The organism is Bradyrhizobium sp. AZCC 2289, assembly GCF_036924615.1.
Classification (GTDB): domain Bacteria; phylum Pseudomonadota; class Alphaproteobacteria; order Rhizobiales; family Xanthobacteraceae; genus Bradyrhizobium.
In genome coordinates this window covers 7,238,279-8,161,024 of sequence record NZ_JAZHRY010000001.1, presented here as the reverse complement: position 1 = coordinate 8,161,024, position 922,746 = coordinate 7,238,279, and the positions used below count along the sequence as shown (strand labels likewise).

The window sequence follows — 922,746 nt, the reverse complement described above, 5'->3', positions numbered from 1 at the left end:
GGCGACTGCCAAAACGCTCGACGGCGACGGCTGGCTGCGCACGGGAGACGCCGGTTACATGGACAGCGACGGCTACCTCTATATCCACGACCGCATCAAGGACATGATCATCTCGGGCGGCGAAAACATCTATCCCGCCGAAGTCGAAAGCGCGATCTGCGATCATCCTGATGTCGCCGAAGTCGCCGTGGTCGGCGTGCCCGACGACAAATGGGGCGAGGCGGTCAAGGCGATCGTGGTGATGAAGCAGGGCAGGCAGGCGACATCGTCCGACATCATCAATTTTACGCGCGAACGCATCGCCGGCTTCAAGACGCCGAAGACGGTCGACTTCATCGAGGCGTTGCCGCGCAATGCGTCCGGCAAGATTTTGCGGCGGCATCTGCGCGATCCCTATTGGGCGGGGAAAGACCGTCAGGTGAATTAGGCGCCCACAAGCAACGGAACAACCTACGCTCTATTGATCTGGGTCAGGCGGGAGCAATGTGAACCGTCTTTTCGACTTGTTCCACTTGTACTTGCTCACATGGTCGCATTCTAGACAGTGTTGCAGCGTGATCGTGGCTTCCTCGGAAGCCGACACGACTGCAAACGCGTGCTCGCCCGAAAGCTCGACAAGGTGCCGGATCACAGGCGGCTTATCTATTGGCCAGCTCACGATCAGGAGAAACGCACCCCGCGCGCCCTTGCAGGTTTGGTAGACGCCAACGAGGGCTGTCTGCTTGGTCTTCGACCCGTCGAAAAAGCCGTCCACCGCGAACGGTGATTTGTCCTCGCCGAAATAGAGGGCAAGGTCGTCGGGAAACATATCCCGGCGCAATTCATTCACTTTGCACCAGCCGGCGCGTATCTTCGCCGCTGGGATGCCGCGAATATCCGCTGCGAACGGATGATACTCCGTTCGTAGCCACCAGGCGTCATATTCGGGCGTGGGTGATGTCGTGAGAAAGGGCTTGTCCTGGGCGTGCCCGATTACCGAACCTGCAACCAGAAAAAAGCCCGAGAGGATCGCTCGCGAAAGCTTTCTCACGTGCAGTCTCCGTTCAATGCTTCCCCGCCCCCATATAGCCGAACAAAAATCCCGCCACCTTCCGCTTCTGGATTTCCTCGCTGCCTTCGGTGATGCGGTAGCGGCGGTGGTGACGGTAGATGTGTTCGAACGGCTTGTGGCGCGAATAGCCCATGCCGCCGTGCACCTGCATGGCGCGGTCGGCGGCCTCGCAGCAGAGACGGTTGGCCCAGAAATTACACATCGAGACCTTGTCGGACAGCGTGTACTCGACCTGGGCCTGGGTGAGTTGGTCCATCTCCCAGGCGGTCTTGCGGATCAATAGCCTGAGCATCTCGGCTTGCGTGGCGAGTTCCACCAGCGGCCACTGGATCGCCTGGTTCTCGGAAAGCGCCTTGCCGAACGGTTTGCGTTCGCGCGCGTATTTGACGCTCTCGTTGATGCAATAGACCGCAGCGCCCAGCGAACTCGCGGCCTGCCGGATCCGGTTCTCATGCACGAAACATTGCGCCAATGAGAGACCGCGACCGACTTCGCCGAACAGCGCATCGTCAGGCACGAACACATCCGTAAAGCTGACGCGCGGGTGATCGGTCGGCATATTGAAGGTCCACATATATTCCTCGACCTTCACGCCCTCGGCTTTGGCCGGCACCAGCAGGCAGGTGATACCGCGCGCATCGCCGTCATTGCCGCTGGTGCGCGCGAACAGCGCGCAATGGGTGGCGACATGCATGCCCGTGGTCCACATCTTCTGGCCGTTGATGATCCAGCCCTTGACGTTGTCGCGGGTCGCCGGCATCGCCCGGGTTTCCATATGCGTCGCGTCCGAGCCGTGTTCGGGCTCGGTCAGACCGAACGTGATGCGGTATTTTCCGGTGATCGAGCCGTCGATCATCGCTTTCTGGTCGTCGCGGCCGTAGCGGTCCAGCATGGTCACGATCGGGAGGTTGCCGACGATCGAATGCTCGTTCTGCAGATCGTTGTGCAGCCCGAGGCCCTTGGCCGCAAAATGTTCGCGGATCACGGCCATCCAGAGATTGGAACCATCCTTGCCGCCATAGCGTTTCGGGACCGCAAAGCGCAGGTGGCCGGCGGCGTCGGCGAGGTTCTTGGCCTTGCGCAGCAGCGCTTCCCATTCGTGCCGCGGCAGGCCGCCCTTGTCGAAATCGGTGCGCGCCCATTCGCGGCGATGGTCGAAGAAGCGGATGTTGTCGTCGGCCTCTTCCAGCGGCTTGATCTCGCGCGCGATGAAACGATCGAGTTCGTCGAGATAGGCGACGAGGTCAGCCGGCAGGTTGAAATCCAAGGCAGTCTCTCCCGAAAAGGTCGTGTATTGTCGTTTTGCGTTAAGGCGCTACGGGCCTTTGCTCGATCGATTAAGGTGAGAAGATGCTTCCCAAGTCAAGCAACCGGATAAGGCTTGGCACGCGCGGGCGCCTTGCGTAATTGGATGGTATCGGGCGGCGGCCGCGCCGCTAATATCCGGCCAATATTCTTCGCCACAGAAAATCGAAACGGGAGCGAACATGGATCTGAAATTCTCAAAGGTGACGCGCAAGGGCCCGATCACGATCGTGACGCTGTCGCGGCCGGAAGTATACAACGCGCTGCATATCGACGCGCATTTCGAGCTCAACAAGGTGTTCGACGATTTTTCCGCCGACCCCGAGCAATGGGTCGCGATCGTCACCGGCGCCGGCGACAAGGCGTTCTGCGCCGGCAACGATCTGAAATGGCAGGCGGCCGGCGGCAAACGCGGCTGGGACAAGGGCGGCTTCGCCGGTCTCACCACGCGCTTCGACTGCGACAAGCCGATCATCGCCGCCGTCAACGGGGTTGCGATGGGCGGCGGGTTCGAGATCGCGCTGGCCTGCGACCTCATCATCGCCTCGGAGAATGCCACCTTCGCACTGCCGGAACCGCGCGTCGGCCTTGCAGCACTGGCCGGCGGCGTGCACCGGCTGCCGCGGCAGATTGGCCTCAAGCGCGCCATGGGCATGATCCTGACTGCGCGCCACGTCGCGGCCAGAGAAGGACAGGAGCTGGGCTTCGTCAACGAGGTGGTGCCGCAAGGTGAAGCGCTCGCTGCCGCCGAGCGCTGGGCGGACACGATCTGCAAGAACTCGCCGATGTCGATCCGCGCTTCCAAGCAGGCGATCCAGAAGGGCCTCGAAGTTTCGCTGGAACAGGCGATATCAGAGCAGCGGGAATACCCGGCGGTGAAGGCGATGGCGGCGTCGCAGGATTATATCGAGGGACCAAAGGCGTTTTCCGAAAAGCGTCCGCCGAAGTGGGTGGGGAAGTAAAGCTTCGCCGTCATTGCGAGCGAAGCGAAGCAATCCATAGCGCGGCATAACGGATAGATGGATTGCTTCGTCGCTTCGCTCCTCGCAATGACGAGGATGGATGGGCCGGCGCTAATCACTTCGTCCCCAACTCCCTTTTGTACGACGCATAGTTCGGCTGATCGACGGCGAGCTTGTCCATCGTGGTCTGCCATAGGTGCTCGGCCAGCCTCGGCGTCTGCAGGTCGACCTCGCCTTTTGCAATTCTCTCCGACAGCGCGCGGTTAAGCTCCTTCAGCGAGCCATCCGCGCCAAGCAACTGCTTCAGCCGCGCGGCCTCGGCGGCATCGCCGCCCTGCTCCAGCGCCAATTGCCGCGTCACCAGGTCGAGCGCGTTGATGCCGACGCGGAGCTTGAAGGCGTTGTGGCCCTTGATGACGGGCGTGATTTCGTTGCGCAGAAAATCCGCGACCGCCTTGATCAATTCGGTGGGTGTCGGTTCGTCCTGCATGTTATTTTCTCATCTTTTTGGGCATGATCTTTTCCGAAAACCGGCCTCCACTTTTCGGGATCATGCCCGCGGCGCTAGCAGCCTGAGCAAATCAATCTCCGTCTCCGACGAACGCCGCCCGATCATCGCACGTTCCATCGAATGATCGGGACCGCTGCGAAACCGCTGCATCATGCCGCAGCACATCACGCCCCAGCGTAGCGTCCCCATCACTTCCCAAAACATCACGCGATCCGGATCGGCGCGGCGGCCGGCTTGCTCGTATCCAGCAAACAGATCCTCGCGCGTGCCAAAGCCGCCGACCGGCTTGTCGATCTCGCCAAAGCGCCAGGAATTGACGCAGATCCAGCCGAGATCCTCCATCGGATCGCCGAAATGCGCGAGTTCCCAATCCAGCACCGCGCGGACGCCGTCGGGGCCGATGATGAGATTGCCGTGACGGAAATCGCCGTGCACCAAAGTCACTTCGCTGGAAGGCCCGGGATCGTGGTCACGCAGCCAGCGCAGCGCCAGCTCGAACACCGGCCGCGGCCAGTCAAAGCTGCGGTATTCGCGCTCGAGATCGGCAATCTCTTTTGTCGACGTCATCTGCCGCAGTTTTGGCAGCTTCGAGCCGTCGAGCCCGTGGATGCCGGCGATGACTTGGCCGAGCTGGCGCGCCAGCATCGGCCGCGCCTTTGCAAATTGTTCATCGCGAAGGATCTTGCGCGCGATGGTTTCGCCCTCGATCCGCTGCATGATGAAGCCGGTGCCGAGGTGGTCCTCCGGCTGCAGCACATGCATCACGCGCGGCGACGGCAGGCCGGCGTCAAACGCGAGCTGCATCAGCGTCGCCTCGGTATCGAGGCCGGCGGCCCGCCCCGGCGAGGCGCCATAGCCCGGCGGCGCGCGGCGCAGGATCGCGCCGATGACACCGTCGGGATGGATGATGTCGAACGACCAGGTCTCCTGGCTGGCGCCGCCGGAGAGTTTTGCCGCGCCGGCAACGCCGGTCGCGCCCGGATAGAAGGCGGCGACGCAGCGTCCGAGTTCCTGCTCGATCATTTGCCTTTGAACTTCGCCGGGCGCTTTTCGAGGAAGGCGGTGACGCCCTCCTTGAAATCTTCCGCCGCACCCGCCGTGCGCTGCGACTCGAATTCGAGGTTGAGCTGTTCCTCGAACGAGTTCTCCGGGCTGTCCCAATACAGTTTGCGGATCAGCGACAGCGCAATCGTCGGACCGTTGGCGAGCTCATGCGCGAGCTTCATGGCCTCCTCCATCAAAGCCGCATCGTCATGGACGCGGTTGACCAGCCCCCATTCCAGCGCCTTTTCCGCCGGCAGCCGCTCGCCCATCAGCGACAGTTCGACCGAGCGCGCCTTGCCGATCAGCCGCGGCAGCAGCCAGGTCGATCCGCAATCCGGCACGAGGCCAATGCGGCGGAACGCCTGCAGGAAATAGGACGAGCGCGCGCACAGGATCATGTCGCCCATTAATGCAAAGCTCATCCCGGCGCCGGCAGCCGGGCCGTTGACCGCGGTGACGAGCGGGCAATGCAGATTGCGCAAGCGGCGCAGGAACGGGTGAAAGCCGATTTCCAGCGTGGCGCCGGCGTTGCTTCTGCCCGGCTTCTGGTTGTTGCGGCCCTGCAGATTGGCGCCGGTGCAGAACGCGCGCCCCGCGCCGGTCAGCACCACGCAGCGAATTTCGGATTTCTTCTCGTCGATGGTGTCGAGCGCCTCGGCGAGGCCGCCCAGCATGTCCATCGAGACCGCGTTCATGACCTCCTGATGGTCGAGCCTGAGAACGGCGACCGGTCCATCGATATCGAGCGTGACGTGCTTGAACTGCATTGTTTCCTCATGACTTGTGTTTACGCGCTATTCCGTTGCGCGGCAGATTGAATCTGCCATCTCGGCTCATATTTGATTTTTCTGATAGCCTTGTCCATGGTTGGCTCTGAACATCTGCCCATCATTGAACGCACGACCTAACGTGCGCCATACCAAATGGAAACACCCATGAGCATCTTCGACCTCTCCGGCCGCGTCGCCATCATCACCGGCGGTAATGGCGGCATCGGGCTTGGCATCGCGCAGGCGCTGAACGCCGCCGGCTGCAACGTCTCGATCTGGGGCCGCAACGCCGACAAGAACAAAAATGCCGCGGCCACCATGGCGGCCGGACCCGGCAAGGTCGACACCCGCATCTGCGACGTCGCCGATCCCGCCTCCGTCAAGGGTGCGATGAAAGCGACGCTCGATGCGTTCGGCCGCGTCGACGGCTGCTTTGCCAATGCCGGCATCGGCGGCGGCGGACGGCGCGCCTTCATCGACCGCACCGAGGAAGAATGGCGTCGCATGTTCGCGACCAATCTGGACGGCGTCTTCCACGTGTTCCAGGCCGCCGCGCGCCACATGACCGAGCGCGCCGACGCCGGCGACAAATTCGGCCGGCTGGTGGCAACCTCGAGCCTCGCCTCGCTGTTCGGCACCGCACGCAACGAGCATTATGCCGGCACCAAGGCGGCGCTGAACGCGCTGTGCCGCGCGCGCTCGCGGTGGAACTCGCCCGATACGGCGTCACCGCGAACGCGATCCTGCCCGGCTGGATCAAGAGCGACATGACCGCGAACATCATGGCGAACGACAAATTCGTCGCCAATGTGATGCCGCGGATTCCGGTGCGGCGCTTCGGCGAGCCCGCGGACTTCGGCGGCATCGCGGTATATCTGATGAGCAAGGCGTCGTCGTATCACACCGCGGATTGTTTTGTGATCGACGGCGGGTATACGGCGTTTTGAGATGAAGGTCGTCATACGCAGTTCGTCGTCCCGGCCCATATGCGCAATTGCGCACCAGGAGCCGGGACGACGTGGATGGAGTTTCGCTGATTTTTTGTCCGCTGGGCAGGCACGTACCTTCCACGGGGCGGAAAAACCCCTCCTCCAGTTTGCCTGTGCAAAGGCGGAGCAGGCGTTTACAGTGACGACCAGAAACAAGCGTTTCAGACAGATCGCCCGAGCGAACGGGAACGAACGATCTGCCCCAATGGGAGGACTGCATGAAACACGCCTACATACCCCGCACCACGACCTATACGCTCAATCCGGAAGACGAGCTCAATGATCTGCGCATGTCGGAGAAGGTCCGGCCGCTGTACGACCACGTCAAGAAATTCATCCGCGAAACGGTCGAGCCGATGTCGGTCGAGTTTTACCGGCATGGCGAGAAAAAGACCGACCGCTGGAGCTTTACGCCGGAGCAGCTCGAGGTGCTGGGCAAGGCCAAGGCGAAGGCCAAGGAAGTTGGCCTGTGGAACTTCTTCCTGCCCGATGCCGAGACCGGCGAAGGCCTGAAGAATCTGGACTACGCCTATATCGCCGCCGAACTCGGCAAGAGCCCGCTGGCCTCGGAAACCATGAACTGCTCGGCGCCGGATACCGGCAACATGGAAGTGATCGAGCGCGTCGGCACCAAGGAGCAGAAGGAGAAGTGGCTGAAGCCGCTCCTGGCCGGCGAAATCCGTTCCGCCTATGCCATGACCGAACCGAATGTCGCCTCCTCCGACGCCAAGAATATCTCGACCACCGCAAAACTGGTCGGCGACGAATGGGTGATCAACGGCGAGAAATACTACATCTCCGGCCTCGGCGATCCCCGCTGCAAGATCATGATCGTGATGGTGAAGACCAGTCCTGACGCCGCACCAAGCAAGCAGCAGTCGCAGATCCTGGTGCCCAAGGACACGCCCGGCGTCGAGATCATCGGACCGATGCACGTGTTCGGCCACGACCACGCACCGCGCGGGCATATGCATCTGCGCTTCAACAATGTCCGGGTGCCGAAGGAGAACATCCTGCTCGGCGAAGGCCGCGGTTTCGAGATCTCGCAGGTCCGTCTCGGGCCGGGCCGCATCCATCACTGCATGCGCACCATCGGCAAGGCGGAAAAGGCGCTCGACCTGATGGTCTCGCGCGGCCTGACCCGCGAAGCCTTCGGCAAGAAGATCGCGCATCTCGGCGGTAATTTGCAGATCATCGCGCAGGCGCGCTGCGAGATCGAGGCGATGCGGCTGATGGTGTTGAAGGCCGCCAAGGCGATGGACGTGCTCGGCAACAAGGAAGCCCGCACCTGGGTCAGCATGGTCAAGGCGATGGTGCCCGAGCGCGCCTGCAAGATCATCGACCAGGCGATCCAGATGCACGGCGCCACCGGCATCTCGCAATGGTCGCCGCTCGGCGAAATGTACCAGGACGTGCGCCATCTGCGCTTCGCCGACGGTCCGGACGAAGTGCACTGGATGGTGGTCGGCCGCCACGAACTGAGCATGCCGTAGTTCGCCGTCTCCTTCTCCCCGCGTGCGGGGAGAGGGTCGGGATGAGGGGAACTCTCCACGAGTTCGCTCGCGGACAGTCCCCCTCACCCGGATTGCTTCGCAATCCGACCTCTCCCCGCAAGCGGCCGCAAGCGGGGCCAGGTAACCGGAACGGAACGCATCATGCAATACGCCCCCGGCGATCTCACCCAGCGCGAGCGCTACAAGGTGCTGACCGGATTCGTGCTGCCGCGGCCGATCGCCTGGGTGACGACGATCGGCCCGACCGGCGTGGTCAACGCCGCACCCTTCAGCTTCTTCAACGTGTTCTGCGAGGATCCGCCGCTCTGCATGTTCGCCGCCGGGCCCGACGGCTTGCCCAAGGACACCACGGTCAACATCGAACGCACCGGCGAGTTCGTGGTCAACCTCGCCGACGAGCCGCTGGCGCGCGCGATGCACGATTCCAGCGGCGACTTTCCACCCGACATCGGCGAGCCCGGCTATCTCGGCCTCAAGCTCGCGCCCTCGACCAAGATCGCGGTGCCACGGCTGGCCGACGCGCCCTGGGCGATGGAATGCAAGACCTGGAAGACCATCGACGTCAACGGCGACCGCCAGCTCATCATGGGGCAAGGCATCAACTTCCACATCCGCGACGAATTGTGGGACAGCAAAACGATGCGCGTGCACATGGACCGCTATCACCCGGTCGGCCGCCTGTTCGCCGACCGCTATTGCCGCACCGACGACCGAATGGTGTTTCCGCCGGCGCAGGGAGCACCGGCAACTTAATTTGTAGGGTGGGCAAAGGCGCGTTTGCGCCGTGTCCACCGATCCAAAACAGGAGTGCCCATGATCGACAATTTCAGCGACAACGAAGCGCGCGATCGGTTCGAACTCGACGTCGACGGCACGATCGCCTTTGTCACCTACCGCAAATCGCCCGGTGCGATCACGCTCGTGCATACCGAGGTGCCACCTGAACTGGGCGGCCGCGGCGTCGGCTCAAAACTCGGACGCGCGACGCTCGATGCGGTGCGGGCGCAGGGGCGCAAGCTCTCAGTCGAGTGCGATTTCATCCGCAACTACATGACCAAGCATGCCGAATACAGCGATCTGCTGGCCGACGGCGAGGCGACGAAAATGGACGCCGCCACCTACAAGGCCGGCTGCTTTTGCGGTGCCGTCGAGGTGGAGGTGACGGGCACGCCGGTGTTCGCGGGCTACTGCCATTGCGGGGATTGCCAGGCATGGTCGGCGGCGCCGATCAACGCCTTCAGTCTGTGGAAATCGGATCATGTGCGCATCACCAAGGGCGAAGGCGAGATCGGCACCTTTCACAAGACCGAAAACTCCTATCGGAAATTCTGCAAGGTCTGCGGCGGCCACATCATGACCGACCATCCGCGGATGCGGCTGATCGACGTCTACGCCAACCTGCTCAAGGGATACACGCATCAGCCGACGCTGCATGCGAATTACGGGAGCAAGACGGTTTCCGTGAAAGACGGCTTGCCGAAATACCGGGATCTGCCCGCCGAACTCGGTGGCTCCGGAGAGACCCTGCCGGATTAACCTGTCGGGTGGGCAAAGGCGCGCGTGCGCCGTGCCCACCATCTATCCGCATCGATGTCGTGAGAATGGTGGGCACGCTATCGCTTTGCCCACCCTACACGGCTGCCGCCCTAAGCAGCAGCCGGCCGGTGCGCACGCAGGAAGGAACGGATCTGGCGCACCGCCAGCGGAATCCGCTCCTTGGGCTCCTTCCACGGGAACAGGCTGACTTCGGCGTTCGGCGCCAGCATCGCCGCCTCCATCGCGACCGCATAGGGATGGGCCGGGATATCGTCGGGCAGGATCAGCACCGGCGTCTGGCACTGGCGGACGAAATCGCGCGTCACGGTGAAGACGAAATCAGGATTGGTGCGATACATCCGGGTCAGGAATTTTTCCGCCGTCTCCATCGCGATCTCGGGCCGGCGCTTGACCAGCTCGGGAGCCCAGCCCTTCATGTTATTGTCGTAGAACAGGTCGCGCATCTCCGGACGCGAGCCGCTCGGCTGCGCCAACACCGCGGCGATGATACGGTCGGGCGCGCGCCGCAACAGGTTCCAGATCAGGGGGCCGCCGATGCAAAAGCCCAGCACCATGAACTTGTCGATGCCGAGATGATCCATCAGCGCGAGGTGGTCGTCGGTGTGGGAATCCCAAGGGCGCTCGATCTCGAGCGGGCCGGTGGACTGACCCGCATTGGCGTTGCGCAGGTCCGCCGCGATGCAGCGGTACTCGCCCTTGAATTCCACGAAGGAGTCGAAGGGCGGATAACTGCCGCTGAGGCCCGATATCGTCGAGTTCAATCCGCCGCCGGCGATCAGCAGCAGCGGGTAGCCGGAACCGGCCTCCTCGTAGTGGATACGTACGGCGCCTTTTTCGTAAAAACTCATAGCGGCTCCTCCCTGCCCGGCTCCCTTATCCCCGCCAGTTTGCAGGGCGGGTTGGCGAAGCGTAACCCGCCGCTACGTTGCTTGTGAATGGTAGATTACGCCGGAGCCTGTCATCAGGCCGGGCCTTGCGCGGACGCGTTGGGCTAATCCACCCCGCGCATTATGACGCCGCCGGCTCCGCGATCTTGTCCTGCGTCTTCGTTTCGAAATCGCTGGCGTCGTGACGCTCGTGCAGCTGGCTGGCGGGATCGCCCCAGGTACGGTTGACCATGCGGCCGCGCTGCACGCCTGGGCGTTTGGCAATCGCATCGGTCCAGCGCTGCACGTTCTTGTAGTCCTGCACGGATAAAAATTCGCCCGCGCCATAGAGCACGCCCTTCACCAGCGAGCCATACCAGGGCCATACCGCGATGTCGGCGATCGTATACTCGCTGCCTGCGAGATATTCGTTGTCCGCCAGCCGCCGGTCGAGCACGTCGAGCTGGCGCTTGACCTCCATCGCGTAGCGGTCGATGGCGTATTCGATCTTTTCCGGAGCGTAGGCATAGAAATGGCCAAAGCCGCCGCCGAGAAACGGCGCGCTGCCCATCTGCCAGAACAGCCACGACAGGCATTCCGCGCGCGCCTGACCGCCCGATGGCAGCAAGGCCCCGAATTTTTCCGCAAGGTGCACCAGGATCGCGCCGGATTCGAACACCCGGATCGGCGCCGGTCCGCTGCGGTCCATCAGCGCCGGGATTTTCGAGTTCGGATTGACCGCGACGAAGCCAGAGCCGAACTGGTTGCCGTCGATCTTGATCAGCCACGCGTCGTATTCGGCGCCGCTGTGGCCGAGCGCGAGCAGCTCTTCCAGCATCACCGTGGCCTTGACGCCGTTCGGCGTCGCCAGCGAATACAACTGCATCGGATGACGGCCGACCGGCAGCTCCTTGTCATGCGTTGCGCCCGCGATCGGGCGGTTGATGCTGGCGAAGCGGCCGCCGCTCCCCTTGTTCCAGGTCCAGATTTTTGGCGGCTCGTAGGCGGGGGTTTCGGTCACGGGTGTGTCGGTCACTCGGTTGGCTCCAGGGTTCGTTTCCGACATGGCCGGGCTTGCCCCGGCTATCCACGTCGTTCTTGACACAGCTAAGAACGTGAATACCCGGGACAAGCCCGGGCATGACGGTGAGAGAGTGATTTATGACGCTGCCATTCGTTGCTTCCGCTCCGCGTCCGCCATCACAAACCCCTCATAGCCCTTCGCCGCGATGTCGTTGCAAATCTGCCGGTACGGCCCGACGCCGCCGATATAGGGCATGAAGATGCGCGGCTTGCCCGGCACGTTGGCGCCCATGTACCAGGAATTGGCCTGCGGATAGAGCGTGGTGTAGGCGACCTCGTTGACATGGGCCACCCATTTGTCCTCGGCGTCCTTGTCCGCCTCCATCGTCTGGAGGCTGTGGTTGCGCATATAGGCGACGCAGTCGGCGATCCAGTCGACATGCTGCTCGATCGAGACGATCATGTTGGACAGTACCGACGGACTGCCGGGACCCGTGATGATGAACAGGTTTGGAAAACCCGCGCTCATCAGGCCGAGATAGGTCTTCGGTCCTTCCGCCCATTTCTGGTTCAGCATCTGTCCGTTACGGCCGTGGATGTCGATCTTGGCGACCGAACCGGTCATCGCATCGAATCCGGTCGCCAGCACCAGCGCATCGACCTCAAAGTCCTTGCCGCCGGCGCGCACTGCATTCGCGGTGATCTCCTCGATCGGGCTGGACTTGATGTCGACCAACGCCACGTTCGGGCGATTGAAAGTCGCGAAATAATCGGTGTCGATGCAGATGCGTTTTGAGCCGATCGGGTGATTGTTCGGCTGCAGCAGTTTTGCGGTCTCAGGATCCTTGACGATCTCGGCGATCTTCTCGCGGACGAAATTGGCGGCGGTGTCGTTGGCCGTCTTGTCGAGCGCGAGGTTGTTGTAGACCGACATGAAGGTCAGCCCGCCCTTGCTCCAGCGCGATTCATATTTGGCGCGGCGCTCGTTGTCGCCGTCGTCGAGCGCGCCGCGATCGGGCATCTCGGTATAGATGCCGTTGCGCGCCTCCTCGCGGGCAAAGCGCCTTATCTCCGGATATTTTTCGCGGAACCACTGCCGCTCGTCGTCGGTCAGAACAGCGTTGCGGGCGGGAATCGAGAAATTCGCGGTGCGTTGGAACACCGTGAGATGGCTGGCCTGCTCGGCGATGATGGGCACCGACTGGATGCCCGACGATCCCGTGCCGATCACGGCCACGCGCTGGCCGGTGAAATCGACCGCTTCATGCGGCCAATGGCCGGTGTGATAAACCTTGCCCTTGAAGCCGTCGAGACCCCTGATGTCGGGCATCTTCGCGTTCGAGAGGCAGCCGGTCGCGAGCACGACGTACTTTGCGGTTACGGTCTTGCAGTCCGACGTGGTCACCGACCAGACGCCGGCGCTCTCGTCGAACTCGGCCTGTTCGACGCGGGTGTTGAATTGGATATCGGGGCGGAGATTAAAACGGTCGGCGACGTGGTTGGCGTATTTCAGGATATCGGGCTGCGGCGCGTAGCGCTCACTCCAGTCCCATTCCTGCTGCAGCTCGTCGGAGAATGAGTAGGAATATTGCATGCTCTCGACATCGCAGCGCGCGCCGGGATAGCGGTTCCAGTACCAGGTGCCGCCGACGCCATCGCCCTGCTCATAGACCCGCGCCGTCATTCCCTGCTTGCGCAGCCGGTGCAGCATGTACATGCCGGCAAAGCCAGCGCCGACCACGACGACGTCGTAGGTCTCGGAAGCTTTACCGGATACAGATGGCAAGGCGGCGGACATGAAAGCGGGCTCCCCAAGGATTTCTTGTCGATTTGCAGAGCAGCATTCCCTTCAGCTAGCCAAAGCGCAAGAGACAAAACCGTCGTTCCGGGCTGCATATTCTGCAGCGTGGAATGCTCATTCCTCATGGTGAGGAGGCGCACTTGCGCCGTCTCGAACCATGAGGCCCATGGCCCATCCTTCGAGACGCGGCGAAGACGCCGCTCCTCAGGATGAGGTCGGAGACTTGGCATGCACACCCTCGATGCGCTAGCGTCCGGCAACAACGCGTGAATTCGAAACGAAATGAGCAGCACCAAAACGCTGCCGCAGGGAGTGAACAAGACCATGAAATCACCGATCTGCGACATGCTGGGCATCGAATTTCCCCTGCTGGCCTTCAGCCATTGCCGCGACGTGGTGGCAGCCGTCAGCCGCGCCGGCGGGTTCGGCGTACTGGGCGCGACCGCGCACTCGCCCGAAACGCTGGAGCGGGAGCTGAAATGGATCGACGATCACGCCGACGGCAAACCCTACGGCGTCGACGTGCTGATTCCCGAGAACATTTCGACGGCGGGCGAAAGGGACGTCACCTGGAAGAGCCTGGAGGCGCGGATATCGCCCGCGCATCGCGACTTCACCCGCAACCTCCTGAAGAAGTACGGCATCGAACTGACGACGACCAATGTCGCCGACAATCAACCGCAGCCGTTCGACGCGCAGCGCGCGCTGGAACTGCTCGACGTCTCCTTTGATCATCCCATCCGGCTGATTGCCAACGCGCTCGGCGTGCCGCCGAAGGCGATGATCGATCGCGGCAAGAAGCACAATGTGCCTGTCGCAGCACTGGTCGGCGCCAAGGAACATGCGCTGCGCCAGGTCGCGGCCGGCGTCGATATTCTGGTCGTGCAGGGCACCGAGGCCGGCGGCCATTGCGGCGAAGTCTCGACCATGGTGCTGGTGCCCGAGGTGATCAAGGCGATCAAGCCGATCCGCGACGTGCCGGTGCTGGCCGCGGGCGGCATCATGACCGGACGGCAGATGGCGGCGTGCATGGCGATGGGCGCCGCCGGCGCCTGGACCGGCTCGGTGTGGCTTGCCACTGTCGAGTCCGAGACCACCGAAATCTTCCGGGAAAAGATGATCGCGGCGTCCTCGCGCGACGCGATCCGCTCCAAGGGCCGCACCGGAAAGCCGGCGCGGCAACTCCGTTCGGTGTGGACCGACGCCTGGGACCGCGGGCCCGACAGTCCCGGCGCGCTGCCGATGCCGCTGCAGAGCATCATCAGCCGCGACGCCTTCAACTCGATCGACCGCGCGGCCGCCGCCGGCAACGCGCAGGCGCGCGATCTCGTCAGCTATTTCGTCGGCCAGGGCGTCGGCCTGATCGACAGCGTGAAGTCGGCGGGCGCCGTGGTGCAGGAGTTCAAGGAAGATTTTGTAGAGGCGGTGGAGCACATGAATGCGCTGGTGGCGGAGTGATGTCCTCATGGTGAGGAGGCGCGCAGCGCCGTCTCGAACCATGAAGCCCGTGGCCTATCCTTCGAGACGCCGCTTCGCGGCTCCTCAGGATGAGGTTCTGCCTAGTCTTGGAAAGTGAAAATCAAAAACAATGGCTAATGTCTACCTCCCCGAAGACCGCATTCCCGTCATCGTCGGCGTCGGCGAAATCGTCGATCGCCCGAAGGAGCTCACGGCCGGCCTCGAGCCGCTCACCTTGCTGGAGCAAGCGCTGAAACGCGCCGAAACGGACTCGGGGGCCAAGCTGCTTGGCGAGATCGGCTCGCTCGACGTCGTCAATTTCCTGAGCTGGCGCTATCGCGATCCCGAGAAACAGCTTGCGGCGCGTCTTGGCGTCCAGCCTGCGCATCTCTATTACGGCCCGGTCGGCGGCGAGAGCCCGATCCGGTATCTGCACGAGGCCGCGCAACGCATCGCGCGCGGCGAGTGCAGCGTGGCCGCGGTCTGCGGCGCCGAAGCGCAATCGACCGCGACCAAGGCGCAGCGCGCGGGTATCGACCTGCCGTGGACACCGTTCGCGCATGACGTCGAGGAGCCGAAGCGCGGCGCGGTGTTCCAGAAGCCGCTCGCGGTCAAGCTCGGCGTGTTCCGGCCGATCACGGTCTATCCGCTGTACGAATCGGCGACGTCGGCGCGCTGGGGCCAGACGCCGCGCGAGGCGCTGGCGGAATCGGGTAGCCTGTGGTCGACCTATTCGGATGTCGCTTCGCAAAATCCCAATTCATGGCTGAAGAAACATTTCACGTCGGATGAAATCACCACGCCCTCGTCCGACAACCGGCTGATCGCCTGGCCCTACACCAAGCTAATGGTGGCCAATCCGACCGTGAACATGGGCGGCGCGCTGCTGATGACCAGCCTCGCCAAGGCCCGCGCGGCGGGCGTCCCCGAAGATCGCATCGTCTACGCCTGGGGCGGCGCGTCGGCGGAAGAGCCGCGCGACTATCTGGTCCGCGACCAGTTTTACGAGAGCCATCCGCAGAACGCCGTGCTGAAAGCGGTGATGGATCTGGTCGAAGGCGACGGCAAAAAATTCGACGCGATCGAATTGTACAGCTGCTTTCCCTGCGTGCCCAAGATGGCGCGGCGGACGCTGGGCCTGGGCTCCGACGTGCAGCCGACCGTGACCGGCGGCCTAACCTTCTTCGGCGCGCCGCTCAACACCTACATGACGCACGCGGCCTGCGCGATGGTGCGCAAGCTGCGGAATGGGGCAACGCTCGGCCTGCTCTATGGCCAAGGTGGCTTCGTCACCAAGCATCACGGCCTGGTGCTGTCGCGCGCGGCGCCAAGGCAAGCGCTCGCGCAGGACACCAGCGTGCAGGCCGCAGCCGACCGCCGCAAGGGCGCCGTGCCCGAATTCGTCACCCAAGCCGGCGGCAAGGGCAAGGTCGAAAGCTTTACCGTGATCTATGGCGGCAAGGGCGAGGTCGAGCACGGCGTAGTGATGCTGCGCACCGCCAACGACGCGCGGACATTGGGCCGCGTTCCCGCCAGCGACGCGAAGACGCTGGCGCATCTGCGCAACATGGACCACACGCCGGTGGGTTCGGTCGGGGATATCGTCACGGCGGAGGATGGCGTGCTGGAGTGGCGGGTGGGGTGAACATCCTCTCCGTCATGGCCGGGCATAGCCGTCCGAAGGACGGCGTCGCTTCCGCTCGCCTATGCCCGGCCATCCACGTTCTTTGTTGAACCGAAAGAAAGTAAGTCGTGGATGCCCGGGTCAAGCCCGGTCAAGCCCGGGCATGACGGATGGTAGAGGTCGGCCCGCCCCTACCCCTTCACGTCCTGCTTTTCCGACGCCGTCGTGGGTTTTGCGCCCTTGGCGCCGGCGCCGACCACGCGGACCGGATCGCCGTCGGCGATGCCGTCGGGCGGCGCAGTGATGACGCGGTCGTCGGGGGCGATGCCGGAGGCAAGCTCAATCTCCTTGCCGAGATCGCGGGCGATCGTCACCGTCTTGAACAGCACCTTGTCGTCCGGACCGACGGTCGCAACGCGCAAGCCGTTCTGGTTGAAGATCAGCGCGCTGGCCGGGATGTGCAGCGGGATCGTGTCGCGCTGCAGGTTGAGGCGCACATTGGCGTAGCCGCCCGGCATCAGCTCGCCGGCGGAATTATCCAGCGCCAGCTGCATCCGCGTCGTGCCGGAACTAACATCGACCGATTGCGAGGAGGCTTCCACGGTTGCGGCAAAGCTGCGGTTCGGATATTCCGGCATCGTGATCGCGGCCTTGGCGCCGATCTTGATCGACGGCACGTAATTCTGGGGAACGTTGACATAGACGCGCAGCTTGGTGATGTCGGAGACCACGAACATCGCCGGCCCCGAGCCGCCGCCGGCATTGATCAGCGCGCCGACGTCGGTATCGCGCGCGGTGACGACGCCGTCGAAGGGGACGGTGATCTTCTTGTAGCCCGCCAGCGCTTCCAGGCGCTCGACATTGGCCTGCCCGGAATTGACCGCGGCCTTCTTGTTGGAGAGGTCGGCGGTGCGCTCGTCGATTTCCTGCGCCGAGACGAAGTTGGAGGCCACCAGCGTCTTGCGGCGCGTCAGCGTCGCTTCGGACAACCTCGCGCTGGCTTCCTGGCTGGCGAGATCGGCGCGGGCCTGGAGCAATTGCTGGTCCAGATCGGGCGCCTCGATCTCGGCAATCACCTGGCCCGCCCTGACCTTGGCGCCGATATCGGCGCTCCAGCTTTTCAGATAGCCCGAGACGCGCGCGAAGATCGGCGCGCGATAATAGGCTTCCAGCCGGCCCGGCAGCTCGAGGGTTGGATTGAGGGCGCGAGCGTTGGGGAGTGCGACGGCGACGGTCGGAACCGCCTGATTGTCGGTCCATTCGCGCAGCCTGGAGTCTTGATCCTCACGCGCCCGGATGCCGGTTGCGACGATCAGGCCGGCGCCGATCAGCGCCACCACGGCGAAGATGCCCAGCTTCCGGCGCGAGACCGTCGGGGGCTGTTCAGTGGGCATTCGGCATCTCCGGTGAGGCGGCGGCAGTGACGCCCTGTTTCTTGTGTACCATACTGAATACCACGGGAACAAACATCAGGGTGGCGATCGTCGCGAAGATCAAGCCGCCGATCACGGCGCGCCCGAGCGGCGCGTTCTGCTCGCCGCCCTCGCCGAGACCCAGCGCCATCGGCGTCATGCCGATAATCATCGCCAGCGCGGTCATCAGCACCGGGCGGAACCGGACGAAACCAGCCTCCAGCGCCGCTGCAATGGGGTCGCCGAGCTCTTCATAACGCTCGCGCGCAAAGCTGATCACCAGCACGCTGTTGGCGGTGGCGACGCCCATGCACATGATGGCGCCGGTCAGCGCCGGCACCGACAGCGTGGTTTGGGTGGTGAACAGCATCCAGACGATGCCGGCAAGGGCTGCCGGCAGCGCGGTGATGATCACGAACGGATCGGACCAGGACTGAAAATTCACCACGATCAGGAAATAGATCAGCACGACCGCGGCAAGCAGCCCGAACAGCAAGCCGGAAAAGGCGCTGTTCATGGTCTGCACCTGGCCGAGCAGGACCACCGACGAGCCCTTCGGCACTTCCCTGGCGGTATCGGCGATCACCTGCCGCACGTCGGCGGCAACTGCGCCGAGGTCGCGTCCCTGCGGGGTGGCGTAGATCTGCACCATCGACTGGATGTCATATTGCGACACCACGGCGCTGGAGATCGTGCGCTTGATGTCGGCAATGCCGCCCAAGATCGGCGACTGCGGATTGCCGGTCGCGGTGATCGGCAGCGTCTGCAACGCGCTCAGCGAGTCGATCTGGTATTGCGGCGTCTGCATCACGATCGAATAGGACACGCCGTTATCGGGGTTGAGATAGTAGGTCGGCGCGACCTGCGAACTGCCGGCGAGGTTGACCACGAGGCTGTTGGTGACGTCGCGCTCGGTCAAACCGACATATTGCGCGCGGGTGCGGTCGACATCGATGTTGAAGGTCGGATTGTTGGGCGATTGCTGGATCCGCGCATCGGCAATGCCGGGAATCCGGCGGATCTTGCTCAACAGCTTGTTGGCGTAGACGAAATTGGCTTCCAGATTGGCGCCGCGGACCTGCAGATCGATCGGCGCCGGCGCGCCGAAATTCAGGATCTGACTGACGATGTCAGCGGGAAGGAACGCAAAACTCAAGCCAGGAAACTGCCGCGGCAATTGTTCACGCAGCAGCTGGACATAGTCAGCGGTCGGGCGGTGGCCTTCTTTGAGCTTGATCTGGACGTCGCCATCCTGCGGGCCGATCACGCCGGTGTTGTTGTAGGTCATGTTGATGCCGGAAATCGGCATGCCGATGTTGTCAGCCAGCGTATCGATCTGGTCAGGCGGGATGATCTTGCGGATCGCCTTCTGCACATCGGCGAGCTGGTTGGCGGTTTCCTCGACCCTCGTGCCCACTTGTGTCCGCACATGCATCAGGATGTTGCCGGCATCGACGGAGGGAAAGAAGTTGCGGCCGAGATACGGCACCAGCAGGAACGAAACCGCGACGATGCCGAGGAAACCGGTCACGAACAGCGGCCGCCGCCCGAGCGCCATCGACAGCAGATCGCGATAGGTGCTGCGGATGCGCTCGAACCGCGCCTCAAACCCGCGCTGGAAGCGCACCAGGGGATTGCGCGACCGCGGCGGCTCGCCGTCATGATGGACATGCGCCTTCAAGAGATAGTTTGCCATCGTCGGCACCAGCGTGCGCGACAGGATGAACGACCAGATCATCGCGAACATCACGGCTTCGGCCATCGGCACGAACAGGAAACGCGCGACGCCGGTCAGGAAGAACATCGGCACGAACACGATGCAGATGCAGAGCAGCGAGACGAAGGCCGGCGTCACGATCTGGTTGGCGCCGTCCAGGATCGATTGCTCGACCGGCTTGCCCTGCTCGAGATGGTAATTGATGTTCTCGATGGTGACGGTGGCGTCGTCGACGAGAATGCCGACCGCCAGCGCCAGCCCGCCCAGCGTCATGATGTTGAGCGTCTCGCCGATCGCCGACAGCATGATGATGGCGCCCAAGACCGACAGCGGGATCGAGACGGCGATGATGACGGTCGAACGCCAGCTGCCGAGAAACAGCAGGATCATCACGCTGGTCAAAAGGGCTGCGATCACGCCTTCATTGGCGACGCCGGTGATGGCGCCGCGGACGAACAGCGACTGGTCGCCGATGAAGCCGATCTTCAGCGCATCCGGCAGCTGATCCTTGACGTCGATCACCTTCTGCTTGATGCCGGCGATGATATCCAGCGTCGAGATCGCGCCGGCCTTCAGCACCATCATCAAGACCGAGCGGTTGCCGTCGACGTGAACGATATTGGTCTGCGGCGGGTTGCCGTCGCGTACGGTGGCGACATCGCGGATATAGACCATGGCGCCGTTGACCGTCTTGATCGGCAGGCCGCCGAGGTCTTCCATCTTCAGCGGCGAGTTGTTGAGCTGGATATTGTATTCGAAGCCGCCAATCTTCTGGGTACCGACGGGCGTGATCAAATTCTGTGCAGCCAGCGCATTGGCGACGTCCTGTCCGGACAGGCCGCGCGCCTGCAGGGCTGTCGAATTGAGATCGATCTGGACCTGGCGCTGCTTGCCGCCGAACGGATAGGGGATCGCCGCGCCGGGCACCGTGACCAGCGGGGTGCGCAACTGGTTGATGCCGATATCGGCGAGGTTCTGCTCGGTGAGGCCGTCGCCGGACAATGCGACCTGGATGATCGGAACGGTGGACGCGCTGTAGTTGAGGATCAATGGCGGCGTCGCGCCCGGCGGCATCTGCTTCAGCAGCGTCTGCGAAATCGCCGTGACCTGGGCGTTGGCGGTACGGATATCGACGGTCGGCTGGAAGAAAATCTTGATGATGCCGAAGCCGTTGTACGAATTCGCCGTGATGTGTTCGATATCGTTGACCGTCGTCGTCAGCGCCCGCTGAAACGGCGAGGTGATGCGCCCGGCCATCTGGTCCGGCGGCAGGCCGGTATATTGCCAGACCACCCCGATCACGGGGATGCGAATATCCGGAAAGATGTCGGTCGGCGTGCGCAGCGCCGCCAGCGGTCCGATGATCAGAAGCAGCAGCGCGAGCACGACAAACGTATACGGCCTGCTCAGCGCGATACGGACCAATGCGATCATAAACGAGGCAACCCCTGGAAAGGCGGTAATTGGCTCCCCGAAAGGCCAATCCGCTCGGGCCGATTTACCCGAATCGAACCGGAATGCCAACGCAGCGGCGCGCAGGCGGCCTTCACTTCCCCGGCATAGCTCGTGCCTGCACGGCCAAGGCCGGAACCGGAGCCGCCAGCCGGCGGCGTTACGCCGCCCGCACCGAGTTCAGGAACTTGCCGACCTCGAGCTTGAGGCGGTTGCTGTCGCCGGACAGCGACTGGGCCGCGGAAAGCACCTGCGACGAGGCCGAGCCGGTCTCGCTGGCGCCGCGCTGCACGTCGGTGATATTGGCGGAGACCTGCTGGGTGCCCTGGGCGGCCTGCTGCACGTTGCGGGAGATTTCCTGCGTCGCGGCACCCTGCTCTTCCACCGCGGCTGCAATGGTCGAGGAGATCTCCGCGAGCCTTTCGATGGTGCCGCTGATTTCCTTGATTGCATTCACCGAGTCCTGGGTCGCGGCCTGGATGCCGGTGATCTGCTGGCCGATCTCGCCGGTCGCCTTGGAGGTTTGCTCGGCCAGCGCCTTCACTTCGGACGCCACCACCGCAAAGCCACGGCCGGCTTCACCGGCCCGCGCGGCCTCGATGGTGGCGTTGAGCGCCAGCAGATTGGTTTGTTCGGCGATGGTGTTGATCAGCTCGACGACATCGCCGATGCGGGATGCCGCCCTGGACAATTCGCTGACCCGGTCGTTGGTGGTACGGGCCTGGCCGACGGCCTCGGAGGCCATTCGCGCCGATTCCTGGACCTGGCGGCTGATTTCGTTGACGGAGGTCGACAGTTCCTCGGTCGCGGACGCCACCGACTGCACGTTGGTCGAGGCTTCTTCGGAAGCGGCGGCGACCATGGTGGTGAGCTTTTGTGAGCGCTCCGCCGTCGACGTCAGCGTGCCGGCCGACGCCTCGAGCTCGGTCGAAGCCGACGACACGGTCTCGACGATCTCGCCGACGGCGCCCTCGAAATCATTGGCCAGGCGGATCATGTCCTCCTTGCGTTGTTCGGCCGCGATCTGTTCCTGCCTGGTCTTGGCCGCAGCCTCGTCGCGCGCCTTTTGCTCGGCGTTCTCGCGGATCACGGTGACGGTCTTGGCGAGGTCGCCGATCTCGTCGCCGCGGGCAGCACCGGGAATTTCGATATCGAGCTTGCCGCCGGCCATCTCGCCCAGCGCGCGGTTCAGGCGCGTCATCGGACGCGCGATCCCGAGGAAGGAGAATACGCCTGAGGCGACCAGGGTCAGGATGACGATCCCGGCCATGATCAGGTTGATGCGATTGGCCTGCGCGGTCTCGGCCGCAACCTCGTCCCTGGAAACCGCCGAATTCTTTTGTGCGGTACTGACCGTCATTTCCATCAATTCGGCGGCCTCATCGGCAAACTTGACCGAACGATTGGCAATAATGTCGTCCTTCAGCGCCTCGGTCCTGACGACGTCGTCATTGGCAGCGAGGAAACGTTTGACGACCGAATCCAGCGAGCTGATCACGGAGATCAATTCGCGGTCATCGGCCTCGCCCCGCAACAGGTTGAAAATGGTCTTGAGCGCGGTCTGGGTCTTCGCAATCTGGTCGATCAGGCTGGCATCGCCGGTGGCGCCTAACCGCCAGACCATGGCCTTTAGTGCGTTCACCTTGGCGTCGGCCTGATGCAGCAGCTTTTCGACCTCGGCGCGATTGTCCAGCTTGGTCATTGCCGGCGAAGCCAGTTCGGCCTCGATAGCCTTGGTCCATTCACCAGAGATCGCCGAGCGCTTGTCGATCTGCGCGAGAAGTGCTGCCTGCGCTTTCGCGATCTCCTCCACGCCGGCACTGAAACGGTCCATCAGGGATTTGATTTTCTGCAGCCGCTCCCGGGTCTCCGGCTTCTGGGCGCTCGCCAGTGCGGCTTCCAACTGGCTGGTTTCGGACGCTTTCAGGCGCTCCAGTTGGGCGAAGTGCTTTTCGACTTCGGCGGGAGTCCTCGACAATCTGATGTTGCGCCCCGCGAGCTCCATCTGCTGCATCGCCAGGTTGGCGGCCAGCGCGGCGTCGGACACCCGTTGCGAGCGGCCGGCACGGTCGTTAACGGCCGACACCGACGCGTCGGTCATCATCTGGTTGGCGGCCATGCCCATCGCCAGCAAGACGCCGACGGCGCCCGCCAGACCCAGTTTGTACCCGATGCGATTGAGCTTGATCATTTCGCCGAACCTTTGACTTCCCGGAATTGGGTGAGCTGCGACGGCAAGCGAAGACAAGTGACCAGCGCGACTGCTGGAAGATACCGGCTGTAGAACTATGGATGGTTAATGGGGTTCAGTGGAACTACGTAGCCCGTGACCGAACTTCGCAACGGCATAGCCCAATGCAAAAAGCCCGGCCCCTTTTGGGGGCCGGGCTGATCGATTGTCGCCAGTGGCGTTGTTGTCAGGCCGCCCGGACCGAATCCAGGAACTTGCCGACCTCGAGCTTGAGGCGGTTGCTGTCGCCCGACAGCGACTGCGCCGCGGACAGCACCTGCGAGGAGGCCGATCCGGTCTCGCTGGCGCCGCGCTGTACGTCGGTGATGTTGGCGGAGACCTGCTGGGTGCCTTGGGACGCCTGCTGCACGTTGCGGGAGATTTCCTGCGTCGCGGCGCCCTGCTCTTCCACCGCGGCCGCAATGGTCGAGGATATCTCCGACAGTCTTTCAATGGTGCCGCTGATTTCCTTGATCGCGTTCACCGAGTCCTGGGTCGCGGCCTGGATGCCGGTGATCTGCTGGCCGATCTCGCCGGTCGCCTTGGAGGTCTGCTCGGCCAGCGCCTTCACTTCCGAGGCCACGACCGCAAAGCCGCGGCCGGTCTCCCCGGCACGCGCCGCCTCGATGGTGGCGTTGAGTGCCAAGAGGTTGGTCTGGCCGGCGATGGTATTGATCAGTTCGACGACGTCGCCGATGCGGGATGCCGCCTTGGACAACTCGCTGACCCGGTCGTTGGTGGTGCGGGCCTGACCAACGGCATCAGTGGCCATCCGCGCCGATTCCTGGACCTGGCGGCTGATCTCGTTGACGGAGGACGACAGTTCCTCGGTCGCCGACGCCACCGACTGCACGTTGGTGGAGGCTTCCTCGGAGGCCGCCGCCACCGCGGTGGTCAATTGCTGCGAACGTTCCGCCGTCTTCGACAGCGTACCGGCCGAAGCTTCGAGCTGTGTCGACGCCGACGATACCGTCTGAACGATCTCGCCGATCATCGATTCGAAATTGCGGGTGATGCTGTCGACCCGGCGGCCGCGCTCGATCTTGGCTTCCGCGTCAAGCGCGGCAGCCTCATCGGCGGCCTTCTTGGCAATCAGCGCTTGCTTGAACACCTGCAGCACGTCGGCCATGGCGCCGATCTCGGTGTTCTCGCCCTGATGCGGCACGTTTGCGCTCAGATCGCCCTTGCCCAGCGCCTGCATCGGGGTGACGATCGAAGAGATGCCGGTCGAGATGTCGCGAACCAGGTAGAAGCTGACGCCAATACCGATGATGACGGCGGCGCCGAGGATGACCGCGAGCATCATCAACGCCGAACTGTAGCTGTCGGCGGCATCCTGCGCCGCCTTGTCGGCGCCGGTGTTGTTGAGGTCGATGTCCTTTTTCAGGATGGCGTCCGCCTCGAGCCCGATCTTGTTCACGGTCTTGGTATTCAACTCATGCGCCTCGGTCGGAATTTTGCCAACGGCCTTGCGCGACAGCGCCATGACTTCCTCGGTGCCCTTCTTGTAGGCATCCCAGTTCCTGGACCATTCGGTGTAAAGCGCGCGCTCCTCCGGAGAAGTGATTACCGTCTCGTAGCGCTGGCGAATCTTGTTGTTGGCCTCGACGACCGTCGCCAAGGTCTTTTCCGCGGCTTCCTTTTCCTCGAGCGTTTGGGCCAGCATGTGCTCGCGGATCACGGTGCGATAGGTGATGACGCCGGCGCGCAGATCGCCCAGCAAGCGCACGCTCGGCAACCAGTTGGCGGCAATGTCCACCGTGTTGGCGTTGATCGACCGCATGTTCTTGACCGCGAGCAGGCCCATGCCCGTCATCGCGACGAGCAGAAAGGCGACCGCGGCGATGATTTTGGCGCGGATCGAGTATTTGGCGAGCATGGCTGGGGAATCTCTTGGGGTTTTTGGGCGCGTGAGGCACGCCTGATGTGACAAGCTTCAAAGGTTGGTAGAGCGCGGGACCACCTGTCTGCATCAAGCCCTAACGCCGGCTCAGGTTGTGTTAATTTAGCAGTCCGTGAAACTACGGTAGACGACAGCCGTCACCAACAAATGAACGGGGAGACGTGATCAGCGCATCATCGCGAGGGCGTCGGAGAAAAATTCCGGACCGCCGAAATTGCCTGATTTCAGTGCAAGCAACATTTCACCATTGTCGGCACCGACCGCGCGTAAAACCGGCACGCCTGCAGCGATTTCTGCGCCAACCAGAAAGCCGGGAATCCGCAGCCGATCCACCACGGCGCCTGAAGTTTCACCACCGGCGACCACCAATCTGCGCACGCCGGATTGAACCAGGCCTTCGGCGATATCGGCCATCGCCTGCTCGATGGCATGTCCGGCTGCATCACGGCCATGACGTGACTGCAGAGCTGCGACTTCTTCCGGCGTCGAACTGCTCGCGATCAGGATCGGGCCTTGATTGATTCGCGTCTTGGCCCAGGCCAGCGCGCGCCCGGCTTCATCCTTGCCGGCCACGACGCGCTCGGGATCGAGATGCAGCACCGGCATCGTCTTTTCGGCGTTGGCGATCTGCTGCAGCGTCGCCTGCGAGCAACTGCCGGCGAGACACGCCGCCGGCCCGCCGACCGGCGTATCGGGAATGGCGTTTTGCGCATTCGATTTGACCTTGCCCGAGGCGACCAGCGCCCGGGCAATGCCGAGCCCGATACCGGAGGCGCCGACGGACAGCCGATGATCCAGCGCGACGCTGCCGATGGTTTCGAGATCGCGATCGAACACCGCATCGACGACGGCCGCGCCAAACCCCTTGGCCGCGAGATCGGCCAGTTGCGCGCGAACCGCATCCGGACCGCGCGTCAGCGTTGCAAGGGCAATCAGCCCGACCCTGGTCTTGCTCTGGCGCGCCAGCACCCGCACCAGATTGGAATCATGCATAGGATTGAGCGGATGATCCTTTAGCGGGCTTTCGTTCAGCGGCACCAGGCCTACGAACAGATTGCCCTGATAGACGGTGCGGCCGGTTTCCGGAAAGGCCGGCGTCACCAGCACTATTGTGTCGGCAGACTCCGCGCGCAGCGCGTCCATCACCGGGCCGATATTGCCGGCATCGGTGGAATCGAAGGTCGAGCAGATCTTGAACAGCACGTGATCCGCACCGCGGCTGCGCAGCCATTTTTCCGCCGCGCGCGAGCGTGTCACCGCCAAACCCGCTTCGATCGAGCGGCTCTTCAGCGAGACGACGACTGCATCGACCTCGGGCAGCGCCAGATTGTCGGAGGGCACGCCGATGGTTTGCACCGTGCGCAGTCCCGCGCGCGTCAGCGTATTGGCGAGATCGGAGGCGCCGGTGTAGTCGTCGGCAATGCAGCCGAGAAATAATTTTCCGGCCAGCGTCACGGTTTTACTCCGGCATAGGGTTTGAACCAGGCAAGGCCGTCGGTGGTCTTGGCCCGCGGATTGTATTCGCAGCCGACAAAGCCGCCATAGCCGAGCTTGTCGAGTTCGGTGAACAGGAACGGATAGTTCAGCTCCTCGCCGTCAGGTTCGTTGCGCGAGGGGATGCTGGCGATCTGGATGTGACCGATGACCGGCATCATCTCGCGCAGCCGCATGGTGACGTCGCCATGGATGATCTGGCAGTGATAGATGTCGAACTGCAGTTTCAGATTGGGAATCTTCAATTCGTTGATCAAATCGTGCGCGAAGTTGAAGTCGTTGAGGAAATAGCCGGGCACGTTGCGCGGATTGATCGGCTCGATCACGACATCGAGGCCGTGCGGCGCGAAGAATTCGGCGGCCCATGCCACCGATTTATAAAACGCCTCGACCGCCTTGCGCTCGCTGCGGCTGGCGATGCCGGCCATCAGATGCAGCCGCTTGACGCCGGTCGCCTGCGCATAAGGCAGCGCGGTGTTCAGGCTTTGCTTGAGATCGTCGAAGCGGTCCGGCAGCGCGGCAAAGCCTTTTTCGCCCGCCTCCCAATTGCCCGGCGGCAAATTGAACAGCGCCTGCGTCAGGCCGGCGGCTTTCAGCCGCTTACCGACCTCTTCGGCCGGGTGATCGTAGGGGAACAGGAATTCGACGGCGGCAAATCCCGCTTTCGCCGCCGCATCAAAGCGGTCGAGGAACGGCACCTCGTTGAACATCATGGAGAGATTGGCGGCAAAACGGGGCATCGCTGTCCTCTTGTTGTTGGTTTACTTGTTATTTTGCTTACTTGGGCTCGCCCGGCAGGTGCGTGCCGGTAACGCGGGCATACATCCGCGCCACCGAGGCGTCGTCGTCGCGGCCCATGCCGGAGGCCGCCGTCATCAAGAACATCTGCAGCGCTGCGGCGGCGACCGGCACCGGGAATTTCGCCGTGCGCGCCATGTCCTGGATGATGCCGAGGTCCTTGACGAAAATCTCCACCGCGCTGCGTGGCGCATAATCGCCGTCCAGCACATGCGGCATGCGGTTTTCGAACATCCAGGAATTACCGGCGGACGCCGTGATCACCTCATAGACTTTCCGGATATCGAGGCCCTGCTTGGCGGCAAAAGTAATCGCTTCCGAGGCCGCCGCGATATGAACGCCGGCGAGCAGCTGGTTGATCATCTTGAACGCGGCGCCCTGGCCCGCGGCATCGCCGAGCTCATAGAGCTTTGCCGCCATCGCATCGAGCGCGGGACGCGCTTTCGCGAAAGCCGCCGGGCTGCCGGAAGCCAGAATGGTGAGTTCGCCCTGCGCTGCGCGCTGGGCGCCGCCGGAGATCGGCGCGTCCAGATAGAGCCGGCCGGATTCTTCCAGCTGCTTTGCCAGCCGCCGCGCGACATCGGGATCCATGGTGGCGGAGGAGATGAACACCGCGCCCTTGGCGAGGGTTTCAGCAACACCATTGGCGCCGAACAAAATGGTCTCGGTCTGCACGGCGTTGACGACGACGCTGACCACAATGTCGGCGCCTTTGGCCGCTTCCGCCGGAGTCTTGGCGCCGTTGCCGCCGTCGGCCACGAACCGCTTGACCGATTCCGCCGAGACGTCGCAGCCGGTGACGGCAAAGCCCGCACGCCGCAGCGAAGTCGCCATGCCGAACCCCATCGAGCCCAGCCCGATCACGGCGACGCTTGGTTTTACGGATTCAGGCATACGGCGTTCCCTCAGAAGTTTCCTTGAGCATGATCTTTCGGAAAACCGGCACCCACTTTTCCGGATCATGCGGCTTGCGGCTTTGCCTCTGGGTATCACGGCTTGGCCGCGCTGCCAAAGCATGAGACAAGGCGGCAAGGGGATGCTGCCATGAGCGAAACCGGGATCCGCGAAGAAATCTGCCGCCTCGGCCGCTCGCTGTTCGAGCGCGGGCTGACGCCGGGCTCGTCGGGCAATATCAGCGTGAAACTCTACGACGGCGGCTGGCTGGTAACGCCGACCAACGCCTCGCTGGGTTCGCTCGACCCGGCGCGGCTATCGCGGCTTGATGCGTCCGGCAGGCTGCTGTCCGGCGACGCCCCGACCAAGGAGGTGCCGCTGCATACCGCGCTTTATCAAACCCGCGACGCCGCCCGCGCGGTGGTGCATCTGCACTCGACCCATTCGGTGGCACTGTCGATGCTGCCGGAAATCGATCCGCGCGCGGCCCTGCCGCCGATGACGGCCTATTATGTGATGAAATGCGGGGCGACCGCGCTGGTGCCGTATTATCGGCCCGGCGATCCCGCGGTCGCCGACGCGATCAAGGGACTGGCCGGAAAATACTCATCCGTGCTGCTCGCCAATCACGGTCCGGTGGTATCGGGCGACACGCTGGAAGCCGCGGTGTTCGCGATCGAGGAGTTGGAAGAGACCGCGAAATTGTATCTGCTGCTGCGCGGGCTGAACCCGCGGTATTTGTCGTCGGAGCAGGTCAAGGATTTGACGAAGGTGTTTGGGCTGGTGCTGCCGGAACATGGGCACGACTAGCCCCTCCTCGTCATGGCCGGGCATAGCCGTCCGAAGGACGGCGTCGCTTCCGCTCGCCTATGCCGGCCATCCACGTCTTTCGCGCAAGAGAAAGCAAGACGTGGATGCCCGGGACAAGCCCGGGCTTGACGGAGAAAATCCAGAGCGCGCCCTCTCCACGTCATTGCGAGCGAAGCGAAGCAATCCATCCCGCCACGCAAAGAAAGAATGGATTGCTTCGTCGCTGCGCTCCTCGCAATGACGAATCACAATCCCAGATATGCCTTGCGCACATCGGGATTGGTGCTGATCTCAGCCGCACTGCCCTGCATCAGCACGCGGCCGGTTTGCAAAATGTAGGCGCGATCGGCGATTTCGAGGCATTCGGCCATGCGCTGCTCGACGATCAGCACGGTCAGGCCGGTGTCGCGGATACGCATCACGGCCTGGAAGATTTCGTCGACCAGTTTTGGCATGATGCCCTGCGACGGCTCGTCCAGCATCAACAGCCGCGGGCGCGTCATCAGGGCGCGGCCGATCGCCAGCATCTGCTGCTCGCCGCCGGAAAGCGTTTCGGCGCGCTGGTCCAGGCGCTCGGACAGCCGCGGGAACAGCTGAAACACAAGGTCCAGCGGTTCGTCGCGGTTGGCCTCGCCGCGATAGAGGTAGCTGCCGAGCCGCAGATTGTCGCGCACCGACAGCCGCGGGAACAGCCGGCGGTTTTCCGGCACATAGGCGATGCCGTCCTTGGTGATCAAATGCTGCGCCTTGCCGTCGATGCGGACGCCGTCGAAGGTCACGGTGCCGGAGCGCGGGCGCTCGGCGCCGGCGATCGATTTCAGCAAGGTCGACTTGCCGGCCCCGTTGGCGCCGGCGACGCAGACGATTTCGCCCTTGGCGACTTCGATTGACACCGCCGAGATCGCGACCAGCCCCTGATAGGCGGTCGTGACTTCATGCACCGACAGCATGACGGTCTCCCAGATAGGCGCTGATGACTTTGGGATCGCGGACCACCTCGGTCGGCTTGCCCTCAACCAAAACCTTGCCGAGGTCGAGCACGATGGCGCGATCGACCAGCGGCATCACGATTTCCATGACGTGCTCGACCATCAGCACGGTGACGCCGGTATCGCGCACCTTGCGCACCAGTTCGACGCCGGTTTTCGCCTCGACCGGCGTCAGACCCGTGAGCACTTCGTCGAGCAGCAGCAGCTTTGGCTCGGTCGCCAGCGCCCGCGCGACTTCGAGCCGGCGCTTTTCCGACGGAACCAGGTCGCTGGCCAGCACGTTGGCTCGGGCGGCAAGGCCGCAGAATTCCAGCACCTCGTAGGCCTTGCGGCGCGCCACGCGCATCACGGTGTTGCGGACCAGCGCGCCGACGATGACATTGTCGATCACGCTCATGGTCTCAAAACTCTTCACGACCTGAAAGGTGCGGCCGATGCCACGCTGGCAGCGCTCGGCCGCCGGCAGCCTGGTGACGTCCTCGCCGTCGAACCAGATCGAGCCCTGGGTCGGCGGCAGCACGCCCGCGATCAGATTGAACAGCGTCGACTTGCCGGCGCCGTTGGGCCCGATCAGTCCGACGATTTCGCCGCGCCCGACCGAAATCGAGACATCGCTGTTGGCGATCAGGCCGCCGAAGCGTTGCCAGACGCCGCGGGTTTCCAGGAGAAGCGTCATCGCACCGCCTCCTTGCGCTTCGGAGAGAACAACCCGATCAGGCCCTGCGGCCGCGCCAGCGAGATCAGCACGATCAGCGAGCCGTAGACGATCAGGTCGACGCCGCGGCCGGAGCCGCCGATGAAGGAGCGCGTCAGTTCGGTGAGCGGGATCAGGATCACCGCGCCCAGCATCGGCCCCCACAAGGTGCCGATACCGCCGACCACCGCGGGCAGCGCCATCAGCAGCGAGAACTGAAAACCCATCACGCTTTCGGGATCGATGTAGGAGACGAACTGCGCATAAAAGCCGCCGCCGACCGCGGTGAGGAAGGCCGACACCGCTGCCGCCCCCATCTTGGAATTGAACACGACGACGCCGAGGCTTTCGGCGGCGTCCGGATTGTCCTTCACCGCGCGCCACCAAAAGCCCCATTTGGAATCTTCCAGCCACCAGGTGACGAACCAGGCGACGCAGGCCAGCCCCAGCGCGAAATAGAAATAGGGCAGCTTGCTGCGCGTGAACTGGAATTTGAGCCAGCTGTCGCCGCGCACGGGAATATCGATGCCGAGCGCTGCACCCGCCCAATCCCAGTTCTGGATCAGCAGCAACGCGATTTCGGCGATGACGATGGTGGCGATGACAAAGTAATGCCCACGCAGCCGAAAACATGGATAACCCAGCGCCATCGCGATGAGCGCCGAGATCAACCCGCCGCCGAGCATGCCGAACCACGGCAGCACGCCGAACTTCGTGAACAGGATCGCGGTGGTGTAGGCGCCGAGTCCGAAATAAAGCGCATGGCCGAGCGAAATCTGTCCACAATAGCCAGACAAGATATTCCAGCTTTGCGACAACGCGGCGTACATCAAGGTCAGAACCATGATGTTCTGGACGTAGACGTCCTTGACGAACAGCGGGACGAGAGCAGCGATCACGGCGAGGCAAGCGGCGACGATCAGGTCGCGGCGGCGGCGCTGGGCGAAATCGCTATCCATCAGATCGACCCGAACAGGCCGCGCGGCCGGACGAACACCACCAGCAAATAGACCGCGTAGATGCCGACCGATTTCAGCGACGGCGGCAGGATCATGGCGGTGGTGGCTTCGACGAGGCCAACGATGATGCCACCGGCAAAGGCGCCGAACACGCTGCCGAAACCGCCGAGCGCCACAGTAACGTAGGCGATCAGCGCAAACGACGCGCCGACATCGGGATAGATGTAGAAGAATATCGACATGATGGCGCCGGCCAGGCCCACCAGCGCAGCACCAAGGCCCCAGCCCAGCGCGAACACGCGATTCTTGTCGATGCCGACAAGTGCCACCGCGCCGGCGTCCTCGCGGGTGGCTTCGAGCGCGCGGCCGAAATCGGTGCGGTTGATGAAGAAATACAGCCCGCCGAACGCCGCGATCGAGACTGCTGCGCCGACCAGTTGCGGCTCGGGCAGGAAGATGCCGCCAAGCGAGATGGTTTTACCGCCAAGCCAGGAATGGGTGACGCTGCGATAATCCGGCGTGAAGAAGAATTGCGCCAGGCCGCGCATGACGATCGCAAGCCCAAAGGTGGAGAAAATCTGCACCATGCCGGCGTTGGCCTTGGCGCGCACCGCAAAACGCACGATCAAAAGGTAGACCACCGCCCCGAACACGAACAGCGCCGCCGCCACCAGCGGCGCGGCCAGCAAGGGATCGATCGCGAAGAATGCGAACAGAAAGAAGGTCGCATACATTGCGATCATCAGGAATTCGCCATGGGCGAAATTCACGACGTCCATCAGGCCAAAGATCAGCGCCAGCCCGACGGCGATCAGCCCATAGAGCAGCCCCATCAACAGGCCGCTCGCCAGACTCTGGATGATGGTCTCGGCTGTCACCGGGGTTGCTCCAAGCCCGAGGCGTTACCGTAAGGGTTCGTCATTGCGAGGAGCGAAGCGACGACGCAATCCATTCTTTCTTCTCGCTGCACCATGGATTGCTTTGCTTCGCTCGCAATGACGAAGCGTGAGAGACTCCAGATGATGGTCTCGGCTGTCACCGCGTTTTGCCCCCCGCCCCCGCGCGCGGCCATTACTTCATCGGCCAGACGGCTTCGGCGATCGCCGCTTGCGGCGGCGAGACGGTGACGAACTTGCCACCGGTATATTGCAGCAGCACCGGGTCGGCGTCGTTGTTCTGGCCCATCTCGTCGAACTTGATGCGCTTCCACGGCATGATGGTCTGCTCGCCCGCGATGTCGGTCGCCACCAGCGCCTCGCGGATCTTGTCGCCGTCGGTGGATTTGGCGCGGTTGATGGCTTCCGCCATCACGATCAGGCCCATGAACTGCCGCGACGTGAGGTCGTTGAAATCCTTGCCGGACTTTTCCTTGAACATGGCGTTGATCTTGCCGACCATCGGCCGCTTGGCGGCGAGATCGAGCGAGAAGGTGCCGCGCGAGATCACGCCTTCGAGCTTGTCGCCGACCGCGTCATACAGCGCCTTCTCGGAGAAGCCGGCGTCCTGGGCCACGATTGCATTCGGCTTGTAGCCGAGTTCGCCCATGGTCTTGACCAGGAGGATGCCGTCGGTGGTGTAGCTCGAGGGCATCAGCACGTCGGCATTGGCCGCCTTGAGCTGCTGCACCTCGGCCGACAATGACGGCGAGTTGGCGCGGTATTTGATATCGGCGACCACCTTGTAGCCGCGCTCACTGGCCAGCTTGAGCTGGGCGTTGGCGGAATCGGTGCCGAAGATGGTGTCCTCGTGGAACAGCGCCAGCGTTTCGATCTTGGTGCCCTTCTTCTTCATGGCATCGAAGAAATCGAACATCGCGGCCGAGTACATCTCGTCATGCGGTGCGGCGCGGAAGTAAAATTTCAGACCGCGGCGATGCAGGCTCGGCGAGGAATTGTCCGCCGAGATGAACGGGATCTGGTAGCGCTCGCAGATCTGGCTGACGGTGACCGCGACCGCGCTCTGATAGGTGCCGATGACGGCGCAAACCTTTTCCTGGGTGATCAGGCGTTCGGTCTCGGCGCGGCCCTTCTGCGGATCGGACTGGTGGTCGGCGAATACGAGGCGGATTTTTGCGCCGCCGAGACCGGGCAAACCTTCGCCCTTGGCCAGCGGCAGAACGAAATCGTAGTCCTTGTTGATGATTTCCAGCGCGGTCTCATAGGCCTTCTGGGCATCGACGCCCAGCTGGGCGTTGGCGCCGGAGAATGGATAGATGACGCCGATCACCACTTCCGTGGTTTGCGCGCGGCTCGCGATCGGTGCGAGAGCTGCGACAGCGGTGGCTCCGAGCAATACATTGCGGCGAGTGATCGTCATTGTAAAATCCCCTGTTAATCCCAAGACTATCTGATTCAAGACCATCGATGAAACGCGCGAGGCTTGCGGTAAAGCCTCAAAGAACGGCAGACGCTGCCCATTAAAGCACGGCCAATTGCTTGTTCTTCAGATCGGTCACTAGCATCAATCCCGGCGCATGCGTGATCGCGAACGGCAGCTTGGCGGCTGATATCACCGCCTGCGGCGTCACGCCGCAAGCCCAGAAAACCGGAATCTCGTCGGCTGCGACCGGTACCGGATCGCCATAGTCGGGCTTGGTGATATCGGCGATGCCGATCGAACCCGGCAGGCCGAGATGAACCGGCGCGCCGTGCACGGACGGAAAGCGCGAAGTGATCTGCACCGCGCGGATCGCATCCGCCGGCTTGAACGGCCGCATCGACACCACCATCGGACCGGCAAACGGTCCCGACGGGCTGCAGGCGATGTTGGTGCGGAACATCGGCACGCGCACCTTGTGTTCGATGTGGCGGATCGGCAGCCCCTCGTCCAACAGCGCCTCTTCGAACGAGAACGAGCAGCCGAGCACGAAGGCGACGAGATCGTCGCGCCAGTACGACATGATGTCGGTCGGCTCGTCCACGACCTCGCCATCGCGCCAGACCCGATAGCGCGGCACGTCGGTGCGGATGTCGAGGTCGAGGCCGAGCGAGGGAATGCGGGGATTGCCGACATCGGACATGCCGATGATCGGGCACGGCTTTGGATTGAGCTGGCAGAAGCGATGAAACGCGCCGGCGAGCTTTTCCGGCAGGATCGCGAGATTGCCCTGGACGCAGCCGTTGGCGACACCGGCGGTGCTTGCCGCCATTCCGGCGCGGTAGGCATGCCGGGCCGCGACGCCGGGCGAAAGATCCGCCGCCGCCTGATCGATAAGCCGCTCTGTTTTTGCGAGGCTGGTCATCGTTGATCCCGCGCTAATTTGCTCGACAGACAATGGCGCATACGGCTACCATAATGTCTAATCGTAGTTTTTAATCAAGATCGATAAATCAAATTTATCGAACTGCGAGATTGAAGTGCATGGTCGATTTCAAGGCAATTGAGACCCTCATGTGGGTGGTGACGCTGGGCAGCTTCCGCGGCGCGGCCCAGAAGCTCAACACCACCCAGCCCGCGATCTCGCAGCGGATCGCCCAGCTCGAGCAGGAGGTGGGCGTGAAGCTGCTGCAGCGCGACCGCCGCATGGTGCTGCCGACGCCGCACGGACGGCAGATGATGGTGTATGCGGAAAAGCTGATCGGCCTGCGCTCGGAAATGCTGGCGGTGGTCGGCGACCACTCGGCGATGCGCGGCGTGCTGCGGCTCGGCGTCGCCGAGACCATCGTCCACACTTTTCTGACGCAGCTGATCAAGAGCGTCAATCACGCCTATCCCAACCTCTCTGTCGAGATCGAAGTCGACATCACCTCGAATTTGCGCACCCGGCTGCTGGCGCAGGAAATCGAGCTCGCGTTCCTGCTCGGACCGCTGACCGGGCCGACCATCAGCAACCGGGTGCTGTGCGACTATTCCGTGGGATTTCTGGCCAGCCCTTCGCTCGGCCTGGGCAAGGAGCGACTGACGGTGCACGATCTGGCGAAATTTCCGATCATCACCTTTCCGCGCAAGACCCCGCCTTACGAGATCGTGCGCGCGCTGTTCAACCGGCCCGATTTGCCGCCGATCCGCCTGCACGCCAGCGCCTCACTGGGCACGGTGATCCATATGGCGATCGAGGGCCTCGGCATCGCGGTGATTCCGACCGCGATCGTCGAAAACGAACTGGCCGATGGACGGCTGCAATTGCTGTCGACCAACCTGCAGATACCGCTGTTGACGTTTTCGGCGAGCTGGCTGGCCTCCCCCGACACCGTCGCCATCGAGCGGGTGGCCGAACTCGCCGCTTCCCTGGCGCAAGGCGGCGTCGTTGTTGACGCGCCGCTGTCGCCGCGTCATTGAAACGGATCGCCTGATCTTCGGAATAGCTTCATGACAAAAATCGCATCCAATTTGCAAATCGATTCCGCCCGCCTGTGGGACACGATTCACGAAACCGCGAAATTCGGCGCCACGCCCAAAGGCGGCGTGCGGCGGCTGACGCTGGGCCCCGAGGACAAGCAGGTGCGCGACTGGTTCCGCAAAGCCTGCGAGGCCGCAGGCCTCGAGGTGCATGTCGATACGCTCGGCTCGATGTTCGGCCTGCGCAGGGGACGCGACATGTCGAAACCGCCGATCGGCATAGGCTCGCATCTCGACACCCAGCCCACCGGCGGCAAGTATGACGGCGTGCTCGGCACGCTGGCCGCGCTCGAAGTGGTTCGCACCCTCAACGATGCCGGGATCGAAACCGAGATACCGATCTGCATCTGCAACTGGACCAACGAGGAAGGCTCGCGGTTTGCGCCGGCGATGATGGCCTCGGCCGCCTATGTCGGCGACTTCACCACCGACGATATTTTGTCGCGCAAGGATTCCGAAGGCGTCACTGTCGGGCAGGCGCTCGACAGCATCGGCTATCGCGGCAATAGCCCGGTCGGCCACCAAAAATTCTCAGGGTTCGTCGAACTGCACATCGAACAGGGCCCGATTCTCGAAGCCGAGAACAAGACCATCGGGGTGGTCGATTCCGGCCAGGGCGTGCTGTGGTACGACGGCAAGATCACCGGCTTTGAAAGCCATGCCGGCTCGACGCCGATGCCGCTGCGCCGCGACGCGCTGGCGACACTGTCGGAAATCGTGCTGGCGATGGAGACCATCGCCAGGAAACACGGCCCGAAGGCGGTCGGCACCATCGGCGAAGCCGTGATCGCCAACCCCTCGCGCAACGTCATCCCCGGCGAAATCGCCTTCACCGTGGACTGCCGCAGCGCCGATGCCGCGATCATGGACGCGCTCGACAAGGATCTACGCGCATCGATTGCCGGAATCGCGGCCCGGCGCAAGGTCGAGGTCAATCTCGATCTGGTCTGGCGCAAGCCGCCGACGCATTTCAATCCCAAGCTGGTCGATGCCGTCGAGAACGCCGCCACGATGCTCGGCTATTCCCACCGCCGCATCACCTCAGGCGCGGGTCACGATGCCTGCAACCTCAACACCATCGTGCCGGCGGCGATGGTGTTCGTACCCTGCAAGGACGGCATCAGCCACAACGAGCTGGAGGATGCGACCCAAGCCGATTGCACGGCGGGCGCCAACGTGTTGATGCATACCGTGCTGGCGCTCGCCGGCGTCGCTTCTTAATCATCTCAACTGCGGAGAACCCCCGTGCACGGTGTTTTTGTCGATGCCAATGAATCGCTGGCGGTGATTTTCGAGCGGCTGGAAAAGTCAGGCGATCCAAAGGTTCGCGTTAATCGCAACCCGGACATCACACCAGATCAATACCCGAAACTGCTGGATGGCGCCGCCATCGCCATCGTCGATCACACCGCGCTGCCGACCGAGGTGGCGAAGAAGTGCACCGGGCTGAAGCACGTGGTGTTCCTCGGCACCGGCGCGCGCAGCTACATGAACCCGGAAGAGCTCGGCGCGCTCGGCATCGACGTGCACCTGATCAAGGGCTATGGCGATACCGCGGTGGCCGAATGCGCCATCGCGCTGATGTGGGAAGCCGCGCGCGGCGTCGCGCGGATGGACCGCGAGATGCGCGCCGGCAACTGGCTGCGCGAGGACGCCATGCAACTCACCGGCAAGACGCTGGGCCTGATCGGCTTCGGCGGCATCGCCGCCGAAGTTGCGCGCATCGCATCCGGCAGCGGCATGCGCGTGATCGCCTGGAACCGGTCGCCGAAGAAACATCCAAAAGTCGAGTTTGTCGATCTCGACGAACTCCTGACCGAGAGCGATGTGGTGTCGATCCATCTGCTGCTCAACGACGAGACCCGCGGGCTGGTCTCGCGCGCCTGCATCGAGGCGATGAAGCCCGGCATGATCCTGGTCAACACCGCGCGCGGCGCCATCGTCGATGAAGCTGCGATGATCGATGCCTTGAAGTCAGGCCATATCCGCCACGCCGGCCTCGACGTCTTCAACGTAGAGCCGCTGCCGGCCGATCATCCGCTGACCAAGCTGCCGAACGTGACGCTGTCGGCTCATTCGGCGTTCCGAACGCCCGAGGCGAGCGAGAATTTGATTGGTGCGGCGTGGGCGCATTGCCGAAGGATTGCGAAGGGTTCGAAGTAGGCACGGACGCCCTTACTTCCCCTCTCCCCTTGTGTTCTCGGGAGAGGGGCGGATGTTGATGGAAGTTGTTTCCTAAAGGTGGATACAGCGTTGATATTGCTTGCGTCAACTGAGACGGACTTTCCCAAAATCGGTCGGCGCCGGAAATCTCACGGATGCTTCGCCGAGAGGTCGGGTCGGCATGGGGAAGTCGCAGCATTCCGGTCGTCGGCAGGCTTCAGCGCCGCCGTCCGAAGCACAGCCACAGATCGGTCGTGGCCGGCTTTCAGAAGCGGAACCGCAATCCGACCGTGGGAGCGATGTTGTTGCGCTGGAGAAAGCCGAAGGCCAATCCGCCATTCACCTGCGTGAACATGATCCCGGAATAGACATCCCACTTTGGTGCAAACCGCCAATCGATAGCGGCAGAGATCCCGTCGAACGTCCCGGCGCATTGCGGGTGCGAGCTGTCGGAGCAGAAGGCGGGCCCAGCAGCGGGGGTGCCGAAATAGGAATTCTGGATGTAGTGGTAATAGGCGCCGATCACATCCAGATTTTCGGTAACAGCGTACTTGGCGCCGGCCCACATGACCTGGAAAGTCTTGTTACCAAGACCGTTCACGCCGAAGGCGGTATTGTTGATATTCGTGTTGTTGACCGCATCACAACCCATACAAAGAAAGCTTCCCGAGATATCGGTAAAAGCGGTCTGCGGATTGCTGGGCGCCATATATCGAATATGTTCGTAACCGGCGTACACCTTCAGCGGTCCGTTGGTGTATTTGGCCACAAGCATCACGGCTTCATTGTCGGAGATCGTCGCTGTGAGCGTCTGTGGCAGGAACGGGGGTATCGGCACGCCATTGGCGTTATTGCTTCCCGGCGCAAGTGCGAGTGACACGGAATCTCTGACATGGCTGTAAATTGCGTCGAGCGAGAGCACACCTATGCCCCACGTTGAGATATCGCCGCCGGCCTGGAACTGGTATGCTCCATCGGAGGCATTGTTCTGGGCGTAGCCGCCGAACTGCCACAGTGCCGCCGCCCGGAACTGGCCGACGTTGATCCGATATTTCAGTGACGTCGAGTTTCTACAGTTTTCGGTATTGCCGCCGCCGCAGGTTATTCCCTGAAAGCCGATGGGTGAGAAGCCGTAAGAGGCGCCGAACGGATCGTAGTCGAAGACAGCATCCAGGGTCAGCGAGTTCTGTCGGAAAACGGTCAGGGTGCCATAGGTCGGAGAACTGACGCCGACATAACCCTGGCCGTTGAACCACTGGCCCGCTCGGCTTGAATCGGAGTAGGCGGTGGCAAAGTTTTGGGGGATGCCGGCGTTCGCAGCAATCGCTCCCGGTCCACTGGAGAATCGCAAGGAATACGGGTCGAAGCCGGCGTCCAGAGCAAAGACAACAGAGACGTTCCCGCCGATCGGCTCAGTTCCCTTGATTCCAATGAATGAATTGGACAACGCGTTGGGTGCAGGGCCCCACAGCGCCGAGTTGTTCTGTTTCTGGATTAAGTATGAGGCTCCGACAGCGGATCGTGGGTCCCACTGCGCGCCGTGGCTCTGCCAGCCGAACCCCGCGTCAATCGTGCCGTAGACCGTGATGCCCCGCCAGGTCAGCTGGCAGTCCGTGGCAATAAAGCTCCAACCGTCGGTGCACGGCTTGGGCGCGGAAGCCGCCGTTGCGGCGGAAGCCCCCGTCGGGACGACGTCGGCGGCCCGCGCCTCCACCCCGCAGAAGGCGCCAGCGGCCGCGAGGATCACTGCAGCAAAAATGCCGAGCTTTGCCATGCGAGCCTCCCTGGCTCAACAATGCATAATTGTAGGATGGTAAAGTTGGTTGGCAAGACAAAGTCGGCGCCATATGCAGCGACGACAAAAAATTCCGATGCGAGTGGCAACCGAGCCACAGTCATCTCAAAGGGCCAAAGGGGTTCGGCGGCGACAGTTGCTGTAGGGCGACCGCCGATGAGGGTCAGCTAATGAAATGGTCCGGCCGTGCTCCGGCCCTGCCAGCACGAGAAACTGGCAAAGGGCACTCAAGACAAGGAGCACGCCATGTCTCAGAAACTCAACGCAGTGATCGCCGTGATCGGCGTCGATATCGGCAAGAACTCGTTCCACATCGTGGGTCATGATCACCGCGGTGCCATCGTGCTGCGGCAGAAGTGGTCACGCGGCCAGGTGGAAACGCGGCTCGCCAACCTGCCGCCGTGCTTGATCGGTATGGAGGCCTGCGTCGGCGCGCATCATCTCAGTCGCAAGCTCCAAATGCTCGGCCACGACGCCCGACTGATGCCCGCGAAATACGTGCGCCCCTATTCGAAGGGACAGAAGAATGACTTCCGTGATGCGGAAGCCATCGCCGAGGCTGTCCAACGCCCGACCATGAAGTTCGTCGCGACCAAGACCGCCGACCAGCTCGACCTGCAGGCGCTGCACCGCGTGCGCGAGCGATTGGTCGGTCAGCGTACCGGCGTCATCAATCAGATCCGTGCGTTCCTGCTGGAGCGGGGCATCGCCGTGCGGCAAGGCCTGCGTTCGCTGCGGTCGGAGTTGCCGGGTATCCTCGCGAAGCGCACCGATGTGCTCTCGCCTCGCATGTTGCGCATTATCGAGGGTCTGGCGGGAGACTGGCGCCGGCTGGATGAGCGTATCGAGGGCCTATCTCGCGAGATCGAAACGCTGGCTCGTCAAGATAAGGCCTGCGAGCGACTGATGACGGTGCCCGGCATTGGCCCGATCATCTCGAGCGCAATGGTGGCCGCGATCAGAACTGGAGACGTGTTCTCGAAGGCCCGCGACTTCGGCGCCTGGTTTGGACTGGTGCCGAAGCAGATATCGACCGGTGACCGCACGATCCTCGGCAATAGATAAGGCGCGGCAATCGCTACCTGCGCGTTCTGTTCGTGCAAGCCGCGTGGGTTGTGCTGGTCAGGGTAAAGTGTTGGGAGCGCTATGGCCTCAAATCTTGGATCGAAGCCGCCAAGAAACGATCGCACCCAACGTGCTGGCGATTGCGCTCGCCAACAAGCTGGCCCCGGGCCGTTCTCAACAAGGGACGCGCCTTCGAGTGCGTCAAGACGGAGGAGACGACGTCCAAGCGCCGAAGAGTGTGGTCGCGTCGCCGCAGTTCCTTTTTTCCTTCGCCGGAAGGCATTTTGTGATTCGCGCCTGCTGCTGGCGCTATGAAGTCTATGAGCACCGCGGCGGGTCCATTCATAGCCAATTGATTTTGAGCCCGGTGGCCGCTGGATGCAAGGTCCAACGGCCTTTTCGCGCTATGCCTGCGAAGTATCGAACAGCGCTCAGCGAGCCCCAATGTCCGCTTTGAAGCGCATTACGGACTCAAGTCGGACATCGCGCCACGTCCGACAAGTACCACTTTCGGAAGTCGCCGCGCCCATTCGATTATTTCGTCCGAGCGGACGAACGAGATGGGGCGGCTCCCGATTGGTTACAGGTCGCGCAGCCTTCTGGTGTGCGACACCGCATAGGATGGTGAACGAAACAGAAGAATTGGATCGTTGGTCGCCTCAATCCCATCGGCCATCATTAGCGGATCAAAATTTATCTTGTAACTTCCAGCCTTGGGGTCTGGCATTGCTGACGAAAGCGTCAATGTTCCAGCCCTTACTTCCTTTCGATTGTTGGGCCACAGTATTGTCGGGTCGTCCTCGGGATCGCCTGGCTGGCCGATTGTCACCAGCATGTCCCATCGCACCGGACCCCGATGCGTGCGGTGGATGAATGCCTTTTCGAGAAAATCTCGCGGCATGGACTTCTGCTCGGCATCGGAGAGCTGTTTTTCACCATCATGCGGCACGAAGCGCCACCGGACCATGGTGACCTTGTTATCCCTGTTGACGAACTTGAAGGTGTGAATGCCGTAAAAGGAGCAGTTGGCATAGCTTGGCGGTGGGTTGGTGGTCTGGAGGAAATGAAACTGCGACGTATTGTCGGGGTGGCTGTTGAGGAACGCCTTAAATTTTTCGGGATCAGGCTTCCCGGTTGCGGGGTCCGGTCTCAGCGCGAGGAATTTATCGAGAAATGTCTTCGGCATCGTTGCGAAGAACATCGGCGTGTGAATCATCGTGATGTGATGCAGACTGCCGCCCGGCAGCCGGAATTGAAGGCCAAGCCCCCGCGGACTTTTTTCCGTATCAGAGGCTTCAGGATCACCACCAGCCAGGGAAAACCGCGCGACAACCTCGATCTCCTGTCCGGAAAATAGCAGCGAGCGCGAATATTCCGCTGCCTCCGGTGCGCCGACAAATATGCCCAGCGCTCCGAACCCCTTAGTATGATTTCGCCGCTTGCCTCGATTGACGCCGTAAGCTGCTTCGAGCGTATTCACGACGTTGTCAGCGGTCGCTTCGAAGGTCTTTTCCGCGATCTCGCTGTTCGGCTGGGCGGCCGCCGCTGGCGATACGAGCGATGACGAGGCGATGGCTTGTCCCATCGCTCCCGCAATTGATAAACTTCCGACTGTCGTAAGGACCTGCCTGCGGCTGTGGCCTTCATTTCCATTGGACATTGAACACTCCTGTTTTGCGATGACTTCATCGGTTGCACTGTGTGTGACTCACGGGAGATAGCGGCCCGCGCGGACCTGCCAATTAAATACGAATTCATTCTTGAGCCTGATTTGACGGCCGTTGTCTTTGGATGAAAGCGATTTGAGACGTCGAACTCGGACATTGCTCGACGCAGTCGGCATGTCTCAAAGGTGCCGATCCATTGCGCGATTGAGCGCCTCGGCGCCGTCGTCTCACGACCTGTCCTTGGCGGCCTTCACCATAAGTATTGCAGAATCTGAACTAATTTTCGGCACACACTGGGACTGACTTACCGGTTGCCAAAGCTTGCTACGGATCAGCAGAGAGCCTGGTGAGGCAGCCAAGACGTTGCGGTTTTGACAGAAACTGGCGCGCCGTTCAGAATAAAACGACGAACTCCTGTAAGAAGCGAACGCGCAGGCCTCACCAGATTCGAGTTCAAAAAAGCATCGATCAGCGCATCAGGGTTGGGCCTGCGATAAACCCGGATCTGTCGAGATCGGACGCAGTCCGTTGGATTCCCGTGCCGCGGCGGCGATCGCGGGCTCTGGGAGCCGGATGGGCGGAATTGCCTGGTAGTTTTCCCATCCGCCACCGAGTGCCTTGTAGAGCGCGACCAACTGTACGCCTGCCACCCGCCGGGAGATCTCGTATTGGGCTTCGATTTCAAACCGCTGTCGCTCGGCGTCGAGGACGTTGAGGAAGTCTGTCAGACCTCTCTCGTAGCGCTCGGTCGAAAGCCTGACTGCGTCAAGCGCGGCACCGCGGGCGCGGGAAAGGCTGTTCAGCCGACTCTGTTCGGCGTTGTAACCCGCAATCGCCTGGTCTACCTCCTGCACGGCACCTAGCACATTCGCCTTGTATCGAAGCAGCACTTCGCGGGCCCGATAGTCAGCCACCTCGATACGCGCATCCAGGGTCCCGAAGTCCAGGACCGGCCAGTAGAGCGCCGGACCAATCCCGCCGATGAACGTAATGGGTGTTCCGGTAGCTGCACGCGGACCGCCCTGCCCGCCCACGGCACCTGTCACAGCCACGCGCGGGAAAAGATCGGCGATTGCAGATCCCATGCGGGCTGTCGCGGCCCCTATCTCAAATTCCGCTTGCTGGATGTCCGCACGCCGCTGCAACAGACTGACCGGCAGCCCGGTCGGAACCTTGGCCGGAAAACGTGGAGCGGGTCCATCCGCCCTGAGTTCTTTCGCCAACGTCTCCGGATACTGTCCGAGCAAGGCGGCGATGACGTAGCGGCTTGACTGGACCTGGCCCGTGAGCGGTCCGAGGCCGGCCTCGAAGGCGGCCAGCTGGCGTTGCGCCAGCGTCACATCGAGCTCGTTGGTGAGTCCCTGGTTGAAGCGGTCCTGCACGAACTGGAGACGCCGCCGGGCAGATTCGATGTTGCTGCGGGTTACAGCGGCCTGCGCCTGAAAACCCCGCAGCTCGATGTACGCGCGAGCAACGTTGGCGATGACCGATACGAGAACCGCGTCGCGGGCCTTCGCGGCCGCCAGTGCATCCAAATGGGAGGCCTCGATCTCGCGACGCAGCTTGCCAAAGATATCGAGCTCCCACGCGGCATCGAAGCCGCCGGCTTCGTTTATGTGATTATAGCCGGTCGTATTGGCCGCACTATGCAGCGTGTCCGCGATGCGTGCGCGAGTATTGTCGGTGCCGGTTCCAACAGCAGCGCCCGACGACAACGAGCCCTTCGGAAGAGCCGCGCCAATCGCGACGAATTGCTGAGCACGGGCCTGCTGCAATCGCGCAAGCGCGATCGCGATATCGGGATTGGCCGCGATTGACCGCTCGACAAGCGAAACAAGTTGAGGGTCCCGGAAGGAGCGCCACCATTGCGTGAGATTGACGCTTGCCACGAGCTCGGAGGCCGGGGCGGTCTTACTGGTGTTCACACTAGCGAGGTAGCGTTCCGGAAGCCCCGTTTCGGGAAGCTGGAAATCAGGGCCTACGGAACAAGCCGACAGACCTGCGGCTCCGCAGCACGCAATCCAACCTCTAAATACCCGCCTGGAAAGGAGTGAACTCATATTGTCCCCCCGCCATTATCAAAGGCTTCGACAAATCTGGATTCATTTCATTCCGACGCTTTCACGTCGCGACGTTCTCCGACTCACTCCCCCGAAGGCCGACCACTGGGCTCATGCCCATCAACCTTCATTCCAAAGACGATTTAGCTGCTAAGGTTCACGCAACCTTATCACCTGCCTTGGGCAAGATTCGGCCTGCGCGACATCTCCATCGTCTATCCGGTCTTGCCCCCTTCGAAACTCTACCACAATTCTTTCCGTCAATGATCGCAATCTGACGGGAGGGTGCGTGGCCGACGCAAGCCCAGCTCTAGTTCGCTTCAGCTTCCTTTTCTGACCCATCCGGCGCGTTGCCTGGGGCGGGATGGCCGGCAATGCGCACGACGTCGCCGGATCCAAGCGAATCGGGCGGGCTATCGACGACCCTGTCGGTCGGCATGAGACCGCCCGTCACTTCGACCTGGACGCCAAGGTTCCGACCCAAACTGATCTTCTTCAGCGTGACCTTTTCGTCGTCGCCGATCACGGCGACTTCCAGACCATCTTGCCGGAACAATATCGCGCTGGCCGGCATCAGCATGGTGCTGGGATCGCTCGGAAGGTTCAACTGAGCTTCGACATAGGTGCCTGGCTGAAGCAGCCCATCCGGATTGTCTGCCTGAAGCTCGACCAGCAGGGTTCGCGACGACATGTTGACCGAGCGTGAAGTCGTCGTGGCCTTGGCCGTAAAGACCTTGCCCGGATATTGCGGCAGGCGCAGCTCGACCGTCAGGCCCCGGTGAATGTTTGCGGCCTGCCGCTGGGGCACCTTGACGTAGATGCGCACCTTGTGAATGTCCGCAACGCTGAACAGTTCCCGCGCCGTGCCATTGCTACCGGCATTGATGAGCGCGCCGATGTCGGTTTCGCGCGCGGTCACAACGCCATCGAAGGGGGCGATCACCTGCTTGAAGGCTTGCAGCGATTCCAGGCGATCAACATCGGCCTGGGCCATAACCATATCGGCTTTGGCCGCGTTGAGGCGCGCCATGCCGCTCTGATAGTCCGCCTGTTTCGCGTCCTGTTCCTGGACCGATACCACGCCGCGCGGCGAGTCCCGCCAGCGCTCGTAGGTCGTCTTGGCGAACTGGGCTTCGGCGTCCCGAACCTTGACCGCGGCGCTTGCCGCATTGAGCTTGGCCTTGGCGGCCGTCAGTTGGGCGTCAATTTCCGGCGTCTCGATATCCGCGAGCACCTGACCTTTCTTCACCTGAGCGCCGAAGTCGAAGTACCAGTTCTTCAGATAGCCGTTGACCCTCGCGTAAATCGGCGCTTCGTACCAGGCATGGATATCGCCCGGCAGGACGACTTGCTGCTCCGGCGCGCCTTTGGTGGGATGAACAATGTTGACAGTCGGTATCGCGGCAGCATCGGTCCATGCAGCGACCGCCTTCTCTTGCGACTGACGAAGTAAGATTCCATCAAGTGCGACCGCCATCACAAGGACGACGGCGCTTACGCTGAGCAGTCGCGGCATCTTGCGTGGCCGCGGCTTCGCCGGGATGGATTCTTGAGCCTTGTCGCCGTGTTCCGACACATCGTTTCTCCCATTCAGGTGGCAGGTTCCGCGGTCTGCTCGGAAGGCGGTCCGCCCTCGGGCGCGTGAGTGTGGCGGCCATGCAGAAGGCTGAACACCGTTGGAACGAAGAACAGCGTGGCCAACGTTGCAACGAGTAGCCCGCCGATGACGGCTCGCCCAAGCGGAGCGTTCTGCTCGCCGCCTTCACCCATCGCGAATGCCATGGGCAGCATGCCGATGACCATCGCAAGGGCGGTCATCAGCACCGGTCGAAAACGGGTGAACCCGGCTTCGAGCGCAGCGGCTGTCGCGTCCAAACCTTCCTCGAGCTTTTCGCGCGCGAAACTGACCAGCAAAATGCTGTTTGCTGTCGCGATGCCCATGCACATCAGGGCCCCCGTCAGAGCAGGAACCGACAACGTCGTCTCGGTAATGAACAGCATCCAGACAATGCCGGCGAGTGCCCCAGGCAACGCCGAAATGATAATGAGCGGATCGAGCCAGGATTGGAAATTGACCGCGATCACCAGATAGATCAGCACGATCGCGCCGAGCAGGCCGAGATAGAGCTGGTCATAGGCGCTCGTCATCGTCTGGACCTGCCCGCGCAGCGCCACATAGGAGCCGGGCGGGACGTCCTTTTTGGTCTCGCTGATAATGCGGCGGATGTCGGAGGCGATCGCGCCAAGATCCCGTGCTTGGGTGGCGCCGTAGATATCGATCACCGGCTGAGCGTCGTAATGCGATACGACTCCCGCGCTCGGACCGAAGGAAAAGTCGGCCAGCCCGCCGAGATATTGCGGCGTTCCGGATTTATCGGACGTGATCGGAACATTGGCGAGATCGGACATGGTGTCGATGCGGTACTGCGGCACCTGCGCCACGATCGGGTAGGAAACGCCGTTCTTGGTATTGAGCCAGAAATTCGGCTTCACCTGACCGCTGCCGGACAGCGTGACCAGAAGGCTGTTGGCGACGTCGCGCTGGCTCAGCCCGACCTCGTCCGCAAGCGTCCGATCGACCGCAACATTGATTTGCGGATAGCTGTAGGTTTGCTGGATGCGCAGGTCGGCGATCCCGGGCACCTTGCGGATGCGCTTGAGGAGGTCAGTCGCATACGCGTAATTGGCTTCCTGCTTCGTTCCGATCACTTGCAGATCAATCGGCGCCGGCAGGCCGAAATTAAGGATCTGCGTAACGATGTCGGCCGGAAGGAATGCGAACGTTGTGCCGGGGAATGCCTGTGGCAGCAGGGTCCGCAACCGCTTGACGTAGGAGGCCGTCGGCGAGTGGTTCTCGTGTAGCGAAATGAGGATATCGGCATCCGAGGGACCGATCGTGCCGGTGTTGCTATAGGCGACGTTGATGCCGCTGATCGGCAGTCCGATGTTGGTCACGGTGCTCGCGAGCTGATCCGGCGGGATCATCTGACGAATTTTCTGCTCGACCTCGTGGCACAGGCTCGCGGTTTCCTCGATTCTCGTTCCTGCCTGCGAGCGCACATGGATCAGGATTTGCCCTGCATCGACCGACGGAAAGAAATTCTGCCCGAGAAACGGCACCAGGACGAACGACGACACGGTACAAGCCAGGAATCCGGCGACAAACAACTTGGGACGCCCGAGAGCGCCGGAGAGAAATCTGTGGTAGGCGTCGCGGATTTGCTCAAACCGATACTCGAATCCGAGTTGGAAACGCTTCAGCGGATTTCGCGATGGAGCGGCCGGGCATGCGGAACCATCGGCGCCGTGGGCAAGGTGCGACACACGCAGCAAATAATTCGCCAGCGTCGGGACTAAGGTGCGGGACAGCAGGAACGAGCCGAGGAGGGCGAAAACGACGGCTTCCGCCAACGGCCTAAACAGATAGCCGACGACGCCGGCAAGCTGGAACATCGGTGCGAACACGATGCAGATGCAGACCAGTGTGACGAAGGCAGGAACGACGATCTGCCGGGCTCCGTCCATGATTGCCGATTCCAGCGACTTGCCCTGTTCGAGATGCCAGTTGATATTCTCAAGGGTGACGGTGCCGTCATCGACCAGGATTCCAACCGCAAGCGCGAGCCCCCCGAGCGTCATCACATTGATCGTTTCGCCCAACAACGACAGCGTGGCGAGCGAAAATAGAATAGCGAGCGGGATCTCGATCATGATGATGATGGTCGAGCGCCAACTTCCGAGGAACAGCAGGATCATCAATCCGGTCAACGCCGCCGCAATGGCGCCTTCGCGAACCACGCCGGTGACGGCGGCCCTAATAAAGGGCGACTGGTCACCAACGGTGTGGAGGTCGAGCCCAGACGGCAATCCCGCCTCGATCCTGGGCAGCCGCGCCTTGACGCCGGCGATAATGTCCAGAGTCGAGGCCGACCCGGCATTCAGGATCGACATCAGCACGGCCTTGGCGCCATTAACCCGAACGATATTGGTCTGCGGCGGCGAGCCGTCATGCGCATAGGCGACGTCGCGGACATGAATGACTGTGCCGTCGACCTTCTTCACCGGGAGGTCATTGATCCGGTCCAGCACAGTTGGGCTGGCATTGAGGCCAACGTTCCACTCGAATTTGCCGATCTTTTGTGTACCGGCTGGAAGGACCAAATTTTGCGCGGAGATCGCGTTGACGACATCGTCGGCCGACACATTGTGCGATTGCATCGCCCGCTGATCGAGGTCGACCTGAGCCTGAAGAATTTTGCCGCCATAAGGGGAAGGCAGGGCGGCGCCATTTACGGTTGCGAGCTGCGGGCGAATGGAATTTTGGCCAAGATCGAATAGCTGATCTTGGGGAAGCTTCTTGCTCGAGAGCGCCAGATTGAGGATCGGCACGCTCGAGGCATTGTAGCTGAGGACATAGGGTGGAGTGATGCCAGCCGGCAGGAGCTTTAGGACGGTCTGCGATACGGCGGTCACCTGAGCGAGCGCAGCCCCGATGTCGACACCCTTCTGGAAGAAGATCTTGACGACGCCGTAGCCGCTCAGCGACTGCGACTCGACATGCTCGATGCCGTTGACCTGCGAGGTCAGCTGGCGTTCGTAATAGTAGATGACCCGGTCGGACATGTCCTTCGGCAGCAGCCCGGAATAGGTCCAGACGACACTGACGACAGGAATATTGATTTTGGGAAATATGTCGGTCGGTGTCCGTAGCGCCGACAACGAACCGAAGATCGCAATGAGAAATGCCAACACGATGAACGTGTAGGGCCGCTTGAGGGCTACCTGAACAATCCACATTTGTATAGCCCCTCCGGCCCGTCCGACGATTGCTCTTTCCGCGTTGACATATTCTTTGGGCGCAAGATTTCCCCACAAACGAGCGCATCATGATGGACGGTCCACATCCAGCCGACGCCGTGGACCGCATAATGTCGCCTCGGGGGACAAGCGTTGCGTGGTTGCCCGGAACGTTATCTAGGTCGCGGGTCTATTTGCGCGATTAAATATTGGTTTAGGGTTGCTCATATTGTTCTGAGTGGTCGCAGGATCAGATCCTATTTTCCGATCGACTGCGATTAGGTATTCCGCGGCACGCCAAGTCGTATCGTTCGGCGAAGGCCTGACAGGACCGGCTCTTTGAGTACGGAGGGCTGATAGCCGAAGGAGAAGCGGTCCGCCGCTTTCTGCCATGCCGCAGGGTCTGCGCCATCCTGCGTCTCGACGGTACTGATCCCACTGCGCAGGAGAAACGCGCACTGGTCCGGTAGGATGTTGCCCGTCGCTCTGATCTCGGCAGAAAACGCCAGGCGCTCGCGCAGGCTACGGGCCTGAGTAAAACCGCGCTCGTCACGAAACGTCGGGGAAATTGACAGCAACGAGAGACAGTCGGTCGAGATAGGGCGCCAGAACCTCTGCCGGTTGGTCAACCGGCAGGGCGACGCCGAGACGCAGATGCGGTGCAGTTCGAACGGCCTCGTCTTGCTTCAAGCGAGACAGGTTCAAAATCAAAATACAGGGGCCCGAAGGCAATGCCGCGTCGTCCGCCGTGCTCGACAACTGCGCCGACGACATCGCGTTCCGTAAACATACCAACCGCGGTGTTGCCCTGAGTCCGGCAACATCCTTAACCACAAGGGCGCTCATATTGTCGGCGCGTATCAACTTGGGCGGCAACGACGACGGTTTCGTTCATTAGACCCGTCGCAACGCGAGCGATTTTCTTGCGCAAGATGTCTCCGAACTTGCATCTCAATACTCCCTCAGATGGCCTGCTCCCAGCTCCCGTCAATGTCAGAACGCATTCTTGAATCGCGCGACATAGTCGGGGCTTCCGTAGACCCACATAGGCTCGTCGCATTGGCTCGGGCCGTGGTCGGTCATACAGGCAGCGCTCCAAGGCGGAGCCGCGACCTCGCGGCCCTCGATGCCGAATGTCTGCGACGGAATCCTGCTTTCGTGCGTTCGCGCCTGAACCGTAGCCGGCGTAGCGAGTGACGGTACTAGCAGCAGCGCCGCCAAAAGATATTTCGTCTTCATCGTTTGGCTCCTCGTTTGCGGGAGCCTCATATTGACTGCTCTCCGTCGCCAAAACTGGATGCCCGCAGCACTCGAAATCGGATCATCGAGCTGCGCGCGAGCGCTAACGAGAAAGATAAGAACGATGCACGGGACGACCATTAAATTGATTTTTAAGGCATTAAATTCGAATTGAAATCGGCAAGAACCGCAAAAGAAGGAATGTTAGATGATCGCCTGTCAGCATTGCTTCAGTAAAACCGCTGCTGATGTCGCTTGCGTTATGCGCGAAGGATCATTCGCCGCCAACTCGCATCCAAGTCCGCGCGCGCCCGAAGCCGACCTGCTTTCAAGGCCGTAACCGGCCACACATTGCCCTAGTCCTCTGCAACCAAGGATTCGCGGCATTCCGGGAAGCGGGCGATGACGCGGGCATCGAGCCGGTCGGTCTTCTCGAGAACTCCCATCGACTCGGCGTAGCGGCGGACGCTGCGCGGATTGGTCAGGGCGCAAGACAGACCCGCCTCCCACAACGACAAAAACGCCAGGCGTTCATAACCCCCGGTCGCTTCCATCACCACCAGTCCCGCCTGATGCTGACGGCAGAATGCCGCCAACTCGGCGATCCCGGCGGCACTATTGTCGAAACTCGCGAAGACCGCCCCGGGCTCAATGCACGCATCGAGCCTGGCCTTCGAAACATCCACTCCACAAATGATCCTCATCACGGTAACCTGCCTTGTTCGTGCGATCGTGATCCAGCGACTGTTCGGTCGTGCGTGACAACGGCGAAGATCCCAGGCTCACCCACGGTTGTTGCCGGAGGGGTATCGGGCGACATCGCCGCGCGCTTTGGCCGGTGGCCACCGGCCAAAGCGCTCAGTCGCTTCCATCGCACATTTTGCTCAATGGGCAGATACAAGGGTTCTTTCCGCGGATAGAGACCCCTCATCCGGCGCGGCCTTCGTCCGCGCCACCTTCTCCCACAGGGGGAGAAGGAAAGAAGTCCCTACTCCACCATGTCCGCCACCGCCTTGCCGCACGCGGTCGTATCCGCATTGCCGCCGAGATCGCGGGTACGCAGCGTGCGTTCGCCGAGGGTGCGCTCGATGGCGCCGACGATCGAGGCCGCCGCAGTTTTCTCGCCGAGATGCTCCAGCATCATCGCGCCCGACCAGATCATGCCGATCGGATTGGCGATGCCCTGGCCTGCGATATCGGGCGCGGAGCCGTGCACGGGCTCGAACACCGACGGGAAGTTACCTTCCGGATTGATATTGCCCGATGGCGCAATCCCGATGGTGCCGGTGCAGGCGGGGCCGAGATCGGACAGGATATCGCCGAACAGATTGGAGCCGACCACGACGTCGAACCAGTCCGGGTGCAGCACGAAATTCGCGGTCAGGATATCGATGTGATATTTGTCCCACCTCACCTTCGGATAGCTTTTGGCCATCGCCTCCACGCGCTCATCCCAATACGGCATGGTGATCGAAATGCCGTTGGATTTCGTGGCCGAGGTCAGGTGCTTCTTCGCGCGTGACTGCGCCAGATCGAACGCGAATTTGAGGATGCGGTCGACACCGATGCGGGTCATCACGGTCTGTTGCGTGACGAATTCGCGGTCGGTGTCCGGGAACATCCGCCCGCCGACCGAGGAATATTCGCCTTCGGTATTCTCGCGCACCACCCAGAAATCGATATCGCCGGGCTTGCGGCCCGCAAGCGGCGACGGCACGCCGGGCATCAGCCGCACCGGACGCAAATTGACGTACTGGTCGAATTCCCGGCGGAATTTGATCAGCGAGCCCCACAAGGAAATGTGATCGGGGATTTTTGCGGGCCAGCCGACCGCGCCGAAATAGATCGCGTCATGCTTGCCGATTTGTGCCTTCCAGTCCTCCGGCATCATCTCGCCGTGCTTTTCGTAATAGTCGTAGGACGCGAAGTCGAAATGGTCGAAATGCACGGCCACGCCGTGCTTTTTCGCGGCCGCTTCCAGCACGCGCAGGCCTTCCGGGACCACTTCCTTGCCGATGCCGTCGCCGGGAATGACCGCGATCCGATACTGCTTTTTGCTCATTGGGATTTCCTTAAGATAACTCGCCGCGCCGCTAATGCCGCTTATTTGATGGCCTTGCAATGGACCAATCCTTGCCGTGGCGCAACGCTGCACTGCAATGTTGACCATCACACCACCGGCCGCTTACCAATTCAGCCGACCTGCCGACATCCCCCAGCAAGCGAGCATTCCCATGGATCTGCATTTGCGCGGCAAGCGCGTCCTGATCACCGGCGCCTCGAAGGGCATTGGCGCTGCCGCGGCCGAAGCCTTCGCCGAGGAAGGCTGCGACCTTCATCTCGCTGCCCGCAGCGGCGATGCGCTCAAGGCGCTCACCGAGCGCCTGCGTTCCACCCATCAGATCAGCGCCACGGCCCATGTCGTCGACCTCCGAAATGCCGCCGATCTTGCAAAACTAGCGAAGGACGCCGCCGACATCGACATCCTCGTCAACAATGCCGGCGATATCCCGGGCGGCTCGATCGACAAGATCGATGAGGTGACCTGGCGGCACGCCTGGGAACTCAAAGTGTTCGGCTATATCAACCTGACCCGCGCGATCTATGCGCAGATGAAGGCGCGCGGCCACGGCGTGATCGTCAACGACATCGGTGCGGCCGGTGAAAAATTCGACGCCAATTACATCTGCGGCAGCGCCGGCAACGCCGCCCTGATGGCCTTCACCCGCGCGCTCGGGGGAAAGAGCCTGGCCGACAATATCCGCGTGGTCGGCATCAATCCCGGCCCGGTCGGTACCGACCGCCACGTCACGCTCTTGAAGACCCGCGCCAAACATCAGTTCGGCGACGAGAACCGCTACAAGGAATTCCAGAAAGGCATGCCGCTCGGCCGGGCCGCCCACGCGCGCGAGATCGGCGACCTGATGGCGTTCCTGGCTTCCGATCGCTCGGGGTATACTTCGGGGGTGATTTACACGGTGGACGGCGGCATCAGCGCGGGGTGGGGGTAGTTTCAATGTCCGCCGACAGGAGATTGTGGATTGCCCGTTGTGGTCCGAATGACTCGCTCGACACCAGACGCCGTCATTTCCTGAGACAGCTGGCGGCGGCCGGCCTGGCGGCCGGTGCGCCGGCATTTCCGGCGACGGCGCAAACCGGGCCGGATTCCCCGACGGCCGGAAGAAATCCGGCTTCGCTGGCGGAGACGCTGGCCCACTATGCGACCGAACTGCGGTACGAGGATCTTCCCGAAGATGTCGTACGCATCGCCAAGCGCAGCATTCTCGATACAATTGGCTGCGCATTCGGCGGCTACGCGGCGGGACCGAGCAAGATTGCCATCAAGCTTGCGAGCGACGTCAGTTCAAAGCAGGCCGCGACTGTCTTAATCGGCGGCACCAAAACGAGTCCCGAGCTGGCGGTTTTCGCCAACGGCGTCATGATCCGATACCTGGATTTCAACGACGCCTTCGTCAGTCTTACCCACGGCGCCGGGCATCCGAGCGACACCATCGCGGCGCTGCTGACCTCGGCCGAACTCGCCGCGCGCAGCGGCCGCGATCTCGTCACAGCCACCGTGCTCGCCTACGAAGTGTTCTGCAAGATCGCCGATGTCTTCGACTATCTCGGCAACGGCATCGACCATTCGACCATCACCGGCATCGCGGCCGTGGTTGGCGCCGGGCGCCTGATGGGGCTGACGGCGCCGCAAATGGTCCACGCGATCGGGATCACCGTCGGTGGCAACACCGCGACCCGACAGGGCCGCGCCGACGAGCTGTCGAACTGGAAGGCCTTCGCGGCGGCCGACGCCTCCCGCAAGGCGATCTTTGCCGTGCAACTCGCACAAAACGGAATGACGGGCCCGGGCCAGATATTCGAGGGACGCTATGGCTTCTTCAAGGTGATGGGCCGCCAGCCGGTCGAACCGCCGCAGCTTGGCGAGCCGTTCGGCATCCGGCGCGCCTTCACCAAACGCTTTCCGCTTGGCCAGTTCTCACAAACCGTCGCCCAGGCGGCCGTGGAAGCGCGGCCGTTTTTCAAAGACCCGGACGACATCCAGGAGGTCAACGTCCACGTCTCGCACTCCGCGATCAAGATCATGGCTGACGGACCGGACAAGTGGCGGCCGCAGACGCACGAAACCGCCGATCACAGCATCCCCTATGCGGCGGGCATCGTGCTGATGTACGGCAAGATCGAGCCCGAATACTACGAGGACCCCTATCTGCACGACCCCCACCTGCTCGACCTCGTCAGCCGTATCAAAATCCTGCCGTCGGATGAAGCCGACAGGACGGAGCGGGAATTCAATCTGTGCGAGCTGGAAGTCGTCCTCAAATCGGGCACGCGAAAGACGGTCCGCGTCGAATACCATCGCGGGCACTTCAAGAATCCGATGACCGACGCCGAAATGGAAGAGAAGTTTCGGCTGATGGCGCAGAAGCACCTTGGCGCCGATCGCGTCGACAATCTGCTGCGCCTTTTGTGGGGAATCGAGAGTGTACCGCAGGCGAATGCCCTCATCGCCGCGACCCTGGTTTGATCGCCAGCGCCGGAATACGACGATCAGGCCGCCGTCCGCTCGAACAACTGCCGGATCAGCGTCGTGATCCGTCCCTCCGGCGCCATCATCTCCTGCATGATGGTGAAATGGTTGGCGCCGGGAATTTCCTCATAGGTCACCGGCAATCCATACCGGGCGCGGTGACCGGCAAAATCCGCGGTCTGCTTGCGCAGCAACGGCAATTCCGCGCTGCCGACCACCAGCGACAACGGTTTTGGCGGGCCGCCCGCCTGCGTCATCGGCGAGTTGCGGTGCGACATCGGCCCATCGAGCCTGAGCTTGACGTTGAGATAGCTGTGCCGGATCGGATCGAGATCGTAGATGCCCGATATCGCCATCCCCGCTTTCACGTGCGGATGCGACAGCGCCATCGAGGTGAGATGGCCGCCGGCGGACCAGCCGGATACCACGATGCCGTCTTTGGCCGCGCCAAGCGCAGGCAATTGTTTTGCCAGAAAGTCGATGCCGGCATGGATCTCGGCCACGATCTCGTCCAGCGTCGCGTCCGGCGCCAGCGTGTAGCCGATCAGCGCGACATTGATGCCGTGCGCCATCGGGCCCTCGGCCACGATCGTAAAGACCTCCTTGGCCCGCGTCTGCCAATAGCCGCCATGGATGAACAGCAGCGTCGGCGCTTTGTCGCCCGCCTTTAAAAAGTCGATCCGGTTTCGCTCGCGCGGGCCATACCGGAGGTCGATGTGATCGGGGTAGCGCTTGCGCATCTCGGCGGAACGCCGTTCCCAGCCGGCGACCATGGCGACGCTTTCGGGCACCGCAACGCCGTTATTGAAGCCGCGGTCGCGCTCCTCCTGACTCATGGTGCGCCAATCCAGCGCAGCGAACGTCGTCGTCATGCTTGGGTCTCCGATTCGAACCACAACTTGAGCACGTTTCCTCTTTTCCTGAAAATGTTCTACAGCACCATCGGTGACCTCAAGGCGGGACGCATGGGAGAGACGCGAGTGGCTGATCAAGACTTGGTGAAGGAAACGGCGTGTACCATCGTTGGCAAACTGAACGCGGGCGAAATCACCCCGCTCGATCTGCTCGACGTGCTGGAAAAACGGATTACCGAAGTCGATGGCAAGGTCAATGCCCTGCCGACGCTGTGCTTCGATCGCGCCCGCAGCCACGCCAAAGCCCTGATGAAGAAGCCGGCCGGCGAACGCGGCCTGCTCGCGGGCCTGCCGGTGCCGATCAAGGATCTGACCGCGGTCGCCGGCGTGCTCACCACGCAGGGTTCGCCGATCTATAAGGACAATATCCCCGCGCGCTCCGATGTTCTGGTCGAGCATCTCGAGAATAATGGCGGCGTGATCTACGCCAAGTCGAACACCCCGGAATTCGGCGCCGGCGCCAACACTTTCAACGAAGTGTTCGGCGCGACCCGCAATCCCTGGGACACTTCGCGCTCCGCCGCGGGCTCCTCGGGCGGTGCTGCGGTGGCGCTCGCGACCGGCATGGCCTGGCTCGCCCACGGCTCCGACATGGGCGGTTCGCTGCGTAATCCCGCGAGTTTCTGCGGCATCGTCGGTCTGCGCCCGAGTATCGGCCGTGTCGCGCACACGCCAAAATTCGGGATCAACCGCACCCTCGGCGTCCAGGGACCGATGGCGCGCAATGTCGAGGATCTCGCACTGCTGCTTGACGCGATGAGCGGCGAGCACGCGGCCGATCCGCTGTCCCTGCCAGCGCTGCCGAATTCGTTTCTTTCCGCCGCGCGATCCGGCGGCAGGCCGAAGCGGATCGCCTTTTCGCCGGATCTCGGCATCACGCCGGTCGATCCCGAAGTCAAAGCGGTCACCCGCAAGGCCGCCGAACGCTTTGCCGAAGCCGGCGCGATCGTCGAGGAGGCGCATCCAGACCTCAGCGAAGCGCATGAATGCTTCCACGTGCTGCGCGCGTTCGACTTTGCGATCAGCAAGGCCGAGCTCCTGCGCACCAAGCGCGACCAGCTCAAGCCGGAAGTAATCTGGAATATCGAGGAAGGCCTCAAGCTGACGGTCGAGCAGCTCGAGCGCGCCGAAGCGCAGCGCGTCGCCATGACCGCACGCACGCTCGAATTCTTCCATACCTACGATCTGCTGCTGACGCCCGCGACCATCGTGGCGCCGTTCCCGGTTGAAAACCGCTACGTCGCCGAATGCGCCGGCAAGAAATTCGACAATTATGTCGAGTGGCTCGGTATCGTCTATGCGATCACGCTGGCGTGCTGCCCGGCGCTTTCGCTGCCCTGCGGCTTTACTGCGAGCGGCCTGCCGGTCGGGTTGCAGATGGTGGCGCCGCCGCGCGGCGAGGCGCAACTTCTCGCAGGCGCCAGGGCGCTGGAGGACATTCTCGGCGTGCGTGGCACGACGCCGATCGATCCGAGGGCGCCGAAATAGACCGCGGGACCGCGCCTTGAACGCTGGCGAATGGCGCTTGCGCGGCTATAATCCCGTCACGAAAATTCAAGGCGCGCGCAACGCGTGCCGCTGAGGGAACGCCGGCCATGTCGGGAAAACTGAAAATCCGCGTCGATCAGGACAAGTGTCAGGGACATGCGCGCTGCAAGGCGCTGGCGCCCGAATTGTTCGATCTCGACGAATTCGGCAACGCCCACGAGGTCGGCGACGGTTCCGTTCCCGCAGGGCTGGAAGACAAGGCGTGGCTGGCCCAGACCAATTGCCCGGAGATCGCCATCGCGGTCACCGAGGAATAGCCCGATCCCGAAGGCCATCCCATGACAGAACAAGCGGTCAAGCCCGCGGCCGATCATCTCGACATCGCCGACGTCGAGCGCCGGATCAAGGCGATCTTCATCGGCTCAGTCGGCAATCTCGTCGAATGGTATGACTTCTACGCCTATACGGCGTTCGCGTTGTATTTCGCGCCGGCGTTCTTTCCGAACAGCGATCCGGTGGTGCAGCAGCTCAACGCCGCCGTGCTGTTCGCCGCCACCTTCCTGATGCGGCCGCTCGGCGGCTGGCTGTTCGGCTTCATCGCCGACCGTTATGGCAGGCGGCTGTCGCTGACGCTGTCGGTGGTCTGCATGTGCTTCGGTTCGCTGATCATCGCGGTGACACCGACCTATGCCTCGATCGGCATCCTCGCGCCGGCCATTCTGGCGCTGGCCCGCGTCATCGAGGGCCTGAGCCTGGGTGGCGAATACGGCGCCAGCGCCACCTATCTCAGCGAGGTCGCCGATGCCAACCATCGCGGTTTCTATTCCAGCTTCCAGTACGTCACCCTGATCGGCGGCCAGCTCACCGCGATCATCGTGCTATTGTTGCTGCAGAAGGTGTTCCTGACGCCAGACGAACTGAGGGCCTGGGGCTGGCGGATTCCCTTCGTGATCGGCGCTTTCCTTGCGATCTTTGCCGCCGTGATGCGGCGCAACCTGCACGAGACCGAGGCGTTCGAGGAAGCGAAGAAGGTCAGCAAACCGACCGGTTCGATCGCCGGCCTTTTGAACTATCCGCGGGAACTTCTGCTGGTGGTCGGCCTCACCGCCGGCGGCACCGCGGCGTTCTATACCTTCACCACCTATATGCAGACGTTTGTAAAGTTGTCGGTCGGGTTGACCGAAGACCAGACCACTTTTGTCATCTTCGGCTCGCTGATCTTCGCGACCATCCTGCAGCCGCTCTATGGCGCGTTGTCCGACCGCATCGGCCGCAAGCCGCTGCTGATCTTCTTCGGCGTCGCCGGCACACTGTCGACGATCCCGATCCTGACCACGCTGAAGGAGACCAAGTCGCCCTTCATCGCATTCCTGCTGATTTGCACCGCCTGGATCTTCGTCGCCGGCTACACCTCGATCAACGCCATCGTGAAGGCCGAATTGTTTCCGACCAATGTCCGTGCGCTCGGCGTCGGCCTGCCCTATGCGATCACGGTGTCCCTGTTCGGCGGCACCGCGCCCGCGGTCGCGCTGTACTTCAAGAGTCTCGGCCATGAGGACTGGTTCTATTACTACCTCTCGGGCATGATCTTTCTGTCGCTGCTGATCTATGCAACGATGCGCGATACCAAACATGAATCGGCGATGCATCGCCACGAATGACTGGTCCCGGCATGACCGACGACAACGAGCCGCCGCCCGAGAGCAAGCTGACGCGCAGCAAGGAACGCTGGGCGCGCGAGGGACGCTTCCTCACCGGAAAGATCTCGCGTCCCGAAGACCAGCGCCTGCCGCCCGGACAGCATCTGACGAAGGATTGGCCGACGCTCGATCTCGGCTTGACGCCGAACATCTCGCGCGAGCGCTGGCGGCTCGACGTTTACGGCGCGGTCGAACAGCCGATCTTCTGGGATTTTAATCAGTTCACGGCGCAGCCCCAGACGAAATTCCTCTCCGACATCCACTGCGTCACGACCTGGTCGCGCTACGACAATCAATGGGAAGGCCTCGCCACGCGCGATCTGCTGATGGCCTGCGAGCCCCGCGACGAGGCACGCTTCGTGGTGCTGCATTCCCATGACGGCTACATCACCAATCTTTCGCTGGAAGACTTTGCCGCCGAGGACGCCCTGCTCGCGCATAGCTGGTCCGGCCAGCCGCTGGAGCAGGAGCACGGCGGCCCGGTGCGCCTCGTCGTGCCGCATCTCTATTTCTGGAAGAGCGCCAAATGGCTGGAGAGCATCGAATTCCGTGGCGAGGACGCGCCGGGCTATTGGGAAGTGCGCGGCTATCACAACCGCGGCGATCCCTGGAAGGAAGAGCGATATTCCGGGGATTGATTTCTTCACCTCTCCCATCGGGAGAGGTCGACGCAAAGCGTCAGGCGAGGGGTTATCCACTATCGGTAGACCTTAACCCCTCACCCGGATTTCTCGCTTCGCTCAAAATCCGACCTCTCCCATCGGGAGAGGTAAAAAGACCACCATCATGGAGGCCACCGTGCCAACTGAACGTTTCCAATTCACCGGCGAAGGCGGCCACCAACTCGCCGCCGCACTCGATCTGCCCGAGCGCAAGCCTACCGCCTACGCGCTGTTCGCGCATTGCTTCACCTGCGGCAAGGACGTGCTGGCGGCGAAGCGGATCGCGACCGCGCTGGCGGCCAGGGGAATAGCGGTGCTGCGGTTCGATTTCACCGGCCTCGGCTCCAGCGAAGGCGATTTCGCCAATTCGACCTTCTCCTCCAACGTCGCCGACCTCGTCCGCGCCGCCGATCATTTGCGCGAGACCCGGCAGGCGCCGACGATCCTGATCGGGCACAGCCTCGGCGGCGCCGCGATCCTGGCCGCGGCTGGACAAGTTCCGGAAGCCAGGGCGGTGGTCACGATCGCAGCCCCCTCCGATCCCGCGCATGTCACCAATTTTTTCAAAGATCGCATCGAGGACATCCGCAAGCACGGCGAGGTCGAAGTCGCACTCGCCGGCCGGCCGTTCCGCATCAAGCGCGAATTCCTAGACGACATCGCCGAGCACGGCCTGATGGCGCATGTCGCGAAACTGCACAAGGCGCTGCTGATCATGCATTCGCCGACCGACGATACCGTCGGGATCGACAATGCCACGCAGATCTTCGTCGCGGCAAAACATCCCAAGAGTTTTGTCTCACTGGCGGGCGCGGATCATCTGCTAAGCGGCAAGCGCGATGCCGCCTATGTCGCCGGTGTCATCACCGCCTGGTCCGAACGCTACATCGGTGCTGCGGCGAGCGAGCCCGCGGCCGATCGCAGCGAAGCGCCGCGCCATGTCGTGGTGCGCGAAACCCGCGCCAGCAAGTTCCAGCAAACCGTCACCATGGGCCCGCACCGGATGCTGGCCGACGAACCCACAGCCGCCGGTGGTCAGGATAGCGGCCCCGGGCCATATGATTTCGTGCTCGCGGGCCTCGGCGCCTGCACCTCGATGACCATGCGGATGTATGCCGACCGCAAATCGCTGCCGCTCGAGCGCGTCACGGTGACGCTCCAGCACAGCAAGATCCATGCGGAAGATTGCGCCGAATGCGAAACCAAGGTGGGGATGCTCGACCAGATCGACCGCGTGATCGCAATCGAAGGCGCGCTCGACGCCGATCAGCGCCAACGGCTGATGGAGATCGCCGACAAGTGCCCGGTGCATCGCACCCTGACGTCGGAGGTACGTATTGTGACCAAGGCTGCGGATTGACGAACAATTGGGCGGGCTTGTTTCTTCACCTCTCCCCGCGAAGAGCGGGGCGAGGGAGAAGAAATCTAGCTAGGCCGCGGCCAGCGGCCGGACGCGGAGCGCGCCGCGCAGGCCAATGGCGGTGCCCGCCAAAATTCCGGCGACCGCAACGAATGACGCCAGCGACAGCGTCGAGAGCCCCGTCAGCCCCTGCCCGACCGAGCAGCCGAGCGCCATGACGCCGCCGGCGCCCATCAGCGCCGCGCCGCCGGCGGAGCGCAGCATATGACGCGGCGATTGATAACCTTCGAGATGAAAGCGGCCGGTGGCCAGTGCCGTCGCCAGACTGCCGGCAAACACGCCGAACACCGTGACGATGCCGAAATTCAGCGTCGATCCCGTCGACAGCATGACATATTGCAGCGCGTCCGCGATCGGCGCGATGAAGGTGAGCGATGTCACCGGCGTCGGATTGAAATCGTCGGCGCCGAGATAGCCGGTCGCGTACCAGCCGGCGGCGACGAGAACGCCGACGATAAGGCCGGCGGCGATCTGGCCCCATGATTTCCGGAACGGCTCATGCGCGAAAGCAAAGATGATCAGCGCCGCGCTCAGGACCGAAGCGGCGATCATGCGCGAGGGTATCTCGCCGAGCCCGACGGCCGACAGCAGCGCCGGCACCGAGGTCAGCTTCGCCGTCGCCTGCGACGCCTGCACCATCGCGATGCGCGCCGGCGCGATCAGGCCCTTCAGCGTCATCTCCGCGAAAATGCCGAGCACGATCACCACGACAGAGGAACGCAGATTGCCGCGGCCGAGCAGCACCAGCGCCCGCGAGCCGCAGCCGTTCGACATCACCATGCCGTAGCCGAACAATAGCCCGCCGAGGAACATCACCGGCGCCGAGAATGACGGCTGCAGATAGATCGACTTGCCGAGATCGACCAGACCGCGTGCCGCGAAAAGCTGCGAGGCCGCAATCGCAACCCCGATCGCCAGCGCATAGGTGCGGACCAGCCGGCCGTCGCCCTCCGCCCACAGGCCGCGCAGGCTGCTCATCATGCAAAAGCCCGAAAGCAGCCCGACCGCGCCATAGATCAGGCCGATCACGAGGCCGGCGAGGACGACGATGTTGGCGGCGAAGTCCATAACTTGCTTTCTCCGAAAGAACGGGAAACCCGGTCGATAGCACGCCTCTCACCATCCGTCATTGCGAGGAGCCACCGGGTCCCGCCTCTGGCGGGCCCGATGATAAACTCCGCGACGAAGCAATCCATACTTTGTTTGCGGCCTTGTGGATTGCTTCGCGGAGTTTATCATCGGGCGCGCATTCGCGCGACCCAGTGGCTCGCAATGACGGTTAATCTACTACGGCCGCAGGATGACGCGGTCGCGCGACGAGCCCGCGACTGCGATGAACGCTGCCTTGGCCTGCTCCAGCGGATAGATCGCGGCAGGCTTGATCGGAAACGGTTTCAGATGCCCGCCGGCGAAGCCGGGGCCGAGCTCGCGCAGCACCGCGCCGGTCGCGATCGACGACAGGCCGAGCGTGTCGATGCCGACATAGGTGTGCTGGCCGCGATAGAATTCCAGAATGTTGAACTGCACGATGCGGTCGACCGCGGCGATCAGGATCTGGCGTCCGCGCAAGGCGAGCGATTGATGCGCGGCCTGGAAATAGGGATCGCCGACAGTATTGAACACGATATCGGCGCCCTTGCCGCCGGTGAGCTCACGGACCCGCGTCGCGACATCAGTCGCCGAGGCGTCGATGACGTCGACCTTGGAATTCGTGTGGCCTTCATAGGGCTCGTTTTTGCGCACCACGCCGATCACGCGCGCGCCGTGCCAGCTCGCGATCTGCACCGTCGCCTGACCGACCTTGCCGTTGACGCCCATCACCAGCACGGTCTCGCCCGGCTTCGGAACGCCGGCGCGGCGGAGGCCCTCCATGGCGGTGACGAAGGGAACGCCGATGCCTGCGGCCTGCTCCCACGATAGACCCGCAGGCTTTTCGACCACCGCATCGGCCTCGACCACGAGATGCGTCGCATGGGTTCCGTCACGGCGGATGCCGAGATCGCCGGAGGAGCCGAACATTTCGCGCCCGATCCAGCCCGCCGGGCCGTCGACCACGACCCCCGCATAATCGCGGCCGGGCGTGCGGGGAAATATCGCATAGGCCATCAGCCCGGTGGCGGCCTTGACGTCCGACGGATTGACCGCCGCCGCCTTGACCTCGATCAGCAGCTCATTGACGCCGCGCGACAAGGCGCGGCTCTCGACCGCCGGCGCCAGCGAAACGGCATTGTCCGCCTTCGCCAACAGCCGGACGCAACGCGCCTCGATCGAGTGGCCAACTGGTTTGGGAGCCGGATTCATCGACATTTCATCATCTGATAGGCCTGCGCGCGAGTTGACGCCCAGAGATTCTTACGATCATGGCGCCTTTGCTCCATGACTAACGGACTGATCGCTTAGTTCAAGAGGCTTGTTTCAACAAGCCCAGTCGGCATCGGGGAACGGCATCGGCTAGAGCCTTGACAAAACGATTATCAATCCGTCCGCAGCCGGTCGCTTCTAAGGATGCGGTGATCTGCGCGCGGAAAGTTGCCGCAGCGCTGCGAAATCACCTCGCACAAAGGCTTCTTTCTTTGCCCGACTCCACTTCTTGAGCTTGCGCTCATTCTCGATCGCATCAGTGATCCGGTCAAACCATTGCGAGAATACCAACGTTACCGGCCGACGAGTTACGGTATAGCCGCCGAACGTCCCGGCGTTGTGCTGTGCAATCCTCATCTCGAGTGCCGTCCGCGTTATTCCGATGTAAAAGCTTCCGTCAGCACATCGAAGAATGTAGAGAAACGCGCCTTCACCCACTTCCGACCTCCTCCGATCTCCGAACCTCATCCTGAGGAGCGCAAAGCGCGTCTCGAAGGATGAAGCCACGGTCGCGGCCTCATGGTTCGAGACGCCGCTACGCGGCTCCTCACCATGAGGGTTCGAGAGCTACCGCCTTCGCCCAACTTCGATCCTCTCCGACCCCCGAACCTCATCCTGAGGAGCGCGAAGCGCGTCTCGAAGGATGAAGCCACGGTCGCGGCCTCATGGTTCGAGACGCCGCTACGCGGCTCCTCACCATGAGGGTTCGAGATTGCGCTATCCGCTGTCTCGTCTGACTTGAGAGGCAGGAGTTACCCTTTCGGCCGCTTGTCGTAAACCCGTTTCGCCTTGCCGAGCGAACGTTCCAGCGTGTCGGGCGCCACCGCCTTGATGCGCGCGGTGACGCCGATCGTGTTCTTGATGAAAGTCGCGACCTTTTCGGCCTGCCCGGCCAGACCGCTGCCGTCCCAGCTCTCGGAACGCGCTTCCGCCAGCACCGTCATTTCGTCCATTCGCCCTTCGCGCGTCAGCTCGATGACGAAATGGCCGCCGCACCAGTCGGTGGCCAGCAGCGCCTCCTCGATCTGGGTCGGGAACACGTTGACGCCGCGCAGGATGATCATGTCGTCCGACCGTCCCGTGACCTTCTCCATCCGCCGCATACCCGGCCGCGCCGTGCCCGGCAGCAGCCGCGTCAGGTCGCGGGTGCGGTAGCGGATGATCGGAAAACCTTCCTTGGTCAGCGAGGTGAACACCAGCTCGCCCTTCTCGCCGTCGGGCAGCACCACGCCGGTCTCGGGATCGATCACCTCGGGATAGAAATGATCCTCCCAGATGTGCAGGCCGTCCTTGGTCTCCACGCATTCCTGCGCGACGCCGGGGCCGATTACCTCGGAGAGGCCGTAGATGTCGGTTGCGTCCATGTCGAAGGCATGCTCGATCTCGGCGCGCATCGCGTTGGTCCAGGGTTCGGCGCCGAAGATGCCATATTTGAGCGAGGATTTGCGCGGGTCGAGGCCTTGCTTCTTGAACTCGTCGAGAATCGCCAGCATGTAGCTCGGTGTCACCGTGATGATGTCGGGCTTGAAGTCGTTGATCAGCTGCACCTGCCGCTCAGTCATGCCGCCGGAGACCGGCACCACGGTGCAGCCGAGTTTTTCGGCGCCGTAATGCGCACCCAGGCCGCCGGTGAACAGGCCATAGCCATAGGCGTTGTGCATGATCATGCCGGTGCGGCCGCCGGCGGCGCGGATCGAGCGTGCCATCACATCCGACCAGGTGTCGATATCGCCCCTGGTGTAGCCGACCACGATCGGCTTGCCGGTGGTGCCCGAAGACGCGTGGACGCGCACGAGTTTTTCGCGCGGCACCGCGAACATGTTGAACGGGTAATTGTCGCGCAAATCGGTTTTGACCGTGAATGGAAATTTGGCCAAATCCGAAAGCTGCTTGAAATCGGACGGATGCACGCCGGCCTTGTCAAAGGCCTTTTTGTAATGCGCGACGTTATCGTAGGCATGCGCCAGCGACCAGGCGAGGCGTTTGGTCTGCAACGCCATGATCTCGTCGCGCGAGGCGCGCTCGGCGTCGTCCATCTCGGCGTGGTAACCGCTTCCGCTGGATTTGAGCTTCGTCATGGCCATGGCGCGTTTCCCTAAAATCTATTTTTGTTTGGTCTCGGTATCCGCGGCCGGCAACCAGGTGCCGCCGATGCTGCGCGAATGGCCGCGAAACTCGGCAATCACAATGTCGTTCGCGGTAACGCGCACGTCGTAGATTCCGGATCGCCCGCTGCGCGAGATTTCGCGCGCGGTCGCGACCAGCAGGTCGCCGAGCTTGCCCGGCCGGATGAAGGTGATGTTACCCTCCGCGGCGACGACGCGGTCGTTATGGGTGTTACAGGCAAAGGCGAAGGCGGAATCCGCCAGCGTGAAGATGAAGCCGCCATGGGCGATGCGCTGACCGTTGACCATGTTCGGCTTGACCGTCATCGTCAGCACGGCCCGGCCGGGCGCGATCTCGATGATCTCCATGCCAAGCCCTGAGCTGGCGTCGTCCTCCTTCCACATCGCGTCCGCGCAAGCGCGCGCGAGATCGTCGGGTGAAAGCGTGGCCTTGACGTTCACTTCATACTCCCTGATCCGGGCCTGTTAACTCGGGCCTCGTGAGCTCTGCAGTCAATCTTGAGCGCCGCACCTGGGGTGTCAACGCTGGCAAAAGTCCTAGACGTGGTCGTAATCGACCACGACCTTTTTCGAGCAGGGCCGCGCCTGGCAGGTCAGGATGAAACCGGCCTTCAGCTCCCACGGTTCCAGCGAATAGTTCACTTCCATCTCGGCTTCGCCCTCGACCAGCTTGGCGCGGCAGGTCGAACACATGCCGCCCTTGCAGGCGAACGGCAGATCCATGCCGGCGCGCAACGCCGCATCGAGGATCGATTCATCCTCGGCGACCGGGACCTCGCGGCGCTTGCCGTCGATGATCAGCGAAGCCGTTGCCTTCGGCGGTGCGCCAGGCGAAACAACTTTCTTCGCACGCGGCTTGCCGCCGAACTCGGAGACGAAGCGCTCGACGTGAATTTTGTCATCGGCAATGCCGATCGCGCGGCAGGTCGTCTCGATGTCCTCGCTCATGCCGGCCGGGCCGCAGATGAAGACATGGTCGACGCTGGCCGCCGGCACCAGCGAACGCAGCAGCACCCTCACCTTGTCGCCATCGAGCCGGCCATGCAGGATCGGAATGTCCTGCTCTTCGCCCGAGATGACATGGAACAGCGAGAAGCGCTGCATGAAACGGTCTTTCAGCTCTTCCAGTTCTTCGAGGAACAGCATGCCTGAGGTCGAGCGGTTGCCGTAGAACAGGAAGAAGCGGCTGTTCGGCTCGCGCGCCAGTACGCCCTTCACGATCGAAAGGATCGGCGTGATGCCCGAGCCCGCGGCAAATCCGACATAGACCCGCGCTTGATCGGGCGCATGCGCGATGCCGAAGCGGCCGGTCGGCGTCATCACGTCGAGTTCGTCGCCGGCCTTCAATTCATCCGCGGCCCAGCTCGAGAACGCCCCGCCGTCGACCTTCTTCACGGCGATGCGCAATTCACCATCATCGGGGCCGGAGCAGATCGAATAGGACCGGCGCACTTCCTCGCCGTCCATCGTCATGCGCAGGGTCAGATATTGGCCCGGCGCGAAGCTGTAATCGTCGGCCAGCTCTCTGGGAATCGCAAATGTCAGCGACACCGCATCCGGCGCTTCGCGGCGCAGGTCGTTGACGGAAAGGCGGTGAAAACGCGGGGCTAGCGACATCAGCTTTTTCCTTCCGTCATTGCGAGGAGCAAAGCGACGAAGCAATCCATTCTTTCTTTGCGCGGAGAGATGGATTGCTTCGCTTCGCTCGCAATGACGGTCATGGACAACATGATCAGTGACACTTGAAATAGTCGAAGGGTTCGCGGCAGTTCTTGCAGCGCCACAGCGCCTTGCACGAGGTCGAGCCGAACTCGGACAGCACTTGGGTATCGACAGATCCGCATTGCGGGCACGCCACCTGCTGTTCGCCGAACAGCGCGCGGCGGCCGCTGCCGGCCTGCGGCGGCGCGATACCATATTCCCTGAGCTTGCGGCGGCCATCGTCGCTCATCCAGTCGGTGGTCCATGCCGGTGACAGCACGGTGCGGATGCTCGGCTTGCGAAAGCCTTCGCGTTCCAGCGCCAGTTCGATCTCGAGCGCGATCATGTTCATCGCCGGGCAGCCGGAATAGGTCGGTGTGATCGCGACCTCGACATGGCCGTCGCTGACTGCGACGTCCCTGAGCACGCCGAGATCGGCAATCGTCAGCACCGGGATTTCCGGATCGACCACTTGCGCAGCCGCGTTCCAGGCGCGCTGGCGCAAATCGGCGTCGCTGAGTACGGCGGCTACCATGTAGCCCCCGGAAAAGTCCGCGGCATCGATTGCAACTCGCTCAGGAGATGGCCGAGATGCTCACTGTGCCGGCCGCTGCGGCCGCCCTGCTGCATCCAGTTATTCTTGGGCAGCGCGAGCGTCGCCTCATCTACGACATCGGACACTATCTTGAGCCACTGCGCATGCAGCGTCGCGGGATCGATCGCGATGCCGGCATCGATCAGCGCGCGCTCGCTATCGTCGACCGCGAACATCTCGCCGGTAAAAGCCCAGAGATCGTCGATCGCGGTCTGCGCGCGGGTGTGGCTTTCCTCGGTACCGTCGCCGAGCCGGACCATCCATTCCGACGAATGCCGCAAGTGATACGCGCTCTCCTTCTCCGACTTTGCCGCGATCGCGGCCAGCGTCGGATCGCTCGACTTCATCATCGCGCGCCAATAGAGATCGGCGAAGGCGGCATAGAAGAATTGCCGTGCAATCGTGCGCGCAAAGTCGCCATTCGGCTGTTCCAGCAGCAACAGATTGCGGTACTGCCTGACGTCACGCAGATAGGCGAACTTGTCTTCGTCGTTGCCCTTGCCCTCGACCTTGGCGGCGTAGCTATAGAGCTCACGCGCCTGGCCGAGCAGATCGAGGCCCATATTGGCGAGCGCCATGTCCTCTTCCAGCATCGGGGCATGGCCGCACCATTCCGACAGCCGATGGCCCAGGATCAGCGCGTCGTCGGCGCGGCGCAGGGTGTAGAGCACCAGCGGGGTTTCAGAGACCTGGATCGAGGCAGTTGCCATATTAGTCACTCACTGCTTGCTCGGACCTCACCCTGAGGAGCACGCCCTTGCGCGCGTCTCGAAGGATGGCTGCGAGTCCGTGTCTTGTCTCCAGCCTTCGAGACGCTTGCTTCGCAAGCTCCTTCAGGATGAGGTCTGTAAAAATCACATATGCCCGACTTCGTCCGGCACATCGTAAAACGTCGGGTGCCGGTAGATTTTCGACTCAGCCGGCTCGAACATCATGCCTTTCTCGGCGGGATCGGAGGCCGTGATCGCGTTCGAGGGCACCACCCAGATCGACAGGCCCTCGCCGCGGCGGGTGTAGATGTCGCGCGCGGCCTGCAGCGCCAGCGTGGCGTCGGTCGCATGCAGCGAGCCGACATGCTTGTGCGCAAGGCCATTGCGGCTGCGGATAAAAACTTCCCAGAGCGGAATGTTCGGCGTCGCCATCACGGTCTCCCTCTATTCGGCGGCTTGCGCGAGCTGCCGATGCCTGCGCTTCTCGGCGTAAGCCATTGCGGCCTCGCGCACCCAGGCACCGTCGTCATGCGCCTTGCGCCTTGCTGCGAGCCGATCGCGGTTGCAAGGCCCATTGCCGGCCAGCACGGCATTGAATTCCGTCCAGTCGATCGCGCTGTATTCCCAGTTACCGCTGGCATTCTGCTTCATGCCGGGATCGGGAATCGTGAGCCCCAAAAACTGCGCCTGCGGCACGGTGGCATCGACGAATTTCTGGCGCAGCTCGTCATTGGAAAAACGCTTGATCTTCCATTTGGTCGAGGTGTCCGAGTGCTGGCTGACCTTGTCGGGCGGGCCGAACATCATCAGCACCGGCCACCACCAGCGATCCAGCGCGCTTTGCGCCATCGCTTTCTGCTCTTCGGTGCCGCGCGACAGCGTCATCATGATTTCAAAACCCTGACGCTGATGGAACGACTCTTCCTTGCAGACCCGGATCATCGCGCGCGCATAGGGACCGTAGGAGCAGCGGCACAGCGGAATCTGGTTCATGATGGCGGCGCCATCGACCAGCCAGCCGATCGCGCCGATATCGGCCCAGGTCAGCGTCGGGTAATTGAAGATCGAGGAATATTTTGCCTTGCCCGCCAGCATCAGGTCGACCAGCTCTTCGCGGGAGGTGCCGAGCGTCTCGGCCGCGGCGTAGAGATAAAGCCCGTGGCCGCATTCGTCCTGCACCTTGGCCAGCAGCGCGGCCTTGCGGCGCAGCGACGGCGCGCGGGTGATCCAGTTGCCCTCCGGCAGCATGCCGACGATTTCGGAATGGGCATGCTGGGAAATCTGCCGCGTCAGCGTCTTGCGATAGGCCGCCGGCATCCAGTCGTTCGGCTCGATGCGCTCGTCGGCATCGATGCGCGCCTGGAACTGCGCGGATCGTTCGGCGTCCTCGATCTGGCGGTCTTCGCCGTCGGACGTGTTGAGCGCCTGCGTGTACATGGCCGGGCCTCCCGAATGTTGTTGGCTTTGATATATATCAAAACTTTAAACATGCAAGATATTTTTGTAACATATTCACATCCCGTCAAACCGCCGCGCCAGTTCCGCGGCGGGCTTCGGCAACGGGCCGTTTTCGTTCGTCGCGTGGCGGTCAAGCCATTGTTCGGACTGACGAAGCAGCCCGCGATAGATCTCGCCGCAGAGCTCCCTCGCCGCCCCACCCGGCCAATCCCGGGGCAACAGCGACGTCGGCAACAGCGGATCGCGCAGCACCACGCGGCGGTAATGATGGATCAGCAGGATGCGCGCGGTGAAGGCGTCGGCCTCGGTGAGCGGCTCGCCGCGGCCGATCCAGCCGCGCAACGGCTCGAAGGTTTTCATGAACTTTTGATAGGCATCCGCAGTGCGTTGCAGCGGCCAGCTTTCACTGAGCAGACGCCTGCCGCTGTCGTCCTCGGCGGAGACTTCGAGGCGGATAGCGCCTGCTGCTTCCTCGGGAACAGCCACGCCCGACGGCGCCACCCAGACGCCCGGCAGCGGGCTGCCGAAGCCCGCGTTCTTCAAGGCCTCGCGCGACGCGTCACGGTCCTCGCCATTGCCGATCAGCAGCAGCTCGAAGCGTCCGGTCCAGTCGGACGGCGGCGGATCGTAGATATGCCTGGTGGCGGCGGCAAAGGTCTGCCGGCCCTTTTTGGCCAGCCGGTAAAAACTGTTGCGGCCGACCTTGTTGCGCTCGAGCCAGCCGTCGGTGGCGAGCCGCGACATCGCCGTGCGCACCACGCCGCTGTCGATGGCGAGCGCTTCGAAAAATTCCAGCAGCGTACCGAGCCAGACCGAGCCGCCGCGCGGCACGATGGCATCGCCGAACACGGTGATGACGATGGAGCCGGTGCGCGACGGTTCGCGCTTCAACTGGTCGACGATGCGGGCGAGCGGCGGCTGCGGCATGCGTCAACGCATACCGCGTTTTGTGGAGTAGCGACAACGCTGGATCAGAGAGGGGCCTCATGGTTCGAGACGCGCAGCATTGCCGCGCACCTCACCATGAGGGTTTGAGACCTCATCCTGAGGAGCCACGCGTAAGCGTGGCGTCTCGAAGGATGAAACGCGCGGGATTACCGGTTCGGATCGGGATAGGCGAGGCTGCGCCAGCCGCTGCGGTCGAACGGCGCCCATTTGCCCTCGGGCTGCGCCAGGCGATCGGCGACCGCAAAGACCGCGGCGGGATGATGGCCCATGCCGCAATGGCTGCTTTCGACTTCGATGCTTTCGGACATTGACGAGGTCTGTTCGCGGCAGCCTTCCCAGGCGCAGATGCCGTCGGTGCGGCTGAAGATCGCGGTGGTCGGCACCGGGGGGGTGCCGGCCAGCGATCCACCGAACCGCGCATCCTCTTCGTCGGCGCGACGGCCGCTGGCCATCTCGTAGACGCGCCAGGCGTTGGTCGCCTTCGGACCGCTTGCAAACGGACTGCCGAGCGTGATGACCGAGCGCACACGCTCCGGCATCATCTTGGCGAGCTGGCGCGCGTAGAGACCACCGAGGCTCCAGCCGACCAGCGAGACCTTGCGGCCATGGGTGTCGTTCAATTCCTGCACCAGGTCGACCATCGCGTGCTGCACGCCATGGCGCAGCCCGAGATTACGACCCTGCCGCCAGCCGCTGACGGCGTAGCCTTTGCTCTTCAGGAAACTGCGCAGCGGACGCGTCGAGGTGTCGGAGGCGACGAGGCCGGGCAATACCAGCACCGGGTGTCCGTCCCCTCTGGGCGCCAGGCTGAGAAGCGGCAAGGCCCCGAGAAACGCGCCCAACTCGGAAATGGCCCGCCCTTCCAGAAACATCAGGGTTCTGGATGGCGGGCGAAGCGTCTGCGCAGCAACGGACATCGTATCTCCTGTTCAGGCCTGGCCCCTTACGTCTCGGCAGCCGGCCAAATGTGGCAAATTAGAAGACGTCTCTTCGGTAGAATCGTTCCGCAACGCAACAACCTCACTTGAAAAGCTAGGGAACTGATTCTGCCCTTTCAAGCGGAACGCACTGCAACAATGGCCAGTAAAAACGCAGTCGTGATTAATTAGTCACAGCCACCGCAGCAGGTACTCGAGCGTGTACAACGCCAGGCCGGCAAGCCCGCCGATCAGCGAGCCGTTGAAGCGGATGTATTGCAGGTCCCGACCGATGTTGATTTCGATCAGCGAGATCAATTGCCCCATGTCCCAGGCCTTGACCTGATCGGAGATGAAGGTCGAGACGCCGCTCTTCTGCTCGGCGATCACGGTTTTGAGCACGGCCACGAGACCCTGGTTGATCTCGGCGCGCAGCTCGGCATCGCCGGCCAGCGCCTCGCCCGCCTCCGCGAACATGCGCGCCAGAATCTGCTGCAGCACCTGCGTCTCGCCCGAGGCGCTGCGTTCGATGAACGAGCGCGCGTTCGACCAGACATTGCGCGCGAGGTCGCCGAGCTCCGGCCGCGCCAGCAGATCGCGCTTCAGGCCGTCGATGCGATCGGCAAAGGCCTTATCCGTGCCAAGCCGATCGACGAACGACAGCAGCATGCGATCGAATTCACCGCGGAACGGGAGTTTTGGATCGTTGCGCACTTCCTCGAAGAAGGTGGTCGCGGAGGCCACGATCCGGTTCACCAGAAACCGGTCGGCGCGGTAGAGCTTTAAAAGCGTCGGCAATTCAGCGCGGATCTTTTCGCGGATGACGGCCATGGTTTCCGCCTGCGTCAGCGTTTGATGCATCACGCGCAGGATATCGTCGAGCAATCCCTGATGGCGGCCTTCCTGCACGAAGCCGCGCAGCGTGCCGGCGGCAAGCGGCGCGAGATCGATCGACATCAATTTCGCGGTGATGCGGCGGCTGACGAAAGTCATCAAGCCCGAACTTTCCGTCGCCGAGACCGCTTCCGGCAACAGCCGCAGCGCAAAGCGGGCGAGGTCCTCGCTGCGCTTGCGGTCGCGCAGCCAGTCGGCGATGAACGAGCCGAAGTCGATCTGGCGCAATTTGGCTTCGACGGGAGCGGCTTCGAGGAAATGCACCTCGATGAACTCGCCGAGCTTGTCGGCGATGCGGTGCTGATTGCTCTGGATGATCGCGGTGTGCGGGATCGGCAGTCCCAGGGGCCGGCGGAACAAGGCTACCACGGCGTACCAGTCGGCGAGGCCGCCGATGGTGGCGGCTTCCGCGAACGCGGCGATGAAGCCGAAGGCCGGATGCAGCGGCAGCAGCACCTTCGCGGCGACGAACAGCAACAGCGTTGCCGCCAGCACCGATGTCGCCAGCCACTTCACGCGCCGCAGTTCGGCGGCGCGTTGCGCGTCGCCGGGAGCGTCGGTGACGAAGGTGGCGGGAAGACTCATGACGGCTTTCGGATGAACGACGGCGACTTCAAGTATAGCGCGATGCACCCATCGCCGTCATTCCGGGGCGTGCGAAGCACGAACCCGGAATCTCGAGATTCCGGATCGCCGCTTCGCGTCGTGCGGAATGACGCGGATGTAATCGTCAAAAAGAAGGCCCGCCTAAGCGGGCCTTCGAAACGGCAGTTGGCAGGGGATCGCGATCAGGCGGTCTTGGTGTAGACCTTGGAGAAGTTGTCCTGCGCGGTCTTGGCACTGTCGGCGACGAGCTTGCCGAGATATTCGGTGGTGGCCTTCGCCCGCGTGACGAGAACTTCGCCGCGCGCACGGACCATGTCCGACTGGATCTGGGCGGCTTCGCTCAGCGACTTGGCCGAAGCGAGCTTGTCGATGCCGGCGAAGAACGCTTCCGCGTCCTGATAGAGCGCCTGCTGGATGTTACGGCTGATCTTGGCGGCCTCGGTGACCGAACCGGCAACAGCGGTCTCGATCGCGGCGGTCACCTTCTCGGAACCGGCATGGAGGTCGGCGGCGCGAACCTTGGCGGTCTCGGCCTGCTTTTTCACGAACTCACGGGCAGCTTCCGGAACTTCCAGGTTCTGGAGCTTGGTGAACGCCTCGGTGACGGGCGCGAAGGCTTCTTTGACGGTATTCAGCACGGAATTGGTTTCGGTGGTCATGGGGGTCTCTCCATCCTCAGGTTTGAGCTATGGGCTCACCCCGTCCGGTTTGGCCCGGGGCGAGAGGGTTGTGCCATAGTTGATGGTGCGGCGCAACATCAATGTTGCAGCGCGATATCACGAATTCGTGAACAGCCTTAACGCTGAGCGATTTGCCTAGCGAACCGGCGAAAGTTCCACTTTAGGCTAATGCTGGAGCGCCCCGGGAAGCCCATAGGCCTCCATCTGTGCCCGAACCTGCGCCACGTTGTGCCCGAGCACGACGATGTCGTGCTTCTTGCCGTCGACGTCGCGGACGTGGTCGCGCAGCAGCGCCTCGGCCTTGAAGCCGAGGCTCTCGAACAGCGCGATCGCCGCCTGCTGATCGACCGTCATCTGCACCGACAGCTTTTCCAGCCCGGCGCCGAGCGCCAGCGCAAAGGTCTCCTGCGACAGCGCCCGGCCGACGCCCTGGCCGCGGACGTCCTGCGACACCACCATCCGGATCTCGCCGACATGGGGCGACCAGGAGTGCGGATCGCGCACCAGCGTGCCGCAGCCGACCACCGCCCCCGCCTTCACCGCCAGCAGGCTTACGATCGCGCCACGCTCGATCTCGTTGACCCAGGCCGACAGTACCTTGGGCTGGCTGATATTGCGCGGCAGGAACAGCAGATCATGGCTCGGCAGTTTCTGCGCGAAGGCGAGCACGGCGGGCTCGTCGGCCCGCGCCATCAGGCGGAATTCAATCTCACCGGCATCGGTCTTGACGTGCCGCGGGTAGGAACGTGTTTCACTCATATCGATCTTCCACCTAACCAGTTGTCCAGTTTCGGCCACAGCCGCTTGATGGCGTTGGCCCCTGCAACGAGGCTGACGTGACCGCCTTTGAGCATCACCTCTTCCTTGTCGGATGAGCCGACTTTCGCGATCAGATGCTTGGCGGCGTCATAGGGCACGATGTGGTCGTGCTCGGCCACCGCGTGCAGGATCGGCACCTTGATCTTGGAAATATCCGCCGCGCGGCCGCCGACCGACATGGTGTCGTTGAACAATTTGTTGTCCCACATCAGGTCCTTGGTGATAGCGCGGAAATATTCGCCGGCCAGCGGCAGCGTATCGGTCGCCCAGCGGTCGAACATCCGGTACGATTTGACGAACTCGTCGTTCCAGATGTTCTCCCACAATTGCACCTGGCTGACCGCGCGCGAGGCCGGCCGCAGCATCTCGAACGAGGACAGGATCATTTCCGGCGGCACGTTGCCGACGCTGTCGACCAGGCGGTCGACATCGAAATAACGCCGGTCCGAGAAATTCGAGAACAGCTTCATCTCGCGGAAATCGATCGGCGTGGTGAAACAGATCAAATTCTTCATCGGTCCGTCGCTGAAGATCGAACCGTACAGCAGCGACAGCACGCCGCCGAAGCAATAGCCGATCACGGTGACATCCTGCTCGCCGGAATCCTGCTGCACGCGGCGGACGCAATCCGGAATGAAATCGAGGACGTAGTCCTCCATCCCCAGCGACTTCTCCTCCGGCTTCGGCGCGGTCCAGTCCAGCATATAGACATCGTAGCCGCGCTTGAGCAGGAACTCGATAAAGCTCTGGCCGGGCACCATGTCGAGGATGTAGCCGCGGTTGGTGGTCGCCATCACGATCAGGATCGGCACGCGATAGATTTCGTCCGCCATCGGGCGATAGTGATAGAGGTTCATGGTGCCGCGGACGGCCAGGATGTCCTTCGGCGTCGATCCCAGCGACGGCCCGGAGGAAGCGATATATTCGACGCCCTTGATGCTGCACTGGATCGCACGCTGCACCTCGGACTGGATCCGGTCCGGGATGTCAGCCAGATCGAGGCCCGCGGATCTTAGGCCAGCGCTGGCGCTCATTTCTGTTCTCCTTCCGATGGAGGACGTTTGGTGCGCGGCGGCCGCGGCGCGCCATAGCCGCCATCCGGCGCGCCGGAGTTGTTGTGCACCTGATGCAGCAGCGCCTTGATCTCGTTCAACTGGCCTTCGATCGCCTGAATCCGCTCGGCCATGCCGACGAGCTGCGCCCGGCTCGGCAGGTTCATGCTGACGAGATATTTCTCCATGAGTTCGCCAAGCTGCTTTTGCGCACCCGCCGTGACGCCGCCGACCTGATTCATCACCTTGGAGAATTCAGGCGACGCCATCGCCTTATTGGCGAAGGAGTTAAAACCCTTCTCCATCTCGCCGATCATCGTCTGCCAGATCACGGCAGGATCGTTGCCCTTGTCGACCATTGGCGCTCTCCCGGACGGTTACGAGCGCTTTGCACGCTTCGCTTGTTTCCAAGCATACCATACCGTTGCGGCGGGCTGGTCAACACCAAGTCACGGAAAGCCTTCTGCGCTGCGACAAACCGTGGCATAGAGTTTCCTCATCGCGATACCACCCAGGGGATAGCCCACCGTGAACCCGCAAGCTCATCAGCCGCCGCAGATCATCAGCGCCAACGGCATCGACATTTGCTACGAGGATTTTGGCGACCCGAGCGCAGAACCGATGCTGCTGATCATGGGGTTAGGGGCCCAGATGATCCACTGGGACGACGAGTTCTGCCGCCAGCTCGCCGCGCGCGGCTTTCGCGTCATCCGCTTCGACAATCGCGACATCGGCAAATCAGGCAAATTGAGCGGCGGCAAGCGGCTCACGCCCGTCGAACTGCTCAAGCTGCGGTTCCTGAAGATCCCGATCGCCGCGCCCTACAAGCTCATCGACATGGCCAGGGACACGACCGGGCTGATGGACGTGCTCGGCATCAAGTCGGCGCATCTGGTCGGGGCGTCAATGGGCGGCATGATCGCCCAGGAAATCGCGATCTCGTTCCCGCAGCGGGTGCGCTCACTGACCTCGATCATGTCGACCACGGGCAATCCCAAAGTGCCGCCGCCGACCCGCGAGGCCTCCGCGATGCTGATGGCGCCGCCGCCGGCCACCAGGGAAGAATATTTCGAGCGGTTTGCACAGACCTGGAAAATCCTGCGCGTCGGTTCCTTCCCGGAAGACGAGGCGCTCGATCGCTCGCGCGCCGAACGCACGTTCGAGCGCGGCCTCAATCCGGCCGGCGTCGGCCGGCAGCTCCGCGCCATCCTGGCTTCGGGCAGCCGCAAGGAACGGCTGCACGCCGTGAAGGCGCCGACACTGGTCATCCACGGCACCGTCGATCCGCTGGTCCGCCCCGAGGGCGGCAAGGACACCGCGGCCTCGATTCCCGGCGCGAAACTATTAATGGTCGAAGGCATGGGCCACGCGCTGCCGATCCCGCTGTGGCCGCAAATCATCGACGCCATCGACAAGCACGCGCATGGCGCGGCGGCGAAGGCGGCGTAGCCCAGCGGTTAATCGTTACATGCAGCACCGGCCGTGCGCGTCCAACGGAGCAGTACGATGGTGGCATCCGATAAACTATTTGCCGGTTCTATCCCGGAAATCTACGACCGGTTTCTGGTCCCGCTCATCTTCGAGCCTTACGCGCGCGATCTCGCCCGGCGGCTGGCACACTCAGCGCCGCGGAACGTGCTGGAAACGGCCGCAGGAACCGGCGTTCTGACCCGCGCGATGGCGTCGATCCTTCCTGCGGAGGCGCGCATTGTCGCAACTGACCTGAACCAACCGATGCTCGATCGGGCAGCGCTATCGTACGGGGATGGACGGATCGAGTGGCGGCAGGCCGACGCGCTTGCCCTGCCATTTACAGATCAAAGCTTTGACGCGGTGGCCTGCCAGTTCGGCGCGATGTTCTTTCCGGACAAGGTTTTGGCCTACAAAGAGGCGCGCCGGATCTTGCGGCCGGGCGGACGTTTCCTTTTCAATGTGTGGGGCCCGATCTCGGATAACGAATTCGCGGACACGGTCACGGATGCGCTCGCCGTACTGTTTCCGCAAGATCCCCCGCGCTTCATGGCCCGCACCCCGCATGGCTACCATGATGTCCAACTTATCCGACAGGAACTGGATGCTGCCGGGTTCACGGCCGTCTCGATCGACACCGTGGACCACCGCAGCAAGGCGCCCTCGCCGCGCGAGCCCGCGATTGCCTATTGCCAGGGAACGCCGCTGCGAAACGAGATCGAGGCTCGCGACGCCTCAGGCGTCGAAGCGGCGACCCGGCAGGCGACCGAAGCGTTGGCGCGCCGATTTGGCACCGGGGCCATCGAAGGCCGCATCCAGGCGTTGGTGATTACCGCCAGCCGCGGCTGATACGCGCTATTCCCTGGTCGCGATCCAGATCACATGGCGTGCGCCGCCGCCCCTGCCGGTGGCGCGGATGGCAACCTCGTTGACGTCGAAGCCGGCGCTGCGCAGACGTTTTGCAAAGGGCGGATTGGGTCCGGACGACCAGACCGCCAGCACGCCGCCGGGGTGCAACGCCGCGTGCGCCGCTTTCAGTCCGGCTGAATCATAGAGCGCATCATTGGCCTTGCGGGTCAGGCCCTCCGGACCATTGTCGACATCCAGCAATATCGCATCGAAGGTTCGTGCACGCGACCGGATCACCTCGGTGACATCAGTCTCCAAAACGCTGACGCGGGGATCGATCAGGCTGTCGCCGAAAATCTCGGCCATCGGGCCGCGTGCCCAGGCCACCACCGCCGGCACCAGCTCAGCCACCACGACCTGCGCCTTGATTCCGAGCACGCCGAGTGCCGCCCGCACCGTAAAACCCATGCCGAGGCCGCCAATGAGCACATGCGGCTTTGCGACCTTTTCGATCTTCTTGGCTGCAAGCGTCGCGAGCGCGGCCTCGGAACCGCTGAGGCGGCTGTTCATCAGCTCGTTGGTGCCGAGCATGATGGAGAACTCGGCGCCGCGCCGCATCAGCCGCAAGTCGCCGTCGGTGCCGGGAACACGCGCGGTGTCGATTTTGACCCATGGAATCATCGGAGGGGTTCTAGCACAGGAACTGCCGTCGTCCCGGCGCAGGCCGGGACCCATAACTACCGGCCCACATGGATACGACAGATCGGTCGAACAGCATTTTGCAAACGCGACGGCACGGTGTATGGGTCCCGGCCTGCGCCGGGACGACACCGATTATTACCCGCCCGCCCACACATCCAGCACATAGCGATTCTTCGTACCCATCTCGTCGATCCAGCGCTGCCCGGCTTCCGCGCCGGCGCCGGAGCGTTCGCGATAGATCGCGACCAATGCGGCCTTGACGTCCGGTTCCATCTTGCCGCCATCGCCGCAGATATAGATGATCGCGCCCTGCTCGATCAGGCTCCATACCCGGTCCTTCTGCGCCGCGACCAGGTGCTGCACATAGGTCTTCGGCCCGTCGGCGCGCGAGAACGCGGTGTGCAGTTCGGTGATGCCATTGGCTACGAACGCTTTCAGCTCGTCGGCGTAGAGATAATCCTGTTCGGGATGACGGCAGCCGAAGAACAGCATCGCCGGCCCGAGGCTGGCTCCCTTCGCCTTGCGGTCGGCGCGCTCCTGCAGAAAACCGCGGAACGGCGCCAGGCCGGTGCCGGGCCCGATCATGATGATCGGCTGGGCGGCGTCGTCGGGCAGCCGGAAGCCCGCCTTGGTTTCGCGAACCGTGGCGTGGACGGTTCTCCCCCGCGCGGCGGCCGGCGAGATAATTCGAGCAGACGCCCCTGTAGATACCGCGGCCCGAACTTGCGGGCGCCTCTACCACGGCGACGGTGACGCTGCAGCGCGCGGGATCGCCAGCGGGCGACGACGAGATCGAATAATAGCGCGGCGCCAGCAGCGACAGCATTTCCAGATAGGCATGGAACGGCAGTTCGCAGGCCGGATGTTCCTCCAGCAGGTCGAACACCGATTTGCGCTTTCCCAGCACCTCGGTCCGGTACCGCTCCGTCGAATCGGCGTCGTCGCCGACAAGGCTAAGCAATTTCGGCTTGGTGACCGGACACCGGGTGTTTTCCGACATGATCTGGATCTGCTTGCGGGTCGCGACCTGCTGCAACTCGACGAACTCGGTCAGGAGACGCCCGACCGACACCGCGTCGCCGACCGGCAATTGCGCGCGGCGGCCTTCGGCGACCTGCAGCCGGATTTGATCGGCCGGCAAAAAGCCGAAGCGGCGCGCGACGGAATCGACCAGCGCCGGATCGTTGCGCGGCACTACGCTGAGGTGGTCACCGACGCGATAGGTGATGTTGGACGGCAGCTGCACCTCGATATGCCGGGTCGAGCGGTCGGATGGCTGGGCGCCCGCCTTGTTCTGCAACTCGGAATTGACCAGCATCTTCATCGGCGCAGCGCCGCCCAGGGCGACGATCGCATTCACCGCTGAGGGCGCCACCGGCTCGATCTTGTAGAGCGGCTCGTCGTCGGCGCTGCGCGTGATGTTCGAGGCGAGGCCGAACTCCTGCGCCGCCGCCGGTCCCAGTGCGGCGAACCATTTTTCGAACTGGCCATCGAGGTCGCTGCGGGCATCTCCCTCACCGCGCGCATAGACGCTGCGCCCGCCATGCGCGGCCAGTTGCTCGTCGATCCCGCGCGGAACCGATTGATAGGTCGCGGCCCAGTCGCTGTTGCCGCAGCCGAACACGGCATAGCGCAGCTTTGCAAAGGCATCCTTCGGCAAATCGCCGCCGAGCCATTTGACGAATTGCGTGGCATTGTCGGGCGCAGCGCCATTATAGGACGCACAGAAGATCAGGACGCCGCCCTGCTCCGGCAGCTTGCCGACGTAATCGTCGAGCGGCGCGAGTTTGGTCGCAAAGCCGTTGACCTCGGCGAGATCGGCGACCCGCGTCGCCAGCTCTTCCGCGGTGCCGAGGTTGGATCCATACAGAACAAGCAGCGGCGTGTTGTGTCCCGGACGCGTCCGGGCGCGAAGCGCCGCCGCGGTCGACACTGCGGCCGCCGCCGTACCGCCGGTGAACGCACCGCGCTCCCGGTCGGCGCGCGGACGAACCTTGATCTTGAAGCCGTCGGGCTTGATCGTCAGCGTTTCCTTCAGATGCATCTGGTAGCGATGGTTGTCGACCAGCTTGAAGCGCTGCAGGATCATGCCAATCGCCAGCGCCGCCTCATGCATGGCAAATCCGCGCCCGATACAGGCGCGCTGGCCGTTGCCGAACGGCTTCCACGCGTTGATCGGGCGCGCCGCCTCGGCCTCGCGGCTAAAGTTTTCCGGATCGAACTTGTCCGGGTTCGGTCCCCACACGCTCGGATCGCGGTGCAGCGCCATCACCAGCACGGTAATAAAAGTGTTCTTCCTCAGCTTGTATTTGCCGCCGATGGTTTCGTCATTGAGCGGCGCGATGCCGTAGGCCGGCGCCGGCGGCCACAGCCGCAGCGCCTCTTTCAGGATCTGCGTGATGTAGGTGAGCTGGGTGACCTGCTGATAGGTCGGCCGGGCGTTGGTATCGGGCCCGAGCACCCGGTCGACTTCCCCATAGGCCTTCTTGAGGATGTCGGGATGCTTGAGCAGCGCGTAGACCGTGCAGGACAACAGGCCGCTCGTGGTCTCGTGGCCCGCGATCAGAAACGTGTTGATCTGGTAGCGGATGTTGACGTCGTCGAGCTGCTCGCCGGTGGTGCGGTCGACGCCGGTCATCATGGCGCCGAGCATGTCCTTCTTGCCCTCGGCGGCTTCGGCGTTGCCGCGCCGCTCGGCGATGATCTCGTCGACCATCTTGTTCATGAAGGCGACGTCCTGCGCCAAATCCTTGCGGCGCTTCTGCAGCCACAGGCCCTCGAGCGGCAGGCCGCGGGTCATCATGATGGTCTCGAGCGAGCGCACCAGCGATTCGACGAACGGGTGGTAATCGCGGCGATAGAAGGAGTTGAAGCGGTAGTCGAACCCGCAGAGGCCGATGGTGTCGAGCGTCAGCGCCGTCATGTCGTGAACGACGTCGATCTCCTCGTCGGCGTTCAGCCGCTCCCATTTCTTGACCAGCTGCTCGGCGATATCGACCATGCTCGGGTGATAGGACTGCATCGCGCGGTTGCCGAACGGCTGCAGCAGGATGTTGTGCGCCTTGCTCCAGTTCGGCTCCGAGGTATCGGCGGTGAACAGCCCGTCGCCGCCGACCGCGCGAACCCGGCGCAGCGAGCCGCGCACCGCCTTGTCGAAGCGCGTTTCGTCGCTGAGTTCATCCACGAGATCGTGGCCCGACACGATCACCAGCGGCGCCCCCATCATGTCCAGCCAATAGATCGGCCCGAGCTCCCTGGTCAGCCTTACCAGATGCTGCACCGGCGCGTTCGGATCCAGCGACAGCATGTTGCCGACCACGGGCTTTTTCGGCGGATGCGGGATCGGACTGAGCTTATTGGGTGACGCCATTGCGAGTTTGTCTCCTGCCTGCCTCAACCGTCATTGCGAGCCCCCGGGTCGCGCGAATGCGCGCCCGATGATAAACTCAGCGAAGCAATCCATCGCGCGGCAAAAAGAAAGAATGGATTGCTTCGTCGCTGCGCTCCTCGCAATGACGAAATAGTTGTCCCCTGCGTCGCCTCACCCAAACCTCTTCCTACGCCATTCGATCAGCTTGGCGCTGACCTCTTCCGGCTTTTCCTGCTGCGTCCAATGGCCGCTGCCCCGGACCAGATATTTTTCCAGATCGGGAACGAGCTTCTCCATGCCGTCGGCGGCGGAGGGCGGCAGCACCGCGTCGTTCTCGGCCATGATCATCAGCGACGGCACCCGTACGGTGAAATCGAGGCCGGCCGAGCCCTGCCAGTTGCGGGTGAAGTTGCGATACCAGTTGATGCCGCCGGTGAAGCCCGTCTTCGTAAAGGTGTCGACGAAGACCTGCTTTTCCTCCGACGACAGGATCGGCGTGCGCGGATCGTGCTTGGCGTCGTAATTCGCGATCATCTGCGGAAACGCCAGATTGAGTCGCGCTGACGCGCCGACGCCCGCAATAGGCTGTTCTTCCGGCGTGCCTTCGGGGCGCGTCACCGGCTTGCGCATGAAGGCGTCGAAAGTCTGCTCGACACGGCTGCCGAAGATCTTGTCGGGTTCGCGGCCGGGGGCCTGAAACTGCACGATATACATGCTGTCGCCGAAGCGCTGGCGGAACAGCTCGATCGGATCCGCCGGCGCGCGACCCAGGTGAGGCGTGTTGACCCCGACGACCCCGGCGACGCGTGAAGGATGCCGCAGCGGCATCTGCCAGACGACAAAGCCGCCCCAGTCGTGGCCGACGAAAATCGCCTTGTCGATCTTCAGATGGTCGAGCAGGCCGACGAGATCGCCGGTCAGGTGCTCCATGTCATAGGCTTCGACCGGCTCCGGCCGGTCGGTCGCGCCATAGCCACGCTGGTCCGGCGCGATCACGCGGATGCCGGCCTCGCCCAGCGCCTTGATCTGGTAACGCCAGGAAAATGCGATCTCCGGCCAGCCATGGCAGAGAATGACCGGTGGCTTGTCGGTTGTCGGGCCCGCCTCGTAATAACCCATGCGGATCCCGTTGGTCTGGGCGAACTGCAGCGGCGGCATCTCTATCATCGAACGATCTCTGTTTTCTCTTGGGCATGATCTGTCGAAAAACCGGTTTCCCACCCCGCATCAACTGCGGGGCAGGCTTTTTTCGGATCATGCCCTATTCAGCTGCGCCCTTGATATCGGCGGGCGGTGGCGCGAACGCCTTTTCCAGCGCCTCGAATTCGAGCGGAAGCATGTCGCACAAAACCTGGACATGGGGAATGATGTTGGCGCCAGCGATGAAGCCGAAATCGAGCTGGTCGCGATAGCTCTGCACGGTGATGTTGAGCGCAAGCCCGTGGGTCGAGATTGACACAGGAAAGATGTGCAGCAATTCGGCGCCGGCCGCATAGAGCGTCTGCCGCGGCCCCGGCACGTTGGAGACCGTGATGTTCGCCGCCGGCGGCAGCACGTTGGAGAGATCGGAGCGGCTGTAGAGCAGCGCCATGATCTGAACCAGGATCGGCGTGCCCAGCATCGAGATATTAGAGACCTGCGGCATGAAGGCGCGCAGCGGATGCGACATCTCCTTCGACTTGGTGGATTGCGCGATGATGGTTTCCAGCCGCGTCTTGGGATCCTCGACGTTGGTGGCAATCGAGCAGATCATGCCGAACACCTGGTTGTTGGCGTCGGTGTTGCCCTCTTCGCGCAGCGAGATCGGCACCGCGGCGGTCATCGCCTTGGCCGGCAGGGCGCCGCGCTCCAAAAGATAGCGCCGCACCACGCCGGAGGCGAGCGCCAGCACGACGTCGTTGAGCTTGCCGCCGGATTGTTTGGCCAGCGCCTTGGCTTTCGACAGCGAGATCGAGGTGCCGGCAAAGCTGCGCTCCGACGAGATCGCCTTGTTCAGGATCGTCGAGGGCGAAACCATGCTGGCGATGCTGTCGCGCGATTTGGGATCGGTGACCTTGCCGATCACCTCGGAGACGCTCTTCAGCATCGTCGGCACGCTGCTGGCGAATTTCACCGCACTCTCGATCTGGAACATGGCGTTGTCGAACAGGATCGACCCGAGATCGCTCTTTCCGGAGCGCGGCAGGTCGATGGTCTTCGGGCTCGACGAGGCATCGAATGGCTGCCGCCAAAGCGCCTGATAGGAATCGATGAGGTTGGCGGCGATGTCGCGCGGCTCCGGCCCGCCCTTGGCCTGCGGAATCGGCGGCTCGACCACCCGCGGCACCGGCGTCACGTCGTAGATCATGTTGGTCAGCGCCGCGCCTGCGCCGCCGTCGATGCAGGCGTGATGCATCTTGGAGTAAAGCCCGATCTCGTTGTCCTTCATGCCCTCGAAGACATAAAATTCCCAGAGCGGACGGGCGCGGTTGAGCAGTTTGGCATGCATCCAGCCGACGATGCGCTCCAGCGTCGCACGGTCGTAGGGGGCCGGAAGGCTGCCGCGGAAAATATGACGGTCGATATCGAACTGGTCATCCTCGACCCAGGACGGATGATCGATGTCGAGCGGCGCCTTTTCCAGCCGCGCTTTCAGGATCGGCGCGATGTGCAGCCGGGAGGCGATCATCGCCTTGAACTCTTCGAAGAAATTGCCGTTGTAATTCTCGGGCAGGCGAAGGATCGCCATGCTTCCGACATGCATCGGCATTTCCGGCGTTTCCAGATACAGGAACGAGGCGTCCATCGAGGACAGCTTTTTGGCGTCGCTCATATTTTCCTCCCGAGAAACAAATCACGCGGCGCCTTGGCGGCGCTTCTGGCGTTCACACGACCCTGAAGATATCAGGACATCGATCAGGATTGTGCATTTTCCGGGGGCGCATATGCAATGGCAAACGGCCCCGATCGGTCAAATTGCTTGAATTCACCCTCCGGCTGCGCCAGCCGATCGGCCACCGCCCATAGCGCGGCGGGATTGACGCCCAGACCGACGTGGCTGGCGAGATAGACCTCGATATTTTCGGCCGTTTCGGACGGGCGCAGCAGGCAGGTGTGGTAGTTCACGATGCCATCGGTACGGGAATAGATCGAGGTAGCGGGAACCGGCAGGTCGCCGGCAATGGCCTCCCGGATCTCCGGATTGTCGTTCACGCCCTCGCCCGACAACGCTTCGTAGAGCCGCGTGGCGTTGGTCGCCCTGACATCATTGGCGAACGGACTGCCGAGCGTGATCACCGATCGCACCATGTCCGGCAGTTGCAGTGCGAGATCGCGCGCGTAGACGCCGCCGAGACTCCAGCCGACAATAGAGACCTTGCGCCCGGTGGTTTCGTGAATCCGTTTCAGGAGGTCGCGCAGCGCGCCGCGCAGACCGGAGATGCCGCCGAGATTGCGGCCCATGTTCCAGGCATAGGCGTCGTAGCCGAGTTCCTTGAGATATCTCCGCATCGGCGCCATCGAAAGGTCGCTGGCGAGAAATCCCGGCAGCGTCAGCACCGGATGACCGTCGCCCTTCGGCGCGCGCAGCAATAGCGGCGACAGCAGCAGGCTCGAATTGAGTTCGAACAGGCTCCTCGCCTCGGCCAGCATCAGGAACAGGCTCGGTGCACGAAGCTTTTTTTGTTCCGCCGGCGCGCTCCCGTCCGTCGCGGCCACTATTTCTTACTCTTGCTGGCGCCACCGAGGCCGGCCATGGTCACGAACATGTCCTGAAAGCGCTCGGCGATCTTGGGATCGAAGGTGAACCAGCTCTGCATGAGGGCTTCGGGCGAGACCTTTTCGATATTGCTCAGCATCTGCTGTTGCAGCTTGTCCATCACGGCCGTCTGCATCGGCTGCACATCCGGCAACCCAATGAACTGCCGGGCTTCGAGGGGCGTGCAATCTATTTCGACGTTTACCTTCATGACCGCTCCTTCTCTTGATCGCCTGCCGCAGTATCGCCGCGTCAGGCTGAGTCACGCAAGGACAAGACACTGCCCTTGCCCCTCATTCGTCCCACATGGTCAACCAAAACGCTCCACCGCAAAAGGCCTGATATCGGCGAACGGGACCTCGCCGGTCATCATCTCCGCCAGCAGGCGGCCGGTTGCAGGCCCGAGCGTCAGCCCATGGTGCTGGTGGCCGAAATCGAACCACAGCCCGGCATGGCGGGGCGCCTTGCCGATCACCGGCAGCATATCCGGCAAGCAGGGCCGCGCCCCCATCCAGGGTTTGGCCTCGATCGGGTCTCCCAGCGGAAACAGCGCATGCGCCCGCGGCAGCGCACGCAGCACCTGGAGCGGCGTCGGCGGCGCATCGCGGCGGGCGAACTCCACACCCGTGGTCATGCGAATGCCGCGGTTCATCGGCGCCAGCAGGTAGCCGAGATCGGAGTCCAGAACGGGATGATTGAGCACGGCATTGCCGCGCGGCTGAAGATGCAGATGATAGCCGCGCTTGACGTTGAGCGGGATCGAATAGCCGAGCGGACCGAATATCTGATCGGACCACGGCCCCATCGCGACGACGACCTCGCGCGCGGTCACCGCCCCCTCCAGCGTCGCCACCCGCCACCGCCCGCCGGACGCTTCGAGCGTTCGCGCGTCGCCGACGAGAAACCGCCCGCCCTTGCGGCCGAACAGCGCCGCATAGGCCTTGGCGAGGCCCCCGGGATCGGGAACGAAGCCGGGTGTTGGAAAATAAGTTGCGCCGGCGAAGTCACCGGTCAGATTGGGCTCGCGCGCCGCGATCGCCTTGGGATCGAGAATCTCGCTCGCAACGCCATATTGTTTGGCGCGTTCGAGGTCGCGGCCGGCATTGGCAAGCGTCGCTTCGGAGCGAAACAGCTTGATCCAGCCGGTGCGCCGCAACAACTCCGGCACCCTGGCTTCCGAGATCAGCGCCTCGTGCTCGATCAGGCTGCGCTGGATCAGCGGCAATTCGGCCATCGCGCTGTGCAGTGCCCGCGCCGGCGAAGACGCCAGATAATAGCGCACCAGCCACGGCAGGAATGCCGGAAGATCGGACAGGCTGTAGCGCACCTGCGGCGAGCGATTCATCGCGTATCGCAGGATCTGGCTGAAATCCCGCGGAAACATGTAGGGAAACACCGAGGCGCATTCGATCAGCCCGCCGTTTCCAAAGCTGGTCTCTTCGCCGGCGAGCGCGTGCTTGTCGATCAGGACCACATCGCGGCCCCGCTTCTGCAGATGCAACGCAGCGCCGACGCCGACCATGCCCGCACCCAGGACGAGTACATCGGCCTTCAATTCCGCCATCGGCACTCCGAAAGTTGAATGTCACGCAGTTGCGCGCGCGGCTTAAGGTGAAGCTAGTCATTGCGGCATTGCGACGCAAACCGGTTCGCCAATACGGGAAATCGCGCTTGCGCGGCGGCCAAACTCTGGCAACAATACAAAAAGGTAATATCTGCCGGTAGCGCGCGAACCGGCTGATCATAACGGGAACAAGGTCATATGTCGGTACGTCAGAGTTTGCTTGCAAGGGCCACAGCCTTAACTGTCGCGATTGCGACGCTGCCGGCATCGGCCCAAACCTTGCGCTACGCCAACCAGGGCGACCTGAAATCGCTGGATCCCTATACGCTCAAGGAAACCACGACCATCGCCCATCATGCGCATGTCTATGAGGGCCTGGTCACCCGCGACAAGGATCTGAAGATCGTTCCGGTATTGGCGGAAAGCTGGGAAATCCTGAAACCAACCCAGTGGCGCTTCCATCTGCGCAAGGGCGTCAAGTTCCACAATGGCGACCCCTTCACCGCCGAGGACGTGATCTTCTCCGCGGATCGCGTGCGTGCCACAGGCTCCAATTTTCTGACCAACGTTGCGACCGACGCGAAGTTCGTCAAGGTTGACGATTACACGGTCGACGTGATGCTCGACTCGCCCAATCCGATTCTCGTTTCGCAATGGGACGGCTGGTTCATCATGGACAAGAAGTGGTGCCAGGAAAACAACTCGGTGGCGCCGACGCCCGCCTCGGCGACCTCGCCGAGCTACGCATCGCTGCACGAAAACGGCACCGGCCCATTCTACATCGAGAGCCATCAGCCGGGCGTGAAGACCGTGTTCAAGGTTAACCCGAACTGGTGGGGCAAGCCCGAACATAATCTGAAGGAAATCGACTTCACGCCGATCGCTTCCGCCGCGACGCGCGTTGCCGCCCTGCTCTCGGGCGAAGTCGACGTCATCGAGCCGGTTCCGATTCAGGACATTGAACGCGTCAATGCGAGCGGGATCGCCAAGGTTCTGACCGGGCCGGAACTGCGCACCATCTTCCTCGGCATGGACCAGACCCGCGACGAATTGCTGTACTCGAACGTCAAGGGCAAGAACCCGTTCAAGGACATCCGCGTCCGCGAAGCCTTCTACAAGGCGGTCGACGTCGACCTGATCCAGAAACGCGTGATGCGCGGCCTCTCGACCCCGTCGGCGCTGATGGTCGCCCCGCCGCTGTTTGCGCTTTCCAGGGAGTTCACGCGGCCGAAATTTGACCCCGACGGGGCCAAGAAACTGCTGACCGAGGCCGGTTACCCCAGCGGCTTCGAAGTCACGATGGATTGCCCCAACGACCGTTACGTCAATGATTCCGCGATCTGCCAGGCCGTGGTCGGCATGCTGGCGCGCATCGGCGTCAAGGTTGACCTCCTGGCGCAGCCGAAGCAGCAGTACTTCGCCAAGGTCTTGAAGCCCGGCGGGTTCAAGACCTCGTTCTATATGTTGGGCTGGACGCCGGCCTCATCGGATTCGCACAACGTGCTGCACGACATCATGGGCTGCCGGGACGACGAAAAGGACCCCAACCGCGGCGAAGCCAATCTCGGCGGGTACTGCAACAGGGAACTGGACGTCCTCACCGACAAGATCCTGGTCGAGACCGATGCGGCCAAGCGCGACCAGTTGATCAAGCAGGCCTTCGAAATCGGAAACAAGGACTACAGCTACGTCCCGCTGCACCAGCAGGCCCTGGCCTGGGGCGTCTCGAACAAGGTGAAATTGACCCAGCGCGCCGACAACGAAGTGCTGTTGTACTGGGCGACAAAGCAGGAGTAGCAGCTTGAATGCACAGGTCCTGGGAGCCTCGCGCTTCCGGGACTTTTCGTTACGGTTCGCAATGACGCGCACCACACCTACAGAGAAGTGAAAGGATCACATGCTCGCTTTCACTCTTCGCCGGGCGCTCCAGGCCGTGGGCGTCATGATCGCCGTCGGCATCATCGCGTTCTCGATGTTCCGGTTCGCCGGCGACCCCGTCAACCAGATGGTTGCGATCGACACCTCGGCCGCCGAGCGCGCCGCGATCCGCCAGTCCCTCGGCCTGAACGATCCCGTGCCGGTCCAGTTCGTGCGCTATTTCGCCAACGCCACGCAATTCAAATTTGGCGTCTCCTACCAGTTTCGCCAGCCGGTCTCGGACCTCCTGAAGGAGCGAATGCCGGCGACGCTGGAACTTGCGATCTGCGCCACGATTTTCGCGATGGTGTTCGGCATCCTGATGGGCGTCTATTCGGCGCTGCGGCGTGACACCGTGCTTGCCAAAATATTCCAGGCGGTATCGCTGATCGGAATCTCGCTGCCGACTTTTCTGATCGGCATTCTCCTGATCTATTTGTTCGCGGTGACGCTGGGCTGGCTGCCCTCGTTCGGCCGCGGCGAGGTGGTGCGGCTCGGCTGGTGGACCACCGGCCTGCTCACGGTTTCCGGCCTCAAGGCGCTGATCATGCCGTCGATCACGCTTGGCTTGTTCCAGATGACCCTGATCATGCGGCTGGTGCGCGCCGAAATGCTCGAAGTGCTCCGCACCGACTATATCCGCTTCGCCCGCGCCCGCGGGCTGACGACGCGCGCCATCCATTTCGGCCACGCGCTGAAGAACACGCTGGTTCCCGTGATCACGGTGGCCGGGCTGCAGTTTGGCTCGGTTATTGCATTTGCAATCATCACCGAAACCGTATTCCAGTGGCCCGGCATGGGCTTGCTGTTCGTACAGGCAGTGCAAAACGTGGATATCCCGATCATGGCGGCGTACCTGCTGATGGTGTCGCTGATCTTCGTCACCATCAATCTCGTGGTCGATATCCTCTATACCGTGGTCGATCCGCGCTTGCGCTCGACCATCAGCCGTCCGGGCTAGAGCGAGATTTTCATGTCCGACGCCGTTGTCCCGCATCAAGCCGAACCGAGCGCACCGCGCGGCCGCGCCGGCCGCGGCTGGTTGCGGCGCGCGCTCGAAAGCGACGTGTTCTATTCATTCCGCCGTTCCAGACTGACGATGGTGGCGGCGGCCATCACGATCCTGTTTTTCCTGCTGGCGATCTTCGCTTCCGTCCTGGCCGTTCAGAACCCGTTCGATCCGGCACAGTTGCAGCTGATGAATTCGCGCATCGCGCCGCTGTGGACAGCCGACGGCCAAAGCCCGTTCCTGCTCGGCACCGATGAGCAGGGCCGCGACGTGCTTTCGGCGATCCTGTACGGCCTGCGGATTTCGCTCGTGGTCGGCGTGCTCGGCGTCGTGTTCTCCGGCGCGCTCGGCATCATGCTCGGCCTGATCGCGGGCTATGTCGGCGGCGCCGTCGACAGCCTGATCATGCGGATCGCCGACGTGCAGCTCACCTTCCCTGCCATTTTGATCGCTCTGCTCGTCAACGGCGTGGTCAAGTCGGTGTTCGGCAACCGGCTGGACGCGATGAACATGCTGGCCGTGCTAGTGGTTGCGATCGGCCTTAGCTTCTGGGTGCAATATGCCCGCACCGTGCGCGGCTCGGTCCTGGTGGAGAAGAGCAAGGATTACGTCGCCGCAGCGCAGCTGATCGGCCTGCCTGCCCCCGTCATCATGCTGCGTCACGTGCTGCCCAACACGATGGGGCCGATCCTCGTCATCGCCACCATCAACCTCGCGCTTGCCATCATCACCGAGGCGACGCTGTCGTTTCTCGGTTCAGGGATGCCCGATACCATGCCCTCGCTCGGCACCCTGATCGGCATCGGCAACAATTATCTGTTTTCCGGCGAATGGTGGATCGTCGCCTTCCCCGGCATGGCGCTCGCGGCGTTGATCCTTTCCATCAACCTGCTCGGCGACTGGCTGCGCGACGCGCTCAATCCGAAACTCAGATGAGACGCGGCTTTCTCAGAGATTTGGCTGTATGACCGCTCCTGTTCTCTCGGTGCGTAATCTCGAGGTGGAGTTCGTCACCCGCCACCATACGCTGCGCGCCATCGACGGCGTTTCATTCGACATCGCCAAGGGCGAAGTGCTGGGCGTGGTCGGGGAATCCGGCGCCGGCAAATCGGTCACGGGACTTGCCGTGATCGGGCTGATCGACCCGCCCGGCCGGATCGCCGGCGGCGAGATCCATCTGTCGGGGATGCGGATCGATCATCTGCCGCCGGAAGAGATCCGCCGCATCCGCGGAAAACGCATCGGCATGATCTTTCAGGATCCGCTGACCAGCCTCAATCCGCTGTACCGGATCGGCGACCAGATCATCGAGACCATCCGCACCCACAGCCATCTGTCGGAGTCCGCAGCGCGCAAGCGCGCCATCGATCTGTTGGCCGAGGTCGGCATTCCCGCACCGGAAAAGCGCATCGACGCCTATCCGCACGAATTCTCCGGCGGCATGCGCCAGCGCGTCGTGATTGCGCTGGCGATCTGCGCCGGGCCGGAGCTGATCATCGCGGACGAACCGACCACCGCGCTCGACGTCTCCGTCCAGGCCCAGATCATCTCCTTGATCAAGCGCCTCGGCCGCGATCACGGCACAGCCGTCATGCTGGTGACCCACGACATGGGCGTGATCGCCGAAACCTCCGACCGGGTTGCTGTGATGTATTCCGGCCGGATTGCAGAGATCGGGCCGGTACAGGACGTCGTGCAGAACCCGCTGCATCCCTATGCCAAGGGCCTGATGGGCGCGATCCCGACACTAGCGGGCGAAGACAAGCGGCTGGTGCAGATTCCAGGTTCGATGCCGCGGCTGTCGGCGATCCCGCCGGGCTGCTCGTTCAACCCGCGCTGCGCGTTCGCGTTCGATCGCTGCCGCGTCGAACGGCCGGAGCCAATTCCGCACGCCACGCAGGCGGTGGCCTGCCATCTCTACGACCCCGCCGCCAAGGAAAACGTCAAGGAGACCGCGGCATGAGCCCGGCACCCTTCATCGACGTCAGGAATTTGCGCCGCGTGTTCGACGTTTCAAAACCGTGGCTGAACCGGGTGCTCGAAGGCGGCCATCTGGAATTTCTCAAAGCGGTCGACGGCGTCACCTTCGATATCAGGCGGGGCGAGACGTTTGCGCTGGTCGGCGAATCCGGTTCGGGAAAGACTACCGTCGCGCGCATGGTGGTCGGACTGTTGCCGCCGAGTTCCGGCGAGGTGATCATCGACGGCATTTCGATGACTGACCGCAAGCAATCGCAGGCACGCCAGCGTCTGCGCCGCCGCATCCAGATGATTTTTCAGGACCCCTATGCGAGCCTCAATCCGCGCTTCCGGGTCGATGCCATTGTCGCAGAACCGATTCGCGCCTTCGATCTGATCCGGGGCGAGCGCGACATCAGGGCGCGCGTCGGGGAGTTGTTGAACCTGGTCGGCCTGCATGCCGATGACGGCCTGAAATTTCCGCATGAGTTCTCCGGCGGCCAGCGGCAGCGCATCGCGATTGCGCGGGCGCTGGCCTCGGAAGCCGAATTCATCGTCTGTGACGAGCCGACCTCGGCGCTGGACGTCTCCGTGCAGGCGCAGATCCTCAATCTGATGCGCGACCTGCAGGACAAATTCGGTCTGACCTATCTCTTCATCAGCCATAACCTCGCGGTGGTCCGCCACATGGCGAGCCGCATCGGCGTGATGTATCTCGGCCGCATCGTCGAGATCGCTGAGGGGCGCGAACTCTTCAACAATCCGCGGATGCCCTATACCAAGATGCTGCTCGGCGCGGTTCCCGATCTCGCCATGTCCGGCCGGCAGCGGATTCCGGTCAAAGGCGAAATCCCCAATCCGATCGATCCGCCGCCCGGCTGCGCCTTCAATCCGCGCTGCCCGCTGGCGTTCGATCTCTGCCGCAAGGTGGCGCCTTCGCTGATCGACGGCGTCGCCTGTCACGCCGTCAACAATCCGGTCCCGGCTAAAGCTTCCGCGACGCGGATGGGAGCCAACCCTGTCAACCAAACGGTTGGCAGCGGGCCTCGCCTGTGATCAAGTGCGCCCGCACCAAGATACCAGCGCAAACGAAACGATAGGTTCCCATGGGCAATATCAATCCCGATCCGTTCACGACCCGGCCTGAAATCGAAGGCACGTTCGGGGTCGTCACCTCGACCCACTGGATCGCGACCGCCGTCGGGATGGGTATTTTGGAGAAAGGCGGCAACGCCTTCGACGCCGGCGTCGCCACCGCCTTTACGCTGCAGGTGGTCGAGCCGCATCTGAACGGCCCGGGCGGCGACGTCCCGATCATCGTGCATGACACCAGGCGCGCGCGCACCGAGGTGATCTGCGGCCAGGGCCCTGCGCCTTCGAAAGCGACCATTGCCCATTATCGCAGCGAGGGGCTGGAGATGGTGCCCGGCACCGGACTTCTCGCCGCCTGCGTGCCCGGCACATTCGAATCCTGGATGCTGCTGTTGCGCGACTACGGCACGATGCGGCTGCGCGACGTGCTGGAACCCGCGATCGCCTATGCCCGCGACGGTTACCCGCTGGTCGAGCGCGCCGCCGCCACCATCCAGATCGTCGAAAAACTATTCCGCACGCATTGGAAGACGTCGGCGGCGGTCTATTTGCCGAACAATGAGGTGCCCAAACCCGGCACGCTCTTCAGCAACAAGACGCTTTCGGAAACCTATACGCGCATTCTCAAGGAGGCCGAAAGCGCGGGAAGCGACCGCACAGCCCAAATCGAAGCCGCGCGAAAGGCCTGGTCGCACGGTTTTGTGGCCGAGGCGATCGACAAATTCTGCCGCACCCAGGACGTGATGGACGTCAGCGGCTCGCCGCATCGCGGCGTGCTCTCGGCCGACGACATGGCACGCTGGCAGCCGACCATCGAGGCGCCGCTGACCTATGATTACGGCCGCTACACCGTGTGCAAGGCGGGGGTCTGGAGCCAGGGCCCCGTGATGCTGCAGCAGCTCGCGCTGTTGAAGGGATTTGAGCTCGACGGGCTCGATCCCGCCGGCCCCGAATTCATCCATCTTCAGATCGAGGCAGCCAAGCTTGCCTTCGCCGACCGCGAGAAATTCTATGGCGATCCCAAGTTCACGGAGATCCCGATCGCGACCTTGCTGTCGGACGCCTATAACGACGAACGCCGCAAGCTGATCTCACTGGATAAAGCCTCGCTCGACTTCGTCCCCGGCTCGGTCGAAGGGTTTGGCTCAGTGGTCAAGCTGCGCCGCGCCGAAGGCCATCGCGAGGCCGTCGGCGCGATGGGCGCGGGCGAGCCGACCGTTGGCCGGTTCGGCGAGGTGCGCGGCGACACCGTGCATTTCGACATCATCGATCAGGCCGGCAACATGATCTCGGCGACGCCGTCCGGCGGCTGGCTGCAATCCTCGCCGGTTATTCCGGAACTCGGCTTCTGCCTCGGCAGCCGCGCCCAGATGTTCTGGCTCGAGGAAGATCATCCGGCAGCACTGGCACCGGGCAAACGGCCGCGCACCACGCTCTCGCCCACCATGTGCTATCGCGACGGCGAGCCGTACATGGCCTGGGGTTCGCCCGGCGGCGACCAGCAGGATCAGTGGACCACGCAGTTCTTCCTGCGGCATGTCCACGCCAAACTGAACCTGCAGGAAGCGATCGACGCGCCGGCCTGGCATTCCGAACATTTCCCGATTTCGTTCTGGCCGCGCACCGCGCGTCCCGGCGTGCTCGTGGTCGAAAACCGCGTGCCGAAGGCGACCGTGGATACGCTCAAGAGCCGCGGCCACGTCGTCGAGATCGGGCCCGACTGGTCGGAGGGACGCCTGACCGCGGCTTCCAAGGTAGGCCGCCGCCGCCGCGCCGCCGCCAATCCGCGGGGCATGCAGGGCTATGCGGCCGGACGGTAAAGAACAGCAAGGCCCGAGATGACCTGGTCGATCATCGCCTGCGATAGCGCTACCGGCCGTTTCGGCATCGCGGTCGCGACGCGTTTTTTCGCGGTCGGCGCCCGCGTGCCGCATGTCGCTGCCGGACACGGCGCCGTCGCGACCCAGGCGCTGGTCAATCCCTATTACGGCATCGACGGCGTGAAATTGCTGCGCGAGGGGCGCGAATCCTGCGACATCGTCAAGACCCTGATCGCGGCCGACGGCGGCCGCGAGAGCCGGCAATTGCACGTCATGGATGCGAAGGGCCGCATCGCTGCGTTCACCGGCAAGGAGTGCATCGACTGGTGCGGGCATATTCAGGGCGACGGCTTTTCGATTGCGGGAAATATGCTGGCGGGTGCAGCCGTGCTGGATGACACTGCGAAAGCCTATGCCGCGAATGCCAGCCTGCCCTTCGCCCGGCGGCTGATCGCAGCGATGCGGGCCGGCGAAGCCGCCGGCGGCGACAAGCGCGGCAAGCAATCGGCGGCGCTGCTGATCCACGGCGAGGAAGAATGGTCCGATCTCGACCTGCGCGTCGACGACCATGCCGATCCGCTTGCCGAGCTGGAGCGGCTTGAACAAGTCAGCCGCGAGCGCTGGGTGCATTTCCGCCAATTTCTCCCGACCCGCAAAAATCCGGCCGGTGTGACCGACCGCGAGACCATCGACGCCGGGATCAACGCCGCGATTGCGAGTCAGGGATGACGGCGAGCCCGCTGATCGAAATCGAGGGATTGCGCGTCATCTTCCATGGCGATGACGGCCGTTCGACGCACGCGGTCGATTGCGTCGATCTCAGCGTCGCCAACGGCGCGACACTGGGGCTGGTCGGCGAATCCGGCTGCGGCAAGAGCGTGACCTCGCTCGCGATCATGGGGCTGCTGTCAAAATACTCCGCCGAAGTCTCCGGCTCGATCCGGTTCGACGGCTTCGATCTGCTCGACGTCCCCGACCAGACGCTGCGCGACCTCCGCGGCAATCGGCTGGCGATGATCTTTCAGGAACCGATGACCTCGCTCAACCCGAGCTTTACCGTCGGCGACCAGATCATCGAGACCATTCTGCGCCATCGCGGCGGAACGCGGCGCCAGGCCCGCGAGCGCGCGATCGAGCTGTTGCGCCGCGTCCATATCCCCTCGCCGGAAAAGCGCATCGATGAATATCCGCACAAGCTTTCCGGCGGCATGCGCCAGCGCGTGATGATCGCGATGGCGCTGGCCTGCGATCCCAGGCTTCTGATCGCAGACGAGCCGACCACCGCACTCGACGTCACGCTGCAGGCGCAGATTCTCGATCTGATGCGCGAATTGAAAGCCGCAAGCGGGGCCGCGATCATCCTGATCACCCACGATCTCGGCGTCGTCGCCGAAGTCTGCGACGAGGTCGCCGTGATGTATGCCGGCGAAATCGTGGAACGCGCGCCGGTGGACGAATTGTTCGCCAACCCGCAGCATCCCTACACCGTCGGCCTGCTCGGCTCGATCCCGCGGCTCGACCGCCGCGCCTCGCATCTGGCGACCATCGAGGGTATGGTGCCGAACATGGCCAATCCGCCATCCGGCTGCCGCTTTGCCGCGCGCTGTCCGTTCGTCAGCGACATCTGCCTCGCCGCGCCGCCACCGCTGGCGTTGCTGAGCCCAAGTCACGCGTCGCGCTGCGTCCGGGCCCCACTGGAGAGGCTGGTGTCGTGACCGCACTCCTCTCCCATCTCGTGCCCCGGGCGCGGTGCAGCACAGGCGTAGCGCAGTGGTGCACCGCTGAACCGGGGCCTAACTTTGATGCCGAGAAGAATGGGCCCGGGTTCTGCGGAGCAGCGTTTCACGCTGCACCGCGCCCGGGACACGAGAACTTCGGAGCGCGAAAATGACCGCTCTGCTCGAAGTCGAAGGCCTGGTTAAACATTTCGTCGCCGATCGTTCGGTGTTCGGCCGGCCGACCGCTCACATCAAGGCCGTCGATGGCGTCAGCTTTTCGGTCGATGCCGGCAAGACGCTGGCGCTGGTCGGCGAGTCCGGCTGCGGCAAGTCCACGGTGAGCCGGCTGGTACTGCGGCTGATCGAGCCCGATGCCGGCACGGTTCGCTTCGAGGGGCGCGATCTGCTCGCATTGGACGCCAACCAATTGCGTATCTTCCGCCGGGATGCGCAGATCATCTTTCAGGACCCCTATGCCTCGCTCAATCCGCGCATGACGGTCAGCCAGATCCTGACCGAGCCCCTGGCGCTGCATGACCTGGTGCCGACGCCGCGCCGCCGCGAGCGGGTCGAGGAATTGCTGCGGCTGGTCGGGCTCGAGCCGCGCTTTGCGCGCCGCTATCCGCATGAATTCTCCGGCGGCCAGCGCCAGCGCATCGCGATCGCCCGGGCGCTGGCGGTCGAGCCGAAACTGATCATCTGCGACGAGCCGGTATCGGCGCTCGACGTCTCGATCCGCTCGCAAATCCTGAACCTGCTGCGCGACCTGCAGGACCGGCTCGGCCTCGCCTACATCTTCGTCTCGCACGATCTGGCTGTCGTGAAACACATCGCCGACCGGGTCGCGGTGATGAATCTCGGCACCATCGTCGAGATCGCCGAGGCGCAAGCGCTGTTCGCCGCTCCAATGCACCCCTATAGCCGCGCGCTATTGTCGGCGATCCCGGTACCCAAGCCACGGGCCAAACGCAGCCGCATCGTGCTGCAGGGCGAGATGCCGAGCGCGCTCCGTCCGCCGCCGGGCTGCCGCTTCCACACCCGCTGCCCGTATGCGATTGAGCGCTGCCGCGTCGAGGTGCCGCAACTGCTCGCCGACAGCACGGGACACGCAACGGCCTGTCACCGCACGGCGGAACTGCCGCCACCCGAGAGCATCGTTCCAGCCGATGGCGGCTTTTCGCCGACGCTGGAAAAATTGGTTGCCGCGTTCAGCGGTGGTGCGGAAGGGCCGGCTCGGGCCGGGGTTGATATAGTCGGGACGTAATCCAAGAGGACATGGGGACAGAGCGATGAAAATCCTGCGTTTGGCAGTGACGGCGGCGGCCTTGCTGCTGTCGTTCGAGGCAAATGTTCAAGCCCAGACCACGCTGCGCATCGGGCTTGCCGAAGACCCTGATATCCTCGACCCGACGCTGGCGCGCACCTATGTCGGCCGCATCGTATTTGCTGCGTTTTGCGACAAGCTGTTCGACATCGACGAAAAGCTCAACATCGTGCCGCAGCTCGCGCTGTCGCATGAGACCTCGGCCGACGGCAAGGAGGTCACGATCAAGCTGCGGCCGGGCGTGAAATTCCAGGACGGCGAGCCGCTGGACGCCGCGGCTGCGAAATTCTCGCTCGATCGCCACCTGACGATGCCGACGTCGTTTCGCAAGCCGGAGCTTGCCGCCGTCGACCACATCGACGTCGTCGATCCCCTGACCATCAAGATCGTATTGAAGACGCCGTATTCGCCGCTGGTCGCGCAACTCACCGATCGCGCGGGGATGATGGTCTCGCCGAAAGCGGCGAAGGAGGAAGGCGACAAGTTCGGGCTGCATCCGGTTTGCGCCGGCCCCTACAAATTCGTCGAGCGCGTGCAGCAGGACCGCATCGTGTTCGAAAAATTCGCCGACTACTGGAACAAGGACAACATCCACATCGACCGCATCGTCTATCTGCCGCTGGTGGATGCGACGGTCCGCCTCGCCAATCTGAAATCCGGCGGCCTCGATCTGATCGAACGCCTGCTGGCGACCGACATCAAGGCGGTGCAGGCGGATCCGAAACTCAAATTATCCAGCGCGATCGAACTCGGCTATCAAGGCGTGACCTTGAACGTCGGCAAGGACAAGGCCAAGGGACCGCTCAGCCAGTCCGCCAAGGTGCGCCAGGCGCTCGATCTCTCGATCGATCGCGAGGCCATCAACCAGGTCGTATTCAACGGCGAGTTCAAACCCGGCAATCAATGGGTCAATCCCGATCATCCTTACTACCAGAAATCCTTCCCGGTGCGCGGGCGCGACGTCGCCAAGGCCAAGGCGCTATTGAAGGAAGCAGGCGTGACCGCGCCGGTCAGCGTCGACTTCATGGTGCCGAAGGGCGCCGAAACCGAAGCCGTCGCGCAGGTGATCCAGTCGATGGCGGCGGAGACCGGTTTCGACATGAAGATCAGGGTCACCGAGTTCGCGACGTCGCTGAAGCAGGCCGAGGCCGGCGAATACCAGGCCTATATGCTGGCGTGGAGCGGGCGCATCGATCCGGACGGCAATTCCTACATCTTCCTCAAAACCGAAGCGCCGCAGAACTACAGCGCCTGGTCGAATCCCGATGCCGACAAGGCGCTCGACGACGGCCGCCTGGTCACCGATCAGGCGCAGCGCAAGGCGATCTATGAAAAGCTGACGAAGGCCGCGCTCGACGAGGAGCCGATCCTCTACATCTTTCACCGCAAGATACTGATCGCGCATACCACGAGGCTGGAGGGCTACAAGCAGATGCCCGACGGCCTGGTGCGCGTGGTCGGGCTGAAGCTGAAGTGAGCATGGCTGCGCCCGGGACACGAGCCGTACCATGCTGAACTTCCTCGCACGGCGTATTGTCCAGTTGATCCCGACACTGTTCTTCGTGTCGATCCTGATCTTTTCGCTGCAGCATCTATTGCCCGGCGATCCCGCGCTGATCATGGCCGGCGAGGAGCGCGATCCCGCGGTCATCGAGCAAATCCGGCAGCAGTACCGGCTCGATCGGCCGGTGCCGGTCCAGTATGTCTACTGGGTCAAGGGCGTATTGTCCGGCGACTTCGGCGAGTCCTTGCGCATCAAGGTGCCGGTGCGCGAATTGATCGCGCAAAAACTGCCTGTGACCATGCAACTGGCGGCGATGGCGATCGTGATCGCGTTCCTGATCGGCATCCCTGCCGGCATCGTGTCGGCGGTAAAGAAGGGTACGGCCTGGGACTACGGCGCCAATCTGTTCGCGCTGTGGGGACTCTCGACGCCGAATTTCTGGCTCGGCATCATGCTGATCTTCCTGTTCTCGATCGAACTCGGCTGGTTGCCGGCCTCGGGCTATGTGCCGCTCAGCGAAAACTGGCGCGCCAGCCTCGCCTCCACCATCATGCCCGCTTTCGTGCTGGGCAATGCGATCGCCGCGATCCTGATGCGGCATACTCGCAGCGCCATGCTGCAGGTGCTGGAAAGCGATTACGTCCGCACCGCCCGCGCCAAGGGTCTTTCCGAGCGCTCGGTGATCCTCAAGCACGCCATGCGCAACGCGCTGACGCCGGTGATCACGCTCGGCGCGCTCGAACTCGGCACGCTGTTGTCCGGCGCGGTGCTGACCGAGCAGATCTTTTCGATTCCAGGTTTTGGCAAGCTGATCGTCGACGCCGTGTTCAACCGCGATTATGCGGTCGTGCAGGGCGTGGTACTGGTGACGGCGACGATCTACATCACGCTGAATTTGATCGCCGATATCGCCTATATCCTGGTCAATCCGCGGCTGAGGGCTTGAACGGCATGACCGACGCCGCGCTCAACATTCCCATTGCGGTCTCCGAGGAACTGGAGAGCCCGACACGGCGCGCGCTGCGCCGGCTGTTCCAGCGCAAGGGCGCGGTGGTCGGCCTGATCGTGATCGCGACGTTCATCCTGCTGGCGTTGTTTGCGCCCTTGATCGTGCCCTATGACCCGATCGCGACCAGCTGGTCGCTGGTGCGCAAGCCGCCGTCGGCTTTGCATTGGTTCGGCACCGACGATCTCGGCCGCGACATTCTGGGCCGCGTCATCTACGGCGCGCGGGCGTCACTGGTGGCGGGCGCGATCTCGGTCGGGATTGCGCTTTCCATCGGTGTTCCCCTCGGATTGCTGTCGGGCTATCGCGGCGGCTTCATCGACGCCCTGATCAGCCGCATCACCGATGCGATGCTGGCGGTCCCGTTCCTGATCCTCGCCATCGCGCTGGCGGCGTTTTTAGGTCCCAGCCTCGGCAACGCCATGATCGCGATCGGCGTTTCCGCCACGCCGATCTTCATCCGGCTGACCCGCGGCCAGGCGATGAGCGTCAAGGTCGAGGACTATGTCGAGGCCGCACGCGCGATGGGCAACCCACGCTGGCGCATCGCGCTGTTCCACATCCTGCCCAACATCATGCCGGCGCTGCTGGTGCAGGCGACGCTGTCGATCGCGGCCGCCATCATCGCCGAAGCCGCGCTGTCGTTCCTTGGCCTAGGCCAGCAGCCGCCGCAGCCGTCCTGGGGCAGCATGCTCAATGCCGCGCAGCGCTTCCTGACCAACGCACCCTGGATGGCGCTGTGGCCGGGGCTTGCGATCTTCCTGGTGGTGCTGTCGTTCAATTTGGTCGGCGACGGCCTGCGCGACGCGCTCGACCCAAGGGAGCGGTAGACGTCGGCCCCAGCCGTCATTGCGAGCCAACGGGTCGCGCGAATGCGCGCCCGATGACAGGCTCCGCGAAGCAATCCATAGTGCAACAAAAGCATGGATTGCTTCGTCGCTTCGCTCCTCGCAATGACGAAGAAGAAGGCTAATTCACTAAATCACCATCTCCCGCGCCACCCTGCGGCAATCCATCTCGTATTCGAGATCGATCACCGGCGGGCGGGCGAAGTGCCAGGTCAATCCGGAGCGCGTCGCGCCGCGGCGCACCAGTTCGTCAACCATGACGGGATGGAAGTCGTGCACGGTGTAGGCCTGCGCCGCCGTGGTGTCGTTCCAGCCGAAGCCGAACTCGGCGAGGCGGCCCTCCATCTCTGCGGTCGTGAACCTCACCTTTTCCTTCAAGCCGTCCGGACTGAGATCGCGGTAGCGCACGATGCGCTCGGGATAGCTCCCGGCGCCGCCGCGCGCTTCGGCGCTGCCGGCGATGACGAAGGACGGCGACGTGCCCGAACCCGGGCGCGTGAACGAGAACGCGTAAAACGACGGCTCGGCGGGCGGATCGATCTCGGGACAGACATTGCTGCGCGCCACCGGGTTGGTGGTCCCATCGAACAGGCCCCATTCCGCCAGCGTCTTGACGTAATGCTGGTTGAAGGCGCGAAAGCCGTCCTCGGTAAACGCCGCGGGCGAGCGCAGTTCGCAGGCGCAGAACGACGTCAGCGGCCGCCCCGCCGCCTGAATATATGTCGCGATCTGCGCAAAGCCCTCGGCCAGGGCTACCGGTTTGTCGAAGCGCACGCGCTCGATTTCAAAGCCGGGTTCGGCGACGGCGCCGCTCGAATACTGAAACACGGCCGGAATGAACCGGTAATTCCCGGCCGGAAAATCGCGCGTCATGTCCGTTCCCCAGATCTTGTTCTTCGTATCTCGTTATTCCAGCTGCATGCGGACGCCCTTGGCGCCGTTCAATAGCCGCTTCAGATGAAAGCCGGCGAGCGCATCGTCGGCATGCAGCCCGACCAGCGCCGCAAAGGCCGGCATCGCCGTGGCATCGCCGGCCTCGAGCTTGGCGAAGGCATCGGAATATTGCGATGTCGCGGGCTCCGCGAACACCGCCTCCGGCAACGGTTCGTAGGCGCGCAGCGGCTCGCTGCGGCCGCGCAGCATGAGATCGCCGACCGGCCGTCCGCGAAAATCCCCGGCGGCGTCGGCCACCACGGCGCTGACGCAGATCCGGGTACCCAGGAACTTGTTGGCGGCCTCGAGCCGTGCCGCGGTGTTGATGGTGTCGCCATAGGCGGTGTAGTCGAAGAACCGGCTGCCGCCGAAATTCCCGACCAGTGCGGGTCCGGCGTGAACGCCGATCCGGGTGGCGCCGAAATTCACGCCCTTCGCCTTCCAGCGTTCGCGGAACGCCTGGGCCCAGATGTCGAGATCATGCGCGCAGGCGATCGCGCGCCTGGCATAATCCGGCTGGTCTCCCGGCGCGTTGAACAGAATCTGGATCGCATCGCCGATGATTTTGGCGACTGTCCCCTCATGGGCGAACACGACATCGGTCATCCCGCCGACATATTCGTTGAGCAGCGCGCCCAGCACTTCAGCTGCTGCAGTCTCCACCAGCGAGGTAAAACCGGTGATGTCGGTGAAGATGACCGCGACGTCGCGCCAATGCACCTCCATGCCGTCGGCTTCGCCCTCGCACGCGAGGCGGCTTGCGATCTGCGGCGAGAAATACCGCGACAGCGAGGCATGGGCGCGCTCGGCCTCGGCCTGGCGGCGGCGCGCCTCGCGCATCATCTCGACATGGCGAATGGTCTTGTCGATCGTCGTTTCAAGATCGCCGAAATCGATCGGCTTGGTCAGGAAGTCGAACGCGCCGCGGTTCATTGCGGTGCGGATGTTGCTCATGTCGCCATAGGCGGAAACGATGACGGTCGATTTCTTGTCCTCGGCCTCCTGCAGTCTCGCGAGCAGCGACAGCCCGTCCATCCGCGGCATGTTGATATCGGACACCACCATGTCGACATGCGGATGCTGCTCGATCGATGCCAGCGCCTCGATCCCGTCATGGGCGAACATAAAGGCCACCGTACCGTCGCGGATCTGCCGACGGAACTTTTGCAGTACCAGAGCCTCGAGATCGGGCTCGTCATCGACGAAGAGGATGGTTGCGGTCATGCGGCTTGCCCGAGCCTGGTATCGATCTCGTGGCGCAGCAACGCGAAATCGATCGGCTTGGTCAACAGACCCACCGCGCCGCGCTCGATCGCCTTGCGCCGCGTCTCGGCGTCGCCATAGGCGGTGATCATGATCACGGGCACGTCGGGCCGTTCGGCGCGCACCTTCGGCAGCATTTCAAGGCCGCTCATGCCGGGCATATTGATGTCAGACAGGATCAGGATCAGCGACGGGTCACGAATTTCCGCGGCACGCAGCAAGGCCGCGGGCGCCGACGGAGCAAACTCCATCGTGAAGCGCCCGGACTTGAGATCGCGCCGGAATTGCTGGCGAAACAAGGCTTCGACATCGGGCTCGTCATCGACGACGAGTATGTAAACGCTCAATTCTTGCCTCCAATATATTTGAGCACGATCTTTCCCGAAAACCGGTTTCCACTTTTCGCTAACGCGGCCCTTCGGGTCATGCCTTGGCTTGTGCCGCCCCGGTTCGGGGCAGCGTAATGATGAATTCGGTAAATACGCCAGGTTCGGTATCGACGTCGATTGTGCCGCCGTGCTGTTTCACCACGATGTCGTGGCTCATCGACAGGCCAAGCCCGGTTCCCTCGCCCGCGGGCTTGGTGGTGAAGAAGGGATTGAACATTTTCTCCTTCACCTCCAAGGGGATACCGGTGCCATTGTCGCGAATCCGGATTTCGACCTTGGCGCCCAGGCTTTTGGTCGACGCCTTCAATGTCGGCTCGAAGGTTTCGTCGCCGGCTCCCTTGCGCTTGGTCGCGGCGTAGAAACCGTTCGAAATCAGGTTGAGGAAGACGCGCGTGATTTCCTGCGGGTAGAGATCGACCATCCCGGCTGCGGGATCGAGGTCGCGCTCAAGCTTGATGTTGAATCCGGATTTTTCCGCGCGCGCGCCGTGGTAGGCGAGATTGAGGCTCTCCTCGACGATCGCGTTGATGTCGGCCGGGCGGTGCTCACCCGATCCCTCGCGCGAATGCAGCAGCATGTTCTTGACGATCGAATCGGCGCGCTTGCCGTGCTGAACCACCTTTTCCAGATTGCCCTTCAGCATATGCGTCAGTTCGTCGATCTCCTCGCGCGTCTTGTCGTCGAGCGAAGCGTCCTTGAGCAGATCGTTCAGTTCGTCGATCAATTCACCCGACAGCGCCGAGAAATTGTTGACGAAATTGAGCGGATTCTTGATTTCATGCGCGATGCCGGCGGTGAGCTGGCCGAGCGAGGCGAGTTTTTCGGTCTGCACCAGGCGGTCCTGCGCGGTGCGCAGGTCTTCCAGCGAGAGCGACAGCTCCTTGGTGCGCTCCTGCACCTGTTCGAACAGGCGCACATTCTCGATGGCGATGACGGCCTGGTCGGCAAAGGTCTGGACGAGATCGATCTGGCGCTGGCTGAAGTGTCCGGGCGTGGGCCGTCCCAGCAGCAGCACGCCTTCGACCGCGCCGTCGCGCATCAAAGGCACCGCGAGCACCGCCCGGTAGAGCCCGAGCGCAGGCGCCTGAGCAAAATTATACTCAGCGTCGGCCTGTACGTCCGGCACGTGGGCGGGCTTGCCCTCCATGAAGACCCGGCCGGTGATCGTTTCACGGCCGGGCTTGATCGGGTTGGCGTGCATGAAATCAATGAAGGCCTGCGAGCAGCCCGATTCGGCCTGCAGCCGCATCACCTCGCCGTCGCGCAGGCAGATGATGCCAAGCGAAGCGCCGCATAGCGCCTTGGCTGATTCCGTCAGCGTGGTGAGCACAGACTTGAGGTCGAACGCCGAGCGGCTGATGACTTTGAGCACGTCGGCGGTTGCGGTCTGCTGTTGCAGCGATTCGGTGAGATCGTCGGTACGTTCGCGCAATTCCCGAAGCAGCCTCGTGTTCTCGATGGCGATCACCCCCTGACTGGCGAAGCTCGTGACCAGATCGATCTGCTTATCGGAAAATGGATGAACGATCTGCCGGAACATCGCGATCGCACCGCTAAGATTGGCGTCCTTGATCATCGGCACAAGCAAGATGGTCCGCGCGCCGCCGAGTTCGGCTAATTCCACGATCGGTGGAAAACCACTCAGGTAGGCTGGCTCCTTGGTGACATCCGCGACGTGAACAAGTTGTCGGGTCGCAACGAGCCGCCCCAATGGATCGATGGGCGGTGGGCATACGACCGAATTACGTGAAAAGGTTTCCGCAAAAGCCGGCGGCAGGTCGGTAGTCGATACGCAACGGAAACCGCCATTTTCATACAGGAACAAGTTGCCGAATTTGGCGTCGCAAATGCGGGTCGCTCGGTCCAGGATGGTCTGGAACACCGGATTCAAGTCGCCCGGCGAACGACTGATGACTTGCAGGACCTCGGAGGTTGCGGTCTGGTGCTGTAGGGATTCGCTCAACTCCGCGGTGCGCTGATCCACCTTGTTCTCGAGGTCTGTATAGGATTCCTGCAAGCGTGAGCCCATGTCGTTGAACTGGTTGGCGAGGCCTTCCAGTTCGTCGCCGGTTTTGATCGAGATGCGCTGGGCGAAATCGCCGCCGCCGATCCGCTCCGCGCCGGCCCGCAACGCCTGGATCGGGCCGACCATGCGCCGGGCCAGGAATATCCCGGCGAGCACGGCGAAGATCGATGCCATCAGCAGCACCACCGCAAGGCGCTGCAGCGCCTGGTACAGCGACGCATAGGCTTCCTTGACCGGCAGTTCGACGAACATGGTCCATTTAAGCGGCAAGATCGGCGCGGAGGCCGTCAGCACCTCTTGCCCTTGAATGTTCAGCGCGCCCTGCAACGGGTCCACGCCATCCGGATTTCCCGACATTGCAGCCTGCACCTGCGCGAGCTTAGACATGTCGGTGTTGCGCAGCACCAGGCTGATGTCGGGATGCGCGATCAGGCGGCCCTGCGAGCCCACCACATAGGCGTGGCCCTTCTCGCCGACCTTGATCTGCGAGACCACATCCCAGATCAGCTTCAGATTGACCTCGGCGATGCTGACGCCGGCGTCCTTGCGGGTGCCGGCCAGCGACAGCGTCATGTAAGGCTCGGATTCGCGGCGGAAATAGACCGGCCCGTAATAGACCTTGTTGGCGACGGCCTCGGTAAATTTCGGGTCCTTGGAGAGGTCGACGCCGGAGTCGACGACGTCCATGGCCAGGCGCGAAACCCGCAAGCGCTCCTTGCCGCTCGAATCGATCTGCGACAGTTCGGTAATGGCCGGCACCTGCCGCAACAGCCGCAGCGCATCGAACCGACGGTCCTGCAGCGACCCGGCCGACCAGGGCAATTGGGTGGTCCAGCCGAGCTGGCTTTCGATTTCCTTGATGAACTGGCTGATCTTGGCCGCCGCGGCCTCGGCCTGCTCGTGCTGAATCCGGATCAGGGCCAGCTTGTGCTCGCGGTAGTAGAAGAAAACCTCGAAAATCCCGTTGGAAAGCAATGCAACGCCCACCACCGCGACGAACAGCGCGACGTATTTGGTGAACAGCCGGCTGCGGATCTTGGTGCCCGTCGGTCCCGATGCAGGCGGCACGGCCGCCGCCGGCGATGCCGCCAGCGTCCGGCCTTCCGGCGTATCGGGATGCAGTGAAATGCTCATCCCGCCCTGTCTAGCAAGAACGCAGGAATTTGTCTCTTGCCGCAGTGCGGTAGGGTTTATACAGCCGCGGCGGCCGAAGCCGCCGCTGGATCCTCAACGCTATTGGGCTTGCGGCCTCAGGTCGGCTTCAGCGCCGTCCGGCCGAGATCGAATTCCTCGATCTCCTTGGTGCGGTCGGACTCGGCATGGGCCCGGTGATCGGTCGCGATCGTCACATAGACCGCGGGCAGCACGAACAGCGTAAACAGCGTGCCGATCGACATGCCCGAGACGACCACGAGCCCGATCGAGAACCGGCTTGCGGCGCCGGCGCCCGACGCGGTCAGGAGCGGAATCAATCCGGTGACCATCGCCGCCGTCGTCATCAGGATCGGACGAAGCCGGATGCGGGCCGACATCTCGATCGCCGAACGCCGGTCGAGGCCTTCGTTGAGCTGCAACTCATTGGCGAATTCCACCATCAGGATGCCGTGCTTGGTGATGAGACCCACCAGCGTCAGCAATCCCACCTGGGTGTAGATGTTCATCGTCGCCACGCCGAAGAACAGCGGGATCAGCGCGCCGACGATCGCCATGGGAACGCTGATCATGATCACCAGCGGATCGCGCAGACTCTCGAACTGCGCTGCCAGCACCAGGAAGATGATGATCAACGCAAAGCCGAAGGTGATCGCGAGCTGGTTGCCTTCCTGCACATACTGGCGGGAGTCGGCGAGATAGTCGTGGCTGAAGCCCGACGGCATCTTCTTGGCCTCGCCTTCGAGGAAGTCGACGGCCTGGCCCACGGTGACGCCCGGCATCGGGACCGCCTGGAAGGTCGCGGAGTTGAGCTGGTTATAATGCGTCAGCGCATTCGGATCAGTTCCGGTCTCGATCGACACGATGGTCGAGATCGGCACCAGTTGCCCGGTGTTGGTCGGCACGTAATAGCCGCCGAGCGATTCCGGCGACAGCCGCAGGCTACGTGGCACCTGCGGGATCACCTGGTACGACCGACCCTCGAGGTTGAAGCGGTTGACGTAATTGCCGCCTAGCAGCGTCGCCAGCGTATTGCCGACCTGCTGCATGTTGATGCCGAGGTTGCTCGCCTTGGAGCGGTCGACCTTGATCCGCACCACCGGCTGATTAAAGTCGAGGTCGCTGTCGGAGACTATGAACAACCCGCTCTTGCGCGCGGCCGCCTTCAGCTTGTCCATCTGTTCATAGACGGCCTGGAAGCCCGCGGTGGTATTGATGACCATCTGCACCGGCAAGCCGCCCGGCCCGCCCGGCAGCGGCGGCAGGTTGAAGGCGAACGCGTTGACGCCTTCGATCTTGGAGAGTTCCGCCTGCACCAGCGGCTTCAGCTTGATCGACGAGCGGGTGCGCTCATCCCACGACGTGAGCAGCATGCCGGCGATCCCGCCCTGCGGACCGTTGATGCCGTTCAGAACGAAGCGAAGGTCGGTTTCCGGAAACTTCTGGAACTGCTTGTCGAGCTTTTCGCCGTAGTAATCGATATAGTCGATGTTGGCGTATTTCGGCGCCTTGGTCACAGCAAACACGATGCCTTGGTCCTCTTCCGGCGCGAGCTCCTTGGACGTGTGCATGTAAAGGAAGCCGACGAGGCCAAGGATCGTCAGCGCGAACAACCCGGTGATCGGACGATAATCGAGCGAGCGGTCGAGCTTGCGGCCGTACCAGCGCGTCATGGCGCCGAACACCTTGTTGACGATCCTGGCGAACCGGCCCTCTTCGGTATTCTTGAGCAGGACCGAGCACATCATCGGCGACAGCGTCAGCGCGATCACGCCCGACACGATCACGGAGCCCGCGAGCGTGAAGGCGAATTCGCGGAACAACGAACCGGTGAGACCGCCGAGGAAGCCGATCGGCGCGTACACCGCGGCCAGCGTGATCGTCATCGAGATCACGGGACCGACGATTTCGCGCGCGCCCTGCAGCGACGCCTGTACCGGTGATTTGCCCTCCTCCAGATGGCGGTGGATATTCTCCACCACCACGATGGCGTCGTCGACCACGAGTCCGATCGCCAGCACCATCGCCAGCAAGGTCAGCAGATTGATGCTGAAGCCCATGATCAGCATCAGGCTGCAGACGCCGACCAGCGACAGCGGAATCGTGACCACGGGAATGACGACCGAGCGGAACGAGGCCAGGAACAGGAAGATCACGACGACGACAATGAGCACGGCTTCGCCGAGCGTCTTCTCCACTTCGTTGATCGATGACTGGATGAATTTGGTGGAATCGTAGGCCACCTTCATCTTCATCGACGGCGGCAGGTTGCGTTCCATCTCAGGAAACAGCGCGCGAACGCCCTTCACCAGTGTCAGCGGGTTGCCCTGCGGCGTCGCCTTGATACCGATGAAGATCGCGTGCTCGCCGTTGAACGCAACGCTCGCATCCGTGCTCTGCGCAGCAAGTTCGACAGAGGCGATATCCTCGATCCGCACGAAGCCGCCGTCCTGCGACTTGACGATCATGCGCTTGAACTCGTCGAGGTTGCGCAGGTCGGTGTTGGTCGAGACGTTGGAGACGATGAAGTAACCCTTGGCCTGACCGGCGGCAGCCTGGAAGTTGTTGGCAGCGATCGCAGCCGCAACGTCATTCGGCGACACCCCCCGTCCCGCCATCCTGACCGGGTCGAGCCACAGCCGCATCGCGAAGGTCTGGCCGCCGAGAATGTCGGCCGACGCCACGCCGTCGACCGTCGATAACACGGGCTGTACCACGCGCGTCAGATAGTCCGAGATCGCCGAACCCGAGAGCTCCTCGCTCGAGAAGCCGAGATACATCACGGCAATGGTATCGCCGGTGGTCTTGCTGACGATCGGATCGTTGGATTCCTTGGGGATCAGGTATCTAACCGAGTTCACCTTGGCGAGAACCTCGGTCAGCGCCTGGTTCGGATCGAAGTTCAGCTTGACGAAAACCTGGATCGTAGAGGTGCCGAGCACCGAGGAAGAGGTGATGTAGTCGATGCCTTCGGCGGAGGCGACCGCCTGTTCGATCGGCGTCGTGATGAAGCCCTGAATCATATCCGCCGCCGCGCCGGGATAGACTGTCGTGACGGTCACGACCGTATTCGACAGTTTCGGATATTGCCGGATCGGCAGCGTGGTCGCTGCCCGCAGACCGATCAACAGGATCAGCAGGCTGACGACGACCGAGAGAACCGGACGCTTGATGAAGAGATCGGTAAAAGCCATCGCGACAGTCTCTCGTTATCAATAGCGCGGCGGCTGCGCGGGGATGGGCGGGGGCGGATCGGCGGAGATCGTCACGGCCGCGCCCGACTGCAGCTTGAGTTGGCCGACAGCAACAACCCGGTCTCCGGTCTTCAGGCCCTTGAGAATTTCAGCCCGTCCGTCGAGGCGATTACCGGTCTGGACGAAGGTGCGCACAGCCGTCAAGCTGGTCTTGCCATCGTCTTCCTTCTTCTCGGTGATCAGATAGACCGAGTCACCATAGAGCGTGTAGTCCACCGCCGTTTCGGGAACGGTGACGACCGCCGGCTTGTCCGGCAGCACCACGGTGGTGGTGGTGAACATGCCGGGCTTGAGAATATGATCGGGATTGGTAATCGTCGCCTGGACGCGAATGTTGCGCGTGTCGGTCGCGACCTGCGGCTCGATGGTGCTGATCTTGCCCTCGAACTTGCGGCCCGGATAGGCGTCGACAGCGATCCGAACGATCTGTCCGACCTTGAGTGCGGCGCTGCCCTTTTCCGTCACGGTGAAGTTCGCATAGAGCTCGGATAGATCGGTCAAGGAGACGATCTGGGTGCCCGCGGTCAGATACTGACCGACCTCGACCTTGCGAACGCCGAGCTCGCCGTCGAACGGCGCGCGCACCAGCTTCTGCGAGATCAGAGCCTCGGTCTTGGCAATGCCGGCCTGGGCCTGGTCGAACGCCGCCTGCGCAGAATCGACGGTCGCCTGCGGACCGAACTGGCGCGAGGCCAGCTGCTTGGCGCGGTCGAGCGAAAGCTGCGCCACCGTCGCCTGCGCCTTGAAGTTGGCGAGGTCGCCCTGATCCGGCGCGTCGAACAACTGAATCAACGGCGTGCCCGATTTCACGCTGGCACCCGGAGTGAACATGATGTCGGTGATGCGCCCGCTGACATCGGAGGTGACGTTGACCTGGTGCACGGCGGCGAGATCGCCGACCGCGATCAAGAGGTTGGGAATCACTTCGGTTTTGGCCTCGGCAATGCTGACGGAGGCCGGCGGCGGCTTCATGTTGGCGAAGTATTTCGCCATCCCGTAGCTGCGTAACGCATTGAAACCGACCAGACCGCCCACCAGCAGCGCCAGCAACAGTCCGACGATGATAAACCAGCGCACCATCCGGATCGGACGCTTGCGCGATTTTTCGCCAATCGGCTCGCCCGAGATATGGCTTTCGGTCACGATGTTCATGTCATGCACTTTCTGCGGTTACCGATTGTCCCGAATTCGGCGCCAGCTCGCGATCCAGGTGAAAAGCAATTGCGGCCTCGTTAAGCCCGATTCCGCGGAGGATGAATTGGCAAAGCTGCCGTTCGAGGCCAGCGGCATTGCCGTAGGAAAGACAGGGCACGGCGGGAAGCCGCGCCAGCGCCGCCATCAGCACGGTGTGATGGGCGAACCAGAACAGGTTGAGCGGCGCGTTGCCGATCGGTGAGGCATCGCCTGTCGCGATCGCGCTTTCGAGCGATGCGGTGAACACCGACCCAATCAGATCCTCGATCTTGCCGTAGAGCAACCGCGCGAACTCGCCGTCGTCGAGATGACTGGTCGCCATCAGGCGAATGCGTTGCGCTTCCTGTTCGTCCGGACCATCGGCGATCTGCATGAAATGGCCGACCATGCCCTCGACCAGCTCGACCAGCGTCGCGGTCGACGGCTCCTGGCCGAGCAGATGCACCAGATCCGGGTCGGCCTCGCACTCTTCCGCGAGGATTTCGGCGTAAAGCGCCGCCTTGGAGGGAAAATGCTTGAACAGCAGCCCTTCCGATATGGCCGCCGCCGCCGCGACGCTCTTGGTCGTGGTTCCGGCAAAGCCATTTCGGGCGAAGCATCGCTTGGCGGCGCCCAGGATCAATTGCCGCCGTAAATCACTGGTCATGCGCAGGGTAGACATGGAACGTGAGTAATCACTCACCAAGGTGAATGTCAAGAAATATGGCAACGCAGCGGGCGAATTCCGGTACACAGCGGCGTAAAAATCACACCCTCATCTCTTTGTTTAAACGTCAGTTTTCCGAAAATCTAACCCTCACCATTTTCACTCGGATCGGCTTGCGAGCCCCGCGCGCCGCTTGTGGTCTCGGCCGGGCGTCGTGGTCATATCGCCCGGCATCATCGCTTCAATCCGAGTTGACGCCGGCTCGGGAACAGCATTTAAGATAGTTGCAGGTGCGACTAATTTTGGTGGTCGTTCATTTGTCCGTCTTCACGAAGAGTGACAGGCATGAATTCAGACGCGCGCGAGCTGGCGGCCGGTTTCGACCTTGAGAAACTGACACCGGAGTTCTACGCCAACCCCTACCCGACCTATCGGGCCCTGCGCGAGCACGAGCCGGTCAAGCGCCTGCCGAACGGTTCCTGGTTTCTGACCCGCTATGACGATCTGGTCTCGGCCTACAAGAGCACCAAGGTGTTCTCATCCGACAAGAAGAAGGAGTTTGCGCCGAAATACGGCGCCTCCCTGCTCTACGAGCACCACACCACCAGCCTCGTCTTCAACGATCCGCCCGCCCACACCCGCGTGCGGCGGCTGATCATGGGCGCGCTGTCGCCGCGCGCGATCGCGGCGATGGAGCCCGACCTGATCGCCTTGGTGGACCGCCTGCTCGATGGCCTCGCCGCCAAAGGCCAAGTCGAGGGCAGTGTCGACCTGATCGACGATTTTGCTTCCGCGATCCCCATTGAAGTGATCGGCAATTTGCTCGATGTCCCCCACGACGAACGCGAGCCCTTGCGCGACTGGTCGCTGGCGATTTTGGGCGCGCTCGAACCCGTCGTCAGCCCGGACGCCTTTGCCCGCGGCAATTTGGCGGTGAAGGACTTTCTCGCCTATCTCGAAGGCCTGGTCGAAAAGCGGCGCGCCAAGCCGGGAAATCCCCTCAACGACGTGCTGACGCGGCTGATCCAGGGTGAAGACAATGGCGAGCGGCTGACCGAGAAGGAATTGCTGCACAATTGCATCTTCCTGCTCAACGCCGGCCACGAGACCACGACCAATCTGATCGGCAACGGGCTGGTGGCGCTATTGGATCATCCCGCCGAGAAGCAACGGCTGATCGAACACCCCGAACTGATCAAGACCGCGGTGGAGGAAATGCTGCGGTTCGAAAGCTCGAACCAGCTCGGCAACCGCATGACCGTGGAGCCGGTCGAACTCGGCGGCGTCACGCTGCCCGCGGGCACGCCGGTGACGCTGTGCATCGGCGCCGCCAACCGCGATCCCCTGCAATTCCCCGATCCGGAGCGTCTCGACATCGGCCGCACCCCGAACCGCCACCTCGCCTTCGGCACCGGCGCGCATCAATGCGCCGGGATGGCGCTGGCACGGCTCGAAGGCGCGATCGCGATCTCGCATTTTTTGGCGCGGTTTCCGGAGTATAAGCTGAACGGCGAACCCGTGCGCGGCGGCCGGGTGCGATTTCGCGGGTTTTTGAAAGTGCCATGTGTGGCCAGCTAATGCTGCATCAATCTCGTCATCACCGATGAATGAAGTCTGATCCCATGGACACCGATCAATTGCGCGATCGCTTGGCCGATCCCCTGCTGACGGCCCTCACCATTCTGCTCGTCGCCATGCTGTTTGTCGTGGCCCCGCTGCAGGCGCAGGGCATTTTCGCGTTTCAGGTGTTCGAACTGGTGCTGGCCCTGTTTCTTGTCGGCGGCGTGTTCTTCATGTCGGGCAGCCGATGGGCGGTGATCGCGATGCTGGTCGCGCTCGGCATGATCGTCACCGGTGCCGTCCTGCGCATCCGATCACCCTCGATCCTCGACCTCAATTTGTTCGCGGCGTCCTGGCTGATCATGGGAGTGACGATGGGGTGGGTCGTCGCGCGTGCGACCTTTGCCCCGGGACGAATCACCTATCACCGCGTCATCGGCGCCGTGCTCTTGTACCTGACGGTCGCCGTCGTCTTCGCAAGCCTGTACACCTTTGTCGGAACGCTGGAGCCGCAGGCATTTTCCGGCATGATCGTCGAAGACAGCCCGGCGCTGGCGAGCCGGCTGATTTATTTCAGTTTCGCGACGATGACCACTACCGGCTATGGCGACGTTGCTCCCGTCGACCCGATCGCGCGCAGCCTCTGTAATCTGGAGGCGATCTTTGGCCAGCTTTATCCCGCGACGCTATTGGCACGGCTGGTGACGCTCGAACTGGCGCACCGGGAGAAGGATTGACGCCCAACCATGGTCGGGACTAGCGAGCCGGGCCATGCGACTTGCCCGTTCGGCGCGGCGCCCTGCGACCAGGGAATATTTGCAATTTGGTCGACATCAATCCTTCCCAGCGGCCGGGCCGATGCCCAAGTGATTCATAGCGTGATTGATGGCGTCGTGGCTGGCGCTGTTCCGAGCGCTTTGGTCGCGCCGGCGCGGCCTGCCAGGGGAGTGACGAAAGATGAATCGATCGGTCACTGACCTCCTCGCCACCGAAGCCTGCCTGGGCACCTACAATTACGAGCCGATCGGGGTCGTGGTGTCGCGCGGCGAAGGCGTCTTTGTGTGGGATACGGAAGGCAACCGCTATCTCGATTGCCTCTCCGCCTATTCGGCGGTCAACCAGGGCCATTGCCATCCCAAGATCCTGGCGGCGATGGTGCAACAGGCCGGCCGGCTGACGCTGACCTCGCGCGCCTTCCACAACGACCAGCTGGCGCCGTTCTACGAAGAACTCGCGCAGTTGACCGGCTCGCACAAGGTGCTGCCGATGAACAGCGGCGCCGAAGCGGTCGAGAGCGCGATCAAGTCGGTGCGCAAATGGGGCTACGTGATCAAGGGCGTGCCTGACGGGCAAGCCGAGATCATCGTCTGCGCCAACAATTTCCACGGCCGCACGCTCGGCATCGTCGGCTTCTCTACCGATCCTGAGACGCGCAAGCATTTTGGACCGTTCGCGCCCGGCTTCAAGATCATCGCATTCGGCGACGCTGACGCGCTGGAAGCGGCGATCACGCCAAACACCGTCGCCTTCCTGGTCGAGCCAATTCAGGGCGAGGCCGGCGTCATCATTCCACCGACGGGCTATTTTGCGCGGGTACGCGAGCTCTGCACCGCGCATGACGTGATGCTGATCCTCGACGAGATCCAGACCGGGCTCGGCCGCACCGGCAAGCTGCTCGCCGAGCAGCATGAAGGCATCGAGGCGGATGTGACGCTGCTCGGCAAGGCGCTGTCCGGCGGCTTCTATCCGGTCTCGGCGGTGCTTTCCAACAACGACGTGTTGGGTACGCTGAGGCCCGGCCAGCACGGTTCGACCTTCGGCGGCAACCCGCTCGCCTGCGCGGTGGCGCGGGCCGCGCTGCGCGTACTGGTCGAGGAAGGCATGATCGAGAATGCAGCCGCGCAAGGCGTGCGTTTCCTCGACGGCCTCAAGACAATCCGCGCCAACACCGTCCGCGAGGTGCGCGGGCGCGGATTGATGCTGGCGATCGAGCTTCACCCCGAAGCCGGCCGCGCCCGCCGCTATTGCGAGGCGCTGCAGGCGCGGGGCCTGCTCGCCAAGGACACCCATGAACACACCATCCGCATCGCCCCGCCGCTGGTGATCACAAGCGATCAGGTCGACTGGGCGCTGGAGAGGATCGATGCGACGCTGAAGCAGGATTTGTCATGACGATGGTGCACGACCGCCGTCGCAGCCGCCGATTCTCTTGAGCGAATTGGGTTCAGCCGTTCCCCTGCGGCGTAAAATCGCAACGCCGCAATCGCCGGCGGGCGAACGATTCTTGCGCTCTCGCGTTAAGTTCGGTGGGCGACCGGACCTACCGGGGAGCAACGATCGTGCTTCCACGTGGCGCTTGCTTTGCAGCGTTCCTTGTTGGTGTCTCCGTGATCGCGGCGAGCGTCGGCGCGCACGCCCAGCAGAAAGGTCATGGACCGCCTGCGGCGGCCGCCCGGCCCGCCGGACCGCCAGCCGCAGCATTTCATCCAGCCGCGCCGCCGGCAATGGCACGGCCGGCCGCACCGGCATTCCATTCCGCTCCCCTACAGCGTCCAGCCATGGCGGCGCCGCGCCCGATGCCTCACTTCGCTGCACCGCCACACGTGGCTGCACCGCGCGTTGCAGCTCCGCGGCCTGAGTTCCATCGTGGTCCGGCGGCGCTGCCGCAGCGTCCGGCCATGACGCGGCGGCCGGAGCCCCACATCGCCGCACCATCGCGCCCCAACACAGCGCCCGCTGTGAGCGCGCGGCAGTCGCGACAGGAACAGCGCGCGCAACAGCGTGAGCAGAACATCCAGCAGCGACAGCAAATCGTGCAGCAACGTCAGCGCGAGACGCTTTCGCGCCAAACTGTGGAGCGTCAGACCCGTATCGATCGCCTGCAGCAGCGCGTGCAGCAATTGCAGTCGCAGAAGCCGCAAGGCGCGCGGGCGCAACGCCAGCAAGAGCGATTGCTGCAGGCGCAGAACCGCCTGCTCGAGCGTGAGCAGCATGCGCAGCAGAGTGATCTGGCGCGCCAGAAGCAGTTGGGACTGCAGTCTCCCGCGGCTGGGCGAACCGCCGCGGCAGCTGCCGCCGTACAGGCCGCCGAACGCGGGCGGTTTGCCGCGCGCTTCCGCGGCAATGCCAACCCGCAGGCCCAGGCGGCGCTCACCGTCCGACAGCACGGCTGGGCTCCCCGCTTCGCCTGGCGGCGCGGCCTCCACGCGGCGTTCGTGCCATGGCTTGGCCCGGTGTTCTGGCCCTATGCCTATTCCGACATCTTCGATTACACGTTCTGGCCTTACGCCTACGACCCCGGCTATTGGGCGTACGCCTATGATGACTTTTTCGACACGGTATTCTGGGGCGACGAAGGTCCGTATGCCGCCTACGCCATGCTTGGCCCGGAGCCCGGCGGCGAAGGATACGCTTCGCGCGCACGCCAACGGCCAAGCGCGAGCGCGCAGACCCTGCGGCAATTGTGCGGCGATCCCGACAAGGGCGTCACCGCCTGGCCGCTTGCGTCGATCACGCGGGCGGTGCGGCCGACGCCCGAGCAGCGCGCCTTGCTGGATGAATTGAGGGCGGCCGCGGCAAAGGCGGCCGATGTGTTCAAGCAATCCTGCGCCGATACCTATGCGATGACGCCACCCGGCCGCCTGCGGGCGATGACGAACCGCATCAGCGCGACGCTCGAGGCGGTGCGGATCGTGCGGCCGGCACTGGAGAAGTTCTATAATTCGCTAAGCGACGAGCAACAGGCCCGCTTCAACGCGCTTGGTCCTCATGTCGGTGAGCGTCCGCCGCAGCAACCGTCGCAGGATGCGAATGCGCAGTCCGAAAGCTGCGGCCAGCCTAAGTCCAGCCTGACCCAGCTGCCGATCGAGCGGATCGACGCCGTGGTGCGCCCGGCCGGCAAGCAAAAGGAAGCGCTCGACCGCCTGAGCTCGGCGACCAGGAAGGCCGTTCAGGGATTGCAGGCGGCCTGCCCGGACGAGGTGCCGCTGACGCCGGTCGGGCGGCTGCAGGCGATGCAGAAGCGGCTCGAGGCCATGGTGGAGGCGGCGAACAGGGTGCAGCCCGCGCTCGACGAGTTCTATGCCGAACTGAGCAGCGAGCAGAAGGCCCGCTTCAACACGCTGCAGCAGGTCGCAAGCCCCTGACCTAATCCGAAGAACGCATGTCGCAGTTTACGAACTCAGGAGATTCGACATGACCACCAGATTCGACATGACCATCGAGGACATCGCGGTACCGGCCGGCTTGGCTGTCCTGTTCTGCTGGACCTATATCTTGCTGCCGCTGGCGTTTTACCACGGCTGACGCGTGCCTTTGCCGACCGGGCGTTGGAGAAGATCGGAGCCGCCTTGAAACAGGATTTTTCGTGGGCCGCGACCTGCGGCCGCTACCGCGCAAGTTCAGTTCGGCTTCTTTTCCATTCGATAGACCCGGTTGTTCAATCCAAACAGCGCCGTGCCGGCGTTGACGAAATGAAAATCGATGGCGCCGTCGCATCCGGTCTCAATTGTCGGGATCTTCTTGTCGGTAAAACCCAGCGCCGTGGCCTGCTTGCCTGGATCGGTCAATCCGCCCTGAAACAGCATGTCGGGCGCATATTGCTTGATCGCGTAATGCGGGTTTTTGCACCCCAGCGGAGGCGGCGCGTCGATCCGGTCGGCGCGGAACGTGACGGCGTGGCCGATCAACGCCTTCAGGTCCGTGGCCACAGGTTTTTCCCTGGGCTCGGCCCAAGGCGCCGGCTCCGACGTCATGATGGTCCAGATCCCCTGATAATCCAGCGTGGCCGCGTGGGCCGCGCCGGCCGACCACGCCATGAGCACGATACCGATGAAGCGTGAAAGCCATCCCGTGAAAGCGGCCATTTCAATCTCCGTTGAGATCCAGACTAGTCGCGTCCGGGAGTGATGAGGTTCATTCAGCCACCGGCCGCGGGACATTTCGCGCCGCTCAAACCACCGTCCGGTGCCGTTCGATGCAGGTCTGCAAAACCTCACCCATTGGCCTGCCCCACCAATCGCTGGAAAAAATCTCGATCTCGGAATAGCCGGCGAAGCCCTGCGCTTCGACCGCCGCGCGCACCGATTTGATGTCGATGACGCCGTCCCCCATCATGCCGCGGTCGTTGAGGATGTCCTTGGTCGGCACCAGCCAGTCGCAGACATGGAACGCGAGCAGGCGATCCTTGCCGGTGCGGGCGATCTGCGGCAGCATCTCGGGATCCCACCAGATGTGATAGACGTCAAGCGCGACGCCGAGCGCGCCTGATCGTTGCGGGTCCAGCGCGTCGCAAAGATCGAGCGCCTGCTTGGTCGTGTTCACACAGGCGCGGTCGGCGGCATAGGCCGGATGCAGCGGCTCGATCGCCAGCGGCATTTTTGCCTGTCTGGCGTAGTCCAGCATTTCGGCCAGGCCGTCATGCACCTGCGCCCGCGCCGCCAAAATATCCTTTGAGGCGCTGCTGCCGGGCCGCGAATATTGCGGCAGGCCGCCGGCGACCAGCACGATGCAGGGTGCGCCCAGTGCCTTGGCCTCATCGATCGTGCGGCGATTGTCGTCGCGCACCGCGATCCGGTGCGCGGCGTCGGCCGTGAACATGCCGCCGCGGCAATAGCCTGATAGTTCAAGCCCGGCGTCGCGCACGGCGCGCACCGTGCGGTCGAGCCCGATCGCTGCGATCTGGTCGCGCCAGGGATCGATGGCGCGGATGCCATGGCGGGCGCAGGCATCGATGATTTGCGTGAGATCGCCCTGCTGGCGGATAGTCGCCGTGTTCAGCGACAGCCAGCGATGATCGCTCGAAAAATCCCGCATCAGGATTCAACGCCGCGGGTGGAAAGCCAATTCTTCATCCGCCGTGTCGCCAGCTCCGGGTTGGCGAGCAGGCCAGCCTTGTCGGCGAGACGAAACAGTTCGGCCAGATGCAGGGTCGAGCGCGTGCTCTCCTGCCCGCCGACCATGGTGAAGTGATCCTGATGGCCGTTGAGCCAGGCCATGAACACGATGCCGGTCTTGTAGAACCGGGTCGGCGCCTCGAAGATGTGGCGCGACAGCGGCACCGTCGGCCCCAACACGTCGTGGAAACCGGCCGCGTCACCGGCCGCCAACCGCGACAGCGCATAGGACGCCGCCGGCGCGATGGCATCGAAGATGCCGAGCAGCGCGTGCGAAAAGCCCTTGTCGTCGCCGGCGATCAGTTCGGCATAATTGAAGTCGTCGCCGGTATACATTTTGACAGATTTGTTGAGCCGGCGGCGCATGTCGATCTCGCGCTGCTTGTCGAGCAGCGAGACTTTTACGCCGTCGATCTTGGCGGCGTTGGCATTGATGATGCCGACCGCGATGTCCATCGCGGTATCGAGGCTGGGCGTGCCCCAGTAATTCCTGAGCGCCGGATCGAACATGTCGCCGAGCCAGTGGATGATCACGGGCTCGCGGACCTGCGACAGCACGCGGTTATAGACCTTTGCGTAATCGTCGGCGTTGCGGCCGAGCTTTGCGAGCGCGCGCGAGGCCATCAGGATGATCCGGCCGCCGGCTTTTTCGACCGCCGCGATCTGCTCCTCATAGGCTGATATCACGTCGTCGATACTTTTGGCGTCTTCGACCGCGAGATGGTCGGTGCCGGCGCCGGAGAACACCAGCGCGTTGCCTCTGGTCTTGGCGGCCTGCACCGAGCGCTGGATCAGTTCCAGCGAGGTCGGCCAGTCGAGCCCCATGCCGCGCTGCGCGGTGTCCATCGCTTCGGCAACCCCGAGGCCGAGGTCCCAGACATGTTCGCGGAACGCAATCGTCCGGTCCCAGTCGACCGCCGCCGTCAGCCACGGGTCGCACTCGGCCAAGGGATCGGCCACCACATGCGCGGCGGAGAACGCGACGCGGTTGAGCGTGCCTTCAAGTTTGGCCGGAAAGGTCCGCGAGGCCGCCAATCGATAGGTCTCGATCGAACGATCCGCATTCGGCAGTTTTAGCGACAGCGACGAGACGGGCAAAACGGGCTTGTTCATGGCCCTCTCCTCACACCTTGATCGGAGCGACGTCGATCCAGCGCCGCTCCTTCCAGCTCTGCAGCGCGCACTCGGCGAGCTGCACGCCCTTGGCGCCTTCCAGCAGCGTGTATTTGTAGGGCGCGTCCTCGCAGACATGGCGAATGAACATTTCCCACTGCTCCTTGAATCCGTTGTCGTAGACGACGTTTTCGGGAAGCTTTTGCCAGTCGCCGTAGAAATCGTGTGTGCGCTTTTCGTCCGGATTCCATACCGGCCGCGGCGTCACCTGTCGCGCCTGAATGACGCAATCGGTGAGGCCCGCCACCGCCGAGCCGTGGGTGCCGTCGACCTGGAAGGTGACGAGATCGTCGCGATAGACCCGCGTCACCCAGCTCATGTTGATATGCGCGATCACGCCGCCCTTGAGGCGGAAGGTGGCGTAGGCGGAATCGTCGGCGGTCGCGGTGTACTTCCTGTTCTTCTCGTCGAAGCGTTCGGGAATATCTGTGCTGCCGAGGCAGCTCACGCTCTCGACCTCGCCGAAGAGATTGTCGAGCACGTAGCGCCAGTGGCAGACCATGTCCAGGATGATGCCGCCGCCGTCCTCGCTGCGATAATTCCACGACGGCCGCTGCGCTTCCTGCCAGCCGCCCTCGAACACCCAATAGCCGAACTCGCCGCGCACCGAGAGCATGCGGCCGAAGAAGCCGGAGTCGCGCAGGAAGGCGAGCTTCTTCAGGCCCGGCAGAAACAGCTTGTCCTGCACCGTGCCATGCTTGACGCCTTTGGCGTTGGCAAGCCGCAGCACGGCCACGGCTTCGTCTAGATTGGTCGCAATCGGCTTCTCGCAATAAACGTGTTTGCCGGCGTTGATCGCCTTGGTCAGCAGCGACGGGCGCGCCTGCGTGGTCGCGGCATCGAAGAAGATCGTGTCATTCCTGTCGGCCAGTGCCTTGTCGAGATCGGTGGTGCAGCGCTGCACGTCGAATCGCTTGGCCAAGGCTTCCACCTTTTCCGCGTCGCGGCCGACCAGAATCGGATCCGGCATCATGCGATCGCCGTTCGACAGCAGCACGCCGCCCTGGTCGCGGATGGCGACGATGGAGCGGATCAGATGCTGGTTGAGCCCCATCCGGCCGGTGACGCCGTTCATGATCAGGCCGAGGCGTTTGGTCGTCATACAATCTGCTCCTGCAAAACTCGTGTTGTTGGCCGCGCCAGCGGCGATAGGGTGGACCAGTCCGGATGGACGGATGTGGCAAAACCGGGTGCCGTCAGCGATCCCGTCCGGAGATCGCCGTCGTGGATCGCGAGGCGGATTTTGTTGCCGTCGCGGGTGTAGAGATCGGGATGCGCCGACAAGAACGCCTCGGCTTCGCCGGCCGGCGTTTCGGCAAAACCATCGACATAGTGATGACCGTTACGCTCGGCATGGGTGACGCCGATCAGGGCGCCCAACGCAAGATCCTGCTGCACGCCGAGGCCGGCCTGACAGGTTAAGTCTTCGCCGGTGATGAAGTACTTCTCTCCCGTCGCACTCCATTTCGCGGCGCGGGTCGCATTGACGATCGACTTGTAGATGCCCTTGCACGATTTCGAGGAAATGCCGCGATAGCCGAGCGCGCGCGCCACCGGGAAGGCGCCATAGCCATCGTCGGCTTCGTCGATGATGAAATTACGGCCGGCGAGCGCGCCCAGCGGCGATTGCCGGGTAACGTCGCGCGGCATCGGCTGTTCGAGATATAACAGTTTTGCCGCAATCGGCTTCAGCGCATGATCGCGGTCGAGCCGCTCGACCAGCGCCCCCAGAGCCGTCAGGTCGGCATATTGCTCGTTGGCGTCCAGAGAAACCCTGTAGTCACGCGGCAGCGTGGCGAGTTCCTCGCCGATGCGGATCAGGCGATCCGCGTCATGCGCGGGATCGCCATTGAGCTTCAACTTGAAATACCGCGCGCCGGCGGTTTCCTTAGCGTCGGCGACGCCGCCCTCGCCTTCGATCCTGTCGTCGAGCCCGACGGTGTGCCTGATCGCGACGCGCTCCAGCCGCTGACGTCCAGCCAGGAAACCCGCGATCTCGTCGTCGTTCAAATCGCGCGACAGACGCGCGTCGATACCGGCGATATTTCCGGCCATGCCGTCGAAGAAGTTCACGCCGACACAGCGCAGCAGCGCATCGAGGATTGCCTTGTCGATCTCGGCCGGGCCGTAAGCCGCGGCAAGCGGCGGGATATCCTCGCGTGCGCAGGCCTCAACCTGCGCACCGATGCACGCCGCATGCAGGCCGAACGCGGTGTCAAAACCCTTGCGCCCGAGATAAAGCTCGCGCGCGATCAACAGCGAGCGCCGCAACGCTTCCACCGTTTCGTCCGGCGCGAGATGCGGCCGCTTGTCGAACCATTTTGGCACCAGCAACTCGGCGCCGGCGCCGGTGGCCGTGCCCTTGCCTTCGACCTCGATCTCGACCCGCACGAAGGCTTGCGGCGTGGCGTTGATGACGACCGCACCGAACCGGAACGGCCGGGCAAAGCGCACCGGGCGTTCGAAGAAGGCGATATCTCGTATGGACAGGCGATAGGGCATCAGTCCAGCGTTCCCTGGGTGAAGAAATGCTTGCGGATCCGCTGCACCAGTTCGGTGAAGGCGGGATCGGCCATGACATCGAGCGAGCGCGGCCGCGGCAACGGCACATCGTAGATCGCCGCGATCGCGCCGGGCCGCTCGGTCATGACAAGGACGCGATCGGCCAGGAACACAGCCTCGGGTATCGAATGCGTGATCAGAAGCACGGTCTTGCCGGTCTCGCGCTGGATCCGCATCAACTCGACATTCATCTTCTCGCGCGTCATCGCGTCGAGTGCGCCGAACGGCTCGTCCATCAGCATGATTTTCGGGTCATGCACCAGCGCCCGGCAGATCGAGGCGCGCTGCTGCATGCCGCCCGACAATTGCCAGGGCAGCTTTTTCTCAAAACCCTCGAGCCCGACCAGTTTCAACAGCGCCTTGGCGCGTGCCAGATATTTTTCGCGCGGCAGTTTTTTCATGTCGATCGGCAACATCACGTTGGACAGGATGTTGCGCCACGGCAGCAACAGCGCGTTCTGGAACACAATGCCGACATTGCCGTGCGGTTTTGTCACCTGCTCGCCTTCGACGAGGATTTCGCCGGTGGAAGGCTGCAACAGGCCCGAGATCATCTTGAGCAATGTGGACTTGCCGCAGCCGGAGGGGCCGACCACGACAAAGAACTCGCCCTCGTTGATATGGAAGTCGAGCGGCCGCAGCGACGGCACATCGCCGTCGCGCGACCGGTAGGTTTTCGACACGCCGGAGAGCGTGATCCCCGCTGTGCCGGCGGCGCGGTCGGACACCAGGCGCAAATGCGCGGCCGGCCGACTGATATCGGATGGTTTGGTCGCCGGGTTCATTGGAGAGGTCCTCTCCACCCGTCGTCCCTGCGAACGCAGGGACCCATACGCCGTGCCCTTTCGTTCGGGCACGGGAGTAGAGACCTTCTGCAACAACTCGGGCCGGCGGTTATGGGTCCCTGCGTTCGCAGGGACGACGATGGGTGGATCATCACTGGTTCACGAGCCGCCCTTCGGCAGATAGTCGTTGGTATAAAACGCCTTCGGATTGTCCTTGGCCTTGGCATCAAGGCCGCCATATTCAACCATCAGATTGACCGTGTCGGTCATGTTCTGGTCGGTGACCTGGAACGGCCGCTTGGCCTTGGTCTCCGGCGTGCGATAAAGCGGGATCGTGAGCTCAAAGCCTTGCGTCAGCGTATCGATCTTGCCACCCTTGGGATTGGCGTCGAGGATCGACTGCGCCGCGCCTTTCGGGTCCTTCTCGGCGGCTTCGACCGCCTTCGTGGTCGCCGACATGAAGCGCTTGACCAGATCGGCGTTGGCCTTGACGTAATCGGTGTTGGCGATGATGCCCGACGAGACCATGTTGATGCCGTAGTCGGCGAACTTGATCGGATAGACGTCCTTGCCGGTGGCGTCCTTGATCTTCATCGACTGGTCCATGACATAGCCGAGCAAGAGATCGGCCTGGCCGTTGATCACGGCGTTCAGCTTGGTCTGGCCGTCGCCGGCGACCGTGGTGAAATCGCTTTCCTTCAGCCCGGTCTTTTTCAGGAACAGCGGCCAGATCTGGGTCATCGAATCCGCCGGCGTGATCGCGACCGTCTTGCCCTTGATGTCCTCGGGCTTTTTGATGTTCTTGTCGACAAATCCCATCGCCGACATTGGGCTGGTCTGCAACAGCACGCCGGTGGCGATCACCGGCGCGCCCTTGATCGCTGCGCGCATCATAGTGGGCACGTCGACATAGCCGAAGTCGGCGGTCTTGGCCGCAACCGCCTGCGTGGTCGCCGCCGAGCCGCGGCCTTCCTGGATTTCGAGGTCAATGCCTTCGGCCGCATAAATGCCCTTGGCCTTGCCGTAATAGAACGGCGCATGCTCGCCATAGACGTACCAGTTCAGCATCAGCACGACCTTGTCCGCCGCCGATGCCGGCACCACGGCCAGCGCCGTCCAGATCAGCGCGGCGGAAACCGCCATTATTATTCGCATCATTGTTTTTCCTTCCCTGCTTTTGTTTTCGTCATTGCGAGGAGCGTTAGCGACGAAGCAATCCATTCTTTCTTTGTGACGCTATGGATTGCTTCGCGGAGCCTGTCATCGGGCGGCGCTTCGCGCCGACCGTTGGCTCGCAACGACGGCTAATTTCTCTTCTCGTTCACGAAGCAAGAATGATGTCCTCGCGCTGGCTGACGTGCCAGGGAATGACGAAACTTTCGATCATGTCGACGATCCAGAACAGGACGACGCCGAGCAATGCCAGGATCACCAGTGCCGCGAACATCGTCGGCAGGTCGAAGGTGCCGATCGAGCGCTGCAACACATAGCCGATGCCGGAATTGGAGCCGACGAACTCGCCGACGACAGCCCCAACCACCGCCAGCGTCACCGACACCTTCAAACCGGAAAAGATCGCCGGCATCGCATGCGGCAGATTGACCGCGCAAAACACCTGAAAGCGGCTGCCCTGCATGGCGCGCGCGAGATCGACCATGTCGGGGTCGACCGATTTGAAGCCCTGCACCGCCGACACCACCACCGGGAAAAATCCGAGCAGGAACGCCGAGATCACCTTCGGGATGATGCCGAAGCCGAACCAGACCACGAACAAGGGTGCGATCGCGATCTTCGGCACCGATTGCGAGAACACCAGCAGCGGATAGACGTAACTCTCCACCGTCTTCGAGCTCGCGATCAGCATCGCCACGGGAATGCCGAACAACGCCGACAGCAGGAAGCCGCAGATCGTCGCATACGTCGTGGGCCACGCCTGCCGCAGCAGCTCCGGCCAGTCGCTCCACAGCACTGCCACGACATCGCCGGGCGCCGGGATCTGATAGGCGGGAATGTGGAATAGCCGGATGGTCAGGTCCCAGGCCACCACGATGAAAATCAGGAACAGAAACGGCCGCACCCACGCCGCGTTCAGCGCTTTCGCTACGCCTCCAGGGCCCTTTTGTTCGGCCACGTTGGTCTCCCCGGTCTTTCGTTTCCGGAAAGAAATTAACCCGTTGGATAAATACTGTCTAGTGCTTTTCCCGTGACAAAATCCCTCGTCGCCCCTTCGAAAGCAGGGGCCCATAATCACAGGAGCACATGGTGCGGACGGTATTAACTCCGACCGCCCAAAATCGAGGGGGCCGCGGTGTATGGGTCCCTGCTTTCGCAGGGACGACGGAACGTTCAAACCGGTTGGCGCGCCGCGTTGCAGCGTCCCGGAATGACGAGTTGCGACGCGCAAAATTCAGCCCGACGGGCAAATCACCCAAAACCTGTCAAGCCCGCTCTAAGAAAATATTCCGCTTGTCGCGTCAGGCAAATCAGCGCTACCAGCTCGCCCCGTCCTTTCCCGGCAAGAGGGGCGTATCGCGATCGTCACGAAACGCGGGGCGGGATGCGGTGGACGCGGAAGTGCCATTGACGAACGGCACAGAAGCGTACGGCGAAGTCGTGTGGTCCTGACGCCCCGACGCTGGCGTCAAGCTTTGCGGAAGTATCCGCGAGGTGACGGTGACAAGAAAGCCCGGTCACCGGGGAGAGCGCGTTATAAGCCGTAAAACCATTGCGCAGGGAAGGCCGGAGTGCCTCCGACTGAACCTGTATGCTCGTGTGCGTTTTTGCTGTGTGCATTTGCACGCGAGACCGCGGGTGCAGCGCGCACCCGGCTTTCCTGCGCCCTCTGATTTCAGAGGGTGGGAAGTTAATAGCAAAACTCGCGCGGATCATGCGGCGAGATCGCGAAGCTATGTCGTGCGTACCACACACTCCCTGTCGTCGCCCGGCTTGACCGGGCGACCCAGTATTCCAGAGACGCCAGTGATTGAACCGAGAAGCCGCAGCGTACTGGATACCCCGCTTTCGCGGGGTACGACGGCTTTCTTTCGGAGCGGCGGAGCCCCACAGGTGCAACACTCAAACCGTCTGCTGTGCCGCCGACCGCAATTTCAGCCCTGTGTCCTTGCCAAACGCCGCCGTGGATTTTCCCGTCAGCGCCGCCAGCACCAGGGCCACCATGTGCGCGAGGCGCTCGTCCCGCGCCTCCTTCTTCAGGAGATCGCGGCCGAAGATCACGCTGAGCGTTGCGCTGTTCGACAGATAGAAAAAGCACAGACCTGCGATCGAAATGTAGAGCTGCACCGGATCGACCGCGACGCGGAAATCGCCGCTCTCGACGCCGCGCGTCACCACCGTGCGGATCATCTCGACGAACGGCGAATGCATCGATTTGACCTTGGTCGAGCGCTTGAGATGGCGCGCCTTGGCCAGGTTTTCGGTGTTGAGCAGCGCCAGGAATTCCGGATTGCGGAGGAAGTAATTCCAGGTGAAGTCGATCAGGCGCTCGATCGCCTCGGGCGGATCGAGATGTTCGAGATCGAGCCCGCGCTCCTCGGCGCGGATTTTTTCGTAGGCGCCTTCAAGCACCTCGAGATAGAGGTCCTCCTTGTTGCCGACGTGATAATACAGCATGCGCTTGTTGGCGCCGGCGCTGGCCGCGATCCGGTCGACGCGCGCGCCGGCAATGCCATGCGCGGCGAATTCCTGCTTCGCGGCCTCGAGAATGCGGATCCGCATGCCCTCGGGGTCACGTTGCCATTTCAGAACTCGCTTTGCCTTGGCCAAATCGTCTCGCCCGGATGATGTCGGATCGGATGTAGCACGCATGACGGCGTTTGAGAAAGGACGTGCTTCTGCTCTCTTCCCTTCTCCCCTTGTGGGAGAAGGTGGCGCGAAGTGCCGGATGAGGGGTATCTCACCGTGCGTTCGGTGTTCGCGGAGACAGACCCCTCACCCGTCGCCTCACTTCGTGAGGCGCCACCCTCTCCCACAAGGGAGTGGGGAAGATCACTCCCTCCCCTCCGACGGCTGCACCAGCAGCGTCGGGACGCCGCAGGTGCCGCTGCGCACGGTCATGACCCGAGTGCCGGGCTTGCGGCCGGTGCGGACCTCCGAGACGTCGACACCGTCGGCGGCAAGCCGCGCCCGGGTCGCGTCGATATCGGCGACGCGCCAGCAAATGCCGCGAAGCCGGTCCTGTGCCGTGTCCGTTGGCTTGTCGCCAGGCTTGCGCGGCCGGTGCGTCACCTCGACGACGAGATCGCCGCAGCGGAAAAACATCAGCCGGCCCCAGTCCGGATGCGACCGGTCGAGCGCCATGTCGAGCCCGAGCCGCGCGCCATACAGCGCGGCGGCGCGTTCCGGATCACCCGTCGAGACCACGACGTGATCCATCGCGGTGATCGATGCGGGCGCGGTCCGCACCGAAAGCGGGCGCTCCTTCGAAAGCTCGAGAAAGAACAGCCGGACGCCGCGCGTCGCATCGGTCGCGGCGCGGGTGCGCTTCCACAACAAGGTCGCGCCCGAAATCAAGTCGTGGCTCTCGACCTCGGAGACCGGTTCCGGCTTCAGCGTCAGCCGGTCGAGCCGGCGGTGTATTTTCGCGATGTCGCCGGTGCGGAAGCAGAGGCTCGCCAGCCCCTCGCCTTGCGCCGTGAGCACCGTGCGGATCCGGTCCGCAGGCGCCCCCTCGCCGCTCGGCGCCATCAGCTCCAGCGTCATGTTGTCCAGCGTGAACAGCACGCGCTCGGCGCCGTCGCCGCTGTTGCGCCAGGAAGGCTGCCGCGCAAACAGCGTCCGATACGCCGCCTCGCCCGCCGCGATGTCGCTGACCAGAACAACGACATGATCAAGCCCGGTAATCACGGAAACACACCCCTCTCTCTTTGTCTCGCTGCCCGGAACTCAAGGCCGCGGCCGACCGTTATCGGCGGCATGCTGCTGATGCCCCCTGAACTCGGGTTTACCCGAGTTCAGTTATATCAATGTCCAAGTCGGCAACAGCCGACTTGGATCGACGGTCCTAGTCTCCTCATATCCCCATCTCAAGCTGCAAAGACGGCAGGCATGCGAATAATTTCAGCGAATGCATCCGATAACCGGTGCTAATGTATGGACGCCGGCCGGGTACCACCCCTCAGCCACGACGGAAAACGAATGCAGGCTCTCTTCATCGGACAGACCTATATCGACGTTACCTTCATCACCGACCACATGCCGACCGGCGACGAGAAACATGTGGCGTCCGCCTACGCGGTTTCATTTGGCGGCAACGCGGTCACGGCAGCGTTCTGCTGCGCCAAGCTCGGCATCGTGCCGGACCTGGTCGCCACCGTCGCCAATGACTGGCTGGGGCGGATGTTCTGGGATATGAGCGCGAAATACGGCATCTCGATCCACCCGCGCAAGGTCAACTCCTCGTCGCTGTCCTTCATCATGCCGAAGGATGGCAAGCGCGCCATCGTGCGTTGCCGCGACGACGATCACATCCATCCCTTTCCGATGCTGAATCTGAAGGGCTGCCGCGCCCTGCATGTCGACGGCCACCAGCCCGACGCTGCGATCCACTATGCCAGGCTGTGCCGAGAGGACGGCATTTTGACATCGCTCGACGGCGGCGGCCTGCGGACCAACACCCATGAACTGCTGGAGTTCATCGACGTCGCCATCGTGGCCGAGCGGCTGTGCGAGCAGATGGATCTGACGCCGGAAAAGATGCTGGATTATCTCAAGGGCCGCGGCTGCCGCGTCGGCGGCGTGACCATGGGGGAAAAAGGCCTGCTCTGGTATGACGAGGCGGGGGCGGTTCGCACCTTGCCCGCGCTTCCGATCGCGCCCGAGCGCGTGCTCGACACCAACGGCGCGGGCGACGTATTCCATGGCGCCTACATCTATTCCTATCTCGCCAGTCCCGGCAAAGGCTGGAAGGACCATTTCGAGTTTGCGCGCGCGGCCTCGACTTACAAGATTCAAAAGCTCGGCAACGAGGCCGGATTGCCGGCACTGTCCGATATCGAGGCCGTCAAGCAGGAGTTTCAAATCGGACGCAAGAAGGAGTTCTGGGATTAGGCGGGCAGTCATGGCGCGGGTTTTCGTCGCCGGCAGCATCAATATGGATGTGGTGGCGACGGCCGACCGGCATCCCCGGATCGGCGAGACCGTCGCCGGCAAGGCCGTGCTGTATTTTCCCGGCGGCAAGGGCGCCAACCAGGCGGTATCCGCGGCCAAACTGGGCGCGCCGACCACGCTGATCGGCCGGGTCGGCACCGATGCGTTCGGACGGGAGTTGAGAGCGTTCCTCGCCGCGCAGGGTGTCGACCTCACCTTCGTCAAGGACACCGCCGAGACGCACAGCGGAACGGCTGTCATTACCATCGCGAAAGCCGACAACACCATCGTCGTCGTGCCCGGCGCCAATGGGTTGGTGAGTGCTGAGGATATCGCCGCACCCGTGCTCGCGAAGGGCGATATCGCGGTGAGCCAGTTTGAAATCCCGCTATCGACCGTTAGCGCGTTCTTCAAGCGCGCGCGGGTCGCGGGCGCGACCACGATTCTCAATCCGGCGCCGGCGGTCGAATTCGGCACTGAGTTACTCGATCTCGTCGATATTCTCATTCTCAATGAAACCGAGCTTGGCCTTCTCGCCAAAACCGAGCTGCGCGACAGCGACGAGCCCGCGCGCTTCGTCGAAGCCGCGCGCCGGCTGCCGGCAAACCTTGGCAGAACGATCTGCGTGACCCTCGGCAAACGCGGCGTGCTGGCGCTGATCGAGGGCCAATCGCTGCTCGTTCCCGGCCATCAAGTCAAAGCCGTCGACTCCACCGGCGCCGGCGATTGCTTCGTCGGCGCGCTGGCGGCGCAGCTTGCAAGCGGGAGGACGATCGACGAAGCGCTGGATTACGCCAACGTCGCGGCCTCGATCTGCGTGCAGCGGATGGGCGCCGCGCCGTCAATGCCGACGGCGGCGGAAGTTGCGGCAATAATCTCCGCACGTCGTCCCGAAGCGCCGCTGTAGCCATACAGTGGTTTCCCACACCGCTCCGAAAAAAGGAAAACCATGACCAAGATCGAACGTGTCGAAATCCTGCAGGTCGATCTTGTTCCGAAGGCGGTACGCACCGACTCCTGGGTGGAGTGGATTCCGCAGCTCGATGACATCACCACGAGCCGCCTTGCGATTGAGGACGGCAGGGCAAGGCCGCCGTCGGTGCCCGGACTGGGCATCGCATGGGACTGGCCAGCCATCACCAGGCTGCAAATATTCACGCCCGTTGTCCTGAGCGCATGAGGAACGCGAACGATCGGCGCCATGACCGCCTCACCGGCCGGCCCGTCACTTCAGCGCTTGCAATTCGTCGTATTGCGCCCGGCTCCAGCCGGCGCCGGCGGATGGATCGTTGTGCAGCGGGATCGCCGCCTTGCGGAATGCTTCGCGGTCGGGCACGACCACGGTCATGCCGAGCGCCTTGAACTCGTCGGCAAGCACCCGCTCGGAGGCCTCGATTGCATCGGTCGCTCGCGATGCGGCTTCCTTCAGCACCTCCGCAAAAATCTTTCGCTCATCCGGCGTCAGCTTGCTCCAGACATGGTTGCCGACCACCGTCAACATCGATTCCATGATGTGGCCGGTCAGAATGAGATGGCTTTGCACTTCATAGAATTTCTTGGCCATGATCGTCGGCATCGGATTTTCCTCGCCTTCGACCGTGCCCTGCTGCAGGGCGCGGTAGACTTCCGCGAATGCGATCGGCGTCGCACTGGCGCCGACAGATTTGCTGAACATCAGAAACAGCGGCGCCGGCGGCACCCGCAGCTTCATGCCCTGCATTTCCTCAGGCTTCATGACCGGCCTGTTGGCGGTGAGTTGACGCAGGCCGTAGTAGGTGAACGCGACGATCTTGTGCCTGGTCTTGTCCTCGTAACCGCTGGCCAGATCCTGGAACAGCTTGCTATCGCGATAGGCCTTCCAGTGCTCGAAATTGCGCAGCATGAACGGCGCGCCGCTGATACCGAGCGGCTTGTAGGTCGCAGCCGCAAAAGTCACGCCGGTGTAGATCAGATCGATGGTGCCGAGGCCGAGCCCTTCGTTGATCTGGTTCTCGTTGCCGAGCTGCGAGAGCGGAAACACCTCGATGTCGTATTTGCCCTTGGTGCGCTTCTTGATTTCGCCGGCCGCCCACAACGCTTCAGTGTGGAAGGGCTCGGTAATCTCGTAGACATGCGCCCATTTCAGCTTGATCTGGGCCGAAGCCGGGCCTGCGACTACGGCTGCAACGATCAATGCCGCCGATAGCGTGAGACAGCGTGTCCAGACCGGCATGATACCCTCCCAGATGGCCGCCTGAGACATCTTTGACGGGTCTTGAGTCGATAGCGTTGCCGAAATGACCAACGGATGCAAGTGGAAGCGGGCGCAACTTAAGTCAGCGCACGCTTCAGATCGAAGCCGGTATCGGCGGCCTGCTCCGGCGTGATCGAGCCGTTGGCGGCAAGCAGGCGCCGGCCGAACATGTGATCGCCGGCGCGGTTGACCGACTCGATGCCGACCAGTTGCCCGGATTTGTAGCAGAAGGCCGAGAACGCTCCCTGCGCGCGATCGCCCCGCACCACCACGCGGTCGTAGCCGGTGGTCAGACCGGCGATCTGCAGCTTGTCGGGGCCCTGATCGCTCCAGAACCACGGCAGGCCGTCATAGGCCTTGGCATCACCGGTCAGCCGGGCCGCGACGCAGCGCGCGTGATCGGTGGCGTTCTGCACGGACTCAAGCCGCAGCGACGCGCCGAACCGTGGGCTCGCATACAGCGCGCAATCGCCAATGGCCGAGATGTTCGGATCCGTGGTCAGCAGGTGCTCGTCGACGATAATCCCTGACGCGACAGGCAATCCAGCCTCCGCAGCAAGCTCGACATTGGGCAAAACGCCGACGCCGACCACGATAAGGTCGGCCGGGATGTGTCGGCCGTCGCTGAGGCTGACGCCGGTGACCTTACCGCCGTCGGCCTCGATGCTGGTGACCTGCACGCCGAGGTGGATGCGAATGCCCGCCGCCGTATGCCTTTGTTGGAAGAACTCCGAAATCTCCGCGGTCACCGCGCGCGCCATCACGCGGGTGCCGAGTTCGATGACATCGACTTCAAGGCCTTTTGCGCGCGCGGTCGCGGCGAATTCCAGCCCGATGAAGCCGGCGCCGATCACAATGACGCGCTGGCCCGAACTGATCCGCTGCCGCAGCGCCTCGCTTTCGTCCAATATCCGTAGATAGCGCACGGCTTCCAGATTGGCATTGGGGATATCGAGCAGGCGATTGCGCGCCCCAGTGGCCAGCACTAGATGCCAGTAATCGAGCGACGCGCCGGAGGCGAGCAACAGCTTCCGCCTGGTACGGTCGATCGACACCACGCGATCGGAGATCAGATCGATGTTCTGGTCGTGATAAAATTTGTCCGGCCGGAACATCAGGCTGTCGGGACGGCCTTCGCCCTTGAGATAGGCCTTCGACAAAGGCGGCCGCTGATACGGCAGATGGCCCTCGTCGTTGATGAGCGCGATGCGCTCGCCAAAACCATGTTGGCGCAACGAGGCCGCGAGCTGAAAGCCGGCGTGGCCGGCGCCGACGATAAGGACGGGTCCTTGCGTCATCGCGACAACCCAATTGCAAGCGCACAGGAATGACCCATGTCGTCTCCTCTCTCTGCCGATTTTGGCTTGCTCGCCTCATCGTTCTAAGGAGCGGCGCTCGTGTCCGCGTCCCGAACGATGGCGGGCTTTATTTGGCCTCATGGTCCAGGGATGCGCAAGAGCGTCCTTGCCCAGGAGGAAGGTCAGGCCGCATTTTGCAGACTTGGCCGGGGATTGTCACCCCTTCCCTTCTGCTATTTAAATGCCCCGCTATCCAGAGGACCCGCGACCGCTCCGACCGGAGGCCTGCCAATGCCCGCACCCGCTCCTACCACCGCCCCTGCCGACGATCCGGCGCTGCTCAGGGTCGAAGGCCCGATTGCGACCATCACGCTCAACCGACCCGCCGCCTTCAATTCGATCGATCTATCGATCGCGAAAAAGCTCGAACAACTGGGCCTCGAGGTCGAGGCCAATGGCAGTGTCCGCGTGCTGGTCATCGAGGGCACAGGCCGGGCGTTCTCGGCCGGCGGCGATCTGCAAACCATCGGCGCCGCCGCGGCCGCGGACACCATCGCTCCGGTGGTCGGGGAATTGCTCAAGCACTATCACGCGTTCATCGAGACCCTGCGCCGAATGCCGAAGATCGTGCTGTCCAGCGTTCAGGGTTCCGCAGCCGGCGCGGGCATGGGGCTGGCCTTCGTCACCGACCTCTGCATCGCCGCCGACGACGCCCGCTTTACGCCGGCCTACGCCAAGATCGGCGTCTCCCCGGACGGCGGCAGCACGGTCGGCATGGTCGGTACCGTCGGCGTCCGCCGCGCCTTGCAGATATTTCTGGCGGAAGACAGTTTTTTCGCGCAGCAGGCGCATGATTGGGGTCTTGTCGCCAAAATCGTTCCGGCGGTGGAACTGAAAGCGGCGACCCGGCAATTCGCCGAACGGCTCGCCCAGAATCCGCCGGCCGCCATCAGCGGCACCAAATCACTGGTGTACCAGGCCGGCGTTACCCCGACCAAACAGCAACTCGACGCCGAAGAAGCGAAGATCATCGACGCCATGAACACCGACGAGTTTCGTGCGGCGGTGAAGAAATTCACCAGCAAATCGAAGTGAAGCCGTTGGCGGCGCCGTCGCGTTCCTTTCTCTGCCTGCGTCACGGCGCCACCGACTGGAACCGGCAAGGGCTGTTTCAGGGACGCACCGACAATCCCCTGAATGACGACGGCATCGCGCAGGCGCAGGCCGCCGCCCGGCGCTTGCAGCCCGTCCGGCTCGACCACATCGTCACCAGCCCGCTGGTCCGCGCGGCGAAGACCGCCGAAATTATTGCCGCGGCTTGTTCGAAGCCGGTCAGCACAGACGACGGCATCACCGAATGCGATTTCGGCAGCCTGGAAGGAATATCGATTCGCGGCGCCATGGCCGAGCACGGCATCGGCGCGATGGAGGAGCTGGTCTCGATCCTGCCGCCCGATGGCGAGGCATGGAGTTCGGTCTCAACCCGGGCGCTGTATTGCGTGCGCAAATGGCTCGACCATCTTCCCCAAGCCAACATCCTGTTCGTCTGTCATGACGCGGTGATGCAATCGCTGGCGTCGGCGCTGTGCGGTCGCTGGTTCGACAACCGCCACGGCACGCCGTTCCGCTTTGCGCGCACGGGCGATGGGTGGAATGTTGAGGAAGTAGCTTAGCCCCATCGTCGTCCCTGCGAAAGCAGGGACCCATAACCACAGGTCTTGGTTGTTACGGAAGGCGTCGACCGCCTTGCCTCATCGAGAGCACAACGCGGTATGGGTCCCGGGTCGCGCTTCGCTTGCCCGGGACGACGATTACGGCGGACAGATATACCCCGTCCCCGCCGGCGACTTGAAGCAGCCGACCGATTCCGGGATCACCTGCTTCGGCAGCCACAGCACCACTTTTGGGAAATAGATCGTGAAACAGATCGTCACCAGAAACACCACATAGATCGGCAGCGCCGCGCGCAACGCTTTGGCGAAACTGACGCCGACGAACTTCGAGGCCATCAGCAGCACTAGCCCGTAAGGCGGCGTGATCAAACCGAAGGCCAGCGTCGCAATCAGCACCACGCCCATATGGACGCCGTTGATGTCCCCGGCCTGGGTCAGCGCATTCACCAGCGGCATGAAGATGATGATGGTCGGCACCGGCTCGATGAAATCGCCGACCACCGTGAACAGCAGCACCATCAGCAGCATGATCAAATGCGGATCATGGCCGGCGATCCCGGTGATCGTGTCGGCGATGTAGATGGCGCCGCGCAGGTAAGCCAGCATCCAACCAAAGGCGTTGGCGGCGCCGATGGTGATCAACGGCAGCGAGAAGATCAGCCCGGCCAGGCAAAAGTCGTAAGGGATCTTCTTGATGTGCCCGCGGTTGAGCGCGGGAATCACGACCGCGATGATCCAGACCACCGCAACGACGCCGGCTTCCGTCGGCGTAAACCAGCCGGTGAGGATGCCGCCGAGCAGGATCACCGGGATCATCAGCGGCAGCGCGGCGTCGCCGGCGGCGAAGACGACCTGACGCAGCGGCGCGCGCGGCTTGCGCATGCCGGAGGGGCCGAAGAAATAGCAATAGATCATCAGCCCGAAGCCGATCATCAAGCCCGGAACGACGCCGGCCATGAAAAGACCTGCGATCGAGACATTGCCAACCGCGCCGTAAACCACCGCGGTGATGCTCGGCGGCACCAGCGCCGCGATGGTGGAAGCGGACGCGATGATCGCCGCGATGAAGGCCGGCGTATAGCCTTCCCGCTTCATCGGCCCGCCCAGCGCCCGGCTCATCACCGCGACGTCGGCGGTGGTCGAGCCCGACATTTCCGAGAAGAACATCGAGAACACCACGACGACCTGCGACAGCCCGCCCCTGATGTGCCCGACCAGCGACACCGACAGATTGGCTATTCGCACCACCACATTCGCCGAACTCATGAGTTCGCCGACCAGGAGGAAGAACGGGATTGCGAGCAGCGCCTCGGAGTCCACGCCGTCAAAGATCTTCTGGATGATCGCCGCCAGCGAGACATCGGACAATATCGCGCCGACGAACACGCCGGCCAGCAGCGAAAACGGCACGGGCACGCCGAGATAGCCGAAGAACAGGAAGCAGAACGACATCAATGCGAGGACGACGGGCGCGCTCACGGCTGCGTTCCCATCCGGGCGCTGGTGTCGATTGACGGAATCGCGAGGTCCTCGTCCGGCGGTTCGGGATGGTCGAATCCGTTGCGAATGCCGTTGACCAGTTGCTCGATCGTGAACAATGCGATCAGGATGCCGGACAGCGGAATGATGGCGTAGAGCGAGGCGATCGGCGTGCCCGATGGCAGCCGGAAGCTGCCAAATCCCCTGATATAGTTGAGATAGCCGTACCAGATCAGAACGAACGCGACGCCAAGCACCACCATGCGGATGATGATCTCGACGATCATGCGCGGCGTGCCGTGCATCGCCTCGGAGATCGCGGTCAGGTACAAATGATCGTTGCGGCGGGTGGCGACCGCCGCACCGATGAAGATCGCATAGATGAACAGCGTGGAAGTGACTTCCTGCAGCCACAGCCAGGGATGGCCGATGGTGCGCGTGACAATGTCGCACGTCACCGACAGCGAAAAGCCGAAACACAGCACGCCGCAGATGATCATCAGCACCAGTTCGAGCCGGTCGAACGACTGCCATTTCAGATGGCGATGCCGCTGCAGCACCAGTTTATCGGCGATGGCCATCAAAATTCCTGAGCGGTTGGTATTCCCTCGTCATGGCCGGGCTTGTCCCGGCCATCCACGTCTTGCCTCGGCATCAAGAAAGACGTGGATGCCCGGGACAAGCCCGGGCATGACGACTTAATTGAAATTCATTCCGCGACCTCAGTTGATCGCCCGGATCAGGTTCTTGATCTTCTCGGCGTGCGGCCCGAGCTCCTTGGCAAGCTTGTCGAGATAGGGATCGGAAACCGCGGCAAAGCTTTTCTTGTCCTCATCCTCGACGATCTTGACGCCCAAACCCTTCAGCCTGGTGGCCGCGGCCTTCTCGAGCTCGAACGCCTTGGCCGGCTCCTTGGCGCTGACTTCCGCCGCTGCCGTCTTCACCCACGCCTTCTGTTCGGCGGAAAGACTCTGCCACAGTCTGTCGCTGACGAACAACAGCGCGTTGTTGGCCTCATGCTCGGTCATCGACAGCACGGGTGCGACTTCATAATGCTTGTTGACGAGATAGACGTTGATGCTGTTCTCGGCGGCATCGACCACGCCGGTTTGCAGCGAGGTGTAGACGCTGCCGAACGGCATGTGCACGGTCTGCGCGCCATAGGCCGGGAAGATCGCGTCCTCCGTCGCCGTGGCCTGAACGCGGATCTTGATTCCCTTCATGTCGCCCGCGTTGTGGATTTCCTTCTTGCTGTAGATGCTGCGCACGCCCTGCGAGCCGGTGGCAATGACGTGCAGGCCTTGCGTGGTTTCGTCGATCATCGCCGTGATCGCATCGATCACCTGCTGGTCGGCCAGCGCCTTGACCAGGTGATCGGCGTTGCGGAAGAGGAAGTGCAACGACATCACGCCGGCCTGTGGCGAGATGGTCGCGGTATTCGCTGACGAGACGATGGCGAATTCGATGTCCCCGGATTTCACCAGTTGCAGCAGCTGCGGCTCCTGCCCGAGTTGCGCGCCGGGATACTGGTCGACCAGCATGGTGCCCTTGCTCAATTCCTTGAGTTTTGCGGAAAACATGTCGTAGGCGACGCTGTAGCCGGTGTTGAGCTGCTGATCGTGGGCGAAACGATAATGCTTCACCTCCTGCGCGCCGGCAGCGCCCGCGAACAGGAAAGCCGCCGCAGCGACCGCCGCGGCCATGAACTTCCTTCGATTATCCATCGCGCCGTTTCCCCCCTGTTTTGGTTTTCTCGATCATCCCATCAAGGTCGCCGGATTGTCAATAAAGCATCGGACAAGCGAGGTGTTGGTGCCCGATCGCAGCTGATCGGCCAAGGATTGTCGATAATTTAGCCATCGCACACCCTCCGTGTCATGGCCGGGCAACGCAGACAAGTCTACGCGGTCTGCGTAAGCTTGACCGCTATGCCCGGGCATGACGATTTCGTTTTCCTCGCTGCCCGCCTACTTGATCGCGCGGATCAGGTCTTTGACCTTCTCGGCGTGCGGCCCAAGCTCCTTGGCGAGCTTGTCGAGATAGGGATCGGCAATCGCGATGAAGCCCGACTTGTCGACGTCGGTGACGATCTTGACGCCGATCTTCCTCAGCTGGTCCTGCGACTGATGTTCGAGCTCGATCGTTTTCGCGGGCTCGGTCTTGTTGACCTCGTCGGCCGCGGCTTGCACCCAGCCCTGCTGCTCCGGCGTCAGGCTGTTCCAGAGCTTGTCGCTGATCCACACCAGGCTGTTGTTGGCCTCGTGCTCGGTCATCGAAAGCACGGGGGCGACCTCGTAATGCTTGTTGGCGAGATAGACATTGACGCCGTTTTCCGCGACATCGACCACACCGGTCTGCAACGAGGTGTAGACGCTGCCGAACGGCATGTGCACGATCTGGGCGCCATAGGCCGGGAACATGGTGTCCTCGGTCGGCGTCGCCTGCACGCGCACCTTGAGGCCCTTCATATCCCCGATGTTCTTGATCTCGCGCTTGGCGTACATGCTGCGCAAGCCGAGCGTCGACAATGCAATGACGCGCGCGCCCTGCACGGTATCGGCGATCATCGCCTTGACCGCCTTGGACACTTCGGGGTCCGCGATCGCCTTGATCAGATGCGCCTCTGAGCGGAACAGGAAGTGCATCGACATCACGCCGGCCTGCGGCGACAGCGTCGCGGCATTGGCGGAGGATGAAATGCAGAACTCGACGTCGCCTGCCTTCACGAGCTGCAGGACTTGCGGCTCTTGCCCGAGCTGCGCGCCGGGATATTGGTCGATCAGCATCGTGCCCTTGCTCAGCGCCTTCAGTCTGTCGCTGAAGATATCGCCGACGATGCCGTAGCCGGTTGTCTTGGGCTGATCATAGGCGAAGCGATAATGTTTCACCTGCTGCGCACCGGCGCTTGCCGCCGTCATCATCGCGGACACGGCCGCGATCGCACCGAGTATTGCTCTCCGCCTGGTCATCGTCTCCCCCTGATGTTTTATGATGTTTCTTTTCATCATCCCATCGGGGTTGTTTGATTGTCAATCAAACATCAGGCGTAAAGGAATGAACGCATTTGCGAGATGACAATTGTATTACAGCGGCCGCCGCGGCCCTCCGCCGTCATTGCGAGGAGCGAAGCGACGAAGCAATCCATTCTGTCTTTGCGTAGCGCGATGGATTGCTTCGCGGAGCCTGTCATCGGGCGCGCGTTCGCGCGACCCGTTGGCTCGCAATGACGGAAGGTAAACCGCCTACCCCTTCCCCTCACCGCGCATGAAGTCGAAATCGCAGCCTTCGTCGGCCTGCAGAATGGTTTCGTTGAACAGGTGCGCGTAGCCGCGCCTGGCCCAGTCCGGTGTGACGGCTGGCGCCAGCGCCGCACGACGCTTTTGCAGTTCGGCCTCGTCGACCAGCAGATCGATGCTGCGCCTGGCGACATCTAGCCGGATCATGTCGCCGTTCCGGACCAGCGCCAGCGGCCCGCCGACGGCGGATTCCGGAGTGATGTGCAGCACGATGGTGCCGAACGCCGTGCCGCTCATGCGCGCGTCCGAGATCCGCACCATGTCTTTGACGCCGGCGCGTCCGAGCTTCTTCGGGATCGGCAAATAGCCGGCTTCCGGCATACCCGGCGCGCCCTTCGGCCCGGCGTTGCGCAGCACCAGCACGTCGTCGGCGGTCACATCCAGCGCGGGATCGTCGACCCGCTCAGTCATGTCCTCGACGGATTCGAACACCACGGCGCGGCCGGTGTGCTGCAGCAGCTTTGGGCTCGCGGCGGAATGCTTGATGACCGCGCCGCGCGGCGCGAGATTGCCGTGCAGCACCGCCATTGCGCCTTCCGGCTTGATCGGATTTTTGCGCGGGCGGATCGCGTCCTGGCCGGGCACTTCCTCTGCATTGGCGACCACATCGCGCAACGTCGCGCCGGTAATGGTTTTGGCATCGAGGTCGATGAGATCGCCGAGCTGCGCCATCAGCTTCGGCACGCCGCCGGCATGATGAAAGTGCTCCATGTAATGCTCGCCCGACGGTTTCAGGTCGATCAGCACCGGCACCTCGCGGCCGAGCTTGTCGAAACCTTCGAGATCGATGCGATGCTTGGTGCGGTTGGCGATCGCGGTGAGATGAATGAGACCATTGGTCGAGCCGCCGATCGCCTGCAGCACCACCTGCGCATTGCGGAACGATGAAGCGGTCAGAAGCTCGCTCGGCCGCGGGCTTTTCGCCTTGGCCATCGCCGCCGCCACCTTGCCGCTTGCTTCGGCCAAGCGAAACCGCTCGGCATGGGGCGCCGGAATCGTCGCGCTCATCGGCAGCGACAGACCCAGCGCCTCTGTGATGCAGGCCATGGTGCTCGCGGTGCCCATCACCATGCAGGTGCCGACCGACGGCGCCAGCCGCCCGTTGACGGCCTCAATCTCGACGTCGTCGATTTCGCCCGCGCGGTATTTGCCCCACAGCCGCCGGCAATCGGTGCAGGCGCCCAGCACTTCGCCCTTGTGATGCCCGACCACCATCGGCCCGACGGGAATGACGACGGTCGGCAGATCGGCCGAGACCGCGGCCATGATCTGCGCCGGCAGGGTCTTGTCGCAGCCGCCGATCACGACAATGGCGTCCATCGGCTGGGCGCGGATCATCTCCTCGGTATCCATCGCCATCAGATTGCGCAGATACATCGAGGTCGGATGCGAAAAGCTCTCGGCGATCGAAATGGTTGGGAACACCATCGGCATCGCGCCTGATAGCATCACGCCGCGCTTCACCGCCTCGATGATCTGGGGCACGTTGGCGTGGCAAGGATTGTAATCGCTGTAGGTGTTGGTGATGCCGACGATCGGGCGGTTCAGCGCGTCGTCGGAATAACCCATCGCCTTGATGAAGGCCTTGCGCAGGAACAGCGAAAACCCGGCATCGCCATAACTTGCCAGCCCCTTGCGAAGTCCTTCAGCCATTTTCTCATTTCCTGTCGTGGTGGTGGGGCACTAAACGAGCCCGTCGAATTATTGTCAATGTTTGATTATTCGGCCTCTGGAAGGCGACAATGGACACCAAAATGGCCATCATTATTGACAATGGATGCCGTACCGTGCTGATTTCTGGCGATGATCCGGCGCGAATGGCCATGAAGCCGCTTGCCACCCCACCCGAACCTTCCGCGCTGTCCCGCGAGGAGGAGCAGGCGGAAGTCATTCGCCGGCTGGAGGAAGACATCATCTTCGGCCGCTTCGCGCCGGGGTCGCGGCTGGTCGAAGACACCTTGATGTCGCGCTACGGCGCCAGCCGCCATTTCGTGCGCCAGGGGCTGTTTCAGCTCGAGCGCCAGGGCATCGTGCTGCGCGAGAAGAATATCGGCGCCACCGTGCGGTTCTATTCCGCCGAGGAAGTTCGGCAGATCTATGAGGTGCGGGAAATGCTGACGCGGCAGGCGGCGCTGATGATCGCGCTGCCGGCGCCTGCCGGCCTGATCGAACAATTGAGCGAGTTGCAGCGGCAATATTGCGCCAGGGCCGACGCGCAGGATCTGCGCGGCATCCACGAGGCCAACGACGCCTTCCACGTCGCGCTGTTCTCGGCCTGCGGCAATCCCTATCTGGTGCGCTCGCTGCAGGACTATATGAACCTGACGCTGCCGATGCGCGCCAAGAACCTCGCCGACAAGGAGGGCCTGGCGCTATCGCGCCGCCAGCATGAGTTGATGATCGAACTTTTGAAAGGCCGCGACAGCTGGGCGCTGGCCCAGCTCTGCGTCGATCACATGCAATACAGCAAGTCGGATTATCTCGGCCGCATCGCGGCGGATGATAAGCCGCAATAACCCGATACCAATAACCCGATACGCTGCGGGCGATCGTGAGGGAATCGTCCATGAACCGCGCGCTTGTGCTGCTTGCGTTGATTTCAGCGTACCCGGTGTTTGGCGGCAGCGCCGCCAAAGCCGACGATTCTCGCGCCATGCAGCTCACCTATGGGCCGTGGACAAAACTTTGCTTCAAGCGGGCCGACGGCAATTCGGACTGTTTCATTTCGGCGGCGGCGCGCGGCGCGTGTCATCCTTCCGGCGGTGGCGTTTCGATCTCCATTCGGGATGAAAAAACCCTGAGCCTGCTCGCGAATTTCGGCACAAAGCGAGCGCTCGAAGGCGAGATCGGCGTCCAGATCGATCAGGATGCTCCGATCCTGATACCGCATCCCGAATGTTTCGGCTTGGGTTGCCGGGGCAAACTCGACATCGACAGCGAATTCATCGAACGCCTGAAGCGTTCGCGGACGATCGCCATCGAGGCGACCGATACGGCCTATCAAGAACTCAGCCTTTCCTTTTCCCTTGCCGATTTCGCTGCGGCCTATGATGGGCCTGCCGGCGATCCACCGAAGGTGCGTGGGGAGATCTTCACGAGCGACAAGATGAAGCAGCTGACGAAACAGTCGGAGCAGCAGAAGCAGGCGTTTGAATGTAGGGAGTAGAGGTCGTCATTCCGGGATGGTCCGTAGGACCAGACCCGGAATCTCGAGATTGCGGGTTCGTGCTTCGCACGCCCCGGAATGACGCCGGTTACACAATCCGGCTTGTGTCGCCGTCGAACTCGATGCTGCAGAACCCGCCACCCTGGTAGAAATCGCCGATCGGATCCGGCTTGAGCTTGGCCTGCTCGGCCATCGCGTGCTCGCGGAAATCCTCGGCGCGGCCGGTCGGTCGATAGCCGAGATCGTGGGCGCGATGATTGTCCCACCAGCCGCGCTCATTGTCGGAGGCGCCGTAGAAAATCTCGAAGTGGATGTCGGGATGGTCGAGCCCGATCCGGCAGAGCTGCGCCAGATCTTCGGGCTTCAGCCAGATCGACAGCCGCCGGTGATCCAGCGGCTTTTCGCCGAAATTGCCGATGCGAAGGCAGGTGACCTTGAGCCCGTGCTTGTCGGCATAGAGCGCGCCGAGCGCTTCGCCGAACACCTTGCTGACGCCGTAGCGGCTGTCCGGCCGCGCGGTGACATCGGTGCCGATCCGGTGATGCCTCGGATAGAAGCCGATCGCATGGTTGGAGGAGGCGAACACCACGCGCTTGACGCCTTGCCGGCGCGCAGCCTCGAACAGATTGTAGCCGCCGATGATGTTGGCCCGCAGGATGCCGTCCCAGGGCCCTTCGACCGAATAGCCGCCGAAATGCAGGATACCGTCGACACCCTCACAGATCGCCTCGACCTGGGCGAGGTCGGCGAGATCGGCCGCCTTGAATTTTTCGTGTCTGCCGAGATCGGCCGGCGCCTTCAGATCGCTCAGCAGCAGATCCGGATAGACCGCCGGCAACAGCTTGCGCAGGCTTGTGCCGATGGCCCCGGCGGCGCCGGTTATCAATATGCGTGGCATTTCTTCCCTCGTTTCTTGCGACCGAATTGCGGTCATAGGCCGACAATGATAGCAAATCAAACCGCGAGGAAACGCAACAACAACGAGAACAGCAAATGTCCGAGGCAACATCCCGCGCTGGCTGGCAGCTGGCGACCTATTATCCCGATCCGGCCATCCACGCACTCGATCCGCGCTTTGAAAAATACTGGCTGAAACTCTCGGCCGTGGAGCGGCTGACCACGGGCCTGCGCTGGGCCGAGGGCCCGGTGTGGTTCGGCGACGGGCGATATTTATTGTGCAGCGATATTCCGAACCAGCGCATCCTCAAATGGGAGGAGGAGACCGGCGCGGTCAGCATTTTCCGCAAACCCTCGAACTTCGCCAACGGCAACACCCGCGACCGCCAGGGCCGGCTGGTCACCTGCGAACATGGCGGCCGCCGCGTCACCCGTACTGAATATGACGGTTCGATCACTGTGCTGATGGATTCGTTCGAAGGCAAGCGGCTGAACTCACCCAACGACGTTGTCGTGAAATCCGACGGCTCGATCTGGTTCACCGATCCCGTGTTCGGCCTGCTCGGCAATTACGAGGGCTATAAGGCCGAATCCGAAATCGACATGAATGTCTACCGGATCGACGGCGGAAGCGGGAAAGCCACCATCGTCGCCGAGGGCATCCTCGGGCCCAACGGGCTGTGCTTCTCGCCGGACGAGAAGATTCTCTACATCATCGAATCTCGCGGCGTGCCGGCCCGCAAAATCCTCGCTTACGACGTTGCCCCGAGCGGGACCACGATTTCCAACAAGCGCGTGTTCGTCGACGCCGGCCCCGGCACCCCCGACGGCATGCGCGCCGACATCGACGGCAATCTGTGGTGCGGCTGGGGCATGGGCGATCCCGAACTCGACGGCGTGGTGGTCTATGCGCCCGACGGCGTCATGATCGGCCGCATCGCGCTGCCCGAACGCTGCGCCAATCTCTGCTTCGGCGGCCTGAAGCGCAACCGCCTGTTCATGGCCGCGAGCCAGTCGATCTACGCGCTGTACGTCAACACCCAGGGCGCGCTGGGGGGATAATTCTCCGTCGTCCCTGCGAACGCAGGGACCCATACGCCGCGGCCTCTCGTTAGGGTGCGGTCACAGATATTTTCTGTACAACAGACGACCGGAGTTATGGGTCCCTGCGTTCGCAGGGACGACACTGAGGTTGTTCAACGCTCTTCCAGAAACGCAAAAACGCCGGAGCGGATTTCCCGCCCCGGCGTTTGCATTGATCGCTCGAAAACTTACGCCGCGTTGTAACCCGCGACCGCCTTCACCTCGAGATATTCTTCCAGGCCGTATTTGCCCCATTCGCGGCCGTTGCCAGACTGCTTGTAGCCGCCGAACGGCGCGGAGCGGTCGTTGGGCACGCCCTGCAGGTTGACGTTACCGGCACGGATCTGGCGGCCGACCCGGCGCGCGCTTTCAACCGTATCGCCCGAGACGTAACCGGCGAGACCATAGGGCGTGTCGTTGGCGATCTTCACGGCTTCCGCTTCATCCTTGGCGCCAAGGATCGTGAGCACGGGCCCGAAGATTTCCTCGCGCGCGATGGTCATGTCGTTGGTGACGTCGGCGAAGATGGTCGGACGCACGTAGAAGCCCTTGTTGACGCCTTCCGGCAGGCCCGGGCCGCCGGCAACCAGCGTCGCACCTTCCTCGATGCCCTTGTGGATCAGGGCCTGGATCTTGTCCCACTGGATGCGCGACACCACCGGACCGATGGTGGTGCCTTCCGCGCGGGGATCGCCGGCCTTGGTCTTGTCGGCGACGCCCTTGGCGATGGCGGCGACTTCCTTCATCTTCGACAGCGGCACGATCATCCGCGACGGTGCGTTGCAGGACTGTCCCGAATTATTGAACATGTGCATCACGCCACCGGTGACGGCCTTGGTGAGGTCGGCGCCTTCGAGGATCACGTTCGGCGACTTGCCGCCGAGTTCCTGGCTGACGCGCTTCACGGTCGGGGCCGCGCGCTTGGCGACATCGACGCCGGCGCGGGTCGAGCCGGTGAACGAGATCATGTCGATATCCGGGTGCTCGCTCATGGCGGCGCCGACTTCGGGGCCGAGGCCGTTGATCAGGTTGAACACGCCTTTCGGCACGCCGGCTTCATGCAGGATTTCCGCGAAGATCAACGCCGACGACGGCGTGAATTCCGACGGCTTCAGGATCATGGTGCAGCCGGCGGCCAGTGCCGGCGCGACCTTGCAGGCGATCTGGTTCAGCGGCCAGTTCCAGGGCGTGATCATGCCGATGACGCCGACCGGCTCGCGCACCACAACCGCAGTGCCGACGTTCTCCTCGAAATGATAATTCTTCAGCACTTCCAGGGTGGAGGCGATATGGCCGAGGCCGGCGCCGGCCTGCAGGCGCTCGGCCATCGGCAGCGGCGCGCCCATCTCGTCGGAAACGGCGGCGCCGATATCCTTCATGCGGGTCTTGTAGACCTCGATGATCTTTTCGAGCAGCGCCACCCGCTCCTCGCGGCTGGTCTGCGAAAACGTCACGAAGGCGCGCTTGGCAGCAGTGACCGCCTTGTCGACATCGGCCTTGGAGCCGAGCGCAACCTCATACATCGCCTCTTCGGTCGCCGGATTGACGACGGGCGTGGACTTCTTGACGACGGGATCGACCCAGGCGCCATCGATGTAGAATTGCATGCGATTGACCATCGTAAACCTCTTTATTTCGGGGCGAATGTATGGGGAACGGAAGCGTTCGGCAGGCATCCTTGCACGAAAGCCGGGCAAATTGAACCCGCCATATGCGGGACGCCGCGTAGCGGCAGACACCGGATATAAGGTCAGGGGGGTGACGGAAGCAAGGTGCGGCAATTCTAGTCGTCGTCCCGGCCTTGAGCCGGGACCCAGCCACCGGCCGTGGTTATTAAGCCAGCCGTCGGCCACCTTCCCAAACAACAACCGCTGCGGCGTATGGGTCCCCGCTTTCGCGGGGACGACGAGGTAAGCGGCGATCGCCGGGACGACGAAAATGACTAAACCGCCATCTTGCGGTGCCGCACCGGAGCGCCGGCGGTAAGGGCTTCCGCTGCGTCGATGATGGCGTTGGCGTCGATGCCGTGGTGGCGATAGAGGTCGGAGATGGTGCCAGTCTGGCCAAAATGCTCGACGCCGAGCGCCTCGACGCGATGGCCGCGGACACTGCCGAGCCAGCCGAGCGTCGCCGGATGGCCGTCGATCACGGTGACGATGCCGCAGTCGCGCGGCAATGGCGCCAGCAGTTTTTCGATATGGCTGAGGTGCTGCACGCCGCGGCGGTCGCGCCGCAAATTCCGTGCGGCGGTCCATCCACCATGCAGGCGGTCCGCTGAAGTTACCGCCAGCAGGCCGACATCCCTGCGGCTTTCGCCGATGAAGCCTGTGGCTTCGATCGCCTCGGGCGCCAGCGCGCCGGTATAGGCGACCACGATTTCACAGTTCGGGCCCGGCCTGCGCAGCCAATAGGCACCGTCGGTAATATCCCGCTGCAGGTCAGGCGTCATGATCCGCTGCGGCTGCTCGAGCGTGCGCGTCGACAGCCGCAAATAGACCGAGCCGCCCTCGCCGACTTCGCGCTGCATGTGCCGGAAGCCGAAAGCCATGATCACGGACAATTCATCGACGAAAGCCGGCTCGAACGAGGCCAGGCCATCCTGCGCCATGCCGATCAGGGGCGTTGCGATCGACTGGTGCGCGCCGCCCTCCGGCGCCAGCGTGATGCCGGACGGTGTCGCCACCACCATGAAGCGGGCATCCTGGTAGCAGGCGTAGTTCAGCGCATCGAGGCCGCGCTCGATGAAGGGGTCATACAGCGTCCCGATCGGCAGCAGCCGTTCGCCGTTGATCTGATGCGACAACCCCAGCGCCGACAGCATGATGAACAGGTTCATCTCGGCGATGCCGAGTTCGAGGTGCTGTCCTTTCGGCGAAAAGTCCCAGTTGAAGGTCGACGGGATCTTTTCCTGCCGGAACAGGTCGTGGTTTTCCGCCTTCGCAAACAGCCCGCGGCGGTTGACCCAGGCGCCGAGATTGGTCGACACGGTGACATCGGGCGATGCTGTAACGATGCGCGACGCGAGTTCGGTGGCGCCACGCGCGATTTCGTTGAGCACGAGCCCAAAGCCCTGCTGCGTCGACATCTGCGCTGCCGGCTTGAACACCAGCTGCTGCGGCACCTCGATGACGGGCGCATCCAGACGGCGACGACCTTCGCGGTTGAACGGCGCCTCCGCCAAAAATGCCTCCAGCGTCGCGGGCTCCTGCGACAGTCCCTCGAACTTCTCCCATTCATGGCCGGGACGGATGTTCTGCGTCGCGCGCCACTTCTCCATCTGCGTCGGCGTCATCAACCCCGCATGGTTGTCCTTGTGGCCCTGGAACGGCAGGCCGACGCCCTTGATAGTGTAGGCGATGAAGCAGACCGGGCGGTCGTGATCGATCGACTCGAACGCATCGATCATGCTCGTCATGTCGTGTCCGCCGAGATTGGACATCAGCGCCAGCAACTCCTCGTCACTGCGGCGGTCGATCAATTGCGTGACCGGGCCCTGATCGCCGATGTCGTCCTGCAGATGCTTGCGGAACGCCGCGCCACCCTGGAAACACAGCGCGGCATACATCTGGTTCGGACAATTATCGATCCAGCGCCTCAGCGCCTCGCCGCCTGCTTCCGCAAACGCCGCCTGCATCAGCGTGCCGTATTTCACGATCACCACGTCCCAGCCGAAATTGCGGAACATGGATTCGAATTTCGCCCACAACCCTTCGCGGACCACCGCATCGAGGCTCTGGCGGTTGTAGTCGACCACCCACCAGGTGTTGCGCAGCCCGTGCTTCCAGCCCTCCAACAAGGCCTCGAAAATATTGCCCTCGTCCATCTCGGCGTCGCCGACCAGCGCGATCATGCGGCCCTCGGGCCGGTCCTTCATCCAGCCATGCGACTTGACGTAGTCCTGCACCAGCGAGGCGAACAGCGTTTGCGCCACGCCAAGGCCGACCGAGCCGGTGGAGAAGTCGACGTCGTCAGCATCCTTGGTACGCGACGGATAGGATTGCGCGCCCTTGTAGCCGCGAAAATTTTCCAGCTTCTCGCGGGTCTGGTGTCCGAACAGATACTGGATAGCGTGAAACACCGGGCTTGCATGCGGCTTCACCGCGACGCGGTCCTGCGGCCGCAGCACCGAGAAATACAAAGCCGACATGATGTTGGCGAGTGAGGCCGAGGAGGCCTGATGGCCGCCGACCTTCAGGCCGTCGGTATTGGGCCTTATGTGGTTGGCATGATGGATCGTCCACGACGACAGCCAGAGAACTTTGCGTGCCAGCGCGGACAGCAATTCGAGGCGTGCGGGTTCGATTCCCATGGCAAGGCTCCGGAGACATCCAGTATGCGCCGATTTTAGCGGTTCTGCCGCCGCCGAAATTCTCAAATCCTCGCGACATACCCCCAAATATTGGGATAAATTACCACTCCCAGTCCCAAAAGCCCGAGTTTGTCCCAATGCCTGCCCTTGATGCCATCGACCGAAAAATCCTCAGCCTGCTGCAATCCGACAGCCGCATGACCATGCAGGAACTGGCCGACAAGGTCGGCCTGTCGGTATCGCCGTGCCATCGCCGGGTCAAACTGCTGGAGCAGCGCGGCGTGATCACGCGCTATATCGCCACCGTCGACCAGAAATCGCTCGGCCTGCATGTCAGCGTCTTCATCTCGATCAAGCTGGCGCGGCAGAAAGAGGAGGACCTGAATCGTTTTGCCAAGGCGATCTCGAAATGGGACGAGGTGCTGGAATGCTATCTGATGACCGGCAACCGCGACTATCTGCTGCGCGTCGTCGCCGCCGACCTGTCGTCCTATGAGGCGTTCCTGAAGAACAAGCTGACCCGGCTCGACGGCATCGCCTCGATCGAGTCGAGCTTTGCGCTGAGCCAAGTGAAATATTCGATCGCGCTGCCGGTGTGATATCGGTACAGCGGATGATCTTGGAGCCGTCATTGCGAGCGAAGCGAAGCAATCCATATCTCCACTTGCTGAGGCATGGATTGCTTCGTCGCTATCGCTCCTCGCAATGACGCGTTGAGACATCGGATTCAACATTCGAACACCTGAAGAATATGACTCCACGATCTCGCGGCACAATGCCCGAGGTTTGTCGGAATGTGTCCCTCCAAAAAACAGAGGGCGCAGGGAAAGCCGGGTGCGCGCTGCACCCGCGGTCTCGTGTGCAAGCTGCACATAAGAAAACGCACACGAGCATACAGGTTCAGCGGAGGCATCCGGCCTTCCCTGCGCAATGGTTTACGGCTTATTTCGCGCTCTCCTCGGTGAACGGGCTTTCTTGCCACCGTCGCCTCACGGATATTTCCGCGAAACTTGACGCCAGCATCGGGGCGCCAGGACCACACGACTTCGCCGTCCGCATCCGCCGCGCTCGTCAGTCGCAGCTTCCGCGTCCACCGCATCCCACCGCGCGTTTCGTGACGATCGCGAGCCGCCCCTCTTCTTGGGTGAGACGCGCGGAGTTAAACCACTGATTTGCCCGACGGGTTAAGCGAAATATTTTTGTCAAAGGGGCTGGACTCGCAGTGCGCGAAAGCACGCAAGTGATTTGCCCGTCGGGCAAAAACGGCCAACCGCGGCACGATCAGATGTGTAATCGGCCCAAGCACGGCACGGAATTCATGGCTTAATTAAAGGTTACTCGGCAGGTCGGATTTTCTTCGATCGGCGAAATAAGGCTTAAACAGCTAAGTGGGAAAATGTGGCAATGGAACTGGACAAACGCAGGGGGAGTCATGAACTCCACGGGCAACTGTCGTTTCAGGAACATTTCGCGCACTATGGCGCATGCTCCTATGATTTCCGAGCCGAACGGCAAAGGCTTACTGCGACGATTTGCTGCCGATAAGTCTGGCAGCAACGTGATTATCTTCGCGCTCATCATGCCTGTTCTGGTTGGGGCCGCCGGCCTCGGTACTGAGGCCGGGTGGTGGTCCTACAAGCACAAGAACATGCAGAGCGCGGCAGACTCCGGAGCTGCGAGTGCGGCGACCGCAGGCACTAACCTGAACGCCGAAGCCAACGCAGTAACAGCGACCTATGGTTACGCGAATGGGGTGAACAACGTTACGGTCACCGTCAACCAGCCGCCGTCCACCGGCAATTATACCTCGAACCCGCAGGCCGTCGAAGTTATCATCGGCCAGCCGCAATCGCGGCTGCTCTCGGCGCTGTTCGGCTCCGCCCCGGTTCTCATCACGGCGCGCGCCGTGGCGGTCCCAAACGCCGGAACGGGTTGCGTGCTCGCACTCGACTCGACTGCCAACCCCGCTGTGACCGTGAGCGGCAGTAACCAGCTCAATCTGGTTAACTGCAATCTCTACAGCGACTCCAGCGCCAGCCCGTCGCTGAAAGTGGGCGGCAGCGCAACGGTTTCCGCCAATCAGGTCGGGGTGGTCGGCGATGTCTCCGGCGCAGGCAATATTACCGCGACGAATGGCATTCGGACCGGCATGCGGCCGGTTGCCGACCCTTATGCCAACGTTTCTCCGCCCCCGGAGCCGAGCTGCAGCAGCGCCAAGATCACGGTGAACAGCAACGGGAAAACCACCTCGCTCGACCCGGGCTGCTATACAGGTAGCATCACCGTCAATGCCGGAGCGACGCTGAACCTGAACCCCGGTATCTATTACCTGGACGGCGCGAACTTGAGCGTGGCAGGCAATGCCACGATCACCGGGACCGGCGTGACGCTCGTGTTTACCGGCTCGGGCGGCAGTTGGGGCACGGCCTCGATCGGCAGCAATGCGACTATCAATTTGACGGCGCCAACCTCCGGCTCGACGCAGGGCATCGTGATCTATGGTGACCGCAAGATGCCGGTTGGTACGGCTTTTAGCCTGACCGGCGGCGGCACGCAGAATTTCGGCGGTGCGATCTATCTCCCAAAGGCGAACTTGAGCTTCAGCGGCGGCAATGGCACGACCACCTCGTGCACCAAAGTCGTCGCGGACACGCTCACCTTCACCGGGAGCTCGAATCTCCAGGTTAATTGCGCCGCGCTTGGCGTCGCCGCGATCGGCATCAGCACCGCGCAGCTCGTCGAATAGATGAGGTGATTCGAAATGACGCACATCTCCCCCGCCTATCGCGTTCGCCGAGGAGCCAGCACGCTCCGCCGCTTTTTTGCCCGCGTGGCGGGCGATCAAAGCGGTGCGGCAGCCATCGAGTTGGGCCTGCTTGCCCCGGTGTTGACGCTCATGATGGTCTCCGTGATCGATATCGGCCGGGGCGTCTACCGTAAGATGCAGGTCGAGGACGCTGCACAGGTTGGTGCCCAATACGCCATGAGGAATGGCTTTGACGCCAGCGCGATCTCCAACGCCGTGGTCAGCGCGACGAACTTTTCGTCGATCGCTGCATCGCCTGCGCCGGTCCAGTTTTGCGGCTGCGCAACGGGTTCCGGCATCAATACTGTGAGCTGCGGTACGACATGTCCGGGAGGAGCGGTGGCCGGAACGTACACCACGGTTTCGGCGCAGGCGACGTACAGCTCGCTTCTGAACTATCAGATCGTTCCCCAAAACTATAATTTCAGCGCGCAATCGACGGCGAGGTTGCAGTGAAGTTCGCGAAAATGTTGAGAGATCAGAGCGGTACGTCGGCGCTTGAATTCGGGTTGACGGCCCCGGTGTTCTTTTTGTTTATCTTCGGCGTGATCGAAGTCGGATTGCTGTTCTGGACCCAGATCGGTCTGCAGCATGGCGCCGAAATGGCCGCGCGATGCGCCAGCATCAACGCTGCACTTTGTCCCACCAGTAATCCGAATGCCATTACCGGCTATGCCACCCAACAGGCGTTCGGTTTAGGTCTGCCTGCCTCGACCTTCACCTACAGCACGCCGGCTTGCGGAAACCAGGTGAACGCGAGCTATTCGTTCCAATTTCCCAGCATCATCCCCCTCGACCCACTACGGCTGACGGCGCAAGCGTGCTTTCCGATATAATGCTCGCGTGAGCCGTACGAACTGGCCACCAAACCAGCCGATCTGCCGGTGGAACAGGCGTCCAAATAGGAGCTGGTAATCAACCTCAAGACCGCTAGGGCGCTCGGTCTCACGATTTCGCCGCCCCTGGCAAGCCGCCCCGACGAGGTGATCGAGTAGGTAGGCCGACGAGTTCCGGTTGGCTACGTGATTATGAACCCGCGCCCTACAGAACCTTCCGCTGCGCCAGGCTCTTCATCAGCGCGCCGACGCCAAACGTCCAGGGCTCGCACTCATCGCTGTTGCGCATGCGGTTGACGAGCTTGCCGAGCTGGGGCGCTGCGATGGTGACGATATCGTCGCGCTTGTGGGTGAAGCCCTGGCCCGGCGCGTCGCGATCCCTAACGGGCGCGAACATGGTACCGAGGAACAGCGCAAAGCCGTCGGGATATTGATGCACCGGCCCGATGGTCTGGGCCACGAGATCGGTCGGATCGCGGCTGATCTTGCTGATCGAGGAATGGCCCTCGAGGACGAAGCCGTCCGCGCCCTGCACGGTCAGTCCAACGTCCATCCTTCTGATGTCATCGAGCGAAAACGTCTGGTCGAACAGCCTGAGCAACGGGCCGATCGCGCAGGAGGCGTTGTTGTCCTTGGCCTTCGACAGCAGTAGCGCCGAGCGTCCCTCGAAGTCGCGCAAATTGACGTCGTTGCCGAGCGCTGCGCCAACAATGTTGCCGCGGCTCGATACCGCCAGCACGACCTCCGGCTCCGGATTATTCCAGGTCGATTTCGGATGCAGGCCGGCGTCCATGCCTGACCCGACCGAGGACAGTACCGGCGCTTTTGTAAATACCTCGGCGTCGGGACCGATGCCGACTTCCAGATACTGGCTCCAGGCGTTTTGCTCGATCAGCACCTGCTTCAGCCGGATCGCCTCGGCCGAGCCGGGCTTGAGCTTGGAGAAATCGTCGCCGACCAGCCGCACCACTTCCTTGCGAATGGCGTCCGCGGAAGCAGGATTGCCGCGCGCCCGTTCTTCGATCACCCGCTCCAGCATCGAGACGGCAAACGTCACGCCCGCAGCCTTCAGCGCCTGCAAATCGAGCGGCGCGAGCAGCCAGGGTTTTTCGCGATCGCGCTGGTCGGGCGGCGTGTTGGCGGCAAGGTTTTCGAGATCGCCGATGCGCTCGCCTTTGAACGCGCGCAACGCAGCGGCCGGGTCGTCCTCCTCGCACAGCGCGCTCACGGTTTGGAAGCGCGCGGTCACGTCGAACACCCCGTCGCCGCGGACCGCAATCACCGCAGGACCGTTCAGCCGCGGCAACCAAGCCCGGCCGACCAAGGTGCCGCTTGTGCCGTCCTTGGGGAGGAGATCTTTTGTTGTCAGTGTAATCATCGCTGCTCCGATTTCCTTCGACCGTCCTCCCGTCGTCGTCCCGGCGAACGCCGGGACCCATAACCACAGGCCTTAACTGCTAAACAAAGCCGTCGATCACCTCGCCAAGACAACTACCGCCGCAGCGTATGGGTCCCGGATCGGCGCTCGCTTTGCTCGCTTTTCCGGGACGACGAAGTTTATCGCCACGGCTCGACGATGATCTTGGTGTGCGCTTCCGGATTGGCGAGATCGGCGAACGCTTTTGCCACGCCGTCGATGCCTACGCTTGCGGTCACCATCGAGGCTGCGTCCACCTGCCCTTCCGCGATCAGGCGCAGCGAATGGGCGAATTCCTCGGGCGTATAGCCCAGCACGTACTGAACGTTGAGCTCCTTCATGATGCCGAGCATCGGCTCGGAGCGATCGTTCTCCATGCAGACGCCGACCACGACGATGCGGGCATCGCGCGGCGCGCCCTCGAACACCTGCTGGATCAATCCGGGGATGCCGACGCATTCGAAAATCAGCGCCGGCTTGAGCGCCGGCAGCATCGCCTGCAGCGGCGGCCGCGCGGCTTTTTCCTCCGGTGACATCTGGGCATGCTCGGCCCAGGTGGCATAGGGCTGCGAGCGCGCAGGATCCACCACGATATCGGCGCCGAGTTTCCCGGCGAGCGCGCGGCGCGCCGGCGAGTAATCTGCCGCTACGATCGGGTGCAATCCCCTGATCTTGAGTGCGGCGATGACCGCGAGCCCGACCGGCCCGCAGCCGATCACCAGCGGCACCTCGCCGCCTTGAATATTGGCTTTGGCGACCGCATGCACGCCCACCGCAAGCGGCTCGGTCAGCGCCGCATGTTCGGCCGAAAGCCCGTTCGGCACCTCCAGCAGCAGCGCCTCGCTGAGCAGCATGCGCTCGGCATAGGCGCCGACATTGTCATTGGAATAGCCGATGCCCTGCATGCCTTCCGGCGTCAGCAGCGCCGGCAGCGAGCATACTTTGGTGCCGGTCTTGAGCTTGCGCGTGGTGCCCGGACCATAATCCAGAATCTCGCAGCAGAATTCGTGGCCGAACACGACGTCGCGCGCCAAATCCATCGGCTTGCGGCCGGGAAAATGCCGGGATAGTTCGACCATGCGGTGGGCGTGCTTGCGCGCGTGCAGGTCGGATCCGCAGATGCCGCAGGCCAGCGATTTGACCAGCACCTGGCCGATTCCCGGCTTCGGCTCGGGCATGTGATCGACGACGATCTCGCCGTTCCTGAAGATGGCTGCGCGCATGGTTCCTCCCGCGTGGGTTTTCCCACTCATAGCATGGAGGATCACCACGGAATCCTTTGATTTGAAACGAAAAACGGTCGTTTTCCGACCCACCTGTTGCCCGCACGCAACGCCTGTGCTGCAACAATTCTCACCCTGCGCACGATTTCGTCCGGAAGGCTCAGGCGTTCGGCGACGGCTCCGCCGGCACCGCCAGAAGCTGCGAGTGCCGCACCCGCTCGCGATGCGCGGTGTAGAGGCCGCTGGCGACGATGAACGACGCGCCGGTCACGGTCCAGACGTCGGGCAATTCGCCGAAGATCAGGAAGCCGAAGATGCTGACCCACAACAGCTGGGTGTAGGAAAACGGCGCCAGCACCGAGGCATCGGCGTAGCGGAACGCGAGCACCACGATCCATTGCCCCACCGTCGATGCGACGCCGATGAAAATGCCGAACATGATGTCATGCCAGGTCGGCGCCACCCAGACGAACGGCACCAGCCCGGAAAGGATGCAGACGCCGGCGATCGACGAATAGCTCATGATGGTGACGGCGGGCTCGCTGCCGCTCATCATCCGCGTCATGATCAGGGTGCAGGCCCATGCCAGCGCCGAGACGATCGGGAAGAACGCGGCGGGATGAAACGCGCCGGAGCCCGGCCGCAGGATGATGATGACGCCGACGAGACCGACCGCGGTCGCGATCCAGCGGCGCAGGCCGACCTTCTCGCCGAGGAAAAAGATCGACAGCGCGGTGACGAACAGCGGCGAAACGAAGCCGGTGGCGGACGCTTCGGCGATCGGGAGAAACCGCAGGCCGGAAATGAAGAACAGCGATGAACCGAGCAGCGCCGCGCCGCGCAGCAATTGCAGGCCGGGCCGCCGGGTCTGCAGCGCGAACAGCGGCGAGCCCGGCAGCATCGCCGGCGACATGATCAGCGCGAAGGTCAGAAACCTGATCCAGGTGATCTCGATCGACGGCAACGTCGCCGACAGATATTTCGCCGTGACGTCGGAGGTACCCAAAAATATCGTCGACGCAAGGATCAGCGCAATGCCCTTGAACGGACGATCGGCGCGCGCAGGCGCTTTGCGGGCGGCAGACTTCTTCTCGGGCAACGGCAATGGAGCGCGGTCCAGCCTGGCGGCTGCGGCGGGGGGCGGTGTCACGGCAATCTCGAAAGGCAGCAATCGTTGAGTCGGGCGAGGCTCCAAAAAACGCCATTTGCGGGGGAACAACAAGGTCCGAAAACGGGACTCCGATATGCGCGAGCGGGCGCGGCGGCCCGCCGCGACAGTTTGCCGTAGCCCGCGTGGCTGTTGCCGTAGCCCGCGCGGCCGTTGCCGTCGCCGGCGCGGCGCTTGCCGTCGCCATTGCAACACTTTGTTAACAAGTGTGCTCGCTAGAGCATCGGCAAGCCGCGCGGCTTGGGGCCACGCGGAAAAGCGCTGTCGAGTGCGGCAAGCTCGCTGTCGCTCAACTTCAGTGTGCCCGCAGCAGCATTTTCGGCGGCGTGATCCGCGCTCGAGGCTTTTGGAATCGCAAACAACGAAGGCCGGCGCGTCAGAAAGCCGAGCGCGACCTGACGCGCCGTCGCCTTGTGCGCGTCGGCGATGCTCTGCAACATCTGGCCTTGCTTGCTGCGTGCCGACGGAAAATCATCGTGGCCGAACGGCGAATAGGCGACGACGGCAACGCCATGTTTCTCGCACCACGGAATCACCGCATGCTCGATCGCGCGTTCCTGCAGATGATAGAGCACCTGGTTGCAGGCGATCTTGCCCTTGCCGGCGACCGCCAGCAGTTCGTTGAGATCGTCGGTATCGAAATTGCTGACGCCCCATGAGCGGATTTTTCCCGCTGCGATCAATTCATCGAATGCCGCAACGGTGTCGTCCAGGGAAAACGACCCGCGCCAATGCAGCAGATAGCAGTCGAGATGATCGGTCTTCAGCCGCTTGAGGGATCGCTCGCACGCCGTGATCGTGCCGCGCCGCGAGGCATTGCTCGGCAACACCTTTGAAACCAGGAAAAGCTCGTCGCGCAGACCTGCGATGGCGTCGGCGATCACGAGCTCGGCATCGCCATACATCTCGGCAGTATCGATATGGGTCATGCCTGTTTCGATGCCGCGCCGGAGTGCCGCGACCGCCGACTTGCGATCGCCGCGGTCGAGATACCAGGTGCCCTGCCCGATCACGGACACGTCGGGACCGCTGTTGCCGAATTTCTGTTTTCGCAAAGTTGCCTCGTTCGTCCATGAACCACGCGGCAGAACATAGACGAAACGAGTAGCGATGTCGTCTCACAACGTCGTCCCGGGCAAGCGAAGCCCGACCCGGGATCCATACGCCGCGGCGGTAGTAATTTTGCGAAGTCTCTAATTCACTGCCGAAACGAGAGGCCGCGGCGTATGGGTCCCGGCGTTCGCCGGGACGACGGCTGATTCAATGACGCGCACCCCTAGTAATTGGTCGCGGACTTCTCATTCGGGATGCCGTCGATCGGGCATTCGTCCGTCCCTGCGGTCGGGCGGGTCATCGCCTCGACCATTCCGCGCGTGCCTTCCGGATCGGATATCCACTTGGTGTAGAAATCGTACGGACAGGCCGCGAGGCCGCGCGCGCTTTCGCCGGAATTGATCATGCCGGTATAGCCGCGATGGACCAGCTTGTAGAGGTGGTTCTGCGACTGGCCGTTGCGGCGGAAATCGCGGATCAGGTTCTTCGACAGCGCTGCATACTGGATGCCGTATTCCTCCTCGCCGGTCTCGCCCAGGGTGCGGCCGTCGAAGCCGATGATCGCCGAGTGACCGAAGTAGGAGTAGACGCCGTCGAAGCCGGCGGCATTGGCGACCGCGACATAGACATTGTTGGCCCAGGCCATCGCCTTGGAAATCAGGATCTGCTGTTCCTTGGCCGGATACATGTAGCCCTGGCAGCGCACGATCAGTTCGGCGCCCTTCATGGCACAGTCGCGCCAGATTTCCGGAAAGTTGCCGTCGTCGCAGATGATCAGGCTGACCTTGAGGCCTTTCGGACCGTCGGAAACATAAGTGCAATTGCCGGGATACCAGCCTTCGATCGGCACCCACGGCATGATCTTGCGGTATTTCTGCACGATCTCGCCCTTGTCGTTCATCAGGATCAAGGTGTTGTACGGCGCCTTGTGCGGGTGTTCCTCGTGGCGCTCGCCGGTGAGCGAGAACACGCCCCAGACCTTGGCCTTGCGGCAGGCTTCGGCGAAGATGTCGGTCTCGGGACCCGGGATCGACGAAGCCGTCTCGTACATCTCTTTCGAGTCGTACATGATGCCGTGGGTGGAGTATTCCGGAAAGATCACCAGATCCATGCCCGGCAAGCCGGTCTTCATGCCCACCACCATGTCGGCGATCTTGCGGGCGTTGTCGAGCACCTCGGCCCTGCTGTGCAGCCGCGGCATTTTGTAGTTGACGACGGCTACGCCGACGGTGTCGTTGCTTGAGGAAATGTCGCCATGAAGCATGGGGATCGCCTTCTGTTTTTGGTTTGAGTTTGCTGTCGATCAGACGCCGTGAGGCATTAGTGGCTGATCATCCACGGCCGCGCGGTCGGAAAGCCCTTGGCGCCTCCCTTCGTTTTTGTCACCAGCCGCGCCGGCTTCTTGCCGGAACAACAACCGCAGCCGGGTGCGTGCGACGCCTTGTATTCGCCGACGGTTTTGGGCGCGTTGGCGCTGCGCTCGTTGGTGGCATGGGCCTTGCGCTTGTCGGAGGGCATGCAGAAGAAAGCCGGCGCGGTCAGGATGACGCGCGGCGCTTCAATGTCGCATTGCGGGCAGTCCTGCGGCAGATCGCATTCGGCCATCGGCCGCATATCCGTGAACGGGCCGCACGCGTTGCAGAGATATTCATAGATGGGCATTTCGTTTCCCTTGCGCGATTGAATTGTTAGGCGGCGGCGGATGCGGGGCGGCAGATACTCAGCCGTCCCGCACCCCGTCGCGCAGGGATCATTTGTCCTGGGAGAGCGGCATCTGGATGTCGCCCTTGATGTGTTTGATCGGACCGACCGACGACGGCATGATGTCGAAGTCGAAGATCTCCGTCGGCAGCCACAGCGTGGCGCAGGCGTTCGGCACGTCGACCACGCCGGAGATGTGGCCCTGGCACGGCGCGGTGCCGAGGATCGAATAGGCCTGCGCGCCGGAGTAACCGAACTTCTTCAGATACTCGATCGCGTTCAGGCAGGCCTGGCGGTAGGCGATGTGGACGTCGAGATAGTGCTGCTTGCCTTGCTCGTCGACCGAGATGCCCTCGAAGATCAGATAGTCCTTGTAGTTCGGCGTGATCGGCGACGGCTTGAACACGGGATTCTTGATGCCGTATTTGGCGACGCCGTCCTTGATCACGTCGACTTTCAGATGCAGCCAGCCGGCCATCTCGATCGCGCCGCAGAAGGTGATCTCGCCGTCGCCCTGGCTGAAGTGCAGATCGCCCATCGAGAGCCCGCCGCCGGGCACGTAGACCGGGAAGTAGATTTTCGAGCCGCGCGACAGATCCTTGATGTCGCAATTGCCGCCATGCTCGCGCGGCGGCACCGTGCGGGCGCCTTCGGCGCCGATCTTGGCCTTGACGTCGCCTTTCGCCTGGCCGGCGTGCGCGGTCGGCGCGAACGGCGGATTGGCGAGGCCGGGGATGCGCGTCGGGTTGGTCGCGATCAGCGCCGCCTCGCGCTCATTCCAGGTCGCGAGCATTTTCGGGTCGGGCAGACAGCCGATCAGGCCGGGATGGATCAGCCCCGCGAAGTTCACGCCGGGAATATGGCGCGAGGACGTATAGAGGCCCTTGATGTCCCAGATCGATTTCTGCGCCAGCGGGAAATGATCCGTCAGGAAGCCGCCGCCATTCTGCTTGGAGAAGAAGCCGTTGAAACCCCACAGGCTCTCCTTGAGCGGTCCGACGTCGAGCAGATCGACCACCAGAAGATCGCCGGGCTCGGCGCCTTTGACCCCGATCGGGCCGGACAGGAAGTGCACGATCGACAGATCGATGTCGCGCACATCGTCGGCGGAATCGTTGTTCTTGATGAATCCGCCGGTCCAGTCGACGGTCTCGATGATGAAGTCGTCGCCCGGCTTGACCCACGCCACGATCTGGATGTCGGGGTGCCAGCGGTTGTGAATCATGTCGTTGTCGTAGGCCGACTTCGAAAGATCGACCTTGATCAGTGTCTCTGGCATCGGATGCTCCCCTTTTTACCAAGGCTGGTTACGGTTAGTTGTTTTGAGCATGATCATTTCGGAAAACCGCTGCACACTTTGCGCTAACGCGGCCCTCCGGGTCCGGATCATGCTCTAGACGGACAAATATTTCGAGATCTGCGCGGCATCGACGTTGTCGCGCGGATCGTCGCGCACGATCTCGCCGTTCTCGATCACGAGCACGCGGTCGGCGATATCCAGCGCAAAGCTCAGCACCTGCTCGGAGACCACGATCGACAGCCCGCGCTCGTCGCGAATGCGCTTCAGCGTGCGCGCCATCTCCTTGATGATCGACGGCTGGATGCCTTCGGTCGGCTCGTCCAGCAGCAGCACCTTTGGCTTGGTGGCGAGCGCACGCGCGATCGCGAGCTGCTGCTGCTGGCCGCCGGACAGATTACCGCCGCGGCGATCCTTCATCTCGAGCAGCACCGGGAAGAGCTCATAGAGGTCGCCAGGGACTTCCTTTTCGCCTGATGCGACAAGACCGGTCTCGATATTCTCCTTGACGGTCATCGCCGAGAAGATCATGCGGCCCTGCGGCACGTAGGCGAGCCCCTTGACGACGCGCTCGTAGCTCTTGAGGGCCGACAGTTCGGTACCCTCCATGTTCACCGAACCGCTCCTGGTCGGCACGATGCCCATCAGCGACTTCATCAGCGTGGTCTTGCCCATGCCGTTGCGCCCCATGATCGCCACGATCTCGTTGGGCGCGACGGATATGTTCAGGCCATGCAGCACCTCGCTCTGGCCGTAAGCGACGTGAAGATCGGAGATTGCCAGCATCGATGAGTTCCTTAATGCCCGAGGTAAACTTCGATGACTTTCGGATCGTTCTTGACGTGATCCATCGTGCCTTCCGACAGGATCTGGCCCTGATGCAGGACCGTGACCTTGTGCGCGATGTCCTCGACGAATTTCATGTCGTGCTCGATCACCAGCACCGAACGATCCCTGATGATGCGGTTGAGCAACTCCGCGGTCTTGACGCGCTCGCTGACGCTCATGCCGGCGACCGGTTCGTCCAGCATCAGCAATTCCGGGTCCTGGATCAGCAGCATGCCGATCTCGAGCCATTGCTTCTGGCCGTGGCTGAGCAGTTCGGCGCTCATATTGAGCCGGTCCTTCAGGAAGATCATCTCGGCGACCTCATGAACGCGGTCGCGCACGATGGCGTCGCGCGTGAAGGTCAGCGCGCCGAACACCGTACGTCCGCGCGGAAACGAGATCTCGAGATTCTCGAACACGGTGAGGTCGTCGTAGATCGAGGGGGTCTGGAATTTTCGCCCCACCCCGGCCTGCACGATCTGGTTCTCCTTCAACTTCGTGAGTTCCTGCCCACGGAATTGAATCGAGCCGGAGGTCGCCTTGGTTTTTCCGCAGATCAGGTCGAGCACGGTGGTCTTGCCGGCGCCATTGGGGCCGATGATGACGCGGATTTCGTTCTCCTCGACGTAGAAGGAGAGATCGTTGACCGCCTTGAAGCCATCGAAGGAAACCGTGAGCGCCTCGACCGCGAGCAGAAACTCCTTGGACTGGTGGCCTATGAGCATGGTCTATCTCCTCATTCCGCCGGGGCGCCGTCGGCAACCGAACTGTCGGTCCAGCCGTCGCCGGATTTCGGCTTGCGCGAATTGACCAGCCGGTCGATGCGGGGCTGCACGTAGTCGCCCCAGATCCCGGCCAGACCGTTGGGGAAGGCGAGGACCACCGCGATGAACAACCCGCCGAGACCGAACAGCCACAATTCGGGAAAGGATTCCGACAGGCTGGTCTTCGCAAAGTTCACCAGCAGCGTGCCGTACACCGCGCCCAGGATCGAGAGCCGGCCGCCCACCGCCGTATAGATCACCATCTCGATCGACGGCACGATGCCGACAAAGGAAGGCGACATGAAACCGACATTGAGCGCGAACATGGCGCCGCCGATCGCGGCGAATATGGCGGCGACGCAGAACGCGAAGATCTTGAAATTGGCGACGCTGTAGCCGGAGAAGCGAACCCGATCCTCCTTGTCGCGCATCGCGACCAGGATGCGGCCGAGCTTCGAGTGACGGATGAACTGGGCGATGAAGATGCAGACGAACAGGCAGCCGACCTCGAAGAAGTAGAGCATGATCTTGGCGTGGTCCGGCCGGATGTCCCATCCCTTCAGGGTGCGCAGGTCGGTCATGCCGTTGATGCCGCCGGTATAGCCCTGCTGTCCCACGATCAGGATGGTCAGGATCGCGGCGACCGCCTGGGTGATAATGGCGAAATAGGTGCCGCCGACCCGGCGCTTGAACATCGCGGCACCGATGATCAGGGCAAAGATGCCCGGCACCAGGATGACGGCGGCGATGGTGAAGGTGAGACTATGAAAGGGCTTCCAGAACAGCGGCAGCGAGGTGATCTGGTTCCAGTCCATGAAATCGGGAATGCCGGGCGTCGACTGGATCTTGGTGTTCTCGACGCTTGACGCTTCAAGCTTGAGAAACATCGCCATGCAGTAGCCGCCGAGACCGAAGAACACGCCCTGCCCGAGGCTTAAGATGCCGCCATATCCCCAGCAGATCACCAGCCCCAGCGCCACGAAGGCGTAGGTCAGGTATTTCGCGACAAGATTGAGCCTGAAGACATCGAGGCAGAGCGGCAGGATCACCACCAGGAACACGGCGAGCAGCAGAATTCCGATCAGCTCCGATCGATTGACAAAGCGATTGTCGGTCATGGCTTCAGCCCTCTGTTATTTTCGGACCTTGAGGGCGAACAGACCCTGCGGCCGCAGCATCAAGATTCCGACGACCGCGAGTAGCGTGAGGACCTTTGCCATCGACCCCGACATGAAGAACTCGAGCGTCGATTGCGTCTGCGAGATGCTGAATGCCGATGCGATGGTGCCGATCAGGCTGGCTGCGCCGCCGAACACGACCACCAGGAAGGTATCGACGATATAGAGCTGGCCGGAGGTCGGCCCGGTGGAGCCGATCATGGTGAATGCGCTTCCGGCGACGCCGGCGATGCCGCAGCCGAGGCCGAAGGTGTAGCGATCGACTTTCTCGGTGTTGATGCCGACGGCGCCGGCCATGATCCGGTTCTGCACGACGGCGCGGACCTGGCGGCCCCAGCGCGATTTGTACATGATGTAGGCCACTGCCATCGTGATCAGCAGCGTCAGGGCCATCACGAAGACGCCGTTGATCGGAACCTCGATGCTTTCGGTGACGTGCAGCGAGCCCAGCATCCACTGCGGCAGCTCGACGCCGACCTCACGGGCGCCGAAGATCGAGCGGTAGGCCTGCTGCAGGATAAGGCTCAAACCCCAGGTGGCGAGCAGCGTATCCAGCGGACGTTTGTAGAGATGCCGGATCAGTGCCCATTCGACCAGCATGCCGAGCGCCCCGGACGCGAAGAACGCCAATATCATCGCGAGGAAGAAGTAGCCGCCGAACAAACCCGGCAAATAGGTCTGGAACAGGTTCGACGTCATCCAGGTCACGTAGGCGCCGAGGATCATGAACTCGCCATGGGCCATGTTGATGACGCCCATCTGCCCGAAGATGATCGCAAGTCCGAGCGCCATCAGCACGTAGACGGAAAACAGGATCAGGCCCGCAAAACCCTGCATGACGAAGATGGAGCCCAGATCGCCAATCGAATAATCGCCGAACATCGATGTTCTCCGTCGGGGGAAGTCCCGCGTCGCGAGCTAAGTTCGCGACGCGGGGGCGTTAAGCGTGGACTTGCGATCCACGCCAGGGAGCGGCTTGATTGCGGGGAAGACGACGGTGGGCCTTACTGGTAGCCCTTCGGGAACGGATCCGGCTCGACCAGATCGGCGGTCTCGTAGATCAGTTCGAACTGGCCATCGAGCTTGGCGCGCCCGACCCGGGTCTTCGACCAGAGATGATGGTTTTCATGAATGCGCACGTAGCCTTCCGGCGCCCCCTTGAATTCCACGCCGGGCGAAGCTGCCGCGATCTTGTCGACGTCGAAGCTTCCGGCCTTCTCGACCGTTAACTTCCACAGCCACGGGCCGAGATAGGCGGCCTGCGTGACGTCGCCGATCACGGTCTTGGCGCCCCACATCTTCTGGAATGCCGGCACGAAGGCCTTGTTGTTCGGATTATCGAGCGACTCGAAGTATTTCATGCAGGCATAGGCGCCCGCGATGTTCTCGCCGCCGATGCCGTCGATTTCGTCTTCGGTCACCGAGATCGTGAGCAGCGCCTGTTTCGACAAATCGATACCGGCCGCCTTGAGCTGCTTGTAGAACGCGACGTTCGATCCGCCGACAACGTCGGTGAAGATCACGTCGGGCTTGGTCAGCTTGATCTTGTTGATCACCGAGTTGAACTGGGTATTACCGAGCGGGTAATATTCCTCGCCCACGACCTTGCCCTTCAGCACGTTCTCGACGTGCTTGCGCGCGATCTTGTTCGACGTGCGCGGCCAGATGTAGTCGGAGCCGACGAAGAAGAAGGATTTCGCGCCCTTCTCCTTGGCGATCCAGTTCAGGCCGGCGAGGATCTGCTGGGTGGCTTCCTGTCCGGTATAGATGACGTTCTTGGATTGCTCGAGACCTTCGTAGAAGGTCGGATAATAGAGCATGCCGTTATATTGCTCGACCACCGGCAACACCGCCTTGCGGGATGCCGAGGTCCAGCAGCCCATGATCGCCGCGACCTTGTCGTTGACCAGCAGCTTCTTGGCCTTCTCGGCGAAGGTCGGCCAGTCGCTGGCGCCGTCTTCCTGGATGAACTTGATCTTGCGGCCGAGCACGCCGCCGGCGGCGTTGATCTGGTCGATGGCGAGCTTCTCGGCTTCGATCGAACCGGTTTCCGAAATCGCCATCGTGCCGGTGGCCGAATGCAGGATGCCGACCGTCACTTCAGTATCGGTAACCGCGAGCCCCGTGGTGTTGATCGCGGAGGTTGCCGGCGCTTGCGCAAAAGATGGGCGAGGAAGCATGGTTAGAGCGGGAATTGCGGCCATTCCCATCAGCAGCTTGCGGCGAAATGCCGACTGCAGGCCCTTATTGGTTTCGTCCGACATGAGCACCCCGTTTGGTTCGAGAACACGCTTATTGGTCAGGCAAGGATTGCTCACATTTGTGCACTGCACAGATACGTGAGATCGCGTATATTGCACCGCAAAATAGCGACGTAGGTTTTTGGTACGGGAATTGCGAGCGGAATCACGAACGCAGTCGCGAACGCAGTCGCGAACGCAATCGCGGTCGGTTTCGCGTGCAGTCGGGCTTGAGGAGTTAATCGAAGTGGCAGGGCGGCAGCGGATAGACCGCGTCAGGCGCCAGTACAATCAATGGGTTGCGAACCAGACCCTGGAAGACTACGCGCTCCGGTTCACCGCCAAGAGCGCGCGGCGATGGTCGGCCGCCCGCGTCGCCAACACCGCGCTCGGCGCGATCTCGTTCCTGGCGATGGAGGCGATCGGCGGCACGATCACGCTCAATTACGGTGCAATGAACGCGACCGCCGCCATTCTTGTGGTCAGCGTCATCATTTTCCTGTGCGGTTTGCCGATCGCCTATCACGCCGCCAAATGCGGCATCGACATCGATCTTCTGACCCGCGGCGCCGGTTTCGGTTACATCGGCTCGACCATCACCTCGCTGATCTACGCGTCGTTCACCTTCATCTTCTTTGCGATCGAGGCCGTCATTCTCGCGACGGCGCTCGAAATGTGCTTCGGAATCCCGCGGCCGATCGGCTATCTCATCAGCGCCGTGATCATCATTCCCTTGGTGACCTACGGCATCACGCTGATCAGCCGCTTCCAGTTGTGGACGCAGCCGCTGTGGATCGTGCTGAACATCCTGCCGTTTGCGGCGATCGCTTACGCCAATCCGCACTCCTTTGCCGAGTGGCGAAAGTTTGCCGGCGAGCATGGCGACGCCGCCGGCCATCTCGATTTGCTGCTGTTCGGCACCGCCGCCTCGGTGGTGTTTTCGCTGGTGGCGCAGATCGGCGAACAGGTCGACTTCCTGCGCTTTCTGCCGCGCGACCGGCGAACCTCGCGGCGATCATGGTGGATCGCGCTGCTGAGCGCCGGTCCCGGCTGGATCGTTCTCGGCTCGTTCAAACTGCTGGCGGGATCGTTCCTCGCCTTCTTCGCGCTCAGCCACGGCGTCTCCAACGAGCACGCCGCCGAGCCCGCGCACATGTATCTCGAAGCGTTTCGTTATGTGCTGTCGCAGCCCGATCTGGCGCTGGCATTAACCGGCACCTTCGTGATCCTGTCGCAGGTCAAGATCAACGTCACCAACGCCTATGCCGGTTCGATCGCCTGGTCGAACTTCTTCTCCCGCCTCACCCACAGCCATCCCGGCCGCGTGGTCTGGCTCGTGTTCAACGTCATGGTCGCGCTCCTGTTGATGGAGATCGGCGTCTACAAGGCGCTGGAGCAGACGCTGGCGTTGTATTCCAACGTTGCAATCGCCTGGGTCGGCGCGCTGGTTGCCGATCTCGTGATCAACAAGCCACTCGGCCTGCGCCCGCAGCACATCGAGTTCAAGCGCGCGCATCTCTACGACATCAATCCGGTCGGGGTCGGCGCGATGCTGATCGCCACCATCGTCTCGATCAGCGCCTTCTACGGCCTGTTCGGACCGACGGCGAAGGCGCTGTCGGCTTTCGTCGCACTGGCTGTTGCCTTCATCGCAGCACCGCTGATCGCGTGGGCGACCGACGGCAAATATTACATCGCGCGCAAGCCGAAGCGGAGTTGGCAGAACCTCGAATCGATCCAGTGCTGTATCTGCGAACACGCGTTCGAGCCGGAGGATATGGCCTCCTGCCCCGCCTATGCCGGCCCGATCTGCTCGCTATGCTGTTCGCTCGACGCGCGCTGCCACGATCTCTGCAAGCCGCATGCACGGATTCAGGCGCAGGTCTCGGAAACGCTCGGAAAAATGCTGCCGGAGCCGATCTATACCCGGATCAACTCCCAGCTCGGGCATTATCTCGGCGTGTTCGCGATATCCGCCGGCCTTGTCGGGCTGACGCTGGCGCTGATCTACCTGCAGACGTCAGCGACGGTGCATGCCGCCGGACTGTTGTCGGACGTGCTCTGGAAAGTATTCTTTGCGCTGACCATCATCATCGGCGTGGTGGCGTGGCTGTTCGTGCTGGCGCAACAGAGCCGACGCGCGGCGGAAGCGGAAACGCGGCGGCAGACCACGCTCCTGATCCAGGAAATCGACGCGCACAAGCGCACCGACGCCGAACTGCAGCGCGCGAAGGAAGTCGCCGAGTCCGCCAATCTCGCCAAGAGCCGCTATGTCGTGGGCCTCAGCCACGAATTGCGCTCGCCGTTGAATGCGATCAGCGGCTACGCCCAATTGCTGGAACAGGATTCCAGCCTGCAGACAAAACCGCGCGACCAGGTCCGCGTGGTGCGCCGCAGCGCCGACCATCTGTCCGGGCTGATCGACGGCATTCTGGATATCTCGAAGATCGAGGCCGGCCGGCTCTATCTGTCGCGCGACGAGGTGCGCCTCAGCGATTTCCTCGATCAGCTCGTCGGCATGTTCCGCCTGCAGGCCGCCGCCAAGGGTGTCGACTTCGTCTTCAAGCGGCCGACGGTGTTGCCGGTCGTGGTGTATGCCGACGAAAAGCGGTTGCGCCAGATCCTGATCAATTTGCTGTCGAATGCCATCAAATTCACGCAAGCCGGCAGCGTGCAGTTCGTCGTGCATTACCGCAGCCCGGTCGCGGAATTCGAGGTGATCGACACCGGTCCGGGCATCCAGGCCGGCGATCTCGAACGCATCTTCGCCCCCTTCGAGCGCGGCGCGCTCGGCGTGTCGCAGCCGCAAACCGGCACCGGCCTTGGCCTGACGATCAGTCGGCTCCTGGCCGGCGTCATGGGGGGCGACATCCGGGTCACCAGCACGGTCGGAACCGGCAGCAATTTTCGCGTCAAGATCCTGCTGTCGGAAGTCACCAACCCGACGCGAATCGCCCCGGTCGAGGCCCCGATCTATGGCTATCACGGGCCGCGCAAGACCATCCTGGTCACCGACGACGATCCGACCCACCGCGATCTGCTGCGCGAGGTGCTGGCGCCGCTCGGCTTTATCCTCCTGAGCGCGCCGGACGGACCCGCCTGCCTTGCGCTCGCCCAGCATTGCCGGCCCGATCTTTTCCTGCTTGATATCTCGATGGCCGGAATGGACGGATGGACGGTGGCGGAAACATTGCGTTCGAACGGCCATCATCAGGCCCGCATCCTGATGGTGTCGGCCAGCGCCCTGGAGGCGCACGGCACGCCGCTGGCGCAGCCGTTCCATGACGGCTATCTGATGAAGCCGATCGACATTCCCCGCCTGCTGGAATCGATCCGGCAGTTGCTCAAGCTCGAATGGAAGTATGAGGCCGATGAAGAAATCCCCGTGCCGCACTGGAAGCCCGATACCGGCTCGCGGCCGCCGGTGAGATATGTCGAGGAACTGATTGGTCTCGGACAATTGGGTTACATCCGCGCCATCCAGGTCAAGCTCGACGAGATCGACAACGATTATCCGGAGCATGCCGATTTCGTCACGCAAATGCGCGCACTGGTCGACCGTTTCGACCTCGACCAGTACATGGCGACGCTCAAGACCTTGCACAGCTATGATCACTGAATCCAAAAAGCGCGATGTCGCGCTCGTCGTCGATGATTCCCCGGAGACGCTGCGGCTGCTCACCGACGCGCTCGACGGTGCCGGCATGACCGTCATGGTCGCGCTCGACGGCGCTTCGGCGATGCGGATCGTCGACCAGATCACACCCGACATCGTGCTGCTCGACGCCGTCATGCCCGGCATGGACGGTTTTGAGACCTGCAAACGGCTGAAGCGCGACGCCGGTCTGGGCAACGTCCCGATCATCTTCATGACGGGGCTCGCCGAAACCGAACATATCGTTCGCGGGCTGGAGGCCGGCGGCGTCGACTACGTCACCAAGCCGATCGTGGTCGAGGAGATGATCGCGCGCATTCGGGTCCACCTCGCCAACGCTCGGCTGACGCAGAGCGCCCGCGCCGCGCTCGACGTCTCCGGCCGCTATCTTCTCGCGGTCAACGGCCAGGGCAAGATCATGTGGGCGACGCCGCAGGCGCAAAAACTGTTGTCGGCCACGCTCGCCGCCGATACCGAGGATGAATTCGTGCTGCCGGATCCAATCCCGCACTGGCTCGATCAGGCCCAGCAGGGCAAGGCCGGATCGAAAGCCGCGGCGATGGCGTCGTTTCCAGGTCACGAGCAGTTGCGCTTGCAATATATGGGCAAGCTCGGCGCCAACGAATTCCTGCTTCGGCTGGCCAAGGACACCGGCGCCGACACGCCGGCGGAATTCTCCAGCGAACTTGGCCTGACGACGCGCGAAGGCGAGGTGCTGTCGTGGCTGTCCAAGGGCAAGACCAACCGCGACATCGCGCAAATCCTGGGCTTGAGCCCGCGCACCGTCGACAAGCACCTCGAGCAGATCTATTCCAAACTCGGCGTCGAGAACCGCACCGCCGCAGCCGCGATCGCGGTCAATGCGAAGCATCGGAAGTCGTGAGGCGGTTGGGGCTGGCGGGCTTCCCGTTCGGTGGCTTCATCCTTCGAGACGCGCTGCTCACGCAGCGCTCCTCAGGATGAGGTCTTAGACCCTCATGGTGAGGAGCGCGGCAACGCCGCGCGTCTCGAACCATGAGGCCCGGAATGCGCTTCAACCATCCAGCGCACCGATATCCGCCACCAGCACCGAGCCCGTAACCGACTCCGTAATAAAGAGCCGGTCGCGCTGTTCGCCGCCAATCGCGACATTGGTGCAGCTTTGCCCGGCGCAGGACTTGATGCGGGCGATCAATTCGCCGTTCGGAGCGAACACGAAGACATGCCCGAGCGAGGCATGCGCCACGAACAGCCGGCCGGCCTGGTCCATGGTCATGCCGTCAGGGCCGCTCGGTCCGAAGGTCGAACAGAAGCGGCCTACTTTTGAAACGCTGCCGTCCTTCATGAACGGCATGCGCCAGACCGCATTGTCGCGGGTCATCGCAACAAACAGCACCGCCTCGCGGGGATCGAGCACCAGCCCATTGGGGCTGATGCCGGTGTCGATCAGGCAGTCGAGCCGGCCATCGGTTTTCAGCCGGTACACCCGGCCGGTCGGGTCGTGCAGGCCGGTCTGGCCCTGATCGGTGAAGTAGATGTCGCCATTTGAGGCGAGATGCAGGTCGTTGCAGCCGCGGAACGATTCCGAATTGCGCGATGTAAAAACCTTCCGCATCCGCCCTGCCCGCGCATCGAGTTCCATGATGCCGTGCATGTAGTCGGCGACCAGGATGCGGCCGTCGCGGGCGATCTTCAGGCCGTTGGGCCAGCCCTCGTACTCGACCACCAGCAACCACTTTTTGTCCGGCGTGATCTTGAAGATGCGCCCGAACGGAATGTCGACGACGTAGAGATTGCCGTCAGCGTCGAACGACGGGCCCTCGATGAAGCAATCGGTCGCCTCGCCAGGCCGGTTGGCGTCGGCCCAGTCGGTGCGCACCTTGCGGCGGAACTCGTCCGGCATCGCCGTGAAGATTTGGGTTTCGATCAGTCGCGGCGGCGTTTCCAGATACATCATTTTCTTGGATCTCACCCGTATTGCAAAAGCGGGCGCACCATAGAGGACGTCTTCCGCACCGTCGATTGGCCGCAAGGCGGGTATTCTGTATTGACAACTACATACCGATATGACAATATGTTGTCATGTCAAAGCGAGACGAAACCGTTGCCGACCTCATCGTGTCGGTGTTCCGGCTGAACGGGGCGCTGATCGACACCGGCAATCGCCTGGTCGCCGATATCGGCCTGACCTCCGCGTGGTGGCAGGTGCTCGGCGCACTTGATCTGTCGCCGGTGCCGCTGCCGGTCGCGCATATCGCCCGCAACATGGGCTTGTCGCGGCAGGCGGTGCAGCGGGTCGCCGATCTGCTCGCGGAGAAGGATCTGGTGCGGTTCGCAGCCAATCCGCATCATCAACGCGCAAAACTGGTGGTGTTGACGGCGCAGGGGCGCGCCGCGGTGAAGGACGCCGAAAAACGTCAACGACCCTGGGCGCGCGACCTGATGGCGGGATTGTCGCTGGAGCGCATCGCCACCGCGCTCGACGTGCTCACGCACATGAACAGCCATTTGGCGCAGGCCGCCGGCGAGGCGGATGAATATCTCGCAGCAGAGGAGAAGTAACCATGCTTCAGCTAAGGGAACTGGATGAACGCGTCTCGATTCGCGACCAGATACAGGACCAGAGCAAGGAGCCGGTCGTGCTGGTCAATGTCTTCCATATCGCGCCCGAACAGGCCGATGCCTTGATCGCCGCATGGACCGACGATGCGAACTATTTCAGATCGCAACCGGGCTTTATCTCGACCCAGCTGCATCGCGGCATCGCCGGAAGCGCGACCTATCTGAACTACGCGGTCTGGGAGAGCGTCGGCGCGTTCAGGGCCGCGTTCACCAATCCCGTCTTTCAATCGAAGCTGCAGCACTACCCGGACGGTTCGACCGGCTCGCCGCATCTGTTTCGCAAGATGGCCGTCGACGGTCTTTGCGTCGCCTGAGATTTCCAGCGCGCTAATGAGCCGCGGCCGCCAATTGCTGCGGCGGGGAATTTACACCGGTCTGCGCGATCAGCCGCTTCAGTTCGGGAATGCACGAGCCGCAATTGGTGCCCGCCTTCAGCTTCGCCCCGATTTCGGCGGCGGAGCGCGCACCGGCTCCAATCGCGTCGCAGATCGTGCTGCGGCCGACCCCGAAGCAGGCGCAGACGATCGGGCCGGCGCTGGCGAGGCCATCCGCCGACTTGCCCGAGAGCAGCATGCGGCGCTGGACGTTGCTGAGCGTGTCGGCCGCAAACAGCCCCTTGACCACGTTCCAGTCGCCGGCATCGCGCGCGGGCCCGATGAACAGGCAGGTTTCGATGCGGTCGCCGGCAAAGGACGCCGCGCGATAGACGCCGCCGCCAAAATCCTTGTATTCGGCAAAGTCATGCCCGGCGCGGGACTTGAGCCAGGATTGCCAGCCGGTGAGATCGGCATTGTCGGCGAACAGATAGCCGTAGCCGCCATTGACCGCGACGCGCGCAACCCACGCATGCCCGGGCAATGCGAGCGGCTTGCGTGACAGCGCAAAGCCTCCGAACACGTATTCATACGGCGCGATCGAGGCCGGCGTCGCCTTGTTCTCGGGCTGGCCCGAGTATGGATCGGTGTGCGGCGCCACCAGCGCGCCGACGCGCGCACCGGTGGCATTGGCCTCGCTCCAGTGGATCGGCGCGAACAGCATGCCGCGCTGCTGCCGCTCGCTGACCACGACCCGGAGCGTGCATTGCCCGTAATCGGTCGTGACCCGCGCAAAGTCGCCGTCGGCGACGCCGTGCCGTGCGGCATCGTCGGGATGAATTTCGACGAACGGCTCCGGCAGATGCTGGCCCAGCCGCGGGCTGGCCCCGGTGCGGGTCATGGTGTGCCACTGATCCCGGATCCGGCCGGTATTCAGCCGCAACGGCCGCGCGGCCGTGGTCTCGGTCCGCAACGCCGGAATTTCCGGTGCGATGAAGCGCGCTCTGTTGTCGTTGGAGAAAAATCCGCCCTCGCCAAAGAAGCGCGCCTGCGGCTGTTCATTAAGGCGGATCGGCCATTGTACCGGCGCCATGGCGTCGAAGCCTTCGTCCGATACCGCTTTCAATGCGCCGATATCGAAATCGCGGGCGCCGTCATTCTCGAATGCCGAAAGTGCTGCGTGCTCGCGGAATACGTCCGCCGCGGAGTTGAAATCGAATGCCGCGCCAAAGCCGAGCCGCTTGGCGATTTCGCCGACAATCCACCAATCGGGCTTGGCCTCGCCCGGGGCGTCGAGAAACGCGCGCTGGCGCGAGATGCGCCGTTCCGAATTGGTCACCGTGCCCGATTTTTCGCCCCAGGCCTCTGCCGGCAGCAGCACATGCGCGCCGGCGTCGACGGTGTCGTTGGAACGCACATTCTCGGAGACCACAAACAGTTCGAGCTTCTTCAGCGCGGCGCGGGCGGCGTCGGCGTCCGGCAGCGACACCGCCGGATTGGTGCCCATCACCCACAACGCCTTGATCTCGCCGCGGGCTACGCCCTCGAACATCTGCACCGCCTTCAGCCCCTCATGGGTGGCGATGCGCGGCGCCTTCCAGAACCGGCGCACGCGGTCGATGTCCGACGGCGTGAACGCCATATGCGCGGCGAGCTGGTTGGCGAGCCCGCCGACCTCGCGCCCGCCCATCGCATTGGGCTGTCCGGTCAGCGAGAACGGCGACGCGCCTATCTTGCCGATCCGACCCGTCGCGAGGTGGCAATTGACGATGGCATTGACCTTGTCGGTGCCCTGCGCCGACTGGTTGACGCCTTGCGAATACAGCGTGACCACGCGCGGCGTATTGGCAAACATCTGGAAGAACGCCGCGACGTCGCTTTCCGACAGGCCCGTCGCCAGCGCGGTCGCGCGCACGCTGCCGGCCATGCTTCGGGCGCGCGCAATCGCTTCGTCGAAACCGGCCGTGTAGCGGTCGATATAGTCGCGGTCGAGCGCGCCATGGTCGGCAAGGTGCGCCAGCAAGCCGGAGAACAGCGCGGTGTCGGTGCCAGGCTTCAATCCCAGGAACAGGTCGGCATCCCCTGCGGTATCGGTGCGACGCGGATCGATCACCACGATGCGGGCGCCGCGCGCCTGCTTGTTGGCCAGCATGCGCTGGAACAGCACCGGATGGCACCATGCCGCGTTCGAGCCGACCAACACCAAAAGATCCGCCTCGTCGAGATCCTCATAGCAGCCGGGCACGGTGTCCGCGCCGAACGCGCGGCGATGGCCCGCGACCGACGACGCCATGCAGAGCCGCGAATTGGTGTCGACATTGGCGCTGCCGATAAAACCCTTCATCAACTTGTTGGCGACGTAATAATCTTCGGTCAGCAATTGGCCGGACAAATAGAACGCAACCGCGCCGGGACCGTCACGCGCGATGATGTGCTGAAAGCGGTGCGCGACGTGATCGAGCGCGTCGCTCCAGGCCACCCGCTCCAGCGTCCCCTTGTCGCAGCGGATCATCGGATAAAGCAGCCGGTCCTCAAGCCCAAGCGTTTCGCCGAGCGCCGAGCCTTTCGAGCACAGCCGGCCGAAATTGGCGGGATGCTCGGGATCGCCCGATATCGCCGCGCCTCCCCTGCCGTCGGGCGTCGCCAGCACGCCGCAGCCGACGCCGCAATAGGCGCAGGTGGTGCGGGTGGCCCGCAGTTGCGGATCGACCGCGGTCATGTGAACGCTTCGGTCATGCCGCCTCAGAACGGATGGCGAGCGAGCGGCCGAACATCATGTCGGCGCGGATTCGCGCGGTCGGTTGCCGGTTGCGGATCAATTCGAGATACCAGAGCGCGTCGCCGACATCGCCGATCAGCACCGCGCCGGTCAGTCTTCCCTCTGAAATCACCAGCTTCTTGTAGGTGCCGTGATTGATGTCGGTGAGTACGATGGTCTCAGAGCCCTCGGCGCCGATGAAATCGCCGGCCGAAAATACGCTGACGCCGGAAACCTTCAGATTGGTCGCGACCACGCTGCCGCCATAGGACGCGGTAGCCCCTGCGAGGTGTTGCGCCAGCACCCGCGCCTGCTCATAGGCCGGCTCGACCAGGCCATAGCAGGTGCCGCGATGTTCGGCGCATTCGCCGATCGCAAACACGCCCGCAGCGCTGGTCTGCAGATGGTCGTCGACGACGATGCCGCGATTGACTGTGATGCCGGCCTCCTTGGCCAGCGCGATATTCGGCCGGATGCCGGCCGCGAAGATCACCGCATCGGCATCGATCCGGCGCCCGTCCACGAGTTCGACGCCTTCGACGCGGGTCTCGCCATGGATGCTCGCGGTGTTGGCATTGAGCAGGATCTCGATGCCCTTGCGTTCGACCAGGGATTTCAAAAGTTCGGCCGCGGGCGCGTCGAGCTGGCGCTCCATCAGCCGGTCCATCAGATGCACCAGCGTCACAACAGCGCCGGCCTTGGCGAGCCCGTAGGCCGCCTCCAGCCCCAGCAGGCCGCCACCGACCACGACCACGCGCTTTTTCTGCGCGGCAAGCGTCAGCAGGAGATCGACGTCCCTGGTGTCGCGAAAAGTGTGCACGCCGGCAAGATCGGCGCCGGGCACGCTGAGCCGCAATGCTGACGAGCCGGTGGTCAGGACCAGCCTGGAGAAAGCGATGCTCTCCTCACCCGCGATCTTGAGCTCGCGGCGGCCGACATCGATCTCGGTGGCGCGGCAGCCATATTTCAAGGTCACGCCGCGGTCGCGCCACCAGGTCGCGGGCCTGAGTTCGATGTCGTGCGATGCGGTCTCGCCGGCCAGAACCGACGACAGCAGCACCCGGTTATAGGCCAGCCGCGGCTCGTCGCCGATCACGGCGATGGCGTAGCGCCCGAGCGCCGCTTTCGCCAACTCGTCGACCAGACGGGCGGCCGCCATTCCGTTGCCGACAATGACCAGCGGTTCGCTCACGGCATTTCCTTACTCGGCGGCTTGAGCGCGGCCGTAGGCTTCCGAGATCATGTAACCCGACAACGTGCCATAGGCCGCGGTCCAGGCCGCCGCGACGTCAGGCGTCCAGGCTTCGCCGAGGCCCTTTTCGAGGGTCCACAGCAACGCACCGCCGACGACGGGATAGTGCTCGGGCTTGGCGCCATAGTTGACGTGACGTTTTGCCAGCGCGCTTGCGGCCGGTAGCACGGCTTCGAGATTGCTGAGCCCATTCACGACGACGGCGAGCGTCGTCATCAATTTCTTGCGCTGCTCGGTCATATCGCTGGGGAACATCGCCCGCACGGTCGGCGCGACCTCGAACAGGCGATCGTAGAAGATCACCGCGGCCTGCTCGGAGATCGGCGCGACTTTCGAAAAACTCTCTTGAACGAGTTTGATTTGCTCGGGTGTCACTGGCTCCTCCTCCGCTCGTCATGCGCGGGCTTGACCCGCGCATCCATCCCAAAAACTGTTCTCGCGCTTTCGATGGATTGCCGGGTCAAGCCCGGCAATGACGAGAGCGCAAATTACGCCGCCTCGACGTAGCGATGCCGCTCGTAGAGAAATTCGAGCACGCGCTGCCGGCACTTGAGATAACCGGCGTTGGTCGCAAGCTCGAGCCGCTTGCGCGGCCGCGCCAACGGCACTTCCAGCACTTCGCCGATCCGCGCGCTCGGTCCGTTGGTCATCATCACGATGCGATCCGACAGCAGCACGGCCTCGTCGACGTCGTGGGTGATCATCAAAATGGTGTTGCCGAGTTTCTGATGCAGCGCCATCACCGAATCCTGCAGATGCGCGCGGGTCAGCGCGTCGAGCGCACCGAAGGGCTCGTCGAGCAGCAGCACTTTCGGCTCCATCGCCAGTGCGCGGGCGATGCCGACGCGCTGCTTCATGCCGCCGGAGATTTCGCTGGGCCGCTTGTCCTTGGCGTGCGCCATCTGCACGAGGTTGAGATTGTGCATCACCCAGGTGTGGCGCTCGATGCGCGTCTTGCTCGATGCAAAAACCTTGTCGACGCCGAGCTTGACGTTTTCATAGACCGTCAGCCACGGCAGCAGACTGTGGTTCTGGAACACCACCGCGCGGTCCGGTCCCGGCGAATTGACTTCTCGATTTTCCAGCAACACGCAGCCGTTGGTGGTGCCGGTGAGACCGGCGACGATGTTGAGCATCGTCGACTTGCCGCAGCCGGAATGGCCGATGATCGAGACGTATTCGCCCTTCCCGATCGTCAGGTTGATGTCCTTCAGGACTTCGGTCGTGGCATTGCCGCGGGTAAAAGTCTTGTCGATGTGATCGAGCTTCAGATAGGCCTGCATGATGGTTTTCCTTCAGCTCACGGAAGTGCCGCGGGTCACGATCTTGCCCACTCCCGCGATCACGCGGTCGAGCACGAAGCCGATGATGCCGACATAGAACAACGCCAGGATGATTTCGCTGATGTGCGAGGAATTCCAGGCATCCCAGATGAAGAAGCCGATGCCGACGCCGCCGATCAGCATTTCGGCTGCAACGATGGCAAGCCACGACAGGCCGATGCCGATGCGCAAGCCGGTGAAGATGTAGGGCGCCGCGGCCGGGATCATGATCTTGGTGAAGAACTCCAGCGGATTGAGCTGCACCACGGCGGCGACGTTGCGATAATCCTGCGGGATGTTGCGGATGCCGACCGCGGTGTTGATGATGATCGGCCAGACCGAGGTGATGAAGATCACGAAGATCGCAGACGGCTGACCGTCACGGAAAGCCGCGAGCGACAGCGGCAGCCAAGCGAGCGGCGGAATCGTGCGCAGCACCTGGAACAGCGGATCGAGCCCGCGCATCGCCCAGACCGACTGCCCGACCAGCGTGCCGAGCGCCACGCCGACTACCGCGGCCAGCGAATAGCCGAGGGCGACGCGTTGAAGGCTGGCGGACAAATGCCAGAACAGGCCTTTATCGATGCCACCGTGATCGAAGAACGGATCGAGAATCAGCTCCCTGGTGTCCTTGAAAACCTTCGACGGCGGCGGCAGCGCCGAGCCGGTGCGGCGGCAGACCAGTTCCCAGAACAGCATCAACAATGCGATCACGATCAGCGGCGGCACGACGCGCACCGCGGTCTCCTTCGCCATCTTGACGTATCTGTCGGCGCGCGGCGCCCGCTTCGGCGTCATCGTAACAACCGGCGCCGCCGCGGTCTGAACGACCGTGGGGGCGGGTTCGGTCTTCATGGCAACCATAGACATCGAAACTGCATCTCCGTGTTCACGGACCGCGCGTCAGCACGTGTCCAGCTGGATCAGACCTCAACACGCTTGATGGACAGCGACTTCAGATAGGCTGACGGATTTTCCGGATCGAACACCTTACCGTCGAAGAAGGTCTCCTTGCCGCGCGAGGTCGAGGCGGGGATATCGGAAACGGCAACGCCGAGCTCCTTGGCGGCGTCCTTCCAGAGATCCTCGCGGTTGACCTTGGCGATCAACGCCTTGGTGTCGTAGCCCGCCTCGTATTTGCCCCAGCGGATGTCCTCGGTGAGGAACCAGAGATCGTGGCTCTTAAACGGATAGGACGCGTTGTCCTTCCAGAAGCGCATCTGCTGCGGCGAGTTCTCGACCATGCGGCCGGTGCCGTAATCGAACTTGCCCTTCATACGGTCGGTGACGTCTTCGACCGGGCAATTGATCCACTGCCGCTTGGCGCAGATCGCCGCGGTCTCCTCGCGGTTCTCGGCCTTTTCGCACCACTGCTGCGCTTCCATCACGGCCATCAGCAGCGCCTTCGCCGCCTTGGGGTATTTGTCGACATAGGCGGCGCGCATGCCGAAGGATTTTTCCGGATGCTTGTCCCAGAGTTCGCCGGTGGTGATCGCGGTGTAACCGATCTGCTGATGGATCAACTGCAGGTTCCACGGCTCGCAGACGCAGAAGCAATCCATGGTGCCAACCTTCATGTTGGCGACCATCTGCGGCGGCGGCACCACGATGGTCTCGATGTCCTTGTCGGGATCGATGCCGCCGGCGGCCAGCCAGTAGCGGATCCACAAATCGTGGGTGCCGCCGGGGAATGTCATCGCCGCCTTGATCGACTTGCCGGAGGCTTTCTTGGCTTCCAGCGCGGTTTTGAACGGCGCGGTGTCGATGCCGACCTTGAGGTCGGAATATTCCTTGGAAACCGAAATGCACTGGCCGTTCAGATTGAGCCGCGCCAGGATGTACATCGGCGTCGGCTGGTTGTTCTGCGTCACCTTGCCGGACGAGATCAGGTACGGCATCGGGGTCAGGATATGCGCGCCGTCGATGCCGTTGCCTTCCGAGCCCAGCACGAGATTATCGCGCGTGGTGCCCCACGAGGCCTGCTTCTGCACGTCGACATCGGGCATGCCGTATTTGGCGAAGATGCCCTTCTCCTTGGCGACGAACAGCGGCGAGGCGTCGGTCAGCGCGATGAAGCCGAGTTTGGCGGCCGTTACTTCTGGACCCGCGCCCTGCGCGAAGGCGCCGGCCGGAAAATTCAGCTTTGCCGCGGCCAGCAGCGCGGCCGTTCCACTCGCTGCCTTCAGGATCTGACGGCGGCTGAGGCCACGGCGTGGGGTCGGATTGGCAGTCTTCGTCATGGGCGCGGGTGTCCTTTGGGTCTGAAGGGCCGTCCGGTGTCACCGCGGGGCGCATGGGCGCGCGTTCCGGGGATGCCCCGGTCCGGCGGTTTCACAATTCGGATGAGTGGTCTCAAGGGACGGCTTCAATGGCGTCAGCACAAGCTATTCAAGCTTCGTGCCAAGCCCGAAAACCGCAAAAAGCATATTATTTACTTATATTTATAAGGAGCACCCAGGCGCGCGGCCGATCAATCTCCGCATTCTAAATTTGCGATTCGCACAATTCTTGTGCGACGCACAATAGTTGTGCAGTCGACTTGAGGAGGGGTTTCAGACGTCCGCGGTCGCCTTCAAAAGGCCGTGCATCCCGATCCCTACAAGCGCTACGAGAGCCTGTCGGAGTACGTCTTCGATCTTCGCCACCCCAATGCGAATTTCACCGCGACTTCAGCGGCACCGCTGATCGAACGTAATCCATTGCTGTTCTGGAAGTGCACGACGGTCGCGCTCGCATGCGCCGTCGTGGTCTTGCTCGCCATGTATCACGGGACGCGGTGCCGCGTCCGCTTTCAGGCGTCTTCGGTCGTCTTCGCCGCCATCGCTTTCGGCGCAGCACCCCCGCCCGGCTTCATCCTGAACTCATAGGTCATCAGATGCCACGGCCCGCCCGCGGGCTTGCCGTCCGGCATCGTCGGATCGGTGCGCTTCTCGATCTTCGCAATCAGTTCGTCCTTGACCCCGAACACGACATCGGAATCGATATATTTGTCGCCCTCGATGAACACGTGCGTGATCAAGGGCTCGTAACCGGGCGCATTGACCAGAAAATGCACGTGCGCCGGCCGCATCGCATGACGGCGCACCCCGATAATCATTTCGCCGACCGGACCGTCGGTTGGAATCGGGTAGCTGCACGGCAGGATGGTGCGAAAGAAGAACCGGCCGTCGTTGTCGGTGACGAACCGCGCCCGCGACGACGGTCCTTCCGTCGCGTAGGTCGGCCGTTGTGAATCGTAATAGCCTTCGTCATCGGCGTGCCAGATGTCCACCGGAACCCCGGCCAGCGGCTTGCCCTTGAGGTCGGTGACGCGGCTCTGCACGAACATCCGTTCCCCCGGCAGATTGGCCGAGACGTCGGTGCCGTGGGGCATCTGTTTGTGCTCGCCGACATAGAACGGGCCGAGCACGGTGGTCTCGGTAGCGCCCTCGCGCTCCCGGTGGTTCACGGCATCGACCAGCATGGAGACGCCGAGCACGTCGGAGAGCAGGATGAATTCCTGCCGGATCGGCGTGCATTTCTGGCCGGTGCGGGTCAGGAAATCGATCGCATATTCCCATTCCTCGAAGCTGAGATCGGTTCTGCGGACGTAGTCGTGCAGCGACTTCACCAGTTCCTGCAGCAGGAATTTTGCTCGCGGATTCGGCGTATCCTCAAAACTGCGGACGACGGCGGCGGTCAGTTCGGTTTCATTGAATTGGGGCATTTTTTGCTGTCCTGCGAGATAAGCGTTTACGCGGCCGAGCCTACACCACCGTTCCGGCCGGGGTAAGCGGCAGGATAATGCTCAGCTTCGTTGATTTTGCTTCATTTTCGTTTGGATTCAATCGCGTTCGTCTCGTTCTGCTGCAGTCGTTTCTGGTGCGAAACTGGTGCGGTTGCCCGACCCGCTCCGATCGAGGGGCGGAATGGGAGGTTGGTTCGTTTCTCGGACTTCGCCAACGTCAGGCGTCGACGATTATCTCTTGAAGAAGCACCAGGCTAACTGACACGCCAACGGCCAGCATCTCGCCGCCAAAGCGCATAGCGCGAAATGAGAGCGTGCCGCCGTCCCTTTCTGCCGACACTCGCGGGGACATGGCGCTTTTGCGCTCCACCGGCACCGCGCGTCGGTCGATTGCGAAGCTCTGCAATGAATCAGCTAAGCTCGATGCGAATTCTAATTGCGGGGCATGAACATTATATAGTACATGTACATTATATAGGGCCGGATGCCAGGTAGTGGCCTCCGCAAGATACCTGTCGTGTTTTACCGCACGCAGGGTGGGGCTGAGGTCGTGCGGGATTGGCTGCGGGGTCTGGACGACGCCGACCGCCAAGCCGTGGGCCTCGACCTCATGCGCGTTCAATACCGCTGGCCAGTGGGTATGCCGCTTTGCCGCGCGCTAGGCGACGGCTTGTGGGAGGTGCGCACGTCGCTGCCGAGCAACCGGATCGCTCGCGTCTTGTTCAGTGTGCAGCAGGGCCGCATTCTGGTCCTTCACGGGTTCATCAAGAAGACCCAGAAGACCCCGCCGGACGACCTGGCCCTTGCACGCCGCAGGAACCGTGAATTTGAAAAATGAGGAGATCAATATGGCCAGGAAGAAGAAAGTAATCCGTTCCGCCGCCAAACTCACCACGCTCGATGATTTCCTCGGGGAGGAGGGCAACCGCGACGAGTTCGAGGCCATCGCCGTCAAGGAAGTCCTCGCCTGGCAGATCGGGCAGGCGATGAAGGAGAACAACATATCCCGCAACAGTCTGGCCCAGCGCATGAAGACCTCGCGCAGCCAGATTGGGCGCCTGCTCGACCCAAAGGACGGCAATGTCACGCTAGCCACACTCCAGCGCGCCGCGCGCATGGTCGGGCGGTCGCTCCGGCTAGAACTAGTTTGAGAGGAAGACGGCGCGCATTGCTATCGAACACGTAACTTGCGACAGGGTGGAATTCGATCGAAGGGATCGCGAAAAAATCGAGGTCCATGATGTCCGACCTGCCGCTTCAGCTCGTCGGCGTGTCCGCGCCAAATCCTGAATCCCGACGGGTCTTGCGGAACCCATCCCACCAGCTTGACTGTTTTCCGGCCGCATGATGTTGTTCAACCTGGGGGTGACATTGATGTCATCCATCCAACAGGAGTAGAACCGCCATCATGCCCATTACGCTACAAAATCACACACGGATCGCGAATTCGCAGCTGGACGACAAATTCCCGCCTGTACCGCCAATTCCCACGCTCGATTCCCGCCCACCGGCTGAATCGGACAAAATAGCAATGGGGACGAGCACTGCTCGAATTAGGCTTTTTGCGGATTCAGATAACTCGGGCAAGCAGGCTTGGGTGGATGACATTCCAAACTCCGGCAACCCTGTGGGCGCGGTTCTTCTAAACTATTGGGATGGTAATCCTCCTGCCGACTATACGCTGACGCACAGGCAATTTTGGCGACTGGTTGACGGTTCGTACACGCGATTGCCCGAAGGGAACTCGAAGACAATCTCATACACGAAGACCGTTGGCATATCGGAAACCGACACCGAGACGATCAGTGCGGAGATGGGCGTAGATGCAGGCGGTTTGAAGTCCAAGCTCAGCGCCACGTTTTCGCATTCGGTGACGACGTCGACGCAGCAGTCACAGACGATGACAGAAAGCGTTGCGGCGCCTGACAAGGGAAAGATCCGCGTTTGGATGGCCTGGCAACTCTGTGACGAAATCGTCGCGCTGGACCGGAATGGAAACCTCATCCCGAGCGGAGACAAGGGAGGAGACAACAACCGCAAGGCCGAGATCAGATGGTTCATTCTTTCCGGCGACAGCGGGGCCTGGGTTTGGTACAAGAGCGCCAGGACAGTCTTTCCCAGCGACACCATCATCTACGCTCAGGCAGATTTTCCTGCTGTCTGAGGCGTGCCACGGCGTGGCAGCGCCACGCGTAGCTGGATTCGGCGCGATCCAGTCCGTCTGCGCTCTCGCGGCGCTCAAGCTACGCCGGACACGCTTCGCCCTTGCGGTCTCCCCGTGGCTGTGCCACGCGTAGCCCGTCAGGGCGAAGCGTGGTGGGCCCGGCAGGACTCGAACCTGCAACCAGACCGTTATGAGCGCAGCACCCTGGCGGGAAATTCGAACAAAATCAGCGTTTCTCGATCAAGATCGTGCGGATTCATGCACGTTTGTTCACGAGGTTTCTGACGGATAACTGGTGGCGTAGAAGACCGCCGCGAACCTCCAACAGGCCTCAACCGGACGGGTTCGCATTTCGTCCATCATGCCGCTATCGGGCTAAAAGCGGACTTGGCAAGGATAAGCCATTTCGGTAGCGATTGACCCAAAGCGCAAATGGGTTCCGATCGCTGTCCGATCTGGTTGTGTACCATTTCTGAACCGCGGCGGGCCACAAAGTGCTAGGCTTTGATATTGGCAACGCGGTGCGTGGGTGCTGCCGGGGGCAAATGCGACGACGACAGTTCATCGGACTTGCCGGCATCGCGGCGGTGTGGCCGCTCGCGGCGCGCGCGCAGAAAGGAACAGCGCTGATTGGCTGGCTCGGAAGCGGTTCGGCTCAATCCAGCGGAATCTTCGTCGAGAGTTTCAAGCGGGGGCTGTTGGACGCTGATTTGCGCGAAGGCCGGGACTATCAGCTCGACCTGCGCTGGGCGGCCGGAGCCTATGAACGCTTTCCCGCTCTTGCCAAGGAACTGGTGGACAACAAGGCGGATGTAATCCTGGCAACGACCATCAGCGCCGTCCGCGCCGCGCAGCGCGCAACGTCGGCCACTCCAATTGTGATGACCTCGATTACTGATGCCGTCGGAGCGGGTTTGGTTACGAGCCTTGCGCACCCCGGTGGAAACACGACGGGGTTGTCTAACCTGAATGAGGATCTCACACCCAAACTCCTGGATTTTTTTCGCGAGCTGCTGCCGCGAGCTCGAACCATCGCAGTGGTGGGAAATCCCGGCAATCCCTCCACCAACGGGCTGATGGAGATCATCCAAGCCTATGCCAGCTCGTTTGGTGCCGCGGTCAACCGTTTCGAACTCAAGGACGTTGCCCAAATCGAGCCGACGTTCGACCTGATCGCAAAGGGAAGCCCGGATGCGATTCTCGTCGTACCGGATGCCGCGCTGCTCGATCTGCGCGAGCAAATCGCATCGAACGCCCTGAAGCATCGCATTCCGTTGATCTCTACGATTCCCGAACTGACTGATGCAGGTGCTCTAATCGGATACGGCGCGCCGCGGCGCGGCCTGTATCGCCGCGCTGGTTATTTCGTGAAGAGAATCCTCGATGGAGCGAAGCCAGCCGACCTACCGGTCGAGCAACCCGAACTGATTGAATTTTCGATCAATTCAAAGACCGCAGTCCGGTTAGGCATAAGAATTCCGGACGCTCTTCTTGCCCGCGCCGACAGGGTGATTGAATAAGAGCCAAACTTGTCCGTTTCTAGAACATTTCGGAACTGCGGTCATCGCCAACGAATGTCCGATCATCGAACAGAAGCAGACATCGTGCGTGCTGACTTTTCATTGTCGGCAAGACTTGCAAGCAGGTCGTCGCGCACGGCCGGCTTGTCGTAGGTGCCATTGAGATGACTTGGTCATTTGCGCCGAGATCGTTCCTGATCCTGTCGGAATTCCTGGCGGCGTAGAAAATATCAAAATCGACAAGTCACTGATTTCATTGGTGGGCCCGGCAGGACTCGAACCTGCAACCAGACCGTTATGAGCGTACAAGGTTAGCTCTAAGTATTTGAATTATCATAGTTGTTTGTTCCGTTGGTGCACGTAAATCTCTGTTTCTTCCTGTTCATTCTGTGCACGAGCTGTGCACCGACCAAATTGCAGGAAAGTGCTTGCAGCTTAGGGTTTCTACGCTGCTCGCAATATCCACATTTGATGCAGCGGCAGGCGCCTCGAACGAGAAGCCGGGCCAAATGTCAATGTCTTGGATGATCCGCAAGGCCGGTCGTGTCTACCAGAAATGCGTTTTCGTCTTTGAAGGCCGTGAACGAAGCTACATTCGTAAATGGAGTGGTATGACGATGTCATGGTGGGACTGATTGATCGCGAGTTCAAAGGGTGACCCCCAGCCTTCAAAGATCATCTCTGCGGGATTCTCTCCGGAACTATCGTCTGGACAATAGAAGCATCCAGCGCCTGCATACCCGTGCAGGCCGATAGCTGCGTAAAGCTCGGCGCGGGTCTGCATGCGATCGGCCGACGTCGCCGCGCTCCCCATGGCAAAACGGCTATGCAGAACGGCTGATCGGTTCGATCCGCAGGGAATGCGTCGATCATGTCATCATAGTCGGCGAACGCCATCTGCGACACGTACTGCTGTCGTACATGAAATGCTACAATAAGGCACGCACACATTTATCGTTGAACAAGGACGCGCCGGCACCGCGCGCCGTTAAGAGTGCCGGACGCATTCTTGGCCGTCCGATCCCGGGCGGACTGCATCGTCAATATGGCAGGATTTGATTTACGGCAGGCCCAGCTTGGGCAAAAACTCGCTGACATGAGATCCAGTGGAGAACGTTTATGTTTCTGATGGCATACCCCCCCGATGGCTGGAGCAGTCAGGACGGCCGCGTCCTTTTCGATGCCGAGCGCCAAGCCGAACGCTTCGCCTCCAATGCGCGACTGGCTTTTTCGCTGACGATCGCAACTTTGATTCTGCTTCTTTCCATTTTGGTCGGACGATGGAATGATTGGGTTGCGGTAATCGCGGTGGCCAACATCGCCATTTCCGCGCTCGGTGCGTTTCTCGTGCGCCTCGCCGTCCTTCCCAGGATCATGCCTTGGCTCGGGATTTGCGCCGACGCTTTGCTGCTGTTCGGAATCGGCTGGTTTGGACCCTGGCTGGAAGACCTTCCCACCGGAACGCGGTCCGTCTTGGTATCGCCGTGGGGAGCATTTCTGCTGCTCGCCATTACGTCGCTTGGGGTGAACGCCTGGCGATTGCTGGTCCAGACGCTGCTACTTTGCCTTGCAATTGGTATACTCATCTGGTGGCCATCATCGGCGACCGAAACTGGCCTCGCTATCGATCCGAGATTGCAGCCGCTCTTCTCGGATGTCTCCAACATAACGAGGCTGGCGATTGTGCTTCTTACAGGTCTTGCCATGGCGCTGGCCGCCTCGCGCGCGCGGCGAACGCTAATGGTAGCGATCAGGACTACCAGGGAAAGGGTACTCCTCCAGAGGTTTAATTCCGCGGAGGTCACTCGCTATGTCTTGTCCAGCAGTGTCGAAATACTACGCAGCGGCGTACGCCAGAAGGTCTGCGTCCTCTTTGCCGACATCCGCGGATTTACCGCCGTTTCGGAGGCAATGGACCCATCACAGGTCGCGTCGCTTCTTAATTCGTTCCGCTCGCTGGCCGAGCAGGCGATCACAGCCAATGGCGGTGTGATCGATAAATTCATCGGCGACGGCCTGCTTGCTATCTTCGGCTTGCCATCGCCCAAGTCGACTGACGCGACAAACGCGATCACCGCCGCGACGACGCTCGCGGCGACCATCGAGAAGTGGAGCCTCAAGCGCCAACGCGATGGCGGGCAGTCTATCGAAATCGGCATCGGCGTACATGTCGGAGAGGTATTCGTCGGGCTTCTCGGTGACCAGCGGTATGAATTCACGGTGGTTGGAGACGCAGTCAATGTAGGCCAGCGGCTACAAGCCGAATCCCGCCGCCTCGATGCATCCGTCGTTGTTTCGGCCCAGGCCTTCGGCGAGGGCTCCATCAATGAGGCTGATTCCAACAGATGGTTGCGGCACAACAATGTGCATCTGCGCGGGCGCAGCGAGACGATCGACGTCTACGCATACAGATAGACGGTCGCAATCCCGACGGTTCCACACGGAACAGCAGTACTTGCGGCTCTACTCCTGTGAGGGTCAGCGCGGGAGAGCGTCTGTGCCCGTTTCGTCCATCGTATCACACCACCACATTCGAGTGAACACCATGACAACAACGCGCTCGCGCGGCGAATGATCGGCAAACCAATCTGTGCACGAAACTGTGCACCGAGAAATCTGCGATTTTGTAAGTGCCTCCTGTTTTTACTGGTCGGCCCGGCAGGACTCGAACCTGCAACCAGACCGTTATGAGCGGCCGGCGATTGGAACAGGCCACACTTTTCGGCTATCAAGGCCTCCCTCGCCAGCCGGAGACCGCCCCGATGTTAGCCCCGACCCCCGCCTCGCCCGAATCCGCCGGAATGTCCAAGCAGGCCCTGGATCGCCTCGAGGATCATCTGAAGCGGAACTACGTCGATGCCGGCCGCTTTCCCGGCACCCAGCTTCTGGTCTACCGCCGCGGCAAGATTGTGCACTCGACCGTGCAGGGTTTTGCCGATCTCGAGCGCAAGGCGCCGGTCAGGGACGACACCATTTTCCGCATCTATTCGATGACCAAGCCGATCACGTCCGTCGCCTTCATGATGCTGGTCGAGGAAGGCCGCGTCGCGATCGACGAGCCCGTTCATAAATACATTCCGGAGTGGAAGAACCTCGGCGTATTCCAGGCCGGGACGCACCCCGCCTTCCTGACCAAGCCACCGTCGCGGCCGATGCTGATCGTGGACCTGCTGCGGCACACCTCCGGCCTCACCTATGGCTTCCAGCAGCGCTCCAACGTCGATGCCGCCTATCGCGAAAACAAGATCGGCGAGGTCATCAAGGCCGGCACGCTGCAGGGCATGATCGAGGACCTCGCAAAAATTCCGCTGGAATTTTCGCCGGGCGAAGCCTGGAACTATTCGGTGTCCACCGACGTGATCGGCTATCTCGTAGGCCTGATCAGCGGCATGCCGTTCGAGCAATTCCTGAAGGAACGGATCTTCAATCCGCTTGGCATGAGCGACACTGACTTTTTCGTACCCGCCGACAAGGCCCATCGTTTCGCCGCGTGCTATTCGGCCGACGCGAAGGGCGGCATGACGTTCCACGCCACCGACCGCAAGGGCACCCTGACATTGCAGGATGATCCCGCCACGAGCTCGTTCCTGTCGCCGCCATCGTTGATTTCGGGCGGCGGCGGGTTGTGTTCGACCGCGGCCGACTATCTCACCTTCTGTCGGGCGCTGCTCAACGGCGGCGAACTCGGCGGCGTCAGGCTGCTGGGCCCGAAGACGCTGGCCTTGATGACGGCCAATCACCTGCCCGGCGGAATGGATCTGCCGGGGCTGTCGCGCTCGCTGTTCTCCGAGGCGACCTATAACGGCATCGGCTTCGGTCTCGGCTTCTCGGTGACGATGAACCCGGCGCAGACCCTGATTGCCGGCAGCGCCGGGGAATACGCCTGGGGCGGTGCAGCGACGACGTCGTTCTTCATCGACCCCGCCGAGGAGTTGATCACCATTTTCATGACCCAGGTGCTGCCGTCGAGCGCCTATCCGCTGCGGCGCGAGCTGCGCAGCATGGTGTACGCCGCGATCACCGACAGCAATCTGTAAAGGCAAGGGTTTGGATTCCGCGGCGCACTCGCGCGCCGTGGAACCCGCAAGGGTAAAATCCTTGGCGGATTTCCGCCCATTCTCCTATGCTCCCGGCAGTTGGGCGCCGATCCCGGGACCATTGTGCCAAAACTTTCACTGCCAGTGCGTCTCGCCCTTCTGGTCGCGGGAACCATGCTGCCGCTGATCGTTTTCGCGGCCGGTATTGTTTTCAGCAACTACGAGCAGGACCGCAGGGACGCGACGCAGCGCGTGCTCGAGACCGTGCGCAGCATCCGCCTGGTGCTGGACGCCGAAATGCAACGCATGGCCGGCGGGCTGCAGGTCCTGGCGCTAACCGATTCGCTGCGCAGCGGCGACTTCAACAGTTTTCGGCGCATTGCCGCGGGATTTCTCGATCAATACGGCAAGGAAGGCGTCGTGCTGGTCGCGGACCGCGAGGGCCGCCTGCTGTTTTCCTCGATCACGCCGGATGTCGCGAGCCTTCCGCCGCGCAACAACCGCGATATCGTCGAAAAGGTGTTCGCGACCAAGCGCCCGTATTACTCGAACCTGTTCACCGGCGCGATCAAGAAACGGCCCATCGTGACCGTCGAAGTGCCGGTCATTCGCGACGACGAAGTCCTCTTCGACATCTCCTTCAGCCCGCCGCTCGAAATCTTCCAGGCCATCATCGAACAGCAGCGTCCGGGCGCGGACTGGACGATCTCGATCTTCGACGGCGACGGCGTCAATTTCGCGCACGTCCCCAACCCGCAACGGACCATCGGCAAGCGTGCTTCGCCCTCGCTGTATGCCGAAATGTCTCACCAGCCCGAGGCGACCCTGCCGGCGGTCTCGCTCGAAGGCACGCCGCAGATCACGAGCTTTGCGCGCTCCTCGCTGACCGGCTGGACCGTGGCCGCCGGCATTGCGGAAAGCTCGCTGGTCGCGCCGTTGTGGCGCAGCCTTGCGATCACCAGCGTGATCGGAGGCTTTCTGCTGCTGGTCGGCCTCGGCTTCGCGGTGCGGATGGCGGCGGTCATCGCTCGCGGCGAGATGCTGCATAATTTGCTGATCGAAGAGCTCAACCACCGCGTCAAGAATACGCTCGCGATCCTGCAGTCGTTCGCCACCCAGACCTTTCGCAGCGCCAGCCGCACCGAGCGCGAGAAATTCGAAGGCCGGCTCGGCGCATTGGCGGAAGCGCATAATCTGCTCAGCGAGGAAAAATGGCAGGGCTCCGACCTGCAGGACCTGATCGCGCGGGTGCTGCAGCCCTATCTGCTCAACAATCCGGAACGGGTTCGGATGTTCGGACCGAAGGTGCCGCTGTCGCCGCGGCTTGCCGTGGTGCTGTCGATGATCGTGCACGAGATCGCGACCAATGCCACCAAGTACGGCGCGCTGTCGAACGACACCGGCACCGTCGCGCTGGATTGGGAAATCATCGAGGACAACACCGGGCGCCAATTGAGGCTGATCTGGACCGAGGCCGGTGGCCCGCCGGTCACGGCCCCGGTGCAGCGCGGATTTGGGTCGCGGCTGATCGAACGCAGCGCCCGCGACCAGCTCGGCGGCGAGGCGACCATCGATTTTCTGCCTCGCGGTGTCGTCTACACGCTGTCCTGCGCGCTCGATGGCGAAGGCTGACCACCGAAATAATGCAATGCTGCGAACACCTTGCGACGTTGCGGCGATGCTCGATCCGGGTTCGGGCCGGATATTTGCCAACGCAAATCGCGTGCTTTTTTGGCATGCAAGTTGCTAGGTGCGATCGAACCGAGCCTGGACCAATGGGGAGCACGTTATGTCGACCATCACCGCAGCAGCGGCCGCGCCGGACACGCGCAAGCCGCTTTACACCTCGCTTTTCGTCCAGGTGCTGGCGGCGCTGTTGCTCGGCATTGTACTCGGGATGGCGGCACCCGAGTTCGCCGTCGGGCTCAAGATCTTCAGCGACGCGTTCCTGAAACTGATCTCGATGATCGTGGCGCCGGTCGTGTTCTGCGTCGTCGTGCACGGCATTGCCGGTGCCGGCGATCTCAAGAAGGTCGGCCGCGTCGGCGTCAAGGCGCTGGTCTATTTCGAAGTGATGACCACGATCGCGCTGGTCGTGGGTCTATTGCTCGCCTATCTGTTCGGCCCCGGCCACGGCATGAACATCGACCCGTCGACGCTGGACGCCAAGGCGCTCAACACCTATGCCGACAACGCCCACAAGCTGAAGGGCGGCGGCATCGGCTCGTTCCTCGTCAACATCATCCCGACCACCTCGTTCGACGCGCTGTCGCGCAACGACGTGCTGCAGGTCCTGTTCTTCGCGATCGTCTTCGGCGTCAGCCCGGCCCTGGTCGGCGGCGAAAAGGGCGAAAAGATCACCTCGTTCATCGACGCGGTTTCGACCGTGCTGTTCCGCGCGATGGGACTGATCGTGCGCGTGGCGCCGCTCGGCGTGCTCGGCGCGGTGGCCTATACGGTCGGTCAGTACGGGGTCGGATCGCTCAAGCAATTGCTGTCACTGGTCGCCTTGTTCTATGTCTCGCTGGCGATCTTCGTTCTCGGCGTGCTCGGCGGCGTGATGGCGCTCGCCGGGCTGAATGTCCTCAAATTCCTCGCCTATCTGCGCGAGGAACTGACCATCGTTCTGGCCACCGCCTCTTCCGACGCCGTGCTGCCGCAGATCATGCGCAAGCTGGAAGCGCTCGGCGTCAAGAAGTCGGTCGTGGGCCTCGTGATTCCCACCGGCTATTCCTTCAACCTCGACGCCTTCTCGATCTATCTGACGCTGGCGGTGGTGTTCATCGCGCAGGCGACCAACACGCCGCTGTCGTTCGGCGACCTCCTGCTGGTGCTCGGCGTCTCGCTGATCACCTCGAAGGGTGCGCATGGCGTGCCGGGCTCGGCGATCGTCATCCTGGCGGCGACGCTGAACGCGGTGCCGAGCATCCCGGCGATCGGCCTCGTGCTGGTGCTGTCGGTCGACTGGTTCATCGGCATGGCGCGCGCGCTCGGCAATCTGATCGGCAACTGCATCGCGACCGTGGTGGTCGCGGCCTGGGAAGGCGATCTCGACCGCGACAAGGCGCGGCGCGTGCTCGATGGCGCCGAACTGGTCGACGTCACCGCGGGGTAGCAGCGCGTTTTCGAGGTCAGGGGCTTCATCCTTCGAGACGCGCTGCTCACGCGGCGCTCCTCAGGATGAGGTCTTCGAGACGCGCTGCTCACGCAGCGCTCCTCAGGATGAGGTCTTCGAGACGTCGCGCGGCACCCGGCTCCTCGGGGAGGAGGTCTCAGACCCTCACGGTGAGGAGCGCGGCAAAGCCGCGGGTCTCGAACCATCACGCCACCGGCAAGTTTGCTGATTTACTTGATGAGCTTCAGATAGGGCGGCAGCCGCAGGCCCGGTCCCTCTTTGCGGTCCGGCGGCGGCGGTTCGTCTTCCGGCACCATCAGGTCGCAGAGCGCCTTCAGTTCGGAGTCCGTCACCTTATGGAGTTCCATGCGAAGCTCGAGAATCGCCAATGACAGCAATCTCGCCGGTTCCAGGCTGGCCTTGTCCATCAGGATCGCCCGGCACTCCTCGAGCGTTTCGAGAAGCGACCGCAGACGTTGTTCTGAATTGGCCACCGGCATTTTTACAGGTCCCGAGCTTGCGAGATAAATTCGAGGCGATCCGGTTCGTCGTTTCATCAAATCTCTCCACGGAAGGGCGCGCTGGATTTTGATCCACCGGCACGTGGTCGAGTGCTTAAGCCTGACTGGATGATCCAGAAATTTTTTGAAATTGTCCAGCGCGCGATTGATCCGAAAATCGGATCACGCCCGGGGCTGCGGGGATATGTCGCTGTCCAGAAATATGACAGTTGGCGCGCTCGCCCGGCCGGCGCCCTGCCGAAAACCCTCCCGGGTTGCCTGGCCGGATGGTTTCAACCGGCGTCAAACCGGCCCAAGGCTCCGTAGAAGTACCCGGATATGCGGGCCGGGCGGTAAGTATGCGATCAAAATCTGTGTCCATTCGTCCCGCAGTGGTTGTGGTTTGTCGAATATTTTGCCAAATGTAGAGTGCGGGGTTTTGATAAAAGACGCCCCGGGCGCCTACGACTTTAAGTAGCCGACAGCGCCGGTATCAGGGTGCTTCCAAATCGCAAATGCGTTTGGCTACCATCCCGCAATCTCTCAGGCTTCCTGTGGTTCTAAGACCACGATCGAGAACGAACTTAACGCGGAAAATACGGATGAAGCCCTGACCAATCCATCGAGGGCTTCCCGATCGAAGGACGGTAAAATCAGAATGATCAGATCAGCAGCAAAGAAGATGAAGCAGCGCAGTGCCGGCAAACCCGACATCGAATTGGGCAAGCGGATTCGCCTGCGGCGCGTAGAGCAGAAGATCTCGCAAGCGGAGCTCGGCGACAAGCTCGGCGTCAGCTTCCAGCAGGTCCAGAAGTACGAGAAGGGTGTCAACCGCGTCGGCGCAGCCCGTCTGCAAGCGATCGCCACCGCGCTCGACGTGCCCGTCACGTTCTTCTATGACGGCGACGGCAAGGCACGCGAAGTCGAGAGCCTCTTGTTCCTCGACAGCGCATTCAGCCTCCGGTTGCTGCGGGCCTACAGCAAGATCAAGGACCAGACCGTCCAGCGTCAGCTGGTGTCCTTGATGGAATCGATCGCCGCGAACGAAGCCTGAGCAGTTCCTGCTGCTCCAGGTCGCGAGCCCGGCGGAAGCGGTCACTCAATCGAACCGGATCGGCGGACCGCCGATTGCCGCGTCAGGCTACAGTCTGGTCGGCTGAGACAAGATGAGAGCGTTGCCATCGGAAAATGGCAGCGCTCTTTTTTATATCGAATAGGCAGGATGGGTAGAGCTGTTCGCGAACCTACGTGCTCATATTCAGAATTAGGAAGCCGTCATTGCGAGGAGCGTAAGCGACGAAGCAATCCATACTTTGCTTGCGCGGCGAGATGGATTGCTTCGCGGAGCCTGTCATCGGGCGCGCATTCGCGCGACCCGTTGGCTCGCAATGACGGGCTCACAGCGCGCCCGCAGCCCCACGAACACGGTCGATCAACTGGGCCGGATCGGCCGGCAACCGGTTGCCGCGCCAGGCGACGTGCTGGTCGGGCCGCGACAACACCAGCGCGTTGCCATCGAAGATGGCCGCGCGGCTTTTTTCGATATCGAGAATCTTGAGCGGAACGGCTCGCGCGCGCGCTGCCGCTTCCAGCGCTGCAACATCGACTGCCGGATCGAACCGCAGCAGCGTGAAACCAGCGCCCATCGCGTCGTACAGCGAGGAGCCGTCTTCGCGCCAAAGATGCGGCGTGCGGCAGCCCGGGACCGTCGACGGCGTGTAATGGTCCATCGTATAGGCCGGGTGTTCGGCGCCATCATAGGCGATGATCGGCGAACGATCGTAATAGGTGCCGAAGTTGAGGCCCGCGCATGCATATTGCTGGACGTTGATCTCATAGGTGAGACGGCCGACTTCGTCTCGCGCCTGCTCGCCTCGCGGTCCCGGATCCTCGATTTCGTCCGGCACGGCGCCGCGGCGGCGAATTTCGGCTTCGGCGTGCGACATCGCAAATTTCGAAACCTGGCTGGTGATCGGCCAGCGCTCCGCCTCATAGGCGTCGAGGATGGCGGCCGGCGCCCAGCCGTTGAGATGGGCCGCCAGCAGCCAAGACAGGTTCATCGCGTCGGCGATGCCGGCATTCATGCCATAACCGGCATAGGGCACCCAGATATGCGCGGCATCGCCGGCGATGAAGGCGCTGCGGTCGCGAAACTTGTTGGCGATCAGGCGGCGGCCGTACCAATCCTCCTTCGAGATGATCTCGTAGTCGAAGCCGGCGTCGACGCCGAGAATGGTGCGCAGGCAGAAATCGCGATCGACGGAATCGAAATCGCCCTCGCCGGGCTTCATGTAATTATGCACCAGCCAGCGCTCGCTGCCGTCGATCGCATACACCATGCCCGCGCGCCGCGGATTGATCGCCCCGGTCCCCCAGGCGCGCGCGCTCTGCTGGAGATCGATCAGCCCGGGAGCGCGGATATAGGTCGACTGCACACGCTGGACGATGGCGTCGCCCGAAAGCTCGGCGCCGATCGCCTTGCGCACGACCGAGCGCGCGCCGTCACAGCCGATCAGGTAGCGGCAGTTTTGGCGCCTGACCGCGCCGGAGTCGAGATCACGGAGATTCACGCGGGCGGAACTATCCTTCACCACGACGTCTTCGACCGCGGTCCGGCTGACGATGCGGATGCGCGGCTGGGCTGCGGCATGCTCGAACAGGAACGGCTCGAGAAAGATCTGGTTGATGCGGTGCGGCGGTTCCGGCGTCGGCCAGTTGCAATCAGGACCCTCGGTGGCCGTAAAGCGGTCACGCCGGCAGGGAATTTTGATCCGCGTCAGCTCCTGCCCGGTGAAGGAGGTGCGATAGCTGATGTCGTGCGGATAATCCGCCGGCAATCCGGCATTGCGGATTTTTTCGGCGATACCGAGCCGCCGGAAAATTTCCATGGTGCGGGCGGCGACATGGTTGCATTTCGGCTCCGGCGGGGCGGCCGGCGCGCGCGTCTCCACGACAGTCACACCGATGCCGCGCCACGCCAGATCAATCGCGAGCGTGAGCCCGACCGGTCCGGCGCCGACGATCAGGACATCGGACTCAGACATTGCGGACACGGAAGATGCGTTGCGAAGGGAATATGACCGATGACATGTTGTTGTTCTTGTTATTCGGGCTCGGCGCCGGAATTCCTGACGATCAATGCCCAGCGATCGACCTCGGCCTTGATGTAAGCCGCAAAACTGTCCGGTGTCGATGGCGGTAACGGCTCCAGCGAGATCGCGTTGAGTTTCTCGCGCGTCGCGGGATCGGCCAGCAGCTTGCTCAGTTGTGCGGCCAGTTGATCGATGATCGGCCGCGGCGTGCCGGCCGGCGCCACCACGCCCTGCCAGGCGACCAGTTCGAACCCGGGCAACCCGGCTTCGGCGAGGGTCGGAATCTCCGGCGCGGCTGCGACCCGCTTCGGCGTGGTCACGCCGAGCACCCTGACCTTGCCTTCGCGAATCTGTTGCAGGGCCGGCTGCAGGTCCACCACCATGAAGGGGATATGACCCGCGATCACATCGAGCATCGCCGGCACACTGCCGCGATAGGGCACGTGGCGGATGTCGATGCCCGCGGCGGTCTTCAGCATTTCGGCGCCGAGATGCTGCGGGCTGCCATTGCCGGCCGAGCCATAGGCCAGTCCCGGTTTCGATTTGGCATAGGCAATGAACTGGGGCAGCGTTTTTGCCGGGATCGTCGGATTGATGATCAGCGCAAAGGGCACGCCGGCAACGAGGCCGATCGGCGCAAAGTCCTTCACGGGGTCATAGGGCAGCTTCTTGTAGAGCGTCTTGTTGATGGCAAGCGTGGTCGAGGTCGCCATCAATAGCGTGTAGCCGTCGGGCTCGGATTTTGCGACCTGGTCCGCGCCCAACGTCGTGCCGGCGCCGGGCTTGTTCTCGACGATGACGGTGGCGGAAAGACCGTTCTTGAACTGGTCGGCGATCAGTCGGCCAAGCAGATCGGTGGTTCCTCCGGCGGGGTAGGGCACGATCATCTTGATGGTCCGGCTGGGATAGGCCGTCTCGGCCCGCGCCGGAACGCCCGCGAGCCAGACCAGCCCACCGCCTCCCGCAATCACTTCCCGGCGCGTCAACGGCATGCCGTTCTCCCAAGGGTTGTTTTCTTGATCCGTTGCGAACCACCATAGCGTGCGCGGCGACATAGCAAAGGGGGCGAAAGTCCAATCGCAGCAATGGGTCGGCCAGGGGATTTGCGGCAGTGCAACAGCCTCAACAACAACTTAATCAGAACGCAACGGTCGCGGGGTAATCTGGCCGAACACTGTTGTGGAGCAGCTTTGCCCGGCCCGTTCGGCCCGAATCGCCCGGCATCATTTTGATATCCGCGCCTCGCGCGCATCCCAAGAGAGTCTGACAGGAAAGTCTGACATGCAAAGAATGACAATCGTTGCCATAGCCGCGATGCTCGCGGCCGCGCCGGCGTTTGCTGAAGGAACGGGTTCGGGCGCATCCGACGCCGGCACGACGCTCGCCCAGGGCAAACCAGCAACGGTCGCGCCGGCGGGTGCTCCTCCTTCCGCGCACGCCGCGCCGGCAAAGCCGGCGGCGGCCGCCTCCACGCCGGAACAGCGCTCGGCGGCAGCGCTGGCACTCTCGCACGAACCGACTTTTGACGAAGGCAGCGCGCAACGCATCCGCGAGGCCGCGCTCAGTTACTCTGATCTGGCGGTGCGCGGTGGATGGCCCATGATTCCGGCGGACGCCAAATTCGCGAATGGCACGCCCGGCCCCAACGACGATCTGCTGCGCAAGCGCCTGATCATCACCGGCGACCTCGCCGCCGACAAGGCGACCGGCGCTTACGACGATGCGCTCGCAGAAGCCGTCAAGCGCTTCCAGGCCCGCCATGGCCTCGCGCTGACGGGGACGGTGACGCCGCGCACGCTGGCCGCGCTCAACGTGCCGGTGCAGAAGCGGATCAGGCAGCTCGAGGCCTCGCTGGAACGCCTCGGCAACATGAATTTCTCGTTCGGCCAGCGCTACGTGGTCGTGAACATTCCCGCGACATTCGCGGAAGCCGTCGAGGACGACAAGGTGGTGCGGCGCTATCGCGTCATCGTCGGCAAGACCGAAAAGCCGTCGCCGACGCTGACCGCAGAGATCACCAGCGTCAATCTCAACCCGACCTGGACCGTGCCGTCCTCGATCGCCAAGACTGAAATCTCCGCGCATATGCGCAAGGACCCGAGCTACCTCTCCCGCATGCACATGGACGTGCTCGGCGCCAACGACGCGCCGATCGACCCGCATTCGGTGGACTGGTCCGGCACGCATGCGCCGAATTTTACGGTGCGCCAGCAGTCCGGCAATTGGAATGCGCTCGGTGCGGTCAAGATCGACATGCCGAATTCCTATTCGGTCTATATGCACGACACCAACCAGCGCAACCTGTTCAACGACGACTACCGCTTCGACTCCCACGGCTGCTCGCGCGTCGACAATGTGCGCGATCTCGCCGCCTGGCTGTTGAAGGACCAGTCGCAATGGAACAGAGCCGCAATCGATGCCGCGATCGCGACCGGCCAGCGCCACGACATCGCGGTAACGAAGAAGGTGCCGGTGGCGTGGATCTATCTGACGGCCTGGATGACCAGGGACCAGACCGTCCAGTTCCGCAACGACATCTACGACCAGGACGAGCAGCTTTTGGAAGCGACCGCCGAGGAAGCCGCGTTCTTCAACAAGGCCGCCGACCACCCGCTGACCGCCCATCTGGCGCAGTGAATTTGGTATCGTGGGCGGCCGCGCGTTCGGCCACCTCTCCCATCGGGAGAGGTGACACCTGGCGCCTCAACTCAATGACCATGCACCAACGCATGGATCGGTCCCGGCGCCGGACCTTGCCCGCGATCACCGAAACGTGGCACCACATTCCCAATAAAAAGGCCGGTTGATCGGCTTCGGGAGGCGACCATGATGATCCTGCACCACGGCTGGCGTTCCAGCGCGTCTCGCCGGGTGCGGCTGTGCCTCGAGGAAAAGGGCCTCGCCTACGAGGGCCACGTCGTCGACATGGCGGCGATGGAGCATCATTCGCCGGAGTACCTGAAGATCAATCCGCTGGGGGTGATCCCGACCCTGATCCACGACGGCCAGCCGCTGCACGAGAGCGGCACGATCTGCGAATATCTCGACGAGACGTTCCCCGATCCGCCGCTGCGCCCGGACGCGCCATATCAGCGCGCCCTGATGCGGAACTGGATCCGGCATATCGACGCCCTGATCGGCAATCTCATCATCTTCAACTGGCGGCACCATCTGGCGAAAACCGCGTCGCAATGGACCGACGAGGAGCTCGCCGAAAAACTCAAGAACATCCCGAGCAAGGAGCGCCAGGAAGCCTGGATCCGGGCCGCGCGAAAACCCTACACCGAGGAAGAGCGCGACGCCGCGCGCGGAAAACTGGTGGTGCTGCTCGACAAGATGGAAGAGGCGTTGAAACCGTCCGGCTGGCTGGTCGGCAAAACCTATTCAATCGCGGATATAGCCGCAGCGCCCTTTGTGAAGCGGATCGACGAGGAAATTGCGCCGGATGAAATGACGGCGAAGAAACATCCCCGCGTCCACGACTGGTGGACTAAACTGCAGGCACGGCCGGCCTATGAGCGCGCGAATTTCGGCCCCTTCCTTACCTCCTGAACCCGAACCGGATCCTGACCCATGCTCGACACTCCCAAAAACGCCGAAAAGTCCTACGCCGACGGCAAGATCCTGCAGAGCGTCGCTGACGGCGTCGGGATCATCACCTTCAACAATCCCGACAAGCGCAACGCGATGTCGCTGGAGATGTGGGAGGGGTTCGGCAGCGCGCTGATTGAATTGCGCGACAATCCCGACGTGCGCGTCGTGATCCTGACCGGCGCCGGCGACAAGGCGTTCGTGTCGGGCGCCGATATCAGCCAGTTCGAAAAGACCCGTCATAACGCGGCAGCCTCGGAAGAATATTCCAGGCGCAGCGAGGCGCAGCGCGCTTTGCTCGCGAGCTACCCGAAGCCGACGATCGCCTGCATCCGCGGCTTCTGCCTCGGCGGCGGCATGCAGGTGGCGATGATGTCCGACATCCGCTTCGCCGCCGAGAACAGCCAGTTCGGCATTCCCGCCGCCAAGCTCGGCATCGCCTATGGCTATGACGGCCTGAAACATCTGGTCTCGCTGGTCGGGCCGTCCTGGGCGCGGCTCATCATGTACACCGGCATGAAGATCGATTCCGCGGAAGCGTTGCGTATCGGACTGGTCGACCGCGTCTTGCCCGGCCCCGAGCTGTGGGACGCCACCATGGAGATCGCGCGCACCATCTCCGGCAATGCGCCGCTGGCGATCAAGGCCGCCAAAATCACCATCGCCCAGGTGCTGAAGGACGAAAGCCGTCGCGACATGGACGCGATCAAGCAGATCGGCTCCGCCTGCATGGACTCGGAGGATTTTCGCGAGGGCCGCACCGCGTTCATGGAAAAGCGCAAGCCACGATTCAACGGCAAATAGCCGACGCTCAAAACCACCCGTCGCACATCATCCCGGGGATCAGCATGCATAAGCCCGTCGAAGGGTTCGGCTCAACCAATGCGCAAACCGAAAAGCCGCGGCTGCCGCTGTCGCGTTTCAAGGTCATCGACCTGACGCTGGCGCGCGCCGGCCCCTCCTGCGTGCGCACGCTGGCGGACTGGGGCGCCGACGTGATCCGGGTCGAGCCACCGCCGGAAGACGGCGACGCCGGCGAACTGGTCGGACGGCGCGACGGCTCGGACTTCCAGAACCTGCATCGCAACAAGCGCGCGATCACGCTGAACCTGAAGACCAACGAGGGCCGCGAGATCCTGATGCGGCTCGCCGAACAGGCCGACGTCATCGTCGAGAACATGCGGCCCGGCGTCACCAAGCGGCTCGGCGTCGATTTCGAATCGGTGAAGATGCGCAATCCGCGCATCGTCTACGGCAGCATTTCCGGCTTCGGCCAGTACGGCCCCTACACCGCGCGGCCCTCGATCGACCAGATCGCGCAGGGCATGAGCGGCATCATGTCGGTGACCGGCCTTCCCGGCCAGGGCCCGGTCCGCGCCGGCGTCGCCGTCACCGATATCATGGCCGGCGCATTCCTGGCCCAGGGCATCCTGATTGCGCTGCTCGACCGCGAAGTTTCAGGCGTTGGCCGCTGGGTACAGACCTCGCTGATCGAAGCCGGCATCACCCTGCTCGACTTCCAGGCCACGCGCTGGACCATGGACAAAAAGGTGCCGCCGCAGGAAGGCAACTACCATCCGACCAACGTGCCGATGGGGCTTTATCCCACGGCGGATTCCTTTCTCAATCTGGCCGCCACCAGCAACAAGAACTTTCAGCTGTTCTGCAAGCTGATCGGCCGCGAAAAAATGGCGACCGATCCGCGCTTCGCCTCCTCGGTGCTGCGCCGCCGCAACAAGGAAGCGCTCAACGAACTGATCGCCACAGCCTTGCGCGCAAAGACCAGCCGCGAATGGTTCGAGATGATGGTCGAGGCCGGCATTCCCTGCGGCCCGGTCTACAGCATCCGGGACGTCTTTTCCGACCCGCAGGTCGAGGCGCTGCGCATCAAGCGCCCGGTCACGCATCCCCGGCTCGGCGAACTCGACCTGATCGCACAGCCCTGCGAGATCACGGGATTCGATCGCGAGATCAGAACGGCGACGCCGGATCTCGGCGAGCATAATGACGAAATCTTGCAGTCGCTGGGCTATGATGCCGAGGCGATCGCAAAGCTGAAGGCGGCGCGGACGATTTGAGAGGCGTTCGGAAAACTCTCCACGTCGTCCCGGCCTTGCGCCGGGACCCATACGCCGCGGCCCTTCGATTGAGTGCTGCTGTGAGACATCTACTGCAACAACAGACTACCGGGGTTATGGGTCCCGGCCTTCGCCGGGACGACGCGCGGGGTTATCGCGCCCGTCTCACCTACAATGCCGCCAGCACCGCCTTCGCGATCTCCGCCGTGCCGTTGCTGCCGCCGAACTCCATCGGTTTGATGCCGTCGGCGTAGACCTTGTCGACCGCGCGCTCGATTCGTTCGCCGGCTTCGGCGGCGGCCTCGAGGCCGTGCTTGTCGGCGAGCCAGTCCAGCATCATTGCGGCGGAGAGGATCATGCCGGTCGGATTGGCCCTGCCCTGCCCCATGATATCGGGGGCGGTGCCGTGGCAGGGCTGGAACACGGCGTGACGGTCGCCGATATCGGCCGAGGGCGCCATGCCCATGCCGCCGATCAGGCCGGCGGTCATGTCGGAGAGGATGTCGCCGAACATGTTCTCCATCACCATCACGTCGAAATCCCAGGGACGCTTGACCAGCAGCGCCGCGCAGGCGTCGACATAGAGCCGGTCGGCCTTGACGTCGGGGTGGCGTTTGGCGGCGTCATCGAACATCTCGCGGAAGAACGCAAACGCCTTGAACACATTGGCCTTGTCGACGCAGGTCAGCCCGCCACCGACGCGCCCGCGCGCCTTGCGGCGTTCGGCGAGACGGAACGAAAACTCGAACAGCCGCTCGGAAGTCTTGCGGGTGATCACCAGCGTCTCGCGCGCTTCGGTATCGGTCACGACGCCCTTGCCCATCGAGGCGAACAGGCCTTCGGTGGATTCCCGGATCACGACCAGATCGATGCCGCGCTGGTCGGCGCCGACGATCGGGCTCGGCACGCCCGGAATCAGCCGCGCCGGGCGCACGCCGGCATACAAGTCGAAATGAAAGCGCAGTTCGACCTGCGGCATGATCTCGGTGTTATCGGGGTAGCGCACCGACGGAAGGCCGCAGGCGCCGAGCAGGATCGCATCCGCCTCATCGCACAGCCGCACCGTGCTCTCCGGCATCGACTTCCCGGTCTCGCGATAATTATCGGCGCCGGCGGCCGCGTCGGTGAAGCGGAATTTCAAATCGGTGGTCGCCTCGATCTTGCGCAACACGTCGAGCGCCGGCGCCATCACTTCGGGGCCGATGCCATCGCCGCCGAGCACGGCGATGTGGAGGGCGCTATTCGCGGACATCGGGAGTTCCCTAAATTGCGAGTGTCTGTGGCCTCATGGTTCGAGACGCGCGGCGATGCCGCGCTCCTCACCATGAGGGTGATAGACCTCATCCTGAGGAGCGCACCCTTGTGCGCGTCTCGAAGGATGAAGCCACCCTACCTGAAAAAGCACCTACGGCGTCAGCACCGCGCGGCCGACGAGTTTGCCCTGCTGCAGATCGACCAGCGCCTCATTGGCTTTCGACAGCGGCATCGTCGTCACCGGGATCGGCGCGATCTTCCTGGTGCGGACCAGATCGAGCAATTCCTGGGTCTCGCGGAGATTGCCGACATAGCTGCCCTGGATCGTGATCGCCTTGATCGGGATCAGCGGCAGCGCCCACGGCGCGCCGCCGCCGAACAGCCCGACGATCACGAGCTTGCCGCCCTTGGTCAGGCAGTCGAAACCGAGTTGCGCGGTCTGTGCGTTGCCGACGAGATCGATCACCGCGCGGATCGGGCCACCGGCCTTTTTCGCGAGTTGCTCCAGCGCGTCGGGCGCCTTGCCGTCGACGGTCGCGAGCGCGCCGGCGGCTTCTGCCGCCTCGCGCTTGCGCGCATCGATATCGACGACGATGGCGCCCTTGCCGCCCATCGCCTTCAGCAGCGACAGCGCCATCAGGCCGAGGCCGCCGGCGCCGAAGATCACGATCGGCGTATGGAAGACGGATTCGACCTTCTTCAGCGCGCTGTAGGTGGTGACGCCGGAACAGGCATAGGGCGCGGCGGTGACGGGATCGAGCCCCTTCAGATTGAGGAGATATTTTGGATGCGGCACCGTCATGTGATCGGCATAGCCGCCGTCGCAATAGACGCCGATCGAATTCGGTTTGACCACGCACATGTTCTCGTCGCCGCCAAGGCAGATCTCGCATTTGCCGCAACCGAGCCAGGGATAGACCAGCGCCACGTCGCCGACCTTGAGATCGCCCTTGTCTCGGGCCGCAACGTCAGGCCCGAACGCCAAAATCTCGCCGACGGACTCGTGCCCCATCGTGCGCGGCAGCGACACGCCGCGATCTTTCAGCGAGAGTGGCTTGCGGCCATGGCCGAGATCGTAGCCACCTTCCCAGATGTGCAGATCGCTGTGACAGACGCCGGCCGCCTTGACCTTGATCAGCACCTGCGTTCCCGATGGCTGCGGCGTCAGCTGATCCACTTCCTTCAAGGGGGCGTTGAAATCGGCAACCTGGAAACTCTTCATCGCTGCTCTCCCGGTATTATTGTTCTTGACGACGGACACTGCCACGTCCGTCCAACAGGCGCATCTGGTTATTCAGATCAGCGGATGATGGCAAGCCGCGAACTGGCCGGGCGCGACAGCGCGAAGTTCCGGCATCTCGCTGCTGCATCGCGCATCCGCGCGCGGGCAGCGGGTGCGAAAACGGCAACCGGAGGGCGGCGCAATCGGCGACGGCGGCTCGCCGACAGGCACGCTTTCGGCCGGGCGGACGTCCGGATCGGGCACCGGGATCGCCTCGATCAGCAGCGCGGTATAGGGATGCGCCGGATGGGCGAACAATTGCTCGGACGGCCCCACTTCGCAGAGGCGGCCGAGATACATCACCGCCACGCGGTCGCTGACCGCTTTCACCACGGCCAGATCGTGGGCGATGAACAGCAGCGTCAGCCCGTAGCGGGCCTTCATCTCTTCCAGCAGATTGAGGATCTGCGCACGGATCGAAACGTCCAGCGCCGAGACCGGCTCGTCGCAGATCACGAAGTCCGGATTGAGCACCAGCGCGCGCGCGATGCAGATGCGCTGGCACTGCCCGCCGGAAAATTCGTGCGGCAGGCGCCCGATCACAAGCTGGGGATCGAGGCCGACGGCGCTGAGCGCGTCGCAGACCCGCTGCCTGCGTTCGGCCGGATCCTTGACGCCGGCGATCACCAACGGTTCGGCGATGATGTCGCCGATCCGGCGCCGCGGATTGAGCGAGGCGATCGGGTCCTGAAAAATCAGCTGCACGCGCTGGCGCATCTTGCGCAAGGTGTCGCCGTGCATCGCCGTCAGATCCTGGCCGTCGAACAGCACCTTCCCCGACACCGCCTGGCGCAATTGCAGCACCGCGCGGCCGAGTGTGGATTTGCCGCAGCCGGATTCGCCGACCAGACCAAGCGTCTCGCCGCGCGCGACCTGCAGGCTGACACCGGACACCGCGTGGACGATCTTGCCGCCGACGCCATATTCGACGACGAGATTTTTCACGTCGAGAAGCGGATCGCTCGGGGCTGGCGGGGTGCCGTGCATCATGCGGAGGCCTCGGCCGCGGTCTCAACCGGATGGAAACAAGCGTACAGATGATCGCGCGATTCAGCTTCGCTGAGCGAAGGCTTCTCGGTCTGGCACCGCGCGTCCGCGTAACGGCAACGCGGCGCGAACGAGCAGCCGGGCAACGGCCGGGTCGGATCGGGCGGCCGTCCGGATATCGCCGGCAGCGGCGTATGCGGGGCGGCATCGATCTTCGGGATCGCCGCCAGCAGCGCCTCGGTGTAGGGCATCCGCATTTTCTTGAACAAGGCCGGCGTCGGCGCGCGCTCCACCACGCGGCCGGCATACATCACCGCTACCTCGTCGGTGCGGCCGGCAACGACGCCGAGGTCATGGGTGATCAGGATCATCGCCATGTGGCGGCGGCGTTGCTCCCGCGCCAGCAGATCGAGAATTTGCGCCTGGATGGTCACGTCGAGCGCGGTGGTCGGCTCGTCGGCGATCAAGAGCTTCGGTTCGCACGACAGCGCGATCGCGATCGCTACCCGCTGCCGCATGCCGCCCGAGAGCTGATGCGGGTATTGCATCAAGCGCTGTTCCGGCGCGGGAATGCCGACCGCCGCCAGCAGCTCGACGCTGCGTTGTCGCGCCGAGGCCATATCGAGCTCCAGATGCTCCTGCAGCGTCTCCATCAACTGGGTGCCGATGGTCAGCACCGGATTGAGCGACGTCATCGGATCCTGGAACACGACCGCCAGCGACCGGCCGCGCAGCTTTCGAAGTCTTTCGGGCGCAAGCCGCACCAGATCCTGGCCGTCGAACATCACGCGGCCGGAGAGTTTTGCTTTTTTCGGCAACAGCTGCAGCACCGCCCGCGACAGCATGGTCTTGCCGCAGCCGGATTCGCCGACGACCCCGAGCGTCCGCCCGGCCCCGACCGTGAGGTCGACACGGTCGACCGCGCGCAGATTACCGCGCGGTGTCGGCAAATCGACCGACACGTCCTCGATCGAAAGCAGCGCGCCCTCGCTCACAGCGCGCCCTGCCGGGGATCGGTAAGCGCCCGCAAGGTGTCGCCGACCAGATTGAAGGACAGCACGGTCAGGAACATCGCAATCGCCGGCAGGAAGGCGAGCCGCGGCGCCACATCGAGACTCTCGCGCCCCTCCCCGATCATGCTGCCCCAGCTTGAGATCGGCGGCGGCACGCCGAGGCCGAGGAAAGACAGCGAGCCTTCGACCACGATGAAGACGGCAACGCCAAGCAGGAAGAAAGCCAGCAGCGGCAGCAGGACATTGGGCAGCAACTCACGCAGCAGGATGCGCGCATGGGTGGCGCCGAGCGCCTGCGCCGCAATCACGAATTCGCGCCGCGCCAGCGTGAGCGTCGAGGCGCGCGCGACACGCATGAAGGCGGGAACGCCGAGCACACCGAGAATCAAGGTCAGGTTGAGGATCGATTGCCCGAGAAAGGCGGTGACGGCGAGCGCCAGGATCAGCGGCGGGAACGCCAGCAGCACATCCATGCTGCCGACGACATAGGTTTCGAAGCGGCCACGGAAATAGCCCGCGAGTATGCCGAGCGCACCACCGATCGTGAGCCCGATGATCGGCGCGCAGAGGCCGACCACCAGCGATATCCGCGCGCCATGAATCAGCCGGGACAGTTCGTCGCGCCCGAGCCCGTCGGTACCCAGCCAGTGCGCAAACGAGAACGGCGCCCGCCGCTCCAGCATGTCCATGTCGGTCGGGCTCGGCAGCGGCAGCACGTCGGCCAATATCGCCACTGCAAACACGAAGGTCATCCAGCCGATCGCCATCCAGAACAGCGGACCTAGCCGGCGCGCGCGCGGCGCTGCTGCGGCGGTGACATCTTCCTCGAGCGAGAGTTCAAGCGTGGCCATGACGAATCCTGGGATCGAGGACGGCGTAGAGCAGGTCGACGATGAAGTTCATCAGCACGAAGCCCGCGGCGACCAGCAGCACCACGCCCTGCAGGATGATGAGGTCGCGGGTATTGATCGCGCCGACCAGAAGCCGGCCGATCCCCGGCAGTGCAAAGATGGTTTCGACGATGACTGCGCCGCCGATCAATCGCCCGATATTGATTCCGGTGATCGTAATGAGCGTCAGCGACGAGGGTTTCAGCGCGTGCACGAACAGGATACGCGACGCGGTCAATCCCTTGGCCTTGGCCAGCGCGATGTAGTCCTCCTGCAGTGTCGCGATCATGTCGGAACGCAGCACGCGCATGATCCCCGGCCATTCGGCCAGCGCCAGCGTCAGCGCCGGCAACACGAAGAAGCGCAAATTGCCGGTCGGATCTTCCGTGAAGGGCACGTAGCCGGTCGCCGGCAGCCAGCGCAGTTCGACCGCGAACAAATAGATCAGCAGGATCGCCGACAGGAAGGTCGGCACCGACAGCATGCCGAACGCGCTGCCGGTCATGAAGCGGTCGAAAGCGCCGCCGCTGCGCGCCGCGCAGACGATGGCCAAGGGAACGCCGATGGCAAGCCCCATGATCTCGGCCAGCAGCATCAGTTCGAGCGAAACCGGCAGCCGCTCGGTCACCGCCTGCAGCACGGTCTGTCCGGTCCGGAAGGATCGTCCGAAGTCGCCCTGCAGGATATGGCCGAGCCAGCTGACGTAGCGCCACAACACCGGTTGATCGAGCCCCATGTCATGGCGCAGCGCCTCAACCTTTTCCGGCGTCGCCTGATCGCCCAGGATCACGTAAGCGAGGTCGCCCGGCAAGAGCGACGCGATCAGAAATGTCAGCAGCGATACGGCGACCAGGACCGGGACCAGATACAGCAGCCTTCGGGCGACAAAGAACAGCATCGACGGTTATTCCAGCCAGGTGTCGGATACGTCGATCACCCCGTGATAGATCTTGGGCAGGCCCTTCAGCTTGGACGTCGAGATCGCGTAATAGGTGTTCTGGAACGACCAGAACCAGATCGCCTGCTTGTTGACGAGCCGGCTGATCGCGCAATAGTCCTCAGTGCGCTTGTCGATCTCCGCCGTGGTCCGGGCATGCTCCAGCAACTGGTCGAGTTCGGGATTGGAATAATTGGCCAGCGCGACCGGGCTGCCGGTGTGGAAGTTCGCATACATCTGCGGATCGGGATCGGCGAGGTCGACGATCCGCCACGGCGTCAGCTGGAACTGGCGCATGAAGGCGCGCGGCACGACGGTGGCCTGGTCGATCTGTTCGATTTCCATACTGGCGCCGGCCTGCTTCCAGAACTGCTGCAGGACCTGGCCGATGGTGCGCCCGCGAGGGGTCGCGGTCACGATCATCTTGAACTCGACCGGCTTGCCGTAATCCTTGATCAGCGCCTTGGCCTTTTCGACATCGTAGGGCAGCGCGCCGTCATCCTTGCACTTCACCCACGAACCGTCGCCGTAGGGATTGCTGGCGGGTCTCGCGAGCCCGTTGGTGATCGCCTGCGACATCTTCTTGCGATCGATTGCCATCACCAGCGCCTGGCGCACGCCGACATCGTCGAACGGCGGGGTCTTGGTGTTGAAGGCATAAACCTGGGCGCCGGAGCCGGCATAGGTATGCACCGTCATCTTCGAGTCTTTTTGCGCCTTCTGGATGTTGTCGGCGTCGTATTCATCGTCCCAGACGATATCCGCCTCGCCCGATTGCAGGCTCGCGAAGCGCGACTGCGCGTCCGGCAGCGGCTTCAGCACGATCCGGTCGAGATAGGGATGGCCCTTGTTCCAGTAGTCCGGATTCTTTTCCAGAACCATGCGGTCGCCGGCGGTCCAGGATTTCAGAATGTAGGGACCGGTACCCACGGGGTTGCGATTGTAGTCGTCGCCCTTGGTCTTCCATGCCGTCGGCGAATGGATGACGTTGTTGGAGCTTTGGATGGTCAGGATCGCCGGAAAGTTCACCGCTGGATCGGTCAGATTGTAGACCAGCGTGGATTCGTCGGGTGCCTGCACGTCGTGAATGCCGGCGATGTAGAAGGCGCAGCGGCACTTGTTGGCGGGATCCTTCTGGCGGTCGAAATTGGCTTTCGCCGCTTCGGCGTTGAACGGCGTGCCGTCATGAAACTTGACGCCCTGACGGAGTTTGAAAGTCCAGGTCTTGTAATCGTCCGAATGGGTCCAGGAGAGCGCGAGCTTCGGCACCGGCTGGCCCTTGTCGTCGAGCCCGACCAGCGTATCGAAAATGGCGGCGGCCGCGGTTTCCGCCGAGGTATCGTAGACGCCGACCTTCAACGGATCGAAGCCGGGGATGTCGAGTTCGAGGCCGACCGTGATGCTGCCGCCCTGCTTCTGGGCACTGGCCGGCCCTGCGCACAGCGCGACGCCAAATCCCGCCACAAGAAATAATCCCGCAAGCGCGTTCGAACCGATCGCCGCCTTCATTCGTGCTCCCTCCAGAATGCATCCGTCCGGTATTCCGGATCGTTGGATGACGGCGGCAGATTGGCTGGAATCGCAGTCTGCGGCAAGGCCGTTGGCGGGTCGCGTACGAAAGGCCGCAGGGGCGAGCCTTCGTTCCGATTGAATCGCAACGAAAGTTCTACCTGTTGTGTTGTCGCGTTTCCTGGCTTAGCCGCGTGCCGCCATCGACGGCTTGCCCGCGAAGCCCGCGATTTCGTCCTCGGACAGGCCGGTCTCCTTGAGGAAGGCCACCGTATGTTCGCCGAGCGTCGACATCCGCCTGGCCGCCGATACCGTGGCGCCCGACATGCGGAACGGCAAATTGAGGACCTTGAAAGTCCCTCCGCCGTCCTCGACCTCGGCCAACGCACCGCGATGGGCGATCTGCGGATCGCGCAAGGCCTCGCTTACCGTGCGATAGGCCGAGGAGGGAACGCCGTGATCGTTGAGCGCGACGAGGCATTTTTCGGTCGTCACCGCGCGCGACCATACCTCCACGCCGTCCATCAGGCTTCCCCAGTGTTCGCGGCGATCGGCATATTTCGCAAAGCGCGGATCGGACACCCATTCCGGATGACCGATCACCTGCATCAGGCTCTGGAAGGTTTTTTCGCTGGCGATGGCGACCATCACATATCCGTCCGACGTTTCGATCGGGCCGAACATCGGCCGCTGCGTCGCCTTCACTTCGAATTGCGACCATTGCAGTTCGTTCAAGGTCAGGCTGAGCATCGATTCCAGCATCGACACGTCGATGTGCTGGCCCTTCCCGCTCCCGGCGCGCTGGTACAACGCCGCCGAAATGGCGCCGAAGGCATAGACGCCGGTGAGGACGTCGGCGTGATAGATGCCGCAATAGTCCGGCCGGCTGCGTCCGGGCTGGTAGGCCAGATGGGCCATTTCATAGCCCGAGGCGGCGTGAATCACGGGCGCATAGGCCGGCAGTTCCGCCGACGGCCCGGTCTGGCCGTATCCGGAGATCGAGCAGTAGATCAGTTTCGGATTGAACTCCCCGAGCGATGCATAATCGAGCTTCAATCGCCGCATCACGCCCGGCCGAAAATTCTCGACCAGCACGTCCGCGCCCGCAACCAGCCGGCGCACGACCTCAATCCCCCTGGGCGATTTCAGATCGAGCACCACGCTCTTCTTGCCGACATTGAGCTGGCCGAACGTGGTGCTGCAGCTGTCGCGCAGCGGCGGGCGGGTTCGCATCGTCTCGCCTTCGGCGGTTTCGATCTTGATGACCTCCGCGCCCATGTCGGCGAGCATCCGCGTGCAATGAGGTCCGGCAATCGTGGTCGAAAAGTCGAGGACGCGCAGGCCTGCGAAGCTCTTTGTCAAATTACACTCATCGTTCCCGGCTATCGTCATTCCAAGGCTCCCTCGACCGCGCGTCTTTTTTCTTTCGTTTTCCGGTGCGGCGTGACCCTAGGTTGCGCCGACCCGACAGGGAAGCGTTCCCCTCTTGAAAGGCCTGCCCGACGCTCAGATGTGAGTCAAAAGAAAATTGGACCCATTCTTGCATAACCCTTGTCAGGGTTGGAACGAGGGCGTTTTTTGAAGGTCCTGTTTGTCACCACGGAGATGGACGATTTCGTCCGCGTAGGCGGTCTTGCCGCCGTTTCCGCGGCCCTGCCCCGGGCACTGCGGCCCTGGGGCGATATCAGGATCATGCTGCCCGGCTATCGGGACGTCGTCGAACAGTTCACCCATATTGAAATCGTTGGGCAATGCGCGCCTTTGGCGGAAATGCCGGCCTGCTCGCTCGGGCGGGCATCGACCCGGGATGGGCTGCCGGTTTACGTCCTGCTGTGCCCCCAATTGTACGACCGTCCGGGCAACCCCTACGGCGATGAAACGGGCCGCGACTGGCCCGATAACGATATCCGCTTCGGAAGACTAGCGTCCGCCGCAGCCGAACTCGCCGCGGGCACTTTGGACAAGAATTGGGCAGCGGACCTGGTCCACGCCAATGACTGGCAGGCCGCACTCACGCCGGCCTACCTCACATGGAAGGGCGCGCGGATCCCGTCCATTCTGACCATCCACAATCTGGCCTATCAGGGGATATTCCCCAAGGAGTCGCTGCGGCGGATCGGTGCGCCAGAGAGTTCCTTCCATATCAATGGCGTCGAGTTTTACGACAAATTGTCGTTTCTCAAAGGTGGCCTCGTCTATGCCTCGCACTTGACTACCGTCAGTGCGACCTATGCCAGGGAGATCACGACGCAGGAACTCGGCTGCGGGCTCGAAGGCCTCCTCCGCGTCCGCTCCGATGCCGACCAGCTGACGGGGATATTGAACGGCATCGACGAAAGCTGGGATCCCAGGTTCTGCGCGCAACTGGCGCAGCCGTTTGGCGCCGGCGACTGGAACGGCAAACAGGCCAACGCGGATTACGTCCGCAAGCAGTTTGGACTGGCGGTATCCCGCGGTCCGATCTTCGGCCTCGTCGCGCGTCTGGTTCATCAGAAGGGCGTCGATCTCGTATTGCAGTCCGCCGACGAGATCATCGAGGCCGGCGGACAGATTATCGTCACCGGAAGCGGCGAGCCCGAGATCGAGCAGGCGCTGGTCGATGCGCATCGCCGCAGGCCGGATGCGATCGGGGTCACGATCGGTTTCAACGACGGCCAGGCGCGGCGGATTTTCGCGGGCAGCGATTTCACGCTGATGCCGTCGCGGTTCGAGCCGTGCGGGTTGAGCCAGATGTATGCGCAGCGGTTCGGATCGCTGCCGATCGGTCACCAGACCGGCGGGTTGGCCGAGACCATCAAGGACGGCGAAACCGCGATTTTTGTTCGCGCAACCGTCGGCCGAATCCTTCCTCGGCGGCATCCGCCGTGCGTTCGAGACGTTCATGGCAAAGGATCGCCTCGACTCCATGCGCCGCAGCGCGATGGCGCGGTCGTTCAGCTGGGATCTTTCGGCCGCCTATTACAGCGCGCTGTATCGCAAGACGTTGGGCACCGCTTGAGCCCCGCTCACTCCGCCGCCTCCGGCATGGTCTCCATCTGCTCGTGAAGAATGACGCCCGCGAGCGGATCGAATTCGCCGACCCACGGCCTGCGCTCGAGCACGGCTCTGGTATGGCGATAGCCGGCGTCCCAGCGCTGCGTGATGCCGGACGGGCTGAAGTCGACGTCCTTGGTGTGGTTCTCGCGATCGAGCTGCGGGGCCAGTAGCCGCACCACGTGCATCCGCGTCGGGCAGCCGTAGCTCGCCAGTTCCCGCACCGCTTCGCTTTGGCGTTCGGCCTCCGGTAGCCGTCCGGAGAGCTGGTTGATGACGTGGCGCAGGCGATGCGCCTGCTCCTGACGCGCGATTTGGCTGGCGATCCGGCTCGAATACTGCACGTCCTTGTGCCGGTTCAGCACTTCCGCCATCGTGGTCGGCTCCGCGCCGGACGGATTCCACAAATGCACGGCGAAGATCAGCGAATTCTTGCGCGGGTTGTCGTCGAACACGGCTTCGGTCGGCGTGTTCGACAGGATGCCGCCGTCCCAATACAACTCTCCATCGATGCGCACGGCGGGAAATGCCGGCGGCAGCGCGCCCGACGCCATGATGTGCTTGACACCCAGTTCGCCGTCGCGGCTGTCGAAATACCGCATCTGGCTGGTGCGGACGTGGGCGGCGCCGACAGTCAGGCGCGGCGTGCAGCGGTTGACCAGATCGAAATCGACCAGCTCGGCCAGCGTCCGCTCCAGCGGCGAGGTCGAATAATAGCCGGCCTGGTCGGCGCCGAGCGGATAGCTGTCGCCGGCATGCGCCAGCGGGTTCGGCCTGAAGAAGCCGGGAATGCCGTTGGTCACCGTCGACCAGTAGGACAGCTTTTCGTTGAAACCGGGAAATATGTCGCGAAAATTCCAGATCGGATTCTGCTCCATCTTCTTCCAGAATTCCCGCAACCGCGGCAGCCGGTTTTGCGGCGAATTGCCTGCGATCAGGCTGGCATTGATGGCGCCGATCGAGGTGCCGATGATCCAGTCCGGCTCGATGCCGGCCTCATGCAGCGCCTGATAGACGCCGGCCTGGTAGGAGCCGAGCGCGCCGCCGCCCTGCAGCACCAGCACGACCTGACCCGGTTCGGACCTGCCCAGCGGGCTCACATTCGGCGAAGTGCAGTTGTCCTGAACGTCATTCATGTCACGCTCCCCTTGGATATCTCGCACGCTCCCAGAGGTTCGCGCGCGATCCCGTCTTGTTACCTCAGCCGTTCACATTTCAGTGTGCGGTCCAGCCGCCATCGACCGGCAGCGCGATGCCGGTGATCGACGCCGCCGCGTCGCTGGCAAGAAACACCGTGAGCGCGCCCGTCGCGGTTCGAGCCGTGCGGGTTGAGCCAGATGTATGCGCAGCGGTTCGGATCGCTGCCGATCGGTCACCAGACCGACGGGTTGGCCGAGACCATCAAGGACAGCGAAACCGGATTTCTGTTCGCGCAACCGTCGGCCGAATCCTTCCTCGGCGGCATCCGCCGCGCCTTCGAGACGTTCATGGCAAAGGACCGCCTCGACTCCATGCGCCGCAGCGCGATGGCGCGGTTGGGACCTTTCGGCGGCCTATCACAGCGCGCTGTATCGGAAGACCGTCGGCGCCTAGCTAGGCGGGCTTGAACACCTCTTCTTTCGTCGGCCGCGTTTCCGGCATGATGAGCCAGATCATCGCAAGACCCAGTGCGGCGACGGCCGCAAGGCCGATGAAAGCCGTGTTGCTGCCGAGCTTGTCGCTAACGTAGCCGGCGAGCACGGTGCTGAACGATGCCCCGATGCCGATCGCGGTGCCGACGATGCCCTGCGCAAGGTTGAAGTGACCGCTGCCGAAGGCAATGTCGGCCACGATCAGCGGCACCATGACGCTGAACACCGCGGCGGTGATGCCGTCGAACACCTGCACGGCGACCAGCAAATAAGGGTCCTTCACGATCGCAAACAGCAAACCGCGGATCGCCAGCGCCGCGAACGCCAGCAGCAGCAGCGGCCGCCTGCCCCACGCCTGCGCCTTGCGTCCGACCGATGGCGAGGTCAGCGCCACGATCGCCTGCGGCACGATGATGCAGGCCGCGATCAAAACCGGCGCCCACTGGCTCGATCTCGACGTGACCACGCCCGCCATCAGCGGCAGCATCGCGGCGTTGGCGAGCTGGAAAAGCAGCATGCTGGCGGCAAAGATCAATAGCGGGCGCTGACGCACGAGATGGAACACGCTGGTCGCCTCGGCGTCAGGCTTGTCGCGCACGACCTCGCCATGGCATTGCGCGACGTCGATCTCCCGCTCGCGGATCCGCCCCAGCGCCAGCAGCGTCGGTATCGCAAGGATGAAGGTGACGAGGAATACCGATCGGCTCGACAGCAGATAGCCGCACGCCCCCATCAGCGCCGCCGCCGAGCCGTTGCCCAGCGACGCAAAGCGGGCATTTCGCCCGAGCCGTTCGCCGATCGCGAGCGGTCCGACCAGGCCAAGGCTGATCGCGGCTATCGCGGGACCGAGCACGCAGCTCGCGAGTGCATGCAGCGTCGCGGCCGCCGCCACCACGGGAAAGATCGGCCACACCGCGTAGGCCAGCGCGCTGGTGCCGATGGTGGCGACCGCAAGGCCTGCCATCAGCCGTTCGGAACGCGCGGCATCGACGATCGCTCCGCCCGGCATCTGCCCGATCAGGCCGATGATGCCGCCGATCGACAGCACAAAGCCGATCTCGACCTGGGTCCATTTCTGCGTGGTCAGATAGACCGCAACGAAGGGGCCGAAACCGGTCTGCACGTCCGCCAGAAAGAAGATGAACCAGTCAAGCCCGTGCTGGCTTTCGCGCGATGGCTGCGGCCGGGGGGCGAGCGGCGGCTCCGGAGGAAGCGGCACAAACTTATCGCGGCCGGCCGATCGCTTGCGACGATCGTCGTCTATCCGATCCAGCGAGGGGGACGGATGCGCGACCAGATCATTCTCCATCAGTGATCAAATTCCCAGGGGTGCAGACTACCCGCCGCGCCAAGCACAATAAGTGGCGTGTCTTCCTTATATTCCGGAGCCGCCGTTACCTGCTCCTTGGTCAACTCGAGTGTGATGCTGTCGCTCTTGTTGGCAACGCTACCGAAGTGAAGCGCGTTCCAGTCGACGACGATTTTTCGGCTGCCGACGCCGAGGAAGCCGCCGAAATCGATCACGGCGGCGCGTACCGTGCCTTCGCGATCCACGATTACGTCGACGATGCGCCCCATGTCCTCGTTGGCGGCGCTGCGGACCTCGCGGCCGAGGATGCCGTGTGCATCGCGGGCGCCGATCACCGTGACCGATGGCGGCGGCGCAGGTTCTTTCGCAGCCCCCTGTGGCGCGGCTTTGCTCGCCGGTGGTGAGCCGGAATCATCCGCCGCCCGGGCGGCGGCGAATACCGCAAGAGCCCCCGCGACCAACACCATCAATATCCTTGCCCGCATGTGGCTCTCCCTTGACGCCGGAAGCACTATCGCGCGCACAAACACCTATTGCGTCAGCACGATCGACACCTGAATCTGGCCGCGCGTGCGCAACACCTCGAGCGAGACGTCCTCGCCGTGGCGGCGGACCCGCAAATCGACGCTCGACGGCCCAAGCTGCAGGTCGCGCAACACTACCTCATTGAGGAATTCGGGCAGACGCGGATTGCGCAGGCGGATCTCGCCGCGCGCGGCGTCGAATTCGAGACCGAGGGCGGCCTCCAGCAGGCTGAAGGGCGTGGCGCTGGCCCAGGCCTGCGGCGCGCAGGCGACCGGATAGAGCACCGGCCCGCGCCGCCGCTCGCGCCGGAACCCGCAGAACAGTTCGGGCAGCCGCCGAAGGTCCATGTAGCTCGCGGCGTCGAACAGGCCTTTGAACAGCTGCGCCACCGAATGCTTCAGGCCGTAGCGCGCGAAGCCGAGCGCGATCAGCGCATTGTCGTGCGGCCAGATCGATCCGTCGTGATAGGACATCGGATTGTAGCGCGCTTCGCCAAGCGCAACCGTGCGGATGCCCCATCCCGAAAAGAATTTCTGGCTCATCAGATCGGCGGCGACCAGGCGGGCGCGGTCTTTCCGCACCACGCCGGTGAACAGGAGCTGCCCGGCGTTGGAGGTCCGCACCCTGCACGACTGCTTCGTGCCATCGAGCGCCAGCGCGTAGGTGCCGAGCCCCTCGCACCAGAACGCCTCCTCGAAACGCTCGGCGAGAAGCAAGGCTTCCGATTCCAGCCTGGCAGAAATGTCGGTCATGCCGAGGCGGCGAGCGCATCGCGCCGCCAGCCGCTTGCCGGCGAACACATAGCCCTGCACTTCCGCCAGCGCGATGTAGCCTTCCGCCAGTTGCCCATTGGCGTGAAATATCGCGTCGAAGGAATCCTTCCAGCCCTGATTGGCCAGCCCCTGCTCGGTGGCGCGTTGATATTCAACAAAACCGTCCTGGTCGGGATCGCCGGGACCGTCGATCCACCGCAACGCTGCCTCGATCGCAGGCCACAATTCGGCCAGCGTTTCCTCGTCGCCGGTGCGTTCGACATAGAGCCCGGCCAGCAGCACGAATAGCGGCGTCGAATCGACGCTGCCGTAATATTGCGCGAACGGCACCTCGCGCAGCGCCGCCATCTCGCCGCCGCGCATCTCGTGCAGAATCTTTCCGGGCTCGGCGTCGTTAAGCGGATCCGTGGCCTTGGCCTGGAAGAAGGCTAGCCGCTTGAGCACGCCCTTGGCGATACGCGGATCGACCCACAGCATCTGCAGCGCCGTGATCAGGCCGTCGCGGCCGAACGTCGTGGAGTACCAGGGAATGCCGGCATAGGGATAGCGGCCCTGCGGGGTTTCCGTCATCAGCATGTTGAGGTCGGCCATCGCCTGGCACAGCACCTCGTTGAAGATGCTGTTCGAGGTCTCGATGCTGGCCGCACCTGCAGTCAAGCATCGCATCTCGCGGCGGTGCGCCAGCAGGCCGCGGAAGAACGGCACCGGCTTTTGCATGATCGACCTGTTGCAGGACACGGCGATGAAAAGCGACGTGGCCTGTTGCGGCGCCAGATCGAAATGATAGGTCGCGGCATTGACCGAAAGCCGCGTCGGCCGCGGCTCAAAATGCAGCGCGGTGATCCGCGACTGGGCGTCCAGCCCGCTATATTCCAGCACGACATCGGTCGGACCCAGCAGCTTGCTCGAGCCGATGCCGCGGCGCGGGCGGCGTTCGCCGCGGACCTCGAACAAGTCGGCAAAGTCATTGTCGAACAACAATGTCAGGTCGAAACTCGCCGGCCGGTCGCCGTGATTTTGCAGACCGATCCGCTGATAGGCGGTGCCGCGCCACAGGAAGATCGTGCGCACGATGTGCAGCGTATCCTTCTGCAACACCAGCCGGCCGTTGCGGTACACGTCGGAATTGGTGAGGTCGATACTCAGCGCCGAATTGTCGTCGCGCAGGTTGGAGCCGAGCAGCAACGGCTGGACTTCATCCAGCACCATTTCAAGCCGGGCGAGGTAACGGGTGTCGGCATTGAACAGCCCGTCGGGCCCGCCGGCGGAAGCACCGATATCGCCGTGGCTGTCGAGCACGATAAAGGTGTCGTCATGCTTGAGCGAGCACCGCGGCCTCGCCGCGGGCCCCGTCATCGGGATGTAGAACGGGGATTCGGATACCTGCTCGACGGAACGGGTGGTCATGAATTGCGTGATGACTTCGGCTGCCATTTGGACCTCGAGCAGTTTTCTCGCCTTGCAATGGAAGCACCGGGACGCAAAACACTACTGCCGCGGCATCAGGCCGCATGGGTTGCGAGGCGGCCCATTTCGCGCGCGACCAATTCGCGGTAGGGGCCCTTTCCCTGCAACAGAATATCCGGCGGCCCGTCCTCGATGATGCGGCCGCCCTGCAGCATCACCACGCGATCGAAATTGCGCAGCGTCGCCAGACGATGGGCGATCGCGACGACGGTTCGTCCGCGCATCAGGCGGGACAGCGACTCGCGGATCGCCTCTTCCGATTCGCTGTCGAGCGCTGCGGTAGCCTCATCGAGCAGCAGAATCGGCGCGTCCTTCAGGAAGGCGCGGGCAATGGCGATACGCTGGCGCTGCCCGCCCGACACCTTGATACCACGATCGCCGACGATGGTCGCCATGCCCTCGGGCAAGGTTTCGATGAAATCGCAGCGCGCCGCGATCGCCGCGCGCAGCACCTCGTTGTCAGTCGCGTTCGGCCGGCCGTAGCGGATATTTTCCATGATCGAGCGGTGGAACAGCGAGATATCCTGCGGCACCACCGAGATCGCTTCGCGCAGGCTTTGCTGCGTGACCTTTGCGATGTCCTGGCCGTCGATCGTGATGCTGCCGTGGTGGACGTCGTAGAAGCGCTGCAGCAGCGTGAACAGGCTGGATTTGCCGCCGCCGGACTGGCCCACCAATCCGACCCTTTGCCCGGGCTGGATGCGCAGGCTGAATTTTTCGAACACCTGAACCCCGCCGGGATAGCGGAACGTGACGTTATTGAAGGCAATGGCGGCACCGCTCTTGACCAGCGGCTCGGCTTCCGGATGGTCGCGCAGTTCGTGCGGCAGCAACAAGGTGGCGATCGCCTCGGTCAGGCGAGCGACGTGCTGGGTGACGTCGACAAGGGCTACCGCAAGGTCGCGGGTCGCGCTCAGGATCGAAAGTCCGAGCGTGCAGACCAGCACCACATCGCCGGTCGTGGCCGCGCCGCGCTCCCACAGCGTGACGGCCCAGGCCAGCAGCGCAATGGTCAGGACGACGGTGACGGCGGCATGGGTCAGCCGCAGCTTTTCGAGATAGCGCAGGCTGCGCCCGCGGGCGTCGAGTTCCCGGTTCACGGTCGCGTCGAACCGGTCGTGCTCGTAGCTGAGCCCGCAGAACGCCCGCACCAGCGGCATATTGTTGATGACATCGACCATTTCGCCGTCGACCGCGGCCGCCTTGTCGGCAAAATCATCGTGCAGCGGCTTGCCGGCGGCCGCCATACGGAACATTGCCAGCACCATGGTTCCCGCGACGACGATCAGCCCCGCCGACATCGGCAGGCTTACGGTTCCAATCAGGGCAATCGCCGAGACCGTGGCGATGCATGGCGGCAACACGTTCCACACGAACATGTTTTCGACCGTGAAGATCGCGTTCGAGGTCGCGGTAATACGGCTGGTCAGCATTCCCGGCAGCCGGTCGGAGAAGTAGCTCGGCGCGTGACCGGTCAGATGACGGAACATTTCGCGCCGCAAATCTCCGGTGACGCCGACGAACGTGAAGCTCGCCGTCCAGCTCGCGATCCGCCACAAAAAATTATCGGCCGCGATCAGCGACATGAGGAAAACGAATGCCAGCCATACGCCCCCTGCGTGCGACGGTCCCGCAGTCAGGCTGTCGACCAGATTCTTGACGCCGTATTGCGTGCCTACCGAGCAAGCAACCGCCGCAACGACGGCGGACAAGATGACCGCATGCGATGCGAGACGGCGGCGCAGATAGCGCAACACAAATCGAAAGGGACGGTGCGCATATCCGGAAAGATTGTCCATAAGTTCTGCAAACCTGTTGAGGGTGAACGGGAATTCTTACGACAGGGTCCCGCGCACGATTACGTGAAGAACGGCGATTTTAGTGTCGCGGCACACGGCCATCACTGCGCAACAATTTTGCAGCATCAGCAGCAACCAGAATTTGTTCGCACGAGATGGCATCAGCAAGACGACAGTGTGGACGAAGGAAGAAGCGTCAAACGCACAAAGGGAACTTCGCAAACGCGAGAACGTTCCCGTATTGGCATGCCGGTGCCAACCGGAGGGTGGGGCTTTTGTTCATCTATCATCACAGGAGACGAAAAGATGCGCATCGCGCAGGTTGCCCCGCTGACGGAGGCTGTTCCCCCCAAACTGTACGGCGGCACCGAACGGGTCGTGCACTGGCTGACCGAAGAACTGGTGGCGTTGGGACACGACGTCACCCTGTTCGCCAGCGGCGATTCGCGGACGTCAGCGAAACTTGACGCGACATGGCCGAAGGCGCTCCGCCTCGACGGCGCGGTGCGCGATCCCAACGCGCTGCACATGGTGATGCTGGAACGCGTTCGCCAAAAATGTGACGACGAGGAATTCGATTTCCTGCACTTTCATCTCGACTATTATCCGTTCTCCCTGTTCTTCCGGCAGCCGACGCCGTTCCTGACCACACTGCATGGCAGGCTCGACCTGCCGGAGCACCAGCCGGTGTTCACGACCTTCGCAAAAGTTCCCGTGATTTCGATTTCCAACGCGCAGCGGCGGCCGGTGCCGCAGGCCAATTGGGTGCAGACCATCCATCATGGCCTGCCGGAGAAGTTGCTGACGCCGCAGCCGGTGAAGCCGTCCTATCTCGCGGTGCTCGGCCGCATCGCGCCGGAAAAGGGCGTGGACCGCGCCATCAAGATCGCGACCCGCTGCGGCCTGCCGCTGAAGATCGCCGCCAAGGTCGACCGCGCCGATCAGGAATATTACGACGAGCTGATTTGCCCGCTGATCACGGGCAATCCACTGGTCGAATATATCGGCGAGATCAGCGATCGCGAAAAACCCGACTTCCTGAGCGGCGCGATCGCGCTGTTGGTGCCGATCGACTGGCCGGAACCGTTCGGCCTGGTCATGATCGAAGCGATGGCCTGCGGTACGCCCGTCATTGCCTATAATCGCGGATCGGTGCCGGAAATCATCGACGACGGATTGACCGGTTTTGTGGTCGAGGACGAAACCAGCGCGGTCGCTTCGGTCGGCCGGCTCTCCGGCCTCGACCGGATGGCCATTCGCCGGCAATTCGAGAAGCGTTTCACCGCACGGCGCATGGCGCTGGATTATCTCGCCGCCTATCGCGGCCTGATGGAAGCCGCCAAGCCGCGGATCAAGCTGGTGAGCAGCGCTGAGTAGTTCGGCTCAGTTCAAGGCGCGGGCGCCAGATCGGCTTTGCCGAAGCGGCGCTCGTAAGCCTTGATATAGGCTTCCGGCGAGGGTTTCAGGTGACGCCTCGTCAGCGCCACCAGATCGTTGCGCCGCGACGCGCGAAGCGCCTTGATCATATCGAGGTGGTCGCGGCGGGCGCCATCGAGCGATTCCGGAAATGCATTCGCATAAGAGCGGATACCGTAGACCTTCCGGGCCAGCAGATCGATGGTTTCGATCAGGCAGGCATTGCCGCAGAGACCGAACAGAGCCTGGTGAAAACTGAGATTGCTGTAAAACACGCTCAGCAGGTCACCCGCGGCGATGGCGGCGGCATGCTGGCGCTGCAGTTGCTCCAGCCGCTCGATATCCTTGTTGCCGACGGGAAACGGAATGATGCGGACCGCCATCACTTCCAGCTCTTCGCGTACCGCGTAAATTTCCTTCACCTCCAGCGGGGTCAGGCCACGAACCAGCGCGCCGCGATTTGGGATGCGCTCCACCAGACCTTTCTTTTCGAGCTCGAACAGCGCCAGCCGCACGTCACCGCGATGGGTCTGGAACAGGTCGGAAAGATCCTGCTCGATCAGCCGCTCTTTCGGCTGGCGCCGCCCCAGCACGATGTCCTCCTCGAGGCGTTTGGCAATCATGATGGCGGCGGGCCCGCGCGCCGGCGATGCCGCAACCGGCCGGGATTTGGCCGGGCTCGAGATAGCGCGTTTGGATGGTTTTCCGACCATAATTTCCCCGGTGTGGCGGGCAGGCCCCGCCCGGCGCGACCAACGGCATCACACGCACCGCGCCTTCAATCATATAATAATATTGAAAACTATATTGTAAACAATTTTGAATGGGGCTACGATCCCCAAAATGCCGGCGGACAGCATGCTGTACCGTCGCCAGCACAGGGGGAACGGCATGAAAAAAGATCGCAAGGCTGTCGGCAATAACGGCGAGTTGAAACAGACAGTGTCGAAGCGGCAAAACCGCCGCCAGTTTCTGGTCAAGACCGGCGGCATTCTCGCTGCCGGCGCCTTCGGCGCAGTGCCGCTGCGCGGCTGGGCGGCCGATCCCATCAATATCGGTGCGCTCTATCCGACCACCGGCAGCATGGCACAGATCGGGGTGGGATGTGTTGCCGCCGCCAAACTCGCGATCGAAATGATCAACGAGGCCGGCGGCATCAAGTCGCTCGGCGGCGCCAAGCTCAACCTGATCCTTTCCGACGTGCAGAGCGATACGACGGTAACGCGCACCGAAACCGACCGGTTGATCACCGGCAACAAGCTGTCGGCAGTCCACGGCTGCTTCGCCAGCGCGCTGACCCTGATCGCAAGCGAAGTATGCGAGCGCGCAAAGGTTCCGATCATCACCGGCTCCAGCTCCGACCAGCTCAACAAGGGCCGCAACTATACGTTCACGCCGTTCGCCCGCGCCTCGCAATTTGCCAGGGCGCAATTGCAAATGGCGAAACTGGTCGGCGACAAGCCGAAAGTGGCCGTGATCTTCGAGAACACCGCGTTCGGCACCTCGACGTCGAACGGCCTGAAGGAACTGGCGCCGGGCGAAGGCGTCGAAATCGTCATGTTCGAACCTTACTCGGCCGGCTTCACCGACGCCTCACCGCTGATCAACAAGGTCAAGGCTTCCGGGGCGAACGCGCTGTTCTCGGTCTCCTATCTGAACGACCTCATCCTGATCGTGCGTACCGTCAAGCAGGTCGGCCTCAACGTCGCCATCAACGGCGGCTCGGGCGGGTTCGTGATTCCGGATTTCTACAAGAACGTCGGCAAGCTCGCCGAGGGTCTGCAGGGCGTGGCGCACTGGAACCATGACATGAGCGACGACGCGCAGAAGGTGAACGCCGAATACAAGAAGCGCACCGGCGAATTCCTGTTCGAATATGCCGGCGGCCTGGTCGCGCAGACCTTCATGCTGGCCGACGCACTGGAGCGCGCCGCCTCCGCCGATCCGCAGAAGGTTCGCGAAGCCCTGTCCACGCTCGATGTGTCAAAGGGCTACGCCGCGATGGCGCCCGGCGGCAAGGTGAAGTTCGGCCCCGACGGCAAGAACGTCTACGGCCATCCGGTGGGGGTGCAGTGGCAGAACGCCGATCTCGCCAGCGTCTTCCCGGACGAAGACAAGCGCGCGCAGCTGATGAAAACCTGAAGCACCGGCCAATTCGATGTGGGAGACACTGGCCCAGGCCGTGATCAACGGCCTGCTCATCGGCGGCATTTACGCGCTCGTCAGCATCGGCGTCACGCTGATCTTCGGCGTGGTCAAGATCGTCAACTTCGCCCAGGGCGAATTCGTGATGATCGGGATGTATATCTCGTTCTTTCTCGCCAACCAGTTCGGCATCGACCCGATCGTGTCGCTGGTGGTATCGATGCCGGTGCTGTTCGTCATCGGCGTCCTGATCCAGCATTTCCTGATCCGCCGGGTGCTGGGGCCTAACGACATGCCCCAGATCTTCCTGACCTTTGCGCTGTCGCTGTTGCTGCTCAATCTGGCGCTGATGCTGTTCACGGCGAATTACCGCACCGTTCACACCTCCTATTCGGATGAAGCGTTCCACATCGGCGGACTCTATATCCCCGTCGCCAAACTGATCGCCTTCGTGGTCGCGATGGGGCTGAGCGGCGCGCTCTGGGTGTTCCTGCACACTACCGATCTCGGCAAGGCGATGCGTGCCGCCTCGCAGAACCGCGATGTCGCGATGCTGATGGGGATCAATCCCAACCGGGTGTTCTGCGTCGCGCTCGGGGTCGCGCTGGCGCTGGCCGGCGCCGCCGGCTCGCTGCTGATGCCGTTCTACTCGGCCTATCCGTTCGTCGGCCAAACCTTTGTGCTGATGGCCTTTGTCGCCGTGGTGCTGGGCACGCTCGGCAATGTGATCGGCGCACTGGTCGCCAGTTTGATGATGGGGGTCGCGGAATCGCTCGGCATCCAGTTCGTCGGCGCCGACTCCGGACTGATCGGGGTGTTTGCGATGCTGCTGCTGACGTTGGCCTTCAGGCCGACCGGCCTTGGCGGCGGGAGGGCACGATGACGATTTTGGGACTGCGAACGCAGACTTTGGTTTGGCTAGCGTTGGGCGCAATCGTTCTGATTGCCCTGCCGCTGGTCGTCAAAACCTCGTTTGCGATCGACATCTTCATCCGCATCCTGCTGTTTTCCTTTATCGGCGTCGCCTGGAACCTGATGGGCGGCTACGCCAAGCAGCTATCGCTGGGGCACGCCGCCTATTTCGGCCTCGGCGCCTACACCTCGACCATCCTGCAGATCGATTTCGGCATCTCGCCCTGGATCGGGATGGTCGCCGGCGGTGTGGTCGCGATGCTGGCGAGCCTGCCGATCGGCTGGCTGTGTTTTCGCCTGCGCGGCCCCTACTTCACCATCGCCACCATCGCGACCGCGCAAGCCCTGATGCTGATCTTCCTGAAGTTCCGCGATTTTGCCTGGGGCGCCGAGGGCACCACCATCCCGAATCTCGGCAATGCGCCGTTGATGATGCAGTTCGAGGCCAAGGCGGCTTATTACTATGTCGCACTCGGCCTGCTCGCCCTCGGGCTTTTTATAACCTATCTGATCGAGCGGTCCTGGATGGGCTATTACCTCGTCGCCATCGGCGAGGATGAAGACGCGGCCGAAGCAATCGGCGTCAACGCGCCAAAGATCAAGCGCGACATCTACATGATCAGCTCGTTCCTGACCGCGATGGCCGGCACGTTCTACACGCAATACATCTACTTCATCGACCCCGCGACGGCGTTCAGCTTCAGCATCTCGATCGAGGCGGCGCTGGTATCGATCGTCGGCGGGATCGGGACGCTGTGGGGACCGGTGGTCGGGACGGTGCTGCTGGAGACCACGTCGACCCTGCTGCAGAGCTGGCTCGGCGGTTCGGTCGGCGGCATTCAGCTTACCGTCTACAGCCTGATCCTGATGGCCGTGATCCTGTGGCGGCCGACCGGGCTGATGGGCGTGGCGACGGAAGCGTATCACCGCTATGTCCGTCGCCATCCGGCGCGCGCGTAAGGACCGGCCGATGGCAGAAGCACTGGTTATCAAGGGTCTCAGCAAGCGGTTCGGCGGCTTGCGCGCCGTGCAGGACGTCAGCTTTGCGGTGCAGGAGAACGAGACCGTGGCGCTGATCGGGCCGAATGGCGCCGGCAAGACCACGAGCTTCCATCTCATCACCGGCTTTCACCGGCCCGACGCCGGTTCGGTGCTGGCGTTCGGCCGGGATATCGTCGGCCTCAAGCCACATGATATCTGCGCGCTCGGGATGGCGCGCACCTTCCAGGTCGCAAAACCCTTTGGCCGGATGACGGTGCTGGCGAATGTCATGACCGGCGCCTTCCTGCGCGACCGCCATGTTGCCGCCGCCCGCACCCGGGCGCTGGAGGCGATCGAGTTCGTCGGCCTCGCGGCCAAGGAACAGACCGCGGCCAAGGATCTCACTACGATCGACCAGCGCCGGCTGGAGATGGCGCGCGCGCTGGCGACCGAGCCGCGGATCTTGCTGCTCGATGAGGTGATGGCCGGGCTCAACCCGGCCGAGATCGATCAGGCGGTCGCGTTGGTCGGAAAGCTCTCCAGCCGGGGGCTGACGATCGTGATCGTCGAGCACGTGATGCGCGCGATCATGGCGGTGGCCCGCCATATCGTCGTGCTCGACCACGGGCAAAAGATCGCCGAGGGCACGCCCAAGGAGATCGTGGAAGATCCGGAAGTGATCCGCGCCTATCTCGGCTCCTACGTGCATCCGCCGGCCTCGGGAGACGCGCATGCTTGAACTGTCAGGTGTGTGCGCCAGCTACGGCTCGGTGCCCGCGATCACGAATGTCAGCATCACGATCGGCGAAGGCGAAGCGGTCGGCCTGCTGGGCGCCAACGGTGCCGGCAAGAGCACGACGCTGCGCGCGGTCTCCGGGCTGGTCAAACTGTCGGCCGGCAATATCACCTTCGCCGGCACCAACCTCGCGTCGCTGCCGCCGCACCGGATTCCGGAACTGGGCATTGCCCATGTCCCGGAAGGGCGTCAGGTGTTTCCGGATATGACGGTGCACGAAAATCTCGAGATCGGCGCCTATGTGCCGAAAGCGAAGGCGGAACGCAGCCGCACGCTCGAGCTGGTCTACAGCATCTTTCCGCGGCTGGCCGAACGAAGGCAGCAACTGGCCGGCACCATGAGCGGCGGCGAGCAGCAGATGCTCGCGGTCGGCCGCGGGCTGATGCTGAAGCCGAAGTTGCTGATGCTCGACGAACCCTCATTGGGCCTCGCGCCTGTGATGACCGACGTGACCTTCGAGAAGATCGGCGAGATCCACAAGATGGGCACCGCGATCTTGCTGGTGGAGCAGAACGTCAGCCGCGCGCTGTCGCTGGTCCAGCGCGCCTATGTGCTGGAAAGCGGCAACGTGATCATGCACGGGACGAGCACGGAGCTTGCGAACAACAAGCAGGTGCAGGCGGCGTATCTGGGGATTTAGTGGCCGCTGTCGTCATTGCGAGGAGCAAAGCGACGAAGCGATTAGACCTCGTCATTCCGGGATGGTCCGAAGGACCAGACCCGGAATCTCGAGATTCCGGGTTCGATGCTCCGCATCGCCCCGGAATGACGACGCCTAACTCACCGCCGTCCGCTTCGGCTCGACGATCTCGAACATGCGCGGAAACTCGTCCATCAGCATCATCAACTCACCGAGACGCAACGGCTCGCCGGAGACCTTGATCTTGCCAGCGCCGACCGCTTCCGGAAACGTCGTCAGTTTTGCAATCACTTCATCCAGTGTGCTGCGCGCCAGCGTGAAGCTCGCATGGGCGTCGGCGGCCTGGCTGCCGGCGACATAAGTCAGCGCTGAATTCTCCAGATTGAGAATGAACGTCTCCTTGGTGTCGGTAAAATTCCAGTTCAGCACGATGCGCTTGCCTTCGGCCTTGGGGCCGTTGAGGCGGACGCCGAGCACGTCCCATAGCTGTTCGGTGCGCAATGCCGCCAGCGTCTCGCGCGGCATCGGCGAACGCGGTGGCACTTTGGGCATGCCGTGCCGCAGCTCCTGCGCGCCGAACAGATAGGCGTTGCGCCAGGTCGAGCTTTCCGAGGCGTAGCCGAGCTGCTCGAATGTATCGGCCAGCATCGCGCGCGCCGCCTGGTTGTCGGGCTCGGCGAACACCAGATGGCTAACCGCCTGCGCCACGAAGCGGAATTCGCCCTTGGCAAAGTCCTTAGCCGCCCGCGTCAGGATCGCCTCCGCGCCGCCCATATACTCGACATATTTCTTGCCGGACTCGACCGGCGGCAGCGGATCGAGATTGACCGGATTGGCGTCGTACCATCCCAGATACTTTTGGTAGATCGCCTTCACATTGTGCCGGATGTGGCCGTAATAGCCGCGTCCATGCCAGGCGCCGTCGAGGCTTGCAGGCAAGCGGATGGCCTCGGCGATTTCGGTCGCCGTCAGGCCGTGGTTCATCAGGCGGATGGTCTGGTCATGCGCGAATTTATAGAGATCGCGCTGCTGGCGGATCATGGTGTCGATCCGCTCATGGCCCCATACCGGCCAGTGATGCTGGCCGCACATCGCGTCCGCCTTGCCGCCCCACATCTGCAGGGCTTCGCCGAGATATTTCGACCAGGCCAGCGCGTCGCGCACGTCGGCGCCGCGGAACGGCAGCAAATTGTGGAAATTATGCGTGCAGTTTTCCGCAAGATTGAGCAGCTTGTAGCGCGGGATAAAGAAATGCATCTCCGCCGGCGCCTCGGAGTTCGGCGCCATCTGGAACTCGAATTCGAGCCCGTCGATGATGCGCTTATCGCCGGTTGCGATGATCAGATCGGTCGGCCGCAGCAGCGCGACCGAGCCCGCCGCCATCGACTTGCCGAGCCCGCAATCGACCTGCCCGCGCACGCCCTTCGCCAATAGCGGCCCGAACTGATATTGCGCGCGCCGCAGCATCGCCGGCCCCGCGATGATGTTCTCGGAGACCGCGTGCTCCATGAAGAGATTCGGCGCGATGATCGGCACCTTCCCGCTGGCGAGCGTCTCATCATCGAGCACGCCCCGCGCGCCGCCCCAATGGTCGGTATGGGTATGGGTGAAGATCACGGCGGTGACCGGTTTCTTGCCGCGGTGCTGGAAGTAAAGTTCCATCGCGGCGCGCGCGCCTTCGATCGAGGTCAGGGTGTCGACCACGATCACGCCCTTGTCGCCTTCGATCAGCGTCATGTTGGCGATGTCGAGCCCGCGCACCTGATAGACACCGGGCACCACCTCGAACAGGCCGTGGTTCATATTGAGGCGCGATTGCCGCCACAGGCTCGGATCGACGGTCGGCGGCGCTTTTTCCTCGCCAAGGAAAGCGTAGGGCTCCAGACTCCAGACCGTCCGGCCCTGCGGCGAGGCTATTTTTGCGTGTTCCACGCTGCCGAGAAAGCCGCGCGCGGCGTCGTCAAAATCGCGCGTGTCGGAAAACGGCAGCGCCTTCAGCGTCGCCGCGTGCTGCGCGATCACCGGGGCGGAAGCGTCCTTGGGGGTTTCAGTGCTGACGTTCTGGGTCATCTTGTTGTCCTCCCTGGTCCGTTTCGTTTGTAGGTCGGTGGCTTCATCCTTCGAGACGCGCGCGAGTGCGCGCTCCTCAGGATGAGGTCTTGGACCCTCATGGTGAGGAGCGCGGCAACGCCGCGCGTCTCGAACCAGGAGGCCACGAAACCGAGGTCATGACGGACGCACCGCGAGATAAGGCGAATTGGCGATCGACCATGTGGGCATCGGCTCCATCCGAAATATCTGCCGCAGATGGACTTCGTCGGGGCCGTCGCCGATCCGCAGCAGGCGGCCCCAGGCCAAGGCCTGATGGATCGGCGTATCGTCGGAGCCGCCCATGGCGCCGAACACCTGCAGCGCGCGGTCGGCGATCCGCTGCAGCATCGCGGGCACCGCGACCTTGATCAGGGAGACGTCGCGCCAATTCTTTATTGAAGAACTTGCACCGTGATGGCCGGTCTGGTCGAGCCGCCAGGCGCAGCGATAGGCGAGCAGGCGCGCCTGCTCCAGTTCGACGCGGGATTCGGCGATCCAGCGCTGCACCGTATCGTATTGAATGACGGTCCGCCCGAACGCGGAACGCTCGGACGCGCGCACCATCATCAATTCGATCAGCAGCTCGCACAGCCCGATCGAGCGCATGCAATGATGAATCCGCGCAGGGCCTAAGCGCACCTGCGCCACCTTAAAGCCCTCGCCTTCCTCGCCAAGCAGGTTCGACGCGGGCACGCGCACATTGTCGAACGCAAGTTCGCCGATCGGGGCGGTGTGATCCTCGCAGCCCATCCAGCGCAGCCGCCGCACCAGACGAACGCCCGGCGTCTGCATCGGCACGATGATGCAGGAGTGCCGGCGCGTGCGGTCGGCGTCCGCATCGGTCACGCCCATCACGATCAGGAACGTACAGTTTGGATGGGCGGCGCCGGTGATGAACCATTTGCGCCCGTTGAGAACGTAGTCGTCGCCATCGCGAACCATTTTGGTCGCGATGTTGGTGGCATCCGAGGAGGCCACATCCGGCTCGGTCATCCCGAACGCCGAACGGGTTTTTGCTTCCAGCAGCGGCCGCAGCCAGCGCGCCTTCTGTTCCGGTGTCGCGCAGTTCTGCAGCGCGATCATGTTGGGCACGTCGGGCGCCTGGCAGTTGAAGACTTCCGGCGCCCAGAACAGCCGGCCCATGATCTCGGCCAAAGGCGCGTAGTCGAGATTGGAAAGCCGCGTGCCCGGCTCGTCGCCGGCGAGTTCGGGCAGGCCGAGATTCCATAAGCCAGCGGCCCGCGCCTTCTGCTGCAGGTCGCCCATGAAGGGCGGCGCTTCGCTTCTATCGGCGACGTGTTCGACCCAGGCGCGGTGGCGCGGCAGCACCTCAGCGTCGAAGAACGTCTGCAGCTTGTTCCGCCACTGCTCAGCCCCCGGGGAAAGATCGAAATCCATGCCACCTCCCTCATTTTTGGGTGGCACCTAAGCGTATATCGACACAGATTGCAAATTCATTCCGATATATTGACAAAATATGGCCGGTTAGCCATTATTCCGGAATGGCAGCGATCTCGTCCCTCGATCCCTCTCCAGCTTCCCGGGCCAAACCCTCGATGGATCAGGCCGATCCGTCGTTCGCGACGACATTGGCGCACGGGCTCGATGTGCTGGCGGCGTTCCGGAACGCCAGTGGTTCGCTGTCGAACGCGGACCTTGCGCAGCACACCGGGCTATCGCGACCGACGGTGTCGCGGCTGACCTACACGCTGGCGCACCTCGGCTATCTCAAGCGCGACGCCAAGGGTCGGTTCGAACTCGGGCTCGGCATTCTCGCTGCCGCCTATCCGGTGCTGTCGGCGCTGAAGGTCCGGCAATTGGCGCGCCCTCTGATGCGCGACTTTGCCGCTTACGCCGGCGGCACGGTTTCCATCGCGATGCCGCTCGGCCTCGACTTCATCTATGTCGAGACGCTGCGCACCACCGACGCCGTCCCGCACGTTCCCGACGTCGGCTTTACCGGAACGCTGGCGACCACCGCGGTCGGCCGCGCGCTGTTATCGCTCTACACAAAAGATGAGCTCGACGCGCATGTGGCGCGGGTGAAGGCGGAGCGCCCGGAAGAAGCCGACTATGTGCAGACGCGGACCTTGCCCGACATAGAGCTGTGCAGGGAGCGCGGATTTGCGGTTTCGCTCGGCGAATGGCGGCGGGAGATCTTTGGCGTCGCCGCCCCGCTCTATCGGACGCCGACGGGCGATTGTCTTTCGGTCAATTGCGGCATTCCTTCGTTTCGTTTCAGCGCCGAGCAGATCGAGCGCGAATGCGGGCCGCGTATCCTCGGCCTCGCGCGCAGTATCCGGTCGCTGGTGGCTAACGGCTAAACGCCTCGCTCACGGGGCCAACACGTCCCTCGAACGACGCGGCACAAATGGGAGGGGAGAATGCGCGGGATCAACGCCGCCTTGGGTTTTTCCTTGGGTGTTTCCTTGAGTTTTGTTGCGGCCTTCGCCACGCCGTTCGGCGGCGCCGCGCACGCGGAAGGCAATTATCCCAGCCGCCCGATCCACATCGTCGTGCCCTATCCCGCTGGCGGCATCGTCGACATTGTCGCCCGCGCCGTGACCGAGCAGGTCGGCCGCGACTGGAAGCAAACGGTGGTGGTCGAGGCGCGCCCCGGCGCCAACAGCAATATCGGCACCGCCGCCGTCGCGCGAAGCGAACCGGACGGCTACACCTGGCTGGTGACGGGGCCGGCGGTGCTGGTCAATCCCGACCTGTACAAGGACGCCGGCTGGGAGGTGAAGAATTTCAGATGCGTCGGCCTCGCGGTCTGGAACCAAAGCGTGGCGTTGGTGCATCCCTCGATGCCGGTCAAGACCATCGGCGAATTCGTCGAACTCGCACGCAAAAAACCTGGCGAGCTGAATTTCGGCAATCCCGGCACCGGCACATCGATCGATTTGACCGCGCAAAAACTGTTCGAGGTCGCCCACATCAAGCTGACCAATATCGGCTACAAGGGCCAGCCGCCGGCGCTGATCGATCTGATCACCAATTTGATGCACTTCGAGATCGTTTCGCTCGAGCTCGTGCTGCCGCACATCAAGGCCGGCACCGTAAAGCCGCTCGCGGTATTCACCGACAAACGCGTCGCGGAACTTCCCGACGTGCCGACGATCGCCGAGGCCGGCTTTGCCGAAGCTGCCTACGTGCCCTGGTACGGCATCTACGTGCCGTCAGCGACGCCGGACGCCATCGTCGAGAAGATCAATGATGCCATCAACAACGCCCTGCAAAACCCCGACGTCCAGCGCCAGCTGTCGCTCGCCAACATCCCGGGCAAGCCGATGCCGCTCGGCGAACTCGCAGCCCTGATGAAGGCGGATCACGAGAAGCTGACGACGGTGGTGAAGACGACGGGCATGGCGCTGCAGTAACTCTCTCTCCGTCATGGCCGGGCTTGACGAAAAGAGCGTCTTGTCTCACCGCGTCATTGCGAGGAGCGAAGCGACGAAGCAATCCATTCTTCCTTTTCCGCGGTGAGATGGATTGCTTCGCTTCGCTCGCAATGACGGCGGAGGTAGGTTCGCCGCTCGCGCCCCCTACTTCTTCACCTTGCTCGCATCCATCTTGATGCCCGTATCCAGCATCTTGGTCGAAAACGCCGTCCCGACCTCGAACGGTTTTTCCATGCCGAGATAGGTTTGCACCAGCTCGTAATCCTTTTTCATCCGCTCGCCATCGATCCAGCCCAGCGCCTTGGTCGTGGTGAACTCGTCGGTCATCAGGAATTTGATGCGTTCCCACTGCCGTTGCTGGTTTTCCTTGTCGAGACCGGAGACCTGATCCAGCAACGCCTTCAGGCAGGGCGTGACATCGGCGACGCAAGCGGCAAAGGCCTTCTGGCTGATCTTGACGAAATCCTCGACCAGCTTCGGATTCTTCTCCATGTAGGCGCCGTTGACGATCAGCGAATTGCCGTAAGGATTGAGTCCGATATCCTTCCAGTTGACGTAGCCGAGATCACTGCCGAACTCGATCGCCTTCAGATCGTGCTCGTTATAGAAATCGCTGATGATATCGACGGTGTGGCTCTTCAACGCCGCGATCTTGGCGGTCGGGCCGACATTGACGAAGCTGACCGCGTCCGACGCGATACCGGCGGCCTTGGCAAAGGCCGGCCACATCACCCGCGAAGCGTCGCCCGGCGGGTTGCCGATCTTGTGGCCGGGAAAGTCCTTCGGGCCATTCACGCCGTAGCTTTTCAGCCAATAGAAGGTCTGCCCGGTGTTGGCGTAGATGCTCATGACGGCCACGTCGTCGGCGCCCTTGCTCTTCGCCACCAGCATGGTCGCGAGGTCGGCGATGCCGAACGGCGAACCGCCGGAGCCGACCTTCAGCGAGGAGACGCCGGAGCCCTTGCCGACCTCGATGGTCAGATCGATGCCGGCCTTCTCGTACCAGCCCTGCGCCTTGGCGTAATAGAACGGCGAATGGTCGGCGGTCGGCGTCCAGTTCAGGATCAGGTTGACCGGCTCGCCGGCGTGAGAGGGCACGGCGGGCAGGACGAGCGCGAGCACCAGTCCCGCAATTCGTAAGCCCTTCATGGCAACCTCCTCGTTTACGACCGGCCTTGTCGTTGCACGCCCGTGACGCTACCAATGCAACAAGGGACCACGCGACTTGTCAACTGTTCGGTTGGAAATGCCCAAAAGACGATCTGACGACATCAAGCCGCAGCGGCGCGATCCGGCCGCGACCCGGAAAAAGCTGCTGACGGCGGCGCGGCGCGAATTCGCAGACAGCGGGCTCGCCGGGGCCAGGGTCGACGAGATCGCGGCACGCGCAGGCGGTCAACAAGCAGCTGGTCTATCATTATTTCGGCGACAAGGACGCGCTCTATCTCGCCGTGCTCGAATGGGTCTATGAGGAAATCCGCGCCCAGGAGCGCAAGCTCAACCTCGAGGGATTGCCGCCCGAACAGGCTATCAGGAAGCTGATCGAAGCCTCTTTCGACCACCTCGACGCCCACCCCGACTTCATCGTGCTATTGAACGACGAGAACCGCGGCGGCGCCCGGCATGTCCGAGGCTCCCGGAAACTGGAGGCGATGCATTCGCCGCTGGTCAGCATGGTTTCCACCATCCTCAGCCAGGGCGTGCGGGCGGGGGTCTTCCGCAGGGGCGTCAACCCCGTGCATCTCTATATCTCGATCGCGGGCCTGAGCTATTTCTTCTTCTCCAACACGCCGACGCTGTCGGCGATCTTCGGCAAGGATTTTTCGGGCACGGCTGCCAAACGGGCGCGCCGCAGGCACGTCGTCGATCTGGTGATGCAGTCGCTAAGGCCGTAGGCAGCACCCGTCATTGCGAGGAGCGGAGCGACGAAGCAATCCATGGACGATACGGGCTGTGTTATGGATTGCTTCGCGGAGCCTGTCATCGGGCGCGCGTTCGCGCGACCCGTTGGCTCGCAATGACGGTGGAACTACCAGGGCCTAATCAACCAGATGGTTGAAACCCGACGCTGGCCGCGATAGTCTGACCCGCGCGCCAGGAAAGCCCGGCGCGCCAACAGGAGCATACCTTGTTCACCGACGGAGCACGATCGGCGCGGACGCTCGCGATCATCCTGATCGTGCATTTGGCCGTGATCGTGCTCTGGCAGCTGCTGGTCGACGCTTTTCAGGTGCCGAAATTCATCCTGCCCTCGCCGCTCGCGACGCTCGCCACGCTCGGCTCGGCCAAATACGCATGGCTTTCCAACCTCGCGGTGACCGCGATCGAAATCCTCGGCGGCTTCTGCCTCGGCGCGCTGGTCGGCGTCATGCTGGCCGTTATATTTACGTGGTCGCCGCTGGTCAGCCTGTTGCTGCTGCCGCTGTTCGTGACGCTGAACATGGTCCCGAAGGTGGCGCTGGGCCCGCTGTTCATCGTCTGGTTCTCCTACGGCATCTTTCCGAACATCCTGATCGCGTTCTCCATCTGCTTCTTCCCGATCCTGCTCACCACTGCGCGAGGCCTGAGCGAGGTCGAGCCTGACTTGCTTGATCTGGTCAAATCGCTGCGCGGCTCGCGCTGGACCCTGTTCCGAAAGATCCAGTTGCCGGGTTCGCTGCCTTACGTGTTTTCCGGCATGAAAGTCGGCGCCATCCTGGCGGTGGCGGGTGCGATCGTCGGCGAATTCGTCGCCTCCGAACGCGGGCTCGGCTATCTCATGATCCAGGTGCAGTCCTCGCTCGATACACCGGCGATGGTGATGGCCGTTGTGCTGCTGACCCTGTTGGGCGTTACGCTTTATGGCCTCGTGCTTGGCCTCGAACGGCTGTTCGTCGTCAAGGACGTACGGCTAAATTAGGAAAATCAGGGACGAGACATGCTGCTGACGCGCGAAACCCTGCCGGAGACGATTCCAGACGTCGCGACCCTCGACGAACTGCTGTGCCGCCCGAGCCAGGCGCTGATCGACGATCTCAGAAGCGTCGACGGCGACATCATGATCCTCGGCGTCGCCGGCAAGATGGGGCCGACCTTGGCCGGTCTCGCCAAGGCAGCCCTGCCCGACCGCAAAATCATCGGCGTCGCGCGCTTCAGCGAAGCCGGCGTCAAGGACTGGCTGCAGGCGCGCGGCATCGCGACCATCCCTTGCGACCTGCTCGACGAAGCCGCGATCAAAGCGCTGCCAAAAGTCGAAAACATCGTGTTCATGGCGGGGCGAAAATTCGGCGCCGAGGGCGATCTGTCGCTGACCTGGGCGATGAATGCCCACGCCCCGGCGCTGGTGGCGCAGGCCTTTGCGGGGTCGCGGATCGTCGCGTTCTCGACCGGCTGCGTCTATCCCTTCGTTCCCGTGACCGGCAAGGGCTCCGGCGAAGACATGGCGCCCAATCCGCCCGGCGAATACGCGCAATCCTGCGTCGGGCGCGAGCGCATGTTCGAATATTTTTCGCGAAAATTCTCGACGCCGGGCCGCCTGTTCCGGCTCAACTACGCAATCGACATGCGCTACGGCGTGCTGCACGACATCGCGAGCAAGGTTTTGGCCGGCAAGCCGATCGACGTCAGCCTCGGCCACGTCAATTTCATCTGGCAGGGCGACGCCTCCGCGCAGGCGCTGCGCTGCCTCGCGCATTGCGACACCCCGACCTCGCCGATCAATGTCTCTGGTCACGAAATTTTGGCCGTGCGCGATCTTGCCGCAAAATTCGGCCAACGGTTCGGCCGCGCGCCCGTGATAACAGGCAAGGAGGAGCCGACGGCGTGGCTCACCGACACCTCGCAGGCCGTCAATTTGTTCGGCCTGCCGGTCGTCGATACCGATCAGTTGATCCGCTGGACCGCGGACTGGGTCTCGCGGTCGATGCCGAGCCTCGGCAAGCCCACCAAATACGAGGTGCGCGATGGCCGATACTGAGCACATCTCGATCGTCGAACTCGGCGTCGGCGACGCGCAGGCCGGGCTGGCACTGTCGACCGAAGCGCACTGGAACCAGAACGAGGACGACTGGCGGTTTTTCCTGACCAAAGGAATCGTGTTCGGGATCCGTGACAGGGGACAGTTGGTCGCGACCGCGGCGCTGCTGCCCTACTCCGCCGGCAATGCCTGGATCAGCATGGTGCTAGTGACCGCGAACTGGCGCCGCCGCGGCGTCGCGACGCGGCTGGTCGACGCTTGCCTCAACGCGGCGAGGAAGCTCGAGTTGACCACCTGGCTCGACGCGACGCCGGCCGGGGCCGCCGTCTACGGCCCGCTCGGATTCACGCCGACGCTGCAGTTGCGGCGGCTGCGGCTGGAGAAGGCGACACCGGCCGAGGCGCTACCGTCGCTATCGCCGTGCAGCCTCGACGAATTTATCGCGCGTGATAGCCGCGCGATCGGGTTCGACCGCAGTGCCCTTCTCGGGGAATTCGCCGCGCGTTCCGGCTCACGCGTTCTGTCCGATGGCCATGCGATGGCCATCGTCCGAGACGGCCGCACGGCGCGACAGATCGGCCCCTTGTTGGCGGACAGCCCGGAAAGCGCACTGGCATTGGTCGATGCGATCGCCGGGTTCGAGACCCGGCCGATCCTCCTCGATGCCGTCGGTTCGCAAGTGGGATTTCTTGCGGGTCTCACCCGCGCCGGCTGGAGCATCGAGCGGCCGTTTCAGCGCATGCGGTTCGGCCGCGCCACAGCGCAAAGTTCAGAATTGCCGTTCGCGGTCGCCGGCCCGGAATTTGGATAGGAATGGCCATGCATCACAGCGAGATCAAATCCGATGTCCGGAAGCTGATAGCAGACGGCACGGTTCTTCCCGCGCATCCGCTCGCGCTCGACGCCGGGCGCGCCCTCGACGTCAGGTATCAGCGCGCATTGACGCGCTATTACATCGACGCCGGCGCCGGCGGTCTTGCGGTCGGCGTTCACACCACGCAATTCGCGATCCGCGATGTCGGCTTCTACCGGCCGGTGCTGGAACTGGCGGCGGAAACCGCGGCGGCCTGGACCAGGCGGCCGCTGGCGATGGTCGCAGGCCTCGCCGGCCCGACGCAGCAGGCTATCGCGGAAGCCAGCACCGCACGCGGCATCGGCTATCACGCGGGGCTGCTCAGCCTCGCCGCGATGAAATCGGCGTCCGAAGACGAGATCATCGCGCATTGCGAGGCGGTGGCGCGCGAAATTCCGCTGGTCGGCTTCTATCTGCAGCCGGCGGTCGGCGGCGTCATCCTCAGCGCCGATTTCTGGCGACGCTTTGCTGAAATCGACAACGTTATCGCCATCAAGATCGCGCCGTTCAACCGTTATCGCACGCTCGACGTGCTGCGCGGCGTCGCCGCCGCCGGCGCGCTCGATCGCGTCGCGCTCTATACCGGCAATGACGACCACATCCTGCTCGATCTGATGCTGCCGTTCGATCTGCGTGACAAAGGCGTCACGACGCGGACCTATTTCAAGGGCGGCCTGCTCGGGCATTGGTCGGTGTGGACCGCGGCCGCCATCAAGCAGTTCGAGATGTGCAAGGTCGCGCGCGGCAAGGCCTCTGTGCCCGCGGACCTGCTGGCGCTCGATGCCCGCGTCACCGATTGCAACAGCGCGTTCTTCGACGTCGCCAACAATTTTCACGGTTGCATCGCCGGCTGCCATGAGGTGCTGCGGCGACAGGGCCTGATGCGGGGGCTGTGGTGCCTCGATCCGGCCGAAGGCTTGAGCCCCGGCCAGATGCGGCAGATCGACCGGGTGTGCAACGAACACGCCGATCTCTCCGACGACGATTTCGTCGCGGCGAACCTGCAGAAATGGCTGGCATGACGGAAAAGCCCTTCATCAGCCTGCGCAACGTCCGCAAGGTCTATCGGTCGAAGGGTGCGGAATTCCTCGCCGTCTCCGATGTCACCATGGACGTGCAGGAGGGCGAACTGGTCTCGCTGGTCGGCCCCTCCGGCTGCGGCAAGACCACGGTGCTGAAGATTCTCGCCGGACTCCACCGGGTCGACGGCGGCACCATCAAAATCGGCAATGAAAAAACGCCGTTCGATCCGGCGCGCGATATCGGCATGGTGTTCCAGCAAGCCTTGCTGTTGAAATGGCGGACCGTTCTCGACAACGTGCTGCTGCCCGCCGAAATCGTCGGGCTGCCGATGAAGGCGGCACGGACCCGCGCCCGCAAGTTGCTCGATCTCGTGGGCCTCGCCGGCTATGAGGACAAATATCCGCAGCAATTGTCCGGCGGCATGCAGCAGCGCACCGCGATCGCGCGCGCGTTCATCCACGATCCAAAACTGATCCTGATGGACGAGCCGTTCGGTGCGCTCGATGCGTTGACCCGCGAGCAGATGAACCTGGAAATGCTGCGGATATGGCGCGAAAGCGGCAAGACCATCATTTTCGTCACGCACAGCATCCAGGAGGCGGTATTCCTCGCCTCGCACTGCGCGGTGCTCACGGCCGGTCCGGCGCGGATGGCGGAATATCTTTCGATCGATCTGCCGTTTCCGCGCGCGCTGCCGATCAAGACCACGGATGAGTTCGGCGCCTATGCGCGGCGGATCTATGCCAGCCTCGGGCTTGGAACCGGAGCATAGCCATGCAATCTGTCTTCCTCCCGGTCATCAGTGCATCCCAAGCAGCGTCGGAAGAAACAGCGTCAGGGCGGGCCAATAGGTCACGATGACAAGGAAGACCAGCATTGTGAGCAGCCACGGCATGACGGCCATCGCCAGATCGGTAATGCGCATGCCCGCGATCATCGATGCCACGTAAAGGTTGAGGCCGACCGGCGGGTGGCAAAGGCCGACCTCCATATTGACGTCGATCACGATGCCGAAATGGACCAGATCGATGCCCAGCCGCTTTGCGGCCGGCGCCAGGATCGGCGCCATGATCAGGATGATCGACGTCGGCTCCATGAAATTGCCAGCCAACAGCAACAATATGTTGACGAGCAGGAGGAAGCCAACCCAGCCGAGATCCTGCGCCGTGATCCAGTCGGCAAGCGCCGACGGAATGTTCTCGTTGCTGAGAACGAACGAAAACAGCACCGCGTTGGTCACGATATAGAGCAGCATCGCGCTGGTGTTCGCTGCCCGCAGCAATACGCGCGGCACATCCTTGAACTTGAGCGCCTTGTACACGAATACCGAAATGAAGAACGAATAGACGGCGGCCATGGCCGCGGCCTCGGTCGCGGTGAACAGGCCGCTATAGATGCCGCCGATGATGATGACGACCAGCATCAGGCCCCAGATGCTCTCGCGGAACGCGTGCAGGGTCTCGCCCCAGCTCGCTCTGGTCATGCGCGGATAGTTGCGCTTCCTGGCCAGGAACCAGGTTACGACACAGAGCATCGAGGTCAGCAGCATGCCGGGCAGCAAGCCCGCGACGAACAGGGCGCCGATCGATGTGCCGGTGGAGACCGCGTAGATGATTTTCGGAATCGACGGCAGCATCAGGATGCCGAGCGACCCGGCAACCGTGATGATGCCCGCTCCGAATCGCATTGGGTAACCGTGCCTCACCATCTCGGGCAGCACGATGGCGCCGACCGCGGCGACGGTGGCGACGCTCGATCCGCAAACCAGCGCGAACATCGAGCAGGCCACGATGCCGGCGAGCCCCAATCCGCCGTGCCAGTGCCCGATCAGGGAGGTCGCAAAATCGATCATCCGCCGTGCGACGCCGCCATGGGTGAGGAAGTTGCCCGCCAGGATGAAGAACGGGATCGCCATGATCTCGAAGCTTTCGATGCCGGTGAACAGCTTCATCGACACCGCTTCGATCGGCACCGTCGTCAGCGTGAACAGGAACGTCATCACGGTGAGGCCGAGCGCGATCGAAACCGGGATACCGGTCAGCATCAGCGCGATCAGCAGCACGAAGATCAAACCCGCGCGGAGCGCTTGCGGCATCTCGATGATGCCGGCCTTCTCGCCGAGGCAGATCATCAGAATCAATATCGGCGCCAGGATCAGGATCAGCCCCAGCGGGCTCGCCTTGCGGCTGGCGTCTTCCGCGGGGTCGACCTCTGCCGGATGCAACGCAGGCGCGGTGATTTCGACGCCTTCGACATGCGCCTCATTGTGCTGCGGCAGGTGGCCGGTCCAGTAGTAGAACCAGCAGACCTGCAGGAAGCGGAAGCACATCAGGCCGGAGCCGACCGGGATCGCAAGATATACGATCCACATCGGCGCTTCGAGATCGTTCGATTGCTGGCCGGTCTTGAACATCTCGGCCACGAACGAGCCGCCGAAGGTGGCGATCATGCCGGTGAAAAACGCGCCGCACAGCAGGGCGAACAGGATCACCTGCTTGCGCGCGTGTCCCGGCACCATGTTGACGAGCAAATCGACGCCGACATGGATGCCGGTGCGCACGCCATAGGCGGCGCCGAACTTCGCCATCCAGATGAACATGTAGATACAGAGTTCCTGCGCCCACGAGACGTCGAGTGCCGCGAGCCACAGGTAGATGCTCTTGAAAATCCCCGGCAGAACAGGAACGCCGCGCGCGGCCAGCCATTTTGACAGGTCGATCGAAACGCCGGTCCCGTACCGGTGCACCACCGCGGCAAAGATCAACGCCGTCGCTGCCGCGATGAGGCTGGCGATCAACCATTCTTCCAGATGGTCGAACGCCCGATTGAGCACCTTAAACACCGTGTCCCCCCGTCTCAGGCCAAAACGGCCGGGAGTGCCATCACTCCCGACCGTTTTCATGTTGTTGTGCAAAAGGATCGGCCGTCAGTTCATCTTGACGTCGAGTTCTTTGGCCACGAGATCTAGCACTTCTTGCCCGACGCGGCCCTTGGCCCATGCGTAGGTAGGCTGCATAGCCTTCTGCCAGGCCTTGCGCTGATCGTCGTTCAGATAGTGCAGCGTGGTCTTGCCCGACTTCTTGATCTCGGCCAGCGCATCCTCGTTTTCCTTGACCGCGATCGAGTTGGTATAATCGGTCGCCTCGTCCATCGCCTTGTCGAGCGCCTTGCGGATATCCGGCGGCAACCCGTTCCAGAACTTCGAGTTCACGATCACGGCGTATTGCAAGTGGGCGTGATAGGAGACCGTGATGTCCTTCTGCACTTCGTAAAACTTCTGCGTCAGATAGTTGGAAGCCGTATTCTCGCAGGCGTCGACCACGCCGGTCTGCAGCGCCTGATAGACTTCCGAAAACGCCATGATCTGCGGAATCGAGCCCATGTCACGGAAGTATCGGTCGGCGATCTTGGACCCGGAGATGCGGACCTTGAGGCCCTGGAAATCGGCCGGCATCAGCAATGGACGGTTGGCCGATGTCATGTGGAATCCGTTGTCCCAATAAGCGAGACCGCTAATGCCCTTGGCCTCGAGCTTCTGAAACAGCCACTTTCCGACCGGACCCTTCATGGCCCTGGTGTAGGTTTCTTCATCCTTGAACAGCCACGGCAAATCGAGCGCCTCGAACTCCTTGATGCCGAGCGGAGCAAATTTGGCGGTCGATGGCGCAAGCATCTGCACCGAGCCGAGTTGCAGTGCCTCGATTTCTTCCTTGTCCTTGTAGAGCGAAGAGTTCGGGTAGACTTCAACCTTGACCTTGCCGTCGGTATACTTCTCGGCAAGCTCCTTGAACCTGAGCGCGCCCTTGCCCTTCGGCGTATCGTTGGCGACGACATGGCTGAATTTGACGACGATCGGCCCTTCGGCCGACGCCAGGCCCGGGGCCAGAAAAATGGCGACCGCAATGCCCGCAAAAAGCAATTTGCGCATGAACTCTCCTCCCTATAGGCGTCGAAACCGGCTCTTTTTGTTTTTCCGGTGGCGAGTAGTGGCAGCAAACCGACTGTCAAACAACTAGACCTAAGCCGAATTGGCTGGGCATGAGATCACGCAAAATGCCGCATGCACGAGCCGATTCGGGCCGCTCTCCTGCCTACTCCTGATGATCGCGCTAATCCGTAGTGCAGCGCAGCGGCATCAGCCCTTGCGCTGCACTACCATGAACAATCGCCGGAACGGGAAAAGCGTCTGCCCCGCCGAATTCCGTGGATAGGCCTTCGCAACGCGCTCACCATATGCGGCTTCGAAGGCTGCTTTTTCCTGGCCTTGCAGGATGTCGAGATAGCGCGTCAACCACGTGCCCTTGGTCCATTCCTTGACCGGGTTCTCACCCTCCAGCACCTGCAGATACTCCGTCTCCCAGATGTCGACTTGCTCCGACAGCGGCGCCAGCAGGTCATGATAGAAGCCGGGTTCGCCGACCGGCGGTGGCGTTACCAGATGCTCGACCTGGCTGCGCCACGGCCCGTTCAGGGCGGTTTCCGCGATCAGCAAGTGCGACGGCGCTGCGAAATTACGCGGCATTTGCACGGCAAGGATGCCGCCGGGCTCGACCTTTTCCATCAAGGAAGGAAACAGCCTGGCATGATCCGGCAGCCAGTGCAGCGCAGCATTGGAATAGACGACGTCGTATCTGTGGGGCGGCTGCCACGATCCCAAATCCTGATGCAGCCATTCAACCTCGGGGGCGGCCTTTTTCCCCGCCGCGACCATTTCCGCCGACCCTTCGACGCCGATGACGTTGGCGTCGGGCCATCGCTCCTTGATCAATTTGGTGACGTTGCCGGCGCCGGCGCCAAGATCGGCGACGCTCCGCACCGGAAACTCCGGGATACGCATCAGAAGATCGACCGCGGGCCTCAATCGATGTCCGGAAAATTTCAGATATTGCTGCGGATTCCATACCATCGTTTTTCTTCTTCCTTTGCCCGACCGCAGGGGTATTATACTTTGTGGCGCTGATCGTTGTGGCGCAGCTCGGCCAAATCCATCCTAACATGCCCGCGTGAGCCTTGCCGCTGCGCGCATGTTGTTAACAGAAAGAAAGCCTTCGAACATGGATCTCGATCTCAAGTCCAGGACCGCCGTTGTGACCGGAGCAAGTATCGGGATCGGCCGAGCCATCGCCAAGGGGCTGGCGATGGAGGGCGTACGCGTGGTCGCGGTGGCGCGGCGGAAAGACCTGCTCGACACGCTTGTGCAGGAGGTCCAGGCCGCCGGCGGCGCTCCCGTAATTCCGGTGGCGCAAGACATCATGCAGCCGGATGCGGCCAAGAATCTCGTGGCCACCGCGGTCATCGCGCTGGGTCACGTCGACATCCTGGTCAACAACGCAGGCGGCAGCCGGCCGTTGCCGGTGGATGCGCCCGACAGCGATTGGGACGAAGCCATCGCGTTGAATTTCACCTCCTACCGCAAAATTGCCCACGCGCTGTTGCCGCAGATGATCGAACGCCGCTGGGGACGCATCATCAACATAACCGGCAAATCCGAACCCGAAGGCCTCAACGCCGCGTTTGCGGCAAAAGCGGCGGTTCATGCCTGGGCAAAGGGACTGTCCCGCGAGATCGGACAGCATGGCATCACGGTCAATTGCATTCCGCCCGGACGCATCATGAGCGAACAGATCCGGCGCAATTATCCGGAGGATTATCGAAAGCATTTTGCCGAGGAGGAGATTCCGGTGCGCTATTGGGGCGAGCCGGAAGATCTCGCGGCACTGGTGGTGTTCCTCGCCTCCCCCGTGGCGCGCTACATTACCGGGACGGTCATTCCCGTTGACGGCGGGCTTCGCCGGTATCAATTCTAGGGCGGACGAACAAGCGTCCGGCGCGAACGGCAAATGCCGTTTCCGCGTGGGCTGCCGATCAAGGCCACCGATGAATTCGGCGCCTAAGCACGCCGAATTTACGCGGCGGAGGGTTGGTTCCACCCGTTAACCTCGGCGGCCGTTGCGCGCTTCTGTCCCCGCCAAACGGGCCACTATTCATAAGACGACGGCCCGGTGTCGCGATAGGCCCAACAACATTCCCGCGGCAGCGAGACCGGCGTTTCGACTCCGACCTGATGCCTCACGGCGGTGCCGAGTTCGATCACCTCGAGCCGGCGGCCCAACAGTTCGATGCCGTAGGCGGTCTGCGTACCCTGATAGCGGCGATCGAGAATTTTGGCGGGGAAAATATTGCCGCCGTCGCATTTGCCGATCGCGATGTTTTCCGGCCGCAACGCGATCCGCACCTTGTCGTCCGGGCCGAGACCGTGCAGCAAGGCGACCTCGCCACGCCGCCCGTCACCGAAATCGACCACGCCGAATTCGCCGTTGCGCGCGACCAGCGTTCCCATCAGTTCGTTGGTGGCGCCGGTGAAGTTGGCGACGAAGAGGTCCGCCGGGCGGTTGTAGATCGCGTCCGGCGTGTCCATCTGCAACAATTTGCCGTCGCGCATCACGCCGATGCGGTCGCCGAGCACGACCGCTTCGGCCTGGTCGTGGGTGACGTAGAGCGCGGTCATGCCGGTCTGCTTGAGGATGACGCGCAGATCGTCGCGCAGCCGCAAGCGCAATTTGGCGTCGAGGTTCGACAACGGCTCATCGAGCAGCAGCAATTGCGGCCGGTAGACCATGCTGCGCGCCAGCGCGACGCGCTGCATCTGGCCACCGGACAGCGCGACCACCGGCCGGTCGGCATATTCCGACAGCCCGACCAGCGCGAGTGCGTCATCGACCATGCGCACTGCATCGCCGCGCGAGATCTTGCGATGCTTGAGCGGATAGACCACGTTCTGCCGCACCGTCATGTGCGGCCAGACCGCATAGGACTGGAACACCATGCCGAGTTCGCGCAAGCGCGGCGGCACCAGGATTCCGCGTTCCGGCGACGACACCGCCCGGCCTGCGATGCTGATTTCGCCGGACGTCGGATGCTCCAGTCCTGCGACGCAGCGCAACGTCGTGGTCTTGCCGCAGCCGGAAGGCCCGAGCAGCACGACGATCTCGCCGGCGGGTACGGCGAAACTGACGCCGTCGATCGCCGGGCGGCCGATCGCGAACTGCTTGCGCAGGTCGGTGACCTCGAGCGTTGCCGTCATGAATGGACCCGCCTCATGCGCCACTCACTGCCGATAGCCAAAAATCTTGTCCCAATCGGCGACCCAGGGACCGTGCAGCTTCACATACTCGTCGAACCTGGGGTACCAGACCTTGACCACCTTGGGATCGAAACCTTCAGGATACACCGGCGGATCTTTCAGCGATGTGAGATTGCCGAGTTCCTTGATCATGAAGGTCTGCCCTTCCTTCGAGAGGCACCAGTTCAGGAACAGCTTTGCAGCGTTAGGATGGGCGGCGGTCTTCGGAATTCCCGACGCATAGGGGTTGACCGGCGCGCCCTCGGGCGGGAAGAAGATCTTGATCGGGGCGCCGTCCTTCTGCTTCGGGTAGATCGCGTTGTAGAGCAACGGCCCCATCGCGACTTCGCCGCGCACCAGCGAATCCGCCATCGGCGCGCCGGAGGGATAGAGGACCGGATGGGTTGACGCCTGCTTGGCCCAATAGTCTTCGCCGAGCACCTGACGCTCGAACATGATGCGGGTCCAGGTGGTGCCGCCGGATTGCGCGAACACCTGTCCCGTCAGCTTGTCATATTCGGGCTTGGTCAAATCCATCCAGGTCTTCGGCGGATTCTTCACCAGTTCGGTGTTGTAGGCGATCGACCAGACCAGCGTCGCGCGCGGCCACAGCTTGGGCGAAATCTGCGCGTCGGGATTGTAATCGGCGGCATTCGGCGGCGCGTAATCCTGGAACATGTCGATCAGGTCGGACATCAGCGCGCGGTCGGAATGATCGACCACATCCGCAATCAGTTTTCCCGCCGCGGCCTCGGTCTTGACTCGGGTGATGAGCTGGCCGCCCGGCGCGCGCACCATCTCGACTTTGATCTCGGGGAAACGCTTGTTGAAGGCCTTGATGACCTGCTGTTCGACCTCGGCAAAGTTCGCCGTGTAGAACACCAGCTTGCCCTCCGCCTTGGCACCGGCGATCAGTTCGGGCGAGCCGAATTCCTGCGCCTGCGCCGATGCGCTTGATGCCATGCAAAGCCCGGCGAGGCCGGCCAAGACGATTGCAGTGGTAAAAGCCCTTCTATTCATAGCCAATCCTCCCATTATTCTTATCCCGTGCGGGCGACGCTGCTCTGTGCCGCACCGCGCGACAGCCAGTTGGCGCCGCCGATGAGCACGCCGAGCAAGATCGTTTGCACGATGCTGAAGGCGGCGGTCTTTCCGAGATTGCCGCCTTCGTAATAGTCGAGCAGCAGCACCGACATCACCATGGTGTTGCTGGTATAGAGAAACAGCGACGAGCCGAGTTCGCGGATCGCCAGCACGAACAGCAGCGTCATCGACGCGATCACGCCGGGCCGCGCCAGCGGCAGCACGATCGTCCGGATGGTGCCGAACATGCCCCTGCCGCAGACCCAGGCGGCCTCTTCCAGTTCGCGATGGATTTGCAGGAACGAGGTCGACAGCGCCTTCACCGTGTCCGGCATGAAGCGCGCGATGAAGGCCAGCGCCAGAATCCAGATCGTGCCGTAGAGCCCGCCGGGGATTCCGATCCATGCCCAGAGATAGGCGACGCCGACCACGAGGCCGGGAATCGCGACCGGCACGGTCGAAATCAAATCGATCCAGCGCCGCCCGGTGACCTGGGTGCGGTGAATGGTGTAGCCGATCGAAAAGGCCAGCGCGCCGCCGACCACCGCAGTGATGATGCCGACCTCGACCGCGTTGTAGATCGAGTTCAGCGTCAGCGGATTGTCGAAGATGGCGTTGAAATGCATCAGCGAATATTGCCGCATGTCGAACAGGCTGGCGGCGTCGCGGATGAACATGAATTTGCGGAACGCGGCCACGATCAGCGCCAGCGACGGCAGGATCACCACCACGAAGAGATAGACGACGCCGATGGCGAAGGTGAGCCAGCGCCAGCGCCCGAGATCGAGGGTGCGCGGGCGGAAGGCCTTTCCGGCGACGGTGGTGTAGCTGCGGCCGCTCAGCACCTTCTGCTGCAGAAACACCAGCGCGCCGGTGACGACCATCAGGATGATCGCGACGGCCGCGGCGGTATTGTAGAGCGGCGGCGACCAGTTGGTGAGCTTGAAGATATAAGTGGTGAGCACGGCGAGATTGGTCGGCGCGCCCAGCACCGCCGGAATGCCGTAAATGCCGAGCATCACGATGAACGATAGCAGCATGCCCGAGACGATCGCGGGCATGATCAAAGGGAACGTCACCGAGAACAAGGTCGCGAACGCGCTGGCGCCGGAAATTTCGGCGGCCTCCTCCAGGCTCGGGTCCATGTTGCGCAGCGCCGATGACGTGAACATGTAGACATAGGGCGCGTAATAGATGCCGAACACGAACACCAGGCCCCACAGCGAATAGAAATCGACGTGCCAGTCGAGCCCGATCCATTTGAACATGGTGTTGATCAGACCGGTTTTGGGCGAGCCGAGAATGGTCCACGCGACGCCAGCGACCAGCGGCGGCGCGAACAGCGGCAGAATGCTGGCGGCGGCGATAAAGCCCTTGAACGGCGTATTGGTGCGAACCACGATCCAGGAAAACAACAGCCCGATCGCAACCGCGATCGCCGTGCCGCCGCCGCAGGCGATCAGCGTATTGAACAGCGCCTCGGCGACATTCGGATTGACCAGCACGGTGAGGAAGTTCTTGACCGAGAGATGGCGCAGGCTGAACCCGTCGACCACCGGATTCGTGTCAGTGAGCGCGCCGAGCAACAGCATCAGCACGGGATAGACCACCAGAAAACCGAGGATCGCGAGCAGCGAGCCGACCCACAGACCGGTCCACACGCGCCGGCGCACGCCCTCGCTGGCGCTCCGCGTGACTTCGCCGCGCCGGTCCGTCTGTCCGTGCAAAGCGCTTTCCCCTCAGCCTGCGAGCGGCTTTCTTTATTCTTGTTGCGGTCAAGCTTAGTCGATGGTGCGGCCGGCGGGAAGTAGCAGAAAGTCGACGTATCGAGCCATCGACCGCCAAAATTGACTCAAGGAGGCATCCTCCTTATCGCTGGACCAACTCCCGTTGCGACACGGTGCCACATCCCAGAGAAACAGCAGGTCGGAGGTCACGTGACAGATCGAACAGTGGGCATCATTGGACTGGGCATCATGGGCGGTGCCATCTCCCGCAATCTCATCGAGCGAGGCTGGGCAGTCGTCGGATTCGACACCGAGCCGTTGCGCAGGCGCGAGCTTGAGCGTTCCGGCGTGACGATCGCCGATGGTGCAGGCTCGGTCGCGGCCCGCGCGGCGATCATCATGACGAGCCTGCCCAACGCCGATGCCGCCAATGCCGTTGCCGCAGAAATTGCCGGTTGTGGCCAACCCGCGCGCATCGTCGTCGAACTCAGTACGCTCACCATCGCGGACAAGCTGCATTTCAAGGCCATCCTCGAACCCGCCGGTCATATTGCGCTCGATTGCCCGCTCAGCGGAACCGGCGCTCAGGCCGCGGTTCGAGACCTTGTCGTCTATGCGAGCGGCGACAGCGCCGCGATCGCGAAGTGCCGTGACCTGTTTGCCGACTTTGCCAAGCAGAGTGCCGATCTCGGCGCTTACGGCAATGGCAGCCGGATGAAATTCGTAGCCAACCATCTTGTCGCCATTCACAACGTCGCCTCGGCGGAAGCGATGCTGCTGGCGGAACGGGCCGGGCTCGATCTCGATCAGGTGATCGAGATGGTCGCGCCCGGCGCGGGCGGTTCGCGGATGTTTCAGATGCGGGCGCCGATGATGGCAAAACGCAGTTATGAGCCCGCAACGATGCGGATCTCGACCTGGAAGAAGGACATGGCCATCATCGCCGAATTCGCCAGCGACCTCGGTTGTGAAACGCCGCTGTTCACGACGACGCAGCCGGTCTACGCCCAGGCGATGGCGATGGGATTGGGTGATCAGGATACGGCCGCCGTGTTCGAAGTGTTGAAGGCGAGCGGCACCTGACCGTTGCTGATTTTGCGCTGCATCAAAGCACGGCAACGTCCGCGATCAGCAATGCCCAATCGTTGCGCCAAGTAGTTATCGCTTGATCATTAATTATTTCCGGATGATAAATCAGGCGACGCCACATTTTTCCGGCGACGATCCCATGCGGCCCAATCCGTCAGAAGGCGGATGTGCCTGTGCAAGAAGCAATAATTCAAGAAACAAGAACAAAGCGTCAGGGAAACATCACCGGAGGACGACAAGTGCCGATATCACGACGACAATTCGTCAGCACCGCGGCCGGCGCCGGCATTGCGAGTGTGGTTGCACCTCGACTGACATTTGCACAAAACAGCGGACCGATCCGCATCGGCCTGCTGGCGGCCAAGACCGGCCCGCTCGCGTCCGGCGGGATCGACATGGAACTCGCACTGACCATGTTCCTGAAGGAGCGCGACAACACACTTGCGGGCCGCAAGGTCGAATTGATTGTCGCAGACACCGCCGGCGTTCCCGCGACCGCGCGAACCAAGGCGCAGGAACTGATCGAAAAAAACAATATCCACTGCGTCATTGGACCGCTTGCGGCCTTTGAGGCGCTCGCGATCGCCGACTATTTGACGGAAAAGGAAGTCCCGACGCTGGGGGTCGCCGCCGCCGAAGACATGACGCAACGGCATCCAAGCCCGTGGTTCGTTCGCCTGACCTCGACCTCGGCGCAATGCGCCTACCCGCTGGCCGAATACTCCGCCAAGGAACTGAAATACAAAAAGATCGTCACCATTGCCGATGACTTCGCCTACGGCCATGAAATGTGCGCCGGCTTCCAGCGCGCGTTCGAGGACAATGGCGGCAAGATCATCCAGAAGATCTTCACGCCGCTGGCGACGCCCGATTACGGCAGCTACGTCGCGCAAGTGAAAGGCGCGGACGCGATTTTCCTCGGCACCGCCGGCTCCAACGGCTTTCGTTTCCTGCGCCAGTTCATCGAATACGGCATGAAAGACAAAATGGCCGTGATCGGAGGAATGACCGCGCTCGACGAATCCGTGCTGCGCAACATGGGCGACGAGGCGCTGGGGATCCTGACCACCAGCTGGTATTCGGCGGAACTGGACAATGCGGCCAACAAGGTGTTTGCGCCGGCGTTCCGCAAGCAGTTCAAATACGATCCCGGCTATTACGCCGGCAGCACCTACGTCTCGGGTCAGGTTCTGGAAGCCGCACTAACGACCATCAAGGGCAACGTCGAGGACAAGAAGGCGCTGATGACGGCGATCCGCGGCAGCAACGCCGACACGGTGCGGGGTCTCGTCAAGTTTGACGATCTCGGCAACGCGATCGGCAACGTCTATATGCGCAAGGTGACGCGCAGCGACGGCCGGCTGGTCAATTCCGTGATCAAGACCTATCCCGACGTCACCCAATTCTGGACCTATGACAAGACCGCGTTCCTGAAGAACCCGGTCTATTCGCGCGACTACCCGCCGGCAAAAAATCTCGAGCCTTAGCCATTCCGCCATAGCAGCGACCAGCCGCAGGTTTCCGAACGAGATCGGCAGACGATGCAATTTTGGATCATCCAGGGTCTCAACAGCCTCTCGCTGGGTGGTCTGCTGTTCCTGCTGTCGTCGGGGTTCTCGCTCATCTTCGGTCTGATGCGGCTCGCCAACCTGACGCATGGCGCGTTCTTCATGCTCGGCACCTATTTCGGCGCTACCGCGATGCGGGCCTACAGCGACCTCAGCATCTGGGCCGTGGCGGTTTGGGCCGGCGTTGCCGTTGCCGCGATCGGCGGGCTGTTCGAGCGGCTGGTGCTGACCAGACTGAAGGCCAATCCGCTGGGCCAGGTGCTGGTGACGCTCGGCATGTCCTTCATCATTTCCGACGCCTGCCTGGCGCTATGGGGCGGCGATTCGATACCGGTACCGACGCCGCGGAATCTGCAGGCGCCGACGCGGCTTTTTGGCTTCGTGTTTCCGACCTATCGCCTGGTGCTGGTCGGGTGCGCCATCACTGCTGCGATCACGCTGTATCTCCTGCTGGAGCGCACGCGGCTTGGCGCCATGATCCGCGCCGGCGTCGATGACGCGCAGATGGCACGCGCGGTCGGGATTCCCGTCTCGAACCTGTTCACGATCGTATTTTGTCTCGGCGCGGGTATCGCCGGCGCCGGTGGCGTGCTGGGCGGCCCGATCCTGTCGGCCTATCCCGGGCTCGATGCCGACATGCTGCCCCTGGCGCTGATTGTCGTCATCCTCGGCGGAATCGGAAGCCTGCTCGGCGCGTTCATCGGCAGCTTCATTGTCGGCTTCATCTACACGTTCGGGACCGCGCTGTTTCCGGAATTGGCCTATATCATCCTGTTCCTGCCGATGATCCTTGTGCTCGCACTCCGGCCCCAGGGCCTGCTGGGGCGTCTGGGCGCATGAAGTGGATCGCAGCCGTCCTGTTCGCAGCCATGCTTGTCCTGCTGCCGTCCGTCGCGGGCGACTTCTACGTCAACCTCGCCAGTCAGATCCTGATCGCGGCCATTTTCGCGCTCAGCCTCAATTTGCTGGTCGGGTTTGGCGGGATGACGTCGCTCGGACACGCCTCCTTTCTCGGGGTAGCCGCCTATATCTCCGCCCTGCTCACCAGCCGTTATGGCTTCGCGCACGGACCCGCTGCGATCGTCTCGATCGCCGGCACGACCGCGATGGCCGCCGTTTTCGGCGTCATCGCGCTCCGCGCGTCGGGCCTCGGCTTCCTCATGATCACGCTCGCGCTGTCGCAGGTGCTGTGGGGACTTGCCTATCGCATGTCCAACGTCACGAACGGCGACAACGGGATTGCCGGCCTGACCCGGCCAATGCCGTTCGGCCTGTCGCTCGACAGTGCCGCATCGTTTTACTGGTTCGCGCTGGCGGTGGCGTCCGTTTCCTTCCTGATGATGACGACGTTCGTGTCTTCCGCCTTCGGATCGTCGTTGAAGGGCGTTCGCGACCAGCCGCGACGGATGGCCGCGCTCGGCTTCAATCCCTGGATGATCCGCTGGATCACCTTCATCTATGCCGGCTTCTGGGGCGGCGTATCCGGATTGCTCTATGTCTATTACAACAAGTACATCCATCCGACATCGCTATCCACCACGAGTTCGGCCGAGGCGCTGCTCGGCGTGATCGCCGGGGGCTCGGGGACGCTGAGCGGCCCGGCGGTCGGCGCAGCGCTCGTACTGCTCTTGAAGAATTACGCGTCGGCCTATGTCGAGCGCTGGAATATGCTGCTCGGACTCGTATTTCTATTCATCGTTCTGGTGATGCCGACGGGGATCGTCCCCGGCTTGAGCAAGCTGCTGAACCTGCGCAGGGGCTCGCGATGAACTCCGCGGAACTGACCTATGCGCTCGAGATCAGCCATCTCAGAAAATCATTCGGCGGACTGGTTGCCACGCATGACGTCTCGCTCACGATCCGGCCGGGTGAACGCCGCCTGATCATCGGCCCGAACGGCGCCGGCAAGACAACCCTGTTCAACCAGATCACCGGTGACCTGCAGTCGACTGCGGGACAGATAAGACTGTTCGGTGTCGACGTTACGCAACTGACACCCTACCGGCGCGCGCATCTCGGATTGGCGCGCACCTACCAGATCATCACGCTGTTCGATCGCGACACGCTGGAGCACAATGTCACGCTCGGCCTGCTCGGCCTGCGGCCGTCGCGCTGGCAGATGTGGCGTCCAGTATCGTATTACGGCGATCTTTCGACCGAAGCCCGACGCATTCTGGATGCGGTCGGGCTGCTGCATCTGGCAGACAGCCTGGTTTCCGACCTTGCTTACGGCGAAAAACGCCGCGTCGAACTGGCGATGGCGCTTGCGCAAAAGCCCCGCGTGCTGCTGCTGGACGAGCCGCTGGCAGGATTGTCCAATGCCGAGCGAGCTACCGTGAAAGCCCTGATCGCGGCGATCCCGCGCGAAACTGCGGTCGTCATGATCGAACACGACATGGATACCGCGCTCGACCTTGCGGAGACCGTGACGCTGTTGAATTACGGCCGGGTCATCGTTGATGGCGAGCGTGACGCCGTGGTCGCGGACCCCAAAACGCGTGAGGTGTATCTTGGCGTCTGATGCGCTTCGCCTGACGGATGTGCAGGCTTTCTATGGCGACGGCCACATCCTGCATGGGGTCAGTTTTGCCCTGCAACCCGGCAAGGTGCTGGCATTGCTGGGCCGCAATGGCTCGGGAAAGACAACCTGCATTTCGACCATCATCGGGTTTCTCAAGCCCAGAGGGGGCGAGATCAGGCTGTTCGGGGAAACCATCGAAGGCCTGAGCCCCGAACGCATCTCGCATATGGGCATCGGTCTCGTGCCGCAGGGCCGGCGCATCTTCCCTTCCTTGACGGTGTGGGAAAATCTCGTCGTGGCGCGGCAACGCCGCAGCAAGGTTGCGACGCCATGGGACGTCGACCGGATTTACGACATGTTTCCGCGGCTGGGCGAGCGCCACGCGCAAATCGCCGGCACGCTGTCCGGCGGCGAACTGCAGATGCTGGCGATCGCCCGGGCGCTGATGGGCAATCCCCGCGTTCTGCTGCTGGATGAACCCTCGGAGGGCCTCGCGCCGCTGATCGTGGCCGAGGTCGGGCGCACGATCCGGCGGCTCAAGGAAGAAGGGCAATCCATCGTCCTGGTCGAGCAAAATCTCAAGCTCGCGCTCGATGTCGCCGACCAGGCGGTGATCCTCAACACCGGACGCTGTGTATTCGATGGCTCGCCCCGGGAGCTGACGGACAATGATGCGATCGTTGCGCAAAACCTTGGTGTCTTTCGTGCACCGTGAGGCAAAAAATGTCCTTTAAAAATTAAAAAGGAGACTGGATCATGAAAGTCGGCGTGTGCGGAACGGGACGAATGGGATCATCGATTGCACAGCGATTGATGGCGGTCGGGCACGAGGTAGCGGTCTGGAACCGGGATCCGGCGAAAACCAGATCGCTGACCGATACCGGCGCAAAATTGTTCGCGTCGCCCGCCGAGCTGGTGGAGGGTTGCGAAGCCATCATCGTGATGTTGCTGAATGACGCCGCCACCGAAGCGGTCTATCGCGGACCAAAGGGTATTCTGACGGGTAAACTCGCCGGCAGGCTTATCATTGATATGAGCACGCTGCGGCCGGACACCATGCAGTCGATCGGAACCGCCGTCACGCAGCAAGGTGGCGGCTTCGTGGAATGTCCCGTCGGCGGAAGCACCGTCCCCGCCAAAGAGGGAAAACTGTTCGGCCTGGTCGGCGGGGCGCGCGGCGACGTCGGCCGCGCGATGCCGATCCTCGAGCAATTGTGCCGGCGCATCGAACATGTCGGCGAACTCGGCGCCGGCGCCACCATGAAGCTAGCGATCAACCTGCCGCTATTGGTGTACTGGCAGGCACTGGGCGAGGCACTCACCATCTGCGAACCGCTCAAGCTGGCTCCCGATCGGCTGATCGATATCCTGTCCGACACGGCCGGCACGCCGACCGCGATGAAGGGGCGTGGCGCCGTCATCGCCAAGGGATTGAGCGGGCAGCCGCGCGGCGAGACCGCGTTTGGCATCAGCGCCGCGAAAAAGGACCTGGCGACGGCCGTGCAATTCGCCGCCTCGATCCATGCAGCGCTTCCGGTCGCGTCGAGTGCGCTGGCCTGCTTCGAGGAGGCCGAAGCGGCCGGCCTCGGCGAAGCCGATGCCACGACGGTTTCGGTCCGGTGGCTGCAGCGAAACGCCTCCAAATCGAACTAGCGAACAACAGAAGAAAAAGGAAATGCATCCCATGATCGAGAAGAAAAATCGCTATGGCCGTACCGCGGCACGGATCCACGACGCCGACGGCCTCGCCCGGCGACCGTCGTCCGTCACCATCGATATCCACGCGCACATCGTGGTTCCCCAGGCCGCCAAGCTCGCCCAGCCGCATATCGATCTCAGCCGCATTCCGCTCGCGCATTTCGCCGATGCCGCCACAAAAGAAATCAACGCGCAGCAGGAAAAGGACGTCGGCGAGGTCATGACCACGATCGATCGCAGGTTGTTCGACCTGGACCGGATGGGTATCGATATCCAGGTCGTGGCCCCTGCGCCAGGCCAGTGCTACTATTCGATCGATCCGAAAATTGCCGAGAAAGCCCACCGCATCGCCAATGAAGGCGTCGTCGAATATTGCGCGCGCAAGCCGGACCGCTTCGTCGGCCTCGGCGTAGTCACGCTGCAGGAGCCGGAACTCGCCGTGCGCGAGCTCGACTATGTCATGGGTGAACTGAAGCTAAAGGGCGTCGAGATCCTGACCAATGTCGACGGCCAGGAATTATCGGATCCGAAATTCCGGCCGTTCTTCGCGAAGGCCGAACAGCTCGGGGCATTCATCATGATGCACCCGAACGGCTTCACCCATGGCGAGCGGCTGACCCATTTCTATCTCAGCAACGTGCTCGGCAATCCGCTCGATACGACGCTGGCGCTCCACAACCTGATCTTCTCGGGCACGCTGGCGCGTTTTCCGGAACTGAAGCTGATGGCCGTACACGGCGGCGGCTATCTTCCCGGCTATTCCGGCCGGATCGATCACGCCTGGGGCGCCCGCCAGGATTGCCACGCCAACCTGCCGCTGCCGCCGACCACCTACCTGCGGCAGGTTTATCTCGACACCGTCGTGTTCAGCTATCACCAGCTGGCTTATATGCTCGACCTGTTCGGACCCGACCGCATCCTGATGGGCACCGATTACCCCTTCGACATGGCCGAATACAATCCGATCGGCCATATCGCGGGCATTCAAGGCATCGATGAAGGCACCATCGCGCAGCTCGCCGGGGGAAACGCGATGCGCGTGCTTGGTTTGGATTGATAGCTAGTGCTTCGCACGCCCCGGAATAGGGACTGAGTTTCCGACGTCCCTCCCCGTCATTGCGAGGAGCAAAGCGACGAAGCAATCCACACTTCCTTTGCCGCCCAATGGATTGCTTCGCGGAGCCTGTCATCGGGCGCGCGTGCGCGCGACCCGTTGGCTCGCAATGACGATGTGCACCGCGCCGAAGGCCGCCGGTCACGTTGGGAACGCTCGTCGCAACGGTACTGGCGGAATCAGCCCACTCGCAGAATCAAACCAGGCCACCGTTTGCCGAGATTAATCTTCGTTCCGCCACGCACCCAACAGGAAGGCTTTGTGCTTTCTGCGGTTTGGACCTGCCTGGGACTGAATGTCGGTCAGGTTCGTATCGCGACCGAGGCGGTCGACCGCCAGCTTGGCGATCAGGCCAATGACGAGAAATGATCCGAAGTAGAGTGCCGCAATCAGAAATGCTCTCATGGCCGACCTCGCAAAAAAGCTTGGCCTGAGCAGCGAGCATCGCGCCGATCTTCGGCCGAGGCAAGCCAGGAAAAGGGGCGAAGGCGATAAATCCAGACTCCGTCGTTCCGGGACGCGCCGCTTGGCGCGGACCCGGAATCCATAACCACGATCGTGAATATGGATTCCGGGCTCGTGCTTCGCACGCCCCGGAATGACGGCTGAGGGTGATGCAAAATCCAGCCCGACGGGCAAATCACCTAAAACCTGTCAAGCCCGTCGCAAGAAAATATTCCGCTTTCGCCGTCGGGCAAATCAGTGGCGTTTCTCCGCCCGTCTCACCCGACAAGAGGGGCGGCTCGCGATCGTCACGAACGTGCGGTGGGATGCGGTGGACGCGGATGTGCCATTGACGAACGGCACTGACGCGGACGGCGAAGTCGTGTGGTCCTGACGCCGCGACGCTGGCGTCAAGCTTCGCGGAAGTGTCCGCGAAGTGACGGTGGCAAGAAAGCCCGTTCACCGGGGAGCAACTGTGATGAATTGGACCAGTGATCGGCCGGGTTCAAGGCTGGCAAGCGCCACCGCCTCCGGCGGCTTCGGCCTTGAGCCCGTCCGCTCACCGGTCCTTTGGCTTGGCAGGCGCTCGGTCGCAGACCGAGCGCAGAGGAGGCGCTCGATCAGCTCAATGCGTACCGATTGGCATCCCACTTTTGGCGCCGCTCGATCATGATGTTGAGAATGCTGATCAGCTTGCGCATGCAGGCGGTCAGCGCCACCTTCTTTTCTTTTCCCTTGGCAACCAGGCGATCGTAAAAGGCCTTGAGGACCGGATTGTGCTGTGTCGCCGCCCCAAGGCAGGCCATATAGAACACGTTGCGGATCCGACGGCGCCCGCCCTTGATGTGCCGCTCGCCTCGACGTCGGCCACTGTCGTCATCGTAAGGGGCGACACCCAACAAGGCCGCAACGATCCTGTTGTTGGCTTGCCCCAGTTCCGGCATGGCGGCGATGAGCGCAGCAGAGGTGGTGCGGGCGAGGCCCGGAACGCTTTCGATGATCTCGGCGAGTTCGGTAAAATGCGGCGTCGCCTGGATCTTGGCCGAGATCGCGGCCTCGATCTTGACCAGCTCGACACCGATCGTCTTCAGGATCCGGGCGTGAATCCGCTGCACCGCGGCCGGCAGCGCATGCTCGCCCTGGCTTTCCAGCTTGGTCTGCATCTCCTTCAGTGCCTGGCGCGCATTCACCATCTGATGAAGCTCTTCGCGCTTCGCGTCATAGGCTTGGCCCGGAGCTTCGTCGAAGGTCTCGGCGAACCAGGCAATCATCTCGGCATCGATCGTGTCATTCTTGGCGAGCCGTCCGGCCGATTGAGCGAAGCTGCGAACGCGCTTCGGATCGACGATCCGAACCTCGATCCTGGCATCACGCAGCGCCTTGGCCCACTCGCGCTCGTAGCCGCCGCTCGCCTCCATCACCGCCTTGCTGACCTTCCGCCGGCGGAGCCACGATGCCAGTTCGCGGCGACCTTCGGCTGTGGCTGCAAACGTGCGCCTCAAAGCCAGCGAACGAATGCAAACATCCACCTTGTCCTTGGCGACATCGATTCCCGCGACAACGAGATCATTTTGTGCCATCATCCAGCTCCCTTCCTTGCTCGGTTCGGGCTCCAAGCCCATGCAACTGTTCGGGTTGAGGAAGACACCGGACCTGTCCCACGCTCCCCGGCAGGCTCTATGGCCTTCGAGCACGAACGGGCTCAGATCCAGCGAACGGGCGGTTGGTCAAAACCGCCCGTTTGCACATTCTGACAGATTTTGCGGACACAAGAGCACGTTATAAGCCGTAAAACCATTGCGCAGGGAATGCCGGAGTGCCTCCGCTGAACCTGTATGCTCGTGTGCGTTTCTTTTGTGCATGTTTGCACACGAGACCGCGGGTGCAGCGTGCATCCGGCGTTCCCTGCACCCTCTGATGTCGTGAGGGTGGGAAGTTCAAAGCAAAACTCGCGTGAAATACGCGGCGAGACCGCGAAGCCGTGTTTGTCGAAAGACACTGTGTGAAAATCCGATCCAATGGATGTGCTCTGCGCTCACAACAATTTCCGCGTCGTCCCGGCCTTGAGCCGGGACCGATACGCCGCGGCCTTTCGGTGAAGCGCTGCTGTTCGACACCTTCTGCAACAACAGACTACCGGGATTATGGGTCCCGGCCCCCGTGCGCAATTGCGCACTAGGCCGGGACGACGCCGATGGTCAGCGCACCTCCCTTGCCTGCAACGACGCCCCGCCCTTCGCATACGCATCATGCAGGGACGCGCCTGTGGCGCGCCGAGTGTCCGTAGTACATGCCGCCATGGGCGCTATCGCCCCGCCTAGAGAACCCCAACAGAATGTCAGCAGATAATACCGCAAAGCCGCCTGCCACAACTCCGATCGACGGCCTGCCGCCAAAACTCCGGCGATGGGCGGTGGCGGCGATCTTCACCGCGCTGGCGATGGCCTCGCTGGATACCGCGATTGCCAACATCGCCCTGCCCGCGATTGCCGCCAACCTCCACGTCAGCCCGGCCGAAGTGGTGTGGGTGGTCAACGTCTATCAGATCGCGCTGGTGGCCACATTGCTGCCGCTCGGCGCGCTTGGCGAAATCGTCGGCCACCAGCGCATCTATCTCGGCGGGCTATTGCTGTTCACGCTGGCCTCGCTCGGCTGTGCGCTGGCGTGGTCGCTGGAGAGCCTGCTGGTCGCGCGCACGCTGCAGGGGCTCGGCGCCAGCGGCCTGATGAGCGTGAACACGGCGCTGGTCCGCTTCGTCTACCCGACCCGCATGCTCGGCCGCGGTTTTGGACACAACGCGCTGGTGGTCGCGACCGCGTTCACGCTCGGGCCGACGATCGCCTCCGGCATCCTGGCGTTCGGGCCCTGGCCGTGGCTGTTCGCGGTCAATCTTCCGTTCGGCGTGATCGCACTCCTGATCGGCCTGAAGACGCTGCCGTCGACGCCGCGCGCCGGGCACGCCTTCGATTTCGCAGGCGCCGCGCTGGCGGCCGGCTGCCTCGGGCTCTTCATTACCGGCATCGGCAGCGCCGCGCACAAGGCGTCGACCGGCGTGGTGTCAGGCGAACTCGCCGCCGCGGTGCTGCTGGGCTGGATCCTGACCCGGCGGCACGCCGATCACCCGGCGCCGATGCTGCCGATCGACCTGTTCCGGCGCCCGATCTTCGCGCTGTCGGCGGCCACCGCGGTGTGCTCGTTCGCGGTGCAGGGCCTGGCGTTCGTGTCGTTGCCGTTCTACTTCGAGGACGTGCTGCTGCGGTCGCAGGTCGAGACCGGCTTCTTCATGACGCCGTGGCCGTTGGTGGTCGCCATCATGGCACCGATCGGCGGCCGGCTGTCCGACCGCTATCCCGTCGGCATTTTAGGCGGCATTGGCCTCGCACTGCTCGGTGTGGGAATGGTGCTGCTGGCAACGCTCCCGGCTTCGCCCGGCGTCGCCAACATCGTCTGGCGCATGGTGATCTGCGGAATCGGATTTGGCTTCTTTCAGACACCCAACATGAAAGCCCTGATGTCGAGCGCGCCAGCGCATCGCAGCGGCAGCGCCAGCGGCATCGTCGCGACCGCGCGCCTGACCGGGCAAACGGCCGGTGCGGCGCTCGCGGCGCTGTGCTTCGCCCTCGCCGGTCACGATGGCGCGACGCTTGCATTGGCACTCGGCGCCGGCTTTGCCGCACTCGGAAGCGTGATGAGTTTTTTGCGTCTGGTGGTCGACGCACCGCGCAAGACATGATTGCAATGCCGGCCAGTTGATGGAGCCGGTGTAATGTGGATCGGAGGACGAGTTGCGACTTCTCAGTTTGCTGGCCGGTGCGCTGCTGTTGCTGTATCCGGCCACCCCGCGTGCCCAGACCGTTTGGGATATGCCGACCGAATATCCGGAAAATGCGATGCCGGGACTCGGCTTGACGACATTTGCAAAACATGTCGCCGAAACGAGCGCCGGAAAACTCCAGATCAGGCCGAGCTTCGATGCCACGGCCGGCATCAAATCGGCCGGCATGCTCACAGCGATTGCGGACGGCCGGGTGCAGGCCGGCGATGCCTTCGCAGGCTCGCTGGAATCCGAAGGCGCTATCTTCGCGCTACCCTCGCTGCCGTTTCTGGTGACATCGACCGCCGATGCCAAGCGGCTTGCCGACATCGCGCGGCCCTATCTGGCGGCGGCGCTGCAGAAGAAGGGCCTGCGGCTGCTTTACCTGACGCCGTGGCCGCCGTCCGGCATCTGGTCGAAGACGCCGCTGAAGACCGCGTCCGATCTGTCCGGCCTTTCGATCCGCACCTATGACAAGACCTCGACCGAGGTATTCGCCGGCGCTGGCGCCAAGGCCGCGTCGATCAGTTTCGCCGACACGATGCCGAAACTGGTCGACGGCAGCATCAACGCGGTGCTGTCGTCCGGCGACGGTGGCGCCGGCCGCAAGCTTTGGGAGTATCTGCCTTACTTCAGCGAGATCACCTATTCGCTGCCGCTGTCGGTCGCGAGCGTCAATCAGGCGGTCTATGACGGCTTGAGCGGCGACCTGCGGGAAGCCGTCGACGCGGCCAGCCGCCAGACCGAGCGTGAATTGTGGCTCGCGCTGTCGACCCGGCTGCAAGAGAACTATCAGCGCATGCGCCAGAACGGCGTCACCATCGATTCAAGTCCCGCTCCCTCCATCGCCGAAGCGCTGCAATCGGGCGCCGCAGCGGTGCAGCGCGCCTGGTGCGTCAGGTCGGGCCCCGCCTGCGTCCCAATTCTCGACGCCTTCAGGGCGCGCAAGCCGTAACGTCCGCCATGACTGCACTCGTATTTGCAAGTCAGGAATGCAGCGCAGGCACGACACCGGTCGATCAACTTTCTTCCGCATTGCAAACGCGTTTTCTTGATTTGAATCGTTCCAGCTTCCAGTCCAACATCGCCCCAAGGTTCGATTGGAGAATTGAATCAACACAGGGGAACGCGATGGCAAACCTCACTATCAACGGCAAAGCAATCAACGTCGACGTCGAAGATGATACGCCGCTGCTTTGGGCGATCAGGGAAAACGTCGGATTGACCGGAACCAAATACGGATGCGGCATTGCACAATGCGGCGCCTGCACCGTGCATATTGACGGGGTCGCGATGCGCTCGTGCGGCGTTTCGATCAGCGAAGCCGCCGGCAAGCAGATCACCACCATCGAAGGCCTTGGCCCCGATGGCGCGCTGCACAAGGTGCAGCAGGCCTGGATCGACAATGATGTTCCGCAATGCGGCTATTGCCAGAGCGGCATGATCATGGCGGTGGCAGCCCTTCTGAAGGAGAAGCCGAAGCCGACCGACCAGGACATCGACGAGGCCATCACCAATATCTGCCGATGCGGAACCTTCAAGCAGGTTCGCGAGGCCATCCACGACGTCGCGAACGCGTGAGGGGGCAACCATGAACCAGCACATCATGCCCAAACTCAATCGCCGCGCCTTCGTGATCGGAACCGCCACCGCGGGCGCCGGTCTTGCACTCGGCCTCGATCTTCCGTTCGGCGGTCCGACCGTCGTGCGCGCCGCCGACGGCGCGCCTGAGGTCAACGCCTGGGTGGTGATCCGCCCCGACGATACCGTCGTGATCCGTATCGCCCGTTCCGAGATGGGACAGGGTACCCTCACCGGCCTCGCGCAACTCGTTGCCGAAGAGCTCGAATGCGACTGGTCGAAAGTCACGACCGAATTTCCGACGCCCGGCCAGAGCGTCGCCCGCAAGCGCGCCTGGGGCGATTTTTCGACCGGCGGCAGCCGCGGCATCCGCGCCAGCCAGGAATATGTCCGCAAGGGCGGCGCCACCGCGCGCGTGATGCTGATCCAGGCCGCCGCCAATGAATGGAAGGTGCCGGCCTCGGAATGCACCGCGGCCAACAGCGTCATCACCCACACGCCGTCGGGCAAAAGCACGACCTACGGCAAGGTGGTGGAAGCCGCCGCCAAACTCGACCCGCCGGCCGACGTCAAGCTGAAGGATCCCAAGGACTGGAAGATCGTTGGCAAAGGCTTGAAGCGGCTCGACACCGCAGACAAGACGACCGGCAAGACGGTCTATGGCATCGACCTCAAGCTGCCCGGCATGCTCAACGCCGCGATCAAGGATTGCCCGGTGTTCGGCGGCAAGCTGAAGAGCTTTGACGAAGCCAAAGTCATGGGCATGAAGGGCGTCAAGAAGGTGGTGCGGGTCAACGACAGCGCGGTCGCCGTCGTCGCCGACACCTGGTGGCACGCCAAGACCGCGCTCGACGCGCTGCCGGTCGTCTGGGACGAAGGCGACAACGCCAAAGTCTCGAGTGCCACGATCGCCAAATGGCTGGGTGAAGGGCTCGACGATTCGCAGCAGGCCTTCGTCGGCAACCAGAACGGCGACGTCAAAGCGGCCATCGCCGGCGCCGCCAAGAAGGTCGAGGCGGTCTACAATTATCCCTACCAGAACCACGCCACCATGGAGCCGATGAACGCCACCGCGCTCTACACGTCAGATAAATGCGAGGTCTGGTGCGGCACCCAGAACGGCGAAGCGGCGTTTGCCGCAACGCTGGAAGCCTCCGGCCTGCCAGCCGACAAATGCGACGTGCACAAGCTGATGCTCGGCGGCGGTTTTGGCCGCCGGGGCCAGACCGACTATGTCCGCCAGGCGGTCTTGATCGCCAAGCAGATGCCGGGCACGCCGATCAAGCTGTTATGGTCGCGCGAGGAGGACATGCAGCACGGCCTGTATCACCCGATCACGCAATGCAAGATGACCGGCGCCTTCGACGCCGACAACAATCTGATCGCCCTGCGTATGCGCATATCCGGGCAGTCGATCCTGTTCAGTCTGCGTCCGGAGGCGTTGGTCAACGGCAAGGACCCGGTCGCGTTCCAGGGCCTCAATGCCAGCGGCGAGGCGGCGATCGGCTATTCGATTCCCAACCTTTTGGTCGATCACTCGATGCGCAATCCGCACGTCCCGCCCGGCTTCTGGCGCGGCGTCAACGTCAATCACAATGCGATCTATCTCGAATGCTTCATGGATGAGTTGGCGCACTCGGTCGGACAGGATCCGCTCGAGTTCCGCCGCAAGCTGATGACCAAGCATCCGAAGCATCTCGCGGTGCTCAACGCCGTGGCCGAGAAAATCGGCTGGGATACGCCGGCCCCGCAAGGCGTCTATCGCGGCATCGCCCAGCACATGGGCTATGGCAGCTACGTCGCGGGGGCTGCGGAGATATCCGTCACCGATGGCACCAAGATAAAAGTGCATCGCATCGTCGCCGCCACCGACCCCGGCTACGCCGTCAATCCGGCGCAGATCGAACGGCAAATTGCGGGCTCCTTCGTCTACGGGCTGACCGGCCTGTTCTACGGTGGCTGCACCGTGAAGGACGGACGGATCGAACAGTCCAACTTCGACAATTACAACTCGATGCGCATCAACGAGATGCCGAAGGTGGAATCAATCATCATGCCGAGCGGCGGCTTCTGGGGCGGCGTCGGCGAGCCGACCATCTGCGTCGCCGGACCGGCGGTGCTCAACGCCTATTTCGCGGCAACGGGCAAACGCATCCGTTCGGTGCCGCTGAGGGACCAGAACATCACCTTCGCCTGACGCAGCGAGCGGCGGCCTCACGGCCGCCGCTCCGGTTTTCGGATTGTGCTTATGGACGTCACGGGCCGGCCGACGCGCAGAGCTGTCGCTCGCGGCATCGCCGCCTCTGCCGCGGCTGCGGCGTTGCCGTGTCCGTCGTTCGCCCAATCCGCCGCGCGTATTGTCGTGATCGGCGGCGGCTTTGGCGGCGCGAGCTGCGCGCGGGCGTTGCGGAAGCTCGATGCAAGGCTGCAGGTGACATTGATCGAGCCGAACCGCATCTTTACCGCCTGCCCGTTCAGCAATGAGGTGATCGCAGGCTTGCGGGAAATCGAAGCGCAGCAATTCGGCTATGACAAAATCGCCGCCGAAGGCGTGACCGTGATCCCGCAGGCCGCCGCAAAGGTCGATCCGCACGCGCGCACGGTCGGCCTGGCCGACGGGAGTTCCGTCAACTACGACCGCCTGGTGCTGGCGCCCGGCATCGACCTGCGCTTCGACGCCTTGCCCGGCTATGACGAAGCGGCATCCCTCAAGATGCCGCACGCCTGGAAGGCCGGCGAGCAGACGACGCTGCTGCGAAAGCAGATCGAAGCCATGGAGGACGGCGGCGTTGTCGTGATCGCGGTGCCTGCCGCACCTTTGCGCTGTCCACCCGCGCCATACGAGCGCGCCAGCCTGATCGCGCATTATCTGAAGACCAAAAAGCCGCGCTCGAAAATCCTGATCCTCGACGCCAAGGATGGCTTTTCGCAGCAGCGGTTGTTCGAAGCCGCCTGGAAGGAACTGTATCCCGGCATGATTGAACGGATCGCGCTGTCGCAGGGCGGACGGGTCACCTCGGTCGATCCGGCGACCGGCACCATCGTCACGGACTTCGGCAATTACACGGCGCAAGTCGCCAGCGTGATCCCGCCGCAGAAGGCCGGCCGCATCGCCGAGATCGCGGGCGCCGTCGACAACACCGGCTGGTGCCCGATCGATCCCGTCAGCTTTGGCTCAAAGCTCCTGCCCAATGCTCACGTCATCGGCGACGCCTGCATCGCCGGACAGATTCCGAAATCGGCATCGGCCGCCAATGCGCAAGGCAACGCCTGCGCGGCCGTTATCGCGAACTTGATTTCCGGCAAATCGCCCGACATGCCCCGGCTGAACGGCGCCTGCTACAATACGGTCGCGCCCGGCTACGCGTTCTCGCTGTCGGGGATCTATCAGCCCAAAGAGGACCAGTTCGCCGAGGTCGAAGTCAACACAAGCCCGGTCGATGCCCCGCGCGAGGTGCGCCAGCAGGAAGCCGAGAAAGCGCAAAACTGGTTCAAGACGATCACGGTGGACGCCTTTGGCTAGGTCGGCAATCCTGATGATTGGGATGTGGTTCGCGGCGGCGCTGCTTGCGCTGCCCTGCCCGGCCGGCGCGCAGGCCTTGCGTCCCTATGCCATCGTCGGCGACGCCATTCCGGAATCGCTTACGACGACGCGAGGCGACGTTGCACGCGGACGCGCGCTCGTCATCGATCGGTCAAACACTTGCATCCTCTGCCACAACGGCCCATTTCCCGAAGTGAAGTTCCAGGGCGATCTGGCGCCGAGCCTTGCGGGTTCCGGCAGCCGGTGGTCGGAGGGCCAGCTTCGGCTGCGACTGGTCGACGCCTCCCGCCTCAATGCCGCGACGATCATGCCGTCCTATTATCGGGTCGAGGGCCTCAATCGTGTCGGCCCGGCCTGGCGCGACAAGCCGATCCTGTCGGCCGAACAGATCGAGGATATCGTGGCGTATCTGGCAACGCTGCGCTAATAGGAAGCAAATATGCACCAGCCCCACGATTCGACACGCCGCCAATTTCTCAGCCTCGCCGGCGGCGCGGCCGTGCTGGGCGCTGTCCCCATCGTGACGCTGCGGCCCGCCGAAGCCACGCCGGCGATGCTCGCCACCGCGATCCGGAACGTGGTAGGCGAAGCCGCGGTGCGGACCGGAAAGGTCAAGCTCGACATTCCGCCGCTGGTCGAGAACGGCAACACGGTGCCGATGACGGTCAGTGTCGCCAATCCGATGACGGCGGACAACTACGTCAAGAGCATTCACGTCTTCAACGAAAAGAACCCGCAGCCCAATATCGGCAATTTCTATCTCGGCCCCCACGCCGGCCGCGCGCAGGTCTCGACCCGCATCCGGCTCGCCGACAGCCAGAAGGTCGTCGCCATCGCGCGGCTGTCGGACGATACGTTTTGGTCCGTCAGCGTCGACGTCGTGGTGACGCTGGCCGCCTGTACCGAGGAGGTGATCTGATGCCTTCAGCCCTCATCAACGTACCCCGCACGGCAAAACGCGGCGATATCATCGAGATCAAGACCTTGATGTCGCACATCATGGAGACCGGCTATCGCCACCTCGCGTCAGGCGAAGTCGTGCCGCGCGATATCATCACGAGCTTTAGCTGCCGCTACAACGGCACCGAGATCTTCCGCGCCGACCTTTTTCAGGCCATTGCCGCCAACCCGTTCATCACCTTCTTCACCACCGCGACCGAGAGCGGAAAATTCGAATTCGAGTGGATCGGCGACAAGGGCTTTTCCGAAACCGCCTCCGCCTCGATTACCGTCGAATGAGATTTGCCGGGATCATAGCCCTTGCTGCCCTGCTGACGGCCGGCGCCGTTCGCGCCGCGGATATCCCGCAGGACCAGCGCCGCTCCGGCTACAGCTTCATGACGCCGGACACAAGGGCGATGCAGGACGACGACACCGCCAATCCCGGCATGCTCTGGGTGCTCGACGGCGAAGCGCTGTGGAAGCGCAAGGTAGGCACCGCCGACAAGGCTTGTGCCGATTGCCACGGCGAGGCCCGCGCGACCATGAAGGGCGTCGCTGCCCGCTATCCCGCGTTCGACAAGGCGCTCGGCCGCCCCGTCGATCTGGAACAGCGCATCAATCTCTGCCGCACCAACCATCAGCAGGCGTCGCCGCTTCCTTACGAGAGCCGCGGTCTGCTGGCGCTTACCGCCCTGGTCGCGCAGCAGTCGCGCGGCATTGCGATCGAGACCGGCGCCGCCCCCCAGCTCGAACCGTTCCTCGCCAAGGGACGCGAGTTGTTCATGCAGCGGCAGGGACAGCTCAATCTCGGCTGCACCAATTGCCACGACGATAATTGGGACAAGCGGCTGGCGGGATCGGCGATCACGCAGGCCCATCCGACCGGCTATCCGCTCTACCGGCTGGAGTGGCAGTCGCTGGGATCGCTGCAACGGCGCCTGCGCGCCTGCATCACGGGCATCCGCGCCCAGGCCTACGACTACGGCGCGCCGGAACTGGTCGAGCTCGAGCTCTATCTGATGTCGCGCGCGCGCGGCATGCTGGTCGAGGCGCCGGCGGTGCGGCCGTAAGCACGCCATTTTACGGATGGCATCAATGATATCGCAACCAGCGCAGCCAATCGGGGCACATATCGCTTGCGCAAAATATCAATCACCGAATACTGCACTCAAGGTACGAATCAATAACAATCACAGCTTAACCTTGCAACGAGTGTGGCCATGATGCGCTGCCCGTCCCTGGCGATTGCGATTTTGCTGTTCGGTTGCAGTGCGGTCGCCAACGCCCAGACCCTTCCATCCTACATGGCGCCGATCGCAGGCAAGACCGCGTCGACGTCAGCCGATATCGCGACCAAGGACATGCTGGCGCTCAACACCGGCATGTTCGACCTGTACGGCGACGCTGCAAAAATCTTCCAGCAGAATGTTCTCAGCAAGCATCCGGTGATCCTGGCGCTGTTTTCCGGCGCCGGCGGCAGGATGATCCTTTACCGCCCGGGAATGGCGCCGACGGAAGCGCCGCAGGTGCCGATCGTCTATCAATTGCTCAAATCGGTCGGTCACAGCACGATGGCGCTGGCCGAGGTTGTCGGCCCCTACGTCGACAACGCGGACGACAAATCCTGGCGCGGCGCGATGCTGGCTTACCGCAGCCGGATGCAGTCGGCGCTCGACGGGCTGGACCTCACGCCGATGGAGCCCGGCTGGCGCGACAACAACCGCACCATCCTGCAGAACAACATCGCCTTCATGGATGAGTGCGTTGCCAAGGGCGTGATCCCCTTTGCGACGCTCGAGGCCTTCGGCAAGAAGCAGGCACCGTTCCTGGCCAAGAACGTTTCCTGGGCGGCGCAGACCCAGGTCGAACACTGGATGAATGTGCTGACCGACTGGAAGGCCCAACTCGGCGCCGACTGGGACAAGGCCTATGGCGCCAGCAATACGATCTATGTGGCACGGCAGAACAACGTGCTGTTCAGCGTGCTCGCGCAGTTCTTCGGTCCGGAGGCGATCAATGACCGCCTGCTGCTGATCGAAACCGTCTCCTTTACGACAACGCCGGCGGACATGCTGGAATCGCTGACGCGGATCATCGCGGATCGCTCGGTCGGCTCGCTGTTCTTTGGCAATTATCATCTGATGGATTATGAGCTGATGGGCGGCGATGCGCGGGTCGCGATCGCAGCCGAGACCGGAAAGCGCGGCATGACCACGTTCCTGCCGCCGGTGGTGCCGTTCGGCTCGAAGCAGTGGCCGACATTGATCACGCCGGGCCCCGGCCCCGCATCGATCGCCGACTTGCGATAGTCTCGCTGGATGCACGAGTGATTCGTGCATCGACGGCTTTCATGTCCAGCGCCCGTCTCGGCGTGGACCGAGAGGTAGCGCTATGCGGCCTTCGCGACGTGAGTTCGTGAAGTGGGTGACGGCGAGCGGCATTGCGCTCAGCCTGTCGCGGTTGGAGGCGATGGAGCCGACCGGGTTTCCGGCGCGCGCGACGCTGCCGGGACGTGGGAGCTGGAATCCTGCGGCCAATGGCGCCGGACGGATCGACGGCGTCGCGAAGGTCACCGGCGCAAAACTCTACGCCTCCGATTTTCGCGCCGCCGATCTGCCGGGATGGCCGGCTGCCACATCGCACGCGATCCTGGTCCGCGCGCCCGGTGCCACGCATGTCTACCTCGGCATGGATCTCGCGCGCCTGAACGGCGCATCAAAGCCATCGGTGGTGGTGACGGCGGAAGACCTTGCGAAAATCGGCACTCGCGTTCCCGAATTCTATGCCAGTGATCTATTTTGTCCGATCGGCAAGACGCCGCTGTATATGGGCCAGCCGGTGGCGTTGCTGATCTTCGAGCAGTTCGATGCGTTCGACCGGGCGCGGCTGGCGCTGCGCGATGGCACGTTTGTGAAATTCGGCGAAGAAACCGGCCCCGTCGACCTTCCCAGTTATGGCGCCTTCCGTTTCACGCGTGTGGCCGGGCCGACGCCCGAGTCTCCCGACGTCTACTCCCCGATCCAGGCCGGCTGGGTGACACCGGGGCGCATCCAGAACACCGCACTTCCGGTCTGGTCATCCTACGCGAAGGAGACTGCAGCGCCCTATGGCAAAGCCGCGGTCCACGGCGAGCAGATCCGCGCCGAACTCGATGCGAAAAATCCAGCTTTGCTGGTGCTCGACCGCACCTTTGAGACCCAGTCCGTCGACCCGATGTTCCTGGAGCCGGAAGCCGGGCTCGGCTGGTACGACAGGAAAGACGAAAGACTCGAGCTCGTGCTCGGCGTTCAGGGACCTTACGAGGCCACCGAGTCGATTGCGTTCCTGCTCGGCAAGGCCCGCGCGCCGTTCAAGCCCGCGCGCATCAATACGCAGTTCACCTATCTCGGCGGCGGTTTCGGCGGGCGCGATCACACGTCCTTCGTGCTCTACGTCGCGCTCGCGGCGATGTTCTTTCCGGGCAAGCCGGTCCGGCTCGCGCATGACCGCTATCAGCAGTTTCAGGGCGGCATCAAACGTCATCCGTTCAAGATGCGCTCGCAGATCGGGATCGACCGCGCGACCGGCAAGATCAGGGCGTTCGCCGCCGACCATGTGCTGGATGGCGGCGGCATGGCGAATTTTTCGGCCAACGTCGCGGTGGTCGGCGCTACTGCAGCGATCGGCATCTATGACATCCCCAAGGTCGACGTCACCACGGTGGCGGTTCATACCCGCGGCGTCACCGCGGGATCGATGCGCGGCTACGGAACGCTGCAGACCTTGACGGCGCTCGAAGTATTGATCGATGAGGCGGCATCCGCCTTGCCGTTCAATCCGATCGAGTTCCGGCGGCGCAATGCGCTCAAGTCGAACGGCCGAACCATGATGGGAAATCTGTACACCGTCTCGGTTCGCACGCCCGAGATTCTGGACAAGCTCGAAATGCATCCGATCTGGCGGCAGCGAGCGGAGGAAAAGGCGCGCCTGCAGTCCGGCGGAATCCTCGTCGGCACCGGTGTCGCCTGCGTCACCAAGGATTACGGCACCGGCGGCGACGCTTCGCTCGGGCGTGTGGAGATCGGCGCGGACGGCGAAATCTCGATTTATGGCGATCATGTCGAGATGGGTAACGGCATCGGAACCGCATTGGCCAACCGTGTCGCCATCCACCTCGGCGGCGTCGCCGACGAAGTATCGGTGGCGCGGGTCGATACCTACGATGCGCTGGGGTTAATCAGCTCGGGCGATCCCTACACCATGGACCAGAAGACGCAGGACGCGGCGGAGAAGAATCCGCGCTGGGTGCCCGCGATCAGCTCGGCCACCAGCGCCTCGATCGGCGCGCATGTCGGCACGCATGCGGCCGCCGAAGCCGCGCGGGTCATTTTCCGTTACGGCCTGTGGCCGGCGGCGCTCGAACTCTGGCACATTCCGTCCACCGATCCCCGGGCGAAGGAATTCGCGAAAGCGCGCTGGAACGACGGGCAGCTCAGCCTGCCCGGCCTGACACCGCTGGAATTGCCGGCGGTGGCTGCGGCCGCGCATGCCCGCAATTTGGTGACGGGCGCCATCGCCCACAGCTTTTCCCGCTGGGGCTGGTCGCGCGCCCGCTTCCAGTTCGGTAGCGAGCAATACCGGGCGGAGATCGATGCGCTTGCCGTGCGCAAGGGCGGCGGAAATTTCGCGGCTCTCGACCGCGTCAGTGTCTTGTTTCCGCCGACCCATAACAACCAGAGCGGCAACGTTTATACCTCGATGTGCGGCACGCTGGTCCGCGTCGAGATCGAGCGCACAACCGGCGCGCTGCGCATCGCCAAGGCTTACAGCGTGCTCGAATGCGGGCAGCCGCTGGTGCCGGAAATCGTGCGCGGTCAGTCGCAAGGCGGTTTCGCGATGGGCGTCGGCTATGCGTTGCTGGAAAATTTGCCGCCCTACGAGGGCGGCCCCGGCAATGGCCAATGGAACCTCGGACAATATCTGGTGGCGCGGGGATCGGATCTGCCGCTACACGACCTCGAGATCGAGATGCTGCCGCCGCTGACGCCGGACGAGCCGCCAAAGGGCATGGCGGAAGTCGTGATGGTCCCGGTGGTGCCGGCGATCCTGAACGCCATCTTCGATGCCACCGGCCACCGCTTCCAGTCGCTGCCGGTCACCCAAGCCATGCTCAAGGGAGCGATCGCGTGACGAGGCTTGCCATCACCATCAACGGCCGCGCGCTCGCCCGACCGAGGTGCGCGACGATCTGACCATGAACGATTTTCTGCGCGAGCATCTCGGAATGACCGGCACCAAGTTCGGCTGCGGCGCAGCGCAATGCCTGAGCTGCGCCGTCATCATCGATAATCCGGACGGCACCAGCTACACCAGCCCGACCTGTGTCGTGTCGGCGATAAGTTTTGACGGCAAGGCGATCCGGACGGTCGAGGGCCACGCCAAAAACGGCGAACTGACCGCGCTCCAGAAGGCCTTCATCGAACACTTCGCGTTCCAGTGCGGCTACTGTACCGCCGGGTTCCTCAACGAAGCCCAGGTCTTGCTGGAGCGGCTGGCGCGAAAGCCGGTGGCGCGTGACGAACTCGAAATGACCATCGCCGAGGCGCTCGACGGGCATATCTGCCGCTGCACTGGTTACATCAAATACCACGAGGCGGTGCGTGACGTCGTTCTCGCCGATCCCAAACGTTATCTGGCCTGACCATGAAATCAGAAACCCGGTTTCAGATTTTGGTTTCGGTCGCGGCGATCGGTTTGAGCATGTTGACCGGCTACGCGGCTTCGCAACCCGTTTCGCACACGCTCGCTTCGCCCGAAAGTTTTGCCGGGATCGCCGACACCGCCGCGCGGTCGGCGGCGATGTTCACCGAACTCGGCAAGGTGCTGACGCATCCGCGCTGCACGAATTGCCATCCCGCCGGCGATCATCCGCACCAGACCGATGCGAGCCGGCTGCACCAGCCGCCGGTCGCGCGCGGTCCCGACGGGCATGGCACCGAGACGATGCGGTGTTCGATCTGTCACGGCAATGCCAATTTCGATCCCGGCCGGATGCCGGGCCATCCGGAATGGCATCTGGCGCCCCGCGAGATGGCGTGGGAAGGCAAAACGATCGCCGAGATTTGCGCCCAGATCACGGATCCCGCCCGCAACGGCGGCCGCAAGGTCGAAGACCTCATTCATCACATCGGTGCCGACACGCTGGTCGGCTGGGCCTGGCATCCCGGCTTCGGCCGCTCGCCGGCGCCCGGCACGCAGAAGGAAGCCGGCGCACTGGTGGAAGCCTGGGTGAAAACCGGCGCCGCGTGTCCGGCGAAATAATTGCGCGTGGCTTCATCCTTCGAGACGCGCTGCTGACGCAACGCTCCTCAGGATGAGGTCTTAGACCTCATCCTGAGGAGCGCGTCTTCGTGCGTCTCCGGACGATGCTTCGCATCGCCGGGAGAACCATGAGGCCCGTGGCCCATCCCTCGTGACGCCGCTTGCGCGGCTCCTCGGGATGAGGTCGGTCAACGCTCCGCGAACGCCTTTTCGACCACGAACTGCGCGGCTTCGCCGTGGTTGCCTTCGACAAAGCCCTTACCGGTCAGCAGCGCGCGGGTGTCGTGAACCAACGCCGGGCTGCCGCAGATCATGACGCGGTCATGTTCGGGTTCGAGCGACGCCAGCCCGATATCGCCGAACAGCTTGCCGGAGTTGATCAGGTCGGTGATGCGGCCACGGTTGCGGAACGGGTCGCGCGTCACGGTCGGATAATAGATCAGCTGATTGCGCACGAGGTCGCCGATCAGTTCGTCGTTCGGCAGCTTTTCGGTGATCATCTCGCCATAGGCGAGCTCTTTGACGCGGCGGCAGCCGTGCAGCAGCACCACCTTCTCGAAACGCTCATAGGTCTCGGGATCCTTGATCACGCTGAGAAACGGGGCCAAGCCCGTGCCGGTGCCGATCAGATAGAGATTGCGGCCGTCCTCGAGATTGTCGATCACCAGCGTGCCGGTGGCCTTGCGACTGACGATGATCTCGTCGCCTTGCTTTAAATGCTGGAGGCGTGAGGTCAGCGGCCCGTCCGGCACCTTGATCGAGAAGAATTCGAGGGTGTCCTCGTAATTGGCGCTGGCGACGCTGTAGGCGCGCAGCAGCGGCTTCTCGCCGACCTTCAGCCCGATCATGGTGAATTCGCCGTTCCGGAACCGGAACGAGGGATCGCGGGTGGTGGTGAAACTGAACAGCGTGTCGGTCCAGTGATGGACGCTCAAAACGCTTTCCTGGTTGAAATTGCTCATGCTGCCGATCCCACGCTGCGAAGGCCGATTGCGACGCTCAATTCATTCGTATACATTCGTTTGTATACGAATGAATAATCCGGCTTGATCCCAGTGTCAAGCCGCGCGCAAGATGGTTGCCAGCGCCCTGCGAAGGCACTGAACAAGAAGGATAAAGTGATGGCCCATGACGCCCCCCAGACCGCTGGCCCGAGCAAGCTGGTGATCCGCAATATCGGGCTGTTGCTTTCCGGCGCCATGGAAAAGCCAATCCTCGACGCCGACACGATCGTCGCCGAGAATGGAAAAATCACTGCGATCGGACGCTTCAAGGACGTCAACACCGATGACGCCACCACCACCGTCAATGCCAACGGCACCACCGTCGCGCCCGGCCTGATCGACAGCCACGTCCATCCCGTCGCCGGCGACTGGACGCCGCGGCAGAACCAGATCGGCTGGATCGACAGCTACCTGCATGGCGGCGTCACCACGATGATTTCCGCCGGCGAGGTTCATATGCCCGGCCGGCCGCGCGACGTCGTCGGCGTCAAGGCGATGGCTATCTTTGCGCAGCGCTCGTTCTGGACGCTGCGCCCTGGCGGCGTGAAAATCCATGCCGGCGCGCCCGTGATCGAAAACGAAATGGTCGAGGACGACTTCAAGGAATTGGCCGCAGCCGGTGTCAAACTGCTCGGCGAGGTCGGGCTCGGCGGCGTGAAGGATGGACCGACCGCGCGGAAAATGGTGGGCTGGGCGCGCAAATACGGCATCCAGAGCACGATCCATACCGGCGGACCTTCAATTCCCGGCTCCGGCCTGATCGACAAGGACGTGGTGCTGGAGGCCGATACCGACGTGATCGGCCACATTAATGGCGGCCATACCGCCCTGCCCGATGACCAGATCCGCTGTATCTGCGAAGGCTGCAAGCGCGGCCTCGAACTGGTTCACAACGGCAATGAGCGCTCGGCGCTGTTTACGCTGCGAACCGCGCGCGAGATGGGCGATCTCAGCCGCGTCATTCTCGGCACCGACGCACCGGCCGGCTCCGGCGTGCAGCCGCTCGGAATCCTGCGCATGGTCTCGCTGCTGTCATCGCTCGGCGATCTGCCTGCCGAAATCGCCTTCTGCCTCGCCACCGGCAACACCGCGCGGATGCGGGCGCTGGACTGCGGCATCATCGAGATTGGCCGCTCAGCCGATTTCGTGATCATGGACATGGCGCAGCATTCGCCCGGCAAGAACATTTTGCACAGCGTCCAGCTCGGTGACCTCCCCGGCATCGGCATGACCATCATCGACGGCATCGTCCGCACCCAGCGCAGCCGCAACACGCCGCCGGCGACAAGGGTGCCGGAGATTGTCGGGCACTGATCCATCCGCCGGTTTGATGTCAGGAAACGGCAGGGTCGTCATTGCGAGCCACCGGGTCGCGCCAATGCGCGCCCGATGACTGGCTCCGCGAAGCAATCCACCTCCGGCGGTTTTGCTTTTATCTTGGCGCCGCGTAACCCCTTGGGACGGGACCGCAATAGGGACTCGTAACGGAAGAAGCCGCCGCTGAGCCAACCCCAGCGGCGGCTTTTTTGTGCCTTTAAGCCGCGGTTGCCGCTTGCGCGTGCCGAGCTCGCTCGGTGTGACGCTGTTCAAGGGCGGCAATGGTCATCTTGAGATTGTCGCGCCGCTCGATCAGCGTCCTCGCCAGTATCGGATACTTAGCGTCGGATCGGTCGGAAACCCCGGCGCGCTCTTCTTCGGCTGCGATGTCGGATTCGATCAGTTGAACGGTGCGAACAAGATCAGCCAGTATCTTACTAATCACTGCGACCTCTCGTACTGCACTTTCGCGCGCTGTCTCGAAACGAGATTGTATGTTCATTTGCGTGCTCCCAATGGCTTAGTTCGGCACATCTAGAGCCTCGATGCCGAACAGCTGACACACCCATCGCAAGCTGTTTGCCAATTACGACCCGTAAGAACACGGTCATCGGAACCCATCGGCCCCGGGGCCTTCGGCCTCGCGCCGCCTACATCGGAAACGACACCCCACACTCACTGATTTTTTCTCCGGTGCCCCCGAAAAGAGGTGGGTTTTTCACAGGGCGCCACCCATCCAGAAATAAGTTCTTGTGATGGGAGTAGGTCTTCCAACTCTGAAGACTTAGAACCAGCTGTTGGCGGAATGTTTTTCCAGCCTTGGAGAACCCCATGGGTGAAGTCATCCGTTTTGTCCCGAAATCCGAGCTCGAGCGAACCCGTTTGATCCGCGAGGCCCGCGCGATATACGAAAGCATATTCCCATCGGATGATGCCGTCGGCAGCGCGCAGCATGACCGCAGGGAATGAGCGCGCCCGCAAGCAGCGCTACGCGTGAGCGCGGCGCGATAGCATCAGACACCGGACGGCTAATCGCGTTCACAAGACAGACCCGCGTCACTCACGTTCGATCGCTGGTAAAACCGGTGGCGCGCCGGCCCGGACGGCTGGGATCCAACTCGGCGACCTCCCTGGCATCGGCATGACATCATCGACGGCATCGTGTGGACGCAACGCAGCCGCAACACGCCAGCGGTGACGCGGGTGCCGGAGATCGTGGTGCGCTGATTGTCGCAGGCCTGGCCCCTGCATCGTTCCTTTCACCTGATGCCATTGAGGAGTATGGTGACCACAAGCGAACCCCAGCCGGCGGCACTCGCAAGAGGAATCAACGAGCCGGGTTAGTTTTTGCTGCTGCATGCCGCTGAGCCGTGTTGGTATACACCAAGGCAAACAGGGAGGCAGTCCGATGACGATCAGGCCAGATCCCACATTTCATGCATCGCCGAAGCTTGCAATGGAAGCCCCGCCAGAGAGCTTTGCCTACACCTTGCTGCTCAGCCCGGACTTTTCAGAACCCGACGCGCTCGCGGTGATTGATGCAAAGCCTGACTCTCCGACCTTCAGCCAGGTCGTCCACACACTTACAATGCCCAACAAGGGTGACGAGTTTCACCATTTCGGATGGAACGCCTGTTCGTCGGCCCTGTCGCCGCTCGCCGCGCACGCATTCCTCGAGCGCCGCTATCTCATCATTCCCGGTATGCGGTCGTCCCGGATTTACATCGTTGACACGAAACCGGATCCCACCAAGGCCAGCATTCACAGGATCATCGAGCCTGAAGAAATCTTCAAGAAGACCGGCTACTCGCGGCCCCACACGGTCCATTGCGGGCCTGAAGGCATTTACATCAGCACGCTCGGTGGCGGCGGCAAGGATGGGACCGATGGACCGCCCGGCGTCTTCATCATGGACTGCGAGACATTCGATGTCCTCGGACGCTGGGAGATCGATCGTGGCACCCAGAAACTGCACTATGACTTTTGGTGGAATCTGCCGCGCGACTACATGGTGACGAGCGAGTGGGCGTTGCCACCGCAGTTCGAGAACGGGATCGTGCCGGAGGATCTGCTCTCGAACAAATATGGCCATCGGATCCACTTCTGGGATCTGCGGGCGCGGCGGAATGTCCAGACCATCGATCTCGGCGCCAACCATCAAATGGCGCTGGAAGTGCGCCCCGCTCACGATCCCGTTCGCGAGTACGGCTTCCTGGGCGTCGTGGTCGACACCACAAACCTCGAAGGCTCGATCTGGACCTGGTGGCGCGAGGGCGGCACGTTTCACATCGAGAAGACGGCGACGATCCCGCCGGAGGCCGCGCCGAAGGACCAGCTGCCGCCGCTTCTGCAGGGCTTCGGCGCCGTGCCGCCGCTGGTATCCGATATCGACCTGTCCATGGATGACAAGTTTCTCTACGTCGCGTGCTGGGGCACCGGCGAGATGCGTCAATACGATGTCAGCGATCCCCGAAAGCCGAAGCTCGCCGGATCGGTCCACATCGGCGGCATTGTACGCCGTACGCCTCATCCGAACGGCAAGGCCTTTGCCGGCGGCCCGCAGATGGTCGAGATCAGCCGCGATGGCAAACGCGTATACTGGACCAACTCGCTCTACTCGACGTGGGACGACCAGTTCTATCCGAGTGGAATACCGGGCGCTGAGGTCATGGCCAATGCAGGCCCGGGCGGCGGGCTCGAGCTGGCCAGGGATTACTGGGTCAGCTTCCCCGACGGGTACCGGGCGCATCAGATCCGCCTCGACGGCGGTGACTGTTCGACGGATTCGTTCTGCTATCCGTCGGTTTGAATGTGAGCGCGGCCGATTGGACACCGGCCTGGCTCTGGCTGGTTGTCATCGCGAGCGGCCTCTATCACGGAGTAAATCCGGGAATGGGGTGGCCGCTCGCCGTATCGGCTGGATTGATGGAACGGAGTTCGCGCGCGCTGGTGGCCGCGCTTGGGCCGCTGGCGGCCGGCCATCTGCTGGCGATGCTGCTGGTGATCCTTCCCTTCGCGCTGCTGGTCGCCCTCGTCGAATGGCAGCGCCAGATACAGATCGGCGCCAGCCTGCTTGTCATCGGGTTCGGCATCTTCCGGCTTGTCGCGAGGGGCCATCCGCGGGCACTGGCGCGAATACGACCGACGCAACTGGGACTTTGGTCCTTCGCGGTGGCGATCGCCCATGGTGCGGGACTGATGCTGGTGCCAATCTATCTCGGGCTATGCCGGGAAGCCGACCTGGACAAGGGCCACGAGGCCGTCGGGACCCTCATCAATGCCAATCTCGGTATGGCCGCGCTCGTCTCCATCGTTCACACCAGCACGATGATCGCCGCCGGCGGATTCCTGGCGTGGCTGGTCTACCGCTATCTCGGTCTCAAATTCGTATCGCGGAGCTGGTTCAACCTGGATACATCGTGGGCCGTTAGCCTCATTCTGGTGGGGGTCATTGCGCTCGGGTTCGGCCTCGCGGAATAGCGCGAACTCCGCGCGGCATTGCAACGTGACGGCAATTCAAACTGAATGAAGCACGCGCCCTGTCACCGCAGCTTGTTCAGCAATCCCATCAGCGTCTCGCGCTCCCTGGCATCGAGCGGCGCCAGCGTCTCCTTGGTGATCGCCAGCGCGTTCGGCGCGGCTTTTTCGGCCAACTGCTGACCGGCGCGCGTCAGACTCACCAGCAAGCGCCGGCCGTCCTCGGGATCGGGGCTGGTCTCGGTCAGGCCGCGGGCGGTGAGGCGGTCGATCACGCCCTTGATGGTGGCGACGTCCATTGCCGTCAGCCGCCCGAGCAGGTTTTGCGAGCACGGCCCGGTCTCGGTCAGTTTTGCCAGCGCCGCCCATTGCGTCGGCGTCAGGTTGATGCCGATATCGCGGGCGAAGATCGTGGCATGGCGTTGCCATACCTGGCGCAGGATGAAGCCGATCTGCTCGTCCAGGATGTAGGACGGTTTTGACAGCTTGACGCTTCGCTTGGGCGAACCATTTCTGGCCATGGCGTTTCCCATCCCTATTCTTGTCCTGCGCCGGTCACAGCGACAGATGCGCGTCGCGGATATCCGGGCGCGCGTCGAGTTCGCTCATCGTGCCGCCGAAACAGATCTTGCCGCGCTCGATGATATAGGCGCGATCGGAAATCAGTCGCGCGAAGTGCAAATTCTGCTCGGATACCACAATGCTTACGCCCTCTTTCTTCATCGTCAGGATGGCGTCGACCATCTGCTCGACGATTTTTGGCGACAGTCCCTCCGACGGCTCGTCGAGCAGCACCAGCGACGGATTTCCCATCAGGGTGCGCGCGATCGTCAGCATCTGCTGCTCGCCACCACTCATCCGCCCGCCTGCGCGGCCGCGCATTTCGCCGAGGTTCGGAAACAGCGTGAACAGCTTTTCCCGAGTCCAATACGGCGCATTCGGCCGCTTCGGTTGCCGGCCGACTTCGAGATTTTCCTCGACCGTCAGATCGGTGAAGATACGGCGCTCTTCCGGCACATAGCCGAGCCCGCCGCGCACGATCGCGTGCGTCGGCTCGTCCGATACGTCCTTGCCTTCGAACAGGATACGGCCGGTGCGGATCGCGACCAGGCCGACGATGGAGCGGAAGGTCGTCGACTTGCCGGCGCCATTGCGCCCGAGCAACGCGACTACCTCGCCATCGCCGACTTCAAGTCCGATATCGAACAGGATATGCGCCGGGCCATAAAAGCTGTTGAGGTCCTTGACTGAAAGCTTCATGCACCCGCTCCTTCGCGGTGGCGCGCGTCATAGACCAGACCCTCGCCGAGATAGATGGCGCGGACTTGCGGATTGCCGCGGACTTCTTCCGGCGATCCCTCGGCGATCAATGTGCCGCGATTGAGCACCAGGATGCGGTCGGCGTGCTCGAACACCACGTCCATGTCGTGTTCGGTGAAGAGAACGCCAATCGACTGTTCGCGGGCGATGCGCGCGGTGAGCCGCATCAATTCGATGCGCTCGCGCGGCGCCATGCCGGCGGTCGGCTCGTCCATCAGCAGGAGTTTCGGCTGATTGGCCAGCGCCACAGCGAGTTCGAGCCGCTTGAGATCGCCATAGGCGAGTTCGCCGCAGGGGCGCTCGGCGTAGGCACCCATGCCGACGAGATCCAATAGCCGTCCGGCCTCGTCCCGCGCGTAATGCGCCGTCGAGGTCCAGAGATTGAACAATTGCCGGCCAAACGACACCAGCGCGACCTGAACATTCTCGCGTACCGTCATGGTCGGGAATGTCGCCGTGATCTGAAAAGTGCGGCCGACGCCGAGCCGCCAGATCGCGCGTGGCTTCCTTCCCGCGGTATCCTCGCCCAGCAGATTGATCCGGCCGCTATCGGGAATGTTCTGGCCGTTGAGCATGTCGAAGCAGGTGCTCTTGCCGGCGCCGTTGGGGCCGATCAGCGCCAGAATTTCGCCGGCGCGCAGTTCGAACGAGACGCCGCGCACGGCATGCACGCCGCCATAGGACTTCGTCAGCCCATCGACCGACAGCAATGTAGGGACCATGCTCATTCGGCGGTCTCGATGCGCGAGGTGACCAGTGCAGTCTTTGGTGAAGAAGGATGACGGCGATTCCTGATCGTCTCCAGCATTCCGACGATGCCCTTGGGGAATGCCACCACGATCAGGACGATGAAGCCGCCAAGCACCAGCTTGGAGAGATCGGTCTGACTCACCAGCCAGATATTCAGCGCCTTGTAGACGATGGCGCCGACGACCGCGCCGGAGACGGTTTCGACGCCGCCGAGCAGCACCATGACCAGTGCATCGACCGAAAGCGATATGCCGAGGCTGTCGGGGAACACGCTGCCCTTGAGGTACGCAAACAGCGCGCCGGCGACGCCGGCGACGGTGCCGGCGATCACAAAGGCGGTCCACTGGATGCGCTTGCCGTTGATGCCGACGGCTTCACTGCGCAGCGGCGAATCCCGCGTCGCGCGTAGCGCAAAGCCGAATGGCGAGAACACGATGATCCGCAGCACCGCCACCGCCAATGCCGCGATCCCAAGCGAGAGCCAGTAAAAATGCGACGGGCTCGCCGCCCATTTCTCCGGCCAGACGCCCAAAATGCCGTTGTCGCCGCCCGTGACCGCGACCCACTGGAACGCGATCGACCAGACGATCTGCGCAAACGCCAGCGTCAGCATCGCGAAATAGACGCCGGACAATTGCACGGCGAAGAAGCCGAACACCGCAGCCCCAAGACATCCGAGCAGCGGGCCAAGCAGAAGCGAGACGATCATCGGCAGTCCCGCCATCTTGGCGAGGAACGCGACGCCATAGGCGCCGAGCCCGAAATAGGCGGCATGGCCGAACGAGGCGAGCCCGCCGACCGACATCAGGAAATGCAGGCTGGCCGCAAAGATCACGAAGATCGCGATCTCGGAACCCACGGTCAGCGCGTAGTTGCCGCTGACGAACGGCAGAACTGCCGCTGCGATCAGCGCAGCCACCGCGGCCCATCGTTCGCCCGGGCCGAGCGGACGCCAGGGATTGACGGTGAGACCCGGCGTGCGGCGCGCCGGCGCCTCGGCTTTGCCGAATAGCCCCCACGGCCGCACGATCAGCACCACCGCCATCACCAGAAACACCAGGATGATCGATATTTTCGGGAAGATCAGGATGCCGAAGGCGTTGAGCTCCGACACCAGCACGGCGGCCACGAAAGCGCCGATGATGCTGCCGAGGCCGCCGATCACCACCACGACGAAGACATCGACGATGATGCGCAGGTCCAGCGCGTGATGCACGGCATCGCGTGGAATCTGCAGCGCGCCGCCGAGGGCGGCGAGAAAAACGCCGAGCGCGAACACGCTGGTGAACAGCCATTTTTGATTGACGCCGAGCGCCGCCACCATGTCGCGGTCCTGCGTCGCGGCGCGAACCAGCACGCCCCAGCGCGTGCGCTGGAACATCAGCCACAGCAATCCCAGCACGACCGGGCTGAGCGCGATCAGAAACAGATCGTAACTCGGAATGTTCTGGCCGAAGAAATCGACCGCGCCCTTGAAGCCCGGCGCGCGGCGGCCGAGCAGATCCTCCGGTCCCCAGATCAACACCACGAGATCCTCGACCATCAAGGTCAGGCCGAAGGTCGCGAGCAACTGAAACAGCTCCGGCGCGTGATAGATTCGCCGGAGCAACACCATCTCCACCAGCACGCCGACCGCGGCCACCACCAGCGCAGCGACGACCATGGCGCCCCAAAATCCAACCGCGCCGGAAAATCGTTCGGTCAGCGTGAACGCGACATAGGCGCCGAGCATGTAGAACGCGCCATGGGCGAAATTGACGATCCGCGTCACGCCGAAAATGATCGACAGGCCTGAGGCCACCAGAAACAGCGACGCCGCGCTGGCCAGACCAGTCAGGAACTGAACGAAGTAAAAGGCCATGGGCGGTCCGGGTTAGATTTCAACTCACCTCTCCCCGCCTGCGGGGAGAGGTCGGCGCGCAGCGCCGGGTGAGGGGGAATCTCCACATGCTCACTCGCAGAGAAAGCCCCTCACCCCAACCCTCTCCCCGTAAGAACGGGGAGAGGGAGAAGAGCGTCACTCCTTCGGTCGAAGCTTTTCGACTTCGGCATCACCGGGCAGATAGTCGGAACCCTTGCGGTAGACCGAATCCACCATCACGCCCTTGCCGTCCTTGACCGCGGTCTTGCCGACGTAAGCGCCGAGCGTGGACTGATGGTCGATCTTGCGGAAGGTGATCTCGCCGAGCGGTGACGGCACCGACAATCCCTCCGTCGCTGCGATCAGCTTCTCCGGATCGGTCGAATTCGCTTTCGCAAGGATCGCCGCCGCCGATTTGATGGTCTGGTAGCCGACGATCGAGCCGAGCCGCGGATAGTCGTTGTACTTGGCCTGATAGGCCTTCAGGAACGCGTCATGCTCCGGCGTCTTGATCGAGTACCAGGGATAGCCGGTCACAATCCAGCCGTCCGGCGTCTCCTCCTTCAGCGGATCGAGATATTCCGGCTCGCCGGTGAGGAAACTCACCACCGCGCGGTCCTTGAACAGGCCGCGGGTGTTGCCTTCACGCACGAATTTGACGAGATCGGCGCCGAAGGTGACGTTGAGGATCGCCTCGGGATTGGCGGCGGCCAGCGCCTGCACCACCGGACCCGCATCGATCTTGCCCTGCGGCGGCCACTGCTCGTCAACCCACTGGATGTCGGGCCGCTTTTCCGACATGAGCTTCTTGAATACCGCGACCGCCGACTGGCCGTATTCATAATTCGGCGCAATCGTTGCCCAGCGTTTGGCGGGCAGTTTTGCCGCTTCTTCCACCAGCATCGCGGCTTGCATGTAGTTGGAGGGACGGAGGCGGAAGGTGTAGCGGTTGCCCTTGGCCCAGGTGATGGCGTCGGTCAGCGGTTCTGCCGCGAGGAAAAATACCTTCTTCTGATTGGCAAAATCGCTGACGGCGAGACCGATATTGGACAGGAACGTGCCCGTCAGCATCGCCACGTTTTCGCTCGATACTAACTCGTTGGCGGCGGTCTGCGCGTCGGCCGGCTTGCCGCCGTCATCCTTGGAGACGACGACGAGTTTTTTGCCGTTGATACCGCCCGCGGCATTGATCTCTTCGACCGCGAGCTGCCAGCCCTTGCGATAGGGCTCGGTGAACGCGGGCAACAGCGAATAGCTGTTGATCTCGCCAATCTTGATTTCGCTTTGGGCCATGGCGGTATTGGCCACGCCGGCGACCATGATCGCCAATCCCGCTCCCAGCAAATAACTCCGTCGCATACCCAACCTCCAATGTTGCAGAGAATTATCTCAAACCGTCTTCGCCCTTGACTTCAGAAATCGTGAGCCCGCCGACCCGCGGCAGCGGCCGGCCGCTGTCGGTCACCGCGACCGCAACCATGATCTCGTTGGCGCGCGGCGCATCGTTGATCTGCACCTCCATGCCGTCGAAATGGCTGCGCACGAACGCCGCATCCTTGTGCCCGAGCGGAATATCCAGCGTGGTACCGGGGCCGCTGCGCTTCTTCGACGACGGAATCAGCGCAGCACCCTTGCTCAGCACTTTCCGCACCGGCGCGCCCATCTTGGGATGCAAGATCGCGGCCGCATGCTCGAGTTCGCCGTTTTCGCCGACCGCGGCGGCCTTGCCGTAGCTTTGCGCCTTGGCGCCGTCGATCCCGAGCGCCGCCACTGCCCTTTTCGACAGCAATTCGCCGAGTTCCTCGCCGATCGCAATCAGCGGCGAGAGGTCCTCGACATATTTTCCGGCAAACGGGTTTTCGATCACGGCAATCGCCGCTGCGCGCCGGGTCGGCGGCGAAATCTTCTGCCCCATCTCCAGATGGGTTTCCTCGACCACCGTGACGATTTTGCGAATGATCGCGCTCATCCCTGTCAGTCCTGTTCCCGATCAAGCATGCATCATGCTTTCTATCGTCTGGTTGTGAAGCGCTTGCGATCCCTGCGTCGGGGTCCCCGTCACCCCCACCACGACGATTTCGCCGAGTAGCCGCAAGGCCGCACCCTCGATCAATCCTGCCACGAGCAGTTGGCGGGCGCGCCGTGCACCCGCCGCGAGCGCGTCCTCGATCTCATCGTTCGACAGCTTTCCGACGTCCCGGGTGACAAGGCGCGGACCGAGATCGCTATCGGCCTGCAACTCGTTGGCCGGGCGGCGGACAATCGCGGGATGCCCGGGCAGATCGACGGCATTGGCGATGATGGTCGCGGCCGAATCCGCTTGCGACGCCGTTCGCGCCAGCACGGTGACGGCGTCAGCAATGCCGAGCGAGAAGCTCCGGCCGTGGCGTCCGCTGGTCGCGACGCCCCGGATGCAATCGTCAGCCTCGATGACCATCGTCCGCAGCAATCCATGCCGGTCCGGACGGTCCATTAGGCCCACCGTGAACTGTTCGCCTTCGGCCAGATGCAGCGCGATATCGCCACCATTATTGACGTAAGCGCGATCGAGCCGTGCTGCGCCCTGCATCGCGCCGAGAATCTCTTCCGCCACGCTGCCAGCCACCGCCGCCATCGGCGTGATGAAGCAATCGGCCGCAAATGGCGCGACCGCCGCATGCATGCGGCGCGCAACGACGCCTTTCAGGGAGCATCGCGCCGGATCGGCCGCGCTGCGCAATTCCGAAAGCTCGGCGCAGAGTTCATCCAGCAAGCCGGTGAAGCGCCGCGCCGCGGCCTCGTAAGCCGCACCAACATCCGCGTCGTTGCCTTTCGCCTCGACGATCAGATCAATCGGACCGTCCTGCAAATGCAGCCGCTTGCCGTCGGGTAGAAGCGCGATTTGCGGCAGCCGTTTCATGCGCGACGCCCGGGAATGTAAGGCATCGGACGGGTTTCAGTGTTGTCCTTCAACGACGCCAGCGGACGCACATAATCCATATGACCGCCCAGTGCGGCATAATCCGACAGTTTGAGCGTAAATTCGATCGGCGCCACCAGCGCCGGCGTCGGAACGTAACCGAACGCGCCTGCCGGCATCTGCGTGACGTCGACCATGAAGGTGATGCCGCCGCCCGGCCAGACATAAACAGGCGCGCCACCGCTGGTGACGCGCGTCAGCGCGTCCTTCACCGAGCGCGTCAGCCGCACCGGATTGTCGGTGACGCCGGCGCGCAGCGATCCGCCGGCCCCGCCCATGAACAACACCGTGCATAGCGCCGGTTCGCAATTTTCCTGAATGCGCTCGACCGACATTTTCAGGTCAAGCGGCATCTCGCGCTCGACCGGCTTCAGCGCCTCGTCGAGTTCGTAATACGCCGCATGTTCGCCGGTGGTGGAGACCATCAGCATGGTGAGGCCCGGCCGCGCCTCCTTCGGATCGAATGGGCCGAGCACCGACAACGGATCGGAAATCTTGGTGCCGCCCCAGCCGGTGCCGGGCTCGGCGACCTGGAAATAGCGGCCCGGCGTCGAGCGCCGGCCCTTCATCTTGATCCCGGTATCGGGAATATCCAGCAGCTTGCCGGCCTGATGTTCGCTGAGGACGCCGGTAATGTGGTCATCCACCACGACTACCTCATCGACCTTGCCCTGCCACTGCTTGGCGAACATGCCGATAGTGGCCGAGCCGCAGCCGACCCGCATGCGTTCTTCCGCGACGCCATTGACGATCGGCGGATAGCCGGCTTGCACCACCACGGTGGCGCCGCCGTCGATCGTGAGTTCGACCGGCTTGCAATTGGAGAGGTCCATCAGCGCGTCGCAGGTGACGCGGCCTTCCTTCTTGGAACCGCCGGTGAGATGATGCACGCCGCCGAGCGACAGCATCTGCGAGCCGTATTCGGACGTCGTGACATGACCGATCGCTTCGCCCTGCGCGCGCACGGTCGCGGTTTCCGGACCGAGATAGCGGTCGGTGTCGATCTTCACCTTGACGCCGCAATAGCTGAAGATGCCTTCGGTCACGACCGTGACCATGTCGACGCCGTCGATCTCCGAGGAAACGATAAAGGGCGCCGGCTTGTAGTCAGGGTAAGTCGTGCCTGCCCCGATCGCCGTGACAAAGACCTCCGGCTGATGGACGATCTTGCCGTCCCAGTCGCCGGTGGCCTGAAACGGCACCAGCCGGCCACCGTGCTCAACCGTTCGCTCCAGCACGATATGCGGATCGACCCGCACCAGTTCGCCGTTGTGATTGGCGTAGCGGTCGCAGGCGCCTGCCGCGCCCGGCTTGATGTAGCACATCACCGGGCAGGCATCGCAGCGGATCTTGTCGCCACCGGCGGCGGTCGTCATGTCAGTCATGAACAAGCCTACTCTCGGGCGGCCTCAATCATACCCCGTTTTCAGCCGCCGGGCATATTGTTCGTATACGAACGATTCTGCGCGCAGGCTGGAAACCTGTCAAGCGGTCGGGGAAGCGAAAAACCGCCATTGCCGAATAAAAAATCAATTGCCTCGCACCGTTGTTTATAAAGCGGGCAACGCACTGCACCGCGGAACGGGCGGCTTGCACGTTTGTATACAAACGTTATCCTCCGATCAGATTTAGATCCGACTTTACAGTGCAATCGTCGGGGTTTTAGGGAGCACGATCACGATGCGCCTGACCGTTAACGGCAGGGTCCATGATGTCGACGCCGCTCCCGACACCGCTTTGCTTTACGTGCTGCGCAACGATCTCGCATTGAACGGACCGAAATATGGCTGCGGGCTCGGCGAATGCGGCGCCTGCGCCGTGCTGATCGACGGCGTCGCCGCGCGCTCCTGCGCGATTCCGATGGAGGGCTGCGCCGGACGCGACATCGTAACGCTCGAAGGCCTCGGCTCGCGCGAGCATCCTGATCCCGTGCAGGCCGCTTTCATCGAGGAACAGGCCGCGCAATGCGGCTATTGCCTCAACGGCATGATCATATCCACCAAGGCGCTGCTGTTGCGCAACCCGCATCCTTCCGAAGCCGAGGTGCTGGAATCGCTGCGCTACAATCTGTGCCGGTGCGGCGCGCATATCGAGATCGTGCGCGCAGCAATGCGGGCGGCCGGGCTTGTCGCAGAGGCCCAGGATTGATGGCGGTGCCGAACTCCTCAGGGAATCGTGAACGGCAGCAGGGATCGCTGTCCGTGGTTCGTCTCGGTTGGTGGGGCGAGAGCAATGCATTCGAGACGTTCATCAAGATCACCGCAGATGGCTCGGTCACCGCCTATAACGGCCATGTCGATCTCGGAACCGGCATTCGCACCGCGCTCGGACAGATCGTCGCCGAGGAACTCGACGTGTCCTTTGCCCGAGTCGTCGTGGTGCTCGGCGATACCTCGCGCGTGCCCAATCAGGGCGCGACGATTGCGAGCGAAACCATCCAGATCACAGCCGTGCCGTTGCGCAAGGCCGCGGCGCAGGCACGCCAATTCCTGATCGCGCGCGCGGCCGAACGGCTGGAATTGCCGGCCGAGGATCTCGCGATCGAAGACGGGCTGATCCGCGGCAAGGACAATCGCAGCGTCAGTTATGGCGAATTGATCGCCGACGACATCATTCGCCTTGAACTTGGCGACGACGTTCCGGTGAAGGACGTCAGCGCCTATACCATCGTCGGGCAATCGGTGCCCCGCGTCGATCTCCAGGCGAAAGCGACCGGCGAACTCGTCTATGTCCATGACGTTCGCTTGCCGGGCATGCTGCACGGCCGGGTCGTGCGCCCACCCTATGCCGGCGTCGATGCCGGCGCGTTTGTCGGCACCAGCCTGATCGCGGTCGACGAAGCTTCGGTGCGCGACATTCCGGGGCTGGTGGGGGTGGTCCAGATCGGCGATTTCGTCGGTGTCGTCGCGGAGCGCGAGGAAAATGCGATCAAGGCGGCGGCGCGGTTGAAGGTCAGCTGGAAGCCGGTGCCGACACTGCCCGACCTCGGAAATATCGAGACAGCGCTTCGTGCCAATCCCTCCACGCCAAGGACGCTGATCGACAAGGGCGATGTCGATGCCGCCATCGCGGCCGCCGCAAAACCGATGCCGCGGACCTATGTCTGGCCCTACCAGATGCACGGCTCGATCGGTCCATCGTGTTCTGTCGCGGATTATCAGGACGGTGCGATCCGGGTGTGGTCCGGCACGCAAAATCCGCACATCCTGCGCATCGATCTGGCGCTCTTGATCGAACGGCCGGAAGCCGAGATTGACGTGATCCGGATGGAAGCCGCCGGCTGCTATGGCCGCAATTGCGCTGATGATGTGTCCGCCGACGCGCTCTTGCTGTCGCGCGCGGTCGGCCGCCCCGTCCGCGTACAATTGACGCGGGAACAAGAGCACGCCTGGGAGCCGAAGGGCGCCGGGCAGCTGATGGACGTCAAGGGTGGGCTCAATGCCGATGGCAGCGTTGCGGCGTACGATTTTGCCACGCGCTATCCATCCAACGGCGCGCCGACCCTGGCGCTGTTGCTCACGGGAAGGATTGCGCCGGAGCCTGCGGTATTCGAGATGGGCGATCGCACCGCGATCCCACCTTACGATTACGATCATCTGCGCGTGGTGGCGCATGACCTGCCGCCGATCGTGCGCGCCTCCTGGTTTCGCGGGGTCTCTGCGCTGCCGAATACGTTTGCGCATGAATGCTATATCGATGAGCTGGCGGCCGAAGCCGGCGTCGATCCGATCGAATATCGTCTGCGCTACCTGAAAGACGCGCGCGCGGTCGATCTCGTCAACGCGGTTGCCGAACGCGCCGGCTGGAAGCCACGTCCCGTACGACAAGAACCGGAGGCCGAAGGCGATATCGTGCGCGGCCGCGGGTTTGCCTACGCGCTCTATGTACACAGCAAGTTTCCCGGCTATGGGGCGGCGTGGTCGGCCTGGATCGCCGATGTCGCGGTCAACAAGGCGACCGGCGACGTCAGCGTCACCCGCGTGGTTGCCGGGCAGGATTCCGGCCTGATGATCAATCCGGACGGCGTTCGCCACCAGATCCACGGCAACGTGATCCAGTCGACCAGCCGCGCGCTGATGGAAGAGGTCTCGTTCGACCGCCATTCGGTGACGAGCCGCGAATGGGGCGCCTACCCCATCATCAAATTCCCGGATGTGCCCAAGATCGACGTGTTGATGCTGCCGCGGCAGGACCAGCCGCCGCTCGGTGTCGGCGAGTCTGCTTCCGTCCCCAGCGCGGCCGCGATCGCCAACGCCATTTTCGACGCGACCGGCGTGCGGTTTCGCGAGCTGCCGTTCACGCCGGAGCGCATCTTGAAGGGATTGCGCGGCGAGGAACAAGCTGCGCCAGCCGCGCTGCCCTCGCCGGCGCCCGCTGTCGCATCCGACAAATGGCGAAACCCGTTTGCCGGACGTCGCGGCGTGCTTGCAACAGCCGCAGCCCTTTGCGCAGCGGTGGTTGGCGTCGGCGCCGCCGTGCTGCCGTGGCGATCCATCGCGCCAATCGCGCGGCCGGATGCATCGGTGTTTTCCGCCGCGACCATCGCCCGCGGGCAACAACTCGCCGCGCTCGGCGACTGCGCGGTCTGCCACACCTCGGTAAACGGTGCCCTCAACGCCGGCGGCCGCGCCATCGAAACGCCGTTCGGCACGATCACCTCGACCAACATCACGCCCGATGTCGACACCGGCATCGGCGCATGGTCCTACCCCGCGTTCGAGCGCGCGATGCGCGAGGGCATTCATCGCGACGGCCGGCATCTTTACCCGGTGTTTCCCTACACGCATTTCGCCAAAGCGACCGACGCCGACCTGCAGGCGCTCTATGCCTATTTGATGGCGCAGACACCGGTCCGCGCCGAGACGCCGAGAAACGCGCTGGCATTTCCGTTCAACCTCCGCCCGCTGCTGGCGGGGTGGAATGCGCTGTTCCATCAGGCCGGCGTCTTCCAAGCTGACGCGACAAAGCCAGAGATCTGGAATCGCGGCGCCTATCTTGTCGAGGGTCTCGGCCATTGCAGCGCCTGCCACTCGCCGCGCAACGCGCTCGGCGCGGAACGGCAGACCGCCTACCTCGCCGGCGGCTTTGCGGAAGGCTGGGAGGCGCCGGCGCTGACCTCGCTCTCGCAAGCGCCGATCCCCTGGAGCGAGGATGAGCTTTACGCTTACTTGCGGACCGGCGAGTCGCGCTTTCACGGCGTCGCCGCCGGGCCGATGGCGCCCGTGGTGAAGGAGCTTGCCGCGCTGCCCGATCAGGACATCCGCGCCATGGCGGTCTATCTCGGTTCGTTCAACGAGACCGCCGTCGATAAAACAGCGCAGGACGCCCTCGCCACCAAACTCGAAACCTCGACCGGCACCAGCACCGTCGCGGCCTCCTCCTTCGGCGCCCGCCTCTACCAGGGCGCCTGCGCAGTTTGCCATGAGGTCGGCGGCGCGCCGCTGTTCGGCAGCCGGCCCTCGCTGGCCCTGAACAGCAATCTGCACAGCGCGGTCCCGGACAATCTGATCCAGGTAATCCTGCGCGGCATCGCTTCCCCCGCTTCCAGCGATCTCGGCTACATGCCGGCCTTCAAGGACAGCCTCACCGACGCCCAGGTTGCGGAACTGGCGGCCTACCTGCGGCGGCAATTTGCCCCGGATAAGCCGGCGTGGAGCGAAATTCATGCGGCGATCGGCCGTATCCGGCGGGAAATAGCGCGCTGAGCTGCCATGCCGCCGCCAAAACCCACTGGTTGAGCGGCTTCCGGCACGGTACAGTTCCGCCATGGCAGTGACCGATATCGCATCCCGCACTTACAACCATGGCTGGCGGCTCGACCCGATCGTGCGCAGCCTGCTCGATACCGATTTTTACAAGCTATTGATGCAGCAGATGATCCGGGAGTTTTACCCGGATCAGCGCGTGACCTTTTCGGTGATCAACCGCAGCAAGCAGGTGCGGCTTGCCGAAATCATCGACGAGGACGAGCTTCGCGCCCAGCTCGACCACGCCCGCTCCATCCGTTTCACCAAGAAGGAGTTGATCTGGCTCGCCGGTAACACGTTCTACGGCAAGACCCAGATGTTCTCGCCCGACTTCATCAACTGGCTCGCCGCGTTCCGCCTGCCCGAATACGAACTGAACAAGGTCGACGGCCAATACGAACTGCATTTCCACGGGCCGTGGACCCACACCACGATGTGGGAAATCCCGGCGCTCGCGATCATGAACGAGTTGCGTTCGCGTCAGGCATTGAAGGGACAGGGGCGGTTTGCCCTCGACGTGCTCTATGCGCGCGCCAAGGCAAAGCTCTGGTCCAAGGTCGAGCGACTGCGCAAGCTGGACGGCTTGCGGCTTTCCGACTTCGGCACCCGCCGCCGTCATGGATTTCTGTGGCAACGCTGGTGCGTCGAGGCGGTCAAGGAAGGCCTGGGGTCGTCCTTCACCGGCACCTCCAACGTGTTGCTGGCGATGGACAACGATCTCGAAGCGATCGGAACCAACGCGCATGAACTGCCGATGGTTGCGGCCGCCCTGGCGGACGACGATACCGAACTGCGCTGGGCGCCCTATCGCATCCTCGACCAATGGCGCCATACCTATGGCGGCAATTTGCTGATCGCGCTGCCCGACGCCTTCGGCACCAAATCGTTTTTGCGCGACGCGCCCGATTGGGTCGCGGACTGGACCGGCTTTCGTCCCGACAGCGCGCCGCCGATCACGGCCGGCGAAGACATCATCAAATGGTGGAAGCAGAAGGGCCGCGATCCCAAGGAGAAGCTTCTGGTTTTCTCCGACGGCATGGATGTCGGTTCGATCGAGGAAACCCACCGCCATTTCGCCGGGCGCGTCCGCGTCAGTTTCGGTTGGGGCACCAACCTCACCAATGATTTCGTCGGCTGCGCGCCGGACGGATCGGCCCTGCTCGATCCGATTTCGATCGTCTGCAAGGTGACGTCGGTCGACGGGCGGCCCGCCGTCAAATTGTCCGACAATCCCGAAAAGGCCACCGGCACCGCATCCGAGGTCGATCGCTATTTGCGCGTATTCGGCAATGTCGGCCGCGTCCGCACTGCCGTGCACGTCTGAACCAACGCACCTTCCTCCCAGGCCACCCATCGATAAGACGAGTTCCGCATGCCCGCGCCCAAGCCGCCTGCCTTCGAAACCCTGAGCCTGCATGCGGGCCAGCGTCCTGATCCCGTCACCGGTGCGCGCGCGGTGCCGATCTATCAGACCACGTCCTACGTTTTTCAGGATTCCGATCACGCGGCCGCGTTGTTCAACCTGGAACGGGCCGGCCATATCTACACCCGGATTTCCAATCCCACGACCGCGGTGCTCGAAGAGCGGCTGGCCGCGCTGGAGGCCGGTGTCGGCGCGATCTGCACCGCGAGCGGCATGGCCGCGATGCATCTCGCGATCGCGACCCTGCTCAGTAACGGCGACCATATCGTCGCTTCCTCCTCGCTCTACGGCGGCACCATCAACTTGCTCGCGCACACGCTGCCGCGCTTCGGCATCACGACCACGTTTGTGAAGCCCCGCGCGCTGGATGAATTCCGCGCGGCGATCAAGCCGAATACGCGGCTCGTGATCGGCGAGACCATCGGCAATCCCGGCCTCGAGGTGCTGGACATTCCGGCGGTCGCAGAGATCGCGCATGACGCAAAGATTCCGCTGCTGATCGACAACACCTTTGCGACGCCGTTTCTCAGCCGCCCGATCGAGCTCGGCGCCGATATCGTCATGAACTCCGCGACCAAATGGATCGGCGGCCACGGCATCGCGATCGGCGGCGTCATTGTCGATGGCGGCCGCTTTGACTGGCACGCTTCCGGCAAATTCCCTGTGCTCACCGAGCCCTATGCCGGCTATCACGGCATCGTCTTCGATGAGCAATTCGGCCAGGCCGCTTTCATCATGCGCGCCCGCACCGAGGGCCTGCGCGACTTCGGCGCGTGCCTGTCGCCGACCAATGCGTTCCAGCTGCTGCAAGGCGTGGAAACGCTGGGCGTGCGCATGGAGCGGCACATGACCAATACGCTGGCGGTGCTCGAATTCCTTGGGAGCAACAAGGCCGTCGACTGGGTGCTGCATCCCGCACTGGAAGATCATCCGGACTTCGAACTCGCCAAGAAACTGTTGCCGCGCGGCGCCGGATCGATCGTCAGCTTCGGCATCAAGGGCGGCCGGCCTGCGGGCAAAAAGTTCATCGAGACGCTCCGCATGGTCAGCCATCTCGCCAATGTCGGCGACGCCAAGACGCTGGTGATTCATCCCGCCAGCACCACGCATCAGCAGATGGACGCCACCCAGCTTCAGGCCGCGGGCATCGGCGAGGAACTGGTGAGGTTGTCGGTCGGCATCGAGGCTGCAGCCGATATCATCGACGATCTCGGCCAGGCGCTTCGCGCGTCGCAGAGGGTTTGAGCCATGCAATTGTCCGTCAATGGATTCGATACGTTCGTCGCCACCGGCGGCCGGCCGTTCGATCCCTCGTTGCCTGCCGTCGTGATGCTGCATGGCGCGGGTTTTGATCATTCGACCTGGGCGCTGCACAGCCGCTGGTTCGCCCATCACGGCTATTCGGTATTGGCGCCGGATTTGCCCGGCCACGGCCGTTCGTCCGGCAATGCGCTGCCGACCATCGCCGACATGGCCGACTGGACCGCGGCGCTGCTCGATGCCGCCGGCGCGCCCAAGGCAAAGCTGGTCGGGCATTCCATGGGCGCGCTGATCGCGCTGGAAACTTCGGCGCGGCATCCGGACAAGGTCGCGGGCCTGAGCCTGATCGGTACCGCCGCGACGATGACGGTGGGTCCGGATCTGCTGAAGGCCGCCGAGGCCAACGACCCTGACGCAATCGACATGGTCTCGATCTGGGGCCTCGGCTTCAAGGCCGAACTTGGCGGCAGCCTCGCGCCGGGACTCTGGATGCACCAGGGCGCGCAGCGCGTGCTGCAGCAGACCCGCCCGGGCGTGTTGTATAGTGATCTCAACGCCTGCAACGCCTATCAGGGCGCACTCGCTGCGGCCGCGCAGGTCAAGGTGCCCGCCACCTTCATCCTCGGCGAGCGCGACATGATGACCCCGGCCAAAGCCGGCAAGACGCTGGCCGCCGCGACGCCGAACGCCCGCACCGTAGTGCTGCCGGGTGCGGGCCACATGATGATGGTGGAAACGCCCGACGAATTGCTGGCGGCGTTGCAACAGTAATCCCTGCTTACGACCTTGCCACAGGCTTGCGCTCGATCGGGTGGATATCGAGCGCCCGCAGGCGACCCATCCGCAGCACGTCCATCGAAAGCTGCCGGTCGATCCGGTCGCGGTCCAGCGCGCGGATCAGATCGTCGACGCCGTTGACCTCGACGCCGTCGAGCTTGATCACGACATCGCCCGGCAACAATCCCGCCTTCGCGGCCGGACTGTCCGGCTCGATCTGCGCCAACAGCGCGCCCATCTTGTTGTCGACGCCAGCGACCACCGCATGCCGCCGCGGGATCGGCGCCGTCTGGCCGGCCACGCCGATATAGGCGCGGCGGACATAGCCGTGGCGGATGATCTCCGACAGCACGAATTGCGCGGTGTTGCTGGCGACCGCAAAACAGATGCCCTGCGCACCGCTGATGATGGCGGTGTTGATGCCGATCACCTCGGCCGAGGAGGACACCAGGGGCCCGCCGGAATTGCCGGGATTGAGCGCGGCATCGGTCTGGATCACGTCCTCGATGGTCCGGCCGCTGACTGAGCGGATCGAGCGGCCGAGCGCCGACACCACGCCCGCGGTCACGGTCGATTCGAAGCCAAGCGGGTTGCCGATCGCGACCACCAATTGGCCGCGGCGCAGGCTTTTTGAGTTACCGAGCGAGGCATAGGCCAAATCGCGCGCACCGTCGGCCCGCAGCAGCGCGAGGTCGGTGTCGGGATCGACACCCAGCACATGGGCGTCAGTCACAAAGCCTTCGGTATCCCGAAGCCTGATCTCCTTCGACGATCCGACCACGTGACTGTTGGTCAGCACGAGGCCATCCGGCGAGATCACGATGCCGGAACCAAGCCCGCCGCGCTCGCGCGCGTTGCGGACTTTCGGGCCGGTTTCGACTCGGACCACCGCGGGCCCGACGCGTTCGGTCACGCCGATCACGGCATTGGAATAGGCGTCGAGCAGCGCTTGATCGTTGGCTTGAGTGGGTTCGGCCGCTTCCGGCGACGGGCCGTCGCCGGGAATATCAGAGGTAAAGTCCAGCATGGCGAAATTCCTTCGGCCTCATCAAATGGTGGCCGGATTTCGCTCTCGCAAGAGCCAGCGCACGGGCGCAGCCCTGCCTTGCCCTCTATTGCGCCCGCCGTAACGCCGGAGGCCTTGCCTTCACAGGATCGAGCAGCGACCAGTCGCCTTGCTCCAGCGTGTATCCTAACGGAAAGGGCGCGCGAAGTTCCAGCCCGAGCGAGCGCAGCACGCGGTCGTCGCGGTAGTAGCATTGCAGCACGACGCGGACGAGGGTCGCCGCAGCGGGGCCGCTCGTGCTCCGGAATTCCCTGGCCACCGCATCGCGCCGTGCCGGATCGAGGTCGGCGAGCGGCTTGCCGGCGAGGTGCGCGAGATGATCGAGTGCCTGACGTACCATATCGGTATCGCGGCCGAGCGTTGCAAGGATGTCGGCCTGAACGGCCGCATCGTCGGCGCCGGGTACGTTGTACGCATCGCTCGCCGGGATAATCATCGCGGCGATGGTGCGCAGATCGTCGCGCTGCGCTGAAGTCAGGATATTTTCGGCGGACATCGCTTCCTCAATCGAACAAATTGGCGAGGCGCTGCTTCATCTGATCGGCGATGTAGAGCGCGATAGCCTGGATGGTGGAGGTCGGGTTGACGCCGCCCGACGTCACGAACACGCTGCCGTCGACGATGAAGAGATTCTTCACGTCGTGCGACCGGCCCCATTCGTTGACGACCGAGCGTGCCGGGTCGGTGCCCATCCGCGCGGTGCCGAGCAGATGCCAGCCGCCATAGGGGATCGGACTGTTGATGCAGAGATCGGTGGCGCCGGCGGCCTCGAGGATTTCACGGCCCCGCGCCAGCCCGTGCTCAAGCATCTTCGCGCTGTTGGCGCCGATGGTATAGTCGACGCGCGGCGCTGGAATGCCGTGGCTGTCTTTCAGCACGGGATCCAGCGTGACGCGGTTGTGCTCCTCCGGCAGATCCTCGCAGATCGCGGAGATGGCGAGCCTGTGGCCGTTGAGCTTGCGGAACACGCGGTGATGATCGGCGCCCCAGGGCAGAATACCCTTGCCTTCGCTCATCACGGCTTCGAACACCGGCCCGACGCCACGGCCGAACTGGATCGCGTAGCCGCGCACAAAGCCGCGCGCCAGATCGGTGTCGTAAAATTCCTTGCTCCACAGGCAGGTTGGCGGCGCCCGGTTGCTGTCGGTTGGCTCTTCGACATAGCCGTAAACCTGCCCGTAGGGGTGGAACATCAGGTTCTTGCCGACCAACCCGCTGGAGTTGGCGAGTCCATTCGGGAAACGGCCGGAGGCCGAATTCAACAGCAGGCGCGATGTGCCGACGCCGTTGCAGGCGATGATGACGACTTCGGCCGCCTGAAACTGTTCGACGCCGTCCTTGTCGTAATAAATGACACCCGACGCCATGCCATGCTCGTTGGTGGTGATCTCGCGCACCCGGCAATGCGTGCGCAGTTTGACGCCGGCGCGCAGCGCATGCGGCCAATAGGTGATATCGGTTGAAGCCTTGGCGCCCTGCGCGCAGGCCGGCGTGCAATGGCCGAGATTGATGCAGCGCGCGCGCCCCTCATAGTCCGTGGTCGCGACCGTCGTATCCGACGGCCACCAGTGCCACCCAAGCTTGTTCATGGCCTTGCCGAATATCGCGCCGGAGCGGCCGAGCGGCTGCGGCGGCATCGGCGGCTCGGTCAGCGGCGAAAGTGGATCGCCTGACAGTCCCGACGTGCCCATCATGCGGTCGTTTTCGGCGAAAAACGGCGAAAGCGCGTCGTAATCGATCGGCCAGTCGTCGGCGACGCCGTCGAGCGTCTTCACTTTGAAGTCGGACGGATGCAGGCGCGGCCAGTGCGCGGTGTACATCACCGTCGAGCCGCCGACGCCATTGAAATTCACCACCTTGATCGGCGAGTTGTCGTCGTTGATCGGGTAGTCTTCCGGCCGCGCGCGGACATTGGGACTCGTCGAATAGTCGCCATAGAAGCGCGCTTCCCAGTCGCGGCCCGTGCTCGGATATTGTGCGGGATTCATCCATCCGCCCTGGTCGAGGCAGAGGATGTGCATCCTGGTGTCGGCAAGGCTCCAGGCCACCGCCGCGCCGGACGCGCCGGCGCCGATGATCAGGACGTCAACGGGATCGTTCATTGTGGTTCCTTAAGAGAGTCGCGTAGCCTCAGCCGTCATTGCGAGGAGCGAAGCGACGAAGCAATCCATTCTTTCTTTTCTGCGGCGAAATGGATTGCTTCGCTTCGCTCGCAATGACGGTCCCCACAGACTTCAATTCACAATCCTTACCGGCAGCGAACGAATGCCGCGAATGAAATTCGAATAGAGCCGCTGCGGCGGGCCGGTGATTTCGAAGCGCAGATCCCGTTGCAATATTTCCTCCCAGAGTATCCGCAATTGCTGTTCGGCGAGGCGGTCGCCGACGCAGCGGTGAATGCCGGCGCCGAATGAAAGATGCTGCCGCGGCTTGACGCGATCGACAATGAATTCGTCAGCGCGCTCGATCTTGTCCTCGTCGAGCCCGCCGGTCATGGAATTGCGCGTGGTGTCGTTGCCGCCGACGATGAGCAGCGCGATCGTCCCGATAAATTTCGCGCGCCTGCAGATTTCGCGTCGCCTCGGAATGCGCCAGCATCGAGATCAGGTCGAAGGCCGGTGGGGCATCCGCGCGCGCATCCCACAATTTTCGGAAATATTCACCCATTTTGGTCAGTTCGGCGATGCGCTCGTCCGCCGAATGAACCACGGCATCGGGCGAATCGACATTGGCGATGGCGACATCGGACCACCAGGTCAGCATCGAACGGTCTGCCCAAGGAAAATCGAACAGCGTCGCCAGCATCATGGTGGTCAGCTCGGTCGAAACCCGCGCAACCCAGTCGAAGGTTTCGTGGCATGGCAGCGCGTCGAGCACATCCGACGTGCGCTGGCGGATCAAGGGTTCGAGATTGACGAGGTTCGACGGCGCCACGATCGGAGCGACGGTGCGGCGGTGCGCGGTGTGGCCGGGCGGGTCCATCCGGATGAAATTCGCAAACTCCTGTCCCTTGGGCTGATCGGCCACCTGGATACCGCCGAGATCCGAACTCGACGAATAGTTTTCGTGATCGAGCGCGACCGTAAAAATGTCGTCGTAGCGGGTCACCGACCAGTACGGCCCGAACGGCGAGGCCTCGCAATAATGCACGGGATCGTCGCGGCGCAATTGCGCAAACAGCGGCCGCCAAACGTCGTCCTGATAAAGATGGGGATCGCTGACGTCGATCGAGGTCAGCTTGCGCTGCAGCGCCTGGGCCATCGCTTCGCTCCCTCATTTGCCGTCGCCGCTTGACGGGCGATCGACGTCTTGAGCCCGGACGCGGCGACACAGCCGGGTCCGGACGGCTGACGATAGAGTCAAACCGGATGCATAGTAAAGCCGACCAGGCGTGGATCTGACGATCGCTCAGGGCTGCTTGACCGCGATGAATGAGGCCACCACGCCCGCAGGGTTGCCGTTGTGAGGTTTTGCACGGATCACGTTACCGACGATCGCCGGCACCTGGTTGACGCCATTCGGCCACTGATAGGCAAGCTGGCCGTGATAATCATACTCCCAGTTCGCGGTGCCGGTGTTGGGGCGCCCGGTACCGACGATCTCCACGATCGGTCCACCGTCGTTCTCCCGAATCTTTCCGGTGAGATCGAGGCCGCCGCCGGTCCAGTCGATCGCGCCCGTCAGCGTCGTATCGTTCGGAATCTCGAACGTGAACACGGCTTCGGCGAACAGCAACGCATACAGGTTCGCCGGCGCCGTATTCGGATCGTCGCCGATCAGCGTCGGGTCGTTGAGAAAGCTTCGATAGGTCCATTTGCCCGCGAGCGCCGCGGCCGGTTGCGCATATGCCATGGTTCGACCTCTTAAATATCAAAGGTTGATCGATATACAACACTATACCTGTGCGAGCGATGCGGCAAGCCGACGGAAGAGCGCGGGCGCGCCTGGAGCGCCCGCCAATTCGCGATACCAGCTACGCGCTCCGAGGTTTGTTGATGGGCGCGAGACCGGATAGCGTTTGGGTCAACCAAGAATCCCGGGAGTAATGCCAAGTGGCCAATGCGAGCCAGACCGAACGACCTCAAACTACAGCCGTGCCGGAATACGACGCCGTCATCATCGGCGCCGGCATGTCGGGCCTGTACCAGCTCTATCGCTTGCGCGAACAGGGGTTTCGGGTACGCGTGCTCGAGGCCGGCACCGAGGTCGGCGGCACCTGGTACTGGAACCGCTATCCCGGCGCCCGCTTCGATTCCGAGAGCTATTCCTACGGCTACTCTTTTTCCAAGGAGTTGCTGGAGGAATGGGACTGGTCCGAGCATTTCGCCGGCCAGCCGGAAACGCTGCGCTATCTCCAGCACGTCGCCGACAAATTCGATCTGCGCCGCGATATCCAGTTTCGCAGCTGGGTCACCGCCGCGATCTATCAGGAGGACACGCAAAGCTGGACCATCACGTTGGAGGACGGCATAAGCTTCCGCGCCCGCTTCCTGATCACCGCGATCGGCCCGCTGTCGACGCCGACGCTGCCGCGCATCGAGGGCCGCGACAGTTTTAAAGGACAGTCCTTCCATACCGCGCGATGGCCGCATGAGCCGGTCGATTTCGCGGGCAAACGCGTCACCGTGATCGGCACCGGCGCGACCGGCGTGCAGACCATCCAGACCATTGCCGGAAGCGTCGGGCATCTCACCGTGTTCCAGCGCACGCCGAATTGGTGCGCACCATTGCACAACGGCAAGATCGACGCCGAGACGCAGCAGAAGATCAAAGCCGGCTATCCCGAAATGTTCGCCCGCTGCCAGGAGACGTTTGCCTGCTTCCTGCACACGCCCGATCCGCGCAGCGCGTTCGAGGTGTCCGACGAGGAACGCGAGGCGTTCTACGAAAAGCTCTACGGCGAGCGCGGCTTCGGCATCTGGCAGGGCAATTTCCGCGACATCCTGATCGACCGCAAGGCCAATGCGACGATCAGCGATTTCGTGGCGCGCAAGATCCGCACGCGGGTCAAGGACCAGAAAGTGGCGGAAAAGCTGATTCCGAAGAATCACGGCTTTGGCACCCGCCGCCTGCCGCTCGAGACCTTTTATTACGAGGTCTACAACCGGGATAATGTCGAGCTCGTCGACATCACCTCGACGCCGATCGAACGGATCACGCCCGAAGGTATCAAAACCAGCGCCAAGGAATATGAATTCGACATCATCATCTTTGCCACCGGCTTCGACGCCATCACCGGCAGTTTTGACAAGATCGATTTCCGCGGCGCCGATGGCGCGCGACTGAAGGACAAGTGGACGCACGGGCCGCAGACCTATCTCGGCATCATGGTCGACGGTTTTCCCAACATGATGATGCTGATGGGCCCGCACACCGCGCTCGGCAATATTCCGCGCAGCATCGAATACAGCGTCGACTGGGTCACCGGCCTGATCCGCTTTGCGCAGGAAAACAACCTGACGCGGCTGGAGGCGACCTCTGCCGGCGTGGCGTCGTGGACCGATCACGTCAAGGCGCTCGGCGTCGGCCTCTTGTCCAACGAGGTCAATTCCTGGATGACCGGGATCAACTCCAACGTCGAAGGCAAGCAAACCCGCATCGTCGCCCGCTACAGCGGCAGCGCGCCGGCCTATCGCGCGCGATGCGACGAGGTCGCGGCGAAGGGATATGATGAGTTGAGGTTGGGGTAGGTTCTTGCGGTCGTCCCGAGTTGCGCTGCGATCGACAACGAGGGACGGTCCCGCCCCACCCACTGCTGTCATGCCCCGCGAAGGCGGGGCATCCAGTACGCCGCTGCTTCTCGATTCTATCACTGACTTCTCTGGAATACTGGATCGCCCGCCTTCGCGGGCGATGACAAGTGGGAGCATTCTCACGACGCAATGCGTCTGAGGTTTACCTGAATCTCCGCCCCCAAAAAACAGAGGGCGCAGGGAAGACCGGGTGCGCGCTGCACCCGCGGTCTCGTGTGCAATATGTGCATAAGAACACGCACACGAGCATACAGGTTCAGCGGAGGCATCCGGCCTTCCCTGCGCGATGGTTTTACGGCTTATAGCGCGCTCTCCCCGGTGACCGGGCTTTCTTGCCACCGTCGCCTCGCGGAAAAATCCACAAGACTTGACGCCAGCATCGGGGCGTCAGAACCACACGACTTCGCCGTCCGTATCAGCGCCGTTCGTCAAAGGCGCATCCGCGTCCACCGCATCCCACCGCACGTTTCGTGACGATCGCGAGCCGCCCCTCTTGTCGGGTGAGACGCGCGGAGAAATGCCACTGATTTGCCCCATGAGGGCAAGCAGGATTTTTTCTTACGAAGGACTTGACAGAAAATACTGATTTGCCCGTCGGGCATTTTTGCCTATTGCGTCCAAGCCCAAACCCGTCATTGCGAGCGAAGCGAAGCAATCCATGTCTTCACTTGCGGCGCAATGGATTGCTTCGCTTCGCTCGCAATGACGGTTGATGGAATCCCTTTCCATCACCACGCATCGATGCACGGCCGCTTGCGGCCGCTGCGCGGCTCCGGCTTCGGCACCGAGCGCAGGCCCGACATGATCCAGTGCCGCGTGTCGGCGGGATCGATCACCTCGTCGATTTCGAGCACGGAGGCAATCGAGACCGCCTTGCCGTTGGCATAGAGCTCGGCGACCTTGGCCTTGTAGTAGTTCTCGCGTTCGACCGGGTCTTCGATCGCTTGCATCTCCTTGCGGAAGCCGAGCCGGACATAGCCTTCGAGACCCATGCCGCCGAACTCGCCGGTCGGCCACGCCACCGTGAAGAACGAGGCGTGGAAACCGCCGCCGATCATCGACTGCGCGCCGAGGCCGTAGCCCTTGCGCAGCACGATGCCGAACAGCGGCACGGTGAGGCTGGCGCCGGTCACGAACATCCGCGCCACATGGCGCACGATCGCGGTCTTCTCGGCTTCGGGGCCGACCATGAAGCCTGGCGTATCGCACAACGACACGATCGGGATGTCGAAGGCATCGCACAGCTGCAGGAAGCGCGCGGCCTTGTCGCCGGCCGGCGCGTCGATCGCGCCGCCGAGATGTTTTGGATTGTTGGCGATCAATCCGAACGGTTTACCCTCGATGCGGATGAACGCCGTGATCATGCCGACGCCGAAGTCGCGGCGGATTTCGAGCACGGAGCCTTCGTCGGCGAGGAGATCGATCACGGTGCGGATATCATAGACCCGCAGCCGGTTTTCCGGGATCGCCCGCCGCAGCAGGCGCTGGTCCGGCGCTTTCCAGTCCGAAATCGCGCCTTGAAAATACGACAGGTATTTTTGCGCGGCGGTTGTCGCTTCCTCCTCGTCCTCGACCAGGATGTCGATGACGCCGTTCGGCGACTGGAACGAGACCGGCCCGACTTCGGCGGGGTGATAGACGCCGAGGCCGCCGCCCTCGATCATCGCGGGGCCACCCATCCCGATCGAGGCGTTCCTCGTCGCAATGATGACGTCGCAGCAGCCGAGCATCGCGGCGTTGCCCGCAAAACAATAGCCGGAGACGACGCCGATGACCGGCACCAGGCCGGAGAGCTTTGCGAATTGCACAAACGACGGCCCGTCCAGACCGGTCATGCCGAGCCGGTCGGTATCGCCGGGACGGCCGCCACCGCCCTCGGCATAAAACACCAGCGGAAGACGCCACTGCTCGGTGAGGCCGAGCATGCGGTCGATCTTCTTGTGGTTCATATGGCCCTGGGTGCCGGCCAGCACGGTATAGTCGTAGGAGATCACCATGCAGCGGGCGGCGTCCGCACCGAATTTTTCGGCGTTGACGGTGGCAACACCCGAGATAAGCCCGTCGGCGGGCGTGTTCCGGATCAGGTCGTCGACCTTGCGCCGCCGGCGCTGGGCGGCGATCGCCAGCGAGCCGTATTCGACGAACGTTCCTTCGTCGACGAGCTGCGCGATGTTTTCGCGCGCGGTGCGCTGATTGGTCTTGCGCCGGCGCTCGACCGAGGCCGGCCGGTTTTCGTCCAGCGTGATGGCATGGCGCGCGATCAGCTCGGCCAGATCGGGGCGGATGTGATCGAGGTCGATGTCTTCCTCTTCCGCCTCATGATGGCCGTCGATCTCGGCCGGCTCCAGGAACAGGATCGCCTCGTCCTGCATCAGCGTGACGCCGACACCGGCCGCGATCCTGGTCACCCTGCCGCCATGCGGCGCGGTCACGAGGTGTTCCATCTTCATGGATTCGAGCACGGCGATCTGCTGGCCTGGGCGGACAAGATCGCCCTCGCCGACTTCGATCGCAACGATCGTGCCCTGCAGCGGCGCCGGCACCGGCACCGAACCTGCCGGCGCAGTTTCGCTGGCTAAGGATTTGGCTCCATCGCCGGCAGCGCCCGTCGCTTCGAAAAACAGCGGCTCGGAAAGCTCATTTGCCGCGCCGACCAATGTTGCAACATGGGTATCGATGAAGCCGGTGGAGATGTGGTTGGCGGCGAACTCGGGATGCGCCAGCACGGCGCCGAGGAACGGGATATTGGTGGCGACGCCGCCGATGCGGAATTCGCGCAAGGTGCGCGCGGCTTTCTGAACCACGTCGCCCCAGTTCGCGCCCGGCGAATGGACAATGACTTTTGCGAGCAAGGAGTCGAAAGCCGCGCTGGTCTTGTAACCGGTGTAACCAAACGTATCGACGCGGACGCCGGGACCCGACGGCAGGTCGAACACCGCAAGCGTGCCGCCGGTCGGCCTGGTCACACCGTTGGCGTCCATCACCTCCATGTTGACGCGAAGCTGCATCGCATAGCCGCGCGGCGTGGGGACCGAAGCCTGCGCAAGGCCGAGCGAGGCCAGCGTCGCACCGGCCGCGACCGCGAGCTGCGATTTCACCAGATCGACGCCGAGCACCTCCTCGGTGACGGTATGCTCGACCTGAAGCCGCGGATTGGCCTCGATGAAGGCGAACGCGGTGTCGCCGCCTTTGGCGTCGATATCGACCAGGAATTCGAAGGTGCCGAGATTGTCGTAGCGCGCCGCCGCGGCAAGCGCTTTTGCCGCCTCGATGATGCGCTTGCGCAGGGCGTCATCCAGCGAGGGGCTGGGCGCCACCTCGATCAGCTTCTGGTTACGCCGCTGGATGGTGCATTCACGCTCCCACAGATGGCTGATCGCGCCATGGCGGTCGCCGATGATCTGCACTTCGATGTGACGGGCGTTGCGGATCAGGCGTTCGACATAGACGCCATCGCTGCCGAAGGCCGCCCTGGCCTCGGACTGGCAGCGCGCATAGGCCTCCTCCAACTTTGCGGCATCATCGACGATGCGCATGCCGCGCCCGCCGCCGCCGGCGATGGCCTTGATCATGACGGCAGCGCTGGTGCCCAATGATGCAAAAAACGCCCTGGCCTCGTCGAGGCTGGTCGCACCGCTCGTGCCATCGATAATGGGAACGCCGCACTTCCTGGCCAGCGCCTTGGCTTGCGCCTTGTCGCCGAACAGGTCCAGCGCTTCCGGCGACGGGCCGACGAAGGTGATCCCCTGCTCCGCGCAACGCCGCGCCAGCGCGGCATTCTCGCTGAGAAATCCGTAGCCGGGATGCAGCGCATCGCACCCGGTCGCCCTGGCGGCGGCGACGACCGCCTCGATGTCGAGATACGCCCGCGCGCCACGCCCCGGGATTTCGTGGGCATCGTCCGCGCTGCGGACGTGCAGCGACAGCGCGTCGTCGGCGGGATAGATCGCGACCGTGGCAAGACCAGCCTCGCCGGCGGCCCGTGCGATGCGAATGGCGATCTCGCCGCGGTTGGCGATCAGTAGCTTTTTGAAAGGCATATAGGGTCCCGTTAGAAGTCAGCGATCCTTCATGGTCGGATCGAGTACGATGCGCAAGGATTCTCCGAGCGCGTTGAACGCCAGCGAGACCACCAGAATGGCGAGCCCGGGCGCATACATCTGCTCCGGCGCGATTTCCATATATTGGTAGGCGCGGGCCAGCATTGCGCCCCAGCTTGGATTGGGCGGCTGGATGCCGAGGCCGAGGAAGCTGAGGCTGGCTTCAGCCAACAGTGCGGCCGCCAACAGCAACGTCACCTGCACGATCACCGGCTGCAGCGCGTTCGGCAGCACATGCTTCCACAGGATGTACCAGCTAGGCGCGCCGAAACCGCGCGCCGCATCGACAAAGAGTTCCTGACGAACGATCAGCGTGCGCGCGCGGACGATGCGCGCCAGCGCCGGAAACATCACGATACCCACCGCAATCATGCCGTTGGTCAGCCCGATGCCGAGCGCGCCGGTGACCGCGATCGCCAGCACGATCGCTGGAAACGACAGAAAAGTGTCGATCACCCGGCTGATGATATCGTCGGTCCAGCCGCCAAAGAATCCGGCGATCAGGCCGACCGGCAAGCCGATGGCGACGGCCACCGTGACGGCCAGCAGGCTCGCATACACCGTCGCCGGCGCGCCGTAGATCAGCCGGCTGAAGATGTCGCGGCCGAGATCGTCGGTGCCGAGCAGATGGGCCGCCCCCGGCGGCGCCAGCATGTCGTTGACGTCCTGCGCGGTCGGCGCATAGGGCGCGATCCAGGGCGCGCCGATCGCAACGATCACGAGCACCAGCAGCACCAGGATCGCCAGCGCCGCGCGAAGATCGCCGGCGAGCCAGCGGAAGAAGCGGCGCAGCCGGGTCGGCCTGGCCGATGATTCTCGGTTTGTGAGCGCCAGATCCGTCATGACTCGATCCTGGGATCGACGGCCGCGCACAGCAGATCGGCGATCAGATTGACCGCGATGACGACGATCACCATCGCGAACACCACGCCCTGCACGATCGGGAAATCTCGCTGGATGGCGCCGCGCACGATCAGGCTGCCGAGGCCGGGAATGGCGAACACGGCCTCGATCACGACGGTCGCCGCCAGCATGCGGTTGACCAAGAGGCTGATGATGGTGAAGAGATTGACGCTGACATTCTTCAGGCCGTGCTGCCAGAGAATGCGCGACATCGACAGGCCCTTGGCGTGCAGGGTGCGCACATATTGCGACGACAGCACTTCCAAGAGCGAGCCGCGCAACTGCCGCGCCACCTCGGCCATGCCATAGGCCGCGATCGCAATGCCGGGCAGCAGCGCGTGCCTGACAGCCTCGACCGGCGATACGCTGAAGGATTTGGCGCCGGTGGCCGGCAGCCAGTTCAGTTTCAGCGAAATCTCCGCGACCAGAATCATCGCCAGCCAGAAGCCGGGAATCGCGACGCCGAGGGAAGCGATCATGCTGACCGATTTGTCGACCCATCCATTGGGCTTGATCGCCGCGATCACGCCCATCGGGATTCCCGTCACCAGCGCCAGCACCAGCGCGATCGCGACGATCAGCAGCGTATTGGGGAACGCGCGGCCGATCGAGGTTGCGACCTTCTCGCCGGTCAGCAACGATTGCGAGAGGTCGCCCTGCGCGACCTTCCCAAGCCAGGCGCCATATTGCACCAGGAACGGCCGGTCGAGGCCGTAGATCTTCTTGATCTCGGCGATGCGGGTATCGGACGCGTTGTCGCCGGCCAGCGTCACCGCGATATCGCCGGGCACCAGTTTCAATAGCGCGAACACCATGAAGGTCGCGAGCAGGATCACGGGCAGCGCCTGCAACAGGCGGCCGCCGATCACCCTTGCCGGACTTCGTCGCGCCATGGTTCAGCTTTCCAGCCAGACGTCGTCGTATTTCGGCTTGCCGAGCAGGTTCGGCCGATAGCCCTGCACCTTCCTGTTCATCGCGACCAGTTCGAACTGGAAGGCCAGCGGCGCCACGAAGGCATTTTCCATGACAATCCTTTGCACGGTCGCGAACGCCTTGCGGCGGAATTCGATATCTTCCGACGCGCGGGACTCCCTGATCGCGGCTTCGAGCTCCGGCGGCACCGGGGCGCGGCCGCCATTGTAGTAAGCATCCTTGGTGAACATCAGCGAATAGGTCAGGCTCGGGTCCGGCCGTCCGGTCCAGGCCGCGAGCAGGCCGGAGCCGCGCTTCTCCGGCCCGAAGAACGCGGCGGACGCTTCCGCGATCGGCGCATTGACAAACTTCACATTCATGCCGGCTTTGCGGAACTGCTCGATCAAAATTTCCTGGCGCTGCACCGAATCCTGATCGGTATAGCCGCCGATCTCGATCACCGTTCCCTCCTTGAGGCCGGCTTCCGCCAGCAGCTTGCGCGCCTTGCCGGGATCATAGGGATAGAGCTCGGCCACCGATCTGTCGTAGGCCCAATGCGCTTTCGGCAGATTCATGTAAGCGGGTTCGGCCAGACCCGCGAGCGCGGCCTTGACGAACGCCTCGCGATCGATTGCGAAATTGAAGGCCTGGCGAACCTTCAAATTGTCGAACGGCGGCTTGGCCCAGTTCAAAAAGATCTGGAACACGTACAATGTCGGCCCGTTGAACACCTTGATGCTGCTGGCGCGCTCGATGATCGCCTTCTGGCGCGGCGGCAGCTGATAGATCAGGTCGTTCTGCCCCGCCGTGACCGAGCGCGCGCCGGTGGTCAGTTCCGGAATGATCGAAAACTCGATGCCGTCGGGATAGGGACGGTTGGCTTTCCAGTATTTCTCGTTGCGCTTGACGACGATCTTTTCGCCATCCGCCCAGCTGACAAAGGCATAGGCGCCTGCGCCGACCGGCTTGCGCGCGACATTGCGGGCTTCGCTGCCCTTCAGCGCCGCCGGCGACACCATCATGCCGGCGCGATCGGAGAGAATGCCGGGCAGCGCGGCGTCGGGTGTATTGAGCTTCAGCGTCACCTGCATCGGACCGGTGACCGCAGCCGAGGCCATCGAGGCGAGATCGGCCTTGATGTTGGATTTCTGGTCGCTCTTGTTGCGCTCCAGATTGAATTTGACCGCTTCGGCGTCGAGCGGCGTGCCGTCGTGGAAGGTGATGCCGGACCGAATATTGAGCACGAAGGTGGTGGGATCGGTAAAACTCCAGCTTTCGGCGAGGCCCGGCTTCGGCTTCAGCGTTTCGAAATCCCACTCAGTCAGCGTGTCGTACATCGTGAACAGGAACGCGTGATCGGAGCCGGCGCCGCCGGTTGCCGGGTCGAGGCTCGACGGATTGGCCGGAGCCGAGATCCGCAAGATGCCGCCGCGCTTCGGCGTGCCCTGCGCGAAGGCGCGCCCGCGGAAGGCAGCACCTGCCAGCGCGGCCGTCATCAGCGCCATTGCCTCGCGTCGTGTCTGTGTCATGGCCTATCCTCCGGCAGTTTGTTCTAGTTCGGCGAAAAGTTCGGGCGATCGGCGAAATGGCAGGCGACCCAGTGATCGGGCATCAGCTCGCGCCAGTCCGGCGTCCGGGCGGCGCAGACCGCCTGGGCATATTGGCAGCGGGTGCGGAAGCGGCATCCCGACGGCGGATCGATCGGGCTCGGGATTTCGCCCTGCAGCACGATGCGATGATCGTCGCGCATCGACGACGGCAGCGGCCGCGGCTCGGCCGACATCAGCGCCTGCGTATAGGGATGCAGCGGCCGTTCGGAGACTTTGTCGGTCGGGCCAAGCTCGACGAAGCGGCCGAGATACATCACCGCCACCCGCTCGCTGATGTGGGACACCACGGCGAGATCGTGGGTGATGAACACGTAGGTCAGGCCGAGGTCGCGCTGCAATTCGGCGAACAGATTGAGCACGTCGCCGCGGATCGACATATCCAGCGCCGCCACCACCTCGTCGCAGACGATCAGCTTGGGCCGCAGCGTCAGCGCGCGGGCGATCACCACGCGCTGCTTCTGGCCGCCAGACAATTGATGCGGATAGCGCTCGCCGGTTTCCTGCGGCAGGCCGACGCGATCCATCGCCTCCCGCGCCCGCGCCAGGCGCTCCGCCCTGGTGCCGGCGCGCGCCAGTTCGAGCGGCTCCAGCACTGAAGCCAATATCGTCATGCGCGGGTTCAGCGCGGCGTTCGGGTCCTGGAAGATGATCTGGTAATCGCGGCGGTGGCTCTGGAATTGCTGCCGCGGCAACGCAAGCGGATCGACGCCGTCATGCAGGATGGCGCCGGCGCTCGGTTTGAGCAAAAACACCAGCGCGCGGCCGATCGTCGTCTTGCCCGACCCGGATTCGCCGATGATGCCAAAGGTCTCGCCGCGGCGGACATCGAAGCTGACGCCATCGACCGCTTTGACGGTGGCGCGGCGATCGGTGGTCTGGAATTGCACCTCGAGATCGCGCACCGAGACGATCGCGGCGTCCCGGGCCTCCTGGGCAATGTCGGCGGCCTGCGGTGTCATGGCTGGCTGACCATTGCCGCGATCGGCGCCGAGCCCAAGTGCTGCAACGCGCCCGGCAGTTCGAGCTCGCGAAAACGCCAGCAGCGCACCTTGCGGCCGCCGCCGGCATCGCACAGTTCCTGCTCGGCCTCGCAACCTTCCACCGCATGCGGGCACCGCGCCTTGAAGCGACAGCCATTGGGCATATCCAGAATGGACGGCACCCGGCCCGGGATCGACGGCAGCTTGCCGCCGCGCGGGCTCAAATGCGGCAGCGAGCGCAACAGGCCCGACGTATAGGGATGCAACGGCCGCACCAGCGCATCATCGACCGCGGCGTCCTCGATCACCTCGCCGGCATACATCGTGATCATGCGGGTGCAGGTCTCGGCGACGACGCCGAGGTCATGCGTGATCAGCATCAGCGCGGTGTTCGAGGTCGCGCTGAGGTCGCGCAGCAATTGAAGGATTTGCGCCTGCACGGTGACATCGAGCGCGGTGGTCGGCTCGTCAGCGATCAGCAGTTGCGGCCCGCAAATAAGGGCGGCGGCGATCATCACGCGCTGGCGCATGCCGCCCGAGAGCTGGTGCGGGTAATCGTCGATACGCCGCTCCGGCGAGGCAATGCCGACCCGGCGCAGCATATCCAGGGTTTTCGCCCGCGCCTCTTCCTTAGCTATGCCGGTGTGGACGCGCAGCGTCTCGGCGATCTGGTGGCCGACCGTAAACACCGGATCGAGCGCGCTCATCGGCTCCTGAAAGATCATCGCGATCCGCCGCCCGCGGATCGCGCGCATCTCCCGCGCGCTGCAGGAGGCCAGATCAATCCCGTCGAACAGGATCGAGCCATCGAGGCCGGCAAGATTGTTCGGCAGCAGTCTTGCGATCGACAGGCCGGTGATGGTCTTGCCGCAGCCGCTTTCACCGACAATGCCGACGCGCTCGCCCGGCGCAATATCGAAGTCGATCTTGCGCGTCGCCTGCCAGATGCCGTGCGAGGTCTTGAAGCGGATGCCCAGCCCGCGCACCGACATCAGCACAGGCGAGCCGCCGGCGGCGGCCGCGTCCGATCTGCGCTGTGCCGGCTCCGCCGTTTGCATCAGCCCGCCGCCCGCTTCTTCTCTTTCACCAGCTGTTCTTCCATCAGCATCTCGGTGCCGATGATGCCGTCGCGGGTCAATTGCTCGATCTCGGCGTCGGTCAGCCCGAGCAGGCCTGCGAGAATTTCGCGGTTGTGCTGGCCGAGCGTCGGCGGCGGTTTGCGGATCGGAAACGGGTTGGCGCCTTCGCGGAACGGCATCGACGGCTGCGGATGCTTGCCGATAAAGGCGCGATCGATTTCCTGGATGAAGCCGCGCGCATGCAATTGCGGATCCTGCAACAGCTCGATCGGCAGCCGCGCGACACCGGAGGCGATGCCCGCCGCCTGCAACGCTGTCATCGCCGCCTCCGGCTCGCGCGCCGAGGTCCAGGCGCCGATGGCGGCCTCGATCTCACTCTCGATGTCGCGCCGGCCGGCGGCCGTCTTCAGCGTTTCGTCGCTGGCCCAGTCGGCACGACCGAGCAGCCGCGCGAGCTTTGGCCACATCGCATCGCCGGAAACCGCGACCACGATCCAGTTGTCTTGACCTTTGTCCTGCCCCGCGCAGGGGAAGCAGCCATGCGGCACGAAATCCGGATGACGGTTGCCGTATTTTGTCGGCGCCTCGCCGCCGATCGAATGCGCCACGATCCAGGGCGCCGCGAACGGCATCATGCATTCGATCTGCGCGAGATCGATGAACTGGCCCTCGCCGGTCAGTTTGGCGTGGATCAGCGCGGTGAGCACCGCGGCGCAGCCGTTCAGGCCGCCGACCGCATCGCCGAACGCGGTGTGGCTCATGACCGGCGGACCATCGGGGTCGCCGACCACGCTCGGCAGGCCCGAGCCCTGCTCCAGCGTCGATCCATAGGCGCGGCAATCACGGTGGGCACTGCCGGCGCCAAAGGCCGACATCGACATCATCACGAGCTTTGGATTGAGCTGGCTCAGCACCTCATAACCCAGCCCGAGCTTTGGCAGCACCTCGACCGAGTAATTATCGACGACGAGATCGGCATCGGCGAGCAACTGTTTTGCCAGGTCGAGGCCCTGCGGCCGGGTCAAATCGAGCGTGATGCCGCGCTTGTTGCGGTTCATGATGCAGTAGCGCACCGACTTCTCGTACATCTGGTCGAGAATATAGGCCGGGCGGCGGTCGACGCCACGCCACCAGTCCGGGTATTGAATAGCCTCGATCTTGATCACATCGGCGCCGAGATCGGCGAGCGTGCGGGTGCAGATCGGGCCGGCCCAGCCCATCGAGAAATCGATCACGCGGACGCCGTCGAGCGGCAGGCGATGGGCGTCGCCCGCCTTGGGCGAAGGTATCTCGGTCTTGCGCGCATGGCCGCGGCCAAGCATCTGCTCGCCGATATCGGGAACCGCGCCGCCACGGCGCGGCGGCGTGCCGGTCAAACGCTGCATGGAGCCGGCAGTGAAGCCGGCCTCGTCGCCGATCACGATCGGAACGATGGCGCCACGCGCCCGCTTCTCTTGGTCCGCAATCAGGTCGCCGATCGCGGGCACCGGCACGATCGGGATTTTTCGCCGCAGGCCTTCGGCGAACCATTGCTGCGCGGTGCGTTGTTTCAATTTCGGAATGATCTTGCCTTCAATCGCCGCGATGTGCTGGAGCCGGTCGACGCCCAGAAACAGCGCCGGATCGTCGCGCAGCTCGGGCAGACCCAGCATCTCGCAGAACGCGCGCCATTGCACCGGGGTCACGGTGGTGACGCCAAGCCAGCCCTGTCTGGTTTCGTAGATGCCGACCGGAAAAGTCGGCCAGAACCGGTTGACGCCGATCCGGCGCATGATATCGCCGCGCGAGAACGACTCGAACATGATGTATTCGGTGACGGCGATGCTGGACTCGAAAATGCTCAGCCGGCTGCTGCGCCCGCGCCCGTCCTGCATCCGGCCCAGCACCGACGATGCCGCCGATATGAATCCCCACAGGCCGGCAAGGATGCCGGTTTGGAAATCCGGCGCATGCATCGGCGGTCCCTCCACCGGCCCGACCAGCTTTATCAAGCCCGTCAGCGCGCGGATGGTCGAGTCGGTCGCCTCAAATTGCGCATAAGGGCCCTCGCCGCAGAACCAACTCGCTTCGAGATGAATGAGGCCGGGATGGCATTGCTTGATCGCGGCCAGATCGAACGACGGACAATTCGCCGCATCGACGTCGCGGCCGTCGATCAGGATGTCGCAGTGCTCGATCAAGTCCGACAGAAGCGACGCGGCATTCGCATCATCGGGATCGAGCACGATGCTGGATTTGTTGAAATTGAGAAATGCAAACCAGCCGCTGTGCCCCTTCGGCGTCAACGGCGCGGCGCGGCGAAGCGGATCGCCCGCTGATGGTTCGACCTTTTGGACGGTCGCGCCGAAATCGGCGAACAGCCGTGCGCAGTAGCTCGTCGCGGCGGCGCTCCCGATCTCGACAATCCGCAGATGCGACAACGCGCCCATCACGCTTCCTCATCACAAAATGACCGGCGCAAGAGGGCCGCCGGTTCGGTTTCTTGTTGAAGAGCATGAAACCTTGCTGAGGTGTCGATGCAAGCGGAATTTTGTTCCGCGTTACGGAATTCGCGAGGAAACGCTTGCGCTTATCGGCAATCCAGCTGCGCCTCGAACCAGTTTTGCAATGCGGCCGAAAGCGGCGGCCAGGCGCGTTGAAAATTGGAGAGCTGCCTTGCATTCGCGCGATAGATTCCGCGCAGTTCGTCCTCGATTGCCGGGAGATCAACACCAAGGCACCGGCCTTCGCTGACGACCAGCCGCCCATCCACAACCACATCGCGCAACAGCGACGCATTGCCTCGCGCAAACAGGAGATCCAGCGGATCGACCGGCAGGATCTGATCGCGATCGAGGCGATCGAGATCGACCGTCACGAAATCGGCCGGCGCGCCAGGAACGAGTTCTCCGGTTCCCGGCGCGCCGGTGGCGCGACGGCCGTTGCGAACCGCGAGACCGAAGAACTCCGGACATGTCCAATTCCGCTTGAAGCCGAGGCCGCCGTGCATCATCTGCACCAGCCTCATTTCCCTGAGCACGTCGTCGTCCTCGTCGAGTGCCAGACCATCGACGCCGACCGCGATGGCGCAACCGCATTGATGCGCGGCGGCGATTGGCGCGAGCCCGGAGCGCAGATGCATGTTGGAACTGAAATTGGTGACGATGCGCGCGCCGGATGTCGCGATGAGATCGATCTCGTCCGGCCGGGCATGGATGCAATGCGCCAGCGTCAGCCGCTCGGAGAGGAATCCGATATCGCTGAGATAGCGAACGATCCCTTGCGGGAAATGCTCGTCGGCCCAGGCGCGCTGATAGACCGTCTCCAACAGATGCATGTGGATGCGGCGTCCGGTCTGCGCCGAATTCTCGGCCACGGCTTCAAGTAGCGGTTTTGAGCACCATTGCACGCCGGCGGGGCCAAGCTGCACATCGATCTTCGGGCCGGCAATCGCGGAGGCGATCGCTTCCGTCAATTCGATATAGGCCCTGGGTGACATCGGCGATCGGACGAACAGTTCCTCGACCGTTTTGCGATCATCGCTGGATAGGCTCGACAGCACCGGTTCGCTATCGCCATACACCACCGGGTTCTGGTCGCGCACCGCGATCGCGAAGGCGATGCGGATACCGACGTCGGAGGCCGCCCGCGCGATCGCGCTGGCCTCGTCCACCAGCGGCATGGTTCCGCTCGGCCGCGTGTAGTGGATCATCATCGACGCGCAGCCGGCGCGCGCCGATCGTGCCAGCGCGGATGCTGCCGTGAGGTAAGGGTCGACCGGCGTGCCCAGCGCGGACCGCAAGATCCAGCTTTCCAGGGGCATGCCGAGCGCCCCGAACGACGAGGTGGGCGCCCGCGCATGGTCGTGGGCGTTGACGAAGGCCGGAACGACGAAGGAGCGAGGCCCGGCCGCGGGTCCCGCGGCTTCCGAGATGGAGGTGATGATGCCGTTGTCGTGCCGCAGTACGACGTTCTCGAGCAGCCCCCGGTCAGGGCCACAGAACAGGCTGGTTGCCGTAATTTCCGTCGTCATCACCGCGCCTTTTCCGTCATTGCGAGGAGCACTTGCGACGAAGCAATCCACTCTTTCTTAGCGCCGCTAGATGGATTGCTTCGCTTCGCTCGCAATGACGATCTGAAAACCTCCGTCAGTTCGTGATGTAAGTCAGTTCGCGCTCGCCGCGCGGCGGCAGGAATTCGCGCGTGAAGATCTCGGAAGGCGTCGGCGTACGCGCCAGCTGATAGCCTTGGACGATGATGCCGATGTTGCTGGTCATGCGGTCATCCCTGATATCGCCGACACCGATATCCTTCATCTCGGCCGAGACGATCAGCTTGTCGAAGGAATATTGCAGGCGGCGCTTCTCGACGTCGACATTGATCAGATTGTCGTAGTTCAATGTCGCCTTCATGCCGGCGTTCTGGTCCCTGGCGACCGCGATCAGACCCTTGTTGATGGCGCGGACGAGACCCGCCACGGCCTTCGGATTGGACGCCAGCAGCTTGCGCGAGACCATTACGCCGTTGGAATAGAGGTCCATGCCGTAGTCGCCGAACGAGAACCATTTGTAGTCCTTGTCCGGATCCTGGCGGTTCAGCACCAGATTGAAATAGCTGGTGATATTGAACACCAGGGCGGCGTCGATATCGCCCTTGATCAGCATCGGCTCCTGAAGGTTCGGCGCCATGTTCGAAATCTTGATCTTCTCGCCCTCCAGCTTGTTCTTCTGGACGAACACCGGCAGCAGCCGCGTGGTCGGCGTGCCCTGCGCACCGCCCAGCGTATGGCCCTCGAAATCCTTGATGCTGTTGATGCCGCTGCCGTTCTTGGTCACGATCGCGAACGGCGGCTGATTCCAGATCATGTAGACCATGACGGGCGCATCCTGTGGCCGCGTCGCAGCGTTCTGGATGATGGCGTTGACGTCGCCGAAGCCGGCGTCGTAGGCCCCGGACATGATGCGCGTCACCGTCGCACCCGAGCCTTCACCCTGGTCGATCACGACGTTGAGGCCCTCGTCCTTGAAGTAGCCGTTGTCCTTGGCATAGAAGAACGCGGCGTCGGACCCTTGCGTCTTCCAGCCGAGCGTAAACTTGATGGTGGTTTCCTCGGCGCTGGCTACGCCCGCGAACAAAGCGACTCCTAATAGCGCAGCACCTACTCTAGCTAACATGGTGACCTCCTCAACTGGGTTGGACGGCGGTTGGCGAAATGAAGTTCATGTGGCGATCACGTCGTTCTTGCGGGTGGCCCACCCGGTGACGCGGGCCTCGATCAGCGAAAAGATCACGTAAAGCGCGACGCCGAGGCCTGCGAGCACGAACAGGCCGGCGAACACCAGCGGCACGTTGAAATTGGAGGACGCGGTCATCATCACATTGCCGATGCCGCGGTTTGAGGCCACGGTCTCCGACAGCACCGCGCCGACAAAGGCGTAGGAGATCGCGACCTTCAGGGAAGCAAAGAAGAACGGCATCGTTCTGGGCAAGCCGACATTCCAGAGGATGTCGAACTTGCTGGCGCCGAGCGCCTTGAGCACGTCTTCGAGTTCGGGCTCGGTGGTGGCCAACCCCGTCGCGATGTTCACGACGATCGGAAAGAAGCAGATCGACAGCGCGGTCAGCACCGCCGGCACCGTGCCGGAGCCGAACCACAGCACGAAGATCGGCACGACTGCGACTTTCGGGATCGACGAAAAGCCGACCAGCAGCGGATAGGCGGTATCATAGGCGGTTTTGGATACGCCGATGACGGCGCCGAGCACGACACCGAGTGCGACGCCAAGCACGAAGCCGGCCATGGTCGTGGCCAGCGTCTGGATGATGTGCGGCCACAGGATCGGGAATTTCTGGTACAGCGTGACGAAAACCTGCGACGGGCGCGGCAGCACGAGGTCGGACATGCCGGTCATCAGGCAGAACAGCTCCCAGCCGACGAAGAACAGCACGATCAGCCCCGCCGACCAGGCCTTTTGACGGTAATCGAGTTGGGGCATGGCTTAAGCCGCTCCCTCTGCTGATGCGGTTCGGGCATCGACGATGAAGGCTCTCAGTTTTTGGTTGAGCGCCACGAAGTCGGGCTCGAATGTGTTGGCGACGGTACGCGGGCGGCTGAAGGTGACCTGGCTGTCGTCGAGAATGCGGCCGGGCCGCGCGCTCATCACGCAGATGCGGCTGGCGAGGAACGCGGCCTCGCGCAGATCGTGGGTCACCAGCAGCACGGTGGCGCTGTGGGCCATCCAGAGATCCTGCAGGATCGACCACAGCTCTTCGCGGGTGAACTGGTCGAGCGCGCCAAAGGGCTCGTCGAGCAACAGCATGCGCGGCTCATGTATCAGCGCGCGGCACAGATTGGCGCGCTGAAGCATGCCGCCGGAGAGTTGCCAGGGAAACCGGCTGCCAAACCCCTTCAGCCCGACCTGCTCCAGCAATGCGTTGGCCTTGTCGCGGAATTCAGTCTTGCGCAGTTTTCGAAACTGCGAACGGAACGGCTCGACGATCTTGAGCGGCAGCATGATGTTCCGCTCGATCGTCATCCACGGCAGCATGGTCGGATTCTGGAACGCCATCCCGACCCGCAAGGCGCGCGCCGCGACTTCCCGGCCGCCGACGATGACGACGCCGGTGGTCGGCTGAACCAGGCCGCTCACCAGCCGCAAGATGGTCGACTTTCCGCAGCCGGACGGCCCGACCAGGGCGACGAACTCGCCATCGGCAATACGGAGCGTGGTTTTGGACAACGCCGGCACCGCCCGCGCACCGCGTCCGAAGGTGACCGACGCGTCCGACAGTTCGATGGCGACAGGCGCGGCGGCGGCCGGAACCGGCATTGCCTCGAACTCCGAAACTGGTTGCATGCGCATCATGGCAGTAAGTGCATGCAAGCCGGATGCCAGCGAAACTCGCGTTTTAAATCAACAGCATCGCCAAAAGCCGCCGAATTTCGCCGGATTCAATTTGGGCAATCGGGCCACCAAACTGCATGCAATTCAGGCGCTCAATTGTTGAACAGCTGTGATATGCAGGTTCCCATTCGAAGCACTTCGATCAAGGATTCGCCGATGGCGCCTCGCGCTGCCAGCAAAACTGCTGAATCTTCCGACAAGGTCAGCGTGATCTGCCGCGCGCTGCGCCGCGCCATCATCGAGCAGGCGCTGGAGCCCGGCGCGAAATTGCCGGAGGATTCGCTCGGCGAACGCTTCGGTGTCAGCCGCACCATTGCGCGGCATGCGCTTGGACAATTGGCCGCCGAAGGCCTGGTCGAACTTCGCCGCAACCGGATTGCGGTGGTGGCGACGCCGAGCTGGCAGGAAGCCCGCGATGCCTTCGACATCCGGATCGAGCTCGAGCGGCTGGTGGTGCGCCAGCTCGCCGGCAAGCTGACCAAAGCCCAGATCGCCACGCTCAATGCCCATGTCGATGCGGAAGATGGTGCCCGGGACGGCACCGACGCGGTATCGATCCGTCTGGCGACCGAGTTTCACATCCTGCTCGCCCACATGACGAACAGCCCGATCCTAGTGCGTTATGTCAGCGAGGTCGCCTATCGCTGCTGTCTGACACTATCGTTGTACAGCCGCCCGCACTCGTCGGAATGCGCGATCAACGAGCATCGCGCGATCATCGCGGCGCTCGTCAAGGGCGACGAAGGCAAGGTGATGAGCCTGATGCACAGTCATCTGGATTCGGTCGCCAACCGCGCGCTGGTGGCGCCCGCCCCGCAACGCGGCCGCGATCTGCTGGATATTCTAGCGCCTTATGCCGAGGAGGGCGACAGCGATCGCGTGGTGAAGCTGCCGAAGGTGGTGAGGGTTAGGTAGCCGCAGCCGTCATTGCGAGCGCAGCGAAGCAATCCATCGCGCCGCGCAAAAGGAAGAATGGATTGCTTCGTCGCTTCGCTCCTCGCAATGACGACGAAGTATCAGCCGATGCGCCGTCACGCCTCGATCCCGCGATGAACCAAAATCCGCTCCGCGCTGTCGTTCCAGACATCCATCTTCACGATCCGGCCGTCCTTGACCACGAAGCGGTCGACATAGCGGTTGCCCTCGAACGGCGTGCCGTCGATCCATTCGCCGTAGAGCGTGCCGACGCTGTAGACGACGGTCTCGCCATTGCCGGGGCACACATCGAAGCGGTCCATCTGCTTTTTTACCCAGCGATAGCGCCGCGCATTGAAGCCGGTCGGCCCGCGCGGATGATCGAATTCGCGTCCGCCGGTGAAGGTGATCACCGTGCCCGGCTTCATAAAGGCTGCGGCGGCGTCCGGATCGGGGATCATCGACGCGGTCAGATAGGCTTCGACCACTTCGGCATCCGACAAGGATCGGGCTTCGGCTTGCGCAGCAGCGGACATGGCGGATTCTCCGTGGACGTCGAAATACTACAATCCGGCTGTCAGATTGCATGCACATTTTTTGAACACTTTGGCCTATGAACTGCACACAATCTGGTGCTGCCTGATGATGGCGCTTCCGCTAGGGTTCGGTTCCTCCGTCTGTCTCCTCCAGCTTGCTTTGCCCATGAACGCGCGAACCGCCTTCGACCTGATCTTCCGCAATGCCAGGACGCGGTCCGCGGCAACACCGGTCGATATCGGGGTATCCGGCGGCCGGATCGCCGCCATCGAACCGCGTCTCGCCTGCGAAGCCGCCGAGATCGACGCCGGCGGCAGGCTAACGCTGCCCGGCTTCGTGGACACCCACATCCATCTCGACAAGGCCTGCCTGCTCGGCCGCTGCGGGCACGATCACAGTACCGTCAGCGAAGCCATATCAGCGGTGGCGGCGATGAAGCGCGACTTCACGGTCGACGATATCTATGCGCGCGGCGCCCGCGTGATCGAACGCGCCGTCGTGCACGGCACCACGCACATGCGTACCCATGTCGAAATCGACCCGCGCATCGGTTTGCGCGGGTTCGAGGCGATCAAGGCGCTGAAGCGCGATTATGGCTGGGCGATCGACCTGTCGATCTGCGTGTTTCCGCAGGAAGGCCTGACCAACGATCCCGGCACCGAGGAGCTTCTGGTCGAAGCCCTGCACGACGGCGGCGAGGCCATCGGCGGCTGTCCCTATATGGACACCGACCCGAATGCGCATATCGAAAAGCTGTTCGATCTGGCGCAACAGTTCGACGTCGATGTCGATCTCCACCTCGACTTCGATCTCGATCCATCCTGGTGCCATATGGAGGAGGTCTGCCGGCAGACCGACCGGCGCAATTATCACGGCCGCGTCGCCATCGGCCACGCCTCAAAGCTTTCGGCGATGCCGCCGGAACAACTCAAGGCAGCCACCGGGCGGCTGGCCAAGGCCGGCGTCGCCGTTACCGTGCTGCCGGCGACCGATCTTTATCTGATGGGGCGGGACGCCACGCACAACTCGCCGCGCGGGCTCACCGTCGCGCACAGGCTGGTCGAAAGCGGCGTGCTGTGCTCGGTCGCGACCAACAACGTGCTCAATCCATTTACCCCGTTCGGCGATGCGTCGCTGCTGCGGATGGCCAACTTCTACGCCAATGTCGCCCATGCCGGCGTCAGCGAATTCGACGCCTGTCTCGACCTGGTGACCGACCTCCCCGCACGCCTGATGAACCTGCGGGATTACGGCATCGCCGTCGGCAATCCCGCCGATCTGGTCGTCCTTGATACCGATTCCGGCCCCAACGCGATCGCGGAATTGCCTGACGTGCTGATGGGGTTCAAGCACGGGCGCCAGGTGTTCGAGCGGCGCCGGCCGACGCTGTTTCCGCCGCAAGGCTAGGACATCTTCCAGTTCGGTGGCTTCATCCTTCGAGACGCGGCCAAGTGGCCGCTCCTCAGGATGAGGTCTCAGATCCTCATGGTGAGGAGCGCGGCAACGCCGCGCGTCTCGAACCATGAGGCCACGGGATGCCCCTCATGCAATTGACGGGCCGATCAATCCATTGTTGTTATCGGCCAACTCAAAAACACGGCCGGGCAGGAAAATCATGACCAAGACATCCAGCATCAGAAGCGTCGAAACCCTGTCCTGCGACGCCGGCTGGCGCAACTACCACTTCGTCAAGGTCATGACCGAAGACGGCATCGTCGGTTGGAGCGAATTCGACGAAGGGTTCGGCGCGCCCGGCGTCGGCACCGCAATCCAGCGGCTGTCGACGCGGATCATCGGCCAGAACGCCTTCCAGCATGAACGGATCTACGCCGAGCTGTTTTCTGCGACGCGTCCCGCCGCCGGCGGCGTGGTGGCGCTGGCGCTCGGCGCGATCGAGAACGCACTGCTGGACGTGAAGGCAAAAGCGCTCGGCGTGCCCTGCTATGAACTGCTCGGCGGCAAAATCCGCGACCGGGTCCGGGTCTACTGGTCGCATTGCGCCACCTGGCGCATCAATCATCCCGACTGGTACAAGCCGGCCATTACCGACCTCGACGGCGTCAAGGCGATCGGCTACGAGGTGCGCGAAAAGCGCTTTACCGCGATGAAGACCAATATCTTCGTCTACACCGACGGCAAGCCGCAGGGCTGGCGGCCGGGCTTCGGCTCGCCGTTCGAGCCCGAGATCAATGTCGACCGCAAGGTGCTGCGCAATCTCTGCATGCATCTGGAGGCGATCCGCGATGGCGCCGGACCCGACGTCGATCTGCTGCTCGACCTCAACTTCAACGCCAAGACTGAAGGCTATCTGAAGATCTTGCGCGCGATCCGGGATATGGACATGTTCTGGGTCGAGATCGACAGTTTCAATCCCCAGGCGCTCGGCTATATCCGCCGCCAGAGCCCGTATCCTATCTCGTCCTGCGAGACGTTATTGGGCCTGCGCGAATTCCTGCCCTATTTCACCGAGCAGGCGATGGATGTCGCGATCGTCGACACGCCCTGGAACGGCGTGTGGCAGTCGATGAAGATCGCCGCCGCCGCCGAACACTTCGAGGTCAACGTCGCCCCGCATAATTTCTACGGACATCTCTGCACCATGATGAACGCGCATTTCTGCGCGGCGGTGCCGAATTTGCGGATCATGGAAACCGATATCGATCGCCTCGCGTGGGATCATGAGCTGTTCACACATGTCCCCGACTATGTCGACGGCCACCTCGTCATTCCGGATCGGCCAGGCTGGGGTACCGAGCCGAACGAGGAAGGCCTGCGCGCGCATCCGGCGAAGAGCAAGGCCGGGTTGCTGAATTACGGGCAGGCGGGAAAGCGATGATGTTGAAATCAGACTAAGACGCTCTCCACACGTCGTCCCGGCCTAGTGCGCAATTGCGCACGGGGGGCCGGGACCCATACCGCGGAATCTCTCGATAGGACGCGGTGGTAGACATCTTCCGCAAAACTACTTCCTGGAGTTATGGGTCCCGGCTCCTGATGCGCAATTGCGCATACGGGCCGGGACGACGATCGAATTTCCCGGATCAATTATCCCCCGGCAAACTCGTAAACGCGCTCTCGATCACGTCGCCGATCGGCTGCCAGGCGTTGCCGTCGAACTGCACCAGCCGCATCTGCTCGATCGGGCGGAAGTCGGTCGGCCCGGTGTTGATCGCGATGCCCGGCAGCGCGATGGGGTTCTGATAGTTTTTCAGGGACGCCGCCTGCCGCATGATGTTTTCGCGCGAGAGGTCGTTGCCGCACTGGGTCAACACCTGCAACAGCGTTTCGGCTGCCGCGTAGCCAAACAGGGCGTAGGCGTCCTCCCTGTCGCCGTCGGGATAATATTTGTCCATGAACGCCAGCCACGCCTTGATGGCAGGGTCTTCTTTCCAGGTGGTATCGCCCGCATCCTTGAGGAACGAGGTTGAAATCACGCCGACGGCATTCTGAAGCCCCGCCGGTCTCAACGCGTTTGCTATGGATGCCGCCGCATTGACCAGCACCAACACCGGATGCCAGTCCAATTCGGCCGCTCTACGGATGGCACGGGCCGAGATCGGCGGCGCGCAATTGAGGACGAGCACTTCAGCGCCGGAGTTCTTGAGGATGTCGACCTGGGCATCGATCGACATATCCGCTTCAATGGCGATGTCCGCCACAATCCTGTCGGCGGTCACTCCCAAGCCTTCCTGCAATCCGCGGAAGAGATCGCGACCGAACTGATCGTTCTGCCAGAGCACGGCGATCTTGCGGTCCGAATAGGAAGCCTGGATGTAGTTGGCGTAAATCCTTCCCTCTGCCCGAAACGTCGGCTGCCAGCCCATCGTCCACGGAAATTTTTTGGGGTGCGCCCACTCCTCGTCGGCGGAGGCGACGAAGAGCTGGGGTATCTTTTTGTCGTTGAGATATTTCCGGGTGGCCAGATTGCCCGGCGTTCCGAACGACCCGAACATCAGCAGCACGTTCTCCTTCTCGACGAGATCGCTGGTCTGCTCGACCGCTTCCTTCACATTCGAACTGTCGTCGCGGGAGATGAACTTTATCTTGTGTCCGTTGATGCCGCCGCGCTCGTTGACCATGTTGAAATAGGCAGCCTCCGCCTTTCCGATGGTCGCAAACCCAGCCAGCGGCCCGGTGTAGGGCATGATATTGCCGATGCGGATGTCGCTGTCGGCCGCGCCGGCGTCGGCGGCCTGCTGCGCGCTCAGCGGCGTAGAGGTGAGGAGCGCGGCGAGGAGGAAAGATATCGAAAGTCCGGTTTGTTTTATTGTTTGCATCAACATCGCCTCAAACGCATTGACCGCCCCCGGAAGCCGCCCACTGCGTTCCATCCAGCGATCACAACAATACCGCGCAAGTGTGACTGTTGAAATCAATTGTTGCGCTTGACCGGTGGCCGGACGATCCGTCAGCGCAGCCTGATATCCAGCCAGCCCAGCGCGTTAACGGTCACCCGGTCGCCGCTATCGACCAGCACCGTCGTGGTCTCGGCCTCGATAATCGCAGGCCCCGCCAGGGAATGACCGGGCTCGAGTGCGTCGAGCGAATAGACGGGAACCTCGCGCCACGCGCCGAAGAACGCCTGCCGCGTCGTGCGTGGCGAGCAGGCGCCGGACGACGTTGCGGATCCCGTATCCCGATCGATTGGCGCGACTGCGCCGACCGCCGCGACCCGCGCGTTGACGAACACCACCTCCTGGCCGCGCGAGGCGTAGGTGTACAACTCCTCATGCCGGCGGTGAAAGCGGTCCTCGATCTGCTCGACGATGTCAGGCGCAGCCAGATCAAGATCGGTCAGGGATACGTCGATTTCAAAGACCTGCTCGCCGTAGCGCATCTCTGCCGAGCGTTCGATCGAAACCGGTCCGTTGAACCAGGAGCGGAGCCGGCCGGCCGCCTGTTGTTCCAGTTCGGCAAACAGCTCACGCACTTCGCCGGCCGAAATGCGCGGACCGGCGCCATAATGGGTCCGGCTCAGTTCGTAACGCAGGTCGCTGGTCAGCATGCCCCAGGCCGACAGCACCGAGGCCACTGTCGGCACGATGATGCGCTTGATTTCCAGTTCGCGCGCGACTTCGGCGGCGTGCAATCCGGCTGCGCCGCCAAAGCTCAGCAGCGCGAATTTTCTGGGATCGACGCCGCGGCGCAACGTCATCAGGCGAATGCCATCCGCCATCGTCAGGTTGATCATTTTGTGGATGCCGGCGGCGGCCTCGAGCCGCGACAGTTCCAGCGATGCCGCGATCCGGTCGACCGCGGCCTCGGCGGCCGCGCGGTCGAGCGGCCGCGCGCCGCCCATGAACGCGGCGGCATCGAGATAGCCGAGCACGACGTTGGCGTCGGTGACGGTGGCGGCCGTGCCGCCATTGCCGTAACAGGCCGGCCCCGGCACCGAGCCGGCGCTCTCCGGCCCGACCCGCAATGTACCGCTGCTGTCGACGCTGGCGATTGAACCGCCGCCAGCCGCGATGCTGGCGATATCGAGACTGCGCAGCGCGATGCGCTGGCCGGCGAGCATCCCGTCGGCGGACAGCGACACCTGCCCGTCCGAGATCAGCGAGATATCGGTGCTGGTTCCACCCATGTCGAACGGCACCAGATCGGGAATACCCAGCAGAACGGCGCAGCGCCGGCTGCCCGAAATGCCGCCGGCGGGTCCGGACAGCACCGTGCCGGCAGCGAGCCGCGAGGCCTCCTCCACCGGCGCCATGCCGCCATGCGACAGCACGATAAAAAGGCTGCCTTTGAATCCGGCCTCGGTCAGCCGCGCTTCGAGGTTGGTCAGATAGCGCCGCACGACCGGTTCGACATAGGCGTTCACGATCGTGGTCGAGACGCGCTCATATTCCTTGATCTGCGGCAGCACATCGCTCGACCGCGACACGCTGATGCCAGGCAATTCCTTTGTCAGACGCTCGACCGCGGCGCGTTCGTGGACGGGATTGAGGTAGGAATGCAGAAAGCAAACCGCGACCGAGGTCGCGCCGGATTTCCTGACCGCGGCAATGGCTTCGCCGAGCGATCCGGCGTCCAGCGGCGTGAGAACTTCACCACTGGCCTTGAGCCGCTCGCGCACGCCAAAGCGGCGTTCGCGCGGCACCAGCGGTTCCGGCGGCGGCGAGCGCAAATCGTAACGGTCGGGTTTCAGGCCTTCGCGCATTTCGATGATATCGCGATGGCCCTCGGTGGTGAGCAGCGCGACCTTTGCTCCTTTGCGCTCCAGCAGCGCGTTGGTCGCGACCGTCGTGCCATGAACGAGGCGCTCGGTCGTAGCCAGCATCTCCGCGCGCGTCACGCCCAGACGGCGCGCCAGTTCTTCCAGGCCCGCCATGACGCCGAGCGACTGGTCGGCCGGCGTCGACGGGGATTTCGCAAAGATCGTCCGCCCGGTTTCATCCGTGGCGACCAGGTCGGTGTAGGTCCCGCCGACATCAACTCCTATTCTGAACATTGTTAGCTACGCTGCTCCGCCGGAGTGCCGGTCAGTCCCTGCTCCGCGTCGCGCTGCCGCGCGTTCGCCGATCTCAGGGAAGGCGGCCCCCAGCCGCCGCCGCCGGAGGAGCGGACTTCGAGGCAATCGCCGGGGTGGAGTTCGATGCCGACTTCCTTGGTGCGCAACAGGCGCGGCTCGCGGCCTTCCGACAGCAGACGATAGCGATGCGGTTGGCCGTCCTCGCCACCGAGCATGCCGCAGGGTCCATAGCGCACGCCATCGCCGGCGGTGTTGCCCTTCGCCGGCTTCTCGGTCTCCAGCACCAGATCGAGCGAGACGCCGAGCCCGCCGCGAAACTGTCCGTCGCCGCCGGAGCCGGCGCGGAATTCATGCTGCCGGAAATGCAGCGGGAAGCGCACTTCGGCGACTTCGAGGCTGCCGAATTTGAGGCCGCCGACCGAATGCCACTCGCCGATCGACGACCAGCCGTCGCCACCGGACGAGGCGCCGCCGCCGGGGCGGGCGTGAAACATGTGCCAGATGAAATCGCGCCCGGTGCGCGGGTCTTCGCCCTGGATCGCGATCCGGAACCGGCGGCCCCAGCCCGCCATCGCGCGCTCCGGACAGGACGCCGACATCGCTTTGACGATCGCCTCGACGATTTCATTGGAGGGATGGCTGGTGCACAGCGTCACCGGTCGGCCCGGATCGGCCCAGACAATCGTGCCTTGTTTTGCGATCACCTTGAGCGGCCGCAGTGCGCCGGTGTTTTTCGGGATTTCGGCGTCGATCAGATAGGCAAAGGCCATTGCGACCGCAGCCTGCATGTTGGCATGCGAGGAATTCACAAAACTGGTCGACTGCGGATCGGATTCGGAGAGATCGACCTCGATATCGCTGCCCTTTTTGGTGACCTTCGCCGCGATGCGGATGTCGCTGCGGCCATGGCCGTCATCGTCGAGAAATGCCTCGCCATGGAACACGCCGTCCTTCCAGGTCGAAACCACCGCGCGGGTCTGCTGCTCGGTCGCGTCGAGGATCGCTTCAATGGCGGCTTCGACGACGGGCGCGCCGAACTCCGAGAACAGTTTCGAGACGCGCCGCTCGCCGAGATGCGCAGCCCCCAGCATCGCAGCGAGGTCGCCGCGAAACTCGCGCGGGTTTCGGACGTTCAGCGCCAGCAGATCGAGCAGATCCTCGCGCGGCCGTCCGGCCTCGTAGAGCTTGATGGGCGGAATGCGCAGCCCCTCCTGGAAGATCTCGGTGGCGGCTGGATTGTAGGCGCCATGGGTGGCGCCGCCGATATCGCTTTGATGGGCACGAACGATGGTCCAGAGCAGACGCCTGTCGCCGGCGAAAACCGGCACGAACACGGTCAGATCCGGCAGATGGCTGCCGCCATGATAGGGATCGTTGAGCAGGATGACGTCGCCTGGTGCGACGTCCTTGAACCGCTCCTCGACCGCGATCGTCGCCCACGGCAGCGCGCCGACGTGCACCGGAAGGTGGTCGGCCTGCGCGATCAGGCGCGCACTGGCGTCGCAAATTGCCAGCGAGAAATCGCGGCTGGAATTGAGGATCTGGGAATAGGAGGTGCGAAGCATGGCTTCGCCCATTTCCTTCACGATCGAACTCAGACGATGCTGGACGACGGATCGGGTGATGGGATCGATCTTGGTGGACATTATTGCCTTGTTATTAACGCATCGCCAGTTCGGGGGAGACTTCCGCCAACTGCCGGGCGCTGCGTATGGGTGTCTATCTTACCGCTGTCGCCGGCGACGTATAGATCAAAAACAGGGAGGTGCCGACCGCCAGCACCGCAGCCATGAATAGCAGCACTGCAGGCAAGCCATGGAGTGCCGCAACCAACCCGGTTGTCGACTGCATCAGCGCCGCACCGAGGAAGAAGGCAAGGTTGATCGCCGAGAGCGCCTTGCCGGTATTCTGGGCGTCGACGAGCTGCCTCGTCATTCCGTAAAGCAGCGGCTGCGACGATAGAACGAAGCCGATCAGGACGAACAGGATGGCATCATATTGCGCGGGCATGACCGTAACGCCGAACAGGTCTGAAACCGGATAATGCGGCGCGCCTGCTGCCATCAGACAAAGCAAGACCGCCGCCAGAAAATGGCTGGCAGCGAGGATGCCCCGACGATGGCCAAACTTGCGGTCGAAGATCCCGATGCACAACGGCCCGACAATCAGAGCGACCGTGAACACGCCGAGTTCATTGCCGGCCTCGACGCGGCTAAGCCCCTTGACCTGCATCAGCCACGGACCAGCCCACAATCCCCGCAAGACCAGTGTGGCCGCCAACGAGACCAGCGCCAATGCGATCAGGCCGCGAAGCGGACGCGACAGGCCGAGGCGCAGCACCTCGGCCATCTGCGACAGCGGCGAGGATCTGTCCGCATGCGCGGCCGGTTGTTTCGGGACCAACACGAACACGGCGAGCGCCACCGCAAAACCGAGCCCTGCGGAGATCCAGAACCCGGCCCGCCAGCCCAGATGCTCGACGACCCAGGCGAGAGGGCTCGACGACAGCAGCATGCCGATATTGCCGATCGACAGGATCACGCCGGACCACAGACCGAACCGCGCCGCCGACATCTGCTTTGCGGCCAGCGTCATCGGACACATCAGCATCCCCGATGTCGCGACCCCGAGTAGAAACTGTCCGAACAGAAAACTCTCCGGCCCGGTGGCGAAGCCGGATGCCATCGCGCCAACGATGGTTCCGAGCAAAAGGCTCAGCGAAACCGGCCGGACGCCAAAGCGGTCCATGGCCGCGCCGACGGGAATCTGCGAGGCGGCAAAGGCAAAATGATAGATCGAGGTCAGGCTCGCCAGCGCCTGCGGCGGCGTGCCGAAATCGGCGGCCATCAGGTCGAGGCTGATGGCCGGGATCGTCCGCAGCAAGGTCGACAGCATATGGCCGCAGGCGAGCGCCAGAAGCGCAAAAATCAACGCACGGAAGCTGGTCCCCGCACCGTCAACCTTCCCCGCGTCCATGAATCGTCTCGTCCCAAAAAAATCTTGAGACGCGGCGTATCACCAATAAGCGGCAGACGCCAATCGCCTGCCGCCACGCGATCACTGCTTGTGGAAGACCAGCGTCCGCAGCTCGATGCTCTCGCGCGGCGGCGCGTCCGCCGGCGTGGTCGGATCGACGAAGGCGGTATGCGGCGCGAACCGGGTACGGCCATCGGTTGCTGAATCGTAACACTTCAGCAGCAGCGCCTCGTCGGCGGTCATCTGCGGAACGTAGAACCAGCGATGGTCGGGATTGTATTTGACCGAATAGGTTTCGCCGCTGCGGTTTGGATAGATCAGGTCGGAGGCGACGAGATCGCCGGGCTCAACCGTCTGCCCGTCGCACATCGCCAGCGGCGCGTCGCGCAACGGCCCCCGGATCGGCCGCCACAGATTGATGACCTGCACCCGCCCCTTCAGAAGCTCATCGGCCTCATCGGGCAAATGCTCGCGCACGCGGTTGGCCCCCGATACATCGGTCTGGTCGACATGGACGCGGGTCGCCGGCTGCCGCGGACCGGCGCCGCGAATATCGGCGGCACCTTCCACCCGCTTGCGCACGGTGTGGTCAAAGATGACGACGCGATCGGCCTTCAGGGTGGCCCGGAGGAAGGCCTCGGCGGCGGGATAGTAGACGCTCCTCACCTCCTTATCGTCGTAGAAATTCCGCACGATGGTCGGGTGTTTGACCAGCGCAAAACCCTCGCGGTCGAGCGAAAGGGTGTCGACGATCAGCCGCGCATCGAAGACCGGGACGTTGTGAGGTTCGGGCAGCGCGGTGGTTTTGGGCTCGCCCGGCGGCGGATCGAACGCGTAGGTTCGTGGCTTTCCCGGCGTCGGCGCCAGGTAGTTCAACTCGGCGGTGACGAACGGAAGCGACTCGATGCTGGTTTGTTGAAGGCCCATGGTGGTCTCCCGGACTCCATTGTTTGTTGTTTTGATCTTGGCGGTGCCGCCGCTCCCCGCAAGGCCGCCCCGCAAATAGCAACGTTGCGATTTCGGAGGGTGCAAACCGGAGAAAATTCGTATCGTCTGCGTCGCCCGGGCCGCGTGGTTGTTCTGGCAAGGCAAATCCGCCGACATTGACGCTTGCGCGATGCGCGGCAACAATAAATCCGCCAGGGAGAGAAACCATGAACATCACCATGAAAGACCGCGTTGCCGTCGTCACCGGCGGCAGCAAGGGGATCGGCATCGCGGTCGCGCGACGATTTGCCGAATCCGGCGCCAGGGTCGCGATCCTGGCGCGCGGCGCAGCGGATCTGAAGGCCGCGCGGGAGCGGCTCGCCAAGGACGGCCTCGAGGTCCGCGACTACGCCTGCGACGTTTCCAAGGCGGCGGACATTTCGAAGACCTGTGAGAAGATCACAGCCGATCTCGGCAAGATCGATGTCCTCGTCAACAATGCGGGGACGTCGCGCGCAATGGCGTTCGAGACCGTCACCGACGAAATGTGGCAGGAAGACCTCGACCTGAAACTGTTCGCCGCGATCCGCTTCAGCCGGCTGGTCTGGCCGGGCATGAAGGCGCGCAAATGGGGCCGCATCATCAATGTGCTGAACATCGGCGCCAAGGCGCCTGCCGCCGCATCGACGCCGACCTCGGTTTCGCGCGCGGCCGGCATGGCGCTGACCAAGGCGATGGCCAACGAAGGCGGCGCGCACAACATCCTGGTCAATGCGATGCTGGTCGGCCTGATCGTCAGCGATCAATGGGTCAAGCGGCACGCCCAAAGGGCACCGGACACGGATTTCGACGCCTTTACCCACGATCTGGCCAAGGGCGTTCCGCTCGGCCGGATGGGGACCGCAGAGGAGTTCGCCAACCTCGCCTGCTTCCTCGCCTCGGAGCAGGGCTCGTATATCACAGGCACCGCCATCAATGTCGACGGCGGCCGTTCACCGGTGGTGTAGCCCGCTTTCAAGTTCGGCGGCTTCATCCTTCGAGACGCGCTGCTGACGCAGCACTCCTCAGGATGAGGTCCTCGTCCCCCTCATGGAGAGGAGCGCGGCGAAGCCGCGCGTCTCGAACCATGAGGCAACGCAGACCGAAGGCCGAGATCGACAGTCCAAAAGCAAAAGGCCTCCGTCACCGGAGGCCTTTTCTTTTTTAAACCGCGTCCTTGGCAGCCTTGACCGGCCGTGCCCTGACGATCTTCCGGGCCGGCTTGGCCTTGAACATCATCTCTTCGCCCGTGAAGGGGTTGGTTCCCTTGCGGGCCTTGGTCGCGGGTTTCTTGACCACAACGAACTTCGCGAAGCCGGGAACGAGGAACACCCCGTTCTTCTTCAGCTCCTTGTGACCGACGTCGACGAGCGCTTCCATCACGCCCTTGACCTCTTTCTTGGAAACTTCGGTGGTGGTCGCGATCTTTTCGATCAACTGCGACTTCGACATTTGGGTAGCCATGTTTGCTCCATTGATTCTGGAATGAGCACGTTATGGCGGAAACTGGCTAAAAAAACAGGCTTTTCGACATTCTGCACAGCTATATCGCCGCGAAAGGCGCTATTTCCTGCAGTTCTAGGCGTTTTCTGGCCTGCCGGACGTGGCGGAGGCTCTATTTCAAGAGGTTTCGGGCGGCAAGAATCGTCTGCGGCGCGTTTCAGGAATGATCTTTCCGAATCAGAACATCATTAGAAAATGACTCTGGCTCACCTTCCATCGTAACATCGGACCCAGCTGCCGCCGCAGAGGTGGCTCACCACCCGATGCGCCCCCGGAGACCGCCGAATGGACTTGACCCGCCTCGAAATCAACCGCCGAACCGCGCTGCTGACATCGGCCGCGATCGCGGCGAATGTCATCAATCCGATGCGGGCTTTTGCACAGGAAACACCGCGCAAGGGCGGCGTGTTCAACGTCCATTACGGCGCCGAGCAGCGCCAGCTCAATCCCAGCATTCAGGCTTCCACCGGCGTCTACATCATCGGCGGCAAGATCCAGGAAAATCTGGTCGACCTCGACGCCAACGGCCAGCCGGTCGGCGTGCTCGCCGAGAGCTGGGAAGCCGCGCCCGACGGCAAGACCGTCACCTTCAAGCTGCGCAAGGGCGTCACCTGGCACGACGGCAAGCCGTTCACCTCGGCCGACGTCGAATTCACCGCCATGAATATGTGGAAGAAGATTCTGAATTACGGCTCGACGCTGCAGCTTTTCCTAACCGCAGTCGACACGCCGGATCCGCAGACCGCGGTCTTCCACTACGAGCGTCCGATGCCGCTCAACCTCTTGCTGCGCGCGCTGCCCGACCTCGGCTACATCTCGGCAAAGCACCTCTACGAGAGCGGCGATATCCACCAGAACCCGACCAATCTGGCGCCGGTCGGCACCGGCCCGTTCAAATTCGTCAAATACGAGCGCGGGCAATACATCATCGCCGATCGCAATCCGGACTACTGGCGCCCCAATGCGCCCTATCTCGACCGCATCGTCTGGCGCGTGATCACCGACCGCGCCGCGGCCGCGGCGCAAATGGAAGCCGGCGAATTGCATTACAGCCCGTTCTCGGGCCTGACGATCTCGGATATGGCGCGGCTGTCCAAAGACAAGCGCTTCATCGTCTCGACCAAGGGCAATGAAGGCAACGCACGCACCAACACCATCGAGTTCAATTTTCGCCGCAAGGAGCTGTCGGATATTCGCGTCCGCCGCGCCATCGCGCATGCAATCAATGTGCCGTTCTTCATCGACAATTTCCTCGGCGACTTTGCCAAGCTCGGCACCGGGCCGATCCCCTCGACCTCGACCGATTTCTATCCCGGCGCCAACACGCCGCAATATCCCTACGACAAGGCCAAGGCGGCCGCGCTACTCGACGAGGCCGGCTTCAAGGCGGGCGCAGGCGGTACCCGCTTTTCGCTAAAACTGCTGCCGGCGCCGTGGGGCGAAGATATCTCGCTGTGGTCGACCTTCATTCAGCAATCCCTTGGCGAAGTCGGCATCACCATCGATATCGTGCGCAATGACGGCGGCGGCTTCCTCAAACAGGTCTATGACGAGCACGCCTTCGACCTCGCCACCGGATGGCATCAATACCGCAACGACCCTGCCGTCTCGACCACGGTGTGGTACCGCTCGGGCCAGCCCAAGGGCGCGCCCTGGACCAACCAATGGGACTGGCAGGATGCCACCGTCGACACGACCATTGACGACGCCGCCACCGAGATCGACCCGGCCAAGCGCAAGGCGCTCTATGCCGAGTTCGTCAAGGAGGTGAATACGGAACTGCCGGTCTGGATGCCGATCGAGCAGATTTTCGTCACGGTGATATCGGCCAAGGCGCGCAACCACTCCAACACCCCGCGCTGGGGCTCGGCAAGCTGGCACGATCTTTGGCTTTCCGCCTGACGCGAAGTCCGTCAGTATCTCCCCATGCGCATCCTTGGCCTTGCGGGGCGGCGTCTTGCCGCCTCGATTCCAACACTCATTCTGATCCTGATCGGCGTGTTTTTGCTGTTGCAGCTGGCGCCGGGCGACACCGTCGACGCGCTGATGGCGCAGATGGGCGGCGGCGATGCTGCGACCGCACGCGAGCTGCGCAAGTTCTACGGCCTCGATTTCTCAGTCCCCGTGCAGCTCGGCAATTATCTGTGGCGGCTGATCCGCCTCGATCTCGGTTTCTCCTCGATCTACGGCAAGCCGGTCGCGACCGTGATCCTGGAACGGCTGCCGCCGACCATTCTATTGATGACCGCCTCGCTGTCCTTTGCGTTCTTCTTCGGCCTGTTGTTCGGCGTGATCGCCGCCCGTGGCGTCAACCGCTGGCCGGACACGCTGATCTCGACGCTCGGCCTGATCTTCTACGCCACCCCGTCGTTCTGGTTCGGATTGATGGCGATCGTGGTGTTCTCGATCTATCTGCAGTGGCTGCCGGCGGGCGGGTTTCAGGATATCGGAACCGCGCAAGCGGGCATTTGGGGCGTCATCGACATCGCAAAACACCTGGTGCTGCCGACGCTGACGCTTGGGCTGATCTTTCTTGCCATCTATCTGCGCATCATGCGCGCCTCGATGCTGGAAGTCCTCAACCTCGATTATGTCAGGACCGCGCGCGCCAAGGGCCTCGACGAGACCCGCGTGGTAACGCGCCACGTCCTGCGCAACGCGCTGTTGCCGATGGTGACGCTGATCGGCCTGCAGGCCGGCACCATGCTGGGCGGCTCCGTCGTGGTCGAAAGCGTGTTCTCGCTGCCCGGCCTTGGGCGGCTGGCCTACGAATCCGTGGTGCAGCGCGACCTCAATACGCTGCTCGGGATCGTGTTCGTCTCCGCCCTGCTCGTCATCGTGGTCAACTTCGTCGTCGACCTCCTTTATGCGCGGCTCGATCCGCGCATCGCGGCCGAGGGCTGAAGGCATGGACGCGCTGAAACGCTATTTTCGCAGTCCCGCTGCGGTCGCAGGCCTGATCCTGCTGCTGGTGGTGATCGCGATGGCCGCCAGCGCCAGCTTCCTCTATCCGCGCGATCCGCTGGCGCTGGCCGGACGTCCCCTGATCTGGCCGTTCTCAAATCCGCGCTTCCTGCTCGGCACTGACAATTCCGGCCGCGATATCGCAGCGCAGATTTTCTACGGCGCGCGGATTTCGCTGCTGATCGGCGGCGTCGCCACCGCGATCGCGATCCTGATCGGCATCCTCGTCGGCGCCTTTGCCGGTTACTATGGCGGCTGGGTTGACAATGTCTTGATGCGGATCACCGAGGCATTCCAGACCTTGCCTAATTTCGTGCTGCTGCTGGTGCTGGTCGCCGTGTTCGGCTCGACGCTGACCACCGTCACGATCGCGGTCGGCGTGGTGTCATGGCCGGCGCCGGCGCGGCTGACCCGCGCCGAATTTTTGTCGCTGCGCAACCGCGAATTCGTCCAGGCCGGACGGACGCTCGGCATGAAGGACCTTCAGCTGATCCTCGGCGAGATCCTGCCCAATGCGATGCCGCCGGTCATCGTCTACGCCAGCGTGGTGATGGCGGTCGCGATCCTGCTCGAAAGTGCGCTGGCGTTCCTTCGGCTGTCCGACCCCAACGTCGCCTCCTGGGGCAATCTGATCGGGCTCGGCCGCGACGTGCTGCGGGTGCAGTGGTACGTCTCGGCGATCCCCGGTATCGCAATCCTTGTCACCGTGCTGGCGGTGTCGCTGGTCGGCCAGGGCCTCAACGATGCGCTCAATCCGAGGCTGAAGAGCCGATGAGCGAGATCGCCGCCGCCGTCCTCTCGATCGAACATCTCGGCGTGAGCCTGCCGAAAGGCGCAGACCGGCCGCATGCGCTGTCGGATGTATCGCTGTCGATCGCCTCGAACGAGATCCTGTGCGTGGTCGGCGAATCCGGTTCCGGCAAGTCGATGATGGCCAACGCCATCATGCGGCTGCTGCCGAACGAGGTTCGAATCGATAGCGGCCGCATGGTGTTCGGAGGGCGCGACCTCTGCGCCGCTTCCGTCGCCGAGATGCGCCAGGTGCGCGGCGCCGGCATCGCCATGATCTTTCAGGAGCCGATGACCGCGCTCAATCCGCTGCGCACCATCGGCGATCAGATCGCCGAGATGTTTTCGATCCATACAAAGCTGTCGAAGGCCGAGATATCCGCCAAAGTGCTGGCGCTGCTCGCCGACGTTCGCATCCCCGACCCCAAAGTCGCGGCAAAGGCCTACCCGCATGAGCTGTCCGGCGGCCAGCGCCAGCGCGCCATGATCGCGATGGCCCTGGCGCTCGATCCGAAACTCCTGATTGCCGACGAGCCGACGACGGCGCTCGATGTCACCACGCAGGCGCAAATCCTGAAGCTGATCCGCGACCTGCAGCAGCGCAAGAAAACCGCCGTGCTGTTCATCACCCATGATTTCGGCGTCGTCGCCGAGATCGCCGACCGCGTGGTTGTGATGCAGCACGGGGTAGTCGTTGAACAAGGTGCAGCGGCACAGGTTCTCAACGATCCGCGGCACCCCTACACCAAACAGCTCATTGCCGCCGTGCCGCCGCTGAAGGCGCCGCCGGCGCGCATTATCTCGGGCAAGAACATCCTGACCATATCGGGCGTCTCAAAAACCTATCGCACCGGCGGCTTTTTGGGACGCGGCGCGCGCGTGACGCCGGCGGTCCAGGACGTGTCGCTCAACCTGCCGAGGGGCGCGACTCTCGGCATTGTCGGCGAATCCGGCTCCGGCAAATCGACGCTGGCGCGCTGCATCGTGCGGCTGATCGATCCGGAGACCGGATCGATCGTGCTCGGCGGCAAGGACTGGGCGAAACTAACCCGCGAGGAGGTCCGCCGCGAAACCCGTCATATCCAGATGGTGTTTCAGGACCCGTTCGCCTCGCTCAATCCGCGCCGCAAGGCGGCCGAATTGGTCGCGCAGGGACCGATCGTGCACGGCACGCCGCGGGCGGAAGCCATCGCCGAGGCCAAGGAGCTGTTCGCGCTGGTCGGCCTCGATCCCTCCTCGGCTGACCGCTTTCCGCACGAATTCTCCGGCGGCCAGCGCCAGCGCATCGGACTGGCGCGGGCGCTGGCGCTCAAGCCGGACGTGCTGGTCGCCGACGAGCCGGTCTCCGCGCTCGACGTTTCCGTGCAGGCGCAGGTGCTGAAACTGCTGGCGGGGTTGCGCCAGCGGCTCGGCCTGTCCATCATCTTCATCACCCATGATCTCCGGGTCGCCGCGCAGATCTGCGACCTCGTGGCTGTCATGAAGGATGGCGCCGTGGTGGAGCAAGGGCTCGCCGCCGACGTGTTCGGCAACCCGCAGCATCCCTATACGCAGGCGCTGCTGGCCTCGATTCCCGGCGGCGATTTCACCCGCAAGCGCGACGCGGCGATCGTGTAGCCAGGCACGCGCGGTACGCAGCGTTTCTCTACTCGGCCGCTTCCGGCTTGCGCTCCTCGCGCAGCCGAAAACGCTTGAGAAGCGCGGACACGGTGTCGCGGAAGCCGCCATACTCCAGCTCGGAATAGGGCAGCATCGCGGCGCCAGACCAGCCCTGGCTGCGCATCTCGATCGCCTTGCGCTGGGCGCGCTGACGGACCTCATCCCACGCAAGGTTGTCGAAGAAATCGGTATACGACTCCGAGAATTTTCCGTCCTTGTCGATCGAAAAGCCGGCGCAGGAAACGATCGGCAGGCAGTACATACCCGTCACCGGCGTGTTAAGTGGCACCGGCATCAACGGCATCACGTGCGAGCCGCGCGCATCGCCGCCCACGAAGTGCGCCTTGGCGAACGGCGAGATGATTTCTTCGGGCGCCGGGAAAATCCCCTGGTTTCTGACGATCGCAACCGGATCATCCTTGCCAGTGTACTTGCCTGCGATCGAGTGAAGGCGCTGCGCCGAAACAGCAACGGCGACCTCGCCATGTGTTTGAGAAACGATACGGTCAATGCCAAAGCGCTCGTTGTCGCGAAGCAGCGCCGCAATATGGTAGCCGTCCGCGGGCGCGTCGAGTTCGATCACGCTGTCGCCACCCGTGTTATCCATGTCGATGACATGGAAACGGAAACCCTTGATCATCGGGGGCAGCATCAGCCCGGCGCAATACATCGGATCGGCAAAGGCTAGATAGAGCGGCAGGTTGTAGGCGCCGGGGCCGCATTTGTCGGCGGCGAACACCATGAAGGACTCCGCGGGTCTCGCACCCGAGAGGCTGTGCTCGAAGCTGAGCTCGGCGACGGCCGGGCCGGCACCGCGAACGTTTCCGGAAGGTGCGTCGACGAGAAGATCCTGGCCGGCGCCATAGAGCCCGGAAGCCTTCGCGACCGATGTGGCTGCGAGAAACGTTTTCCATGCGAATTGATGTACCTCGGAGCTGCCTTCGCCCCGTGTGTGCGTCATGATGATCGCAATGTCGTCGCCGGTGTGGCGGACGAAACCGTCGATCAAGAGGTCATTGTCGATCGCTTTAGCGACCTCGCCCTCGACAGTCGCCATCATGCGTGCAGACGGTTTCGTGTGCCCGCCGACGGAACCAATGTCAGCCTTGATGACCGAAAGAGTGAGTCTCATGAGCATTCCTCCGACCGCAGCTCAGCGCCTCCGCCTCGGCGCTCGCTGCGCCGGGGCGACGGCGCTGCTCATCAATGAAAGGAACCTCTGAAAGGTTCCTCGCTGCATTATGGCCCTCCAGCAACCGCGTGTCGATACGCGCTTACGACGCACCGCAGCAGCCGATCATGCCACGGTCCGGATTGACGCTCCCCGTACTATGACGCACGGTTGAGAAAGATCGGCAACCCCCGTTTGTTGGCGTAGATGGGACGGTAGCGCTTCGTGTTGTACGTGCTGGCGACGTCCAATTTGCGTGGCCCAAGTCTGGCGTCAGGGATAGGCACGAGGTCGTAGCGGCCATCGACCAGCGCCGACATGAGGCCGGTCCCGCCTTCCAAAATGGCATCGTAGGCCATGTTGCCGAAGGTCAGGGCGACAAGCTTGTCGATGAAGTCGGGATCGCCCGATCGCAGATCGTAGGTGAGGTCGGAGACGATGGTCTCCTCGCCCGTGCGCCGCTTGATCTCGTCGGCAAGCGCTTCGGCCACGCTGGCCTTCTTGCGGTGACCATAGGCGTCGGGCTCGCCGTATTCCTGCATTTTGTAGCTCTCCCACTCGGCGCCCTCGCTGAGCACGATCAGCGCATAATTGCTCGGGTTGGCGTGCTTGTCCTCGAGCAGCAACTGGATCAGTTCGTCGAGATTGACCTTGTATTCCGGTATGACGCATCGAATCGAGGTCGCGTACGCGGTGTAGAGCGCGGTAAATCCGGCATCACGGCCGAAGATCCGGAAAATGCCAATTCGTTCGTGCGAGCCGACGGTGGTGCGCTGCCGCTGGATGGCATCGCTGGCGCGGGTGATCGCGGTCGAGAATCCGATGCAGTACTCGGTGTTCCGGACGTCGTTATCCATCGTCTTCGGAATGGCGATGATCTTGACGCCGAGTTCGTTGAGCTTGTCCGCATAGCTGAGCGTATCGTCGCCGCCGATCGCGATCAGGTGTTCGATGCCGAGCCCCGAGAGGTTCGCCAGCACCTGCCTCGTGAGGTCCCACGTTTTGGTTGCGATGCCGCCCTTGGTACTCTCTGAGAATGGAAAATCCCTGCCGACGAGATGATCAGGCAGCTTTTTCGTTTTGGACGGATTGGTGCGGCTCGAGTGCAACACGGTGCCGCCGCGCCGGTCGATGGTGCGGGTGTTTTCACGGTTCAGTGGAATGAGGTAGTGAGATTTGCTGGCGGGGTCGTCCAGGTTCAGATGGGTAAGGGCCTCCCAACCGCGGCGGAGCCCGACGACCTCGATGTCGTCCTCACTGCCGCGATAAGTCACGCTCTTGATGACCGCGTTGAGGCCGGGGACGTCGCCGCCGCCCGTGAGAATGCCGATGCGCTTCCTCGCCATGCCCACCTCCCAGGATTGCCATAGCGTAATAACGCCTGCATCACGTTGTGGTTTCCGTAAGGCGGGTCCGTGGCTATCCGCCAGCGGAGGCATACTCGCCTAAATCTCCACTTTGAGTTGCGCGACCCTCCTTGCTCTACATCTCCCGCGCGTCGCGCCGCCGGTAGACAAGCAGCATCAGCGGCGCCAGTTTGCGCAGCAGCCCATGGGCCACGATCGGCACCGGCTCGGTGAACGGCAGCGCTAATTCCTTCTCCGGCACACCGCGAACCGCCTTCGCCAACTCACCGCCGAGTGGAATCGTGAGCGCCACCGCGCGGCCGTTGCAGCCGGTCCAGCCAAAGGCATTCGGTCCGAGCCGGTGAATGCGCGGCAAAAAGTCCGTGGTCATCCCGACATAGCCGTTCCAGACGTAATCGAAGGAGATCTCGCCGATCTGCGGCCAGAGCTGCTGCAGCCGCTCCGTCACCCGCGCCTTCAACCGCTCGGCCTTGTTGCCCGGACCGATCACGGCGCCGCCGGTGACCAGGCGATTGCGCGCATCGTAACGCGCAAAGTAAAGCTCGCCGTGGGTATCGGACATCGCCTGCCGGCCGGGGATGATGGTCTTGCGGACATTGTCGGACAAAGGCTGCGTCGCCATCTGCCACGACAGCACCGGCATCACTTCGGTCGCGATATCAGGCACCAGCGATTTCGAGAATTCGCCGCTATAGGCATTGGTCGCGACCACCAGCGACCGGCCCGAAATCTCGCCCTTCGCCGTCTTCACCACCCATTTGCCGTTGCGGCGCTCAAAACTCTCCGCAGGCGAGCGCGCATAAATCCGCGCGCCGAGACCGAGCACGGCGCGCGCGAGGCCGCGCGCCAGCGCCAGCGGATTGATGTGGCCGCCGGTCCTGTTCCAGAAGCCGCCGTACCACGCGTCCGAGCCGAGCATGTCGCGCGCCTGCTCGCGCGACAGCAAGTCGACCGGCGCGCCGTAGTTCGACCATTGCCGCACCCGCCGCTCGGCGATCTTGATGCGGCCGGGCGAATGCACCGGCTGAACCCAGCCGGCCTGCTCCTGCTCGGCCTCGATCTTGTAGCGTTGCGCCACCTCGAACAGCGTCGAGGCGCTGTCGCGGAGCATCCCGACAAAGCGTTCGCCGACCGCGCCATGCCTGGCGATGATGTCGTCCGGATCGGGCCGCGACAATGTCGGGATCACCTGGCCATTATTGCGCCCGGACGCACCCCAGCCCGGCTCCGCGGCTTCGACGATGGCAACGTCGACGCCGGCTTCGCGCAAATGCAAGGCAGTCGAGAGCCCCGTGAAGCCCGCGCCGATCACGATGACATCGGCCGCTTGCGTGCCGATCAATTCCGGAAGATCCGGCCCCGGCGGCGTCGCCGCAGCCCACAGCGAGTCGGGCCAGCGGACGTCTGTCGTATTCATCGGGATCCTTTCTTGCGGGCGCCTGATCGATCTGGTTAGCTTAAACCTTCAATCCATGCCGGGGAAATAAAAGAGTGGCACTCAAAAACGTCATCGGACTAGATCACGCCGTCGTCATGGTGAAGGATCTCGACAAGGCCGCGGAAAACTGGAAGCGGCTGGGGTTCACCATTTCGCCGCGCGGCACTCACAGCGCGCATATGGGATCTGGCAATTACACCATCATGCTCGACCCTGATTATATGGAATTGCTCGGCGTACTGACGCCGACGGAACATAATGCTCCGGCGCGGGCGTTTCTGGAGAAACGCGGCGAAGGCATCGAGCGCATCGCCTTCACCGCGGTGGATTCGGCCGCCGGCGCCGAAGAAATTCGCGCGCGCGGCTATGTGCCGATCGGTCCGACCGATTTCGAGCGCCCGGTGATGATGCCCGACGGCACGCTGTCGGCGGCCAAATTCCGGACCTTTCAATGGCCGACCGCGGAAGCGCCAGGCGGCGTGCGCATCTTCGCCTGCCAGCACAAGACGCGCGAAACTGTCTGGATCCCCGAACTGATGAAGCACGCCAATGGCGCCAAGCGCCTGAAGCAGGCGCTGATCGTCACGCCGGATCCGGCCAAGGACGCCGCGCATCTATCGCGCTTGATCGATCGCGACGTGCGGGCCGAACCGGACGGCGCCATCGCGGTGCCATCGGGCGGTGACCGCGCCGACTTCGTGTTCCTGACCAGGGATCAGCTCGGCAAGCGCTATCCCGAAGTTTCGCTCGCGGGCCTGCCCGAGCGCGGCGGCGCCGGTCTTGTGATATCAACCGATGTCGCGGCTGCCGAGAAAGCGCTCGGTTCAACCGGTGTCCACAGCAGCGGCGCCATCTGTGTGCCGCCTGCTGCGGGCAATGGCACGCTGCTCGCCTTCGTGAAGGCGTAGCCGGAAAATCCTGTGCGCGCGGCCATCGCACTGCGATACCGCGCACATTAGGGCTATGCACACCGCTCGCGCGCGCTAGTATTCTCCCAAAATACAAGCCGACCCCAGGGAGAGAAACCATGAACGATCATCTGATCTCGCGCCGTGCATTGCTGGCAGGCACGGCCGCGGCCGGCGCACTCAGCCTCACCGGATTGCCCGCGCGCGCCGAACCGCAATGGAAGAAATACGCCGGCACCAAGCTGGAAGTGGTCCTCGCCAAGGGGCCGCGCGGCGACAATCTGCAAAAGCACATCAAGGAATTCACCGATCTCACCGGCATTCAGGTCGAGTCGGAGCAGATTCCGGAGCAGCAGCAACGCCAGAAGGCCGTCATCGAGCTCGCCTCGGGCAAGCCGAGCTTTGACGTCGTCCATGTCAGCTATCACGTGCAGAAGCGGCAGTTCGAGAAAGCCGGCTGGCTCGCCGACATGACCGGCTACATGAAGGACCCGAATCTCACCGCGCCCGACCTCGTCGAGAGCGATTTTTCCGCCGCCGGGCTGGAATACGCCAAGAACGACAAGGGGCAGATGCTGTCGCTGCCGTGGTCGGTCGACTATTTCATCCTCTATTACAACAAGGAGCTGTTTGCGAAGAAGGGCGTCGCGGTGCCAAAGACTTTTGACGAAATGGTCGCCGCGGCCGAAAAGCTCACCGACGCCAAGGAGGGCATTTACGGTTTCGTCGGACGCGGACTGCGCAACGCCAACATGACGCTGTGGACCAACTTCTTCCTCAACTATGGCGGCGAATTCCTGGACTCCAAGGGCAACATCCTGACCGACGGTCCGGAGGCGATCCAGGCGACAAAACTCTATCAGACGCTGCTGACCAAAGTTGCGCCTCCGGGCGTGGCCGGCTTCAACTGGATGGAATCGATGGCGTCGTTCACGCAAGGCCGCTCGGCGATGTGGATCGACGGCGTCGGCTGGGCGCCGCCGCTGGAAGACCCGGCCGCCTCGCGCGTCGTCGGCAAGGTCGGCTACACCGTCGTGCCGGCCGGACCGAAGGGACAATATTCGGCGACCTATGGCGACGGCCTCGGCATTGCGGCCGCGAGCAAGAACAAGGAAGCCGCCTATCTCCTGTGCCAATGGGCGGTGTCGAAGACGCAGGGCGCGCGGCTGTTGCAGGCCGGCGGCGGCGTGCCGTTCCGTAACTCCATCCTCAACGATCCCGAGATCCAGAAGGGCGTGAAGATGCCGAAGGAATGGCTGCAATCGGTGATCGATTCCGCCAAGATCAGCAAACTCGGCCTGCCGGTGGTGATTCCGGTCGCCGAATTCCGCGACCTCGTCGGCGCGGCGATTACCGCGACGCTGGCCGGCGCCGATCCCGCAACGGAATTGAAAAAGGCCCACGAGCAGTACCGGCCGATCCTGGAGCGCAGCGAGAAAGCGTGAGTGCGTTGACACGGACTACTCCGGCCGCGGCGGACAACGATGCCGCGCCGGAGCGCGAATGGCGGCCGCCGTCCTACTGGCCGTTCGTAATCCCGGCGCTGGTCGTCGTGCTCGCGATCATCATATTTCCATGGCTGTTCACGATCTGGATGAGCCTGAACGAGTGGAAGGTCGGTTCGCCGACCACTTTTGTCGGGTTCGCCAATTATTGGCGGCTGCCGAACGATCCCCGCTTCGTCGAGGCGGTCGGCCACACCATTCTCTACACGGTCCTGTCCGTACTGCTGCCGCTGGTCTTCGGCACGCTGGCAGCGGTGGTGTTCCACGCCAAATTTCCCGGGCGCGGCTTTCTGCGCGGGGTGTTCATCATGCCGATGATGGCGACGCCGGTCGCGATCGCGCTGGTCTGGACCATGATGTTTCACCCGCAACTCGGCGTGCTCAACTATCTGCTGTCGTTGGCCGGCCTGCCGCCGCAGCTCTGGGTGTTTCACCCGGCAACCGTGATCCCGTCGCTGGTGCTGGTCGAGACCTGGCAATGGACCCCGCTGGTGATGCTGATCGTGCTCGGCGGCCTCGCCGCGATCCCGGTCGAACCTTACGAGAGCGCGCAGATCGATGGCGCCGGCGTCTGGCAGATGTTCCGCTACATCACGCTGCCGCTGATCACGCCGTTCCTGTTCATCGCGGGCATGATCCGCATGATCGACGCCGTCAAAAGCTTCGACATCATTTTTGCGATCACGCAAGGTGGGCCGGGCTCGGCGTCCGAGACCATCAACCTCTATCTCTACAGCGTCGCCTTCATCTATTACGACCTCGGCTATGGTTCGGCGATCGCAGTCGTGTTCTTCCTGCTCATCATTGCGATGGCCGCCATGATGCTGCATCTGCGGCAGCGCACGCTGTGGACCGAGATCGGCGGTGGCGCATGAGCTTGCGTCAGATCCTCGGCAAGATCGGGCTTTGGCTCGCGGTGTTCGTCATCGTGTCGCCGGCTATCCTGTTCTTCCTTTGGATGGCCTCGCTGTCGCTCAAATTCGAGGTCGATAACGCCGCCTACCCGCCGGTCTTCATCCCCGAGCACTTTGCCTGGAAGAATTACGCCGACGTGCTGGCGTCGAACCGGTTCCTGACCTATTTCGTCAACAGCCTGATCGTGACCGGCAGCGCGACGTTGCTGGCGATGCTGGTCGGCGTGCCCGCCGGTTACGGGATCGCGCGCATGGCCGCGCACAAATCCGCGATCGTGATCCTGATCGCCCGCATCACGCCGGGACTGTCCTATCTGATACCGCTGTTTTTGCTGTTCCAGTGGCTCGGACTGCTTGGCACGCTGCTGCCGCAGATCATCATCCATCTCGTGGTGACGGTGCCGATCGTGATCTGGATCATGATCGGCTATTTCGAGACCACGCCGCTGGAACTCGAGGAAGCCGCCCTGATCGACGGCGCCACGCGCTGGCAGGTGTTCCGCCACGTGGCGCTGCCGATCGCCCGCCCGGGACTGGCCGTCGCCTTCATCCTCGCGGTGATCTTTTCCTGGAACAATTTCGTGTTCGGTATCGTGCTGGCGGGGCGCGAGACGCGCACGCTCCCGGTGGCCGTCTACAACATGATCTCGTTCGATCAGTTGAGCTGGGGACCGCTGGCGGCCGCAGCACTGATCGTGACGCTCCCGGTGCTGCTGCTGACGGTGTTCGCCCAGCGACAGATCGTCGCCGGGCTAACCGCAGGTGCCGTCAAGGGCGGGTAAGCTGGCTTACTTACCTCGCCCCGCTTGCGGGGAGAGGTCGGATCGCATCGAAGATGCGATCCGGGTGAGGGGGACTCTCCGCGAGCACATCTCTCACCGTCTTCACGGAGACAGCCCCTCACCCCAACCCTCTCCCCGCGAAGAGCGGGGCGAGGGAGAAGCAGACCGCCTACTCAGCCGGCGCCGCCGACATTTCCGGATGCGAACTATAGCTCTCGCTGGTGCTGGTCCTGCCCAGCGCGTACAGGCCAGCCGCCATCACGGCATAGGCCAGCGCCACGCCCGGCGTCACGCCGAGCCCACTGCCGATGCCGACCGCTTCGCCGTGCATGAAGCCGAAATAGGTCATCACGGCGCCGGCGAGCGCGAAGGCCGAAGCCTTCATGAAATCACGCTCGATGATGAAGACACCGATCGCACCCAGGATGAGCCCGGCAAGGATAGAACCGCCGCCCATGACTTCCAGCCCGTGGTAGATCACGCCTTGCTGTGGAAGCGAGGCAATGGCCGCGGTCTTGACCGCGCCGACCTTGTCGGGAGCCAGCGCACCGACCGTCTGGGCCGCATTCAAGGTAGCTCCGAGCATGGTGTCGATCTGCAGCTTGGCCCAGGCCGCAAGATGCGGCGTCAGCGCCAGCACGATCGCGGGCGCGTGCTTGACCGGCGTGGTCTGGAACGCCTGCGCGCCGATCAGCATGCCGATGTAGAGCAGGATCGGTGAGATCGCGACCACCGGCACCAGCGCCAGCAGCACCGAGATGATGCCGAACCAGGAGAGCAACACCACCATGATGCCGGTCGCGGCCGAATAGCCGATCCGGCCGCCCATCGCCTTCCAGCCGGGATGGCCGATATAGACCGCGTTGATGAAGGGATTGCCCATCAGGCAGCCGATCAGGCTGACGACGCCGTCGGTGGTCAAAACGCGGGTGGTCGGATATTCGTCGCCGGCCGCTTCCGCGCTCTCGACGTTGTCCATGGCCTCCACGAGATCGTAGATGCCGAACGGGATCGCCGTGACCAGGATGACGCTGAGGAACTCGAAGCCGGAAAATACCTGGCCAATGGCCGGGATCGGCACCGAGAAGCCGAAGCTTGCAAAGGCATCGCCGACGCCCTTGACGCTGAGGCCACCGAGCCCGAGACCGAACAGGTTGGAGCCCCACGCGATGATCATTCCGACCGCGATGGCGACCAGACCCGCCGGGATGTTCTTGGGATATTTCACGCCACCGAACCAGCTCACCAGAATGATGCCGAAGCAGACCAGGCCGATCTGCGGCGTCATGTACATTTCCAGCGCCGGCCGCATCGAGATGAAGGTGACGGAGACGCCGGCGAGCGTACCGAGCAGCGCCGCGCGCGGCGTGATCTTCCGGATATACGGGGCGATGAAGCCGCCGATCATGAGAATGAAACTCTGGAAGAACACCCAGACCAGGCCCGCGGACCAGCCCTTCAAGGGATCGCCGGTCTTGATCGTGATCGGCAGCATGATCACGAAGGTGACGATGAACATGTGCGGCACACTGACGCCCGAGGGCAGCGCACAGACGTCCGTGCGGCCGGTTTTCGCCGCGAGGCGATAGGCGAGGAACGCATAATAGAAGGTGGACAGGCACATCATCAGGCCGAGCGCCGGCAGGATGCGGCCGAACACCAGGGAGTCCGGCATCTTCAGTACGAAGCGCAACAGGCCGGTCAAGACCAGCATGTTGACGAGGATGTTGGTGCCGAAACCGAAGAAGGCGTTCCAGTCGCCCGGTGTCCACAGAACCGGCCTGAAATCGGACTTGCCGGCCGTCCCCGTCATGCTTGTGCTCATCGTGATCCCCCTGCTGCTACTGTCTTTGAAGTCTCCGGTGAAAGTGCCTCCAGTACCGCGGCTGAATCGGTGACCCAGCCGAAGATTCCGCCCTGGGCCTTGATCATCTTCAGGCCCATCTCGTGGAATTCAGGGAAATAGGACGCGCAGCCGTCGGACAGCACGACGCAGCGATAGCCGCGATCGTTGGCCTCGCGCACGGTGGTGTTGACGCACACTTCGGTGGTGACGCCGCACACCAGCAAATTCTCGATGCCGTATTTCTGCAGGACGTCGGAAAGCTCGGTGGCGTAGAACGCGCCTTTGCCGGGCTTGTCGATCACGACCTCGCTGTCGAGCGGATAGAGTTCGGGAATGATGTCATGGCCGGCTTCGCCGCGGATCAGGATCCGCCCCATCGGACCGGGATCGCCGATGCGGAGCGACGGCGCGCCGCGTTCGACTTTCGCCGGCGGCGCGTCGGACAGATCGGGCAAATGTCCCTCACGGGTGTGCACGACCAGCATGCCGGTATCGCGCGCCGCCGCCAGCACCGCCGCGATCGGCTTCACCGCGCGCGCGAGTTGCGAGACATCATTGCCCAGCGTTTCACCGAAGCCGCCGGGCTCCATGAAATCGCGCTGCATGTCGATGATGAGGAGTGCGGTCTTGGTCCAGTCGAGCTCAATCGGCTCTGGTTCCGCCGCCACTTTGCCGAAGGTACAGCTTGAGTTCGTCATGACGTACGTGCCCCGAACGAGAGAACTCCTTAAGCCAGGCCAAGCAAGGCGCGTGCCATTGTGTACAATCCCGTTTGGCGTTTCCAAAAAACGGAATCCATCCTATTTTCAATTTGTTGGGCGTCGATGGAGCAGTTGCTTATTCTCTGTGCGTCGCTTTGATGACGTGCATTTGCTTATTGGATGTGCGGAATTTTTGTTGCACTTGATTTGCGCAGGGAGGGTCAGGGCTGGCATAGTTGTTGCTGATTACGATTGGATCGGACGGAAACAACGCTGGCAGCATTTCGCGCATCGAAGCGCGCGCCGGCTGACGGGAGGACAACATGAACGGACTTGGCGGCCTCAACAAATCGCCCGAAGGCGTCGTGATCGGGCTCGTTCAATTGCAATTGCCCGTCGTCGTGACCCGCGCCGACCTCGCGCGGCAGACCGAGCGCATCGTCACCATGGTCGGCAAGGCGCGGCGCAATCTCGGGACCATGGACCTGGTCGTGTTTCCCGAATATTCGCTGCACGGCCTGTCGATGGACACCAATCCCGAAATCATGTGCCGGCTCGACGGCCCGGAAGTCGCATCCTTCAAGCGCGCCTGCATCGACAACAAGATCTGGGGCTGTTTTTCCATCATGGAATTCAACCCCGGCGGCAACCCCTACAATTCCGGCCTGATCATCGACGACCACGGCGAGATCAAACTGTATTACCGGAAATTCCATCCCTGGATTCCGGTTGAGCCGTGGGAGCCCGGCGATATCGGCATTCCCGTGATCGAGGGACCGAGGGGCGCCAAAATCGCGCTGATCATTTGCCACGACGGCATGTTCCCGGAAATGGCCCGCGAATGCGCTTATAAAGGCGCGGAGATCATGATCCGTACCGCCGGCTACACCGCGCCGATCCGCGAAAGCTGGCGCTTCACCAACCAGGCCAATGCGTTCCAGAATTTGATGGTCACCGCCAATGTCTGCATGTGCGGCTCCGACGGCTCGTTCGATTCCATGGGCGAAGGCATGATCGTGAATTTTGACGGCACGATCGTCGCCCACGGCACCACCGGACGCGCCGACGAGATCATCACCGCCGAGGTGCGCCCCGACCTGGTGCGCGAGGCGCGGATCAACTGGGGCGTCGAGAACAACATCTATCAGTTCTGGCACCGCGGCTATGTCGCGGTGAAGGGCGGCGCGATGGACTGCCCCTACACCTTCATGCAGGACATGGTCGCGGGCACGTTCCGCCTGCCCTGGGAAGACCAGGTCAAGGTCACCGACGGCACCTCGTGCGGTTTTCCGGCGCCGACGCGGATGTTCGGCAAGACCGCGAAGGCGGCGGAGTAGTTCGTGGTGGTAAACCGTCATTGCGAGCCAGCGGGTCGCGCGAATGCGCGCCCGATGACAGGCTCCGCGAAGCAATCCATCGCGCCGCGCAAAGAAAGAATGGACTGCTTCGTCGCAATCGCTCCTCGCAATGACGATACTCCAATTGCAAGCATGACTTCGCGATCTCGCGGCATGATGCGCCCGAGGTTTGCAAATCGTTTCGCCCTCGACGTTTGAGAGGGCGCAGGGAAGACCGGGTGGCGCTGCACCCGCGGTCTCGTGTGCAAGATGCACAGAGAATGCGCACACGAGCATACAGGTTCAGCGGAGACATCCCGGCCTTCCCTGCGCAATGGTTTTACGGCTTATATCGCGCTCCCCGATGAACGGGCTTTCTTGCCACCGTCGCCATGCGGATCGCTCCGCACGACTTGACGCCAGCGTCGGGGCGTCAGGACCACACGACTTCGCCGTCCGCGTCAGCACCGTTCGTCAAAGGCGCATCCGCGTCCACCGCATCCCACCGCACGTTTCGTGACGATCGCGAGCCGCCCCTCTTGTCGGGTGAGACGGGCGGATTCAAATCACTGATTTGCCCGACGGCGAAAGCGGAATATTTTCCGCAACGGGGCTTGACTCGCGGTATGCGAAAACGCGCAAGTGATTTGCCCGTCGGGCAATCAGGTCAAGGATATTCGTCATTGCGAGCCAGCGGGTCGCGCGAATGCGCGCCCGATGACGGGCTCCGCGAAGCAATCCATCTCGCCACAGAAAGACAGAATGGATTGCTTCCGCCTTCGCTCATTGAGCTATGGCGGACACATCGCTCCTCGCAATGACGGCGTTCCAGGGCGTGAACCCATACATTCGGAGCGGTCGGCGGACGTCCGCTTTGGTGCGCATTCCGGACTCAAGTCGGACATCGCGCGAGGGCCGAAAAGTGCCAAAAACAGAAATGCGCTGTCGTAAGCTCTCAGTAAGCCACATCGATCTAGCCGGTTAAGCCTCTCGAGCAGAATTAACTGCGGGGAGTAACAGACCGACCAAGATGCCGATGATCGGGATCACAACGAGGCCGCCGCTCATTCCATCCAATTCGGTATCGGTGAGTTCTCGGTGATCGAGCTTTGAGTTGTCGTTGGTGTCGCTCATCATCTTTCTCCATGCAAGCCAGCGCGGATCATCCGTCGCTGTGCGGGCACACTGGCCAACGCTTCCGCCGCTACTGTGACCCTAGTCACATGTCGCTGTTGTCGTCGTCGGTCGTGATGACGCGATGGGCGCGAAGGGCTCGCGGATGTCTGCATCACGCTCAGAAGCGGACATTTGGGCTGGCCTTCAGCACGTCTGCTTTGTGCCAACAGCGGAAGTGAACGCATTCATTCGATCACCCGCGGGGCGGGTTTAGCAAAATCTCTAGCTCGACGCGGAATAATTCTGCGGCGCCGGCGTTTGTCTTAGCGACGCACCCGCGTCCTCAAAAAGAAGCAACAGGAGTAGAGCTGCAATGTCCAAGACATTTGCCGTAGTAGCGGCCTTGGCTTTTATTCTCGCCTCATCGGCCGCATCGGCACAGATGCTGAAGACGGCTGATACACCGAAGGGCAAAACGTTTGTCGATACTAAGGGTATGACGCTTTATACGTTCGACAAGGATGCCGGCGGCAAGTCGATGTGTAACGGCCCTTGTGCGGAGAACTGGCCGCCGCTGATGGCAGCTGACGATGCCAAGCCGACCGCCGACATGACAATCGTCGTACGTGACGACGGCAAGAAGATGTGGGCCTATAAGGGTAAGCCACTCTACACTTTCAAAAAGGACACTTCACCAGGCGAGACCAACGGCGACGGTTTCCTCAATGGCGCATGGCATATGGTAAAGCCATGAGCCGCTGAGCAGAGGCCTGAGAGGGTTTTCTCTCACCGCTCAGGCCGCGTCGGGCGGCGCTGAAGTGCCGATCTTGCCGGACGCCATGGTACTTGCCGCCGGAGCACATGATCAGGCTGACGGAGATACGGGAGCCCTTACGTTTGGGTGCATCCGGACGATGATCGATCAGCCGGAGGCGGCTTTGGCGGCGGTGGCTTCCATGGAGGCTTCGCTGGCTGTGGATTCCACGGTGGAAGATTTCACAGGCGGGCGTTTGTAGGGTTTGGCTTTGGGCCCTACACGACGGATACTATCCCCACGCCCACGACGATTCCTACTATGGCGATGGCGGCTGCCACGTGGTGCAGCGGCGCGTGCATACCTGGTATGGCTGGCGTATCCGACCTGGCCAGGTGCGCGGGTGATCCCGGTCTTCGGATGGAAGAGATCTGGTCTGGCGAATTGAAGTTGAGGACCGGGTCGCCCCGGAAAATTCACGCGGTCTCGGTGTATTCTGCACCGAGGCCGCTTTTTTTGACGCCCGCTGGTACGCAGCCGCGCGGCAAGTGAGATTGCACCCGACCCGCGCCTCACACGCAGATTTGGCCCGATGTCGCAGATGGGTCAATCGCGTCGTCTTGACCTTAGGCCGGTCATTTCCGGTCTACCCCTAGAAGCAGACTCTTTCAGAGTCCATCAGCATGTCTCAAACGTGCCAATACCGGACATACAGGTCCATGCTGCTGTATGTACGCAGCTGGCGGGATTCTGCTCAACCAAAAAGCGGTTACGTGTCGATCTCGTTCATGAAGATGAATGGAACTCGATGAGATGTTTCGCATTTATGGCATAGGTAACCCTTGCGCGCCGGTTTCGCCGAGCGCACGCTTGCCAAGCGTTTTCACAAGAACTTACGGAGGATGCGACCATGCTACAGGTCAAGCAAGCTTCGAAGAAGAAACGCACAACCAAAGCCGCCGCCGTGAAGGTGCTGGGTGCCGCCGGACTGGGTCTTTCGCTGGTGGGTAGTGCATCCGCATCCACGATGCCCACTGCCGGTATCCCGCAATCTGACAATACCTCGCCCAATCAGCGCTTCGTTCTTGGCGAAGAGGAAATGGCCGACGTCAGTCTCGCCACGTTCCATGTCTTCGATAGGGAGAACGTTGGCAGCGGCGTGCAGCTAGCCCGCGGATGCGGTGGTTGCGGCGGCTGCCGAGGTGGCGGCGGGTGCGGCGGCTGCCGAGGTTGCGGCGGTGGCGGCGGCTGCCGAGGTTGCGGCGGTGGCGGCTGCGGGTTTGGTGGCGGCTGCGGGTTCGGTGGCTGCGTGGGTTGCGTGGGTTGCGCAGGTTGCGCGGGCTGCTGCCTATCCTGGGGAGCGTGCCGCTTGTGCTAAGTCCCACGACCTAACGGCAGGCCACACCAAGGACTCTGCTAAGTTGGGCCTCTAATCGATCAGCCTCTCGCTGGTTGCGAGAAAGGGCCGTTGATGCGTAGTCGAGTACGCGCTTGGCCGAGATTTCGGCCAGCGCCACCACTCCATGCTTTTGTGCCGGGCCTTAAGCCTGAACCCTTACTAACATAAACCCGACGCTGAGAAAATTGCATCCAAATTGCATCCAATGAGTTCAATCGCCGATTTTCCCAAGGTCGCCTTCGGGTCAAAAACGGTCCTGACGCCCTTGAAATGGGATGTCTGTTTTACCCCCGAAAGCAGACCTTGGCCGAATTGCACGGCGCATTTCAACGCCGAGGCGGCCTTTTACTCGGGAGCCTTAAGGCCGCCTGCCGTCCAACTCGTGTTGGCTGCCTTCATCGGGTCCCCGACAACCATCTTTTGGACATGCTCGCACTTCGGACATTCGAGCGTCAGAAAGTCGGAATGGGCGGGACCAGGTTCGATCCGGGCAGCATCATCCGGCCCTGACACTTAGGGCAGCGGGGCCGTTGGATGGGAAGCAGAGGACGGTGATGGAACCAGCATGCTCTTCTGGTTCGCGGAGTCGGTGGTCAATATTGCTCACATCGGAAAAGTTAAATGAAGGCGAATCGCACACTCACCTCACAACGCATTCAGGTCGTCGGGCACATCGCCGAACTTCCTGATTAGCCTATGCGATGAATTTAATCTGCGTTTGGAACGTTAAACTACACAGTATGTTGTCGCTGCACACGAATGACCGTTGTGGTCGCCCAATCATCCCCTGGAGTGCCACATGACCAAACGTAAACCGGCAACGGCGTCAAAGCAGGCCCACAGCACGAAAATAGCCGCCCAACGGGCCAAGCAGGCTATTATTACAAGCCCGAAAGACAACCCCCCGCGCTCGGTTGCGGCAGGCTCGACTGAACCGCCCCCTGAGCGTCATAACGACTCAAAACAAGAGGCTCCCCTCGTTGAGAAACCGGCGACAGCCTTACAAGATGACTGCAAACAGACGATGACGGATAACGATTCGAAGAAGGGGTTTGTTTTTTCTTCAGCCACGGCAAACGTGCGGGCTTATCAAGCAAAGCTGCTGGAAATGGCACAAGCCAACATGCAATTGGCTTTTGAATTCGCCCAGAGGCTTGCGACGATTAGGTCACCCGTTGAAATTCTCAGCGTCATTGCAGAATTCACAAGCAAGCGGATCGCCATGTTCCAGAAGTATTCGATAGAAATGGCTGAATTAGGTACCAAGCGGTGAAAAAGCCCAAGACCAAGGCCGCCTGGCGAGGTCTTTTTCAAACAGTATCGGTCAATCGCTGATCCGCCGCCGTCAATACTCATAGAGTTGATGATCGATACGCGCGGGCAAGTATCCAAGGCATCCTGGACCTTGAGGAACTGTTTTTCTGAACATGTTTCTGAACATGGTGGACACCCTCGTTAGGGGGCGGGAGTCTACCGAACTCTCAGTCTCGGGCGCGTGCCGCAATCCTACAAGCTGGCCGAACCTCGTGAGTTTGATCCACCAAGTATAACGCAGCCGGCCCATACCGGAGTATTTCGTTGAGTTCTCGGCGAATTCACCGTCGAACCGCGCGCCGACCGAAAACCCGTTCCTGAACCCGATCCCGTCAACTGAGCCGACGTATTAAAACCGTAGACGCCCGCTATCAGCGTTTGGCCTCCCAGGTCGTGACCATCGGCCCTATTGAATTCGGTCGCTGGGCAATATTGCTCAGCGACCCCGGAACTCGAAAGCGCAAGCTGGTTCCATCATCGCCCGTAACAGGCATCCATCGGTGACAGAGAGTGCTGCACGCTCCCGCCTGTTAATCAGGAGAGCTAGCCATATTGCGCATTTGAGTGCCTTGTTTTGAAAACGCTAGTGGGTGCGGGGCCCCCGGTGGAACCCCTAGCGTTCGTTCCCGTTGCACCTCTAAATCAAGCCCAAGGAGGACTCCCACATGATGAAGATCACTCTTGCCGTGGCGGCAGCAGCAGCGGTGCTGACAACTGCCCCACTCGGCACGCCTGCCAAGGCGCAAGGCGTCAAGATAGCCCAAGGCGTCGATGTTCAGATCGGGCGGGACCGCGACGACCGCTACGATAGAGACCGTCGCGGGCGGTACGACTCCGACACCACAGTTGGCGTCGGCCCGGGCGGTGTCACCGTCGGCCCACGACAGCGCTGCCGCATGGTGACTACCACGGTTGAAGGGGATGACGGCCGCAGGATCACGCGCAGGGAGCGCCGCTGCGACTAGACGGCGAGCAACAAGGAAATAATTGTTTAAGGCCGTCAATGATTTGGAACCGCCGCCGATCCGGTGCCGCGCGGGCAATCAGCCCGGCGACTCGTTTTTAATCCCGCGACCGGATTCGGCTCCTGTAGTTATGCCCTGAACTCGCCCAGGTGCAGTTATTCGGCAGAATCGCCCGGACATAGGAGCCACCATTTCAAACTGACCCACTATCGCCGACTGAGACTCTTGACCCATCCGTTTGCCACCGGGTCACTTTTCAAGTCCACCTCGATGCAACGTCCCAAAGATTATGGCTTTGCGATCAGGTAGCGAACGAGAAATGGCACAAAAACTGACCTCAGACATTGATCAAGTTCGATGTCTCAGTTGGGTCATTCGCGTCGATTTTGGCATGTCCGCAGCATGTCCGGTTAGGGGGCAATCTCGGAAATGCAGGTTGTCGGGTTTTGCCGGTTGAAGGCATCAGTTTGGACGTGATTCAAGCGTCTAGCGGATATGTCCGCTGGCGTAATGCTTGACTTCCGCCGCAGTCATCGGCGGCCTGACCGCCATCGCCGAAACGACTGCGACGGCGGTTTGGCCGGGTCGGTTTTGCCGCAGCACCAGCACGTCGATGCCTTGCGGGGTGATCTTCATCGCAAAATCGTAACCTTCGAGGACGCGTGCAGCGACGCGCTGCAACGGCCCGTCGAAGACGCCGGTCTTGAGCGTCTCCAGCGTATCGTCCGAGCGGTACTGCAGACCGAACCTGTCGCGCAGCGCGGACAGCACCTCCTGCAGCGGCACGTCGCGGGCTTCGACATGGACCGCGTGCGAACGTTAAGGGGCGTAGTTGTCAGATGTGCTGCGAGCACGTGTCAGTTCCGTTAAAGGATGATGACAGCGAGCAGAGGTCGCCCGCCAAAGCGCCGCTCGACCGCTCGGGGTTTATGGTTTTCGTTCAACGCTTTGCGGGTAGAACCCGAGATTTCGGACTCAGCGCTTCAGAATTCGTCGCTTCGCCTTCTCGCCGAGCTACGGCGGACGTGCCCCTACTCGCCATGACGTGGCCCGTGCAAACGCAGATTCGCAATCCCGCGCTTTCAAAACGATGAGCAATGGCACCTGCAATGCAGGAATCGATTTGATAAATCCCTAGTTCCATTTGAGCAGCGGGGTTCCGAATGCCCTTCGCCAGACCGAAAGGAAGCGAGGAAACCAGGAGTGCGCAACCGCTCCCCGATAGGCCCATGTCCGGTATTTGAGACCTGTTTCGGACAAGAGTTCCTGATATCCGCCATGCGTCTCGGTGGCGGTTCGAATGTCGTTCAATATCTCCCGGGCATGAGACCGGTACGTATCGACTCCCGCGAAATCATCGTAGTCCAGCATGCGATCCGCGAATTCGACATTGAACGTCGGCCAGGAGGAACGTCCCTGGTAGGCTGGAGCTGCAATCTTGTGGATCATCTTGTTCTGCGGGTTATCCACGGATACCAGGAAGTGAGACGTACTTGGTATACGAAACCGGGGTTCAGCGAGCACCAGATCGGTCGTGGCTGCGAATAAAGCGCGCTCGCTCGCGTCGCTCAAATCCCAAAATCCGCGGTGCACATTGACGAAATCCAAGGCGATGGCAGACGCTGGCGGTACGCTCGGGGACTGCAGCGCATGCCTGATATAGCCATGCTTGCCGAACAGAAGGAGAAGCTCCTTCTTATGTTGTGATAACTCGCGCCCGAACTGCTGCTCCAGCTCGGCCTGGTCAATCACCCCGAGTTGAATGCCGCGCAGGAAAGTCGTGTAGACACAGGCGTTGGTGACGAACCGCCTGCGTTCGGCGCGGGTGTCGGTTGCCGCGGAACGAGGCGCGGTCACGTCACAAAGCAAGTACCTGACGCCGCCATCATCGAACGGCTCCAGCGATTTCGCGAGTTGCAGTATCGCCCTTTTCAAATCCTCACGATACTCAGCAAGCAGCAAGCGGCCGGCATGCGCGCCCTGTGACATCACCAGATAGGAAGACGGCCTCTGGTCCGCGCAGACAATCTGTTCCAGGCCTGCCAGGATGCCCAACAGCGTATCCGAAGGCCGCGAGAAATAATTGACGCCAAGATACCGATCGCGTCCCGCCGGGATGAGAGTCGTGGTGACGACATCGGCGCGAACGGCCTCCAGCATCAGCCGGACACTTTTTTCGAGCAAGCGAACCCGCCGGACGGCGTCCTCGGAATCCATAATGGTCTCGGGATCGAGAACATCGGGATAGAACCAGGCGAAGTCCCGGGGATAATAGGCGGTTGCGTGCGGCGCCCCGGTGACGAGAAACGACTCGGTTGCGGAAAACGCAGAGTTCATCGCGTGCCGGTACAGGTCATCGATGGCCGACGACAGGCCATGGGTCTTTCTCAGGAATCGATCACCGAGAAAATTCACCGCCTGGATGGCGTTGGCGACCCAGGTGGCAGCGAGCCCCTGGTAAAACCGGCATTCGCGATGCGATGGAAACGAAATATCGCTGTTCATATGCCCTGATGAATGATGTTCGTGTGGCGGAGGCTCTCAGTTAGTACCCAAACTGCCTTGATTCGTCTCTCTGCTTGCTCGCGGTGTCGTGCTTTGGACCAAATCGATCATCGGCCTTTCGCCGCCCCACCCGACGGCGAAAGCGGAATATTTTTTGAAGAAGGGCTGGACAAGTTTTTGCTGATTTGCCCGTCGGGTCAACTTGTCGCGCCGCTCTCACCACATCGTCATTGCGAGCGAAGCGAAGCAATCCATAACGCCGCTCGGTGGGTAGAGCAAAGCGAAACTCATCGTGTTTGAAGGCGATGGGGTTTCGCTTCGCTCAACCCACGGGCTCTAGACGGTCCGGCCCGGCGCGCCTGGATCAAGCCGAAGCCTTGCGCTTTACCGCCTTGCGCAAGGTCTCATCGATCCGCGATTGCCAGCCCGACCCGGTCGATTTGAAATGCTCGATCACCTCGGGGCTGAGGCGTAACGAGACAAGCTTTTTTGTCGGCAACTTGTTCGGGCCTCGTCCCTTTCGAATAGATGCGCTCAGATCAGGAAAGACTTCAGCAAATGGCCGGGCCTTGGCGAAATCCGCCTTTGTCAGCTCCGGATTGTCGCCAACTTCGCGCAGGTCCTTCTTGCTGTAGGCCGCCTTTTTTCTAGCGTTCGGCATAGAGTTTCCTTTCATTTCGACTTGCCGGCCGTATGCTGATGATGCTTACGCCCTCACGCCCCAGCCGGGCGAATACAACGACGACAACACCCCGAATGTTCACGCCGACCGCGATCCAGCGCCTGCTCTTGTTGTGCGAAGGGATGACTACCGCGTTATCGAAAAACGTCTCGTTTAGATCAGCGAAATCCAGTCCGTGCTTTTCGAGGTTGGCGAGCCGCTTCGGTTCGTCCCAAACGATTTTCATCGTTGTTTTGTAGCTACAATTTATCCTCCCGTCAAGATATTTTGTAGCTACAACATAAAAATCCCCATGTTTCGCAATTCAAAACCAAGGCTCGCTTTTGACGCTTGTCTAGATGACCTGTACAACTTGCTGTTCACCACTGCTTTAGGAATTTATAATCGTGCACAACAGCCGGCAGAGGAGTTATTATGGAGGCTCGGCCTTGTCCAATTATCGAATTTTTCAACGGTTCAAAACAACTACTCGTGCCGCTTTTCCAGCCCCCTATGAGTGGGGACCGCGCGAATGGGAAGTATTGTGGACCGACTTGTTAGAGCAATATGAGCGCAGAAATGAGGATATTGTTGCCTCTCATTTTACTGGCGCAATTGTCACAGCCCAGCGCGTTCCGTTCCAGTTGGCGTCTCGAAATATCTTGTCATCGATGGCCAGCAGCGTTTGACGACTATTTCAATTCTGATTTGCGCTCTTCGATCGCTCACTGATCCGACTAGTCAGAAATATCGAAAGCTAACAAGTTTTCTGGTGAACGAGTATGACGAGGGTCTTGATTATTTCAAACTGCTCCCGACACAGTTGGACAAGTCCGCTTTTCAAGACCTGATTGAACAAAGGCTGACCTTGAAAACGAGGTTCTCGGAGGCCTTCGATTTCTTTCGAAAACAACTCGCTGGGGAGGACTCGGATGGCATCGTTATCGATTTTGATGGTTTGTTTGAAGTCGTTCAATCTCGTCTAACCGTCGTCGCCATTCATCTTGGCGACACAGACGATCCCTACCTGATTTTTGAAAGCCTCAACGCCAAAGGCGCGCCGCTCACACAAGCAGATTTGATCCGAAATTATCTCCTGCTTCGGATTCCGAGCAACAATCAGTTGCAAGTATATGAAGAGGCTTGGCTCCCTATGCAGAGCCTGCTTGGTGATCATCTCACCGAGTTTATGAGACAATATTTGATGCAGTCCGGCGAAGAGGTATCAAAATCAGCCATATACTCAGTCTTGAAAAAAAGACTGCAAGATAGCGACGAAGATGATGTGGCCGAGGAACTAAGGACCATGCAGCGAATGTCGCTGCTGTATGCCCAAATTGTTGGCTTAACATCCGCGCCGAATGACTTAGTAGCGTCAATGCTGTCAAGACTGAGAAGATGGGAAGTTTCAACAGCTAATACGTTTATCTTAAGCTTGCTCGCACTAAATGCGGGACATAACATCAGCTCTGTTGATGTTCTGTCTTGCCTGAAATGTCTCGAGTCGTTTGTTGTTAGGCGAGCAGTTTGTGGCGTGCCCACTAATCAGCTTAAGCGGATCTTCATCTCGATTATCAAAGAAATTCCGACAACGGACGTCCCCACTTGGTTAGTGACGACGCTCTCAGCAGGCAGTAGTGGCAGGCGATGGCCTAAAGACGAAGAATTTAGCGAATCACTCCAACGGTATCGTGCATACGCTAACCCGCTCGACCGTTGCAAATTCGTTTTGGAGACAATCGAACTCGGCTATGGACACAAAGAGCGCACGACGTTCGAGTCAGCTACAATAGAGCACGTCATGCCTCAAACATTAAGCGAAAAGTGGAAACTGGACGTCGGCCCCGATGTCGAGCTCGTTCATGAGAAATGGATAGACAGGCTCGGGGTGCCGTCGCGGGGTTGGTAGGAATTGAGTGTGGCGTAGTCTCCGGGGTGATCAACCTCGAATCATCCGGCGTTGAAGCGTCGGACTGGAGACCACGCCATGACGAGCACTACCACGAAGCCTGATTCTTTGCAGCCTGCGGCCGATATGGCCGGCGATCTTTTCGACAATTGGTTTGATCCGCTTGAGGCCGAAGTGCGGGCTCGATCGCGTGAGTTCATCGAAGAACTGCTCCGCGGCGAGCTCGAGGCGGCACTTTCGCGGCCACGTTACGGGCGCATCCCGATGTCCGGCAACGAAGGAAGAGCGAGCGTTGCGGGCCACCGCCACGGCAGCCGGACGCGATCGCTGACCGGCACGTTCGGACCGATCGAGATCGCGGTGCCGCGCGCCCGTCTGACCACTGCCGATGGCAAGACGACCGAATGGAAGAGCCAGACGCTGCGGGCCTATCAGCGGCGCACACTGGCCGCCGACGCGCTGATCGCGAGCACGTATCTCGCTGGCACCAACACGCGGCGGGTGCGTCGCGCGCTCGCGGCCTTGTTCGGCGGGACGGTCGGCAAGGACACGGTGAGCCGGACCTGGCGCAAGGTGAAGAGCGACTGGGACGCCTGGCACACCCGCTCGCTGACTGGAGAGCCGATCGTGCGCCTGATCCTCGACGGCACCGTGGTGCGCGTGCGGCTCGACCGCAAGGCGACCTCCATCTCGCTGCTGGTCGTTCTCGGCGTGCGCGAGGACGGCCAGAAGGTGCTGCTCGCGATCAAGAGCATGGGCGGCGAGAGCGCCGAGGCCTGGCGCACTGTCCTTGCTGACCTCATCAATCGCGGGCTGCGGCGTCCGGAATTCCTCATCGTCGATGGCGCGCCGGGGCTCGACAAGGCCATCGCCTCCGTCTGGGACGGCGTGCCGGTCCAGCGCTGCACGGTCCACAAGCACAGGAACCTGTTCGCACATGCCCCAGAGCGGCTGCATGACGAGATCACCGCTGATTACAACGACATGATCTACGCGACGACGCCTGAGGAGATCGAAGCGCGCCGCAAAGCCTTCATCCGCAAATGGAGGCTCAAGCATCGCGCCGTCGCCGACAGCCTGGAGGAGGCAGGAGAACGCTTGTTCACCTTCACGCGCCTGCCGCCGAGCCAATGGCGCAGCGTGCGCACCACCAATGCAATCGAGCGGCTGCACGAAGAGTTCAAGCGAAGAATCAAGACGCAAACCGTGCTGCCGTCAGCAGACACCGCAGCCATGTTGTTCTGGGCGCTGCTCGCCTCTGGACAGATCAACATGCGCAAGGTCGATGGATGGCAGACGCTCGCCGTAAAGCCTGGCAATCAGCCGATTGACCTCGCAGCCTGAAACGATACCCTCATGTTCCCGGAGAATGCGCCACGCCCAATTCCAACCACTGCTCCGACGGCACCAGGCTCGGCAACTTGACCCTCTCCGGGTACAATAGTGAACTCTCAAATTCCCCATTCGAGAAGAAGCGCACGCTTCTCGCCAACAGCAATTATGAGCTAAACAAATGGATCGCAGAACGGAGTCAATGGACAGAGACTGAGCTAACCTCTCGCTCCGAGGAATTGTCCAATAGAGCTATTGTTGCATGGCCGAGAATCATTCCAAGTGTGACATGATACGGACTGATTTGCGGCTAATGCCTTGGCTTACGACTTCGTAGTTCGTGTCCCGGACGCGGTGCAGCTTGCAAGCGGCTCGACCCACCAGCGTCCGATGGACCCCGGGTCAGCAGCGCACCACTTCGTGCTGCGCAGCGGGGAACGCCTGTCGGTCACTCCCGCGGCCGAAAATTGTCGATCAATCGCAACAACACCCGCGCGCCGGCGTCGGCGTCGGCCAGTTCGACATGCTCGTCGGGATGGTGGCTGATGCCGCCGCGGCAGCGCACGAAGATCATGGCGACGTCGGCGATATCGATCATCGCCATGCCGTCATGCCCGGCTCCGCTCGGCAATTCAAATACCGGATAGCCTTCGGCTGCAACGGCTTCCGCGACTTGCCCCTTCAGCCACGGCGCGCACGGCACGGTGCGGTTCTCGTGGGTGACGTCGACCTGCAGCGCCAGATTGCGGCGCTTTGCAATCGCTTCGATCCGCCGCACGATATCGGCGACGGCGAGTTTGCGGTGCGCATCGGTCGGGGCGCGGATGTCGATGGTAAAATTGACCCGGCCCGGAATCACATTGGTCGCACCGGGCATCGCATCGATATAGCCGACGGTGCCGACGAGCCCATCCTCGCCGGTCTTGCAAAACTCCTCGATCGCGACGATGCACTCGGATGCTCCCGCCAGCGCGTCGCGCCGCAGCGCCATCGGCACGGTGCCGGCGTGGCCGGCCATCCCGGTCAGGTGCGCGGCCAGCCGCGTCGCGCCAGCAATCGCGGTGACCACGCCGACCGGCAGATTGTTCTGTTCCAGCACCGGTCCCTGTTCGATGTGCAGTTCGACATAGGCATGCAGTTCGCGGCGCGCGCGGGCGGCGGCGCCGATATGGTCGGGGTCGAGGCCGAACTGCACCATCGCCTCGCGCATCGAGATGCCGGCATGGTCGCGGCTATTGAGCACGCTTTCGACGAACGTTCCGGCGACCGCCCGGCTGCCGAGCAGCGTCGAGGCGAACCGCACCCCCTCCTCGTCGGCAAAGCCCACGACCTCGATCGCGAACGGCAGCCGCCGCTCTCTCTTGTACAGATCGGCGACGCATGAGATCGCCGTGATCAATCCGAGCGGCCCGTCCCATTTGCCGGCATCGCGCACGGTGTCGTAGTGCGAGCCCAGCATCAGGCACGGCAGGCCCGGCCGCTCGCCTTCATAGCGGCCGCAGACATTCCCGATCGCGTCGAGATGCGCGCTCATGCCCGCGCCGCGCATCCAGGACAGGATGAGATCGGCAGCCGTGCGATGCTCGGGCGTCAGGAATATCCGCGCCCGATGTTCCGGCGTCTCGGAAATGGCCCCGAGCTGATTGATCCGCTCGACGATTTCGTCGCCAAGCGATGATCGTCCCGTCCCGGCAGCTGCCGCCTCTGTCTTGCTCATGCTTTTCCAGTGCAGCGCCGCGCCGATCCGCGCTTTCTTGATCGATACAAGTTCAATGCCAGCGGAGGAGATGCAACCATCGTCCGGACATTTTTACTGGTAGCAGCCCCGATCCGCTTGGGCAGCCGACAAATAACCAATCCCCGCCTTGTGCAGGCATCCGGAGCCCCGGCCGGAGCCAAGAACTGCTTAACTGCCTTGCATACAATGATAAAATGATGCCCATAAATTAGGCCAGCAGGCTTCTGCACAAACTTTGAACGGTGGCGCCTACCTATATATAATGTTGTTATTTCAAATAGTTACTTAAATATGCTCATCAAAGGTGCTCTGGCACGAAGCTTGCGACGTCCCCTTAAGCTCCGCCGTGTCGGCGCGGCTGCGAAATTGGTGGCGGGTCATCCGCCGAGAGGGAGCAGGCACATGGATTTCAGCAGGATTTCACGACGGCATTTGTTGCAGGGAAGTGCGGCGCTGACGCTGGGCACGGCTTTCGGCGCACGCCCGGCTGCGGCGGCCGATAGCACGATCGGCTTCATCTATGTCGGGTCGCGCGACGACTACGGCTACAACCAGGCCCACGCGCAGGGTGCGGCGGCGCTGAAAAAAATGCCCGGCCTCAAGGTGATCGAGGAAGAAAAGGTCCCCGAGACCGACGCGGTCGAGAAGACCATCGAGTCGATGATCAACCTCGACGGCGCCTCGCTGATCTTCCCGACATCGTTCGGCTACTACAATCCGCACATGATCAAGATGGCCAACAAGTTTCCAAAACTCCACTTCGAACATTGCGGCGGGTTGTGGAGCGACAAGGATCCCAAGAATGCCGGCAGCTATTTCGGTTATATCGACGAGGCCCAGTATATTTCCGGGATCGTTGCCGGCTACTCCACCAAGAGCGGCAAGCTCGGCTTTGTCGCGGCGAAACCGATCCCGCAGGTGCTGCGCAACATCAACGCCTTCACGCTCGGCGCGAAACTTGCAAACCCCAAGGCCACCACGCAGGTGATCTTCACGGGGGACTGGTCGATGCCGGTCAAGGAAGCCGAAGCCACCAACAGCCTGATCGACCAGGGCGTCGATGTCCTGACCTGTCACGTCGACGGTCCCAAGACCATGGTCGAGAACGCCGCGCGCCGCGGCGCCATGGTCTGCGGCTATCACGTCAACCAGTCGCCGCTGGCGCCAAAAGCCTATCTCACCGGTGCGGAGTGGAACTGGGAAGCGCTGTATCCGAAATTCGTCAAGATGATCGCCGCCGGCGAGGCCATCCCGAACTTCTATCGCGGCGGCCTGAAGGAAGAGATCGTCAAATGCTCGCCCTACGGCGAGGCGGTCTCGGCGGAAGCCCGCACGCACGCCGACGACATCAAGGCCCAGCTCATGGCCGGCACGTACACCATCTTCAAGGGCCCGATCATGGACAACAAGGGCAAGGCCGTGATCACCGCGGGCACCGATCGCGGCCAGAAGGATCCTGAACTCGAGAAGATGGACTATCTGGTCGAAGGCGTGATCGGGGCGACTTCGTGACAACAGACACGGCGGATCCAGCGGAGGCGACCGGAATAGCTCCGGCCGCCGATTCCGGCTTCCTCCAGCGCTACGGCGTGACCATCGAATACATCCTGATTCCGGGCGCGGCGCTGCTTGGCGCGCTCGGCGTATTCGGAATCTTCGTGGCCCTGTTCGGCAAGAGCCCGCTCGACCTCTATTTCTACATGTACCAGGGCGCGTTCGGCACCTGGTTCTCCTGGCAGAACACCTTGACCCGCGCCGCACCTCTGATCCTGACCGCGCTGTGCACAGCGCTGCCGGCGCAACTGGGTATGGTGATTATCGGCGGCGAAGGCGCGCTCCTGATCGGCGCGCTCGCCGCTACCAGCGCCGCGCTGGCGATGCCATGGGCGCCGCCGCTGGTGGTGCAAATTGCGATGGTTTGCGCCGGAATGATCGGCGGCGGCCTCTGGATCATGCTGTCAGGGGGCCTGCGGCAATACCGCGGCGTCAATGAAACGATTTCCAGCCTGCTGCTGGTCTATATCGCGCTCGCGATCCTCAACCATCTGGTCGAGGGCATGATGCGCGACCCCGCCAGCCTCAACAAACCGTCGACGCGCGAGATCGGCGCCGCCAACATGATCGGCAGCATTCCCGGCACCGACGTGCATTGGGGCCTGGTGTTCGGCGTGATCGCCGCCGTCGCATCCTACATCCTGATCGATCACACCGTGTTCGGCTTTGCCGCGCGCGTCGCCGGCGGCAACATCCGCGCCGCCAAGATCGTGGGGTTGGGCGTCAGCAAACTGATCCTGACGATTTGCTTTCTGGCGGGCGCATGCGCCGGCCTGGCGGGCATGGTCGAAGTCGCAGCCGTCCAGGGCCGCACCAACGCCAACCTCGCCGCCGGCTACGGCTTTACCGGCATCCTCGTCGCCTTCCTGGCGCGGCAAAATCCGCTGGCCGTCATTCCCGTCGCCATCCTGCTTGGCGGCATCAGCGCCAGCGGCGGCCTGTTGCAGCGCCGGCTCGGCCTGCCGGATGCTTCCGTGCTGGTGCTGCAGGGGATCATCTTCGTCTTCGTGCTCGCCAGCGACGCGGTGTATGGACGCATCGGCTTCCTGAAAGGAAAGTCCTGACATGGCGGATGGAACGATCGGACTTTGGACGGTGCCGCTCGCCGTATTCGGCGGCGCGATCCGCGTCTCCACGCCATTCCTGTTCGTCAGCCTCGGCGAGTGCATCACCGAGCGCTCGGGCCGGATCAATCTCGGCCTCGAAGGCACGCTGGTGATGGGCGCGATGAGCGCCTATGGCATCTCCTATCTCACCGGATCGCCCTGGCTCGGCGTGCTCGCCGCCGGCGTGACAGGCTCGCTGCTCGGCGCCCTCCATGCCGGAATTTGCTCACTGCCGCGGGTCAACGACATCGCCGTCGGCATCGCGCTGATGCTGTTCGGCACCGGGCTCGCATTCTATCTCGGCAAGCCGCTGATCGAACCGACCGCGGCGCGGCTGCCCGCGATCGATTTCGGCTGGTGGAGCGATATCGCGCAGGTTCGCGCGGCGCTGCGGATCAACGTATTGTTCCTGATCGGCATTGCGCTGGCGCCGATTTTATATTGGGCATTCCGCACCACGCGCTGGGGCCTGCTGATCCGCACCGCCGGCGAGAGTTCGGATGCCGCGCGCGCCATGGGATATTCCGTCCTTGCAATCCGGCTGCGCGCGACCATGGTCGGCGGTTTTCTGGCCGGGATCGGCGGTTCGTTCCTGTCGCTGTTCTATCCCGGCAGCTGGAACGAAGGCCTCTCCTCCGGACAGGGCGTCACCGCGGTGGCGCTGGTGATCTTCGCGCGCTGGGACCCGATGCTGTGCATGTGGGCGTCGCTGGCCTTCGGCGGCGCCGCAGCCCTGGGACCGGCGCTGCAATCGGTCGGCGTCACCTCCGGCTACCATCTGTTCAATGCCGCGCCCTACATCCTGACCCTGGCGATCATGATCATCACTTGCTCGCCGAAGCGCACGCTGACCGGCGCGCCGGCCGAACTGTCGATCACCCGCTGATACCGATGAGCGAGAACCAGCCATGCCCGAGCGCTATCTGAAGTCCGAGCCCTATGCCTGGCCCTATAACGGCGACCTGCGTCCGGAAAACACCGCGCTGATCATCATCGACATGCAGACCGACTTCTGCGGTGTCGGCGGCTATGTCGACAAGATGGGCTACGATCTCTCGCTGACCCGCGCGCCGATCGAGCCGATCAAGAAACTGCTCGCGGTGATGCGCGCGCAGGGTTTTCACATCATTCATACCCGCGAAGGCCACCGCCCCGACCTCACCGACCTGCCCGCCAACAAGCAGTGGCGCTCGCGGCAGATCGGCGCCGGGATCGGCGATCCCGGCCCCTGCGGCCGGGTGCTGGTGCGCGGCGAGGCCGGCTGGGAGATCATTCCCGACCTGGCGCCGCTGCCGGGCGAGCCGATCATCGACAAGCCCGGCAAGGGCTCGTTCTGCGCCACCGACCTTGAATTGATGCTGCGGCTGCGCGGCATCGAGAACATCGTGCTGACCGGCATCACCACCGACGTCTGCGTCCACACCACGATGCGCGAGGCCAACGACCGCGGCTTTGAATGCGTGCTGATCGAGGATTGCTGTGCGGCCACCGACAAGAGCAATCACGAGCATGCGCTGAAGATGATCAAAATGCAGGGCGGCGTGTTCGGCGCGGTCGCGACATCCACCGCGCTGATCGGAGCCCTGTCATGATCATCGGCGAAACGCCGCTGCCCAGTGGTGCGCTTGGCGTCGATGCCGTCGCCATGACCATGCGGTTCGGCGATTTCATCGCGCTCGACAATGTTCAGCTCAAGGTGCGGCCCGGCTCGTTCCACGCGCTGCTCGGCGAGAACGGCGCGGGAAAAAGCACGCTGGTGAAATGCATCATGGGCTATTACCACCCGACCGAAGGCGACGTCCTGGTCGGCGGCCGCGAACAGGCGATCGCCAACCCCAAGGACGCCCACGCGCTGGGGCTTGGCATGGTCTACCAGCATTTCACGCTGGTGCCGGCGATGACGGTGGCCGAGAACCTGGTGCTGGCGCGCGACGACGTGCCTGCGGTCGTCAACTGGTCGAAGGAAAAGAAGGAACTCGAGGCGTTTCTCGCCCGCATGCCATTCAAGGTGCCGCTGAACGCCAGGGTGTCGGATATTTCCGCCGGCGAGCGCCAGAAATGCGAAATCCTCAAGCAGCTTTACCTCAAGCGGCGCTTTCTCATTCTGGACGAGCCGACCTCGGTGCTGACGCCCGGCGAAGCCGACGAAGTGCTGGGCATGTTGCGCGACATGGTCGTCCATGGCGGCCTGACCATCCTGATGATCACGCACAAATTCCGCGAGGTGATGGCGTTCGCCGACGAGGTCACGATCCTTCGCCGCGGCAAGCTGGCGGGCAATGGCAAGGTCAGCGATCTCACGCCCGACAGCATGGCCCGCATGATGATCGGCGCCGAAGAGCTGACGGTTCAGCCGGCCCGCGTCGGACAAGTCGGTGCGGCGCGGCTCGAGCTTGACAGGCTGAACGCGCTGGACGACGCCGGCGCGGTTGCGGTTCACAATGTTTCGCTTGCCGTTCGCGGCGGCGAAATCGTCGGCATCGCCGGCGTGTCCGGCAACGGTCAGCGGCAGCTCGTCGAGGTGCTCGCCGGTCAGCGCGAAGCCGAGAGCGGTGAGATCCGCGTGATCGGCGACGTCTATCACGCCAGCCGCGAGGAGATGCGCCGTCACAAGATGTCGCTGCTGCCCGAGGAACCCCTGAAGAACGCCTGCGTCGGCGGCATGAGCGTCGCCGACAACATCGCGTTCCGTGAATTCGACCGCGCGCCGTTTGCCAGCGGCGGCTGGTGGCTCAACCGCGCGGCCTTTCGCGAGGACGCCGAACGCAAGATCGGGCTCTACAAGATCAAGACCCGCACGCCGGATACGCCGATCTCGGCGCTGTCGGGCGGCAACGTGCAACGCGCGGTGCTGGCGCGCGAACTCGGCGGCGAGGTCGAGGTGCTGATCGCCGCCAATCCCTGCTTTGGGCTCGATTTCGCCGCGGTGGCGCAGATCCATGCCGAGATCATGGCCGCGCGCAACCGGGGGGCGGCGGTGCTTTTGGTCAGCGAAGACCTCGATGAATTGCTCGAACTCTCGGACCGGCTTGTGGTGATGTTCCACGGCGAATTCGTCCATGAAGCGCGCACCAGCGAAGCCGATCTCACCGAGGTCGGTCGGCACATGGCGGGACATTGATCCGCCCGTTTGAATCCGCTTGCTTGCCTGCCGCAGCTGCCGCCTGCATGATGGCGCGAGCGCAGGAGCGGCAATGAAAAACATTTCGGATCTGAGCCCGTCACAACTCGACGAACTCTTCCTGCGGCGATCATTCGACGTCGCCCGCCGCGCCATCAGCCACGGCAACCATCCCTTCGGCGCCATTCTCGTCGATCAGAACCGCAACGTGCTGATCGAGACCGAGAACGGCTATATGCCCGCCCATGACGGTACCGCGCACGCTGAGCGCCTGCTGGCGACGCAGGCCTGCACGACGCTCAGTCCGGACGTGCTCAAGGGAGCGACGCTGTACTCGTCCGCCGAGCCCTGCGCGATGTGTGCGGGCGCGATCTACTGGGCCGGCATCGGCCGGCTGGTGTACGGTTTGAGCGAACACCGGCTGCGGGACCTGACCGGCAATCACCCGGAAAATCCGACCCTCGATCTGCCGTGCCGGGACGTCTTCAAGAGCGGGCAGCGACCGACCGAAGTGGTCGGGCCCCTGCTCGAGGACGAAGCGGCGGCACCGCACCGCGGCGTCTGGAACAAATAGCGCTCAAATACGCATTTCCCGGTTCGCTGGCTTCATCCTTCGAGACGCATCGCTGTGCGATGCTCCTCAGGATGAGGTCTTAGACCCTCATGATGAGGGGCGCGGCAATGCCGCGCGTCTCCGGACGATGCTTCGCATCGCCGGGAGAACCATGAGGCCGCGGAATACGCCTCAAATCACCCAAGAAAAATGGCGCCGCGGGGAACATCGCGGCGCCATCGCTTTTCACCTGGAGAACGATCAGGCGGTTAGAACTTCACCGTCACGCCGCCATAGACGGTCGATTCGGTGCAGGAGTTGGTGCTTTGACCGGTTGCCGCAACCGTGCAGACGCCGGGCATCGCATTGTGGTCGAGGCCGAACTTGTTCTGCCAGTAGCGATAGGCAACCCAGAGGTCGACGAAGTGAGAGTATTTCGGGCCGATGAAGGCCTTGCTGGCGTCAAACGTCAGACGGATCGGTTCGCTGTTGAATTCGGTCTTCGAGGCGGTGCTGAACCGGCCGGGACCTGAAAGGAAGGGAAGGTTGTTGGAATCCCCTTTCGGCCCATACCAGGCCGCGCGGCCGCTGATCGACCAGAACTGCATGTTCTCGGGCAGGAAGCCCAGATCCATGTAGTAATTGGTCTCGACCGCCCATGTCGCATTGTACTGGACGTTGCCGTCCGAGTTGCAGGTCAGTCCGGCAATGCCGGGACCGAACAGGCCGCATTGGGTGAATGCGTTGTGGTTGAGGAATTCCCAGTACACCAACGGAGCGACGTTGAAGTAGCCCTTGTAGGGCAGATCGAAGGCGAACTGCAGACCGGCGACGACGTCGCGCTTGGCCGGAGCCAGGAAGTTGTTTTCGGTGTTGGCATCCATACCGACTTCGAACGAGACGTTATGCAGCGGTCCCATGGTGAAGGCATGGGTGTTGAAGATTTCGTTGAAGCCGAAGGTCGAGCGGAACAGGCCGTAGATTTCCGTTGCGCCAGCGCAGTCCGATGGGGTGCCGAAGATGTTCACGCCCGGTGCGGTGCAGGGATTGGCGGGATCGTTGTGGCCCGACTTGAACATCGAGATGGTGAAGAAGTTGGTGCCGTAGGCCCAAAGGTCGAAATGGGTGAACGAATAGACCGACTTGGCGGTCGTACCGTCGATCGAGCCGTTCGGACGCACCGACCACAAGCCGGGATCGGTACCCTTGGGCATCCACGAGTACGACACCCGGTCGTCGATCACCAGGAAAAACGGGAGGTCGGCGACCGGCTTCGCCTTGGCCTTGACCGGCAAGTCGGCGGCGCTGGCAAAGCCCGCCGGAATGAGTGTGGAAAGCGACAGCGCCGCAGCTGCCAATGTTCTACGTAGACGAGACATCCTAAATACCCCCAAGTTGACGATCGATGATCGAGGCCCTTGGCGGCGACCCTTGCGCCGTTCGCATGAAGTGAGAAGCCTCAACTTTCTCCATGGCATGGCGTAAGTTTCATCAAGAACGCGCTGCGCTGCAGCGGTTTTCGCGAACATTGGCGGAATCGGATGTGCGGTGAAGCAACCCTAAGTGGAGATCGAAAGTTCCACTTATGCCTATTTTTGTTGGATTTCGGCGACCATTGGGCTCAGTGCAAGCAGCGCGCCCGGCGCAAAAAACGCGATCGTACACAGGACGAACAATCCTGCTCAACTTCGCGTCAGCCGCGCCTTCGCGATTCCGATTTGTCCCCACCGTCACAATCTTGCAACAGGCGGCCCGGCGTTTGCTGCAGCGCGCTACTAAGGAAAGGCAGCTAACGGTCAGCTAGCCTGCCCAGAATCACATTGTCCTCGCCTGCCAAAGAGTTGGGCAAGGGCTGGCGCTTTTTCCCTACTTACGCAGGCGTCCAAACTAGCACAGTATTGAGGCATTCACTCCTGATACGCGTGACACCGGATGTTAGATTCGACGCCTGCCGCGCTGCACACTGGTGCCACGCCGCTGCTCCAGACGATCGGCCTGACCAAGCGTTATGGCGATTTCCTCGCCAATGAAAACATCGACATCGACATCTGGCCGCAGCAGATCCACGCCTTGCTCGGCGAGAACGGCGCCGGAAAATCGACGCTGGTCAAAACCGTCTATGGACTGATCCAGCCGAGCGACGGCGAGATGCGCTGGCAGGGCGAGAAGATGGTTCTGTCCGGACCGTCGGAAGCCCGCGCACGCGGCATCGGCATGGTGTTCCAGCATTTTTCGCTGTTCGACAATCTCACCGTCGCCGAAAACGTGGCGCTTGGGCTCGACGGCAAGGAATCCTTCAAGGACATGTCGGCCCGCCTCGAGCAAGTATCCAATGTTTACGGGCTTCCGCTCGATCCCAGGCGCGAGGTCTGGCAGCTCTCGGTCGGCGAGCGGCAGCGCATCGAAATCGTGCGCGCGCTGATGCAGAATCCGAAGTTCCTGATCCTCGATGAGCCGACCGCGGTGCTGACCCCGCAGGAGGCCGATCAACTCTTCGTCGTGCTCGACCGTCTCAAGGCCGAGGGACGCGCGATCCTCTACATCAGCCACAAACTCGAGGAAGTGAAGCGGCTGTGCGACACCGCCACCATCCTGCGCGGCGGCAAGAAGGTCTCGACCTGCAATCCCAGGGCGGAGACCGCGGCCTCACTGGCGCGCATGATGGTCGGAGCCGACATCAAGCAAGTGAAGGCGCCGGCGAGCCGGAAAACCACCGTGCCGCGCCTTGTCGTCAACGACCTCAGCCTGGAGCCCGACGATCCGCATGGTGTGAGGCTCGAACACATCACGTTCGAGCTCAAGGGTGGCGAAATCCTGGGCATCGCCGGTGTCGCCGGCAACGGCCAGGACGAGCTTTTCGCCGCCCTTTCCGGCGAGCGGCTGGCGAAGGACCCGGGCACGGTGGTGATCGAGGGTATCGCCGCGGGGCATCTCTCGATCACCAAGCGCCGCAAGCTCGGCGCCGCCTTCGTGCCGGAAGAGCGGCTCGGCCACGGCACCGCGCCGCGGATGAAGCTCTCGGAAAATGCGCTGCTGACCGGCCACGCCGCCAGCGGCATGGTACAGCACGGCTTCGTCAACACCGCCGCGACCCTGAAGACGGTCGATCGCGCGACCGAGGCTTTTGATGTCCGCAAGGCCAAGCGCGACCCGGAAGCCGCGAGCCTGTCCGGCGGCAATTTGCAGAAATTCATCGTCGGCCGCGAAATCCTCCGCAATCCGGCCGTGCTCGTCGTCAGTCAGCCAACCTGGGGCGTCGACGCCGGCGCCGCCGCCGTGATCCGGCAGGCGCTGCTCGATCTCGCCGCCGCCGGCGCCGCCGTCCTGGTGACGAGCCAGGATCTCGACGAGCTTGCCGAGATCACCGACCGGATCGCCGTCATGTTCCACGGCCATCTGTCGGAGCCGCTCAAGACGGCCGACGCCAGCCGCGAGAAACTCGGTCTCCTGATGGGTGGAAGCAGCCTCGAGCCGAAGGAGGCCGCGCATGCAGTTGGTGCTTGAGAAACGCGCCGAGCGCTCCAACACGATCGCGCTGGTCTCGCCGCTGATCGCCATCGGCCTGACGCTCGCGACCATGAGCATCCTGTTTGCGATCCTCGGCAAGAATCCGATTTCGGCGCTTGGCGTCTACTTCATCGATCCCCTGACCGACAGCTATTCGCTGCAGGAGATCGCGGTGAAGGCGACGCCGCTGGTGATGATCGCCATTGGTCTATCGCTCTGCTACCTCGCCAATGCCTGGAACATCGGCGCCGAAGGCCAGTTCCTGATTGGTGCTGTGGCCGCAAGCTGGCTCGCGGTGAAGACGCAAGGCACCGGCGCCGGCCCTTGGGTGCTGCCGGCGATGCTGCTGCTGGGGGCTGCGGCCGGCGCGCTCTATGCCCTGATCCCGGCGCTGTGCAAGATCAAATTCGGCGCCAGCGAAATCCTCACCAGCCTGATGCTGGTCTATGTCGCCGATCTGTTTCTGGATTATCTGGTCCGTGGTCCGTGGCGCGATCCGGCCGGCTTCAACTTCCCGACCACGGCCGAATTCGATCCGGTCGCGACCGTTCCCGTGCTGATCGAGGGCGGCCGGCTGCATCTCGGCGCCATCATCGCGCTCGTCGTGGTCGCCGCCGGAGCGGTGCTGCTCGGCAAGACCATCAAAGGCTTCGAAATCCGTGTCGTCGGCGCCGCACCGCGCGCGGCGCGCTTCGGCGGTTTCGACTCCAACCAGTTGATCCTCCTGACCTTCGCAATCTCGGGCGCGCTGGCCGGGATGGCCGGGATCATCGAGGTCGCCGGTCCCGTCGGACATCTGCAGCCGGGCATCTCGCCAGGTTACGGCTTCACTGCGATCATCGTCGCCTTCCTCGGGCGGCTGAACCCGATTGGAATATTAATTGCAGGACTCTTCCTCGCACTTACCTTCATCGGCGGCGAGCAGGCCCAGATCGCAATGAAAATCCCGTTGGACGTCACCAAGGTCTTTCAGGGCATCCTGCTGTTCTACGTGCTCGCCTGCGATTCCCTCATTCTCTACCGATTCCGGCTCATTTTCGCGTCGCGACAGGTGGCCTGATGGAGATCATTGAAGCCATCATTCTGGCGGTGCTGGCGGCTTCCACGCCGCTATTGCTGGCGGCGACCGGCGAACTCGTGACCGAGCGCGCCGGCGTCCTCAACCTCGGCGTCGAGGGCATGATGATCGTCGGTGCGGCCTGCGGCTTCGGCGGCGCCTGGCTCACCGGTTCAATCATCGTCGGCGCGCTCTGCGGCATTGTCGCGGGCACCTTGCTGTCGCTGGTCTTTGCCATGATGACGCTGGGCCTTGCCGTCAATCAGGTCGCGACCGGTCTTGCGCTCACCATCCTCGGCATCGGGCTGTCTGGCCTGATCGGCGCCGGCTTCGTCGGCGAGCGGATTACCCCCGCGCCGCATCTTCACATTCCCGTCCTGACCGATATCCCGCTGGTCGGCCGCATCCTGTTCGGCGAGGACGCCTTCGTCTATCTCTCGCTGGCGCTGGTCGTCTCCGTCTGGCTGTTTCTGTATCGGACCCGCGCCGGACTGGTGTTGCGGGCGGTCGGCGACAATCATGTTTCGGCGCATGCGCTGGGATATCCGGTACTCAAAATAAGGATGTTCGCGGTGATGTTCGGCGGCGCCTGCGCAGGCCTCGCCGGCGCCTATCTGCCGCTGGCCTATACGCCGTTCTTCATTCCGGGCATGACCGCCGGGCGCGGCTGGATCGCGCTGGCGCTCGTGGTGTTTGCGTCATGGCGGCCGGGCCGCCTCGTGGTCGGCGCTTATCTGTTCGGCGCCGTCACCATCCTGCAGCTGCATGCCCAGGGCTGGGGCGTCGGCATACCCTCGCAATTCATGTCGGCGTTGCCGTATCTTGCGACCGTGATCGTTCTCGTCCTGATTTCGCGCGCGCGGACCGGCGGCTCGACCGCGCCTGCTGCGCTGGGGACGGTGTTCGTGCCCGATCGATAAAACATACCGAAGCGCGCGCGATGGGGCGCGGGCGCATCGGGAGTGACAGTCAACCCCTTAAGTAAACCGGAGATATCCATGAGAAAAATTCTCATTGCGGCGACCGCAGTGATGCTCACCGCCGGAGCAAGCATGTTCGGCGCTTCCGCCGCCGAAAAGCTCAAAGTCGGCTTCATCTATCTTGGTCCGGTCGGCGATTTCGGCTGGACCTACCAGCATGACCTTGCGCGCCAGGCACTGGTCAAGGAATTCGGCGACAAGATCGAGACCACCTATCTCGAAAACGTCAGCGAGGGTCCCGATGCCGAGCGCTCCATCGAACAGCTGGTGCGCGCCGGCAACAAACTGATCTTCACCACCTCGTTCGGCTACATGGATCCGACGCTGAAGGTGGCCAAGAAATATCCCAACGTGCATTTCGAGCACGCCACCGGCTTCAAGCGCGACAAGAACATGTCGATCTATAACGGCCGGTTCTACGAGGGCCGCTACATTCAGGGCGTTATCGCCGGCAAGATGTCGAAATCCGGCGTGCTGGGCTACATCGGTTCGTTCCCGATCCCGGAAGTCGTGATGGGCATCAACGCCACCATCCTTGGCGCCCAGACCGTCAATCCCAACATCAAGGTCAAGATCATCTGGGCGAACACCTGGTTCGATCCCGGCAAGGAAGCCGACGCCGCCAAGGCGCTGCTCGACCAGGGCGCCGACGTGATCATGCAGCACACCGACAGTCCGGCGGCAATGCAGATCGCCTCCGAGCGCGGCAAGCTGGCGTTCGGCCAGGATTCCGAAATGATCAAGTTCGGACCGAAGACGCAGCTGACCTCGATCATGGACAACTGGGCGCCCTACTACATCGACCGGGTCAAGGCCGAACTCGACGGCAAGTGGACCTCGGAAGACACCTGGGGCGGGTTGAAATCGAAAATGGTCGTCATGGCGCCCTACACCAACATGCCCGACGACGTGAAGAAACTGGCGATGGATACCGAAACCGCGATCATCGACGGCAAGCTGTTCCCGTTCAAATGTCCGGTGGTGGGCCAGGACGGCAAGGAAGTCGAGTGCAAGGGCGGCACCCATCTCGACGATGGTCAGGTGCTCGGCATGAACTTCTACGTCAAGGGCATCGACGACAAGATTCCCGGCAAGTAAGGCCGGCGCGATCGAGCGAATCGGGTCCGGGCGGCAACGCCCGGACTTTTTTGCTATCCCTAACCTCATCCTGAGGAGCCGCGAAGCGGCGTCTCGAAGGATGGGCCACGGGCCTCATGGTTCGAGACGGCGCAAGCGCGCCTCCTCACCATGAGGGACAGACATTTGACCTTAGCCCACCTGCATCGCATGCGCCGCGGCGCTGTGGCGGCGGATCAGGTCGGGCACATCAAGCCCGGGGATCGCGCCGTCCATCACCACCCAGTTGCCGCCAACCATCACCCGGTCGGCGCGATGCGCGCCGCACAGCACCAGCGCGGCGAGGGGGTCACCGTGGCCGGAGAAACGCAATTCGTCGAGCTTGAACAGCGCCAGATCGGCGGCCTTCCCGACCGCGATCTCGCCCAGTTCGGGACGGCCGACGCAAGCGGCCGAGCCCTTGGTGGCCCAGCGCAGCGCGTCCTTGTGGCTGATGCGGCCGACGCCGTAGCGCGCCCGCTGCAGCAGGAACGCGGCGCGCACCTCCTGCATCAGATTGGATCCATCGTTCGAAGCCGAGCCGTCGACGCCGAGCCCGATCGAAACGCCGGCCTCTTCCATCTCGCAGACCGGACAGCAGCCGGAGGCCAGCAGCTGGTTGCTGCAGGCGCAGTGGCTGATGGCGGTCCTGGCCTTGCCCAGCCGTTTCATCTCGTAGGCGTTGAAGTGGATGCCATGCGCCAGCCAGGTCCGCGCGTTGAGCCAGCCGCATTGCTCGAGGTAATCCAGCGGCCGGCAGCCGTGCATCTGCTCGCAGAATTTGTTCTCGTCCTCGGTTTCCGCCAGATGGGTATGCAGGCGGACATCGAGCTTGTCGGCAAGGTCTGCGGTCGCGCGCATCAGCGAGGTCGTCACCGAGAACGGCGAACATGGCGCCAGCGCGATCTGCACCATGGCGTCCGCGCCACGCTGATGATGCCTGGCGACCACGCGCGCGCTGTCGGCCAGGATCGTGTCTTGGTCCTGTACCACGCTGTCGGGCGGCAGGCCGCCGTCGCGCTGCGAGCGGTTCATCGAGCCCCGCGTCAGCAGCACGCGAATGCCGAGCCGTTTTGCGGCGGCGACTTCGATATCGACGGCGTCCTCGAGCCCGGCCGGAAAAACGTAATGATGATCGGTGGTGGTGGTGCAGCCCGACAGCAGCAATTCCGACATCGCGACGGTGACGCCGAGATCGAGGGCATCAGGCGTCAGCCGCGCCCAGACCGGATAGAGCGCCTGTAACCATGGAAACAGCTCACGATCCAGCGCCGCCGGCAGCGCCCGCGTCAGCGTCTGGTAGAAATGATGGTGGGTGTTGATCAGCCCCGGCAGCACCACATGATCGCCGGCCTCGAAGAACACCGCCGGTGTGCTGGGCTGGTCGCCTTTCGGCACCAGTTCGACGATCCTGCCGTTCTGGACGACAATGCCGCGTTCCGCTCCATCGGCGAGGATGCTCAGGGGATCCTTGATCCAGATTGCCCGCGTGGGGTCCATGCTCCAAACTTTCCTCAAATTTTCCTTGGGATACCGAATGGCGGAACGATCAGCTTAACCGTCCCTGCAATTCAAAGACCATCCGAAGCCCCGTGACAATTGGCGCTGGTCTTGCAAGACTCTTAAGCTGAGATGCATCGGGTTGAAAGCGTTGGCGTATCCATGGATTTGAATACCATCAATGAAGTCGCGCATCCGACCACACGGGCGCAATTGCCCGTTTGGACGGGAGGCGATGCTTGGCTCGCGGGCGGGACCTGGCTGTTCTCGGAGCCCCAGGTCCATCTGACCCGGCTGATCGACCTCACCGATTTCAAATGGCCGGCGCTGACCATCGGCGAGACCGGGCTCACAGTCGCGGCGACCTGCACCGTGGCGCAGCTCGATGCGCTGGCCTGCCCGCCGGAATGGATCGCCTCGCCCTTGATCAATCAATGCTGCCGGGCGTTTCTGGCCTCATTCAAGATCTGGAAAACGGCAACCGTCGGCGGCAACATCTGCATGTCGTTGCCGGCAGGGCCGATGATCTCGCTGACGTCGGCACTCGATGGCGTCTGCACGATCTGGCAGGCCGACGGCGGCGAGCGGAAGATTCCTGTTGCCGACTTCGTCACCGGCGATCAGCGTAATGTGCTGGCGCCGGGCGATCTGCTGCGGCAAATCGATATTCCGCTGGCGGGGCTGAAACGGCGCTCGGCGTTTCGCCAGATATCGCTGACACCAGTCGGCCGGTCGGCGGCGCTGCTGATCGGTAGCGTCACGAGCGAAGGTGATTTTGTGCTTGTTATCACCGCGGCCACCGCGCGGCCCGTCAAATTGTCCTTTGCCGGGATTCCACACGCTGACGAGCTGCGCGAAACGATCCTGCAGCGAATTCCCGACGGCCTCTACCACACCGACATCCACGGCAAGCCGATGTGGCGCAAGGCCATGACGCTGCGGCTGGCGCAGGAAATCCGCAGCGAATTGCAGGCGCTGCCATGACCTTCGAGATCAATGGTAAGGAATTTTCCGAAAGCCCGCGGGCCGGCCAATGCCTGCGGACATTTCTGCGCCAGCTCGGCCATTTCGGCGTCAAGAAAGGCTGCGACGCCGGCGACTGCGGCGCCTGCACGGTGCTGATCGACGGCGAGCCCGTGCATAGCTGCCTGATCCCGGCGTTCCGCGCCGACGGCCACGCCGTCACCACGATCGAAGGGCTGGCGCCCGACGGCGGTACCCATCCGATGCAGCAGGCCTTCGTCGATGCGCAGGGATTTCAGTGCGGCTTCTGCACCGCCGGCATGATCCTGACCTGCGCCTCGCTGAACCAGGCGCAGCGGCAGGATCTCGGCGCCGCGCTGAAAGGCAATATCTGCCGCTGCACCGGCTATCGTTCGATCGAGGACGCGCTCGATGGCAAGACCAATATCGAGGACGCCACCGCAGGCGGCGCGTTCGGCCGCAGCCTGCCGGCGCCCGCGGGACCGCAGGTGGTGCGCGGCGCTGCGCGCTACACGTTCGATACGGATATCGAAGGCCTGCTGCACATCAAGATGCTGCGCTCGCCGCATCCGCACGCCAAAATCATCTCGATCGACAAGAATGCGGCGCTGAGCGTCCCCGGCGTGCATGCGGTACTGACGCATGAGGATTCGCCGGATCGCCTGTTCTCGACCGCGCGGCACGAGAGGGTCTGGATGGATCCCGACGACACCCGCGTGCTCGACGATGTCGTCCGCTTCATCGGGCAGAAGGTTGCCGCGGTCGTTGCGGAGACCGAGGCCGCCGCCGAGGAAGGCTGCCGCCGCCTCAAGGTCGCCTACGAAATTCTCCCCGCCGTGGTCGATCCCGCAGAGGCGATTGCGCCGGGCGCGCCCGTCATCCATCCCGACAAGACGCCGGAGCATCGCGTCACCAATGCCAAACGCAATATCGTCGCGGAAAGGCACGGCGAATATGGCGACGTCGCCACCGCGCTGGCACAGGCGGCGGCAACCTATGAGGGCACCTTCACCACCCAGCGGGTCCAGCATGCCGCGCTGGAGACCCATGGCGGCGTTGCCTGGGTCGACGCCAAGGGCGTCCTGAACGTTCGCTCCAGCACGCAGGTGCCATTCCTGACGCGGCGCGCGCTGGCGGAGATTTTCGATCTCGCGCCCGACAAGGTGCGGGTGTTTTGCGAACGGGTCGGCGGCGGCTTTGGCGGCAAGCAGGAGATGTTCGTCGAGGATATCCTGGCGCTCGCCGCGATCAAGACCGGACGCCCTGTAAAATTCGAACTCTCCCGCGAAGAGCAGTTCATCGCGACCTCGACGCGGCATCCGATGCGCGTCACCGTGAAGGCCGGCGCCGACAAGAACGGAAAACTGACGGCGCTGCAGCTCGACGTGCTCTCCAACACCGGCGCCTATGGCAATCATGCCGGACCGGTGCTGTTCCACGCCGTGGGCGAATGCATCGGCGTCTATAATTGCCCGAACAAGAAGGTCGATGCCGTCGCCGCCTATACCAACACCGTGCCGTCAGGCGCCTTCCGCGGCTATGGCCTGCCGCAAACGCTGATCGCGGTGGAAGCGGCGATCGACGAACTTGCAAGACAGCTCGGCATCAGCCCGTTCGAAATCCGCCGCCGCAACATCGTCAAACCCGGCGATCCCATGCGCTCGCCGCCGGGCCCCGAACATACCGACGTGTTTTACGGCTCCTACGGGCTGGACCAGTGCCTCGATCTGGTCGAGCGCGCGATGGCCGCCGAGACGGCTGACAACACCCTCTCCGCGGAGTGGCTGATCGGCGACGGCATCGCGCTGACCATGATCGATGCCGTACCGCCCGAAGGACATTTGGCCGACTGCAAGATCGCGCTCCGAGATGATGGCGGATTCGAACTGACGGTCGGCACCGCCGAGTTCGGCAACGGCACTTCGACGGTGCACCGCCAGATCGCCGCCAGCGCGCTGGCGACGACGGTCGATCGCATCCTGCTGAAGCAATCCGACACCGCCCATGGCGGCCACGACACCGGCGCCTATGGCAGCGCCGGCATCTTTGTCGCCGGCCTCGCGACGCAGGCGGCTTCCGAAAATCTCGCGCGCGACCTCAAGGCGCTGGCGTCGCACATCGCGGGAGCCGATCCCGCCGCCTGCAGGCTTGAGAATGAGGCCGCGGTCTGCGGCCGGCAAAGCCTGTCCTTTGCCGAACTGGCGAAATCGGCGCGCGGCAACGGCCGAACGCTGGTCGCAAGCGGCACCTCGGAGGGCACGCCACGCTCGGTCGCCTTCAATGTGCAGGGCTTCCGTGTCGCCGTGAACGAGGCTACCGGCGAGATCAAGATATTGAAGAGCGTGCAGGCCGCCGACGCCGGCCGGATCGCCAATCCCATGCAATGCCGCGGCCAGGTCGAAGGCGGCGTCGCCCAATCGCTCGGCGCGACGCTGTACGAGGAGATGCTGATCGACGAGGGCGGCCGCGTGGTCAATCCCAAATTCCGCGATTATCATCTGCCGTCTTTCGCCGACGTTCCGCGCACCGAAGTATTGTTCGCCAACACCTCGGACACGCTGGGACCGATGGGCGCCAAATCGATGAGCGAAAGCCCGTACAATCCTGTCGCCGCCGCGCTCGGCAACGCCATCGCCGACGCCACCGGCATCCGATTTACGGCAACGCCGTTCAAGCCGGACCGGCTGTGGCCGGCGTTGCATGAGAAGTTTGGTGGCAAGGATTCGTAGGCCTCACCACCGCCGTCATTGCGAGGAGCGAAGCGACGAAGCAATCCACACTTGTTTTGCGGCCCTATGGATTGCTTCGCTCGCAATGACGTCGAGAGAGCGAACCTACCCCCTTCCCACCGTGCACTCGATCTGGCCGTGCGGCTCATCGGTCGGCAGGAACACATCGTTGTGGTTATCGAGCCCGAACGCCGACAGGTTCATCGGGATGAAGTGCATATTCGGGCAGGCCATGCTGATCTCGGAAATCTCCGGCACCGCGGCCAGTGCCGCCTCGCCCATCCGGTACAGGCTGTCCTGCACGCTCATGCTGTAGGTGGTCGAGAAAACTTCCAGCACCGTGTCGAGAATTTTGGCGTTGGTGGCGGGATAATTTTGCGGCGTGCCCGCCCATTTCCAGGACGCCACCATGGAGGTTGCGCACATCCGGTCGCCGGTCGGCGGAATCGTGGTGTAGGAATCCTTCACGTAATTCTCCCAACCCGACTGGGTCGACTTCATGAAGGTAAAGCCGTCGATGCCCGACATCAGCGTGGGCGCGCCGTCGCGGACAAGCGTCGCCTCGACGAACGGCTTGCCGTTGGCATCGAGCACAAAACTGTGCGGATGCGGCTTGCCGCCAAAGCTCAGCCGGCTCCATTTCGTCTCATGCGCGGTGATCGCGACCGATGAAATCTGCGGGTAGGTGTCGAGATATTTCTTCGCCAGCACCTGGCAGAATTCTTCCGTGCAGAGCCCGGTGTTTTCGCGGGCGACGATATTGACCACGTTCTTGATGGTGTCGGTCGAGACCGAGGTGGAATTGTCGCCGTGGGTATAGGCGCGGGCAAAATCGCCTTCGATCATCGCCCTGACGTTGAGCTGGCTGACCTCGTGCTTGTCGCCGTCGCGATGAATCCGCATCACGCGGACGCGGCCCTTCCCGTATCTGTTCTTGATCAGCGGCACGCGAGAGCCTCCAGTTCAGCGGTCAATTTGCGGGATTTCGTCGCCCGCTACGAGCGAATAATGAGCAACGTTCGTGCCATCGGATGAGGCATAGAGACTGTCAGCTCCCCCGATACGTCGCGTAACTCCACGGCGTGACCAAAAGCGGCACGTGGAGATGGCCTTCGGGATCGCTCACCGAAAAGCGCAACGGAATCTGGTCGAGGAACGGCGGGTCCGACATCGGCACCTGCCGCGCGGAAAAATATTTCCCGACGCTGAACGTCAGCTCGTATCGCCCGATCGGCACCGGGCGGCCACCGATCAAAGGCTGATCGGTGCGGCCGTCTGAATTGGTGACGGTCCGCGTGATCACGCGACTCGCGCCGAGGTCGGACAGTTCAACGAGCTCGACGGCGATCCCCGCCGCCGGCTTGCCGGCATGGGTATCCAGCACATGGGTCGACAGCCGCCCGTGCACCGCAAGCCGGTCGTCCGACGCGACCTGCTGATCGAGACGCAGCGCCGCGATCCGGCAGATTTCCGCGATCGAGGCCTGGGTTTCGGTCTTGGCATCGTTCGGCAGCCGGCGCTCGAAATCGCGCAGGATGGAATCCCTGGTGTGGCGGCGAACGCAGACGATGTAGGGAAAGCCGAATTTCGAGCGATAGGCGTTGTTGAGGCGCTCGAACGCGTCATATTCCGCGTCCGACAGCCGGTCGAGGCCGACGCTGTTCTGTTCGTCGCTGGATTCCGCGGTCAGCCCCGCGGCGCGCTGGGTCTTGTTGGCGAGATCAGGATGCCCCTTGATCAGCGCCAACCGCAATTCGGAGGGCGCGCGATCGACCACCGCCTTCATGGCCGCGAATAACGCATTGACGCCCGCGAACGGCCGCGCTGACGCCGCCTGTTCGGCGATCCATGGCGAATACTCGAAGATGTTCGCGAGGCCTGCGACGAAATCGTCCTTGCTGCAGGCGTTCAGATCAGCGAGCGTTTTCTGAATCATTTCGCGCTTTCACTGTCCGATGTCGAAGGCGTTGGCGGCGAGATGCCCGAGATTGGCGTGCCAGTGCTGCGCGATCTGCAGCCGCGTCGGCACCCAGACCCGATCATGCTTCATAATGTAATCGAGAAACCGCATCAGCGACGCCGCGCGGCCGGGACGGCCGACGACGCGGCAATGCAGCCCGATCGACATCATCTTCGGCGAGGTCTCGCCCTCGGCATAGAGGACATCAAAGCTGTCCTTGAGATAGGTGAAGAACTGATCGCCGCCGCCAAAACCCTGCGCGTTGACAAAACGCATGTCGTTGGCATCGAGCGTGTAGGGAATGACCAGATGCGGGCCAGCGGATGGCGCCTTGATCCAGTACGGCAGATCGTCGGAATAGGAGTCGCAGAGATAAAGCAAGCCGCCGGCTTCCATCAAGAATCTCAGCGTATTGATCGACGAGCGCCCGGTGTACCATCCGAGCGGACGTGCGCCTGTCGCCTCGGTATGCACGCGGATCGCCTCGGCGATCTCCCGGCGCTCCTCGACTTCCGACATGTCCTTGTGCTCGATCCATTTCAGGCTGTGGCTGGCGATATCCCACCCGGCCTCCTTCATGGCCGCGACCACTTCGGGATTGCGCTTCAATGCGGTGGCGACACCAAAGACGGTGGTCGGCAGTTTGCGTCCGCCGAATATCCGCCACAGCCGCCAGAAGCCGGCGCGCGAACCATATTCGAACATCGACTCGATGTTGGCGTGGCGCTGGCCCGGCCAGGGCTGCGCACCCAGCACGTCGGACAAGAACGCCTCCGAGGCGCGGTCGCCGTGCAAAATGTTGTTCTCGCCGCCCTCTTCGAAATTCACCACGAACTGCACGGCGACGCGCGCGTTGCCCGGCCATTTCGGATCGGGCGGGTTGCGGCCGTAGCCGCGGAGATCGCGCGGGTAACCGGCCTCAGCCACCTAGACTTCCTCGAAGCGGATTTTCTGCGCGCCCTTCCACAGCACGGTCTTGCCGAATGCGGTCAGATTTTCCAAGCCCGAATTGAGCGTGATGAAATGATTGCCGGCGAGTTGGCCCATCTTGCTGGCGAAGTGCACGCCGCCATAGGCGAGCAGGATCTCGGTCTCGCTGATACCGCCGGGATAGAGGATGATCTGGCCGGGCGCGGGATAGCTGGTGTGGTTTTCATAGGAAACGCCGAAATCAAGATCGCCGAGCGGCATCCAGACCCCCTCGCCGCTCCAGCGGACATGGATCGCCTGGCTCTCGAACGGCATGGCTTTGCGAAACGCCGCGACGGTTTTCGGCGCCAGCTGTTCTTCGAAACGGGCCTGGAAGGTGAACTCGCCGGCGCGGACAATCAACTGGCTCATCGATATCTTCTTCTCATACGGGCTTGGAGGGCTTTCGAACAGGATTCGGCAATATCCATTGCAGCCGGAATTAGCCGAAGCAAGGACCATTCCAGCCCCAAAGGCAGGTTTTCAGCGGCGGCCCGGCGCGATCGCTCTATTGCCGGCGGTCATAGGACCAGCCGAAAATGCCGCTCCGCTGCACCTCGGGTTCCGGGGGCGGCGCCGGTGCTTCGGCCTGTGGCGGCGGCGGTGGCGGCGCTGGCAAATTGTCGCACTTGATCGAGTAGACCAGTTCGCCCTTCGCGGTCCGCCCGATCGGGGCGCAGTTGTCGACGACCCGCGCCGTGCCCTTGGGCGTCGCCGCTTTGGGCGTCAGTTGGGTCTGCGCCCAGGCTGGCGACGCCATCAGGAGAATGAGCAGTAAAATTTTCTTCATCGGTCTCACTCGCAACAGACGCATTCTCTCATCGAACCGGATCGGTCACAGCCAGTCTATTACAGACCGACGACAGCCGCTGCTGAATATTTAGCCGAAAATATTTTTGACCAAGAAATTCGCTCGCCGCTTCGTGATTGGCGGGGTCGTAATAATCCGCGCCGGCCATCGTTATCTCTGGAGCAGCGCTGACACGCGAGGTGCGTTTGCCCGCCAGCGAAAAGCGCAAAAGGGAGAACTAAAATGCGCAAGACCATCCTCACCATTCTCGGCTCGGCCTTGATCGTTGCGACGTCGGTGCAATTCGCCGCGGCCGCGCAGCGCCATCATGGCAAGGCGGACCGCGCGGTTGCAACCCACCAGCAGAACCGCAACGCCGATGCCTACGCGGCCTGGCCGGCTCCGGCCGCACAGTCCGACGCGTACCGCTATTCCGGCGGCTACTCGGCGCCTGCCGGGCACTGAGCGCCGAACCGGCGTTGACAAAAGAAAGCCGGTCGCGCGTCGCGGCCGGCTTTTTGTTTTGCTGCAAGACTGCGGATGCCTGATATTGGTGAGCAGAACGATGGTGATGCCGATGACGACAGAAACTTTACGTGGACGCGTGGCGCTGGTGACCGGAGGCTCGCGCGGCATTGGGGCTGCGATCGTCCGAAGGCTGGCAAATGCCGGAGTTGCCGTGGCGATCAATTATCGCGAGCGCACGGACGAAGCGAACACATTGGTGAAAAGCATTGCTGGAATCGGCGGTCGCGCAATCGCGATCGCCGCGGACGTTTCGCAAGCGGACGCCGTTGCACAGATGGTCCAGCGCGCGAATTCCGAGCTCGGCCCGATCGACATCCTCGTCAACAACGCCGGTATCGCCATCACCCGCGGGGTCGACGATCTCAGGGAAGGCGATTTCGATCGGACGATCGCGGTGAACCTGAAGTCGGTCTTCCTGTGCATGCAGGCGGTGCTGCCAATGATGCGATCCGCAAAATGGGGCCGCATCGTCAACATATCGTCGGGCGCCGCACGGGGCGCGGGTTCCATCGGACCGCACTACAATGCCTCGAAAGCCGCCGTCGAAGGGCTGACGCGCGGTTACCCGCACGCCTCGTGAAGGAAGGCATTACCGTCAATGCGGTGGCGCCCTCTTTGATCGAAACCGACATGATGAAGGGGCAGGAAGGCCTGGTCAGCCGGATTCCAATCGGCCGCTTCGGCACGGCGGACGAGGTCGCCCAGGCCGTCATGATGCTGCTCGACAATCCCTACATGACCGGCCAGACGGTGGCGATGAGCGGCGGCATGGCGTTCAACTAGTGCATGGGCGCCAAGCTCTTGCTTTCGGGGATCATTGCAGGTTTCATTCGGATCATTGGCGCAGCAGTCGCCCTGGATCGGAGGAACAGCCATGCCCGTGAAGATCGCTGGTATGATCGGAACCCAGATGGAGGGGGTCGCGGTTCACCTGATCAAGGGCAAGATTTCGCGCGAGTGGGTGATCGACTTCACCCGCCTGCACGAGCAATGGGACTATGATTCCGTTCTGGTCGGATATTATGCGTCGGCGGCCGAAGGGTTCGGCATCGCGCTGTATGCCGCCGACCATACCGAGCGGATTAAATTTCTGATCGCACACCGGCCGGGCTCCGTCGCCCCCGCACTCGCGGCGCGACAGGTCGCCACCTTCGACCAGCTCACGCAGGGCCGGATGTCACTCCACATCATCGCCGGCACCACCGACCAGGATCAGGCCAGCGAGGGCGACTTCCTGCCCAAAAATGACCGCTACCGGCGTGCCGGCGAATATCTCAATGTCATCCGCCGGATGTGGACCAGCGAGGCCCCGTTCGACCACCACGGCGAGTTTTACCGGGTCGCCGGTGCCTATTCGGACATCAAGCCCTATCAGCAGCCCTATCCCACGGTGTTTTTCGGCGGGTCCTCGGACGGCGCGCTGCAAATGGGCGCCGAATATTGCGACGTGTTCGCGATCTTCGGCGAGCCACTCGCGGAGACGCGGGACCGGATTGACGATTTTCGCCGGCGCACCGCCAAATATGGGCGAAAGGCCAGCTTCAACATGTCGCTGCGCCCCATCATGGCGCCAACCGAAGGCGAGGCGTGGGACAAGGCGCATCGCCTGCTGGCTGATGTCGAACGCAAGACCGGCGCCGCGCCGCAACCCGGCAATCATTCCAGCGAACGCCTGCTCGGCTTCGCCGCGCGCGGCGACGTACATGACGAACGGCTGTGGATGGGAATAGCGCGCGCCACCGGCGCCCCCGGCAATACATCGTGTCTGGTCGGGACGCCGGAACAGGTCGCCGCCGCGGTGCTGCAATATTACCGCCTCGGCATCCATTCGTTCCTGCTGCGCGGCTTTGAAAACCCGCACGACACGATTGCCATCGGACGCGATCTGATCCCGTTGATCAGGGCTGGCGCGGTCGAGATCGACCGCCAAGTCCAGGCCGCCGAGTAACGAGCGGACCCAGGAGAAAATGGCATGAAAGCGGTGGTCGTCGAGAATTACGATTCGATCGACGGCATTTCCATCAAGGAGATCAGCCAGCCGGGCATCGCGGCCGGCGAAGTCCGCGTCAGGATTGAAGCGGCCGCCATCGGCTTTGTCGACGGCCTGAAGGTGCAGGGACTTTATCAGACCAAGGATCCGCTGCCGTTCGTGCCGGGCACCGAATTCGCAGGAATTGTCGATGCCGTCGCCGACGACGTTCCGTCGTTCACGCCGGGCATGCCCGTGATCGGCATGGCCCGTTCCGGCGGGCTCGCCGAATACATCTCGGTGCCTTCGGCGGCGCTAAAAGCCTTGCCCGGGCAGGTTGCCGCGGAAGCCGGCGCGTCGTTTCAGGCCAACTATCTGACGGGGCTCTATGCCCTGAGCGAACGCGCTTACCTGCGCAAGGGCGAAACCCTTTTGGTGTTGGGGGCCGCGGGCGGCGTCGGCATCGCCGCCGTCCAACTCGGAAAACTTCTGGGCGCGCGAGTCATTGCCGCGGCATCGACGCCCGAGAAGCGCGCATTCGCCACGAGCTTCGGCGCCGACGATGTCGTGGACTACACCAAGGCGGATTGGCGCGACACGCTCAAGACGCTGACCGCCGGTCATGGTCCGGACGTCATCTTCGATCCCGTCGGCGGCGAAGTCGCGCTGCAGGCATTCCGCTCAATCGCCTGGCGCGGCCGGCATCTCGTGGTCGGGTTCGCCTCCGGCACCATTCCGGCGCTGGCGTTCAACCTTCCCCTGCTCAAGGGCGGCGCTTTGCTCGGGGTCGATCTGGCCCAAATCCAGAAACGCGAGCCGGAAACCCATGCCCGTCTGATCGCCCGGCTATTCGATTGGCTTGCATCGGGCACGTTGAAGCCGGTCGTTGGCAAGGTCGTGCCGTTCGAGAATTTCCGCGAGGCCTTCAAGACCATGCAATCGCGATCGGCGCTCGGGAAGATGATCGTCAAGCTCACCTGATGCGACGCTAGATCCGATAAAGCCGCGCCGCGGTGTCGTGCAGGATCGCGGCCTGCCCGGCTTCGTCGAGATGCGCGATGGCGTTTCGAAAAGTCCGATAGAGCTTGGCGTAATCCGTCCACAGTTTTTCGATCGGAAAATTGCTGCCGTAGAAACAGCGGTCCGCGCCGAACATTGCAACCGTCTCCCGTACGATGGGACCGACCAAATCGTCGCGGCATGCATGAACGAAGGTGCCGAGCCCGGAAAGCTTGACGTTGACGTTGGAGCATGCGGCCAGCGCCGTCATGCCCTCGCGCCAGAGCCGCCAGCCATCGGGCGACATGTCCTCCAGCATGCCGGCATGCTCGAGCACGAAGGTCGTTGACGGAAACGACCGCGCAAGCTTCGCTCCATCCGGCATCTGACTTGCAAAGATCTGCAGCTCGAACAGCAAGCCGTGATCGGCAAGCCGCGCCAATCCGCGGCGCCAATCGGCGTCGTTCATGACATCGGGCCGCGGCGCAAAGCGATATTGCGGATTTTCGTGCCAGTGCAATTGCTGCCGGATGCCGCGCGTCGTTGGCAGTTCGGCCAGACGCTTCAGCAATGAACCGGCATCGGGATCGGCAAGGTCCGCGTGCGCGACGCTGGCGTGCGGCCAACCGGTTTCGTCGGCCACCGACTGCACCCATTGAGCCTCGTCAAGACTCCGCCCCGCGGGCCAATTTGTCTGGATGTAGATCGATTTGACGATATCGCAGCCGGCGATGTCGCTGCGATATTCCGCGATCGGATAGTCGCGGCAGATCGGCTGATACGGTCCGAAGATTCGCGGCATCTGCGGCCCCGACAGCCACGGGAGATCGTTCAGCCGCCAGATATGATGGTGGGCGTCGACAGCAGGGACAGATTTCATTGCAGCATTCGCTCAAGGCTCGATTTGCTTGGCCGGCGCGCCGGGCGCTTCGCCAAAAATCTCCGCGGCAATGCGGTTGGTCTCGATCGCGGCCGGCACGCCGCAATACATCGCAACCAGCAGCAGGACATCCTGCACCTGCTCTCTGGTGCATCCGTTCGCGAGCGCGCCCTTGGCATGGACCTTGAATTCGGCGGGCTTGTTGCTGGCGGCGGTGATGCCGAGCATGACGAGGCTGCGAATGTCATCGGGGAGACCCGACCGTTCCCAGACGTCCCCGTAGACATAGGCGTTGATGATGTTCTGCAGCGGTGCGCCAAATTCGCCGGCCGCCGCCATTCGCTTCTCGACATCCGCCTCGCCGAACATCGCTTTGCGCCGGCGCAGACCGCGCGCGTATAGTTCGCTGGTGTCCAATTTTCCGCTCCCGGTCCTGTTGTGGTTGAGCGATTTATACGGTCATTTGGCCATTAGTTCAATCAAGCCGGCCCCGTTACAGATTACCATCCTGTTGCCTAAGCCGACTTTGTCCGTATAATTCCCTAGGGCGTCCGTAGAGAGGCCTTGGAAATGTCAGGGAGCGAACGGATGGGACTGCGACCGGGTGTTCTCGCCGCTGTTGTTCTGCTTGGGATGGTGGGGGCGCAGGGCCATGCCGCCGCCGACGACTATCCGACGCGGCAGATCAAGATCATCGTGCCGTTTCCTGCCGGCGCCGGCCCCGACCAGGTCGCACGGATGCTCGGCCAGCACCTGCAGGACACGTTGGGGCAGACCGTCGTGATCGAGAACCGCAGCGGCGCGCTCGGCAGCATCGGCGCCCAGGAGGTCGCGCGCAGCGCGCCGGATGGTTACACCCTGCTGATGGGAACGAATACGACCCAGGCCAGCAATGTCTCAATGCTCAAAAACCTTCCCTACGATCCCGCCAAGGATTTTGCGCCGATCCTGCGGACCGTAACCACCGCGATGGTGCTGCTGGTCAAGCCTGACTTTCCGGCCAAGGATCTTTCGCAATTCATGGAATATGCGAAAACCCATCAAAACATGACCGCCGGCTACGGCTCCGGTGCCTCGCAGATATCGAACGCGCAATTGCAAAGCCGGGGCGGCATGTCGATCATCTCGGCATCCTATCGCGGCGTGCCGCTGGCCGTGACCGACGTGATCGCCGGCGTGATCGATCTCGCCTTTGCGGATTTTTCGGTGGCGATCCCGCAAATGCAGGGCGGCACGCTGCGCGGCATCGGCGTGACATCGCCGAAGCGAAATGAATTGACACCGGGCCTGCCCGCGCTCGCCGAGGCCATGCCGGGCTTCGAGGCCACGATCTGGTACGGCCTGCTGGCGCCCGCCAATACGCCCGAGCCGATCATCAAGAGGCTCTACACCGAAAGCGAAAAAATCCTGTCGACGCCGGCGGTCCGCGAAAAGCTTGCCAACCTCGGCATGGTCGTTTCCACGATGCCTCCGGCCGAATTCGGCAGCTTTATCCGCAGCGAGATCACGCGATGGACGGCGGAAGCCAAGGCCGCCGGCATCGAGGCGAAATAGCGTGCTGAACGGACGGAAGAGGCACGTTGCCCATGCAAGCTGACGCGCCGATCGGAATCCTCGGACTTGGTCTGATCGGAACCGCCTTTTCCGAGCGCATGATCGGCGCGGGCATTGCCGTGATCGGCTTCGACGTCGATCCTGCGAGGTGCGAGAAACTCAGAGGAAATCGGGGAACGGTGGCGGCTTCCGCGCGCGATCTCGCCGGCCATTGCCGCGCCATCGTCATCGCCGTCTACAGCGGCGCAGAGGCCGAGGCGGCGTTCGCCGATCTCGAAAGCAGCCCTGCCCGCCCGGCGATCATCTGCACGACGACCTGCGCGCCCGGCGAAATCATCCGCCTTGCGAAGCGCGCGGCGAGTGCCGGCATTGCCTTTGTCGAAGCGCCGATTTCGGGCACCAGCGCCGAGGTCAGGGACGGCACCGCGACCGTGCTGGTCGCCGGTGACGCCGCCGCCATCGACGCCGTCGACGGACTCCTGGACATTCTCTGTCCGCAGCGTAGGTGCATCGGAAAAGTCGGCGACGCCAGCCGCGCCAAGCTCGCGATCAACCTGATCCTGCAAAACAACCGCGCGGCGCTGGCCGAAGGAATTGCTCTGGCAGAGCGTATGGGGCTCGATGGACAGACCTTCCTGGCGACGGCGCGCCGATCCGCCGCTTACTCCCGCGTCATGGATACCAAGGGCGAAAAGATGTTGAACCGGGATTTTCGGCCGCAATCGCGCCTCGCGCAAACCCTCAGGGATGCCGAACTCATCCTGGCAGAAGCCGCGCGACACGGTCTTCGACTGCCTGTTACCGAGGCGCAGGCCGATTTGCTGCGCATCGCAATTACGATCGCGGGGCCGGACAGCGACAGCGCAGCTATTATCGAGGCGATCCGGCAACAGCCGGATTCAGTAGAGGATTCCCGATGATCCACGGCGCAATCGTCGGCCTCGGCCGCTGGGGTCGCAATCTCGTCGAGGCTTCGCGCGGCCATGAGCGCCTGAAAATCGTCCGCGGCGTCGAGCCCTACATGACGGCGGCACGGAGCTTTTGCACCGAGCACGATCTGGATCTCACCGACGATCTGAACGCCGTCCTCGCGGACGCCGCCATCGACGCCGTTCTATTGGCGACGCCGCACTCGCTGCATCCGGCGCAGGTGATCGCGTGCGCCGCCGCACGCAAGCAGGTGTTTTGCGAGAAGCCGCTGGCGCTGCACCGCGCTGACGCGGCACGCATGTTCGGCGCCTGCCGTGAGGCGGGGGTGACGCTCGCCGTCGGACACAACCGGCGTTTCTGGCCGTCGATGCGCGCGCTGCGCGACATGGTGGCGGGCGGCGAACTGGGCACGATCCTTCATATCGAGGGCCACAACAGCAACGAGAATTCGCAAAACATCACGGCGGGCTGGCGATTATCCGAAGAGGAATCGCCCGGCGGCGGCTTGACCGGCGCCGGGCTGCATGTGCTGGACGCCTTCGTCAGCCTGCTGGGTCCGGTACGTCGCATTAATGCCCAGCTCAATTCGCGGGAACGAGGTCCGCCGCCGCTGGATACAGCGGTTCTGATGATGGATTTCGTCAGCGGCGTCACCGGCACGCTCTCGACCATCCGGGCCACACCGTTCTATTGGCGGGTTCATGTGTTCGGAACCAGGGGTTCTGCCGAGGTGCTGGATGAGACCACGCTGGTCCGACGAAATTCCGGCAGCAAGCCCAGGCAGGAAAGCTACCCGGCCACTGACGTTCTGCGCGCCGAACTCGACGCATTCGTCGACGCGATCGAAGGCAGGCGGCCGTATCCGGTCGCGGAAGCCGAGGTGCTGGCAACGCTGTCGGCATTCGAGGCAGCCCTCGCGTCGATGAAATCCCAAAGCCCGGTTCAGTGCGATGCCGCCTAAACAGGAAACACCCAAGACGTCGCGCTATCGCGATATCGCCGCCGAATTGCAGAAAGCGATCCGGCTCGGCGCCTATCCGGTCGGAGATCTGTTGCCGACGGAGACCGAGTTGATGGCGCGCTATGCGGCAAGCCGCCAGACCGTGCGCGAGGCGCTACGCATCATCACCGAGCAAGGCCTGATCGTTCGCCGCGCCGGGCTCGGCTCCGTCGTGATCGCGGCCGAGCCGCCGGTTCTGTTCACCCACAGCGTCAAATCGCTGACGGAATGGCTGCGATATTCCAACGAAACCTATCGCCAGGTCGTGCGCAGCGGCGAGATCACGGCCGACCGCAAGCTCGCCGCACTTTTGAAATGCGAGCCAGGCAAGCACTGGTTCCTGATCGAGGCCGTCCGTCGCGCCGACGCGTTTACCGCGCCGCTCGGCTGGACCGAAATCTATGTGTTGCGGAAATTTGCCGGCGTCGTCGACCGGCGCGATCACGGCCGCACGCCCGTGCATGAGCAGATTGCGAAGATGTATGGCGAGACCATCGAATATGCCCAGCTCGAGGTATTTGCGCGGGGGATGCCGGCAAAACTCGCAAAGCCGCTTGGAGTAAAGCCGGGATCGCCTGCGCTCACCATGGTGCGCCGCTATTACGGCCAGCGTGAAGAACTGTTCGAGGTGACGGTCACGACTCATCCGGAAGGCCGCTACACCTACACGATGGACATGCAGCGTTCGCTGCGGCCACGCGTCTAGAGGAGCTGTTAACTCAATATTCGAGATGCGGGCGAAGCGACTTCAATTTGCCGGCGATCTCGCGGGCATCGGCATCGTCGGAGTTCGCTAGATGCCGGGTGATCGAAGCATAATCCTCGTCGGATTTGTGCTGGTTCAGCTTCCGCTGTCCCTCCACCCGCATCACGTCCATCTCGAGCACGACGATGGATTGCAGCATGGTCTCGCGCTTGTTTTCCTCCATGGTCGACAGCGACCACGGTTGCTTCGGCATCAACCGTTCCTCGAATGTCGAAAACAGGACGTCGCCGTGACCGCGGTTGCCTTCGGTCGGAAGCCGCCGTACCGGGCCGGAAAGATGCACCGCCTCATACAGCCAGGTCGAGACGTGATCCGGCGTCGCGTACCAGTCGTTTGAAACATAGGCGTCCGGGCCCCATACGATCAGCAGGAACGGATTCCGGCCATCCGCAAGCTCGGCAAGTTTGTTCCGTGCGGTCAAATGGAATTGTACGGTCACTGAATCGGATGTCCGATGGATGCTGAAGGGCACGTGCGAACTGATCGGACCGGTGTCTGCGCACGCGATGACAGCGCCAAATCCGCGGGCCGCGGCAAAATCCAGCGCGCCGTCGCGATCCCAGGCAAACATGGGACGAAGGATGTGCACCGCTGTCTCCTCGTGATTCAGCCTTTTTGGCCGCGCGAGGAGAGCTTGGCGAGATTTCGGGCAGCCACCGTCGCGCTGGCAAATGTTCGCGGTGAATTGGCCGGGGGTCAAGGGCCGCACGTCGTTGGCGAAATGGTCGCCGGACGCCGGCCTTGCTCAGCGCAAAAATGCGTTTCCTCCACGATTTTCGCTTGATCCAAATCAAAAGCCGGGGAGTTTCGGCGGATAATGTGCCTGAGGGCTGCGCCGCCCCGCCAATCCCGACTTCGGATGGTCGTCGAAAATGAACCTTGTCAGCGTAAGCCTTGGTTGACCTTGCATCGAATGGTAGCCGCAATCCCCAGATCAAGCTAAACGGGCATACCTCCGGAGACGAGGATTCGAGATGCCTTCCCTCCCCCACTTACTTGCGGTGACCATGTTGCTTGCGGTTGCGTCGCCCGCATCCGCCGAATCGTCATTCGACCCTCCAGCGATTTGCCGAACGGCGATGGCAGCGATCACGGACCGCGATCCAAAACTCATGCAAACGAGGACCGCCCCTGACGGCGTCGTGATGCTGACCTATACGCGCCCGTTCGACAATTTCGTCTGGGCCTATCGATGCCGGCTGGAGGGCAATCGCGTCGTATGGGCGAACGAGCCCGGACGTTGGCGCGACAAGGCCAAGGACGACAAGATCTTCTTTGAAGTTGTCGGCGCCGGCACCCAGCTTCGCATCATCGACAACCATGCCAACGGAACGACGACGCTGGAACTGTTCGATCGTGCCAAGATTGAATGAGCTTCGCCCGGGAATGACCTCCTGCGCAGCTCGCATCAACTAGACCGGCTTCTCGTCATCCGTCACCGGCGAGGTGATCACCAGAAACACCAGATCAACCAGACCCGAATTGGAGATGGCGTGTTCGACGCCGGGCGGCAGGAAGATGAAGTCGTGCCTGCGCACGACGTGATTCTTTCCGGTGATTTCCATCAGGCCCTCGCCTTCAAGGACATGATAGATCTGTTCCTGAACCTGATGCTTGTGACGCGCGACATGCGCCATCGGCTGGTACATTGAAATGCGATAATCGATGTGACGCGAGCCCGCCGTCTCCGGCATCACCAGCGGCTTCGACAGCGCCCCGCCGAAGTGGTTGGGAAATTCGCGCCAGGGCACTTCGGCGATGTTGCGAATGAAGGCGCCGTGATGGTCCAAAGCCATGGTTCGCTCCTCGCTCTTCTTCTACGCGACCGTCAGGCGACCAGGGCTCCGCCGTCGATATAGACGATCGATCCCGTGGCAAAGCCGTTCGCCATGAAGGAAAGGATCTGCCGCGCGATATCCTCGCCGACACCGACACGGCCGACCGGCAAAGCGGCCGCGGTCTTGGCCAGCATGTCGCGCCGCGCCTGTTCGGGCATGGCGGCGCGGATCGGCGTGTCGATGATCCCCGGTGAAACGGTATTGACGCGCACCGGCGCCAGTTCCAGCGCCAGCGCGCGCCCAAGCGACTCCAGCGCGCCGTTGGCTGCGCTGACGATCGCCGAATTCGGCCGCGGCCGAATGCTCAAATAACCGGAGACCAGAGTGAGCGAGCCGCCCGGACGGATTTCCGCCGACTGCGCCACCCGCCACGCGCCCCAGAATTTTCCTTCCATCGTGGCGCGCACGTCTTCCATCGCCACCATCTTGAACGGCCCGGTTCGAAGCTGCGCCGCGGTGACCACGACATGGTCGACCGGGCCGCAGGCGCGGAACAGTTTTGCCATGCGTTCGTCGCTGGTGACGTCCGCCGGGATCGCGATCGCGGTCAACTTGTCCGCGGCCGCATCGAGGCGCTCGACGTTCCGGGAGGCAATGATGACATCGGCGCCCTCGCGCTTGGCCATTTCGGCGGTCGACAGGCCGATGCCGGAGGAACCACCGACGACAACGACTTTCTTTCCTGCAAGCAACATACTTTTTCCTCTGGTGCGATCAGGCGGGCTGGTAGCGGGTGCCGATGCCGGCCTTGCTTTGCCCAAGCCCGGGAAGCTCCCAGATGCCGGCGCCGACCGGATTGATATCGGCGGCGATATCGACGTCGATCAGATAGGGCTTGTTGGCGGCGATGCCCTTGCGGATGGCCTCGCCAAGATCGCCGGCGCGGTCGACGCGTACGCCTTCGACGCCGCAGGAACGCGCCATGGCCGCGAAGTCCGGATTGTAGCGCTGGCCTGTCGCGGGATCGTGGAAGTCGGTGGCCAGTTCGCGGCCGCCGAGATAGCCGCGCTGCAGCCCGCGGATCGAGGCGTAGGCATAATTGTTCCAGACCACCCAGACCACCGGCAGATTATATTCGACCGCGGTGCCCAGCACGTTGGCGTGCATGAAGAACGCGCCGTCGCCGCACACGGATACGCAGGGCCGGTCGGGAGCAGCGAACTTCGCCCCCATCACCCCGGCGACGCCAAACCCCATCGGACCAAAGCCCATCGAGCCGATCAGCGAATCCGGCCGTTTCGGCTTGCAGAAGCTGAGCAGCCAATTGTGATGCACGCCGATATCGCTGACCAGGATCGCGTTCTCCGGCAGCGCCTTGTCGATCTCGAGGGCGGCGCGCTGCGGATTGATCGGCGTGGTGTCGTCGGAAAAGCCGGGGGCTACGAACTTGTCCCATTCCTGGCGATAGGTATCGATCTGGGCCAGCCATTTCTTGCGAGCGTCGGCCTTCCTGGTCAGGTCGGCGCGGCGATCGAGTTCGGCATGGATCTGCCGCAGGAAGGTTCGCACATCCGCCATCAGGCCGAGCGCAACCGGATAGTTGCGGCCGATTTCTTCGGGGTCGATGTCGACATGAATGAGTTTGGTCGGCGGGATCGTGAAGGAATAGCCTGGGATCCACGAACTCGAGGTGCGGTCGTCGAACCGCATGCCCATCGCCAGCAGCACGTCGGCCTGCCGCGTGGCGTGGTTGGCCTGATAGTGGCCGGCGCGCGCGACGAGACCGAGCGCCAGCGGATGATTGCAGTCGATGGCGCCAAGGCCGCTGGCGGACGCCGCCACCGGAATCTGCAAACGCTCGGCGAGTTTCAGCAATTCCTCGGCGGCACCGCCATAGCGCACGCCCTGGCCTACGATCATCACCGGCCGGTCGGCGGCAAGCAGCATGTCGACGGCCTTGACCACGCCGTCCGGATCGGCGCCGCAGCGGCTCGAAATGTTGCCGTTCCAGGCTACCGCATTCGGCGCCTCCTCGGCGGCCGACTCCATGAACACGTCAAAGGGTACATCCAGCACCACCGGTCCTGGACGGCCCGACGTCATGGTCTTCCAGGCCTGCCGGACCGCGAGCGGCACCATCTCGCCCCGCGTCGGCTGGAACACCTTCTTGCAGTAGGAGCGCACCGTCGACGGAAAGTCGGCCTGATAGTGCCGGTACAATTCCTGGAACGCGCCGCGGTTGAACTGGCTGGTCGGCACGTTGCCGGTTACCGCCATGAACGGCATCGAATCGAGAAACGCATTGCCGAGCGAGATCGGCAAATTCGCCGAACCCGGCCCGCAGGACGTGAAGGTCGCGGTCGGCCGGCCCGACACCCGGTAATAGACGTCCGCCATGAAACCCGCGACGCTCTCGTGATGTACCGAGATGGTCTTGATATCGTCGGAACGCTCATACAGCGCGTCGATGAACTGGATATTGCCGTGACCGCACAGGCCGAACACCTGCGGCACCTTCTCCTGGATCAGGTAATCGACGATCACCTGGGCCCCGTTGAGCATATTACGCGACATCGATCACTCTCTCCCTGCGGCTCAACGATCTCACTTCCGCGTCTTGGTCCGCGCGGTCGGCAACGCCGGAACCCTATTTCTCATAATACTGTACGTCAATTGCTATTGTGGTATAGTCAGAGACGGCCCGCAATGAGGCAAGATGCTGTTCATTGTCGAGGACGGCCTGATAAAGTTCGGCCCTGTCCACGTGGAGACCTGATTCCGTGAAATCGCGCACCAAGCCGAAGCCGAGCGACAAGCCGGCCAGTCCACGCAAGACGGTGATCGCCCAGCTGGTGCCATCGAGCGAGCCCAATATCGACGACGACGCCGAAGATCGCCAGCGCAGTGGGGTGCAGTCGCTCGGGCGCGCGTTCGCGATCCTCGAGGAAGTCGCGCGTCACCGCGAAGGCATTGGGCTTGCGGAACTCAGCAAACGGGTGGGGCTGCACAACTCCACCACCTTCCACCTCGCCAAGACCATGGTCTCGCTCGGCTACATGCGGCAGGAACGCGATTCCAAGCGCTACCGCGTCGGCCGGCCGCTGTTTGCATTGGCCGCCAGCGCACTCGACGAAATCGAAATGGTCAATCTGGCGACGCCGGTGCTGGAGGATCTGTCGCGGGAAACCGGCGAAAGCGGCCATTTTGCCGTGCGAATGGGCGATGCGGTGGTCGTCATCGCCCGCACCAGCGGGACCGGGGCGTTCCAGCTGACCGACCGGGTCGGCGTGGTGCGGCCGGCGCATTGCACGGCGCTCGGCAAGATCATCCTGGCCTCGCTTCGCCCGGACCAGCTGAAGCGCTTCCTCGAACGGGTCGAACTGAAACCCTCGACCAAGAAGTCGGTCACCGATCAATCGGTGCTGCTGCGCGAAATCACCGAGATCCGGCGTACCGCGATCGCGTTCGACGACGGCGAGTTCAATCCGGAAGTGCGGTGCGTCGCCGTGCCCGTTTACAATTTCACTGGCGAAGTGATCGGGGCGCTCGGCATCTCCGGCCCGATCTGGCGCATGTCGGACCAGGTACTGCAAAGCCGCGCCAAACTGGTGCAAACCGCCGCCAACCGGCTGTCCGCCGAGTTCGGCGCCAGAGGCGCGGCGAAGTCCTCCTGAAGCCTGCCCAGGCGTCTGACGGCGAATCTGTGACGCAATTGGCGTTGACAGGGACGACTGCGTCCGGAATTATCCTCCGATAATAAAGAAACGTCTCTCACATTCTCGCATAGCCGGGAATCGGAGGCAGGACGTCGCGACGCGCCCCTGGGAGGAGACCAGCATGACCCGCTACAGCCGACGTACATTGTTGAAAACGGGCGCCGCGTTTGCCGGCGCCTCGACACTCGGATTTCCGGCGATCGTCCGCGCCGAGGAAGCCAGGATCAAGATCGGCCACCTCACGCCACTGACGGGTTTTCTCGGCGCCCTCGGCACCTATGCCACCCTCGGGATGAAACTGGCGGTGGAAGAAATCAACCAGGCCGGCGGTGTCATGGGGCGCCGGCTCGATGTCATGTCGGAAGATTCGGTCAATCCCGCCACCGCCGCGACCAAGGCTCAACGCATGCTCGAGCAAGATGGCGCAGCCGTGCTGGTGGGCGAGATCAATTCAGCCTCGGCGCTGACCATCATGCAGGTGGCCAACCGCAACAAGCGGCTGTTCCTGCAAACCGGCGCGCGATCCGACGCGCTACGCGGCAAGAACTGCAACAAATACACGTTCCACATGGACATCCCGAACACGGTGATGGTGAACACCGTCGGCAAGGCGCTGCTTCGCGAAAATATGGTGAAGGACAAGAAATTCTTCACGCTGACTGCCGACTATATTTTCGGCCACGATCTGCTGGCCGCAGCCAAGCGTTTCTTCGGTGCGAGCCAGGGCAACCTGATCGGCGACGAGTTGATCGCGACCGACGTGACCGACTTCAGCCCCTATCTGCTCAAGATCCGGCAGGCCAAGCCCGACGTGGTCTGCTCAAATCTGGCCGGCAATCAGGTGACAACCCTGATCAAGCAATATGCCGAATTCGACCTGCCCTATCCGATCGTCGGCTTCAACCTCAACACCGCCGATGCCTGGGCGGCGGGTGACGGCAATCTGAGCGGCACCTGGCCGACGGTCTGGTATCACACCCTGGACGTGCCGGCGTCCAAGGCCTTCGTGGCGAACTTCACCAGGAAGTACGGCAAGCCGCCCGAGAACCATGCATGGATCGAATACGTATCGTTCAAGATCATGGCGCAAGCCATGAACGAGACCAAGTCGACCGACACCGACAAGCTGATCGCCTATTTTGAAAAAGAGACGGAGTTCGACATCCTGAAAGCGCGCAAGGCGCATTTCCGGGCGTGGGACCATCAGCTGATGCAGGAAGCCTATCCGTTCACGGTCAGGCCCAAGGGCCAGGCCAAGGATCAGTGGGACTTCATTGCGCTGGGCGCCGCACTTCCCGCAGCCGGCGAACCGCTGGAATCGCTGGCGCCGACCAAAGAACAGAATCCCTGCTCCCTGTAACCACCGCGTCAGTTACCCGGCGTCCGCTCCGATCCGGGCGCGCGCCGGGCGATCGTCTTTTTTCGGCACGGTCGCCACCGCCGCCGACACATTGTGCCTCGGGATAAAAAATGCAACTCGGTTTCTTGCTGGAACAGGTGGTCAATGGCCTCGTGCTCGGAGGCTATTATCTCTTGATCGCGCTCGGGCTGTCGCTGATCTTCAGCGTCGGCGGCGTGGTCAACCTGGCGCATGGCGCGTTTTATGCGCTGGGCGCCTATGTATCGGTCGAAATCACAAAATATCTCGGCTTCGGGCCTGCCGCCGTATTGTCGCCGGTCGCGGTGGCGATGCTCGGCATCCTGTTCGAGCGATACATCCTGCGCCGCTTCTACACCGCCGATCCGATCCTGAGCCTGCTCGTGACTTTCGGCCTCGCAATGGTCGCCGAGCAGGCGATACGCATCGTGTGGGGTGCGGCCCCGCTGTCGGCGTCGATCCCGCCGGTGTTTCGCGGTGGTGATCGTCGGCGACTTCCTGTTTTCGCGCTACCGCGTGATGCTGCTGGCGGTGGTTGCGGCCGTACTGCTTGGGGTCTGGCTCCTGCTGCACAAGACCTCGTTCGGCCGCGTGGTCCGCGCCGGCATTCAACGGCCGGACATGGTCGCAGCGTTGGGCATCCGGTTGCAACCATACATGACTGCGATCGTCATGCTTGGCGTCGGCATGGCCGCGATGGGCGGCGCCTTCTTTGCCCCGATCACGATCGTGCACCCGGCCATGGGAGCGGAAATCATCACTGTTGCCTTTGTCGTGGTGGTGATCGGCGGTCTCGGCAGCTTCTGGGGCGTCGTGATCGCAGCATTGCTCGTCGGCGTCGTGCGCGGCATCACCATCCACTTCCAACCGGCGGCAGGAGAGGCATCGATCTACGTGCTGATGTTTCTGGTGTTGCTGGTGCGCCCGCGCGGGTTGCTCGGCGAGCGTATCGAGAAATTCGAATGAAGACTGCATCGCCTATGCAAAAATACCGGCCATTGGCGTTCGCGAGCCTCGCGCTCGTCGTTCTGCCGTTCGCCCTGGCGTTGCTCGGGCTCTCGCTAAACACCGGGACCATGGTGGTGACGCTTGCGATCGCGACCATGGGGCTCAATCTGTGCGTCGGCTACACCGGGCTAGTGTCGTTCGGCCACGGCACCTGGTTCGGCATCGGCGCCTATGCCGCAGGCTTGATCCAGCTGCACTGGTTCGGCGGCAAGATATGGCTGCCGCTGCTGCTGTCGATGGCCGTGGTCGCGGTGTTGTCGACGTTGGCAGGCATCATCATCTTACGACGCCGCGGTGTGTACTTCTCGCTGTTGACGCTGGCGCTGGCAGCGCTGACTTATACCATCGCGTTCCGCTGGAGTGCCGTGACCGGCGGAGAAGACGGCCTGGGCGGTTTGAAGCGCGGCAGCATCGGAACGATCAGCCTCGACAACGCGCTCGCCTTTTACATTGTCGTCGCACTGATCGGGTTAGGCGTGCTGTATCTGCTGCTGCGGCTGGTACGCTCGCCGTTCGGTCATGTGCTGGTGGCGATCCGCGAAAACCAGTTGCGCGCGACGTTCCAGGGCTATCCGGTCGAGCGCTACAAGCTTGGTGTCTTCGTGATCTCGGCCGTGGTGACCGGGCTCGCCGGCGCACTGCTTGCGTTCCAGACCTATCTCGTTTCGGCCGAAGCAGTCTCGGTGCCATTTTCCGGTGAACTCCTTGCCATGGTCGTGATCGGCGGCATGCGCAGCATGCTGGGACCGGCGCTCGGCGCGCTGTTCTTCATCGTGTTCCGCGAGTTATTTTCCATCTGGACGCCGAACTGGCTGCTTTGGTTCGGACTGATCTTCGTCGCCTTCGTGCTGTACTCGCCCGGCGGCCTGGTCGGCATCTGGGCCACGTTAAGCAAGCGCTTCTGGCCGGCGCCGGAGGAATCCGCCGCCATGAGCAAGCGCAAGATCTACGAGGGCTTGCCGCTGCCGGCTTTCCTGACGCCCGAAGCGCTCAAAGGCACCGTGTTGCAGGTTGAAGCCGTCTCAAAGAGTTTTGGCGGCATCCGCGCCGTCACCAACGCCAGCCTGCAGATCGGCGCCGGTCAAATCCACGCCCTGATCGGTCCGAACGGCGCCGGGAAGACCACGCTGTTCAACCTGGTATCGGGACTGTTTCCAACCGATAACGGCACCATTCGCCTCAACGGCCGCGAGATTCAGGGCGTGCCGTCCGACCTGATCTGCCATCAGGGACTGGCACGTTCGTTCCAGATCACCAATTTGTTCAAGGAATTGTCGATCTACGAAAACTTGAGGCTTTCGCTGCAGGCGCGGCGCGACATGCGCTTCGATCTCTGGCGCGACATAGATAGCTATCCCGAGGTTCACGCGGAAACCGCCGAGCTGATCAAATTCCTCAGTCTTGAAGGCATCGAGGAGATCGAAGGCGGCGAACTCTCTTATGGCGGGCAGCGGCTGGTTGACCTCGGCATCGCGCTCGGTTCCAAGCCACAGGTGCTGCTGCTCGACGAACCGCTGGCCGGACTCGCCGCCGCTGAGCGCGAACGGGTGTCGAACCTGATAAAAAACGTCGCCGCCAATATTCCAGTGCTGATCGTCGAGCACGACATCGACCGCGTGCTGGGCTTTTCACACACGGTGACCGTCATGAACCAGGGTGAGGTGCTGATGACCGGCACCCCGGACGCCGTTCGCGCCGATCGCCGGGTGCAGGAGATCTACACCGGCACCGGCATTCCCGAGGTGGTGCATCAGCGCAGCGATGAGGCCAAGGAAAGTGCCGCCCAAGTATTGCGCTTCGAGCGCGTCAACACCTTCTACGCCAAGAGCCATATCCTGCACGACGCGACGCTGGACGTGCGCGAAGGCGAAATCGTCGCCCTGCTCGGCCGCAACGGCGCCGGCAAATCGACATTGCTGAAGACCCTCGCCGGGCTGGTGCCGCTTGCCTCCGGCAGAATCGAATATGAAGGCCGCAACATCGCCGGCCTGCCGGCACCGGATATCTCGCGATCGGGGATCGGCTATGTGCCGCAGGGCCGCGGCCTGTTCGCGGGCATGACGGTGCGCGAAAATCTCGCGCTCGGCCGCCTCGCGCGCAAGACCGACGGCAGCCATGGCGTGGTGTGGAGCGAACAACAAATCCTCGACTATTTTCCGCGCCTGAAAGAGCGAATGGACGTCGCCGCGGATTATCTGTCCGGCGGCGAACAGCAGATGGTGGCGGTGGCGCGCGCCATGTCCGGCAATGTCAAGCTGTTGCTGCTGGACGAGCCGTTCGAGGGTCTCGCGCCGGCCGTGATCCTCGAACTATTCAAAGTGTTCGACCTGCTGCGCCGCCACACCTCGATCGTGATCGTCGAGCACAGTCTCGATCTGGTGCTGGCGCTGGCCGACCGCGTCTTTGCGCTGGAACGCGGTGCCGTGTTCCACGAGGGACCCGCCGAGCCGCTGCTGACCGACCTCGAATACCGCAAGAAGATATTGTGGCTTTGATTTATGCCGTCATTGCGAGCCAACGGGTCGCGCGAATGCGCGCCCGATGACAGGCTCCGCGAAGCAATCCATGCCGTCGTACAGGAAGTATGGATTGCTTCGTCGCTTCGCTCCTCGCAATGACGTCAAATTAGTTGCACGGACACGACAATGAAGCGTCTAATCGCAGCAGTCATAACCGGAGCAACGGTCCGCCGGCACGAACGCAGCTGATAGCAAGATGACCATCGCCGTGTTCACCAAGAACCGGACCAATCCGGCCTATGACGCATTCCGCATCGCATCCGACCGGATCGCGCGCTCCAGCGGCGCGCAAATCGTGCATTACGTGCCGAAGCAGCCAGATAGCGTCGACGAGCAGATTGCGATGGTGGATCAGGTTCTCAAGGACCGACCGGACGCCGTCATCTTTATCCCGGTCGACGATGTCGCGATGATCGATTCGGTGAAGCGGCTCAACGACGCGAAAATCCCCGTGATCCTGGTTTCCAATCCGATCCCGGGCAGCTTCGTCACCTATGTCGGGGCCGACGATTTCGAGATCGGCTACCGCCAGGCGCGCTATCTGTTTGAAAAGCTCGGCGGCAACGGCAGGATCGTCTTCATTGAAGGCACCCCGGCAGCGCCGACCAATCGCGAGCGCGTTCGCGGATATAAGCGCGCCTTCGCCGAGTTTCCCGGCATCGAAGTTCTGGGCTCCGGTATCGGCAACTACCAGCAGCCGGACGCCAGGCGCGTGATGGAGAAGCTGATGGCCGAGCATCCCCAGATCGATGCCGTGCTCTCGGCCAATGACAGCATGGCGCTCGGCGTGCTGAAGGCCCTGAGAGCCGGCAACCGTTCATCGATCGTGATCGGCATCAACGGCATTTTGCCGGTGGTGAAGCTGATCGAGACCGGCGCGATGCTCGCGTCGGTCGATTTCAACATGTTCAAGATCGGCTGCACGGCGACCCGCGCGGCGGTGCGTTACCTCAGGCAGGAACCCGTGCCGGAGAAGATCGTCCTGCCCGCCGAGGTGATCGACCAGACCAACTACAGGGCGTGGCTGATTCCGATCGAGCAGCGCACCTGTCCGGAATGGAGCGAAGTGGCGAAGTGAGAGCGAACAGGGCCCAGGCTACGCCGCCCCGTCAGCGGGTGCTCCGACAACGGCGATATCGCCAAACCTGTCCCACATCCGCTGCAGCGAGGGCCCGTAGCGCGTCTCGAGACAGGCCGGACGCCTGTTCGCGTATTTGTTGCCGGCCACGACGTAAATCGTGGTCCAGCGCCCGGCCACCCTTATTGGAATAGGCCACAGGGTCCGGCACCTCTTATCCAGCATGTCGTCAGCAGGCGGCATCAGCAGAACGGCGTTGCCGTCGCGCGCAAGGACGCGGAGTATCTCGGAGATCGCCAACCCAATATCGTTCCGGACAATTCCTTCCGGCTGCACGGCCTGCCCCCAGGGCAAATTCGCCAGCACACAGTCCGCTGAGCCGTCACGATACGGCAATCGGCCGAGGTCGGCTCTGGCGAGCCACAACGCGCAACCGGCGTTGATCCCGTTGTTGCGCGCGGCCTGCAGCGAGACCTCGCCGAAGTCGGAACCGACTGTCATGATATCCGGTATCAGACGCTTGGCCTCAACGAGCAACGTTCCGGTCCCGCAGCATGGATCGGTGATGAGATGACCCGGCTGAGCGCCGCCCAGCATCGCCATCGCAAACGCCACCGGCGGATGCAGCGCGCCCGGGATCGAGGCTGTCCGGTAATCTCGGCGATGCAGCGGACGAGAGGTGACGCGAAGCCCGACGATGGCCTGGGTATCCCGGATGTGAATTCGAAAGCTGACATCGACGGCGCCCGGATCAATCAAATCGTGATCGAAGAACGGCAGGCTCACGATCCCGGCGATCGCTTCTCCCGCCGATGTTTCAATCTCCTTGCGATTGTAGTTCCGGCGCCCGAGAAAGCTGCCGACAACCTCAAAGCCCGATGATCGCCGAACGGGACGAAATCTCTCGACCTTCGCCAGGAAGCGCGGGAGCGGAAGTTTTCGTAACCCCTCCCCCAATCGCGACAGACTCGCGCGCGTGTGGTCGATTGCGTCGATTGTCCCGCAGACGAAGAACAGATCGTCGATGCTGCCGAGCTGCGGTATTTTCGAATCACGGGGTGCCCTGAAAACGATTTCCCGATGCCCGACTTCGACGATCTCGCCGCACAAATCCGTCTCGATCTCAGCCGCCGCCAGCCATTCGAGGCCCCGGACGGAACGCGCCAGAAACGTCTCCATCTCGGCAACGGCACCCTGTTTGGCGTCGCGCAAAATAATCCCCTCAGATGCCATGGTATCCAGGCAACTCCCTACGGCGCAGTCTGGCCGGCTTGCTGCTGAATCTGCAGCACGATGAATTCGGCCGGCTTCACCGGGGCGAAGGCGACGCGAACGTTGACCACCCCGCGATCGATGTCGTCTTGCGTGGTGGTAGTCCCGTCGCAGGCCACGTCGTAGCCATAAAACGCGCCCTGTTGGAAGAGACCGGTCATGAACGCCCCGATGGTCTGCCGCAATGTCGACCAGAGGGCTTCACCGTTGGGCTCGAACACGGCGAATTTGGTGCCGCGAACAAGGCTCTCCTCGATGTAGAGCGCGAGCCGCCGCACCGGAACGTATTTGTAATCGTCCGACAGCAGGTCCGCGCCGCGCAGGGTGCGCGCGCCCCACACCACCGGACCCACGACCGGAAAATTGCGCAGACAGTTGATGCCCAGGGGATTGAGCTGCCCGTTCTGTTCATCGTTGAGGCTGAACTCGAGCCCATTGATGCCGCCAATGCCGGCCGTGATGCCGGCCGGCGCCTTCCACACCCCGCGCAAATTGTCGGTCGCCGCGAAGATGCCGGCGATCGCGCCGCAGGGCGGGAAGGTTTCGATCTGGCCGGTCTTGGGATCCGCTTTCCTGATCCGCGGGAAGTAGACGGCGCAATTGCGCGCCTCCAGTTCCGGTCCGCCGATTCCAAGATCGCTCGGCTGGATCTGGTCGAGCCTGCCCTGGCGGGCGTGGTCGCTCCATGCCTTCGGTGGGTCGAGGATCAGCATCGCGCGGCGCTTCAGGCAATACAGCGCCGCGGCTTGATACAGCGTCTCGAGATCGCCGTAGTCGGCATCCGCCGGATCCGGCGGGATGCACATGAGGTTGAACAGATCGAAATTGTCGAGCGCGTAGATGCCGGTGCGCAGTTCCGGATTGCCGGCGAGGTCCGCGGCAGTGAGATCGACGCTGTCGGCGCCGCCGGCAAACGCTACATGGGTTGCGGCGGTCGGCGTGGCCACCGGCAGCGGATCGCCCGGCACGCGGGCGAGTTGTGACTGTGTCTCCAGCACCCGGTCCAGCCTGTGCGGCCCGGCGTCGCCCTTGATCGAGACGTTTTGAAAGCGTTCGACGGTCTCGCTGCCGTCGGGCGCCTTGTATGTCAGCGTCAGATTGAACGAATCGACAGAGCCAAGGGTGGCGTCGATCGACATCAACAGATGGCCATTGGGCCAGGCGCCAGGCGCGGCCGCCACCAGCGTCAATCCGCCGCCGTCGGCGCGCGCCAGCCCATCCCCCGCTCCGGCCGGCGCCTTGAACACGCGCACGATGATCGCATGGCTGCCGCCGTTGCCAAAGAAATCCTCAACGGCGTTACCCAGCGGATAACCAGTGGTCCGTCCGCCAAAGGAGCGCTCGAAATCCGCTGCGCTGAAGCAGTGCATCGGCGCAAGCGGGCCCATCATCGCGCGACCGACAAAGGCTGTGATCGAGGTTTCGACACCGGTGATGGTGACGTTGGGGATCTCCTGGACGGAGACGCCGGGATATTTAACCGGGATCGGCATGGGCGCTCCAGACCCGAAAGGGATAAAACGAAGCAATGCCTGTGCGCAAACAGCTCGTCACGCTGTTCGGCTTGCAAGCCAACACGCGCATGGGAAAGCCGGACGTATCACAACGTGTTTTGTCGTACGTGATTATGCGGAGATTGCCCAGCGTGCGAGTTCCACGAAAGTGCGACTGCTCAAGGGCCCAGCACTGCTGTTTTCATAGGCAACTCTGCCACAAGAATCGGCAAAGGACCGAACTGTTCCGGTCGTGCGAACTGGAATTGCTGACAATTCAATAGGTTGTGCGAACAATACCGATGGCATGAATCTTGATTGAAAAAGGTTAAAAATTGGATGCGGGAACGTCAACGGCATTGTCCGACCCTGGCTAAGCAGCGGGGAAAGGCCGGTAAGCCATGGGGCCATTCGCTACCAATCTCCCGTCGCTTGACGCCGGCGCGGTTACCCCAGCGCCGAGCAGAGTGTCGGCTTTGTGCCCATCATCAGGACTGATCTTGTTGTCGCCCCCGGGCAGCGGAGCGGCGCGATCACGACGGCAATTCGAACTACAGCGAGAAGGGAACAGGCGGGCGAGGACAGGATCCTTGCCTCGTCCGATCGAGCGCGCCGTTCGCGTTCGCAAATGGAGAGACTGGGGGAAGGCTGGATAAATCTTAACCGACATCTCTTGTGACGAGGAGTGGAGACAATGGAATCCTGGAAATACGCGCGGCAAAGACTCGTACCTTTCGTGGCTGCTCTCTTGGGGACTGCGCTGCTCTGCTTTCTACTGAGTGACATCGCATTCGCGGAAGACGCGGGCCCGCCAGCCTGCGGCGGCAAGATTCTCGAGAAATGCACTCCCAATTCCGGCGACACCGCATGGATGCTCGCTTCGGTCGCACTCGTGTTGATGATGACGATCCCGGGCCTTGGGCTGTTCTATGGCGGCATGGTGCGCAAGAAGAACGTCGGCGACACCGTGATGACCAGTTTCGCCGTCACCTGCCTCGTCACGATCCTTTTCGCGCTCGTCACCTACAGCATGGCGTTTCGCGCCGGCACGCCCTTTATCGGCGGCCTGGACCGCATGTTCCTCAAGGACATCCTGAGTGACATCGGCAAGGGAGGTATCGGCAATCCCAATCCCCTCGCCGCGACCATCCCGGAAAGCGTCTACATCTGCTTCCAGATGACGTTCGCCATCATTACGCCGGCGCTGATTGCCGGCGCGTTCGCCGAGCGCATGAAATTCTCGGCCATGCTCTGGTTCATCGGGCTGTGGGCGATTTTCGTCTATGCGCCGATCGCGCACTGGGTCTGGGGACCTGACGGGATCTTCTCCTCCGGCAACGATGCCGCGTTGGTGAAGGTACTCGATTTCGCGGGCGGCACGGTCGTGCACATCAACGCCGGCGTCGCCGGACTGATGTGCGCCATCATGCTCGGCAAGCGCAAGGAGACCGGGCCGGCGCACAACATGGTGCTCACCTTCATCGGCGCCTCGCTGCTGTGGGTTGGCTGGTTCGGCTTCAACGCGGGCTCTGCCGTGACGGCAGGCATGCAGGCCGGCATGGCCATGCTGGTGACCCAGATTGCCACCGCTGTCGCCGGGTTCACGTGGATGCTGGTGGAATGGGCGCTGAAGGGCAAGCCGACCGTCGTCGGCATCTGCTCCGGTGCGGTCGCGGGCCTCGTCGCCATTACGCCGGCTTCCGGCTTCGTCGGCCCCGTCGGCGCCTTTGCCATCGGCGTGGCCGCGGGCGCTGTCTGCTACTGGGGATGCACCGGGCTCAAGCGCTTGTTCAGCTATGACGATGCGCTGGATTGCTTCGGCGTGCACGCGGTTGGCGGCATCGTCGGCGCACTGCTGACCGGGGTGTTCGCGGTCGAGCAATATGGCGGAACGGCGGGCGTGCTGGAGGGGAACGTTGCTCAGTTCTTCAACCAGTGCATCGGCGTCGCCACCGTATTCGTCTATGATGCCGTGGTCAGCCTGATCATCCTGTTCGTGGTCAAGATGTTCGTCGGGCTGCGCGTGACGGAGGATATCGAACGCGAGGGCCTCGACCTCGCGCTGCATGGAGAAGTCGTACAATAAGCAATTGACGTCAAAGCAGCGTCGCCGGGCGTTGGAGCATGATCCGATCAGATTCGATCGGGTCATGATCCAGCGCTCGCCGCGAACAAGCTGCCCGGAACAGGGTGGAAGCAATCCAGGCTCGCGGCCAAGGACAGGCCGGACCGGTGCCTGAGCGCAAGCGAGGAGCCACATGAACTGGGTCTATTGGGACACAGCATGGTCGCTGTTCTTCAGCCTCGTTTGGTTCATGACCATCACGCACCATCCGGATGCACAGATCTCGGACGCGCATTTCCGCGATGAGGCGTTCGGCGGCTGAACGAAGTAAGACGTGATCGAGCGGATCGGGCCGGAGCCACGGATGCCCGACGGGCCGTTGCATGCCAGGATGTCCCGGTTGCGCGTGTTGGGGGCGGCGGTGGCGATGGGTTCCATGCGCTAGCTCCGGTAATAGCGCAACATCCTGAGGAACGTCCGGTGGATCTCATCGGCCGGCTGGTCGAACGGTTCCACGTTGACCCGCACCACGCCGTTGTGGTCCATGCGCCACGGCAGGCGCATCAGCCGGCGATAGTTCGGCTGCTTGCGCCAGTCGGCCACGAGCGCGCTGCCGAGCGGCGCGTTGAGCACGATCTGCAGCTCGTGAACGGTCATCGCGCGCTCGGCGATCTCCGCCAGACCGATATATTCGATCGCGCGCCACCGGATCAGTCCGAAGGCCTGGATAAAGATGCCATACTGATTGGCGCCGATGGTGGGCCGCCCGGTCTCCAGCAAGGGCATGTTGTAATAGGTGAAGCCGGCGGCCGCCAAGGCGAATGCCAGCCAATAGGCTTCGCCGGTGATCCAGGCGGCCGTGACGAACACCGCGGCCAGCGCGGCCGTCACGTAGACGGGAAAGTTGGTGTCGTCGCGTCGGTAGGCGACCGAGTAGCCACCCACATCGCGTTCTTCCAGGTTTGCGTTCATGTCTGGACCCTGCCCGGATACGCCAAGCTTACGCCTCTGCGCCTGTCTGATCCATTTCGTGTCTCGGAGAGAGTGGGTACGAAGCCTCGGATTTTCACCTGCTCCATGACGACGTCGGCAGAAGAATTTCGCCGATCGCGGTCGGAATGAATCGCAGCGATTGAGGAAGCGGCCGATTTCATTTCTTGAACGCATGGCTGGCGACACAATGCTGATCGCACCCGTCTCCAGGCCGATTCCCTGCTAACAGGGAATTTTACACTTTTGAGGCTCCTTGGCCCGATTTCATAGCAAGAAACCGCAGCGCTGCAGCCACTTGTCGCGCCATTCCCTGCTCAAATTAACAGGGAAAATATTTGAAGAACAGGGAATTCAAAACCAAAAGCAGGGAATTAACTCGACAACCAGACCTTACCCGACCCTGGTTCGCTGCGTCATTCCGATAAGACGTCGACGAAGTCATGCCGGGGCGCGTTACTGCAAAGAGTCGACATGCGCCTTCGAGGTCTTCAAGTCGGTGGTTTCAAAGCCCCTTCGTACCGGACGGCTGAGGGCCATCCGAAGGAAACTGCTTGACCGACCCGCCAAATCGCTCCTTCACGCGCTCGCGCAACTTCTGGAATGTCACGTAGAGCATCGGCACAAGGAAAATGCCCACCGAACTCGCGGCCAGCATGCCTCCGAACACGGGAGTTCCAACGCCGCGCCGGCTAAGCTCCGCAGCACCGGTGGCGATCACCAGCGGCAGCAGACCAAGAATGAAGGCGATCGAGGTCATCATCACCGCGCCGAACCGAGTCTGAGCGCCGAGGATAGCCGCCTCGTCAATCGCCATGCCTGCCTCGCGCCGCTCCTTGGCGAATTCGACAATCAGAATTCCGTTCTTGGCAGCGAGAGCGATCAACACAATGAGTCCGATCTGGCCGTAGAGATCGAGATTGCAGAGAAGCTGGGCCCCGGCACGTTAGACGTTGTTAGGATTGGTTAGAACCGGCCCTTCTCTGCTTGAGCTTCCGCGGCAACCCTGCAAAGTAAATTCAGAGAGAGTCCGAGCAAACCTGCCGGCGGCAGTGATCCGGCCTCCCTCCATGAGGATGATGAGGGCCCGACGATGTCTATCGTTTCCAGCACCGAGAGGAGGCCCGCTTTTTGGCGAAAGATCCAGGCCCCGAAGCCGGCCGATTCCGTGATGTCGGAGAACACCCTGCCAGCATGAGACTCTCATGAACTCATCCATAACTTCCGCCCTTGCGGCGTTAGCGGGGACCATCACTGGCGGACTTACATCCATACTCACGTCTTGGTTGACTCAGCACGTACAGGCCACGGCCCAGTGGCACGCGCAGGACAAACTCCAGCGTCAAGAACTCTACAGAGAGTTTATTGAGAGGGCTTCGACATGTTATATTGACGCACTCCAGCACGACAAAGCGGATATACCGGCACTGGTCGAGCTATATGTCCGGGTTGGTAGAATCCGCATCCTCTCTTCGCCGAAAACGATCGAAAGTGCCGAGTTGGTCGCGCGAACCATCGTCGATACCTATCTGAAACCTAACAAGACCTTTCTGGAATTGAGGGAGATAGCGAACAGCGGATGAATCGATCTCCTGCGAGATTTCAGCGAGACCTGCCGCGCAGAATTCGAGTCGCTTCGCGCTCCATTCTGAAACTCGATACGAGTTGGCGAACTCGCTCCGAATTGGCTCCCAGCGGTTGACGCGAGAGCTAACTGCATCAGGCAGGCCTGGATTCCGGCTGAACCGCTTCCGGACAATCCTATTTCAACTCATCCAGAAGACGTTTCGCGGCCCTTAAATCGAGAGTGTCGAATCCCTCGGTGAATCGGTCGTATACCGGTCGCAGGACGCGACGCGCCTACTCACCCCGACCTTGGCGAGCCCACAAATGAGCCAGGCTCGTTGCCGTTCGCAGCTCCCATGCGAGGGCCGATTGCTCCCGCGCAAGATCTAGTGAGCGTGAGAACCAATACTCAGCCTCGGACGAAAGGGGTCCGGACCCGAGCAGTTCTCCTTTAATGCGCATCGTCTCGGGAAGATAAAAGTGGGGTCTACACGCCATCGCCTTGTCGATGGCAGCGTCAGCCTCGTCAGGTCGCCCTGTCCTCGCCAGACAGATCGCTAAATCGCTGGTAAATACTGGCGTCATAGTTTCGTGCTGAACTCCCTCTAACGCCTCAAGACCGGCATTCAATAGCCGCAGGCCAGCTTCCGTATCGCCCTGCCGGAGAGAGAGCTCTCCTTTCAAGCCAAGGCAAATGGCATGATGACATCGTAAGGAGTATTTTTCCGCAGATGCAATCAACCCATCGATAATCCTGTCCGCTTCAGACCATTCGCCTGTCCAGAGAAAAAACGTCACTCTGTAGATCCCGCAAAGGCAAAGTGAGACGGGATGGTGAAGCTCGGTTGCCTGATGTATTGCCTGCGTTGCAACTGTTACAGCGCGGTTGGCATAGCCTCCCAGCCAAAGTGCGCGAGCTAAAGTGAGTAGGGCGCGAATACGCTGGTCGTATCTGGAGCGAATCAGGCTTGAATTCTGATTTGGCGCTTGCTTCAGCGCAGTTTCACAATGCTTCCGTGCGCTGGCCTGATCACCTAGAAGATGATCGGAAACCCCCAACATCCAATCTGCCATCATCATTGCTGTCGGATCAGATGTCCTCCTCGCAACGGCTGCATTTTGCTCGGCAACAGCTGCAGCCCCACGGAAATCTCCAATCCGCACCAGGAAAGTATGATGCGCAGCCGATAGCCGCATCTGGTGGCATGGCAGTTCCAGAACCTGTGCGAGGGAGAGTGCCGTGGTAAGAGCTGCGAGGGCCTCCTCGCTATTTCCTTTGATGAACATCAGCGATTCAGCAAGCGCTTCTTGCAATTCCATCTCACGACGATCGCCTTGACCACCGTGTTCGGCTATCGCTCGTTCCATCCAAAACGACACTCCATCATAACGACAATTCAAGAAAGAGCGGAGCTGACGCTGCCGCGAGCGCGGTGCCGAGCTCCTTGTCTCCCTGCTCCGAGAAGCTCCATTCCAAGGCAGCCCGCGCATTGCTTACATGCCTCCAGCGTTCGGCGGCGCCATCGTTTTTGGAACAAGTAAGGAAGGTGATCTCGATACGCTCCAGGAATTCGCGATAGTAGATTGCGTGCCGTCGCGCGATTGTGTTTCTTTCGCCGCTGTCTATCGTTTTTGCCAGGGCGTAAGCGCGGGTAGTATCTAGCAGCCGATAGAGCGTCCCCGTGTGGCTCGTCTCCACCGCGACAAGGGATTTTGTGACCAGACCTGCGATGGCCTCGGCGATTTGCTCTCTCTCTAGGATGTCCCCAGCAGCGACGAATTGCGCGGCCTCGAGAGAAAAGGCTCCGACGAACACCGAGAGCCTGCGGAAAATCAGGCGTTCGGATTCAGGGAGCAGATTGTAGCTCGAGTCGAGCATCGCGCTTAGCGTCTGATGCCGGGGTGACGCCGTGCGTCGTCCCTGCCACAGCAGCCTGCATGGCCCATCGAGAAGCGACGCAATCCCTGTGATTCCATAGGCGCCAACGCGCCCGGCGGCAAGTTCGAGCGCAAGGGCAATCCCGTCGAGTTTGCGGCAGACTCTGCCAACGATCGGTGCGTCGGCATCATTCAACTCGAAACCAGTGCCGTCCGCAGCAGCGCGCTCAACAAACAGTTGGACGGCCGGAAAGGTGAGCGCGCGGGCTACCGTCAACGGTTCATCATCAGGGGGGACGGCCAACGGCTGTATTCGATGGACCTTCTCACCTTCAACCTGCAGCGGTTCCCGGCTCGTCGCCAGGACATGGACCTCTGGAGCCTCCCGGAAGATGCGCTCCGCCAATGGCGCAATCGTCCCGATCAGATGCTCACAGCTATCGAGCACCAGCAGCATGCGCCTGTCGCGCAGGAAAGCGGGTAGCGCAGCAAGCTGATCATCGAAATTGCCGGGCAAGCCCACGGTCGACGCGACCATGTTGGGTACAAGAGACGGCGTTCCCAGTGGCCCAAAGTCGACGTAATGGACTGCGCCGTCGAAGGCGGCGAGCATGCTATGGCTGACCGCGGTGGCAACCGTGGTTTTGCCGATCCCGCCCGGACCCACGATGGTCAAGAAGCGCCGCGCGATCAGTTCTTCCGAGATACGTTGGACCGTTTCGTCGCGTCCCACCATTCTGGTCGGACTTGGGGGGAGCCCGACAGGCGAATATGCGAGCGAATTGCTCAAGAGCGCAGGAGAACTTGCGACACGCGAAATCGGTGCGACAAAACAGTAGCCGCGGCCCGACACATTGGTCACATAGCGCGTGCTCGATCGCCCCTGCCCAAGCGCCTTGCGCAACGCCAGGATATGAAAGCGAAGGCTGCCCTCATCGATCACAAGGTCCGGCCATACTCTTGCGATTAGCTCCCTCTTGCTGACCACTTCGGCCGGGCGTTCGACGAGAGCGATAAGAATGTCGAGGGCGCGGCTGCCAAGCTGAACCGGGCCGCCCTCTTTTTCCAGGACTCGCGCCGAGGCGGACAGACGAAATGGACCAAAACAGATCACGTTCTGAGAAGCAGACCATCTAGACCGCGCATCCATGATATTCATTTCTTCTCGCCCAAATATGCCCCCGCTCCGATTGCATTTTCAATGACGGCGGCACGACCTCTGTTCTGCTGAATGAAGTTGTCGATTAGAACTGGTACCTTACAGGCGCTTGACGACCTTCATGGATCGAGACGAGTTCGTCCAGCCGCAACCTGGCATCTAGCTACGCAATCGTCTTTCAGAATCGACCTCGGATTGTTCAAATCGAACGGGGAAAAATCAAAAATGAAGCATCTCTGCATCCAGCAATTATGGGGAACTCTTGATTGGAACATGGCAATTTTCGATTCGATTGGTCAGTTACGGTCATGACACGCTCGGCATCGACGTTGAGATGTCCGAGGCGCTCGAAATGAGCAGCCGTTAGCGAGAGGATCGACGCCAGCGAACGGGTGTCTTGCCGACCACCCTCTTGAAGACGACGGTAAAATGCGCTTGCGAACTGAAGCCCATCACGGCGGCCACATCGGCTATCGACAACTGCGGATCGAGAAGGAGCCGTTGTGAATACGCCACCTTCCTTCTCAGGATGTAGTTATAGGGAGAACATCCGGTTGCCGCACGAAATTGGGCAGCGAAGTGCATCCGAGTCAGACCGGCGACATTGCTGAGTTCAGCCAAATAGACCGGCCTGGTCAGGTTGGCTTCGATGTAGTCGACGGCGCGCTTCAATCGCCATTTGGGAAGAGGCGCGGACCTATTCGATGCGAGAGCCCCACCCCTCATCGAATTAAGCGTAAAAAGGCGAGAGGCGAGCGCTATGCTTACGCCATCGACAAAGGTCGGTCCGGCTGGACCTCCATCGTCATCAACTTGTGCCAGCAGGCTGGCCAATTGAAAGACGACGGAATCGGCCATGAAGTGAGGATCAAAAAGCTCGATTGGGCCAGTGGGCGAGTGTCCATAGATTTCTGTAAAACACTCGGCGAGAAATGACTGGGAGAGATAAATACGTACGCAATCGAATGTGTTGGTGAAAACGGTGCGACTCGGTTCTCCGGGACCCGTTATCAAGACGGCGTCCATCTGAATTTTTCCGCTTATGACCTGCTTACCTGCAAAGAAGAATTCTAGTGAGCTGGGAACGAGAGGAAATGTGATGAGGTGCGAGTCATCGGGATGGTTCGCCTCCATCTCCAATGGCTTGACTGGCTTCGTCACCGTCCAGCGGGCGAGTGTTACGCGATGCCCTGCATCCGGGGGCGCGCCCTTCCTGACCGGACGCTTCCGCCACTCGATCTCCGGAAGGATGATCTTTGCCGGAGCGACAAGGTCGGCGAAAGTCGGTGTTTCTGCGCCCCGGCGCGCCATTCCCGGAAAGCTTGTCACCAAGGTCCCTCCTGGCGTTTCATCGGCAAGCTAGGGACGCATATTTGTTTTCCCCGACCGGTTTCCCGGCAAGGCTCTATTGGCGCCCTCGCTCAGGAGTATTTCAAGGAAGACGTCGGCGTCGCGTCGCGCGTCCACATTTCCTATTTCTGAGAAAACTTTGTTCAACATCGGCCTTCCTTTCATTGCGACGTTGCATATCTGGCAAATCGCCTAGCGCGTCTTGAATGACTACGCGCCGGATCGGCGCGCCGCGAAAAGACCGGACGAATTTGAGCTGGTCATCGTCGCGGCCGTTCTCCTCAAAAGCGCGTGGAACCCATCCTACGCGCGATTGCGCATGCGCCCATCCACTTTCCGGAAAGAGAACTCATATCAACGTATAGGTGGAACAAAACCTCGGCGCGTTTGGCCCGTGGCCACCGAACACCGGAGGGTCGATGACGTATGAAAGACCCGCGGATCGTATGGAGTCTCAGCCTGCCGAAGCCTGATTCGCGGGCAAGGCAAAACTGAACCGGGCTCCGCCCAGAGCGGACATGTTATCGGCTTCAATGTGGCCGTCATGCGCTTCCATGATGGATCGGCAGATCGACAGGCCCATGCCCATGCCGGTATCCTTTGTCGTAAAGAAACTGTCAAAAAGACGGGGGAGATGCGTCGGGTCTATTCCCGGGCCGCTGTCCTCGATAACGCAGCGCACCGTTTCGGGATCGGACAGTGCGGTCCGAATGAAAATGCTGCGGCGCCCCGTTCCCGACTGCACCATCGCCTGCACGGCATTGATCACCAGATTCACGATCACCTGATTAAGCTGGGTGCGATCCCCAGTCACCTGAGGAAGCGCCGGCGCCAACTCGAGGGAAACGGAGACCCCTTTGGATTGGAGCTCATGGCGAAGGAAGAGCATCGACTCCGTGATCACGTCATGGAGCGCCAGTGCGGTCTGTTGCGGCGGCCGCCCTGTTACCATCGCCCGAATTCGCGCGATGATATCGGCAGCGCGATCGGCATCATTGAGGATACGTTGCATTAATTCGCGCGCTTTCGGGATGTTCGGCTCGGGTCGATCGAGCCAACGCAGCCCGGTTTCGCCGTTGGTCCGCACGGCGGCCAGAGGCTGGTTGACCTCGTGCGCGATCGACGCAGCGATCTCCCCGAGCACAGAAAGCCGCGCCGCGTGCGCGAAATCCGCCTGCACTTGCTGAAGCCGTTCCTGGGCGCGAATTCGGTCTGTTATGTCGATAGCTCCGCCAAGGCCGACTCCACCCGCGCCGATCGATTCCAACCTGGCGGCGGTGAACAGGACGTCGACTTCGCGGCCGTCTAGCATGACAAACTTCGTTTCTTCCTGAAACGTAGGCAGTCCGCGGAACCTGGATTCCATTGCGCGTCGGAACGTATCGGGCCTTCTTTGCCAAAAAAATCCGCTAGGTCCCAACAGCTGATTCCGATCCTTTGCGCCAAACATCTTGATTGCGTGTTCGTTCACCTCTTCCACGATGAGAGCGTCCATCAAGCGAAGCAGGAAATCCGGATCCTGATCCAGGTAGGTGCCCAAATCCGTCACGCCGGCGGCTCGCAGGCCAGCGAACAAGTCCGCAATGCCACGCCCGTCGACTTGCCACATGGCGATCGGCATTTGCTCAAAAAGGTGCCGATATCGCTGCTCGCTGGCGCGCAGCATCTCTTCTGCCCGCTTGCGGTCGGTCATGTCGAGAACAAAGGCAACCCCCTCGTCTTGTTTCCACGTGAAAAGCGCGCGGGCGATTAGAATCGGCACCCGGCTGCCGTCTTTGCGGAAGTACTCTTTCTCACGCGGTTGCACCGTTCCAAACGTTTTCAGCTCTGCCAAGGCCTGGTCGTCGGCATCGCGCCATTCGGCCGGCGTCAGCTCTGTCCATCGCAGCCGACCTGAAACGAGATCTTCCCGGGCATATCCGACAATATCAAGAAAGGCCTGGTTGGCATCGATGATCCGGCCCTGAACATCCCAGATCACGATCCCGATGATGTTCGAATCGACTAGGCCACGTATCCTGGCCTCCCGTTCCCTGAGATCGCTGTACAGATGGGCGTTCTCCAGCGAAATCGCCGCTTGAGATGCCAGCAGTTCCAGTACCGCGATCCGCGCGGGCGTGAACACGTGCGCCGCCAACTTGTTTTCGAGATAGAGCACCCCGATCAGCTTGGACTGTTTGACCAAGGGCAGGCAGAGGACCGATCGGGCGAACTTCTGGCAGATGTACTCGTCCGCCGAGAACGGATTCTGCACCACGGCGTCATCAAGGATCACGCTTTGCCGCGTCCGCATCACGTAATGCAGCATGGATACGGGAAGCTCGGCCGGAGACACGGCCGCCTCGCGCAGCATGACCTCGACCCGACCGCGGCCGGTCGTCGCCTCCGCCTCGATCCGTGGTTCGTCGCCCGGGAACAGGATGAGCAAGCCACGCTCGGCGCCGGCATGCTCGACGGCGATCCGCAGCAGCGTCTCTATGAGCTTTTCGAGTTCGATCTCACTGGACACCGCCTGCGCGGCCTTGAGCACCGTCCCGACATCCAGCTGCTCGACGGGCGTGCCAATGGTAGTGGTGGGAGATGCAGGGACTGGTGCGTCGCGGAGATGCGGATGAAGCTGTTCGAGTTGCCGCACCTTGCCAGCCGCGCCCCAGCGAAGATAGCAGCGCCGCGCCTCCCGCAGACAGGCGTGGGCGATCGTATCGAAGCCGCGCGCCGTGAAGAACCGCGCGGCCAACTCATGGGCCAGGCCCTCGTTCTGGACGAAGCCGTGCTCGCGAGCCGACTGAATGGCCTGCTCGTACAGACGCATTGCATCGGCGTCTCGCCGTTCGAGGCGGGCGATCTCCGCCGACACCAGGGCGTACTTGTCAGCGAACGTCGCCGGGTAGTTTTCGGCCCACTCGCGCAGTTGCTTCCGGTGCGCCGTCAGGAGTTCGTGCCACTCTTGCTGCTCGTCGGCCGACACGTTCTCATAGAGCGCTGAGACCGTCAGTGCGGTGTAGTAATGGTAGTCAAGCAGCTCTATCAGCACGAATGTGGCCGAAAGCAGCGGCTTTGCTTTGTCGGCCGCCGCGAGAGCCTCGGGGTAGTCGCCTGACAGGAACCGTGCCTTCAATTTGAGGATCCAGTACCAGGCGATCGTCAAGCTCATGCAGTCCGCGGTCAGCAGCGCCTCGAATGTCGCCTCGTCGAACCGCGTGTCGCTGAAGCTGGAGAAGGTCGCGGTCCGGCCCTGCATGGTCGCGATGAAGCGTTGCTGACTTATGATGACGTGGGACGTGTCGCCGTACTTAGCTTCCTGGGCGAAGTCCAGCGCCAGCTCCGACTCGCGCCAGACAACATCGAGTGGATCGCTCCGCAGGAGAAGGCACGTGACACATCCATGCATGCCGTAGCAGGCAAAGTACAGATCACCCGTCTCGATTGCCCTGCGAATGCCCGTCCGCATGAAATCGATCACACTCGCTATCGGCTGCGTCCAAAAGGCAACCGCTGCCATCGCCGAGTAGACCTTCGACTGGTAGGCAATAAAGCCGTGCTTCTCGACCAGATCGCAGGCGAGTTCGGCGAAATCGTAGGCATCGCGATAACGGTGAAAGACCGCCGCGAGCACAATTCCCAAATAGCCATAGGCGTGCGCGGCAGCGCCGGTCGACCCGTGCTGCATACTGACGTTCGCCATCCGGCACACTTGCAAGCAATACAAACGGAAGTCGGTAAAGTAGGCGGGAGGACCGAGGACCGCGAGCACCTGCATGACGGCCTGAAGTTCCGGATCGCTCATCAGGGGCAGATCAATCAGGCTCTCGATCGGGCGCCCATTGAGGGACTGCCAGACCGCCTCGTATTCGGCCTGGACCTGTTCCTGGGTCGGGTGTGTCGGCAAGTCAATGCCGAATAGGCGCAGGCACGTGAGCGCGCTGTCCACGGCTCGCAGGTTCTCTGACTTCGCGACATGGAACTGTACCTTCAGGTGGTAGACGGCCGCCTGGTCGACTTTCCAGGCCGCGCGCTGCAGCAACTCGACAATCAATTGCTCGGCCTTGTCTAAGTGACCGCTCAGAAACTCGCATTCCGCGTGTTCGAGCCACACGCTGAATGTCAACTCGTACTGACTGCCCCAGTCTCGATCGTCGAGTAGGGCCATGCCGGCTGCTAGATACGCGCGCGCCGACGCATAGGCTGCCGACGCCTTGGCCTTTCGCCCGGCACGCAGATCGATCGCCGCCACTTGCGCTTTCTCGTCCCGGTCGATCAGCCGTGCGGCGCCCCGATTGAGCTGATTTGCGATATCGAACAGATGCTCGGCGAGTTCGTCCACCGTCATGCTCGCGAGCAGCACGCGGCCGATGCGCAGGTGGATGTCGGCACGGTGCTCGTCGGGAATCAGTGAATAGGCCGCCTGCTGGATCCGGTCGTGCAGGAATTTGTAGGCGCTGTCCTCGCGAAAGACGAGCCCGGCGCGGACGGCTTCCCAGAGAGCCGCGTGCATCGCCTCCTCTGTTTCCCCGTGAACCATGGCCAGCGTCGCGATCTCGGCGCCGTTGCCCAGGCAGGCGAGCTGTTTCAGGGCTTCCTGGGTGGCGGAAGAAAACCGTCTCAGCTTCCCGGCCATGAGATCCATCACGTTGTCGGTGTAGCTCTTGGCACGGATGCGGTTGATGTCCCATCGCCAAGCCCCCGTAACCGGGTGGAATGCCAGCAGCCCCTCTTCGGCCAGCGCGGTGAAGAACTGGATCGCGAAAAACGGATTGCCGTCGGTCTTCTCCTGAACGAGCTCCGCCAATGGCCGCTCGCGCTCCGGCTCGCAGTGGAGCGCGTCGGCGATGAGCCGGCCAAGATCGTCGAGCCCGAGGGGCGCCAGCACGATCTCATGCACACTCGCGTCGACCGCGCGGATCGCCTCCAGCGTCCGCAGAAGCGGGTGCGTGGGGCCGACCTCGTTGTCACGGTAGGCCCCGACCAGCAGCAGGTGCCGCACCTCTGGATGCGTGACCAGGTGCATGAGGAGGTCGAGCGTCGCTGCATCAAGCCATTGCAAATCATCGAGGAACAGCGCGAGCGGGTGCTCCTTGCGCGCGAACACCCCGAGGAAGCGCCGGAACACCATCTGGAAGCGGTTCTGCGCATCCTGCGGTGGCAGGTCACCGACGGGCGGCTGTTTTCCGATCACGAGCTCCAGATCGGGAACGAGGTTGACGATGAGCTGTCCATTAGGGCCCAGCGCGTCGCGCAGTGCACCCCGCCACTGGCCAAGCTCCTCCTCGCTCTCGGTGAGGAGCGAGCGGACAAGGCTCTGGAATGCCTGGCCCAGGGTGGCGTACGGGATGTCGCGCTTGTACTGGTCGAACTTGCCCGACGCGAACAGGCCACGCGGCGGTACGAGCGCCTTGTGCAGCTCGTTCACGACCGAGGATTTGCCGATCCCGGCATAGCCGGAGACGAGCACGAGTTCCGAGGTGCCGTTCGCTGCGACCCGGTCAAAGAGCGCGATCAGTGCCTCAATCTCGCGCTCCCGGCCGTAGAGCTTCTCCGGAATCAGCAACCGGTCCGAAGTGTCGTGCATGCCCAGCTGGAATGGCTCGATGCGACCAGCCGCCTCCCATTCCGTCAGGCAGCGCCGCAGATCGGCCTCGACACCAGCGGCGGTTTGGTAGCGCTCCTCGGCGGTCTTGGCGAGGAGCTTCATCACAATCGCCGAGAGCGGCTCCGGTATGACCGCGACCCGCTCGTTGGGCGGCACCGGTTGCCGCGCGATATGGCAGTGCACCCACTCCATCGGATCGGCGGCGGTGAAGGGGAGCTGCCCCGTCAACATTTCGTAGAGGGTGACGCCCAGGGCATAGAGATCGCTGCGGGAGTCCACCGAGCGGTTCATCCTGCCGGTTTGTTCCGGCGCCATGTAGGCGAGCGTGCCCGCGATCACTTCCGGCGGCGCGGGGGCTTGATGCTCGCGCGGCAGACACGAGGCAATGCCGAACCCGGTCAACCACACCGCGCCGCTTGCAGCGTCCACCAGGAAATTTGCCGGCTTGATATCCTTGTGAATCAGGCCTCGCTCGTGCATTTGGCGGAGCGCCGCCGCCAGCGGAATCGCGATGCGCAGGAAATGCGACGGGTCGAGCGGCCGGCCAAGCAGTCGATCGAGCGGTACACCCCCGGGATCCTCCAGCACCAGCGTCATGTGGCCGTTGTGGTGCGTGAGCGCGACGGGTCGCGCCGCCCAGCCTGCGTCAAGTTCGGCCTTGAGCGCATATTCGTGTTCGAGCCGCTGGACGCAACCGAGCGACGTTTCCTCCGCGGCAACAAGCAGGATCGGCGCCAGGCCGTTGCCGGAGCCCCGGTAGAGGGCGATGTCTCCCTCCCTCAGGGGCGAGAATGCGTAGCTCAAGAGCTCGTTCACGAGGGCCTCCTGCCAGGAGGACTGCTCTAGTACGTTGATTAGGTGACGTTTGCTCTGGCCCGTCAATCCAAAAACAGAGGCTAAAAACGCGAACATATCACGATCGATGCTATATTGTGGCTAGACGACGACGGTTGCGCCGCGGTTGCGGCCCAAATCATGGCGGCGACCGGGGATTGAGTGCGGTCGCCATGCGCGCAACTCGGAGACCGTCAAGCGGCGCTGGGATCAGACGTCCAAAGCCTTTTCGAGACAGCCAATCAGGGCATCTGCTCCAAATGGCTTTCTGAGCAGGCAGACAGCGCCACTGGCTGCCACCCTAGCTTCCAACCCCGGCTCTCCGCGCGCAGTAATCATGATGACAGGCAATCGCAAATCACGCGCCATAAGCAGTCGCTGGAAATCAAGCCCGCTCATTCCGGGCAGATGAATGTCGGTGACGACGCAGTCGCACGAGCTTTCCCCGTTTGCGGCAAAAAAATCCTCCGCGGATGCAAACCCGCGCGCGCGGTATTCCAACGAACAGAGCGAATCGACCAGCGCTAGTCGGAAGGGCTCGTCGTCGTCGACCACGGCGATTAAGGGCTCTCTTGACACCATCATCCTCGTGTATGGGTGCGGGTCGGTGGTGGCGAGAGAGCAGTTGTTGCATCTGGCCGGGGCACCACGACATTATACAGAGGTGTTACCCAACGTTTACGGGGACTTGGGCTTGACCACGTCGGCCATCCGCACGAGGTCAGCCAATGTCCGTGCGCCCATCTTGCGCATGGCCGCACCTCGATGAATTTTCGCCGTGATCTCGCTTACTCCAAGTTCTCCGGCCACCTGTTTGTTCATCTTCCCGGATGTCACCAGCATCATCACCTGCTGTTCGCGAGGGGTCAGTGTTCCGAACCGTTGTCGCACCTGCGAAGCATTGTCGTCGGCAGTCCGCCGCTGGCGGTCGCGTTCGATGGCCGCCATGACGGCATCGAGCATGTCCTGATCACGGAATGGCTTCGAAAGAAACTCCATCGCGCCTCGCTTCATCGCGCGGACCGACATCGGAATATCGCCATATCCGGTCATCATGATCACCGGCAGGCGAACGCCCAACTGGGTGAGTTGGGCCTGGAACTCGAGCCCGCTCATATCGGGCAAGCGGATGTCGATAACGATGCATCCGGGCTTATCCGCAAGGCTCGCGTCAAGAAAGTCGCGAGCCGCTCCGTAGGTTAGGGTGTCAAGTCCCACCGAGTCGAACAGGCTCTCCAACGCGCCGCGCAGGGCAGCGTCGTCGTCGACCACGTGCACAACCGCCCTATCGCTCGTCTCGAACGGCATTGGTGTGGGCCGTATACGGTAACGTCAAGCCACCTGTAGCATGGCAGAAATCGTGATGTGGATCAAACCAAGGTATGAGCCAACGGAGCCATTGGTCTGACGTAGGCGCGACCTATCGCCCCTCATGGGAACGGCGCCTATCGTCACGTTCCACGGATATCTTTACTGGCTCATCGCGCGAAGACGACCGGAGTGCTGGCCGGCACATTTGCTCGACACCCACACTCCACTTTGAAATTGCACGCGGAAAGCTCAGACAGAGAAGGCCGAGGCTAACGAAATTCAACAGCGTCTAACGTGCCGAGACGCGGCTTCTCTGCAATTCTGGAGTCACGACCTGGCGACGACAGCGCTGCACGTTCAACTTCTCAACGGATGTGCAACAGCGAAGCAACCCTTTCGGCGAAACGGAGCGGACTTCGACCGCTGGAGCGACCGTGCAGAGGTGAGAAATGCAGTGGCTTGATGCGGTTCAGTTCTTCGTACTGTTGTTCCGCTCTGATCATGAGGTACTCCGATGGCTGGTCCTGCCAAAATCATCGACGTACATTCACATCCTATCCTGCCTTACGGACAGGGTGCGCCGGTGGGACCTGGGCAAAAGCAGCCCGACTGGTCTGTCGAAAGCGCGATCTCGTATATGGACGAGCATGACATCTCGGCGTGCGTCCTCTCCGACCCTGACTCGGCCAACCACGCGACGGGGCAAGAGGCACGCAACATCGCCAGGCGCGTCAACGAAACGCTTGCCGACATCGTTTCCAGACATCCCAGCCGGTTTGGGGCGGTCGCGGGCCCGCATCGAACGGAGCAGTGAGCACAGGAGCTCTGAATCAACTTCGGCAGCCGACGGCACATCAGCGAGTGCGGCGTGGCTCGCCGTGATCTTTCAAGGAGGTCAAAAAGCATGAGCAGCAACATTCGCAGAGAGATGGGCAGCCTTGGCAAACGGCCCCTGTCGATAGTGATCATAATCCCAGGAATGGAACCTTGGGTTCGCTCGCCGGTCGAACCACGCGAAACGGTGCTGCGCGTGGGATTTTTGGAGCTCGACCTCATCGATCGCACAGCAAGGCGTGGCAACCGGCCGATCGATCTGCGGCCGCGCGAATTCCAGTTGCTCAAGTACATGATGCAGCGGAGCGACCAAGTGCTGACTTGCGCGAACCTCATCAAAGATGTGTGGCACTATAAATTCGTCCCGGAGACCAACCGTATCAATGTGCATATGGGTCGGCTGCGTTCAAAGATCGACGGACCGAACGAAGCCCCCATGATTCGCAATGTCCGCGGCGTAGGATTCGTTCTCAGCGCGACTCCAGCGCTCGCGAAGAACTTACCTGGACTGCGGGGGCTCAAGCAGAGAGAGCTGACTCAAACAAATTCTAACAATGTCTAACGTGCGCGGACCCGGCCTCTCTGCAAATGTTGAAGGACGCGCAAGGCTCCTGCCCGACGGCAGCGATGCTCGCATGGCGTCAAGGGGTGATCGTCGCAGATCGAGGTCAGCATCGCTGGGCCGGAAGTTCAATGTCAAACCGGAGAATTCGAATGGCGGAATCAAAACAAAATTCAAACTGCGACTTGAATAGCAGCATTCGCAGAGAGATGGACAGCCTTGGCGCAGTCGATGTTGCGGCCGCTATGCTCTGGGGTGCGCAGACGCAACGCTCGCTTGAGCATTTCAGCATCGGCAAAGACCTTATGCCGCGCGAAATGATCACGGCCTATGCGACCCTTAAGAAGGCGGCCGCAAATGCAAACCATTCCGGCAAACGGCTCGACGATCAGGCCCACAAGCTGATCGTTCAGGTCTGCGATGAGATCCTCGGTGGCCAGCATCACGACATGTTCCCGCTGCACGTCTGGATGACCGGCAGCGGCACTCAGTTCAACATGAATGTGAACGAGGTGATCTCCAACAGATGCTGCCAACTAGCGGGCACGCCGCTCGGCAGCAAGAAGCCGGTTCACCCGAATGACCACGTCAACATGTCGCAATCGTCGAACGACAGCTTTCCCTCCGCGATGTACAACGCTGCCGCGGTGAATGTGACGCAACGCCTCGTTCCATCAGTAAAGGCACTACACGACGCGATCGCCACCAAGGCAACCGAATGGGATGACGTCGTCAAGATCGGCCGAACCCACATGCAAGATGCTACACCGATTACATTAGGGCAGGAATGGTCTGGCTATGCCGGCATGCTGGCCGATGATCTTGAACGCATTGGAGACGCGCTCAAGGGAGTTTATCGGTTGGCCCTCGGCGGCACCGCAGTCGGCACCGGGATCAACGCCGCGCCCGGTTTTGCCGATGCAGCCGCTGCCCAAATTGCCAAGCTGACGGGTCTGCCCTTTGTCAGCGCACCGAACAAATTCACCGTGCAGGGCTCGCATGACGCGCTGGTGCAGCTTTCCGGCACATTCCGCACGCTGGCAGTCTCGCTCTATAAAATCGGCAACGACATCCGGTTGATGTCCTGCGGTCCGCGCGCCGGCTTCGCCGAACTCATGATTCCCGAGAATGAACCGGGCTCGTCGATCATGCCAGGCAAGGTCAATCCGACCCAGGCCGAGGCGTTGACCATGATCGCCGTGCAGGTGATGGCGAACGATGTCGCCGTCGGATTCGGCGGCGCCGGCGGCTATCTCGAGATGAACGTCTACAAGCCGCTGATGATCCACAACATCGCGCATTCGATCACGATCATGACCGACGGCTGTACGAATTTCCGCAAGTACCTGGTCGAAGGAACCAGGCCGAACGTGAAGAAGATCAAGGAGTATGTCGACCGCTCCCTGATGCTCGTTACGGCGCTGGCGCCGGTGATCGGCTACGACAAGGCGTCCAAGATCGCGCATTACGCGATGGACAACGATCTCACCCTCAAGGCAGCGGCGCTGAAACTCGGCTTCGTTACCGAGCAGGAGTTCGACCGCGTCGTCGATCCCGCAAAGATGGTCAGGCCCTACGTCGCCAAAGCAATTGACCTCGCCAAGACCAGCATGTCGGCGCGTTAGGAAGCCGGAGACCCAAGGGAATTTCCGATTCCATCGATGGAGACGATTTAGTCATGGCCAAAACAGTCGCTGACCAATTTGCAGAGACGCTTGCTGCCGCCGGCGTCAAGCGGATCTATGGCATTGTCGGTGACAGCTTGAACGGGCTGACCGATGCGATCCGTCGCCAGGGCAAGATCGAGTGGGTCCATGTGCGGCACGAAGAAGTCGCTGCCTTCGCAGCCGGTGCTGAGGCGCACCTCACGGGAGAGCTCGCGGTCTGCGCCGGAAGCTGCGGCCCGGGCAATCTGCACCTCATCAATGGCCTGTTCGATTGTCAAAGGTCGCGCGTGCCAGTGCTTGCTATTGCGGCGCAAATCCCGTCGGCCGAGCTCGGCGCCGGATATTTCCAGGAAACCCATCCGGAGACTCTGTTCAAGGAGTGCAGCCACTATTGCGAGTTGATCTCGGGAGCCGACCAGATGCCCCGCACTTTGGAGATCGCGATCCGGCAAGCGGTGGGCAATCGCGGCGTCTCGGTCGTGGTAGTTCCGGGCGACATCGCCCTTCAGCCCGCCGCGGACGCGCCGCCGCCGAAAGCAGCTGGCCTGCTGCCCAGCCAGGCCGCGACGATGCCGACGCGCGCAGATGTGGATCGACTCGCGGCGCTCCTCAACGGCGATGGCCGAGTGACCATGCTGTGCGGCTCGGGATGCCAAGGCGCTCATGATGAAGTCCTTGCGCTGGCCGATCGCCTGAAGGCTCCCATCGTGCATGCCTTCCGAGGCAAAGAGCATGTCGAGTGGAACAATCCTTTTGACGTCGGCATGACCGGGTTGATTGGATTCTCCTCCGGTTACTACGCCATGCTCGATTGCGACATCCTCTTGATGCTCGGCACCGATTTTCCATATCGCCAGTTCTATCCGCGCAGCGCCGGGGTTCGTATCGCGCAAGTGGATGTGCGGCCCGAACAGATCGGCCGCCGTGCGCCGGTCGATCTCGGCGTGGTGGGCGACGTTCGCGCGACCATTGAAAGCGTGCTGCCGCTCATCACGAAGACGCGCGACAGTACCCATCTCGACCGAGCGACGGAACATTACCGCAAGGCGCGCAAGGATCTCGATGCGCTTGCGGTCAGCAAGCCCGGTCGCAAACCGATCCACCCGCAGCAGGTTGCCAAAGCGATCAGCGATCAAGCTTCGCAGGACGCCATCTTCACCTGCGACGTCGGTCTGCCGACGGTGTGGGCTGCGCGCTATCTCGCGATGAACGGCAAGCGGCGGCTGATCGGATCGTTCTGGCATGGCTCGATGGCCAATGCGATGCCGCACGCGATTGGCGCGCAGACGGCGTTTCCAGGCCGGCAGGTGATCTCGCTGTCGGGTGATGGTGGTTTCACCATGCTGATGGGTGATTTTCTAAGCCTTGCGCAGCTTGGCCTGCCGGTGAAGGTCGTGGTGTTCAACAACAGCGCGCTCGGCTTCATCGAGATCGAGCAGAAGTCCACTGGCTTTCTCGACTTCGGTACCGAGTTCAAGAATCCGAACTTTGCCGCGATGGCCGAAGCATGTGGCGTGCGCGGAATCCGGCTTGAGGATCCCGCCGACGTCGAGAAGGGCATCGCTGCCGCACTTGCCCATAACGGACCGGTTCTGGTCGATGCGGTGGTGAGCCGGACGGTGCTTCCTATCCCGCCCGCCATTACTGTCGAAATGGCCAAAGGCTTCACGCTCTACATGGTGAAAGCCGTCTTCAACGGCCGCGGCGACGATCTTGTCGATCTCGCCAAATCGAACCTGTGGGCCTGAAGGTCAATTGGAGAGAACTGATGGCAAATTTGGACATGACCATTCCGGCATCGCTTAAGAAAGCGTTGGACGCTGAGGTCCAGAGGACCAAAGGAACACGCTCGTCCATCGTCACGGCCGCCTTGTCCCAATACCTCGGCGTGCCGGTTCACACGCTGTTTCAAATCTCGATCTCCGGCGCCCTGGTCGCGGGCGTCTATGACAAAGAGGTCAGTGTCGAGTCGATCCTGCAGCATGGCGATTTCGGTCTTGGCACCTTCGCCAATCTGGATGGCGAGATGGTCGTGCTCGACGGGCGAGTCTACCAGGTGCAGGGCACCGGCCACGTGTCGGAAGCCACCCCCAACGCCGGTGCGCCGTTCGCGGTAGTGACGCGATTCTCGCCGCAAACCGATGTCGAAATAGAATCCGTTGCGAGCTTTGAGGATCTTAAGGGTCGTTGCGACAAATTTCGAAATTCAGGCAACATCTTCTATGCAATCCGCCTGGACGGGCACTTCAGTCGGGTCCGCACCCGTGCTGTGAATCCACCGCGACCAGGCACGCGTCTCGTCGACGCGGCCAAGATGCAGAGCGAATTCAATTTCACCGACATAGAGGGCACCCTGGTCGGCCTGTGGTCGCCTGGCTTCTCGAGCGCCTTCAGCATCTCCGGCTATCACTTTCACTTTCTCTCAAGCGACCGCCAGCATGGCGGACACCTGCTAGACGTCGAAGCCGGCCCGCTCCGGCTCAAGGTCGAGGCTCTGACGGATTTTCACCTGGCTCTGCCGGAGTCGGAAGCCTTCCTGAAGGCGGATCTTAGCAAGAACTCCGCTGAAGAACTCGCCTATGCCGAACAAGCTCATTAGGAGAACTGACAATGCACAAAGTCTTGAACAAAGCGCAGCAGATCGGTGCCGAATTGGTCGTCCGCACTTTGGAAATGCAGGGCGTGACACACGTCTTCGGCGTTCCCGGCGCCAAGATCGACTCGGTCTTCAATGCGCTTGTTGACTCGACGATCGAGACGGTCGTCTGCCGTCACGAGCAGAACGCTGCCTTCATCGCAGGCGGCATCGGCCGCATGACTGGCAAGGCGGGTGTCGCCATCACGACCTCGGGACCTGGTGTCTCCAATCTAACGACCGGCCTGGCCACGGCCAACTCCGAGGGCGACCCGGTGGTGGCGCTTGGCGGCGCCGTTGCTACCTCCGAAGCGCTGAAGCAAATCCATCAGACGATGGATGCGGTGTCGATCCTGAAACCGGTTACCAAGTTCAGCGCGACAGTTGGAGCTCCGGATCAACTCGGTGAAGTACTTGCCAACGCTTTCCGCGCGGCCGAATCCGGCCGGCCGGGTGCATCCTATGTCAATTTACCAAAGGATGTGATGACCGAGCCTTGCGCGCACGATCCCTTGCCGGCGCCGGCCTATGCCGGCCTCGGTCCGGCTGACGGCGCCGCGATCAGAGAGGCCGCGCGCCTCATCAACGCCGCGTCGAACCCGGTGGTACTCCTGGGCATGCTGGCCAGCAAGCCGGCCAACGCTAAGGCACTTCAGACGTTCATCGGCAAGAACAACCTGCCGGTAGTCGGAACCTTCCAGGCAGCGGGTGCCGTAGGTGCGATGTTGTTCGATAATTTCGGCGGCCGGGTTGGCCAGCTCGCCAACCAGCCGGCCGATCGGCTGCTCGAATCCGCTGATCTCGTCATTACGGTTGGGTATGATCCTGTCGAATATTGGCCACCGCTGTGGAACGCCAAGAACCAGCGCAAGATCGTCCACGTCGATGTGCTGCCGACGGACCTCGACAATTCCTATTGCCCCTTTGTCGAACTGACTGGCGATATTGCCCAGACTTTGCAAGCCCTGACACTACAGCTTCGGCGGTCGCAGAAACCAGCGCTCTCATCGGCAATCCTCGAAACGATCGCCGCCGAACGTAAGCTGTTGAGCAAGGAAGCAGCCGCTCGCGGCGGCCTGCCGATCCATCCGTTGCGTCTCGTCCACGAACTGCAGCAGTTTCTCGGTAGTGACATTACGGTCTGCCTGGATATGGGTTCGTTCCACCTGTGGATCGCTCGCCATCTCTATAGCTTCAAGCCCCGCCAGGTCCTCATCACGAACGGCCAGCAGACCTTGGGCGTCGCCCTTCCCTGGGGCATCGCAGCTTCGATCGTGCGGCCAGCGGAGAAGATTCTCTCGATCTCCGGGGATGGCGGCTTCCTCTATTCCGCTATGGAATTGGAGACGGCCGTGCGCCTCAAGGCGAACATCGTTCATATGGTCTGGATCGACGGCAGGTACGACATGGTAGCCGTTCAGGAGCAACTCAAATACGGCCGTACTTCGGGAATCGACTTCGGTCCAATCGACTACATCAAGTATGCCGAGGCATTCGGCGCGACCGGTCTCATGATTGACAAGCCCGACGACATCGCGCCGGTCATGAAGAAGGCGTTCGACACGCAAGGACCGGTGATTGTCGGTGTCCATGTGGACTACCGCGACAATCATGAGCTCTTTGAGATGCTTCACGAAGACAGCATCCACTAATGCCGCGCTAGCGATCTCGCCCGATCGAGCCTGTGGAACTGAACCCGGAGCTTGCAATGGATATGACGGCGCTTCTCCTTTCACGAATTCAGTTCGCGTTCACCATCACGTTCCACATCATCTTTCCATCTTTCACGATCGGATTGGCAGCGTGGCTCACCGTCCTCGAGGCGTTGCGCCTTGCGACCGGTCGGCCGGTCTATCGCGTGATCTTCGACTTCTGGCTGAAGATATTCGGTGTGGCATTCGGATTGGGTGTGGTATCCGGGATCGTGATGGCATTCCAGTTCGGCACGAACTGGAGCGTATTGTCCAGGATGTCCGGCCCGATTCAGGGCCCGCTCCTGATGTACGAGACCTTCACGGCCTTCATGCTCGAGGCCTCTTTCTTCGGTGTCCTGATCTTTGGCCGCAGCCGCGTGCCGCCGTGGTTCTATCTGTTCTCGACCGCGATGGTGGCGCTGGGAACCACGTTTTCGGCGTTCTGGATCATGGTCAATAACAGCTGGATGCAGGTGCCATCAGGCTATGTGATGGAAAATGGCGCCTTCGTTCCGGATGATTGGACCAGGATCATCTTCAACTCGGTGGTGTGGTCGCGATTTCCGCACATGTTGCTTGCTTCCTACCTGACCGGCGCTTTCTGCGTTGCCGCGACCGGGGCATGGTATGTCTTGCGGAAGGAATTCCACGCCGAGTCCCGCATCATGCTGCGGATGGGCCTCGGTCTCGCCGCTGTGCTGATGCCGATTCAGCTTTTCTTCGGACATCTGAACGGTGGCTATGTCAACACCTATCAGCCTTCCAAGATGGCTGCGATCGAGGGACGCTGGAACGATGAGAAGCCGGCTGGAGAAGTGCTGTTCGCGTGGCCGGACGTGGAGAGCCGGCGCAACCTGTTCGCGATCACGCTGCCGCCGCCCTTCGGCAGCCTGATCGATTCCGACAGTCTCACCGCCGGCGAAACCGGATTAAACAGCATTCCTCCCGAAAACTGGCCTCCGGTCGTCATCCCGTTCTTCAGCTTCCGGATCATGGTGGGATGCGGGATGTTGATGCTGGGGCTCGCCTGGCTCGGTACTTATCTGAGTTTCAGGCAGCGCCTGGAGCGCGATCGTTTCCTGCTCTGGCTGACTTTTCTGAGCTTTCCACTGCCCTTCATTGCGATCCTTACCGGCTGGTTCACCGCTGAGGTCGGCCGTCAGCCATGGGTAGTTTTCGGAATATTGCGGACCGCAGATGCCCTCACGCCGTTCCTGACGACGCGCGCGGCGACGATTTCGCTCCTGATCTTCTGCGCAATCTACGCCTTCATCTTCGCGTTCGGCATGTTTTACATTTATCGGCTCATCCGCACGGGCCCGGTTGGCAGGCTGTTCGAGGCTCCGCGTACCGCGGTGCCCAACCGACCGATGTCGCTCGCCAGCGCAGGCTCGATTCTCGAACACGGCCACGTCGGCGCTGGAGAATAACCATGGTCATGTTCTGGGTCTTGCTTTTGGCCATCAGCATTTTGCTCTACGTGCTGCTCGACGGCGTCGACCTCGGCGTCGGCATGCTGTTCGGCCTGACGAGCAGCGAAATCAGACGACGCGCGATGCTGAGCGCCGTCGCGCCGATCTGGGACGGCAACGAGACCTGGCTGGTGGTCACCGCCGTCATCCTGTGGGGAGCTTTCCCGGTCGTCTACGCGACGTTGCTGTCGGCATTCTATCTGCCTCTCATCGTCATGCTGCTGGGCCTGATCTTGCGCGGGGTTGCGTTCGAGTTTCGTTACAAGACGCAACGGCTGCGCTGGATCTGGGATTTGAGCTTTGCCGGCGGATCTCTGACCGCGGCCTTTATACAAGGGATGACGGTCGGCACCCTGGTGGAAGGACTGCAGGTCACGAACGGCCAATATTCCAATGGTGACTTCGGCTGGCTTACGCCGTTTGCGGCGATATGCGGCATCGGGCTCTGCCTTGGTTACGCGCTTCTCGGCGCCTGCTGGCTGGTGAAGAAATGCGACGCTGAGGTCCGCGACAGGGCGCACCGCGAGATCCGTATCCTCGCGGTCTCCGTACTCGTGTTTCTCATCGTCGTCTTCGTTTACGCGCTGGCCGAACATCTTCCGATCCTGCATCGCTGGATCGATCGGCCGTATCTCTTCGCATTCCCGGCGTTTGGAGCGGTCGCCGCAATCGTACTCGCGCTCAGCATCCTCCGTCACAACGACCATTGGCCGTTCTACATGGTTGCGGCCATCTTCGTGTCAGCGTTCGGCACTCTCGCGCTGTCCTTCTGGCCCTACATCATCCCGTTCGTCATCACCATCGACGAAGCTGCCGCCCCGCAATCCAGTCTTATGTTCATGTTCTGGGGAGGTGTGGTCGTCTTTCCACTGATGCTGCTCTACACGCTCATCAGCTACAGCGTCTTCAGAGGCAAGATCAGAACGACAACCGCGCACGACTAGTCGCACCCAAGGAGTGATACATGAAGATCGGACTTTTCATCCCCTGTTACATTGATGCCTTTTTCCCAAAGGTCGGCATCGCTACGCTGGAACTGCTGGAGCGGTTCGGCCACGATGTCCACTACCCGCGCGACCAGACCTGCTGCGGCCAGCCGATGGCAAATGCTGGATTCAACGCCGAGTGCGCCGATACCGAGGCGCTTTTCGTGCGCAACTTCTCCGGCTTCGACTATGTGGTGTCACCGTCCGGCAGCTGCGTTCACCACGTGCGGGACAATTTCGACGCGATAGAGCAGACCGACGAGGTCAAGGAGGTTCGCTCGCGGACCTTCGAGCTAGTCGAATTTCTTCATGACATTCAGAAGGTCGACGCCTTTCCGTGGGCCAGATTTCCGCATCGGGTCGGGCTGCACAACAGTTGCGGCACGCTGCGCCGGCTTAAGCACGCGCTTCCGTCCGAGTTGCACGAGCCGTTCTTCTCCAAGCCCATCGATCTGCTTTCCAAAGTTGACGGCATCGAGTTCGTTCGGCCGGCCCGCCCCGACGAATGCTGCGGCTTCGGCGGCACCTTCTCAGTGTTCGAAGAGGTCGTTTCCACCAAGATGGGTTACGACAAGGTCCGCGACCATGCGCAGGCGGGCGCCGAATACATCGTGTCGGCCGACAGCTCGTGTTTGATGCATCAGCGGGGCTGCGCCGAGCGCATCGGCGTTCCCTTGAAGTTCATTCACATCGCCGAAATCCTGAACGGAGCCAGCGCATGAGCACGACACGCGAGCGAACCGACGACGCCATGCTGCATCCAGAGATGCGGGCCGGGGTCGATCCCGATGCCATCATCCGGGGCGGCCGCCGCCTTGATCACGCCGAGGGAACATCGAAGCCGCTGCGGCCGGCCCCCGAGCCGCAGCCGCGGGGCGCCAAGGTCCGCGGCAACCGGCCGATCGACCAGCAGGAGGCTGCCGCGCGCTTCATCGCCGCTACCGAGCACGAGAAGATGCATGACGAGCGGCTCTGGGATCTGCGACAGAAGCGCGACCGAGAGATGCACGGCATTCCCGAATGGGAGGAGCTTCGCTCGCTCGCTTCGGCGATCAAGGAGCACACGCTCACCCATCTCGACGAATATCTCGACCAGTTCGAGGCCAAGGCGAGATCGAACGGGATCCACGTGCATTGGGCACGCGACGCCGCCGAGCATAACCGGATTGTGCACGGCATCCTGCGCGACCACGGCGCGACATCGCTGATCAAAAGCAAGTCGATGCTGACCGAGGAGTGCGGCTTCCGGCATTACATGGCTTCCGTCGGGATTGAGGTGATCGAGACCGATCTCGGCGAACGCATCCAGCAGCTCGACAACGAGGATCCAAGCCATGTCGTGGTGCCCGCCGTGCACAAACTGCGCACCGATGTGGCAGAAGTGTTCTCACACACGATCGGTACCGACCCAGGCAACACCGACGTCCACTATCTGGCGGAAGCGCAGCGAGAGGCGACCCGCCCGTTGATCCTCAAGGCCGACGCGGGCATGACGGGGGCCAATTTCGTGGTCGCCGAGACCGGGACATTCGTCGTCTGCACCAACGAGGGCAACGCCGATTTGTCGGCCAACGTGCCGAAGCTGCACATCGCCTCCATCGGCATCGAGAAGATCGTTCCCCGCCTGGAGCATTTGGCGGTGTTCGTCCGCCTGTTGTCGCGCAGCGCCCTCGGCTCGCCGATGACCCAGTACACCTCCCATTTCCGCGGACCTCGGGCGGATGGCGAGATGCATGTGGTGCTCGTGGACAACGGCCGGTCCGAGCGCCTGGGCCTGGAGGAGTTCTGGACGTCCCTGAAATGCATCCGCTGCGGCGCCTGCATGAACACCTGTCCGGTCTATCGGCGCAGCGGTGGCCTGAGCTACGGCGCCACCTACTCCGGCCCGATCGGGCTCATCATCGATCCGACCTTTAACGCGCGGAAATACAGCAACCTGCCATTCGCTTCGTCGCTGAACGGCAGTTGCACCAATGTCTGCCCGGTGAAGATCAACATCCACGAGCAGATCTATGCGTGGCGGCGCGTTCTCGTGAAGCAGCATGAGGTGCCGCTCGTCAAAAAGGCCGCCATGAAGGCCGCCGGGGTGCTGTTGTCCCAGCCCGCCGCCTACCGCGCCGCGATCGCCTCGGCCGATACGGCGCTCGCCCATCTGCCGCGCTTCGTGATCTACAACGGCCTCAACGCCTGGGGGAAGCACCGCGAAGTGCCGCATCCGCCCAAACAAACTTTCCACAGCTGGTATCACGCGAACCGGGGAGAAAAGCGATGAGCAGCCGCGACGACATCCTGGCCTCGATCCGAGCCAACCTGCCACGCGTGGACCGGCCGCTGCCTCACGTCCCCCTCTTTGACAGCGACCCGCCGGCGTCGCTTCTGTCTGCTTTCAAGGACAATCTGCACCGGATGGGCGGCGTGTTCCTCGATCCGCCGACGTCCGGCGATATCCTGGCGCCGGTCCGGGCGAAGATCGCGGACGCCAAAATCGTGTGCTCCACCGTGCCGGAGATCGCGGGCAACCGGGATATCGCTGGCGTCGGCGCGCCGCGGGATCTGGCGGATGTCGATTTTGCCGTCGTCCGAGCATCGTTCGCCGTCGCGGAGACCGGCTCAGTTCTCCTGAGCGACGCCGACCTCCGCGTCAATGGGGTCGCCTACCTCGCGCAGCACCTGATCGTACTCCTCGATCCCGCCGACATTGTTATCAACCTGCATCACGCCTATCGCCGGCCCGAGTTCCGCGACCGGCACTATGCCAGCTTTCACACCGGCCCATCCGCGACGGCGGATATCGAGGGTGTGCTCATACACGGCGCACAGGGCGTGCGCTCGCTTTCCGTCCTGCCAATTGCGCGAGCAACTGGCAACCGGATTCACTGAAACCCAACCCACTGAAACAGAGGAGAAATCAATGATACCGACCTTCCAGACTCAGTCTCTTGAAGTCCCGCATGGTGTTGCCTTGCTGAACGACCCCGTTCGCAACAAGGGCACGGCGTTCACTCCAGACGAGCGCAAGCGCCTCGGGCTCGAAGGCCTTCTGCCGGCCCCAACGGATACGCTCGACCGGCAGGTCGAGCGCGTGCTGGGACACCTCGACGGCAAGCCGAACGACCTTGAGCGATACATTTATCTTGTCGGCTTGTCCGATCGGAATGAGACCTTGTTCTATCGCACGGTTATGTCCGATCCGGCGCGCTTCATACCAATCCTCTACGACCCGACCGTCGCCGATGCCTGCCTCGCCTTCGGCCACATCTATCGCCGCGCGCGAGGCATGTATATCACACGCCAAATGAAGGGACGGATCGCCGAAGTTCTGCGCAACTGGCCGCAGCGGGATATACGTTTCATCTGCGTTTCTACAGGTGGCCGCATCCTCGGCCTCGGCGATATCGGCGCCAACGGCATGGGAATCCCGATCGGCAAGCTGCAACTCTATACGGCGTGTGCGGCGGTCCCTCCAGAGTGCCTGCTGCCGGTGCTGTTCGATATCGGCACGACCAACGAGGCGCTCCGCGCCGATCCGCTCTATCTTGGCTCACGTGAGAAGCCCCCGTCCGACGAGGAACTGGACGAACTCGTCGAAGAATTCGTCCAAGCGGTGCAGCAGGTATTCCCTGATTGCTGCATTCACTTCGAGGACTGGAAGGGCACCGATGCGATTCGATTGCTCAACCGTTATACCGACAAGATCCTATGTTACAACGATGACATTCAGGGCACGGCCAGCGTCGCGCTTGCCGGACTGACGACGGCGTTGCAGATCATCGATGCTCCGTTGACCGATCAGCGCATCCTGTTCCTGGGCGCCGGCTCGGCCGGGGTAGGCATCGCCAAGTTGATCGCCGCAGCCATGCAAGACAAGGGACTGTCCCGGGATGAAGCGCGCAGCCGCATCTCCATGTTCGACGTCGACGGGCTGCTGGAGCCGTCTCGCGCCGATCTATCGGAAGCGCAGAAGGTATATGCGCACAAGGCGGCGCCTTCGAAGGATCTCGTGAAAACGATTGAGACCTTGAAGCCGACGGTCCTGATCGGCGTCAGTACCAAGGGTGGCACGTTCAACCAGCGTGTGGTCGAGGCGATGAGCAGGCTTAATGAACGGCCGATCATCTTCGCGCTCTCCAATCCCACTGACAAGGCGGAGTGCACGGCCGAGCAGGCATACACCTGGTCGAAGGGCAAAGCGCTGTTTGCCGCTGGCGTACAATTCCCGGACGTGACGCTGAACGGCAAAACTTACCATCCCGGTCAGGCAAACAACTTTTACATCTTTCCTGCGGTCGGACTCGCAACCTACGCGACGCGTCCGCGGCGGCTCACCGACGAGTGCTTCATCGTCGCCGCTCAGGCCTCCGCCGATCAGATCGGTCCGGAGCTCCGAGCAAAGGGCATGCTATTTCCGGGCCAGGACAACATTCTGGAAACGGAAATCACAACGGCAACCCGCGTCGCCGAGTTCATGTTCGACGAGGGCCTGGCTCAGGTGAAGCGGCCGCGGGACATCCGCGCGTGGATCGAGGGTCAGCTCTACAAACCTCAATACTGAGGCGTGTCCCAGGGCGACCCGGCCGTGGCCGCCCTGCTTCTCGCGGCGCGCGAGCTTACGGGCTCGCGGGAAGCCGAAGGCCGATTATTGCGGAGTGAGCCAATGCTTTCGTGCGACGAAATCGTACCGGATGTGAAAAACCCAAAGCTGTCTTCGTGGGATGTCGTCTATGCCCTGAACATGGTGATAGCGTGCCTCCTCACTTATTGGATATAGCGTGCCTCCTCACTTATTGGATAATGACGCATACCCTGTCTCGATTTGTCGACCAGTCTTCCGACTTCTTGGGCGGGATGTGGGCGGTAGTCGCCACCGTATTCGTCTTCAGGGAAACCCACCTCCAGAGCCTGTCTGCCGGCATCGCACGCCTGATAGCCACCTGCGTCAGCTTCGCACTGTGTTTGCTCTACCTCTTGCTCTTCCCGTTCACCCCGGTGGGGATGGCAGCATTGATAGCCATAGGTACGGTGGTCATAGCGCTGCTGGGTCGGCGTGACGACATCGTCACTGTAGGAATAACGACGGCCGTTGTCATGGTCGTCGCAGCAATGAGCCCCGTGGACGCCTGGCAGCAGCCGTTGCTGCGTCTTGCTGACACTATGGTGGGGGTCGCAATAGGTGTTGCGTGCAAATGGTTCGGTTCATTTCTGTTTCATAAGTTTTTCGTGGAACAGGAGCCATGATCGTACCGAAGGCCACACATTGTTCTGCGCCAACGCGTCGCTTCGCAGATTAGGGTCGGGCACATGTCGGAGATAGCTGAATGCCGGACGAGCCGGGTTCCGACACCGTCGATCGAGAGTTCGCTCAGCGCGAGATTGCTCCCGACGGTACTCAGCATTATTGCTGGAAGCGTAGACGCCATCGGCTTTCTCGGGCTTGGTGGCCTATTCGCCGCCCACGTTACCGGCAACCTTGTCATCCTTGCCGCGCATCTCGTCGGCGGCGGCGAGACGCTGGTCGCGGCGATGCTCTCGGTCCCAGTGTTCGTGGCGGCGCTCGGGTTGACGAGACTGCTGGCCGGTGCGTTGGAGAGGATCGGGTTCGCCTCGCTGCGACCCCTCCTTCTGCTGCAGCTTCTACTGCTCACCGGCTCTTTTGTGCTGTGCGCTTCCGCCGGCCCACGCATCGATCCGGATGCAACGAAGGCGATCCTTGCCGGGATGCTCGGCGTTTCGGCGATGGCCGTGCAAAACGCACTTGTACAGATCTCGCTGAAAGGGGCGCCGTCGACGGCGGTCATGACGACCAACATCACGCGTTTCATGATGGATGTCGGCGACGTGATGCTCGCGCGCAGGCGGGCTGACGTCGCCAAAGCGCGCGACCGGGCGATGCGCACCTGGCCGGCGATCGTCGGCTTTGCCATTGGTTGCGGTCTGGGGGCGACATGCGAGGCGGCAATCGGCCTTAGGTCTCTGGCTTTGCCTGTGGGGCTGGCTCTGCTCGCGGTTGCGATGGGGATGACTGCTGATCTCAAGGGAGGCCAGGGTTCATGAGCCGGGCCGGACTTTGGGCCACGGATCCGGCTCAGGCCTACCGAACGGTTGCGGGCGCGTTATGCTCCGCGGGTCCGGCGCTACTCTTCGGATTGCGCCTTTGGGCTGCGGTCTGCCTCGCACTCTACATCGCGTTCTGGCTCGAACTTGACAACGCGTACTGGGCCGGTACTTCAGCGGCGATCGTGTGTCAGCCAAGGCTCGGCGCTTCGCTGCGCAAGGGCTCGTTCCGCATGATAGGCACGGTATGGGGCGCCGTGGCGATCGTGGTCCTGACAGCGTGTTTCCCGCAAAGCCGCATCGGCTTCCTCATAGGTCTTGCAGTCTGGGGCGCCACATGTGGCTTCATTGCCACGCTGCTGCGCAACTTCGCCTCGTACGCGGCGGCGCTCGCGGGTTACACGGCGGTGATCCTCGCAAGCGACTTGCTCGGTGCGACCGGCGGCCCGAACAGCGAGGTCTTCACCTTGGCACTGACCCGCGTCAGCGAGATCTGGATCGGCATCGTATGTGCGGGCATTGTACTGGTCGGGACCGATTTCGGCCGGGCGCGGCAGCGACTCGCCACCGAACTTGCCGCTATTTGCGCCGAAATCACCGGGGGTCTGTCTGGCACGCTCGCCGGGCCGGTTGGGCAGCAGACTCGATCGATCCGGCGGGATTTGATCCGGCGCGTCATCGCGCTTGACCCTGTCATCGACGAAGCGATCGGCGAAACCTTTGACCTGCGCTATCGCTTGGGGGTATTGCATGCGGCCTTGGAAGGCCTGTTCGCCGCCTTGTCCGGATGGCGCATGGTCGCGAATCATCTCGAGCTTTTGCCGAAGCACCAGCAACGGCAAGAGGCCGACGCCGTTCTGCCAAGTCTCCCTTGGGAACTGCACTCGGCGCCGATGGAAGGCGGCGCGCCACGCTGGGCAGCCGACCCACGCCGCCTGCGGAGGCTCTGTGCGACGGCGGTAAAGGCTCTCGTCGCGCTGCCGGCCGACACGTCATCGCTGCGGCTGTTGGCCGACGGGACCGCGGAGGCGCTGAGCGGCATATCGCGCGCGCTCATCGGACTGGTGCTGTTGACCAATTCGGACCAGGGCGCTCTGCAAAATCGCGTGGTGCGGTTCCGCGTGTCCGATTTGCTTCCCGCTTTCGTCAATGCGACGCGCGTCTTCATCGTGATGGGTGTTGTCGAGCTCTTCTGGATCGCTACAGCATGGCCAAACGGGACCTCGACCATAACATGGTCTGCGATCTTCGTCATCTTGTACTCGCTGGCCGCTGACGAAGCTTACGCCAACGCCAAGAGTCACTTGCTCGGCGTTAGTCTGGCCGCCGCCGTCGCGGCGATCTTCAAGTTCACGGTGCTGCCCGGCAGCGAGACTTTCGCCGGCTTAGCGATCGTGATCGGTCTTGTGCTGGTGCCTGCAGGAGCGCTTTCCGCTCTATCCTGGCAGGCGGCGATATTCGGATCCGTTGCGTCCTGGTTCGTGCCTCTCATGACACCAGAGAACCCTATCACCTACGACACTCTGCAATTCTATAATTCGGCCCTGGCAATCGTTTCGGGAGCGGGCGCCGCCGCGCTCGCCTTCCGCTTGCTGCCGCCGTTGTCGCCGGCGCTGCGAACTCGTCGGCTTCTGGCGCTCACGTTGCGGGACCTGCGCCGCTTGACGACGGGATCTATCCCGCGGACGGCGGATGAGTGGGAGGCCGACATCTATGGCCGACTCTCCGCGCTGCCTGAGCAGGCCGAGCCGTTGCAGCGCGCGCAGCTGCTGGCTGCTCTCTCGCTAGGGACCGAGATCATCCGACTTCGCCGGGTCGCTCGTCGGTTCGACCTACACGCCGAACTCGATGCGGCGCTTGATGCCGTGGCGCAAGGTGACAGCTCTGCTGCGGCCGAACGCCTTGCACGCCTCGACCAGCGGCTGGCAGCGCTGCCCAGCACCAGGCCGGGGGTGCGGGTCAGGCTAAGGGCGCGCGCCAGCATCCTTGCGATGTCGGAGGCGCTTGCCCGGCATGCCGCCTATTTCGATGCAGGGGCGGCGAGATGAACTTTACCGAAGTCAATTTGTTCGGCGTCTATGTCGCGCCTATCTCGGTGATGATGGCGGCAGCGTGGCTTGTCCTGATCGCGCTGCGCCGGATCGCAGACTATTTCGGTGGGCTGCGGCACGTCTGGCATCCGGCACTGTTCGTGTTCGCTTTCTACATGATCATCCTCTCGTCCATCGTCCTTGTCGTCGCGCGTTGAGATGTGCCAATGTCGCGCGTTGAACTGAGATCGGAGCACGCCAGGCAAAACGATGGAAGCGATACCCCGCGTCGCGTGGCGAGCGACCGCGACAATATCGAGCCGCGCATGCGCGTCGTTCCAATACTCGTCACGCTGGGTACGGTCGCGGTTGCGGCTTTGCTCGCCTGGGCGACGTGGCGGGTTTACATGGGTGCACCCTGGACGCGCGATGGCACGGTGCGGGCCTATGTCGTCACGATGGCGCCCGAGGTGGCGGGACGAATCGTCAAGCTGCCGGTCACGGATAACCAGTTCGTGCACAAGGGCGATGTGCTGTTCGAAATCGAACCCGCCGACTATCGCATCGCGCTCGAGAGCGCACAGGCCCAGTTGCAGCGCGATGGCGCAGCGCTCGACTATGCGCGCGCGAACGAGAACCGAAAAGCCAGTCTCGCGAAAGAAGGCTGGACCTCGACAGACGTCTACCAGCAAACGACCAGCACGCTGCATCAATCGGAGGGGATCGTCGCCTTGGACAAGGCCGCCGTCGCCAAGGCGCAGCTCGATCTCGGTCGGACCGTGATTCGTTCGCCGGTGAACGGATATGTTACCAATTTGCTGGCGCAACTCGGCGACTACGCCACTGTCGGTCAAAAGCTAATTTCCGTCGTCGACACCGACTCCTTCTGGGTCGATGGCTACTTCGAGGAGACTAGTCTCGGCAGGATCCACGATGGCGACCCGGCAACCGTCAAGCTGATGGGCTACAGCCAGCTCGTTCGTGGCCATGTCGGCGGCGTCGCTCGTGGCATCAACATCCCGAACGCGCAGCCGGACCAGGCGGGGCTCGCGTCGGTAAATCCGATCTTCACCTGGGTCCGGCTTGCGCAGCGCGTGCCGGTACGCATTCACATCGATCAGGTAGCGGATGGCATCCGCCTCGTGGCCGGCATGACGGCTACCGTGCAGATCGACGCTCCCCCGCGGGCGTCGCCTCCGTAGCTAGCAAGTCAGCCTACTTAGGCAAGGGTGCCGTCGCCTTGGCCGGACTCGACGGTCCGCTGTGAATCAAGACGCGGCATTTTTGGCGTATCGGGGGATATACTGTCAGCTAATCCTTCAGAAGCGAGCATTCCATAAACCATTATGCCAACGACCGCTTTCGCGGCAATATCGGCCGTTCGACGAATTGCCATGCGCTTGTCGTCCGTGTCGACACAGGTCGCAGACCGAACGATGTCGATCTGGCCGCGCTCACGCATCGCCGACAACCTTCGTCCACAACCTCGGCAGCCGCCTCCGGTGCGCGAAGTGTGCTAAGGTAGGCATCCATCTGGGCTGATGGCGTTCGACCAGCCGTGGAGAACACGGAGTGGTCGGCCATGGGTGCTCGACGGGCTGCGATCAGGTTGTTAAGCCCGCCTCCGCAGGGAGACTTTGAGTCGAGACATGACCGTTGCGATCGAGATGGGACACACGACGGCGGGCGCCCCGGCGACTCTGGACCTTGAGGAACTGCTGGCGAGCCGCCTGCTGGTGCAGGGCAATTCGGGCTCCGGCAAATCCCATCTGCTGCGCCGGCTGCTGGAACAGAGCGCGCCCTGGGTGCAGCAGACCATCATCGATCCCGAAGGCGACTTCGTGGCGCTTACCGACCGTTTCGGCCACCTCCTGATCGATGCCGAGGACCATACCGAGCGGGGCCTGCAGGTCGCCGGCGAGCGAGCGCGCATCCATCGCGTCTCCACGGTGCTCAATCTCGAGGGACTCGACGCCGAGAACCAGATGCGGCGCGCCGCCGCCTTCCTCGGCGGGCTTTTCGAGGCCGCCCGCGACCACTGGTACCCGATGCTGGTGGTGGTGGATGAGGCACAGCTCTTCGCGCCGGCAGTCGCCGGCGAGGTTTCGGACGAGGCGCGCAAGCTCTCGCTCGGCGCCATGACGAACCTGATGTGCCGTGGCCGTAAACGCGGGCTTGCGGGGGTCATCGCCACCCAGCGACTGGCGAAGCTCGCCAAGAACGTCGCGGCCGAGGCGTCCAATTTCCTCATGGGCCGAACCTTTCTGGATATCGACATGGCGCGCGCCGCCGACCTTCTGGGCATGGAGCGGCGACAGGCGGAGGCCTTCCGGGATCTGGAGCGCGGGCAATTCATGGCGCTCGGACCGGCCCTCTCCCGCCGTCCGCTGGGGCTGCGCATTGGTCCAACGGATACCACGCCGCGCAACGCGACCCCGCGCCTGATGCCTCTGCCGGAAGCGACACTGGACGCACGTGCCATCATCCTGGCAGCGCCGCCGCTCGAGAATAATCGGCCCCCGCGCCGGTCGTCGCCAGATCTCCTCGGCCAGCTCATGGCGGCGAAAACCGCGGCGCTGGAGGTCCGTCCCGAAGCGGTGGAGCAGTCACTCAGCGCTGAGGAACTGGCGGAGCGGCGTCAGCGAGTGGACCGTATTCTGGGCGCCGTCATGGCGGAACCCGACGCGGGATTCCGTGCCATCGGCCTCCTCTATCAGGAGTTCGTGGTCCGCTGCCGAATAGAGGGCCTCGGTTCGGCCGTGCCGGACCTGGGTGATTTCCGTCGCATGCTGACGCACGCCCGCGCCGGGCTCGGCTCCGATATGGCAGAGGATGACGGGTGGCAGGATGTCTCGGTCCGCGCCTCACTTCTGCCGGAGGATATGCAGGGCGTCTTCATGATGATCGCCCGCGCCGCGAAGGAAGGTTGGCCCTGCCCGGGCGATGCAGCGATTGCCCGCGCCTATGGCTCACATTCGTTGCGCCGTGCACGGCGTCTGCTGACCTACATCGAGGAGCAGGGCCTCATCGTTTGCCAGCTTGACGGTGCCGGTCGGCGGATCGTGACGCTCGTCGAACTGGCCTGGGCGACGGCACCGGGCGACCCCAATGCCGAGGAACTGCCGGCGGAGCAAGGCTGCGGCAGTTCGGCTCTATGATGTGACGGTCGAGCACGCACTCGGAAAAATACCACGCATCAAGCCGCGGCTGTCTGCAGCAGAGGTCTGCCATTAGGGCTTCTGTCGAGTGATACACAAACGAGGCAACTTGATAATGGCGCCCGTCTCGCTCCGCGGTATATGATTCGCAAAAATCGCTGAGCGTTGCGCTAGAGTTCTTTTGACGAGTCGGGGCTCTTGTCGCCGAACCGCTTTTTGCATATCTCGCGTAAAAGGAGTTCTGAGCTTGAGCGTTGCCTTCACCAAGGAAGACAGTGCCGAAACTGCGTCGGAGACTTTGCTCCCCGACCGCCCGGTTTCACCTCATCCGAACCTCGTTACGGAAGCGGGATTAAAGGCTCTGGAATTTCAGCTCCATCTGGCTCGCGAGGCATACGAGACCGCGCAGAAGATCGAAGACGTGAATGAACGACGGCGGCAAGGAGCAACCCCTTTGCGTGATGCGCGCTACTTTGCAGCGAGAGTTCGGACGGCCCAGGTCATTACCAATCCTACGTCGACCGACACTGTCGCGTTTGGGAGCACCGTGACCTTCAGGCGCGACGATGGGCGCGTGCAGAAATATCATATCGTGGGAGAGGACGAAGCGGACCCTAAGGCCGGTTCTATTTCCTTCGTATCCCCAGTAGCACGGTTCCTGATGGGCAAAGCTGTGGGGGATGTCGTCGGTACATCCGGTCAGGAGCTTGAGATCATTGCGATCTCGTAGCACGCCCGCACCGGCCGCTTTGCGCCACGAGCGGTCCTGCGGCGTTCGGGCTTGGCGGCCGCCTTTCGAAAGCAACGTAGTCTCCGGTGAAGAATGGCCTTTTCACGCAGGCAACGGATTTAGCTGAGGGAAGAGGCTGGCGAAGAAGAGGCACAACAAAATCCTGAGCCACTTGACGAGGCGGCGGAAGTTGTAGCCGGCGGCGGCGAGGATGGCGTTGTTGAGGTCGCCATTGCGGTGGGCGAGATAGTTGCGGCCCATTCGGTGCTCGTCCTTGAGATGGCCGATGACTGGCTCGACGGCAGAGCGGCGACGCATCTCTCGTTTGATCGCCGGGGTCACGCGGCGCTTCTGTTTTGAGGTGTAGATTTTGAACTTGTAGTCGGGTGGCGCGTTGTGGCCGCGATAGCCGGCATCGGCGTGGAGCCGATCGATCGTAGCGCCGACGAGTTTCTCGATCCCCGGGATCACCTCAGCCAGCGTATGGCCGTCATAGGGATTGCCCGGCAGCGCCTGTACATGGGCGACGAACTGGCCGCCCTTGCTATGCTTGAGGGGGATGGCAACGCTGACCTTGACGCCGAACTCGTAAGGCTTGTGGGCCTTGCCCTTGCCGATGCATTCCACTTCGGGGGCATGCAGGCTGTAGACCTTGGCGCCGCGCTGCCCGCGTTCCTGCTCGCGCACCCGCCGGCTAAGGCTGAGCAGGTGAGCGAAGCTGCCCTCGAGCCCATGGTCGCCGTCGATCTTGCGGGCAATGTCGCGGATGACGCGGCCCAGATAGGTCTTGAGCGTGCGCAGAGCCCGGTTGGCGCGCTTGAACTGCTTGGCATGGGCGTAACGCTGATGCTGGATCAGCGCGGACTTGCCGACCCGCGTGTACGACTGCCGGAGCTCCACGCCCAGCTTTTTGGCCAGCGTCGCCAGCTTCTCACGGGCCCGGTTCAACAGCTTGGCGTCGGTCGGGAAGGCAACGTTCTTCGGCTGCACCGTGGTGTCGACAATGACGCGCGAGAGTTCCGAAGGCTTCATCGCGCCGGTTCGCGTCGCTACCGCCAGGCTCTCCTGCAACAGCGCTTGCAGCCGCTCCTCTCCCATGCGGTTGCGCCAGTGGGTCATCGAGGAGCGATCGAGCGGCAGCCGGTGCTGGAAAAACTCCTCGCCGCAAAAGTACTGGTAATACGGGTTCTCGATCCACTGCTCGCACACCACTTCGTCGCTGAGGTTGTAGGTGTGCTTGAGAATCGCCAGCCCCGCCATCAGCCGGGTCGGCAGCGGCGGCCGGCCGGAGCCGTCGGCGTAAACCGCCCCGAACTTCTCTTCCAGAAATCCCCAGTCGATCGTCCGCGCCAGCTTCGCCAGCGCGTGATCCATGTTGATGACCTGGTCCAGCCGCGAACGAAACAGATCCTGCTCGCCGCTTTCCCGCCGCTCCCGTGGCCGCATCGAATCCCCTCCGATCACATGATCGGTAGAGAATCACAGCTTCAGATTCGAGGGAATCCTCAACACGAATTTGCAAGAAAATCGACGCAGCAGCTACGATTGCCGGCAAATCCAATCACAGCAATCCCCGCAATTTCCATTGCCAATCAATCGCTTCGGGATATTTCACGGAGGACAACGTAGGCTAGGCTTCGAAATAGCTCGGCTGGTCGATATCGGAGATAAGCCCCGACTGTTTTGGCTTCCAACCCAGAAGCGCATGCCCCGCCGCGATCAGTTTCTTTGGACAACGGCGGAGCCGACAAATCCGGTGGCACCGGTAACAAAGACACGCATGAGGTAGTCTCCAAGTTTACGTAGTTGAGACTGTCCGCGCACAAGTCATTCTGGTAAAGTAGTGGCATTATAGAGGTATAATGAGTAGCACAAATTGATTTTCATTTACATCCGGAACGAAGCAAACAAGGCTTTTTCCGCCTGGCTCGCATATCGCTCCCTGTGCCGCAAGACGAAAAACGAGCGCTTCGGCAAATCGATCTTTACTCGATGAAGCGTTCCCGCAGCCAGTGACGACGCTATAACCAGGTCCGAAATCGCCGTGGCGCAATCCCCGGATTCCACGGCAACGCGTACGGCTTCGTTCGATGGCAGCTCAAGCCGGAGATCAAGGTCCGATAGCTTCATGCCGAGCTTCTTGAGCGCAGCCTCGAACATGGAGCGGGTGCCGGAGCCTGGCTCTCGCAGAATCCAGCATGTATCGGTTAGAAGTTTTGGCGTGATGCGCGCCTTGCCGATCCACGGATGGCTCGCTCCAACCACTACGGCCAACGAATCGCCTTCCATTTTTCTAATAGCCAGCGAGGGGTCGTCAACCTCACCCTCGACGAAACCGAGGTCTGCATCTCCTCGATGGACAGCTTGGGCGACTTGCTCGGTATTTGCGATCGTGACGTGCAGATCGATTCCTGGATGGGCCTTGCGAAACGCCTCAATGCGTGGCGGCAGCCAATAATTTGCGACAGTCTGGCTGGCTGCCACGTTCAACGAGCCACGCTTGAGGCCAGCCAAATCATTTAAGACCTGTGCCGCGGCCTTGGCGCGAGCCACAACCGCGTGTGCCTCATTGAGGAAATCGCGGCCCGTCTGGGTCAGTACGATGCCGCGGCCGACGCGGTCAAACAGCTTGATTGCGTAACGCGTCTCCAGCGCCGCGATCGCGGCGCTCGTTGCTGATTGCGTCAAATTCAATTGGCGCGCGGCCTGCGTAACATGCTGCTTTTCGGCCACCGCGATGAAGATGCGAAGCTGCTCCAGAGTCATAGCGCGTTACTCCATCAATTTGATCAGCGTGAGGCCAAAGCCCGCGATGAACAGGAAGGCGAGTGCACCGGGCAAGGCAGGCCGAAAGCCTTTCGCCGTCAGCCTGCCGATGTCAGTCTCCAGGCCTATCGCGGCCAATGCAATCGAGAGAAATGTCGCCGCGGCCACAATCCATGCCTTGGCATCGGCGGCGATCGGATCGGCGAACATCACGACCGATCCGAAGACGGTTACACACGCGATTGCGCAGGAAGCCTCTTCATCAAGGGCATCGGTAACGGTATTGGTGGCAATACGACGCAGCCAGCGGAGACGCAATGTCACGCCCTGTTTCGCCCAGGCCGCCGTCCCGGCGATGTTGTAGAACGCAATTCCAATCATCATCGACAGGATCACGGGACTGAACGTCGCCATGCCCGGTAGCTGTCTGATAGCGAGCGCCAATCCCGCGATAACCCAATTCAGGAACAGGCCCGGCAGAATTTCGGGGGTGTTCCGGCCGGGCTCTCGTTGGACGGCGGAAGGGAGGCGGGCGTCAGCACCGTCGTTCAGCGATTCGGCAAGTTTGGTGCTTGAGACAAACGTCATGAGTTGGCTCCATCGGCCTTCCAACTCGATATCGGTCATCTCTATCGATCAATCTAACAGATAATAACGGTAAAACCAATCGTTTTCATATCTTGATCCAGGCTCGCTTGGTGGAAAAGGCGATGGCGCAGGATCCCGCGACGCCATCGTCAACAGTGTCTGGTCAACTCATCAAGTTTCGAAGCGAAACTGGATACTGCATGCGCTGTCTCATGATCGCATCCGGTCTTCCCGACACGATCGGCAATGCCGTGCAAGCTCGAACGCCCTGAAGACTACCGCGCCGCGTCGTGCTCCGAACAACCCGGCACAGTTAGTCTCCGGCGGTCTCATCTATCGATCGCATCGATTGGAAAGATGAAAACAATGAATTGGATTGCTGAAACGGGCACGCCTACGTTGATCAACATCACCAACGCTCAACAACAGACCAATGGAGAGACGAAATGCGACGATTTCTTATGGTCCTGGCGCCCCTTCTTACCTCAGCGTACATTCTTGGCGAGCCAACACAAGCAGCTGCACAGACATATCCAGTCTGCCTCGCCGGCGGCTCTACCGATGCCGTCCAGTGCGATTACGTGAACCTTGAACAATGCCGCGCCACCGCGTCCGGCGGCTTGGGCTATTGCGTCATGAACCCTGCCTACAGCTCCAATGCGTATGCGAGCTATCGCGCCGCCGGTAAGCGCATTCACTAATCGATGGGGATCGGGAGACCCGCGCCGCTCGCGAAATGATGCGCGAAGGGTCGTCACGATTTGGTCGGCGCGGAGCTTCATGTTCGTTGCACGAAGAGAGATTCAATGATCGCTAACTACACAAACCACGCGGCGAACGAGCGAACCTATCTTGCGTGGATACGCACCGGCTTGGCCGTAGCGGCATTTGGATTTTTTCTCATCAAGCTGAACGTCTTTGTCGATGCGGTCGGTGGCGGAAGCATACCCCGTCTTGCTCCGGACTACGCCGGCGCGTTCGTCGCGGTCGCGACCCGCTATGCCGGACTGGCAATGGTTACGATTGGAATCGCCATCATCGCACGAAGCAGCTTCGCCTTTGAACGCACGCGCCGCGCGATCGATCGCGATGAGGTTATCCAGATCCCGCAGTCCCGTGCGGAGTTGCTACTTTCGGCGGCGCTCGCGATCGCCGTGCTGATTTTCTGCATCAATCTCGCGCGGATTTGACGTTCTTGCCGCGCGATTCCATTTCGAAACCCGATAGGAGAACTCTGCGATGGATATGAAAACCGACAACTGGTCCGGCACGGCTACGCACCCCGTTGGACTGATCATCCGGCAAAAAGACCCCAATAATCTGGAAATGCCATTCGATCAGCTCGGCGACTTCATCACGCCGTCCGAGCTGTTCTACATTCGCAGTCATTTCCCCACGCCGGAGCTGGATCCGCTCGCCTATCGGCTATCGATAAGCGGCGCCGTGCGAAACGAACTAAGCCTGAGCTACGCCGATATCCGCGCCATGCCTTCACGGACCTGCGTCGCCACGCTGGAATGCGCCGGCAACAGCCGCGTGTTCATGGTGCCGCCGGTGCCCGGCGCACAATGGCAACTCGGCGCGGTCGGCAATGCCGAATGGACGGGTGTTCCCCTTCCCGTGCTGCTGGAAAGCGCCGGACTCGCCGACGAGGTTTGCGACTTGGTGCTCGAAGGCGCCGATCGCGGCGTGCCGAAGGAAGAGCCCAAGCCCCCGGGTCCGATCTCCTATGCCCGCAGTATCCCGAGGACGAAGGCGATGGAGTCCGATGTGTTGATCGCCTACCAGATGAACGGGCAGGACCTGACGCCCGATCATGGCTATCCACTCCGCGCCATCGTGCCGGGGCATTACGGCATGGCGTCGGTCAAGTGGCTGACCGACATTGTTGCGGCAACGCAGCCCTTTCAGGGCTACTGGCAGACGTCGGACTACGGCTATTGGGATGATTCCGAGGGGACACCTGTGCGCCGGCCGCTCGCCGAAATGAAACTGAAGTCGCAGATCGCACGTCCACGCGTGTACGAGACGCTCGAACCCAATCGCTCCTACACCATTTTTGGCGCCGCATGGGCGGGGGACACCGATGTTACCGAGATCTGGATCAGCCTCGACGGCGGCGCATCGTGGGTTCAGGGCGATTTCGTCGACCCGATCAACCGCCACGCATGGCGCCGCTGGAAATACGATTGGATCACGCCGGCACAACCCGGCGGTTATACGCTGTTGGCGCGTGCGGTGGGAGCAGACCAACGTGGCCAGCCAGACGCTCACAATCCAAATTTCGGCAGCTATGTGATCGACCACCCCCTGCCAATCGAGGTCTTTGTGGCTGCGGTTTGAATTGCGGCGTGCGCCGCTCGAAGTGAACCGGGGAGCGGGGATGTCCGGCAGCCAAAACCGGACCTTCCTCAAATGTGCCGTTAGACCCAGAGCTGAGCTCACGGCCGGGCGCCTGTTCTCCGGACGGTTTACGGGCCCAGCCCCACGACGCAGTGTCTGCGTTCACCGGCAGGGTGAACTTAAACGTGACACCGTGGGGTAGGTTTGCCGTGGCCGTTCATTTTGTTCTCTGTTCGCGTCGCTGGGAAACCAATTCGCGACCCTTCAGCGTGCCCGCTCAAATCCCTTCATAGGTCCGGCGCGACCGACTAGACTATGAATGTGACGTCGGCCTATGGGCACTTTGCCGACGTCGGCGTTTGGGCGAACGGCCGCTTTGCGCGGCGGGTCGCCATAACCGGTCGTTTCTCCGAGATCCGACTTTGATCCAGGCGATCGTCCAGAGTTAGCGGGGCTCAGCCATTGACGAATTGCCAGGTCACCTACGCGGCGACCGTCAATTCGATTGAACTCCCTAAAACCAAATTTAGTCGTTTTCGTTGCGCCCACGCTTAGCGTTGCGTCTTGAACGATGCGTGCAGAACTAAAATGTCGATCTCGTTGCTTCGCCGAATCCGCTTCCTGATCTTGGCAACAGCTCTCACGACAGCCACTTGGTCAAGTTACCAAGCCATCGGGTCCTTTCAGACCAAGCCGGCCTAAATCACCGTCAGCGTGATGTGTGCGTGGACTTAGGAAATTCTATCGGTTCCACTTTCAGAGCATTTTTTTCAAGCTTCATCACCTACTGCCGATCGAGAGGCATAAAGCCGTCCGCCAGCGTCTGCATGAAGGCGACGAGCGCGTCCTCTTCTGTGTCAGACAGGCCTAGATTCCCGACTTTGCTCGTGTTCATGTTGTCGGTCGATTCTGGCGCAGGCCAGCATGTCGTGCCCTCACCGGCGTCGCCAGGCTTGCATCGGGGCAGAACGTCACGCGTGTTGTAGAAATGCACGATCTCTTTCAGGCTGGTAAAGTATCCATTATGCCCGTAAGCCTTCACGAATGCTGGAGACGGCCGCTTGTCGACATTGCGCAGTGTCGGCACTTGCATTCGCGCTTGGTTGTCGGGCGCGAGTTTCAGCCATCGCTGATCCACCGCAGAGGGCTGGCTCAGCAGATGCCCTTGCTTGAGAAAGGTGCCGACGCCGCCATCGACGAATGAAGATCCTTTCGGATTTGCGGCATAGCCCAATGCGTCAGGCCGGTTTTCCTCATAGTAAGGAAGCCTCGGGTTGGCCGGCGTGCCGATATTGCTGGCGGTGAAGTCGGTGAACAACGGGTCTTCGCCGGGTCCGCCGTCACGGTGACACTTGTTGCATCGTGCCTTGCCGCGGAACAGGTCGTATCCCTGCTGCTCCTGCGGCGTGAACTGCGTCTTTTGCGCGCGTACCGCGTCGAATTTTGAGGTGAACGACGTCACCTCGGCTGACGCCTCATAGCCAGCAATGGATTGCGCCATCTGGTCGAAGGTGGTGCCGGCCCGACCGCGATCGATCCGGCTCAGATGAATCGGCAACGGATCGCCGGCGGTCGCTGGCCCGGGCCGATTGCAGACCTCCGCCACGTCGCCGGGCCATGCGATCGCAAAGCTCTGTGGCCCCCACACGCTCTCGAACAGGACGCGATAAGGCCGCTGCGAGGCGCGATAGACCGCGCAGGCGATATCGGGCAGGCCCATTTCCACCGGATTGGTCGGCGGGCCCTGCGCCTGCTCGGCGGCCGGGTTGCCCAGCCGGCGTCCGGTCGCGCGCATGTCCCAGAAATTGCCGCCGACGAGGTCACCCTGCCCGGGATTGTAGTGCAACACCGGCGACAGCGGAGCGTAGGCGTGCGACTGCGGCTTGCGATCGGAAAATCGCGTGCGCACTGAGCCGGGATAGGCGCCGGTGGAGCGGTTCAGCTCCGATACCGGACCGGTAAAGCCGGTCTCGGGCATATGGCAGAACGCGCACGCCTCGTTGCGGTATACCGACAAATTCTTGTCGTACAGCATCACCTTGCCAAGCAATTCGATTTGCTGGATCTGATTATCCGGCGGCGCAGCAAGGCGCTCGATTGTCTGCGCTTCGATGCGGTCAATCGCGGCCTCGACCTGCGCAATTTCCTGGAGCGCCTGAGGAGTGAGCTTCGCGATGGCTTCCTGCGCGTTTGGCGCGTCCGCGCCCAGCGTGGCGACGAAGATCGCAGCTGCGATCGAAAAGAGCGTGCGCCGTATCTTCACTTTGGAACCCTGCAAGCCAGCGCTAAGCGGCGCGTGCAGAACATAGCACCGTAACCCGACCGCTTTAAGACGGAGTGCCCCGGCGCAACAATTCCGGCGTGACCTGCCTCATGCGGCGTATCAGGCAACGCCTGGAATACGACGGCTTATCTGTGCGCTTTCGTAAGCGAACGCGCCAACTCATAGGAATGTCCTATAAGAGTCTGCGGAAGTATATATTTCCTCTAATAATCATCGCCTCCTATGGTCGTGTTCGGCACCACCGAACCTCGATGGCGCCAGCCCAGGACCATCAAAGGAGGCCAGACAATGAGTAATAAACTGACGACCGCATTCGGCGCCCCTGTCGTTGACGACAACAACATTATGACCGCCGGCCCGCGTGGACCCGCGCTACTGCAGGATGTGTGGTTCCTGGAGAAGCTCGCCCACTTCGACCGCGAAGTGATTCCCGAGCGGCGCATGCACGCGAAGGGCGCCGGCGCCTTTGGCACCTTCACGGTGACACACGACATCACCCGCTACACCAAGGCCAAGATCTTCGCCGAGGTCGGCAAGCAGACCCAGATGTTCGCTCGCTTCTCGAGCGTCGCCGGCGAGCGCGGCGCGGCCGATGCCGAACGTGACATTAGGGGCTTCGCTCTGAAATTCTACACCGACGAAGGCAACTGGGATCTCGTCGGGAACAACACGCCGGTCTTCTTCATCAAAGACCCGCTGAAGTTCCCCGATCTGAACCATGCCATTAAGCGCGATCCGCGCACCGGAATGCGCAGCGCCGACAACAACTGGGATTTCTGGACGCTGCTGCCGGAAGCGCTGCATCAGATCACGATCGTGATGAGCGAGCGCGGCATCCCGAGGACCTGGCGCCATATGCACGGCTTCGGCAGCCATACCTACAGCTTCTTCAACGCTCAGAATGAGCGCTTCTGGGTAAAGTTCCACTTCCGCACGCAGCAGGGCATCCAGAACATGACGGATGCCGAAGCGGTGGCGGCGATCGGCGGCGATCGCGAGAGTCACATGCGCGATCTCTTCGAGGCCATCGAAGGCGGCGATTTCCCACGGTGGACGCTCTATGTGCAGATCATGACGGAGGAGGAAGCCGACAACTATCCGATCAATCCCTTCGATCTGACGAAGGTCTGGCCGAAAAAGGACCATCCGCTGATCGAAGTCGGGGTCATGGAACTCAATCGCAACCCGGAAAACTTCTTCCAAGATGTCGAACAGGCCGCGTTCGCCCCGACAAACATCGTCCCTGGCATCAGCTTCTCTCCGGACAAGATGCTCCAGGGCCGCCTATTCTCCTACGGAGACACCCAGCGCTACCGGCTCGGCGTCAATCACTCGCAGATTCCGGTAAACGCCCCGAAATGCCCGGTCCATAGCTACCATCGCGACGGCACGATGCGCGTCGATGGCAATGGTGGCCGCGGCACCCATTATGAGCCGAACAGCCGCGGTGCGCTCCAGGCGCAACCCGATTTCTCGGAGCCGCCGTTGAAGAGCGAAGGCGCGGTGGCGCGCTGGAACCACCGGGAGGATACCGACTACTTCTCGCAGCCGGGCAACCTCTTCCGCATGATGTCGCCCGCCCAGCGGCAGGTGCTGTTCGACAACACCGCGCGCGCGATCAATGGCGCTTCTCAGCCCGTCGTCGAGCGCCACATCGCCAACTGCACGCAGGCCGATCCGGCCTACGGCAAGGGCGTGGCCGACGCGATCGCCAAGTTCGCTCGATCGAGGATCGTACCCAACCCCGTGACCGAGGCAGCCGAATAGCATCTGAAACCTCAACCCTCGGGTAGATCGGCAACGCCCCGAATGCCGTCTGCCCTTGGCACCCTGTCCGCGCTGACCCCTCTCAGCGCGGACAGGTCATCCAACGAAAAGCGCCGAAGGACGAACTGACCATGGTCGACTATGTCGCTCATTTTGAAGCGACGCTCGCCGCGCTCAAGGACGAGCGCCGTTACCGCGTCTTCGCCGATCTCGAGCGTCAGGCTGGTCGCTTCCCGCATGCCCACTGGCATAGCCCAGCCGGCAAGCGCGACGTCGTCATCTGGTGCTCCAACGATTATCTCGGGATGGGCCAGCACCCGAAAGTAGTCGGCGCCATGTGCGATACGGCGCGCACGATGGGCGCCGGAGCTGGCGGAACGCGCAACATCTCAGGCACCAACCGGGCGGTCGTCGCGCTCGAAGACGAACTCGCCGACCTGCATGGCAAGGAGGCGGCCCTGGTTTTCACATCCGGCTATGTCTCCAATCTTGCCGGCATCGCGACCATCGCCAGGCTGCTGCCGGACTGTCTCATCCTTTCCGATGCGCTCAACCACAACTCGATGATCGAGGGCGTGCGTGCCGCCGGCTGCGACAAGCTGATCTGGCGCCACAACGACATCGCTCATTTGGAAGAGCTGCTGATCCGCGCTGGAAACGACCGGCCAAAGCTGATCATATTCGAGAGCGTCTATTCGATGGACGGCGACATCGCGCCAATCGCCGGGATCTGTGATCTGGCCGAGCGCCACAACGCCATGACCTACATCGACGAGGTCCATGCGGTCGGCATGTACGGCGCGCGCGGGGCCGGCATTGCTGAGCGCGACGACGTGATGCACCGCATCGATGTGATCGAAGGCACCCTCGCCAAGGCGTTCGGAACCCTCGGCGGCTATATCGCCGGCAAGGGTGCCGTGATCGATGCGGTGCGCTCGCATGCGCCAGGCTTCATCTTCACGACCGCCTTGCCACCCGCTGTCGCGGCTGCGGCGACGGCGTCCATCGCGCATCTGAAGGTCTCCCAGGTCGAGCGCGCCGACCAGCAGGCGGCTGCCACCGCGACGAAAACGGCGCTTGCGCAAGCCGGCCTGCCAGTGATGGCGACCGACACGCATATCGTGCCGGTGATGGTCGGCGATCCCGATCTCTGCAAGCGGGCGAGTGACCTGCTGCTGGAACGGCATGGGATCTACATCCAGCCAATCAATTATCCGACCGTGCCGCGCGGCACCGAGCGGCTGCGCATCACACCGGGCCCATTCCATGGGGCCCGCCTGATCGCGGAACTCGCACAGGCCATGATGGCGGTATGGCAGGAACTCGGCCTGGCACTCGGCGATGCACGAGCGCCGTCACGAACGGGCGGAAATGATAGGTGCCGACGGCTGAAGCGTCGGCCCTCCCCGCAACGGCAGGCCAATCTCGCTCGGTGCCCAATCATGGCGATTACTTCGAGGCACACATGACCTTCTACCGCGCGAACCTTGCAAGCCTGACAAAGGAGGCGTTTTCGCAGCCTCCGAAAGCCAACTTCATCACCCCCCGCAAAATCGGCATTCTGCTGAGCAACCTCGGCACGCCCGACGCAACCGATTACTGGTCGATGCGACGCTATCTTTCGGAGTTTCTTTCGGATCGAAGGGTCATCGAAGCACCGCGTCTGATCTGGTTTTTCATTCTCAACGGGTTGATCCTCACGTCTCGCCCAGCCACGAAGGGGAAAGACTATAAGACGATCTGGAATCGCGAATTGAACGAGAGCCCGCTGAAGACGATCACGCGCGCGCAGGCCGAGAAACTGCAGGCCGCGATCGACGCCGGGCTGCTGGGTCCAAACTCGGTTGACGTCGTCGTCGACTGGGGCATGCGATATGGAAATCCATCGCTCAAATCGGCTATCGACCGATTGGCAGATCAGGGGTGCGACCGGCTCCTGCTGCTGCCGCTCTATCCGCAGTATTCCGCGGCCACGAGCGCAACGGCCTGTGACAAGGTGTTCGAGGCGCTGGCTAAGATGCGGCGGCAACCCGTCCTTCGTGTGGCCGCTCCCTATTACGACGACACCTCCTACATCGAGGAGATATCGCGCTCGATCACGGATAGGCGGGATGGTCTGAGTTTCGAGCCGGAGGTGGTCGTCGCCTCGTTCCACGGTATGCCGGCCGAAACGCTGGCCAAGGGCGATCCCTATTACGAGCACTGCCAGAGAACCGGGGAACTGATCCGCTTGCGCTTGAGACTGCCCATGGACAAGTTCATCGTCACGTTCCAGTCGCGCTTTGGATCGGCCGAATGGCTTAAGCCCTACACCGATGAAACAGTGAAGGCGCTTGCGGCCAGCGGCGTGAAGCGCATCGCTGTCCTGACCCCGGGGTTCTCGGCGGACTGCCTGGAAACGATCGAGGAGATCGGCAAGGAGAACGCCGGGTATTTCTTTGAGGGCGGCGGCGAGGAATTTGTCCGGATTCAATGCCTCAACGCCAGTGACGGCGGGATGCGTTTGATCGAGACCATCGTCCGCCGCGAATTGCAGGGATGGATCTAGCGTGGCGGAAGGCCCCCGCGGGCGACATCTTCACAAATAGGATTGTCACAACCTTCGTTGATTATTGATAGTCATCTCCTATATACTCGCGTATGAATGTCTCGGGCCTGTCTCTTCGCGATCTTGAATACGCCGTCGCCGTTGCGGAGCTTGGCAGCTTCGTCAAGGCGGCCGAGCGGTGTCACGTCGCCCAACCCTCCCTCTCCGTGCAAGTGAGCAAGCTCGAAGCCCGACTCAAGACGGTCATTTTCGAGCGTACGACCAGGCGTTTGATCGTGACCGCAGAAGGGCAGCAACTCGTCGATCAAATGCGCAAGATATTACTTGAGACCCGTGGCCTCCTCGACCTCGCCAGTCGCTCCGGCGAGCCCTTCGGTGGCACGCTCCGGCTGTCCGCGATAGCGACACTCGGACCCTATTATTTCCCCCACGTCCTCCACGATCTGCGCGCGCGCTATCCCGCTCTCTCCCTCGTCCTCGGCGAAGGCAGAACCGACGATTTAATTGCGGCGCTGATCCGCGGTGATCTCGATGCCGTCGTCATGTCGGCTCCCGTCATCGAACCGGGGTTGAGTGAAGCCCCTCTGTTCCGGGAACCCTTCGTAATGGCGTGTCCACGCGGCCATTCGGCCACATCACCGCGCGGCATGGGATGGGTGGGCCTGGAGGCCAACGAGCGCCTGTTGCTTGAAGAAGGCCATTGTCTCCGCGAGCAGGCGATCGAGGCATGCTCCGAAATCGATGCCTCAAACCGCCACGCGACCAGTCTTGAGACCCTGAAATACATGGTCGCAGCGGGCGAAGGATGCACCTTGATGCCAGCACTGGCGGTCACCGAAATCAACGGCATCGAATATGTGCCTTTACCGCTGGCCGGTTACTCGCGGACGATTGAACTGGTCTGGCGCCGCAGCGACCCGCGCGCCGATGATTTCGCCAATCTCGCCGCCCATCTTCAGAATTTTCGTCATCCTGGCATCGAGCATTGCGACAGCGCCTCACTGACAGGCTCGGATCGTTCCAAAAAAGCTCTATAGGCTATTTAAACTGGCGATCTAGGCATGACTCGAACATGCCGCCTTCGGTTTACGAAACCTTTCCAAAGAAAATATTTCAATATCTTGGCGGACGTCTGTTGCACATCCGTGGCGCGGAAGAGGAGGAATATGGACTTGCGGGATGGACTAAATTCGCAGTCTGGATCAGGCCATTGAAATCATTGAGGCTTGGTTAGCTTTTCCTGAGCAGTGTAGACCAGCGCTTGATCATCGATCTCCTGAACCGGGAGGTTGGGTATCCCGGCTGTGGCATGCAGCTCCTGCAAGGACGGCATGGCCGCGGTTCCGGCCGCTACCTCGATCGAGATCGACGGCCAGCGCATCATGATGATGGCAGCAACCAATGCTATTGCGGCAAATGCAGGGATTCTCAGGCGCATCATGGCGAGCCTCCGTTCCCACCCCTGAATGGGTCGTCGGTCCTGCCGATATGGTTCAAGGAACGCTGTCGATTCAGCGAACCGAGGCCGGCCCCTTTTGTCGGCACAACGCTAGAGCCTCACGCTGCCTTCCGCGAAAGCAGCTGATGATGACTGTTGCACAAAAGCATCGAGAGCGGCGGCGGCACCGGCGGCTATGGCTGCGGCGATAAGGCATGCGGCGATGAACGAGCGCATGATATTTCTCCTGTTACCCCGCAATTACGCGGGAAATGAATAAGCTTCGGTTTCAATCTCCATGAAGGTGCGGCCGAGCGAACCGACACGGGCATAGAAGCAAGCCGGGTTCGCACGCTCCAGATCGATGAAAAAGCGCCTTGCCCATGTTGCCAGATGCTTCACGAAGAAATCGCGATCGCAACCATCCGGACCGGTGATTGCGCCGCCGATCAGGCCCGCCATCATCTCACAAAGAGTTGCAATGTGATCCTCGGGCTCGGACCGATTCACCCGCTCGATACCGAGAAGCTGGAAGGTCTCGCGCAATTCCACGAGCGGGCGACCGTACAACGAGCCGGTCAAATACTGGGACGCGTAGGGCACGAGTTGGCCTTGGACCAGTCCGACGAACAGGTCGAAATACTCGCGCGCAGCGCTTGCTTCGCTGGATCGGCCCGAAGCGTCGGCGAGAGCCGCATGCGCCATGCCGAGCGGAGTTGCGTCACCCTGAAGCGATGCCAGGCGGCCAATCAGCTGGGCATCAGGACCCCGGGCGAGCAAAGTCGCCAGCAGTGCGTATTCGCGCGCACGGGCACGATCCAGTTCATCAACTACCCGCCTGTGAGAACTGCGAGTAGCCAGCTCCCCCATCGTTCCATCCTGGTCTGCGACCGGTACTGCGGCCAATCTGCAACTCCCTATCGCGGCAATGCGCCGCCGTGTGAGCGGCGCTTTGGCGGAGCGCCACTTTCTTCTTTCGCACTTGGATGCTCGATCTCCGCGCGCCCGGCAGCGGTTCCATTCGGTGCGCCCGGAATATCGGTCTGGTCGGGCGTTCCGATTTCCTGGACAATTTCCGCTGGCGCCGGCGGTTCCACCACCATCGGCAATTCGGCAATCGCGCCAGCCAGGTCGGCTAACTGACCAAACGCCTGCCCGAGAAGAGCAGATATGTCATCGGTTCCTTGCAGCGGTCCAAAGCCCGGTATGGCGGTTGGGTCGTTGAAGTCCCATTGATTTTCTGCAATGCCGATGAAGTCGCGAATCGCCGGATCACTCATCCAGGCTCGACGTAACGCCGCGCGAGACAATTCGGCCGGCACCCGGCCCTTCAGAAATGCACGAATATCGGTATCGACTGTGATGGCGTCGATCGGCGGCAGATCTTCAGGATCGACGAGCCCCTCATCCAATCCGGCCTCGGGCTCCGCATTCGCCGGCCCGACCGAACCAGCCCGCGTATCGTCCTGGTCGCCGCCTGCTTGATCTTTGGAAACGGTCTCGCGCTTCAGTCGCGACCAGCGTGAGAGGGAGCTTTCCGACGCAGTCATGTCTCGTTCCCTTGCCCGTCCTTTTGACGGCCGAATTCGGCAGGCCCACGCCGGCGCTTGATGAAGGGCCGCTCAACATGATGTGTGGCGATGAATTGGCCGACGATCGCATGGATGTCCCGCGGCATCGGCACCGTCTCTACGAGGTTGCTGCCCGCATCCGTGAAACCCTCACCCTCCGCCGGATCGGCCGTCACTGCGAGAAGCTCGTAAGGCGGATCCGATCTGGTGGGGCTCAAGACCACCCACAGCCTGGGTGTGTCGGACGCGAGATTGTCGCGGTAAAAGGTCGACTCGGTTCGGTGCAATTCGATCACAGCCTCGCCTGCGTAAAACAACACGCTTTCCGCCTGCACATCGAGCACTGTCCACGGTTCGGCCGAGGGTTTCCCCGCAAGAACCGAAACGGGTCGCCACAGAAATTCGGCCCAAACGCTCTTCGCTCGACGCCGTTCGACGACGACACCCACCGGAATGCTCACAAGTGTGGTCGATCTCAATTCGCAGCCTCCTCGCAACGGATCGGCAAGCCGGTCACGAGGTTTTGCGGCTTCAACCACAGCACTTCGTCGGCCGTCATGGCCGCCAGCAGATACACCGGCTCTCCTCTGACCTTCTCGATCACATCTGACGGATTGTGGAAACTCAACCGATACAGGCCGACGAGCCGCGCCTGCAGCGCACTATCCATGTCATTTCCATTCCAGATCGCGTCGCCGATCCGCGTCGCGTCGGCACTCAGCCCGACATACCATGACAGCGGTGCGTCGCGCAGTTTCGTCAGCGGTTCGACCGCGACGTCCACGGCAAGCAAGTGCAATATCCAGCGCGCGATCACCTGGCCCAGCGCGGCCGATCCACGTTGTCCGGCTGTCAGATCCAGCCCCATGTCGAATCGGTCGCTGCGCTTCCAGTAGCTGTCGACCGTGATATCGGTGAGCACGTCGGCCTCGATCGCCGCCGGCAATCCCAGCAAGGCAAACAGGGGCGACTGGTGCCGCCGGTCGGAAACGCTTCCCGCGGTCTCCTCATCCCAGGCGATGATCGAGTTGCCTTCGAGCGTCAGCTTCTGCGGACGAAAGAACATCTCGGCAGCCCGCAGAATAAACGCATCGGTACAATCATTCAGCGCGTTGCGCAGAATGACCTGTATCAACTGCCCAACAAAAACCTGTGGCAGTTTGATATTGCGCCGCACGATTTCCAGATAAGCCGATTCTAGGGTGCGATACCTCACCAGATGATTGCGCCAGGCAATCATCATCTCCCAGTTTTCACGCGCATCCGGATCTGCGATGGCGGCGATCTGCGACGAGGTTACCGCCTGCCGTGGATTGCTCAGCAAGATATCGTGAAGCCGGCGTTCGACCGGACAGGCTTCGGGCGGCGGAACCAGTTCGGCGCGAGCCAAATACACCTTCAGGAATTCGTCCGTGAGGATCAACCTTCCCGCGGCGTCGCGATCGAGCAGATGATGGCCGCAAGTTAGCCAGAAATCATGCTTCCCGCTCAAGGGCGTGTTCCTTCCCGTAGCGTCGCAAGGTCGAGATGTTCGTCCGGATCCTGCTCTCCTCCAACCACCTCCACGAAATGGAAGGCCCGCGACGGCGACTGCGCAGCGGGACGTAATGATCGGAACACCTCGCGGATCGACCCGCCCTCGACGCTCCGTGTCACCGCGACAACGACGCCGGCAGGATGATCGCAGAGCGACGCTGCAAATGCGACCTCCTCCCTGGCAGCGTTGCTCGCCGAGACGAGGTCAGGTGCACCAAATTCCCCGACCAGTTGCGCGGCAAGCAAACCAATTACATCCGCATGGTCTTGCTCTGTGGCATCGACGATCTGAACCAGCGTGGAACGTCCGAGTGAGTTCAGCCCCAAAAAGCCGGCGCGAAACGCCGCGCGGGATTTGCCCGGCAGCGCCGGAATGTCCCGGTTGAGGAAGGCGAATGCGCCGGATACTGCCCATTCGCCCGGGGCGGCGGCCCGGTCGAAGATAAACGAGTCGGAGGCGTCGAGTTGAATGGTCCGCAGCAGTTTCACGTCCGCGGCCCCCGCTTGTCGATCCGGTCACGTTCCCGCAGATAATCGTCGGTGGTACGGACCGAGCGATCCGGTGCGCCATAAGGATCAAAATGCCCTTCGGAGACGACAGCGACTCGGCAGTCCTCGCACATCTTGATAAGGTCGGCGCGGCGCGACGAACCTGTATACATCCAGTGTCTGCCCTCGAGTTTGGCTACGACACGATCGATTGTGCTCTTCACTCCGAACGGCTTGTTGCACTGGATACAGCAGAACGGCTCCTCCTCCTTCAGCACACGGGCGGGAGCCGTGGCCGCGCGGAAGTCGATTTGGGGCTTCAGCGTAATGACCTGTTCCGGGCAAGTCGCCTGGCAGAGCCCGCATTGCACGCAGGCGTCTTCGATGAAGCGTAACATCGGTCGTTCCGGATCGTCTCGCAGCGCACCGGTCGGGCACGCCGACACGCAGGACAAGCAAAGCGTGCAGTCACCGGCGTCGACTTCCACCGAGCCGAACGGCGCGCCCTTTGGCAGCGCGATAACGTCGACGGGGTCAAAAGCCGCCCGGTGGAGTTCCCGCAGGGCGAATCGCAATACTTCGCGCTTGCCCCCCGTGGCCTGAAAGCTTGCCGGCCGCGGCGCTGACGGCATCGATGGAACCTCTCGCAAGGCGACACCGACCACATCCGGATCGTCGGTCTCCAGCATTGCAATGCGCGGGCCGGTGAAGCCCAGACCTTGCAGGATCGGCTCTGCCAGTGCGACCGTCTGCCTCAAGCCGGAGACATCGTGACGTGGCCTGTCCCGCAGCAGGAAGCGGATGGCAGATGCTCCATATGCAAAGCCCGCCACGATGCTCTCCAGTCCAATCTGCGTGGTCTCATTGACGGAGAACGGCAACACATGCGCCGGCAATCCATCGCCGAACTGCGCCAGGGCTTCGAGCATGGGAGTCCCGTGCGCATGATCATGGAACAGAACCACCGGATGCGTGCCACCTGCTCTGCGATAGGTAAGCAACATCGCCCGCAGCTTCCGCAGCAGCACATCCGGCGGCGGCATTGCGTAGGATGCCGCGCCTGTCGGGCAAGCTGCCGCGCATTGCCCGCAACCGGCGCAGACGTGCGGGTTGATCGCCACATGATCGCCCGCCGGCATGATGGCGCCCGCCGGACAAAGATCAAGGCACCGCCTGCAGCCAACGATATTCGAGCGCGAATGCGCACACAGCGATGCATCGAAGGCAACGTATCGAGGTTTCTCGAACGTGCCCGTGAGATCTCGTGCTTTGAGCACCGCCTCCAGCATGGCAGACCGGTTGTTCGGATCGACGCGCAGATAGCCGTCACGAAGGTCGGCTGCCGAAAATAGCGGCGATCCGCCGGAAAGATCCAGGATGATGTCGCAACGCGATTGCGCGCCGTTGCGCGCCGGTCCGTACAGCAATGCACCGCGCGACGACAGCTCAGGCTCCGCGAAATCATCAATGACCAGATCGAAAGCGCCAAAATGGCCTCTCGCGATCGCGACCTTTCCTTTCACAACGGGAAAGTCAGTACCCCCGGGGCATGCGATCAAGGCAGGCGGCGTGATCAGAACGGTAACGTCGAGATGCTCTTTGAGCAATTCTCCGGCTTCAATCGCGGTTTCGTCCCGTCCATACACGAGGATGATACCGGAGCTGTCGAAGCGCACGAAAAGCATGTCCGGCATCGGTACAGCAGCCGCCGCCTGCAAGGCAGACAACACTGGATCCGCATGGCTGCCCAGAGTGGGCTGAGAATCTTGCATTTTCCCGGATGCCTTTCCGGCGCTGAGCTCTGAGAGATGAATTATTGGTGCGATCGAACTATTCCGCCGGTGCGGATTGCCTGGTCTTCCGCCTCTCTAATTGTTCGGCCAGCCAGACGTCGTGATGTTCCTTGGCCCAGTTGACATCCACTTCGCCCGTGCCCATCGCTTCGAATGCGCCCTCCATCCCAAGCGTACCGATGTAGATGTGGGCGAGGATCAACGCAATGAACAGCACGGCGACGACGGCGTGCACCACCTGCGCAAGTTGCATCTCGGCGACGTTGGTTTCGTAAAACGGAAACAGCAACAGAAAGCCGGATACCGAGACTGCCAGGCCTGCCGTCAGTGAAAGCCAGTAGACCGCCTTCTCGCCCAGATTGAAGCGTCCGGCGGGCGCGTGTACCGACTTGATGAATCCGCCACCTCGCTTAAGCCATTCGATATCTACCCTACTGGGAAGGTTGTCCTTGAAAAAGATCGCGATGATAAGGACGAGGCCGGCCACAAACGAGAAGCTGGTGAAATTGTGGACATACTTGGCGATCTGTGAAATCTCCGAGAAGGCCTCTGGGCCGGTCACGGGTAACAACACGATCTTGCCGAAGGTTATGTTGAGCCCGGTGAGGGCAAGGATGACAAAGGACACCGCCGTGAGCCAATGCGAAAATCTCTCAAAGGCCCGAAATCGGAGCACGGTGCGCCCGGACCGCCCCGCCGAAATCCGGATCCGACCCATGATGAGATAGGCGGCGCCCAGCAGAACGACGGTGCCGAGGATCACAACCGCAGCGCCCCAGTGCAGCAGCACCTCGTGGAAATAGTCCCAGGTCCGTCCCGCCGGCTGGATCAGCACGCTGGCCTTTCGGTCCGGGATGTCAATGCGCCCTTCGATGCGCGGCGCCTGCATCAGCAGGTCGCGTTGAGCCGTGACGCTCGCCGTCGGGTTCGGCGCGCCATCCGGGCCGAGCTTCTGTGCAAACGCCGGAGCCGCAACCATTGCCAAAAACAGCAGCGCGGCGACGATCGGAAGACGAGTACGTGCGAAGCAAATCATGACAACATTACTCCGGGCGACTTCGGTTCGTTCACCCCGCATTTCCTGTCAGACTTCGACATCCTCATGATAAGCGGTCATCCAGCCCCAGGCGCCGGAGCCGTAACCACGTTTGAGAACCCGTTCCTTGTAGATCTGGGCAATGATGTCACCGTCGCCGGCAAGCAGCGACTTGGTGGAACACATCTCGGCGCACAGCGGCAGCTTACCTTCGCCGAAGCGATTGGAACCGTATTTTTCGAACTCAGCGGCACTACCAGGCGCTTCCGTGCCGCCGCCACCCGCGCAATAGGTGCATTTGTCCATCTTTCCGCGCGAACCGAAATTGCCGACTTTGGGATACTGCGGCGCGCCGAATGGGCAGGCATAGAAGCAGTAGCCGCAGCCGATGCACAAATCCTTCGAATGCAGCACAATGCCGTCGTCGGTCGGGTAGATGCAGCTCACCGGACAGACCGCGGCACAGGGCGCGTCGGTGCAGTGCATGCAGGCCATCGATACCGACCGTTCGCCGGGCTTGCCATCGTTGATGGTGACAACGCGCCGGCGATTGATGCCCCAAGGCACTTCGTTCTCGTTCTTGCATGCGGTAACGCAGGCATTGCAATCGATGCAGCGGTCAGCGTCGCAAAGGAATTTCATCCGCGCCATGGCTCTGCTCCCCTACGCGGCCCTGATCTGACAAAGCGTCGCCTTCGGCTCCTGCATGCCGGTCGCCGGATCGTATCCGTAGGTCGTCATTGTGTTCACGCTCTCGCCGAGCACGAAGGGATCGGCACCTCCGGGATATTTGGCGCGCAGATCGGCGCCCTCGAACCAGCCGGCAAAGTGATAGGGCATCCACGTCACTCCTTTACCGACCCTCTCGGTCACGACCGCCTTCATGCGCGCTTTCGAACTGTTCTCGGCTCCGGTTACCCAGACCCATCCGCCATCCGTGATTCCGCGGGCGCCTGCGTCCGCCGGATTGATTTCGACAAACATTTCCTGCTTCAACTCGGCGAGCCATTTGTTCGAACGCGTCTCCTCGCCGCCGCCTTCATACTCAACCAGACGGCCTGAACTGAGAATCAAGGGAAATTGTTTGGCAATACCGCGGTCGACCGCGGCCTTTTGTACCGTGAAACCGATATTGGGGACGCGGAACTGCCGGGCGTCCGGCAAAGTCGGATAGTCCGCAACAAGATCCGGACGCGGCGTGTAAATCGGCTCGCGGTGCACAGGAATTGGATCAGGCAAATTCCAGGCAATCATGCGCGCCTTGGCATTGCCGTAAGGCGAACAACCATGCTCGATCGCGACCCGCTGAATGCCACCGGAAAGATCGAGCGACCAGGATACCGCATCGGGATTAGCGGAATTGACACGCTTGATAATCTCCATTTCCTGCGCCGTGAGGTCCTTGTCCCAACCCAATTTCTTCAGCACCGCGAGAGTGAATTCCGGATATCCGTCCTTGATCTCGGAACCGACCGAATAGGAGCCCTCGGCGAGCAGGTTATCGTGTTGTTCCCTTTCGATCTCCTGACCGTTCTCCATCACCTTGCGCTTGACGACGCGTTCCACGCCAAATCGCGCCCGGAATGTCCCGCCGCCTTCCTTGATCGACAGATTAGTGTTGTAGAGAATCGGCGTCCCCGGGTGCCTGAACTCGGGCGTGCCCCAGCAAGGCCATGGCAGACCATAATAATCCCCGCCCACCTCCGGGTCGTCTTTTGGCGCCCGCATGGTGACGAGGTCGAACTTGGCCTGGTTCTTCATGTGAGCCTTGAGCCGCTCCGGCGATTGGCCGCAATAGCCGGTGGACCAGCCGCCGCGGTTGATCTCGCGAAGGATGTCTTCAGCCGATACTGCCCCGTTCTGGACCTTGATGTTCTTGAACATCCGGTCAGCGAAGCCGAACTTGCGGGCCAGCATGTACATCGTGTCGTAGTCGTTCTTCGATTCAAAGACCGGGTCCACGATCTTCTCGCCCCATTGCAGCGAGCGATTTGAGGCAGTCCGCGAACCATCCATCTCGAAGCTGGTGCAGGCCGGCAAGAGATAGATGCCATTCTTGCGTTCCGAGAGCACCGACCACGCCGTCGGATAGGGATCGCACACAACCAGCAATTCAAGCTTTTCGATTCCTCGCTTCGCCTCCGGCATTCGGGTAATCGTGTTGACGCCATGGCCCATGATGAACATCGCCTGCACGTTGTCCGGCTGCGTCACCTGATCCTTGGGCAACAGCGTCGCGTCAAACCAGCGCGTACTCGGGATACCCGGCGCTTCCATCAGCGTCTTGCTGGCGAACCGTGACGCCATCCAACCGTAGTCCACCTCCCAAACCCGGCACCAGTGCTGCCAGGCATCCTGCGTGAGACCGTAATAGAGCGGCAACGACGTCACATCGAGGCCGAGATCGGTGGCGCCCTGCACATTGGTATGGCCGCGGAAAATATTCGCTCCGCCTCCGGCATGCCCGACATTGCCGGTCGCCAGCAAGAGAATGCAGCTCGCGCGAACATTCGCCGTACCGGTCGTGAATTGGGTCTGCCCCATTGCCCAGATCAATGTCGCCGGCTTCTGCTTCGCGAATACCTCCGCAACATGCTTGACCTGCGCTTCCGGCAAGCCCGTCACGCGCTCGACCTCCGCAGGGGTCCACTTGGCCACTTGTTTGCGGATTTCGTCCACGCCGTAGACGCGCTGGCTGAGAAATTCCTTGTCTTCCCAGCCATTCTCAAAAATGTGCCAGAGCATGCCATAGATCGTCGCGATGTGGGTACCGGGACGCACGCGAACGTACTCGGTGGCGTGCGCGGCGGTCCGTGTCATGCGCGGATCGATGACGATCATGTTGGCGCGGTTCAACTCTTTCCCCTCGAGGATATGCTGGAGCGAAACCGGATGCGCTTCCGCAGGGTTGCCGCCCATGATCAAAATGGTCTTGGCGTTGCGGATATCATTGTAACTGTTGGTCATCGCGCCATAACCCCAGGTATTGGCGACGCCGGTGACCGTCGTGGAGTGGCAGATGCGTGCCTGATGGTCCGAGTTGTTTGTCCCCCAGAACGCCGCGAGCTTTCGGTTGAGATAGGCAGCCTCGTTGGTGAACTTGGCCGAGCCGAGCCAGTAAACCGAATCCGGTCCCGACTTCGCGCGAATCTCTAGCAGCTTGTCGCCGATCTCATCGATCGCTTTTTCCCAGGACAGGCGAACCCATTTGCCGTTCACAAGCTTCACGGGATAACGCAGCCGGCGCTGGCTCAGCACGTCGTCGCGAACCGCAGCGCCCTTGCAGCAATGTGATCCGCGATTGATCGGACTGTCGTAGTCAGGCTCCTGCCCGATCCATACGCCGTTCGCGACTTTTGCAATCACCGAACAGCCGACCGAGCAATGCGTGCAGATATTCTTGCGCGTCGTAACCGTGGCGCCCGCTGCAGCGGGCGGACCGGCTTCCGCCTTGCGGATGCCGCCGAGCGGCAGGTCGCCCAGCGCCGCCAGCGCTCCGACAGCGAGACCGGAACGCTTCAGGAAGCCACGTCGATCCAGATCGCCACTTGATTCAGTTAACGGTTCGCCGCCGAGGCTTCCGCGGTTTCGATGACGCTCCGACCTTTTGATCAGCATGAACGTCTCCCTTACCGGGCGGGATAGCGGTTGACGCGGTAGAAGTCCTGAACCTCGGCGGAGTTGGCCTGATAGCGCGCCCTGCGCTTATCTTTGAGATCGACAGGTTTGGCTGCCGCCGGCTCCAGCACCAAGGTGCTCGCGGTCGCTGCTCCAGCACTGGCAATCGCAAAGCGAAACAAATCGCGCCGGTGGATAATCGTCTTGAGGCGCTCCTTCATGAAGGCAGCCCTCCCACATCAGGCCGTGGCGATACCGCCATCACAGCCTGGCTTCGATCATCATCTTGCATGTACAATCTACTCCTCAGTCACCGGTATTTCAATCGTCGTCCCAAGTGCGGTAGCATTCCCGGCATGCAAAGTTCCCTAAACGCTGACGCAATGCCGGGACACGACGGCAATGTGCGCGAGTTTTTTTGAACTTCACACGGTCAGCCCGGCGAGATTCATCACCACTCTGAAAAGGCCCGCGACAACACCCAGCGCCAGGACACTGGCCGCCCAGATCAGAACAAGCCAGCCGACCCTCTGAAGCCATGTCTGTGCGCCGGCGGATGGGTGCGCAGTCATCAGTGATACCCCTCGCCGGCTCTAACCTTTCCGCGGAATACGTAATAGGACATTGCGGTGTAGGCGAGGATGAAGGGGATGACGAAAAGCGCACCGACCAGCGTAAAGCCCATGCTCTCCGGCGGCCCGGCGGCTTCCCTGATCGATATGGCCGGTGGAATGATGTTCGGCCACAGGCTGATCGCCAAACCGGTATAACCCAGGAACAGTAGCAGGAGCGCGAGCAGGAACGGTGACGCGTGCGTCTCGTTCCGAAGCACGCGCATCATGACCCAAGTCGTCACGACGACAAGCACGGGCACCGGCGAGAAGATGATGATGTTGGGAAATGAAAACCACCGTGTCGCGATGCTCGGATGCGTGAGCGGGGTCCACACGCTCACGATGACGATCGTCGCGACAAGGACGAGCGTCACCGGAGGCGCCAGCGCTTTAAGTCGGTGCTGGAGTTCGCCTTCGGTCTTCATGATGAGCCAGGTGCAACCGAGCAGCGCATAGGCCACGATAAGGCCGACGCCTGTGAAGAGACTGAATGGACTCAGCCAGTCAAAACTGCCGCCGTCGTAGGAGGCCCCAGTCACCTTGAAGCCGTTGATGAAGGCGCCCAGCGCGACGCCTTGCGAGAACGTTGCGATGTAGGAGCCCCAGGCGAAGGCCTTGTCCCAGAACGGCCTGTGCGCCTCGTCCGCCTTGAAGCGGAATTCGAAAGCGACGCCGCGCCAGATCAGTCCTGCCAGCATGAAGAAGATCGGGATGTAGAGCGCGCTGAGCAGCACGGAATAAGCAAGCGGAAATGCCGCCATCAGCGTGGCTCCTCCCAGCACGAGCCAGGTCTCGTTGCCATCCCAGACCGGCGCAACCGTGTTCACCAGGGTGTCGCGATCGCCCCGGTCGCGGATGAACGGGAACAGGATGCCGATGCCGAGGTCGAAACCGTCCATCACCACATACATCATCAGCCCGAGGCCGATGATCACGGCCCAGATGACGGGAAGATCGATGCCCATCGCCATTATCTCCTTCTGCCGGCTGGCAACTCAATCGCCGGATCGATGAGGTCGGGGACGGCGGACAAAGGACGCGCCGGCCGCCCGCTTTCCGGTTCGGGTGGATGTTCGCCAGACGACACGGGACCTTTCGCCACCAGTTTCAGCATGTAGCGGATGCCCGTACCGAAGACGGTCAGATACATGACGATGAACACGGTGAGCGTTATCGAAAGTTCGAGCGCCGAGTGGTTCGATACCGCGTCCTTCGTCCGCATCACGCCATAAACCACCCAAGGCTGGCGTCCGATCTCCGTGGTCAGCCATCCGGCCAGGAGCGCCACCAGACCAGCAGGGCCCATCACCACCGCGAAGCGCAGGAAAAGCTTCGACCGGTAGAACTCATGGCGCCGGCGTGCCCATGCACCCCAAAGGCCAAGCAGCAGCATGAGGAAGCCCAGCCCGACCATGGTTCGGAAGGTCCAGAAAATGATCGTGGAGTTCGGCCGGTCCTCGGGGGCGAAATCCTTCAGGCCGCGAATCTGGTTGTTCCAGCTATGGGTCAGGACGACGCTGCCTAAGTGCGGAATCTCCAAGGCATAACGTGTCGTGTCAGCGGCCATGTCGGGCCAGCCAAACAGGATCAGCGGCAGGCTCTCGCCGGGCTTGTTCTCCCAGTGGCCCTCGAGCGCGGCGATTTTTGCCGGCTGATGCTCAAGAGTGTTGAGGCCGTGGGCGTCGCCGATGGCGATCTGTATAGGCGTGACGATGAGTACCATCCACATGGCCATCGATAACATCGTGCGCACGGCCGGCGTGTCGCGCCGTTTGAGCAGGTGCCATGCGCCAGATGCCCCGACGAAAAGCGCCACTGAGAGATAAGCCGCGACCGTCATGTGCGCGAGGCGGTACGGGAACGAGGGATTGAAGATGACCTTCAGCCAATCGACGGGTACGGCACGGCCATTGATTATTTCGAAACCTTGCGGTGTCTGCATCCAGCTATTGGAGGCGAGAATCCAGGTTGCCGAGATGAGCGTCCCGATAGCCACCATGACAGTGGCGAAGAAGTGCATGCCCGGCCCGACCTTTTTCCCTCCGAACAGCATCACGCCCAGAAATCCGGCTTCGAGGAAGAAGGCGGTCAGCACCTCGTAGCTCAGCAGCGGGCCCGTGATGGTTCCTGCGAAGGCCGAATAATAGCTCCAGTTGGTGCCGAACTGGTAGGCCATGACGATGCCTGAAACGACGCCCATGGCGAAGTTGACGGCGAAGATGTGCGACCAGAAATGATAGAGGTCGCGATAGGTGGTGTCTTTCTTCCACAACCACAGGCCTTCCAGTGCCACGAGATAGCTCGCAAGGCCAATGGTGATCGCCGGGAAGATGATGTGGGCTGATATCGTGAATCCGAATTGGATCCGCGCGAGTTCGAGTGCGGTCAGGCCGAACATGATTGCTTTCCTTCAGCACCCGCGGCGGCGGCATCTGGGGTCGGTGTTGCGTCGAAGACGAGCGGCGCTGCTCGGAGGGGGCCGCGCTGACGATCGGTTTGCTCACGGAGCGCTCCCCTTCATCGACGATTAAGCTTCGAAGAAGGACCATGACTTCGTCAACATGGATCCCAACCTTTGCGTTTGACTGATTTAGTTCACACTCGCCGGGTCCATTGCGGGTCCGGTCAACGCCAGCTTAAATCAGATAGGGCGAATAGCTCGATCCTACGGGGGTTGATCCGAACGTCGTGTTGGTTTGGGGCGCCACATACCTTGGTTTGGGAGCCCTTGGTTTGGGAGCCCTTGGTTTGGGACAACCCGCTCCCGACACACACGGAGCGTTCGAAGGAGCCATAACAGGCGACATACGCGATGCTGCCCATACGCTCGCCATCTCACGTATTTGCTTCGCCGCGATGTCCCCCGAGCCCGGCCTCGAGGCATTTGATCAAGATGGCTGCGGCGAATGGCTTGGCCAGCAAACAAATTGGTGGTCGCGGGGAAGATGATGTGTGCTGATATCGTGAATCCGAACTGGATGCGCGCGAGTTCGAGTGCGGTCAGGCCGAACATGATTCCTCTCTTTCAGTACCCCCGGCAGCCGCATCTGGCTTCCGTGTTGCGTCGAAGACGAGCGGCGCTGCTCGAACGGAGACCGCGCTGACGATCGGTTTGCTCACGGAGCGGCCCTCTCCTACGACGGCGAACGCAGTCTGCGATGACGACCGGCCCCTCGCCGACCGCATTTGGATTGCGACCACGACAGCGGAAAGACCGGCGACGACGGCGGCGGTAAGCAGCGCGACCACGAAGCCCGTGGCATAGCCGCGATGAGCAATCTCGATGGCGATCGTCGGCGAGCCTGGGGACATCAGCGCGACCGCCTTCGGCATGTCGCCGGCGACGACGAGCCTGGCGAACTCCGCAGCGGCCTCGCAACGGCTGGCAATAGACGAGCAGATACTTGTCGTCACTGCGGCCCGCGCGACGATCGCCACGATGGTGCTCAGCGCCACAAAGCCCAAAAGGATGCCGCTGAATCGCGATGTCGTGCTGATGCCGGAGGCCATGCCTGCCCGCTCGCGGGGCACCACACCCATGATCGCCTTCTGAGTGCCGCCATTCAGGAGGCCTCCACCGCTGCCGAGGATAATCATGCCGAGAATGAGGAGCGGCCACCAGCTGCCCGCCGCGCCCCAGGCTGTGACGAGGTTGCCGAGACAGACAACGCTGAGCCCGAGCGCAAGGATTTGGTGGGCTGCGAGGTGACGGTCGAGCCATCGTCCGATCTGCGGCAGGATCAGCATGGCGATCGCGAAGGGCAACATGGCCAAGCCGGCATCAAGCGGCGGCAACCCGAGACCGTTCTGCAAGTAGAGCGGCAGAAGCTGTGCCATGACCTGCGCCGAGGCCGCATAGGCGAACATGGCAAGCACGGCGCCGATGAAGTGGGGCACCCGAAAGAGCGCGAGGTCGACCATCGGCCGGGCCTGGTTGGTCTCAGCCGCCAGAAACCCGATGAATGCCGCGAAACCGCCGGCAAAGCCCGCGAGGGCGGAGGTCGAAAGCCAGCCCTGCGCCTGGCCGTGGATCAAACCCCAGGTCAGGCCGAACATGGAGGCCGCGAAGAGGACAATCCCCCCGGGGTCCAGGCCGCGCGCCTCGCTGTCGCGCGACTCCTGGATGAGCGGAAGGACGGCGGCGGCCAAAAGCGCGCAAACCGGCACGTTGACATAGAAGGCCCAGCGCCAGCCGAGCCCGTAGGCGATGACGCCACCGATGATCGGCGCGAGCACCATTGTGAGGCCCATGATTCCACCCCAGATCGCCCAGGCCCGTGCGCGCTCGGCCTCGTTGTGGAAAGCATGGCCAATGATCGCGAGCGCAGGCGCGACTAGAAACGCGGCCCCTACTCCCTGGGCGCCGCGAGCCAAATAAAGTGCCGGCGCGCTCGGCGCGTCCCCGCACAGCAGTGAAGCGAAGGCAAATAAGCCGATCCCGCCGAGAAACACCTTCCGCCGGCCGAAACGATCGGCGATCGAACCCGCGGGAAGCAGCAGTGCGGCGAAGCAGAGAACATAGGTGCTGACCACCCACTCGACATCGGCAAAGGAAGCACCCAGATCGCGCGCAATCGTCGGAAGGACGACGGCGACGACATTGGTATCCAGCACGGTCATCGCGCATCCAGTCGAAGCAGTCAGGAGGACCGCCAGGGAAGCACCGGGTCTCAAGCCGCTTCCTCCCCGAGTGACCAGCCCAGTTGCGCGCGGACTGCCGCTAAGGCATCGACCAGATGCTGCATGTCATCATCTGTGTGAAAGGGCGTGGGGGTGATGCGCAGTCTTTCCTGGCCGCGCGCCACAGTCGGGTAATTGATCGGCTGGAGATAGATGCGGTGCTCTGCAAGCAGCAGTTCGCTCGTGCGCCGGCATTGATGTGCCTCACCGATGATCAGCGGCAGAATATGACTTGGCGTGTCGAGGATAGGCATGCGGGCCGCCAGGAGCATGGCCTTCAGCCGCCGGACATTGCGCTCCTGTCGCGCGCGCTGCTCAGGATGAGCTCTGACGTGCTGCACAGCCGCGAGGGCACCCGCGGCAAGATGCGGACAGAGCGAGGTCGTGAAGATGAAGCTGTCCGCGAAGCTGCGGATGACGTCGATCAGCAGCGCGGGACCGGCGACATAGCCGCCCATCACCCCGAAGGCCTTGGCGAGCGTAGCCTCGATGAGCGTCACCCGATGAGACACGCCATCGCGCTCCGCGATGCCGCCGCCGCGCTCGCCGTAGAGACCGACCGCGTGGACCTCGTCGAGATAGGTGATGGCGCCGTGCTTTTCGGCGACATCACAGATCGCCGCAATGGGCGCAATGTCGCCGTCCATGCTGTAGACGCTTTCGAACACCACAATCTTCGGGCGCTCCGGCGCCACCGAATTCATCAGTTCATCGAGATGAGTAACGTCGTTGTGGCGGAAGATGAAGCGCTCCGCGCCGGACCGCCGAATGCCTTCAATCATCGAATTGTGGTTGAGCGCGTCGGAAAATATCGCGCAGCCCGGCATCAGCCGACCCAACGTGCTGAGGGCTGCGAGATTCGAAATCCAGCCTGAGGTGAAGATCAGCGCGCCTTCTTTGCTGTGCAGGTCCGCAAGCTCGGTCTCCAGTTGGACATGCTGCCAATTGGTACCGGAGATGTTTCTGGTGCCGCCAGTGCCCGCACCGGAGCGATCAATTGCCCGGTGCATGGCCGTCAGCACATCGGGGTGTTGGCCCATCCCCAGATAGTCGTTGCTGCACCACACGGTCACGCGACGGGTCTGGCCGTCAGGACCGTGCCAAAAGGCGCTCGGGAACTCGCCCGCGATCCGCTCCAGTTCTATGAACGTCCGATATCGGCCGTCCAGTTTGGTGTCGGCAATGAGCGACTCAAATATCGCACGAAAGTCCGCTTTACTGTCCATCGGATAAGGCCTGTCAGTTGTATCCCATGTTGCTAAAGTTGATGGAAACCATCAGCCGATCCGTAGTCGGCCGTGAAGCCGATCGCCAGCATCACGATCGTGGGTTCGGCATTCCGTTGCGGCCACCTGAGGCGCTCGCAACAGAAATCCCTGTGCTCGAACAGTGCAGATCATCGGCCACTCGTCAGCCTGGTCGATCTTGCGACGCAGTCGCCCCATGTGAACGTCCACAAGATTGGACTTGGGGATGAACTTATAGTTCCAGACTTCCCTGAAAAGCATTGCTCTCGTCAGCACCTGGCCTTGGCGCCGCATCATGTATTCGACCAGAAGCAATTCACGCGGCCGGAGGTCGATCGTACGCTCATCGCGCCTGACGGTGCGCGTGAGAAGATCTACCCGCAGCGGGCCGACGCTAAGGACCGTTTCGCGGCTGTCGCCGGGTGGCCGCAGAAGCTCTTCTACTCTGGCAAGCAACTCGGCGATGGCGGCGACACTCGCCGGGTTCATATTCATCGGGAGCGCCTCTGTCCTTGGGAATCGAGACGAGGCCGAGCGGATATCGAGCACGTTGTTGCTGATCATCGAGTTCTCCTTCCTCCGGTTAACCCACGGCGAGATCTTCGGATGAAACCCTGGATTAGCCTGGGACCGGGCGCCGGAGTTTCGAGGTCTCGAACCCATGCATTCCAAGTTGCCATTGCAGGCCGACGATGGCTCCTTTGGTCGGCTGCAATAATGCGAGTGCTGCCAGTGTAGTGACGGGCAGCCATATCAATAGCTGAAGCCACAACGCCGGCGCGTAGGCCGTCTCAACGGCGAGAATGGCGGGAACGATGACGTGGCCCACCGCGGCGATGACCAGGTAAGCCGGAAAATCATCGGCGCAGTGGTGGAACAACTCCTCAGCGCACGCCGGACAATGGTCCGCGACCTTCAAGAAGCGCCCAAACAGAGTTCCTTGGCCGCAATGCGGACACCGCATCCGGAAGCCGCGCCACATTGCCCGTGCGAGTGAAACTGACTCTTGTGAGGCTCTCATTGCCAACCTCCTTGACAGCGTCCATGCAATATGCACAACGACACCTACAATCAAAGGGCAATGGTGGTAATTTGTATGGAGTGGATCCCTACAATCTCCGAGTGGCAAGGGCCGGTGTACCTGCGGATTGTAGACGCGCTGGCGACCGACATCGCGGGCGGCCGTCTCCACCGTGGTCAACAGATGCCGACGCACCGAGCGCTCGCGGCAACACTCAAGCTCGATCTCACAACGGTCACGCGGGCGTATGGTGAGGCGCGGCGACGCGGGCTCCTTGATGCGCGCGTGGGGCGAGGCACGTTCGTCTCGGAAACTTCGGCGCGGGCGCCGGCGGATATCCCGTTTCAGATCAAGGTCGATCTCTCGATGAACGTCCCGCCGCAACCAATGGAGGCGAATCTCGACACGCGCATCGCGCTGGGCCTCAAATCCATCCAGGATCAATCGAGTTTCAGTGCTTACCTTAACTACCTAAGACCCGGTGGCAGCGACGAAGAACGCGAGGTGGCCGCCAAATGGCTTCGTACACGGGTGCCAAACGCGAGCGCCGACCGCTTGATCATCTATCCCGGGAATCAAGCCATCTTGTTCAATGCGCTGCTGGCACTCACGGCGCCCGGTGACGTGGTGATCACCGAAGCCCTCACTTTTCCTGGAATAAAAGCCGCCGCCGAAAAGCTTCGGGTCCACCTTATCGGTGTTCCCATGGACGCCGATGGGGTTCAGCCGGATGCGCTACGGCGTGCATGCGAACGGCACAACCCGAAAGCGGTCTATCTAACTCCCACGCTGCACAATCCGACGACGGCGACGCTGAGCCCCGAACGCCGAAAGGCTATTGCAGGGATCATTCGCAAGGCCGGCACGTTCCTGATCGAAGATGACGCCTACGGAATGCTGGAGCCGGCGGCCTCGCCAATCGCGAACCTCATTCCCGAGCGCACTTATCTCGCTGTCGGCTTGTCGAAGTGCATCGCTCCCGCACTGAGAGTCTCATATCTCCTGGTCCCCGACGCGGCCGCGGAATTGACGCTACGGAGCAACCTTCAAGCCACGACGCTGATGCCGGCCCCGCTGATGGTGGCGCTGGTCACGCATTGGCTTCGATCTGGCGTTGCAAACCAAATCATACAGGCGGTACGCAACGAAGCCGCAGGCAGGCAGAAGCTGGCCGCGAAATTCTTGAAAGGGCTGCCTTTCGCGACGCAGCCAAATAGTCATCATCTGTGGCTGTCCTTACCCCGGCGTTGGAACAGCAGGGGCTTTTTGTCTCATGTTGCCCGCCACGGGATGGCTCTGGTCGGCGAAGATACATTTGCGGTGGGTGATACGTCCTCTCATGCCGTTCGCGTCTCGCTCGGGGCGGCGCGCAATCGCGCCGAACTCGCCGCGGCGCTTCAGTTTATAGCCGCGGCGATGAAGTCGTCTGTCGCGTCTCCTCAGATCGTATAGTCCAGCGCGCACTGTCTATCTCGCCCCCAAGGCGAAATCCAACCGACCGACCCAGCTGTCCTACCAACACGAAATTGAGATGGGCTCGCGAAGGCACTCGACCTCATCGTATCTCTAGTGCTGCTTGGCCGCGCAGATGAGATGGTCGAATGAAGATGCTGTTTTGCTGCGGTGCGCATGTCGGTTCATGGCCCCTTTCGGACCCGACCGGCGGGTCTGACGATGTCCGCACACGCGGGCAAAGCGGACTTCGGCCAAGGACCTGCCGACTTCCGAGTTTGACCCCATTGCGGACATTGACCTGCTCATAAGACAACATTGCTGTCACACCAAATCTCGTTTTTCTGAATACCTTTCCTGGAATGTTTGAAGCAAGCCGGAGTTAACACGTTCGGCTGGATTGGGAGCTCGAAGGCGTAGCATGTAGGAGGTTCCTATGACCAACTTGATAATCAGGATTGTAACGCTGGCAACGTGTTCGATTGCGCTGATCGCTGCGTTCTCGGTCACTCCGGTTGTTGCGGCCGGGGGCAGCGATCTAGGTGGTGGTGAGGCAAACTATAGCGGGATGCACCACCGCTCCGCTTATCCGCCTTCGTCATACCCGAAGCGGTCGGGCACCAAGGCCACTCACGCCCCCAGGGCCAAGAAAGCCAAGCAGTCCCTTTTCGACGACCCCGCCTTCGCTCATGGGTACCGCGCCGCCCACGCGACGATCTATGACCGCAACGATTATGCTGGCGCGATTGAGCAGCTGAAGGCGCTCGGCCATGACGACAACGCAGGTGTCGCCAATCTGATCGGCTACTCCTATCGCAAGCTCGGCGACTACAAGGTTTCGCAAGTCTGGTACGAGCGCGCCCTGAAAGCAGATCCGAACCATGTGCTGACCTGGCAATATTACGGTCTGTGGCAGATCGAGCAGGGCAACCGCGATCAAGCGCAATATCATTTGAGTCGGATCGCGGCGATTTGCGGGACGGGCTGCGAGGAGTATCGGTCGTTGGCCGCCGCGCTAGAGAAACCGCCCGGCACCGGCCTGGTTTATTAGGACGCTTTGCAGCGGCGGTCAGCGCTCGGCGCTAACGCGATGGTTGAGGTCTGTTCCTGGCACCTCTGAGATATGCCGACCGATGCTGCCGATGTCTGTTCATAGGGAAGAGCGGAAGTGATCGGCGCACCGTCAAACTGACGCGATTGACCCCAGGCGGACCTCGGCTACTGGGTCTGCATGTTCATTTCGGGAACGTTGGGCACCGTGATCGGCGACTTCTGCTCGCATAAGAGGGCCTCGACGACGCTGGAGCGTCAATCCTGCTCTCGCCCATCATGGCGGTGTTGTTCCTGGCAGGGCGCGGTGGGCGGCTTCTTTTGCTGCCGTTCTATTGGCTGGCCGTTGTTTTGATCAGGGCCGCAGGAATGGCGGTTGGGGATTTCATCTCCGGACGCAACATGCTCGGCCTATCCGTGAGCACTGTCGAGATCGGAGAGGGAGATCGTCATCGCTTCCTGATGAGGTCCGCCTTGCGCCATAGCGCGCCACGCGGCCGTGGGGCCGCGCATGGCGCTGTACCGCGCGGTCGAGTCACGACCGGTGATGGCGGCGGGCATGATGACGCGGGAATGCGTCGGGCGCAAAAGCATATGAGTCGTAGCGGTCGCCGCAGTAAGAGACGCCGCCGCCGGCCGACGCACACGCGCCCTTCAACGCGGGCCAGTCGGGAGACAACCTGGCCGCAGGAGTTGGCGCCCCTCCATTCAGAACGTCCAGATTGGGATAATAGAACGCGAACGCGCCCGGCTCCTGGATGGCGGCCCTTATGGTCCCGTTCGGATTGAAGTCGTTCTTCGGATTATACCCGGAATCGTGTAGATTTTTGATATACAGGGCGCGGTCTTGCGCGAATGCCGGCGTCGCTACGGTCGCGGACAGCAGCAGGGCCGCTGCAAGAGCTTTGAATGAAATCATTTTCGTTTCTCCTGTATGGATCGATTGTAGACCCGCGTGGGACGAGACGAATTGATCACGCTTCGTGAGGCGAGCGTGCTGTCCAGACCGCGAGCTATCTGCTTGCAGCATCCGATGCGGATACCTGCTGCTCGATGTAAGGGAGACCGCACGCCGTCCCATTAAATTCCACTTCAATAAACTCAACTCGGCGTGAAACGCGCGTTACAGAGTCAATCGCCTGCGGACCGGCATTCGCGCACAACAAAGCTGATTGCGGCGCGACAGGACGTCGTGACGAAATCATGCCGCGTGAACACGGGGGTGACTCGACTCCTGAAGGGTCGTCGATCCCTCGCGCACTGGTTAGCTGACTGCCGTCGATTACTGTGTAATCGCGCGGGCAGCGCCGCTGCCCGGCTCAACAGTCCGGCATCGTTTTCATTTTCTCGATCCGGTTGGAACCGACGAAAACCTTGCAAGGGTCTGGTTAGTGCTTTAATGCGAGGCACGTCTGTGAGTTGTCTCACTCCTCGTATTTTCGTGATGTTTGCTTTTTGCCGTGCCGCGGCCAATTCCGGCCCCGACGTGTCAGGCCGGCAACGATAACGCTTACTGCGGTGGATGAGTCTCCTGTTGGCACTTTTCGGTCATGCCGCCGTGGCCGCCCTATGTCCGTCGTTGGGGGCAGAGCGGAAAACATATGCTCCCGTTGAGCTTTTCAGCTTTTGATCCCATTGCGGAAGTGCTCGGCCTTGAGGGCGAGCGCCATAAACCTTCGTATCGGTCCGTGATCCCTTACGTTCAATTGAGCCGCTGATCGCGATCGTCTTAGCTAGGGATATGCGGTAGCGACCCCCCCACCCCGCTATCGCTGCCCTCCTTGGGCGTTTCCTCCCTAGACTTGGGCCGCTTGTGGCAACGCAGGCGGCCTTTCTTTTTGTGCGCACCCCCCATCGTTTTCCGGGTCCTTTGGGGCACAGAGCAAAGTGCCGAAGCCGCGCGACCGCACCCTTTCAGCATATTTCGAATTTCGGTTTTTCGATTTTTGTTTCAACCAACAGCGCAAATGTTGGACTGATATCCGGTTTATCGGCGGTCTCCTGATACTTTACGGCTACGCTTCAGGATACGCCGCACAATTGCAGTGGCTGGCGCGGCTCTTTACCGCATAAATGAGCAGAGGCCGCCTCATTTGGCGGCCTCTTTCATGACGGCCTTGGCCCACGCGGCGCATGGCCTTCCACTCCCGTCAAATGATCTTCGATGTTATCGGCGATCTCCTCGCAGACCGATGCCAACGCAAGCAGCTCGGTTTTAACGAGAGGATCGTCGGCCTGCTCGACAAGTTTCCGACACGTAGCCGCTTGATCCCATAGATAGGTAAGCCAATCTTGTATCCCGAACACGGTACCGTTGAGCTTGGAGCGGTGACAATCCATGGTGAGCTTTCACTAGAACGCGCGTGAAGCTGATGTAGGTTCGCAATCTGCCGACACCATTAAATTTGGTTTTAGTTCGTGCTCCAATCTTTGGAAGCAGTCATTGCGAACCGAGGAGAGCAAGTAAGCCCGCCGCAGTTGGCGGCCTCCTCTTGTCAGCCAACAGCAGTATGTCGCCTGTTGGCACTTTTCGGACCTGACAGGCCCGGCTGACGATGTCTGTTCCTGAGGGTAAAGCGGACTGCCCGGTTGCGCGCGCGGACTTCTGAGTTTGACCCACAGCTGAACTCGCGGCCGAGCCTTCTGTTCTTTGGACGGGGCGCAACTTCACGACGCAGCGTCTGCATTCACGGGCAGTGCGAGCTGAAACGTGGCGCCGTGGGGTAGAGCTTCCGTGGCCGACAGCCGTCCTCCGTGGGCTTCCACGATCGAACGGCAGATCGAGAGCCCCATGCCCATGCCGCCGGACTTGGTGGTGAAGAAGGCATTGAATAGTCGGTCCGCATTTTCGGCGGAGATTCCGACACCGCAATCCGTCACACTTACGAACACTCGGCGTGCCTCGTCCCGGCCTGTTCGGATCACCAGTTCGCGCGGCCGATCCATGATCGGCTGCATGGCTTCGATACCGTTCATCATCAGGTTGATGACTACCTGCTGCAGCTGGACCCGGTCACCAAGGAGCGCGGGGAGAGCCGGCGCCAATTCCGTTCGCAATGATACACGGTGGCTGCTTAGCTCACGCTGTACCAGCGCGATGACCTCCCTCACGACGTCATTGACGTCGAGCGGCACCTTCTCGATATCGGACTGTTTAGCGAGCGCTCGGACACGCTGGATCACCTCACTTGCTCGGTCACCGTCGTTGATAACCCATTCCACCGAACGGCGCGCAGCGGGCAGGTCGGGAGTTTCGCGGTCGAGCCATCGCAAACAGGCATCAGCGTTGGCGATGATGGCGGCGAGCGGCTGGTTCACTTCATGGGCGATGGAGGCCGTCAGTTCGCCCAGCATCGTCACCCGCATGACATGTGCGAGTTCCGTCTGCGCCTTGTGCAACTTTTCCTCGGCCCGCTTGCGGTCCTCGATGTCGGTGGACGACCCGTACCATTTGACAATGTTGCCCGACTCATCGCGCAGCGGCACGGCTTGAAACCAAAACCAGCGGTATTCACCATCGAAGCGCCGAAGCCGGGCTTCAAGCCCACCTGGCATACCGGACTCCCGTATGGCGCTCCACTTCACCAACATGCCTTTCTTATCTTCAGGATGAAAAGCGCGAGGCCAACCAGTTTCGGCTTGGTCCAACGAAAGGCCGGTGTAGTCAAGGGCTGGTTGATTGAGGAAGTCGGGGCTCCCTTCCGGTCCGGCGCGCCAGACCAGCGTCGGGATTGTGTCGATGACGAGCCGAAGGCGATCTTCGGATTTCTTGATTTCGTCAAAGGCTTTTTGCAACTCCTCCTTAGCGAGGTGCTGCTCGGTGACATCAATGTGCGTACCAACCAGCTCGAGCACTTCACCATCGTCACCGACGAGCGGATGACCCACCGAATGTACGTATCTTGTCGGACCGTCCGGAAGATCTATGCGAAAATCGACTTCAAAGTCCCCCTTCTCTTGGATCGCCTGCCGCGCCATTTCGATAACCAGGTCCCTGTCTTCGGGGAGAATACGATCCTGGAAGGATTGCGGTGACAGAGGGTCCTTTTCCGGATCGAACCCAAACAGGTGGTACACTTCGGGCGACCGATAAACGAATTCTTGAAGGCGTACATCCCAGGCCCAACTGCTCGTATGACTCAAACGCTGGGCTTGGGTCAAATAGGCCTGGCTCCGCTGCAGAGCACTTTCGGTGCGCTTGCGCTCCGTCAGATCGAGCACGAAGGCGACGCCCGCGTCTTGGCCGTCGCCGAATGTCGTCGCGCCGAGCAGAACCGGCACGCGGCTGCCGTCTTTGCGAAAGTACTCTTTTTCACGCGGTTGGACGGTCCCAGCCGCCTTCAGCTCTGCGCCGGCCCGTTCGTCGGCGTCGCGCCATTCGGCTGGCGTCAGCTCAGTCCATCGCAGTCGACCCGACATCAGGTCTTCGCGGCTGTAGCCCAACATATCAAGAAAGGCTTGGTTGGCTTCGATGATTCGGCCCTGAAAATCCCAGATTATGATCCCGATGATGTTCGAGTCGACCAGGCGGCGGATCCTGGCTTCCCGCTCCTGCAGGTCGTTGTACAGACAGGCGTTCTCCAGCGAGATCGCCGCCTGCGACGCCAGGAGTTCCAGTACCGAAATCCGGGCGGGCGTGAATACGTGCGATGCCAGCGTGTTCTCGAGATGGAGCACCCCGATCAGCTTGGCTTGCTTTATCAGGGGCAGGCAGAGGACCGACCGGGGGCGCTTCTGGCAGATGTACTCATCTTCCGAGAACGGATTCTGCGCCAAAGCGTCATCAAGGATCACACTTTCCCGCGTCCGGGCCACGTAATGGAGCACGGATAGGGGAAGCTCGGCGGGTGACACGGCCGCCTCGCGCAGCGTGACCTCGACATGGCTGCGGCCGCTCGTCGCTTCTGCGACAGTCCGCGGTTCGTCGCTCTGAAACAGGATAAGCAAACCACGCTCGGCGCCGGCATGTTCGACCGCGATCCGCAGCAGTGTCTTGATGAGCTCACTGAGGACCATCTCGCCGGATACCGCCTGGGAGGACTTGACGACGCTCGCTATATCTAGCTCCTGGACCGCGGAGCCAATGGTTGCCGTGGCAGGCTGCCCTTCCGGGACCGCCAGACGCGGATAAAGTCGATCGAGCTGCCGAACCTTGCCGTGCGCCCCCCAGCGGAGATAACAGTTCCTTGCATTGCGCAAATAGAGATGAGCGATCGCCTCGAAGCCGCGCGCTGCATAGAACCGCGCAGCCACTTCATGGGCCAGGCCCTCCTCATGGACCAAGCCGTTGACACCCGACGAACGGATCGCGTCTTCGTAAAGACGCTCAGCGTCGAGCTGGCGGTCCTCGATGCGGGCAATCTCGGCACCGACTAGTGCAGCACGGCTCTCGAAGTTCTTGGGACAGTTCTCCGCCCAGCGCGCGAGTTGTCGGTGATGGGCGAGGAGCACAAGCAGATGGCGCGGCCGGTCCTCGGCGGGCGCCGCGCCGAAGTGTGCTGCCCTCGCGAGCGCGCCATAGAAATGGTATTCGGCTTCCTCGAAATTGGATTGCGAAGTCCAGAGAAGTTTTTCTGCCTTCGACGCGGCAGCAGCGGCATCAGCCCAATCGCCCGCGTGAAAACGTGCCTGCAGTTTGCGTATCCAATACCAGCAGACGGCGATCGCGGAACGCGAACTTGCCTCCAGGTGGTGCTCAAACCGGCTCTCGTCGAACTCCCCATCGTCGAACGATCCCAATTCCGCGGTCACCCCCCGGAGCGTGCGAATAAGTCGCAGCGATCCCGTCATCATGTCGGCGACGAGACCGAAACCCGACTTCCGGACGAACGCAAGCGCACTGTCGGCTTCCCGCTGCACGTCGGCGAGGGTATCACCGGCGGCAAGGCGGAGGGTGATCAGAGAGTTGCTGGCGTAGGCCGCAAAAGTGAGATCGCCGGTCTGCTCGCCGGTATCGAAAGCACGCCGGAGCCACTCGACGCTAATGCGTAGCTGATCGTTCCAAGGACTGATCGAATGCCCGAACACCAGGTAGACGCGGGCTTTGAAGCGGTCCAGACCACGTTCATCCACCAGATTGAGGCCGAGCCTGCCGAAGCGGTACCCGGCCTCGAACTCGCCGAGACGAGTCAACAACTGCCCGACCCAAACATAGCCCAGCGACGTTGCGTCGCTGTTCCCGTGCTCAAGGCTGAGGTTTGCCATACGACCGGCAAGGAGGCGGGGCAGATTTTGGTCGGTAAATCGTGCCGGTGCCTGGAGCGACGTAAGCACATCGAGAGTTGCCCGGCATACGGGGTCCTCAATTGGGGGTAGATCGGCGAGATCCTCGATCGAACGGGTCCCGAGTTTCCGCCACATCCGCTCGTATTCAAGCTGGACCTCACTGCTCGTTGGATGCGGCGACCAGTTGATGTCAACGCTATGGAGGTAGTCCAGACATATTTCGACAGCGCGGTCGCTCCGATGCAGGGTTGTGTACAGGTCGAGCCGCAATCGCGTCACGGAGGCCTTGTCGACGACGCTCTCGGCGCGAGCCCAAAGCTGGAGAAGCCCTTCTTCAGCCGCTGCCAGGTCACCGGTCAGGAACTCGCACTCAGCGCGGTGAAACGCGAGGGCGAAGGCTAGATTGTGCCTCCGCTCCCAACTGTCCTTCGCGAGTAGCGCGCAGCCGGCTGCGAGATATGTCAGCGCCGACACGTAGGCCATGGAGGATCTGGCGCGCTTGCCTGCAATGAGGTCAAGTTCGGCAATCTGCTCCCGTTCCTCGACCGTTCCGATCAGCGCCGTCGCCCGGTTGAACTGATTGACGATCTCAAAAACCTTCTCTTCAAGTTCCTGCGAAGGGGTTCGTGTCACCAGCACTCTGGCGATATGCAGGTGAGAAGCCGCCCGCTCGCCTTCAGAGATCAGCGCATAAGCCGCCTCCCGAACACGGTCATGGGCAAACGCATAGCCGCCGTCCAGTCGGAAGATAAGCCCCGTACGCACAGGCTCCAGCAACGCTGCGTGAATTTCCCCCTCGGGCTGCCCGGTGACCATTTCTAGTTTGAGGGTTTGAGCACTGTTCCCGAGACAGGAGAGACATTTGATGATCTGCAGTGCGCCGGTTGGAAGACGGCCAAGCCTGCCCGCCATAAGATCCGCCACGTTATCAGTGATGCCCTTGGCGCGAATCCGGTCGAGGTCCCAGTGCCAAGCCAATGTGTCCGGCTCGAACGCGATCAGCGCTTCGTCCACCAACGAATTGAGAAACTGTATGGTGAAGAACGGATTGCCGCCGGTCTTCGCAAACATCAGCTCGGCCAAAGGCTGCACAACTTCCGGTTCCGCATGCAGGGTCTCGGCGGCCAGCCGCCCGACGTCCTCAGACGCCAGTGGCCCGAGCTGGAGCTCCTTTATCTCGCTTCTCGCGTCAGCAATCGTTGCGAGCATCCGCTTGAGCGGGTGCGCCGGGCCGACCTCGTTATCGCGATAGGCCCCGACCAGCAGCAGGTGCCGCACTTCCGAGTGCGTAACCAGATGTTGGAGGAGGTCGAGCGTTGCCGCATCAAGCCATTGCAAATCGTCGAGGAACAGTGCCAGCCGATGCTCCTTGCGCGCGAACACCCCGAGGAAGCGCCGGAAGACCATCTGGAAGCGATTCTGCGCCTCCTGCGGCGGCAGATCCGGCACTGGCGGTTGTTTTCCGATCACGACTTCTAGCTCGGGAACGAGGTTGACGACGAGCTGCCCATTCGGGCCCAGCGCCTCGTTGAGAGAGCCTCGCCACCCGCCAAGCTCGGCCTCGCTTTGGCTGAGGAGCGAGCGGACAAGGCTCCGGAATGCCTGGCCTAGGGTCGCGTACGGGATGCCGCGCTGGAACTGGTCGAATTTTCCGGACGCGAACAGGCCACGGGACGGCACGAGCGCCTTGTGCAGCTCGTTCACCACCGAGGACTTGCCGATGCCGGAATATCCGGACACAAGCACGAACTCCGGTGTGCCGCGAACCACAACCCGGTCGAAGCAAGCCAGCAGAGCATCGATCTCTCGTTCTCGGCCGTAGAGTTTCTCCGGGATCAGCAGGCGGTCGGATACATCGCAAACGCCGAGCAGGAACGGATCGATACGGCCATGCGACTCCCATTCCACCAGACTCCGCCGCAGATCGGCTTCGACACCCGCGGCGGTCTGGTAGCGCGCCTCGGCTGTCTTGGCGAGGAGCTTCATCACGATTGCGGAGAGCGGCTGCGGGATGCCGGCGACCCGCTCGTCGGGCGGCACCGCTTGCCGCGCGATGTGGCAGTGCACCCACCCCATCGGATCGGCGGCGGTGAAGGGGAGTTGCCCCGTCAACATTTCGTAAAAGGTGACGCCTAATGCATAGAGATCGCTGCGGGAGTCCACCGAGCGGTTCATCCTGCCGGTTTGTTCCGGCGCCATGTAGGCGAGCGTCCCCGCGATCACTTCCGGCGGCGCGGGAGCTTGATGTTCGCGCGGCAGACGCGAGGCAATGCCGAACCCCGTCAGCCAGACGCCGCCGCTTGCCGCGTCAAAGAGGATATTCGCCGGCTTGATGTCCTTATGGATCAGGCCGCGCTCATGCACTCGGCAGAGCGCCCCCGCGAGAGAGATCGCGATGCGCAGGAAATGCGATACGTCCAGGGGTTGGCCAAGTAGTCGATCGACCGGCGTCCCGCCGGGATCGTCAAGCACCAGCGTCATCCGGTCGTCGTAGTGTGTCAGCGCGATGGGTCGCGCCGCCCAGTCAGCGTCAAGGTCAGCCTTGAGCGCATATTCGTTTTCGAGCCGCGCGACGCAACCGAGCGAGGTTTCTTCCGCGGCAACGAGCAGGATCGGTGCCAAGTCGTTGCCGGAGCCTCGGTAGAGAGAGATGTCTCCCTCCCTCAGCGGCGAGAATACGTAGCTCAAGAGCTCGTTCACGAGGGCCTCCTGCCAGGAGGACTAGTTCGGTATCTTGATTAGGTGACGTTTGCTCTCGCCCGTCAACCCAAAAACAGGCGCCCAAAAATGCGATCGGATCACGCTCGGTGCTATGTATGGCTAGGACGATGGCGAGTTCCGCGCTGGCCTTTGCTCACAGGGCCGCGATGTTTGTCGAGGCAGAATGCGCCGACGAAGTGATCGATAAATCAACTGACTTCGCTGTTGGCAGATAGTATTGAAAAAGTCTTTTTTGGGCGACGAACGAAATTTCTCAGGACCACTGATGCGTTTCGCTGGCGGCTACGTGAGGGACCACATCGTTTCACGCAAAAACCACCACCGACCTTCATATCCGCGCTAAAGAGGGTTGCAGCCGTAGAGATAGCTCAGAATCAATTATCGCGAGATTTTCGGCGTCGTCCGATTTTCGACCCTTGCAACAGTATCGGCACTTAGCTGATAATTTCCCGTATGTCCGCTCCGCGCCAGAAGCGGCCATTCAGACCAAGTCAGCTTTTGACCGCCCCTCAACGGACATATAACTCGACGCGAAGCGTCGTCACGAACGAGCAACGGGCAATCCTGCTTGGAATGCGCAAAATTGTGGGAGCGCTTCAGGGCCTTTTTGCGGGTCGAGAGTTGCCAAGAATTGATCCGCGATCGGTCGCCACCGGTCTGGATAAAGCAGCAGCAAGTGGCCGTTGCCTGGAATCCCGTAGAATAACTCGAAGCGCGCGCTGCCGCCGGCCGCTGTGAACGCATGATAATATTCGCGGATCAGCTTCATCGTAGAGGCGGTCGTTGTCTGCATAGAACCAAAGCTGCGGGACCTTTGTCGGCCGCGCCCAGGCCAGCATTCGCATAGTACGGTTGGTGACCGGTCCATATGGGTACCAGCCGCCGGAGAAATTCACCACACCCATGACCTCACTCGGCTTGAGACCAGCATAGTGGATGGAAAGAAACCCGCCGCGCGACTCCTCGCCAATCTCGGTTCACGAGTTCGTGGCCTGAATTGTTATGGAAATAGCGCTTGGCGCCTGGCAGCGAATTTCACTCCGTCTTCTCTATATTCCAGAAGACCGGCGTAGCCGGTCCGCCGAGTACGCCGGTGAGCGATTTCCGCCACGCGCTGGGCTGGAGAAATTGTCCGAGCGGGACAAGAATCGCTTGATCGTAGACTTCCTTCTGGATGTCGGCAGCGATCTTCTTCTGCTCCTCCGGTGACAGCGAACGCGCAAAGGCGTCCTTCAGCTGTTCGATCTTGGCGTCTTCCGCCCAGCCGAACCAGCCGCCGTTCCTGCCTCTGCCGCCGATGGAGACACTGGCGATAGGGTTCGCCGCGTCGGCGCTGGTGAAATTGGTGAAGAACATATTCCAGCCGCCTTCCTTCGGCGGCTTCTGGCTCGCGCGGCGGGAGACCACGGTTTGCCAGTCGGTCGCCTGCAGATCGACCTTGAAGCCGGCATCGCGCAGCAATTGCGCCGCAACGACCGGCTGCGCCTTCAGCGACACCACATCGCCGGGCGCCAGAATCACGATGGGCGTGCCGTCATAACCGGACTCAGCGAGCAGCTTCTTCGCCTCCGCCATGCCGTCGCCCTTCACCAGCGTCTCCGAGCCGACATCGGTGGCAAACGGCGTGTCGCAGATGAACACGGCACCGCAAATCCGGTAGTATTCGGGATTGCCGACCAGCGCATCCAGAACGTCCTTCTGGTTCAAGGCCATGAAGGCGGCGCGGCGCACCTTGACATTGTCGAACGGCGGATAAAGGAAGTTCATTCGCCCGCCCGTCTGGAAGCCGAACTTGCTCAGGGTATCGACCTTGATGTCGTTGTTGGCGGCCAGCATCGGCAAGATATCGAAAGCCGGAACTTCCATGAAATCGATATCACCTGACTGCAGCGCGTTCGCCGCGGTCTGTGCGTCCGCCATCGTGATCCATTCGACGCGGTCGACCTTCACGACCTTAGCCCCGGCGGTCCAGCTCGGTGGCTCCTTGCGCGGAACATAGTCGGTGTTTTTCTCGTAAACCGCCTTCACGCCCGGCTGGAATTGGGCCTGCACGAACTTGAAGGGGCCCGAGCCGATCTGCTCCTTTATTTGCTGTCCGGCCGGGGTTTCCGCCAACCGCTTGGGCATCATGAACGGCGCATAGGATGAAGGCTTCCCGATCGACTCCAGCACCAGGCCGTAAGGCTCCTTCAGCTTCAGCGTGATGGTTTTGGCATCGGTCGCTTCAATGCTGGCGGTGAAGTCCATCAGCTTCTGGCCCATGCCATCGTTCTTGCCCCAGCGCCTCAACGACGCCACGCAATCCTCCGCCGTGACGGGCGTGCCGTCATGCCACTTCAGCCCATCGCGCAGCGTGAAGGTATAAGTGAGCTTGTCGTCGGAAACCTTCCAGTCCGCCATCTGCGGCTGGATCTTGAAGTTCGCATCCATGGCCAGCAGCGTGTCGTAGACCATGTAGCCGTGATCGCGCGTGATGTAGGCGGTGGTGAATCCGGGATCGATGATCCGCAAGTCGGAATGCATCACGGCGGTGATGGTCTTGGCATCCGCCGGCGGAGACACGCCGAGCCAAGCCGCGAGCGCGCCCGCGGCCAAATACAAAAGACGTCGATGAGGAAGTTTCATAGCGCTCCTGACACCACAATTGTGCAATTCCCGTGCCCGGGAATGGGTCGCGGTTCCAGTTTAGCACAGATCGGCGCCTGTTGAGGACGAGCCCGGCGCATTTATGGGGTTCATCATTGTAGCGCCGCGCCACGCGATGACGGTCATCGGCTCAAGCCCCGAATGAATGACCTTCCATCACGCCGATCGCGCACGCGGGGTATGCCACAGGCAGCGTTGTTGCCGGTCCGAAAATCTGCCTCTATGGGTGTCGCGACGGCCCGTACGCGGCCGGTGCCACGCGCCTCCGAAAGCTGATGCCGGCTTTGGGTGGAGTTGGCCTTCGGCATGCGGGAGTGGCGACATGGCTGGCTTGGTAATCACTGGTGGCCGGGTGGTGGATCCGGCCAGCGGAATGGATGCCGTCGGCGATGTGGCGGTGCTGGATGGCCGGATCGCCGCCGTCGGCATCGGGCTCGGCAGCGCCGAGCGGTCGATCGACGCGACCGGACTGGTCGTAGCTCCCGGCTTCATCGACTTGCACGCGCACGGCCAGTCGATCCCGGCCGACCGCATGCAGGCGTTCGACGGTGTGACGACGACGCTCGATCTCGAGGCGGGAGTCTTGCCGGTCGCATCCTGGTATCGACGCCAGGCCGCCAAGGGACGGGTGCTGAACTACGGCGCCTCCGCCAACTGGGCGTTCGCGCGCATCGGCGCGATGACCGGCTCCAACGCGGAAAGCTCGCTGGATGCGTTCGGCAATGCCATGCGCGATCGCCGCTGGATCGAGAACGTGGCCAGCGAGACAGAGGTGGCCGGCATCCTCGAGCGCCTTGCAGGCGGGCTGGATGAGGGCGGCATCGGCATCGGCATCCTCAACGCCTATGCGCCAGGTGCCGGCGTGCAGGAATTGACTGCGGTGTGTCAACTGGCGGCGGCGCATGATGTGCCGACCTTCACCCACGTCGCCTACATGTCCCGTATCGACCCGGAGAGTGCCGCCGAGGCCTATATCCGCCTGATCGGCTATGCCGGCGCCACCGGCGCGCATATGCACATCTGCCATTTCAACTCTTCCAGCAAAACGGACGTGGAGCGCTGTGCCGTGCTGGTGGCCAAGGCCCAGGCGCAGGGGCTTCCGATCACGGTCGAAGCCTATCCCTACGGCACCGGTTCGACGGTGCTTGCGGCGGCGTTCTTCAGCGACTCCGAATTCGAAGCGCGCAACGGCACGGGCTACGATTCGGTGCAGCGGGTGACCGACGGGCGCCGCTTCCGCGACCGGGAGGAACTACTTGCGGCACAGGCCACGGAGCCCTCCACGCTGGTGCTGTGGCATATCCTGGATATCGAGAACAACTCGCACCATCGCGACCTCCTGGATATGTCCGTGCTGTATCCCGGCGGTGCGATCGCGTCTGACGCCATGCCCTGGACGTTAGCGGACGGCCGCACTTACACCGGCGACGCCTGGCCACTGCCCGAGGACGCGACGTCGCATCCACGTTCGGCGGGTTGTTTCACGCGCTTCATCCGCGAGTGGGTGCGCGAGCGGCGGGCCGTGTCGCTCCTCGAAGGCATCCGCAAGTGCACGCTGATCCCGGCGGAGATTCTCGGCCCCAGCACACCCGCCATGCGTTCCAAGGGAAGGCTGCAGCCGGGCGCGGATGCCGACATCGTGGCCTTCGATTTCGAAACGCTCACCGACCGGGCGACGTTCTCGGCGATGAATCGTCCGTCGGAAGGCGTGCGTCACCTGATCGTCAGCGGACAGCCGCTGATCACGGATGGCGTGCTGGATGTGGCGGCGAGGCCCGGCCTGCCGGTGCGGCGGACCGGTGCCGGTCGCTGAGATGTCCGTCCCGGTTGTGCTCGTGGCCGGATTCCTCGGGTCGGGCAAGACCACGGTCGTGAACCATTTGCTGGCGCATGCCGAGGGCAGGCGGATTGCCGCCGTGGTCAACGATTTCGGCGCGATCAACGTCGATGCGGAACTGATCGCGGGCGCCGACGGCGGCGTCGTCAGCCTGAGCAATGGCTGCATCTGTTGCTCGCTGGAAGGCGATCTGCTGCGTACGCTGGCGCTTCTGCTGCGGCGCGATCCGCGGCCGGAGCTCATCGTGATCGAAACCAGCGGAGTGGCCGATCCGACGGACGTCGTGCGCAACCTGATGGACCCGGTGATCTGGCGGGAGGCGCCGTTGGAAACGGTGCTGTGCGTGGTGGACGCGACCAGTCCTGTGGCCATGCTGGACGATGCGCTCCTGCGCGCTCAGGTGCGGGCGGCCGACGTGGTGGCGCTGAGCAAAGTGGACCTCGCGGACCCTGCGAACCAGACACAGGTGCGCGATGCTGTCCGGGCGATGCGTCCGGCGGCGGTGCTGGTCGATGCTCCGCATGGCGACGTTCCCGCAGCGCTTCTTTTCCCTTCGGGCGCGGATCGTGTGCCGGCACCGCGCGAGCCGGGGCGACGACGGCCGGCGGCGGATCGGTTCGAGACGCTGAGCTGGACGTCGGAACAGCCGGTGTCGTTATCGCGGTTGCAGCTGGCGATCGGTCGGCTCGCGCCGAAACTGGCGCGGGCGAAGGGGCTGTTCGAAACCGTGGAGCAGCCCGGCAGGTTGATGGTGTTTCAGTTTGCCGGCGGGCGGGCGACGCTGGCACCGGGCGGGACGCCGACAGCGGGAATGCCGCGGACACGGATCGTATTCGTTGCCGAGATCGGCGTCCTGTCGAGCGCCGAGATAGACAGGATCATGGAAGGATGCATCGAAGCTGGCGCGAAGTGAAGGAGCGCGTTTTGGTCGCGATGCTCGTTACCGGAACTGCATGGATGTCTCTTCGTGGCACTTAGCCGAACCTTGCCGATTCGCTGATGTCCGCTTTGTGCCAGAAGCGGCCGATCAGGAACGGAATTGGTGAGACCACGACGCATTTTCTCATCACTTCCCTTGAGCCCCCTGTCATCAAAGGCCGCTAGGGAAATCTTGCTGGCACGCCCGCCGAATGAGACTGGTAACAGACTGATCGCCAAGTCATTCGGCCATATCATTCGGGAGCTGTGCTGCGAAGCAAGCGGCTCCCGAGCGGCCCTCTATCGTGTTTCAATCTTCTGTCGCGGCATATCATCCCCACCAAAGGCGACATCTGCGACCTCCCATCCTCCCCCGAGGGCGCGATAAAGATTGACGAGATACGTCGCGATCTGTGTGTCGCTGTCGGCAAGATCATTTTCGCTCTGCAGCAACTGAGCTTGTGCCGTGATGACATTCAGGAAGTCGATCGCCCCCTCCGAGTAACGTTGCCTGGCGGCTTGCAGAGCGGCCTGATTTTCAGTGACGGACCGGGCGACGTGGCCGCGCCGTACTTGCGCTTCGCGATAGGCCGTGATGGCGTCGTCGACCTCCTTCCAGGCCCGCAACACGGTTTTCTGAAAGATGATGGCGGCCTCCCGCTCTCGCGATTCGCCCAGCGCCAAGGCACCCCGCAACCGTCCCCCTTCGAAGATCGGAATGGAAACGGACGGCCCCAGAGCGAATGCGGTCGACGTCGGGGAGAACAGATTGGTCAGGTGCAAGCTTTCCACGCCGACGGCACCGTTCAATGTCACGTCAGGATAAAAGCTCGCCGCCGCGACTCCGGTCTGCGCCGTGGCTTCATGCAGTCGTGCCTCAGCCTCGCGCACGTCCGGCCGGCGGCGCACCAGCGTTCCGGGCAGGCCCACCGGAACCTTGTGCGGCACACGCGGCAATATTTGAGAGCGATGCAACTCGGCCTCGAGCACGCGCGGAGCATAGCCCAGCAAGAGTCCGATAACGTTAATGAACTCCGCCTCCTGGGTACGCAGTGGCGGCAGGGTTGCGGCGATGGTGGCCTGTTGAGCCCGGGCTTGCGCCAGGTCGAGCGTCGTGGCGACTCCGTCGCCGAAACGCTTGTTCACCAGGTCCACATTCTCTTCGGCAAGGCGAAGATTGCGTTTCGCGATCCCAAGACGGTTCTGGGTTCCGCGCAATTGCATGTAACCTTGCGCCAGTTCGGCGACCGCCGCGAGCGCGACGCCGTGCCGGTTCTCCATGGCCGCCAGGGTGGCGGCGTCGGCGGCTTCCACCGCCCGTCGAACGCGACCGAACAGATCCAGTTGCCATGATGACGTCAAGCCATCCCGGAACAGGGGATATTCCAGCGGCGCGCCGGGTCTAGGGACGAGCAAGGAGAGCGTGCCGTTCGGGCTCTGGCGATTATAGGTACTTGATGACTGTCCGTCGATCTGCGGCAATCCCTGAGAGGCTGCGACCCGGCGCTGCGCCATGCTCTGGATCACGCGTTCCGCCGCCGTCTCGAGGTCCAGGTTTTGCGATACCAGCCTTTCGACCAGCGAGGACAGCTGAATATCCCGGAAGCTTTTCCACCAGGCTAAGTCGACCGCGCCCTCGACTGTCCGGCTGGGCACGCTTCCGCCAGCTAACGCCGATCTCCTGGGTGCTTCTCTTATCTCGGGGCTCTGGAAGTCCGGCCCAACGGTGCAGCCGGTCAGACCGATGCCTAACATCGGGCCGGAGAGGTACGCCGCAAGACGTAAGGCACGCACCAGTTAACGCCCGGTCACGCGATCGGTTGATCTGCGCTGTTCGTCCACGACGTCCTCCAGTCCCGTATGAATGGTGGTCTCGACCGACAGGCCCACGCGCAGGAGCTTAGCCAAAGGTTGCCCGGGCGTCACGACGATCTTGACCGGCAGCCGTTGCACGATCTTGGTAAAATTGCCGGTGGCGTTGTTGGGCGCGATCGGTGCAAAGGCGGTGCCGGAGGCCGGCGGCACGCTATCCACCGTCCCTTTGAGGTCGATGTCGTAGGCGTCAAGATGGATGGTTACGGGCTGGCCGCTGCGGACGTGCCGCAGTTCCACTTCGAGATAGTTCGCTTCGATATAGACCTGATCGAGCGGCACAACGGTCATCAACGTCGTGCCGGGGGCGACGTAGTTGCCGGCCTGCACGGACCGCTCGCCCACCATGCCCTCGATCGGCGCCCGAATCTGCGTGTAGGACAGATTAAGCCTGGCCTGTTCAAGTCTGGCCTCGTCGGCCTTGAGCGCTGCCTCCGCCGCGGATCTCTGGGCCTTGAGTACATCCAGTTGCCGGCGTACCGCATCGAGCGACGCTTCGGCACTATCCAGCGAGGCCTGACCCTGCTGAAGCGTGCTGTCGGCCTCCTGGTGCTCCCGCATGGTGCCGGCTCCCGTCGTGGCGAGATTGTCGTAGCGGCGCGCGTCTGCCTGCGCGAAAGCAAGCTTGGCGCGCGCCGACGCAACGGCGGCCTGTTGTTCTGCCACGATCGACGGCTGGCGAGCCACGGTGGCGCCGATCTCATCGAATTGCGATCTGTCGCGTGTGACCGCCGCCTCGGCCGCAGCCACGGCGGTCCTATTGTCGCGCGGGTCGAGCGTTGCGAGTACTTGTCCAGTCTTGACGACATAGTTGTCGTCAACCGGCACCGTGGCGACTTGACCGGAGATGCGCGGTGAGATCGTGGCGTAATGGACCATTACATAAGCATCAGCCGTCCGTACGTCCGGGTGAGGCCGAAAAATGATGTACAAGACCACCGCGGCAAAGATCGCCACGACGAGTCCGACCACAACGAAGGGCCGGCGCGGCAGAGGTGCGGGAAGCTTATCTGCTTCCTGCACCTTGCGGTCCGTCGACTCGCCATCCTTCTGCTGAGATGAATCGTCGTTCGTGTGCGTCGGGGCCGGGTCTGACCTTTCGCTGCGCTTCGACTCGGCAGGCCGCGTCTCGAGTTCGGCTACATCCTCTGCCATGCGGGTTCCCTAATGCTCTGCAAAATGGATGCGCGGCGGCATGGCCCGGACCGGCAGTGTCATCACCACGACCATCAAGAACACAGTCACGGCTCCGAGGATCAGGTAGGTGTCACTCGTAGATAAAATCGTTACCTGCTGCTCGACGACGTGGCTCAAGGCCTGCAGGCTGCCCGGCACGCGCAGGCGCCCGTCGGACATCAACGGTGGCGGATATTGCGGCAGCACGCCATTGCTCTGGATCACGCGCCAGCGGTCCTGGCCGGCCTCATCGACAATGCGGTCGGAATGCAGTGCGTTGCGCCAACGATCGATCAGTTCCAGGAACCATGCGCCCGTTGCCTCCGCGATGGCTCGGGATGTATTCAACAGCGCAGACGCGAGAGGGCCGTCCGCCGGGCCGGTAACGGTGTTGGTGGCCTTCATCAGAAGTGGCATAACCACCATCGGCTGACCGATCGATTGGAACAGTTGCCAGATATAAAATTGATCTCGGTTCCAATAGACCGTGAGGAAAGACGAACCGATGCAGGATGCCAGGATGAATCCCAGCCCGACGATCGTGACAAGACGCGAATCTACCTGCTTGTAGTCCAGCAACAGCGCCATGGCGGGCAGCATCACCAGCTGCAACGCGGCGATCTCCAGCGTGATCAGGTTGGACTGCAGCGGCCGGTAACCCTGGACTTCCCACAGGTATCGTAGAGGCACGGTGGAGCCGGATTGGCTGATGATCACAAAGAGGAACAGACCGAGCACGCCATAGGCCAGATTACGCCGGCCCAGCATCTGCAATTTTAGAAGCGGCAGAGGGTGGAACCATTCATTGACGAGCAGCAGCGGGATGGTGATCGCGCTCACCAGAGCCAGGACGCATATGACCCGTGAGTTGAACCAGTCCAGCCGGTCTCCCTGATACAACATGGTGCTCAAGGCGCCGACCCCGATCACCAGCAGCAGCGCGCCGCGCCAGTCCAGCATCCGGAGCCGCTCATATTTCGGCTGGTCCTGGTCCACGCAGTACCAGACGAGCACGCCGGCCAGCGAGCAGAGTGGGATCGTCTGCAAGAACACGAAACGCCAATCCACGATATCGGTCCAAAGCGCAGCCACCGTCTCGGCCAGCGCGGGCGTGAAGGTCGCGGTCAAGGCGTAGACGGCCAGGCCGTAGAGCCGAATCTTCGGGGTGAGAATGCGAAAAGCCGTGGTCATCACGAGAGGAATGATCAGGCCTCCCGCGAGCCCCTGGAGCAGCCGCAGAGCATCGATCGCCTCGATGTTCGGGCTGAACGGGATCAGCACGCTCGAAACCCCGCAGAGCGCGATCGCAAAAAGCGTCCAGCGCCTTAACGTAAAGGTCACCAGCAGCCAGGGCGAAATCGCCATGCCGATGATCTCGGCCGACACATACAGGCTTTCGATCCAGGTTCCGGCATCGTGGCTGATCCCGAGTGCACCGCGGACGTCGCTCAGCGCGACCGATGTAACCTGGTCGTTAAACTCGGACGTTATCGCAGCGATGAGAGCGCCACAAAGGCCTAACAACGGCTTGATATCCATGAGCTATGACAACTCTTTTTCAATCAGTCGTGATTGCAAGCATCTTGCGGCCCATTCGGCCCGCCGAAGGCATTTATGATCAGTGGCGCGATAGCGACGGTTTGAACGTACGTCGCCGATCTTGCGGATCAATAATAGCGATGACGAAGACGTAAGAATATTAAATCCCTTTTTAATCGATCCTTCCGGCGCGGCGTATCATGCTCCTTGTGCACGGGCATCGCGGGCTTGCACAACAGGAGAAGCGAAATGACGCTGGCGGCTGAGAAGACGTTCGCAGTCGAAGGAATCCACATTCCCGACAGTAGCCTCGCCCGTGAGATCACAGAGCTCGTCCGGGATACCGAGTCCGCACTGCTGTTTCACCATTCGAGGCGTGTCTACTACTGGGGTGCGCTTGCCGGAAAGCGTCGCTCGCTGAAGTTCGATCGCGAACTTCTCTATGCGGGTGCGATGTTTCACGACATGGGCCTGACGCCTGCGCACTGCAGCGCCCATGAACGCTTCGAAGTCGACGGCGCAAACGCCGCCCGCGATTTCCTCCGCAGCCACGGGGTTGCGCAGCGCGACATCGATACAGTCTGGACCGCGATCGCTCTGCACACGACGCCGGGCATCCCGCAGCACATGCACCCCGTCGTCGCCCTGGTGACGGCCGGAGTCGAGATGGATGTGCTGGGGCTGGCCTATGCCGAATACAGCGACGCTGAACGTGAAGCGGTCGTGCGCGCGCATCCGCGCACCGAACACTTCAAGGAAGACATCATTCAAGCGTTCTACGACGGCATCAAACACAAGCCCGAAACGACATTCGGCAACGTCAAGGCCGACGTGCTCGCGGACAAGGATCCCGCTTTCAGGCGCGGCAATTTCTGCAGCGTGATTCGTAGATCGGCCTGGAGGGCCTGACGGTCCGCGAATTCGACCCGGACTCGACGGTCCAGAGTGAAACCCAAAGGAGATTGAGATGGCCTCCAATTCCAACCGTGGCGTTGTCTACCTCAAACCCGGCCACGTCGAAGTTCAGAAGATCGACTTTCCAACCTTTCGCAATCCGGCGGGAAAAACGATCGATCACGGCGTCATTCTCAAGGTGGTAACCACAAATATCTGCGGCTCCGACCAGCACATGGTTCGGGGCCGCACGACTGCGCCGGCCGGCATGGTACTCGGACATGAGATTACCGGCGAAGTGATCGAGAGGGGTCGGGACGTCGAGTATCTTGAGATCGGCGATCTTGTGTCGGTCCCTTTCAACGTCGCATGCGGCCGCTGCCGGACTTGTCGAGAGGGTGACACAGGCGTCTGCCTTCACGTCAACTCCGATCGTGCCGGAGGCGCTTATGGATATGTCGATATGGGCGGATGGATCGGCGGGCAAGCCGACTATGTGATGGTGCCCTACGCGGATTTCAACCTGCTCAAGTTTCCGGACAAGGCGCGGGCAATGGAAAAAATCCGCGATCTGACCTGCCTGTCCGATATTCTGCCGACCGGATTCCACGGAGCGGTCACCGCCAAGGTCGGCGTCGGATCGACGGTCTATGTCGCCGGCGCCGGGCCGGTCGGCCTCGCGGCCGCAGCGTCCGCGCGCATCCTGGGCGCAGCAGCCGTGCTGATCGGAGACATGAACCAGGAGCGGCTCGCCCACGCCAGGAAAGTCGGCTTCGAGCCGATCGACCTCACCAGGCATGATCGCCTGGGCGAACTCGTCGCCGACGTGCTCGGCGTTCCAGAGGTCGATTGCGCGATCGACTGCGTCGGCTTCGAAGCAAAGGCGCAAGGATCAGACGGAAAGACCGTCGAAGCGCCTGCTGTCGTGCTCAACAGCCTGATGGAGATCACGCGGGCAGCCGGCGCGATCGGCATTCCCGGCCTGTACGTAACGGACGATCCGGGCGCGCAAGAACAAGCCGCCAAGCACGGCAATCTCAGCCTGCGCCTCGGGCTAGGCTGGGCAAAGTCCCATGCCCTTCATACCGGCCAGACGCCGGTTCTGAAATACAATCGGCAGCTCATGCAGGCGATCCTTTGGGACAGACTGCCCATTGCTGAGATCGTCAATGTCAAGGTGATTGGTCTTGAGCAGGCCCCGGACGGCTACAAGAACTTCGACGCCGGCGTCGCGAACAAGTTCGTCATCGATCCGCACGGACAACTCTCCAAGGCTGCCTGATACGCGAGGCTGCCTAAGATCCGTGCGATTCGCAAAAGGCGCCAGTGGCGGGCCATTCTGCGAGGATCAGGGACCTTTTCTCTGACAGCGGCAATGCCTGGCTGGCGACGCAGTGCTAATCGCACCCGTCTCCAGGCGAATTCCCTGCTAACAGGGAATTTCGCGATTTCAGGGCCCCGAGATCCAGCTTCGGGGCAAGAAACGGCTATACTGCAACGTCTTTTCGTGAAATTCCCTACGAAATTAACAGGGAATTTCTTTCGGAAGAACAGGGAACCAAAGTACCAAGAACACGGAATTAACCTGCAAAAAGCGCCCCTCCCCGACTCTGATTCCAAAACTGATAGGCTCGCTCTCAACTCGCGCCCTATCAGTCACGAGATGCTGTGTGCGTACGAACGGCCGCTTGGCGCCATTAGCGGAAGTTGGTCACGGTACGCATGATTCTGGCAGAGCTACCGCCTGCGCTCTAAGTCCCGGCCATATTGCTCGTACAGTTTGGCGGCGTTGTCCCGATATAGATGTCAATTACAATCTAATTACTGCAATCGCCAAATACGGTGGGTACGCTACGGACAGTTCTCGTGCGAATCGCGTTCGTCTGTCCGCGCCAGGACGCCGTTTCTACTCAGCTTACGGGAGCGAACATGCGAACAGTGGAGACGCCATCGGCCATCGGCACAGGATGGCGAATGACCCTGAGCCAACTTTACCGAACGATCGCGGCGGTTGAGACGTCTCCCATGGAGATTCTCTATGATCGGGTCTTGCAACTTGAACAGGAAGTGTCTGCGCTCAAGCGCAATTTGCTGATCGGCTCTGTAGGCCACGAGTGAATCGACTGGAGCCAGCAATAACTGCAGCAGCGCGGCGCGACGGTCTTCGGATAGGCGTCTTCATCGTGCACCAGCTTATCGGAATCCTGGGACACCGCTTCGACTTCGCTTCCGCGCCTCCTAAGGATCCCGAATTTCCATTTTCGCGATCCGAGCCGAATGAAGGTGATGTAGGCGGCGCCTTTCTCTACAGCAGCGCGAAAGGTAATCGATGGTTGTGTGGATCAGATCGTTAGCCGTCTTTGCGGCCATCTTGCTGGCCTTTCAGTCAGCGCACGCCCGTGATCGCGACGGCAAATATACCAATTCGCCACTTCACGAATGGTTTGAACAACTGGCCAGCAAAAAGGGCCGATGCTGTTCGGACGCCGATGGTCGGGCGCTCTCGGACCTCGATTGGGAATCACATGACGGTCACTATCGCGTTCAGATCGATGGCGAATGGGTAAACGTCCCCGAGGATGCCGTTGTAACAGAGCCAAATCGTGCGGGGCGGACAATGGTTTGGCCTACCTGGTTGGACGGGCACCCTCAAATTCTCTGCTTCATGCCGGGGAGCATGACCTAGAGATTTCCATAGTTCAATGACGAGATCGAGATTGATAACGCGGGAGGCTCGGGTTGAACATACAGTCGAACTCGGATGCACAATCGCTGGCATCTTCGATTTCCTCCGATTATGCGGCAATGGAATCGTCGATCGCCTTCTCGATCGGAATCGGACTGAACCGATCCCTTCGGAGCCGTTTGAGAGCGCTCGCCGGTGCATCGGAAAGTCAACCGATCTTCGTGCGCCACATGCAGACAAGTGCATGGATCGAGATCGATCCTAAGGGATCGGTTGCCGTGCGCCGCCAAAAGCCTGAAGGGTTGCCTTCGATCGACCTTGGGCAAGCGGTGACGCGCGAACCGGCGCTCGGCGATGCGGTTTACGCGGCATCGGCGGAAACGAGGGCCCTCAGAAGGGCGTGGAAGCTGATGGAGCCCTTGGTCCACGGATGGGGTTTGCCGTCGCGGCAGCAGTTCGGCCGTTTGATCGAATGGTCTCCCGTGCTTGAGCATCTCGCCTATCGATGTGCGACTAGGATGAGTAGCCTAGTGGACACGATCAGGTACGACATACTCGGGTCCAAAATGAACGAGGCCAGATTTGCCCAATATTGGATGGCGATGCACGCCATGGGCAACACGATACTTCTGTCGTCGGCGCCGGAGGCCAACCCTTGGCTGTCGGATATGGCGAAGCGCATACAGTGGGTCTCGTGGACGCCCACGTTCCCTCTGCTGCGCGAACGGACGCTGTGGCTGGCGGCCTGCGCCGCCCGTTCGGCGATAGCGTTCGGAATTGACGTCGTGGAAAAGTATCTGCGGGTGGTCTCCCACGCGACGCACCCGGTCAGAGTGTTCGACGCCTTATACGGACTTTCCGCGATAGCCCTGGAGGACGCGGATGCAGCCAGAACCGTCCTTGCCGAACTCCGTTCGCTCAGGGACGCGTTGAAGCGCCGATATCTCGAACACCTGCCCTTGATCGAGGCCGCGTTCTCGGGAGCGATAGAGACGATCTCGGAACCTGATTTCAAATTGAACGATTCCGATTGGGAAATAAGACTCCTCGGATGGCAGAGGACGTCAGAGTGGGGTTTGGCGACACCTGGTGCACTACGCGCCGACCCGACGACCATCCTTTCGTCGGGACGCTATCTTGGACTGGCGGTTCTGCCGTTCGTGATCAGCACTCCGGTGCGCGATTTCTACCCTGCCAAGCGCGACGGGACCCGGACGCTCGATATCTCCGTCAGCGAGATAGCAGAAACGGTCTTTCGCGCCTGGGGCTCGGCCGAGCGTCCTTCGTCACGTTTGACCCTTCACTGACGTGGTGTGTGCAACAATTCGACCGGTGTGCCGACTAGCCGTGTTGTCGCGAACAGTTGATCCGCCGAAACGACCTTGCCGGCAGCGAGAAGAAAGATTGGTACGCGAAGTTGCGTCAGATCGATCTGTTGCCCAAGGGCGACAGAGGCGTCGTTCAGCGATCTGGTTTTCCTTGAATAGCCATTTGACGACTTGAAGGTAGCATACCCCGGGTAAATTGAGCGTTTCGGCATACCATTGCCGATGAACGGGACGGCGGCACGCGGAACAGGGTGATTGTATCGTTCGTGGTTATGAGTTCGGCCATCCGGTGCGATGAGGTGCATTTGTTAATCCGTGCGACGTCCTCGGTTTCTCGGCAGGATGCCACGGTAGCGGACCGCTTGATTCTCAAGACAAGCGAAGTCGATCTCCTGGGAGAGACGGATCGACGCCTCACTTTTGACTTCGATTTGGCGTGCATTCTCTCTTTGTGCGTCCTCGGGCTGCAGCATGGCTCGCAACGTCGTCATCAAAATTACCTTGGACGTTGTCGTCGCGCTGCTTGCCAACACGACGATCAACGCGCGCGACCTCGGCCAATGGGACGACCCTGCCAACGCTGATTTGAAAAGATGGTATCAGGACTTAAAGCAACCTGATAACCCTGCGGTGTCGTGTTGCGGTGAAGCAGACGCATATTGGGCTGATGCCTTTGAGGCAACGTCAGACGGTCAATATATCGCGATCATCACCGATCCGCGTGACGACGAGCCATTAGGACGACGGCACCGCGATATTGGTACAAAGATTGTCGTTCCAAACAACAAGATCAAATGGAATGAAGGCAATCCTGTGGGTCATGGAATTATATTTTTGAATCGAGCCGATACGGTCTTTTGCTACCTGCCGCCATTAGGAATCTGAAGGCGCTTCACGTCCATCCTTGGCGGACTCCATCACCACTACTCCCGAGTTTAGTTTTGGGTATACACACCAATATTCAACAGAACTTGATTATTTGAACGGGCGGATCGGACAGCGTCGTAACATCGTAATTCAGCGACTGAGCAGGTTGAGAGGATGCGCGTCCATCTTCCGCGCCATTAGCTCGCGTCGAACCCCCCGATATGATGTTGGGCATAGAACTCAAGGCCAAGCTTAGCGACGAGGTCGATTTGGGTTTCAAGAAAATCGATATGATGTTCCTCGTCGTGCATCAGCTGCTCGAAGAGTTCGCGTGTCACATAGTCCTTTACACCGTTCAACCGGCCGACACGGAAGCACGCATCGCTTGTCGCATTCCTCGCCGGAGATTTTCGGCAATTTCAGCCTCAAACTCTCGAAATTGAGAATTTCGCGACGATCTGAGAATCAGAAAAGCCCCTATTGACGGGCGTTTGCATCCTTTCTTGGCTTCTTTCAGTTTGATTTTTGCTTCACGTAACGGCCAGGTGCCGGCTCGATGACGTTATAGTTGGCGTTGCCGGCCTGCGCCGGCGCAGGAATCCTCCCGCTGGAGTGTCGCTTCATCCAAACATCCCAATCGGGCCACCAGCTCCCGGGTCTCTCTTCGGCGTTCTCGAGCCAATCCTTCGCGTCGCATCCCAGGTCATCATTCAGCCAGTGGCTGCGTTTGTTGCGGGCCGGCGGGTTAATGACGCCAGCAACGTGACCGCTAGCCGCGAGGACGAAGCGTTGGTCTTTTCCGATCAGATCCTTCGAGCGGTACGCGGTCTGCCATGGAACAATGTGATCCTCACGCGAGGCCAGCATATAGAGCGGCACTTTGACAAAGGAGAGGTCAATGGGAACTCCGCACTGCGTGGTCTTGCCCGGTTTCTTGATGTTGTTCTCCAAATATGTATTGCGCGCGTACCAGCAATACATCGGGCCTGGCAGGCTGACGCTGTCGGAGTCCCAGTACAACAGGTCGAATGCGTCAGGCGTCGCGCCTTTCAGATAGCTGTCGACCACATAGCGCCAGATCAGATCGTTGGCGCGTAACGTTCCGAACGTGAAGGCCAACTCTATGCCGGGAAGGACGCCGCCTCTTCCGATCGTCGCCTCTCGCAAGACAACCGAGCCCTCGTCGATCAGCAGGCCGATATCGCCTGTGTCGGTAAAGTCGAGCATGGTGGTCAAAAGCGTGATGGTCGCGAGCTTGTTTTCGTCACGCGCGGCGAGCACCCCCGCTGCGCAGCTCAAAATAGTGCCCCCAACGCAGAAGCCGAGCGCGTGAACTTCGTCGACGTTGGCGATATCGCGTACCACATCGATAGCCTTGAGCGGGCCAAGCCTCAAATAATCATCCCAGCTCAGGTGTCCGATCTCAGGCACCGCGCTCCGCCAGGAAATCAGGAAGACCTGATGACCTTGGGCGACGGCATATTCGACAAGCGAATTCCCTGCACCTAGATCGAGAAGATAATATTTGTTGATGCAAGGCGGTACAATCAGCAACGGCGTCTTCTCGACGTCGGGCGTCTTCGGCGTGTACTGGATCAGTTGGATCAATTCGTTCTCAAAGACGACGAAGCCCGGTGTAACTGCGAGGTTACCACCCACTTCAAAAGCAGATTCGTCGACCCTCGTAATTCGTCCCTTCTGAATATCTTCGATCAGATTCTGGATTCCGGCGGTAAGACTCGCCGATTGCTTTCCGTATGACTTCCGGATTGGTCGCGGGGAAATTTGAAGGACTCATCGCGTCAATGAATTGACGCGCGTAAAAACGAAGCTGCAGCCTCGTTCTGTTATCGACCTGTGCGTGATCAACCAGCTCGTGCAGTTGTGTTGAGGCGAGGAGATACGATTGTTTGAGAAGATCGTAGTAAGGCGTCTCCTGCCACGCTTGGTCCTTGAAGCGCTTGTCGCCGCGAACTGGCGGGATCGCAGGTTTTGTGCCGAGGGTAAGTGTCCCTATGACCGCGGCGTTCCAGAACCGCCAGATTTGCGTGACGTACTCGCGCTGCATATCTATCGCGAACGTAAAAGGCGAAAAGACCTGACCCATGGGGGCCGAACTCTTGTCGGATACTCCCATTGCCGTCGCGAGCGCATAGTCAAACCGCTTCATCGATTGCTGGCCCGCATGCATCAGGTTTTCAAGATAGGCAGACGGATCGTCCGGCGATGACGTACCTTTCATTTAAGCCTCCAACGATCGGCAACTCTTGTTGGTTTTGACCGGTATCATGCTTGATACGGGCCCACACATTCCACAACACAAATTTCGATCGATACAGCCGCACACCAGCGATCGGTTCCGATGGATATCGCGCCGCAACAAAACCAACCATCGTTACCCTCTTGCTGTCCTAACTCGCATCGGCCGGAACGAAACAACGGATGTCGATATTGCCGCGAACATTGACATACCAGACAACGGCTTCACCTAACGGATTACCTACGCTTCGAACGATCGCTTTCTCCGGGACCTGCCACCAGACACCGTCGATCGGTACCCAGTAGACTCCCGCACGCACGTCGTAGATCGTTCGATGTCCGTCGGAAATGTCGCAGCAAGGAACGCCGGCGGGGCTACGCACGCATTTGAACCATGCGCGAACATCGTCAGGGATTTTCCCAAACTGCCCCCGAACAACGGCGCGCGCAGTTCCTACGGCGAGAATCAGCGATCCGGACAAGCACAACAGCGCGCGTAGTCTCATCGTAGGTCTCCGCACACCGATCTTCTGAACGATACGTTGATGTGGTGCCGAAGGCCATTAGCTGGCCGATTAAAAATGTTCCCGCACTGCAAAAACACCGATCGGCTGACAACTCTTGTCAATGCGATAGAACGGGACAATCATCAAGTGATGGGGACGTAGGATCAAGCGAGCCCCGTTGCGTTTGTCGTCTGTACAAAATTCAAGTTCACGCGATTTGGCGGTCGTTGATCTTTACGCACCGCTGCAGTGCTCGAAGGAATGACTACATGTCTGTAGCGCCCTGGATCAAATCGTACCCGCGAGGCGTTCGCTGGGACGCAGAATTGACGATTATGCCGGTCCAGCAGATTCTGGAGCGATCTGCCGCCAAATGGTCGGATAATCCCGCGCTCAATTTTATGAACAAAAAGATCCTCTATCGGGAGCTGAACGATCTAGCTAATCGAGCGGCCAAGGGATTCCAAAAGCTCGGTGTGCGCCCTGGCGTACACGTCGGTCTCTATCTCCCCAACACACCTCATTACGTCATCGCATTCTTCGGCGTGATGAAGGCGGGTGGCACCGTAGTCAACTACTCGCCTCTGGATGCGGAAAAGGTCCTCGAGCACAAGGTCGAGGACAGCGAGACTGACATATTGGTGACGCTCGATCTCAAGGCGCTTTACCCGCAGATGGGCCGGCTGCTCGGCAGGACGAGATTGAAAACACTCGTGGTCGGCAACTTAGCGGAAATGACTCCGGCGCCCGAATCCGTGCGCGCTCAAATGTCGCACAATGGCGAAACCGTCGCGGTCCCCAAAGATAACAAGCACGTGACGTTTGACGAGCTTGTTAATAACAATGGCGAGTATGTTGCGTTTCCGGTTGCCGATCTGCGTGAGTCCGTGGCGGTACTTCAATACACCGGGGGTACGACCGGACTTCCAAAAGGCGCGATGCTCACGCACGCCAACCTTTCGTCCGCAACCGCGCAATACGTTGAGACGACGCATACGGAGCCGCAACTCCTCGACGAAGGGCGCGAGCGGATTCTTGCCGTCCTGCCGCCGTTCCACATCTATGCGCTGACGGTCAATATGCTGTTGGGTATGCGCATCGGCGCAGAGCTGATCCTGCATACCCGGTTCGACGCGGCAGCGGTGGTGAAGGACATTTCCGAGAAGAAAGTCACGGTATTTCCCGGCGTACCAACGATGTATGTCGCGATCATCAACTATCCCGGCGTTGAAGATCTCGATTTGTCTTCGATCAAGTGGTGCGCGTCCGGAGGAGCCCCTCTTCCTCTGGAGGTCCAGAAACGCTTCCAGGACATCTCTGGCTGCCGATTGGCCGAGGGCTGGGGCATGACCGAAACGTCACCGACAGGTACATTCACACCACTGGAAGGTGCGGTGAAGCCCGGCTCGTGCGGGATTCCCATTCCCGGCATCACCATCAAGTTTGCTGACGTCGACGATCCGTCTCGCTACGTGGGCTTGGGCGAAAAAGGCGAGATTTGCATCGGCGGTCCCAACGTCATGCGGGGATATTGGAAGCGCGCAGTTGCAACAAAGGAGGCCACGACCAAGGACGGTTTCCTTCGAACCGGCGACGTCGGATACATGGACGAAGATGGATACGTCTTCATTGTCGACCGTACCAAGGACATGCTGCTGTGCGGCGGATTTAACGTCTACCCGCGCATCATCGAAGAGGCAATTTACCAGCATCCAGGCATTGAAGAGGTCATCGTGATCGGAATCCATGACGACTATCGCGGCCAATCGCCAAAGGCCTTCGTGAAGCTCAAGACCAACTCAAGCCCCGTCACGCTCGAGCAGATGAAGGACTTTCTCAAGGACAAGTTGGGAAAGCACGAAATGATCAGCGCGTTGGAAATTCGCGATGCCCTGCCGAGGACGGCCGTCGGCAAGCTGTCTAAGAAGGAGCTTTACGAGGAGGAAGCCAGAAAGCGCGTTGCCCAACAATGAATTCTGAATTCAGAGCTCCGTAGTCCTGAAAGTTTTCTCGCGATCACGCGCGGCGCGCATCGCAAACAATGTGCCACCATCCTTCTCGAAGCCAAGCCCGCTGGGATGCCAGCCTTGCCGGCCGGCCCCGGATGAAATTCCTGACGCTTCAAACGTCGGTTCAATTTATTCGCTTGCGGCCTTCGAGGTATTGGACAACACTTGCGAAACAGAAGGCATTCGTCTTCCGGTCTGTTTTTTTCGCGGTTGGCGATTCTTACGAGCCTTCGAAAAAGAGCGACCAAGAAGGAGGAGTGCCATGCGTCAGTGGATGATAGTTGCTGCCTTGTTGCCGATGCTCGGCGGTGCGGCGCTTGCGCAAGAGACGGTCAAACTCGGCTACATCGATCCGCTCTCGGGAGGCGGTGCCAGCGTCGGCGAGGTCGGCTTCAAGACCTTCCAATTTCTCGCTGACGAGTTGAATGCCAAGGGCGGCATTCTCGGCAAGAAGGTCGAGATCGTTCCCCTCGACAATAAGACCAATCCTCAAGAAAGCCTGATTCAGGCGCAGAAGGCGATCGACGCCGGCGTGCGCTACATCACCCAGGGCAACGGGTCGTCAGTCGCCGGTGCGCTGACGGATTTCGTGTCAAAATATAACGAACGTAATCCCGGCAAAGAGATCCTCTATTTCAATTACGCTGCGGTGGATCCGGTGCTCACCAATGCAAAGTGCAACTTCTGGCATTTCCGTTGGGATGCAAATTCCGACATCAAGATGGAAGCGCTCACGAACTACATGAAGAGCGCTTCAGCCATCAAGAAGCTTTATCTGATCAACCAGGACTATTCGTTCGGCGAATCGGTCCGCTCCGCCGCAAAGAGCATGCTCAAGGCGAAGCGGCCGGACATTGAGATCGTCGGCGACGAATTGCATCCGTTGCTGAAGATTACCGACTTCGCACCGTACGTTGCGAAGATCAAGGCGTCTGGTGCTGACAGCGTCATTACCGGCAACTGGGGGCAGGATTTTGCGCTGCTCCTCAAAGCTAGTGCCGACGCCGGACTAAAGGTGAACTGGTACACCTACTATGCGGGCGGCACCGGCGGTCCCACCGCGATCAAGCAGGCAAACCTCAATCATCAGGTCTTCCAGATCGCCGAGGGAATTCCGAATCTCGGCAATCCGGCGGCGGACGCTTTCGAGAAGGCGCTGCGGGCGAAATATGATTTCAGCCTGTTCTATCCGCGTGCCGTCAACGAGATGAGAATGTTTGCGGCCGCGGCGGAAAAGGCCAAGTCGCTCGATCCAGTCAAGGTTGCCGCAGCGCTCGAAGGCATGGAATTCGACGTCTATGACGGCGGCAAGGGCACCATGCGGAAGGACGATCACCAGTTCTTCCAGCCCATGTATATCGCCTCGTTCGGCGATCGCACGGAAAAAGAGCTGTTCGACGAGGAAAAGACCGGTTGGGGCTGGCGGCAAGCTGCGAAGATCGATCCGGAGCAGACCATGCTCCCCACGACCTGCAAGATGGAGCGCCCGAACTAACCGGCGTCACCGCGCAAACTTCGTGCGCTCCGGCGCTCGCCGGAGCGAGGTCGGCTCATCTCTCGGGAGTGGAGTGTCGTGCTAGAACTTGTCGTCATATCCACGCTGAACGGCGTTCTATTCGGAATGCTGCTGTTTTTGATGGCAAGCGGCCTGACCGTCATCTTCAGCATGCTCGGCGTTCTCAATTTCGCGCATGCAAGCTTCTACATGCTCGGCGCATTTTTTGGCTTCCAGATCAGCCGATGGGTTAGCTTCTGGCCCGCGCTCTTCATCGCTCCGTTGCTGGCAGGGGCGCTTGGTGCGGCAGTAGAGCGATTTGGGCTGCGACGGGTCCACCGTAACGGTCATGTCGCGGAGCTCCTGTTTACGTTCGGCCTGGCCTTCGCGATCGAGGAGATCGTACAGATCATCTGGGGCAAAAGCCCCGTCGATTTCCGCATTCCGGCGTCATTGGATTTTCCCGCTTTTAGAATCTTCTCGACCAATTACCCGGCCTATAAGATGTTCATGCTGCTGGTATCGATAGCGATCTTTGTCGGCCTGCTAGCGGTCCTCAAGAAGTCGCGCATCGGCTTGATCGTTCAAGCAGCCCTTACGCATCCGCATATGGTCGGGCATCTCGGCCACAATGTTGGGCGCATCTTCATGCTGGTGTTCGGGGTCGGTACGGCGCTCGCCGCCGTCGCTGGCGTGATCGCAGGCCCCGCGCTGGTGACGCAGTCGAACATGGCGGCACTACTTGGACCAATCCTGTTCGTGGTCGTGGTCGTTGGAGGACTCGGTTCGCTACCGGGCGCCTTCGTTGCATCGCTGCTGATTGGCCTCGTCCAGACTTTCGCGGTCTCGATGAATGGCTCACTTGCCGGCGCGCTTGGCCCGCTAAGTCCGGCCTACGCGCAAACCTGGCTGGCGGACATCTGGGGCGTCTCGGTCGCTCAGATCGCGCCGATCATGCCCTATGTACTGCTGGTTCTCATTCTGATCTTTCGCCCGATGGGCCTGCTGGGAACACGTGAAACATGAGTGAATTGACTTCAAGCGTAGCGCCACCCTACCCGGCCTTCAGCGAAAAACTGAAATTCTATGGCATCTGGGTTGCCACAGCGCTGATGCTGTTGGTGCTGCCGAAGATTTTCAGTTCGGGGGGCGCTCTGACGACCTTTAGTCTGATCGGCATCTCCATCATTTTCTCCCTATCCTATAACATCCTGCTCGGCCAAACCGGACTGCTTTCGTTCGGACACGCCGTTTATTACGGCCTTGGCGGCTTTCTGGTGATTCATGCCATCAACATCATCAGCGCCAACAAACTTCCGATCCCGTTGCCCGTCGTTCCTCTGGTCGGCGGCTTGGCCGGATTGTTCTTCGCTGCACTGCTTGGATGGGTCTCGACCCAGCGCAGCGGAACGGCGTTCGCGATGATTTCACTTGGCGTTGCCGAGCTGATCGCCTCGTCGGCCCTCATCTTGCGCACGTTCTTCGGGGGCGAAGCCGGCATCTCAGCGAACCGTACCAAATTGTTTCGGGTTTTCGACTGGAATTTCGGACCTCAAATTCAAATCTACTATCTGATCGCGGCATGGACGTTGCTGGCGGTCATCGCCATGTACGCGCTGACGCGCACCCCGCTTGGCCGCATGTGCAATGCCGTGCGTGACAATCCTGAGCGCGTTCAGTTCGTTGGCTATAACCCCCACGTCGTTCGTTATCTGGCCTTTTGCTTCGCCGGCTTCTTTGCCGGCATCGCGGGAGCCCTGGCCGCGATCAATTTTGAAATCGCCAACTCGGCCTATCTCGGCGCCGTACAGTCCGGAACTGTGTTGTTTTCGACGTATATCGGTGGCATTGGCTATTTTATTGGACCGATTGTCGGAGCCATATTCGTTACCGTGCTATCGCTGAGCTTAAGCGATCTGACATCGGTCTGGCAGCTCTACTTCGGACTGTTTTTCATAGCGGTCGTGACGTTTGCGCCCGGAGGCCTCACAGGGCTTCTGATGATGCACCGGCCGCTGCTCAAGGGCGGCACATTGGGTAAGGTATTGCCGTCCTATTTGATAGCCCTCGTTCCGACGCTTGCATTGGTCGCAGGTCTCGTTCTCGCGCTCGAAACTGTCGTACATCACACCGTGAACCCGGGCGATGACCCAAATATCAAAGCCTTCGGCATGAACTTCAACGCCTCGAGTCCGATCACGTGGATCATTGCTCTGTTCCTGATAATCGCCGGATTCATCGTTGCGCGAGAGACTTGGCGCAGGCTTGCGCACGCGTGGGACGACGCGCTCATGGCGGCGCATGAAAGGGGATACCACGCATGACCCAGCCCGCCATAGAGCTGAAGGACGTGCAAAAAAGCTTCGGCAACATCTCGATCATCCGCGACCTGAACTTAAGCGTAGCACAGGGCGAACGGCACGCGCTCATTGGCCCCAATGGTGCGGGCAAATCGACAACGTTCAATCTCATCAGCGGCTACATGGCGCCCACCTCCGGAAGCGTCAAGCTCCGCGGCGAGCCGATTTCCGGCCTTCCGCCCTATCAGATCAACCGTCGCGGATTATCGCGCAGCTTTCAGGTAACGAACGTATTCGCCAATATGACCGTTTGGGAAAATCTGCGTTGCGCGGTGCTCTGGACCGACGGCCATCATTACTCGTTCTGGAAGAACATCGATAATCTAAAGGAGGTCCGCGACCGAACGGCGCAGGTGCTCTCGGACATCGGTCTCGCTGCACGCCGCGACGTACCGGCCGGGCTGCTAACATATGCCGAACAGCGCGCGCTGGAAATCGGCATTACCATTGCCGGCGGCGCCGACGTCATCCTCCTTGACGAGCCGACCGCGGGCATGAGCCACGCGGAAACGGAGCGGGCAGTTTCGCTCATTCGCCGCCTCACCGAGGGACGAACATTGGTGATCGTAGAGCATGACATGAGCGTCGTGTTCGGACTGGCCGACCGAATTTCGGTGCTGGTCTATGGCCACATCATTGCGACCGGAAGGCCGGACCAGATTAGGTCGGATCCCAAGGTCAAGGAAGCCTATCTCGGCGAGGAGGCAGCCTGATGCTCGAGGTCAAGGACCTGCACGCCTACTACGGCAAGAGCCATATCCTCCAGGGCGTCGATCTGCGGATCGATGCCGGCGAAGTCGTTAGCCTGCTCGGCCGGAACGGCGTCGGTCGCTCGACGACCGTCAAGGCGATCATGGGAGAAGTGCCGCCGCAGGGTACGATCCGGTTCAAAGGAACTGACATAGCGGGGATGCCGAGCTATCAAATTGCCCATCTCGGCCTCGGATACGTTCCTGAGCACCGCGATATTTTTCCAAGCCTCACCGTACGTCAAAACCTGATGCTCGGCATCAAGGACCCGCGCAAACCCGGCAAATGGCGGCTCGACGACATGCTGCAAATGTTTCCTAACCTCGCGGCGCGTGCGGATACCGCCGCCGGTGTCATGTCGGGCGGCGAGAAGCAGATGCTTACGATGTGCCGCACGCTGATGGGTGACCCTGAACTGATCATGATCGATGAGCCGACTGAAGGGTTGGCGCCCCTCATAGTTCATCAGGTCGGCGACCTGATCGCAGAAATCGCACGACGCGGGGTGGCTATTTTGCTTGTCGAACAGAAGCTCTCAATCGCCATGCGGATATCGCACCGCGTTTACGTGATGGGCCACGGTCGCATCGTTTTCGAGGGAACACCCGCGAATCTGACAAGCAACGCCGCGGTCCGAAAAGAATGGCTGGAGGTTTGAGCCAGACGCCTCGATGCCCGCGAGTGGAGTGGAGTATGAATGCCAGTCATATCAGTCAATGGAATAGAGATCGCATACGACGACAGAGGTAACCGGGACAATCCGGCTATCCTGCTCATCATGGGCCTCGCCACGCAAATGATTGCCTGGCCGGAGGCGTTCTGCGACAGCCTCGCCGCCCATGGTCTCCGGGTTGTCCGCTTCGACAATCGCGATGTTGGGCTGTCGACCAAGTTCGAGGCTGCGCCGCCGGTCGACCTCGGCGCGGTCCTGCAGCGCGTGATGGCTGGCGAGAAAATCAATCCGCCTTACGACCTGACTGATATGGCCGGTGATACCATCGGCCTAATGGATCGCTTGGCGATCGAGAAAGCCCATGTCGTCGGAGCGTCTATGGGCGGCATGATCGCGCAGATCGTGGCGGCAAAACACCCCAATCGCGTAAGAAGTCTGGTTTCCATCATGTCGTCGAGCGGCGACCCCGGTCTGCCGCAGGCGAAGCCCAAAGCGATGACCGCGATCATGCTAGCCCGTCCGGATGGCAGCGACCGCGAGTTGGCAATTGAGCACGGCATGAGGATCTACAGTGCGATCGGCAGTCCGGGCTTTCCGACACCGGACGACGAATTACGAGCCAAGGTCGGCGCGGCCTTCGACCGATCCTACTATCCAGCAGGAGTAGGACGCCAGTTCGCAGCGATCGTGGCGAGCGGATCGCGCGTCGAGATGCTCCAGAAGCTTTCCGTTCCGACTCTCGTCCTTCACGGTGCTGACGATCCGCTCGTTCCCGTCGAAGCCGGCCGGCATACCGCAGCCCAAATTCCGGGTTCGACCCTAACGGTTATTCCCGGAATGGGCCATGACATTGCCACCGGCCTCATTCCCATTCTCGTCGAAGCGATCGCCACGCATTGCCGGGCGGCAGATGAACAATCGAACCCGGCAATCATCATGGAGAAGAGCAACTAGCCTTGAGTGCGCAGCCCGACTGGACACCGCGATTGAGGCTCATAAACGGATGGGAGGATACCATGGACAGGTTGTCAGCTCTCGATGCCAGCTTTCTGTACGGCGAAACACCGGAATCTCCAATGCATGTTGCCGGCCTGGCAATCTTCGATCCACCCCCCGCGGATAGCGACGTTTTCGCGGCGTTTCGTGACCATCTCAAGGCCCGGCTTCATCTCGTTCCTTTCTTCGAGCGTAAGCTGGCTTTGACGCCGATCCAGCTCGATCACCCGGTCTGGGTTCACGACGACAATCTTGATCTTGACTATCATTTCCGCCACGTTTCGTTGCCGAAGCCAGGAACACGCGGGCAACTCGAGACCCTGGTTGCGCGACTGCACATGATCCTGCTCGATCGCGCCCGACCCCTCTGGCAGTACTATGTGATTGAGGGTCTGGAGAGCGGTGGCTTCGCCATCTACATCAAGATGCACCACGCCGGTATCGACGGCGGCGCGGGCATGGCTGCGCTTCCCGTCATATTCGCTACCTCACCCGATCCCGAACCCGCACAACCGCCCTCCCCGACAGCCAAGGACAGCAGGACTCCCGAGCTCTTCGAGCTGATCAGCGATTCCTACGCGAAGTTTTTCACCCAGCAGCGGGAGTTCTACCAGTCTTGGCCCGATATCGGCAAAGCGATCGCGAAGGTGGGACAACGCGTTACGGAGGATCTGGCGAACCCACCTCGCTTGCTTCCGCTTGCACCGAAAACCCTTCTAAATGCGTCGCTGTCGAGCCAGCGATCATTTGGAACCTGCACCATCTCGCTTCGTGAAGTGAAGGCTGTAGCCAAGCTGACACAGTCGAAGGTGAACGACGTCGTCATGACGATCAGTGCGGGCGCACTGCGCCGTTATCTGGAAACCAGGAGCGCACTTCCCGATGGGCCGCTGATCGCAGCGGTACCGGTTTCGCTGCGAAAGGCCGGCAACGCCGATATGAACAACCAGGTTACGGCGATGCTGTGCAATCTCGCTACCGACATTGCCGATCCGATACGCCGCCTGGAGGCGATCGTCGCCTCATCGACCGATTCCAAGAAGCGGCTCGAGGACATTCGCGACGTCATTCCGACCGATATGACCTGGCTGGGCGCGCCAATCATCATCACCGGCATGGCACGGTTGATGGGAGAAGCCAAGCTTGCCGAGCGACTGCCGGCCATCGTGAACCTCCTGATTTCGAACGTGCCGGGGCCGAGAGAAACGCTCTATTGCGCAGGCGCGAGCATGATCAACTACTTCCCGGTCTCGATTCCATCGAACGGCAGCGTCCTCAATATCACCGTCCAAAGCTATTTGGATAATCTCGATTTCGGGTTGATCGCCTGCCGAACCGCCGTTCCCGACATCGAAAAGCTGGTGGATTTCTTGGCAGATGAATTTGAACGCTTGAAAATCGCAGCGAGCAGAGAAGGGCCAAAGGTGAAAAAGATCGAAATAAAGGAAGCGAAGGCCGCACAGCGGTCGGCCTGAGTCGCGGTGGCCGGCCGTTCCCCGATCGGACGACGCGTTATCGCTTGCGCGACGATCCACGTGGGGTCGAAAATAGAACAATCACAAGGGAGGAAGCCATGGCTGATAGCGTTTATAAACTTATCGAATTGGTCGGCACCAGCACCGAGTCCTGGGAAAAGGCGGCACGCGTTGCTGTAGAACGGGCTTCGCAAAGTCTGCGAGATCTTCGCGTGGCCGAAGTTGTCGAACTCGACATGCAAATCACAGATGGCAAGGTCGAGGCCTACCGGGCGAAGGTCAGGGTTTCTTTCAAATACGAAGGCCAGCAGTAGTTTTCGACGCTGCAAACGTTGCCTCCGGCCGGTTCTAGTCGTGAGGCCATCGATTTGCGGATGATGATCGCGGCATTCACGTGCAACGGCGATGAGTGAGCGGACGAATGAAAAAGAAAGATGTTCTCAAGCAGTATACGACACCGATTGGTGCGCCGGCGTTCGTGCAGGGTCCACATCGGTTCAAGCGGCGGGAATACCTTAACATCACCTACCGGACCGACCGCGAGGCGCTCGAAAACCTGGTACCGGAACCACTCGAAATCGATCAGCCGCTGGTTCGGTTCGAAGTAATGAAAATGCCCGACACGACCGGGTATGGCGCCTACGTCGAATGCGGCCAGGCCGCAGTTGTGCGCATGGGCCAGGAGCAAGGCGAATTTCTGTTGGCAATGTATCTAGATAATCTTCCGGCGATCGCCGCAGGCCGAGAACTCAGCGCTTTTCCCAAGAAGTTGGGGTCGGCAAAGCTCTTCGTCGATTCCGATACACTAGTAGGCACCCTGGATTATGGCGTCCTTAGGGTTGCCACCGCCACGATGGGATACAAGCACAAACCACTCGATCTCGAAAAAGCACAGCAGGAAGTCGGCGTTCCGACATTCATGCTCAAGATCTTGCCGGGTTACTCCGGACGGCCGCGCATCTGCGAACTGGTACGCACCCAGATCACCAATGTGACGGTCAAGGGTGCCTGGATCGGGCCCGCCCGACTGCAGTTGTTCGAGCATGCGCTGGCGCCGTTTGCCGATTTGCCTGTGCGCGAGATCATCTCCGCCAGCCACATTCTCACTGACCTGACGTTGTCACCGGCGACACTGATTTACGATTATCTTGCCGAGCCGGCCGACGCCCCCGGCGAAGCAAAATGAAGTGAGCATGCCATGAACGAGACCGCTTCTTCGGATGTTCTGGAGCGCTACTCAACAGTTGCCGTCATCGGCGCGGGCGTAATCGGGGCGTCGTGGACCGCGGTTTTTCTTGCACACGGTCTTACGGTAATTGTCAACGATCCGCGCGATGACGTTGAAGCGGTCGTGAATGATTACATTCGCAAAGCCTCTCCGACGCTCAAGGCTTTAGGCCTGTCTACCGAAGATCTGACGAGGAAATTGCGTTTCGAGGCCGACCTTGATCGCGCTGTCGCCAGCGCTGATCTCGTGCAGGAGAATGGTCCGGAACGGGTGGAATTCAAGCAGGACTTGTGGGCCCGCATCGAGCAACACGTTCCCGCACACGCGCTGCTGCTCTCCTCCAGTTCGGCAAAGACCGCGACCGAACAATCCGTCAAGATGAAGGACCCCTGCCGCCTTCTGATCGGGCATCCGTTTAACCCTCCGCATCTGATTCCGCTGGTGGAGGTCGTTCCGGGCGAACTGACTGAACCTGACGCTGTTGCGGATGCCGTCGCGTTCTATAAGGCAGTAGGCAAGGTCCCGCGCGTTCTCCGCAAGGAAATTCAGGGCTTCGTCGCCAACCGTTTGCAGCGGGCGATCTTCCGTGAGTGCTGCCATCTCGTGCTGGAGGGAGTGGTTACGGTAGATGAACTCGACGATATCGTGACCAGCTCGATAGGCCTGCGCTGGGCGGCTGACGGGCCTTTCCGTTCGTTTCATCTTGGCGGCGGGCCCGGCGGTTTCGTCTCGTTTTTCAGGCAATTTGCCCCCGGAATGGAAGCGGCGTGGAAAAGCCAGGCTGCAGTGACGCTGGACGAGAAATCACAGAAGACCATTATCGATCAGGCGCAAGCGTCATTCGCCGCGACACCGCCAGAGCAGCTCGAAGGCGAGCGCGACGCCAAACAGTTAGCAATCCTCACGGCTCTTGCTGCGGTCAAGGCAGCCGAATGAGCGTCTGAAGGTCTTCTCAAGTTTTTTGGATTGGGAGCACGCGAATGGCGCAACTGATGTTCAAAGGCCTGAAGGTTCTCGATTGCAGCAGTTTCATCGCCGCGCCGGCGGCAGCGACAATTCTTTCGGATTTCGGCGCCGACGTGATCAAGATTGAACCGCCGGGCGCGGGTGATCCGTATCGGGCCGTTCCATCTCTGCCGACGATGCCACAAGCCAAGGAGAACTATGCGTGGATGCTTGCATCGCGCAACAAGCGCGGGCTTGCTCTCAACCTCGCGAAGCCGTCCGCGCAGCAAGTCGTGCGACGCCTGGTCGTCCAAGCCGACGTTTTCATAACCAACTTTCCGGCCGTGGTCCGCAAGAAGCTCGGCCTGAGATATGAGGACCTTGCGCCTCTCAACGACCGGCTGATCTATGCTTCCTTCACCGGGTATGGCGAGTACGGTGAGGAAGCCTCCAAGCCAGGCTTTGATATCACCGCATGGTGGGCGAGATCAGGCCTCATGGACGGAGTGCGCACCGAGGCCACGGCGCCCCCGGCGCGATCGCTGACTGGTATGGGCGATCATCCATCCGGAATCTCGCTTTATGCAGGCATCGTCATGGGCCTGTATCAGCGTCAGCTCACGGGCATGGGCGCGCACGTCGGAACGTCGCTGCTCGCTAATGGGGTCTGGTGCAATGGCGTCATGGCGCAGGCTGCCTTGTGTGGCGCCCGATTCATTGATCGTCCTCCGCGCGAGCGGGCGCTAAACGCTTTCACCAACTATTATCAATGCCGAGACAAGCGTTGGCTGATCCTCACGATTCTCAATGAGGAGCGACAATGGCCGGTCTTCATCAAATGCCTCGGACGGGACGACCTGCAGAACGACCGACAGTTTGCAACGAGCCGCGATCGAATGAAGAACGCAGTGGAACTGACCACGGTACTCGATAAGACGTTTGCGACCAAAGACCGATCAGAATGGCGGGAAATTCTCGCCGCGGGTGGAATCGTGTTCGACGTCGTCGCTTCGGCGCAAGACATTCCGAATGACAGCCAGATTTTGGCCAACGACATCCTGGTCCCGTTCGACAACGACGGCGTGCTGACGGTCACAAGTCCGATTTGCGTTGAAGGTCAGAACAAGGTGAAGCCTCGCCGTCCACCGGCAGTCGGCCAGCACAGCGACGAGGTGTTGCGCGAAGCCGGATATGACGCGGCCATGATCGAACAACTTCGCGCAGACGGAGCGGTCGCATGAAGATCCGCGGCTCGAGCGACAAAGAATTGGAGACGAATCGACGTGTCAGAAATGGACGCTTACTCAGTATTCACCTATCCGACTAAAGCGCAAAATGTGAGTCAGCACAAAGAGTCGAGACACGCCTTCGCGGTCTTCAGGTCCGCGGTTTCAAAGCCCTTGCTGAAGCGAGCGTACACCGCTTGCAGAAGGTTGCGTGCCTCGGCGATTCGACCTTGATCCTTCTGCAAGCGTGCAAGGCTTGTGGATGTTCGCAGCTCCCATGACCGGGCGCCCTGCCGCCTTGCCCAATCGAGCGATTGCAAAAAGTGCTGCTCGGCCGCCGTCGCGGCTTGCGGCGCACCCTCCCGCAGGATGAGTTCGCCCTTGATGCGCAGGAGCTCGGCGACGCACCAGCGCTCCTCGTCGCGCTCGGATCGTGCGAGCGTCTCGTCGATGATCGAGAGCCCCTCAGCAGCTTTACCGTGGCGACCGAGCGCGTCGGCAATCTCCGCGAGAAATAGAGTGTAAAGGAGGCTAAGCGAGTCCTGAGGGACGCGGGCGAAAGCGGTGCGGAGAAGCTCCAGCCCGGCGCCAACATCGCCGCGCTTGACCAGCAACACGCCTCCAAAACATCGGCCCACGAGGTTCCACAGCTCCAGCGCGTGCCTGGCGGAACGATCCATCAGCGCTTTTACGTAGCGCTCCGCCAAGGTCAGATCGCCGACGAGAAACGCGACGGGGCAGGCCCAGCTTAGGGCACTGGACAGCGACACCGGGTGATCGCTGGCGCGAGCGGCGACTAAATTGCATTCGACGCCAAGTATGGCCTGGTCGGCAAATCCCTGCAGCCCGAGTATCAGGGAGTGATACGAACGCGCCAACAACCGCTGATCATACTGAAACCTGACGATGTCCGACCTCCTGGTGACATAGCGATCCAGCATGCGCTCGATGCGCCGCCGCGCTCCTTCCAGGTCACCCAGGGCAAGCAGCGCCACGCCGACCAGACGGTCGCCGACTGGCCCATCGGCTGGATCGGTCGATTTCGCCGCACAGGTGCAAAATCTCTCGGCCACCGCCAGGGCCGCCCGATAGCGGCGGCTCGTGATGTGCTCGATAAACAAGCCCCAAAGCGCTCGCAGGCGATAATCCGCATCGTCGAGGCTTTCCGCGATCTCAAAGGCGCCTGTCCAGGCCACTATTGTCTCTGGGCAGGAGCCCTTGGTCAGAAACAGCGCCGCGCCAAGCGCCGCATATAATTGCATATTGCGACGTGCGTCTCGGCTCTCGGCGGGACTCGAAAGGGCCCGCTCGACGCGACTTCGACATTCCTCCATCAGCGACAAATGCACCCACAGCGGCACAGCGGCCGCGGTCAGCGCTACGCCGATCTCGACGGCGCCAGTTGGCGAGAAGCCCCAATCCAAAGCCGCGCGCACCTGTCCGATCTGACGGCCGTAGCGCGCCAGCCACGCCGGCGCGGGCAACGTCTCCAGCTCTGTCTCGGCGCTTTCAAAGAGATCCCGGTAATACTTGGCATGGCGTCTTGCCACCTGTTCGAACTCGCCGCCTTCAGCGAGCTTCTCGAGGGCGTAGGCGCGCGTCGTCTCGTGCAGCCGATAGTGCGCAATTACACTTCCGACCTCTACCATCACGAGAGACTTGGTGACGAGGTTGGCCAGCGAGCACACCGCTTCCGATGCGGCGACCTCGCCATCCGCCGCCACAGAACTCGCCGCCTCTGCCGTAAAGTCGCCGGCGAAAACGGCCAGGCGCCGCATCACCAGCCGCTCGAACTCGGGCAGCAGCTCATAGCTCCAGTCCAGCGTTGCACGCAGTGTCTGGTGCCGCGGCAGAGCTGTTCGGCGGCCGCCGATTAGCATACCCAAGCGGTTATCCAGGCCCGCGGCGACCTGCTGAAGCCCAAGAGTCGCGACGCGAGCTGCTGCCAAATCGATGGCCAGCGGGATGCCATCAAGGCGCCGACAGATTGCAGCAATCGCGGTGAGGTTTTCACCGTCCGGCGTGAATTCCGAGTACAGCGCCCTCGTCGTGGCAATGAAAAGCTGCACTGCGCTATGACCAGGTATATTGCCGGGTTCCTCATACTGCGAGGGCACATCCAATGGGGGAACGCGGTAAACATGCTCACCCTCGATCTTGAGGATCTCCCGGCTCGTTGCAAGAATGGTCGTTCGTGGACACATGCGCACGATCGTTTCCGCCAACCTGGCTGCCGCGTCGATCACGTGTTCGCAATTATCGAGAACAAGCAGAAGTTTCCGTGCTCCGATGGCCCGAGCGACGGACTCGGCGAAAATCTCGTCGCCCCCCAACTTCAGGCCAAGGACCCCTGCCACGGCGGTCGGCACCAGACCAGGATCCGACAGCGACACCAGCTCGACAAGTCGAACATCACTTTGAAAGCTCGGAAACAAGCCACGAGCCACCTCCAATGCCAGCCTGGTTTTCCCTATTCCCCCCGGTCCGGTCAGCGTGACCACCCGGTAGGCGGACAGCAGCGCGCGCAGATCCTGAACGGCGATAGTTCGGCCGACCAGTTCGGATGCTGCCGCAGGCAGATTGGTCTGAAATGGCTCGGCGGGGCTTTGCATCGGTTCGAGATCAATCGAGTCTGCGGATGATGTATCCTCTTGCCGGGATGTCCACGCTCCGAGTAGGCGATAGCCACGCCCGGACGCCGTCTTCAGCATTTCGCGATCCCGGCCGAACGCCTTGCGAATCGCGGATATATGAAACTGAAGCGTATTGTCTTCCACGATCGCGCCCGGCCATACGCGAGCCGAGAGGTCGTTCTTGGTGACAAGCTCACCTGCCGACTGAACCAGAACCTCGATAATTTCGAACGCGCGTCCCCCGATCGGAACGGGCACTCCACACGCTCGTAGTTCGCGTCGAGCGAGATCGACCTCCCACTCGCCCAACTCATACACCAGTCGTCTGTCTTGTGCGCGCACTCGCGGCCCCTGTTCAGGATATCTCACGTTTCATCAGAATTTAGCGGCGCGCAAGTCAAGAGAGCCGGTTCCTGGTCGGCCGACAACCGTTGCTGCGTCTTGCGTGAGGTCGCCGACCGTTTTCCGGGCACGGCCGCTCACTTTCTCAGAAATACTCAGAACTGCTTCAAGGAATTGCTCCGCGCCGCCGGGATAGAACATCGCCATGGCATGGCATACGGCCTGAATGTCTTCCATTTGGTGACATTCCTTCACCCGACCCGGAGAGTCTTCCCAAACAGGAAGAGTTGAGAGCGCGTAAAGCAGACGGAGACTCGAATGATCAACCCTGCTCGGAAGCCCTCGCATCTCAATCGTCGAGGAGCTCTTCAGACCGTCGGCACGACCGCCCGCGTCCTCGCGGTGCCCGTTCTTCCTGTTAGGAGAATTCGATGTCCACCCTACATCAACGCACCTTATCACGTCGCGGCTTCTGCCTCTGTTGCATGGGCGCAGCCTCGTTCGCTGCCACGGGCGGCTGGCTGACCCCCTCGCAAGCCTACGCCGAGGCACGCAATATCGTGGATCTGATCCGCGATGACGCCGCGAAGGCGCCCATTAAGGTCCATAGGCTGCGCGGCAACGTCAACATCCTCGAGGGCTCTGGCGGCAATATCGCCGTCTTAACCGGTGCCGATGGCAAGGTATTCATCGATGCCGGAATCACCGTATCCCGTCCGCGAATCCTGGAGGCCGCCAACGACCTGAGCCGCGATCCAATCAGACATCTGATCAACACCCACTGGCATTTCGATCACGCGGACGGCAATGAATGGCTGAATGCAGAAGGGGCAGCCATTATCGCCCATGAGAACACTCACAAGCATCTCTTGGCCGCCCAGAGGGTCGAGGACTGGGATTTCAATTTCCCTTCGTCGCCGCTAGCGGCAATTCCGACCGAAATTTTCCCCTCAGAGAAGACTCTGATCCTGAATGGCTCCACGCTTGCCCTCAAATATTACGGTCCCGCGCATACAGACAGCGATATATCCATCACCATCCCCGAAGCGGATATCCTTCACACTGGCGATACGTACTGGAATGGCATCTATCCGTTCATCGATTACTCGACCGGCGGAAACATCAAAGGGATGATCAAAGCTGCCGAGGCAAATGTCGCTGCCGCGACCGACAGAACAATCGTGATCCCCGGTCATGGCAGCCCGGTGAGCAACAGGGCAGAGCTTTCGGCCTATCGCGACATGCTTCTTGCGATCCACGACAACATCTCAAAGCTCAAGCAGCAGGGCCGGTCTCCCGACGAGACGATCGCCGCCAGGCCGACCGCTGCGTACGACGCGAAGTGGGGTCAATTCGTCATAAGCCCGGCGTTCTTCACGCGACTGGTTTACCAAGGCGTCTGACGCCGTTGGCTCAGATGTTCAACCGCCAATGCGAATTGCGTCCTCCAGGGCACAAAGAGCGTCGGTTTTAGAAAGGAACCTTGACATGTCTGCTTCAGAAAAACTGCTTCACATCGATATCCCGGTGAAGCTGTCGAACGTGAAGACAGTGTTTAGTATTGGCGCCTTGGCGTTCGAGGGAGATCTGCCCGCTTCGATTTTCCATCTTCAGCTTATCGAGAACGACATCACCGACTGGAACGCCGTGTCGGAGGTTATCGCCGTCTTTCACACGAACGCCGGCCACGCGACCTTGAACGACAGCTCCTACAACGCCGATCGGAACATAGCGACTGGCAATCCCTACAAGGAGCTTATCACTGACCTCATGAAGCGCGGGGTACGCATTGAGTTGTGCGGCGCGACCGCGAAGGTTCACAACTGGGGGAACGTAGATCTGCTTCCCGACATCAAGGTCAACAAGGATGCAATGGCGAGAACGACTCAGCTCGTTCAGGAAGGGTTCGTGAAAATCACGGAGTGAAGCCCAGGCCAAGCGCTGAATACAATCTAATCAAGAAGAGTTGAGAGCGCGTAAAGCAGACGGAGTCGCGAATGATCAATCCCGCACAGAAGCCCTCGCATCTTAACCGCCGAGAGGCTCTTCAGACCGTCGCACTCGCGACAGCTGTCGCTGCCGGTGGCTTATCGGCGTCGGCAGCACCGGCGGCGCAGACCATCAATGCATCTGCCCCTAGCACAAGTGGTTTCTGGCCAAATCGCGCGCGGTTGGCGGTCAGTCTGTCGCTGATGTTCGAGGGTGGCGGACAGCCGATCTCCGGCGCAGGCGGCGTGATCCCCGATCCGATCGAGAAGGGAGTCCCGGACCTGCCGACCAACGCCTTTTTCGCCTACGGCCATTATGAGGGTATCCCCCGCGCGCTCGACCTCATGGACAAGCACGGGATCAAACTCAGCTCGTTCATGATCGGCAAAGCGGTCGAAACCTCCCCGGATCTCGCTCAGGAGATCGTACGACGAGGTCATGAGGCAGCCGCTCACGGCCGGGTTTGGGACAATTCCTATCAGCTTCCACGCGACCAGGAAAAGCGCTTCATCGCCGATAGCGTCGAGACGATCCTTAGGATTACCGGTCAGAATCCTGTCGGGTGGAACGCCTATTGGATGCGTAACTCGATCCACATTCTAGAGACGCTGCAGGAACTCGGTTTTCTCTATCACATCGACGAGCCCAGCCACGACGAACCATTTATCATCCCGGTGCGCGGACGGGACTTCGTGACCGTGCCCTATACCTTCCACTTGAACGACATCGTCTCCTTTCCATTCGTTGGCTGGAACGCTGCCGCCTTTGAACAAGCGCTACGCGACGAGTTCGACCAGCTTTACGAAGAGGGGGCGCATCGGCGGCGCATGATGGTGGTCAGCCTGCACGATCGCATCTCCGGCCACGCCGGCAGGATTCGAGCCCTTGACCGCTTCCTCACCTATGCGAAGGGCGAGGAGGATGTCTGGTTCGCGCGGAAGGACGAAATCGCCCGCTACGTGCTGGCCAATCGCGCCGGCACGCCGATTGTCGATCGGGGTCCGCCGAGCGCAACCGGCCTCCCCGGGCCGACAGGCTGACGCAAGGAGGTTTGCCGATGTCACATGAGCTGAAGTGTGCCCGCGCGAAGCAAGCCCGGCATCCGTCCGATCGGCATTTCAGGAGCGGAAGCACGCCGAACAAGCGCCTGCGCGGCGTCGGGCTTGTTGCCGCATTGACGCTTTCGCTGTCAGCGCCGGCCTTTGCCGCCGACAGCGTCCAGATCAATGATCTCGTCATCGCCGCGCCGATGCCTGATGCGCAACGCGAGGCGACCATGAAGGCAATCCGCGCATTCTACGATTTCTGGAACACCGGCGACGAGGCCCTGCTGAATCAAGCCATCGCCTCCAACTTCACCGATCACACGCTGCCGCCGGGCCGACCGCAAGGGCCGGAAGGACCCGCCTTTGCCTCGCGCCGCTTCCGCGCCGCCGTGCCCGACCTCAAAGTCACGGTAGAGAAGATGATCGTCGCCGGCGACTACGTCACCGTGCATATGAACTTCACCGGCCATTTCACAGGCAGGTTCGGGCAGACGCAGGGCAAGGGCCAGCCGATCCCTTTCATCGCCACCGACCTCGTCAAGATCCAGAACGGCTGCATCACAGACAATTGGCACATCGAAGACAATCTGACGCTGCTGCAAGAAATGGGCATCGCCAAAGTCGACTAGTGACCGCGAACAGTTGCGGCCGCGCAAGGGAGACGATCACATGACCGACGGCAACCACATCTTTTCCGGTCTGAAAGTGCTTGATCTCGCGAGCTTCATCGCCGGCCCAGCCGCCACGACAATTCTCGCTGACTTCGGTGCTGATGTCGTCAAGGTCGAGCCGCCCGGAACGGGCGATCCCTACCGTTTCTTCTCCGCGACGCCGCCAAATCCGGTCAGCAATTTCAACTACGCCTGGCAGCTGACCAACCGGAACAAGCGAAGCATCGCACTCGATCTGAAGTCGGGCGGCGCGAAGGAAGTGCTGCTGCGCCTCGTGCGCTGGGCGGATGTCGTTGTCGTCAACTTCCCGCCGCGCGTGAAGGCTTCCCTCGGCGTGACTTACGAGGCGCTTGCGCCACTGAATCCACGGCTCATCTACGCCGATGTCACAGGCTACGGCGCTGAAGGCCCCGAAGCCGACACACCGGGTTTCGATGTCACGGCGTTTTGGGCGCGCACGGGCCTGATGCAAGTGACGCATGATGCCGGCAGTCCTCCAACACTGCCGATTCCAGGGATCGGCGACCATGCCACCGCAACCACGCTGTACGCTGCAATTGTCACGGCGCTTTACGCACGCGCAAGCAGCGGCAAAGGCAGCCACGTCTCAACCTCGCTGATCGCCAACGGGATTTGGGCGGCCGGGACCTGGGTCGAAGGCGGACTCAATGGCGGGCACTTCTTTCCCCAGCATAATCGCAAGTCGCCTCCGAATGCCCTGCTCAACCCGTACCAGACATCCGACAATCGCTGGATTCTGCTGGTTGCGGCCCAGCGCAAGGACTGGCCCGGCTTCGCCAAGGCGATCGGGATGCCCCAGCTCATTGAAGATCCTCGCTTCTCCGAGGAGCACGGGCGCGCAGCAAACGCAGCACAGCTCGTCGACATCCTCGACCCGCTGTTCGCGAGCCAGACACTCGCTCGTTGGAAGGATGTGCTCACCGCTGGCCGCGTCATCTTTGGCGTTGTGCAAGTCGCCACCGAGATCATCAACGATCCTCAGTTGGCAGCGAACGAGATTGTGGTTCCCCTCGACATGCCCGGGAAAGGGGCAACGCGCACCGTCAGCAGCCCGATGCAGATCGCCGGATTTTCAAAGATCAAGCCGACGGTGGCGCCGCAGCTCGGCGAGCATGGCACAGGGATACTCAAAGATTTGGGGTTCGACGATGCGGAGGTCGCCCGATTGCACGACGCCGGCGCGGTCTCACGCTTCGGAACTTGACGGTGAAAATGTTGGCTACCTCGAAATTCGATCCGCGGCTACGTCGCTTCCCTGGAGAATCCCATGACCGAAGAAGAAGTCCGGGCGTCCGCTTATGCGATGCCGTTGACGAGCCCGGCATACCCGAAGCCGCCATTCCGATTCGTCGATCGGGAATTCATCATCATTAGCTACCGCACCGATCCCAAGGCGCTGGCGCGCGTCGTTCCGGCCCCACTCAGGCCCGCCGAGCCGATTGTCAAATACGAATTCATCAAGATGCCCGATTCCAGCGGGCTTGGCTCCTACACGGAGTCCGGACAGGTCATTCCGGTAACCTTCAAAGGAGAGCCCGGTGGATTTACGCACGCTATGTATCTGGACAGTGAAGCCGGCATCGCCTCCGGGCGCGAACTGCTCGGCTTTCCCAAGGTGCTCGCCCAGCCGAAGCTCGAAGTGCGGAATGACGCGTTGGTCGGGACACTCGACTACAACGGCGTGCGGGTCGCGACCGCGACCATGGCCTACAAATACGAGACGTTAGATTTGGCTGCCGTCAAGGCGTCCCTGGAAATGCCAGGCTTCCTGCTGAAAATCATGCCGCACATCGACGGCTCCGCACGGATCTGCGAACTCATCAAATACCACCCATCGGATGTCACGGTGAAGGGCGCCTGGAAGGGTCCCGCCTCTATTGAGCTGCATCCGCACTGTTTCGCGCCCGTCGCCAAGCTGCCTGTGCTCGAAATTCTCTCGGCGACGCATCTCCTGACGGACCTCACATTAACCGGCGGCGAGGTCGTCCACGATTACCTCGCCGCCGGCAAAACATCACCGACGCGGTGAATTGCATCGCTGCCGAGCCCCTCAAACAAGGATGATGTCATGGCGATCCCTCAACCAATAACGAAGACTCAGTCAAAGCCACTTCCCGAAGCCAACGGCGACTTCTACCTGGTCGCCAAGACGCTTAATAACGAGGACAACGAGATCAGATTGAAGGTCCGCGCATTCATGGAAACGGAGGTGCAGCCGATCATCAACGATTTCTGGGAACGTGACGAATTCCCGTTCGATCTCGTGCCGAAGGTCGCTGCGCTCGGAATCGCGGGCCTTCCCTACCAGGGATACGGATGCCCCGGACGCAGCACGACCTTAATGGGTTTTGTCATGATGGAGATGGCGAGGGTCGACGCATCGATCTCTACCTTTTTTGGCGTTCATACCGGCCTCGCCATGGGCTCCATCTACCTCTGCGGGTCGGAGGCCCAGAAGCAAAAATGGCTTCCCGAGATGGCGGCGCTAAGCAAGATCGGTTGCTTTGGTCTGACCGAGCCCGAAGTGGGTTCGGGCGCGTCCGGCGGACTTCTCACCACCGCAACGCGAGACGGCGACACCTGGATCCTGAACGGCCAAAAGAAGTGGATCGGCAACGCGACCTGGGCAGACCTGACAATCATCTGGGCGCGCGACCTCGGCGATGACCAGGTCAAAGGTTTCATCGTTGAGAACAGGTCGCCCGGATTTCACGTCGAGAAGATCCAGCACAAGATGGCGCTTCGTGTCGTGCAGAACGGACTCATTACGCTGACAGATTGCAAAGTCGACGAGTCAAACCGGCTTGCGAACGCCAATTCGTTCGCGGACACGGCACGGGTGCTGCGTATGACCCGCGCCGGCGTTGCATGGGAATCGGTCGGCTGCGCCACCGGCGCTTACGAGCATGCGCTTCGCTACGCCCAAACGCGGCTTCAGTTCGGTCGTCCGATCGGGAGATTCCAGCTGGTCCAGGACCTGTTATTCAAGATGCTCGGCAACATCACCTCGACCCAAGCCCTGTGCCTGCGGCTCTCGCAGCTTCAGGATCAGAACCTCATGTGCGACGAACACGCTTCCCTCGCGAAAGGTGTGTGCACGATCCGCATGCGTGAGACCGTCGGCTGGGCCCGCGAACTTCTCGGCGCCAACGGCATTTTGCTCGACCGGCACGTTGGCCGCTTCGTTGCCGATGCAGAGGCGCTCTACTCGTATGAAGGGACCCGAGAGATGAACGCCTTGATCGTCGGCAAAGCGATCACCGGATTCAGCGCCTTCGTCTGACCCAATCTGAGGAGGCTTTCCCATGACCAAAACGATCAAACGAGTAGCCGTGATTGGCACCGGCGTAATCGGTGCCAGTTGGGCCGCGCTGTTTCTTGCCAAGGGTCTGGAGGTCGTCGCCACAGACATTTCCCCGAACGCGAAAAAGGCGCTCGATGACTTCATCGCCGCGGCGTGGCCGGCGCTCGAACGGTTGGGCCTTGCACCGCATGCATCGCTCTCAAACCTTCGGTTCACCGACAACCTGGAGGCGGCCGTAGCGGACAGCGATCTCGTTCAGGAGAATGGCCCAGAGCGGATCGACTTCAAGCAGGACCTGTATCGACGCCTCGATGGACTGCTGGCGCGGGACGTCATCATCGCGTCCAGCTCGTCGGGCCTCACCATGAGCGCAATTCAGTCGGCGTGCCCGGATCATGCCGAAAGATGCGTCATCGGTCATCCGTTCAACCCACCTCACCTTATCCCCCTTGTCGAAATTGTCGGAGGGAACAAGACGTCTGAGGAGACGGTCCATCGCGTGACCGAGTTCTATCGGGCCTTGGGGAAGCGGACGATCCGCCTTCACAAAGAGGTCCCCGGCCACGTCGCCAATCGCCTGCAGGCGGCGTTGTATCGCGAAGTCGTGCATCTCATTTCGGAAGGCGTCGTGAGCGTCGGCGACGCCGATACCGCCGTTTCGTGGGGTCCCGGACTCCGCTGGGGAGCGATGGGGCCAAGCCTTCTCAACCATCTGGGCGGCGGCCAGGGTGGCATCGAACATTTCTTCGAGCAATTCACCGGCCCAATGACCGCGTGGTGGCATGTGCTGGGTTCTCCCGAGCTTACGGCCGAAGTGCGCGCGAGGATAATCAAAGGGGTTCACGAGGAAACCCAATCCCGATCGGTGCGCGATATCGCTGCGTACCGGGACGACGTTCTGCTTGGTCTGCTCTCGCTACGGCACGCAGAGGTTTGACGTTGTCGTCGGCATCAACCGGCGAACGGTTCAAAACGTGTCAAGGGCGCGAGCGGGACGGACGAGTTCAGGCACCCTGACGTGAACGGGCTCAAGGAGATCATCGCAATGACTGCCACATGAACCCATCAATAATTCCTGCCCTCGCGGCACTCGCGGGAGCCGTCACCGGCGGGCTTACATCCGTCCTCACGTCGTGGTTGAGTCACCACGCTCAGGCGAGGACCCAGTGGCTCGCGCAAGACAAGCTCCTCCGACCAGAACTCTACAAGGAATTCATCGAGGCGGCTTCGAAATGCAATGTCGACGCGCTCCAGCACGACGAGCCGGACATACCGGCACTAGTCGAGCTTTACGTAAAGGTGGGCAGGATGCATATCCTGTCCACGCCAAAGGTCGTCGAAAGTGCCGAGTTAGTCGCACGAAGGGTCGTCGATACGTATCTGGCGCCGAACAAGACCTTCCTTGAGCTGCGGGAGATGACGATTAACGGATCAATCGATCTTCTCCGCGAATTCGGTGAGGCGTGTCGCGCAGAATTCGAGTCGCTTGGCAGTTAGTTCTGAAACTGGAGAAAGCGTGCGATGCTTTGGCGGACCAAGGTATTCGTCAGCGTCGCGCTCAATCTCGAACGACCAGGAATCGAAAATGTCTCAACCGGAACACTTTGAAATGCTCGTCCTCGGCAGTGGCGAAGGCGGCAAATATCTGGCTTGGCACATGGCGAAGTCAGGGCACCGCGCTGCCGTCGTCGAACGCAAGTTGATCGGCGGTTCCTGCCCGAACACCAACTGCCTGCCCAGCAAGAACGAGATTTGGAGTGCGAAAGTTGCCGATCTCGTTCACCACGCTGATCGCTTTGGGATCGTGACGGGCTCCGTCGCCATCGACATGAAGCGAGTGCTGGCGCGCAAGCGCGACATGGTCGACGGCCTGATCGCCATGCACCTCGAACGCTACAAAGCCAGTGGTGCCGAGTTGATCATGGGTACAGGCCGCTTCGTTGCGCCGAAAACCATCGAGGTTAAATTGACCGATGGCGGTACCCGCGTGCTGACCGGCGATCGCGTTGTTCTCAATCTCGGGACGCATGCGACGATCCCGGATATTCCAGGCCTCGCGGCGGCCGCGCCGCTCACCAATGTCGAGACGCTCGAGCTCGATCGACTGCCCGACCACCTGATCGTGCTTGGCGGCGGCTATGTCGGCCTGGAGCTGGCACAAGCCTATCGCCGCTTCGGCAGCCGCGTCAGCATCGTGGAGGCGGGACCACAGCTCGCCGGCCGGGAAGATTCCGATGTTGCGGTCGCGATCCTTGAGATGCTGCGCGACGAAGGCATCGTGGTGCATCTCGGTGTCAAGGTTCTCCGTGTGCAGGGCCGGTCCGGGGAAGCCGTCAGCCTCCAGATCCGCACGGCAAGCGATCAAGCCATCGAAGGCAGCGATCTCCTGGTGGCGGCCGGACGCAGCCCCAATACGGACGGGATCGGGCTCGACCTGGCCGGTGTCGCGCTCGACGCCCGGGGATATGTCGCGGTCAACGACCGGCTCGAGACGAGCGCTCCTGATGTCTGGGCGATCGGCGAGGCCGCCGGCAGCCCACAGTTCACCCACGTCTCGTTCGACGATTTCCGTATCATCTCCGCCAATCTGAGCGGCGGGAATCGCGCCAAGCGTGATCGGCTCGTGCCGTACTGCATGTTCACCGACCCGCCGCTCGCGCGCGTTGGCTTGAGCGAAGGCGAAGCCCAGCGCCAGGGCATCGCCGTTCGCGTGGCGAAGCTGCCGATCGCCGCCGTGTTGCGATCGCGGACGATATCGGAGACCCGCGGCTTCATGAAAGCACTGGTCGAGGCGGGTGGCGATCACATTCTCGGTTTCACCATGATCGGCGCCGATGCCGGTGAAGTCATGACCGTGGTTCAGGCCGCAATGTTGGCGGGCATGCCATTCACCGGCTTGCGCGATGCGATTATCGCACACCCGACAATGGCGGAGGGCCTCGGCGCGCTCTTCTCCAATGTGCCGGCACGATAGGGTCCGGTATGCCGGAGAACCTTGGGGCAACCGCTCAGGTACAGCAATTGAGAATTCGCATTTACAACATCTGATCGAAAGGATGCATCATCATGAGAACAATTATCATGCTCTTTACTACGGGCGTCGCCACCTTGGGCTCCTCAATCGCGGCAGTTGCCGAAAGAGAGGCTCACCTACGCTTTGCTCCAACAGCGGAACGTGGCGCCTATTGCATATCTTATAGCGAAGGCGGCTCAGACTGCGGGTTTATTAGCCTCGAGCAGTGTCGACAGACCGCTTCCGGTATCACTGCCGAATGTTCCGCGCTTGTCGTAAGTAAGAGGGTTCGATAGCGGAATCGCCAACGCTAACCGGTTATCCTACTAGGCCCTTTGGCGTGCTGCCGATCGAGTTCTTCAGTGTCCGGTGCCTCCATCTTGGAATGGCGAGCGCCAGACAATCTGGCAGATTGAATGAGGTGTTATCACGATGAAACGAATTCCGATCGTCATCGCCGTCGCGCTGACTATCGCCGCATGCGGCAAGGAACAGCCCAAGAAGGTCGAAATCCGACCAGTGCGTGTGATCGCCGTCCAGCACGCGCTAAGTGGCGATACGATCAGTTTGACCGGTCAAATACAGGCCAAGGATCCGATCAATCTGGCTTTCAGGATCGGCGGTCGGCTGCTGGAAAGAAACGTGACGGTCGGCGATCCCGTTAAGCCTGGCCAGGTCGTCGCAAGGATCGAACCTCAGGATTTTCAAAATGCCCTGCGATCCGCGGAAGCCGATCTGGCCTCTGCGCAAGCTGTGCTGGCGAATTCAAAAGGCACAGAAGGTCGGCAGAGCGAGCTATTGAGCAAGGGATTTACCACGCAAGCTCAATACGATCAGGCCGAGCAGCAGATGAAAACCGCGCAAGCGCAGGTCGAATCGACGCGGGCGCGGCTGCAGAACGCAAAAGATAATCTTACGTATACTGACCTCAAATCGGACGTCGAGGGATCTGTTACGGCCAAGGGAGCGGAATCTGGCGAGATCGTCGCAGCTGGGAGAATGATTCTGCAGGTCGCTAAGCAGGGAGACAGGTACGCCGTCTTTAATGTTCCCTCCCAGCTTATCAGGCAGAGTCCGAAAGATCCGGAAGTAACCGTGTCCCTTTCGGATGACCCGGCGATCCTTGCAAGTGGCCATGTCCGTGAGGTTGCGCCGCAAGCGGATGCAGCAACAGGCACCTACGTTGTGAAGGTCGCTCTCGACAGTCCGCCGGATGCAATGCGCCTTGGCGCAACGATCGTCGGACAGGTCAAGGTACAATCAGAGCCCGTCATTCAGCTTCCTGGGACGGCGTTGACTCAAAGCGAGGGAAAGCCAGCGGTTTGGGTCGTCGATCCCGAAAGGAAGACAGTATCGCTCGTATCCATCACGGTCGGTCATTATGACACGTCGGCTGCTGTCGTGTCGCGGGGCTTAAAGGACGGAGATCTTGTTGTAACGGCGGGCGTTCAAGCGTTGCGCCCCGGCCAAGAGGTCAGACTTCTTGAAGCCGATGCGGACACGCGGAAATGAACCGCAGCTTCAATATTTCGGAATGGGCGCTGGGGCACCGCTCGTTCGTCTGGTTTCTGGTGATCATCATCGTCGCGGCGGGCGCAATGTCCTATTTGCGGCTGGGCCGCAACGAAGATCCCAATTTTACGATCAAGACCATGGTGGTTCAGGTCCTGTGGCCCGGCGCCAACATCACGGACACGCTCCAGCAGGTCACGGATCGGGTAGAGAAGAAGCTCCAGGAAACGCCAGGTCTCGACTACATCAAGAGCTATACGGTTGCAGGCACATCTACAGTTTTCATCACCCTCAAGGGCTCCGTGGTGAGCCGGGATGTGCCCGACGTCTGGTATCAGGTCCGCAAGAAGATCGGCGATATCCAGCAATACCTTCCGCAAGGTATTGTCGGTCCATTCTTCAACGACGAGTTCGGCGACACCTATGGCGTCATCTATGCGTTCACCGCGGACGGATTCACACAACGCGAGCTGCGTGATTATGTAGAAAGTGTGCGGACCCGGCTTCTTGCCATCAACGACGTTTCTAAAATCGACATTTTTGGCGCGCAGGACGAGAAAATATACGTTGAGTTCTCCTCACACAGGATCGCCGGCCTTCATCTCGATCGCCAGGCACTGATACAAGCCATTCAGGCGCAGAACGCCGTGACGCCCGCAGGTGTCGTTCAAACATCGGACGAAGAGATTCGCGTCGACGTAACAGGCGGATTTCGCTCGGAAGTCGATCTGAGACACGTCAATTTCGTAGCCAACGGACAAATCTTCCGGTTGTCCGATATCGCGACCATCAAACGCACCTATTCCGATCCGCCACAGCCGATGTTGCGCTTTAACGGGCAGTCCGCGATCGGAATTGGCGTCGCAATGCGGGCCGGCGGAGATGTGCTGGCGCTCGGCCAAAACATCGAACGGGCGATGTCCGAGATCGGGGCGGATCTGCCCATCGGCATCGAACCGCACCTCGCTGCGGATCAGCCGAAAGTCGTCAAGGCTGCGGTTGACGATTTCATGGAGGCGTTGTGGGAAGCGATCGGAATCGTGCTCGCCGTCAGCTTCATTAGTCTCGGCATTCGCGCTGGCGCCGTGGTTGCGTGCTCCATTCCGTTGGTGCTCGCCGCGGTGTTTGTCGGCATGGAGTTCGCGGGGATCGATCTGCAGCGCGTCTCGCTCGGCGCGCTTATTATTGCGTTGGGCCTCCTCGTCGATGACGCCATGATCACCGTCGAAACGATGGTGACCCAGCTTGAGGCTGGCGCCGAAAAGACCAAGTCGGCCACGTTTGCCTATACCTCGACCGCGTTCCCGATGTTGACAGGCACATTGGTGACGGTCGCGGGCTTCGTTCCCATTGGCTTCGCAAGAAGTTCGGCCGGCGAATACACGTTCTCACTTTTTGCGGTCGTTGCATTGGCGCTTCTTATATCCTGGATCGTGGCGGTTCTGTTCGCGCCTCTGATCGGCGTAACCATCCTGCCCGACAAGATGAAGCGCACGACCGAGGCCGAGCCGGGCCGAATCATGCAAGGCTTCCGTCGCGCGTTGACGGGAGCGATGCGTGCCAAATGGCTCACGATAGGTGTGACGCTGGCGGCATTGGCGTGTTCGATATTTGGGCTGCGTTTCGTTCCCCAGCAGTTTTTCCCGGCGTCCGACCGGCCCGAACTGCTTGTCGACCTGAAACTCTCGGAGGCTTCCTCCATCTATGCAACCGAGAAGGTAGTTGCAACCTTCGAAGAACTCCTGAAGGGCGACCCCGAAATCGACCATTGGACGACCTATGTCGGTCAGGGAGCCGTCCGATTTTATCTGCCGCTCGATGTGCAACTCGTCAACGATTTTTTTGCCCAATCGGTGATCGTCACCAAGAGCCTTGAGGCGCGCGAGCGCCTCCGCAGCCGCCTCGAGCCTGTTCTGATTGAGAGATTTCCGGGCGTGGTGAGCCGTCTGTCGGCCCTTGAATTGGGACCACCCGTCGGCTGGCCGCTACAATACCGCGTCAGCGGTCCCGAGCCGGCGCGAGTCCGCGAGATCGCCTACAAGCTCTCCAACATTATCGCCAACGACCCACGCACCGAGAAGATCAGCTTTGATTGGATCGAACCGCAACGCACGTTACGCATTCGCGTCGATCAAGATCAGGCCAGACTCTTGGGCGTGAGTTCGCAAGTGCTGGCTCAGTCATTATCCGCCGTGGTGTCAGGCATCAACATTACGCAATTGCGCGACGGGATATATCTGATCGACGTCGTCGCGCGCGCCGATGAGCAGGAAAGAATATCTCCTGATGCATTGCGGACCCTGCAGATTCCCATTCCAAACGGCGGCACCGTCCCGCTACTTCAGTTGGCAACGGTCGAATATTCCCAGGATTGGCCGCTGATTTGGCGGCGGGACAGGAATCCGACACTGACCGTCCAGAGCGATCTGATTGCTGGCGTGCTGCCCGCGACATTAGTCGATAGCCTGCAAGCGAAGGTGGCTGTGCTGAACGCAGAGTTGCCGGTTGGGTATGGCATTGTGCCCGGCGGGTCGGTTGAGGAAGGCGCCAAGTCGACATCATCTGTCGCTGCCGTCGTTCCGGCAGCACTTCTTATCATGCTGATTGTACTGATGATCCAGCTTCAAAGCTTCAGCAGGCTGTTTTTGGTGCTGAGCGTTGCGCCGTTCGGGTTAATTGGGGTGGTCGCCGCATTGCTTATCACTGGGAAGCCGCTCGGCTTCGTTGCCATCCTGGGTGTTCTTGCCCTCGTTGGCATGATCGTTCGCAATTCGGTGATTTTGGTGGACCAGATCGATACGGAGATCGCGCACGGCCGGGCCCCGTGGGACGCCGTCATTGAAGCGACCCTGCATCGCTTTCGCCCCATCCTTCTCACGGCGGCGGCCGCCATTCTCGGCATGATCCCGATCGCTCCGACCGTCTTTTGGGGGCCGATGGCCTATTCCATCATGGGCGGCCTGGCGGTTGCCACGATACTAACGCTTGTGTTTCTGCCCGCACTTTATGTCGCCTGGTTCCGTATCAAGGAGCCTTCGCCGCAAGAGGTCGATCGCGCCCAACTTTCCGACCAGCTTCAGCAGGCCTCAGCAAATTGAGTTGTCCTCTAATGCGCGGGCGTCAACAACGGGAGCGGATGATGTCGAAATCGGTTGCCGAACTTCTGGCCGGCGTGCTCGAACGGGTTGGAATGATTAAACACACCGATAACAAGGATCGCGCATCAACGGAGGCTGCTATATCGGCTCGCATGGACGCTGGCTCATGGATCATCTTGATTGTGCTGCTGTCGCTGTTGGTCGCCACCGGCGTCGTCATTTATCTCGGCTGGACATTAGGAAACGGCACTGACGTACCAACCTCAGGTTACACCGCGATGTCGTTCGGAGTGATTATCTCACTGGCGGTCGGGTTCGGTCTCATGGCGCTTCTCTTTTACAGTAGCCGCAAAGGATATGACGAACCGCCCGTGTTGATCGTCCCTGAAGATGACTCCGTGGAATCAGAACGCGATCCTGAGGGAAAGTAGCATCGGCAAAGCGGCCCCATGAGTGATCCGACCAAACGCTGGCCGTTGCCGAACCAACCTGCCGCGTTAATTCTAAGCCCACTCCAGAATCAGGGGCCTCACGACGAAAAAACCTGTGCGATCCTCTCGATCAAAAGACGCACGCGTTTCGGCTGGGCCTGCGTGGCCGGATAGACGATCTGCAGCCCCGTCTCGCCGGACGAGAAGTCCTGCAGAAGTTCGATGAGTGCGCCCTGCCGCAAGTCCGCCTCGACGTCTAGGCGTGATTTTCGGGCAATGCCGAAACCGTTCCGACACCAGACCCGAACCAATTCGCCGTCGTTCGCGATCCTATGCCCCTGCACCATGACCCGCCGCTCCTTGCCGTCAATCAGGAAGGGCCAGTCGCGATCGGTCGTCAGGCCGTAACGCATGATGAGGCATTCGTGATGGACAAGATCATCGGGATGTTGCGGAGCTCCTCGTGTCTCCAAATAGACCGGGGACGCGCACACGATCCGCCGGTTCTCAACGAGGCGCTTTACGCGCAAGGTGCTGTCCGCCAGTTCGCCATACCGAATGGCAAGATCCTGTCCTTGTCCGACAAGATCAACATAACCATCGGTCAGGTTGAGATCGATGGTCACGTTTGGATGCTCAGCCAGGAACGCATCAACGACGGGAACGACGTAGGTCCGGCCAAGGTCGATCGGCGCGCTCAGTCGAATCGGTCCTGATATTTTCTCCACGCCCAGCCGGATGAGAGCTTCCAGTTCGTCGGCTTCGGCCAACAGGCGTCTCGCTCCCTGAACCAGCAGTCGCCCTTCGTCGGTCAGGCTGATCGCGCGCGTCGTGCGGTGCAGGAGTGCGGCTCCATAGTATTTCTCCAGCGCGACCAGGCGCTCGGTGACGGAAGCCGCCGAAAGGCCAAGTTCCCGCCCGGCAGCCGCCAGACCACCTTTCTCAACAATCCGAAGGAACAAAGCCAGGTTATCGAGAATCATCATTCGGAAAGCCCGAATAGTGTATTCATAACTTAGCCGATTATATGGACGATGTGAATGCTCTAATTTCGCCAGCGAAAGGAGCCTTCACATGAACCTCGATCACGTCACCATTCGCACCCGGGATTTGCAGGCGACACGAAAATTCTTCCTGACGGTCTTCGATCTGGAAGAAGGCGAGCGGCCGCTCGCCATCCAACGCATTCCCGGTCACTGGCTTTATTCCGGGGGCCATCCGCTCGTCCACATCATTGGCTCGCAAGGATACGGCATCGATCGCGCAGCCGAGGCGATCGATCACGTCGGGCTGCGAATGGAAGGCTATGCCGACTTCCGCAACAAGCTTGATCAGCTCGGCATCCGCTACACGCCCATGGACCTCGCCGACATCCAAGAGCGGCGGCTGTTCTTTCGCGCGCCCGGCGGGCCCCTGCTGGAAGCCGTCTTTTCCGAACCCGTTCCTCAAAACACCTGAACCTTGGAAAGAATCCTGACCATGTCACTCAAGTCGAAAATGCCTTTTCAGGTGTGGTTACTCACACTCTCCGCCTTCGCCATCGGCATGGCCGAATTCGTCATTGCCGGCGTCTTGCCCCAGGTGGCCGACTCGCTTCGTGTCACCGAAGGCCAGGCCGGCGGCCTGATCACCGCATACGCCCTGGCCATCGTCATCGGTGGTCCGATCCTGACCCTTTGGCTCGCCCGTTTCGAGAAGCGCGCGGTGCTTATTGGCCTGATGGCGCTGTTCATCGCGGGCAACCTCATTGCCGCCTTTACGAGCAGCTACAGCGTCCTACTCGTCAGCCGCGTGATCGCGGGCCTGACGCAGGGGCCGTTTTTCGGTATTGGCGCCGTCGTGGCGATGAAGCTCGTTTCCGACAAGCTCGCCGGGCAGGCCGTTGGGCAGATGTTCGCCGGGCTAACGCTGGCGAACGTGCTCGGCGTCCCGGCTGGGACGTGGATCGGCAACACGTTTGGTTGGAACATGACGTTCCTCTTCATCAGCGCACTCGGCCTGCTCACGGCTGTGACCATCGCCGCCTTCGTTCCCGTTCAGGGACGGGACGGTGCGGCACCGAGCATCCGCGGACAGCTTGGCGCCTTTAGAGACCGCAATCTCCTCGCCAGCCTTGCGATCACCGCCCTCGGCTGGGTCGGCTTCATGACCTTCTACGGCTACTTCGCGCCGGTCGCCGAGCGGGTGGCGGGTTTCAGCGCCTCGGATCTGACCTGGGTGCTGGTGATCGTCGGTTTGGGTCTCCTCGTCGGCAACACGTTGGGCGGCTGGACGGCCGACGCGAACCTTCGCCTCTCGCTCATCCTATGGCCGGCCGCGATGATCGTCTCCCTGATCGTCGTTGGGCTCGTCGCGCCTTTCAAATGGCCGTTCCTTGCCGCTGCCTTCGTCTTCGGCGCGGCGTCCTTTGCCAATGTGCCGCCGATGCAGATGCGGGTCATGAAATACGGGACGGCGGCGCCCGAACTCGCGGCGACCGCAAACATCTCGGCCTTCAACCTCGCGAATGCGCTGGGCGGCATGATTGGCGGAGCCGTGGTCGACAGTGCGTTCGGAGCGAGCGCTATCCCCTACGCCGCCGCGATCCTCCCCTTGGCCGCGCTCATCTTCATCCTGACCCAAGAGCGCGGCGGCGGCTTCGTCCCTGTCGAGCGAACCTCGCACCGCACGGCTAGTTTGAAAAGCCTCGGTGCGGAGCAGCTATCACCCTTATCCTGTTGAAAAGTATCGAGACCGCCTGCGTGTACTGGCCTAACAGCATCGTGATCCGCAGTAACTCCAGGCCGATGCGTACCGAAGTAGCAAGCATGGAAGAAGTCACACCTGACGTAGACAAATTCAACCGCGGAGTTCGATCGATGACAAAATTACGGACACTTGCAGCAATAGCCGTTGGCGTACTCACGGCAACGCTTAGCGGATTCGCGGCGCGTGCTCAGCCAGCCGCACCGGTCGAGGCGCGCAACATCGTACTGGTGCACGGAGCGTGGGCGGATGGCTCGAGCTGGGCCAGGTGATCCCGCTGCCCCAGGTCGATAGTGCACGGCGTGCCATTCGGTCGACTATGTCCAGACCCAGCCCCGGGGTCCGAAATTCAAGGAAGACTTCTGGCGGGCCGAGGTGACCAAGATGATCAAGGTTTACGGTGCGCCAATCGATGAGGCGGACGTCGGCAAGATTGTGGATTATTTGACACAGACGTATTGATGCCCGGGAGAGCGACGGGTCGCACGCGCTGGCGGCTCCTGATCGCTCTTGTGTGGTCCCCACGTCGCCGCGCGTGGGCGCACCAGCGGTGTTGACCCATCAGTGGGCCGCCTCGCGTTCGTTGATTATCTTGTCTCGCACGTGTCTCTTCCTTCTCGGACGGGTCTCTTGCCCGTCTCCCCCGTCGTTCTCAGACTGTGAGCGAATCATTCGCAACTTACGCAGTCAGACCTGACCAATTGCTCTCGAAGTCGGTGGACGGTGTGGGCGGAAAGCTAAAATGTCAGCACTGAGCAAAGTTGGAATGTCAGTCTTCGAGCTCTTTACGGGGTTTGGGGGCTGGGAATCCGATGGGTGTGGGTGCTGATGAGCAAGCGAGAGCTGAATCGGATTGATGTTCTGGCGCGGCTTGATGGTGGCCGGCTGACGACTTCGGCGGCGGCCGATCTGATACGCCTGACGATCCGCAAGTTAGCGCCGAAGACTCAGCATGACTACTTGCAGCGGGTCAAGAACTTCGCTGCCTTCCTCGGCCGATCGCCCGACACGGCGAGCTTCGAAGACGTACGCCGCTATCAGCTTCATCTGGCGACGAGTGGCGCCGGCGTTACCCTCAACCAAAGCGTCTCGACACTGCGGTTCTTTTTCAAGATCACGCTTGGGCGCGCCGACATCGTGAACCATACCCAGTTTATCCACGTGCCACGCAAGCTGCCGGTCGTCCTGAGCCCGGAGGAAGTCGCGCGTTTTCTCGATGCGGCGCCGGGGCTCAAATACAAGGCGGCATTGAGTGTGGCCTATGGGGCCGGATTGCGTGTGTCCGAGGTGGTCGCGCTGAAGGTATCCGACATCGACAGCCATGGGGAGCGCGCTTTCATCCCGTTGGTTCGGCGCGGACTCGGTCGGTGGCTGAAACCATTTTGCGATCCACCAAGGAAGGCGAAAGAGACCCTGCCGTCCTTGCGCGATTGGCTCTGCTGGAACTGGCTATTTGACCGCGGACTTGATTGTGTCCGATGAAGGCTACTCGGGCACTATCGCGGTCAGAGAGGCCAGTGGCACGTCGAAAGCATAGACAAAACCGCTCGGCTCATACTTCAATTCGACGTCGCCCTTGAGCTGTCTGCCGAGCGTCTCGACCAGACGGGTGCCGAAACTACGCTTCTCGGGAGCCTGAACCGCGGGGCCGTTCTTCTCGCACCATTCCAGATGCAGGCGCTGCGCGGTAGGATCGACCGTCCAGGCGATGTCGACGCGGCCGGCGGGCACCGACAAGGCGCCGAACTTCGTGGTGTTGGTGCAGAGTTCGTTCAGCGTCATCGCGATCGCGATCACGGCGCCCGACGTCATCCGGACATCGGGGCCCATAATTGTGAATTTCGGCACATCCGGATTGTCGAAGGCCTCGGTGGCGCCGCGCACGATCTTTCCGAGATCGGCGCTGGTCCAGCGCGCCTGCAGCAGCAGATCGTGAGCCCGCCCGAGCGCCACCAGCCGGCCCTCGATCGCGTGCTGGGCATGTTCGGCGCCCGGCACGTTACGCAGGCTTTGGGAGGCGATGGCGCTGACTGTGGCCAGGGTGTTCTTGATGCGGTGATGAAGCTCTTCGAGGATCAGCTTTTGCAGCTTGTCGGACACCTCGCGCTCGCGCGCGTCAATGCCGGCCTGCGCGAGCAGCGCCTGTGCGTCGATTTCCGCCTGCGCCAACAGCAGCCGAAGGCTGACGTTCTCCGCCGCCAGAAATTCCTGGGGAGGCGCTGCGCCGGGATCCCGATGGCGCTGGTCTTGATGATGATCGACCTCGAACATCCCCAACTATATCACCTTAAATCGGGTGCCACTCATATCAATTGAGGCGCGATTGCTGCGCAACCGGGCGATTATCGCCATTTCAGCCTGATCCGTCGGCATCAGGCCTCACCGATCATGCGCTGCATCTGGGCTATCATGACCTGCGGCTCCAATGGCTTGCCAAAAAAGCGGCTGTTGGCGGGGATATCGATGCCCGACAGCTTCAACTGGCCGGACACTAGGATGATCTTGATCCGCGGCCAGCGATCATGCACGGCGTGCGCAAGTCCCAAGCCGTCCATGCTGCCGGGCATCTGGATGTCGGTGAGCAGCAACGCGACGTCGGATCTGGCTTCCAGGATGGCGACGGCTTCGTCGGCATCCACCGCCTCGAGCGAGGTGTAACCGGCGTCCTCGACCATATCGACCGCGCGCATGCGAAGCAGCATTTCGTCCTCGACGACGAGAACGATTGCGGGGACGGACGAATGATCAAGCACCATCATGACGGGCAGTTTTCGAAAAAAACATCAGCTCGTGCTCAAACCGGGTTTTGCTCAGAATGAGTCGTTACAACGAGACAAGAATTTCAGGGGTGATATGATCCCTATCGTCTTAAGAATACTGCAAGAAAAAACTCGCGCGTCGGCAATCGACGCATCGGAATCGATGCAAGCCCATGATATCGCAGCCGATAAGTGAAAGCTCGATCCACTTATTAATTTCGCGCATTTTCGGGTAGGCGGGCGCGACGGGCGTTATGAGCGCGCAAAGGTTGCTATCGCGTGCTAGAGTAGCCATCTAGAGAGTTCGCGTCACTGGATCGTCGCACCGCGCGCGTCCTGAAACGCGGCGCATAGCCAAGCCTTGTACAAGTCTTACAGCGGTATCGACCAACGGCATATCACTTCGATGTGCGGTCAGGACAACCTATGGCCATCGAACATGCCTCCGTGCAGGTCGTGCGCAAGCCGTGGGGGATCGCTGATCTCCATCCCTGGAGCAGCTGTGATGGTTCGGGTGACGCCATCGGCGAGTTGTGGTTCCAGCGCTCCGACAAGAACGCGCCAGTTCCGGCCCTGTTGCTCAAGCTGCTGTTCACCAGCGGGCCTTTGTCGATCCAGGTCCATCCCGACGATGCCTTTGCCCGGTCGATCGGCCTGCCGAACGGCAAGACCGAGGCCTGGTACATTCTTTCCGCTACAGCGGACGCGCGGGTTGCCGTCGGATTGAAGCGGCATCTCACGCCGGAAGAATTGCGCGCGTCGATCAAAGACGGTTCGATCGCCAATCTGACGCAATGGCGCCCGGTCGCCAAAGGCGACATCATCTTCGTTCCCGCCGGCACGATCCATGCCATAGGTGCCGGCATCGTGCTGGCCGAGATTCAACAACGCAGCGACGCGACCTTTCGCCTGTTCGATTATGGCCGGCCGCGCGAACTGCACGAAGACAACGCCGTCGCCGTTTCCGATGCCGGGCCGCTTCAGATTCAATATAGCACGCAACGTCTCGGCCCGGCTCGAACGGTTCTGGTCGCAAATCAGCACTTTGTGCTCGAGCATGTCCATCTTGCCGCGGGTTCGAACTGGACGCTCGATGCCAACAGGGAAACCTGGATCCTGGTGATCGAAGGACGCGCGAGAATCGGATCGACCGACGCGACCGCCGGCGACGCCATTTTTGTTGAAGCCGACCGTGCCGGCATCGAAGCCGGACCCGACGTGATGCGCGCTCTGGTCGCCTATCCCGGACCTGATCACGTTGTTTCGCTGCTGCAAGAGTCTGGAGTGCGCATGACCACATCTGCCGGCACGCCCGCCGTCCGCTCGCCCGCATCAAACGGGATCGCGGAGGTGCGGACATGACGCCGTTCCGCCGTCTCGCCTTCATCGGCAATTCGCTGCCGCGCCGCTGCGGCATCGCAACCTTTACGACCGACCTGCAACAGGCGATATCGGCTTCGCGTCCGAACCTGGAAACCTGCATCGTGGCCATGACTGACCATGGTCAGGCCTATGACTATCCCGCTTCGGTCGCCTTGCAGATCAGGGACGCCAGCATCGAGGACTATGTCCGCGCGGCGGATTTCCTGAACGCTGGCCGGTTCGACACCGTTTGCTTGCAGCATGAATTCGGAATTTTCGGCGGCGAAGCCGGCGCTCACATTCTCGAGCTGCTGTCGCGCCTCACCATGCCTGTGGTGACGACGCTGCATACGGTGTTAGCCAAACCCACCGCGGTCCAGCGCGCGGTGATGGAGCGGATCGTCGAGGCATCCTCGAAGGTCATCGTGATGGCCAACAAGGGCAGCGACCTGCTGCGCAGTATCTATTTGGTGCCGGACGACAAGATCGAGGTCATCGCGCATGGTATTCCCGACTTTCCGTTTGTCGCGCCGGACACGGCAAAGACAAAACTCGGATACAGCGGGCGATCGGTGATCCTGACCTTCGGCCTGTTGTCCCCCAACAAGGGCATCGAGGTCATGATCGACGCCATGCCGGCGATCCTGAAGCGACGGCCGGATACGGTTTATGTCGTGCTCGGCGCCACCCATCCCAACCTGGTCCGCGACCAGGGCGAGGCCTATCGCGAGAGCCTCGTGACGCGCGTGCGCGAACTTTGCGTCGAGGACCACGTGGTGTTCCTCGATCAGTTCGTCGATCAGGCTACGCTGCTCGAATTCATTTCGATGTGCGACGTCTACGTCACGCCCTATCTCAACGAGGCGCAGATGACGTCGGGTACGCTGGCCTACAGTTTCGGGCTTGGCAAGCCGGTGGTATCGACGCCTTATTGGCACGCGCGCGAATTGCTGGCCGATGGGCGCGGCGTGCTGGTGCCCTTTGGCGACGCCGCCGCGATCGCCGGCAAGATTGCCGAACTGCTCACCGATGCCCAGCGCCGCCAGGCGATGCGCGAACGCGCTTACGCCACCAGCCGGTCGATGACATGGGAGCGCACCGCCGAGCGTTACATGACCGCGTTTGCGAGCGCGCGGCAGGGTCATTGGCTCAAGGTCATTGCGCGCTCCGACAACGCCTCGGTGGAAATTCAGAGCCCGCCCGCGCCCGACATGCAACTGGGTCATTTCCTATCGATGTGCGACGACACCGGCCTGTTCCAGCACGCGGTGCATTCGGTGCCTGATCGCTCGCACGGCTACTGCGTCGATGACAATGCCCGCGCGCTGCTGGTGGCCTGCGCGCTGAACAATCCCGGGGAACAACGCCTGTCGGAAGTGCTGACGGCGCGCTTTGCCGCCTTCGTGCAGCATGCGTGGAATCCCGATACCAAACGGTTTCGCAATTTTATGGGCTTCAATCGCAACTGGCTGGAAGACAAGGGCTCTGAGGACAGTCACGGCCGCACGTTGTGGGCGCTTGGCGAATGCGCACGCCGGGACGCCAGCCCGTCGCGGCGCCAATGGGCGGTGGCGTTGTTTGCCGACGCCTTGCCGACTGCGGAAAGTTTTCGCTCGCCGCGCGCCTGGGCCTTTACGCTGCTCGGCCTGCACGCTTACTGCGCGATCACCCCCGATGATCTGCGCGCCCAGCAAATCCGGCATCGGCTGGTCGACCGGCTAATGGCAAGCCTCAAGGCGGTCGATACGCCTGATTGGACCTGGTTCGAGGAGGGGCTCGCCTATGATAATGCGCGGCTGCCGCAGGCGTTGATGCTGACGGGCATGGCGACGAAAACGCCGGCCTATGTCGAGGCCGGATTGCGATCGTTGCGCTGGCTGATGACGCAACAGACGACATCGGCCGGCCACTTCCGTCCCGTAGGCACCGCAGGCTTCGGCGATCAGCGGCAACATCCGCGCGCCTTCGATCAGCAACCGGTGGAAGCCACCGCGACCATTGCGGCCTGCCTGACGGCGTGGCGGGCGGATGGCGACGCCGAATGGAAAGCCAGCGCCACCAACGCCTTCGCCTGGTTTCTCGGCAGCAATGATCTGTCGGTGGCGCTGGTCGATCCGCATACCGGAAGCTGCCGCGATGGACTGCATCCCGATCGCGCCAACGAAAATCGCGGCGGCGAGTCCGTCGTGTCCTATCTTCTTGGCCTTGCCGAGATTCGTCAGCTTGCACGCGTCAATGCCGGACTGACCAAACCGCCGGCGCTCCGCGCCGTCGTCGTCTGAATTCATCTGCTTAACTCCAGCGAGCCAAGGACCCTAACCTTGTTGCAAGCCACGTTCGTCAACCGCCAAGCGCTCTATCTGCGTCCCGACCCTGCGCGGGTGATCGTGCGCCCGTTCAAGCCCGCGACCGAGCCGCGCGATCTCAACCCGACCGACAAGACCCGCGCCAACCATATCGTCGACCGCGTGCTCGCCCTCGAGCCGGAGGCCGCGGCCCATCTGCTCGCCGACGTGCTGGAGAATTTTCAAGGTAGGCATCGCAACCTCTTGGCGACGTTCGAGGCCCGCGCCGATGTCATGGAGCAGGCGCTGTTGGCGCACGGCACCTTTTCCAAAATCCAGCGCCAACTGATCGGCGCCTATTTCCTCAACGAATATTCATTCGAAGCGTCCGCGCTGTTCAACCCCAGCATCGTACCGCATCCCGACCAGTCCGGCGCTCCGAAAGGCGGCCTGCGCTTTATCCTAAGCCTGCGCGCCGTCGGCGAAGGGCATATCTCGTCGCTGACGTTTCGCGCCGGCACCATCGCGGCCGACGGAAGCCTGGCGGTCGACCCGACGTCGCGCCTCGCCTTGAGCCCCCGGATCAGCCGCCGCGTGGAGGTGCAGGACGGCGACGCAATCGAGCTGGCCTTCAACCCCGAGGAAGAACTCAGCGAGCGCGTGATCTTTCCGGTCACCGACTCCCAATCCAACGGCATCGAGGATGCGCGCTTTGTCGAATTCCATGATGAGGGCCGCAAAACCTATTACGCCACCTATACCGCCTACAGCGGACGCGCGATCCGCTCCGAGCTGATCGAGACCGACGATTTCACGTCGTTCCGGATGTCGCCACTGTATGGCAACGCCGCACGCAACAAGGGCATGGCGCTGTTCCCGCGCAAGATCAACGGCAAGTTCGCGATGATCGCCCGGCAGGACAACGAGAACCTGTATCTGATCTATTCGGACGATCTGTATCGATGGGACGGCGGCCAAGCGATCCTGAAGCCGCAGTTTCCCTGGGAGTTCGTGCAGATCGGCAATTGCGGATCGCCGATCGAGCTCGACGAGGGCTGGCTGCTGCTGACCCACGGCGTCGGCCCGGTCCGCAAATATTCGATTGGCGCAGCGCTGCTCGACAAGAACGATCCCTTCAAGGTGCTGGCGCGTTCGCGCGAACCGTTGCTGCGGCCCGAACCGTCCGAGCGCGAGGGTTATGTTCCCAACGTCGTCTACACCTGCGGCGCGATGCGGCATAACGACCAGATCATTTTGCCCTATGCGGTGTCGGATACGTTCTCCAATTTCGCGACCATCAGGATTTCGACCCTGCTGAACGCGATGCGGAGCTGCTGACGTCACGTCCGCGCGCCATTCGATCGACCGCTGATGTCAGGAGATTCATGGCCCGAACCAGCTATTTCGTTCAGTCGTTCAACCCCGGCAAGGGCGCAGCTCTCCTCTCGGAGCGCAAGCGCCAGTTCGCCAAGCCACCGCTCGACGCCATACGCCTCAATGTCCGCGAAGTCCTGACCGTCGACCCCCGGTGCGCCCTTGTTGGAACGGCACTGGGCAAACGCATGGGCCAGAATGTCCTCACGGCTGATCTTGTCGTATAGCGCGTAGAAGCGATAGCCGGCTTCTGCCTTCGCTTTCGCGTGCAACGCCTTCTGTAGTTTCTGAACAGTTTTCGGAGTTGATAGGTTGCCCAATCTCCAAATCCATCACCACTTGTTGCGTCTGTCTTGAACTGAGGTCCCTTCCCTCCACCGGTGTTACCCGTTCTCAGCGGTAATACGAACCTCTCCGCCACCCCATGGCGGCCGACCTGTCCCTCGCGGGCGTTCGGTTGGTCATCGCTGACCTCGCCTTGGGGCTTCCCGTGTTGCGTACGCTTTCCTTGTGTACATGCCGCCGCCAATACCCCGGTGTAGCAACTGGCCGTACTCTTCGCTCAACTCGCCCAGCTGTTTCAGCCTTCCTCGATATGGCAGTCGGATCGGCCTACACATCTTCCTTTTCGAGGCTTGCTCGACGTTCACTCGTGTTGCGGCCTGCACACTCGCGCTGTCACCAATTCGTGACACGCTAATCGAAGGCTTCAGTCACTTCGTTACCTCCATGACTGCTCCGATTGCTTCCGGCTGGAGCGGTTGCCGGGTGGGGCTTGCACCCACTGGAAAGCGCCGCCTTTGCACGGCGCACGCCAAAATGGGAAGTCGCGCTTACTGGCAGATTGATAGCGAGAGCGTCCCAAAAGCAGCGCGGGGCGGTGGTCACACAGTTCCCTGCGATGCGAGCCAGGGCAGCAGCACGATCTTGCCGCCGAGCCCGCCAGCGTCGATACGCGCGTGAACATTTTTCGCGGTTGCTAGTGGTTCGCGACCGATAACTATCGGATGAATGGCACCGTTGCGGAGCAACTCGAACAAAGCAGCCATGTCAGCCCTAAATTCTTCGGGGTGCGACAAGCGGCGATCGGTGATGCTGTACCAAAGGGCACGACGGCCATGGAATAGGAAGCTCAATGCGCCCCATAGCTTCAACCGCGCCAATCCCAGGCCAGCCGCGATTATGCTTTCGCGCCCGATTGCCATGGTCTGGGAGCCATAGCCGATGAGGATGCCTCCCGGCGCGAGGCAGGCGAAGGACCGGCCGAAATGCGATCCGCCGATCGCATCGAATGCCGCATCGACGCCGGCGCCGCCAACTCGTCCCGCTGTGAGTTCACGCACCGAAGCAACGAAGTCACCAGCCCGATAGTCGATTGCGGTAGCACCAAATCGCTCAACTGTCGCGAGGTTCGCTGCTGAACACGTTCCGATTGCCTTGAGGCCAAAATGACGCGCGAGATCGAGCATCGCCGTACCGACCGTGCCTGATGCGCCGATGACGAGGATCATCTCGCCGGGAAAAAAGCGACGATAGCGCATGAGCATCTGGAAGGCCGTAAGGTAGGCGAGCGGGATGCAAACGGCCTCTGCCGCATCGACGCCATCTGGAACGGGCACAAGAAAGCGCGCGGGCCGAATTGCATATTGCGCGTAACCACCGACCACGCAGAGATCGGCAACGATTTGCCCCTCGCGCGGCGAGACCACACCGGAGCCAGCCTTCTCGACAACACCCACTAGCTCATAGCCCGGAGTGAACGGCAGCGGTCCCTTGAAGTCAAGGTACCGGCCACGCCGAATGAAGCTGTCAGTGAAGCCGGTCCCGGCTGAGAACCTTGATGCGCACCTCGCCGGGGCCCGGATTGGGGATGGTCGACTCCTCCGCCAGTTCCAAGACCTCGGGGCCACCGAACCGGGATATGCGAACGTGTTGCCACGACATGAGAACAGCTTGGCACACTCGAGTCACGGTAGCGAGATTAATCGATTGCCGGCGCTGCCCTTGGATGTCGGTTGTCGATCGGACTTCCTCATCGCCGAAGGAAATCGATGTCGCTTATGGGTCGGTCAATCGCGTCGTTTCAGGGATAGGCATGTGAAGTCCGGTTGCCGATTTCGTAATCGACCTGCACCCCCCTTCCTCATTACGAAACATTCCAACGGGCATAAGCGTTTCTCCCTGCTTTACTCCAGGCATACTGTACTTCCGGTGCACAACCTCCTTTTTTGCGACGTACGTGTGCAGGTTTTCTTCGTCTCAGCTCAAGCGCACATGGGCGCAAAGGGGATGACAGAGGGCCGTCATTCCAGAGGCGAATTCTTGCCTTCGAGTTGAGAGGCTCGCCGCAGGGTGCGGCGGTCACCCTCCATCGAATTAGGACCCATGGTCATCGGACCGGCATGCTCCCCGTGAAAGCGGAACGCAGTTTCGCGGTGCGCAAGGTCTTTCCAACGTTCCGCTTCGCCGAGCCACTTCCAACTGTGTTGGATATTGAACGTCGCGCGATGGCGACACAATAGTTCCATATCACGACAGCCTATGGGGTCGTTCATGGGCATCTCCCTGGACTTGGTTGCCCGCACCCTACGCCTGCGCACGCGAGGGTCTCATTAAATCGGCGTGACCCTATCGAGTCGGAATTGCGTTTCCTCGAAGAAGCGACAGTGTCGTTGACGGATGATGAGCGCGGTTGCGGTTTTTTTGAAACGGCCGATCGAATCGTAGCGACTTAAAGGAAGATCCTACGCAAGCTGCGTGAGTTGAGCCGGCGGCCGCATGCGCCGGACTAGTCGGAGAAGTCATACGGGTTTCGGGCTTTATAGGCCAGCATCTCGACCGCCGGAGGGGTTTGTTCAAGATCGCTGGGCGACAGGCCCCAGCCGGCGCAGAGCTTCACGTGCAGGTTCATCTCGATGTCGAGGATGGCCGAGAGGCCGGCCGCCGCTTCGCGCATGTCAGCGAGCTTGGGCGACTTGTAGACGGAGAGCGCGTAGGCGCGAGCAAACTCGGTGAGGAACTGGTAGTCCTGGACGAGGTAGTGACGAAACGCCGCTTCGGCGAGCGAACCGTCTGCCAACCCGTTCGTGAAGGGATGCGCGGTGTAGGCCCGCCACTCGGCGGATGCTTCTGTCTTTAGACGCTCGAAGAAGCTCATGATCTTTCGCCGGGTTTGCTTCTCAATGAGTGGCTTTGGCTCGCTACCAATAGCACGTCGCAAACCGGGTGGACGTTGACCTTGTCCGCCTCAATCACCCGCGCCGGGATTTGGTGAGAAGTATTGGAGTTTGTCCGGCTTCCCCTCCCACTCCTTAGAGTCGGGCGGGGTCGCTTTTTTGACCGTAATATTTGGCCAGATTTTCGCGTATTCCGCATTCAGCGACAGCCATTTCTCAAGCCCCGGCTCGGTATCAGGCTTGATCGCGTCGACCGGGCATTCCGGCACGCAGACCCCGCAATCGATGCATTCGTCCGGGTGGATGACGAGCATGTTCTCGCCCTCATAGAAGCAGTCCACGGGGCACACGTCGACGCAGTCCATGATTTTGCAGCGAATACAGTTCTCGTTGACGACGAAGGTCAATTAAGCGTCCTTTCAGCAGATCGCAGTGGTGAACTCATTCACGGTGTCCGTCCGTCCTCGCGGTGCTCGTTCATTGGTTGAAAATGGACGCACAGAAGACCTACGTCCTCTGGCTGAATCGGAACACCGAGGAGCAGGCATTCAGCGGCTGAGGGGCCCGTGCTCGGCAGGTTGCCGCACATCTCTCTGCCGAAGTGCGTGCAGTCCGGGCAAACACCGAAGCGCCGATGCGCCCCACTCGTAGCTAGAGTGGACAACACCTGGTGCAGGGCGCGACGCATCGCAGTTCGCTCTGTCGCGTCGAGCGAATCCACGGCGCGCACCAGAACCTCGAACGGATCGCGTGCAAGCGCTTTTTTGCCCTTGCTCGTCAGTCGCAGACTTACGCTTCGCCCATCCGTCTTGAATGGCTGTCGGACCAAGTACCCACCCGCTTCAAGCGCCTTAATGGCTTGTGTTGCAGTGCCGCGGGTTGTCGCTTGAAATTCCGCGAAGGCCGACGGGGTCCGCGAGAACGGGTTGGCCCGGGCGAAGAAGCGGAGCGCCATCCATTGGGCCGGACTGAGTTCGCCGTCATAGCCCTCAGCTTGTACGAGCCGTCCCACCTGCAGCAGGAGCTCTGCCGTTTCGCGCGCTGACATGATTGCCTCTTCGAAAATATAATAGCGTTTCGAAATTAACTTGACAACCGATCGGATGCAGATAATTTTGTTTCGAAACTAGTTTGAGGGCTTGATCATGGCCCGCAACGCGGCCCTGCCGATCCTTACGGCCGAACCCGGCCTCACCCATTATCTTGAGGAAATCCGGCGGTTCCCGATGTTGGAGCACCAGGAAGAATACCTGCTAGCCAAGCGCTGGCGCGAGCACGGCGATCGCGACGCGGCGCACAAGCTGGTCACCAGCCATCTGCGGCTCGTGACCAAGATCGCCAGGGACTATCGCGGCTACGGCCTGCCGATCGCCGAGGCGATCTCCGAGGGCAATGTCGGCCTGATGCAGGCGGTCGAGCGCTTCGAGCCGGAGAAGGGCTTCCGGTTCGCCACCTACGCCGTGTGGTGGATCAAGGCGGCGATTCAGCAATATATCCTGCGCTCGTGGTCGCTGGTGAAGATGGGTACCTCGGCCAACCAGAAGAAGGTGTTCTTCAACCTGCGCAAGGCCCAGAGCAAAATCTCCGTATTCAACGATGGCGATATGCGGCCGGACCAGGTGAAGATCATCGCCCGGCGGATCGGCGTCACCGAAACGGACGTGATTTACATGAACCGGCGGCTCGGCGGCGACGCCTCGCTCAACGCCGCGATCCGCGAGGACGGCGATTCCGGCGAGTGGCAAGACCGGCTGGTGGACGACTCGCCGGACCAGGAGACGACGCTCGCCGCGAGCGAGGAGTTCGATAACCGCCGCAAGACGCTGTCCGATGCGCTCACCGTGCTCAACAAGCGCGAGCGGCGCATCTTCGAGACGCGCCGGCTCGCCGAGGAACAGATCACGCTCGTGGAGCTGGCTGAGGAATTCGGCGTCTCGCGCGAGCGCGTGCGCCAGATCGAGGTGAGCGCCTTCGCGAAGGTGCAGAACGCAGTGAAGCACCGCGTCGCGGCGGTGGCGATCCCGGCGCCTCTGCAGGTGCGTTAGCTTCCAACCCTCTCCCGTGGCGGGAGAAACTGACGGTGGACGTGTCGCTATGGGTACGTTTTACGGCAACCGAACGACGCGAGAGGGGCGTCGCTCACCGGGTGCTGATCGAGCCCTCGCTCGACGATCCATGCACGGCACTTTGCGTCATCGATCGGGCGCCTAAGCCGCGCGCTGCAGATGGAACGTTATCCGACGTTTCATAATGAAGTCGGGGTGCCGATCGTGCGCATTGGCTGCCGCGAGTTCAAGTGCATCGGGGATAAACCGCCGCAAGATCACCCACACATCTACCTCAAGATGGGCGATGCCAGTGAGGTCGTCTGCCCCTATTGCTCTACGCTATTCCGCTTCGATCCGAGCTTGGGCGCACACGAAGCTGATCCGGCAGATTGTGCTTACGGTGACAGGGACTGAGTTGAAAAGCAGCAACGCTGCTTCCTTCGTCGTGCCGGCCGCAGGCAACCAGCGCCAGGCGCTATCGTCCCGCCGTCCCGGGGGTGATTCACGATGGCCACGAACGATCCGCCCGCGCTAACGTGGTCGATCGAATGAGCGGGTCCCGGCTTGACTTGCGCGGTAACAGCGCCGCCTCCAAGAGGTCAATATCCCGAAGCCAGAGAACCTTGATGGAAGACATGTCGCGTAAATCCGCAGCCGAACTTGAGGCCGCGAGTGCCTTCGGCTTCTGGCGATGGATCCGCACACGCGAGGCATTAAGCGCGTCGAGATAATTCGCTTGTACCCTAAAGGAACGGGGCCGAATTGGACCTACGGCGCGCTTGATCCGATGCCGACGCGAGCGGGCTTGGCCATTGCCCAAACGCTTATCGCGTCGGTCTATGGAAGATGGGCGCTGGCAGATTGATGCGCTCACGCGGCCCTCGCCTGTAGGGGATCGGATAAACCACCATATGTTAGGCTCACCCCCGTCTGAGGACCATTCTCATGGTCGTTGCTGGCGGCGATTACGTTCATTTCGTTGTGCAGTACGGCGGAAAAATCGAAAAGTGCCGGGTAACGGAGACTGCCCTTCTGAACCGAGAGCGTATGAGCAGAAAGGACGCAGGATATGCACAGCTCGTCGCTATCTTTGTAAGGCACCGAGCCGAGATCGAACATCTCGCTCGCGCGAAGTTGCAGCGGGAGGGGCGCTCTGACCGCGGTGTTGTAGTGACCACTGAGGATCTGAACCCTTGATGCAGGCTGGCTGCTCGACGTCCTCTCTTGCGCAAGCGACGACGTGGCTACCAGCTGTTGAGCGGCGATGACGAGAAAACGGAGAACCCGTATGAACAAGACGCTGATATCGACAGAAGAACTTAAGTAAACCCGCCTCAGAGAAATCCACACTTACCCGGGATGCGAGGACGTATCCACCGTCGGTATTTATCCCGTCACAAATGAGGTGGCCGAAAGACAATTGGTCTGTCCAAGTCGTAAGCAGCGAAACCGTTGATCCCCAAGCCACAGGCCGCGCTGCGATTTACGCTCAGCACAAGTTTCGTCACGAATACAATCTGTTGACAGGTTAAGCCACTCATGCCGGCATCAAGCGCCTTAGTTCTTTCTGGGCGGCGGTTCGTTCGCTACTTCCTCTGCCAGTAGCTTTAAAAGCTTCTCGTGCCGCGCGTCAGCTTTCGCTGCCGCTGCTTCCGATGCAGCCACGAGACTGCGATAGAGCTTAAGGTTTTGCTGGCGAATGAAAAATTGATGTTCCATAGCTAACTCCTCTGAGGGCACGGACCGAAGGGCATCGTGCGCCTAAGAATGGGAGGTGTCGAAGAAGGCGGATTGGGAGCCGGAAGAACTCTGCTAAACAAAACCGCTCGTCGAAGCGAGCAATTCGTTTCCATCAGCGTTGCGGATCTCTTTGTTGGCCGCCGCCCTGCTGGCCGTCCTGGTTTGGATTTTGCGTCTGTTGGCCAGGCGTCTGACTCGGGTTCTGGCCGGACTTAGCGGACTAATCGCTCTGTCGATTCTGCTGACCATACTTGTTGGGATCATTCTGTTTGTCATCACGTTCTCCTTAATGGTGGGGAACATATGACAACCGAGCATACGGTGGTTCGTTCCGGAAAATCAAAAAGAAAGCCGTTCAATTCAAATGCGGCAGACCTACTTGCTAATTATCGCGACCTTTGCCTTCAGTTACCCCCTCGTGCTGAGCGACACATCCAACATATGCATATGCGCTTTTACCGTTGTGCACCCGGAGTGCGCTTCAATGCCTTTGCGATTTTCTTAGCGCCGGCTCTTTGCTTTGCTAGAGACTTTAGTTGACCAATATCCGTTGCGGTCAAAGGCGGGAACTTCGTTTTTTCTCAGCCAACCCAGCATCGCCGCGTTCACCTCTCGGGCCTAGGGCTCAAGAGTCAGGTGCAGCTCGCCGCCAGTCGCGAACAGCGTCAACTATTCCATCGCTGGCAATATAACGCTGCCCGCGTGTCGGGACTCTGCCAAAAGCGCACTATATAAACGGCTTGCCGCCGGTCGCCCCGCAGACCACCGAATGTCGATCTCACTAACGAACGGGCGGAAGCTGGGCGTATACATCACGAGCACGAATTGCACATGCACGGATGCTCGCTGTTGGTGGTCCCAGGTTGAAGCTTCGAACTTCGGCGCCAGGTTTGAGTCACTCGGAGGAACCGAGGGCGGATTCCCATTCGGTTACCGCGCGCTCTCGCTCATGGAGCGGAAATAATGTTCGGCGTGTTGGTAGGAATTCTCCGCCTCGACTTGATCGCCGGCTAGAGTTTGGGCACGAGCCAACGCGAGATACCGCTCATAGCTCGTCCTCACACTTTGGCGGTTTTTGGAACGCCCCTCCGCGGGAGGTGAGTGCTCCGCCCGTCTTCGCGACAGCGCGGCGGATCTGGATTGATTCATAGTCATGGTTGTCTTCGAGCCGTCGTACACGGCTCGCTCCTTATATGGCAGTTGTAAAGGGTCACGCTGATTAACACAGCAATGCGGCAACAAACTTGCGCAGTTATTTCAGCGTCAACCCGTAAGAGTTAGGTTTCCAATCGGGATCGTACCCGCGATATGTGAGCGCGCTGTGCCTTGTGGCGGATCGCGGCCCGCATCGGCGACCTTCAAGCGGCGCTTGCTTTCGAAATCGCATGCACAAGACTGAACGGTCTGCCTAGCAGCCAAACGGTCGTCCGTGGGCGACTGGGCTCGCCGCTTGATCAAGAACACTGTGAGCATGCTATCCCACATTACTTAGGGGCGCAGTGTGATGATTTCAAGTTGCGGCGTAGCGCAAAGCGGCGCCTCCAGGGGGAGGCACTAGATTTTGTGGCTATTGGTCAATTGCATCGGTAGTTCGCACAGCATTGCATGCTTCGAAGTGAGAGGCGATTTCCGCTTCGGCCTCGTGTTCCCATTTTTCAGCTTCGGCGAGCCATATGAAACGTTTGGTCGGGTCGCTCACTGCGAGATGGCGAAACCTAGCCTCTAACTTGCGGCACTGCACAAGGTCTTTCATTGTCATCTCCTGGGAGATGCATTTTCCGAAACACTTTAGGCCCGTTGAACCTCCTCCGAATTGATGGACACCTGTAGTAGGCTCGAGGAGCCAGGAGGTGTCGGATGGAAGCACGTCAACGTCGGTCGTTTACGAACGATTACAAGCGGCAAGCAGTCGATCTGGTGGCTTCGAGCGGTCGCTCGATCGGATCGGTGGCCAAGGAACTTGGCCTGCGCGATTCCGTATTGCGGCGCTGGGTGGAGCAGCGTGGGGCTGGGCGGGAGCCGACGGCACCGGCGCGGCGCCCCACAACGCAGGCGATGGTGCCGTCGGCGGACCACGCGGCGGAGATCGCTCGTTTGCAGCGAGAGAACGAACGGCTGCGCATGGAGCGCGACATTTTAAAAAAGTCGATCGCGATCTTTGCTGGGACGCGGACATGAGATTCCGTTTCATTGAAGATCGCCGCGCTGACTACCCGGTGTCACTGATGTGCGACGTGCTCGGTGTCTCGCCGGCCGGCTACTATGCCTGGCGAGCGCGCCCGGAGAGCCGGCGATCCGCCGCCAATCGTGCGCTCGTCGACGACATCGAACGGGTCCACCGCGAGGCCTGCGGACGCTATGGCAGCCCGCGCATCCATGCCGAGCTGAAGGCCCAGGGCCGCGGGGCGAGCCGCGGTCGCATCGAGCGACTGATGCGCCGTCACGGGATCAGGGCCATCATGGCGCGGCCACGCCGGGTGCGCACCACCGACAGCCGTCACGACTTCCCGATTGCCCCGAATCTGCTCGAGCAGAACTTCACCGCCGCCGCGCCGAACCGGATCTGGCTCGCCGACATCACCTACGTCGAGACTGATCAGGGCTGGCTCTATCTGGCCACCGTCATGGACCTGTACAGCCGCAAGATCGTCGGCTGGGCGATGGCGGATCATTTGCGCGCCGACCTGCCATTGGCGGCTTTGCGGATGGCCATTGCAGCACAGCGGCCTGGTGCCGGCCTGATCCACCATTCCGATCGGGGCGTTCAATATGCTTCGGCGGAGTATCGCAATATGATGCAGTCTGCCGGCTTGCGGGCCTCAATGAGCCGCAAGGCCAACTGCTACGACAATGCCCCGATGGAAAGCTTCTTCCACACTCTCAAGACCGAGCTCGTCCATCACCGGCATTATGCAACACGGCAAGAAGCCACACGTGATATCTTTGCCTATGTCGAGGGCTTCTACAATCGAACGCGTCGTCACTCCGCCATCGGCTATCTCAGCCCGATCGAGATGGAGCTAAAAGCAGCTTAACCCTGTCCATTTTTTCGGGGGAAGATCACATAACCCATAACGAGGGGCGTATCGTCTTCGCAAACTTGCCACTCCCACTGATCAGGTTTTAGAGGGATTACCCTCACTTCAAGCAGGCGCGGTCGGTACCTCTGGGCCATCTTGCAAATATGCGCTGCGGACCGTCCGTTTTCCAGTGCGGAAGTCCGCTATTATGGCGCAGACGGCACCTACCGAATTTTAGCGGGGCTTTTTAGGTGGTGGCGTCGCGTTGTCCCTAGGGCGTTTGGGGTGCTTGTCGGTCATTTGCCTTCCGCAATCCTCAGCCTGCCAGCGTTCGTTAGTCGAAGTCAGAGCTGGCCCCGGTTGTCTGAACAAAAATTCCGCGTCGATAAGTGGAGCCTCTGCCGGGGTTAGGCCGCCGCGCGGGGCGACGGAAGGTTGAAGTAGGCTTGATCCGGGGTCATGTCGTCAAGACTCGAATGAGGACGTCGGCCGTTGTAAAAATCGAGATACCGGCCGATCGAATGTCGTGCCTCGCCGACGCTTTCGTAGGCCCGCAGATAGACCTCCTCGTATTTGACGCTGCGCCACAGCCGCTCGACGAACACGTTGTCCCGCCATGCTCCTTTGCCATCCATGCTGATCGCGATGCCGTTGCTGGCGAGCGCGCCGGTGAAGGCCGCGCCGGTGAACTGCGAGCCCTGATCGGTATTGAAGATTTCGGGCTTGCCGTGACGAGCAAGGGCGTCCTCCAGGGTCTCGATGCAGAAGGCTGCCTCCATCGTGATCGACAGCCGCCACGACAGAACCCGGCGGGTCGCCCAGTCGAGGACGACAGCGAGATACACGAAGCCGCGTGCCATCGGGATGTAGGTGATGTCCATTGCCCAGACCTGGTTCGGGCGCGTGATCTCCATGCCGCGCAACAGATATGGATAGATCTTGTGGCCGGGCTCGGGCTTGGTGGTGCGCGGACGGCGATAGAGCGCCTCTATCCCCATCCGCTGCATCAGCGTTTTGACATGCCGGCGGCCGATCTTGCACCCCTGCAAAGCCAGTGCCAGCAGGCCTCGCAACATGCGCGAACCGGCGAAAGGAAACTCCAGGTGCAGCCGGTCGAGCCGCGGCATGATCGCGAGGTCGGCAGACGACACCGGGCGCGGCAGATAATAAACGCTGCCGCGGCTGATCTTCAAAACTTTCGCCTGCTTGGTGATCGGCAGATCGTGCTCACGGTCGATCATCGCTTTGCGCTCAGCAATCCCGCCTTGGTGAGCGCTCCTTCTAAAAAATCGTTCTCCAGCGTCAGTTCCCCGATCTTGGCATGCAGCGACTTCACATCAATCGCGGGTAACCGCGTAGCGTTACCGTGACCTGGCCCAAACACATCGGCGGCGCCGCCTTCAAGCTGCGCTTTCCACGATGTGATCTGATTGGGGTGGACGTCGAACTGCTCCGCCAGTTGAGCCAGTGTTCGGTCGCCCTTGACGGCAGCAAGTGCCACCTTCGCCTTGAAAGCCGGGGTGTGGTTCCGGCGTGCTCGTCTGCTCATCGTCTCTCCTGATTCGCGGGCCAATCTTGCCCGCCGTCAGGCAGAAACTCCACTTATCGCCCTGTTCAGATTTCCGGAGCCGGCTCTGTCCGCCCGACAATTCCTGTATGGTACCCTAGTTGGATCAGTCGGTCTTTGTGTTCGGCTGGGATTGTCCGGTGCATCAAACCCTTAGCGCAGTCCCGCAACGAGACGAATTCTTCGTGGGTCAACGGCGCAAACAAATCGGGGTTCATTTTCCAAATATGCGCCTCCGGCGCTGCCGTTCAAGCCAGTCATCCTGCCACAATCAAACTGACCCACTACCGGGCTTTCCGTCTGGACGTTTGAACAGATCGAATGTGGCAACGTGGGTGCTTTCCAACCAAGACTCTAGCGTGGCCCCGCAGACTTTACAGGATGCGTGACCGGTGTGCGGTACTAAGAACTTTGCTTCAGTGCGTTTGTACTCAGCGCCGCAATTGCATCGGATAATTGTCGCCATTCTCGGAATATGCGCCTACGGCACTCCGAAACAAGTGGAAACCCGCCCCGGCGTTTGGGTGCGAAAGCCCCATGAATCATCCGCCAGTGACGGATATCTCGGCATACAATGCCTTCAAAGGTTCCAAAGCCTCGATGCGACGCGCAATTGGGACTGCAGATACCCGGCGCAGCGAGCCGCGCGCGCCCCTTCGGCGTGAGCCGGCGGGCTTCGCCATGCCCTTCCGAAGTCACCCGACCCTCAAATTCTCCGCCGAAGTCTTCCCCTTGTTGGGCACTTCCTCATAGCTCACCTTTGCACCCTCATTGAGTGTGCTGAGCCCAGCTTTCTCGACCGCGGAGATGTGCACGAACACATCCTTGCTGCCGTTATCGGGCTGAATGAATCCATAGCCCTTTGTCGCGTTGAACCACTTCACCGTTCCGGTTGCCACCTTGGTCGTCTCCCATATCCGATAGGACCTCAAGACAACCTCATGCCGATTTGGAAGGCAAGCAAAACCCGCCGGGGTGAGCCGGCGGGCCCGGAGTATGGTGCCTACCTTCCTTTCAAATATCCGCGAATTAACTCGCGTTTGAGACCCTGGAGGCGCATACTCAAACAATCACCGCTCCGCCTCCTAGGCATTACCGGTGACAGAGAGTGTTGCGCTCCCGCTTATTCGAGGGAAGCATCATGCCCCAGTCTCAACGCCTGTCGCCCGTCATTCCATTCGTTGCAATGGAGCGCCCCGCTTGTGCGAAGTGCAAGGCCCCGATGATGCTCGTCAGTATCGAGCTGGCGCGCCCGGGCGTCGACTTGCATACGTTTGAATGCGCTATCTGCAATCGCGTACATAAGACCCTTGCCGCGTATGAAGACCCTACGAAGTCCAAGGGTCTTGGACGCTGGCTTCAAGGCGATTTGCACTCACCCAGGTAAGGCGCGCCGGCGTGAACCGGCGGATTTTGTAATACTTGAATTGAGGAGGGCCGTAGAATTGCCCGCAAGCTGGGTAATATTCACCACTGGACCACACTGATAGACGCCCGCGCCACCGCGGGTGCGGGTGACCTATCTCAAGCGAGGAGGCAAATCCGATGTGTGACTATAGTCTGCACGCTGTCGCGTCTCGTCCCGCAAAGGTTGGCGAGATGCTTATCACAACGTCATTTTCAGGAGGGACTCGCGGCTTTGCGGCGGAAGGCGAACCGAACGTGGCGGTTTGCCTGCTTCCGGGGACCGAATTGGCTTTTGATCAAGACGTGAAACACAATCAAAGCTGGATTTGGACGAAGGCCCCCAACTTCAGAGTTGCTCGATTTCGCAAGATAGATCAGCACAATGCCTACCGACATCATGACGCGCTCGAATTGCCAGACGGCAACGTCGTTCTCGTGACGCATCTCTCAAGCGGCCAGCGGGCGACTGTATTGCAGCTTCCGGTCACGCGTCAGCCCGAACGCGCGACCCCCACTGCCGAGGAGCACTCAAACCGTAACACGCCCGCTTCTGCCATCTAGAAATGGCGTGACATCAAGCAAAACCTGCCGAGCGCAGGCCCGGCGGACCAAAATGTACGCAGGAATTGCGTGTGGTCCGCAGAGGGCTAGAAGAGTGGTGTGCGCGTTTAGCTGGAAAGCGCTGGGCTCATGTCGCCCCAACGGCAGAACGAGTCCGCGAGGCTCTTAGGGGCCTTGGCGGGTCAGTCGAGGTCGGAACCTACCGCGGCACCGTCATCGAGCGACGCTGGCACGTCGGTCAGCACGGCAAGCGACGCTATTTATCGAGCCTGCCATGTGCGACCGCCACGTCCGCTTATCCCCCCAAGAGCAGTATAGCGGACGTCGCGGCACGGCGCATTTGTGCCGATACTGTTGCAAAAGTCGAAAATCGAACGACTCCGAAAATCTCGCGAAAGTCGATTTTTAGACGCCTCTACCGCTGCAAGGCTCTGTAGGTCCCATACGAGCGTCCATGATCGTCTTTGTGCGAAACGATAATGATGGCATCCGCCGGCTTGTAGAGCTGGGGCTGAAGTCGAAGAAATAGGGCTGCGATGACGGCGGCGGGAAAAAAAATTAGTCCGTGGACGCCGGAGGACGTCGAACGGCTGCGCTCGTTGGCGCTCACCGACGTGAAGGCTCGTGAGATCGGAATGCAGTTGAACCGAACCGAACACGCCGTCCGCTCTCGCGCCATGAGACTGAATATCGACCTTAGAAAAATCACGCTCGAACGGCGACGATAGCGAAGGCAAAGAAATGAGCGTATTCTGATGGCTGTGCAGCACCGCGGAACAAATTGGACACCCGAGGAGGATCGACGATTGCTCGATCTCATCGAGGCCGGTAAATCGTGGGTGTTTATTTCCGCGAACCTCAAGCGTCCTGTGAAAACTATTCGAGACTGCATCTCGCAAATGCGGCGGTCCGGGCTAAAGGCGAAGGGGAAATAGCCCGAGTGCGATTTGTCTCGCTATCGCTGCCCAACAAGCGCTGCCTTTGCCGCGGGGCCCCTCGAAAGGAGGTAGGTCGTGGACGGAAAAATATTCAACAGCCGTGGCGTCCACGTAGCGATCGTCCTTGGGCTCGGCCATCTTCGATCTCAAGGGACAGAAGATCTATGACCTCAGAGGCGTGAACATTTACAAGCTTTCCGGAGAGCTGGTTGGACACCTGACAGATGCTCAAAGCACCACGAGGCATTTGGACAAATCCACCGACAAGCTGTTCCCGGAAGGTTAGGCGCGGTCTGCTGATTTGCGACGATTGCCAAGCCCTCACGGGCGGCTTTCACGCGCCCGTAGGTTGCGCTAGGCCCTTGCCGCGAGGCGTCCTGAGCTGAAATCAAACTAGACCACCAGTACCAACCTTTTTTTGATCAACGCTCTGGCCGATATCGGCGTTCGATTACGGCACGTCGCGAGGCGGCGCATGTATTTTGCTTCACACGACCGTCTCGGAGCCACAGGCGCTTGAGGCGGACCGTCCGCGCTAAACGCGCGAGAGCCGCCGGGATGTCCCCAGCGGCTCGCGCGTTGCGTAGCGATGTGGTGCGACGCGCAGCGTCGCGTGGTGGAACGTTGCGATGCGCCGAGGCGCGCCGCGTTGCTACCGTGATGTCGATAACTCCTACGCGTCTCATCGACTAAGCTAACACGGCTGGTCGCGAGGCGACTTCAAGACAGCGCGGCTGACGTAGTCGCCATCTCTTTCGAGAGCGCCGAAAAAGCCGCGACTGCTGGAACGGGATATAACAAAACCTGTAACGGTGGCGCTGACGACTACGATGCTTGCGCATGGTGCCGTTGAGCCATCGCACCTGCCAAAAGCGTGATACGCTTAGCGGAAAGCGGCGGGAAACCTAGATGTCAGAAGACGCCCTTATCGTTATAACAAGCGCCATCAAAACCGCTTTCATTGATCATCCCGGTTCTGGGCACGGCACGATGTGGGACCAAGTCACGAAAAGTGACGAAGAAAGTATCCATCTCGCCAAGGCTGTGCTGGTTGCTCTTCGCAAAGCCGGATACTCCGTTACCAAGGTCGAGGACCAGAATCCCCCGAAGCCCTAAAGGCGAGAAGCTCCTGCCGACGTGATCGGGGATGCCATTTGCCGGTGCCGCGTCTGCTGTTGCGCGGTAAGCAGCCGTCAAGACGTTCCCCACCGCACTTCTGAGAAGTGCCCCTGGAGCCGACATCACTCGACAGCCTCAGCAGAACGCCCTACGGATTCCGTTGGCGCTGACTGTATCGCCGATTTCGAAGGAGCATCAGGTCCGCGCCAACCTGCAGAGGGCCGCTATAGGTTTCACGCGTTCCGGCCACGATATCATCAACGCTTGCCGGAGGAACCCTGTCACCGGCGCTTCTCCTGGCGCCAATCGATCGCCGAGTTCGAACCGGGCGAGCGGTCGGTGTCGTATTCATACCGCTTTCTCCGCCGCGCTGGAGGCCTGCGCAACCGGGGTCATTTGAACGGTGACGCAAACTGCGCTATGAGTCCGGCGCGGATCGGTGTTGTCCTTCATATTGCCGGAGGCAGCTTATGACATCAATCACCCGTCGTTTGTTCCTGTCGCTGGCGACTGCTCTTGCTCCGGGCGCGGCGATCGCCCATCACGGCTGGGGCGGATACGACACGTCCAAGTCGTTCACCGTCACCGGCGAGATCCTGAAATCGACCTACGAGAATCCGCACTGCGAGATCGAGATGGAGGTCGACGGTAAGCATTGGCGCTTCGTCCTGGCGCCGCCTTCGCGCATGCAGCAGCGCGGCATCACGCCGGACCTCATCGCGTCTGGCAAGACCTGCACCGTGTTCGGCTATCCCCATACCAGCCACCCGAACGAGGCGCGGATCGAATACATCATTCTCGACGGCAAACGCACCGAATTGCGGTAGACCAAGAGTGGAACATCAGCCGGCCGCGCCGATCTTCCTGACATTGCAGGAAAGCGCGCTCGGTCATGTGATGCGCAGCTCACCCGCGCTTTATCCCGCGGTCGAGATCCTGCACATCCTCGGCTTCGTTGTGCTGGTGGGATCGATCCTGGCGCTCGATTTGAGGTTGCTCGGACTGGGGCGCGCGATTCCGATCCAGCCGATGGCGCAATTGCTGCTGCCTTTTTCGCGCTTCGGTTTTCTGCTCGCGATCAGCATGGGATTCCTGTTGTTCAGCGCCGATGCGGCGCATGTAGTGCGCAATCCTGCGTTCCAGACCAAGCTGCTGCTGATCGCGGCGGCGCTGGTCAACATCGTGATCGCGCATGCCGGCCCGTGGCGACGTGTTGCGCTCTGGCGCGCCGAAGCGTCCGGCGGCGCTAAAGTTACTGCGCTCGTGTCGCTTCTGCTGTGGCTCAGCGCCGTCTGTGCCGGGCGTCTGATCGCGTATTTTTAACGGGGTCCGCCGCCACGTGCCGCATCCGCTTCGCCATCTTCGCAATCCTCGTCGGCTTCTGCACCGCGGCGGACATCGCCAGCGCCGACGAGGCCGAAGCTTGGACCGCGTTGCACGCAGGCCGGCATGTCGCCCTGATGCGCCATACCGATGCGCCGGGTGGCGCCGGCGATCCGCCGGGCTTCCGGGTCGATGACTGCGCCACTCAGCGCAATCTCAGCGCCAAGGGACGCGCGGACGCCGCAAGGATCGGCGCGCGGCTCAGATCGGAAGGGGTTGCGGTCGAAAGAATCCTCAGCTCGCCGTGGTGCCGCTGCATGGACACGGCCACGCTGCTGGAGCTGGGACCGGTCGAAGCCGAGCTGACATTTGGCAATGTGGTCGTGCTGAGCGATCAAAGAGAGTCCCTGACCGCCAGCGCGCGCGGTCATCGACAAATGGACCGGGAGCGGAATCCTTCTTGTCGTGACGCACGGTGCGAACATTCGGGCTCTCACGGGCATCTCGCCGGCGAGCGGCGAGATCGTCGTGGTCCGAAGCGGAAGCGGCGGCAGCAGCGAACGTGTCGGTCGCCTGATTCTTGATTGACGCGTAGCAACAGTCTGTCCCACTTCTTCAAATTAAGGTTTGAGATTTCACTTCCGGTAATGGGATGGTCCGGCCGTGCTCCTGCCCCGCCAGCAAGCGAAGCTGGCAAGGGGCGCCAAGGACAAGGAGCACGCCATGTCTCAGATACCCAATACCGCGATCGCCGTGATCGGCATCGATATCGGCAAGAACTCATTCCACGCCGTGGGCCACGATGCGCGCGGCGCCATCGTGCTGCGGCAAAAGTGGTCGCGTGGCCAAGTGGAAGCGCGGCTCGCCAATATACCGCCTTGCCTGGTCGGCATGGAAGCCTGCGTCGGCGCCCATCACCTGAGCCGCAAACTCGCATCGCTTGGTCACGATGCCAGGTTGATGCCGGCCAAATATGTCCGCCCCTATAGCAAGGGACAGAAGAACGACTTCAATGATGCCGAAGCGATTGCCGAAGCCGTGCAGCGCCCGACGATGAAGTTCGTGGCGACCAAGACCGCGGAGCAACTGGATCTGCAGGCGCTGCATCGGGTGCGCGAGCGGCTGGTGTCGCAACGCACCGGCATCATCAACCAGATTCGCGCCTTCATGCTGGAACGCGGGATCGCCGTGCGCCAGGGGATCGGCTTCCTGCGCACGGAACTGCCCACCATCCTTGCGACGCGCACCGATGCCCTGTCGCCCCGCATGTTGCGTATCATCGAGGAGTTGGCAGGCGACTGGCGCCGGCTGGATCAGCGCATCGATGGCCTATCCGGCGAGATCGAAGCCCTGGCCCGTCAGGATCAGGCATGTTCGCGCCTGATGACGGTGCCCGGCATCGGGCCGATCATTTCGAGCGCCATGGTGGCCGCGATCGGCACTGGAGACGTATTCTCCAAAGGCCGCGACTTCGGCGCCTGGCTCGGACTGGTGCCCAAGCAGATCTCGACGGGAGACCGCACGATCCTCGGCAAAATCTCCAGGCGCGGCAATCGCTACCTGCGCGTTCTGTTCGTGCAGGCGGCATGGGTTGTGCTGGTCAGGATAAAGGACTGGGAACGTTACGGGCTCAAATCCTGGATCGAAGCCGCCAAGAGGCGGTTACACCACAACGTGCTGGCGATCGCGCTCGCCAACAAGCTTGCCCGGATCGCCTGGGCGGTGCTGGCCAAAGGACGCGCCTTCGAGCTGACGAGGACCGACGATGCAGGCGTCCGACCCGCTTGATCCTCGCGCCGTGCTCGGCGCGGTCAAGGCGCAGCCTGGCGACGCCGGAGCCAGCCGCAAGCCAGGCGCGACGGCCGGCCTTGACCGCCCCTGCGCGCGACGCGATCGACGTTCTGCGGGCCGGGACGAAGGAACGGCCCTTGGCTCGAACAAAGGAACTGCGCGACATGAGGAGCAAGCGATGACGTAACCCTATCAACAGTTTCCAGCCGAGGTCTGCGAGAGGATGAGACGAGATGGGAGGATCGGTCTTCCGAGCGCGTGCGAACACTGGTGACCCAAATGGCCCAATCGAGGCCTGTCCGCTAATTAGAACGCACGCGCGCTGATATCCATGATGGCCCGGAGCACCACATGGCTCCAATCAGAGGCCGGATACATTGATGCAAGACCGCCGCCGCCAATTCGACGAAATCTTCTTGCAACGCGCGGCCGGACCATACATTGGGTCAATCGCTACAGGTCGATTTCCGCTGGGCCGAACACGAAGTCCGCTTTGGCCCGAAAACCGACCTGATTCCAATGCCTGGCCCGGTGGCTCATGCTTCTCGCCTCTGTAACCGAGCCGAGGAGTATGGCCATGCAGGATCAATTGAATGCCACCCCCGCGACCAGGCGAGTGCCGTGGAACAAAGGCAAGCTGACCGGGGCAAAGCCGCCGCTGCGACCCAAACACGTCTGGTCGATCCGGACAAAGCTCCAGATCGAAGGCCACGCTCGCGACCTCGCCATGTTCAATCTGGCAATCGACAGCAAGCTTCGTGGCTGTGACGTCGTCACCATCCGGGTCGACGATGTCGCTGCCGGCGGATATACGGCGGATCGCGCAACTGTGCGGCAAAAGAAAACCGGGCGGCCGGTCAGATTTGAATTGAGCGAACAGACCCGCCAGGCCATCAGATGATTATCTGAAGGCCGCCAACAAGAGGCCCGGCGAGTTCCTGTTCACCAGCCATCGCAGTCCTAATCGCAGCATGACAACCCGCCAATATGCCCGCCTCGTCTCCGAGTGGATCGGCAGCGTGGGACTGGACCCACGACTGTTCGGGACGCATTCGCTTCGCCGCACAAAAGCCACCCTGATCTATCGACGGACGGGAAATCTCAGGGCCGTCCAGCTTCTGCTCGGCCATACCAAGATCGAAAGCACGGTCAGGTATCTGGGCATTGAGGTCGATGACGCACTGGCAATAGCGGAACAGGTTGATGTCTGAAATAACTGGGCAGAGCGGACATGCTCTGCCCACCCTCTAACCGCCGGTTTGGGCCACAAACCGACTCTTGCCCTGCAACAATAGCCTGACCTCGGATCACGCGTCGATGGCGAGACCGGTCACGATCCGGCTCAACTGAGGCAGTGAAACCGGAGCCATCGGAGAAAATGCCGCGTCGCCTGCCTGGCGACCAGCGTGATGGTGCGCCCGCCCGCAAGATGTGATATGCTGAATGTTTGATACATGGAATGTCAGCCAGGTCACACATACTGGCCCTTTGACTCCCAGTGGTGGAGCAGGCCCAGGCAGCCGCGACCGAAAGGGTAGCGCCATGGCTTATCATCGAATGTCAACAGGTTTCGTTGCTGCAGCGCTGCTGGCGTTGCAGTTCCAGGGCTTGCGGGCGGAGACCGCGCCCAAGGTCACCGAGGAAGTCGATTTCGCGATCTCCTGCGGGCCGACAGCACAACAAGCATTCAAGCACGCGGTCTGGACCCTGCATTCGTTCTGGTACCCCGAGGCGTTAAAGGAGTTCACCGCGCTCGCCGCGTCCGAGCCCGGCTGTGCGATGGCGTATTGGGGCATCGCGATGAGTCACTGGTACCCGCTGTGGTATCCCCCGTCGCCCGCCGCGCTCAAAGCCGGCTCCGAGGCAATCGCCAAGGCGATGGCGGCCTCGACACAGACGCCGCGCGAGGCGGATTATATCGCGGCCATCGCCGCCTTCTATCGCGACAATGACAAGCTCAACCATCAGACCCGTGCGATCGCCTACGAAAAGGCGATGGAGCAGATGTATGAACGCTACCCGGACGACCGCGAGGCCGCGGTGTTCTATGCTCTGGCGCTGAACGCCAGTGCGCTCAAGACCGACAAGACCTTTGCCAATCAGACAAAGGCGGCCGAGCTCCTCAACAAGATCTGGAAGGAGGAGCCGAACCACCCTGGCGTCGTGCATTACCTGATCCACAGCGACGACTCGCCACAATTCGCCGCCGCAGGGCTGGATGCAGCGATCTGCTATGCCAAGGTCGCGCCCGACGTGCCACACGCGCTGCACATGCCGTCTCACATCTTCACCCGCCTTGGCATGTGGCAGCAGTCGATCGACTCGAACCGCGCCGCTCACACCGCCGCCCTCAATTATGTGCATCAGAGCCATGGGCCGGGGAGCTACGACCAGGAAACCCTCCACACGATGGACTATCTCGAATACGCCTACCTGCAGACCGCGCAGGATGGCCCGGCCAAAGAGGTGGTCGACGAACTTGCCGGCTTCCGCCAGATTGACGGTGCGAACCTGGCCGGGGCTTACGCCGTCGCCGCGATCCCGGTTCGTTATGCGCTCGAGCGCCACGACTGGCCGGCCGCCGCCGCGCTAAGCGAACCGGCGATCGGCTTCCCGCTTGAGCGCTTTCCCTGGGCAGAAGCGATGATCTCCTATGCCCGCGCGCTGGGCGACGCGAAGACTGGAAACATCGCCGGCGCCGAGACGGAGATCGGCCGCTTGCAATCGCTTGAAGACAAGCTGAAGGGCAACGACACCTATTGGGCCAACCAGGTCGAGATCCAGCGTTTGGCGGCCGCCGGCGTCCTGGCCCACGCCCGAGGCGACGACGAGAACGCCATCTCGCTGTTGCGGGCCGCGGTCGATCTGGACGCCACGATGGACAAGCACCCGGCCACCCCGTCCTCGGTGCTGCCGGCGCGCGAGCTGTTGGCCGATCTGTTGCTCGAACTCAACCAGCCGGCGGCGGCCCTGATCGAGTACCAGGCGATGTTGAGTACCGATCCCAATCGCTTCCGCAGCCTGCTCGGCGAGGCCCGAGCCGCGAAACAGACGGGTGATTCCGTGACCGCTCACGACGCCTACCGGAAACTTGTGGCGCTAAGCAAACCCGTCGGTCCGGCGCGTCCCGAACTGGCCGAGGCCACGTCCTATCTAACGAACTGACCGTCACCCGTGCGGTCCCCGCCTTAGGCTAGCCTGATGCTACCCGACATAGGCCATAAGCTAACGAGGGTGGGGCCACAGCTACGGGACGAATTACTTGGCTCGTTTCCAGATGACCTCAGTTGTCCCGCCGGTCGATGCTTCCTCGCACAACATCACCCCGCGGGCAGCAGCGCGCACCCGATGTCGCATCTGTGATGCTTCTCACGTTTCCGGACACAGCAGAGTGTAATATTAATTGCAAGTATTCTTCGGAGGGGCTTATGCACCGAGACGTGCTATTTGCCTTTTTCGCTGCCGTGTTTTTCAGCGTTTTTGCCACGCCGGCTTTCGCCGACAATCGAGTTGCACTCGTCATCGGCAATAGCACTTATGCTCGTGTACCGCACCTGCCGAATCCGGTGCACGACGCCGAAGACGTCGCCGCCGCCCTCAAGCGATCTGGCTTTGATACCATCGTCGCGACCGATCTCGACAAGGCCGGAATGGATGAGGCGATGATCAGGTTTGCCCGGGCGGCGCACACCGCCGACGTGGCGATGTTCTATTACACCAGGCATGCGCTGCAGTTCGCAGGGATCGATTACCTTGTGCCGGTAGATGCCCAATTAAACGACGGGGCAGACCTGCGGCGCCTGGTGCGAGTCGACGACGTCATCGCTGACATGCAGCCCGCGAAGAGCTTGCGCATCCTCGTGCTGGACTCTTGCCGCGACAATCCACTCGCCGAGCAATTGAAACGTTCCATCGGGACTGCCCGCAGCGCCAGCATTGGACGAGGTCTTGCGAAAATCGATAGCCCAGATGGCATGATCGTCTCCTATGCGACGCAGCCCGGGCGCACGGCTGAAGATGGCAACGGTCGCAACAGTCCCTACACCACGGCGTTCCTCAGGAACGTCGAGGCGAAGGAAGAGATAGGCACCATTTTCCGCCGCATCAGCGCCGAGGTTTATCAAGCGACCCATCAAATGCAGCTTCCAGAGTTGTCCTTGTCGCTGATCGGAGAGTTTTATCTGAACGGCAAGCTGCAGATCACCGCGACACCAGCCACGACGCCTGCGCCAGTCGATCCTTGCGCGGCCCCAACCGACCATTGGAAGAGTGCCGAGGCTATCAACACAAAAGCGGCGTATGAAGATCATCTCGCACGCTTTCCGACCTGTTCGTTCGCGGACCTCGCCCGAGCCAAGATTGCTGCATTAACGACACCGGACTCGGCAAAAGACAGGCGACGCTTCGACGGAATCTGGTTGGGAAAGCTTGTGTGCGAATCCACCCCTTCGGGATTGCCCGGCTGGAGTTATGAGCTCACCGGAAGAGTCGCAGACGGCGTCTTCCATGCGGAAAAAGGCCGGGCCGGCAAGCCCGGTTCACAAACCTTCGATGGAACTATTGAGCCCGATGGGACGGCAGATATCTTGCAGAAAGGCTGGAGTGGCGCGAGGGATCCTTTTCACCGCCCGCTCGGTACAGAATTTAACAATACGTATCTCACCAAATTCGATGGCCCTCATGGAAGTGGCACCAGATCGGACCGTGCCTCTTGCAACGTGAAATTTACAAAGCGCTAGGGCTGAGTTTGCTGCCAAAGCCGTTGATTGCAGCTTTGAGAACTCTCGACTTCTGCCTTGGGTCATTCTCGACCGAATTGGGCTGTCTGCGCCATGTCCGGTCTTCACCCGATAGCGACCGAATAGCGGACATCGCTGGAGGTCCGGTTCGTGCCAAACTGCGACATTGGCAAGCCGCAAGAGGGTCATCGATTGCTGCTGCCAAACAAAAAGCCGCCCGAAGGCGGCTCTCAAATTCAAACCTGATGATCGACGATCAGGCGGCCATCAATTCTTGCCGACGAAAGGACAACAATATTGAGTCGTCCGTGAAGAACGCCCTTTTCGGACGGGAAGCAATTTTGACTGCACGAAGAGCAGCGCCAGAATGATGCGCAAAAAATCGTTCAGCCACCTGATGAGGCGGCGGAAGTTGTAACCGGCCGCGGCGAGGACAGCGTTGTTGGCGTCGCCGTGGCGGCCGGCGAGATAGTTGCGGCCCATTCGGTGCTCCTCCTTGGTATGGCCGATGACTGGCTCGACGGCGGCACGGCGTTTCATCTCTCGTTTAATGGCCGGGGTCACGCGACGCTTCTGCCTGGACGTGTAGACTTTGAACTTATACTCGGACGGCGCGTTGTGGCCGCGGTAACCGGCATCGGCGTGGAGCCGCTCGATCGTATTGCCGACGAGTTGCTCGATCGCCGGAATGACGGCCTCCAGCGTATGGCCATCATAGGGGTTACCTGGCAGCGCTTGCGCATGGGCGACGAACTGACCGCCCTTGCTGTGCTTGAGGGTGGTGGCAACGCTGACCTTGACGCCGAACTCGTAAGGCTTGTGCGGCTTGCCCTTGCCGATGCACTCCACCTCGGGCGCGTGCAGGCTGTAGACCTTGGGGCCGCGCTGTCCGCGCTCCTGAGCGCGGATGCGCCGTGCCAGGCTCAGCAGTGAGGCAAATTTGGTTTCGAGACCGGAATCGCCGTCGATCTTGCGGGTGATGTCCCGGATGACGCGGCCGAGATAGGTCTTGAGCTTGCGCAAAGCCCGGTTGGCGCGTTTGAACTGCTTGGCATGGGCGTAACGCTGGTGCCGGATGAGCACGAACTTGCCGACCCGCGTGTAAGACTGGCGCAAATCGACGCCGAGCTTTTTGGCCAGCTTCACCAGCTTCTCACGCGCACGGTTCAATAGCTTGGCGTCGGTTGGGAAGGTAATGTTCTTCGGTTGCACCGTGGTATCGACAATGACGCGGGCGAGATCGCCGGGCTTCATCGCGCCACTGCCAGGCTCTCCTGCAGCAGCGCCTGCAGCCGCTCTTCGCCCATGCGATGGCGCCAGTTGGTCATCGAGGAGCGATCGAGCGGAAGCCGGTGCTGGAAAAACTCCTCCCCGCAGAAGTATTGGTAGTACGGGTTCTCGATCCACAGTTCACACACCATCTCGTCGCTGAGGTTGTAAGTGTGCTTGAGAATCGCAAGCCCCGCCATCAGCCGGGTCGGCAGCGGCGGCCGGCCGGAGCCATCGGCGTACACGGCGCCGAATTTCTCTTCCAGAAACCTCCAGTCGATCGTCCGCGCCAGCTTCACCAGCGCGAGGTCCATGTCGATGGCCTGATCGAGCCGCGACCGAAACAGATCCTGCTCGCCGCCCTCCCGACGCTCCCGTGGCCGCATCGAATCCTCCGCTCTTCACCCTCGAAAGCAGAGAATCACAGCTTCAGATTCGTGGGAATCCCAAACTCGAATTTGCAAGAAAATCGCTGCCCAAACCTCAATTTCCGGCAAATCCAATTGCCGAAATTCCCGCCATTTCTATTGCCAATCAATCGCTTCGGGATATTTCACGGTCGACTATTGAATTTTAGCGCGACGATCGCTGAGGCGATCGCGTCATCACGAAGTAGCCAGACCCCGCTGCTCCGAAGAGATAGATTAAAGCAGCAACCCATCCCATTGAATTCAGCGTACCTGCTGTGGTCCCCATAACAACTACAATCAACCCGACGGTGTTGCCGATAATGGTAGCGATAAACACGCCGCGCACGGATTCCGATGAGCCGTCCCGGGCGAACCAGAAAATTAGACCCAATCCCAACAGTGCTGCACCGAATAATCGCGCCATAAGCACGGTTGAAGCCGAAGTTGCCATTCCATAACTGGCGGCTACCTGTTCCGGAACTAGTACAAAACCGACACCATGCACCAGGGCAAGAACAGCAATGATTGTGAAAAATGTTTTGATCGTCATAGCATATACCCCCTTCCACCGCCGACAGCGAAATGCCAATCGGCATCGCTAACAGATCGGAACCATTCCGATTATGCAAGAAACGTTATCTGTTCGAACGAACTAAGCCGACGGCTGCTGCACCGCGCCCCTAACTAGCCAAGGGCTCCGCCCTTGATATCTTTTGCGTCTGAGCCTGACGAGGGGGCCATGGACGATCGCGCAAAATCAAGGGGGAGCTATGGTTGAGGGGCAGAGATAACCGCTACGATCCCGTTGCTTGCACTGCAACTAGGAGGCGGCCTTGAACTCCTTCTACGAGCACCACGAGGACAGCATCCATTGGCATTATCGTTGTTTCGACCGCATTCTGCTGAATGGGCTGATTCAACCGTTCCAGCAGCCCGAGCGGGTGGTCGGCTTTTTCAACACCTATCGCCAGCTATACCCAGTGACGCGGTACACCCTGCGCGACATCGCCGACCAATTTCAGCGCTGGGTGACGGAGCGAGCCGAAAAGCGCAGCATCCCAATTGTCGAAGCACCGAAGGGCCGTCGTGACGAATTCGTCGACCCGTATTTCGAACGGGCCAAGCCCGACGCAATCGCGGTCATCCTCAAAGCGCGAGAACCGGCGCGCATCATGACTGCCATCGGCGACAAGGTCGCTAACCGATGGCACCTCCAGTTCGCGCAACGCTGGGTCATTCAATACAACTTTTATATCAATGACCGGAACTGGGGACGAATGTTCGTGCGCGTCTGCCCGTACCTGCCATTCTCCGCCCGTCTCTGCCTCAATCAGCACCATTGGCTGGCCAACCGCATGCGCGAGCAAGGCATCGGATTCAAGCAAACCGCCAATGCCTTCCTGAAATGCGTAGCTCCCGATCGCTTGCAAGAGCTCGCCAACTCGCTCACCCCTCGGGATCTGGTGAGCTGCGGCCAAAAGTGGCTGGCGCACCTCACGCCGTTCTTCACCGCAAGAGAGCGAGAGCATGCGGGTTGCCAGCACCGGCTATTCTTCTCGCAAGTCGAGTACTGCGACAACCTCATCTTCCGTCGTCGTGCGGCACTGGATAATCTCGGCCAACGCCTGCTCGATGCCAATCGAACAATCGGGCAGCCGAACAAGATCACCGTGATCTTCGGGCGCAAGGTCAGCAAGCAATATCGGGGCAAGCTGCAAACCGAGATCGAGGACATGAACCTGCCAAACCCGGTGATTCGCAGCCACTATGGCAACGGCTTCATCAAGCAGTACGTTCGCGACCACCTCATCCTGCGGACGGAGGCCGCGAGCAACAACGTCAACGATTACGGCGTCAAGAAAGCCGTCGAAAATCTACCCGTCCTCCAAAAATCGCTATCGGCGATCAACGATAATTACCTCAATGTCCAGCAGGACATCCTGGAGACCTTTGTCGATCGCGGCCAGTTGCGAAAGCTCGCGGAACCGACCATCACATCGACAGGAAAGCGCATTCCTGGCCTCAAGCTCGATCATCCTCGGCAACTGGCACTGATGCATGCGCTCGTACGCTTCGCGCACGTCGCAGCCGGCAATACCTTCACCACCGCTGAAATCCATCCCGCCGTCATCGCAGCGCTCGGCTGCGCCCCCGAAAGCTACACGCTCGCCTCGCTTCGCTATGATCTATCGAAACTCCGCGCCAAAGGCCTCGTCGCCAAGCTCCCGAATTCGCGACGCTATCAACTCCTCTCGCAGGGGTACTCGATCTGCCTCGTCTTCCTGAAGCTCTTTGAACGCGTCTATGCCCCACTCACGGCAGGTCTTCTCAGCCCTATCAAAGCAGATACCCGGCTCGAATCCCAAAGGCGATCTCAACTCGATCGCCTATACCAGCGTGTCATCGACGATCTCGAGACCCTCCTCCGAGCGGTCGGCCTAAAAGCGGCGTGACTCCAACCCCAAACGCGACCAAAATCCACGCTGCAGGCACGATAACGGTCTAACTCGAACATCGCGCCATGTCCGAAGGGTCAAGACGAAACTCGTAGAACAGTTGACCTTGGTCACTCTTCAGACGGCCCATCATGGATCGACCTCGCCGAGATTCGCGTCAAAACAACGCAATCACGGTTCGCAGCTCGTCTCACCGACTTTTGCAACAAAATCTACCAAAACCGGAAGTCGGATGTCGCTCAACACCTACTGTCTATTGTTGCCCCAGCGCACTATCATGAGCTCAAACATGGGAGGACAAGGATGATAGACATCATAGCAACGCAGCGCGTGAATGTCGGGATGGAAGCGGCATTTGAAGCGCTTGCGAGGGAACTCACGGCGAACACAATGTCCCAAGATAAAGGATGTCTGAGGTAGCGGAAGTCATTCGATCCTCGTAGCCACGGGCGAAGACTGGCTGCGATGGTCATTCGGGCAGCCCGGCTTGCCGCAATCCTTCTTCGAGTCGCGAGAGGTCTTCTGCCCGCCGATGTCGTTGGCCCTGAAGGCGTCGGCATACTGACTGAGCCCGATCCCCTCCAACCACCGGCGAACCTCGCTCATGCCGCAAGCTGGTCCAGCAGCGCCTTGGCATCCTTGAGCACCGTCGTTTCAAGCCCTTCGGTAAACCAACCATAGATCGGGGCTAGCAGATCGCGGGCTTCCCTGCGCTTGTCCTGGTCGCGCCAAAGGCGGGCAACCTCGAGCGCCGCCCGCAGCTCCCAGAATTTGGCCTTCTGCAGCCGAGCAACTGACAGCGCTTGTTGGAAGCTAGCCTCCGCTGCAGCGGGATCACCTTTCGTTAGCAACAATGTTCCTCGCAATCGGTACGTTTCGGCCTCGGCCCACCGTTCCCCTGTCCTGTCAAACAACTCGACGGCCTCGCCGAGAGTCTCGAGCCCTTCGTCCGGCCGCCCCGCAATCCCGTAGATCTCTCCCAGCGTCGTGAGGTAGAACGGCAGCACTACATTGCAGCCTATGGTGCGGGAATCGGCCAGCCCTTCGAGAAGCAGCGTAATTCCCTCCGCTGCCTCTCCAGCCGCGCCCAGACACCAGCCGCGGATCATCTTTCCGAACGCCACCCAAAGCGCAAACCCGTGCTCGTTCGCAAGAACCAAAATCTCGTCCGCCGATCGAAGGATCGTCGGTGCCGATTTCACCCCATCGATCGCCCATTGGCCGAGGTAGCGATGATACAGGGCGTAGGCCACGTTGAAAGGCGAGAGTCGCCGCGCCTCGGCCAAAGCTTCGCCCACCCGCAAGCGCGCTTCATTGATGCGGCCGAAGCAGAACAGCGCTCGGTAGTAGTACAATCGAACGGATACGTACGGATCTTCCGGCGATGGTACGAAGGCGCGAATCGCCGGATCCCACATGGAAATAGCATTCTCGCAGTAGCCGCACGCATCGACGAACCTGCCAGTAACGGAACACAAAACCCCACTCGCATGCGAACCGGCATGCTTCCAATTTGGGTCGTTGCGGATCTGGCCCTGGTGGCGCAGATCCTCGGCGAGCGGTTCCGCTTGGTCAAGCTCGGCTCGCACGAAACGATAAACAAATTGGCCCCAGAGAACCGGTCCTAGTTGCGCCGGCCCGTTCAATTCGTCACAAAGTTGACGGGCGCGGGCATAGGCCTCACCCGGCTCGTCTGCGGAGTATCCCTTGATCGTTGCGAGCGCATGCCCGAGGTCGATCTGCAGATCAAGCTCCCGCTCCTGGCGCGCGGGGCCGTCTGGCAGGCCAGGCAACAGGTCGAGGCCCTTGCGGAGCTGCGCTGCCGCCTCGGTCATCGCCCACCGGGCGATCGCCTGCCTGCCCGCCTTTAGCCAATAGTCGACGGCCTTCTCGAGGAGCCCCGCTTCGGCACAGTGCCGAGCCAGTACCTCAGGCTGCGCCTCCCCGATGTCAGGGAATTGTTTTTCCAGGGTCGTAGCGATGCGGCCATGAAGCTGCTGGCGGCGGCTTCTCAGGAGAGTGTCGTAGGCAGCATCCTGAACGAGAGCATGCTTGAAGGTGTACTGCACATCAGGCGCCGTACCGCGACGAAAGATCAGCTCCGCGGCGACCAATTGGGTGAGTGCATCGTCGACCTGCCGCGGCTGCATTCCCGCGACAGCGCTGATCAGTTCATGGGAGAAGGTACGTCCAAGGGCCGCGCCGATCTGGGCGATCTCGCTGTTGTGCATCGTCGCCAAGCGATCGAGGCGCGCCAGGAGCGACGCATGGAGCGATGTCGGAATCGCCAACGACGGCACCGGTCCTGTGACCGCGTACCGACCACCAACCTCGGTGACGATGCCGCTCTCCACGACGGTCTTGGTCAGTTCCTCGATGAAAAGCGGCACGCCGTCAGTGCGATCGACGATCTGATCGGCAACATCCCGGGGCAACGCCTTGCCGCCGGTCAGATGAGCGATCATCTCGGCGCGCTGCCTGGGCGGCAAACGATTCAGCGTGAGCACCGTCACGTGGGGTCGACCGATCCAAGGCGGCGCGAACTCGGGCCGGAAAGTGATGATCACCAGCACGCGAAGCGAGGCGACGCGCTCAATGAGCAGATCGAGTTGCTCGCGTGTGGTAGGGTCACCCCAATGCACATCTTCGAACACCATGAGGACTGGCTGCCGCGCAGCCAGGCCCTCGACCTGGGCCACCTGAGCATGCAGTATCCTTTCCTTGCGCTTCTGCGGTGTGAGGTTGAGCGGCAGATACCGATCGCCAAGCGGGATCGATAACAACTCCGCCAGCAAGGGGACGACCTCACGCAGGTCATTGGTTCCCTCAGCAAGAACCGCCTCCAGCTTGGCGAGCCTTTGTTCGTCCGTATCCTCGCGGCGAAAGCCGGCCGCTCGCTCGAGCTGCGAGATGCTCGGATAGAGCGCGCTGTCCTGGTGATGGGGCGAGCAGAAATACCGCATCCGAGTGTGCGGCTCATCGCTCAGTCGCTCTACAAGGGTCTGAGCAACTCGGGACTTGCCGATCCCTGGCTCACCGCAGATCAGGACTACCTGCCCGTCGCCGCGTTTGGCTTGCGTCCAGCGACGCGAAAGGAGGTCGATCTCCTCGTCGCGGCCCACTAATGGCGTTGTCGAAGCCCGCAGCGCCTCAAACCGACTTTCTACCGCGCTCGGTCGGACCACCCGATAGGCCTGAACTGGCGTGTCGAAGCCTTTTACCTCGACTGCACCCAGCTCATGATACTCGAACAATCCGGCCAGCAGCCGCCGTGTCGTTGGCCCGATGACAACGGCCCCAGGAGCCGCAGCCGCCTGCAGCCGCGCCGCCATGTTGGGTGTTTCGCCGACCATCGTTTGCTCTTGCGCGGCACCCTCACCGATAAGATCGCCTACCACCACCAAGCCCGTGCCGATCCCGACCCGCACCTGCAAAGGGGCAGGAGCCGCTGTGGCGACCATTGGCACCGCTTCCACGAGCGCTAGCGCCGCCCTGACCGCACGCTCGGCATCATGCTCATGCGCCCGTGGGTACCCGAAATAGGCCAGCACCAGGTCGCCGATGTATTGCGCCACGAACCCGCCATTGCGCTCGACAAGATCCCGGCAGCAGCGGTGATACGCGCTGATGATGGCCCGCAGGTCTTCTGGATCGAGTCTAGCAGAGAGCGCCGTTGAGCCGACGAGGTCGCAAAACATCACCGTGAGCTGACGGCGCTCCGCGGTGTCCTGAACTTTCGGAACGGGCTTCGGCGCCGGCTTCGCAGCAGGTTCAGACTTGGTTCCCGGAACCGCCGCGACCAGCGGCGCGGGCGCTTCGCCTGCAAGCTCGGCGATAGCCCGCTGCATCTTGCGGCGGTGGCCGAGCGGAACACCAAGCTCCTTAAGATCCTGGTCGCTCAAATCTCGCAGAACGCCGACATCGTCGATGCTGTTTTCGGCGAAAACCTGCGCATACTCGGACAGGCCAAGTGCAGCCAGCCACTCCGCGATCGTGGACACCCGCGTCCCTCCTGTGGCTTTCGTTAGCTTATCGTAGGAGCCGAGCAAAACACAACAAAAGATGCAGATGGAGCCTCGCGCCCGCGATGCGCTGATCGACGCTCCCATGTGATGGACCTGGGCCAACCTGCGGTCAAGTTCACGACCGTTGCGGAGGCTCTGAAGCGCCCTTTGAATTTGGGGGTATAGGGTGGTACCGTCCCGGTGTACGTCAATGGGATTTGTCCTTCTGGTTCAGCGCTGATGCGGGATAGCATTTTCCAATCCCACGAGCACCTCGGCGACGAGCCCCCTCGCAGCGAGACACTAGGTCGAGGGGACGGGGAATTGCGGACCTCGGTCCCCGAACTGGCGCTCATCATCGGAGACGTTCCAGAGATCTGCCGCTGCGGGACGCGCAAACGGCGTCAACTTGTTGAAAGATGAGGCTTTCGAAGAGACCATGCCTACTCTGGCTCTGGTACCCTCTGAAATCATCAAGAAGTGGCAAGAGATCGTGGACTTACTTGCCGAGATCATGCACGTGCCTTCTGCCTCCATAATGCGGGTCGATCCTCCCCACATCAAAGTTTTCCTCTCCAGCACGTCCAAAGGAAATCCTTGCGAGCCGGGCGGTCTCGATACGGGACCTTATTGCGAGACAGTCATGAAGACCGGTCAGCCGCTGCTCGTCCCTGACGCTCTCGAGAACGAAGCATGGAAAGCGAACCCGCATGTCAAGCTGGGGATGATCTCTTACCTGGGCGTCCCAATCGGTTGGCCCGATGGCCGCATATTCGGGACGATTTGCGTTCGCGACAATAAAAGGAACGAATATAGCGAGGCTTATCTCAAGCTACTGCTGCACTTCCGCGACATGCTGCAGGCTGACTTGAAGTCATTGGCAAGATTGCACGGAGAGATAGAAGAACACGAAGCGAAGATCCGGCGCCTGGTCGACGCCAACATCATCGGGATTATCATCTGGGATCTCGAAGGTCGCATTCTTGAGGCAAATGACGCGTTTCTCCGCATGTTGGGATACGATCGAGAGGATCTTATCTCGGGTCGCCTGAACCGAATGGACCTGACGCCGCCGGAATGGCGCGAGCGCGACGCGCGGACTGTTGCAGAGCTGAAGATGATCGGGGCAGTCCAACCATTCGACAAGGAGTACTTTCGGAAAGATGGGGGCCGCGTGCCCGTGTTGATCGGTTTGGCTGCGTTCGGCGAAGAACAAGACCAGGGTGTCGCTTTCGTGCTCGACCTGACCGAGCGCAAGCGCGCGGAGGAAGCATTGCGCGAGAGCGAGGCAAAGTTCCGCGACTACGCCGAAACCACCTCCGATTGGCTTTGGGAAATCGGTCCGGACTACAAATTCACGCGGTTAACCGAGAATGCGTTTGGTTCAGACCCGGTGGATCGAATCGGCACGGCGTGCTGGGATCACGCTCTCGACCTTGAAACGGAGTCGGAGAAGTGGCGGCTTGTTCGGGCAACTCTCGATTCACGCAAACCGTTCCAAGACTTCGTATATTGCGCCGTGGGCGGCAACGGCTCTCCAATGTACGTTAAGGCCAGCGGCAGGCCAGTGTTTGACGCCAACGGCGAATTCCGTGGCTATCGCGGCACCGGCACCGATGTGACAGCAATCGTGCGCGCGCAACGAGCGGAGGAGTCTTTGCGGACGGTAGAGGCGGAACTTGCCCATGTCAGTCGCGTAACGACTTTGGGTCAGCTGACGTCATCAATCACCCATGAAGTGAACCAGCCGATCACAGCGGCAGTCACGTACGCGTTAGCCGCCCGGCGCTTCCTAAGCGCGGAGCCACCGAACCTTCGCGAGGCGGATGACGCGCTCTCTCTGATTGTCAAGGAGGGGAATCGCGCAGGCGAGGTCGTCGGGCGAATCCGCGCACTCATCAAGAAGGCGCCCGCACGAAAGGACGCCGTAGCGATCAACGATGCCATCCTGGAGGTTATTGCTCTCACCCGTACGGAGGCCACAAAAAATAGCGTCTCGGTGCGGACGCAATTAGCGGAGGACTTGCCGCGTGTCCAGGGAGATCGGGTCCAGCTGCAACAGGTACTGCTTAACTTGATCATCAATGCTATCGAAGCGATGCGCGACGTCGGCGAAGAGCAGCGGGAATTGCTCATCAGCGCCCGTAACGAACCGGATGGCGTGTCAGTCGAGGTGCGAGATTCGGGTCCAGGCTTCGCGCCAGCGGCTCTTGAGCGCGTGTTCGAGGCGTTCTACACCACGAAACCGGGCGGTTTGGGGCTTGGGCTGTCGATCTGCCGGTCAATTATCGAAGCGCATAACGGACGATTGTGGGCGAGCCCGAACCTGCCCCGCGGCGCCAGCTTTCAATTCGCCCTGCCGGCGATCGCAAACACTGCGTCGTGAGTGGAATGCCGCTTCGGATCCGCGACGTAGCAGACGTGAAGTCTAGCAGGCACCCTGATCACCCGTGGTCAGACGCATTGAGACCATTCCGGGAGATGCAGGCTTAAGCGTCTGCGCTAGGCAACGCGACCCGGGCTATGCGGCTTTGTCGGCGTCAGTTGCAATTGGTCGGCCATGCGCGCCAAGTCAGGCAAGGACGATGCCCGCATCTTGCGCATTACCTGGCCTCGATGAACTTTTACCGTGATTTCGCTTACGCCGAGATCGGCTGCGATCTGCTTGTTTAACCGCCCGGTCACCACGACCGCCATGACCTCGCGCTCCCGCGGCGTCAACGTTTCGAAACGAACTTTCAGCCCTGCCACAGCTCGCTCCTGCTCAAGCCGCGCTCGATCACGGGCATGACCGAGCTGAATCGCGTCAAGCAAATCCTGCTCTCGGAATGGCTTTGTCAGGAATTCGATCGCGCCACCCTTCATCGCCTGCACCGACATTGGAATGTCACCATGTCCGGTGATGAAGATGATTGGCAGCTGTCTATTGGCACCTGCTAGCTCGCGCTGCAGTTCGAGTCCGCTCTGGCCGGGAAGCCGCACGTCCAGCACCAGGCAAGCGGGTCCTTCTGGCCGATCCGCCGCGAGAAATTCGCTCACCGAACCAAGTAAGATGACCCGAAAGCCGGCCGATCGAAGCAGCTTGCCTAGTGAGTCCCGCACTCCCGGATCATCGTCGATGACCATCACTGTTGGCGGTTGGTCATTGGCCCGTTGCTCTACCACATGTTCCCTCATCGACATGCGCATTAGCTTTGCCAGTCCGCCATGGAGCATAGCGAGATTATCGCGTGGGCGATAGAGGGGACGATAGAGGGGACGACCAGCCCAATTCGGCTCCGACGGGTCACAGCCATCGGCGATCTGGCCGGTTGAAGTCGGCCAGATTCTGCGTCAGGCGCCAGCTGCCCACCAGAGTCGAACCGACTAAGCTGGCAGCGCACAACCTTCGTATAGTGCGCACATTCCCATTTGGTACTCGATCTTTCCGCTAGATCAATAGTGAGCGCCAATGCGTGCCGTTATGGTGAAGTTCTCCTCCCTCGAGGCCGATCACTCCCCGCGGCCTCCCGTGCCCCTCCAGCGCGGTCCAGCTGGAGGGGCTCTTGTGAGCTAGCAGGGGCCAGGGTGATAGGAAGGTCGATGCCTGTGACGCAGCTTGCTCCATGGACCACAAGATTTCTGCCCCTCCGAAGCCAATCGTTGAGTTCCTTAATGGAAGGACTTCAAACTACCGAACCCGCTTCTTCTTTGGCAGCGGACCAGCAGTTCCACTTCGTTGCGAACAGCCTGGCCAAGCTGCTTGAAACCGCGACGCGAGAGCTCGCGCGTGATCGGGAGGCGGCCAAGGCGTCGCTGGTCACAGCATCGCACATTCTGCAAGCGGAGATCGAGCGCTGTGCGGGCGCTAACGGCTCCACAAGGGGCGGTCTGGCTGCTTGGCAAATCGCTCGCGTGCGAGCTTACATTGACAGCAATTTACACCGCACCATTCATATCCGGGATCTCAGTGCTGTCGCGCGTCGAAGCCCGGCGCACTTCTCACGGAAGTTCAAACTGGCCCTTGGCGAGCCGCCACACGCCTACGTGGTGAGAAGGCGTCTGGAGAGAGCCTGCCACCTGATGATGACCAGTGTGGAACCACTGAGCGAAATAGCCCTGAGCGTGGGCTTTTCGGATCAAGCGCATCTATGCAGGCTCTTCAGACAGGCCTTTGGTCAAAGTCCGGCCAACTGGCGACGCGAGCGCGAAATCCCTTACGAGCCCACCTTAAGAACCGGCATGGACGAGAATATCCCATGAGCTAGCGCTCCCGTGCGACAAGCTGGATGAGGGGCGCGATCGTCAAGCAGAGAGGAAGCTCCAAGAATCACATCTTGACCCATAGCAAGCATGTCGGGCGAATCCGCGCGCTCATTAAGAAGGCGCCCGCACGAAAAGACGCCGTAGAGATCAACGATGCCATCCTCAACAGTCGCGGCTGCGACTTCCGTTTTGTGCCATCATCGGAAGTCAGTTGATTTCTCGATCACTTCGTTGGTGCATTCTTCCTTGCCCAAGCATCTCGGCTCTACAAGCAAGAGGCCCGCGAGGTTCTCGTCTAGCCACAATATTGGCACCGATCGCATTTTTTGGGTGCCTGTTTTTGGGTTGATGACGGGCAAAGGCAAACGTAACCTAATCAATGCCTTAAAGTAATTCCTCCTGCCAGGAGGCTTTCATGAACGAGCTCTCGGGCTACGTATACTCGTCGCTGCGGGAGGGCGACATCGCTCTATACCGGGGCTCTGGCAACGGCTTGACGCCGATCCTGCTTGTTGCCGCAGAAGAAACCTCGCCCGGTTGCGTCGAGCGACTTGAACACGAATATGCGCTCAAGTCCGAACTTGACGCCGACTGGGCGGCGCGACCCGTCGCGCTGAGGCACGATAACGGCCATATGACGCTGGTGCTTGAGGATCCCGGCGGTACGCCGCTCGATCGACTGCTTGGCCGGCCACTGGACGTATCGCATTTCCTGCGCATCGCGATCCCGCTCGCGGGCGCGCTCCGCCATGTGCATGAGCGTGGCCTCATCCATAAGGACATCAAGCCGGCGAATATCCTCTTTAACGAGGCAAGCGGCGGCGTGTGGCTGACGGGGTTCGGCATCGCTTCGCGTCTGCCGCGCGAGCGCCAAGCCCCCGCGCCACCGGAGGTGATCGCCGGGACGCTCGCCTACATGGCGCCGGAACAAACCGGCAGGATGAACCGCTCGGTGGACTCCCGCAGCGATCTCTATGCTCTGGGTGTTACCTTTTACGAGATGCTGACGGGGACGCTGCCCTTCACGGCTACCGATCCGGTGGAGTGGGTGCACTGTCACATCGCGCGGCAACCGATGCCGCCGGATGAGCGGGTCGCGGGCGTCCCCGAGCTGCTCTCGGCAATCGTGATGAAGCTTCTCGCCAAGACCGGCGAGGAGCGCTACCAGACTGCCGCTGGTGTCGAGGCCGATCTTCGGCGCTGCCTGGCGGAGTGGGAGTCGCATGGCCGGATCGAGCCCTTCTCGCTCGGCGGTTGCGACGTATCGGACCGGCTTCTGATCCCGGAGAAGCTCTACGGCCGGGAGCGCGAGATCGACACTCTGCTCGCTTCCTTCGACCGGGTCGTGGCGAACGGCACGCCGCAACTCGTACTGGTGTCCGGATATTCGGGCATTGGCAAGTCCTCCGTGGTGAACGAGCTGCACAAGGTGATGGTGCCGCCGCGTGGGCTGTTCGCGTCCGGAAAATTCGATCAGTACAAGCGTGACATCCCCTATTCGACCCTGGCGCAAGCCTTTCAGAGCTTGATCCGACCACTGCTTGGCAAGAGCGATCCGGAGTTGGCTGGATGGCGCGAGGCTTTTCGGGAGGCATTAGGCCCGAACGGGCGGCTTATCATAGACCTGGTTCCGGAACTGAAGCTCATCGTCGGCGACCAGCCGCCGGTCCCCGAGCTGCCGCTCCATGACGCGCAATGCCGCTTTCAGCTGGTCTTCCGGCGCTTTCTCGCCGTGTTCGCGCGGCGGGAGCACCCGCTGGCGCTGTTCCTCGACGATTTGCAATGGCTCGACTCGGCAACGCTGGACCTGCTGGAGGATTTGTTGACCCAGCCGGACGTGCAGCATCTGATGTTGATCGGGGCTTACCGGGATAACGAGGTCAATTCCGCCCATCCTCTGATCCGCAAGCTCGAAGCGATCCGCAAGGCGGGCGCGGTCGTGCACGAAATTATCTTAACGCCTCTCGCGCGTGAAGACCTGGGACGGCTGATTGGGGATGCTCTTCACTGCGAACCGGAACGCGTCACCGCGCTGGCAGAACTGATCCATGAGAAGACGGCAGGCAATCCATTCTTCGCCATTCAGTTGATCTCTGTACTTGTCGAGGAGGGTTTGCTCACATTCGACTATGGTGAAGGGCGATGGTCCTGGGACGTCAATCGCATTCGCGCCAAGGGTTATACCGACAACGTCGCAGATTTCATGGCGGCGAAGCTGAGCCGTCTGCCGCCAACGACTCAGAAGGTTCTCGGCCAGTTGGCCTGCCTGGGGAATGCTGCCGAGTCGGAGGCGCTTGCGCTGGTTCACGAGGCGAGCGACGAAGCGACAAACGTAGCGCTGTGGGAAGCTGTTCGGGCCGGCCTCGTCCTTCGTTCGGGCGGCACGTATGCATTCCTCCACGATCGCGTCCAGGAGGCGGCCTATGCGCTCATCGTCGAGGACGAGCGGGCCATGGCGCATCTTCGCATTGGCCGATTACTTGCCGCGCGCACTCCACCGGAGCACCTCGAAGAGAACATCTTCGACATCGTGAACCAGTTCGATCGTGGCGCGGCGCTGATCAGCACAGAACGGGAGCGCGAGCAGGTCGCCACATTCAATCTAATGGCAGGTAAGCGCGCCAAGGCGGCAACCGCCTATGCCGCAGCCCTGCGGTATTTTGTCGTCGGACGCTCGCTGCTGGGGAAGAATGGTTGGGAGCAGTGCTACCAGCTCACCTTCGACCTCGAACTCAACAGGGGCGAGTGCGAATACCTGACCGGGGAATTGGCGGCAGCGGAAGAACGGCTCTCGCAACTATCGACGCGGGCACGGACCATTGTTCACGCCGCCGCGGACACCTGCGTGCGCATCAATCTGTATACGACCCTCGACCGGAGCAACAGGGCCGTCGAGGTAGGGCTGGAATATCTCCGCCGGGTTGACGCCCGATGGCCGCAGCATGCGACAGCCCAGGACGTCGAGCAGGAGTATGATCGGCTGCGGCAACGGCTCGGGTCCGGCTCGATCGAGGGGCTGCTCGACTTGCCGCTGATGACCGATCCCGACCGGCGCGCAACCATGGACGTGCTCACGGTACTAACGTCGCCCGCCTTGTTCACCGATTTGAATCTTTTCCGCCTCGTTGTCGGCCGGATGGCGAGCCTCAGCCTGGAGTATGGCAACAGCGACGGATCGTCCCTTGCGTATGCATGGCTGGGTGGTGTGCTCGGGACACACCTCGGCGATTACCAGGCAGGGTTCCGCTTCGGCAAGCTTGGCCTGGATCTGGTTGAGAAGCGCGGCCTTGATCGGTTCCGAGCCCGCGTCTACCTGGTTTTCGCCGTCCATGTCGCGCACTGGACACAGCCCTTGGCCACGAGCCGTGCCTTCCTGCGGCGCGCTTTCGAGGCCGCACAGGAAGCGGGCGATCTTTCTTATGCCGCTTACAGTTGTATTGACCTGACGGCGAACCTCTTCGCCTCCGGTGCTCCACTCGACCAAGTCGAACGAGAGGCCGAAATTGGGATAAAATTCGCGCAGGACGTGGGCTTTGGTCTTGCCGACAACAATCTCACTGTACAGTTCAGGCTGGTCCGGATGTTGCGTGGACTGACACTGGACTTTGGCTCCTTCAATGACGCAACGTTCGACGAGAGCCGATTCTTGCAGCGTTTTGAGAACAATCGCGAGCTGAGCATTTGCGCGTGCTGGTATTGGATTCGCAAGCTGCAAGCCGGCATCTACATGAGCGACTCCGTAGCTGCGATGGCAGCCACAACGAAAGTCACCCCGCTGCTATGGACCACGCCGACGCAAATTGAGCAATCTGAATACCAGTTCTATGGCGCCCTTGCCCATGCGGCGCGCTGCGATAAAGCTCCAGCCGAGGAGCGATCCCAGCATTTGGCGGCGCTGGCGGATCATAGCAGGCAGATCGCTGTCTGGGCTGAAAACTGCCCTGAGAATTTCGAGGACCGCGCTGCACTGGTGGGCGCTGAGATCGCCCGGATCGAAGGCCGCGCGCTCGATGCCATGGACTTTTACGAACAGGCCATCCGTTCGGCCCGCGCCAACGGCTTTATTCACAATGAGGCGCTCGCTTACGAACTGGCCGCGCGCTTCTACGCCGCGCGTGGATTCGAGAAGATCGCGCAGACGTATCTGCGGGAGGCCCGCTACGGCTACCTGCGTTGGGGAGCTGATGGCAAGGTGCGGCAACTCGAACAGCTCCATCCCCATCTGCGCGACGCGCTGGTCCCTGCGTCTCGCACTGCTACCATTGGCGCACCCGTCGAGCGGCTGGATGTCGGTACGGTGCTCAAGGCCGCGCAGGCAGTGTCCGGCGAGATCGTCCTCGGTGAGCTCATCAAGACGCTGCTGCGGATCGCAGTCGAGCATGCCGGCGCCGGGCGTGGGCTGCTGATCCTGTGCCACGGCGACGAGCCACAGATCGCGGCGGAAGCGACAACCGGCCGCGGCCAGGTTGAGGTGGCGCTGCGACAGGCAGCCGTGTCACCAGCGGAGCTTCCCGAGTCCCTGCTCCACTACGTGATCCGGACGCGGGACAGCGTGATTCTGGACGACGCCTTGGCGCAGAATCCGTTCTCGGCGGATGAATACATCTGTCAGAAACATGCCCGGTCGGTGCTCTGCCTGCCCCTGGTAAAACAGTCTAAGCTGATCGGGGTGCTCTATCTTGAGAACAACCTGGCATCGCACGTGTTCACGCCGGCCCGGATCTCGGTACTGGAAGTGCTGGCGTCGCAAGCGGCGATCTCGCTGGAGAATGCTCGCCTGTACAACGATCTCAGGGAACGTGAGGCCAGGATCCGCCGCCTGGTCGATTCGAACATCATCGGAATCTTCATCGGGGATTCTCGGGGCGGAATCCTCGAAGCCAACGAAGCCTTTCTCGACATCTTGGGCTACAGCCGTGAAGACCTTATCTCGGACCGGATACGGTGGACGAAGCTGACGCCCGCCGAGTGGGCCCCCGCCGACCAGGATGCGTTGGCCCAGTTGAGCGCGACCGGGAGCTGCAAGCCTTTCGAGAAGGAGTATTTCCGCAAAGACGGCAGCCGCGTACCGGTTCTGGTCGGCGGCACGTTTTTCGAGGTGAAACGGGACGAGGGGGTTGTCTTTGTCATCGACATGACCGACCGCAAGCGGGCCGAACAAGCGCTGCGCGAGAGCGAGGAGCGCTTTCGCACACTCGTACAATTCTCCTTCGACGTGTACTGGGAATCCGATGCGCAGCATCGCTTCATCCGTCAGGATTTCGCCGAAGGCCTTGCAGACCCGCCGGCGCCGGGCTCTGAAATCGGCAAGACAAGGTGGGAAGTGCCCTACTTGGAGCCTGACGCGGAGGCGTGGCGCAAGCACCGGGAGACCCTCGAGGCCCACCTGCCTTTCCGTGACTTTGAGCTCGCGCGACCCGCCCACGGCGGCAAGCGCTACATATCTGCTTCGGGCCTGCCGGTGTTTGATAAGGCGGGGCGCTTCATCGGCTACCGAGGCGTCGCGCGGCACATCACCGAGCGCAAGCGGGCAGAAGAGGCGCTGCGGCACATGCAGATGGAGCTGGCGCACGCGAACCGCGTCGCCACCATGGGTCAGCTCTCGGCCTCGATCGCCCAAGAAGTGAAACAGCCGATCACAGCGGCAGTCACATACGCGTTTGCAGCTCGGCGCTGGCTAAGCGCGGAGCCACCGAATTTTCGCCAGGTGGATGACGCGCTCTCTCATATTATCAAGGAGGGGAATCGCGCAGGCGAGGTCGTCACGCGAATCCGCGCACTCATTAAGAAGGCGCCCGCGCGAAAAGATGCCGTAGAGATCAACGATGCCATCCTCGAGGTTATTGCTCTCACCCGTACGGAGGCCGCAAACAATAGCGTCTCGGTGCGGACGCAGTTAGCGGAGGGCTTGCCGCGTGTCCAGGGAGATCGGGTCCAGCTGCAACAGGTACTAGTTAACTTGATCATTAATGCCATCGAAGCGATGCGCGACGTCGGCGAAGAGGAGCGAGAATTGCTCATCAGCACCCGTAACGAACCCGATGGCGTGTCAGTCGAGGTGCGGGATTCGGGTCCAGGCTTCGCGCCGGAGACTCTCGTGCACGTTTTCGCGGCCTTCTACACGACGAAGCCTGGCGGTTTGGGGATGGGCCTGTCGATCTGCCGTTCGATCATCGAAGCGCACGGCGGCCGATTGTGGGCGAGCGCGAACCTGCCCCGCGGCGCCAGCTTTCAATTCGCCCTGCCGGCGATCGCAAACACTGCGTCGTGACGCTGCACTTGTGAGCCGTCCTAAAGAACAGGCAACCCGACCGCGAGTTCTGCTAATGGGATGGTCCGGCCGTGCTCCTGCCCCGCCAGCAAGCGAAGCTGGCAAGGGGCGCCAAGGACAAGGAGCACGCCATGTCTCAGATACCCAATACCGCGATCGCCGTGATCGGCATCGATATCGGCAAGAACTCATTCCACGCCGTGGGCCACGATGCGCGCGGCGCCATCGTGCTGCGGCAAAAGTGGTCGCGTGGCCAAGTGGAAGCGCGGCTCGCCAATATACCGCCCTGCCTGGTCGGCATGGAAGCCTGCGTCGGCGCCCATCACCTGAGCCGCAAACTCGCATCGCTTGGTCACGATGCCAGGTTGATGCCGGCCAAATATGTCCGCCCCTATAGCAAGGGACAGAAGAACGACTTCAATGATGCCGAAGCGATTGCCGAAGCCGTGCAGCGCCCGACGATGAAGTTCGTGGCGACCAAGACCGCGGAGCAACTGGATCTGCAGGCGCTGCATCGGGTGCGCGAGCGGCTGGTGTCGCAACGCACCGGCATCATCAACCAGATTCGCGCCTTCATGCTGGAACGCGGGATCGCCGTGCGCCAGGGGATCGGCTTCCTGCGCACGGAACTGCCCACCATCCTTGCGACGCGCACCGATGCCCTGTCGCCCCGCATGTTGCGTATCATCGAGGAGTTGGCAGGCGACTGGCGCCGGCTGGATCAGCGCATCGATGGCCTATCCGGCGAGATCGAAGCCCTGGCCCGTCAGGATCAGGCATGTTCGCGCCTGATGACGGTGCCCGGCATCGGGCCGATCATTTCGAGCGCCATGGTGGCCGCGATCGGCACTGGAGACGTATTCTCCAAAGGCCGCGACTTCGGCGCCTGGCTCGGACTGGTGCCCAAGCAGATCTCGACGGGAGACCGCACGATCCTCGGCAAAATCTCCAGGCGCGGCAATCGCTACCTGCGCGTTCTGTTCGTGCAGGCGGCATGGGTTGTGCTGGTCAGGATAAAGGACTGGGAACGTTACGGGCTCAAATCCTGGATCGAAGCCGCCAAGAGGCGGTTACACCACAACGTGCTGGCGATCGCGCTCGCCAACAAGCTTGCCCGGATCGCCTGGGCGGTGCTGGCCAAAGGACGCGCCTTCGAGCTGACGAGGACCGACGATGCAGGCGTCCGACCCGCTTGATCCTCGCGCCGTGCTCGGCGCGGTCAAGGCGCAGCCTGGCGACGCCGGCGCCCGCCGCAAGCCAGGCGCGACGGCCGGCCTTGACCGCCCCTGCGCGCGACGCGATCGACGTTCTGCGGGCCGGGACGAAGGAACGGCCCTTGGCTCGAACAAAGGAACTGCGCGACATGAGGAGCAAGCGATGACGTAACCCTATCAACAGTTTCCAGCCGAGGTCTGCGAGAGGATGAGACGAGATGGAGGTTCGGTCTTCCGAGCGCGTGCGAACACTGGTGACCCAAATGGCCCAATCGAGGCCTGTCCGCTAATTAGAACGCACGCGCGCTGATATCCATGATGGCCCGGAGCACCACATGGGCTCCAATCAGAGGCCGGATACATTGATGCAAGACCGCCGCCGCCAATTCGACGAAATCTTCTTGCAACGCGCGGCCGGACCATACATGTGGGTCAATCGCTACCGAAATGGGATGTCCGCGCTACGTCCGCTTTCCCCCTAATAGCGACCGAAGGACGGACATCGCGGGATGTCTCAAACGTGCCAACAACGGAAGTGGCGAGACCTCATTCGATTACCTCGTCGGCCCGGGCAAGTAACGCGGGCGAAACGGTAAGACCCAGCGCCTTGGCGGTCTTCAGGTTGATCACCAATTCGTACTTGGTCGGTGCCTGCACCGGCAGGTCGGCCGGCTTCTCTCCCTTCAGGATGCGATCGGCATATGTCGCGGCAAGCCGAAACAGATCGCGCTGCTCACTTCCGTAGGACAGCAGACCACCGAGTTCAGGGAAGAAACGCCATGGATAGATGGCCGGTATGCGGTAGCGAGCGGCCAGCAAGACCAACTCGGCGCGATGCTCGTTCAGAAATCCATCCGGCATCACTATCAGGCCGGTAGTGGGCCCACGCACCTGAGCGGCAATGACGGATTCGAGCTCTGATCCGTCGTGAACAGGCGCAGGTATTGCCTCCATTCCGAGGGATGCTGCGGCAGTTTTGAATGGGTTGAGGTAGTATTCTGCAAATGGCGCTGTCGCCGGATTGAACAAGAAGGCGGCCCGGTTAAGGCGTGGCTCAATCTCCTTGAGTAGCTCTAGCCACTTGCCGGCAGTCGTCGCCTCCATAACGGTGAAACCCGTCACGTTGCCACCCGGCCGCGGCAGGCTTGCAACGAAACCGCTACCGACGGGATCGGCAACGATCACGAAAATAATCGGGACTGTATGCGTTTGTTGCAGCATCGACGCAGTAGGGGGCGTGTTTTGTGTAAGAATGAGGTCAGGCCGCAGTGCGAGCAGTTCCTTCGCTGATCGTTCTCTCACCTGCGCGTCGTCAAGCGCACCCCAGCGAGTGTCGATTCGGATGTTGCGGCCTTCGATCCACCCGAGCTTCTCAAGTCCCTGTCGGAATGCGTCCAGGTAATTCTTGAACTCAGGGTCGGTCTCCCTATGCACCATCAACAAACCGATGTGCCTCATCCGTTCGGCTTGCTGCGCGCGCGCGGCGAGCGGCCAAGTGATTGCGGTACTACCGAATACGCCGAGAAATTCGCGCCGCCTCATGTCCAGCCCCAGGCTTGGGAGAAGACATCGCAATGGCGAAGACTACCACTCTTTGAAGGAAGGGCGCAGATGGCTTGTTGGTTAGCCGATGTCCGAGTTGGGTCAAAATCGGCCCTGATGGCCTCGCAACCTCACTTCCGGTCTAACCCTGACACCGGACATTCTCAGCGTCCGTCGGCATGTCTCAAACGTGCCAGACTCAGACATTCAGGCAGCTTCTATTTTCCGCGCGAAAACGTCACAAATCCATCCCGGTTCGGCATTTTCACCTTTCGCAGTGTCTGCGCATCCATTGTGTCGTTGTCTGCAATGATGCCGTTGAGGTTCAAGATATAAGCGACGACCGCATAAACTTCGTCATTGGTCAGCGACTTCGATTCGTTATGTGGCATCGCTCGCCGCACATAGTCGAAGACTGTCGTGGCATAGGGCCAGAAGCTTCCCACGGTTTTGACCGGAGGCTTGTCGCCGGGAAGCGTTCCTTGTCCGCCCACGAGCTGATCGTTGGGCTTCCCGGCTCCTTTCTCGCCATGGCAGGCGGTGCATTTTGCCGCGTACACGGATTCACCTTGCTTTGGGGTCCCGCTGCCAGGCGGCAAGCCGACGCCGTCTGGACCAATGCTGATGTCCCAAGAGGCAATTTCCTCCGGTGTTGCCACCAGTCCGAAGTTTGGGCTTTCAGCCGCGAATGCAACGGCCGAAGCCATGGCAAGACCTGAGGCGGCGATGAGGAGAGCGTTACGCATAGACATGCTTCACCTCGCCTTTGTCGGAAACGGCCCAGGTCGTGATGGCGTTGGAGTGATAGATGGTTCGGTTGCCGCGCGCGGCGATCATCTTCTCTCGCGTCGGCTGGACGTAACCGGTCTCGTCGGTCGCACGGCTTTGCAGGACCGCCGGTCCGCCGTTCCACCGCCACGGAATGCGGAAGCGCGTCAACGCCTTCGGCAACACCGGCGACTGCAACGCCGCCTTTGCCCAGCTTTTGCCGCCGTCGGCCGAGACCTCAACCTTGGTGACCTTGCCATAGCCCGACCAGGCAAGGCCCGAGATTTCATAGAGGCCGGGCTCTTTCATAGTCAGCCCTGGTGAAGGCCGTGTGATCACAGACTTCCCTTCTTGAAGGAGCACAAACTGAAGGGATTTCCCGTCGGGCAAGGTGATCGTGTACTTCGATGTCTCATCCTTGGTCATCGTCGGCGCTTCGGTCAGCTTGATGCGCCGGAGCCATTTCACATTCATGTTGCCTTCGTATCCCGGCAGCAGGAGTCGCATCGGATAGCCGTTGGATGGCCTCACGCGCTCACCGTTCTGGTAGAGAGCAATCAATGCGTCATCCATCGCTTTCGCCAACGGTATGCTGCGGCTCATGCTGGCAGCATCTGCACCTTCGGCTAAAATCCATTTGGCCTTCGGATCGACCCCTGCTTCCTGCAACAGGACCGAGAGCCTTACGCCCGTCCACTCGGCGCAGGAGACAAGGCCGTGAATCGCCTGGACTCCAACTGCCGCGGCCTCCTTCTGGTACAGCAATTGGCCGTTACCACCACATTCGAGAAATGAGACGCGCGACTCCCGCGGATAGCGTTCTAGGCTTTCCAGCGTGAAGGTCAGCGGACGCTTGACCAGTCCGTGGATCAAAAGCCGGTGGGTATTCGGGTTAATGTCGGGAATGCCGCTATGAGAACGTTCAAAATGCACGCCATTCGGCGTGATCATGCCGTCAAGCAAATGGAGCGGTGTGCGGGCGGCACCTGTGCCAGTCGTGCCTGGCGCGGTGTTCCAAGTTCTGGCGACCTTTTCTTCGTATTTCGATGGCTGGCCGTAGCCGACGAATCCGGATCCTGGCACCTTCATCCAGGGCTCAATCGGTAACGCGTCGGCGGCAGATAGATTAGGCAGAGCGGAACTGGCAACGGCGGCCGCCGCCGCAGTACCCGCTGTCAAAAACATACGGCGATGAAGGAGGCCGTTCCCCGCCACGATGTCCAGATCGGACCCGTGAACGGTCGATCGATCAGCAGCCATCAAGTCCTCCTTTTTGACTTTGCCCCGGTTATCAACCCCGCTGTGCGAGTATTATTCTCCAGATACAGGTCGAAGCTCAATTCCCTGGACATTGGGGTCGCCGCGTAGCCTTCGGGTCCAGGTTGTAAAAACATGGTCGGCAGCTTCGCCGCCTGCTGCGCCCGCGCCGCGCGCGGCCCCATAACCGCCGCGCCGCCGACAAGCGTGATGAACTCGCGCCGCTGCATTTGCCCGAGAACGTGCCTCGTCCAATACCTAAAGCCTAACACGTTGCGACCCGCCAGCGAGGAAGAAATGGCACCCAACCGGGCCTCACACGCGATCAGGCTCGATGTCTCAGTTGGGTCAATCGCGTCGGTTTGACTGCGTACCGCCGACTTCCGCTCTGCCCCCGTCAACGGACATCGTCAGGTCGGCCCGGCAGGTCCGTTTCGTGCCAACAGCCGACGTGATAAAAGAAGCCGCCAACTGCGGCGGCCTTACCTTCTCCACGGCAGTTAGCGGCCTCTGCTAAAGCTGGCTCGCTGATTGCCGCGATCGTTTCGTTCTCCGCATGATGGTGGACCGGTCGAAACACAAGCAGCTGCAGTTTTATGGCTCAGCTGTCGTCACGGTTGGGGGCAACGACGGCAAGATCTGATCGTCGTTTTCCCGCGCATTCCGCCATCATGAACTTCGCCAGGGAATCTTCGGGAAAGTCTTTCAGGATGTCACGGTAGGCACGCTCTGCCGCAGGAAAATTGCCGATCTCGAACTTTTGCAAGGCCTGCCAGGTCATCGTGCTCAGCTCCTCATCCCGATCGCGAACTCTTAGGTCAGAATCGTCGCTGGTACGAAGAGCGAGTAATTCATAGATCATGAACTCGGTCTTGCGGCCCTTTACCTGAACCGGCTTGATCGGCCGCGCGAGTATGTCGGCCTTTGCCTGGTCGTAAATGCTGTCGCTGATGCAGATGGTGGTACCAAACTGCTTGTTGATGCCTTCAAGGCGGGCGGCAACGTTCACGCCGTCCCCCAAGGCGGTGTAGCTCAGCCGGTTCGAAGACCCGACATTGCCGACAAGGACGTTGGCGCAATTGAGCCCGATCCTGACGTTGATTCGCGGCCGTCCTTCCGCCTCCCAGGCATCGTTGACGCGCTCCATGCGGCGTACCGCCCGCACCGCCGCGGCGCAGGCGCGTAGAACGTGGTCAGGGCGTTCAACCGGGGCATTCCAGAAAGCCATGACGCCATCGCCGATAAACTTATCAACGGTGCCGCCCTCTTCCGAGATCGCAGACGAGACTTCCTCGAGATAGGTCGAGATCTGGACCAGAAGGTCGTCCGGGGCGAGGGTCTCGGAGTGGCTGGAAAAGTTTTCCAGATCGGAAAAGAACACGGTGAGGAATCGCGGCTCGACGCCCAGGGTCAGCGGAATGCCCGACTTGATGAGTTGGCGGACCACGTCCAGTGGGACAAAGGAAGAGAATGATTTCAGCGACGTTCGCAGCAGCGAAGCCGCCGATTCCAGCTTCGCGATCTCCTGGATATTCGATGGTGGACGCGCGGGTGTATCAAAATTGAGGCTTTCGATGTCCTGCAACTGCCGGGACACGTTTTCGACCGGACGCGACAGCCGGCGAGAGGCGAAAAAGATGAAGAACAACTCGACCATGGTGAGACCAATGATGACGACCATCATCAATCGATTGGTCTTCTTTAACGTGCCCACGAAATCGTCGATCGGCGTCAACGTGATCACCTGCCAGGGTTGACCGAAGCCACCCGGGAAATTGGCGAAGGCCGCGATCAAATCCTCTCCGTTCGTCGGTGACTGGAAGGTGAATCTGTCAGCACCGGTACGAGCGTGCTGGCGGTGAGCCTCGCGCACGTCGGGATCGTCGATATCAGCCAGGGTTGCGATCTTAAGCACGCCATTTTCGATGCGAACGCCCTTCTGCTTGTCAGGGAAGGCGATGATCTTGCTGTTGTTGCGGTCGGCGATGAGGGTGGTGCTGTGTACGCTGGCTCGGTGATTGTCGAAAAAGCGCGACAGGACGTCCACGGTAATGTTGGCCGATGCGCAGCCGAGGAAGTCGACACCATGGAATATTGGAACACGCACATAGAGGATGGGAAAACCGGTGTCAGGGTTGATGGAGGGCTCGGTCACGGCGAGCGTCCGCGTCGTTTTGGCGGCCTGATAACCGGGCAAGAGGCGAATGTTGAGGTCGGTGGCAACATTATACTCGCCGACTTGATGGGGCCATATGTCGAAGAATTTGCGGTGGCGGACCCGTGAGAACGCAAAGGTGATCGCATCGATGTAGCTGGCGTGCCAGTTCGCGGCCGCCGGGATCTTGGGATCCGCGCGCCGACGATCCTCGTCAATTCGCGTCACGACCCGATGATAGCCATCCTCGAAGCTGACGTAGATGGCGTCGATATGCGCGGCCGAGGTCAGCGCGCGGTACAGCAGGTCATTGCTTTGCTCGGTACGGAAATAGCCGGAATCGGCGCCTGCTACTTCGGCGAGAAAGCGCAGCGGGCTTTCCGTGCTCTCGATCAAATTCTCGGTGCGCTCGATGCCGGCCTGGCTGGTCTGCGCGACCGCGTCGTTCAGGATCGCCACCATGCCGGCCGAGTTCTTGTTATAATTGTAGATCAGGATGAAAATGAGAACGGGAATGCTGAGGCCGATGAACAGCAACGACATGATCAGGCTCAGCCTCGGCCGCCTCATCGTGACAAACCGCGGAAGCGCGCCCAATCGGGCTATTGTGCCGCGCAGAGTGCGGCGACTTCGGTAGGCAACCAGGGCTGCAGTCGCCAATCCGGCCGTCACAAGCAGCAGCACAATCAACCAGCGCCGCAGGCTGCCGTCATTTGCGTCGTAGATCAGGGCCGCGGGCACCGTATCGTCAGTCAGCAGCCCGAGTTGTCGGTAGGTCGCGGCGATGCTTCGCCAGCGTGCGGGATCCTGCTCGCCGATCCGGTCGGGGTCGCGCCCGACGAATATCTCCGTCTGCTCCGCCTCAAACAGCAGGGCCTCGCGGCTCTTTTTTGCCGAATAGGTTCTCAGGATCAGATCGACCGTCGCCTCCTTATGCGCGAGGGCGTAGGCCCAGCCTTTCACGGTGGCGGCCTTGAACGCCGCGACCCGGTCCGGGTGGGCTTTCACCTCCGCTTCGGAGGTGCACAGGTTGTCGCCGTAAAAATCGATGCCGGATGCGGCGGGCGCGAAGGTGCGGTAGGCCGCGCCGAGCTGTTCAAGGACGAAAGGTTCGCTGGTGCTGTAAGCGATCATGGCATCGGCCCGGCCGGCCAGGAGATCGCGCGGGTTTCCCTCGTGATCGACGCGCGGCAGGGCTTGATAGTCGACCCCTTCGCGCTTCAACATTGCGGCGATCTCATCGCTTCCCGGCGTGTCCATCAGCGTACGGCCGCGCAGTTCCGACACGTTGCTGATATCAGCCCGGCGCGCGACCAGGATGACGGCCGGGGAACGCTGGAAGATGGCGGCCAGCACGACCAGCCGGCGGCCCGCCGCCCAGTCACGCAGAACGCTTGAGGTGCAGACCCCGTAATCCGCCTTGCCACCGGCAACTGCTTCAGAGACGTCGATACCGGGACCGCCTTCGCGGATGGTGACATCGAGACCCGCGTTGCGGTAGAAGCCTTGCTCAAGCGCCTGATAGTAGCCAGCGAACTGAAACTGGTGCTTCCATTTGAGCTGCATGGATACTGAATCGAGCGCAGCGGCAGGATGTGATGCCGCCAGCGCCAGGGAAGCGCCCACGATCAGCCGTCTCAACAGGGCCAATTTTGACTTGGCGGGCGGTGGCTCTACCTTCTGCGTCATGCGCGCCTTCCGAACAGGCGAAACCATCTGAGCGAACTCTCATCCCCCTGCGGCCGCAGTTAGGAGGTTTCGAACGCAGGCAAATTCCGACGCGAATAGGATAGGTTAGCATGCGCAGAAGTACAGTGCGAATGTCGGCTTTCCAGCCGACCCTACTATCCGCCGGCGCGGTCAGGAAGGGCAGCTAATGGGATGGTCCGGCCGTGCTCCTGCCCCGCCAGCAAGCGAAGCTGGCCAGGGGCGCCAAAGACAAGGAGCACGCCATGTCTCAGACACTCAATACCGCGATCGCCGTAATCGGCATCGATATCGGCAAGAACTCGTTTCACGCCGTGGGCCACGATGCGCGCGGCGCCATCGTACTGCGGCAAAAGTGGTCGCGTGGCCAGGTGGAAACGCGGCTCGCCAATATGCCGCCTTGCCTGGTCGGCATGGAAGCCTGCGTCGGCGCCCATCACCTGAGCCGCAAACTCGCATCGCTTGGTCACGATGCCAGGTTGATGCCGGCCAAATATGTCCGCCCCTATAGCAAGGGACAGAAGAACGACTTCAATGATGCCGAAGCGATTGCCGAAGCCGTGCAGCGCCCGACGATGAAGTTCGTGGCGACCAAGACCGCGGAGCAACTGGATCTGCAGGCGCTGCATCGGGTGCGCGAGCGGCTGGTGTCGCAACGCACCGGCATCATCAACCAGATTCGCGCCTTCATGCTGGAACGCGGGATCGCCGTGCGCCAGGGGATCGGCTTCCTGCGCACGGAACTGCCCACCATCCTTGCGACGCGCACCGATGCCCTGTCGCCCCGCATGTTGCGTATCATCGAGGAGTTGGCAGGCGACTGGCGCCGGCTGGATCAGCGCATCGATGGCCTATCCGGCGAGATCGAAGCCCTGGCCCGTCAGGATCAGGCATGTTCGCGCCTGATGACGGTGCCCGGCATCGGGCCGATCATTTCGAGCGCCATGGTGGCCGCGATCGGCACTGGAGACGTATTCTCCAAAGGCCGCGACTTCGGCGCCTGGCTCGGACTGGTGCCCAAGCAGATCTCGACGGGAGACCGCACGATCCTCGGCAAAATCTCGAGGCGCGGCAATCGCTACCTGCGCGTTCTGTTCGTGCAGGCGGCATGGGTTGTGCTGGTCAGGATAAAGGACTGGGAACGTTACGGGCTCAAATCCTGGATCGAAGCCGCCAAGAGGCGGTTACACGGTGAAACGGGATTGCAGGTACCGGTCTGTATTCAACTGACATGGTGCTCATTCTTTCCTTCTTGAGCCCACGTCGTTTCAACAATTGCTTCAGCGGAATATCGGTGCACTGCACTATTCTCAACGCCAAAGATGTCGCCCGGCAGATGAAAGGCCATGATTTGCCGTCGGCCGTCAGTCAACAATTTATAGCCTCGAACGGCCCCGGTCTTGACTTGGTAAAGGTACTCGACCGGCCCCTTTTCTCCAAAGATTTCGGCCGCGCGCATATTTGAATTCGCTGCATTGGACAGCGTGACCCGCTAGCTCATTCAATTCCTTTGAGCTTGTACGTTGGTCTGGATTTTTACCCTTTAGGACGAGCATTTTTCTCTCTCCCGCGACCCACTGGGATTTAAGCGGCACGGGGAAAGAATTGCAAGTTGAAGTTGATCCGGATTGTGCCAGCCGCAGCAGTTGTAATGTTCGTCACAGAAGGACACTTAGTCTCCGGATTCTCCGACCTTCGGCTGCCAAAAACTGTGCGGCAACCGGCTGGCCCGGATCAGGTCCCGGCTGGCTCGACCAAGGTCCGCCGCAAGCGAACATCGCCACCAAATCCACCCAAATCCGGACATCGCAAGCCCTTCGCGCCGGAGACCATCGCACGCGCGCCGCGTCCACCGAACGGACGCAGGGCAGGCCAGCAAGCGGCAGCACTGATAGGGCGGCTCAATCGATGGCTAGGCCATATAGATAGATACCGATCATCGCTAGCGACACGACGATCACCAGCAGGTCGATCCTGAGCCACTGGGGTATGCGCTTCGCGGGTTGTTGGGTCATGGCTTGTTCCCTCCGCGACCCGTATTCTGTGCCGGAAGAGCGCAAGTGGTTGTGAACGAGTTCACATACTTTGGGGATTGATTGGGGCATCGGCGGCGAGCTGGTTGAGGCTTAGCTGGACAAGAAAGCGCCTCTGCTTGAGTACCTCTTAATGGTAGGCGCCCGATCTACCGTTTGTTCGCGACGATCGGCATGATGCACGCACTGTGCGCCGTGAGGTAAAGACAATGACCAACGACCACCTCGTGCAACCGCCGCCCATCCTTCAGCAGGACCAGAACAATCGCGAAATGGGCATCCGGGCCGCCGCAATCCTTCTGCTGGTGCCAATCGCCGCGGCGATCGTTCTTGGCGGTGGAACACGCATCTCTGAAGGCTTCGAACCGTTCACGAAATCGGCGAATGAGCGCGTCTCCGAAAGTTTCGAAGAAGTTAGGGGGATCGCACCCGTCTCCAACGAGCTGCGAAACGTCCTGGCATCGCTGAGCCAGACTGTGCAGGGCGCGCAGAAGCCGCCGGTTCAGGCCGAGGGGCAATGATCCTGTCGATCTGCGGACCGACCATGCCTTCCGCCTCGGCGCCATCCGCGGCACGCACGGCTTTCCTAGCCTCTTGGCGGGCCGTCTTGGCGCGCATCTTCGCGCCCATGATCCGACCGCTCCATATGACCTCACGCCTCTTGGTGTTCATGGCTGGCCATTACAGCGGCCTTGGCCGGACTGAGCAACTTTACTAGGCTTTGCGGCTAGGAACGGATTGAAGACGCAATAGGTACGGGCTGTGTGTACGTTTGGCAATTCATCGGCAACGTACGGCGCGTCCATTTGGGGCCGCATTAGACTTGGCAACTGAGTGGTTCGAGGAGAGTTGACAGTTATTTCCTTATTGAACCGGTTCATGCATCAGCCTTTAATCATTTGGAATATTCCCGGCAGACGCGGTCCAGCCTGTATCAGAAATGAACTATCTGAGCCTGGAATTGGCATTGCACATTGCAATTGGTGTCGACGGCTGGATTTGATACGTAATCCATTGAAGGGGCCTTTCGCTGCATCTGCCAGATGACGGCATGTCTTCTTGACATGGGCTGGGTCGGTGTCATTGCAGGTCAGTGAGATCTTATCGATTGATAGTGAGAAATATCGGTCAGGATTCATGGTCATGTGTGATCAGTGTTTCGAGGAAATGTTCATTAAGTGCGCTTAGTAGAGGAGATGGTAAAACCGACGATAATGGCACCCGGTCATCCCGAGATCATCCCGAGATTCTTGAGCGCCCTGAAAAGCTTGTCGAACAACGCGCCAGTAGGCCCATCCTTACCCTGCACAAAGACAGTCCCATTGGGCCAATACCGAATTGTGGGGCCTTCCAAGGTATGGTATTCGCTGATTTGACGACCGACGATCCATGTTCCACGCGGAATGATCATCGCCACGGCCATCCGTAATTCTTTCGGGTCCCCGGAATATTTGAACTTCATGCAGCATCCAATCCCGCTACCATAGCGAAGCCGGTCAACCAGTTACCCGCTGTGTGCATGCTTTTTCGTAGCCATAATGTTACGATCCTGATGGGCGATCCAGCGCAGCCGTTCACACGAAGCGCTTCTACTGTCGGCATGGCGGACCCAAAATTATCCTAGTGATGATGCCATCCGCGCGGATTTCTTGAACCGATGCTCCCATATGCTCCGCGAGCGATCTGCATCGGCTAATAGTCTCGGGGTTATCGCTCGTGACGCAGTATGGCTTTCCTGCAAGAAGCTTTGCTGCGACCATTAGCATCATGCAGTCTCCGGCATTGAAACGGGCAAGGCCGTTCTTGAAGACCTCCATGTCCAAGGGGTGACGATCTGAGCCGGGCGAGTCGATTCTTAGCTGCAGCGCCGCCAAACTAACGATCTCTTCCATGCCAATATCGTTCATACGACATTACCTTTTCGGCTGAATCCGGAAAATGCGCCGAAGTATCAGATGCTTTTGGCAAGACAATTTGGATGGCAACACTCGGTGCAACAGACCAACGGCTGCAAACCGGATGAAAGCGAGATCTCAACAAAATTGAGATGACCACAAGATTCGCAGATCATTCTGTTTCCATTGGATTCCGCGCCGGTTCTTTCATGATGCCCCATCAGGTTTCCATGCGCGCGATCATGATCTGCTTGGCAGAACTGATCGGGCCGCCCTTTTCGGCTCACTCGATTTCGCCGCGAACGCAAATCACTCCGCTGCGTCACGCAAAGACCGTTCGGCATTGGTGAGATTTTCGATTTTTAGGATTCGCGACGGCGTACAGACAATTTCATTCTCGCTGCGATCCGTAAACACCGCGAAGATATCGTTCTTATCTACTTCCGCCGTTACAATTACAGGCTCGGGAACGGTTATTTGTCGGTGGCCTCGCGCGAACTGCATTGCAATCTTAGTCTCTGTTGTCCATGAGATCCCGGCTGCTCGTTGTCGGCTGCAGCCACGGTAGACGGTCAAAACCTGCGGAAGGCTTTCGAAGAATGCGCGCTGCTCATCACCGTAATACCGAATTGCGCTCGCTGCGCCTGCGGCTTTCCGTAACTGACTCAGCAGTCGATCTTTGAGTGCCCATGTATCATCGCAGTTGGGCCAATGAATCATGAACACCTTCCAAAAAGCGTCCGGCGAGGCGCGCTCCAACAGCGATACCATCTCGGGCGCGCCCTGCTCAGACGACAGGTGATAAAGATACTTGGACACCGCCTCGGCATACCCGGCTTCCTCGGTCATCAGGCATGCATGCCGTTCTTCGGCCAGCCTTGACTGCCATCTCTTGCGAGCGGCTCGAAGGGAATCATCGTCGGTCATAAGTGTTTCTCATAATTTTATCGCGCTATGGTTGGTGTTTATTGAGGTGATGTTCTCTCATTTTTTCTCTTCGCAATCATCCAGCATCTGAACTGACGAGCGTGCAGCGGATAGCAAGTGAACTTATTTGTCAGCAGCATCGTGCTTTCGCAGGCGTCGCACTGCTCTCCGGATAGTGTCCCGACTTACCCTCGCCTTACCCTGACTGACCAGGTACCGGTTCACCGCCTCATCGCGTATTTCGGCGGTAACTCCCATCAGGCCGGTCTCGCCGTACAGAAACTTCAATGCAGATTCTGCTGCGAGCAGGCGGTGGTTAGAAGGAATGTCAAAAGGGTTTGCCATAGCATCTGTTTCCCGGGGAACAGATCTGGCGCGATGGAGAGATTCTCGGTCGGCACGGACGGGAGGCTGATGGTCGCCATCGACGGCGGCGGTCGAACTCTTGGTCATGGAACGGAGCATCGTATAATCCTCAACGCCCCCGTTGATTGATCATGGTCCTGAGATAGGTCGCCGCCGACATTGTTCAATAGAAGCGAATGCAAGAAACGCCTCTGCTGCAGCGCCTTCGTGACTTTTGCCGCAATGACCCGGCGCATCGCGACGACCTCATTCAATCAATAGAACGCGGTTTTATCTTCATTGTCCGACGTAGGCGAGGTGCGGCGAACTTTTCGCTTACCAGCGACGTTCTCAGCCCCAGCGAGGCCCCTATGCAAATGGCGACATTGCGGCACCCCGACGTTCACCGGATTGGCTGTGCCCTCGTTTCTCGACTCTTTGGAGACAATTCGCCGCAGCGAATCCGCTTTTGCAAAGATAAACAAACACTTCCCTCGTCTGCGGAATTCGAGTGCGGTGGAATCGCTTGAGGAGTCAATACGACTTCTCTTATGCCGAAAATGATGGATCATTTCGGCAATAATATTCGTGGCATAGCGGCTGGGACAATTAGCGGCGCCTTAGAGCAGTTGCCATGAGCAAATCTTGCTTTGCGCTGCGTCTTCCTGAAGATGGGCGACGTGTTGGCTATACTCGATCTTTGAGACGAACGCGCTTCGATGTAGGATATGAGCGTCATCGGCTGACTGGTCCGGTATCGTTTCCGGCTGGCGCTTGGCCGCGCCGCCTGTGCGCAGCTTATGCCGCAGCGTACTGTGGCGAACTGACTGTCGAGGAGTTTCTGAAGAGGGTAGGAACCGATTATCCCCTACCCCGAGTAAGCGAGGGAAGGCGCCGGCTATGGCTAAGGGACGATCTGGACGCGGCGATCTCGCCCCCCGAAATGGTTTACGCAACCGACATCGCCGCGGATTTGTCAGCGTGAAACTCCCCCGCCACGTTATTCCTAAGCCGCTGGCGTCAGGCAAGACCGCATTTTACTATAATGTGCCGACCAAATACCGGAAAATGGGCTGCCCCATTCCTAATGAACCGCTCGGGGCGGACTACGCCAAAGCCTGCGGCGAAGGCGGCCGAGCCGAGACGCTAAACGGTCTATTCGACGAATGGAACGATGCGCGCAAGGGCCTGCCGATCTCGAGCGAGGCCGCACCGCGGATCGGGACCATCGACTGGCTATTCCGGGAATACAAGGCAAGCCGCGCTTATCTGGAGAAGGTCAAACCTCGATCCCGCGGAAACTACGAATGGAATATGCGGGAGATCTGCGACACGCTGACCAAGCGCGGCGATCGTGTTGGCGGACATCCCATCAAGTCAGTAACGCCGCTTGGCGCTGATAAGCTTTATGATCGGTTCGTGAAGGGTCCGAAGGGCAAGCGGCTACGCATCGCGGAGAAGTTGGTTGTCCTGTGCCGGAAGGCGTGGCGCGTTGTGCATCGCCTGCACCCCGCAGAGTTTTCAAAGGACATTCCGAATCCGTGGATGGGCGTCACGATGGAAACCCGCGTCAAGCTCGTTAAGCCCGCGGTTACGCGTGAACAGGTCTACACGTTCGCCCATGGCTGTGTGGAGCGCGGCGAACCGGAATGCGGCGCCGCTGCCGTGATCTGTTTCGAGTGGCTGCAGCGCCCAGAGAACGTGATTGCCGGGCATATCAAATGGACCGGCTACAGGACCGGCCCAAAGCCGACAATCCGGATCGAGCATCACAAGACCGGCGCCGTAATAGATCATCCGCTGGAGGAGACACTACCAGACGGAGCGGTCGTTAAATTCTATGAAGAGGCTGAGGGGATCCTTGCGAAGCTGACGCGCCGCGGCGTACCGTTGATCCTACGCGAGGTCAAAGAACGCAAACGAGGCGTTGAGATTCGGAGCTTGTCGAAGCCCTATTCGTTTTCGGGAATGCAGAAGATCGTCCAGCGGATGCGAAAGGATATCGGCCTGCCCGCGCTGTTCACCCTAGACGCCTGCCGGCACGGCGGCATGACGGAGTTGGAGGAGGCCGAATTGACCGAGGGGCAGGGCCGCGCCCTGTCGGCCCACCGAACTAAAGAGAGCTACGCTGGCTATGCGAAGCGGACCGAGGCGCGAATGCTTTCGGCGACCAGGAAACGCCACGCTCATGCGCTGGCGAACCAACTGGCAACAAACGTTCAGAATGCGACAGGTGACTGCGTTCAGAATGAAAAATCCGAAAATTCAAAAAGTGCCTGATTTATAACGGGAACCCATGGCTGGCGACGCAGTGCGGATCGCACCCGTCTCCAGGCGAATTCCCTGCTAACAGGGAATTTTACAGGGAATTTTGCGATTTTGGGGCCCTGCGCGCCGGGTTCGACGCAAGATACCGCTGTGCTGCAGCGATTTCTCGCGCAATTCCCTAAGCAAATTATCAGGGAAAAGATTTCGAAGAACAGGGAATTTTTGGGCGATATCAGCGAATTTGGTCCGCAAAAAGGTAAGCGTCCATTTCTCGCACACTTGTCTCCTCCGGCCCCGACCGCGATCTGTTCTCACCGGCAAATTTGCAGGTGAGGAGGACGGAGATGTCGAGCGAGATCGGTTCACGGATACGCTACGGCGCGTTGTTTTGGCGGGCGCATCATGAGGCGTGGCAGCAGAGTGCGTTGAATCAGCGGGAGTATTGCGAGGCGCATGGGATTCCGCTCAAGGCGTTTGGCAACTGGCGAGCGAGGTTCAAGGCCGAGCCCCAGCCGCCGTCGCCCAAGCTGCTCTACCGACGCCGCAGCCTAAGTCATACCCTTAGTCATAGCGGTAGTCATAGGCTTAGTCATATGACTAACGGCTCGCCGACGTCAGGTCCGATCGTACCGCCGGCACGCGAGGGTCATCGGCGCCAGTTCAGCGAGGAGGACAAACGCCGGATCGTTGAGGAAGCGGCGCGGCCTGGCGCCAGCCTGTCGGAGGTAGCACGCGGCTATGGGATAGCGGCGCGTGTTCTGTTCCGTTGGAAGCAACTGACGCAGGTGGCACCGCTGTTTGTAGCGGTAGAGATCGCCGATGCGCCCCCACCCTCCGAGGAGCACGCATCATGACACTGCTTCCTCGGGGAACGAAGGTTCACCTAGCCTTCGGCTTCATCGACATGCGCAAGGGCATCGACGGCCTTGCCATGCTGGTCCAAGGTGTACTGCGGCAGGATCCCTTCTCGGGCCATCTCTTCGTGTTCCGGGGCCGGAAGGCCAACCTCATCAAAATCGTATTCTGGGATGGCACCGGCCTTTGCCTGTTCACCAAACGGCTTGAGCACGGTGTCTTCCTGTGGCCCTCGAACGTCGAACCTGGCGGGACGCTGATGCTGACCTCGGCGCAGCTGTCGATGCTGATTGACGGTATCGATTGGCGCGCACCGGAGCGGCAATGGCGACCCGCGGTGGCGGGATAATCCTGCGACCGATTGACTCAACGGGCATGTGCTTCGGTGAGGAAGCACGCGAGTCAGGCCTGTTCATGAACATCGATCTTGCCGCTTTGCCAGATGATGTAGGCACGCTGCAGCGGATGGTCCGAACGCTCGCGGCCGAACGCGTCAACCTCACCGCGGCGCAGGCGGAGATCGAACGCCTCCGGCTCATCGTTCAGAAGCTGCAGCGCAGCCAATTTGGCCGACGTGCCGAACGGCTCGACTACGACCAGCTGCAGCTCGGCTTCGACGACCTCAACGCCGACATCGCGCGGGTCGAAGCCACGCTTCCACCGTCGGCAGCCAAGGCACCCAGAGTGCCAGCCGGGAGGCCAAGCCTGCCGGCGCATCTGCCCCGTGAGGACATGCGGCTCGAGCTCGATCATCAAGCGTGCCCCTGCTGCGGCGGCGAGCTGCATATGATCGGCGAGACCGTCAGCGAGATGCTCGATTACGTGCCCGCGCGGCTTCGGGTGATCCGCATCTGCCGGCCGCGCTATGGCTGCCGGGCCTGCGGGAGCATTCATCAGGCGCCCGCCCCGGAGCGTCCGATCGCCAAGGGCCTCGCCAGTCCCGGTCTTCTCGCCCATGTCCTGATCGCCAAGTACTGTGATCACCTTCCGCTATACCGGCAGAGCCAAATCTTCTCCCGGCACGGCGTCGAGATCGACCGCTCGACCCTGGCGAACTGGGTGGGCGGCGCCTGCTGGTGGCTAGAGCCACTGCAGGCCCGCCTCGCAGCCCATGTGTTTGGATCAACCAAGTTGTTTGCCGACGACACGCCGATCCCGGTGCTCGATCCCGGCCGCGGCCGCACCAAGACCGGCCGGCTCTGGGTCTATGCGCGCGACGATCGACCTTGGTCCGGACCCGAACCGCCAGCCGCCGTCTACTTCTACAGTCCTGATCGCCGGTCAGAGCGTCCTGCCGCCCATCTCCGGGAATTCCGTGGTGTGCTGCAAGTCGATGGCTATGCCGGCTTTGAGCGGCTGACCGCCCCGGGTGGTATCGTCCTGGCGGCGTGCTGGGCCCACGCAAGGCGTAAGTTCTACGACCTGCATGAAGCGACCGGGTCACTGATCGCCGCCGAGGCCTTGCGGCGGATTGCCGAACTCTATGCGATTGAGGGTTCGATCCGGGGCCGCTCTGCAGAAGCACGTCGGCATGCGCGCTATACCAGCGCCCGGCCGCTCATCGAGATGATGAAGCCTTGGCTTGAAATGGAGCTTGGCCGCGTTCCACCCGCCGGCCCTCTCGCCGAGGCTATCCGATACGCGCTCGCGCGCTGGCCCGCCCTCACCCGCTTCCTCGATGATGGCCGCATCGAGCTAGACAACAATCCGGTCGAGCGCGCCATCCGGCCCATCGCGCTCGGGCGCAAAAACCATCTGTTCGCCGGCTCTGACGGTGGCGGCGTCCGATGGGCAACCATCTGCTCCCTCATCGCCACCGCCAAACTCAACAATGTCGAGCCCTACGCCTGGCTCTCAGACGTCCTGCAGCGCATGACCGACGGACATCCTGCCAGCCGCCTCGATGAACTCCTGCCTTGGAATTGGCGGCCCTAAACCTAGCGACGTGTAAGGAATGGACGCTTACGCAAAAAGTAAGGGTCCATTTCTCGCACACTTGTCCCTTTAAGGTCCGGACGCGATCTGTTCTCGCCGATGAATTTTTAACGTGAGGACACAAGATGACCGAGAAATTTCGAACCCGTGAGCGTTACGGCGAGGCTTTCTGGCATAAGCACCATGAGGCGTGGCAGCGGAGAGCGTTGAATCAACGAGAGTATTGCGAAGCGCAGGGGATTCCGCTCAAGGCCTTCGGCAATTGGCGGGCGAAGAAGCCGAACCGCAGCTGCCGGCACCGAAACTTTTGTACCGACGTCGCGGCCTAAGTCATACCCTTAGTCATAGGCTAAGTCACAAGCCTTAGTCATATGACTAAAACGACCTCCCAGGCCCGATCGTGCCGCCGGCCCGCGAGGGTCCCGCAGACCGAACGAGGTCTGAACGGATTTTTCGAAAAACCTCTTCGGCGGGAACCCTCTCGATCGAAGGGCCCAGGCTGATGTCCAGCCCCGCGCAAGTGTTCACAGGCGGCCCTCTTGAATTAGGCGCTCCTTGATCGATGAAATATGCGCCTCGCCCTCGCGCAGAGCGTCGGGCGTCGTGTGGACCGAGTAGTAACCGAGGACGAGATTATGCTTATGCGGAGCGGCCGAGCCGAGAACGAACTCGGTTTCGGTCAGCGCTTCGAATTCGACCGCTTTGCTTGATGGCTCGAAAGCAGCGAAGTCGCCATGTCGCAGTTCAGGCGCCGACAAGACGCCCGATGCGATGGCGGTCCAGAGGACGGTGTGGCCCGTCGGGGGCTCGTAACGCCAACGCTCGCCTGCCTTCAGGCGTACCGCGAGATAGTTGATCGGCGACGGGGCCGCGATCGCGCTCGATGCGGACCCGTAGCTGCCGAGCAGGACGTGCGCTGGGCCGTCACTCTGCACATCGCCAGGGGGGTGACAGATGCTTATGGTCGGACCTAATTCGAGTGCCGGCGGCAAAGCGATCCAAAGCTGGAAGCCGCGCGTCCGGCCTGCTTTGTCGAGCCCGCCGCCGTGCCACATGCCGCGTCCGGCCTGCATCCATTCGACGCCGCCGGCCTGCAGTGTGCCCCGGGTGTCGTCCGGGTCGATATAGTTGACCGCGCCTTCCGCAACATAGGTCAGGGTGGCGATACCGGAGTGGGGATGCAGCGGACCGTTGAAGGGCGCGCCTTCATGGTCGAAAAGGTCGAGAAACACGAATGGTTTCAGGATCTCGCCCAAGTCGGACGGGCTCATTAAACGTGTGACGGGGCCGTTCGTCCGGCCACGGGTATGGTGCATGATCGCTCGCACCAGTCGCCGAGGCGGTGAGATAGATTGGACAAGGGTCATTGGGTTCCTCTGAAATTAGCGTGGGAGTGAGAGCCGTCGCCGCGCAGCGGCGGTCAGGACGCGCTGGCGCGCGCCGCCTTCAAGGCTGCAGTCCACCACAGCAGATCGTCGATCAGCGTTCCGGCAGGGGGCCCCAACTCGGCCAGTCCTGCGTCGACATCGCCGCCTTGGTAGTGAGCCCACAAGGTGGCGACAGGGATGTGGACCGATGCGCGAATCGGCGCGAGCTGAAGCTCGATCATTGTTTCGCGGAGCTGCTGGACGCCGCGTGCGCCCATGGCGGACCCATAGCTCACGAAACCAACCGCCTTGCGATTCCACTCGGGATAGACCCAGTCGATCGCGTTCTTGAGCACCGCGGAGGGTCCGTAATTATACTCGGGGGTGACAAAGACGAAGCCGTCGGACTGCGCGATCGCGGCGGTCCATCTCTGTACGACCTCATTCTTGTAAGGCGGGCGACCCGGCATGGCTGGCGTCGCTGGCTGATCGAAGAACGGCATCGGGAAGTCGCGAGAGCTATCGCTGAAAGTTGGTGACGGCGGGAATCGGGAAGGCGGCATATCGTGGGGGTGCTTAACGCCTCCACTTCTCCACCAAAGGAGCGATATGCCGTGTCCAAAGATAACATCATCAAGCTGATTCAGCCAGCAAACGTCGACGATCAACTCACGGAAATCTTGCGTACTGGGGCACGTGTTCTGTTGGCCCAGGCGGTCGAGGCCGAGGTCGCGGACTTTCTCGGCAAGCATGCCGATTTGAAGACCGCAGACGGCCACCAGCGGGTCGTGCGCCACGGTCACCTGCCGGAGCGCGAGGTGATGACCGGTATCGGTCCGGTCGCCGTCCGCCAGCCGCGTGTGCGCGATCGCGAGGCGGACGCTACCGACCCCGACCGCATCCGGTTGGCGATGCGTCGAGAGCGCACCGTAGACAATCATTTTTCCACCGGGCGCGAGAGAACGCGATACGTCGGCGCCGATCTGACCCGCCACGCAATCAATTGCCTTTGACACGCCTCCCGGACCAACGATCTCTGTGACACGCTTGCCTAAGTCTTCGTCCTCGGTGCAGATCACTTCGTTGCCCTCGAGGGCCCTGATCTCCTCAACGCCGGCGCGACGGCGCACGACATTGATCGTCTTGAAGCCCAGACAAATCCCAAGCTGCAGAACCATCTTCCCAACCGTCGAACCTGCCGCCGTTTGCAGCAACCACTCACCCGGCTTGACCTCAAGTTCGTCCGATCTCCACAGATCCGGGGTTGTCGCAGGTTCAACCCTGACGCGGCAGGTCGAGGCTTCTTTGAACTCATACCTTTGGTGATGCCAGCGCGTCCGGTTTAGGGAACCTGCACTCCTATCCTTAATGATGCACAATTCTAGCGATGGACATGGCAGCGATCGTTCGTCGAAGGATTGTAGTAAGGTCCGTTGTCCACTCATATTGCTCCACCCGCCAACGCGGCGCAGGCGGCCCAGTGTCGGTCCCGTTCTTGGTCAACCGTCAATCCCGTTGGGTCCGACCGGCGCAAGGCCCCCTCGGCCCGTCGTGCTTGGCGCAGGGTCATTTGGGTCAGCGCCGCTGTCTGAAGCACAGCCCAAAGATCGGTCGTAGCCGGCTTTCAGAAGCGGAAGCGCAATCCGACGGTGGGCGCGATGTTGTTGCGCTGGAGAAAGCCGTTGGCCAATCCGCCATTCACTTGCGTGAACATGATCCCGGAATAGAGATCCCACTTTGGTGCAAACCGCCAGTCGACAACGGCAGAGATCGCGTCGAACGTCCCGGCGCATTGCGAATGCTCGGTACCAAAGCAGGGGGCGGGCCCGCCGGCGGGCGGCCGAAGAAAGAATTCTGGATATAGTGGTAATAGGCGCCGATCACATCCAGGTTTTCGGTAACAGCGTACTTGGCGCCGGCCCACATGACCTGGAACGTCTTGTTACCAAGACCGTTCACGCCGAAGGCGGTATTGTTGATATTCGTGTTGTTGATCGCATCACAACCCATACAAAGAAAGCTTCCCGAGATATCGGTAAAAGCGGTCTGCGGATTGCTGGGCGCCATATATCGAATATGTTCGTAACCGGCGTACACCTTCAGCGGTCCGTCCGTGTATTTGGCCACAAGCATCACGGCTTCATTGTCGGAGATCGTCGCTGTGAGCGTCTGTGGCAAAAACGGGGGTATCGGCACGCCATTGGCGTCATTGCTTCCCGGCGCAAGTGCCAGCGACACGGAATCTCTGACATGGCTGTAAATTGCGTCGACCGAGAGCACACCTTGGCCCCACGGTGAGATATCGCCGCCGACCTGGAACTGGTATGCGCCATTCGAGGCATTGTTCTGGGCGTAGCCGCCGAACTGCCACAGCGCCGCCGCCCGGAATTGGCCGACATTGATCCGATATTTCAGTGACGTCGAGTTTCTGCAGTTTTCGGTATTGCCGCCGCCGCAGGTTATTCCCTGAAAGCCGATGGGTGAGAATCCGTAAGAGGCGTCGAGCGGATCGTAGTCGAAGACAGCATCCAGGGTCAGCGAGTTCTGTCGGAAAACGGTCAGGGTGCCATAGGTCGGAGAACTGACGCCGACATAACCCTGGCCGTTGAACCACTGGCCCGCTCGGCTTGAATCGGAGTAGGCGGTTGCAAAATTTTGGGGGATGCCGGCGTTCGCAGCAATCGCTCCCGGTCCACTGGAGAATCGCAAGGAATACGGGTCGAAGCCAGCGTCCAGAGCAAAGACAACAGAGACGTTCCCGCCGATCGGCTCAGTTCCTTTGATTCCAATGAATGAATTGGACAACGCGTTGGGTGCAGGGCCCCACAGCGCCGAGTTGTTCTGTTTCTGAATTAAGTAAGAGGCTCCGACAGCAGATCGCGGGTCCCACGGCGCGCCGTGACTCTGCCAGCCGAACCCCGCGTCAATCGTGCCGTAGACCGTGATGCCCCGCCACGTCACAGTCCGTGGAAACAAAGCTCCAACCGTCCGTGCACGCCTTGGGCGCGGAAGCCGCCGTTGCTGCGGAAGGCCCGGTCGGGGCGGCGTCGGCGGCCCACGCCTCCACTCCGCAGGAGACGCTAGCGGCCGCGAGGATCACTGCAGCAAAAATGCCGAGCTTTGCCATGCGGGCCTCCCTAGCTCACCAACGATTATGACCTGGTAAAGTTGGTCGGCAAGACAGAACCGGCGCCATATGTGATGATGCCAGAAAATTCCGATCCGAGTGGCAGCCGCGCCACAGTCATCTTAGAAGGCCCAACGGGTTCGGAGGCGACAGTTGCTGTGGAGCAACCGCCGACGAGAGTGAGCTAGACTGTATGTCCCTCCACAAAATGAGGCGACTCACCCTCGATGTTGCGACGAGGGTTGCCCGGATGGACCGGGCAGAGCCTCAAACAAGGAGGGCGAGTCATGGGTCATCATACCGAGGTCTTTGTCGGAATCGATACGTCAAAATCGCGCAATGCTATAGCCATTGCCGATGGCGGCCGTGGCGGCGAGGTCCGATATCTCGGGGAGTTTCCTGCCACGGAGGCAGCGATCCGAAAGCTGGTGGCAAAGCTTGCAGCGAAATGCTGTCAGTTGACGTTTTGCTACGAAGCAGGGCCAACAGGATATGGTCTCTACAGACTGCTCAAGAGCCTCGGCCATAACTGCCTGGTGGTGGCCCCCTCGCTCGTTCCGAAGAAGGCCGGCGATCGAGTGAAGACGAACCGGCGCGATGCGGTAAGCCTCGCCAAGCTGTTGCGCGCGGACGAGCTTACGGCGGTGTGGGTGCCGGACGAGCGCCATGAGGCCATGCGCGATCTCTCGCGCGCCCGTCAGGCAGTGAAGAAGGACCTCCAGGGCAAGCGTCAACAGATCTCGTCATTGATGCTGCGGCTGGGACGCATCTATCCGGGCAAGACAACGTGGGGACCAGCCCACATGAGATGGCTCATGTCGCAGAAGCTCGAGCATCGTGAGCAGCGCATCGTATTCGAAGAGTTACTTGAGGGGATACGCCAGGAAAGTGAGCGGATGGAGCGTTTGGAAGATGCCATCCGCGAGGTAGTACCCGAGTGGTCGCTCGCCGAGGTTGTGTCGGCCCTGCAGGCGGTGCGTGGGATTGATCTCATTGCGGCTGTGGGGGTGCTGGCCGAGATCGGTGATCTATCCCGCTTTCAAAATCCGCGCGAGCTGATGGGTTATCTGGGTCTGGTGCCCACAGAAAACTCGACTGGCGACCAGGTCAAGCGAGGCGGCATCACCAAAGCCGGTAATGGGCGGGCGCGACGTATTCTTGTGGAGGCGGCCTGGAGCTATCGATATCCGCCGCGCGTGAGCCGAGACAAGCAGCCAAAGGTGGAGGCCGCACCGAGAGTCGCGCGCGAGATTGCGTGGAAAGCGCAAACCAGATTGTGCGGACGCTTCCGCTCACTCGAGCGGAAGGGCAAGCGGCGAACCGTAATCGTCACGGCGATTGCCCGAGAGCTATCCGCCTTCATTTGGGCGATCAATCGCGAGCTCATGCCACCTCGACAGGCGTGACATCGTTGGGGGCTGTGGGACCGCTCGAGTCGTGAGGTGCGCTCGACCGGCCCACAGCCCCCTTTGTTGCAATCAAGATCAGGGGGGCAGTGCAGACATTAATCGTGCAGAGGTGAAGGTGGGACCACAGCAGGGGAAATCCTGAAATCCATTATGTGGCCGATCATCCGATCGACGCCCGACGCTAGACCAGGGACAGCCCCAGACGAAAAAACGGAAATGCGGTATCCAACCCGCGCATCAGAGCCTGTTCACCGACGTCTTTGAGTCCCGCCTTCTCCTCTGCACGATCTATCGGTGCAAGGACTTCACGATGAGTCCTCGTGGAGATGGGAAACCGTGCGCTGTGTGCTTGACTGGGGACATCAGAATGGAATGGTCCGACCGTGCTCCGGCCCTGCTAGCACGAGAAGCTGGTAAGGGGCTGTGTGTACCGAAAACTTAAGCTCGGGCGTAGTGGTGGTGAAGTCCGCCAAGGATGGCGTGTGATTTGATGCTTCCGATTCGCTGAATTTGGCGAGTGACCGGCGCATCCTTGTTCAAGGAACGATGTGTTCTGACGCTATTGTACAACACGACGACGGAACGCCCACGGGATCGCGGAGTACGAGCTTCTTTATCCGTGGCATCCTTGGGCCGGCTGCCTGGTCCATATTCATGAGGTGGTTGAGAAGGCTGGCAGAGAGGTTTTCCGTTGCAGCCTCTCTGGTCGGGCATCTGCGCGATGGCTGGAGATTCCGGCCTGGATGTTCGATCGGGCGGCTCGCGCGACCTGGCGTGTTGGCGCCACTCCCTATGTTGAGCTTGCGGTGCTCACCGCCTTGGCAACGCTGCTGCAGGATGTGACGTCGGTTTCTGGCGCACCATCGCAATTGCGGGATTCAAGCGCAGCATTGGGCTCTCACGACGCGAATCGGGGAGATGTCCATGCGCCCGCCTACCGCTCACCGCCATCCTCACAGCAATGCACGTCAGTTCGATCTGTTCTGCGATCCGCCCACCGCCGCGGCGCAGACGCCGCAATGGCAGGCGTTGCCCGCCGAGACGCGCCATACGCTGACGAAGCTGATGGTCCGCCTGATCTTCGGCCACGCCGACGGCGACCTCGCTCGGGGACGGGAGGAGATGGGTCATGATGTCTGAGAAGATCAGGCCGCATCATCTGGAGCGAAAGGCGATCCTGTATGTACGGCAGTCCTCCGCCCATCAGGTTCTCCACAATCGCGAGAGCAGCGCCTTGCAATATGCGATGCGCGATCGTCTGACGGCGCTGGGCTGGTCTCGCATCGAAACGGTCGATGACGATCTCGGGCGCTCGGCGGCAGGCGGCGTCGCGCGCGCCGGCTTTGATCGAATGGTGGCCGAGGTCTGCCTGGGCAAGGTCGGTGCGGTCGCGGCGCGGGAAGTCTCGCGTTTCGCCCGCAACAGCCGTGACTGGCAGCAGCTGATCGAGATGTGCCGCGTCGTCGATACCGTGCTGATCGATCAGGAGACGGTCTATGCGCCGCGTCAGGGCAACGACCGGCTGTTGCTGGGATTGAAGGGCAGCCTCAACGAGTACGAGCTCGATCTTCTGCGCCAGCGTTCGCTGTCGGCCCGCTATGAGAAGGCCCGGCGCGGCGAACTCATCGTCGCTGCCCCGGTCGGCTTCGTGAAGGTCGGCGACAGGCTCGAGAAGGATCCCGATCGCCGTGTCCAGGAGGCCATCATCCTCGTCTTCGACAAGGTGGCCGAACTCGGCAGTGTCCGGCAAGCCCTGCTCTGGTTCATCGAGCATGGGCTGGACTTGCCCGCCAAGCGCCATAATGGTGACGTGGTCTGGCGCAGGCCGCACTATACCACCATCCACCGGATGATCGAGAACCCGATCTACGGCGGCGCCTACGCCTATGGTAAGAGTCGTGTCGCGACAGGATATGATGCAGCCGCAGGCGTGATCCGACCCAGGAGCCGTCGTAAGGCGCGAGCCGAATGGCTGGCGCTGATCCCAGGCGTCCATGAGGGTTACGTCAGCTGGGAGCGGTCGGAGGCGATCCGCAAGATGGTGAGCGACAACTTGCCCACAGGCCGACATCACGGAGCGCCGAAGCACGGCGACGCTTTGCTCGCCGGCCTTGTCCGCTGCCGGCGTTGCGGACGCAAGCTGATGGTCCGCTACACAGGCACCAAGCATAACATTCCGCGCTATTCCTGTTGGCGGGGTTCGCTCGACAATGGCGAGCCACGCTGCATCGCATTCGGAGGATTGCGTGTCGACGACGCCGTCGAGGAAGCTCTTCTGCGGGTTGTCGAACCGGCAGCGATAGCTGCGGCCGTCGAGGCCGAAGCCCAAGCGGCCAGCCGCCGCGATCAGGTTCGTGATGCGCTGGCGCGCGACCTCGAGGCGGCGCGCTACCGCGCCGATCGGGCATTCCGACAGTATGACGCCATCGATCCGCAGAACCGGCTGATCGCGGCGGAACTGGAGTTGCGATGGAACAGCGCGCTCACACGTGTAGGCGAGATCGAGACCAGGATTGCCGCGCATGATGCCTCGACATCGGAACCATCACGCTCGCCAGGACACGTCGCCGCGCTGGCCGCTGATCTCAAGGCTGTCTGGTCGGCGCCGCCGACCGACGCGAGGCTCAAGAAGCGAATCGTGCGCACCGTCATCCACGAGGTGGTCGCCGATATCGATGACGAAGCGTCAGAGATCGTTCTCCTGATCCATTGGATGGGCGGCGTTCATACCGAACTGCGCCTGCCGAGGCGTCGCCGCGGACAGCGCAACAGCATCTCCGCCGACATGCTCGCCGCCATCCGCCAGCTGGTTCTCATCGCCAATGATGATCTGATTGCCGGCATCCTCAACCGGAACGGCCTGGTGACCGGCCACGGCAATCGCTGGACACGGGAGCGGGTCACCGCGCTCAGGTCGCATCATAAGATCCCGGTCTTTCGACCGGTGCCGGATGGGAACGAGCCATGGCTCAATCTGAACAAGGCGGCGGGTTTGCTCGGAATTGCACCGAAGACGCTCAGGCTCGCCGCCGAAGCGGGCGAAATCGAAGCGGGGCATCCCCTGCCGGATGGTCCGTGGCTCTTCCGCCGATCAACCCTCGGCGAACCGGCCGCTCAGCGCATCGTTCATCGCGCGAGGCAGAACCCCAATCACCCCACGGGATCGCATCCAGATCGGCAAAACCTCTTCTCTTCAATCGCGTAGACGGATGGGTGTTATGAAACAGGATTGTAATAGTTGGCATAGGATTCCAGGACCCGGCGCAAATGCGCCTCGTCCAAAACGATGACGTGATCCAAACACTCACGCCGGGTCGATCCGATCAGCCGTTCGGCAAAGCCGTTCTGCCAGGGCGAGGCTGGTGCGGTAGGCTTGTCCCGGATGCCCATGGCGCGCAATCGGCGTGCGACGACGCTGCCATAGATCCTGTCCGATCGCGGATGAGGTGGCGCGGAGCCTCATCCCAAGGAAAGGCCTCCGTTATTTGACGTGCAACCCATTCTGCCAGTCGGATTTGCTGTGACGTTGATCCAGACGAGGTCTCTGCGGTCGAGCCCGACGATGACGAAGGCATAGAGCAGGTCGAAACCGATAGTTGGAACAACGAACAAGTCCATGGCGGCAATGTCCGGCACGTGGTTGCGCAAGAAGGTTCGCCATCCTTGGCTGGTCGGCCCCCGCCGCTTGACCATGTACTTGGCGACGCTCGACTGCGCGACCTCAAACCCGAGCTTGAGTAGTTCGCCGTGAACGCGTGGCGCACCCCAAAACGGATTTTCGACGCTCATCCGCCGGATCAACGCGCGCAGCTTCGTTTCGATCTGCGGTCGCCCTCCTTGTGGGCGGGACTTCCAACGCCAGTAGCAGCGAAAGCCGGCCCGATGCCAACGCACGAGCGTCTCGGGCCGGATGATTGTGAGAACCTCCAGGATTGATGGAAACCAGCGATACAGCTGGATAAAGAACCCGCGATCATTGTTCGTGAACCGGACGCGACCATGCAGCCTGCGCCTCAAGACAATCAACTGATGTCGAAGCACCGCGTTCTCAGCCTCAAGCCGCAACTTCGACTTGAATGGCGAGGCCAGGACGGCCAGAACGAAACAGAGCAGCCCGATCATTCCGCCAGCTTAGGTGATTCCGGGGCGTCATCAACACGGATAAAGTTTTTGGTATCCACAAGTAATAGGGAATTTTATACGCGACTATGATTGCAGTTGCGGGGCAAGGGAAGCCGCTAGGCAGCGAGACAATGCGCCGGCTAACTCCACAGACGTCAGCGGATGATGAACAACTTCGCGAATTCCCGAACCTGCCAGCATCGGAGCATTTAAATCCCGCGCTGAAGGTGTCGCCAGGATGATCGGCAGGTTGGGTGCAATATCATGCAATGCCGTCGCGAAATCGAGGGATGAAGTAGCTCCAAGTTGGTGACACACGAGCGCTGCATCAAAGCGAGCTCGCAGGGCATAGGCTTGCCGGGCCTCATGCAGCTCTGTGAAGCCGACCGGCTCATAGCCGAGGGCAGCCAGAATTTCCTCATGCCGCAGCAAGCGCTCGCGTTCCGTTTCAAGCACCAGCACCGTTTCGCCAGCGCCACGACCGGCCACGCCGGGCGCATATGGAGCGGATATTGGCTCATTGGATGACACAGCTGGAAGCCAGATGTCGAAACGCGTTCCAGCTCCAAGAGCGCTTTGCACCTCGACGGCTCCGTCGTGTTCTTGGACAATCTCACGAACCGTCGCGAGCCCTAGACCGTTACCATCGGGGCGCGTCGTAAAAAATGGCTCGAAGATGCGTTGCAGCATTGCTTCGTCCATGCCCCGCCCGGGGTCGGAGATCGAAATGGTTATGAAGCGACCGGGACCGATCCCAATCCGCCCAATCCGCAACACGTCTGTTACGTCCCGCACTCCAATCTGAAGCTCTATGAGACCAGGTTTGTCCATTGCTTGTGCCCCATTGTTGCAAACATTCAGGATGACCTGCTGCAATTGCGCGGGTTCCGCCGATACGACTGTCATCTCGGATGTCTCGCTCACCGTGATCCCGACATGGGAAGGTAACGATGCAGCGAGTAACGATTTCGTTTCCGCGACCAATGCCTTGATGCAAATGCGCTGCCGCCTCCCCTCGCCACGGCGTCCAAACATGAGAATCTGATCGACGAGCTCGCGAGCCCGCTCGCCGGCGCGACGAATTTCGGCAAGGTTGGCGGCCGGTTGCCCACCTGGACTGACCGGGGCATCAGCCATTTCCGTATAACCGAGAATGGCGCCTACGATGTTATTGAAATTATGGGCGATTCCGCTTGCGAAGGTACCAATAGTCTCCATCCGGCGGGCCTGTTGCAGTCTCGCTTCCAGGCGCTCCTTCTCCCGTTGGAGAAAGACCCTGCCGACCGCCTGGCCGATCGCATCGAACGCCATGCGAAGTAGCGAAACTTCAGCCCGCGGGATGAACGCTCCTGCGCGCAGCGCATCGAAGCCAAGTATCGCGTGTGTCCTGTTCGGACACGAGTTTGAGATGCAGAGCCAGCCTTGAAGGCCAGCGTCGACAAGTAGGTTGATCGGGGCGTCAAGATGCGCGGGCCTGACCTTCGGAACATGAATGATGCCGTCCTCACCTTGGTCAAAACGCGGAGCAAGCTCCGGCGCGCGCCCGGGCCAGCCTGGCGGAAATTCCGCGCCTTCGCGCGACCAGCGATAGATTTGCTTCGGCTCGCCGGCCACCAGGAAATAGGCGCGATCCGCGCCGACGCATCCGGCCAGTTTTTCGAGCGCGCTCTCGACATGTTCGGCGATCTGATGGTGTTGTGAATTGATGAATCGCGTCGAGATATCGGCGATCACGTGCTCAAACGCGGCACGCCGCCGCAAGGCGACTGCCCGCGCCCGCAATTGCAGCCCGAGATAGACCAGGGCGGCGAGCAGCATCAGCGACGCAGCGTAAAGCAGAATCCGGTATTGGCGGGCCGAGGCCCGCTCGGCCAGCTGATGTTTCATGATCAAGGAACGAACGACATCCTGCTCGCGGGTGCTCGCCGCGGCGTTAAGCGCCTTCAGCGTCGCGTCGGTCGCCGGCAGCAGGTCATGCAATATGCCCCCGTGCGCGACTGCCGCCTGTACCGACTCGGCTTCGCCGGGCTGACTTTGCAGACGCGCAAGTTGCTCCAGCCGGTCCTTGACCTCGCGCACCGCGTCCGGCGACGTATCGAGCGTGAGGTGCAGCATGGCGGACGAGAGCGTGCTGGCGGCGGCGGCCACCGGCCGGTCGTCCGAGGCGGCAAGACGGACGCTGAACATTCCAAAATATGCGAAAGAGTTCCGCAGCAATGCGTTCCTGCTCTTGAACTGCTCGACGAAGTTCCGCTGCCGGTCGGCACCTGCAGCCAGAACTTCGATTGCAGCGCTTTCTTCGGAATCCGTACCGGCTGCTTCCCGCAATCGATCAAGCGACTCGGCGTAGGCGTCGGTCATGCGCGCCAACGCGTCGTAGTTTCGTGACAAGCCGGCGCGTGCGGTCAATACCTCTCGATTCAATCCGCGCTCGAGTTCGGAACACTCGTCGAGCGCCTGGAGTTCACGATCGTAGCGAGCGTAATGCGGATATAGCCCGCTTAGGAGCAGCCAGGTGAGCAGCAACAGAAAAAACGCAAAGGCGATTACGATAGACGTAATCCTCATGGTGATGGTCCGACGGGCGCACCACGGTAGTTTCCGGTCAGGGTCTGGAGATAGCCAACGATCGCCTTCACCTGCTGGTCGGTCAGGGTTGAATTCAATTGAGCAAGACCCATTTTTCGAACGGCGTCATCGAGGGTTTGAGCGCTGCCGTCATGAAAATAGGGTGGCGTCGTCGCGACATTTCGCAGGCTCGGAACCCGCAGGATTTCGGGCTTTGGCGACGCCAGCGGATGGAAAATTCCATGTCGCTCGAAGAGATTGCCGCCGACATTTGCGCCCTGGTGGCACGAGACGCACCCCAGGGATTTAAATAGCCGATATCCATCCAGCTCCTCCGTCGACAACGCTGCTTCATCTCCTTCAAGCCAACGATCGAATCTGCTGCCTGGTGTCACCAGCGTTCGCTCGAAGCTCGCGAGGGCGTCCACGACATTCTTGGCGTCCGGGCCGCTACCGTAGGCTGCCATGAATTCCCGGTGCATGTCGGGATCCGCGCCGAGCTTTTCCGCCAGCGCGGAAATGCCGACGCCCATGACCTCTGGATTTTCCAATGCGGCTTTGGCATCCGACTCGAGGGTACGGAGTTTTCCCTCCCAGCCGAAGCGGAAGTTAAGCGCGGCGTTGAATATAGTAGGGGTATTCAGCGGAAGGCTTGAGCCGTCGATGCCGACGTCCTGGCTCTTTAAGCTCGCGCCATTTGTGCGGAGATCGTGGCACGACGAGCAACTGCGCGAATTGTCGTGTGACAGCCGGGGATCGCCGAATAGACGCTCCCCAAGTTTGATCTTCAGCGGGTCAATTGCGGGAGGCTCGGGAATGGGAGTGATAGGTTCCTCGGCGACGGTGCTGTTTGATTCAGGCGGTTGCACGAGCGACTGCGATGTCGCCGGAGAAAGTTGCAAGCTGCCCAGCATCAGTGCGCAAATCACGATTCCGCGACGTCGACGGGCGGTTCGCGCGATTCTGGGTTCACCAGGACTGGGCCACTGTAACAAAAATCTTCTGAACGACATACTCAGGGAGCTTTGGTCAGAGCGCGAATATTCCCCTCCAGACATTGATCCCGCCGTCTAGTCCATTTTTTCGTCATAACAGTGTTCTTGTGGCTGTGACGGTCTTCGGACGAACAAGCGACCCACTGCGTGGATGAAGCCGATTGCGGCGATCGCATAGTTGACGACATCAGCAATCACGACAGTACCTCACGACCTGCTCGATCTGTGATCGGTGCGGTATGCCGATGCCCCGCAACGTCTCGTCGTCCAGTTTCGTCAAGGCAGCGACGGCTTTCTTGATCTCGCGGTGGCGACGCCGATGCGCCCATCGGCTTGCAATGGCGCGCCAGGGCTTGGCCAGCCAATCCCGCAAGGTGATGCGTAGCTCGCGGCTCCGAACGCCGTTCCGTCTGGTGGCACCGGTCAGCGATCCAGATGAATTCAACATGAGATGCTCCCACAAACCGTTAGCGGAGGAAGGGTATTTGCCTCGCCGACCCGCGCGTCGAGCGCTTCCGTCGAGCTCGTACAGGTCGCCGCGATCACCAACCTGGCGAGCACATGAACAAACCATCGCATTTTCAGCTCCGCACCGACGCGGTTAGCAAAGAGGCCCCCTGATAGGCGACCAACGAAGGTAATGGAGAGGATTGGCGTTTCGGCAACATGAGATTCCCCGCGAACCGGTACGGAGACTCTGACGATGGCCGGTTACGGGATCATCACCGGGGTGGACAATACGGTTACAACCGCAATTGCACGGCGTCGCATTTTTATCACTTTCAGAACGGTTCGACGGGCAGCGCGAAGATATAGCCGACGCCGCGCTCCGTCTGGATCACCCGCGGTGCACTCGGATCGATCTCCAGTTTGCGCCGCAGCCGCAGGACCTGGACATCGATGCTTCGATCGAAAATATCCTCGTGAATTCGGGTGGCTTGCAACAAATGCTCCCGCGAGAGAGGCCGCTGAGGCGCTTCGAGAAAGGCCAGTAGCATCGTATATTCGCCTTTGCTCAGCGAGACCGGCGTCGCATTGGGATCGAGGAGTCTCCGGCCACGCCGTTCAAGCTGCCAGCCGTCGAATCTGTACCCGCCTCGCTCCGGATCATGGGCTCGTGCGACGCGCCCCATTTCCTGTCGCCGCAACACGGCACGAACGCGCGCAAGCAACTCCCTGAGGCTGAATGGTTTTAGGATGTAGTCGTCCGCACCGAGTTCGAGACCCACGATGCGATCGATTTCGTCGGGACGATGGCCGGTCGTGATGATCACCGGAACATCCGAATGAGAACGAATTTCTCGTAAAAGGTCCAGCCCATCGTCCTGACCGAGTCGCAGATCCAGAATTATCAGGCTGGGGACGGCCCCCGCAAAATGACGATTCAACTCTGTCCTGTTTGACGCGGACTTGGTCGGCAGGCTGTGATCTTCCAAGTACCTGATGACCATTTGCCGAAGCGATGGGTCATCATCAACGACGACGACATGACCGACATCTGAGAGCATGATTTGATCTCTCAATTTTTTTTCGTCACTAAGCTGTGGCGTCTCAATTTGAATTTCAGCGTTAAATTCTTTGCCAACTTCCGGTCGCAATTTCCGAACCGGGTTGCCGTCGCGCAGATCGAACCTAGCTCGCCGGAGGTTAAATGTCGCGAGCGGAAAGCGCACTTTCGGCAGGACCAGCGCGCACTGTTCCATCACTGGCGCATTTTCCATTTCCGGCGTGGGCGCCCGGCGGGTAACCAAACCGATGGCGGAATTTCCGCGCGAAATGTGCATAATCGCGAAAGCCGCTGGCATAGGCGATCTCGCTGAGAGGTTGGCCCGTACCCAGTAGCGCGCGGCGGTGCAGAAGACGGGCCGCGTGATCCAGACGGAGCGAATAGATGAATTCGCTGCAGGTGGAGCCGCGCTCCGTAAAGAGCTTTTGAAGGTAACGTAACGAGATTCCCGCTTCGGCGGCCACCTCGACGGGCCCAAAATCCGGATCGGAAAATCCGTCCTTGATCACGCCGCAGATGCGCGCGAACAGCTTGCCCGCAGGGCGAGTGATATGCCAGGGATCGGACGGCGCAAATAGCGCGCCGACGAGATCGTAGACGGCCAGCTGCATGTAGTCATCGGCAGACGTGAATGATAATGCGTTATCTGTGTCAGCATCGTGAACAAGACCGAAGAGCAAACGCCCGGCCGGTGTTCCGCTGTGCCTGCAAGAACCTCCTTGCGGCTCGAATCCAAGATGGGAAACCAGGGACCGACGCGGCAGACGAACAGATAGCCATTGCGCGCTGGTGTCGTTACGGAAGTATGTCACGGGCCGAGCCGCATCGACGAGTACGACGTCACCCGCAGCGAGTTGCACCGCCTGGTCGTTCTGAGTCATCGCTGATTTGCCAGAGACTTGAAATAAAGCATAATAATGCTCCGCCCCATCGAGGCGAATATCCCGGTGCGTCCTTTCGACCCGGTGAACGTTCCATCCAATATCGACTGCCGCGAGCCCGCATACGTTCATGGGACGAACCCAGCCGATAAAGGCGTTGTGCTCGATACCCTCTGGGTTGTATCGCCCGCAAATCGTGCGGAGCAAAGCTCTCCACGCCTCGAAATTCAATAGTGACGTGCTCGAAATACTGTCCCTCTCAGGCATCATCATCTCCGGTTTGGGGTGCTCCGGTTCGCGGGTTGCAGTGAACCCTTCAACTGGGTCTTTCTGCAGTCCGCATCGGCTAAGTGTCGGGGACGTGATGAATTGTGATCCGGCCCCTGTCCGAAATGTGCCTTGCTTCGGGCCGGCGCGGCTGGGACCGGATGAACGTGATGACGACGCAAACCGGCGATGCCGACGGCGGGTGGTGCCCGCCGTTTTTTGTTCACCTGTAGAAGCGCCTATCTATTTCGAGCGACGCGCCGGGCCGGCCGCTCGTCGGGCTGTTTCGGCAGCGAGAGCACACCTCGGATCTGGCCTGCCCTGTCGGTCCCGGCCGCCATGGTCTGCAACATGTTGCGATCGACTTTGCTCAGGGCGTTGCGGGGCAATTCGTCGAGGACCCTGAGACCCTCAGGGACCTTATAGGATGCAAGCCGCGTCGCGACGTTGCCGAGGATTTCGGAAACGATTGTGTCCCTCATCCCCTTTGCGAGCTTCACGAAACCGAACACTCGTTGACCGAGCACGGTATCTGGTATGCCCACCACTGCAGCTTGCTCGACCCCGGGATGGGCGGCTACCAGCGCCTGCTCAACTTCGACAGGCGAGATGTTGGTGCCGCCGCGAATGATGATGTCTTTCTTGCGGGACACGAACCAAAGGTCATCTCCCTCGCCGCGCCGCATCAGATCGCCGGTATGATACCAGCCGCCTTTTAAGCTCTCCTCCGTCGCCTGAGGATCATTCCAGTAACCAGCGAAGACGTTTGTCCCGCGAACCAGGAGTTCTCCAGCCTCGCCGTCGGCGACATCGGCACCATTTTCGTCGATCAACCTTATCCGCGCGCCCTTCACGATCCGCACCACCGGCCCGTGTTGCAGACCGAAGGTCAAAGAACCAATGACTTCCGTTGCACCCCAGATGTTGTAGAGGGGTGCGCCAAGGATCGAAGGGGCCCGCTCCTGAAAATCGATCGGGCACGCATCTGCTCCGGTCAGGCAGATGCGCAAGGACGCCAGATCGCGCGGCCGAGTTCGCTGGCACTCGAGCAGTGCCGCATACTGGGCCGGAAAACCGACACACCAGGTGCAACGATGACGTTCAATGGAGTCGAGGACGCTGTCGGCGTCGAAGCCCTCAAGCAAGACGAAAGGAGCACCGAACTGAATATAGGACAGGAAACTGAAGAGCCCGCTGCTATGCGCCAAGGGCAAGGATTCGATCATGACATCGTCGTTCGAAAATCCCCAATGCCTGATGACCAGGTCTACCGATTCAGATAGCGTTGTCGGCGTGTGGATGACGAATTTGGGCTGACCGGTCGTCCCGGATGTGTTGATCAGCACTGCCGGTTTGTACTGGGCCGGCGAGTTCGGCAAAGTCGCATCGGTGGCCTCGTCGAATAACGCCTCCCACGGCTGGACGCCGTGCTCTTCAAAGGTTCCGTTGACGACAAAGCGCCTGTCAGGCTCAAGGATTGAGGCGTCAACCGGGGCGACGTTCTTGTAGAGGTCGATCTCGCCGATGTAGAGCGTGGGTTTCAGTCGTTGCAGCATGGGAGCGAGTTCGGCGAATGTAAACGCGGTTCGCAATGGCGCGGCGATAGCCCCCAATTTGAAGCAGGCATAATAGGCGACGACCATTTCGGGCCTGTTCATCATATGAAGGGCGACGCGATCACCCGGTTCGACGCCGTGCGCCGCCAGTCCGCGCGCGAGGCGTTCGGCTTCGTCCGCAAGCCGTTCGTATGTCCACACCTCTTCGTGAAAGATGAAGGCCGCGCTTTTTGGCCGCGTTTGTGCATGGTGCAGTAAAGCACCTGTTGGAGTCGTTTTCATTGGCTGGTCTCCCGTTGCTGATAGGCGGCACCCAGATTGGACGGGCTCCGCTACCGCGCTATTTCAGTCTCGGGAAAACGGTTGCGATTGTAGGCGAGCGACCAAACACATGGCGACGCTGTCTGTCAATCGGCGTTCAAGTCGCGCTTGGCGGCGGCGCTGGCGGCGAGTTCATCTATTATAGGGCGCTCGTGGACGCCGTGGCGCTTGGTGGCGGTGGTCGTCGGCATTCCGCTCAACGCCCATCTCGAAAACGATCTGCCTGCTATTGCAGCACGAGTGACCGCTCGCACCCGGGCGATCTACATCGTCAATCCTCATAATCCCACCGGTACAGCCAGTGAGACCCTTTCGTTCAAGGCTTTCTTGGCCGAGATGGCCAAGCAGACAACCGTCATCGTCGACGAGGCCTATCTCGAATTCGAACCTGACAACTCTGAATGGGCATCTGGCTTCTGACTTCTTTGATCCCGATCGGCAACGTCGACCGTTTTGTTCAGGACATCTGCCCCGGCTCTTCTGAGCCGATGGGCAGCCTCTTCAAGGCCGTGCTGGTCAAGATCGAATAACGCAACATGGGCGCCATTTTCCACCAAGGCCTCGGCGATTGACAGGCCCAGCCCGCTCGCTCCACCCGTCACAATCGTCGTTTTTCCGGATAGGTCGAACAGATTGGGATAGCTCATGGCACTTTCCTCGGCCCGCCTGCCGTTAGAGGTTCATTAGGCCGTCAGTCCGCCGTCGACGACCAGTTCGGCACCAATCATGTAAGAGGAATCTTCGCCGGCAAGGAAGCACACAACGCCGGCTACTTCTTCGGGTCTGCCGATCCTTCCGATCGGATATTTCTCGATCATTTCCGCTCGAATCGCCTCGATATCCTTGCTTGAATTCGCTCCACGCATGCTTTCGAACAGCGGCGTCGTCAGGCTGGTATCGATCAGGCCCGGATAAACCGAATTGACCCGTATTCCATATCTGCGTTTGGCGAAATCGAGTGCGACCGCCTTCGAAAACAGCCGCAGACCGCCTTTGCTCGCCGAATAGGCCGGCATGCCCGGCGATCCAACCAGCGCGGAGACCGACGCAATATTGATGATCGATGCCCCCGACGGCGATCGTTCTGCGCGTTCGCGCATAGCATTCAACGATTCCTTGATCCCGAGAAATGCGCCGTTGAGATTAACATTGATATCGGCATTCCATTCATCGACGGACACCGCCTCAAGCGGTTTGATATGTGCGACACCGGCATTATTGACTAAAATGTCGAGACCACCGGCAACACGCAGCGTTTCTGCGACCGCAGACCGCCACTGCAATTGATCGGTGACATCGAGCTGGATCGGCAGACACCCCGCTCCCACTTGCCTGACCTGCTCGGCAACCTTACTCGCATTGTCAAAATTCAAATCTGCAGCGACGACGAATGCGCCTTCCTTTGACAGGCGATGACAGATCGCGGCTCCAATTCCCCCGCCGGCGCCAGTGACCAACGCTACCCTCTTTTCAAGAGACGGCATTGATTTTCCTCCCCGGAGGACAACTGGACACACTCAAATCGCGCTTCGTGCACATCGGCAGTCGACTACTTGCTGTCTATGATCGAACCAAACGGCTCGAATCTTTGACCATCGAATTTCACCATCTGAAGCTGATCGATCGGAGAATAGTCAGTGGGACTGGTCTTGATCCTGATGCCAGGGAAATAGACGTCGATCTTCAAGTCCAGACTGCTCATCTGTTTCATGATGTTGTCGCGCGTAAGATTGTCTCCGCATTGTCCGAGCACCTGAACGAATGCTTTTGCGGCTCCGTAGCCGAACACGGTGGTGCCGTTCTCCTGGTCGCCGTCCGGATAGTATTTTGACATGAAGGCTCGAAATTCCTTCACGGCCTCGTCATCTTTCCATTGCGGATCGGCGGCGTCCTTCAAGTAGACCGCGCTGATGATATCCCTAGAAGCATCCACACCGGCCGCATTCGTGGTTGACGCCGTCGACGCCGCTGCATTGCTGAGAAACTGAATTGGCTTCCATCCGAGATCGGCGATCTTCTTGATCGCCTGGGCGGCGAATTTCGGTGTGCCGAGATTGATGAAGATATCAACTCTGGCCGCTTTAATTTGCACTACCTGGGAATCCACCGTTGGCGATGTCAGTTCGTAGGGCAGTTCCAGCCTTATCTTCTTCGACGCGTCTGGTCCAAACGCTTCGTGGAAGCCGGCGAGGTAATCTCTTCCGGAATCGTCGTTCTGATACAGGATCCCGATCGTCTTGCTGGGATAATGCTCTTGGATGAATTTCGCATAGATCCGGGCTTCGTTCTTAAAGCCCGGCCACCAGGCCATGCTCCAAGGGTATTGCTCGGGATCGTCAAACCGGGCGGCGCCGCTCGATATGAAGATATGGGGAATTTTCTTCTGGTTGAGATACTTCTGAACGGCTGAGTTTCCCGCTGTCCCGACGATGTTGAACAGCACGTACACCTCGTCGGATTCCGCCAGCCTGCGCACCTGCTCGACCGTTTTCGGCGGATTGTAGCTATCGTCGTAGGAAATGAAATTGATTTTCCGGCCGTTGATACCACCCTGGTCGTTGATCATTTTGAAGTAAGCGGCTTCGGTTTTGCCGATCGCGGCGTAAGCCGATCCGGGTCCACTGTACGGCATCACGTTGCCGATCTTTATCTCGGAATCGGTTACGCCTACATCGTATTTCTTCTGCGCTACGGCGCTGGCGCTTCCCAGCGCAATTACGAACCCGGAAACGGCAAACGCTTCAAGCCAACGCATACGAGCCGTCATAGACGCTTCCCCCTGATTTCTCCTTCGGGTACTTCCGACGCTTCAGTCAGCTCGCGGCTTTCCTCAATGGCCTGTCGTCGGCGAGGAATGCCTCCAGTCGACTTACGGCCGCAGGTGCCTCGAAGAACAGCAAATGTCCTGCGCCCTCGAACGTATCGACCTCGCTGGTCGAAATAAGCGATGCCCAGACCTTTGCTTGTTCGATCGGAATGATCCGATCCTTGGTGCCCCACAGGATCAGAGTCGGCACTCCGATCTTCTTCAGCCAACGGGTAAGCTTCGGATCGTAATTTCTGTCCCACATGATACGCGCGAGTGACGTCAACTCGCGATACCGACCCACTCTCATGTCAACGGTCAAATCGGTGCTCGGGATCCGCGCCAGCGCGTCCGGTGACGAAACGATGTAAGCCGGCACCTGCTCTGCTCGAATTGTAAACATATCAGCAGTTGGATGCTCAGTGACCCGAAGGCCCGCAGGACAAGCCAGTGCGAGGCGACGTACGCGACGGTCATTCAACACTGTGAAAAGACTTGCCATCCAGCCGCCAAGAGAGTGTCCGATCAGATCAATGGGACTGCTCAAGTCGAGCTGGTCGAAAAGCGCGTTATAGTGGACCACATAATCCAGCATCGAATTGATTCCGGCGTCGTCGTCCGAGGCACCGAAGCCGGGATGTATCGGCACGATCAGTCTTCTGGACCGAGCCAACGGGAGAATATCCTGAAAACCGCTGGTCGTGCCAGCGCCATGCAAATAGACCAATGGTTCGCCGCTGCCCGCCTCGAGCACTTCGACACGAATTCCATCGACCAAGACCGCGCGCTTCGTAAAGACAGGCATTTTCGATCCTCGCTATTCGGCTGCGACTTGAAGTGCCAGAGATGTGAGCTTCCTGACGCGGGGAATCACCTCTTCGGCGAACAGCGTGATATTTTTCACTGCTTTCCAATGCGGCATGTCGCCGACATGCAGGTGCAGAATGATCTTGCTGCTTTGCGCTTGTTCGCACCAGAATGCGATGCGTTCGGCAACCTGGTCTGGCGTGCCGAGCACTGTTCGGTAGACAGACGTTAAACCCTCCCAGGTCACTTCCGTTTCCTGGATGGCTCCCGATTCCAAGCGTTTTCGCAGCCGTTCGACCGGCAGATAGCCCGGCGGCGAGTTCAGGTGAGAATCCGTTTTCAAGAGGTTCTTGAAGTAAAAGAGGATGTGTTCCTTGCCCTCTTCGATCGCCTTTTCTTCCGTCTCGGCGACAAAGGCCATCGCTGAAATGATAATGGATTCAGAGTCGGGCACATGGCCGTTTTTGGTGGCGGTCGCCCGGTAATTTTCGAATGACTTCAATTGCGCAGCAATTGGGGTGAACACCTGGGAGTATCCGAAACCCTTCTCGGCAGCGTAGTTGATTGTTTCCTCTGTTCCAGAACCGACGATATAAATCTTCGGATGCGGCTTTTGGTACGGAAGCGGGAATGGATTGAGATATTTGTATTGATAAAATTCCCCGTCGTAGCGACTGGGACCGGGCTGGGTCCACGCCTGCATCAGGATGTCCATGCCCTCGCGAAACCGCTCACGCGCGAAGCTCGGATTTATCGGATTGACCCAATATTCCATACCGGTCCCGAGCGGAAACGCGCATTCAAGCCGACCGCCCGACATGACATCGAGCATCGCATATTCTTCCGCCAGTCGATGCGGATACGTGAGGGCTATAGGGGTGCCGAACACGCAAATTTTCGCGCGCTCAGTAAGCAGTGCAAGAGCGCCTGCAATTACCGAGCACGAGGGCATCAGGCTGTAAAACGTCGCGTGGTGTTCGTTGACGACTAGGCCGTCGTAGCCCAGCCTATCGGCGAGCACGAGTTCATCGATATATTCCTTGTAGAGCTTGTGGCCGATCTTCGGATCGAATCGTCGATTGGGGATATCGACCCACTGCCCCTGCGGTCGACTCGGAGCGACGTCGGGATAAGGCATGAAATGCATAAAATAGAACTGCAGGGGTTGTAACGTCGACATCAGATTCTCTCCCGTGCGGCAGGCGCTTCAATGCTGCGCCCATAACATAGCATGCTATTATTAGTGACATGGCTGCGTCAAGCGGAATTGGATGAGACACGCCTATGTGAAACGCGTAGTCGCGTCAGTCACGGGAAGGCCGATCGAAAATAAAAAAGCGAGAATCTTTATTTTCGTCCGTAGCGATCAATGTTCAGGTTCTGAATCATGATTCCAGCTAGACGGAAAAACTGGTCGACTTCTGCTGCGGTAAGCCCGTCAGTCGCGAGCTTCTCAACTTCGTATGCTGCAGTGCGCATAATCTGACTGAGTTTTCGACCCTTGGCCGAAAGTGTAACGTGACTCCGCCGGCCATGATCGGGGTCGGGTTTGCGTTGAATGAGCCTATCTCGCTCCATACGCCGCAAGGTGATAGCCATTGTGGGCTGCTCGATTCCTATAAGACGCGAAAGCTCTGCCTGGGTTGATTCCGGCAATTGCATGAGCCAGGCGATGATCGGATAAACTCCCGGCAAGACGCCATGCCGCGCCGTTCGTTTTGATAAGCTCCAGACGATATTCCGCCCCAGGGTGTTGACGGCAAGACCGAGTATCTTTTGGTGGTCGATCGGGGCGTTCGGTTCCGCAGACTGGAGCGACTTGTTTTTTCTTGCCATTTCTCTTCCCGATAGAGGGTTTGCGCTGCTGAGGCCTAAGCAGCATGAAGCTATTTACCGTATAATGATGCCGGGGCAAGCAGCATCGAGGCGGCGAGCCGCATTGGAACGTGCTTAACGATCTGTATGATGGACCGGCTATCGTTGGCTGGGCGTGCAAGCTAGGTCTGTAGTGGCTCTACAACGACCACTCTCGGACTCACTCGACCATGTTTCTGCCGGGCGGCTGGGAAACTATCGGAATGCAATTCCGCGCTTGGCTCCGACCGACGATTCGCTATCAGCCTTGGCTCTTAGACGCGCAAAATCCACTACTTGCTGCGAGAGAATTTTCAGTTGCGTTTCAATTCGCGGAGAGATGCAATTGCCCTCAGCGTCGAACACCTGATCTGAGGTGACGATTGTAACGCCCAAGGGCGTCGGCCAACCCCGCAAAGCATGAACCACGGACCTGAGAGCAACAAGAGTTGTGACGGCCCCCTGTTCTCCGGCGGCCGTCACTACGCAACCGATGGGTCGGTCCTCCAGATAGGGGCGCTTATTGTTTCGCAGGTCTTCGGTGTAATCGAGCGCGTTCTTAACCAAACCTGACAAACCGCCGTGGTACCCGGGTGTCCCAAGGATAATGCCATCCGCCCTGCCCAGTTCCGCCGTGACCCGATTGGCCTTAGTATTCGATGTTGCGCCCGGGACATAGGCTGGCAGGTCGATGTCGCTTCCACAAAGCAGCAAGGTATCAGCCCCTTGTGATGCGGCGGCCCGTAGCGACAACGACAGCGCTTTTTCGGTGGATGAGCCTTCCCGGGTCGTTCCTCCCAGTCCGACGATATACGGTCTAAACATGGGTCAGGGCCTCCGGAAGGTTGCGCCGCAACACAAAAAGGTGACGCCGTAAGATAATCATAGTATACTATTATTATCCCAACCTGCAAATCACATCCAGCGGCGTGATTCTCGCCACGGAGATGCTCGCGATGACATCGCTTTCTTCACGATCGGCAACCAAGCGTATTGCCTCGCTGGTGACCGCCATCAATGTCTTGGTCGCAAGCGGATTTTCGATCGCTGGACTTGTCAGCCCGAAGTCGATACTGCCGGCGGACTACGCCCCGACCGAAGCCTCATTCATATTTGCGATGTACGCCGCAGCCCGTACCATTCCGCTCGCCGTTGTCGCTTTGATTGCGATCTACAAACGTTCGGAAACAGCCTTGCTGGTATTGGGTACATTGGCAGGTGTCATACAATTGCTGGATGCGGGGGTCGGGTTGTTCCAGCATGATCTGGGGAAATCAATCGGGCCTCTCGTCATTGCCGCATTCCAATTTTTCGCGGTGTACCTGTTGAGCAGGTCCGCTCGAAGCGGTGCGGAATAACGACCGGGACCTTCGGTGGTGCCGTCGCGTCGAGCCTATTGGTAGGTGGACCAAGCGCAGCCCGCTCGCGGCTCATGACTTCCAACGCTGCAAATTGGTCTTTTGAACTCATTGAGCTCCCCCAATAACTTCCCCAGTCTAGTCTGCTCCTTATGAAGGCAAACTGATACGTTCGTGAGTATGTTTCCGAACATTGATGGCTAAGCTTCCTTCCGCGCTCCCGACAGTTACAACCGTAACTTCATTCGCAAATGTCGAAACACGACGGAAACCTGAGCGCCGCGGAGCTGAACGATGACTCAAACAGCCCAACGTTTGCTCGCCGATATCCGGAAGTTGGTGCCCCACGTCACCTCGCGCGCAGCAGAGATTGAAACCGGACGGCGCATTCCGCTCGATCTGGTGGAAGCGTTAAGATCGATCGGCGTCTTTCGCATGTTCGTGCCTCAGAGTCATGGCAGGCTCGAACTCGATTTGCCAACGGCGCTGGAGGTCATCGGGGCACTCGGCAGACTAGACGGTTCGCTCGGTTGGACCGCGATGATCGGCGCCGGGTCCGCCATCTTCGTGCCTTACCTCCCGCGGGAAACCTACGATCAGGTCTACCGAAACGGCCCGGACATGATTATTGCCGCCTCGGCCCAGCCCACTGGGATGGCCGAGGCAGTGCCTGGCGGCTGGCGGATCAACGGACGGTGGCCGTTCATGAGCGACTGCCAGCACGCCGACTGGATTCTCGGTTCTGCATCGTGACCGACCGAAAGAAGCCGATACCCGGACCGGCCGGGACGGACGGCCCGCCAATGCTCGGGGGCTTCATGTTGCCGGTGCGTGACTGGCAGATCGAGGACACTTGGCACGTCGCAGGGCTCAAGGGTACGGGGAGCCATCATGTCACGCTCAGGGACACGTTGGTCCCAGCGGCGAATTCCTTCGATCCGGTGAACGGCGGACCATGTCAGCCGGGGCCGCTCTATCAAGCCGTGCTGCAACTTATTCCGCTGCTGCAATGCGCCTTCGCCGTCGGTATGGCCGAGGGCGCGCTCGACGAACTCGTCGAGCTCGCCAACACTGGGCGACAGCAGCAGCGGGCCGCCGTGGCAATGCGGGCTTCGGAGATATTCCAATACGAACTCGGCTGTATCGAAGCTGAACTCAGAGCAGCGCGGGCCCTTTGCCAAGCCCAGGCCCGCGCTCACTGGTGCCACGCGCTTGCCGGAACGCTGAATAATGATGCTCTCCTGGCACAAGGCACGCAAACAGCGATTTGGGTCACCGCGACCTGCGTTCGTGTCGTCGATGCATGTTTTGCTGCAGGCGGCGGCAGTGCGCTTTATGAGAGCTCGCCATTGCAGAAGCGAATGCGCGACCTTCACGTCGCGGCCCAACACGTGGGTGTGCAACAGCGACATTATGTAAATTCGGGCAAGCTGCTCCTGAACAGTCCCGCCGCCAAATCGAATATCGTCGGAACCCCCCCGGCAGAATCTCGCACCAAGAGGTAGGACGCTTCCTCTCTTTTCGATGCCTCACGAGACGGACGGCTCGGCAAAAAACGAACAATGTCATACGACAAAACACAGACCAAAAATATCACGACGAGACCGATGTGATGAATGGGCCTGCCAAGGCTCAAAAGGTTTCTGCATGTGGACGCACATCGAGCTCCTGCGACCAAGCAGAACGATGTTGCGTATGTAGATACCAATAGCTGTCGGCGATCACATCAGGGTGCAGCAGGCCGTCCGGCCCCTTCTGTTGTCCGATATCAGGAATCTTGCTAAAGATCTTATCGCCCTCGATGGAACCGTCGATGATGACGTGAGCGACGTGAATACCGCGTGGCCCGAATTCGCGTGCGAAGGATTGACTGACCATCCTGAGGCCAGCTTTAGCGGCGGCGAATGCAGCAAACGCTGCTCTTCCGCGAAGAGCTGCTGACGCCCCGGAGTAGATGGTAGCCGCGTGGTAACATGCGGCGGGCAACCTCTCGCCCGAAGATGAAGCCGCCGAGGCAACCGACCCGCCACATCGCCTCGAAATCTGTTGTTTTTGTTTCGAGCGGCGGCCCCCAAATCGCGTTGCCCGCATTATAAACGCCCACCTCAACAGGGCCGATGCTTTCCAGCCGGTCGAGAATATCGACCATTCCAGCCTCTTGTTGAGCGTCACCAGCTGCTGGGATCGCTTGGCCTCCAGCTGCCACGATTTCATCAACGATCACTTGGAGGGCGTCCGACGACCGCCCGGTTACTGCTACCTTATAGCCTTCCCGTGCGAAGCGCCTGGCAGACGCGGCGCCGAGTCCACGACTCGCCCCGACGCCAACTATCCAAGCGATTCGGCTCACATTTGTCACGGGCTTTCTCCGAGCAGTCAGCAAGTTGGGTTACGCTTGTAGGTGAGGTAAGGCCGGGAGACGATTTGTCGCCATCCGTCCAAATCTCCCTCGCCTTCCGACCGCATCCATGGCTATCCTCTCGCCATGCCTACCTACGGTCTCCCTCACGACAGCTTTGTTCGCGGGGACGACCCCTCCTTCGGTGACCTCTCCAATATACTCCACGAGACGAAGTTCGACATCCGAGCGCGCCTGAAATCCGCGATCGAAGGCTTACGGACCCGCGCCTGCGCCCGGGACCGCCGCCGCCCGCATGAATGCATCCAACTGTTGCGGAAGCTCCTCCTTGTCCGGGGAGACACCTTGTTGACTAAGTACTCAATATTCGCCAGCGCCTCACGATCGAAGGTCGAGACCTTACGTCAGCTTCTTCATTGCATCCCAGAACAGCTCCTGTCCGTCGGCGACATTGGCGGTCCAGTGCTCGGCGGCGAAGTCGTTGGCGTCGTCGGTGATGAACTTTAATGCGCGCCAGCGGACAGAGTGGCGCTGGCAAACATGGGCGATCGCGAATAGTTCCATGTCGACGATGTCGATATTGTTTTCGTTGAGCCACGGATCGCTCGATGTAACGAAGCTGTCGCCGGTCCCGCAGGTCACATCGCCATATCCTGACGAAAGCCTGTCGAGAGCGGGCGAGAGCGGCGTGCATCCGCGCGGCGCCAGCGGCATTGCCATCATGTCGCGCTGCACGACATGAGCCACTTCGACGAGGCCGCGCAGCTTTTCGCAGATCTTTCCGGCGGTGCCGTAGTTGATTATCAGCGACGGCCGCAGTTCCAGAAGCGCCAATGTCGCGGCGCTCGCCGCGTTCACCTTGCCGACGCCGCTGTAGATCACCTCGACGCCCTCGGGGGTCCGCGCCTTGTCGAGTTCGTCGTCGATCGCGGTCAGAACGAGAATCTTGCCGGTCATACGAAATAGCGCTCCAGCACGCTGCGATAGATTTTGGTCAGCTTCTCCAGATCGTGAAACCGGCGTACGCTCGTCGATCTGGTGCATGGTCTACCCGACCAGACCGAACTCGATCACAGGACAATAGTTTGACTACCACAGCGGCGGCTGCGAAGCCGCCGATTCCAGAGCCTATCACAATCGCGTGCTTGCCCATCGAAGCGACTGTCACGACAATCACCCCACGTCATTTCCTGCGCGTTATCGTCGGCCAACAGCGAAAGCCCGCGGACGGAAATCGCGCTGACGACACAAGTCGGTCAGCAACCCGCTGACCACGGCTTATGCTTTGACAGTCAGGGTGAAGGGCCCGAATTACCGCATCATTTCTAGTTTGGGAAAGCGCATTACGACTGTAATGTGAGGGCTGTGAGTCGCGGAGCCATCATCGATCAGGCGAAACGAACGCATTGGGTCGGAGTTGTGGCGACACCGGATGCGACCGGGATTGGTATCTAGGCAGAATCCGTGATTTTGGTCGGCGACGACCGATGCCGCAAGGGTCCGTCCAACCAGTAGACTTGTGATCATCCCTTGGCGCTGCAGCAAATGCGTAGTCGTTCGGTCTCGAACACCCCGCGGTCTACGCTATGATATGGCATGCCTCTCTGAGCAGTTGCTCGATCGCCTGGAGCAGCGATGGTATCGACGTTTGGCTTGTGTAGGTCATGTGCAACTGTTCGTTCACTGTTACGACGCCGACAATCTGCTCGTCGACCCACCCAGTTATCGACGACATGCCCCAAACGGATCGAAGATGCAGGTCGCCCAAGCGCCCATCGAAGTTCAATCGGCCTATATTTGAAATGATCACCTCGAACGGCATGCCTTGCGCCAAGAACTGCTGTGCTCCCTTGACGTCGAGACCCTGCAGAACGGTTTGGGTCATGGCCTTAGCTGCGAATTGAAGGGCTCCCCTGGACCGCTGCGCCGGCAGAGCGTCCGTGAAACGCCGTGCCAATGGCCAAAACTCATCGGTGTTTTCGCGCTCGACGGGTGTGATTCCAGCGGCGAAATATAGGGCGGAGCTGTTGCCAACTTCCGTGTCCCTGCGGACGTTGATGTTCGAGAGAACGCGGACAGGCTTCTGGCGCCACGCCTGCGAAAACATCCTGCCGGCGCGCACGACCGCAGAACACAGCGCTCCATGCACGGTCGTGTTCTCGCTCCGGGCACGTGCCACAAGCTGGTTGGTAAGCGCCGCATCGAGCTTCAAAGTCTCAATTCTCGGCGGGTTGTTGTCCGGGCCGCGGTAGACCAAGGGCGGTCCTGCCGGGGGCGGACCATCCAGAGGCTCGTTCAGTTGAGCACGAGGCACTCCGAGACTCTCCTCCATCGGTGGGATTATCGGATGCAGTTCGATCGTCCCACCGGCGAGGACGTGGAACAGGTCGCACAGAGCAGTAGCCATGGACACGCCGTCCGAGATCGTATGGTGAGCCGCGAGGATAAAAACCGCGCGGTTGGCTCCATGAATCAAGGTAGCCCGCAGGAGCGGCGCTGCGTCCCCGGCAAAAGGGGTGAAGATCTCCCGCGCCATCTCTTCCTGCCACCTCGGGCCTGACATTCCATCGACAACGCGCAATGGAATAGGGGCGCCGTCCACGTGACGGAAAAACGGCACGCCACCGCTGTTCGGCTCGATGCATACCGAGAAAAATGGGTGGCTTCGTTGAATGGCATCCAGTGCCGACTGCCACTCAGCTACGATCGTCGGGCCGTCAACCTCCATCGCGTAAGCGAAACCATGCGCGCCCAGTTGGTTGTAGAGCCAGTAGATTTCCTCAAAAGCGCCAAGGTTCCGAACAAAGCCGGAAATGCTCGCTGTTGCAGTCGCCCTTGAACTTGAATCGGACATGTAGATACCTTTATTGGTGCGCGCTCCCCTTAGGGAGTGTGCTGCGGTTTGGCACCGCGCGTTCATGCATCAGCGCCTGGTGGCTTCATGATGCCGAATGACTTCACGAGTGACAAAGGCAAGAAACTTTTCAGCAAACTCTGGATCAAGTTTAGCCGCAGACGCGATCTCGCGGAGACGGGTGACTTGCTGCGCCTCTCTGCCGGGGTCAGACGGCGGCATGTTGTGTCTTGCCTTCAGAACTCCAACTTTCTGGGTAAACCGGAAGCGCTCCGCCAGCATGTGGATGATCGAGGCATCTATATTGTCGATACTGCCCCGTATGTCTTGAAGCTCGGCCATGGCGGCGGAGCGGTCGACATTACCCACCTTATGATTAGACTTTTTGATCTCCGACACGAGTGCTCCAAACACGTTCCCATTTCGCTTGAGGATAGTTATAATTGCAGAAGATTAACTGCGGCCAACACGCTGGCCCGCTTTGGCGGCCACCGAGCCTCGCCGCAAACCAACATCATTTGAAATATGCAGACGATTGGGGAGGGCTTCGGATCGTGTGTCAATCCCGGCGAACTCATCAAGCATTTCGGGAACCGATTTAAGCGACTGGCCGGTTATACTGTAGAGCTTCAAAATTACAATTTGATTGCGGCGCTTCGCGCTCGCGTTTCACCTGTAATAAAGATTGTGATTGTCCATCTTCAGCCGGTACCCATGTATGACCAGCAGCACAACGAAGACGAGGTGTCGAGGCATTCCCTTCGGATCGGACCGATCAACTGTTCAGCACATCCATTTTTTCAAGAACAGCGTGCCGACGTCGGCCGCTATCGGCAGTTAACGTGGCAATGCCCTCCCGCCGGCATAGGGAGCTCAGGCCCGTCAACTCGCGCGTCTTTGCTTAAGCAGCGACCGCCTCAATCAGCGAGAAGGGCGTGGCGGTCGGCGTAAGGCTGGTGAACCGGAAGTCCGCCGTCGCAAGCAGGATCTTGTACTCCTCCAGCGTGCGCTCCCGGGATCCCAGCACCGCCAGCATCGTCAGATCGACCTGGGTGGCATAGGGCGGCGGGTCCAGGTCTGGCAAGACGATCTCGATCAGCACTACCCGACCACTCGGCTTGATAGCGCCCCGGCAGTTGCGCAGGATCGAAACGCACTCGTCATCTTTCCAGTCGTGTAGGATGTGTTTAAGCAGGTATAAGTCCGCCGCTGGCACCTTGACGAAAAAGTCCCCGCTAATGATCGATAGCCGCTCCTGCAGACCGAGCGCCTCCGCCGCCTTGGCGGCTTCCGCCGAGTTCTCCGGCAGGTCCAGTACCGCGCCGCGCAGGGCAGGATTTTGCTTCATCAGGGCGTGGATCAAGGCTCCGCTTGCGCCGCCGACATCCAACGCGAACTCAACCGAGCCGGTGTCGATCAGTCGGGCGGCATCCGGCATGAGCATACCGGTGATTCCGCCCATGGCCTGGCTGAAGGCCTGCCCCTCGCGGGCGCCTGCCGCCGTGGCGAAGTAGGCCCACAGGCTGGAGCCGAGCGCCACTTCGGTCTGCGGCCGGCCCGTCCGAATCACCTCGTCGAGTCTGCCCCACGCCGCCCAGTGGCCGTGGCCTGCCTGCACCATGGCCATAGCGCACAGAGAGCGAGGATCGTCAGTGCGCAGGGTGGCTAAGAGTGGCGTCGCCGAGAAGCCCCGGTCCTTATCGTAGCTCATCAGCCCGTAGGCGGCACAGGCCCGCATCAGACGAAAGGTGGCGTCCACGTCCAGGCCCTCGACACGGGCGACCGCCTCCGCGGTAGCTGGGCCAGCAGCCAGATGGTCCGCGAAGGAGAACAGAGCTGCGCATCTCACTATCTGCGCCACGCTATGCGCGCAGATCATATTGTACATCGCCGCGTAGTCATTTTCGCCTCCAAACAAGGTTTCGCTGCTGGAAGCCGCTTCTGGCGTCCCGACATTCATTTCAGCATCACTCATTTCACTATCCCTATATTTCCTGCTCAGAGAATTCTCATCGCACGGACGAGACACAGGCGCGGATCACTTCGGCGTGCGTCCGCCAGCACTGCCAATCACCTCAGAAAATGATTGCTGCGCGTCCGAGAAGAGCTATTGCGATCGGGAGAAGAAACCCACGTACCAAAGGTAGCGTCGCGCCACGGCTTTTCGCATTTGTCGGCTTTCCCAACACCGGACATTCCGTGTCGATCATTATGCGACAAGCAGCATTACAACCGCGCCGATCAGGGAATTTACGAGGTCCGCTTTTGCCACCGCGACAGACGGCACTTCCAAAATATGCCAGGAACGGACTCTTGTACGCAACCGCCCTTGCCATTGTGGTTGGTGACGTCAAATTACGGATTCTGAAGATTTACTGTTTCTGAAGTTTCGTGATTGTTTTGATCCCACCCGTTTCCGTAGCGGAAAAGGTGACCTTATCGCCAGCATGCAAGGCGTCTAACGACAAGCCGTTTTGTGCTTTGAACTCTTCGGCAGCGCCGCCGGTATTCGCTCCGATGGTACCGCTTTGCATCTGTTGAATCGCGATGGTGCGATTGATCCGGTCAACTTTGGTAACCGTTCCCGTAAGCGCTTGTTGGGCCACAGCCGCCGAGCTGATGATGGTGAGGGCCGCAGTGCCAGCCATAATGATCTTTGCGATTTTCATGGCAGTCTCCCGGTTTATGAAATATGCGCGATAAGTCGCGCGGTGGCCGGATTGGTTCCTGCGGAAGAACGCAGGGTCATTTGTCACCTTCCCGATGCTTGCAAGCGGATCTCGAAACTCGTGTCTTGGCAAGCGCAACCCGATCGAGTCCGCTCTCCCTGAAAGAACGGTGTTAGCGCACGGGCATCGGCCGCCGCGGCGCCGATGACAACTGCGGTTCTTCGGCCTGCGGCCGCGCTGCGGCTTGCGGCGACGGGAGCGTCGGCACCGGCTTGCGCGTCGGGATGGCAGTCGGCCGTGGCGGAAGCACTGATATCTTGGGCCGAAGGTTCTGCTCGGAAGCCTTGGCAATAACGCGGGCCATTTGTTCCTGGCTGGCCTTGAGCTGTTCGATTCCTTGCCCTAGGGTTGCGAGATCGCGCGCCATCGACTGGAGCAACTGCGTCAACTCGGGCGACAGGGCGGCGGCGGTCGGCGCGACGTCTTCCGGTGCGCTCTGAGCCAGAGGTGCTGGTTGTGGAGGTGCTGTCTTCGCCGCGGCCGCCTGAACGGTAGGTAGGCTCGGCTGCGCGGAAAGCCCCGGGTTTTCGAGCGGCAGCGATGAAGTCGGGACGAGTTGCGGCGCCCACCTCGCGATAATCCTGCTTGGCCGCATCGCCGTAGGACGACTGCCAAACGATTGCAGCGACATAAACGTGCGCGAACTCTTCCTCCGCGCGCGCGACCAGGACATGGCGCGGATCAGTTTGTTTCGGGTTCAGCGTGGTATCCATTAGCGCTCCGTACCCAGTCCAATGTCACCCGCATGAAGCGGACTGCGGATTTACGGAAGGTCGGCGACGTTCTGCCCACACTTCATGCCGGTTTGACCAAAGCAAGGCTGTACGATCGAAGGTATAGGGCCGCTCGTGGCGACAGCCCTTCGGGGGCTCGGCTTAGGGAGAGCTAGTAGCGGGGGTACAGGAAGAAACGTGCGCGGCCGCATTCGGCAGCGCGATAGCGCCGGCCCTGGTCAAGGCAACACGACGGCGCACTCGGCGGGACGAGCAAGTCGCAGATATGAACCTAAGGCTAGGAGCGAGCACAGCGCCATGAAGGCGGTCATAGAGAGCGCCGAGTGTCCATCATGGAGTGCCGCCACGAGCCCGCTGACTACAGCGCCTATCGTCATCTGGATACAGCCGATCGCGGCGCCAGCGGCGCCGGCAATTTGCGGCAAGGGCTGCATCGCTCCCTGCATCGCGTTGGGCACGATCAGCCCGCAGGCCAAGTTGGCGAGGACCAGAAGTGAGATGAAGAGGGGAAGCGGCATCCAGTCGACTAACGTCATGGCCAGCAACAACATTGTGGAAACTACGGCGAGCACCAAGCCGGCCGTGAGCGGATAGAAGGGCAACACGCCCCGGGTGCTGAGCCTGCTGTTGAGAAAGGCGCCCGCCATGATGCCCAGCGAGGTCGCCGCGAAGACGAGACCATACTGTAGGGGCCTCAGCCCGACGACATTGATCAAGACCAGCGAGGAGCCGCTGACATAAGCGAAGAGCGCCCCGAAAGTGGCGGAGTTGACGAGAATGTACCCAAGGCAGAGAGGGTGCATCAGGACACGAAGATAGTTGCGAGCGATGACGGAAAGGACCAGTCGGCTGGCCGGGTCGATCCGCGCACTCTCGGCGAAGCCCAGCAACATTGCCAGCAGCACGAGGAGCCCGACTCCGGCAAGCACCGCATGGATGACGCGCCAGCCGCCGAGGCCGAGCAGCGCCGCTCCTGCTGTCGGCGCGATCATGGGGACGATCATCGTGGTGATGGTTACACAGGATAGCTTTGTGCGCGCGGCCTGGCCCTCGAACAGGTCGCGGATAATGGCCAACACGATGGTCATGCTCGCGCCGGCGCCCGCGCCCTGGACGACACGCCACATCAGGAGGGTTGGCAGCGATTGGGCCAGCGCGCAACCGATCCCGGCGATGATGAAGAGCATGGACGCGAACACGACGATAGGCTTTCGGCCATATCGATCGGAAGCGGGCCCGTAGAAAAGCGGCGCTATGGCAAAACCGACCATGAAGAGGCTCATCATCAAGCCGGCCCGTGCCGGGGTGACGCGGAGCGCGGCCCCAGTTTCTGTGAGCGCCGGCAGGCTCATGTCGATGCCGAAGGACGGCAGCGCGACGAGAAAGCTCAACAGTACGGTGAAGGCCATGGAGGCCGGCGGAATGCGCATGGATCGGTTATCCTGTCCTGGCCGATCTGCGTCGGAGTTGCCTTGAAGGTGCGGAAACTGCGATTGGCATCGAGCCTTCCGGACGCCGACGGGGGGCCGTTCCTAGAAGATGACGCGTGCAGCGACTCAGTCGATTGAGGCGAGGTGATTCGCGTTCAAACGCGCCCGAGTGCAATTTTCTTGGCCGCAACTTCGCCTCGCCGCAAATCGTCTGCGCCGGAAGGTTGCAAGACTTGGCTGACTATTCGGAGGACTTCGGAACGTGTGTCGATGCCATCGAACTCGTCAGCCATTAGCGACGCGCGTAAACGATAATTCGGTTTGTCGAGCACGGTCCGAACGGCTTCGCGCAACGCCTGCGGCGTCGGCTCGTTCGTCGCAAGATTGATCCCAACGCCGGACCATGCGACGCGTGCATTCACGTCGGCTTTGTCTTCGGTCAGCCCCGCGGTGACCAGGGGAATTCCAAAGCTCATAGCCTGGTTGACGCTGCCATAACCGCCGTTGGTGACGAACACGTCAGCCTTCGGCAGTACCCAATCGAACGGCAAATAGGTGGCCAGCCGCGCATTGCTGGGAATTGGGCCAGGTATGGCGTCGATCGGCCGCCCGCCCGCGGTAGCGATCACAAGCAGATCAGGTTCGTTCGCAAGCGCCGCAAGCGTCGGGCCGATCAAGAGGCCGAGATCGTGATTTGCCACGGTTCCCTGTGTGACCAGGACAACCTTGCGCGAGCCGTCCAGCTCGTGCGCCCATGATGGCAGCGGAGCTTGATTCGGGATGATGGGAGGCGCGCCAACGAAATGCACCGATGGCGGGAGCTCGCGGGGAAACTCGAAACTCGGAGCCGTCAATTGCAGATAGGCGTCGGCAAGTTCAACGCCAGAATCGAACGGAGGCATCGACAACGGCCCAACGCCCAAGTCCTTTAACGACCGATTCAAGCGACGGCCCAGAGGCTCATAGATAATTCTGTCATGTTCTTGAGCGATGGCCGCGTATTCCTTGAGTTGCGCCGAAGTGGTTGCGGGCGGTAAGCCCGCAAAATACGGCGCGCCATCTTCACGGCGCCAGTGCAAGATCGATGTGCCGCAAAGCACAATGGCAGGCCGTTTCGCGCGCGGTCCGAGCAGCATCGGCAGCACGCCAAACATCATATCGTCACCGATGATGACGTCGGCCGGGAAGTCCCGCAGAACCTGCCGCAAACCCTTGTGCTGAGCAGGGACGGGGTCGATGAACACGCGCTCTACTATGACGCGCAACCATTCCGGGCCCGGCGGCAGGTCTTTAATTTCGGGAACCACCGACGGGATGTCTCGCAGATCGATATCCGCGCCCGCGGGAAAGGCGTGGAATGGTGCTCCAATGCCTTCGATACGGCTGCGAAGAGCGCTGCCCGATAGGAAGGCGACCTCGTGGCTTTCGGCGATCAGGACGTGCCCAATCGCAAGCAGCGGGTTGAGGTGGCCGGTCGCGGGAGTCGAAGCAATGAGAATTTTCATGTGATCCCTCACTCTGATTGCCAACAAGGTGCAGCCGTGGCCGCCTCGTCCAGAGGCTCCGACTGATTGGCTCTAGGAGGGAAAAGGCTGGAGGGTCGCGGTTACGCTTCGGCTTCGGATTGACGCGAAATGGTTACAGTTGCAATGCTGCTCGTGCGCCGCAGAAAATTGCGAGGCTATTCGATCACATCCGCGCGGCGGCATTCGGCAGCGCGAATAGGTCCGACCCTGTTGAGTGTCGTTCGATGAGATCATTAGCGGTTATTTCCTCCGTTGACGCGACGGACTAGATTTCCCTGCCCGCTCCTATAAGGATAATTGATGACCTACCGCGGAAGGCATGGCACATGAAAGCAGCATGGTTGGGTCGACTTCTGCGTGGTGTTCATGCCGGCGAAGCGAAGCTTGCATGGTCTAGTCCGGCTTTCCGAGGCGTGCCGGAGACGCTGCGGCTAACGAGTAGCGCTTTCGCTCCCGAGGGACCTATCCCGAGAATGTATTCCGGGCGCGGCGTCGGCGAGAACATTTCCCCGCCACTCGAGTGGTCTCCTCCACCTCCGGACGCAGTGGAGTTGATTCTCGTGGTCGAAGATCCAGACGCACCACTTCCTCGTCCATTCGTGCATCTATTAGCATACGGCATTTCGCCTGATCGCCGTAGCTTTGGGGCGGGCGAGCTCTCGAATGGAGCCGGCCAGGTGCTGTTCGGGCGCAACACTGGTCACGGAGCAGGCTATGCTGGTCCCCGGGCGTTGCCAGCGCACGGGCCTCACCGCTACTATTTCGAGCTCTTTGCCCTCTCCCAGTCCAGCGGCTTGCCTGCCGGGGTGAGCCTTCGAGCCGCACTTCGATCGGTGGCGCCCTTCGTGATAGCACGGGGACGTCTTGTCGGCACTTTCGAGCGGTGAAACGAATAAAGGAGGTCATAATATGGAGGGCGACGCGATCACCCGGTCCAACGCCGGGTGCAGCTAATCCGCGAGCAAGGCGTTCGGATTCAGCCGCAGGCCGTTCGTAAGTCCAGACTTCTTTCCTGAAAGACAAACGCGGCACTTTTTGGCCGCGTTTGCGCTTGGTGCATCAAAGCACCCATTGGAGTCACTTTCATCGGCTGGTCTCCCGTTGTTGACATGCTGCATCCAAATTGGACGCGCTGCGCTACGGCGCTATTTCAGTCTCGGGAAAACGGTTACGACCGTAAGCAGACAAACAAACACGTGCAAAAACAAAGCGCAGCACTGCTTTCTGCTCTGTCTCGCTCAGCAGCCTAAAATTTAGGAAAGCAGCGGACGGCGGCCTGACCAGCTCTATCTCCGTTCGTCAGTCGCCACGAGCTGATCTTGGATTGGCGGACATTCCATAACCGCCCATTACGCGAACCCGATCAGCCTCAAAATTCCATTGACAGACGAGACGGGGACCGTTTTGTTGAGAGGAATCTTAGCTGAGTCTTGACTACCGCCAGAAGCGCTGGGGGGCTTCCTTGTCCGTGCAACATTACCCACTTCTAAGAGAGGGTGAACGGAACCAACGACGAACTGTTTCGCACGCAATTGATGTTTTGGCCCAGGATGCAAACTTCGGTGGCGCCGATGTTGCCGAAGTCCGAGTCGGCACTTTGCGCTTGCCTTCGCGAGAGCAAGTCGGATTGTTGAGCGTTTTCTTCGAAAACGAAAAACTTGGGAAATCTTTTGTCGTATCGCTTGCTACGTCGTCCGAGTTTACAGCTAGGTGTCAGGGTGAGGAAGCCGCACGCCAGTTCAGCATTTTTGAGCTAGACGGCGCCAAGGCGGACAATGACAACATCGTTCGACTTTCGGATGGCACGGTCCTACGCGCGGTAGAGGTTATACCCGCCAAGCTACCACTGAAGCCGAGCGGCCTCGATTGGCGCATCGTCCATCACACAATCTCGATCGTGAAGGCCGAAAACCGATGCTATCGCTCCCTGCGAGAGCACGCGAAACCGACATGCTCAGATGTGCCCGAAGAAATGCTTCCCGAAGAAAAGGTGATAGACTGCAGCGCGCTTGAGGGCCTTGAGTTGCCTTCGCTTAAATACCTTGCACAGCAAATCGGGCAAAGGGATCCTTCACTCAAAAGACTGTCGCGCCAGAAGATTGCGGATGCGCTCCGTAATTTTGGAATGCGCATTCCGGCAAGTCAGCCTCATCAGTGAGCGTCGCTATTTTGCCGTAAAGCGACTTGCACTTAACGTAGTGTAAGTCGGTTACAAATGCCCAATATGAGATCTCATTTTTTTGAGGAGACTCTCTCTGTGGCCCCGCGCAAAACCATTTCTGCAGCTGCCCCGCCCCGGGACGCGATAAAGCGACGCGCTCCCCTCAATCCAAAGAAACGGAGAGAGGCTGGCAAGCGTTGACCTGAGCAAATCGATCCGTATTTGCAAAGAGATGGCCATCATTGACGGACAACAACGCATGAGCGTCATTCGATCCCTTTTTCGAACGCCCTGGCGTCGTCGGCGGAGAGTTCAGGATGACCTCACCGCGAACGAAGATCTGGCGCGCGATCATCCCTCGATGGCCCGCCAGCGAATAAGGATTTAGGGATCGCGCATTCGGTCGATAACCTGGTTTTGCGCCGACCGCGTACGATCGTCACGCAGAGAATCAGCAGGTTATTTCTGCAACAACCATTTGCCACATTTCGACTGGGCCAGGAGGTGGTGCAATTCATGTAGAGATGTTGAATGTAACGAGCTTCGTTCCAATCGAATGGAGCTTATATGTGCCTTCATCCTATCGTCGACATGCCAATTGGCAAACTCCGACCAAGCAAACGAAACGCGCGAACCCATTCTAAGAAGCAAGTCGAGCAGATCGTCAACAGTATCCGGCGATTCGGGTGGACCTATCCTATTCTAGTCGACGAGCTTGGCAATATCCTCTGTGGCGTCGGCCGCTGGCTGGCAGCGCAAAGACTGGGGTTGGCGAAGGTACCAGTCATTACGTTAACCCATCTCGGCGATACCGAAAAACGCGCGCTTATGCTCGCCGACAACAAGACCGCCGCAAATGCGGCCTGGGATCGAAAGATTCTAGCAGCTGAGCTTGGTGAGCTTGCCGTTCTGCTACCCGAGATCGAGCTTACGCTAGAAATCACCGGCTTCGAGACCGGTGAAATTGACAGTCTCATGGGCGATTTTGTCGATCGCGAATGCGATCCCGCCAATGAGCTGCCGCAACTTGCCAGTATTTCAACTAGTCGGCTAAGTGACTTATGGCAGCTCGGCAGCCACCGACTTCTATGCGGTGACTCCTGTGAGGAGGCACACGTTCGCGCGCTGATGGGCCGCCGACTTGCGGCCATGGCTTTTGGCGATCCCCCGTTCAATATCCGAATTAATGCAGTCGTTGGCCGCGGCAAGATCAAGCATCGCGAGTTCGCTTTAGCGTCCGGCGAGATGTCTCCATCCCAGTTTATCGCGTTTCTAAAGAAATGGATGAAACTTGCGGCCCAATTTTCAGAGGACGGGTCAATTCATTACATTTGCATGGATTGGCGCCATCTTGCGGAAATTATCTCTGCGGGCGAAGCCATCTTTACCGAACTCAAAAATGTTGTCGTCTGGGCTAAAACCAATGCTGGCCAAGGCAGCTTCTATCGCTCGCAGCACGAATTCGTATTTGTGTTCAAAAATGGGGATGGGCCGCACCAGAACAACATCGAGCTGGGACGTCATGGTCGCAACCGTTCCAATCTTTGGACCTACGCCGGCGTAAACACCTTCCGGGCCGGCCGTCTCGACGAATTAGCCGTTCATCCGACCGTCAAACCGGTCGCCCTCGTAGCGGACGCGATCCGCGACTGCTCGCGCCGCGGTGAAATCGTCTTGGATCCCTTTATGGGATCCGGGACCACGATCCTTGCCGCCGAAAAAGTCGGCCGACGCGCGTACGGGCTGGAAATCGATCCCCTGTATGTCGATGTCGCCGTCAAGCGGTGGCAAGATTTCACCAAACGCGACGCCATTTTGAAGGCGACTGGCCAGACCTTCGACGAGGTGGCTGCCGAGCGCGCCGCCTCCGCGACAACGGAGGGGTCAAATGACCGCAAATAACGGAAAGCGAAAGCGACGCCGTGTCGTTCGCCTTCGGCTTGAAGATAATGACGAAGACGTCGGCTACGGGAAGCCCCCTCGCCGCCACCAATTTAAACCGGGGCAAAGCGGCAATCCTAAGGGCCGAAAGAAGGGCGTCAAAAACGAAATCACGATCCTCCAAGAATTGCTTCAGCACAAGGTTGTGCTGAATGAGCGCGGCAAGACCCGTAAAATCATTCTTCTCGAAGCGATTTTGCGAAAAATCGCTGAGGACTGCCTACGCGGCAACATCAAAAGCGTGGGATTCCTACTCAACCGCTATTACGCAGCCGCTGCAGGCAACGCCGCACAGGCAGACCTCAGCGAAGACGACAAAGAAGTTTTGGATGCCTATCTGCGCGACTTCAAAAAACCGTCTGAGGATGGAGGAGGTCAGCCATGAAAGAGCAAGATCTATTCAACGCTGTCTTGCGCAGCGACTTTAAGAGTTTTCTCCATCGCTGCATGCAGACGTTGAATCCCGGCGCCAAATTCATGGCCAACTGGCATATCGAGGCGATCTCCTACCAACTGCAGCGCGTCCGCGCGGGCGAGGTTACACGTCTGATTATCAATCTCCCGCCACGTTATCTCAAGTCCCTCACCGTCTCAGTAATCTTCCCAGCGTTTCTGCTTGGTCACAATCCTCGGCTGAAGATATTTGGCATTTCTTATGGCAACGAGCTGTCGGGCAAGCACGCCGCGGACTTCCGTGCCATCGTCGAGTCTTCATGGTATCGGCGTGCCTTTCCCAACATGCGCATTGCCCGTGCCGCAGACTCAGATGTTAAAACGACTCAGAGAGGTTATCGGAAATCAACGTCGGTCAATGCGGCTTTGACAGGCATGGGCGGCGACATGTTTATCATTGACGATCCGCAAAAGCCGGCGGATGCGCAGTCTGAGGTGCTTCGAAACGGAGTGACTCAGTGGTTCTCAAACACTCTCAGATCGCGGCTCGATAACAAGGAATCGGGCGTCATCATCGTTGTGATGCAGCGGGTGCATCTGCTTGACCTGACCGGATATTTGACTGAAAACTCTGACGAGTGGACCGTTCTTAGTCTGCCTGCGATTGCGGAAGCCGACGAGCGGATAGCATTCGGACCTCATAAGCACTACCTCCGTCACGCTGGTGAGGCGTTGCATCCTGCTTATGAGTCGCTCGCAACTCTAGAAAGGCTACGCGCGGAGATCGGGTCGGAGGTATTCGCGGCACAGTACCAGCAAGCGCCCGTCCCTCCTGGTGGGGCAATGATTCGGAAGCAGTGGTTACGCTATTATGAGGTCGCTCCGGAGCGCACCTACCGAACCAAGGTCATTCAGAGTTGGGACACGGCGGCTAAGAACGGTGCACAGAACGATTGGTCGGTCTGCACGACGTGGCTTATTCATGAAAGGCACTTTTACCTGCTCGATGTCACTCGAGGCCGCTACGAATACCCTCGGCTGCGAGAGACCGCTGCGGCGCTAGCGGAACGCTTCAAGCCCGGTGTGATTATGATCGAAGATGCCTCTACCGGAATTGCCTTGGCGCAAGAGCTTCGGCAAGCCGGAACTTATGCTGTCAGGCCGATCCCGGTCGAGCGGGACAAGATTGGTCGCCTCTATGTTCAGCAGTCCAAATTCGAAGCGGGTCTTGTGCTGTTCCCCAAAACTGCACGGTTCCTCGCAGACCTGGAGACTGAGCTCCTGACCTTTCCACAGGGCAAGACCGACGATCAGGTCGATAGCATCAGTCAAGCACTGGCCTACAAACCGGGCTACGATGCTTCACTTTCCTGGGTGGGTTAGCGCGAATCCATCCGATCAGTGGTCAATTTCGACGGTTTCCTCGTAGCGACGCAACCTGAGCCGGCCGGATCCCATCATTGCGATCATCCGTTCGGCGTACGTGACCTGACGACGGACGATCGCAACCAGTTCGGTTTCAACACAGGAAGCTGTCGGGAGTGCCACGGCGAAGTCGAATCCCTCGTTATGTGTCACAAAACGTCGCCCGAGCGCTTCCAATCCAATCACCGCAAATCCGTAACGGAGATAGGGATATACTTGCTTGTGACGTTGCGCTTTAAAAGAGTAGGTGATGACGTCGTGGGACGAAAAGGTTCCCGACTTCAGCTCGACCACGACGAGGGGAATTTCAGCCTTACTAACGAGGACGTCGGTCTGAAAAGCGTACTGACCGCGCCGTGGCGCACCCTCTCCATCGTTGCTGATCTTTCCGGTGCCGTCGATTTCGATTCGGTACAGAAGGCTCGCGCCTTGCTGGACTTGGTAGTCATTCGACAAAGCAGAAGCGAGCACCTCCCTGACGTAGACAGTGGCCTCGTGCTCAGTTTGCTTGTTGGCAGACGTCCCCGCTAGTTCACGCATTTCGTCAGACCATGCCAAAGAATGATTTAGCGTCGGTAGTGAACGAGATCGTTGGTCTCAACAACTCGCCCGAAACGAGTGCACTCACAGAGCCGTTAGGCTGGGTGCGCATCCGCCAAATTCGCTGTCCTAATGGCATGTATCTTTCCTAGCTGAGGCGGGGCTCAGTTGTTTGCTGGCCGTCTTTCGTGTTCCAATCCGACAGCATTCGCTCGGCTGGGCCCCTTACATCCAGTGCAAAGCGCTAAAGCCGCGCCAGAAGACCAGATCGGAGTTAATATTATCCTCTTTTGGGATAATCCGATGATGGGATCAGCCTGCCCGGGCAATGACTCCTTCCCGCGGCATCGGCAAAACCGTTCATTCGGCCGACCAGACGGCTTTTTGCGCTTTGATGATTGCAGCGCGGAAGTCGGCCGGGCTGACGCAACACGCGCTTGCCCGGCGGCTGGGGCGGCCACAGTCGTTTGTGGCCAAATACGAGGGTGGCGAGCGGCGGCTGGACGTTGTCGAGTTTGTGGCGGTGGTTCGAGCTATCGGGGCGGATCCGGTCAGGCTGCTGCGGGATTTGGTGGCCGGCAAGTCACCGCCTAGGATCCGCAAAAACTCGGCAAGGTAGGTTGCGGGGTTTCCAGCCCGCGATCACATCGTGATCCGAGCGGCCGAATCTTCGCCACAAGATTATCCACCATTCCGCTCGACTTCCGGCGGAGTTGGAGCGCTACTGACCGCCGTCAAGAGGTCATTAAATGGATACAGCAGCCCTCAACGAAACCATAAAGATCTGCTTTGGCGAGATGCACGCCAAGCTGACGGAGGCGGTGCAGGTTGCAAAGGCGGCGGAGGCCTGTGCCAAGGCCGGTAGCCTCGACCAAGGTGTGGAAATTTCCATGGACATGGACCAGCTGCTTTACGATGCGGGTCGCCTGCACGATGCGATCTGCTTGATGAACCGAATCCAAGGACGCTAGTCGCTTATCTTAGTCTATGCGCTCTCGCCCCGCTTCTCGACGGGGCTTGTCGCAGTGGCGGCATATGATGCCGTCGTTGATGACAGGAGAGCCAAATGGCTAAAGCTAAATCCAAATTGAAATCGAAAGCAGCCAAGGGAGTGGCGAAGGCTGCACCTTCAAAGCGTCGATCTCCAGCGTTGAAATCGCAGAAGAAGAAAGGTCCAGCTTCACGCACCTCTCAGGGGCCATCGTCCAAACAGAACACCGTGCTCACCCTTCTCCGGCAGCCCAAGGGCGCGCCAATTGACGCCATCGTCAAGGCGACCGGATGGCAGCCTCACTCGGTCCGCGGCTTCCTCTCGGCCGTCGTGAAGAAGAAGCTCAAGCTGGCGCTGACGTCCGAAAAGCTCGGCGAGCAGCGGTTCTATCGCATCGCGAAGGTTGGAGCTGCGGCATGAAGGAGCTGTGGCCGGCAGGCGCCAAGGTGAACCCTGAAATCGAGGCCGAACTGGAGCGCCTGCCGGCCACCCGTATCGTCGAGCTACGAAAACGCTACCGTGAGCTATTCAAGGCCGACCCACCAAAGGCCTTCGGTCCGGATTTGCTAAGGCGCAGCATCGCCCATCGCGTCCAGGAAAGGGCCTATGGCGGCCTTCCCGCTGCGAGCCAGCGCCTGCTCGATCAGCTGGTCAAGGCCACCGCGGCCAAGCCGGGCGCTCGCCTGGAATTACCTCGCCGGATCAAGCCGGGCTCGGAACTGGTGCGGACCTGGAATCGGCGGACCTACCGGGTCCGGGTACTGGAGAAGGGATTTGCGTATGAGGGCAAAACCTTCGCCAGCCTGTCTGAGATCGCGACCGCAATCACCGGGACCAGATGGAATGGCCCCCGGTTTTTTGGCCTGAGATCGGCTGGATCCAGTGAGGGAGGCGACACCCATGCCGGCTGATTCCGTCAGGCCGCTTCGCTGCGCCATCTATACCCGCAAATCGACCGAGCACGGACTGGACCAGGAGTTCAATTCCCTCGACGCCCAACGGGAGGCCTGCGAGGCCTACATCAAGAGCCAGGCTTCACAGGGCTGGCGCCTCCTGCCGCAGCATTATGATGATCCCGCCTATTCCGGCGGCAATCTTGACCGGCCCGCCCTCAAGCGGCTGCTAGCTGACATCACCGTAGGCAAAATCGACGTCGTTGTGGTCTACAAGATCGATCGACTGACGCGTTCACTGGCGGATTTCGCAAAGCTGGTGGAGACCTTTGATGCCCGCTCGATATCGTTCGTGGCAGTGACTCAGCAGTTCAACACGACAACGTCCATGGGTCGCTTGACTCTCAACGTCCTGCTGTCCTTTGCCCAGTTCGAGCGAGAACTGGCGTCCGAGCGGGTACGGGACAAGGTGGCGGCGTCCCGCAAAAAAGGTAAATGGACGGGCGGCACAGTACCGCTGGGTTACGAGGCCAAAGATAAGAAGCTAGTCATCAACAGGGCCGAGGCGCAGACCGTCCGAACCATTTTTCAGCTGTATCTGGAAGTAAGATCGTTCAGCAGGCTCGTCGAAGAACTCGACCGCAGGCGTATCGTTACAAAGCGGCGCAATACCAAGGTTCCAAAATACCGGGGCGGCATTCCCTTCACCTATGGTCCCCTCGCCTATTTCTTGAAGAACCGCATTTACATTGGCGAGACTCATCACGGAGGCAAATGGTTCAAGGGGGAGCACGCGCCAATCCTCGACCGAGAGACCTTCGATCGGGTGCAGCAACTTCTGAAAGACAACTACGTCGATCGAGGCACGAAATTCTCGGCGAGTGGCGCTTTACTTCAGGGAAAGCTGTTTGATGACAAGGGCAATCGGATGGGACCAACGTTTTCCAGCAAGAATGGCGTACGGTACCGGTTCTATATCAGCACCGCCTTGCGGGGGAGAAAGCACGCCGCGGGTTCAGTCAGGCGGGTTTCGGCACAGGAGATCGAAAATCTCGTCGAGATGGAACTTCGGAAGAGACTCGATGCGGGACAGCCAGACATTGCGGTCGACCAGCTGTTCGGACGTGTCCAGCGCGTCATGGTGTCTGTCGGGAAAATTCAGATCACTTTGACCGACCCGAGGAGAAGCAAACGCCCGATTGAAATCTCTTGGGCGTTCAAGCCGAAAGACGCCGTGCATGTCCAGTTTGCGTCATCCGAAGCAAACGCCGACCCGAAACTGATAAAGGCAATTGTCAGGGCTTGGGCCTGGCTCGGTCAGCTTTCCGGGGGTCATCACACATCAATCGAAAGTCTCGCTGTTGCCGCAGGTTATAACCCGAAGGTTATTCGGCAAGCCCTCAGGCTCGCTTTCCTCGCGCCCGATATAGCGAGAGCCGCTCTGCACGACAATACGCCTATTCGGCTCAATCAGATTCCCAAGACCATATCTCTGTCCTGGCGAGAGCAGCGGCAGTCAATAGGTTGAGTTCGGATGTCTTCAAGTCTATCGCCGCCTATCCGCTGATCGGCCTTGTTACCGTTGCGGAGCCCACCGGCTCCGCTACGGTAAAGCCTCAGGCCGCGTCCTTCAACGCACCTGGTTTCAATCGACGAGCCAAAAACTTCCTGATCCGTTCAGCCATCATTTTGCGAGCGGTCGACGGAAAGATCTGGTCCCGGCCTGCCGCAATTTGGTCCCACGCATCGGCGAACTTGAACTTGTCCATAGCTTCCAGGAGGTGTCCGCCCGATTCTCGCCACTCGGGAGTTTCGTGCAACACCTCGCATAGTGCTTCTATGATGGTTGACCGCACCATACCGGCATTGCCACCAGCAGTTTGCGTAATGCATTGCAGCGCGGTGATTAGGGTGTCTCGCCCATAATGAGAGAGGCATCGGCTTAGCGCTGTAACAGCGTAAGTCTGACCCTTCTGAATCTCCGACCGAACGAGATTTTTTCTCAGTATTTCGACTTCAGCAACAGCGCAAACTTCTGCCAACGCTACGGCTTGGGGATCCTTTGCCGCGAGCCGAGCATGATAGAGCTGTTGGGCAGTTGTCTTTGTGATGTTGCCGTTCACGGCAGCGTAAGCCGCAGCCTGCTTCGCCCGATCCGCCTGAACAACATGACATGGAACCTTTTCTTGGCCCCGCAACATCGCCGCCGTCGTGCGATGTTGGCCATCAACGATCGCAAACTGACCACCTTCCACCGGCGCAACAATAACCGGGGCGAACTTCGACCAGTCGAAATTCTCCGCAATTTGATTGACATTGACCGCCCCTCTGCGGCCAATTTCACGCTGATAGGTCACATCCACCACAAGTCGGCTTGTTTCGATCCACTCAAGAAACGGGGCCGGTCCTGGAGAAAACTCGGAAGCAGGAGAACTGAAGCGTTGACTGCTAAGAGGTTTAAACATCCTATCCTCCACGGGTTGAGATCTAGCCCCGCCCTTGGCGATTGATGTCTTCATTCACCCGATTCGGAAGCGACAGTCCGCGTGCGGCATTAAAATTATAGCTGGGGATCGCACAAACTCGCCCTAAAATAGGCGGCGTCATTGCCCGCCGAGTCGTAGCTGTCCAAATAGTGCAGGCGTTGATCATCGCTACACCGCCGTGATCATCTTTTCGATCCGTGTCTACGGATCAAACGACTCAATGTACTTGATGTTGCCCCTTCTGCGCTCATCGAAAGTTATGGAACAATCCGACTGACTGATGGCCTTGTTTTATTTGCTCATCAGTCGGCTACTAGCTTATCCACGATGTCTGTGGTTTTCTGAAAGATGATCTGGAGCGCGTTTTTCGTTAATGCCTCAACACGACGACCGATGACAAAAAGCCCAGATAGGCATCGCGTTCAGCGAACGTCGCCGATGGGTCGCGATCACGAAAAGGATATAATGGCGTTATGACAAGCCTTAAGCAGACCATCGTGGAGAAATTTCTCGCAGACCTCGCCGCGCAACAGTCGCTCGATGGGAAAAAGATAGAGACGCTACGGAAGCTCCTTGCGGAAAATCCGAAGGTGAAGACCGATGATTTCGTGAAGATATTCATAGGCGACGAGAGCGATGTCGCATGATCAAGTTAATCTCCGCTCATATCGAGGAGGTTCGCGGCATTCGAAAGCTCGACATAACCTTCGATCAAAAGAACTTCGCAATTTCAGGGCCCAACGGGTCGGGCAAGAGCGGTGTCATCGATGCCATCGAGTTTGGACTGACCGGGGAAATGGGGCGTCTGCAAGGGCGCGGCACTAAAGGTCTTTCCGTGGCGGAGCATGGGCCACACGTCGATAAAACCAAGTTTCCCGATGCGGCATTCGTCGAACTAAAAGTATACATCCCGGCGCTGAAAAAGGAAGCCACTGTCCATCGCAAGGTTTCCTCGCCAAAGAAGCCGAAGATCACCCCCAATGACGCCGACGTTAAGGCGGCACTCGCGGACATCGCCGCGCATCCCGAAATCACGCTCTCACGGCGTGAGATTCTCCGCTTTATCTTGGTCGAACCTACTGCGCGATCTGAGGAAATTCAGGCGATCCTGAAACTCGACGATGTGGGTCACATTCGCAGCACACTCAACACCGCACAAAACCGGCTCCAGACCCTGCACAAGGGCGCAGAAAGCAATGTCGGCGCGAGCCGCCAAACGTTGCAACGGCACCTCCAGATCGAGGCGTTTCAAGCGGCAGATGTGCTCGCGGCAATCAATGCGCGCCGCAAGACGTTAGGCCTTACCGCCATTGAGACGCTGGCGGCTGACACGGAGCTTGATGCGGGATTAACCGAAACAGGACAAACGCTTGAATTCAATAAGCAGTCGATGATGCGCGACCTCCATGCACTTGGAGTGGCTGTCGAGGCGCTTCCCCACAGCGGCGCTGATGTTGTCGCGATGTTGTTGGCGACGCTTGGCAAGCTGGAAGCTGATCCTTCGTTGCTGGATATTCTCCATCGGCGCGAGCTGATCGAAAAGGGCCTTAACCTCATTGATGGGCCGGACTGCCCGCTTTGCGACAAGCCATGGGACGACGAAGAACACCTTCGCGCGCACCTCGGAGCGAAACTCGCCAAATCGAATGAAGCGGCGCGACTGAGGGACACCTTGGTCGCGGCGGGAGGTGATCTCTCACGGGAGGTCACCAAGCTTTCTTCGCTTCTCGGTCCGATAATTCTTATCGCTACGAGTCAAGAAGACACTGCAACACGCGCAATCATCGAAGCCTGGGTCACGGATCTCGGACAGTTGAAAGGACGGCTGGCGAGTTTCGACGGCTTGTTGGAACTGAAGCCGCGTCTTGAGGCGGGCTGGTACTCGACGCCAAAGGACTTTGCCGCAAAGCTTGGAGCGTTAAAGAAAACCACCGAAGCCAAGCCGGACCAGACGGCAACGGTGGACGCCCGCACCTTCCTGTTGACGGCTCAGCTACGGTTGAATGATTACCGTAATGCGATGCGCCAGAACAAGCGCGCGGAGGCCGACAGCAAAGCCGCCAAGGCGGCCTATGACACCTATTGCGGTGCGATGGAGACGGAACTCAACGCGCTTTACGAAAGTGTTGAGAACGATTTCAGCGCGTTCTATCGAGCCATTAACGAAGGCGACGAAGTAAAATTTGCGGCCAAGCTCACGCCGAGTGAGGGCAAACTCGACTTCGCGGTGAACTTCTACGAGCGCGGTCTTTTCCCGCCCGCTGCGTTTCACAGCGAAGGCCACCAGGACGGCATGGGCGTATGCCTGTATCTTGCGCTAATGAAGCACCTCTTAGGCGATAGCTTCACGATCGCTCTCCTTGACGATGTCGTGATGTCGGTCGATACAGACCATCGCTACCAGTTTTGCAAACTACTCAAGGCCCATTTCCCGAACACGCAGTTCATCATTACGACGCATGATCGCGTATGGGCGGAGCAGATGCGTTCTGCGGGACTTGTAACGACCAAGACTTCCTTGGCCTTTCACAGTTGGACAGTCGACACCGGGCCGCTGGTCGAATCGAACGTCGAGATTTGGGATGACATCGCAGCGTCACTCGCAAAGGGCAAGGTCGAAGCCGCTGCTGCGGCCCTGCGGCACCATCTCGAATACGTCTCGCGGCTCCTTGCCAACGACCTCGGAGCGCAGCCGGTCTTTAAAGCCGATGGCAATTTTGAGTTGGGCGAGCTGATGCCAAGTGTACTCGTTCGGCTCAAGGATTTATGCGGCAAAGCCGCAGATGCCGCCCAGTCCTGGGGGCAAGAGACCGAGAAGCAGGCCGCGCTGGAGAGAAAATCGGCGCTTTCAAGCTGCAATGGCGCGGTTAGCGTCGAGCAATGGGCCGTCAACAAAGCCGTCCACTACAACGCGTGGGCAAACTTTGGGCGGAAGGATTTTGAACCCGTTGTAGCGGCGTTCCGGGAACTCTTGGATTGCTTTCGTTGTGGCGCGTGCGATACTTGGCTTCACGTTACCCCACGCGGCTCACCGGAGACGGTTCGGTGTTCATGCAACGAAGTCAGCTTGAACTTAAAACGAAAGGCGAAATAGCCGGCTTGTACACCACCATGTGGCGTCGACGTAGAATCCTGCCAATGGCGCGACATGAATACAACTGCAGCCAAGAATTTTCCGCAAGCGACGGCACCACTCTAGAAGCTGCCATCCGATCTGTGCTTAACAGAGTTGTCGCATCTGGATTCGCCCCGCTCAATGCCACCTGACCTCGCTCCACGACTTCCTTTTGAGTCCACGGCAAACGGCCGTAGCCGCTCCGATGGCACGGTCGTGGCAATAGGAAAACAACAATTGCGCGTCACGCCTGTTTTCGATGCCTATTGGCAGTTCGCAGCAGAGCGTCAGCGTATTTTCTTCAGGCGTTTGTCCGGGACATCCGGTGTCGTGACCGATGATCCCGTGCTGAGGCTCTTCAAATTCACTAATGCTTATCGCGCGTCTGACCGCGTCAGCCAGTACTTGATTCGCCATGTCCTCTATAGGAACGATCTTCCTTCGGATGAACGCAACATTTTCTTTCGCACGATCTTGTTCAAGTTTTTCAACAAGATCGAAACCTGGGAATATCTTGAAGCCGCGGTCGGCAAGATCACGTGGGAGGATTTCAGTTTCAAACGTTTCGACGCGCTTTTGTCGCGCCGAATGGCCGCGGGTCATCGTATCTATTCGGCGGCGTACATCATGCCGTCGGGCGGCAGCGTATTCGGACACAAATTTAAGCATCAAAATCATTTGCGCATGCTGGAGCACGTGATTGCCGAGCAATTTCCGGCCAAGTTTATTGCGTGCAAGACAATGGCGGCAGCATTCGCCTTGCTCCGAACTATCCCCTTCGTTGGTCCCTTTCTCGCGTATCAATACGCTACTGATCTAAATTATACCCCGTTGACCAGCTTCGGCGAGGATGAATTCGTCATGGCGGGGCCCGGTGCACTCGATGGCATCAGCAAATGCTTTGTCGGCGCCGGCGACGTGAAGTCTTCCGACATAATCCGCTACATGTTCGACAACCAGGAGCGGCACTTCAACGATTTGGACATTGAATTCCCCTCGCTCTGGGGGCGACCGCTACAGCTTATCGATTGCCAGAACCTGTTTTGCGAAATTTCCAAGTATGCGCGTGTGGCGTTTCCTGACTATTCCGGTGTCGCGGGGCGTACGCGCATTAAGCAGAAATTCCAGCCGACGGGCGTGCTACCTGAGCCCTTGTATCCGCCAAAGTGGAAGATTGATGCCCACGCTGTCCGGATTTCAGGGCAACATATCGGTCATGTCGGCGACGGCGGCCGCCGTGCAGGTTAATTCGGTCGGGCCGCAGATGAAGGCTACCTTGTAGTCGATTGCCTTGAGCTGCCACGCTTTCTTTTGAACTGTGCCTGTCGTCTTCACATAAATGACGTTTCCAGCACCTAATCTCACTTCAATCTCGGACCAAAGTTGCTCCGACTCCCTGTCTAACCCCAGGGCGTCGAGGATGGCACGCTTTGCCGCTGCGGTCTCGGCGACCCGATTTTGTCCTGCCGCCCAAGCCTGCTCGACAGGGCTAAGCACGAGATCCTCTGGAGCCGGCTGCAACATGGCAGCCCCCATTCCCAGCCCGACCGTGATGCCTTGAATTGCCGGGCACACGGCCGGTGTAAATGAAAGCGTGCGCGCATCTAGGTCAACGTGAACCGTACCTTGTTTTTCATTGGAAAGCTTGAAGAACATATCGCAACCGTCGAAAATCGCGTCCTCCCACTCCCAAAACGTGTTCTTCGCGACCTCGAGGCCGTCTACATAAGCGCGCAAGGTCTTCAGCAATTTGAAGTTGATAAGTGTGCGTTCTGGGAAAAGGCGCGTAGGCTTGCCGAGCACGCAGCGCCCTGCCGCCTTTGCTTGCTTATCGCCCTCCGTGTGAACGGCCTTGATAACGAGTTCTTCGACCACCTTGGCTCGGCCGCCATCTTCTACCTCGTCGACGCGGTCTGCACGGCTCTTGCGCTTTCGCTGCATCAGGCCCCGGACGACGGGAGACCATCCGAGGTGCGCGATCAGTGCAAGGTGAATGACATCGTGAAAGCGATAGCCGTCATCGTCATAGAAATTATCGGTCAAATCGTCGCCGAGGGGCCTGCCCTCAAAATACATCCGGGATTTCTGTGGCGCGATGCGCACAAAGGTCACGTCGAAGCTTCGCGGAAACTGCTCTTTAGGATCGCGGTCGTGATCATGTAACGGCGTCCGCGCACCGCGCGCCGAGCGGAAGCTGACTTTGGCGCAGTTAGTCTCCACGACGTCATCGAGTGATAGGTGGTAGAGGCTCGCCATGGCCGACAGATGCCACGCGATTTCACTGAGAACCACGTTGGCAGGTCGGTCGGCCACGTTCTTGTTCAACGTGATTTCCAGTTGCGGAAGCGTAACCCGCAAAAGCTCGGCGCCGAGCTGCCAAAGAAGCGCCAGGCACACTTCAAGCAATTCACGGCCGCCGGTTCGCGCTGTTTTGAAGGCGAGCTGTTGGTAGTCAGCGAACACGTAGTCGGCCCGCGTTGGAAACGCTTGGGCGCCTTCAAGGAATGCGCCGCGTTCCGCCGGATCAAGCGAGGTTGCGATAGTCTGCGCACGTTCGTCGCCGTTGCCGATTTCCGCGCGCACCGTGGCAATGTTGCCGGCAAGAAAATCGAAATAGCAACCGTTGATGACGCGCGCGATCGAGTAACAGTACCAAAGCGCGTCGCCAAGTTCCTCCTTGATTTCGTCATTTGGCTGGTCCCAACGGGTGTCTTCGCCGCCCTCTGCAAGAATCTTCTTTTTTACTGCCGCGACAAGCGAACCGATTTCACCGACGAGCCCGTAGAGCGCAATCGAGCGCTGCTCCTCCATCGGCTTCGTGCCGAATTGGCTGGTCGTTTGCACGAACACGTCATAGTCGATAGGGCGCATGTTCGTTCCTCAGTCTTTTTTTGTTTTCTTTTTCGGCCTGCTCTTGCCGATGAATTGCCAGTGCGCCGGCTCGCCGATGTAGCCTCGCGCGGGTAACGACTTGAGCCATGCCATTATCATGGCGACCTGGTCGTCATTGAATTTGCAGCGGTGCCCCGGCCCTTTCTTCAGAACGAAAGAAAGGTGATCGGGTACTTTGATGCCCTGCTGGCCCCAATACGCGAAGTCATGACCGATAAGAACGCGGTCGGTCGTGCCGGTGTCACGGTCCAGGTCGCCGAACGAAAGGCTTCCATCTTCCATGCTGTGAAACGAATCTTCCTGCTTGAAGTCTTCACCACCGTCATGGTGATAGATGTTGTCGCCGTAGCGCAAATAGGTGGTGCCGCCCATGACCGGTTTCTTCCGACGGAAGCGGTGATCCTGCCAGTAATCGTCGAAGGTGATCACCTCGTCGACTCGCATCCAGTATGTAAGGTAGCCGGTGAGCTTGGGGTCAGCGGCCCCGGTGCCGAGGATGTAGTCGCCCTCTTTTGCCCTTTTCCGAATTTGCGGCTTGCAGCAAGCAAGCGTGCAAGTGCCATGAAACGGATTGGGGGCGAAGCCGAGGTCGTGCTCGATGACGTACGAGTAAACGGTCATGCCGGCTTTGCCTTTTCATCAACGCACAGGTTGCGCTCCGTCTCGGGCGTGGGCAACGGTTCGCCGGTCGGCGCTTCGAAACAAAGCTCGTCATCATCGGCCGCCACCACGCGCAAGCGTTCGGCGTCAAAGCGAATGATCGAGTAAGCGTATTTCTTCATGGCTTCCGATGGCTCCGCAGGAGCGTCATCGGCATCCTCGGGCCAAACACAGACCGCCCGGCGGCCACCGCGCTGAGCGGCGGCAAGCTCGGCTTCCAGATTGGGGTCGGCGCACACGCTTGACGACGTCAGAACAAGAACGATTTCGTCGTCGCAACCAGGATCAGGCTCGCCGACCAGCGCGGAAACCTCGATTTCCTTGGGCTGGAACCCGGCCTTTGCTGCCAGCGCCTTCAGTTTCTCAATCTCATCCGCACTGAGAGCTTGGCTAAGTATCTTAACGCGACGCATTGGCGCCTCCATGGTCCTTAAAGTTGTGCGCGATTTTCTCACAGAAAGAAAGACCGCTCCCAATTTGGGACCATGAATTAGATTCTACTTGCCGTCAACATAAAAGCTCCCAATATGGGATCATGGAGATTCAGATGAGATTCGTGGGGCAAGTCGAGGTAGTGGCGTTTTTAGGCCAATGGCCCGCATACGGGGATACCGTTCGGGCGTGGGTTTCCGAGATCCGGCACGGGAACTGGCGTTCCGCGGCGGAATTCACCGTCGATTTCAAAAATGTCGATGTGTCGAACCTGCCCGCACTGGTTTTTTACCTGGCGCCGGGCGGGCTTCGCATCGACACCCTTATTAATTTTCGTACGGGCATCATCATGCTGATGGCGATTGAACCAATCGCCGCTTCGCGAAGTAACCAACTGCAACCGTGGAATACACAACGTGACTATTAAGCCGATACGCACAATGGATGACCTCAAGACGACGAAAGCCCGCTTGGCCAGTTTGTTGTCTGGCAACAGCGGGGAATACGACGACGAAATCGAAGTCCTTGCTACCCTGATCGAGCAGTTTGAAGAAAGAGCGGTACGTCTTAATTCGCCAGACCCGATCGCCGCGATTAGGTTTCGGATGGAAGAAAAAGGAATGTCACCGAGACAATTGGAGCCGTTCATCGGATCGAGGGCGCGCGTATCTGAGGTTCTGTCTGGCAAGCGCACGTTGTCGATGGATATGATCCGCTCACTCCATGAAGGCCTGGGAATTCCCTACGCCTCGTTGATCTCCCGCGCGAAACGAAGCGATGACGTTGACCAAATTTCCGGCGACGCCATTAAGCGTTTGAACACGCTCGGCTTCGCCTTGGAACGCGACGAGATACCGGCTTTCATTCCCTCCTCGCTTCAAACGGGAATGGCCTCGGCATTACTTCGCAAGACCCGAACCCAGCGTGCAGCGTCCAAAACCGATCAAGGCGCATTATTGCTTTGGCAGGCTGCCGTCTTGCAGAGAGCAGAAGCGGTCAAACCAAAGCGCGTGTTCGATCGAAGCCAACTAACGAAAGACAGCCTTCGGAAGTTGGCACGACTAAGCTCAAAACTCGATGGTCCTCGGCGGGTGTTTGACGCCCTTTCGAGTATTGGCCTCGTTGTTATCGTGATGCCGCCCCTGCCCGGAACCTTTCTTGACGGTGCGGCTTTGGTTAGCGCGTCGGGCGTCCCTATCGTTGGCCTCACCCTTCGGCATGATCGGATCGACAGTTTCTGGTTCACGCTCTTGCACGAGCTGTCCCATATATGCCTGCACTACGATATCCTGGTTGGTACCCATGTAGCATTCATCGACGATATGGACATACGCAGCGATGACGTGCAGGAGCAGGAAGCCGACGAACTGGCGCGAGACGCGCTTATCCCAGTGAATATTTTAGACCAGGTCGTCTGGAGCCCGGCGTCGAGTTACGATGATATCATTACCGTATCAACGCGAGCGCGCGTTCCGGTCACCGTTGCTGCTGGCCGCTGGCAGCGTGACCACCAAAACTACAAAAAGTTTTCTCGCCTTATCGATCGCACTTCATTGCGGTCCTTACTGCCTCCGACAACGCTTCCGGACGATTGAGAAATCGGTGATATTTAGCCACCGCTCAAAGGCTCGATGGCGATTCGACTGAGCCCACGCCTTGACCTTGATCGCAGGGGGACGTTTTGCACTGGATCTCGGGGTGATTGCGAAGACTAGTCGATAAAAGTTCTAGGCTTGCACCTCCTCGGTCGCTTCTCGCTTATCTCGGAACGGAGATACGATCACCTGAACCTGCTTCAGTCCCTTCGTAGGACCGGCGAAGTCCTTTTGTAGCTGAACTGCCGATGGCAACACGCTGTCGGGGTCGTAGATCAAGAAGAACACTCTATCGACTTCCGGGTTGGCTCCGTAGTTGACGAGATCATCCGCCAACTCTTGTTTGATTTTCTTCTGATCTTCGGCTTTCCGAACGTACTTTAACTCGATCATCGTGCGAAAAGACTTCAGAAAGAATTCGCAGCGCGTCGAGGACCCGCCAACCGAGGGATTCCACTCCTCGCAACGTATATCGGTGAAGTATGCCGCTAAAATCGATCGAAACAGATACTGGCAATCCCACTCGTTCTTGACATCGAAAGTGGCTCCATTGTGAGGGTGTTTCCTCAGAGCAAGAACAGACTCGTGAAAGCGGAGGGCAATTCGCTCAATGATCGAGAAGGTGTTCTCTTGTACCGCTTGCGTAATGTCACCCGGAGCGTTGCCAGAAACAAAATCAATGGCGTCGACAAAATACTGAGCGCGAGCCCGAGCCTGTGAAACCAGGAAGGGCGGCCCATCGACGTTATTGGTCTTCGTATAGCTATCAGCAGCGTCGTCGAGATCCGTTATCATCGACGCGGCAAACGCTCGAAACTCAGCAAGTTTCTCAGCGACATTGCGAGGCGAACTGAAATTTTCACCCGGAATCCGAACATCCGCTGTGAATTCTAATGAGTAATGATAAAGCGTTGGGATTATGGATTTGACGAGAGGATACCATGGTTCTCCCCTCGCAACGGCCATCTCCCTCAGTTCATTCATCAAATCGTTGAAGTCGTCGTGAATGCTTCTGCGGCCTCTGCGCAAATAATCAAGGGCGAACTGCGCCCACTCTAAGTCGTCCACGCTCCGCTTCTCCCATGGGAATTATTAGTTGATAAACGTGCTATTCAAATTTTCCGCCACTTATCGCGGCCCGGGCCGATGTCTCGCACGCGTTCGACATGGATCGTGGCGTCCGAATCCATTTCGCGGGCCCTCGCAATTCCATCTGCCTGCGTGTCTGTGACGGCGCTGGCACGATCGGCATTGGGACGACTGACGTTGTAGCGGCCGTCGTTGCGTTGCTCGATGAAGAATTCATTCTTGGGCACTTCAAATTCCTCCGGTTTTGATCTTTGGCAGAAACGCAATTGTTGGTTGCCGCAATGTTGAGATAGGTATCGCGGCCTAAAGTTCCAGCCATCTGCGGACGAACGAGCGCAAAGAACGGTTTTATTTCGCGCAAACGGCAAATGCCAAAGATTCCGTCGGTGCAAACTGCTGCCGCCCTCCGGCGGCAGTGCCGGTCGAACCAATCTCCGCCGATAATCTCTGCAAAACGGGAATATTCGCGGTTAGGCTCGGAGACTTTACCCGATTTCCTCCTTGAGTGCGGTAAACCGAGGCTTCGGAGACAAATTCAAATGCGCGAAAAGCCGGGATTTCCGGCCCATTCTCGCGTTTCTCGGGGAGCTTGGCCGAACGCCGGAATGCGTGGCTGGCGACGCAGTGCTGATCGCACCCGTCTCCACGCAAATTCCCTGCTAACAGGGAATTTTACAGGGAAGTTTGCGATTTGGAGGCCTAGGAACCGATTTCGTGTCAAAAAACCCCTGTGCTGCAGCGACTTTTCGCACAATTCCCTACGCAAATTAACAGGGAAAAAAATTTGGATAACAGGGACCGAAAATCCGAGAACAGGGAATTTCAGGGCCAGCGCTAAATCGCCTAAAGCCCTAATGCCCTATTGTAAGATTGTAAGCATCCATTTCTCGCACACTTGTTTCGTTAGGTTCGGACGCGATCTGTTCTCACCGACAATTTTTCAGGTGGAGGACGAGATGTCGCCAGTTCGCGAACCGTTACGGCGAGGCTTTTTGGCGGGAAAAACCATGGCCTGGCTTTAAAGTGAGCTCAATCAGCGTGAGTATCGATCGGCCTTTATTTGGTCGTTGGTTCTCGCACGGAAGCCGGAGTTGAGATCTGCCATCTGCGACGAACACGCTTCGCTGGCTTCGTTGAATTTCGCGTAGACCGCACGTACCGCGTCTTGCGCCTGCCGCAGGGACAGGCGGTTCCCGGGATGATTCGTGCAGGACGATCAGGGGTTCAAACCTCAGGTTCCATAACAACTGATCGGCGAAGGTCGTATGTCGGCCGGTGCACCTTGAATAATTGCGAGACCGCTTAGAAACACGGGGGACTGGGCGCAGTTAGATCCAAGCGATTAGAAATGAGCGGATTACTTCGCCGGCACAAAAAAGAAATCCTCCCGTCCGGGCAGCGAGCCATAGGTGTATGGCTCTTGACGGCCCGCGGTTGCCTCCATGACGTCGTCGCGTACAAGGCGGAAAATCTTATTAATTTCGACGCCGGGCGTGGCGATCCGCTGTACCATCGCGATCGCAAATGGCGAGTTGGGACCATCGCCATCGAGTGCTGTCTGGCCATCTTTAGCGGCGAACACCACCAGCGTCGGGCCGGTCCGCACTTCTACCCTGGCCAGGCCCCGACCGATTGATCGCGTACCGGTCCCCTCTCCAGAACGAGTATCCAACGCAACTGCGGCAGCCGCCTCTGTCTTTCGCATTTGCTGCATGAATGGATTGACGCGGCATGCATCGAGTAAGACGATCCTCAGTTTTTTTGCACCTTCGAGCGCTGCCAACACTTGCCCAAGTGGCACCGCCTCGAATTGCACATCGCGATCGGCGGCAAGTTTTGCCTCAACCGGGATCAGATAGTTTTGGCCGTTCAATTCGATGCCATGACCCGCATAATAGACCATCGCCCAATCCGCCGTTTCGGCTTCCTCAGCGAAGGCGCGCAAGCTGTCAACTAGCTTCTCACGTGTGGTATCGCTAGCCAGCGTTACCGAGTCAAACCCGATGTTGCGCAAAGACCCTGCGACCGCTTCGGCGTCTTTGTGTGGGTTCGCGAGCTCTGAAGCATTCTTGTAGGTAGCATTTCCGATGACAAGCGCAACGCGCCGGCCCTGCGGCGCGACGGGTGCAGAAACGTTGGGGACGACCGCTGACTTCGTCGGCAGGGAATTTGGCTTGGGAGCGACCAACGGTACCACCGGAAACGCAGGCTGTGGGAAGCCGGAATCCAACGCGGCTAGATGCGACCGCGAAATTGCAAGCGCATCGTCTCGTAAGTCGTAATAGCTTCTATCAGGCGAGGAAAGTGCATTGTTGAACTGCACTTCTGCGTTCCTGACGTCACCGCTTTTCTCGTATGTCAAACCCTTCTCTGCGTAAGCCGCGACATAGCCGGGAGATAACGCGAGCGCCTTATCAAAATCTGCAAGTGCCAATTGCAGATCGCCTCGATAGCGATAGATTCGGCCACGAAGAAGGTACCCGTTTTGGGACTTGGGAGACATGACGACCGCTTTGTTTAGATCATTTAGCGCCAGATCTAGTTGGCCTTTCGCGCGCCAGACATCTCCGCGCTGCATATAATAAAGCGACGTTTTCGGATCCAAGCGAATCGCCGTATTTATATCCGCGAGCGCTAGATCAAGTTCCCCTAGATTAGTACGCAGTACCCCTCTCGCCGAGTATGGAATAGGATCCTTCGGTCGTATTTTTATCGCACCATCGTAGTCGGCGAGGGCTTTAGCACTGTCCTTTTTTGCGTCCCAAAGAATCCCCCGCTCCATCAACGCGCCACTTTCCTGCGGAAAGTCACGATGCAGAGCGGTTAAATCAGCGATAGCCGTGTCAAAATCGTTGCAATCCTTTCGGAGCTGTGCGCGATACAGGCGACTATTGAAATTGCTAACTCGATCTCCACCTGGTGAAGTTATACTTTCAACGAGGGTAAAATCGGCAACGCCTAGATCACACCGCCGCAGACCTCGATAGGCAATTCCCCGGTTTAGCAAATAAGCGATCCGAAAAGCTGTGCTCAGATTGCTTTGTTGAAGAAGTTTGGTGCAAGCCTGAACTGCGACATCGTCTTTTTCTGCGTCGTTTTTGCAGGCGATCTGCAATGCATTTAAAGCGTTGGCAGTTGGGGCTGATGATAAAGTGACAAAAACAATAAAAGTTAACGCCGCACAAATTTGACCGATTTTCAAGGCTCGTCTCCATCAATGGGGAGTCGGGAAGCCCGCCCTTCTCTGTCTGGGCGACTTTGACATCAAAGCATATTTTCTGGGATAACTGTAGTGTGAGACCGGTGCAGGTTAGGCCGTAGACTCATAAGCTCGGAGCCACAGCCGCATCGAGGCGAGTTGGATCATTGCGAGGAAGTTGGCGGCGAGCTTGTCGTAGCGGGTAGCGACGCGGCGGAAGTGCTTCAGCTTCGAGAAGAAGCGCTCGATCAGGTTGCGCTCGCGGTAGAGGTGCTTGCTGAAGCAGGGTTTACAGCGCCGGTTGCTCTTGGGCGGGATGTTGGGCGTGGCGCCCTGGTCTTGGATCAGCTCACGGATGCGATCGGCGTCGTGGGCCTTATCCGCCAGCACAATGGTTCGAGGGACGAGATGGTCGAGCAGCGTGTCGGCGATCTGCCCGTCATGCGCCTGCCCTGCCGTCAGGCCGAGCCGGATCGGGAGCCCCTGCGCGTCGACGACGACGTGGATCTTGCTCGTGAGCCCGCCCCGGGAGCGACCAAGACAGTGATCTGCACCCCCCTTTTTGCCGTCGCGGCCTGCTGATGGACCCGAACGGAGGTGCTATCGATCATCTGGATGTCGCCGTCGTGCGCGACGGTGATGGCGTCCAAGCCAAAAGACCTTATGGGGAGGCGCTACCGTTCGCGAAGCGGGATATAGCAATCGGGAGTCCCTCAACGTCCCACATTTTCAGACTGTCACTTATCCCGCAGAGAAATTGGTTTGCGCTATTGAAGTCTCAGGAGCGCCTTCTCCTCGACGAAACCCAATTTCTGTCCGTCCTTGGCGACGAGCTGCCATCCGTTGGCACCTTCAAGGAGGGTGACGGTGGTGCCCGGCGGCAGATGCTGCACGACGGCGCCGCTTCGTGCGGCGGCTGCGTAGACATCTACCGGTAACTGGGAGACCACGACATGGGTCGGTTTGGTCGGGATCGGTGTCGAGGCGTTGGTCTCGGGGGCACCCGCGATCAGGACCGGGGTCCTGGAGACAACCGGGAAGCTGTTGCCGACGATCTTCATCTGCGGGATTTGGCGCATCTTGAACGCCTGGTAGCTGAGGTCCGGCACCTTCTGGTCGATGAAGGCAGCAAGCTCGGTGACCTCGATCAAGCCGTTGTTGTTGGTGTCGGCGCCGGACATTCCGTCCAACAAGGCATAGGTGAACACCCCGTGGCCGCGGTAGCCTTCCAGCGCCGGGGCGTCGTCGCTGGAGGCCGACAGCACCGTGCGTCCCATCGCCCGCGTCATCTTCTCCAGCGCCGCCACCCGCTCGATGCCGCGCTGCTGGACCCGGTCCCCGGTCAAAGATCCACTCTCGCAGGTATCGTAGAGCAGGATGCTCTTGCGGGCCGGAATCTTGGCGAACCAGGCCTGAAAACGGTCCTGGTCGATCCCACGTTTAGCGATTGAGTTCTCGTCTTCGTAACGGAAGTTCTGCGGCAGGAAATGGTAGCGGCCGTCGACCGTCTTGCCGTGGCCGGCCAGGAAGAACACGAACACGTCCCGGGGATGGACCTTGCGGCTGACCTCCGCGAATACCTTGTCGAGATTATCGATGGTGACCCCATCGTCCAGCACCGAGGTGACCTCGACCGACTGGTATAGGGAGGCACCTGCCTTCTTCATGGCCTCGCCCAACGCCTTGGCATCCGGCACCGCGAAGGACAGCTTCAGACGGCTGTCGTAGTAGTCGTTCACCCCGACCGCCAGCACATGCAGCTTCGGCGGCGTAGCGCTCTTCTCGCCATCCCACTTCAAGATCACCTCGGCAGGATCGGAGGCGATCAGGTCACGGCCGTTATAGGCCACGACCTCAATCCTGTTCTCACCGGGCTCCAAGGACAGCGTCCGCTTCACCGTCACTGCCGGCCGCGAGGTCACCGGCGATGACGCCGTCCCCTCTGGCAGCCGCTCCAGGCCGCGGGATTCTATCCCCAGCGTCACGCCATTGACGCGCCACTCGATCTTGCCGATCCCGCCGCCGTTCTGTTCGGCGATTGCGGCTTCAACCGTGACCTCGTCGTTGGCGACATTCCCCGCCGGCGTCACGATCGACACCTTCGGCGCACCGCCGCTTGCCATCACCTTGTTCAGATCGAGCCTTGCTGCAGCCTCGCGAACCAGCCCTTTGGGATCTCCCGCAAGTTTCTCCCGGACCAGATCGGGCCGGTACAAAGCCTGGTAAACTTGGTCGATCGAATAGACCTCAAGGCCCCGGACCACGTTGAGATTTTGTGCAGCCGCGGAGGACGATGCATCGAAAAAGCCCTCTGGCGTGATCGTCAACCACCCCCCGCCGGGAAATGATATCATTGTTCCAAGGAGGGCTCGCGTCTCTTTGTCCCATACCTTTGTTGTGCCGTCCCAGCTCCCAGAAACGATCCTTTCACCATCGGGCGTAAAAGCTACCGACGCGATCGTACTGCCGTGACCTCTGAAGGCCCCGAGTGAAATGCCAGTGTGAGCATCCCAGAGTCTGATAGTACTGTCGCCCCCGCCGGACAAAACTTCCCGACCGTTTGGCGAAAATGCGACAGCTTGCACGCCAGCATTGTGACCAACAAGGGAAGCCAACCTGTTACCATTTCGGAAATCCCACGTTTTTACGACGCCGTCACGGCCTCCTGAGGCGACCGTTTGGCCATTCGGGGATGCGGCAATCGCAGAGACGTAATCTTTATCTGCTGAAAAACGGCGGATACTGCGGGCTTTAGACACATCCCAAACTTTAATCTGGCCGTCCCCGCCGGCGGATATCACTAGCCGGCCATCCGGCGAAAACGTTACGGCATAATCCGATTCTGCTCCCGTTTTAAACGAGCGCATTTCCCGATTGTCTCCGACACTGAAGATCTTAATCGCATTATCCCAACCTGCGGATGCCAAGCGGCGCCCATCTGGGGAAAAAGCGACAGCACTAATCCATTTCGCATGAGAATTGTAGGCCCGGAGCTGTTGCCCACTTTGTACATTCCATATTCTAACAGCATTATCGCCACCGCCGGAAACAAGGAGCAGCCCATCAGGCGAAAACGTAAGGGACGCAATGCCCCCTTCTCCACTCCTCAAACGTCTAATTTCTTGTCCGGTGCTCAAGCTCCACAGTCCGAATGAACTATCCTGCCCCCCCCCGCAGCGATCTCACCGTTTTGAGAAACGGCAACCGATGTTACAGATTTCACAAGCCCCGAAAGTTGTCTGAGTTCACTTCCCGTGTTCGGATCCCAGATTTTAGCAAATTGGTCATCACTTCCGGAAATCAATCGTTGGCCGTCGGGAGAAAACCTCACCGACCAAACTGTCCCTGAATGCCCGGTTAGTGAACGGACCTCGCGTCCACTCTCAGCGTCCCACACTTTGATGGTTTTGTCGTAACTAGATGATGCAATCTTTCGTCCGTCCGGCGAGTACGCGCCCGACGGCGCTTCTTCTGAATGGCCGCTTAAAGTAAACAACGACTGTCCTGAAACAATATCCCAGATTTTGAGCGTTGTATCACTGCTTGCCGAGAGAACCCGTAAGCCGTCAGGTGAAAACTCTACTGAATTGATGCTGCCAGAGTGCCCAACGAACCTTTGAAGTTCCCGTCCGTCCTCTACGGCCCACAATCTGACTGTGTCATCGATACCACCTGATACAATTTTATTGCCCTCCGGCGAAAAGCGGACGCTGCGAACCCCGTAAGTATGACCAACAAGAGTTCTCAACTCCCGACCACTTGCAACGTCCCAAATTTTTACGTTCTTATCACCGCCCCCCGAAACGACCTTTAGGCCATCAGGAGAAAACGAAACACACTTGACGACATCGGTATGCCCTACGAGAGTCAGAAGCTCGATACCGGACTCGACGTCCCATATCTTGATTGTTTTATCGTCGCCAGCCGACACAAGCTTTCTCCCGTCCGGCGAGAATTCAGCAGCGTTGATATCGCCAGAATGCCCAATAAATGAACGAAGCTCTCTGCCAGTGGCGACATCCCAAAGCTTGATCGCTTCACTACTCCCCGTCAAAGCCCTTTTGCCGTCCGGCGAAAATGCAACGTGCGTTAAACCTGACTGATTGCCAAGCTGAGGAGAGACCTGAATTGAAAGTGGAGCATTTTCGGCTAAGGCGTCCGTACAATTCAGTTGCGCAATTAACGCAAGCGAAGCGACGACCCCGAGAATGTACTGCATAGTCCAACTCATCTAAGTTAATCCCTGCTCCCGGGAGCCGCTCCCCTTAAGGGACAGTCTTTGGACTCTAGCGAATCGGAAAACCGTAATATTCTTGCCCCCGACTTTATGCATATGAACTCCTGAAATGAAGTGAACCAGAACCGGGCATTGGAGCACACCGCCTTTGGACAGTTGAAAAGCAACCGCCGCGCCGATCAGTCCAGTCTTCCTTACGGCTGAAACGCCCTCGAGGCCGAAATCGTCTGGCTGATGTAGTTGCCAAGCCAGCCCGCGCAACGGATGCTGCAGCCGCCCCGATCAATCTCCATCTCACCGCGACAATCCGGTCGCAGGTATACTCGATATCCCAATAGCGGCCGCGATCCAGAAAGGTGCCTTAAGCGCGGACCGAGGCGACAAACAGCAACGAGGCCGGCAACAGCAAGTTCTTAACAGCTTTCATTGTCTCTCCCGTAAGCTGGCTGTCAACCCCGGCCTAATCAGTGTAGTTTCCGTTGATAAAGAGCGAGGGTCCGACTCTGCGATCCCTTTGGCGACCTCCAATCGGATTGGAGCCGTTGCTGTAGTCCCGCCCCTATGCGCTGCTCGACGCGCTCGAATTTGTTCGATCTGTTGCGTTTTCGTTCAGAAGTACAACTGCGGAGGTGAGAGTCGCTCTTAAGTAACTTGGGCATCAGCAGCCGCAGCATGTTGAGCCAGGTTGCTTTCACCCCGTCGAATAGCTTTCTGCAAGAGGCTCAGTCCTCTCACTGACGGTAGTATATCAATTGCGGAGGCCAAAATCTGCAGTTATGTTGGGAGATTGGGTTGATTGGGGGACGCGATATGAGGCTTTTTGTAGCACTGTTCGCTCTGGTTGCTTGCCTCCTGGCGTTTACTCACCCCTCCCGGGCCGAAACCCGCGTTGCACTGGTCATTGGGAACGGGGCTTACCTGAATGTGTCCCGATTACCCAATCCAGCGAACGATGCCGCCGACGTGGCTGCGGCCTTGCGGCATTCGGGTTTCGACACGATCCTCGCGGTCGATCTCAACAGGTCCGGGATGGACGACGCAGTGATCAAATTCGCAAGGGCCGCGCGTACTGCCGATGTTGCCATGTTTTATTATAGCGGGCATGCACTCCAATTTGGGGGTGTAAACTATCTCGCTCCGGTCGATGCAGATTTGAAGGATGAGGCGGACTTGCGCCGGATGACTCGCGTCGATGAGATTGTATCGGATTTGCAGCAAGCAAAGAACCTACGAATTCTAGTGCTGGACTCCTGTCGGGAAAATCCGCTTGCGGATCAACTGAAGCGTTCCATCGGCTCAACCAGGGCACTTCCGCTTCAGCGGGGTCTCGCCAGAATTGACAGCCCACAAGGCATGATTGTGGCGTACGCTACGCAAGCCGGTCGGACTGCTGAGGACGGCGTTGGCCGGAATAGCCCATACACCGCCTCATTTCTCAAACACATTGAGGAGCAAGAAGAAATCGGAACTATCTTCCGGCGTGTCAGTTCCGACGTCTATGAAGCGACCAAGCACGAGCAACTCCCGGAACTCTCGTTATCGCTGATTGGCGAGTTCTATCTCCGAGGCCGATTGGACATTAAAACCCCTGTCACGGCCCCCACCGCTGATCCTTGCGCCGCCGCCCGCGATCATTGGAAAAGTGCCGAAGCGATGGGGACAGTTGCGGCTTTGAAGGATCACCTTACGCGCTTTCCCAATTGTGCATTCTCCGGTCTCGCAAGTGCCCGTGTCCAAGATTTAGAAACTAAGATGGCAGCCGTAGTGCCTACACAACCGATCGCACCGTCGCCGATGCCGGGCGATGTATCGGGCGTTTTCACGACACGCCTTGTGGCGACGGGTGCTGGTCCAGGCACGCCACCTCCAACTAGTTTTCCTAATAGGCCAGTGAAACTCATCGTTCCGGGTGCACCGGGTGGTCTAACTGACGTCACCGCGCGAACCGTCGGCGAACATATGTCAAGAACTTTAGGCCAGCAGGTAGTAATTGAAAACCGACCTGGAGCGTCTGGCTCGCTCGGTATGACGTCGGCCATGAAAGCTTCTGCCGATGGTTACACGCTTGTGGTTGGGACCTCGGGTGTCTTCGTAGCTGGGCTGTCTCAGAAGACTTTTGATCCTGCCGCTGGGTTCGATGCCGTCGGACTAATCGGCGCTTCTCCAATCGTAGTCGCAGCAAAAAGGGATATACCGGGAAACGATCTCAATTCATTGCGCTCCTATCTAGCGAACGGGAGCCACAGTTTTGGATCAAGTGGGATTGGGTTGTTAAGCCATATCGCGTGCCAGCAGTTCATCGCGGCGATCAAGGTAAACGCTACCCACATTCCATTCAGAGGGACGGGCCCAGCAGTTAGCAGTCTGTCCAGTGGAGACACAGACTTCATGTGTGATTTCGCCGGTGCTTTTGCTGCGAACAGCAACGTTAAGGTTATTGTGACCGCCAGCACCGAGCGCCTTCCGTCACTGCCAAACGTACCAACTACCGCCGAAGCCGGTTTGCCGAACTTCCGAATTTCGTTATGGTCCGCACTATTGGCCCCTAAGGGCACGCCAACGCCGGTGATCGAAAAACTCAATTTTGCATTGGTCCAAGCGCTCGACGACGCGCCGACGCGCGAAAAACTGCGGCAAGCAGCTGTCGATGAAATGCCGACTGCCACTCAACGCTCTCCTCAGGCAGCAAATGCCTTCTTGCGTGCCGAGGTAGCGAAGTGGACTCCGGTCATAAAGGCAGCCGGTATCAACTGATCGGCAGCTTACTCCGACGGCTGAGTGATCCAATCGAGTTGAAAAATATGCCCTCGGATTGCCGCCTCGTTTCAAATCGATTTCCATTTCGAGTGCGACGAAAGGGCCAAATTTCCGAAAGGGGTTCATTTGCGTCGATTTTGTCGCGGCCGCCTTTCCGGGCCTGACCGCCGGCAGCGGTCGATTTCTACAACCCCCGATCGTCGGCCGAACGTCCCGCCTCCCATTTGGCGAACTTCAAAGGCGTCCTTCAGGTCGACGGCTAGCCCCCGTAGCACTTTGAGACGACCTTAAATCACGGGCACGGCCACAAACCGCGATGTCCCGTCAGTTTTTACTCTCATTAAGATGCTTCGCTTGTTAGCTTGTTACCTTTGCGGACGCTGTCAATTGCATTTGCGACGTCTGCCGGACTCCTGACGGATTTTCCAGCCATCTCCAAAATAATGTCGCCCTTTTTGATGCCGCGTTCAGCGAATGGGCTGTTAGGGTCAACTTCGGTAACAATGACACCTACCTTCTCAGATTCTCGCAAGTCATAGTCTAAGGCAGCAAAGCTAGCGCCCGAAAAACCGCCTACAAGCGGTAGAGCGCGGGTTCTCCCGGGTTGAGCCGTCGGACAACGTTCTTGTAGCATATGCCGCGCGTGACGGAACCACTGCTCAAGACGGTTCCGGTCGAAATAGTCCCTTCACTCAGTCACTTTTGAGAAACATTACAACGCCGGGGCAAATCAGGCCGATAAAGAAGCCTCGCAAAGCGGATGTAAGATTATCGATTTTCGATACAACAATAAAATGGACCAAACTTCCCTCAAGCCCGGCCGACGCTCGCCAACTGGGTCGGCGGAGCCGTTTGGTGGCTGGAGCCGCTACAGGCCCGCCTCGCAGCGCATGTATTTGGATCAACCAAGCTGTTTGCCGACGACACGCCGATCCCCGTGCTCGATCCCGGCCGCGGCCGCACCAAGACCGGCCGGTTGTGGGTCTATGCGCGTGACGATCGACCCTGGTCCGGGCCCGAACCGCCGGCCGTCGTCTACTTCTACAGTCCTGACCGAAAGGCAAAGCGTCCTGCGGCCGACCTCCAGGACTTCCGTGGTGTGCTGCAAGTCGACGGCTATGCTGGCTTCGAGCGGCTGACCGCGCCGGGCGACATCGTACTGGCAGCGTGCTGGGCCCACGCACGACGCAAGTTCTATGACCTGCACGAAGCGACCGGTTCACCGATCGCTGCCGAAACCTTGCGGCGGATCACCGAACTCTATGCAATCGAAAGATCGATCCAGGGCCACACCGCAGATGCGCGTCGGCATGTTCGTAAACCAGCGCCCGGCCGCTCATCGACATGATGAAGCCCTGGTTCGAAATGGAGCTTAGTCGCGTTCCACCTGCCGGGTCCCTCGCCGAGGCCATTCGCTATGCTCTCGCGCGCTGGCCAGCCCTTACCCGATTCCTCGATGACGGTCGTGTCGAACTCGACAACAACACGGTCGAACGCGCCATCCGCCCCATCGCGCTGGGCCGCAAGAACCACCTGTTCGCCGGATCCGACGGCGGCGCGGCCCGCTGGGCAGTCGTCGCTTCGCTGCTAGCCACTGCAAAACTTAATGATGTCGAGCCGTTCGCCTACCTCAAGGACGTACTGGAACGTATGTCCAACGGCCATCCGATGAGCAAGCTCGACGACCTCCTCCCCTGGAATTGGACCCCTTCAACCCCCAAAATCTGACCGACGTGTAAGAAATGGACGCTTACGCAAAATCGCAAAAAATGAAAGCGATTTGAAAAGGAAATCCAACACGTTCACTGCACCGGCGCGAGACTGGCGTGAGCAACATATCCCAAGGCCCTCCCCTCTCTAGCGATCAGATCCCACCCGTTTGCGCTCTTCATAACCACGACCAACGTTCCGAAGTTTAATCGATGGACCGCAATTCCCTTGGCCCCGTCACCAACGATACTTTCGAAGACATCTGCCGGCGAGGTCGTGATGACAACGTGGGTCGGTTTGGTAGGAATAGCCAAGTCGCTCGTCCCGCCGCCCGTGGCCGCGTTGGCTAAGGCGGCGTTGCTCGCCGTCAGTATAGTTGTTTTATTTGTGAGCGCGAAGTTATTACCGACGATGTTCCGCTGCGGGATCTGACGCAGCTTGAATGCCTCGAAGGAGAAGTCGGGGACCTTCTGGTCGATGTAGTCGGCAAGCTCGGAGACTTCGATCAGCCCGTTCTTGTTGACGTCGGCCTGCTCCAACGCATCCAGCAGCGCATAGGTGAACACCCCGTGGCCGCGGTAGCCCTCCAGCGCTGGGGCATCGTCCGTTGTCGCGGTGAGGAAGGTTCGCCCCGTCGCCCGGGTCATGCGGTTGAGCGCGCCCAGCCGCTCGTCGATGTCGCTACCCCTCGCCTTGGTGCCGGTCAGCGAGCCGCTCTCGCAAGTGTCGTAGAGCAGAATGCTCTTGCGGGCGGGGATCTTGGCGAACCAGGCCTGGAACTTGTCCTGGTCCATGCCGGTCTTCTCGATCGAGTCCTCGTCCTCGTAGCGGAAGTCCCTGGGCAGGAAGTAGTAGCGGCCGTTCTTAGTCTTGCCGTGCCCGGCTAGGAAGAACACGAACACATCGCGGGGCTGCGCCTTCTTGCCCAGCTCGGTGAACACCTTGTCCAGATTGGCGATGGTCACGTCGGTATCCAGCACCGTCGTGACATCGACCGCGGCATAGAGCCCGGTGCCGGCCTTGCGGAAACCCTCGGCAATCGCGGTAGCATCCGGCACCGCATAGGACAGCCTGAGCCGGCTGTCGTAATAATCGTTCACCCCGACCGCCATCACATAGAGCTTGGGCGGCGTGGCGGTCTTCTCGCCGTCCCAGGTCACGGTCACCGAGGCCGGCTCCGAGGCGATCAGGTCCTTCGCATTATAGGCCAGCACCTCAATTCGGTTCTCGCCACGCTCCAGCGCCAGCGACCGCTTCACCGTCATCGTCCTTCCCGCAGACACAGCCGTCTCGACCCGATGCCTGATGTGACGCTATTGACCCGCCACTCCACCTTGCCGATGCCGCCGCCTTGATCGGACACCGTCGCCTGGATCACGACCTCGTCCGTCGCCGATGACGTTCCTGCAGCAGGCGACGCAATTGCCACCTTCGGGGCCGAACCGCTCGCCATTACCTTGTTCAAGTCAAGCTTGGCTGCTGCAGCCTTCACCTTACCGTCGGGGTCGCCCGCTAGCTTCTCCCGCACCAGATCTGGCCGGTACAGCGCATTGTAGGCCTGGTCGATCGATGACACCTCAAGGCCACGGACGACGCTCAGATTCTTAGCCCCCTTCGGGGACGACGTATCAAAAAATCCCTCGGGCGTCAGAAACACCCATTCGCCGTCCATGAAAGAAACTGCTGTCCCGATCAGGGCACCGCTACTAGCGTCCCACAATTTTGTGGTTCCATCCCAGCTTCCGGAGTTGATCCATCGACCGTCCGGAGAAAAAGCCAGCGTCGTTACCGACGCGGCATGCCCGATGAGGGTTCGTAGTTCGCGCCCACTTTCAACATCCCAAAGCTTGATAGTGCTGTCATCACTTCCCGAAGCAATCCATCGACCATCGGGCGAAAACGCCGCGCAATTGACGTTACCGCTGTGTCCTGAAAACGTACGAAGGTCTCGGCCGCTTTCGACGTCCCAAAGCTTGACAGTCTTATCCCAGCTTCCGGACAAAAGTCGCTGGCCATCGGACGAAAACGAGAGGTAGGAAACCGATTCAGTGTGCCCTTTCTGATTGCGAAGCACCCGTCCACTTTCGGCATCCCAAAGCTTCACAAGCTTATCCACTCCCCCCGAAGCGACGCGCCGGCCATCAGGCGAAAACGTGACTGACATAACTGCGATAGAGTCGGTCTTTTGGTTGCGGATTTCGCGTCCACTCTCAGCGTCCCAAATTTTGGCGGTCTTATCCCAGCTTCCCGATAGAATTCTCCGCCCATCGGTCGAAAATGCCAACGACTGAACCCAACCCGCATGTCCAACGAGGGTACGAAGTTCACGCCCCGAAGTGGTATCCCACAGTTTGATAGTTCCATCGTTGCTTCCCGACAGCATCCTTTGACCGTCGGTCGAAAGCGCCGCCGAACGAACGTCTACATGCTTATTGAAAGCAATAAGCTTGCCTCCGCCATCGGCATCCCAAAGTTTCAGGACGCCATCGTCGTTTTCCGAGATGATCCGGCGACCGTTGGCCGAGAATGCTACGGCAAGGATAGTGTCGGTTTGTCTTTTGAAGGTGTGGAGTTCGCGCCCGCTATCTGGATCCCACAGCTTGATAATGTTGTCCCAGCTTCCGGACACAAGCCGACCATCGGGCAAAAATCCCACTGCACTAACCGTACTGGTGTGCCCGGTGAATGTGCGGAGTTCAAGCCCGGTGCCGGCATCCCAAAGTTTGATGGTCTTATCCTCACTTCCCGACATGATCCTCCGGCCATCAGGAGAAAATAAAACCGATGCTATTTTTGCAGCGTGGCCTTTGAAGGAACGGAGTTCACGACCCGTCTCGGTGTCCCAAAGCTTGATGGTCTTATCCCAGCTTCCTGATACGACCCATCGAGCATCAGGAGAAAACGACACCGACGCTATTTTATCGGTGTGCCCTTTGAAGGTGCGAAGCTCGCGACCCGTATTTGCATCCCACAGCTTGATTGTATTATCCCAGCCGCCAGATAGAATTCGTCGACCATCTCGCGAGAACGCCACGCTCCTGACATAGCTAGTATGGCCCGACAAAGTTCGAAGCTCCCGTCCGCTTTCAGAATCCCAAAGTTTAATATTTTTGTCGTCGCTTCCTGACACAATGAAGCGACCATCGGGCGAAAATGCCACGGAGTTCACTTCATAAGCGTGGCCTTTAAAGGTGCGGATTTCGCGCCCAGTCTCTATATCCCAAAGCTTGATGGTGTCATCGCCGCTGCCGGAAATGATCTGCCTGCCATTGGGTGAAAATGCAACGGAACTGATATTGGAGGAATGCCCAGCAAACGAGCGGACCTCGCGTCCACTTTTGCTATCCCATAGTTTGACTGTATTGCTTCCGGACGCGATGAAACGGCCGTCCGGCGAAATTGCAACGCCGTAAACCGTCCCCCCAGGCCCCAGCTGCGGAACGATTTCTACGGGGGCCGAGGGAACTTGCGCAAAGGCATTCTGCGCAAAGATAAATAAGACTGCGAGAGGTAGAACGAACCTAAAAGATGATGTTCGGAACCGGTTTCGTTCGGAGGGCATTCAGAGCTCCTGCAATCGGGAAATGGCAATCAATTGGCGATGCGCAATCAACTCCAAGCTTGGAGCTCTCACTGCTGTTTCAAATTTTGGTCGTTCGGGTGTCCTTCCAGGGATTCTTCTCCAGCGACTGCCGTCTTTTCTCACCATTTGCAGGCTTCGGCACAACCTGCGCGGAAGGCGAGTCATCAAAACCAATAGTTTTCTCATTGGAGCTTAAGAAGTGCTTGTTCCTGAACGTAACCAATTTTTTTCCCGTTACGAGCAACAGCGGCCCATCCATTCGCAAGTTCAACCAGTGTCACCTGAGACCCTGCAGCTAACCGTTCTACAATGACGCCGTCTATTGCCGCGATAACCAACACGTCTGACGGTGCCACCAGGACGTGAGTCGGCTTTGTTGGAATAGCCGTGCCCGAGAGCGCTGAAACGATTGCGGCGACAGGTCCATTACCCTTTTGCCTGTTGCCGGAATTGGCATCGTTCGCCGTCGTAAGAATCGACGTCTTGTTAGTCAGCGCGAAGTTGTTGCCGACGATGTTGCGTTGTGGGATCTGGCGCAGCTTGAATGCTTCGAAGGAGAAATCGGGGACCTTCTGGTCGATATAGTCGGCAAGCTCCGAGACCTCGATCAGGCCGTTCTTGTTGACGTCGGCATGCTCCAGCGCGTCCAGCAGCGCGTAGGTGAACACGCCATGGCCGCGATAGCCCTCCAGCGCCGGGGCATCGTCGGTGGTTGCCGTGAGGAAGGTTCGCCCCGTCGCCCGGGTCATGCGGTTGAGCGCGCCCAGCCTCTCGTCGATGTCGCTGCCGCGCGCCTTGGTGCCGGTCAGCGAGCCGCTCTCGCAGGTGTCGTAGAGCAGGATGCTTTTGCGGGCGGGGATCTTGGCGAACCAGGCCTGGAACTTGTCCTGGTCCATGCCGGTCTTCTCGATCGAGTCCTCGTCCTCGTAGCGGAAGTCCCTGGGCAGGAAGTAGTAGCGGCCGTTCTTAGTCTTGCCGTGCCCGGCTAGGAAGAACACGAACACATCGCGGGGCTGCGCCTTCTTGCCCAGCTCGGTGAACACCTTGTCCAGATTGGCGATGGTCACGTCGGTATCCAGCACCGTCGTGACATCGACCGCGGCATAGAGCCCGGTGCCGGCCTTGCGGAAACCCTCGGCAATCGCGGTAGCATCCGGCACCGCATAGGACAGCCTGAGCCGGCTGTCGTAATAATCGTTCACCCCGACCGCCATCACAAAGAGCTTGGGCGGCGTGGCGGTCTTCTCGCCGTCCCAGCTCACCGTCACCGAGGCCGCCTCCGAGGCGATCAGGTCTTTTGCGTTATAGGCCAGCACTTCGATCCGGTTCTCGCCACGCTCCAGTGCCAAAGATCGCTTAACGGTCAAGGACCTTCCCGCAGAAGCCGCCGCCTCGACCCGCTCCAGGCCTCTCGTTTCGATGCCCGACGTGACGCCGTTGACTCGCCACTCCACCTTGCCGATGCCGCCACCTTGATCGGACACCGTAGCCTCGACCGCGACCTCATCGGCCGGAGAAGACGACCCCGCAGCCGGTGCCGTGATCGCCACCTTCGGTGCCGCGCCGCTCGCCATCACCTTGTTGAGATCGAGCTTGGCCGCCGCAGCCTTCACCTTACCGTCGGGATCGCCAGCCAGCTTCTCCCGCACCAGGTCGGGTCGATACAGCGCATTGTAAACCTGATCGACCGATGACACCTCAAGGCCACGAACAATACTTAGGTTCTGCGCTGCTTTAGGGGAGGAAGCGTCAAAGAATCCCTCCGGTGTGATCGTCAACCACGTATTATCGTCATACCCGATCATAGTCGCACGTTGCCTATCGGCTGCAATATTCCAAACGTCGGTTGTTCCATCTCCGATTCCGCTCAACACCGTCTGCCCGTCTGGTGAAAAGACTGCGGACTCGACCCAAGCGGCGTGCATAATCTGCCGAATCTGATTTCCCGTAGCCACCTCCCATAAGCGCGACGTATGATCCATGCTACCGGTCAATACCGTCCGTCCGTCCGGCGAAAACGCGACGGACTGAATCCAGTCTGAGTGGCCGGTGAAGCGCCTCAACTCGCGTCCGGTGGCCACCTCCCACAGCCGCGCAGTGGTATCGTTCCCTCCTGTCGCGATGGTCTGGCCATCAGGCGAAAACGCGACAGAACTCACGAGAGCGAAACGCCCTAAAACGTCGTAGACACTAGTCCCGACTGAGTGTCCGAGGAACTGGCGTAGTTCGCGCCCCGTCGCCACTTCCCATAACCGAGCACTACCGTCCTGGCCCCCGGTCAGAACCGTCCGTCCATTTGGAGAAAACGCTACGGATGCCAGCCTATTTGTATGACCGACGAACTGCTGCAGCTCCCGCCCCGTGTCCATTTCCCAAAGCCGAGCGGTTTTGTCAAAACTTCCTGTTAGCACGGAGCGTCCATCGGGCGAAAATGCGACAGATCGTACCATGCCTGTGTGCCCTACGAACTGTCGCAATTCTCGGCCGGTCGCTAGTGTTCTGACTCATTCATTTGCATCCCGCTTTTGCGATGGCGAGCGCTTTTTTGGCTCGGTGGTGCTTTGCGAGGATGGATTTGGCGCTGGCGGTCCACTTGAAGGGCTTTGGGTTTTGGTTTCGATGCTCGATCCACTCGTCAATCGCGGTCTTGAGTTCGGTGACGTCGTTGAAGGTCCCTCGCCGGATGCGCTGGCGAGTGATTTCGGCGAAGAGCCGCTCGACGAGGTTGAGCCAGGAACAGGAAGTCGGCGTGAAGTGCAGTGTGAAGCGTTTGTGTCGCGCCAACCAGCGCTTCACGGCCGGCGTCTTGTGGGTGGCGTAGTTGTCGAGGATCAGATGCAGATCGAGATGTGCGGGCGTCTCGCGGTCGATTGTTTTCAGAAACGACAGGAACTCGTCTGCCCGATGGCGTGCCAGACATTCGCCGATGACGGTACCGGCCGCCACATCGAGCGCAGCGAAGAGTGTTGTGGTGCCGTTGCGCTTGTAATCATGGGTCATCGTGCCGGCACGGCCCTTTTTCAAGGGCAAACCCGGCTGCGTGCGGTCGAGTGCCTGGATTTGGCTCTTCTCATCGACGGAAAGCACCAGTGCCTTCTCCGGCGGATCGACGTAAAGGCCGACGATGTCCTCGACCTTCGCGACGAAGTCGGGATCGTTGGAGATCTTGAAGCTGCGCACGAGATGCGGCTTGAGGCCGTGTTCGGCCCAGATGCGCTGTACGCTCGTGTGGCTGATGCCCATTTCTTCCGCCATCGATCGCACGCTCCAGTGCGTGGCATTGGCGGGACGCTCCTTCACGGTCTTCTCGACGACCTTGAGCTTCATAGCAGCGCTGAGCGGCTTTCGGCCAGGCGGCTTGGAGCGGCCTTTGATCAGACCATCGACGCCGGTCTCGGCAAAATAGTCCTGCCAGCGCCAGACGGTGGTCTTCGAAACCCCGACCTCACGCATAATCGCCACGACGCCATGACCGTCCGCCGTCATCAGCACGATCCTCGCTCGCTTGGCGATCTTCTGAGCCGTGTTTCCATCGGTGAGCAGTTGCTCCAGTTCCCTGCGAGCCCTGCGATCAAGTACAATCAAGTCATTTCCCATGCCGCGAGTGAATCATGTTCGCGACAAGTTGGGATTCAAATGTCAGTGACAGAACACTAGATTGCGGTGTTGTCGGCACTGCCCGTCAGCAACATGCTTCCGTCCGGCGAGACTGTCACAGCCGCTAAACTATTCGAGTGTCCGGTAAACTGTCGCAGCTTCCTTCCGGTCGCCACATCCCAGAGGCCCGCGGTTTTGTCGAGACTTCCTGTTACTGCTAAGCGCCCATCCCGCGAAAACGCGACTGATCGAACTATCACTGTGTGACCCGTGAACCGCCTCAGCTCCTGCCCTGTGGCTACATCCCAAAGCCGCGCAGTAAGATCGTAACTTCCCGTCAACACCACCTGTCCGTCAGGCGAATACGCTACAGATTGCACCGGACCTGTGTGCCCTACGAACTTTCGCAGCTCACGCCCCGTCGCCAGGTCCCATAGTCGCGCTGTCTGGTCGCTACATCCCGTGAGCAACGTCTGTCCGTCCGGCGCGACTGTGACAGAGGTCACCCATCCAGCATGCCCAATGAACTGCCGCAGTTCGCGTCCCGTCGCCACCTCCCATAGCCGCGCTGTTTTGTCGTCGCTTCCGGTCAGAACTTTACGTCCATCGGGCGAAAACGCGACGAAATTCAACCCGCCGGAGTGCCCTTTGTACTGCTGTAATTGGCGTCCAGTCGCCACATCCCACAGCCGCGCCGTTTCGTCGGCGCTTCCGGTCAGTACCGTCCGCCCATCAGGGGAAAACGTGGCGGAAGTTACCGCGCTGGAGTGCCCTACGAATTTTCGCTGTTCACGCCCCGTGGTTGCATCCCACAACCGAGCAGTCTTGTCGTCACTTCCCGTTAGTACTGCGCGCCCGTCGCGTGCAAAGGCTACGGACGTTATTTTGGATTCGTGTCCTTTGAGCTCGAGGAGTTGACGTCCAGTAGTTACATCCCACAACCGCACAGTCTTGTCGGTGCTCCCCGTCAGCACCATCCGGCTGTTTGGCGAAAACGCCACGGCTTGCACCCACCCTGAGTGCCCTGCGAAATGCCGCAACTCGCGTCCAGTTCTAACATCCCACAATCGCGCCGTATTATCCAAACTTCCGGTCAGCACCGTCCGCCCGTCTGGCGAAAAGCGAGCGGAAATTATTGGAGATTTATGACCTAACTGCGAAACGATTTCTACATTGAGTGGCTGGGCGGCGGCGAACAATGCTGTCGAGAAGAGAACGAGACCGACGCTCATCGAAAGATAAAAGATGGCGCATAAATATGGGTACCTAATCGCGAGCTTTGAATTCATGAGTTCCAACCCACGTTGTCTCGAAAGCAGGGCTGATGTATTTTCACTGAACTCGCATCAGACGGTCCTCAGCGACATAGCCTACCGACTTTCCGTCTTTTGCGACAAGCATCCAACCCTGCTCGATCTTGATCAGCGAAAGTAGCGTTCCTGCCGGCAGTTGCTGAAGTTTGGCACCCTGCCCCGCCAACCGTTCGAAGACATCTACCGGAGTAATGGCCACGTGGGTTGGCTTGGCTGGGATGACCACATCGCTCGAAGGCGCGCCGCCGGCCGAGGCGGTGGTGGCTTTGGCTGGGAAGGTACCGGTCCCCGTCAGTATAGCTATCTTATTTGTAAGCGCGAAGTTATTGCCGACGATGTTCCGCTGCGGGATCTGGCGCAGCTTGAATGCTTCGAAGGAGAAATCGGGGACCTTCTGGTCGATATAGTCGGCAAGCTCCGAGACCTCGATCAGGCCGTTCTTGTTGACGTCGGCATGGTCGAGCGCATCGAGCAGCGCATAGGTGAACACGCCATGGCCGCGGTAACCCTCCATTGCCGGGGCATCATCCGTTGTTGCTGTCAGGAAGGTTCGCCCCGTCGCCCGGGTCATGCGGTTGAGCGCGCCGAGCCGTTCGTCGATGTCGCTGCCTCTGGCCTTGGTGCCGGTCAGCGAGCCGCTCTCGCAGGTGTCGTAGAGCAGGATGCTTTTGCGAGCAGGGATCTTGGCGAACCAGGCCTGGAACTTGTCCTGGTCCATGCCGGCCTTCTCGATCGAGTCCTCATCCTCGTAGCGGAAGTCCCGGGGCAGGAAGTAGTAGCGACCGTTCTTGGTCTTGCCGTGCCCGGCCAGGAAGAACACGAAGACATCGCGCGGCTGCGCCTTCTTGCCGAGCTCGGTGAACACCTTGTCCAGATTGGCGATGGTGACATCCTTATCCAGGACCGTCGTCACATCGACCGCGGCATAGAGCCCGGTACCGGCCTTGCGGAAGCCCTCGACAATCGCAGTGGCATCCGGCACCGCATAGGACAACCGCAGCCGGCTGTCATAATAATCGTTTACCCCGACCGCCATCACATAGAGCTTGGGCGGGGTTGCGGTCTTCTCGCCATCCCAGGTCACCGTCACCGAGGCCGGCTCCGAGGCGATCAGGTCCCTGCTATTGTAGGCCAACACCTCGATCCGGTTCTCGCCGCGCTCCAGTGCCAGTGAACGCTTCACGGTCAAGGACCTTCCCGGACCAGATACTGCGTCCGCCGCTACCCGCTCCAGGCCCCTCGTCTCGATGCCCGATGTGACGCCGTTGACGCGCCATTCTACCCTGCCGATGCCGCCACCCCCATCGGACACCGTCGCCTCGACCGAGATCTCGTCCGTTGCCGAAGAAGAACCCGCGGCCGGTGACGTGATCGCAACCTTCGGCGCGGAACCGCTCGCCATTACCTTGTTCAAGTCAAGCTTGGCTGCTGCTGCCTTCACCTTGCCATCAGGATCGCCCGCAAGCTTCTCCCGGACCAGATCAGGCCGGTACAGAGCATTGTAAACCTGATCAGCAGATGACACCTCAAGACCGCGGACCACGTTCACATTCTGCGCAGCCTTCGGCGACGATGCGTCGAAAAAGCCTTCAGGAGTAACCGTCAGCCACTCGCCGCCTTCGAATGCAATCATGCTTGCAGGTAGCGCAACTGAATCAATATCCCAAATTCTCGTGCCATCAGTACTTCCAGTAACAACCTTACGGCCGTCCGGTGAAAACGCACTAGAAATAACCAGCCCCGGTGGCCCGACGAATTGGGAACGTTCGCGGCCTGTCGCAACATCCCATAACCTCGCAGTCTTGTCCGTACTTCCCGACAATACGGTCTTTCCATCCGGCGAAAACGCTACCGATAGTACGCTATCTAAGTGCCCGGTGAATCGGTACAACTCACGGCCCGTCGCCACTTCCCACAACCTTGCGGTTTTGTCGAAACTTCCAGTGACCGCCGTTTTTCCGTCGGGCGAGAGCGCAACAGAATCGACGGTTGACGAGTGCCCTTTTAATTGCCGTATTTTGCGCCCGGTGGCCACATCCCAGAGGCAGGCCGTATTATCCAAACTGCCGGTCAATGCAGTCCGCCCGTCTGGCGAAAAGGCTACAGCTATCACCCAACCTGAATGCCCCTTAAACTGCCGCAATTCACGACCACTCGCTAAATCCCACAGCCGCGCGGTTTGATCCCAACTTCCGCTCAACATGGTCCGCCCATCCGGCGAATATGCGACAGACGCTACTTCTCCGGTGTGCCCTTCGAAGCGCCTTAGTTCACGCCCATCCGCTACGTCCCAAAGCCGCACGGTCTTGTCTCGGCTTCCCGTCAGTGCGGCTTTCCCGTCCGGTGAATAAGCAACGGATGAAATTAAACCTGTATGTCCGCTAAACTGGTTCCGGACATGTCCGGTCGCGACCTCCCACAAGATCGCAATGCCGTCTTCGCTTCCTGCGAGCACCCATCGTCCGTCTGGGGAGAACGCAACAGACTGCACTGAGGCCGACCGTCCCGCAAGTTTGCGTAACTCGTTCCCCGTAGCAAAGTCCCAAAGTCTAGCCGTCTTGTCTTGGCTTCCCGTCAAAATCGTCTGACCGTCGGGGGAAAGCGCGACAGACAAGATTAAATCTGAGTGTCCAGCAAGCTGTCGTAACTCACTGCCCGCGGGGACGTCCCAGAGCCGAGCCGTCTTGTCCCAGCTAGCGGTGAGTGCAATCCGACCATCCGATGAAAATGAAACAGACGCTATTTGCTCTGAGTGCCCTTTAAGCACTTTTATCTCCCGGCCTGTTGCCACATCCCACAGCCGCGCCGTTTTATCTACGCTACCCGTTAAGATCATCCGTCCGTCAGGCGAAAAGGCAACTGATTGGACCCAATTCGTGTGCCCTTTAAATTGTCGCGATACGCGTCCGGTAGCCGCGTCCCAAAGCCGCGCGGTGTTGTCCATACCTCCGGTTAAAATACTCCGACCGTCCGCCGAAAACGCAACAGTAAATACGCCGATCCCGTGCTTAAGTTGGTACAACTCTCGACCGCTTGAGACGTCCCATAACCTCGCGGACCCATCATCGCTTCCAGTCAAAATCGTCCGACCGTCTGGCGAAAACGAGACTGCAGTAATTCGTTCAGAGTGGCCAACTAGCTGATGCAGTTCGCGTCCAGTCGTCACATCCCAGATTCGCGCGGTCTTGTCGGAGCTGCCTGTTACTATTTTTTGCCCGTCGAAAGAATACGCCACGGACCAAACCATGTCTGAATGTCCAATGAATTTCCGGATCTCTCGCCCGGTCGACAAATCCCAGTGCCGAGCCGTCGTGTCGTAACTTCCGGTCAGCACCGTCTTTCGATCAGGCGAAAACGCGACAGAAGTTACGCCGGAGCCATGCCCAAGTTGGAGAACGATTCTTGCATCAGCATTCTGAGGCGATGCCGAAAAAGTCAGATCCAGAGAGATAACTCCGCAAACCGAGACGAGGACAGAGGCCCTTCGCCAAGACGACATGATTCTTGAAATCTTAGCCATTTCTCAGGGTACTCCGTCCAAAATTTCAGCCTAGTCAGTCAGGATCCGTCCAGTTCCGTGCGAACTCACATCGTAGAAAACGGGTCTGCTTCATCTCAATTTCCACCCTGAAAAAACGCCAGCAAACACGCGAGCCAGCACCGTGAAGGTCCAAAATCAGTCCGACCCATTAAAGCAACGAGAAACCGCGAACCTGTACCTCGCCTGCTCCAATATCCCACGCCTATCCGTCGGCTTGAATTGCTGTTGTCTAAGACTTCGGCTTTGCCGGAATATCGAAGTCGAAAGCTCCAGATGATGCGCTTCGAAACGAAAAATGCCACCACTCACGCTTATAATTGGAGAAGCCATGCCGCCCCATCAGCGCGACCAAAATGGCGCGGTTCTGTTGCTGCTGTTTGGTAATTTCACTGCTGAACGTCGCGCTTTTCGGATCAAAGCAATCGAAGCTTGTCCCCATATCAAGTTCATCCGGCGCTCGTCCGTTATCTTCAGCGATGCAAGGCCCACTTCCGATCGGGTCATTCGCACCGTCCGCTGAGACGTTGAGGTCTACCAGCGTCAGGTCAAGAACTGTCCCAGTCGAATGGCCCGATCGCGATGCGATATATCCCTGATTGATAAGTGCTGATTTCTTCGTGCGCGGAAAGTAGTTTTTATCTCCGGTGATCTTGCTGTCACCGACCCATTGGACCATTGCTTGAACCGCGCGTATGGGCCGGTAGCAATCCAGCATCTTGAGCGATAGTTTCCTGGCAGCCAGCTCGGCCTGAACCCGTTTGAGCGCATCGGCAACCGGCGTCTTGACGACACATTGCGCAGATCCATAGCCCGGCAGCGGTCGTCCTGTGAAATTATTGTTCCCTGCGTAGCGCATATCCTGAATGACTGTCGGATCGATCTCACTCAGAAACACAAATCCGTTCCCCAGACCTTCCGCGCGCGCACTCATTTCAGATTCGCAACTGACCATCATAAAGGTCGCCACCAATGTTTGGCGCATGGAAGGGAATTTCGTTCTCATTGCTGGCGATCTGAAGTGACGCGAAGCTTCGAAATGGCGGTGTCACTGTATTTTGAGCCGCGATACACGTCTTCGATGACGACCTGCACCCAATAGGCATTGATCGGCCGATCCAAGGCGATGTTCTGGGTGCCAAATTTATCATCGAGCGCGCGGACAACGTTCTCGCCCGAGGAAAACACCAGCCGAACGCGCTTGACGCGACTATTCTTATAATAAATATCCGAATTCTTCTGGTAACCATTGTCTATCAGCACTGATCGGACGCTCCGACGACCATCGAACTCAACGGTAATCCACTCCCCGATGCCATAGCCGGACGCTCCTTCAACCCATGCGACCGATGAATCCGCACTATAGAGGTTCCGCACGCCGTAGGAATTGCCGAATTCGGGTGACAGGCGTGAACTTGCACAATAGTGATCTGTGCCCGCAGCTGTATTGCGATCGGCACAACTCTCGCCTTCACTCCGCGGGCGCGCAGGACGGGTGATGCCGTCGGTCAACATAGCCACCTTTCCGGGTGGAGGCGGATCGGGTTTGACGATCTTCTCCTGTGCCGCTCGCCCCAGCTCCGCTATGCGATTGTCAGCTTCCAAACGGTGCTTTCCGGCAGGGAACTCTCTCACGAACCCGCGCAACGCCGCAATGTCCGTCGTACTCCGCAGAAAAGGCCAGGCGATTTCTTCATCGCTTACAGCCGCTGCAGGCGGACCGGATTGCGGTTTCGCCGCCTCGCAATTCCCGGCGAGGCAACCCTGCGGCGGAATGCTAACGTCAAGGTTGGGCACTTGTTCTTGCTGCGTCAGCGCAGCGACCTCCCGGCTGATATCCCCCATCGCTGACAGCCAGTCGCGCTGTGGGGTCTGCGGCAGCCGTTTGACAATAGCAGTCATCAGGGGCGACGTATCCGAACCGGCTACGGCGTCGCGCGCGGGTTTTCCATTCTGCGTAGCATACAGCACCAGACGCCCACTTGACGTGCTCAGCCGATCGAAACCTTTCACCAAAGTTAGGCTGGATCCACCCCGAAAGCATGAGCGGATCGGATCGGTTCGGCAAGCATCAAGGATCACGATCTGATCGCCCGATCCGTCAAGACGCCCCAGCACGCCTTCCGAAAGATCCACCAATCTGCGCTGCAGGAAATTCACATCCGCACTGTCGGCGTTGCCTATGTTGTTGCAATCGAGCCCAGCATCGATCGGCACGAGCCAGTTGCGGCCACCCGCGGCAAAACCGTGACCGGAATAGTAGACTAGGCTGGTTTGCGCTCCTCGCGTGATATTGGCGAACTGATAGAGCGCCGCGTCGAAACCGGCAATGTCGAGATCGCTGTACCGAAAGACAGTGAAGCCATTGGCGCAAAGCAGGTTCCCGAAGGCCTGCGTATCGCGGCGCGGGTTTGCAAGCGGGTTCAGAAGCCCCTTGTAATCCTGATTGCCAATCAACAAGGCAAAACGTTTTCCATCGCCACGGCAGACCGGAGCGTCGCTTTGGGAAGCCGCCTGAACGACGGCCGTCGAAAGCAGCCAGACGAATATCAAGGAGCTGATGGTAGGTGCGCGCACAACCGATCCCCCAAGCTCGTTATCGCATGAAGTAAAAATTCTACCGGCCACTGATCGAACCATAAATGCATGGCGTCTGGCCAAGCTTTAGCGACCAATACACAGCTCATATTCAATGAGTCTACCTAGCGATTTTTTATCGATCAGCTAATCCGGCCTGCCAACATAACCCATGAGCAGAATTAAACCCGTTCTTTCGTCACGAAGCGCGAAGACAAATGGCTTGTCTACGACCATTTTCACATACTCGGATTGCGGTGAAAATGAGCGCGTTGCTGTAACCGCAGTCGCCGCTGCCGCCTCCGTGCCATCCTCGTTAACGTGAAGTTCCGTCTTCTGAAGAATTCGAGAGAGCATAAGCGCACCTGGAGAAAGGGCGCTAAAAGAACGCGGATTCTTGCGAGCGAAACTCAATCCTAAACTGTCCAGAGACTCAAGAAGCTCAGTCGTTTCTGAGGATGAAAACTTCGGAATTGCGACTTCGCCCGCCTTGAGTGCAAAGTCTTCGCCTCCAAGCCAACTGACCACCGGAGCAAACGCGCTTACACGTGCCGTCCCGACATTGGTCGTAATCACCACCAGCTTGTAATCATCGGCAGCGTAAGAAAGTTTTACTCCAACAAATTTGGCGTTTTGTCGAAACGCGTATTTTGCCTCCGGCAGATGCATCATGGGCACATCGATTGGTTTCCCGTTTCCGGTATTAAAGGGCTGCAATCGCGTCTCGGTCGGATCGAAAGGCGTCTTCCAACGGTCTTTGAAATATAGCGCATTGATCGCGACGAGGCCCAAATCGTCTGGTGCTTCATCCAGGACCGCCGGGATCAACCCTCCCGTCCGCTTCTTGATCCAATCATTAATTCTGCCAACCGCTTCTGGTTTATTCAAATCCTCGACTGAGACGTCGGCGCCAGCCGCTGCCAGTCCCAGCAAAGCCAATTGAAACGGTTTTGTGGATGGATCAAAGACAATCATGTTGGCGAGAGCCAGGGGCCCCCCATCATTAGTCTTCTTTGACAGGGAGGATATAGTTGAGCGGATGCCCATAAAGTCATCGGCGGTCGTCTTCTTCGAGGCATTACTAAAACCCAGCGTTCGATGGAGCGCATTTCGCATGTCATCGCTTGCGCCAAGATCTAAGAGCGCAAGAATGGTGGTCACACTCGCCGGTGACACTACGAAATTTATTCGGCGATGGCTCGTTCGAGCCAATCGATCTATCAAGTTGTGGCCGAGCCGTAGCTGCGCCGTCAGCAATTTAGTTCGATCGATAGGGGTTGCGGCCTGAACAGATGAAGAGAGAGCCTCCCCTCCAGCTAGCGGATCGGCCAGCGCATTCTTGAAATAAATCGCTGCGAAAACACCTAGCGCCGCTCGAACGATATATCTTCGCTGGGTCTGGAATAGGTTCATTGGATGATCCGATATCCCCTGACCGCAAAAGACCAATCGCGCGGGCGTGCGGTACCACCAATTTCGAGGTTGCGGCCCAGTTCATTCGTTAGTTTGGAAAAATATTCGAGCGCTTGGTCTGGATCCATTGTCTTGGGCGCATCAGGAAGAGTAATCGACTGTATCGGTTCTGCGCTCAAGATAGCGACTAACAAACCTTCGCCGAAGGGCGGTTCTGTCTTGAACTCAAAACCTTCATACGGATTTTTGGGATTAGGGACCAAAAGAGGACTGCTACTCTCAACGTAATTGGACCTTTGCCGACCGCCAGTTGGCGTCGATAATGACCGTGCATTTGGAAAAACCTGAGTCATCTTTCGGTCGGGCGTAATATCAATGAGCAGAAGATAACCGGGCTTTTCAGTCGTGACGCGAAATTGCGCCTTTTGACCCACCTTCAGGGTTTCGCCCTGAACAAAGCTTACCGAGACGCCTGCCGCATTGTCGGAGGCCGACGCTGGCGAAGGCTGACCTGACGGCGGTACCGACGGCGAGGAAGGCGAAGCAGAGGGTAAGGCCGGCGGAGGTAACGGCTGAACTACCGGTGGCGCGGGTTGAACAGAAGGCGGCAATATGGATTGAACGAAATGTACCCCTGTCTCTTTCTGTATCCAACCGATAAAGGCCGACACCTTCGAGTATACGCCGTAACTTTCCTTGAGGGCACAATACCGTCCGAAGCTAACAACACCAATCTGTGCATATTGCCCTTGGGAAACCTTTGTCACTAACGGCCCACCACTATCCCCTTGACACGAGTCCTTTCCACCCTCCCGCAGGCCAGCACAAAGAACGCGATGATCGATTTTGCTGCTTCCATCGTTGTAGGCTTTCCGACAAACGTCCTCACTCACAAGAGGAATGTCCACCTCCATCAGGCGGTCAGTGAAATACCTAGGATCATTGGGTCGGACCGCATCATTAGTTAGCAGGTCGTGCCAGTCCTTTATTGCCCGTAACGTGCCCCAACCCGTTACGGTGCTAATCCGAGCCGCTTGTTCTATCTCGGAATTTTCATTTTGCGAAAGAGAGACCGGCCTCGAGGTCGCCGGTACCGCAAGTTCAAACAACGCAATGTCATTTTCTTGCGAAGCTCTACTGTATTCCGCATGCGGAACAACTCGCTTGACAGCAAGTGCTCGACCTCGACCACCTTTCTTCTTGAGGTTTCTGTCTATCCAATTAGTGCCCTCTACAAAAACATAATCTTCAGGCTTGATCGCTCCAATGCAATGCGCCGCCGTCAATACCCATTTCGAATCGATCAGCGAGCCGCCACACCGCATGTTGTACTGGCCGTCTGACGCTCGCATATACATAACAACCTGCCAAGGCCATGCGCCGTCTCTCGCGAGAGAACCGCCGACGATTCGGTAAGTCACTTCTGATTGCAAATTGTCGAGACGATCTTGGGCCTCGCTAATGGCTGTATTGGTTTGAGCAAAACCCGCATCAACTAGTAGTACAGCCTGCGCTGCAACGAGGACGACCAAATAAGCGAATTTCACCATCTGAAACTCCATGCACTCGATTCAACGGCCGGTGAATGAACCGGCCATACCTATTCGGACGTCACGAGCCTCGCTCCGGACCGCCTTCATAATTTCCCCGAAGATTCCCGCGGCCTTTTGATTGTGCAAACCGCGAATTGCCTCTTCAATTTCAGCGAGCCGCACGTCTGATACTACGGCGACAACCTGGTCGGCCCCGAGGGGCTCGCTAGTGATCAGAGGCAAATTGAAATCCTGCTCCTCCAACATCAACGCGTCGCCTTTTTCGGGACGAGGATAAAGGAGCTGCACCGTCCCGTCTCCAGCGAGATTCACCAAGATTAAAAACTTCTTTGAAAGCCCTTCCACGTGAAAGGTCACGCTCTCACCCAAGGAATGCCGCTCGTCATCAGGAAGCAATCTAATTGTTTGGGGGCGGATCTCCGCAAGTTTTGCTACAGTGAAGATTGCCGCAGTACGATCGGCAATCGTGGAAACACACCTTGGATCGATGCATTTGGTAATAAGGTCACCGAAGGCGCTAACAACATCCCCATTTTTTACGTCCCAAACTAGATCTGCCCGCTCATCGTTCCCGACGACACGAATCGCTGTCCGATTGGCGGCAATTTCGAGCGGACTTCCGCTATTTATTATCCGCAGTCGGATTGGCTGTTGGGCGTCCACAACATCTGGCGCGCCGTCCGCTTTCAAACGAAAGACCACTTTGTCTAGTTTTGCTGTTTTTGTATTGGGCTCGGTAGAAATTGTTTGCCGCGTGTTGGAATACTGATAAACAATTTGCCGCGCAAAGCTGAACAATTGTTCGCGCGTGATAGCCTCATCTCGACCGCCATCTATCGCTCGAGCAACCGCGTAGCTGAGTGCTCCACGAAATGTCGTGCTTCCTGGAATTGGCACCTCCGGAGACTTTGAAAATTTGTCCACCGCTCCCAGAAAGGTTACGTTTTTTAAGCTTTCGATGCTTAGGAATGCGTCTGCAGTCGTGGAGATAGGTTTGAGATCATCGTCCGCCAGTGATATTCGTCCTGCCGTCCGGTAGCTAAGCTCGCCTACTCTTAAATCGGCCCCCCTCGAAAGGCCTCCCCCATGACATGTATCGGCAATGAAGAGGACGTCCACTCCATTTTTGTCGAGACGTGAAAGCCACGCGTTCAATTCGTCGTCGATAATACGTTCGGTAGTGCCCGGCCCTGAAGTGGAAAAGCCCGCCAATACAAAAATCTCGTCCATCCCATCCACCTCTGAGCCACGGACGAGTTCGGGCTCTTGAGCACCGTGACCGGCGAAAGAAATGATAACAAGATCGCCAGTCTTTGACAAAGCAACAAGCCTGTCAATTGCCGCCACCATGTTACGTCGCGTCGCGTCTTTGTCGATCAAAACGGTGAGATCCGTTACTCCGGCTCTCTTGAGCGTGCTTTCAATATCCCGCGCGTCGGCGACTGCACCCTTAAGATTTCGTATAGCAGCGTATTGATTGATGCCAACAATGAGAGCTCGCACCTCGCCGCCACCGGCGGCTTTCAGCTGTATGGTTCTAGCCTGGGCTGAGACGGCCAATATTTGAAAAAATGCTACTAGAACTGTGAGTAGGTTATTCTGGCGCTTTCGAAATGTAATGATCACCAGATCCTCGATCCAAGTGTGTTAGTTGCGCTTCCACACCACACGGCGATTGAGCGCCCAAATATCCTCTTGCTTCAGGTCGGACATATCTGTGAGTGACAACGGTTCCGACTTTCCTTTAGCTATTGTGGTAATTTTCGCGTTAATGCCATTTTGTTGTAAGTAGCTTGCGACCGCCCTTACACGCTCACCTGACAGCCGCATGTTATAGCCTGCTTCGCCGCGCTCATCGGTATGTCCTACCAGCGTGATTTCGGATGGCGCCTGCTCTCGAAGCACTTCCGCAAGTTCTTTTGCTGCTTGCGCTCCAATGGAGGTGAATTTTGCGGACGCGGTTTCAAAGCCTATTGGAATAGGAATAGCGGTCGGCTTGAAACCGCGAATGTCGGGGGACATAGTTCCACCGATCTTACCGTCCCGTTGATCTTTTGACGCCGACACAAATTGAGAATTGCCGGCACCGCCTTCCTCATTCGCGGCCAGCATTCGCGACTCGGCCGCGCGGTTAAACACTGCCCTAATATTTTGCTCGCTTGGACTTGTGGGAGTTTTTGAAGGGTTTTTGATTGTTTCTAGCGCACGTTCGTAAGCCCGAGTTGCCTCATCAAACCGTCGCTGACGAAATCGTATGTCGCCAAGCCCAACCGCGGCACGCCACAAAACATCCGGCTTATCCGCGTCAACAACCAATGCCTCAAACTCGGAAATTGGGGCTTGCTTGTCGATCATTTGCTGAGCGAGTAACAGTTCGAGAGCAGCTCTTCGACGTTGTACCTCGACGAGTCGGCCGCCACAGCTGGCATCGACGGCAATCTTGGATTCTAAACTTTGCGCATCCGAAATGCTGCGGCTCTCAAGTGCTACGTTGAATTTTCCAATAAGAGCCTCGCAATCCGCAAAGGCCGACGATCCGAAAATCGCAACGAAGGCCGCAGCGGTAAAGACCTTGCTCGCAAGATAGAAGGGACAATTCATTTTCCGCTCAATCCGCTCTGGCGTTGCAATCCTCTAAATCCAGAATATCAATATCTTCAACAAGGACGCTTCGAGCCACGCGCCCTTCCAAGGTACTAGCGCGATGCGACCGTCTTTACTGCCATGTTGACGATTGAGATCTTTTGCCCTGAAGTCGTTGGTGCCGCGGTCGTAACCTCTAAATTCCGAACAAATTCACCAACGTCACTCTTTACGGCAACAAAGACTTCGCCCGAGCTCAACATGGTTTCTGGCACTAGCTTCAGTGGTTTATCGGAAGCGAAAATCTTAATTACTTCGCCACCTAGGTCCCCAGAAATCTTTATTTCTGCTTTGCCATTGGGTGACGGTATCTCGGTCTCGCTATTAGCTTTGACGAGATTATCTTTCTGAAACGAATTGGGGAATAATTGCGTTATCTTGCCCGTTGGACCAACATTGAACACTGTCACGTATGCATCCTCGTTTGTTTGGACGCGAAGCTTAAGCGTTTCACCACGAGCATAGGTCATATCCCGACGGTTGACCGAGGCAGTCAACTTTAGGCTGCTCTGTTTCTGAGATCCCGCATGATAAGCCTTAACCTGTTCGACGCTCAGGTCGCGAAATCCAGGATCCTCTTCCGCGAACGTTGGCGCTGCCGTCGTGAGAAAAAAACCTAGGACCGCAATTGATGTGGCGAAGCGCATCTAACTCTCCCCTGGCACACTTGTGCCGGTTATAGTTCAAATAGATTGAAGCTAACCGCTAGATAGGCGGCTTCGCGGCAGATATGGACTAGACATAAAAACTCATTACCACTGGACGGTGCAAAACAGAATAACCCGAAAGATTGGAGCTTGGCGAGACGTTTGATGGCCCCAAATTCGATTGGAGCCCATATCCCGTTGGAACGCTCGCTCATTTACAGCAGCGCCTTTCCTCCGCCGCCAATGATCTAACGTTTCGGTCCGGCACGACGGGGTTGACGTGACAAGCCCCCTCGACGCTTGCCGGGGTCTGTGGCAGGCTCCGGGGTCTGTGGCAGGCTAATGTTTTTGCAATCACTCGCCTAGGAGTTTTTGGCATGGGTGAAAGGACGTTCTCACCCGACAGCCCCTATCTTGCGCTATTTGCTTTCGCTTGTCCTACTTTTGCCGGTTGAGATGACCGCTGCTCAAGCGGTCCCATTAAGCGATGCTCCGGCCTGTCGCAGCGAAGGTAAACGCTTTGCACTTCTCATTGGAAACCAGGATTACAAAGGAGCGCTTACACCGCTTGCAAATCCACGTCGTGACACCGCAGCATTTTCAAAACTACTTTGCTCGAATGGCTTTACGCTAGAAGCATTCTTTGGGAATGCTTTGCGACCGCTATTGCAACGGTGCCAAACCGGCTTGGGCAACATATCCGAAGGATTTTCCGTCTTTGGCGATGAGAGTCCATCCTTCTGAGCTCTTGACCGCAGTAACAAGGGTTCCCGCTGGAAGTATCTCGATCGTGACAGCCCCGCCGCTGGGTTCCTTAAGCACCTCTATCGGGCTCAACGAAATCACCACATGGGTTGGCTTGGTCGGAATAGCTGTGTCGGATCGTGTACCGTTAGCTGGAGCTAAGGTGCTGACCTTCGCGGGGTTGGCGTTCACGCCATTGGCGGGAGTAAGAATGACCATCTTGTTTGTCAGAGCGAAGTTGTTACCGACGATGCTTCGCTGCGGGATCTGGCGCAGCTTGAATGCCTCGAAGCTGATGTCGGGGACCTTCTGATCGATATAGTCGGCAAGCTCGGAGACCTCGATCAGTCCGTTCTTGTTGACGTCGGCATGCTCCAGCGCGTCCAGCAGCGCATAGGTAAACACGCCGTGGCCGCGATAACCCTCCAGCGCCGGGGCGTCGTCGGTGGTGGCGGTAAGGAACGTTCGCCCCGTCGCCCGGGTCATGCGGTTGAGCGCGCCCAGCCGCTCGTCGATGTCGCTGCCCCTCGCCTTGGTGCCGGTCAGCGAGCCGCTCTCGCAGGTGTCGTAAAGCAGGATACTCTTGCGGGCAGGAATCTTCGCGAACCAGGCCTGGAACTTGTCCTGGTCCATGCCGGCCTTCTCGATCGAGTCCTCGTCCTCGTAGCGGAAGTCTCTGGGTAAGAAGTAGTAGCGGCCGTTCTTGGTTTTGCCGTGCCCGGCCAGGAAGAACACGAAGACGTCCCGCGGTTGCGCCTTCTTGCCAAGCTCGCTGAACACCTTGTCCAGATTGGCGATGGTGACGTCCTTATCCAGCACTGTCGTCACATCGACCGCGGCATAGAGCCCGGCACCGGCCTTGCGGAAGCCCTCGGCAATCGCGGTGGCATCTGGCACCGCATAGGACAGCCTTAGCCGGCTGTCGTAATAGTCGTTCACGCCCACCGCCATCACAAAGAGCTTGGGTGGAGTTGCGGTCTTCTCGCCATCCCAGGTCACCGTCACCGATGCCGGCTCCGAGGCGATCAGGTCCTTGTTATTATAGGCCAGCACCTCGATCCGGTTCTCGCCGCGCTCCAGCGCCAGCGACCGCTTCACGGTCAAGGACCTGCCCGCGGACGCCGCCGCCTCGACCCGCTCCAGGCCCCGCGTCTCGACCCCTGAGGTGACCCCGTTGATCCGCCATTCCACCTTGCCGATGCCACCGCCCTGGTCCGACACTGTCGCCTCAACTGCGACCTCGTCGGTCGCCGACGAAGACCCTGCAGCGGGCGACGTGATCGTAACCTTCGGCGCAGAGCCGCTCGCCATCACTTTCTCAAGATCGAGCTTCGCCGCCGCAGCCTTCACCTTGCCGTCGGGATCGCCCGCCAGCTTCTCCCGCACTAGGTCAGGCCGGTACAGCGCATTAAACACTTGATCGATCGACGACACCTCAAGGCCACGGACAATGCTCAGATTTCTAGCACCGTTGCCCCTGTCAGACGCGTCAAAGAAGCCCTCAGGTGTCAGAAAAACCCACTCGTCACCCTTAAACGCGATCCTCGTTCCGAGTAGTGCACCACTCTGCGCGTCCCACAATTTAGTCGTCCCGTCCGAATTTACCGAAACGATCTTCCGACCATTCGACGAAACGGCTACAGAGCTGAGAGCGCCAGAACGCTCGGTGAATGTACGGATTTCGCGACCGCTCTGGACATCCCAAAGCGTGATATTGCCGCGACCTCCTGAAATAATTCTTTGGCCATCGGAAGAAAATGTTACGGAAAGGACTTCACCATGCCCCGTGAAGGTGCGGAGCTCGCGTCCGCTTTTGCCATCCCATAGTTTCGCCGATCCGTCACGGCTACCGGAAATTATTCGTTGACCATCGGGCGAAAAGGCGACCGAATTGACCCAGCTGGTGTGCCCAAGGAATCTACGGAGCTTAGTTCCGCTGTCGGTGTCCCAAAGCTCTAGGATTGCATTTCCCGAAACGATTCGGCGGCCGTCGGGTGAAAACGCCAAAGAGCTAACCTGAATGGCGTTGAAGGTGTGAAGTTCGCGTCCGGTGTCGGCGTCCCATAGCTTGATCGGTGGAATGTTGCTCCCCGACACGATCCGCTGGCCATCGGGTGAAATCGCAAGTGAGGCTACTGGGTTTGCACGCTCCCGGAAGACCGGCAATTCGCGGCCGCTGTCGAGGTCCCACAACTTGATGGTGTCGTTGACGCTCCCGGAGACAAGTCGCTTGCCGTTTGCTGAAACCGCTACGGAAATGACTTCCTGTGAATGCCCCTCGAAGCCTCGAACTTCCCGGCCGTTGTCGGTATCCCAAACCTTGATGGCTGAATCGCTATTTCCTGATACGATTCTCCGTCCGTCTGGCAAAAACGCCATGGAATTTGTCGAAATGCTGTTGCGCTCAAAGCCGCCGATTTGCTGTCCATTGTCCGTGTCCCAAAGCTTGATCGTGTCGCCCCCGGAAACGACTCGTTGTCCATCGGCAGAAAAAGCCACGGAAGTGACCTCACCGGCTTTAAAGGTACGAAGTTCGCGCCCGCTCTTTGCGTCCCAAAGCTTGATAGTATGATCGTCGCTCCCCGATATAAATCTCGTGCCATCAGACGAGAATGCCAGAAGCATGGCGGAGCTATAAACATGTCCAGGCAAGTTAAGAAGTTCACCTCCGGTCTCTGCTTCCCGAAGCTTTATGCTGTGATCGCCGATTCCCGATGCAATCTTTCGGCCATCCGGTGAAAATGCGAACGAAATGACTCGTTGGGCCTCTCCGGGAAATGTACGCAATTCCGCGCCGCTTTCGAGGTCCCACAGCTTAATGGGTTTATCTCCACCTCCCGACACGACCCTCCGGCCATCGGCTGACACCGCCACTCGATCGAACTTTTCAAGCCTTAAGGTACGAATTTCATATCCGGTTTCGATGTCCCAAAGCTTGATTGTGTAGTCGTAGCCGCTCGAAATAATGCGCCGACCATCGGACGAAACCGCCACAAGAGTGACTTCACTCGTGTGTCCGGAAAAGGTGCGAAGTTCGCGCCCGCTTTCTGCGTCCCAAAGCTTGATATTTTTATCGCCGCCCCCCGAAACAATCCGCCGACCATCAGGTAAAAATGCGACGGAATTGACATAGCCGGTATGCCCCGTGAAGGTGCGGAGCTCACGTCCGCTGCCGGCATCCCAAAGTTTTATGGTGTGATCCGCACTACCTGAGACAATAAACCGTCCGTCATGCGAAAATACGATTGCCTTAATCTTCGATTGCCCAAGCTGTGGGACAACCTCAATAGGAGTTGAGGTTGCATGTGCAACAGCGGTAGCGGCAAAAAGAACTAGGACAAAGAAGAGCAGACCTCGACGTGGCAAGATTCCGTCTCGGAGCCGAAATGGATTAATAAACAGCATCACGCCTCCATCTCGCCACGCGAATCGCCGTTGTTCGCAGCATTTCGAATTGTTAGTAAAGGCCAATTCATTTTGGCGCCGATGGTTTACTGGCTGCCACCTGCTTCAAAAGTTGAAACAGGTCATGGACTGCTTCAGGTGAAGCGCGCTGCAACCGCTCGACATCCGGATTCTTGTTTGGGTCAAACGAGGCGGGCGGTTCCCCCGGCGGAAGCGGCGTTTCTGCAGCCTGGTTCGACACCACCGGCTGAACCCGATCAATCGCATCAAGCAGAATGCGGACCACCCAAGGATCCTCTTTGACGATTCCGGATAATGCAGCGTTGCGGCTAATGATCGCCAACTCATCGCTGGTGAACTCGGGAGCGCTCTTTGCCACGCCCTGCAGCTCCGCACATGCCGGCTCGGCAATCATCGCGATTGCGACAGCAAACATCATCAAATGTTTTCGTGACATGGTGTCAAACAGCTCCCTGAATTCGCTTGTGCAAATCGCGAATGCAACTTCCGAAAATTCCTTCGAGTTTTCCGTTGGAGGACACGAGGATCGTTCCATAGGCTGTCTTTTCTCGATTCAGAAATCCCGCTTCGGCGCAGCCAACGACGATCTTGCGACAGGTCTCGGTCGACATCACGCTCATGAGCAGACGCGCGAGGTTGGACTGATCGATTGCACCCTTCCTGTCCCGCCAGTTCTGTAGCAGCCGAGGCATGGTGTCTGACGTGAACATGCCTTCGAGGGCACGCTCGCGCGTGAGACCAATCCGGCTCATCTTGCTAGGATCCTTCATGATGTCCACAATGTACTGGTTATGCAGCTCCGCCAGTTTTTGCACGTCGGCTTCGGTCTCGATGCCACGCGCGCCAATCAGAAAATAGAACTCCGCCAACTGATAGGTTGCGTCGAGCCTGAGCGTACCCAGAATGCGCTCTTCCTGCGAATTGCTCGACAAGCAGATACGATCGAGAAACTCCTTTCGCGACCATCGCAAGTTCTCAAGCAGATTGAGCTCCGCTTTCCAATCGTCCCCCTCGGTCTTCTTAACCTTGGCCATCTTGCCACGCTTTCCAATGAATCAGGAGTGCGACGAGCCACGCGTCGGCTCCAATTTGATTGGGGGTCGCCAAGCTGTTCGCCGGGGGGCATTCGCTTTTTCGATCCCAAACTACACGGAATAGGCGTGTTAGCCAGCCCGCCAGAGAATTTTCTCGGCTATGGGAGCCCACAACTCTGCCGCAGTGGTCTATCGCATGGGTGGCTTCCGTACGGCGCTGGTGTCGCGCTCGAGCTCGGGCGCAATGGAGGTGGTGCCCACCGGCCAAACGCCCCGAACCCGGTATGACCTTTTCAGACTAAGAGCGCGGCAGCCTCAATTGCCCGGCAAGCCAGCTCATGGCTTCCGTTTCGGCGGGTGCGGAGGCCCCATAGAAGAGAGCAGGCCACGGCATCAGGCTTTGGCGCCATTCCGGTGAACTGCTGGCGGCGGGCCGCTGACCACAGCAGTCTATCGGGAGCCAACCATGTTCAAAATTCGCGAAAAGGTCTCGTTGCGCCGCCGCCTTAATTGAAGCATCGAGTTCATTCGATGTCGCAGCCGTATAGTTCTTGCGCGTGCACGTAACTACGTTAAGCTGCCGAGATATTGGGGGTATGCATATGCGCTTGCTTTATCTCACGTTTTTATGGATTGGATTGCTTTGTGGGCCCTCTCCGGCATTAGCCCAATCCCGAGTTGCCTTGGTGATTGGCAATAGCGCCTATCAGCGCGTGTCGGCCCTGCCAAACCCTGTAAATGACGCAAGTGATATTACCGACTCGCTTAAGCGGCTCGGTTTTGATGTGAAGACACTGACCAATGCGAATTTCGATGACATACGCCGCGCGCTGATCAGTTTTCAACAACAGGCCCGTGGCGCGGAATTCGCGGTCATCTTCTTTGCCGGCCATGGCATGGAGATCGCCGGCGAAAACTGGTTGATTCCAGTCGATGCACAATTAGCAACCGATTTCGATGTCCCCAATGAGACAATCAGCCTTCAATCCCTGACGCGCGCGGTCTCCAATACGACCAAGTTAGGACTTGTCATCCTGGACGCGTGCCGAAACAATCCGTTTTTGCCTAAGATGCAACGAACACATCTGACAAGGGCGGTCGAACGCGGGTTTGTACGCGTTGAGCCGAACGACAATATTTTGATTGCCTATTCAGCGCGGGACGGCACAACAGCAAACGATGGTTCTGGCCGCAATAGCCCGTTCACCAGTTCTCTCTTAAAAAATATGGAGACTCCTGGGCTCGAGGTCACATTCTTGTTTCGTATCGTACGCGACGATGTCATGGCCGCGACCAAACGCGAGCAACAACCAATCATTTACGGGTCGCTTTCAAAGGAACAGATTTACCTGAGGGCATCATCCGAAGGAAGAATCTCGGCGGACGGCGTTGTGAAGCCAAATTCCGATGCCGGCATTTCCCAAGAACCGTTGCGAAAGAAAGACGTGCAGAACGAGCAGCTTGCCAGGCCATTGGAACCCATCGAACTACCATGTTCCAATCCAGAAGCTCTTGGCGTTTCGCGGGTCGTCGCGGTCGACACGACCGCCGGACCTGGATTTGGCTTTGAACATTTTAAGCAGTTTGATTTTCTCAACGACAAGGAAGTCGTGCTGACGTTTAATCATGGACCATGGCCCAAAAATACAGCCGCCGTGCTGAAAGCCTTGGCGGACGAATGCACAACCGGCATATTCTTCCCGATCGGCAAGCATGCGACCTACTATCCTGAAATCCTCAGGCAGGTCGCTGCAGCTGGCCACAGCATTGGCAGCGCTACTTGGTCAAATGCAAATCTCAATAGCAAAAAACTGACCGAACAGGAGCGCAAGGACGAAATTGAAAAAGGATTTAGTGCGGTAAAATGGGCATTGGGATCGGAACCGTCGCCGTTCTTCCGCTTCCCGGCGCTTCAGCACCCGCCTGAAATGGTTACTTATCTCGGCACACGGAACATCGCGGTGTTCTCCTGCGATCTGGATTCGTTCGATGACAGAGCTGTTAATTCCCAGAAGATCATCGAGGAGACCATGAGGAAAATCAAGATACTCGATAAAGGCATAATTATGCTGGCCGATTTCCAACAGCACACCGGTGAAGCGCTGCCGGAGTTATTGCGCAAGCTAAGAACTGGCGGTTACAAAATCGTTCGAGTGAAAGCCAAGGCGCCATTACAGACAATCGCAGAATACGACCAACGCATAATGAAGACTTCCGGCCCCCGCCCGATGTCTGGTGTTGTTAAAGATGCTGTTAAAGAAATCGGCCGTTAGAGGAAACCGTTTAACGACCTGGTCACGATGACCATCTCCAGCTGTTTGCGGCACGATATACATTCCAAATCCAACATTACGCGAATTTGATGAGAACAATTCGGTACCTCAAGCGAATCTGCGACAACTGTTGACGAATGGGTAACCTGTTTTGGATTGCTATATTCGCACGTGATTCTGTCCCCTTTATTGCCAGAGGATCAGATGCCGAGACGAGTGAACATTGCGTGGGGCTGGTCTGGAATAGTCTGCGTCCGAGGCCATGGACAGACCACGAAAGAAATGGAGGCACGCCGCGTCTCATTGGCTGAAGATAGCCGTGGCGATATCGGCTGTTTGTTCAGTGACAGCGAATTCGAGAGCCTCATCGCTCATCTAAATTTTTCCGGCGTTTCACTTCTGAAACAGCCGTTGAGATCAAATCTCGATTTTGTCCGGGAGCTCGTCGTTAAGAGCACTCTTTTTGAATCTCAAAAGCCATCTCGCAGAGCCATTCACGAGGCGCTTAAGGTTGTCGGCAATCGCCTCCGATCTTTTTTAGATGCGACCGTTGATCTGGATGAACCTACAATTCGCGATCTGGAATCGGACGAAATCTCTAGTGTTGGTTATGCGACAGCGTTCCAGGTATTTTTATCGCTGCCCCTAGCGCTGCGCGCGCTCGCGGCCAGTGCAAGATCGACGGCTCGCGTTAAAAAAACTCGTGCGGATCATCTACTTACTTTTTCTGCGTCGGCTGACGGCCTTGCGGATGCTCTGCACTTCCTCGATTTCGCAACCCAAAGCGAATTGCTTCGGTTTCTGCCGTGGACGAACGATTATCATCTGCAATCATTGAACCAGGTTGTCCATATCGCCCAAAGAGCTTTTGACGCGACCGGGCGCGCGTTAAAGATCGGCAAGAAGCAAGGTGGTCCAAAGCCTATAGGCGAAATGAAGCACGTCGTTGTCACGCTAGCCGAAATAGTTGAGGCCTGTGGCGGCAAATTTACCCATACGCCCTACGTGAAAACTGAGTATGACGGCAAGCCGCAATCCAAGGCCGGCCAGTTCGTCCGAGACTTCCTAACAATTTGCGACCCTTCCATAAGACCGAAACAGGTCAGTCAGTGGATGGCCGGCCTCATTCGTTCCCGAAACGAGCCTTCCCGGCGAAAAATTATGGCGAGGGAGATGATTCCCTAATTGTAAGACCGGTTCTCCTGGCCAAAGTCGACGCTGAGCGGAAAGAGTCCGCGAATCGTCGAAAGCCGGAGAGAAGCGATGACGTCGTCAACGAGCGCCCGCGGAAACGGGCATGCGGTTTCTCGGGACCTTAGTCCCACCTTTGTTCGGACAGACAAGCTAAAGGCGCTGGGCCGGGAAACTCGTCGCCACCCCCGTCGTCAGTTGGATAAACTTGCTGCGAGCCTGGACGAATTCGGCTTTGTTCTTCCCATTGTCCTAGACAGTGAGCAGCGCGTTGTGGCCGGTTGGGGTCTCGTGCTGGCAGCGCGGCAGCTGGGTCTGCCGGAAGTTCCCGCGGTCACCATTGCCGACCTCGATGACAGCAAGCTCCGACTTCTTCGACTAGCGCTCAACCGCCTCGGTGAAGACTCCAGTTGGGATACTGAAGCCCTGGCACTTGAGTTCTCAGACGTCCTCGCGCTCGACCAAAACATCGACCTTCAAATCTCAGGATTTGAGATGGGCGAAATCGACGCACACCTCCTTGGAGCGGAAGACGAGGAAGACGAATTGCCTCCGATCGACGCAAGAGCGCCGGTCACGAGACCGGGCGACACCTGGGTCCTGGGCGACCATCGGCTGCACTGCGGCAACGCGCTGGACACAAAAAGCTATGATCGCCTGTTAGGTGACCAACGCGCGGCGATGGTGTTCACCGATCCGCCCTATAATGTTGAAATCGACGGCCATGTTTCCGGACTTGGCAGGACCAAGCATGCCGAGTTCACCATGGGGTCCGGAGAGATGTCCTCCGAGGAATTCGAGGCGTTCCTGGCGACCGCCCTTGGGCATGCCTCACGATTTGCACTCGATGGCTCAATCCACTTTATCTTTATGGACTGGCGCCGGATCAAGGAACTCCTAGCTGCTGCCGCCCCTGTGTACGCAGAGATGAAAAACCTCTGCGTCTGGAACAAATCAAACGCAGGCATGGGAAGTCTTTTTCGCAGCAAACATGAGTTGGTTTTCGTGTTCAAGAAGGGACGTGCCTCCCACGTCAACAACATCCAGCTCGGCCGGTTCGGCAGGCATCGTCCGAATGTGTGGGACTAATCGACTGGTATGGCGGCTCGCTGGTCTCGCGCCTCAACGACAAGGAGAAGGGTCCTATCGTTCTGGTAATGCAGCGTCTGCATGAAGACGATCTCGCAGGTCATCTTCTCCAGCTGGACGGGTGGCATCATCTCGATCTCCCCGCCATTGCGCTCGAAGATCGCGAAATTTCGATCGGTCGCAACAAGCGATTCAGCCGCCGTACCGGTGATGTGCTGCACGCGAAGCGGGAGGACCGAGGTGTTCTCGACCGGATCAAGGCCGAAATCGGGAGCCTGATGTTCTCGGCTCAGTACCAGCAACGGCCGATCCCGCTCGAAGGCAACCTTATCAAGCGAGAGTGGTTTCGATTTTATGATCATTTACCTGCACCTGGCCCACGCGAGCATATCGCGCAAAGCTGGGATACCGCCGCGATGACCGGTCCGGCCAATGATTATTCGGTCTGCACCACCTGGCGGACCGTAAAGAAGGACTATTATTTGCTCGACGTGTTTCGGGGACGCCAACAATATCCCGACCTCAGGCGCACCGTCGCGAGCCTGGCCGCGCGGCACGGCGCGGAGACCGTCCTGATCGAGGACGCCGGACCCGGGATGGCGCTGCTGCAGGACCTTCGGCGCGATACGCCGAAGGGAATGCCCCCTCCGATTGGCGTCAAGCCGGAGGGCAGCAAAGCCGATCGGATGGTGGCACAATCATTCAAAATTGAAGCAGGACAGGTGTTCCTGCCTGCGAAGGCGGAATGGCTTGATGCTTTTTTGCTGGAATTACTGGCTTTTCCCCAGGGCAAACATGACGATCAGGTCGACAGCATCTCTCAGTTTCTGAAATGGGCCGCTGCCCGTGCGATGTACGATAACATTGAAATTTTCGCACCCATCTCCGTCGGCCGCCCTGACGAATATGATTACCCGGGCATGAGTCGATGGTGAACGAGGTCGACGTTCCCGCTGATGCTGGACTTCGATGTGGTGGCAGCGCTTTTTCTTAAGCACCCAAGTGGCGGCAAGGTCGACGTGACCTCATGGAATCCATCGCCCTCGACTTTGTGCGGACTCACTCGAGCTGATGCCGACCTTTTTTCTAACCGGTGATCGGCCGTAACCATGAAGGCCGTCACCGAAAATGCTCAGATCGGGCCGGTTATTGGGGATTCCGATCACAAGATGATCGGCGCGGAGCGAACAACGCCACAAGATTGCTCAAGATCTGCTCGACTTCCGCGCCGGACGGAGCGTGTGTGGTGGGCATGTTTTGGGAGGCGACCGTCATCAAACCGCGACCTTGAGCACGGTTCAACGATGCGGCGTCAATATTGAACAGCTTGTCGCAAGCTTAGGGCCTCGGTCCTCTTGCTCGCCCCGCCGGATCGTGGGGCTTGTGTCAGTGGCAGCGCTTGATGCTGTCGTTGACATTAGGGAGAGCCAGATGGCCACCAGCAAACTAAAATCGAGAGCAGGAAAGCGCGGCGCCAAACGACCGGGAGCCATGGGGGCTTCGTCGGGGAAGCGAAGCGCCACCCAGTCGACAGCCGCATCCAGGGCGACCGCGCCCAAGAAGGCAACGGTTAAGCTGACCAGCGCATCGTCGAAGCAGGAAACCGTCCTCGGAATGCTTCGGCAGCCGAAGGGCACGACGATTGCAGCGATCATGAAAGCAACCGACTGGCAGCAGCACTCGGTACGTGGCTTTTTTGCCGGAGTAGTCAAGCAGAAACTCAAACTGAATCTGGTCTCGGACAAGGTCGGCGACGAGCGCATCTACCGGATCGCAAAACCCGGCGCGGTATCATGATGTCGGGCAGACAACATTTAAAGGCTGCGGCCGATCCAGCTGTTGAAGCCGAACTGGATCGGCTGCCGACGACGCCCATCGCCGACCTGCGGAAACGATACCGCGAGCTATTCCGGACCGAACCGCCAAAAGCGTTCGGTCCGGATCTGCTACGTCGAACTATTGCACAACGGATCCAAGAGAAGGCCTACGGCGGCCTCTCTGCTTCGACAAGACGTCTGCTCGATCAATTGGTGAAAACCGCAATGGCAAAACCCAACGGCCGGCTTGAGCTGCCCCGGCGGATCAAGCCCGGCTCCGAACTGGTGCGAACATGGAAGGGCAAGACCTATCGCGTCATAGTGATGGCCGACGGCTTTGCCCATGACGGCAAGACCTTTACGAGCCTTTCCGAAATCGCCTCTGAGATCACCGGCACCAAATGGAACGGTCCGCGGTTCTTTGGGCTGCGGTCAGCGTCCAATCGGGAGGGCGCCGATGGGAGGTGAAGCCAAAGTACTCCGCTGTGCCATCTACACCCGCAAATCCACCGATCATGGCCTGGAGCTGGAATTCAACTCGCTGGATGCCCAACGGGACGCCTGCGAGGCCTATATAAAGAGCCAGGCCTCACAGGGCTGGAAGGCCCTCCCCCAGCATTACGATGACCCCGCTTTTTCCGGCGGCAACCTCGACCGCCCTGCCCTCAAAAAGCTGCTGGCCGATATCGGAGCCGGCAGGATTGACGTGGTGGTGGTTTACAAAATCGACCGCCTAACCCGCTCGCTAGCCGACTTCGCCAAGCTGGTCGAGGCCTTTGACGCCAGATCGATCTCGTTCGTGGCCGTCACCCAGCAGTTCAACACCACCACGTCCATGGGAAGGCTGACACTCAACGTGCTCTTGTCCTTTGCCCAGTTCGAGCGAGAATTGTCGTCTGAGCGGGTACGAGACAAGATCGCGGCCAGCAGGCGCAAGGGAAAATGGACTGGCGGCACCGTGCCGCTCGGCTACGAGGCCCGGGACAAGAAGCTCGTCATCAACAAGACCGAAGCCGAGACTGTCCGCACGGTCTTTCGCCTCTATCTTGATCTGAAGTCCTTCAGCAAGCTGGCGGCCGAACTCGATCGCCGGGGTATTGTCACCAAGCGACGCACCACCAAAGTCGCAAAGTACAACGGCGGCATACCCTTCACTTACGGGCCCCTCGCCTATTTTCTGAAGAACCGCATCTATCTCGGCGAAATCCATTATGGCGACAAATGGTTCGAAGGAGAGCACGAGGCAATCCTCGACCGGCAGATTTTCGAGCGGGTGCAGGACCTGCTGAAATCCAACGGCAACGGACGCCGGATCAAGTACTCTGAAAGCGGAGCATTGCTCCAAGGCAAGCTGTTTGACGACAAGGGCCATCTCATGGGCCCGAGCTTTTCCAGCAAAAACGGCGTACGCTACCGCTTCTATGTCAGTTCGGCGCTGCTGCGGGGAAGAAACAAAGCAGCGGGGTCGGTCGGACGTGTCCCAGCGGCAGACATTGAGAGCGCGGTCCTTGCCGCCCTCAAATCGCATCAAGGGCGGACAGAATCCAATAATGGGCCTGACCTCATTAAAATGGTTGCGCGCGTCGTCGTTGCCCGCGACCGGCTGTTGATAACGATCTCTAGTCCTAATGGCCCCACCGATGTGAACGGGACCAGCGCACAAATAGGAGTGGCCTGGTCGCAAAAAACGAGGGACTTGGCAACCGCAATGGACAACGAGGATGCGCAGGAGACCAGGCATAACGAAAGCTTGGTCCGATCGATCGTCCGTGCTCAGGCCTGGGTCCAATCGCTTCAAGATGGGGTGTTTGAGACCATCGAATCGCTCGCCGAGGCGAACCAACTTCATCCAAAAGTCGTTCGCCAAGCCCTCAGGCTGGCGTTTCTTTCACCGGACGTTGCGTCAGCAATTTTAGAAGGCAGGCAGCCGGCTGGCCTGTCATTGGCGCGGATCCCGAAGTTGCTCCCTTTGGAGTGGACCCAACATCAGTCTCTACTCAGTTGACTGTTCGTTTTCTTGGGAGCGCTCGCTTAGCGGTTGCCCTACGGGGATTAAAAAATGGCTCAGTTGAGCCAAACTAAGGGTCGCAGAATTAATCTTGTGCGACGTACTTTTTATGGCTTGGTTGAGCCATTCCCTTTTTCCAAAGCCGCGAACTCCAATCCAAACAACGCCTTCGTATGCTCGACTGCCTCAGCCTCGAAGAATCGAGTGATAAATGTTACTAGTTCCCATCGGGCTTGCTCACCGATAATCTTTTTTGACATGAAGTTGTCGATTCCAACTACGGCCATAATCTGAATTGCTTGTTCAAACTCTTCGATGGCACACAGCGTATAAGGGTGTTCCGCGAGTAGATTCTGATCTAACCCCTTCTCGTCGAACGCAGCCTTCACATTCTCGGAAATCGCGTCGTTAATGATCAAGCCGAACCGTTGCCAGTTATCGAGCGTAACAATAAACGGATACACCGGCGTGCCGGCGGGTTTCCAACTCTCATACTGCCCATGTAAGGCATCGCTTAACGTCGCATAAGTCTGGACGATAAACCCAGCCAATTTCCTCAGCTCAATATAGATCGATTCCCGCGCAAGCAGGTCCACCTTTGCCTGCAATCTGACGCGGCTCGCTTTGCACTCGATGAACAGGGTGGCACTATCGTCAAACAGGAGCCAATCAATCGTGTCTTTGCGAGCAGTCCTGGGGCCATATCGTTCTGCTTTCAGTATCTGGAACGTACCACGAATGTTCGCCGCTGAAGAAACGTCGCCGACGTAGTCTTCATAAGCAAGCCCGAAGGTTGGATGGAATTCATTTCCGCGGCGAACCAAGTCGAAATACAGACCATCGCAGAATCGCCTCAGCAACATCGTGGGTATTGGGCACAATATTTGATGCTCGCTGATTCGAATGAGAGGAAATTCTTCGAGCGAGTTAAAATTATACGCCCAGTTGATGTCATACGTCTGCGCGGATCGTGCAAGTGCTTTGTGCTCCGTCAATGTCCGACAGAATCGTACCAGGAACGCCGCGCATTTCTCCGGCGAGACGCTATTTACCTCGTTGCTAATTGGCGTTTTGAGAACTGCTTGGCCTAAAAAATGACCCGAAAGCGAAACACCAATTTGGAACATTTCCTCGGGGGTCATCCCAAATTCGTCAATGACCATCGGCCTGATCAGATGATGGTTCGCTATACGGAAGTAGCGGCTAATCGTCGGTTGGTTCATGCCCAACTGCCAATGAAACTGTCGATTCGCGATTCGCGCCATCTCGAATGAGATATCACCCTCCTTCGCAAGGAGGCCCCAAGTTTCGTTTTCAATATGCTTTATCTTATTATTGGCCGCCGCAATGGCTTTCCATGAGAAGAGCGAATGACCCACATCCTCGGCGCAGTTCAATAGCATTTCGCGAGTGAGTGTTTGGAGTTCCCATTCGAAAAGTCCCAAATCATATGGCGGTCGCAGCGACAACTCGGGGTGTTGAAGCTCCCTTGGTAGAGCGACGTCGAACTGTAGGAACTGGAAATAGTAATACACAGCTTTCAAGCCGCTAAAAAGTTCATGCTTTCGAAGATAATTCCGAAGCGGTTTGTAGAGGTCGTACATCGCGAATCTCGAATCATATCGACCAAACGCTGATCAACTGCGAGGAACTCGCTTGCTGCTCGGCAAGCCCTGGCGTTGTCACAAGCCAATCCCCTTCCCTAGAGTTAGGGCGTCATTCAGGCCATCGTCATACAACCCTCGCGCGTCCGCCCTGTGCTATCAGGGCTGTTCGTCGATCGAATGTTATGGAACATCGCGCCCTCGATGGTGCTCCGCGAAAACGCGTCGATGGTCTTTGGCATGAATTTGATGCTGGTCGTCTCGTGCCATTAAGCAGCCTGAGCCGATAAGGCCTCCAATGATACAAACAGAACCGAGCGTTCTCTCGCACCTGCCTGAAAGCTCAACTCGTCTCCCGGGGATCCGTCCGACAGAGCTTGTCCAAGCGGCGAAGACAACAGCAGATAACCGTTCATCGGATCGTCTGCGATGTCGCTCATGGTAAACAATTCCGGCCGTGATGGCTCCGCGTCCAGATACCGAATGACAACGCGGTCACCCGCAACCAATCGATAGTTCTCTTCCGCGTCATTCGAAGCTGTATCCAGATTAGCTCGTAGGGTGGCGACCGAAATTGCCCCCCCTGCGTGTGTTGCCGCCGTCTCGCTCGGCGCCTCCACTACTGGCGGGATGACGCGATGTTCGGAAAAACTGCGATTCACCGTTTCGCGGCCTATCGGCTTGATCTGCATACGCTCCAGCGTCTGGGTCAAATCGTCCATGACGCCTTCCTGATCGATACGATAATTAGAACCGAAGCAACGCCAAAAGCTCCAGCCCACCCGCTCCAAGATACGTTGCCGTCGCATATCATCTGCCCAGCGCTCCGGGCCATGATATCGGTCGCCGTCACATTCAATGGCAAGGCGCCTGCCACCCTCTCCCTCAACCACCATATCAATGGAAAAACCCACAGATCCCACTTGCGGAATGACGCGGTATCCCCGCTCTATAAGTGCCATAAACACGGCGCGCTCGAATTCAGACTGACAGAGGTCTATGAGCTCTACGTTGGGATTGACGACGTTGGGCATCGGTTCGCGGAAATGTCCAATGACCTTCGATTTCAGGTCCTTTGGATTCAACTCTTCCTCTTTCACTGACCGAACCAGTATCATCCGGTCCCTTGCCCGAGATAGCGCGACATTGAACCGTTGCTGGTACTGAATCGACGTCTGCGACTGTTTGCGCGCACGGTCGGCGATCATGGAAATGAATACGATATCGCGCTCGTCTCCTTGGAGCGTAGCACTGTCGCCGCACACAACACGATGGCGCACCATAGCTGCTTCGCCGATGCGCTCCATCAAAAGCTTCTGAATGTGCAGAGCCTGATCGGCACCGATAAGGGATATAACCCCAATTGACCGCACCGGGCCTTCAGCAGAAGACGCTTCCTCGACGACCCCGGCAATCTCTTCGACTATAACCTCAGCTTCGCGCGGATTGACCTTGGACTTTCCCCGGCGCTGTCCATCCTCAACATAAATATCGATGAGCGGCGGGTCGAGCCGCTCGCTGGGCTTTGGAATGCGAAGCGGCACCAGGTCTTGATTATAAAACTGCATCGAAAATCGTATGATGGGCTCGACACATCGAAAGTGCTCTTTGAGCATGACAAACTTCGCCGGAAACATAACCCGTGCAAGATCGTAGATCGAAGCTCCTGGCTCAACTTCCGCACGAAATGGAAATTCGCTAAGAAAATTCTGGCGAAGACGCGCGATGTTCGCGATCGACAGGAATGCAGAGCTAGGACTGACTTGGCGGTCATCGCCAACAACAAGTATCTTCTTTCCACGTAACAGCGCGGGCAACTCGCGGGCATCGGACTGCGACGCCTCATCCAGAATTACAAGATCGAAACTGGCTAGAGTTGCGGGCAATTGTTCGGAGACGCGCCAGGTTGGCATAATCCAGCACGGAACCGCTTCATAGCAATTCTGCATCGCCTGCCTTGCGTTCTGGCGATGTAGCACAGCACGCTGCCCGGTTCCGGCGCCCAAACGACGTATGACGTTTGCGAACCCCTGAAGAGCGGCCTTGGCGGAGCCCTTCATTGTGGCCGCAAGATTGAAGAATGTTCTCTCCTTCACGAGCGCGGCAAACCCGTCACGGAGAGCTTTCTCTATTTCCAGCCGTTCCTCGTGTAGCTGTGCGAGATGACTGCTAGCCCCGATGGTTTCAAGATAGGTGAGCCGGGCTGCCCACTCCCATGCATCCCGCCAGTCGTTGGGCGCAGCTAGATCGGCTGCGTCGGCGGGAGGTTCGCTTCTTAGACGCTCGGCCCACGCTGGTACTCCCGCTTTCGAGAGCTCGCCACACGTGTGGGTTATACGATCGTAGAACGGCTCCAACGCGCGGACATGCCCCAACTTGGAGAGCACGCCCTGCCACACGCGCGTCAATCGTTCAATGTCTGCACCCGGCTTTCCGATCAGCTCCGTCAGAATCTGCCGTGCGAAACCAGCCAAATCAGTATTATTGCCCTCAAACTGGGCGACCGCTTTTTCAACGTCCTTCGTGACGGCAGTCAGCCTTATGGACGAAACGTGGCGCGACAATGCACGGGCAAAAGCACTGATTGCAGTGGGATGACGCAAAATGGCGTTGGCTTCGTCGCTGTTTCCAAGGGCTGCAGACAACTGCTTAGATATTTCAGCAATCTGCCCCGGGACGCCAATTAGGCAGGCATGAAGTGTGTCGGAGAGAACATCGAGCAACGATACAGAATCTGCCGTGAATGAGAGATCGTTTGGCGCCGATAGCTCCACCTTGAGCGACTCCCACCGCGCAGAAAGGCTCGTTACCGCAAAACAGAATTCAATAAATACCCGTACATGCTGCCAATCGTGCGGCGCGTTTGGCCGTAGACCCGCGACCCGTACCGTTTCGAATACAGGTTGGTGGCTCTTGGCCCCGAAGGACAATATTCCGAATGGGTTTTTTCCGGCGCTGAGCGCATCCAAAATTTGAAAGAGCTGCTTCGCAGGAGGCAAATCTTTTGGGAGTTGGACCGGCTTTGAAATAAAGGGAGCCCGACGCTCGACGAGGTCGCGCGCGTCGGCGAAAAATGCCCTCGCAACAGGCTCAAGTCGACCGGCTACCGCTGCCTCGCCAATGATCGCCTCGGTCAAGGCCCACGCCCACGACTGGGCTTGGAGGAAAGAGATGTTCGACGCGAGGCGCTGTAGGCCCTCGCTCAACGCAGCCGCTTTGTCGAGGCCAAGCGTTGTTATTGCGCGGCGGGTTGACGGTTCGGACGCAGCGCTTTCTGCCGTAAGGTCTCGTGCTGCAATCAAATCGAGATGCCAAGCACGCACTGCCTCAGGATCTGGCAAATTAGCAGGGCTTGGAAAGCGCTCTCCGAGATACTTAAGGTCTCCTTTGACGGTTCGGCGCGCAGCGAAGAGTGCGTCAATTTCGGCGAGCTCAATTCCGGCGTCCGAAAACGGCCGCATGGGCCGGTCCACAAACCACGTATAGCGCGCCTTATCCTCGATCACACGTTTGGCTGCCTCAAAGGGCAATTCGGTAGAACCAGGTATCGGCGAAAGGTGTTGGGTCGCAATTTTTGCAAGTCGCACGTCGATTTCAGCGAGATGGCTCTTGTTCGCAACAATCTTGGATTCAAGGTCGCGAATAATCTTCACTTGCCGCGAACGATTCATGTCGATCGTATTCACCACCCCCAACATCAGGCCGATCGCCTTTTCGACCTGTTTCATCCCCTCGCGTTCGGATGTTGTCACGCTGATCGCGAGGTCGCGTACGCCCTCTGGCAATTGATCTTGAATGACGCGTAGCGCGGTCTCTCCATGCGAGACGACGAGGACACGCCGCCCGGTCGCCAGCATGTGGCTTATGATGTTCGCGATAGTGTGGGTTTTACCAGTACCCGGCGGGCCCTGCACCACGAGACCATCTGATTTTTCGAGGCGGCGGATGATTTCAACCTGCTGGTCGTTGAACGGTTTGGGAAAAAATAGGTCGCCGTGATCCGGATCAACCGGCGCCTCGTCGGCGTCCAGTTGAATCTGATCGGCCGCGCCCAAGCGATCTCCAAGCGGCTTGAATGTATCGTCAATACCATCCGTCGGGCCCAGGACAAGCGTCCGGGTCGAACCTTCGATCTTGATCGGCTTACCGTCCTCCAAAGAAACTTCCTTTTTGAGACGTTCTATATCGCGCAGAACCGAGTTATTCGACCGGCGGCGCGCGTAGAGCACGTATCGGTCGCTTACCGTCAGGTATTCTCCTTCGGGTTCTGGAACGGGCTCAGTTGCGGGTAGTGAACGATGATCGGGAAGGAACCGGCCCTCGGGGTCAAGTTGCCCGCCGCAAATTTTCAGGATGGGCTCAAAGGTTTCCTGCCTGAATGGAGAGATACCCTCGCTGTCTGGCCCCTCCAACGAGCGAAGGCAGCGGCGCGCGGCGTCCTCCGCCAGCACAAATCGAGCACCGGCAAGCTTTTCGAAAGGCCGCAATTCCACGCGCGTAACGCCGCTACGGGGACGCACAGTAATATCGGCGTTACCGGTTTCCGCAATTTCAATTTCGATGCCGCATTCGATCATCGGAAGATCGATGAGCTCAGCGAGGCGTTTCCATCGGGCAAGACCAATTCCCCAAACGAGCTCGATTGATTCACTTCCGCCGGACTGGAGCAGCCGCTGTGCGATTTCGAAGAGACGCTGATACACCGCAATGGAGCGCCTTCGGGGCTTCTCCACCTCGGCCCAACGGGACCAGGGCCCGGAGCAATACACTTCAAGCGCATCTCGAACTGCCGGTCGATCTTCCAACCGCAACATGACGTCGTAGAACTTCTGATCGGGAGTGTCGGACTTCTCCGTCTTCAGTGAGCCGACACAATCTTCCGGGCGTGCTTCGCCGGCAGTGACGAGCCGTTGCTGCTCTGTTTCGGCCACGCGGATATGAAGGGCATCGTGTATAACCGGAACGCGGAGGGGATCGTTAGAGATGTCGATCCACTCCTTGCCTTCCCCGTCGAAGACCGGTGGCGTTGTGCGTTGAAGGCGCTGGACACGTAACCAGATTGGACCATCAGCGTCACTAGCGTCGCACTGGATTGCGGGAAGCCCGGTGATTTCGTGTTGGTGAAGGGCGAACTGGGACCCGTCAGCGAGTTTGTGCTGGGATAGTCGCGTCGCAACGCGCTCGTCCAGCTTGACGAGCGCCTCGACGTAGTCAAGCAGACCCGTCAGCCGCCGTGCGGCAAGTTGATCTTCTGCGGTAGCTTCTGCGGGCACGTTAAGTAGGCTCCCTTAGTGGGGCTGACGGGCAGCGATAAAGGCGGAATGGTTGCGGATTTTAGGCGCCTCCTCAACTGCTATAATCATAGCGACCACAATTCTCGCAGGGCTTGTAGTTCACCTGTTAAAATCAGCGTTTAGCGGCTCTCCCGTAACCCGTCGGCGGCCGTTCAGTTGGCACGGGATACCGCCCAAATGTCACGCTGTCTCCCGAATTTCCAACGGCGCGGCGCCAAGCCGTGTGAAAAGCCGCTTTCGGCACGTCAGAACGATGATCTGCACTTTGTCGCCGGCTCGCATCAGGACGTCAAACATGCTTTCAATTCGATCGTCGTCCGAAAACGCGAGTGCGTCGTCGAGAATGACCGTTGCAGGTCGGCCCTGTCCGAGCAGAAGCTCTGCAAAAGCCAGTCGTGTCAGAACGGCAAGCTGCTCCTTCGTGCCGCCACTCAGCACATCGAAATCCTCCCGCTGTCCGGCACGTTGAATGGCGGCAATGCGCAAATCCTCATCAAGGACGATGTTGGCTCCGGGCAGGAGCATTTTCAGGTACGGCTCTACACGGCTAACGACCGGTGCGAGATAGCGGGTCTTCGCCTCGCCTTCGGCTGCTTCCAAGGTGTCCGAGAGGAGTTGCAGGACAGCCGCCTCCTTCTCGAACTCGGCAACTGTGCTCGTGAGGCGGTCTCGCTCAGCCTCGGTGGCAAGAAGCATTTCTTCCACGCCAGCGCCTTCATTGGCTTCAATCAGCGCGGTAAGCCGCGTCACCTCAATCCCCAAATTCGCGACCAACCGTTGATGGTTCGTGCCAGCTCCCTCGAGCCTCTTAATCCGGGAGTCGATAGCTTCCACGCTTTCGCCCTGGCCGCGCTCTTTCTCCGCCAACTGCTCATCCTTTGCGATGGCGTCGCGTTCAAGGCTCTCCGCGCTTGCGGTGAGTTGCTCGTCGCTGGCACCGGACCGGCTGGCTTCAAGGTCCGCCTTCTTGGTCTCAATCGTGCCATTCAGCCCCGCAAGACGTTCGCGTGCGCTCCGGAGTTTTTTGTCAGCCTGGGCGAGAGCGTCTTGTGGTCCTGCCAGTTCGGCCTGGGCGGTCTCGATTTCTGCGGCAAATCGCGCACCCTCCGCATGATTATTCGCAACGTCGGTCGCGAGTTCGTCTTCCCCTGGAATATTCGCGAGTTCGCATTTTCCCATCTCAACCTTGAGGCGCCCGCGTAGCTCACCCAAATGACCCTTGAGCGCTTCTAACCCGGACGCAAGTTTCTTGGATCGATTTCCGGGAGCGAGGTTCGCCAGCTCATTACTGATGTCACTGGAGCGACGAAGATATTCCTTGCGTTGGGCCGCTGCCATCCGCGCTGCGGCCAGATCCTTGACACCAGCGGCTTCCAAGGCTGCTTTCGCTTCGTCATGGGCAGCGTCTCGGCGTGTAAGCAAGGCAGCGCGATTCTTGATTTGAGGCTCAACGGTGATCGCGCCCACGTCCTGGATGTTGATGATCGTTTTACCGAGGATCGGGAGCGATGCTGTGGACGCATCGAGCGCTTTGCCGTCTACGACGACACCGGGCAGCGCGTCTTCTTGAATGACAAATGAAATGGTGGTCGCGACCGCGTTCATGGCTGCGTCCGCAGCCGATAGCTCCGTGACGGCCTCTTCAATCCTCGTCACCGCGTCATCGGTCGACGCAATGGCGCCAATCAATTCCGAGAGTCTTCCGGCCTCACTTTCAAGCGAGGCGGCCTTATCAAGCTTCAACTGGTGCTGAGTGATTTCCGTATTTAGCGAGACAATCGCGCGGACACGCTCAAGTTTCCGCGCGCGCTCGGCGTTCTGGCTCGCTTTGCTGCGCAGATCGGTGAGCTTCGCTTCGCCCGCATCGACGGAGGCCTGGGCGTCGGCTTTCGCAGCAACAGCCGTGCCGCTGTCCGTGTTCAATTCGGCAAGTTGCAATTCAAGCGGTTCCAGTTCTGCAACGGACTTGGCGCGATCATCAACCGATTTTCGGGCTTGTGTTGAGCGCTCGCGTGCGAGCTTGGCCCCGTCAGTCGCACTTCTAACTTCCGCAGCATGCGTGGCGGCAGCCGTGCGCTTGGTCCGTTCCGCGTCAACTTCGAGGCGGTGCGCCGTATCGTCCCATCCATCCGTTTCCTGTTTAAGCTCGCGTTTATTTCGCGCGAGATCTTCCATCAGCTGAAACACCGACTGCCGCTTGGACTCTAGCTCGGCCGTCTCTTGCTTGCTGTCGGCAAGCCGATCCACCGCTTCTTTGAACTTTCCACGTGGCCCTTTCGAGCTACGGAGTGCGTCAAGAGCTTCCTTGACGGCCTTTGGAATTTTTTGTCCCCGTGTTCCACCTGTCACGAGACCGACCTGTGCCTCAAGACATCCTTGCATGGTGCGTTGGCCCTGATCATCTAGTGCGGCATCGCCGAAGGATTGCCCCTGCTGAACCCAAAGCGTTCCCCAAATGCCCGGTTCACCTCCGCCCCTGCCACCGGCGAAGCCAAGCAGGCGCTGAAGCTCGACCTCTGCAGCGTCATCCTCGAATAGCCTGTGATCCGAGCAGGTTAGAGTTGCCTTCCCAGCTTGTCCCGCGAAACGCTTGTGAATGGTCCAACTCTTACCATCGATGTCGAACGCGAGTTTTACTTCGGGCACCGTGCCATTGACGAAGTGCCGAAACGCCTTCACATGCGCGGCTGCGGACTTGGCTTTCTCAAAGATGACGCCGTTGATGGCCTCCAGCAGGGTTGATTTTCCCAACTCGTTTCGTCCAACCAGAACGTTGACATTGTCGCCGATATTTTCAACGCGGACGGTCCCAACGAATTTGCGAAAGTTGCTAAGCTCAATCGATCGGATCTTCATGACCGCGCCCCCTGACGAAGGTGCTCAATGTAAAGACGCTTGAGAGCGAGGGCCGCGATGAGCGCCTGGGCTTGATTTGACATGTCGGCGGCCAATACCTTGAGGCGGTCTGCAGCCACGCGTACAAACCCCGCGTGATCGATCTCATCAAGGTCTTGGTCGGTCGGATTGAGAACAAGGCCCGCCTCGTCGAAACGCAGCCCCCGGAGCGCCGCCCCGACGCTCTGTAGGATTCTTTCCTCGAACGCCCGACGCCCCGAAAGCGATACTGCGCCTGTAACCCGGAGATCGACGACGAGTTTGCTTAAGTCTTGGTCAAGCCCGCGAAGCTCGTTTTCAAGCAGATCGATCTGTGCATCCTCGGTCAGGATCTTTTCGAATCTGTGCCATTGATAACGACCTGTAGGAAACGGCGAGACAACCGGTAGCGTTTTTGAACCGTTGATCTCGACGAGAAGCGCGGAGCCACCGTTGCAATGCGAGGTCACGGCATTTGGCGGAAGCTTGAACTGATCCGGCTCAGGCGTGCCGCTGTACCAGCAGCGGTCATTGACTCGCATCTGCCGATGCCAGTCGCCCATCGCAAGGTAGGATAGACCAGCGCTATCCGCCCGGCTCGGTGCCACATAGTTGCTGGCTTCGCCCTCCGATCCAAAGCCTTGAATGGAGCCGTGGGCCATGCCGATACGGATCGCCCCTTCCGGCGTGACCTCCTTATCCATATAGGCAGTGAGGTCGTCCGCGCTTGCGGTAAAACGTAGGGGCGCGGGCAATAAAAAGACGGGAACGCCGCCATCGTCCGCGATCTGCACCGCACCTGGCTGCGTATGCAGGGTGACATTCGAGGGAAGTTGCATGCGAACGAGGCGATCCCAGAGTCCATTTTCGCGGAAGTGGTCGTGATTTCCCGGCATGAGATGCCATTGAACGCTTTTGAACGAGCGCATGTTTTCAATCGCCCGCGCCAAGGTCTGTTGGGACATCTGTTGTTTTTCGTAGATGTCGCCGGAAATGAGGACCGCTGTTGCGCCGGACTTGACCGCAGCCTCCCCGATGGTCCGAACAACGGCCTGACGTGCATCCTGTAGGGAGCTCGCAACCTCCGGTTCGAAATATCCGAACGCCTTCCCAATCTGGAGATCGGATGAGTGGATGAATTTCATGGTAAACGCCCTTAGCTTTGTTTCTCGTTAGAGTAGAGAGCAACCTGATTCTCGACCAGCAGGAAGCCCAGTTATGCCCGTTTTGTTTGGGCCTTCTTTCGTGGAATTCTATTGGCTAGACCGGTTCGTGCTCCGTCATGGTGGCGCGGCGCCCACATAACCCGGATTGAAGGTGTCAAAGCGCTGCGTTTGCAGAACAAGGGTTCGTTGCGCACAACTTTGAAGATCGAGGTCGATTAGCTGGTGCAGCATCCCGCCGTGCAGCAATCTCAAAACCTCGGAGATAGCCAAACAGGCTGCAACCGCGCCAACGAATGGCGCACCGACTGCTTTTCCTGCCAAAAGAGTGATTCCACACTTGTCCAGATCGCCATCGATTACTTCCCAATTTGCCGCCGGCCAAGGCGGAGAATTTGGCCAGTTGCACTGCAAGCTCGGCCACGCAGTGCAGATCGAACCCGGTCTCCGGCCCCGGTCTCCCGAAAACGGGAATATTTCAAATATCTGCCGGAGACTATCGGCGATTTCGCTCCCATAGCGGCCGGTTTCGGAGCCCAGAGACCGCCAGCCGATTCGCAAAAGCCCGCCATTGGCGGGCATTTCTCAGCTTACTGAGGGCAAAGTCTCCAGTCGTCTGACTGCCTGGCTGGGGCGGGAGGGATCGAACCTCCGAATGGCGGAATCAAAATCCGCTGCCTTACCGCTTGGCTACGCCCCAACGTACCGCTCAGGAAACGCCTGGGACGATCGTCGCCCAGGTTCCGATCCGGTAACGCCGGTCTATAGGGGGAGTTGAGCCATTTCAACAGCCCGGAGGGCGAAATCCGCTCAAATCGGCCGGGAGGGTTTAACCCGTTATAATGCCGGGTTTTGGCGCCGGAACGCACCGAAAGCGGCCGGCCCCGGACCATCGTCCCGGTCCGTCCCGGATTTTGCCCTACGGAGAGTTGAGGGCGCGCCGGTTTCATGGGAATACGGCGGCCAAATGTTCCGTCGGGAGTAACGCCATGACCTACCGCGCGCCGATCAATGACATTCTGCTCGCCCTCAATCACGGCGCCGGCCTGGAGGCGGCGCTCGCGGCCGGCCATTACGGCGATTTCGACGGCGACATCACCGCCGCCGTGCTGGAGGAAGCCGGCAAGTTCGCCAGCGACGTGCTGGCGCCGCTCAACAAGGTCGGCGACGAACACGGCATCAAGCTCGACGACGGCAAGGTGACGACCGCGCCCGGCTGGCCCGATGCGTACCAGCGCTGGACCGCGGCCGGCTGGAACGCGGTGTCGGGTCCGGAAGCGTTTGGCGGCCAGGGCCTGCCGCTGGCGATCAACGCCGCCTGCACCGAAATCTGGAGCGCGTCGAACGTCGCTTTCGGTCTCTGCCCGCTGCTGACGCTCTCCGCGATCGAGGCGCTCGACGCCCATGGCAGCGAGGAACTGAAGAAGATCTATCTCGAAAAGCTCGTCACCGGCGAATGGACCGGCACCATGCAGTTGACGGAGTCGCAGGCCGGATCGGATGTCGGCGCATTGCGTAGCCGCGCCGAGCGCGCCCCCGACGGCAGCTATCGCATCAAGGGCACGAAGATCTTCATCACCTATGGCGACCACGACATGACCGATAACATCGTGCATTTCGTGCTCGCGCGACTGCCCGATGCGCCTGCCGGCACCAGGGGCATTTCTCTCTTTCTTATTCCAAAATTCCTCGTCAATGCCGACGGCTCGCTGGGCGCGCGCAACGACATCTATGCGAGCGGCGTCGAGCACAAGCTCGGCATGCATGCTTCCCCCACCTGCACCATGACCATGGGCGACCATGGCGGCGCGATCGGCTACCTGATCGGCGAGGAAAACGCCGGGATGCGCTGCATGTTCACGATGATGAACCAGGCGCGGCTCGGTGTCGGCCTCGAAGGCGTCGGCGTGGCCGACCGCGCCTATCAGCAGGCGCTGGCCTATGCGCAGGAGCGCCGGCAGGGCCGCGCCGTCGGCAAGGAGGGCGACGGGATGGATCCGATCATCGTGCACCCCGACATCAAGCGCATGCTGATGCAGATGCGCAGCCTGACCGCGGCCGCGCGCTCGATCTGCTACGCCACGGCGGTCGCGCTCGACATTTCCGTGCGCGCCAAGGACGCCAAAGTCCGCGCCGACGCCGCCGCGCGCGGCGCGCTGCTGACGCCGGTCGCAAAGGCCTTCTCCACCGACATTGGCAATGAAGTGGCCTATCTCGGTGTGCAGGTTCACGGCGGCATGGGATTCATCGAGGAGACCGGCGCGGCGCAGCACTACCGCGACGCGCGCATCACCGCGATCTATGAGGGCACCAACGGCATCCAGTCGATCGACCTCGTGACGCGCAAGCTGGCGGCCAATGGCGGCGCATCGGTCTGGGCGCTGCTCGACGAGCTCTCCGCCATCGTCAAGCAGGTCGAGACTTCCAATGATCCCGGCTTCGGCACCACGGGCGCAAAGCTGCGCGACGCGCTGGGGTCGCTGGAGCGCGCCAGCAAATGGCTGCTGGAGCGCGTCACCTCGGCCCCGAACGATGCGCTGGCCGGTGCGACGCCCTATCTGCGCCTGTTCGGCTCCACGCTCGGCGGCTGCATGCTGGCCGGCGAAGCCCTCGCCGCACGCAGCGATCGCAACGGCAGCGATCCGCAGCGCTACGTCGCGGTGGCGCGGTTCTTTGCCGAGAACGTCACGGTGCAGGCCGGATCGCTGGAGAAGACGGTGACCGACAGCGCCGACGCGGTGAACGGCGCCGACGCGGTGCTGCTGGGGTAAGTTTCTCGTCATTGCGAGCGAAGCGAAGCAATCCATCGCGCGGCATAACGGGTGGATGGATTGCTTCGTCGCTTCGCTCCTCGCAATGACGGCACCTCAACTTCAGATATGACTTCGCATTCCCGCGGCACTATGCGCCCGAGTCTTGCATGATCGTTTCGCCCCCTGAGAACAGAGGGCGCAGGGAAGACCGGGTGCGCGCTGCACCCGCGGTCTCGCGTGCAATTTGCACAAAAGAAAGCGCACACGAGCATACAGGTTCAGCGGAGAACATCCGGCCTTCCCTGCGCAATGGTTTTACGGCTTATAGCGCGCTCTCCCCGGCGACCGGCTTTCTTGCCACCGTCGCCGGCGGGATACTTCCCGCCAACTTGACGCCAGCGTCGGGGCGTCAGGACCATACGATTTTGCCGTCCGCATCAGCCGCGCTCGTCAGTCGCAGCCTCTACGTCCACCGCATCCCACCGCGCGTTTCGTGACGATCGCGAGCCGCCCCTCTTGTCGGGTGAGACGCGCGGAGAAACACCACTGATTTGCCCGACGCGACAAGCGGAATATTTTTGCGCGAGGGGCTGGACAGGTTTTTCTGATTTGCCCGTCGGGCAGAAATTACGGGATGGCTAACCCATCCTTCGCGCTACGAGCTGCTTGATCACGACGCCGCTGATTTGTTCGGGATCAGCGCCGTCGCTAGGGCTGCGATCGCAGCCGCTACGGCGAACACGTAGAAATTCCACTGCGGACCGACGCTGAGGCTTGCAATGTAGCCGCCGACAAGCGGCCCGGTCAGCGCACCGATGCGCGCGAAACTCAGCGCCCAGCCGGTGCCGGCGGATCGCACGAACGGCGCGAGACGGTCGGCGAGATAGCTGGTCAGGACCAGCGACGCCGACACTGTTCCGAAACCGGCGACCGCGACAAATGCGTAGTTCAGCCAGATTGATCCCTTGAACGCGAGCGCGGCGATGCCGACGGCGCCCAGCAGATAGGCGAGCGTCACCGTCAGGCGAACGCCAAACCGGTCGGCCCACTGGCCGAGCACGATGCCGCCGATGGCGGAAGTGAAGCTGAAGACGGCGAGAAACAGCAGGCTGTCGCCGAGATTGTAGCCGCTCTTGCGCATGATCTGCGGCAGCCACTGGGCGATGCCATAAACCAGCAGCAGGCCCATGAACAAGGCCGTCCAGAAGCAGACCGTGGCGAAGGCGTTGCGGGGAGAGAAGATCTCGCCGAGCACGCTGCGCCATCCGATCGCCCCCGCCCTGGCCGCACCGGGTGGGACCGCCAATTCGAGACGCGCCGCGAGCTTTCGCGCGCTGTCGGCGCGTCCGCGTGCCACCAGCGATTCCAGTGATTCCGGCAACAGCCAGATCATCAGCGGCACGAAGATAACAGGCAGGGCGCCAGCCAGGACCACCGGACGCCAGCCATGGTCCGGCAGGAGTGACTTGCCGACCAGCGCGGCCACGAGAATTCCCACGGAATAGCCGGAATACATGATGCCGTAGTTGAGGCTCTTCTTGCGCGCCGGCGAATATTCGATGGTGAGCGCGGCCGCGACGGGAATGATGCCGCCAAGGCCAAGTCCCGCGATGAAGCGGCCGACACCGAACCATGCCGGCGTCGGCGCCCATGCAGTGACGACCATGCAGGCGGCGAACAGCGTCAGGCAGCCGACAAACAGCGGCTTGCGGCCGTACAGTTCGCTCAGCGTTCCGCTCAAGATCCCGCCAACGAGCATGCCGAACAGCGTGTAGCTTCCCATCGCGCCGAGTTCGATCGGCGTCAGCTTCCAGCTCGCGTCCGTCGCGAGCGCCGGCAGGATCGCACCGAGAACGCCGACGTCGTAGCCTTCCGAAAAAATCGCGATCCAGCACAGAGCCACGACCAGCATGCTGGTGCGAGCCGATATTTCAGCGTCGCCCGCAAACGGCTTCACGTCGGATACGGCGCCCTCGAAACTGGTCATGTCAGCCCCCCAATGGCCGGAAACTCCGGCCCCTCGTCATTGTCCGTGTTGACGCTGTCATTCTAAGCACAAAGCGTATTGACGCTCCACCAAATGTTTTAAGATTAAAACATCAGGGAACGTGGCCGCGGCGTCCATGCGATACCGATGTCGCCTGCATCGATGCAGCAGCGACACTGCTTGCGAGCCAACGGGTCGCGCGCGAATACGCGCCCGATGACAGACCCCCGCGACTGGTCCGCCGTAGCTTCAGGCGCAATCCGGTATCCCGCGGCACGTGCCCGAGTTGTGCATGAAATCTTCGCCCAAAGAAAATCAGAGGGCACAGGCACACTTGGGAATTTGATATGCGTCAAAATGCGAAGCCGCGCCTATAATTGGCTAAAAACGATGGCGGCGTCCGCCCGACCGGTGTCAGGGAGGGAGTAAACGTATGAGCGAGATCACCCTGTTTATGGTCGTGCCTTTCGATTACGTCGGTGGCGACATCGTCGCTGGCGAGCCCGTCAGATGTCGAAATCCCGCCGACGCGATACAGCGCGCGCAGGGCCTTTGGAAAACTTTTGGCCATGCGGGTGCCGTAGCGTTCAGCCGTACCAGCGATTTTGAGACTGGCACGTTCGACGACAAGAAAATCCTTCGGCGGTTTGGACACGTATCGAGCGAGTATTGATGTTCCATCCGGCGCACCTGACGCGCGACCGATGGAGACCTCTTCCCCATTTTCCCTCTGCACCGCGCTCCAGAGCGCCTCTGCCGCGGGCCCCGTGCTGCTACCGGCGGTTGCAGTGTGTTTCGAAACCGGTCGCCTCCGACGGCATCGCACAACCCCTGGTTTCCATGCTGGAACATTGACACCTGGCTGATTGCGGCCTAGCTTTTTGCCGCCTTCGTGGTCTGTCGGCCGTCAACTGGACGGCATATTGGTCAGGTGATCCAGATGGCATCAGACATTTTTGCGAAGATCGGGGACATCAAGGGGGAATCCCTCGACGACAAGCACAAGGACGAAATCGAGGTGCTGTCGTTCTCCTGGGGTGTCGCAACGACGACGACCGTTGGTGGTGGCGGCGGCGGCGCCGGCAGGGCGACCTTCCACGATCTTTCCTTCACCCACACCATCGACAAGGCGTCTCCGCAGCTGATGCAGGCGTGCGCGACGGGTACGCACCTGAAGGAAGCTACCATCACGCACCGCAAGGCGGGAAAAGGCCAGCAGGAATACCTCATCATCAAGATGAACGACATCATCGTCACCGGTGTCTCGCTCGCCGACAGCAGCGGCGGGTCAGGGTCGGAGAACGTGACGCTCGCCTTTTCCAGGATCGACCTGGAGTACAAGCCGCAAAATCCCAACGGGTCGCTCGACGCAGGGGTCCATTTCAAGTTCGACATCAAAGCCAGCAAAGCCGGCTAGAGCGGGATGACGTTTCTTCGAATCGCCATCCCGCTCTAGCCTCTTGTTTGAGCATGATCTTTTCGGAAAACCGGTGCCCACTTTTCCGGATCATGCTCAAGGACCGCATTCGACCGGAGACGGGCCGAGGACTGCCCGGACAGCTCATGGAGCCGTCAGAATCATCGACGCATGAGTTGACGCTCGAAGAGGCGGTTTCGGTCGCGATCATTCTGCAGAAAAGCGAGCAGCTCGTTGCCGCCGGCGAGGTCTACCGCCGCGTGCTCGAAACCGCCCCCGATCATCCCCGCGCGCTGCACTATGCCGGTGTGCTTGCACACCAACAGGGGCGAAACGAGGAGGCCGTCGCGCTCATCGAACGAAGCGTCGCACTGGTGCCGGATCAGGCTGACTGGCACAGCAACCTCGGCATCGTCCTTCAATCCGACCAAAGGCTGGACCGCGCCATCGACGCGTATCGCCGTGCGATCAAAATTGATCCCGGCCACGCCAATGCCCACAACAATCTCGGCGTGCTGCTGCGGGCGATCGGACAGCCGGTCGAAGCGGAAGCCGCCTATCGCGCAGCGATCCGGGCGGCGCCTGAGCACATCGACGCCTACACCAACCTCGGAATTCTGCTCAACGGACTGAAGCGGACCGAGGAAGCCGCGGCGTGCTACTGCAAGGCGATCACGCTCCGGCCAAAACACCCCGAAGCGCGCAAGCTGCTGGCGCTGGCGCACTGCACGCTGGGTGAGGTCGACAAGGCGGCTGATATCCTCGGACAATGGCTCGAAGACGAGCCGGACAATCCGATTGCGCGGCATATGCTGGCGGCCTGCACCGGCCGGGACGTGCCTGAACGCGCCTCAAATGGCTTCATCGAAACGACTTTCGACGGTTTTGCGGCGAGCTTCGAAGCCAAGCTCGCCAGATTGTCGTATCGCGCGCCGGCGCTCGTCGCTGCGATGGTCGGGGATTGCGGCCTTGAACCTTCGCATCGCCTCGACGTGCTGGATGCAGGCTGCGGAACCGGCCTTTGCGGCGCGCTGATCGCGCCCTTTGCGCACCGGCTGGTCGGCGTGGACTTGTCCGAAGGCATGCTGGCGCACGCGAGGGACAAGAACGTCTACCACGGCCTGGTGAAAGCCGAATTGGGCGAATATTTGCGCGACAACAGCGAAGCCTTCGACCTGATCGTGTCGGCCGACACGCTGGTGTATTTCGGCGACCTGAAGAACATCGTCGCGGCCTTCGCGGAAACACTGCGCCCGAATGGGCACCTGGTGTTTACGCTCGAGCACGCCACCGAAGACCGCGCCGATGCCGGTTACCGTCTGGAGTTGCACGGCCGTTATAGCCATACCCGGGCCTACGTTGAGCAGTTGCTGACGTTCTCGGGCCTGCAGTCGAAGATCATCCAGGCCGAATTGCGCATGGAGGCAGGTGCGCCGGTGGCGGGGCTGGTGATTTGTGCGACGAAGCCGGTTTCAGCTCCGTGACGGCTCCCTGCACGTTCGCGTTCATTTCGAACGCGACGATTTCGACGAAGATTTCCTGGTTTCGCAGAGTTTATCATCGGGCGGCGCTTTGCGCCGACCCGTTGGCGGACGATGACAACTGAGTGGATGGCGCGATCGAACGCTCACACGCGCGTTTGCTCCCCGCGGCGCGATGCGCCCGAGATTTGATTTGGAAAACTTCGTCCGTGAAACCGTGTCCGATAAGGTCAGCCCGCTCGCGACCGATGAGTACAAGGGCTACATGGGCCTCACCGAATACAACCACAAAGCCGTCAAGCACTCCGCCCGCGAATGTGTTGTCAGAGCAGCGCATACGAACACCCTTGAAGGCTTCTGGAGCATCTTCAAGCGCAGCATCGTGGGGAGCTACCACAAGGTTAGCCGCAAATATCTGCCGCTCTACGTTGCAGAGACTCAATTTAAGTACAATAATCGCCGTAACGAGGACATTTTCGGGACGGCGATTGAGGGCGCATGAGGTTTCGGACGCCAGAGATTTTTCTAGGGTGCCTCCTGACCGTCGCGGTTTTTTCGATTGGCGTACTTTTTTCGTCTCAATATCCCCAGCAGTCGGCACAGGCCCCAGCCCACCAAGAAGCCGCCAGCAACAGTAACGCCGCCAAGAATCCAGATGCCGAACTCACTGGGTCTACGTGGCTGACTAAAGATGCCGCCGGATTCTTCACGTTCGCTCTCGTGATAGTCGGCGGCCTGCAAGCCATTTTGTTTTTGGCGCAATTGAGACTTATTCGGGAGAGCCTGGCCCCGGCCAAGGAGGCCGCCGACGCTGCCAAAGAAGCGGCTGGCGCCGCTAATTTGAACGCCGAAGCCGTAATCAATTCCGAACGCGCCTATCTTTTTGTCGATATCGGGGCCGATGTCGCTCCGGTCATGGAACAGGCCGCCGAATTTGATGAATCGAGTCCAGCAAAATTCACTCTCAAGATTACCTATGCCTTTAAGAATTACGGACGGACACCCGCTCTCATACGAGAGATTGGCTGCGGCACCTGCATCACTCCCGACCTCCCGCACGAGCGGATTTACAGTCCAGCCATCCATTTGCCCGCCCATCTTCTCGCGGCAGACAAAGCAACGTCGAACATCCCTGTCGATGACGTGCCAAAGGTCACGGTCGCCGACGCCAAATCCATCCGAGAAATAGAAAATACCTTCTGGTTTTACGGCTTCGTTACCTACGAGGATATGTTCGAATGGCGCAGAACGTTCAGTTTCGTTTGGCACTACAGCGCCGTATCCGAGGGCTTTACCCTTTTCAGTTGGGAAGAAACTAAGGAACGCCGCGAGAACTAGAATGCCGCCCTGCCGGAGCCGGGAATAGAACCGTTCCTCAACAAGTCGAGTCAGGGATAATCGCCAATATTTTCTTAGGAACGGTTTTGACAGGAAATTACTGATTTGCCCGTCGGGCAGAAATCGACGTGCGCAGGATCGCCAGAACGAAACGGTACGCGGCTTTTCGGTTTGATTTGCATCAAATCGGGAGGCCGTTGCCGCCAATAAATTGACAGGCAAAAGACAGTGGCGGCGTTCGCGCGACTGCGGCTTCACGGAGGAAGCGGAGACATGACCGAGATCACCCAGTTCATGGTCGTGCCGTGCGACTACGTCGATGGCGAGATCGTGGCCGGCGATCCCATCAGCTGCGCGAGTCCCGCCGATGCGATCCAGCGCGCGCAAGGGCTTTGGAAAACCTTTGGCCATGCGGGTGCGGTCGCGTTCAGCCGCACCAGCGATTTCGAGACTGGCATGTTCAACGTCAGGAAAGTACTTCGGCGATTTGGACAAGTCCCCAGCGAATATTGATGTCCGGCTACCGCGCACCTTGCCCACCGCCGAAACGAAAGAGGCCGCCAAGCGGGCGGCCCCTGGATACAGACGGAGCCCCGGAATGCCCCGGAGTCCGGGAACTCCGCCAACCGTAGCTGCGTCTCCTACCGCTGAGACCGTTCGGTATGTACAAAACCTATATCGGTTTCGGACGGCCAGCTTTGACCTGGAGCAAATGGCCGCAAATCCACTGAGCCTTCAGAACCGCACCCCATGCCCTGACCGAACACTACCAGTCAAGTCCGGTATAATCGCCTAATCTTCCTGCGAAGGCTCTATCGCAGGCGCCGTCAGTTTGACGATGGGTGAGGCCAGCTGCTCGAGCGTAACCACCTCGCGCAGAAATTGTCGGAGCGGCTTGGCGTTGGGAAAGCCGCCCCAGAGCGCCCCTGCCGGAACGTCACGCATCACCGAGGATCTCGCCGCAAGCCGGGCGCCGCTTCCGACAGTGATGTGCTGGCGAATACCGACGCGGGCTCCGAGGACGACAAAGTCTCCCAAGGTTACGCTGCCGCTCAACCCGGATTGACCGGCGATGATGCAATGGCGACCGATGACAACGTTGTGGGCGATCTGGACGAGGTTGTCGATCTTGGTTCCCTCGCCAATAACCGTATTGCGAATCCCGCCCCGATCGACCGTCGTCCCCGCCCCGATCTCGACATCATGTTCAATCGCGACAATGCCGACCTGCGGCACCTTCAGATGTCCGGCGGCGCCCATGATGAAGCCGAACCCGTCCTGGCCGATGTGGCAACCCGGATGAATAATGACCCGATCGCCAACGATCGCATTCGTGATCGAACTGCCTGGACCGATCGAACAGTTCTGTCCGATCCGGACGTCCGGCCCAATGACGGCGTTGGCCCCGATCAACGTTCCAGCGCCGATGCTGGCCCGAGGTCCGATGACAGCACCGGGATCAGCCGTCACGCCGCGCGCGAGTCGGGCGGAGGCATGGACAGATGCGTTCGAGGCGATTCCGTCGGTTTCGAACAGCGACGCTGGCCGCAATGTATGAGGATGGAGTTCGCGCGCCACCAGCACGAAGCCTTTATAGGGCTCCGATGTCAGCAATACGACCAGTCCGCTCGGCACAAGAGACTGGAAATGCTGGTTTATCAACACGGCGCCGGCCCGCGTCGAGTTGAGCGCCCTGGCAAATTTCGCGTTATCCACAAAGGTCAGGTCGCACGCCTCTGCGAGATTAATCGGCGCGACATTCGTCATTCGCTGTGCGTGATTTGTGACACCCTGAAGCTCGGCGCCGGTCAAGGCCGCAATCTCGCCTACCGTTAGCCCGGGTGAGTGACGTAACGATTGCGGCTCGGTCAAATCATTCATCCCGGTAACGCGATCCGCAGCATCGCCCAGTCGACGAGAGCATGAGTTGCGTCCCGGAGCAACGTCGCAGATCGATCAAAGCGGAAGTCGATTGCGGCCGCTGATCGCATCAGTTGCGGCGATCGCCTTTATTTCCGGATATTTCCGCTTGAAGCATGCGGGGTGGATCAGGCGAGCTGCGTAGGGTGGGTAGAGCGAAGCGAAACCCACCAGCTCAGTCGCAAGCGGTCGATGGGTTTCGCTGCGCTCTACCCATCCTACAAGCTACGAGCAGCATTCACCCCAGCGGCTTCAGCCCTGCCTCGATCGCCGCGCGGCGCGGTTCGAGGAATGGCGGCAGCGCCAGTTTTTCGCCGAGCGTGTCCACCGGCTCGTCGGTGGCGAAGCCCGGGCCGTCGGTTGCGATCTCGAACAGGATGCCGTTGGGTTCGCGGAAATAAAGACTGCGGAAATAGAAGCGGTCGATCTCGCCGCTGTTGGGCACGCGAAGTTCGGTCAGCCGCTGCGTCCAGGCGTGATATTGCGCCTCGTCCGGCGTGCGGAACGCGACGTGATGTACGCCGCCGGCGCCCTGCCGCGCCACGGACAAATCCTTGGCTTCGATCAGATGCAGTTCGGCGGCCGGACCGCCCTCGCCCATCGCGAACACATGGACCTGCGCGTTCGCATCAGGCGCGGCATAATCGCGCAGGCGGCGCATGCTCATGACCTCGGTCAGCACGTCAGCGGTCCGCTCCAGGTCGCGCACGTTGAGCACGATCGGGCCAAGCCCGCGGATCTGGTGCTCGGCCGGCACCGCGCTGCGCTCCCACGGCGCGGCCGGTCCCACCCCGCCATCATCGACCAGCACCAGCCGCTGGCCCTCGCCATCCCAAAACGGCAAGGTCAGCCGGCCGTCGACTTCGACGATATCGCCGCTGTGCCCGCCCGCCTTTTTCAGGCGATCCCGCCAGTAACCAAGGCTGTTTTCGCCTGCGACGCGCAGGCCGGTGCGCGAAATGCTGTTGCTTCCACGCCGCTCGGGGGCGGCCGGAAAATCGAAAAAGGTCAGGTCGGTCCCGGGGTTGGCTTTGCCGTCGGCGTAGAACAGATGGTAGGCGCTGACGTCGTCCTGATTGACGGTCTTCTTCACCAGCCGCATCCCGAGCAGGCCGGTATAGAACGCCAGGTTCTCGCGCGGCTTCGCGGAAATCGCCGTCACATGGTGAATTCCGGCCAGCTGCATTGCATAGTCCCCAGGGTTGTTTCCCCGAAAAATCGAGCGCAGGCAGTTGGGCCTTTTCAGGGATCATGTAGGATACAACCTGGAGACTCGCCAGCGGCACCGTCGCCGCCCGTTCCAGGGACAGCTTCATGAGCGCGCATGTCATCATCACCGACGAAGCCGCCGCGCGCGTGATCAGGCTGCGCCGGCCCGAAAAGAAGAACGCGATCACCCAGGAAATGTATCGCGAGATGAGCGACGCCATCGACACTGCGCAGAACAATCCAAAGATCCGCTGCATCACCATCACCGGCGGCTCCGGCGTGTTCACCGCGGGCAACGATATCGAGGATCTCCTGCACGAGGGCACCTCCAGGACCGACCCGCCGCGCGCCTCCAACCTGGTCAAGTTTCTTTATTCGCTGGCGCACAACGTCAAGCCGATCGTCGCGGCCGTGGACGGCGTCGCGATGGGTATCGGCACCACCATGCTGTTCCACTGCGATTACGTGCTCGCCAGCAAGACCGCGACGTTTTCGACGCCCTTCAGCAATTTCGGCCTGGTGCCGGAGGGGGCATCGAGCCTGCTGATGCCGCGCAGCATGGGTCAGCAGCGGGCGTTTGCGATGCTGGTGATGGGGCGCACCATGACGGCCGACGAAGCGCGCGTCGCCGGCTTCGTCAACGTCGTGGTGGCGCCCGGCCATGCCGAGGTCGAGGCGCGCAAGGTGGCGCGCGAGATCTGCGCACTGCCGGCGGAAGCGGTGGCGATCTCGCGCAGACTGTTGAGATTGCCCCCCGAGGATGTCACCCGCCGGATCGATCAGGAAAACCATCTGTTCACCGAGCGGATGCGCTCCACCGAGGCGATTTCCGCTTTCCAGGCGTTCGTCGCACGCACGAAGGAGTGAACGGCTGCGTCGCAAGAATATTGTGCCGCCCCTCCATGGTCACGTCATGAGATGCTTCCGCCTTGCGCTCCTCGTCGCCGCAATCCTGTCGCTCGCCGCCGCTCCCTGCCAGTCCCAGACCGCGGCGCCGGTCGAATTGCGGATTCTTGCGATCAACGATTTTCACGGCAACCTTCGCCCGCCGCCGGGCGGTATCCGGATCACCGATCCCGATGACAAGACCAAAAAGATCATCATGCGCGCGGGCGGCGCCGAACGCATGGCGACGCTGGTCAATCAGCTCCGCGAGGGTCACAGCAATACGATCTTCGTCGCGGCCGGTGACCTGATCGGCGCGAGCCCGTTCCTGTCGGCGATGTTCCACGATGAGCCGACCATCGAATCGCTGTCGATGATGGGGCTGGCGCTTTCCTCCGTCGGTAATCACGAATTCGACGAGGGCAAGGACGAGTTGCTGCGGATGCAGAACGGCGGCTGCCACCCGGTCGACAAGTGCCAGGGACCGCACCCCTTCCCCGGCGCCAAATTCCACTATCTCGCCGCCAGCACGATCGACACCGGCACCGGCAAAACGGTGTTCCCGCCTTACGAAATCAGGACGTTCGGAGGCATCCCGGTCGCCTTCATCGGCCTGACCTTGAAGGGCACGCCGAACATCATCTCGCCGGTGAGTGCGGCCGGGCTCGAATTCCGCGACGAGGCGGACACGGTGAACGCGCTGATCCCGGAATTGAAAGCGCGCGGCGTCGAGGCGATCGTGGTGCTGATCCATGAAGGCGGCACGCCGACCGGCGACTATAACGAGTGCCCGGGCATTTCCGGCCCGATCGTCGACATCGTCAGGAAATTCGATCGCGCGGTCGACGTCGTGGTCTCCGGCCATACCCATCAGGCCTATGTCTGCGAGATCGACGGACGGCTGGTCACCTCGGGCGACAAATACGGCACGCTGGTCACCGCGATCGACCTCAAGCTCGATCCGGTACGCGCGACGTCGTCAGCGCCAAAGCCGACAACACCATCGTTCGCACCGCGACCCTTGCCAAGGACGCCGAACAGACCGCGCTGCTCGAAGCTTACGACAAGGTCGCAGCACCGCTCGCCAACCGTCCGGCCGGTTCGGTGACCGACACGCTGTCGCGCGTCCCCAACAACGCCGGCGAGAGCCCGCTCGGCGATATCGTCGCCGATGCCCAGCTGGCCGCGACCAGCGCGGGCGCCAACGGCGGCGCCGTGATGGCCTTCACCAATCCGGGCGGCGTGCGCACCGACATCGCCCGGAAAGAAGACGGCCGGGTCACCTACGCCGATATCTTCGCGAGCCAGCCGTTCCGCAACCAGCTGGTCACGCTGACGCTGACCGGAAAACAGATCAAGGACATGCTCGAGCAGCAATGGCTTGACCCGAAACGGCCGCGGATTCTGCAGATCTCGAAAGGATTCGCCTACGCCTGGGACAGCGCCAGGCCGGATGGCGATCGCATCCTCGCCGACCGGATGTCGCTGAATGGGACACCGATCGATCCCGCGGCAAGCTATCGCGTGACGGTCAATAACTTCCTCTCCGTCGGCGGCGACGGCTTTACCGTGTTCAGGGACGGAAAGGCGCCACAGTTCGGCGTCTACGATGTCGATGCGCTGGATATCTATTTCCACATCCATAGTCCGGTCGCACCCGCCGCGGCCGATCGGATCGTCCGGATCAACTGACCGCGGCGCGCCTGGCCCGCGCAGGGCTCTTTCGGAGCGGCTGATGACCGCCTAGATTAGCCGCTCCTCGCACGGGCGTTTCGTACGCCGGGATCACGCATGACGCTTCTTCTGACCCATCCCGCCTCTCTCGACCATCTCACGCCGCCGGGACATCCGGAGCGGCCCGACCGGCTGCGCGCGGTTGGCGAGGTGCTGGCGGAAGACCGCTTCAGTCCGCTGGCGCGCGGCGAAACGCCGGAAGGCAATCTCGATCAGGTGATGCTCTGTCACGACGGACACTATGTCGAGGAACTCCGGCATATCGCGCCTTCAAGCGGCCTGATCTATCTCGACGGCGACACCTCGATGTCGCCGGGCACCTGGGAAGCGGTGATGCGCGGCGTCGGCGGCGCGGTCGCCGCGACCGACGCCGTGATGTCGGGGACCCATCACAATGCGTTCGTCGCCGTCCGCCCTCCCGGCCATCACGCCGAGATCAACAAGCCGATGGGCTTCTGCTTTTTCGACAACGTCGCCATCGCCGCGCGTCACGCCCAGCGCAAATATGGCATCGGCCGCGCCGCGATCGTCGATTTCGATGTCCATCACGGCAATGGCACCCAGGATATCTTCTGGGCCGATCCGACCGTGATGTATTGCTCGACGCACCAGATGCCGCTGTTTCCCGGCACCGGTGCAAGCGGCGAGCGCGGCGAGCACGACACCATCGTCAATGCGCCGCTCGCCTCCGAGGACGGTGGCCCCAGGTTCCGCGCCGCGTTCGAAAACCTGATTCTGCCGCAGTTGCAGAAATTCGGCCCCGAACTGATCATCATCTCCGCCGGCTTCGATGCGCATTATCGCGATCCGCTGGCCTCGCTCAATCTGAGGGCGGAGGATTTCGGCTGGGTCACCCGCAAGCTGATGGATCTCGCGGCGACCAGCGCCGGCGGCCGGGTTGTGTCGGTGCTCGAGGGCGGCTACGACCTGCAGGGGCTGAAAGAGTCGGTTGCGGCGCATGTCACCGCATTGATGGGCGCGTGAAACCCCGCCACAATACGCCCGTAAAAATTCGCTTGATTCTGCGCCGGGAAGAGCATGATCCGGACCTGGAAGGCCGCGTTAGCGCAAAGTGGGAACCGGTTTTCCCTCGCGACAAACGCGAAAGCGTTTGCGCGGAGATCATGCTCCAACTGAAGAGATCGCATCCGGGAACGCAATATGGCCGAAAACACCCAAGTGGACGTCAAGAAGCTGAGCTTTGAGCGCGCGATCGAGGAGCTTGAAACGATCGTCAAGCGGCTCGAGGACGGCAAGGTGCCGCTGGAGGAGTCGGTCGCGATCTATGAGCGCGGCGAGGCCCTGAAGCGGCGCTGCGAGGAACTGCTGCGGCAGGCCGAGGCGCGCGTCGACAAGATCACCACCGACGCCTCGGGCCAGGTGACCGGAACCGAGCCGCTCGACGTTCAATAGCGCAGGCCGCGCTGCAACAGTCGAGAACATTCGGCGAATCCAGCGTCCGCCATCCCCGACGAGGGCCGAAATAGCTCTTGGCGCGTTCGATGGGCTGCTATAGTCCCGCCACCACCCCGGGGGGACTACGTGCGCGTTCAGCACCGCCATATCATCTATATTCAGGGATACGATCCGCGCGGCCTCGCGCAATACTACCGCATGTTCCGGACCGAACTGCGGAAATTCGGCCGGCTCTATCAGCTTTCGGCCACCATCAGCCGGCCCAAGGTCGCAGCCGATGACGAGATCGCGTCCTGGACGATCGAGACCAAGGCGGACGACTGGCAGACCCACACCGCTTACGACTTCCTGCAATTTGAGGACTTCATCCAGCGCGACCTCGCCTCCCCGATCTGGCGCACGGTATTCCACTCCGTGTGGATCTACTGGCGGCTGGTCTTCAACGGCACCATCGCGCGGTTCACCAGGGCCAACTGGCGGTTTGCGACCTTTATCACCTACCCGCATTTCGTGCTGCTGTTGGAGGCCATATGCGCCGCAGGCATCGCCTTTGTGTTCCAGAAAGGCCTCGACGCGCTCGGCATCCCCGGACTTATCAGCATTGCGGCCGCGGCCGCGATATTCGTGGCCCTGCTCGGCACCGTCCTGAAATACACCGAAAACAGCACCTATGTGCTCTATCTCCTGTCCGACTGGATCTGGACCTGGGAATTCTCGCACCGTCAGCGCCCCGAATGGGACCAGCGCATCGACCGCTTCGCGCAGCATCTGGTCGACGTCGCGCGCGCCAGCGAGGCGGAAGAAATCGTCATCGTCGGCCACAGCTCGGGATCGTTCCTGGGAACTGAAATGCTGGCGCGCGCGCTCAAGCTCGATCCCGCCTTGGGGCGTCATGGCCCGCGCCTCGTGCTGCTGACGATCGGCGGAAATTTCCCGATCGTCGGGTTCCATGCTGCCGCACAGGATTTCCGCGATCATCTCAGGCTGCTGGCGGTCGAACCGTCCATTGACTGGATCGACTGCCAAGCGCGCAAGGACGTGATGAACTTCTACCAGTTCGATCCGATCAAAAGTCACGGCATCGATGTCGGGAGCGCCGGACGCAACCCCACCATCGTGCCGGTCCGTTTCCGCGACATCGTCAAGTCCGACCATTACGAGAGCTTCCGCTGGCAGTTCTTCCGCGTGCACTTCCAGTTCGTCATGGCCAACGAACGGCCGAATGCCTACGATTTCTTCATGATCGTCTGCGGACCGATCCCGCTGAGCGAACGCATGGCTGCCCCCGACGCAGCGCTGGCGATCGCGACCGGCGACCAGGCTGCCCGCGAATGCGGCTGGAAAATGATCGAAACGGCCACAACCGTGGCTTCGGATGCCGCCGAATTGGGCGAGATGGAACCTTCGGCGCGCCGCAGCGGTTAAAAAATCGAGATTATTCAAACCTTCGTCGGGGAACCCGCCGGTTTCGCGGGTTGGCTTTGACTGCCGCTTTGGTGTAAAGCTTGCAGTTCTATGGGCTGTTGAGAGCAGCCTGCCGCTGATTTCCGACGGCAGTAAGCACTTCAAAAGCCTAAGAAAACTGGCCGGGAAGGGTAAAGCGACCCACGTGATGCATATCACATGGTTCGATCCGGAGTGCATCCAGGCGTTCAAATCAGGCACCGGCCTGCCGAGATGGCACCCGGTGTCTGGATTTTTCACTGCGCGGTTAATGCGCAACCCATCTCGCGTTGGGCCGTTCGTCCCGACATGTAAAATTGGAATATCGCTGTGACCACATTCAGTAAAACGCCGCTTCTCGACACCATCCGCACGCCCGACGACCTTCGCCGGCTCAAAATCGAGCAGGTGCAGCAGGTGGCCGACGAGCTGCGTCAGGAGACCATCGACGCGGTTTCCGTGACCGGCGGCCATTTCGGCGCCGGCCTCGGCGTGGTCGAACTGACCACCGCGATCCATTATATCTTCGACACCCCGCGCGACCGCCTGATCTGGGACGTCGGCCATCAGGCGTATCCGCACAAGATCCTGACCGGCCGCCGCGACCGTATCCGCACGCTGCGCACCGGCGGCGGATTGAGCGGTTTCACCAAGCGCACCGAGAGCGACTACGATCCGTTCGGCGCCGCGCACTCCTCGACCTCGATTTCGGCCGGCCTCGGCATGGCGGTGGCGCGCGACCTCTCCGGCGGCAAGAACAACGTCATCGCCGTGATCGGCGACGGCGCAATGTCCGCGGGCATGGCCTACGAGGCCATGAACAACGCCGGCGCCATGAACTCGCGCCTGATCGTCATCCTCAACGACAACGACATGTCGATTGCGCCGCCGGTCGGCGCCATGAGCGCGTACCTGTCGCGGCTCTATTCGGGCAAGACCTACCGCACGCTGCGCGAGGCGGCCAAGCAGATCAACAAGCGCCTGCCGAAGATCATCGCCAACCGCGCCAACCGCGTCGAAGAATATTCCCGCGGCTTCATGATGGACGGCGGCACGCTGTTCGAGGAACTCGGCTTTTATTATGTCGGCCCGATCGACGGCCATAACCTCGACCATCTGCTCCCCGTGCTGAAGAACGTTCGCGACATGGAGACCGGCCCGATCCTGGTCCACGTCGTGACGCAAAAAGGCAAGGGCTACGGTCCGGCGGAAGCGGCAGCCGACAAATACCACGCCGTGGTCAAGTTCGACGTCGCCACCGGCGCGCAAGCCAAGGCCAAGCCGAACGCGCCGGCCTACCAGAACGTGTTCGGCCAGAGCCTGGTCAAGGAAGCCGAGAAGGACGAAAAGATCGTCGCCATCACCGCGGCAATGCCGTCCGGTACCGGCGTCGACATCTTCAACAAGGCGTTCCCGAACCGCACCTTCGACGTCGGCATCGCCGAGCAGCACGCGGTGACCTTCGCCGCCGGCCTTGCCACCGAAGGCTACAAGCCGTTCTGCGCGATCTACTCGACCTTCCTGCAGCGCGGCTACGACCAGGTGGTCCATGATGTCGCGATCCAGAGCCTGCCGGTTCGTTTCGCGATCGACCGCGCCGGCCTGGTCGGCGCCGACGGCGCCACCCATGCAGGTTCCTTTGACAACGCCTATCTCGGCTGCCTGCCGAACTTCGTCATCATGGCCGCCTCCGACGAGGCCGAGCTGGTGCACATGGTCGCCACCCAGGTTGCGATCAACGATCGCCCAAGCGCGGTGCGCTATCCGCGCGGCGAAGGTCGCGGCGTCGAAATGCCCGAGTTCGGTGTGCCCCTGGAGATCGGCAAGGGCCGCATCGTCAAGCAGGGCAACAAGATTGCGCTGCTGTCGTTCGGCACCCGTCTGGCCGAATGCGAAAAGGCCGCCGACGAGCTCGCCGCTCACGGCCTTTCCACCACCATTGCCGACGCGCGCTTCATGAAGCCGCTGGATGTCGAGCTGGTGCTGAAACTGGCGCGCGAGCATGAAGTTCTGCTCACCATCGAAGAGGGTTCGATCGGCGGATTCGGTTCGCATGTCATGCAGACGCTGGCGGAGCACGGCATGCTCGACGGCGGCTTGAGGATGCGTGCGATGATACTGCCCGACGAGTTCATAGACCACGATTCGCCGAATGCGATGTATGCCCACGCCGGCCTCGACGCCAAGGGCATCGTCGCCAAGGTGTTCGACGCGCTCGGCAAGGATTACAAGGCCGAGACGGTCAAGCTCGCCTGACACCGGCGGCGCTTCGGTTGCGATTGAATCGGAACCGAAGCTGAAACTTTTTTGATGCGTATTCTTGACGCGAGCCGGATTCCACCCCCGGATCAGTCCGAGGGCATGCTTCGCTCGAAAACGCGATGGGCCATGAAAATCTATCTGGCAGGCCCCGATGTGTTCCTGCCGGACGCGCTTGAGATTGGACGGCGCAAAGCCGAGATCTGCGCGCGTCACGGGCTGGTCGGACTTTATCCGCTCGATAACGCGGTCGACCTGTCGACCCCTGAGGCCTCGCTCACGATCTTCAAAGCCAATGAGGCAATGATGGAGGCGGCCGACGCCATCATCGCCAATTTGACGCCGTTTCGCGGCCCCAGTGCCGACGCAGGCACCGTCTACGAACTCGGTTACATGACGGGCCGCGGCAAGCTGTGTCTCGCCTACAGCAACGACCCCTCGTCATACAAGCAGCGCGTTGCGCGCCGATATGACGTGAAAACATCGCCCGATGGCCGCCTGATCGACCCGGAGGGACTGACGGTGGAAGATTTTGGCCTGCCCGACAATCTCATGATGATGCACGCGCTCGATCTGCACGGTTGTCCGCTGGTCGCGCCAAAGATCGCTTCTGCGGATCTCTGGCATGATCTCACCTCGTTCGACGCCTGCGTTCGCCTCGCCGCGGATCGCGAAACAAGCAAATCGGACCGAAATTGACCAACAAGCGCGAAATCGAGCCAACTCCCCGCAAGCGCGCCGACGTCGTGCTGGTCGAGCGCGGCCTGTTCGAAAGCCGCGCCCGGGCGCGGGCGGCGATCGAGGCCGGCGGCGTGATCGCCGACGGCAAGCCGGTGCTGAAAGCCTCGGAAACCATCGCCGCCGATGCGGAATTGTCGGCGCAGCCCGCGCATCCCTATGTCTCACGCGGCGGCGTCAAGCTTGCGGGCGCGCTGGAGCAATATCCCATCGACATCGAGAACCATGTCTGCCTCGACGTCGGCGCATCGACCGGCGGCTTCACCGAAGTATTGCTGGCGAACGGCGCCAGCCTCGTCTTCGCCGTCGATGTCGGTCACGGCCAGTTGCATCCCTCGCTGCAGAACCATCCCAAAATCGTGTCGATGGAAGCGACCGATATCCGCAGCTTCGAGGGCAAGCGCCTGCCCGCCCGGCCCGACATCGTCGTCATCGACGTCAGCTTCATTTCACTGAAAGCCGTGCTGCCGGTGGCGCTGTCGCTGGCGGCCGCGCCGATGAGTCTTCTGGCGCTGATCAAGCCGCAATTCGAGGCGTCGCGAAAGCATTCCAAGCACGGCATCATCCGCAATGCGATGGTGCATCAGGAAATCTGCGACGACATCACGGCGTTCGCGGCTTCGCTCGGATGCACCGATATCCAGGTGTTTCCGTCCTCGATTACCGGCGGCGACGGCAATATCGAATTCTTCCTCGGCGCGCGCCGTGGCTGAGCACCTCGTCATCGATCATGTCGGTCATTTCGCCGACGGCGTCGCCCTCGCCGGCGGCGGGAACGTCTATGTGCCGTATACGCTTGGCGGCGAGACCGTTGAGGTGGCGCCGGTGCCGGGCCATCCCGACCGCCGCCGTCTGGTGCAAGTCGAGCACGCAAGCCCGGAACGGATCACGCCGTTCTGTCCGCACTTTGCCATCTGCGGCGGCTGCGCGATCCAGCATTGGGAAAGCGGGCACTACCGTGCCTGGAAGCGCAATCTGGTGGTCGAGATGCTCGCGCAGGCAAAACTTGATTGCGAAGTTCATCCGCTGATCGACGCCCACGGCCTCGGCCGGCGGCGCGTCACCTTGCACGCGCGGATGGGGACGCACGAGGTGCTCAAGGTGGGTTTCGCGGCGGCCGGCTCCCACGACATCATTCCGGTCGACCGCTGCCCGATCCTTAGCCCCGGCCTCGACGGCGCGCTCGATGCAGCATGGGCGCTGGCCGAACCGCTGATATCGACCGGGAAGCCGCTCGACATCCAGATCACGGCGACCGACACCGGCCTCGATGTCGACGTGCGCGGCTCCGGTCCGGTACCCACCAAAACCATCGCGACGTTATCGCGCGTGACGGAACAGCATCGCCTGGCGCGGCTGACGCGCCATGGCGAACTGGTGCTGATGCGGACGCCACCGGCGATCACGGCAGGCACCGCGCAGGTGATCCTGCCGCCGGGCTCGTTCCTGCAGCCCACCGTCGCCGGTGAAGAGGCATTGGCCGCGCTGGTGGCGGATCATTGCGTGCGCGCCAAATATATCGCCGACCTGTTTTGCGGGGTCGGACCGTTCGCGCTTCGCCTGGCCCGGAAGTCGCGGATCGCGGCCTTCGACAGCGATGCCGGCGCGGTGGCCGCGCTGCAGAAGGCGGCGGCATCGACTTCGGGATTGAAGCCGCTCAAGGCGGAGGCGCGCGATCTGTTCCGGCGGCCGCTGATGCCGCAGGAACTGCGCGACTACGACACCATCGTGTTCGATCCGCCGCGGCAGGGCGCGCAGGCGCAAGCAACCCAACTTGCCGCCAGCAAGGTCGCGACGGTGGTCGCGGTGTCCTGCAACGTCGCGACCCTCATACGCGACGCAAAAATCCTGATCGATGGCGGCTATACCATCGAAGGCGTCACTCCGGTCGACCAGTTTCGCCACACCCCGCACGTCGAGCTGGTGGCAAGGTTCGTGCGCAAGCGCTGAGGTCGCCTCGCCCCGCTTGCGGGGAGAGGTCGGATTGCGAAGCAATCCGGGTGAGGGGGACTATCCGCGAGCAAGTACGTTGAGAGAGCCCCTCACCCCAACCCTCTCCCCGCAAGCGCGGGGCGAGGGAGAAGAGAGACCTTCCCCGTTTCAATTCCTGAAATCTAACCCGATGTCGAGAACGCTGACACTATGGGTCAGCCAGCCGATCGAGATCAGGTCGACGCCGGTGGCGGCGATCGACGGCGCGGTGGCGGGCGTGATGCGGCCGGAGGCTTCCGTCACCGCGCCGCCGGCGACCATCGCGACCGCCTTGGACAGGGTTTCCGGGTTCATGTTGTCGAGCAGCACGGCATCGACGCCGTGATCGAGCGCCTCGCGCAGCTGGTCCAGCGTATCGACCTCGAGTTCGATCTTGATGAGATGGCCGACGCCTTGTTTGGCGCGCTTCAACGCCTCGGTGACGCTGCCGGCGATCGCGACATGGTTGTCCTTGATCAAGACCGCATCGTCGAGACCGAACCGGTGATTGCTGCCGCCGCCGACCCGCACCGCGTATTTCTCGATCGCGCGCAAACCCGGCGTGGTCTTGCGCGTGCAGACGATGTCGGTCCTGGTGTCCCGGACCGCCGCCACTACGCTTGCGGTTGCGGTCGCGATGCCGCTGAGGCGGCACAGCAAATTCAGCGCGACCCGCTCCGCCGTCAAAATGCCGCGCGCCGGGCCGGAGATGGTGGCGATCACATCGCCCGGGGCGAGCGCTGCGCCATCGCCACGTTCGACGCGCATCTCGATCGCCGGATCGATGAGCTGAAAGGCCAGCCGCGCCAGATCGAGGCCTGCGACCACACCGGGCTGGCGGGCCACCAGGACCGTCGTCGCGCGGTGCGCCGCCGGCACGATCGCATCGGTGGTGAGATCGCCGGCCCGGCCGAGATCTTCAAGCAGCGCCATGCGAACCAAAGGCTCAATCATGACCGTCGGGAGCGGCGAAGGCGTCATGGTGTTTCCTTAAATCAGATGACCGGGTCGGGAACGAAGTCCCTCGCCGCCTCGAGGGCATCATCGAGGCGCAGCGTCGATCGCCGCGCGGTGTCGGCGTGTTCGGGAAAATCGGTGCGGGCATGCGCGCCGCGGCTTTCCCGGCGGCGCAGGGCTGACATCACGATCATCAGGCCGACGATCGCGGGATCGCTTGCCGCCTGGTGCGAGACCGCGAGCGGATAGAGCGCCCGAGCCGCCGCGCGAAGGCCGTCGGCATCGCGCAAGACGCCGGCGGCCCGCGACAGGATCGGACGAACTGAAGTTGCATCGCTGCGGATGGCACTGCCATCGGGCAGCCGCGGCTGGCGCCGCCTGGCCGACGCCGATGCGGCGATATCCTGCGCGACCCAGCTGCCGCACACCGCCGCTTCAAGCAGCGAATTGCTGGCGAGCCGGTTGGCGCCGTGCAGGCCGGTGCAGGCAACCTCGCCGCAGGCCCAGAGCCCGTCGACCGACGTCCGCCCGCGCGGGTCCACGGCAATGCCGCCCATGTGATAATGCGCCGCGGGACGGATCGGAATCGCTTGCGTGACCGGATCGATGCCGGCCTCGCGGCAAAGCGCGGTGATGGTCGGAAAGCGCCGCGCCATATCCAGTCCGCCGACATTTCGTGCATCGAGAAACACCCGGTGTCCGGCCGCCAGATGCCGCCACACCGCGCGCGCCACGACGTCGCGCGGCGCCAGCTCCGCCCCGGGCTCGTTCGCCATGAAGCGGTCGCCGCGCTCGTCGACCAGGATCGCGCCCTCGCCCCGCACCGCCTCGCTGATCAGCTTTAGCGGGAAGGATTGACTGTCGAGCGCGGTCGGGTGGAATTGAATGAATTCGAGATCGGCCATGGCGGCGCCGGCGCGGGCGGCCAGCGCGATGCCCTGGCCAAAGGACGCGGCGGGATTGGTGGTGTGCAGGAACAGCCCGCCGATGCCGCCGGTCGCGATCACGACGCGATCGGTGGCGAACACGACTGGCCCCTGCGCGGTCTCGCAGAGAACCCCGCGCACGGCGTTGTCGTCGACGATCAGGCGCCGCGCGGCCGTCGCCTCGCACACCGTGATCGAGGGCGTCTCGTCAACCTTGCGCGCCAGCGCGCGGATGATGTCGCGGCCGGTCGCGTCACCGCCGGCATGAACGATCCGGCGCCGCGAATGCGCGGCCTCGAGACCGAGAAGGATGTTGCCGCCGGCGTCGCGGTCGAATTCGACGCCATGCCGCACCAGTTGCGCGATCGCCGCCGGCGCCGACGCGAGAATGGCGGATGCGATCGCCTCGTCGCAAAGCCCGTCGCCGGCGGCCAGCGTATCCTTGAGATGCAGCGACATGTCGTCGTCGGCGCCGAGACTGGCGGCGATGCCGCCCTGCGCGAGGGCGCTGGACGCCTCAAAGCCCAGCGGCGCCCTGGTCAGCAGCAGCACGGGTTGCGGCGCCAGCGCCAGCGCGGCCGTCAATCCGGCAAGGCCGCCGCCGATGATCACCGCCGCGCCGTCGGTATCGTGAATGGCTGTCATTTTACCTCCAGCATCCGCTCGACCGCGAGGCGTGCGCGCGCGGCGATGCCGTCGTCAATCGTGACCTGGTGCTGCGTCGTCTCCAGCGCATGGCGGATATTGCCAAGCGTGATCCGCTTCATGTGCGGGCAGAGATTGCAGGGCCGGATGAATTCGAGATCGGGGTACTGGATCGCGATGTTGTCGCTCATCGAGCATTCCGTCAGCAACACCACGCGTGGCGGCCGCTGTTTGGCGACATAGGAGGATATCGCCGCCGTGGAGCCGGCAAAATCGGCCTCGGCCAGCACCTCGGGCGGACATTCCGGATGCGCGAGCACGACGATGCCCGGATGATTTTCGCGCAATTGCCGCACTTCCTCGGCGCTGAAGCGCTCGTGCACTTCGCAATGCCCGGTCCAGGTGATCACCTTGACCTTGGTCTCGGCGGCAATGTTCCTGGCGAGATATTCGTCGGGCAGCATGATGACGCGCTCGACGCCGAGCGACTCGATCACGGCCCGCGCATTGCCCGACGTGCAGCAGATGTCGGATTCGGCCTTCACCGCGGCCGACGTGTTCACGTAAGTGACGATCGGAACGCCGGGATAGCTTTGCCGCAACAGCCGGACGTCTTCGGGCGTGATCGAATCCGCCAGCGAACAACCGGCGCCGCGATCCGGGATCAGCACCGTCTTGGATGGATTGAGCAGTTTGGCGGTCTCGGCCATGAAATGAACGCCGGCGAGCACGATGACATCGGCTTCGACATGCATCGCCTCGCGCGCCAAAGCGAGACTGTCGCCGACGATGTCGGCCACGCAGTGGAAGATCTCGGGCGTCTGGTAATTATGCGCGAGGATGACGGCGTTGCGGTCCCGCTTCAGCGCAAGGATCGCGTCGATATCGCCTGCGAAGGCCGGCCATTCGATCGCGGGGATCGCGTGGCTTACTTTTGCGTAGAGTCGATCTGAGCTGAATTGTTCCATTGCCGGCACCATAAGTTATACTCCAATCGAGTACATGCCTTATGATGATATTGAGTATAAGCCTTGTCAAGTGGCAATGGGCAATTTGCTCCCGGTGATGGCCCGTTCCGCGAATACCGCGCGGCGGAACCGGAACAATTTTGCCGGACGGCCACCGGTATCGAGGCTCATTTCGCCAGTCTCCTCAACCAGTTCCTGCCCTTCGATCAGGCGGCGGAAATTCTGCTTGTAGAGCAGCCGTCCGGCCAGCGCCTCGATGCAACGCTGCAATTGCAGCAGCGTGAACGTCTCCGGCATCAATTCGAACACCACCGGATGGTATTTGATCTTGGCCCGCAGCCTTGCAATGCCGGTGGCCAGAATCCGGCGGTGATCGAGGATCATGGCATGGCCGGGGGCAGCGACGGCCTCCTTGTCAGGCACCGGCGCGGAAGCACGGCCGCGCAACGCCTCCGGAATCAAACCCGCCTCGTAGAGAAGTTCGTAGCGCTGCAGAACGAGATCCTCGTTCCAGGCATGGTCGTCGAACCCGAACAGCATCGCCGCGCGTTGCCGGCGCACCAGCCGCGCGGCCTTGTCCGGCGTCGCCGATACAAAGGCCATCAGGCCCCGCCGCAGCGTTTTCTCGATCAGCGGCGGAGGCCCGAGACGATGATCCTCCCAGGGGAAGTAGTCATACCAACTGCGCCAGCTTGCCTCATGTTCGCCGGCGGCCGGCTGCTCACGCGTGAGGCCGAGATAGCTGACGGAAATGACGTGCTTGGCGGTGACGCCGGCGCGATCGCGGTCGGCGAAGGTGTACAACTGCTCGACATAGCCCAGCGGCAGCCGCGTTTGCCGCTCGACCCAGGCGCGCAACCCCGACTGCAGCGAGCGATGGTCCAGTTCGAACGGGCCGGAAGGCAGCGCGGACTGATCCTGAATCGTCAGCACACGCGGTTCGCCCGAGGTCACGGCCACCAGCACCGCGACCAGTTCGGCCGCAATGCCGTGTTCGGATGGAGCCTTCGCGCGAATCATTTCCGCCCTGGATTTGGTGCGGTCACGATGATCCACGGTCCCGCCGCCGACGCAAGGGCGCGATCGCGCGAAAGCCGCGCGCGATGCCTGGTTCGGTCAGAGAGCGAGCCGGCTCTCGCTCAGTTCGTGATATGCGCGGTCTTCAGCGCCTGGTCGAACATTTTCTTCAGGGCATCGTTGATGCCCGTCGGGGTGCCGGCCGAGAAGTAGAAGTTCGGCGATGCGCAGGCTTGAAGACTCGGGGCAATGTTCGGAATGTTGTTGTTGGCGTAGTCGTCTTCGTCACCGGCAAAGGTTGTGTTCACCGGGTTGATCGTCTGGTAGGGAATGTTGAGGACGGAAATGATGATGCCGCGGTTCTTGATGGTCGTGCAGATGCCGGGGTAGGCGTTGACGAGGTCAGTTAGCACGGTGGCGTGGTTGCTGCCGTGCCAACTGCCATTGACGTCCTTGTATTGGTTGTCTTGTGCGCCATCGGTGACGAGGAAGATAAAAGGCTGCGTATTACTCGACGTGCTGCCGTCGCCGACGCTGACGATCAGATTGTTCAAGCTGTTGAGCGCATTGTCGATATGGGTGCCGCCCGAACCAAGAGTTGCATTCAAATTGGTATCAAGCTCCGTGGCGAGATTTGCGGCGGCATAGTTGATGGTGCCGGGCGTCGAAGCACTGCCATTGATAGTTTTGGTCAGCGGAGAATAACTCTTATCGATATCCGTGATGAACGGATAGAGCCCGATCCGGAATTGATCGGTCACCTTCTCGTCGGCGTTGGCCTTGATGAACAATTGGGTCAGGGCGAAGCCGACCGCGTCGAGGCGCAACTGGATGCAGGCGTCGGTGCCGTCGGTCGGGCAGGAGGTAGCCGCCGTCAGGCTGTACGGCAGGCTGCTGGTGTTGCCGGTAATCAGCGAATTCGGCGAGCCAGGAGTAACCGTCGTATTCAGGCCGGAAAGCATCGCCACCGGCAAGCCAGGAACCTGCTTCTTGACGGACGAGGTCGACGCCTGGTTGATGAGGGCACTGAGCGCGCTCTGACTGAGGCGCGAATACACATAGCCCATGCAATAATTGTTCGTATTGTATTGCTGACTGTAGTTGGAATTGGTAGCGGGATTGGAAGCGGGAGCGGCAGGGGGTGTGACAGGGGGATCGACGCACGCGCTCTTTTGCGGGGCAAAATGGCAGGCCAGGGTACAGCCGGTGCGGTATTGGACCCAGTTATCCGGGCTGATCGACTGCATCCGCACGGCTTCGGCCGGTGTCGACGGCAGGCCCATCGATCCCGAAACGTCCAGCGCCAGATAAAAATCGAGATAGGGCGGCAGCGAGGCAGTCGATTTCGAGACACCGGTCACCGTCAGTTTTTGAAACCCAACCACCCTCATAAAGTTGGTCGGCACGTCGGCACTGAACGAGACGTTGGATGTCAGCTTGATGCCGGTTTTCGTGACCACGCTGGTACGAGTCAAATTCGTGTAACCGGTGATCGTGCCGACGTTGCCGTCAAAGATGTTATTGGCCTCGGTGACGCCGGCCGTAACCGAGCCATCGCTCGACATGAGCGCGGCCGCGGTAAACCCGGCCGATTTCTGGGAAAGCGAGGCGACGCTGGCGGCGTCGGCCGCCGATTGCAGCTTCGCCCTCATTCTGGTCGCCATCGAGTAGTCCACCGCACACCCCATCGCCGAGATCAGCGGTACCACCGCGATCCCGAAAATCATCGCGACATTGGCGCGTTTATCCCTGCGGAAACGGTCAATCAGGCGAAAGAAACTGGGCATGTGAGGGGCCTATCCGGTTTTGAAATCCGGCAATTTTTACCGCTAAAGAATTAAGCGTGGCTTATCGCGACCAACGAAAGACGGATGATTGCCTAACGAAATGGCACACTGTATTGCCGTGGCGAACATCATGCCAATCCGCTTCGCCTTTCGCACATTCGATCCGGCGAGCCCCCGCCGCAGGTTGCGGCAGCTTGTGCCGGCGCGGCCAAAGGCGATCAATCCGGCCTTCAGGACATGCTGCCGAGGAGAAATCCGGAGCTCTGTCATCATTTTACGGTCGGGTTTGTATGGATAGACGTAAGGGTCGGGAGGTTAACGAAATCGGAATCGACGTTGCTTCGCGGAAATCGCCGGATCGTCTATTGCAACTGCGAACGATTCGCATCAGCGCTGGTGAAGAACGGCGCCTCTCCTGGCTATGGCTTTTGACGCGATCATCGGCAACTCCGGACGGAGGAAATCGATTGCTTCATTTCCTTGCCGGCAGCGCGCCGACATGATTGCGGTGATGCCTGCGCTGCAAAAAATTCACACGATGATTCGCCGCAGCCGACCGGACGTATTCGCGGACGCCGGGCTTGATCGGGCTCGCACGCGATGGCCGTGCAGTCACGGCGGACACGGTGATGATGACGAATTCTGGACAAGGCGGCAGTAATGACCCTTCAAGAGATTCTGTCGCCGAGATTGGGGCAGGCGCTGCGGCCCAACGTCTGGGACGCCGTCGCGCTGGTGCTCGTGATCGGCGCCATGGTGCTCATTGTCTATGGTGGCGAGCAGACCGCCCTTCCCTTGTCGGCGCTCGATGTTGATCCGGTAACGCTCGATCCGGCGCATCTGCCGGCCTATGCGTTGCGGACGACGATGCGGATGTTGCTGGCCATCGTCTGCTCGATCATCTTCACCTTCATCTATGCGGCCCTCGCCGCCAAGAGCCGGCGCGCCGAGATGGTGCTGATCCCGCTGCTCGACATCCTGCAGTCGGTGCCGATCCTCGGCTTCCTCACCTTCACCGTGGTGTTCTTCCTGAATCTGTTCCCCGGCCAGGTGTTCGGCGCCGAACTCGCCTGCGTGTTCGCGATCTTCACCAGCCAGGCCTGGAACATGACGTTCAGCATGTATCAGTCGATGCGCAATGTCCCGAAGGACCTGGAAGAGGCGTCGCAAAGCTTTCACCTCAACGGATGGCAGCGCTTCTGGCGGCTCGACGTACCCTTCGCCATGCCGGGCCTGATCTGGAATACGATGATGTCGATGTCGGGCGGATGGTTCTTCGTGGTGGCGTCCGAAGCGATCACGGTCGGCAACACCACGGTCACGTTGCCGGGTATCGGCTCCTATGTCGCGCTGGCCATCAAACAGCAGAATCTCGCCGCGATCGGCTACGCCCTCCTGGCCATGTTTCTGGTCATCCTCGCCTACGACCAGTTGCTGTTTCGCCCCGTGGTGGCCTGGGCCGACAAATTCCGCTTCGAGCAGACCGCCTCGGCGAGCGCGCCGGCATCCTGGATGCTCGACCTGTTTCGCCGGACGCGCGCGCTTCGCGTCCTGACTTACCCGTTCGCGGCGCTCAACAAGGCCATCTCGAATTTGCACATCGGGCTTCCAGGCCGATTCAAAACGGCAACGAGACGCGGCCGCCAGCCGTCACGCATCGTCGACGCCGTCTGGCTTGCCATCGTCATTGCATGCACCGGCGACGCGGCCTGGCGGATCTATCGATATCTCTCGGCGACGTTGGGCCCATCGGACCTGTTCAGCGCCGTCGGATACGGCTTCATTACGCTGGCGCGTGTGATCGTGCTGATTGCGCTGGCGACGCTGATATGGGTGCCGGTCGGGGTCTGGATCGGACTTCGGCCGAAATTGGCCGAGCGAATCCAGCCGCTGGCGCAGTTCCTGGCCGCGTTTCCCGCCAACCTTGCCTTTCCGGTCTTTGTGGTGATGATCGTTCGCTACGGCCTGAACACCAACGTCTGGCTCAGCCCGCTGATGATCTTGGGCACCCAGTGGTATATCCTGTTCAACGTCATCGCAGGCGCCAGCGCGTTCCCGACCGATCTTCGGGAGGCTGCCGGCAGCTTCCATCTGAAGGGATGGCGGTGGTGGATCAAGGTCATCCTGCCCGGAATTTTTCCGTACTACATCACCGGTGCGATCACCGCGTCGGGCGGGTCATGGAATGCCGCCATCGTCGCGGAGGTCGCAAGCTGGGGCGATACCCATCTGACGGCTACCGGCCTCGGCGCCTATATAGCGACCGCGACCGAGGCCGGCGACTTCCCCCGGGTCGTCCTCGGCATCGCCATCATGTGCGTGCTGGTGACGCTCTTCAACCGGCTGTTCTGGAGGCCGCTCTATGCCTTCGCCGAACGCCGTCTTCGCCTCGGCTGATCAGGAGAAACCGATGCTCGATCAACTCAATCAGGCCAGCCTGCTCGACATCCGCGGCGTCTGCCGGTCATTTCCGAAAGGCAGCGGCGAGGAATTGCTGGTCCTCGAAAAAGTCGATCTGACGGTTCATTCCGGTGAAATCGTCGGCCTGCTCGGCCGGTCCGGCTCGGGCAAGTCGACGCTGCTGCGGATTATCGCCGGCCTGATCGCGCCGTCGTCGGGCGATGCCAAATGCCGCGGCGAGACGATCATGGGACCGCCGAACGGCGTCTCGATGGTGTTTCAGTCGTTTGCGCTGTTTCCCTGGCTGACGGTTCTGCAGAACGTCGAACTGGGACTGGAGGCGCTTGGAATCGACAGCGTCGAACGCCGCACGCGCGCGCTGGCGGCGATCGACCTGATCGGTCTCGACGGCTTCGAGTCCGCCTACCCCAAGGAATTGTCGGGCGGGATGCGCCAGCGCGTCGGATTTGCGCGGGCGCTGGTGGTTCATCCGGACCTGCTCTTGATGGACGAGCCGTTTTCGGCGCTCGACGTGCTGACCGCCGAGACGCTGCGTACCGACATGGTCGATCTCTGGATCGAAGGCCGGTTGCCGATCAAGTCGGTGCTGATGGTGACGCACAACATCGAGGAAGCGGTATTGATGTGCGACCGTATTCTCGTCTTCTCGTCCAATCCCGGCCGGATCGCGGCCGAGATCAGGGTCGACCTGCCGCACCCGCGCAATCGTCTCGATCCGGCATTCCGGCAGCTGGTCGACAGCATCTATGCCCGCATGACGCAGCGCGCGGAGCCCAAGACGCCGGCCATCGAGGGCATCCCCGGCAGCGGCGTCGGCATGATCCTCCAGCACGTCTCATCGAACGTGCTGTCGGGCCTGATCGAGACGCTCGCGGGACCACCCTATGCAGGGCATGCGGACCTGCCGGTGCTCGCCAACAGCCTGCAACTCGAAGCCGACGAAATATTCCACCTCGGCGAATCCCTGCAATTGCTGAGATTTGCCCAGCTGAGCGAAGGCGACCTCATGCTGACGGACGCCGGCAAGCGCTTTGCCCATCTCGAGACCGACGCCCGCAAGAAACTGTTCGCCGAACATCTCATCAACTATGTGCCGGTGATGGGCCTGATCCGCCGCGTCCTCGACGAGCGGCCTTCGCACTCGGCGCCGGTTGCGCGCTTCCGCAACGAGCTCGAGGACTACATGGCGGAAGATCAGGCCGACGAAACGCTCAAGACCATCGTGTCGTGGGGACGTTACGCGGAACTGTTCGCCTATGACGAGCAGTCGGAACTGTTCAGCCTGGAAAATCCGCATTAAGCGGATGGAACGTAGCGATCCTGCGCCTCCCTAACATACAGGTCGCATGGCCCAGCACGCGCTCGGCGTGATCGCTGGGCCCCCTGCGCGGCTCATCATGGATCGACCGGTCCGACGTAAATCGTGCAAGACCCCGCGTGACATGGGCTCACGGTCGGTCTCGCCTCTTAGCGCATCACGGGCTCTCTTGGCTTGGAAAAGCCGTTCGATGCGCTGCTCGGGGTCATTTCCATGTCCGAATTGCTATTTTTTTCCTATGCGATGCCGAGCCAGTTCACCTCGCATTCTTATGGCGCAATTGGCACAACATGCGCGTTAGATTTGTGAGGAAGCCGCGATGGCCGCAATGCGGCACCATCAACCGACATCATCACCGTCGAAACCGGTGCAATGAGCGCCGTGCCGTTGACAGGCCTAGATCTTTCTCCGCCACGACCGCCAGATCATTCGAATAGTTTTCGTCCTCTAGATTCCGACATCGTCAGTGAGGCGATCCCGACATTCTTCGTCGGGCAGAACAACCAAGGCTTCTGGGTCGTTCGTGAAGCCCGGGGACGGATTGGCGGTATCTTCCTGTTCAGGGGCTCCGCCCGGTCGTTTGCCAGGAAGAAGTGCGGCCCAGCCGGATGCGCAACAATATTCTTGTCCGAGCCGTTCGAGCTCGACCTCAGAAACAGGGGTAATCCGTTTGTCGCACGCCTGGCGCCGCTGGTACGGCTGGCGACACATGTGAAGCGCCGATTCAAGGAATTTCACGTTGTTTGATTGAAGCCGCCAAATCTCGCATTTCAGCAAAAGGGATAAAATGAGGATAGTTCTGGCACTGGCCATTTTTACGATACCTGCATCCGCGATTGCCGAAGAATTACCACGCCCCGCAAAGCCATCGCGCGTACCGCTGGTTTGCACGAAATCCAGCGAGCATATCTCGGGGCTGAACAAGACTTGCTACTACACCTGCGCCAAATCGGATGGGGCCATGACGGTACCAACGTATGAGGCTTGCCCGAGTTGGACGCCTCGCTGGCGATTAACCCGAACCGCGCATTTCAGGTCAGGTGGAAGCTCGCGAGAATAGCCTGCGAGGATGGCAATCGATTTCGGGCGTTTGATTATCGATGCACGCCCCCTGCAGTATCAAAATCCATTCGAGACGGTCCCGATCGGCAGGACACGAAGCGGTTGGTCGAATTGATGAATTCCGCATACGAACTTGTCATGGCGTCTCTCCTCGGTTTGGGGACGACCTCCTCCGCCCTGCTGGGAGCCGCGATCGGCCTTTACGTTCCCTTCTCCAAGCGCCCGCTCGCCTGTCTACTCGCTTTTGCCGCGGGTTCATTGATCTCAGCGCTGGCGATCGAGCTTGCCTATGAAGGCGCGCAGTCGCTTCATCATCAAGGCTACAATGCCCACGCGGCATGGGCATTTGTCAGCGCCGGATTTGCGGCCGGCGCCATCATCTATTATTCGGCTTCGCTGTTTCTGGAACAGAAGGGAGCGGCCGTACGCTACGTCACCCAGTTTCGCGAATATGCCCTGGCACGCAAACAGGCTGACGTGAACGAGCGAATCAAGCTGCTGGCGACCTGCGATCTGATGCGCCACCTGCCGGCCGAGCAGATCGAGCGGATACTGCCATGTATCAGCGATCGTCATCTGAAAGCCGGAGAAGTTCTATTCAAGGCCGGAGACTCCGGCGACGCCCTCTACATCGTCGCCCGCGGCAAGGTGGAGGTCCTGGCAAACGGATCGCCGAGCACCAAAACCACGGGCGATGCGATCGCCCAACTCGGCATCGGGCATGCGTTCGGGGAAATGTCACTATTGAGCGGAGGTCCACGTACCGCCACGATCCGCGCCGCCGAAGACACAGATCTGATGAAAATTGGCAAGGACGATTTCGACCAGCTGGTTGCCGCCGACCCCCAATTGGCCGATACCGTGCAGCACATCAGCCACCAGCGTGCGATCAGCAATCTCAGCGCGGGCGGTACCGACGCCGCCCTATGGGCAAAAGTCGCAAGCAGAAGCCTCGATCATCTAAATCGGCACGAAGCCGGAAAGATGCTGACCGAAGCCGCAAACGGCGCGGCGATGGCGATTGTTCTCGGGAACATCCTGGACACCATTCCTGGCTGCCTCGTGATCGGAGCGAAATTCACTGCCTTCGGCAACTTGTCCCTGACCCTTATGCTGGGGATGTTTCTGGGCGGCATCCCGGAGGCGGCGGCAAGCGCATCAATGCTGACCAAAGCCGGTTACCGGCCGGCGGCGATCTTCGGGCTATGGTCGACCGTGCTGCTTGCCGGCGTCGTCGCGGCAGCAGCTGGCAAGGCGTTTATCGGCAGCAGTGACGCACTGACGGCGATCTTTGCCCAGGCGTTGGCAGGCGGTGCCGTGCTGGCGCTGGTCGCGCACGCCATGATTCCCGTCGCACTGGAAGAAGGCGGTTCGCTGGTCGTGTTACCGACAGTCGCCGGCTTTCTGTTCGCGCTTTATCTGGCATTGGCCGAGTCGTTTGTCTGAGCACTCCCTACGTGCGTCGTTCTTGCCACGTTGGTGCTGATCTACCGCTCGCAACGAAGAAGCAATCAAGCGATCGATGCCAAGCCGGAAGAATTGTTTTGTTCGCCTGTGGTGACTACCGTGTGCTTACTACCAGTGCACACGGGCTGCGGGTGCATCGGACACCGGCATTCCCTGCCCCCTGTCTCTCAAGGCGCGAATGTTTCTTCCAAGACTCGGGCGGATCCGGCCGCGTGCTGCGAACTCAAATCTGAATTTCGCGCATTCCGAAAAGCTTTGGCCGTTTAACAGTTGACGCGATCCCTATCGCCCCCAGCGGTCCTGCCAGATCTTCTCGCCGATCAGGCAGCTGACGCGCGGCTCCTTCTCGGCCACCGGCACGACCTTGTGTTCGGGGGTGCGGCCCGCGACTTCGAGCAGCAACTTGGTGCGGATCGCCTCCTTGAACTTCTCGCGGTCCTTGATCGTCACCACGAAGGAACCGGGGCCGCCGATGACGCAGTCCTCGTAATAGAAGTCGAGATTGTCGATATCCATGGTGGAATAGGACGGCTCCTTCACCATGATCGGCAGGCCGTTGATGACGATGCCCTTCTCCAGCGCGGCATCGCGCGCCTGCACGACCGGGCCGCCATTGTTGTTGGGACCATCCCCGGAAATATCGATCACGCGCCGGATGCCCCGATGCGGATTCTCGTCGAACAGCGGCATCGCGAAATTGATCGCACCCGAGATCGAGGTGCGCGACGCCCGGCGGATCGGGGTTTTCATGATTTCATTGGCGACGGCGTCCGCGGTTTCGGGGCCGTCGATCACCCGCCACGGGATGATAATCTTCTGGTCGCTGGAGGCCGCCCACTCGAAATAGGTCACCGCGATCTTGCCGTTCGGGCCGGTCTTCAGCGCCTGCAGGAACTCCTTGGAAACGAGGGCCTGCGCGTAACCCTCGCGCTGGATCGCCAGTTCATCCATGTCCATCGAATAGGAGACATCGACGGCGAGAGCCAGTTCGACATCGACGGAGGGCGTGGCTTCCTTGTCGGCCAATCGATGGCCCGGCTGCACCGCCGCGCGCGGCGCTGCCACGCCGGCGACATCGCCGCCGGCCAGCACGCCCGCGACAAGCACAGCCCCGATCGAGACATACCAGCGCATAGCGGCCCTCCCGTCGTCTGGCCGCAATGGTGACATGCAAGCCAGGCTTCGAAAAGCGGGAAGATGGGCCGTCCCTACACATTCAAGTCACCTGCAAGTCACCTGCAAGTCAATCGGCTTGCCTTAATTTCGACGAGGCTTCGCCATCGCCGCCGCTGTTCCGCCGAATTGAACCAACCGCAGCGCCGGGCACACTGAGAAGAGCCCGTTCGATGCGCAGGATTTTCCATGAATAAGACAGCCTTTCGCCGCAGCCTTGCGGCCCTCGGAATTGTCGCCCCAATGCTGCTGATGACGGCCGGCACGTCAGCCGAGACGTCGCAGCAACGCGACTGGTGCTACGGCAAGGGCGACGTCACGCCGGAGATGCAGATCTCGGGCTGCACGGCTTTCCTGCTCAGCGGCCATCATGCCGATGCGGCGACGGCCGATGCGTACAACAACCGCGGCGTAGGGCATGCGGCCCGGGACGATTGGGTTCGCGCGTTGTCCGACTACTCGACCTCGGCCCGGCTCGACCCGACCGTGGCCTCGACATTCTATAATCGCGGCCTTGTCTACCTGCACACGCAACATTTCGATCAGGCGATTGCGGATTTCGACCAGGCGATCGAACTCGATCCTGCGCTGGCCCAGGCCTTCAGCGATCGCGGCATCGCCTATCGCAACAAGGGCGAATATGACCGCGCCATCGCCGACTACGATCAGGCGATCACAGTGAACCCGAAATACGCAACCGCGTTCAACGGTCGTGGCACCGTGTATTACCACGAGAAGGATCTCGATCGGGCCATCGCCGATTTCTCCGAGGCGATCCGGCTCAACGCCAAATCCGTCCGGGCCTTGAACAACCGCGCCCTGGCTTACTACGACAAGCAGGATTACGAGCGCGCTGTCGCCGATTACGACACCGCGATCGGCCTCGATCCGGAAACGCCGCTGGCGCTTTACGGCCGCGGCCTCGCCAGGCTGAAGCGCAACGACGGCAAAGGCGCTGAAGCCGACATCGCGGCGGCGAAAAAGCTCGACCCCGGCGTGGTCAAGGATTTTGCCGCCGTGATCGCACCATGACCCCGATCGCGCGCAGGGCCTGAGGCCTGCCGGGGCGACCGGCTTTGCGGCGTTGGCCCTGTCATGCGATACAAGTCTCCGGAATCGGGGGAGCATCATGGTTCGTAGCGGCATCGCGGCTTGCGCATTACTGCTGGCCGTCTCAAACGGGGCCAAAGCGGAAACGCCGGCCGAGCGCGGCAACTATCTCGTCAACACCATCATGGCCTGCGGCAACTGCCACACGCCGCGCGATGGCGAGGGCAAGCTGATCGCCGACAGGGCATTGTCCGGCGGCCTCTCTTTCACGACGCCGGCCTTCGACGCCACCGCGCCGAACATCACGCCCGACGCCGAGACCGGAATCGGAAGCTGGAGCGACGCCGAGATCAGGCGCGCGCTGGTCGAGGGCATGCGCCCGGACCACGGCCATCTTTCCGGCGCTGCGCTGGCGGCGATCATGCCGGCCAATTTCTACAAGGCGCTGCTGCCGGACGATCTCGATGCCGTCATCGCCTATTTGCGCACCGTCAAGGCGGTCCGGAATCAGGTCCCCGATCCCGTCTACAAGGTCCCGGTGCGTCGCGATCCCTATCCGGACGCCGAGGCCGGATTCAATAAATCCATGTTTGCCGATCCGGTCCGGCGCGGCGCCTATCTCGTCACCATCGGCCATTGCATGGAATGCCATTCGGCATGGTCGCGCGGCGTGTCCGATTTCAAGACCGGCCTTGGCCACGGCGGCAGGGTTTTCCCGCTGCGCGAAGGATCGCCGGACGGTACCGCAAACAGCACCGCCGCCAACATCACATCGCATCCAACGGCAGGTATCGGCGCGTGGACCGACGCCGAAATCGTCCGGGCTGTTACCCAAGGCATCGCGCGCGACGGACGGGCGCTGAAGCCGCCGATGGCTTATGGCTATTACGCGGCGCTCAAGGGCTCTGATTTGGCCGATATCGTGGCCTATCTGCGCACCGTGCCGCCGCTGCAATGACGGACTGCGAAACCGCCGGTTCCACGGCCGGCAGGAAGGCGATATTCTCGTCGAACAACCGCAAGGCGCCAGGAGGTGCCTGGAATGCCCGAGACCGTCGTCACGCCGAAAACCAGGGTCAAGACCGAGACCGAACGGCCGCGTCTGCACAAAGTCATCCTCGTCAATGACGACTACACGCCGCGCGAATTCGTCGTCACCGTGTTGAAGGCGGAATTCCGCATGACCGAGGACCAGGCCCACAAGGTCATGATAACGGCGCACCGGCGCGGCGTCTGCGTGGTTGCGGTCTTCACCAAGGACGTCGCCGAGACCAAGGCGACGCGCGCCACCGATGCCGGCCGCGCCAAGGGCTATCCGCTGCTGTTCACGACCGAGCCGGAGGAATAGCGCGTTCGGGCGCAGCCCGGATCGAGCGCAGCGAAATCCGCGACGGACGCTGCGCTGCCGACCCCAAAAGCTTTCTTGGCAACGACCACTTTACGTCAACGTAATTTGTATTTACCACTCATGATAGACGTTCGCTGACCGAGAAACAGAGCCGCAAGGCCATCATACCGCACGCCGCCGCTGACGATCCGCGGCCTTCACCACCGACATTGTCGAGACCAACGCAACACGCACGACCGGCGCCGGTCGCCGGAAGCTATCTGCTGCCGTTCACGGGGGGAACAAAATGGCCATGAAGAAAATCGTCGCGACCACATTGCTGCTGATCTCGACGCCGGCGATGGCCGGCACATATATCGCTCCCGTCGTCCACGTCGCCCCGATCGTTCACGTCGCGCCGGTCGTTCATGTCGCTCCCGTCGTTCGCGTCAATCCCGCCATTCGTACCAATACGGTAGTGAAGCCCGTCGGCCAGCCCGTCCTGCATCAGCATCATCATCCGCGGCCACAGCCCGTCGTCGTGTATACCGCTCCCCAAAATCAGAAATGTGTGGAGCAGAAACCCGGCTCGAAGGAATGCGCGAAGCAGTGAGCGGCGGTCGCCGGCCTCAACTCGCCGGCGTTTCGTCGACCAGGCCGTAGACCCGCGCGGCCTTTGAAAAGCCGGCAACCGGAAACTCGCCGAGGTCGCTCCAGCCGCCCCGGCAGATGCCGGCAAAACCTTCCGACGCCACCACGGTGCGATGAAGGCGGCTGGCGATCTTTTCCAGCCGCGCGGCGAGGTTGACGGCCGGGCCGATGCAGGTGAAGTCGAGCCGGTTGCCGCCACCGATGTTGCCGTACAGGATTCTTCCGACATGCAGGGCGACGCCGAAGCGAAAGCGTTCGACGGCTTCGCCAATCGGATAATGCATGTCCGCGACGCTCGCGCGGGATTCGTGGGCGGCTTCGAGCACGCGCGAGCAGACCTGCTGCTCATCGCCGACATATTCATCGATCGGAAAAACCGCGAGCAGCCCGTCTCCCATGTATTTCAGCACTTCGCCGCCATGCGCTCGGATCGCGGCCACCTGACAGTCGAAATAATTGTTCAGGATGTCCACGATGGTCTCGGCCGGCAACCGGTCCGACAGCGCGGTAAAGCCGCGCAGATCGGACAGCCAGATCGCGGCGTTCATCGTCTCGGTGTGGCCGCGCCTGATCTGGCCGCCAAGAATCCGCTCGCCGGCGCGGTTGCCGACATAAGTATCGAGCAGGCTCGCGGCGGTACGCGTCAGACTGAAGATTTCGATCACGCGCGCCAGCGGCGTCACGACCTGCCGTAGCGCCGCCAATTGTTCATCCGTAAATCCACCCGGCTGCTTGGTGGTCCAGCTCGACGCGTTGACCGTTCCATTGATGAATGGCAGCGGCATCGCAACGTAATCCGTTACACCCTCGGCGCGCATTTCCTCGACGATCGGGAAGCGCTTGCTCGCGGGATCGTCGATGCGGGCGCGAACCTCCAGCCCCTGCTGAAACACGATGATCAGCGGGCTGGTGCGGAAATCCGGCGACTCCAAAATCTTGTAATCGACCGTGCCGAGTTCGACCTCGGCGCCCGGCTTCCAGATGAAATTGCGCCCGTAAATATCTGGATGCAGGGTGCGAACGAAGATGCCGACACGCCAGAGCGGCAGGCCTGCCGCAACCATCCGCTCGCAGGTTTCGGCCATGAACCTGCTGGGGCTGGCTGCGGATCTCCCGCCGTCGATCAGCCAGTCGGTCAGCTTCTGCAGTTCTGATGCATTCATGACGCCGGTATTTGCCGCGCAAGTGCCGCGCGCGTCAAGGCGACACGAACGCTTGACGTTGAGGCAATGCAGCCCGTTAGCCGACCTGCCCGCGATGCCGCAGCAGATGATCAGCCAATACGCAGGCCATCATGGCCTCCCCGACCGGCACCGCGCGGATACCGACGCAGGGGTCGTGACGGCCCTTGGTCATGATGTCGGTGTCGGCGCCCTTGCGGTCGACGGTCTGGCGCGGGGATAGGATCGACGAGGTCGGCTTCACCGCAAAGCGCACCACCACCGGCTGGCCGGTTGAGATGCCGCCGAGCACGCCGCCGGCGTGGTTCGACAGGAAGCGCGTGCCGTTATTGCCGGTCCGCATCTCGTCGGCGTTCTCCTCGCCGGACAATTCCGCCGCGCCGAAGCCGGCGCCGATCTCGACGCCCTTCACCGCGTTGATGCTCATCATCGCCGCCCCAAGCTCGGCATCGAGCTTGGCGTAGATCGGCGCGCCAAGACCGGGCGGTACGCCTTCGGCGACCACTTCGATGACCGCGCCGATCGACGAGCCGCTCTTGCGGATGCCGTCGAGATAGCTTTCGAAGAACGCAGCCTTGTCCTTATCCGGGCAGAAGAACGGATTGCGCGCGATCTCGTCCCAGTCCCATTTGTCGCGGTCTATCTTGTGCGGGCCCATCTGCACCAGCGCGCCGCGCACTTTTACCTCGGGCAGTATTTTTCGCGCGATGGCGCCGGCCGCGACCCGCGTCGCGGTCTCGCGCGCCGACGAACGGCCGCCGCCGCGATAATCGCGCAGGCCGTATTTGGCCTCATAGGTGAAGTCGGCGTGGCCCGGACGGAACTTGTCCTTGATCTCGGAATAGTCCTTCGAGCGCTGGTCGGTGTTCTCGATCAGCAGCGCGATCGGCGTTCCCGTCGTCACCTGCACGCCGGTCTCGGGATGCGCCATCACGCCGGACAGGATTTTGACCGCGTCGGCTTCCTGGCGCTGGGTGGTGAAGCGCGACTGGCCGGGACGGCGGCGGTCGAGATCGTGCTGGATGTCCTCTGATGTCAGCGGGATCAGCGGCGGACAGCCATCGACCACGCAGCCGATCGCGATCCCGTGGCTCTCGCCAAAGGTCGTGACCCGGAACATATGGCCGAAGGTGTTGAAGGACATGTTGAACTCGATATCGCCGGATAGGGCTGTGTGGTAACGCGCGCGCCCCCGGCGGTCAAACCCACCGTCATTCCGGGGCGATGCGAAGCATCGAGCCCGGAATCTCGAGATTCCCCGATGTGCAACTGCACATCTGAGGTTCGCCCTTCGGGCGCCCCGGAATGACAGCGCAAGCCTTAACTATACTTCTCCAAGCCCCCGTCACGAAACACATAGACCGCGCCCTGCTCGATGGTCAGGTCGGCCGCGCTGAGCGGCGTTTCGAGGCCGAGCGCTACCATGAGCGCCCTCGCGGTGCCGCCATGCGCCACCGCGACGGTGTCGGCCTGCAGCGAGGCATACCAATCCTGCATCCGCGCCTGCACCGCGACATAGCTCTCGCCGCCCGGGGGCGCCACCGTCCATTTCTCGGCCTGGCGCCTGGCGAACAGGTCGGGGTCGGCCACCTGCATCTCGGGCAGCGTCGAACCTTCCCATCGGCCGTAGGCGATTTCACGCAGGCGGTCGTCGAGCGCGTAACCAGCGAGCGGCAGCTTCAGCTCGCCGCGCACCAGCTCCATGGTCGCGCGGGCACGGATCAGCGGACTTGCGACGAACGACAGCGAGGATTTGCTGCGGCCATCGCGCGCGAACAGACCGGCGAGGATATTGCCGGCCTCCGCGGCCTGCTTGCGGCCGAGATCGTTCAGGGGAATATCCAGTACGCCCTGCAGCCTGCCCTCGGCGTTCCACGACGTCTCGCCATGGCGAATGTAATAGATGATGGGCGCAGGCATCGGACGTGCGGCTATTCCTTGCCGGGCGAGAGCGAGATATCCGGCGCTTCGGGGCGTTTCATGCCGAGGACATGATAGCCGGAATCGACGTGGTGCACCTCGCCGGTGACGCCGCGCGACAGATGCGAAAGCAGATACAGCGCGCTGTCGCCGACTTCCTCGATGGTCACGTTGCGGCGCAACGGCGCGTTGATCTCGTTCCACTTCAGGAGGTAGCGGGAGTCGGCGATGCCGGCAAACGCCAGCGTCTTGATCGGCCCGGCCGAAATCGCGTTGACGCGGATATTCTTCTCGCCGAGATCGGCGGCGAGATAGCGCACGCTGGCCTCCAGCGCCGCCTTGGCGACGCCCATCACGTTGTAGTGCGGCATCCATTTCTCGGAGCCGTAATAGGTCAGCGTCAGGATCGAGCCGCCGTCCGTCAAAAGCTTTTCGGCGCGCTGCGCAATCGCCGTCAGCGAATAGCAGGAGATCAGCATGGTCTTGGAAAAATTGTCGGCGGTGGTCTCGAGATAGCGGCCGTCGAGCTGGTCCTTGTCGGAGAACGCGATCGCATGCACCACGAAGTCGATCTTGCCCCATTTCTCGCGGAGCAGATCGAACGCGGCGTCGATGGTTGCGGGATCGGTGACGTCGCAATGACCCAGCAGGATACCGCCAAGCTCCTTGGCCAGCGGCTCGACCCGCTTCTTCAGCGCATCGCCCTGCCAGGTGAGCGCGACCTCCGCACCGGCTTCCCGGCATGCCTTGGCGATCCCCCAGGCGATCGAGCGGTTGTTGGCGACGCCGAGGATCACTCCGCGCTTGCCCTGCATCAGACCTGAATTATGCGGCATCCGGTTTCCAATCACGCTCTCATCGGGGTTTGGAGGTACACCAGCACTCCAGCGGGGTACAGCCCAAATCCGCCCCGGTTAACGCTGTTTTCCGCAGGCCGCGATCACAGGAATAGATGCGCCATTTGGGTGTTATGTTGGGTAAGGCGTTCGCGCCGGACCAAGCAGAAGATCTGGTGCCAATGACCGCGTTTCGTCAAAGTGTCGAAGCCATGATTCCGGCGCTCCGCCGGTACGCGCGCGCGCTCGCGCGCGACGCCGATATCGCCGACGATCTGGTGCAGGATACGCTGGTGCGGGCGCTGCGCTCGGAACGGCTGTTTCTCGGCGGTGACGTCAGGAGCTGGCTCTACACCATCCTGACCAACCTCAACAAGAACCGGCGGCGATCGCTGGCGCGGCGGCCGCAATTCATGCCGCTGCTCGACAACAACCCGGACGCCAGCGGCACCGAGGCCGAAGGACGCGACATCGCCCGCGCACTGGCGACGCTGGTGGAAGAACAGCGTTCCGTGCTGCTGCTGGTGATGCTGGAAGGATTGAGCTACCGCGAGGTCGCCGACATTCAGGGCGTCCCGATCGGTACCGTAATGTCCCGGCTTGCCCGCGCGCGGGCTCATGTGAAAGCGTCGCTTGAGGGCGAGCGCACCGCACTGCGGCGGGTGAAATGATGGAAGCGCAATGGCAGGCGTTATGCATGGCAGAGGCTGGACTGAAGGAACGTCGGTTTTAGGGAGCGTTGGATTCAGGCGCGTTGGATTTTTGCAATTTTCGATCAAGACTGGACAGAGACGACAATGACCGATCCCAATATTCCCGTCACCGAAGACGAGCTGCATGCTTACGTCGACGGCGAGTTGCCGGCGGAACGGCGCGGCGACGTCGAGGCGTGGCTGACAACCCATCCCGACGATGCCGCGCGGGTGCAGTCCTGGCGCGCAATGGCCGAAGCGCTGCACGCGCGTTACGATTCGGTCGCCGACGAGGCGGTGCCGAAGCGGCTCGAGATCGAGCGGCTGGTGCGACAGCCGCGCCAATGGGTCTACGGCGCGATCGCGGCGACGCTGGCGGCATTCATCGCCGGCGGCGGCGCTGGCTGGATGGCGCACGACGTCGCGGCGGCGCCCTCGACGTTCCAGAGTTTCACGGTGGATGCGCTCGATGCGCACCGGCTCTATGTGGTCGAGGTCCGTCATCCCGTCGAGGTGCCCGGCAGCGAACTCACGCATCTGCAGCAATGGTTGACCAAGCGCTGCGGCTGGGACGTGCGCGCGCCTGAACTGGCCGCCGCGGGATTGAAGCTGGTCGGCGGGCGGCTGTTGCCGGGCCCGACCGGGCCTGCATCGTTCCTGATGTATGAGAGCGCCTCGGGCGAACGCTTCACGATCTACACCGCGAAGGCGGACTCCGCGGCGGCGCAGATGCGATACTCATCGCAGGGCAACGATGGCGCGCTGTTCTGGGCCGATCGCGGCGTGGCCTATGTGGTGAGCGGCGTCAGCGACCGGGGCCGGCTGACCCAGATCGCGCAATCGGTCTACGACCAGATGGAGAAGGCCGGAGGCTGACTGATCGCGTGTTCGCGCGCAATGACGTCGGTTACGTCAGAACGATGGCATTCTGATTCAACCAGAGCGGATCAGGCCAGCAGCTATCAACCGCAGTCCAAATTCTGACATCGAAAATCTGGAATCAAGACATCGACGCGTCTCATTATCGCACTGGGTGATCACGCGAAAATGAGTAGCGCTCGATCCGCCGATCGGCGCAAGCGGCCTCGATTGGGGTTTTGTACCGCGCTGGTCCCCCTTTCGAGGCCGCCCATTTTTTAACGGGCTCTTTTTTGCTCAGCCGAGATCGCTGCGGGGATTATAGGGGTGTCCGTCGCGCCACTTCTGCATCAATGCCTCAAGCTCGGCATCGTTCCCGTCGGGCAGGATGATGCGGGTCGTGACATAGAGGTCCCCCATACCGCCCGGCTTCGGCAGGCCCTTGCCCTTGAGGCGGAACGTGCGGCCGCTGGAGGTGTTTTTCGGGATCGACAGTTCGACCGCACTGCCGAGCGTCGGCACGCGAATCTTGCCGCCAAGCACGGCTTCATACAGCGTGATCGGCAGATCGACGCGCAGATCGCTGCCGTCGACCTTGAAGAACGGATGCGTCGCGATGCTGACCGTGATCAGGAGATCGCCGGGGGGATGGCCATGCGCCGTCTCGCCCTGCCCCTTGAGCCGGATCTGCTGACCGGCCACGACGCCAGCCGGGATTTTGACATTGAGTTCCTTGCCGTTCGGCAACCGGACGCGCTTCTCCCCGCCCTTGACCGCCTCCTCCAGCGACACCGTCATGGCGACGCTGAGATCGAGGTCGAGCCCGATCCCGCCGGTGTCGAACTCAAACGGACTGCTTCGGCCGGCCCGCGCGCCGCCCCGCGCGGCCCCCCCGCCGAACATGCTGTTGAGGATGTCCTCGAACCCCGCGCCGCCCATGCCGCCGGGGCCGCCGCCGGTGCGGAAGGTATGGGATTCGAACCCGCCGCCGGCTGCACCGGCGCGGCCGCGCGGGTCGCCGCCGGGAAAGCCGCCACCGGGAAAGCCTTGGAAGCGCGGCTTGCCATCGGCGTCGATTTCGCCGCGATCGAACTGCTTGCGCTTGGCCTCGTCGCCGATGATCTCGTTGGCCGAGTTGAGCTCGGAAAAACGCTCCGCGGCCTTCGGATCGTTCTTGTTGCTGTCGGGGTGATGCTTCTTGGCGAGCTTGCGATAGGCGCTCTTGATCGCCGCAGCGCTGGCGCCCCGCTGCACCCCCAAGACCTCATAGGGGTCGCGCATCCGTCACGTCTCCTTCACGGGAAAATCAAACCTGAAATGGACGGGCAATTCGCCCGCTTTGGCTTCATCTGGGGTCTCAGTGGCATTTTTGCAACTGCCTTGGAACGCTTTTGGAGAGTTCTCAACCCTGCTTCCAAGGCTTTAGCGCATGAATTTCCCAACGGCCATGGCTGGATTTACAGGCGGCGCCCTGCAGCCAGCTTTCCGCACGGCCGTTGACATAGCTGGCAAGGAAATCCCGGCAGGTCCGCCCGTCCTCCGCGGAATAGGCCTCGGCCAGCGGCGTCACCGAGCCGCGGGCGCCGGTCTCGGGGTTCGCCCAGGGCTGGCTGGAATCCTTGTCGCCCTTGGTCAGGACGTCGGAGGCGGCATTGCGGGCAAAGGCAAGATCGCTCTCGGTCGGCGCCGGCGCGCCGGCAGGTGCCGTCCGGAGCGAACCCGTGACCTCGTTGTCATCCATCTTGGCAAGGGCGGCATCCGGGCGCGACAGGCTGCAGCCGCCTGAGCCAACGCCAATTAGAATCAGTGTCATCACCGCGCCGGCCGGGCGGATCGCCGATAGGCCAATGCGTCCCCATGTCCTATATAGGGCGAGCCTATAGTGGGACTGCAACGCGCTCTCGGACGCGAACGGACGCAACTCTGGACTCCCGACATGACCGACACAACCTCCATCAAACACCCGACACCGTTAACATCGGGTGATTTTACCGCCGCCGCGGAACCGTTTGCGCTGTTTGGCGAGTGGTTTGCGGAGGCGGTGAAGTCCGAGCCCAACGATCCCAACGCCATGGCGCTGGCGACCGTCGACGCCGATGGATTGCCTGATGTCCGCATGGTGCTGATGAAAGGCTATGACACCGACGGTTTCGTGTTCTACAGCCATATAGCGAGCCCAAAAGGCCGCGAACTTGCCGCAAATCCTAAGGCGGCTTTACTATTTCACTGGAAATCGCTGCGCCGTCAGGTCCGCATCCGCGGCAACGTCACGCCGGTGACGGACGCCGAAGCCGACGCCTATTTCGCCACAAGGCCGAAGCAGGCCCAGATCGGCGCCTGGGCCAGCAAGCAGTCGCAGCCGCTGGAAAGCCGGTTTGCGTTCGAACAGGCGATCGCGCTGGTCGCCGCCAAGCACCTGATCGGCGAGGTGCCGCGCCCGCCCGGGTGGAGCGGCTGGCGCATCGCGCCGACCCGCTTCGAGTTCTGGCACGACCGACCGTTCCGCCTGCACGACCGCATCGAATTCCGCCGCGATGCTCCGGCCCAAGGCTGGACGAAAGTCCGGCTCTATCCCTGATCTCGAAAGACTGAAGCCTCCATGCCCTCTTCATCCAATGCGCCCCGACGCACGCTGCTGCTGACCGGAGCCAGCCGCGGCATCGGCCATGCTACTGCGATCCGGTTCTCCAGTGCCGGCTGGCGCGTCATCACCTGCTCCCGGCACGCCTTTCCGGAAGTATGCCCATGGGGCGCCGGTCCGGAAGATCACATCCAGGTGGACCTCGCCGACCACGCCGACACCACGCGGGCGATTTCTGAAATCCGCCAGCGAATCGGGACCGGCGAACTGCATGCGCTGGTCAACAACGCCGCGATTTCGCCGAAGGCCGCGGGCGGCGGCCGAATGGGCACCATGGATACCGACATCGATACATGGAGCCATGTTTTCCGGGTCAATTTCTTTGCGCCGATCATGATGGCACGCGGGCTGATGGAGGAATTGAAGGCCGCCAAGGGGTCGGTGGTGAACGTCACCTCGATCGCAGGCTCCCGCGTTCACCCCTTTGCCGGAGTGGCTTACGCAACCTCGAAGGCGGCGCTGGCGTCATTGACGCGTGAAATGGCATCCGACTTCGGCCGTATCGGCGTCCGCGTCAATTCGATCGCGCCGGGCGAGATCGACACCTCGATCCTGTCGCCGGGCACCGAGAAGATCGTCGAACAGCAGATCCCGATGCACCGCCTCGGCACACCCGACGAAGTGGCGAAGATCATCTATGTGCTGTGCACGGAAACCAGTTCCTACGTGAACGGCGCCGAGATCCACATCAACGGCGGCCAGCACGTGTAACCGCTAGCCGCGCCACGCCGTCATTGCGAGGCGAGGAATGCCGCCGTCCAAACACGCGCCGTCATACCCCGCGAAAGCGGGGTATCCAGTACGCTGCGGCCTTTCGCCTCAATCAACAACGTCTCTGGAATACTGGATCACCCGCTTTCGCGGGTGACGACAGCCGGGCGAATTCAATCCGCGTAAAATTTCCGCGTTATCCCGCGCAGACGCGGCGCCTCGATGTTGAACGCGCTCGAACACTCGTCTTCGTTCTCGCCGTCCAAAAGCGCAGCACCGCAATGCCGGCAAAGCCGGGCCGCGATCGCCTGTGCCTTGCCGGCGGCGCGGTCCTGTTGATAGCGCGCAAACTCAATGACGTTGCGTCCTGACATTGTGACTCTCTCAACCATTGTGTCCTCGCGACCTGAGGCAGGCGTTATCGCAGACAAGTTTGGCTCAATCGTTCAGCGCAATGCTCAAATTTTAGCGGAGGAATTGGGGCAGGTTCCATTCCCTAACCACAGCTTTACGTCGCTGCGTATTCGGGATGAAGGTCGCTTAACGCATGCGGCTTCCACGCCGCCTCACAGCCACTTCTTCCATTTGAACAGAAGATACGGCACCACCGCCGCGGCCACCATCAGCACCAGCGCGTAGGAATAGCCGTGCGCCCATTCGAGCTCCGGCATGATCTTGAAGTTCATACCGTAGATCGAGGCGATCAAAGTCGGCGGCATCAACACCACCGCCATGACCGAGAACAGCTTGATGATGTTGTTCTGCTCGAGATTGACGACGCCGAGCATGGCATCGAGCACGAAGGTGATCTTGTTGGAGAGATAGGAGGCGTGATCGGTCAGCGAAGCGACGTCGCGCTGCATGGTCTTGAGCTGCTCGCGCATGTCCTTGGACCATTTCATGCCTTCCATGACCGCCGACAGGAAGGTGACGACGCGGCCGATCGAAACCAGGCTTTCGCGGACTTTCGAGGTCAAATTCCCCTGCCGGCCGATCGCGATCAGGATCTGCGAATATTGCTTGGCGTGGCCGTGACGCTCGCTTTCGGGCTCGAAGATGTCGTGGGAGACCTGATCGACGTCGGCGCCGGCGCGTTCCAGGATGTCGGCGCAGCGGTCGATCACCGCGTCGAGCAGTTCGACCAGCACCATTTCGCCGGTGATGCCGGGCGAGCATGCCCGCGCCAGCTTGTTCTCGACCAGCGCGAACGGTTTCGGCGCGTCGTAGCGCACCGTCACCAAACGATGGCCCGCGAGGATGAAGGTGACCGCCGTGGTCCGGGGCATGTCGGTGTCGGACTGGCACATCAGCGTCGCGGTCATGTAGCGCGCGCCGTTCTCGATATAGAGGCGGCTGGAAATCTCGATCTCCTGCATGTCCTCCCGGGTCGGAACCGCGATCCCGGCCAGCTTCTCCACCGCGTGATCCTCCTCGGCGGTCGGCTTGACCAGGTCGATCCAGACCGCATTTTCCGGCAAGGCGGCGGAATCGGGGGAAGCGACTTTCTTGAGCGAAAACTCGGAGGGAACGTACACTGAGAACATAGGCAACTCCGAAAACGGGGCGATAGTCTTTGGTTTTGACGCGTTTTCCTTCCGCGAACCGGTACCCACTTCGCGCGAGAACGCCAGGGGGCCACCCAGCAGGACTAAACGCGATTCTGGCAAGCGCTTGATGACCGGCGCATTAACCGCCGACCGTATTTATGGCGGTGGGGTGGCGGCGGCATGGCAACGATTCGGCAGCAGCCTCACCCCTGCCCAAAAATCAACCGTATTCCGCAAAACTTGCGGCAAAAAAGCCACAGCTAGCGTCTCGCAGCGCGGAACGGGCCTCTAAGCACTGGAATTGCAGCCAGTTTCAACGATAATGGGATTAATGGAATCGTCGCGATTGAGGCGCAGAATTGCCGCCGCGAACGCAGGACTTCGATTGGAAGTAAACATGTCGTCGCTGAAAGCTACATTGGGTGTCCTGGCCGCCGGCCTGATGCTGTCGGGCTGCATACAGGGTGCAACCTATGAGGCGACCAACACCAACAATTTCAAACCGCGCGACAAGGAACTGCTGGCGAAGGTCTCTTATGTGAAGACCCCGGTGCCGGAAGCTTTCCGTCGCGCGATCGTCGACTATCACCGCAAGGAGGCCCCGGGCTCGATCGTGGTCGATTCCGACAACCACTATCTCTATCTGGTGCAGAAGGACGGCAAGGCGATCCGCTACGGCATCACCGTCGGCGAAGAAGCCATGGCCTGGTCCGGCATTGCCAAGATCGGCAGCAAGACCGAGTGGCCGCCCTGGCATCCGACCAAGGGCGAAATCGAACGGCTCGGCGTTCCCACCTTCGTAGCGCCCGGACCTGACAATCCGATGGGCTCGCGCGCGCTCTATCTCTACTCGGGCGGCAAGGACACGCTGTTCCGGATTCACGGCACCAACCAGCCGGAGTATATCGGCGCGTCGATTTCCTCGGGCTGCATCCGCATGACCAACGAGGACGTGATCGATCTCTATGATCGCGTCGGTCTTGGCACGGTCGTGGTGGTGCTGGAGCCAAAGCACGGCGACTCCCCGTTCAATTCGCAGATGGCGCTGCAGGGCGGCGGCAACAGCCTCCAGTAAGCGCCCGATGTGACGAGATCAAAAGCGCCGGTTTTGCCGGCGCTTTTTTGTTGCCGGCTTGGACTTGAACCTGGACTCGGGTTCGGGCCCGACCGCATCGGATTTCGCGTCGTCCGGTTTCGCGGCATCGGGCTTGGCCGCTTCAGTTTTGGCGGCGACCTCGCGCGGCGGCGCTTCTTCCGGACGCTCGGCCGGCAATAGCGGCGCGGTCTGCGGCAATGGATCATACACATTCCATTGGCAGATCCGGTAGTTGTTGCGCCGCTCCATCAGATCGAGATGGATGTGGTCCTCGTGGTACCAGTCCGACCCCGGGCCCAGCACGGTCGGGAATCGCCCACAGGCCGAATGCAGCACGGTTTCGCGAAAGTCCCGCGGCACGGTGCGATCGGTCAGCGAGATCGAATGGCCGTTGGCGAGCTTGAAGGCGCGCACGTCGAGCGCATTGGCGCGGCCATGCTCGGACAATTGAGCGCCGGCGACGCGGTTGCGGCCGCGGCACTCGAAGGAATCGAAATTATCGAGGTCGGAGAGCGTGCTGCCGAGGCCTTGCGCCAGCGGCGCGATGTCGGTGCGGATCCAGTCGGCAATCGCCGTCGCCATCTTGCAACGCAGGATCGCCGCCGGCGTGACCGAAACCTGCCGCTTGTCCGGCAGCACGATCGCCTCCAGCCGCACCAGATCCTCGCCGCCGCAGCCGCCGGCGCCGTGAATGTCGGGAATGCTGGGGGCAATCGCAATGTCCTCCGTCAGCGCCAACCGGCAGGCCGACACCGTTGGTGTGGCGGGAGCAGCCTGCTCGGCCGGTTTGGACGGCCCGGCGGGGGCCGGCTTCTCGGCCGCGGGCGGACCGGGCTCGGCCGAGCGCGGACCGGGCTCGGGCGTGTCAGGCTCCGCCCCAGGTGCCTCGGCCGGGCGTGGCCGCGGCAGCGGGATCGCCAACCGGTGGACGGTGCTGCGCAGCTTCACCGGGCCGCTGCCGAACAGGTCCCACGGCGCCGGCACCGGCCTTCGCGCGGCCGCGGCCGGTCCGATACCGGCGCCAAGCCAAAGCAGCACCCCGGCAGCGGTAACCATTGCTGCCGTGCTGCGGCCAAAGGCGCTATTAGCCCATTTTCGACTTGCTTTCTCCGCGCTAGAGTTCATGTCAGTTCCATGATCAGGCGCCCGGCCGTTCACACGGCCGCCGGTCATGCGCGAGGAAATAAAAGCGGGAGGGATTATGCTTGGTTTGATGCAAGACTGGCCTTTGCTGTGCCACCGGATTATCGAGCACGCTGCGAAGTATCACGGCACGCAAGAGGTCGTCACGCGGTCGGTCGAAGGCCCCATTCATCGCACCAATTACGCCGAAATTCACGCGCGCGCCCTGAAAGTTTCGCAGCGGCTGGAGCGCGACGGCATCAAGCTCGGCGACCGCGTCGCCACCATCGCCTGGAACACCTGGCGTCACCTTGAAGTCTGGTACGGCATCATGGGCATCGGCGCCGTCTGCCACACCGTTAATCCGCGCCTGTTCCCGGAACAGATAGCGTGGATCATCAACCACGCGCAGGATCGGGTGGTGATGGTCGACATCACCTTCGTGCCGGTGCTGGAAAAGATCGCCGGCAGCCTGCCCAGCGTCGAGCGCTACATCGTGCTGACCGACAAGGCGCACATGCCGCAGACCACGCTGAAGAACGCGGTCGCCTATGAAGACTGGATCGCCGAAGCCGACGGCAAGTTCGAGTGGAAGGACTTCGACGAGAACACCGCGGCCGCGATGTGCTACACCTCCGGCACGACGGGCGATCCCAAGGGCGTGCTGTATTCGCACCGTTCCAACGTGCTGCACTCGCTGATCGCCAACTCGAGAGACGCGCTCGGCACATCCGCCAGTGACACAATGCTGCCGGTGGTGCCGCTGTTCCATGCCAACAGCTGGGGCATCGCCTTCTCCGCCCCGACCATGGGCACCAAGCTCGTGATGCCCGGCCCGAAACTCGACGGCGCCTCGGTCTACGAACTCATGGACACCGAAAAGGTGACCTATACCGCGGGCGTCCCGACCGTCTGGCTGATGCTGCTGAACCATATGGCGGCGAATAACCTCAAATTGCCCCACCTGCAGATGGTGGTGTGCGGCGGCTCGGCGATGCCGCGCTCGATGATCAAATCGTTCCTCGACATGGGCATCCAGGTGCGCCACGCCTGGGGCATGACCGAGATGAGCCCGCTCGGGACGCTTGCCGCGCTGAAACCTCCGTTCGCCAAACTCACCGGCGAGGAACAGCTCGATATCCTGCAGACGCAGGGCTTCCCGCCCTACGGCGTCCAGATGAAGATCACCGACGATGCCGGCAAGGAACTGCCATGGGACGGCAAGACCTTTGGGCGGCTCAAGGTCTCAGGGCCTGCGGTGGCAAAGGCCTATTTCCGCGTCGATGCCAACATCCTCGATGAGCAGGGCTATTTTGACACCGGCGACGTCGCCACCATCGACCCGCACGGTTATATGCGGATCACCGACCGCTCCAAGGACGTGATCAAGTCCGGCGGTGAATGGATTTCGTCGATCGACCTGGAAAACCTCGCGGTCGGCCATCCCGCGGTCGCGGAAGCGGCCGTGATCGGAATCTACCATCCCAAATGGGACGAGCGGCCGCTCCTGATCGTGCAACTCAAGCAGGGCCAGAAGGCCACGCGCGAAGACATCCTGAAATTCATGGATGGCAAGATCGCCAAATGGTGGATGCCGGACGACGTCGTCTTCGTCGAGGGCATTCCGCACACCGCCACCGGCAAGATCCTGAAAACCGCGCTACGCGACCAGTTCAAGAGTTACCGCTTTCCGAACGCGGCGGCGTAGGGCCGGCCCTTACTTCCCTTCTCCCCTTGTGGGAGAAGGTGGCTTCGCGAAGCGAAGACGGATGAGGGGTCTGTCTCCGCGGATAGAGACCCCTCATCCGGCGCGGACTTCGTATAGCCGATGCAAAGCATCGGCGTCCTAGCAAAGAAGAACGGCGGCCGGAGGCCGCCTGTGGCCACCTTCTCCCACAAGGGGAGAAGGAAGAAGTCCCGCTCCGTTAGACTACGCACCACCCCCAATCCACCCTTGAATTTGCCTTTAGTCCGTGGTCTCACACTGGCCAGCAGCCCGGCTTTTTTGGCCCCGGCCAGGTTCCAACCAGCAGTTATTTGACCGATGGCCCGCAGGTTTTCCGCTCCCTACCAGTCGGAGCCCGTGTCCAGCCTCGCCACATGGGCGCGCAACCTCGCGATCTTCTCGCTGGTGGCGGTCGTGGTCTCCATCATCATCGTCCGCTTCGGCTTCCTCGAGATGAAGCCGGCGCTGGCGACGTTCTTCGGCGCGCTGGCCTGCGCCGGGCTCTCCATCCTGGTCGGGCTGGCCGCCTTTGCCGCGATCTGGCAGAACGGCTCGCGCGGCATGAGCCGGATCCTGCTGGCGCTCCTGATCGACGCCGTCATCCTCGCCTACCCGGCCTATCTCGGCCTGCAATATCGCAGGCTGCCGCCGATCCACGACATCACCACCGATCCGATCGATCCGCCGCGGTTCGAGGCGCTGGCGCGGCTGCGCAGCGGCGAAGGCGCCAATTCCGCGGTTTATACCGGACTCTATTCGGCCGAGCAGCAGCGGCAAGCCTATCCCGATATCGAGACCGTGGAACTCGAAGTGCCGGTGCAGCGGGCCTATGACGTCGCGCTGCAACTGGTCGCCAAACGCAAATGGCTCGTGATCGACGAGCGGCCGCCGCAGCTGCCGCGCCGCATCGGCCGCATCGAGGCGGTGGCGCGGACGCCGATCATGGGATTCCGCGAGGACGTCTCGATTCGCGTCACCCCCGACGGCGAGGATTCGCGGGTCGATATCCGCTCGGCGTCACGCTATTTCGACAGCGATCTCGGCAGCAACGCCGCGCGGGTCACCAAACTGATCGATGACATCAACAACGCCGTTGACAACGCCAAGCCGGTGGTGCCGAAGAAGCCGCAGGCGCCGGCGAAGACGCTGCCGAAGACGGTGAAGAAGTGACGCGCGAAAGCGCGTCATTCCGGGGCGCGCATTAGCGCGAACCTCGGATGCGCAATTGCGCATCGGGGAATCTCGAGATTCCGGGTTCGTGCTTCGCACGCCCCGGAATGACTCCGATCAAGCCATCCGATAGTTGCCGCCGATCACGGGATCGCCATCGGTTGCCACGATGCCGCGCGCGACCAGGTCTTCCAGATGCGCCAGCACGGAATAGCCGGCGGCGCCCGACAGCCGCGGGTCGAGGCCGATATAGATCGCGCGCACCATGGTCGGAATGTCGGTTTCGCCCTTGGCGAGGCGATGCAGGATCGAGGCTTCGCGCGCCCTGCGGTGCCGGGTCAGAAACCGGACGAAGCGCGGGCCCTGCTGAATTTCCGGCCCATGGCCCGAGAAATACAAATCTTCCGGCCGGCTCTCCAGCGTTGCCAGCGACGCCATGTAGTCGATCATCGAACCGTCCGGCGGCGCCACGATCGAGGTCGACCAGCCCATCACGTGGTCGCCGACGAAACTCATCTTCCGCTCGGGCCAGGCGAACGCCAGGTGATTGGCGGTGTGGCCGGGTGTCGCGACCGCCTCCAGCGCAAAGCCCGATCCCTCGATCACGTCGCCGTTCTTCACCTCGACATCCGGTTTGAAGTCGCGGTCGGCGCCGGATTCCGGATTGTGCTTCTCGCTCTCGAAGCGCGGCCGCGAGGCGCGATGCGGACCTTCGGCATAGACGGTGGCGCCGGTCGCGGCCTTGATCCTGGCGGTGTTCGGCGAGTGATCGCGATGGGTATGGGTGACCAGAATATGCGTCACGGTCTCGCCGCGGACGGCATCGAGCAAGGCCTTGGCATGCGCCTCGTCGTCGGGACCGGGATCGATGATCGCGACCTTGCCCTTGCCCACGATGTAGCTGACCGTGCCGGTGAAGGTGAACGGGCTCGGATTGTTGCAGAGAACGCGGCGCACGCCGGGGCGGGCTTCCTCGGCCACACCGGGCTTGAGCGGGAAGTCGCGGTTGAACGGGATGTCGTCGTTATCGGCCATGGGGGATACCTGTATGTAACGCGCGCTTCCCACCGAACCCTCATGCTGAGGAGGCCCGCAGGGCCGTCTCGAAGCATCGGGCAAGATTTGTCGCGCGGCCATCCTTCGAGACGCCCGCGAAGACGCGGGCTCCTCAGGATGAGGTCGGAGTAGTAGAAGCTTACGAAAACGCCTGGATACCGGTGATCGCGCGGCCCAGAATCAGCGCGTGGACGTCGTGGGTGCCTTCATAGGTATTCACGGTTTCCAAATTCGCGGTGTGGCGCATCACGTGATATTCGATCTGGATGCCGTTGCCGCCATGCATGTCGCGGGCGACGCGCGCGATGTCGAGCGCCTTGCCGCAATTGTTGCGCTTGACGATCGAGATCATTTCCGGCGCCATCTTGCCTTCGTCCATCAGGCGGCCGACGCGCAATGAGGCCTGCAGGGCGAGCGCGATCTCGGTCTGCATGTCCGCGAGCTTCTTCTGCACCAGCTGTGTCGCCGCCAGCGGCCGGTTGAACTGCTTGCGGTCGAGCGTGTATTGCCGGGCGCGGTGCATGCAGTCCTCGGCGGCGCCCATCGCACCCCAGGAAATGCCGTAGCGGGCGCGGTTGAGACAGCCGAACGGTCCCTTCAGGCCGGAGACGTTGGGCAATAGTGCTTCTTCCGGCACCACCACGCCATCCATCACGATCTCGCCGGTGATCGAGGCCCGCAGCGAGAGCTTGCCGCCGATCTTCGGCGCCGACAGGCCCTTCATGCCCTTTTCGAGGATGAAGCCGCGGATCTGGTTGTCATGCGCGGCCGATTTCGCCCACACCACGAACACGTCGGCGATCGGCGCGTTGGAAATCCACATCTTGCTGCCGGTCAGCCGGTAGCCGTCGGATACCTTCTCGGCGCGGGTCTTCATGCCGCCGGGGTCGGAACCGGCATCCGGCTCGGTCAGGCCGAAGCAGCCAACCCACTCGCCGGTGGCCAGTTTCGGCAAATATTTCTTGCGCTGGTTCTCATCGCCATAGGCGTAGATCGGATGCATCACCAGCGACGACTGCACCGAATTCATCGAGCGGTAGCCGGAATCGACGCGCTCGATCTCGCGGGCCACGAGGCCATAGGCGACGTAGCTGGCATTGGCGCAGCCATATTCTTCCGGCAGCGTGATGCCGATCAGGCCAAGCTCGCCCATCTCGTTGAAAATCTCGCGATCGGTCTTTTCTTCCAGATAGGCTTTGGTGATGCGCGGCAGCAATTTATCCTGCGCGTAGGCGCGCGCGGTGTCGCGGATCATGCGTTCGTCTTCGGTCAACTGCTCGTCGAGCAGGAACGGATCGTCCCACTGAAAGCTCGCGGTAGTCGGCTTGTCCTTGGTCTGAGGGCGCACGCTCATGAAAATCCCTTTCGCATCACTGTCCTCATGGAATTGCTGGCCAAATTAATGCGCTATCGGCGGAAGCGCAATTGAATTGGGTGCTCTGTCATTCCGGGGCGATGCGAAGCATCGAACCCGGAATCTCGAGATTCCGGGTTCGCATCTTCGATGCGCCCCGGAATGACTACGTTCATTCCTCGAGCCGCTCGTTGGACACGATCTCGATGCCGAAACCGGACAGTCCCTTGTAGTCGTGCACCGACGACGTCAGATGCCGGATCGAGGTGACGCCGAGGTCGCGCAGGATTTGCGCCCCGACACCGACTTCGCGCCACTGCCGGTTGCGATCGGCCTCCGCGGATTTCTGTTCGCCCACCGGCTCGACCGGAACCCCGGCGGCGCCGTCGCGCAGATACACCAGCACGCCGCGGCCGGCATCCTTGAAATGCCGCAGCACGATCTGCATCCGCGCCTGGCCGGTGAAGAGGTCCTTTACGATATTGGGCTTGTGCAGCCGCGTCAGCACGTTCTTGCCGTCGCCGATGCCGTTATAGACGAACGCGGCGTGCGCGATTTCATCGAACGGCGAACGATAGGCATAGCCCTGCAACGGGCCGATCGGGCTATCCGTCGTAAAGGTCGCGACCCGCTCGATCAGTTTTTCGCGCGCCTGGCGATAGGCGATCATGTCAGCGATCGTGACGTGCTTGAGCATGTGGGTGGCGGCGAAGCGCGCAACCTGCTCGCCCTTCATCACGGTGCCGTCGTCGTTCATCAACTCGGAGATGACGCCGACCGGCGGCAGGCCGGAGAGCTTGCAGAGATCGACGGCCGCTTCGGTGTGGCCGGAGCGCAGCAGCACGCCGCCGTCGCGGGCGATCAGCGGGAAGATGTGGCCGGGCCGCGCAAAATCATTGGCGCCGGCATTGGGATTGGCGAGCGCGCGGCAGCAGGAGGCGCGTTCGTCGGCGGAAATGCCGGTGCCGCCATCGGGCTTGTAGTCGATTGAAACCGTAAACGCGGTGGTGTGACTGGATTCGTTATGCGCCACCATCGGATCGAGCCGCAGCCGGCGCGCATCGTCGGTGGTGATCGGCGCACAGACAATGCCGGACGTGTGGCGGATAATGAACGCCATCTTCTCGGCCGTGCACAGCGAAGCCGCGACGATCAAATCGCCCTCGCCTTCCCGGTCGTCATCATCGGTGACGACGACGAGTTCGCCGCGGGCAAAGGCTTGCAGAACTTCCTGGATCGTATCGGCCATTTTGTTCGGATCTCTCCCTTTTCAGGAAGTGCATTAGCCGGACTCGGAACCCCGCGCCAGCGTCAATACGCAGGGCAGAACGTCGCTGACGGGGCGCCGCAGAACGGCATGCTACGGGCGGGCCCGGACAGGAAAAATCATTGACGAGGTCCGGTTACAATCGCCATGGTCGCATGCCATAAAAAGCAAGAAGCGGGCGCCGGAAACAGACCGTAGGCGTTTTTCACGGAATTTTCCACCTGTCATGCGGGATGTGAGGGGCAAACCAGCGATGTGTCACAGCCGCATAACGGGCTTCTTTCTCGCGATTCTGGTCAGTCTGCCGATCCTGCATTCGCCCCGCGCCGCGGCGGAGACCTCCGGCACGATCGAGCAGAATTTTGCCGGATCGCTTACCGCGGTGCCCGCCGATAACCTCGCCGTTTCCGGTTCATTTTACGTGCCGGTCTATTCCAGCGTGTCGATGAGCCAGGGCAAGCTGCGGGCGGATTTTTCGGTCACGCTCAGCGTCCACAACGCCTCGGAAACCAGGCCGCTGGTGCTGAAGCGGATCGCCTATTTCGACACATCCGGCAAGGTGGTGGAAAGCTACCTCAAGACACCGATCGCGCTCAAGCCGTTCGCGACGATCGAGGTTGCCATCGCCGCCACGGACGTCCGCGGCGGCACCGGCGCCAATTTCGTGGTCGACTGGGCCGCGACGGCCGAGATCGCGGAGCCCGCCGTGGAAGCGCTGATGGTCGGCGGCGTCGGCGCCGGGCATTATGCCTTCATCAGCCAGGGGCGGCCGATCCGGATCGTCGGGAAGAACTAGACTGCAAGAAGGCGGCGCAGACCGCTTTCTCAACGAAAACAAAACGGGAGTGAATGTTCATGTCTACCGCCGCACGTTTCGATTTCGCGCCCCTGCTTCCGGCGGGGTTGCCCGCGCCCGCGGCGCGATGGACCGGACTGGCAAAGTACAGCTTTGTCGGCGGTAACAACGACCCCGATCAGGTTCCGGTCGATGGCCTGGTCGACGCGGTCACTGCCGTGCTCAGGCGCGAAGGCAAGGCCCTCGCGACCTACAACCTCGCCCACGGTCCGCAGGGCTATCTTCCCCTGCGCGAATTCCTGACCAAAAAACTCAAGCGCGATGCCGGGATCGACTGCAGCGCCGACGACATCCTGATCGTCTCGGGCTCGCTGCAGGCGCTCGACCTCGTCAACCAGACGCTGCTGGCGCGCGGCGATACCGTGCTGATCGAGCAGGAGACCTATCAGGGTTCGCTGAACCGGCTGACGCGGCTTGGCGTCAACGCGGTCGGCATTCCGCTCGACGATCAGGGCATGCGGATGGATGCGCTGGCGGCAGCATTGGCCGACCACAAAAGCCGCGGCATCACACCGAAATACATCTACACCATCCCGACCGTGCAGAACCCGACGGGCAGCATCCTGCCGGAGACGCGGCGCGCCGAGATGCTAAGGCTGTCGCAACAATACGGCGTGCCGATCTTCGAAGACGATTGCTACGCCGATCTGATCTGGAACGGCCAGCGCCCGCCCGCGATCTACGCCATGGCCAGGAACGGCGGCGTCATCCATATCGGCTCGTTTTCCAAATCGATCGCACCGGCGCTGCGGGTCGGTTTCATCGTGGCGCCCTGGGAGATGATGTCGCGGATGCTGGCGCTGAAAACCGACGCCGGAAGTGGCGCGCTGGAGCAGATGGTGCTGGCGGAATATTGCGCGCCGCACTTTTCCACCCATGTGCCGAAACTGACACGCGGCCTGCGCGCCAAACTCGACACGCTGATGGAGGCGCTGAACGAGCAGTTCGGCACCTCGGCCGAGTTCGAGGCGCCTGCGGGCGGCATCTTCCTGTGGGTGAAGCTTCCGGACAATGTCGATACGCTAAAACTCTATCAGGCGGCGCTCGCCGCCGGCGTCTCCATCAACCCGGGGCCGGAATGGTCAACCAACAAGGCCTATTCCGGCAGCCGGCTGCGCCTGTGCTTTGCCAGCCCCTCGCATCAGCAAATCCGCGAAGGCGTCGCCGTGCTGGCCGAAGTGTGCCGCAGGGAGTTCGGCGTGCCGGCGCGGAGCGCGAATGTAGAGAAGCAGGCCCGGGCCTGAACCATCAGGCGGCTCGCCAGACCGGTGTCCTGTAGCCGCGGGGCAGTGCTCAGAGGATTTCCTTGATGACGGAAACCGCTTCGCAACGCCGCACGGGCATCGTCCTCGTCGTCGCCGCCGCAGTGGCATGGAGCACGGCGCCATTCTTCACAAAACTGCTTCCGCTCGATTCCTGGACGATCCTGTTCTGGCGCGGGCTGTTCGGCGGCGGCCTGATCGCGGCCGTCCTGGTGCTGACGCAGGGCCGGGCCGACCTCAAGGACCTGCTGCGGATGGGAAAGGGCGGCTGGCTGGTCGCCTCGCTCTCGACGCTGGGCATGGTGTGCTTCATTCCCGCCCTGCAACTCACCAGCGTATCGAATGTCGCGATCATTATCGCAACCGGCCCCTTCGTCGCCGCGGCATTCGCCTGGATATGGTTGCGGGAGGCCGCGCGCTGGCAAACCATGGTGGCCAGCCTCGTGGCGCTCTGCGGCGTTGCCATCATCGTCGGCAATACAAGCGCCAGTTCCGATTTGCTCGGGATCGCCCTGGCCTGCCTCATGACGACGGCGATCGCAGCGATGACCGTCACCATCCGGACGTACAAGCACACGCCGATGGTGGCTGCGGCGGCATTGTCGAACTTTCTCGGCAGCGTTGTCAGCATTCCCTTCGCGCATGCGATTACCGGCGTAACGGGAAACAACCTGTTCGTGCTGGCGATGTTCGGATTCTTTCAGGTCGCGCTGGGGCTGACGCTGTTCATCCTGGGCTCGCGCAGGCTGCCGTCCGGACAGGCGACGTTGATCGGCACGCTGGAAACCCCGCTGATGCCGTTTTGGGTATGGCTGGCGTTTGCCGAGGTCCCCGCGCCCCGGGTTCTCATCGGCGGCGCGCTGGTGATGGGTGCGGTCGTCGCCGACATAATCGGCGATATCAGCGCGCAGCGGCGAATGGCCGGCGGATCAAATCATCCGGAGACGTGAAACTCGACATTGACTCGCAAAGCTGCTCCGCGGCATCGTCGAAACCGGACCAGCCGAGCGCCGCGAACAGCATCCCATCGAAGCCTTTCCTATCCGCAGCGAAACACGAGCGCGATCCGCAGCAGCCGCACGATCGATACATTGCCTTTGCCGGCTTCGATCTGCGCCACATAGCGTTCCGACAGGCCCGACCTCTGCGCCAGCTCCCGGCGCGACATGCTGCGCAGCGCACGCATTTCGCGCACGCGCCCGCCCAGCTACCTCAGGAACTCGGTTTCGTGCGACAGCAGCCCGTCGAGCCCATGCAGGGGTGCCCGCACAGGACGCTCCGGCGGAGCCTCCACCCGGGATCGGCTTTCGCTGCTTGCCACGCGCAACCCTTTGGCTTTGGCCATGGTCGCCATGCGCGCGGGTCGCCGCATTGATGCGGATCAAATGACGGGCCGGGCCGGCGAAAGATCGCGGGGCCCCGCCGATACAAGGCTGCCGCGCTACCGCGAGAAGCTGACGATCTCGACCCAGTTGGGGTTCTTGCCAACCGGATATTCCCTGAGCTTGGTGAGCTTGCCGGTCGCCTTGTCGATCGCGTAGCTCGTCATGCTGTGGGACAATTGGCCGACCGACAGCAAATAGCGGCCGGTAGGGTCGATGTTGAAGCTGCGCGGCTGTTTTTCGGTCGGGTAGGAATCGATTGATGTCAGCATTCCCGTTTTGGGATCGACGCCGAAGGCCGCAAGCGTGCTGGTGGTGCGCTCGGAGGCGTAGAGAAATCTGCCATCCGGCGTGAGGTGGATATCCGCCGCCCACGGCTTGCCGTCAAATCCCTTCGGCAACGCCGTCGTGACCTGGACTTCCTTCTTCAGGGTGCCGGTCTTGGCGTCCCACGGGAAAACGTAGATCGACGCGTCAAGCTCATCGACCAGATAGACGAACTTCCTGTTCGGCGAAAACACCAGATGACGCGCGCCTGCCTTGGCCTTGATGCTTACGCTCGGCGGATCGTTGGGGGTCAGCTTTCCGGTCCTGGCGTCGAATTTCTCCTGGTAGACGAGGTCGCCGCCGAGGCTGGTGTGCAGCACGTAACGGTTCGACGGATCGGCCATGATGCAATGCGCATTCGGATCCGTCGGCATGATCTGCAGCGCCGGCTGCACCACGCCGTCCTTCCCGATCGGATTGACCGTGACCTTGTTGCCGCCATAGGAAGCGCTGAACAGATATTTTCCGCTGCGGTCGGTCGCGATATACGCCATGGAGTCGGCCAGCGGACCGGGGCCCACCGCTGTCAGCTTGCCGGTCCTGGCGTCGATCGCAAACGTCACGACGGAATAGGGCTCGTTGCGCAAACCGGCATAGAGGCGCTTCTTGTCGGGACTGACCGCAAGCGGCAGCGAGCTGCCGGGTTTGGCAGGGCCCGGCACCGCCGCTGTTTCAACCGGCGTCAGATCGCCGCTCGATTTGAGTTCGAGAACGCTGATGTCCTGACTATCGGCATTTCCGACATACACGAACGTGGCAGCATTCGCAGCCGACATGAAGCCTCCCGTCCCCAATAGAGCCGCCACACCAAATACCAGATTCAGATTCACGCGCGTTCGCATAGCGTCTCCCGCTTTATGCCGACTGTCTGATTGCTGGCGCGATCGAAGCGCTACCTACCTCACCGCGAACGGCGATTGATAGGGTCGGCCGAACGGCACGCCGTTGATCACGGTCTGCACCGGCTTCAACAGAACCTTGCCGTCGCGCTTGTTGTTGCGGGTGTCGACGAAAGTGACCGGCCCCTCCACCACATCCAGGATCGCGACATCGCCAGGTGCTCCCAACTGCAGGGTACCGATCTTCGGCGCGCGGTTGATGATTTTGGCGGGCGCTGAGGTTGCCATCGTCACCACCTGCTCCAGCGTAAAGCCCATCGCCATGAATTTGCTCATCACGTTGGGCAGATAGGGCATGCCGGGCGAATTGCCGGAGAAGACGTGGATGTCGGAGGAGATTGTGTCGGGCGTGCAGCCGGCGGGGATCGCGACTTCCGCTACCGTAAAGTCAAAACTGCCGCCGCCATGGCCGACGTCAAAAATTACGCCGCGCTGCTTGGCGGCAAGCGCGGCCGGCAACAGCCTCCCGTCCTGCACGATGTTGGTGAAGGCACCCGCGTTGTTGGGCGCGCCGGAATAGGCGTGGGTCAGGACGTCGCCCGGCCGCAACAGGTCGAGAATATCCGACATCAGCGCGCCGGTCTCGACGCCGCCGATATGCACCATCATCTTGGCCGGCCAGCCGCACATTTCGCAGGCCTGGATGCCGCGCTTCAACGGCTCGAGGCCATGCTTGTAGATTACGTTCTCCGACATCCGCACCTTGACGCCGATCAGGAAATCCGGATTTTCCGCTAGCGCCATGGCGCAGGCTTCGACCTGCGCGTTGTCGATATTGTAGAGCTCGGCGATCGGGAAGGCCGACAGGCCGTTATTGGCGATATGGACGAAGGCGTAAATCCGCGCGCGCGACTGCGCCACGATGTAGCGGCGCAGCGCCGCCAGATTGTTGACGCCGGCGTCGCCCGCCGACACCACCGTAGTCGTGCCCTGAAACTGCACCAATTCGTCGGCGGGAATGCCGATCGCGGAGCCATAGGGATAGACGTGGCAGTGCAGATCGATCAGGCCCGGCGTCACGAGCTTGCCCGCGGCGTCGATGGTCTTCGAGGCGCGGACGGCCGGGATCTCGTTCTCGATCGCCTCGATCACGCCCCAGCGAATGCCGATGTCGCGTTTGCCCCGCAGCGACTGGCTGGGATCGAGCACGTCGCCGCCCTTGATCACGAGGTCGAATTTGTCGTTCGGACCCATCGCGGCGTTGGCGCCTCCGGTGAGTGCGGCGGCCGCGGCCGATCCTGTCAGGCTCAGAAAATGACGGCGAGAAAACCCGGTCATGGCAGCGCTCCCCCTGATGTATTTTTATCCGATGATGATGCGCCGGGGACCGGCTTTGCGCAAGTTGCCGGCGGAAGATCGACGAGCTGGTGTATCAGGCGATCATCGATTGGCGCTTTCCGTCATGGCCGGGCTTGTCCCGGCCATCCACGTCCTTGCTTCCGGGCAACACAAAGAACGTGGATGCCCGGCACAAGGCCAGGCATGACGAACAGAGAGTTTGATGATCGCTTGCTGAATCAGGCTCTCAGGATGACGAGGATAATGCCGAACGTTGCTGAACATCTGTTCAGAATTCTCTTCGGGTTCCCGAGGAACGTTCGCATCGATGCGCAGTTTAATCAGCTCAACCGAGGAGAACATCATGAAGAAGTTTGGATATGTTTTAGCCGCGCTTGGCGCGATCGCCATTGCGGCGCCGTCGATTGCAAGCGCCGAAACCATCGTGGTGAAGCGCGGCGGCTATCATCACGGCTACGGCGCGCGTGCCGAATATCGCGAGCACCGCGACAACGGCTGGCATCGCGGATGGCGTCATGATCATGACCGGGTCACGGTCATCAAGCGGCATCGCGACTACTGAGACCGACACGCCTGAACGGAAAATGGCCCCTCGCGGGGCCATTTTCTTTGCGCACGACTAAAACGACTAAAGCGTCTCAGCTGTAAATCTCAAACAGCCCTGCGCCGCCCTGACCGCCACCGATGCACATGGTGACGACGCCCCACTTGGCCTTGCGCCGACGGCCCTCTTGCAGGATGTGGCCGGTGAGCCGTGCGCCGGTCATGCCGAAGGGATGACCGATCGCGATCGAACCGCCATTGACGTTGTACTTCTCGGGATCGATGCCGAGCTGGTCGCGCGAATAGAGACACTGGCTGGCGAACGCCTCATTGAGCTCCCAGAGATCGATGTCGTCGACCTTGAGGCCGTGGCGCTTCAGCAGCTTCGGCACGGCGTAGATCGGGCCGATGCCCATCTCGTCCGGCTCGCAGCCCGCCGCCGCCCAGGCGACGAAGCGGCCGAGCGGATTGAGGCCGCGCTTCTCCGCGTCCTTGGCTTCCATCAGCACGACGGCGGCCGCGCCGTCCGACAACTGGCTGGCGTTGCCGGCGGTGACGAATTTGCCGGGGCCCTTCACCGGCTCGAGTTTTGCCAAGCCTTGCATCGTGGTGTCCGGCCGGTTGCACTCGTCCTTGTCGACGACATAGTCGACGATGCTTTCCGCCTTCGTCGCCTTGTCGACCACCTTCATTTTGGTCTTCATCGGGACGATTTCGTCCTTGAACTTGTTGGCCTGCTGGGCGGCGGCCATGCGGCGCTGCGATTCCAGCGAGTACTCGTCCTGGTATTCGCGGCTGAGCTTGTAACGCTCGGCGACGATATCGGCGGTGTCGATCATCGCCATGAAGATGTCGGGCGCCGCTTTCAGCAGGTCCGGATCGATCGATTCCTTCGGCGAACCACCGCCCGGGATCGAGATGCTTTCGACGCCGCCGGCCACGATGCAATCGGCGCCGTCCGAGCGGATCGAGTTGGCAGCCATCGCAATGGTCTGCAGGCCCGAGGAGCAGAAGCGGTTGACCGAGACGCCGGCGGTGGATTTCGGCATGCCGGCGAGCAGCGCGGCCTGACGGCCGATATTGGGCGCGCCATGCGCGCAATTGCCGAGATAGCAGTCCTCGACATAGTCCTTGTCGACGCCGGCGCGCTCGACGGCGTGCTTGATGGCGTGGGCCGCCATCGACATCGGCGGGGTGATGTTGAACCCGCCGCGGCCGGACTTTGCCAGTCCGGTACGTGCATAGGAAACGATAACGGCTTCACGCATTTCTTGACCTCCCTTGGATGTGGCCCAGTATGGACGGAACCACAGCCGGTGTGTAGCTAAAACCTGAATTTCGGCGGGCGGAAAAAGAAGGAATCGCCCTCAATCCCACGCCGGCGCGAAGCCCGGATTTACACAGCGTTTGCCCTTCGGCAACCCCGCAATCGCCTTGCGATCCGCGTCATCGAGTTTCAGCTTCAGCGCGTCGAGGTTGGCCTGCTGGCTCTCTGGCCGCGACGCCTTGGGGATCGCGGCGGTGCCATCCTGGTCGAGCAGCCATTTCAGCGCCACCTGCGCGGCGCTGGCATTGTGCTTAGCGCCGATTGCGGCCAGCGCCTCGTCCGAGGCCGCGCGGCCCTGCGCCAGCGGGCAATAGGCCACCAGCGGGATCGATTTGGCGGCGAGATATTTCCGCAGCGGCGTCTGGTCCAGCATCACGTGATATTCGACCTGGTTGCAGGCGATCGGCGCCTTGATGTCCTCGACGACCGTCTTCAAGAGCGCGATGTTGAAATTGGCGACGCCGATGGCGCGGGTGCGGCCCTCCTGCTGCAGCTTCATCAGGGTTTCGAAAATCGCCGGCAGGTTCATGTTCTTCGACGGCCAATGCACGAGATAGAGATCGACCTGATCGAGCCCAAGCTTTTTCAAGGAGACGTCGAACGCCCGGCGGATCGCTTCCGGCGCCAGATTCTCGTTCCAGACCTTTGTCGTGATATGCAAATCCTTGCGGGCGACGCCGGAGGCTGCGAGCGCAGCCCCAATGGCGTCCTCGTTGCCGTACATCTCGGCGGTGTCGATATGACGATAGCCGAGCCCCAGCGCGCTCTCGACCGCGGCGCGGCAGGCATCGCCCTGCATGCGAAAGGTGCCGAGCCCGAGCCTGGGCACGCTGATGCCCTGAGTTTGCAGATGTTCCATGGGTTACTCCTGAAGACGTCAAAACACCCGCATGCGCAGCGAAAGCCACGTGAACGGGGTATTTCATTGAGGGGGACAAGCCGCTAATGGATAGAATGCCGGCAAGGCGGCGTGCAAATCAAGATAAGGTCAGCATAGCGATGGTCAGGGCGATGCGAGAGTGGTTGGAATCGCATGAATTGCCGGCGATCATTCTCGGCGTGGCCGGCACGCTGCTGTTGCTGTCCACGCTGCTGGTCGTGGGCGGCTACTGGCTGGTGACGCCCACCAAAACGTCAAGCGAAAGCGCCGCTCAGATATGCTGCGCCAGCATCTGACCGGGCCGCGCGTCCGGCCGCGGCTCGATATCGACCGACCATAGGTCGCGGTTGTCGACATCCTTCAGGGTCACGGTCATGATCTCGCTCTCGCCGTCGATATCGACGCGGCCGAAGAACTGCAGCCCGAAACAGGGCGCGAGATTCTCGCCCTGCTCGGCCGTGCAGCCCTTCTGGAACATCGCCTTCGGGCCAAACGTGTTGTCGAGCTCGCCGGGCGCCCAGGTTCCGGCATGCAAGGGACCTGAGACGAATTCCCAGAACGGCTCGAAATTCTGGAACACCGCGCGGTTCGGATCGTAATGATGCGCGGCCGTATAATGCATGTCGGCGGTCAGCCACACCGTGTTGCGGATGCCGGCGCGCTGCATGAATGACAGCAAATCGGCGATCTCGCATTCGCGCCGCCGCGGCGGGCCGTCGCCGAGCGCGATGGCGTCTTCGCTGACCAGCCCGATCGGCAAATCAGCCGCGATCACCTTCCAGGTCGCGTCGGACGCCGCGAGTTCGCGTTTCAGCCAGGCCAGTTGCGCAGGTCCGAGAATAAAGGTTTCGCTCTTGTCGTCGCGCTTGTTCCAGGTGGAATCGCGGTAGCTGCGCATGTCGATCAGGAACACGTCGAGCAGCGGGCCATAGGCGACCTTGCGATAGACCCGGCCATCCCGCTCGGGCATGGCGCGCATCGGCATGAATTCGTGGAACGCGCGGCGGGCGCGCGCCACCAGATTTGAGGTGCCGTCCTCGGCATAGCCGGTCTCGTCGGCAGAGCCGACCGGCGACCAGTCGTTGGTCACCTCATGGTCGTCCCATTGCGCCAGCATCGGCACCTCGGCATGGAAGGCGCGCAAATTGTCGTCGAGCCAGTTGTATTTGTAGTTGCCGCGGAACTGCGCCAGGCTGTGGGCGACCACGGATTTTTCTTCGGTGACGATGTTGCGCCAGACCGCGCCGTTCGGCAGCTTCAATTCGGACGGTACCGGACAATCGGCATAGATGTGATCGCCGGAATGAATGAAGAAGTCCGGGCGATTGTCGCGCATGGTGCAATAGGTTCGCAAGCCGCCGCGCGCGGGATCGATGCCCCAGCCCTGGCCCAAGGTATCACCCGACCAGACGAACGAGACCGAACCTTGCTTCGTCGGCGCGGTGCGAAAATGCCCGGTCTGGGTCTCGCCCGATATCCCGCGCGTGTCGATGCTTTCAAACCGCACCCGATAAAAGATATCCTGCCCGGACGGCAGGCCGTCGAGCAGCAGTTTTGCGGTGAAGTCGCTGTCCGGCAAGGCATCGGCGGAGCCGGTGCGCAGGATGCTCGCAAAACTTTCGACGGTCGAACATTCCACCTGCATCCGCGCCGGCCGGTCGGCCCGCGCCCAGATCACCGCTGATTCCGCCGAGACGTCGCCGGATTGAATCCCGCAACCGATGCCCGGACGATCCGCCGCACGGCTGAGATAAGGCTTTGCAACTCCCCCCAATCCGGCCAGCGCGACCGTCGACGCCGAACGGACCAACAGCTGACGTCGCGTCAGGCCCTGCTTCGCGCGTATCGCAATCGTCATTGAGCCACCTTCGTCGAATCACGACGAAAGATGCCCGCTCAACTTGACTCCCGACTTACGGTTTTACGACAGATGGATGACTCGCAGCGAAGACGAAAGCCTTACCGCTGCCAGTTGCAGATACCGCCGGACCTGCACGGCCAGGTCTGGATCCGCGTATCGCGCGCCTGCGCATCGAGCGGATTGCTGTGCCGCTTCGCAAGCTTGACGCGGGCCGCGCCGCGCGAATGTTCGTTGACGCGCGCCGCGCCGCGCGGATGCTCGACGTGCGCAACCGTCACCTTGGTCGTGCGGACGATCTTGCGATCGGCGCTCAGTTCGCCGCGCGCTCCGTCGCGGCGCTCGGCCTTGGCTTCGACCGGAACCGGCGCGAATTCGGTATCCGGGCCGAGACGCTTCGGCGACAATACCGCCTTGGAGAGGTCGAGGCCGAGGAACTCATCGGGACGGTAGTCATCAGCCATCGCCAGGCCGCTCAAAGCCAAAAGCCCGGTACAAAGCGCGACGGCAAAAGTGCTTTTCAGGACCATCTGCGGCCTCCTGAAATGACTAAAACTCCAACAGGCATCATGTAGGGAGCCGGCCCGGCAATTCCAGCCGATCCTGCCGGCAAGGTTACCGGTGAACTATGCCATCAGCGGGTGAAACCGGCCCTATTCGGCGGCTTCCGCGGCGACCGGCTGCCCGAGGGCGCTTTCGAGCCGCGCGCATTCCTGGCGATAGCGCGCAACATTGGCTTCCTTGACGTGGCCATAGCCGCGCACCTGCTCCACCGCTTTCGCCAGCGCCACCAGCCGTAGCCAGTCGATCGGCTTCTTGCCATCGAGATGCCCGAGGATCATCGCCGAATACTCGCCCGGCAGCGCCCGCTCCATCCGGCGCTCGGCGGTGTAACCGAAGATGTCGAACGCCCTGCCGCGCAGCGACTTGAGGCGCGCCAGCATCTTGAACGCGCCGAATACCCACGGACCGAATTCGCGCTTGCGCAGATGTCCCGTGGTCTTGTCGCGTTGCGCCAACAGCGGCGGCGCCAGGCTGACCTTGACGCCGGGGTTGCCGTCGAACTGCTCCTTCAGCGCCTTTGCGAATTCGCCGTCGGTATAAAGCCGCGCCACCTCATATTCGTCCTTGTAGGCCATCAGCTTGAACAGGCCTTTGGCAAACGTCTCGGTCAGTTCATGCGATCCGGGCGCGGCCAACAGTTCGGCGGCGCGAACGCGCTCGACCTGCGCGAGATAGCGAGCCGAATAGGCCTCGTCCTGGTAGTCGGCGAGGAATTTTACGCGGAAGGCGATCGCCTCATCAAGCGTCCGCTTGACCGGCGCCGCCCCCGAATTCTTGAAGCGCGCGGCGCTGACCACGCGTTGCAGATCGTGCGCGGCGAGCCGGCCCCACGAGAACGCCAGCCTGTTCATCTCGATCGCGGCGCCATTGAGCTCGATCGCCTTCATGATTGCTTCCAGCGACAGCGGAATGGTACCGCGCTGGAACGCAAAGCCGAGCATGAAGGAATTGGTGGCGATGCTGTCGCCCATCAGCGCAGTGGCAAGGCCAGTGGCGTCGAGGATGTCGAGATCGGACGCGCTGACGGCCTCGTTGAGCGAATTGCGCATCGTGCCGGCTTCGAAATCGATGTCGGGATTCATCACGAAGCTGGCGGTCGGCAGCAGATCGACATTGACGATCGCCCGCGTGACGCCGCGCTCGGCCCGGCTCAGCGCCGGAATACTGGTGGCGACGACGATGTCGCAGCCGAGGATGAGGTTGGCGCCGCCCGGCGCAATACGGACGGTGGCGAGATCGTCCGGCGATGGCGCGATGCGGACGTGGCTCATGACCGCGCCGTTCTTCTGCGACAAGCCGGTGAAGTCGAGCGTCGAGCAGGCCTTGCCGTCGACATGGGCGGCCATGCCGAGCAGCGCGCCGATGGTGATGACGCCGGTGCCGCCGATACCGGTGACCAGGATATTGAACGCGCCATCCAGCGCCGGCACCGAAGGCAGCGGCAAATCGGCGAACAGCGCCGACGGATCGGCCGCGGTGCGGTCGGCCTTGCGCAGCTTGCCGCCATGCACGGTGACGAAGCTCGGGCAGAAACCCTCGATGCAGGAAAAATCCTTGTTGCAGTTCGATTGATCAATCCGCCGCTTGCGGCCGAGCTCGGTCTCCAGCGGCTGCACCGAGACGCAGTTGGAGGCTACCGAGCAGTCGCCGCAGCCTTCGCAGACGCGCTCGTTGATAAAGACGCGCTTTTGCGGATCCGGATAGAGCCCGCGCTTGCGGCGCCGGCGCTTTTCGGCCGCGCAGGTCTGGTCGTAGATCAGGACCGAGAGACCCTTGACGTCGCGCAATTCCTTCTGCACGGCATCAAGGTCACGGCGGTGATGCACGGTGGCGCCGGCCGGAAAATAATTCGCCGGATATTTCTCGGGCTCGTCGGAGACAATAGCCAGGCGCTTCGCGCCCTCGGCCGAAACCTGATGCGCGATTTGCGACACCGTCAAGCCGCCCTCGGCGGGCTGGCCGCCGGTCATCGCAACCGCGTCGTTGTAGAGGATCTTGTAGGTGATGTTGACGCCGGCGGCTGCAGCGGCGCGCAGCGCCAGCAGGCCCGAATGGGTGTAGGTGCCGTCGCCGAGATTCTGAAACACGTGCTGTTCGCTGGTGAACGGCGCCTGGCCGATCCAGGTGACGCCCTCCGCGCCCATATGCGAGATCGTCGCGGTCCGGCGGCTCGGCACCGAGAGCGCCATGCCGTGACAACCGATGCCGGCCATCGCGCGGCTGCCCTCGGGCACCTTTGTCGAGGTGTTGTGCGGGCAACCCGAGCAGAAATACGGGGTGCGCTGCAGCTTTGCCGCGCCGACCGCATCGGCGGGCCGGTCGAACGCCTCAAGCTTGGCAAGGCGCTGTTCCAGCGCGGGGCTGCGATGCCCGAGCTTGCGCAACCGCGCAACAACCGCAGCAGCTACCATCGTCGGCGTCAACTCGCCTTCGCTCGGCAGCAGAGGCGCGCCGGTCTCGTCGCGCTTGCCGACGACGGACGGGCGTCTTGAAGCGTCAACGTTGTAAAGAATACGAAGGAGCTGATCTTCGATAAAACCGCGCTTCTCCTCGACCACGAGCACGTCCTGCAGGCCCTCGGCAAAGGCACGGGCGCCGGCCTGCTCCAGCGGCCAGGTCAGCGCCACCTTGTAGATGCGCACCCCCAGCGCCTGCGCTTCCGCATCGGATATGCCGAGATCGGCCAGCGCCTGCCGCAGATCGAGATAGGCCTTGCCGGTCGCCATGATGCCGAGCCGCGCCGGCTTCGAATCGAGCACGATCCGGTCGAAGCGATTGACGCGCGTGAAGGCCGCGACCGCGTTCATCTTCGGGCCGTGCAGCCGGCGCTCCTGATCGAGCGGCGCATCGGGCCAGCGGATACTGAACCCGCCCGGCGGCATCTCGAAATCGTCGGGCAGGATGATCTTGATGCGGTCCGGGTCGCTGACGATCGAGGCCGAGCTTTCCACCGTCTCGGAGATCGCCTTGAAGCCGACCCAGCAGCTGGAATAACGCGACAGCGCAAAGCCAAGGATGCCGAGATCGAGATAATCCTGCAGCGTGGCGGGATTGACCACCGGCATCAGCGCCGCCGCAAACACCTGTTCGCTCTGATGGGCGAGCGTCGAGGACTGACAACCATGGTCGTCGCCGGCCAGCGCAATCACGCCGCCATTGGGCGAGGTGCCGGCCGAGTTGGCGTGCTTGAGCGCATCGACGGAGCGGTCGACGCCGGGTCCCTTGCCGTACCAGATGCCGAACACGCCATCGACCCTGGCGCCGGGAAACATTCCGACCTGCTGGCTGCCCCACACCGCGGTCGCCGCCAGATCCTCGTTGAGGCCCGGCGCGAATTCGATGTCGTGCTCTTTGAGGAAGGACTTTGCACGCCACAGCGCGTGATCGTACATGCCGAGCGGCGAGCCGCGATAGCCGGAGATGAAACCTGCGGTGTTGAGACCCTGCGCGCGGTCGCGTTCGCGCTGCAGCATCGGCAACCGGACCAGCGCCTGCGTACCGGACAAAAATATGCGCTTCGCATCCAGCCGGTACTTGTCGTCCAGCCCAACTTCCATCAACGCCATTGCCTATTCCCCGTCCGCATCAGCCGTTTCGTTTCTTGCCGGTTGTTCGAACCGGTCTCGTTCGGAAACAGAATGCACCGGTTTTGCTATGCGTGCACAGCTTCATTCCATGGCTGCAGGGCATATCTCGGTGCGCGCGGAGTCCGGCAATGGCTCTTGCCGAAACCACGCATCTTTGAAACGCTGGCGGTAAAGGGAGAGACCCAAGGAAAGGCGAAGGATGACGTCAGCAGCGTTCAATACCGAGATAACGGAACGCGACAATGCGCTGTTCGGGCCGTGGCGGCGGCCGGCGCAGATGCTCCACGCCCAGGTCTACGACTCCCACGCGTCGATTCACGACGATGCCACCGCGCAAAAACTGGGGTTTCAGGGCGGCACCATCGAGGGGCCGACCCATTTCAGCCAGTTCGCGCCGCTCTGCGAGAAAATCTGGGGCATAGCGTGGTTCGAAACCGGTTGTCTGTCGGCGCATTATCGCAACCCCGCCTTCGAGGGCGAGGAGGTGCAGGCGAACATCGCAACGCCGAAGCCGGGCGAAAAATCCTGCGCGATCGGGATGACCAAGCGTGACGGCACCGAGATCCTGCGCGGCACCGCGTCGGTCGGTCAGGACGGAACGGAAACGGCGCTGCACCAGCGGCTCGGCGAATTGAAGCCGCTCGCCGATCCCGTGATCCTCGGCGATCTCAAGGTCGGTATGAAGACCGGCCGCCAGACCGTGAAAATGGATTTCGACCAGAACATGGGCGATCTCTATCCGTTTTCGCTGCGCGAGAAGCTGAAGGTCATCGCCAAGCCATCAGCCTATTATTCCGGAAGCGACAATCCCTGGGGCCGGCCGATCATCCCCTTCGAAATGCTGAGCGTGCTGTTTCAATACCGCGCGCGCGAGGACCGCTTGCCGGTCCGCGGCCCCGCCGTCGGACTGTTCGCGGACCAGGAAATCCGGTTGCTGAGCGGGCCGATTTTCGTCGGCGAGAGCTACACTACCGAACGCGAAGTGGTCGCACTCTCGGGCAGCCGCCGCACCGAGAGCATGTGGGTGCGCACCACGGTGTTCGCCGCCGACGGCAAGCCGGTCGCCACCATGCTGCTCAACCTCGCCAGCATCAAGGATTCCTACGCCAATTACCAGCGCGAGCACAAACAGCTCTATGGCTGACTGAAATAACTATTCGTCGCATCGGGCATCGCGATGCGATCGCGCCAACAAGGACAACAACAATATGGCCCGCCTGCCCTACCTCGAAGCCGATCAGGTCGCCCCCGAATATCGCGACATGCTCAAGCGCAACACCAATCTGCACAAGCTGCTGGTCAACTCGCCCGACATGGCGCGCGCCTTCTCCGGCATCGGCGGCTACATCCGCTTCAAGAGCAAGCTCGATCCGCGCTTGCGGGAACTTGCGATCCTGCAGGTCGGCTGGATGGAAAAATCCGAATATGAATTCACCCATCATGTGAAGATCGGCAGGGATTTCGGCGTCACCGACGACGACATCCAGGGCATGATGGCCGAGACCGAGGGCAAACCCTCGAAGCTGGAACCGCTGGCGAAAGCAATCTTGAGAGGCGCGCGCGAAATGGTGCGCGAGCTTTCGATGTCGGACAAGACTTTCGCCGAGATCAAGCAGGAACTCTCCGACGAGCACATGACCGATCTCGTGCTCACCATCGCCTTCTACTGCGCTGTGGTCCGCGTGCTCGCGACCATGAAGATGGACAACGAGCCCTATTACAAAGAGGTACTGCAACAGTACCCGATCCCGGGAGTGGAATGAGATGCGCCTGAAAGATCGTGTCGCCATCGTCGTCGGCGCCGGCCAGAGCCCCGGCGAGGGCATCGGCAACGGCCGCGCCACCGCCCTGACTTTTGCGCGCGAAGGCGCCAGGGTGCTGTGCGTCGATCACCATCTCGAATCCGCCCAGGAAACCGTCGACATGATCGCGGCCAAGGGCGGCACGGCGGTCGCCTTCAAGGCCGACGTCACCAAAGATGCCGAGATCAAGGCGATGGTGGCCGACGCGCACAAACGCTGGGACAGCATCGATATCCTGCACAACAATGTCGGCGTCAGCCTGTCGGGCGGCGACGCCGAATTGCTCGACATCACCGAAGAGGCCTTCGACCGCTGCGTCGCGATCAACCTCAAGAGCTGCATCCTCGCCGCCAAGCACGTGATCCCGATCATGCGGGCGCAAAACAGCGGCAGCATCATCAACATCTCCTCGATGGCCGTGATCACGACGTATCCTTACGTCGCCTACAAGGCGACCAAGTCGGCGATGGTCGCCTTCACCGAACAGCTCGCCTACCAGAACGCGCAGTACGGCATTCGCGCCAACGTCATCCTGCCCGGCCTGATGAACACACCGATGGCGGTCGACACCCGCGCCCGCGAATTCAACAAGAGCCGCGCCGAGGTCGAGGCCGAACGCGACTCCAAGGTGCCGCTGCGCAAGAAGATGGGCACCGGCTGGGACGTCGCCAATGCCGCGCTGTTTCTGGCATCCGATGAAGCGAGTTTCATTACCGGCGTGACGCTGCCGGTGGACGGCGGCGCCAGCGTGCGGCGCGGATAATTGCTCCGATTACGCGGCGTGGGCTTTCCCGACAATGGTGCTGCCTTCGCCGTGATGCGTCAGCGGTTTCATGCCGGTGGCGCTGCGTAGCAGCACGTAGAACACCGGCGTCAGGAACAGGCCGAAGACCGTCACGCCGATCATGCCGGAGAACACGGCGACGCCCATGGCGCGGCGCATTTCGGAGCCGGCGCCGGTCGACAGCACCAGCGGCAGCACGCCCATGATGAACGCCATCGACGTCATCAGGATCGGGCGAAGACGCAGGCGGCTGGCTTCGATCGCCGCGCGAATCGGCGAACGCCCGGCGAATTCGAGCTCGCGCGCGAATTCGACAATCAGGATGGCGTTCTTGGCCGACAGACCCACCAGCACGATCAAGCCGATCTGCGTGAAGACGTTGTTGTCTCCCTTCGACAGCCAGACCCCGAACATCGCGGCCAGCAAACCCATCGGCACGATCATGAGGATCGCCAGCGGCAGCGTGAGGCTTTCATAGAGCGCGGCCAGCACCAGGAAAACGAGCAGAATGGCCAGCGGAAAAACCCACATGCCGGAATTGCCCGCGATGAACTCCTGATAAGTCAGGTCGGTCCATTCGAAGGCAAAGCCGGGCGGCAGCGTTTCGGCCGCGATACGTGTCGCCGCCTCCTGCGCCTGCCCGGATGAATATCCGGGTGCCGCGGCGGCGTTGATGTCGGACGACAGGAAACCGTTGTAGCGGATGGCGCGTTCAGGACCGGCGCTTTGACGAATCCTGAGCAATGCAGAGAGCGGGACCATGTCGCCGGACGCGGAGCGCACTTTCAACTGGCGGATGTCATCCGCCCGCGCGCGGAACGGCGCGTCGGCCTGGACATAGACCGAATAGGTGCGGCCGAATTTGTTGAAGTCGTTGACGTAGAACGAGCCGAGATAAATCTGAAGCGTGTTGAAAACCTCGGTCACGGCCACACCGAGCTGCAGCGCCTTGGTCCGGTCGATATCGGCGAACAGCTGCGGGACGTTGACCTGGAAGCTCGAGAACAGCCCGCCGATTTCCGGCGCCTTGGACATTGCCGCCATGTAGGCCTTGGTCGCTTCGTTGAGCGCCTCGTAGCCGAGCCCTGCCCGATCCTCGATCTGCAGCTTGAATCCGCCGATGGTGCCAAGACCGTTGACCGGCGGCGGCGGGAACATGGCGATGAACGCCTCCTGGATGCCGGCATATTTCTTGTTCAGGTCGGCCGCGATCGCGTTGCCGCTGAGCGCGGGATCCTTGCGCTCGTCGAACGGCTTCAGCGTCGAGAATACGATGCCGGCATTCGAGGAGTTGGTGAAGCCGGAGATCGACAGCCCGGGAAATGCCACCGAGCTCTGCACGCCGGGCTGCGTCAGCGCGACGTCGCTCATCTTGCGAATGACTTCCTCGGTTCGATCAAGCGTCGCGCCGTCCGGCAGCCGGGAAAAGCCGACCAGATATTGCTTGTCCTGGCCGGGCACAAAGCCGCTCGGCACCTGCTTGAACAGCACGGCCGTCGCACCCACCAGCACGACATATAATCCGATAACGATGGCTTTGCCGAAGATCACGCCGGTCACGCTGCGGCTGTAGTTTTCCGACGAGCGGGTGAATGCGCGGTTGAAGCCGCGGAAGAACCAGCCCAAGGCCTTGTCGAGGATACGGGTCAGCCCGTCCTTGGGTTCGTCGTGCCCCTTCAAGAGAAGGGCCGCCAGCGCCGGCGACAGCGTCAGCGAGTTGACCGCCGAGATCACGGTCGAGATCGCAATGGTCAGCGCGAACTGCTTGTAGAACTGCCCGGTCAGGCCGCTGATGAAGGCGAGCGGCACGAACACCGCAATCAGCACCATTGCGATGGCGATGATCGGCCCCGATACTTCCTTCATCGCCTGGTAGGTCGCGTCGCGCGGCGACAGGCCGGATTCAATATTGCGCTCCACGTTCTCGACCACGACGATGGCGTCGTCGACCACGATGCCGATCGCTAGCACCAGTCCGAACAGGCTGAGCGCGTTGATCGAAAAGCCGAAGACATGCATGACCGCGAACGTGCCGACGATCGACACCGGCACCGCCAGCAGCGGGATGATCGATGCCCGCCAGGTCTGCAGGAACAGGATCACCACCAGAACGACCAGCGCCACCGCTTCCAGCAGCGTGTGAATCACTGCTTCGATCGACGAGCGAACGAACTGGGTCGGATCGTAAACGATCTGGTATTCGACGCCTTCCGGCATGTTCTTCTTGATCTCGGCCATCGTCGCACGAACGCTGTCCGATATCTGCAGCGCATTCGACCCCGGGGCTTGAAAGATCGGAATGGCCACGGCCTGCTTGTTGTCGAGCAGTGAACGCAGGCCGTATTCCGATGCACCGAGTTCGATGCGCGCGACGTCACGCAGCCGCGTCACCTCGCCGCGCGCCCCGGCCTTGACGACGATGTCGCCGAATTGCTCTTCGGTGGAAAGGCGGCCTTCCGCGTTGACGGAAAGCTGGAGGTCGAGACCCTTGACGCTGGGCGATGCACCGACCACGCCGGCGGCGGCTTCGACGTTCTGCGCCTGGATCGCCTTGACGATGTCGTTGGCGGTCAGCCCGTGTTCCGCGGCTTTCTGCGGATCGACCCACACCCGCATCGAATAGTCGCCGGCGCCATAGAGCTGGACATCGCCGACGCCGTCGATCCGCGCCAGGCGGTCCTTGACGTTGAGCACGGCGTAATTGCGCAAATACGTCATGTCGTAGCGGTTGTTCGGCGACAACAAATGCACGACCATCGTGAGGTCGGGTGAGCTCTTCTTGGTGATGATGCCGAGCTGGCGGACCACCGCCGGCAGCCGCGGTTCGGCCTGTTGCACCCGGTTCTGCACCAGTTGCTGCGCCTTGTCGGGATCGGTGCCGAGCCGAAACGTCACGGTCAGCGTCATGGCGCCATCGGTGGTCGCCTGGCTGCTCATGTAGAGCATGCCCTCGACACCGTTGATCTGCTCCTCGATCGGGGTGGCGACCGTCTCGGCGATGACCTTGGGATTTGCGCCGGGATAGCTCGCGCGCACCACCACCGACGGCGGCACGACGTCCGGATATTCCGAGATCGGCATCGAAACCAGCGAGATCAGGCCGGCGAGGAAAATCAATATCGACAGCACGCCCGCGAAGATCGGCCGGTCGATGAAGAATTTTGACAGATTCATGGTACGCCCCCGGGCGGAAATCGTTAGCGCTGCGCGACGCGCTGGTTGTCGTCGGCCGAAGCGCGCTGCGCGCCGTGCTCGCCCATCTCGGCCACTTCCGATTTCAACAGCGCGCCCGGACGGACGCGCTGCAGCCCGTTGACGACGACACGGTCGCCGGACTGCAGCCCCGAGGTCACGATGCGCAGGCCTTCGACGGAGCCGCCGAGCGTGATCGAACGATAGAGCGCGCGATTGTCCGACCCGACGACCATGACGAATTTCTTGTCCTGGTCGGTGCCGATCGCCCGCTCATCGACCATGACGAGCGTCTGCGCGCGCGGCTGCCCCATGCGCACGCGCGCGAACTGGCCCGGGATCAGGCGGCCGTCTTCGTTCTTGAACGTGGCGCGCACGCGGATCGTGCCGCTTTGGCCGTTGACCAGGTTATCGATCAGCTGGATGTGGCCCTTGACGATGGTCCCGCTGGAAGTGGACATCTCGACCGGGATCTGGTCGAGATTGCCGCGCTTGCCGGAGGTATCCGCGATCGAGCTCAATGCGCGCAGCACAACGTCTTCGTCCGCATCGAAGCTCGCATAGATCGGATTGACCGACACCAGCGACGTCAGCACCGGCGACGATGTTCCGGCCGCGACCAGATTACCGACCGTTACTTCGAATTTGCCGACGCGACCGTCGACGGGGGCGCGGACCTCGGTGTAGTCGAGGTTCAACCTTGCGGTTTGCAACGTGGCTTCAGCGGCCTTCACATTGGCGATGGCTTCGCGATTGGCGTTGTCGCGCTGGTCGTAGTCACGCCGAGTGACGACATTGTTGCCGACCAGCTGCGCACCGCGCTCGAGTTCGCCGGCCGTGAACACGACGCGCGCTTTCGCCGCTTCAAGCTGGGCTTGGGCCTTGTCGACTTCGGCGGCGTAGGGCGCCGGATCGATCTTGAACAGCACGTCGCCGGCCTTCACCAGCGCGCCCTCGGTAAAGTTGGTCGAAAGAATTGCGCCGGCGACGCGCGGACGCAGTTCGACGCGATTGACCGCTTCGAGCCGTCCGGAAAAATCGTCCCACAGACTAGTCTGACGCGGCTCGACGACGGCGACCGTGACGACAACGGCCTGTTCCGGAGTGGCGGAACCGGCCGTGGCCTGGGCCGCGTGGAAATAGTGACCAGTCGCGACCGAGCCGGCGGCAACGACAGCGCCAACAGCGGCCAGGCCTCCGACAAGGCGTCGGAACCGGCTGAAACGGGGGGTAACGGGGGATCGGGGCATTCTCGCGCTCCAGAAATGTAGTGTTCGCTACAGATGTGGAGCTGGACGCCGGTCGTCAAGGCACTTATGTATCGGATACTAAGAAAATGCCGAGGAGGATGCAATGGCCATGGGACGTCCCCGCGCCTTCGATGCCGACGCGGCGTTGGACGAGGCGATGGAAGTGTTTTGGCGGCACGGTTATGAGGGCGCGACAATCGCGCAACTCACTGATGCGATGGGAATAAATCCGCCGAGCCTGTACGCGGCTTTCGGCAGCAAGGAAGGGCTGTTGAAGGCGGCGCTCGACCGCTACAGCGGCAGGCGCGCGGCCTTCATGGAAGATGTTCTGAGCGCACCGACGGCCCGCGCCGTCGCCGAAAAAATGCTGATGGGGATTGCCGATACCCAGACCGATCCGGCCAATCCGCCGGGTTGCCTGCTGGTCCAGGGCGGGCTGGCCTGCGGCACGGGATCGGAAAACGTCCCGTTCGAACTGGCCGCGCACCGGGCCCAGACGGAAGATCAACTCCGCCAGCGGTTCGCGAAAGCCAAGGCCGACGGCGACCTGACAGCCACCGCAGACCCATCCGCGCTCGCGCGTTATCTTTCGGCTGTCACCGTCGGCATGGGCGTGATGGCATCTTCAGGCGCCGATCGTGAGGCCCTGCGCCAGGTCGCCGTCGTTTCGCTGAAAGCGTTCGACGAGCAATCGGCGGCGCGATGAAGCGTCCGCGATTTGATTTGTTTGCAATGACACGATGATGTGAGGACATATCGCCGCAAGCCGGAATCCTGACTCGTTCTGGTCGCAAGAAATTCATGTGCGGCCGGTATCACGCACCACGGGAACTCCGGGAGTCCGACACACCATGAACGACGAATTCGATTACGAACTCACGCCCTATCAGTGGGAAGTGTTGAGAGCGTTGCGTGCACCTGCAGCAAACCCTTCAAGGATAAGAAAGTCTGCGATTGAGAGCCTGTCCGCGCTCGGCTTCGTCGCCATGCGCGGCGATTCGTTCGTCATTACGCCGCTCGGGCGCAGGATCCTGATCCGGGGCTCGTCGCAATTATTGCACGACATCGCGGCATGATGTCGCTGATAGCCCGTCACCACATCGTCTGCCGCGCCCGCTCCGGCCATTCGCGGTCGTATTGCTCGCCGCCGACCTTGTTCTCGCTCATCTCGGCGAGAATCTGGCCCGGCGTCGGCAGGCTCTTGGGATCGACCCGCTTGTCGGGATTCCAGAGATCGGAGCGCACGATGGCGCGCGCGCACTGGAAATAGATCTCGTCCACCGTCATGACGACGACCGCGCGCGGCGCCTTGCCCTCCATCTTGAACGAAGCCAGCAAATCGGGATCTGCCGAGACGTGAGCCCGGCCGTTGATACGCAGCGTGGTACCGGAGCCGGGTATCAGGAACATCAACGCAACGCGGGGATCGCGCACGATGTTGCGCAGCGAATCGACGCGGTTGTTGCCGCGGCGATCCGGCATCATCAGGGTCTTTTCATCGTGAATGCGGACGAAGCCGGGCAGATCGCCGCGCGGCGAGCAATCCAGCCCCTCCGGCCCGCAGGTGGCCAGCGCCGCGAACGGCGATTTGTCGATCAGGACGCGATAGGCCGGCGTGACCCGGTCCGCGACCTTCACCGTCGATGCGTCGTTCGGATGGCCGTAGATCGCCTCGAGCTGCTCGATGGTCGCGATGACAGACATGGTCGCCTCCCGATTTCCCGGGTCTGATATCGCGTAGCGCAGCCAACGGCAATTGCCGGACCAGCCCCACTCAGCCGGGTTGCGCCCGCGCAGGAAATCTCGATGATGGCGGGCGCCATGTTTCCCAGGCGATCGGCGGTTGAACCTGCCCGCCGAAAACCCCAAATAGAACCGGCCGACCGAACAGGGAGAACTGAAATGACCGAGAAGACCGAGCGGGCCGTCCTTGCCGGAGGTTGCTTTTGGGGCATGCAGGACCTGATCCGGAAAATGACCGGCGTGCTTTCCACCCGCGTCGGATACTCCGGCGGCGATGTCGCCAACGCCACCTACGAAAACCACGGCACCCATGCCGAAGCCATCGAGATCATCTTCGATCCGCGGCTACTGAGCTATCGGCAGCTTCTCGAGTTCTTTTTCCAAATCCACGATCCCTCGACGCGCAACCGCCAGGGCAATGACATCGGCATGAGCTACCGCTCGGCGATCTTCTACACCAGTCCCGAGCAGGAGCGCGTCGCCCGCGACACCATCGCAGATGTCGACGCCTCCGGCATTTGGCCCGGCAAGGCTTCAACCGAAGTCGCGCCGGCGCGCGAATTCTGGGAAGCCGAGCCTGAACATCAGGATTATCTCGAACGCTATCCGGACGGCTACACCTGCCATTTCGTCCGCCCCGGCTGGCGCTTGCCGCAGCGCAAGGCCGGATAGAGCTTGGCCTGGGTACGGCTATCTCAGCAGCCGTACCCCGTCACCTCCTCCGCCGCCGAGGGTCTGCCATCCCCTTACGGTCATTGTGCATCGCAGCAAGAGCGATACATTCCCGGCCTGGAATGAGGTCGCCAAGTGTCTGAAATCAATGCCGACGCCTGGGTATCATCCTCAGGCCACCGCCCGATGGGCTTTCCCGAATTCGTTGTCATCATCGCATCCATCATGGCGCTGAACCCGCTGGCGATGGACATGATGCTGCCGGCGTTGCCGGACATCGCTTCCGCGTTCCACATTACGATTGCCAACCGCCCCCAGATGGTGCTGTCCACCTTCCTGATCGGGTTCGGCGTCGGGCAGTTCGTGATCGGGCCGTTGTCCGACCGTTTTGGCCGCCGTCCGGTGTTGCTGGGCGGCATGACCCTCTACTGCATCGCCAGCGTGCTCGCGATCGCCGCCCCTTCGTTCGAGACATTGCTGCTGGCCCGCGCACTGCAGGGCCTTGGAACGTCCGCCACCCGCGTGATCGCCACCTCGATCGTGCGCGACTGCTACGCCGGCCGGCGCATGGCCAGCGTAATGTCGCTGGCGATGATGGTCTTCATCGCCGTGCCCGTGGTCGCGCCTTCGTTCGGCCAGGCGGTGCTGCTGCTGACGCAGTGGCGCGGCATCTTCATCGTGCTGATGGTCTATGGCGCGGCCGCGCTGATCTGGAGCGCGCTGCGCATGCCGGAGACGCTGCCGCTCTCGCAGCGCCGATCGCTCGCGGTTCGCGAGGTGCTCGGCGCCTTCCGCCAGACCGTGACCAACCGCCAGACGCTCGGCTATGCGCTCGCGGCCGGCGGCGTCATGGGCTCGCTGTTCGCCTACGTGTTCACCTCGCAGCAGGTGTTCACCGAAATCTATCACCTCGGGCATTATTTCCCGATCGCCTTCGCGGCGATCGCGATCGGCACCGCCATCGCCGGCTTTCTCAACTCGAGATTCGTCGGCCGGCTCGGCATGCGCGTGATCTCGCATGGCGCGCTGGTGGCATTCGCCGCCGTGGCCGGAACCATGCTGGTAGCTGAAAAAATGCACATGCTGCCGTTGCCGCTGTTCATGGCGCTGTCAGCGCTGATGATGTTTTCGTTCGGGCTGATGATCGCGAATTTCACCGCGCTGGCGATGGAGCCGCAGGGCCATATCGCCGGCACCGCCTCGTCGCTGTACGGATCGATCACCACCCTGCTCGGCATCGGCATCGGCGTCACCATCGGCCAGGATTACGACGGCACGCTGCTGCCGTTCGCGACCGGTTTCTTCCTCTGCACGCTGGCCGCACTCGGCGTGGTGCTGGTGGTGGAAAAGGGCCGGCTGTTCCGGCCGCATCATTTTAAGATGTAGCGGCGTCTGCGCTCACGATCGCGGTGGATCAAGAAATCCCTTTAAAAGCCCGAGCACCTCATCCGGCTTGTCGTGCTGCAGCCAGTGGCCCGCGCCCGCGATCTTGGCCAATTCGGCCTGCTTGAAATGCTTCAACACGCCGGCCTTCTCGGGATCGGGCAGAAAACTCTCGCTGGCGCTGACCAGCAGCGTCGGACACGCGATGCGCGACCACAGTTCGACATGGTCTTCGAGCGACAGCCGGTACGGCGCGCGGGCGCGCAAATAGGGATCGAACTTCCAGCTATAGGTGCCGTCGGCATTTTGCTTCAGGCCGTGGGTCGCAAGATGCATCGCCTGCGCGCGGGCCAGCCGCGGGTTACGATGCAGAATCCGCTCGGCCCCGTCGGCGACCGACGCATAGCGGTGGATTTTCCGTTGCGCGAACTTGTCGAGATCGCCGGCCCAGTCGGCGATCCTGACGTCGGCAGGCTTGACCCGTCTGGCCGGAAAATTGGTCACGCCGTCGAGCACGACCAGCCGGGATACTTTCTGAGGAAATGCGCCGGCATAGGTCAGGCTGACCATGCCGCCCATCGAATGGCCGACCAGCGCGACCTGCTCAAAACCTGAGGATTTCACCAGGCAGGTCAGGTCGTAGACGTGATCGGCCAGGCTGTAGCTGCTGCCGGTCGCCCAAGCGGACTGGCCGTGGCCGCGAAGATCGGGCGCCACGACATGAAAATTCGCCCGCAACGCCCGCGCCGGATGATCCCAGCTGCGGGCGTGATCGAGCCCGCCGTGAATCAGGATCAGCGGCGGCGCTGAAGGATTACCCCAATCGGTGAAATGAAGCCGAAGCCCCTGCGATTGATAATAGCGCGATTCCGGCGCGTCCGATGTGGCGTCCATGGCGCCTACTTAACGGCTGGGCGCGTACCGGTCCAGCGCGGCGATCGTGAGGCGGTGGCATTCGGAAACGCGTGCACCCCTGGCCTGCGCGCTAACCGAGCCTCGCAGCGTCAACGCTCGCGCGCATGTTGCGCGCGCAAGACCTCCTTGACCTCGTCATCTTCAAGGGCGTCCTGACGGCGACATTCGTCGGATATGAATGCCTGTTGGTCGGGAACTCCGGAGGGCTTGCACCGGCTGGCGGGCTTCGCGCCGCCGATCGGTTGGTTGCTGGCAGCGCCAGCTTTCGGGTCTGTCATGCGTCATCCCCAACTCTGAGCGTTCAAGTGCCGGGCAACAAAGCCCGGGCAGAATGACCGCGCCATCACGGCATGGCCTGCGAGCGGGCAGCATGCCCGGCCGGAGGGAGCACGCCTTGAGCGAAATCAACGATCGTCCCCATCTGGTCCCGGAAGCCCGTAGCCCGCAAGCCCAAAAACGGCCTACTATCCCGCATGAGGCGCGGTCCAGAAAGGCCCGCTGCCGCAAGCTGCGCTCGAGCGGCTGTCGGCGCTGCGGCAGGCATTTTCGGGCGAACCACGATAGTGGCGTGAGGTTGCCCATCACCCCGCCAGCAACCGCCGCACGCAAATTTGTGTCGTGACTGGCCGCGATTTGTGACAGAACTGCTACAATCAAATGTCAGTTCGGTTACACGCGGAGCGGTCCATGAGTTTGGAATGGCGGGCGCAGTCAGGTTCCGTATCGAGTTCGCTGGCCTGGTCGAACCCCGTGGCCTGGTGGTGGGGCCTGTTGACCCTGGTCAGCGGCGTCAATATCGCGGCCTGGTTCCTGCTGTACCGCCAGCTCCAGCCGGCCGGCAATCCCGGCAGCACATCCAGCATCGGGCTCATGCTGCTGCTCTCTGCGGCCTATGTTTTCGGCTGCGCCTTCCGGTCGTTCCTGCCGCGCGCGGATGTGCAGCGGATCTGCCTGTTCGACCATTGGCTGTCGAGCGTCGTCGTCGGCCGGTCGGTGGCCACCGTGGCCGAGATCGCCTTCGCGGCGCAGTGGGCGATTATCCTGCACCAGCTCGGCACCATGACGGGAGCGGACACCACCTTGAACGCCGCATGGGTGATCGTGCCGCTGATCCTGATCGCGGAATGCTTCTCATGGCATGCGGTGCTGACCACCCACTATTTGCACAACGCCATCGAAAACTCGCTATGGGCCGTCGCCTTCTTCATCGTCGGGATCGGTCTTTGCCGGCTGCTGCCGGAGTTCGATGGTCCGGTTCGCGTGATCCTCGCGATCACGCTGGTCGGGATTGCCTGTTATCTGGCGTTTCTCATCACGATCGACGTCCCGATGTATCTGAGCCGGTGGCGGGCCGGCATTGCCGATGGCAGCAAGCGTCTCGGACCGCTCGAAGGTCTCCGTGACGTGAGCACGCGCTGGGTCGTGACGCACGACCTTGCCGAGTGGAAGGACGAGATTGCCTGGATGTCGCTTTATTTCAGCGCCGCGGTCTGGGCCAGCCTCGCGCTGTGCGTTTGCTGCTCGCTCGGCGATCAACTGCCGCGCTATCGTACCGACGCGACGGTCGCAAGCCGGCCGTCGGACGCGCCGGCGGTCGTTGGCAAGCCGCAGCCGGTATTGGCGGGACACGGCTTTTAGGCGCACAGGCGCGGATCGCGCCAGGGCCTGCGATCGGGCCGCGCCATGCGCGGAACCGTCGGGTTGGTCCGCCGCACGCGCAGCGAAATGGCGCTTTGCGCCAGCAAAAAGTTCTTCAAAATTCGACGCTCCAAAAGCTCGGTCATCACCGTGAAATGTAGGGCTGCGACACTCGCCGTCCTGCAACGAATATTCCGGAGAGGATGATCATGACTTTTAGGGGGACGACCCTTGGCCTGCTGGCCGGGCTAGCCTTTGGCGCAACCGCACAGGCGGCCGATATCGACCACGTCCTGCTGATCAGCGTGGACGGACTGCACGCCCTCGACGTCGCGCGCTATATCGAAAGCCATCCGAACTCCGCCATGGCCGAATTGGCCAGCCATGGCATCACCTACAGCAACGCCCGCACGCCCGCGAATTCCGACTCCTTCCCCGGGCTGCTGGCGCTGGTGACCGGTGGGTCGCCCATCAGCCACGGCCTGTTCTACGACGTCAGTTATGACCGCACGCTGTTCGACCCCGGCAACACCACCTGCCAGGGCGGCGCGGGCAATATGATGGTGTTCGACGAAAGCATCGACAAATACAACAGCAACAATGTCTCCCTGAACGTCATCGATCCGAGCAAGCTGCCGCGTGGACGGAACCAACTCGGCCAGTGCGTTGCGGTCTATCCGCATGACGCGATCAGGACCAATACGATCTTTGAAGTCGTCAAGAGCAAGGGCGGCCGCACGGCATGGGCGGACAAGCACCCGGCCTACGACCTGGTCAACGGTCCGTCGGGCAAGGGCGTGGATGATCTCTACACGCCTGAGATCACCAACGTGAACGGCTTCGACGCCACCGTCAGCGTCGATTGTACCGTTGCGAACGACCAGCTGAAGGTCGCCGCCATCATCAAACAGATCAATGGCTTCAACCATGACGGCACGCCCGCCGGCGGCGCACCTGTCGTGTTCGGAATGAACTTTCAGGCGGTGAGCGTCGGACAAAAGCTCAGCAAAGACGCCGGCGGGTGCCCGCAGGCCAGCCATGTCGGCCAGCCCGGCGGCTACGTCGATGGCGCCGGGACGCCGACGGCGGTGCTCGCCTACGGCCTGCAGAAGACCGACGAAGCCCTTGGCAGCATGATCCAGGCGCTGAAGAGTCGCGGGCTGTACCAGTCCACGCTGTTCATCGTCGGCGCCAAGCATGGTCAGTCGCCGATCAACCCGGCCAAAATCAACAAGCCGGGCCATTTCGCCGACCTCGTTGCCGCGTTGCCGGACGCCGCAACCAATCCGGGCGCACAGGCTATCGCCAGCGCCAACGCCTGCTCCACGGGTCCGTGCGGTTTCGTGCAGGATGACGACATTGCGCTGATCTGGCTGCAGGATCAAAGCAAGACCCAGGCGGCGATCGACTATTTGAACGTCAATGCCAAGGCCTTGTTCATTGACGAGGTGATCGGCGGCGATGAGATGAAGCTGAAGTTCAACGATCCGGCGCACGACAGCCGTACGCCCGATATCCTCGTGCAGCCGGTCTATGGAACCGTCTATACGACGTCGACCAAGAAGAATGCCGAGCACGGCGGGTTCAGCTTCGGCGACACCAATGTGGGGCTGATCGTTTCCAATCCGCGGCTGCCCGGCGTCACCTTGAAAACCCCGGTCGCGACCTCGCAGGTCGCGCCGACGATCCTGCAGGCGCTCCACATCGAACCCGAGACGCTCAATTCCGTGCGCGTCGAGCACACCGCGGTGCTGCCCGGCATCTGGGACAATCGGGGCGGCGACGAACAGGTGGGTCATTAGCGCTGAGCGTCGACGCTGACAAACAGCTGACACTGAGGGGCTCCGTCACAACGGAGCCCCTCAGGTTCTTGGCGCGCACGTCATCCTGAGAGGCTGTGAAGCTATCTCGGACCACATCCTGAGGAGCGGCGTCTTCGCCGCGTCTCGAAGGATGGCTGCGAGTCCACGTGTTGCGTCCATCCTTCGAGACGCTTGCGGAGTTTATCATCGGGCCGCGCTTCGCGCGGACCCGTTGGCAAGCTCATCAGTGACTGGATCTTTCCCGCCGTGATGGTGTCGTGGCCGACAGCAATATGCCGGCGTTCGAAGGCGGCGCAGGCACGTCGCCGGGCTGCGGCAAGGCGAGGACGACGGCCTCTTGATCCTTTTCCAGGGTCGCCTCGCGGCCTTGAACCGATCGCAGCTTCCAGCCCTGGTAGTCGTCGCCCATCTTCAGCCGCAGCGCTGCCTTGGTCGATTGGTCCAAAAAAATCCCGAACCTCTCGCGGCCGCTTGCGATGGTGCCGACCAAAGTGAGTTTTGGACGTTCGGGGTCTTTCGGTTTCGGCGCGACGGCCGCCGGTTTCACCGCCGGAGCCGCAGCGACCGCAGGGGGCCGCGGCCGCCGCGACGATGAGAAGATTGGCCGTTCGCGCGTGGCTGATAGTACGGTAAGCGGGATGGTCCATAATGGATTGCCACTGAGCGATCGTCCCTGCATTGGCGCGCGCGGGGTTTCGACGGCCTGGCCGCGTACGGCAGGCTCGTCGGCGATGGTAGATTCCGCCGGAGATTCGACCGGGCGTGCATCGTAGGACAGTTCATCGCTGGCGTTGACGTTCAGCGCCAGGACACGGTGCGACGATAATGCCAGAGCCGCGATGCCGATCGCCAAGCTCAGCATCGCTCGGCCTCGAGCCCTTGCCGGGACGACGCCAGCAGAGTCCGCAGTTTGCGCGTTTCGCGAATTGGAGAATGTGGGTGAGGCCCGGCTCACGAGCGGATTGGCGAACAAAAATGGTATCCCAGTCTGGAGATCGTGGAGCACGCCGGGCGCGCCCGGCACGCAGCAGATACCTACTGCAGGTTATTGGCCCGCACTATGACATCCGTGCGAAACCGGCCGAGATACGCTGCCAAATCATGGAACAAACCCGTTGTCCAAAGCATTCGGTTTGTCGAAAGGCGTGGATGAGCATCCTCGCCGGTGGGGCAAATGCCGCGCCCGACACGTTAACGTTACATCTTAACTAATTATTAATTATGCATTTGTGGCCACGAAACGCCGGGCCTAGCGTCAGTCGAGTACTGCTCGGTAACCAACGAATTGGTGCATGCCATGACAAGGATGTATGGGGCGCTTATCGCGTCCGTCAGCGTGGTAGCGCTTTTGCTTGCCACCAACGAAACCTTTGCCAGATCGGGAGGGGGACACGTTGGATTTAGTTCGACGCGTTCGATTTCCCGTTCGGCCGCGTTCCTGCGTCACCGCGCGTTCCTGCATCATCACCGCAGAAACAATGTGGAAGACTTCTTCTGGCCTGCAGAGGGATCCTTCTACGAGCCATCGAATGGCGAACCCATCGGTGATGTTACGCCAACGGCATCACCCGACGTGGGTTACACCTCTATATATGGTGTTCCCTGGGATTGGGCCCATCGATTTCCACCGGCCGTTGCACCTTCTGACCACCCCTATGTGTCGAGCTGCCCCACGGAGACCGTAACGGTTGCCGGGCGTGGCGGCGCCGACCAAACCATCAATGTCATCCGGTGCTATTGATCCGGTCTCTTCAGACCGGACAGGGCGTGCACTGAAATCAGGGAAGCCGTCCGAGTGACGGCCGCTCCTGCTCGCCCGAGCATCGTCTCCCGCACTACCGTGCCTGCGAAATGTCCGCTTTGGCGGTTCAGTTCAACCGCAGTTCCGTGATGTGCCGCGGATCCGGGCTCAGCTCGTTACGTTCCACGCGCTTGACGATGTCGGTCAGCGCGGCATTGGCGGCGCAGGACAGGCCGAGTTTCTCGCCCTCGCGCACCACAAAACCGTTGAGGAACTCGATCTCCGTGCGCCGCCCTTTCTGCATGTCCTGGCCCATCGAGGGACGCTGCGCGGAAGCGGTGTGCTTGCCGTCCTTGAAGCGCTGTTCGTCGCAGGCGCGCATCGCCGCCTCGTCGCCCTCGCCGGCACGGGCGATCGTCTCGGGCGGCAGGTGCAAAATCTCCTCCAGCTGATAGCCGAGCGCCTGGCCGACGCGGATCGCTTCGCTCCCGAGCCGGGTGGAGAAGCGGCGGATCGGCTCGTTTTGCAACATCTCTCCGCCGGTCAGACCCGTGCAGGCGGAGAGTCCGTTGCCGATGACGTTGGCGACCAGTTTCGACCAGCGCTCGCCCCACAGATTGGCGGTCACCTTGGCGCTGTCGGTGTAGCCGACCAGGCGGCAGATTTCCTCCGCCCGTGGCGTGATGCGGCCGTGCACCTCGCCGGCGCGAAATACGGTGTGCGCTGCGCCGTGCTTGCCGGCGCCGCGGTGGACGTGGCCGGGCTCGGGCAGGTTGACCGTGATGCTGCTGGCGATGCACCCCAGCGTCTTGCCCCAGCCGACGATGCCGGCGATGGTCTCTTCATTCATGCAGTTCTGGAGCGACACGACATAGCCGTCCGGCGCCAGATACTGCTGGATCAGCGTGGTCGCCCAGGCCGTGTCGTAGGACTTCATGCAGACGAAGGCGATGTCGACCGGCGTCTCCTTGGCGAGTTGCTGGGCGTCGGTGACGTGCAGCGCGCATACGGGGACCGAGAATTCCGCGACGTCCTTGGCATGGGTGACGCGCAGGCCATGCTTCCTCATGTGCTCGACGTGCTCGGGCCAGGGATCGATGAACGTCACGTCCTCGCCCGCCTGCACCATATGGGCGCCGGCATACCCGCCGACCGCCCCCGCCCCGACGATAGCTATCTTACGGCCCATGGTTTTCCCCCTGGCATTTTCTTCGGCCCGGACGCACCCGGTCCGCCAATCGTTGCAGGCCACTCTAGCGGATCTGCGCCGTTCGCCAAACGTCCGCTTTGCAAAGCCGGTCGATCCCGGCTTGCACCATCCGCCCAACGCCGGTCGACCTCCGCCGTACGCCTGGGCCGGGTGAGCCTGAAACCTTTACGGGGCTGCGGGTTTCCTGAACAATGACCGGAGGGAGAGAAACCGGGAATGCAGAATGGATTTCATTGAATTGAACGGCGTCGGGCTACGCTACGAGCTAAGCGGCAAGGCTGACCGCACCGTGGTGCTGGTTCACGAGATGGGCGGCTCGCTCGAAAGCTGGGACGATGTCGCACCGCGATTGGCCGAATCTCGCCGCGTCTTGCGCTATGACACCCGCGGCGCCGGGTTGTCGCAGAAGGCGCGCGGCGAACTCAGCCTCGATACGATGGCCGACGATATCGCAGCATTGCACGATCATATCGGGATTGCCGGCAAGGTTGCGCTGGCGGGCATTGCCGTCGGCGGCGCTATCGCGCTGCATTTTGCCAGCCGATACCCTGCGCGCACCAGCGCCGTCGTGGTCGGCAGCCCGGCGACCGGCATCGCGCCCGATCGCCGCACTGCTGCCCTCGAACGCGTCGCAAGGATCGAAGCCACCGGCATGGCATTCGCGGTCGAGGACGCGATGCAAAATGGCTATGCCCCGGAGCTTCGCGGCGACATCAGGCGGTTTGAGCGATACCGGGCGCGCTGGCTCGGCAACGATCCCGCGAGCTATGCGACGGTGTGGCGAATGCTGGCGAACGCGGACATGCAAGGCGAACTCGCCGGGTTGCGTTGTCCCGTGCTCGTGATCGGCGGCAGTCTCGATCGCGTGCGCCCGCCGGCGCTTGCCGAAGCCGTGGCCAAGGCCATCCCCGGGGCGCGCTTCACCGAAGTCCGCACCGGCCACTATATGGCGGTGCAGACGCCTGACCTGATCGCCGATTGCATCGACGGTTTCCTGACCACGGCCGGTGCCTGACCGAACCTCGCGATCTCCCCTCAAATCCCACGAAGGTCTTTGCAAATGACCCATCAACCCGCACAGCAGATCTCCGGCGTCTATCATCGCAGGATCGGAGATATCGTCGTCACCGCTATCAGCGACGGTTACCTGGACGGCACTCTCGAGGTGATGCGCAATGTCGACCTCGAAAAGGCCGGACAGATCCTGCGGGAGGCATTCCGGCCGGCGCGACGAACCAGCGTCAATACTTTCCTGATTCATTCCAGGGGCCGCGTGGCGATCGTCGACACCGGATCGGGCAATTATCTCCAGCCGACCGCCGGCTTCGTTCAACGCAACCTTGCGGCGGCCGGTATCGACCCGAAGTCGATCGATACCGTGTTACTGACCCACATGCACCCGGATCACTCCGCCGGCCTGACCGACATGTCGAACGGCCAATTGCTGTTTCCGAATGCGGAACTGGTCATGCACGAGAATGAGCTGGCGCACTGGTACGACGACGGCGCGATGACGAAGGTCGACGAGCGATCGAGAGAACTCTATTTCCTCGCCGGCCGCGAGCAGGTCGCGCCCTACAAAAATCGCACGCGGTTGTTCAGGCAGGGCGAGGTTTTTCCTGGCGTCACCGCCGTGCCGAGTCTCGGACACACGCCGGGCCATACCGCCTATCTCATCGCATCGGGCAACGATCAGCTGATGATCTGGGGCGACACGGTGCACGTGCCCGAAGTGCAAACAGCGTTTCCCGAAGCCGGCATGGCCTTCGATACCGATCTTGCCGCAGCCGCGGCTTCGCGCAAGCGCATGTTCGACCGCGTCGCTTCCGACGGTATCCTGATCGCCGGGATGCACCTGCATTTCCCGGCATTTTCGCGGCTGGCGCGGCGCGGCGACGCCTATGCGCTTTTTCCCGAGGCCTGGGTCCACGCGCTGGATGCGATCTAGCGCCTGGGGCGCCGTCAATCGAAACGCCCGCCTGAAAGCCGCGGGCGGAGTGAGGAACGTGGCTTTCGCGAGCCATGGTGATCGTTGGCTCAACCATTCTTGCCGATTTTCGATAGCGATTGGCGGGCCATAGCAGGTGTTTGCGGCCGATCGCTCCAAAAAAGCAAAATCCACATTAACAAATTGGTCGGACAATCCATTATTCACCGGATCCGGAAGCATTGTCGGAGTTATTTGGATTACCGGATGACGGACCCGACGATTCATTTGAGATAGTCGGAATACCTGACTCGAGGTCGGTTATCGCGAGTTCCTTCTTTTAGACGTCGAGCTTTCGCGGATCGTGCGATGTCCCATCTCAAGGAGCTGAATGACGCAATTTCCCGGGGATCATCCGAAAGCCGTCTGAAGGCGCTGTGGCATGCCACCGATATGCTGATAGCCGGCCGCTATACCGAAGATCAGATCTGGATCTTTGGGGAAGTGATCGGGCGGCTCTCAGAGGAAATTGAATTGGCTGCCCGCTCGGAGCTTGCGAAGCGGCTGGCACGCTGCGACCATGCGCCGATCTACATGATCAACAAGCTTGCCTTTGACGATTCGATAGACGTCGCCAGTCCCGTCCTTCGTTACTCCGAGCGGCTTGAAGTCCCGGCTTTGGTTGCGAACGCTCGCTCGAAAAGCCAGGGGCATCTGCTTGCAATCTCGCTGCGAAAATCGATCGCTGAACCGGTCACCGATGTGCTTGTTGCGAGGGGTGATCGGCAGGTAGTGAATTCGGTTACTGCTAACGTCGGCGCGCGTTTCTCGGAGTCCGGTTTCCTTCGTTTGATAAGGCGGGCTGAGAACGATTCCATTATCGCCGAGCATCTTGGGCAGCGTCGGGACATTCCCAGGCATCTTTTTCAGCAAATGATCGCGAAGGCGTCCGCCGATGTGAAAAGGAAACTTGAAGGCGAGCGGGCAGAAGCCGAAAGTCAAGTTCAAGGTGCAGTAACCGATGTAACCGGGGCATTGCATTCGATATTTGGACCGGCGTCAAAGAGCTACTTCAACGCCAAGCGGACCGTGGGAGCGAAACACCAACTCGGTGAGTTGAATGAAGCCCACGTTCTCGAATACGCCGCGACCCGCAAGCTTGATGAAGCTATCGTCGCGCTGTCGCTGTTGTGTGCCTTGCCGGTTGACGTGGTGGAACGTGCGCTGCATGCCGCGAACAAGGAAGAACTGCTGATTCTGGCGAAAGCCCTCGACCTATCGTGGAATACGACTATGGCGCTGGTGTTCCTTGGCGCCGCGGAACATCGAGTCCTTGCCAAAGACCTCTCCGAAATGGAGAAAGCGTTCGTCCAGCTGGACGTTGCAACGTCCAAAAAGGTCTTGAAGATCTATCACTCGCGGAAGGAATCAGTGGACTCCGGTTTCCGCGGCCTTCCCCAGCTTCATGCCGTCTGAACGTCTGGAGAGCGCTGCGACGCGAGACCGCGGGTGCGGCGTGCACCCGGCATTCCCTGCACCCTCTTTTTCTCGAGGGTGACAAGCGCAAAGCTCGGGCGCGTCGCGCCGCGGGAACGCGTTCGTTTGGCCCAGATGGAATTCGCAGACATCGACCCGAAAGCGAGAGTGCGCAGGGCCGGGTTCCTGTTCCCGACGGCGTCAAAGCGCTTGCGCGGCAGACGTAGCATGCCGGCTTAAATTCCCCTGTCGGCGGTATACCATCCGCGATTTGGAACAAGGCGATCGTTCGCGTGGTAGTCACGTGGATAAAGGGGGAGCGGGGGAATGGGGCTTGGTGAATGGCGTGGTCGCGGCGAGTGCAAGCGTGGCGACATTCATCAGGATGATCGCTGCCGCACCGAGATCGACGGCGAGACCAAGCCCTCTCGCGGTCGCGATAGCGCCTAGAACGAGGGCGAGCGCGCCCATCGACAGGTAACTCAGGAGATAGAGTGCGGCGAGTATGCCGCCACGGTTGCGCTCGGGAGCAGCCGCGCTGATCACTTGCAGACCGCCGACAAACAACAGGCTGTACGCCGCTCCCGCAGCGGCGATCGCCAGCAGATAGATGACCAGATCGCGCACATTGACTGCCAGGATCAATAGCACCATGCCTGAACAGGAGATCAGCGCGCCGGCGATCAGCGCCACCCGTGGCGAGAGGGTCCGGGCGATGATCCCGATCGCTCCCATCACGATGGGAAATAATGAAAGAACGGTGCTGTTGAGAAAGGCATTGGGTGAGCCGATCAGGTCATGCTCAACTTGCCCGCCGAGCGAGAGGACCAGCACGCCGAACGTATAGGCTGCCATCATGGCGGTCGATGACACCGCGAAGACCCGACGCACATCCGTCGGAACCGACGGCATCCGAGAGCGCCAGCCGCCGACCGCACCGCCGGCCGCATGCCGCGGCAAGAACCAGGCCCCAGTCAGCAGGATGAAGAGCAGAACAGCCAGTATCCAGAAGCAAAGGCGCGTCGGCCATGGCCCGTATTCCGTCAAGGCGCCGCCGAGCAGCAAAGCAGCGGCGAAGCCGATAGCCTGCGCCCCCATCGTGACCGAGGCCGCACTCTTCGCACGTTCCTCGCTTATGAACTCCAAAATCGCGGCGGTCGACGGGCTCGCCGCCAAGCCAACGCCGATGCCCATCAGGGCACGTCCGGCGAATACCCACCATACGTCAGGTGCGACCGCAAACAACAGAGCGCCGGCCAACGAAGCAAAGAAGCCGGCCAACATCGTCGCGCGGCGACCAATTTGATCGGAAATTCCGCCGAAGCCGACCAGCATGACAACAACGCCAATCGGATAGATGGCAAAGATGCCCGCCGTCACCGTATGGGTGAGATGCCATTCGTCGGCATAAAGCCCGTATGTCAGTGCAGGCGCCGCACTTGTCCAAAGCGTATGACTGACCACGCCCGCCGAAACCAACAGACTCGCGCGGCGCCCGAGGACGAATCGCCCTCCCACTGGAGGCTGAGTCCGGTCCGCCACGGTACGACGAACGGACTCAGGCGCTACCTTGATCATATCTGTCGTCCTTGCGAGTTCAGCAAAGTCTCAGCCGGTCTCCGGACGCAGCCGCGCGATGCGCCGGCAAAGCGCGCGGTGATTTCCAGGCTTGGTGATGGGCCTTCCAAATACGGAATTACGAAGCGGTCTTGCCGCCGTTCACGCTGATGATCTGGCCGGTGATGAACGATGCCTTGCGGGAAGCGACGAACACGATGGCATCGGCGATCTCCGCGGGGGTTCCCGCACGCTTGAGAGGTATTCCCGCAACGAGTCCTGCCTTTCTCTCGGCGGTGCCGGTGAACCGATCAAGCATTTCGGTTTCGACAGGACCGGGCGCGATGGCGTTGACGCGAATGCCTGATGCCGCACCTTCGAGCGCTGCGGATTTCGTCAATCCCTCGACCGCGTGCTTGCTGGCGGTGTAGAGCGACGCACCCGGCGCGCCTCGCTGTCCCATGGTCGACGACAGGTTCACAATGCTGCCGCTGCCCTGCGCCTGCATGACGCCCATCTCATGCTTCATGCTGAGCAACACGCCGAGGACGTTGGTATCGAAGGTGGCGGCGTAGCTCTCCGCCGTCTGCTCCGTGACCGGACCGGGCTTGCCTTCGGTGCCGGCATTGTTGACGGCCACATCGAGCCGGCCGAACCGTGCCATGGTCTTGTCGACCAGGTTGCGGACATCGTCTTCGTGGCGGACATCAGCACGGACGAATTCGGCTTCCACACCGAGACTGCGGAGCTCCTGGGTCAGCGCATGGCCCGCCTCGTCGCGGCGGCCGGACACAACGATCCGGGCGCCTTCTTGAGCGAAGGCCAAGGCCGTGGCACGGCCTATACCGGTCAAGGCGCCTGTAATCAGGACGACGGATGCACTCATGGACGTTCTCCTTTGAAAGCGGGCTGTAGTGCGGGAAGGATCTGCGGAAAGCACGTCTAAGGCCAAGGCGACCCGCCATTGCCTTGATCGCTTCCGTCGCAGGTGATGAGGTGGCCCTGGCGCACGCGACGACAACGCACGCTGTGTTACGGAATGATTCGGTCACGCTGAAAATCCAAGAACATCCGAAGGAACATCTCCTCGGTGTCCACCAGGTCGTGGAATCCGAAACGGCGGGCCTTGCTGGTATCGGAGACGATAATCGTAATCGGAAGCGAACACGCCGTCCGGGTAGCCCCAGGCCGCAATCTCTTCGAAGCGGAATTTCTGCAATCCGTTCTTTTCGACGATCTTTTCCCAGATCGGCCCCTTGTCCGCCATGGACCGCGCAAGGTTGATATGTCGTGGCGGAGCCAGTTCCATCCCGAAGAAATTGGCGAACCTGGGCCACAGGTTCTGCCACCTGATCAGGTCACTGTTGGTGATGTTGAATGCCTGGTTGGCGCATTTCGGATCGGTCGCCATCCATGCGACGGCCTTTGCCAGAAGAGCGGCGTCCGTGCACTGGTAGAGTGCGGTATAGGCCCCGGGCTTGCCTGGAAAGCTGAGAGGCAGCCCCAACGCCTTGCAGATGTTTGCATAGACAGCGATCGCCAGGGTCAGGTTCATCGGTCCTCCCGTGGAGAATCCGCAGACTGCGTGCGGACGCCCAACCGACCAGGTCCAGCGCTTTCCTTTCTGGAATCCCTCGAGAAAGTCCTGCTGGTCGTAATAGAAATTCGGCGGCATGTGCCGCGGATCGTCTTCCTTGGTCGGAGTCTTGTACGGACCGAGGTGATTTCCGTACCATCTGGTGCCCTGAGAGAGATGAACATGCTCGAGCACGGGTGACGCGGCCTCGATGGTCTTGACGAGGTTGAAGAACATGTTGGCGTTCGCTGACCCCGTCTCGCCGGGATCCGGGCGCTCCGTGATTGCCAAATAGAACAGGTGCGAAATATTCGTGAGCGGCCCGAGCTTTGTCCGGCAATCATCGAGGTCGAGAAGATCCACGGCGATGTGTCTGTAGTCACCGGGAATCCGCGGCTTGCGGCGCGACACCGCGACGACATCCCAGCCACCCTGCTCGAGCAGGTGAGCCAGCATGTAGCCGCCGGCCAGACCTGAGGCACCCGTGACAAGTGCGGTACGCTTTGCCTTGGACATCTGTCCTCTCTCCTCTACGTCGCCCCGACGTGAGATCGGGGCCGAAATTTCACTTCCGCCCGTTTCGGTCTCGGCCGGTCAGACCTGACCTCGGCCGCCATCGACGAATAGTTCGATGCCCGTGACGAAGCTGGAATCGTCCGAGGCCAGGAACACTGCTGCCTTGGCGACTTCGTCCGGCTCTCCTATCCGTCCCATCGGAATGGTAGCGACGAGCCTTGCAATGACGTCCGGGGGTTGGAGATCCATCAGGGGCGTCTTGATCGGACCGGGGCTCAGGACATTCGAGCGAATGCTACGGTCCTTCAACTCCACGGTCCAGGTTCGCACCAGATTGCGAACCGCCGCCTTGGTAGCGCCGTAGGTACCGAAGGAAGCTGTGCCTTTGACGCTTGCGACGGAGCCGATGAGAATGATCGACCCTCCGTCGTTCATCAGTGGCAAGGCCTTTTGCACGGTAAACAGCGTGCCCTTCACGTTGAGATCGAAAAGCTTGTCGAAATGCGCCTCCGTGAGGCTCGCCAAAGGAGCGAATTCGCCGATGCCGGCATTGGCGACCAGGATATCGATCTGTCCCTTCGCCTTCACGGTCTGGAAGAGTCGATCTAGGTCCTGCAGTTTGGAGACATCTCCCTGCACTCCGGCAATGTTGCGGCCGATCACCTTCATGGCCTTTTCGAGTTCCTTTTGCCGGCGGCCTGTTATGAAGACGTAGGCGCCTTCATCGACAAATCGCTTGGCCGTCGCGAAACCTATTCCTGCGGTGCCGCCGGTAACCACGGCCACCTTGCCCTGTAGCTTGCTCATGATCGTCCGTCCTATTTGCCGGCGAGTCTCCTCGCCGCGGCGCTTACGGCCTGCGCGGTCAGCGGCGTGCGTATCGCTTAGCCGATCTCGTCGACGCGGTCCGGGTAGAAGGCGACGTAGTCCTTGATCTGCGTCATCGCTTCAAACGGGGTCTCATACGTCCACACCGCATTGAGCGAACGATCCCCGCCAGCCGGGATGCTGTAGTAGGAAGCGTCGCCCTTGTAGGGACAATACGTGGTGTGTTCGCTGCGCGTGAGCGCAGCCATATCGACATCGCGACGGGGGATATACTGAACGGGCGGATAGGACGCCTCGCGAAGCGTCAACGCATCGCTTGTGTCGGCGATAATTTTTCCGCCGACTTTCACCATGACGCGGGACGGGTTCGCTTCGATCGAAATGGGGTGATGGGGCCCCGGAATCTTGATCGGCTTGTCAGTCATGATGTATCTCCTTCTGAATTGGAAGTGGGTCACGCGAAGCCTCAGGCGGTGACCAGTCCGGTGGTGGCTTGATTACCTTCGGATGCCATCACGCCCCTGCCTTCTGGATCCTGATTGTCGGCACCACCCGAAACGCCGCGGTTAGCTGACCGGCCGAGCGTCGCCCGGCCAGCCGACAGCTCCTGCGCGACCTCGGCCACTCGGCGGCCAAGGAACTCGGCGGTCCGAAGATCGGACGGCGGCGGAGCGACGTCGCCGCTCTGGTCCATGTCAGCCTGTCCAGCCATTCCGAGCGTGTAGCTGTCGCGGTTGAGGATGTCCTCGTTGGTGTAGGAGCGATTATTCCCGTAATTCATCCCGAGATTGACCCAATGCATCTGGTGCTGGGCCGCGAATGTCATCAGCTGGACCAGCGAGTTCTGCTTGTCGCCGCCGCGGGACGCGCCATTGGTGAAGCCAGCTGCGATTTTGCCCTCCCAGCGCTTCTCGGCATATTGAAGGTGCGAGGTCGCATCCATGAACGCTTTGAACGGTGCCGACAGGCTGCCCATATAAGTGGGCGCTCCCATGATGATGGCGTCTGCACCATCGAGAAGCTCCCATTGGCCGGGCGCCTGTTCCGCGGTGACAAGCTGTACGCTCGCGCCATTGATGGCTGCTGCACCACGCACGACTGCTTCAGCGATCTTCACGGTGTGACCATATCCGCTGTGATAGACGACGATAATTTTCACTGGAACTGTCATGTGGAAACGGTGTCTCGGGGTCCAAAACTGCGTCACGTATTTCCGCGATCAATCGGCAAAGCGATCGCCGAACATTGGCCGACCGCTCTTCGACTCCGCGCGAGCCGCCTCATCCTGGAGGACGTCCCAGTGTTCGGCCAGCACCCCGTCGGCGATGCGCACGACGTCGGCGGCGATCCAGTTTTTCGGGCGTCCCATGCCAGAGAATCGCCCGTGGATGATGACAAAGTCACCTTCGGCCACGATCACGCCCGGCTCATATTTGAGGGACGCCGGAGTACCCTTGATGAGGTTGAAGAGACCCTCGCGGCCCGGCTCGATGTGAGCACTGTGCTGGATGTAGTTCGGCGACCAGAAGCGTTCGGCGGCCGCGTAATCCCGCTTGTTGAACAAGGTGTCGAATGCCTCAAGGACGAGCGCCTTGTTCTTTGACTCCGTTGACTGGCTCATTTCATTCTCCTGACGACAAGTGTGTTGGGACCGCAGCGGACTACGCAGCCATGCTGGATCGGCTTGAAATCGCGTCGTACCAGCGCTTCAGTGAACGGTGCTGGTCCGCAACAGTGAAGTTGATCGCCTTGGCGGCGAAATCCACCGTCACCAGCGCGGTGATGTCCGCGACAGAGAAGCGCTGGCCAGCCACGAAAGGAACCTCGCCCAATCGATCGTCGAAATCGGCGAAGAAATTCTTCACCCGGAGCCTGCTACGCTCCGCCAGTTCGGGAATCTGCTCGTAATCATGAGGTCCGGCGATCGCGCGGCTTTTGAGACCGGGCGCGGAATTGCGGATGGCTTCCATGACCGCGGCAAAACCTTCCAGTTCGGCACGCCGTTCCCACATCGCCACCACGGCTTTTTCCTTCGCCGTCTCGCCAAGCAAGGGCGGCGTCGGATGGGCCTCTTCGATGTACCGGCAGATCGCCGGCACTTCACCTATGGCGGCGCCATCTTCCAGCACCAGGGTAGGCACGACGCGGCGCGGGTTGATCGCGCGGTAGGCGTCGGAATGTTGCTCGCCTGTGCCAAGATCGACCGTGACGAGGGGAATCGAGAGTCCCTTTTCGGCGAGGAATATGCGCACGCGCCGCGAATTGGGTGAGGATGCAGAGTGGTGGAGTTTCACCGCGCTTTCTCTTCGGACAAGAACAGGGAAACGTGCCGGACGAACCGCTTGGGATATTGATATTGCGAACCGTGATTGGCGTCGGGATAAAGGACAAGCTGGGCGTCAGGCAGGTGCTGCTGCAGGATGAACGAGTTCACGGAGTAGATGATGACGTCCCTGCTGCCGTTGACGACCAGCGTCGGCTGGCGGATCGACTTCAGATATTCGAACGGCTTCTCCCGCGGCGCGCCCCATTCGCCGATCGCCTCGATCTGGGCGGGCGCGACCTTCTCGTTGACCTCGGGATCGCGGTTCTCGGCGCGTAACCGGAAGCGCTTGAGGAACTCGCGGCCCGCAGCCTGACTCTTCTCGGACTTCGTGAAATGCACGCGAAGCCAGAGATGATCGGGATCGGCATAGGTGGCGCCGAAGATTTCCTGCGCCTCTGGCGTGAGCGTGGCCATGCCGTCGCCACCGCGCGGGCCGGTGCCGACCAGGACCAGGCGCCTCACGAGGTCGGGCGCCTGAAGGGCGATTTCCTGCGCGACAAAGCCGCCGATCGAAAACCCGAGCACATCGACTTTCGTCAGTCCTAGCGCCTTGATGAACGCCACAGCGTTGGCGCCCATTTTCCCGATCCTGGTGGGCACCTCTCCAGAGGAACTGGATACACCGGCGTTGTTGAACAGGATGACTTCGCGATCCCTGGCGAAGCCGTCGGTCACTGCCGGATCCCAATGGTCCATGGTGCCGGTGAAGTGCTGGTTGAAGACGAGCGGCACGCCGGCCGGATTGCCGAAGCGGCGATAGGCAAAGCGGATGCCGTTGGCTTCGACGAACTGCGTCGGCGCGGTCTGGTGGGTATGAATCATTTTTGGGCGGGTATGAATCATTGTTGTCGCGCCCTCATCACTCGGCCGGCGCCGCATCGGACAGGAGCGCCAGCGCTGCTCTCGCGCAGTCCACATCGTTCTGCACCGTGGGCGCCCCGCTCACCCCGATCGCCCCGACGACTTCTCCGTCCACCTTGATCGGAAACCCTCCTCCGTACGCCGCGACGCGCGCAAGCGTGGGAATGCCGGCCAAAAGCGACGGGTCGCGCTGGATGAAGTTGAAAAAATCCTGCGTCGAGACGCCGAACAGCGCCGTGTAGGCCTTGTTCTGCGCGATCTCGATGGAGAGGATCGGGGCTCCATCCATCCGGCTGAAGGCCTTGAGATTGCCGCCGTCATCGAGGATCGCCACATTCTCGGCAACGCCAAGTTTTCTGGCTTTCGCCACCGCCTGATCGACCATTTTCTGCGCGAGTTCAGTAGAAATGCTGTGCTTCTTCACTACGTTGGCCATTGGACTCCTCCCGCCATTTGAGATGTGTCGCGCGTTGATCAGGTGTGGGTGGTCATCATCGACTGCGTTACGCAATTCCCGATCGATGGAGCGTGAACGGGAATTGCCTTCAGTTGGCGCTGTGTCCGCCGTCGACGTTGAGGACGTGACCCGTCATGAATTTGGCTTCGTCCGACCCAAGGAAGACGATACCGTCGGCGACCTCCTCGGAGAGTCCGAGCCGACCCAGCGGAACCTGTGTCGCCAAGGCCGCCTTGTTCTCCGCCGTGCCGGTGAAGCGGGTCAGCATGCCGGTGTCCGTGGGACCTGGTCCGACGGCGTTGACGCGAATTCCCGACTTGGCGACCTCGAGCGCTACCGACTTGGTAATGCCTTCGACGGCGTGCTTGGCGCCGACGTAGATCGAGGCGAAACCGGCACCCTTGTGCCCGTAGGTCGAGGAAATATTGATGATGCTACCGCTCCCCTGAGCCTGCATGACGCGCACTTCGTGCTTCATGCTCAGCACCACGCCGAGAACGTTTGTCTCAAAGGTCGCGGCAAAGCTTTCCGCGGTCTGGTCCGTGATCGGACCAACCTGGCCTTCGGTGGCGGCGTTGTTGACCGCGACATCGAGACGGCCAAACCGCGCGATCGTCTTGTCGACCATGGCGCGGACGTCGTCCTCCCTGCGAACGTCGGCGTTGACGAACTCCGCCTCCGAACCGAGCGTGCGCAACTCCTTGACGAGGGCCTTGCCGGTCTCATCACGCCGACCGGATACGACGATCTTCGCGCCCTTCCTGGCGAAGGCGATGGCGGCGGCACGGCCGATGCCGGTCAAGGCGCCGGTGATCAATACGACTGGGGTGCTCATGTTCCGGCTCCTCATTCATGTTTCCTGCCGGCGGAGCATGAATTGTCCCGCCAGAAGCCATTAAGCCCTACAGGTGTCTCCCGAGGGCACTTCCGTGATTAGGCAAGTAGGAACCGCTGGTGTCCTCGCCAAAGACTTTATAAGTTGGTAGGCATGCCTGAGAGATATGGAAGGCGAGATGGAACTGCGGCACCTTCGTTATTTTGGGCACCTACCGACTGTCTGTTCCTCTGCATAAGATGCCAAAACATCGGAAGGCCTGCTTGACATCCGGCTTACATTTTCCTTGCAGGCGGCTTACTTTTTCCGTGCAGGAGTGCCCTCAGGCGATCTGCGGCCAACCCTAGGGGCGGTAGCGTGCGCTATTTCTTCGAGAATTACGCTCTCGACACCGACCGGCGCGAACTACAACGCGGGACCGACGTGGTCCCGACAACGCCACAGGTTTTCGATCTGCTCGATTACTTGATCCGCAACAAGGAGCGCGTCGTCAGCAAAGACGACCTCGTGAGCGCAATATGGAAGGGACGTATCGTATCTGATGCGGCGTTGACGACCCGTCTAAACGCTGCGCGAAGCGTGATCGGCGATTCCGGCGAAGAACAACGTCTTATCAAAACACTGCCACGCAAAGGCTTTCGTTTTGTTGGCGCGGTGCATGAAACGAATCGGCCTTCCGGTACCGCGTCCGTTCCAGACAGCCGCTTTGAATCGTCAACGCCCGCGCTCGCGCTCCCGGACAAGCCCTCGATCGCCGTATTGCCGTTCGAGAACCTGAGCGGCGATCCCGAGCAGGAGTATTTTGCGGACGGAATGGTTGAGGAGATCACCATCGCGCTTTCGCGGTTTAGATCGTTGTTCGTGATCGCTCGCAATTCGAGTTTCACTTTCAAGGGCAGAGCCGTCGATATCAAGGAGGTCGGACGCCAGCTTGGCGTGCGCTATGTCCTTGAGGGGTCTGTGCGCAAGGCGTCGAGGAAAGTTCGCATCACTGGGCAGTTGATTGATGCCGTGACCGGCGCGCATATCTGGGCGGACAGGTTCGAACGAGACCTGACGGACATTTTTGCTCTCCAGGATGAAGTCACGGCCGCCGCTGTTTCGGCTATTCAGCCAAAGTTGCTTCAAACAGAAACTGCAATGGCGACGCGGCGACGACCAGAGAACCTCACCGCCTATGATTTCTATCTCCGTGCTATGCAGCAGTATTACATATCGACCCGCCGAAGGTTTGGCCGAGGCGATCCGGCTAGCTCACCGCGCTTTGGAGCTGGACCCTCGGTTCGGGTTGGTCGCCGCTCTGGCAGGTATCTGTCACATGAACAACGTCCTTTGGGGCTACGCTGTTAATGCTCAATTCGACCGCAAGGAAGCAGTTCGGCTTCTGCGCTTGGCATTGGGCGTCGACGATGATGATCCAGACACGTTGACATGGGCTAGCTTGATCTCGGCGTTCATGGTCGGCGATTGTGAAACTGAGATCGAAATGGTTGACCGGGCCGTCGCGCTTAACCCAAATTCGTTTCGGGCATGGAACGGAAGAGGCTGGGTCTTTAGAAATGCGGGGCTGCCCGATGAAGCGGTCCGGAGCTTTCAACGTGCCATTCGCATGAGCCCAGTAGACCCGGCGCTACACCATTCATTTGTCGGGATGGGGTATGCCTTCATCGAGCTTTTCCGCTTTGACGAGGCTATCGTCGCAGGGAAGAAAGCCCAACGTCAGAACCCCGTCTATCCGGAACCATACCGCTGTCTCGCGTCCGCCTTCGCCCATCTCGGACGTGACGCCGAGGCGCGTGAGGCGGCGGCGTGTCTCCTTGAGGTTGATCCCGCCTTTACAATCTCTTCGTGGATCGCCCGGGGCGGGCAATCAAACGCGACGCTGCTGACGGAGGGGCTCCGGAAAGCGGGGCTGCCCGAATGAGCCCGCGCAAATTGTGCCGGACGAGGTCATCGAATACGAGACGCAAATCGCTGCGATGCATTCGCTCGATCCGGAGAACGCCGAACGCCTGTGGAATTTATCCTTGAAGCTGATTTCGTAGAAATTGGTACCGGCAGGTCCTCGCGACCAGCCGGCGTGCAAATCGCGGATGAACGTCGCAAGGAGCCTTCGAGTGCAAACCCGGCAGAGCATGGATTGTCCCGCCGGGGAAACTGATAAGCCCTGCAGGTGTCTGCCGAGGGCACCTCCGTGGTTGGGCAAGTAGGAACCGCTGGCGCCCTCGCCAAAGACTTTATAAGTTGGTGGGCATGCCTTGGAGATACGGGATAGCGCGATGGAGCTACGGCACCTTCGTTATTTTATCGCGGTTGCCGAAGAGGGCAGCCTGACGCTCGCGGCTGAAAAACGGCTGCGCACCGCGCAGCCTTCGCTGAGCCGGCAAATCCGCGATCTCGAATACGAGGTCGGCGTTCAGCTGATGGTACGTAGCGTGCACGGCATTGAATTGACCGCCGCCGGTCGGGCCTTTCTCGACCATGCACGGCTGGCGCTTACCCAGGCGGAGGCAGCTACGGAGGCGGCGCGCCGAGCAGCGCGACCGCCGCGGACATTGTTTGCGATCGGCTTCCTCACCGGCTACGAGATGGATTGGCTGCCCGCCGTGATGGAAATCCTGCGCGCCGAACTGCCGAGCACTGAAGTCGTCATCCACAGCCAGGACTCACCGGATCTCGCCGCAGATCTCATTAGTGGAAAGATCGACCTCGCCTTCTTGCGTCCCGGAAAAACAGGCGCCCGGTCTGAAATTCAGGCTGTTGCGAAAGGACCCGCTGATCGTCGTGATGCCGTGCGACCACGCTTTGGCTGCCCGGAGTTCCATTCGTCCGCAGGACATCGCGGGCCAGACGTTTATCGGAGTGTCCCCGATCCGGGCACCGACCACGTGGGCTGCTATCAACGATTACCTCAAGCCTATCGGCGTGAAACCCGACCATCAGGCCGAGAACCTGGCAATGGGGATTTCGCTGGTGGCCTCCACCGGAGGCATCGGCCTGCTTCCGCTCTATGCTCAAAATCTGTTGCCGAAAACCGTCGTCAGCCGACCGATACGCGGTGCGCCGCCAACGGTCGACCTGGTCATCGGCTATAACGAGGCGAACACGTCGCCGCTCGTAAAATTCATTCTAGCGAAAGTGGATGATTTGAAGTTTCTGGTTACAAAGAGCGGCAGCCGATGATCCTGGTTGCCGCGCAATGACACGTGGCGCGCCCGCCATCCTCTGGCGCGCCACGGCTCTCGTCCGGAATTAGACCGCCGCCGGCGCCATGTCGGCGTGCGCCGGATAGTCGATGTAGCCTCGCCCGTCGCCGCCGTAGAACGTCGAGCGGTCGTAGCGGTTCAAAGGCAAATTGCGCCGGATCCGTTCGGGCAGGTCAGGATTGGCGATAAAGTGTCGACCGAACGCGACGAGATCCGCGTCGCCTGCCGCGACGATGGCCGCGGCACTCTCACCGGTAAAACCGCCGGCTGCGATCAGGGTGCGGCGGAATTTTCGCCGCAGATGCTGGGCTGCGATCGGAGCCTGACCTTTGGCGATGTCCTCGATGCCCTTGATGCGCGGCTCAACCACGTGGAGGTAGGCGATGCCGAGCCGATCGAGCTCGGTCACGACGTAGCCAAAGGTAGCTGCGGGATTGCTGTCCGACATCGATCCATAGGTGCCGCTGGGCGCGATGCGGACGCCGACGCGATCGGCACCCCAGACCGAAATCGCAGCCTGCGTCACCTCAAGCAAGAATCGCGCGCGGTTTTCGATTGGGCCGCCATATTCATCGGTGCGCTTGTTGGTGCCGTCCTGCAGGAACTGATCGGGCAGATAGCCGTTCGCGCCATGGATCTCCACGCCGTCGAAGCCAGCCCGCAGTGCGCGCTCGGCACCGGTGCGGAACTCCTCGATGATGCCAGGGATATCTTCAAGCGCGAGCGCACGCGGCATCGAGAACGGGACTTCGCCCTGCCTGGTATAGGCATAGCCTTCTGCCGCGATCGCGGACGGCGCGACCGGCGGCTCGCCATTCGGCTGCAGATCGGTGTGCGACTGACGGCCGACATGCCACAGCTGCAGGAAGATCCGGCCGCCCCTGGCATGAACCGCATCGGTGACGCGGCGCCATCCTTCGATCTGACGGTCCGAATAGATGCCGGGCGCGCCGGCATAGCCGTAGCCACGGATCGAGACCGGCGTTGCCTCGGAAATGATCAGGCCGCCCTTCGATGCGCGCTGGGAGTAATATTCGACCATCAGGTCGCTCGGAATGTCGCCCGGATCGGACCGCATCCGCGTCAGCGGCGCCATCACGACACGGTGGGAGAGTTGATAGGAGCCAATCTTGATTGGCGAGAACAGCGTGCTCATGGTGTTATCTCCTTCAGGTTTGATGACGGCGGCCGATGGTCGCTGGGCGTAGCGCCCCATCAGCCGCCTCTTGAGAAGCGCGATGGGATCTCAATCGCGCTTCCTGTTTTTTGCCGCGATCAGACCTTCACCGCGGCAGCTCGCTGCAACACCGGGATCATGTCTTCCGGCTCGGGCCGGTGCGTGTAGTCCGGGTTCACCTCGGAGTAGAGGATCGTGCCGTCCTGGCCGATCACGTAGCGGGCCGGCATCGGCAGGGTCCAGTTCGGATCGTCGTTGAACGTCGGCAGATCGTTCTTGAGGTTCTTGTAGAGCTCGATCAGATAGTCGGGCAGCTCGAAGCGGAGGCCGAAGGCGGCGCCGACCTTGCCCTTCGCATCCGACAGGATCGGGAAGGTGAGCTTGTTCTGACGCACCGACTTGCGGCTGTTCGGCGCGGTCTGCGGCGAGATCGCAAGCAGCGAGGCGCCATACTTGTCGAACGCGGGCTTGGCGGCCTCCAGGGCCTGCAACTCCATGTTACAGTAGGGGCACCACACGCCGCGATAGAAGCTGACGACGAGCGGGCCTTTCTTCAAGAGTTCGCCCGAGCTGACGATATTGCCTTCGGGATCCTTCAGCGAGAACGATGGGGCCACGTCGCCAGCTTTCCTGGCGCGCTGCGCAACGCCGGAGGCAATCAGCTCGGCGGTGGCGCGATGCATGGTCTCGATCACGGAACGAGGGACGCTGTAGGGCGGCTTGCCGGCTTCGAAATCGGCCTTGAAAGCATCGAGTTTGGCTTGCAGTGACATGGTCGTTCTCCGTTAGGTTTCGCGTGGGCTTGTGGATCGAGGTCACGCGAAGAACCTAAAGGAGACCGCCGCTGCGGGTAGCGGGGCCGTTGGACTAGGCTCTATTCCACTGGGGAATAGTGGCGCGTCAGGTTCAGCAACCACGACAGATGATCAGCTTACGATCGAGTTCTGCATCGAAAACCTGTTGCTCTCGCTCCCACGCCGACAGAACCTCGTTCTGGGGGACGTCGGCTCTTGCAGGCTGCCGATGACCGATCGGCGCGAGCCAGGGTGAGTGCGAGGTCAGAACGGCCGGACTGTTCTGATCGGACGCTGAAGCAGGCGAATGCAGGCCGAACAGGGCAACGCCGGCAACGACTGCTGCGGCAACGCTCGTCAAACGATTCCCGGTTGAGCTGGACATGATGTGACACTCCTTTTCGCGGGCTCGGGATGAGCAACACCGCTTCTGGGGTCACCTTACTCAGCGCTCCAAAACGCTGAATGCCGGGCAGGATCGAAGAGATGCTCGTTCGTCTCATCGATTGGCGAGATGGGCACTCGTCCCGATTTGACCCGCCGTGTCGGTCAGGGGTTAAAGCTGCGTTCGAAGAAATCGACGAAAGCCCGCGCCTTCGCTGTCGCGGCGCGCCCGGTCGGAAACACCGCCCACAAATCGAGTGGCGGAAGGCTCCACTCCGATAGCACCGCGCACACGGCACCCGAGCGTAGTTCGGGGGTGAACATCCATTCCGACGCGATGGTCAGCCCGACATGGGCGAGCACCGCGGCTCTGACGCCTTCGGCCGCGGTCACCTTCAACCTGCTTTGGACCTTGACCGCAGCTTCGGAGCTGTCGCGCCGGAACGACCAGACGCTGCCTTCGCCCTGCAGATAAACAACAGCCTGATGCTTGCTGAGATCGGCCGGCGTTGCGGGGGTGCCAGCGCGCTCGAAGTAGCCGGGCGTACCCAATACCAGTCGCTTGCATCGACCGACGCGACGGACTGTCAGCGCCGAATCCAGCAGCTTTCCCATCCGCAGCGCCACATCGATGCCCTCCTGCACGAGGTCGATCTGGCGGTCATCGAGCACGACCTCCAGGTCGAGCTCCGGATGTTGCGCAAGGAAGTGCGGCAGCAGGGGAATGAGGTGAATGCGGGCAAAGGTGACGGCGGCGCAGACGCGCAATCGTCCCTTCAGCCCGGTGCCGGCGCCGCGCGCGGCGAGCTCCGCCTCATCAGCCTCCTCGATCGCGCGCTTGGCTCGTTCGAAATAGCCAAGCCCCGCTTCGGTCGGGGTCAGTCCGCGCGTCGAGCGCGTGAGCAGCTTGACCCCGAGATAGCTTTCGAGCTGGGCGACCGTCTTCGAGACTGCCGGCTGGCCCACGCGAAGCTGCCGCGCCGCGCCCGAGAAGGATCCCGTTTCGACCACCCTGATGAAGGTCTCCATCGACGCCAGACGGTCCATCTTGATCCTCCCTTATGCTTCCTGGGAATGAGCCCTATTGCCCTGCCCTGTCTGCCATGGCTGCGAAAAATTGGCCATGGCTTCTCGCGACCCCAGCGGGTGCTTGGGCAGGACGGAGACGACCGATGACCCTCTACAGACAATCTTACGCGGACCGCCTTGAGGCCGAGTCATCCGCGTTCCTCGTCAGGCGGAGCACGAAAACCCTTGCCGCCGGGGCGGTCCGGACGCTCAACCTAACTCTTGCCGACGCTCTCTATGCCTACGCCGTGACCGGCAGCGCTTTCGCAACCCTGATGCTGCTCGTCGCGCCGCATCTGGAGATTTTCCTGCGCTGCCTCTTCCACGGCAAGGGATAAGCGCCCAGCGCCTCAGATCACTCAGCCGTGTCGGGACAGAAACGGGAGCTGATACAAGCGGCCGGTCGCGTCGAGGTCCTCGACCTCCCATTCGCCGCCGATGCCATGGATCATCCACGTCAGGATCGCCCAGAGATCGGTATCGACGTCTGCTTCGGTCAGGGGCTCCAGCGCATCAATGAGCGCATAGACCTCGATTCCGTCGGGAAAGGGCTCTCCGCTCCGACCAACGAATACGAGCGAATAGATCATTCCCGAGGGCGCACGGACATAGCCGGGCTTCGACAGGGCGTCCGTATCGAGCGAGAAGCGTCGAACGAAGAATTCCCGAAATTCCGGGTAGTGGCCGACGCGATCCTCCGCAAGCACGAGCGCTCTTCTTTTTCCGTCGAGGCTGGGCTGTTCGATGACTTCAACGTCTGTCATGGCTGCCTCCCGTGAATCCGGTCGAGGAAGTCGTTGATCTTCTTTGCGATCTCAGCCCCCGAATCCTCCTGAAGGAAATGCCGGCCGGTGACCAATTCGGGACCCTCCGCGTGCGGCAATAGCTCCTTGAAGCGCGTCGCGAACGTCTCGTAATCAAACACTTCGTCTTCCCTTCCCCAGACCAGCATTGTCGGAAATTTCGATCTTTTGAGTTCACGCTCGAGCCATTCGAAACGTTTGAAACCTCGTGCGGTCTCATCGAGCGGAATCCAGCGCGGCCAGGTCCAGGTGAGGAGGCGCGATCCCGGATCGGGCAACACGCTCTCATAAGCGCTCTGGGCCTCGTCTTGAAATTTCTTCCTGTCGACCACCGACAGGTACATTCCGCGACCGGCCAACGCATTGTGCTTGCCAAGAAGATAAGGGCCTACAAGCGGCGCGTGCATCATGCGCCAGGGAAATATCCGTTTGTGGAATTCGGCCGGAGGAAGCGGCCAGGCCCAGGTACTCATGATCACGAGCGCGCGGACGCGGTCAGAATTGGAGAGTGCGAAGCCGAGACCGGTCGGACCGCCCCAATCGTGACAAACCATGGTCGCGTTGCGAACGTCGAGCTGCCGCAGCAAGCTCGTGAGATTTGCGATGTGGCCGTCGAGACTGTGCGCCTGTTCGCGGACGGGTTTCTCGGACAGACCAAAGCCGATCATGTCAGGAACGATCACGCGCCGGCCTGCAGCCGTCAGCGGCTTTACGAATTTCCGGTACAGGAATCCCCAGGCGGGATTGCCGTGCAGGAGAACGACGGGGTCGCCGGCTCCCTCATCGATGTAATGCATGCGCCAGCCGTTGACACGCTTGAATCTCGGTTCGTACGGCCATTCCTTATGCACGAAATATCCGGTCGGCACGCGCGACCCTGCTCGGTCCGGCTTCACTGCGTTTCTCCTTGCTGCCGATTCACACCTTGTGGAAAGAAAATCACGGCCTGGCCGTTGAGGCCGGGTAGCTTGACGACGGCACCGAGGCACTTCCCGGTCGCAAAATCGAAGGCCACCACTTCGTCCTGGGTCACGCAGTAGAGCCGGTCTTGAGGCCCAAACCGCAACCCCCGCGGTTTCTGGAATCCCACGTCATTGCGTGGCACGAGCACACGGACGAGATGTCCGTCAGTACGGTCATATTCGCGAATGGTCGCAACCGCATCCGCGGCACCGAACGGATGCTCGCTGCTCACGACGATATTGCCGCCTGGCGCGATCGTAAGGTCAAGCGGACTGAGCTCGGGGTCTCTCACCTTCCATGATGGCAGCATCCTGCGATCGGAATCGAACGCCAGAATGGTGTTGTCGCCTTCACCGCCCGGCCCGATACCGGAGGCAACGAAGAGCGTGCCATCGGGAGCAAACGCGAAGCCGCGCGGAAACGGCACGACCTGCGGCGGCAGGACATATTCGCCTTCGCCGTCGAGTTGGCGTGCAAACGCCATGATGGTGCGCTCGCCGCGCAGGCCGACGTAATAGCGCCCGTCCGGCCCAAAATTGCCGCCGCCCGGGTTCAGTCCCTCCACGGCTCTGCTTGCGCGGACGACCACTCCGTTGCGATCGAGCGCGAGAATCCGATTTGAGCCGCTGTTGACGAACAGCAACCTGTCGACGGGCTCGATCCCAAGCCCACGAGGATCGGCGATGCGCGGATCGTCGCCGAAGACGCCAATCGGCTTGCCGTCGTCGGCGAAGGCGAGAACTTTTCCGTAGCCGGCGCCGTTCGCGCCGGTTGCACTTGTGACGAGGAGCGTCATGGATCTTCTCACCCGCGGCGCTTCAGCGCCACCCGCAACGATTGTCTACGCGCAACATCGTTCGTTCCTGCAATCGAGGTAGCTCTCTTGCCGGGATAAGACCTATTCCAGGCCGGAATGGAAAAGCTGTCATCTCGGCTCTGGATCGCATCAACGGCAGCGGTCAATCTTCACGAGAGATTCCCGGCCAGTTCACGCGGCGTTGGCCTCGAGCCACGCGGCGATGCCGGCGGCAGCGTCGCCGTAGAAGGTGCGATAGAGCTCTTCCGTCACGTAGCCGATGTGCGGCGTTGCCAGCAAGTTGTCCAGCGTTCGGAACGGGTGATCGGCGGGCAAGGGCTCTATATCGAACACGTCGACGGCCGCACCCGCGATCGTGCGGGCCTGCAGCGCCTTGATCAACGCCGCTTGATCAACAATCGGACCGCGCGACGAATTGATCAGCCGCGCCGTGGGCTTCATCAGGGCGAGTTCGGGTGCCCCGATCAGGCCTCTGGTGCGGCCGCTCAGGACGAGATGGACCGTGATGACATCCGCCTCGCGGAATAGTGTCTCCTTGTCGACGAGAGTGGCGCCGGCGGCACTGGCCTTCTCCTGGGTCAGGTTCTGGCTCCAGGCGATCACCTTCATGCCGAAGGCGAGACCGATGCGCGCGACCTCTTTTCCGATATTGCCCAACCCGACGACCCCAAGGCCTTTGCCTCGCAGGTTCGAGCCGAGGCCCGTCTGCCATCCGCCGGCCCTCAGCGAGGCGGCCTCCCGGTCGATGCCTCGCATGCTCGCCAGGATCAGCGACCAGGCGAACTCGATGGTCGGGGTGGAGTCGTAGCCGGTCGGGGTCACCAGGATCCCGCGCTCTGCCGCGGCCTGCGTGTCGATCGAGGCGTTGCGAGGGCCCGTCGATGCGATCAGCTTCAGCCGCGGCAGCTGCTCGAGAATCTCCTTCGTCAGCGGCGTTCGCTCGCGCATCACGCAGACGGCGTCGAACGGGCGCAGCCGGTCTACGACCGCACCAGGATCATCCAGGTGGTCGTTGAACACGGTGATTTCGGCGTGCCGCCGCACTGCCGACCAGTCGGCCAGTTGCAGCGCCACGTTCTGGTAGTCGTCGAGGACCGCAACCCGCATGGGTATTCTCCGTCAGCGTTCGGCAGCAAAGAACCCGGCCAGAGCTTCCGCTACCGCTTTGGGATCGTTTTCCATCGGAATGTGGCCGGCCGATTTGATCCGCACAAGCCTGGTTTCCGGAATCTCGCGTGCGTAGCGTTCGGCATAGTCGATAGTCTGGAATTCGTCGTCCTCGCCCCAGACCAGGAGCTTCGGCATCCTGGATTGGAGCAGCGCCGGCAGCATCTCCATGGTGTAGCGGTGGTCGGCGGCGCCCGCGAGCGCCAGCCATGAGCGGGCAACCCTCGGGTCTGTCCAGGGTTCCAGATATTCGGTGATCTCGGCTTCGCTTGCCGAGCGGCCGAGCGCTTTCAGGACGGACACGCGGCGCGCGGCGAGCACGTCGTCCCGCGTCGTCGCGGCGGCCACAACCGGATCCCGGAAGCGGGCGACGCCGGGCACCGGCCATGAGTCGTACATGATGCCGTTCACTACCGCCGCACGCGGCACCTGCACTGTTCCTGCGAGCATAAGGTGCTGCGCCACGCCTCCGCCGATGTCGTGGCCGGCGACCATGACCGGTCCCTTATGCCCGAGCGCTTCGAGGAAACGCACCAGCCAGGCGGAGAGACGCGGGACCGAAGCCTCGCTCAGGGTGAGCTCACCTCCGGAGCGACCGAAACCGGGGAAATCGACCGCAACCGGGCGAAGGCCCGCGGCGGCGATGCCATCGAGCACAGGCTGCCAGACCCGACTCCAATAGGTGCCATGAAGCAGGAGCACCAAGGACCCCCCCTTGCCGGCGGTCAGATAGCTGATCGGAACGCCACCTACATCGACGGTCTCGCGTCTCGTCATCGGACGATCCTCTTCACATGTTCCTTGCCGAGACCGATGGCTTCATAGTGCCTGGTCGCGTGCTCCAGCTTGGTGAAAACGTCTTCGTATCCCAGCGCCTCGCCGTAGGGATCGACATAGGTGTACCCGCCGGTCACGTGAAAGAGCGTGGCCATTTCCTTGACGTCATCCGGAACCACCAGCGTGTGCGTCTCGCCGGGCGGTTCGAATGCGTAGTCGCCCGGGGTCGCGATCCAGTCGTGCTCGAGGTAGCGCCATCTTCCGCGCAGCGTGAGGGCATGTACCGGTCCGGAATGGCGGTGGCGCGACAGCACGCCAGAGGACCGAACCCGCAGGATATTGATGTAGTAGCCCTGGCTCACGTTGAGGACGAGCGGCCTGAACGCGACCGTGTCCGACTGCGGGACCCATTCGCGCTCGTCCCCGTCAAGCTCCAGCGCGGAGCCGACGAATACATCGGACACCATGCCTGCGGGCTGAGGTTTCTGGTAGGCGATCTTGCTCTGATCGATGGAACGGCGCTCGGGCGCCTGCTGTTGCTGCGATGGAGACTTGGTCGTCATTTTCTCCTCCATGAGGCCATGGGACGTCGGGATATTTCACGCCTCTCCCGTCATGCTGCCGGCACTATGCTGGCGGTCTGACCGAACAGGATCTTCTTGCCTTCCTCGGTGACCGTGGGGCGGCTCGAGTACGGCTCGCCTTTCGCGTAGGCCCGCTGCGTCCCGGGGCGCGCGCGTACCGTGTCGTACCAGCGCCGCAGGTTCGGGAAGTCGTCCAGATTTTGCTGCTGGCGCTTCCAGGGAACAATCCAGGGATAAGCAGCCATGTCGGCGATACTGTAGTCGTCGCCGGCGACGAACGTGCGGTTTTCGAGATGACGGTCGAGGACGCCGTACAGACGGTTCGTCTCCTTCACGTAGCGGTCGATCGCGTAAGGAATTTTGCTCGGCGCGTAGACGCCGAAATGGTGGTTCTGTCCGGCCATCGGTCCCAGCCCGCCCACCTGCCAAAACAACCATTCCTTCACGGTCTTGCGGCTGCGGACGTTCTTCGCCAGGAAGCGGCCGGTCTTCTCGGCGAGGTACAACAGGATGGCGCCCGACTCGAACACGCTGATCGGCTCGCCGCCGTCGGCCGGCGCGGTATCGATGATCGCCGGCATACGATTGTTCGGCGAGATGGCGAGGAAGTCGGGCTTGAACTGATCGCCGGCGCTGATATCGACCGGATGGATCGTGTAGTCCAGTCCCGCTTCCTCCAGGAACATCGTGATCTTGTGGCCGTTGGGCGTAGGCCAGTAGTAAAGGTCGATCATTTCGGTCTCCTCTGCTTGTCCGCCAAGTGCAACGCCGCGGACCCCGCCCCTGCCGGAGGCAAGGAGCGGCCTCGGTCGCGGTCAGGCGGCGGGCTTCAGTTTGCCGGGCGCGTTCCACTCGGCGCCCTTCATGAACGGATCAAGGGGCGTCTGCGCGAGGTGGTTGGTGTAGTTCGAGATCAGCTTGGTCGCGGCGAGGACGAGTACGTCGAGGATGGCGCCATTGCCGAAGCCCGCCGCCTTGAAGGCGGATACGTCGGCCTCGCTGACGACACCGCGATTACGCGTCACTTTGGCTGCAAACTGGCGCAAGGCCTCGGGCTTGGGGTCGGCGATCGGACGCCCTTCGCGGACGGCGGAGATCGCCTCCGGCTCGACCTTGGCCACGCGAGACAGATTCGTGTGGCCGGCCATGCAGTAAGTGCACTCGTTCTCGTAGATGATCGCGATGTAGACAATGTTGCGTTCCTGCGGCGTAAGCCCTGTCTTCTCGGCGATTCCCCACAGGGTGGCATAGGCCTCGAGCGCGGCGGGACTCTCGGCCAGCACGCGGTGCAGGTTCGGAACGAGCCCCCAGGATTTCTGAACGCCGTCCAGAATCCCGATCGAGGCCGCCGGCGCGCTGGCCGTGTCGTGAAGCGTGAAACCGTTGATCATCTCTCGTCTCCTTCGAATGATGTGGCGGTGACAAACTTGGGTATCCGCCGGCGCCGGGGCAGTCGCTTTGGGGCAATATCATTCATTCCTGTCCGGAATGAACGAGACCCCCGGTTTTCGAGCGCCGTGCGACAGCGTCCTGCTGGGCAACGCGTACCACGTCCTGCTTCAGGAGATAGAACGAGACGGCGAGCAGCACGACGTCCTTCATCAGGAACGGGACGTTGCCGGTCATCGCCGGAAATCCAGCCGCGGGATCCCAACCGTCAGGCATGAAGGGGATGATCGTGACGGTCGCGATGAAGGTCGCGGTCGAGCCGGCGGCACCGAGAATTCCGAGCCGCTTGTCCCAGAACCCTGCAAGCAGCAGGGCGCCGAACGTCCATTCGGAGACTCCGAGAAACCAGCTTGCACCTTGATGGCCGAACACGGGGTACAGCCACCAGATCAGCGGACCATTGCTGATGAAGGGCACGAGCCGCTCCGCCTCATACGGCCACCACTTCTGGTAACCGAAGAAGAAGAACATGATCACCATCGATGCGCGGACCAGATGGTAGTCGAGATCCTCGGTGAGCACGCCGGACCGGCGCAGGATCAGGACGAACGGGCTGACTGCTGTGTTGAGAATCGCGTTCATTATCGTAACTCCTTGTGTCGAGCGTCGACATGCCGTCGCTTCACGCGACCGCGGGGAAGTCGATTTCATTGTCGGACCACGCCGCCCGCGCCGCGAAGCGAGGGCGGCCTTTTGATGCCGGTCAGGCGGCCGGCTTGAGCTTGCCAGGCGGCGTCCATTCGGCGCCTTTCATGAACGAATCGTTCGGCGTCTCGGCGAGGTGGTTGGTATAATTTGAGATCAGCTTGGTCGCGGCGAGGACGAGCACGTCGAGCACAGCACGGTTATCGTAGCCCGCAGCCTTGAAGGCTGCGACATCGGCCTGGCTCACCACGCCGCGCTGGCGGGTGACTTTTGCGGCGAACTGGCGCAGCGCCTCGAGCTTCGCGTCAGAAATGGCGCGGCCTTCACGGACGGCAGCGATCACGGCATTGTCGACCTTCGCCATGCGCGAGAGGTTGGTGTGACCCGCCATGCAATAGGTGCACTCGTTCTCGTAGATGATGGCGAGATAGACGATGTTGCGCTCCTGCGGCGTGAAACCCGTCTTCTCGGCAATGCCCCAGAGCGTGCTGTAGGCCTCGAGCGCCGCCGGGCTCTCGGCGAGGATGCGGTGCAGGTTGGGCACGAAGCCCCAGGCCTTTTGTACGCCGTTCAGGATCTCGGCCGAGGCAGCCGGCGCGGTGGCAGTCTCGTGAAGCGTGAATCCGTTGATCATTTCTCTTCTCCTCTCTTGAGCACCAAAACCATGGCCGCACCATCATCCATTCCCCGCCGCGGCGGCAGGCGCGACGGAGCGATATCATCCATTCCGATCAGGAATGGAGCTCTTGGCGACAGATCGGCCCGACGATTTCGAAGAGATCCCTTTCCGGGAAGCGATGATCCTGCCGTCTGATCCGGGCCGAGAGGTTGATTGACGAGAGTGATCATGCGAGGTGCGAGGACCGCTCATGAAACAGTCCTCTTGATCGCGCTCCCTTTCCTTTCCTCGCGCGGTGCTCGCCGTCCTTCGCTCCCTCTCTGTCCAGCACGAGTCACGGCAGGCGGCAGAAGCCTGTTGCCGATCAGAAACTGCAGCGCGTTCCGGAAGGCGTCCTCGGTGTCAATCGTCTTTGTGAACCCAGCCTGACGCAGCTTGATGGTACTCACGAAGGCCCGAGGTCCTTCCGGGGCGCCGTAGGCGAACGCGAAGTCCGCGTGCTGGTCCCCCTGGCCAACCAGCTCCCGTAAGCTCCGCGAGCGAAGATCGTACTTCGCGACGATCTGGTCCCAGACATCCGCGTTTTCAGCGAGGTATGCTGCCACGCTCATTGGCATGTCAGGCCCGGTTTCGACACCGAGGGTTTCGGCCAGGGCCGGCCACACATTGCGCCATTCGAACACGTCGCCGTTGGTGATGTTGAACGCCTCGTTCGCCGCCTTGGGCGAGTGCGCAGACCAGACCATCACGTCGGCCACGAGGTCTGCATCGGCGGCTTCCCAGACGAACGACGGACCGCCAGGAAATCCGAACGGTTCGCCCTTCTCGCGACGGATCGCTGCGTAGACACCGATGGCAGGGAGAACGTTCAAAGCGCCTGGGGTGGGACCTGTGACGAGCTGCGGACGCAGTGCCGTGTAGTTGAAGCCGTGCTGGGCGCCCCTCTCACGCACATAGGCTTCCTGGTCGAAAAAGAAGTTCGGGTGGTCCGTACGGGCATCGCGTTCGCGGGCCGGGATAGGGATCGGGTGCAGGTGCACGCCGTAGACCTTCGTTCCCTGCAGGATGCTGATATGCTGGAAATTGGACGCGGTGCGCACGATGGGTTCCACGACGTTGCGCAGCATGGCATTGTTGGTCTCGATCTGTTCCTTGCTCGACCAGCCAGCGACCAGCTCGGGCTTCTCGTGCAGGGCCGTGTAGGCGATGTGCGTGATGTCAGTCAGCGGCTCGAACGCGGCGCGGGCCGTCTCCTCGTCCTGCAGATCGACCGACAGAAACTCAACATCCCGGCCGCTCGGCAGCTCGGGCTTGCGGCGTGAGACGCCGACCACCTCCCAGCCGGCGGAGAGAAACTTCTCGATCGCGGCGACCCCCAGCAGGCCACTTGCACCCGTGACCAGCACCTTGTTTGGAACGATCTTGCTTTGATTGGTCGCGTTCATGACTCCAAGACCTCGTTGTTTGCTGAGGTGAGCTTCCTTTTCAGAAGGGCGATGATTCTGATGTCCGATCCGAGCCGATAAGTTGGTGGACGAGAGTGATCGTGCCGGGATTGCTGCATGATGCATTCCTCTTAATCGCGCTGCCTCTTCTCTCCTTGCGCGGTGCTAGCCCTCGTTCGCTCCCTCTTCGTCCCGCGCGCGACGATGTGCGTTCTCCCGCAAAATGAGTAAGCCCGAAGAACCCGATCGGAGGCGCAAGCGTCGCGCGGTTCTCCCTCGAAGGCGAATTAAACGTTATAAGAAGTTGTTAAGTCTGACGGGCGCACGAGAGCCAGTCTATAGATGGGGGAGCCGAGACGAGTTGCAGGCCCCGAGGCGTCAGATATCGCGGCGATTGCGCAAGATGATCAATTCGATGATGACATCGTTATGAGGCGTGAAATAAAACGCCAGGACGAGCGGGTCTGGCAAACCGCGTTTGTCGAAATTTCCATCAACATCGGCCGTCACAATAAAGTTGCCGTAGTGCCTCACGATTTTCGTAACCGCGATCGTCAGTTTTTCGCCGATGATGTCCCGTTCTGCCCAGTCCCTGATCGCCGCTTTGCCCCAGTAGTCCCGCAGCTGATCGTTGACAAGCGCGTCGTCGGCAAATGTGACCATCAACCGCTCCAGGTCGGAGCTGTTCGTGGCCTCGACAAAGGCTGCAATCAGGGGCGGAAGCCCAGTTGAAGCATTGGTCGAAGAACAGGGGCTTGGCATGCGGATCAACGGCCATGGCGAATTGACGGCATTTCGACAACATGCCCCAGTTAGTGAACCTTGGCTCCTTGTATCATGTAAAAAATTGTAAAATCAGCAAGAGCGGCTGTTCGGGCGCACCGACTCCGTGGCAGCCGCAAACCGCTTCTGGCACATCCCGCAAGGGCATCATCGGCACGCCTTGGTGCGACTTACGATCGTGACTGCAAATCTTCCAGGAGCGCGCGCGCCTGCTTGAGGTCTTCAGTCTGAAACCCTTCCGTGAAGCGGTCGTGGACGAGAGCAAGCTCATGACGTGCCTGATCCCGCTGTCCGCCTTCGGCGAGCAACCGCGCCAAGGTCATCGTCGACCTCAGCTCCAGGGCGAGCGCAGATTGGACGCGCGCGACTTCGATCGCTTCGGCCAGGCAACCCATGGCCGACGCCCGGCCATGCCGCGGCATGGCTGCAAGAATCTGCGCCTTGATCCGCAGAAGTTCGGGCATGTCGTACGTCGATCCGCAATCTGTCGCGCGCGCGATTGCGCCATTGACCGTGAGGAGGGCCTCCTCCACTTGCCCGGTCATGCGCAGACCTTCGGCCAGCGTTCCCGCAAAGAGCGTAAGCAGGATATTCAGCTTTTTAGCGGACAGGGTCTCCAGCGCACTCCGTAGCAAGTCGACGCCGGGCCCCACTTCGTCGCGGGCAATGGCAAGGGCTCCCTTCAGTCCGAGGCCGGCGGCGCGGTACGGCTCGATCGAGTGACGTCTCGCATATTCGATGAGTCGTTCGACGTAGTCGCCGGCAGTCCGGAAGTCGCCGCTCCAAAGAAAGACCGGCGAACCGTAAGCCAGCGCTACGCATATCGAAAGCGGGTTATCCCGGCTCGCCGCCCCGTCGACGGCGTTCCTTGCGATACCGCACGCCTGGTCGGAAAAGCCGCGCAGCCACAGAGTGCGGGCGAGACTGATGGGAGCGTAGATGCGATGATCAAACCCGAAGAAGTTCGGGATGACCGTGCCAGGCTCGGCTGCGCGAGCCATGCCTCGCTCACCGTAGAATTGGGCCGCGGCCTGGTCTCCCATAAAATGGTAGCAAGTGCCCAGCATGAAATCCGCGACTACCAGGCCCGCCGGATCTTGGGCGCCCTCCACGGGCGTTGCGCTCTGCTGCGCCGCCGCGAGCGCGGCACGGAAATCGCCGAGCCGCATGAGAAGCCGATACAAACCGTAGAGAAGCTGCAGTTGGTGACGCCGGTCGCCGAACGCCTCCTCAAGCGCAAGTCCGCGCTCGATCGCGGCGCGAACCTGGTCGGCGTTTCCGCTTATATACATCGATGATAACGCGAGGGCCTCCTGAAGGATCATCTCCTGTCTGGTGCCACGGGCTGCGTCATCGAGGCAGGCGAGCGCCCGTTCGCACCACCGGTCGCACTCCTCAAGCAGTGACAATCCGATGAACAGGGGCGCCGCCGAGGTAGCGAGTTCCACGCCAACGGCGACGTCGCCATTGGCAGAGAATGCCCATTCGAGCGCCGCCCGCACATTGCCAATGTGCGAGGTGTATCCCGAAAGGTCCTGCTCGCCGAACCTCGATTGAACGATCTCATCGTGTTGGAGAAATTTGGAAAAAAAGCTCACGTGCCGCCGGGCGACGCGATTCGCCTCGCCCCGCTCGGCGAGCTTTGCTCCGGCATAGGCGCGCGTCGTGTCGAGCAACCGATAATATGTGGGTCCGTGTACCGGGACAGATGTTATCAGCGATTTCGCAAGCAAGCTTTCGAGGGTCTCTATAGCAGTTGCCTCGTCTGTCTCCGTCTCGGACGCGAGAAAGCAGGCGGCCTCAAGCGTGAAATCCCCTACGAAGACCGAGAGCCTGCTAAGAACAACCCTTTCCTTCTCCGAAAGCAGATTGTAACTCCAATCGAGCATCGCGTTCAGGGTCTGGTGCCGAGGCAGCGCGGTTCGGCGTCCGTGCCAGAGCAAGCTGAAGCGATTGTCGAGCAGCTCCGCGACTCCACGAATCCCAAGAGACCCGGCTCGACTCGCGGCGAGCTCGATGGCTAGTGCGATTCCATCAAGCCGGCGGCAGATCGTGGCGACGATCGGCGCATCGATATCACTCAACGCAGCACAGTAGCCGCCGGCTGCCGCCCGCTCCACGAACAGCTGAGCAGCCGGATACCTCAGTGCTTCCGCAGCAGTTAGCTTGCGATGCTCGGGCGGACAATCAAGTGAATACAATAGATGGACGCGCTCACCTTCGACCCGGAGCGCTTCGCGGCTGGTCGCGAGGATATGCGCTTGTGGTGCTTCGCTGACAACCCGTTCGGCCAACACCGCTGCCGAGTCGATCACGTGCTCGCAATTGTCGAGAATGAGGAGGATCTTCTTGTCGCCGAGAAACGCCACAAGACTGCCGAACGGGTCTTGGGTCTGGACCATAAACCCGAGCGCCGAGGCGACCGCCGTTGGGACGAGTTGGGGATTGGTCAACGCGCTCAGATCGACAAAGGACACCGCGCCGCTGAAACCGTTCAGTAATGCGTGCGCAACGGAAATGGCGACGGTCGTCTTGCCTATGCCGCCTGGGCCGACGATGCTCACGAAGCGCCCGATGGTGAGCTGCTCCGATACCGCTCGAACGGCTTCATCTCGACCGACCATCCGTGCCAATCGCGGCGGTAGCTTCCTTGGTCGCTCGCCGTCAGCGTTTCCTTCGGCCGGAATCGACGGCCCTGCCGAGCGTGTGACGGGCGCGACAAAACAATAACCGCGACCGGCAACGTTCGATATGTAACGGGCGCCGCCCTCTCCGTCACCCAGGGCTTTCCGCAGGGTGGCAATCTGAACGCGGAGATTGGCCTCATCCACCGTTACATTTGGCCACGCAATCGAGATCAGTTCCCTGTAACTGACGACCTCGCCAGCCCGCTCCGCCAGCGTGATCAGAACATCGAGCGCGCGTCCGCCTAGCGGTATCGGCTCATCAGCCCTTTTGAGCAGCCTGCCGGCCACCAACAGACTGAACGGGCCAAAGGAAAGGGCGTCCTTGGCCTGGAAATCACGACGACCATTCATTCAAGTGTTCCGCGCTCTTGGAGAGACATAGCGGATTCTCTGCGAAGCGGAACTTTGATTAGGGAAGCCGATGCTTCTTCGCACCGAACCCGCGCGCATTCTCCCGCGCGATGCTTAATCCGGGCGAGCAGGCTGTCAACGGCTCCCACTCATCCGCGGCAGCACCCGGACCACGAACCGAGATCGCATTGGGAACAACGGAGTACAGCATAGGACGATGACGTGCAGTCGACAAGTTTGCGCTCGGCGCGGGAGCCGGCAGGGTATTCCGTGCAGGAATAGGTGTTATTGCGAGGATAGGTCTGCCGGGGTCGTGCCGTGCCCCGCACGGCACCTAGTTGCTCACACCCAGCGACAGCCATCTGCGCCGCTCTTCAGCGGTCAGGAGACGCTGGTGCCCGGAAGACATGCGGTCCACGATTAGGGGGCCTCATTTTTCACAAGCTGACTTTCGATAACGGCTCTTTGCAAGAGTTGCGGCCGGGCAAAAATCGGGATCACAAATTTCCAGACTGCCGGGTGAGATCACGCTTCTCGGCGCACATTTCATTCCAAGAAGCCTTGCTACTTATTCGTCGCATTCGGAGCGAATTCGCCACTCACTCCGTTTCGACTGCGCATCGTCTTTCTCGCATCCAGATCTTAACGGGCTTGATCCTGCTGTACGCGCCGTCCTCACAAGGTTAGCGGCGGTCGAAATGTTCGTGAGATCAACAACACACCAAAAAGTGGGATCTGGAGAAGCCAGGCGTCGTCAAGCCCGGCTGGAAGAAGTCGCGATGAACGAAATGCTCAACATGCCCCTGACGGGTGCACCATCGGACGCGTGATGAAGAGCCTCGCATGTGCCGTGAAAATGCTGCGTGCATTTTGCGTGCAAAATCGAGATTTTTGGTCAATAACGGGCCGCGAGAGCGTGGCCCAAGCCATTGATTTAATGGTCGGAGTGGCAGGATTTGAACCTGCGACCCCTGCGTCCCGAACGCAGTGCTCTACCGGGCTGAGCCACACTCCGACTAAGAACGCGGCTTATAGCCGTGGGTGTCGGCGACCGCAAGCCGCCGAATTAAGGAAGTTAATCCCAGTGAATGTGGGCCTGAAAACGCTGATTTTGCCTGCCGGTGCGGCCGCGACCGCCGCCGCGACGCGCGCGCTTGCCGATGGCGCCCTGGTCGCGTTCCCGACCGAGACCGTCTACGGCCTCGGCGCCGACGCCACCAATGCGGCCGCAATCGCCCGTTTGTACCAGGCCAAGGGCCGGCCGGCCTTCAATCCCCTGATCGCCCATGTCGGCGACCTCGGCGCCGCGCGGCAAATCGGGCGTTTTGACGCCAAAGCGCTGGCGCTTGCGGAAGCGTTCTGGCCCGGCCCGTTGACGCTGGTTTTGCCCAAAACAGCCGATTGCGCGGTGGCCGATCTCGCCACCGCCGGCCTCGACACCGTCGCGATCCGGATACCGGCGCATCCGGTGGCCCGGGAAATCCTGCGGCTGTTCGGCCGCCCGGTGGTGGCGCCGTCCGCGAACCTGTCGGGCCACGTCTCGCCGACCACGGCCGCCCATGTGCAAAGCGACCTCGACGGCCGGATCGACCTGATCGTCGATGGCGGCGCGGTCGCGGTCGGCGTCGAATCAACCATTGTCGGATGTTTCGAGGCCCCGATGCTGCTGCGCCCCGGCGGCCTGCCGCGCGCAGAGATCGAACGCGTGCTCGGCCGCGCGCTGGTTCAACCGCCGGTGGATGCCGACAGCGACAGCGGGCAACCCTTGGCGCCAGGCATGCTGGCGTCGCATTACGCGCCGCGCACCAGGGTGCGGCTCGGCGCTGACCGAATCGAGCCCGGCGAGGCGCTGCTGGCGTTTGGCTCCCATCCGGTTTCGGGAATTGACGCCGCGTCCGCCGTGATGAATCTGTCCGCCCGCGGCGATCTTGCCGAGGCCGCGGCCAATCTGTTCGGCTATCTTCGCGCCCTCGACACCCGGGGCGCACGCACGATCGCGGTGATGCCCATTCCGGACGATGGATTGGGCGAGGCCATCAACGACCGGCTGCGCCGCGCAGCCGTGGGGCGGGAATGAAAGAGAAGCGAATGAATATCGTTCAAGCCGCCGTGCCGCCGCTTGCACCCGAACTGATCGCGAACTTCCGCGCCATCGTCGGCGACAAATATGCAGTCACGGATGCGGCCGACATCGCGCCTTACGTCACCGAGGAACGCGATCTGTTCCACGGCCGTTCGCCGCTGGTATTGCGGCCGGGCTCGACCGCGGAAGTCTCCGCGATCTGCAAGCTGGCGTCAGAACACCGGATCTCGCTGGTGCCGCAGGGCGGCAACACCGGGCTCGTCGGCGGACAGACCCCGCATAATGGCGAGGTCGTGATCTCGATGCGGCGGCTGGATAAAATCCGCGAGGTCGACGCCGCCTCCAACACCATGACCTGCGAGGCCGGGGTGGTGCTGCAGGTTGCCCAACAGCGCGCCAGTGCGGTCGACCGGCTGTTTCCGCTCTCGCTCGGCGCCGAGGGAAGCTGCACCATCGGCGGCAATCTCTCCACCAATGCCGGCGGCACGGCGGCACTGGCCTATGGCGTGGCGCGCGAGATGGCGCTCGGGCTCGAAGTGGTGCTGGCCGACGGGCGCATTCTCAATGGGCTGTCGAAGCTGAAAAAGGACAACACCGGCTACGATCTGCGCAATCTCTTCATCGGCGCCGAAGGCACGCTCGGCATCATCACCGCGGCAACGCTAAAACTGTTTCCAAAGCCGCGCGCGATCGAGACCGCCTATGTCGGCCTGAAATCGCCGGCGCAGGCGCTCAAGCTGCTGTCGATCGCGCAGAACGAGGCCGCCGGCAGCCTCACCAGTTTCGAATTGCTGGCCGACATCGCGGTGGATTTCTCGATCCGTCACGGCATCGACATCCGCGATCCGCTGACCGGCAAGCACCCCTGGTATGTGCTGATGGAATTGTCGTCCTCGCGCGACGATGCCCGCGATGCGCTGGAATCGATCCTGGCGAAAGGCATGGAAGACGGCATTGTCGACGATGCCGTGATCGCGGCGAATTTGACCCAGCGCGCGGCGTTCTGGAAACTGCGCGACGAGATGTCGGCCGCGCAGAAGCCGGAAGGCGGCTCGATCAAGCACGACATCTCCGTGCCGGTCGCAGCCGTGCCCGATTTCATCGAAGAGGCCAATGCGGCCGTGGTGAAGCTGATCCCGGGTTCGCGGCCGGTGCCGTTCGGCCATCTCGGCGACGGCAATATCCACTACAATGTCAGCCAGCCGGTCGGCGGCAACGCCGCCGACTTTCTGGCACGCTGGCACGAGGTCAACGAGGTCGTGTTCGCGATCGTGCTGCGGATGGGCGGGTCGATCTCCGCCGAGCACGGCATCGGCGTGCTCAAGCGCGACGAATTGCCCGAGGTCAAGGACAAGGTCGCGATCGAACTGATGCGCGGCATCAAGGCGATGCTCGATCCGCTCGGGATCATGAACCCCGGAAAAGTGCTGTGAATATTTCTGCGGCCGCTCAAGCCCTGAGCATCACGGCGATCGAAGATGCCGAAATCCCCGAGGTGATTGCGCTGTGGCAGCGTTGCGGTTCGACGCGGCCATGGAACGATCCGGCAAGCGACATCGCGCTGGCGCGCCAGGGAACCAACTCGACGGTACTGCTGGGCCGCCATGACGGCGCGCTGGTCGCCTCCGTGCTGGTCGGCCATGACGGCCATCGCGGCTGGGTCTATTACGTCACCGTCGATCCGGATTGTCGCTATGCAGGCTTCGGCCGTGCCATCATGAACGCCGCCGAAGAGTGGCTTCGTGCCCGCGGCATCGCCAAACTTCAACTGATGGTTCGCAAGGAAAATACCAAGGTCCACGCGTTCTACCAGTCGATCGGCTATTACAACCAGGAAACCGTGACCTTCGCCAAATGGCTCGATGGCCGCGAGCCAACGCCATAGTTGCAGCGATTGAGCAGGCAGGCATGACCATCTCCGACCGTGTCCGCGTCAAGAACGTGCAGATCCTCTCCGACGATTATTATGTGCTTAAGAAGACCACGTTCGAATACCACCGCGGCAATGGCGAGTGGCAGACGCAAGACCGCGAAACCTATGACCGCGGCAACTGCGCCACCGTACTGCCCTATAACCTCGCTCAGCGCACCGTGGTGCTGGTGCGCCAGTTCCGCTACCCGGCCTATGTCAACGGCTACGACGATCTGCTGATCGAGGCCGCCGCCGGCGTGCTGGACGGCGAAGCGCCCGAGGTGAGGATCCGCGCCGAGGCGGAGGAGGAAACCGGCTACCGGCTCGGCGATATCAAGAAGATCTTCGAGGCCTTCACCAGTCCGGGCTCGGTGACCGAGAAACTGCACTTCTTCGTCGCCGAGTATGATCCTTCGATGCGGGTCGGCAGCGGCGGCGGCCTCGCGGACGAAGGCGAGGACATCGAGGTGCTGGAATTGCCGATCGACCAGGCGCTCGCCATGATCGCCGACGGCCGCATCGTCGACGCCAAGACCATCATGCTGTTGCAACACGCGGCGCTGCATATTTTCAGGTGAGCATCGCAGGGTGGACTCAAAACAACGATCCCTGCCCGTCATCCTCGGACGCCGCCGGCGCAGCCTTGCGTGCCGCGGTCTTCTTCGCCGGCTTTGGTTCTTCCGCCACCCTCTCCTCGTCGCTGATCGGCAGGATCAATTGCGCGTCGTCATTGGCGACGCGATTGACCCGGGTCGAGACCTCATGCCTGCCGAATTCGCCTTCGGCCGGCCCGGTCAACAGCGCCATGACGGCTTCGGCGTCGTTGGCCCGGCCATCGAGCCAGCGCTCGAAATCACCGGGCGCAATGGTCACGGGCACGCGGTGATGCAGCACCGCCAGATCGCGGCTGGCCGGCGCGGTGACGATGGCGACGCTGTCGATCTCCTCGCCGTTCGGCCCCATCCAGGTTTCCGCCAGCGCCGCAAAGCCGACCGGCTGGCCGTCGCGGCGGTGGATGAAGAATGGCCGTTTGCGGCCGGCGCTATCCTGCCATTCGTAATAGCCGTCGGCCGGAACCAGGACCCGCCGGCGCTTGATGGCGTTCTTGAACGCCGGCTTGTCCTGCACCGTCTCCGAACGCGCGTTGATCAGCAGGCTGAATTTGCGGGGATCCTTGACCCAAGCCGGCACCAGGCCCCAGCGCATCAGCCGGAAATGCCGGCCGCCATTTTCGAGGATGACGACCGGGATCGGCTGGGTCGGCGCAATATTGTGCCGCGGCGGGAAATTGGGCTGCTCGGCATAGCCGAAAATCTGCCTAAGTGCCGCCGGCGGCGAGGTAATTACGAAACGTCCGCACATTATCTGACCAAAGATAGTAGCCGTTTAGTTGCTGTTAACGTCAGGTGTTAACACTGGAATCGATGAGTTCGACAGCCCCCACATCCGCGCGACCCGATCGCTCGACACCGCGACCGACCGGCCCCGACGCGGAGGCCTGGATCGCGAAGCTGCGCGCCGCCAACATCAACCCGCGCACCGGGCTTGCCACCGATTATCTGAATCATTTCAACGAAGCCATCATGCTGCTGGAGATGGTTCCGGACATTCCGGAGTGCTCGGAAGACTTCCTCGCCTGGTACCCGCTGTCCTATGCCGAGCATTTCACGCTATCCAATTTCAAGGCCCGCGACCTTGCGATCGAGGCCTACGAATTGGCCGACACCAGGATTCGCGCCGAGTTCGACAACATAACCTCGACCATGACCTCGATCCTGACCGCGGTGGGCCAGGCGATGCGCGAAGTCCGCCAGGACAAGACCCGCGCGACGCTGGCCGAGCAGGCCACGATCTGGGTCAAGCCGCTGGTGACGCTGGCCGGCGGCATCATCAATGGCGGCACCGATGCCGACGTCGAAACCATCATGGCGAATAACTGATCGCTGACGGCGATGGCGGCGAATTAGACCTGCGCGTGTCGATGAGGCATGATCGGGTCCGAAAAACCGGTTCCACCTTTTCCGGATCGTACCTTGGTCGCCCCCCTGCAACCGTCCCGTCCCCAGCTCGCCGTCAGCGGCGCGATCTTTCGCGATGGCAAGGTGCTGCTGGTGCGCCGCGCCCGTTCGCCGGGCAAAGGCTTCTATTCGTTCCCCGGCGGACGGGTCGAATTCGGCGAATCGCTGCATACCGCCCTGCACCGCGAGGTCGATGAGGAAACCGGGCTGAAAATCGAGATTGTCGACCTTGCCGGCTGGCGCGAAGTACTGCCGGGAACCGGCGGCGGCGGGCACTATCTGATCATGTCGTTCGCGGCCCGCTGGAGGGCCAAGGAGCCGGTCCTGAACGACGAACATGACGACTTCAAATGGGTCGAGCCCGATGCAATCGGCGATCTCCAGGTCACCGGCGGCCTCCAGGAGGTCATTGCCGCCGCCCGGCGGCTGATTTAGGGCCCGATTGCCCCGTCTCGCGCGCCTTGCTTCCAGCCCATTGAGGAGGCATACCACGCGGGTTCGGAACCCCTCATGTCCAAGAAATTTTCGGCCTATTTACTGGCCATTCTCATCATCGTCTCGGCATGCCATCTCGGCCCCGCGCGGGCCCAGGATGCGGCAGCGCCGTTCGACGGCGACCTGCAGCGGCTGGCCGAGATCCTCGGCACGCTGCATTATCTGCGGGGCATCTGCGGCACCAATGAAGGCCCGAAATGGCGCAACGAAATGCAGGCGCTGATCGATGCCGAAACCCCCTCCGGCGACCGCCGCGCACGCATGATCGCGGGCTTCAACCGCGGCTATAACGGGTTTCAGCAGACTTACCGCACCTGCACCCCGGCGGCCACGGTGGCGATCCGCCGCTATATCGAAGAAGGCTCCAAGATCTCGCGCGACCTGACCGCGCGTTACGCGAATTAGGATTGACGATGAGTGGTCGCCTGTTGCCCATGCTTCGAGACGCTCGCTTCGCTCGCTCCTCTGCATGAGGGCGGTTATATTGCGGCAAATTCAACCTCATCCTGAGGAGGCCACGAAGTGGCCGTCTCGAAGGATGGGCCGTAACACCGGTATTTGATCCACCATGGACGCGATCTTCTTCGATCTCGACGGCACGCTGACGGATCCGAAACCCGGCATCACCAGGTCGATCCAGTATGCGCTGCAAAAACTCGATCTGCCGGTGCCGTCGCAGGACGAACTGACCTGGTGCATCGGCCCGCCGCTGCGCGATAGCTTCGTCACGTTACTGGGCGGCGACAGCCGGGCCGATCTGGCCGTGTCGCTCTATCGCGAACGCTTCGGCGATGTCGGCCTGTACGAGAACGCCGTCTATCCCGATATCGAACACATCCTCGGCGCGCTGAAGCAGTCGCATGGCCGGTGCCGGCTGTTCGTCGCCACCAGCAAGGCCAGGGTCTTTGCCGAGCGCATCATCGAGCATTTCGGCCTCGGCAGCTATTTCGAGCAGGTGTTTGGCGCCGAACTGGACGGCACGCGAGTCCACAAGAGCGATCTCCTGGCCTACGCCCTCGACAAGGCAGCCGTGGAGGCGTCGCGGGCGCTGATGATCGGCGACCGCAGCCACGACATCATCGGCGCGAAAAACAACGGCATGGACGCACTCGGCGTGCTCTACGGCTACGGTAGCCGCGAAGAGCTGATCGAGGCCGGCGCCCGCCATGTCTGCGCCAGCCCACGCGCCGTGCTCGACCATATTACGGGGCGCTCCGGCTGACCGGCGGCACCCTGTTTCAAATACGGACAGCCGCGTTAACCTTTCCTAAAGATGTAGTCTAGGCGGCCCTGCGGCGCATGCTACACCTCGGCCATCAGATGCGCTCCGCCCTGGATCGCGTGCAAATTTCGTTGAGTTTCATGAGCCATCCAGCGTCCTTTTCGATTCACCGCGACCCGCTGCCGGATCACGAACAGAAGCAGGCTGCGCTCGGCTATCTCAACGAGGCCTGGGCGGAAGCGCGGCACGATGGCGTCGACGGCGATTGCCTGGCGCAGGCCAGCCTGTTCACGGCCCTGGCCGAGCTGGTCTCCACCTACGGCGAAGACGCGGTCGCGAAATTCGTCGAGGGCCTTCCGGCGCGCGTGCGCAACGGCGAGTTTTCGCTGGCGCTGGCGAAGCAGTAGGACTTGCTCCGCCTCTGGTCGTCATTGCCCGCGAATGCGGGCAATCCAGTACGCCGCGGCCTCTGAATTACTCGCTGACGTCGCTGGAATACTGGATCGCCCGCTTTCGCGGGCAATGACAGTTGTGAATTACGCCTTCAGCGTCTCCAGAAACCGCACCGGCTCGCCCGTCGACGGCGTCGCCACCTCGCCCTGCCACATCACCCGTCTGCCGCGCACGAACGTGCCGACCGGCCAACCGGTCACGCGCACGCCGTCATAGGGCGTCCAGCCGGCGCGCGAGGCCACCCATTTGTTGGTGATGGTCTCGCTGCGCTTGAGATCGACGACCGTGAAGTCGGCGTCATAGCCCGCCGCGATCCGGCCTTTGCGGGCGATGTCATACAGCCGCGCCGGACCTGCGCTGGTGAGATCGACGAAGCGTGCCAGCGACAACCGCCCGGCATTGACGTGATCGAGCATCAGCGGCACCAGCGTCTGCACGCCGGTCATGCCCGACGGCGAGGCCGGATAGGTCTTCGCCTTTTCCTCCAGCGTATGCGGGGCGTGGTCGGAGCCGAGCACGTCGATGATGCCCTGCTCGATGCCGTACCAGATGCCGTCGCGATGATCGGCCGAGCGCACCGGCGGATTCATCTGCGCGCGGGTGCCCAGCCGCTCGTAGCATTCGGGCGCAACCAGCGTCAGGTGATGCGGCGTCGCCTCGCAGGACGCGACGTCCTTGTGATCGCGCAAGAACTCGATCTCCTGCTTGGTCGAGATGTGCAGCACGTGAATGCGCCTTCCGGTTTCATGCGCAAGTTTCACCAGCCGCTGGGTCGCCATCAGCGCCGCGGTTTCGTCGCGCCAGACCGGATGCGAGCGCGGATCGCCCTCGACGCGGAGCGGCTTCCGGTCATTGAGCCGGTATTCGTCCTCGGCGTGGAACGCGGCGCGGCGCCGGATCACCTGAAAGATCCGCCGCAGGCTTTCGTCGTCCTCGACCAACAGTGCGCCGGTGGAGGAGCCGATGAACACTTTTACGCCGGCGCAGCCCGGCGCGCGCTCCAGTTCCGGCAAATCCTGCACGTTCTCGCGGGTGCCTCCGATGAAGAACGCAAAATCGCAATGCATGCGGTGACGGCCGCGCTTCACCTTGTCGGTGAATGTCGCTTCCGTGATGGTGAGCGGATCGGTGTTCGGCATTTCGAACACCGCGGTAACCCCACCCATGACAGCGCTAAGCGACCCCGTTTCGAGGTCTTCCTTGTGGGTCTGGCCCGGCTCGCGGAAATGCACCTGCGTGTCCATCACGCCGGGCAGGATATGCAGCCCCTTGCAGTCGATCACCTCGCCCGCCGAGGCCTGCCCCAAACCGCCGATCGCGGCAATCCGGCCATTGGTGACGCCAATGTCGCGGATGCCCTCACCGTCCTGATTGACCACGGTGCCGGATTTTAGAATGGTATCAAATCGCTGATTCATCGGTCCTCGACGCCCGCTTTTGAGTGGTCGCGCGGGCCTTGTTGACGGCACCTTAGCGCCTTACGTTCCCGTGTGATATCTGCGACCGGTGTTTCCCCAGGAACTTCAAAAAAGAACGTCGAAAAAGGGCCATTTCAGCGAATGAAAGCAGCGTTTCTTCCGGACCGAGGAGTGGTCAAGGTCAGCGGCGAGGATGCCCGCAACTTCCTCAACGGCCTCGTTACGACCGACGTGACGCTGCTTCGCCCCGGCCTTGGCCGGTTCGGCGCATTGCTGACGCCGCAGGGCAAGATCATCACCGATTTCCTGATCACGGAGGCGCCGGCCGGCCATGGCGGCGGCTTTCTGATCGATGCCCCGCGCGCGCTGGCGCCGGGACTTGCAGCCAAGCTCGGCTTCTACAAGCTGCGCGCCAAGGTCGCGGTCGAGAATCTCACCGACAGCCTCGGCGTGCTGGCGGTCTGGCGCGGCGAACCCGCGATGAAGCCCGATCTTGCATTTGCAGATCCGCGCAACGACGCGCTCGGCTGGCGCATCCTCGTGCCCGAAGAACTCAAGCAGAAGGCTGCCGATTTGATCGGCGCCGAACTCGTCGACAGCGCCGACTATGAGGCCCATCGCATCGGTTCGGGTGCCCCGCGCGGCGGCCTCGATTTCATGTATGGCGACGCGTTTCCGCACGAGACCAATATGGATCGCCTGCACGGCGTCGATTTCGACAAGGGATGCTATGTCGGACAGGAAGTGGTGTCGCGGATGCAGCATCGCGGCACCGCACGCACGCGAACCGTGCGGGTGGTGCTGGAAGACCTGTCGCCGGAACCGGGCGCGACCATTCTCGCCGGCGACAAGGCGGTCGGCACCATGGGTTCGACCGCCGGCGGCAACGGCCTCGCGCTGATCCGGACCGATCGTGTCGCGGATGCGCTGGAGGCCGGCCTGGCGCTGACCGCGGGCGGCCTCGGCATCCGCCTGGCCGATCCGGACGACGTTCGCACCCCACCAAAGCAGACCGTCGCATGACCAGGTCCGCGCGCCTGCATGCCGATGGCAAGATACGATGCCCGTGGCCGGGCGAAGATCCGTTTTACATGGCCTATCACGACACCGAATGGGGCGTGCCGGAATATGACGACCGCGCGCTGTATGAAAAACTGATTCTGGACGGTTTCCAGGCCGGGCTGTCGTGGATCACGATCCTGCGCAAGCGCGAGAACTTTCGCAAAGCGTTTGACGATTTTCAGCCGGAGAAGATCGCGCGCTACAATGCGAAGAAGGTTCATGCGCTGATGAACGACGCCGGCATCGTCCGCAACCGCGCCAAGATCGAGGGTACGGTCGCAAGCGCCAAATCCTATCTGAAGATCATGGAAGAGGACGCCGGCTTCTCGAAATTCCTCTGGGACTTCGTCGACGGCAAGCCGAAGGTCAACGCGTTCAAGACCACCGCCAGCGTGCCGGCATCGACGCCTGTTTCGATCAAGCTATCCAAAGAACTCAGCGCGCGCGGCTTCAAGTTCGTCGGCCCGACCATCGTCTACGCCTTCATGCAGGCCACCGGCATGGTCAACGACCATCTGGTCACCTGCTTCTGCCACGAGACCTGCAGCGGCACGCATCGCAGCCCCCGTCTCAAGATCAAATGACGGCCAGAAAATCGTCCGCCTCCGATGTCTCCACCCGCGTCTGGCAGCGGATGCTGTCGGGACGCCGACTCGATCTGCTCGACCCCTCGCCGCTCGATATCGAAATCGCCGATATCGCCCATGGCCTCGCGCGCGTCGCACGCTGGAACGGGCAGACCAGCGGCGCGCATATCTTCTCGGTGGCGCAGCATACGCTGTTGGTCGAGGCCGTGATGCGCGAGCAAATGCCGCGCGTCGATATCAAGTTCCGGATAGCGGCGCTGCTGCACGATGCGCCGGAATATGTCATCGGCGACATGATCTCGCCGTTCAAGGCGGTGCTTGGCGGCGACTACAAGGTGGTGGAAAAGCGGCTGCTTTCGGCGATCCACATCCGGTTCGGACTGCCGCCGGTTCTGGCCGACGAAATCACCCAGAACATCAAGACCGCCGACCGAGGTGCTGCCTATCTCGAAGCGACGCATCTGGCGGGCTTTGCGGAAGCCGAAGCCAAACGCCTGTTCGGCCGGGATCCCGGCCTGCCCGCGGCGACCGAGCGGGATTACATGACGCCGTGGACGGCGGCAAAGGCCGAGAAGCGGTTTTTGGCGCGATTCAAGCTATTGCACGGTTGAACAGCGCGCCTGAACCTGCTTTCACCACCCTGCGCGCGGTCCTATAATCGCGATATCCAGAGGACGCCCAGGGATCACCATGCTTCACGTCTGTTCGCTCGCAGCACTTCCCGACACCGTCAAGGCCACCGGCGCCAGTCATGTTCTCACCGTGATGGCCAATGTCGATCAGGTGCAGCGGCCGGCCTCGATACTCCCGGCCAATCATCTGAAGGTGCAGGTCGACGACATCACCGAACACATGGACGGGTTTCTCGCGCCGTCGGAAGCGCACATCGAAAAAGTGCTGAACTTCGTCCGCAGTTGGGACCGCAGCGCGCCGATGGTGGTGCACTGCTATGCCGGCATCAGCCGCTCGACCGCCAGCGCCTTCGCCGCCGCCTGCATGCTCAATCCGCATCGCGACGAGATTGCGATTGCGCGCCAGATTCGCGCGGCCTCCCCGATCGCTTCGCCAAACCGGCTGATCGTCAGCCTCGCCGACAAGGCACTGGGGCGCGAGGGGCGGATGCTGCGCGCGCTCGACGAGATGGGGCCGAGCAGCATGATCGTCGAAGGCCGGCCCTTCCAGGTCGATCTCGAGTAACGCGCGCAAATACCGCACGGCCGCATTGAACTTTTAGCGGCTAAAGCTGCACTCACTGGATTGCGACGGGCCGTGAAACGGATCGGTTAACGATCTGACGCGCCCGCCTGGAGGCACGATGTTCGATTCGCTCGACTTCTTCTCGCTCGTGATCGCGCTGGTCGCGTTTATCTTCGCCCGCAAGGCGATCAACCAGGTAGCGTCCCTGCGCACGCGGCTGGAGGCGATCGAGGCGACGCCGGCAGCTGCGGCAAGGCCCGTTCCGCCGCCGCTGCCGTCCGGGCAGGAGTTTGGGCAGACCCCGGCGCCCGCCGCGCCCAGCGCTCCGACAGAACCGCCGCCGCTGGCTCCGGAGGTGGAATCCATCGCAGCCGCCGCGGCTGCATCGGCTGAGGCGAACGACACCGCCGGCAGCGCGGCGGCAACGCCACCGCCGCCACCCGATCGTGGTTTCGAGGAAACCCTCGGCACCCGCTGGGTGGTATGGATCGGCGGGTTGACGCTGGCGCTCGGCGGATTCTTCATGGTCCGCTATTCGATCGAAGCCGGGCTGATTGGCCCCGGCGTGCGCACGCTGCTGGGTGGCCTGTTTGCGCTGGCGCTGCTCGCCGCCGGCGAATGGACGCGCCGCAAGGAAAGCATCTCCGCGATCGAAGCGCTGCCGATCGCCAATATCCCCGCCATTCTCACCGCTGCCGGAACGGCGGTGGCCTTTGCGACGGTCTACGCGGCCTATGCGCTGTATGATTTCCTGGCGCCCGCAACCGCATTCATCCTGCTCGGACTGGTGGCGCTGGGCACGCTGGCCGCGGCACTGCTGCACGGGCCGGCGCTCGCCGGGCTCGGCATCGCCGGCGCCTTCGTGACCCCCATTCTGGTCTCGTCAAACAAGCCGGACTTCTGGGCGCTCTACATCTATCTCGCCATCGTCACCGCGGCAGCCTTCGGCCTGGCGCGGATCCGGCTGTGGCGCTGGCTGGCGGTCACCACCATCGCGTTCGCGCTGCTGTGGACGTTGCCCTGCCTGCAATGCGGACCAACGATGGTCGCGCCGCACGCCTTCCATGTCATGGCAGGCTTTGTCCTTGCCGCACTGCTTGTCGTCTGCGGGTTCATGTTCGGACCGCCGGCCGACGAAGGCCAGATCGAGCCGATCTCGTCGGGCTCGCTCGCAGCCTATCTGTTCGGCGCGATGCTGATCGTGCTGAACAGTTTTCATGCCGATACTGCCATGATCGTGTTCGGACTGCTGACGGCGGGTTCCTTGCTGGTCGCGTGGCGTAGCGATGCCGCTACCGGCGCGGTCGGCGCCGCAGCCGCCTTCGTCTTCATCGTCTTTGCCGAGTGGGCGATCCGCGGCAATCCCGACATGCTGGTGCTGCCCGGCGGACCGCTGCCGGGGATCGGGCCGAACGCCACGGACGGGTCGGTGTCGCTGCACCTGGTATCGGCCGCAATCTTCGCTGCCGGGTTTGGCGTCGCGGGATTTCTGGCACAGGGCCGTTCAACGAGCCCGGTCATCCCCGTGATCTGGTCCGCGGCATCGGTATTTACGTCGCTGGCGCTGCTGGTCGCGCTTTACGCGCGGATCGCGCATCTCGACCGCTCGATCCCGTTTGCGATCCTGGCGGTGGGGCTGGCCGGAGCCTACGGCTTCGCGACCGAGATTTTGACCAAGCGCGACGACAGCCCGGGAATGCCGGCCTCGATCGCGCTGTTCGCCACCGGCGCGCTCGCAGCGCTCGCGCTAGCGCTGACCTTCGCCCTGGAAAAGGGCTGGCTCACGATTGCGCTGGCGCTGATGTCGATGGGCACCGCGTGGATCTCGTTGCAGCGCCCGATTCCGTTCCTGCGGTCGCTGGCCGCCATCCTGGCCGGAATCGTGGTGCTGCGGATCGGCTATGAGCCGCGCATCGTCGGCAATGACGTCGGGACCACCCCGATCTTCAACTGGCTGTTGTGGGGTTACGGGATCCCGGCACTGTCGTTCTGGACCGCAAGCATCTTCCTGCGCCGCGGCGGCGACGACGCGCCGCTGCGTACGGTGGAATCGGCCGCGATCCTGTTCACGGTGCTGCTGGCGTTCACCGAGATCCGCCACGCGGTCAACGGCGGCGACATGTACCGGGTCAGCACTTCGCTCACCGAATTCGCGCTGCAGGTCTGCGTCGCGCTCGCGATGGCGATCGGCCTGGAGCGGTTGCGAATCCGCACCCGGAGCATCGTCCACAATGTCGGCGCGGTGCTGCTCACGGTCTATGCCGGGCTTGCCACCGTGTTCGGGCTGATGCTGCTGGAGACGCCGATCTTCTGGCCGACCGATGTCGGCGGCGCCTTCATCAACCTGCTGCTGCTCGCCTATGCCCTGCCCGCGGTGCTGGCGCTGCTGTTGTCCTATGCGGTGGCCGGCCGGCGCCCGGTCGGCTACGCCAACACGATTGCCGCAGGCTCCCTGGTTCTGGCACTGACTTATGTCACGTTCGAAATCCGCAGGCTGTATCACGGTCCGGTATTGACCAGCGGCCCGACCACGGGCGCCGAGCAGTACACCTATTCGATTGCCTGGCTGGCGTTCGGCGTGACGTTGCTCGGCATCGGGATCCTGTTCAACTCGCAACGCGCGCGGCTGGCTTCTGCCGCCGTGATCGCGCTGACGATCCTGAAAGCGTTCCTGATCGACATGTCGACGCTGACGGGCGTCTACCGCGCGCTCTCGTTCATGTGCTTGGGGCTGGTGCTGGTGGCGATCGGCTGGCTCTATCAGCGGATCCTGTTCCGCAGGCAGGCCACACCGCCGGTCGCGGCACCTGAACCAGGCTAAGCCGGCGCGGTTTGCGATTTCTCTGGCGTCGCGTACATAGGGCAGATGGCAAGACCGCGCAGTTTCGATCCCGACGAGGCGCTGGACCTCGCGCGCGATGTGTTCTGGCAAAAAGGATTCCAGGGCACGTCGCTCGACGACATCACCGCGGCCACCGGGCTCGCCAAGCCGAGCCTCTATGCCGCCTTCGGTGACAAGAACGCGTTGTTCCTCAAGGTTCTGGAGCGCTATCATGCGCGCATCGTCGCCCATGCCGAAGGCATCATCAATGACGGCCCGTCGGCCCGCGACGCGGTTCACCGCTGGCTGACCGGCTTTGTACCGTTCTGTTCCGGCGTCAAGGGCAAGCGCGGATGCCTTTCGATCAATGCGTCGGCCGACGGCGCGGCCGAGCAAAAGGAAGTCCGCAAGCGGATCGAAAGCTTCAACCGGAAGCTGGAGGAACTGCTGCGAGAGCGGCTGCGCGCCGATCGCGCGCAATTCGCCGACGGCTTCGATCCGGACGCCACCGCGCATACGATCATGGCGGTCTATACCGGACTGATGGTGCTGGCCAAAGATGCGCCGGATGCGGCGCGCGTCCGTGCCACGCTTGATCAGGCCTTGAAACTGCTTGCTTGACAGCCCACCTCCATTATGTACTATGTAGTACATAACCGGGAGAATGGTCATGAAAGCGATCCAGATCGAGGCGTTCGGCAATCCGGCCGACGTGATGAAATTGGTCGACGTTCCCGATGTCGGAGCGCCCGGTGAAGGCGAGGTGGTGATCGCGCTGGAAGCCTCGCCCATTAACATGAGCGATCTCCTGATGATTTCCGGTCGGTACGGGTATCGGCCGAAGCTACCCAGCATCGTTGGAACGGAAGGGGTCGGCCGTGTCGTCGCGGTCGGTGGCGGCGTCACGCATCTGAAAGAAGGCGACCGGACGCTCGTACCCTATCCGTCCCCCGCATGGGCGGAACGGATCAAGGCGGACGGGAGCCGGCTACGGCCGCTTGCCGGCGGCGACATCCATCAACTTGCGATGCTCGGCATCAATCCCGCGACGGCCTATCTGCTGCTGACCGAATACGTCGCGCTGCCATCAGGTGCCTGGGTCATCCACAACAGCGCCAACTCAGGCGTTGGCCGGGCGCTGATCGCGATCGCGAAATCGCTTGGCCTGAAGACCGTCAATGTGGTCCGGCGCGAGGATGTTGTCGCCGAGATCAAGGCGATCGGCGGCGACGTCGTGCTGGTCGATGGACCGGATCTCGCCAAACGGGTTGCGGCCGAAACCGGCGGCGCACCCATTGCGCTCGCCGTCGATGGGGTTGCCGATACCGCGACGATGAACCTGCTGGGTTGTCTGGCGGCAAAGGGTGTTCTGGTGTTCTACAGTGCGATCAGCGGCAAGCCCTTCGTCGGCCCCGCGCTACCCCTGATATTCCACGACGTATCGATGCGCGGATTCTGGCTGGCCAATTGGTTCAACGCCGCCGCATCAGACAAGATCACCGCGATGTACGATCGCTTGACGCCGCTCGTCGCGTCGGGCGCGATCAGTTCACCGGTTGCCGGCACCTTCAGCTTCGGGCAAATCGCCGAAGCCGTGGCGGTGGCCTCAAAAAATCGCGGCAAGGCGCTTTTCACGCCTGGTTGAGACGGGCGGCTGCGAGCGATCAGGCGGCGCGCACCGAGTTGAGGAATTTGGAGACCTCAAGCTTGAGGCGGTTGCTTTCCACCGACAGCGACTGCGCCGCGGACAGCACCTGCGACGAGGCTGATCCGGTTTCGGTGGCGCCGCGCTGCACGTTGGAGATGTTGGAGCTTACTTCCGACGTGCCGAGCGCGGCATGCTGGATGTTGCGGGAGATCTCCTGCGTGGCGGCGCCCTGCTCTTCCACCGCCGCGGCGATAGTCGAGGAGATTTCCGACATGCGGCCGGGCATTTATCTATAGTTAGGTAATTTCTCGGCCCGTGAAATTACGGTCAGCAATGCAGGCGCTCGATCCGAAGCGAGACTCGGCTGTCAGCAGCTCGGGTCCGGAGTCGTATCAAAAGCGCCGGCGCGATCAGGCCGTCAACGGATTGACTAGCCGACAGATTCCGCCACGAGGCGAATCCTGAACACCGGCTTCTTGGCTTCGTCCAGAAGCTCCATCTGCCATTCGGCATTCTGCTTCAGGCTGCGCGAAATGCTGCCGAGAAGGTTGCCGCAGACCTTGGTCATCTCGGCCCAGGCCGCCTCGCGGCTCTCGAATTCGGATCCCTGATCGGACGCGCCTGCGTAGCGACCATGGCTGATCCGGAAAAAATACAGCGGCATGATTGGGCTCATATGTTAGGCCCCCTCCCGGCCTTTGTTGGCTGGTACGTTGGATCGGATTCGCTACCAAGCGATAAAGATGGCCATCCGTATGACTACGGCATGGCGACATCGCAGCGATCGGACCCGCAATTCGGCGCGTCGGCGCAGCGTCAGACCAGGTTCAACCGGGATGCATGCGGCTGGCGCGTGCGGCGCAGCCGCGCTGCGGAACTCAATCGGTCGAGCGACGCAATTCCGGGGCACTCTCCGGCTTCGCCGGCTCGGCCTTGGGTTCGGCTTTGACCGGCTCGAGTTTGGCGCTCTCGACCGGCGGCGTCTCCACCCGCGCCGATATTTCGGTGCGCGACGCGTCCGCCGAGCGGGTCGGATGCAACGAGCGCGGCCGGGCCACGGCGCGTGCCATCAGCATCTGCGCCGCGCCCTGGTGATGGAATTCGCAATAGGCGAAGCCCATGCCCGAAACCGATCCGCGGAAGGTGCTCTCGTCACGCTTGTCGAGATTGAAGCACGGCTCGAACGGAAGTCCCTTGAGCGACGCACACACGCTCTGGCCGCGGACCTGGAGCGTATTGCCGGGCAGGCGCACATGGCGGATCGGTCCGGATCCCGAGAACTGGATCGACCCCGCAGCCCCCATGTCATCGAGAATGCGGCCAGCGCCGCGGGTACCATCGAAGCAGGTGAAGGCGAACACCTTGCCGGACACAAACCTGCGCGCCTCATCGGCATTCATCATTCCGGCCAGCGCCGGCACAACCATCGCCCCGGCCGTGACGGCCCCCAACACCAAACGCGCAACCATGCCGCAACTCCAACTTGACCCAAGCGCGGGTATCCGCCCGAAGTTTCTTTACCCGCTGATTACCATACCAACCGTGTGGCAACATTGGAGCAGCTTGGTTGGTAAAGTCTGAACGCCGTCAGAGAATTTTTACCACGATTCGACCGCGGACCTGGCCGGCGAGAATTTGGGCACCGGCGGCAATGACCTGGTCCAAACCGATTTCATGAGTAATATCAGCTAGTTTTGCCCGATCCAAATCGCCGGCCAAGCGGCTCCAGGCGAGCTTGCGCCGCGGAAGCGGGCACATCACGGAATCGATGCCGAGAAGGCACACTCCGCGCAAAATGAACGGCGCCACCGAGGACGGCAGGTCCATGCCGGCGGCCAGGCCGCAGGCGGCGATGGCACCGCCATATTTCGTCATCGACAACAGGTTGGCGAGCGTGTTCGAGCCGACGCTGTCGATGCCACCCGCCCAGCGCTCCTTCGCCAGCGCCTTTGCGGGGGCCGACAGTTCGTTGCGATCGATCACCTCGGCCGCGCCGAGGCCTTTCAGGTAGTCCGCTTCCGACGGCCGCCCGGTGGAAGCGATGACGTGGTAGCCGAGTTTTGACAGCACCGCGGTCGCGACTGAGCCGACGCCGCCGGCAGCGCCGGTCACCACGACCGGACCGCTGTTCGGTGTCAGGCCGTGCTTCTCCAGCGCCAGCACCGACAGCATCGCGGTATAACCGGCGGTGCCGATCGCCATCGCATCGCGGGTCGAGATGTTCTCGGGCAGCCGCACCAGCCAATCGCCCTTGACGCGCGCCTTCTCGGCGTAGGCACCGAGATGGGTCTCGCCCATGCCCCAGCCGTTACAGACGACCTTGTCGCCGGCCTTCCACTGCGGATGGGTGGATTGTTCGACGGTGCCTGCGAAGTCGATGCCGGCGATCATCGGGAAGCGCCGCACCACCGGGGCCTTGCCGGTGACGGCGAGACCATCCTTGTAGTTCAGCGTCGACCACTCGACCCGCACCGTGACGTCGCCGTCCATCAATTCGGCTTCGTCGAACTGCGTGAGGGCGGCGGTGGTACCCTTTTCCGCCTTGTCGATCCGGATCGCCTTGAACGTTGCCACGATGAACTCTCCCCGAGATTTTGATCGGGGATGTTTAGAGCATGATCCGGAAAAGTGGAAACCGGTTTTCCGAAAAGATCATGCTCAAATAAGACCGCATCAGGCGGGTTGCGCAACCGGGCGCGGCACCGGCTGTTCGACGATCGGCAGGTTGATCAGCGCCGAGAGCGCGCCGAACAGCACCGACAGCCACCAGATCGGCGTGTAGGAGCCGAATTTCTCGAACACGATTCCGCCGAGCCACACCCCGAGGAAACCGCCAACCTGATGGCTGACGAAGGCAAAGCCATACAGTGTCGAGAACCAGCGGGTGCCGAACATCAGCGCCACCAGCGCCGAGGTCGGCGGCACCGTCGATAGCCACGTCAGGCCGGAGATCGCGCCGAACGCGATCGAGGAGAAGGTCGTAATCGGAAACGAGATGAAGGCGATGATCGACAGCGCACGCGTTAAATAAATCGCCGACAGGATGTAGCGCTTCGGAAAGACGTTCTGCAGCCAGCCGACGCCGAGCGAACCGACAATGTTGAACAGCCCGATCGCCGCGATCACCCAGCCGCCGGTTTGCGCGGACACGCCGCGATCGGACAGATAGGCCGGCAGATGCACCGTAATGAAAGCGAGCTGAAAGCCGCAGGTGAAGAAGCCGAGCACCAGCAGCACGTAAGAGCGGTGGCCGAACGCTTCCGCAAGCGCGGTCTTGAACGTCTGCTGGTCGGCGGCAGGCACGTTGGCCGATGTCTGGGCCGGTGTGGCAAGCGCGAGCGACAGCGGCACGATCAGCAGCATCAGGGCCGCAAACACCGTCAGCGCCGCCTGCCAGCCGAAATTGTCGATCATCGCCACGCCGAACGGCGCGAACAGGAATTGTCCGAACGAGCCCGCCGCGGTTCCGGCGCCGAGCGCAATACCGCGCTGCTGCGGCGGCAACAGCTTGCTGAACGCGGATAGCACCAGGTTGAACGAACAGCCCGACAGCCCGAAGCCGATCAGGACGCCGGCGCCGAAATCGAGCGACGAGCGGGGTCGCCGCATAACGCATCGTCAGCAGACCGCCGGCATAGAGCAGCGCACCGACGAGTATGACGCGCAAGGATCCGAAACGGTCGGCGATCGCGCCTGCGATCGGCTGGCCCAATCCCCACAACAGGTTTTGCAGGGCCAGCGCCAGACCGAACACGTCGCGGCCCCAGGTAAGCTCCCGGCCCATCGGCTGAATGAAGAAACCGAAGCTCGACCGCGGCCCGAAGCTCAGCAGCGCAATCGCGCAGCCGCAGATGATGATGACCAGCGGCGTACGCCAGGTGCCGGCGCCGGGGGAAGAACGAAGGTCGCCTGCCATAGCCATCTCAACTCCCCGTTGCCTTGCGCAGGACCTTTGGGTCCCTCGAATCGCTGGACGGAGTTAATGCATTTGCATGAAAAACCCAAGGGGCAGGCTGGAAAAATTGCGCTCGCAGGGCAGCCCTGCAGAATCGGCGAGAGCAATTCTGGAAACGGCGAGCAATCCACGCGCAGTTCGTCATTCCGGGGCGCGCAAAGCGCGAACCCGGAATCCCGAGGTTGACTTGCGAGTTCTACAATTTCGAGATTCCGGGTCTGGCCCTTCGGGCCATCCCGGAATGACGGCTAATTTACCGCCTGGCGCTGGCCTGCTCGGCCGAGCTTTGCGCGGCTTCCGCGAGTTCCGCGGAAATCTCTGCAGTCTGCGCGGCATTCCCCCAGCTCGGCGCATCGCTGCCGTCGCCCCAGGCGCGGGGCCGGTAGAAGGTGTGGACGCCGAATTTATACATCTTCTTCATTTCACTGACCCAAGACGGCCGCACCCAATAGGCGTGGTAGTGCGTCGACTTGTCGACCTCCGGCAGCCAGAGCTGGCCGTCGAGCATCGCTTTCGCGATCTTCCGGGCGCGGTCCCACATGTCGGGCTCGCGAATGACGTCGGGAGTGTTGTCGCAGGCGAAGGTGAATTGGCAGGCGAAGTGGCGGTGCTTGTTCTGGTAGACCACGCCGCACACCGTGTCCGGATATTTGCCGGAGAAGGCGCGGTTCATCACCACCTGGGCGACCGCAATCTGGCCGCGCACGGCTTCGCCGCGGGCTTCGAAATAGACGGCCTCAGCCAGGCACTTCTCCGACTTGGCGCGCGATTTCTCGTCGAACAGGCCGAGACGCTCGGCCGGCGTCTTGGCACGCTGGTTGTCGGCATTGACCTCGCCCTTCGGCGCGATGCTCTCGCCCATTTCGCCGGCTTTGACCGGCCCGTCGGCATCGACCGGCAACGACGCCATGATCTTCATGTCCGGATCAGGAAGCGCGTCCGGCGTCATGACGACAGGTTCTTCGCCGGGCCGCCAGCGTTCGATGCTTTCGGGCGAGCCGAGCGAGCTGCCGAAGAACAGGCTGGACGTCTTGAACGCGAAATTGTCGCGCGGCGGCGCGGCGCTGAGGGCTACGGCCGCTGCCTCCGGCTCCGGCTTGAGGTCGTCGAGCGGATTGGCCTCCAGCGACATCGACACATCATATTGCGGCAGCGGCGGCGCCGAGAGGGCTTCCTGCAGTTCCGGGTCGAGCGGCGCGCGTTCGGCCGCAGGCTGCACGGCCGCGGTCTTGGCGCCCCTCACCGACGCGTTGGACGTCGAGGGATCCGCGTTCGCGGGCGCGGCCTCGGCGGGCGCGGCCGTTTCCGCCGGCTGGGGCGATGCGACGACAAGACGATCGCCCTTCAGCGTGCGATCGACCTTGGGAAAATCAGATGCCTGGTAGCGCGGCGGCGGCGACGCCAGCGGATTGCGCGTCACAGAACCGGTGATGTCGATGCCCTGGTTGTCGAGGCTTGCCAGCCGGTAGGTCGCGGTTTGCGGCGTGGACGTTCCGATCGGCCGGCCGAAGCTGAAAGTGGCAACCTGGATGCTGTTGGCGGCGGAGAACACACGGCTCTGCCAGCGCTCGGCGACGCCAGGCTGCCGGGCCAGCAGTGACGCGATATCCTGATATCCGATCTCGGTCGGCATCAATGCGAAGACGCAAAGACCGAGACCGAAGGACGCAAACCGTGCGCCCCTCGGCTGGTTACGCAACACAAACATCGATACGCTCACGCAACGCTTACACAGCTACGATCGATCGGCAGTACATCCGTGCAATTCGATCTTTTTTGTTGGTATCGAATTTAGGTTGCCGGGGAGTTAATCGGCGTTGCACGCGCGCTACACTCAAGAGTTGACGGCGATTCCGCTCGTTTCATCGAAAGCGTTGGTAAACAGGCGCTCGATGAAAGTGGTAAATATCCGGTCAACGAAAATGATGAAGAAATTTTCGAAGTTCCCCTGTGACTACGGGGGGAGCGTGGCTGCGCCAAACAATTGTCGATCGAAGTTCAGGACAGTAGTTCCACCGTCATTGCGAGCCAACGGGTCGCGCGCATGCGCGCCCGATGACAGGCTCCGCGAAGCAATCCATCTAACCCCGGACCCAGTATGGATTGCTTCGCCGCGGAGTTTATCATCGGGCCCGCCGGAGGCGGGACCCGTTGGCTCCTCGCAATGACGGGAACTCCATCGTCATAGCCGGGCGTCGCTTTCGCTCGCGTGTGCCCAGCCATCCACGCCTTCTCTTCGACGCATGCCCAAAATCGTGGATGCCCGGGACAAGCCCGGGCATGACGACGTCTATTTTGATTTTCAGCGCAGAATAAGAAACTACGCCTGGCTGGCGACCGTCTTGCCGAGGGCGGCTTGCGCCGCGGCGAGGCGGGCGATCGGCACGCGGTAGGGCGAGCACGAGACGTAGTCGAGCCCGATTTCGTGGCAGAACGCGACGGAGGCAGGATCACCGCCATGCTCGCCACAAATGCCGACCTTGAGGTTGGGCCGCGTCTTGCGGCCGCGCGTGACACCGATCCTGACCAGTTCACCGACGCCATCGCGATCGACCGAGATGAAGGGATCGATCTCCAGAATTCCCTTGGCGACATAGGTGCCAAGGAAGCTCGCGGCGTCGTCGCGGCTGATGCCGTAGGTGGTCTGCGTCAGGTCGTTGGTGCCGAAGGAGAAGAACTCGGCGGTTTGGGCGACGTCGCCGGCCATCAGGCAGGCGCGCGGCAGCTCGATCATGGTTCCGACCTGATAGCTGAGCTTCTTGCCGGTTTCCTTCATCACCGACTGCGCGGTGGCGTCGATCCGCGCCTTGACCAGATCGAATTCCGCCTTGGTCGCGATCAGCGGCACCATCACCTCGAGGCCGACGGCCTTGTTGGTGCGTTTTTCCGCTTCGATCGCGGCCTCGAAGATCGCGCGGGCCTGCATCTCGGCGATCTCCGGGTAGGCGATCGCAAGACGGCAGCCGCGGAAGCCGAGCATCGGGTTGAACTCGGCGAGATCGCGGGCGCGATCGGCGAGCTTGCGCGGATCGGTGTTCATCGCGCGCGCGACTTCCTCGATCTCGGCCTGCGTATGCGGCAGGAACTCATGCAAGGGCGGATCGAGCAGGCGAATGGTGACCGGCAGGCCCTTCATGATCTCGAACAGCTCGACGAAATCCGCGCGCTGCATCGGCAGCAGCTTTGACAGCGCCGCGCGGCGCGACTGTTCGTCCTCGGAAAGGATCATCTCGCGCACGGTGCGGATGCGGGTTTCCTCGAAGAACATGTGCTCGGTGCGGCACAGCCCGATGCCTTCGGCGCCGAACTTGACCGCGGTGCGCGCGTCATCGGGCGTGTCGCCGTTGACGCGGACGCCGAGCTTGCGGACGGCATCGGCCCAGCCCATCAGCGTGCCGAACTCGCCCGACAGTTCCGGCTCGATCATCGGCATCCGCCCGGACAGCACCTGGCCGACCGAGCCGTCGATGGTGATGACGTCGCCGGTCTTGAAGGTGCGCGAACCGATGCTCATGGTGCCGCGGCCGTAATCGACGCGGATGGTGCCGCAGCCGGAGACGCAGGGCTTGCCCATGCCGCGCGCGACCACCGCGGCATGCGAGGTCATGCCGCCGCGCGTAGTCAGGATGCCTTCGGCGGCGTGCATGCCGTGAATGTCTTCCGGGCTGGTCTCGATGCGCACCAGGACCACCTTGCGGCCGTCGGCCTGCAGCTTGGCGGCTTCATCGGAGGAGAACACGATTTCACCGGAGGCGGCGCCCGGCGAGGCCGGCAGGCCGGTGGCGATAACGTCGCGCTTCGCCGCGGGATCGATGGTCGGGTGCAGCAATTGATCCAGCGAAGCCGGATCGATCCGCATCACCGCATCCTTCTTGGAGATCAGGCCCTCATTGGCGAGTTCGACCGCGATGCGCAGTGCAGCTTTCGCGGTGCGCTTGCCGCCGCGGGTCTGCAGCATCCACAATTTGCCCTGCTCGACCGTGAATTCCATGTCCTGCATGTCGCGGTAGTGCTTTTCGAGCAACGTGTAGATCCGCGTCAGTTCCTTGAACGCCTCGGGCATCGCGCTTTCCATCGATGCCTTGTCGGAACCGGATTCCTTGCGCGCGTCTTCGGTGATGTCCTGCGGCGTGCGGATGCCCGCCACCACGTCCTCGCCCTGCGCGTTGATCAGGAATTCGCCGTACAGTTTGCTCTCGCCGGTCGAGGGATTGCGCGTGAACGCAACGCCGGTCGCCGAGGTCTCGCCCATATTGCCGAACACCATGGCCTGCACGTTGACCGCGGTGCCCCAGGATTCCGGAATGTCGTGCAGACGGCGGTAGGTCACCGCGCGCGCGTTCATCCATGACGAAAATACCGCCCCGATCGCGCCCCACAATTGCGCGTGCGGATCCTGCGGGAAATCCTGGCCGGTCTCGCGCGCCACCGCGTCCTTGTACTGACCGACCAGTTGGACCCAGTCGTCGCCGGTGAGATCGGTATCGAGCGCGTAGCCCTGGCTGTCCTTGAAGGTGTCGAGGATGTCCTCGAAATGATGGTGCTCGAAGCCGAGCACGACGTCCGAATACATCGTGATGAAGCGGCGATAGCTGTCGTAGGCGAAGCGGCGGTCGCCGGACAATTCGGCGAGCGCTTCGACGGTCTGGTCGTTGAGGCCGAGATTGAGCACGGTGTCCATCATGCCCGGCATCGAGGCCCGGCCGCCGGAGCGGACCGACACCAAAAGCGGATTCCTGGAATCGCCGAACGCTTTGCCGGTCAGCTTGCCGACATGATCCAGCGCCTTTTCGACCTGCGCCTTCAATTCCTTCGGATAGGATTTGTCGTGCGCATAAAAGTAGGTGCAGACCGAGGTCGGAATGGTGAAGCCGGGAGGCACCGGCAGACCGAGATTGGCCATTTCGGCGAGATTGGCGCCCTTGCCGCCGAGCAGATCGCGCAGGCCCGCCTGCCCTTCAGCCTTGCCGTCACCGAAGGTGTAGACCCATTTTCCGGCCTTTACCGCCGATATCGCGGGCTTGCTGGCGGAGACCTTCGCAGGGGGCTTCCCAGGCGCCTTGGCAACCGGCTTGGGGGCCGCTTTGGGCGCCGGCTTGGCCGGGCCCTTCTTCAACGCCTTGCGGGCCGGCGACGCGGCCTTGGCTCGCGCGGATGGCTTTGATTTCGCTGCGATTTTCTCGACGGTTTTCTCGACGGTTTTCTTGGACTTCGCGACGGCTTTGGCCATGGCAGACAACAATCCGAAAAGAGGGGGAGAAGATGCGCGCCTTACACCACTTTGAGGGGGTCCGCGCAAGCCGCGAAACCCGCCTTTCCTGCGCTACAGGTGAAACATCTTGAGCACGCCGAGACCGACCAGACCGACGAAGATCAGATAGATAGCTACGATGAAATTGAGTAGCCGCGGCATCAGCAAGATCAAGATACCCGCGATCAGTGCGACGATGGCGGGAACGTGCGCAGCGGTAATGGTCATTCAAATGCCTCCGGCGGATCTGGTGGAAAATCGAATCGAGGGCCGCAACTTACCCGCTGGCGAGGTTCCGGAATAGGAGACGCTTGTGGCGTCCATGGGTTCCGGCTCCGGAAAAATTGTCAGGAAGATCGATCAAGAAAACTGCCGGGAAAAGCCACCAAGAAAACTGCAATAAAAACAGCAAGAAACCTGCCCAGAAAAATGCCCGAAATTGCCGCGTATGCGGCCGCGCTTTTTCGGAACAATGCCGCGCGCGATGAATTGGCTCGCATTGTGCGCCAACCGGCGCGCTCCCCCCGCGAAGGAGTTGAGCATGCGGAACAGGATACTTGCCATTGCAGCGATCGCAACCGCGATCAGTACACCGATCGCCGCGCAGGCCCAGAGCACCGTGGGCGTCGTTCGCGGCGGCACGGTTATCGTCGACGACAACGAGGGCATCGCGGTCGATCAGCGCCCGGCCTTCCGTGAATACATCGTGCGCGAACGGGTTCCGAACTACACCATTCCGGATCGCGTGATCGTCGGCGGCGTGCTGCCGGAAACCGGCGTCACCTATTACGACGTGCCGCAGACCTTCGGCGTCACGCCCTATCGCTACACCGTGGTGAATGGCCAGACCGTGCTGGTCGAACCGCGTTCGCGTCGCATCGTTCAGGTGGTCGAGTAGTCTCGATCATCTGAACGATTGGTCCGGGCGCCGCGCAAGCGGATATGCGCGAGTTCCGACCGGACATGAAAGCCCCGTCCGGCTTCCCCTCCGGGCGGGGCTTTTCATTGCATATCGTGTTCCGGACGCGATGCAGCGTGAAACGCTGCTTTGCTGCGCCGGGACCCACGCTGATGGACCCCGGATCAGCAGCGCATCACGTCGCAAGCCATAGCGCGTCGAAGACGCGCGTAAACGCGCTAATGGCACTGCGCAGCATCCGGGGAACGAAAATCCGGAGCGAAGCAGAACCCATCAATCGCGGTTCTGCAAACCCGGCTTCTTCACCACCAGGCGGTGAATCTTTTTGCCGGATGAGGCGCTGACCACCTCTTCGTCGAGGAATGGCGTGCCATCAGGCAATTCGGTGCGCACGAGCGCCGCGTCAAACGCGGCATAGAACCGGCCATCGCCGTCGCGAATGTCGCACTTATCGGTGACACGCCAGCTCAGATAGAGCACGCCGCTCGGCTTGACGATGTCGAGCAGCCGGCGGACGGCAGGGCCGATCTGCGCACAGCCGAGATGCATGATCACGGTTTCGCAGAGCACGTTGTCATAGGCATCGGCGGCGATGCCCTGAAGTTTCGGCAATTCCGCGTGCGCAAAGTTCAGATCTGGATATCGCGCGCGCGCCTCGGCCAGCAGTCCATCCGAGGCGTCGAAGCCGACGGCCGGAAAACCGTTCGCATTGAGCCAGGCCACCTCGCGGCCGGAGCCGCAACCGATATCGGCGGTGCAGCCGCCCCGGATGAAGAACCGCTCGACGGTTTCCTGCAGATCGATCGGCGCTGGCTGCGCATGCCAATCCTTCGCGAACGTTGCCGCATCATGATCGTAGGAGGCAAGCGTCTGGCGATCCATGGCTTAACCTTCGATCTTCGAAAAATCCGCCACCGCGCGCGTCGCCGCGCGGATCTCATTGAGCAATCTTAGCCGATTCTCGCGCACCTTTGGATCGTCATCGTTGACCTTGACCTTGTCAAAGAAGGCGTCGACCGCCGGCCGCAACTTGGCCATCGCGCTCATCGCGGCGGCATAGTCCTCTTTTGCTACGGCAGCGCCAGCTTCACTCTTCACCTGATCGATCGCTTTCGCCAGCGCTTTTTCTTCGTCGAGGGCGTAGAGCGACACATCCGGCACACCATCAAAGCTGCGCTTGTCCTTCTTCTCCTCGATCCCGAGGATATTGTTCGCGCGCTTCGTGCCGGCGAGCAGGTTCTTGCCGTCGTCGGTATCGAGGAATTTGCCGAGCGCTTCGACGCGACGGACCACCATCAGCAGATCGTCCTGACCGCCCAACGCAAACACCGCGTCCACCAAATCATGGCGTGCGCCCTGATCGCGCAATTGGACTTTGAGACGGTCGGCGAAGAAGACGAGAAGGTTCGAAGCGAGCCCTTCCATCGCAAGCCGAACAAATTGCTCTTCATTCAAGCTCCGCGTAGCGACGGCGACGGCTGAATGCCTAGCTTCGTCGCGAACATGCGGCACACTCTCAAACATGAAGGGAGCGGAGACAGCATCAAGATGTCTCAATCGTCGCTCAAACTCACGGTAGGCCGACGCTCTGGCGTCGTACTGATCACTATCATCTTCCGTACTTAAGTCGGGGTTTCCAATTTGATCCATTCCGACTTCTTCGCCGTGCCGATCAATAAAGCCGTCACTATTCAAGAAAAGCAGATGTCGCGGGTCATCCCATGACTCAGAGGGGCGATCGTCCACCTGAGGATTCCAACCCCGCCCAAGCAAAGGATAGCCGAGTTCAGGGCGGAAGCTGTAATAAACCACCAAAGTAAGCGCTTTGTAGAACAGCTCCGACAGCGAGATACGCGAGTTGTTAGTGAGTGTTAATCTTATCACGCCCAACGCCGCCCTGCGGAGCGCATACGGATCCTTCGATCCCGTAGGCTTTTCGTCAATCGCCCAGAAGCCGACGAGCGTGTCGATCTTGTCCGCCAGCGCGACGGCAACACTCACCGGATCGGTCGGCACACGATCTGCCGGTCCCTGCGGCTTGTAATGCTCCTCGCTCGCAGCGGCGACAGAGGCGTCCTCGCCCTGCGCCAGCGCGTAGTATTTGCCCATCAAGCCCTGCAGCTCCGGGAATTCGCCGACCACTTCGGTCAGCAAATCCGCCTTCGCCAGATGCGCCGCGCGTTTTGCCTTCTCGACATCGGCGCCGACCAGCGGCGCGATCTCGGCCGCCAGCCGTTCGATGCGCTTGATGCGCTCACCCTGCGTCCCCAGCTTCTCGTGAAACACGATTCCGTCGAACTTCGGCAGCCGGGCTTCCAGCTTCGTCTTCAGGTCTGTCTCATAGAAAAACTTCGCATCGCTCAACCGCGCACGGATCACACGCTCGTTGCCGGCAACAATCGCCTTGCCGCCGTCGCTCGCCTCGATATTGGCAGTGAGGACGAATTTGTTGGTCAGCTTCCCCGTCTTGGGATCCCTGACCACGAAGCATTTCTGGTTGTTGCGGATGGTGGCGCGGATCACCTCGCCCGGGATCGACAGGAATTCCGGGTCGAACGAGCCCATCAACACGACGGGCCATTCGACGAGGCCCGAGACCTCATCCAGCAACCCCTGATCCTCGACCAGTTCGAACCCCTGCGCAAACGCCAACTGCCTGGCGTCGGTAACGATGGTGTCCTTGCGGCGCTCCGGATCGAGCACAACCTTGGCATCCAGCAGCTTCGCCTCGTAATCCTCAAAACGGCGCACGGAGATCGCGGCCGGCGCCATGAAGCGGTGGCCATAGGTAGTCTGGCCCGCTTCGATGCCGGCAACGTCGAATTTCACCACGTCGGGCTCTTCGGTCTCGAGGCCGAACGTCGCGATGATGGAGTGCAGCGGCCGCACCCAGCTCAGCGCACCCGATTTCGCCGAGCGCTCGCCCCAGCGCATCGATTTCGGCCACGGGAAGGTTCTGACAATCACCGGCAGCATGTCGGCCAGCACGTCGAGCGTGGCGCGGCCGGGCTTTTCGATCAGCGCGATATAGAAATCGCCCTTCTTGGGATCGGTCTGGATCTTGGCCTCGCTGAGCGAGGCAAGGCCGGTGGCTTTCAAAAAGCCCTGGATCGCCGCATCGGCTCCGCCGACGCGCGGTCCGCGGCGCTCCTCCTTGAGGTCGGATTGCCGCGCGGGAACACCGTGCACGGTCAGCGTCAGCCGCCGCGGCGTCGCGAACGCCTTGGCGCCTTCATAGACCAGCCCTTCGGCCACCAGCTTGTCGGTGACCATGCGGCGCAGATCGTTCGCCGCCTTCGCCTGCATGCGCGCGGGGATTTCTTCGGAAAACAGCTCTAACAGCAGATCGGGCATCAGACCGCCCTGCCCGCTTCGGTGTGAATCCAGGCTTCACCGCAGGCCTTTGCCAGTTCGCGCACGCGCATGATGTAGCTTGCCCGTTCCGTTACCGAGATCACGCCGCGGGCATCGAGCAAGTTGAAAACATGGCTCGCCTTGATGCACTGGTCATAGGCCGGCAGCGCCATCAAATGTTCTTTCTGGTTGCTTCCCTCGCGCCATCCGGCGGCGAGATATTTCTTGCAGGCCTCTTCCGCCATCTTGAACTGCTCGAACAGCATCGTCGTGTCGGCATATTCAAAATTGTGCCGGGAATATTCCTGCTCGGCCTGCAGGAAGACGTCGCCATAGGTCACCTTGTCGGCGCCGTCGCGGCCGTTGAAATTGAGGTCGTAGACGCGGTCGACGCCCTGCACATACATCGCAAGCCGTTCGAGCCCGTAGGTGAGTTCGCCCGCGACCGGCGCGCATTCGACGCCCGCGACCTGCTGGAAGTACGTGAACTGCGACACTTCCATGCCGTCGCACCAGCACTCCCAGCCCAGGCCCCACGCGCCCAGCGTCGGGCTTTCCCAGTCGTCCTCGACGAAGCGGATGTCGTGCAGCGCGGAGTCGATCCCGATCGCGACCAGCGACTTCAAGTACAGATCCTGAAGGTTCGGCGGCGACGGCTTCATGATGACCTGAAACTGGTAGTAGTGCTGCAGGCGGTTGGGGTTTTCGCCGTAACGGCCGTCCTTCGGCCGGCGCGACGGCTGCACATAGGCGGCATTCCATTGCTTCGGCCCCAGCGCGCGCAGCGTCGTCGCCGGATGAAAGGTGCCCGCGCCCATTTCCATGTCGTAAGGCTGCAGGATCACGCAGCCCTGATCGGCCCAGAACCGCTGCAGGGCAAGAATGAAACCCTGGAACGAGCGTTCCGGGCGCATATGAGCGGGTATGGCGTCCATCGTCAGAATCGGTCTCGCGAGGGGTTTTGAAGCGCGCGGGACCGTATCGGCGGGGGGACAGGGAATCAAGGCGATGCCGGCCCCCTTTCCTCATGGTGAGGAGCGCATCTTGCGCGTCTCGAACCATAAGGCCCGGAGATCGCGGCCATCCTTCCTTCGAGACGCGGGCTTGCGCCCGCTCCTCAGGATGAAGGGTCGCTAACCCGGGCGATAGGCGCCGGTGACGGGGTCGCGCCGTAGCGTCGGGATATCGCCGGAACGGGCGGCTTCGGCCACGCGGGCCAGGCGCGCTTCTTCCAGCTCCCTGTTGATCCTGACGGCGGTCTTATAGGCCCAGCGGACCACGGCCAGCCCACCCAGGGCGCCGGCGAATGCGATCAACGGTGGCATCGGTCGATCCTTGTCGTTCACGTCGGTCGGACCCCCATGACGGTATTCTCGCGCAAGCCGGCCCGCGCCGCAATTGGCCTTTTGGGGCTAAATGGCGCGGGGTGCCGGCCCTTAAAACCCGAATTTCGCCCAAATCGCTCGGGTTTCGAGGGCGGAAATCAGCTCGTCCGGCAGGCCCGAAAGCCCGTCCAGCGACGCCAGCGTTCCAGCGCCAGCCGATCTGCGGCCGAGAAGCCCGGCCAGCATCCCGCTGGCGGGCGCGATCACCGGCGTCAGCACCTTGTCGCCGTAGCGGGCGCGCAGCGTCGAGCGCAGGTCGCCGATGGCATCCGCCAGACCCATGGAGACCGAGGTTTCACCCGCCCAATATTCGCCGGTGAACAGGGTATCGTCGGCGCCCTTGAGGCGGCTGCCCCGGCTTTTCTTCACCAGCGCGATAAAGATGGCGTGGATCTCGCGCTGAAGCGCTTTTACGCGCGAGACATCATCGGGGTTCTCCGGCAGGAACGGATCGAGCATCGCCTTGTGTTCGCCGGCCGTATAGAGCCGCCGCTCCACGCCGATCCGCTTGATCAGATCCTGAAATCCAAAACTGCCGCCGACCACGCCGATCGAACCCAGGATCGAAGACGGGTCGCAAAATATCTCGTCGCCGGCGCAGGCGATCATGTAGCCGCCGGATGCCGCGACGTCCTCGACGAACACCAGCACCGGCAAATTCTTTTCCGCGGCGAGTTGCCTGATCCGCAAATAGATCTGGCGCGATTGCACCGGCGAGCCGCCGGGCGAATTGATCACCAGCGCCACCGCCTTGGCATTCCTGACCCCGAAAGCGCGTTCGAGCGTCTTGGCAACGCCCGCCAGCGACATGCCCGGCCGCAACGGCGTCACCGCGCCGATCACGCCGGACAGCCGGACCACGGGCACCACCGCGGCGCCGCGCCGGAATTTCGCCGGAACGAATTCCTTCAGCCGCTCGAGGAGGCCCGGCATCACGCCGCGATCACGTGTTTGTTCACTCATGCCGTTACCTCGAATTAACCATTTTTTATCACCCCAATGTCATTGGAGAGCTGGAACGCCTTTTGCATTGCTGTGGTCAAGGCTGCAATGGCGCAGCGGAGAGTGACATGAAAATCTATCTCCTGATAATGCTGATCGGCACCATTTTGGCCGCGGTTCACTTCACTTCCACGCCCGATCGGCAGTCAGAAACACTCCCGCAATAGTTGCCTGCTCAAAGCCTGGGCGATCGGGCCGTCCTCACGGCATCGCCAGCGGTAATATTCCCTTCCCGGCCAGAACCTCCTGCACCTGTTTATTGGGCAGGCCTGACTCATCATTGAGCAGCAGGGCTGCCCGGATTTGCGTCGGCGCACGTCCGCCCTTAACGGCGCGAATCAAAACGCGGATCGCCGGCGCCGTCACGTCGGCGTGAACGGGCAATATCTGCAGACTGCCAAAGCCCCGTTCGAGCGCCGCCAGCACCTCGGCGATCCCGTCGGCCCGCCAGATCAGCGTCAGCATGCCCTTGGGCTTGAGGAGGCGTCGCGCCGCATGGATCCAGTTTTCGAGCGTGGTCGCGCTCGCCACATGCGCCGTTTCGCGCGCCTTGTCCGGTGAAATGCGATGCCGCGCGGGATCGTTGAACGGCGGATTCATCAGCACGGCATCGACGCTGTCGGGCCGAAGGCCAGCTGCGGCGAATGCCCCGGCCGCCGATTCGACATCGAGCACGATCACCTCGGCCGCGATCGCGTTGGCCGCCGCGTTCTCGCGCGCGAGTGACGCCAGCGTCGCATCGATCTCGACCAGCACGAGATCGACGTCAGTCACGCGTTTGGCGACCGCAAGTCCGGCGGCGCCGACGCCGGCGCCGAAATCGGCTACGCGATCGCCCGGACGCGCCGGCGTCGCCGACGCCAGCAGCATGGCGTCGTGACCGGCACGATGCCCCGATTTCAGTTGCCGCAGCCGCAATTGTCCGCCGAGAAATCCATCCTCGGTGACATCGAGGCCCGGAGCCTTATCGGTTCTGATTAGATCAGAACCGGGCTCCGCATTGTTTTTTTGACGCGTTTTCTTCACGCGAACCGGTGCCCACTTTGCTCGAAAACGCTCTGTCTCAATCATCGGCCCGCAATTCGTGGGCGAGGCCCGCATCGGCCAGCAGCTGGCGCGCCTCGCGGTTATCATCCTCGTGGACCAGGATGCGGCGCGGCAGGACCCCCAGCGACCCTTCGATGATGCTCATATTCTGGTCCAGCACCAAATGATGGATATTGGCGCCGTCGAGCAGCGCGCCGACGGCGGAAACCAGCACGATATCGTTGGTCCGAACCAATTCCCGCAATTTACGTTCTCCTTTGCCGGCCCGGTGCAGGGGCCGGGCGGGCCATGTCAACCGCTTCGAGCCCTTGCCGCTTTGGTGCGCAGTTTCTATTGTTATACCCAAGGATAGTGCCGATTGGGCAAATGTGGAGACCAGCGTGGCGGTTATTGTACCCTTCGAAAGCCCATCGAACGCCTCAATAGATGCGCTGGTCACCCTTGTCGCCGCCGACATGGAGCGCGTCAACGCCACCATCCTGTCGCGGACCGGGTCCGAGGTGACCATGATTCCCGAGGTCGCCAACCACCTGATTTCCTCCGGGGGCAAGCGTCTGCGCCCGATGCTGACGCTGGCGATGGCCAACCTCACGGGCTATTCCGGCGACGGCCATATCAAGTTAGCTGCCTCCGTCGAATTCATGCACACCGCCACCCTGCTGCATGACGACGTGGTCGACGAAAGCGAGCTGCGCCGCGGAAAACTGTCGGCGCGGATGCTGTGGGGCAATGAGGCCAGCGTGCTGGTCGGCGATTTCCTGCTCGGCCAGGCCTTCCGCATGATGGTCGAGGTCGGCTCGCTGCGCGCGCTCGACATCCTCTCTGCCGCTGCCGCCACCATCGCCGAAGGCGAAGTGATGCAGCTCGCCGCCGCCAAGAACACTCAAACCACCGAGGACGAATATCTCGCCGTGATCCGCGGCAAGACCGCCGAGTTGTTCGCCGCCGCCTGCGAGGTCGGTCCGGTGATCGCCAATCGGCCGAAGGCCGAGCAGACCGCATGCCGCTCGGTCGGCATGAATCTCGGCATCGCGTTCCAGCTCGTCGACGACGTGCTGGACTATGGCGGCAAGGCCGCCAAGCTCGGCAAGAACATCGGCGACGATTTCCGCGAGGGCAAGATCACGCTGCCGGTGGTGCTGGCGTTCCGCCGCGGCAATGACAGCGAGCGCAAGTTCTGGATCAAGGCGCTGGAGCGCGGCGAGATCGGCGGTGGCGACCTCGACCACGCCATCGGCCTGATGACCAAGCACCGCGCGCTCGAGGATACGATCAGCCGCGCCCAGCATTACGGCGCGATGGCCGTCGATGCGCTGGCGCTGTTTCCGGCTTCCCCGATGAAGACCGCGCTGGAGCAGGTCGTGGCGTTCTGTTTGGCGAGATCGCACTAGACAATAGAGATCGTCATCCCCCGCGAATGCGGGGGATCCAGTACGCCGCGGCTTCTCGGTAAAATCGCCAAGGTCTCTGGAATACTGGGTCACCCGCGTTCGCGGGTGACGACAGCGCGAAGCCTAGCTCAACGTCCCCGCATGCACCCACCATCCGGGGTGATCGCGCCGGATTTTGTCCGCCGCGCGGCCGGCGTCGGCGGTGTTCTCATAAATCGCAAAACAGGTCGCACCCGAACCGGACATCCGCGCCAGCCACGCCCCGTTGCTGGCCGATAGCGCCGAGATCACTTCGCCGATCACGGGCTGAATGCGCATCGCCGGCGCCTCCAGGTCGTTGGAACTGGCCGCAAGCACTTCGACCCAGTCTTCGACCGATGCGCCGGCTTCCGGCCAGGCGGTGCCCCGGAGAATGTCCGTGGCGCCGACCAATAGCTCGCCATTGCGCAAGCCCAGCGCGGCGAACACGTCCTTGGTCGCCACGGGAACGCGCGGATTGACCATCACGCATGGCAGGATCGGCAGGCTCAGCGGCAACAGGGTCTCGCCGACGCCGGTCATGTCGCAGGCGTGGGAGGCGAGGCAAACCGGCACGTCGGCGCCGGTCGCAAGCCCGACCTGGAGCAACCGTTCGTCGTCGAGCGCGAGGCCATTGAGTTGCGCGAGCAACCGCAGCGCCGCCGCGGCGTCGGCCGAGCCGCCACCGATACCGGCCGCGACCGGCAGCAGCTTGTCGAGGGTGAAACTGCCGACCTTCAGATCCGGCACGCGCTGCCCAAGCAGCCGCGCCGCCTTGAGCACGAGATTGTCGGATGTTTCGCCGCAGGCGCCAGCCAGCGGTCCCGACATGTTCAACCCAAGTTCGGAGCCGGGCGTCAATGTCAGGCGATCGGCGCAGTCGGCAAATGCCACCACGCTTTCGATGTCGTGATAGCCGTCAACGCGCCGCCCGACCACCCGCAGCGTCAGGTTGACCTTGGCACGCCCCTCCGCAATCAGCGCCGGCATTGACGAAGCCCCGAGCCCTTCGATCAGCCGCCCTTGCCGTCTTCTTTTTTCTTGTCGGCGGAAGCGGCCGAAGAAGAGGTGTCCTCCGGCAGGCCGTTCTCGATCTTGGCTTCGATCTTCGGCAGTTCTTCCGGTTCGGGCTTGAGGTCGCGGGCATGGGCCCACTGGAATTTCGCTTCCAGCGTGCGGCCGATGCGCCAATAGGCGTCGCCGAGATGATCGTTGATGGTGGGATCTTCGGGCTTGAGATCAATCGCGCGCTCGAGATTCTTCACCGCGTCTTCGTAATTGCCGATGCGGTAATAGGCCCAGCCGAGCGAGTCCACGATGTAGCCGTCGTCAGGACGCTGATCGACGGCACGCTTGATCATCTTCATGCCTTCGTCGAGATTGATGCCCTGATCGATCCAGGAATAGCCGAGATAGTTCAGCACATGCGGCTGCTCGGGCTGCATGTCGAGCGCCTTGCGCATGTCGGCTTCCGCCTTGCTCCACTGCTTGGAGCGCTCCTCGCAGATACCGCGATAATAATAGGTCACCCAGGCGTTCTTGTCGCCGCCGCTCGCCGGCATCACATCGATGGCCCGGGAATAGGTCGTGGCGCAATCGCCAAACTTCTTGCGGCCGCGCTCGATATTGCCGAGCGCCATGATGGCTTCGATGTCCTTGGAGTCTTCGGTGGTGACTTCCTTGAGGATCTTGATCGCCTCGTCGCTGCGGTCGGCGGCGTCGAGATTGGTGGCAAGCTGGATCTGCGCATTGCGCTTCAGCGGCGAATTGGCCGGCATGCGCTCATAGACCTTGATCGCCATCGCCGGCTTCTTCACCGACTCATAGAGATCGGCGAGCGAGAGCAGCGCCAGCGAATGATTGGGCTGCAGATACAGCGCTAGCTGGAGATAGACCAGCGCCAGATCCTCGCCGCCGCGGCGGGTCAGCGTCGCGCCGATGCCGTACAGCGCCTCGGCGGCGCCGGCCTGTGCCGTATCGATCAGCGGCGACAGTTTCTTGCCGGCCTTGGCCTCGCGCATGCCTTCCAGCACGAGCGGATGCCGCGGCAGCTTCTTGTCGAATGCCTCGTAGACGCCGGTTGCAGCCGCCGCATCCTTGTTGCGCGTCAGCCAGCGGGCATATTCGTCGGACACGCGCAGCATGGAATCATCGAGCTTGTAGGCGCGCTCGAAGCGCGTACCGGCGTCCTTCTCCTTGCCCGAGAGCTCGAGGATCATGCCGGCGTGCAGATCCTTGAAGATCGGATACCATTCCGGACCCGTCAGCTTGTCGATATTGGCGACCGCCGCCTTGGCGTCGCCGGCGCCGTAGCTGGCCCAGCCCGACAGCAGCGTCGCGACCAGATCGGTGATCGGTCCGCGGATCGACTGATTGATGTTGAGCTGAGCAGTCGAATATTTCTTCAGCTTGAGATCGCGCACGCCGACGACCAGCCGGGCGACGCGATTGGATTTGTCCAGCGTCAGGATGCGGTCGGCGAGCTTGACAGCCTCGTCGATGTCGCCGTCCGCCAGCGAGGAGATGAAGGCTCGGTCGAGCAGTTCGTTGTTCTTCGGATCGGTGCGAAGCGCCGAGCGATAGAACGCCGCCGCCGAATTGGAGTCGCGTTCGACGCTGGCGTGACGGGCCGCCAGATAGCTGCCGGAGGTGGTCAACCCCTTCAGATCGATCTTGCTCGGGAACTGCGCCGAGTTGTCGCCGGTATGCTCCGGCGTCTGCGCCAAAAGCGAGCCCGGGACGGCCAGCGCGGCGACGGTAAAGGCGGCGATCGTCCAGCGATTGAAACGAGTGGAAATCATCACGGTTCGCCTAGCTCCAGGATTTTACGGATCTTCTCGAATGCGAACCCAAGCGGCGGCATCAAGGTCCGCGACAATGCCGCTTTTGGCGTTGAACCGCAAGGATACGGGCGGCGAATCGATTGGCAGATACCGCCTTCAGGCCGCCGATTTTGCCCGCACCATCCGGAAACGCTTTCAGTGTGGCGGTATCGTGACCGGGCCGTCAGAAGGGTATTCCGGCGCCTGTTTTGGCGCGCTTTGCCAGTGCGAACCGGTGTTCAACCCGCTCCAAAACGATATCCGACCCGCCGCCGGTTCACGCAATCGTGGTCACATCGCCTCGTAATTGGGCCCGCCGCCGCCTTCCGGCGGAACCCAGGTAATGTTGCCGTTCGGGTCCTTCACGTCGCAGGTTTTGCAGTGGACGCAGTTCTGGGCGTTGATCTGGAAACGGGGACCTGCTGGTTCCTCGACCCATTCATAAACCCCGGCCGGGCAATAACGGTTGGACGGACCGGCATAGACGTCGTGCTCGGAACTCTTCTGCAGGTTCATGTCGGCGACCTTGAGATGAACCGGCTGATCCTCTTCATGATTCGTGTTGGACAGGAACACTGACGAAAGCTTGTCGAACGATATCTTGCCGTCCGGCTTCGGGTAGGCGATCGGCGTGTGGGTCTTCGCCGGATCCAGCGTCTTGCGGTCAGGTTTTGCGTGCGACAGAGTTCCGAACAGCGAGAAGCCCAGCGTGTTACACCACATGTCGAAACCGGAGAGCACCATTCCGAACATTGTGCCGAACTTCGACAACATCGGTTTCGCATTGCGAACCCGGTGCAGATCCTTGCCGATAGCGGAACCGCGCCAGGCGTTCTCGTAATCGACCAGTTCATCATTAGCGCGGCCGGCGCCCAGCGCTGCTGCAACATGCTCGGCGGCGAGCATGCCGCTGCCCATCGCGTTGTGCACGCCCTTGATGCGCGGCACGTTCACAAATCCAGCCGCACAGCCGACCAGTGCACCGCCCGGAAAAGTCAGCCGGGGCACCGACTGGTAGCCGCCCTCGGTGATGGCACGCGCGCCGTAGGCGAGTCGCTTGCCGCCCTCGAACACGGTACGAATCGAGGGATGGGTCTTGAAGCGCTGGAATTCGTCGAACGGCGACAGATACGGATCGTCGTAGTTCAGATGCACCACGAAGCCGACCGCGACCTTGTTGTCATCGTAGTGATAGAGGAAGGAGCCGCCGCCGGTCGAATCGTTCAGCGGCCAACCCAACGTGTGCTGGACCAGACCCTTCTGGTGCTTGGCGGGATCGATCTCCCAGACTTCCTTCAACCCGATGCCGAACTTCGCCGGCTCACTCTTGGCGTCGAGCGAGAATTTCGCGATCAACTGCTTGGAGAGGCTGCCGCGCGCGCCCTCGGCGAACAAAGTGTATTTGCCGAGCAGTTCCATGCCACGGGTGTAGGAATCCTTGTGGCTGCCGTCCTTGGCGATGCCCATGTCGCCGGTCGCAATGCCGCGAACCGCGCCCTTGTCATCGTAGAGCACCTCGGCCGCGGCAAAGCCCGGATAGATTTCGACACCAAGCGCCTCCGCCTTCGGCGCCAGCCAGCGGCAGACATTGCCGAGCGAGCCGATATAGCAATGATGATTGTTCATCAGCGGCGGCATCATGAAGTTGGGCAGCCGAAATGCGCCGCGCGCCGTCGCCCAGTAGAAGCGGTCGTCCTTGACCTGCGTCTTCAGCGGACAGTCGGCATCCTCGCGCCAGTCGGGAACGAGTTTGTCGAGCGAGACCGGATCGATCACCGCACCCGAGAGGATATGTGCGCCGACTTCGGAACCCTTCTCCACCACCACGATGTTGAGATCGGCATTGAGCTGCTTCAGCCGGATCGCGGCAGACAGGCCTGACGGCCCGGCGCCGACGATCACGACGTCGAATTCCACGAACTCACGCGGCGGTAGTTCTTCGGTGCTCATGATCTGGTCTCAGCCCGGTTGAGAACGGCTCCAAGGTTTGTTTCTTTCCGATTTTTGCGGCAAGGACAACCATGGAAATGGCATCTGAGGCGTTTCGTAGCCGGCCGATCCATCCTGGAGCCTCGGTTCTGATTAGATCAGAACCGAGGCTCCAGGTTTTTGTTTTGACGCGTTTTCTTGACGCGAACCGGTATCCACTTCGCTCGAAAACGCTATAGATTGGCATAATGAACCCCACGCCTGAACCCGCCCCTACGTTAAAGCAATTGCTGGCCTTTTATCTCGAAGCCGGGGTCGATTGCGCGCTGACGGACGAGCCGGTCAACCGGTTGGCCGAGCCCGACGCCGTTCCCGCTGCGGCGCCGCGCGAAACGGCGGCACCGCGCGCGGTCCGGGAAATCCCGGCCGCAACGCCGCCAATTCCGCGCAGCGAAACAGCGGTCGCGCCGGAAGCGGCAATCAGCTCAGCCAGGGAAGCGGCGCGAACCGCGCCGACGCTGGAGGCGTTGCGCGCGCTTCTGGAGAATTTCGACGGCTGCGCACTGAAGCATACCGCTACGCGGCTGGTGTTCGCCGACGGCAACCCGCAGGCGCGCATCATGTTCGTCGGCGAGGCCCCCGGACGCGACGAGGATATCGAGGGGCTGCCGTTTGTCGGACGTTCCGGCAAATTGCTGGACCGGATGATCGCGGCGATCGGGCTCGATCGCAGCAAGGCCTATATCGCCAATGTGATTCCGTGGCGGCCGCCCGGCAACCGCACGCCGACGCCGCAGGAGACGCAGATCTGCCTGCCGTTCATCCAGCGGCAGATCGAACTGGTCAATCCGGAAGTGCTGGTGACGCTCGGCAATCCCTCGACGCAAACGCTGCTGCAGACCCGCGAGGGCATCATGAAAACCCGCGGGCGCTGGTTCGATTACGACACCGGAACCCGCACCATCCGCGCCATCGCCACGTTTCACCCGGCCTATCTATTGCGGTCGCCGTCCTACAAGCGGATGTCGTGGCAGGATTTGCGCGCGATCGCCAAGGCGCTGGTGCAGACCGGGTCTCCCTCATCCTGAGGAGCACGCGCAAGCGTGCTTCTCGAAGGATGGGCGACGGGCCTCATGGTTCGAGACGGCGCTGCCGCGCCTCCTCACCACGAGGAACTACGGCGTCTTCGGCCGCACGATGGCCCAACCGATCCGCAGCAGCGGTTGCCGGCCGTTCACCATCCATTCGAAGGCGCGCGGCACTTCCGGCACCAGGCCGGGAAACCGCTGCGCGATATCGGCGGGCGGCGTGCCTGAGGTGTCGGAAGCACGCCAGACCAGGACGCCGCCGGTTTCATTAAACTTCGTCACGTTAAGCCACGGCGTCCGTTCCGGCGCGGCATCGAGCAGCAGATGTGGGCGGCCCTTGTCCATCGCGACCAGGGCGGCAAGCTGCGGATCGCCCGTCACCGCGCGCAGCCGCTGGTTGGTGCGCCGTTCAAAGCTGTCGCCGAAGAAATGCGCAATCGCATTCGCCGGCAGCGAGGTCGGCACGTCGGCAGTTCCGGTCCAGGGCAGGAACAGCGTCGCTGCGATCGCCACCAAGGCCGGCGCGGCCAGGGCCGCCGCCCAGACCGAACGCAACAGGCGCTGGCGCCGCAAATGGATCAGATCGCCGGTCGCAACGACCACGGCCAGTCCCGCCATCAGGAGCGCCACGCCTGCGCCGCCCACCACGTGGTCCAGATTGAACAGGCCGGCGATCAGGCTTCCGAGCAACGCCGGGGCAATCGCAAAGAAATAGACGAACTGGCGCGACAACGGATCGACCGGCGGCCGATAGATGATCGGCGTTTCCTCCGCATTGCGGGCGAACCAGCCCGAATTGAGGATCACGAGCAGCACGATGCCGGACATCGCCAGCACCAGGCCGCCGAGCAGGCTGCCCCAATGCAGCGCCCTTCCGCTGAGATCGTCGATCGCGGGTAACGGCGGCATGACCAGAAAATCCGACCGGAACAGCCAGATCAGATAGGGCAGCACCAATACGACGATCACCAGCAACGAATACAGCGGATCGAGCGACATCAGCGTGCGCCGCCCGCGCGGGGTGGCGAGCGCGAATCCGAGGACGAGCAGCAACAGCCCGATCGCCGCCGGTGTCGTCAGCAGCAACAGGCCGGCCTCGATCGACCATGCAAACCACGCGTTGTGCCGTTTCTGGCCCATCAGCCGCCATGAATGCAAAAGCAGCAGCGCCCAGAGCGGGCGCGCCAGCACCAGTGGACCGAATTCAACGCCGGGCGAGCTGAAGACCACCACCGTCATGGTCAATAGCACCGCGAGCACCGCCTGCTGGCCGCCGACAATGGCGCGGCCGAGCTGGTATAAGGTCAGGAAGGTCGCAATCGTGCACAGCTGCGCCAGCAGATAGACGCCGAACATGTGATTGCCGGCGGCACGGAACGCGATATCGGCAAGCCAGAACGCCAGTGGCGGGCCCAAATCAGTGCCGACCTGATATTCCCGGCCGAAGGCCAGCACCGTCGCAAGATCGCCGGGCGGGCTGCGATAGAGCAGCAGCGGCAGGAACAGCCAAAGCCCGGCCTGAAGCAGCACCACGAGCCAGACCACCAGCCGCGGCCGGGCACGGATCAGTTCGACAACCAGGGAGGTGAAGCGCATGAAACGTCCGAAATGCCCAAGTAAATGCACAAGCAAACGTGCAGGCCAGGCGTTCAAGCCGGCCTTTTCCGATCCGCACGTGTGATAAAGGCCGCGGGCTGCCGAAGCAACTGGCGTTAGATAACGGCGGAAACCTCAGGCGTGATCGGCGTTTCGACCGTGAAAAGGTCAGGTTCGACGGTGGCCGACTGATGCTTTTCCCGCGCGGCGACGACGGGGGCGAAGAAGCGGCGGTGATGGACGCTCGGTCCGAGCCGGTCGAGGGCCTCGCGATGTTCCGGCACCGCGTAGCCCTTGTGGGTTTCGAAACCGTAGCCCGGGCAATCCAGCGCCAGTGCGCACATCAGGCGGTCGCGCGTCACCTTGGCGATGATCGAGGCGGCTGCGATCGACATCACGATTCCGTCGCCACCGATCACGGCGTCGCAGTCGCACGCCGTATCGATGCGGTCGCGGCCGTCGACGAACACATGCTGCGGCGTCTCGGGCAGCGCGTGCACAGCGCGGGCCAGCGCCCACAGCGAGGCGCGCAGGATATTATCGCGATCGATTCGCGCCGGCGAGGCAAAGGCGACCGCAAACGACGCGGTCGCGCAAATTTCCTCGAACAATTCCTCGCGGCGTTCGGCGGTCAGCCGCTTGGAATCGTCGATGCCCTTGGGGATTCGCCTGGGGTCGAGCACGACGGCCGCGGCGACCACCGGACCCGCCAGCGGACCGCGCCCGGCCTCGTCGCAGCCAGCCACCGGCCAGACCCCGCGCTTGATCAGCGCGCGCTCGCGCCGAAAGCTCGGCGGCGAAACCGTGATCACGCCGTTCGGTAGCCCGTCGGCCTTTTTCCTGGATTGGTCCCGAATCATGCTCGGGATGGTGCGCAGGCAAGACCGGCGACGCAACCGGGAACCGGGTCCAATTCCCGCTATTTAATTGTGGGTCAATCCGGCAGATGAACCCGCCGGTCGTCGCCGACCTCGATACTTGGCGCGACCACGACTTCCCAGGGATGATTGTCCGGATCTCCAAAATATCCGGAATAGCCGCCGTAATCGGTCGTATGTGCCACCTTGAGCAGCGACGCGCCTTTGGAGACCGCGAAATCCAGCACCGCATCGACTTCCTCGGTCGAACCGCAGTTCCAGGCAAGCGTCGTTCCGCGAAAGGCTTGCGGCTTCGGCTTATCGGGAAGCGTGACGTCCTGCGCGAGCAGATCCCACGGAAAAAGTCCGAGCACGGTGCCGCCGGTGTCGAAGAATGCAACCGCTTCGCCGGTGGCGCGAAATCTTCGCGCAAAGCCCAGTGCTTCATAAAAGGCGATGCTGGCGCGCATATCGCTGACGCCGAGCGTGATGACGGTGAGACGCGCGACCGGCGCGGGCAGTTTTTTACTCATACAGTTTCCTCATCCGTCATTGCGAGGAGCCAACGGATCGCGCGAATGCGCGCCCGATGACAGGCTCCGCGGACGAAGCAATCCATTCTTTCTTTGCGCGGTCGCATGGATTGCTTCGCTTGCGCTCGCAATGACGACTATTAAAACAAACTCAGTTGCTGCCCGCTGCGCTTGGGCCTCGCGAAATGATCCGTCGTCAGCTTCGCGCGCCGCTTGTTGAGGCCAAGCTTTTCGCAGGCGATTTCGAACCGGCGGCCGATCATCCAGGCCATCGGGCCGGTACCCTTCATCCGCGTGCCCCATTGCGAGTCGTAGTCGCGGCCGCCGCGCATATCGCGGATCAGGGTGAAGACGTGGCGATAACGGTCGGGATAATTCGCCATCAGCCATTCGCGAAAGAGGTCGCGCACTTCGAGCGGCAGCCGCAGCAGTACGTAACTCGCTTCCCTGGCGCCGGCATGCGCCGCCGCATCGAGAATGCGCTCGATTTCGGCGTCGTTCAGCGCCGGGATGACAGGGGCGACCATCACCGTTGCCGGAATGCCGGCCTCCGCCAGTTGCCGGATCGCCTCCAGCCGTTTCGGCGGCGTCGAGGCCCGCGGCTCCATGGTGCGCGCGAGTTTCGGATCGAGCGTCGTCACCGACAGCGCGACCTTGACCAGATTGCGTTTGGCCATCCTTGCGAGAATGTCGATGTCGCGCGTCACCAGCGCCGATTTGGTAACGATGCCGACGGGATGGCCGGCGCGCTCCAGCACCTCGAGAATGCCGCGCATGATTTTGTACTCGCGCTCGATCGGCTGATATGGATCGGTGTTGGTGCCGATCGCGATCATGCGCGGTTCATAACCCGGCGCCGCCAGTTCCTTCTCCAGCAACTCCGGCGCGTCCGGCTTGGCGAGCAGTTTCGATTCGAAATCCAGCCCCGGCGACAGGCCGAGATAGGCGTGGGTCGGCCGCGCGAAGCAGTAGACGCAGCCATGCTCGCAGCCCCGATAGGGATTGATCGAGCGGTCGAAGCCGATGTCGGGCGAGTCGTTGCGGGCGATCACCTTGCGCGAGGTATCGATCCCGACCGTGGTCTTGAATGGCGGCAGCTCGTCCAGGCTCTGCCAGCCGTCGTCGAAGGCGACCCGGGCCTCAGCCTCGAAGCGGCCGCTGTCGTTGGACTGTGCGCCGCGGCCGCGCCGCCGCTCGCGGTCGATCGCAACGGCGAGTTCCGGAAAAGGAGTCGCACCCGCCGGTTCGGAGGGCGCCGTGACCGGCGGGTGCTTGAGGGCATGAGAGGATGCTCGGCTCATGGGTCACTACATAGCACGCCTTGAGAACAAATCAAGAACAAGGATGACGACAATCCACAACGTGAAAACAAAAACTGGATTGGAGTCGCAGCTTTTACTTGCCGCAAAAAACTGCAACCGGACGGCTGTTTTGATTGTGACAAGATGCTAACAGTGCAGCGTTTTTCACTATTTGAGCCATCGAAGCCTCAATGCTGAGCGTGATTATTCCGACCGAAGGGGTCGAACAGCCTGCCGTCGCGACGCTGGCGGCCTTGGTGCCGGGCGCAGCGGCAGGCCTGGTGCGCGAGGTGGTGCTGGTCGACCGCGCCGGTACCGGCGTGATCGAACGGGTCGCCGACGTCGCCGGCTGCCGCTTTCTGCCATTCGAGGGAACGCGCGCCGCGGCACTGGCGGCGGGCGCACGTCAGGCGCGCTCACCCTGGCTGATGTTCCTGCACGCCGGCGCCGTGCTCGACTCCGGCTGGATCGAGGAGACCACGCAATTCATCCAGGGCGTCGCGAACAGCGGCCGGCCCCGCGCCGGGATTTTTCGCTATGCCCGCTCGCCCTATGCCGACACGGGGCTGCGCGACGGCCTCAAATTCGTGGCCCGCATGATTGCGGGTCCGTCGGCTGAACAGGGGCTCTTGATCGCCCGCGATCATTACGACCGGCTCGGCGGTTACCGGCCGGATGCCCGCCGTTCCGAAGCCCGCCTGCTTCGGCAGCTCGGCCGCCGCTCCCGCACGATGCTGCGCAGCCGCATCGTGGTCGCCTAGGCCGGCTGGCCCCAAACAAATATTGAAGCCGGATTCCGCTCCAATCAGAGCCCGACAGCGCCGCCGAAATATACTTGCCAAAGTCAAATAATTATTTGACAATGGCAAGTATCGAGGCGCGCCATGACTCTACAGGATTCGGCTCCACAGGATTCCGACGACCAGATCACGGCGGTACGCGCTTTCAATCGCTTCTACACCCGCAAGCTCGGCGTGCTCGACCAGCATCTGATGAAAAGTCCGTTCTTGCTGAGCGAGGCGCGGGTGCTGTACGAACTTGCGCACCGGGATGATTTGTCCGCCAAGGGGATCGGAGCCGAACTCGGCCTCGATGCCGGCTATCTCAGCCGGATCGTCCAGAATTTCGACGAAAGCGGGTTGATCACCCGCAAGCCGCTGGCCTCGGACCGCCGGCAATACCGGCTCGCCTTGACGGCCAAGGGACGCCAGGCTTTGCGAAGCTTGATCGCAGTTCGCACGACGAGGTCAGCGCGATGCTGGCCGCGTTGCCGCACGGCGCCGGCGCGCGGCTGACCGGCGCGATGGGGACAATCGAACGGCTGCTCGGCGATTCACAGGCGCCATTTCCGCCCGCGATCCTGCGCGAGCCCCGCCCGGGAGACATGGGATGGGTGGTGCAGAGCCACGGCGCGCTCTATGCCAGCGAATACGGTTTTGATTCATCGTTCGAGGGCCTGGTCGCGGAGATCGCGGCAAAGTTCCTCGCCTCGTTCGACGCCTCCCGGGAGCGCTGCTGGATCGCCGACATCGATGGCGTCCAGGTCGGCTCGGTCTTCCTGGTCCGGCACAGCGACGATGTCGCAAAACTGCGGTTGCTGCTGGTCGACCCGGCGGGCCGCGGCCAGGGGCTGGGTCAGCGGCTGGTTGCAGAGTGCATCGGCTTTGCGAAGGCCTGCGGCTATCGCAAGATCACGCTGTGGACCCAGAGCATCCTGGTCGCTGCCCGCAGGATTTATCAGGACGCCGGATTCGTGCTGGTCACCACCGAGCCGCATCGCAGCTTTGGCCAAAGCCTGATCGGCGAGACCTGGGAGCGCGAATTGTAGAATGGGTAGAGCCAAGCGAAACCCATCACGGACATCGCGCACACGGATGATGGGTTTCGCTTCGCTCTACCCATCCTACGCCGAAGCGCCCTTAGCCTTCGGCCGCCGCAGATGCTCGTCCAGCCGCGGCATGATCTCGACGAAATTGCAGGGCCGCGTGCGGTAGTCGAGTTGGGCGGCGAGGATGCCGTCCCAGCCGTCGCGGCAGGCGCCCGGCGAACCCGGCAGGCAGAAGATGAAGGTCGCACCGGCAACGCCGGCGGTCGCCCGGCTCTGGATCGTCGAGGTGCCGATCTTGGCGTGGCTCAGCATGTGGAAGGCGATCGAAAATCCATCCATCCGCTTTTCGAACAGCGGCTCGATCGCCTCCGGCGTGACGTCGCGGCCGGTAAAGCCGGTGCCGCCGGTGGTGATGATGGCATCGACGCCGGGATCGGCGATCCATCGCTTGACGATGATGCGGATCGCATCGACGTCGTCGACGACGATCTCGCGCGCCGCGAGATGGTGACCGGCGGCAACAAGCCGGTCCACCAGCGTCGCGCCGGACTTGTCATCGGCGAGCGTGCGGGTGTCGGAAATCGTCAGCACCGCGATGTTGAGCGGCACGAATTGTTTGGTTTCGTCGATGGACATTGCACGACACCTCTTCGCCACACACTCCGACGTCATCCTGAGGTGCGCGCGCAGCGCGCCTCGAAGGATGGGCCGGGGGCTCGTCATCCTTCGAGGCTCGCGAAGAGCTCGCACCTCAGGATGACGCTACCATCACCTAACGGCTACAACGCCCCCGAACCGAACGTATTGCAGGCCTGCACCGTTCCCTGCTGATACCCTGTCATAAACCATTGCTTGCGCTGCGCGGCGGAGCCGTGGGTGAAGGAATCGGGCACCACCCTGCCCGTCGCCTTCCGCTGCAGCGTGTCGTCGCCGATCGCCGATGCCGTCGTCAGCGCGGCGTCGATGTCGCCGGCTTCGAGGAAGCCCGGCCGCTTCTTCTCCTCGCGGTTGACCCAGACGCCGGAGAGGCAATCCGCCTGCAGTTCGACCTTGACCTGCAAGGCGTTGACTTCGGTCTTGTCGCCGATCTGCTTCAGCTGCTGCTGCTTCTGTGTCACGCGCGGCAGGACGCCGAGCAGGTTCTGGACATGGTGGCCGGCCTCATGGGCGATGATATAGGCCGCGGTGAATTTGCAGGCATTGCCCGAGCAGCCGCGAAAGCGCGTCTCGACCTCGCGGAAGAAACCGGTGTCGAGGAAGATCGTCTTGTCCGGCGGGCAATAGAACGGACCCATCGCCGATTCCGCCCGACCGCAACGGCCGCCATTGGTCGAGTTGCGGAACAGCACGATGCGCGGGCCGGTATAGGATTGCCCGCTGGCCTGGAAAATCTCGCTCCAGCGATCGTCGATTTCGCCGAGGATGCCGGAGATCATGCTGCCCATCTCGTCTTTCGGCGCGCCGGTCTTCGCCGGGCCCGACCTGCGATCGGTTTGAATCGTCGGCGCCTGGCTGCCGCCGCCGGTGAGAATTTCCGCGCCACCGATCAGGATGCGCGGATCGATGCCGAAGGCGTAGCCGACCAGGCCGAGCACGATGATGGTGCCGATGCCGAGCCCGCCGCCACCGCCCATCGGAAGACCGAAGCCACCTCCGCCACCGCCGCCGCTGTCGTCGCGACGGTCCTCGATGTCGTCGCTGCGGCGGAAATCATCGTAGCGCATGGCGGTAATTCCTCATTCCCGGCTGGTGGCTCTCAGATACGCAACGCGGCACAAACCTAAAATTTCCGATCCATTAATCAATAACCCGCCCGGCAATTATTGCCTAGTGCGCAGAACCGGCGAATCTTCCTCAGCAATCTCTTCCGGCGACAATTCCGGTTAAGTCGATTTTTACTTTGCCCGGTCAATGTATCGCCAGTCGGTTGTTTAGTCCCGCGTCGCCGACAGCGTCGCCTGAGTCAGAGTAATTGAGTCATGGTTGTGTCGCGTCGCGGGGCGTCTGCAAGGGCGCCCCGCACTAAATTCGAGTCCGAGTCCAGCGCTCGTATCGTCGTCGGCGATTGCGTCGCCGAGATGTCGAAGCTTCCGGCGGGCTCCGTCGATCTGGTGTTCGCAGATCCCCCGTATAATTTGCAGCTGAAGGGCGACCTGAAGCGCCCCGACGAATCCCACGTCGATGCCGTCAACAACGACTGGGACAAGTTTGCATCGTTCGCGGCTTACGACGACTTCACCCGCGCATGGCTGCTCGCCTGCCGCCGCATCATGAAGCCGTCGGCGACGCTGTGGGTGATCGGCTCCTACCACAACATTTTCCGCGTCGGCGCGATCATGCAGGACCTCGGCTTCTGGGTCCTCAACGACATCGTCTGGCGCAAGACCAATCCGATGCCGAATTTCCGCGGCCGCCGCTTCACCAACGCCCACGAGACCATGATCTGGGCGGCGCGCGACGAAAAGGCCAAAGGCTATACCTTCAATTACGAAGCGCTGAAGGCGGCGAACGAGGACGTGCAGGCGCGCTCCGACTGGCTGATTCCGCTTTGCACCGGCGAAGAGCGCCTTAAGGGTTCCGACGGCAAGAAAGTCCATCCGACCCAGAAGCCGGAGGGCCTGCTGGCGCGCGTGCTGCTGTCGTCCTCAAAGCCCGGCGATCTCGTGATCGATCCCTTCAACGGCACCGGCACGACGGGCGCTGTGGCAAAACGTCTCGGCCGCCGCTACATCGGCTTCGAGCGCGACAAGACCTACGCCGCCGCGGCAGAAGAACGCATTGCCGCAATCGAGCCGCTGCCGGAAGCCTCATTGGCGCCCTTCATGACCGCGCGCGAGGCGCCGCGGGTCGCATTCTCCGAACTGATCGAACGCGGCATGATCCTGCCCGGTACCAAACTGGTCGATTCCAAGAAGCGCCACGGCGCCCTGGTTCGCGCCGACGGCGCCATCATGCTCGGCGACAAGGTCGGCTCGATCCACCGCATCGGCGCGGTGGCGCAAGGCTCGCCCGCCTGCAACGGCTGGACCTTCTGGCACGTCGAGACCAAAAAGGGCCTGCGCCTGATCGACGAGCTGCGCGCCGAAATCCGCTCCGAGATGGCGGCGGGCTGAAATCCATCGGCCGATCACGCCAATTCGTCTTGAATCCAGGCAGACGGGGACTAAACTCGACCCGGGCCATTGGCCATTGATTGCGTCGAGCGATCCGCGATGCGAAGGCAATCTGAAGCGCTACTGCTGCTACCGTTGCTGCCGATCTTTCTGGTCGGCCTGTTTCCCATGCTGATCCTGGCGTTGTTGGGATTTGCCGGTCTCGGCCTGCTGGGCATCCTGCTGATCTGCGCCGGTTTATCCGACGCGCTGGAGGCCCACAGCGATTTCAATCAGCACATTATCGTAGAGGGCTATGCACGCCGAACCGAACCGGCGATCGACGCATCAAATCTGCATTCGGCGGTACGTTCCGCGACGGCCATGAGGGTCGCCGGCGCTGCACTGATCATCGCTAGCATATGCGGCCTGTTGTATTCCGGACTATAGCGCGGAAACGCGCGCTCGCGCCCGATGCAATGACAGCACTGCATGCCCTCCTCGAACTCGTCGCTTGCGCTTTTCGCCAGAATTTACGCATGGACATGCCGCCCGCGGCAGTGCCGCCGCGTCCCGTCGGCAACGAAAGGGAGCTTTCCAATGCTCAAATTCTACTTCAACGGCGCGCCGAGCCCGAACAAGGTCGCGCTGTTTCTGGAAGAGTCCGGCCTGCCCTATGAGCTGGTGCCGGTCGATACCCGCAAGGGCGACCAGTTCAAGCCGGAATTCCTCAAGGTGAATCCGAACGGCAAGGTGCCGGCGATCGACGATGACGGCGTGTTCGTGTTCGACTCCAACGCGATCCTGCTCTACCTCGCCGAGAAAACCGGCAAGTACCTCGTCCCGAATACGCCGGCCAACCGCGCCCAAACGCTGTCATGGCTGATGTTCGTCGCTACCGGCCTTGGCCCCTATTCCGGCCAGGCCGTACATTTCAAGCACTTTGCGCCGAAGGACCTGCAATACGCCCACAACCGCTACCAGTTCGAAGCGCATCGGCATTACAAGATCCTCGACGACCATCTCGCCAAGAGCCGCTACATGGTTGGCGATACCTATACGATCGTGGACATGGCGTTCTGGGGTTGGGCGCGGATGGCGGCGTTCGTGCTCGGCGAAGATGGGTTCGCAAAATACCCCAACGTCAAGCGGCTGGTCGATGAAGTCTCGGCCAGGCCGGCCGCCGCGCGCGCGATCGCGCTGAAGGACAAGTTCACCTTCAAGGCGGACATGGACGACGAAGCGCGCAGCATCATGTTCGGCCACCTCAAGACCAAGGCGGCCTGATCGGGCCGACATCGCTGAAGCCGCAGGGTGGGCAAAGGCGCGCAAGCGCCGTGCCCACCATCTATCGATTCAATGTAAGGTCAGATGGTGGGCACGCTGGCGCTTTGCCCACCCTACGAATTCTCACGCCTGTTCTTCGGCAACAACCTTCTTCACCGCCGGCCGCTCCGACATGCGTTGCCGATGCGCCATTACCCGGGGCAGCGTCGAGAGATCGACGCTGTCGCCTTCCAGCCAACCCGCCAGCGTAAACAGATAGGGATCGCAGATCGTGTACTGCTCGCCCATCACCCACGGCCCTTTCAGCATGTCGCGCTCGATCAGCGCAAAACTGGCGCTGACGCTCTTCGGGATCATCCGCTTCATGTCGGCGAAGGAAGCTTCGTCGGTCGCCCAGCGATAGCCGCGCCCCTTATGGGCGTGCGCCACATGCACCGAGGAGCACAGATAGCTGTTGAAGGCCTGCACTTTCGCGAACTCGAACGGGTCGTCGAGCGGCGCCAGTTTCGCTAACGGAAAACTCTGGGCGATGTAGGCCAGCATCGCCGGCGTCTCGGTCAGGACGCCGCGATCGGTCACCAGCGACGGCACCCGCCCCTTCGGATTGATTGCGAGGTATTCCGGGCTGTTCTGCTGGTTGGCCTTGAAATCGAGCTTCACGGTCGTGTAAGCGGCGCCGGCCTCCGCAAGCGCGATATGCGAAGCGAGCGCGCAGGTGCCGGGGGCGAAGTAGAGCTTGAACATGGCCGGTCCTCGTTGAGAAAGCGGCAAGTTAACGGCGCGCCCTCGCGCCGTCCATCCCCTGGGGCGATATCGGCCTTTCGCGGTTGCCCACAGCCGCGCTCCCATGCCATGACGATGCCAGCTATCGAGGGCGTATCATGACCGTATTAATCGCGGGCGGCGGCATCGGCGGGCTGACGCTGGCGCTCAGCCTGCACCAGATCGGCGTCCCCGCACGCGTGTTCGAGAGCGTGTCCGAGCTAAAACCGCTCGGCGTCGGCATCAACGTGCTGCCGCATGCCGTGCGCGAATTGATCGAGCTCGGCCTGCATGACCGGCTCGACGCGTCAGGCGTGCGCACCAGGGAGCTCGCCTATTTCTCCAAGCACGGCAAACCGATCTGGAGCGAGCCGCGCGGCATCGAGGCCGGCTACAAATGGCCGCAATTCTCGATTCACCGCGGCACGCTGCAGCAGATCCTGCTGGATACCGCGATCGAGCGACTGGGCAAAGAGAACATTCTCACCAGCCATCACCTGTCGGGCTGGACCGAGACGGCAGACGGCGTGCGCGCCGAATTCATCGACAAGGCCACCGGCAAGCCGGCGGGCCACTATGACGGCGTGCTGTTGATCGCCGCCGACGGCATCCACTCGGCGGTGCGCGAAACGCTCTATTCCTTGGAAGGCCCGCCGATCTGGAACGGGCGCATCCTGTGGCGTGGCATCACCACCAGCGACGCTTTCCTTTCCGGCCGCACCATGATCATGGCCGGCCACGAGATCCTGAAATTCGTCTGCTATTCGATCTCGAAGCAAGCCGATGCGAACGGCAAATATCAGATCAACTGGGTCGCCGAACGGCACATGCCGCCGACCTATCAATGGCGGCGCGAGGATTACAACCGGACCGCAAAACTCGAAGAGTTTTTGCCATGGTTCGAGAACTGGAAATTCGACTGGCTCGACGTGCCCGGCCTGATCGAGAACTGCCCGCACGCTTACGAATACCCGCTGGTCGACCGCGATCCGATCCCGCAATGGACGTTCGGCCGCGTCACCTTGATGGGCGACGCCGCGCACCCGATGTACCCGATCGGCTCCAACGGCGCATCGCAGGCGATCTTGGACGCCCGTGTCCTCACCCGCGAAATCCTGGCGCATGGCCCGACCAATACCGCGCTGTTGGCTTATGAGGCCGAGCGCCGGCCCGCAACTACCGACCTTGTCATGCTCAACCGGCGCAATGGGCCGGAGCAGGTCATGCAGTTGGTCGAAGAGCGCGCGCCCGACGGCTACAACGTCGTCACCGACGTGCTCTCGCTGAAAGAACTGGAAGACATCGCCGCCAACTACAAGCGCGTCGCCGGTTTTCAGGTCGAAGGCCTCAACGCCAAACCGCCGATTGTTCAGATGCCAGACAGGCTTTCGAGCGCGACGAGATGACCTGTCATTGCGAGCCAACGGGTCGCGCGAATGCGCGCCCGATGACAGGCTCCGCGAAGCAATCCATAGCGCCGCAAGGAAAGAATGGATTGCTTCGTCGCTTCGCTCCTCGCAATGACGACGTTGCTAGACCCAGCTATCGAATAGCCTTCGCGGACTCGACCAGCCGCGCGCTGGTCGTGGCGGTCGCGAGCACGGTGCCATTCTCGGCCATCAGCCGTCCCTCGACGAAGGCGATGGTCTTGCCGAGTTGGGCGACATTGGCTTCGCCCGTGATCGGGCCCGGCTTTGCGGGGGCGAGAAAATTCACCGTCATGGTGATGGTCGCGGTATAGAGCTTTCCGTCGGTCATGACGAATACGGCCGGGCCCATCGTGTCATCGAGCATCGCGGAGAGAATGCTGCCCTGCACGAAGCCTGCCGGATTGCAGAACTCTGGTCTGCCGTCGAAGCCGATCCGGACCCAGCCGTCCCTGGGCCGCGCATCGAGCAGATGCCAGCCGAGCAGCTTTGAGGATGGCGGCGCAGTGAGATGGTCGAGCGCGGTTGCGATCATGGGGAGCCTCCGTTGGCGGCTGTCGTAGCGCAGGCCTGCTGCCAGCATGCTGTCAGCAGTCGCGCAGTCAGCCCTGGAGGCCGAGCCCGTGCGCGATCGCCTTGCGCATGACGTTGGGCAGCGCCTCATCCGCAAGCGTCGCAATCGGCACCCAGCGCATGCCCGCGGGCGCGCGCGTGCGTGCGGCGACCTTTGCGGTGTAGACCACAAGCTCCAGCGGAAAATGCGTGAAGACGTGGGTGACGACGCCCGCCTTGCGGTGCCAGCGCGCGATGCCCTTGTGCACCGGCGCCTGCTGCAGCGCCGCGTTGTCGTTTTGTCCGGCAAGCCAGTCCGAGCCTGGCACTTCGGTCATGCCGCCGAGCAGCCCCTTTTCGGGTCGGGTGCGGACCAAAAGCTCGTCGCCGAGCGTGACGATAAAGGCCGCGCCCCGGCGCAGCGCGCCTGATTTCTTCGGCGCCTTGCGCGGAAAGGTCTCCTGATCGCTGCGCACACGCGCGGCGCAGTCGTCGTTCAGCGGACACAGCGCGCAGGCCGGTTTCTTCGGCGTGCAGATCGACGAGCCGAGGTCCATCAGCGCCTGCGCGCTATCGCCGGCGCGAGACTTCTCGTCGCCGGCGCGAACATCGCCAAGCAAAGTTGCGGCCAATTGCCGGATCATCGGCTTGGCCTGCGGCAGCGGCTCCTCGACCGCGAACAGCCGCGACACCACCCGCTCGATATTGCCGTCGACCGGCATGGTGCGGCAATCGAACGCGATCGCCGCGATCGCCGACGCGGTGTAGGGCCCGATCCCGGGCAGCGCCTGCAGGCCTTGCTCGGTATCGGGAAACACCCCGCTGTGATCGCGCAGCACTGCGACCGCGCAGGCATGCAGGTTGCGCGCCCGCGAATAATAGCCGAGCCCGGCCCACATCCGCAGCACATCGTCGAGCGAGGCGCGGCCGAGCGCCTCGACATCGGGCCAGCGCGCCAGAAATTTCTCGAAATACGGCCCGACGGTTTTGACGCCGGTCTGCTGCAGCATGATTTCCGACAGCCAGACGCGATAGGGATCGGCACGCTCGCCGGCCGGCGGCCGCCACGGCAGCCGGCGGCGGTGCCGGTCGTACCAGTCGAGCAGCCGTGCAGGCCGGCCGGAGGCCGCTTCAGGCGCTTTTCGTCGTTTGATCTTGGTGGCCGCGGAAGAAGTCATCAAGGCACTCTAGTGTTGGAACGCAAATCCCTCCACGTCATGCCCGCGCTTGTCGCGGGCATCCACGTCTTTCTTCTTCGTGAGGGGTTGTAGAGGTGGATGGCCGGGCATAGGCGAGCGCAAGCGACGCCGTCCTTCGGACGGCTATGCCCGGCCATGACGGTTGAGATGGTTCCGTCTACGCTACGCGAGGTGTTATAAGGCGCCCATGGCGAAACCCGGTCCGATCAGCGCTAAGCCGCTTTCCGTCCTGCTCAGCGACGTGTTTTCCGACGCCTATGCCAAGCAGGGGTTTGCCGCGCGCGAGCTGGTGACCCGCTGGGCGGAGATCGCCGGAGCCGAGATCGCTGCCCATTCCGAGCCGCTGAAGATGCAGTGGCCGCGGCCGGTGGAGGGGCAGCCGCAGGAACCCGCGACGCTGGTGCTGCGGGTGGAGGGCCCGATGGCGCTGGAAATCCAGCACTCCTCGGACGTCATCCTGCAGCGCGTCAATCGCTTCTTCGGCTGGAGCGCGGTAGGAAGGCTGGCGCTGCGCCAGGCGCCGTTGTCGCGCCGGGAGCGGCCTCCGCCGCCCCGCGCGCCGGACCCGCAATCGGTCGCGAAGGTGGCCGAAACCCTGTCCGCGGTCGAGGACGAGGAATTGCGCGCCGCACTGGCGCGGCTGGGCGCCTCGATCAAGCGAAATTGAGGCTTACACGCGGTCGGACTGCCGCAACCCGCCATTGCCACAATTATCGTTTCAAGCTAGCGAAGGCTTCTTTTTAAGACCTCTTCAGGCGTGAACGCGCCAATTCCCGGGAGCAGACCTTGATCATCACCCGCCGCGCCTTCACCGCCGCCCTGTCGCTGACCGGGCTTGCCGCTCTCGCCGGGTTCTCGCCGTTGCGGCTGATCACGCAAGCGATGGCGCAAAGCGCCGCCGACGTCGCCAAGCCGCAATCGCTGCCGGACATGGGCCTTGGCCCGGCCAACGCCACGGTGACCATCACCGAATACGCCTCGATGACCTGCCCGCATTGCGCGAATTTCAACGAGACGGTTTTTCCGAAGATCAAGTCGGAATATATCGACAGCGGCAAAATCCGCTACGTGTTCCGCGAATTCCCGCTCGACATCAAGGCGGCGGCCGGTTCGATGCTGGCGCGCTGCATCGCCAAGGACGACGCGCCGAAATATTTCGCCGTCATCGACCTGCTGTTCAAGCAGCAGAGCGAATGGGTTGTGAAGAACACCACGGAGACGCTGACGCGGATCGGCAAGCAGGCCGGCCTCACCCAGCAGGCGGTGGAAGATTGCCTGAAGGATCAGGCGCTGCTCGACAAGATCGCCGCCGATCAGAAGTTCGCCAATGAGGTGCTGAAGGTCAATTCGACGCCGACCTTCTTCATCAATGGCGAGATGGTCAAGGGCGAGACCTCGTTCGAGGAGTTCGACAAGAAGATCAAGGCGCTCTTGAAGAGCTGATCGATCACTTAAGGAGCAGGCCGTTGCTCGTCACCCGCCGCGCCTTCACCACCGCTTTGTCGCTGACCGGGCTTGCCGTGCTCGCGGGTCTGTCGCCACTGCGCCTGATCGCGGAAGCGATGGCGGCCAGCGCGGACGACGTCACCAGGCCGCAATCGCTGCCGGACATGGCGCTCGGCCCCGCCGATGCAAAGGTCGCGATCGTCGAATATGGGGCGCCGACCTGCCCGCATTGCGCCAAGTTCAACAAGGACGTGTTTCCGAAGATCAAGTCGGCCTATATCGACACCGGCAAGATACGTTACGTGTTCCGCAATTTCCCGCTGAACATCAAGGACCTGGCGTGTGAGATGCTGGCGCGCAATATCGCCATTGACGATGCCGCAAAATACTTCGCCGTCGTCGACATCATGTTCCGGCAGCAGGACCAGCTGGTCGAAAAGACCGGCGACACGCTGAAGCTGATCGGGCGGCAGGCCGGGCTCAGCGTTCAGGCGGTCGAGGATTGCCTGAAGGACCAGGCGATGCAGGACAAGATCGCCGCCGTCCAGAAATACGCCGAGGATGTGCTGAAAGTCGATGGCACGCCGACCTTTTTCGTCAATGGTCAGGTGATCGTCGGTGAAACCAGCTTCGAAGAGTTCGACCAGCGGATAAAATCGCTGTTGAAAACCTGATTCGCGGGGCCGCATTTCTACGGTGCCCTAAGCCCCGCAAAACCCACAATAAAACCCTTGGGAAAAGCCCTTCCCGCTGGTTGCCCTTCGGCCCCAGCCTCGCCATTGTCCCCAGCCATAAGAGCCGCATCGAGCGACTCGTCCACACACCGACATTGCCTTCTATGGTATTGTCACGGCAGGGAGATTCGCGTCCTGCCAACAGAGACCTGTGTTCATGAAACTCACGCGCCTTCGCCTTCACGGTTTCAAGTCGTTCGTCGAGCCCACCGATTTCATGATCGAACCGGGCTTGACCGGTGTGGTCGGGCCGAACGGCTGCGGTAAATCGAATCTGGTCGAGGCGCTGCGCTGGGCGATGGGCGAGACCTCGCACAAATCGCTGCGCGCCGCCGACATGGATGCGGTGATCTTCGCCGGTTCCGGCAACCGTCCGGCGCGCAACCACGCCGAAGTGGTGATGACGATCGACAATGCCGATCGCTCGGCGCCGGCGGCGGTGAACGACCGCGAGATTCTGGAAATCTCGCGCCGGATCGAACGCGAGGCAGGCTCGGTCTATCGCATCAACGGCCGTGACGTACGCGCCCGTGACGTCCAGATCCTGTTCGCGGACGCGGCCACCGGCGCACGTTCGCCGGCGCTGGTCCACCAGGGCAAGATCGGCGAAATCATTCAAGCCAAACCCGAACAGCGCCGCCGGGTGCTGGAGGACGCCGCCGGCGTCGCCGGACTGCACGCCCGCCGCCACGAGGCTGAACTCCGCCTCAAGGCGGCCGAGACCAACCTCACCCGCGTCGAGGACGTGATCGGTCAGCTCGCAGGCCAGGTGGACGGGTTGAAGAAGCAGGCGCGGCAGGCGATCCGCTTCCGCGAAGTCGCCGCCAAGGTGCGCAAGGCCGAGGCCACGCTGTTCCACCTGCGCTGGATCGAGGCCAATGCCGACGTCGCGGAAGCCGCCCGCACCCACGACCTCAATGTGCGCGAGATGGCCGAGCGGACCCGCGAGCAGGCCGAAGCGGCCCGCATCCAGGCGATCCGCGCGTCCGAACTGCCGGCGCTGCGCGAGGGCGAGGCGCGCGCCGCGGCGGGGCTGCAGCGGCTCACCAATGCCCGCGAGCTGCTCGACCGCGAGGAAGAGCGCGCCAAGGAGCGCGTCGCCGAGCTCGACCGGCGGCTGACGCAGTTTTCGGCCGACATCGCCCGCGAACAGCAACAGACCTCGGATGCCGAAATAGCCCTGCAGCGGCTCGACACCGAAGATTCCGAGCTGAAGGAAGAGATCAAGTCGCGCGTCGAAAAGCGCAGCGGCGTCGATGAACGGGTGTCCGAGGCCGAGGCGACGCTGGCCGCCGCCGAGCGCATGTTCGGCGAATTGACGACCGCGCTCGCCGACCTCACCGCCAGGCGCAACCAGCTCGAGGCGGGCGTGCGCACCCATCGCGACCGGCTGGCGCGGCTCGATCAGGAACTCGCCAACGTCCAGGCCGACGAGCAGAAGCTTAGCGACGAAACCGGCAATCTCGGCGACCTCGATGCACTCGCAGGCGCCATGGAAACCGCGCAGGAGCATCTGGCGCAGTCGGAAGCCATGGCACAGGAGAGCGAAGCCGGCCACGTCGCCGCGCGCTCGCGGCTGGAAGCTTCGCGCAGCCCCCTCGCCGAGGCTGACAAGCGCGTGCAGCGGCTGGAGACCGAAGCGCGCACGATTTCCAAGATCGTCAATGGCGAAACCAAGAACCTGTGGCCGCCGATCATCGACGGCATCACCGTCGCCAAGGGCTACGAAAAGGCGATCGGCGCCGCACTCGGCGACGATCTCGACGCGCCGGTCGATCCTTCCGCCCCGATGCGCTGGACCAATGCCGGGGAACATGGCGAGGATCCGTCGTTGCCGGAAGGCGTCGAATGCCTCGCCAACCACGTCCAGGCGCCGACCGAACTGGCGCGCCGTCTGGCGCAGATCGGTGTCGTCACCAAGGATCGCGGCGCGGAACTGGTTTCGCAGCTCAAGACCGGCCAGCGGCTGGTGTCGCTGGAAGGCGATGTCTGGCGCTGGGACGGCTTTGTCACCGCCGCCCACGCACCGACCGGTGCGGCGCGGCGTCTGGCCGAACGCGCACGGCTGGTCGATATCGAGCACGAACTCGAGCAGGCCCGCACCGACGCCACCACTAAGCGTCAGGCACTGGAAACCGCCGAAGCCGAACTGAGGGTTGCGTCGTCCGCCGAATCCGCCGCCCGCGAGGCGTGGCGCGCCGCCCAGCGCGAAGCCGACGCCGCGCGCGAGCGTCATGCCGCGACCGAGCGCGAGATCAATCGCCACGCCGCGCGCAAATCGGCGCTGACCGAAGCCCACAGCCGCCTTGCCGCCGATCGCAGCGAAGCCGAGGCCGCGCATGAGAACGCCACCGCAGCAATCGCGGAGCTGCCGCCGAGCGCCGATACCGAGACCAGATTGGCCGCCGTCCGCAGCGACATCGAGGGCCATCGCCGCCTCGCCGCACAAGTGCGTGCCGAGGCGCAGGCGCTGGCGCGCGAGGCCGAACTCGCCGACCGCCGCGTGCAGGCGATCCTCGCCGAGCGCACCGAATGGCAGAACCGCAAGCAGAGCGCGGCCTCGCAGGTCGCCACCATCGAGGCCCGCGTCACTGAGGTCACGGCCGAGAGGGCCGAGCTTGAGGATGCGCCGGCCCTGTTCGCGCAAAAGCGCCGCGCCCTGATCAACGAGATCGAAACCGCCGAAAGCGCCCGCCGCGTCGCCGCCGATGCACTGGCCGCCGCCGAAAGCGTAATGGCGGAGACCGACCGCTCTGCGAAAATCTCGCTTGAAGCGCTCTCCAGCGCGCGCGAAGCCTGCGCCCGTGCCGAAGAGCGCATGGAGGGAACAAAACGCCGCCTCGCCGATATCGAGCGCGAAATCCACGACATGCTGGAGGTGGAACCGCACACTGTCGCCGCGCTGGCCGAGATCGAACCGGGCGCGGAACTGCCGCCGCTCGCCGAGATCGAGGAAAACCTCGAAAAGCTGCGCCGCGACCGCGAGCGGCTCGGCGCCGTCAACCTGCGCGCCGAGGAAGAGCTGCGCGAGGTCGAGACCCAGCATACCGCGCTGACCACGGAACGCGACGATTTGGTGGAAGCCATTAAGCGGCTGCGCCAGGGCATCCAGAGCCTCAACCGCGAGGCGCGCGAGCGGCTGTTGACCTCGTTCGAGACCGTCAACGAGCACTTCAAGCGGCTGTTCACGGAACTGTTCGGCGGCGGCGAAGCAGCGCTTCATCTGATCGAGAGCGACGATCCGCTGGAAGCCGGCCTCGAGATCATCGCCAAGCCGCCCGGCAAGAAGCCGCAGACGCTGTCGCTGCTCTCGGGCGGCGAGCAGGCGCTGACCGCGCTGGCGCTGATCTTTGCGGTGTTCCTCACCAACCCCTCGCCGATCTGCGTGCTGGACGAAGTCGACGCGCCGCTGGACGACCACAACGTCGAGCGGTTCTGCAATCTGCTGCACGAGATGACTTCGTCGACCGATACGCGCTTCATCATCATCACCCACAATCCGATCACGATGGCGCGGATGAACCGGTTGTACGGCGTCACCATGGCCGAGCGCGGCGTCTCGCAACTGGTCTCGGTCGGCCTCGATGACGCGGTGAAGATCCTCGATCAGAACGTGGCGTAGTCTTTCTCGCCCTGTCCCGTTGACGTCATCATCCGCGAAAGCGGCGCGCGGCCATTGCCACACTGGGATGGTAAGTTGCGCCGGAGCCTGTCATCGGGGCCCGCGCCTTGCGCGGCCCAGATGGGCTAACCCGCCCCAGGTGCTATCATTGAATCGAAATGGACTTTTGTTACGTAGGCGAATTTTGAAATGATGCCGGCGTGACACAACTGACATCCGCTTCAGGGCCACAAACGGACATCGTTTCCCTGGCTCGCGAGGTCCGAAAAGTGCCCAACATCGGATCCATGCCTCAACTTTGCGGCCTACTCGCTCGGTCGGCCAGCATCCAGAATATCGAGCACCGGGCAGTCGGGGACAGCGCCGTCGGAACATCGGGCAACCGTTTCCGCCAGAATGGCCTCGAGCTTGGCGAGGTCTGAGAGTTTACTGCGAACATTCGCCAGATGCGCGTTCGCAATCTTATGCACGTCGGCACATGAGGCGCGTTCTGGCCCTCCAAGAGCCAACAAGGCGCGAATCTCCTCAAGAGTGAACCCGAGGTCGCGGGAGCGCCGGATGAAGGCCAATGTTCTTCTTTCGGCCGGCCCGTAGAGCCGCCGACCGCTCGCCGTTCGGGGCGGCGCCGGCATCATCTTGATGCGCTCGTAATAGCGGATGGTTTCAATGTTCACGCCAGTCTGCTTGGAGAGTTCACCGATTGAGATGTTTTCGGCTCGCGGGGACGTGATGGCGCCCATGGAAATTGTCCCTTGATCCTGTAGTCGCTACAGGATGCATGGCTTAGCGTATGACAATCAATCGGGCTGATCACTTTGCCGACAACCGGCGTCGGCAAACCTTGATGGCGGCAGGCGGTCTCCTTGGCGCGCTTGCGGCATCGTCTTGCTGCATCTTTCCCTTAGTCCTGTTCGGCCTTGGGGTCAGCGGAGCATGGATCGGCAATTTCACCCGACTTGCCCCCTATCAACCCCTTTTCATCACTGCGACGCTCGCGTTCCTCGGATACGGCTATTGGCTGGTCTACCGATCATCAACGCGAGGCTGTACCGATGGCGAGGCGTGCGCGCGTCCCCTGCCGCACCGGATCGTCAAAGCAAGCCTCATCCTCGCAACGATCCTCGTCGTCGCCGCGCTCGGCCTCAACTTCATCGCACCGCTCTTTCTCAACTCATGACTGGAGATTTCCCGATGAACAAGCCTCTCGCCTACGCAGCTTTGGCCGTCGGCATGATTGCCTCGTCATCAGTGATGGCCGGGGATAGAACGATCACCTTGGCGGTGAAGAATATGGATTGCGCGGCCTGCCCGTCCATCGTCAAAGGCAGCTTAGAAGCCGTTCCCGGCGTTGCCAAGGTTGCAGTGTCTTTCAAGGACAAGACGGCGACCGTCATCTATGACGACGCCAAAGCTGCCGTGAACCAACTGACGACGGCAACTACCAAAGCGGGTTATCCGTCCTCGCCGAAGAGCTGATCCGATGCTTCTCCAGTCAACCATCACCTGTCCGCACTGCGGTCTTCCGAAAACGGAGACCATGCCGACCGATGCATGCCAGTTCTTCTATGAATGCACCGGCTGCGGCACCAAGCTAAAGCCCAAAACGGGCGATTGTTGTGTGTTCTGTTCCTACGGAACGGTGCCGTGCCCACCGATTCAGCCCCAGCGAGCCGGCGAGCCGAGCGCCGCGGGGTGTTGTTCCTATTCGGCCACGAGCGGCAATGGGTTGCGGAGGATAACCGCATCTGGCGGTGCCAACGTAACAGGATCGAAGTAGAAAGGTCTCGGTACAAAAAATTTGTGCCGTCCCGCAGAATTAAGAAAACGTTAATCGCGAGATGTATGATCGGTAAAAGTCGACAAACGAGGATTTCTCGGTTTGAAGGGGCATATTATGCGCAATATCGCTTCAGTTGTCGGAGTTGTGGCAGTAGCCGCAGCGACCTTTTTGTCGCCAGGACCGGCGACGGCAGAGAACGGTCAAATCGCCGCTGGCGTCGTAGGCGGACTTATCGGCGGGGCATTGCTCGGTGGGGCTCTGGCGTCACGCCCTGCTCCGCCGCCGGTCTACTATGCGCCGGCGCCGGTATACGTCGAAGAGCCCGTGTGCCGGTTCGTTCGCGAACGCTACTGGGACGGCTTCGGCTGGGTATACCGCCGCGTCGAGGTTTGCGGTTGATCGTCCGTTGTACTGATCACCGCCTTCCCGGAAAATGTGAAGAGCGAACAACACTGGCACGGCCTTTCGAGTGATTGCTGCGGAAGCGCAGCCTACAGAGTTCAACTCGACCACTATGGTCCGGTGCTTTCCAGCCCGCCATGGGATCAGAGCCTGACGGGGATGCCTGAAGCAAATGGCTTCAAAGACCCGACTTCCGGTAAGGGTCCGACGCTACCGAAACAGACTTTCGGGCCATGTCCGGTCTTCACCCGGTAGCGACCGGATTGCGGAACTCCCGTTTGGCAGCTTCGCGCCAATGTCAACCGCAAGCCACACTTCCTCCCGCGCGGGCTGTCGTATATGAGAATAGCACTGGAACGTGCCGATAGTCCCCAGGAGCGAATTGGCGGCGTGGATGGTGGCGGCGGTTAGCTGATCCAAAATCGCGATCTGACACTTGATCGACGCAAGCGCGGACAGGCATTTCAACCGGGGCATGGCATGGTAAATCGATCTACGACGGCGCGATCCACCGTGGCGATGCGGCGCTGGGGTCCCCTCGCCATTGTGACGCTCGCGGCGATGGCCGCACTGACGGCGCTGACCGCCGGCGCCGCAGCGAGACCGGCGCGCCCCGCGCCCACCGAGGAGATGGCGCCGCGCGAGGCCGGCGAGCCGATCATGGCGATCGTGTCGATCAAGAGCCAGCAGGTCACTTTCTACGACGCCGACGGCTGGATCCTGCGCGCGCCGGTGTCGACCGGCACCACGGGACGCGAGACGCCGGCCGGCGTCTTCGCCCTCCTCGAGAAGGACAAGGACCACCACTCGAGCCTCTATGACGATGCCTGGATGCCGAACATGCAGCGCATCACCTGGAACGGCATCGCGCTGCACGGCGGGCCGCTGCCCGGATATGCGGCCTCGCACGGCTGCGTCCGGATGCCCTATGGCTTTGCCGAGAAGCTGTTCGAAAAGACGTGGATCGGGATGCGCGTGATCATCTCGCCTGGTGACGCCGAGCCGGTCGAGTTCTCCCATCCGGCGCTGTTGGTGCCGAAGGCGGAGGCCATCGCGGCCGCGCCGGCCAGGGCCGAGGCGCTCACCCGCGAAGCGGCCGAGGCTGCCAGGACGGCCGACGAGGCGAAGAAAGCCGCAGCGTCTGCGGCGCGCGAGACGGCTTTGCTGACGGTGTCGCTGCGCAAGTTGGAGGGACAGAAGACCCGCGCCGACGCCGAGCTCGCCTACGCCGGCAAGGCGCTCGCCGCCGCCAGGACGGACGAGGCCAGGGCGCGGGCCGAGGACCTCAAGCAAAAGGCCGCCGCCAAGGCCGCGGACCTGGGGACCCAGCTCGACACCGCCAGGGCCGACGCGAAATCGAAGCCCGACGCAGCCGCCGCCGCAAAGGAAGCGGCCAAGGCGGCCCAGACGAGGAAGGCCGACACCGCCAAAGCGGCAAGCGAGGCGAAGCTCGCGCTTGAGCCGGCGTCGATCTTCATCAGCCGCGCGACGCAGAAGCTTTACGTGCGGCGCAACACGCATAAGCAGTGGCCGGACGGCGGCGAGGTGTTCGACGCGACCATCGAGGTTCCGGTCACGATCCGCAATCCCGAAAAGCCGATCGGCACGCATGTGTTCACGGCGGTGGCGCGCAGCGACACGGGCCTGCGCTGGACCGCGGTCACGATCGACAACGGGGACAACGCCAGGGACGCGCTCGACCGCATCACCATCCCGCAGGATGTGCTCGATCGCATCGCGCCGACCGCATTGCCACGGTCCTCGATCGTCATCTCGGACGAGCCGCTGAGCCGCGAGACCAACTATCGCACCGAGTTCGTCGCGGTGCTGAACAACCAGCCGCAGGGCGGCTTCGTGACGCGCCGGCCTACGTCCGATGAATTCGTTGCGAGCGGCGACGTCGGGGGCGACAACGGCTTCGGCTTCGGCTTCTTCAATTTCCAGCGCGATTGGAACCCCCAACCTGGCAATACGCGCCCGCGTGGCGGCCAGTACTATCGTCAGGGGCAACAGGGCTTGTGGTAAGACGCTGCACGTCGCGCGTCGGCCGCATGGTCGCTCACGGACATTTTCGGACCTCGATGCTGGCGAATTACGCTGATGACCGGACATCGTCGTTGAGGTCGGCAATGTCCGAAAGGTGCCAGAAACAGACATTCGCGCCCGCATCGCTGCCTCGGTTCATCGTCAGGATGGGGGCGAAAAGTGGGTCATCGGCAAGGGTATAACTTACTCCTTTTGGAAAAGCTCTTCGGGCGTAAGGGTGGAGCCGACCATCGAGCCTTTTCTCCACGCGCGATAAGCCACTTCAGCTGGTCGGCCGGGCGATCGCCACCACGGCAATATCTGCTCGATATCTCGAGAGACTGACTCGTTTGTTGTTTCCAAGAGCACTTGCCGAAAAACGAACCCTGGGCCGAAAATGTTGGCCATATCAGAGGGCTCGACACGAGTCGCCGATGTCGGGTCGTTCAGATTCTTAAAGGTGGCAAGGGCAGGGATATAGTCGTTCGGAAGAACACCGCGCCCCATCAACCGAAACTCTTCCTTCCAATCGTCGAACTTCTTATCCGGCGCTAGCGCGGCCGTCGTTATCCTGAATAGCTTGTATTGGTCTGCGCCTATGGCACCGAACCCCAAGAGAGCAATCAAGTTTCGATCGTGGCCGAGATCAACAAATACGGCGCGCCCTCTAAAATCCGAACGAATGCCTCTTGCTTCTATAGGCCCCCAATTGCCGCTCTCCCACGCACTCGTTTCGATCACGCTGGAACCTGTCTTGATCCCGTCGGGAGTCTCAACCTCGATCGTAAGTCGGAAGCGATGCGTGTATGCGGGTTGCGTACACAAATACAGGACGAACGCCAGCCCCGCCAAGAACGCTACTATTCCGGCCCGTTTCATCCAACCCGTCTCGCGTCATTGAGAAGCTCCTGATCAATTCGAGAGACGATGTCATCGCAATAGCGGTGCACGATCAGCCCCTTTCCTGAACGTCAGCATCCAAGGGGGAGCGCTCCACAAGGGCCGAGTAAATTGCGAGTCTACCAAACCGCGCGGCATCTCTAACACGCAACAATCAAAAGTCGAAATGACCGCTATGGGTCAATCGCATCGTTTTGGCGATCGGTCGGCCACGTCGGGTCCACCCCGATCAACGGACATCAGCAGACTGGCGCTCCGCGCCGCCAAGAACGGCCTGATGTCCGCGTGCCGCGCAGGCATCCGCCAAGGCGAGGTCGCGTCGGCAGCTTTGCCCGCAGGCTTTTAGTGTTGTCGCATCATGTGGTCGAACCTCCAGCACCCAATCGGTGACTAACCGTGAACCAGGTATCAAGCGATGTTTGACCACAGACTACGAAAAACCGGGATTGCGCTATGGCTTGCCCTCGCAACAGCGGCGCCCGCCAGCGCCGATGGGCCAAGAGCCAGCTACAAGCTGGACCCCGAGGGCACCTTCATATCCCCCGACAAGAAGGTGCGGCTCGAGCAATATGCCCGGGAGAACAAGGACGGGGACCTGTCCTACCAATTCTGGACCTTCGACAGGGATCATCGGCATGCTCTCCTGTTGAACCCTGGCAAGGGCGATGACTTGCCGGCCTATGCGGCTGGATTTCGATTTAGCCCGGACAGCCAGTGGCTAGTGCGAATGCAAAAACTGGGATCCGGCTCTCAGACGCTGTTTCTGTATCGCAGGAACGGATATCAATTCTCACCGGCGACCAAAAAACCCCTTGGTGATCTGGCCTGGGATTATTTCTTCACCACGCCGACTTCAAAGGGGATGCATCGGGACCCCGAGAACCCGTATGGGCTCGATCACGCATTTGTCGCACTGGTCAGGGGGATGGAAGAAAACTACGCCTGGATGGGGCAGCATTGGCCCGACAGCCGCTATGTCGTGATCAGCCTGTCGTTCGACATGCAGGGTGAAGACGACAAAACGGCCCCATGGATCGAAGACTGGCACTGCGTCTACGATCTGAAAACCGGGGCATTTTCGGTGCCTCCCGACTTCGTGGACAACAACGCGAAAGCCGTCACATATCCTCAACCAAAGTGAGATGGACTGGCGTGTGGGCCGTCGAGGTGAGGCAAGCCATCGACTCATACACCAACAAACCGGAAACGATGAGTTTCCACTCTCGCCGTTTCGCGGGTCGCTCCCACGACCACATCATCATGGCGCAGACAAGGAGTCCTCTGATGAACCAGCATGCCAGCAAGACCAGCGTCCCGCCGTCCGCGGGCGCAGATGTGAGTGGCATCCAGACGCTACTCAACCGCAATCTTCCGGAAGTTTTCGGTGAAGGTGATTCGGCTCGCCGAAGGACCGCAATTCAGGAACTTTACACTGAAGACTGTGTGCTATACGCGCCGCCCGGCACGTTCGTCGGTCACGACGCACTGGACAAGTTCGCTGGCGATCTCCGAGCGACGCATCCTCATTTCGTTTATACGCCTCATGGCGCGCCCCAGGTTCTGCACAATTCGGGACGCCTGGCGTGGGGCTCGGGGCCGAAAGGCGAAACGCCCCAGTACACCGGTGTGGATTTCATCATCGCACGGGACGGCAAGATCGCGGCTCTTTATGTCTACCTCGACTCGCCGCCCACATAATGTGCGGAACGGCATAGGACCTACTTGACTAACGGGCACCCGCCTTGGCGCGTTGGCCTCTTCTGCACTGAAGCAGCTTTACGCCGAGCAGCCCACGTCAGCAGAACTTGCATAGGTCTGCATCGGGTCATTCGCGTCGAGTTTGACATCTCTCCGGCATGTCCGGTTTGGGACTCCGGACATTCGGACCAGCTTTTTCGCTCGGCCGACGCGGCGGACTCTGCCGCCTATGTCTCTCGCAACCAGACCTCACCAACCGAGTGATCGGAACGCTTGCGGAGCACGACATCGGCGCGCATGCGGGTAGGCAGAATGTTCTCTCGGAGATTTGCGCGATGATGCTCACGCCACAGCCTGTCCGCGACCTCGCGCGCGTCGCTTGGCGGCAGATCCCTGTAGTGGTGGAAATATGAGGCAGGCTGTTGGAAAGCGGTCCCGCTTCTTTCCTTGCATCTCTCCGGACTATATGTAATGTTATAACATTACAAGAGGGTTGCAGCGAGCTGGCCGATGGTATTTCGCATCACGTTGCTAAGGCGGTCTACGGATTGTGGGCCGACAAAATGCCCGACCACGTCGCGGCGGCCTAACGGCGCGCGTCACCCTGGGGAGATCTCGACCGGTTCTGCGCCGCTATCTAGGTCGCGCAGAGTGGAGCCGCTGCATTACCTGCTCGATAGCGACACGAAGCCAGCCATCCGCGGATGGGCGGTCCCAACGCTATGGCGCAAAAGCGCCGCTACCCGCGAACTGCGAAGGAAATAAATGCCATGCCCGATGCTGCGACACAGATTCCCGTCACGGTTCTGACCGGTTATCTCGGGTCTGGGAAGACGACGTTGCTAAACCGCATTCTCTCCGAGACGCATGGCAAGCGGTTTGCGGTGATCGTGAACGAATTCGGAGAAATCGGTATCGACAACGATCTCATCGTCGACGCGGACGAAGAGGTGTTCGAGATGAACAACGGCTGCATCTGCTGCACGGTTCGCGGCGACCTTATTCGCATCATCGCGGGGCTGATGCAGCGCAGCCGCGGTTTCGACGGCATTGTCGTAGAGACTACCGGACTCGCAGATCCCGCGCCGGTGGCGCAGACGTTCTTTGTCGATGAGGACGTCCGTCGCAAGACGAAGCTCGACGCCATCATCACCGTCACGGATGCCAAGCATCTCCTCGAACAGATCAACCGGGCCCCGGAAGCGCAGGAACAAATCGCGTTCGCCGACGTCGTTCTCGTCAACAAGGTCGATCTTGTCGATGAGGGCAGCCTCGCAACGATCGAACGTCGTATCCGAAACATCAATCCATATGCGACGATTCACAGAACGGAGCGCTGTGGTATCGAGCTCGCCAAGGTATTGGGGCGAGATGCCTTTAATCTCGAGCGCATCCTCGAAGTCGAGCCGGGATTTCTCGCGGAAGAACACGACCACGAACACGACGACAGCATCGGTAGCCTGTCCCTGGTCGCGGATCGACCGATGAAACCCAACAGGTTCGTGTCATGGATTCAAGATGTCACCCAACGCCACGGGACGGACATCCTGCGCATGAAGGGCATCGCATCCATAGAGGATGACGATCGGCAGTTTGTCGTTCAGAGCGTCCACATGCTCATTGAGGGCGGAAGTCAGCGTCCCTGGAAGCAGCACGAGGCGCGCCAGACACGGCTTGTCTTCATCGGGCGCGACCTGCCAAAGGACCTGCTAAGGCAGGGGTTTGAGGCTTGCTGTGCCTGAGGGAACTGAGATGGGCGAGATCGCAGGATTTGTTCCGAAATCGGAGCTCGAGCGGATTCGCTTAATTCGAGAAGCGCGCGCGATATATGACAGCATCTTTCCTCCGACCGATCGACCCGGCAAGGATGACGCAACCAGGCTGAAGGAGCCCGCTCCCTCGAACGGAAACGTCCGGATGACGGGGCGCTCGTAGCCCCTCGATCGCCATATTTTCCTTGTCCATTGCAGGGTGATCGCTAATGCAAGGCGGCCATTGCGCGCGTTCGGCTGGTGGCGGTAGTGTCGGGGCTTCAGACGTCAGAAGGGGAACGGCTCCTTGGCAGGCGCGAAAATGATGTTGGCACGGGCCTTCGCCCGGAGATGCGGAGCCTATCTCGCGCTGGCGGCGCTGACGCTGCAGCTCGCGCTGTCATTCGCGCATGTCCACAAGCATGATCTCGTCTTTTCAGGGTTCGACCGCACCGATGTCGTGAGCGTCGCGCACGGTCGACCAGGACTGCAAGTCGCGGAGCAGCTTCCGGCACGGCTGGCCGATGACGATGATCACTGCCCGATCTGCTTCTCGGGCTTCCTGCTGTCGAACTCTTCGCTGCCGGATGCACCGGCACATCCGCGTTCGCTACAATTCCCCGAGATTGACCTTGCGTTCAATCCAGTTTCCGATCGGGTGTTTCAACCGCGTCACGCGGCATTCCTGTCACGGGCGCCCCCGGCCGCCTGACGCCTTACCGCCACTTCCCTGCTTGCCGCAGGACATGTCTTGCGTAGCTCGACACAAGACGCATGCGTCACCTGGTGCGCTATCACGCTCCGAGCGCTTTCAAAACCACCGTCCCCGCTTCTTGTGGGTGCTCACATCTCCCGATTCGGCGCGCAAATCATGATGAAACCGACGTATTTGTCCTGCGCGACCCTCTTGCTGTGGTTATTTATGAACCGCGCGGAGGCGCATCCCCATGTCTGGGTCACGTTCCACAGCGAAGTGCTCTACGCCGCCGATGGCACCATGAGGGGCGTCCGCCACGCCTGGACTTTCGACGACATGTTTTCAGCCTATGCGCTGCAAGGCATCTCCCACGCCAAAAAGGGCCAGTACACCCGGGAGGAACTGGCCCCGCTCGCCCAGACCAACGTGGAATCACTGAAGGAGTATGACTACTTCACCTATGCGCGCGCCGACGGCAAGAAGCTGAAATTCGCGGACGCGGTCGACTATTGGCTCGAATACAAGAACGCCGCCCTCACCTTGCATTTCACCCTGCCGTTGAAATCCGCCGCCGCTGCCAAGTCCATGCAGATCCAGATCTACGACCCCTCGATCTTCGTGGATTTCGAATTCGCCAAGGACAAGCCGGTCTCCCTGAGCGGCGCGCCGCAATGTCTCCTGACCTACGATCTGCCGCACCAGCCGACGCCGGCCGAGCAGGCGCGGCTCAGCCAGCTCGACGCCGTGCCGCTCGATCCCTCCAGCACCTATGGAGAAATCTTCGCCAACAAGATCCTGGTGAAATGCCCATGACCAGATCGCGTGCTGCCGCCTTGACCGCCCTGGCGGCGATCCTCATCGCCTGCACGATCGGTATCGTGTCGGCCTGGAGCGCGCCGTTTGGCGCGCCCCATCCCGCAGTCGGTATGTCCGCATCGGGGCTCACAGGCTGGATTTTTGCCGAACAGGCCGCCTTCTACCGTTCGCTGTCGGGCTTCATCCGGGCGAGCAAAGAGGATGGGGCCGCAATGTGGGAATTGTTCGGCATCTCCTTTGTCTACGGCATTTTCCACGCCGTCGGACCGGGGCATGGCAAAGCCGTGATCTCGTCCTACGTCGTCGCCAATGAAGAGACCTGGCGCCGTGGCGTGGTGCTGTCATTTGCGTCCGCGGGCATCCAATCCGTCGTTGCTATTATCGTCGTGGCCATCGCCGCGGTTCTGCTTGGCGCAACCGCCAAGGCGATCGGAGTGACCGTCCATCTCGTCGAGATCATAAGCTATGCTCTCGTCATTCTGATCGGCCTGCGGCTTCTCTATGTCAAAGGCCGCGGCTTCCTGATCGCTTGCCGCGAACTAACCTGGCGCAAGCCGCCCGACCTCGCTTTTGCTTCGGCTCCAGGTGCTGCAACTTTGAGTGCGAAAACCTTTCAGTTGCCGGACCGGCGGTTCGGCGCGATGGCCATGCGTGGCGGGCAATGCCAGATCGACGGATGCACAGCTCACGCGCACGGCTTCCATTGCCGTGACGATCATGACCACCATGAATCGGCCTGGGGCCACGCCCATGGGCCTGAGCCGGCCATGCTCGCCGGCGCCGGCGGCTGGCGGCGGGGGCTGGCCGCAGTGGTCGCGGTCGGATTGCGGCCCTGCTCCGGCGCGGTCATCGTCCTGATCTTCGCGCTGGCCCAGGACCTGTTCTGGACCGGAGTTGGTGCGACGCTGATCATGGGATTGGGCACGGCTGTGACGGTCGCGGCAATCGCAACCGTCGCGGTCAGCGCGCGCGGACTCGCAAGTCGCATCGCCCGAACGCGCGCGGGGCTCGGAATACTCACGATGCGAGCGATCGAGGTCGGCTCCGCAGCGCTTATCGTGGCGTTTGGTATCCTGCTGCTGGCGGGTTACATCGCCAGCGAGCAACTCTGGATGTTCACCGGGTAGGCTTGATGCCATTGTCCAAATCGGACCTGCCCTGGGAGCTGGCCTCTCACCTTAATTTAATTCCGCAACGTCGAGGGCGTTGACGGCTTCGGCTTCTTCAATTTCCGGCGCGATCGGGAACCCCAAACTGGCTACAGGCCTGCAATGCACTCCCGCAGAATTTGACAGAGCCAGCGTTGGGCAACGATATCGCCGCTGTGCTCTTGCCACCGCAGCATGATTTCGAGTTTGCGCACAGTGAAGGGAAGATCGAAAACCCGGATGGCGTGCCCCGCGGCAAACCTGTGGGCAATACGCGAGGGAGCCGAGAGCAAGAGATCTGTGGTCGCGATAACCTCCGCCAGCACGCTGAAATGCGGCACGCAAAGCGCGATCCTGCGGGTGTAACCGAGCTCTTGCAGTCGCTCCTCGACCAGACTGTGGCCGCTTTCCGGAGCGACCAGAACGTGCCGTTCGTCAAGATACTGCCGCATCGTCAATTCTGACGTGAGCCTGGGATGCCGACTGCTGGCGACGCACACATAGTGGTCGGTGAATATCACTTCCCCGACTGAGGCCGTCGGGACATAGCCTCGGTTGGAGAGAGCCGCGTCAATTTTGCCTGAGCTCAGCCACTCCGCGAGTTTGGTGACGTCTACGGCAACAATATCAATCCCGACATCCGGCGCGATCTTCTGGAGCGCTGCCATGATAGGGGGAAGAAAGGATATCTCGCCGATGTCGGACATCGCCAGGCGAAACCGCCGGCTCGAGAGATGAGGATCGAATTTGCGCGTACTTTCAATCGTCCCCTCGATCTCCGAGACGGCCTTGCGAAACTTATCGTAGAGCTGCGTAGCAAAAAAGTGGGCACCACGCCTTCCCGGGTCCTCGTGAACAGTGGTTCGCCGAGCAGGTCCCTCAGGCGCTTCAGCGTGTAACTGACGGAGGGCTGGCTGACATGCAGCCGGTCGGCGGCGGCGCTGATGCTGCCGGTTTCATAAATCGCGACAAACGCGCGGATGAGATTGAG

Annotated in this window: 782 protein-coding genes, 2 tRNA genes and 46 pseudogenes (2 of these 830 only partly in view); 391 read left to right on the top strand and 439 right to left on the bottom strand. The window is 61.5% G+C overall.

Annotated features, from left to right (window positions below):
* Nucleotides 1-427, top strand: partial view of a fatty acid--CoA ligase gene (locus V1289_RS38425; protein WP_334404133.1) — the end only. The gene continues 1,154 nt to the left of window position 1, outside the view; the window shows 427 of its 1,581 coding nt (coding positions 1,155-1,581); its start codon lies beyond the left edge, outside the window; the stop codon is at nucleotides 425-427.
* Between the two features lie 30 nt (nucleotides 428-457).
* Here V1289_RS38425 and V1289_RS38420 read toward each other — a convergent pair whose 3' ends face one another.
* The gene (locus V1289_RS38420; protein WP_334404131.1) at nucleotides 458-1,030 is read right to left on the bottom strand and encodes a hypothetical protein; all 573 of its coding nucleotides are present in this window, start codon (nucleotides 1,028-1,030) and stop codon (nucleotides 458-460) included.
* 13 nt (nucleotides 1,031-1,043) lie between these two features.
* A complete protein-coding gene (locus V1289_RS38415) occupies nucleotides 1,044-2,318 on the bottom strand; it encodes an acyl-CoA dehydrogenase family protein (protein ID WP_334404129.1) in 1,275 nt (424 codons plus the stop codon).
* A gap of 220 nt (nucleotides 2,319-2,538) precedes the next feature.
* Between V1289_RS38415 and V1289_RS38410 the strand changes: the two genes are divergently transcribed.
* A complete protein-coding gene (locus V1289_RS38410) occupies nucleotides 2,539-3,318 on the top strand; it encodes an enoyl-CoA hydratase-related protein (RefSeq protein WP_334404127.1) in 780 nt (259 codons plus the stop codon).
* A 115-nt stretch (nucleotides 3,319-3,433) separates the two neighbouring features.
* On the opposite strand, the gene V1289_RS38405 is transcribed toward V1289_RS38410, so the two are convergent.
* Genes V1289_RS38405 through V1289_RS38395 form a run of 3 tightly spaced genes read right to left on the bottom strand, consistent with a single transcriptional unit; the run spans nucleotide 3,434 to nucleotide 5,640 of the window.
* Nucleotides 3,434-3,808, bottom strand: coding sequence for a DUF6285 domain-containing protein (locus V1289_RS38405; protein ID WP_334404125.1), 375 nt, complete (start codon nucleotides 3,806-3,808; stop codon nucleotides 3,434-3,436).
* Between the two features lie 60 nt (nucleotides 3,809-3,868).
* Nucleotides 3,869-4,852 carry a phosphotransferase family protein gene (locus V1289_RS38400; protein ID WP_334404124.1) on the bottom strand — a complete coding sequence of 328 codons (984 nt, stop codon included), beginning with the start codon at nucleotides 4,850-4,852 and terminating at the stop codon, nucleotides 3,869-3,871.
* The gene (locus V1289_RS38395) at nucleotides 4,849-5,640 is read right to left on the bottom strand and encodes an enoyl-CoA hydratase/isomerase (RefSeq protein WP_334404123.1); all 792 of its coding nucleotides are present in this window, start codon (nucleotides 5,638-5,640) and stop codon (nucleotides 4,849-4,851) included. The genes V1289_RS38400 and V1289_RS38395 overlap by 4 nt, the downstream gene beginning before the upstream one ends.
* 168 nt (nucleotides 5,641-5,808) lie before the next feature.
* Between V1289_RS38395 and V1289_RS38390 the strand changes: the two are divergent.
* The 4 genes and pseudogenes from V1289_RS38390 (at nucleotide 5,809) to V1289_RS38375 (ending at nucleotide 9,682) form a co-directional block, all read left to right on the top strand.
* A pseudogene (locus tag V1289_RS38390) lies at nucleotides 5,809-6,590 on the top strand (SDR family NAD(P)-dependent oxidoreductase).
* 260 nt (nucleotides 6,591-6,850) lie between these two features.
* Nucleotides 6,851-8,125 (top strand): acyl-CoA dehydrogenase family protein, encoded by a 1,275-nt coding sequence (locus tag V1289_RS38385; protein ID WP_309183672.1) that lies wholly within the window; start codon nucleotides 6,851-6,853, stop codon nucleotides 8,123-8,125.
* A gap of 162 nt (nucleotides 8,126-8,287) precedes the next feature.
* Nucleotides 8,288-8,899, top strand: coding sequence for a flavin reductase family protein (locus V1289_RS38380; protein ID WP_334404121.1), 612 nt, complete (start codon nucleotides 8,288-8,290; stop codon nucleotides 8,897-8,899).
* 60 nt (nucleotides 8,900-8,959) lie between these two features.
* Complete coding sequence (locus V1289_RS38375; protein ID WP_334404120.1) at nucleotides 8,960-9,682, top strand: N-acetyltransferase; 723 nt, start codon at nucleotides 8,960-8,962, stop codon at nucleotides 9,680-9,682.
* A 110-nt stretch (nucleotides 9,683-9,792) separates the two neighbouring features.
* On the opposite strand, the gene V1289_RS38370 is transcribed toward V1289_RS38375, so the two are convergent.
* The 3 genes from V1289_RS38370 to V1289_RS38360 form a co-directional block, all read right to left on the bottom strand.
* Nucleotides 9,793-10,551, bottom strand: coding sequence for an alpha/beta fold hydrolase (locus tag V1289_RS38370; protein ID WP_334404118.1), 759 nt, complete (start codon nucleotides 10,549-10,551; stop codon nucleotides 9,793-9,795).
* A gap of 160 nt (nucleotides 10,552-10,711) precedes the next feature.
* Nucleotides 10,712-11,590, bottom strand: coding sequence for a glutathione-dependent disulfide-bond oxidoreductase (gene yghU, locus V1289_RS38365; protein WP_334407830.1), 879 nt, complete (start codon nucleotides 11,588-11,590; stop codon nucleotides 10,712-10,714).
* Nucleotides 11,591-11,728: 138 nt separating this feature from the next.
* The gene (locus tag V1289_RS38360) at nucleotides 11,729-13,390 is read right to left on the bottom strand and encodes a flavin-containing monooxygenase (protein WP_334404116.1); all 1,662 of its coding nucleotides are present in this window, start codon (nucleotides 13,388-13,390) and stop codon (nucleotides 11,729-11,731) included.
* Between the two features lie 327 nt (nucleotides 13,391-13,717).
* Between V1289_RS38360 and V1289_RS38355 the strand changes: the two genes are divergently transcribed.
* Nucleotides 13,718-14,851: a nitronate monooxygenase gene (locus V1289_RS38355; RefSeq protein WP_334407828.1), complete on the top strand. Its 1,134-nt coding sequence runs from the start codon at nucleotides 13,718-13,720 to the stop codon at nucleotides 14,849-14,851.
* A gap of 130 nt (nucleotides 14,852-14,981) precedes the next feature.
* Nucleotides 14,982-16,496, top strand: coding sequence for an acetyl-CoA acetyltransferase (locus tag V1289_RS38350; protein WP_334404114.1), 1,515 nt, complete (start codon nucleotides 14,982-14,984; stop codon nucleotides 16,494-16,496).
* A gap of 170 nt (nucleotides 16,497-16,666) precedes the next feature.
* On the opposite strand, the gene V1289_RS38345 is transcribed toward V1289_RS38350, so the two are convergent.
* The 7 genes from V1289_RS38345 to ltnD all read right to left on the bottom strand — a co-directional run bounded on the left by V1289_RS38345 (nucleotide 16,667) and on the right by ltnD (nucleotide 28,375).
* On the bottom strand, nucleotides 16,667-17,869 hold the full coding sequence (locus tag V1289_RS38345; protein ID WP_334404112.1) for an efflux RND transporter periplasmic adaptor subunit: 1,203 nt from the start codon (nucleotides 17,867-17,869) through the stop codon (nucleotides 16,667-16,669).
* Nucleotides 17,859-21,038 carry an efflux RND transporter permease subunit gene (locus tag V1289_RS38340; RefSeq protein WP_334404110.1) on the bottom strand — a complete coding sequence of 1,060 codons (3,180 nt, stop codon included), beginning with the start codon at nucleotides 21,036-21,038 and terminating at the stop codon, nucleotides 17,859-17,861. Before V1289_RS38340 ends, V1289_RS38345 begins: the two co-directional genes overlap by 11 nt.
* A gap of 178 nt (nucleotides 21,039-21,216) precedes the next feature.
* A complete protein-coding gene (locus V1289_RS38335; protein ID WP_334404108.1) occupies nucleotides 21,217-23,247 on the bottom strand; it encodes a methyl-accepting chemotaxis protein in 2,031 nt (676 codons plus the stop codon).
* 226 nt (nucleotides 23,248-23,473) lie between these two features.
* Nucleotides 23,474-25,165 (bottom strand): methyl-accepting chemotaxis protein, encoded by a 1,692-nt coding sequence (locus tag V1289_RS38330; RefSeq protein ID WP_334404107.1) that lies wholly within the window; start codon nucleotides 25,163-25,165, stop codon nucleotides 23,474-23,476.
* A 189-nt stretch (nucleotides 25,166-25,354) separates the two neighbouring features.
* Nucleotides 25,355-26,644 (bottom strand): 3-oxo-tetronate kinase, encoded by a 1,290-nt coding sequence (gene otnK, locus V1289_RS38325; RefSeq protein WP_334404105.1) that lies wholly within the window; start codon nucleotides 26,642-26,644, stop codon nucleotides 25,355-25,357.
* Nucleotides 26,641-27,423 carry a 2-oxo-tetronate isomerase gene (gene otnI / locus V1289_RS38320; protein ID WP_334404103.1) on the bottom strand — a complete coding sequence of 261 codons (783 nt, stop codon included), beginning with the start codon at nucleotides 27,421-27,423 and terminating at the stop codon, nucleotides 26,641-26,643. The genes otnK and otnI overlap by 4 nt, the downstream gene beginning before the upstream one ends.
* A 37-nt stretch (nucleotides 27,424-27,460) precedes the next feature.
* The gene (ltnD, locus tag V1289_RS38315) at nucleotides 27,461-28,375 is read right to left on the bottom strand and encodes an L-threonate dehydrogenase (protein WP_334404101.1); all 915 of its coding nucleotides are present in this window, start codon (nucleotides 28,373-28,375) and stop codon (nucleotides 27,461-27,463) included.
* A 150-nt stretch (nucleotides 28,376-28,525) separates the two neighbouring features.
* Here ltnD and otnC point away from each other — a divergent pair, with 150 nt between their 5' ends.
* Nucleotides 28,526-29,185 carry a 3-oxo-tetronate 4-phosphate decarboxylase gene (gene otnC / locus V1289_RS38310; protein ID WP_334404099.1) on the top strand — a complete coding sequence of 220 codons (660 nt, stop codon included), beginning with the start codon at nucleotides 28,526-28,528 and terminating at the stop codon, nucleotides 29,183-29,185.
* Between the two features lie 245 nt (nucleotides 29,186-29,430).
* On the opposite strand, the gene V1289_RS38305 is transcribed toward otnC, so the two are convergent.
* From V1289_RS38305 to V1289_RS38280, 6 genes are all read right to left on the bottom strand, one after another.
* Nucleotides 29,431-30,135, bottom strand: coding sequence for an ABC transporter ATP-binding protein (locus V1289_RS38305; RefSeq protein ID WP_334404098.1), 705 nt, complete (start codon nucleotides 30,133-30,135; stop codon nucleotides 29,431-29,433).
* On the bottom strand, nucleotides 30,119-30,850 hold the full coding sequence (locus V1289_RS38300) for an ABC transporter ATP-binding protein (protein WP_334404096.1): 732 nt from the start codon (nucleotides 30,848-30,850) through the stop codon (nucleotides 30,119-30,121). Before V1289_RS38300 ends, V1289_RS38305 begins: the two co-directional genes overlap by 17 nt.
* Nucleotides 30,847-31,827, bottom strand: a complete 981-nt coding sequence (locus V1289_RS38295) for a branched-chain amino acid ABC transporter permease (protein ID WP_309183657.1) — start codon at nucleotides 31,825-31,827, stop codon at nucleotides 30,847-30,849. Before V1289_RS38295 ends, V1289_RS38300 begins: the two co-directional genes overlap by 4 nt.
* The gene (locus V1289_RS38290) at nucleotides 31,827-32,705 is read right to left on the bottom strand and encodes a branched-chain amino acid ABC transporter permease (protein WP_074280684.1); all 879 of its coding nucleotides are present in this window, start codon (nucleotides 32,703-32,705) and stop codon (nucleotides 31,827-31,829) included. The genes V1289_RS38295 and V1289_RS38290 overlap by 1 nt, the downstream gene beginning before the upstream one ends.
* A gap of 193 nt (nucleotides 32,706-32,898) precedes the next feature.
* Nucleotides 32,899-34,143, bottom strand: coding sequence for an ABC transporter substrate-binding protein (locus V1289_RS38285; protein WP_334404093.1), 1,245 nt, complete (start codon nucleotides 34,141-34,143; stop codon nucleotides 32,899-32,901).
* A 100-nt stretch (nucleotides 34,144-34,243) separates the two neighbouring features.
* Entirely contained in the window at nucleotides 34,244-35,068 is an 825-nt protein-coding gene (locus V1289_RS38280; protein WP_334404092.1) for a putative hydro-lyase, read from the bottom strand.
* Nucleotides 35,069-35,187: 119 nt separating this feature from the next.
* On the opposite strand from V1289_RS38280, the gene V1289_RS38275 reads away from it, so the two are divergent.
* From V1289_RS38275 to V1289_RS38265, 3 genes are read left to right on the top strand one after another with little or no spacing between them, the layout of a single operon-like run.
* Complete coding sequence (locus V1289_RS38275) at nucleotides 35,188-36,105, top strand: LysR family transcriptional regulator (RefSeq protein ID WP_074280678.1); 918 nt, start codon at nucleotides 35,188-35,190, stop codon at nucleotides 36,103-36,105.
* Nucleotides 36,106-36,135: 30 nt separating this feature from the next.
* Nucleotides 36,136-37,386: a Zn-dependent hydrolase gene (locus V1289_RS38270; protein ID WP_334404090.1), complete on the top strand. Its 1,251-nt coding sequence runs from the start codon at nucleotides 36,136-36,138 to the stop codon at nucleotides 37,384-37,386.
* A 24-nt stretch (nucleotides 37,387-37,410) separates the two neighbouring features.
* Nucleotides 37,411-38,328 (top strand): NAD(P)-dependent oxidoreductase, encoded by a 918-nt coding sequence (locus V1289_RS38265; protein WP_334404089.1) that lies wholly within the window; start codon nucleotides 37,411-37,413, stop codon nucleotides 38,326-38,328.
* A 265-nt stretch (nucleotides 38,329-38,593) separates the two neighbouring features.
* On the opposite strand, the gene V1289_RS38260 is transcribed toward V1289_RS38265, so the two are convergent.
* Nucleotides 38,594-40,102 (bottom strand): porin, encoded by a 1,509-nt coding sequence (locus V1289_RS38260; protein WP_334404088.1) that lies wholly within the window; start codon nucleotides 40,100-40,102, stop codon nucleotides 38,594-38,596.
* A 267-nt stretch (nucleotides 40,103-40,369) separates the two neighbouring features.
* On the opposite strand from V1289_RS38260, the pseudogene V1289_RS38255 reads away from it, so the two are divergent.
* Nucleotides 40,370-41,478, top strand: a pseudogene (locus V1289_RS38255) (IS110 family transposase).
* A gap of 290 nt (nucleotides 41,479-41,768) precedes the next feature.
* Here V1289_RS38255 and V1289_RS38250 read toward each other — a convergent pair.
* The 10 genes and pseudogenes from V1289_RS38250 to V1289_RS38210 form a co-directional block, all read right to left on the bottom strand.
* The gene (locus V1289_RS38250) at nucleotides 41,769-42,848 is read right to left on the bottom strand and encodes a catalase family peroxidase (RefSeq protein WP_334404086.1); all 1,080 of its coding nucleotides are present in this window, start codon (nucleotides 42,846-42,848) and stop codon (nucleotides 41,769-41,771) included.
* Nucleotides 42,849-43,331: 483 nt separating this feature from the next.
* Nucleotides 43,332-44,915 carry an efflux transporter outer membrane subunit gene (locus tag V1289_RS38245; protein WP_334404084.1) on the bottom strand — a complete coding sequence of 528 codons (1,584 nt, stop codon included), beginning with the start codon at nucleotides 44,913-44,915 and terminating at the stop codon, nucleotides 43,332-43,334.
* A gap of 310 nt (nucleotides 44,916-45,225) precedes the next feature.
* Complete coding sequence (locus V1289_RS38240) at nucleotides 45,226-46,491, bottom strand: efflux RND transporter periplasmic adaptor subunit (protein WP_334404082.1); 1,266 nt, start codon at nucleotides 46,489-46,491, stop codon at nucleotides 45,226-45,228.
* A gap of 14 nt (nucleotides 46,492-46,505) precedes the next feature.
* Nucleotides 46,506-49,712: an efflux RND transporter permease subunit gene (locus V1289_RS38235; RefSeq protein WP_334404080.1), complete on the bottom strand. Its 3,207-nt coding sequence runs from the start codon at nucleotides 49,710-49,712 to the stop codon at nucleotides 46,506-46,508.
* Nucleotides 49,713-49,990: 278 nt separating this feature from the next.
* Nucleotides 49,991-50,290, bottom strand: a complete 300-nt coding sequence (locus V1289_RS50035; RefSeq protein ID WP_442896118.1) for a DUF934 domain-containing protein — start codon at nucleotides 50,288-50,290, stop codon at nucleotides 49,991-49,993.
* Entirely contained in the window at nucleotides 50,262-50,486 is a 225-nt protein-coding gene (locus V1289_RS38230) for a hypothetical protein (protein ID WP_334408035.1), read from the bottom strand. The genes V1289_RS50035 and V1289_RS38230 overlap by 29 nt, the downstream gene beginning before the upstream one ends.
* Nucleotides 50,458-50,607 (bottom strand): annotated as a pseudogene (locus tag V1289_RS38225) (CBS domain-containing protein); the annotation flags it as partial. The gene V1289_RS38230 and the pseudogene V1289_RS38225, both read right to left, overlap by 29 nt.
* A 98-nt stretch (nucleotides 50,608-50,705) precedes the next feature.
* Nucleotides 50,706-50,951, bottom strand: coding sequence for a hypothetical protein (locus tag V1289_RS38220; protein WP_309183646.1), 246 nt, complete (start codon nucleotides 50,949-50,951; stop codon nucleotides 50,706-50,708).
* Nucleotides 50,952-51,343: 392 nt separating this feature from the next.
* A pseudogene (locus V1289_RS38215) lies at nucleotides 51,344-51,658 on the bottom strand (IS110 family transposase); the annotation flags it as partial.
* Between the two features lie 281 nt (nucleotides 51,659-51,939).
* Entirely contained in the window at nucleotides 51,940-53,013 is a 1,074-nt protein-coding gene (locus V1289_RS38210) for a tartrate dehydrogenase (RefSeq protein ID WP_334404078.1), read from the bottom strand.
* A 172-nt stretch (nucleotides 53,014-53,185) separates the two neighbouring features.
* On the opposite strand from V1289_RS38210, the gene V1289_RS38205 reads away from it, so the two are divergent.
* Both V1289_RS38205 and V1289_RS38200 read left to right on the top strand, forming a co-directional pair.
* Nucleotides 53,186-53,962 (top strand): SDR family oxidoreductase, encoded by a 777-nt coding sequence (locus V1289_RS38205; protein ID WP_334404076.1) that lies wholly within the window; start codon nucleotides 53,186-53,188, stop codon nucleotides 53,960-53,962.
* Nucleotides 53,963-53,967: 5 nt separating this feature from the next.
* On the top strand, nucleotides 53,968-55,497 hold the full coding sequence (locus V1289_RS38200) for an MmgE/PrpD family protein (protein WP_334404075.1): 1,530 nt from the start codon (nucleotides 53,968-53,970) through the stop codon (nucleotides 55,495-55,497).
* Between the two features lie 23 nt (nucleotides 55,498-55,520).
* Here V1289_RS38200 and V1289_RS38195 read toward each other — a convergent pair whose 3' ends face one another.
* Nucleotides 55,521-56,372: an alpha/beta hydrolase gene (locus V1289_RS38195; protein WP_334404074.1), complete on the bottom strand. Its 852-nt coding sequence runs from the start codon at nucleotides 56,370-56,372 to the stop codon at nucleotides 55,521-55,523.
* Between the two features lie 93 nt (nucleotides 56,373-56,465).
* Here V1289_RS38195 and V1289_RS38190 point away from each other — a divergent pair, with 93 nt between their 5' ends.
* The 5 genes from V1289_RS38190 (at nucleotide 56,466) to V1289_RS38170 (ending at nucleotide 61,624) form a co-directional block, all read left to right on the top strand.
* Nucleotides 56,466-57,902 (top strand): amidase, encoded by a 1,437-nt coding sequence (locus V1289_RS38190; protein WP_334407826.1) that lies wholly within the window; start codon nucleotides 56,466-56,468, stop codon nucleotides 57,900-57,902.
* A 107-nt stretch (nucleotides 57,903-58,009) separates the two neighbouring features.
* Entirely contained in the window at nucleotides 58,010-58,219 is a 210-nt protein-coding gene (locus tag V1289_RS38185) for a ferredoxin (RefSeq protein ID WP_309183639.1), read from the top strand.
* Between the two features lie 21 nt (nucleotides 58,220-58,240).
* Entirely contained in the window at nucleotides 58,241-59,563 is a 1,323-nt protein-coding gene (locus V1289_RS38180; RefSeq protein WP_334404072.1) for an MFS transporter, read from the top strand.
* Between the two features lie 11 nt (nucleotides 59,564-59,574).
* On the top strand, nucleotides 59,575-60,240 hold the full coding sequence (locus V1289_RS38175) for a sulfite oxidase-like oxidoreductase (protein WP_334404070.1): 666 nt from the start codon (nucleotides 59,575-59,577) through the stop codon (nucleotides 60,238-60,240).
* A 160-nt stretch (nucleotides 60,241-60,400) separates the two neighbouring features.
* Nucleotides 60,401-61,624 (top strand): bifunctional alpha/beta hydrolase/OsmC family protein, encoded by a 1,224-nt coding sequence (locus V1289_RS38170; RefSeq protein ID WP_334404068.1) that lies wholly within the window; start codon nucleotides 60,401-60,403, stop codon nucleotides 61,622-61,624.
* A 69-nt stretch (nucleotides 61,625-61,693) separates the two neighbouring features.
* Here the strand turns inward: V1289_RS38170 and V1289_RS38165 are convergent, their stop codons facing one another.
* From V1289_RS38165 to V1289_RS38085, 17 genes are all read right to left on the bottom strand, one after another.
* A complete protein-coding gene (locus V1289_RS38165; RefSeq protein ID WP_334404066.1) occupies nucleotides 61,694-62,752 on the bottom strand; it encodes a YeeE/YedE family protein in 1,059 nt (352 codons plus the stop codon).
* 219 nt (nucleotides 62,753-62,971) lie between these two features.
* Nucleotides 62,972-63,985: a quinone oxidoreductase family protein gene (locus tag V1289_RS38160; RefSeq protein ID WP_334404064.1), complete on the bottom strand. Its 1,014-nt coding sequence runs from the start codon at nucleotides 63,983-63,985 to the stop codon at nucleotides 62,972-62,974.
* Between the two features lie 198 nt (nucleotides 63,986-64,183).
* Nucleotides 64,184-64,483 carry a GIY-YIG nuclease family protein gene (locus V1289_RS38155; protein ID WP_334404062.1) on the bottom strand — a complete coding sequence of 100 codons (300 nt, stop codon included), beginning with the start codon at nucleotides 64,481-64,483 and terminating at the stop codon, nucleotides 64,184-64,186.
* A 314-nt stretch (nucleotides 64,484-64,797) separates the two neighbouring features.
* Nucleotides 64,798-66,129 (bottom strand): phenylacetate--CoA ligase PaaK, encoded by a 1,332-nt coding sequence (gene paaK, locus V1289_RS38150; protein WP_334404061.1) that lies wholly within the window; start codon nucleotides 66,127-66,129, stop codon nucleotides 64,798-64,800.
* Between the two features lie 18 nt (nucleotides 66,130-66,147).
* Entirely contained in the window at nucleotides 66,148-66,612 is a 465-nt protein-coding gene (gene paaI, locus V1289_RS38145; RefSeq protein ID WP_334404059.1) for a hydroxyphenylacetyl-CoA thioesterase PaaI, read from the bottom strand.
* A 96-nt stretch (nucleotides 66,613-66,708) separates the two neighbouring features.
* A complete protein-coding gene (gene paaE, locus V1289_RS38140; protein WP_334404057.1) occupies nucleotides 66,709-67,788 on the bottom strand; it encodes a 1,2-phenylacetyl-CoA epoxidase subunit PaaE in 1,080 nt (359 codons plus the stop codon).
* Between the two features lie 115 nt (nucleotides 67,789-67,903).
* Nucleotides 67,904-68,407 carry a 1,2-phenylacetyl-CoA epoxidase subunit PaaD gene (gene paaD / locus V1289_RS38135; protein ID WP_334404055.1) on the bottom strand — a complete coding sequence of 168 codons (504 nt, stop codon included), beginning with the start codon at nucleotides 68,405-68,407 and terminating at the stop codon, nucleotides 67,904-67,906.
* Nucleotides 68,401-69,177, bottom strand: coding sequence for a 1,2-phenylacetyl-CoA epoxidase subunit PaaC (gene paaC, locus V1289_RS38130; protein ID WP_334404053.1), 777 nt, complete (start codon nucleotides 69,175-69,177; stop codon nucleotides 68,401-68,403). The genes paaD and paaC overlap by 7 nt, the downstream gene beginning before the upstream one ends.
* 144 nt (nucleotides 69,178-69,321) lie before the next feature.
* Nucleotides 69,322-69,609: a 1,2-phenylacetyl-CoA epoxidase subunit PaaB gene (paaB, locus tag V1289_RS38125; RefSeq protein ID WP_074280659.1), complete on the bottom strand. Its 288-nt coding sequence runs from the start codon at nucleotides 69,607-69,609 to the stop codon at nucleotides 69,322-69,324.
* Nucleotides 69,610-69,621: 12 nt separating this feature from the next.
* Nucleotides 69,622-70,614 carry a 1,2-phenylacetyl-CoA epoxidase subunit PaaA gene (paaA, locus tag V1289_RS38120; RefSeq protein ID WP_334404050.1) on the bottom strand — a complete coding sequence of 331 codons (993 nt, stop codon included), beginning with the start codon at nucleotides 70,612-70,614 and terminating at the stop codon, nucleotides 69,622-69,624.
* Nucleotides 70,615-70,689: 75 nt separating this feature from the next.
* Entirely contained in the window at nucleotides 70,690-71,562 is an 873-nt protein-coding gene (gene paaX, locus V1289_RS38115) for a phenylacetic acid degradation operon negative regulatory protein PaaX (protein ID WP_334404048.1), read from the bottom strand.
* Nucleotides 71,563-71,729: 167 nt separating this feature from the next.
* Nucleotides 71,730-72,500 carry an esterase/lipase family protein gene (locus tag V1289_RS38110; RefSeq protein ID WP_334404046.1) on the bottom strand — a complete coding sequence of 257 codons (771 nt, stop codon included), beginning with the start codon at nucleotides 72,498-72,500 and terminating at the stop codon, nucleotides 71,730-71,732.
* Nucleotides 72,501-72,692: 192 nt separating this feature from the next.
* Nucleotides 72,693-73,979, bottom strand: coding sequence for a DUF445 domain-containing protein (locus V1289_RS38105; RefSeq protein WP_334404044.1), 1,287 nt, complete (start codon nucleotides 73,977-73,979; stop codon nucleotides 72,693-72,695).
* A 203-nt stretch (nucleotides 73,980-74,182) separates the two neighbouring features.
* Nucleotides 74,183-74,659 (bottom strand): phasin, encoded by a 477-nt coding sequence (locus V1289_RS38100; protein ID WP_334404042.1) that lies wholly within the window; start codon nucleotides 74,657-74,659, stop codon nucleotides 74,183-74,185.
* 186 nt (nucleotides 74,660-74,845) lie between these two features.
* Nucleotides 74,846-75,439, bottom strand: coding sequence for a GNAT family N-acetyltransferase (locus tag V1289_RS38095; RefSeq protein WP_334404040.1), 594 nt, complete (start codon nucleotides 75,437-75,439; stop codon nucleotides 74,846-74,848).
* Nucleotides 75,436-76,533, bottom strand: coding sequence for an alpha/beta fold hydrolase (locus V1289_RS38090; protein WP_334404038.1), 1,098 nt, complete (start codon nucleotides 76,531-76,533; stop codon nucleotides 75,436-75,438). Before V1289_RS38090 ends, V1289_RS38095 begins: the two co-directional genes overlap by 4 nt.
* On the bottom strand, nucleotides 76,530-76,910 hold the full coding sequence (locus V1289_RS38085; protein WP_334404037.1) for a hypothetical protein: 381 nt from the start codon (nucleotides 76,908-76,910) through the stop codon (nucleotides 76,530-76,532). Before V1289_RS38085 ends, V1289_RS38090 begins: the two co-directional genes overlap by 4 nt.
* A gap of 169 nt (nucleotides 76,911-77,079) precedes the next feature.
* Here V1289_RS38085 and V1289_RS38080 point away from each other — a divergent pair, with 169 nt between their 5' ends.
* Together V1289_RS38080 and V1289_RS38075 are read left to right on the top strand one after the other, a co-directional pair.
* The gene (locus tag V1289_RS38080) at nucleotides 77,080-78,000 is read left to right on the top strand and encodes an alpha/beta fold hydrolase (protein ID WP_334404035.1); all 921 of its coding nucleotides are present in this window, start codon (nucleotides 77,080-77,082) and stop codon (nucleotides 77,998-78,000) included.
* 57 nt (nucleotides 78,001-78,057) lie between these two features.
* Nucleotides 78,058-78,870, top strand: a complete 813-nt coding sequence (locus tag V1289_RS38075; protein ID WP_334404033.1) for a class I SAM-dependent methyltransferase — start codon at nucleotides 78,058-78,060, stop codon at nucleotides 78,868-78,870.
* A gap of 6 nt (nucleotides 78,871-78,876) precedes the next feature.
* Here V1289_RS38075 and V1289_RS38070 read toward each other — a convergent pair whose 3' ends face one another.
* The 7 genes and pseudogenes from V1289_RS38070 to V1289_RS38040 form a co-directional block, all read right to left on the bottom strand.
* Complete coding sequence (locus tag V1289_RS38070; RefSeq protein WP_334404032.1) at nucleotides 78,877-79,551, bottom strand: spermidine synthase; 675 nt, start codon at nucleotides 79,549-79,551, stop codon at nucleotides 78,877-78,879.
* A 156-nt stretch (nucleotides 79,552-79,707) separates the two neighbouring features.
* Nucleotides 79,708-82,942, bottom strand: a pseudogene (locus V1289_RS38065) (bifunctional cytochrome P450/NADPH--P450 reductase).
* A 171-nt stretch (nucleotides 82,943-83,113) separates the two neighbouring features.
* Nucleotides 83,114-84,109: an alpha/beta fold hydrolase gene (locus V1289_RS38060; protein ID WP_334404031.1), complete on the bottom strand. Its 996-nt coding sequence runs from the start codon at nucleotides 84,107-84,109 to the stop codon at nucleotides 83,114-83,116.
* Nucleotides 84,110-84,203: 94 nt separating this feature from the next.
* Nucleotides 84,204-85,754 carry a WS/DGAT/MGAT family O-acyltransferase gene (locus tag V1289_RS38055; protein WP_334404030.1) on the bottom strand — a complete coding sequence of 517 codons (1,551 nt, stop codon included), beginning with the start codon at nucleotides 85,752-85,754 and terminating at the stop codon, nucleotides 84,204-84,206.
* 83 nt (nucleotides 85,755-85,837) lie between these two features.
* Nucleotides 85,838-86,641, bottom strand: coding sequence for an esterase/lipase family protein (locus V1289_RS38050; protein WP_334407825.1), 804 nt, complete (start codon nucleotides 86,639-86,641; stop codon nucleotides 85,838-85,840).
* Nucleotides 86,638-86,889, bottom strand: a complete 252-nt coding sequence (locus V1289_RS38045) for a DUF6489 family protein (protein WP_074280644.1) — start codon at nucleotides 86,887-86,889, stop codon at nucleotides 86,638-86,640. The genes V1289_RS38050 and V1289_RS38045 overlap by 4 nt, the downstream gene beginning before the upstream one ends.
* 99 nt (nucleotides 86,890-86,988) lie before the next feature.
* Nucleotides 86,989-88,242, bottom strand: a complete 1,254-nt coding sequence (locus V1289_RS38040; protein WP_334404028.1) for an NAD(P)/FAD-dependent oxidoreductase — start codon at nucleotides 88,240-88,242, stop codon at nucleotides 86,989-86,991.
* A gap of 198 nt (nucleotides 88,243-88,440) precedes the next feature.
* Here V1289_RS38040 and V1289_RS38035 point away from each other — a divergent pair, with 198 nt between their 5' ends.
* From V1289_RS38035 to V1289_RS37980, 12 genes are all read left to right on the top strand, one after another.
* Nucleotides 88,441-90,039 (top strand): ABC transporter substrate-binding protein, encoded by a 1,599-nt coding sequence (locus V1289_RS38035; protein ID WP_334404026.1) that lies wholly within the window; start codon nucleotides 88,441-88,443, stop codon nucleotides 90,037-90,039.
* Nucleotides 90,040-90,139: 100 nt separating this feature from the next.
* Nucleotides 90,140-91,120 (top strand): ABC transporter permease, encoded by a 981-nt coding sequence (locus tag V1289_RS38030; protein WP_334404024.1) that lies wholly within the window; start codon nucleotides 90,140-90,142, stop codon nucleotides 91,118-91,120.
* Nucleotides 91,121-91,132: 12 nt separating this feature from the next.
* Nucleotides 91,133-92,104 carry an ABC transporter permease gene (locus V1289_RS38025; protein ID WP_334404022.1) on the top strand — a complete coding sequence of 324 codons (972 nt, stop codon included), beginning with the start codon at nucleotides 91,133-91,135 and terminating at the stop codon, nucleotides 92,102-92,104.
* Between the two features lie 28 nt (nucleotides 92,105-92,132).
* Nucleotides 92,133-93,131 carry an ABC transporter ATP-binding protein gene (locus tag V1289_RS38020; protein WP_334404020.1) on the top strand — a complete coding sequence of 333 codons (999 nt, stop codon included), beginning with the start codon at nucleotides 92,133-92,135 and terminating at the stop codon, nucleotides 93,129-93,131.
* A complete protein-coding gene (locus V1289_RS38015) occupies nucleotides 93,128-94,183 on the top strand; it encodes an ABC transporter ATP-binding protein (protein ID WP_334404018.1) in 1,056 nt (351 codons plus the stop codon). The genes V1289_RS38020 and V1289_RS38015 overlap by 4 nt, the downstream gene beginning before the upstream one ends.
* A 50-nt stretch (nucleotides 94,184-94,233) precedes the next feature.
* The gene (locus V1289_RS38010; RefSeq protein WP_334404016.1) at nucleotides 94,234-96,039 is read left to right on the top strand and encodes a gamma-glutamyltransferase family protein; all 1,806 of its coding nucleotides are present in this window, start codon (nucleotides 94,234-94,236) and stop codon (nucleotides 96,037-96,039) included.
* 18 nt (nucleotides 96,040-96,057) lie between these two features.
* Nucleotides 96,058-96,768: a DUF1028 domain-containing protein gene (locus V1289_RS38005; RefSeq protein ID WP_334404014.1), complete on the top strand. Its 711-nt coding sequence runs from the start codon at nucleotides 96,058-96,060 to the stop codon at nucleotides 96,766-96,768.
* Nucleotides 96,765-97,754 (top strand): ABC transporter ATP-binding protein, encoded by a 990-nt coding sequence (locus V1289_RS38000; protein WP_309183603.1) that lies wholly within the window; start codon nucleotides 96,765-96,767, stop codon nucleotides 97,752-97,754. The genes V1289_RS38005 and V1289_RS38000 overlap by 4 nt, the downstream gene beginning before the upstream one ends.
* A 172-nt stretch (nucleotides 97,755-97,926) precedes the next feature.
* Nucleotides 97,927-99,021, top strand: coding sequence for an ABC transporter ATP-binding protein (locus V1289_RS37995; RefSeq protein WP_334404011.1), 1,095 nt, complete (start codon nucleotides 97,927-97,929; stop codon nucleotides 99,019-99,021).
* 25 nt (nucleotides 99,022-99,046) lie between these two features.
* Complete coding sequence (locus V1289_RS37990) at nucleotides 99,047-100,558, top strand: ABC transporter substrate-binding protein (RefSeq protein WP_334404009.1); 1,512 nt, start codon at nucleotides 99,047-99,049, stop codon at nucleotides 100,556-100,558.
* 31 nt (nucleotides 100,559-100,589) lie between these two features.
* On the top strand, nucleotides 100,590-101,531 hold the full coding sequence (locus V1289_RS37985; RefSeq protein WP_334404007.1) for an ABC transporter permease: 942 nt from the start codon (nucleotides 100,590-100,592) through the stop codon (nucleotides 101,529-101,531).
* A 5-nt stretch (nucleotides 101,532-101,536) separates the two neighbouring features.
* Nucleotides 101,537-102,421, top strand: a complete 885-nt coding sequence (locus V1289_RS37980) for an ABC transporter permease (protein ID WP_334404005.1) — start codon at nucleotides 101,537-101,539, stop codon at nucleotides 102,419-102,421.
* A 147-nt stretch (nucleotides 102,422-102,568) separates the two neighbouring features.
* Here the strand turns inward: V1289_RS37980 and cnbZ are convergent, their stop codons facing one another.
* The 7 genes from cnbZ to V1289_RS37945 form a co-directional block, all read right to left on the bottom strand.
* Nucleotides 102,569-103,312, bottom strand: a complete 744-nt coding sequence (gene cnbZ, locus V1289_RS37975) for a 2-amino-5-chloromuconate deaminase CnbZ (RefSeq protein ID WP_334404003.1) — start codon at nucleotides 103,310-103,312, stop codon at nucleotides 102,569-102,571.
* A 33-nt stretch (nucleotides 103,313-103,345) separates the two neighbouring features.
* A complete protein-coding gene (locus V1289_RS37970) occupies nucleotides 103,346-104,596 on the bottom strand; it encodes an adenylate/guanylate cyclase domain-containing protein (RefSeq protein ID WP_334404002.1) in 1,251 nt (416 codons plus the stop codon).
* Nucleotides 104,593-104,982: a response regulator gene (locus V1289_RS37965; RefSeq protein ID WP_334404001.1), complete on the bottom strand. Its 390-nt coding sequence runs from the start codon at nucleotides 104,980-104,982 to the stop codon at nucleotides 104,593-104,595. The genes V1289_RS37970 and V1289_RS37965 overlap by 4 nt, the downstream gene beginning before the upstream one ends.
* A gap of 76 nt (nucleotides 104,983-105,058) precedes the next feature.
* On the bottom strand, nucleotides 105,059-108,184 hold the full coding sequence (locus tag V1289_RS37960; protein WP_334403999.1) for a GAF domain-containing protein: 3,126 nt from the start codon (nucleotides 108,182-108,184) through the stop codon (nucleotides 105,059-105,061).
* 116 nt (nucleotides 108,185-108,300) lie between these two features.
* A complete protein-coding gene (locus tag V1289_RS37955) occupies nucleotides 108,301-111,396 on the bottom strand; it encodes a MexW/MexI family multidrug efflux RND transporter permease subunit (RefSeq protein ID WP_334403997.1) in 3,096 nt (1,031 codons plus the stop codon).
* An 18-nt stretch (nucleotides 111,397-111,414) separates the two neighbouring features.
* Nucleotides 111,415-112,608, bottom strand: a complete 1,194-nt coding sequence (locus tag V1289_RS37950) for an efflux RND transporter periplasmic adaptor subunit (protein WP_334403995.1) — start codon at nucleotides 112,606-112,608, stop codon at nucleotides 111,415-111,417.
* Between the two features lies 1 nt (nucleotide 112,609).
* The gene (locus tag V1289_RS37945) at nucleotides 112,610-113,311 is read right to left on the bottom strand and encodes a TetR/AcrR family transcriptional regulator (protein WP_334403993.1); all 702 of its coding nucleotides are present in this window, start codon (nucleotides 113,309-113,311) and stop codon (nucleotides 112,610-112,612) included.
* Nucleotides 113,312-113,641: 330 nt separating this feature from the next.
* On the opposite strand from V1289_RS37945, the gene V1289_RS37940 reads away from it, so the two are divergent.
* The 3 genes from V1289_RS37940 (at nucleotide 113,642) to rocD (ending at nucleotide 117,028) form a co-directional block, all read left to right on the top strand.
* The gene (locus V1289_RS37940) at nucleotides 113,642-114,874 is read left to right on the top strand and encodes a cytochrome P450 (RefSeq protein WP_334403991.1); all 1,233 of its coding nucleotides are present in this window, start codon (nucleotides 113,642-113,644) and stop codon (nucleotides 114,872-114,874) included.
* Between the two features lie 44 nt (nucleotides 114,875-114,918).
* On the top strand, nucleotides 114,919-115,593 hold the full coding sequence (locus V1289_RS37935) for an ion channel (RefSeq protein ID WP_334403989.1): 675 nt from the start codon (nucleotides 114,919-114,921) through the stop codon (nucleotides 115,591-115,593).
* Nucleotides 115,594-115,813: 220 nt separating this feature from the next.
* A complete protein-coding gene (gene rocD / locus V1289_RS37930; RefSeq protein WP_334403987.1) occupies nucleotides 115,814-117,028 on the top strand; it encodes an ornithine--oxo-acid transaminase in 1,215 nt (404 codons plus the stop codon).
* Between the two features lie 371 nt (nucleotides 117,029-117,399).
* On the opposite strand, the gene V1289_RS37925 is transcribed toward rocD, so the two are convergent.
* Nucleotides 117,400-118,023, bottom strand: a complete 624-nt coding sequence (locus tag V1289_RS37925) for a hypothetical protein (RefSeq protein WP_334403985.1) — start codon at nucleotides 118,021-118,023, stop codon at nucleotides 117,400-117,402.
* 48 nt (nucleotides 118,024-118,071) lie between these two features.
* Between V1289_RS37925 and V1289_RS37920 the strand changes: the two genes are divergently transcribed.
* Nucleotides 118,072-119,001 carry a Spy/CpxP family protein refolding chaperone gene (locus V1289_RS37920; protein ID WP_334403983.1) on the top strand — a complete coding sequence of 310 codons (930 nt, stop codon included), beginning with the start codon at nucleotides 118,072-118,074 and terminating at the stop codon, nucleotides 118,999-119,001.
* 255 nt (nucleotides 119,002-119,256) lie between these two features.
* On the opposite strand, the gene V1289_RS37915 is transcribed toward V1289_RS37920, so the two are convergent.
* The 10 genes from V1289_RS37915 to V1289_RS37870 all read right to left on the bottom strand — a co-directional run bounded on the left by V1289_RS37915 (nucleotide 119,257) and on the right by V1289_RS37870 (nucleotide 130,133).
* Nucleotides 119,257-119,721, bottom strand: coding sequence for a hypothetical protein (locus tag V1289_RS37915; protein ID WP_334403981.1), 465 nt, complete (start codon nucleotides 119,719-119,721; stop codon nucleotides 119,257-119,259).
* Nucleotides 119,722-119,806: 85 nt separating this feature from the next.
* A complete protein-coding gene (locus tag V1289_RS37910; protein WP_334403979.1) occupies nucleotides 119,807-120,670 on the bottom strand; it encodes a sugar phosphate isomerase/epimerase family protein in 864 nt (287 codons plus the stop codon).
* Complete coding sequence (locus tag V1289_RS37905; protein ID WP_334403977.1) at nucleotides 120,670-121,863, bottom strand: dihydrodipicolinate synthase family protein; 1,194 nt, start codon at nucleotides 121,861-121,863, stop codon at nucleotides 120,670-120,672. Before V1289_RS37905 ends, V1289_RS37910 begins: the two co-directional genes overlap by 1 nt.
* Before the next feature lie 10 nt (nucleotides 121,864-121,873).
* Nucleotides 121,874-123,025: a Gfo/Idh/MocA family protein gene (locus V1289_RS37900; RefSeq protein WP_334403975.1), complete on the bottom strand. Its 1,152-nt coding sequence runs from the start codon at nucleotides 123,023-123,025 to the stop codon at nucleotides 121,874-121,876.
* Nucleotides 123,022-124,425, bottom strand: coding sequence for a hypothetical protein (locus tag V1289_RS37895; RefSeq protein ID WP_334403973.1), 1,404 nt, complete (start codon nucleotides 124,423-124,425; stop codon nucleotides 123,022-123,024). Before V1289_RS37895 ends, V1289_RS37900 begins: the two co-directional genes overlap by 4 nt.
* Nucleotides 124,425-125,270 (bottom strand): ABC transporter ATP-binding protein, encoded by an 846-nt coding sequence (locus V1289_RS37890; protein WP_334403971.1) that lies wholly within the window; start codon nucleotides 125,268-125,270, stop codon nucleotides 124,425-124,427. Before V1289_RS37890 ends, V1289_RS37895 begins: the two co-directional genes overlap by 1 nt.
* Before the next feature lie 159 nt (nucleotides 125,271-125,429).
* Nucleotides 125,430-126,428 carry an ABC transporter substrate-binding protein gene (locus V1289_RS37885; protein WP_334403969.1) on the bottom strand — a complete coding sequence of 333 codons (999 nt, stop codon included), beginning with the start codon at nucleotides 126,426-126,428 and terminating at the stop codon, nucleotides 125,430-125,432.
* A 163-nt stretch (nucleotides 126,429-126,591) separates the two neighbouring features.
* On the bottom strand, nucleotides 126,592-127,401 hold the full coding sequence (locus V1289_RS37880) for an ABC transporter permease (RefSeq protein ID WP_334403968.1): 810 nt from the start codon (nucleotides 127,399-127,401) through the stop codon (nucleotides 126,592-126,594).
* Nucleotides 127,402-128,345: 944 nt separating this feature from the next.
* Nucleotides 128,346-129,053: a TetR/AcrR family transcriptional regulator gene (locus V1289_RS37875; RefSeq protein WP_334403967.1), complete on the bottom strand. Its 708-nt coding sequence runs from the start codon at nucleotides 129,051-129,053 to the stop codon at nucleotides 128,346-128,348.
* Between the two features lie 222 nt (nucleotides 129,054-129,275).
* Entirely contained in the window at nucleotides 129,276-130,133 is an 858-nt protein-coding gene (locus V1289_RS37870; protein ID WP_334403966.1) for a VOC family protein, read from the bottom strand.
* A 291-nt stretch (nucleotides 130,134-130,424) separates the two neighbouring features.
* On the opposite strand from V1289_RS37870, the gene V1289_RS37865 reads away from it, so the two are divergent.
* Genes V1289_RS37865 through V1289_RS37855 form a run of 3 tightly spaced genes read left to right on the top strand, consistent with a single transcriptional unit; the run spans nucleotide 130,425 to nucleotide 132,555 of the window.
* A complete protein-coding gene (locus V1289_RS37865; protein WP_334403965.1) occupies nucleotides 130,425-131,336 on the top strand; it encodes a sugar kinase in 912 nt (303 codons plus the stop codon).
* A 10-nt stretch (nucleotides 131,337-131,346) separates the two neighbouring features.
* Complete coding sequence (gene rbsK, locus V1289_RS37860; RefSeq protein WP_334403963.1) at nucleotides 131,347-132,282, top strand: ribokinase; 936 nt, start codon at nucleotides 131,347-131,349, stop codon at nucleotides 132,280-132,282.
* Between the two features lie 42 nt (nucleotides 132,283-132,324).
* The gene (locus tag V1289_RS37855; RefSeq protein WP_442896117.1) at nucleotides 132,325-132,555 is read left to right on the top strand and encodes a hypothetical protein; all 231 of its coding nucleotides are present in this window, start codon (nucleotides 132,325-132,327) and stop codon (nucleotides 132,553-132,555) included.
* Between the two features lie 45 nt (nucleotides 132,556-132,600).
* Here the strand turns inward: V1289_RS37855 and V1289_RS37850 are convergent, their stop codons facing one another.
* On the bottom strand, nucleotides 132,601-133,587 hold the full coding sequence (locus V1289_RS37850; protein ID WP_334403961.1) for a sialic acid TRAP transporter substrate-binding protein SiaP: 987 nt from the start codon (nucleotides 133,585-133,587) through the stop codon (nucleotides 132,601-132,603).
* Nucleotides 133,588-133,685: 98 nt separating this feature from the next.
* Complete coding sequence (locus tag V1289_RS37845) at nucleotides 133,686-134,906, bottom strand: NAD(P)/FAD-dependent oxidoreductase (protein ID WP_334403959.1); 1,221 nt, start codon at nucleotides 134,904-134,906, stop codon at nucleotides 133,686-133,688.
* A gap of 291 nt (nucleotides 134,907-135,197) precedes the next feature.
* On the opposite strand from V1289_RS37845, the gene V1289_RS37840 reads away from it, so the two are divergent.
* Complete coding sequence (locus V1289_RS37840) at nucleotides 135,198-136,001, top strand: enoyl-CoA hydratase/isomerase family protein (RefSeq protein WP_334403957.1); 804 nt, start codon at nucleotides 135,198-135,200, stop codon at nucleotides 135,999-136,001.
* The gene (locus V1289_RS37835; RefSeq protein WP_334403955.1) at nucleotides 135,998-136,579 is read left to right on the top strand and encodes a histidine phosphatase family protein; all 582 of its coding nucleotides are present in this window, start codon (nucleotides 135,998-136,000) and stop codon (nucleotides 136,577-136,579) included. The genes V1289_RS37840 and V1289_RS37835 overlap by 4 nt, the downstream gene beginning before the upstream one ends.
* 138 nt (nucleotides 136,580-136,717) lie before the next feature.
* On the opposite strand, the gene V1289_RS37830 is transcribed toward V1289_RS37835, so the two are convergent.
* The 5 genes from V1289_RS37830 to V1289_RS37810 form a co-directional block, all read right to left on the bottom strand.
* Nucleotides 136,718-138,058: a TRAP transporter large permease gene (locus V1289_RS37830; protein ID WP_074280611.1), complete on the bottom strand. Its 1,341-nt coding sequence runs from the start codon at nucleotides 138,056-138,058 to the stop codon at nucleotides 136,718-136,720.
* The gene (locus V1289_RS37825; protein ID WP_334403952.1) at nucleotides 138,055-138,639 is read right to left on the bottom strand and encodes a TRAP transporter small permease; all 585 of its coding nucleotides are present in this window, start codon (nucleotides 138,637-138,639) and stop codon (nucleotides 138,055-138,057) included. The genes V1289_RS37830 and V1289_RS37825 overlap by 4 nt, the downstream gene beginning before the upstream one ends.
* Nucleotides 138,640-138,780: 141 nt before the next feature.
* Nucleotides 138,781-139,782, bottom strand: coding sequence for a TRAP transporter substrate-binding protein (locus V1289_RS37820; RefSeq protein WP_442896116.1), 1,002 nt, complete (start codon nucleotides 139,780-139,782; stop codon nucleotides 138,781-138,783).
* A 243-nt stretch (nucleotides 139,783-140,025) separates the two neighbouring features.
* Nucleotides 140,026-141,027, bottom strand: a complete 1,002-nt coding sequence (locus V1289_RS37815; RefSeq protein ID WP_334403950.1) for a TRAP transporter substrate-binding protein — start codon at nucleotides 141,025-141,027, stop codon at nucleotides 140,026-140,028.
* Between the two features lie 273 nt (nucleotides 141,028-141,300).
* The gene (locus V1289_RS37810; RefSeq protein WP_334403948.1) at nucleotides 141,301-143,007 is read right to left on the bottom strand and encodes an IlvD/Edd family dehydratase; all 1,707 of its coding nucleotides are present in this window, start codon (nucleotides 143,005-143,007) and stop codon (nucleotides 141,301-141,303) included.
* A gap of 170 nt (nucleotides 143,008-143,177) precedes the next feature.
* On the opposite strand from V1289_RS37810, the gene V1289_RS37805 reads away from it, so the two are divergent.
* Together V1289_RS37805 and V1289_RS37800 are read left to right on the top strand one after the other, a co-directional pair.
* A complete protein-coding gene (locus V1289_RS37805; protein ID WP_442896221.1) occupies nucleotides 143,178-143,870 on the top strand; it encodes a GntR family transcriptional regulator in 693 nt (230 codons plus the stop codon).
* A 50-nt stretch (nucleotides 143,871-143,920) separates the two neighbouring features.
* Nucleotides 143,921-144,520, top strand: a complete 600-nt coding sequence (locus tag V1289_RS37800) for an invasion associated locus B family protein (protein ID WP_334403947.1) — start codon at nucleotides 143,921-143,923, stop codon at nucleotides 144,518-144,520.
* Between the two features lie 88 nt (nucleotides 144,521-144,608).
* On the opposite strand, the gene V1289_RS37795 is transcribed toward V1289_RS37800, so the two are convergent.
* Nucleotides 144,609-145,418: an NAD-dependent epimerase/dehydratase family protein gene (locus tag V1289_RS37795; RefSeq protein ID WP_334403945.1), complete on the bottom strand. Its 810-nt coding sequence runs from the start codon at nucleotides 145,416-145,418 to the stop codon at nucleotides 144,609-144,611.
* A 95-nt stretch (nucleotides 145,419-145,513) separates the two neighbouring features.
* Here V1289_RS37795 and V1289_RS37790 point away from each other — a divergent pair, with 95 nt between their 5' ends.
* Nucleotides 145,514-146,479 (top strand): SMP-30/gluconolactonase/LRE family protein, encoded by a 966-nt coding sequence (locus V1289_RS37790; RefSeq protein ID WP_334403944.1) that lies wholly within the window; start codon nucleotides 145,514-145,516, stop codon nucleotides 146,477-146,479.
* A gap of 209 nt (nucleotides 146,480-146,688) precedes the next feature.
* On the opposite strand, the gene V1289_RS37785 is transcribed toward V1289_RS37790, so the two are convergent.
* Nucleotides 146,689-148,119: an aldehyde dehydrogenase family protein gene (locus V1289_RS37785; protein ID WP_334403942.1), complete on the bottom strand. Its 1,431-nt coding sequence runs from the start codon at nucleotides 148,117-148,119 to the stop codon at nucleotides 146,689-146,691.
* 323 nt (nucleotides 148,120-148,442) lie between these two features.
* Nucleotides 148,443-150,809, bottom strand: coding sequence for a transketolase (locus tag V1289_RS37780; protein ID WP_334403941.1), 2,367 nt, complete (start codon nucleotides 150,807-150,809; stop codon nucleotides 148,443-148,445).
* 137 nt (nucleotides 150,810-150,946) lie between these two features.
* Between V1289_RS37780 and V1289_RS37775 the strand changes: the two genes are divergently transcribed.
* From V1289_RS37775 to V1289_RS37760, 4 genes are all read left to right on the top strand, one after another.
* Nucleotides 150,947-151,408, top strand: coding sequence for an Lrp/AsnC family transcriptional regulator (locus V1289_RS37775; RefSeq protein WP_074280601.1), 462 nt, complete (start codon nucleotides 150,947-150,949; stop codon nucleotides 151,406-151,408).
* Between the two features lie 797 nt (nucleotides 151,409-152,205).
* Entirely contained in the window at nucleotides 152,206-153,555 is a 1,350-nt protein-coding gene (locus V1289_RS37770) for a TadE/TadG family type IV pilus assembly protein (RefSeq protein ID WP_334403938.1), read from the top strand.
* A 15-nt stretch (nucleotides 153,556-153,570) separates the two neighbouring features.
* On the top strand, nucleotides 153,571-154,071 hold the full coding sequence (locus tag V1289_RS37765; protein WP_334403936.1) for a TadE/TadG family type IV pilus assembly protein: 501 nt from the start codon (nucleotides 153,571-153,573) through the stop codon (nucleotides 154,069-154,071).
* On the top strand, nucleotides 154,068-154,451 hold the full coding sequence (locus V1289_RS37760) for a TadE/TadG family type IV pilus assembly protein (protein WP_334403934.1): 384 nt from the start codon (nucleotides 154,068-154,070) through the stop codon (nucleotides 154,449-154,451). The genes V1289_RS37765 and V1289_RS37760 overlap by 4 nt, the downstream gene beginning before the upstream one ends.
* Before the next feature lie 205 nt (nucleotides 154,452-154,656).
* On the opposite strand, the gene V1289_RS37755 is transcribed toward V1289_RS37760, so the two are convergent.
* The 12 genes from V1289_RS37755 to urtA all read right to left on the bottom strand — a co-directional run bounded on the left by V1289_RS37755 (nucleotide 154,657) and on the right by urtA (nucleotide 167,344).
* Entirely contained in the window at nucleotides 154,657-155,829 is a 1,173-nt protein-coding gene (locus V1289_RS37755; protein WP_334403932.1) for a fumarylacetoacetate hydrolase family protein, read from the bottom strand.
* Nucleotides 155,830-156,008: 179 nt separating this feature from the next.
* Nucleotides 156,009-157,091 (bottom strand): zinc-binding dehydrogenase, encoded by a 1,083-nt coding sequence (locus V1289_RS37750; protein ID WP_334403930.1) that lies wholly within the window; start codon nucleotides 157,089-157,091, stop codon nucleotides 156,009-156,011.
* Between the two features lie 160 nt (nucleotides 157,092-157,251).
* On the bottom strand, nucleotides 157,252-158,241 hold the full coding sequence (locus tag V1289_RS37745) for a DMT family transporter (protein ID WP_334403928.1): 990 nt from the start codon (nucleotides 158,239-158,241) through the stop codon (nucleotides 157,252-157,254).
* Nucleotides 158,242-158,474: 233 nt separating this feature from the next.
* Nucleotides 158,475-159,314: an aldo/keto reductase gene (locus V1289_RS37740; protein ID WP_334403926.1), complete on the bottom strand. Its 840-nt coding sequence runs from the start codon at nucleotides 159,312-159,314 to the stop codon at nucleotides 158,475-158,477.
* A 221-nt stretch (nucleotides 159,315-159,535) separates the two neighbouring features.
* A complete protein-coding gene (locus V1289_RS37735; protein ID WP_334403925.1) occupies nucleotides 159,536-160,576 on the bottom strand; it encodes an aliphatic amidase in 1,041 nt (346 codons plus the stop codon).
* Between the two features lie 56 nt (nucleotides 160,577-160,632).
* Complete coding sequence (locus tag V1289_RS37730) at nucleotides 160,633-160,974, bottom strand: FmdB family zinc ribbon protein (RefSeq protein ID WP_334403923.1); 342 nt, start codon at nucleotides 160,972-160,974, stop codon at nucleotides 160,633-160,635.
* 88 nt (nucleotides 160,975-161,062) lie between these two features.
* On the bottom strand, nucleotides 161,063-162,292 hold the full coding sequence (fmdA, locus tag V1289_RS37725; protein ID WP_334403921.1) for a formamidase: 1,230 nt from the start codon (nucleotides 162,290-162,292) through the stop codon (nucleotides 161,063-161,065).
* A gap of 114 nt (nucleotides 162,293-162,406) precedes the next feature.
* Nucleotides 162,407-163,096: an urea ABC transporter ATP-binding subunit UrtE gene (gene urtE, locus V1289_RS37720; protein WP_309183548.1), complete on the bottom strand. Its 690-nt coding sequence runs from the start codon at nucleotides 163,094-163,096 to the stop codon at nucleotides 162,407-162,409.
* An 11-nt stretch (nucleotides 163,097-163,107) separates the two neighbouring features.
* Complete coding sequence (urtD, locus tag V1289_RS37715; RefSeq protein WP_334403919.1) at nucleotides 163,108-163,863, bottom strand: urea ABC transporter ATP-binding protein UrtD; 756 nt, start codon at nucleotides 163,861-163,863, stop codon at nucleotides 163,108-163,110.
* Between the two features lie 11 nt (nucleotides 163,864-163,874).
* On the bottom strand, nucleotides 163,875-165,020 hold the full coding sequence (gene urtC, locus V1289_RS37710) for an urea ABC transporter permease subunit UrtC (protein ID WP_334403917.1): 1,146 nt from the start codon (nucleotides 165,018-165,020) through the stop codon (nucleotides 163,875-163,877).
* Between the two features lie 15 nt (nucleotides 165,021-165,035).
* Nucleotides 165,036-165,962 (bottom strand): urea ABC transporter permease subunit UrtB, encoded by a 927-nt coding sequence (urtB, locus tag V1289_RS37705; RefSeq protein ID WP_334403915.1) that lies wholly within the window; start codon nucleotides 165,960-165,962, stop codon nucleotides 165,036-165,038.
* 122 nt (nucleotides 165,963-166,084) lie between these two features.
* Nucleotides 166,085-167,344 (bottom strand): urea ABC transporter substrate-binding protein, encoded by a 1,260-nt coding sequence (urtA, locus tag V1289_RS37700; RefSeq protein WP_309183543.1) that lies wholly within the window; start codon nucleotides 167,342-167,344, stop codon nucleotides 166,085-166,087.
* A gap of 223 nt (nucleotides 167,345-167,567) precedes the next feature.
* Between urtA and V1289_RS37695 the strand changes: the two genes are divergently transcribed.
* Both V1289_RS37695 and V1289_RS37690 read left to right on the top strand, forming a co-directional pair.
* Nucleotides 167,568-170,939, top strand: coding sequence for a hybrid sensor histidine kinase/response regulator (locus tag V1289_RS37695; RefSeq protein ID WP_334403912.1), 3,372 nt, complete (start codon nucleotides 167,568-167,570; stop codon nucleotides 170,937-170,939).
* On the top strand, nucleotides 170,929-171,858 hold the full coding sequence (locus V1289_RS37690; protein WP_334403910.1) for a response regulator transcription factor: 930 nt from the start codon (nucleotides 170,929-170,931) through the stop codon (nucleotides 171,856-171,858). The genes V1289_RS37695 and V1289_RS37690 overlap by 11 nt, the downstream gene beginning before the upstream one ends.
* A gap of 150 nt (nucleotides 171,859-172,008) precedes the next feature.
* Here V1289_RS37690 and V1289_RS37685 read toward each other — a convergent pair whose 3' ends face one another.
* Entirely contained in the window at nucleotides 172,009-172,908 is a 900-nt protein-coding gene (locus tag V1289_RS37685) for an SMP-30/gluconolactonase/LRE family protein (RefSeq protein ID WP_334407822.1), read from the bottom strand.
* A gap of 128 nt (nucleotides 172,909-173,036) precedes the next feature.
* On the opposite strand from V1289_RS37685, the gene V1289_RS37680 reads away from it, so the two are divergent.
* Both V1289_RS37680 and V1289_RS37675 read left to right on the top strand, forming a co-directional pair.
* Nucleotides 173,037-173,516, top strand: coding sequence for a MarR family winged helix-turn-helix transcriptional regulator (locus V1289_RS37680; RefSeq protein ID WP_334403908.1), 480 nt, complete (start codon nucleotides 173,037-173,039; stop codon nucleotides 173,514-173,516).
* Nucleotides 173,517-173,518: 2 nt separating this feature from the next.
* Nucleotides 173,519-173,890, top strand: coding sequence for an antibiotic biosynthesis monooxygenase family protein (locus tag V1289_RS37675; protein ID WP_334403906.1), 372 nt, complete (start codon nucleotides 173,519-173,521; stop codon nucleotides 173,888-173,890).
* Between the two features lie 13 nt (nucleotides 173,891-173,903).
* Here V1289_RS37675 and V1289_RS37670 read toward each other — a convergent pair whose 3' ends face one another.
* The 7 genes from V1289_RS37670 to V1289_RS37635 form a co-directional block, all read right to left on the bottom strand.
* Nucleotides 173,904-176,609, bottom strand: a complete 2,706-nt coding sequence (locus tag V1289_RS37670) for a nitrate reductase (RefSeq protein ID WP_334403904.1) — start codon at nucleotides 176,607-176,609, stop codon at nucleotides 173,904-173,906.
* A 13-nt stretch (nucleotides 176,610-176,622) separates the two neighbouring features.
* Entirely contained in the window at nucleotides 176,623-177,840 is a 1,218-nt protein-coding gene (locus V1289_RS37665) for an NAD(P)/FAD-dependent oxidoreductase (RefSeq protein WP_334403902.1), read from the bottom strand.
* Nucleotides 177,841-177,849: 9 nt separating this feature from the next.
* The gene (locus V1289_RS37660; protein ID WP_334403900.1) at nucleotides 177,850-178,275 is read right to left on the bottom strand and encodes a globin family protein; all 426 of its coding nucleotides are present in this window, start codon (nucleotides 178,273-178,275) and stop codon (nucleotides 177,850-177,852) included.
* Nucleotides 178,276-178,388: 113 nt separating this feature from the next.
* Nucleotides 178,389-179,183: an ABC transporter ATP-binding protein gene (locus tag V1289_RS37655; protein WP_334403898.1), complete on the bottom strand. Its 795-nt coding sequence runs from the start codon at nucleotides 179,181-179,183 to the stop codon at nucleotides 178,389-178,391.
* Nucleotides 179,184-179,195: 12 nt separating this feature from the next.
* A complete protein-coding gene (ntrB, locus tag V1289_RS37650; protein WP_334403897.1) occupies nucleotides 179,196-180,092 on the bottom strand; it encodes a nitrate ABC transporter permease in 897 nt (298 codons plus the stop codon).
* A gap of 53 nt (nucleotides 180,093-180,145) precedes the next feature.
* Nucleotides 180,146-181,462, bottom strand: a complete 1,317-nt coding sequence (locus V1289_RS37645; protein WP_334403895.1) for a CmpA/NrtA family ABC transporter substrate-binding protein — start codon at nucleotides 181,460-181,462, stop codon at nucleotides 180,146-180,148.
* A gap of 551 nt (nucleotides 181,463-182,013) precedes the next feature.
* Nucleotides 182,014-182,928 (bottom strand): intradiol ring-cleavage dioxygenase, encoded by a 915-nt coding sequence (locus tag V1289_RS37635; protein ID WP_334403893.1) that lies wholly within the window; start codon nucleotides 182,926-182,928, stop codon nucleotides 182,014-182,016.
* Nucleotides 182,929-183,466: 538 nt separating this feature from the next.
* On the opposite strand from V1289_RS37635, the gene V1289_RS37630 reads away from it, so the two are divergent.
* The 9 genes from V1289_RS37630 to V1289_RS37590 all read left to right on the top strand — a co-directional run bounded on the left by V1289_RS37630 (nucleotide 183,467) and on the right by V1289_RS37590 (nucleotide 193,785).
* Nucleotides 183,467-183,787: a type II toxin-antitoxin system RelE/ParE family toxin gene (locus V1289_RS37630; protein ID WP_334403891.1), complete on the top strand. Its 321-nt coding sequence runs from the start codon at nucleotides 183,467-183,469 to the stop codon at nucleotides 183,785-183,787.
* 10 nt (nucleotides 183,788-183,797) lie between these two features.
* Complete coding sequence (locus V1289_RS37625) at nucleotides 183,798-184,100, top strand: helix-turn-helix domain-containing protein (RefSeq protein WP_334403889.1); 303 nt, start codon at nucleotides 183,798-183,800, stop codon at nucleotides 184,098-184,100.
* 257 nt (nucleotides 184,101-184,357) lie between these two features.
* Nucleotides 184,358-185,113 carry a hypothetical protein gene (locus V1289_RS37620; protein ID WP_334403887.1) on the top strand — a complete coding sequence of 252 codons (756 nt, stop codon included), beginning with the start codon at nucleotides 184,358-184,360 and terminating at the stop codon, nucleotides 185,111-185,113.
* Between the two features lie 494 nt (nucleotides 185,114-185,607).
* A complete protein-coding gene (locus tag V1289_RS37615) occupies nucleotides 185,608-186,633 on the top strand; it encodes an ABC transporter substrate-binding protein (RefSeq protein ID WP_334403885.1) in 1,026 nt (341 codons plus the stop codon).
* A gap of 756 nt (nucleotides 186,634-187,389) precedes the next feature.
* Nucleotides 187,390-187,692, top strand: a complete 303-nt coding sequence (locus V1289_RS37610) for an integrase core domain-containing protein (protein WP_334407820.1) — start codon at nucleotides 187,390-187,392, stop codon at nucleotides 187,690-187,692.
* Between the two features lie 60 nt (nucleotides 187,693-187,752).
* Nucleotides 187,753-189,048 (top strand): adenylate/guanylate cyclase domain-containing protein, encoded by a 1,296-nt coding sequence (locus tag V1289_RS37605; protein ID WP_334403883.1) that lies wholly within the window; start codon nucleotides 187,753-187,755, stop codon nucleotides 189,046-189,048.
* A gap of 347 nt (nucleotides 189,049-189,395) precedes the next feature.
* Nucleotides 189,396-190,670, top strand: coding sequence for a serine hydrolase domain-containing protein (locus V1289_RS37600; RefSeq protein WP_334403881.1), 1,275 nt, complete (start codon nucleotides 189,396-189,398; stop codon nucleotides 190,668-190,670).
* A 123-nt stretch (nucleotides 190,671-190,793) separates the two neighbouring features.
* Nucleotides 190,794-192,302, top strand: coding sequence for a sensor histidine kinase (locus V1289_RS37595; RefSeq protein ID WP_334403879.1), 1,509 nt, complete (start codon nucleotides 190,794-190,796; stop codon nucleotides 192,300-192,302).
* Nucleotides 192,303-192,459: 157 nt separating this feature from the next.
* Entirely contained in the window at nucleotides 192,460-193,785 is a 1,326-nt protein-coding gene (locus V1289_RS37590) for a dicarboxylate/amino acid:cation symporter (RefSeq protein ID WP_334403877.1), read from the top strand.
* 230 nt (nucleotides 193,786-194,015) lie between these two features.
* On the opposite strand, the gene V1289_RS37585 is transcribed toward V1289_RS37590, so the two are convergent.
* Nucleotides 194,016-194,342 (bottom strand): hypothetical protein, encoded by a 327-nt coding sequence (locus V1289_RS37585; RefSeq protein WP_334403875.1) that lies wholly within the window; start codon nucleotides 194,340-194,342, stop codon nucleotides 194,016-194,018.
* Between the two features lie 601 nt (nucleotides 194,343-194,943).
* Between V1289_RS37585 and V1289_RS37580 the strand changes: the two genes are divergently transcribed.
* Nucleotides 194,944-195,339 carry a helix-turn-helix domain-containing protein gene (locus V1289_RS37580; RefSeq protein WP_309183528.1) on the top strand — a complete coding sequence of 132 codons (396 nt, stop codon included), beginning with the start codon at nucleotides 194,944-194,946 and terminating at the stop codon, nucleotides 195,337-195,339.
* Nucleotides 195,340-195,682: 343 nt separating this feature from the next.
* On the opposite strand, the gene V1289_RS37575 is transcribed toward V1289_RS37580, so the two are convergent.
* Entirely contained in the window at nucleotides 195,683-197,329 is a 1,647-nt protein-coding gene (locus V1289_RS37575) for an FAD-dependent oxidoreductase (protein ID WP_334403872.1), read from the bottom strand.
* A gap of 59 nt (nucleotides 197,330-197,388) precedes the next feature.
* Nucleotides 197,389-198,369, bottom strand: a complete 981-nt coding sequence (locus V1289_RS37570; protein ID WP_334403870.1) for a Bug family tripartite tricarboxylate transporter substrate binding protein — start codon at nucleotides 198,367-198,369, stop codon at nucleotides 197,389-197,391.
* A 289-nt stretch (nucleotides 198,370-198,658) separates the two neighbouring features.
* Between V1289_RS37570 and V1289_RS37565 the strand changes: the two genes are divergently transcribed.
* The 4 genes from V1289_RS37565 to V1289_RS37550 all read left to right on the top strand — a co-directional run bounded on the left by V1289_RS37565 (nucleotide 198,659) and on the right by V1289_RS37550 (nucleotide 203,046).
* Complete coding sequence (locus V1289_RS37565; protein ID WP_334403868.1) at nucleotides 198,659-200,014, top strand: L,D-transpeptidase family protein; 1,356 nt, start codon at nucleotides 198,659-198,661, stop codon at nucleotides 200,012-200,014.
* Nucleotides 200,015-200,203: 189 nt separating this feature from the next.
* The gene (locus V1289_RS37560) at nucleotides 200,204-200,929 is read left to right on the top strand and encodes a glutathione S-transferase family protein (protein WP_334403867.1); all 726 of its coding nucleotides are present in this window, start codon (nucleotides 200,204-200,206) and stop codon (nucleotides 200,927-200,929) included.
* Nucleotides 200,930-200,950: 21 nt separating this feature from the next.
* On the top strand, nucleotides 200,951-201,772 hold the full coding sequence (locus V1289_RS37555; protein WP_334403865.1) for an enoyl-CoA hydratase: 822 nt from the start codon (nucleotides 200,951-200,953) through the stop codon (nucleotides 201,770-201,772).
* A gap of 44 nt (nucleotides 201,773-201,816) precedes the next feature.
* Nucleotides 201,817-203,046: a CaiB/BaiF CoA transferase family protein gene (locus V1289_RS37550; RefSeq protein ID WP_334403863.1), complete on the top strand. Its 1,230-nt coding sequence runs from the start codon at nucleotides 201,817-201,819 to the stop codon at nucleotides 203,044-203,046.
* Between the two features lie 169 nt (nucleotides 203,047-203,215).
* Here V1289_RS37550 and V1289_RS37545 read toward each other — a convergent pair whose 3' ends face one another.
* From V1289_RS37545 to V1289_RS37510, 8 genes are all read right to left on the bottom strand, one after another.
* The gene (locus tag V1289_RS37545) at nucleotides 203,216-204,298 is read right to left on the bottom strand and encodes an isocitrate/isopropylmalate dehydrogenase family protein (protein WP_334403861.1); all 1,083 of its coding nucleotides are present in this window, start codon (nucleotides 204,296-204,298) and stop codon (nucleotides 203,216-203,218) included.
* A 153-nt stretch (nucleotides 204,299-204,451) separates the two neighbouring features.
* A complete protein-coding gene (locus tag V1289_RS37540; RefSeq protein WP_334403859.1) occupies nucleotides 204,452-205,522 on the bottom strand; it encodes an alcohol dehydrogenase in 1,071 nt (356 codons plus the stop codon).
* Between the two features lie 72 nt (nucleotides 205,523-205,594).
* Entirely contained in the window at nucleotides 205,595-206,572 is a 978-nt protein-coding gene (locus tag V1289_RS37535) for an ABC transporter ATP-binding protein (protein WP_334403857.1), read from the bottom strand.
* Entirely contained in the window at nucleotides 206,569-207,564 is a 996-nt protein-coding gene (locus V1289_RS37530) for an ABC transporter ATP-binding protein (RefSeq protein ID WP_334403855.1), read from the bottom strand. Before V1289_RS37530 ends, V1289_RS37535 begins: the two co-directional genes overlap by 4 nt.
* Complete coding sequence (locus tag V1289_RS37525) at nucleotides 207,561-208,433, bottom strand: ABC transporter permease (RefSeq protein WP_334403854.1); 873 nt, start codon at nucleotides 208,431-208,433, stop codon at nucleotides 207,561-207,563. Before V1289_RS37525 ends, V1289_RS37530 begins: the two co-directional genes overlap by 4 nt.
* On the bottom strand, nucleotides 208,420-209,370 hold the full coding sequence (locus V1289_RS37520) for an ABC transporter permease (RefSeq protein WP_334403852.1): 951 nt from the start codon (nucleotides 209,368-209,370) through the stop codon (nucleotides 208,420-208,422). Before V1289_RS37520 ends, V1289_RS37525 begins: the two co-directional genes overlap by 14 nt.
* Nucleotides 209,371-209,376: 6 nt before the next feature.
* On the bottom strand, nucleotides 209,377-210,918 hold the full coding sequence (locus V1289_RS37515) for an ABC transporter substrate-binding protein (protein ID WP_334403850.1): 1,542 nt from the start codon (nucleotides 210,916-210,918) through the stop codon (nucleotides 209,377-209,379).
* A gap of 186 nt (nucleotides 210,919-211,104) precedes the next feature.
* A complete protein-coding gene (locus V1289_RS37510; protein WP_334403849.1) occupies nucleotides 211,105-212,310 on the bottom strand; it encodes a CaiB/BaiF CoA transferase family protein in 1,206 nt (401 codons plus the stop codon).
* A 213-nt stretch (nucleotides 212,311-212,523) separates the two neighbouring features.
* On the opposite strand from V1289_RS37510, the pseudogene glgA reads away from it, so the two are divergent.
* Nucleotides 212,524-213,916, top strand: a pseudogene (gene glgA / locus V1289_RS37505) (glycogen synthase GlgA).
* Between the two features lie 7 nt (nucleotides 213,917-213,923).
* Here glgA and V1289_RS37500 read toward each other — a convergent pair.
* The gene (locus tag V1289_RS37500) at nucleotides 213,924-215,087 is read right to left on the bottom strand and encodes a patatin-like phospholipase family protein (protein WP_334403847.1); all 1,164 of its coding nucleotides are present in this window, start codon (nucleotides 215,085-215,087) and stop codon (nucleotides 213,924-213,926) included.
* Nucleotides 215,088-215,166: 79 nt separating this feature from the next.
* Nucleotides 215,167-215,256: pseudogene (locus tag V1289_RS37495) on the bottom strand (3-hydroxybutyrate dehydrogenase); the annotation flags it as partial.
* Here V1289_RS37495 and V1289_RS37490 point away from each other — a divergent pair.
* Nucleotides 215,256-215,544, top strand: a pseudogene (locus V1289_RS37490) (glycosyltransferase); the annotation flags it as partial. The pseudogenes V1289_RS37495 and V1289_RS37490 sit on opposite strands and share 1 nt — an antisense overlap.
* Here the strand turns inward: V1289_RS37490 and V1289_RS37485 are convergent.
* From V1289_RS37485 to V1289_RS37470, 4 genes are all read right to left on the bottom strand, one after another.
* A complete protein-coding gene (locus V1289_RS37485) occupies nucleotides 215,545-216,891 on the bottom strand; it encodes an MFS transporter (RefSeq protein WP_334403845.1) in 1,347 nt (448 codons plus the stop codon). It abuts the pseudogene before it with no gap.
* On the bottom strand, nucleotides 216,891-217,376 hold the full coding sequence (locus V1289_RS37480; RefSeq protein ID WP_334403844.1) for a PRC-barrel domain-containing protein: 486 nt from the start codon (nucleotides 217,374-217,376) through the stop codon (nucleotides 216,891-216,893). Before V1289_RS37480 ends, V1289_RS37485 begins: the two co-directional genes overlap by 1 nt.
* A gap of 45 nt (nucleotides 217,377-217,421) precedes the next feature.
* A complete protein-coding gene (locus V1289_RS37475) occupies nucleotides 217,422-219,623 on the bottom strand; it encodes an amylo-alpha-1,6-glucosidase (RefSeq protein WP_334403842.1) in 2,202 nt (733 codons plus the stop codon).
* Nucleotides 219,624-219,691: 68 nt separating this feature from the next.
* Complete coding sequence (locus tag V1289_RS37470) at nucleotides 219,692-221,455, bottom strand: ABC transporter ATP-binding protein (RefSeq protein WP_334403840.1); 1,764 nt, start codon at nucleotides 221,453-221,455, stop codon at nucleotides 219,692-219,694.
* 306 nt (nucleotides 221,456-221,761) lie between these two features.
* Here V1289_RS37470 and V1289_RS37465 point away from each other — a divergent pair, with 306 nt between their 5' ends.
* Nucleotides 221,762-222,832: a glycosyltransferase family 4 protein gene (locus V1289_RS37465; RefSeq protein WP_334403838.1), complete on the top strand. Its 1,071-nt coding sequence runs from the start codon at nucleotides 221,762-221,764 to the stop codon at nucleotides 222,830-222,832.
* 11 nt (nucleotides 222,833-222,843) lie between these two features.
* On the opposite strand, the gene V1289_RS37460 is transcribed toward V1289_RS37465, so the two are convergent.
* Nucleotides 222,844-223,584 carry a GntR family transcriptional regulator gene (locus V1289_RS37460; RefSeq protein ID WP_334403836.1) on the bottom strand — a complete coding sequence of 247 codons (741 nt, stop codon included), beginning with the start codon at nucleotides 223,582-223,584 and terminating at the stop codon, nucleotides 222,844-222,846.
* A 178-nt stretch (nucleotides 223,585-223,762) separates the two neighbouring features.
* On the opposite strand from V1289_RS37460, the gene V1289_RS37455 reads away from it, so the two are divergent.
* The 5 genes from V1289_RS37455 to V1289_RS37435 are packed head-to-tail and all read left to right on the top strand — an operon-like array spanning nucleotide 223,763 to nucleotide 228,345.
* The gene (locus tag V1289_RS37455) at nucleotides 223,763-225,013 is read left to right on the top strand and encodes an ABC transporter substrate-binding protein (protein WP_334403834.1); all 1,251 of its coding nucleotides are present in this window, start codon (nucleotides 223,763-223,765) and stop codon (nucleotides 225,011-225,013) included.
* Nucleotides 225,014-225,029: 16 nt separating this feature from the next.
* Nucleotides 225,030-225,899, top strand: a complete 870-nt coding sequence (locus V1289_RS37450; protein WP_334403832.1) for a branched-chain amino acid ABC transporter permease — start codon at nucleotides 225,030-225,032, stop codon at nucleotides 225,897-225,899.
* A complete protein-coding gene (locus tag V1289_RS37445) occupies nucleotides 225,896-226,888 on the top strand; it encodes a branched-chain amino acid ABC transporter permease (RefSeq protein WP_334403830.1) in 993 nt (330 codons plus the stop codon). The genes V1289_RS37450 and V1289_RS37445 overlap by 4 nt, the downstream gene beginning before the upstream one ends.
* Nucleotides 226,889-226,898: 10 nt before the next feature.
* Nucleotides 226,899-227,648 carry an ABC transporter ATP-binding protein gene (locus V1289_RS37440; protein WP_334403828.1) on the top strand — a complete coding sequence of 250 codons (750 nt, stop codon included), beginning with the start codon at nucleotides 226,899-226,901 and terminating at the stop codon, nucleotides 227,646-227,648.
* On the top strand, nucleotides 227,641-228,345 hold the full coding sequence (locus tag V1289_RS37435) for an ABC transporter ATP-binding protein (RefSeq protein WP_334403826.1): 705 nt from the start codon (nucleotides 227,641-227,643) through the stop codon (nucleotides 228,343-228,345). Before V1289_RS37440 ends, V1289_RS37435 begins: the two co-directional genes overlap by 8 nt.
* Nucleotides 228,346-228,480: 135 nt before the next feature.
* Here the strand turns inward: V1289_RS37435 and V1289_RS37430 are convergent, their stop codons facing one another.
* On the bottom strand, nucleotides 228,481-230,415 hold the full coding sequence (locus tag V1289_RS37430; RefSeq protein ID WP_334403824.1) for an alkyl/aryl-sulfatase: 1,935 nt from the start codon (nucleotides 230,413-230,415) through the stop codon (nucleotides 228,481-228,483).
* A gap of 156 nt (nucleotides 230,416-230,571) precedes the next feature.
* On the bottom strand, nucleotides 230,572-231,834 hold the full coding sequence (locus V1289_RS37425; protein WP_334403823.1) for an acyl-CoA dehydrogenase family protein: 1,263 nt from the start codon (nucleotides 231,832-231,834) through the stop codon (nucleotides 230,572-230,574).
* A 158-nt stretch (nucleotides 231,835-231,992) separates the two neighbouring features.
* Here V1289_RS37425 and V1289_RS37420 point away from each other — a divergent pair, with 158 nt between their 5' ends.
* Nucleotides 231,993-232,760, top strand: coding sequence for an IclR family transcriptional regulator (locus V1289_RS37420; RefSeq protein ID WP_334403821.1), 768 nt, complete (start codon nucleotides 231,993-231,995; stop codon nucleotides 232,758-232,760).
* Between the two features lie 60 nt (nucleotides 232,761-232,820).
* Nucleotides 232,821-233,816, top strand: a complete 996-nt coding sequence (locus V1289_RS37415) for a Bug family tripartite tricarboxylate transporter substrate binding protein (RefSeq protein WP_334403819.1) — start codon at nucleotides 232,821-232,823, stop codon at nucleotides 233,814-233,816.
* Nucleotides 233,817-233,981: 165 nt separating this feature from the next.
* Here the strand turns inward: V1289_RS37415 and V1289_RS37410 are convergent, their stop codons facing one another.
* Complete coding sequence (locus V1289_RS37410; protein WP_334403816.1) at nucleotides 233,982-234,986, bottom strand: ABC transporter substrate-binding protein; 1,005 nt, start codon at nucleotides 234,984-234,986, stop codon at nucleotides 233,982-233,984.
* Nucleotides 234,987-235,083: 97 nt separating this feature from the next.
* Between V1289_RS37410 and V1289_RS37405 the strand changes: the two are divergent.
* From V1289_RS37405 to V1289_RS37380, 6 genes and pseudogenes are all read left to right on the top strand, one after another.
* Nucleotides 235,084-235,732, top strand: a pseudogene (locus V1289_RS37405) (TetR family transcriptional regulator).
* 233 nt (nucleotides 235,733-235,965) lie between these two features.
* Nucleotides 235,966-236,736, top strand: coding sequence for an ABC transporter permease (locus V1289_RS37400; RefSeq protein ID WP_334403814.1), 771 nt, complete (start codon nucleotides 235,966-235,968; stop codon nucleotides 236,734-236,736).
* Nucleotides 236,737-236,754: 18 nt separating this feature from the next.
* Nucleotides 236,755-237,792 (top strand): NAD-dependent epimerase/dehydratase family protein, encoded by a 1,038-nt coding sequence (locus V1289_RS37395; RefSeq protein ID WP_334403813.1) that lies wholly within the window; start codon nucleotides 236,755-236,757, stop codon nucleotides 237,790-237,792.
* Nucleotides 237,779-238,603: a GNAT family N-acetyltransferase gene (locus V1289_RS37390; RefSeq protein ID WP_334403811.1), complete on the top strand. Its 825-nt coding sequence runs from the start codon at nucleotides 237,779-237,781 to the stop codon at nucleotides 238,601-238,603. The genes V1289_RS37395 and V1289_RS37390 overlap by 14 nt, the downstream gene beginning before the upstream one ends.
* An 8-nt stretch (nucleotides 238,604-238,611) precedes the next feature.
* Nucleotides 238,612-239,667 carry a dihydrodipicolinate synthase family protein gene (locus tag V1289_RS37385; protein ID WP_334403809.1) on the top strand — a complete coding sequence of 352 codons (1,056 nt, stop codon included), beginning with the start codon at nucleotides 238,612-238,614 and terminating at the stop codon, nucleotides 239,665-239,667.
* Nucleotides 239,655-240,440, top strand: coding sequence for an ABC transporter ATP-binding protein (locus V1289_RS37380; protein WP_334403807.1), 786 nt, complete (start codon nucleotides 239,655-239,657; stop codon nucleotides 240,438-240,440). The genes V1289_RS37385 and V1289_RS37380 overlap by 13 nt, the downstream gene beginning before the upstream one ends.
* Nucleotides 240,441-240,467: 27 nt before the next feature.
* Here V1289_RS37380 and V1289_RS37375 read toward each other — a convergent pair whose 3' ends face one another.
* From V1289_RS37375 to V1289_RS37365, 3 genes are all read right to left on the bottom strand, one after another.
* A complete protein-coding gene (locus V1289_RS37375) occupies nucleotides 240,468-242,510 on the bottom strand; it encodes a TRAP transporter large permease (protein WP_334403805.1) in 2,043 nt (680 codons plus the stop codon).
* An 84-nt stretch (nucleotides 242,511-242,594) separates the two neighbouring features.
* Nucleotides 242,595-243,596: a DctP family TRAP transporter solute-binding subunit gene (locus tag V1289_RS37370; RefSeq protein WP_334403803.1), complete on the bottom strand. Its 1,002-nt coding sequence runs from the start codon at nucleotides 243,594-243,596 to the stop codon at nucleotides 242,595-242,597.
* 207 nt (nucleotides 243,597-243,803) lie between these two features.
* On the bottom strand, nucleotides 243,804-244,574 hold the full coding sequence (locus V1289_RS37365; protein WP_334403801.1) for a methyltransferase domain-containing protein: 771 nt from the start codon (nucleotides 244,572-244,574) through the stop codon (nucleotides 243,804-243,806).
* A gap of 148 nt (nucleotides 244,575-244,722) precedes the next feature.
* Between V1289_RS37365 and V1289_RS37360 the strand changes: the two genes are divergently transcribed.
* Nucleotides 244,723-245,475, top strand: a complete 753-nt coding sequence (locus V1289_RS37360; RefSeq protein WP_334403799.1) for an SDR family NAD(P)-dependent oxidoreductase — start codon at nucleotides 244,723-244,725, stop codon at nucleotides 245,473-245,475.
* 173 nt (nucleotides 245,476-245,648) lie between these two features.
* Here the strand turns inward: V1289_RS37360 and V1289_RS37355 are convergent, their stop codons facing one another.
* The 3 genes from V1289_RS37355 to V1289_RS37345 are packed head-to-tail and all read right to left on the bottom strand — an operon-like array spanning nucleotide 245,649 to nucleotide 249,601.
* Nucleotides 245,649-246,752 (bottom strand): ABC transporter ATP-binding protein, encoded by a 1,104-nt coding sequence (locus tag V1289_RS37355; RefSeq protein ID WP_334403797.1) that lies wholly within the window; start codon nucleotides 246,750-246,752, stop codon nucleotides 245,649-245,651.
* A 24-nt stretch (nucleotides 246,753-246,776) separates the two neighbouring features.
* Entirely contained in the window at nucleotides 246,777-247,811 is a 1,035-nt protein-coding gene (locus tag V1289_RS37350) for an ABC transporter substrate-binding protein (RefSeq protein WP_334403795.1), read from the bottom strand.
* Nucleotides 247,812-247,831: 20 nt separating this feature from the next.
* Nucleotides 247,832-249,601 carry an ABC transporter permease gene (locus tag V1289_RS37345; protein ID WP_334403794.1) on the bottom strand — a complete coding sequence of 590 codons (1,770 nt, stop codon included), beginning with the start codon at nucleotides 249,599-249,601 and terminating at the stop codon, nucleotides 247,832-247,834.
* A 120-nt stretch (nucleotides 249,602-249,721) separates the two neighbouring features.
* On the opposite strand from V1289_RS37345, the gene V1289_RS37340 reads away from it, so the two are divergent.
* From V1289_RS37340 to V1289_RS37305, 8 genes are all read left to right on the top strand, one after another.
* A complete protein-coding gene (locus V1289_RS37340) occupies nucleotides 249,722-250,684 on the top strand; it encodes an NAD(P)-dependent oxidoreductase (protein ID WP_334403792.1) in 963 nt (320 codons plus the stop codon).
* Between the two features lie 245 nt (nucleotides 250,685-250,929).
* A complete protein-coding gene (locus V1289_RS37335) occupies nucleotides 250,930-252,177 on the top strand; it encodes an ABC transporter substrate-binding protein (protein ID WP_334403790.1) in 1,248 nt (415 codons plus the stop codon).
* 54 nt (nucleotides 252,178-252,231) lie between these two features.
* A complete protein-coding gene (locus V1289_RS37330) occupies nucleotides 252,232-253,098 on the top strand; it encodes a branched-chain amino acid ABC transporter permease (protein WP_334403788.1) in 867 nt (288 codons plus the stop codon).
* On the top strand, nucleotides 253,095-254,027 hold the full coding sequence (locus V1289_RS37325; protein WP_334403786.1) for a branched-chain amino acid ABC transporter permease: 933 nt from the start codon (nucleotides 253,095-253,097) through the stop codon (nucleotides 254,025-254,027). Before V1289_RS37330 ends, V1289_RS37325 begins: the two co-directional genes overlap by 4 nt.
* Nucleotides 254,024-254,779: an ABC transporter ATP-binding protein gene (locus V1289_RS37320; RefSeq protein ID WP_334403784.1), complete on the top strand. Its 756-nt coding sequence runs from the start codon at nucleotides 254,024-254,026 to the stop codon at nucleotides 254,777-254,779. The genes V1289_RS37325 and V1289_RS37320 overlap by 4 nt, the downstream gene beginning before the upstream one ends.
* Nucleotides 254,769-255,494, top strand: a complete 726-nt coding sequence (locus tag V1289_RS37315; protein ID WP_334403783.1) for an ABC transporter ATP-binding protein — start codon at nucleotides 254,769-254,771, stop codon at nucleotides 255,492-255,494. The genes V1289_RS37320 and V1289_RS37315 overlap by 11 nt, the downstream gene beginning before the upstream one ends.
* Before the next feature lie 41 nt (nucleotides 255,495-255,535).
* The gene (locus V1289_RS37310) at nucleotides 255,536-256,432 is read left to right on the top strand and encodes an NAD(P)-dependent oxidoreductase (protein ID WP_334403781.1); all 897 of its coding nucleotides are present in this window, start codon (nucleotides 255,536-255,538) and stop codon (nucleotides 256,430-256,432) included.
* Nucleotides 256,433-256,463: 31 nt separating this feature from the next.
* A complete protein-coding gene (locus V1289_RS37305; RefSeq protein ID WP_334403779.1) occupies nucleotides 256,464-257,534 on the top strand; it encodes an amidohydrolase family protein in 1,071 nt (356 codons plus the stop codon).
* 279 nt (nucleotides 257,535-257,813) lie between these two features.
* Here V1289_RS37305 and V1289_RS37300 read toward each other — a convergent pair whose 3' ends face one another.
* Nucleotides 257,814-257,996, bottom strand: coding sequence for a hypothetical protein (locus tag V1289_RS37300; protein WP_334403778.1), 183 nt, complete (start codon nucleotides 257,994-257,996; stop codon nucleotides 257,814-257,816).
* Nucleotides 257,997-258,655: 659 nt separating this feature from the next.
* Nucleotides 258,656-259,618 carry an IS110 family transposase gene (locus tag V1289_RS37295; RefSeq protein WP_334395129.1) on the bottom strand — a complete coding sequence of 321 codons (963 nt, stop codon included), beginning with the start codon at nucleotides 259,616-259,618 and terminating at the stop codon, nucleotides 258,656-258,658.
* A gap of 752 nt (nucleotides 259,619-260,370) precedes the next feature.
* Here V1289_RS37295 and V1289_RS37290 point away from each other — a divergent pair.
* From V1289_RS37290 to V1289_RS37230, 13 genes and pseudogenes are all read left to right on the top strand, one after another.
* Nucleotides 260,371-261,768 (top strand): MFS transporter, encoded by a 1,398-nt coding sequence (locus V1289_RS37290; protein ID WP_334403776.1) that lies wholly within the window; start codon nucleotides 260,371-260,373, stop codon nucleotides 261,766-261,768.
* 52 nt (nucleotides 261,769-261,820) lie between these two features.
* Nucleotides 261,821-262,804 carry a TRAP transporter substrate-binding protein gene (locus V1289_RS37285; protein ID WP_334403774.1) on the top strand — a complete coding sequence of 328 codons (984 nt, stop codon included), beginning with the start codon at nucleotides 261,821-261,823 and terminating at the stop codon, nucleotides 262,802-262,804.
* A 176-nt stretch (nucleotides 262,805-262,980) separates the two neighbouring features.
* Nucleotides 262,981-263,430, top strand: coding sequence for a (2Fe-2S)-binding protein (locus V1289_RS37280; RefSeq protein WP_334403772.1), 450 nt, complete (start codon nucleotides 262,981-262,983; stop codon nucleotides 263,428-263,430).
* A gap of 10 nt (nucleotides 263,431-263,440) precedes the next feature.
* Nucleotides 263,441-265,627, top strand: coding sequence for a xanthine dehydrogenase family protein molybdopterin-binding subunit (locus V1289_RS37275; RefSeq protein ID WP_334403770.1), 2,187 nt, complete (start codon nucleotides 263,441-263,443; stop codon nucleotides 265,625-265,627).
* A gap of 51 nt (nucleotides 265,628-265,678) precedes the next feature.
* The gene (locus V1289_RS37270; protein ID WP_334403768.1) at nucleotides 265,679-266,953 is read left to right on the top strand and encodes an FCSD flavin-binding domain-containing protein; all 1,275 of its coding nucleotides are present in this window, start codon (nucleotides 265,679-265,681) and stop codon (nucleotides 266,951-266,953) included.
* 22 nt (nucleotides 266,954-266,975) lie between these two features.
* The gene (soxX, locus tag V1289_RS37265; protein ID WP_442896220.1) at nucleotides 266,976-267,401 is read left to right on the top strand and encodes a sulfur oxidation c-type cytochrome SoxX; all 426 of its coding nucleotides are present in this window, start codon (nucleotides 266,976-266,978) and stop codon (nucleotides 267,399-267,401) included.
* Between the two features lie 12 nt (nucleotides 267,402-267,413).
* Complete coding sequence (locus tag V1289_RS37260) at nucleotides 267,414-267,893, top strand: SoxY-related AACIE arm protein (RefSeq protein WP_334403764.1); 480 nt, start codon at nucleotides 267,414-267,416, stop codon at nucleotides 267,891-267,893.
* Nucleotides 267,893-268,213 (top strand): thiosulfate oxidation carrier complex protein SoxZ, encoded by a 321-nt coding sequence (gene soxZ / locus V1289_RS37255; RefSeq protein WP_309183457.1) that lies wholly within the window; start codon nucleotides 267,893-267,895, stop codon nucleotides 268,211-268,213. The genes V1289_RS37260 and soxZ overlap by 1 nt, the downstream gene beginning before the upstream one ends.
* Nucleotides 268,210-268,986, top strand: coding sequence for a sulfur oxidation c-type cytochrome SoxA (gene soxA, locus V1289_RS37250; RefSeq protein ID WP_334403761.1), 777 nt, complete (start codon nucleotides 268,210-268,212; stop codon nucleotides 268,984-268,986). Before soxZ ends, soxA begins: the two co-directional genes overlap by 4 nt.
* A gap of 150 nt (nucleotides 268,987-269,136) precedes the next feature.
* Entirely contained in the window at nucleotides 269,137-270,225 is a 1,089-nt protein-coding gene (locus V1289_RS37245; RefSeq protein WP_334403759.1) for a hypothetical protein, read from the top strand.
* A gap of 82 nt (nucleotides 270,226-270,307) precedes the next feature.
* Entirely contained in the window at nucleotides 270,308-273,085 is a 2,778-nt protein-coding gene (locus tag V1289_RS37240; RefSeq protein ID WP_334403757.1) for a xanthine dehydrogenase family protein molybdopterin-binding subunit, read from the top strand.
* Nucleotides 273,082-273,596: pseudogene (locus V1289_RS37235) on the top strand ((2Fe-2S)-binding protein). Before V1289_RS37240 ends, V1289_RS37235 begins: the two are co-directional and overlap by 4 nt.
* A 2-nt stretch (nucleotides 273,597-273,598) precedes the next feature.
* Nucleotides 273,599-274,216, top strand: a complete 618-nt coding sequence (locus V1289_RS37230; RefSeq protein WP_334403755.1) for an Isoquinoline 1-oxidoreductase subunit — start codon at nucleotides 273,599-273,601, stop codon at nucleotides 274,214-274,216.
* Nucleotides 274,217-274,404: 188 nt separating this feature from the next.
* On the opposite strand, the gene V1289_RS37225 is transcribed toward V1289_RS37230, so the two are convergent.
* On the bottom strand, nucleotides 274,405-275,178 hold the full coding sequence (locus V1289_RS37225; protein WP_309183450.1) for a ferredoxin--NADP reductase: 774 nt from the start codon (nucleotides 275,176-275,178) through the stop codon (nucleotides 274,405-274,407).
* A gap of 159 nt (nucleotides 275,179-275,337) precedes the next feature.
* Here V1289_RS37225 and V1289_RS37220 point away from each other — a divergent pair, with 159 nt between their 5' ends.
* Entirely contained in the window at nucleotides 275,338-276,534 is a 1,197-nt protein-coding gene (locus V1289_RS37220) for an Enamidase (protein ID WP_334403752.1), read from the top strand.
* A 220-nt stretch (nucleotides 276,535-276,754) separates the two neighbouring features.
* Here the strand turns inward: V1289_RS37220 and V1289_RS37215 are convergent, their stop codons facing one another.
* Nucleotides 276,755-276,982, bottom strand: coding sequence for a hypothetical protein (locus tag V1289_RS37215; protein WP_334403750.1), 228 nt, complete (start codon nucleotides 276,980-276,982; stop codon nucleotides 276,755-276,757).
* Nucleotides 276,983-277,368: 386 nt separating this feature from the next.
* Between V1289_RS37215 and V1289_RS37210 the strand changes: the two genes are divergently transcribed.
* From V1289_RS37210 to V1289_RS37200, 3 genes are all read left to right on the top strand, one after another.
* A complete protein-coding gene (locus V1289_RS37210) occupies nucleotides 277,369-277,506 on the top strand; it encodes a hypothetical protein (RefSeq protein WP_334403748.1) in 138 nt (45 codons plus the stop codon).
* Nucleotides 277,507-277,945: 439 nt separating this feature from the next.
* Nucleotides 277,946-279,346: a selenium-binding protein SBP56-related protein gene (locus V1289_RS37205; RefSeq protein WP_334403746.1), complete on the top strand. Its 1,401-nt coding sequence runs from the start codon at nucleotides 277,946-277,948 to the stop codon at nucleotides 279,344-279,346.
* Between the two features lie 2 nt (nucleotides 279,347-279,348).
* On the top strand, nucleotides 279,349-280,017 hold the full coding sequence (locus V1289_RS37200) for a hypothetical protein (RefSeq protein WP_334403744.1): 669 nt from the start codon (nucleotides 279,349-279,351) through the stop codon (nucleotides 280,015-280,017).
* Between the two features lie 62 nt (nucleotides 280,018-280,079).
* Here the strand turns inward: V1289_RS37200 and V1289_RS37195 are convergent, their stop codons facing one another.
* The 8 genes from V1289_RS37195 to V1289_RS37160 form a co-directional block, all read right to left on the bottom strand.
* Nucleotides 280,080-280,535: a MarR family winged helix-turn-helix transcriptional regulator gene (locus tag V1289_RS37195; RefSeq protein WP_334403742.1), complete on the bottom strand. Its 456-nt coding sequence runs from the start codon at nucleotides 280,533-280,535 to the stop codon at nucleotides 280,080-280,082.
* Between the two features lie 34 nt (nucleotides 280,536-280,569).
* Nucleotides 280,570-281,274, bottom strand: coding sequence for an ABC transporter ATP-binding protein (locus V1289_RS37190; RefSeq protein WP_334403740.1), 705 nt, complete (start codon nucleotides 281,272-281,274; stop codon nucleotides 280,570-280,572).
* Nucleotides 281,271-282,062 carry an ABC transporter ATP-binding protein gene (locus V1289_RS37185; RefSeq protein ID WP_334403738.1) on the bottom strand — a complete coding sequence of 264 codons (792 nt, stop codon included), beginning with the start codon at nucleotides 282,060-282,062 and terminating at the stop codon, nucleotides 281,271-281,273. Before V1289_RS37185 ends, V1289_RS37190 begins: the two co-directional genes overlap by 4 nt.
* Nucleotides 282,059-283,945, bottom strand: a complete 1,887-nt coding sequence (locus V1289_RS37180) for an ABC transporter permease (protein ID WP_334403736.1) — start codon at nucleotides 283,943-283,945, stop codon at nucleotides 282,059-282,061. Before V1289_RS37180 ends, V1289_RS37185 begins: the two co-directional genes overlap by 4 nt.
* A 156-nt stretch (nucleotides 283,946-284,101) precedes the next feature.
* Nucleotides 284,102-285,304, bottom strand: coding sequence for an ABC transporter substrate-binding protein (locus V1289_RS37175; protein WP_334403734.1), 1,203 nt, complete (start codon nucleotides 285,302-285,304; stop codon nucleotides 284,102-284,104).
* A 25-nt stretch (nucleotides 285,305-285,329) separates the two neighbouring features.
* Nucleotides 285,330-285,914: an amino acid synthesis family protein gene (locus V1289_RS37170; protein ID WP_334403732.1), complete on the bottom strand. Its 585-nt coding sequence runs from the start codon at nucleotides 285,912-285,914 to the stop codon at nucleotides 285,330-285,332.
* Nucleotides 285,915-285,935: 21 nt separating this feature from the next.
* Complete coding sequence (locus V1289_RS37165) at nucleotides 285,936-286,844, bottom strand: UPF0280 family protein (protein WP_334403730.1); 909 nt, start codon at nucleotides 286,842-286,844, stop codon at nucleotides 285,936-285,938.
* Nucleotides 286,841-288,289 (bottom strand): 6-hydroxynicotinate reductase, encoded by a 1,449-nt coding sequence (locus V1289_RS37160; RefSeq protein ID WP_334403728.1) that lies wholly within the window; start codon nucleotides 288,287-288,289, stop codon nucleotides 286,841-286,843. Before V1289_RS37160 ends, V1289_RS37165 begins: the two co-directional genes overlap by 4 nt.
* A gap of 295 nt (nucleotides 288,290-288,584) precedes the next feature.
* Between V1289_RS37160 and V1289_RS37155 the strand changes: the two genes are divergently transcribed.
* From V1289_RS37155 to V1289_RS37135, 5 genes are all read left to right on the top strand, one after another.
* On the top strand, nucleotides 288,585-289,052 hold the full coding sequence (locus V1289_RS37155) for a (2Fe-2S)-binding protein (protein ID WP_334403726.1): 468 nt from the start codon (nucleotides 288,585-288,587) through the stop codon (nucleotides 289,050-289,052).
* Entirely contained in the window at nucleotides 289,052-292,609 is a 3,558-nt protein-coding gene (locus V1289_RS37150) for a molybdopterin cofactor-binding domain-containing protein (protein ID WP_334403724.1), read from the top strand. Before V1289_RS37155 ends, V1289_RS37150 begins: the two co-directional genes overlap by 1 nt.
* Nucleotides 292,610-292,670: 61 nt before the next feature.
* Nucleotides 292,671-293,975: a nicotinate phosphoribosyltransferase gene (gene pncB / locus V1289_RS37145; RefSeq protein ID WP_334403722.1), complete on the top strand. Its 1,305-nt coding sequence runs from the start codon at nucleotides 292,671-292,673 to the stop codon at nucleotides 293,973-293,975.
* Between the two features lie 48 nt (nucleotides 293,976-294,023).
* Entirely contained in the window at nucleotides 294,024-295,319 is a 1,296-nt protein-coding gene (locus V1289_RS37140; protein ID WP_334403721.1) for an O-acetylhomoserine aminocarboxypropyltransferase, read from the top strand.
* Nucleotides 295,320-295,322: 3 nt separating this feature from the next.
* On the top strand, nucleotides 295,323-296,105 hold the full coding sequence (locus V1289_RS37135; protein ID WP_334403719.1) for an alpha/beta fold hydrolase: 783 nt from the start codon (nucleotides 295,323-295,325) through the stop codon (nucleotides 296,103-296,105).
* Nucleotides 296,106-296,112: 7 nt separating this feature from the next.
* Here the strand turns inward: V1289_RS37135 and V1289_RS37130 are convergent, their stop codons facing one another.
* The 5 genes and pseudogenes from V1289_RS37130 to V1289_RS37105 form a co-directional block, all read right to left on the bottom strand.
* A complete protein-coding gene (locus tag V1289_RS37130) occupies nucleotides 296,113-297,138 on the bottom strand; it encodes a S1C family serine protease (protein ID WP_334403717.1) in 1,026 nt (341 codons plus the stop codon).
* A gap of 85 nt (nucleotides 297,139-297,223) precedes the next feature.
* Nucleotides 297,224-297,673: a gluconate 2-dehydrogenase subunit 3 family protein gene (locus V1289_RS37125; RefSeq protein WP_334403715.1), complete on the bottom strand. Its 450-nt coding sequence runs from the start codon at nucleotides 297,671-297,673 to the stop codon at nucleotides 297,224-297,226.
* Between the two features lie 7 nt (nucleotides 297,674-297,680).
* Nucleotides 297,681-299,279, bottom strand: a complete 1,599-nt coding sequence (locus V1289_RS37120; RefSeq protein WP_334403713.1) for a GMC family oxidoreductase — start codon at nucleotides 299,277-299,279, stop codon at nucleotides 297,681-297,683.
* A 132-nt stretch (nucleotides 299,280-299,411) separates the two neighbouring features.
* Nucleotides 299,412-300,438 (bottom strand): annotated as a pseudogene (locus V1289_RS37110) (cytochrome P450).
* Nucleotides 300,439-300,585: 147 nt separating this feature from the next.
* Nucleotides 300,586-301,029, bottom strand: a complete 444-nt coding sequence (locus V1289_RS37105) for a hypothetical protein (RefSeq protein WP_334403707.1) — start codon at nucleotides 301,027-301,029, stop codon at nucleotides 300,586-300,588.
* 200 nt (nucleotides 301,030-301,229) lie between these two features.
* On the opposite strand from V1289_RS37105, the gene V1289_RS37100 reads away from it, so the two are divergent.
* The gene (locus V1289_RS37100; protein ID WP_334403705.1) at nucleotides 301,230-302,867 is read left to right on the top strand and encodes a flavin-containing monooxygenase; all 1,638 of its coding nucleotides are present in this window, start codon (nucleotides 301,230-301,232) and stop codon (nucleotides 302,865-302,867) included.
* A 791-nt stretch (nucleotides 302,868-303,658) separates the two neighbouring features.
* On the opposite strand, the gene V1289_RS37095 is transcribed toward V1289_RS37100, so the two are convergent.
* The 11 genes from V1289_RS37095 to V1289_RS37045 form a co-directional block, all read right to left on the bottom strand.
* The gene (locus V1289_RS37095) at nucleotides 303,659-306,970 is read right to left on the bottom strand and encodes a carboxyl transferase domain-containing protein (protein WP_334403703.1); all 3,312 of its coding nucleotides are present in this window, start codon (nucleotides 306,968-306,970) and stop codon (nucleotides 303,659-303,661) included.
* Nucleotides 306,971-306,988: 18 nt separating this feature from the next.
* Nucleotides 306,989-307,873: an ABC transporter permease gene (locus V1289_RS37090; protein ID WP_334403701.1), complete on the bottom strand. Its 885-nt coding sequence runs from the start codon at nucleotides 307,871-307,873 to the stop codon at nucleotides 306,989-306,991.
* A complete protein-coding gene (locus tag V1289_RS37085; RefSeq protein WP_334403699.1) occupies nucleotides 307,870-308,826 on the bottom strand; it encodes an ABC transporter permease in 957 nt (318 codons plus the stop codon). The genes V1289_RS37090 and V1289_RS37085 overlap by 4 nt, the downstream gene beginning before the upstream one ends.
* 3 nt (nucleotides 308,827-308,829) lie before the next feature.
* Nucleotides 308,830-310,374 (bottom strand): ABC transporter substrate-binding protein, encoded by a 1,545-nt coding sequence (locus tag V1289_RS37080; protein WP_334403697.1) that lies wholly within the window; start codon nucleotides 310,372-310,374, stop codon nucleotides 308,830-308,832.
* A gap of 23 nt (nucleotides 310,375-310,397) precedes the next feature.
* Nucleotides 310,398-311,414 (bottom strand): ABC transporter ATP-binding protein, encoded by a 1,017-nt coding sequence (locus tag V1289_RS37075; RefSeq protein WP_334403695.1) that lies wholly within the window; start codon nucleotides 311,412-311,414, stop codon nucleotides 310,398-310,400.
* Nucleotides 311,411-312,493 (bottom strand): ABC transporter ATP-binding protein, encoded by a 1,083-nt coding sequence (locus tag V1289_RS37070; RefSeq protein ID WP_334403693.1) that lies wholly within the window; start codon nucleotides 312,491-312,493, stop codon nucleotides 311,411-311,413. Before V1289_RS37070 ends, V1289_RS37075 begins: the two co-directional genes overlap by 4 nt.
* Nucleotides 312,493-314,943, bottom strand: coding sequence for a CaiB/BaiF CoA transferase family protein (locus V1289_RS37065; RefSeq protein ID WP_334403691.1), 2,451 nt, complete (start codon nucleotides 314,941-314,943; stop codon nucleotides 312,493-312,495). Before V1289_RS37065 ends, V1289_RS37070 begins: the two co-directional genes overlap by 1 nt.
* A 140-nt stretch (nucleotides 314,944-315,083) precedes the next feature.
* Nucleotides 315,084-316,526: an amidohydrolase family protein gene (locus V1289_RS37060; protein WP_334403689.1), complete on the bottom strand. Its 1,443-nt coding sequence runs from the start codon at nucleotides 316,524-316,526 to the stop codon at nucleotides 315,084-315,086.
* Nucleotides 316,527-316,641: 115 nt separating this feature from the next.
* On the bottom strand, nucleotides 316,642-317,667 hold the full coding sequence (locus V1289_RS37055) for an ABC transporter substrate-binding protein (RefSeq protein ID WP_334403688.1): 1,026 nt from the start codon (nucleotides 317,665-317,667) through the stop codon (nucleotides 316,642-316,644).
* A gap of 45 nt (nucleotides 317,668-317,712) precedes the next feature.
* A complete protein-coding gene (locus V1289_RS37050) occupies nucleotides 317,713-318,489 on the bottom strand; it encodes an ABC transporter permease (RefSeq protein WP_334403686.1) in 777 nt (258 codons plus the stop codon).
* Nucleotides 318,490-318,492: 3 nt separating this feature from the next.
* Entirely contained in the window at nucleotides 318,493-319,323 is an 831-nt protein-coding gene (locus tag V1289_RS37045) for an ABC transporter ATP-binding protein (RefSeq protein ID WP_334403684.1), read from the bottom strand.
* A 25-nt stretch (nucleotides 319,324-319,348) separates the two neighbouring features.
* Here V1289_RS37045 and V1289_RS37040 point away from each other — a divergent pair, with 25 nt between their 5' ends.
* Nucleotides 319,349-319,501, top strand: a complete 153-nt coding sequence (locus V1289_RS37040; protein ID WP_334403682.1) for a hypothetical protein — start codon at nucleotides 319,349-319,351, stop codon at nucleotides 319,499-319,501.
* 53 nt (nucleotides 319,502-319,554) lie between these two features.
* A complete protein-coding gene (locus V1289_RS37035) occupies nucleotides 319,555-320,313 on the top strand; it encodes a GntR family transcriptional regulator (RefSeq protein WP_334403680.1) in 759 nt (252 codons plus the stop codon).
* 116 nt (nucleotides 320,314-320,429) lie between these two features.
* On the opposite strand, the gene V1289_RS37030 is transcribed toward V1289_RS37035, so the two are convergent.
* Entirely contained in the window at nucleotides 320,430-320,849 is a 420-nt protein-coding gene (locus tag V1289_RS37030) for a nuclear transport factor 2 family protein (protein WP_334403679.1), read from the bottom strand.
* A 166-nt stretch (nucleotides 320,850-321,015) separates the two neighbouring features.
* Here V1289_RS37030 and V1289_RS37025 point away from each other — a divergent pair, with 166 nt between their 5' ends.
* Both V1289_RS37025 and V1289_RS37020 read left to right on the top strand, forming a co-directional pair.
* Complete coding sequence (locus V1289_RS37025) at nucleotides 321,016-322,257, top strand: amidohydrolase family protein (protein ID WP_334403677.1); 1,242 nt, start codon at nucleotides 321,016-321,018, stop codon at nucleotides 322,255-322,257.
* Nucleotides 322,258-322,465: 208 nt separating this feature from the next.
* Nucleotides 322,466-323,686, top strand: a complete 1,221-nt coding sequence (locus V1289_RS37020; protein WP_334403675.1) for a mandelate racemase/muconate lactonizing enzyme family protein — start codon at nucleotides 322,466-322,468, stop codon at nucleotides 323,684-323,686.
* 205 nt (nucleotides 323,687-323,891) lie between these two features.
* Here V1289_RS37020 and V1289_RS37015 read toward each other — a convergent pair whose 3' ends face one another.
* The 5 genes from V1289_RS37015 to V1289_RS36995 all read right to left on the bottom strand — a co-directional run bounded on the left by V1289_RS37015 (nucleotide 323,892) and on the right by V1289_RS36995 (nucleotide 331,225).
* Nucleotides 323,892-325,127 (bottom strand): ABC transporter substrate-binding protein, encoded by a 1,236-nt coding sequence (locus V1289_RS37015; protein ID WP_334403673.1) that lies wholly within the window; start codon nucleotides 325,125-325,127, stop codon nucleotides 323,892-323,894.
* Between the two features lie 131 nt (nucleotides 325,128-325,258).
* Nucleotides 325,259-327,301, bottom strand: a complete 2,043-nt coding sequence (locus V1289_RS37010) for a hydantoinase/oxoprolinase family protein (RefSeq protein ID WP_334403672.1) — start codon at nucleotides 327,299-327,301, stop codon at nucleotides 325,259-325,261.
* A 2-nt stretch (nucleotides 327,302-327,303) separates the two neighbouring features.
* Entirely contained in the window at nucleotides 327,304-328,968 is a 1,665-nt protein-coding gene (locus V1289_RS37005; RefSeq protein ID WP_334403670.1) for a hydantoinase B/oxoprolinase family protein, read from the bottom strand.
* 73 nt (nucleotides 328,969-329,041) lie between these two features.
* Entirely contained in the window at nucleotides 329,042-330,298 is a 1,257-nt protein-coding gene (locus V1289_RS37000; protein WP_334403668.1) for an MFS transporter, read from the bottom strand.
* Between the two features lie 81 nt (nucleotides 330,299-330,379).
* Nucleotides 330,380-331,225: a CmcJ/NvfI family oxidoreductase gene (locus V1289_RS36995; protein WP_334403666.1), complete on the bottom strand. Its 846-nt coding sequence runs from the start codon at nucleotides 331,223-331,225 to the stop codon at nucleotides 330,380-330,382.
* Nucleotides 331,226-331,452: 227 nt separating this feature from the next.
* On the opposite strand from V1289_RS36995, the gene V1289_RS36990 reads away from it, so the two are divergent.
* Complete coding sequence (locus V1289_RS36990) at nucleotides 331,453-332,232, top strand: SDR family oxidoreductase (RefSeq protein ID WP_334403664.1); 780 nt, start codon at nucleotides 331,453-331,455, stop codon at nucleotides 332,230-332,232.
* A gap of 196 nt (nucleotides 332,233-332,428) precedes the next feature.
* Here V1289_RS36990 and V1289_RS36985 read toward each other — a convergent pair whose 3' ends face one another.
* A complete protein-coding gene (locus tag V1289_RS36985) occupies nucleotides 332,429-332,728 on the bottom strand; it encodes an HU family DNA-binding protein (RefSeq protein WP_027536409.1) in 300 nt (99 codons plus the stop codon).
* A 324-nt stretch (nucleotides 332,729-333,052) separates the two neighbouring features.
* On the opposite strand from V1289_RS36985, the gene V1289_RS36980 reads away from it, so the two are divergent.
* The 4 genes from V1289_RS36980 to V1289_RS36965 are packed head-to-tail and all read left to right on the top strand — an operon-like array spanning nucleotide 333,053 to nucleotide 338,137.
* Nucleotides 333,053-334,669: an ABC transporter substrate-binding protein gene (locus tag V1289_RS36980; protein WP_334403655.1), complete on the top strand. Its 1,617-nt coding sequence runs from the start codon at nucleotides 333,053-333,055 to the stop codon at nucleotides 334,667-334,669.
* Nucleotides 334,670-334,693: 24 nt separating this feature from the next.
* Nucleotides 334,694-335,671: an ABC transporter permease gene (locus V1289_RS36975; RefSeq protein ID WP_334403653.1), complete on the top strand. Its 978-nt coding sequence runs from the start codon at nucleotides 334,694-334,696 to the stop codon at nucleotides 335,669-335,671.
* Between the two features lie 4 nt (nucleotides 335,672-335,675).
* Nucleotides 335,676-336,506: an ABC transporter permease gene (locus V1289_RS36970; RefSeq protein ID WP_334403652.1), complete on the top strand. Its 831-nt coding sequence runs from the start codon at nucleotides 335,676-335,678 to the stop codon at nucleotides 336,504-336,506.
* Nucleotides 336,503-338,137, top strand: coding sequence for an ABC transporter ATP-binding protein (locus V1289_RS36965; protein ID WP_334403650.1), 1,635 nt, complete (start codon nucleotides 336,503-336,505; stop codon nucleotides 338,135-338,137). The genes V1289_RS36970 and V1289_RS36965 overlap by 4 nt, the downstream gene beginning before the upstream one ends.
* Before the next feature lie 28 nt (nucleotides 338,138-338,165).
* On the opposite strand, the gene V1289_RS36960 is transcribed toward V1289_RS36965, so the two are convergent.
* The 3 genes from V1289_RS36960 to V1289_RS36950 all read right to left on the bottom strand — a co-directional run bounded on the left by V1289_RS36960 (nucleotide 338,166) and on the right by V1289_RS36950 (nucleotide 342,134).
* Complete coding sequence (locus tag V1289_RS36960) at nucleotides 338,166-339,311, bottom strand: fructose-1,6-bisphosphatase (RefSeq protein ID WP_334403648.1); 1,146 nt, start codon at nucleotides 339,309-339,311, stop codon at nucleotides 338,166-338,168.
* A gap of 197 nt (nucleotides 339,312-339,508) precedes the next feature.
* Nucleotides 339,509-340,696 carry a 6-phosphofructokinase gene (locus V1289_RS36955; RefSeq protein ID WP_334403646.1) on the bottom strand — a complete coding sequence of 396 codons (1,188 nt, stop codon included), beginning with the start codon at nucleotides 340,694-340,696 and terminating at the stop codon, nucleotides 339,509-339,511.
* 136 nt (nucleotides 340,697-340,832) lie between these two features.
* Nucleotides 340,833-342,134: an NAD(P)/FAD-dependent oxidoreductase gene (locus tag V1289_RS36950; protein ID WP_334403644.1), complete on the bottom strand. Its 1,302-nt coding sequence runs from the start codon at nucleotides 342,132-342,134 to the stop codon at nucleotides 340,833-340,835.
* A 74-nt stretch (nucleotides 342,135-342,208) separates the two neighbouring features.
* On the opposite strand from V1289_RS36950, the gene V1289_RS36945 reads away from it, so the two are divergent.
* The 4 genes from V1289_RS36945 (at nucleotide 342,209) to V1289_RS36930 (ending at nucleotide 346,264) form a co-directional block, all read left to right on the top strand.
* Complete coding sequence (locus V1289_RS36945; RefSeq protein ID WP_334403642.1) at nucleotides 342,209-343,063, top strand: VOC family protein; 855 nt, start codon at nucleotides 342,209-342,211, stop codon at nucleotides 343,061-343,063.
* 119 nt (nucleotides 343,064-343,182) lie between these two features.
* Nucleotides 343,183-344,508: an ABC transporter substrate-binding protein gene (locus tag V1289_RS36940; protein ID WP_334403640.1), complete on the top strand. Its 1,326-nt coding sequence runs from the start codon at nucleotides 343,183-343,185 to the stop codon at nucleotides 344,506-344,508.
* A complete protein-coding gene (locus tag V1289_RS36935) occupies nucleotides 344,505-345,443 on the top strand; it encodes a carbohydrate ABC transporter permease (RefSeq protein ID WP_334403638.1) in 939 nt (312 codons plus the stop codon). Before V1289_RS36940 ends, V1289_RS36935 begins: the two co-directional genes overlap by 4 nt.
* Nucleotides 345,440-346,264 (top strand): carbohydrate ABC transporter permease, encoded by an 825-nt coding sequence (locus V1289_RS36930; RefSeq protein WP_334403637.1) that lies wholly within the window; start codon nucleotides 345,440-345,442, stop codon nucleotides 346,262-346,264. Before V1289_RS36935 ends, V1289_RS36930 begins: the two co-directional genes overlap by 4 nt.
* Nucleotides 346,265-346,433: 169 nt before the next feature.
* On the opposite strand, the gene V1289_RS36925 is transcribed toward V1289_RS36930, so the two are convergent.
* Together V1289_RS36925 and V1289_RS36920 are read right to left on the bottom strand one after the other, a co-directional pair.
* Complete coding sequence (locus V1289_RS36925) at nucleotides 346,434-348,089, bottom strand: regulator (protein ID WP_334403635.1); 1,656 nt, start codon at nucleotides 348,087-348,089, stop codon at nucleotides 346,434-346,436.
* Complete coding sequence (locus tag V1289_RS36920) at nucleotides 348,086-348,808, bottom strand: cysteine hydrolase family protein (RefSeq protein WP_334403633.1); 723 nt, start codon at nucleotides 348,806-348,808, stop codon at nucleotides 348,086-348,088. Before V1289_RS36920 ends, V1289_RS36925 begins: the two co-directional genes overlap by 4 nt.
* 326 nt (nucleotides 348,809-349,134) lie before the next feature.
* Between V1289_RS36920 and V1289_RS36915 the strand changes: the two genes are divergently transcribed.
* Nucleotides 349,135-350,148, top strand: a complete 1,014-nt coding sequence (locus V1289_RS36915) for a formamidase (RefSeq protein WP_334403631.1) — start codon at nucleotides 349,135-349,137, stop codon at nucleotides 350,146-350,148.
* A 981-nt stretch (nucleotides 350,149-351,129) separates the two neighbouring features.
* Here V1289_RS36915 and V1289_RS36910 read toward each other — a convergent pair.
* A complete protein-coding gene (locus V1289_RS36910; protein ID WP_334403629.1) occupies nucleotides 351,130-351,282 on the bottom strand; it encodes a type II secretion system protein in 153 nt (50 codons plus the stop codon).
* 355 nt (nucleotides 351,283-351,637) lie between these two features.
* On the opposite strand from V1289_RS36910, the gene V1289_RS36905 reads away from it, so the two are divergent.
* The 3 genes from V1289_RS36905 to V1289_RS36895 all read left to right on the top strand — a co-directional run bounded on the left by V1289_RS36905 (nucleotide 351,638) and on the right by V1289_RS36895 (nucleotide 355,696).
* Complete coding sequence (locus tag V1289_RS36905) at nucleotides 351,638-352,018, top strand: COG4315 family predicted lipoprotein (RefSeq protein ID WP_334403627.1); 381 nt, start codon at nucleotides 351,638-351,640, stop codon at nucleotides 352,016-352,018.
* Between the two features lie 2,198 nt (nucleotides 352,019-354,216).
* Complete coding sequence (locus V1289_RS36900) at nucleotides 354,217-354,690, top strand: phasin family protein (protein ID WP_334403625.1); 474 nt, start codon at nucleotides 354,217-354,219, stop codon at nucleotides 354,688-354,690.
* Between the two features lie 706 nt (nucleotides 354,691-355,396).
* The gene (locus tag V1289_RS36895; protein WP_334403623.1) at nucleotides 355,397-355,696 is read left to right on the top strand and encodes a hypothetical protein; all 300 of its coding nucleotides are present in this window, start codon (nucleotides 355,397-355,399) and stop codon (nucleotides 355,694-355,696) included.
* A gap of 486 nt (nucleotides 355,697-356,182) precedes the next feature.
* On the opposite strand, the gene V1289_RS36890 is transcribed toward V1289_RS36895, so the two are convergent.
* From V1289_RS36890 to V1289_RS36875, 4 genes are all read right to left on the bottom strand, one after another.
* On the bottom strand, nucleotides 356,183-356,482 hold the full coding sequence (locus tag V1289_RS36890) for a hypothetical protein (protein ID WP_334403622.1): 300 nt from the start codon (nucleotides 356,480-356,482) through the stop codon (nucleotides 356,183-356,185).
* A 348-nt stretch (nucleotides 356,483-356,830) separates the two neighbouring features.
* Nucleotides 356,831-358,201, bottom strand: coding sequence for a hypothetical protein (locus V1289_RS36885; protein ID WP_334403620.1), 1,371 nt, complete (start codon nucleotides 358,199-358,201; stop codon nucleotides 356,831-356,833).
* Between the two features lie 364 nt (nucleotides 358,202-358,565).
* Complete coding sequence (locus tag V1289_RS36880; protein WP_334403618.1) at nucleotides 358,566-358,862, bottom strand: BrnA antitoxin family protein; 297 nt, start codon at nucleotides 358,860-358,862, stop codon at nucleotides 358,566-358,568.
* Complete coding sequence (locus tag V1289_RS36875) at nucleotides 358,849-359,109, bottom strand: BrnT family toxin (protein ID WP_334403616.1); 261 nt, start codon at nucleotides 359,107-359,109, stop codon at nucleotides 358,849-358,851. The genes V1289_RS36880 and V1289_RS36875 overlap by 14 nt, the downstream gene beginning before the upstream one ends.
* A 202-nt stretch (nucleotides 359,110-359,311) precedes the next feature.
* Here V1289_RS36875 and V1289_RS36870 point away from each other — a divergent pair, with 202 nt between their 5' ends.
* From V1289_RS36870 to V1289_RS50030, 4 genes are all read left to right on the top strand, one after another.
* A complete protein-coding gene (locus tag V1289_RS36870) occupies nucleotides 359,312-359,551 on the top strand; it encodes a hypothetical protein (RefSeq protein ID WP_334403614.1) in 240 nt (79 codons plus the stop codon).
* A complete protein-coding gene (locus V1289_RS36865; protein WP_334403612.1) occupies nucleotides 359,548-360,771 on the top strand; it encodes an HNH endonuclease family protein in 1,224 nt (407 codons plus the stop codon). Before V1289_RS36870 ends, V1289_RS36865 begins: the two co-directional genes overlap by 4 nt.
* A 126-nt stretch (nucleotides 360,772-360,897) precedes the next feature.
* Nucleotides 360,898-362,115, top strand: a complete 1,218-nt coding sequence (locus V1289_RS36860) for an IS256 family transposase (RefSeq protein ID WP_334407198.1) — start codon at nucleotides 360,898-360,900, stop codon at nucleotides 362,113-362,115.
* Nucleotides 362,112-362,396, top strand: coding sequence for an HNH endonuclease family protein (locus V1289_RS50030; protein WP_442896219.1), 285 nt, complete (start codon nucleotides 362,112-362,114; stop codon nucleotides 362,394-362,396). Before V1289_RS36860 ends, V1289_RS50030 begins: the two co-directional genes overlap by 4 nt.
* Before the next feature lie 155 nt (nucleotides 362,397-362,551).
* On the opposite strand, the gene V1289_RS36855 is transcribed toward V1289_RS50030, so the two are convergent.
* Nucleotides 362,552-363,820 (bottom strand): allantoate amidohydrolase, encoded by a 1,269-nt coding sequence (locus V1289_RS36855; RefSeq protein ID WP_334403610.1) that lies wholly within the window; start codon nucleotides 363,818-363,820, stop codon nucleotides 362,552-362,554.
* A 423-nt stretch (nucleotides 363,821-364,243) separates the two neighbouring features.
* Between V1289_RS36855 and V1289_RS36850 the strand changes: the two genes are divergently transcribed.
* From V1289_RS36850 to V1289_RS36825, 6 genes are all read left to right on the top strand, one after another.
* Nucleotides 364,244-365,353, top strand: a complete 1,110-nt coding sequence (locus V1289_RS36850; protein ID WP_334403608.1) for a BMP family ABC transporter substrate-binding protein — start codon at nucleotides 364,244-364,246, stop codon at nucleotides 365,351-365,353.
* Nucleotides 365,350-366,459: an ABC transporter permease gene (locus V1289_RS36845; RefSeq protein WP_334403606.1), complete on the top strand. Its 1,110-nt coding sequence runs from the start codon at nucleotides 365,350-365,352 to the stop codon at nucleotides 366,457-366,459. Before V1289_RS36850 ends, V1289_RS36845 begins: the two co-directional genes overlap by 4 nt.
* 1 nt (nucleotide 366,460) lies before the next feature.
* Complete coding sequence (locus V1289_RS36840) at nucleotides 366,461-367,387, top strand: ABC transporter permease (protein ID WP_334403605.1); 927 nt, start codon at nucleotides 366,461-366,463, stop codon at nucleotides 367,385-367,387.
* Between the two features lie 22 nt (nucleotides 367,388-367,409).
* Nucleotides 367,410-368,093 carry a biuret amidohydrolase gene (gene biuH, locus V1289_RS36835; protein ID WP_334403603.1) on the top strand — a complete coding sequence of 228 codons (684 nt, stop codon included), beginning with the start codon at nucleotides 367,410-367,412 and terminating at the stop codon, nucleotides 368,091-368,093.
* On the top strand, nucleotides 368,090-369,622 hold the full coding sequence (locus V1289_RS36830) for an ABC transporter ATP-binding protein (RefSeq protein WP_334403601.1): 1,533 nt from the start codon (nucleotides 368,090-368,092) through the stop codon (nucleotides 369,620-369,622). Before biuH ends, V1289_RS36830 begins: the two co-directional genes overlap by 4 nt.
* A gap of 73 nt (nucleotides 369,623-369,695) precedes the next feature.
* Nucleotides 369,696-370,196, top strand: a complete 501-nt coding sequence (locus tag V1289_RS36825) for a nucleoside deaminase (RefSeq protein WP_334403599.1) — start codon at nucleotides 369,696-369,698, stop codon at nucleotides 370,194-370,196.
* 248 nt (nucleotides 370,197-370,444) lie between these two features.
* On the opposite strand, the gene V1289_RS36820 is transcribed toward V1289_RS36825, so the two are convergent.
* A complete protein-coding gene (locus V1289_RS36820; protein WP_334403597.1) occupies nucleotides 370,445-371,554 on the bottom strand; it encodes a hypothetical protein in 1,110 nt (369 codons plus the stop codon).
* A 553-nt stretch (nucleotides 371,555-372,107) separates the two neighbouring features.
* Here V1289_RS36820 and V1289_RS36815 point away from each other — a divergent pair.
* The 4 genes from V1289_RS36815 (at nucleotide 372,108) to V1289_RS36800 (ending at nucleotide 376,817) form a co-directional block, all read left to right on the top strand.
* Nucleotides 372,108-373,679: an ABC transporter ATP-binding protein gene (locus tag V1289_RS36815; protein WP_334403595.1), complete on the top strand. Its 1,572-nt coding sequence runs from the start codon at nucleotides 372,108-372,110 to the stop codon at nucleotides 373,677-373,679.
* Nucleotides 373,663-374,742 carry an ABC transporter permease gene (locus V1289_RS36810; protein WP_334403593.1) on the top strand — a complete coding sequence of 360 codons (1,080 nt, stop codon included), beginning with the start codon at nucleotides 373,663-373,665 and terminating at the stop codon, nucleotides 374,740-374,742. Before V1289_RS36815 ends, V1289_RS36810 begins: the two co-directional genes overlap by 17 nt.
* Nucleotides 374,742-375,659 carry an ABC transporter permease gene (locus V1289_RS36805; protein ID WP_334403591.1) on the top strand — a complete coding sequence of 306 codons (918 nt, stop codon included), beginning with the start codon at nucleotides 374,742-374,744 and terminating at the stop codon, nucleotides 375,657-375,659. The genes V1289_RS36810 and V1289_RS36805 overlap by 1 nt, the downstream gene beginning before the upstream one ends.
* A 78-nt stretch (nucleotides 375,660-375,737) precedes the next feature.
* The gene (locus tag V1289_RS36800) at nucleotides 375,738-376,817 is read left to right on the top strand and encodes a BMP family ABC transporter substrate-binding protein (protein ID WP_334403589.1); all 1,080 of its coding nucleotides are present in this window, start codon (nucleotides 375,738-375,740) and stop codon (nucleotides 376,815-376,817) included.
* 171 nt (nucleotides 376,818-376,988) lie between these two features.
* On the opposite strand, the gene V1289_RS36795 is transcribed toward V1289_RS36800, so the two are convergent.
* Nucleotides 376,989-378,335 (bottom strand): 8-oxoguanine deaminase, encoded by a 1,347-nt coding sequence (locus V1289_RS36795; protein ID WP_334403587.1) that lies wholly within the window; start codon nucleotides 378,333-378,335, stop codon nucleotides 376,989-376,991.
* Nucleotides 378,336-378,497: 162 nt separating this feature from the next.
* On the opposite strand from V1289_RS36795, the gene V1289_RS36790 reads away from it, so the two are divergent.
* Both V1289_RS36790 and V1289_RS36785 read left to right on the top strand, forming a co-directional pair.
* Entirely contained in the window at nucleotides 378,498-379,319 is an 822-nt protein-coding gene (locus tag V1289_RS36790) for an FAD binding domain-containing protein (RefSeq protein ID WP_334403585.1), read from the top strand.
* Nucleotides 379,316-382,048: a molybdopterin-dependent oxidoreductase gene (locus V1289_RS36785; RefSeq protein ID WP_334403583.1), complete on the top strand. Its 2,733-nt coding sequence runs from the start codon at nucleotides 379,316-379,318 to the stop codon at nucleotides 382,046-382,048. The genes V1289_RS36790 and V1289_RS36785 overlap by 4 nt, the downstream gene beginning before the upstream one ends.
* 105 nt (nucleotides 382,049-382,153) lie before the next feature.
* Here the strand turns inward: V1289_RS36785 and pucL are convergent, their stop codons facing one another.
* The 6 genes from pucL to V1289_RS36755 form a co-directional block, all read right to left on the bottom strand.
* Entirely contained in the window at nucleotides 382,154-382,996 is an 843-nt protein-coding gene (pucL, locus tag V1289_RS36780) for a factor-independent urate hydroxylase (protein WP_334403581.1), read from the bottom strand.
* Nucleotides 382,997-383,096: 100 nt separating this feature from the next.
* Entirely contained in the window at nucleotides 383,097-383,984 is an 888-nt protein-coding gene (uraD, locus tag V1289_RS36775) for a 2-oxo-4-hydroxy-4-carboxy-5-ureidoimidazoline decarboxylase (RefSeq protein WP_334403579.1), read from the bottom strand.
* 9 nt (nucleotides 383,985-383,993) lie between these two features.
* Complete coding sequence (gene puuE, locus V1289_RS36770; RefSeq protein WP_334403577.1) at nucleotides 383,994-384,935, bottom strand: allantoinase PuuE; 942 nt, start codon at nucleotides 384,933-384,935, stop codon at nucleotides 383,994-383,996.
* Complete coding sequence (locus tag V1289_RS36765; protein ID WP_334403575.1) at nucleotides 384,936-385,349, bottom strand: DUF3830 family protein; 414 nt, start codon at nucleotides 385,347-385,349, stop codon at nucleotides 384,936-384,938. It lies immediately after the preceding gene.
* A 136-nt stretch (nucleotides 385,350-385,485) separates the two neighbouring features.
* A complete protein-coding gene (locus tag V1289_RS36760; protein WP_334403573.1) occupies nucleotides 385,486-385,767 on the bottom strand; it encodes a hypothetical protein in 282 nt (93 codons plus the stop codon).
* Between the two features lie 28 nt (nucleotides 385,768-385,795).
* Nucleotides 385,796-385,936, bottom strand: coding sequence for a hypothetical protein (locus V1289_RS36755; protein ID WP_334403571.1), 141 nt, complete (start codon nucleotides 385,934-385,936; stop codon nucleotides 385,796-385,798).
* Nucleotides 385,937-386,010: 74 nt separating this feature from the next.
* Here V1289_RS36755 and V1289_RS36750 point away from each other — a divergent pair, with 74 nt between their 5' ends.
* The 5 genes from V1289_RS36750 to V1289_RS36730 all read left to right on the top strand — a co-directional run bounded on the left by V1289_RS36750 (nucleotide 386,011) and on the right by V1289_RS36730 (nucleotide 389,245).
* On the top strand, nucleotides 386,011-386,232 hold the full coding sequence (locus tag V1289_RS36750) for a hypothetical protein (protein ID WP_334403569.1): 222 nt from the start codon (nucleotides 386,011-386,013) through the stop codon (nucleotides 386,230-386,232).
* Nucleotides 386,233-386,344: 112 nt separating this feature from the next.
* A complete protein-coding gene (locus tag V1289_RS36745) occupies nucleotides 386,345-386,875 on the top strand; it encodes an SDR family NAD(P)-dependent oxidoreductase (protein WP_334403567.1) in 531 nt (176 codons plus the stop codon).
* Nucleotides 386,872-387,078, top strand: coding sequence for an SDR family oxidoreductase (locus V1289_RS36740; protein WP_334403565.1), 207 nt, complete (start codon nucleotides 386,872-386,874; stop codon nucleotides 387,076-387,078). The genes V1289_RS36745 and V1289_RS36740 overlap by 4 nt, the downstream gene beginning before the upstream one ends.
* 91 nt (nucleotides 387,079-387,169) lie before the next feature.
* Nucleotides 387,170-388,243, top strand: a complete 1,074-nt coding sequence (locus V1289_RS36735; protein ID WP_334403563.1) for an LLM class flavin-dependent oxidoreductase — start codon at nucleotides 387,170-387,172, stop codon at nucleotides 388,241-388,243.
* Nucleotides 388,244-388,267: 24 nt separating this feature from the next.
* Complete coding sequence (locus tag V1289_RS36730) at nucleotides 388,268-389,245, top strand: NADPH:quinone oxidoreductase family protein (RefSeq protein WP_334403561.1); 978 nt, start codon at nucleotides 388,268-388,270, stop codon at nucleotides 389,243-389,245.
* A gap of 7 nt (nucleotides 389,246-389,252) precedes the next feature.
* Here V1289_RS36730 and V1289_RS36725 read toward each other — a convergent pair whose 3' ends face one another.
* Both V1289_RS36725 and V1289_RS36720 read right to left on the bottom strand, forming a co-directional pair.
* Nucleotides 389,253-390,143, bottom strand: a complete 891-nt coding sequence (locus V1289_RS36725; protein ID WP_334403559.1) for an amidohydrolase family protein — start codon at nucleotides 390,141-390,143, stop codon at nucleotides 389,253-389,255.
* Between the two features lie 12 nt (nucleotides 390,144-390,155).
* Nucleotides 390,156-390,560 carry a carboxymuconolactone decarboxylase family protein gene (locus V1289_RS36720; protein WP_334403557.1) on the bottom strand — a complete coding sequence of 135 codons (405 nt, stop codon included), beginning with the start codon at nucleotides 390,558-390,560 and terminating at the stop codon, nucleotides 390,156-390,158.
* A gap of 171 nt (nucleotides 390,561-390,731) precedes the next feature.
* Here V1289_RS36720 and V1289_RS36715 point away from each other — a divergent pair, with 171 nt between their 5' ends.
* Genes V1289_RS36715 through V1289_RS36700 form a run of 4 tightly spaced genes read left to right on the top strand, consistent with a single transcriptional unit; the run spans nucleotide 390,732 to nucleotide 394,333 of the window.
* Nucleotides 390,732-391,697 carry a Bug family tripartite tricarboxylate transporter substrate binding protein gene (locus V1289_RS36715; RefSeq protein WP_334403555.1) on the top strand — a complete coding sequence of 322 codons (966 nt, stop codon included), beginning with the start codon at nucleotides 390,732-390,734 and terminating at the stop codon, nucleotides 391,695-391,697.
* A 32-nt stretch (nucleotides 391,698-391,729) separates the two neighbouring features.
* Nucleotides 391,730-392,617, top strand: a complete 888-nt coding sequence (locus V1289_RS36710; RefSeq protein WP_334407818.1) for an NAD(P)-dependent oxidoreductase — start codon at nucleotides 391,730-391,732, stop codon at nucleotides 392,615-392,617.
* Entirely contained in the window at nucleotides 392,614-393,588 is a 975-nt protein-coding gene (locus V1289_RS36705) for a Gfo/Idh/MocA family protein (RefSeq protein ID WP_334403553.1), read from the top strand. Before V1289_RS36710 ends, V1289_RS36705 begins: the two co-directional genes overlap by 4 nt.
* A complete protein-coding gene (locus V1289_RS36700; RefSeq protein ID WP_334403551.1) occupies nucleotides 393,578-394,333 on the top strand; it encodes a GntR family transcriptional regulator in 756 nt (251 codons plus the stop codon). Before V1289_RS36705 ends, V1289_RS36700 begins: the two co-directional genes overlap by 11 nt.
* Nucleotides 394,334-394,346: 13 nt before the next feature.
* On the opposite strand, the gene V1289_RS36695 is transcribed toward V1289_RS36700, so the two are convergent.
* Complete coding sequence (locus tag V1289_RS36695) at nucleotides 394,347-394,982, bottom strand: FMN-binding negative transcriptional regulator (RefSeq protein WP_334403550.1); 636 nt, start codon at nucleotides 394,980-394,982, stop codon at nucleotides 394,347-394,349.
* A 490-nt stretch (nucleotides 394,983-395,472) separates the two neighbouring features.
* Between V1289_RS36695 and V1289_RS36690 the strand changes: the two genes are divergently transcribed.
* Nucleotides 395,473-395,766, top strand: coding sequence for a hypothetical protein (locus V1289_RS36690; RefSeq protein ID WP_334403549.1), 294 nt, complete (start codon nucleotides 395,473-395,475; stop codon nucleotides 395,764-395,766).
* A 39-nt stretch (nucleotides 395,767-395,805) separates the two neighbouring features.
* On the opposite strand, the gene V1289_RS36685 is transcribed toward V1289_RS36690, so the two are convergent.
* The 3 genes from V1289_RS36685 to V1289_RS36675 are packed head-to-tail and all read right to left on the bottom strand — an operon-like array spanning nucleotide 395,806 to nucleotide 398,745.
* The gene (locus V1289_RS36685; protein ID WP_334403547.1) at nucleotides 395,806-396,189 is read right to left on the bottom strand and encodes a cupin domain-containing protein; all 384 of its coding nucleotides are present in this window, start codon (nucleotides 396,187-396,189) and stop codon (nucleotides 395,806-395,808) included.
* 32 nt (nucleotides 396,190-396,221) lie between these two features.
* Entirely contained in the window at nucleotides 396,222-396,926 is a 705-nt protein-coding gene (locus V1289_RS36680) for an SDR family oxidoreductase (RefSeq protein ID WP_334403545.1), read from the bottom strand.
* 19 nt (nucleotides 396,927-396,945) lie between these two features.
* Nucleotides 396,946-398,745, bottom strand: coding sequence for a thiamine pyrophosphate-binding protein (locus V1289_RS36675; RefSeq protein WP_334403544.1), 1,800 nt, complete (start codon nucleotides 398,743-398,745; stop codon nucleotides 396,946-396,948).
* 206 nt (nucleotides 398,746-398,951) lie between these two features.
* Here V1289_RS36675 and V1289_RS36670 point away from each other — a divergent pair, with 206 nt between their 5' ends.
* From V1289_RS36670 to V1289_RS36650, 5 genes and pseudogenes are all read left to right on the top strand, one after another.
* On the top strand, nucleotides 398,952-399,845 hold the full coding sequence (locus V1289_RS36670) for an IclR family transcriptional regulator (protein ID WP_334403542.1): 894 nt from the start codon (nucleotides 398,952-398,954) through the stop codon (nucleotides 399,843-399,845).
* Between the two features lie 163 nt (nucleotides 399,846-400,008).
* A complete protein-coding gene (locus V1289_RS36665) occupies nucleotides 400,009-401,247 on the top strand; it encodes an ABC transporter substrate-binding protein (RefSeq protein ID WP_334403540.1) in 1,239 nt (412 codons plus the stop codon).
* 110 nt (nucleotides 401,248-401,357) lie between these two features.
* Nucleotides 401,358-402,231: pseudogene (locus V1289_RS36660) on the top strand (branched-chain amino acid ABC transporter permease).
* On the top strand, nucleotides 402,228-404,768 hold the full coding sequence (locus tag V1289_RS36655) for a branched-chain amino acid ABC transporter ATP-binding protein/permease (RefSeq protein ID WP_334403538.1): 2,541 nt from the start codon (nucleotides 402,228-402,230) through the stop codon (nucleotides 404,766-404,768). The pseudogene V1289_RS36660 and the gene V1289_RS36655 overlap by 4 nt, the downstream one beginning before the upstream one ends.
* Nucleotides 404,769-404,988: 220 nt before the next feature.
* Nucleotides 404,989-405,870, top strand: coding sequence for a sugar ABC transporter substrate-binding protein (locus V1289_RS36650; RefSeq protein ID WP_334403536.1), 882 nt, complete (start codon nucleotides 404,989-404,991; stop codon nucleotides 405,868-405,870).
* Nucleotides 405,871-405,888: 18 nt separating this feature from the next.
* On the opposite strand, the gene V1289_RS36645 is transcribed toward V1289_RS36650, so the two are convergent.
* Both V1289_RS36645 and V1289_RS36640 read right to left on the bottom strand, forming a co-directional pair.
* Nucleotides 405,889-407,103, bottom strand: a complete 1,215-nt coding sequence (locus V1289_RS36645) for a methyltransferase domain-containing protein (protein ID WP_334403534.1) — start codon at nucleotides 407,101-407,103, stop codon at nucleotides 405,889-405,891.
* Nucleotides 407,104-407,120: 17 nt separating this feature from the next.
* Nucleotides 407,121-408,635 carry a phage tail sheath family protein gene (locus V1289_RS36640; RefSeq protein ID WP_334403532.1) on the bottom strand — a complete coding sequence of 505 codons (1,515 nt, stop codon included), beginning with the start codon at nucleotides 408,633-408,635 and terminating at the stop codon, nucleotides 407,121-407,123.
* Nucleotides 408,636-409,329: 694 nt separating this feature from the next.
* Between V1289_RS36640 and V1289_RS36635 the strand changes: the two genes are divergently transcribed.
* Nucleotides 409,330-410,721, top strand: coding sequence for an ammonium transporter (locus tag V1289_RS36635; protein ID WP_334403530.1), 1,392 nt, complete (start codon nucleotides 409,330-409,332; stop codon nucleotides 410,719-410,721).
* A 172-nt stretch (nucleotides 410,722-410,893) separates the two neighbouring features.
* Nucleotides 410,894-411,022, top strand: coding sequence for a hypothetical protein (locus V1289_RS36630; RefSeq protein WP_309183340.1), 129 nt, complete (start codon nucleotides 410,894-410,896; stop codon nucleotides 411,020-411,022).
* 119 nt (nucleotides 411,023-411,141) lie between these two features.
* Here the strand turns inward: V1289_RS36630 and V1289_RS36625 are convergent, their stop codons facing one another.
* Nucleotides 411,142-411,672 carry a hypothetical protein gene (locus V1289_RS36625; protein WP_074279926.1) on the bottom strand — a complete coding sequence of 177 codons (531 nt, stop codon included), beginning with the start codon at nucleotides 411,670-411,672 and terminating at the stop codon, nucleotides 411,142-411,144.
* A gap of 523 nt (nucleotides 411,673-412,195) precedes the next feature.
* Nucleotides 412,196-412,612: pseudogene (locus V1289_RS36620) on the bottom strand (efflux RND transporter permease subunit); the annotation flags it as partial.
* A gap of 283 nt (nucleotides 412,613-412,895) precedes the next feature.
* Between V1289_RS36620 and V1289_RS36615 the strand changes: the two are divergent.
* Complete coding sequence (locus V1289_RS36615; protein ID WP_334403528.1) at nucleotides 412,896-413,273, top strand: hypothetical protein; 378 nt, start codon at nucleotides 412,896-412,898, stop codon at nucleotides 413,271-413,273.
* Between the two features lie 277 nt (nucleotides 413,274-413,550).
* Here the strand turns inward: V1289_RS36615 and V1289_RS36610 are convergent, their stop codons facing one another.
* The 6 genes from V1289_RS36610 to V1289_RS36585 form a co-directional block, all read right to left on the bottom strand.
* Nucleotides 413,551-414,624 (bottom strand): hypothetical protein, encoded by a 1,074-nt coding sequence (locus V1289_RS36610; protein ID WP_334403526.1) that lies wholly within the window; start codon nucleotides 414,622-414,624, stop codon nucleotides 413,551-413,553.
* A gap of 16 nt (nucleotides 414,625-414,640) precedes the next feature.
* Entirely contained in the window at nucleotides 414,641-416,293 is a 1,653-nt protein-coding gene (locus V1289_RS36605) for an ATP-binding protein (protein ID WP_334403524.1), read from the bottom strand.
* Nucleotides 416,294-416,656: 363 nt separating this feature from the next.
* Entirely contained in the window at nucleotides 416,657-417,622 is a 966-nt protein-coding gene (locus V1289_RS36600) for an AraC family transcriptional regulator (RefSeq protein ID WP_334403523.1), read from the bottom strand.
* A gap of 475 nt (nucleotides 417,623-418,097) precedes the next feature.
* Nucleotides 418,098-424,049 (bottom strand): ATP-binding sensor histidine kinase, encoded by a 5,952-nt coding sequence (locus V1289_RS36595; RefSeq protein WP_334403521.1) that lies wholly within the window; start codon nucleotides 424,047-424,049, stop codon nucleotides 418,098-418,100.
* A 228-nt stretch (nucleotides 424,050-424,277) separates the two neighbouring features.
* Nucleotides 424,278-424,622: a response regulator transcription factor gene (locus tag V1289_RS36590; protein WP_334403519.1), complete on the bottom strand. Its 345-nt coding sequence runs from the start codon at nucleotides 424,620-424,622 to the stop codon at nucleotides 424,278-424,280.
* A gap of 123 nt (nucleotides 424,623-424,745) precedes the next feature.
* Complete coding sequence (locus V1289_RS36585; RefSeq protein ID WP_334403517.1) at nucleotides 424,746-425,375, bottom strand: response regulator transcription factor; 630 nt, start codon at nucleotides 425,373-425,375, stop codon at nucleotides 424,746-424,748.
* A 517-nt stretch (nucleotides 425,376-425,892) separates the two neighbouring features.
* Between V1289_RS36585 and V1289_RS36580 the strand changes: the two genes are divergently transcribed.
* The 17 genes from V1289_RS36580 to V1289_RS36500 all read left to right on the top strand — a co-directional run bounded on the left by V1289_RS36580 (nucleotide 425,893) and on the right by V1289_RS36500 (nucleotide 444,511).
* Nucleotides 425,893-426,192 (top strand): hypothetical protein, encoded by a 300-nt coding sequence (locus V1289_RS36580; protein ID WP_334403515.1) that lies wholly within the window; start codon nucleotides 425,893-425,895, stop codon nucleotides 426,190-426,192.
* Nucleotides 426,193-426,282: 90 nt separating this feature from the next.
* Nucleotides 426,283-426,774, top strand: a complete 492-nt coding sequence (locus V1289_RS36575; protein WP_334403513.1) for a winged helix-turn-helix domain-containing protein — start codon at nucleotides 426,283-426,285, stop codon at nucleotides 426,772-426,774.
* Nucleotides 426,775-426,926: 152 nt separating this feature from the next.
* Nucleotides 426,927-428,399: a class II fumarate hydratase gene (gene fumC, locus V1289_RS36570; protein WP_334403511.1), complete on the top strand. Its 1,473-nt coding sequence runs from the start codon at nucleotides 426,927-426,929 to the stop codon at nucleotides 428,397-428,399.
* A 53-nt stretch (nucleotides 428,400-428,452) separates the two neighbouring features.
* Nucleotides 428,453-430,189: a ubiquinone-dependent pyruvate dehydrogenase gene (gene poxB, locus V1289_RS36565; protein WP_334403510.1), complete on the top strand. Its 1,737-nt coding sequence runs from the start codon at nucleotides 428,453-428,455 to the stop codon at nucleotides 430,187-430,189.
* Nucleotides 430,180-431,040, top strand: a complete 861-nt coding sequence (gene budA, locus V1289_RS36560) for an acetolactate decarboxylase (protein WP_334403509.1) — start codon at nucleotides 430,180-430,182, stop codon at nucleotides 431,038-431,040. Before poxB ends, budA begins: the two co-directional genes overlap by 10 nt.
* A gap of 23 nt (nucleotides 431,041-431,063) precedes the next feature.
* Complete coding sequence (gene alsS, locus V1289_RS36555) at nucleotides 431,064-432,728, top strand: acetolactate synthase AlsS (protein WP_334403508.1); 1,665 nt, start codon at nucleotides 431,064-431,066, stop codon at nucleotides 432,726-432,728.
* Nucleotides 432,729-432,784: 56 nt separating this feature from the next.
* Nucleotides 432,785-434,200 (top strand): cytochrome ubiquinol oxidase subunit I, encoded by a 1,416-nt coding sequence (locus V1289_RS36550; RefSeq protein WP_334403507.1) that lies wholly within the window; start codon nucleotides 432,785-432,787, stop codon nucleotides 434,198-434,200.
* 2 nt (nucleotides 434,201-434,202) lie between these two features.
* Nucleotides 434,203-435,186, top strand: coding sequence for a cytochrome d ubiquinol oxidase subunit II (gene cydB, locus V1289_RS36545; RefSeq protein ID WP_334403505.1), 984 nt, complete (start codon nucleotides 434,203-434,205; stop codon nucleotides 435,184-435,186).
* A gap of 20 nt (nucleotides 435,187-435,206) precedes the next feature.
* Nucleotides 435,207-435,950, top strand: a complete 744-nt coding sequence (locus tag V1289_RS36540; protein WP_334403503.1) for a (Fe-S)-binding protein — start codon at nucleotides 435,207-435,209, stop codon at nucleotides 435,948-435,950.
* Nucleotides 435,947-437,500: a lactate utilization protein B gene (locus tag V1289_RS36535; RefSeq protein ID WP_334403501.1), complete on the top strand. Its 1,554-nt coding sequence runs from the start codon at nucleotides 435,947-435,949 to the stop codon at nucleotides 437,498-437,500. The genes V1289_RS36540 and V1289_RS36535 overlap by 4 nt, the downstream gene beginning before the upstream one ends.
* On the top strand, nucleotides 437,497-438,108 hold the full coding sequence (locus tag V1289_RS36530) for a LutC/YkgG family protein (RefSeq protein ID WP_334403499.1): 612 nt from the start codon (nucleotides 437,497-437,499) through the stop codon (nucleotides 438,106-438,108). The genes V1289_RS36535 and V1289_RS36530 overlap by 4 nt, the downstream gene beginning before the upstream one ends.
* Before the next feature lie 31 nt (nucleotides 438,109-438,139).
* Complete coding sequence (locus V1289_RS36525) at nucleotides 438,140-439,780, top strand: NAD-dependent malic enzyme (RefSeq protein WP_334403497.1); 1,641 nt, start codon at nucleotides 438,140-438,142, stop codon at nucleotides 439,778-439,780.
* Between the two features lie 239 nt (nucleotides 439,781-440,019).
* Nucleotides 440,020-440,463, top strand: a complete 444-nt coding sequence (locus V1289_RS36520) for an FUSC family protein (RefSeq protein WP_334403495.1) — start codon at nucleotides 440,020-440,022, stop codon at nucleotides 440,461-440,463.
* A gap of 63 nt (nucleotides 440,464-440,526) precedes the next feature.
* The gene (locus tag V1289_RS36515; protein WP_334403493.1) at nucleotides 440,527-441,279 is read left to right on the top strand and encodes a YoaK family protein; all 753 of its coding nucleotides are present in this window, start codon (nucleotides 440,527-440,529) and stop codon (nucleotides 441,277-441,279) included.
* Complete coding sequence (locus tag V1289_RS36510; RefSeq protein ID WP_334403491.1) at nucleotides 441,276-443,327, top strand: FUSC family protein; 2,052 nt, start codon at nucleotides 441,276-441,278, stop codon at nucleotides 443,325-443,327. The genes V1289_RS36515 and V1289_RS36510 overlap by 4 nt, the downstream gene beginning before the upstream one ends.
* A complete protein-coding gene (locus V1289_RS36505) occupies nucleotides 443,324-443,527 on the top strand; it encodes a DUF1656 domain-containing protein (RefSeq protein ID WP_334403489.1) in 204 nt (67 codons plus the stop codon). Before V1289_RS36510 ends, V1289_RS36505 begins: the two co-directional genes overlap by 4 nt.
* Nucleotides 443,528-443,536: 9 nt before the next feature.
* A complete protein-coding gene (locus tag V1289_RS36500) occupies nucleotides 443,537-444,511 on the top strand; it encodes an HlyD family secretion protein (protein WP_334403487.1) in 975 nt (324 codons plus the stop codon).
* A 17-nt stretch (nucleotides 444,512-444,528) separates the two neighbouring features.
* Here the strand turns inward: V1289_RS36500 and V1289_RS36495 are convergent, their stop codons facing one another.
* A complete protein-coding gene (locus V1289_RS36495; protein ID WP_334403485.1) occupies nucleotides 444,529-444,771 on the bottom strand; it encodes a hypothetical protein in 243 nt (80 codons plus the stop codon).
* A gap of 187 nt (nucleotides 444,772-444,958) precedes the next feature.
* Between V1289_RS36495 and V1289_RS36490 the strand changes: the two genes are divergently transcribed.
* Both V1289_RS36490 and greA read left to right on the top strand, forming a co-directional pair.
* Entirely contained in the window at nucleotides 444,959-446,467 is a 1,509-nt protein-coding gene (locus tag V1289_RS36490) for an ATP-binding protein (protein ID WP_334403483.1), read from the top strand.
* Between the two features lie 247 nt (nucleotides 446,468-446,714).
* Nucleotides 446,715-447,197, top strand: coding sequence for a transcription elongation factor GreA (greA, locus tag V1289_RS36485; RefSeq protein ID WP_334403481.1), 483 nt, complete (start codon nucleotides 446,715-446,717; stop codon nucleotides 447,195-447,197).
* A gap of 102 nt (nucleotides 447,198-447,299) precedes the next feature.
* Here the strand turns inward: greA and V1289_RS36480 are convergent, their stop codons facing one another.
* From V1289_RS36480 to V1289_RS36470, 4 genes and pseudogenes are all read right to left on the bottom strand, one after another.
* A complete protein-coding gene (locus V1289_RS36480; protein WP_334402437.1) occupies nucleotides 447,300-448,643 on the bottom strand; it encodes an IS5 family transposase in 1,344 nt (447 codons plus the stop codon).
* A 226-nt stretch (nucleotides 448,644-448,869) separates the two neighbouring features.
* Nucleotides 448,870-448,979: pseudogene (locus V1289_RS50025) on the bottom strand (NAD-dependent epimerase/dehydratase family protein); the annotation flags it as partial.
* A gap of 105 nt (nucleotides 448,980-449,084) precedes the next feature.
* Complete coding sequence (locus V1289_RS36475; protein ID WP_334403479.1) at nucleotides 449,085-449,963, bottom strand: LysR family transcriptional regulator; 879 nt, start codon at nucleotides 449,961-449,963, stop codon at nucleotides 449,085-449,087.
* Nucleotides 449,964-449,969: 6 nt separating this feature from the next.
* Nucleotides 449,970-450,590 carry a hypothetical protein gene (locus V1289_RS36470; RefSeq protein WP_334403477.1) on the bottom strand — a complete coding sequence of 207 codons (621 nt, stop codon included), beginning with the start codon at nucleotides 450,588-450,590 and terminating at the stop codon, nucleotides 449,970-449,972.
* A gap of 407 nt (nucleotides 450,591-450,997) precedes the next feature.
* Here V1289_RS36470 and V1289_RS36465 point away from each other — a divergent pair, with 407 nt between their 5' ends.
* The 3 genes from V1289_RS36465 to V1289_RS36455 are packed head-to-tail and all read left to right on the top strand — an operon-like array spanning nucleotide 450,998 to nucleotide 452,894.
* Complete coding sequence (locus V1289_RS36465) at nucleotides 450,998-451,252, top strand: DUF3551 domain-containing protein (RefSeq protein WP_334403475.1); 255 nt, start codon at nucleotides 450,998-451,000, stop codon at nucleotides 451,250-451,252.
* Nucleotides 451,253-451,312: 60 nt separating this feature from the next.
* Nucleotides 451,313-451,741: a YidH family protein gene (locus tag V1289_RS36460; RefSeq protein WP_334403473.1), complete on the top strand. Its 429-nt coding sequence runs from the start codon at nucleotides 451,313-451,315 to the stop codon at nucleotides 451,739-451,741.
* Between the two features lie 49 nt (nucleotides 451,742-451,790).
* Nucleotides 451,791-452,894, top strand: coding sequence for a sulfite oxidase (locus tag V1289_RS36455; RefSeq protein ID WP_334403471.1), 1,104 nt, complete (start codon nucleotides 451,791-451,793; stop codon nucleotides 452,892-452,894).
* Between the two features lie 784 nt (nucleotides 452,895-453,678).
* Here V1289_RS36455 and V1289_RS36450 read toward each other — a convergent pair.
* Nucleotides 453,679-455,157: a cytochrome-c peroxidase gene (locus V1289_RS36450; protein WP_334403469.1), complete on the bottom strand. Its 1,479-nt coding sequence runs from the start codon at nucleotides 455,155-455,157 to the stop codon at nucleotides 453,679-453,681.
* A gap of 309 nt (nucleotides 455,158-455,466) precedes the next feature.
* On the opposite strand from V1289_RS36450, the gene V1289_RS36445 reads away from it, so the two are divergent.
* The 4 genes from V1289_RS36445 (at nucleotide 455,467) to V1289_RS36430 (ending at nucleotide 460,530) form a co-directional block, all read left to right on the top strand.
* Nucleotides 455,467-456,945, top strand: coding sequence for a catalase (locus V1289_RS36445; protein WP_334407816.1), 1,479 nt, complete (start codon nucleotides 455,467-455,469; stop codon nucleotides 456,943-456,945).
* A 131-nt stretch (nucleotides 456,946-457,076) separates the two neighbouring features.
* A complete protein-coding gene (hemA, locus tag V1289_RS36440; RefSeq protein WP_334403467.1) occupies nucleotides 457,077-458,414 on the top strand; it encodes a 5-aminolevulinate synthase in 1,338 nt (445 codons plus the stop codon).
* Nucleotides 458,411-459,493 carry a ferrochelatase gene (gene hemH / locus V1289_RS36435; protein ID WP_334403465.1) on the top strand — a complete coding sequence of 361 codons (1,083 nt, stop codon included), beginning with the start codon at nucleotides 458,411-458,413 and terminating at the stop codon, nucleotides 459,491-459,493. The genes hemA (V1289_RS36440) and hemH overlap by 4 nt, the downstream gene beginning before the upstream one ends.
* Nucleotides 459,494-459,585: 92 nt before the next feature.
* Complete coding sequence (locus V1289_RS36430; protein ID WP_334403464.1) at nucleotides 459,586-460,530, top strand: LysR substrate-binding domain-containing protein; 945 nt, start codon at nucleotides 459,586-459,588, stop codon at nucleotides 460,528-460,530.
* 179 nt (nucleotides 460,531-460,709) lie between these two features.
* Here V1289_RS36430 and V1289_RS36425 read toward each other — a convergent pair whose 3' ends face one another.
* The 19 genes and pseudogenes from V1289_RS36425 to V1289_RS36335 all read right to left on the bottom strand — a co-directional run bounded on the left by V1289_RS36425 (nucleotide 460,710) and on the right by V1289_RS36335 (nucleotide 478,536).
* On the bottom strand, nucleotides 460,710-460,934 hold the full coding sequence (locus V1289_RS36425; RefSeq protein WP_334403462.1) for a hypothetical protein: 225 nt from the start codon (nucleotides 460,932-460,934) through the stop codon (nucleotides 460,710-460,712).
* Nucleotides 460,935-461,042: 108 nt separating this feature from the next.
* Nucleotides 461,043-461,168 carry a hypothetical protein gene (locus V1289_RS36420; RefSeq protein ID WP_309183304.1) on the bottom strand — a complete coding sequence of 42 codons (126 nt, stop codon included), beginning with the start codon at nucleotides 461,166-461,168 and terminating at the stop codon, nucleotides 461,043-461,045.
* A gap of 24 nt (nucleotides 461,169-461,192) precedes the next feature.
* A complete protein-coding gene (locus V1289_RS36415) occupies nucleotides 461,193-461,837 on the bottom strand; it encodes a TorD/DmsD family molecular chaperone (RefSeq protein WP_334403460.1) in 645 nt (214 codons plus the stop codon).
* 11 nt (nucleotides 461,838-461,848) lie between these two features.
* Nucleotides 461,849-462,481 (bottom strand): DUF3306 domain-containing protein, encoded by a 633-nt coding sequence (locus tag V1289_RS36410; protein WP_334403458.1) that lies wholly within the window; start codon nucleotides 462,479-462,481, stop codon nucleotides 461,849-461,851.
* Entirely contained in the window at nucleotides 462,478-462,981 is a 504-nt protein-coding gene (locus V1289_RS36405) for a DUF3305 domain-containing protein (RefSeq protein ID WP_334403456.1), read from the bottom strand. The genes V1289_RS36410 and V1289_RS36405 overlap by 4 nt, the downstream gene beginning before the upstream one ends.
* Complete coding sequence (locus V1289_RS36400) at nucleotides 462,978-463,994, bottom strand: DUF6352 family protein (protein WP_309183301.1); 1,017 nt, start codon at nucleotides 463,992-463,994, stop codon at nucleotides 462,978-462,980. Before V1289_RS36400 ends, V1289_RS36405 begins: the two co-directional genes overlap by 4 nt.
* Nucleotides 463,991-464,527 (bottom strand): DUF6505 family protein, encoded by a 537-nt coding sequence (locus V1289_RS36395; protein ID WP_334403454.1) that lies wholly within the window; start codon nucleotides 464,525-464,527, stop codon nucleotides 463,991-463,993. Before V1289_RS36395 ends, V1289_RS36400 begins: the two co-directional genes overlap by 4 nt.
* Nucleotides 464,524-466,275, bottom strand: a pseudogene (locus V1289_RS36390) (4Fe-4S binding protein); the annotation flags it as partial. The gene V1289_RS36395 and the pseudogene V1289_RS36390, both read right to left, overlap by 4 nt.
* An 82-nt stretch (nucleotides 466,276-466,357) precedes the next feature.
* On the bottom strand, nucleotides 466,358-467,356 hold the full coding sequence (locus V1289_RS36385; protein ID WP_442896115.1) for a formate dehydrogenase subunit gamma: 999 nt from the start codon (nucleotides 467,354-467,356) through the stop codon (nucleotides 466,358-466,360).
* A gap of 48 nt (nucleotides 467,357-467,404) precedes the next feature.
* Nucleotides 467,405-468,007: a formate dehydrogenase FDH3 subunit beta gene (gene fdh3B, locus V1289_RS36380; RefSeq protein WP_309183296.1), complete on the bottom strand. Its 603-nt coding sequence runs from the start codon at nucleotides 468,005-468,007 to the stop codon at nucleotides 467,405-467,407.
* Nucleotides 468,008-468,019: 12 nt separating this feature from the next.
* Nucleotides 468,020-470,974, bottom strand: coding sequence for a formate dehydrogenase subunit alpha (locus tag V1289_RS36375; protein WP_334403447.1), 2,955 nt, complete (start codon nucleotides 470,972-470,974; stop codon nucleotides 468,020-468,022).
* Between the two features lie 11 nt (nucleotides 470,975-470,985).
* A complete protein-coding gene (locus V1289_RS36370; protein WP_309183292.1) occupies nucleotides 470,986-471,195 on the bottom strand; it encodes a formate dehydrogenase in 210 nt (69 codons plus the stop codon).
* Between the two features lie 204 nt (nucleotides 471,196-471,399).
* On the bottom strand, nucleotides 471,400-471,546 hold the full coding sequence (locus V1289_RS36365; protein WP_309183288.1) for a DUF2474 domain-containing protein: 147 nt from the start codon (nucleotides 471,544-471,546) through the stop codon (nucleotides 471,400-471,402).
* Nucleotides 471,546-472,553: a cytochrome d ubiquinol oxidase subunit II gene (cydB, locus tag V1289_RS36360; RefSeq protein WP_334403444.1), complete on the bottom strand. Its 1,008-nt coding sequence runs from the start codon at nucleotides 472,551-472,553 to the stop codon at nucleotides 471,546-471,548. The genes V1289_RS36365 and cydB (V1289_RS36360) overlap by 1 nt, the downstream gene beginning before the upstream one ends.
* A 5-nt stretch (nucleotides 472,554-472,558) precedes the next feature.
* Nucleotides 472,559-473,986 (bottom strand): cytochrome ubiquinol oxidase subunit I, encoded by a 1,428-nt coding sequence (locus tag V1289_RS36355; protein ID WP_334403442.1) that lies wholly within the window; start codon nucleotides 473,984-473,986, stop codon nucleotides 472,559-472,561.
* A 602-nt stretch (nucleotides 473,987-474,588) separates the two neighbouring features.
* Nucleotides 474,589-476,208 (bottom strand): MFS transporter, encoded by a 1,620-nt coding sequence (locus V1289_RS36350; RefSeq protein WP_334403440.1) that lies wholly within the window; start codon nucleotides 476,206-476,208, stop codon nucleotides 474,589-474,591.
* A gap of 50 nt (nucleotides 476,209-476,258) precedes the next feature.
* Nucleotides 476,259-477,494, bottom strand: coding sequence for a 5-aminolevulinate synthase (gene hemA, locus V1289_RS36345; RefSeq protein ID WP_334403438.1), 1,236 nt, complete (start codon nucleotides 477,492-477,494; stop codon nucleotides 476,259-476,261).
* 132 nt (nucleotides 477,495-477,626) lie between these two features.
* A pseudogene (locus V1289_RS36340) lies at nucleotides 477,627-477,983 on the bottom strand (winged helix-turn-helix domain-containing protein); the annotation flags it as partial.
* 151 nt (nucleotides 477,984-478,134) lie between these two features.
* The gene (locus tag V1289_RS36335) at nucleotides 478,135-478,536 is read right to left on the bottom strand and encodes a DUF983 domain-containing protein (protein ID WP_334403434.1); all 402 of its coding nucleotides are present in this window, start codon (nucleotides 478,534-478,536) and stop codon (nucleotides 478,135-478,137) included.
* Between the two features lie 114 nt (nucleotides 478,537-478,650).
* Here V1289_RS36335 and V1289_RS36330 point away from each other — a divergent pair, with 114 nt between their 5' ends.
* Nucleotides 478,651-479,988: an aminotransferase-like domain-containing protein gene (locus V1289_RS36330; protein WP_334403432.1), complete on the top strand. Its 1,338-nt coding sequence runs from the start codon at nucleotides 478,651-478,653 to the stop codon at nucleotides 479,986-479,988.
* A 436-nt stretch (nucleotides 479,989-480,424) separates the two neighbouring features.
* On the top strand, nucleotides 480,425-481,039 hold the full coding sequence (locus V1289_RS36325) for a tetratricopeptide repeat protein (protein ID WP_334403430.1): 615 nt from the start codon (nucleotides 480,425-480,427) through the stop codon (nucleotides 481,037-481,039).
* A gap of 534 nt (nucleotides 481,040-481,573) precedes the next feature.
* On the opposite strand, the gene V1289_RS36320 is transcribed toward V1289_RS36325, so the two are convergent.
* The 4 genes from V1289_RS36320 to V1289_RS36305 all read right to left on the bottom strand — a co-directional run bounded on the left by V1289_RS36320 (nucleotide 481,574) and on the right by V1289_RS36305 (nucleotide 492,609).
* Nucleotides 481,574-481,957 (bottom strand): hypothetical protein, encoded by a 384-nt coding sequence (locus tag V1289_RS36320; protein ID WP_334403429.1) that lies wholly within the window; start codon nucleotides 481,955-481,957, stop codon nucleotides 481,574-481,576.
* A gap of 1,748 nt (nucleotides 481,958-483,705) precedes the next feature.
* On the bottom strand, nucleotides 483,706-489,963 hold the full coding sequence (locus V1289_RS36315) for an AAA family ATPase (protein ID WP_334403427.1): 6,258 nt from the start codon (nucleotides 489,961-489,963) through the stop codon (nucleotides 483,706-483,708).
* Between the two features lie 562 nt (nucleotides 489,964-490,525).
* Complete coding sequence (locus V1289_RS36310) at nucleotides 490,526-490,753, bottom strand: hypothetical protein (RefSeq protein WP_334403425.1); 228 nt, start codon at nucleotides 490,751-490,753, stop codon at nucleotides 490,526-490,528.
* A gap of 266 nt (nucleotides 490,754-491,019) precedes the next feature.
* The gene (locus tag V1289_RS36305; protein WP_334403423.1) at nucleotides 491,020-492,609 is read right to left on the bottom strand and encodes an ABC transporter substrate-binding protein; all 1,590 of its coding nucleotides are present in this window, start codon (nucleotides 492,607-492,609) and stop codon (nucleotides 491,020-491,022) included.
* A 343-nt stretch (nucleotides 492,610-492,952) separates the two neighbouring features.
* Between V1289_RS36305 and V1289_RS36300 the strand changes: the two genes are divergently transcribed.
* Nucleotides 492,953-494,443: an amidohydrolase family protein gene (locus tag V1289_RS36300; protein WP_334403421.1), complete on the top strand. Its 1,491-nt coding sequence runs from the start codon at nucleotides 492,953-492,955 to the stop codon at nucleotides 494,441-494,443.
* 1 nt (nucleotide 494,444) lies between these two features.
* Nucleotides 494,445-495,380 (top strand): CobW family GTP-binding protein, encoded by a 936-nt coding sequence (locus tag V1289_RS36295; protein WP_334403419.1) that lies wholly within the window; start codon nucleotides 494,445-494,447, stop codon nucleotides 495,378-495,380.
* A 305-nt stretch (nucleotides 495,381-495,685) separates the two neighbouring features.
* Here the strand turns inward: V1289_RS36295 and V1289_RS36290 are convergent, their stop codons facing one another.
* The 3 genes from V1289_RS36290 to V1289_RS36280 form a co-directional block, all read right to left on the bottom strand.
* Nucleotides 495,686-497,140: an efflux transporter outer membrane subunit gene (locus V1289_RS36290; protein ID WP_334407814.1), complete on the bottom strand. Its 1,455-nt coding sequence runs from the start codon at nucleotides 497,138-497,140 to the stop codon at nucleotides 495,686-495,688.
* Nucleotides 497,141-497,182: 42 nt separating this feature from the next.
* Nucleotides 497,183-498,214, bottom strand: a complete 1,032-nt coding sequence (locus tag V1289_RS36285) for an HlyD family secretion protein (RefSeq protein WP_442896114.1) — start codon at nucleotides 498,212-498,214, stop codon at nucleotides 497,183-497,185.
* A gap of 207 nt (nucleotides 498,215-498,421) precedes the next feature.
* On the bottom strand, nucleotides 498,422-499,972 hold the full coding sequence (locus tag V1289_RS36280; protein ID WP_334403415.1) for an MFS transporter: 1,551 nt from the start codon (nucleotides 499,970-499,972) through the stop codon (nucleotides 498,422-498,424).
* 249 nt (nucleotides 499,973-500,221) lie between these two features.
* Between V1289_RS36280 and V1289_RS36275 the strand changes: the two genes are divergently transcribed.
* The 5 genes from V1289_RS36275 (at nucleotide 500,222) to V1289_RS36255 (ending at nucleotide 504,859) form a co-directional block, all read left to right on the top strand.
* The gene (locus V1289_RS36275; RefSeq protein WP_334403413.1) at nucleotides 500,222-500,881 is read left to right on the top strand and encodes an HD domain-containing protein; all 660 of its coding nucleotides are present in this window, start codon (nucleotides 500,222-500,224) and stop codon (nucleotides 500,879-500,881) included.
* A gap of 58 nt (nucleotides 500,882-500,939) precedes the next feature.
* Nucleotides 500,940-502,148 (top strand): formaldehyde dehydrogenase, glutathione-independent, encoded by a 1,209-nt coding sequence (gene fdhA, locus V1289_RS36270; RefSeq protein ID WP_334403411.1) that lies wholly within the window; start codon nucleotides 500,940-500,942, stop codon nucleotides 502,146-502,148.
* 692 nt (nucleotides 502,149-502,840) lie between these two features.
* On the top strand, nucleotides 502,841-502,984 hold the full coding sequence (locus V1289_RS36265) for a hypothetical protein (protein WP_334395529.1): 144 nt from the start codon (nucleotides 502,841-502,843) through the stop codon (nucleotides 502,982-502,984).
* 211 nt (nucleotides 502,985-503,195) lie between these two features.
* Nucleotides 503,196-503,552, top strand: coding sequence for a hypothetical protein (locus tag V1289_RS36260; RefSeq protein ID WP_334395530.1), 357 nt, complete (start codon nucleotides 503,196-503,198; stop codon nucleotides 503,550-503,552).
* Nucleotides 503,553-504,118: 566 nt separating this feature from the next.
* Nucleotides 504,119-504,859, top strand: a complete 741-nt coding sequence (locus tag V1289_RS36255; RefSeq protein ID WP_334395531.1) for a hypothetical protein — start codon at nucleotides 504,119-504,121, stop codon at nucleotides 504,857-504,859.
* On the opposite strand, the gene V1289_RS36250 is transcribed toward V1289_RS36255, so the two are convergent.
* Nucleotides 504,853-505,185, bottom strand: a complete 333-nt coding sequence (locus V1289_RS36250) for a hypothetical protein (protein ID WP_334403409.1) — start codon at nucleotides 505,183-505,185, stop codon at nucleotides 504,853-504,855. The two genes, V1289_RS36255 and V1289_RS36250, sit on opposite strands and share 7 nt — an antisense overlap.
* A gap of 166 nt (nucleotides 505,186-505,351) precedes the next feature.
* Here V1289_RS36250 and V1289_RS36245 point away from each other — a divergent pair, with 166 nt between their 5' ends.
* On the top strand, nucleotides 505,352-505,765 hold the full coding sequence (locus V1289_RS36245) for a hypothetical protein (RefSeq protein WP_334403407.1): 414 nt from the start codon (nucleotides 505,352-505,354) through the stop codon (nucleotides 505,763-505,765).
* 179 nt (nucleotides 505,766-505,944) lie between these two features.
* On the opposite strand, the pseudogene V1289_RS36240 reads toward V1289_RS36245, so the two are convergent.
* The 4 genes and pseudogenes from V1289_RS36240 to V1289_RS36225 form a co-directional block, all read right to left on the bottom strand.
* Nucleotides 505,945-506,103, bottom strand: a pseudogene (locus tag V1289_RS36240) (ferritin-like domain-containing protein); the annotation flags it as partial.
* A 157-nt stretch (nucleotides 506,104-506,260) separates the two neighbouring features.
* Nucleotides 506,261-507,301 (bottom strand): PHA/PHB synthase family protein, encoded by a 1,041-nt coding sequence (locus tag V1289_RS36235; protein ID WP_334407812.1) that lies wholly within the window; start codon nucleotides 507,299-507,301, stop codon nucleotides 506,261-506,263.
* Nucleotides 507,284-507,815: pseudogene (locus V1289_RS36230) on the bottom strand (class I poly(R)-hydroxyalkanoic acid synthase); the annotation flags it as partial. The pseudogene V1289_RS36230 and the gene V1289_RS36235, both read right to left, overlap by 18 nt.
* Before the next feature lie 343 nt (nucleotides 507,816-508,158).
* A complete protein-coding gene (locus V1289_RS36225) occupies nucleotides 508,159-508,512 on the bottom strand; it encodes a hypothetical protein (protein WP_334403405.1) in 354 nt (117 codons plus the stop codon).
* A 269-nt stretch (nucleotides 508,513-508,781) separates the two neighbouring features.
* Between V1289_RS36225 and V1289_RS36220 the strand changes: the two genes are divergently transcribed.
* From V1289_RS36220 to V1289_RS36165, 12 genes are all read left to right on the top strand, one after another.
* Nucleotides 508,782-510,485, top strand: coding sequence for a long-chain-fatty-acid--CoA ligase (locus tag V1289_RS36220; RefSeq protein ID WP_334403403.1), 1,704 nt, complete (start codon nucleotides 508,782-508,784; stop codon nucleotides 510,483-510,485).
* 298 nt (nucleotides 510,486-510,783) lie between these two features.
* Nucleotides 510,784-512,016 carry a branched-chain amino acid ABC transporter substrate-binding protein gene (locus V1289_RS36215; RefSeq protein WP_334403401.1) on the top strand — a complete coding sequence of 411 codons (1,233 nt, stop codon included), beginning with the start codon at nucleotides 510,784-510,786 and terminating at the stop codon, nucleotides 512,014-512,016.
* 78 nt (nucleotides 512,017-512,094) lie between these two features.
* Nucleotides 512,095-513,042 (top strand): branched-chain amino acid ABC transporter permease, encoded by a 948-nt coding sequence (locus V1289_RS36210; protein ID WP_334403399.1) that lies wholly within the window; start codon nucleotides 512,095-512,097, stop codon nucleotides 513,040-513,042.
* The gene (locus V1289_RS36205) at nucleotides 513,039-514,340 is read left to right on the top strand and encodes a branched-chain amino acid ABC transporter permease (protein WP_334403397.1); all 1,302 of its coding nucleotides are present in this window, start codon (nucleotides 513,039-513,041) and stop codon (nucleotides 514,338-514,340) included. The genes V1289_RS36210 and V1289_RS36205 overlap by 4 nt, the downstream gene beginning before the upstream one ends.
* The gene (locus V1289_RS36200) at nucleotides 514,337-515,089 is read left to right on the top strand and encodes an ABC transporter ATP-binding protein (RefSeq protein WP_309183230.1); all 753 of its coding nucleotides are present in this window, start codon (nucleotides 514,337-514,339) and stop codon (nucleotides 515,087-515,089) included. The genes V1289_RS36205 and V1289_RS36200 overlap by 4 nt, the downstream gene beginning before the upstream one ends.
* Nucleotides 515,089-515,784: an ABC transporter ATP-binding protein gene (locus tag V1289_RS36195; RefSeq protein WP_309183229.1), complete on the top strand. Its 696-nt coding sequence runs from the start codon at nucleotides 515,089-515,091 to the stop codon at nucleotides 515,782-515,784. Before V1289_RS36200 ends, V1289_RS36195 begins: the two co-directional genes overlap by 1 nt.
* 39 nt (nucleotides 515,785-515,823) lie before the next feature.
* Nucleotides 515,824-516,753, top strand: a complete 930-nt coding sequence (locus tag V1289_RS36190) for an alpha/beta fold hydrolase (protein ID WP_334403395.1) — start codon at nucleotides 515,824-515,826, stop codon at nucleotides 516,751-516,753.
* Between the two features lie 2 nt (nucleotides 516,754-516,755).
* The gene (locus tag V1289_RS36185) at nucleotides 516,756-518,270 is read left to right on the top strand and encodes a WS/DGAT/MGAT family O-acyltransferase (protein ID WP_334403393.1); all 1,515 of its coding nucleotides are present in this window, start codon (nucleotides 516,756-516,758) and stop codon (nucleotides 518,268-518,270) included.
* 98 nt (nucleotides 518,271-518,368) lie between these two features.
* Nucleotides 518,369-518,584: a dodecin family protein gene (locus V1289_RS36180; protein ID WP_309183225.1), complete on the top strand. Its 216-nt coding sequence runs from the start codon at nucleotides 518,369-518,371 to the stop codon at nucleotides 518,582-518,584.
* A gap of 107 nt (nucleotides 518,585-518,691) precedes the next feature.
* Nucleotides 518,692-519,456, top strand: a complete 765-nt coding sequence (locus V1289_RS36175; RefSeq protein WP_334403391.1) for an acetoacetate decarboxylase — start codon at nucleotides 518,692-518,694, stop codon at nucleotides 519,454-519,456.
* A gap of 12 nt (nucleotides 519,457-519,468) precedes the next feature.
* Nucleotides 519,469-520,434, top strand: a complete 966-nt coding sequence (locus V1289_RS36170) for a 3-hydroxyacyl-CoA dehydrogenase NAD-binding domain-containing protein (protein WP_334403390.1) — start codon at nucleotides 519,469-519,471, stop codon at nucleotides 520,432-520,434.
* A gap of 44 nt (nucleotides 520,435-520,478) precedes the next feature.
* Nucleotides 520,479-521,684, top strand: coding sequence for a CaiB/BaiF CoA transferase family protein (locus V1289_RS36165; RefSeq protein ID WP_334403389.1), 1,206 nt, complete (start codon nucleotides 520,479-520,481; stop codon nucleotides 521,682-521,684).
* 101 nt (nucleotides 521,685-521,785) lie between these two features.
* Here the strand turns inward: V1289_RS36165 and V1289_RS36160 are convergent, their stop codons facing one another.
* Nucleotides 521,786-524,560 carry a winged helix-turn-helix domain-containing protein gene (locus V1289_RS36160; protein ID WP_334403388.1) on the bottom strand — a complete coding sequence of 925 codons (2,775 nt, stop codon included), beginning with the start codon at nucleotides 524,558-524,560 and terminating at the stop codon, nucleotides 521,786-521,788.
* Nucleotides 524,561-524,677: 117 nt separating this feature from the next.
* A complete protein-coding gene (locus V1289_RS36155) occupies nucleotides 524,678-524,881 on the bottom strand; it encodes a hypothetical protein (RefSeq protein ID WP_334403387.1) in 204 nt (67 codons plus the stop codon).
* Nucleotides 524,882-525,075: 194 nt separating this feature from the next.
* Between V1289_RS36155 and V1289_RS36150 the strand changes: the two genes are divergently transcribed.
* The 14 genes from V1289_RS36150 (at nucleotide 525,076) to V1289_RS36090 (ending at nucleotide 539,729) form a co-directional block, all read left to right on the top strand.
* Nucleotides 525,076-526,047: an MBL fold metallo-hydrolase gene (locus V1289_RS36150; RefSeq protein ID WP_334403386.1), complete on the top strand. Its 972-nt coding sequence runs from the start codon at nucleotides 525,076-525,078 to the stop codon at nucleotides 526,045-526,047.
* A gap of 85 nt (nucleotides 526,048-526,132) precedes the next feature.
* Nucleotides 526,133-526,570 carry a DsrE family protein gene (locus V1289_RS36145; RefSeq protein WP_334403385.1) on the top strand — a complete coding sequence of 146 codons (438 nt, stop codon included), beginning with the start codon at nucleotides 526,133-526,135 and terminating at the stop codon, nucleotides 526,568-526,570.
* Between the two features lie 71 nt (nucleotides 526,571-526,641).
* Nucleotides 526,642-527,673, top strand: a complete 1,032-nt coding sequence (locus tag V1289_RS36140) for a polysaccharide deacetylase family protein (protein WP_334403383.1) — start codon at nucleotides 526,642-526,644, stop codon at nucleotides 527,671-527,673.
* A gap of 17 nt (nucleotides 527,674-527,690) precedes the next feature.
* The gene (locus V1289_RS36135) at nucleotides 527,691-528,308 is read left to right on the top strand and encodes an ester cyclase (protein ID WP_334403381.1); all 618 of its coding nucleotides are present in this window, start codon (nucleotides 527,691-527,693) and stop codon (nucleotides 528,306-528,308) included.
* A gap of 40 nt (nucleotides 528,309-528,348) precedes the next feature.
* On the top strand, nucleotides 528,349-529,575 hold the full coding sequence (locus V1289_RS36130) for a CaiB/BaiF CoA transferase family protein (RefSeq protein WP_334403379.1): 1,227 nt from the start codon (nucleotides 528,349-528,351) through the stop codon (nucleotides 529,573-529,575).
* A gap of 63 nt (nucleotides 529,576-529,638) precedes the next feature.
* Nucleotides 529,639-530,400, top strand: coding sequence for an acetoacetate decarboxylase (locus tag V1289_RS36125; protein ID WP_334403377.1), 762 nt, complete (start codon nucleotides 529,639-529,641; stop codon nucleotides 530,398-530,400).
* 39 nt (nucleotides 530,401-530,439) lie between these two features.
* A complete protein-coding gene (locus V1289_RS36120; RefSeq protein ID WP_334403375.1) occupies nucleotides 530,440-531,654 on the top strand; it encodes an acyl-CoA dehydrogenase family protein in 1,215 nt (404 codons plus the stop codon).
* 22 nt (nucleotides 531,655-531,676) lie between these two features.
* Nucleotides 531,677-532,612: a 3-hydroxyacyl-CoA dehydrogenase NAD-binding domain-containing protein gene (locus tag V1289_RS36115; protein ID WP_334403373.1), complete on the top strand. Its 936-nt coding sequence runs from the start codon at nucleotides 531,677-531,679 to the stop codon at nucleotides 532,610-532,612.
* Nucleotides 532,613-532,731: 119 nt separating this feature from the next.
* Nucleotides 532,732-533,172 carry a hypothetical protein gene (locus V1289_RS36110; protein ID WP_334403372.1) on the top strand — a complete coding sequence of 147 codons (441 nt, stop codon included), beginning with the start codon at nucleotides 532,732-532,734 and terminating at the stop codon, nucleotides 533,170-533,172.
* Nucleotides 533,173-533,260: 88 nt separating this feature from the next.
* The gene (locus V1289_RS36105; RefSeq protein WP_334403371.1) at nucleotides 533,261-534,649 is read left to right on the top strand and encodes an FAD-dependent oxidoreductase; all 1,389 of its coding nucleotides are present in this window, start codon (nucleotides 533,261-533,263) and stop codon (nucleotides 534,647-534,649) included.
* 92 nt (nucleotides 534,650-534,741) lie between these two features.
* Nucleotides 534,742-534,984 carry a DUF3551 domain-containing protein gene (locus tag V1289_RS50020; protein ID WP_442896113.1) on the top strand — a complete coding sequence of 81 codons (243 nt, stop codon included), beginning with the start codon at nucleotides 534,742-534,744 and terminating at the stop codon, nucleotides 534,982-534,984.
* A 136-nt stretch (nucleotides 534,985-535,120) separates the two neighbouring features.
* Complete coding sequence (locus V1289_RS36100) at nucleotides 535,121-536,200, top strand: efflux RND transporter periplasmic adaptor subunit (RefSeq protein ID WP_334403370.1); 1,080 nt, start codon at nucleotides 535,121-535,123, stop codon at nucleotides 536,198-536,200.
* Nucleotides 536,197-539,298 (top strand): efflux RND transporter permease subunit, encoded by a 3,102-nt coding sequence (locus tag V1289_RS36095; protein ID WP_334403368.1) that lies wholly within the window; start codon nucleotides 536,197-536,199, stop codon nucleotides 539,296-539,298. Before V1289_RS36100 ends, V1289_RS36095 begins: the two co-directional genes overlap by 4 nt.
* Nucleotides 539,299-539,339: 41 nt before the next feature.
* Nucleotides 539,340-539,729, top strand: a complete 390-nt coding sequence (locus V1289_RS36090) for a hypothetical protein (protein WP_334403366.1) — start codon at nucleotides 539,340-539,342, stop codon at nucleotides 539,727-539,729.
* A 98-nt stretch (nucleotides 539,730-539,827) separates the two neighbouring features.
* On the opposite strand, the gene V1289_RS36085 is transcribed toward V1289_RS36090, so the two are convergent.
* On the bottom strand, nucleotides 539,828-540,499 hold the full coding sequence (locus tag V1289_RS36085; RefSeq protein WP_334403364.1) for a substrate binding domain-containing protein: 672 nt from the start codon (nucleotides 540,497-540,499) through the stop codon (nucleotides 539,828-539,830).
* Nucleotides 540,500-540,538: 39 nt separating this feature from the next.
* Nucleotides 540,539-540,712, bottom strand: a pseudogene (locus V1289_RS50015) (helix-turn-helix domain-containing protein); the annotation flags it as partial.
* Between the two features lie 91 nt (nucleotides 540,713-540,803).
* On the opposite strand from V1289_RS50015, the gene V1289_RS36080 reads away from it, so the two are divergent.
* The 4 genes and pseudogenes from V1289_RS36080 to V1289_RS36065 all read left to right on the top strand — a co-directional run bounded on the left by V1289_RS36080 (nucleotide 540,804) and on the right by V1289_RS36065 (nucleotide 543,956).
* On the top strand, nucleotides 540,804-541,187 hold the full coding sequence (locus V1289_RS36080) for a glyoxalase (protein WP_334403362.1): 384 nt from the start codon (nucleotides 540,804-540,806) through the stop codon (nucleotides 541,185-541,187).
* A 21-nt stretch (nucleotides 541,188-541,208) separates the two neighbouring features.
* Nucleotides 541,209-542,450 carry an MFS transporter gene (locus tag V1289_RS36075; protein WP_334403360.1) on the top strand — a complete coding sequence of 414 codons (1,242 nt, stop codon included), beginning with the start codon at nucleotides 541,209-541,211 and terminating at the stop codon, nucleotides 542,448-542,450.
* Between the two features lie 318 nt (nucleotides 542,451-542,768).
* Nucleotides 542,769-542,936 (top strand): annotated as a pseudogene (locus V1289_RS36070) (cytochrome c); the annotation flags it as partial.
* Nucleotides 542,937-543,290: 354 nt separating this feature from the next.
* Complete coding sequence (locus V1289_RS36065) at nucleotides 543,291-543,956, top strand: tyrosine-type recombinase/integrase (RefSeq protein ID WP_334403358.1); 666 nt, start codon at nucleotides 543,291-543,293, stop codon at nucleotides 543,954-543,956.
* A 3-nt stretch (nucleotides 543,957-543,959) separates the two neighbouring features.
* Here V1289_RS36065 and V1289_RS36060 read toward each other — a convergent pair whose 3' ends face one another.
* Both V1289_RS36060 and V1289_RS36055 read right to left on the bottom strand, forming a co-directional pair.
* The gene (locus V1289_RS36060) at nucleotides 543,960-544,745 is read right to left on the bottom strand and encodes a sensor histidine kinase (protein WP_334403356.1); all 786 of its coding nucleotides are present in this window, start codon (nucleotides 544,743-544,745) and stop codon (nucleotides 543,960-543,962) included.
* Between the two features lie 101 nt (nucleotides 544,746-544,846).
* The gene (locus V1289_RS36055) at nucleotides 544,847-545,233 is read right to left on the bottom strand and encodes a response regulator (protein WP_334403355.1); all 387 of its coding nucleotides are present in this window, start codon (nucleotides 545,231-545,233) and stop codon (nucleotides 544,847-544,849) included.
* Between the two features lie 426 nt (nucleotides 545,234-545,659).
* Between V1289_RS36055 and V1289_RS36050 the strand changes: the two genes are divergently transcribed.
* From V1289_RS36050 to V1289_RS36040, 3 genes are read left to right on the top strand one after another with little or no spacing between them, the layout of a single operon-like run.
* Complete coding sequence (locus V1289_RS36050; RefSeq protein ID WP_334403354.1) at nucleotides 545,660-546,595, top strand: class I mannose-6-phosphate isomerase; 936 nt, start codon at nucleotides 545,660-545,662, stop codon at nucleotides 546,593-546,595.
* Nucleotides 546,592-548,877 (top strand): glycosyltransferase family 4 protein, encoded by a 2,286-nt coding sequence (locus V1289_RS36045; protein WP_334403353.1) that lies wholly within the window; start codon nucleotides 546,592-546,594, stop codon nucleotides 548,875-548,877. The genes V1289_RS36050 and V1289_RS36045 overlap by 4 nt, the downstream gene beginning before the upstream one ends.
* A gap of 39 nt (nucleotides 548,878-548,916) precedes the next feature.
* Complete coding sequence (locus V1289_RS36040) at nucleotides 548,917-550,218, top strand: glycoside hydrolase family 130 protein (RefSeq protein ID WP_334403351.1); 1,302 nt, start codon at nucleotides 548,917-548,919, stop codon at nucleotides 550,216-550,218.
* 2 nt (nucleotides 550,219-550,220) lie between these two features.
* Here the strand turns inward: V1289_RS36040 and V1289_RS36035 are convergent, their stop codons facing one another.
* From V1289_RS36035 to V1289_RS36010, 7 genes and pseudogenes are all read right to left on the bottom strand, one after another.
* On the bottom strand, nucleotides 550,221-550,574 hold the full coding sequence (locus tag V1289_RS36035) for a hypothetical protein (protein ID WP_334403350.1): 354 nt from the start codon (nucleotides 550,572-550,574) through the stop codon (nucleotides 550,221-550,223).
* Between the two features lie 564 nt (nucleotides 550,575-551,138).
* Nucleotides 551,139-551,723 (bottom strand): zinc-binding dehydrogenase, encoded by a 585-nt coding sequence (locus V1289_RS36030; protein WP_334403349.1) that lies wholly within the window; start codon nucleotides 551,721-551,723, stop codon nucleotides 551,139-551,141.
* 147 nt (nucleotides 551,724-551,870) lie between these two features.
* Nucleotides 551,871-552,164, bottom strand: a pseudogene (locus V1289_RS50010) (alcohol dehydrogenase catalytic domain-containing protein); the annotation flags it as partial.
* A 393-nt stretch (nucleotides 552,165-552,557) separates the two neighbouring features.
* On the bottom strand, nucleotides 552,558-552,809 hold the full coding sequence (locus V1289_RS36025) for a hypothetical protein (protein WP_143205891.1): 252 nt from the start codon (nucleotides 552,807-552,809) through the stop codon (nucleotides 552,558-552,560).
* Between the two features lie 266 nt (nucleotides 552,810-553,075).
* Nucleotides 553,076-553,411 (bottom strand): annotated as a pseudogene (locus V1289_RS36020) (thiaminase II); the annotation flags it as partial.
* Between the two features lie 90 nt (nucleotides 553,412-553,501).
* The gene (gene fdxA, locus V1289_RS36015; RefSeq protein WP_334403347.1) at nucleotides 553,502-553,837 is read right to left on the bottom strand and encodes a ferredoxin FdxA; all 336 of its coding nucleotides are present in this window, start codon (nucleotides 553,835-553,837) and stop codon (nucleotides 553,502-553,504) included.
* A gap of 38 nt (nucleotides 553,838-553,875) precedes the next feature.
* On the bottom strand, nucleotides 553,876-554,478 hold the full coding sequence (locus tag V1289_RS36010) for a MarR family winged helix-turn-helix transcriptional regulator (RefSeq protein WP_334403345.1): 603 nt from the start codon (nucleotides 554,476-554,478) through the stop codon (nucleotides 553,876-553,878).
* 97 nt (nucleotides 554,479-554,575) lie between these two features.
* On the opposite strand from V1289_RS36010, the gene rpoH reads away from it, so the two are divergent.
* From rpoH to V1289_RS35995, 3 genes are all read left to right on the top strand, one after another.
* Complete coding sequence (gene rpoH, locus V1289_RS36005) at nucleotides 554,576-555,475, top strand: RNA polymerase sigma factor RpoH (RefSeq protein ID WP_334403343.1); 900 nt, start codon at nucleotides 554,576-554,578, stop codon at nucleotides 555,473-555,475.
* A 180-nt stretch (nucleotides 555,476-555,655) separates the two neighbouring features.
* Nucleotides 555,656-555,892 carry a zinc-finger domain-containing protein gene (locus V1289_RS36000; RefSeq protein ID WP_334403341.1) on the top strand — a complete coding sequence of 79 codons (237 nt, stop codon included), beginning with the start codon at nucleotides 555,656-555,658 and terminating at the stop codon, nucleotides 555,890-555,892.
* A 531-nt stretch (nucleotides 555,893-556,423) separates the two neighbouring features.
* Nucleotides 556,424-556,675, top strand: coding sequence for a DUF1488 family protein (locus tag V1289_RS35995; RefSeq protein ID WP_334403339.1), 252 nt, complete (start codon nucleotides 556,424-556,426; stop codon nucleotides 556,673-556,675).
* 360 nt (nucleotides 556,676-557,035) lie between these two features.
* On the opposite strand, the gene V1289_RS35990 is transcribed toward V1289_RS35995, so the two are convergent.
* The 3 genes and pseudogenes from V1289_RS35990 to V1289_RS35980 all read right to left on the bottom strand — a co-directional run bounded on the left by V1289_RS35990 (nucleotide 557,036) and on the right by V1289_RS35980 (nucleotide 558,971).
* Nucleotides 557,036-557,197, bottom strand: coding sequence for a hypothetical protein (locus V1289_RS35990; RefSeq protein ID WP_334403337.1), 162 nt, complete (start codon nucleotides 557,195-557,197; stop codon nucleotides 557,036-557,038).
* Nucleotides 557,198-558,172: 975 nt separating this feature from the next.
* Nucleotides 558,173-558,367, bottom strand: a pseudogene (locus V1289_RS35985) (DUF4167 domain-containing protein); the annotation flags it as partial.
* Between the two features lie 418 nt (nucleotides 558,368-558,785).
* Entirely contained in the window at nucleotides 558,786-558,971 is a 186-nt protein-coding gene (locus V1289_RS35980; RefSeq protein ID WP_334403335.1) for a hypothetical protein, read from the bottom strand.
* A gap of 104 nt (nucleotides 558,972-559,075) precedes the next feature.
* On the opposite strand from V1289_RS35980, the gene V1289_RS35975 reads away from it, so the two are divergent.
* Nucleotides 559,076-560,253 (top strand): IS3 family transposase gene (locus tag V1289_RS35975; protein WP_442896112.1). Its coding sequence is split into 2 segments (ribosomal slippage): nucleotides 559,076-559,367 and nucleotides 559,367-560,253, totalling 1,179 coding nucleotides; the frame shifts between segments, so codons are not numbered across the junction.
* 392 nt (nucleotides 560,254-560,645) lie between these two features.
* Here the strand turns inward: V1289_RS35975 and V1289_RS35970 are convergent.
* Together V1289_RS35970 and V1289_RS35965 are read right to left on the bottom strand one after the other, a co-directional pair.
* Nucleotides 560,646-561,787 (bottom strand): IS3 family transposase gene (locus V1289_RS35970; RefSeq protein ID WP_334403332.1). Its coding sequence is split into 2 segments (ribosomal slippage): nucleotides 560,646-561,529 and nucleotides 561,529-561,787, totalling 1,143 coding nucleotides; the frame shifts between segments, so codons are not numbered across the junction.
* Nucleotides 561,788-562,500: 713 nt separating this feature from the next.
* Nucleotides 562,501-562,704: a cold-shock protein gene (locus V1289_RS35965; protein ID WP_074278830.1), complete on the bottom strand. Its 204-nt coding sequence runs from the start codon at nucleotides 562,702-562,704 to the stop codon at nucleotides 562,501-562,503.
* A gap of 646 nt (nucleotides 562,705-563,350) precedes the next feature.
* Between V1289_RS35965 and V1289_RS35960 the strand changes: the two genes are divergently transcribed.
* The 3 genes from V1289_RS35960 to V1289_RS50005 all read left to right on the top strand — a co-directional run bounded on the left by V1289_RS35960 (nucleotide 563,351) and on the right by V1289_RS50005 (nucleotide 564,708).
* Nucleotides 563,351-563,773 (top strand): hypothetical protein, encoded by a 423-nt coding sequence (locus tag V1289_RS35960; protein ID WP_334403331.1) that lies wholly within the window; start codon nucleotides 563,351-563,353, stop codon nucleotides 563,771-563,773.
* Nucleotides 563,774-564,309: 536 nt separating this feature from the next.
* Nucleotides 564,310-564,501 carry a hypothetical protein gene (locus V1289_RS35955; protein WP_334403330.1) on the top strand — a complete coding sequence of 64 codons (192 nt, stop codon included), beginning with the start codon at nucleotides 564,310-564,312 and terminating at the stop codon, nucleotides 564,499-564,501.
* A gap of 27 nt (nucleotides 564,502-564,528) precedes the next feature.
* Entirely contained in the window at nucleotides 564,529-564,708 is a 180-nt protein-coding gene (locus V1289_RS50005; protein WP_442896111.1) for an SANT/Myb-like DNA-binding domain-containing protein, read from the top strand.
* Between the two features lie 915 nt (nucleotides 564,709-565,623).
* Here V1289_RS50005 and V1289_RS35950 read toward each other — a convergent pair.
* Complete coding sequence (locus V1289_RS35950) at nucleotides 565,624-565,908, bottom strand: hypothetical protein (RefSeq protein ID WP_334403329.1); 285 nt, start codon at nucleotides 565,906-565,908, stop codon at nucleotides 565,624-565,626.
* Between the two features lie 392 nt (nucleotides 565,909-566,300).
* Here V1289_RS35950 and V1289_RS35945 point away from each other — a divergent pair, with 392 nt between their 5' ends.
* From V1289_RS35945 to V1289_RS35915, 7 genes and pseudogenes are all read left to right on the top strand, one after another.
* On the top strand, nucleotides 566,301-566,657 hold the full coding sequence (locus V1289_RS35945) for a DUF6152 family protein (RefSeq protein WP_334403328.1): 357 nt from the start codon (nucleotides 566,301-566,303) through the stop codon (nucleotides 566,655-566,657).
* A 7-nt stretch (nucleotides 566,658-566,664) separates the two neighbouring features.
* The gene (locus V1289_RS35940) at nucleotides 566,665-567,153 is read left to right on the top strand and encodes a DUF6644 family protein (protein ID WP_334397686.1); all 489 of its coding nucleotides are present in this window, start codon (nucleotides 566,665-566,667) and stop codon (nucleotides 567,151-567,153) included.
* Nucleotides 567,154-567,290: 137 nt separating this feature from the next.
* Nucleotides 567,291-567,737 (top strand): histidine phosphatase family protein, encoded by a 447-nt coding sequence (locus V1289_RS35935; protein ID WP_334407808.1) that lies wholly within the window; start codon nucleotides 567,291-567,293, stop codon nucleotides 567,735-567,737.
* 139 nt (nucleotides 567,738-567,876) lie between these two features.
* Nucleotides 567,877-568,941: an IS110 family transposase gene (locus V1289_RS35930; RefSeq protein WP_334398280.1), complete on the top strand. Its 1,065-nt coding sequence runs from the start codon at nucleotides 567,877-567,879 to the stop codon at nucleotides 568,939-568,941.
* 580 nt (nucleotides 568,942-569,521) lie between these two features.
* A pseudogene (locus tag V1289_RS35925) lies at nucleotides 569,522-570,155 on the top strand (tyrosine-type recombinase/integrase).
* A 382-nt stretch (nucleotides 570,156-570,537) separates the two neighbouring features.
* The gene (locus V1289_RS35920) at nucleotides 570,538-572,109 is read left to right on the top strand and encodes a hypothetical protein (RefSeq protein WP_334403327.1); all 1,572 of its coding nucleotides are present in this window, start codon (nucleotides 570,538-570,540) and stop codon (nucleotides 572,107-572,109) included.
* Nucleotides 572,110-572,372: 263 nt separating this feature from the next.
* Complete coding sequence (locus V1289_RS35915) at nucleotides 572,373-573,683, top strand: caspase family protein (protein WP_334403326.1); 1,311 nt, start codon at nucleotides 572,373-572,375, stop codon at nucleotides 573,681-573,683.
* A gap of 267 nt (nucleotides 573,684-573,950) precedes the next feature.
* Here the strand turns inward: V1289_RS35915 and V1289_RS35910 are convergent.
* Both V1289_RS35910 and V1289_RS35905 read right to left on the bottom strand, forming a co-directional pair.
* A pseudogene (locus V1289_RS35910) lies at nucleotides 573,951-575,338 on the bottom strand (IS5 family transposase).
* A 187-nt stretch (nucleotides 575,339-575,525) separates the two neighbouring features.
* Nucleotides 575,526-575,912, bottom strand: a complete 387-nt coding sequence (locus V1289_RS35905) for a hypothetical protein (protein ID WP_334403324.1) — start codon at nucleotides 575,910-575,912, stop codon at nucleotides 575,526-575,528.
* Nucleotides 575,913-576,195: 283 nt separating this feature from the next.
* Between V1289_RS35905 and V1289_RS35900 the strand changes: the two genes are divergently transcribed.
* Complete coding sequence (locus V1289_RS35900) at nucleotides 576,196-577,815, top strand: hypothetical protein (RefSeq protein WP_334403322.1); 1,620 nt, start codon at nucleotides 576,196-576,198, stop codon at nucleotides 577,813-577,815.
* Between the two features lie 429 nt (nucleotides 577,816-578,244).
* Here V1289_RS35900 and V1289_RS50000 read toward each other — a convergent pair whose 3' ends face one another.
* Both V1289_RS50000 and V1289_RS35895 read right to left on the bottom strand, forming a co-directional pair.
* The gene (locus tag V1289_RS50000) at nucleotides 578,245-578,424 is read right to left on the bottom strand and encodes an SAM domain-containing protein (protein ID WP_442896110.1); all 180 of its coding nucleotides are present in this window, start codon (nucleotides 578,422-578,424) and stop codon (nucleotides 578,245-578,247) included.
* Nucleotides 578,421-581,819: an adenylate/guanylate cyclase domain-containing protein gene (locus V1289_RS35895; RefSeq protein WP_334403320.1), complete on the bottom strand. Its 3,399-nt coding sequence runs from the start codon at nucleotides 581,817-581,819 to the stop codon at nucleotides 578,421-578,423. Before V1289_RS35895 ends, V1289_RS50000 begins: the two co-directional genes overlap by 4 nt.
* A 442-nt stretch (nucleotides 581,820-582,261) precedes the next feature.
* On the opposite strand from V1289_RS35895, the pseudogene V1289_RS35890 reads away from it, so the two are divergent.
* The 3 genes and pseudogenes from V1289_RS35890 to V1289_RS35885 all read left to right on the top strand — a co-directional run.
* Nucleotides 582,262-582,657: pseudogene (locus V1289_RS35890) on the top strand (GAF domain-containing protein); the annotation flags it as partial.
* 69 nt (nucleotides 582,658-582,726) lie between these two features.
* Nucleotides 582,727-583,125, top strand: a pseudogene (locus V1289_RS49995) (PAS domain-containing protein); the annotation flags it as partial.
* A 33-nt stretch (nucleotides 583,126-583,158) separates the two neighbouring features.
* On the top strand, nucleotides 583,159-584,208 hold the full coding sequence (locus V1289_RS35885; RefSeq protein ID WP_442896218.1) for an ATP-binding protein: 1,050 nt from the start codon (nucleotides 583,159-583,161) through the stop codon (nucleotides 584,206-584,208).
* A 116-nt stretch (nucleotides 584,209-584,324) separates the two neighbouring features.
* On the opposite strand, the gene V1289_RS35880 is transcribed toward V1289_RS35885, so the two are convergent.
* Nucleotides 584,325-585,011 (bottom strand): response regulator transcription factor, encoded by a 687-nt coding sequence (locus V1289_RS35880; protein WP_334403318.1) that lies wholly within the window; start codon nucleotides 585,009-585,011, stop codon nucleotides 584,325-584,327.
* 465 nt (nucleotides 585,012-585,476) lie between these two features.
* On the opposite strand from V1289_RS35880, the gene V1289_RS35875 reads away from it, so the two are divergent.
* The 3 genes from V1289_RS35875 to V1289_RS35865 all read left to right on the top strand — a co-directional run bounded on the left by V1289_RS35875 (nucleotide 585,477) and on the right by V1289_RS35865 (nucleotide 593,534).
* Entirely contained in the window at nucleotides 585,477-586,064 is a 588-nt protein-coding gene (locus V1289_RS35875) for an AraC family transcriptional regulator (protein WP_334403316.1), read from the top strand.
* A gap of 418 nt (nucleotides 586,065-586,482) precedes the next feature.
* Nucleotides 586,483-592,338 carry an AAA family ATPase gene (locus tag V1289_RS35870; RefSeq protein WP_334403314.1) on the top strand — a complete coding sequence of 1,952 codons (5,856 nt, stop codon included), beginning with the start codon at nucleotides 586,483-586,485 and terminating at the stop codon, nucleotides 592,336-592,338.
* Nucleotides 592,339-592,469: 131 nt separating this feature from the next.
* A complete protein-coding gene (locus V1289_RS35865) occupies nucleotides 592,470-593,534 on the top strand; it encodes an IS110 family transposase (RefSeq protein WP_334398280.1) in 1,065 nt (354 codons plus the stop codon).
* 564 nt (nucleotides 593,535-594,098) lie between these two features.
* Here V1289_RS35865 and V1289_RS35860 read toward each other — a convergent pair.
* The 5 genes from V1289_RS35860 to V1289_RS35840 form a co-directional block, all read right to left on the bottom strand.
* Complete coding sequence (locus V1289_RS35860) at nucleotides 594,099-595,094, bottom strand: ABC transporter substrate-binding protein (protein WP_334403312.1); 996 nt, start codon at nucleotides 595,092-595,094, stop codon at nucleotides 594,099-594,101.
* Between the two features lie 218 nt (nucleotides 595,095-595,312).
* A complete protein-coding gene (locus tag V1289_RS35855; protein ID WP_334403310.1) occupies nucleotides 595,313-595,846 on the bottom strand; it encodes a c-type cytochrome in 534 nt (177 codons plus the stop codon).
* Nucleotides 595,833-597,122, bottom strand: coding sequence for a sulfite dehydrogenase (gene soxC / locus V1289_RS35850; RefSeq protein WP_334403308.1), 1,290 nt, complete (start codon nucleotides 597,120-597,122; stop codon nucleotides 595,833-595,835). The genes V1289_RS35855 and soxC overlap by 14 nt, the downstream gene beginning before the upstream one ends.
* Entirely contained in the window at nucleotides 597,122-597,427 is a 306-nt protein-coding gene (locus V1289_RS35845) for a hypothetical protein (RefSeq protein ID WP_334403307.1), read from the bottom strand. Before V1289_RS35845 ends, soxC begins: the two co-directional genes overlap by 1 nt.
* 293 nt (nucleotides 597,428-597,720) lie before the next feature.
* Nucleotides 597,721-600,963, bottom strand: coding sequence for an ABC transporter substrate-binding protein (locus V1289_RS35840; protein WP_334403305.1), 3,243 nt, complete (start codon nucleotides 600,961-600,963; stop codon nucleotides 597,721-597,723).
* Nucleotides 600,964-601,226: 263 nt separating this feature from the next.
* Here V1289_RS35840 and V1289_RS35835 point away from each other — a divergent pair.
* A pseudogene (locus V1289_RS35835) lies at nucleotides 601,227-602,171 on the top strand (IS110 family transposase); the annotation flags it as partial.
* 71 nt (nucleotides 602,172-602,242) lie between these two features.
* Here the strand turns inward: V1289_RS35835 and V1289_RS35830 are convergent.
* Nucleotides 602,243-602,537: pseudogene (locus tag V1289_RS35830) on the bottom strand (cyclic nucleotide-binding domain-containing protein); the annotation flags it as partial.
* Between the two features lie 686 nt (nucleotides 602,538-603,223).
* On the opposite strand from V1289_RS35830, the gene V1289_RS35825 reads away from it, so the two are divergent.
* Nucleotides 603,224-603,535, top strand: a complete 312-nt coding sequence (locus V1289_RS35825; protein WP_334403303.1) for a hypothetical protein — start codon at nucleotides 603,224-603,226, stop codon at nucleotides 603,533-603,535.
* Nucleotides 603,536-604,239: 704 nt separating this feature from the next.
* Here V1289_RS35825 and V1289_RS35820 read toward each other — a convergent pair.
* From V1289_RS35820 to V1289_RS35810, 3 genes are all read right to left on the bottom strand, one after another.
* Nucleotides 604,240-604,476, bottom strand: a complete 237-nt coding sequence (locus V1289_RS35820; protein WP_334403301.1) for a hypothetical protein — start codon at nucleotides 604,474-604,476, stop codon at nucleotides 604,240-604,242.
* Between the two features lie 127 nt (nucleotides 604,477-604,603).
* Nucleotides 604,604-604,906, bottom strand: a complete 303-nt coding sequence (locus V1289_RS35815) for a hypothetical protein (RefSeq protein ID WP_334403299.1) — start codon at nucleotides 604,904-604,906, stop codon at nucleotides 604,604-604,606.
* Between the two features lie 312 nt (nucleotides 604,907-605,218).
* Nucleotides 605,219-605,836, bottom strand: a complete 618-nt coding sequence (locus V1289_RS35810) for a hypothetical protein (RefSeq protein WP_334403297.1) — start codon at nucleotides 605,834-605,836, stop codon at nucleotides 605,219-605,221.
* 1,119 nt (nucleotides 605,837-606,955) lie between these two features.
* Here V1289_RS35810 and V1289_RS35805 point away from each other — a divergent pair.
* From V1289_RS35805 to tnpA (V1289_RS49990), 5 genes are all read left to right on the top strand, one after another.
* Nucleotides 606,956-608,461, top strand: a complete 1,506-nt coding sequence (locus tag V1289_RS35805) for a hypothetical protein (RefSeq protein ID WP_334403295.1) — start codon at nucleotides 606,956-606,958, stop codon at nucleotides 608,459-608,461.
* Nucleotides 608,462-608,793: 332 nt separating this feature from the next.
* Nucleotides 608,794-609,303, top strand: a complete 510-nt coding sequence (tnpA, locus tag V1289_RS35800) for an IS66 family insertion sequence element accessory protein TnpA (protein WP_334403293.1) — start codon at nucleotides 608,794-608,796, stop codon at nucleotides 609,301-609,303.
* Entirely contained in the window at nucleotides 609,300-609,653 is a 354-nt protein-coding gene (tnpB, locus tag V1289_RS35795; protein WP_334403291.1) for an IS66 family insertion sequence element accessory protein TnpB, read from the top strand. Before tnpA (V1289_RS35800) ends, tnpB begins: the two co-directional genes overlap by 4 nt.
* A gap of 65 nt (nucleotides 609,654-609,718) precedes the next feature.
* Nucleotides 609,719-611,239, top strand: a complete 1,521-nt coding sequence (tnpC, locus tag V1289_RS35790) for an IS66 family transposase (RefSeq protein ID WP_334403289.1) — start codon at nucleotides 609,719-609,721, stop codon at nucleotides 611,237-611,239.
* Nucleotides 611,240-611,364: 125 nt separating this feature from the next.
* Complete coding sequence (gene tnpA, locus V1289_RS49990) at nucleotides 611,365-611,568, top strand: IS66 family insertion sequence element accessory protein TnpA (RefSeq protein ID WP_442896109.1); 204 nt, start codon at nucleotides 611,365-611,367, stop codon at nucleotides 611,566-611,568.
* A gap of 195 nt (nucleotides 611,569-611,763) precedes the next feature.
* Here the strand turns inward: tnpA (V1289_RS49990) and V1289_RS35785 are convergent, their stop codons facing one another.
* On the bottom strand, nucleotides 611,764-612,495 hold the full coding sequence (locus tag V1289_RS35785; RefSeq protein WP_334403287.1) for a pirin family protein: 732 nt from the start codon (nucleotides 612,493-612,495) through the stop codon (nucleotides 611,764-611,766).
* Nucleotides 612,496-612,659: 164 nt separating this feature from the next.
* Nucleotides 612,660-613,106, bottom strand: a pseudogene (locus V1289_RS35780) (NADPH-dependent FMN reductase); the annotation flags it as partial.
* A 114-nt stretch (nucleotides 613,107-613,220) separates the two neighbouring features.
* Here V1289_RS35780 and V1289_RS35775 point away from each other — a divergent pair.
* Nucleotides 613,221-613,541 (top strand): annotated as a pseudogene (locus tag V1289_RS35775) (IS256 family transposase); the annotation flags it as partial.
* A 36-nt stretch (nucleotides 613,542-613,577) separates the two neighbouring features.
* Here V1289_RS35775 and V1289_RS35770 read toward each other — a convergent pair.
* Together V1289_RS35770 and V1289_RS35765 are read right to left on the bottom strand one after the other, a co-directional pair.
* A pseudogene (locus tag V1289_RS35770) lies at nucleotides 613,578-613,784 on the bottom strand (NADPH:quinone reductase); the annotation flags it as partial.
* A gap of 520 nt (nucleotides 613,785-614,304) precedes the next feature.
* Nucleotides 614,305-615,582, bottom strand: coding sequence for a porin (locus V1289_RS35765; protein ID WP_334403285.1), 1,278 nt, complete (start codon nucleotides 615,580-615,582; stop codon nucleotides 614,305-614,307).
* A 438-nt stretch (nucleotides 615,583-616,020) separates the two neighbouring features.
* Between V1289_RS35765 and V1289_RS35760 the strand changes: the two genes are divergently transcribed.
* The 3 genes from V1289_RS35760 to V1289_RS35750 all read left to right on the top strand — a co-directional run bounded on the left by V1289_RS35760 (nucleotide 616,021) and on the right by V1289_RS35750 (nucleotide 620,347).
* On the top strand, nucleotides 616,021-617,139 hold the full coding sequence (locus V1289_RS35760) for an IS110 family transposase (RefSeq protein WP_334403283.1): 1,119 nt from the start codon (nucleotides 616,021-616,023) through the stop codon (nucleotides 617,137-617,139).
* 927 nt (nucleotides 617,140-618,066) lie between these two features.
* Nucleotides 618,067-618,282, top strand: coding sequence for a hypothetical protein (locus V1289_RS35755; RefSeq protein WP_334395534.1), 216 nt, complete (start codon nucleotides 618,067-618,069; stop codon nucleotides 618,280-618,282).
* On the top strand, nucleotides 618,272-620,347 hold the full coding sequence (locus tag V1289_RS35750) for a recombinase family protein (protein ID WP_334395533.1): 2,076 nt from the start codon (nucleotides 618,272-618,274) through the stop codon (nucleotides 620,345-620,347). The genes V1289_RS35755 and V1289_RS35750 overlap by 11 nt, the downstream gene beginning before the upstream one ends.
* Before the next feature lie 11 nt (nucleotides 620,348-620,358).
* Here V1289_RS35750 and V1289_RS35745 read toward each other — a convergent pair whose 3' ends face one another.
* The 8 genes from V1289_RS35745 to V1289_RS35710 form a co-directional block, all read right to left on the bottom strand.
* Nucleotides 620,359-620,532 carry an integrase core domain-containing protein gene (locus tag V1289_RS35745; RefSeq protein ID WP_334403281.1) on the bottom strand — a complete coding sequence of 58 codons (174 nt, stop codon included), beginning with the start codon at nucleotides 620,530-620,532 and terminating at the stop codon, nucleotides 620,359-620,361.
* A 69-nt stretch (nucleotides 620,533-620,601) separates the two neighbouring features.
* On the bottom strand, nucleotides 620,602-620,931 hold the full coding sequence (locus V1289_RS35740; RefSeq protein WP_334403279.1) for a hypothetical protein: 330 nt from the start codon (nucleotides 620,929-620,931) through the stop codon (nucleotides 620,602-620,604).
* Between the two features lie 417 nt (nucleotides 620,932-621,348).
* Nucleotides 621,349-623,832 (bottom strand): two-component system VirA-like sensor kinase, encoded by a 2,484-nt coding sequence (locus V1289_RS35735; RefSeq protein ID WP_334403278.1) that lies wholly within the window; start codon nucleotides 623,830-623,832, stop codon nucleotides 621,349-621,351.
* Nucleotides 623,829-624,746, bottom strand: coding sequence for a cytochrome-c peroxidase (locus V1289_RS35730; protein ID WP_334403276.1), 918 nt, complete (start codon nucleotides 624,744-624,746; stop codon nucleotides 623,829-623,831). The genes V1289_RS35735 and V1289_RS35730 overlap by 4 nt, the downstream gene beginning before the upstream one ends.
* A 268-nt stretch (nucleotides 624,747-625,014) precedes the next feature.
* Nucleotides 625,015-625,275, bottom strand: coding sequence for a hypothetical protein (locus V1289_RS35725; protein ID WP_334403274.1), 261 nt, complete (start codon nucleotides 625,273-625,275; stop codon nucleotides 625,015-625,017).
* A gap of 334 nt (nucleotides 625,276-625,609) precedes the next feature.
* Nucleotides 625,610-626,335: a response regulator gene (locus V1289_RS35720; RefSeq protein ID WP_334407806.1), complete on the bottom strand. Its 726-nt coding sequence runs from the start codon at nucleotides 626,333-626,335 to the stop codon at nucleotides 625,610-625,612.
* 139 nt (nucleotides 626,336-626,474) lie between these two features.
* Nucleotides 626,475-627,482, bottom strand: a complete 1,008-nt coding sequence (locus tag V1289_RS35715) for a helix-turn-helix domain-containing protein (protein ID WP_334403272.1) — start codon at nucleotides 627,480-627,482, stop codon at nucleotides 626,475-626,477.
* Between the two features lie 239 nt (nucleotides 627,483-627,721).
* Nucleotides 627,722-629,320 (bottom strand): class I adenylate-forming enzyme family protein, encoded by a 1,599-nt coding sequence (locus V1289_RS35710; RefSeq protein ID WP_334403271.1) that lies wholly within the window; start codon nucleotides 629,318-629,320, stop codon nucleotides 627,722-627,724.
* A 147-nt stretch (nucleotides 629,321-629,467) separates the two neighbouring features.
* Between V1289_RS35710 and V1289_RS35705 the strand changes: the two genes are divergently transcribed.
* Nucleotides 629,468-629,779, top strand: a complete 312-nt coding sequence (locus tag V1289_RS35705) for an aminotransferase class I/II-fold pyridoxal phosphate-dependent enzyme (RefSeq protein ID WP_334403269.1) — start codon at nucleotides 629,468-629,470, stop codon at nucleotides 629,777-629,779.
* Here V1289_RS35705 and V1289_RS35700 read toward each other — a convergent pair.
* From V1289_RS35700 to V1289_RS35670, 7 genes are all read right to left on the bottom strand, one after another.
* The gene (locus tag V1289_RS35700) at nucleotides 629,731-630,006 is read right to left on the bottom strand and encodes an SDR family NAD(P)-dependent oxidoreductase (RefSeq protein WP_334403267.1); all 276 of its coding nucleotides are present in this window, start codon (nucleotides 630,004-630,006) and stop codon (nucleotides 629,731-629,733) included. The two genes, V1289_RS35705 and V1289_RS35700, sit on opposite strands and share 49 nt — an antisense overlap.
* 36 nt (nucleotides 630,007-630,042) lie before the next feature.
* A complete protein-coding gene (locus V1289_RS35695; RefSeq protein ID WP_334403265.1) occupies nucleotides 630,043-630,843 on the bottom strand; it encodes an SDR family NAD(P)-dependent oxidoreductase in 801 nt (266 codons plus the stop codon).
* Nucleotides 630,844-630,908: 65 nt separating this feature from the next.
* Complete coding sequence (locus tag V1289_RS35690) at nucleotides 630,909-632,126, bottom strand: ABC transporter substrate-binding protein (RefSeq protein ID WP_334403263.1); 1,218 nt, start codon at nucleotides 632,124-632,126, stop codon at nucleotides 630,909-630,911.
* Between the two features lie 46 nt (nucleotides 632,127-632,172).
* Nucleotides 632,173-632,970 (bottom strand): alpha/beta fold hydrolase, encoded by a 798-nt coding sequence (locus tag V1289_RS35685; protein ID WP_334403261.1) that lies wholly within the window; start codon nucleotides 632,968-632,970, stop codon nucleotides 632,173-632,175.
* A gap of 12 nt (nucleotides 632,971-632,982) precedes the next feature.
* Complete coding sequence (locus tag V1289_RS35680; protein ID WP_334403259.1) at nucleotides 632,983-634,152, bottom strand: LLM class flavin-dependent oxidoreductase; 1,170 nt, start codon at nucleotides 634,150-634,152, stop codon at nucleotides 632,983-632,985.
* Between the two features lie 167 nt (nucleotides 634,153-634,319).
* Nucleotides 634,320-634,808, bottom strand: a complete 489-nt coding sequence (locus V1289_RS35675; RefSeq protein ID WP_334403257.1) for a MarR family winged helix-turn-helix transcriptional regulator — start codon at nucleotides 634,806-634,808, stop codon at nucleotides 634,320-634,322.
* A 234-nt stretch (nucleotides 634,809-635,042) separates the two neighbouring features.
* A complete protein-coding gene (locus V1289_RS35670) occupies nucleotides 635,043-635,651 on the bottom strand; it encodes an NADPH-dependent FMN reductase (protein WP_334403255.1) in 609 nt (202 codons plus the stop codon).
* Nucleotides 635,652-635,782: 131 nt separating this feature from the next.
* On the opposite strand from V1289_RS35670, the gene V1289_RS35665 reads away from it, so the two are divergent.
* The 3 genes from V1289_RS35665 to V1289_RS35655 all read left to right on the top strand — a co-directional run bounded on the left by V1289_RS35665 (nucleotide 635,783) and on the right by V1289_RS35655 (nucleotide 637,689).
* Complete coding sequence (locus tag V1289_RS35665; protein WP_334403253.1) at nucleotides 635,783-636,184, top strand: hypothetical protein; 402 nt, start codon at nucleotides 635,783-635,785, stop codon at nucleotides 636,182-636,184.
* A gap of 315 nt (nucleotides 636,185-636,499) precedes the next feature.
* Nucleotides 636,500-636,937, top strand: coding sequence for an acyl-CoA dehydrogenase family protein (locus V1289_RS35660; RefSeq protein WP_334403252.1), 438 nt, complete (start codon nucleotides 636,500-636,502; stop codon nucleotides 636,935-636,937).
* Nucleotides 636,938-637,002: 65 nt separating this feature from the next.
* Complete coding sequence (locus tag V1289_RS35655) at nucleotides 637,003-637,689, top strand: acyl-CoA dehydrogenase family protein (RefSeq protein ID WP_334403251.1); 687 nt, start codon at nucleotides 637,003-637,005, stop codon at nucleotides 637,687-637,689.
* Nucleotides 637,690-637,816: 127 nt separating this feature from the next.
* Here V1289_RS35655 and V1289_RS35650 read toward each other — a convergent pair whose 3' ends face one another.
* The 10 genes from V1289_RS35650 to V1289_RS35605 all read right to left on the bottom strand — a co-directional run bounded on the left by V1289_RS35650 (nucleotide 637,817) and on the right by V1289_RS35605 (nucleotide 647,795).
* Nucleotides 637,817-638,062 carry a hypothetical protein gene (locus V1289_RS35650; protein ID WP_334403249.1) on the bottom strand — a complete coding sequence of 82 codons (246 nt, stop codon included), beginning with the start codon at nucleotides 638,060-638,062 and terminating at the stop codon, nucleotides 637,817-637,819.
* Nucleotides 638,063-638,075: 13 nt separating this feature from the next.
* Entirely contained in the window at nucleotides 638,076-638,534 is a 459-nt protein-coding gene (locus tag V1289_RS35645) for an SDR family NAD(P)-dependent oxidoreductase (RefSeq protein WP_334407804.1), read from the bottom strand.
* 408 nt (nucleotides 638,535-638,942) lie between these two features.
* On the bottom strand, nucleotides 638,943-639,500 hold the full coding sequence (locus V1289_RS35640) for a phosphorylase family protein (RefSeq protein ID WP_334403247.1): 558 nt from the start codon (nucleotides 639,498-639,500) through the stop codon (nucleotides 638,943-638,945).
* A 622-nt stretch (nucleotides 639,501-640,122) separates the two neighbouring features.
* Complete coding sequence (locus V1289_RS35635; RefSeq protein WP_334403245.1) at nucleotides 640,123-641,397, bottom strand: phthiocerol/phthiodiolone dimycocerosyl transferase family protein; 1,275 nt, start codon at nucleotides 641,395-641,397, stop codon at nucleotides 640,123-640,125.
* A 69-nt stretch (nucleotides 641,398-641,466) separates the two neighbouring features.
* Complete coding sequence (locus V1289_RS35630; RefSeq protein WP_334407802.1) at nucleotides 641,467-641,739, bottom strand: chorismate mutase; 273 nt, start codon at nucleotides 641,737-641,739, stop codon at nucleotides 641,467-641,469.
* 559 nt (nucleotides 641,740-642,298) lie between these two features.
* Nucleotides 642,299-643,372, bottom strand: coding sequence for a methyltransferase (locus V1289_RS35625; RefSeq protein ID WP_334403243.1), 1,074 nt, complete (start codon nucleotides 643,370-643,372; stop codon nucleotides 642,299-642,301).
* A 397-nt stretch (nucleotides 643,373-643,769) separates the two neighbouring features.
* Nucleotides 643,770-644,066, bottom strand: coding sequence for a copper-binding protein (locus V1289_RS35620; protein WP_334403241.1), 297 nt, complete (start codon nucleotides 644,064-644,066; stop codon nucleotides 643,770-643,772).
* Between the two features lie 172 nt (nucleotides 644,067-644,238).
* Nucleotides 644,239-644,757 (bottom strand): hypothetical protein, encoded by a 519-nt coding sequence (locus V1289_RS35615; protein ID WP_334403239.1) that lies wholly within the window; start codon nucleotides 644,755-644,757, stop codon nucleotides 644,239-644,241.
* Between the two features lie 321 nt (nucleotides 644,758-645,078).
* The gene (locus tag V1289_RS35610; RefSeq protein ID WP_334403237.1) at nucleotides 645,079-646,290 is read right to left on the bottom strand and encodes a multidrug effflux MFS transporter; all 1,212 of its coding nucleotides are present in this window, start codon (nucleotides 646,288-646,290) and stop codon (nucleotides 645,079-645,081) included.
* A 155-nt stretch (nucleotides 646,291-646,445) separates the two neighbouring features.
* Entirely contained in the window at nucleotides 646,446-647,795 is a 1,350-nt protein-coding gene (locus V1289_RS35605; protein ID WP_334403235.1) for a glycosyltransferase, read from the bottom strand.
* A gap of 347 nt (nucleotides 647,796-648,142) precedes the next feature.
* Between V1289_RS35605 and V1289_RS49985 the strand changes: the two genes are divergently transcribed.
* Together V1289_RS49985 and V1289_RS35600 are read left to right on the top strand one after the other, a co-directional pair.
* A complete protein-coding gene (locus V1289_RS49985; RefSeq protein WP_442896108.1) occupies nucleotides 648,143-648,703 on the top strand; it encodes a YbhB/YbcL family Raf kinase inhibitor-like protein in 561 nt (186 codons plus the stop codon).
* Between the two features lie 575 nt (nucleotides 648,704-649,278).
* Nucleotides 649,279-649,974, top strand: coding sequence for a hypothetical protein (locus tag V1289_RS35600; protein ID WP_334403233.1), 696 nt, complete (start codon nucleotides 649,279-649,281; stop codon nucleotides 649,972-649,974).
* 166 nt (nucleotides 649,975-650,140) lie between these two features.
* On the opposite strand, the gene V1289_RS35595 is transcribed toward V1289_RS35600, so the two are convergent.
* Entirely contained in the window at nucleotides 650,141-650,332 is a 192-nt protein-coding gene (locus V1289_RS35595; RefSeq protein WP_334403231.1) for a hypothetical protein, read from the bottom strand.
* A gap of 212 nt (nucleotides 650,333-650,544) precedes the next feature.
* Here V1289_RS35595 and V1289_RS35590 point away from each other — a divergent pair, with 212 nt between their 5' ends.
* Genes V1289_RS35590 through terL (V1289_RS35580) form a run of 3 tightly spaced genes read left to right on the top strand, consistent with a single transcriptional unit; the run spans nucleotide 650,545 to nucleotide 653,694 of the window.
* Complete coding sequence (locus tag V1289_RS35590) at nucleotides 650,545-651,879, top strand: site-specific DNA-methyltransferase (RefSeq protein ID WP_334403229.1); 1,335 nt, start codon at nucleotides 650,545-650,547, stop codon at nucleotides 651,877-651,879.
* Entirely contained in the window at nucleotides 651,866-652,303 is a 438-nt protein-coding gene (locus V1289_RS35585; protein WP_334403227.1) for a DUF5681 domain-containing protein, read from the top strand. Before V1289_RS35590 ends, V1289_RS35585 begins: the two co-directional genes overlap by 14 nt.
* Nucleotides 652,300-653,694, top strand: a complete 1,395-nt coding sequence (gene terL, locus V1289_RS35580; RefSeq protein ID WP_334403225.1) for a phage terminase large subunit — start codon at nucleotides 652,300-652,302, stop codon at nucleotides 653,692-653,694. The genes V1289_RS35585 and terL (V1289_RS35580) overlap by 4 nt, the downstream gene beginning before the upstream one ends.
* Nucleotides 653,695-653,709: 15 nt before the next feature.
* Here terL (V1289_RS35580) and V1289_RS35575 read toward each other — a convergent pair whose 3' ends face one another.
* Nucleotides 653,710-654,276, bottom strand: coding sequence for a hypothetical protein (locus V1289_RS35575; RefSeq protein WP_334403223.1), 567 nt, complete (start codon nucleotides 654,274-654,276; stop codon nucleotides 653,710-653,712).
* A gap of 328 nt (nucleotides 654,277-654,604) precedes the next feature.
* On the opposite strand from V1289_RS35575, the gene V1289_RS35570 reads away from it, so the two are divergent.
* The 5 genes from V1289_RS35570 (at nucleotide 654,605) to V1289_RS35550 (ending at nucleotide 657,688) form a co-directional block, all read left to right on the top strand.
* Entirely contained in the window at nucleotides 654,605-654,895 is a 291-nt protein-coding gene (locus V1289_RS35570) for a helix-turn-helix domain-containing protein (RefSeq protein ID WP_334403221.1), read from the top strand.
* 130 nt (nucleotides 654,896-655,025) lie between these two features.
* Nucleotides 655,026-655,247 (top strand): hypothetical protein, encoded by a 222-nt coding sequence (locus V1289_RS35565; RefSeq protein ID WP_334403219.1) that lies wholly within the window; start codon nucleotides 655,026-655,028, stop codon nucleotides 655,245-655,247.
* A gap of 95 nt (nucleotides 655,248-655,342) precedes the next feature.
* Complete coding sequence (locus V1289_RS35560) at nucleotides 655,343-655,687, top strand: DUF3489 domain-containing protein (RefSeq protein WP_334403217.1); 345 nt, start codon at nucleotides 655,343-655,345, stop codon at nucleotides 655,685-655,687.
* On the top strand, nucleotides 655,684-656,178 hold the full coding sequence (locus V1289_RS35555) for a DUF2924 domain-containing protein (RefSeq protein WP_334403215.1): 495 nt from the start codon (nucleotides 655,684-655,686) through the stop codon (nucleotides 656,176-656,178). Before V1289_RS35560 ends, V1289_RS35555 begins: the two co-directional genes overlap by 4 nt.
* On the top strand, nucleotides 656,168-657,688 hold the full coding sequence (locus V1289_RS35550) for a recombinase family protein (protein WP_334403213.1): 1,521 nt from the start codon (nucleotides 656,168-656,170) through the stop codon (nucleotides 657,686-657,688). The genes V1289_RS35555 and V1289_RS35550 overlap by 11 nt, the downstream gene beginning before the upstream one ends.
* A gap of 88 nt (nucleotides 657,689-657,776) precedes the next feature.
* On the opposite strand, the gene V1289_RS35545 is transcribed toward V1289_RS35550, so the two are convergent.
* Complete coding sequence (locus V1289_RS35545) at nucleotides 657,777-658,625, bottom strand: ParB/RepB/Spo0J family partition protein (RefSeq protein ID WP_334403211.1); 849 nt, start codon at nucleotides 658,623-658,625, stop codon at nucleotides 657,777-657,779.
* Between the two features lie 494 nt (nucleotides 658,626-659,119).
* Here V1289_RS35545 and V1289_RS35540 point away from each other — a divergent pair, with 494 nt between their 5' ends.
* From V1289_RS35540 to V1289_RS35530, 3 genes are all read left to right on the top strand, one after another.
* On the top strand, nucleotides 659,120-659,293 hold the full coding sequence (locus V1289_RS35540) for a hypothetical protein (protein WP_334403209.1): 174 nt from the start codon (nucleotides 659,120-659,122) through the stop codon (nucleotides 659,291-659,293).
* Nucleotides 659,290-661,740, top strand: coding sequence for an AAA family ATPase (locus V1289_RS35535; protein WP_334403207.1), 2,451 nt, complete (start codon nucleotides 659,290-659,292; stop codon nucleotides 661,738-661,740). Before V1289_RS35540 ends, V1289_RS35535 begins: the two co-directional genes overlap by 4 nt.
* Before the next feature lie 162 nt (nucleotides 661,741-661,902).
* Entirely contained in the window at nucleotides 661,903-663,009 is a 1,107-nt protein-coding gene (locus V1289_RS35530; RefSeq protein WP_334403205.1) for a nucleotide kinase domain-containing protein, read from the top strand.
* Here the strand turns inward: V1289_RS35530 and V1289_RS35525 are convergent.
* Genes V1289_RS35525 through V1289_RS35515 form a run of 3 tightly spaced genes read right to left on the bottom strand, consistent with a single transcriptional unit; the run spans nucleotide 662,959 to nucleotide 665,789 of the window.
* A complete protein-coding gene (locus tag V1289_RS35525) occupies nucleotides 662,959-664,632 on the bottom strand; it encodes a hypothetical protein (RefSeq protein ID WP_334403203.1) in 1,674 nt (557 codons plus the stop codon). The genes V1289_RS35530 and V1289_RS35525 overlap by 51 nt on opposite strands.
* 9 nt (nucleotides 664,633-664,641) lie before the next feature.
* Nucleotides 664,642-665,274: a hypothetical protein gene (locus V1289_RS35520; RefSeq protein ID WP_334403201.1), complete on the bottom strand. Its 633-nt coding sequence runs from the start codon at nucleotides 665,272-665,274 to the stop codon at nucleotides 664,642-664,644.
* Nucleotides 665,271-665,789 carry a hypothetical protein gene (locus V1289_RS35515; protein WP_334403199.1) on the bottom strand — a complete coding sequence of 173 codons (519 nt, stop codon included), beginning with the start codon at nucleotides 665,787-665,789 and terminating at the stop codon, nucleotides 665,271-665,273. Before V1289_RS35515 ends, V1289_RS35520 begins: the two co-directional genes overlap by 4 nt.
* Nucleotides 665,790-665,860: 71 nt before the next feature.
* Here V1289_RS35515 and V1289_RS35510 point away from each other — a divergent pair, with 71 nt between their 5' ends.
* Nucleotides 665,861-666,172 carry a hypothetical protein gene (locus V1289_RS35510; RefSeq protein ID WP_334403197.1) on the top strand — a complete coding sequence of 104 codons (312 nt, stop codon included), beginning with the start codon at nucleotides 665,861-665,863 and terminating at the stop codon, nucleotides 666,170-666,172.
* A 13-nt stretch (nucleotides 666,173-666,185) separates the two neighbouring features.
* Nucleotides 666,186-667,340 (top strand): ImmA/IrrE family metallo-endopeptidase, encoded by a 1,155-nt coding sequence (locus V1289_RS35505; RefSeq protein WP_334403196.1) that lies wholly within the window; start codon nucleotides 666,186-666,188, stop codon nucleotides 667,338-667,340.
* Between the two features lie 132 nt (nucleotides 667,341-667,472).
* On the opposite strand, the gene V1289_RS35500 is transcribed toward V1289_RS35505, so the two are convergent.
* From V1289_RS35500 to V1289_RS35475, 7 genes and pseudogenes are all read right to left on the bottom strand, one after another.
* Nucleotides 667,473-668,408, bottom strand: coding sequence for a hypothetical protein (locus V1289_RS35500; protein WP_334403195.1), 936 nt, complete (start codon nucleotides 668,406-668,408; stop codon nucleotides 667,473-667,475).
* A 44-nt stretch (nucleotides 668,409-668,452) separates the two neighbouring features.
* Nucleotides 668,453-668,656 (bottom strand): DUF2188 domain-containing protein, encoded by a 204-nt coding sequence (locus tag V1289_RS35495; protein WP_334403194.1) that lies wholly within the window; start codon nucleotides 668,654-668,656, stop codon nucleotides 668,453-668,455.
* A 1,130-nt stretch (nucleotides 668,657-669,786) separates the two neighbouring features.
* Entirely contained in the window at nucleotides 669,787-671,631 is a 1,845-nt protein-coding gene (locus V1289_RS35490) for a caspase family protein (RefSeq protein WP_334403192.1), read from the bottom strand.
* A gap of 108 nt (nucleotides 671,632-671,739) precedes the next feature.
* A pseudogene (locus tag V1289_RS35485) lies at nucleotides 671,740-672,278 on the bottom strand (IS5 family transposase); the annotation flags it as partial.
* Nucleotides 672,279-672,395: 117 nt separating this feature from the next.
* Nucleotides 672,396-673,955 carry a caspase family protein gene (locus V1289_RS35480; protein WP_334403190.1) on the bottom strand — a complete coding sequence of 520 codons (1,560 nt, stop codon included), beginning with the start codon at nucleotides 673,953-673,955 and terminating at the stop codon, nucleotides 672,396-672,398.
* Nucleotides 673,956-674,021: 66 nt separating this feature from the next.
* Nucleotides 674,022-674,738: pseudogene (locus V1289_RS49980) on the bottom strand (WD40 repeat domain-containing protein); the annotation flags it as partial.
* Between the two features lie 23 nt (nucleotides 674,739-674,761).
* A complete protein-coding gene (locus V1289_RS35475) occupies nucleotides 674,762-675,847 on the bottom strand; it encodes a WD40 repeat domain-containing protein (RefSeq protein ID WP_334403188.1) in 1,086 nt (361 codons plus the stop codon).
* Between the two features lie 828 nt (nucleotides 675,848-676,675).
* On the opposite strand from V1289_RS35475, the gene V1289_RS35470 reads away from it, so the two are divergent.
* Entirely contained in the window at nucleotides 676,676-678,619 is a 1,944-nt protein-coding gene (locus tag V1289_RS35470) for a tripartite tricarboxylate transporter substrate-binding protein (protein WP_334403185.1), read from the top strand.
* A gap of 290 nt (nucleotides 678,620-678,909) precedes the next feature.
* Here the strand turns inward: V1289_RS35470 and V1289_RS49975 are convergent.
* Nucleotides 678,910-679,139, bottom strand: a pseudogene (locus tag V1289_RS49975) (PDZ domain-containing protein); the annotation flags it as partial.
* 98 nt (nucleotides 679,140-679,237) lie between these two features.
* Here V1289_RS49975 and V1289_RS49970 point away from each other — a divergent pair.
* Both V1289_RS49970 and tnpC (V1289_RS35460) read left to right on the top strand, forming a co-directional pair.
* Nucleotides 679,238-679,339, top strand: a pseudogene (locus tag V1289_RS49970) (caspase family protein); the annotation flags it as partial.
* An 88-nt stretch (nucleotides 679,340-679,427) separates the two neighbouring features.
* Nucleotides 679,428-680,350, top strand: a pseudogene (tnpC, locus tag V1289_RS35460) (IS66 family transposase); the annotation flags it as partial.
* A 74-nt stretch (nucleotides 680,351-680,424) separates the two neighbouring features.
* Here tnpC (V1289_RS35460) and V1289_RS35455 read toward each other — a convergent pair.
* From V1289_RS35455 to V1289_RS35395, 14 genes and pseudogenes are all read right to left on the bottom strand, one after another.
* Nucleotides 680,425-681,597 (bottom strand): caspase family protein, encoded by a 1,173-nt coding sequence (locus V1289_RS35455; RefSeq protein WP_334403181.1) that lies wholly within the window; start codon nucleotides 681,595-681,597, stop codon nucleotides 680,425-680,427.
* Nucleotides 681,594-683,894: an Ig-like domain-containing protein gene (locus V1289_RS35450; RefSeq protein ID WP_334403178.1), complete on the bottom strand. Its 2,301-nt coding sequence runs from the start codon at nucleotides 683,892-683,894 to the stop codon at nucleotides 681,594-681,596. Before V1289_RS35450 ends, V1289_RS35455 begins: the two co-directional genes overlap by 4 nt.
* 203 nt (nucleotides 683,895-684,097) lie before the next feature.
* Nucleotides 684,098-686,074: a caspase family protein gene (locus tag V1289_RS35445; RefSeq protein WP_334403176.1), complete on the bottom strand. Its 1,977-nt coding sequence runs from the start codon at nucleotides 686,072-686,074 to the stop codon at nucleotides 684,098-684,100.
* Between the two features lie 99 nt (nucleotides 686,075-686,173).
* A pseudogene (locus tag V1289_RS49965) lies at nucleotides 686,174-686,392 on the bottom strand (WD40 repeat domain-containing protein); the annotation flags it as partial.
* Between the two features lie 31 nt (nucleotides 686,393-686,423).
* Nucleotides 686,424-687,512, bottom strand: a complete 1,089-nt coding sequence (locus V1289_RS35440; RefSeq protein ID WP_334403174.1) for an IS630 family transposase — start codon at nucleotides 687,510-687,512, stop codon at nucleotides 686,424-686,426.
* Nucleotides 687,513-687,568: 56 nt separating this feature from the next.
* Nucleotides 687,569-688,801 carry a WD40 repeat domain-containing protein gene (locus V1289_RS35435; protein WP_334407800.1) on the bottom strand — a complete coding sequence of 411 codons (1,233 nt, stop codon included), beginning with the start codon at nucleotides 688,799-688,801 and terminating at the stop codon, nucleotides 687,569-687,571.
* Between the two features lie 43 nt (nucleotides 688,802-688,844).
* The gene (locus V1289_RS35430) at nucleotides 688,845-692,324 is read right to left on the bottom strand and encodes a caspase family protein (protein ID WP_442896217.1); all 3,480 of its coding nucleotides are present in this window, start codon (nucleotides 692,322-692,324) and stop codon (nucleotides 688,845-688,847) included.
* Between the two features lie 271 nt (nucleotides 692,325-692,595).
* Nucleotides 692,596-693,369, bottom strand: coding sequence for a M15 family metallopeptidase (locus V1289_RS35425; protein WP_334403173.1), 774 nt, complete (start codon nucleotides 693,367-693,369; stop codon nucleotides 692,596-692,598).
* On the bottom strand, nucleotides 693,366-694,940 hold the full coding sequence (locus V1289_RS35420; RefSeq protein WP_334403171.1) for an NADase-type glycan-binding domain-containing protein: 1,575 nt from the start codon (nucleotides 694,938-694,940) through the stop codon (nucleotides 693,366-693,368). Before V1289_RS35420 ends, V1289_RS35425 begins: the two co-directional genes overlap by 4 nt.
* 147 nt (nucleotides 694,941-695,087) lie before the next feature.
* Complete coding sequence (locus V1289_RS35415; RefSeq protein WP_334403168.1) at nucleotides 695,088-696,353, bottom strand: serpin family protein; 1,266 nt, start codon at nucleotides 696,351-696,353, stop codon at nucleotides 695,088-695,090.
* Nucleotides 696,350-697,903: a trypsin-like serine protease gene (locus V1289_RS35410; protein WP_334403166.1), complete on the bottom strand. Its 1,554-nt coding sequence runs from the start codon at nucleotides 697,901-697,903 to the stop codon at nucleotides 696,350-696,352. The genes V1289_RS35415 and V1289_RS35410 overlap by 4 nt, the downstream gene beginning before the upstream one ends.
* A gap of 21 nt (nucleotides 697,904-697,924) precedes the next feature.
* Nucleotides 697,925-699,532 carry a caspase family protein gene (locus V1289_RS35405; protein WP_334403163.1) on the bottom strand — a complete coding sequence of 536 codons (1,608 nt, stop codon included), beginning with the start codon at nucleotides 699,530-699,532 and terminating at the stop codon, nucleotides 697,925-697,927.
* Between the two features lie 21 nt (nucleotides 699,533-699,553).
* The gene (locus V1289_RS35400) at nucleotides 699,554-700,507 is read right to left on the bottom strand and encodes an OmpA family protein (protein WP_334403160.1); all 954 of its coding nucleotides are present in this window, start codon (nucleotides 700,505-700,507) and stop codon (nucleotides 699,554-699,556) included.
* A gap of 95 nt (nucleotides 700,508-700,602) precedes the next feature.
* On the bottom strand, nucleotides 700,603-701,196 hold the full coding sequence (locus tag V1289_RS35395) for a DUF4384 domain-containing protein (RefSeq protein WP_334403157.1): 594 nt from the start codon (nucleotides 701,194-701,196) through the stop codon (nucleotides 700,603-700,605).
* A gap of 456 nt (nucleotides 701,197-701,652) precedes the next feature.
* Between V1289_RS35395 and V1289_RS49960 the strand changes: the two genes are divergently transcribed.
* A complete protein-coding gene (locus V1289_RS49960; protein ID WP_442896216.1) occupies nucleotides 701,653-701,940 on the top strand; it encodes a caspase family protein in 288 nt (95 codons plus the stop codon).
* On the opposite strand, the gene V1289_RS35390 is transcribed toward V1289_RS49960, so the two are convergent.
* From V1289_RS35390 to V1289_RS35380, 3 genes are all read right to left on the bottom strand, one after another.
* Entirely contained in the window at nucleotides 701,860-705,345 is a 3,486-nt protein-coding gene (locus tag V1289_RS35390) for a caspase family protein (protein ID WP_334403155.1), read from the bottom strand. The two genes, V1289_RS49960 and V1289_RS35390, sit on opposite strands and share 81 nt — an antisense overlap.
* Nucleotides 705,346-705,412: 67 nt before the next feature.
* Nucleotides 705,413-705,802, bottom strand: a complete 390-nt coding sequence (locus V1289_RS35385; protein ID WP_334403153.1) for a hypothetical protein — start codon at nucleotides 705,800-705,802, stop codon at nucleotides 705,413-705,415.
* Nucleotides 705,803-705,806: 4 nt separating this feature from the next.
* Nucleotides 705,807-706,400 (bottom strand): hypothetical protein, encoded by a 594-nt coding sequence (locus V1289_RS35380; protein WP_334403150.1) that lies wholly within the window; start codon nucleotides 706,398-706,400, stop codon nucleotides 705,807-705,809.
* A gap of 596 nt (nucleotides 706,401-706,996) precedes the next feature.
* Between V1289_RS35380 and V1289_RS35375 the strand changes: the two are divergent.
* The 8 genes and pseudogenes from V1289_RS35375 to V1289_RS35340 all read left to right on the top strand — a co-directional run.
* Nucleotides 706,997-707,728, top strand: a pseudogene (locus tag V1289_RS35375) (caspase family protein); the annotation flags it as partial.
* A gap of 87 nt (nucleotides 707,729-707,815) precedes the next feature.
* A complete protein-coding gene (locus V1289_RS35370) occupies nucleotides 707,816-708,673 on the top strand; it encodes a polysaccharide deacetylase family protein (protein WP_442896215.1) in 858 nt (285 codons plus the stop codon).
* Nucleotides 708,674-708,976: 303 nt separating this feature from the next.
* The gene (locus V1289_RS35365; protein ID WP_334403147.1) at nucleotides 708,977-709,858 is read left to right on the top strand and encodes a hypothetical protein; all 882 of its coding nucleotides are present in this window, start codon (nucleotides 708,977-708,979) and stop codon (nucleotides 709,856-709,858) included.
* 78 nt (nucleotides 709,859-709,936) lie between these two features.
* Nucleotides 709,937-710,953 (top strand): DNA methyltransferase, encoded by a 1,017-nt coding sequence (locus tag V1289_RS35360; protein ID WP_334403144.1) that lies wholly within the window; start codon nucleotides 709,937-709,939, stop codon nucleotides 710,951-710,953.
* A complete protein-coding gene (terL, locus tag V1289_RS35355) occupies nucleotides 710,944-711,888 on the top strand; it encodes a phage terminase large subunit (protein WP_334403141.1) in 945 nt (314 codons plus the stop codon). Before V1289_RS35360 ends, terL (V1289_RS35355) begins: the two co-directional genes overlap by 10 nt.
* Nucleotides 711,889-712,384: 496 nt before the next feature.
* Nucleotides 712,385-712,750: a DUF3489 domain-containing protein gene (locus V1289_RS35350; protein WP_334403139.1), complete on the top strand. Its 366-nt coding sequence runs from the start codon at nucleotides 712,385-712,387 to the stop codon at nucleotides 712,748-712,750.
* Nucleotides 712,747-713,238, top strand: coding sequence for a DUF2924 domain-containing protein (locus tag V1289_RS35345; RefSeq protein WP_334403137.1), 492 nt, complete (start codon nucleotides 712,747-712,749; stop codon nucleotides 713,236-713,238). The genes V1289_RS35350 and V1289_RS35345 overlap by 4 nt, the downstream gene beginning before the upstream one ends.
* Nucleotides 713,228-714,775 carry a recombinase family protein gene (locus V1289_RS35340; protein WP_334403135.1) on the top strand — a complete coding sequence of 516 codons (1,548 nt, stop codon included), beginning with the start codon at nucleotides 713,228-713,230 and terminating at the stop codon, nucleotides 714,773-714,775. The genes V1289_RS35345 and V1289_RS35340 overlap by 11 nt, the downstream gene beginning before the upstream one ends.
* 110 nt (nucleotides 714,776-714,885) lie before the next feature.
* Here V1289_RS35340 and V1289_RS35335 read toward each other — a convergent pair whose 3' ends face one another.
* From V1289_RS35335 to V1289_RS35310, 6 genes are all read right to left on the bottom strand, one after another.
* The gene (locus V1289_RS35335) at nucleotides 714,886-716,382 is read right to left on the bottom strand and encodes a hypothetical protein (protein ID WP_334403133.1); all 1,497 of its coding nucleotides are present in this window, start codon (nucleotides 716,380-716,382) and stop codon (nucleotides 714,886-714,888) included.
* 269 nt (nucleotides 716,383-716,651) lie between these two features.
* Nucleotides 716,652-721,655 (bottom strand): AAA domain-containing protein, encoded by a 5,004-nt coding sequence (locus V1289_RS35330; RefSeq protein ID WP_334403131.1) that lies wholly within the window; start codon nucleotides 721,653-721,655, stop codon nucleotides 716,652-716,654.
* Between the two features lie 201 nt (nucleotides 721,656-721,856).
* Complete coding sequence (locus V1289_RS35325; protein WP_334403129.1) at nucleotides 721,857-724,532, bottom strand: AAA family ATPase; 2,676 nt, start codon at nucleotides 724,530-724,532, stop codon at nucleotides 721,857-721,859.
* On the bottom strand, nucleotides 724,529-725,695 hold the full coding sequence (locus tag V1289_RS35320) for a metallophosphoesterase family protein (protein WP_334403127.1): 1,167 nt from the start codon (nucleotides 725,693-725,695) through the stop codon (nucleotides 724,529-724,531). The genes V1289_RS35325 and V1289_RS35320 overlap by 4 nt, the downstream gene beginning before the upstream one ends.
* 135 nt (nucleotides 725,696-725,830) lie before the next feature.
* Nucleotides 725,831-726,037 carry a hypothetical protein gene (locus V1289_RS35315; protein ID WP_334403125.1) on the bottom strand — a complete coding sequence of 69 codons (207 nt, stop codon included), beginning with the start codon at nucleotides 726,035-726,037 and terminating at the stop codon, nucleotides 725,831-725,833.
* Between the two features lie 301 nt (nucleotides 726,038-726,338).
* Nucleotides 726,339-726,413, bottom strand: a tRNA-Gln gene (locus tag V1289_RS35310).
* A 289-nt stretch (nucleotides 726,414-726,702) separates the two neighbouring features.
* On the opposite strand from V1289_RS35310, the gene V1289_RS35305 reads away from it, so the two are divergent.
* Nucleotides 726,703-728,484, top strand: coding sequence for an acyl-CoA dehydrogenase (locus V1289_RS35305; protein WP_334403123.1), 1,782 nt, complete (start codon nucleotides 726,703-726,705; stop codon nucleotides 728,482-728,484).
* A gap of 652 nt (nucleotides 728,485-729,136) precedes the next feature.
* Here the strand turns inward: V1289_RS35305 and V1289_RS35300 are convergent.
* Nucleotides 729,137-730,453 carry an MFS transporter gene (locus V1289_RS35300; RefSeq protein WP_334403120.1) on the bottom strand — a complete coding sequence of 439 codons (1,317 nt, stop codon included), beginning with the start codon at nucleotides 730,451-730,453 and terminating at the stop codon, nucleotides 729,137-729,139.
* 433 nt (nucleotides 730,454-730,886) lie between these two features.
* Here V1289_RS35300 and V1289_RS35295 point away from each other — a divergent pair, with 433 nt between their 5' ends.
* From V1289_RS35295 to V1289_RS35280, 4 genes are all read left to right on the top strand, one after another.
* Nucleotides 730,887-731,126 (top strand): hypothetical protein, encoded by a 240-nt coding sequence (locus V1289_RS35295; RefSeq protein ID WP_334403118.1) that lies wholly within the window; start codon nucleotides 730,887-730,889, stop codon nucleotides 731,124-731,126.
* 267 nt (nucleotides 731,127-731,393) lie between these two features.
* Entirely contained in the window at nucleotides 731,394-731,870 is a 477-nt protein-coding gene (locus tag V1289_RS35290; protein WP_334403116.1) for an Hcp family type VI secretion system effector, read from the top strand.
* Between the two features lie 146 nt (nucleotides 731,871-732,016).
* Nucleotides 732,017-733,354 carry a tetratricopeptide repeat protein gene (locus tag V1289_RS35285; protein WP_334403114.1) on the top strand — a complete coding sequence of 446 codons (1,338 nt, stop codon included), beginning with the start codon at nucleotides 732,017-732,019 and terminating at the stop codon, nucleotides 733,352-733,354.
* A 190-nt stretch (nucleotides 733,355-733,544) separates the two neighbouring features.
* Nucleotides 733,545-733,853 (top strand): transposase, encoded by a 309-nt coding sequence (locus V1289_RS35280; RefSeq protein WP_334403112.1) that lies wholly within the window; start codon nucleotides 733,545-733,547, stop codon nucleotides 733,851-733,853.
* 23 nt (nucleotides 733,854-733,876) lie between these two features.
* Here the strand turns inward: V1289_RS35280 and V1289_RS35275 are convergent, their stop codons facing one another.
* From V1289_RS35275 to V1289_RS35265, 3 genes are all read right to left on the bottom strand, one after another.
* Complete coding sequence (locus V1289_RS35275) at nucleotides 733,877-735,253, bottom strand: hypothetical protein (RefSeq protein ID WP_334403110.1); 1,377 nt, start codon at nucleotides 735,251-735,253, stop codon at nucleotides 733,877-733,879.
* Between the two features lie 228 nt (nucleotides 735,254-735,481).
* Nucleotides 735,482-736,561 (bottom strand): UDP-3-O-(3-hydroxymyristoyl)glucosamine N-acyltransferase, encoded by a 1,080-nt coding sequence (gene lpxD, locus V1289_RS35270; RefSeq protein ID WP_442896107.1) that lies wholly within the window; start codon nucleotides 736,559-736,561, stop codon nucleotides 735,482-735,484.
* Between the two features lie 286 nt (nucleotides 736,562-736,847).
* Nucleotides 736,848-737,795 carry a ring-cleaving dioxygenase gene (locus tag V1289_RS35265; RefSeq protein WP_334403104.1) on the bottom strand — a complete coding sequence of 316 codons (948 nt, stop codon included), beginning with the start codon at nucleotides 737,793-737,795 and terminating at the stop codon, nucleotides 736,848-736,850.
* 128 nt (nucleotides 737,796-737,923) lie between these two features.
* Between V1289_RS35265 and V1289_RS35260 the strand changes: the two genes are divergently transcribed.
* The 9 genes and pseudogenes from V1289_RS35260 (at nucleotide 737,924) to V1289_RS35220 (ending at nucleotide 748,243) form a co-directional block, all read left to right on the top strand.
* The gene (locus tag V1289_RS35260) at nucleotides 737,924-738,685 is read left to right on the top strand and encodes an enoyl-CoA hydratase-related protein (RefSeq protein ID WP_334403102.1); all 762 of its coding nucleotides are present in this window, start codon (nucleotides 737,924-737,926) and stop codon (nucleotides 738,683-738,685) included.
* 46 nt (nucleotides 738,686-738,731) lie between these two features.
* Nucleotides 738,732-740,395: pseudogene (locus tag V1289_RS35255) on the top strand (bifunctional metallophosphatase/5'-nucleotidase).
* A gap of 99 nt (nucleotides 740,396-740,494) precedes the next feature.
* Nucleotides 740,495-741,421, top strand: a complete 927-nt coding sequence (locus V1289_RS35250; protein ID WP_334403100.1) for a histone deacetylase family protein — start codon at nucleotides 740,495-740,497, stop codon at nucleotides 741,419-741,421.
* Between the two features lie 177 nt (nucleotides 741,422-741,598).
* On the top strand, nucleotides 741,599-741,850 hold the full coding sequence (locus V1289_RS35245; RefSeq protein WP_074279853.1) for an exodeoxyribonuclease VII small subunit: 252 nt from the start codon (nucleotides 741,599-741,601) through the stop codon (nucleotides 741,848-741,850).
* A 129-nt stretch (nucleotides 741,851-741,979) separates the two neighbouring features.
* A complete protein-coding gene (locus V1289_RS35240) occupies nucleotides 741,980-743,278 on the top strand; it encodes an alpha/beta fold hydrolase (protein ID WP_334403096.1) in 1,299 nt (432 codons plus the stop codon).
* Between the two features lie 348 nt (nucleotides 743,279-743,626).
* Nucleotides 743,627-745,552 carry a 1-deoxy-D-xylulose-5-phosphate synthase gene (dxs, locus tag V1289_RS35235; RefSeq protein WP_309183206.1) on the top strand — a complete coding sequence of 642 codons (1,926 nt, stop codon included), beginning with the start codon at nucleotides 743,627-743,629 and terminating at the stop codon, nucleotides 745,550-745,552.
* A gap of 132 nt (nucleotides 745,553-745,684) precedes the next feature.
* On the top strand, nucleotides 745,685-746,254 hold the full coding sequence (locus V1289_RS35230) for a nucleoside 2-deoxyribosyltransferase (protein WP_334403093.1): 570 nt from the start codon (nucleotides 745,685-745,687) through the stop codon (nucleotides 746,252-746,254).
* On the top strand, nucleotides 746,251-747,006 hold the full coding sequence (locus V1289_RS35225; protein WP_334403090.1) for a TlyA family RNA methyltransferase: 756 nt from the start codon (nucleotides 746,251-746,253) through the stop codon (nucleotides 747,004-747,006). The genes V1289_RS35230 and V1289_RS35225 overlap by 4 nt, the downstream gene beginning before the upstream one ends.
* Entirely contained in the window at nucleotides 746,999-748,243 is a 1,245-nt protein-coding gene (locus V1289_RS35220) for a class I SAM-dependent RNA methyltransferase (RefSeq protein WP_334403087.1), read from the top strand. The genes V1289_RS35225 and V1289_RS35220 overlap by 8 nt, the downstream gene beginning before the upstream one ends.
* Before the next feature lie 150 nt (nucleotides 748,244-748,393).
* Here the strand turns inward: V1289_RS35220 and nadC are convergent, their stop codons facing one another.
* The 5 genes from nadC to V1289_RS35195 form a co-directional block, all read right to left on the bottom strand.
* Nucleotides 748,394-749,245, bottom strand: a complete 852-nt coding sequence (gene nadC, locus V1289_RS35215) for a carboxylating nicotinate-nucleotide diphosphorylase (RefSeq protein WP_334403084.1) — start codon at nucleotides 749,243-749,245, stop codon at nucleotides 748,394-748,396.
* Between the two features lie 14 nt (nucleotides 749,246-749,259).
* The gene (locus V1289_RS35210; RefSeq protein WP_334403081.1) at nucleotides 749,260-750,792 is read right to left on the bottom strand and encodes an L-aspartate oxidase; all 1,533 of its coding nucleotides are present in this window, start codon (nucleotides 750,790-750,792) and stop codon (nucleotides 749,260-749,262) included.
* A complete protein-coding gene (gene nadA, locus V1289_RS35205; protein WP_334403079.1) occupies nucleotides 750,789-751,760 on the bottom strand; it encodes a quinolinate synthase NadA in 972 nt (323 codons plus the stop codon). Before nadA ends, V1289_RS35210 begins: the two co-directional genes overlap by 4 nt.
* Nucleotides 751,761-751,826: 66 nt before the next feature.
* A complete protein-coding gene (locus V1289_RS35200; protein WP_334407797.1) occupies nucleotides 751,827-752,780 on the bottom strand; it encodes an NUDIX hydrolase in 954 nt (317 codons plus the stop codon).
* Nucleotides 752,781-752,899: 119 nt separating this feature from the next.
* Complete coding sequence (locus tag V1289_RS35195) at nucleotides 752,900-754,564, bottom strand: TadE/TadG family type IV pilus assembly protein (RefSeq protein ID WP_334403077.1); 1,665 nt, start codon at nucleotides 754,562-754,564, stop codon at nucleotides 752,900-752,902.
* 660 nt (nucleotides 754,565-755,224) lie between these two features.
* On the opposite strand from V1289_RS35195, the gene V1289_RS35190 reads away from it, so the two are divergent.
* Nucleotides 755,225-756,961 carry an ABC transporter permease gene (locus V1289_RS35190; RefSeq protein ID WP_334403075.1) on the top strand — a complete coding sequence of 579 codons (1,737 nt, stop codon included), beginning with the start codon at nucleotides 755,225-755,227 and terminating at the stop codon, nucleotides 756,959-756,961.
* Between the two features lie 13 nt (nucleotides 756,962-756,974).
* Nucleotides 756,975-758,285: an ABC transporter ATP-binding protein gene (locus V1289_RS35185; RefSeq protein WP_334403072.1), complete on the top strand. Its 1,311-nt coding sequence runs from the start codon at nucleotides 756,975-756,977 to the stop codon at nucleotides 758,283-758,285.
* Nucleotides 758,286-758,750: 465 nt separating this feature from the next.
* Here V1289_RS35185 and V1289_RS35180 read toward each other — a convergent pair whose 3' ends face one another.
* Nucleotides 758,751-759,227: a hypothetical protein gene (locus tag V1289_RS35180; RefSeq protein WP_334403070.1), complete on the bottom strand. Its 477-nt coding sequence runs from the start codon at nucleotides 759,225-759,227 to the stop codon at nucleotides 758,751-758,753.
* Nucleotides 759,228-759,503: 276 nt separating this feature from the next.
* Between V1289_RS35180 and V1289_RS35175 the strand changes: the two genes are divergently transcribed.
* A complete protein-coding gene (locus V1289_RS35175; protein WP_334403068.1) occupies nucleotides 759,504-760,811 on the top strand; it encodes a cyclic nucleotide-binding domain-containing protein in 1,308 nt (435 codons plus the stop codon).
* A gap of 303 nt (nucleotides 760,812-761,114) precedes the next feature.
* Here the strand turns inward: V1289_RS35175 and V1289_RS35170 are convergent, their stop codons facing one another.
* Nucleotides 761,115-761,966, bottom strand: coding sequence for a DUF1194 domain-containing protein (locus tag V1289_RS35170; RefSeq protein WP_334403066.1), 852 nt, complete (start codon nucleotides 761,964-761,966; stop codon nucleotides 761,115-761,117).
* Between the two features lie 228 nt (nucleotides 761,967-762,194).
* On the opposite strand from V1289_RS35170, the gene V1289_RS35165 reads away from it, so the two are divergent.
* From V1289_RS35165 to V1289_RS35150, 4 genes are all read left to right on the top strand, one after another.
* Nucleotides 762,195-763,037 carry a tetratricopeptide repeat protein gene (locus tag V1289_RS35165; protein WP_334403064.1) on the top strand — a complete coding sequence of 281 codons (843 nt, stop codon included), beginning with the start codon at nucleotides 762,195-762,197 and terminating at the stop codon, nucleotides 763,035-763,037.
* Nucleotides 763,038-763,134: 97 nt separating this feature from the next.
* Nucleotides 763,135-764,013 carry a c-type cytochrome gene (locus V1289_RS35160; protein WP_334403062.1) on the top strand — a complete coding sequence of 293 codons (879 nt, stop codon included), beginning with the start codon at nucleotides 763,135-763,137 and terminating at the stop codon, nucleotides 764,011-764,013.
* Between the two features lie 84 nt (nucleotides 764,014-764,097).
* Nucleotides 764,098-764,403: an ATP-dependent Clp protease adapter ClpS gene (gene clpS / locus V1289_RS35155; protein WP_334403060.1), complete on the top strand. Its 306-nt coding sequence runs from the start codon at nucleotides 764,098-764,100 to the stop codon at nucleotides 764,401-764,403.
* A gap of 286 nt (nucleotides 764,404-764,689) precedes the next feature.
* Nucleotides 764,690-764,995 (top strand): hypothetical protein, encoded by a 306-nt coding sequence (locus tag V1289_RS35150; RefSeq protein WP_334403058.1) that lies wholly within the window; start codon nucleotides 764,690-764,692, stop codon nucleotides 764,993-764,995.
* Nucleotides 764,996-765,011: 16 nt separating this feature from the next.
* Here V1289_RS35150 and V1289_RS35145 read toward each other — a convergent pair whose 3' ends face one another.
* The 4 genes from V1289_RS35145 to fabI all read right to left on the bottom strand — a co-directional run bounded on the left by V1289_RS35145 (nucleotide 765,012) and on the right by fabI (nucleotide 768,970).
* Nucleotides 765,012-766,196, bottom strand: a complete 1,185-nt coding sequence (locus V1289_RS35145; RefSeq protein ID WP_309183192.1) for an adenylate/guanylate cyclase domain-containing protein — start codon at nucleotides 766,194-766,196, stop codon at nucleotides 765,012-765,014.
* Nucleotides 766,197-766,272: 76 nt separating this feature from the next.
* A complete protein-coding gene (gene aroC / locus V1289_RS35140) occupies nucleotides 766,273-767,358 on the bottom strand; it encodes a chorismate synthase (protein ID WP_334403055.1) in 1,086 nt (361 codons plus the stop codon).
* A 176-nt stretch (nucleotides 767,359-767,534) separates the two neighbouring features.
* The gene (locus tag V1289_RS35135) at nucleotides 767,535-768,134 is read right to left on the bottom strand and encodes a histidine phosphatase family protein (RefSeq protein WP_334403052.1); all 600 of its coding nucleotides are present in this window, start codon (nucleotides 768,132-768,134) and stop codon (nucleotides 767,535-767,537) included.
* 11 nt (nucleotides 768,135-768,145) lie between these two features.
* Nucleotides 768,146-768,970 (bottom strand): enoyl-ACP reductase FabI, encoded by an 825-nt coding sequence (gene fabI, locus V1289_RS35130; protein WP_334403049.1) that lies wholly within the window; start codon nucleotides 768,968-768,970, stop codon nucleotides 768,146-768,148.
* A gap of 182 nt (nucleotides 768,971-769,152) precedes the next feature.
* Here fabI and V1289_RS35125 point away from each other — a divergent pair, with 182 nt between their 5' ends.
* Complete coding sequence (locus V1289_RS35125; protein WP_074280304.1) at nucleotides 769,153-769,641, top strand: RNA polymerase sigma factor; 489 nt, start codon at nucleotides 769,153-769,155, stop codon at nucleotides 769,639-769,641.
* Between the two features lie 126 nt (nucleotides 769,642-769,767).
* On the top strand, nucleotides 769,768-770,538 hold the full coding sequence (locus V1289_RS35120) for an anti-sigma factor family protein (RefSeq protein WP_334403038.1): 771 nt from the start codon (nucleotides 769,768-769,770) through the stop codon (nucleotides 770,536-770,538).
* A 279-nt stretch (nucleotides 770,539-770,817) separates the two neighbouring features.
* Here V1289_RS35120 and V1289_RS35115 read toward each other — a convergent pair whose 3' ends face one another.
* On the bottom strand, nucleotides 770,818-771,801 hold the full coding sequence (locus V1289_RS35115) for a DnaJ C-terminal domain-containing protein (protein ID WP_334403036.1): 984 nt from the start codon (nucleotides 771,799-771,801) through the stop codon (nucleotides 770,818-770,820).
* A 121-nt stretch (nucleotides 771,802-771,922) separates the two neighbouring features.
* Nucleotides 771,923-772,333, bottom strand: a complete 411-nt coding sequence (locus V1289_RS35110) for an RT0821/Lpp0805 family surface protein (protein ID WP_442896106.1) — start codon at nucleotides 772,331-772,333, stop codon at nucleotides 771,923-771,925.
* A 123-nt stretch (nucleotides 772,334-772,456) separates the two neighbouring features.
* Here V1289_RS35110 and pdxH point away from each other — a divergent pair, with 123 nt between their 5' ends.
* Together pdxH and V1289_RS35100 are read left to right on the top strand one after the other, a co-directional pair.
* Entirely contained in the window at nucleotides 772,457-773,098 is a 642-nt protein-coding gene (pdxH, locus tag V1289_RS35105; protein WP_334403031.1) for a pyridoxamine 5'-phosphate oxidase, read from the top strand.
* Nucleotides 773,099-773,119: 21 nt separating this feature from the next.
* Nucleotides 773,120-773,872: an SDR family NAD(P)-dependent oxidoreductase gene (locus tag V1289_RS35100; RefSeq protein ID WP_334403029.1), complete on the top strand. Its 753-nt coding sequence runs from the start codon at nucleotides 773,120-773,122 to the stop codon at nucleotides 773,870-773,872.
* Nucleotides 773,873-774,045: 173 nt separating this feature from the next.
* Here V1289_RS35100 and V1289_RS35095 read toward each other — a convergent pair whose 3' ends face one another.
* Both V1289_RS35095 and V1289_RS35090 read right to left on the bottom strand, forming a co-directional pair.
* Nucleotides 774,046-774,246, bottom strand: a complete 201-nt coding sequence (locus tag V1289_RS35095; RefSeq protein ID WP_309183184.1) for a hypothetical protein — start codon at nucleotides 774,244-774,246, stop codon at nucleotides 774,046-774,048.
* 192 nt (nucleotides 774,247-774,438) lie between these two features.
* Nucleotides 774,439-775,416, bottom strand: a complete 978-nt coding sequence (locus tag V1289_RS35090) for a magnesium transporter CorA family protein (protein WP_334403025.1) — start codon at nucleotides 775,414-775,416, stop codon at nucleotides 774,439-774,441.
* A gap of 400 nt (nucleotides 775,417-775,816) precedes the next feature.
* On the opposite strand from V1289_RS35090, the gene V1289_RS35085 reads away from it, so the two are divergent.
* Nucleotides 775,817-776,494 (top strand): L,D-transpeptidase, encoded by a 678-nt coding sequence (locus tag V1289_RS35085; RefSeq protein ID WP_334403021.1) that lies wholly within the window; start codon nucleotides 775,817-775,819, stop codon nucleotides 776,492-776,494.
* Between the two features lie 18 nt (nucleotides 776,495-776,512).
* On the opposite strand, the gene V1289_RS35080 is transcribed toward V1289_RS35085, so the two are convergent.
* A complete protein-coding gene (locus V1289_RS35080) occupies nucleotides 776,513-777,640 on the bottom strand; it encodes an extensin family protein (protein ID WP_442896105.1) in 1,128 nt (375 codons plus the stop codon).
* A 76-nt stretch (nucleotides 777,641-777,716) separates the two neighbouring features.
* On the opposite strand from V1289_RS35080, the gene V1289_RS35075 reads away from it, so the two are divergent.
* Together V1289_RS35075 and V1289_RS35070 are read left to right on the top strand one after the other, a co-directional pair.
* Nucleotides 777,717-779,345, top strand: coding sequence for a fatty-acid--CoA ligase (locus V1289_RS35075; protein ID WP_334403018.1), 1,629 nt, complete (start codon nucleotides 777,717-777,719; stop codon nucleotides 779,343-779,345).
* A 336-nt stretch (nucleotides 779,346-779,681) separates the two neighbouring features.
* Complete coding sequence (locus V1289_RS35070) at nucleotides 779,682-780,533, top strand: DUF1499 domain-containing protein (RefSeq protein ID WP_334403015.1); 852 nt, start codon at nucleotides 779,682-779,684, stop codon at nucleotides 780,531-780,533.
* A 117-nt stretch (nucleotides 780,534-780,650) separates the two neighbouring features.
* Here V1289_RS35070 and V1289_RS35065 read toward each other — a convergent pair whose 3' ends face one another.
* From V1289_RS35065 to ribB, 3 genes are all read right to left on the bottom strand, one after another.
* Nucleotides 780,651-781,568 (bottom strand): MBL fold metallo-hydrolase, encoded by a 918-nt coding sequence (locus tag V1289_RS35065; protein WP_334403013.1) that lies wholly within the window; start codon nucleotides 781,566-781,568, stop codon nucleotides 780,651-780,653.
* Nucleotides 781,569-781,728: 160 nt separating this feature from the next.
* A complete protein-coding gene (locus V1289_RS35060; protein WP_074279823.1) occupies nucleotides 781,729-782,943 on the bottom strand; it encodes an acyl-CoA dehydrogenase in 1,215 nt (404 codons plus the stop codon).
* 172 nt (nucleotides 782,944-783,115) lie between these two features.
* On the bottom strand, nucleotides 783,116-784,192 hold the full coding sequence (gene ribB, locus V1289_RS35055) for a 3,4-dihydroxy-2-butanone-4-phosphate synthase (protein WP_334403010.1): 1,077 nt from the start codon (nucleotides 784,190-784,192) through the stop codon (nucleotides 783,116-783,118).
* 271 nt (nucleotides 784,193-784,463) lie between these two features.
* Here ribB and V1289_RS35050 point away from each other — a divergent pair, with 271 nt between their 5' ends.
* The 3 genes from V1289_RS35050 (at nucleotide 784,464) to V1289_RS35040 (ending at nucleotide 787,278) form a co-directional block, all read left to right on the top strand.
* Complete coding sequence (locus V1289_RS35050; RefSeq protein ID WP_334403008.1) at nucleotides 784,464-785,006, top strand: DUF3124 domain-containing protein; 543 nt, start codon at nucleotides 784,464-784,466, stop codon at nucleotides 785,004-785,006.
* Nucleotides 785,007-785,065: 59 nt separating this feature from the next.
* A complete protein-coding gene (locus V1289_RS35045; protein ID WP_334403006.1) occupies nucleotides 785,066-786,310 on the top strand; it encodes an aminotransferase-like domain-containing protein in 1,245 nt (414 codons plus the stop codon).
* Between the two features lie 65 nt (nucleotides 786,311-786,375).
* Nucleotides 786,376-787,278, top strand: a complete 903-nt coding sequence (locus V1289_RS35040) for a DMT family transporter (protein WP_334403004.1) — start codon at nucleotides 786,376-786,378, stop codon at nucleotides 787,276-787,278.
* An 89-nt stretch (nucleotides 787,279-787,367) separates the two neighbouring features.
* On the opposite strand, the gene V1289_RS35035 is transcribed toward V1289_RS35040, so the two are convergent.
* The 4 genes from V1289_RS35035 to V1289_RS35020 all read right to left on the bottom strand — a co-directional run bounded on the left by V1289_RS35035 (nucleotide 787,368) and on the right by V1289_RS35020 (nucleotide 790,580).
* Nucleotides 787,368-787,535 carry a helix-turn-helix domain-containing protein gene (locus V1289_RS35035; RefSeq protein WP_442896214.1) on the bottom strand — a complete coding sequence of 56 codons (168 nt, stop codon included), beginning with the start codon at nucleotides 787,533-787,535 and terminating at the stop codon, nucleotides 787,368-787,370.
* Between the two features lie 234 nt (nucleotides 787,536-787,769).
* Nucleotides 787,770-788,813 carry a lactonase family protein gene (locus V1289_RS35030; protein WP_334403003.1) on the bottom strand — a complete coding sequence of 348 codons (1,044 nt, stop codon included), beginning with the start codon at nucleotides 788,811-788,813 and terminating at the stop codon, nucleotides 787,770-787,772.
* A 120-nt stretch (nucleotides 788,814-788,933) separates the two neighbouring features.
* Nucleotides 788,934-790,214: an amidohydrolase/deacetylase family metallohydrolase gene (locus tag V1289_RS35025; RefSeq protein WP_334403002.1), complete on the bottom strand. Its 1,281-nt coding sequence runs from the start codon at nucleotides 790,212-790,214 to the stop codon at nucleotides 788,934-788,936.
* A 102-nt stretch (nucleotides 790,215-790,316) separates the two neighbouring features.
* Nucleotides 790,317-790,580, bottom strand: coding sequence for a hypothetical protein (locus V1289_RS35020; RefSeq protein WP_334403000.1), 264 nt, complete (start codon nucleotides 790,578-790,580; stop codon nucleotides 790,317-790,319).
* On the opposite strand from V1289_RS35020, the gene V1289_RS35015 reads away from it, so the two are divergent.
* On the top strand, nucleotides 790,579-790,797 hold the full coding sequence (locus tag V1289_RS35015) for a hypothetical protein (RefSeq protein ID WP_334402997.1): 219 nt from the start codon (nucleotides 790,579-790,581) through the stop codon (nucleotides 790,795-790,797). The genes V1289_RS35020 and V1289_RS35015 overlap by 2 nt on opposite strands.
* A gap of 76 nt (nucleotides 790,798-790,873) precedes the next feature.
* On the opposite strand, the gene V1289_RS35010 is transcribed toward V1289_RS35015, so the two are convergent.
* Together V1289_RS35010 and V1289_RS35005 are read right to left on the bottom strand one after the other, a co-directional pair.
* Entirely contained in the window at nucleotides 790,874-792,046 is a 1,173-nt protein-coding gene (locus V1289_RS35010; protein WP_334402995.1) for a thiolase family protein, read from the bottom strand.
* A gap of 99 nt (nucleotides 792,047-792,145) precedes the next feature.
* On the bottom strand, nucleotides 792,146-792,964 hold the full coding sequence (locus V1289_RS35005) for an aldo/keto reductase (RefSeq protein ID WP_334402993.1): 819 nt from the start codon (nucleotides 792,962-792,964) through the stop codon (nucleotides 792,146-792,148).
* A gap of 164 nt (nucleotides 792,965-793,128) precedes the next feature.
* Here V1289_RS35005 and V1289_RS35000 point away from each other — a divergent pair, with 164 nt between their 5' ends.
* Nucleotides 793,129-793,281: a hypothetical protein gene (locus V1289_RS35000; protein ID WP_334402990.1), complete on the top strand. Its 153-nt coding sequence runs from the start codon at nucleotides 793,129-793,131 to the stop codon at nucleotides 793,279-793,281.
* On the opposite strand, the gene V1289_RS34995 is transcribed toward V1289_RS35000, so the two are convergent.
* From V1289_RS34995 to V1289_RS34985, 3 genes are all read right to left on the bottom strand, one after another.
* Nucleotides 793,257-794,843, bottom strand: coding sequence for an alkaline phosphatase D family protein (locus V1289_RS34995; protein WP_334402987.1), 1,587 nt, complete (start codon nucleotides 794,841-794,843; stop codon nucleotides 793,257-793,259). The genes V1289_RS35000 and V1289_RS34995 overlap by 25 nt on opposite strands.
* A 101-nt stretch (nucleotides 794,844-794,944) precedes the next feature.
* Nucleotides 794,945-795,373, bottom strand: coding sequence for a hypothetical protein (locus tag V1289_RS34990; RefSeq protein ID WP_334402983.1), 429 nt, complete (start codon nucleotides 795,371-795,373; stop codon nucleotides 794,945-794,947).
* Between the two features lie 123 nt (nucleotides 795,374-795,496).
* Entirely contained in the window at nucleotides 795,497-798,973 is a 3,477-nt protein-coding gene (locus V1289_RS34985) for an indolepyruvate ferredoxin oxidoreductase family protein (protein WP_334402980.1), read from the bottom strand.
* Between the two features lie 220 nt (nucleotides 798,974-799,193).
* Here V1289_RS34985 and V1289_RS34980 point away from each other — a divergent pair, with 220 nt between their 5' ends.
* The 3 genes from V1289_RS34980 to V1289_RS34970 all read left to right on the top strand — a co-directional run bounded on the left by V1289_RS34980 (nucleotide 799,194) and on the right by V1289_RS34970 (nucleotide 801,559).
* Nucleotides 799,194-800,138: a hypothetical protein gene (locus V1289_RS34980; RefSeq protein ID WP_334402978.1), complete on the top strand. Its 945-nt coding sequence runs from the start codon at nucleotides 799,194-799,196 to the stop codon at nucleotides 800,136-800,138.
* A gap of 64 nt (nucleotides 800,139-800,202) precedes the next feature.
* A complete protein-coding gene (locus V1289_RS34975; RefSeq protein WP_334402976.1) occupies nucleotides 800,203-800,757 on the top strand; it encodes a carboxymuconolactone decarboxylase family protein in 555 nt (184 codons plus the stop codon).
* A gap of 1 nt (nucleotide 800,758) precedes the next feature.
* Nucleotides 800,759-801,559, top strand: coding sequence for an SDR family NAD(P)-dependent oxidoreductase (locus tag V1289_RS34970; RefSeq protein ID WP_334402973.1), 801 nt, complete (start codon nucleotides 800,759-800,761; stop codon nucleotides 801,557-801,559).
* 9 nt (nucleotides 801,560-801,568) lie between these two features.
* Here V1289_RS34970 and V1289_RS34965 read toward each other — a convergent pair whose 3' ends face one another.
* On the bottom strand, nucleotides 801,569-804,754 hold the full coding sequence (locus V1289_RS34965) for an efflux RND transporter permease subunit (RefSeq protein WP_334402971.1): 3,186 nt from the start codon (nucleotides 804,752-804,754) through the stop codon (nucleotides 801,569-801,571).
* A 23-nt stretch (nucleotides 804,755-804,777) separates the two neighbouring features.
* Nucleotides 804,778-806,022 (bottom strand): efflux RND transporter periplasmic adaptor subunit, encoded by a 1,245-nt coding sequence (locus V1289_RS34960; RefSeq protein ID WP_334402968.1) that lies wholly within the window; start codon nucleotides 806,020-806,022, stop codon nucleotides 804,778-804,780.
* A 103-nt stretch (nucleotides 806,023-806,125) separates the two neighbouring features.
* Here V1289_RS34960 and V1289_RS34955 point away from each other — a divergent pair, with 103 nt between their 5' ends.
* Complete coding sequence (locus tag V1289_RS34955; protein ID WP_334402966.1) at nucleotides 806,126-806,728, top strand: TetR/AcrR family transcriptional regulator; 603 nt, start codon at nucleotides 806,126-806,128, stop codon at nucleotides 806,726-806,728.
* Nucleotides 806,729-806,873: 145 nt separating this feature from the next.
* Nucleotides 806,874-807,098, top strand: a complete 225-nt coding sequence (locus V1289_RS34950; RefSeq protein WP_334402963.1) for a hypothetical protein — start codon at nucleotides 806,874-806,876, stop codon at nucleotides 807,096-807,098.
* Nucleotides 807,099-807,114: 16 nt separating this feature from the next.
* Here V1289_RS34950 and V1289_RS34945 read toward each other — a convergent pair whose 3' ends face one another.
* Nucleotides 807,115-807,726 (bottom strand): pyridoxamine 5'-phosphate oxidase family protein, encoded by a 612-nt coding sequence (locus tag V1289_RS34945; RefSeq protein ID WP_334402960.1) that lies wholly within the window; start codon nucleotides 807,724-807,726, stop codon nucleotides 807,115-807,117.
* Nucleotides 807,727-807,924: 198 nt separating this feature from the next.
* On the opposite strand from V1289_RS34945, the gene msrA reads away from it, so the two are divergent.
* Entirely contained in the window at nucleotides 807,925-808,437 is a 513-nt protein-coding gene (gene msrA / locus V1289_RS34940; RefSeq protein ID WP_309183155.1) for a peptide-methionine (S)-S-oxide reductase MsrA, read from the top strand.
* A gap of 135 nt (nucleotides 808,438-808,572) precedes the next feature.
* Nucleotides 808,573-809,823, top strand: coding sequence for a multidrug effflux MFS transporter (locus V1289_RS34935; protein WP_334402956.1), 1,251 nt, complete (start codon nucleotides 808,573-808,575; stop codon nucleotides 809,821-809,823).
* Nucleotides 809,824-809,835: 12 nt separating this feature from the next.
* Here V1289_RS34935 and V1289_RS34930 read toward each other — a convergent pair whose 3' ends face one another.
* Nucleotides 809,836-810,714, bottom strand: coding sequence for an alpha/beta fold hydrolase (locus V1289_RS34930; RefSeq protein WP_334402953.1), 879 nt, complete (start codon nucleotides 810,712-810,714; stop codon nucleotides 809,836-809,838).
* A gap of 708 nt (nucleotides 810,715-811,422) precedes the next feature.
* Between V1289_RS34930 and V1289_RS34925 the strand changes: the two genes are divergently transcribed.
* Nucleotides 811,423-812,373, top strand: a complete 951-nt coding sequence (locus tag V1289_RS34925) for a hypothetical protein (RefSeq protein WP_334402950.1) — start codon at nucleotides 811,423-811,425, stop codon at nucleotides 812,371-812,373.
* A gap of 209 nt (nucleotides 812,374-812,582) precedes the next feature.
* The gene (locus V1289_RS34920; protein ID WP_334402947.1) at nucleotides 812,583-814,175 is read left to right on the top strand and encodes an alkaline phosphatase family protein; all 1,593 of its coding nucleotides are present in this window, start codon (nucleotides 812,583-812,585) and stop codon (nucleotides 814,173-814,175) included.
* Between the two features lie 244 nt (nucleotides 814,176-814,419).
* On the opposite strand, the gene V1289_RS34915 is transcribed toward V1289_RS34920, so the two are convergent.
* A complete protein-coding gene (locus V1289_RS34915; protein WP_334402945.1) occupies nucleotides 814,420-815,058 on the bottom strand; it encodes a hypothetical protein in 639 nt (212 codons plus the stop codon).
* Between the two features lie 435 nt (nucleotides 815,059-815,493).
* On the opposite strand from V1289_RS34915, the gene V1289_RS34910 reads away from it, so the two are divergent.
* Complete coding sequence (locus V1289_RS34910) at nucleotides 815,494-815,937, top strand: hypothetical protein (RefSeq protein WP_334402943.1); 444 nt, start codon at nucleotides 815,494-815,496, stop codon at nucleotides 815,935-815,937.
* A 127-nt stretch (nucleotides 815,938-816,064) separates the two neighbouring features.
* Here V1289_RS34910 and V1289_RS34905 read toward each other — a convergent pair whose 3' ends face one another.
* Nucleotides 816,065-817,126 carry a ketopantoate reductase family protein gene (locus V1289_RS34905; protein ID WP_334402941.1) on the bottom strand — a complete coding sequence of 354 codons (1,062 nt, stop codon included), beginning with the start codon at nucleotides 817,124-817,126 and terminating at the stop codon, nucleotides 816,065-816,067.
* Between the two features lie 244 nt (nucleotides 817,127-817,370).
* On the opposite strand from V1289_RS34905, the gene V1289_RS34900 reads away from it, so the two are divergent.
* The 3 genes from V1289_RS34900 (at nucleotide 817,371) to V1289_RS34890 (ending at nucleotide 820,550) form a co-directional block, all read left to right on the top strand.
* On the top strand, nucleotides 817,371-818,162 hold the full coding sequence (locus tag V1289_RS34900; RefSeq protein ID WP_334402939.1) for an alpha/beta fold hydrolase: 792 nt from the start codon (nucleotides 817,371-817,373) through the stop codon (nucleotides 818,160-818,162).
* 45 nt (nucleotides 818,163-818,207) lie between these two features.
* On the top strand, nucleotides 818,208-819,095 hold the full coding sequence (locus V1289_RS34895; protein ID WP_334402937.1) for an MBL fold metallo-hydrolase: 888 nt from the start codon (nucleotides 818,208-818,210) through the stop codon (nucleotides 819,093-819,095).
* A gap of 348 nt (nucleotides 819,096-819,443) precedes the next feature.
* Complete coding sequence (locus V1289_RS34890; protein WP_334402935.1) at nucleotides 819,444-820,550, top strand: DUF2336 domain-containing protein; 1,107 nt, start codon at nucleotides 819,444-819,446, stop codon at nucleotides 820,548-820,550.
* A gap of 300 nt (nucleotides 820,551-820,850) precedes the next feature.
* On the opposite strand, the gene V1289_RS34885 is transcribed toward V1289_RS34890, so the two are convergent.
* From V1289_RS34885 to V1289_RS34835, 11 genes are all read right to left on the bottom strand, one after another.
* On the bottom strand, nucleotides 820,851-822,128 hold the full coding sequence (locus tag V1289_RS34885) for an MFS transporter (protein ID WP_334402932.1): 1,278 nt from the start codon (nucleotides 822,126-822,128) through the stop codon (nucleotides 820,851-820,853).
* Nucleotides 822,129-822,246: 118 nt separating this feature from the next.
* Nucleotides 822,247-822,993 carry an SDR family NAD(P)-dependent oxidoreductase gene (locus V1289_RS34880; RefSeq protein WP_334402929.1) on the bottom strand — a complete coding sequence of 249 codons (747 nt, stop codon included), beginning with the start codon at nucleotides 822,991-822,993 and terminating at the stop codon, nucleotides 822,247-822,249.
* A 162-nt stretch (nucleotides 822,994-823,155) separates the two neighbouring features.
* Nucleotides 823,156-824,199, bottom strand: coding sequence for an SDR family oxidoreductase (locus tag V1289_RS34875; RefSeq protein ID WP_334402927.1), 1,044 nt, complete (start codon nucleotides 824,197-824,199; stop codon nucleotides 823,156-823,158).
* 78 nt (nucleotides 824,200-824,277) lie between these two features.
* Nucleotides 824,278-825,006, bottom strand: a complete 729-nt coding sequence (locus V1289_RS34870) for an SDR family NAD(P)-dependent oxidoreductase (RefSeq protein WP_334402925.1) — start codon at nucleotides 825,004-825,006, stop codon at nucleotides 824,278-824,280.
* A 77-nt stretch (nucleotides 825,007-825,083) separates the two neighbouring features.
* A complete protein-coding gene (locus V1289_RS34865) occupies nucleotides 825,084-825,452 on the bottom strand; it encodes a DUF427 domain-containing protein (protein WP_334402923.1) in 369 nt (122 codons plus the stop codon).
* 41 nt (nucleotides 825,453-825,493) lie between these two features.
* Entirely contained in the window at nucleotides 825,494-826,186 is a 693-nt protein-coding gene (locus tag V1289_RS34860; RefSeq protein WP_334402921.1) for a flavodoxin family protein, read from the bottom strand.
* A gap of 60 nt (nucleotides 826,187-826,246) precedes the next feature.
* A complete protein-coding gene (locus V1289_RS34855; RefSeq protein WP_309183138.1) occupies nucleotides 826,247-826,648 on the bottom strand; it encodes a nuclear transport factor 2 family protein in 402 nt (133 codons plus the stop codon).
* A 40-nt stretch (nucleotides 826,649-826,688) separates the two neighbouring features.
* Nucleotides 826,689-827,321, bottom strand: coding sequence for a glutathione S-transferase family protein (locus tag V1289_RS34850; protein ID WP_334402918.1), 633 nt, complete (start codon nucleotides 827,319-827,321; stop codon nucleotides 826,689-826,691).
* On the bottom strand, nucleotides 827,318-828,196 hold the full coding sequence (locus tag V1289_RS34845; RefSeq protein WP_334402916.1) for an alpha/beta fold hydrolase: 879 nt from the start codon (nucleotides 828,194-828,196) through the stop codon (nucleotides 827,318-827,320). Before V1289_RS34845 ends, V1289_RS34850 begins: the two co-directional genes overlap by 4 nt.
* Nucleotides 828,197-828,212: 16 nt before the next feature.
* Nucleotides 828,213-828,650: a GlcG/HbpS family heme-binding protein gene (locus tag V1289_RS34840; protein WP_334402914.1), complete on the bottom strand. Its 438-nt coding sequence runs from the start codon at nucleotides 828,648-828,650 to the stop codon at nucleotides 828,213-828,215.
* A gap of 109 nt (nucleotides 828,651-828,759) precedes the next feature.
* Nucleotides 828,760-829,506 (bottom strand): SDR family NAD(P)-dependent oxidoreductase, encoded by a 747-nt coding sequence (locus V1289_RS34835; RefSeq protein WP_334402912.1) that lies wholly within the window; start codon nucleotides 829,504-829,506, stop codon nucleotides 828,760-828,762.
* A gap of 357 nt (nucleotides 829,507-829,863) precedes the next feature.
* Here V1289_RS34835 and V1289_RS34830 point away from each other — a divergent pair, with 357 nt between their 5' ends.
* From V1289_RS34830 to V1289_RS49955, 3 genes and pseudogenes are all read left to right on the top strand, one after another.
* Complete coding sequence (locus V1289_RS34830) at nucleotides 829,864-830,856, top strand: winged helix-turn-helix domain-containing protein (RefSeq protein WP_334402909.1); 993 nt, start codon at nucleotides 829,864-829,866, stop codon at nucleotides 830,854-830,856.
* Nucleotides 830,825-831,430 carry a tetratricopeptide repeat protein gene (locus tag V1289_RS34825; protein ID WP_334402907.1) on the top strand — a complete coding sequence of 202 codons (606 nt, stop codon included), beginning with the start codon at nucleotides 830,825-830,827 and terminating at the stop codon, nucleotides 831,428-831,430. Before V1289_RS34830 ends, V1289_RS34825 begins: the two co-directional genes overlap by 32 nt.
* 355 nt (nucleotides 831,431-831,785) lie before the next feature.
* A pseudogene (locus V1289_RS49955) lies at nucleotides 831,786-832,689 on the top strand (LysR substrate-binding domain-containing protein).
* 69 nt (nucleotides 832,690-832,758) lie between these two features.
* On the opposite strand, the gene V1289_RS34810 reads toward V1289_RS49955, so the two are convergent.
* The 4 genes from V1289_RS34810 to V1289_RS34795 all read right to left on the bottom strand — a co-directional run bounded on the left by V1289_RS34810 (nucleotide 832,759) and on the right by V1289_RS34795 (nucleotide 836,114).
* A complete protein-coding gene (locus tag V1289_RS34810; protein ID WP_334402902.1) occupies nucleotides 832,759-833,868 on the bottom strand; it encodes an alkene reductase in 1,110 nt (369 codons plus the stop codon).
* A gap of 119 nt (nucleotides 833,869-833,987) precedes the next feature.
* Nucleotides 833,988-834,662 carry a peroxiredoxin-like family protein gene (locus V1289_RS34805; protein ID WP_309183133.1) on the bottom strand — a complete coding sequence of 225 codons (675 nt, stop codon included), beginning with the start codon at nucleotides 834,660-834,662 and terminating at the stop codon, nucleotides 833,988-833,990.
* A gap of 133 nt (nucleotides 834,663-834,795) precedes the next feature.
* Complete coding sequence (locus V1289_RS34800) at nucleotides 834,796-835,068, bottom strand: hypothetical protein (protein ID WP_334402900.1); 273 nt, start codon at nucleotides 835,066-835,068, stop codon at nucleotides 834,796-834,798.
* Nucleotides 835,069-835,232: 164 nt separating this feature from the next.
* Nucleotides 835,233-836,114 carry a LysR family transcriptional regulator gene (locus V1289_RS34795; protein ID WP_334402897.1) on the bottom strand — a complete coding sequence of 294 codons (882 nt, stop codon included), beginning with the start codon at nucleotides 836,112-836,114 and terminating at the stop codon, nucleotides 835,233-835,235.
* 125 nt (nucleotides 836,115-836,239) lie between these two features.
* Between V1289_RS34795 and V1289_RS34790 the strand changes: the two genes are divergently transcribed.
* Nucleotides 836,240-836,473 carry a hypothetical protein gene (locus tag V1289_RS34790; protein ID WP_309183131.1) on the top strand — a complete coding sequence of 78 codons (234 nt, stop codon included), beginning with the start codon at nucleotides 836,240-836,242 and terminating at the stop codon, nucleotides 836,471-836,473.
* 21 nt (nucleotides 836,474-836,494) lie between these two features.
* On the opposite strand, the gene V1289_RS34785 is transcribed toward V1289_RS34790, so the two are convergent.
* The 14 genes from V1289_RS34785 to V1289_RS34720 form a co-directional block, all read right to left on the bottom strand.
* Nucleotides 836,495-836,899 (bottom strand): hypothetical protein, encoded by a 405-nt coding sequence (locus tag V1289_RS34785; RefSeq protein ID WP_334402894.1) that lies wholly within the window; start codon nucleotides 836,897-836,899, stop codon nucleotides 836,495-836,497.
* Entirely contained in the window at nucleotides 836,896-837,834 is a 939-nt protein-coding gene (locus tag V1289_RS34780) for an alpha/beta fold hydrolase (RefSeq protein WP_334402892.1), read from the bottom strand. Before V1289_RS34780 ends, V1289_RS34785 begins: the two co-directional genes overlap by 4 nt.
* Nucleotides 837,831-838,697, bottom strand: coding sequence for a hypothetical protein (locus V1289_RS34775; protein ID WP_334402889.1), 867 nt, complete (start codon nucleotides 838,695-838,697; stop codon nucleotides 837,831-837,833). Before V1289_RS34775 ends, V1289_RS34780 begins: the two co-directional genes overlap by 4 nt.
* 192 nt (nucleotides 838,698-838,889) lie before the next feature.
* Nucleotides 838,890-839,825 carry a D-2-hydroxyacid dehydrogenase family protein gene (locus tag V1289_RS34770; protein WP_334402887.1) on the bottom strand — a complete coding sequence of 312 codons (936 nt, stop codon included), beginning with the start codon at nucleotides 839,823-839,825 and terminating at the stop codon, nucleotides 838,890-838,892.
* 12 nt (nucleotides 839,826-839,837) lie between these two features.
* The gene (locus V1289_RS34765; protein WP_334402886.1) at nucleotides 839,838-840,662 is read right to left on the bottom strand and encodes an alpha/beta fold hydrolase; all 825 of its coding nucleotides are present in this window, start codon (nucleotides 840,660-840,662) and stop codon (nucleotides 839,838-839,840) included.
* On the bottom strand, nucleotides 840,659-841,129 hold the full coding sequence (locus tag V1289_RS34760) for a 2,4'-dihydroxyacetophenone dioxygenase family protein (RefSeq protein ID WP_143205855.1): 471 nt from the start codon (nucleotides 841,127-841,129) through the stop codon (nucleotides 840,659-840,661). Before V1289_RS34760 ends, V1289_RS34765 begins: the two co-directional genes overlap by 4 nt.
* Nucleotides 841,130-841,275: 146 nt before the next feature.
* A complete protein-coding gene (locus V1289_RS34755; protein WP_334402885.1) occupies nucleotides 841,276-841,980 on the bottom strand; it encodes a glutathione binding-like protein in 705 nt (234 codons plus the stop codon).
* 81 nt (nucleotides 841,981-842,061) lie between these two features.
* A complete protein-coding gene (locus V1289_RS34750; RefSeq protein ID WP_334402884.1) occupies nucleotides 842,062-842,637 on the bottom strand; it encodes a carboxymuconolactone decarboxylase family protein in 576 nt (191 codons plus the stop codon).
* A gap of 82 nt (nucleotides 842,638-842,719) precedes the next feature.
* Nucleotides 842,720-843,277: a YkgB family protein gene (locus V1289_RS34745; protein ID WP_309183123.1), complete on the bottom strand. Its 558-nt coding sequence runs from the start codon at nucleotides 843,275-843,277 to the stop codon at nucleotides 842,720-842,722.
* A gap of 121 nt (nucleotides 843,278-843,398) precedes the next feature.
* The gene (locus tag V1289_RS34740) at nucleotides 843,399-843,974 is read right to left on the bottom strand and encodes a carboxymuconolactone decarboxylase family protein (protein WP_334402880.1); all 576 of its coding nucleotides are present in this window, start codon (nucleotides 843,972-843,974) and stop codon (nucleotides 843,399-843,401) included.
* A 233-nt stretch (nucleotides 843,975-844,207) separates the two neighbouring features.
* Complete coding sequence (locus V1289_RS34735) at nucleotides 844,208-845,404, bottom strand: SDR family oxidoreductase (protein ID WP_334402877.1); 1,197 nt, start codon at nucleotides 845,402-845,404, stop codon at nucleotides 844,208-844,210.
* Nucleotides 845,405-845,782: 378 nt separating this feature from the next.
* Nucleotides 845,783-846,067 (bottom strand): hypothetical protein, encoded by a 285-nt coding sequence (locus tag V1289_RS34730; protein WP_334402874.1) that lies wholly within the window; start codon nucleotides 846,065-846,067, stop codon nucleotides 845,783-845,785.
* A gap of 290 nt (nucleotides 846,068-846,357) precedes the next feature.
* Nucleotides 846,358-849,225, bottom strand: a complete 2,868-nt coding sequence (locus tag V1289_RS34725; RefSeq protein ID WP_334402872.1) for an ATP-binding protein — start codon at nucleotides 849,223-849,225, stop codon at nucleotides 846,358-846,360.
* Nucleotides 849,226-850,163: 938 nt separating this feature from the next.
* Nucleotides 850,164-850,240, bottom strand: a tRNA-Pro gene (locus V1289_RS34720).
* A gap of 69 nt (nucleotides 850,241-850,309) precedes the next feature.
* Between V1289_RS34720 and V1289_RS34715 the strand changes: the two genes are divergently transcribed.
* From V1289_RS34715 to V1289_RS34700, 4 genes are read left to right on the top strand one after another with little or no spacing between them, the layout of a single operon-like run.
* A complete protein-coding gene (locus V1289_RS34715; RefSeq protein WP_334402870.1) occupies nucleotides 850,310-851,302 on the top strand; it encodes an L-threonylcarbamoyladenylate synthase in 993 nt (330 codons plus the stop codon).
* Between the two features lie 11 nt (nucleotides 851,303-851,313).
* Entirely contained in the window at nucleotides 851,314-852,741 is a 1,428-nt protein-coding gene (locus V1289_RS34710; protein WP_334402868.1) for an FAD-binding oxidoreductase, read from the top strand.
* Nucleotides 852,738-853,193, top strand: coding sequence for a GNAT family acetyltransferase (locus V1289_RS34705; protein ID WP_334402866.1), 456 nt, complete (start codon nucleotides 852,738-852,740; stop codon nucleotides 853,191-853,193). The genes V1289_RS34710 and V1289_RS34705 overlap by 4 nt, the downstream gene beginning before the upstream one ends.
* Nucleotides 853,194-853,216: 23 nt before the next feature.
* The gene (locus V1289_RS34700) at nucleotides 853,217-853,798 is read left to right on the top strand and encodes an NUDIX domain-containing protein (RefSeq protein ID WP_334402863.1); all 582 of its coding nucleotides are present in this window, start codon (nucleotides 853,217-853,219) and stop codon (nucleotides 853,796-853,798) included.
* 16 nt (nucleotides 853,799-853,814) lie between these two features.
* On the opposite strand, the gene V1289_RS34695 is transcribed toward V1289_RS34700, so the two are convergent.
* Complete coding sequence (locus tag V1289_RS34695; RefSeq protein ID WP_334402860.1) at nucleotides 853,815-854,582, bottom strand: SOS response-associated peptidase; 768 nt, start codon at nucleotides 854,580-854,582, stop codon at nucleotides 853,815-853,817.
* A 62-nt stretch (nucleotides 854,583-854,644) separates the two neighbouring features.
* Between V1289_RS34695 and V1289_RS34690 the strand changes: the two genes are divergently transcribed.
* The 5 genes from V1289_RS34690 (at nucleotide 854,645) to V1289_RS34670 (ending at nucleotide 857,362) form a co-directional block, all read left to right on the top strand.
* Complete coding sequence (locus tag V1289_RS34690; RefSeq protein WP_334402858.1) at nucleotides 854,645-855,160, top strand: hypothetical protein; 516 nt, start codon at nucleotides 854,645-854,647, stop codon at nucleotides 855,158-855,160.
* Nucleotides 855,161-855,253: 93 nt separating this feature from the next.
* On the top strand, nucleotides 855,254-855,673 hold the full coding sequence (locus tag V1289_RS34685) for an NUDIX hydrolase (RefSeq protein ID WP_334402856.1): 420 nt from the start codon (nucleotides 855,254-855,256) through the stop codon (nucleotides 855,671-855,673).
* Between the two features lie 75 nt (nucleotides 855,674-855,748).
* On the top strand, nucleotides 855,749-856,138 hold the full coding sequence (locus V1289_RS34680; protein ID WP_334402854.1) for a TIGR02301 family protein: 390 nt from the start codon (nucleotides 855,749-855,751) through the stop codon (nucleotides 856,136-856,138).
* Between the two features lie 163 nt (nucleotides 856,139-856,301).
* The gene (locus tag V1289_RS34675; protein WP_334402853.1) at nucleotides 856,302-856,955 is read left to right on the top strand and encodes an HAD family hydrolase; all 654 of its coding nucleotides are present in this window, start codon (nucleotides 856,302-856,304) and stop codon (nucleotides 856,953-856,955) included.
* A gap of 140 nt (nucleotides 856,956-857,095) precedes the next feature.
* A complete protein-coding gene (locus V1289_RS34670) occupies nucleotides 857,096-857,362 on the top strand; it encodes a hypothetical protein (RefSeq protein WP_309183109.1) in 267 nt (88 codons plus the stop codon).
* Nucleotides 857,363-857,491: 129 nt separating this feature from the next.
* Here the strand turns inward: V1289_RS34670 and V1289_RS34665 are convergent, their stop codons facing one another.
* A complete protein-coding gene (locus V1289_RS34665) occupies nucleotides 857,492-858,826 on the bottom strand; it encodes a dihydroorotase (protein ID WP_334402849.1) in 1,335 nt (444 codons plus the stop codon).
* A gap of 141 nt (nucleotides 858,827-858,967) precedes the next feature.
* Here V1289_RS34665 and ygfZ point away from each other — a divergent pair, with 141 nt between their 5' ends.
* The 7 genes from ygfZ (at nucleotide 858,968) to V1289_RS34630 (ending at nucleotide 866,138) form a co-directional block, all read left to right on the top strand.
* Nucleotides 858,968-859,849, top strand: coding sequence for a CAF17-like 4Fe-4S cluster assembly/insertion protein YgfZ (ygfZ, locus tag V1289_RS34660; RefSeq protein WP_334402846.1), 882 nt, complete (start codon nucleotides 858,968-858,970; stop codon nucleotides 859,847-859,849).
* A complete protein-coding gene (locus V1289_RS34655) occupies nucleotides 859,846-860,472 on the top strand; it encodes a DNA-3-methyladenine glycosylase I (protein ID WP_334402844.1) in 627 nt (208 codons plus the stop codon). The genes ygfZ and V1289_RS34655 overlap by 4 nt, the downstream gene beginning before the upstream one ends.
* Nucleotides 860,469-861,086 carry an HD family hydrolase gene (locus V1289_RS34650; protein WP_334402841.1) on the top strand — a complete coding sequence of 206 codons (618 nt, stop codon included), beginning with the start codon at nucleotides 860,469-860,471 and terminating at the stop codon, nucleotides 861,084-861,086. The genes V1289_RS34655 and V1289_RS34650 overlap by 4 nt, the downstream gene beginning before the upstream one ends.
* Nucleotides 861,087-861,165: 79 nt before the next feature.
* The gene (locus V1289_RS34645; protein WP_334402839.1) at nucleotides 861,166-861,672 is read left to right on the top strand and encodes a tyrosine phosphatase family protein; all 507 of its coding nucleotides are present in this window, start codon (nucleotides 861,166-861,168) and stop codon (nucleotides 861,670-861,672) included.
* A 118-nt stretch (nucleotides 861,673-861,790) separates the two neighbouring features.
* Nucleotides 861,791-864,493, top strand: coding sequence for a DUF2339 domain-containing protein (locus tag V1289_RS34640; protein WP_334402837.1), 2,703 nt, complete (start codon nucleotides 861,791-861,793; stop codon nucleotides 864,491-864,493).
* A 45-nt stretch (nucleotides 864,494-864,538) separates the two neighbouring features.
* On the top strand, nucleotides 864,539-865,114 hold the full coding sequence (locus V1289_RS34635) for a TetR/AcrR family transcriptional regulator (protein ID WP_334402835.1): 576 nt from the start codon (nucleotides 864,539-864,541) through the stop codon (nucleotides 865,112-865,114).
* 49 nt (nucleotides 865,115-865,163) lie between these two features.
* Complete coding sequence (locus tag V1289_RS34630) at nucleotides 865,164-866,138, top strand: zinc-dependent alcohol dehydrogenase family protein (RefSeq protein ID WP_334402833.1); 975 nt, start codon at nucleotides 865,164-865,166, stop codon at nucleotides 866,136-866,138.
* Between the two features lie 19 nt (nucleotides 866,139-866,157).
* Here V1289_RS34630 and V1289_RS34625 read toward each other — a convergent pair.
* The 9 genes and pseudogenes from V1289_RS34625 to V1289_RS34585 form a co-directional block, all read right to left on the bottom strand.
* Nucleotides 866,158-866,421: pseudogene (locus V1289_RS34625) on the bottom strand (methyl-accepting chemotaxis protein); the annotation flags it as partial.
* Between the two features lie 150 nt (nucleotides 866,422-866,571).
* Nucleotides 866,572-866,805, bottom strand: coding sequence for a DUF6894 family protein (locus tag V1289_RS34620; RefSeq protein ID WP_334402831.1), 234 nt, complete (start codon nucleotides 866,803-866,805; stop codon nucleotides 866,572-866,574).
* A 214-nt stretch (nucleotides 866,806-867,019) separates the two neighbouring features.
* Entirely contained in the window at nucleotides 867,020-867,610 is a 591-nt protein-coding gene (locus V1289_RS34615) for a hypothetical protein (RefSeq protein ID WP_334402829.1), read from the bottom strand.
* A 118-nt stretch (nucleotides 867,611-867,728) separates the two neighbouring features.
* On the bottom strand, nucleotides 867,729-868,715 hold the full coding sequence (gene acuI / locus V1289_RS34610) for an acrylyl-CoA reductase (NADPH) (RefSeq protein ID WP_334402827.1): 987 nt from the start codon (nucleotides 868,713-868,715) through the stop codon (nucleotides 867,729-867,731).
* Nucleotides 868,716-868,814: 99 nt separating this feature from the next.
* Nucleotides 868,815-870,063 (bottom strand): annotated as a pseudogene (locus V1289_RS34605) (MFS transporter).
* A gap of 286 nt (nucleotides 870,064-870,349) precedes the next feature.
* Nucleotides 870,350-871,804, bottom strand: coding sequence for a cell wall hydrolase (locus tag V1289_RS34600; RefSeq protein WP_334402825.1), 1,455 nt, complete (start codon nucleotides 871,802-871,804; stop codon nucleotides 870,350-870,352).
* Nucleotides 871,805-872,416: 612 nt separating this feature from the next.
* Nucleotides 872,417-875,326, bottom strand: coding sequence for a pyruvate, phosphate dikinase (gene ppdK / locus V1289_RS34595; RefSeq protein ID WP_334402823.1), 2,910 nt, complete (start codon nucleotides 875,324-875,326; stop codon nucleotides 872,417-872,419).
* A 93-nt stretch (nucleotides 875,327-875,419) separates the two neighbouring features.
* A complete protein-coding gene (locus tag V1289_RS34590; RefSeq protein WP_309183095.1) occupies nucleotides 875,420-875,575 on the bottom strand; it encodes a DUF3096 domain-containing protein in 156 nt (51 codons plus the stop codon).
* A gap of 132 nt (nucleotides 875,576-875,707) precedes the next feature.
* Nucleotides 875,708-875,911 carry a hypothetical protein gene (locus V1289_RS34585; protein WP_334402821.1) on the bottom strand — a complete coding sequence of 68 codons (204 nt, stop codon included), beginning with the start codon at nucleotides 875,909-875,911 and terminating at the stop codon, nucleotides 875,708-875,710.
* Here V1289_RS34585 and V1289_RS34580 point away from each other — a divergent pair.
* Nucleotides 875,889-876,245, top strand: a complete 357-nt coding sequence (locus tag V1289_RS34580) for a DUF1236 domain-containing protein (RefSeq protein WP_334402819.1) — start codon at nucleotides 875,889-875,891, stop codon at nucleotides 876,243-876,245. The two genes, V1289_RS34585 and V1289_RS34580, sit on opposite strands and share 23 nt — an antisense overlap.
* A 294-nt stretch (nucleotides 876,246-876,539) precedes the next feature.
* On the opposite strand, the gene V1289_RS34575 is transcribed toward V1289_RS34580, so the two are convergent.
* The 7 genes from V1289_RS34575 to V1289_RS34545 all read right to left on the bottom strand — a co-directional run bounded on the left by V1289_RS34575 (nucleotide 876,540) and on the right by V1289_RS34545 (nucleotide 883,298).
* Nucleotides 876,540-877,148 carry a class I SAM-dependent methyltransferase gene (locus V1289_RS34575; protein ID WP_334402818.1) on the bottom strand — a complete coding sequence of 203 codons (609 nt, stop codon included), beginning with the start codon at nucleotides 877,146-877,148 and terminating at the stop codon, nucleotides 876,540-876,542.
* 3 nt (nucleotides 877,149-877,151) lie between these two features.
* Nucleotides 877,152-879,620 carry a glycine--tRNA ligase subunit beta gene (glyS, locus tag V1289_RS34570; RefSeq protein WP_334402816.1) on the bottom strand — a complete coding sequence of 823 codons (2,469 nt, stop codon included), beginning with the start codon at nucleotides 879,618-879,620 and terminating at the stop codon, nucleotides 877,152-877,154.
* On the bottom strand, nucleotides 879,620-880,555 hold the full coding sequence (locus V1289_RS34565) for a glycine--tRNA ligase subunit alpha (RefSeq protein WP_334402814.1): 936 nt from the start codon (nucleotides 880,553-880,555) through the stop codon (nucleotides 879,620-879,622). Before V1289_RS34565 ends, glyS begins: the two co-directional genes overlap by 1 nt.
* A gap of 198 nt (nucleotides 880,556-880,753) precedes the next feature.
* Complete coding sequence (locus V1289_RS34560) at nucleotides 880,754-880,945, bottom strand: hypothetical protein (RefSeq protein WP_074279761.1); 192 nt, start codon at nucleotides 880,943-880,945, stop codon at nucleotides 880,754-880,756.
* A gap of 111 nt (nucleotides 880,946-881,056) precedes the next feature.
* On the bottom strand, nucleotides 881,057-881,968 hold the full coding sequence (locus tag V1289_RS34555) for a S49 family peptidase (RefSeq protein WP_334402812.1): 912 nt from the start codon (nucleotides 881,966-881,968) through the stop codon (nucleotides 881,057-881,059).
* A 240-nt stretch (nucleotides 881,969-882,208) separates the two neighbouring features.
* Nucleotides 882,209-882,985: a tRNA1(Val) (adenine(37)-N6)-methyltransferase gene (locus tag V1289_RS34550; protein ID WP_334407795.1), complete on the bottom strand. Its 777-nt coding sequence runs from the start codon at nucleotides 882,983-882,985 to the stop codon at nucleotides 882,209-882,211.
* 85 nt (nucleotides 882,986-883,070) lie between these two features.
* Nucleotides 883,071-883,298 (bottom strand): putative signal transducing protein, encoded by a 228-nt coding sequence (locus V1289_RS34545; RefSeq protein WP_334402811.1) that lies wholly within the window; start codon nucleotides 883,296-883,298, stop codon nucleotides 883,071-883,073.
* Nucleotides 883,299-883,434: 136 nt separating this feature from the next.
* Here V1289_RS34545 and V1289_RS34540 point away from each other — a divergent pair, with 136 nt between their 5' ends.
* Complete coding sequence (locus V1289_RS34540) at nucleotides 883,435-884,445, top strand: polyprenyl synthetase family protein (protein WP_309183088.1); 1,011 nt, start codon at nucleotides 883,435-883,437, stop codon at nucleotides 884,443-884,445.
* Between the two features lie 123 nt (nucleotides 884,446-884,568).
* Here V1289_RS34540 and V1289_RS34535 read toward each other — a convergent pair whose 3' ends face one another.
* Both V1289_RS34535 and V1289_RS34530 read right to left on the bottom strand, forming a co-directional pair.
* Nucleotides 884,569-885,453: a 4-(cytidine 5'-diphospho)-2-C-methyl-D-erythritol kinase gene (locus V1289_RS34535; RefSeq protein ID WP_334402808.1), complete on the bottom strand. Its 885-nt coding sequence runs from the start codon at nucleotides 885,451-885,453 to the stop codon at nucleotides 884,569-884,571.
* Between the two features lie 23 nt (nucleotides 885,454-885,476).
* Complete coding sequence (locus V1289_RS34530; protein WP_334402806.1) at nucleotides 885,477-887,264, bottom strand: tetratricopeptide repeat protein; 1,788 nt, start codon at nucleotides 887,262-887,264, stop codon at nucleotides 885,477-885,479.
* Between V1289_RS34530 and V1289_RS34525 the strand changes: the two genes are divergently transcribed.
* Entirely contained in the window at nucleotides 887,254-887,592 is a 339-nt protein-coding gene (locus V1289_RS34525) for a hypothetical protein (protein WP_334402803.1), read from the top strand. The two genes, V1289_RS34530 and V1289_RS34525, sit on opposite strands and share 11 nt — an antisense overlap.
* Here the strand turns inward: V1289_RS34525 and V1289_RS34520 are convergent.
* Nucleotides 887,577-889,235: an electron transfer flavoprotein-ubiquinone oxidoreductase gene (locus tag V1289_RS34520; RefSeq protein ID WP_334402800.1), complete on the bottom strand. Its 1,659-nt coding sequence runs from the start codon at nucleotides 889,233-889,235 to the stop codon at nucleotides 887,577-887,579. The two genes, V1289_RS34525 and V1289_RS34520, sit on opposite strands and share 16 nt — an antisense overlap.
* A gap of 227 nt (nucleotides 889,236-889,462) precedes the next feature.
* Here V1289_RS34520 and V1289_RS34515 point away from each other — a divergent pair, with 227 nt between their 5' ends.
* The gene (locus V1289_RS34515; protein WP_334402798.1) at nucleotides 889,463-890,302 is read left to right on the top strand and encodes a uracil-DNA glycosylase; all 840 of its coding nucleotides are present in this window, start codon (nucleotides 889,463-889,465) and stop codon (nucleotides 890,300-890,302) included.
* A gap of 87 nt (nucleotides 890,303-890,389) precedes the next feature.
* Here V1289_RS34515 and V1289_RS34510 read toward each other — a convergent pair whose 3' ends face one another.
* The 4 genes from V1289_RS34510 to V1289_RS34495 form a co-directional block, all read right to left on the bottom strand.
* Nucleotides 890,390-891,898 carry a glycosyltransferase family 39 protein gene (locus tag V1289_RS34510; RefSeq protein ID WP_334402796.1) on the bottom strand — a complete coding sequence of 503 codons (1,509 nt, stop codon included), beginning with the start codon at nucleotides 891,896-891,898 and terminating at the stop codon, nucleotides 890,390-890,392.
* A 116-nt stretch (nucleotides 891,899-892,014) separates the two neighbouring features.
* Nucleotides 892,015-892,758, bottom strand: coding sequence for a ribonuclease HII (locus V1289_RS34505; protein ID WP_334402794.1), 744 nt, complete (start codon nucleotides 892,756-892,758; stop codon nucleotides 892,015-892,017).
* Nucleotides 892,759-892,832: 74 nt separating this feature from the next.
* Nucleotides 892,833-893,288: a VOC family protein gene (locus tag V1289_RS34500; protein WP_334402792.1), complete on the bottom strand. Its 456-nt coding sequence runs from the start codon at nucleotides 893,286-893,288 to the stop codon at nucleotides 892,833-892,835.
* A gap of 140 nt (nucleotides 893,289-893,428) precedes the next feature.
* Nucleotides 893,429-894,589 carry a PA0069 family radical SAM protein gene (locus V1289_RS34495; RefSeq protein ID WP_334402790.1) on the bottom strand — a complete coding sequence of 387 codons (1,161 nt, stop codon included), beginning with the start codon at nucleotides 894,587-894,589 and terminating at the stop codon, nucleotides 893,429-893,431.
* A gap of 191 nt (nucleotides 894,590-894,780) precedes the next feature.
* Here V1289_RS34495 and V1289_RS34490 point away from each other — a divergent pair, with 191 nt between their 5' ends.
* Both V1289_RS34490 and V1289_RS34485 read left to right on the top strand, forming a co-directional pair.
* Nucleotides 894,781-895,350, top strand: a complete 570-nt coding sequence (locus tag V1289_RS34490) for a glycosyltransferase (protein WP_334402788.1) — start codon at nucleotides 894,781-894,783, stop codon at nucleotides 895,348-895,350.
* 123 nt (nucleotides 895,351-895,473) lie between these two features.
* A pseudogene (locus V1289_RS34485) lies at nucleotides 895,474-896,417 on the top strand (bifunctional helix-turn-helix transcriptional regulator/GNAT family N-acetyltransferase).
* Nucleotides 896,418-896,492: 75 nt separating this feature from the next.
* On the opposite strand, the gene moaB reads toward V1289_RS34485, so the two are convergent.
* Together moaB and ypfJ are read right to left on the bottom strand one after the other, a co-directional pair.
* A complete protein-coding gene (gene moaB, locus V1289_RS34480; RefSeq protein ID WP_334402787.1) occupies nucleotides 896,493-897,053 on the bottom strand; it encodes a molybdenum cofactor biosynthesis protein B in 561 nt (186 codons plus the stop codon).
* A gap of 143 nt (nucleotides 897,054-897,196) precedes the next feature.
* Nucleotides 897,197-898,141, bottom strand: a complete 945-nt coding sequence (gene ypfJ, locus V1289_RS34475) for a KPN_02809 family neutral zinc metallopeptidase (RefSeq protein ID WP_334402786.1) — start codon at nucleotides 898,139-898,141, stop codon at nucleotides 897,197-897,199.
* A gap of 255 nt (nucleotides 898,142-898,396) precedes the next feature.
* Here ypfJ and V1289_RS34470 point away from each other — a divergent pair, with 255 nt between their 5' ends.
* The 3 genes from V1289_RS34470 to V1289_RS34460 all read left to right on the top strand — a co-directional run bounded on the left by V1289_RS34470 (nucleotide 898,397) and on the right by V1289_RS34460 (nucleotide 900,796).
* Nucleotides 898,397-899,530, top strand: coding sequence for a site-specific DNA-methyltransferase (locus V1289_RS34470; protein ID WP_334402785.1), 1,134 nt, complete (start codon nucleotides 898,397-898,399; stop codon nucleotides 899,528-899,530).
* Nucleotides 899,531-899,665: 135 nt separating this feature from the next.
* Nucleotides 899,666-899,959: a hypothetical protein gene (locus tag V1289_RS34465; protein ID WP_334402783.1), complete on the top strand. Its 294-nt coding sequence runs from the start codon at nucleotides 899,666-899,668 to the stop codon at nucleotides 899,957-899,959.
* A gap of 150 nt (nucleotides 899,960-900,109) precedes the next feature.
* Complete coding sequence (locus tag V1289_RS34460; protein WP_334402781.1) at nucleotides 900,110-900,796, top strand: glutathione S-transferase family protein; 687 nt, start codon at nucleotides 900,110-900,112, stop codon at nucleotides 900,794-900,796.
* 123 nt (nucleotides 900,797-900,919) lie between these two features.
* Here V1289_RS34460 and V1289_RS34455 read toward each other — a convergent pair whose 3' ends face one another.
* Nucleotides 900,920-901,540 carry a glutathione S-transferase family protein gene (locus V1289_RS34455; protein ID WP_334402778.1) on the bottom strand — a complete coding sequence of 207 codons (621 nt, stop codon included), beginning with the start codon at nucleotides 901,538-901,540 and terminating at the stop codon, nucleotides 900,920-900,922.
* A gap of 137 nt (nucleotides 901,541-901,677) precedes the next feature.
* Here V1289_RS34455 and V1289_RS34450 point away from each other — a divergent pair, with 137 nt between their 5' ends.
* On the top strand, nucleotides 901,678-902,964 hold the full coding sequence (locus V1289_RS34450; protein WP_334402776.1) for a flavin-dependent oxidoreductase: 1,287 nt from the start codon (nucleotides 901,678-901,680) through the stop codon (nucleotides 902,962-902,964).
* Nucleotides 902,965-903,100: 136 nt separating this feature from the next.
* Here V1289_RS34450 and V1289_RS34445 read toward each other — a convergent pair whose 3' ends face one another.
* Together V1289_RS34445 and V1289_RS34440 are read right to left on the bottom strand one after the other, a co-directional pair.
* Entirely contained in the window at nucleotides 903,101-903,520 is a 420-nt protein-coding gene (locus V1289_RS34445) for a PaaI family thioesterase (RefSeq protein WP_334402774.1), read from the bottom strand.
* A 67-nt stretch (nucleotides 903,521-903,587) separates the two neighbouring features.
* Nucleotides 903,588-904,715, bottom strand: coding sequence for an A/G-specific adenine glycosylase (locus V1289_RS34440; RefSeq protein WP_334402772.1), 1,128 nt, complete (start codon nucleotides 904,713-904,715; stop codon nucleotides 903,588-903,590).
* Between the two features lie 208 nt (nucleotides 904,716-904,923).
* On the opposite strand from V1289_RS34440, the gene V1289_RS34435 reads away from it, so the two are divergent.
* From V1289_RS34435 to smc, 4 genes are all read left to right on the top strand, one after another.
* Nucleotides 904,924-905,403, top strand: a complete 480-nt coding sequence (locus V1289_RS34435) for a DUF721 domain-containing protein (protein WP_334402770.1) — start codon at nucleotides 904,924-904,926, stop codon at nucleotides 905,401-905,403.
* Nucleotides 905,404-905,522: 119 nt separating this feature from the next.
* Nucleotides 905,523-906,179, top strand: coding sequence for a DsbA family protein (locus V1289_RS34430; RefSeq protein ID WP_074279737.1), 657 nt, complete (start codon nucleotides 905,523-905,525; stop codon nucleotides 906,177-906,179).
* A 23-nt stretch (nucleotides 906,180-906,202) separates the two neighbouring features.
* Nucleotides 906,203-906,856, top strand: coding sequence for a DsbA family protein (locus V1289_RS34425; RefSeq protein ID WP_334402769.1), 654 nt, complete (start codon nucleotides 906,203-906,205; stop codon nucleotides 906,854-906,856).
* A 217-nt stretch (nucleotides 906,857-907,073) separates the two neighbouring features.
* Entirely contained in the window at nucleotides 907,074-910,538 is a 3,465-nt protein-coding gene (gene smc / locus V1289_RS34420) for a chromosome segregation protein SMC (protein ID WP_334402767.1), read from the top strand.
* Nucleotides 910,539-910,843: 305 nt separating this feature from the next.
* Here smc and V1289_RS34415 read toward each other — a convergent pair whose 3' ends face one another.
* Nucleotides 910,844-911,278, bottom strand: a complete 435-nt coding sequence (locus tag V1289_RS34415; RefSeq protein WP_334402766.1) for a MerR family transcriptional regulator — start codon at nucleotides 911,276-911,278, stop codon at nucleotides 910,844-910,846.
* Between the two features lie 104 nt (nucleotides 911,279-911,382).
* Between V1289_RS34415 and V1289_RS34410 the strand changes: the two genes are divergently transcribed.
* From V1289_RS34410 to V1289_RS34390, 5 genes and pseudogenes are all read left to right on the top strand, one after another.
* Nucleotides 911,383-911,715, top strand: coding sequence for a mercuric transporter MerT family protein (locus V1289_RS34410; protein WP_334407794.1), 333 nt, complete (start codon nucleotides 911,383-911,385; stop codon nucleotides 911,713-911,715).
* A gap of 14 nt (nucleotides 911,716-911,729) precedes the next feature.
* Nucleotides 911,730-912,014: a mercury resistance system periplasmic binding protein MerP gene (gene merP, locus V1289_RS34405; protein ID WP_334402765.1), complete on the top strand. Its 285-nt coding sequence runs from the start codon at nucleotides 911,730-911,732 to the stop codon at nucleotides 912,012-912,014.
* 4 nt (nucleotides 912,015-912,018) lie between these two features.
* Nucleotides 912,019-912,237, top strand: a pseudogene (locus tag V1289_RS34400) (GDCCVxC domain-containing (seleno)protein); the annotation flags it as partial.
* Between the two features lie 195 nt (nucleotides 912,238-912,432).
* Entirely contained in the window at nucleotides 912,433-912,717 is a 285-nt protein-coding gene (locus V1289_RS34395) for a hypothetical protein (RefSeq protein ID WP_334402763.1), read from the top strand.
* 483 nt (nucleotides 912,718-913,200) lie between these two features.
* Nucleotides 913,201-914,745, top strand: coding sequence for a L,D-transpeptidase (locus V1289_RS34390; protein ID WP_334402761.1), 1,545 nt, complete (start codon nucleotides 913,201-913,203; stop codon nucleotides 914,743-914,745).
* 204 nt (nucleotides 914,746-914,949) lie between these two features.
* Here the strand turns inward: V1289_RS34390 and V1289_RS34385 are convergent, their stop codons facing one another.
* Nucleotides 914,950-915,624, bottom strand: coding sequence for a hypothetical protein (locus tag V1289_RS34385; RefSeq protein ID WP_334402759.1), 675 nt, complete (start codon nucleotides 915,622-915,624; stop codon nucleotides 914,950-914,952).
* A 436-nt stretch (nucleotides 915,625-916,060) separates the two neighbouring features.
* Between V1289_RS34385 and V1289_RS34380 the strand changes: the two genes are divergently transcribed.
* From V1289_RS34380 to V1289_RS34350, 7 genes are all read left to right on the top strand, one after another.
* Nucleotides 916,061-916,786, top strand: coding sequence for a hypothetical protein (locus V1289_RS34380; protein WP_334402757.1), 726 nt, complete (start codon nucleotides 916,061-916,063; stop codon nucleotides 916,784-916,786).
* A 143-nt stretch (nucleotides 916,787-916,929) separates the two neighbouring features.
* Nucleotides 916,930-917,343, top strand: coding sequence for a nuclear transport factor 2 family protein (locus V1289_RS34375; RefSeq protein ID WP_334402755.1), 414 nt, complete (start codon nucleotides 916,930-916,932; stop codon nucleotides 917,341-917,343).
* A 770-nt stretch (nucleotides 917,344-918,113) separates the two neighbouring features.
* Nucleotides 918,114-919,085, top strand: a complete 972-nt coding sequence (locus V1289_RS34370) for a CobW family GTP-binding protein (RefSeq protein WP_334402753.1) — start codon at nucleotides 918,114-918,116, stop codon at nucleotides 919,083-919,085.
* Between the two features lie 10 nt (nucleotides 919,086-919,095).
* Entirely contained in the window at nucleotides 919,096-919,278 is a 183-nt protein-coding gene (locus tag V1289_RS34365; RefSeq protein ID WP_334402751.1) for a hypothetical protein, read from the top strand.
* 138 nt (nucleotides 919,279-919,416) lie between these two features.
* The gene (locus V1289_RS34360) at nucleotides 919,417-919,806 is read left to right on the top strand and encodes a hypothetical protein (protein WP_334402749.1); all 390 of its coding nucleotides are present in this window, start codon (nucleotides 919,417-919,419) and stop codon (nucleotides 919,804-919,806) included.
* Nucleotides 919,807-919,965: 159 nt separating this feature from the next.
* A complete protein-coding gene (locus V1289_RS34355; protein ID WP_334402747.1) occupies nucleotides 919,966-920,604 on the top strand; it encodes a DUF1007 family protein in 639 nt (212 codons plus the stop codon).
* Nucleotides 920,601-921,734: a nickel/cobalt transporter gene (locus V1289_RS34350; RefSeq protein ID WP_334402745.1), complete on the top strand. Its 1,134-nt coding sequence runs from the start codon at nucleotides 920,601-920,603 to the stop codon at nucleotides 921,732-921,734. The genes V1289_RS34355 and V1289_RS34350 overlap by 4 nt, the downstream gene beginning before the upstream one ends.
* Before the next feature lie 131 nt (nucleotides 921,735-921,865).
* Here V1289_RS34350 and V1289_RS34345 read toward each other — a convergent pair whose 3' ends face one another.
* Together V1289_RS34345 and V1289_RS49950 are read right to left on the bottom strand one after the other, a co-directional pair.
* Entirely contained in the window at nucleotides 921,866-922,519 is a 654-nt protein-coding gene (locus V1289_RS34345) for a LysR substrate-binding domain-containing protein (RefSeq protein WP_334407793.1), read from the bottom strand.
* A 71-nt stretch (nucleotides 922,520-922,590) separates the two neighbouring features.
* Nucleotides 922,591-922,746 (bottom strand): annotated as a pseudogene (locus tag V1289_RS49950) (helix-turn-helix domain-containing protein) (its annotated part continues 9 nt past the right edge of the window); the annotation flags it as partial.

What these genes read in the sequence shown, in the direction of transcription:
- V1289_RS38410 (WP_334404127.1), top strand. Translation starts at nt 2,539, where the DNA reads ATGGATCTGAAATTCTCAAAGGTGACGCGCAAGGGCCCGATCACGATC.
- V1289_RS38405 (WP_334404125.1), bottom strand. Translation starts at nt 3,808, where the DNA reads ATGCAGGACGAACCGACACCCACCGAATTGATCAAGGCGGTCGCGGAT.
- V1289_RS38400 (WP_334404124.1), bottom strand. Translation starts at nt 4,852, where the DNA reads ATGATCGAGCAGGAACTCGGACGCTGCGTCGCCGCCTTCTATCCGGGC.
- V1289_RS38395 (WP_334404123.1), bottom strand. Translation starts at nt 5,640, where the DNA reads ATGCAGTTCAAGCACGTCACGCTCGATATCGATGGACCGGTCGCCGTT.
- V1289_RS38385 (WP_309183672.1), top strand. Translation starts at nt 6,851, where the DNA reads ATGAAACACGCCTACATACCCCGCACCACGACCTATACGCTCAATCCG.
- V1289_RS38380 (WP_334404121.1), top strand. Translation starts at nt 8,288, where the DNA reads ATGCAATACGCCCCCGGCGATCTCACCCAGCGCGAGCGCTACAAGGTG.
- V1289_RS38375 (WP_334404120.1), top strand. Translation starts at nt 8,960, where the DNA reads ATGATCGACAATTTCAGCGACAACGAAGCGCGCGATCGGTTCGAACTC.
- V1289_RS38370 (WP_334404118.1), bottom strand. Translation starts at nt 10,551, where the DNA reads ATGAGTTTTTACGAAAAAGGCGCCGTACGTATCCACTACGAGGAGGCC.
- V1289_RS38360 (WP_334404116.1), bottom strand. Translation starts at nt 13,390, where the DNA reads ATGTCCGCCGCCTTGCCATCTGTATCCGGTAAAGCTTCCGAGACCTAC.
- V1289_RS38355 (WP_334407828.1), top strand. Translation starts at nt 13,718, where the DNA reads ATGAAATCACCGATCTGCGACATGCTGGGCATCGAATTTCCCCTGCTG.
- V1289_RS38350 (WP_334404114.1), top strand. Translation starts at nt 14,982, where the DNA reads ATGGCTAATGTCTACCTCCCCGAAGACCGCATTCCCGTCATCGTCGGC.
- V1289_RS38345 (WP_334404112.1), bottom strand. Translation starts at nt 17,869, where the DNA reads ATGCCCACTGAACAGCCCCCGACGGTCTCGCGCCGGAAGCTGGGCATC.
- V1289_RS38340 (WP_334404110.1), bottom strand. Translation starts at nt 21,038, where the DNA reads ATGATCGCATTGGTCCGTATCGCGCTGAGCAGGCCGTATACGTTTGTC.
- V1289_RS38335 (WP_334404108.1), bottom strand. Translation starts at nt 23,247, where the DNA reads ATGATCAAGCTCAATCGCATCGGGTACAAACTGGGTCTGGCGGGCGCC.
- V1289_RS38330 (WP_334404107.1), bottom strand. Translation starts at nt 25,165, where the DNA reads ATGCTCGCCAAATACTCGATCCGCGCCAAAATCATCGCCGCGGTCGCC.
- otnI (WP_334404103.1), bottom strand. Translation starts at nt 27,423, where the DNA reads ATGCCCCGTTTTGCCGCCAATCTCTCCATGATGTTCAACGAGGTGCCG.
- ltnD (WP_334404101.1), bottom strand. Translation starts at nt 28,375, where the DNA reads ATGCCTGAATCCGTAAAACCAAGCGTCGCCGTGATCGGGCTGGGCTCG.
- otnC (WP_334404099.1), top strand. Translation starts at nt 28,526, where the DNA reads ATGAGCGAAACCGGGATCCGCGAAGAAATCTGCCGCCTCGGCCGCTCG.
- V1289_RS38305 (WP_334404098.1), bottom strand. Translation starts at nt 30,135, where the DNA reads ATGCTGTCGGTGCATGAAGTCACGACCGCCTATCAGGGGCTGGTCGCG.
- V1289_RS38300 (WP_334404096.1), bottom strand. Translation starts at nt 30,850, where the DNA reads ATGACGCTTCTCCTGGAAACCCGCGGCGTCTGGCAACGCTTCGGCGGC.
- V1289_RS38295 (WP_309183657.1), bottom strand. Translation starts at nt 31,827, where the DNA reads ATGGATAGCGATTTCGCCCAGCGCCGCCGCCGCGACCTGATCGTCGCC.
- V1289_RS38285 (WP_334404093.1), bottom strand. Translation starts at nt 34,143, where the DNA reads ATGACGATCACTCGCCGCAATGTATTGCTCGGAGCCACCGCTGTCGCA.
- V1289_RS38280 (WP_334404092.1), bottom strand. Translation starts at nt 35,068, where the DNA reads ATGACCAGCCTCGCAAAAACAGAGCGGCTTATCGATCAGGCGGCGGCG.
- V1289_RS38275 (WP_074280678.1), top strand. Translation starts at nt 35,188, where the DNA reads ATGGTCGATTTCAAGGCAATTGAGACCCTCATGTGGGTGGTGACGCTG.
- V1289_RS38270 (WP_334404090.1), top strand. Translation starts at nt 36,136, where the DNA reads ATGACAAAAATCGCATCCAATTTGCAAATCGATTCCGCCCGCCTGTGG.
- V1289_RS38260 (WP_334404088.1), bottom strand. Translation starts at nt 40,102, where the DNA reads ATGGCAAAGCTCGGCATTTTTGCTGCAGTGATCCTCGCGGCCGCTGGC.
- V1289_RS38250 (WP_334404086.1), bottom strand. Translation starts at nt 42,848, where the DNA reads ATGTCCAATGGAAATGAAGGCCACAGCCGCAGGCAGGTCCTTACGACA.
- V1289_RS38245 (WP_334404084.1), bottom strand. Translation starts at nt 44,915, where the DNA reads ATGAGTTCACTCCTTTCCAGGCGGGTATTTAGAGGTTGGATTGCGTGC.
- V1289_RS38235 (WP_334404080.1), bottom strand. Translation starts at nt 49,712, where the DNA reads ATGTGGATTGTTCAGGTAGCCCTCAAGCGGCCCTACACGTTCATCGTG.
- V1289_RS38230 (WP_334408035.1), bottom strand. Translation starts at nt 50,486, where the DNA reads ATGTCGTCGGCGCAGTTGTCGAGCACGGCGGACGACGCGGCATTGCCT.
- V1289_RS38220 (WP_309183646.1), bottom strand. Translation starts at nt 50,951, where the DNA reads ATGAAGACGAAATATCTTTTGGCGGCGCTGCTGCTAGTACCGTCACTC.
- V1289_RS38210 (WP_334404078.1), bottom strand. Translation starts at nt 53,013, where the DNA reads ATGAGCAAAAAGCAGTATCGGATCGCGGTCATTCCCGGCGACGGCATC.
- V1289_RS38205 (WP_334404076.1), top strand. Translation starts at nt 53,186, where the DNA reads ATGGATCTGCATTTGCGCGGCAAGCGCGTCCTGATCACCGGCGCCTCG.
- V1289_RS38200 (WP_334404075.1), top strand. Translation starts at nt 53,968, where the DNA reads ATGTCCGCCGACAGGAGATTGTGGATTGCCCGTTGTGGTCCGAATGAC.
- V1289_RS38195 (WP_334404074.1), bottom strand. Translation starts at nt 56,372, where the DNA reads ATGACGACGACGTTCGCTGCGCTGGATTGGCGCACCATGAGTCAGGAG.
- V1289_RS38190 (WP_334407826.1), top strand. Translation starts at nt 56,466, where the DNA reads ATGGGAGAGACGCGAGTGGCTGATCAAGACTTGGTGAAGGAAACGGCG.
- V1289_RS38185 (WP_309183639.1), top strand. Translation starts at nt 58,010, where the DNA reads ATGTCGGGAAAACTGAAAATCCGCGTCGATCAGGACAAGTGTCAGGGA.
- V1289_RS38180 (WP_334404072.1), top strand. Translation starts at nt 58,241, where the DNA reads ATGACAGAACAAGCGGTCAAGCCCGCGGCCGATCATCTCGACATCGCC.
- V1289_RS38175 (WP_334404070.1), top strand. Translation starts at nt 59,575, where the DNA reads ATGACCGACGACAACGAGCCGCCGCCCGAGAGCAAGCTGACGCGCAGC.
- V1289_RS38165 (WP_334404066.1), bottom strand. Translation starts at nt 62,752, where the DNA reads ATGGACTTCGCCGCCAACATCGTCGTCCTCGCCGGCCTCGTGATCGGC.
- V1289_RS38160 (WP_334404064.1), bottom strand. Translation starts at nt 63,985, where the DNA reads ATGAATCCGGCTCCCAAACCAGTTGGCCACTCGATCGAGGCGCGTTGC.
- paaK (WP_334404061.1), bottom strand. Translation starts at nt 66,129, where the DNA reads ATGGCCATGACGAAGCTCAAATCCAGCGGAAGCGGTTACCACGCCGAG.
- paaE (WP_334404057.1), bottom strand. Translation starts at nt 67,788, where the DNA reads ATGTCGCTAGCCCCGCGTTTTCACCGCCTTTCCGTCAACGACCTGCGC.
- paaD (WP_334404055.1), bottom strand. Translation starts at nt 68,407, where the DNA reads ATGGTAGCCGCCGTACTCAGCGACGCCGATTTGCGCCAGCGCGCCTGG.
- paaC (WP_334404053.1), bottom strand. Translation starts at nt 69,177, where the DNA reads ATGGCAACTGCCTCGATCCAGGTCTCTGAAACCCCGCTGGTGCTCTAC.
- paaB (WP_074280659.1), bottom strand. Translation starts at nt 69,609, where the DNA reads ATGGCGACGCCGAACATTCCGCTCTGGGAAGTTTTTATCCGCAGCCGC.
- paaA (WP_334404050.1), bottom strand. Translation starts at nt 70,614, where the DNA reads ATGTACACGCAGGCGCTCAACACGTCCGACGGCGAAGACCGCCAGATC.
- paaX (WP_334404048.1), bottom strand. Translation starts at nt 71,562, where the DNA reads ATGCCGCAGCCGCCGCTCGCCCGCATCGTCGACCAGTTGAAGCGCGAA.
- V1289_RS38110 (WP_334404046.1), bottom strand. Translation starts at nt 72,500, where the DNA reads ATGTCCGTTGCTGCGCAGACGCTTCGCCCGCCATCCAGAACCCTGATG.
- V1289_RS38105 (WP_334404044.1), bottom strand. Translation starts at nt 73,979, where the DNA reads ATGAGTCTTCCCGCCACCTTCGTCACCGACGCTCCCGGCGACGCGCAA.
- V1289_RS38100 (WP_334404042.1), bottom strand. Translation starts at nt 74,659, where the DNA reads ATGACCACCGAAACCAATTCCGTGCTGAATACCGTCAAAGAAGCCTTC.
- V1289_RS38095 (WP_334404040.1), bottom strand. Translation starts at nt 75,439, where the DNA reads ATGAGTGAAACACGTTCCTACCCGCGGCACGTCAAGACCGATGCCGGT.
- V1289_RS38090 (WP_334404038.1), bottom strand. Translation starts at nt 76,533, where the DNA reads ATGAGCGCCAGCGCTGGCCTAAGATCCGCGGGCCTCGATCTGGCTGAC.
- V1289_RS38085 (WP_334404037.1), bottom strand. Translation starts at nt 76,910, where the DNA reads ATGGTCGACAAGGGCAACGATCCTGCCGTGATCTGGCAGACGATGATC.
- V1289_RS38075 (WP_334404033.1), top strand. Translation starts at nt 78,058, where the DNA reads ATGGTGGCATCCGATAAACTATTTGCCGGTTCTATCCCGGAAATCTAC.
- V1289_RS38070 (WP_334404032.1), bottom strand. Translation starts at nt 79,551, where the DNA reads ATGATTCCATGGGTCAAAATCGACACCGCGCGTGTTCCCGGCACCGAC.
- V1289_RS38060 (WP_334404031.1), bottom strand. Translation starts at nt 84,109, where the DNA reads ATGATAGAGATGCCGCCGCTGCAGTTCGCCCAGACCAACGGGATCCGC.
- V1289_RS38055 (WP_334404030.1), bottom strand. Translation starts at nt 85,754, where the DNA reads ATGAGCGACGCCAAAAAGCTGTCCTCGATGGACGCCTCGTTCCTGTAT.
- V1289_RS38045 (WP_074280644.1), bottom strand. Translation starts at nt 86,889, where the DNA reads ATGAAGGTAAACGTCGAAATAGATTGCACGCCCCTCGAAGCCCGGCAG.
- V1289_RS38040 (WP_334404028.1), bottom strand. Translation starts at nt 88,242, where the DNA reads ATGGCGGAATTGAAGGCCGATGTACTCGTCCTGGGTGCGGGCATGGTC.
- V1289_RS38035 (WP_334404026.1), top strand. Translation starts at nt 88,441, where the DNA reads ATGTCGGTACGTCAGAGTTTGCTTGCAAGGGCCACAGCCTTAACTGTC.
- V1289_RS38030 (WP_334404024.1), top strand. Translation starts at nt 90,140, where the DNA reads ATGCTCGCTTTCACTCTTCGCCGGGCGCTCCAGGCCGTGGGCGTCATG.
- V1289_RS38025 (WP_334404022.1), top strand. Translation starts at nt 91,133, where the DNA reads ATGTCCGACGCCGTTGTCCCGCATCAAGCCGAACCGAGCGCACCGCGC.
- V1289_RS38020 (WP_334404020.1), top strand. Translation starts at nt 92,133, where the DNA reads ATGACCGCTCCTGTTCTCTCGGTGCGTAATCTCGAGGTGGAGTTCGTC.
- V1289_RS38015 (WP_334404018.1), top strand. Translation starts at nt 93,128, where the DNA reads ATGAGCCCGGCACCCTTCATCGACGTCAGGAATTTGCGCCGCGTGTTC.
- V1289_RS38010 (WP_334404016.1), top strand. Translation starts at nt 94,234, where the DNA reads ATGGGCAATATCAATCCCGATCCGTTCACGACCCGGCCTGAAATCGAA.
- V1289_RS38005 (WP_334404014.1), top strand. Translation starts at nt 96,058, where the DNA reads ATGACCTGGTCGATCATCGCCTGCGATAGCGCTACCGGCCGTTTCGGC.
- V1289_RS38000 (WP_309183603.1), top strand. Translation starts at nt 96,765, where the DNA reads ATGACGGCGAGCCCGCTGATCGAAATCGAGGGATTGCGCGTCATCTTC.
- V1289_RS37995 (WP_334404011.1), top strand. Translation starts at nt 97,927, where the DNA reads ATGACCGCTCTGCTCGAAGTCGAAGGCCTGGTTAAACATTTCGTCGCC.
- V1289_RS37990 (WP_334404009.1), top strand. Translation starts at nt 99,047, where the DNA reads ATGAAAATCCTGCGTTTGGCAGTGACGGCGGCGGCCTTGCTGCTGTCG.
- V1289_RS37985 (WP_334404007.1), top strand. Translation starts at nt 100,590, where the DNA reads ATGCTGAACTTCCTCGCACGGCGTATTGTCCAGTTGATCCCGACACTG.
- V1289_RS37980 (WP_334404005.1), top strand. Translation starts at nt 101,537, where the DNA reads ATGACCGACGCCGCGCTCAACATTCCCATTGCGGTCTCCGAGGAACTG.
- cnbZ (WP_334404003.1), bottom strand. Translation starts at nt 103,312, where the DNA reads ATGACGCGCGATTTTCCGGCCGGGAATTACCGGTTCATTCCGGCCGTG.
- V1289_RS37970 (WP_334404002.1), bottom strand. Translation starts at nt 104,596, where the DNA reads ATGACCGCAACCATCCTCTTCGTCGATGACGAGCCCGATCTCGAGGCT.
- V1289_RS37960 (WP_334403999.1), bottom strand. Translation starts at nt 108,184, where the DNA reads ATGAGCATTTCACTGCATCCCGATACGCCGGAAGGCCGGACGCTGGCG.
- V1289_RS37955 (WP_334403997.1), bottom strand. Translation starts at nt 111,396, where the DNA reads ATGGCTTTTACCGATCTCTTCATCAAGCGTCCGGTTCTCTCGGTCGTC.
- V1289_RS37950 (WP_334403995.1), bottom strand. Translation starts at nt 112,608, where the DNA reads ATGAACATCGTGACCGAAAGCCATATCTCGGGCGAGCCGATTGGCGAA.
- V1289_RS37945 (WP_334403993.1), bottom strand. Translation starts at nt 113,311, where the DNA reads ATGTCTACCCTGCGCATGACCAGTGATTTACGGCGGCAATTGATCCTG.
- V1289_RS37940 (WP_334403991.1), top strand. Translation starts at nt 113,642, where the DNA reads ATGAATTCAGACGCGCGCGAGCTGGCGGCCGGTTTCGACCTTGAGAAA.
- V1289_RS37935 (WP_334403989.1), top strand. Translation starts at nt 114,919, where the DNA reads ATGGACACCGATCAATTGCGCGATCGCTTGGCCGATCCCCTGCTGACG.
- rocD (WP_334403987.1), top strand. Translation starts at nt 115,814, where the DNA reads ATGAATCGATCGGTCACTGACCTCCTCGCCACCGAAGCCTGCCTGGGC.
- V1289_RS37915 (WP_334403981.1), bottom strand. Translation starts at nt 119,721, where the DNA reads ATGGCCGCTTTCACGGGATGGCTTTCACGCTTCATCGGTATCGTGCTC.
- V1289_RS37910 (WP_334403979.1), bottom strand. Translation starts at nt 120,670, where the DNA reads ATGCGGGATTTTTCGAGCGATCATCGCTGGCTGTCGCTGAACACGGCG.
- V1289_RS37905 (WP_334403977.1), bottom strand. Translation starts at nt 121,863, where the DNA reads ATGAACAAGCCCGTTTTGCCCGTCTCGTCGCTGTCGCTAAAACTGCCG.
- V1289_RS37900 (WP_334403975.1), bottom strand. Translation starts at nt 123,025, where the DNA reads ATGACGACCAAACGCCTCGGCCTGATCATGAACGGCGTCACCGGCCGG.
- V1289_RS37895 (WP_334403973.1), bottom strand. Translation starts at nt 124,425, where the DNA reads ATGCCCTATCGCCTGTCCATACGAGATATCGCCTTCTTCGAACGCCCG.
- V1289_RS37890 (WP_334403971.1), bottom strand. Translation starts at nt 125,270, where the DNA reads ATGAACCCGGCGACCAAACCATCCGATATCAGTCGGCCGGCCGCGCAT.
- V1289_RS37885 (WP_334403969.1), bottom strand. Translation starts at nt 126,428, where the DNA reads ATGATGCGAATAATAATGGCGGTTTCCGCCGCGCTGATCTGGACGGCG.
- V1289_RS37865 (WP_334403965.1), top strand. Translation starts at nt 130,425, where the DNA reads ATGCAGGCTCTCTTCATCGGACAGACCTATATCGACGTTACCTTCATC.
- rbsK (WP_334403963.1), top strand. Translation starts at nt 131,347, where the DNA reads ATGGCGCGGGTTTTCGTCGCCGGCAGCATCAATATGGATGTGGTGGCG.
- V1289_RS37855 (WP_442896117.1), top strand. Translation starts at nt 132,325, where the DNA reads ATGACCAAGATCGAACGTGTCGAAATCCTGCAGGTCGATCTTGTTCCG.
- V1289_RS37850 (WP_334403961.1), bottom strand. Translation starts at nt 133,587, where the DNA reads ATGCCGGTCTGGACACGCTGTCTCACGCTATCGGCGGCATTGATCGTT.
- V1289_RS37845 (WP_334403959.1), bottom strand. Translation starts at nt 134,906, where the DNA reads ATGACGCAAGGACCCGTCCTTATCGTCGGCGCCGGCCACGCCGGCTTT.
- V1289_RS37840 (WP_334403957.1), top strand. Translation starts at nt 135,198, where the DNA reads ATGCCCGCACCCGCTCCTACCACCGCCCCTGCCGACGATCCGGCGCTG.
- V1289_RS37825 (WP_334403952.1), bottom strand. Translation starts at nt 138,639, where the DNA reads ATGGCCATCGCCGATAAACTGGTGCTGCAGCGGCATCGCCATCTGAAA.
- V1289_RS37820 (WP_442896116.1), bottom strand. Translation starts at nt 139,782, where the DNA reads ATGGATAATCGAAGGAAGTTCATGGCCGCGGCGGTCGCTGCGGCGGCT.
- V1289_RS37815 (WP_334403950.1), bottom strand. Translation starts at nt 141,027, where the DNA reads ATGACCAGGCGGAGAGCAATACTCGGTGCGATCGCGGCCGTGTCCGCG.
- V1289_RS37810 (WP_334403948.1), bottom strand. Translation starts at nt 143,007, where the DNA reads ATGGCTGAAGGACTTCGCAAGGGGCTGGCAAGTTATGGCGATGCCGGG.
- V1289_RS37805 (WP_442896221.1), top strand. Translation starts at nt 143,178, where the DNA reads ATGAAGCCGCTTGCCACCCCACCCGAACCTTCCGCGCTGTCCCGCGAG.
- V1289_RS37800 (WP_334403947.1), top strand. Translation starts at nt 143,921, where the DNA reads ATGAACCGCGCGCTTGTGCTGCTTGCGTTGATTTCAGCGTACCCGGTG.
- V1289_RS37795 (WP_334403945.1), bottom strand. Translation starts at nt 145,418, where the DNA reads ATGCCACGCATATTGATAACCGGCGCCGCCGGGGCCATCGGCACAAGC.
- V1289_RS37790 (WP_334403944.1), top strand. Translation starts at nt 145,514, where the DNA reads ATGTCCGAGGCAACATCCCGCGCTGGCTGGCAGCTGGCGACCTATTAT.
- V1289_RS37785 (WP_334403942.1), bottom strand. Translation starts at nt 148,119, where the DNA reads ATGGTCAATCGCATGCAATTCTACATCGATGGCGCCTGGGTCGATCCC.
- V1289_RS37780 (WP_334403941.1), bottom strand. Translation starts at nt 150,809, where the DNA reads ATGGGAATCGAACCCGCACGCCTCGAATTGCTGTCCGCGCTGGCACGC.
- V1289_RS37775 (WP_074280601.1), top strand. Translation starts at nt 150,947, where the DNA reads ATGCCTGCCCTTGATGCCATCGACCGAAAAATCCTCAGCCTGCTGCAA.
- V1289_RS37770 (WP_334403938.1), top strand. Translation starts at nt 152,206, where the DNA reads ATGTGGCAATGGAACTGGACAAACGCAGGGGGAGTCATGAACTCCACG.
- V1289_RS37765 (WP_334403936.1), top strand. Translation starts at nt 153,571, where the DNA reads ATGACGCACATCTCCCCCGCCTATCGCGTTCGCCGAGGAGCCAGCACG.
- V1289_RS37755 (WP_334403932.1), bottom strand. Translation starts at nt 155,829, where the DNA reads ATGATTACACTGACAACAAAAGATCTCCTCCCCAAGGACGGCACAAGC.
- V1289_RS37750 (WP_334403930.1), bottom strand. Translation starts at nt 157,091, where the DNA reads ATGCGCGCAGCCATCTTCAGGAACGGCGAGATCGTCGTCGATCACATG.
- V1289_RS37735 (WP_334403925.1), bottom strand. Translation starts at nt 160,576, where the DNA reads ATGCTTCATGGCGACATTTCCTCAAGCAACGACACCGTCGGCGTAGCC.
- V1289_RS37730 (WP_334403923.1), bottom strand. Translation starts at nt 160,974, where the DNA reads ATGCCCATCTATGAATATCTCTGCAACGCGTGCGGCCCGTTCACGGAT.
- fmdA (WP_334403921.1), bottom strand. Translation starts at nt 162,292, where the DNA reads ATGCCAGAGACACTGATCAAGGTCGATCTTTCGAAGTCGGCCTACGAC.
- urtE (WP_309183548.1), bottom strand. Translation starts at nt 163,096, where the DNA reads ATGCTGGCAATCTCCGATCTTCACGTCGCTTACGGCCAGAGCGAGGTG.
- urtD (WP_334403919.1), bottom strand. Translation starts at nt 163,863, where the DNA reads ATGCTCATAGGCCACCAGTCCAAGGAGTTTCTGCTCGCGGTCGAGGCG.
- urtC (WP_334403917.1), bottom strand. Translation starts at nt 165,020, where the DNA reads ATGACCGACAATCGCTTTGTCAATCGATCGGAGCTGATCGGAATTCTG.
- urtB (WP_334403915.1), bottom strand. Translation starts at nt 165,962, where the DNA reads ATGTTCGGCGATTATTCGATTGGCGATCTGGGCTCCATCTTCGTCATG.
- urtA (WP_309183543.1), bottom strand. Translation starts at nt 167,344, where the DNA reads ATGTCGGACGAAACCAATAAGGGCCTGCAGTCGGCATTTCGCCGCAAG.
- V1289_RS37690 (WP_334403910.1), top strand. Translation starts at nt 170,929, where the DNA reads ATGATCACTGAATCCAAAAAGCGCGATGTCGCGCTCGTCGTCGATGAT.
- V1289_RS37685 (WP_334407822.1), bottom strand. Translation starts at nt 172,908, where the DNA reads ATGTATCTGGAAACGCCGCCGCGACTGATCGAAACCCAAATCTTCACG.
- V1289_RS37680 (WP_334403908.1), top strand. Translation starts at nt 173,037, where the DNA reads ATGTCAAAGCGAGACGAAACCGTTGCCGACCTCATCGTGTCGGTGTTC.
- V1289_RS37675 (WP_334403906.1), top strand. Translation starts at nt 173,519, where the DNA reads ATGCTTCAGCTAAGGGAACTGGATGAACGCGTCTCGATTCGCGACCAG.
- V1289_RS37670 (WP_334403904.1), bottom strand. Translation starts at nt 176,609, where the DNA reads ATGACCGCGGTCGATCCGCAACTGCGGGCCACCCGCACCACCTGCGCC.
- V1289_RS37655 (WP_334403898.1), bottom strand. Translation starts at nt 179,183, where the DNA reads ATGCAGGCCTATCTGAAGCTCGATCACATCGACAAGACTTTTACCCGC.
- ntrB (WP_334403897.1), bottom strand. Translation starts at nt 180,092, where the DNA reads ATGTCTATGGTTGCCATGAAGACCGAACCCGCCCCCACGGTCGTTCAG.
- V1289_RS37645 (WP_334403895.1), bottom strand. Translation starts at nt 181,462, where the DNA reads ATGACGAAGACTGCCAATCCGACCCCACGCCGTGGCCTCAGCCGCCGT.
- V1289_RS37635 (WP_334403893.1), bottom strand. Translation starts at nt 182,928, where the DNA reads ATGCCCCAATTCAATGAAACCGAACTGACCGCCGCCGTCGTCCGCAGT.
- V1289_RS37625 (WP_334403889.1), top strand. Translation starts at nt 183,798, where the DNA reads ATGGCCAGGAAGAAGAAAGTAATCCGTTCCGCCGCCAAACTCACCACG.
- V1289_RS37620 (WP_334403887.1), top strand. Translation starts at nt 184,358, where the DNA reads ATGCCCATTACGCTACAAAATCACACACGGATCGCGAATTCGCAGCTG.
- V1289_RS37605 (WP_334403883.1), top strand. Translation starts at nt 187,753, where the DNA reads ATGTTTCTGATGGCATACCCCCCCGATGGCTGGAGCAGTCAGGACGGC.
- V1289_RS37600 (WP_334403881.1), top strand. Translation starts at nt 189,396, where the DNA reads ATGTTAGCCCCGACCCCCGCCTCGCCCGAATCCGCCGGAATGTCCAAG.
- V1289_RS37590 (WP_334403877.1), top strand. Translation starts at nt 192,460, where the DNA reads ATGTCGACCATCACCGCAGCAGCGGCCGCGCCGGACACGCGCAAGCCG.
- V1289_RS37585 (WP_334403875.1), bottom strand. Translation starts at nt 194,342, where the DNA reads ATGAAACGACGAACCGGATCGCCTCGAATTTATCTCGCAAGCTCGGGA.
- V1289_RS37580 (WP_309183528.1), top strand. Translation starts at nt 194,944, where the DNA reads ATGATCAGATCAGCAGCAAAGAAGATGAAGCAGCGCAGTGCCGGCAAA.
- V1289_RS37575 (WP_334403872.1), bottom strand. Translation starts at nt 197,329, where the DNA reads ATGTCTGAGTCCGATGTCCTGATCGTCGGCGCCGGACCGGTCGGGCTC.
- V1289_RS37570 (WP_334403870.1), bottom strand. Translation starts at nt 198,369, where the DNA reads ATGCCGTTGACGCGCCGGGAAGTGATTGCGGGAGGCGGTGGGCTGGTC.
- V1289_RS37565 (WP_334403868.1), top strand. Translation starts at nt 198,659, where the DNA reads ATGCAAAGAATGACAATCGTTGCCATAGCCGCGATGCTCGCGGCCGCG.
- V1289_RS37560 (WP_334403867.1), top strand. Translation starts at nt 200,204, where the DNA reads ATGATGATCCTGCACCACGGCTGGCGTTCCAGCGCGTCTCGCCGGGTG.
- V1289_RS37555 (WP_334403865.1), top strand. Translation starts at nt 200,951, where the DNA reads ATGCTCGACACTCCCAAAAACGCCGAAAAGTCCTACGCCGACGGCAAG.
- V1289_RS37550 (WP_334403863.1), top strand. Translation starts at nt 201,817, where the DNA reads ATGCATAAGCCCGTCGAAGGGTTCGGCTCAACCAATGCGCAAACCGAA.
- V1289_RS37545 (WP_334403861.1), bottom strand. Translation starts at nt 204,298, where the DNA reads ATGTCCGCGAATAGCGCCCTCCACATCGCCGTGCTCGGCGGCGATGGC.
- V1289_RS37540 (WP_334403859.1), bottom strand. Translation starts at nt 205,522, where the DNA reads ATGAAGAGTTTCCAGGTTGCCGATTTCAACGCCCCCTTGAAGGAAGTG.
- V1289_RS37535 (WP_334403857.1), bottom strand. Translation starts at nt 206,572, where the DNA reads ATGATGCACGGCACCCCGCCAGCCCCGAGCGATCCGCTTCTCGACGTG.
- V1289_RS37525 (WP_334403854.1), bottom strand. Translation starts at nt 208,433, where the DNA reads ATGGCCACGCTTGAACTCTCGCTCGAGGAAGATGTCACCGCCGCAGCA.
- V1289_RS37520 (WP_334403852.1), bottom strand. Translation starts at nt 209,370, where the DNA reads ATGCTGTTCTTTGTCGCCCGAAGGCTGCTGTATCTGGTCCCGGTCCTG.
- V1289_RS37515 (WP_334403850.1), bottom strand. Translation starts at nt 210,918, where the DNA reads ATGAAGGCGGCGATCGGTTCGAACGCGCTTGCGGGATTATTTCTTGTG.
- V1289_RS37510 (WP_334403849.1), bottom strand. Translation starts at nt 212,310, where the DNA reads ATGACGATAGCCGGGAACGATGAGTGTAATTTGACAAAGAGCTTCGCA.
- V1289_RS37500 (WP_334403847.1), bottom strand. Translation starts at nt 215,087, where the DNA reads ATGAATGACGTTCAGGACAACTGCACTTCGCCGAATGTGAGCCCGCTG.
- V1289_RS37485 (WP_334403845.1), bottom strand. Translation starts at nt 216,891, where the DNA reads ATGGAGAATGATCTGGTCGCGCATCCGTCCCCCTCGCTGGATCGGATA.
- V1289_RS37480 (WP_334403844.1), bottom strand. Translation starts at nt 217,376, where the DNA reads ATGCGGGCAAGGATATTGATGGTGTTGGTCGCGGGGGCTCTTGCGGTA.
- V1289_RS37475 (WP_334403842.1), bottom strand. Translation starts at nt 219,623, where the DNA reads ATGGCAGCCGAAGTCATCACGCAATTCATGACCACCCGTTCCGTCGAG.
- V1289_RS37470 (WP_334403840.1), bottom strand. Translation starts at nt 221,455, where the DNA reads ATGGACAATCTTTCCGGATATGCGCACCGTCCCTTTCGATTTGTGTTG.
- V1289_RS37465 (WP_334403838.1), top strand. Translation starts at nt 221,762, where the DNA reads ATGCGCATCGCGCAGGTTGCCCCGCTGACGGAGGCTGTTCCCCCCAAA.
- V1289_RS37460 (WP_334403836.1), bottom strand. Translation starts at nt 223,584, where the DNA reads ATGGTCGGAAAACCATCCAAACGCGCTATCTCGAGCCCGGCCAAATCC.
- V1289_RS37455 (WP_334403834.1), top strand. Translation starts at nt 223,763, where the DNA reads ATGAAAAAAGATCGCAAGGCTGTCGGCAATAACGGCGAGTTGAAACAG.
- V1289_RS37450 (WP_334403832.1), top strand. Translation starts at nt 225,030, where the DNA reads ATGTGGGAGACACTGGCCCAGGCCGTGATCAACGGCCTGCTCATCGGC.
- V1289_RS37445 (WP_334403830.1), top strand. Translation starts at nt 225,896, where the DNA reads ATGACGATTTTGGGACTGCGAACGCAGACTTTGGTTTGGCTAGCGTTG.
- V1289_RS37440 (WP_334403828.1), top strand. Translation starts at nt 226,899, where the DNA reads ATGGCAGAAGCACTGGTTATCAAGGGTCTCAGCAAGCGGTTCGGCGGC.
- V1289_RS37435 (WP_334403826.1), top strand. Translation starts at nt 227,641, where the DNA reads ATGCTTGAACTGTCAGGTGTGTGCGCCAGCTACGGCTCGGTGCCCGCG.
- V1289_RS37430 (WP_334403824.1), bottom strand. Translation starts at nt 230,415, where the DNA reads ATGACCCAGAACGTCAGCACTGAAACCCCCAAGGACGCTTCCGCCCCG.
- V1289_RS37425 (WP_334403823.1), bottom strand. Translation starts at nt 231,834, where the DNA reads ATGGATTTCGATCTTTCCCCGGGGGCTGAGCAGTGGCGGAACAAGCTG.
- V1289_RS37420 (WP_334403821.1), top strand. Translation starts at nt 231,993, where the DNA reads ATGGATCAGGCCGATCCGTCGTTCGCGACGACATTGGCGCACGGGCTC.
- V1289_RS37415 (WP_334403819.1), top strand. Translation starts at nt 232,821, where the DNA reads ATGCGCGGGATCAACGCCGCCTTGGGTTTTTCCTTGGGTGTTTCCTTG.
- V1289_RS37410 (WP_334403816.1), bottom strand. Translation starts at nt 234,986, where the DNA reads ATGAAGGGCTTACGAATTGCGGGACTGGTGCTCGCGCTCGTCCTGCCC.
- V1289_RS37395 (WP_334403813.1), top strand. Translation starts at nt 236,755, where the DNA reads ATGCTGCTGACGCGCGAAACCCTGCCGGAGACGATTCCAGACGTCGCG.
- V1289_RS37390 (WP_334403811.1), top strand. Translation starts at nt 237,779, where the DNA reads ATGGCCGATACTGAGCACATCTCGATCGTCGAACTCGGCGTCGGCGAC.
- V1289_RS37385 (WP_334403809.1), top strand. Translation starts at nt 238,612, where the DNA reads ATGCATCACAGCGAGATCAAATCCGATGTCCGGAAGCTGATAGCAGAC.
- V1289_RS37380 (WP_334403807.1), top strand. Translation starts at nt 239,655, where the DNA reads ATGGCTGGCATGACGGAAAAGCCCTTCATCAGCCTGCGCAACGTCCGC.
- V1289_RS37370 (WP_334403803.1), bottom strand. Translation starts at nt 243,596, where the DNA reads ATGCGCAAATTGCTTTTTGCGGGCATTGCGGTCGCCATTTTTCTGGCC.
- V1289_RS37365 (WP_334403801.1), bottom strand. Translation starts at nt 244,574, where the DNA reads ATGGTATGGAATCCGCAGCAATATCTGAAATTTTCCGGACATCGATTG.
- V1289_RS37360 (WP_334403799.1), top strand. Translation starts at nt 244,723, where the DNA reads ATGGATCTCGATCTCAAGTCCAGGACCGCCGTTGTGACCGGAGCAAGT.
- V1289_RS37355 (WP_334403797.1), bottom strand. Translation starts at nt 246,752, where the DNA reads ATGACGGCAACGCTCGAGGTCACCGACCTGCGCAAGCAGTTCGCGATC.
- V1289_RS37350 (WP_334403795.1), bottom strand. Translation starts at nt 247,811, where the DNA reads ATGAATAGAAGGGCTTTTACCACTGCAATCGTCTTGGCCGGCCTCGCC.
- V1289_RS37330 (WP_334403788.1), top strand. Translation starts at nt 252,232, where the DNA reads ATGCAATTTTGGATCATCCAGGGTCTCAACAGCCTCTCGCTGGGTGGT.
- V1289_RS37325 (WP_334403786.1), top strand. Translation starts at nt 253,095, where the DNA reads ATGAAGTGGATCGCAGCCGTCCTGTTCGCAGCCATGCTTGTCCTGCTG.
- V1289_RS37320 (WP_334403784.1), top strand. Translation starts at nt 254,024, where the DNA reads ATGAACTCCGCGGAACTGACCTATGCGCTCGAGATCAGCCATCTCAGA.
- V1289_RS37310 (WP_334403781.1), top strand. Translation starts at nt 255,536, where the DNA reads ATGAAAGTCGGCGTGTGCGGAACGGGACGAATGGGATCATCGATTGCA.
- V1289_RS37305 (WP_334403779.1), top strand. Translation starts at nt 256,464, where the DNA reads ATGATCGAGAAGAAAAATCGCTATGGCCGTACCGCGGCACGGATCCAC.
- V1289_RS37300 (WP_334403778.1), bottom strand. Translation starts at nt 257,996, where the DNA reads ATGAGAGCATTTCTGATTGCGGCACTCTACTTCGGATCATTTCTCGTC.
- V1289_RS37295 (WP_334395129.1), bottom strand. Translation starts at nt 259,618, where the DNA reads ATGATGGCACAAAATGATCTCGTTGTCGCGGGAATCGATGTCGCCAAG.
- V1289_RS37290 (WP_334403776.1), top strand. Translation starts at nt 260,371, where the DNA reads ATGTCAGCAGATAATACCGCAAAGCCGCCTGCCACAACTCCGATCGAC.
- V1289_RS37280 (WP_334403772.1), top strand. Translation starts at nt 262,981, where the DNA reads ATGGCAAACCTCACTATCAACGGCAAAGCAATCAACGTCGACGTCGAA.
- V1289_RS37275 (WP_334403770.1), top strand. Translation starts at nt 263,441, where the DNA reads ATGAACCAGCACATCATGCCCAAACTCAATCGCCGCGCCTTCGTGATC.
- V1289_RS37270 (WP_334403768.1), top strand. Translation starts at nt 265,679, where the DNA reads ATGGACGTCACGGGCCGGCCGACGCGCAGAGCTGTCGCTCGCGGCATC.
- soxX (WP_442896220.1), top strand. Translation starts at nt 266,976, where the DNA reads ATGTGGTTCGCGGCGGCGCTGCTTGCGCTGCCCTGCCCGGCCGGCGCG.
- V1289_RS37260 (WP_334403764.1), top strand. Translation starts at nt 267,414, where the DNA reads ATGCACCAGCCCCACGATTCGACACGCCGCCAATTTCTCAGCCTCGCC.
- soxZ (WP_309183457.1), top strand. Translation starts at nt 267,893, where the DNA reads ATGCCTTCAGCCCTCATCAACGTACCCCGCACGGCAAAACGCGGCGAT.
- soxA (WP_334403761.1), top strand. Translation starts at nt 268,210, where the DNA reads ATGAGATTTGCCGGGATCATAGCCCTTGCTGCCCTGCTGACGGCCGGC.
- V1289_RS37245 (WP_334403759.1), top strand. Translation starts at nt 269,137, where the DNA reads ATGATGCGCTGCCCGTCCCTGGCGATTGCGATTTTGCTGTTCGGTTGC.
- V1289_RS37240 (WP_334403757.1), top strand. Translation starts at nt 270,308, where the DNA reads ATGCGGCCTTCGCGACGTGAGTTCGTGAAGTGGGTGACGGCGAGCGGC.
- V1289_RS37230 (WP_334403755.1), top strand. Translation starts at nt 273,599, where the DNA reads ATGAAATCAGAAACCCGGTTTCAGATTTTGGTTTCGGTCGCGGCGATC.
- V1289_RS37225 (WP_309183450.1), bottom strand. Translation starts at nt 275,178, where the DNA reads ATGAGCAATTTCAACCAGGAAAGCGTTTTGAGCGTCCATCACTGGACC.
- V1289_RS37220 (WP_334403752.1), top strand. Translation starts at nt 275,338, where the DNA reads ATGGCCCATGACGCCCCCCAGACCGCTGGCCCGAGCAAGCTGGTGATC.
- V1289_RS37210 (WP_334403748.1), top strand. Translation starts at nt 277,369, where the DNA reads ATGGGTGAAGTCATCCGTTTTGTCCCGAAATCCGAGCTCGAGCGAACC.
- V1289_RS37205 (WP_334403746.1), top strand. Translation starts at nt 277,946, where the DNA reads ATGACGATCAGGCCAGATCCCACATTTCATGCATCGCCGAAGCTTGCA.
- V1289_RS37195 (WP_334403742.1), bottom strand. Translation starts at nt 280,535, where the DNA reads ATGGCCAGAAATGGTTCGCCCAAGCGAAGCGTCAAGCTGTCAAAACCG.
- V1289_RS37190 (WP_334403740.1), bottom strand. Translation starts at nt 281,274, where the DNA reads ATGAAGCTTTCAGTCAAGGACCTCAACAGCTTTTATGGCCCGGCGCAT.
- V1289_RS37185 (WP_334403738.1), bottom strand. Translation starts at nt 282,062, where the DNA reads ATGAGCATGGTCCCTACATTGCTGTCGGTCGATGGGCTGACGAAGTCC.
- V1289_RS37180 (WP_334403736.1), bottom strand. Translation starts at nt 283,945, where the DNA reads ATGGCCTTTTACTTCGTTCAGTTCCTGACTGGTCTGGCCAGCGCGGCG.
- V1289_RS37175 (WP_334403734.1), bottom strand. Translation starts at nt 285,304, where the DNA reads ATGCGACGGAGTTATTTGCTGGGAGCGGGATTGGCGATCATGGTCGCC.
- V1289_RS37170 (WP_334403732.1), bottom strand. Translation starts at nt 285,914, where the DNA reads ATGAGCGCGATCATTCGCAAAATCGTCACGGTGGTCGAGGAAACCCAT.
- V1289_RS37165 (WP_334403730.1), bottom strand. Translation starts at nt 286,844, where the DNA reads ATGAAACGGCTGCCGCAAATCGCGCTTCTACCCGACGGCAAGCGGCTG.
- V1289_RS37160 (WP_334403728.1), bottom strand. Translation starts at nt 288,289, where the DNA reads ATGACTGACATGACGACCGCCGCCGGTGGCGACAAGATCCGCTGCGAT.
- V1289_RS37155 (WP_334403726.1), top strand. Translation starts at nt 288,585, where the DNA reads ATGCGCCTGACCGTTAACGGCAGGGTCCATGATGTCGACGCCGCTCCC.
- V1289_RS37150 (WP_334403724.1), top strand. Translation starts at nt 289,052, where the DNA reads ATGGCGGTGCCGAACTCCTCAGGGAATCGTGAACGGCAGCAGGGATCG.
- pncB (WP_334403722.1), top strand. Translation starts at nt 292,671, where the DNA reads ATGGCAGTGACCGATATCGCATCCCGCACTTACAACCATGGCTGGCGG.
- V1289_RS37140 (WP_334403721.1), top strand. Translation starts at nt 294,024, where the DNA reads ATGCCCGCGCCCAAGCCGCCTGCCTTCGAAACCCTGAGCCTGCATGCG.
- V1289_RS37135 (WP_334403719.1), top strand. Translation starts at nt 295,323, where the DNA reads ATGCAATTGTCCGTCAATGGATTCGATACGTTCGTCGCCACCGGCGGC.
- V1289_RS37130 (WP_334403717.1), bottom strand. Translation starts at nt 297,138, where the DNA reads ATGCTGGACTTTACCTCTGATATTCCCGGCGACGGCCCGTCGCCGGAA.
- V1289_RS37125 (WP_334403715.1), bottom strand. Translation starts at nt 297,673, where the DNA reads ATGTCCGCCGAAAATATCCTGACTTCAGCGCAGCGCGACGATCTGCGC.
- V1289_RS37120 (WP_334403713.1), bottom strand. Translation starts at nt 299,279, where the DNA reads ATGAACGATCCCGTTGACGTCCTGATCATCGGCGCCGGCGCGTCCGGC.
- V1289_RS37105 (WP_334403707.1), bottom strand. Translation starts at nt 301,029, where the DNA reads ATGGCATATGCGCAACCGGCCGCGGCGCTCGCGGGCAAATGGACCTAT.
- V1289_RS37095 (WP_334403703.1), bottom strand. Translation starts at nt 306,970, where the DNA reads ATGCCTTTCAAAAAGCTACTGATCGCCAACCGCGGCGAGATCGCCATT.
- V1289_RS37090 (WP_334403701.1), bottom strand. Translation starts at nt 307,873, where the DNA reads ATGACGGATCTGGCGCTCACAAACCGAGAATCATCGGCCAGGCCGACC.
- V1289_RS37085 (WP_334403699.1), bottom strand. Translation starts at nt 308,826, where the DNA reads ATGGCGCGACGAAGTCCGGCAAGGGTGATCGGCGGCCGCCTGTTGCAG.
- V1289_RS37080 (WP_334403697.1), bottom strand. Translation starts at nt 310,374, where the DNA reads ATGACACAGACACGACGCGAGGCAATGGCGCTGATGACGGCCGCGCTG.
- V1289_RS37075 (WP_334403695.1), bottom strand. Translation starts at nt 311,414, where the DNA reads ATGACACCGCAGGCCGCCGACATTGCCCAGGAGGCCCGGGACGCCGCG.
- V1289_RS37070 (WP_334403693.1), bottom strand. Translation starts at nt 312,493, where the DNA reads ATGCAAACGGCGGAGCCGGCACAGCGCAGATCGGACGCGGCCGCCGCC.
- V1289_RS37065 (WP_334403691.1), bottom strand. Translation starts at nt 314,943, where the DNA reads ATGGGCGCGTTGTCGCATCTGCGGATTGTCGAGATCGGGAGCGCCGCC.
- V1289_RS37060 (WP_334403689.1), bottom strand. Translation starts at nt 316,526, where the DNA reads ATGACGACGGAAATTACGGCAACCAGCCTGTTCTGTGGCCCTGACCGG.
- V1289_RS37055 (WP_334403688.1), bottom strand. Translation starts at nt 317,667, where the DNA reads ATGTTAGCTAGAGTAGGTGCTGCGCTATTAGGAGTCGCTTTGTTCGCG.
- V1289_RS37050 (WP_334403686.1), bottom strand. Translation starts at nt 318,489, where the DNA reads ATGCCCCAACTCGATTACCGTCAAAAGGCCTGGTCGGCGGGGCTGATC.
- V1289_RS37045 (WP_334403684.1), bottom strand. Translation starts at nt 319,323, where the DNA reads ATGCCGGTTCCGGCCGCCGCCGCGCCTGTCGCCATCGAACTGTCGGAC.
- V1289_RS37040 (WP_334403682.1), top strand. Translation starts at nt 319,349, where the DNA reads ATGCGCATCATGGCAGTAAGTGCATGCAAGCCGGATGCCAGCGAAACT.
- V1289_RS37035 (WP_334403680.1), top strand. Translation starts at nt 319,555, where the DNA reads ATGGCGCCTCGCGCTGCCAGCAAAACTGCTGAATCTTCCGACAAGGTC.
- V1289_RS37030 (WP_334403679.1), bottom strand. Translation starts at nt 320,849, where the DNA reads ATGTCCGCTGCTGCGCAAGCCGAAGCCCGATCCTTGTCGGATGCCGAA.
- V1289_RS37025 (WP_334403677.1), top strand. Translation starts at nt 321,016, where the DNA reads ATGAACGCGCGAACCGCCTTCGACCTGATCTTCCGCAATGCCAGGACG.
- V1289_RS37020 (WP_334403675.1), top strand. Translation starts at nt 322,466, where the DNA reads ATGACCAAGACATCCAGCATCAGAAGCGTCGAAACCCTGTCCTGCGAC.
- V1289_RS37015 (WP_334403673.1), bottom strand. Translation starts at nt 325,127, where the DNA reads ATGCAAACAATAAAACAAACCGGACTTTCGATATCTTTCCTCCTCGCC.
- V1289_RS37010 (WP_334403672.1), bottom strand. Translation starts at nt 327,301, where the DNA reads ATGTTCAGAATAGGAGTTGATGTCGGCGGGACCTACACCGACCTGGTC.
- V1289_RS37005 (WP_334403670.1), bottom strand. Translation starts at nt 328,968, where the DNA reads ATGTCCACCAAGATCGATCCCATCACCCGATCCGTCGTCCAGCATCGT.
- V1289_RS37000 (WP_334403668.1), bottom strand. Translation starts at nt 330,298, where the DNA reads ATGGACGCGGGGAAGGTTGACGGTGCGGGGACCAGCTTCCGTGCGTTG.
- V1289_RS36995 (WP_334403666.1), bottom strand. Translation starts at nt 331,225, where the DNA reads ATGGGCCTTCAACAAACCAGCATCGAGTCGCTTCCGTTCGTCACCGCC.
- V1289_RS36990 (WP_334403664.1), top strand. Translation starts at nt 331,453, where the DNA reads ATGAACATCACCATGAAAGACCGCGTTGCCGTCGTCACCGGCGGCAGC.
- V1289_RS36985 (WP_027536409.1), bottom strand. Translation starts at nt 332,728, where the DNA reads ATGGCTACCCAAATGTCGAAGTCGCAGTTGATCGAAAAGATCGCGACC.
- V1289_RS36980 (WP_334403655.1), top strand. Translation starts at nt 333,053, where the DNA reads ATGGACTTGACCCGCCTCGAAATCAACCGCCGAACCGCGCTGCTGACA.
- V1289_RS36975 (WP_334403653.1), top strand. Translation starts at nt 334,694, where the DNA reads ATGCGCATCCTTGGCCTTGCGGGGCGGCGTCTTGCCGCCTCGATTCCA.
- V1289_RS36970 (WP_334403652.1), top strand. Translation starts at nt 335,676, where the DNA reads ATGGACGCGCTGAAACGCTATTTTCGCAGTCCCGCTGCGGTCGCAGGC.
- V1289_RS36965 (WP_334403650.1), top strand. Translation starts at nt 336,503, where the DNA reads ATGAGCGAGATCGCCGCCGCCGTCCTCTCGATCGAACATCTCGGCGTG.
- V1289_RS36960 (WP_334403648.1), bottom strand. Translation starts at nt 339,311, where the DNA reads ATGAGACTCACTCTTTCGGTCATCAAGGCTGACATTGGTTCCGTCGGC.
- V1289_RS36955 (WP_334403646.1), bottom strand. Translation starts at nt 340,696, where the DNA reads ATGGCGAGGAAGCGCATCGGCATTCTCACGGGCGGCGGCGACGTCCCC.
- V1289_RS36950 (WP_334403644.1), bottom strand. Translation starts at nt 342,134, where the DNA reads ATGAATACGACAGACGTCCGCTGGCCCGACTCGCTGTGGGCTGCGGCG.
- V1289_RS36940 (WP_334403640.1), top strand. Translation starts at nt 343,183, where the DNA reads ATGAACGATCATCTGATCTCGCGCCGTGCATTGCTGGCAGGCACGGCC.
- V1289_RS36930 (WP_334403637.1), top strand. Translation starts at nt 345,440, where the DNA reads ATGAGCTTGCGTCAGATCCTCGGCAAGATCGGGCTTTGGCTCGCGGTG.
- V1289_RS36925 (WP_334403635.1), bottom strand. Translation starts at nt 348,089, where the DNA reads ATGAGCACAAGCATGACGGGGACGGCCGGCAAGTCCGATTTCAGGCCG.
- V1289_RS36920 (WP_334403633.1), bottom strand. Translation starts at nt 348,808, where the DNA reads ATGACGAACTCAAGCTGTACCTTCGGCAAAGTGGCGGCGGAACCAGAG.
- V1289_RS36915 (WP_334403631.1), top strand. Translation starts at nt 349,135, where the DNA reads ATGAACGGACTTGGCGGCCTCAACAAATCGCCCGAAGGCGTCGTGATC.
- V1289_RS36910 (WP_334403629.1), bottom strand. Translation starts at nt 351,282, where the DNA reads ATGAGCGACACCAACGACAACTCAAAGCTCGATCACCGAGAACTCACC.
- V1289_RS36905 (WP_334403627.1), top strand. Translation starts at nt 351,638, where the DNA reads ATGTCCAAGACATTTGCCGTAGTAGCGGCCTTGGCTTTTATTCTCGCC.
- V1289_RS36900 (WP_334403625.1), top strand. Translation starts at nt 354,217, where the DNA reads ATGACCAAACGTAAACCGGCAACGGCGTCAAAGCAGGCCCACAGCACG.
- V1289_RS36895 (WP_334403623.1), top strand. Translation starts at nt 355,397, where the DNA reads ATGATGAAGATCACTCTTGCCGTGGCGGCAGCAGCAGCGGTGCTGACA.
- V1289_RS36885 (WP_334403620.1), bottom strand. Translation starts at nt 358,201, where the DNA reads ATGAACAGCGATATTTCGTTTCCATCGCATCGCGAATGCCGGTTTTAC.
- V1289_RS36880 (WP_334403618.1), bottom strand. Translation starts at nt 358,862, where the DNA reads ATGCCGAACGCTAGAAAAAAGGCGGCCTACAGCAAGAAGGACCTGCGC.
- V1289_RS36875 (WP_334403616.1), bottom strand. Translation starts at nt 359,109, where the DNA reads ATGAAAATCGTTTGGGACGAACCGAAGCGGCTCGCCAACCTCGAAAAG.
- V1289_RS36860 (WP_334407198.1), top strand. Translation starts at nt 360,898, where the DNA reads ATGGCCGGCGATCTTTTCGACAATTGGTTTGATCCGCTTGAGGCCGAA.
- V1289_RS36855 (WP_334403610.1), bottom strand. Translation starts at nt 363,820, where the DNA reads ATGAGCAAGACAGAGGCGGCAGCTGCCGGGACGGGACGATCATCGCTT.
- V1289_RS36850 (WP_334403608.1), top strand. Translation starts at nt 364,244, where the DNA reads ATGGATTTCAGCAGGATTTCACGACGGCATTTGTTGCAGGGAAGTGCG.
- V1289_RS36840 (WP_334403605.1), top strand. Translation starts at nt 366,461, where the DNA reads ATGGCGGATGGAACGATCGGACTTTGGACGGTGCCGCTCGCCGTATTC.
- biuH (WP_334403603.1), top strand. Translation starts at nt 367,410, where the DNA reads ATGCCCGAGCGCTATCTGAAGTCCGAGCCCTATGCCTGGCCCTATAAC.
- V1289_RS36830 (WP_334403601.1), top strand. Translation starts at nt 368,090, where the DNA reads ATGATCATCGGCGAAACGCCGCTGCCCAGTGGTGCGCTTGGCGTCGAT.
- V1289_RS36825 (WP_334403599.1), top strand. Translation starts at nt 369,696, where the DNA reads ATGAAAAACATTTCGGATCTGAGCCCGTCACAACTCGACGAACTCTTC.
- V1289_RS36820 (WP_334403597.1), bottom strand. Translation starts at nt 371,554, where the DNA reads ATGTCTCGTCTACGTAGAACATTGGCAGCTGCGGCGCTGTCGCTTTCC.
- V1289_RS36815 (WP_334403595.1), top strand. Translation starts at nt 372,108, where the DNA reads ATGTTAGATTCGACGCCTGCCGCGCTGCACACTGGTGCCACGCCGCTG.
- V1289_RS36810 (WP_334403593.1), top strand. Translation starts at nt 373,663, where the DNA reads ATGCAGTTGGTGCTTGAGAAACGCGCCGAGCGCTCCAACACGATCGCG.
- V1289_RS36805 (WP_334403591.1), top strand. Translation starts at nt 374,742, where the DNA reads ATGGAGATCATTGAAGCCATCATTCTGGCGGTGCTGGCGGCTTCCACG.
- V1289_RS36800 (WP_334403589.1), top strand. Translation starts at nt 375,738, where the DNA reads ATGAGAAAAATTCTCATTGCGGCGACCGCAGTGATGCTCACCGCCGGA.
- V1289_RS36795 (WP_334403587.1), bottom strand. Translation starts at nt 378,335, where the DNA reads ATGGACCCCACGCGGGCAATCTGGATCAAGGATCCCCTGAGCATCCTC.
- V1289_RS36790 (WP_334403585.1), top strand. Translation starts at nt 378,498, where the DNA reads ATGGATTTGAATACCATCAATGAAGTCGCGCATCCGACCACACGGGCG.
- V1289_RS36785 (WP_334403583.1), top strand. Translation starts at nt 379,316, where the DNA reads ATGACCTTCGAGATCAATGGTAAGGAATTTTCCGAAAGCCCGCGGGCC.
- uraD (WP_334403579.1), bottom strand. Translation starts at nt 383,984, where the DNA reads ATGATTCAGAAAACGCTCGCTGATCTGAACGCCTGCAGCAAGGACGAT.
- V1289_RS36765 (WP_334403575.1), bottom strand. Translation starts at nt 385,349, where the DNA reads ATGAGCCAGTTGATTGTCCGCGCCGGCGAGTTCACCTTCCAGGCCCGT.
- V1289_RS36760 (WP_334403573.1), bottom strand. Translation starts at nt 385,767, where the DNA reads ATGAAGAAAATTTTACTGCTCATTCTCCTGATGGCGTCGCCAGCCTGG.
- V1289_RS36755 (WP_334403571.1), bottom strand. Translation starts at nt 385,936, where the DNA reads ATGGCCGGCGCGGATTATTACGACCCCGCCAATCACGAAGCGGCGAGC.
- V1289_RS36750 (WP_334403569.1), top strand. Translation starts at nt 386,011, where the DNA reads ATGCGCAAGACCATCCTCACCATTCTCGGCTCGGCCTTGATCGTTGCG.
- V1289_RS36745 (WP_334403567.1), top strand. Translation starts at nt 386,345, where the DNA reads ATGACGACAGAAACTTTACGTGGACGCGTGGCGCTGGTGACCGGAGGC.
- V1289_RS36735 (WP_334403563.1), top strand. Translation starts at nt 387,170, where the DNA reads ATGCCCGTGAAGATCGCTGGTATGATCGGAACCCAGATGGAGGGGGTC.
- V1289_RS36730 (WP_334403561.1), top strand. Translation starts at nt 388,268, where the DNA reads ATGAAAGCGGTGGTCGTCGAGAATTACGATTCGATCGACGGCATTTCC.
- V1289_RS36725 (WP_334403559.1), bottom strand. Translation starts at nt 390,143, where the DNA reads ATGAAATCTGTCCCTGCTGTCGACGCCCACCATCATATCTGGCGGCTG.
- V1289_RS36715 (WP_334403555.1), top strand. Translation starts at nt 390,732, where the DNA reads ATGGGACTGCGACCGGGTGTTCTCGCCGCTGTTGTTCTGCTTGGGATG.
- V1289_RS36710 (WP_334407818.1), top strand. Translation starts at nt 391,730, where the DNA reads ATGCAAGCTGACGCGCCGATCGGAATCCTCGGACTTGGTCTGATCGGA.
- V1289_RS36705 (WP_334403553.1), top strand. Translation starts at nt 392,614, where the DNA reads ATGATCCACGGCGCAATCGTCGGCCTCGGCCGCTGGGGTCGCAATCTC.
- V1289_RS36700 (WP_334403551.1), top strand. Translation starts at nt 393,578, where the DNA reads ATGCCGCCTAAACAGGAAACACCCAAGACGTCGCGCTATCGCGATATC.
- V1289_RS36690 (WP_334403549.1), top strand. Translation starts at nt 395,473, where the DNA reads ATGGCAGCGATCACGGACCGCGATCCAAAACTCATGCAAACGAGGACC.
- V1289_RS36685 (WP_334403547.1), bottom strand. Translation starts at nt 396,189, where the DNA reads ATGGCTTTGGACCATCACGGCGCCTTCATTCGCAACATCGCCGAAGTG.
- V1289_RS36680 (WP_334403545.1), bottom strand. Translation starts at nt 396,926, where the DNA reads ATGTTGCTTGCAGGAAAGAAAGTCGTTGTCGTCGGTGGTTCCTCCGGC.
- V1289_RS36675 (WP_334403544.1), bottom strand. Translation starts at nt 398,745, where the DNA reads ATGTCGCGTAATATGCTCAACGGGGCCCAGGTGATCGTCGATTACCTG.
- V1289_RS36665 (WP_334403540.1), top strand. Translation starts at nt 400,009, where the DNA reads ATGACCCGCTACAGCCGACGTACATTGTTGAAAACGGGCGCCGCGTTT.
- V1289_RS36655 (WP_334403538.1), top strand. Translation starts at nt 402,228, where the DNA reads ATGAAGACTGCATCGCCTATGCAAAAATACCGGCCATTGGCGTTCGCG.
- V1289_RS36650 (WP_334403536.1), top strand. Translation starts at nt 404,989, where the DNA reads ATGACCATCGCCGTGTTCACCAAGAACCGGACCAATCCGGCCTATGAC.
- V1289_RS36645 (WP_334403534.1), bottom strand. Translation starts at nt 407,103, where the DNA reads ATGGCATCTGAGGGGATTATTTTGCGCGACGCCAAACAGGGTGCCGTT.
- V1289_RS36640 (WP_334403532.1), bottom strand. Translation starts at nt 408,635, where the DNA reads ATGCCGATCCCGGTTAAATATCCCGGCGTCTCCGTCCAGGAGATCCCC.
- V1289_RS36635 (WP_334403530.1), top strand. Translation starts at nt 409,330, where the DNA reads ATGGAATCCTGGAAATACGCGCGGCAAAGACTCGTACCTTTCGTGGCT.
- V1289_RS36630 (WP_309183340.1), top strand. Translation starts at nt 410,894, where the DNA reads ATGAACTGGGTCTATTGGGACACAGCATGGTCGCTGTTCTTCAGCCTC.
- V1289_RS36625 (WP_074279926.1), bottom strand. Translation starts at nt 411,672, where the DNA reads ATGAACGCAAACCTGGAAGAACGCGATGTGGGTGGCTACTCGGTCGCC.
- V1289_RS36615 (WP_334403528.1), top strand. Translation starts at nt 412,896, where the DNA reads ATGAACTCATCCATAACTTCCGCCCTTGCGGCGTTAGCGGGGACCATC.
- V1289_RS36610 (WP_334403526.1), bottom strand. Translation starts at nt 414,624, where the DNA reads ATGGAACGAGCGATAGCCGAACACGGTGGTCAAGGCGATCGTCGTGAG.
- V1289_RS36605 (WP_334403524.1), bottom strand. Translation starts at nt 416,293, where the DNA reads ATGAATATCATGGATGCGCGGTCTAGATGGTCTGCTTCTCAGAACGTG.
- V1289_RS36585 (WP_334403517.1), bottom strand. Translation starts at nt 425,375, where the DNA reads ATGCCGTTCGAGACGAGCGATAGGGCGGTTGTGCACGTGGTCGACGAC.
- V1289_RS36580 (WP_334403515.1), top strand. Translation starts at nt 425,893, where the DNA reads ATGGCTGGTCCTGCCAAAATCATCGACGTACATTCACATCCTATCCTG.
- V1289_RS36575 (WP_334403513.1), top strand. Translation starts at nt 426,283, where the DNA reads ATGAGCAGCAACATTCGCAGAGAGATGGGCAGCCTTGGCAAACGGCCC.
- fumC (WP_334403511.1), top strand. Translation starts at nt 426,927, where the DNA reads ATGGCGGAATCAAAACAAAATTCAAACTGCGACTTGAATAGCAGCATT.
- poxB (WP_334403510.1), top strand. Translation starts at nt 428,453, where the DNA reads ATGGCCAAAACAGTCGCTGACCAATTTGCAGAGACGCTTGCTGCCGCC.
- V1289_RS36550 (WP_334403507.1), top strand. Translation starts at nt 432,785, where the DNA reads ATGGATATGACGGCGCTTCTCCTTTCACGAATTCAGTTCGCGTTCACC.
- cydB (WP_334403505.1), top strand. Translation starts at nt 434,203, where the DNA reads ATGGTCATGTTCTGGGTCTTGCTTTTGGCCATCAGCATTTTGCTCTAC.
- V1289_RS36540 (WP_334403503.1), top strand. Translation starts at nt 435,207, where the DNA reads ATGAAGATCGGACTTTTCATCCCCTGTTACATTGATGCCTTTTTCCCA.
- V1289_RS36535 (WP_334403501.1), top strand. Translation starts at nt 435,947, where the DNA reads ATGAGCACGACACGCGAGCGAACCGACGACGCCATGCTGCATCCAGAG.
- V1289_RS36530 (WP_334403499.1), top strand. Translation starts at nt 437,497, where the DNA reads ATGAGCAGCCGCGACGACATCCTGGCCTCGATCCGAGCCAACCTGCCA.
- V1289_RS36525 (WP_334403497.1), top strand. Translation starts at nt 438,140, where the DNA reads ATGATACCGACCTTCCAGACTCAGTCTCTTGAAGTCCCGCATGGTGTT.
- V1289_RS36520 (WP_334403495.1), top strand. Translation starts at nt 440,020, where the DNA reads ATGACGCATACCCTGTCTCGATTTGTCGACCAGTCTTCCGACTTCTTG.
- V1289_RS36515 (WP_334403493.1), top strand. Translation starts at nt 440,527, where the DNA reads ATGTCGGAGATAGCTGAATGCCGGACGAGCCGGGTTCCGACACCGTCG.
- V1289_RS36510 (WP_334403491.1), top strand. Translation starts at nt 441,276, where the DNA reads ATGAGCCGGGCCGGACTTTGGGCCACGGATCCGGCTCAGGCCTACCGA.
- V1289_RS36505 (WP_334403489.1), top strand. Translation starts at nt 443,324, where the DNA reads ATGAACTTTACCGAAGTCAATTTGTTCGGCGTCTATGTCGCGCCTATC.
- V1289_RS36500 (WP_334403487.1), top strand. Translation starts at nt 443,537, where the DNA reads ATGTCGCGCGTTGAACTGAGATCGGAGCACGCCAGGCAAAACGATGGA.
- V1289_RS36495 (WP_334403485.1), bottom strand. Translation starts at nt 444,771, where the DNA reads ATGCGTGAGCGCGGCCAGATCGACATCGTTCGGTCTGCGACCTGTGTC.
- V1289_RS36490 (WP_334403483.1), top strand. Translation starts at nt 444,959, where the DNA reads ATGACCGTTGCGATCGAGATGGGACACACGACGGCGGGCGCCCCGGCG.
- V1289_RS36480 (WP_334402437.1), bottom strand. Translation starts at nt 448,643, where the DNA reads ATGCGGCCACGGGAGCGGCGGGAAAGCGGCGAGCAGGATCTGTTTCGT.
- V1289_RS36475 (WP_334403479.1), bottom strand. Translation starts at nt 449,963, where the DNA reads ATGACTCTGGAGCAGCTTCGCATCTTCATCGCGGTGGCCGAAAAGCAG.
- V1289_RS36470 (WP_334403477.1), bottom strand. Translation starts at nt 450,590, where the DNA reads ATGACCGATATCGAGTTGGAAGGCCGATGGAGCCAACTCATGACGTTT.
- V1289_RS36465 (WP_334403475.1), top strand. Translation starts at nt 450,998, where the DNA reads ATGCGACGATTTCTTATGGTCCTGGCGCCCCTTCTTACCTCAGCGTAC.
- V1289_RS36455 (WP_334403471.1), top strand. Translation starts at nt 451,791, where the DNA reads ATGGATATGAAAACCGACAACTGGTCCGGCACGGCTACGCACCCCGTT.
- V1289_RS36445 (WP_334407816.1), top strand. Translation starts at nt 455,467, where the DNA reads ATGAGTAATAAACTGACGACCGCATTCGGCGCCCCTGTCGTTGACGAC.
- hemA (WP_334403467.1), top strand. Translation starts at nt 457,077, where the DNA reads ATGGTCGACTATGTCGCTCATTTTGAAGCGACGCTCGCCGCGCTCAAG.
- hemH (WP_334403465.1), top strand. Translation starts at nt 458,411, where the DNA reads ATGACCTTCTACCGCGCGAACCTTGCAAGCCTGACAAAGGAGGCGTTT.
- V1289_RS36430 (WP_334403464.1), top strand. Translation starts at nt 459,586, where the DNA reads ATGAATGTCTCGGGCCTGTCTCTTCGCGATCTTGAATACGCCGTCGCC.
- V1289_RS36425 (WP_334403462.1), bottom strand. Translation starts at nt 460,934, where the DNA reads ATGATGCGCCTGAGAATCCCTGCATTTGCCGCAATAGCATTGGTTGCT.
- V1289_RS36420 (WP_309183304.1), bottom strand. Translation starts at nt 461,168, where the DNA reads ATGCGCTCGTTCATCGCCGCATGCCTTATCGCCGCAGCCATAGCCGCC.
- V1289_RS36410 (WP_334403458.1), bottom strand. Translation starts at nt 462,481, where the DNA reads ATGACTGCGTCGGAAAGCTCCCTCTCACGCTGGTCGCGACTGAAGCGC.
- V1289_RS36385 (WP_442896115.1), bottom strand. Translation starts at nt 467,356, where the DNA reads ATGATTTGCTTCGCACGTACTCGTCTTCCGATCGTCGCCGCGCTGCTG.
- fdh3B (WP_309183296.1), bottom strand. Translation starts at nt 468,007, where the DNA reads ATGGCGCGGATGAAATTCCTTTGCGACGCTGACCGCTGCATCGATTGC.
- V1289_RS36375 (WP_334403447.1), bottom strand. Translation starts at nt 470,974, where the DNA reads ATGCTGATCAAAAGGTCGGAGCGTCATCGAAACCGCGGAAGCCTCGGC.
- V1289_RS36370 (WP_309183292.1), bottom strand. Translation starts at nt 471,195, where the DNA reads ATGAAGGAGCGCCTCAAGACGATTATCCACCGGCGCGATTTGTTTCGC.
- V1289_RS36365 (WP_309183288.1), bottom strand. Translation starts at nt 471,546, where the DNA reads ATGACTGCGCACCCATCCGCCGGCGCACAGACATGGCTTCAGAGGGTC.
- cydB (WP_334403444.1), bottom strand. Translation starts at nt 472,553, where the DNA reads ATGGGCATCGATCTTCCCGTCATCTGGGCCGTGATCATCGGCCTCGGG.
- V1289_RS36355 (WP_334403442.1), bottom strand. Translation starts at nt 473,986, where the DNA reads ATGTTCGGCCTGACCGCACTCGAACTCGCGCGGATCCAATTCGGATTC.
- V1289_RS36350 (WP_334403440.1), bottom strand. Translation starts at nt 476,208, where the DNA reads ATGACCGTGCTGGATACCAATGTCGTCGCCGTCGTCCTTCCGACGATT.
- hemA (WP_334403438.1), bottom strand. Translation starts at nt 477,494, where the DNA reads ATGGACAGTAAAGCGGACTTTCGTGCGATATTTGAGTCGCTCATTGCC.
- V1289_RS36335 (WP_334403434.1), bottom strand. Translation starts at nt 478,536, where the DNA reads ATGAGAGCCTCACAAGAGTCAGTTTCACTCGCACGGGCAATGTGGCGC.
- V1289_RS36325 (WP_334403430.1), top strand. Translation starts at nt 480,425, where the DNA reads ATGACCAACTTGATAATCAGGATTGTAACGCTGGCAACGTGTTCGATT.
- V1289_RS36320 (WP_334403429.1), bottom strand. Translation starts at nt 481,957, where the DNA reads ATGATTTCATTCAAAGCTCTTGCAGCGGCCCTGCTGCTGTCCGCGACC.
- V1289_RS36310 (WP_334403425.1), bottom strand. Translation starts at nt 490,753, where the DNA reads ATGAAGCTGATCCGCGAATATTATCATGCGTTCACAGCGGCCGGCGGC.
- V1289_RS36305 (WP_334403423.1), bottom strand. Translation starts at nt 492,609, where the DNA reads ATGAAACTTCCTCATCGACGTCTTTTGTATTTGGCCGCGGGCGCGCTC.
- V1289_RS36300 (WP_334403421.1), top strand. Translation starts at nt 492,953, where the DNA reads ATGGCTGGCTTGGTAATCACTGGTGGCCGGGTGGTGGATCCGGCCAGC.
- V1289_RS36295 (WP_334403419.1), top strand. Translation starts at nt 494,445, where the DNA reads ATGTCCGTCCCGGTTGTGCTCGTGGCCGGATTCCTCGGGTCGGGCAAG.
- V1289_RS36290 (WP_334407814.1), bottom strand. Translation starts at nt 497,140, where the DNA reads ATGTTAGGCATCGGTCTGACCGGCTGCACCGTTGGGCCGGACTTCCAG.
- V1289_RS36280 (WP_334403415.1), bottom strand. Translation starts at nt 499,972, where the DNA reads ATGGATATCAAGCCGTTGTTAGGCCTTTGTGGCGCTCTCATCGCTGCG.
- V1289_RS36275 (WP_334403413.1), top strand. Translation starts at nt 500,222, where the DNA reads ATGACGCTGGCGGCTGAGAAGACGTTCGCAGTCGAAGGAATCCACATT.
- fdhA (WP_334403411.1), top strand. Translation starts at nt 500,940, where the DNA reads ATGGCCTCCAATTCCAACCGTGGCGTTGTCTACCTCAAACCCGGCCAC.
- V1289_RS36265 (WP_334395529.1), top strand. Translation starts at nt 502,841, where the DNA reads ATGACCCTGAGCCAACTTTACCGAACGATCGCGGCGGTTGAGACGTCT.
- V1289_RS36260 (WP_334395530.1), top strand. Translation starts at nt 503,196, where the DNA reads ATGGTTGTGTGGATCAGATCGTTAGCCGTCTTTGCGGCCATCTTGCTG.
- V1289_RS36255 (WP_334395531.1), top strand. Translation starts at nt 504,119, where the DNA reads ATGAACGAGGCCAGATTTGCCCAATATTGGATGGCGATGCACGCCATG.
- V1289_RS36250 (WP_334403409.1), bottom strand. Translation starts at nt 505,185, where the DNA reads ATGCACCTCATCGCACCGGATGGCCGAACTCATAACCACGAACGATAC.
- V1289_RS36245 (WP_334403407.1), top strand. Translation starts at nt 505,352, where the DNA reads ATGGCTCGCAACGTCGTCATCAAAATTACCTTGGACGTTGTCGTCGCG.
- V1289_RS36225 (WP_334403405.1), bottom strand. Translation starts at nt 508,512, where the DNA reads ATGAGACTACGCGCGCTGTTGTGCTTGTCCGGATCGCTGATTCTCGCC.
- V1289_RS36220 (WP_334403403.1), top strand. Translation starts at nt 508,782, where the DNA reads ATGTCTGTAGCGCCCTGGATCAAATCGTACCCGCGAGGCGTTCGCTGG.
- V1289_RS36215 (WP_334403401.1), top strand. Translation starts at nt 510,784, where the DNA reads ATGCGTCAGTGGATGATAGTTGCTGCCTTGTTGCCGATGCTCGGCGGT.
- V1289_RS36205 (WP_334403397.1), top strand. Translation starts at nt 513,039, where the DNA reads ATGAGTGAATTGACTTCAAGCGTAGCGCCACCCTACCCGGCCTTCAGC.
- V1289_RS36200 (WP_309183230.1), top strand. Translation starts at nt 514,337, where the DNA reads ATGACCCAGCCCGCCATAGAGCTGAAGGACGTGCAAAAAAGCTTCGGC.
- V1289_RS36195 (WP_309183229.1), top strand. Translation starts at nt 515,089, where the DNA reads ATGCTCGAGGTCAAGGACCTGCACGCCTACTACGGCAAGAGCCATATC.
- V1289_RS36190 (WP_334403395.1), top strand. Translation starts at nt 515,824, where the DNA reads ATGCCAGTCATATCAGTCAATGGAATAGAGATCGCATACGACGACAGA.
- V1289_RS36180 (WP_309183225.1), top strand. Translation starts at nt 518,369, where the DNA reads ATGGCTGATAGCGTTTATAAACTTATCGAATTGGTCGGCACCAGCACC.
- V1289_RS36175 (WP_334403391.1), top strand. Translation starts at nt 518,692, where the DNA reads ATGAAAAAGAAAGATGTTCTCAAGCAGTATACGACACCGATTGGTGCG.
- V1289_RS36170 (WP_334403390.1), top strand. Translation starts at nt 519,469, where the DNA reads ATGAACGAGACCGCTTCTTCGGATGTTCTGGAGCGCTACTCAACAGTT.
- V1289_RS36165 (WP_334403389.1), top strand. Translation starts at nt 520,479, where the DNA reads ATGGCGCAACTGATGTTCAAAGGCCTGAAGGTTCTCGATTGCAGCAGT.
- V1289_RS36155 (WP_334403387.1), bottom strand. Translation starts at nt 524,881, where the DNA reads ATGGAAGACATTCAGGCCGTATGCCATGCCATGGCGATGTTCTATCCC.
- V1289_RS36150 (WP_334403386.1), top strand. Translation starts at nt 525,076, where the DNA reads ATGTCCACCCTACATCAACGCACCTTATCACGTCGCGGCTTCTGCCTC.
- V1289_RS36145 (WP_334403385.1), top strand. Translation starts at nt 526,133, where the DNA reads ATGTCTGCTTCAGAAAAACTGCTTCACATCGATATCCCGGTGAAGCTG.
- V1289_RS36140 (WP_334403383.1), top strand. Translation starts at nt 526,642, where the DNA reads ATGATCAATCCCGCACAGAAGCCCTCGCATCTTAACCGCCGAGAGGCT.
- V1289_RS36135 (WP_334403381.1), top strand. Translation starts at nt 527,691, where the DNA reads ATGTCACATGAGCTGAAGTGTGCCCGCGCGAAGCAAGCCCGGCATCCG.
- V1289_RS36130 (WP_334403379.1), top strand. Translation starts at nt 528,349, where the DNA reads ATGACCGACGGCAACCACATCTTTTCCGGTCTGAAAGTGCTTGATCTC.
- V1289_RS36125 (WP_334403377.1), top strand. Translation starts at nt 529,639, where the DNA reads ATGACCGAAGAAGAAGTCCGGGCGTCCGCTTATGCGATGCCGTTGACG.
- V1289_RS36120 (WP_334403375.1), top strand. Translation starts at nt 530,440, where the DNA reads ATGGCGATCCCTCAACCAATAACGAAGACTCAGTCAAAGCCACTTCCC.
- V1289_RS36115 (WP_334403373.1), top strand. Translation starts at nt 531,677, where the DNA reads ATGACCAAAACGATCAAACGAGTAGCCGTGATTGGCACCGGCGTAATC.
- V1289_RS36110 (WP_334403372.1), top strand. Translation starts at nt 532,732, where the DNA reads ATGAACCCATCAATAATTCCTGCCCTCGCGGCACTCGCGGGAGCCGTC.
- V1289_RS36105 (WP_334403371.1), top strand. Translation starts at nt 533,261, where the DNA reads ATGTCTCAACCGGAACACTTTGAAATGCTCGTCCTCGGCAGTGGCGAA.
- V1289_RS50020 (WP_442896113.1), top strand. Translation starts at nt 534,742, where the DNA reads ATGAGAACAATTATCATGCTCTTTACTACGGGCGTCGCCACCTTGGGC.
- V1289_RS36100 (WP_334403370.1), top strand. Translation starts at nt 535,121, where the DNA reads ATGAAACGAATTCCGATCGTCATCGCCGTCGCGCTGACTATCGCCGCA.
- V1289_RS36095 (WP_334403368.1), top strand. Translation starts at nt 536,197, where the DNA reads ATGAACCGCAGCTTCAATATTTCGGAATGGGCGCTGGGGCACCGCTCG.
- V1289_RS36090 (WP_334403366.1), top strand. Translation starts at nt 539,340, where the DNA reads ATGTCGAAATCGGTTGCCGAACTTCTGGCCGGCGTGCTCGAACGGGTT.
- V1289_RS36080 (WP_334403362.1), top strand. Translation starts at nt 540,804, where the DNA reads ATGAACCTCGATCACGTCACCATTCGCACCCGGGATTTGCAGGCGACA.
- V1289_RS36075 (WP_334403360.1), top strand. Translation starts at nt 541,209, where the DNA reads ATGTCACTCAAGTCGAAAATGCCTTTTCAGGTGTGGTTACTCACACTC.
- V1289_RS36060 (WP_334403356.1), bottom strand. Translation starts at nt 544,745, where the DNA reads ATGTTCGAGGTCGATCATCATCAAGACCAGCGCCATCGGGATCCCGGC.
- V1289_RS36055 (WP_334403355.1), bottom strand. Translation starts at nt 545,233, where the DNA reads ATGATGGTGCTTGATCATTCGTCCGTCCCCGCAATCGTTCTCGTCGTC.
- V1289_RS36050 (WP_334403354.1), top strand. Translation starts at nt 545,660, where the DNA reads ATGGCCATCGAACATGCCTCCGTGCAGGTCGTGCGCAAGCCGTGGGGG.
- V1289_RS36045 (WP_334403353.1), top strand. Translation starts at nt 546,592, where the DNA reads ATGACGCCGTTCCGCCGTCTCGCCTTCATCGGCAATTCGCTGCCGCGC.
- V1289_RS36030 (WP_334403349.1), bottom strand. Translation starts at nt 551,723, where the DNA reads ATGCTCGATCTCGCGCGTCATTTTGGCCTCAAGGCAATCGGAACGTGT.
- V1289_RS36025 (WP_143205891.1), bottom strand. Translation starts at nt 552,809, where the DNA reads ATGAACGACCCCATAGGCTGTCGTGATATGGAACTATTGTGTCGCCAT.
- V1289_RS36010 (WP_334403345.1), bottom strand. Translation starts at nt 554,478, where the DNA reads ATGTCAGCGCGCGAAACGGCAGAGCTCCTGCTGCAGGTGGGACGGCTC.
- rpoH (WP_334403343.1), top strand. Translation starts at nt 554,576, where the DNA reads ATGGCCCGCAACGCGGCCCTGCCGATCCTTACGGCCGAACCCGGCCTC.
- V1289_RS36000 (WP_334403341.1), top strand. Translation starts at nt 555,656, where the DNA reads ATGGAACGTTATCCGACGTTTCATAATGAAGTCGGGGTGCCGATCGTG.
- V1289_RS35995 (WP_334403339.1), top strand. Translation starts at nt 556,424, where the DNA reads ATGGTCGTTGCTGGCGGCGATTACGTTCATTTCGTTGTGCAGTACGGC.
- V1289_RS35990 (WP_334403337.1), bottom strand. Translation starts at nt 557,197, where the DNA reads ATGGAACATCAATTTTTCATTCGCCAGCAAAACCTTAAGCTCTATCGC.
- V1289_RS35980 (WP_334403335.1), bottom strand. Translation starts at nt 558,971, where the DNA reads ATGAAAGACCTTGTGCAGTGCCGCAAGTTAGAGGCTAGGTTTCGCCAT.
- V1289_RS35960 (WP_334403331.1), top strand. Translation starts at nt 563,351, where the DNA reads ATGTGTGACTATAGTCTGCACGCTGTCGCGTCTCGTCCCGCAAAGGTT.
- V1289_RS35955 (WP_334403330.1), top strand. Translation starts at nt 564,310, where the DNA reads ATGACGGCGGCGGGAAAAAAAATTAGTCCGTGGACGCCGGAGGACGTC.
- V1289_RS50005 (WP_442896111.1), top strand. Translation starts at nt 564,529, where the DNA reads ATGGCTGTGCAGCACCGCGGAACAAATTGGACACCCGAGGAGGATCGA.
- V1289_RS35945 (WP_334403328.1), top strand. Translation starts at nt 566,301, where the DNA reads ATGACATCAATCACCCGTCGTTTGTTCCTGTCGCTGGCGACTGCTCTT.
- V1289_RS35935 (WP_334407808.1), top strand. Translation starts at nt 567,291, where the DNA reads ATGCGCCATACCGATGCGCCGGGTGGCGCCGGCGATCCGCCGGGCTTC.
- V1289_RS35930 (WP_334398280.1), top strand. Translation starts at nt 567,877, where the DNA reads ATGTCTCAGATACCCAATACCGCGATCGCCGTGATCGGCATCGATATC.
- V1289_RS35915 (WP_334403326.1), top strand. Translation starts at nt 572,373, where the DNA reads ATGCACCGAGACGTGCTATTTGCCTTTTTCGCTGCCGTGTTTTTCAGC.
- V1289_RS35905 (WP_334403324.1), bottom strand. Translation starts at nt 575,912, where the DNA reads ATGACGATCAAAACATTTTTCACAATCATTGCTGTTCTTGCCCTGGTG.
- V1289_RS50000 (WP_442896110.1), bottom strand. Translation starts at nt 578,424, where the DNA reads ATGAGCGAGGTTCGCCGGTGGTTGGAGGGGATCGGGCTCAGTCAGTAT.
- V1289_RS35880 (WP_334403318.1), bottom strand. Translation starts at nt 585,011, where the DNA reads ATGCGCATGTCGATGAGGGAACATGTGGTAGAGCAACGGGCCAATGAC.
- V1289_RS35875 (WP_334403316.1), top strand. Translation starts at nt 585,477, where the DNA reads ATGGAAGGACTTCAAACTACCGAACCCGCTTCTTCTTTGGCAGCGGAC.
- V1289_RS35870 (WP_334403314.1), top strand. Translation starts at nt 586,483, where the DNA reads ATGAACGAGCTCTCGGGCTACGTATACTCGTCGCTGCGGGAGGGCGAC.
- V1289_RS35865 (WP_334398280.1), top strand. Translation starts at nt 592,470, where the DNA reads ATGTCTCAGATACCCAATACCGCGATCGCCGTGATCGGCATCGATATC.
- V1289_RS35860 (WP_334403312.1), bottom strand. Translation starts at nt 595,094, where the DNA reads ATGAGGCGGCGCGAATTTCTCGGCGTATTCGGTAGTACCGCAATCACT.
- V1289_RS35855 (WP_334403310.1), bottom strand. Translation starts at nt 595,846, where the DNA reads ATGTCTATGCGTAACGCTCTCCTCATCGCCGCCTCAGGTCTTGCCATG.
- soxC (WP_334403308.1), bottom strand. Translation starts at nt 597,122, where the DNA reads ATGGCTGCTGATCGATCGACCGTTCACGGGTCCGATCTGGACATCGTG.
- V1289_RS35840 (WP_334403305.1), bottom strand. Translation starts at nt 600,963, where the DNA reads ATGACGCAGAAGGTAGAGCCACCGCCCGCCAAGTCAAAATTGGCCCTG.
- V1289_RS35825 (WP_334403303.1), top strand. Translation starts at nt 603,224, where the DNA reads ATGACCAACGACCACCTCGTGCAACCGCCGCCCATCCTTCAGCAGGAC.
- V1289_RS35820 (WP_334403301.1), bottom strand. Translation starts at nt 604,476, where the DNA reads ATGAAGTTCAAATATTCCGGGGACCCGAAAGAATTACGGATGGCCGTG.
- V1289_RS35815 (WP_334403299.1), bottom strand. Translation starts at nt 604,906, where the DNA reads ATGGAAGAGATCGTTAGTTTGGCGGCGCTGCAGCTAAGAATCGACTCG.
- V1289_RS35810 (WP_334403297.1), bottom strand. Translation starts at nt 605,836, where the DNA reads ATGACCGACGATGATTCCCTTCGAGCCGCTCGCAAGAGATGGCAGTCA.
- tnpA (WP_334403293.1), top strand. Translation starts at nt 608,794, where the DNA reads ATGTCGAGCGAGATCGGTTCACGGATACGCTACGGCGCGTTGTTTTGG.
- tnpB (WP_334403291.1), top strand. Translation starts at nt 609,300, where the DNA reads ATGACACTGCTTCCTCGGGGAACGAAGGTTCACCTAGCCTTCGGCTTC.
- tnpC (WP_334403289.1), top strand. Translation starts at nt 609,719, where the DNA reads ATGAACATCGATCTTGCCGCTTTGCCAGATGATGTAGGCACGCTGCAG.
- tnpA (WP_442896109.1), top strand. Translation starts at nt 611,365, where the DNA reads ATGACCGAGAAATTTCGAACCCGTGAGCGTTACGGCGAGGCTTTCTGG.
- V1289_RS35760 (WP_334403283.1), top strand. Translation starts at nt 616,021, where the DNA reads ATGGGTCATCATACCGAGGTCTTTGTCGGAATCGATACGTCAAAATCG.
- V1289_RS35755 (WP_334395534.1), top strand. Translation starts at nt 618,067, where the DNA reads ATGCGCCCGCCTACCGCTCACCGCCATCCTCACAGCAATGCACGTCAG.
- V1289_RS35750 (WP_334395533.1), top strand. Translation starts at nt 618,272, where the DNA reads ATGATGTCTGAGAAGATCAGGCCGCATCATCTGGAGCGAAAGGCGATC.
- V1289_RS35745 (WP_334403281.1), bottom strand. Translation starts at nt 620,532, where the DNA reads ATGGGCATCCGGGACAAGCCTACCGCACCAGCCTCGCCCTGGCAGAAC.
- V1289_RS35740 (WP_334403279.1), bottom strand. Translation starts at nt 620,931, where the DNA reads ATGAGCGTCGAAAATCCGTTTTGGGGTGCGCCACGCGTTCACGGCGAA.
- V1289_RS35735 (WP_334403278.1), bottom strand. Translation starts at nt 623,832, where the DNA reads ATGAGGATTACGTCTATCGTAATCGCCTTTGCGTTTTTTCTGTTGCTG.
- V1289_RS35730 (WP_334403276.1), bottom strand. Translation starts at nt 624,746, where the DNA reads ATGCTGGGCAGCTTGCAACTTTCTCCGGCGACATCGCAGTCGCTCGTG.
- V1289_RS35725 (WP_334403274.1), bottom strand. Translation starts at nt 625,275, where the DNA reads ATGTTGAATTCATCTGGATCGCTGACCGGTGCCACCAGACGGAACGGC.
- V1289_RS35720 (WP_334407806.1), bottom strand. Translation starts at nt 626,335, where the DNA reads ATGCTCTCAGATGTCGGTCATGTCGTCGTCGTTGATGATGACCCATCG.
- V1289_RS35715 (WP_334403272.1), bottom strand. Translation starts at nt 627,482, where the DNA reads ATGCCTGAGAGGGACAGTATTTCGAGCACGTCACTATTGAATTTCGAG.
- V1289_RS35710 (WP_334403271.1), bottom strand. Translation starts at nt 629,320, where the DNA reads ATGAAAACGACTCCAACAGGTGCTTTACTGCACCATGCACAAACGCGG.
- V1289_RS35700 (WP_334403267.1), bottom strand. Translation starts at nt 630,006, where the DNA reads ATGAGCTATCCCAATCTGTTCGACCTATCCGGAAAAACGACGATTGTG.
- V1289_RS35695 (WP_334403265.1), bottom strand. Translation starts at nt 630,843, where the DNA reads ATGCCGTCTCTTGAAAAGAGGGTAGCGTTGGTCACTGGCGCCGGCGGG.
- V1289_RS35690 (WP_334403263.1), bottom strand. Translation starts at nt 632,126, where the DNA reads ATGACGGCTCGTATGCGTTGGCTTGAAGCGTTTGCCGTTTCCGGGTTC.
- V1289_RS35685 (WP_334403261.1), bottom strand. Translation starts at nt 632,970, where the DNA reads ATGCCTGTCTTTACGAAGCGCGCGGTCTTGGTCGATGGAATTCGTGTC.
- V1289_RS35680 (WP_334403259.1), bottom strand. Translation starts at nt 634,152, where the DNA reads ATGTCGACGTTACAACCCCTGCAGTTCTATTTTATGCATTTCATGCCT.
- V1289_RS35675 (WP_334403257.1), bottom strand. Translation starts at nt 634,808, where the DNA reads ATGGCAAGAAAAAACAAGTCGCTCCAGTCTGCGGAACCGAACGCCCCG.
- V1289_RS35670 (WP_334403255.1), bottom strand. Translation starts at nt 635,651, where the DNA reads ATGTTTAGACCGTATATCGTCGGACTGGGAGGAACGACCCGGGAAGGC.
- V1289_RS35665 (WP_334403253.1), top strand. Translation starts at nt 635,783, where the DNA reads ATGACATCGCTTTCTTCACGATCGGCAACCAAGCGTATTGCCTCGCTG.
- V1289_RS35655 (WP_334403251.1), top strand. Translation starts at nt 637,003, where the DNA reads ATGTTGCCGGTGCGTGACTGGCAGATCGAGGACACTTGGCACGTCGCA.
- V1289_RS35650 (WP_334403249.1), bottom strand. Translation starts at nt 638,062, where the DNA reads ATGGTCAGTCAATCCTTCGCACGCGAATTCGGGCCACGCGGTATTCAC.
- V1289_RS35640 (WP_334403247.1), bottom strand. Translation starts at nt 639,500, where the DNA reads ATGACCGGCAAGATTCTCGTTCTGACCGCGATCGACGACGAACTCGAC.
- V1289_RS35635 (WP_334403245.1), bottom strand. Translation starts at nt 641,397, where the DNA reads ATGTCCGATTCAAGTTCAAGGGCGACTGCAACAGCGAGCATTTCCGGC.
- V1289_RS35630 (WP_334407802.1), bottom strand. Translation starts at nt 641,739, where the DNA reads ATGGCCGAGCTTCAAGACATACGGGGCAGTATCGACAATATAGATGCC.
- V1289_RS35625 (WP_334403243.1), bottom strand. Translation starts at nt 643,372, where the DNA reads ATGAGTGATGCTGAAATGAATGTCGGGACGCCAGAAGCGGCTTCCAGC.
- V1289_RS35620 (WP_334403241.1), bottom strand. Translation starts at nt 644,066, where the DNA reads ATGAAAATCGCAAAGATCATTATGGCTGGCACTGCGGCCCTCACCATC.
- V1289_RS35615 (WP_334403239.1), bottom strand. Translation starts at nt 644,757, where the DNA reads ATGTCGCTGCAATCGTTTGGCAGTCGTCCTACGGCGATGCGGCCAAGC.
- V1289_RS35610 (WP_334403237.1), bottom strand. Translation starts at nt 646,290, where the DNA reads ATGCGCATTCCGCCGGCCTCCATGGCCTTCACCGTACTGTTGAGCTTT.
- V1289_RS35605 (WP_334403235.1), bottom strand. Translation starts at nt 647,795, where the DNA reads ATGAAAATTCTCATTGCTTCGACTCCCGCGACCGGCCACCTCAACCCG.
- V1289_RS49985 (WP_442896108.1), top strand. Translation starts at nt 648,143, where the DNA reads ATGAAAGCAGCATGGTTGGGTCGACTTCTGCGTGGTGTTCATGCCGGC.
- V1289_RS35595 (WP_334403231.1), bottom strand. Translation starts at nt 650,332, where the DNA reads ATGATCGCGCGCCAGATCTTCGTTCGCGGTGAGGTCATCCTGAACTCT.
- V1289_RS35590 (WP_334403229.1), top strand. Translation starts at nt 650,545, where the DNA reads ATGTGCCTTCATCCTATCGTCGACATGCCAATTGGCAAACTCCGACCA.
- V1289_RS35585 (WP_334403227.1), top strand. Translation starts at nt 651,866, where the DNA reads ATGACCGCAAATAACGGAAAGCGAAAGCGACGCCGTGTCGTTCGCCTT.
- terL (WP_334403225.1), top strand. Translation starts at nt 652,300, where the DNA reads ATGAAAGAGCAAGATCTATTCAACGCTGTCTTGCGCAGCGACTTTAAG.
- V1289_RS35575 (WP_334403223.1), bottom strand. Translation starts at nt 654,276, where the DNA reads ATGCGTGAACTAGCGGGGACGTCTGCCAACAAGCAAACTGAGCACGAG.
- V1289_RS35570 (WP_334403221.1), top strand. Translation starts at nt 654,605, where the DNA reads ATGACTCCTTCCCGCGGCATCGGCAAAACCGTTCATTCGGCCGACCAG.
- V1289_RS35565 (WP_334403219.1), top strand. Translation starts at nt 655,026, where the DNA reads ATGGATACAGCAGCCCTCAACGAAACCATAAAGATCTGCTTTGGCGAG.
- V1289_RS35560 (WP_334403217.1), top strand. Translation starts at nt 655,343, where the DNA reads ATGGCTAAAGCTAAATCCAAATTGAAATCGAAAGCAGCCAAGGGAGTG.
- V1289_RS35555 (WP_334403215.1), top strand. Translation starts at nt 655,684, where the DNA reads ATGAAGGAGCTGTGGCCGGCAGGCGCCAAGGTGAACCCTGAAATCGAG.
- V1289_RS35550 (WP_334403213.1), top strand. Translation starts at nt 656,168, where the DNA reads ATGCCGGCTGATTCCGTCAGGCCGCTTCGCTGCGCCATCTATACCCGC.
- V1289_RS35545 (WP_334403211.1), bottom strand. Translation starts at nt 658,625, where the DNA reads ATGTTTAAACCTCTTAGCAGTCAACGCTTCAGTTCTCCTGCTTCCGAG.
- V1289_RS35540 (WP_334403209.1), top strand. Translation starts at nt 659,120, where the DNA reads ATGACAAGCCTTAAGCAGACCATCGTGGAGAAATTTCTCGCAGACCTC.
- V1289_RS35535 (WP_334403207.1), top strand. Translation starts at nt 659,290, where the DNA reads ATGATCAAGTTAATCTCCGCTCATATCGAGGAGGTTCGCGGCATTCGA.
- V1289_RS35530 (WP_334403205.1), top strand. Translation starts at nt 661,903, where the DNA reads ATGCCACCTGACCTCGCTCCACGACTTCCTTTTGAGTCCACGGCAAAC.
- V1289_RS35525 (WP_334403203.1), bottom strand. Translation starts at nt 664,632, where the DNA reads ATGCGCCCTATCGACTATGACGTGTTCGTGCAAACGACCAGCCAATTC.
- V1289_RS35520 (WP_334403201.1), bottom strand. Translation starts at nt 665,274, where the DNA reads ATGACCGTTTACTCGTACGTCATCGAGCACGACCTCGGCTTCGCCCCC.
- V1289_RS35510 (WP_334403197.1), top strand. Translation starts at nt 665,861, where the DNA reads ATGAGATTCGTGGGGCAAGTCGAGGTAGTGGCGTTTTTAGGCCAATGG.
- V1289_RS35505 (WP_334403196.1), top strand. Translation starts at nt 666,186, where the DNA reads ATGGATGACCTCAAGACGACGAAAGCCCGCTTGGCCAGTTTGTTGTCT.
- V1289_RS35475 (WP_334403188.1), bottom strand. Translation starts at nt 675,847, where the DNA reads ATGCAGTACATTCTCGGGGTCGTCGCTTCGCTTGCGTTAATTGCGCAA.
- V1289_RS35470 (WP_334403185.1), top strand. Translation starts at nt 676,676, where the DNA reads ATGAGGCTTTTTGTAGCACTGTTCGCTCTGGTTGCTTGCCTCCTGGCG.
- V1289_RS35455 (WP_334403181.1), bottom strand. Translation starts at nt 681,597, where the DNA reads ATGACGGTGAAGCGGTCGCTGGCGCTGGAGCGTGGCGAGAACCGAATT.
- V1289_RS35450 (WP_334403178.1), bottom strand. Translation starts at nt 683,894, where the DNA reads ATGCCCTCCGAACGAAACCGGTTCCGAACATCATCTTTTAGGTTCGTT.
- V1289_RS35440 (WP_334403174.1), bottom strand. Translation starts at nt 687,512, where the DNA reads ATGGGAAATGACTTGATTGTACTTGATCGCAGGGCTCGCAGGGAACTG.
- V1289_RS35435 (WP_334407800.1), bottom strand. Translation starts at nt 688,801, where the DNA reads ATGAATTCAAAGCTCGCGATTAGGTACCCATATTTATGCGCCATCTTT.
- V1289_RS35430 (WP_442896217.1), bottom strand. Translation starts at nt 692,324, where the DNA reads ATGTCGTCTTGGCGAAGGGCCTCTGTCCTCGTCTCGGTTTGCGGAGTT.
- V1289_RS35425 (WP_334403173.1), bottom strand. Translation starts at nt 693,369, where the DNA reads ATGAGAACGAAATTCCCTTCCATGCGCCAAACATTGGTGGCGACCTTT.
- V1289_RS35415 (WP_334403168.1), bottom strand. Translation starts at nt 696,353, where the DNA reads ATGAACCTATTCCAGACCCAGCGAAGATATATCGTTCGAGCGGCGCTA.
- V1289_RS35410 (WP_334403166.1), bottom strand. Translation starts at nt 697,903, where the DNA reads ATGGTGAAATTCGCTTATTTGGTCGTCCTCGTTGCAGCGCAGGCTGTA.
- V1289_RS35400 (WP_334403160.1), bottom strand. Translation starts at nt 700,507, where the DNA reads ATGAATTGTCCCTTCTATCTTGCGAGCAAGGTCTTTACCGCTGCGGCC.
- V1289_RS35395 (WP_334403157.1), bottom strand. Translation starts at nt 701,196, where the DNA reads ATGCGCTTCGCCACATCAATTGCGGTCCTAGGTTTTTTTCTCACGACG.
- V1289_RS49960 (WP_442896216.1), top strand. Translation starts at nt 701,653, where the DNA reads ATGACCGCTGCTCAAGCGGTCCCATTAAGCGATGCTCCGGCCTGTCGC.
- V1289_RS35390 (WP_334403155.1), bottom strand. Translation starts at nt 705,345, where the DNA reads ATGCTGTTTATTAATCCATTTCGGCTCCGAGACGGAATCTTGCCACGT.
- V1289_RS35385 (WP_334403153.1), bottom strand. Translation starts at nt 705,802, where the DNA reads ATGTCACGAAAACATTTGATGATGTTTGCTGTCGCAATCGCGATGATT.
- V1289_RS35380 (WP_334403150.1), bottom strand. Translation starts at nt 706,400, where the DNA reads ATGGCCAAGGTTAAGAAGACCGAGGGGGACGATTGGAAAGCGGAGCTC.
- V1289_RS35360 (WP_334403144.1), top strand. Translation starts at nt 709,937, where the DNA reads ATGACGTCGTCAACGAGCGCCCGCGGAAACGGGCATGCGGTTTCTCGG.
- V1289_RS35350 (WP_334403139.1), top strand. Translation starts at nt 712,385, where the DNA reads ATGGCCACCAGCAAACTAAAATCGAGAGCAGGAAAGCGCGGCGCCAAA.
- V1289_RS35345 (WP_334403137.1), top strand. Translation starts at nt 712,747, where the DNA reads ATGATGTCGGGCAGACAACATTTAAAGGCTGCGGCCGATCCAGCTGTT.
- V1289_RS35340 (WP_334403135.1), top strand. Translation starts at nt 713,228, where the DNA reads ATGGGAGGTGAAGCCAAAGTACTCCGCTGTGCCATCTACACCCGCAAA.
- V1289_RS35335 (WP_334403133.1), bottom strand. Translation starts at nt 716,382, where the DNA reads ATGTACGACCTCTACAAACCGCTTCGGAATTATCTTCGAAAGCATGAA.
- V1289_RS35325 (WP_334403129.1), bottom strand. Translation starts at nt 724,532, where the DNA reads ATGAAGATCCGATCGATTGAGCTTAGCAACTTTCGCAAATTCGTTGGG.
- V1289_RS35320 (WP_334403127.1), bottom strand. Translation starts at nt 725,695, where the DNA reads ATGAAATTCATCCACTCATCCGATCTCCAGATTGGGAAGGCGTTCGGA.
- V1289_RS35305 (WP_334403123.1), top strand. Translation starts at nt 726,703, where the DNA reads ATGACCTACCGCGCGCCGATCAATGACATTCTGCTCGCCCTCAATCAC.
- V1289_RS35300 (WP_334403120.1), bottom strand. Translation starts at nt 730,453, where the DNA reads ATGACCAGTTTCGAGGGCGCCGTATCCGACGTGAAGCCGTTTGCGGGC.
- V1289_RS35295 (WP_334403118.1), top strand. Translation starts at nt 730,887, where the DNA reads ATGAGCGAGATCACCCTGTTTATGGTCGTGCCTTTCGATTACGTCGGT.
- V1289_RS35290 (WP_334403116.1), top strand. Translation starts at nt 731,394, where the DNA reads ATGGCATCAGACATTTTTGCGAAGATCGGGGACATCAAGGGGGAATCC.
- V1289_RS35285 (WP_334403114.1), top strand. Translation starts at nt 732,017, where the DNA reads ATGGAGCCGTCAGAATCATCGACGCATGAGTTGACGCTCGAAGAGGCG.
- V1289_RS35265 (WP_334403104.1), bottom strand. Translation starts at nt 737,795, where the DNA reads ATGCAGCTGGCCGGAATTCACCATGTGACGGCGATTTCCGCGAAGCCG.
- V1289_RS35260 (WP_334403102.1), top strand. Translation starts at nt 737,924, where the DNA reads ATGAGCGCGCATGTCATCATCACCGACGAAGCCGCCGCGCGCGTGATC.
- V1289_RS35250 (WP_334403100.1), top strand. Translation starts at nt 740,495, where the DNA reads ATGACGCTTCTTCTGACCCATCCCGCCTCTCTCGACCATCTCACGCCG.
- V1289_RS35245 (WP_074279853.1), top strand. Translation starts at nt 741,599, where the DNA reads ATGGCCGAAAACACCCAAGTGGACGTCAAGAAGCTGAGCTTTGAGCGC.
- V1289_RS35230 (WP_334403093.1), top strand. Translation starts at nt 745,685, where the DNA reads ATGAAAATCTATCTGGCAGGCCCCGATGTGTTCCTGCCGGACGCGCTT.
- nadC (WP_334403084.1), bottom strand. Translation starts at nt 749,245, where the DNA reads ATGACGCCTTCGCCGCTCCCGACGGTCATGATTGAGCCTTTGGTTCGC.
- V1289_RS35210 (WP_334403081.1), bottom strand. Translation starts at nt 750,792, where the DNA reads ATGACAGCCATTCACGATACCGACGGCGCGGCGGTGATCATCGGCGGC.
- nadA (WP_334403079.1), bottom strand. Translation starts at nt 751,760, where the DNA reads ATGGAACAATTCAGCTCAGATCGACTCTACGCAAAAGTAAGCCACGCG.
- V1289_RS35200 (WP_334407797.1), bottom strand. Translation starts at nt 752,780, where the DNA reads ATGATTCGCGCGAAGGCTCCATCCGAACACGGCATTGCGGCCGAACTG.
- V1289_RS35195 (WP_334403077.1), bottom strand. Translation starts at nt 754,564, where the DNA reads ATGCCCAGTTTCTTTCGCCTGATTGACCGTTTCCGCAGGGATAAACGC.
- V1289_RS35190 (WP_334403075.1), top strand. Translation starts at nt 755,225, where the DNA reads ATGACCCTTCAAGAGATTCTGTCGCCGAGATTGGGGCAGGCGCTGCGG.
- V1289_RS35185 (WP_334403072.1), top strand. Translation starts at nt 756,975, where the DNA reads ATGCTCGATCAACTCAATCAGGCCAGCCTGCTCGACATCCGCGGCGTC.
- V1289_RS35175 (WP_334403068.1), top strand. Translation starts at nt 759,504, where the DNA reads ATGGCGTCTCTCCTCGGTTTGGGGACGACCTCCTCCGCCCTGCTGGGA.
- V1289_RS35170 (WP_334403066.1), bottom strand. Translation starts at nt 761,966, where the DNA reads ATGCGCTGGTATGTCTCGATCGGGGCTGTGCTTGTCGCGGGCGTGCTG.
- V1289_RS35165 (WP_334403064.1), top strand. Translation starts at nt 762,195, where the DNA reads ATGAATAAGACAGCCTTTCGCCGCAGCCTTGCGGCCCTCGGAATTGTC.
- V1289_RS35160 (WP_334403062.1), top strand. Translation starts at nt 763,135, where the DNA reads ATGGTTCGTAGCGGCATCGCGGCTTGCGCATTACTGCTGGCCGTCTCA.
- clpS (WP_334403060.1), top strand. Translation starts at nt 764,098, where the DNA reads ATGCCCGAGACCGTCGTCACGCCGAAAACCAGGGTCAAGACCGAGACC.
- V1289_RS35150 (WP_334403058.1), top strand. Translation starts at nt 764,690, where the DNA reads ATGGCCATGAAGAAAATCGTCGCGACCACATTGCTGCTGATCTCGACG.
- V1289_RS35145 (WP_309183192.1), bottom strand. Translation starts at nt 766,196, where the DNA reads ATGAATGCATCAGAACTGCAGAAGCTGACCGACTGGCTGATCGACGGC.
- aroC (WP_334403055.1), bottom strand. Translation starts at nt 767,358, where the DNA reads ATGTCCTTCAACACCTTCGGCCATATGTTCCGGGTCACGACCTTTGGC.
- V1289_RS35135 (WP_334403052.1), bottom strand. Translation starts at nt 768,134, where the DNA reads ATGCCTGCGCCCATCATCTATTACATTCGCCATGGCGAGACGTCGTGG.
- fabI (WP_334403049.1), bottom strand. Translation starts at nt 768,970, where the DNA reads ATGCCGCATAATTCAGGTCTGATGCAGGGCAAGCGCGGAGTGATCCTC.
- V1289_RS35125 (WP_074280304.1), top strand. Translation starts at nt 769,153, where the DNA reads ATGACCGCGTTTCGTCAAAGTGTCGAAGCCATGATTCCGGCGCTCCGC.
- V1289_RS35120 (WP_334403038.1), top strand. Translation starts at nt 769,768, where the DNA reads ATGACCGATCCCAATATTCCCGTCACCGAAGACGAGCTGCATGCTTAC.
- V1289_RS35115 (WP_334403036.1), bottom strand. Translation starts at nt 771,801, where the DNA reads ATGCGCGACCCCTATGAGGTCTTGGGGGTGCAGCGGGGCGCCAGCGCT.
- V1289_RS35110 (WP_442896106.1), bottom strand. Translation starts at nt 772,333, where the DNA reads ATGACACTGATTCTAATTGGCGTTGGCTCAGGCGGCTGCAGCCTGTCG.
- pdxH (WP_334403031.1), top strand. Translation starts at nt 772,457, where the DNA reads ATGACCGACACAACCTCCATCAAACACCCGACACCGTTAACATCGGGT.
- V1289_RS35100 (WP_334403029.1), top strand. Translation starts at nt 773,120, where the DNA reads ATGCCCTCTTCATCCAATGCGCCCCGACGCACGCTGCTGCTGACCGGA.
- V1289_RS35095 (WP_309183184.1), bottom strand. Translation starts at nt 774,246, where the DNA reads ATGTCAGGACGCAACGTCATTGAGTTTGCGCGCTATCAACAGGACCGC.
- V1289_RS35090 (WP_334403025.1), bottom strand. Translation starts at nt 775,416, where the DNA reads ATGTTCTCAGTGTACGTTCCCTCCGAGTTTTCGCTCAAGAAAGTCGCT.
- V1289_RS35085 (WP_334403021.1), top strand. Translation starts at nt 775,817, where the DNA reads ATGTCGTCGCTGAAAGCTACATTGGGTGTCCTGGCCGCCGGCCTGATG.
- V1289_RS35080 (WP_442896105.1), bottom strand. Translation starts at nt 777,640, where the DNA reads ATGAACTCTAGCGCGGAGAAAGCAAGTCGAAAATGGGCTAATAGCGCC.
- V1289_RS35075 (WP_334403018.1), top strand. Translation starts at nt 777,717, where the DNA reads ATGCTTGGTTTGATGCAAGACTGGCCTTTGCTGTGCCACCGGATTATC.
- V1289_RS35070 (WP_334403015.1), top strand. Translation starts at nt 779,682, where the DNA reads ATGGCCCGCAGGTTTTCCGCTCCCTACCAGTCGGAGCCCGTGTCCAGC.
- V1289_RS35065 (WP_334403013.1), bottom strand. Translation starts at nt 781,568, where the DNA reads ATGGCCGATAACGACGACATCCCGTTCAACCGCGACTTCCCGCTCAAG.
- V1289_RS35060 (WP_074279823.1), bottom strand. Translation starts at nt 782,943, where the DNA reads ATGAGCGTGCGCCCTCAGACCAAGGACAAGCCGACTACCGCGAGCTTT.
- ribB (WP_334403010.1), bottom strand. Translation starts at nt 784,192, where the DNA reads ATGGCCGATACGATCCAGGAAGTTCTGCAAGCCTTTGCCCGCGGCGAA.
- V1289_RS35050 (WP_334403008.1), top strand. Translation starts at nt 784,464, where the DNA reads ATGTGTCACAGCCGCATAACGGGCTTCTTTCTCGCGATTCTGGTCAGT.
- V1289_RS35045 (WP_334403006.1), top strand. Translation starts at nt 785,066, where the DNA reads ATGTCTACCGCCGCACGTTTCGATTTCGCGCCCCTGCTTCCGGCGGGG.
- V1289_RS35040 (WP_334403004.1), top strand. Translation starts at nt 786,376, where the DNA reads ATGACGGAAACCGCTTCGCAACGCCGCACGGGCATCGTCCTCGTCGTC.
- V1289_RS35030 (WP_334403003.1), bottom strand. Translation starts at nt 788,813, where the DNA reads ATGTCGGCTGCGAATGCTGCCACGTTCGTGTATGTCGGAAATGCCGAT.
- V1289_RS35025 (WP_334403002.1), bottom strand. Translation starts at nt 790,214, where the DNA reads ATGACCGGGTTTTCTCGCCGTCATTTTCTGAGCCTGACAGGATCGGCC.
- V1289_RS35015 (WP_334402997.1), top strand. Translation starts at nt 790,579, where the DNA reads ATGAAGAAGTTTGGATATGTTTTAGCCGCGCTTGGCGCGATCGCCATT.
- V1289_RS35020 (WP_334403000.1), bottom strand. Translation starts at nt 790,580, where the DNA reads ATGATGTTCTCCTCGGTTGAGCTGATTAAACTGCGCATCGATGCGAAC.
- V1289_RS35010 (WP_334402995.1), bottom strand. Translation starts at nt 792,046, where the DNA reads ATGCGTGAAGCCGTTATCGTTTCCTATGCACGTACCGGACTGGCAAAG.
- V1289_RS35005 (WP_334402993.1), bottom strand. Translation starts at nt 792,964, where the DNA reads ATGGAACATCTGCAAACTCAGGGCATCAGCGTGCCCAGGCTCGGGCTC.
- V1289_RS34995 (WP_334402987.1), bottom strand. Translation starts at nt 794,843, where the DNA reads ATGACGATTGCGATACGCGCGAAGCAGGGCCTGACGCGACGTCAGCTG.
- V1289_RS34990 (WP_334402983.1), bottom strand. Translation starts at nt 795,373, where the DNA reads ATGGTCCTGAAAAGCACTTTTGCCGTCGCGCTTTGTACCGGGCTTTTG.
- V1289_RS34985 (WP_334402980.1), bottom strand. Translation starts at nt 798,973, where the DNA reads ATGGCGTTGATGGAAGTTGGGCTGGACGACAAGTACCGGCTGGATGCG.
- V1289_RS34980 (WP_334402978.1), top strand. Translation starts at nt 799,194, where the DNA reads ATGACGTCAGCAGCGTTCAATACCGAGATAACGGAACGCGACAATGCG.
- V1289_RS34975 (WP_334402976.1), top strand. Translation starts at nt 800,203, where the DNA reads ATGGCCCGCCTGCCCTACCTCGAAGCCGATCAGGTCGCCCCCGAATAT.
- V1289_RS34970 (WP_334402973.1), top strand. Translation starts at nt 800,759, where the DNA reads ATGCGCCTGAAAGATCGTGTCGCCATCGTCGTCGGCGCCGGCCAGAGC.
- V1289_RS34965 (WP_334402971.1), bottom strand. Translation starts at nt 804,754, where the DNA reads ATGAATCTGTCAAAATTCTTCATCGACCGGCCGATCTTCGCGGGCGTG.
- V1289_RS34960 (WP_334402968.1), bottom strand. Translation starts at nt 806,022, where the DNA reads ATGCCCCGATCCCCCGTTACCCCCCGTTTCAGCCGGTTCCGACGCCTT.
- V1289_RS34955 (WP_334402966.1), top strand. Translation starts at nt 806,126, where the DNA reads ATGGCCATGGGACGTCCCCGCGCCTTCGATGCCGACGCGGCGTTGGAC.
- V1289_RS34950 (WP_334402963.1), top strand. Translation starts at nt 806,874, where the DNA reads ATGAACGACGAATTCGATTACGAACTCACGCCCTATCAGTGGGAAGTG.
- V1289_RS34945 (WP_334402960.1), bottom strand. Translation starts at nt 807,726, where the DNA reads ATGTCTGTCATCGCGACCATCGAGCAGCTCGAGGCGATCTACGGCCAT.
- msrA (WP_309183155.1), top strand. Translation starts at nt 807,925, where the DNA reads ATGACCGAGAAGACCGAGCGGGCCGTCCTTGCCGGAGGTTGCTTTTGG.
- V1289_RS34930 (WP_334402953.1), bottom strand. Translation starts at nt 810,714, where the DNA reads ATGGACGCCACATCGGACGCGCCGGAATCGCGCTATTATCAATCGCAG.
- V1289_RS34925 (WP_334402950.1), top strand. Translation starts at nt 811,423, where the DNA reads ATGAGTTTGGAATGGCGGGCGCAGTCAGGTTCCGTATCGAGTTCGCTG.
- V1289_RS34920 (WP_334402947.1), top strand. Translation starts at nt 812,583, where the DNA reads ATGACTTTTAGGGGGACGACCCTTGGCCTGCTGGCCGGGCTAGCCTTT.
- V1289_RS34915 (WP_334402945.1), bottom strand. Translation starts at nt 815,058, where the DNA reads ATGCTGAGCTTGGCGATCGGCATCGCGGCTCTGGCATTATCGTCGCAC.
- V1289_RS34910 (WP_334402943.1), top strand. Translation starts at nt 815,494, where the DNA reads ATGACAAGGATGTATGGGGCGCTTATCGCGTCCGTCAGCGTGGTAGCG.
- V1289_RS34905 (WP_334402941.1), bottom strand. Translation starts at nt 817,126, where the DNA reads ATGGGCCGTAAGATAGCTATCGTCGGGGCGGGGGCGGTCGGCGGGTAT.
- V1289_RS34900 (WP_334402939.1), top strand. Translation starts at nt 817,371, where the DNA reads ATGGATTTCATTGAATTGAACGGCGTCGGGCTACGCTACGAGCTAAGC.
- V1289_RS34895 (WP_334402937.1), top strand. Translation starts at nt 818,208, where the DNA reads ATGACCCATCAACCCGCACAGCAGATCTCCGGCGTCTATCATCGCAGG.
- V1289_RS34890 (WP_334402935.1), top strand. Translation starts at nt 819,444, where the DNA reads ATGTCCCATCTCAAGGAGCTGAATGACGCAATTTCCCGGGGATCATCC.
- V1289_RS34885 (WP_334402932.1), bottom strand. Translation starts at nt 822,128, where the DNA reads ATGATCAAGGTAGCGCCTGAGTCCGTTCGTCGTACCGTGGCGGACCGG.
- V1289_RS34880 (WP_334402929.1), bottom strand. Translation starts at nt 822,993, where the DNA reads ATGAGTGCATCCGTCGTCCTGATTACAGGCGCCTTGACCGGTATAGGC.
- V1289_RS34875 (WP_334402927.1), bottom strand. Translation starts at nt 824,199, where the DNA reads ATGTCCAAGGCAAAGCGTACCGCACTTGTCACGGGTGCCTCAGGTCTG.
- V1289_RS34870 (WP_334402925.1), bottom strand. Translation starts at nt 825,006, where the DNA reads ATGAGCAAGCTACAGGGCAAGGTGGCCGTGGTTACCGGCGGCACCGCA.
- V1289_RS34865 (WP_334402923.1), bottom strand. Translation starts at nt 825,452, where the DNA reads ATGACTGACAAGCCGATCAAGATTCCGGGGCCCCATCACCCCATTTCG.
- V1289_RS34855 (WP_309183138.1), bottom strand. Translation starts at nt 826,648, where the DNA reads ATGAGCCAGTCAACGGAGTCAAAGAACAAGGCGCTCGTCCTTGAGGCA.
- V1289_RS34845 (WP_334402916.1), bottom strand. Translation starts at nt 828,196, where the DNA reads ATGATTCATACCCGCCCAAAAATGATTCATACCCACCAGACCGCGCCG.
- V1289_RS34840 (WP_334402914.1), bottom strand. Translation starts at nt 828,650, where the DNA reads ATGGCCAACGTAGTGAAGAAGCACAGCATTTCTACTGAACTCGCGCAG.
- V1289_RS34835 (WP_334402912.1), bottom strand. Translation starts at nt 829,506, where the DNA reads ATGAGCACCCCAGTCGTATTGATCACCGGCGCCTTGACCGGCATCGGC.
- V1289_RS34825 (WP_334402907.1), top strand. Translation starts at nt 830,825, where the DNA reads ATGAACAACGTCCTTTGGGGCTACGCTGTTAATGCTCAATTCGACCGC.
- V1289_RS34810 (WP_334402902.1), bottom strand. Translation starts at nt 833,868, where the DNA reads ATGAGCACGCTGTTCTCGCCAATCAAGATTGGCTCCTATCAACTCTCC.
- V1289_RS34805 (WP_309183133.1), bottom strand. Translation starts at nt 834,662, where the DNA reads ATGTCACTGCAAGCCAAACTCGATGCTTTCAAGGCCGATTTCGAAGCC.
- V1289_RS34800 (WP_334402900.1), bottom strand. Translation starts at nt 835,068, where the DNA reads ATGTCCAGCTCAACCGGGAATCGTTTGACGAGCGTTGCCGCAGCAGTC.
- V1289_RS34795 (WP_334402897.1), bottom strand. Translation starts at nt 836,114, where the DNA reads ATGGACCGTCTGGCGTCGATGGAGACCTTCATCAGGGTGGTCGAAACG.
- V1289_RS34790 (WP_309183131.1), top strand. Translation starts at nt 836,240, where the DNA reads ATGACCCTCTACAGACAATCTTACGCGGACCGCCTTGAGGCCGAGTCA.
- V1289_RS34785 (WP_334402894.1), bottom strand. Translation starts at nt 836,899, where the DNA reads ATGACAGACGTTGAAGTCATCGAACAGCCCAGCCTCGACGGAAAAAGA.
- V1289_RS34775 (WP_334402889.1), bottom strand. Translation starts at nt 838,697, where the DNA reads ATGACGCTCCTCGTCACAAGTGCAACCGGCGCGAACGGCGCCGGCTAC.
- V1289_RS34770 (WP_334402887.1), bottom strand. Translation starts at nt 839,825, where the DNA reads ATGCGGGTTGCGGTCCTCGACGACTACCAGAACGTGGCGCTGCAACTG.
- V1289_RS34765 (WP_334402886.1), bottom strand. Translation starts at nt 840,662, where the DNA reads ATGACGAGACGCGAGACCGTCGATGTAGGTGGCGTTCCGATCAGCTAT.
- V1289_RS34760 (WP_143205855.1), bottom strand. Translation starts at nt 841,129, where the DNA reads ATGGTGTCCGATGTATTCGTCGGCTCCGCGCTGGAGCTTGACGGGGAC.
- V1289_RS34755 (WP_334402885.1), bottom strand. Translation starts at nt 841,980, where the DNA reads ATGATCGACCTTTACTACTGGCCTACGCCCAACGGCCACAAGATCACG.
- V1289_RS34750 (WP_334402884.1), bottom strand. Translation starts at nt 842,637, where the DNA reads ATGATCAACGGTTTCACGCTTCACGACACGGCCAGCGCGCCGGCGGCC.
- V1289_RS34745 (WP_309183123.1), bottom strand. Translation starts at nt 843,277, where the DNA reads ATGAACGCGATTCTCAACACAGCAGTCAGCCCGTTCGTCCTGATCCTG.
- V1289_RS34740 (WP_334402880.1), bottom strand. Translation starts at nt 843,974, where the DNA reads ATGATCAACGGATTCACGCTTCACGAGACTGCCACCGCGCCGGCTGCC.
- V1289_RS34735 (WP_334402877.1), bottom strand. Translation starts at nt 845,404, where the DNA reads ATGAACGCGACCAATCAAAGCAAGATCGTTCCAAACAAGGTGCTGGTC.
- V1289_RS34730 (WP_334402874.1), bottom strand. Translation starts at nt 846,067, where the DNA reads ATGGTCACATTTGCCGACGACGCGCTTGTCAACGATCAGCTGCGGGAC.
- V1289_RS34725 (WP_334402872.1), bottom strand. Translation starts at nt 849,225, where the DNA reads ATGAATGGTCGTCGTGATTTCCAGGCCAAGGACGCCCTTTCCTTTGGC.
- V1289_RS34710 (WP_334402868.1), top strand. Translation starts at nt 851,314, where the DNA reads ATGAATATCGTTCAAGCCGCCGTGCCGCCGCTTGCACCCGAACTGATC.
- V1289_RS34700 (WP_334402863.1), top strand. Translation starts at nt 853,217, where the DNA reads ATGACCATCTCCGACCGTGTCCGCGTCAAGAACGTGCAGATCCTCTCC.
- V1289_RS34695 (WP_334402860.1), bottom strand. Translation starts at nt 854,582, where the DNA reads ATGTGCGGACGTTTCGTAATTACCTCGCCGCCGGCGGCACTTAGGCAG.
- V1289_RS34690 (WP_334402858.1), top strand. Translation starts at nt 854,645, where the DNA reads ATGAGTTCGACAGCCCCCACATCCGCGCGACCCGATCGCTCGACACCG.
- V1289_RS34680 (WP_334402854.1), top strand. Translation starts at nt 855,749, where the DNA reads ATGTCCAAGAAATTTTCGGCCTATTTACTGGCCATTCTCATCATCGTC.
- V1289_RS34675 (WP_334402853.1), top strand. Translation starts at nt 856,302, where the DNA reads ATGGACGCGATCTTCTTCGATCTCGACGGCACGCTGACGGATCCGAAA.
- V1289_RS34670 (WP_309183109.1), top strand. Translation starts at nt 857,096, where the DNA reads ATGAGCCATCCAGCGTCCTTTTCGATTCACCGCGACCCGCTGCCGGAT.
- V1289_RS34665 (WP_334402849.1), bottom strand. Translation starts at nt 858,826, where the DNA reads ATGAATCAGCGATTTGATACCATTCTAAAATCCGGCACCGTGGTCAAT.
- ygfZ (WP_334402846.1), top strand. Translation starts at nt 858,968, where the DNA reads ATGAAAGCAGCGTTTCTTCCGGACCGAGGAGTGGTCAAGGTCAGCGGC.
- V1289_RS34655 (WP_334402844.1), top strand. Translation starts at nt 859,846, where the DNA reads ATGACCAGGTCCGCGCGCCTGCATGCCGATGGCAAGATACGATGCCCG.
- V1289_RS34650 (WP_334402841.1), top strand. Translation starts at nt 860,469, where the DNA reads ATGACGGCCAGAAAATCGTCCGCCTCCGATGTCTCCACCCGCGTCTGG.
- V1289_RS34645 (WP_334402839.1), top strand. Translation starts at nt 861,166, where the DNA reads ATGCTTCACGTCTGTTCGCTCGCAGCACTTCCCGACACCGTCAAGGCC.
- V1289_RS34640 (WP_334402837.1), top strand. Translation starts at nt 861,791, where the DNA reads ATGTTCGATTCGCTCGACTTCTTCTCGCTCGTGATCGCGCTGGTCGCG.
- V1289_RS34635 (WP_334402835.1), top strand. Translation starts at nt 864,539, where the DNA reads ATGGCAAGACCGCGCAGTTTCGATCCCGACGAGGCGCTGGACCTCGCG.
- V1289_RS34630 (WP_334402833.1), top strand. Translation starts at nt 865,164, where the DNA reads ATGAAAGCGATCCAGATCGAGGCGTTCGGCAATCCGGCCGACGTGATG.
- V1289_RS34620 (WP_334402831.1), bottom strand. Translation starts at nt 866,805, where the DNA reads ATGCCGCTGTATTTTTTCCGGATCAGCCATGGTCGCTACGCAGGCGCG.
- V1289_RS34615 (WP_334402829.1), bottom strand. Translation starts at nt 867,610, where the DNA reads ATGGTTGCGCGTTTGGTGTTGGGGGCCGTCACGGCCGGGGCGATGGTT.
- V1289_RS34600 (WP_334402825.1), bottom strand. Translation starts at nt 871,804, where the DNA reads ATGTTTGTGTTGCGTAACCAGCCGAGGGGCGCACGGTTTGCGTCCTTC.
- ppdK (WP_334402823.1), bottom strand. Translation starts at nt 875,326, where the DNA reads ATGGCCAAAGCCGTCGCGAAGTCCAAGAAAACCGTCGAGAAAACCGTC.
- V1289_RS34590 (WP_309183095.1), bottom strand. Translation starts at nt 875,575, where the DNA reads ATGACCATTACCGCTGCGCACGTTCCCGCCATCGTCGCACTGATCGCG.
- V1289_RS34580 (WP_334402819.1), top strand. Translation starts at nt 875,889, where the DNA reads ATGCGGAACAGGATACTTGCCATTGCAGCGATCGCAACCGCGATCAGT.
- V1289_RS34585 (WP_334402821.1), bottom strand. Translation starts at nt 875,911, where the DNA reads ATGGCAAGTATCCTGTTCCGCATGCTCAACTCCTTCGCGGGGGGAGCG.
- V1289_RS34575 (WP_334402818.1), bottom strand. Translation starts at nt 877,148, where the DNA reads ATGGATCGCCAGACGCTTGCCTCCTACGATCATGATGCGGCAACGTTC.
- glyS (WP_334402816.1), bottom strand. Translation starts at nt 879,620, where the DNA reads ATGCCCGATCTGCTGTTAGAGCTGTTTTCCGAAGAAATCCCCGCGCGC.
- V1289_RS34565 (WP_334402814.1), bottom strand. Translation starts at nt 880,555, where the DNA reads ATGGACGCCATACCCGCTCATATGCGCCCGGAACGCTCGTTCCAGGGT.
- V1289_RS34560 (WP_074279761.1), bottom strand. Translation starts at nt 880,945, where the DNA reads ATGCCACCGTTGATCGCATTCGCCGGCGCCCTGGGTGGGCTGGCCGTG.
- V1289_RS34555 (WP_334402812.1), bottom strand. Translation starts at nt 881,968, where the DNA reads ATGAGTGAACAAACACGTGATCGCGGCGTGATGCCGGGCCTCCTCGAG.
- V1289_RS34535 (WP_334402808.1), bottom strand. Translation starts at nt 885,453, where the DNA reads ATGCCGGCGCTGATTGCGGAGGGGCGTGCCAAGGTCAACCTGACGCTG.
- V1289_RS34530 (WP_334402806.1), bottom strand. Translation starts at nt 887,264, where the DNA reads ATGATTTCCACTCGTTTCAATCGCTGGACGATCGCCGCCTTTACCGTC.
- V1289_RS34520 (WP_334402800.1), bottom strand. Translation starts at nt 889,235, where the DNA reads ATGAGCACCGAAGAACTACCGCCGCGTGAGTTCGTGGAATTCGACGTC.
- V1289_RS34515 (WP_334402798.1), top strand. Translation starts at nt 889,463, where the DNA reads ATGAACCCCACGCCTGAACCCGCCCCTACGTTAAAGCAATTGCTGGCC.
- V1289_RS34510 (WP_334402796.1), bottom strand. Translation starts at nt 891,898, where the DNA reads ATGCGCTTCACCTCCCTGGTTGTCGAACTGATCCGTGCCCGGCCGCGG.
- V1289_RS34505 (WP_334402794.1), bottom strand. Translation starts at nt 892,758, where the DNA reads ATGATTCGGGACCAATCCAGGAAAAAGGCCGACGGGCTACCGAACGGC.
- V1289_RS34500 (WP_334402792.1), bottom strand. Translation starts at nt 893,288, where the DNA reads ATGAGTAAAAAACTGCCCGCGCCGGTCGCGCGTCTCACCGTCATCACG.
- V1289_RS34495 (WP_334402790.1), bottom strand. Translation starts at nt 894,589, where the DNA reads ATGAGCCGAGCATCCTCTCATGCCCTCAAGCACCCGCCGGTCACGGCG.
- V1289_RS34490 (WP_334402788.1), top strand. Translation starts at nt 894,781, where the DNA reads ATGCTGAGCGTGATTATTCCGACCGAAGGGGTCGAACAGCCTGCCGTC.
- moaB (WP_334402787.1), bottom strand. Translation starts at nt 897,053, where the DNA reads ATGTCCATCGACGAAACCAAACAATTCGTGCCGCTCAACATCGCGGTG.
- ypfJ (WP_334402786.1), bottom strand. Translation starts at nt 898,141, where the DNA reads ATGCGCTACGATGATTTCCGCCGCAGCGACGACATCGAGGACCGTCGC.
- V1289_RS34470 (WP_334402785.1), top strand. Translation starts at nt 898,397, where the DNA reads ATGGTTGTGTCGCGTCGCGGGGCGTCTGCAAGGGCGCCCCGCACTAAA.
- V1289_RS34460 (WP_334402781.1), top strand. Translation starts at nt 900,110, where the DNA reads ATGCTCAAATTCTACTTCAACGGCGCGCCGAGCCCGAACAAGGTCGCG.
- V1289_RS34455 (WP_334402778.1), bottom strand. Translation starts at nt 901,540, where the DNA reads ATGTTCAAGCTCTACTTCGCCCCCGGCACCTGCGCGCTCGCTTCGCAT.
- V1289_RS34450 (WP_334402776.1), top strand. Translation starts at nt 901,678, where the DNA reads ATGACCGTATTAATCGCGGGCGGCGGCATCGGCGGGCTGACGCTGGCG.
- V1289_RS34445 (WP_334402774.1), bottom strand. Translation starts at nt 903,520, where the DNA reads ATGATCGCAACCGCGCTCGACCATCTCACTGCGCCGCCATCCTCAAAG.
- V1289_RS34440 (WP_334402772.1), bottom strand. Translation starts at nt 904,715, where the DNA reads ATGACTTCTTCCGCGGCCACCAAGATCAAACGACGAAAAGCGCCTGAA.
- V1289_RS34435 (WP_334402770.1), top strand. Translation starts at nt 904,924, where the DNA reads ATGGCGAAACCCGGTCCGATCAGCGCTAAGCCGCTTTCCGTCCTGCTC.
- smc (WP_334402767.1), top strand. Translation starts at nt 907,074, where the DNA reads ATGAAACTCACGCGCCTTCGCCTTCACGGTTTCAAGTCGTTCGTCGAG.
- V1289_RS34415 (WP_334402766.1), bottom strand. Translation starts at nt 911,278, where the DNA reads ATGGGCGCCATCACGTCCCCGCGAGCCGAAAACATCTCAATCGGTGAA.
- V1289_RS34410 (WP_334407794.1), top strand. Translation starts at nt 911,383, where the DNA reads ATGGCGGCAGGCGGTCTCCTTGGCGCGCTTGCGGCATCGTCTTGCTGC.
- merP (WP_334402765.1), top strand. Translation starts at nt 911,730, where the DNA reads ATGAACAAGCCTCTCGCCTACGCAGCTTTGGCCGTCGGCATGATTGCC.
- V1289_RS34395 (WP_334402763.1), top strand. Translation starts at nt 912,433, where the DNA reads ATGCGCAATATCGCTTCAGTTGTCGGAGTTGTGGCAGTAGCCGCAGCG.
- V1289_RS34390 (WP_334402761.1), top strand. Translation starts at nt 913,201, where the DNA reads ATGGTAAATCGATCTACGACGGCGCGATCCACCGTGGCGATGCGGCGC.
- V1289_RS34385 (WP_334402759.1), bottom strand. Translation starts at nt 915,624, where the DNA reads ATGAAACGGGCCGGAATAGTAGCGTTCTTGGCGGGGCTGGCGTTCGTC.
- V1289_RS34380 (WP_334402757.1), top strand. Translation starts at nt 916,061, where the DNA reads ATGTTTGACCACAGACTACGAAAAACCGGGATTGCGCTATGGCTTGCC.
- V1289_RS34375 (WP_334402755.1), top strand. Translation starts at nt 916,930, where the DNA reads ATGAACCAGCATGCCAGCAAGACCAGCGTCCCGCCGTCCGCGGGCGCA.
- V1289_RS34370 (WP_334402753.1), top strand. Translation starts at nt 918,114, where the DNA reads ATGCCCGATGCTGCGACACAGATTCCCGTCACGGTTCTGACCGGTTAT.
- V1289_RS34365 (WP_334402751.1), top strand. Translation starts at nt 919,096, where the DNA reads ATGGGCGAGATCGCAGGATTTGTTCCGAAATCGGAGCTCGAGCGGATT.
- V1289_RS34360 (WP_334402749.1), top strand. Translation starts at nt 919,417, where the DNA reads ATGATGTTGGCACGGGCCTTCGCCCGGAGATGCGGAGCCTATCTCGCG.
- V1289_RS34355 (WP_334402747.1), top strand. Translation starts at nt 919,966, where the DNA reads ATGATGAAACCGACGTATTTGTCCTGCGCGACCCTCTTGCTGTGGTTA.
- V1289_RS34350 (WP_334402745.1), top strand. Translation starts at nt 920,601, where the DNA reads ATGACCAGATCGCGTGCTGCCGCCTTGACCGCCCTGGCGGCGATCCTC.